Annotated in this window: 794 protein-coding genes, 24 tRNA genes, 3 rRNA genes, 2 other RNA genes, 9 pseudogenes and 3 riboswitches (2 of these 835 running past the window's edge); of the genes and pseudogenes, 490 read left to right on the top strand and 342 right to left on the bottom strand. The window is 69.4% G+C overall.

What is annotated here, in order from left to right; genetic code table 11:
- Together J2S35_RS04385 and hutH are read left to right on the top strand one after the other, a co-directional pair.
- On the top strand, nucleotides 1-919 hold the 3' portion of the coding sequence (locus tag J2S35_RS04385; RefSeq protein WP_309850236.1) for a YjiH family protein. The gene continues 452 nt to the left of window position 1, outside the view; the window shows 919 of its 1371 coding nt (coding positions 453-1371); its start codon lies off the left edge, out of view; the stop codon is at nucleotides 917-919.
- 79 nt (nucleotides 920-998) lie between these two features.
- Entirely contained in the window at nucleotides 999-2630 is a 1632-nt protein-coding gene (gene hutH, locus J2S35_RS04380) for a histidine ammonia-lyase (RefSeq protein WP_309850234.1), read from the top strand.
- A 17-nt stretch (nucleotides 2631-2647) separates the two neighbouring features.
- On the opposite strand, the gene J2S35_RS04375 is transcribed toward hutH, so the two are convergent.
- Entirely contained in the window at nucleotides 2648-3820 is a 1173-nt protein-coding gene (locus J2S35_RS04375) for a type II toxin-antitoxin system HipA family toxin (RefSeq protein ID WP_309850233.1), read from the bottom strand.
- Nucleotides 3817-4056, bottom strand: coding sequence for a helix-turn-helix domain-containing protein (locus J2S35_RS04370; RefSeq protein ID WP_309850231.1), 240 nt, complete (start codon nucleotides 4054-4056; stop codon nucleotides 3817-3819). Before J2S35_RS04370 ends, J2S35_RS04375 begins: the two co-directional genes overlap by 4 nt.
- Before the next feature lie 314 nt (nucleotides 4057-4370).
- Here J2S35_RS04370 and J2S35_RS04365 point away from each other — a divergent pair, with 314 nt between their 5' ends.
- The 4 genes from J2S35_RS04365 to J2S35_RS04350 are packed head-to-tail and all read left to right on the top strand — an operon-like array spanning nucleotide 4371 to nucleotide 7693.
- Complete coding sequence (locus J2S35_RS04365; protein ID WP_380084067.1) at nucleotides 4371-5849, top strand: sugar porter family MFS transporter; 1479 nt, start codon at nucleotides 4371-4373, stop codon at nucleotides 5847-5849.
- A 9-nt stretch (nucleotides 5850-5858) separates the two neighbouring features.
- The gene (locus tag J2S35_RS04360) at nucleotides 5859-6203 is read left to right on the top strand and encodes a thiamine-binding protein (protein WP_309850227.1); all 345 of its coding nucleotides are present in this window, start codon (nucleotides 5859-5861) and stop codon (nucleotides 6201-6203) included.
- 23 nt (nucleotides 6204-6226) lie between these two features.
- Nucleotides 6227-6736 carry a GNAT family N-acetyltransferase gene (locus J2S35_RS04355; protein WP_309850225.1) on the top strand — a complete coding sequence of 170 codons (510 nt, stop codon included), beginning with the start codon at nucleotides 6227-6229 and terminating at the stop codon, nucleotides 6734-6736.
- Nucleotides 6737-6739: 3 nt separating this feature from the next.
- Entirely contained in the window at nucleotides 6740-7693 is a 954-nt protein-coding gene (locus tag J2S35_RS04350; RefSeq protein WP_309850223.1) for a spermidine synthase, read from the top strand.
- Nucleotides 7694-7714: 21 nt separating this feature from the next.
- Here J2S35_RS04350 and J2S35_RS04345 read toward each other — a convergent pair whose 3' ends face one another.
- Together J2S35_RS04345 and J2S35_RS04340 are read right to left on the bottom strand one after the other, a co-directional pair.
- Nucleotides 7715-8020: a GNAT family N-acetyltransferase gene (locus J2S35_RS04345; RefSeq protein ID WP_309850221.1), complete on the bottom strand. Its 306-nt coding sequence runs from the start codon at nucleotides 8018-8020 to the stop codon at nucleotides 7715-7717.
- Entirely contained in the window at nucleotides 8017-9063 is a 1047-nt protein-coding gene (locus J2S35_RS04340) for a pirin family protein (protein WP_309850219.1), read from the bottom strand. Before J2S35_RS04340 ends, J2S35_RS04345 begins: the two co-directional genes overlap by 4 nt.
- Before the next feature lie 88 nt (nucleotides 9064-9151).
- Here J2S35_RS04340 and J2S35_RS04335 point away from each other — a divergent pair, with 88 nt between their 5' ends.
- Both J2S35_RS04335 and J2S35_RS04330 read left to right on the top strand, forming a co-directional pair.
- Nucleotides 9152-10672, top strand: coding sequence for an MFS transporter (locus J2S35_RS04335; RefSeq protein WP_309850216.1), 1521 nt, complete (start codon nucleotides 9152-9154; stop codon nucleotides 10670-10672).
- On the top strand, nucleotides 10669-11079 hold the full coding sequence (locus J2S35_RS04330) for an arsenate-mycothiol transferase ArsC (protein WP_309850214.1): 411 nt from the start codon (nucleotides 10669-10671) through the stop codon (nucleotides 11077-11079). The genes J2S35_RS04335 and J2S35_RS04330 overlap by 4 nt, the downstream gene beginning before the upstream one ends.
- Before the next feature lie 96 nt (nucleotides 11080-11175).
- Here the strand turns inward: J2S35_RS04330 and J2S35_RS04325 are convergent, their stop codons facing one another.
- Nucleotides 11176-12345, bottom strand: coding sequence for an acyl-CoA dehydrogenase family protein (locus tag J2S35_RS04325; RefSeq protein ID WP_309853032.1), 1170 nt, complete (start codon nucleotides 12343-12345; stop codon nucleotides 11176-11178).
- Nucleotides 12342-13034: a TetR/AcrR family transcriptional regulator gene (locus J2S35_RS04320; RefSeq protein ID WP_309850212.1), complete on the bottom strand. Its 693-nt coding sequence runs from the start codon at nucleotides 13032-13034 to the stop codon at nucleotides 12342-12344. The genes J2S35_RS04325 and J2S35_RS04320 overlap by 4 nt, the downstream gene beginning before the upstream one ends.
- 122 nt (nucleotides 13035-13156) lie before the next feature.
- On the opposite strand from J2S35_RS04320, the gene J2S35_RS04315 reads away from it, so the two are divergent.
- The 5 genes from J2S35_RS04315 (at nucleotide 13157) to J2S35_RS04295 (ending at nucleotide 18434) form a co-directional block, all read left to right on the top strand.
- Nucleotides 13157-14851 (top strand): aldolase/citrate lyase family protein, encoded by a 1695-nt coding sequence (locus tag J2S35_RS04315; RefSeq protein WP_309853030.1) that lies wholly within the window; start codon nucleotides 13157-13159, stop codon nucleotides 14849-14851.
- 4 nt (nucleotides 14852-14855) lie between these two features.
- Nucleotides 14856-15668: an electron transfer flavoprotein subunit beta/FixA family protein gene (locus J2S35_RS04310; protein WP_309850211.1), complete on the top strand. Its 813-nt coding sequence runs from the start codon at nucleotides 14856-14858 to the stop codon at nucleotides 15666-15668.
- 28 nt (nucleotides 15669-15696) lie between these two features.
- A complete protein-coding gene (locus J2S35_RS04305) occupies nucleotides 15697-16641 on the top strand; it encodes an electron transfer flavoprotein subunit alpha/FixB family protein (RefSeq protein WP_309850208.1) in 945 nt (314 codons plus the stop codon).
- 80 nt (nucleotides 16642-16721) lie between these two features.
- Entirely contained in the window at nucleotides 16722-17420 is a 699-nt protein-coding gene (locus J2S35_RS04300; RefSeq protein ID WP_309850205.1) for a copper resistance CopC family protein, read from the top strand.
- A 48-nt stretch (nucleotides 17421-17468) separates the two neighbouring features.
- The gene (locus tag J2S35_RS04295) at nucleotides 17469-18434 is read left to right on the top strand and encodes a universal stress protein (protein ID WP_309850203.1); all 966 of its coding nucleotides are present in this window, start codon (nucleotides 17469-17471) and stop codon (nucleotides 18432-18434) included.
- Nucleotides 18435-18465: 31 nt separating this feature from the next.
- Here J2S35_RS04295 and J2S35_RS04290 read toward each other — a convergent pair whose 3' ends face one another.
- Nucleotides 18466-18843, bottom strand: a complete 378-nt coding sequence (locus tag J2S35_RS04290; RefSeq protein WP_309850201.1) for a metallopeptidase family protein — start codon at nucleotides 18841-18843, stop codon at nucleotides 18466-18468.
- A complete protein-coding gene (locus J2S35_RS04285; RefSeq protein ID WP_309850199.1) occupies nucleotides 18840-20231 on the bottom strand; it encodes an MFS transporter in 1392 nt (463 codons plus the stop codon). The genes J2S35_RS04290 and J2S35_RS04285 overlap by 4 nt, the downstream gene beginning before the upstream one ends.
- 137 nt (nucleotides 20232-20368) lie before the next feature.
- Between J2S35_RS04285 and J2S35_RS04280 the strand changes: the two genes are divergently transcribed.
- The 3 genes from J2S35_RS04280 (at nucleotide 20369) to J2S35_RS04270 (ending at nucleotide 20788) form a co-directional block, all read left to right on the top strand.
- Nucleotides 20369-20441: transfer RNA gene (locus J2S35_RS04280), tRNA-Glu, on the top strand.
- Between the two features lie 132 nt (nucleotides 20442-20573).
- Nucleotides 20574-20647: transfer RNA gene (locus J2S35_RS04275), tRNA-Asp, on the top strand.
- Between the two features lie 68 nt (nucleotides 20648-20715).
- A tRNA-Phe gene (locus J2S35_RS04270) sits at nucleotides 20716-20788 on the top strand.
- A 192-nt stretch (nucleotides 20789-20980) separates the two neighbouring features.
- Here the strand turns inward: J2S35_RS04270 and J2S35_RS04265 are convergent.
- On the bottom strand, nucleotides 20981-22132 hold the full coding sequence (locus tag J2S35_RS04265) for an IS1249 family transposase (RefSeq protein WP_309850197.1): 1152 nt from the start codon (nucleotides 22130-22132) through the stop codon (nucleotides 20981-20983).
- A gap of 316 nt (nucleotides 22133-22448) precedes the next feature.
- On the opposite strand from J2S35_RS04265, the gene J2S35_RS04260 reads away from it, so the two are divergent.
- Together J2S35_RS04260 and J2S35_RS04255 are read left to right on the top strand one after the other, a co-directional pair.
- On the top strand, nucleotides 22449-23477 hold the full coding sequence (locus J2S35_RS04260; protein ID WP_309850194.1) for a type IV toxin-antitoxin system AbiEi family antitoxin: 1029 nt from the start codon (nucleotides 22449-22451) through the stop codon (nucleotides 23475-23477).
- Nucleotides 23470-24318 carry a hypothetical protein gene (locus tag J2S35_RS04255; RefSeq protein WP_309850192.1) on the top strand — a complete coding sequence of 283 codons (849 nt, stop codon included), beginning with the start codon at nucleotides 23470-23472 and terminating at the stop codon, nucleotides 24316-24318. Before J2S35_RS04260 ends, J2S35_RS04255 begins: the two co-directional genes overlap by 8 nt.
- A gap of 206 nt (nucleotides 24319-24524) precedes the next feature.
- On the opposite strand, the gene J2S35_RS04250 is transcribed toward J2S35_RS04255, so the two are convergent.
- From J2S35_RS04250 to J2S35_RS04235, 4 genes are all read right to left on the bottom strand, one after another.
- A complete protein-coding gene (locus J2S35_RS04250) occupies nucleotides 24525-25100 on the bottom strand; it encodes a hypothetical protein (protein WP_309850190.1) in 576 nt (191 codons plus the stop codon).
- Between the two features lie 21 nt (nucleotides 25101-25121).
- The gene (locus J2S35_RS04245) at nucleotides 25122-25817 is read right to left on the bottom strand and encodes a hypothetical protein (RefSeq protein WP_309850188.1); all 696 of its coding nucleotides are present in this window, start codon (nucleotides 25815-25817) and stop codon (nucleotides 25122-25124) included.
- Nucleotides 25818-26161: 344 nt separating this feature from the next.
- Nucleotides 26162-26989, bottom strand: a complete 828-nt coding sequence (locus tag J2S35_RS04240) for a hypothetical protein (protein ID WP_309850186.1) — start codon at nucleotides 26987-26989, stop codon at nucleotides 26162-26164.
- Nucleotides 26986-27804, bottom strand: coding sequence for an exodeoxyribonuclease III (locus J2S35_RS04235; protein WP_309850184.1), 819 nt, complete (start codon nucleotides 27802-27804; stop codon nucleotides 26986-26988). The genes J2S35_RS04240 and J2S35_RS04235 overlap by 4 nt, the downstream gene beginning before the upstream one ends.
- Before the next feature lie 92 nt (nucleotides 27805-27896).
- On the opposite strand from J2S35_RS04235, the gene J2S35_RS04230 reads away from it, so the two are divergent.
- Both J2S35_RS04230 and J2S35_RS04225 read left to right on the top strand, forming a co-directional pair.
- A complete protein-coding gene (locus J2S35_RS04230) occupies nucleotides 27897-29006 on the top strand; it encodes an enoyl-CoA hydratase/isomerase family protein (RefSeq protein ID WP_309850180.1) in 1110 nt (369 codons plus the stop codon).
- Between the two features lies 1 nt (nucleotide 29007).
- Nucleotides 29008-29784: an enoyl-CoA hydratase gene (locus J2S35_RS04225; RefSeq protein WP_309850179.1), complete on the top strand. Its 777-nt coding sequence runs from the start codon at nucleotides 29008-29010 to the stop codon at nucleotides 29782-29784.
- Between the two features lie 43 nt (nucleotides 29785-29827).
- Here the strand turns inward: J2S35_RS04225 and J2S35_RS04220 are convergent, their stop codons facing one another.
- A complete protein-coding gene (locus J2S35_RS04220) occupies nucleotides 29828-31831 on the bottom strand; it encodes an MDR family MFS transporter (protein WP_309853028.1) in 2004 nt (667 codons plus the stop codon).
- Between the two features lie 583 nt (nucleotides 31832-32414).
- On the opposite strand from J2S35_RS04220, the gene J2S35_RS04215 reads away from it, so the two are divergent.
- Nucleotides 32415-33527, top strand: coding sequence for a Fic family protein (locus J2S35_RS04215; RefSeq protein WP_309850178.1), 1113 nt, complete (start codon nucleotides 32415-32417; stop codon nucleotides 33525-33527).
- Between the two features lie 16 nt (nucleotides 33528-33543).
- Here the strand turns inward: J2S35_RS04215 and J2S35_RS04210 are convergent, their stop codons facing one another.
- Together J2S35_RS04210 and nadE are read right to left on the bottom strand one after the other, a co-directional pair.
- Nucleotides 33544-33909 carry an RNA-binding S4 domain-containing protein gene (locus J2S35_RS04210; RefSeq protein ID WP_309850177.1) on the bottom strand — a complete coding sequence of 122 codons (366 nt, stop codon included), beginning with the start codon at nucleotides 33907-33909 and terminating at the stop codon, nucleotides 33544-33546.
- On the bottom strand, nucleotides 33906-34736 hold the full coding sequence (gene nadE, locus J2S35_RS04205; RefSeq protein WP_309850175.1) for an ammonia-dependent NAD(+) synthetase: 831 nt from the start codon (nucleotides 34734-34736) through the stop codon (nucleotides 33906-33908). Before nadE ends, J2S35_RS04210 begins: the two co-directional genes overlap by 4 nt.
- 48 nt (nucleotides 34737-34784) lie before the next feature.
- Here nadE and pyrE point away from each other — a divergent pair, with 48 nt between their 5' ends.
- The 4 genes from pyrE to J2S35_RS04185 all read left to right on the top strand — a co-directional run bounded on the left by pyrE (nucleotide 34785) and on the right by J2S35_RS04185 (nucleotide 38516).
- Nucleotides 34785-35351, top strand: coding sequence for an orotate phosphoribosyltransferase (gene pyrE, locus J2S35_RS04200; protein ID WP_309850173.1), 567 nt, complete (start codon nucleotides 34785-34787; stop codon nucleotides 35349-35351).
- Between the two features lie 118 nt (nucleotides 35352-35469).
- Nucleotides 35470-36777 carry an MFS transporter gene (locus tag J2S35_RS04195; RefSeq protein WP_309850171.1) on the top strand — a complete coding sequence of 436 codons (1308 nt, stop codon included), beginning with the start codon at nucleotides 35470-35472 and terminating at the stop codon, nucleotides 36775-36777.
- Nucleotides 36778-36918: 141 nt separating this feature from the next.
- Nucleotides 36919-37542, top strand: coding sequence for a membrane protein YczE (gene yczE / locus J2S35_RS04190; RefSeq protein ID WP_309850169.1), 624 nt, complete (start codon nucleotides 36919-36921; stop codon nucleotides 37540-37542).
- Entirely contained in the window at nucleotides 37539-38516 is a 978-nt protein-coding gene (locus J2S35_RS04185) for a 2-hydroxyacid dehydrogenase (RefSeq protein ID WP_309850168.1), read from the top strand. Before yczE ends, J2S35_RS04185 begins: the two co-directional genes overlap by 4 nt.
- Here J2S35_RS04185 and J2S35_RS04180 read toward each other — a convergent pair.
- Nucleotides 38513-39319, bottom strand: coding sequence for an HAD-IIA family hydrolase (locus J2S35_RS04180; protein ID WP_309850166.1), 807 nt, complete (start codon nucleotides 39317-39319; stop codon nucleotides 38513-38515). The two genes, J2S35_RS04185 and J2S35_RS04180, sit on opposite strands and share 4 nt — an antisense overlap.
- 98 nt (nucleotides 39320-39417) lie before the next feature.
- Nucleotides 39418-39975, bottom strand: a complete 558-nt coding sequence (locus J2S35_RS04175) for an SRPBCC domain-containing protein (protein ID WP_309850164.1) — start codon at nucleotides 39973-39975, stop codon at nucleotides 39418-39420.
- Nucleotides 39976-40091: 116 nt separating this feature from the next.
- Between J2S35_RS04175 and J2S35_RS04170 the strand changes: the two genes are divergently transcribed.
- From J2S35_RS04170 to J2S35_RS04145, 6 genes are all read left to right on the top strand, one after another.
- Nucleotides 40092-40784 (top strand): TrmH family RNA methyltransferase, encoded by a 693-nt coding sequence (locus J2S35_RS04170; protein WP_309850163.1) that lies wholly within the window; start codon nucleotides 40092-40094, stop codon nucleotides 40782-40784.
- 207 nt (nucleotides 40785-40991) lie between these two features.
- The gene (locus J2S35_RS04165) at nucleotides 40992-43271 is read left to right on the top strand and encodes a hypothetical protein (RefSeq protein ID WP_309850162.1); all 2280 of its coding nucleotides are present in this window, start codon (nucleotides 40992-40994) and stop codon (nucleotides 43269-43271) included.
- 313 nt (nucleotides 43272-43584) lie between these two features.
- Nucleotides 43585-44865: a hypothetical protein gene (locus J2S35_RS04160; protein ID WP_309850160.1), complete on the top strand. Its 1281-nt coding sequence runs from the start codon at nucleotides 43585-43587 to the stop codon at nucleotides 44863-44865.
- A 56-nt stretch (nucleotides 44866-44921) separates the two neighbouring features.
- The gene (locus J2S35_RS04155; protein ID WP_309850158.1) at nucleotides 44922-45344 is read left to right on the top strand and encodes a VOC family protein; all 423 of its coding nucleotides are present in this window, start codon (nucleotides 44922-44924) and stop codon (nucleotides 45342-45344) included.
- A 197-nt stretch (nucleotides 45345-45541) separates the two neighbouring features.
- Nucleotides 45542-46564, top strand: a complete 1023-nt coding sequence (gene fbaA, locus J2S35_RS04150; protein WP_309850157.1) for a class II fructose-bisphosphate aldolase — start codon at nucleotides 45542-45544, stop codon at nucleotides 46562-46564.
- Between the two features lie 188 nt (nucleotides 46565-46752).
- Entirely contained in the window at nucleotides 46753-47175 is a 423-nt protein-coding gene (locus J2S35_RS04145) for a DUF3151 domain-containing protein (RefSeq protein ID WP_309850155.1), read from the top strand.
- A 61-nt stretch (nucleotides 47176-47236) separates the two neighbouring features.
- Here the strand turns inward: J2S35_RS04145 and J2S35_RS04140 are convergent, their stop codons facing one another.
- Entirely contained in the window at nucleotides 47237-47740 is a 504-nt protein-coding gene (locus J2S35_RS04140; RefSeq protein WP_309850153.1) for a hypothetical protein, read from the bottom strand.
- A gap of 127 nt (nucleotides 47741-47867) precedes the next feature.
- Here J2S35_RS04140 and J2S35_RS04135 point away from each other — a divergent pair, with 127 nt between their 5' ends.
- Nucleotides 47868-49019 carry an IS1249 family transposase gene (locus J2S35_RS04135; RefSeq protein ID WP_309850149.1) on the top strand — a complete coding sequence of 384 codons (1152 nt, stop codon included), beginning with the start codon at nucleotides 47868-47870 and terminating at the stop codon, nucleotides 49017-49019.
- Nucleotides 49020-49694: 675 nt separating this feature from the next.
- On the opposite strand, the gene J2S35_RS04130 is transcribed toward J2S35_RS04135, so the two are convergent.
- Nucleotides 49695-50219, bottom strand: coding sequence for a DUF1697 domain-containing protein (locus J2S35_RS04130; protein WP_309850147.1), 525 nt, complete (start codon nucleotides 50217-50219; stop codon nucleotides 49695-49697).
- A gap of 136 nt (nucleotides 50220-50355) precedes the next feature.
- A complete protein-coding gene (locus J2S35_RS04125) occupies nucleotides 50356-50895 on the bottom strand; it encodes a TetR/AcrR family transcriptional regulator C-terminal domain-containing protein (RefSeq protein ID WP_309850145.1) in 540 nt (179 codons plus the stop codon).
- Nucleotides 50896-51062: 167 nt separating this feature from the next.
- Here J2S35_RS04125 and bioB point away from each other — a divergent pair, with 167 nt between their 5' ends.
- On the top strand, nucleotides 51063-52313 hold the full coding sequence (gene bioB / locus J2S35_RS04120; RefSeq protein WP_380083696.1) for a biotin synthase BioB: 1251 nt from the start codon (nucleotides 51063-51065) through the stop codon (nucleotides 52311-52313).
- A 146-nt stretch (nucleotides 52314-52459) separates the two neighbouring features.
- Here bioB and J2S35_RS04115 read toward each other — a convergent pair whose 3' ends face one another.
- Nucleotides 52460-52783 (bottom strand): hypothetical protein, encoded by a 324-nt coding sequence (locus J2S35_RS04115; protein WP_309850143.1) that lies wholly within the window; start codon nucleotides 52781-52783, stop codon nucleotides 52460-52462.
- A 428-nt stretch (nucleotides 52784-53211) separates the two neighbouring features.
- Here J2S35_RS04115 and J2S35_RS04110 point away from each other — a divergent pair, with 428 nt between their 5' ends.
- The 10 genes from J2S35_RS04110 to J2S35_RS04065 all read left to right on the top strand — a co-directional run bounded on the left by J2S35_RS04110 (nucleotide 53212) and on the right by J2S35_RS04065 (nucleotide 63860).
- Nucleotides 53212-53775: a type 1 glutamine amidotransferase domain-containing protein gene (locus tag J2S35_RS04110; RefSeq protein WP_309850141.1), complete on the top strand. Its 564-nt coding sequence runs from the start codon at nucleotides 53212-53214 to the stop codon at nucleotides 53773-53775.
- A gap of 20 nt (nucleotides 53776-53795) precedes the next feature.
- Nucleotides 53796-54302 carry a VOC family protein gene (locus J2S35_RS04105; RefSeq protein WP_380083700.1) on the top strand — a complete coding sequence of 169 codons (507 nt, stop codon included), beginning with the start codon at nucleotides 53796-53798 and terminating at the stop codon, nucleotides 54300-54302.
- 136 nt (nucleotides 54303-54438) lie between these two features.
- Complete coding sequence (rlmN, locus tag J2S35_RS04100; RefSeq protein WP_309850136.1) at nucleotides 54439-55695, top strand: 23S rRNA (adenine(2503)-C(2))-methyltransferase RlmN; 1257 nt, start codon at nucleotides 54439-54441, stop codon at nucleotides 55693-55695.
- A gap of 372 nt (nucleotides 55696-56067) precedes the next feature.
- Complete coding sequence (locus tag J2S35_RS04095) at nucleotides 56068-57123, top strand: extracellular solute-binding protein (protein ID WP_309850134.1); 1056 nt, start codon at nucleotides 56068-56070, stop codon at nucleotides 57121-57123.
- 27 nt (nucleotides 57124-57150) lie between these two features.
- Nucleotides 57151-58179, top strand: a complete 1029-nt coding sequence (locus J2S35_RS04090) for an ABC transporter ATP-binding protein (protein ID WP_309850131.1) — start codon at nucleotides 57151-57153, stop codon at nucleotides 58177-58179.
- Entirely contained in the window at nucleotides 58173-59918 is a 1746-nt protein-coding gene (locus J2S35_RS04085) for an ABC transporter permease (protein WP_309850130.1), read from the top strand. The genes J2S35_RS04090 and J2S35_RS04085 overlap by 7 nt, the downstream gene beginning before the upstream one ends.
- Before the next feature lie 26 nt (nucleotides 59919-59944).
- A complete protein-coding gene (locus J2S35_RS04080; RefSeq protein ID WP_309850127.1) occupies nucleotides 59945-60820 on the top strand; it encodes a glycerophosphodiester phosphodiesterase family protein in 876 nt (291 codons plus the stop codon).
- Nucleotides 60821-60919: 99 nt separating this feature from the next.
- Nucleotides 60920-62005, top strand: coding sequence for a LacI family DNA-binding transcriptional regulator (locus J2S35_RS04075; RefSeq protein WP_309850126.1), 1086 nt, complete (start codon nucleotides 60920-60922; stop codon nucleotides 62003-62005).
- A 214-nt stretch (nucleotides 62006-62219) separates the two neighbouring features.
- On the top strand, nucleotides 62220-62546 hold the full coding sequence (locus J2S35_RS04070) for a hypothetical protein (RefSeq protein ID WP_309850125.1): 327 nt from the start codon (nucleotides 62220-62222) through the stop codon (nucleotides 62544-62546).
- Between the two features lie 120 nt (nucleotides 62547-62666).
- Nucleotides 62667-63860, top strand: a complete 1194-nt coding sequence (locus tag J2S35_RS04065; RefSeq protein WP_309850121.1) for an MFS transporter — start codon at nucleotides 62667-62669, stop codon at nucleotides 63858-63860.
- An 87-nt stretch (nucleotides 63861-63947) separates the two neighbouring features.
- Here the strand turns inward: J2S35_RS04065 and J2S35_RS04060 are convergent, their stop codons facing one another.
- Nucleotides 63948-65294, bottom strand: coding sequence for an MFS transporter (locus J2S35_RS04060; RefSeq protein WP_309850119.1), 1347 nt, complete (start codon nucleotides 65292-65294; stop codon nucleotides 63948-63950).
- 514 nt (nucleotides 65295-65808) lie between these two features.
- Here J2S35_RS04060 and J2S35_RS04055 point away from each other — a divergent pair.
- On the top strand, nucleotides 65809-66009 hold the full coding sequence (locus J2S35_RS04055; RefSeq protein WP_309850116.1) for a hypothetical protein: 201 nt from the start codon (nucleotides 65809-65811) through the stop codon (nucleotides 66007-66009).
- 164 nt (nucleotides 66010-66173) lie between these two features.
- Here the strand turns inward: J2S35_RS04055 and J2S35_RS04050 are convergent, their stop codons facing one another.
- The 5 genes from J2S35_RS04050 to purS form a co-directional block, all read right to left on the bottom strand.
- Complete coding sequence (locus tag J2S35_RS04050) at nucleotides 66174-67217, bottom strand: isopenicillin N synthase family dioxygenase (RefSeq protein WP_309850113.1); 1044 nt, start codon at nucleotides 67215-67217, stop codon at nucleotides 66174-66176.
- Between the two features lie 172 nt (nucleotides 67218-67389).
- Complete coding sequence (locus J2S35_RS04045) at nucleotides 67390-67560, bottom strand: hypothetical protein (protein WP_309850112.1); 171 nt, start codon at nucleotides 67558-67560, stop codon at nucleotides 67390-67392.
- A gap of 153 nt (nucleotides 67561-67713) precedes the next feature.
- Complete coding sequence (gene purL / locus J2S35_RS04040) at nucleotides 67714-70023, bottom strand: phosphoribosylformylglycinamidine synthase subunit PurL (RefSeq protein ID WP_309850108.1); 2310 nt, start codon at nucleotides 70021-70023, stop codon at nucleotides 67714-67716.
- 4 nt (nucleotides 70024-70027) lie between these two features.
- Nucleotides 70028-70807, bottom strand: coding sequence for a phosphoribosylformylglycinamidine synthase subunit PurQ (purQ, locus tag J2S35_RS04035; protein WP_309850107.1), 780 nt, complete (start codon nucleotides 70805-70807; stop codon nucleotides 70028-70030).
- Nucleotides 70808-70810: 3 nt separating this feature from the next.
- Complete coding sequence (gene purS, locus J2S35_RS04030; RefSeq protein ID WP_309850105.1) at nucleotides 70811-71068, bottom strand: phosphoribosylformylglycinamidine synthase subunit PurS; 258 nt, start codon at nucleotides 71066-71068, stop codon at nucleotides 70811-70813.
- A 106-nt stretch (nucleotides 71069-71174) separates the two neighbouring features.
- Between purS and J2S35_RS04025 the strand changes: the two genes are divergently transcribed.
- From J2S35_RS04025 to J2S35_RS04015, 3 genes are all read left to right on the top strand, one after another.
- Nucleotides 71175-71588 carry a hypothetical protein gene (locus tag J2S35_RS04025; protein WP_309850102.1) on the top strand — a complete coding sequence of 138 codons (414 nt, stop codon included), beginning with the start codon at nucleotides 71175-71177 and terminating at the stop codon, nucleotides 71586-71588.
- Between the two features lie 11 nt (nucleotides 71589-71599).
- Complete coding sequence (locus tag J2S35_RS04020; RefSeq protein WP_309850099.1) at nucleotides 71600-72037, top strand: YchJ family protein; 438 nt, start codon at nucleotides 71600-71602, stop codon at nucleotides 72035-72037.
- Between the two features lie 317 nt (nucleotides 72038-72354).
- Nucleotides 72355-72786, top strand: a complete 432-nt coding sequence (locus tag J2S35_RS04015) for a MarR family winged helix-turn-helix transcriptional regulator (protein WP_309850096.1) — start codon at nucleotides 72355-72357, stop codon at nucleotides 72784-72786.
- Here J2S35_RS04015 and J2S35_RS04010 read toward each other — a convergent pair.
- Nucleotides 72770-73696 (bottom strand): 3-methyladenine DNA glycosylase, encoded by a 927-nt coding sequence (locus J2S35_RS04010; protein ID WP_309850093.1) that lies wholly within the window; start codon nucleotides 73694-73696, stop codon nucleotides 72770-72772. The two genes, J2S35_RS04015 and J2S35_RS04010, sit on opposite strands and share 17 nt — an antisense overlap.
- A 184-nt stretch (nucleotides 73697-73880) precedes the next feature.
- Here J2S35_RS04010 and J2S35_RS04005 point away from each other — a divergent pair, with 184 nt between their 5' ends.
- Nucleotides 73881-74060, top strand: coding sequence for a hypothetical protein (locus J2S35_RS04005; protein ID WP_309850091.1), 180 nt, complete (start codon nucleotides 73881-73883; stop codon nucleotides 74058-74060).
- Nucleotides 74061-74297: 237 nt separating this feature from the next.
- On the opposite strand, the gene J2S35_RS04000 is transcribed toward J2S35_RS04005, so the two are convergent.
- The 7 genes from J2S35_RS04000 to ffs all read right to left on the bottom strand — a co-directional run bounded on the left by J2S35_RS04000 (nucleotide 74298) and on the right by ffs (nucleotide 82083).
- Nucleotides 74298-74987, bottom strand: a complete 690-nt coding sequence (locus J2S35_RS04000; RefSeq protein ID WP_309850088.1) for a hypothetical protein — start codon at nucleotides 74985-74987, stop codon at nucleotides 74298-74300.
- The gene (locus tag J2S35_RS03995) at nucleotides 74984-75232 is read right to left on the bottom strand and encodes a hypothetical protein (protein ID WP_309850085.1); all 249 of its coding nucleotides are present in this window, start codon (nucleotides 75230-75232) and stop codon (nucleotides 74984-74986) included. The genes J2S35_RS04000 and J2S35_RS03995 overlap by 4 nt, the downstream gene beginning before the upstream one ends.
- A 214-nt stretch (nucleotides 75233-75446) precedes the next feature.
- The gene (locus tag J2S35_RS03990; RefSeq protein WP_309850083.1) at nucleotides 75447-76733 is read right to left on the bottom strand and encodes an aspartate kinase; all 1287 of its coding nucleotides are present in this window, start codon (nucleotides 76731-76733) and stop codon (nucleotides 75447-75449) included.
- A 170-nt stretch (nucleotides 76734-76903) separates the two neighbouring features.
- A complete protein-coding gene (gene recR, locus J2S35_RS03985; protein WP_309853022.1) occupies nucleotides 76904-77503 on the bottom strand; it encodes a recombination mediator RecR in 600 nt (199 codons plus the stop codon).
- A 2-nt stretch (nucleotides 77504-77505) separates the two neighbouring features.
- Nucleotides 77506-80766, bottom strand: coding sequence for a DNA polymerase III subunit gamma and tau (locus J2S35_RS03980; protein WP_309850082.1), 3261 nt, complete (start codon nucleotides 80764-80766; stop codon nucleotides 77506-77508).
- Nucleotides 80767-80922: 156 nt separating this feature from the next.
- On the bottom strand, nucleotides 80923-81855 hold the full coding sequence (gluQRS, locus tag J2S35_RS03975; protein ID WP_309850080.1) for a tRNA glutamyl-Q(34) synthetase GluQRS: 933 nt from the start codon (nucleotides 81853-81855) through the stop codon (nucleotides 80923-80925).
- A gap of 131 nt (nucleotides 81856-81986) precedes the next feature.
- An RNA gene (gene ffs, locus J2S35_RS03970) (signal recognition particle sRNA small type) lies at nucleotides 81987-82083 on the bottom strand.
- 179 nt (nucleotides 82084-82262) lie between these two features.
- Between ffs and J2S35_RS03965 the strand changes: the two genes are divergently transcribed.
- Together J2S35_RS03965 and J2S35_RS03960 are read left to right on the top strand one after the other, a co-directional pair.
- Nucleotides 82263-82347 (top strand) — tRNA-Ser (locus J2S35_RS03965).
- 188 nt (nucleotides 82348-82535) lie between these two features.
- Nucleotides 82536-83912, top strand: a complete 1377-nt coding sequence (locus J2S35_RS03960; protein WP_309850078.1) for a Fic family protein — start codon at nucleotides 82536-82538, stop codon at nucleotides 83910-83912.
- A 74-nt stretch (nucleotides 83913-83986) separates the two neighbouring features.
- Here J2S35_RS03960 and J2S35_RS03955 read toward each other — a convergent pair whose 3' ends face one another.
- Complete coding sequence (locus tag J2S35_RS03955; RefSeq protein WP_309850077.1) at nucleotides 83987-84850, bottom strand: hydroxymethylpyrimidine/phosphomethylpyrimidine kinase; 864 nt, start codon at nucleotides 84848-84850, stop codon at nucleotides 83987-83989.
- A gap of 155 nt (nucleotides 84851-85005) precedes the next feature.
- On the opposite strand from J2S35_RS03955, the gene J2S35_RS03950 reads away from it, so the two are divergent.
- Together J2S35_RS03950 and J2S35_RS03945 are read left to right on the top strand one after the other, a co-directional pair.
- Nucleotides 85006-86514, top strand: a complete 1509-nt coding sequence (locus tag J2S35_RS03950; protein WP_309850076.1) for an anthranilate synthase component I family protein — start codon at nucleotides 85006-85008, stop codon at nucleotides 86512-86514.
- Entirely contained in the window at nucleotides 86511-87104 is a 594-nt protein-coding gene (locus J2S35_RS03945) for an anthranilate synthase component II (protein WP_309850074.1), read from the top strand. Before J2S35_RS03950 ends, J2S35_RS03945 begins: the two co-directional genes overlap by 4 nt.
- 24 nt (nucleotides 87105-87128) lie before the next feature.
- On the opposite strand, the gene J2S35_RS03940 is transcribed toward J2S35_RS03945, so the two are convergent.
- On the bottom strand, nucleotides 87129-87956 hold the full coding sequence (locus J2S35_RS03940) for an HAD hydrolase family protein (RefSeq protein ID WP_309850072.1): 828 nt from the start codon (nucleotides 87954-87956) through the stop codon (nucleotides 87129-87131).
- A gap of 133 nt (nucleotides 87957-88089) precedes the next feature.
- On the opposite strand from J2S35_RS03940, the gene J2S35_RS03935 reads away from it, so the two are divergent.
- Together J2S35_RS03935 and J2S35_RS03930 are read left to right on the top strand one after the other, a co-directional pair.
- Entirely contained in the window at nucleotides 88090-88389 is a 300-nt protein-coding gene (locus tag J2S35_RS03935; protein WP_309850070.1) for a type II toxin-antitoxin system VapB family antitoxin, read from the top strand.
- A 2-nt stretch (nucleotides 88390-88391) separates the two neighbouring features.
- A complete protein-coding gene (locus J2S35_RS03930; protein ID WP_309850067.1) occupies nucleotides 88392-89033 on the top strand; it encodes a LytR C-terminal domain-containing protein in 642 nt (213 codons plus the stop codon).
- 12 nt (nucleotides 89034-89045) lie between these two features.
- Here J2S35_RS03930 and J2S35_RS03925 read toward each other — a convergent pair whose 3' ends face one another.
- Nucleotides 89046-90644 carry a DHA2 family efflux MFS transporter permease subunit gene (locus J2S35_RS03925; protein WP_309850065.1) on the bottom strand — a complete coding sequence of 533 codons (1599 nt, stop codon included), beginning with the start codon at nucleotides 90642-90644 and terminating at the stop codon, nucleotides 89046-89048.
- A gap of 226 nt (nucleotides 90645-90870) precedes the next feature.
- Here J2S35_RS03925 and J2S35_RS03920 point away from each other — a divergent pair, with 226 nt between their 5' ends.
- On the top strand, nucleotides 90871-91539 hold the full coding sequence (locus J2S35_RS03920) for a queuosine precursor transporter (protein ID WP_309850063.1): 669 nt from the start codon (nucleotides 90871-90873) through the stop codon (nucleotides 91537-91539).
- Nucleotides 91540-91683: 144 nt separating this feature from the next.
- On the opposite strand, the gene tgt is transcribed toward J2S35_RS03920, so the two are convergent.
- Nucleotides 91684-92949, bottom strand: coding sequence for a tRNA guanosine(34) transglycosylase Tgt (tgt, locus tag J2S35_RS03915; RefSeq protein ID WP_309850060.1), 1266 nt, complete (start codon nucleotides 92947-92949; stop codon nucleotides 91684-91686).
- Between the two features lie 41 nt (nucleotides 92950-92990).
- On the opposite strand from tgt, the gene J2S35_RS03910 reads away from it, so the two are divergent.
- Entirely contained in the window at nucleotides 92991-94070 is a 1080-nt protein-coding gene (locus tag J2S35_RS03910; protein ID WP_309850057.1) for an FUSC family protein, read from the top strand.
- 52 nt (nucleotides 94071-94122) lie between these two features.
- Here the strand turns inward: J2S35_RS03910 and J2S35_RS03905 are convergent, their stop codons facing one another.
- The 11 genes from J2S35_RS03905 to J2S35_RS03855 all read right to left on the bottom strand — a co-directional run bounded on the left by J2S35_RS03905 (nucleotide 94123) and on the right by J2S35_RS03855 (nucleotide 110387).
- The gene (locus J2S35_RS03905) at nucleotides 94123-94659 is read right to left on the bottom strand and encodes an NUDIX hydrolase family protein (protein WP_309850054.1); all 537 of its coding nucleotides are present in this window, start codon (nucleotides 94657-94659) and stop codon (nucleotides 94123-94125) included.
- The gene (locus tag J2S35_RS03900) at nucleotides 94656-95849 is read right to left on the bottom strand and encodes a glycoside hydrolase family 76 protein (protein WP_309850052.1); all 1194 of its coding nucleotides are present in this window, start codon (nucleotides 95847-95849) and stop codon (nucleotides 94656-94658) included. The genes J2S35_RS03905 and J2S35_RS03900 overlap by 4 nt, the downstream gene beginning before the upstream one ends.
- Nucleotides 95850-95875: 26 nt before the next feature.
- Nucleotides 95876-96802 carry a DUF1684 domain-containing protein gene (locus tag J2S35_RS03895; protein WP_309850050.1) on the bottom strand — a complete coding sequence of 309 codons (927 nt, stop codon included), beginning with the start codon at nucleotides 96800-96802 and terminating at the stop codon, nucleotides 95876-95878.
- Between the two features lie 66 nt (nucleotides 96803-96868).
- Complete coding sequence (locus J2S35_RS03890) at nucleotides 96869-97675, bottom strand: hypothetical protein (protein ID WP_309850048.1); 807 nt, start codon at nucleotides 97673-97675, stop codon at nucleotides 96869-96871.
- Nucleotides 97676-97734: 59 nt separating this feature from the next.
- A complete protein-coding gene (locus J2S35_RS03885) occupies nucleotides 97735-98682 on the bottom strand; it encodes a pseudouridine synthase (RefSeq protein ID WP_309850045.1) in 948 nt (315 codons plus the stop codon).
- Complete coding sequence (locus J2S35_RS03880; RefSeq protein WP_309850043.1) at nucleotides 98679-100781, bottom strand: DUF6541 family protein; 2103 nt, start codon at nucleotides 100779-100781, stop codon at nucleotides 98679-98681. The genes J2S35_RS03885 and J2S35_RS03880 overlap by 4 nt, the downstream gene beginning before the upstream one ends.
- Nucleotides 100778-105748 (bottom strand): Lhr family ATP-dependent helicase, encoded by a 4971-nt coding sequence (locus tag J2S35_RS03875; RefSeq protein WP_309850040.1) that lies wholly within the window; start codon nucleotides 105746-105748, stop codon nucleotides 100778-100780. The genes J2S35_RS03880 and J2S35_RS03875 overlap by 4 nt, the downstream gene beginning before the upstream one ends.
- A 51-nt stretch (nucleotides 105749-105799) precedes the next feature.
- Entirely contained in the window at nucleotides 105800-106267 is a 468-nt protein-coding gene (locus J2S35_RS03870; protein ID WP_309850037.1) for a 23S rRNA (pseudouridine(1915)-N(3))-methyltransferase RlmH, read from the bottom strand.
- A gap of 72 nt (nucleotides 106268-106339) precedes the next feature.
- A complete protein-coding gene (locus J2S35_RS03865; RefSeq protein WP_309850034.1) occupies nucleotides 106340-107785 on the bottom strand; it encodes an amino acid permease in 1446 nt (481 codons plus the stop codon).
- Nucleotides 107786-107929: 144 nt separating this feature from the next.
- Nucleotides 107930-108592, bottom strand: coding sequence for a response regulator (locus tag J2S35_RS03860; RefSeq protein WP_309850033.1), 663 nt, complete (start codon nucleotides 108590-108592; stop codon nucleotides 107930-107932).
- 10 nt (nucleotides 108593-108602) lie between these two features.
- Complete coding sequence (locus J2S35_RS03855) at nucleotides 108603-110387, bottom strand: ATP-binding protein (protein WP_309850031.1); 1785 nt, start codon at nucleotides 110385-110387, stop codon at nucleotides 108603-108605.
- A 188-nt stretch (nucleotides 110388-110575) separates the two neighbouring features.
- Here J2S35_RS03855 and J2S35_RS03850 point away from each other — a divergent pair, with 188 nt between their 5' ends.
- Complete coding sequence (locus tag J2S35_RS03850; protein ID WP_309850029.1) at nucleotides 110576-111931, top strand: CitMHS family transporter; 1356 nt, start codon at nucleotides 110576-110578, stop codon at nucleotides 111929-111931.
- 66 nt (nucleotides 111932-111997) lie between these two features.
- On the opposite strand, the gene J2S35_RS03845 is transcribed toward J2S35_RS03850, so the two are convergent.
- The 5 genes from J2S35_RS03845 to J2S35_RS03825 form a co-directional block, all read right to left on the bottom strand.
- Nucleotides 111998-113416, bottom strand: a complete 1419-nt coding sequence (locus J2S35_RS03845; protein ID WP_309850027.1) for a hypothetical protein — start codon at nucleotides 113414-113416, stop codon at nucleotides 111998-112000.
- A 141-nt stretch (nucleotides 113417-113557) separates the two neighbouring features.
- A complete protein-coding gene (locus tag J2S35_RS03840; RefSeq protein WP_309850023.1) occupies nucleotides 113558-114430 on the bottom strand; it encodes a glycosyltransferase in 873 nt (290 codons plus the stop codon).
- Complete coding sequence (locus J2S35_RS03835) at nucleotides 114420-115901, bottom strand: bifunctional PIG-L family deacetylase/class I SAM-dependent methyltransferase (protein ID WP_309850017.1); 1482 nt, start codon at nucleotides 115899-115901, stop codon at nucleotides 114420-114422. The genes J2S35_RS03840 and J2S35_RS03835 overlap by 11 nt, the downstream gene beginning before the upstream one ends.
- Nucleotides 115895-116896, bottom strand: coding sequence for an acyl-CoA dehydrogenase family protein (locus tag J2S35_RS03830; RefSeq protein ID WP_309850016.1), 1002 nt, complete (start codon nucleotides 116894-116896; stop codon nucleotides 115895-115897). The genes J2S35_RS03835 and J2S35_RS03830 overlap by 7 nt, the downstream gene beginning before the upstream one ends.
- A gap of 136 nt (nucleotides 116897-117032) precedes the next feature.
- Nucleotides 117033-117212 carry a hypothetical protein gene (locus J2S35_RS03825; protein ID WP_309850014.1) on the bottom strand — a complete coding sequence of 60 codons (180 nt, stop codon included), beginning with the start codon at nucleotides 117210-117212 and terminating at the stop codon, nucleotides 117033-117035.
- 281 nt (nucleotides 117213-117493) lie between these two features.
- On the opposite strand from J2S35_RS03825, the gene J2S35_RS03820 reads away from it, so the two are divergent.
- Nucleotides 117494-118645, top strand: coding sequence for an IS1249 family transposase (locus J2S35_RS03820; RefSeq protein ID WP_309850010.1), 1152 nt, complete (start codon nucleotides 117494-117496; stop codon nucleotides 118643-118645).
- 128 nt (nucleotides 118646-118773) lie between these two features.
- On the opposite strand, the gene J2S35_RS03815 is transcribed toward J2S35_RS03820, so the two are convergent.
- Nucleotides 118774-118864, bottom strand: a tRNA-Ser gene (locus J2S35_RS03815).
- 98 nt (nucleotides 118865-118962) lie between these two features.
- Nucleotides 118963-119469, bottom strand: coding sequence for a tRNA adenosine(34) deaminase TadA (gene tadA / locus J2S35_RS03810; RefSeq protein WP_309850007.1), 507 nt, complete (start codon nucleotides 119467-119469; stop codon nucleotides 118963-118965).
- Between the two features lie 24 nt (nucleotides 119470-119493).
- On the opposite strand from tadA, the gene upp reads away from it, so the two are divergent.
- From upp to J2S35_RS03795, 3 genes are all read left to right on the top strand, one after another.
- Nucleotides 119494-120129, top strand: a complete 636-nt coding sequence (upp, locus tag J2S35_RS03805) for a uracil phosphoribosyltransferase (RefSeq protein ID WP_309850004.1) — start codon at nucleotides 119494-119496, stop codon at nucleotides 120127-120129.
- A 139-nt stretch (nucleotides 120130-120268) separates the two neighbouring features.
- The gene (locus J2S35_RS03800; RefSeq protein ID WP_309850002.1) at nucleotides 120269-121087 is read left to right on the top strand and encodes a winged helix-turn-helix domain-containing protein; all 819 of its coding nucleotides are present in this window, start codon (nucleotides 120269-120271) and stop codon (nucleotides 121085-121087) included.
- Between the two features lie 30 nt (nucleotides 121088-121117).
- The gene (locus tag J2S35_RS03795) at nucleotides 121118-121624 is read left to right on the top strand and encodes a SixA phosphatase family protein (RefSeq protein WP_309849998.1); all 507 of its coding nucleotides are present in this window, start codon (nucleotides 121118-121120) and stop codon (nucleotides 121622-121624) included.
- 43 nt (nucleotides 121625-121667) lie between these two features.
- Here J2S35_RS03795 and J2S35_RS03790 read toward each other — a convergent pair whose 3' ends face one another.
- From J2S35_RS03790 to J2S35_RS03780, 3 genes are read right to left on the bottom strand one after another with little or no spacing between them, the layout of a single operon-like run.
- Entirely contained in the window at nucleotides 121668-122294 is a 627-nt protein-coding gene (locus J2S35_RS03790; protein ID WP_309849996.1) for a TetR/AcrR family transcriptional regulator, read from the bottom strand.
- Nucleotides 122291-124558, bottom strand: coding sequence for a YhgE/Pip domain-containing protein (locus J2S35_RS03785; protein WP_309849994.1), 2268 nt, complete (start codon nucleotides 124556-124558; stop codon nucleotides 122291-122293). The genes J2S35_RS03790 and J2S35_RS03785 overlap by 4 nt, the downstream gene beginning before the upstream one ends.
- Nucleotides 124555-125229 carry a hypothetical protein gene (locus tag J2S35_RS03780; protein ID WP_309849992.1) on the bottom strand — a complete coding sequence of 225 codons (675 nt, stop codon included), beginning with the start codon at nucleotides 125227-125229 and terminating at the stop codon, nucleotides 124555-124557. The genes J2S35_RS03785 and J2S35_RS03780 overlap by 4 nt, the downstream gene beginning before the upstream one ends.
- Nucleotides 125230-125405: 176 nt before the next feature.
- Here J2S35_RS03780 and J2S35_RS03775 point away from each other — a divergent pair.
- Nucleotides 125406-125481 (top strand) — tRNA-Arg (locus tag J2S35_RS03775).
- 420 nt (nucleotides 125482-125901) lie between these two features.
- Complete coding sequence (locus J2S35_RS03770) at nucleotides 125902-127746, top strand: phosphoenolpyruvate carboxykinase (GTP) (RefSeq protein WP_309849990.1); 1845 nt, start codon at nucleotides 125902-125904, stop codon at nucleotides 127744-127746.
- Nucleotides 127747-127949: 203 nt separating this feature from the next.
- On the opposite strand, the gene J2S35_RS03765 is transcribed toward J2S35_RS03770, so the two are convergent.
- The gene (locus tag J2S35_RS03765; protein WP_309849987.1) at nucleotides 127950-128594 is read right to left on the bottom strand and encodes a hypothetical protein; all 645 of its coding nucleotides are present in this window, start codon (nucleotides 128592-128594) and stop codon (nucleotides 127950-127952) included.
- A 1133-nt stretch (nucleotides 128595-129727) separates the two neighbouring features.
- On the opposite strand from J2S35_RS03765, the gene J2S35_RS03760 reads away from it, so the two are divergent.
- Nucleotides 129728-130396: a hypothetical protein gene (locus J2S35_RS03760; protein WP_309849984.1), complete on the top strand. Its 669-nt coding sequence runs from the start codon at nucleotides 129728-129730 to the stop codon at nucleotides 130394-130396.
- A gap of 277 nt (nucleotides 130397-130673) precedes the next feature.
- Here the strand turns inward: J2S35_RS03760 and J2S35_RS03755 are convergent, their stop codons facing one another.
- From J2S35_RS03755 to J2S35_RS03740, 4 genes are all read right to left on the bottom strand, one after another.
- Complete coding sequence (locus J2S35_RS03755) at nucleotides 130674-131864, bottom strand: globin domain-containing protein (protein ID WP_309849981.1); 1191 nt, start codon at nucleotides 131862-131864, stop codon at nucleotides 130674-130676.
- A 200-nt stretch (nucleotides 131865-132064) separates the two neighbouring features.
- Complete coding sequence (locus tag J2S35_RS03750; RefSeq protein ID WP_309849978.1) at nucleotides 132065-133045, bottom strand: polysaccharide deacetylase family protein; 981 nt, start codon at nucleotides 133043-133045, stop codon at nucleotides 132065-132067.
- 126 nt (nucleotides 133046-133171) lie between these two features.
- Nucleotides 133172-133684: an RrF2 family transcriptional regulator gene (locus J2S35_RS03745; RefSeq protein ID WP_309849976.1), complete on the bottom strand. Its 513-nt coding sequence runs from the start codon at nucleotides 133682-133684 to the stop codon at nucleotides 133172-133174.
- A 124-nt stretch (nucleotides 133685-133808) separates the two neighbouring features.
- On the bottom strand, nucleotides 133809-135218 hold the full coding sequence (locus J2S35_RS03740) for a phosphomannomutase/phosphoglucomutase (protein ID WP_309849973.1): 1410 nt from the start codon (nucleotides 135216-135218) through the stop codon (nucleotides 133809-133811).
- A 99-nt stretch (nucleotides 135219-135317) separates the two neighbouring features.
- Here J2S35_RS03740 and J2S35_RS03735 point away from each other — a divergent pair, with 99 nt between their 5' ends.
- Nucleotides 135318-137558 (top strand): RecQ family ATP-dependent DNA helicase, encoded by a 2241-nt coding sequence (locus J2S35_RS03735; protein WP_309849970.1) that lies wholly within the window; start codon nucleotides 135318-135320, stop codon nucleotides 137556-137558.
- 48 nt (nucleotides 137559-137606) lie between these two features.
- Here J2S35_RS03735 and J2S35_RS03730 read toward each other — a convergent pair whose 3' ends face one another.
- Together J2S35_RS03730 and J2S35_RS03725 are read right to left on the bottom strand one after the other, a co-directional pair.
- On the bottom strand, nucleotides 137607-138380 hold the full coding sequence (locus tag J2S35_RS03730; protein ID WP_309849968.1) for a hypothetical protein: 774 nt from the start codon (nucleotides 138378-138380) through the stop codon (nucleotides 137607-137609).
- Between the two features lie 123 nt (nucleotides 138381-138503).
- Nucleotides 138504-139529, bottom strand: coding sequence for an aldo/keto reductase (locus J2S35_RS03725; RefSeq protein WP_309849966.1), 1026 nt, complete (start codon nucleotides 139527-139529; stop codon nucleotides 138504-138506).
- A 35-nt stretch (nucleotides 139530-139564) separates the two neighbouring features.
- Between J2S35_RS03725 and J2S35_RS03720 the strand changes: the two genes are divergently transcribed.
- Together J2S35_RS03720 and J2S35_RS03715 are read left to right on the top strand one after the other, a co-directional pair.
- Nucleotides 139565-139987: a hypothetical protein gene (locus J2S35_RS03720; protein ID WP_309849963.1), complete on the top strand. Its 423-nt coding sequence runs from the start codon at nucleotides 139565-139567 to the stop codon at nucleotides 139985-139987.
- On the top strand, nucleotides 139988-140743 hold the full coding sequence (locus J2S35_RS03715; RefSeq protein WP_309849960.1) for an NUDIX hydrolase: 756 nt from the start codon (nucleotides 139988-139990) through the stop codon (nucleotides 140741-140743).
- Between the two features lie 156 nt (nucleotides 140744-140899).
- On the opposite strand, the gene J2S35_RS03710 is transcribed toward J2S35_RS03715, so the two are convergent.
- A tRNA-Ser gene (locus J2S35_RS03710) sits at nucleotides 140900-140988 on the bottom strand.
- 104 nt (nucleotides 140989-141092) lie between these two features.
- Here J2S35_RS03710 and J2S35_RS03705 point away from each other — a divergent pair.
- Nucleotides 141093-143051: an FAD/NAD(P)-binding protein gene (locus J2S35_RS03705; RefSeq protein ID WP_309849959.1), complete on the top strand. Its 1959-nt coding sequence runs from the start codon at nucleotides 141093-141095 to the stop codon at nucleotides 143049-143051.
- Nucleotides 143052-143145: 94 nt separating this feature from the next.
- On the opposite strand, the gene J2S35_RS03700 is transcribed toward J2S35_RS03705, so the two are convergent.
- The 4 genes from J2S35_RS03700 to J2S35_RS03685 all read right to left on the bottom strand — a co-directional run bounded on the left by J2S35_RS03700 (nucleotide 143146) and on the right by J2S35_RS03685 (nucleotide 146595).
- Complete coding sequence (locus tag J2S35_RS03700; protein WP_309849956.1) at nucleotides 143146-144243, bottom strand: glycerate kinase; 1098 nt, start codon at nucleotides 144241-144243, stop codon at nucleotides 143146-143148.
- Entirely contained in the window at nucleotides 144240-145118 is an 879-nt protein-coding gene (locus J2S35_RS03695; RefSeq protein WP_309849953.1) for an NAD(P)H-hydrate dehydratase, read from the bottom strand. Before J2S35_RS03695 ends, J2S35_RS03700 begins: the two co-directional genes overlap by 4 nt.
- 52 nt (nucleotides 145119-145170) lie before the next feature.
- Nucleotides 145171-146361: a glycosyltransferase family 87 protein gene (locus J2S35_RS03690; protein ID WP_309849950.1), complete on the bottom strand. Its 1191-nt coding sequence runs from the start codon at nucleotides 146359-146361 to the stop codon at nucleotides 145171-145173.
- A gap of 146 nt (nucleotides 146362-146507) precedes the next feature.
- A tRNA-Ser gene (locus J2S35_RS03685) sits at nucleotides 146508-146595 on the bottom strand.
- Nucleotides 146596-146643: 48 nt separating this feature from the next.
- Between J2S35_RS03685 and J2S35_RS03680 the strand changes: the two genes are divergently transcribed.
- From J2S35_RS03680 to J2S35_RS03655, 6 genes are all read left to right on the top strand, one after another.
- The gene (locus J2S35_RS03680) at nucleotides 146644-147597 is read left to right on the top strand and encodes an NAD(P)H-quinone oxidoreductase (RefSeq protein ID WP_309849947.1); all 954 of its coding nucleotides are present in this window, start codon (nucleotides 146644-146646) and stop codon (nucleotides 147595-147597) included.
- A gap of 184 nt (nucleotides 147598-147781) precedes the next feature.
- A complete protein-coding gene (locus tag J2S35_RS03675; protein ID WP_309849944.1) occupies nucleotides 147782-150049 on the top strand; it encodes a carbon starvation CstA family protein in 2268 nt (755 codons plus the stop codon).
- Nucleotides 150042-150275 (top strand): YbdD/YjiX family protein, encoded by a 234-nt coding sequence (locus J2S35_RS03670; protein ID WP_309849941.1) that lies wholly within the window; start codon nucleotides 150042-150044, stop codon nucleotides 150273-150275. The genes J2S35_RS03675 and J2S35_RS03670 overlap by 8 nt, the downstream gene beginning before the upstream one ends.
- The gene (locus tag J2S35_RS03665; RefSeq protein ID WP_309849940.1) at nucleotides 150275-150736 is read left to right on the top strand and encodes a hypothetical protein; all 462 of its coding nucleotides are present in this window, start codon (nucleotides 150275-150277) and stop codon (nucleotides 150734-150736) included. Before J2S35_RS03670 ends, J2S35_RS03665 begins: the two co-directional genes overlap by 1 nt.
- Before the next feature lie 51 nt (nucleotides 150737-150787).
- Nucleotides 150788-151630, top strand: coding sequence for an aldo/keto reductase (locus J2S35_RS03660; RefSeq protein WP_309849937.1), 843 nt, complete (start codon nucleotides 150788-150790; stop codon nucleotides 151628-151630).
- An 89-nt stretch (nucleotides 151631-151719) separates the two neighbouring features.
- Nucleotides 151720-151792, top strand: a tRNA-Thr gene (locus J2S35_RS03655).
- Here the strand turns inward: J2S35_RS03655 and J2S35_RS09925 are convergent.
- Nucleotides 151748-151963: pseudogene (locus J2S35_RS09925) on the bottom strand (helix-turn-helix domain-containing protein); the annotation flags it as partial. The gene J2S35_RS03655 and the pseudogene J2S35_RS09925 overlap by 45 nt on opposite strands.
- A gap of 229 nt (nucleotides 151964-152192) precedes the next feature.
- Nucleotides 152193-152357 carry a hypothetical protein gene (locus J2S35_RS03650; RefSeq protein WP_309849935.1) on the bottom strand — a complete coding sequence of 55 codons (165 nt, stop codon included), beginning with the start codon at nucleotides 152355-152357 and terminating at the stop codon, nucleotides 152193-152195.
- 327 nt (nucleotides 152358-152684) lie between these two features.
- Between J2S35_RS03650 and J2S35_RS03645 the strand changes: the two genes are divergently transcribed.
- Complete coding sequence (locus J2S35_RS03645; RefSeq protein WP_309849933.1) at nucleotides 152685-153410, top strand: HAD family hydrolase; 726 nt, start codon at nucleotides 152685-152687, stop codon at nucleotides 153408-153410.
- 68 nt (nucleotides 153411-153478) lie between these two features.
- Here the strand turns inward: J2S35_RS03645 and J2S35_RS03640 are convergent, their stop codons facing one another.
- Both J2S35_RS03640 and tmk read right to left on the bottom strand, forming a co-directional pair.
- Entirely contained in the window at nucleotides 153479-154756 is a 1278-nt protein-coding gene (locus tag J2S35_RS03640) for a DNA polymerase III subunit delta' (protein ID WP_309849930.1), read from the bottom strand.
- Nucleotides 154753-155427, bottom strand: a complete 675-nt coding sequence (gene tmk / locus J2S35_RS03635; protein WP_309849928.1) for a dTMP kinase — start codon at nucleotides 155425-155427, stop codon at nucleotides 154753-154755. Before tmk ends, J2S35_RS03640 begins: the two co-directional genes overlap by 4 nt.
- 84 nt (nucleotides 155428-155511) lie before the next feature.
- On the opposite strand from tmk, the gene J2S35_RS03630 reads away from it, so the two are divergent.
- Nucleotides 155512-156681 (top strand): trans-sulfuration enzyme family protein, encoded by a 1170-nt coding sequence (locus tag J2S35_RS03630; RefSeq protein WP_309849927.1) that lies wholly within the window; start codon nucleotides 155512-155514, stop codon nucleotides 156679-156681.
- A gap of 13 nt (nucleotides 156682-156694) precedes the next feature.
- Nucleotides 156695-157024 (top strand): DUF2516 family protein, encoded by a 330-nt coding sequence (locus J2S35_RS03625; protein WP_309849925.1) that lies wholly within the window; start codon nucleotides 156695-156697, stop codon nucleotides 157022-157024.
- Nucleotides 157025-157126: 102 nt separating this feature from the next.
- Here the strand turns inward: J2S35_RS03625 and J2S35_RS03620 are convergent, their stop codons facing one another.
- Nucleotides 157127-157984: a class I SAM-dependent methyltransferase gene (locus J2S35_RS03620; RefSeq protein WP_309849923.1), complete on the bottom strand. Its 858-nt coding sequence runs from the start codon at nucleotides 157982-157984 to the stop codon at nucleotides 157127-157129.
- 30 nt (nucleotides 157985-158014) lie between these two features.
- Between J2S35_RS03620 and J2S35_RS03615 the strand changes: the two genes are divergently transcribed.
- Complete coding sequence (locus J2S35_RS03615) at nucleotides 158015-158770, top strand: phosphoglyceromutase (RefSeq protein ID WP_309849921.1); 756 nt, start codon at nucleotides 158015-158017, stop codon at nucleotides 158768-158770.
- Nucleotides 158771-158922: 152 nt separating this feature from the next.
- On the opposite strand, the gene phoU is transcribed toward J2S35_RS03615, so the two are convergent.
- Entirely contained in the window at nucleotides 158923-159585 is a 663-nt protein-coding gene (gene phoU, locus J2S35_RS03610; protein WP_309849919.1) for a phosphate signaling complex protein PhoU, read from the bottom strand.
- Nucleotides 159586-159773: 188 nt separating this feature from the next.
- On the opposite strand from phoU, the gene J2S35_RS03605 reads away from it, so the two are divergent.
- Together J2S35_RS03605 and J2S35_RS03600 are read left to right on the top strand one after the other, a co-directional pair.
- Nucleotides 159774-160931 (top strand): sensor histidine kinase, encoded by a 1158-nt coding sequence (locus tag J2S35_RS03605; protein ID WP_309849916.1) that lies wholly within the window; start codon nucleotides 159774-159776, stop codon nucleotides 160929-160931.
- Nucleotides 160928-161608, top strand: a complete 681-nt coding sequence (locus tag J2S35_RS03600; RefSeq protein WP_309849914.1) for a response regulator transcription factor — start codon at nucleotides 160928-160930, stop codon at nucleotides 161606-161608. Before J2S35_RS03605 ends, J2S35_RS03600 begins: the two co-directional genes overlap by 4 nt.
- An 84-nt stretch (nucleotides 161609-161692) precedes the next feature.
- Here J2S35_RS03600 and J2S35_RS03595 read toward each other — a convergent pair whose 3' ends face one another.
- Nucleotides 161693-162244: a hypothetical protein gene (locus J2S35_RS03595; protein WP_309849911.1), complete on the bottom strand. Its 552-nt coding sequence runs from the start codon at nucleotides 162242-162244 to the stop codon at nucleotides 161693-161695.
- Between the two features lie 242 nt (nucleotides 162245-162486).
- Here J2S35_RS03595 and J2S35_RS03590 point away from each other — a divergent pair, with 242 nt between their 5' ends.
- The 10 genes from J2S35_RS03590 (at nucleotide 162487) to J2S35_RS03545 (ending at nucleotide 174398) form a co-directional block, all read left to right on the top strand.
- The gene (locus J2S35_RS03590; protein WP_309849909.1) at nucleotides 162487-162969 is read left to right on the top strand and encodes a CarD family transcriptional regulator; all 483 of its coding nucleotides are present in this window, start codon (nucleotides 162487-162489) and stop codon (nucleotides 162967-162969) included.
- Nucleotides 162970-162999: 30 nt separating this feature from the next.
- Nucleotides 163000-164379 carry a 2-C-methyl-D-erythritol 4-phosphate cytidylyltransferase gene (gene ispD, locus J2S35_RS03585; RefSeq protein ID WP_309849907.1) on the top strand — a complete coding sequence of 460 codons (1380 nt, stop codon included), beginning with the start codon at nucleotides 163000-163002 and terminating at the stop codon, nucleotides 164377-164379.
- 9 nt (nucleotides 164380-164388) lie between these two features.
- Nucleotides 164389-165834, top strand: coding sequence for a cysteine--tRNA ligase (gene cysS / locus J2S35_RS03580; protein ID WP_309849905.1), 1446 nt, complete (start codon nucleotides 164389-164391; stop codon nucleotides 165832-165834).
- A gap of 108 nt (nucleotides 165835-165942) precedes the next feature.
- Complete coding sequence (rlmB, locus tag J2S35_RS03575; protein WP_309849903.1) at nucleotides 165943-166920, top strand: 23S rRNA (guanosine(2251)-2'-O)-methyltransferase RlmB; 978 nt, start codon at nucleotides 165943-165945, stop codon at nucleotides 166918-166920.
- Between the two features lie 17 nt (nucleotides 166921-166937).
- Nucleotides 166938-167462, top strand: a complete 525-nt coding sequence (locus J2S35_RS03570) for a ribonuclease domain-containing protein (RefSeq protein WP_309849900.1) — start codon at nucleotides 166938-166940, stop codon at nucleotides 167460-167462.
- On the top strand, nucleotides 167459-167824 hold the full coding sequence (locus J2S35_RS03565; protein ID WP_309849897.1) for a barstar family protein: 366 nt from the start codon (nucleotides 167459-167461) through the stop codon (nucleotides 167822-167824). Before J2S35_RS03570 ends, J2S35_RS03565 begins: the two co-directional genes overlap by 4 nt.
- A 478-nt stretch (nucleotides 167825-168302) precedes the next feature.
- Nucleotides 168303-169833, top strand: a 16S ribosomal RNA gene (locus J2S35_RS03560).
- Nucleotides 169834-170312: 479 nt separating this feature from the next.
- Nucleotides 170313-173447: ribosomal RNA gene (locus J2S35_RS03555) — 23S ribosomal RNA — on the top strand.
- A gap of 201 nt (nucleotides 173448-173648) precedes the next feature.
- A 5S ribosomal RNA gene (rrf, locus tag J2S35_RS03550) occupies nucleotides 173649-173765 on the top strand.
- The 16S, 23S and 5S rRNA genes sit together here, the layout of an rRNA operon.
- A gap of 135 nt (nucleotides 173766-173900) precedes the next feature.
- Nucleotides 173901-174398 (top strand): hypothetical protein, encoded by a 498-nt coding sequence (locus J2S35_RS03545; protein WP_309849895.1) that lies wholly within the window; start codon nucleotides 173901-173903, stop codon nucleotides 174396-174398.
- A 16-nt stretch (nucleotides 174399-174414) separates the two neighbouring features.
- Here the strand turns inward: J2S35_RS03545 and J2S35_RS03540 are convergent, their stop codons facing one another.
- The 7 genes from J2S35_RS03540 to J2S35_RS03510 all read right to left on the bottom strand — a co-directional run bounded on the left by J2S35_RS03540 (nucleotide 174415) and on the right by J2S35_RS03510 (nucleotide 183510).
- On the bottom strand, nucleotides 174415-175632 hold the full coding sequence (locus J2S35_RS03540) for a glycerate kinase family protein (protein WP_309849892.1): 1218 nt from the start codon (nucleotides 175630-175632) through the stop codon (nucleotides 174415-174417).
- Nucleotides 175633-175659: 27 nt separating this feature from the next.
- Nucleotides 175660-177222, bottom strand: a complete 1563-nt coding sequence (locus J2S35_RS03535; RefSeq protein WP_309849890.1) for an SLC13 family permease — start codon at nucleotides 177220-177222, stop codon at nucleotides 175660-175662.
- Nucleotides 177219-177875, bottom strand: coding sequence for a response regulator transcription factor (locus tag J2S35_RS03530; RefSeq protein ID WP_309849887.1), 657 nt, complete (start codon nucleotides 177873-177875; stop codon nucleotides 177219-177221). Before J2S35_RS03530 ends, J2S35_RS03535 begins: the two co-directional genes overlap by 4 nt.
- The gene (locus J2S35_RS03525) at nucleotides 177872-179332 is read right to left on the bottom strand and encodes a sensor histidine kinase (RefSeq protein ID WP_309849885.1); all 1461 of its coding nucleotides are present in this window, start codon (nucleotides 179330-179332) and stop codon (nucleotides 177872-177874) included. The genes J2S35_RS03530 and J2S35_RS03525 overlap by 4 nt, the downstream gene beginning before the upstream one ends.
- Nucleotides 179319-179804, bottom strand: a complete 486-nt coding sequence (locus J2S35_RS03520; protein ID WP_309849882.1) for a hypothetical protein — start codon at nucleotides 179802-179804, stop codon at nucleotides 179319-179321. Before J2S35_RS03520 ends, J2S35_RS03525 begins: the two co-directional genes overlap by 14 nt.
- Before the next feature lie 121 nt (nucleotides 179805-179925).
- Complete coding sequence (locus J2S35_RS03515) at nucleotides 179926-181008, bottom strand: ABC transporter ATP-binding protein (protein WP_309849881.1); 1083 nt, start codon at nucleotides 181006-181008, stop codon at nucleotides 179926-179928.
- Nucleotides 181009-181170: 162 nt separating this feature from the next.
- Entirely contained in the window at nucleotides 181171-183510 is a 2340-nt protein-coding gene (locus J2S35_RS03510) for a bifunctional alpha,alpha-trehalose-phosphate synthase (UDP-forming)/trehalose-phosphatase (RefSeq protein ID WP_309849879.1), read from the bottom strand.
- Between the two features lie 193 nt (nucleotides 183511-183703).
- Between J2S35_RS03510 and J2S35_RS03505 the strand changes: the two genes are divergently transcribed.
- A complete protein-coding gene (locus J2S35_RS03505) occupies nucleotides 183704-184573 on the top strand; it encodes a DsbA family protein (RefSeq protein WP_309849877.1) in 870 nt (289 codons plus the stop codon).
- A 67-nt stretch (nucleotides 184574-184640) separates the two neighbouring features.
- Nucleotides 184641-184717 (top strand) — tRNA-Thr (locus J2S35_RS03500).
- Nucleotides 184718-184734: 17 nt separating this feature from the next.
- Here the strand turns inward: J2S35_RS03500 and J2S35_RS03495 are convergent.
- On the bottom strand, nucleotides 184735-185307 hold the full coding sequence (locus tag J2S35_RS03495; protein WP_309849875.1) for an acyl-CoA thioesterase: 573 nt from the start codon (nucleotides 185305-185307) through the stop codon (nucleotides 184735-184737).
- Between the two features lie 63 nt (nucleotides 185308-185370).
- On the opposite strand from J2S35_RS03495, the gene J2S35_RS03490 reads away from it, so the two are divergent.
- The 3 genes from J2S35_RS03490 to J2S35_RS03480 all read left to right on the top strand — a co-directional run bounded on the left by J2S35_RS03490 (nucleotide 185371) and on the right by J2S35_RS03480 (nucleotide 188474).
- A tRNA-Val gene (locus tag J2S35_RS03490) sits at nucleotides 185371-185447 on the top strand.
- A 247-nt stretch (nucleotides 185448-185694) separates the two neighbouring features.
- Nucleotides 185695-186771: a lipid II:glycine glycyltransferase FemX gene (locus tag J2S35_RS03485; RefSeq protein WP_309849872.1), complete on the top strand. Its 1077-nt coding sequence runs from the start codon at nucleotides 185695-185697 to the stop codon at nucleotides 186769-186771.
- A gap of 44 nt (nucleotides 186772-186815) precedes the next feature.
- Nucleotides 186816-188474, top strand: a complete 1659-nt coding sequence (locus J2S35_RS03480; RefSeq protein WP_309849869.1) for a threonine/serine exporter family protein — start codon at nucleotides 186816-186818, stop codon at nucleotides 188472-188474.
- Between the two features lie 43 nt (nucleotides 188475-188517).
- On the opposite strand, the gene J2S35_RS03475 is transcribed toward J2S35_RS03480, so the two are convergent.
- Complete coding sequence (locus J2S35_RS03475; protein ID WP_309849866.1) at nucleotides 188518-189246, bottom strand: uracil-DNA glycosylase; 729 nt, start codon at nucleotides 189244-189246, stop codon at nucleotides 188518-188520.
- A 188-nt stretch (nucleotides 189247-189434) separates the two neighbouring features.
- Between J2S35_RS03475 and J2S35_RS03470 the strand changes: the two genes are divergently transcribed.
- The 4 genes from J2S35_RS03470 (at nucleotide 189435) to J2S35_RS03455 (ending at nucleotide 193446) form a co-directional block, all read left to right on the top strand.
- Nucleotides 189435-189782: a DUF3263 domain-containing protein gene (locus J2S35_RS03470; protein WP_309849863.1), complete on the top strand. Its 348-nt coding sequence runs from the start codon at nucleotides 189435-189437 to the stop codon at nucleotides 189780-189782.
- Nucleotides 189779-190390, top strand: coding sequence for a LytR C-terminal domain-containing protein (locus J2S35_RS03465; protein ID WP_309849862.1), 612 nt, complete (start codon nucleotides 189779-189781; stop codon nucleotides 190388-190390). Before J2S35_RS03470 ends, J2S35_RS03465 begins: the two co-directional genes overlap by 4 nt.
- A 242-nt stretch (nucleotides 190391-190632) precedes the next feature.
- Entirely contained in the window at nucleotides 190633-192258 is a 1626-nt protein-coding gene (groL, locus tag J2S35_RS03460) for a chaperonin GroEL (RefSeq protein ID WP_309849860.1), read from the top strand.
- 162 nt (nucleotides 192259-192420) lie between these two features.
- On the top strand, nucleotides 192421-193446 hold the full coding sequence (locus J2S35_RS03455; protein ID WP_309849857.1) for an RNase H family protein: 1026 nt from the start codon (nucleotides 192421-192423) through the stop codon (nucleotides 193444-193446).
- Between the two features lie 112 nt (nucleotides 193447-193558).
- On the opposite strand, the gene J2S35_RS03450 is transcribed toward J2S35_RS03455, so the two are convergent.
- From J2S35_RS03450 to J2S35_RS03435, 4 genes are all read right to left on the bottom strand, one after another.
- The gene (locus tag J2S35_RS03450) at nucleotides 193559-193846 is read right to left on the bottom strand and encodes a WXG100 family type VII secretion target (protein ID WP_309849854.1); all 288 of its coding nucleotides are present in this window, start codon (nucleotides 193844-193846) and stop codon (nucleotides 193559-193561) included.
- A 90-nt stretch (nucleotides 193847-193936) separates the two neighbouring features.
- A complete protein-coding gene (locus tag J2S35_RS03445) occupies nucleotides 193937-195448 on the bottom strand; it encodes a sensor histidine kinase (protein WP_309849852.1) in 1512 nt (503 codons plus the stop codon).
- A 48-nt stretch (nucleotides 195449-195496) separates the two neighbouring features.
- Nucleotides 195497-196207, bottom strand: coding sequence for a response regulator transcription factor (locus J2S35_RS03440; protein ID WP_309849850.1), 711 nt, complete (start codon nucleotides 196205-196207; stop codon nucleotides 195497-195499).
- 62 nt (nucleotides 196208-196269) lie between these two features.
- Entirely contained in the window at nucleotides 196270-196557 is a 288-nt protein-coding gene (locus tag J2S35_RS03435; protein ID WP_309849848.1) for a hypothetical protein, read from the bottom strand.
- 216 nt (nucleotides 196558-196773) lie between these two features.
- On the opposite strand from J2S35_RS03435, the gene J2S35_RS03430 reads away from it, so the two are divergent.
- Both J2S35_RS03430 and J2S35_RS03425 read left to right on the top strand, forming a co-directional pair.
- On the top strand, nucleotides 196774-197157 hold the full coding sequence (locus J2S35_RS03430; protein WP_309849845.1) for a cold-shock protein: 384 nt from the start codon (nucleotides 196774-196776) through the stop codon (nucleotides 197155-197157).
- A 47-nt stretch (nucleotides 197158-197204) separates the two neighbouring features.
- Nucleotides 197205-197930, top strand: a complete 726-nt coding sequence (locus J2S35_RS03425) for a DUF3027 domain-containing protein (RefSeq protein ID WP_309849842.1) — start codon at nucleotides 197205-197207, stop codon at nucleotides 197928-197930.
- On the opposite strand, the gene serC is transcribed toward J2S35_RS03425, so the two are convergent.
- Nucleotides 197906-199021, bottom strand: coding sequence for a phosphoserine transaminase (gene serC / locus J2S35_RS03420; RefSeq protein ID WP_309849838.1), 1116 nt, complete (start codon nucleotides 199019-199021; stop codon nucleotides 197906-197908). The two genes, J2S35_RS03425 and serC, sit on opposite strands and share 25 nt — an antisense overlap.
- Before the next feature lie 173 nt (nucleotides 199022-199194).
- Here serC and J2S35_RS03415 point away from each other — a divergent pair, with 173 nt between their 5' ends.
- From J2S35_RS03415 to J2S35_RS03405, 3 genes are all read left to right on the top strand, one after another.
- Nucleotides 199195-199893, top strand: coding sequence for a metal-dependent transcriptional regulator (locus J2S35_RS03415; RefSeq protein ID WP_309849835.1), 699 nt, complete (start codon nucleotides 199195-199197; stop codon nucleotides 199891-199893).
- Nucleotides 199894-200128: 235 nt separating this feature from the next.
- Nucleotides 200129-200303: riboswitch (cyclic di-AMP (ydaO/yuaA leader) on the top strand.
- 161 nt (nucleotides 200304-200464) lie between these two features.
- Entirely contained in the window at nucleotides 200465-201397 is a 933-nt protein-coding gene (locus J2S35_RS03410; protein WP_309849833.1) for an NlpC/P60 family protein, read from the top strand.
- Between the two features lie 323 nt (nucleotides 201398-201720).
- On the top strand, nucleotides 201721-202212 hold the full coding sequence (locus tag J2S35_RS03405; protein ID WP_309849830.1) for an HNH endonuclease: 492 nt from the start codon (nucleotides 201721-201723) through the stop codon (nucleotides 202210-202212).
- 51 nt (nucleotides 202213-202263) lie between these two features.
- Here the strand turns inward: J2S35_RS03405 and J2S35_RS03400 are convergent, their stop codons facing one another.
- The 3 genes from J2S35_RS03400 to J2S35_RS03390 are packed head-to-tail and all read right to left on the bottom strand — an operon-like array spanning nucleotide 202264 to nucleotide 204582.
- Nucleotides 202264-203136 carry an amino acid ABC transporter ATP-binding protein gene (locus J2S35_RS03400; RefSeq protein ID WP_309849829.1) on the bottom strand — a complete coding sequence of 291 codons (873 nt, stop codon included), beginning with the start codon at nucleotides 203134-203136 and terminating at the stop codon, nucleotides 202264-202266.
- Nucleotides 203123-203788, bottom strand: a complete 666-nt coding sequence (locus J2S35_RS03395; RefSeq protein WP_309849827.1) for an amino acid ABC transporter permease — start codon at nucleotides 203786-203788, stop codon at nucleotides 203123-203125. The genes J2S35_RS03400 and J2S35_RS03395 overlap by 14 nt, the downstream gene beginning before the upstream one ends.
- Nucleotides 203785-204582, bottom strand: coding sequence for an amino acid ABC transporter substrate-binding protein (locus tag J2S35_RS03390; protein WP_309849824.1), 798 nt, complete (start codon nucleotides 204580-204582; stop codon nucleotides 203785-203787). Before J2S35_RS03390 ends, J2S35_RS03395 begins: the two co-directional genes overlap by 4 nt.
- A 273-nt stretch (nucleotides 204583-204855) precedes the next feature.
- On the opposite strand from J2S35_RS03390, the gene J2S35_RS03385 reads away from it, so the two are divergent.
- On the top strand, nucleotides 204856-206712 hold the full coding sequence (locus J2S35_RS03385) for an ABC transporter ATP-binding protein (protein WP_309849822.1): 1857 nt from the start codon (nucleotides 204856-204858) through the stop codon (nucleotides 206710-206712).
- Nucleotides 206713-206789: 77 nt separating this feature from the next.
- Here the strand turns inward: J2S35_RS03385 and J2S35_RS03380 are convergent, their stop codons facing one another.
- Entirely contained in the window at nucleotides 206790-207722 is a 933-nt protein-coding gene (locus tag J2S35_RS03380) for a DUF6314 family protein (RefSeq protein ID WP_309849820.1), read from the bottom strand.
- Nucleotides 207723-207836: 114 nt separating this feature from the next.
- Here J2S35_RS03380 and J2S35_RS03375 point away from each other — a divergent pair.
- The 7 genes from J2S35_RS03375 to sucD all read left to right on the top strand — a co-directional run bounded on the left by J2S35_RS03375 (nucleotide 207837) and on the right by sucD (nucleotide 215217).
- Nucleotides 207837-207909 (top strand) — tRNA-Arg (locus tag J2S35_RS03375).
- Nucleotides 207910-207979: 70 nt separating this feature from the next.
- A complete protein-coding gene (locus J2S35_RS03370) occupies nucleotides 207980-208867 on the top strand; it encodes an SPFH domain-containing protein (RefSeq protein WP_309849818.1) in 888 nt (295 codons plus the stop codon).
- A gap of 421 nt (nucleotides 208868-209288) precedes the next feature.
- Nucleotides 209289-209411, top strand: a complete 123-nt coding sequence (gene ykgO, locus J2S35_RS03365; protein ID WP_309849817.1) for a type B 50S ribosomal protein L36 — start codon at nucleotides 209289-209291, stop codon at nucleotides 209409-209411.
- A gap of 9 nt (nucleotides 209412-209420) precedes the next feature.
- Nucleotides 209421-210293 (top strand): inositol monophosphatase family protein, encoded by an 873-nt coding sequence (locus tag J2S35_RS03360; protein WP_309849815.1) that lies wholly within the window; start codon nucleotides 209421-209423, stop codon nucleotides 210291-210293.
- A gap of 101 nt (nucleotides 210294-210394) precedes the next feature.
- Nucleotides 210395-212932 (top strand): DNA helicase PcrA, encoded by a 2538-nt coding sequence (gene pcrA, locus J2S35_RS03355; protein WP_309849812.1) that lies wholly within the window; start codon nucleotides 210395-210397, stop codon nucleotides 212930-212932.
- A 179-nt stretch (nucleotides 212933-213111) separates the two neighbouring features.
- A complete protein-coding gene (sucC, locus tag J2S35_RS03350) occupies nucleotides 213112-214284 on the top strand; it encodes an ADP-forming succinate--CoA ligase subunit beta (RefSeq protein ID WP_309849810.1) in 1173 nt (390 codons plus the stop codon).
- 18 nt (nucleotides 214285-214302) lie between these two features.
- Nucleotides 214303-215217 (top strand): succinate--CoA ligase subunit alpha, encoded by a 915-nt coding sequence (gene sucD / locus J2S35_RS03345; RefSeq protein ID WP_309849807.1) that lies wholly within the window; start codon nucleotides 214303-214305, stop codon nucleotides 215215-215217.
- 359 nt (nucleotides 215218-215576) lie between these two features.
- On the opposite strand, the gene J2S35_RS03340 is transcribed toward sucD, so the two are convergent.
- Nucleotides 215577-218918 (bottom strand): DEAD/DEAH box helicase, encoded by a 3342-nt coding sequence (locus J2S35_RS03340; RefSeq protein ID WP_309849805.1) that lies wholly within the window; start codon nucleotides 218916-218918, stop codon nucleotides 215577-215579.
- A 194-nt stretch (nucleotides 218919-219112) separates the two neighbouring features.
- Between J2S35_RS03340 and J2S35_RS03335 the strand changes: the two genes are divergently transcribed.
- Nucleotides 219113-219574: a MarR family winged helix-turn-helix transcriptional regulator gene (locus J2S35_RS03335; RefSeq protein ID WP_309849803.1), complete on the top strand. Its 462-nt coding sequence runs from the start codon at nucleotides 219113-219115 to the stop codon at nucleotides 219572-219574.
- 4 nt (nucleotides 219575-219578) lie between these two features.
- Entirely contained in the window at nucleotides 219579-220799 is a 1221-nt protein-coding gene (locus J2S35_RS03330) for an LOG family protein (protein WP_309849801.1), read from the top strand.
- 35 nt (nucleotides 220800-220834) lie between these two features.
- Here J2S35_RS03330 and J2S35_RS03325 read toward each other — a convergent pair whose 3' ends face one another.
- The 4 genes from J2S35_RS03325 to J2S35_RS03310 form a co-directional block, all read right to left on the bottom strand.
- Nucleotides 220835-222013, bottom strand: a complete 1179-nt coding sequence (locus tag J2S35_RS03325) for a VIT1/CCC1 transporter family protein (RefSeq protein WP_309849799.1) — start codon at nucleotides 222011-222013, stop codon at nucleotides 220835-220837.
- Nucleotides 222014-222294: 281 nt separating this feature from the next.
- The gene (locus tag J2S35_RS03320; RefSeq protein WP_309849797.1) at nucleotides 222295-222927 is read right to left on the bottom strand and encodes a hypothetical protein; all 633 of its coding nucleotides are present in this window, start codon (nucleotides 222925-222927) and stop codon (nucleotides 222295-222297) included.
- Between the two features lie 212 nt (nucleotides 222928-223139).
- Nucleotides 223140-224624 (bottom strand): sodium:solute symporter, encoded by a 1485-nt coding sequence (locus tag J2S35_RS03315; RefSeq protein ID WP_309853019.1) that lies wholly within the window; start codon nucleotides 224622-224624, stop codon nucleotides 223140-223142.
- A 92-nt stretch (nucleotides 224625-224716) separates the two neighbouring features.
- Nucleotides 224717-226525, bottom strand: coding sequence for an APC family permease (locus tag J2S35_RS03310; protein ID WP_309853016.1), 1809 nt, complete (start codon nucleotides 226523-226525; stop codon nucleotides 224717-224719).
- 452 nt (nucleotides 226526-226977) lie between these two features.
- Here J2S35_RS03310 and speB point away from each other — a divergent pair, with 452 nt between their 5' ends.
- From speB to J2S35_RS03285, 5 genes are all read left to right on the top strand, one after another.
- Nucleotides 226978-227982, top strand: a complete 1005-nt coding sequence (speB, locus tag J2S35_RS03305; RefSeq protein ID WP_309849794.1) for an agmatinase — start codon at nucleotides 226978-226980, stop codon at nucleotides 227980-227982.
- A gap of 64 nt (nucleotides 227983-228046) precedes the next feature.
- Nucleotides 228047-229735 (top strand): thiamine pyrophosphate-binding protein, encoded by a 1689-nt coding sequence (locus tag J2S35_RS03300; RefSeq protein ID WP_309849792.1) that lies wholly within the window; start codon nucleotides 228047-228049, stop codon nucleotides 229733-229735.
- Nucleotides 229736-229974: 239 nt separating this feature from the next.
- Nucleotides 229975-230619, top strand: a complete 645-nt coding sequence (locus J2S35_RS03295) for a MarR family winged helix-turn-helix transcriptional regulator (RefSeq protein WP_309849790.1) — start codon at nucleotides 229975-229977, stop codon at nucleotides 230617-230619.
- A gap of 158 nt (nucleotides 230620-230777) precedes the next feature.
- Nucleotides 230778-232373, top strand: a complete 1596-nt coding sequence (locus J2S35_RS03290; RefSeq protein WP_309853012.1) for an MFS transporter — start codon at nucleotides 230778-230780, stop codon at nucleotides 232371-232373.
- Between the two features lie 12 nt (nucleotides 232374-232385).
- Entirely contained in the window at nucleotides 232386-233567 is a 1182-nt protein-coding gene (locus J2S35_RS03285; RefSeq protein ID WP_309849788.1) for an App1 family protein, read from the top strand.
- A gap of 87 nt (nucleotides 233568-233654) precedes the next feature.
- On the opposite strand, the gene J2S35_RS03280 is transcribed toward J2S35_RS03285, so the two are convergent.
- From J2S35_RS03280 to J2S35_RS03270, 3 genes are all read right to left on the bottom strand, one after another.
- Nucleotides 233655-235007, bottom strand: coding sequence for an MFS transporter (locus J2S35_RS03280; protein ID WP_309849785.1), 1353 nt, complete (start codon nucleotides 235005-235007; stop codon nucleotides 233655-233657).
- Nucleotides 235004-236278, bottom strand: coding sequence for a radical SAM protein (locus J2S35_RS03275; protein ID WP_309849782.1), 1275 nt, complete (start codon nucleotides 236276-236278; stop codon nucleotides 235004-235006). The genes J2S35_RS03280 and J2S35_RS03275 overlap by 4 nt, the downstream gene beginning before the upstream one ends.
- A 585-nt stretch (nucleotides 236279-236863) precedes the next feature.
- Nucleotides 236864-238489, bottom strand: a complete 1626-nt coding sequence (locus J2S35_RS03270) for a succinic semialdehyde dehydrogenase (RefSeq protein WP_309849780.1) — start codon at nucleotides 238487-238489, stop codon at nucleotides 236864-236866.
- Between the two features lie 92 nt (nucleotides 238490-238581).
- Between J2S35_RS03270 and J2S35_RS03265 the strand changes: the two genes are divergently transcribed.
- Together J2S35_RS03265 and J2S35_RS03260 are read left to right on the top strand one after the other, a co-directional pair.
- Entirely contained in the window at nucleotides 238582-239811 is a 1230-nt protein-coding gene (locus J2S35_RS03265) for an alanine racemase (protein WP_309849777.1), read from the top strand.
- Nucleotides 239811-241136 carry a D-arabinono-1,4-lactone oxidase gene (locus tag J2S35_RS03260; protein ID WP_309849774.1) on the top strand — a complete coding sequence of 442 codons (1326 nt, stop codon included), beginning with the start codon at nucleotides 239811-239813 and terminating at the stop codon, nucleotides 241134-241136. Before J2S35_RS03265 ends, J2S35_RS03260 begins: the two co-directional genes overlap by 1 nt.
- A 22-nt stretch (nucleotides 241137-241158) precedes the next feature.
- Here J2S35_RS03260 and J2S35_RS03255 read toward each other — a convergent pair whose 3' ends face one another.
- Nucleotides 241159-242358, bottom strand: a complete 1200-nt coding sequence (locus J2S35_RS03255; protein WP_309849772.1) for a glycosyltransferase family 4 protein — start codon at nucleotides 242356-242358, stop codon at nucleotides 241159-241161.
- A 90-nt stretch (nucleotides 242359-242448) separates the two neighbouring features.
- Here J2S35_RS03255 and J2S35_RS03250 point away from each other — a divergent pair, with 90 nt between their 5' ends.
- Nucleotides 242449-243807 carry a cell division protein PerM gene (locus tag J2S35_RS03250; RefSeq protein ID WP_309849771.1) on the top strand — a complete coding sequence of 453 codons (1359 nt, stop codon included), beginning with the start codon at nucleotides 242449-242451 and terminating at the stop codon, nucleotides 243805-243807.
- A gap of 74 nt (nucleotides 243808-243881) precedes the next feature.
- Here J2S35_RS03250 and J2S35_RS03245 read toward each other — a convergent pair whose 3' ends face one another.
- Nucleotides 243882-244322, bottom strand: coding sequence for a hypothetical protein (locus tag J2S35_RS03245; RefSeq protein ID WP_309849768.1), 441 nt, complete (start codon nucleotides 244320-244322; stop codon nucleotides 243882-243884).
- A gap of 51 nt (nucleotides 244323-244373) precedes the next feature.
- Between J2S35_RS03245 and purN the strand changes: the two genes are divergently transcribed.
- The 3 genes and pseudogenes from purN (at nucleotide 244374) to J2S35_RS03235 (ending at nucleotide 245980) form a co-directional block, all read left to right on the top strand.
- Complete coding sequence (gene purN / locus J2S35_RS03240) at nucleotides 244374-244943, top strand: phosphoribosylglycinamide formyltransferase (RefSeq protein ID WP_309849766.1); 570 nt, start codon at nucleotides 244374-244376, stop codon at nucleotides 244941-244943.
- A gap of 197 nt (nucleotides 244944-245140) precedes the next feature.
- Nucleotides 245141-245290, top strand: a pseudogene (locus J2S35_RS09920) (type IV toxin-antitoxin system AbiEi family antitoxin domain-containing protein); the annotation flags it as partial.
- A gap of 225 nt (nucleotides 245291-245515) precedes the next feature.
- The gene (locus J2S35_RS03235) at nucleotides 245516-245980 is read left to right on the top strand and encodes an endonuclease domain-containing protein (protein WP_309849764.1); all 465 of its coding nucleotides are present in this window, start codon (nucleotides 245516-245518) and stop codon (nucleotides 245978-245980) included.
- 202 nt (nucleotides 245981-246182) lie between these two features.
- On the opposite strand, the gene J2S35_RS03230 is transcribed toward J2S35_RS03235, so the two are convergent.
- A complete protein-coding gene (locus J2S35_RS03230) occupies nucleotides 246183-247529 on the bottom strand; it encodes an MFS transporter (RefSeq protein ID WP_309849763.1) in 1347 nt (448 codons plus the stop codon).
- A gap of 167 nt (nucleotides 247530-247696) precedes the next feature.
- Here J2S35_RS03230 and purH point away from each other — a divergent pair, with 167 nt between their 5' ends.
- The 6 genes from purH (at nucleotide 247697) to J2S35_RS03200 (ending at nucleotide 254345) form a co-directional block, all read left to right on the top strand.
- The gene (purH, locus tag J2S35_RS03225; protein ID WP_309849761.1) at nucleotides 247697-249307 is read left to right on the top strand and encodes a bifunctional phosphoribosylaminoimidazolecarboxamide formyltransferase/IMP cyclohydrolase; all 1611 of its coding nucleotides are present in this window, start codon (nucleotides 247697-247699) and stop codon (nucleotides 249305-249307) included.
- A 334-nt stretch (nucleotides 249308-249641) separates the two neighbouring features.
- Nucleotides 249642-249893, top strand: a complete 252-nt coding sequence (locus J2S35_RS03220) for a hypothetical protein (RefSeq protein ID WP_309849758.1) — start codon at nucleotides 249642-249644, stop codon at nucleotides 249891-249893.
- A gap of 147 nt (nucleotides 249894-250040) precedes the next feature.
- Nucleotides 250041-250143, top strand: a riboswitch (SAM riboswitch).
- Between the two features lie 105 nt (nucleotides 250144-250248).
- Complete coding sequence (locus tag J2S35_RS03215) at nucleotides 250249-251445, top strand: trans-sulfuration enzyme family protein (protein WP_309849756.1); 1197 nt, start codon at nucleotides 250249-250251, stop codon at nucleotides 251443-251445.
- 30 nt (nucleotides 251446-251475) lie between these two features.
- The gene (locus J2S35_RS03210) at nucleotides 251476-252969 is read left to right on the top strand and encodes an NAD(P)/FAD-dependent oxidoreductase (protein WP_309849755.1); all 1494 of its coding nucleotides are present in this window, start codon (nucleotides 251476-251478) and stop codon (nucleotides 252967-252969) included.
- Nucleotides 252970-253077: 108 nt separating this feature from the next.
- Entirely contained in the window at nucleotides 253078-253449 is a 372-nt protein-coding gene (locus J2S35_RS03205; RefSeq protein ID WP_309849754.1) for a zinc ribbon domain-containing protein YjdM, read from the top strand.
- A gap of 506 nt (nucleotides 253450-253955) precedes the next feature.
- Nucleotides 253956-254345, top strand: a complete 390-nt coding sequence (locus J2S35_RS03200; protein ID WP_309849752.1) for an Ltp family lipoprotein — start codon at nucleotides 253956-253958, stop codon at nucleotides 254343-254345.
- A gap of 148 nt (nucleotides 254346-254493) precedes the next feature.
- On the opposite strand, the gene J2S35_RS03195 is transcribed toward J2S35_RS03200, so the two are convergent.
- From J2S35_RS03195 to J2S35_RS03170, 6 genes are all read right to left on the bottom strand, one after another.
- Nucleotides 254494-255621 (bottom strand): Gfo/Idh/MocA family protein, encoded by a 1128-nt coding sequence (locus J2S35_RS03195; protein ID WP_309849749.1) that lies wholly within the window; start codon nucleotides 255619-255621, stop codon nucleotides 254494-254496.
- 81 nt (nucleotides 255622-255702) lie between these two features.
- Nucleotides 255703-256797: a substrate-binding domain-containing protein gene (locus J2S35_RS03190; protein ID WP_309849748.1), complete on the bottom strand. Its 1095-nt coding sequence runs from the start codon at nucleotides 256795-256797 to the stop codon at nucleotides 255703-255705.
- 71 nt (nucleotides 256798-256868) lie between these two features.
- The gene (mmsB, locus tag J2S35_RS03185) at nucleotides 256869-258140 is read right to left on the bottom strand and encodes a multiple monosaccharide ABC transporter permease (protein ID WP_309849745.1); all 1272 of its coding nucleotides are present in this window, start codon (nucleotides 258138-258140) and stop codon (nucleotides 256869-256871) included.
- A 7-nt stretch (nucleotides 258141-258147) separates the two neighbouring features.
- The gene (gene mmsA / locus J2S35_RS03180; protein WP_309853010.1) at nucleotides 258148-259725 is read right to left on the bottom strand and encodes a multiple monosaccharide ABC transporter ATP-binding protein; all 1578 of its coding nucleotides are present in this window, start codon (nucleotides 259723-259725) and stop codon (nucleotides 258148-258150) included.
- Nucleotides 259726-259863: 138 nt separating this feature from the next.
- Nucleotides 259864-261030: an ROK family transcriptional regulator gene (locus J2S35_RS03175; protein WP_309849742.1), complete on the bottom strand. Its 1167-nt coding sequence runs from the start codon at nucleotides 261028-261030 to the stop codon at nucleotides 259864-259866.
- Between the two features lie 62 nt (nucleotides 261031-261092).
- Nucleotides 261093-262439 (bottom strand): alpha/beta hydrolase, encoded by a 1347-nt coding sequence (locus J2S35_RS03170; RefSeq protein ID WP_309849740.1) that lies wholly within the window; start codon nucleotides 262437-262439, stop codon nucleotides 261093-261095.
- 176 nt (nucleotides 262440-262615) lie between these two features.
- Between J2S35_RS03170 and J2S35_RS03165 the strand changes: the two genes are divergently transcribed.
- Together J2S35_RS03165 and J2S35_RS03160 are read left to right on the top strand one after the other, a co-directional pair.
- Nucleotides 262616-263275 carry a hypothetical protein gene (locus J2S35_RS03165; RefSeq protein WP_309849737.1) on the top strand — a complete coding sequence of 220 codons (660 nt, stop codon included), beginning with the start codon at nucleotides 262616-262618 and terminating at the stop codon, nucleotides 263273-263275.
- Nucleotides 263276-263430: 155 nt separating this feature from the next.
- Complete coding sequence (locus J2S35_RS03160; protein WP_309849735.1) at nucleotides 263431-265176, top strand: pyruvate dehydrogenase; 1746 nt, start codon at nucleotides 263431-263433, stop codon at nucleotides 265174-265176.
- Nucleotides 265177-265310: 134 nt separating this feature from the next.
- Here the strand turns inward: J2S35_RS03160 and J2S35_RS03155 are convergent, their stop codons facing one another.
- Nucleotides 265311-266627, bottom strand: coding sequence for a threonine/serine exporter family protein (locus J2S35_RS03155; protein WP_309849732.1), 1317 nt, complete (start codon nucleotides 266625-266627; stop codon nucleotides 265311-265313).
- Nucleotides 266628-266674: 47 nt separating this feature from the next.
- Complete coding sequence (gene purU / locus J2S35_RS03150) at nucleotides 266675-267538, bottom strand: formyltetrahydrofolate deformylase (RefSeq protein ID WP_309849728.1); 864 nt, start codon at nucleotides 267536-267538, stop codon at nucleotides 266675-266677.
- 82 nt (nucleotides 267539-267620) lie between these two features.
- Here purU and J2S35_RS03145 point away from each other — a divergent pair, with 82 nt between their 5' ends.
- The 6 genes from J2S35_RS03145 to J2S35_RS03120 all read left to right on the top strand — a co-directional run bounded on the left by J2S35_RS03145 (nucleotide 267621) and on the right by J2S35_RS03120 (nucleotide 272884).
- Nucleotides 267621-268580, top strand: a complete 960-nt coding sequence (locus J2S35_RS03145; protein ID WP_309849725.1) for a bifunctional methylenetetrahydrofolate dehydrogenase/methenyltetrahydrofolate cyclohydrolase — start codon at nucleotides 267621-267623, stop codon at nucleotides 268578-268580.
- Nucleotides 268581-269129: a hypothetical protein gene (locus tag J2S35_RS03140; RefSeq protein ID WP_309849723.1), complete on the top strand. Its 549-nt coding sequence runs from the start codon at nucleotides 268581-268583 to the stop codon at nucleotides 269127-269129.
- Between the two features lie 154 nt (nucleotides 269130-269283).
- Nucleotides 269284-270093: an exodeoxyribonuclease III gene (locus J2S35_RS03135; protein WP_380084203.1), complete on the top strand. Its 810-nt coding sequence runs from the start codon at nucleotides 269284-269286 to the stop codon at nucleotides 270091-270093.
- 31 nt (nucleotides 270094-270124) lie between these two features.
- Nucleotides 270125-271132, top strand: a complete 1008-nt coding sequence (gene trpS, locus J2S35_RS03130; protein WP_309849720.1) for a tryptophan--tRNA ligase — start codon at nucleotides 270125-270127, stop codon at nucleotides 271130-271132.
- An 11-nt stretch (nucleotides 271133-271143) separates the two neighbouring features.
- A complete protein-coding gene (locus tag J2S35_RS03125; RefSeq protein WP_309849717.1) occupies nucleotides 271144-271797 on the top strand; it encodes a 2'-5' RNA ligase family protein in 654 nt (217 codons plus the stop codon).
- Nucleotides 271766-272884 carry a YihY/virulence factor BrkB family protein gene (locus J2S35_RS03120; protein ID WP_309849714.1) on the top strand — a complete coding sequence of 373 codons (1119 nt, stop codon included), beginning with the start codon at nucleotides 271766-271768 and terminating at the stop codon, nucleotides 272882-272884. Before J2S35_RS03125 ends, J2S35_RS03120 begins: the two co-directional genes overlap by 32 nt.
- 95 nt (nucleotides 272885-272979) lie before the next feature.
- Here J2S35_RS03120 and J2S35_RS03115 read toward each other — a convergent pair whose 3' ends face one another.
- From J2S35_RS03115 to sdhC, 6 genes are all read right to left on the bottom strand, one after another.
- Nucleotides 272980-273615: a maleylpyruvate isomerase family mycothiol-dependent enzyme gene (locus tag J2S35_RS03115; protein WP_309849711.1), complete on the bottom strand. Its 636-nt coding sequence runs from the start codon at nucleotides 273613-273615 to the stop codon at nucleotides 272980-272982.
- A gap of 12 nt (nucleotides 273616-273627) precedes the next feature.
- Nucleotides 273628-274023, bottom strand: a complete 396-nt coding sequence (locus J2S35_RS03110; RefSeq protein ID WP_309849708.1) for a VOC family protein — start codon at nucleotides 274021-274023, stop codon at nucleotides 273628-273630.
- A 136-nt stretch (nucleotides 274024-274159) separates the two neighbouring features.
- Nucleotides 274160-274942: a succinate dehydrogenase iron-sulfur subunit gene (locus J2S35_RS03105; RefSeq protein ID WP_309849706.1), complete on the bottom strand. Its 783-nt coding sequence runs from the start codon at nucleotides 274940-274942 to the stop codon at nucleotides 274160-274162.
- Complete coding sequence (gene sdhA / locus J2S35_RS03100) at nucleotides 274942-276717, bottom strand: succinate dehydrogenase flavoprotein subunit (protein ID WP_309849703.1); 1776 nt, start codon at nucleotides 276715-276717, stop codon at nucleotides 274942-274944. Before sdhA ends, J2S35_RS03105 begins: the two co-directional genes overlap by 1 nt.
- 52 nt (nucleotides 276718-276769) lie before the next feature.
- Nucleotides 276770-277234, bottom strand: a complete 465-nt coding sequence (locus J2S35_RS03095; RefSeq protein WP_309849699.1) for a succinate dehydrogenase hydrophobic membrane anchor subunit — start codon at nucleotides 277232-277234, stop codon at nucleotides 276770-276772.
- 3 nt (nucleotides 277235-277237) lie between these two features.
- A complete protein-coding gene (gene sdhC / locus J2S35_RS03090; protein ID WP_309849698.1) occupies nucleotides 277238-277621 on the bottom strand; it encodes a succinate dehydrogenase, cytochrome b556 subunit in 384 nt (127 codons plus the stop codon).
- A 148-nt stretch (nucleotides 277622-277769) separates the two neighbouring features.
- On the opposite strand from sdhC, the gene J2S35_RS03085 reads away from it, so the two are divergent.
- The 20 genes from J2S35_RS03085 (at nucleotide 277770) to ilvA (ending at nucleotide 299608) form a co-directional block, all read left to right on the top strand.
- Nucleotides 277770-278906 (top strand): mannose-1-phosphate guanylyltransferase, encoded by a 1137-nt coding sequence (locus J2S35_RS03085; RefSeq protein WP_309849695.1) that lies wholly within the window; start codon nucleotides 277770-277772, stop codon nucleotides 278904-278906.
- A complete protein-coding gene (locus J2S35_RS03080) occupies nucleotides 278903-280111 on the top strand; it encodes an amidohydrolase (RefSeq protein ID WP_309849692.1) in 1209 nt (402 codons plus the stop codon). The genes J2S35_RS03085 and J2S35_RS03080 overlap by 4 nt, the downstream gene beginning before the upstream one ends.
- A 149-nt stretch (nucleotides 280112-280260) precedes the next feature.
- Nucleotides 280261-281292 carry an MsnO8 family LLM class oxidoreductase gene (locus J2S35_RS03075; protein ID WP_309849690.1) on the top strand — a complete coding sequence of 344 codons (1032 nt, stop codon included), beginning with the start codon at nucleotides 280261-280263 and terminating at the stop codon, nucleotides 281290-281292.
- Nucleotides 281293-281437: 145 nt separating this feature from the next.
- Nucleotides 281438-282772, top strand: coding sequence for an MFS transporter (locus tag J2S35_RS03070; protein WP_309849688.1), 1335 nt, complete (start codon nucleotides 281438-281440; stop codon nucleotides 282770-282772).
- A 248-nt stretch (nucleotides 282773-283020) separates the two neighbouring features.
- Nucleotides 283021-284121: a BMP family lipoprotein gene (locus tag J2S35_RS03065; protein WP_417376602.1), complete on the top strand. Its 1101-nt coding sequence runs from the start codon at nucleotides 283021-283023 to the stop codon at nucleotides 284119-284121.
- A 102-nt stretch (nucleotides 284122-284223) separates the two neighbouring features.
- Nucleotides 284224-285780 carry an ABC transporter ATP-binding protein gene (locus J2S35_RS03060; RefSeq protein ID WP_309849683.1) on the top strand — a complete coding sequence of 519 codons (1557 nt, stop codon included), beginning with the start codon at nucleotides 284224-284226 and terminating at the stop codon, nucleotides 285778-285780.
- Complete coding sequence (locus J2S35_RS03055; RefSeq protein ID WP_309849680.1) at nucleotides 285777-287075, top strand: ABC transporter permease; 1299 nt, start codon at nucleotides 285777-285779, stop codon at nucleotides 287073-287075. The genes J2S35_RS03060 and J2S35_RS03055 overlap by 4 nt, the downstream gene beginning before the upstream one ends.
- Nucleotides 287072-288370 (top strand): ABC transporter permease, encoded by a 1299-nt coding sequence (locus J2S35_RS03050; protein ID WP_309849677.1) that lies wholly within the window; start codon nucleotides 287072-287074, stop codon nucleotides 288368-288370. The genes J2S35_RS03055 and J2S35_RS03050 overlap by 4 nt, the downstream gene beginning before the upstream one ends.
- Before the next feature lie 4 nt (nucleotides 288371-288374).
- Nucleotides 288375-288785 carry a cytidine deaminase gene (locus J2S35_RS03045; protein ID WP_309849675.1) on the top strand — a complete coding sequence of 137 codons (411 nt, stop codon included), beginning with the start codon at nucleotides 288375-288377 and terminating at the stop codon, nucleotides 288783-288785.
- Between the two features lie 29 nt (nucleotides 288786-288814).
- Complete coding sequence (locus tag J2S35_RS03040; protein ID WP_309849673.1) at nucleotides 288815-290101, top strand: thymidine phosphorylase; 1287 nt, start codon at nucleotides 288815-288817, stop codon at nucleotides 290099-290101.
- 111 nt (nucleotides 290102-290212) lie between these two features.
- Nucleotides 290213-291379 carry an adenosine deaminase gene (locus J2S35_RS03035; RefSeq protein WP_309853007.1) on the top strand — a complete coding sequence of 389 codons (1167 nt, stop codon included), beginning with the start codon at nucleotides 290213-290215 and terminating at the stop codon, nucleotides 291377-291379.
- Nucleotides 291366-291842 (top strand): MazG nucleotide pyrophosphohydrolase domain-containing protein, encoded by a 477-nt coding sequence (locus J2S35_RS03030; protein ID WP_309849672.1) that lies wholly within the window; start codon nucleotides 291366-291368, stop codon nucleotides 291840-291842. Before J2S35_RS03035 ends, J2S35_RS03030 begins: the two co-directional genes overlap by 14 nt.
- A gap of 93 nt (nucleotides 291843-291935) precedes the next feature.
- The gene (eno, locus tag J2S35_RS03025) at nucleotides 291936-293216 is read left to right on the top strand and encodes a phosphopyruvate hydratase (RefSeq protein ID WP_309849670.1); all 1281 of its coding nucleotides are present in this window, start codon (nucleotides 291936-291938) and stop codon (nucleotides 293214-293216) included.
- An 81-nt stretch (nucleotides 293217-293297) separates the two neighbouring features.
- A complete protein-coding gene (locus J2S35_RS03020) occupies nucleotides 293298-293822 on the top strand; it encodes an FtsB family cell division protein (RefSeq protein ID WP_309849668.1) in 525 nt (174 codons plus the stop codon).
- 65 nt (nucleotides 293823-293887) lie between these two features.
- Nucleotides 293888-294631: a DUF501 domain-containing protein gene (locus J2S35_RS03015; RefSeq protein WP_309849665.1), complete on the top strand. Its 744-nt coding sequence runs from the start codon at nucleotides 293888-293890 to the stop codon at nucleotides 294629-294631.
- Complete coding sequence (locus J2S35_RS03010) at nucleotides 294628-295587, top strand: Ppx/GppA phosphatase family protein (RefSeq protein WP_309849664.1); 960 nt, start codon at nucleotides 294628-294630, stop codon at nucleotides 295585-295587. Before J2S35_RS03015 ends, J2S35_RS03010 begins: the two co-directional genes overlap by 4 nt.
- A gap of 44 nt (nucleotides 295588-295631) precedes the next feature.
- Complete coding sequence (locus tag J2S35_RS03005; protein ID WP_309849662.1) at nucleotides 295632-297008, top strand: NAD(P)/FAD-dependent oxidoreductase; 1377 nt, start codon at nucleotides 295632-295634, stop codon at nucleotides 297006-297008.
- A 58-nt stretch (nucleotides 297009-297066) separates the two neighbouring features.
- Nucleotides 297067-297139, top strand: a tRNA-Leu gene (locus J2S35_RS03000).
- An 81-nt stretch (nucleotides 297140-297220) separates the two neighbouring features.
- Entirely contained in the window at nucleotides 297221-298108 is an 888-nt protein-coding gene (locus tag J2S35_RS02995) for a Bax inhibitor-1/YccA family protein (RefSeq protein ID WP_309849660.1), read from the top strand.
- A gap of 264 nt (nucleotides 298109-298372) precedes the next feature.
- A complete protein-coding gene (gene ilvA, locus J2S35_RS02990; RefSeq protein ID WP_309849658.1) occupies nucleotides 298373-299608 on the top strand; it encodes a threonine ammonia-lyase in 1236 nt (411 codons plus the stop codon).
- A gap of 110 nt (nucleotides 299609-299718) precedes the next feature.
- Here the strand turns inward: ilvA and greA are convergent, their stop codons facing one another.
- Together greA and J2S35_RS02980 are read right to left on the bottom strand one after the other, a co-directional pair.
- The gene (gene greA, locus J2S35_RS02985) at nucleotides 299719-300210 is read right to left on the bottom strand and encodes a transcription elongation factor GreA (protein WP_309849655.1); all 492 of its coding nucleotides are present in this window, start codon (nucleotides 300208-300210) and stop codon (nucleotides 299719-299721) included.
- Nucleotides 300211-300353: 143 nt separating this feature from the next.
- Nucleotides 300354-300776: a DUF4307 domain-containing protein gene (locus J2S35_RS02980; protein ID WP_309849653.1), complete on the bottom strand. Its 423-nt coding sequence runs from the start codon at nucleotides 300774-300776 to the stop codon at nucleotides 300354-300356.
- 93 nt (nucleotides 300777-300869) lie between these two features.
- On the opposite strand from J2S35_RS02980, the gene mca reads away from it, so the two are divergent.
- Together mca and J2S35_RS02970 are read left to right on the top strand one after the other, a co-directional pair.
- Nucleotides 300870-301766 (top strand): mycothiol conjugate amidase Mca, encoded by an 897-nt coding sequence (mca, locus tag J2S35_RS02975; RefSeq protein ID WP_309849650.1) that lies wholly within the window; start codon nucleotides 300870-300872, stop codon nucleotides 301764-301766.
- 29 nt (nucleotides 301767-301795) lie between these two features.
- On the top strand, nucleotides 301796-302056 hold the full coding sequence (locus tag J2S35_RS02970) for a hypothetical protein (RefSeq protein ID WP_309849648.1): 261 nt from the start codon (nucleotides 301796-301798) through the stop codon (nucleotides 302054-302056).
- A gap of 192 nt (nucleotides 302057-302248) precedes the next feature.
- Here the strand turns inward: J2S35_RS02970 and trhA are convergent, their stop codons facing one another.
- Complete coding sequence (gene trhA / locus J2S35_RS02965) at nucleotides 302249-302908, bottom strand: PAQR family membrane homeostasis protein TrhA (RefSeq protein WP_309849645.1); 660 nt, start codon at nucleotides 302906-302908, stop codon at nucleotides 302249-302251.
- A 91-nt stretch (nucleotides 302909-302999) separates the two neighbouring features.
- On the opposite strand from trhA, the gene J2S35_RS02960 reads away from it, so the two are divergent.
- From J2S35_RS02960 to J2S35_RS02945, 4 genes are all read left to right on the top strand, one after another.
- Nucleotides 303000-303761 (top strand): isoprenyl transferase, encoded by a 762-nt coding sequence (locus J2S35_RS02960; protein WP_309849642.1) that lies wholly within the window; start codon nucleotides 303000-303002, stop codon nucleotides 303759-303761.
- Nucleotides 303762-303912: 151 nt separating this feature from the next.
- Nucleotides 303913-304560 (top strand): prepilin peptidase, encoded by a 648-nt coding sequence (locus J2S35_RS02955; protein ID WP_309849639.1) that lies wholly within the window; start codon nucleotides 303913-303915, stop codon nucleotides 304558-304560.
- 225 nt (nucleotides 304561-304785) lie between these two features.
- Entirely contained in the window at nucleotides 304786-304974 is a 189-nt protein-coding gene (locus J2S35_RS02950) for a hypothetical protein (RefSeq protein WP_309849637.1), read from the top strand.
- Between the two features lie 148 nt (nucleotides 304975-305122).
- Nucleotides 305123-305632: an NUDIX hydrolase gene (locus tag J2S35_RS02945; RefSeq protein WP_309849634.1), complete on the top strand. Its 510-nt coding sequence runs from the start codon at nucleotides 305123-305125 to the stop codon at nucleotides 305630-305632.
- Here J2S35_RS02945 and J2S35_RS02940 read toward each other — a convergent pair.
- From J2S35_RS02940 to J2S35_RS02925, 4 genes are all read right to left on the bottom strand, one after another.
- Complete coding sequence (locus J2S35_RS02940; protein ID WP_309849632.1) at nucleotides 305614-306366, bottom strand: glutamine amidotransferase; 753 nt, start codon at nucleotides 306364-306366, stop codon at nucleotides 305614-305616. The genes J2S35_RS02945 and J2S35_RS02940 overlap by 19 nt on opposite strands.
- A 303-nt stretch (nucleotides 306367-306669) precedes the next feature.
- Nucleotides 306670-308103 (bottom strand): class II fumarate hydratase, encoded by a 1434-nt coding sequence (locus tag J2S35_RS02935; protein WP_309849631.1) that lies wholly within the window; start codon nucleotides 308101-308103, stop codon nucleotides 306670-306672.
- Complete coding sequence (locus J2S35_RS02930) at nucleotides 308096-308764, bottom strand: carbonic anhydrase (protein ID WP_309849629.1); 669 nt, start codon at nucleotides 308762-308764, stop codon at nucleotides 308096-308098. The genes J2S35_RS02935 and J2S35_RS02930 overlap by 8 nt, the downstream gene beginning before the upstream one ends.
- A gap of 37 nt (nucleotides 308765-308801) precedes the next feature.
- Nucleotides 308802-309365: a DUF4245 domain-containing protein gene (locus J2S35_RS02925; protein WP_309849626.1), complete on the bottom strand. Its 564-nt coding sequence runs from the start codon at nucleotides 309363-309365 to the stop codon at nucleotides 308802-308804.
- 103 nt (nucleotides 309366-309468) lie between these two features.
- Between J2S35_RS02925 and glpX the strand changes: the two genes are divergently transcribed.
- Complete coding sequence (gene glpX / locus J2S35_RS02920; protein WP_309849623.1) at nucleotides 309469-310491, top strand: class II fructose-bisphosphatase; 1023 nt, start codon at nucleotides 309469-309471, stop codon at nucleotides 310489-310491.
- Nucleotides 310492-310634: 143 nt separating this feature from the next.
- Here the strand turns inward: glpX and J2S35_RS02915 are convergent, their stop codons facing one another.
- The 7 genes from J2S35_RS02915 to J2S35_RS02885 all read right to left on the bottom strand — a co-directional run bounded on the left by J2S35_RS02915 (nucleotide 310635) and on the right by J2S35_RS02885 (nucleotide 317679).
- Nucleotides 310635-310952 carry a hypothetical protein gene (locus tag J2S35_RS02915; RefSeq protein ID WP_309849620.1) on the bottom strand — a complete coding sequence of 106 codons (318 nt, stop codon included), beginning with the start codon at nucleotides 310950-310952 and terminating at the stop codon, nucleotides 310635-310637.
- An 11-nt stretch (nucleotides 310953-310963) separates the two neighbouring features.
- Nucleotides 310964-311428, bottom strand: coding sequence for a hypothetical protein (locus J2S35_RS02910; RefSeq protein WP_309849617.1), 465 nt, complete (start codon nucleotides 311426-311428; stop codon nucleotides 310964-310966).
- A 293-nt stretch (nucleotides 311429-311721) separates the two neighbouring features.
- The gene (locus tag J2S35_RS02905; RefSeq protein WP_309849613.1) at nucleotides 311722-312759 is read right to left on the bottom strand and encodes a lipid II:glycine glycyltransferase FemX; all 1038 of its coding nucleotides are present in this window, start codon (nucleotides 312757-312759) and stop codon (nucleotides 311722-311724) included.
- A 143-nt stretch (nucleotides 312760-312902) separates the two neighbouring features.
- Entirely contained in the window at nucleotides 312903-314129 is a 1227-nt protein-coding gene (gene manA, locus J2S35_RS02900; RefSeq protein ID WP_309849612.1) for a mannose-6-phosphate isomerase, class I, read from the bottom strand.
- Nucleotides 314130-314142: 13 nt separating this feature from the next.
- Nucleotides 314143-315978 carry an LCP family glycopolymer transferase gene (locus J2S35_RS02895; RefSeq protein ID WP_309849610.1) on the bottom strand — a complete coding sequence of 612 codons (1836 nt, stop codon included), beginning with the start codon at nucleotides 315976-315978 and terminating at the stop codon, nucleotides 314143-314145.
- The gene (gene purE, locus J2S35_RS02890; RefSeq protein ID WP_309849608.1) at nucleotides 315979-316500 is read right to left on the bottom strand and encodes a 5-(carboxyamino)imidazole ribonucleotide mutase; all 522 of its coding nucleotides are present in this window, start codon (nucleotides 316498-316500) and stop codon (nucleotides 315979-315981) included.
- Nucleotides 316501-316503: 3 nt separating this feature from the next.
- Nucleotides 316504-317679: a 5-(carboxyamino)imidazole ribonucleotide synthase gene (locus J2S35_RS02885; protein ID WP_309853004.1), complete on the bottom strand. Its 1176-nt coding sequence runs from the start codon at nucleotides 317677-317679 to the stop codon at nucleotides 316504-316506.
- Nucleotides 317680-317856: 177 nt separating this feature from the next.
- On the opposite strand from J2S35_RS02885, the gene J2S35_RS02880 reads away from it, so the two are divergent.
- Entirely contained in the window at nucleotides 317857-318408 is a 552-nt protein-coding gene (locus J2S35_RS02880) for a GtrA family protein (protein ID WP_309849606.1), read from the top strand.
- Nucleotides 318409-318431: 23 nt separating this feature from the next.
- On the opposite strand, the gene J2S35_RS02875 is transcribed toward J2S35_RS02880, so the two are convergent.
- Nucleotides 318432-319244 (bottom strand): TIGR03089 family protein, encoded by an 813-nt coding sequence (locus J2S35_RS02875; protein ID WP_309849603.1) that lies wholly within the window; start codon nucleotides 319242-319244, stop codon nucleotides 318432-318434.
- Between the two features lie 338 nt (nucleotides 319245-319582).
- Between J2S35_RS02875 and J2S35_RS02870 the strand changes: the two genes are divergently transcribed.
- Nucleotides 319583-320110: a WhiB family transcriptional regulator gene (locus tag J2S35_RS02870; protein ID WP_309849601.1), complete on the top strand. Its 528-nt coding sequence runs from the start codon at nucleotides 319583-319585 to the stop codon at nucleotides 320108-320110.
- Here J2S35_RS02870 and J2S35_RS02865 read toward each other — a convergent pair.
- Nucleotides 320107-320661 (bottom strand): hypothetical protein, encoded by a 555-nt coding sequence (locus J2S35_RS02865; protein WP_309849599.1) that lies wholly within the window; start codon nucleotides 320659-320661, stop codon nucleotides 320107-320109. The genes J2S35_RS02870 and J2S35_RS02865 overlap by 4 nt on opposite strands.
- 68 nt (nucleotides 320662-320729) lie before the next feature.
- Between J2S35_RS02865 and J2S35_RS02860 the strand changes: the two genes are divergently transcribed.
- The 4 genes from J2S35_RS02860 (at nucleotide 320730) to J2S35_RS02845 (ending at nucleotide 324665) form a co-directional block, all read left to right on the top strand.
- Nucleotides 320730-321101: a DUF3499 family protein gene (locus J2S35_RS02860; RefSeq protein WP_309849597.1), complete on the top strand. Its 372-nt coding sequence runs from the start codon at nucleotides 320730-320732 to the stop codon at nucleotides 321099-321101.
- Nucleotides 321102-321178: 77 nt separating this feature from the next.
- Complete coding sequence (gene ahcY / locus J2S35_RS02855) at nucleotides 321179-322681, top strand: adenosylhomocysteinase (RefSeq protein WP_309849595.1); 1503 nt, start codon at nucleotides 321179-321181, stop codon at nucleotides 322679-322681.
- Between the two features lie 74 nt (nucleotides 322682-322755).
- A complete protein-coding gene (locus J2S35_RS02850) occupies nucleotides 322756-324000 on the top strand; it encodes an Ig-like domain-containing protein (RefSeq protein ID WP_309849592.1) in 1245 nt (414 codons plus the stop codon).
- The gene (locus J2S35_RS02845; protein WP_309849588.1) at nucleotides 324000-324665 is read left to right on the top strand and encodes a TIGR01906 family membrane protein; all 666 of its coding nucleotides are present in this window, start codon (nucleotides 324000-324002) and stop codon (nucleotides 324663-324665) included. The genes J2S35_RS02850 and J2S35_RS02845 overlap by 1 nt, the downstream gene beginning before the upstream one ends.
- Here J2S35_RS02845 and J2S35_RS02840 read toward each other — a convergent pair.
- On the bottom strand, nucleotides 324622-326403 hold the full coding sequence (locus tag J2S35_RS02840) for an AMP-dependent synthetase/ligase (protein ID WP_309853001.1): 1782 nt from the start codon (nucleotides 326401-326403) through the stop codon (nucleotides 324622-324624). The genes J2S35_RS02845 and J2S35_RS02840 overlap by 44 nt on opposite strands.
- A gap of 77 nt (nucleotides 326404-326480) precedes the next feature.
- Nucleotides 326481-327956, bottom strand: coding sequence for a dolichyl-phosphate-mannose--protein mannosyltransferase (locus J2S35_RS02835; protein ID WP_309849584.1), 1476 nt, complete (start codon nucleotides 327954-327956; stop codon nucleotides 326481-326483).
- A gap of 66 nt (nucleotides 327957-328022) precedes the next feature.
- Here J2S35_RS02835 and rsmI point away from each other — a divergent pair, with 66 nt between their 5' ends.
- The 11 genes and pseudogenes from rsmI (at nucleotide 328023) to J2S35_RS02780 (ending at nucleotide 340282) form a co-directional block, all read left to right on the top strand.
- Complete coding sequence (gene rsmI / locus J2S35_RS02830; protein WP_309849583.1) at nucleotides 328023-328883, top strand: 16S rRNA (cytidine(1402)-2'-O)-methyltransferase; 861 nt, start codon at nucleotides 328023-328025, stop codon at nucleotides 328881-328883.
- 28 nt (nucleotides 328884-328911) lie between these two features.
- On the top strand, nucleotides 328912-329520 hold the full coding sequence (locus J2S35_RS02825; protein WP_309849580.1) for a LysE/ArgO family amino acid transporter: 609 nt from the start codon (nucleotides 328912-328914) through the stop codon (nucleotides 329518-329520).
- Nucleotides 329521-329728: 208 nt separating this feature from the next.
- Nucleotides 329729-331222 carry an NAD-dependent succinate-semialdehyde dehydrogenase gene (locus J2S35_RS02820; protein ID WP_309849578.1) on the top strand — a complete coding sequence of 498 codons (1494 nt, stop codon included), beginning with the start codon at nucleotides 329729-329731 and terminating at the stop codon, nucleotides 331220-331222.
- A gap of 182 nt (nucleotides 331223-331404) precedes the next feature.
- Nucleotides 331405-331890, top strand: coding sequence for a hypothetical protein (locus tag J2S35_RS02815; protein WP_309849395.1), 486 nt, complete (start codon nucleotides 331405-331407; stop codon nucleotides 331888-331890).
- Between the two features lie 167 nt (nucleotides 331891-332057).
- Nucleotides 332058-332852, top strand: coding sequence for a DDE-type integrase/transposase/recombinase (locus J2S35_RS02810; protein ID WP_309849397.1), 795 nt, complete (start codon nucleotides 332058-332060; stop codon nucleotides 332850-332852).
- Between the two features lie 88 nt (nucleotides 332853-332940).
- Nucleotides 332941-333858, top strand: coding sequence for a TatD family hydrolase (locus tag J2S35_RS02805; RefSeq protein WP_309849577.1), 918 nt, complete (start codon nucleotides 332941-332943; stop codon nucleotides 333856-333858).
- 136 nt (nucleotides 333859-333994) lie between these two features.
- Nucleotides 333995-335068 carry a hypothetical protein gene (locus J2S35_RS02800; RefSeq protein ID WP_309849575.1) on the top strand — a complete coding sequence of 358 codons (1074 nt, stop codon included), beginning with the start codon at nucleotides 333995-333997 and terminating at the stop codon, nucleotides 335066-335068.
- Nucleotides 335069-335202: 134 nt separating this feature from the next.
- Nucleotides 335203-336471 carry a G5 domain-containing protein gene (locus tag J2S35_RS02795; protein ID WP_309849573.1) on the top strand — a complete coding sequence of 423 codons (1269 nt, stop codon included), beginning with the start codon at nucleotides 335203-335205 and terminating at the stop codon, nucleotides 336469-336471.
- Between the two features lie 9 nt (nucleotides 336472-336480).
- Nucleotides 336481-337326: pseudogene (gene rsmA, locus J2S35_RS02790) on the top strand (16S rRNA (adenine(1518)-N(6)/adenine(1519)-N(6))-dimethyltransferase RsmA); the annotation flags it as partial.
- 51 nt (nucleotides 337327-337377) lie between these two features.
- Nucleotides 337378-338367 (top strand): 4-(cytidine 5'-diphospho)-2-C-methyl-D-erythritol kinase, encoded by a 990-nt coding sequence (locus tag J2S35_RS02785; RefSeq protein ID WP_309852999.1) that lies wholly within the window; start codon nucleotides 337378-337380, stop codon nucleotides 338365-338367.
- A gap of 61 nt (nucleotides 338368-338428) precedes the next feature.
- Nucleotides 338429-340282 carry an ABC-F family ATP-binding cassette domain-containing protein gene (locus J2S35_RS02780; RefSeq protein WP_309849571.1) on the top strand — a complete coding sequence of 618 codons (1854 nt, stop codon included), beginning with the start codon at nucleotides 338429-338431 and terminating at the stop codon, nucleotides 340280-340282.
- On the opposite strand, the gene J2S35_RS02775 is transcribed toward J2S35_RS02780, so the two are convergent.
- A complete protein-coding gene (locus J2S35_RS02775; RefSeq protein ID WP_309849568.1) occupies nucleotides 340279-343671 on the bottom strand; it encodes a DNA polymerase III subunit alpha in 3393 nt (1130 codons plus the stop codon). The two genes, J2S35_RS02780 and J2S35_RS02775, sit on opposite strands and share 4 nt — an antisense overlap.
- 9 nt (nucleotides 343672-343680) lie before the next feature.
- Nucleotides 343681-343983 (bottom strand): DUF6504 family protein, encoded by a 303-nt coding sequence (locus tag J2S35_RS02770; RefSeq protein ID WP_309849566.1) that lies wholly within the window; start codon nucleotides 343981-343983, stop codon nucleotides 343681-343683.
- Between the two features lie 131 nt (nucleotides 343984-344114).
- Here J2S35_RS02770 and J2S35_RS02765 point away from each other — a divergent pair, with 131 nt between their 5' ends.
- Nucleotides 344115-344660, top strand: coding sequence for a DapH/DapD/GlmU-related protein (locus J2S35_RS02765; protein WP_309849564.1), 546 nt, complete (start codon nucleotides 344115-344117; stop codon nucleotides 344658-344660).
- Nucleotides 344657-345772 (top strand): glycosyltransferase, encoded by a 1116-nt coding sequence (locus J2S35_RS02760; RefSeq protein ID WP_309849563.1) that lies wholly within the window; start codon nucleotides 344657-344659, stop codon nucleotides 345770-345772. Before J2S35_RS02765 ends, J2S35_RS02760 begins: the two co-directional genes overlap by 4 nt.
- A 7-nt stretch (nucleotides 345773-345779) precedes the next feature.
- Here J2S35_RS02760 and J2S35_RS02755 read toward each other — a convergent pair whose 3' ends face one another.
- Entirely contained in the window at nucleotides 345780-347099 is a 1320-nt protein-coding gene (locus J2S35_RS02755) for a UDP-glucose dehydrogenase family protein (RefSeq protein ID WP_309849561.1), read from the bottom strand.
- A 144-nt stretch (nucleotides 347100-347243) separates the two neighbouring features.
- On the opposite strand from J2S35_RS02755, the gene J2S35_RS02750 reads away from it, so the two are divergent.
- From J2S35_RS02750 to J2S35_RS02740, 3 genes are all read left to right on the top strand, one after another.
- Nucleotides 347244-347315 (top strand) — tRNA-Gln (locus J2S35_RS02750).
- A gap of 69 nt (nucleotides 347316-347384) precedes the next feature.
- Nucleotides 347385-348848 (top strand): bifunctional UDP-N-acetylglucosamine diphosphorylase/glucosamine-1-phosphate N-acetyltransferase GlmU, encoded by a 1464-nt coding sequence (glmU, locus tag J2S35_RS02745; RefSeq protein ID WP_309849559.1) that lies wholly within the window; start codon nucleotides 347385-347387, stop codon nucleotides 348846-348848.
- A gap of 62 nt (nucleotides 348849-348910) precedes the next feature.
- Nucleotides 348911-349891: a ribose-phosphate diphosphokinase gene (locus J2S35_RS02740; protein WP_309849557.1), complete on the top strand. Its 981-nt coding sequence runs from the start codon at nucleotides 348911-348913 to the stop codon at nucleotides 349889-349891.
- A 147-nt stretch (nucleotides 349892-350038) separates the two neighbouring features.
- Here J2S35_RS02740 and J2S35_RS09915 read toward each other — a convergent pair whose 3' ends face one another.
- Nucleotides 350039-350320, bottom strand: a complete 282-nt coding sequence (locus J2S35_RS09915) for a PqqD family protein (protein WP_343826361.1) — start codon at nucleotides 350318-350320, stop codon at nucleotides 350039-350041.
- Nucleotides 350321-350837: 517 nt separating this feature from the next.
- Here J2S35_RS09915 and J2S35_RS02735 point away from each other — a divergent pair.
- From J2S35_RS02735 to J2S35_RS02710, 7 genes are all read left to right on the top strand, one after another.
- Nucleotides 350838-351932, top strand: a complete 1095-nt coding sequence (locus J2S35_RS02735; RefSeq protein ID WP_309849556.1) for a glycosyltransferase family 4 protein — start codon at nucleotides 350838-350840, stop codon at nucleotides 351930-351932.
- A gap of 215 nt (nucleotides 351933-352147) precedes the next feature.
- The gene (locus J2S35_RS02730; protein ID WP_309849555.1) at nucleotides 352148-352702 is read left to right on the top strand and encodes a hypothetical protein; all 555 of its coding nucleotides are present in this window, start codon (nucleotides 352148-352150) and stop codon (nucleotides 352700-352702) included.
- Nucleotides 352692-353174, top strand: a complete 483-nt coding sequence (locus J2S35_RS02725; RefSeq protein ID WP_309849554.1) for a glycosyltransferase family 4 protein — start codon at nucleotides 352692-352694, stop codon at nucleotides 353172-353174. The genes J2S35_RS02730 and J2S35_RS02725 overlap by 11 nt, the downstream gene beginning before the upstream one ends.
- Nucleotides 353175-353179: 5 nt before the next feature.
- The gene (locus J2S35_RS02720) at nucleotides 353180-354067 is read left to right on the top strand and encodes an aldo/keto reductase (RefSeq protein ID WP_309849553.1); all 888 of its coding nucleotides are present in this window, start codon (nucleotides 353180-353182) and stop codon (nucleotides 354065-354067) included.
- Nucleotides 354064-355707 (top strand): GMC family oxidoreductase, encoded by a 1644-nt coding sequence (locus tag J2S35_RS02715; RefSeq protein WP_309849552.1) that lies wholly within the window; start codon nucleotides 354064-354066, stop codon nucleotides 355705-355707. Before J2S35_RS02720 ends, J2S35_RS02715 begins: the two co-directional genes overlap by 4 nt.
- Nucleotides 355697-357892, top strand: a complete 2196-nt coding sequence (locus J2S35_RS09910) for an acyltransferase family protein (protein ID WP_380083870.1) — start codon at nucleotides 355697-355699, stop codon at nucleotides 357890-357892. The genes J2S35_RS02715 and J2S35_RS09910 overlap by 11 nt, the downstream gene beginning before the upstream one ends.
- A complete protein-coding gene (locus tag J2S35_RS02710; protein WP_309849550.1) occupies nucleotides 357889-359283 on the top strand; it encodes a hypothetical protein in 1395 nt (464 codons plus the stop codon). Before J2S35_RS09910 ends, J2S35_RS02710 begins: the two co-directional genes overlap by 4 nt.
- A 531-nt stretch (nucleotides 359284-359814) precedes the next feature.
- On the opposite strand, the pseudogene J2S35_RS02705 reads toward J2S35_RS02710, so the two are convergent.
- Nucleotides 359815-359997: pseudogene (locus J2S35_RS02705) on the bottom strand (transposase); the annotation flags it as partial.
- A 49-nt stretch (nucleotides 359998-360046) separates the two neighbouring features.
- Between J2S35_RS02705 and J2S35_RS02700 the strand changes: the two are divergent.
- Nucleotides 360047-360229 (top strand): hypothetical protein, encoded by a 183-nt coding sequence (locus J2S35_RS02700; RefSeq protein ID WP_309849548.1) that lies wholly within the window; start codon nucleotides 360047-360049, stop codon nucleotides 360227-360229.
- Between the two features lie 57 nt (nucleotides 360230-360286).
- Nucleotides 360287-361526, top strand: a pseudogene (locus J2S35_RS02695) (ISL3 family transposase).
- A 149-nt stretch (nucleotides 361527-361675) separates the two neighbouring features.
- Here the strand turns inward: J2S35_RS02695 and J2S35_RS02690 are convergent.
- The 5 genes from J2S35_RS02690 to J2S35_RS02670 form a co-directional block, all read right to left on the bottom strand.
- Nucleotides 361676-362533, bottom strand: a complete 858-nt coding sequence (locus tag J2S35_RS02690; protein ID WP_309849545.1) for a glycosyltransferase family 2 protein — start codon at nucleotides 362531-362533, stop codon at nucleotides 361676-361678.
- Nucleotides 362523-363818, bottom strand: a complete 1296-nt coding sequence (locus J2S35_RS02685; protein ID WP_309849543.1) for an oligosaccharide flippase family protein — start codon at nucleotides 363816-363818, stop codon at nucleotides 362523-362525. Before J2S35_RS02685 ends, J2S35_RS02690 begins: the two co-directional genes overlap by 11 nt.
- A gap of 199 nt (nucleotides 363819-364017) precedes the next feature.
- On the bottom strand, nucleotides 364018-364971 hold the full coding sequence (locus tag J2S35_RS02680) for a nucleotidyltransferase family protein (protein ID WP_309849541.1): 954 nt from the start codon (nucleotides 364969-364971) through the stop codon (nucleotides 364018-364020).
- Between the two features lie 37 nt (nucleotides 364972-365008).
- Complete coding sequence (locus J2S35_RS02675; RefSeq protein WP_309849539.1) at nucleotides 365009-366451, bottom strand: polysaccharide biosynthesis tyrosine autokinase; 1443 nt, start codon at nucleotides 366449-366451, stop codon at nucleotides 365009-365011.
- Nucleotides 366452-366600: 149 nt separating this feature from the next.
- Nucleotides 366601-367866, bottom strand: coding sequence for a nucleotide sugar dehydrogenase (locus tag J2S35_RS02670; protein ID WP_309849537.1), 1266 nt, complete (start codon nucleotides 367864-367866; stop codon nucleotides 366601-366603).
- Between the two features lie 536 nt (nucleotides 367867-368402).
- Between J2S35_RS02670 and J2S35_RS02665 the strand changes: the two genes are divergently transcribed.
- From J2S35_RS02665 to J2S35_RS02655, 3 genes are all read left to right on the top strand, one after another.
- Nucleotides 368403-369053: a 50S ribosomal protein L25/general stress protein Ctc gene (locus J2S35_RS02665; RefSeq protein ID WP_309849535.1), complete on the top strand. Its 651-nt coding sequence runs from the start codon at nucleotides 368403-368405 to the stop codon at nucleotides 369051-369053.
- Nucleotides 369054-369078: 25 nt separating this feature from the next.
- The gene (pth, locus tag J2S35_RS02660; protein WP_309849534.1) at nucleotides 369079-369660 is read left to right on the top strand and encodes an aminoacyl-tRNA hydrolase; all 582 of its coding nucleotides are present in this window, start codon (nucleotides 369079-369081) and stop codon (nucleotides 369658-369660) included.
- 275 nt (nucleotides 369661-369935) lie between these two features.
- Nucleotides 369936-371168: a glycosyltransferase family 4 protein gene (locus tag J2S35_RS02655; protein ID WP_309849532.1), complete on the top strand. Its 1233-nt coding sequence runs from the start codon at nucleotides 369936-369938 to the stop codon at nucleotides 371166-371168.
- Nucleotides 371169-371586: 418 nt separating this feature from the next.
- On the opposite strand, the gene J2S35_RS02650 is transcribed toward J2S35_RS02655, so the two are convergent.
- Together J2S35_RS02650 and J2S35_RS02645 are read right to left on the bottom strand one after the other, a co-directional pair.
- Nucleotides 371587-372768 (bottom strand): hypothetical protein, encoded by a 1182-nt coding sequence (locus J2S35_RS02650; protein WP_309849530.1) that lies wholly within the window; start codon nucleotides 372766-372768, stop codon nucleotides 371587-371589.
- A 156-nt stretch (nucleotides 372769-372924) separates the two neighbouring features.
- Nucleotides 372925-373422 carry a DUF2505 domain-containing protein gene (locus J2S35_RS02645; protein WP_309849527.1) on the bottom strand — a complete coding sequence of 166 codons (498 nt, stop codon included), beginning with the start codon at nucleotides 373420-373422 and terminating at the stop codon, nucleotides 372925-372927.
- 227 nt (nucleotides 373423-373649) lie between these two features.
- On the opposite strand from J2S35_RS02645, the gene mfd reads away from it, so the two are divergent.
- Nucleotides 373650-377237 carry a transcription-repair coupling factor gene (mfd, locus tag J2S35_RS02640; RefSeq protein WP_309849525.1) on the top strand — a complete coding sequence of 1196 codons (3588 nt, stop codon included), beginning with the start codon at nucleotides 373650-373652 and terminating at the stop codon, nucleotides 377235-377237.
- 468 nt (nucleotides 377238-377705) lie between these two features.
- On the opposite strand, the gene J2S35_RS02635 is transcribed toward mfd, so the two are convergent.
- From J2S35_RS02635 to J2S35_RS02620, 4 genes are all read right to left on the bottom strand, one after another.
- Entirely contained in the window at nucleotides 377706-377930 is a 225-nt protein-coding gene (locus J2S35_RS02635; RefSeq protein WP_309849524.1) for a hypothetical protein, read from the bottom strand.
- 107 nt (nucleotides 377931-378037) lie between these two features.
- Nucleotides 378038-378721, bottom strand: a complete 684-nt coding sequence (deoC, locus tag J2S35_RS02630) for a deoxyribose-phosphate aldolase (protein ID WP_309849522.1) — start codon at nucleotides 378719-378721, stop codon at nucleotides 378038-378040.
- Nucleotides 378722-378788: 67 nt separating this feature from the next.
- The gene (locus J2S35_RS02625; protein ID WP_309849519.1) at nucleotides 378789-380498 is read right to left on the bottom strand and encodes a phospho-sugar mutase; all 1710 of its coding nucleotides are present in this window, start codon (nucleotides 380496-380498) and stop codon (nucleotides 378789-378791) included.
- A 92-nt stretch (nucleotides 380499-380590) separates the two neighbouring features.
- On the bottom strand, nucleotides 380591-381403 hold the full coding sequence (locus tag J2S35_RS02620) for a purine-nucleoside phosphorylase (protein ID WP_309849516.1): 813 nt from the start codon (nucleotides 381401-381403) through the stop codon (nucleotides 380591-380593).
- 112 nt (nucleotides 381404-381515) lie between these two features.
- On the opposite strand from J2S35_RS02620, the gene J2S35_RS02615 reads away from it, so the two are divergent.
- Nucleotides 381516-382589 carry a MauE/DoxX family redox-associated membrane protein gene (locus J2S35_RS02615; RefSeq protein ID WP_309849514.1) on the top strand — a complete coding sequence of 358 codons (1074 nt, stop codon included), beginning with the start codon at nucleotides 381516-381518 and terminating at the stop codon, nucleotides 382587-382589.
- Nucleotides 382586-384004: an NAD(P)H-quinone dehydrogenase gene (locus J2S35_RS02610; protein ID WP_309849512.1), complete on the top strand. Its 1419-nt coding sequence runs from the start codon at nucleotides 382586-382588 to the stop codon at nucleotides 384002-384004. The genes J2S35_RS02615 and J2S35_RS02610 overlap by 4 nt, the downstream gene beginning before the upstream one ends.
- 124 nt (nucleotides 384005-384128) lie before the next feature.
- Here the strand turns inward: J2S35_RS02610 and J2S35_RS02605 are convergent, their stop codons facing one another.
- Nucleotides 384129-384617, bottom strand: a complete 489-nt coding sequence (locus tag J2S35_RS02605; RefSeq protein WP_309849510.1) for a MarR family winged helix-turn-helix transcriptional regulator — start codon at nucleotides 384615-384617, stop codon at nucleotides 384129-384131.
- Nucleotides 384618-384820: 203 nt separating this feature from the next.
- On the opposite strand from J2S35_RS02605, the gene J2S35_RS02600 reads away from it, so the two are divergent.
- The 7 genes from J2S35_RS02600 (at nucleotide 384821) to J2S35_RS02570 (ending at nucleotide 391881) form a co-directional block, all read left to right on the top strand.
- On the top strand, nucleotides 384821-385846 hold the full coding sequence (locus J2S35_RS02600; RefSeq protein WP_309849509.1) for an ABC transporter ATP-binding protein: 1026 nt from the start codon (nucleotides 384821-384823) through the stop codon (nucleotides 385844-385846).
- Nucleotides 385847-385851: 5 nt separating this feature from the next.
- A complete protein-coding gene (locus tag J2S35_RS02595) occupies nucleotides 385852-386490 on the top strand; it encodes an ABC transporter permease (protein ID WP_309849508.1) in 639 nt (212 codons plus the stop codon).
- Nucleotides 386487-387197 carry an ABC transporter permease gene (locus J2S35_RS02590; RefSeq protein WP_309849507.1) on the top strand — a complete coding sequence of 237 codons (711 nt, stop codon included), beginning with the start codon at nucleotides 386487-386489 and terminating at the stop codon, nucleotides 387195-387197. Before J2S35_RS02595 ends, J2S35_RS02590 begins: the two co-directional genes overlap by 4 nt.
- 39 nt (nucleotides 387198-387236) lie before the next feature.
- On the top strand, nucleotides 387237-388202 hold the full coding sequence (locus tag J2S35_RS02585; protein ID WP_309849506.1) for an ABC transporter substrate-binding protein: 966 nt from the start codon (nucleotides 387237-387239) through the stop codon (nucleotides 388200-388202).
- A gap of 68 nt (nucleotides 388203-388270) precedes the next feature.
- Complete coding sequence (locus tag J2S35_RS02580; RefSeq protein WP_309849504.1) at nucleotides 388271-389515, top strand: pyridoxal phosphate-dependent aminotransferase; 1245 nt, start codon at nucleotides 388271-388273, stop codon at nucleotides 389513-389515.
- 9 nt (nucleotides 389516-389524) lie between these two features.
- Complete coding sequence (locus J2S35_RS02575; protein ID WP_309849502.1) at nucleotides 389525-390538, top strand: PPK2 family polyphosphate kinase; 1014 nt, start codon at nucleotides 389525-389527, stop codon at nucleotides 390536-390538.
- 206 nt (nucleotides 390539-390744) lie between these two features.
- Nucleotides 390745-391881 carry an MFS transporter gene (locus J2S35_RS02570; protein WP_309849501.1) on the top strand — a complete coding sequence of 379 codons (1137 nt, stop codon included), beginning with the start codon at nucleotides 390745-390747 and terminating at the stop codon, nucleotides 391879-391881.
- A gap of 73 nt (nucleotides 391882-391954) precedes the next feature.
- On the opposite strand, the gene J2S35_RS02565 is transcribed toward J2S35_RS02570, so the two are convergent.
- Both J2S35_RS02565 and xseA read right to left on the bottom strand, forming a co-directional pair.
- Complete coding sequence (locus J2S35_RS02565) at nucleotides 391955-392212, bottom strand: exodeoxyribonuclease VII small subunit (protein ID WP_309849499.1); 258 nt, start codon at nucleotides 392210-392212, stop codon at nucleotides 391955-391957.
- Entirely contained in the window at nucleotides 392209-393519 is a 1311-nt protein-coding gene (gene xseA, locus J2S35_RS02560; protein WP_309849497.1) for an exodeoxyribonuclease VII large subunit, read from the bottom strand. The genes J2S35_RS02565 and xseA overlap by 4 nt, the downstream gene beginning before the upstream one ends.
- Before the next feature lie 90 nt (nucleotides 393520-393609).
- Between xseA and J2S35_RS02555 the strand changes: the two genes are divergently transcribed.
- The 6 genes from J2S35_RS02555 to J2S35_RS02530 all read left to right on the top strand — a co-directional run bounded on the left by J2S35_RS02555 (nucleotide 393610) and on the right by J2S35_RS02530 (nucleotide 400370).
- A complete protein-coding gene (locus J2S35_RS02555) occupies nucleotides 393610-394458 on the top strand; it encodes a hypothetical protein (protein ID WP_309849494.1) in 849 nt (282 codons plus the stop codon).
- 41 nt (nucleotides 394459-394499) lie between these two features.
- Nucleotides 394500-395588, top strand: coding sequence for a 4-hydroxy-3-methylbut-2-enyl diphosphate reductase (locus J2S35_RS02550; RefSeq protein ID WP_309849491.1), 1089 nt, complete (start codon nucleotides 394500-394502; stop codon nucleotides 395586-395588).
- Nucleotides 395589-395619: 31 nt separating this feature from the next.
- The gene (locus J2S35_RS02545; protein ID WP_309849489.1) at nucleotides 395620-396375 is read left to right on the top strand and encodes a DUF4184 family protein; all 756 of its coding nucleotides are present in this window, start codon (nucleotides 395620-395622) and stop codon (nucleotides 396373-396375) included.
- 298 nt (nucleotides 396376-396673) lie between these two features.
- The gene (locus J2S35_RS02540) at nucleotides 396674-397042 is read left to right on the top strand and encodes a peptidase inhibitor family I36 protein (protein ID WP_309849486.1); all 369 of its coding nucleotides are present in this window, start codon (nucleotides 396674-396676) and stop codon (nucleotides 397040-397042) included.
- 80 nt (nucleotides 397043-397122) lie between these two features.
- Complete coding sequence (locus tag J2S35_RS02535; protein ID WP_309849484.1) at nucleotides 397123-397788, top strand: ABC transporter ATP-binding protein; 666 nt, start codon at nucleotides 397123-397125, stop codon at nucleotides 397786-397788.
- A complete protein-coding gene (locus J2S35_RS02530) occupies nucleotides 397788-400370 on the top strand; it encodes a hypothetical protein (protein ID WP_309849481.1) in 2583 nt (860 codons plus the stop codon). The genes J2S35_RS02535 and J2S35_RS02530 overlap by 1 nt, the downstream gene beginning before the upstream one ends.
- A gap of 15 nt (nucleotides 400371-400385) precedes the next feature.
- Here J2S35_RS02530 and J2S35_RS02525 read toward each other — a convergent pair whose 3' ends face one another.
- The 4 genes and pseudogenes from J2S35_RS02525 to J2S35_RS02510 all read right to left on the bottom strand — a co-directional run.
- The gene (locus tag J2S35_RS02525; protein WP_309849478.1) at nucleotides 400386-401000 is read right to left on the bottom strand and encodes a response regulator transcription factor; all 615 of its coding nucleotides are present in this window, start codon (nucleotides 400998-401000) and stop codon (nucleotides 400386-400388) included.
- A complete protein-coding gene (locus J2S35_RS02520) occupies nucleotides 400997-402157 on the bottom strand; it encodes a sensor histidine kinase (protein WP_309849477.1) in 1161 nt (386 codons plus the stop codon). The genes J2S35_RS02525 and J2S35_RS02520 overlap by 4 nt, the downstream gene beginning before the upstream one ends.
- 105 nt (nucleotides 402158-402262) lie before the next feature.
- A complete protein-coding gene (locus J2S35_RS02515) occupies nucleotides 402263-403021 on the bottom strand; it encodes an ABC transporter permease (protein WP_309849475.1) in 759 nt (252 codons plus the stop codon).
- A 44-nt stretch (nucleotides 403022-403065) separates the two neighbouring features.
- Nucleotides 403066-403893, bottom strand: a pseudogene (locus tag J2S35_RS02510) (ATP-binding cassette domain-containing protein); the annotation flags it as partial.
- Nucleotides 403894-404150: 257 nt separating this feature from the next.
- Here J2S35_RS02510 and ychF point away from each other — a divergent pair.
- From ychF to J2S35_RS02485, 5 genes are all read left to right on the top strand, one after another.
- A complete protein-coding gene (ychF, locus tag J2S35_RS02505) occupies nucleotides 404151-405236 on the top strand; it encodes a redox-regulated ATPase YchF (protein WP_309849470.1) in 1086 nt (361 codons plus the stop codon).
- Nucleotides 405237-405293: 57 nt separating this feature from the next.
- A complete protein-coding gene (locus J2S35_RS02500) occupies nucleotides 405294-407348 on the top strand; it encodes a site-specific DNA-methyltransferase (protein ID WP_309849467.1) in 2055 nt (684 codons plus the stop codon).
- Nucleotides 407348-409930: a DEAD/DEAH box helicase gene (locus tag J2S35_RS02495; RefSeq protein WP_309849466.1), complete on the top strand. Its 2583-nt coding sequence runs from the start codon at nucleotides 407348-407350 to the stop codon at nucleotides 409928-409930. The genes J2S35_RS02500 and J2S35_RS02495 overlap by 1 nt, the downstream gene beginning before the upstream one ends.
- Before the next feature lie 87 nt (nucleotides 409931-410017).
- Complete coding sequence (locus J2S35_RS02490; RefSeq protein ID WP_309849464.1) at nucleotides 410018-410806, top strand: TIGR02391 family protein; 789 nt, start codon at nucleotides 410018-410020, stop codon at nucleotides 410804-410806.
- 218 nt (nucleotides 410807-411024) lie between these two features.
- Nucleotides 411025-411942, top strand: a complete 918-nt coding sequence (locus tag J2S35_RS02485) for a hypothetical protein (RefSeq protein ID WP_309849462.1) — start codon at nucleotides 411025-411027, stop codon at nucleotides 411940-411942.
- A gap of 438 nt (nucleotides 411943-412380) precedes the next feature.
- Here the strand turns inward: J2S35_RS02485 and J2S35_RS02480 are convergent, their stop codons facing one another.
- Nucleotides 412381-413244 carry a hypothetical protein gene (locus tag J2S35_RS02480; RefSeq protein ID WP_309849460.1) on the bottom strand — a complete coding sequence of 288 codons (864 nt, stop codon included), beginning with the start codon at nucleotides 413242-413244 and terminating at the stop codon, nucleotides 412381-412383.
- A 664-nt stretch (nucleotides 413245-413908) separates the two neighbouring features.
- Between J2S35_RS02480 and J2S35_RS02475 the strand changes: the two genes are divergently transcribed.
- The 4 genes from J2S35_RS02475 to J2S35_RS02460 all read left to right on the top strand — a co-directional run bounded on the left by J2S35_RS02475 (nucleotide 413909) and on the right by J2S35_RS02460 (nucleotide 415202).
- Complete coding sequence (locus J2S35_RS02475) at nucleotides 413909-414238, top strand: nucleotidyltransferase family protein (RefSeq protein WP_309849458.1); 330 nt, start codon at nucleotides 413909-413911, stop codon at nucleotides 414236-414238.
- The gene (locus J2S35_RS02470; protein WP_309849455.1) at nucleotides 414235-414444 is read left to right on the top strand and encodes a HepT-like ribonuclease domain-containing protein; all 210 of its coding nucleotides are present in this window, start codon (nucleotides 414235-414237) and stop codon (nucleotides 414442-414444) included. Before J2S35_RS02475 ends, J2S35_RS02470 begins: the two co-directional genes overlap by 4 nt.
- 171 nt (nucleotides 414445-414615) lie before the next feature.
- Nucleotides 414616-414858, top strand: a complete 243-nt coding sequence (locus tag J2S35_RS02465; protein WP_309849452.1) for a type II toxin-antitoxin system Phd/YefM family antitoxin — start codon at nucleotides 414616-414618, stop codon at nucleotides 414856-414858.
- 86 nt (nucleotides 414859-414944) lie between these two features.
- Nucleotides 414945-415202: a type II toxin-antitoxin system RelE family toxin gene (locus tag J2S35_RS02460; protein WP_309852996.1), complete on the top strand. Its 258-nt coding sequence runs from the start codon at nucleotides 414945-414947 to the stop codon at nucleotides 415200-415202.
- Between the two features lie 297 nt (nucleotides 415203-415499).
- Here J2S35_RS02460 and J2S35_RS02455 read toward each other — a convergent pair whose 3' ends face one another.
- Together J2S35_RS02455 and J2S35_RS02450 are read right to left on the bottom strand one after the other, a co-directional pair.
- Nucleotides 415500-416006 carry a GNAT family N-acetyltransferase gene (locus tag J2S35_RS02455; RefSeq protein WP_309849450.1) on the bottom strand — a complete coding sequence of 169 codons (507 nt, stop codon included), beginning with the start codon at nucleotides 416004-416006 and terminating at the stop codon, nucleotides 415500-415502.
- Between the two features lie 80 nt (nucleotides 416007-416086).
- Nucleotides 416087-416242, bottom strand: coding sequence for a hypothetical protein (locus J2S35_RS02450; RefSeq protein WP_309849448.1), 156 nt, complete (start codon nucleotides 416240-416242; stop codon nucleotides 416087-416089).
- 109 nt (nucleotides 416243-416351) lie between these two features.
- Between J2S35_RS02450 and J2S35_RS02445 the strand changes: the two genes are divergently transcribed.
- The 4 genes from J2S35_RS02445 (at nucleotide 416352) to J2S35_RS02430 (ending at nucleotide 417978) form a co-directional block, all read left to right on the top strand.
- A complete protein-coding gene (locus J2S35_RS02445) occupies nucleotides 416352-416585 on the top strand; it encodes a FitA-like ribbon-helix-helix domain-containing protein (RefSeq protein ID WP_309849445.1) in 234 nt (77 codons plus the stop codon).
- Nucleotides 416582-417004 (top strand): type II toxin-antitoxin system VapC family toxin, encoded by a 423-nt coding sequence (locus J2S35_RS02440; protein ID WP_309849443.1) that lies wholly within the window; start codon nucleotides 416582-416584, stop codon nucleotides 417002-417004. The genes J2S35_RS02445 and J2S35_RS02440 overlap by 4 nt, the downstream gene beginning before the upstream one ends.
- Nucleotides 416989-417606: an AAA family ATPase gene (locus tag J2S35_RS02435; RefSeq protein WP_309849441.1), complete on the top strand. Its 618-nt coding sequence runs from the start codon at nucleotides 416989-416991 to the stop codon at nucleotides 417604-417606. The genes J2S35_RS02440 and J2S35_RS02435 overlap by 16 nt, the downstream gene beginning before the upstream one ends.
- 126 nt (nucleotides 417607-417732) lie before the next feature.
- Nucleotides 417733-417978 (top strand): type II toxin-antitoxin system Phd/YefM family antitoxin, encoded by a 246-nt coding sequence (locus J2S35_RS02430; RefSeq protein ID WP_309849438.1) that lies wholly within the window; start codon nucleotides 417733-417735, stop codon nucleotides 417976-417978.
- 108 nt (nucleotides 417979-418086) lie between these two features.
- On the opposite strand, the gene J2S35_RS02425 is transcribed toward J2S35_RS02430, so the two are convergent.
- Together J2S35_RS02425 and J2S35_RS02420 are read right to left on the bottom strand one after the other, a co-directional pair.
- Nucleotides 418087-418602, bottom strand: coding sequence for a tetratricopeptide repeat protein (locus J2S35_RS02425; RefSeq protein WP_309849436.1), 516 nt, complete (start codon nucleotides 418600-418602; stop codon nucleotides 418087-418089).
- 205 nt (nucleotides 418603-418807) lie between these two features.
- Nucleotides 418808-419089 carry a hypothetical protein gene (locus tag J2S35_RS02420; protein ID WP_309849434.1) on the bottom strand — a complete coding sequence of 94 codons (282 nt, stop codon included), beginning with the start codon at nucleotides 419087-419089 and terminating at the stop codon, nucleotides 418808-418810.
- Between the two features lie 277 nt (nucleotides 419090-419366).
- Here J2S35_RS02420 and J2S35_RS02415 point away from each other — a divergent pair, with 277 nt between their 5' ends.
- The gene (locus tag J2S35_RS02415) at nucleotides 419367-419846 is read left to right on the top strand and encodes a VOC family protein (RefSeq protein ID WP_309849432.1); all 480 of its coding nucleotides are present in this window, start codon (nucleotides 419367-419369) and stop codon (nucleotides 419844-419846) included.
- A 29-nt stretch (nucleotides 419847-419875) separates the two neighbouring features.
- Nucleotides 419876-420277 (top strand): hypothetical protein, encoded by a 402-nt coding sequence (locus tag J2S35_RS02410; protein ID WP_309849429.1) that lies wholly within the window; start codon nucleotides 419876-419878, stop codon nucleotides 420275-420277.
- Between the two features lie 11 nt (nucleotides 420278-420288).
- Here J2S35_RS02410 and J2S35_RS02405 read toward each other — a convergent pair whose 3' ends face one another.
- Nucleotides 420289-421953, bottom strand: a complete 1665-nt coding sequence (locus J2S35_RS02405) for an ABC-F family ATP-binding cassette domain-containing protein (protein ID WP_309849427.1) — start codon at nucleotides 421951-421953, stop codon at nucleotides 420289-420291.
- A 29-nt stretch (nucleotides 421954-421982) separates the two neighbouring features.
- Nucleotides 421983-422489: a TetR/AcrR family transcriptional regulator gene (locus J2S35_RS02400; protein ID WP_309849424.1), complete on the bottom strand. Its 507-nt coding sequence runs from the start codon at nucleotides 422487-422489 to the stop codon at nucleotides 421983-421985.
- Nucleotides 422490-422937: 448 nt separating this feature from the next.
- Between J2S35_RS02400 and J2S35_RS02395 the strand changes: the two genes are divergently transcribed.
- Complete coding sequence (locus tag J2S35_RS02395; RefSeq protein ID WP_380083894.1) at nucleotides 422938-423777, top strand: alpha/beta fold hydrolase; 840 nt, start codon at nucleotides 422938-422940, stop codon at nucleotides 423775-423777.
- Nucleotides 423778-423893: 116 nt separating this feature from the next.
- Here the strand turns inward: J2S35_RS02395 and J2S35_RS02390 are convergent, their stop codons facing one another.
- The 4 genes from J2S35_RS02390 to J2S35_RS02375 all read right to left on the bottom strand — a co-directional run bounded on the left by J2S35_RS02390 (nucleotide 423894) and on the right by J2S35_RS02375 (nucleotide 429649).
- Nucleotides 423894-424283 (bottom strand): VOC family protein, encoded by a 390-nt coding sequence (locus tag J2S35_RS02390; protein WP_309849421.1) that lies wholly within the window; start codon nucleotides 424281-424283, stop codon nucleotides 423894-423896.
- Between the two features lie 86 nt (nucleotides 424284-424369).
- Nucleotides 424370-425833, bottom strand: coding sequence for an amino acid permease (locus J2S35_RS02385; RefSeq protein WP_309849419.1), 1464 nt, complete (start codon nucleotides 425831-425833; stop codon nucleotides 424370-424372).
- A 295-nt stretch (nucleotides 425834-426128) separates the two neighbouring features.
- A complete protein-coding gene (locus J2S35_RS02380; RefSeq protein ID WP_309849416.1) occupies nucleotides 426129-428669 on the bottom strand; it encodes a glycosyltransferase in 2541 nt (846 codons plus the stop codon).
- On the bottom strand, nucleotides 428663-429649 hold the full coding sequence (locus J2S35_RS02375) for a WcbI family polysaccharide biosynthesis putative acetyltransferase (RefSeq protein WP_309849415.1): 987 nt from the start codon (nucleotides 429647-429649) through the stop codon (nucleotides 428663-428665). The genes J2S35_RS02380 and J2S35_RS02375 overlap by 7 nt, the downstream gene beginning before the upstream one ends.
- A 115-nt stretch (nucleotides 429650-429764) precedes the next feature.
- Here J2S35_RS02375 and J2S35_RS02370 point away from each other — a divergent pair, with 115 nt between their 5' ends.
- The 7 genes from J2S35_RS02370 (at nucleotide 429765) to J2S35_RS02340 (ending at nucleotide 439536) form a co-directional block, all read left to right on the top strand.
- Complete coding sequence (locus J2S35_RS02370) at nucleotides 429765-432170, top strand: glycosyltransferase (RefSeq protein WP_309849413.1); 2406 nt, start codon at nucleotides 429765-429767, stop codon at nucleotides 432168-432170.
- Nucleotides 432167-433405, top strand: coding sequence for a hypothetical protein (locus tag J2S35_RS02365; protein WP_309849411.1), 1239 nt, complete (start codon nucleotides 432167-432169; stop codon nucleotides 433403-433405). The genes J2S35_RS02370 and J2S35_RS02365 overlap by 4 nt, the downstream gene beginning before the upstream one ends.
- On the top strand, nucleotides 433402-434253 hold the full coding sequence (locus tag J2S35_RS02360; RefSeq protein WP_309849410.1) for a glycosyltransferase family 2 protein: 852 nt from the start codon (nucleotides 433402-433404) through the stop codon (nucleotides 434251-434253). Before J2S35_RS02365 ends, J2S35_RS02360 begins: the two co-directional genes overlap by 4 nt.
- A gap of 177 nt (nucleotides 434254-434430) precedes the next feature.
- Nucleotides 434431-435807 (top strand): NAD-dependent succinate-semialdehyde dehydrogenase, encoded by a 1377-nt coding sequence (locus J2S35_RS02355; protein ID WP_309849406.1) that lies wholly within the window; start codon nucleotides 434431-434433, stop codon nucleotides 435805-435807.
- 89 nt (nucleotides 435808-435896) lie between these two features.
- Nucleotides 435897-438248 (top strand): excinuclease ABC subunit UvrA, encoded by a 2352-nt coding sequence (locus tag J2S35_RS02350; RefSeq protein ID WP_309849404.1) that lies wholly within the window; start codon nucleotides 435897-435899, stop codon nucleotides 438246-438248.
- A gap of 216 nt (nucleotides 438249-438464) precedes the next feature.
- Entirely contained in the window at nucleotides 438465-438794 is a 330-nt protein-coding gene (locus J2S35_RS02345) for a PadR family transcriptional regulator (protein ID WP_309849402.1), read from the top strand.
- Nucleotide 438795: 1 nt separating this feature from the next.
- Nucleotides 438796-439536, top strand: coding sequence for a hypothetical protein (locus tag J2S35_RS02340; protein ID WP_309849399.1), 741 nt, complete (start codon nucleotides 438796-438798; stop codon nucleotides 439534-439536).
- A gap of 191 nt (nucleotides 439537-439727) precedes the next feature.
- Here the strand turns inward: J2S35_RS02340 and J2S35_RS02335 are convergent, their stop codons facing one another.
- The 3 genes from J2S35_RS02335 to J2S35_RS02325 all read right to left on the bottom strand — a co-directional run bounded on the left by J2S35_RS02335 (nucleotide 439728) and on the right by J2S35_RS02325 (nucleotide 441592).
- On the bottom strand, nucleotides 439728-440522 hold the full coding sequence (locus tag J2S35_RS02335) for a DDE-type integrase/transposase/recombinase (protein WP_309849397.1): 795 nt from the start codon (nucleotides 440520-440522) through the stop codon (nucleotides 439728-439730).
- A gap of 167 nt (nucleotides 440523-440689) precedes the next feature.
- The gene (locus J2S35_RS02330) at nucleotides 440690-441175 is read right to left on the bottom strand and encodes a hypothetical protein (protein WP_309849395.1); all 486 of its coding nucleotides are present in this window, start codon (nucleotides 441173-441175) and stop codon (nucleotides 440690-440692) included.
- 102 nt (nucleotides 441176-441277) lie between these two features.
- Nucleotides 441278-441592 (bottom strand): DMT family transporter, encoded by a 315-nt coding sequence (locus tag J2S35_RS02325; RefSeq protein WP_309849394.1) that lies wholly within the window; start codon nucleotides 441590-441592, stop codon nucleotides 441278-441280.
- Nucleotides 441593-441767: 175 nt separating this feature from the next.
- On the opposite strand from J2S35_RS02325, the gene J2S35_RS02320 reads away from it, so the two are divergent.
- Nucleotides 441768-442220 carry a hypothetical protein gene (locus J2S35_RS02320; RefSeq protein ID WP_309849392.1) on the top strand — a complete coding sequence of 151 codons (453 nt, stop codon included), beginning with the start codon at nucleotides 441768-441770 and terminating at the stop codon, nucleotides 442218-442220.
- A 116-nt stretch (nucleotides 442221-442336) separates the two neighbouring features.
- On the opposite strand, the gene J2S35_RS02315 is transcribed toward J2S35_RS02320, so the two are convergent.
- Nucleotides 442337-443449, bottom strand: coding sequence for a zinc metalloprotease (locus J2S35_RS02315; RefSeq protein WP_309849389.1), 1113 nt, complete (start codon nucleotides 443447-443449; stop codon nucleotides 442337-442339).
- A gap of 217 nt (nucleotides 443450-443666) precedes the next feature.
- Here J2S35_RS02315 and J2S35_RS02310 point away from each other — a divergent pair, with 217 nt between their 5' ends.
- From J2S35_RS02310 to J2S35_RS02300, 3 genes are read left to right on the top strand one after another with little or no spacing between them, the layout of a single operon-like run.
- Nucleotides 443667-444530: a hypothetical protein gene (locus J2S35_RS02310; RefSeq protein ID WP_309849387.1), complete on the top strand. Its 864-nt coding sequence runs from the start codon at nucleotides 443667-443669 to the stop codon at nucleotides 444528-444530.
- Nucleotides 444527-445252, top strand: a complete 726-nt coding sequence (locus J2S35_RS02305) for a DNA-3-methyladenine glycosylase (RefSeq protein WP_309852990.1) — start codon at nucleotides 444527-444529, stop codon at nucleotides 445250-445252. The genes J2S35_RS02310 and J2S35_RS02305 overlap by 4 nt, the downstream gene beginning before the upstream one ends.
- Nucleotides 445249-446598 (top strand): carboxylesterase family protein, encoded by a 1350-nt coding sequence (locus tag J2S35_RS02300; RefSeq protein ID WP_309849386.1) that lies wholly within the window; start codon nucleotides 445249-445251, stop codon nucleotides 446596-446598. Before J2S35_RS02305 ends, J2S35_RS02300 begins: the two co-directional genes overlap by 4 nt.
- 146 nt (nucleotides 446599-446744) lie before the next feature.
- Here J2S35_RS02300 and putP read toward each other — a convergent pair whose 3' ends face one another.
- Complete coding sequence (gene putP, locus J2S35_RS02295) at nucleotides 446745-448274, bottom strand: sodium/proline symporter PutP (RefSeq protein ID WP_309849384.1); 1530 nt, start codon at nucleotides 448272-448274, stop codon at nucleotides 446745-446747.
- Nucleotides 448275-448458: 184 nt separating this feature from the next.
- Here putP and J2S35_RS02290 point away from each other — a divergent pair, with 184 nt between their 5' ends.
- Nucleotides 448459-448902, top strand: coding sequence for a DUF1990 domain-containing protein (locus tag J2S35_RS02290; RefSeq protein ID WP_309849382.1), 444 nt, complete (start codon nucleotides 448459-448461; stop codon nucleotides 448900-448902).
- A 142-nt stretch (nucleotides 448903-449044) separates the two neighbouring features.
- On the opposite strand, the gene J2S35_RS02285 is transcribed toward J2S35_RS02290, so the two are convergent.
- The 8 genes from J2S35_RS02285 to pgi all read right to left on the bottom strand — a co-directional run bounded on the left by J2S35_RS02285 (nucleotide 449045) and on the right by pgi (nucleotide 458455).
- Nucleotides 449045-449536: a DedA family protein gene (locus tag J2S35_RS02285; RefSeq protein WP_309849380.1), complete on the bottom strand. Its 492-nt coding sequence runs from the start codon at nucleotides 449534-449536 to the stop codon at nucleotides 449045-449047.
- A gap of 181 nt (nucleotides 449537-449717) precedes the next feature.
- Entirely contained in the window at nucleotides 449718-449921 is a 204-nt protein-coding gene (locus J2S35_RS02280) for a DUF5302 domain-containing protein (RefSeq protein WP_309849378.1), read from the bottom strand.
- A 120-nt stretch (nucleotides 449922-450041) separates the two neighbouring features.
- The gene (locus tag J2S35_RS02275) at nucleotides 450042-450737 is read right to left on the bottom strand and encodes an SDR family oxidoreductase (protein ID WP_309849375.1); all 696 of its coding nucleotides are present in this window, start codon (nucleotides 450735-450737) and stop codon (nucleotides 450042-450044) included.
- Between the two features lie 199 nt (nucleotides 450738-450936).
- Complete coding sequence (locus J2S35_RS02270) at nucleotides 450937-453159, bottom strand: NADP-dependent isocitrate dehydrogenase (protein ID WP_309849374.1); 2223 nt, start codon at nucleotides 453157-453159, stop codon at nucleotides 450937-450939.
- Between the two features lie 194 nt (nucleotides 453160-453353).
- Entirely contained in the window at nucleotides 453354-454178 is an 825-nt protein-coding gene (locus J2S35_RS02265; protein WP_309849372.1) for a siderophore-interacting protein, read from the bottom strand.
- A 48-nt stretch (nucleotides 454179-454226) separates the two neighbouring features.
- A complete protein-coding gene (locus tag J2S35_RS02260) occupies nucleotides 454227-455369 on the bottom strand; it encodes a TDT family transporter (RefSeq protein WP_309849370.1) in 1143 nt (380 codons plus the stop codon).
- Nucleotides 455370-455495: 126 nt separating this feature from the next.
- Nucleotides 455496-456569, bottom strand: a complete 1074-nt coding sequence (locus tag J2S35_RS02255; protein WP_309849368.1) for an NADP-dependent oxidoreductase — start codon at nucleotides 456567-456569, stop codon at nucleotides 455496-455498.
- Nucleotides 456570-456772: 203 nt separating this feature from the next.
- Complete coding sequence (gene pgi, locus J2S35_RS02250) at nucleotides 456773-458455, bottom strand: glucose-6-phosphate isomerase (protein ID WP_309849366.1); 1683 nt, start codon at nucleotides 458453-458455, stop codon at nucleotides 456773-456775.
- Between the two features lie 266 nt (nucleotides 458456-458721).
- On the opposite strand from pgi, the gene J2S35_RS02245 reads away from it, so the two are divergent.
- From J2S35_RS02245 to J2S35_RS02230, 4 genes are all read left to right on the top strand, one after another.
- The gene (locus J2S35_RS02245) at nucleotides 458722-460362 is read left to right on the top strand and encodes a peptide ABC transporter substrate-binding protein (protein ID WP_309849363.1); all 1641 of its coding nucleotides are present in this window, start codon (nucleotides 458722-458724) and stop codon (nucleotides 460360-460362) included.
- A 158-nt stretch (nucleotides 460363-460520) separates the two neighbouring features.
- Nucleotides 460521-461447 (top strand): ABC transporter permease, encoded by a 927-nt coding sequence (locus J2S35_RS02240; protein WP_309849361.1) that lies wholly within the window; start codon nucleotides 460521-460523, stop codon nucleotides 461445-461447.
- Nucleotides 461440-462516, top strand: a complete 1077-nt coding sequence (locus J2S35_RS02235) for an ABC transporter permease (protein WP_380083950.1) — start codon at nucleotides 461440-461442, stop codon at nucleotides 462514-462516. Before J2S35_RS02240 ends, J2S35_RS02235 begins: the two co-directional genes overlap by 8 nt.
- A gap of 134 nt (nucleotides 462517-462650) precedes the next feature.
- The gene (locus J2S35_RS02230; protein ID WP_309852985.1) at nucleotides 462651-464294 is read left to right on the top strand and encodes an ABC transporter ATP-binding protein; all 1644 of its coding nucleotides are present in this window, start codon (nucleotides 462651-462653) and stop codon (nucleotides 464292-464294) included.
- A 218-nt stretch (nucleotides 464295-464512) separates the two neighbouring features.
- Here the strand turns inward: J2S35_RS02230 and J2S35_RS02225 are convergent, their stop codons facing one another.
- Nucleotides 464513-464938, bottom strand: a complete 426-nt coding sequence (locus J2S35_RS02225) for a hypothetical protein (protein ID WP_309849359.1) — start codon at nucleotides 464936-464938, stop codon at nucleotides 464513-464515.
- Nucleotides 464939-465234: 296 nt separating this feature from the next.
- Here J2S35_RS02225 and J2S35_RS02220 point away from each other — a divergent pair, with 296 nt between their 5' ends.
- Complete coding sequence (locus J2S35_RS02220) at nucleotides 465235-466995, top strand: BCCT family transporter (protein WP_309849356.1); 1761 nt, start codon at nucleotides 465235-465237, stop codon at nucleotides 466993-466995.
- 219 nt (nucleotides 466996-467214) lie between these two features.
- Complete coding sequence (typA, locus tag J2S35_RS02215; RefSeq protein ID WP_309849354.1) at nucleotides 467215-469134, top strand: translational GTPase TypA; 1920 nt, start codon at nucleotides 467215-467217, stop codon at nucleotides 469132-469134.
- A gap of 87 nt (nucleotides 469135-469221) precedes the next feature.
- Here the strand turns inward: typA and ppk2 are convergent, their stop codons facing one another.
- The 3 genes from ppk2 to J2S35_RS09955 form a co-directional block, all read right to left on the bottom strand.
- Nucleotides 469222-470220 (bottom strand): polyphosphate kinase 2, encoded by a 999-nt coding sequence (gene ppk2 / locus J2S35_RS02210; protein WP_309849352.1) that lies wholly within the window; start codon nucleotides 470218-470220, stop codon nucleotides 469222-469224.
- Between the two features lie 110 nt (nucleotides 470221-470330).
- The gene (locus J2S35_RS02205) at nucleotides 470331-470828 is read right to left on the bottom strand and encodes a winged helix-turn-helix domain-containing protein (RefSeq protein ID WP_309849348.1); all 498 of its coding nucleotides are present in this window, start codon (nucleotides 470826-470828) and stop codon (nucleotides 470331-470333) included.
- 53 nt (nucleotides 470829-470881) lie between these two features.
- The gene (locus J2S35_RS09955; protein WP_425545663.1) at nucleotides 470882-471184 is read right to left on the bottom strand and encodes a putative acetyltransferase; all 303 of its coding nucleotides are present in this window, start codon (nucleotides 471182-471184) and stop codon (nucleotides 470882-470884) included.
- A gap of 101 nt (nucleotides 471185-471285) precedes the next feature.
- On the opposite strand from J2S35_RS09955, the gene fdxA reads away from it, so the two are divergent.
- The 3 genes from fdxA (at nucleotide 471286) to J2S35_RS02190 (ending at nucleotide 474215) form a co-directional block, all read left to right on the top strand.
- Nucleotides 471286-471606 (top strand): ferredoxin, encoded by a 321-nt coding sequence (gene fdxA / locus J2S35_RS02200; RefSeq protein ID WP_309849347.1) that lies wholly within the window; start codon nucleotides 471286-471288, stop codon nucleotides 471604-471606.
- Between the two features lie 4 nt (nucleotides 471607-471610).
- Nucleotides 471611-472771: a succinyldiaminopimelate transaminase gene (dapC, locus tag J2S35_RS02195; RefSeq protein ID WP_309849345.1), complete on the top strand. Its 1161-nt coding sequence runs from the start codon at nucleotides 471611-471613 to the stop codon at nucleotides 472769-472771.
- 160 nt (nucleotides 472772-472931) lie between these two features.
- A complete protein-coding gene (locus J2S35_RS02190) occupies nucleotides 472932-474215 on the top strand; it encodes a citrate synthase (protein WP_309849343.1) in 1284 nt (427 codons plus the stop codon).
- 177 nt (nucleotides 474216-474392) lie between these two features.
- Here the strand turns inward: J2S35_RS02190 and galE are convergent, their stop codons facing one another.
- The 3 genes from galE to dapD all read right to left on the bottom strand — a co-directional run bounded on the left by galE (nucleotide 474393) and on the right by dapD (nucleotide 477357).
- Nucleotides 474393-475406 carry a UDP-glucose 4-epimerase GalE gene (gene galE / locus J2S35_RS02185; RefSeq protein WP_309849341.1) on the bottom strand — a complete coding sequence of 338 codons (1014 nt, stop codon included), beginning with the start codon at nucleotides 475404-475406 and terminating at the stop codon, nucleotides 474393-474395.
- A 90-nt stretch (nucleotides 475407-475496) separates the two neighbouring features.
- Nucleotides 475497-476438 carry a hypothetical protein gene (locus J2S35_RS02180; RefSeq protein ID WP_309849338.1) on the bottom strand — a complete coding sequence of 314 codons (942 nt, stop codon included), beginning with the start codon at nucleotides 476436-476438 and terminating at the stop codon, nucleotides 475497-475499.
- A complete protein-coding gene (gene dapD, locus J2S35_RS02175) occupies nucleotides 476428-477357 on the bottom strand; it encodes a 2,3,4,5-tetrahydropyridine-2,6-dicarboxylate N-succinyltransferase (protein WP_309849335.1) in 930 nt (309 codons plus the stop codon). Before dapD ends, J2S35_RS02180 begins: the two co-directional genes overlap by 11 nt.
- Nucleotides 477358-477445: 88 nt before the next feature.
- Here dapD and dapE point away from each other — a divergent pair, with 88 nt between their 5' ends.
- Nucleotides 477446-478573 carry a succinyl-diaminopimelate desuccinylase gene (gene dapE / locus J2S35_RS02170; RefSeq protein ID WP_309849332.1) on the top strand — a complete coding sequence of 376 codons (1128 nt, stop codon included), beginning with the start codon at nucleotides 477446-477448 and terminating at the stop codon, nucleotides 478571-478573.
- A gap of 74 nt (nucleotides 478574-478647) precedes the next feature.
- On the opposite strand, the gene J2S35_RS02165 is transcribed toward dapE, so the two are convergent.
- The 4 genes from J2S35_RS02165 to J2S35_RS02150 form a co-directional block, all read right to left on the bottom strand.
- Nucleotides 478648-479529 (bottom strand): amino acid ABC transporter permease, encoded by an 882-nt coding sequence (locus J2S35_RS02165; protein WP_309849329.1) that lies wholly within the window; start codon nucleotides 479527-479529, stop codon nucleotides 478648-478650.
- Nucleotides 479526-480182 carry an amino acid ABC transporter permease gene (locus J2S35_RS02160; RefSeq protein ID WP_309852983.1) on the bottom strand — a complete coding sequence of 219 codons (657 nt, stop codon included), beginning with the start codon at nucleotides 480180-480182 and terminating at the stop codon, nucleotides 479526-479528. Before J2S35_RS02160 ends, J2S35_RS02165 begins: the two co-directional genes overlap by 4 nt.
- Nucleotides 480183-480277: 95 nt before the next feature.
- The gene (locus tag J2S35_RS02155; RefSeq protein ID WP_309849327.1) at nucleotides 480278-481162 is read right to left on the bottom strand and encodes a glutamate ABC transporter substrate-binding protein; all 885 of its coding nucleotides are present in this window, start codon (nucleotides 481160-481162) and stop codon (nucleotides 480278-480280) included.
- Nucleotides 481163-481236: 74 nt separating this feature from the next.
- A complete protein-coding gene (locus J2S35_RS02150) occupies nucleotides 481237-482019 on the bottom strand; it encodes an amino acid ABC transporter ATP-binding protein (protein ID WP_309849324.1) in 783 nt (260 codons plus the stop codon).
- Between the two features lie 118 nt (nucleotides 482020-482137).
- Here J2S35_RS02150 and J2S35_RS02145 point away from each other — a divergent pair, with 118 nt between their 5' ends.
- The 4 genes from J2S35_RS02145 (at nucleotide 482138) to J2S35_RS02130 (ending at nucleotide 484889) form a co-directional block, all read left to right on the top strand.
- Nucleotides 482138-483013, top strand: a complete 876-nt coding sequence (locus J2S35_RS02145) for an LOG family protein (RefSeq protein WP_380083944.1) — start codon at nucleotides 482138-482140, stop codon at nucleotides 483011-483013.
- On the top strand, nucleotides 483010-483273 hold the full coding sequence (locus tag J2S35_RS02140; protein WP_309849323.1) for a hypothetical protein: 264 nt from the start codon (nucleotides 483010-483012) through the stop codon (nucleotides 483271-483273). Before J2S35_RS02145 ends, J2S35_RS02140 begins: the two co-directional genes overlap by 4 nt.
- Before the next feature lie 3 nt (nucleotides 483274-483276).
- Complete coding sequence (locus J2S35_RS02135) at nucleotides 483277-484536, top strand: hypothetical protein (protein WP_309849320.1); 1260 nt, start codon at nucleotides 483277-483279, stop codon at nucleotides 484534-484536.
- 179 nt (nucleotides 484537-484715) lie between these two features.
- On the top strand, nucleotides 484716-484889 hold the full coding sequence (locus J2S35_RS02130) for a DUF3117 domain-containing protein (RefSeq protein WP_309849318.1): 174 nt from the start codon (nucleotides 484716-484718) through the stop codon (nucleotides 484887-484889).
- Between the two features lie 54 nt (nucleotides 484890-484943).
- Here J2S35_RS02130 and J2S35_RS02125 read toward each other — a convergent pair whose 3' ends face one another.
- Nucleotides 484944-485579, bottom strand: a complete 636-nt coding sequence (locus J2S35_RS02125) for an O-methyltransferase (protein ID WP_309849315.1) — start codon at nucleotides 485577-485579, stop codon at nucleotides 484944-484946.
- Nucleotides 485580-485708: 129 nt separating this feature from the next.
- Between J2S35_RS02125 and J2S35_RS02120 the strand changes: the two genes are divergently transcribed.
- Nucleotides 485709-486095 carry a Sec-independent protein translocase family protein gene (locus J2S35_RS02120; protein WP_309852979.1) on the top strand — a complete coding sequence of 129 codons (387 nt, stop codon included), beginning with the start codon at nucleotides 485709-485711 and terminating at the stop codon, nucleotides 486093-486095.
- Here J2S35_RS02120 and J2S35_RS02115 read toward each other — a convergent pair.
- From J2S35_RS02115 to J2S35_RS02105, 3 genes are read right to left on the bottom strand one after another with little or no spacing between them, the layout of a single operon-like run.
- Nucleotides 486092-487210, bottom strand: coding sequence for a P-loop NTPase (locus tag J2S35_RS02115; RefSeq protein ID WP_309849313.1), 1119 nt, complete (start codon nucleotides 487208-487210; stop codon nucleotides 486092-486094). The two genes, J2S35_RS02120 and J2S35_RS02115, sit on opposite strands and share 4 nt — an antisense overlap.
- A complete protein-coding gene (locus tag J2S35_RS02110; protein WP_309849311.1) occupies nucleotides 487203-487796 on the bottom strand; it encodes a DUF1003 domain-containing protein in 594 nt (197 codons plus the stop codon). Before J2S35_RS02110 ends, J2S35_RS02115 begins: the two co-directional genes overlap by 8 nt.
- Nucleotides 487793-489052, bottom strand: coding sequence for a magnesium transporter MgtE N-terminal domain-containing protein (locus J2S35_RS02105; protein ID WP_309849308.1), 1260 nt, complete (start codon nucleotides 489050-489052; stop codon nucleotides 487793-487795). Before J2S35_RS02105 ends, J2S35_RS02110 begins: the two co-directional genes overlap by 4 nt.
- Nucleotides 489053-489094: 42 nt before the next feature.
- Between J2S35_RS02105 and J2S35_RS02100 the strand changes: the two genes are divergently transcribed.
- Entirely contained in the window at nucleotides 489095-489628 is a 534-nt protein-coding gene (locus J2S35_RS02100; RefSeq protein ID WP_309849305.1) for a general stress protein, read from the top strand.
- Between the two features lie 37 nt (nucleotides 489629-489665).
- Here the strand turns inward: J2S35_RS02100 and J2S35_RS02095 are convergent, their stop codons facing one another.
- Nucleotides 489666-491222 (bottom strand): aminopeptidase P family protein, encoded by a 1557-nt coding sequence (locus J2S35_RS02095; RefSeq protein ID WP_309849303.1) that lies wholly within the window; start codon nucleotides 491220-491222, stop codon nucleotides 489666-489668.
- Nucleotides 491223-491416: 194 nt separating this feature from the next.
- On the opposite strand from J2S35_RS02095, the gene J2S35_RS02090 reads away from it, so the two are divergent.
- Together J2S35_RS02090 and J2S35_RS02085 are read left to right on the top strand one after the other, a co-directional pair.
- Complete coding sequence (locus tag J2S35_RS02090) at nucleotides 491417-493303, top strand: acyltransferase family protein (protein WP_309849301.1); 1887 nt, start codon at nucleotides 491417-491419, stop codon at nucleotides 493301-493303.
- Between the two features lie 77 nt (nucleotides 493304-493380).
- A complete protein-coding gene (locus tag J2S35_RS02085) occupies nucleotides 493381-494220 on the top strand; it encodes a PHP domain-containing protein (RefSeq protein WP_309849299.1) in 840 nt (279 codons plus the stop codon).
- A 123-nt stretch (nucleotides 494221-494343) separates the two neighbouring features.
- On the opposite strand, the gene nhaA is transcribed toward J2S35_RS02085, so the two are convergent.
- The 8 genes from nhaA to J2S35_RS02045 form a co-directional block, all read right to left on the bottom strand.
- On the bottom strand, nucleotides 494344-495651 hold the full coding sequence (gene nhaA, locus J2S35_RS02080; protein ID WP_309849297.1) for a Na+/H+ antiporter NhaA: 1308 nt from the start codon (nucleotides 495649-495651) through the stop codon (nucleotides 494344-494346).
- Nucleotides 495652-495760: 109 nt separating this feature from the next.
- A complete protein-coding gene (locus J2S35_RS02075; protein ID WP_309852977.1) occupies nucleotides 495761-496765 on the bottom strand; it encodes a DNA-methyltransferase in 1005 nt (334 codons plus the stop codon).
- A 3-nt stretch (nucleotides 496766-496768) separates the two neighbouring features.
- The gene (locus J2S35_RS02070) at nucleotides 496769-498490 is read right to left on the bottom strand and encodes a DEAD/DEAH box helicase (protein WP_309849294.1); all 1722 of its coding nucleotides are present in this window, start codon (nucleotides 498488-498490) and stop codon (nucleotides 496769-496771) included.
- Nucleotides 498491-498711: 221 nt separating this feature from the next.
- Complete coding sequence (locus J2S35_RS02065) at nucleotides 498712-499995, bottom strand: MFS transporter (RefSeq protein ID WP_309849292.1); 1284 nt, start codon at nucleotides 499993-499995, stop codon at nucleotides 498712-498714.
- Between the two features lie 50 nt (nucleotides 499996-500045).
- Complete coding sequence (locus tag J2S35_RS02060) at nucleotides 500046-501533, bottom strand: RNB domain-containing ribonuclease (RefSeq protein WP_309849290.1); 1488 nt, start codon at nucleotides 501531-501533, stop codon at nucleotides 500046-500048.
- 59 nt (nucleotides 501534-501592) lie between these two features.
- Nucleotides 501593-501817, bottom strand: coding sequence for a DUF3107 domain-containing protein (locus tag J2S35_RS02055; protein ID WP_309849287.1), 225 nt, complete (start codon nucleotides 501815-501817; stop codon nucleotides 501593-501595).
- Between the two features lie 11 nt (nucleotides 501818-501828).
- The gene (locus J2S35_RS02050) at nucleotides 501829-502464 is read right to left on the bottom strand and encodes a TetR/AcrR family transcriptional regulator (protein ID WP_309849286.1); all 636 of its coding nucleotides are present in this window, start codon (nucleotides 502462-502464) and stop codon (nucleotides 501829-501831) included.
- An 84-nt stretch (nucleotides 502465-502548) separates the two neighbouring features.
- Entirely contained in the window at nucleotides 502549-503901 is a 1353-nt protein-coding gene (locus J2S35_RS02045; RefSeq protein ID WP_309849284.1) for a glutamyl-tRNA reductase, read from the bottom strand.
- Between the two features lie 145 nt (nucleotides 503902-504046).
- Between J2S35_RS02045 and hemE the strand changes: the two genes are divergently transcribed.
- The 8 genes from hemE (at nucleotide 504047) to hemL (ending at nucleotide 513126) form a co-directional block, all read left to right on the top strand.
- Nucleotides 504047-505156, top strand: coding sequence for a uroporphyrinogen decarboxylase (hemE, locus tag J2S35_RS02040; protein ID WP_309849282.1), 1110 nt, complete (start codon nucleotides 504047-504049; stop codon nucleotides 505154-505156).
- Nucleotides 505153-506688: a protoporphyrinogen/coproporphyrinogen oxidase gene (locus J2S35_RS02035; RefSeq protein WP_309849280.1), complete on the top strand. Its 1536-nt coding sequence runs from the start codon at nucleotides 505153-505155 to the stop codon at nucleotides 506686-506688. Before hemE ends, J2S35_RS02035 begins: the two co-directional genes overlap by 4 nt.
- Before the next feature lie 71 nt (nucleotides 506689-506759).
- On the top strand, nucleotides 506760-507422 hold the full coding sequence (gene hemQ, locus J2S35_RS02030) for a hydrogen peroxide-dependent heme synthase (protein WP_309849278.1): 663 nt from the start codon (nucleotides 506760-506762) through the stop codon (nucleotides 507420-507422).
- Nucleotides 507419-508687: a ferrochelatase gene (locus J2S35_RS02025; protein ID WP_380083936.1), complete on the top strand. Its 1269-nt coding sequence runs from the start codon at nucleotides 507419-507421 to the stop codon at nucleotides 508685-508687. The genes hemQ and J2S35_RS02025 overlap by 4 nt, the downstream gene beginning before the upstream one ends.
- Nucleotides 508684-509673: a hydroxymethylbilane synthase gene (gene hemC / locus J2S35_RS02020; protein ID WP_309849275.1), complete on the top strand. Its 990-nt coding sequence runs from the start codon at nucleotides 508684-508686 to the stop codon at nucleotides 509671-509673. Before J2S35_RS02025 ends, hemC begins: the two co-directional genes overlap by 4 nt.
- Nucleotides 509674-509711: 38 nt before the next feature.
- Entirely contained in the window at nucleotides 509712-510695 is a 984-nt protein-coding gene (locus J2S35_RS02015; RefSeq protein ID WP_309849272.1) for a uroporphyrinogen-III synthase, read from the top strand.
- Nucleotides 510692-511675 carry a porphobilinogen synthase gene (gene hemB / locus J2S35_RS02010; RefSeq protein WP_309849270.1) on the top strand — a complete coding sequence of 328 codons (984 nt, stop codon included), beginning with the start codon at nucleotides 510692-510694 and terminating at the stop codon, nucleotides 511673-511675. Before J2S35_RS02015 ends, hemB begins: the two co-directional genes overlap by 4 nt.
- Nucleotides 511676-511818: 143 nt before the next feature.
- Nucleotides 511819-513126, top strand: a complete 1308-nt coding sequence (gene hemL, locus J2S35_RS02005; RefSeq protein ID WP_309849267.1) for a glutamate-1-semialdehyde 2,1-aminomutase — start codon at nucleotides 511819-511821, stop codon at nucleotides 513124-513126.
- A 160-nt stretch (nucleotides 513127-513286) separates the two neighbouring features.
- On the opposite strand, the gene J2S35_RS02000 is transcribed toward hemL, so the two are convergent.
- A complete protein-coding gene (locus J2S35_RS02000; RefSeq protein WP_309849265.1) occupies nucleotides 513287-513994 on the bottom strand; it encodes a 3'-5' exonuclease in 708 nt (235 codons plus the stop codon).
- 42 nt (nucleotides 513995-514036) lie between these two features.
- On the opposite strand from J2S35_RS02000, the gene J2S35_RS01995 reads away from it, so the two are divergent.
- From J2S35_RS01995 to J2S35_RS01985, 3 genes are read left to right on the top strand one after another with little or no spacing between them, the layout of a single operon-like run.
- Nucleotides 514037-514453: an MGMT family protein gene (locus J2S35_RS01995; RefSeq protein WP_309849263.1), complete on the top strand. Its 417-nt coding sequence runs from the start codon at nucleotides 514037-514039 to the stop codon at nucleotides 514451-514453.
- Entirely contained in the window at nucleotides 514431-517826 is a 3396-nt protein-coding gene (locus J2S35_RS01990) for a PD-(D/E)XK nuclease family protein (protein ID WP_309849261.1), read from the top strand. The genes J2S35_RS01995 and J2S35_RS01990 overlap by 23 nt, the downstream gene beginning before the upstream one ends.
- Nucleotides 517823-521329: an ATP-dependent helicase gene (locus J2S35_RS01985; RefSeq protein WP_309849259.1), complete on the top strand. Its 3507-nt coding sequence runs from the start codon at nucleotides 517823-517825 to the stop codon at nucleotides 521327-521329. Before J2S35_RS01990 ends, J2S35_RS01985 begins: the two co-directional genes overlap by 4 nt.
- 89 nt (nucleotides 521330-521418) lie before the next feature.
- Here J2S35_RS01985 and J2S35_RS01980 read toward each other — a convergent pair whose 3' ends face one another.
- Nucleotides 521419-522702, bottom strand: coding sequence for a phosphotransferase (locus tag J2S35_RS01980; RefSeq protein WP_309849256.1), 1284 nt, complete (start codon nucleotides 522700-522702; stop codon nucleotides 521419-521421).
- A gap of 98 nt (nucleotides 522703-522800) precedes the next feature.
- Here J2S35_RS01980 and nudC point away from each other — a divergent pair, with 98 nt between their 5' ends.
- From nudC to J2S35_RS01965, 3 genes are read left to right on the top strand one after another with little or no spacing between them, the layout of a single operon-like run.
- Nucleotides 522801-523757, top strand: a complete 957-nt coding sequence (nudC, locus tag J2S35_RS01975; RefSeq protein ID WP_309849253.1) for an NAD(+) diphosphatase — start codon at nucleotides 522801-522803, stop codon at nucleotides 523755-523757.
- The gene (locus J2S35_RS01970; protein ID WP_309849250.1) at nucleotides 523754-525871 is read left to right on the top strand and encodes an ATP-dependent DNA helicase UvrD2; all 2118 of its coding nucleotides are present in this window, start codon (nucleotides 523754-523756) and stop codon (nucleotides 525869-525871) included. The genes nudC and J2S35_RS01970 overlap by 4 nt, the downstream gene beginning before the upstream one ends.
- Complete coding sequence (locus J2S35_RS01965) at nucleotides 525868-526431, top strand: M48 metallopeptidase family protein (RefSeq protein ID WP_309849249.1); 564 nt, start codon at nucleotides 525868-525870, stop codon at nucleotides 526429-526431. The genes J2S35_RS01970 and J2S35_RS01965 overlap by 4 nt, the downstream gene beginning before the upstream one ends.
- On the opposite strand, the gene J2S35_RS01960 is transcribed toward J2S35_RS01965, so the two are convergent.
- Entirely contained in the window at nucleotides 526428-527915 is a 1488-nt protein-coding gene (locus tag J2S35_RS01960; protein ID WP_309849247.1) for a zinc-dependent metalloprotease, read from the bottom strand. The genes J2S35_RS01965 and J2S35_RS01960 overlap by 4 nt on opposite strands.
- 119 nt (nucleotides 527916-528034) lie before the next feature.
- Here J2S35_RS01960 and J2S35_RS01955 point away from each other — a divergent pair, with 119 nt between their 5' ends.
- From J2S35_RS01955 to J2S35_RS01945, 3 genes are all read left to right on the top strand, one after another.
- Nucleotides 528035-529108 carry a YlbL family protein gene (locus J2S35_RS01955; protein WP_309849245.1) on the top strand — a complete coding sequence of 358 codons (1074 nt, stop codon included), beginning with the start codon at nucleotides 528035-528037 and terminating at the stop codon, nucleotides 529106-529108.
- Between the two features lie 127 nt (nucleotides 529109-529235).
- A complete protein-coding gene (locus J2S35_RS01950; RefSeq protein WP_309849244.1) occupies nucleotides 529236-532070 on the top strand; it encodes a UPF0182 family membrane protein in 2835 nt (944 codons plus the stop codon).
- Between the two features lie 88 nt (nucleotides 532071-532158).
- Nucleotides 532159-532232 (top strand) — tRNA-Met (locus tag J2S35_RS01945).
- A 75-nt stretch (nucleotides 532233-532307) separates the two neighbouring features.
- On the opposite strand, the gene J2S35_RS01940 is transcribed toward J2S35_RS01945, so the two are convergent.
- Nucleotides 532308-532718 carry a PH domain-containing protein gene (locus J2S35_RS01940; RefSeq protein WP_309849242.1) on the bottom strand — a complete coding sequence of 137 codons (411 nt, stop codon included), beginning with the start codon at nucleotides 532716-532718 and terminating at the stop codon, nucleotides 532308-532310.
- A 167-nt stretch (nucleotides 532719-532885) separates the two neighbouring features.
- Nucleotides 532886-532990, top strand: a riboswitch (TPP riboswitch).
- Here J2S35_RS01940 and thiM point away from each other — a divergent pair.
- Complete coding sequence (gene thiM, locus J2S35_RS01935; protein WP_309849239.1) at nucleotides 532980-533900, top strand: hydroxyethylthiazole kinase; 921 nt, start codon at nucleotides 532980-532982, stop codon at nucleotides 533898-533900. (Overlaps the previous riboswitch by 11 nt.)
- On the top strand, nucleotides 533897-535483 hold the full coding sequence (gene thiD, locus J2S35_RS01930) for a bifunctional hydroxymethylpyrimidine kinase/phosphomethylpyrimidine kinase (protein WP_309849236.1): 1587 nt from the start codon (nucleotides 533897-533899) through the stop codon (nucleotides 535481-535483). Before thiM ends, thiD begins: the two co-directional genes overlap by 4 nt.
- A gap of 98 nt (nucleotides 535484-535581) precedes the next feature.
- Here thiD and J2S35_RS01925 read toward each other — a convergent pair whose 3' ends face one another.
- Nucleotides 535582-536382: a PspA/IM30 family protein gene (locus tag J2S35_RS01925; protein WP_309849234.1), complete on the bottom strand. Its 801-nt coding sequence runs from the start codon at nucleotides 536380-536382 to the stop codon at nucleotides 535582-535584.
- A gap of 87 nt (nucleotides 536383-536469) precedes the next feature.
- Nucleotides 536470-538635, bottom strand: coding sequence for a coiled-coil domain-containing protein (locus J2S35_RS01920; protein WP_309849231.1), 2166 nt, complete (start codon nucleotides 538633-538635; stop codon nucleotides 536470-536472).
- A 262-nt stretch (nucleotides 538636-538897) separates the two neighbouring features.
- Here J2S35_RS01920 and J2S35_RS01915 point away from each other — a divergent pair, with 262 nt between their 5' ends.
- On the top strand, nucleotides 538898-540448 hold the full coding sequence (locus J2S35_RS01915; RefSeq protein ID WP_309849230.1) for a S1C family serine protease: 1551 nt from the start codon (nucleotides 538898-538900) through the stop codon (nucleotides 540446-540448).
- A gap of 71 nt (nucleotides 540449-540519) precedes the next feature.
- Nucleotides 540520-541293 (top strand): PIG-L deacetylase family protein, encoded by a 774-nt coding sequence (locus tag J2S35_RS01910; RefSeq protein WP_380083958.1) that lies wholly within the window; start codon nucleotides 540520-540522, stop codon nucleotides 541291-541293.
- A 44-nt stretch (nucleotides 541294-541337) separates the two neighbouring features.
- Here the strand turns inward: J2S35_RS01910 and J2S35_RS01905 are convergent, their stop codons facing one another.
- Together J2S35_RS01905 and J2S35_RS01900 are read right to left on the bottom strand one after the other, a co-directional pair.
- Nucleotides 541338-542156 (bottom strand): class I SAM-dependent methyltransferase, encoded by an 819-nt coding sequence (locus J2S35_RS01905; protein WP_309849227.1) that lies wholly within the window; start codon nucleotides 542154-542156, stop codon nucleotides 541338-541340.
- Between the two features lie 5 nt (nucleotides 542157-542161).
- Nucleotides 542162-542647, bottom strand: a complete 486-nt coding sequence (locus J2S35_RS01900; protein ID WP_309849225.1) for a tRNA (cytidine(34)-2'-O)-methyltransferase — start codon at nucleotides 542645-542647, stop codon at nucleotides 542162-542164.
- 122 nt (nucleotides 542648-542769) lie between these two features.
- On the opposite strand from J2S35_RS01900, the gene J2S35_RS01895 reads away from it, so the two are divergent.
- Nucleotides 542770-544038, top strand: coding sequence for a cysteine desulfurase family protein (locus J2S35_RS01895; protein WP_309849223.1), 1269 nt, complete (start codon nucleotides 542770-542772; stop codon nucleotides 544036-544038).
- Nucleotides 544035-545174, top strand: coding sequence for a tRNA 2-thiouridine(34) synthase MnmA (mnmA, locus tag J2S35_RS01890; protein WP_309849220.1), 1140 nt, complete (start codon nucleotides 544035-544037; stop codon nucleotides 545172-545174). The genes J2S35_RS01895 and mnmA overlap by 4 nt, the downstream gene beginning before the upstream one ends.
- A gap of 86 nt (nucleotides 545175-545260) precedes the next feature.
- Here mnmA and J2S35_RS01885 read toward each other — a convergent pair whose 3' ends face one another.
- Nucleotides 545261-547177 carry a S8 family serine peptidase gene (locus J2S35_RS01885; RefSeq protein WP_309849218.1) on the bottom strand — a complete coding sequence of 639 codons (1917 nt, stop codon included), beginning with the start codon at nucleotides 547175-547177 and terminating at the stop codon, nucleotides 545261-545263.
- Nucleotides 547178-547351: 174 nt separating this feature from the next.
- On the opposite strand from J2S35_RS01885, the gene J2S35_RS01880 reads away from it, so the two are divergent.
- From J2S35_RS01880 to secA, 9 genes are all read left to right on the top strand, one after another.
- Nucleotides 547352-547759, top strand: a complete 408-nt coding sequence (locus J2S35_RS01880) for a chorismate mutase (protein WP_309849216.1) — start codon at nucleotides 547352-547354, stop codon at nucleotides 547757-547759.
- Nucleotides 547752-548765 (top strand): hypothetical protein, encoded by a 1014-nt coding sequence (locus tag J2S35_RS01875; RefSeq protein ID WP_309849214.1) that lies wholly within the window; start codon nucleotides 547752-547754, stop codon nucleotides 548763-548765. The genes J2S35_RS01880 and J2S35_RS01875 overlap by 8 nt, the downstream gene beginning before the upstream one ends.
- A 92-nt stretch (nucleotides 548766-548857) precedes the next feature.
- Nucleotides 548858-549544, top strand: a complete 687-nt coding sequence (gene mtrA / locus J2S35_RS01870; RefSeq protein WP_309849211.1) for an MtrAB system response regulator MtrA — start codon at nucleotides 548858-548860, stop codon at nucleotides 549542-549544.
- Between the two features lie 14 nt (nucleotides 549545-549558).
- Nucleotides 549559-551178, top strand: coding sequence for an MtrAB system histidine kinase MtrB (mtrB, locus tag J2S35_RS01865; protein ID WP_309849209.1), 1620 nt, complete (start codon nucleotides 549559-549561; stop codon nucleotides 551176-551178).
- The gene (locus J2S35_RS01860; RefSeq protein WP_309849206.1) at nucleotides 551175-552890 is read left to right on the top strand and encodes an LpqB family beta-propeller domain-containing protein; all 1716 of its coding nucleotides are present in this window, start codon (nucleotides 551175-551177) and stop codon (nucleotides 552888-552890) included. The genes mtrB and J2S35_RS01860 overlap by 4 nt, the downstream gene beginning before the upstream one ends.
- Before the next feature lie 148 nt (nucleotides 552891-553038).
- Nucleotides 553039-553791, top strand: coding sequence for a ComF family protein (locus tag J2S35_RS01855; protein ID WP_309849202.1), 753 nt, complete (start codon nucleotides 553039-553041; stop codon nucleotides 553789-553791).
- Nucleotides 553792-553902: 111 nt separating this feature from the next.
- Complete coding sequence (hpf, locus tag J2S35_RS01850; RefSeq protein WP_309849201.1) at nucleotides 553903-554562, top strand: ribosome hibernation-promoting factor, HPF/YfiA family; 660 nt, start codon at nucleotides 553903-553905, stop codon at nucleotides 554560-554562.
- Between the two features lie 107 nt (nucleotides 554563-554669).
- A complete protein-coding gene (locus tag J2S35_RS01845) occupies nucleotides 554670-555899 on the top strand; it encodes a winged helix-turn-helix domain-containing protein (RefSeq protein ID WP_309849200.1) in 1230 nt (409 codons plus the stop codon).
- A gap of 77 nt (nucleotides 555900-555976) precedes the next feature.
- Nucleotides 555977-558862, top strand: coding sequence for a preprotein translocase subunit SecA (secA, locus tag J2S35_RS01840; protein WP_309849199.1), 2886 nt, complete (start codon nucleotides 555977-555979; stop codon nucleotides 558860-558862).
- 32 nt (nucleotides 558863-558894) lie between these two features.
- Here the strand turns inward: secA and J2S35_RS01835 are convergent, their stop codons facing one another.
- Together J2S35_RS01835 and J2S35_RS01830 are read right to left on the bottom strand one after the other, a co-directional pair.
- A complete protein-coding gene (locus tag J2S35_RS01835; protein ID WP_309849196.1) occupies nucleotides 558895-559338 on the bottom strand; it encodes an Rv3235 family protein in 444 nt (147 codons plus the stop codon).
- Nucleotides 559335-559661: a hypothetical protein gene (locus J2S35_RS01830; protein WP_309849194.1), complete on the bottom strand. Its 327-nt coding sequence runs from the start codon at nucleotides 559659-559661 to the stop codon at nucleotides 559335-559337. Before J2S35_RS01830 ends, J2S35_RS01835 begins: the two co-directional genes overlap by 4 nt.
- A gap of 303 nt (nucleotides 559662-559964) precedes the next feature.
- Here J2S35_RS01830 and J2S35_RS01825 point away from each other — a divergent pair, with 303 nt between their 5' ends.
- Together J2S35_RS01825 and J2S35_RS01820 are read left to right on the top strand one after the other, a co-directional pair.
- Nucleotides 559965-564719 carry an NAD-glutamate dehydrogenase gene (locus J2S35_RS01825; RefSeq protein WP_309849192.1) on the top strand — a complete coding sequence of 1585 codons (4755 nt, stop codon included), beginning with the start codon at nucleotides 559965-559967 and terminating at the stop codon, nucleotides 564717-564719.
- A gap of 55 nt (nucleotides 564720-564774) precedes the next feature.
- Nucleotides 564775-566298, top strand: a complete 1524-nt coding sequence (locus J2S35_RS01820; RefSeq protein WP_309849189.1) for a sensor histidine kinase — start codon at nucleotides 564775-564777, stop codon at nucleotides 566296-566298.
- Nucleotides 566299-566334: 36 nt separating this feature from the next.
- On the opposite strand, the gene J2S35_RS01815 is transcribed toward J2S35_RS01820, so the two are convergent.
- Complete coding sequence (locus J2S35_RS01815; protein WP_309849186.1) at nucleotides 566335-566583, bottom strand: WhiB family transcriptional regulator; 249 nt, start codon at nucleotides 566581-566583, stop codon at nucleotides 566335-566337.
- A 393-nt stretch (nucleotides 566584-566976) separates the two neighbouring features.
- Between J2S35_RS01815 and J2S35_RS01810 the strand changes: the two genes are divergently transcribed.
- Nucleotides 566977-567354, top strand: coding sequence for a hypothetical protein (locus tag J2S35_RS01810; RefSeq protein ID WP_309849183.1), 378 nt, complete (start codon nucleotides 566977-566979; stop codon nucleotides 567352-567354).
- On the opposite strand, the gene J2S35_RS01805 is transcribed toward J2S35_RS01810, so the two are convergent.
- Nucleotides 567333-571520 (bottom strand): FtsK/SpoIIIE domain-containing protein, encoded by a 4188-nt coding sequence (locus tag J2S35_RS01805; RefSeq protein WP_309849180.1) that lies wholly within the window; start codon nucleotides 571518-571520, stop codon nucleotides 567333-567335. The genes J2S35_RS01810 and J2S35_RS01805 overlap by 22 nt on opposite strands.
- A gap of 244 nt (nucleotides 571521-571764) precedes the next feature.
- Between J2S35_RS01805 and glf the strand changes: the two genes are divergently transcribed.
- From glf to J2S35_RS01775, 6 genes are all read left to right on the top strand, one after another.
- Nucleotides 571765-572952: a UDP-galactopyranose mutase gene (glf, locus tag J2S35_RS01800; protein ID WP_309849178.1), complete on the top strand. Its 1188-nt coding sequence runs from the start codon at nucleotides 571765-571767 to the stop codon at nucleotides 572950-572952.
- The gene (locus J2S35_RS01795; RefSeq protein WP_309849175.1) at nucleotides 572949-574913 is read left to right on the top strand and encodes a glycosyltransferase; all 1965 of its coding nucleotides are present in this window, start codon (nucleotides 572949-572951) and stop codon (nucleotides 574911-574913) included. Before glf ends, J2S35_RS01795 begins: the two co-directional genes overlap by 4 nt.
- Nucleotides 574910-575767, top strand: coding sequence for an ABC transporter permease (locus tag J2S35_RS01790; protein WP_309849172.1), 858 nt, complete (start codon nucleotides 574910-574912; stop codon nucleotides 575765-575767). Before J2S35_RS01795 ends, J2S35_RS01790 begins: the two co-directional genes overlap by 4 nt.
- A 43-nt stretch (nucleotides 575768-575810) precedes the next feature.
- Nucleotides 575811-576539 (top strand): ABC transporter ATP-binding protein, encoded by a 729-nt coding sequence (locus J2S35_RS01785; protein WP_309852970.1) that lies wholly within the window; start codon nucleotides 575811-575813, stop codon nucleotides 576537-576539.
- Between the two features lie 127 nt (nucleotides 576540-576666).
- Complete coding sequence (locus J2S35_RS01780; protein WP_309849170.1) at nucleotides 576667-577560, top strand: acyltransferase family protein; 894 nt, start codon at nucleotides 576667-576669, stop codon at nucleotides 577558-577560.
- Nucleotides 577561-577602: 42 nt separating this feature from the next.
- A complete protein-coding gene (locus J2S35_RS01775; RefSeq protein ID WP_309849166.1) occupies nucleotides 577603-578778 on the top strand; it encodes an acyltransferase family protein in 1176 nt (391 codons plus the stop codon).
- A 48-nt stretch (nucleotides 578779-578826) separates the two neighbouring features.
- Here the strand turns inward: J2S35_RS01775 and J2S35_RS01770 are convergent, their stop codons facing one another.
- Nucleotides 578827-580866, bottom strand: coding sequence for a DUF6541 family protein (locus J2S35_RS01770; RefSeq protein WP_309849165.1), 2040 nt, complete (start codon nucleotides 580864-580866; stop codon nucleotides 578827-578829).
- A gap of 157 nt (nucleotides 580867-581023) precedes the next feature.
- On the opposite strand from J2S35_RS01770, the gene J2S35_RS01765 reads away from it, so the two are divergent.
- The 7 genes from J2S35_RS01765 to J2S35_RS01735 all read left to right on the top strand — a co-directional run bounded on the left by J2S35_RS01765 (nucleotide 581024) and on the right by J2S35_RS01735 (nucleotide 587561).
- Nucleotides 581024-581662 carry a glycosyltransferase family 2 protein gene (locus tag J2S35_RS01765; RefSeq protein ID WP_309849162.1) on the top strand — a complete coding sequence of 213 codons (639 nt, stop codon included), beginning with the start codon at nucleotides 581024-581026 and terminating at the stop codon, nucleotides 581660-581662.
- Between the two features lie 4 nt (nucleotides 581663-581666).
- Entirely contained in the window at nucleotides 581667-582020 is a 354-nt protein-coding gene (locus J2S35_RS01760) for a DUF2304 domain-containing protein (protein ID WP_309849159.1), read from the top strand.
- 45 nt (nucleotides 582021-582065) lie between these two features.
- On the top strand, nucleotides 582066-582962 hold the full coding sequence (locus J2S35_RS01755) for a glycosyltransferase family 2 protein (RefSeq protein WP_309849156.1): 897 nt from the start codon (nucleotides 582066-582068) through the stop codon (nucleotides 582960-582962).
- A gap of 147 nt (nucleotides 582963-583109) precedes the next feature.
- Nucleotides 583110-584090 (top strand): UDP-N-acetylglucosamine 4,6-dehydratase (inverting), encoded by a 981-nt coding sequence (gene pseB, locus J2S35_RS01750; RefSeq protein WP_309849153.1) that lies wholly within the window; start codon nucleotides 583110-583112, stop codon nucleotides 584088-584090.
- Between the two features lie 2 nt (nucleotides 584091-584092).
- The gene (locus tag J2S35_RS01745) at nucleotides 584093-585220 is read left to right on the top strand and encodes a DegT/DnrJ/EryC1/StrS family aminotransferase (protein ID WP_309849151.1); all 1128 of its coding nucleotides are present in this window, start codon (nucleotides 584093-584095) and stop codon (nucleotides 585218-585220) included.
- Complete coding sequence (locus J2S35_RS01740) at nucleotides 585217-586002, top strand: glycosyltransferase family protein (RefSeq protein ID WP_309849150.1); 786 nt, start codon at nucleotides 585217-585219, stop codon at nucleotides 586000-586002. The genes J2S35_RS01745 and J2S35_RS01740 overlap by 4 nt, the downstream gene beginning before the upstream one ends.
- 41 nt (nucleotides 586003-586043) lie before the next feature.
- Nucleotides 586044-587561 (top strand): bifunctional UDP-2,4-diacetamido-2,4,6-trideoxy-beta-L-altropyranose hydrolase/GNAT family N-acetyltransferase, encoded by a 1518-nt coding sequence (locus tag J2S35_RS01735; protein WP_309849149.1) that lies wholly within the window; start codon nucleotides 586044-586046, stop codon nucleotides 587559-587561.
- Between the two features lie 189 nt (nucleotides 587562-587750).
- Here the strand turns inward: J2S35_RS01735 and pseI are convergent, their stop codons facing one another.
- The 4 genes from pseI to J2S35_RS01715 form a co-directional block, all read right to left on the bottom strand.
- Nucleotides 587751-588806, bottom strand: a complete 1056-nt coding sequence (gene pseI / locus J2S35_RS01730; RefSeq protein ID WP_309849147.1) for a pseudaminic acid synthase — start codon at nucleotides 588804-588806, stop codon at nucleotides 587751-587753.
- A 58-nt stretch (nucleotides 588807-588864) separates the two neighbouring features.
- Nucleotides 588865-590154, bottom strand: coding sequence for a polysaccharide biosynthesis protein (locus J2S35_RS01725; protein WP_309849146.1), 1290 nt, complete (start codon nucleotides 590152-590154; stop codon nucleotides 588865-588867).
- 3 nt (nucleotides 590155-590157) lie between these two features.
- Nucleotides 590158-591192 (bottom strand): hypothetical protein, encoded by a 1035-nt coding sequence (locus J2S35_RS01720; RefSeq protein ID WP_309849144.1) that lies wholly within the window; start codon nucleotides 591190-591192, stop codon nucleotides 590158-590160.
- Nucleotides 591193-591405: 213 nt separating this feature from the next.
- Nucleotides 591406-592470: a nitronate monooxygenase gene (locus tag J2S35_RS01715; protein ID WP_309849140.1), complete on the bottom strand. Its 1065-nt coding sequence runs from the start codon at nucleotides 592468-592470 to the stop codon at nucleotides 591406-591408.
- Nucleotides 592471-592608: 138 nt separating this feature from the next.
- Here J2S35_RS01715 and prfB point away from each other — a divergent pair, with 138 nt between their 5' ends.
- The 4 genes from prfB to ssrA all read left to right on the top strand — a co-directional run bounded on the left by prfB (nucleotide 592609) and on the right by ssrA (nucleotide 595435).
- On the top strand, nucleotides 592609-593718 hold the full coding sequence (gene prfB / locus J2S35_RS01710) for a peptide chain release factor 2 (protein WP_309849137.1): 1110 nt from the start codon (nucleotides 592609-592611) through the stop codon (nucleotides 593716-593718).
- Nucleotides 593719-593858: 140 nt separating this feature from the next.
- Complete coding sequence (smpB, locus tag J2S35_RS01705) at nucleotides 593859-594338, top strand: SsrA-binding protein SmpB (protein WP_309849135.1); 480 nt, start codon at nucleotides 593859-593861, stop codon at nucleotides 594336-594338.
- Entirely contained in the window at nucleotides 594335-594961 is a 627-nt protein-coding gene (locus J2S35_RS01700; RefSeq protein ID WP_309849134.1) for a hypothetical protein, read from the top strand. Before smpB ends, J2S35_RS01700 begins: the two co-directional genes overlap by 4 nt.
- A gap of 104 nt (nucleotides 594962-595065) precedes the next feature.
- Nucleotides 595066-595435: a transfer-messenger RNA gene (gene ssrA, locus J2S35_RS01695) on the top strand.
- 363 nt (nucleotides 595436-595798) lie between these two features.
- Here the strand turns inward: ssrA and J2S35_RS01690 are convergent.
- The 3 genes from J2S35_RS01690 to J2S35_RS01680 all read right to left on the bottom strand — a co-directional run bounded on the left by J2S35_RS01690 (nucleotide 595799) and on the right by J2S35_RS01680 (nucleotide 597842).
- Nucleotides 595799-596338 carry a hypothetical protein gene (locus tag J2S35_RS01690; RefSeq protein WP_309849132.1) on the bottom strand — a complete coding sequence of 180 codons (540 nt, stop codon included), beginning with the start codon at nucleotides 596336-596338 and terminating at the stop codon, nucleotides 595799-595801.
- 132 nt (nucleotides 596339-596470) lie between these two features.
- On the bottom strand, nucleotides 596471-597082 hold the full coding sequence (locus J2S35_RS01685) for a hypothetical protein (RefSeq protein ID WP_309849129.1): 612 nt from the start codon (nucleotides 597080-597082) through the stop codon (nucleotides 596471-596473).
- Nucleotides 597083-597548: 466 nt separating this feature from the next.
- Nucleotides 597549-597842 carry a hypothetical protein gene (locus J2S35_RS01680; protein WP_309849126.1) on the bottom strand — a complete coding sequence of 98 codons (294 nt, stop codon included), beginning with the start codon at nucleotides 597840-597842 and terminating at the stop codon, nucleotides 597549-597551.
- A 242-nt stretch (nucleotides 597843-598084) separates the two neighbouring features.
- On the opposite strand from J2S35_RS01680, the gene J2S35_RS01675 reads away from it, so the two are divergent.
- A complete protein-coding gene (locus J2S35_RS01675; protein WP_309849125.1) occupies nucleotides 598085-598540 on the top strand; it encodes a hypothetical protein in 456 nt (151 codons plus the stop codon).
- A 9-nt stretch (nucleotides 598541-598549) separates the two neighbouring features.
- On the top strand, nucleotides 598550-600010 hold the full coding sequence (locus tag J2S35_RS01670) for an MFS transporter (protein WP_309849123.1): 1461 nt from the start codon (nucleotides 598550-598552) through the stop codon (nucleotides 600008-600010).
- 43 nt (nucleotides 600011-600053) lie between these two features.
- Here the strand turns inward: J2S35_RS01670 and J2S35_RS01665 are convergent, their stop codons facing one another.
- From J2S35_RS01665 to pta, 7 genes are all read right to left on the bottom strand, one after another.
- Nucleotides 600054-601193 (bottom strand): bifunctional 2-methylcitrate synthase/citrate synthase, encoded by a 1140-nt coding sequence (locus J2S35_RS01665; protein ID WP_309849119.1) that lies wholly within the window; start codon nucleotides 601191-601193, stop codon nucleotides 600054-600056.
- 12 nt (nucleotides 601194-601205) lie between these two features.
- Nucleotides 601206-602141 (bottom strand): methylisocitrate lyase, encoded by a 936-nt coding sequence (gene prpB / locus J2S35_RS01660; protein ID WP_309849116.1) that lies wholly within the window; start codon nucleotides 602139-602141, stop codon nucleotides 601206-601208.
- A gap of 24 nt (nucleotides 602142-602165) precedes the next feature.
- The gene (locus tag J2S35_RS01655; protein ID WP_309849114.1) at nucleotides 602166-603698 is read right to left on the bottom strand and encodes an MmgE/PrpD family protein; all 1533 of its coding nucleotides are present in this window, start codon (nucleotides 603696-603698) and stop codon (nucleotides 602166-602168) included.
- Between the two features lie 10 nt (nucleotides 603699-603708).
- A complete protein-coding gene (locus tag J2S35_RS01650) occupies nucleotides 603709-604434 on the bottom strand; it encodes a GntR family transcriptional regulator (protein WP_309849111.1) in 726 nt (241 codons plus the stop codon).
- Between the two features lie 116 nt (nucleotides 604435-604550).
- Nucleotides 604551-606347 carry an ATP-binding cassette domain-containing protein gene (locus J2S35_RS01645; protein WP_309849109.1) on the bottom strand — a complete coding sequence of 599 codons (1797 nt, stop codon included), beginning with the start codon at nucleotides 606345-606347 and terminating at the stop codon, nucleotides 604551-604553.
- Between the two features lie 83 nt (nucleotides 606348-606430).
- Nucleotides 606431-607567 carry an acetate/propionate family kinase gene (locus J2S35_RS01640; protein ID WP_309849106.1) on the bottom strand — a complete coding sequence of 379 codons (1137 nt, stop codon included), beginning with the start codon at nucleotides 607565-607567 and terminating at the stop codon, nucleotides 606431-606433.
- 89 nt (nucleotides 607568-607656) lie between these two features.
- Nucleotides 607657-609756, bottom strand: coding sequence for a phosphate acetyltransferase (pta, locus tag J2S35_RS01635; RefSeq protein ID WP_309849103.1), 2100 nt, complete (start codon nucleotides 609754-609756; stop codon nucleotides 607657-607659).
- A 190-nt stretch (nucleotides 609757-609946) separates the two neighbouring features.
- Here pta and J2S35_RS01630 point away from each other — a divergent pair, with 190 nt between their 5' ends.
- The 9 genes from J2S35_RS01630 (at nucleotide 609947) to der (ending at nucleotide 619388) form a co-directional block, all read left to right on the top strand.
- The gene (locus J2S35_RS01630; protein WP_309849101.1) at nucleotides 609947-611359 is read left to right on the top strand and encodes a cation:dicarboxylate symporter family transporter; all 1413 of its coding nucleotides are present in this window, start codon (nucleotides 609947-609949) and stop codon (nucleotides 611357-611359) included.
- A gap of 254 nt (nucleotides 611360-611613) precedes the next feature.
- Nucleotides 611614-612495, top strand: a complete 882-nt coding sequence (locus J2S35_RS01625; RefSeq protein ID WP_309849099.1) for a ParA family protein — start codon at nucleotides 611614-611616, stop codon at nucleotides 612493-612495.
- 2 nt (nucleotides 612496-612497) lie between these two features.
- Nucleotides 612498-613376: a segregation and condensation protein A gene (locus J2S35_RS01620; protein ID WP_309849096.1), complete on the top strand. Its 879-nt coding sequence runs from the start codon at nucleotides 612498-612500 to the stop codon at nucleotides 613374-613376.
- Nucleotides 613373-614020, top strand: coding sequence for an SMC-Scp complex subunit ScpB (gene scpB, locus J2S35_RS01615; protein WP_309849093.1), 648 nt, complete (start codon nucleotides 613373-613375; stop codon nucleotides 614018-614020). Before J2S35_RS01620 ends, scpB begins: the two co-directional genes overlap by 4 nt.
- A 69-nt stretch (nucleotides 614021-614089) precedes the next feature.
- Nucleotides 614090-615241, top strand: coding sequence for a pseudouridine synthase (locus J2S35_RS01610; RefSeq protein WP_309849090.1), 1152 nt, complete (start codon nucleotides 614090-614092; stop codon nucleotides 615239-615241).
- 11 nt (nucleotides 615242-615252) lie between these two features.
- Nucleotides 615253-616353: a prephenate dehydrogenase gene (locus J2S35_RS01605; RefSeq protein WP_309849089.1), complete on the top strand. Its 1101-nt coding sequence runs from the start codon at nucleotides 615253-615255 to the stop codon at nucleotides 616351-616353.
- Nucleotides 616354-616394: 41 nt separating this feature from the next.
- On the top strand, nucleotides 616395-617153 hold the full coding sequence (cmk, locus tag J2S35_RS01600) for a (d)CMP kinase (RefSeq protein WP_309852966.1): 759 nt from the start codon (nucleotides 616395-616397) through the stop codon (nucleotides 617151-617153).
- Nucleotides 617150-617827 (top strand): lysophospholipid acyltransferase family protein, encoded by a 678-nt coding sequence (locus J2S35_RS01595; RefSeq protein ID WP_309849088.1) that lies wholly within the window; start codon nucleotides 617150-617152, stop codon nucleotides 617825-617827. Before cmk ends, J2S35_RS01595 begins: the two co-directional genes overlap by 4 nt.
- A 43-nt stretch (nucleotides 617828-617870) precedes the next feature.
- Nucleotides 617871-619388 carry a ribosome biogenesis GTPase Der gene (gene der / locus J2S35_RS01590; protein ID WP_309849086.1) on the top strand — a complete coding sequence of 506 codons (1518 nt, stop codon included), beginning with the start codon at nucleotides 617871-617873 and terminating at the stop codon, nucleotides 619386-619388.
- Between the two features lie 379 nt (nucleotides 619389-619767).
- On the opposite strand, the gene J2S35_RS01585 is transcribed toward der, so the two are convergent.
- Nucleotides 619768-620412: a hypothetical protein gene (locus J2S35_RS01585; RefSeq protein ID WP_309849083.1), complete on the bottom strand. Its 645-nt coding sequence runs from the start codon at nucleotides 620410-620412 to the stop codon at nucleotides 619768-619770.
- Between J2S35_RS01585 and J2S35_RS01580 the strand changes: the two genes are divergently transcribed.
- The 4 genes from J2S35_RS01580 (at nucleotide 620390) to J2S35_RS01565 (ending at nucleotide 623722) form a co-directional block, all read left to right on the top strand.
- Nucleotides 620390-620917 (top strand): TetR/AcrR family transcriptional regulator, encoded by a 528-nt coding sequence (locus tag J2S35_RS01580; protein WP_309849082.1) that lies wholly within the window; start codon nucleotides 620390-620392, stop codon nucleotides 620915-620917. The genes J2S35_RS01585 and J2S35_RS01580 overlap by 23 nt on opposite strands.
- Before the next feature lie 178 nt (nucleotides 620918-621095).
- Nucleotides 621096-621169: transfer RNA gene (locus tag J2S35_RS01575), tRNA-Pro, on the top strand.
- A 167-nt stretch (nucleotides 621170-621336) separates the two neighbouring features.
- The gene (locus J2S35_RS01570; protein WP_309849081.1) at nucleotides 621337-623004 is read left to right on the top strand and encodes an N-6 DNA methylase; all 1668 of its coding nucleotides are present in this window, start codon (nucleotides 621337-621339) and stop codon (nucleotides 623002-623004) included.
- On the top strand, nucleotides 622988-623722 hold the full coding sequence (locus tag J2S35_RS01565) for a hypothetical protein (RefSeq protein WP_309849079.1): 735 nt from the start codon (nucleotides 622988-622990) through the stop codon (nucleotides 623720-623722). The genes J2S35_RS01570 and J2S35_RS01565 overlap by 17 nt, the downstream gene beginning before the upstream one ends.
- A 378-nt stretch (nucleotides 623723-624100) precedes the next feature.
- Here J2S35_RS01565 and J2S35_RS01560 read toward each other — a convergent pair whose 3' ends face one another.
- Together J2S35_RS01560 and J2S35_RS01555 are read right to left on the bottom strand one after the other, a co-directional pair.
- A complete protein-coding gene (locus tag J2S35_RS01560; RefSeq protein WP_309849065.1) occupies nucleotides 624101-625417 on the bottom strand; it encodes an ISL3 family transposase in 1317 nt (438 codons plus the stop codon).
- Between the two features lie 570 nt (nucleotides 625418-625987).
- A complete protein-coding gene (locus tag J2S35_RS01555; RefSeq protein WP_309849077.1) occupies nucleotides 625988-626764 on the bottom strand; it encodes a hypothetical protein in 777 nt (258 codons plus the stop codon).
- A gap of 69 nt (nucleotides 626765-626833) precedes the next feature.
- Here J2S35_RS01555 and J2S35_RS01550 point away from each other — a divergent pair.
- A pseudogene (locus J2S35_RS01550) lies at nucleotides 626834-628064 on the top strand (IS3 family transposase).
- 124 nt (nucleotides 628065-628188) lie between these two features.
- Here the strand turns inward: J2S35_RS01550 and J2S35_RS01545 are convergent.
- The 3 genes from J2S35_RS01545 to J2S35_RS01540 form a co-directional block, all read right to left on the bottom strand.
- The gene (locus J2S35_RS01545) at nucleotides 628189-629127 is read right to left on the bottom strand and encodes a NotI family restriction endonuclease (protein WP_309849075.1); all 939 of its coding nucleotides are present in this window, start codon (nucleotides 629125-629127) and stop codon (nucleotides 628189-628191) included.
- A 73-nt stretch (nucleotides 629128-629200) separates the two neighbouring features.
- A complete protein-coding gene (locus J2S35_RS09905; RefSeq protein WP_380084042.1) occupies nucleotides 629201-630142 on the bottom strand; it encodes a DNA cytosine methyltransferase in 942 nt (313 codons plus the stop codon).
- Nucleotides 630143-630261: 119 nt separating this feature from the next.
- On the bottom strand, nucleotides 630262-631458 hold the full coding sequence (locus J2S35_RS01540; RefSeq protein ID WP_309849072.1) for an IS110 family RNA-guided transposase: 1197 nt from the start codon (nucleotides 631456-631458) through the stop codon (nucleotides 630262-630264).
- A gap of 1009 nt (nucleotides 631459-632467) precedes the next feature.
- On the opposite strand from J2S35_RS01540, the gene J2S35_RS01535 reads away from it, so the two are divergent.
- Nucleotides 632468-632806: a hypothetical protein gene (locus tag J2S35_RS01535; RefSeq protein WP_309849070.1), complete on the top strand. Its 339-nt coding sequence runs from the start codon at nucleotides 632468-632470 to the stop codon at nucleotides 632804-632806.
- Here J2S35_RS01535 and J2S35_RS01530 read toward each other — a convergent pair.
- A complete protein-coding gene (locus J2S35_RS01530) occupies nucleotides 632778-634094 on the bottom strand; it encodes an ISL3 family transposase (protein WP_309849065.1) in 1317 nt (438 codons plus the stop codon). The two genes, J2S35_RS01535 and J2S35_RS01530, sit on opposite strands and share 29 nt — an antisense overlap.
- 123 nt (nucleotides 634095-634217) lie before the next feature.
- Between J2S35_RS01530 and J2S35_RS01525 the strand changes: the two genes are divergently transcribed.
- From J2S35_RS01525 to J2S35_RS01515, 3 genes are all read left to right on the top strand, one after another.
- Entirely contained in the window at nucleotides 634218-634577 is a 360-nt protein-coding gene (locus J2S35_RS01525) for a hypothetical protein (RefSeq protein ID WP_309849066.1), read from the top strand.
- A gap of 95 nt (nucleotides 634578-634672) precedes the next feature.
- A complete protein-coding gene (locus tag J2S35_RS01520; RefSeq protein WP_309849065.1) occupies nucleotides 634673-635989 on the top strand; it encodes an ISL3 family transposase in 1317 nt (438 codons plus the stop codon).
- Nucleotides 635990-636000: 11 nt separating this feature from the next.
- Entirely contained in the window at nucleotides 636001-636444 is a 444-nt protein-coding gene (locus J2S35_RS01515) for a hypothetical protein (protein ID WP_309849063.1), read from the top strand.
- Nucleotides 636445-636529: 85 nt separating this feature from the next.
- Here the strand turns inward: J2S35_RS01515 and J2S35_RS01510 are convergent, their stop codons facing one another.
- From J2S35_RS01510 to J2S35_RS01475, 8 genes and pseudogenes are all read right to left on the bottom strand, one after another.
- Nucleotides 636530-637735: an AlbA family DNA-binding domain-containing protein gene (locus tag J2S35_RS01510; RefSeq protein WP_309849062.1), complete on the bottom strand. Its 1206-nt coding sequence runs from the start codon at nucleotides 637733-637735 to the stop codon at nucleotides 636530-636532.
- Between the two features lie 608 nt (nucleotides 637736-638343).
- On the bottom strand, nucleotides 638344-638724 hold the full coding sequence (locus J2S35_RS01505) for a hypothetical protein (RefSeq protein WP_309849060.1): 381 nt from the start codon (nucleotides 638722-638724) through the stop codon (nucleotides 638344-638346).
- A gap of 593 nt (nucleotides 638725-639317) precedes the next feature.
- On the bottom strand, nucleotides 639318-640178 hold the full coding sequence (locus tag J2S35_RS01500) for an HpcH/HpaI aldolase family protein (RefSeq protein WP_309849057.1): 861 nt from the start codon (nucleotides 640176-640178) through the stop codon (nucleotides 639318-639320).
- Entirely contained in the window at nucleotides 640163-640948 is a 786-nt protein-coding gene (locus tag J2S35_RS01495) for a fumarylacetoacetate hydrolase family protein (RefSeq protein ID WP_309849054.1), read from the bottom strand. The genes J2S35_RS01500 and J2S35_RS01495 overlap by 16 nt, the downstream gene beginning before the upstream one ends.
- Nucleotides 640949-641086: 138 nt before the next feature.
- Entirely contained in the window at nucleotides 641087-642238 is a 1152-nt protein-coding gene (hpaD, locus tag J2S35_RS01490) for a 3,4-dihydroxyphenylacetate 2,3-dioxygenase (RefSeq protein ID WP_309849052.1), read from the bottom strand.
- Nucleotides 642239-642333: 95 nt separating this feature from the next.
- Nucleotides 642334-643851, bottom strand: coding sequence for a 5-carboxymethyl-2-hydroxymuconate semialdehyde dehydrogenase (gene hpaE, locus J2S35_RS01485; protein WP_309849050.1), 1518 nt, complete (start codon nucleotides 643849-643851; stop codon nucleotides 642334-642336).
- Nucleotides 643852-644026: 175 nt separating this feature from the next.
- Nucleotides 644027-644692 (bottom strand): annotated as a pseudogene (locus tag J2S35_RS01480) (GntR family transcriptional regulator); the annotation flags it as partial.
- A 59-nt stretch (nucleotides 644693-644751) separates the two neighbouring features.
- Nucleotides 644752-646341, bottom strand: coding sequence for a fumarylacetoacetate hydrolase family protein (locus J2S35_RS01475; RefSeq protein ID WP_309849048.1), 1590 nt, complete (start codon nucleotides 646339-646341; stop codon nucleotides 644752-644754).
- A gap of 184 nt (nucleotides 646342-646525) precedes the next feature.
- Here J2S35_RS01475 and J2S35_RS01470 point away from each other — a divergent pair, with 184 nt between their 5' ends.
- Nucleotides 646526-647842, top strand: coding sequence for an MFS transporter (locus tag J2S35_RS01470; protein WP_309849045.1), 1317 nt, complete (start codon nucleotides 646526-646528; stop codon nucleotides 647840-647842).
- A gap of 83 nt (nucleotides 647843-647925) precedes the next feature.
- On the opposite strand, the gene J2S35_RS01465 is transcribed toward J2S35_RS01470, so the two are convergent.
- Nucleotides 647926-649575 (bottom strand): thiamine pyrophosphate-binding protein, encoded by a 1650-nt coding sequence (locus J2S35_RS01465; protein WP_309849042.1) that lies wholly within the window; start codon nucleotides 649573-649575, stop codon nucleotides 647926-647928.
- Nucleotides 649576-649753: 178 nt separating this feature from the next.
- Between J2S35_RS01465 and J2S35_RS01460 the strand changes: the two genes are divergently transcribed.
- From J2S35_RS01460 to J2S35_RS01440, 5 genes are all read left to right on the top strand, one after another.
- Nucleotides 649754-651646, top strand: a complete 1893-nt coding sequence (locus J2S35_RS01460) for an FAD-dependent monooxygenase (RefSeq protein WP_309849039.1) — start codon at nucleotides 649754-649756, stop codon at nucleotides 651644-651646.
- Between the two features lie 145 nt (nucleotides 651647-651791).
- On the top strand, nucleotides 651792-652145 hold the full coding sequence (locus J2S35_RS01455; protein WP_309849036.1) for a DUF2200 domain-containing protein: 354 nt from the start codon (nucleotides 651792-651794) through the stop codon (nucleotides 652143-652145).
- A 155-nt stretch (nucleotides 652146-652300) separates the two neighbouring features.
- Nucleotides 652301-652777 (top strand): FHA domain-containing protein, encoded by a 477-nt coding sequence (locus J2S35_RS01450; RefSeq protein WP_309849033.1) that lies wholly within the window; start codon nucleotides 652301-652303, stop codon nucleotides 652775-652777.
- Between the two features lie 65 nt (nucleotides 652778-652842).
- On the top strand, nucleotides 652843-653580 hold the full coding sequence (ftsR, locus tag J2S35_RS01445; protein WP_309849030.1) for a transcriptional regulator FtsR: 738 nt from the start codon (nucleotides 652843-652845) through the stop codon (nucleotides 653578-653580).
- Between the two features lie 170 nt (nucleotides 653581-653750).
- Complete coding sequence (locus J2S35_RS01440; protein ID WP_380083649.1) at nucleotides 653751-654353, top strand: MerR family transcriptional regulator; 603 nt, start codon at nucleotides 653751-653753, stop codon at nucleotides 654351-654353.
- A 244-nt stretch (nucleotides 654354-654597) separates the two neighbouring features.
- Here J2S35_RS01440 and J2S35_RS01435 read toward each other — a convergent pair whose 3' ends face one another.
- Entirely contained in the window at nucleotides 654598-655395 is a 798-nt protein-coding gene (locus tag J2S35_RS01435; RefSeq protein WP_309849027.1) for a ParA family protein, read from the bottom strand.
- A gap of 312 nt (nucleotides 655396-655707) precedes the next feature.
- Here J2S35_RS01435 and J2S35_RS01430 point away from each other — a divergent pair, with 312 nt between their 5' ends.
- Nucleotides 655708-659109: a pyruvate carboxylase gene (locus J2S35_RS01430; protein ID WP_309849024.1), complete on the top strand. Its 3402-nt coding sequence runs from the start codon at nucleotides 655708-655710 to the stop codon at nucleotides 659107-659109.
- A 252-nt stretch (nucleotides 659110-659361) separates the two neighbouring features.
- Here the strand turns inward: J2S35_RS01430 and J2S35_RS01425 are convergent, their stop codons facing one another.
- Nucleotides 659362-661173 carry an AMP-dependent synthetase/ligase gene (locus tag J2S35_RS01425; protein WP_309849022.1) on the bottom strand — a complete coding sequence of 604 codons (1812 nt, stop codon included), beginning with the start codon at nucleotides 661171-661173 and terminating at the stop codon, nucleotides 659362-659364.
- A gap of 141 nt (nucleotides 661174-661314) precedes the next feature.
- Here J2S35_RS01425 and J2S35_RS01420 point away from each other — a divergent pair, with 141 nt between their 5' ends.
- The gene (locus tag J2S35_RS01420) at nucleotides 661315-662319 is read left to right on the top strand and encodes an ROK family glucokinase (RefSeq protein WP_309849019.1); all 1005 of its coding nucleotides are present in this window, start codon (nucleotides 661315-661317) and stop codon (nucleotides 662317-662319) included.
- Between the two features lie 155 nt (nucleotides 662320-662474).
- On the opposite strand, the gene J2S35_RS01415 is transcribed toward J2S35_RS01420, so the two are convergent.
- On the bottom strand, nucleotides 662475-663293 hold the full coding sequence (locus tag J2S35_RS01415) for an alpha/beta hydrolase (protein ID WP_309849016.1): 819 nt from the start codon (nucleotides 663291-663293) through the stop codon (nucleotides 662475-662477).
- A 77-nt stretch (nucleotides 663294-663370) separates the two neighbouring features.
- Here J2S35_RS01415 and J2S35_RS01410 point away from each other — a divergent pair, with 77 nt between their 5' ends.
- Both J2S35_RS01410 and J2S35_RS01405 read left to right on the top strand, forming a co-directional pair.
- Entirely contained in the window at nucleotides 663371-664174 is an 804-nt protein-coding gene (locus J2S35_RS01410) for a lysophospholipid acyltransferase family protein (protein WP_309849012.1), read from the top strand.
- Entirely contained in the window at nucleotides 664171-665610 is a 1440-nt protein-coding gene (locus tag J2S35_RS01405; RefSeq protein ID WP_380083645.1) for a class II 3-deoxy-7-phosphoheptulonate synthase, read from the top strand. The genes J2S35_RS01410 and J2S35_RS01405 overlap by 4 nt, the downstream gene beginning before the upstream one ends.
- A gap of 95 nt (nucleotides 665611-665705) precedes the next feature.
- On the opposite strand, the gene J2S35_RS01400 is transcribed toward J2S35_RS01405, so the two are convergent.
- A complete protein-coding gene (locus J2S35_RS01400) occupies nucleotides 665706-667436 on the bottom strand; it encodes a protein kinase domain-containing protein (protein ID WP_309849010.1) in 1731 nt (576 codons plus the stop codon).
- Between the two features lie 102 nt (nucleotides 667437-667538).
- On the bottom strand, nucleotides 667539-668786 hold the full coding sequence (locus tag J2S35_RS01395; protein WP_309849008.1) for a transglycosylase SLT domain-containing protein: 1248 nt from the start codon (nucleotides 668784-668786) through the stop codon (nucleotides 667539-667541).
- A gap of 255 nt (nucleotides 668787-669041) precedes the next feature.
- On the opposite strand from J2S35_RS01395, the gene J2S35_RS01390 reads away from it, so the two are divergent.
- The gene (locus J2S35_RS01390) at nucleotides 669042-669410 is read left to right on the top strand and encodes an Rv2175c family DNA-binding protein (RefSeq protein WP_309849005.1); all 369 of its coding nucleotides are present in this window, start codon (nucleotides 669042-669044) and stop codon (nucleotides 669408-669410) included.
- A 27-nt stretch (nucleotides 669411-669437) separates the two neighbouring features.
- On the opposite strand, the gene J2S35_RS01385 is transcribed toward J2S35_RS01390, so the two are convergent.
- Nucleotides 669438-670553: a polyprenyl synthetase family protein gene (locus J2S35_RS01385; protein WP_309849002.1), complete on the bottom strand. Its 1116-nt coding sequence runs from the start codon at nucleotides 670551-670553 to the stop codon at nucleotides 669438-669440.
- Between the two features lie 55 nt (nucleotides 670554-670608).
- Between J2S35_RS01385 and dinB the strand changes: the two genes are divergently transcribed.
- From dinB to nrdR, 25 genes are all read left to right on the top strand, one after another.
- Nucleotides 670609-671835 carry a DNA polymerase IV gene (gene dinB / locus J2S35_RS01380; RefSeq protein WP_309849000.1) on the top strand — a complete coding sequence of 409 codons (1227 nt, stop codon included), beginning with the start codon at nucleotides 670609-670611 and terminating at the stop codon, nucleotides 671833-671835.
- A 59-nt stretch (nucleotides 671836-671894) separates the two neighbouring features.
- On the top strand, nucleotides 671895-672281 hold the full coding sequence (locus J2S35_RS01375; RefSeq protein ID WP_309848998.1) for a DUF3040 domain-containing protein: 387 nt from the start codon (nucleotides 671895-671897) through the stop codon (nucleotides 672279-672281).
- 277 nt (nucleotides 672282-672558) lie between these two features.
- Entirely contained in the window at nucleotides 672559-672990 is a 432-nt protein-coding gene (mraZ, locus tag J2S35_RS01370; protein WP_309848995.1) for a division/cell wall cluster transcriptional repressor MraZ, read from the top strand.
- Between the two features lie 146 nt (nucleotides 672991-673136).
- Nucleotides 673137-674129: a 16S rRNA (cytosine(1402)-N(4))-methyltransferase RsmH gene (gene rsmH, locus J2S35_RS01365; protein ID WP_309848992.1), complete on the top strand. Its 993-nt coding sequence runs from the start codon at nucleotides 673137-673139 to the stop codon at nucleotides 674127-674129.
- An 81-nt stretch (nucleotides 674130-674210) separates the two neighbouring features.
- Nucleotides 674211-674792 (top strand): hypothetical protein, encoded by a 582-nt coding sequence (locus tag J2S35_RS01360; RefSeq protein ID WP_309848989.1) that lies wholly within the window; start codon nucleotides 674211-674213, stop codon nucleotides 674790-674792.
- The gene (locus J2S35_RS01355; protein ID WP_309848986.1) at nucleotides 674792-676621 is read left to right on the top strand and encodes a peptidoglycan D,D-transpeptidase FtsI family protein; all 1830 of its coding nucleotides are present in this window, start codon (nucleotides 674792-674794) and stop codon (nucleotides 676619-676621) included. The genes J2S35_RS01360 and J2S35_RS01355 overlap by 1 nt, the downstream gene beginning before the upstream one ends.
- Nucleotides 676622-676669: 48 nt before the next feature.
- On the top strand, nucleotides 676670-678271 hold the full coding sequence (locus J2S35_RS01350; RefSeq protein WP_309848984.1) for a UDP-N-acetylmuramoyl-L-alanyl-D-glutamate--2,6-diaminopimelate ligase: 1602 nt from the start codon (nucleotides 676670-676672) through the stop codon (nucleotides 678269-678271).
- Nucleotides 678265-679755, top strand: coding sequence for a UDP-N-acetylmuramoyl-tripeptide--D-alanyl-D-alanine ligase (locus tag J2S35_RS01345; protein WP_309848982.1), 1491 nt, complete (start codon nucleotides 678265-678267; stop codon nucleotides 679753-679755). Before J2S35_RS01350 ends, J2S35_RS01345 begins: the two co-directional genes overlap by 7 nt.
- The gene (gene mraY, locus J2S35_RS01340; protein ID WP_309848980.1) at nucleotides 679752-680864 is read left to right on the top strand and encodes a phospho-N-acetylmuramoyl-pentapeptide-transferase; all 1113 of its coding nucleotides are present in this window, start codon (nucleotides 679752-679754) and stop codon (nucleotides 680862-680864) included. Before J2S35_RS01345 ends, mraY begins: the two co-directional genes overlap by 4 nt.
- 8 nt (nucleotides 680865-680872) lie before the next feature.
- Nucleotides 680873-682423: a UDP-N-acetylmuramoyl-L-alanine--D-glutamate ligase gene (gene murD, locus J2S35_RS01335; protein WP_309848978.1), complete on the top strand. Its 1551-nt coding sequence runs from the start codon at nucleotides 680873-680875 to the stop codon at nucleotides 682421-682423.
- Nucleotides 682416-683699 (top strand): putative lipid II flippase FtsW, encoded by a 1284-nt coding sequence (gene ftsW, locus J2S35_RS01330; protein ID WP_309848975.1) that lies wholly within the window; start codon nucleotides 682416-682418, stop codon nucleotides 683697-683699. Before murD ends, ftsW begins: the two co-directional genes overlap by 8 nt.
- On the top strand, nucleotides 683696-684835 hold the full coding sequence (locus tag J2S35_RS01325) for a UDP-N-acetylglucosamine--N-acetylmuramyl-(pentapeptide) pyrophosphoryl-undecaprenol N-acetylglucosamine transferase (protein ID WP_309848973.1): 1140 nt from the start codon (nucleotides 683696-683698) through the stop codon (nucleotides 684833-684835). The genes ftsW and J2S35_RS01325 overlap by 4 nt, the downstream gene beginning before the upstream one ends.
- A gap of 1 nt (nucleotide 684836) precedes the next feature.
- Nucleotides 684837-686417: a UDP-N-acetylmuramate--L-alanine ligase gene (gene murC, locus J2S35_RS01320; protein WP_309848971.1), complete on the top strand. Its 1581-nt coding sequence runs from the start codon at nucleotides 684837-684839 to the stop codon at nucleotides 686415-686417.
- A 2-nt stretch (nucleotides 686418-686419) separates the two neighbouring features.
- A complete protein-coding gene (locus J2S35_RS01315; RefSeq protein WP_309848968.1) occupies nucleotides 686420-687511 on the top strand; it encodes a cell division protein FtsQ/DivIB in 1092 nt (363 codons plus the stop codon).
- Between the two features lie 250 nt (nucleotides 687512-687761).
- Nucleotides 687762-689216 (top strand): cell division protein FtsZ, encoded by a 1455-nt coding sequence (ftsZ, locus tag J2S35_RS01310; protein WP_309848965.1) that lies wholly within the window; start codon nucleotides 687762-687764, stop codon nucleotides 689214-689216.
- A gap of 105 nt (nucleotides 689217-689321) precedes the next feature.
- Nucleotides 689322-690170 (top strand): polyphenol oxidase family protein, encoded by an 849-nt coding sequence (locus tag J2S35_RS01305; protein ID WP_309848962.1) that lies wholly within the window; start codon nucleotides 689322-689324, stop codon nucleotides 690168-690170.
- Between the two features lie 77 nt (nucleotides 690171-690247).
- On the top strand, nucleotides 690248-690913 hold the full coding sequence (locus J2S35_RS01300; RefSeq protein ID WP_380083668.1) for a YggS family pyridoxal phosphate-dependent enzyme: 666 nt from the start codon (nucleotides 690248-690250) through the stop codon (nucleotides 690911-690913).
- Nucleotides 690914-690974: 61 nt separating this feature from the next.
- On the top strand, nucleotides 690975-691625 hold the full coding sequence (sepF, locus tag J2S35_RS01295; RefSeq protein ID WP_309848957.1) for a cell division protein SepF: 651 nt from the start codon (nucleotides 690975-690977) through the stop codon (nucleotides 691623-691625).
- Between the two features lie 5 nt (nucleotides 691626-691630).
- Entirely contained in the window at nucleotides 691631-691921 is a 291-nt protein-coding gene (locus J2S35_RS01290) for a YggT family protein (protein ID WP_309848955.1), read from the top strand.
- Nucleotides 691922-692087: 166 nt separating this feature from the next.
- Nucleotides 692088-692732, top strand: a complete 645-nt coding sequence (locus tag J2S35_RS01285) for a DivIVA domain-containing protein (protein WP_309848953.1) — start codon at nucleotides 692088-692090, stop codon at nucleotides 692730-692732.
- 121 nt (nucleotides 692733-692853) lie between these two features.
- Complete coding sequence (lspA, locus tag J2S35_RS01280; protein WP_309848950.1) at nucleotides 692854-693477, top strand: signal peptidase II; 624 nt, start codon at nucleotides 692854-692856, stop codon at nucleotides 693475-693477.
- Nucleotides 693474-694427: an RluA family pseudouridine synthase gene (locus tag J2S35_RS01275; protein ID WP_309848947.1), complete on the top strand. Its 954-nt coding sequence runs from the start codon at nucleotides 693474-693476 to the stop codon at nucleotides 694425-694427. The genes lspA and J2S35_RS01275 overlap by 4 nt, the downstream gene beginning before the upstream one ends.
- Before the next feature lie 172 nt (nucleotides 694428-694599).
- A complete protein-coding gene (gene dnaE, locus J2S35_RS01270) occupies nucleotides 694600-698142 on the top strand; it encodes a DNA polymerase III subunit alpha (protein ID WP_309848946.1) in 3543 nt (1180 codons plus the stop codon).
- Between the two features lie 41 nt (nucleotides 698143-698183).
- Nucleotides 698184-699539: a histidinol dehydrogenase gene (gene hisD / locus J2S35_RS01265; RefSeq protein WP_309848944.1), complete on the top strand. Its 1356-nt coding sequence runs from the start codon at nucleotides 698184-698186 to the stop codon at nucleotides 699537-699539.
- Nucleotides 699539-700036 (top strand): transcriptional regulator NrdR, encoded by a 498-nt coding sequence (nrdR, locus tag J2S35_RS01260; RefSeq protein WP_309848942.1) that lies wholly within the window; start codon nucleotides 699539-699541, stop codon nucleotides 700034-700036. Before hisD ends, nrdR begins: the two co-directional genes overlap by 1 nt.
- A 204-nt stretch (nucleotides 700037-700240) precedes the next feature.
- Here the strand turns inward: nrdR and J2S35_RS01255 are convergent, their stop codons facing one another.
- Nucleotides 700241-700795, bottom strand: coding sequence for a hypothetical protein (locus J2S35_RS01255; RefSeq protein ID WP_309848940.1), 555 nt, complete (start codon nucleotides 700793-700795; stop codon nucleotides 700241-700243).
- Nucleotides 700796-700902: 107 nt separating this feature from the next.
- Here J2S35_RS01255 and J2S35_RS01250 point away from each other — a divergent pair, with 107 nt between their 5' ends.
- Nucleotides 700903-701550, top strand: coding sequence for a TetR/AcrR family transcriptional regulator (locus J2S35_RS01250; RefSeq protein ID WP_309848937.1), 648 nt, complete (start codon nucleotides 700903-700905; stop codon nucleotides 701548-701550).
- A 97-nt stretch (nucleotides 701551-701647) separates the two neighbouring features.
- Here J2S35_RS01250 and ppgK read toward each other — a convergent pair whose 3' ends face one another.
- Together ppgK and map are read right to left on the bottom strand one after the other, a co-directional pair.
- Nucleotides 701648-702478 carry a polyphosphate--glucose phosphotransferase gene (ppgK, locus tag J2S35_RS01245; RefSeq protein ID WP_309848936.1) on the bottom strand — a complete coding sequence of 277 codons (831 nt, stop codon included), beginning with the start codon at nucleotides 702476-702478 and terminating at the stop codon, nucleotides 701648-701650.
- A gap of 43 nt (nucleotides 702479-702521) precedes the next feature.
- Nucleotides 702522-703412: a type I methionyl aminopeptidase gene (gene map, locus J2S35_RS01240; RefSeq protein WP_309848934.1), complete on the bottom strand. Its 891-nt coding sequence runs from the start codon at nucleotides 703410-703412 to the stop codon at nucleotides 702522-702524.
- A gap of 169 nt (nucleotides 703413-703581) precedes the next feature.
- Between map and J2S35_RS01235 the strand changes: the two genes are divergently transcribed.
- Nucleotides 703582-703764, top strand: coding sequence for an SPOR domain-containing protein (locus J2S35_RS01235; RefSeq protein WP_309848932.1), 183 nt, complete (start codon nucleotides 703582-703584; stop codon nucleotides 703762-703764).
- 6 nt (nucleotides 703765-703770) lie between these two features.
- On the opposite strand, the gene panB is transcribed toward J2S35_RS01235, so the two are convergent.
- Entirely contained in the window at nucleotides 703771-704631 is an 861-nt protein-coding gene (gene panB / locus J2S35_RS01230; RefSeq protein ID WP_309848930.1) for a 3-methyl-2-oxobutanoate hydroxymethyltransferase, read from the bottom strand.
- Between the two features lie 78 nt (nucleotides 704632-704709).
- On the opposite strand from panB, the gene glnA (J2S35_RS01225) reads away from it, so the two are divergent.
- The gene (glnA, locus tag J2S35_RS01225) at nucleotides 704710-706050 is read left to right on the top strand and encodes a type I glutamate--ammonia ligase (protein ID WP_309848927.1); all 1341 of its coding nucleotides are present in this window, start codon (nucleotides 704710-704712) and stop codon (nucleotides 706048-706050) included.
- 2 nt (nucleotides 706051-706052) lie between these two features.
- Complete coding sequence (locus J2S35_RS01220; RefSeq protein WP_309848925.1) at nucleotides 706053-709034, top strand: bifunctional [glutamine synthetase] adenylyltransferase/[glutamine synthetase]-adenylyl-L-tyrosine phosphorylase; 2982 nt, start codon at nucleotides 706053-706055, stop codon at nucleotides 709032-709034.
- Nucleotides 709035-709046: 12 nt separating this feature from the next.
- Here J2S35_RS01220 and J2S35_RS01215 read toward each other — a convergent pair whose 3' ends face one another.
- The 4 genes from J2S35_RS01215 to glnA (J2S35_RS01200) all read right to left on the bottom strand — a co-directional run bounded on the left by J2S35_RS01215 (nucleotide 709047) and on the right by glnA (J2S35_RS01200) (nucleotide 712701).
- Nucleotides 709047-709823, bottom strand: a complete 777-nt coding sequence (locus J2S35_RS01215) for a hypothetical protein (RefSeq protein ID WP_309848922.1) — start codon at nucleotides 709821-709823, stop codon at nucleotides 709047-709049.
- Nucleotides 709810-710715: an ABC transporter ATP-binding protein gene (locus J2S35_RS01210; protein ID WP_309848919.1), complete on the bottom strand. Its 906-nt coding sequence runs from the start codon at nucleotides 710713-710715 to the stop codon at nucleotides 709810-709812. The genes J2S35_RS01215 and J2S35_RS01210 overlap by 14 nt, the downstream gene beginning before the upstream one ends.
- A gap of 103 nt (nucleotides 710716-710818) precedes the next feature.
- Entirely contained in the window at nucleotides 710819-711079 is a 261-nt protein-coding gene (locus J2S35_RS01205) for a hypothetical protein (RefSeq protein ID WP_309848916.1), read from the bottom strand.
- A gap of 197 nt (nucleotides 711080-711276) precedes the next feature.
- Nucleotides 711277-712701: a type I glutamate--ammonia ligase gene (gene glnA, locus J2S35_RS01200; protein ID WP_309848913.1), complete on the bottom strand. Its 1425-nt coding sequence runs from the start codon at nucleotides 712699-712701 to the stop codon at nucleotides 711277-711279.
- A gap of 226 nt (nucleotides 712702-712927) precedes the next feature.
- On the opposite strand from glnA (J2S35_RS01200), the gene J2S35_RS01195 reads away from it, so the two are divergent.
- Complete coding sequence (locus J2S35_RS01195) at nucleotides 712928-713380, top strand: RDD family protein (protein ID WP_309848910.1); 453 nt, start codon at nucleotides 712928-712930, stop codon at nucleotides 713378-713380.
- A gap of 76 nt (nucleotides 713381-713456) precedes the next feature.
- On the opposite strand, the gene J2S35_RS01190 is transcribed toward J2S35_RS01195, so the two are convergent.
- The 3 genes from J2S35_RS01190 to lipB are packed head-to-tail and all read right to left on the bottom strand — an operon-like array spanning nucleotide 713457 to nucleotide 715999.
- Nucleotides 713457-714257: a DUF4191 domain-containing protein gene (locus J2S35_RS01190; protein WP_309848907.1), complete on the bottom strand. Its 801-nt coding sequence runs from the start codon at nucleotides 714255-714257 to the stop codon at nucleotides 713457-713459.
- Between the two features lie 12 nt (nucleotides 714258-714269).
- Entirely contained in the window at nucleotides 714270-715289 is a 1020-nt protein-coding gene (gene lipA, locus J2S35_RS01185) for a lipoyl synthase (protein ID WP_309848904.1), read from the bottom strand.
- Entirely contained in the window at nucleotides 715286-715999 is a 714-nt protein-coding gene (gene lipB / locus J2S35_RS01180) for a lipoyl(octanoyl) transferase LipB (RefSeq protein WP_309848901.1), read from the bottom strand. The genes lipA and lipB overlap by 4 nt, the downstream gene beginning before the upstream one ends.
- A gap of 612 nt (nucleotides 716000-716611) precedes the next feature.
- Between lipB and J2S35_RS01175 the strand changes: the two genes are divergently transcribed.
- Nucleotides 716612-717220 carry a protein kinase domain-containing protein gene (locus tag J2S35_RS01175; protein ID WP_309848900.1) on the top strand — a complete coding sequence of 203 codons (609 nt, stop codon included), beginning with the start codon at nucleotides 716612-716614 and terminating at the stop codon, nucleotides 717218-717220.
- Nucleotides 717221-717284: 64 nt separating this feature from the next.
- Here J2S35_RS01175 and J2S35_RS01170 read toward each other — a convergent pair whose 3' ends face one another.
- From J2S35_RS01170 to J2S35_RS01155, 4 genes are all read right to left on the bottom strand, one after another.
- A complete protein-coding gene (locus J2S35_RS01170; protein WP_309848898.1) occupies nucleotides 717285-717716 on the bottom strand; it encodes an OsmC family peroxiredoxin in 432 nt (143 codons plus the stop codon).
- 260 nt (nucleotides 717717-717976) lie between these two features.
- Nucleotides 717977-719755: a 2-oxoglutarate dehydrogenase, E2 component, dihydrolipoamide succinyltransferase gene (sucB, locus tag J2S35_RS01165; RefSeq protein ID WP_309848897.1), complete on the bottom strand. Its 1779-nt coding sequence runs from the start codon at nucleotides 719753-719755 to the stop codon at nucleotides 717977-717979.
- A gap of 84 nt (nucleotides 719756-719839) precedes the next feature.
- The gene (gene lpdA, locus J2S35_RS01160) at nucleotides 719840-721219 is read right to left on the bottom strand and encodes a dihydrolipoyl dehydrogenase (RefSeq protein ID WP_309848896.1); all 1380 of its coding nucleotides are present in this window, start codon (nucleotides 721217-721219) and stop codon (nucleotides 719840-719842) included.
- 167 nt (nucleotides 721220-721386) lie between these two features.
- Nucleotides 721387-722904, bottom strand: a complete 1518-nt coding sequence (locus tag J2S35_RS01155; RefSeq protein ID WP_309848892.1) for a leucyl aminopeptidase — start codon at nucleotides 722902-722904, stop codon at nucleotides 721387-721389.
- Nucleotides 722905-723107: 203 nt separating this feature from the next.
- Between J2S35_RS01155 and J2S35_RS01150 the strand changes: the two genes are divergently transcribed.
- Nucleotides 723108-724535, top strand: a complete 1428-nt coding sequence (locus J2S35_RS01150) for a DUF4192 family protein (protein ID WP_309848889.1) — start codon at nucleotides 723108-723110, stop codon at nucleotides 724533-724535.
- A 378-nt stretch (nucleotides 724536-724913) separates the two neighbouring features.
- On the top strand, nucleotides 724914-726569 hold the full coding sequence (locus J2S35_RS01145; RefSeq protein ID WP_309848887.1) for an RNA polymerase sigma factor: 1656 nt from the start codon (nucleotides 724914-724916) through the stop codon (nucleotides 726567-726569).
- Between the two features lie 117 nt (nucleotides 726570-726686).
- Here J2S35_RS01145 and J2S35_RS01140 read toward each other — a convergent pair whose 3' ends face one another.
- On the bottom strand, nucleotides 726687-726902 hold the full coding sequence (locus J2S35_RS01140) for a DUF7455 domain-containing protein (protein WP_309848886.1): 216 nt from the start codon (nucleotides 726900-726902) through the stop codon (nucleotides 726687-726689).
- A gap of 174 nt (nucleotides 726903-727076) precedes the next feature.
- Here J2S35_RS01140 and J2S35_RS01135 point away from each other — a divergent pair, with 174 nt between their 5' ends.
- Nucleotides 727077-729182 carry a DNA gyrase/topoisomerase IV subunit B gene (locus J2S35_RS01135; protein ID WP_309848883.1) on the top strand — a complete coding sequence of 702 codons (2106 nt, stop codon included), beginning with the start codon at nucleotides 727077-727079 and terminating at the stop codon, nucleotides 729180-729182.
- On the opposite strand, the gene J2S35_RS01130 is transcribed toward J2S35_RS01135, so the two are convergent.
- Together J2S35_RS01130 and J2S35_RS01125 are read right to left on the bottom strand one after the other, a co-directional pair.
- Nucleotides 729179-730072 (bottom strand): M56 family metallopeptidase, encoded by an 894-nt coding sequence (locus J2S35_RS01130; protein WP_309848881.1) that lies wholly within the window; start codon nucleotides 730070-730072, stop codon nucleotides 729179-729181. The two genes, J2S35_RS01135 and J2S35_RS01130, sit on opposite strands and share 4 nt — an antisense overlap.
- A 39-nt stretch (nucleotides 730073-730111) precedes the next feature.
- On the bottom strand, nucleotides 730112-730471 hold the full coding sequence (locus J2S35_RS01125) for a BlaI/MecI/CopY family transcriptional regulator (protein WP_309848879.1): 360 nt from the start codon (nucleotides 730469-730471) through the stop codon (nucleotides 730112-730114).
- 207 nt (nucleotides 730472-730678) lie between these two features.
- Between J2S35_RS01125 and J2S35_RS01120 the strand changes: the two genes are divergently transcribed.
- The 5 genes from J2S35_RS01120 to J2S35_RS01100 all read left to right on the top strand — a co-directional run bounded on the left by J2S35_RS01120 (nucleotide 730679) and on the right by J2S35_RS01100 (nucleotide 737839).
- Entirely contained in the window at nucleotides 730679-732253 is a 1575-nt protein-coding gene (locus J2S35_RS01120) for a cytochrome ubiquinol oxidase subunit I (RefSeq protein ID WP_309848878.1), read from the top strand.
- Between the two features lie 9 nt (nucleotides 732254-732262).
- Complete coding sequence (cydB, locus tag J2S35_RS01115; protein WP_309848876.1) at nucleotides 732263-733306, top strand: cytochrome d ubiquinol oxidase subunit II; 1044 nt, start codon at nucleotides 732263-732265, stop codon at nucleotides 733304-733306.
- Between the two features lie 63 nt (nucleotides 733307-733369).
- On the top strand, nucleotides 733370-736717 hold the full coding sequence (cydC, locus tag J2S35_RS01110) for a thiol reductant ABC exporter subunit CydC (protein WP_309848874.1): 3348 nt from the start codon (nucleotides 733370-733372) through the stop codon (nucleotides 736715-736717).
- Nucleotides 736718-736789: 72 nt separating this feature from the next.
- Nucleotides 736790-737281 (top strand): helix-turn-helix domain-containing protein, encoded by a 492-nt coding sequence (locus J2S35_RS01105; protein ID WP_309848871.1) that lies wholly within the window; start codon nucleotides 736790-736792, stop codon nucleotides 737279-737281.
- A 6-nt stretch (nucleotides 737282-737287) separates the two neighbouring features.
- Nucleotides 737288-737839, top strand: coding sequence for a PIN domain-containing protein (locus J2S35_RS01100; RefSeq protein WP_309848868.1), 552 nt, complete (start codon nucleotides 737288-737290; stop codon nucleotides 737837-737839).
- A gap of 215 nt (nucleotides 737840-738054) precedes the next feature.
- Here J2S35_RS01100 and J2S35_RS01095 read toward each other — a convergent pair whose 3' ends face one another.
- Complete coding sequence (locus tag J2S35_RS01095; RefSeq protein ID WP_309848865.1) at nucleotides 738055-740673, bottom strand: DNA gyrase/topoisomerase IV subunit A; 2619 nt, start codon at nucleotides 740671-740673, stop codon at nucleotides 738055-738057.
- A gap of 66 nt (nucleotides 740674-740739) precedes the next feature.
- On the opposite strand from J2S35_RS01095, the gene J2S35_RS01090 reads away from it, so the two are divergent.
- From J2S35_RS01090 to J2S35_RS01080, 3 genes are all read left to right on the top strand, one after another.
- Nucleotides 740740-743496 carry a bifunctional acetate--CoA ligase family protein/GNAT family N-acetyltransferase gene (locus J2S35_RS01090; protein ID WP_309848862.1) on the top strand — a complete coding sequence of 919 codons (2757 nt, stop codon included), beginning with the start codon at nucleotides 740740-740742 and terminating at the stop codon, nucleotides 743494-743496.
- 117 nt (nucleotides 743497-743613) lie between these two features.
- On the top strand, nucleotides 743614-744234 hold the full coding sequence (locus tag J2S35_RS01085) for a DUF5998 family protein (RefSeq protein WP_309848861.1): 621 nt from the start codon (nucleotides 743614-743616) through the stop codon (nucleotides 744232-744234).
- Nucleotides 744231-745394 (top strand): alkaline phosphatase family protein, encoded by a 1164-nt coding sequence (locus tag J2S35_RS01080; protein WP_309848859.1) that lies wholly within the window; start codon nucleotides 744231-744233, stop codon nucleotides 745392-745394. Before J2S35_RS01085 ends, J2S35_RS01080 begins: the two co-directional genes overlap by 4 nt.
- A 126-nt stretch (nucleotides 745395-745520) precedes the next feature.
- Here J2S35_RS01080 and sepH read toward each other — a convergent pair whose 3' ends face one another.
- Nucleotides 745521-746501, bottom strand: a complete 981-nt coding sequence (gene sepH / locus J2S35_RS01075; protein WP_309848857.1) for a septation protein SepH — start codon at nucleotides 746499-746501, stop codon at nucleotides 745521-745523.
- A gap of 339 nt (nucleotides 746502-746840) precedes the next feature.
- On the opposite strand from sepH, the gene J2S35_RS01070 reads away from it, so the two are divergent.
- Nucleotides 746841-747143 carry a DUF4193 domain-containing protein gene (locus J2S35_RS01070; RefSeq protein WP_309848856.1) on the top strand — a complete coding sequence of 101 codons (303 nt, stop codon included), beginning with the start codon at nucleotides 746841-746843 and terminating at the stop codon, nucleotides 747141-747143.
- A 2-nt stretch (nucleotides 747144-747145) separates the two neighbouring features.
- Here the strand turns inward: J2S35_RS01070 and J2S35_RS01065 are convergent, their stop codons facing one another.
- Nucleotides 747146-747643: a DUF3093 domain-containing protein gene (locus J2S35_RS01065; protein WP_309848854.1), complete on the bottom strand. Its 498-nt coding sequence runs from the start codon at nucleotides 747641-747643 to the stop codon at nucleotides 747146-747148.
- Between the two features lie 55 nt (nucleotides 747644-747698).
- Between J2S35_RS01065 and dut the strand changes: the two genes are divergently transcribed.
- The 11 genes from dut to J2S35_RS01010 all read left to right on the top strand — a co-directional run bounded on the left by dut (nucleotide 747699) and on the right by J2S35_RS01010 (nucleotide 759786).
- Nucleotides 747699-748199: a dUTP diphosphatase gene (gene dut, locus J2S35_RS01060; RefSeq protein ID WP_309848851.1), complete on the top strand. Its 501-nt coding sequence runs from the start codon at nucleotides 747699-747701 to the stop codon at nucleotides 748197-748199.
- A gap of 2 nt (nucleotides 748200-748201) precedes the next feature.
- On the top strand, nucleotides 748202-748864 hold the full coding sequence (locus J2S35_RS01055; RefSeq protein WP_309848849.1) for a DUF3710 domain-containing protein: 663 nt from the start codon (nucleotides 748202-748204) through the stop codon (nucleotides 748862-748864).
- A gap of 31 nt (nucleotides 748865-748895) precedes the next feature.
- A complete protein-coding gene (locus J2S35_RS01050) occupies nucleotides 748896-749591 on the top strand; it encodes a DUF3159 domain-containing protein (RefSeq protein ID WP_309848848.1) in 696 nt (231 codons plus the stop codon).
- The gene (locus tag J2S35_RS01045) at nucleotides 749588-751072 is read left to right on the top strand and encodes a class I SAM-dependent RNA methyltransferase (protein ID WP_309848847.1); all 1485 of its coding nucleotides are present in this window, start codon (nucleotides 749588-749590) and stop codon (nucleotides 751070-751072) included. The genes J2S35_RS01050 and J2S35_RS01045 overlap by 4 nt, the downstream gene beginning before the upstream one ends.
- A gap of 147 nt (nucleotides 751073-751219) precedes the next feature.
- The gene (gene acnA / locus J2S35_RS01040; protein ID WP_309848845.1) at nucleotides 751220-754027 is read left to right on the top strand and encodes an aconitate hydratase AcnA; all 2808 of its coding nucleotides are present in this window, start codon (nucleotides 751220-751222) and stop codon (nucleotides 754025-754027) included.
- Nucleotides 754028-754269: 242 nt separating this feature from the next.
- Nucleotides 754270-756261 carry a 1-deoxy-D-xylulose-5-phosphate synthase gene (gene dxs, locus J2S35_RS01035; RefSeq protein ID WP_309848843.1) on the top strand — a complete coding sequence of 664 codons (1992 nt, stop codon included), beginning with the start codon at nucleotides 754270-754272 and terminating at the stop codon, nucleotides 756259-756261.
- Entirely contained in the window at nucleotides 756258-756935 is a 678-nt protein-coding gene (locus tag J2S35_RS01030) for a DUF402 domain-containing protein (protein WP_309848840.1), read from the top strand. Before dxs ends, J2S35_RS01030 begins: the two co-directional genes overlap by 4 nt.
- A complete protein-coding gene (locus J2S35_RS01025; RefSeq protein ID WP_309848839.1) occupies nucleotides 756932-757507 on the top strand; it encodes a hypothetical protein in 576 nt (191 codons plus the stop codon). The genes J2S35_RS01030 and J2S35_RS01025 overlap by 4 nt, the downstream gene beginning before the upstream one ends.
- Nucleotides 757508-757532: 25 nt before the next feature.
- Complete coding sequence (locus J2S35_RS01020; protein WP_309848837.1) at nucleotides 757533-758507, top strand: aldo/keto reductase; 975 nt, start codon at nucleotides 757533-757535, stop codon at nucleotides 758505-758507.
- 106 nt (nucleotides 758508-758613) lie between these two features.
- Nucleotides 758614-759282: a hypothetical protein gene (locus tag J2S35_RS01015; protein ID WP_309848835.1), complete on the top strand. Its 669-nt coding sequence runs from the start codon at nucleotides 758614-758616 to the stop codon at nucleotides 759280-759282.
- 93 nt (nucleotides 759283-759375) lie between these two features.
- A complete protein-coding gene (locus J2S35_RS01010; RefSeq protein WP_309848832.1) occupies nucleotides 759376-759786 on the top strand; it encodes a hypothetical protein in 411 nt (136 codons plus the stop codon).
- 60 nt (nucleotides 759787-759846) lie between these two features.
- Here J2S35_RS01010 and J2S35_RS01005 read toward each other — a convergent pair whose 3' ends face one another.
- The 6 genes from J2S35_RS01005 to msrB all read right to left on the bottom strand — a co-directional run bounded on the left by J2S35_RS01005 (nucleotide 759847) and on the right by msrB (nucleotide 766761).
- Entirely contained in the window at nucleotides 759847-761961 is a 2115-nt protein-coding gene (locus J2S35_RS01005) for a 3-hydroxyacyl-CoA dehydrogenase NAD-binding domain-containing protein (RefSeq protein WP_309848829.1), read from the bottom strand.
- Between the two features lie 23 nt (nucleotides 761962-761984).
- Nucleotides 761985-763205: a thiolase family protein gene (locus J2S35_RS01000; RefSeq protein WP_309848827.1), complete on the bottom strand. Its 1221-nt coding sequence runs from the start codon at nucleotides 763203-763205 to the stop codon at nucleotides 761985-761987.
- A gap of 90 nt (nucleotides 763206-763295) precedes the next feature.
- Entirely contained in the window at nucleotides 763296-764543 is a 1248-nt protein-coding gene (locus tag J2S35_RS00995) for an HRDC domain-containing protein (RefSeq protein ID WP_309848825.1), read from the bottom strand.
- Nucleotides 764540-765211, bottom strand: coding sequence for a DUF3000 domain-containing protein (locus J2S35_RS00990; RefSeq protein ID WP_309848823.1), 672 nt, complete (start codon nucleotides 765209-765211; stop codon nucleotides 764540-764542). The genes J2S35_RS00995 and J2S35_RS00990 overlap by 4 nt, the downstream gene beginning before the upstream one ends.
- 36 nt (nucleotides 765212-765247) lie before the next feature.
- Nucleotides 765248-766309, bottom strand: a complete 1062-nt coding sequence (locus J2S35_RS00985; protein ID WP_309848820.1) for a threonine aldolase family protein — start codon at nucleotides 766307-766309, stop codon at nucleotides 765248-765250.
- Nucleotides 766306-766761 (bottom strand): peptide-methionine (R)-S-oxide reductase MsrB, encoded by a 456-nt coding sequence (gene msrB / locus J2S35_RS00980; RefSeq protein WP_309848818.1) that lies wholly within the window; start codon nucleotides 766759-766761, stop codon nucleotides 766306-766308. Before msrB ends, J2S35_RS00985 begins: the two co-directional genes overlap by 4 nt.
- An 87-nt stretch (nucleotides 766762-766848) precedes the next feature.
- On the opposite strand from msrB, the gene J2S35_RS00975 reads away from it, so the two are divergent.
- Nucleotides 766849-768150, top strand: a complete 1302-nt coding sequence (locus tag J2S35_RS00975; protein WP_309848816.1) for an alpha/beta hydrolase — start codon at nucleotides 766849-766851, stop codon at nucleotides 768148-768150.
- A gap of 85 nt (nucleotides 768151-768235) precedes the next feature.
- Here the strand turns inward: J2S35_RS00975 and J2S35_RS00970 are convergent, their stop codons facing one another.
- Together J2S35_RS00970 and J2S35_RS00965 are read right to left on the bottom strand one after the other, a co-directional pair.
- Nucleotides 768236-768676: a SufE family protein gene (locus J2S35_RS00970; protein ID WP_380083610.1), complete on the bottom strand. Its 441-nt coding sequence runs from the start codon at nucleotides 768674-768676 to the stop codon at nucleotides 768236-768238.
- A 1-nt stretch (nucleotide 768677) separates the two neighbouring features.
- Nucleotides 768678-769574 carry a sulfurtransferase gene (locus tag J2S35_RS00965; protein ID WP_309848814.1) on the bottom strand — a complete coding sequence of 299 codons (897 nt, stop codon included), beginning with the start codon at nucleotides 769572-769574 and terminating at the stop codon, nucleotides 768678-768680.
- A gap of 326 nt (nucleotides 769575-769900) precedes the next feature.
- On the opposite strand from J2S35_RS00965, the gene zapE reads away from it, so the two are divergent.
- Together zapE and J2S35_RS00955 are read left to right on the top strand one after the other, a co-directional pair.
- Entirely contained in the window at nucleotides 769901-770950 is a 1050-nt protein-coding gene (gene zapE / locus J2S35_RS00960; RefSeq protein WP_309848811.1) for a cell division protein ZapE, read from the top strand.
- Between the two features lie 315 nt (nucleotides 770951-771265).
- Complete coding sequence (locus J2S35_RS00955) at nucleotides 771266-771631, top strand: VOC family protein (RefSeq protein WP_309848809.1); 366 nt, start codon at nucleotides 771266-771268, stop codon at nucleotides 771629-771631.
- Nucleotides 771632-771868: 237 nt separating this feature from the next.
- Here J2S35_RS00955 and J2S35_RS00950 read toward each other — a convergent pair whose 3' ends face one another.
- The 5 genes from J2S35_RS00950 to J2S35_RS00930 all read right to left on the bottom strand — a co-directional run bounded on the left by J2S35_RS00950 (nucleotide 771869) and on the right by J2S35_RS00930 (nucleotide 773766).
- Nucleotides 771869-773158: a benzoate/H(+) symporter BenE family transporter gene (locus J2S35_RS00950; RefSeq protein ID WP_309848806.1), complete on the bottom strand. Its 1290-nt coding sequence runs from the start codon at nucleotides 773156-773158 to the stop codon at nucleotides 771869-771871.
- Between the two features lie 139 nt (nucleotides 773159-773297).
- Nucleotides 773298-773374, bottom strand: a tRNA-Gly gene (locus tag J2S35_RS00945).
- 31 nt (nucleotides 773375-773405) lie between these two features.
- A tRNA-Val gene (locus J2S35_RS00940) sits at nucleotides 773406-773477 on the bottom strand.
- Between the two features lie 98 nt (nucleotides 773478-773575).
- A tRNA-Cys gene (locus J2S35_RS00935) sits at nucleotides 773576-773649 on the bottom strand.
- Between the two features lie 43 nt (nucleotides 773650-773692).
- Nucleotides 773693-773766 (bottom strand) — tRNA-Gly (locus J2S35_RS00930).
- 225 nt (nucleotides 773767-773991) lie between these two features.
- Here J2S35_RS00930 and J2S35_RS00925 point away from each other — a divergent pair.
- The 22 genes from J2S35_RS00925 (at nucleotide 773992) to pyk (ending at nucleotide 797600) form a co-directional block, all read left to right on the top strand.
- Nucleotides 773992-774834, top strand: coding sequence for a PD-(D/E)XK nuclease family protein (locus J2S35_RS00925; RefSeq protein WP_309848804.1), 843 nt, complete (start codon nucleotides 773992-773994; stop codon nucleotides 774832-774834).
- 64 nt (nucleotides 774835-774898) lie between these two features.
- Nucleotides 774899-775543 (top strand): peptide deformylase, encoded by a 645-nt coding sequence (gene def / locus J2S35_RS00920; protein WP_309848802.1) that lies wholly within the window; start codon nucleotides 774899-774901, stop codon nucleotides 775541-775543.
- The gene (locus tag J2S35_RS00915) at nucleotides 775540-776565 is read left to right on the top strand and encodes a methionyl-tRNA formyltransferase (RefSeq protein WP_309848800.1); all 1026 of its coding nucleotides are present in this window, start codon (nucleotides 775540-775542) and stop codon (nucleotides 776563-776565) included. Before def ends, J2S35_RS00915 begins: the two co-directional genes overlap by 4 nt.
- The gene (locus tag J2S35_RS00910; protein WP_309848799.1) at nucleotides 776562-778073 is read left to right on the top strand and encodes an RsmB/NOP family class I SAM-dependent RNA methyltransferase; all 1512 of its coding nucleotides are present in this window, start codon (nucleotides 776562-776564) and stop codon (nucleotides 778071-778073) included. The genes J2S35_RS00915 and J2S35_RS00910 overlap by 4 nt, the downstream gene beginning before the upstream one ends.
- The gene (gene rpe / locus J2S35_RS00905; protein ID WP_309848796.1) at nucleotides 778070-778744 is read left to right on the top strand and encodes a ribulose-phosphate 3-epimerase; all 675 of its coding nucleotides are present in this window, start codon (nucleotides 778070-778072) and stop codon (nucleotides 778742-778744) included. Before J2S35_RS00910 ends, rpe begins: the two co-directional genes overlap by 4 nt.
- Nucleotides 778741-779904, top strand: a complete 1164-nt coding sequence (gene ribD / locus J2S35_RS00900) for a bifunctional diaminohydroxyphosphoribosylaminopyrimidine deaminase/5-amino-6-(5-phosphoribosylamino)uracil reductase RibD (RefSeq protein WP_309848794.1) — start codon at nucleotides 778741-778743, stop codon at nucleotides 779902-779904. The genes rpe and ribD overlap by 4 nt, the downstream gene beginning before the upstream one ends.
- A gap of 12 nt (nucleotides 779905-779916) precedes the next feature.
- Nucleotides 779917-780597: a riboflavin synthase gene (locus tag J2S35_RS00895; RefSeq protein ID WP_309848792.1), complete on the top strand. Its 681-nt coding sequence runs from the start codon at nucleotides 779917-779919 to the stop codon at nucleotides 780595-780597.
- A gap of 1 nt (nucleotide 780598) precedes the next feature.
- The gene (gene ribB, locus J2S35_RS00890) at nucleotides 780599-781894 is read left to right on the top strand and encodes a 3,4-dihydroxy-2-butanone-4-phosphate synthase (protein WP_309848789.1); all 1296 of its coding nucleotides are present in this window, start codon (nucleotides 780599-780601) and stop codon (nucleotides 781892-781894) included.
- Between the two features lie 63 nt (nucleotides 781895-781957).
- The gene (gene ribH / locus J2S35_RS00885; RefSeq protein ID WP_309848786.1) at nucleotides 781958-782440 is read left to right on the top strand and encodes a 6,7-dimethyl-8-ribityllumazine synthase; all 483 of its coding nucleotides are present in this window, start codon (nucleotides 781958-781960) and stop codon (nucleotides 782438-782440) included.
- On the top strand, nucleotides 782437-782721 hold the full coding sequence (locus J2S35_RS00880; protein ID WP_309848784.1) for a phosphoribosyl-ATP diphosphatase: 285 nt from the start codon (nucleotides 782437-782439) through the stop codon (nucleotides 782719-782721). The genes ribH and J2S35_RS00880 overlap by 4 nt, the downstream gene beginning before the upstream one ends.
- 60 nt (nucleotides 782722-782781) lie before the next feature.
- Nucleotides 782782-783627, top strand: coding sequence for an ATP phosphoribosyltransferase (gene hisG, locus J2S35_RS00875; RefSeq protein ID WP_309848782.1), 846 nt, complete (start codon nucleotides 782782-782784; stop codon nucleotides 783625-783627).
- Between the two features lie 26 nt (nucleotides 783628-783653).
- Nucleotides 783654-784436, top strand: a complete 783-nt coding sequence (gene hisF, locus J2S35_RS00870) for an imidazole glycerol phosphate synthase subunit HisF (RefSeq protein ID WP_309848779.1) — start codon at nucleotides 783654-783656, stop codon at nucleotides 784434-784436.
- 38 nt (nucleotides 784437-784474) lie between these two features.
- Complete coding sequence (gene hisI / locus J2S35_RS00865) at nucleotides 784475-784846, top strand: phosphoribosyl-AMP cyclohydrolase (protein ID WP_309848777.1); 372 nt, start codon at nucleotides 784475-784477, stop codon at nucleotides 784844-784846.
- Nucleotides 784843-785544 (top strand): Trp biosynthesis-associated membrane protein, encoded by a 702-nt coding sequence (locus tag J2S35_RS00860; protein ID WP_309848774.1) that lies wholly within the window; start codon nucleotides 784843-784845, stop codon nucleotides 785542-785544. The genes hisI and J2S35_RS00860 overlap by 4 nt, the downstream gene beginning before the upstream one ends.
- An 88-nt stretch (nucleotides 785545-785632) precedes the next feature.
- Nucleotides 785633-785869, top strand: a complete 237-nt coding sequence (locus J2S35_RS00855; RefSeq protein ID WP_309848772.1) for an HGxxPAAW family protein — start codon at nucleotides 785633-785635, stop codon at nucleotides 785867-785869.
- Nucleotides 785869-786669, top strand: coding sequence for an indole-3-glycerol phosphate synthase TrpC (gene trpC, locus J2S35_RS00850; protein ID WP_309848769.1), 801 nt, complete (start codon nucleotides 785869-785871; stop codon nucleotides 786667-786669). The genes J2S35_RS00855 and trpC overlap by 1 nt, the downstream gene beginning before the upstream one ends.
- A gap of 41 nt (nucleotides 786670-786710) precedes the next feature.
- Nucleotides 786711-787991 carry a tryptophan synthase subunit beta gene (trpB, locus tag J2S35_RS00845; RefSeq protein ID WP_309848766.1) on the top strand — a complete coding sequence of 427 codons (1281 nt, stop codon included), beginning with the start codon at nucleotides 786711-786713 and terminating at the stop codon, nucleotides 787989-787991.
- Nucleotides 787988-788785: a tryptophan synthase subunit alpha gene (gene trpA / locus J2S35_RS00840; RefSeq protein WP_309848763.1), complete on the top strand. Its 798-nt coding sequence runs from the start codon at nucleotides 787988-787990 to the stop codon at nucleotides 788783-788785. Before trpB ends, trpA begins: the two co-directional genes overlap by 4 nt.
- A complete protein-coding gene (gene lgt / locus J2S35_RS00835) occupies nucleotides 788785-789834 on the top strand; it encodes a prolipoprotein diacylglyceryl transferase (RefSeq protein WP_309848762.1) in 1050 nt (349 codons plus the stop codon). Before trpA ends, lgt begins: the two co-directional genes overlap by 1 nt.
- A 218-nt stretch (nucleotides 789835-790052) precedes the next feature.
- Nucleotides 790053-794621, top strand: coding sequence for a glutamate synthase large subunit (gltB, locus tag J2S35_RS00830; protein ID WP_309848760.1), 4569 nt, complete (start codon nucleotides 790053-790055; stop codon nucleotides 794619-794621).
- The gene (locus J2S35_RS00825; RefSeq protein ID WP_309848757.1) at nucleotides 794614-796071 is read left to right on the top strand and encodes a glutamate synthase subunit beta; all 1458 of its coding nucleotides are present in this window, start codon (nucleotides 794614-794616) and stop codon (nucleotides 796069-796071) included. Before gltB ends, J2S35_RS00825 begins: the two co-directional genes overlap by 8 nt.
- Nucleotides 796072-796103: 32 nt before the next feature.
- Nucleotides 796104-797600, top strand: coding sequence for a pyruvate kinase (gene pyk, locus J2S35_RS00820; RefSeq protein ID WP_309848754.1), 1497 nt, complete (start codon nucleotides 796104-796106; stop codon nucleotides 797598-797600).
- Between the two features lie 141 nt (nucleotides 797601-797741).
- Here pyk and J2S35_RS00815 read toward each other — a convergent pair whose 3' ends face one another.
- Nucleotides 797742-798398, bottom strand: a complete 657-nt coding sequence (locus J2S35_RS00815; protein WP_309848751.1) for an ANTAR domain-containing response regulator — start codon at nucleotides 798396-798398, stop codon at nucleotides 797742-797744.
- A 217-nt stretch (nucleotides 798399-798615) separates the two neighbouring features.
- On the opposite strand from J2S35_RS00815, the gene J2S35_RS00810 reads away from it, so the two are divergent.
- A tRNA-Leu gene (locus J2S35_RS00810) sits at nucleotides 798616-798697 on the top strand.
- Nucleotides 798698-798880: 183 nt separating this feature from the next.
- Entirely contained in the window at nucleotides 798881-799342 is a 462-nt protein-coding gene (locus J2S35_RS00805) for a hypothetical protein (protein ID WP_309848748.1), read from the top strand.
- Between the two features lie 84 nt (nucleotides 799343-799426).
- Here J2S35_RS00805 and J2S35_RS00800 read toward each other — a convergent pair whose 3' ends face one another.
- Nucleotides 799427-799942: a PaaI family thioesterase gene (locus tag J2S35_RS00800; protein WP_309848746.1), complete on the bottom strand. Its 516-nt coding sequence runs from the start codon at nucleotides 799940-799942 to the stop codon at nucleotides 799427-799429.
- An 18-nt stretch (nucleotides 799943-799960) separates the two neighbouring features.
- Here J2S35_RS00800 and polA point away from each other — a divergent pair, with 18 nt between their 5' ends.
- The 3 genes from polA (at nucleotide 799961) to rpsA (ending at nucleotide 805757) form a co-directional block, all read left to right on the top strand.
- Nucleotides 799961-802678, top strand: a complete 2718-nt coding sequence (polA, locus tag J2S35_RS00795; RefSeq protein ID WP_309848743.1) for a DNA polymerase I — start codon at nucleotides 799961-799963, stop codon at nucleotides 802676-802678.
- Nucleotides 802679-802727: 49 nt separating this feature from the next.
- Nucleotides 802728-804062, top strand: coding sequence for a GNAT family N-acetyltransferase (locus tag J2S35_RS00790; protein WP_309848740.1), 1335 nt, complete (start codon nucleotides 802728-802730; stop codon nucleotides 804060-804062).
- Nucleotides 804063-804299: 237 nt separating this feature from the next.
- Entirely contained in the window at nucleotides 804300-805757 is a 1458-nt protein-coding gene (gene rpsA / locus J2S35_RS00785) for a 30S ribosomal protein S1 (RefSeq protein ID WP_309848737.1), read from the top strand.
- Between the two features lie 132 nt (nucleotides 805758-805889).
- Here rpsA and J2S35_RS00780 read toward each other — a convergent pair whose 3' ends face one another.
- Nucleotides 805890-807119, bottom strand: a complete 1230-nt coding sequence (locus J2S35_RS00780; protein WP_309848736.1) for a DUF2332 family protein — start codon at nucleotides 807117-807119, stop codon at nucleotides 805890-805892.
- Between the two features lie 26 nt (nucleotides 807120-807145).
- Nucleotides 807146-808585 carry an NCS2 family permease gene (locus J2S35_RS00775; RefSeq protein WP_309848735.1) on the bottom strand — a complete coding sequence of 480 codons (1440 nt, stop codon included), beginning with the start codon at nucleotides 808583-808585 and terminating at the stop codon, nucleotides 807146-807148.
- A gap of 559 nt (nucleotides 808586-809144) precedes the next feature.
- On the opposite strand from J2S35_RS00775, the gene J2S35_RS00770 reads away from it, so the two are divergent.
- From J2S35_RS00770 to J2S35_RS00760, 3 genes are all read left to right on the top strand, one after another.
- Complete coding sequence (locus J2S35_RS00770; RefSeq protein ID WP_309848731.1) at nucleotides 809145-809873, top strand: phosphatase PAP2 family protein; 729 nt, start codon at nucleotides 809145-809147, stop codon at nucleotides 809871-809873.
- A 198-nt stretch (nucleotides 809874-810071) separates the two neighbouring features.
- On the top strand, nucleotides 810072-810791 hold the full coding sequence (locus J2S35_RS00765) for a hypothetical protein (RefSeq protein WP_309848729.1): 720 nt from the start codon (nucleotides 810072-810074) through the stop codon (nucleotides 810789-810791).
- Nucleotides 810792-810940: 149 nt separating this feature from the next.
- A tRNA-Ala gene (locus J2S35_RS00760) sits at nucleotides 810941-811013 on the top strand.
- A gap of 66 nt (nucleotides 811014-811079) precedes the next feature.
- Here J2S35_RS00760 and J2S35_RS00755 read toward each other — a convergent pair.
- Both J2S35_RS00755 and J2S35_RS00750 read right to left on the bottom strand, forming a co-directional pair.
- Entirely contained in the window at nucleotides 811080-811298 is a 219-nt protein-coding gene (locus J2S35_RS00755) for a hypothetical protein (RefSeq protein ID WP_309848727.1), read from the bottom strand.
- Between the two features lie 54 nt (nucleotides 811299-811352).
- Nucleotides 811353-812375: a zinc-dependent alcohol dehydrogenase family protein gene (locus tag J2S35_RS00750; protein ID WP_309848724.1), complete on the bottom strand. Its 1023-nt coding sequence runs from the start codon at nucleotides 812373-812375 to the stop codon at nucleotides 811353-811355.
- A gap of 116 nt (nucleotides 812376-812491) precedes the next feature.
- Here J2S35_RS00750 and J2S35_RS00745 point away from each other — a divergent pair, with 116 nt between their 5' ends.
- Together J2S35_RS00745 and J2S35_RS00740 are read left to right on the top strand one after the other, a co-directional pair.
- The gene (locus J2S35_RS00745; protein WP_309848722.1) at nucleotides 812492-813541 is read left to right on the top strand and encodes an alpha/beta hydrolase; all 1050 of its coding nucleotides are present in this window, start codon (nucleotides 812492-812494) and stop codon (nucleotides 813539-813541) included.
- Nucleotides 813538-814446: a carbohydrate kinase family protein gene (locus tag J2S35_RS00740; protein ID WP_309848719.1), complete on the top strand. Its 909-nt coding sequence runs from the start codon at nucleotides 813538-813540 to the stop codon at nucleotides 814444-814446. The genes J2S35_RS00745 and J2S35_RS00740 overlap by 4 nt, the downstream gene beginning before the upstream one ends.
- Before the next feature lie 73 nt (nucleotides 814447-814519).
- On the opposite strand, the gene J2S35_RS00735 is transcribed toward J2S35_RS00740, so the two are convergent.
- Nucleotides 814520-814711 carry a hypothetical protein gene (locus J2S35_RS00735; protein ID WP_309848717.1) on the bottom strand — a complete coding sequence of 64 codons (192 nt, stop codon included), beginning with the start codon at nucleotides 814709-814711 and terminating at the stop codon, nucleotides 814520-814522.
- A 141-nt stretch (nucleotides 814712-814852) separates the two neighbouring features.
- Here J2S35_RS00735 and J2S35_RS00730 point away from each other — a divergent pair, with 141 nt between their 5' ends.
- On the top strand, nucleotides 814853-815230 hold the full coding sequence (locus tag J2S35_RS00730; protein WP_309848715.1) for a hypothetical protein: 378 nt from the start codon (nucleotides 814853-814855) through the stop codon (nucleotides 815228-815230).
- On the opposite strand, the gene J2S35_RS00725 is transcribed toward J2S35_RS00730, so the two are convergent.
- Nucleotides 815163-816104: a LysR family transcriptional regulator gene (locus J2S35_RS00725; protein WP_309848711.1), complete on the bottom strand. Its 942-nt coding sequence runs from the start codon at nucleotides 816102-816104 to the stop codon at nucleotides 815163-815165. The two genes, J2S35_RS00730 and J2S35_RS00725, sit on opposite strands and share 68 nt — an antisense overlap.
- A 413-nt stretch (nucleotides 816105-816517) precedes the next feature.
- Between J2S35_RS00725 and nrdH the strand changes: the two genes are divergently transcribed.
- From nrdH to J2S35_RS00705, 4 genes are all read left to right on the top strand, one after another.
- Nucleotides 816518-816760 (top strand): glutaredoxin-like protein NrdH, encoded by a 243-nt coding sequence (gene nrdH / locus J2S35_RS00720; protein ID WP_309848708.1) that lies wholly within the window; start codon nucleotides 816518-816520, stop codon nucleotides 816758-816760.
- Between the two features lie 4 nt (nucleotides 816761-816764).
- The gene (gene nrdI, locus J2S35_RS00715; RefSeq protein ID WP_309848705.1) at nucleotides 816765-817208 is read left to right on the top strand and encodes a class Ib ribonucleoside-diphosphate reductase assembly flavoprotein NrdI; all 444 of its coding nucleotides are present in this window, start codon (nucleotides 816765-816767) and stop codon (nucleotides 817206-817208) included.
- 17 nt (nucleotides 817209-817225) lie between these two features.
- On the top strand, nucleotides 817226-819346 hold the full coding sequence (gene nrdE, locus J2S35_RS00710; protein ID WP_309852959.1) for a class 1b ribonucleoside-diphosphate reductase subunit alpha: 2121 nt from the start codon (nucleotides 817226-817228) through the stop codon (nucleotides 819344-819346).
- A 127-nt stretch (nucleotides 819347-819473) separates the two neighbouring features.
- Nucleotides 819474-820373 (top strand): hypothetical protein, encoded by a 900-nt coding sequence (locus J2S35_RS00705; protein ID WP_309848704.1) that lies wholly within the window; start codon nucleotides 819474-819476, stop codon nucleotides 820371-820373.
- Between the two features lie 82 nt (nucleotides 820374-820455).
- Here J2S35_RS00705 and J2S35_RS00700 read toward each other — a convergent pair whose 3' ends face one another.
- From J2S35_RS00700 to J2S35_RS00685, 4 genes are all read right to left on the bottom strand, one after another.
- Complete coding sequence (locus tag J2S35_RS00700; RefSeq protein WP_309848702.1) at nucleotides 820456-820866, bottom strand: hypothetical protein; 411 nt, start codon at nucleotides 820864-820866, stop codon at nucleotides 820456-820458.
- Between the two features lie 63 nt (nucleotides 820867-820929).
- On the bottom strand, nucleotides 820930-821679 hold the full coding sequence (locus tag J2S35_RS00695) for a GntR family transcriptional regulator (protein WP_309848699.1): 750 nt from the start codon (nucleotides 821677-821679) through the stop codon (nucleotides 820930-820932).
- Nucleotides 821676-822140 (bottom strand): PTS sugar transporter subunit IIA, encoded by a 465-nt coding sequence (locus tag J2S35_RS00690; protein ID WP_309848696.1) that lies wholly within the window; start codon nucleotides 822138-822140, stop codon nucleotides 821676-821678. Before J2S35_RS00690 ends, J2S35_RS00695 begins: the two co-directional genes overlap by 4 nt.
- Nucleotides 822137-822367, bottom strand: coding sequence for a PTS glucose/sucrose transporter subunit IIB (locus tag J2S35_RS00685; protein ID WP_309848694.1), 231 nt, complete (start codon nucleotides 822365-822367; stop codon nucleotides 822137-822139). The genes J2S35_RS00690 and J2S35_RS00685 overlap by 4 nt, the downstream gene beginning before the upstream one ends.
- Before the next feature lie 123 nt (nucleotides 822368-822490).
- On the opposite strand from J2S35_RS00685, the gene J2S35_RS00680 reads away from it, so the two are divergent.
- Nucleotides 822491-823714 (top strand): PTS transporter subunit EIIC, encoded by a 1224-nt coding sequence (locus J2S35_RS00680; protein ID WP_309848693.1) that lies wholly within the window; start codon nucleotides 822491-822493, stop codon nucleotides 823712-823714.
- Nucleotides 823715-823724: 10 nt separating this feature from the next.
- Here the strand turns inward: J2S35_RS00680 and J2S35_RS00675 are convergent, their stop codons facing one another.
- A complete protein-coding gene (locus J2S35_RS00675) occupies nucleotides 823725-824525 on the bottom strand; it encodes an SDR family NAD(P)-dependent oxidoreductase (RefSeq protein ID WP_309848690.1) in 801 nt (266 codons plus the stop codon).
- A gap of 192 nt (nucleotides 824526-824717) precedes the next feature.
- On the opposite strand from J2S35_RS00675, the gene J2S35_RS00670 reads away from it, so the two are divergent.
- From J2S35_RS00670 to J2S35_RS00655, 4 genes are all read left to right on the top strand, one after another.
- Nucleotides 824718-825197: a hypothetical protein gene (locus tag J2S35_RS00670; protein WP_309848687.1), complete on the top strand. Its 480-nt coding sequence runs from the start codon at nucleotides 824718-824720 to the stop codon at nucleotides 825195-825197.
- Between the two features lie 32 nt (nucleotides 825198-825229).
- Nucleotides 825230-825370 carry a hypothetical protein gene (locus tag J2S35_RS00665; protein ID WP_309848684.1) on the top strand — a complete coding sequence of 47 codons (141 nt, stop codon included), beginning with the start codon at nucleotides 825230-825232 and terminating at the stop codon, nucleotides 825368-825370.
- Nucleotides 825371-825413: 43 nt separating this feature from the next.
- Entirely contained in the window at nucleotides 825414-826382 is a 969-nt protein-coding gene (gene nrdF, locus J2S35_RS00660) for a class 1b ribonucleoside-diphosphate reductase subunit beta (RefSeq protein WP_309848682.1), read from the top strand.
- Between the two features lie 162 nt (nucleotides 826383-826544).
- Complete coding sequence (locus tag J2S35_RS00655; protein ID WP_309848680.1) at nucleotides 826545-826964, top strand: DUF192 domain-containing protein; 420 nt, start codon at nucleotides 826545-826547, stop codon at nucleotides 826962-826964.
- Between the two features lie 15 nt (nucleotides 826965-826979).
- On the opposite strand, the gene J2S35_RS00650 is transcribed toward J2S35_RS00655, so the two are convergent.
- The 3 genes from J2S35_RS00650 to J2S35_RS00640 form a co-directional block, all read right to left on the bottom strand.
- Nucleotides 826980-828662: an ABC-F family ATP-binding cassette domain-containing protein gene (locus J2S35_RS00650; protein WP_309848677.1), complete on the bottom strand. Its 1683-nt coding sequence runs from the start codon at nucleotides 828660-828662 to the stop codon at nucleotides 826980-826982.
- 89 nt (nucleotides 828663-828751) lie between these two features.
- The gene (locus tag J2S35_RS00645) at nucleotides 828752-830308 is read right to left on the bottom strand and encodes an amino acid permease (protein ID WP_380083586.1); all 1557 of its coding nucleotides are present in this window, start codon (nucleotides 830306-830308) and stop codon (nucleotides 828752-828754) included.
- Nucleotides 830308-831402 (bottom strand): S-(hydroxymethyl)mycothiol dehydrogenase, encoded by a 1095-nt coding sequence (locus J2S35_RS00640; RefSeq protein ID WP_309848674.1) that lies wholly within the window; start codon nucleotides 831400-831402, stop codon nucleotides 830308-830310. Before J2S35_RS00640 ends, J2S35_RS00645 begins: the two co-directional genes overlap by 1 nt.
- A 163-nt stretch (nucleotides 831403-831565) precedes the next feature.
- Between J2S35_RS00640 and J2S35_RS00635 the strand changes: the two genes are divergently transcribed.
- The gene (locus J2S35_RS00635; protein ID WP_309848672.1) at nucleotides 831566-832348 is read left to right on the top strand and encodes a thioesterase family protein; all 783 of its coding nucleotides are present in this window, start codon (nucleotides 831566-831568) and stop codon (nucleotides 832346-832348) included.
- Here the strand turns inward: J2S35_RS00635 and J2S35_RS00630 are convergent.
- Nucleotides 832323-832910, bottom strand: coding sequence for a uridine kinase family protein (locus J2S35_RS00630; RefSeq protein WP_309848669.1), 588 nt, complete (start codon nucleotides 832908-832910; stop codon nucleotides 832323-832325). The two genes, J2S35_RS00635 and J2S35_RS00630, sit on opposite strands and share 26 nt — an antisense overlap.
- A 32-nt stretch (nucleotides 832911-832942) precedes the next feature.
- Between J2S35_RS00630 and J2S35_RS00625 the strand changes: the two genes are divergently transcribed.
- The 4 genes from J2S35_RS00625 to J2S35_RS00610 all read left to right on the top strand — a co-directional run bounded on the left by J2S35_RS00625 (nucleotide 832943) and on the right by J2S35_RS00610 (nucleotide 835447).
- Complete coding sequence (locus tag J2S35_RS00625; protein ID WP_309848667.1) at nucleotides 832943-833662, top strand: lipoate--protein ligase family protein; 720 nt, start codon at nucleotides 832943-832945, stop codon at nucleotides 833660-833662.
- 67 nt (nucleotides 833663-833729) lie between these two features.
- Nucleotides 833730-833996: a mycoredoxin gene (locus tag J2S35_RS00620; RefSeq protein ID WP_309848665.1), complete on the top strand. Its 267-nt coding sequence runs from the start codon at nucleotides 833730-833732 to the stop codon at nucleotides 833994-833996.
- A gap of 2 nt (nucleotides 833997-833998) precedes the next feature.
- On the top strand, nucleotides 833999-834673 hold the full coding sequence (locus J2S35_RS00615) for an MBL fold metallo-hydrolase (protein ID WP_309848662.1): 675 nt from the start codon (nucleotides 833999-834001) through the stop codon (nucleotides 834671-834673).
- 3 nt (nucleotides 834674-834676) lie between these two features.
- Complete coding sequence (locus J2S35_RS00610) at nucleotides 834677-835447, top strand: SOS response-associated peptidase (RefSeq protein ID WP_309848660.1); 771 nt, start codon at nucleotides 834677-834679, stop codon at nucleotides 835445-835447.
- Nucleotides 835448-835451: 4 nt separating this feature from the next.
- On the opposite strand, the gene J2S35_RS00605 is transcribed toward J2S35_RS00610, so the two are convergent.
- The 3 genes from J2S35_RS00605 to J2S35_RS00595 all read right to left on the bottom strand — a co-directional run bounded on the left by J2S35_RS00605 (nucleotide 835452) and on the right by J2S35_RS00595 (nucleotide 838664).
- On the bottom strand, nucleotides 835452-836735 hold the full coding sequence (locus J2S35_RS00605) for an MFS transporter (protein ID WP_309848657.1): 1284 nt from the start codon (nucleotides 836733-836735) through the stop codon (nucleotides 835452-835454).
- A gap of 74 nt (nucleotides 836736-836809) precedes the next feature.
- A complete protein-coding gene (locus tag J2S35_RS00600) occupies nucleotides 836810-838021 on the bottom strand; it encodes a class I SAM-dependent methyltransferase (RefSeq protein WP_309848655.1) in 1212 nt (403 codons plus the stop codon).
- A complete protein-coding gene (locus J2S35_RS00595) occupies nucleotides 838014-838664 on the bottom strand; it encodes an IMPACT family protein (RefSeq protein WP_309848654.1) in 651 nt (216 codons plus the stop codon). The genes J2S35_RS00600 and J2S35_RS00595 overlap by 8 nt, the downstream gene beginning before the upstream one ends.
- 23 nt (nucleotides 838665-838687) lie before the next feature.
- On the opposite strand from J2S35_RS00595, the gene coaE reads away from it, so the two are divergent.
- The 5 genes and pseudogenes from coaE to J2S35_RS00570 all read left to right on the top strand — a co-directional run bounded on the left by coaE (nucleotide 838688) and on the right by J2S35_RS00570 (nucleotide 845147).
- A complete protein-coding gene (gene coaE / locus J2S35_RS00590) occupies nucleotides 838688-839344 on the top strand; it encodes a dephospho-CoA kinase (RefSeq protein ID WP_309848652.1) in 657 nt (218 codons plus the stop codon).
- 153 nt (nucleotides 839345-839497) lie between these two features.
- The gene (locus tag J2S35_RS00585) at nucleotides 839498-839782 is read left to right on the top strand and encodes a hypothetical protein (RefSeq protein ID WP_309848650.1); all 285 of its coding nucleotides are present in this window, start codon (nucleotides 839498-839500) and stop codon (nucleotides 839780-839782) included.
- 56 nt (nucleotides 839783-839838) lie between these two features.
- Entirely contained in the window at nucleotides 839839-841971 is a 2133-nt protein-coding gene (uvrB, locus tag J2S35_RS00580; RefSeq protein ID WP_309848648.1) for an excinuclease ABC subunit UvrB, read from the top strand.
- A gap of 271 nt (nucleotides 841972-842242) precedes the next feature.
- Nucleotides 842243-843229, top strand: a pseudogene (locus J2S35_RS00575) (TerC family protein); the annotation flags it as partial.
- 655 nt (nucleotides 843230-843884) lie between these two features.
- On the top strand, nucleotides 843885-845147 hold the full coding sequence (locus tag J2S35_RS00570; protein WP_309848647.1) for an MFS transporter: 1263 nt from the start codon (nucleotides 843885-843887) through the stop codon (nucleotides 845145-845147).
- Between the two features lie 132 nt (nucleotides 845148-845279).
- Here J2S35_RS00570 and J2S35_RS00565 read toward each other — a convergent pair whose 3' ends face one another.
- The 3 genes from J2S35_RS00565 to J2S35_RS00555 all read right to left on the bottom strand — a co-directional run bounded on the left by J2S35_RS00565 (nucleotide 845280) and on the right by J2S35_RS00555 (nucleotide 849613).
- The gene (locus J2S35_RS00565) at nucleotides 845280-845600 is read right to left on the bottom strand and encodes a putative quinol monooxygenase (protein WP_309848645.1); all 321 of its coding nucleotides are present in this window, start codon (nucleotides 845598-845600) and stop codon (nucleotides 845280-845282) included.
- Between the two features lie 108 nt (nucleotides 845601-845708).
- Nucleotides 845709-847016, bottom strand: a complete 1308-nt coding sequence (locus tag J2S35_RS00560; RefSeq protein WP_309848642.1) for an alpha/beta fold hydrolase — start codon at nucleotides 847014-847016, stop codon at nucleotides 845709-845711.
- 50 nt (nucleotides 847017-847066) lie between these two features.
- Nucleotides 847067-849613 carry a DEAD/DEAH box helicase gene (locus tag J2S35_RS00555; protein ID WP_309852953.1) on the bottom strand — a complete coding sequence of 849 codons (2547 nt, stop codon included), beginning with the start codon at nucleotides 849611-849613 and terminating at the stop codon, nucleotides 847067-847069.
- A gap of 312 nt (nucleotides 849614-849925) precedes the next feature.
- Here J2S35_RS00555 and J2S35_RS00550 point away from each other — a divergent pair, with 312 nt between their 5' ends.
- From J2S35_RS00550 to secG, 12 genes are all read left to right on the top strand, one after another.
- Nucleotides 849926-850375 carry a GntR family transcriptional regulator gene (locus J2S35_RS00550; RefSeq protein ID WP_309848639.1) on the top strand — a complete coding sequence of 150 codons (450 nt, stop codon included), beginning with the start codon at nucleotides 849926-849928 and terminating at the stop codon, nucleotides 850373-850375.
- Entirely contained in the window at nucleotides 850372-853257 is a 2886-nt protein-coding gene (uvrA, locus tag J2S35_RS00545) for an excinuclease ABC subunit UvrA (RefSeq protein WP_309848637.1), read from the top strand. Before J2S35_RS00550 ends, uvrA begins: the two co-directional genes overlap by 4 nt.
- Nucleotides 853258-853384: 127 nt before the next feature.
- On the top strand, nucleotides 853385-854056 hold the full coding sequence (locus J2S35_RS00540) for a lysophospholipid acyltransferase family protein (RefSeq protein WP_309848635.1): 672 nt from the start codon (nucleotides 853385-853387) through the stop codon (nucleotides 854054-854056).
- A 3-nt stretch (nucleotides 854057-854059) separates the two neighbouring features.
- Nucleotides 854060-856012, top strand: coding sequence for an excinuclease ABC subunit UvrC (gene uvrC, locus J2S35_RS00535; protein ID WP_309848633.1), 1953 nt, complete (start codon nucleotides 854060-854062; stop codon nucleotides 856010-856012).
- Nucleotides 856013-856119: 107 nt separating this feature from the next.
- The gene (gene rapZ / locus J2S35_RS00530; protein ID WP_309848632.1) at nucleotides 856120-857007 is read left to right on the top strand and encodes an RNase adapter RapZ; all 888 of its coding nucleotides are present in this window, start codon (nucleotides 856120-856122) and stop codon (nucleotides 857005-857007) included.
- Nucleotides 857007-858023, top strand: a complete 1017-nt coding sequence (locus J2S35_RS00525) for a gluconeogenesis factor YvcK family protein (RefSeq protein ID WP_309848631.1) — start codon at nucleotides 857007-857009, stop codon at nucleotides 858021-858023. Before rapZ ends, J2S35_RS00525 begins: the two co-directional genes overlap by 1 nt.
- Nucleotides 858024-858986, top strand: a complete 963-nt coding sequence (whiA, locus tag J2S35_RS00520) for a DNA-binding protein WhiA (protein WP_309848629.1) — start codon at nucleotides 858024-858026, stop codon at nucleotides 858984-858986.
- 99 nt (nucleotides 858987-859085) lie between these two features.
- Nucleotides 859086-859727 carry a superoxide dismutase gene (locus tag J2S35_RS00515; protein WP_309848627.1) on the top strand — a complete coding sequence of 214 codons (642 nt, stop codon included), beginning with the start codon at nucleotides 859086-859088 and terminating at the stop codon, nucleotides 859725-859727.
- A 220-nt stretch (nucleotides 859728-859947) separates the two neighbouring features.
- Nucleotides 859948-860958 (top strand): type I glyceraldehyde-3-phosphate dehydrogenase, encoded by a 1011-nt coding sequence (gene gap, locus J2S35_RS00510; protein ID WP_309848626.1) that lies wholly within the window; start codon nucleotides 859948-859950, stop codon nucleotides 860956-860958.
- 169 nt (nucleotides 860959-861127) lie between these two features.
- Nucleotides 861128-862351 carry a phosphoglycerate kinase gene (locus J2S35_RS00505; protein ID WP_309848625.1) on the top strand — a complete coding sequence of 408 codons (1224 nt, stop codon included), beginning with the start codon at nucleotides 861128-861130 and terminating at the stop codon, nucleotides 862349-862351.
- A 35-nt stretch (nucleotides 862352-862386) separates the two neighbouring features.
- Nucleotides 862387-863199: a triose-phosphate isomerase gene (tpiA, locus tag J2S35_RS00500; protein WP_309848623.1), complete on the top strand. Its 813-nt coding sequence runs from the start codon at nucleotides 862387-862389 to the stop codon at nucleotides 863197-863199.
- A 24-nt stretch (nucleotides 863200-863223) separates the two neighbouring features.
- A complete protein-coding gene (gene secG, locus J2S35_RS00495; RefSeq protein ID WP_309848622.1) occupies nucleotides 863224-863475 on the top strand; it encodes a preprotein translocase subunit SecG in 252 nt (83 codons plus the stop codon).
- Between the two features lie 109 nt (nucleotides 863476-863584).
- Here secG and pgl read toward each other — a convergent pair whose 3' ends face one another.
- The 5 genes from pgl to tkt form a co-directional block, all read right to left on the bottom strand.
- A complete protein-coding gene (gene pgl / locus J2S35_RS00490; protein ID WP_309848621.1) occupies nucleotides 863585-864379 on the bottom strand; it encodes a 6-phosphogluconolactonase in 795 nt (264 codons plus the stop codon).
- Nucleotides 864369-865316 (bottom strand): glucose-6-phosphate dehydrogenase assembly protein OpcA, encoded by a 948-nt coding sequence (locus J2S35_RS00485; RefSeq protein WP_309848618.1) that lies wholly within the window; start codon nucleotides 865314-865316, stop codon nucleotides 864369-864371. Before J2S35_RS00485 ends, pgl begins: the two co-directional genes overlap by 11 nt.
- Nucleotides 865313-866818: a glucose-6-phosphate dehydrogenase gene (zwf, locus tag J2S35_RS00480; RefSeq protein ID WP_309852950.1), complete on the bottom strand. Its 1506-nt coding sequence runs from the start codon at nucleotides 866816-866818 to the stop codon at nucleotides 865313-865315. Before zwf ends, J2S35_RS00485 begins: the two co-directional genes overlap by 4 nt.
- Before the next feature lie 202 nt (nucleotides 866819-867020).
- Entirely contained in the window at nucleotides 867021-868133 is a 1113-nt protein-coding gene (gene tal / locus J2S35_RS00475; RefSeq protein WP_309848616.1) for a transaldolase, read from the bottom strand.
- Between the two features lie 30 nt (nucleotides 868134-868163).
- Nucleotides 868164-870266 (bottom strand): transketolase, encoded by a 2103-nt coding sequence (tkt, locus tag J2S35_RS00470; protein WP_309848614.1) that lies wholly within the window; start codon nucleotides 870264-870266, stop codon nucleotides 868164-868166.
- 262 nt (nucleotides 870267-870528) lie between these two features.
- On the opposite strand from tkt, the gene J2S35_RS00465 reads away from it, so the two are divergent.
- Nucleotides 870529-871470 (top strand): heme o synthase, encoded by a 942-nt coding sequence (locus tag J2S35_RS00465; RefSeq protein WP_309852947.1) that lies wholly within the window; start codon nucleotides 870529-870531, stop codon nucleotides 871468-871470.
- A gap of 124 nt (nucleotides 871471-871594) precedes the next feature.
- On the opposite strand, the gene J2S35_RS00460 is transcribed toward J2S35_RS00465, so the two are convergent.
- The 3 genes from J2S35_RS00460 to J2S35_RS00450 all read right to left on the bottom strand — a co-directional run bounded on the left by J2S35_RS00460 (nucleotide 871595) and on the right by J2S35_RS00450 (nucleotide 874297).
- On the bottom strand, nucleotides 871595-872506 hold the full coding sequence (locus tag J2S35_RS00460; protein ID WP_309848612.1) for a COX15/CtaA family protein: 912 nt from the start codon (nucleotides 872504-872506) through the stop codon (nucleotides 871595-871597).
- An 88-nt stretch (nucleotides 872507-872594) separates the two neighbouring features.
- Entirely contained in the window at nucleotides 872595-873344 is a 750-nt protein-coding gene (locus J2S35_RS00455; RefSeq protein WP_309848611.1) for an ABC transporter permease, read from the bottom strand.
- A complete protein-coding gene (locus J2S35_RS00450; RefSeq protein WP_309848608.1) occupies nucleotides 873341-874297 on the bottom strand; it encodes an ABC transporter ATP-binding protein in 957 nt (318 codons plus the stop codon). Before J2S35_RS00450 ends, J2S35_RS00455 begins: the two co-directional genes overlap by 4 nt.
- Nucleotides 874298-874414: 117 nt before the next feature.
- Here J2S35_RS00450 and J2S35_RS00445 point away from each other — a divergent pair, with 117 nt between their 5' ends.
- The 6 genes from J2S35_RS00445 to J2S35_RS00420 are packed head-to-tail and all read left to right on the top strand — an operon-like array spanning nucleotide 874415 to nucleotide 879324.
- Nucleotides 874415-875137 (top strand): helix-turn-helix transcriptional regulator, encoded by a 723-nt coding sequence (locus tag J2S35_RS00445; protein ID WP_309848606.1) that lies wholly within the window; start codon nucleotides 874415-874417, stop codon nucleotides 875135-875137.
- A complete protein-coding gene (gene sufB / locus J2S35_RS00440) occupies nucleotides 875137-876597 on the top strand; it encodes a Fe-S cluster assembly protein SufB (RefSeq protein WP_309848604.1) in 1461 nt (486 codons plus the stop codon). Before J2S35_RS00445 ends, sufB begins: the two co-directional genes overlap by 1 nt.
- 3 nt (nucleotides 876598-876600) lie before the next feature.
- Entirely contained in the window at nucleotides 876601-877863 is a 1263-nt protein-coding gene (sufD, locus tag J2S35_RS00435; RefSeq protein WP_309848602.1) for a Fe-S cluster assembly protein SufD, read from the top strand.
- Between the two features lie 2 nt (nucleotides 877864-877865).
- Entirely contained in the window at nucleotides 877866-878195 is a 330-nt protein-coding gene (locus tag J2S35_RS00430; protein WP_309848600.1) for a Rieske (2Fe-2S) protein, read from the top strand.
- 41 nt (nucleotides 878196-878236) lie between these two features.
- Nucleotides 878237-878998, top strand: a complete 762-nt coding sequence (gene sufC, locus J2S35_RS00425) for a Fe-S cluster assembly ATPase SufC (RefSeq protein WP_309848598.1) — start codon at nucleotides 878237-878239, stop codon at nucleotides 878996-878998.
- Nucleotides 878995-879324, top strand: coding sequence for a metal-sulfur cluster assembly factor (locus J2S35_RS00420; RefSeq protein ID WP_309848595.1), 330 nt, complete (start codon nucleotides 878995-878997; stop codon nucleotides 879322-879324). The genes sufC and J2S35_RS00420 overlap by 4 nt, the downstream gene beginning before the upstream one ends.
- Nucleotides 879325-879533: 209 nt before the next feature.
- Here the strand turns inward: J2S35_RS00420 and ypfJ are convergent, their stop codons facing one another.
- Genes ypfJ through J2S35_RS00400 form a run of 4 tightly spaced genes read right to left on the bottom strand, consistent with a single transcriptional unit; the run spans nucleotide 879534 to nucleotide 882546 of the window.
- Nucleotides 879534-880457, bottom strand: coding sequence for a KPN_02809 family neutral zinc metallopeptidase (gene ypfJ, locus J2S35_RS00415; RefSeq protein ID WP_309848593.1), 924 nt, complete (start codon nucleotides 880455-880457; stop codon nucleotides 879534-879536).
- 21 nt (nucleotides 880458-880478) lie between these two features.
- Nucleotides 880479-881195: an energy-coupling factor transporter transmembrane component T gene (locus tag J2S35_RS00410; RefSeq protein WP_309848591.1), complete on the bottom strand. Its 717-nt coding sequence runs from the start codon at nucleotides 881193-881195 to the stop codon at nucleotides 880479-880481.
- Complete coding sequence (locus J2S35_RS00405; RefSeq protein WP_309848590.1) at nucleotides 881192-881905, bottom strand: energy-coupling factor ABC transporter ATP-binding protein; 714 nt, start codon at nucleotides 881903-881905, stop codon at nucleotides 881192-881194. Before J2S35_RS00405 ends, J2S35_RS00410 begins: the two co-directional genes overlap by 4 nt.
- Nucleotides 881902-882546, bottom strand: coding sequence for a biotin transporter BioY (locus J2S35_RS00400; RefSeq protein ID WP_309848587.1), 645 nt, complete (start codon nucleotides 882544-882546; stop codon nucleotides 881902-881904). Before J2S35_RS00400 ends, J2S35_RS00405 begins: the two co-directional genes overlap by 4 nt.
- Nucleotides 882547-882632: 86 nt before the next feature.
- On the opposite strand from J2S35_RS00400, the gene J2S35_RS00395 reads away from it, so the two are divergent.
- Entirely contained in the window at nucleotides 882633-884231 is a 1599-nt protein-coding gene (locus J2S35_RS00395) for an ABC-F family ATP-binding cassette domain-containing protein (RefSeq protein WP_309848585.1), read from the top strand.
- A 77-nt stretch (nucleotides 884232-884308) separates the two neighbouring features.
- Here the strand turns inward: J2S35_RS00395 and J2S35_RS00390 are convergent, their stop codons facing one another.
- Genes J2S35_RS00390 through J2S35_RS00380 form a run of 3 tightly spaced genes read right to left on the bottom strand, consistent with a single transcriptional unit; the run spans nucleotide 884309 to nucleotide 885995 of the window.
- Nucleotides 884309-885256 (bottom strand): SURF1 family cytochrome oxidase biogenesis protein, encoded by a 948-nt coding sequence (locus J2S35_RS00390; RefSeq protein WP_309848583.1) that lies wholly within the window; start codon nucleotides 885254-885256, stop codon nucleotides 884309-884311.
- The gene (locus J2S35_RS00385; protein ID WP_380083567.1) at nucleotides 885253-885486 is read right to left on the bottom strand and encodes an acetone carboxylase; all 234 of its coding nucleotides are present in this window, start codon (nucleotides 885484-885486) and stop codon (nucleotides 885253-885255) included. The genes J2S35_RS00390 and J2S35_RS00385 overlap by 4 nt, the downstream gene beginning before the upstream one ends.
- Nucleotides 885483-885995, bottom strand: coding sequence for a DUF3099 domain-containing protein (locus tag J2S35_RS00380; RefSeq protein ID WP_309848580.1), 513 nt, complete (start codon nucleotides 885993-885995; stop codon nucleotides 885483-885485). Before J2S35_RS00380 ends, J2S35_RS00385 begins: the two co-directional genes overlap by 4 nt.
- 90 nt (nucleotides 885996-886085) lie before the next feature.
- Between J2S35_RS00380 and fabG the strand changes: the two genes are divergently transcribed.
- A complete protein-coding gene (gene fabG / locus J2S35_RS00375) occupies nucleotides 886086-886817 on the top strand; it encodes a 3-oxoacyl-ACP reductase FabG (RefSeq protein WP_309848578.1) in 732 nt (243 codons plus the stop codon).
- A 79-nt stretch (nucleotides 886818-886896) separates the two neighbouring features.
- The gene (locus tag J2S35_RS00370) at nucleotides 886897-887658 is read left to right on the top strand and encodes an SDR family oxidoreductase (protein ID WP_309848576.1); all 762 of its coding nucleotides are present in this window, start codon (nucleotides 886897-886899) and stop codon (nucleotides 887656-887658) included.
- 113 nt (nucleotides 887659-887771) lie between these two features.
- On the opposite strand, the gene serB is transcribed toward J2S35_RS00370, so the two are convergent.
- The gene (gene serB, locus J2S35_RS00365; RefSeq protein WP_309848574.1) at nucleotides 887772-888710 is read right to left on the bottom strand and encodes a phosphoserine phosphatase SerB; all 939 of its coding nucleotides are present in this window, start codon (nucleotides 888708-888710) and stop codon (nucleotides 887772-887774) included.
- Nucleotides 888711-888754: 44 nt separating this feature from the next.
- Here serB and J2S35_RS00360 point away from each other — a divergent pair, with 44 nt between their 5' ends.
- The 4 genes from J2S35_RS00360 to J2S35_RS00345 all read left to right on the top strand — a co-directional run bounded on the left by J2S35_RS00360 (nucleotide 888755) and on the right by J2S35_RS00345 (nucleotide 891612).
- Nucleotides 888755-889540, top strand: coding sequence for an ABC transporter ATP-binding protein (locus J2S35_RS00360; protein ID WP_309848572.1), 786 nt, complete (start codon nucleotides 888755-888757; stop codon nucleotides 889538-889540).
- 16 nt (nucleotides 889541-889556) lie between these two features.
- Nucleotides 889557-890363, top strand: coding sequence for a sulfite exporter TauE/SafE family protein (locus J2S35_RS00355; protein WP_309848569.1), 807 nt, complete (start codon nucleotides 889557-889559; stop codon nucleotides 890361-890363).
- Nucleotides 890364-891230, top strand: a complete 867-nt coding sequence (locus J2S35_RS00350) for a TrmH family RNA methyltransferase (protein ID WP_309848567.1) — start codon at nucleotides 890364-890366, stop codon at nucleotides 891228-891230. It abuts the gene before it with no gap.
- Between the two features lie 127 nt (nucleotides 891231-891357).
- On the top strand, nucleotides 891358-891612 hold the full coding sequence (locus J2S35_RS00345) for a type B 50S ribosomal protein L31 (protein ID WP_309848565.1): 255 nt from the start codon (nucleotides 891358-891360) through the stop codon (nucleotides 891610-891612).
- Nucleotides 891613-891699: 87 nt separating this feature from the next.
- Here the strand turns inward: J2S35_RS00345 and pepN are convergent, their stop codons facing one another.
- The 5 genes from pepN to J2S35_RS00320 all read right to left on the bottom strand — a co-directional run bounded on the left by pepN (nucleotide 891700) and on the right by J2S35_RS00320 (nucleotide 899871).
- Nucleotides 891700-894315: an aminopeptidase N gene (gene pepN / locus J2S35_RS00340; RefSeq protein ID WP_309848562.1), complete on the bottom strand. Its 2616-nt coding sequence runs from the start codon at nucleotides 894313-894315 to the stop codon at nucleotides 891700-891702.
- Nucleotides 894316-894367: 52 nt separating this feature from the next.
- Entirely contained in the window at nucleotides 894368-895474 is a 1107-nt protein-coding gene (locus J2S35_RS00335; protein WP_309848560.1) for a YeiH family protein, read from the bottom strand.
- Between the two features lie 31 nt (nucleotides 895475-895505).
- On the bottom strand, nucleotides 895506-897020 hold the full coding sequence (locus J2S35_RS00330) for an SDR family NAD(P)-dependent oxidoreductase (RefSeq protein ID WP_309848557.1): 1515 nt from the start codon (nucleotides 897018-897020) through the stop codon (nucleotides 895506-895508).
- Between the two features lie 68 nt (nucleotides 897021-897088).
- A complete protein-coding gene (locus J2S35_RS00325; protein ID WP_309848556.1) occupies nucleotides 897089-899167 on the bottom strand; it encodes an acyl-CoA dehydrogenase family protein in 2079 nt (692 codons plus the stop codon).
- On the bottom strand, nucleotides 899164-899871 hold the full coding sequence (locus J2S35_RS00320) for a TetR/AcrR family transcriptional regulator (RefSeq protein ID WP_309852938.1): 708 nt from the start codon (nucleotides 899869-899871) through the stop codon (nucleotides 899164-899166). Before J2S35_RS00320 ends, J2S35_RS00325 begins: the two co-directional genes overlap by 4 nt.
- A gap of 123 nt (nucleotides 899872-899994) precedes the next feature.
- Between J2S35_RS00320 and J2S35_RS00315 the strand changes: the two genes are divergently transcribed.
- The 4 genes from J2S35_RS00315 (at nucleotide 899995) to J2S35_RS00300 (ending at nucleotide 903840) form a co-directional block, all read left to right on the top strand.
- Complete coding sequence (locus J2S35_RS00315) at nucleotides 899995-901317, top strand: acetyl-CoA C-acetyltransferase (RefSeq protein ID WP_309848553.1); 1323 nt, start codon at nucleotides 899995-899997, stop codon at nucleotides 901315-901317.
- A gap of 2 nt (nucleotides 901318-901319) precedes the next feature.
- Nucleotides 901320-902657: a 3-oxoacyl-ACP reductase gene (locus tag J2S35_RS00310; protein WP_309848552.1), complete on the top strand. Its 1338-nt coding sequence runs from the start codon at nucleotides 901320-901322 to the stop codon at nucleotides 902655-902657.
- A complete protein-coding gene (locus tag J2S35_RS00305) occupies nucleotides 902657-903583 on the top strand; it encodes a MaoC family dehydratase (RefSeq protein WP_309848551.1) in 927 nt (308 codons plus the stop codon). Before J2S35_RS00310 ends, J2S35_RS00305 begins: the two co-directional genes overlap by 1 nt.
- Before the next feature lie 173 nt (nucleotides 903584-903756).
- Nucleotides 903757-903840 (top strand) — tRNA-Leu (locus tag J2S35_RS00300).
- A 112-nt stretch (nucleotides 903841-903952) separates the two neighbouring features.
- Here J2S35_RS00300 and J2S35_RS00295 read toward each other — a convergent pair.
- On the bottom strand, nucleotides 903953-905056 hold the full coding sequence (locus J2S35_RS00295; RefSeq protein ID WP_309848548.1) for an IS1249 family transposase: 1104 nt from the start codon (nucleotides 905054-905056) through the stop codon (nucleotides 903953-903955).
- Nucleotides 905057-905320: 264 nt separating this feature from the next.
- Between J2S35_RS00295 and J2S35_RS00290 the strand changes: the two genes are divergently transcribed.
- The 6 genes from J2S35_RS00290 (at nucleotide 905321) to mshC (ending at nucleotide 910500) form a co-directional block, all read left to right on the top strand.
- Nucleotides 905321-905404: transfer RNA gene (locus tag J2S35_RS00290), tRNA-Leu, on the top strand.
- 174 nt (nucleotides 905405-905578) lie between these two features.
- Nucleotides 905579-906559: an SPFH domain-containing protein gene (locus J2S35_RS00285; RefSeq protein WP_309848547.1), complete on the top strand. Its 981-nt coding sequence runs from the start codon at nucleotides 905579-905581 to the stop codon at nucleotides 906557-906559.
- Between the two features lie 111 nt (nucleotides 906560-906670).
- Complete coding sequence (locus J2S35_RS00280; protein ID WP_309848545.1) at nucleotides 906671-908026, top strand: M20/M25/M40 family metallo-hydrolase; 1356 nt, start codon at nucleotides 906671-906673, stop codon at nucleotides 908024-908026.
- A 36-nt stretch (nucleotides 908027-908062) separates the two neighbouring features.
- The gene (locus J2S35_RS00275; protein WP_309848543.1) at nucleotides 908063-908272 is read left to right on the top strand and encodes a hypothetical protein; all 210 of its coding nucleotides are present in this window, start codon (nucleotides 908063-908065) and stop codon (nucleotides 908270-908272) included.
- Between the two features lie 44 nt (nucleotides 908273-908316).
- Entirely contained in the window at nucleotides 908317-909147 is an 831-nt protein-coding gene (locus J2S35_RS00270; protein ID WP_309848541.1) for an undecaprenyl-diphosphate phosphatase, read from the top strand.
- A 72-nt stretch (nucleotides 909148-909219) separates the two neighbouring features.
- Nucleotides 909220-910500: a cysteine--1-D-myo-inosityl 2-amino-2-deoxy-alpha-D-glucopyranoside ligase gene (gene mshC / locus J2S35_RS00265; protein ID WP_309848538.1), complete on the top strand. Its 1281-nt coding sequence runs from the start codon at nucleotides 909220-909222 to the stop codon at nucleotides 910498-910500.
- Here mshC and J2S35_RS00260 read toward each other — a convergent pair.
- Nucleotides 910497-910842, bottom strand: partial view of a proteasome assembly chaperone family protein gene (locus J2S35_RS00260; protein WP_309848535.1) — the final stretch only. 602 nt of this gene lie beyond the right edge of the window; 346 of the gene's 948 nt are visible here — the last part of the coding sequence; its start codon lies beyond the right edge, outside the window; it ends in the stop codon at nucleotides 910497-910499. The genes mshC and J2S35_RS00260 overlap by 4 nt on opposite strands.

The raw sequence follows: 910842 nt of genomic DNA, 5'->3' as shown, positions 1-910842 counted from the left end.
GCCCATCGGCGCGATCTTCCTGGCGCTGCTCGTGGGCTACGGGCTCATGGAGTTCATGGGCGTGTTCATGCAGCCGATCATGCGCCCCCTGTTCAAGACGCCTGGCCGCTCCGCGGTGGACGCCGTCGCGTCCTTCGTGGGCAGCTACTCGCTCGGCCTCCTCATCACGGACCGGGTCTACCGAGAGGGCAAGTACACGGGCAAGGAGGCCGCGATCATCGCGACAGGCTTCTCGACCGTCTCGGCCGCCTTCATGGTCATCGTCGCCAAGACCCTGGGCCTCATGGACATGTGGCTCACGTACTTCTTCGTGACCCTCTTTGTCACGTTCGCGGTCACGGCCATCACGGTCCACATCCCGCCGCTGAGCCGGATCCCCGACGACGTCTACCCCGGGGTTGAGCCGCAGCTCGAGCAGCCGGTCACCGGCTCCCGGGCCAAGGCCGCGTGGGGCGAGGTCCACCGCGTCCTCGCCGAGACGCCGAGTCTCGGCCGCAACATCGCGTCCAACCTCAAGGACGGCCTCGGCATGGCCGGCGCGATCCTCCCGTCCATCATGTCCGTGGGCCTCGCCGGCCTGCTCCTCGCCGAGCACACGCGCGTCTTCGACTGGCTCGGCTGGATCTTCCGCCCGTTCACGATCTTCCTGCCGGACTCCGCCCTCGCGGCCAAGGCGTCCGCCGTGGGCATCGCGGAGATGTTCCTGCCCGCCACCGTGGCCGCCGGCTCGGGCTCGACCGTGACGAAGTTCGTCATCGGTGTCGTCGCGATCAGCGCGATCATCTTCTTCTCCGCGCTCGTGCCGTGCATCGTCGCCACGGAGATCCCCGTCTCGATCGGCCAGCTCGTGGTTATCTGGTTCGAGCGGGTCGCCCTGACGATCCTCATCACGACCCCCATCGCCTACCTCGTCACGTGACGGCAGGGGCCGCGGGGGTGCGCCCCCGCGGCCCCGTCGTCGTCCCCTTGCCCCTCCGCCCGCTCCCGAAAGGTCACCTATGAGCCTGCCCGAGTCCGTCACCCTCTCCACTTCTGGCCTCACGGCCGACGACGTCATTGCCGTGGCGCGCCACGACGCGCGGATCGAGCTCGCCGCCGAGGCGCGGGAGCGGATCGCCGCCGTCCGCGCCGGGATCGACGAGCTCGCGGCGTCCGAGACCCCCGCCTACGGAATCTCCACGGGCTTCGGCGCCCTCGCCAACACGTCCATCCCCGTCGAGAAGCGCGCGCTGCTCCAGAAGTCCCTCATCCGCTCCCACGCAGCCGGCACCGGCCCCGTGGTGGAGCGGGAGGTCGTGCGCGCCCTCATGATGCTGCGCCTCAAGACGCTCGCATCCGGGCACACGGGGGTGCGGCCCGAGACCGTCGAGGCGTTCGTGGGTCTGCTCAACGCGGGTATCACGCCGGTGGTCCACGAGTACGGCTCGCTCGGCTGCTCCGGCGACCTCGCGCCGCTGTCCCATTGCGCGCTCGTGCTCATGGGCGAGGGGCGCGCGACCGACCGTGACGGGGTGGAGCGCCCCGTGCCCGAGCTGCTTGAGGAGGCGGGCCTCGCGCCGGTCGAGCTCGAGGAGAAGGAGGGGCTCGCGCTCATCAACGGCACGGACGGCATGCTGGGCCAGCTCATCATGGCGCTCGCGGACCTGCGCGAACTCGTGAAGACCGCCGACGTCACCGCGGCCCTCGTCGTCGAGGCGCTGCGCGGCACGGACGGGCCGTTCGCGCCCGAGCTGCACGCGCCCCTGCGCCCGCATCCCGGCCAGGTCGACTCTGCCGCGAACATGTACGCCGTGCTCCAGGGCTCGGAGCTCGTTGCCTCCCACAAGAAGGCCTTCGGGCGCGTCCAGGACGCCTACTCGCTGCGCTGCGCGCCTCAGGTGGCCGGCGGCCTGCGCGACACGATCGACTATGTGACCCAGGTGGCCGCACGCGAGCTCGCCGCCGCCGTGGACAACCCCGTGGTCCTGGACTCCGGCGAGGTCCGCTCCAACGGCAACTTCCACGGCGCCCCCGTGGCCTACGTCCTCGACTTCCTCGCGATCCCCGTGGCTGACCTCGCCTCGATGTCCGAGCGGCGGACCGACCGCCTCCTCGACCCCGCCCGCTCCCACGGCCTCCCGCCGTTCCTCGCGGCGGACCCCGGCACGGACTCGGGCCTCATGATTGCCCAGTACACGCAGGCCGGGCTCGTGGCCGAGATGAAGCGCCTCGCCGTCCCCGCGTCCGTGGACTCCATCCCCAGCTCCGCCATGCAGGAGGATCACGTGTCCCTCGGCTGGCACGCGGCCCGCAAGCTCCGCACGAGCGTGGACAACCTCCGGCGCGTCCTCGCCATCGAGCTCCTCGCGGCCGCGCGCGCCATTGACTTCCGCGGGGTCGACGCCGGGGCCGCCCGCGACGGCTCCGACGCCCTCCCGCAGAGCGGCAACGCGGGCTCGGCGGACGGCACGCCGCTGCCCTCGGCCGCGCCCGGCCCCGTGGCGGCGTCCGTCATGACGGCCCTCCGCGAGAGTGTCCCGGGCCCCGGCCCGGACCGGTTCCTGGCGCCGGACATCGCCGGGTGCGAGGCGTTCATCGCCTCCGGCGCGCTCCTCGAGGCCGTCCGCGCGGCGGGCGTCGAGCTCCGGTAAGGGGGCCGGGAGCCGCGCTAGGCGGTCTCCAGCTCGCTGCGGCGGGCGCGGATCTCACGCATGGCCCCGTGGAGGGGAGACCCCTCGAAGGGGACTGCGGCGAGATCGGCGCCCGCCGCCGCCGTCAGCGCGAGGCGCTGAGCGCTCTTGACGGCGGCAGGCGGCAGGCCGATGGCCGCCCCAAACGCATCCCAGTGGCGGCGGCGCAGCTTTTTGGCGCGGCCGTCCACGGGCAGGGCCAGGCTCGTGTCCCGGTACGGAAGCGTGGACGGCACGTCGTACACGGGCGCCACCTCGAACCCCCGTCCCCGGTCCAGGATCCCGACGTTCTTCGCGTGTGCGTCCCCGTTGCCCGTGAGCCACGCGAAGAGGAAATGCAGGTACAGGGCGCGCGTCGCGATCCGGGGCGCGCGGGCCTGCGCCGCCAAAGCCAGGACGACCTCCTCGCTCGACGGCTGATACTTGTTGGCGGGCGCAAGACCCAGGACCTGGGCGCCATCCTCGAATGCCAGCCGCCCGCCGCTGGGCAGCCGGTCAAACCGTGTGACGAGCAGGCCAGGCACCCCGTTCTTGTCGCGCACAAGCGCGTGCTCCGCCACGCCCAGGCCCAGCCCCCGCGCGGCTGTCAGGTGCACAGCCTCGTTCTCCACGAGGCGGGGGTACTCGGCGGGGTTGAGCTTGAGGATCCACCGCGCGTCACTCCCGCTGACGGGGAACGTCACCATGGAGGCGCTGGCCTTGGCCTGGACGCCAGGGAGGGAGATCTGGTCCACGCGGGGCAGGAGAGCGGCGAAGTCCTCCTCCTCAAACGGGCCTCGGATGAGCGGCTGGGGTTCCTGAGGGGTCTGTCCGGAGGGAACGACGACGACGTCCCCCGGGGTGTCATGGCCGACAGCGAGAAGCAGCGTCAGCTCGTCGTCGGAACTGGTCTTGAGGGACCGGGCGAGCATGCTGAAGCGACGCCCCTCAGGCAAGAGGCCCGCAAAAAACGGGGGCAGAGCACCCTGGGGGGCGTGTACGGGCTCCGATGTGAGGGGGAGAGTGGTGGCCACGGCGGGGCGGTGCTCTGAGAGGTACCCGGGCAGGTACTGGAAGACGACCCCGCCGCCGTCAGTGCGCTGCAGGACTCCCGCGCGATGCCCCGCCTTCCACACGTCCGCCGAGCGGACCTGGGTGAGCTCTGTGTTCACCGCCGGGCCTCGAGGGTCATGCCGAGTGTCTCGGCGACGGCCAGGACCGAGCCGAGGGAGGGGGATGGGCTGCCCCGTTCGATGTCCCGGAGCGTCCGCTCCGAGATGCCGGAGAGTTCGGCGATGATTCGCTGCGAGAGGCCCTCCATCGCCCGGGCCTCGCGGAGGGCTTGGCCGATCCGCGCTGTCGACGGCGGGTCTGATGGCCGCGGGTCAGATGGCGTGGAGCCGTTCACAGGGCCTCCATTCGTGGATCGACGTGCCCTTTCTTGACCCGCCCATCCTATCCTCTGCGGCAAAATGTTGCCGGTTTTTGCGGCGGGGGGATGAACGGCGCGGATCTTTGCCATAGGCGGCAAGATATTGCCGAATCGGCGTCGGCCTGAGGGTGGTTGAGGCCTCCCATGGGTCCACCGGCAGGATCGTGCCGGAGTGGGGCGGCGAAGAGCCCCGTCGTCGTCCGCACTGCTCCGCCCCCACGCAATTCCGCGTGGCACAATGTGGTAATCCGTGTCACGCCGGCCACCCCGGCGCATGGCCTGCGCGCCCAGTGTGGGGCGCGCAGACAACCGAAGGAGACGCCTTGAGCGGAACACCCGCTTCGCCAGCCCTGCCCCCTCTCTCGACGGGGCCGCATACGCGCAGGCTGGGGCTCGTGGCCCTTGTCGCAACGCTCGGCGGCCTCCTGTTCGGCTATGACACCGGCGTCATCAACGGCGCCCTCATCCCGCTCTCCGGGGAGCTCGGCCTCGATGCCCTCGGCGAAGGCGCAATCACGAGCGCCCTCCTCTTCGGCGCCGCGGCCGGTGCGCTCGCGGGCGGGTGGGTCTCGGACGCCGTGGGGCGGCGGACCACGATCATCGGCCTCTCGGTGCTCTTCGTCGCGGGCGCCCTCGTATGCTCTCTCGCCCCCGGTTTCGGCGTGCTCATCCTGGGGCGCATCATCCTGGGGCTTGCGGTGGGTGGCGCGTCCACCGTGGTGCCGGTCTTCCTCGCAGAGCTCTCCCCGTACGAGGTGCGCGGCTCCATGTCCGGGCGCAACGAGCTCATGATCCTTGTGGGGCAGCTCGCGGCCGTCGTCGTCAACGCGATCCTCGGCAGCACCCTGGGGCACGTTGAGGGCGTGTGGCGCGTCATGCTCGCCGTCGCCGCGCTGCCCGGCCTGTTCCTCTTCATCGGGATGCTCCGCGTGCCGGAGTCCCCGCGCTGGCTGGTCGCCAAGGGGCGCCATGAGGAGGCCCGGACGGTGCTCCGCGCGTTGCGGACCGAGGAGCGGGCCGACGCCGAGCTGGACGAGGTCCGGCGCATCGTTGACCAGGACTCAGCCCGCCGCACCGAGAGCCTCTCAGAGATTGTCGGCAACCGGTGGCTCCGCCGGATTCTGCTCGTGGGCATCGCCATCGCGGTGTTCCAGCAGCTCACGGGCGTCAACTCGATCATGTACTACGGCCAGGTTGTCCTGCGGGACTCCGGATTCACCGCGGACGCGGCGCTCGTGGCCGCTATTGCGCCGGCGCTCATCGGCGTCATCGGCTCCTTCATCGCCTTGGCCATGATGGACCGGGTCAACCGCCGCACCACTGTGGTCACCGGGTATGCCCTCGTGGCGCTGTGCCACCTGCTCATCGGCGGGGCCTCCCTGGTGGTGCCGGTCGACAGCCCGGCGCGGCCGTACATCATGCTCGTGCTCATCGTGGCGTTCGTGGGGTCCATGCAGACGTTCCTCAACGTGGCCACGTGGGTCCTGCTGAGCGAGATCTTCCCGCTGCGGATGCGCGCGCTCGGCATGGGAGTCTCGGTGTTCTGCATGTGGATCGCCAACGCGCTCCTCAGCCTGTGGTTCCCGTCCCTGCTGGCGGCGCTGGGGCTGACGGGCTCGTTCTTCAGTTTCGGTGCGGTCAACGTCGTGACGGCGCTCGTCATGTGGAAGGTCCTCCCCGAGACGCGTGGGCGGACCCTCGAGGGCGTTGAGCGCGGTGTCGAGGACGGCTCCATCTACCGGACGCCAGCCCCGGCCGGCCGCGCGTAGGGTGGGATCATGATCGTCGCCTTCTCCGTCGCGCCCTCGGGCGAGCCCAGTGACCCCTCCCTTCGCGCTGAAGGTCGCCCTTCGGATGCCTCAGTGCACGACGCCGTGGCCGCCGCAGTCAAGGTGGTTCGCGAGTCAGGCCTTCCCAACCGCACCAGCTCGATGTTCACCGAGATCGAGGGCGAGTGGGACGAGGTCATGGATGTGGTCAAGCGCGCCACCGCCGAGGTCGGCCGTTTCGGGTCCCGAGTGGCGCTTGTCCTCAAGGCCGACATCCGCCCGGGTTTCTCTGGTGAGCTGGACGGCAAGCTCGAGCGGCTCGAGAAGGCCATCGGGGAGACGCCCGGGGCCTGAGCCCGCCCGATAGAGTTGCCCGCATGACACAATTGCTGGTTCGTGAAGGCACGCCTGAAGACATCGAGCCCGTGCTCCGAGCCAAGCTCGACATCCACCGCGAGTGCTACCCGTTCCGTGGCGAAGAGGTGTTCCAGCTCGTCGAGCGAGGCATCCCCCAGAACGTCGGCTTCTGGGAGGCCGGGATGGGCCTCGGGATGAGATTCCACGTCGCGTTGGACGGGGACGCCGTCGTCGGCATGTCAGGGGCGCGCCCCACGAGCCCCGAGGAGCCCAAGGCAGCCGAACTGCCCGCGGTGGAGCTCCAGATGCTGTACCTCCACAAGGACTACCGGGGCCGAGGCGCCGCGGACCTTCTCCTGGCCGCCGCGATCGGCCGCCTGCCCGCCCACCTGTGGGTGCTTGAAGGCAATGCCCGGGCCATCCGGTTCTACGAGAAGCACGGTTTCCGGCTCACCGGCGAGAGGGAGACCCTCGACGAGACGTGGGCCCTGAAGGACGAGCTGCGCATGGTGCGCGGAGAGGTGAACTGACCCATGGCCGCAGCCAAGAAGAGCCCCGCCGGTCAGAAGGCATCCAAAGGACAGGGTGCCAAGGGGCAGCCAGCAGGGAAGCAGCCGTCAGGCACCGCGGGCCTCACCCCTCAGACCTTCCGCGTGGACACGGGCCTGGCCCGGATCGAGCCGGACCCCTACTCGGAGGGCGGCTGGGTGTTCGTCCTCAACGGCGTGCAATCCTCGCACATCATGGACGATCCGACCGTCCTCGAGTTCGAGTACATGCAGTGGATCGCCGCAGCCGTCGAGCACCATTTCACGGACCACGCGGAGCGCTTGAACTTCCTTCACCTCGGTGGCGGCGCGTGCACGCTGCCGCGCTGGTCGCTTGCGGTGTACCCGGAGTCGCGGAGCCTCGTCGTCGAAATCGATGCCGCCCTCGTGACGAAGATGCGCGAGATCCTCGACCTCCCGCGCGCCCCGAAGCTGCGGCTGCGCGCGGAGGACGCACGCACGGCCATCGACTCGCTCACGGAGGACAGCCGGGACGTCATCATCCGCGACGTGTTCGCCACGGACGCCACAGGCTGGAACCTGACGACCCTCGAGTTCCTCGGCGAGGTGCGCCGCGTCCTTCGCCCGGGTGGCCTGTACACCGCGAACATCGGCAGCCGCATGGACCTCACGGCCGCCAAGGAGGACATTGCGACGACGCTGGCCGTCTTCCCGCACGTCTGCGTGATCGCGGACCCTGCCATGTTCAAGGGGCGCCGGGCGGGGAACTTCGTCGTCGTCGCCTCGGACGAGCCCTTCGAGCCGGACGCCCAGCTGAACCGCGTGCTCCTCGGCTCTGGCGTCCCGGCCCAGGCGTGGGGCACGGGACGGGTCCGCGCGTTCTGCGCCGGGGCCACCGTGCGACGCGACGCGGACGAGCCGGAGCCGCCCGCGGGCACCGGGCCCGACGGTGAGGGCCCCGCCCTCGCGGGGGTCTAGCGCACGCGGGGCACCGCGCCCCTAGGCTCCCTCAGAGCCGACCACGAGGCGCTTCAGCTCGGGGTGGCGGGGCAGGTACGTGTCCTGGATGTACGGGCACGTGGGGATGACGCGGCCGCCGCGGTGCTCGATTTCCGCGAAGGCCCGGTCCGCCAGGTCTGCCGCGAGGCCCTTGCCCCGGAACTGCGGGCGGACGCCGGTGTGCGTGATGGGGAAGACTCCCCCGGACTCGGAGAAGACGATCTCGCCAGCCACGGAGCCCTCGGGCTCGTGGGCCTCGATGACGTGCTGCCCGTCCTGCTCGGTGTGCGTGAACGTATAGGTCATGAGGTTGCCTCTCCTTGGGTGCGCGGCGCGGGGTCTGCGGGCCGGTTGCCCCGCGTGCGCAGCCGCACCGCGGGCAGCTCTGGGGCTGGGATGGGCTCGCCAGAGACGAGCTCCCCGAACCGAGTCTCCCGCCCCTCGAGCGCATCCTGCCACTCGCTCCGCCAGGCGCGGATCTCGGCGTCCTCGCGCCCCACGAAGTTCCACCACATGAGAATCTCCTCGCCGAACGGCTCGCCGCCAATGAGGAGGATGCGGAGCGTCCCTTCGCCCGTGTTGGTCACCTCGAGCTCCGTGGCTCCGGAGCCGACGACGGCGAGCTGCGCGCGGCTGACCGCCGTCACGGGGCCGAGGGGCCCGGCAGGGGACGGGGCCACGCGGAGGTCCGCCGCCCCGTCGTCGAGCAGGATGGCGTGCTCAAAGGATTCCCGAACCGGAATATTCACGCGCGAGCCTGGATCCAGGAGAATCTCAGCGCCCACGATGGGCGAGAAGGCCTCGACAGGGGAGGCGACGCCCAGGATCTCGCCGAGGAAGACGCGCACGGTGGCGCCGCCGGTGCGCACGGGCTCGGGGGTGTAGCTCTCGAGGCGGGGCTCGGCGAAGCGCGCATGGTCCGGGAGCGCGATCCACAGCTGCGCCCCGTGGAGGACCGAGGTGCCCGGCGCGGAGAACTCGGAGTGGTTGATGCCGCGGCCCGCGGTCATGAGGTCCAGCTCTCCGGGGGCGACGCGAGCGGTGCCGCCGGAGGAGTCAGCGTGGTCGATCCCGCCGGAGAACAGCCAGGAGGCGGTCTGGAGGCCCGTGTGAGGGTGGGCCGGGACGCGCATCCCGCCCGTGGACTCTACCGAGTTGGGGCCGTAGTGGTCGAGGAAGCACCACGGTCCCACGAGGGAGCGGCCACGCGCCGGGAGCGTGCGGCGAACACTCATGGCGCGCAGGCCGCCGAGGGGCACCTCGCGGGGGTCGAGCACGGTCACGTGGCCGCCGCCGGAGTGCAGGGGGGAACAGCGGCGGGGTTCGGGATCCTTTTCGAGATTGCTCACGCCGCAAGCTTAGGTGCCGAGGCGTTCCCTGAGGGAGCCTTCGCGTGTAGGTTGGGGGTCTGTCAGGAAACTCTAAGGGAGATTAACTATGTCGATGGAGGGCGCGGCGAAAACGCCGCAGCACACGCCGGGGGCCCACGCCGAACCCCGCGGTCCCGGCGAGCCGACGCGCCAGTCCCCGGCCGAGCAGGCACGGACTGCCGCTGCGGGTGAGGCGCGGAAGCCCACCGCCGAGGAGACACGCCACGCCGTCTCCAATACCCTCAAGGGGTCAGCAGGAAACCTCATCGAGTGGTTTGACCTGTACATTTACGCCGCGTTCAGCGGATATTTCGCCACGGCGTTCTTTGACAAGTCGGACCCGGTTCAGTCCCAGATCGACGCCTACCTCGGCTTCGCCCTGACGTTCCTCATGCGGCCCGTGGGCTCATGGTTCTTCGGGCGGTACGCGGACCGGCACGGGCGCAAGGCCGCGCTGACGCTCTCCATCTCCCTCATGGCCCTCGGTTCGCTCATCCTCGCGATCCTCCCCGGCCGGGACACGATCGGTGTGTGGGCCCTGGTCATCCTCTACATGTCCCGCCTGCTCCAGGGCTTCTCGCTCGGCGGCGAGTACGGCACGTCCGCGACGTACATGTCCGAGGTGGCCACCCGGAACCGCCGCGGCTTCTTCTCCAGCTTCCAGTACGTGACCCTCGTGGGTGGCCAGGTCCTGGCGCTGCTGACGCTCATCATTCTCCAGAACGTCCTCACCTCGGAGCAGCTGCACGCTTGGGGCTGGCGCATCCCCTTCATCCTCGGTGCCGTGGGCGCTCTGGTGGTCCTGTGGCTGCGGCGCAGCATGGACGAGTCCCTTGAGCACGACAAGATCGCAGCCGCCACAGACAACGCCGAGGTCCAGGACGCAGGAACTCTCAAGGTCCTGTTCACGCAGTACTGGCGGCCGCTGCTGCTCACCGTCATGCTGACGCTCGGCGGAACGGTCGCGTTCTACACGTACACGACCTACATCCTCAGCTACATGAACAACGTGTCCGGCATCCCGAAGGAGCAGACCTCCGTCATCAACTTTGCGGCGCTCTTCCTCTTCATGTGCCTTCAGCCGGTGGCCGGCCTGCTGTCTGACAAGATCGGGCGCAAGGCGCTCCTCGTTGCCTTCGGTGTGGGCGGAACGCTCTTCACCTGGCCCATCCTGGGCACGCTGGCCAACGTGAAGAGCCCGATGGTCGCCTTCCTCCTCATGGCCGCCGGCCTGGTCATCACGGTGGGTTACACCTCGATCTCGGCGCTCGTGAAGGCGGAGCTCTTCCCTGCCAAGATCCGCGCCCTCGGCGTAGGACTCGGCTACGCGATTGCGAACTCGCTCTTTGGCGGCACGATCCCGTTCGTCGGCGCGTACATGAACAGCCACAACATGCGGGCCGGGTTCATCACGTATGTCACCGTGTGCATCGCGATTTCGCTGGTGGTCTACCTGTTCTTCCTGCCGAAGAACAAGAGCCGCACTGTGCTCGACGACGAGCAGGGCCACGCCTACGCTGAACACAGCACGGCCGGCACTCGCCGGACCGGGGCACATGTGTTGACGAGCGAGGAGGGGACGCGATGAAGACGGTCCTGTTTGTCTGTTCCAAGAATGGGGGCAAGTCCCAGATGGCCGCGGCGGTCATGCGCAAGGGCGCCGGCGAGGAGCTGCGAGTCGTCTCTGGCGGCACGAACCCCGGCTCTGGGCTCAACGCCCAGTCTGTTGCGTCTCTTGAAGCGCGCGGCTACTCGGTTGAGGGGGAGTACGCGAAGGCGATTGCCCCCGAGACGCTCGAGGCGGCGGATGTCGTGGTCATCCTCGGCAACGAGGCGCAGCTTGATGTCCCGGAGGGGCGGCGCGTGGAGCGCTGGCTCACCCGCGAGCCTTCCGAGGAGGGGATTGAGGGCGCTGAGCGCATGAACCTCATCCTGGACGACATCGAGCAGCGAGTCGAGGCGCTACGCGAGGATCTCCGCGAGGGATCCCGGTAGGGAGTCCCGGGAGGAGCTTCGTGCGGGGCCTCGGTAGGGAGTCCAGGCGGGAGCTCCGTGCGGGAGCCGGGTGTGCCCGACTCCCGCACCTCGAGGTCAGGCCTGGCTGGCGATGTCCCGCCCGATGGTCTCCTTGAGGATCTCGTTGGTCCCACCGAAGATCGTCAGCAGCCGCACTGCGAGGTAGGCCTGGGCCACGGCCGTCTCCGTCCCGTAGCCGAAGCCGCCGTGGAGCTGGAGGCAGCGGTCCACGACCTCCTGAGCCGTGCTCCCCGCGTGGAGCTTGACCCGCGAGGCGTCCACGAGATCCAGCTGGCCCGCGTTGAACCGGTGAATGGCCTGCTGCACGTAGGCTTCTGCTGCCTCGAGGCGGGTGGAGACCTCGGCGAGCTCGAACCGCGTGTTCTGGAAGTCGAGCACCCTGGAGCCGAAGACGTCCCGCTCCGAGACGTACCGCAGCGTGTGCTCAAGGACCACCTTGGCGGTGGAGAGCCCCCCAACGGCGACCGCGAGGCGGCCCTGGGGCAAGTGCTTGTGGACCAGGTCGAGGCCCTGCCCCTCGGCGCCGATGAGGTTGGCGGCGGGGACGCGGACGTCGTCGAAATAGAGTTCCGCCGTGTCTGAGGCGTTGAGTCCCATCTTCACGAGCTGGCGGCCAGCCGTGTAGCCCGGGTGGTCTTGCTTCTCCACGATGAACAGGCTGAAGCTGTTCCGGCCGCCGCGGGCCTCCTTGCTGCCGTCCGTCCGGGCGAGAACGAGGGCCGCGTCTCCCGTCACCCCATTGCCGATGAACGACTTCTGCCCGTTGAGGACGTAGTGGTCCCCGTCCCGGACGGCCTTGGTGCGCACGGCGCGCAGGTCACTGCCGGCTCCTGGCTCCGTGTAGGCCACACTGGTCACCATCTCGCCGGAGAGCATCCGCGGCAGCCAGCGCTCCTTCTGCTCCGCCGTGCCCTCGGCGAGAACATGGGGGAGGACCCAGTCGTCATGCAGGTGGAACGCGAGGCCCACCGCGTGGTGTCCGGAGCGGGCAAGCTCTTCGTCGATCACTGCGCGGAACCGGTAGTCAGACAGGCCCATCCCGCCGTGCTCTTCCCCGATGGCGAGCCCCAGCAGGCCGGCCTCTGCGGCAGCCGTCCACATGGACCGGTCCATGCGGTGGGCCTTCTCCCAGTCGGCGTAGTGGGGGGCGAGCTCGCGCTCGGCGAATTCGCGGACGACCGCCCGGAACTCCTCCTGCTCCTCGGTGTAAAAGCTCTGCATCAGATGGTGTCCTTTCTTCCCATGCCGGGTGATGAAGTGGCAGGCACGGCAGTCTGAGGCGGCTGTGCGCCGCCCGTCTCCGAGCGCTCCGTTTCGGCTGCCTGATGTGGGGCCCCGAGCGCGAGGCTCGCCATCTCTTGCAGCGTTGCCGCGAATGCCGCAGGGTCCTCCAGGGGGAGGGCCCGGGCGCACACGGCCGAGTTGATGAGTCCGATGGTCCCGACGGCGCGAGTCACGTGGCTCTCCTCTGGCTCATCGGGGCGCAAGTGGGCCAGGACGCGCGTCCAGTGGCTCACGTAGTCCTTCTGAGTGGACCGGATGCGGCGCCGGTCTGGGCTGCTCAGGAAGGTGAGGTCCCGGTCCTGGATGCGGATGGCCGCGGAGTTGGACAGGGCGAATTTCACGTGCAGCTCGATCAGTCCGTTCAGCGCCGCCCCGGGGGTGGGCGCGTCTGAGCAGGTGCCTCCCGCGTCTTCAAGAAGCCCCTTCGAGGCTGAGTGGAGGACTTCCGCCAGGATGGCCTCCTTGCTCCTGAAATGCCGGTAGACGGCTGGGCCCGTCACTCCGGACCGCTCTCCGATGGCCGCGACCGTCACCTGGGCGTAGCCCCGGTGGGCGAAGAGGCGCGCGGCGCTGTCGAGGATTTGAGCTCGCCGATCAGCCTTGGCGAGGCCACGTGGCGTGACGTTCATTCACTCCCTCTCTCCAGCGTGTCGTGCGGCGGGTGACGGTGTGGACACTGTGCTGCGCGTCCCCTAGAGTATATCTCAGTTACTCATCGCTAACCCAAATGTGAGGCAGGGTCGTGGGGAAGATGACAGGCAGCGGGCCGGGGCGCGCCGCGGAGCAGGTTGAGCTCAACGGCAAGATGCTCCTGGAGCTGCGTGAGCGGCCGGGTGCGGGAGCGCTTCCGGTCGGAGCGGACGACGACGCCCTTGCGGCACAGGACGCCGCCTGGTCCGTGACGGCTCTCATCAGAGCGGAGGCCTCCCGCCGGGGGCTCGCCCCATCCGCCGGCACAGTGCTCTACCTCGAGCTGCCGACGAGGGACGGAGTGGAGGTGGAGACGGTTCTCGCGCCTGGTCGTGCCGTTTCCGCGGATGACGGGGCGCTTGTTCGTCTGGATGTGACCGGCCGGACGCGGGCGGAGGCCCTGGAGGGGTTGGCGCGCGCCCTGGAGGAGACGGTCATCCTGGGGGTGGAGACGTCAATCGAGTTCCTGCACCTCCTCGCCACGAGTCCCGCGCTGGCGGCAGAGCCCTTGGGGGAGGAGGGAGCCCAGCAGCTTCTGGATGACGCTGTGTTCCCGGAGCCTGACGAGCTCCTTGTGGAGTACGCCGAGATGTCGGCGGGGCTGCGCGCCATAGCGCCGGCGCACCCCGCTGAGGCTCCGCGCGGCGAGGGCGCGGGGGAGAGCTCAGGGCAGATGGCCGCCGAGTGTTTCCCGCTTGATCCCCACACGGGGGCTCCTCGTGTCCCCGGGGAGGGGTCTCCGGCCTCGTCCGGGCAGTCGCGGCCTCGCTCCCCGCGCCGCCGCCCGCCTCTGGTCATGGACCCAGAGCGTGTCGTCCGCGCGATTCCTGGCGAAGGCCGCCGGGACTCCCCAGAGGGCGTCCTCGTCTACGTCTCGGAGGGAGCTCGCACGTATCAGATCCGGGTTCGCGAGGGGGATCCGGAACGGTTCGAGATGGGCCCGGCCATCCTCTTCTGCCCGGCCGACCGCCCGGAACGGTTCGGCAAGGCCGCTGATCGCGCTGACGCCGTCGCCCTCGACCTCGAGGATGCCGTGTCCCCGGAGTCCAAGGCGCGAGCGCGCGAGGCAGTCGTGGCTGCCGAGGTGGACCCGTGGCGCGCGCTCGTTCGCATGTCGGCTTGGGGGACGCCGGAGTGGGACGCGGACGCCGCTGCGGTCGCGCGCTCGCGGATGCGCACCGTGATCCTCTCCAAGGCGGAGAGCCTCGAGGCTGTGGACGCGCTCGCTGAGGCTGTCCCGGGTGCGCGGATCGTTCCCCAGATTGAGACGGCCCGGGGTGTCCTCGCAGCGGAGGAACTGGCAGGGCACCCCGCAGTGGTCGCCCTGCTGTGGGGAGCGGAAGACCTCGCGGACTCGCTGGGAGCGCGCTCCACCAGGGCGACCGAGGGGGCCTACAGGGAGGTCATCCAGCACGGCCGGTTCAGGGTGCTCTACGCCTCGGCTGCGCACGGCAAAGCCTGCATTGACGCTGTCCTCCCGGACTTCGAGGACGAAGAAGCTCAGCGTCGTGATGCCGAGGAGGCCGCCACAAGTGGCTTCCGGGCCACCGCGTGCATCCACCCCCGCCAGGTAGGACCGATCCGCCAGGGGTACGCCCCCACGCCGGAGGAGGCCGACCACGCGCGCCGTCTGCTCGCAGCGGCCGAGGGCCAGGGCGGGGCCTTCCGCTTCGAGGGGCAGATGGTGGACGCGCCCATCGTCCGCAGGGCCCGTGCGGTTCTTGCACGCGCCTCCCAACTTTCTACGCAAAGATAGGATCATGAGCTCTCTGAACATCGTCGTGCCCGTCAAGCATGTCCCGGACGCCCAGCTGGAGCGCGGGTTTACCGAGGACCTGACTCTTGACCGCGCCAACTCCATCCTCTCGGAGCTGGACGAGTACCCCCTCGAGGCCGCCATGGCCCTCCGGGAGGCCCGCCCTGAGGCCGCCATCAGCGTGTTCGCGCTCTGCATGGGGCCGGCCCAGGCCTCCGCTGCGGTCAAGAAAGCGCTTCAGCTCGGCGCGGACGCCGGCTTCCACGTGCTCGACGACGCCCTGGCCGGATCCGACGCCCTCGGCACCGCACGGACCCTCGCGGCCGCCATCGCCCATATCGGGGCTGAGCACGGCGGCGTGGACCTCGTCCTCACCGGCATGACAGCCACGGACGCCGAAACCTCGCTCGTTCCCGCCCAGCTCGCCGAGCTCCTGGACTTGCCGCTCGTGACCCGGGCGGACTCGCTGGAGTGGTCGACCTCCGAGGGCGCGGACCTTGCCGCCACTCGCGCCACCGCCCACGCAACGGCCAACGTCGAGACGAGGCTTCCAGCCCTCGTGTCCGTGACCGACCAGGCCAACACCCCTCGTTACCCAAACTTCAAGGCGATCATGGCCGCGAAGAAGAAGCCCGTCACCGTGCTCTCACTGGAGGACCTCGGTCTCGACGCGTCACAGGTGGGCTCCGCCGGAGCGCTGATCGAGGTCATGGGCGCCGACCGCCGCCCGGAGCGTCAGCAGGGCGAGATCATCCGGGATGAGGGGGACGCCGGCGTGAAGCTCGTGGACTTCCTTGCCGCCGAACGCCTGATCTGACCCGCACCGAGCCTAGGAGCATCGCATCATGAACATCCTCGTAGACCTTGGCCATGCGGAGTCCATCGCCTCCGCCGAGGCAGAACTACTCACGATGGCCCTCAGCCTCGCCGACGGCGGCGTGGTCTCTGCCCTGACGCACGTTCCCCTGCAGGATCAGCTTGTCGCCGACCTCGGGCCGTACGGGGTGGGGCGCGTCTTCGCTCCCCAGACAGTCGCCGCAGACGTCTCGGCCACCGACACGGGACTGCTGGAGTCTGTCATCCGCGAGACCGGCCCTCGGCTCGTCCTCGCGAGCCCCACAGCAGATGCCACAGAATGGTTCGGACGCCTTGGAGCGCGGCTCGGAGCGGCCGTCATCACGGAGGCCATCGCGCTCGCGGAGGACCGAACCGTGACCAAGTCCGTCCTCGCGGGCACTCACACCACGCGGGTCGTCCCCAAGACGGACCTCGTCTTCGTCACGGTCAAGGCCAACAGCATCGAGGCCCAGCCGGCCCCATCGGCGACCACGCCCCAGACGCACCGGTGTGAGCCGGGCATCGCCCGACCAGCGGCGCGCATCGTGAGCACGAGCCCCGCCCCCGTCTCGGACCGCCCCAAGCTCACGGAGGCGCGCGTCGTCGTCGCTGGAGGCCGCGGCCTTGACGGCGACTTCAGCCTCGTCGAGCAGCTGGCGGACGAGCTCGGCGGTGCCGTCGGCGCCTCGCGCGCAGCTACAGACGCCGGCTGGATTGAGCACAGCGCCCAGATCGGCCAGACCGGCGTCACCGTGTCCCCGCAGCTCTTCGTGTCCGTGGGAATTTCCGGCGCAGTGCAACAGCGGGCAGGCATGCAGACGTCCAAGGTCATCGTGGCCATCAACAAGGACGAGGAGGCTCAAGTCTTTGAGATTGCGGACTTCGGCATCGTCGGCGACCTCAACGACGTGCTTCCCCAGGCCATCGCGGAGATCCGGCGCCGCCGGGGCTGAGCGCAAATGAACACTGCTGGAGGAATGAGGACGTGAGGACAGGTCAGGATGGGGTCGCCACTGGGCTTATCGGAGGCTCAGTGACGCGCACCCCGGGGCAGCGCGGCCGGGCCAGCCGCCGAAAGCAGATGCACGGCCCCTCACGTCTCAGCGCGCCGACGGCACTGCTCCTCGGCCTGCTGGTCGCCCTCGTTGCGGGGCTCTGGGCCCCTGCCGCCCACGCGGAGGAGTCCTTCCTCACCGCAGCACATCCCGCCGCCTCAGCTGAAGCGAACCCCGCTCCGCTCGAGGTGCGACTGACCTTCCAGGAGGCGCCAGCCGCGGGCAGCCTCGTCATCAGCGTGAAGGACAGCAAGGGGCGCGAATGGGCGCCCAACCCGCCAGAAGTGACGGGGGCGGTGGCCCGCCAGCCCCTCACCGCAGGTGCCCCCGCCGGAACATATTCCGTCACGTGGGAGGCCATCCGGCCGGACGGGACCCCGGCCCACGGCCGGTACTCCTACACCGTGACGACGGGCCGGGAAGCCGGAACACAGGTTCAGGGCGGTCCCACCGTCCCGGCCGCGCCCGGCTCCACGGACGAGCGAAAGGCGGTTGAGGCCGCAGGCGGCGGCCAGACGCAGCCGGTGTCCATCGTCGTGTTCATCCTCATAATGCTGGGGGTCATCGCCCTCCTCGTGGTGGGGCTCGGCGCACGACGAAAGCTGATCGAGAAGGAACAGGCGGACACGCCTCCCGCTCAGACAGGGTCCCGGACCGACGACTCGCCCCGGGTGTAGCCTGGGGGCGTCTTCAGAAGCCAGTTCGAATCACTCGAGGAGGACATCTTGACGGAGCACACCGAGAAGTCACAGGACCGCTACGGCGTCCTTGTGGGGTACGACGGTTCGAAGAGCGCCGACTGCGCTCTCGCCTGGGCCGCGCGAGAGGCCCAGCGGACCGGGCTGGACCTGACGATCGTCACCGCGTACACCTCACCGGCCTACACGCTGATGGGCCTCGAGGCCGCGGTGGTGCCGGTCGAGGACGACGCCCTTCAGCTCGGCGCGGTCGACATCGCGCAGGACGGACGAAAGAAGGCGGCCGAGCACGGCGTCGACGCTCATGCCTTCACCGCTCACGGGGACGCCGCAGGCGTCCTGCGGGACCTTTCCGAGCGGGCTGAGATGCTCGTCCTCGGAGCCCGCGGCCGCGGCGGCTTCATGGGCCTGCTCGTGGGCTCGACCGCCTCCGCGGTGCCCGCCCACGCGAAGTGCCCCAGCGTCATCGTTCCCACAGTCTGCGGGGAGGGACTCGAGGCGAAGCCGGGCCGCGAGGACGTCGTGGTCGTCGGCGTTGACGGCTCCGAAAGGGGGCGCCTCGCCGCTCTCCTGGCCGCAGAGCGAGCCCTGGGCCTGGGGTACCCCCTGCGCCTGGTGTGCGCGCTGCCGCACCTCACGACGTCCGTGGCCTGGGTGCCGCCCGCTGAAAGCGTCGAGTCCATGCGGAGCGAAGTCACGGTCCACCTGCGGGCGGCCCGAGACTGGCTGCTCTCTCACTTCCCGGACCTCGAGATTCAGACGGAGATCCTCGAGGGTGTGCCGGCCAAAGTCCTGACAGAGATGAGCTCGCACGTTGCCCTGACGGTCGTGGGCGCACGCGGCGGCGGCGGCTTCGTGGGCATGCTGCTCGGCTCCACGTCCCAGTCCGTCCTCTCCCAGGCCCGCGGGCCCATCATGGTGGTGCCCGAGCGTGGTGAGGACCCCCGTCTGGCGAACCGTCCGGACTTCGGTCCCACGCCCCGCGGGTTCTAGGCCAGCAGGCGCCCGGGACTCCGCCCGAGCTCTAGCCCCAGCCGAGCTCGTGCAGGCGGGCATCAGAGATGCCGAAGTGGTGTGCGGCCTCGTGGACGATGGTCGTGATGATCTCGTCCACGACGTCGTCGTACGTCTCGCAGGCCTGAAGGAAGGTCTCCTTGAACAGGATGATCGCGTCCGGCAAGGCCCCGATCTCCGAATCGAACGTCCGTTCCGTGAGAGGGACGCCCTCGTAGACCCCCCACAGTTGCAGGTCAGGGTCCTCCCCAGGGCCCGGCACGTAGCGGTCCTCCACCAAGACGGCCACGTTCCCCAGCCCGGAGATCACCTCAGCAAGCCTGGGCGGCAGGTTGTCCATGGCCTCGTTCAGGGCCAGGTCAAACTCCAGATCCGTCAGCTCGATCACCGGGAACCCCCGTCGGTGAGGGGCCCGCGCGGGCGGAACAACAGAGTCACGGCGGCCACAACGATCCCCACGGCGGCCAGGTAGACGGCCGGAGCCGTCGTCGTCCGAGTCACGGACACCAGCCACGCGGAGACGAAAGGCGCGGTGCCCGCGAAGAGCAAATACGCGAGGTTGAACGCGAGGGCCGCCGCCGAGAAGCGCACGCGCGCCGGGAAAATCTCCAGCACCGCGCTCGTCACCGGGCCGAAGTACGTGGCCAAGGCCGCGGCCAGAAGGATCTGCCCACCCACCGCGCCCGCGAACGTCCCGCTGCCGGCCAGCAGGTACGCGGGGTAGGCGACCACGGCGATGGCCAGGGCGCCGGCGGTGAGCATGCGGCCACGGCCGACGACGTCGGACGCCCAGCCGGCGAGAGGCTGAAGCACGAGGAGGACGCTCAAGGCGATGGCGTTGCTCGCGAGTGCCTGCGTGGACGCGAGTCCCGCCGTGCCCGTGAGGTACGTCGTCATGTACCCGCTCATCGTGTAGAAACCAAGGCCGGAGAGGACCGAGAGGGCAAAGGCCAAGGCGATGAACCGCGGGTGCTCGCGCAGGGACTCGAGCACGGGGACGCGGGGGAGCGCGTCGGCCTTGCGCGTGCGCTCGAACTCCGGCGACTCCTCGACCCTGAATCGAATGATCAGGCCCACGAGGGCGAAGACCCCGCCGAGCAGGAAGCACCAGCGCCACCCCGTCTCCGCGAACGCCGCAGCGCCCATGGTCTTCGTCAAGGCCAGCACGAGGCTTGCCGCGAAAATGCCCGGGATGTTGATGCAGGTGGAGGACAGGCTGACGTAGAGCGCGCGGCGTCGCGGCGGAGCGTGCTCGGCGACGAGGGTGTTGCTCCCGATCGTCTCCGCGCCAGCCGAAAGGCCCTGGACCATGCGGCACGCCGTGAGGAGAATCGGCGCCCAGACGCCCACCTGCGCGTATGTGGGCAGGAGGCCGATGGCCGCGGTGGCCGCGCCCATGAGCAGGATGACCGCGGCGAGGACGCGGCGGCGCCCGATCCGGTCCCCGAGGTGCGAGAACAGCACGCCGCCCAGGGGCCGCATCGAGAACCCGAGGGCAAACACGCCAAAGGTCTGAAGGGTTCCTGCGAGCGGGTCGCCCGGCGGGAAGAAGTGGTGGCTGATGCTCGAGGCCACGTAGGCATAGACCAGGAAGTCGTAGAACTCCACAAACTGGCCCACGGCTGCGGAGGCGACGACGGCCTTGCGGCGGGGCGAGCCCTCGTGGCTCGGGTGGTCCGGGTGGGGCTGCGGGGCCGCGTGGCCGGCGGGGGTGACTGCGGCGGCAGCCTCGTCGTCGGCAGAGGAGCGGGCGGGGGCTGTGGGGGTTTCTCGCACGAGAAGCAGTCTAGTTGGGGGCAGATGGGCGGTGCAGGCGTGGAGAGGGTGGCCGGTTTGTCATCGCGGAGGACTTCGCATAGACTTTCTTGAGTCCGTGCGAGGACTGCCGTGTGATGGTGTTCGCGTATGAACAGGCCCCCATCGTCTAGCGGCCTAGGACACCGCCCTTTCACGGCGGCGGCACGGGTTCGAATCCCGTTGGGGGTACTCCGCTTCGTGCGGAAAACTGGATTCCAGAGTGCTGGAGCCGCAGAGTTTGCACGGTGGAAAAAAGCATGATAGAGTCTAACTCTTGGAACGGCAAGGAAGTTTGAAAGAACTTTTGAGCCGATTCTTCAAGGCCCTGTAGCGCAGTTGGTTAGCGCGCCGCCCTGTCACGGCGGAGGTCGCGGGTTCAAGTCCCGTCAGGGTCGCTCAGAGAGCGTCGTCGGCATTCCTTCGGGAATGCCCTCGTCATCTCTGGGGTCATCGTGAATGACTCGGCTCTGTAGCTCAGTTGGTAGAGCGTTCGACTGAAAATCGAAAGGTCACCGGATCGACGCCGGTCGGAGCCACTGAACCCCCGCGTAGCTTCTACATCGCGGGGGTTCTTTGCTGTCTAGAGCCGGTTCAGGCTACTCGCTGCGAGAGGAGCTGCGGGGTCGAGGATCCCCGGGAGCGCCGGCCAACGAGCGGTACGTCCGGACTCCTGTCGACGTGCGGCATGATCGGGTTAGCGGCCAAAAAGTGTGTTTTTCTCGGGCGTGTCATGGCCGTCCTGCCCACCCTCGCTGGGTTCCGTTCCCGTCCTCCCAGCTGAACCCGGTGCCCCACAGCTCGGGCCCGATCACGTCCTCGACCCCCGCGATGGTGTCCTCCCGGGCCTGGTAGTGCTCAGGGCGGATGAGCTCGCTTGCTGGTCGAGTGTCCACGCTCAAGGACCGGAAATACCAGGCCGCCGCCACGGGGGCCCGGTGCCTGGGGATCCCGCGATGCAGTCGGAAGAGTTCCTTGAGCCCGGCATTGACCCCACCCTCGAGCGGGCTTGTCGTACGCGGCAGCACTTCCCCGGGCCTGGCTTGTTCCAACCAGGTGAAGAGATGCCCGGCTTTGCGAACGCGTTCCAGGGTGAAATACGCCCGCCGAAGACGCTGATGCGTGTACCACCACGCCGCGCTCACAGGCACGCTCGAGGGCCTCACCAGGCCAGCACGGGCGTACGTGCGCTCCGTCAGAAGCGCCCGCCAGGCCCCATGCCACGCGGCCAACGAAGCCTCCCACGAGGCCGCCTGGTCCAGGGAGGAGACCTTCGGCAACGCCCGGGCCAGCGACCGCAGTTGCCGCCCTGCCTGTAGCACGGGCCGACGAGTGAGATGCTCATCCACCCGGTGAAGCAGATGAAAGAGACACCGTTGAACCCGGGTGGCGGGCCACAGCTCGCCGATCACGGTCAGAGCCGCGGCGTTCCCGTCGACGATGACGATCTCCGGGGCCGGGATCATCTCCAGCAGCGCGGCCCAGGACGCGCGCTTCTCCCGGTCGCAGAACTGCCACGCCACGACATGCTCACCGGTGTAGGCCACGAGCGCGCACCAGGTGTTGAAGTACGTCCCATCCAGCATCAGCACCCGGTGGACTTCCCCGGTCAGTACTGGTTCCGGGGCCACGTTCCAGCACCAGGCATGTTGGCGGCGGAATGTGCGAGCGGGCCCGTGCTCGCCCTGGGTCGTACGTCCAAGGAGCCAGTCCTCGAAGCGGTGGATCTGGTGGGCCCGTGTCAGGTCATCCCGGCGGGCTGGGGTGGTGGACGCTCCGCAGGATGAGCATCGGTAGCGCGGGCGTCCTGCGCTGGTCGTGCCGTTCTTGATCAGGGGCTGGGCGCATACACCACAACGGGGCCGATTCGCGGGAAGGGGCATTCATCATGCTTGCAGAGTAAGTCAACGGGCGTATAGCCCTACTGCCGACTGGGAAGCAGGCCCCTGCCACACACACTTTTTGGCCGCTAACCCGCATGATCGGATGAACGGCGCCTGCTTTGAGGCGAGATTCCGGGGGCCGGGAAGGCTCAATGTTGGCGTGGCTGAGGTGAAGGTGCCGCGGATCGGCACCACCCCGCCCTGCACGCGCCGCGCCCACCCCCGCCGCGTCCTCGTCCGGGCCCCTTCGGTAGTGTGTTCACTATTTTGACCTGTTCAGTTAGAGTGAACGAGTCGAACGAGTGAACGGACTTCTATGCACGAGCTCATGCCGATGACCGCCCACCACCTCCTCTCAGCCCACGAGATCAATCTCCGGAGCGAGATTCCTCTCGGCGCCTTGGACGCCGGCGCCCTGACACGTGCGCGCTTGCAAAGCCCGCGGGGGTCGAGCGACGTCGAGTTGGTCTATCTTCCTTCCGGCACCGTGGAATCCATCCCGGAGAACAGGGGGATCACGACTCCCTTTCTGGACGATGGCACTCCTCACCCGCCTCCCTTGGTGGTGCTCGCGCCGTACATCTCCCCGCGCAGCGCCGAGGCCTTCCGGCGGATGGGGGTGAACTATGTGGACATGTCGGGCAACATGAACCTGAAGTTCGGGGGCACGTACATCGAGATCCAGGGGCGGCCGAAGGGTCCGTGGGCAGAGGTGCAAGCCCGACTTCGAGTCTCGGAGAAGGGGAGTCTGTTCACCCCCCGCCGTTCGCAGGTGATTTTTGCTCTTCTTGCCTGGCCTCAGTTGAGGCAGGCACCCCAGCGGGAGGTGGCGGAGGCCGCGGGCGTCTCCCTTGGCCTCGTCAACAGCACTGTCGGCCTTCTCGTCCGGGAGGGGTTCGTTGTCCGAGACCAGGACGGAGTGCGCCTCACGCGAAGAGAAGACCTTGAACAGATTTGGTTGAGCTCCTATCCGACTGGGCTTGGCCCCGCCTTGGAACTGCGGCGCTTGGAGGGCGATATCGACCGACGCGTGACGCCATCGGCAGCGGTGGTGTTGGGCGGTGAGTCCGCCGTGCCCGACCTCATCCGACCTACGACGCTGACGGTCTACACAAACGGCTCGTGGAAAGAGCTGGCAGTCCGCAACCGTTGGCGGGCCCCGAGCACGGGGGAGGGCAATATTGTGATTCGCCGGAAGTTCTGGACCGAGCCGGATGGAACCAGTGTCGACACGGGCCTCCGGTCCGAAGTGGCTCCCGCTTTGCTCGTCAGGGCAGACCTCATGGCGTCGAGGGACCCCCGCCAGTGGGAGGTCGCGAAACAGATCGCGCTGCCCTATGTATGACCTGACTCGGGTGCCAGAGGGGGTCATCTCGCCGGTTGACGACGTTGTCCGAGAACTCGTGACGAAAACGGGACTTGCCCCACAGGCACTCATGCTCGTCGGCGCCTTCGCGCGCGACCTCCATCATGCCGCCTACGGCCATGAGCAGCTCCCGCTGCGGCGCACCACGGATCTTGACATGGCAATCTCATTGGCCACGTGGGAGCCCTTCGACAAGGCCCGCAACGAATTCCCTCCTTTGGGGGCAAGTGGCATTCGGTGCAGGATTGCAGGATGGCCCGTGGACTGCGTTCCGTTTGGCGCTGTTGAAGAGCCCGACGGGGAAGCCACGCCGCGCTCTAGGGGCGAGAGTCTTAGTGTCTTCGGGTTTCGCTCTATCTACGCGGGGTCCTCGCCATTCACGCTTCCCTCCGGGCACCCCATCATGGTGCCGAGCCCCGCTGGATACGCGGCGGTAAAACTCTGTGCGTGGCTGGATCGGGTGCCGGGATGTGAGTACAAGGACGCAACCGATTTGGCGGCTGCGGCGTACTGGTACGCGAATGACTCGGGTGTTGTGGACCGCCTCTATGACACCAAGGCAGGTTACGAGATTCTCGAGGGGCACGACTTTGACGTGGACTGCGCGGCCGCGGCCCTGCTCGGGTTGGATGCGCTCGGGGCTTTGAGCCGTGCAGAGCAAGACGATCTCCGCATGCGGATGGCGGGAACTGACGCAGAGCTCTTTACCCGATATTTCGTCGCCCCTGATGCAGGTGGCGAGGTTGTGACGCGCCCTGACTTGCCTCGGCGTCGCGAGATAGCAGCCGCGCTCCTGTCGACGTGCGGCATGATCGGATGAACGGCGCCTGCTTTGAGGCGAGATTCCGGGGGCCGGGAAGGCTCAATGTTGGCGTGGCTGAGGTGAAGGTGCCGCGGATCGGCACCACCTCGCACCGAGCAAAAAAGACCGCTGACCGCCACCCCGGGGGGAAGGTGTCGGCCAGCGGCCTTTTCAGGGCTGGGCAGCCCACGCCGTGCGCGCCACTGGGGCGCCCGCGGCGAGTCTTAGAACAGACCGGCGATGGGGCGGCCGAAGTCGTCCTTGGCGCTGGTCAGGGAGCTGATGTTCTGATCGTTGCCCGTGGACGTGTCGCCGGCGAGGCGGCCCGTCTGCGTGACGGTGATCGAGTTCGTCAGGCGTCCTTCGCGCGTGAGCCCGTCACCGAAGTTCAGGGTGGCCACGAGCTGGTCCTTGCCGACCGGGACGGGGTTGGACAGCGTGATCTCGAACGTGCGCGTGGACGTGGACTCGTTGAATCCGAGGTCCCGCATGTAGGCGCCGTTGTACCAGCCGGGGGTCATGAGGCGGTCAACGCCCTTGGGCCCCTTCTCCGTCTTGACGTCCACGCGGAAGGTCACGGCGGGGAACTCGCCGTAGTACCGCTCGCTGCCGACGTTCTTGACGCGGATGGCGACGGCGCCGGCGAAGCCGGGAGCCTTGGCGCTGGACACCGTCACGTACGGTGCCAGGTCCAGGCCCGTGGTGGGGGCCTCGGCGGCCTGGGCGGAGGCGCCGAGACCAGTGAATCCCAGAGTGGCGACGACGGCAGCGGCCGCGGTGCGCGATGCGATCTTCTTCATGGTGATGTTCTCCTGGAGGGATCAGTTAGCGGAGTCGGCCGGGTTGTTGTAGAGCTTCACGCGGACTTCGTTCTTGATCGGGACGAAGGCGACGTAGGCGCTCGGCGTGGACCAGGTGCCGTTGGGCTTGCAGTACTGCTGCGTGCCCGTCATCGTGATGGTGCGGAAGCCGTACGTGGCCTCGCCCGTGTAGCCGGCGGGGACGTCGTAGGGGCCGATGGTCTGGCCGACCTGCCAGGAGAGCGAGTACGAGGCCTCGCCGCCGATGGTCTTGGCCAGGGAGTAGGCGATGCCGCCCGTGACGCTGCCGTTCTGCCCGGTGCCCGTGCCGCCACCGTTGACGGAAGTCGTCTCCGTCTGGCTGCCGTTGACCTTGATGGAGATGGTCTGCGTCTTGGAGAGCTGCTGCGTGAGCGGGATGGTGCTCTTGGTCTGGTTCGTCGTGGAGATGGTGCCGACGGGCGAGAAGCTGTCGGTCACCTTGTAGATCGACGTCCGCTTGTCTTCCCACGCGTTGCAGACCGGGCGGGGGTTGAGGATGTTCGCCTTGAGGTGGTCCGAACCGTGGTACGTATGCACCAGCGGCAGGTTCGGATTGGTCGCGGGCGTCTCCGGGTAGGTGTTGGAGATCGTGATGGCCTGCGCCGGTGCGGCGGCGGCCGAGGCCAGCAGTGCGGCGGCGCCGAGGGCTGCGGCGGTCTTCTGGATCCGCTTCATGGGTGCTCCTCATATCGGATGAGTCGAACGGTGTGTGAGTGGATCTCGGCTGGCGCTTCGACTCTCGTGAGCGGATTCCTGGCGCCGCTTCGCGACTGCGCCGGGGGCCGCCGATCGAGAGTCGGGGTGTCTTCCGGGATCTGTCAGGAAGCCTATATTCCTGAAGCGCCAAAACCTGCCCATAAGTAGTTACGGTTCGGTAACAAAATGCGATGCATGGTACAAAATATGTCATACCCGCTTAAACACAGCTATATGCTGCCTTATGTACCTGGTACAAAAAGACCCTGAGGTGCCTAGACCGGTCTAAATAAACCTGAAGCAAAACTGAGGACAACTAAAAGTCAATCTGTGGTTTCACTCGTGTTCATCTCAAGCACGGCGGAGCGGACCCCCGCCCAGCGGGCCGCAAAGCGCCGATACGCCAGCGCGGCCGTCGCCGTGTCCCCGTCGAACAGGGCCTCCACGATCACACCCAGGTCCCGGGGCGAATCGTCGGTTCCGATGATCCATGCCGCCGCCCCGTAGTCCAGCTCCACAAACCCCTCTGCGTGGGGCGTCAGCCACGACTCGGTCAGGGAGAGCTCGCGCAAGATGGCCGTGGGCAGGGCCGCGCCGCCGATGGCGGTGATCGCGGACCTGAGACGTGACAAAGCGGTGCCGACGTCGACGCGCAGGACCCCAGGCGGGGACACGGCCGGCGCGGCCTCGTCGGCGAACATGATGAGCCACGAGATTGGCACGCAGGCGGACCCGGCCCACATGTACCGGGCGGTGGGGAACCGCGCGAGGCCTGACTCGTCGTCGTTCAGAGCGTCCGCCGCCTCCTCGATGGACTCGCGGCTGACGAGGCTTGCGAATAGCAGTTCGCCCACAGAGTCAACGAGGGCGCGCGCAGTCTCTGGGATGCGGGCCTCGGGCTGCTCGGGGGAGACGTAGACGCGCTGGTTCTCGATGATCGCGCGGTAGACGGTGGGGCGGGAGAGGCGGTCCGCCCGGCGCTCGCTCGCGGACTTGAGGAGCTCGGGGAGCTCTTGCCGGACGGCTTCGGCCTCGAGGGCGTCGTGATCGAGGCCCGTCGAGATCGCGTCGATGAGGGTCGCGCCCGGGAAGCTCTCGGCTGGGACGTAGAGGCGCACAACGCTGTACGTCCGCCGCGCCCCTGGGGTCACGCTTCGGTTCCCTCGGAGAATTCGACGACGACGGGCGCGTGGTCCGAGGCGCCCTTGCCCTTGCGCTCATCCCGGTCGATCCACGTGCGCGTCACGCTCTTGGCCAGGGCCGGCGAGAGGAGCTGGAAGTCAATGCGCATGCCCTCCTTGCGGGGGAAGCGCAGCTGCGTGTAGTCCCAGTACGTGTAGACGCCGGGGCCGGGGTGCTCGGCGCGGACCGGGTCGGTGAAGCCGAGGTCGAGGAAGGCCTGGAACGCGGCCCGCTCAGGCTCGGAGACGTGCGTGTAGCCCTCGCGCTTGAAGAGCTCGATGTCCCAGACATCCTCGTCCTTCGGGGCGATGTTCCAGTCTCCGACCAGCGCCAGTTTGGCCTCCGGGTCCGCCTCGAGCCAGGCCTTGGCCTCGCCGCGCAGGACGTCGAGCCACTGGAGCTTGTACCCCATGTGCTCGTCCTGGAGCCCGCGCCCGTTGGGCACGTAGAGGGACCAGACGCGGACGCCGCCGCAGACGGCGCTCATGGCACGGGCCTCCTGAATGGGGTCCTTGCCGCCCTTGCCGAACTCGGGCTGACCGGCGAACGTGCGCTGCACGTCCTCCAGGCCCACCCGGGACACGATGGCCACGCCGTTCCACTGGCTCAGGCCGAAGTGCGCCACCTCGTAGCCCGCGCGCTCGAAGAGCTCCCACGGGAAGTTCTCGTCCTTGCACTTGGTCTCTTGGATCGCCAGGACGTCGGCGTCGCTGCGCTCGAGCCAGGCCTCCACTCGGTCGGCGCGGGCACGGAGGGAGTTGACGTTCCAGGTTGCGATCTTCACACCCTCGAATCTAGCAAGCCGGACTGCGCGTCCCGTGTGCGCTTGGTAGGTTGGCGGGAGATGTGAGACGCCGATCACCCAAGGGAGCCAGTGTGGACACCACCGAGGTCATGTTCGAGCGCCGGGGGCATCTCGGCGCCATTCTGCTCAACCGCCCGAAGGCCATCAACGCGCTGAGCGAGGCGATGGTGGACGGGATCCGCGCCCAGCTCGCCGCGTGGGCGGAGGACCCGGACGTGGCCCAGGTGGCCGTCCGCGGCGCCGGCGAGCGAGGCCTGTGTGCCGGTGGAGACATCGTCGCCCTCCGCCAGGCCGCCGTCGACGGCCAGCCCGAGGCCGCCCGCGCGTTCTTCGAGCGCGAGTACGCCATGGACGCCGCGATCGCCGAGTATTCGAAGCCGTACGTCGCGTTCATGGACGGGATCGTCCTGGGCGGCGGCGTGGGCGTCTCCGCGCACGGCAGCGTCCGGGTCGTCACGGAGCGCACCCGCCTCGGCATGCCGGAGACGGGCATCGGGTTCGTCCCGGACATCGGCGCGTCGAAGCTTCTCTCCGAGGCGCCGGGCGAGCTGGGGACGTGGATGGCGTTGACGGGCGAGATGATCTCGGGCGCGGATGCCATCGCGCTGGGCCTCGCGGACTGGTACGTGCCGTCCGAGCGCCTCGAGGAGCTCGCGCGCGCCCTGGAGACCGAGCCGGCGGTGGACGCGGTGCGCAAGTTCGCCGTCGAGCCCCCGGAGCCCGCGCTCCTCGCGGACCGCGAGTGGATCGACTCCTGCTTCTCCTCGGACGACCCGGTGGAGATTGTGGCGCGCCTGCGCGCCTCCGGTCACGAGGACACGGCCGCGACGATCGAGTCGAAGTCCCCCTCCTCGACGTTCGTCACCCTCGCTCTCCTGCGCCGCGCCCCCGGCCTCACCCTGCGGGAGGCCCTCGCGGCCGAGCTCCGGGTCGGCATGGCTCTCTTCTCCTCCGGCGAGATGGTGGAGGGCATCCGCGCGCAGGTCGTGGACAAGGACCGCAACCCCTCCTGGAATCCCCCCACTCTCGCGGAGGTCTCGCGGGAGCGCCTCGCCACGCTTCTGGCCGGCGGAGAGGGAGCCGACGACGACGCAGCCGCCGGCCAGGGCCCCGCGGGCGGTGCGGGAGATGGCTCCACCGAGGCGGCCGGCCGACAGGACACGGCTGGAAAGGATGCCTAGCGTGAGCGAGTACGAGAACATCCTCACCGAGACCCGGGAGCGCGTCGGCATCATCACGCTCAACCGGCCCAAGGCCCTCAACGCCCTCAATGAGGCGACGATGCGCGAGGTAGTCCGGGCCGCCCGGGCCTTCGATGCCGACCCGGGTGTCGGCGCCGTCGTGCTCACAGGCTCCGAGAAGGCGTTCGCCGCGGGCGCGGACATCAAGGAGATGGCGGACAAGTCCTCGATGGACATGTATCTCGCGGACTGGTTCGCCGAGTGGGAGCAGTTCACCCGGCTGCGCATCCCCGTGGTCGCGGCGGTCTCCGGGCACGCACTCGGCGGCGGCTGCGAGCTGGCGATGATGTGCGACATCGTCGTGGCGTCTGAGACCGCCCGGTTCGGCCAGCCCGAGATCAACCTCGGCATCTTCCCCGGGATGGGCGGGTCTCAGCGCCTGACCCGCGCGGTGGGCAAGTCCAAGGCCATGGACATGATCCTGACGGGGCGCACGATGACGGCCGAGGAGGCCGAGCGGGCAGGCCTTGTCTCCCGGGTGCTGCCCGCGGAGGGTTTCCTGGACGAGGCCGTGGCGATCGCCGCGACGATCGCCTCCAAGTCCAAGCCCGTGGCCATGATGGCGAAGGAGGCCGTCAACGCCGCCTTCGAGATGGGCCTCGGCCAGGGCGTGCTCTTCGAGCGGCGCCTCTTCCACTCCGCCTTCGCCACGAAGGACCAGAAAGAGGGCATGGCGGCGTTCGTGGCGAAGCGGGATCCCGAGTTCACGGGGGAGTAGGCGGCTGCTTCTCTGCGGTCCCGGGCGGCGCCGGGCCGGGACGTCAGGCCGTGGCGGCTTGAGCCTCTCGGGCGGTGTTCGCGCGAGACTGGAGCCCCGACGTCGTCCTCAGCTCCGGCACCTTGAAGAACCAGGAGAGCAGGAAGGCCAAGGTGATGACCCCGAAGCCGACCCAGTAGATCGTCCGCGCGGACTCGTTGAAGCCGTTCATGAAGGGGCGCGTCAGGCGGGGGTCGGCGTGGTTGAGGTACGAGGTGTCGCTCGCGCTCGTGTCCGCCTTGGTCTCGCCGTCCTTGGAGGCCTCCTCGTTGATCTTGTCGGCGAGCTTGGGCGTGAGCTCGTCCACCCAGTGGTTGCGCTGGGCGTCGTTGGACCAGTCCACCTGGACCTTGCCGTCCGTGACGGACGCGTGTGCCTTGGACGCGACGGCCTCGAGGGCCTTGGCCTCCGCGCCGGGCTTGGCCTTCTCGACCTGCTGGGCGATGACCGTCTGGGCCGCCTCGGCAGGGACGGCGCCGGCCGCCACCTGCGCCTGGACGGCCTTGGTGACCTGCTCGGTCACGGCCTTGTCCGCCGCGGCCTTGGCCTGGGCCACGCCCTTGTCCAGCTGCTCCTGGACCTGCTCCTTGACGGGGTCGACGATCGGGCTCCAGATCTTCTCCATGACGCCCTGGTTGTCCGGTGCGGCGGCCACCGAGGGGTCGAGAGCCGCGCTCAGGGCCGGTTTGAGGTCGTCCCGGTTGCCCATTGCCGTGGAGATGTTGTGCGGCATGACGGAGAAGAGGACGGAGAGGAGAACGGCTGTGCCCATCGTTCCGCCGATCTGGCGGAAGAACGTCGAGGCGCTCGTCGCGACGCCCATGTCCCGGGGCTCGACGGCGGACTGCGTGGCGAGGGTCAGGGACTGCATGAGCTGGCCCAGCCCAAAGCCGACGAAGAACATGCCGAGCATCAGGAACCACAGCGGGCGGTCGATGCCCATGAACGTGAGGATGAAGTAGCCGATCATCGTCGAGAACGTGCCGGTCTTGGGCAGGAAGCCGTACTTGCCGGTGCGCATGACAATCTGCCCTGACAGGATCGAGGCAATCATGAGGCCGAGGACCATCGGCAGCGTCGCGAAGCCCGACTCCGTGGGGGTCAGGCCGAGGACGATCTGGAGGTAGAGCGGGATGGTCATCATGGCGCCGAACATGGCGAAGCCCACGAGGAACCCGAGCACGGAGGACATCGAGAACGCGCCCAGGCGGAACAGGGAGAGCGGGATGATCGCGTCACGGCCCATGCGCTGCTCGATGAGGATGAACGCGGCGAGGCCGACTGCGCCCACGACGTAGCACGTGATGGCTGCGGCGGAGTCCCAGCCCCACTCGCGGCCCTGCTCGGCGACGAGGAGCAGCGGGACAAGCGCGACGATGACCGCCGTGGCGCCCCACCAGTCGACGCGGGGCTTCGTCTTCTCGTCGTCGACCTTCGGCAAGTGGAGGAAGGCCATGACGATCGCGAGGGCCACGAGGCCGATCGGCACGTTGATGAGGAAGACCCAGCGCCAGCCCGCGATCGAGAGAATCTCATTGGCACCCGCGAACAGGCCGCCGATGAGCGGGCCGAGGACCGAGGAGACCCCGAAGACGGCCAGGAAGTAGCCCTGGTACTTGGCGCGCTCGCGGGGCGTGAGGATGTCGCCCATGATGGCCAGCGGCAGGGACATGAGCGCGCCGGCGCCGATGCCCTGGACGGCGCGGAACGCCGCGAGCATGAGCATCGAGGTGGAGAAGCTGGACAGGAGCGAGCCGAGGATGAAGACGCCGATGCCGAAGATGTAGAGCGGGCGGCGGCCGAAGATGTCGGAGATCTTGCCGTAGATCGGCGTCGCGATCGTCGAGGTGATGAGGTAGGCGGTGGTGACCCAGGCCTGCTTGTCGAGGCCGTGGAGGTCGTCGCCGATGGTGCGGATGGCGGTGCCGACGATGGTCTGGTCCAGCGAGGACAAGAACATGCCGGCCATGAGGCCGATGATGACGAGCATGATCTGGCGCTGCGTCATGATCGGCTCGTGGTCCGAGGTGTGGGCCGCAGGGGCTGTTGCCGCCGCGGCAGACGCCGGGCGCGGGAGTGCAGAAGACACGGGGGTTCCTAGAGGGAGTCACGGGGGGATCGCGTCGAGGGGTCGCGTCATTGCGGCGCACGGCGGCGAAAGAGAAGAAAAGTCTATGCCTGGCGTCCGCGCGCACGCATATCAGAAGGCCGTGAATCCGGTCACGCCGCGGGCGACCGCCGAGGGCCGCCGGGCTGGAGGCGGCAAGGCCATGTAGCAAGTTGGTTGCCACGTGGCAGAGACATGTAAAGATTTTGGCAAATTCTTGCTATGTCCAGGCCCGCGGCCGGCTGTCACCCGCCCCGGTGCCACCTGCGGCTGGCTGCCGTTAGTCCTTGCGCCATCCGCGGAGCGCGTCGAGATCCCGCCACCCCCGCTCTATAGGCCGCCCGCAGTTCGGGGTTTGTGGCCGCTCCGCACCCGGGGCCCGCCCGGAGGTGGTGGACCACAGATGTGGGCTCGGCGTCGGTGTGACATGGAAAGCGGGTTGGCATGTCGGGGAAACATGTAAAGATTCTGCTAGATTCTTGCCATGTCTTGGTCTCGCACGCAGCCCTACAACCTCCTCCCGCCTGTGCCTGGGGCCGATGTCCTGGAGACGCCGCGGGTGCTCAAGGCGCTCGTCGAGGCGCGGGCTGCGTTGGCCGGACTGAACGAAGCTCTCGTCTCTATCCCGGACCCGGGAGTCTTCGTCCATGCGATGTCTCTCCTTGAGGCTCGGGCGAGCTCAGAGATCGAGAACATCGTCACGACAGCAGACGAGCTTTTCCGGGCTGCGTCAACTCCTCTGGATGCCTCGCCTGAGACACGTGAAGCTCTCCGCTATCGCAGCGCCCTCTTCTCCGGGCTGCGCCACATGTCAGAGCGCCAGGGGATCATCTCGGGGCCGCTCGCGGCCCGCATCTGCTCGGAGGTCCGTGGCATTGAGACGCGGTTTCGCACAGACATGGGAACGTTCATCGGCAACCCCGTGACGATGGAGCGCATCTACACGCCTCCCAGCGGCGAGCGGGTCATAGCGGAGAAGCTCGCGAGTTGGACTGCGTTCGTCAATGCGGGGCGCGATGACGGGCTGGACCCGCTCGTTCGCATGGCCGCGGCCCATTATCAGTTCGAGGCGATCCATCCCTTCCCTGACGGAAATGGCCGGACAGGGCGAATCCTCAACGTGCTCATGCTCGTCTCAAGCGGATTGCTTTCGCAGCCAGTGCTGTATATATCGCAATACATCATCGGCCGAAAAAATGAATACTACCGGCTCCTGAACCGCGTCACCTCGGAGGGTGCCTGGGAAGACTGGGTCGTCTTCATGCTGACGGCCGTCCGCGAGACCTCGTTGGGGACTCTGGGCAAGGTCAAAGAGATTCAGTCCTTGCAGAAGCTCACGCAGGCAACCGCCAAGGCGAGGCTGGGGACGACCGTCCCGGCAGCCTTTGTCGAGACGATTTTTCGGCAGCCCTATTCGAGGACCAAGAACGTCATGGACGCGTGCGAGGTCTCGCGCCCAACCGCGCTCCGCTATCTGCAGGCAATGGCCGATGAGGGAATTCTCGTGGCCGAGAATGTCGGACGCGAGAAGCTGTACATGAACGTGGGGCTCATGCGAGTGCTCCGCGGCATCTCGACAAGCTCCGGTCAGCGCTAGAAACGGGCGGCAGCCGCTAGTCCTTGCGCCACCCGCGCAGCGCGTCGAGCTCCCGCCGCTCCCGCTTCGTGGGCCGCCCGGCGCCCCGGTCCCGCGTCGGGACGAGGGGGATGGCGATCTTCTCGCGCGGAGGCGTATGGTCGATGAAGTTCTTGCTCGCCTCCGCGGCGCTGACCCGCTTGCCGATGAGCCCCGTGACCTCGAGGTGCCTGTCGAAGCCGTGCTGCCGCACCCGCACGCGGTTGCCGATGACCACGGGGGTGGCGGCCTTGACCGGCTCGTCGTTGATGCGGATGTGGCCCGCGCGGCACGCGGCCGTCGCGGCGGAGCGGGTCCTGTAGACGCGCACGGCCCAGAGCCAGGAGTCGATCCGTGTGCTCACGGCGTGGACTTCCACCAGTCGTCGAAGAGCGTCACGGGGGTGGTGCGCTTGTGCCGGGAGGCCAGGTAGCGGCGCTCGATGGCGGCGGCGTCCTCCGCGGGCACCGTCCGGCCCTCGAGGTAGTCGTCGATCACCTCGTAGGTCAGACCCAGCTCGTCCTCATCCGTTCGCCCCGGGTTCCCGTCCAGCAGGTCCGCCGTCGGAATCTTCTGCCAGAGCGGATCCGGAGCGCCAAGCTCCCTCAGGAGGGCGCGGTTCTGGCGCTTGTTGAGCCCGTAGAGGGGGAGGATGTCCGCGCCGCCGTCGCCGAACTTCGTGAAGAAGCCCGTGGTGGACTCCGCGGCGTGGTCGGTGCCGATGACCACGAACCCGCGCTCCCCGGCCAGCGCGTACTGCGCGATCATCCGGGCGCGGGCCTTGATGTTGCCCTTGTTGAAATCGGACAGGGGCGTGCCGGTGGTGGCCTCGAACTCCTCCGTCAGGCCGTCCACGCCCGGTTTGACGTTGTACGTCCAGTCGCGGTCGGGGCGGATCCACGCCATGGCGGCCTGGGCGTCGGCCTCGTCCGCCTGCACGCCGTACGGCAGGCGCACGGCCACGAACTCGGCCTCGCGGCCCTCGCCCCGGAGGCGTTCGACGGCGAGCTGCGCAAAGCGGCCCGCGAGCGTCGAGTCGATCCCCCCGGAGATGCCGAGGACGAACCCGCGGGCGCCGGTGGTCCGCAGATACTCGGCGAGGAACTCAACCCGCCGCTCGACCTCCGCCGCCGGGTCGATCTCCGGGCGCACGCCCATCTCCGCAATGATCTGTGCCTGAAGGGAACTCATGGCATTCAGGCTACTCCGTCCGTGCCCCGCGCCTCATAGACTGAAAGCATGACGCACAACGACTCCGCAGACCGCGCACGGCTCCTCGAGCTCGTCAAGGACCTCGCCATTGTCCACGGCAAGGTGACCCTGTCCTCCGGCAAGGAAGCCGACTACTACGTCGACCTCCGCCGCACCACCCTCCACCATGAGGCCGCGCCGCTGATCGGCCGCGTCATGCTTGAGACGCTCGACGCCGCCGGGCTCGAGTTCGAGGCCGCCGGCGGCCTGACCATGGGCGCGGACCCCGTCGGCACCGCCGTCCTCCACGCGGCGGCCGCCCAGGGCCGCGCCATTGACTCCTTCGTGGTCCGCAAGGCCGCCAAGTCCTACGGCATGGGCCGTCAGGTCGAGGGCCCCTCGATCGAGGGCCGCAAGGTCATCGTCCTCGAGGACACGTCGACGACGGGCGGCTCAGCACTGACCGCCGTGGAGGCCGTCCGCGCCGCCGGGGCAGAGGTCGTGGCCGTGGCCGTCATCGTTGACCGCGACACGGGCTCCAAGGAGCGCATCGAGGCCGAGGCCGGCGTCCCGTACATCACCGTCTTCACCAAGACGGACCTGGGACTGTCCTAGCCTGCTCCTGCCCGGCAGCCCAGCGGCGCCTCCCACGGGAGGGCGCAGAGAGGCCAGCTGGGCGCGGGGAAGCCGCTCGTGCCCTCTCCGGGCCCTGGAGACCGCATAGGATCCAGAGATGCGCACCGCCACCGAGACCCCCGAAGCCGTCACACCGGACGGCCGGGGGTTTCGCCCGTTCTGGGGCTATTCCGCGCTGACGAACCTTCAAGACGGGGTTCTCTCTGCCGCAGGCCCCCTCGTCGTCGCCTCCCTGGACCGCAGCCCGCAGGCGGTGGCGTCCGCCGTGGTGGCGCAGCAGACGCCCGTGTTCCTCTTCAGCCTCTTGGCTGGGGCGCTCGCGGACAGGGTCAGCCGGCGCACGATGGCCCTGGCGGGCAACGCCGTGCGCATCGGAGGGCTCGGGTTGCTCGCGCTCGCGGCAGCCGGCGGGTGGATCTCCGTGCCGCTCGTGCTCGGGGTGCTGTTCGCCCTGGGCACGGCGGAGTGCTTCGTCGACGCCTCGGCCCGCTCCATCCTCCCCTCGATCGTGCCGATGGCGGAGCTCGGGACGGCGAACGCCCGGCTCTTCGGCGTCTCCATGACCATGCAGCGCATGGTGGGGCCCGTGGTGGGGGCGTGGCTCGTGGTGCTGGGCCTCGCCGTGCCGTATGCGGGCTCGGCGCTCATGCTTGCCGCGGCCCTCGTCCTCTTCGCGCGCATCCCCCTCCCGCCCCACGAGGGTGTCGAGCGGCACCACGGCAACCCCTTGCGCCAGGTTGCGGCGGACGTCGCCGAGGGGGCGCGGTACTTGTGGTCGAACATCCCGGTGCGGGAGCTTGCGATCCTCGTAGCTGTCATGAACGTGTCCTTCGGGGCCCTCGCCGCGCTGCTTGTGTTCGTGGGCACCGAGCGGACGGGCCTCGGCACCGGCGGATACGGCGCGCTCCTCACGGCCATGGGTGTGGGCGGCCTCCTCGGGATGTGGGTCTACCCCCGGGTTGAGACGCGGGCCTCGGCGTCGACCCTGCTTCGGATCGGCCTCGTCTTCGAGGTGGCTACGCATCTCCTTCTGGCGGTCCTCAGCACGGGGCGGGTGGTGCCGGGCGGCCCCGTCGTCGTTCCCTCGGAGCTCTTCCACCACTCGGCATGGGTGCTTGTTCCATGGTTTGTCCTGTTTGGGATTCACGAGGCCGTGTGGGGGACCATCTCGACGACGATCCGCCAGCGGACGGTCCCGTCGCGCCTGCTGGGCCGAGTCATGGCGAGCTACTCCCTGGCGATCATCGGCGGGGCCGTGCTCGGGTCCGCGCTGGGCGGGGCGCTCGGCGGGTGGCTCGGGTGGGAGCGCGTCTTCTGGGCGACCGGCGCGCTTGCGGCCGCGAGCCTGCTCTGGGTGTGGCGGCGTCTGCCGAGCATCGCCCACGTTGAGCCCGTTCCCGCCTGAGCGGCCGCAGCCTGAAAGCCCGTGGGCGCGGCTCCCCCAACGGCTGGCACGGGGCGCCCGACGGCGCGGCTTTCAGCCCGGCATCTGGGCTGACAGACGCCGCGATTGGCCCGGGCGTGTCCCGTGGGACAGGATGCAAGGGTGCCCACACAATATCCCCGCCGCTTTGTCCAACTGTTCGTGTCCCTGTGGCTGCTCGGCATGTCCGTGGCCGTCATGGTGCGCGCGCATGTCGGCCTCGCGCCGTGGGATGTGCTCCACCAGGGCCTGGCCGCGCGGCTTGGCGTGAGCATCGGGTCCGTGGTGATCGGCGTCGGCGTCGTCGTCCTCCTCCTCTGGATCCCGCTGCGGCAGCGCCCCGGGATCGGAACGGTAGCCAACACGATCCTCATCGGCGTCTCCGCGGACGCCACCCTCGTGTGGCTGCCCGAGCCCGAGAGCATGTGGGCCCGCGTGCCGATGCTGCTCGGCGGCGTGCTGCTCAACGGCGCCGCGACCGCCGGCTACATCGGGGCTCGCTTGGGGCCGGGGCCGCGTGACGGCCTCATGACCGGCCTTGTTCGTGTCACGGGCCTGAGCACCCGCATTGTCCGGACAGGCATCGAGATCGGCGCGCTCCTCATCGGGTGGGCGCTCGGCGGTACGCTCGGAGTGGGGACGGTCGTCTTCGCGCTCGGGATCGGGCCGGTGGTCCACTGGCTGCTGCCGATCTTCGAGGTGAAGCCGCCTGCCGTCCGCACTCGCCTCGAACAGGAGATCCCATGACTTCCCGTTTCCTTGTCACCGCGCGCATCCCCGATGCCGGCCTCGACATCCTCCGTGAGGCCGGGGACGTGACCGTCCTCGACGCGCTCCCCACGCCGGAGGAGCTCACGCAGCTTCTCGCGAGCGGCGACTACGACGCCGTCCTCACCCAGATGGCCGACAAGGTCACCGAGGAGACGCTGGCCGACGCCAAGGTCAAGGGCATCGCCAACTACGCGGTGGGCTACAACAACATCGACGTCGCGGCCGCAGGCAAGCGCGGCATCCTTGTCGCGAACACGCCGGGCGTCCTCTCCGACGCGACCGCCGACATCGCCTTCCTCCTCCTTCTCGCCGTGGCGCGCCGCCTGCGGGAGGCCGACGCGCTCGTCCGCGCCGGCGAGTTCAAGGGCACGGGCCCCATGTTCATGCTGGGCCACGACGTCACCGGGCAGACCCTGGGCCTCGCGGGCTTCGGGCGGATCGCACGAGCCATGGCCCGCCGCGCGCTCGGGTTCGGCATGAAGGTCGTCTTCTCCCCGCGCCCGCCGCAGGAGCGCGAGGTTCCCGTGGAGGAGCTCGGCGAGTTCGCGGGCAAGGTCACCCAGCTGCCCTGGGAGGAGGTCCTCCGGACGTCGGACTACCTCTCCCTCCACGTCCCCCTCACCGAGGACACCCGCCACTTGATCGACGACGACGCCTTCGCCGCCATGAAGGACACCGCCATCCTCATCAACACCGCCCGCGGGCCCGTCGTGGATGAGGCCGCGCTAGTCCGGGCCCTCAACGACGGGGTGATCGCCGGGGCCGGGCTGGACGTGTACGAGAACGAGCCGGAGCTCGCCGAGGGCCTCGTGGACGCGCCGAACACCGTGCTGCTGCCGCACATCGGCTCGGCGACGACGCCCGTGCGGGACAAGATGGCCGTCTTGGCCGCCGAGGCGTGCGTGGACATGGCTCGGGGCGAGCAGCCCGAGCACCCCGTCACGGCCTAGGCCTCGCCCCCGCGCAGGGACTCGAGGAGCTCCGAGACGCCGCTGAACTCGTAGTCCGGGCGGAACGGGAACGTCGTCACGTCCTCGGGACGCGTGATGCCCGTGTAGACGAGGACCGTCTGGAGGCCCGCCTCCATGCCCGCGACGATGTCGGTGTCCATGCGGTCGCCGATCATCGCGGTGGTCTCGGAGTGGGCGTCAATTCGGTTGAGGGCGGAGCGGAACATCATGGGGTTCGGCTTGCCGACCACGTACGGGTCCCTGTTGGTGGCCGTCGTGATGAGGGAGGCCACGGCGCCCGTCGCGGGCAGGTCGCCCTCCTTGGACGGCCCCGTGGCATCGGGGTTCGTCGTGATGAACCGGGCGCCGGCGGAGATGAGCCGGATGGCCTTGGTGATCGCCTCGAAGGAATAGGTGCGGGTCTCGCCGAGCACCACGTAGTCAGGGTCCGTGTCGGTGAGGATGAACCCTGCCTCGTGCAGCGCCGTGGTGAGCCCGGCCTCGCCGATGACGAACGCGCGCCCGCCCGGGTGCTGCCGCTTGAGGAACTCGGCCGTGGCGAGCGCCGAGGTGAAGATGTTCTCCTCCGGCACGTCCAGCCCCGAGGCGAGGAGCCTGAAGCGGAGGTCCCGCGTCGTGTAGATGGAATTGTTCGTCAGGACGAGAAAGCGCTTTCCGGTCTCGGTCCAGTGGCGGATCAGCTCTGCGGCGCCGTCAAGGGCGTGATTCTCGTGGACGAGGACCCCGTCCATATCCGTGAGCCAGCATTCAACATCCGCAAGAGTGCGCTCGTGGGCTGCCATGGTTCTCCTCCTGGGCCGAATCAAACGGGAGACTTCATTGTCTCACCCACGTGGAGGGGGAATCTCGGGCCAGCGGTGTCTCCGGGCCCGCCCGGCAGTCAGTCGAGGGGCGCAGGCTCAGGCAGGTCGAACCTCTGCGCGTACGAGCCGCGGAGCCCCTCCCAGCCGTAGGCGAACGAGGCGGGGCCGACCACCCGCGCGGTCTCTTCGCCGTCGGCCATGGCCTCCAGGGTGGCGAGGCAGATGTGCCAGCCCGCCGCGCAGGCGAGGAGCATGTCCTCGCTGGAGCAGGTCATGGTGAGGTTCAGGTCCGTGTACCCGTCCGCGGGGGAGAGGGCCCACTCGAGGCGCTCGCGGCCCCAGGCGTGGGCCAGGGCGTGCGGGGGATCGAACCGGGTGACGGTACCGTCGACGAGCTCGGCGCCGGGCTCCTCCTGGAACTCGGCCGGGCCGGTGCCGGTGAGGTCGCTCGTGGGGACGCAGGGCGACCAGCGGGCCGCTCCGGCTGCGGTCGTCAGCATCCGCCACACCCAGTCGGGCTCGCGGGACAGGCGCCGCTCCAGGGTGAAGGTGGCGTCGCCGTCGTAGAAGGCCTCGTCCGGGGTGTTCTCCAGGACGCGCTCAAGGACAGGCTGTTGCGTTCTCTGGTCAGGCACGAAGGCTCCGTCGTCTCGTCCGCATGCCCTCGAGTCTGGCACGGTGCGTCCTTTCTGTGGACCGGGATCTCATGATCTGGATCTGGGAGCGGCCTGGGAATCGTAGGCTTGAGTCCATGGACAGTGGACTTTCGGGCGGCGGTGCACGGATCGGCGCAGAGGGCGACGACGGGGCCGCGGGGCGCGAGCACGCCGTCGGCGTCGGCCCCTGGGAGGGCCCGTGGCCGGAGGACCCTCGGCTGGATCCGGAGCTTCTGAGGGACGGGGACCGGCGGAACGTGCTGGACCATTACCGGTATTGGCGGCTCGAGGCCATTGTGGAGGACCTGGACCGCACGCGCCACGGATTTCATGTGGCCATCGAGAATTGGCAGCACGACCTCAATATCGGCACCGTGGTTCGCACGGCGAATGCGTTCAATGCCGAGGCCGTACACATTATTGGCCGGCGGCGGTGGAATCGGCGCGGGGCCATGGTCACGGACCGATACCTCCACGTGATGCACCACCCCGATGTGGAGGCGTTTGTCGCATGGGCCCAGAGCGAGGGTCTGCCGGTCCTCGGCGTGGACCTGTTCCCGGACTCGGTGCCGCTCGAGACGTTCGACCTGCCTGAGCGGTGCGTCCTCGTCTTCGGCCAGGAGGGGCCCGGGCTGTCCGAGGAGGTGCGGCAGGCGGTCGAGGCCACCCTGTCGATCGCGCAGTTCGGCTCCACGCGGTCCATGAACGCGGCCTCAGCGGCGGCCATCGCCATGCACGCCTGGGTGCGGCGCTGGGCCTTCGGGCAGCGGGCCACCCCAGCTCCCTAATCAGAGGGGACTGACAGAGAGGGCATTTTCCGGCCTGAGGAGCGGCGCGGGATATCATTCACTGTGAATGCTTCATCCCCCTCTCACAGATCGGGCGCCCTCCCCATGAGTTCCTCGGTTACCTCACATTCACGCGCGATTTCTTCCGGGGAAACTCGCCAGGCCTCGGAGCCCCGCCGACGCGCCGCCTCATGGAACCCCCTCAACGTGGCGGTCGGCGCCCTCGCCGCACTCGTCGCGGCCATCGCCACCGGGATCGTTCTGTCACGGTACGGGGTTCCCCTCACGGATCAGGCCCGCTTCTGGGCGGCCGTCGCCGGGACGGTCGTCCTGCCGGGCGCGATCGTCCTCCGCACGCGCCGCATGGGCTCCGTCCCCGGGTGGCTCGGCGCCGCCTTCACGGTGGGCCTCGCGTTCCAGCTCCTGGGCTGGGCGGTCGGCGTGGGCACGGGTCAGCGGTGGCTGCTGTGGGTGGTGCCCGTCGTCGTCGCCCTCCTCGTGGCAGCGGCTCTCCGCGTTCTCGACTCTCGCCGGGGAGCCCCGCGCCGCCTGCGCGAGCCCCGCGCCGAGAGGCCCGAGCGGGCGGGAACCCCATGGTGGGCGAGCCTCGTGCTCCTGGGCGTGTGGCTCGGCATTCTCCGCTCGCTGAGCCGGGGCCTCTGGGCGGCCACGCCGCTCGACTACAGCCGCCGCTGGTACCAGGACATGGACTGGCAGCTCTCGCTGAGCGCCGAGGCCCTCCACCGCGTGGCCCTGTCTGACCCGCAGTCCTCCCAGGACGGCTACCTCTCCTATCACTGGTTCGGGAACGCGCACGCGGCGGCCCTGTCCATCACGAGTGGCCTCGGCGTGGACCAGGTCGGCATTGTGGCCTGGTTCGTGCCCGTGATGATCGCGCTGCTGTTCCTGGTCTACGGCATGGCGCGGGCCCTGTCAGGCTCGCCGGCGGCGGGTGCGCTCGCGGCGCTTTTCGTCGTCCTTCCCCCCGCCCTTCCGCTGAACGTGCCGCTGGATCAGATTGCGTCCGTGCCTCTCGTCTGGCTCAGCCAGTCCCACATTTTCAGCCTGCCGGTGGCGGTTCTTCTCACCTGGCTGCTCATTGACGTCCTGCGGGCGCGGGAGGTGCCGACTCTCGACGAGGTCCTTCTTCTTCTGGTGGCGCTCGTGGCGACCGGTGCCAAGGTGTCAATCCTTCCGACAGTTCTCGGCGGCGCAGGAATTGCGGCTCTTTTCGTGCTGAGGAGGCCCCGTCTGCTCGTGCGCTCGATCATTCTCGGGGTGATCGGCTGCGCGCTCGTGCTCATCACCATGCCGATGTTCTCCGGAGGCGGAGGCGGAACGACGTACTCCCTGCTTCCGGCAGGCGGCGCGGCCGGTCCCCTGGGGGTGTGGATCGTCGCGGTCATCGTCGTCGTCGGCGCCAGCGCCTTCCTCCCCTTCCTCCTCTCCGCGGGGGCCGTGGGAACCCTCAAGGACGACGACGGCGGCCGCCGGATTGACCCCGCCGTCCCGGTCTTCGCCGGCATGGTGATCGTTGCGCTCGCCGCGCTGTTCGTCATGAAGCACCCCTCTCTGTCCCAGACGTACTTCATGCGAGGCATCCTGCCGGTCGCTGCGGTGTTCATGGCCTGGGGCGTGGTGGCCACGGCGTCGAGGGCCGTGCGACTCGCGGGCCCCCTTGCCCGCACGGGGCTGATTGCGGGCGGGCTGCTCGGGTTCATTGGCGTCTGCGTGTACCGGGGGATGACCCTCTTCACGGACCGCAAGCCCGCTCCGGGGCAGCTGATTGGGCTGACCGTCGCGGTGATCCTTCTGGCGCTCCTCATCGTGGCGCTCCGTGCCGCGCGGGGCCGGGCCGGGGCCCTCGTCTCTGTGGTGGTGGCCGGCGCGGTCCTCGGCGGCTCGCTCGTCTACCCGGCGCTCTCCGTGGGCCTGCGGTTCGCCGGCCTGGCGCCGGCCGGCCCCGTCTCACCTGGTGCGGGAACCCCGCTCATCGGCACGGTCCCGCCCCTCGTCAAGGGCGGCGGCCAGAGCAAGGAGCCCGCCACGGCGCCGCTGACCAAGGACGAGGTGGCCGGCGGCACGTTCCTCGCGCAGGCCAACCCCGACGGGGAGCTCATCGCCACCAACGTGCACTGCATGGACCTCGCCACCCGCCCGAACTGCGACGCCCGCGGCTTCTGGGTGGCCTCCCTGACCGAGTCCCCGGTGGACATCGGCGGCTGGGTCTACAGCGCCAGCGGGCGCGCCAGCCACGGCAAGAACGGCATTCACTACTACCGCCAGCCGTACGTCGACGCCGAGGCCTTCCGCCTGAACCAGGAAGTCTTCACGGCGCCGAGCGAGGCAGGGGTCCAGCGGCTGCGAGACCGCGGCGTGCGATTCCTCTACGCGGACAAGCGCGCCTCGGCCGTCTCGCCGGAGCTCGCGCGATTCGCCGAGCGTGTCTGGTCCTCGCCGACGGTGGAGGTGTACCGAATCCGTTGACACAGCAGACGGGGCAGAGGTCCCGGGGCACCTCGACAGGGATCCCGGCCAGAACGGTTTCATCACGCCTGGGATCTCCTGCGGCGGCCTTCGCCGCCGTGAGACCCGGTCCGAGCAGACAGTGGAAAGAATGACACGCCCCCACCCCCACCAGGAGTCCCGGGTGACTGCGATGGGCCACGAGTCAGACACCCCGGTCGAGTCCCGTGCGCGCGTGTCTCACCCGGCCCGACGCAGGCGCAGGCCGCCCCTCACGTCACGGCAGCGACGGACACTCGCCCTCCTCTTCGCGGCAGGTGTGGCCGTGAGGCTGATGCTGTTGCCCCTGCCCGGGCACAGCGGCGATCGCGGGTATTTCGTGCGCTGGGCTCACCTGCTGACGGAACAGCCGCTTGACCGAGCCTACGATCCGGGACGGTGGCAGCCTGACCACCTGCCGCCAGATCTGCTCACGCACTGGATACTGGCCTCGTTCTACAAGGCCATTGGCGGTCTTGACTTCGACTCGCCCTCCTACGGCGCCCTTGTCAAAGTCCTCCCGAACGCGGCCGACGTCCTCCTGGCTGTGCTCATTCTCGTGTATGTCGCAGCGACTCGGGGGCGGGCTGCCGGCGTCCTGGGCGCAGGACTGGTTCTCCTCTCGCCGCCCCTCATCCTGACAAGTGGGGTGTGGGGCCAGTGGGACTCCCAGGCGCTCCTTCTCCTCGCTGTGAGCGGCTTCGCTGCATGGCGTTGGCCTCGCGTGGGGGGCCTCTTCCTGCCTGCCGCCGTGTACGCGGTCTTCATCAAGCCGCCCCTGGCGGTCATCGCCCTCCCCGTGATCCTTGTGCCTCTTGTTCGGACGGCGCGTCGGGCGCGCGCTGAAGCCGAAGGCCCTGGGCGCTGGGTCCCCGTGCGGCGATTCCTGACGCACCTGTTCGGGGGCGCCGCTCTCGGCCTCGTCCTCGTGGGTCTCGTTTCGGCGCCCTTCAACGTGTCACTCATCAAGGTCACCGGCTCGCACTTCTTCCTGGACCTCGTTGCGATGGCTGGGAACAAGTATCAGTATCGCGCCATGAACAGCCCCAACCTTTGGGGGCTTCTCCAGCACCCCATGGAGCGGATTCCGGACACAGACCCGCTTGCCCTGGGCCTGTCCGCCTCCGCCTGGGGGCTGCTCCTCTTCCTGGCTTTCGCCGCCGCGGTCGCCGTCGTCGCCTTCATCCGCCACCGAACCCCAGTCTTCCGGAGCGACGCCGCGTTTGGGCTCTGGTGCGCCGCCGCCCTCCTCTGGGGCAGCACGTTCTTCCTCACTCGAGTGCACGAGCGCTACGTGCTCCCGGAAGTTGTCGTCACGCTGGTGCTGGCGCTCCTTGTGCAGCGCCGGACCGCGTGGGTGATCTTCGTCTGCGCCAGCCTGTCGTCCACCATCTGCACGGTCTCGGGCTTGCTCCAGGCGAACCGCCTCGTCATGAACCAGCAGGTGTGGGTGCTCGGGTGCGTCGCATACCTCATCGTCGGGATTCTCCTCATGGCCCTGCCGTTCCTGCGTCAGCCCGCCCGGCAGGCCACCGTCACAGGCGCGCGCGCTATGCTCCACCGCGAGGGCTTGTGACAGCTGGAGGGCGGATCGCCCGCAGCGCCGCCCCGCTACCCGAGGAGATCCCCACCATGAGCACGCTCAACCCCTACATCAGCTTCACCAACACGGCCCGCGAGGCGATGTCCTTCTACAAGGACGTCTTCGGCGGCGAGCTGTCCCTCATGACCTTCGGCGAGATGGGCGAGACGGGCGAGATCAAGGACCTCGTCATGCACTCCCAGCTCACCACTCCGAGCGGATTCACGCTCATGGGCGCTGACTCCCCGAGCCCCGAGCACCCCGTCACGTACGGCGACAACGTCACCGTCTCCCTCTCCGGCTCCGAGGCCGACGAGCTCCGCGGCTACTGGGAGAAGCTCAGCGAGGACGCAGAGATCGAGGTCCCGCTCGAGAAGCAGATGTGGGGAGACGAGTTCGGCATGCTCAAGGACCGTTTCGGAGTCAAGTGGATGGTCAACATCGCCAGCGCCGGCCAGTCCCAGGAGGCCTGAGCGCCCCACACGCGCGTCAAAGCCACACGGCGGCCGCGGCCACACTGGCCCCCCATCTCCGGCGGGGCAGCGGTGCCGCAGGCCGCCGTCGTCGTTGTCCACGAAATTGTGGACGCCCCCACCCAAGGCGAGGGGGCCTCGCTAGGATGGGAGGAGCACGGCCAGCGAAGGCCGGACCTGATCGAGAAGGAGCAGCCATGCCCATCGTGACTCCCGAGAAATACACCGAAATGCTGGACACCGCCAAGAGCGGCGGCTTTGCGTTCCCGGCGATCAACGTGACGAGCTCGCAGACGCTCAACGCGGCCATCCGCGGCTTCGCCGAGGCCGGCTCGGACGGCATCATCCAGGTGTCCACGGGCGGCGCCGCCTACTGGTCCGGCGCGTCCGTCAAGGACATGGTCGTGGGCTCGCTCGGTTTTGCAGCCTTCGCACGTGAGGTGGCCAAGGCGTATGACGTCAACATTGCCCTCCACACGGACCACTGCCCCAAGGACAAGCTGGACGGCTTCGTCCTCCCGCTTCTCGAGGCGTCCGAGGCCGAGGTCAAGGCCGGCCGCGACCCGCTCTTCTCCTCCCACATGTGGGACGGCTCGGCGGAGACGCTCGAGGAGAACCTCCGCATCGCCGAGGACCTGCTCAAGCGCACGCACGCCGCCAAGATGATCCTCGAGGTCGAGATCGGCACGGTCGGCGGCGAGGAAGACGGCGTCGAGAACGAGATCAACGAGAAGCTCTACACCACCGTCGAGGACGGCCTTAAGACCATCGAGGCGCTCGGTGCTGGCGAGAAGGGCCGGTACATCACCGCGCTCACCTTCGGCAACGTCCACGGCGTCTACAAGCCGGGCGGCGTGAAGCTGCGCCCCGAGCTCCTCAAGAAGATCCAGGACGAGGTCGGCGCCAAGATCGGCAAGAAGGACCCGTTTGACTTGGTCTTCCACGGCGGATCCGGCTCCACCGCGCAGGAGATCGCGGACGCGGTGTCCTACGGCGTCATCAAGATGAACGTGGACACGGACACGCAGTACGCGTTCACGCGCCCCGTTGCCGGGCACATGCTCTCGAACTACGACGGCGTCCTCAAGATCGACGGCGAGGTCGGCAACAAGAAGACCTACGACCCGCGCGTCTGGGGCGCCAAGGCTGAAGAGGGCATGGCCAACCGCGTGGTTGAGGCCTGCCAGAACCTCGGCTCGGCCGGCAAGTCCATCAAGTAGAACGACGGCGGGCGTGCCCCCACGGGGTCGCCCGCCGCGTGCGTTGCCCCGGGGCTCGGCACATGGTGCGGGCCTCGGGGCGTCACGAGTTTCAGGCCGCGGGAGCTCGGTTGGAGTGAGCGTTGGGCCGCAGGATTGCGGCCGAATCAGAGTTGAGTCGCGGGAGCGCGGCGGAAGGAGACACCCCCATGTCGAACAACCTCGGAATGCCCGGCACCGGGCCCGTCGAGACGCGCCTCCCCGAGGAGACGGACGTCCTCTCTCGGTTCGAGGCCGGTGATGAGGGCGCGGACCTCGTCCGACGCTTCCCCGCCTCCTCCCTCGCGTGGGCGCAGGCCGCCGAGGATGCCTGGGGCGAGGGCCTTGAGGTGGAGAGCTACGCCTTCGCGCGCGTCGGCTACCACCGCGGGCTCGACTCCCTCCGCCGCGCCGGCTGGAAGGGCGCCGGGCGCATCCCGTACTCCCACGAGCCCAACCGCGGCTTCCTCCGTTGCCTCGTGGCGCTGCAGCGGGCGGCGGCAGCCATCGGGGAGCAGGACGAGGTCACCCGCATCAACGACTTCCTCAACGAGGCTGATCCGAGCGCCAAGGCCGCGATCCTGGGGGCGTAGCCGCCTCCTCTTCTCTCCCCGTTGCGGGGCGATTTTCGCACGCTGAAGCGCGGTTTTTGGTTCAAACCCGCCCCGTAACGGGCAGGGAGGGTGATGAGACCGCGTCGCGGATGAGTCGCGTGGCCGGTGCCCAATCATGCACCGCGTGATCGGCGCACAATTCGATGTATTTCCAGCCAGCCCGTTCAAAGCGATCCCGCTTGCGGAGATCCCGTGCGATGCCGTCGGCGGTCCAATGGTGAGCCCCGTGATAGTCCACCGCAACCTTGGCCTCGAGGAATGCCAAGTCCGGTTGCCCTAGTACGTGACCGCCGTCGGTGATAACTGCGTTGCACACCGCGCCTGTTATGCCCGCGTCTTCAAGAGCGAGCCTGAGCTTCGTTTCCATCGGTGAATCGGATCCCACGCTCGCCCGCTCCAGTGCGGACTGGAACGCCGGGCGTCCTCGAATACGCCGTTGCGCCGCGATCCATTCCCGTAATGAGGTAAGAGTCTCGTGCGGCTCAATACGTCCCTCAAATTCTTCTCGAGGTACGCGGACGAGCCAGTCGATGAGGATGACCAACTCAATCTCCGTGAGCCGTGGCGCTAGGGAGAGGGGGTTAGCGGCCAAAAAGTGTGTGTGGCAGGGGTCTGCTTCTCAGTCGGCAGTAGGGCTATACGCCCGTTGACTTACTCTGCAAGCATGATGAATGCCCCTTCCCGCGAATCGGCCCCGTTGTGGTGTATGCGCCCAGACCCTGATCAAGAACGGCACGACCAGCGCAGGACGCCCGCGCTACCGATGCTCATCCTGCGGAGCGTCCACCACCCCAGCCCGCCGGGATGACCTGACGCGGGCCCACCAGATCCACCGCTTCGAGGACTGGCTCCTTGGACGTACGACCCAGGGCGAGCACGGGCCCGCTCGCACCTTCCGCCGCCAGCATGCCTGGTGCTGGAACGTGGCCCCGGAACCAGTACTGACCGGGGAAGTCCACCGGGTGCTGATGCTGGATGGGACGTACTTCAACACCTGGTGCGCGCTCGTGGCCTACACCGGTGAGCATGTCGTGGCGTGGCAGTTCTGCGACCGGGAGAAGCGCGCGTCATGGGCCGCGCTGCTGGAGATGATCCCGGCCCCGGACATCGTCATCGTCGATGGGAACGCCGCGGCTCTGACCGTGATCGGCGAGCTGTGGCCCGCCACCCGGGTTCAACGGTGTCTCTTTCATCTGCTTCACCGGGTGGATGAGCATCTCACTCGCCGGCCCGTGCTACAGGCAGGGCGGCAACTTCGGTCGCTGGCCCGGGCGTTGCCGAAGGTCTCCTCCCTGGACCAGGCGGCCTCGTGGGAGGCTTCGTTGGCCGCGTGGCATGGGGCCTGGCGGGCGTTTCTGACGGAGCGCACGTACGCCCGTGCTGGCCTGGTGAGGCCCTCGAGCGTGCCTGTGAACGCGGCGTGGTGGTACACGCATCAGCGTCTTCGGCGGGCGTATTTCACCCTGGAACGCGTGCGCAAAGCCGGGCATCTCTTCACGTGGTTGGAACAAGCCAGGCCCGGGGAAGTGCTGCCGCGTACGACAAGTCCGCTCGAGGGTGGGGTCAATGCCGGGCTCAAGGAGCTCTTCCGGTCACATCGCGGGATCCCCAGGCACCGGGCCCCTGTCGCGGCGGCCTGGTATTTCCGGTCCTTGAGCGTGGACACTCGACCAGCAAGCGAGCTCATCCGCGCCGAGCACTACCAGGCCCGGGAGGACACCATCGCGGGCGTCGAGGAGGTCATCGGGCCCGAGCTGTGGGGCCACGGGTTCAGCTGGGAGGACGGGAACGGAACCCAGCAAGGGTGGGCAGGACGGCCATGACACGCCCGAGAAAAACACACTTTTTGGCCGCTAACCCGGGAGAGGACGGTGCGGCGCCTGGAGAGAATGTCGGGCTCCAAGCCCGGCATCTGCAGAACGTCCTGTTCCTCCACCTTGGACCGTGAAACATACACGTCACTGCGTATGGACCGGGGGCTCTCTTTGCCTCTGATCAGGTGGACGCCGTGGTCCATCCGGGGCACGGGCATCCCGTACAGGGCTGCCGCCGTGAGGCCAGAAACGATGGAACCTGGCAACGTTTGAGCAACCGCATTCACCTTGGCTATGAGCGCAGATCTGTCCCTCCCGGAGAGCAGGGAGGGTGGCCGAGCCTCACCGAGGAGCCATTCGGGGGCGGGATCTGAGCCCTCGGTTTCTGCCCATACGCCCCACGTCACCCGCCTCAGGCTTTCACTCCGGCATTGAGGTCGTGGGCGGTGGCCGCGGGTGCAGTCCCGAGGAGTGAAGAATGCCGGGTGGCCCGCGTGCGATGAGTCCATGGCCGCACCATCTCATTTGCCGCTCCCATACGTGCCGAACACCAGCCTGAACGTGGATAACTTCCGCCACCCCTTCTCTTTCTCACCCGTTCCTGGGCGACGTTCGCACGCGTGAACGCGTTCCCCTGGTTCAATCTCGCCACGGAACGGGAGGGGGAAGGTAGCGCGGCTGGCGTCAGTGACCCAGGGCGCTCTGGCTGAGCTTGAGCATTGTGGTCATGTTGCGGCTCGTCATCGTGATGCCCAGCTGCCGCTCCACGAGCGCGTTCGAGAGCTTCGAGGAATGCACGTTCCCCGCGTATCCCAGGTACACGAATCGACCCGCGTGCCTCACGGTGTCCTGCCCGAAGTCCCGGTCCCGCAGGGCCCTCATCTTCTCCTCGCTGGGCGCCTCCGAGCAGCAGCCCACGTACACCGCAGCGAACTCCTCGGGCTCAAAGGGGTTGTTCTCCACGGCGAACTGCACGTCGTCGCTCTCAAGAACGATGACGGCGGTGGCCACGCCCAACTCATCCTCAATGCGCGCGAGGAGCGCCGCGGGGAAGGCGTCCGGCTCCGTCTCGGTGATGAGGTTGCCTGTGTTCAGGAGGGTGCGGACGCCGGTGGCGCCGAGGTCTTCCGCGATGCGGCGCAGGTCCGCCATGGGGACCTTGTTCCGGGCGCCGAGGTTGACGGCGCGCAGCAGGTGGATCCGAGTCATGGACCTAGATTATGCCGCCCGGCCCACGGTGGCGCTCCCTCCTCATCTCCCGTTTCGAGGCGATTTTGAACCAAAAATCGCGCTCAGGCGTGCGAACATCGCCACGGAACGAAGGAGGGGAAGGGGCGGAGGCGTGTTAGAAGAGGACCGGCTCGTCGACGACCCCGCGTTCCGCCCCGAGCCCTTTGAGGATGGCGCGCACGCCGAAGTCGAAGGCCTCGGGGGCCAGCGGGTCCACGTCTCGGCCCAGGGCCTCGGCGTTCTGCTCGGCGGCCACCGCGGCGAGGATGTGGTGCTCGAGCGTCTTGGCGCCCCATTCCGCGTCCTGGTCCGAGAGGCCGAAGCCGCGCAGCAGGGGCGGGATCTGGGCCAGGCCGGGGAGCGGCTCGGGGGAGGCGGCCACAGCGATGAGGGCGACGTCCGCCCCGTCACGCACGGACGACAGCGCGGCTCGGATGCTGCGCGCGAGCTGCGGCAGGTCCTCGCCGCGGCAGTGCTCCAGGATGGCCGTGGCGGTGAGCACGAGGAGCTCCTGCTTGTTGTGCACATGCCAGTAGAGGGCGCTGGGCTGGACCTCGAGATCTGCGGCGATTCGGCGCATGGACAAGTCCGCGAACCCGTACTTCCGAAGGATGCGGAGGGCCGCATTCGTGATTTCGTTGCGGGAGAGCGCCATGAAGACCAGTCTAGTGGGGCGGCTCGTACCGGCTTTGCCCTGGGCTGGCTCCCCTGACGGGGCAGTCAATTTAACGCTGTTCAGGGGTTCTGGACTAACATGGCTGAACACCGTTCATTGAACATCGTTCACCCCGGGATCACAGGGGAAGCGCGTGAGGAGTCACCATGTCGCAGCAGGCAGCACCCGCCCCCATGCAGGCGGATTCCGCCCCCACATCGGCCCCCACAGCCCCGGGTGCCCCCACCCCGGCCCCCACCCCCGCCGCCACCAGCCCTCACAACCTGGCCGCCCGCATCCTCGCCGGCCACACGCTGACCCACGCCGAGGCCCTCGCCCTCCTCGCCACCCCGGACGAGGACACCCTCGATCTCCTCAACGCCGCCTTCCGTCTCCGCCGTGAGCACTTCGGCCTGAGCGTCAAGGTCAACTACCTCGTCAACCTGAAGTCGGGCCTCTGCCCCGAGGACTGCACGTACTGCAGCCAGCGCCTCGGCTCCGCGGCCCAGATTCTCAAGTACACGTGGCTGGACAAGGACGAGGCCGTCCGCCAGGCCAAGCTCGGCATCGGCGGCGGCGCCCGCCGGGTCTGCATGGTCGCCTCGGGGCGCGGCCCCACGGACCGGGACGTGGACCGGGTGTCCGCGATGATTGCGGACCTCAAGGCGGACCACCCCGAGATCGAGGTCTGCGCGTGCCTCGGCATCCTCAAGGATGGCCAGGCCGAGCGCCTCCGGGCCGTGGGCGTCGACGCCTACAACCACAACATCAACACCGCCGAGTCCCACTACGAGGACATCTGCTCCACGCACTCCTACGCGGACCGCGTGGCCACCGTGGAGAAGGCGCAGGCTGCGGGCATGAGCGCGTGCTCGGGCATCATCGTGGGCATGGGCGAGTCGGACGAGCAGCTTGTCGAGGCCGTCTTCGCCCTCCGCGACATGGGCTCCGACTCCATCCCCGTCAACTTCCTCATGCCCTTCGATGGCACCCCGCTCGAGGGGACGTGGGAGCTCAGCCCCCTGCGCGCCCTCCGTATCCTCGCCCTGGTCCGTTTCGCCGCGCCGGACCGTGAGCTGCGCATGGCCGGCGGCCGCGAGATGCATCTGCGCAGCCTCCAGCCCATCGCGCTCCAGGCCGCCAACTCTCTCTTCCTGGGCGACTACCTCACCTCCGAGGGCCAGTCCGCCGAGGAGGACCTCGCCATGATCCGCGACAACGGCTTCCACGTCCTCGGCGAGCGCCCCGGCGAGCCCGGCTTCACGGGCGCCTCGGGGGAGGCGTGCGCTTCCGCTGCCGGGGAGAGCTCCTGCTGTGGTTCCGGCTGCGGGAGCACGACGACGACGGCGGCTGGCGCCAGCGCAACCCCCGCCCCGCGCAAGAGGGGTGCCGGCACGGACCTGGACCCGAACGCGTGAGCCACAGCCCCGTCGAGCCGCCGCCGTCCCCCGGCGCCCCCGATTCTGGCGTGTGCCACTGTCATTGCGCGGGGCGTCCGCCAAAGGAGGGGGTGCGGGCGGGGGTGGTGCGCCGTCGGTGAATCGCCGTTGCTCGTCCGCCGGTCCTACCCGGTGGCGAGGCGGAGGCCGACCTGCGCCACGACGAGCGCGGCACTCGCGGCGCACGCGATGAGGCCCTTCAGTCCGAGTCCCCGGAGCGTGCCGGCGAAAACGCTGGGGACGACCACGAACCCCATGAACGCGAGTGCCAGGTCGGTGAGGGATCCAATCGGCACAAGGAGCAGGCCTGCCAGGCCCACGGCGCCCATCACCGCGAGGTCGATCACGGTGGGTCGGGAGAACGGCACATTCGGGAAGTGCCGGAGCTCCACCGCGCGCCGGGCCTCGAAGAGCGCGGAGATGACAAGCATTCCCAGTGGGATGAGCATGGCCTGGTCCTCCTGAAGCGGTGCCGTCACGTCATGCGGGAGGGCCGAGGGCCGCTCAGGGGGTGCGGGCCGAGGCCGCCTGACGTTGGTGAATACCGTCTGATATGGGTATATCCTCGATGCGTGCCCGTGTCAACGGCCTGCCCCGCCCGCGCCCAAGGTCTTGACCCCCTCGTCTGGCGTTTGCCACCGTCATTGCGCGGGGCATTCGCCAAAACTGGGGGCACCCTGTCCAGGAGGCCTGCCCGGCCTGCGCCCAGCCGACCTGCGCCCAGCCGACCTGCGCCCAGCCGGGCCGCCCGGCCCCGCCCCCAGGTTGGCGGTTCCGCCCACGGCTGAGACCCCTTGCGCCAGCCCCCGCCCAGGAGCAGTGTGGGAGATAGTCGGGCTCATCCCCGGCGATCCCCAAAAACACAAGGAGCACCCTCATGGCTGACCTCACCGGCAAGAACGTTCTCATCCTCGCGAGCCAGGGCGTCGAGCAGGTCGAGCTGACCTCCCCGCGGGACACCCTCTCCGATGCGGGCGCCACCATCACCCTCGCGGCCCCGAGCGGCAAGGACTTCCAGGCCCTCCAGGGGGACTGGGACCGCGGCGAGACATTCAGCCCGGACCAGGCCATCGACGCCGTTAAGGCCGATGACTTCGACGCCCTCGTCCTCCCCGGCGGCACCCTCAACGCGGACGCGCTCCGCCAGTGCGAGGACACGCAGGCCCTCGTCCGCGCGTTCCTCGACGCGGGCAAGCCCGTCGCCGCGATCTGCCACGCCCCGTGGATCCTCATCGAGGCCGGCGTCGTCAAGGGCCGCACCCTGACCTCGTTCGCCTCCGTGGCCACGGACCTCAAGAACGCCGGCGCGGAGTGGGTTGACCAGGAGCTCGCCGAGGACGGCGGCCTCATCACGAGCCGCACCCCGGATGACCTCGAGGCGTTCGGCAACGCCATCGTCAAGGCGCTCTCCTCCAACGACGACGACGCGGCCTCCGCCTAACCTCGCCGCCGCCGTGCGGCATTCTGCACATCGGCGTCACGCTTCCTGACCTGGAGGAGGCCACGCGCTTCCTCGTCGAGGGGCTCGGGGCCAAGGTGGCCTACGACGGCCTGACCGATCAGGACGAGCCCCGCCAGGGCGAGGAGGTCGAGCGCCAGCTCGGCCTCCCGTCCGGAGCGGCTATTCGCAAGCAGCGGATGATCGTCATCGGCGAGGGCCCGGGCCTCGAGGTCTTCGAGATCGACGCCGAGCAGCGCGCCGCTGCGGGCCTCGCCGACTTTGGCCTCAACCACAGGTCCCTCTACTGGGACGACATCGACGGCTCGCTTGAGCGCCTTGTCGCCGCCGCCGGGGGCGATGCGTTGTTCGAGGTGCACGGGAATGGCCGCTACGAAGACACGCCCGGCAACGGCGGTGTCTACGCGAAGGCGCCTTGGGGCATGCTCATTGAGCTGCAGACCATCCCGGAGGGGCACTACTACCCGGAGTCTTCGGAGTCTGAGGTATGGATGCCGTCGCCGCGCTGAAGCATGAGGTCGGCCCTGGTTGCCCAAGAGGGGCGCGCCGCGCCTGCGGCGGCCGGCCCCCGCGGCCCCGTCGTCGTCGGCCCCTGCCTGAAAGCCAGCCGAAACAGCAGGCGCGCAGGATGAGAGAATGGACCCAATGGCTTCCACACCCCGCCCCCAGTCCCGTCCCACGTCCGGCGCCGAGCAGATCAAGGCGACGTCCGTGACGTCCCGCGCGCGCCAGGTCCGCCCCGCAGCCGAAGGCTGGGACCAGGCGCGCACCCCCGAGGGCCGCCCCCTCCTCCAGTTCAAGCAGCCGCGCGTCACGCAGCCGCCGAAGCACTGGGCGGACATGACCCAGGACGAGCGCGTCGCCAAGGTCAAGGAGCTCGGCCTGCCCGCGTTCCGCGCCAAGCAGCTCAACACGCACTACTTCACGCACTACACTTCGGACCCGGCGGACATGACGGACCTGCCGAAGGAGCGCCGCGAGGAGCTCGTCGCCGAGCTGTTCCCGCCGCTGCTGACCGAGGTCAAGCGCCTCGAGACCGACAACGGGGACACCATCAAGTTCCTGTGGCGCCTCTTCGACGGGGCCCTCGTGGAGTCCGTCCTCATGCGCTACCCGGGCCGCATCACGCTCTGCGTGTCCAGCCAGTGCGGCTGCGGCATGAACTGCCCCTTCTGCGCCACGGGCCAGGCGGGCCTGACGCGCAATATGTCGACGGCGGAGATCGTCGATCAGGTCGTCGCCGCCAACAGGGCCATCGCCCGGGGCGAGCTTCGCGGCTCCAAGCGCGCCGAGGGGGACCCGGCCGAGCGCGTCACGAACATCGTCTTCATGGGCATGGGCGAGCCCCTCGCCAACTACAAGCGCGTCATGGCCGCGCTGCGCACCTACGTGGAGCCGCAGCCCAACGGCCTCGGCATGAGCGCCCGCAATATCACCGTGTCCACGGTGGGCCTGGTCCCGGCCATCCGGAAGCTCGCGGAGGAGGACCTGCCCGTCACCTTCGCGCTCTCCCTCCATGCGCCCGACGACGAGCTGCGCGACGACCTCATCCCCGTGAACGATAGGTGGAAGGTGGACGAAGCACTCGACGCCGCGTACGAGTACTACGAGAAGACCGGGCGCCGCGTCTCCATCGAGTACGCGCTCATCAAGGACATGAACGACCACGGGTGGCGCGCCGACCTCCTGGCCCGCAAGCTCAACGCCCGCGGCCGCGGCTGGGTCCACGTGAACCCCATCCCCCTCAACCCCACGCCGGGGTCCATCTGGACGGCGTCCGAGAAGGACGTGACGGCGGAGTTCATCGACCGCCTCGAGTCCGCCGGCATCCCAGCCACGCTGCGAGACACGCGCGGCGAGGAGATCGACGGCGCCTGCGGGCAGCTCGCCGCCACGGAATAGGGCGGCTGCCGAATCCCGGCGCCTTTCACCGAACCACGTCAGGATCGGGGGCTGAGATCCGCGAGATCTCACTCCGATCCTGACGTGGTTCGTTTGTTCATGCCGTGCGTGGACAGGCGGGCCCGGCTCACATCCCAGCCGGGCCCGCACACCGCAGCTACTGCCTAAGTCGCGTCAGCCAGCCAGCGCTCGGCGGGGTTTACCCAAAGTTCAGAACCAGTTCCTTTGCCACTTTCCCCTGCGTCACTGGCCGCTGTCTACTATGAACGCGCGTACATCCGAGAGGTGCGCCGCCACGAGTGACCGGCGGCGCACCTGCCTTCCATAAGTTCTCATCATGATGTACGCGCGATCATCAGAAGGGATCTGCTCATGGAGCGTCGTCGTTTTCTCCAGCTCTCAGTCCTGACCGCCGCGGCCACCTCGCTGGCCGCCTGCACCCCGCCGAGCCAGAACTCCTCGGGCGGGTCCGACAACAGCCTCGTCGTGTACTCGAACTCCCTCAGCGATGGCCGCAAAGAGTGGCTGCAGGGGGAGGCGAAGACGGCCGGCTTCGACCTCAGCTTCGTCGACCTCGGCGGCGGCGACATCATGAACCGCCTCGTCGCGGAGAAGAACAACCCCATGGCGGACGTCGTCTTCGGCCTCAACAACGTCTACTTCGAGAAGCTCAACAAGGCGGGCGTCCTCGCGGCCTCCACGCCGAAGTGGGCCGGCGAGGTGGACGCCAAGCTCGGCAACGAGAAGGAGTACTGGCCGATCGTCCGAGAGCCCATCATGCTCGTCTACAACGAGGCCGTCTACAAGACCCCCGCGGACGCGCCGCAGGACTGGCCGGAGCTGTGGACCAACGAGAAGTTCGCCAAGAAGTACGAAGTTCCCTCCTCCCTCGGCGGCGCCACCACGCAGATGGTCCTCTCAGGCATCCTGACCCGCTTCAAGGGCGATGGCGGCGACCTCGGCATCACCAAGGAAGGCTGGGACGCGGTCAAGGCCTACTTCGAGAAGGGCGTCCCGTCCGTCAAGGGCCAGGACCTCTACGCCCAGATGAAGGCCGGCAAGGTCAACGCGGGCCAGATGTACCTCGCGGGCAAGCCGCAGCGTGAGAAGCAGTACGGCATCAAGACTCAGGCCGTCCACCCCAAGACGGGCGTGCCGATGGTCGTCCAGCACATCTCCCTCGTCAAGGGCACCAAGAAGGAGGCCAAGGCCAAGGAGTTCATTGACTGGCTCGGCGGCGCCGAGATGCAGGCGAAGTGGTCCAAGAAGTTCTTCACGGCGCCCGTCAACAAGAACGCGCTGGCCAACGCGGACGCCGAGGCCGTGAAGATCACGGACTCCTTCAGCGCGCAGGACATCGACTGGGTCTTCGTCGCCGAGAACATCGACAAGTGGGTCGAGAAGATCCAGCTGGAGATCCTCAAGTAGGCCGGATTCCAGGGAGAGGGGTTCATCATGATTTCGATGCAGAACGTCGTGGTCTCCTACGGCAGCACCACGGTCCTTCCCGAGTTCAGCCTGGACGTCAAGGAGGGTGAGTTCTTCACGCTCCTCGGCCCGTCGGGCTGCGGGAAGACGACGGCGCTCCGGGCCCTGGCGGGGCTGACGCCCGTGACGAGCGGGAAGATCCTCGTGGGTGGCAAGGACGTGACGCGCCTGCCCAGCGACAAGCGCCAGCTCGGCATGGTGTTCCAGAACTATGCGCTCTTCCCGTCGATGAGCGTGAGGGACAATATCGGGTTCGGTCTCAAGGTGGCCAAGCGTCCTCAGAAGGAGATCGAGCGCGCTGTGCGGGAGGCCGCCGAGAGCGTCGACATCACCGAGGAGCAGCTTGGCCGCGGCATTAGCGAGCTCTCGGGCGGGCAGCAGCAGCGCGTGGCCATCGCCCGCGCGCTCGTGACCCGGCCGAAGATCCTCCTCATGGATGAGCCCCTCTCCAACCTGGACGCCAAGCTGCGCAAGCGCATGCGAGAGCAGCTGAAGCTTCTTCAGCGCGAGTTTGGCGTCACCTCCATCTACGTCACCCACGACCAGGACGAGGCCCTCTCGATGAGCGACCGCATCGCGGTTCTCGACAAGGGGCGCATCGCCCAGGTCGGCACCCCGGAGGATGTCTATTCGCGCTCGCGGACTGAGGGCGTGTGTCAGTTCATCGGGGACGTCAACCGTCTGCCGGGAGAGTTCCTCAAGGGGGCGACGACCCTGCCGCGGGACGGTGCGCGCCACTATGTCAGGTTCGAGGACGTCGCGGTCCAGGCCCGCGGGGGTGAGACCCCGCCCGGAAGCATCGTCGTGCCCGGCACGGTGGCCTACTCGGGATTCAATGGTCCTTACCGCGCCTACATGATTGAGTGCGCGGGCCACAAGATCCGCGCCTCGGTCTACGGGACGGACCGGGACCATGAGCACACGGGCTCCGCCGTGGACATCGTCATTCGTCCGGAACGCGTCATGTCCTACACCGAGGACGGTGTGCGGTGCTGAGCGTGAAGCGGATGGCGCGCTCGCCGCTCTTCTGGGCCGTTTTCGCGGTGACGGCCTGGTTCTCGGTGACGTTCCTCATCCTGCCGAACGTCAATCTTCTCCGCGGAATCTTCTTCCCCGAGGGAAAGCTCTCTCTGCGCTCGTGGGAGAAGCTGCTCGGCTCCAAGCTCGCCATGGACTCGCTCCGCAATTCCGTGTTCCTCGCGGTGGTGCTGGCCGTGGCCGGAAACGTCGTGGGCATCTTCCTCGTACTCGTGACCCGGTATTTCGATGTCAAGGGAAGTCGGATTCTCTGGCTCGGATATGCCACGAACCTCATCTACGGCGGCATCGTCCTCGTGTCCGGGTACAAGTTCGTCTATGGACCCACGGGGCTCGTGACGAAACTTGCACAGCAGATCAACCCGGGCCTGGACCCAGAGTGGTTCGGCGGCGCGTTCGCGGTCTGCTTCGTCATGACGCTCTCGATGACCGGCAATCATCTGCTCTTCCTGGGGTCCGCGCTGAGCAAGGTCGACTACCAGACCATCGAGGCCGCCAAGATCATGGGGGCCAGCGAGTGGCGGATCCTCACGAGGATTGTCCTGCCCACCCTCAAGCCGATGATCTACGCGCTGACCGTCCTCTTGTTCCTCGGCGGGCTGGGCGCGCTTGCGGCTCCGCAGCTCTTGGGCGGCAAGGGGTTCCAGACGATCACCCCGATGATCCTGACGTTCGCCAACGCCCCCACCTCGCGGGACCTCGCAGCCACGCTTGCCTTGGTGCTGGGCGCCATGACGGTGGCGGTGCTCGTCATCCTCAACCGCCTGGAGAAGGGCGGAACGTATTTCTCGGTGTCCAAGGTGCCCTCGGCGCTTCAGAAGCGGAAGATCGACAACCCGGTGGCCAACGTTCTGGTCCACGTCGCTGCCTATGCGCTGTTCGTCATCTACATGACGCCGCCGCTGCTCGTGGTGCTGTACTCCTTCACGGACGCCGCGACGATTGCCACCGGGGAGATCACACCCTCGAGCTTCACGCTGGAGAACTATGTCACCGTGCTGACGGACCCGCTGGCCTCGTGGCCGTTCGTCGTGAGCCTCATGTACAGCGCCGGCGCCGCGGCGGCGGTCATTGTGGGCATCTTCTTCATCGCGCGGATCTGTCAGAAGTATCGCAACCCCGTGACGGCGGGAATCGAGTATGTCCTGCACATCCCGTGGATTCTTCCCGGGACGCTCATCGCCCTGGCCATGCTCATCACGTTCAGTGACCCGCAGGCCCTCGTCGGCTCGCAGGTGCTCAGCGGGACGGTGTGGATTCTCGGCATTGCGTACGTGATCGGGAAAATCCCCTTCACGTTCCGCATCATGAAGGCCGCGTTCACGGGCATCAACGAGAGCCTGGAGGAGGCGGCGTCCCTCATGGGCGCAAAGGAGACGTACATCCTGCGGAGGATCATTCTCCCGCTCGTCCTCCCGGCCGCCACGGCTGTCACCGCGCTCAACTTCAACTCGATGCTGGACGACTATGACACGGCCGTCTTCCTGGCTCACCCGCTGTATCAGCCGCTCGGCATCTTCATCAAGAACGCCACGGAAGGGGAGGGGAGCGCCGACAGCACGGCCCTCGTGTTCGTCTACGCCGTGCTGCTCATGATTCTCACGGGCTTCATCATGTGGCTTGTCTACGGAAAGGGAGGCGACCTCATTCGCAAGGTCAGGATCAGGAACGTGTGGACGAAGGGCGGCCGTGCATGAGGGACGCTTCGAGAGCTAGAACGGTCATGAGCGAGTCCCTGAGCCGCGCCGTGGAGGGCCCCCGCCCCGGGCTGGTCTGCCACAGGGGGTTCGGGCGGGGGTCGGTCGCGGAGAACACAGTGGCGGCGGTTCGGGCAGCGGCCCTGAGCCACGCGGACATCGTCGAGGTGGACGTCATCCGGTCCTTGGACGGCGAGTTCTTCCTCTTCCACGACGGGCAGGAGGAGCGTCACTTCGGCTTGGTTTCGCCCATCGGGGTGCCCACGGCGGCTGCCCAGCCCGCCGTCGCTCCGCCCGCCTCGCGCCGGCTCTTCGAGCTGACCACGGCCGAGATCGAGAGCCTCAGCTATCGCTGGCAGCTCGAGGGCGGTGCCCGGGTTGAGCGCCTCACGGACGTCCTGGAGCAGTGCCCGGACATCCATCTCCAGATCGATCGCTCGTGGCCGTGGTGGCCGGACCTCTTCCCCGTGCTCAGAGCATCAGGCCGGGCGGACTCGCTCCACCTCAAAGCCCCGGCGGACGAGGCCGTGCTCCAGGCCCTCGAGGCCGAGGGCGGCGACCTCCAGTTCGCGGCGATCGTCTTCACCGAGGAGGACATTGCGCGCGTCGGGTCCTACGACATCAACCTCGTCGGCTACGAGATCGTGGCCGAGACCCTGGACGGGCCCCTCGTGGCGCCGGGCCGCATTGCGGAGCTCAAGTCAGAGGGGCGCTTCGTCCAGCTCAACGCCCTCACCCTCCCCGAGGGGCAGATCCTTTTCGGCGGCCTCGACGACCACGTGTCCATCACCCGCGGGCCCGAGCACGGGTGGGGGAAAATCCTCGAGTTCGGGCCGAGCCTTCTCCAGACGGACTGGCCGCACCTGCTCTGGGAGTACATGGCGGCTCTGGATGGCCGCTAGGCCGCCGTCGTCGTCCCCTGCGCTGGCCCCGCCCACACAGAGCCGGTGCCGCATCCCGTGCGGGGAAGAAACGCTAACCTGTCTTCAACGCCCTCAACGATGTGGAGGGTGAGGCACGAGAACGGCAGGAAGTCCATGACAACTCGGGGGACCCCCTACGCCATCACGATGAGTGATGTGGCGGCACTGGCGAGGGTTTCTCGGGCGACGGTCTCGAGGGTGCTGGCCGGACATGATGTCGTCAGCGGATCCACGCGGGAGCGTGTTCTCCACGCGGTGGAGACGTTGGGCTACGTGCCGAACGCCAACGCGCAGAGCCTCGCCCAGCCGCGGGCCAACGCGGTCGGCGTCCTGCTGAGGGACCCCCGCAATCCCGTCTACGGTCTGCTGCACGCCTCGCTGCAGGAGGCGGCCCCCGCTCTGGGCCTGGAGGTCGTTGCGGCCACCGTGAGCCAGCAGGGCGGCGTTGAGGCCGAGCGCGAGGGCATCCAGCGCCTGCGCCGTCACCGCGTGAGCGGTATTCTCATTGCCTCCGGCAGCGCGCCATCCTCCCTTGTGGCGGAGACCGCTGCGACCCTGCCGACCGTCGCCGTGGGGCGCGTGGAGACAGACCCGACTCTGACGGCCGTTTCCTACGACGAGCGGGCCAACTGCGAGCTCATCGCCGACGCCGTCGTAGCCGCAGGGCACCGGCGCGTGGGCGTGTTCCGCGTCCCGGTCCGCTTCTCGTACATGGAGAATCTGCGCGGGGAGCTCCTGGCGTCCGGCCTGCGGGCGCGGGGCGTTGAGGTCATGGATGTCGACGACGCCCCTGACCCCGCCGGCTCGGGCGCGGCGGGGGAGGGCATGGGCCGGCTCATTGACATGGCCCGGCGGGGCGAGGTCACGTGCCTCTGCTTCCCCACCGATCTCAGGATGCTCGCGTTCATGGACGCGGCGGGGAAGGCCGGGGTGCGCGTGCCGGAGGACGTCTCCGTCACGGGGATCGACGGGATCATGCAGGGGCGCGACTATCTGGGGCTGACCACCGTGCGGCTGCCCGTGGAGGACGTGGCCCGGCGCGCGCTTGAGGTGTTCGCCGAGCAGGTCGCGCGGGGACCGGGTGTGGCGGTGGGCTCGGAACTCTTGCCGGGGAAGCTGGTCCGGGGCCGGACGCTGGGGGCCCCGCCGATGGGCCCCGGTTAATGGGCGCCGGTCAATGGAGCGCGGTCAAACCATGTCAGCATTGACCAAATTACGTCATCATCGGGGGCATTGACCCGCGAGATCACGCTCCGATCCTGACGTGGTTTGTTTGATCGTGGCGTGGTTGGACAGGCGGGCCCGGCTCACCCAGCGGGTGCTGTCGTCGATCCGGCGATCCTAGGCGCCGCCCAGACCAGTCCGATAGCGTTGACTCATGAACATCCTTGACTCCCTCCCCGCTGCCAAGTCCGTTGACACCGCGCCCGTCGTGGCGTTCGGTCTCATCGGCGGATTCCTCTCCGCCCGGGTGACCAAGGTGCGTCCCATCGGCGGGGCCGTCCTCGCCGCTGCCGGCCTCTACGCTGGCCGCACGTGGAGCGCGAAGGCCGGCGCCGGCACCACCGCCGCTCTCGCCGCGGTGTACCTGGCGGGCTTCGGCCTCTCCCACCCGCTGGCCAAGAAGATCGGCGCGTGGCCGTCCGTGCTGACCGTGACGGCCGCCTCGGCCACTGCGGCGCACTTCCTCAGCGACACCAAGTAGAACTCCTCGCGCAGAGAGCGGCCCGTCCCTGGTGGGGCGGGCCGCTCTCGTGTCACCCCCAGGGGTGGGTCCACCAAGGCGCTGGGGCCAGCTGCCGGACTCATTTGTATACTAAGCGCTATGTCTATCGGTGCTCGTGAGGGCGTCCTGCATGATCTGTGGAGCTATGTGCGGGGCAACAAGTGCGCTTCGATCTTCATGTTCTCCCGCGGGGCCGCGTTGGCCTCGTTCATGGTCGTGGACGTTCTCTACTACTCGGCGATGGGGTATTCGCTCGTCTTCGTGGGGACCCTGGTTGGTGCATTCACGCTCGCAGCAGCTATTTCGGAGCTTCCGCTCGCAATCCTCTTCGACCGCTACGCGGGGAAGAAGGTCCTCTATGCCGGGATGATTCTCCGCATGATCGCGCTTGCCATTCTGTTCCTGAACCCGGGCGAGGCCTGGTTGGTCGCCGCGAACATTCTTGCGGGCGTGGGGGCGGCCGCAGCCAGTGGGACGAGCGAGGCCCTGATTATCAACAACTCAGGGTCCGAGTCGTATGCTGACTACTCGCAGCTCTTTGCCATGTTCAGCCTCATCAGCGCGGCCAGCAATGTCGTTGGCGGCGTGATCGGTGCCGCTGTCTTCTCCGTCTTTCCCCGAGGCATCTGGGCCGTGGCCGTGCTGTTCCTGGCCGTGGCAACTGTGTCTCTGGCGTGGCTGCGAGACTCCGGGGAGCACGTTGAGCCCATCCCCGCCAAACAGTATGCGGCCGCGCTGACGCGGATTTTCACCCTCCGCGCCTACTGGGTCGGATTCGCGTCCGGAGTGGCCTCGGTTGTGCCCTATCTGCTGTGGCAGCTCAAGTTCAGCGAGACCTCCACGGCTTTCGTCGTCCTTGGATTCATCGCCATGAACCTCATCGGCGTGTGGGGCGCCTTCTTGTCCAAGCACTTTCCCGTCACCCGCAGCCGCTTCATCCTCGCTGCGGCCCTCAACCTTTCGACCGCGTGGGCGTTTGCCGTGGCCCCGGCGGGATGGCTGTCGATGGCGTTTTTTGTGGCCCACGTGATCTTCAAGCTCGTGCTCGGAATCATGAATGGCGCCTATCTCCACGCGAACATTCCCAACAAGGTTCGAGCCGCGTCAGGCTCACTCAGCGCCCTGGTTGGCGCCATCTCCATGAGCGTTTTCCTGCCCTGGGCCGCCGCGCTGATTCAGGATTCCGGAGCTGCGGTGGCCATTCTCGTCTCGGTTGCCGCGTACGTGGCGATGGCGCTCATTGCCGCGTTCAGGCCCATCCGGGACCCGCAACGGGCGGCGTCGGGCGTGTGACCCGCGGCGTGCGCCAACGCGCCAGCCGCCGTCGTCATCCTTCCGCCGGCGCCGCCACTACCTCCCGCGTGACCGTCCCGCCCAGAGTCAGTGGGCATGTGCCGCGGGCTCTGCCACAGGCGAGAGCTCGGTCAGCTCGTCGAGGCGGGGGAGTGTCCTGAGGCTCGTCGTGGCCACTATGAGCACGAGCGCGAGGGCGGAGAACGCGGTCGCACTGGCCACGGCTGCGCTCGGCCCCAAAGCCTCCAAGAGAATGCCGGAGCCTGCCGCCCCAAGGGGCATGAGAATCATGCCCGGCACCCCGGACGCGGATACTACCCGTCCCATGAGATGCTCCGGCGTCACGGCTGTGGTGTAGGCGCCGATGGCCGAGTTGAAGGCCGGCAGTGCCAACGTGGACAGGAACATGACGGCCCCGGCCATAAAGACGTTGCCGTGAACGGCCCAGAGAAGGCCCTGCCCCGCTGTGAATGCGGCGAGGGCCACGATGCCCAGCGTGCCCAGAGTCAGCCGGGTGGTCAGCCAGCCGGCAAACGTGGACCCGACGAGCACACCCAGGCCCGCGCAGCTGGCGAACAGGCCAATGGCCCAGGCGTCCACGCCAGCCCGTTGGTACGACATGAGGAGAATCAGGGGCACTGCCACGACCGTCACGTTGGCGAACGCACCGATGAGCGCCGTGCCACGCAGTCCCGCGTCATTCCACACGACGGCGAAACCCTCGCGGATCTCGCGTGCCAGGCTGGGGGCAGGGGTGACCTCGGGCATGGGCGGCGCATCACTTTCAGCCGCTGACGCGGGAGCGGCCTTCAGGGAGGCGCCGGCCTCCGGCACAGGGGTGCGGCACCCCTCCGCTCTTGAAGCGAGATTGCCGTCCCCCTCGCTGTGGGGGTCCCGCGGCGCGAGGGCCGTGGCCAGGGAGTGGAAGAACGCCATGACGGCCATCGGGAGCCATGCGCCTGCCATCAGGAGAACGCCCGTTGCTGGGCCTCCGAGGAGGCCTGCGAGTGACTCGCGGCCCTGCGCGATCGATGCCGCCTTCCCCAGGTCTGCCTGGGGCACCACGCGCTTGACGATGGAGTGCTCGCTAGGGCTGTCGAACGACGACGCCAGCGCTGCCACGAGCACCACCGACGCGAGGATCGCGGCCTGGTCCACGCGAAAGACCACGAGGGCGAGCAGCACCCCAGCCGCCAACGCCTGAACCAGTGAGGAGAGACGCAGGACGTTGAACGCGGAGAATCGGTCGGTGATGGCCCCCGAAAAGAACTGGCTGGCCACGAAGCCGACGCCGCCGACGGCCGCAACCAGCCCCGCCTGCGCGGCCGAGCCGGTCAGCTCCAGCACGAGAAGCGGGATGGCCACGGCGGCAATAGACCCCGCGAACTCGTTGGAGAAGATCGTGACGATGAGTCGTCTGAACGTGGGATTCATGGGATCACCTCGCAGCGGGGTCCGAATGCGTCTCGACGTTGCCTGGCCCTGGCGCTACGAGTTCAGAAGCTCACGCGCGAGGGAGGCTGCGGGCCGCGACAACGAGCAGATGTGAAGATGAACATATCACATACGAGTGCCCTGTAAAGTGCGTTCACCAGCAGCTTGCCCAGCCTCCATCAATCTCTGGTGGCGCAGCGCCGGTCTATGGCGCCCCGAGCGGGCCTCGAGGGGTGTGTCACGATGGTGTGACGGCCGTTGTACAGTGTCTCCGTAATGCCTCGCCGTAGCGCCTGGTCATTCCTGCGGAGAAACTCGCGTTCTCACCTGCGAATTTCAAAAATGCGGAGTTGCGACATGGTCCGGACCTGTCTCTTGCGCTCCAAGCTTGAGGAGTAGACATGAACTATCTCGCCGTCACGGGAGACCTTCCGTTTCCCATCGCGTTTGGGATCGTCATGGGGTCCTTCGTGGTGTACGTCGCCTTCTATCTCGCCTCGAAGCGCAAGAAGTAGTGGACTTCATCAAGGCGCACCCGCTGCTCTACGTGGTCTTCATGTTGCTCGGCTTAGGCATCTTGGTCGTGCAGAATCGGGTGGACAAATGGATCCGGGCCGACCAGAAGCGTAACGATTCCTACACGAAGATGTTCTTCACTGTCGTTCCCACTGTTGCGGTTGGGGCGCTCATCATCTATTTCCTGCAGAGTCGGTGACCTTCGCGGGCGTGGTGATGGCGCTCATTGCCGCGTTCAGGCCCATCCGGGATCCGGAGGGGGCGGCGTCCGGCGCGTGACCGGCGGCGTGCGTCAACGCGCCAGCCGCCGTCGTCATCCCGCCACCGGAGCCCCTTCCGCCGGTGCCGCCCCTCCGCACAGTGTCAGGCGCGCGCTCGACCGTCCCCCACAAGCTCCGGGTAGTGGGCCGCCGCCGTCCGTGGGTGCGCCCGCAGCCAGCCCTTGAGCACGTTGTCCCCGTAGACCGGCAGCATGGGGTTATCCGGGTCCTGGGACACGCCGCGGGCCTCGCGCGCGAACTCCTCGGGCAGGGTCACGGGGTCAACGCGGGCATCGAGCCGCGGCGAGTAGAAGAACGGCACCGCGTACCGGTCCACGCCGGCCGGGGGCGCCTGGACCCGGTGAATCGTGGCCATGAGGTACCCGTCCGTGGCCACCTCGAGCATCTCGCCGAGGTTGACCACCACGGCGTCCTCGATGGGCGTGACGGGGAGCCACTCGGTAGTGCCGTGCGGCTGGACCTCGAGCCCGCCCACCTGGTCCTGGAGGAGGAGGGTGATGAAGCCGTAGTCGGCGTGGCTGCCCACGCCCTGGTCGCCGGCCTCGGCCAGGCCGCCCACGTAGTGCACGAGCTTGCCCATCCACGCGGGCTCGCCCTCGAAGGCCTCCGTGAACTGGTCCTCCGGCAGGCCGATGGCCACCGCAAGGTGCCCGAGAAGCTCGTGTGCCACGGCCGACATTCGCTCCGCCCACGCCATCGCGGCCTCCTCGAGGCGCGGGAATTCGGACGGCCACTGGTTGGGGCCCTGGAGGCGCCAGTACGGGGCGTCGTCGGGGCTGAGGTCAAGGGCCGGGCGGTCGGGTCCGTAGTCGATCTGCTCGCGCGAGTCCGGCCGGCCCCGCGTGATCTCCGCGCCGAGGCTCGTGTAGCCCCGGAATGCGCGGGAGTTGAGGTTGCTGAGCGCCTCGCGCTCCTCCACGGGGCGGGCGAAGAACTCCCGCAGCGTGTCCAGCAGCGCGCCCGCCTCTCCGGGTGCGGCACCGAATCCGGTCAGCTGGAAGAAGCCGACGTCGTGGGCCGCCCGGCGGAGCTCCTCGATGAATGACGGGTTGCGGGAGCCGTCCTCAAGCCGGGCCGTGCGGAGGTCAAGAACGGGGACTGCGGAGGGTGCGTGCGTGGAGTTCATGCCCACGACGATAGGTCCGCCGCTGCGTTCCGTCCAGGAAATGTTACGTCATATTACGAAACGTATAGCGCGGAATCCCGGGGAAGTGGCGGCGTTTGTGACGGGACCTCCATGTCACACGCCGGGGCCCCGATGTCACGCGGTGAACAGGTCGTCCGGTGCGGCTCCCGCGTCACTGGCGCGGCTTGCGGTATCCCGTCTTGCGCGAAGGGGCAAGGATCAAGCCGAGGGCAACGATGGTCAGCGCGAGAGTGATGTTCGACGAGACGTTCTCAACGCAGCGCGTGAGTACGACTGTCGCGAGGATGACCGCCGTGGCGAGAATCTTTCTGGACGTGCTCAAAGGCTTCTCCCTCCGTGGTGACTGCTGGAAGGTGATCGGTCACCTTGGGGCAAGGATAACAAGCATCTTTCTTTATGGCATAGCAAAGGGGGCGGGCCGTCTCCGGTCCCGCCCCCTCAAGCTGCGTGCGCCCCGTCAAGGCGCTTGCTGCGTCTAGCCGAAGTAGCGCTCCAGCGTGCCCTCGTTGGCCTGGCGGGCCTCGTCGAGGGTCACGGTGAAGTCGTCGAACTCCACCGCGCCGGACTCCGCGTCCACGACGCCGATGCGGGCGATGGTCACGCCGCGCGCCGAGCACATGTCGTTGAACCGCACTTCCTCGCTCCGCGGCACGGACACGATGGCCCGGGCCTGGGACTCGGAGAACAGGGCGGTGAACGCGTCAATGCCGTCCCGCTCGGCGATGTCCTTGACCTGCACGCGCGCGCCCACGTTGAAGCGGAGCGCCATTTCCGTGACGGCGACGGCGAGGCCGCCCTCAGAGATGTCGTGCGCGGCGTCGATCATGCCATCGCGGGAGGCGTTGATGAGGATCTCGCCGAGCTCCTTCTCGCGAGCCAGGTCCACCTTCGGCGGCACGCCGCCCAGGTGGCCCCGGAGGTTCGCGAACTCGGACCCGTCGAGCTCGTCCGCCGTCGTGCCGATGAGGTACACAGCCTGCCCGTCAGCGTCCGCGTGCCACCCGGAGGGGGTGCGGCGGGAGACGTCGTCGAACCGGCCCAGCACGCCCACCACGGGGGTGGGGTGGATGGCGACGCCGGACGTCTGGTTGTACAGGGACACGTTGCCGCCGGTCACGGGGATGCCGAGCTCCATGCACGCGTCCGAGAGGCCGCGGACGGCCTCAGCGAACTGCCACATGACACCCGGGTCCTCGGGGGAGCCGAAGTTGAGGCAGTCCGTGACGGCGAGCGGCACGGCGCCGGTCGTGGCGACGTTGCGGTACGACTCAGCGAGGGCCAGCTGCGCGCCCTGGTACGGGTTGAGGTAGGCGTAGCGGCCGTTGGCGTCCGTGGAGAGGCCCACGCCCATGCCCGTCTCCTCGTCGACGCGGATGACGCCCGCGTCATCCGGCGAGGACAGCGCGGTGTTGCCGCCGACGTAGTGGTCGTACTGGCGCGTGATCCACTCCTTGGAGCAGAGGTTGGGGCTCGCGAGGAGCTCCAGGAGCGCCTTCTTGTACTCGCCGCCGGAGGCGGGGAGCTGGGCTGCGGCGGGGGAGGAGCGGAAGGTGTTGGCCTCGAGCTCGTCCTGCGTGGCGGGGCGCTCGAACGGCCGGTTGTACACCGGGCCGTCGTGCGCCACGGAGCGCGGGTCCACGTCCACGATGGTCTCGCCGTCCCAGTCGATGACGAGGCGGCCCGTGTCCGTGACCTCGCCGAGCCACGAGTACTCGACGTTCCACGTGTCCATGATCTTCTCGAACGCCTCGACGTTCTCCGGCGTCACGACGGCCATCATGCGCTCCTGCGACTCCGACATGAGGATCTCGCCGGGGGTGAGCGTGTGGTCGCGCAGGAGCACGTTGGTCAGCTCCACGTGCATGCCGCCCTCGCCGTTGGAGGCCAGCTCGCTCGTGGCGCAGGAGATGCCGGCCGCGCCGAGGTCCTGGATGCCCTCGACGATCGAGTTGCGGAACAGCTCGAGGCAGCACTCGATGAGGACCTTCTCCGCGAACGGGTCGCCGACCTGGACGGCGGGGCGCTTGGACGGCTTGGTGTCGTCGAAGGACTCGGACGCGAGGACCGAGGCGCCGCCGATGCCGTCGCCGCCCGTGCGCGCGCCGAACAGGACCACCTTGTTGCCCACGCCGGAGGCGTTGGCGAGGCGGATGTCCTCATGGCGCATGACGCCCACGGCGAGCGCGTTGACGAGCGGGTTCTTCTGGTAGATCGGGTCGAAGACCACCTCGCCGCCGATGTTCGGCAGGCCGAGGGAGTTTCCGTAGCCGCCGATGCCGGAGACGATGCCGTGCACGAGGCGGGCCGTGTCCGGGTGGTCGATGGCGCCGAAGCGCAGCGGGTCCATGACGGCCACGGGGCGCGCGCCCATCGAGATGATGTCGCGGACGATGCCGCCGATGCCGGTGGCCGCGCCCTGGTAGGGCTCGACGAAGCTCGGGTGGTTGTGGGACTCGACCTTGAACGTCACGGCCCAGCCGTCGCCCAGGTCCGTCACGCCCGCGTTCTCGCCGATGCCGACGAGCATGGACTTCTTCATCTCCTCCGTCACCTTGTCGCCGAACTGGCGCAGGTGGACCTTGGAGGACTTGTACGAGCAGTGCTCGCTCCACATGACGGAGTACATGGCGATCTCCGCCGCAGTGGGGCGGCGGCCGAGGATCTTCTTGATCTCCTTGAACTCGTTCTCCTTGAGGCCGAGGGCCTCCCACGGCAGCTCCGTCTCGGGGGTGCTCGCGGCGTTCTCGACGGTGTCGATGTTGAACTGGGGGGTCTTCTCTGTCATCGGTCTACTTCCCTGCAAGGACGGAGGTCAGGACGGACGTGAAGAGCGCGAGCCCATCCGTGCCGGAGGACAGGCGCGCGGGTCCGCTGCCGGACGCGGACGGGCCGAAGCCGGCCTCGACGGCGTGCTCGGGGTGCGGCATGAGGCCGACGACGTTGCCCTTCTCGTTGGAAATGCCCGCGATGTCGTTGCGGGAGCCGTTGGGGTTGGTCCCCACGTAGCGGAAGACCACGCGGCCGGCGGCCTCGAGCTCCGCCAGGGTGGCGTCGTCGGCCACGTACTGACCGTCCTGATTCTTCAGAGGCACGACAATCTCAGCGCCCGCCTCAATCCCCGAGGTCCAGGGGGTGTCCGTACGCTCAACGCGCAGGCGCTGGTCGCGGCAGATGAACTTGAGGTGGTCGTTCTTGATCATCGAGCCGGGCAGCAGGTGCGTCTCGGTGAGGATCTGGAAGCCGTTGCAGATGCCGAGCACGGGGAGCGCGGCCGAGGAGCTGGCCTCCTTGACGACCGTCTCGATCATCGGCGCGAAGCTCGCGATGGCGCCGGCGCGGAGGTAGTCCCCGTAGGAGAACCCGCCCGGGATGATGACCGCGTCAACGTCCCCGAGGGAGGTGTCCTTGTGCCACAGGGGCACGGCGGTGCCGCCGGCGAGGCGGACGGCGCGGGCGGCGTCCCGGTCATCCAGGGTGCCGGGGAGCGTCACCACGCCGACCACGGCGCCGGAGAGGTCATCCCCCGCGGCGGGGGCGTACGAGCCGATCAAAGGGGTCTCTGCCGTCATGGCCTAGGCCTCCTCGGGGAGGGCCTCAACGCGGACGACCTCCTCGATGACCGTGTTGGCCAGGAGCTCCTCCGCGGCTTTGCGGGCGGCGGCGAGGTGGGCCTCGGTGACCTCACCCTCCACCGTCAGCTCAAAGCGCTTGCCCTGGCGGACGAGCGTCATGCCCTCGACGCCGATGCGGGGGAGCGCGGCGGCGATGGCCTTCCCCTGCGGGTCCAAAATCTCTGGCTTGGGCATGACATCGACAACGATCCGGGCCATGTGCGGTACTCCTAGCGGTGCGGGTGCGTGTGGTACCGAGTCTACCGGCGAACGGCGCGGACTTGCGGGGTCAGCGAACAGCGCGGGCACCTGAGAGAATGGGCCTATGGAAAAGGTCTATCTCTTCATCCACATTCTCGCGGCCATTCTCACGTTCGGTCCGCTTGCCGTCTCGACGTCCATGTTCCCCCGCCTTGCGCGCGACGCCTCCGACAAGGCCGCGTCCACCATGGCGCGCATCTCCCGGTTCTACGGCTTCGCGGCGCTGCTGGTGCCGGTCATGGGCCTGATGATCCCCTTCGTGGGGGGCGGCCCGGGCCTGAAGATGTGGCACATCGAGTCCCTCGTCATGACCCTCGTTGCCCTCGGCATCCTGCTGTTCTGGGTGGTGCCCATGCAGCGGAAGACCCTGGTGACCCCTGCCAACGAGCGCAAGAGCCTGTTCGGCAAGCTCCACATGTCGGCAGGCATCTTCAACATCGTCTGGCTCTTCGTTCTCGTCCGAATGGTCTGGCACTGAGCCCGGACCCGATGAGCCGGCCCGCCTCCCCTGATGTTCCCGGGGCGGCGGGCCGCTCGCTCTCCGAGGCGCCCGCGACGGCCGAGGCGCTCATGCGCGCCCGGTACGCGGCCTTCGCGCGCGGCGACTCCGCGTTCCTCGCCTCCACCTGGCACCCCTCCACTCGTCCTGCGGACGTGGGGGCGGATGACGGCACCCAGTGGCGCGGGCTTCGCGTCCTGGACACGGTGCGCGGCGGAGAGGGCGACGACGACGGCCTCGTGGAGTTCATCGCCGCCTACAGGCTGGACGGCGTCCGGGGCGAGATGCGGGAGCGCAGCAGGTTCGTCCGTGAGGACGGGCAGTGGCTCTACGTGGACGGGGTCCACCTGGACCCGCTCACGGGCGCGCCCCTGGACCTGGCGACCGGCGAGCCCCTGGACCCGGCGACCGACGCGCCCCTGGGGTGAGGCCGGCGTGCCTCGCGGCGGGGGTGGCTCCTGCGCGTCTCGCATGCTGGGGTCGATCCCCCTGGCGAGCGCTTTCCGCGAGATGATTTTGATGACAGTTGCGGCACGCGTGCGGAATCCCGGCAGGGCCTCAGCGTCATGATAGGACCCTTGATGACAGGCGAGTGAGGGTTGACGCCTGGCGACATGAGAGAGGACGGTTGACATGGACGCCTTCGGAGGCCGGTTTGAGGATGCCCTGCGCATGCACTGCGAGACGGGGCCGTTGCTCTTCAGGGCGCCGCGTGACGAGCCCGTGAAGCGTCAGGCGGTCAGCCATGGCTGAGGCAACGTCCCGCCATGCCCATCTCGGGCAGATCTTCACGGAGCTGCGGATCTTCGTCGCCCGCCTGAGGCGGGAGTGGAACGACCGTTCGCCGGACATCACCTTCGCCGAGTCCGTCCTTCTCAATGCCGTCCGTCGCGCGGAGGGTGCCACCGCGGCGGGGATCGCGAGCGAGATCGGGATCGACAAGTCCACAGTGAGCCGCCAGATCGCCGCCGTTGAACGCCGCGGCCTGCTCACGCGGCAGAGCATCGAGGGGGAGCGACGAGCCCAGTTGCTGACGCTCACCCCTGAGGGGATGCGCATCCTCGACACGGTGGACGAGATGCGCTTGGCCGCCATCGCTGACCGCCTCAAGACCTGGACGGACGAGGAGGTCGCGACGTTCGAGCGCCTCCTGTCCAGGTTCAACGAGGGCCGCTGACCCCCGTCGAGGCCCGGAGTGACGCCAGGACCGCCTCTCGCAGCTCCTGTGCCTCGAGCATGAAGCCCTGCTGGCGGCGGACGTACTCGGCCCGGCCCGCAGGCGTCTCGATCCGGATGGGCTCGTACCCCCACGAGCTCAGGTCGAATGGCGCCGCCTCCATGTCCATGGTGCGGATGCGGCCCGCGAGCTCGAAGCAGTCCGCCACGAGCTCGCTCGGCAGGAGCGGAATCACTTTGTACGCCCATTTGTAGACGTCCATATTGGCGTGGAGGCACCCGGGCTGCTCAAGGTCCCGCTGGGTCTCTCGCGTGGGCTGGAGCTCGTTGAGCGGGGCGGCCTCCGGGGCGAAGAATCGGAACGCGTCAATGTGCGAGCACGAAATCCGCGCGCCCTCCACGACGGCGTCCGTCCCGTCCGCCCCGAGCCGCAGGTCCAGGTACTCGTGCCGGTGCCCGTTGGTCTCCGAGCGGTAGGCCATGGCCCACTCGTGCAGCCCGAAGCACCCCAGGCGCGGGGCCCGGGAGGCCGTGCGGGAGAGGATCTCCACCACGAACTCGACCGTGCCGCGCCGGCGGGCCATGAAGTCCTCGACATCGACGGTGACCGCATCGTCGTCGTACGACAACCCCAGCGAGTCCCGCTCCGCCTCCGTGAGGTTCCGGTAGTGCTTCCAGGCGCGCCGCTCGCGCGCCTGAGCCCCGGTGACGACGACGCCGGCGCCCGGGTGCCAGCGCCGCATCTGCCCGGGGGTGAGCGTGTAGTAGGTGAAGAGGAAGTCGTCCACGGGGTGCTTCTCGCCCCGGTTCCGCCGCTCAAGGAAGGGGGTGGCGTAGGCGTCGACGCGCGCGGCATGCCGCCGGGCGCGGTCCTCGGCGTCGGGGCCGGCCAGGGTCAACGCGACGGGCACGGACTGCTCTCCTCTGCGGGTTCTCGATGGGTCTGGGCGCGTGGTGCCGAGCGGCGCGGTCAGAGGCGCTGACACAGGAAAGAGCCCCTGCGGCAGCGGGCCGTCTGACGGTAAGATGTGCCTCATGGCACAGACTGGCGACACTCAGAACACAGGTCATCATCGCACACGCGTTGAGCGCTTCATGGACGCCACCGGGAAGCTGCGGGCCATCTTCGGCCCCGCGCAGTCGAGTGCCCGGGACCACCAGATGACGCCCGAGAACAAGCTCAGCCTGGAGCAGATGCAGCGCGCCGTGGAGGCCCAGTACGAGACCGTGCGGCGCCCCGACGGCAGCACGTACATCGTCCCCAAGCAGCAGTAGCTGCCTCTGCTCGTGGCCCTGCGAGTGGGGCCAGGTGTTTCTCGTTCCGCGGGGGGTCGAGGTAGGTCAGGACGGCTTCTCGTTTTTCTCGTCGGTGTGGCGCACACGTATGGTGAGGGGCCTGGTCTGTGGGCTGGTTGCGAGCCGGAGTGACTTACAGTCAGCCTGGCCCATAGCGCCAAGTGCCGTTGGGCATAGGCAACGCTTATACCCAACGGCACTTTACGAGATGTGTGACTATAGCGGGAGCTTGTGTACTGCCCGGCTTGTGCACCAGCCGAGTGTGCCCCCCGCGATGGCTGCCGCGCCGTAGCAGGAGACGACTCCGACCCATCCGCCTGCAGCGCCGCACACTGCCGTTGCGCCCGCAACGACCCAGCCGGGGATCCCGGCCGAAGCCAAGCAGTCATTGAGTTCGCACACTGCGTCCATGAGGCCGAAGGCGATCTCGCTCTGTGTGTCCTCTGGGGCTGTGGAGACGCGGTCGAGAACCTTCTGGCCGTTCGTGTAGATCGTGACTCGGCCGCTAGTTGCGCCGGTAGCACGGAAATGTTGTTCTGTGTACCCGCCGAGAGTCCCGTCGTGCTTCACCTCCACGGTGAAATTGGACCACTGATTACCCGCCTTGTTCAGGGGTACCGTGACGAGGGTTATTCCCGCAGCGGATACGACCTTTGCCTTGGTCCAGTCCAAGGAGGAGCTGGGGGCGTGGAGAATGACTCCGCCGCTTTCTGTTCGAGCTTGCGCGGCCTCGATGGTGGCGCGGCTCTGATTCGTGATGTCGATGATGTCGGTGCCCCTCGTAGTCGAAGGGGTGGTGGGGGTTGTCTTTGCTCCTTCGACTGCTTGTGCCGACAGGGGCGTGGATGCCAGGCAGAGTGTGAGAATGACCGCAGAGACGATTTGATTGATCCTTTTCGCGGTCAAGATTCCTTTCTTCTTCTCTTTGATCGAATTACCGATCCCACAATGAATGTGAGTGCGGTAGAGGTTGCTACTCCTAAGGTCAGAACAAATGCTATGGCTTTTGTTGAGTTAAGGAGTAGGCTGAGGCCGCCCGGCGTTGATGCAAGGGAGACGAGGGTGACGGCAACGAATGCGACAAATGACACGAGCCAGATGAGGGATTTTCGAGGCCTGGGGCTCATGGCCCCCAGCAAGTTCTCTTCCATGACGGGGCTGCCCCTTCCGCCTGGCCAGGGTGGCTGGCGTGTGCCTTCAGGGTAGGCAGGGGCGTGCAACGGAGGCAAGAGAGCACGTTCGATTGTTATGAAAAGGTGATCTTGAATCCTTGCGTAGTCGCACGGAGGCCCGGCGCCGCGTCGATGCTACGGGCTGTGTGACGCAGGCCTCACCGTGTTCGCGCTGTCCCCAGCGCCGCCGGTCTTAGCGGCCGGTGCCGCCGTACACCGTCGCCGTGGAGTCGGCGTCCAGCCCGAACGCGGTGTGCACGGCCCGCACGGCGCCGTCGAGCTTGTCCGCGGCGGTCACTACAGAGATGCGGATCTCCGACGTCGAGATCATGTCCACGTTGACGCCCGCCTGGTGCAGCGCCTCGAAGAACGTGAAGGAGACGCCGGGGTTGGAGCGCATGCCGGCGCCGACGAGGCTCAGCTTGCCGACGTGCTCGTCATAGTCCACGCCCTCGAAGCCGACCTTCTCCTTGGCGGCCTCGAGCGCGGCGAGCGCGGCCGAACCCTCGACGATCGGCACGGTGAACGAGATGTCCGTCTTGCCGCTGCCCTTCGTGGACACGTTCTGGACGATCATGTCGATGTTCGTCTGCGCCTGCGCGAGGATGCCGAAGATCTCGGCGGCCTTGCCGGGGACATCCGGGACGCCGACGACGGTGACCTTCGCCTCCGAGCGGTCGTGAGCAACGCCGGAAATGATGGGCTGTTCCAAGGGCTCTCCCTTTTCAAACGTGATGGTGTCTTCAGAGTTGGGGATGACCCAGGTGCCCTCAAGGTCCGAGAAGCTTGAGCGCACGTGGAGCGGGACGCCGAAGCGGCGCGCGTACTCGACGCTCCGCAAGTGCAGGACTTTCGCGCCGGAAGCGGCGAGGTCGAGCATCTCGTCGCTGGAGATCCGGTCAATCTTTCGGGCGGTGGCGACGACGCGCGGGTCTGCGGTGTAGACCCCATCAACATCCGTGTAGATCTCGCAGACGTCAGCACCGAGCGAGGCCGCCAGGGCCACGGCCGTGGTGTCTGAGCCTCCACGGCCCAGTGTGGTGACGTCGTTGCTCACCGTGTTCATGCCCTGGAAGCCCGCGACGATGGCCACGTGCCCGGCCTCGAGCGCCGTCTTGATGCGGTGGGGTGAGACCTCGACGATGCGGGCGCGGCCATGGAACTCGTCCGTCATGAGACCGGCCTGCGAGCCCGTGAAGGACTGGGCGCTTGAGCCGAGGGCGGAGATCGCCATGGCGAGGAGGCTCATGGAGATGCGCTCGCCCGCGGAGAGGAGCATGTCCATTTCGCGGGCGGGCGGAGCCTCACAGACCTGGCTGGCCAGGTCGAGGAGGTCATCTGTGGTGTCTCCCATGGCGGAGACGACGACGACAACCTGGTGGCCCTGGTCCACAGTGCGGACGATACGCCGGGCCACGCGAGTGATGCCTGCGGCGTCCGCGACGGACGAGCCGCCGAACTTCTGGACGATGAGGCTCATGCGAGCACTCCTTCACTGACCCGACGAAAGATGATGTGTCCTATCGTATCGGCGCAGGGCGGGCGCTCGCGGTTCTGGCCGGGCAGAGGTCCGCGATACGGGCGGATTGTCCACGTGGCGGGACTCGAGTGGGAGGTTCGGATGCCTCGCTGCTGTGCGGTCGGGGTGGCTCAGCCGCTGATGGTCAGGCGGCCCTCGAAGGCGCGGCCCAGGGTGACCTCGTCTGCGTATTCCAGGTCGCCACCCACGGGCAGGCCCGAGGCGAGCCGGGAGACCTTGATCTCCAGGGTGGACATGAGACGGGCCAGGTAGGTGGACGTGGCCTCGCCCTCGAGGTTGGGGTCCATGGCGAGGATCACCTCCTGCACCTTGTCGTCCGAAAGCCGGGTGATGAGCTCGCGGACGTGGAGCTGCTCCGGGCCCACGCCGCCGAGCGGATTGATCGCTCCTCCGAGCACGTGGTACTTGCCTTTGAAAGTGCGAGTGCGCTCGATCGCCATGACGTCCTTGGACTCCTCGACCACGCAGATCTTGTCATCCTCGCGCTTGGGGTCAGCGCAGATGAAGCAGAGCTCCTGCTCCGTGATGTTGAAGCACACGGGGCAGAACGCCACCTTGTTCTTGACGGTGAGGATCGCTTGCGCGAGACGCTCCATGTCCGAGGACTCGGCGTCAAGGATGTGGAACGCGAGGCGCTGGGCCGACTTCGGCCCCACGCCCGGCAAGCGTCCCAGCTCGTCGATGAGGTCCTGGATTACGCCTTCGTACATGCTCACGCCGTTCCGTCGATGGGTTGTTCTCTCTCCAAGCGCCCGCCGAGGATGCGCTCAATGGCCGCGCGGCCGTAGACGCTGGAGTCCTCGAGCCGCTCGTCGTCGTCGCTGGCGACGAACGGGATCTCGTCCCGGCGCTTCGTCTCCTCGGCGCGCCACCGCTCCGCAATGGCCCGGGCCTTGGCCTCTTGGGCTGCCACGACCCGGTGGAACTTGATGCCCTGCCCCGTGTCACCCTCGTCAGAGGGCGCGGGCGGCTGATCGGCCGAGGCGGAGGGCTGTGCGCCGCCGCGTCCGGAGGGGCGCGGGCTCGCCGAACGGGCGGGGGAGGCCTGAGTGGCGGGGGCGTCCGAGTCCGTGGGGCGGAGGCCATCGCCCTGACGGCCTCCGTCATGAGTGGCCCCGGCCTGGGTGGCCCGGTTCTGGAGGCCTTCACCCTGGCCGCTCTCGCCGGAACGGTCTGGGTGCGCTGAGGCCCGCTCCTCTGCGGCCGCTGCGCCCGGGGCGGGAATGGCGTCCAGCTCCTCGGGGCTCAGCCACTCGGGCGTGGGGTAAAAGGGTGCCGCAGGCGCGTCGTCGGACCGGGAGTCCGCGCCGGAAGGGGCGGGTGCGGACAACGTCTCGGCGGGCGCGGTCAGAGCCTCGGCCGGGGCGTCGAAGGGCGTAGAGGCGTCCGGGAAGGGCATGCCGCCCTCGGGGGCGTTCTCCCATGCGGTGGACTCGGGCATGTCGCGAGGAGCGTAGGGGTCCTCGAAGTAGGGCTCTTCCTCGGGGAGAGGATCGCGCGCATCCCAGGGGCTGCGCGGCGGTTCGGCAGGCGCCTGCGCCGGGCGGGCAGCGGCATGCCCGCGGGGCCCGGGGGCGTCGGCCTGGCGGGGAGGCGCTCCCTCCCCGCGAACGCGGGCCTGTTGAGGCGACGTGCGCCCGGAGTTCGCGCGATCAGGCGCCGGGGCCGCGGCCGGAGCCGCCTGGGCTTTTGGGCCCGCGCCATCACCCCCGTGGTGGATGGGCGTGATGGTCACCTGGACGCCCAGCGCCAGGTGAATGGCCTGCGCCAGATTGGCCTGGTGCTCCTGATGGAACCCCTTCTCTGCGCCGGGCATGGGGAACCCGACGACGACGTTGGAGCCCGTCACGTCAACCACGTGCGACTGCTGGGCGAAGATCGCGGTGGTCCGACGGATGCCCTTGACCTTCTCGAGGATGTCGGGCCAGGCGCGGCGGAGCATGTCCACGCGCTCGCGGGACGAGGGCTCCTGCGGCGGGCGCCCCTGAGACGGGGACGGCCGCTGGGCCTGGCTGGTCGGCGCGCCAGGGTTCCGAGCCTCGCCGCGGGCGGGGGAGGCGGATCCGGGGTCGCGATCCTCGGGCGGAGTGGTCGTCGGGCGCAGGCGCGGGGGCTGGGCTGGCTGGCCGCCCCCGGCCGCATCCTCGGCCCGCTCTCGAGCCAGGTCCTGGAGGCTGGGGGCCTCGTCGGGGCCAGAGCCCGAGTCGTCGGCAGGGCGAGATCCCGGGCCAGAGTCCTGGCCGGAGTCCTGGCCGCGCGAGCCGTCGCTCGCCGCCGCTGCAGCGGGCGCTTGAGAGGCCGCGCCCGGCGTGACAACCTCCGGCCACGCGCCCCAATCCTGGGCCGAGCCAGACGAGGCAGGAGCCGGTGTGGGCTCCTGCGTACGTGCTGGTGCTGGTGCTGGTGCTGGTGCCTGTGCCGGTGCTCGGCCGGGTGCCTGCGCGGCCCCCTGCGCCGGGCCCGCCTCGCCGCGGCCAGGGTGTGGGGCGGAGGTGCGGGACTCGGGCGAGGACTGCTGGGGAGCGGGGCGCTCGCCGGTTCCACGCCGAGTGTCCGCCTGAGTGCCGCCGGTCTCGGCGCGGGCATCCGTGGAGCCCTGAGCCTGGACAGGGCCCTCCGAGGCTGTGCCCTGCGAGCTGCTCGGCTCCTGCGAAGCCGCCGAGTCTTGCGACTCGCGGGAATCCTGCGAACCCCGCGAGGCCTGAAGGGCCTCCCGCACGGCCGCAGGCCCACTGGCCTGGGAGCGTGCGGGCGGGAGCGTCGTCGTGCTCTTCTCCCCGCGGGCCCCGCCGGAGGGCTCCGGGACGTCACCGAACTCAAGGCGACGCTCAATGCGCTCAAGCCGGGACGCGAGGGATGCCGCCGAACCGTCCGCAGCCGGCAGCAGCAGGCGCGCGCACATCAGCTCAAGGTGGAGGCGCGGGCTCGTGGCGCCCGTCATGTCCGTCAGGGCGGCGTTGATGATGTCCGCGGCGCGGGACAGATCCGCGGGGCCCAGCTGCGCGGCCTGCGCCGCGAGACGCTCGAGCTGATCCCCCGAGAGGCCCTCCAGCACCGAGGCGGCGCTGTCCGGGACCGCCTTGACGATGATGAGGTCGCGGAACCGGTCCAGGAGGTCCTCGACGAAGCGACGGGGGTCCTGGCCCGTCTGGACCACGCGGTCGACAGCGCGGAACACTGCCGACGAATCGCGGGCCGCGAACGCCTCGACGACGTCATCCAACAGTGCGGCGTGCGTGTAGCCGAGGAGGGCGACGGCGCGCTCGTACGTCACGCCCTCGCCCGTGGCGCCGGCGATGAGCTGGTCCAGAACGGAGAGCGTGTCACGGACCGAGCCCGCGCCAGCCCGGATGGCCAACGGCAGGACGCCGGGCTCGACGTTGACGCCCTCCTGCTCGCACAGATGCGCCAGGTACTTCTGGAGGGTCTCCGGCGGGACGAGGCGGAACGGGTAGTGGTGCGTGCGGGAGCGGATGGTCCCGATGACCTTGTCCGGCTCCGTCGTGGCGAAGATGAACTTGATGTGCTCCGGCGGCTCCTCCACGATCTTGAGGAGCGCGTTGAAGCCCGCCGACGTGACCATGTGGGCCTCGTCGATGATGAAGATCTTGTACCGGTCCCGGGCTGGGGCAAAGGTGGCGCGCTCGCGGAGATCGCGCGCATCATCCACGCCGCCGTGGCTGGCCGCGTCAATCTCGATGACGTCGATGGAGCCCGGGCCGCCCTGGGCCAGGTCCCGGCAGGACTCGCACTCCCCGCACGGCGTGGGGGTGGGGCCCTGAGCGCAGTTGAGGCAGCGAGCGAGGATGCGCGCGCTCGTCGTCTTGCCGCACCCGCGCGGGCCCGAGAAGAGATAGGCGTGATTGACCCGGTTCCGCGCGAGGGCAGCCTGGAGCGGCTCCGTCACGTGCTCCTGGCCAATGACGTCCTCGAAGGTGTCCGGGCGGTAGCGGCGGTACAAGGCGTAGGTCACAGGAAAACCCTACCGCGCGGCCACCGGGCAGCATCCCGGCGGGGGGCGACGTTCGCTCCTGGCCGCCCCCGGGATTGCGCCGCAAGGCGGGGTTATCCACGTTTGGGCAGGGTGCGGGGCGCGGAGGTCTGGGCGCGGGGTCGGGCCCGGGACCCGCTACTGGGGCCGGACCACCCACGGCTCGCGCGGTAGGCGGGCCGGATCGAACTGCCGCAGCGCGTCCTCGAGGGTGGGCCCGAGCCCGAGCGAGCCCAGGATCACCCGCATGGCGTTCGGGACCTCGGCCAGCGTCACGGGACCGTCCCGCTTGGCGAGCCGCCGCCCCTCGGCGTTGAGCGCCAGCGGCACGTGCGCGTAGACCGGGGCCTGGAACCCGAGCAGCGAGGCGAGGTACGCCTGCCGCCCGGCCGAGTCCAACAGGTCGTCGCCGCGGACTACCTGGTCCACGGACATGAAGTCGTCATCCACGACGCTCACAAGGTTGTAGGCGAAGGCCCCGTCGTTGCGCCGCAGGACAAAATCATCCACGGGTGAGACGTGCAGCCCGGCCAGGAGGTCCTCCACGGCGTACTCGCTCACCCCGGCCCGAAGCCTGATCGCGGGTTCCCGGGACGACTCGGCCCTCTTGCGCGCCAGCTCGTCGTCGCTCAGATCCCGGCAGGTGCCCGGGTACAGGCGCACGGAGTCCGTGCCGGGCCCGCCGTTGGGGGCACTCGCGGCCTGGGCGACCGCCTCGGCGATCTCCCGGCGCGAGCAGAAGCACTCGTAGGTCAGGCCCTGGGACTCAAGGGTGTGGAGGGCCTCTGCGTATCGCGGGGTGTGCTCGGACTGGCGGAGGACGGGGCCGTCAAACGTGATGCCGGCCGTGGCCAGATCCGCGAGCTGAGAGGCCTCCGAGCCCGCGCGGACCCGGTCCAGATCCTCGACGCGCAGGTAGAACGCGCGGCCCGTGGAGCGCGCGAAGAGCCACGCGAGGGCGGCTGTCCGAAGGTTGCCGAGGTGAAAGTCTCCGGTGGGGCTCGGGGCGAATCGGCCGGCGGGGCCGGGGAAGTCGCTGCGGCTCAGGGGTTCGCGGGGGCTCGGGTTCACGCTCCCACCCTAGCGAGCGGGGGTGCTGCCTGCGCGGGCGACGACGGCGGCTGGCGCGTCGGCGTCGCCGTGGCGGCGGGCTGGAGGCGCGGTCACTGGAATGCCTGCGCGGTCCGGAAGCGCCCGGAGATGTAAAAGACCCCCCGCGCACCTACCAGAGCCCACCTACCCTTGCTACCTTCCGGTCCTGGGGGAGTTCAGCAGGATGGCACCACGCGGGGAGCCAGATATCAGGATAGCCCAGACGGATTGGCGGTGTCGATTCGCCGGTGGGCGGGAGGGGTGTCTCCGGGGGTGTCTGGCTTCAGGGGGCCCGGCCGCCGAGGGCGGCGGCACTCGACTCGCGCAACCCCTGGGGGATCGGGTATAGTGATCCGAGTTGCCCGGTTCATTCCGGGGAATGCCAAGGAGGATTCGCCTAGCGGCCTATGGCGCACGCCTGGAACGCGTGTTGGGTTCACGCCCTCGGGGGTTCAAATCCCCCATCCTCCGCCGGAGAGAAGCCCCGGACTGCCACGGAAACGTGGTGGTCCGGGGCTTCTTGCATGCCCGGGGCGGGGCGGATGTGTCTGCTCAGCCGAAGCCGCCCGCGGTGCCCCTGCCGCAGGCAGGCCGAGAGGGGGTCGTCTTGGCGTGCTAGCTTAACCTAAAGCAAATCGGATTTAGGTTTAGGTGAAGTCATGCCGCTCGTCAAGCACGCGCCATCCCGAGACGACTGTCTGAAGGTCATCCCGCCAGACCGGCTTGCGTACCTCGTCTCCCTCATGGCGGCCCCGGGCGGCGTCGTGGACGACTCCCGGTACTTCCACTGGGAGGAGCTCACCCGCCGGACTCCACCGGAAGACCTCACGCACGAGGAGTGGTGGCTCGTCCTCAAGCAGCAGCGGCTCCACCAGCGCCGCGAGGTTCCGCTCCGGCAGAAGAGCGGGGAGCCGTTCTGGTTCGCCATGACGGACGAGGTACTCCGCCTCGCCGAGGAGGTGGCCCGGCGCAGCGGCGGCACCGTCGTCGTGAAAGAAGGGACGCTGACGCCGTCCCGGCGCGATCAGTACCTGGTGCGCTCCCTCGTGGAGGAGTCCATCTCCTCCAGCCAGCTCGAGGGGGCCTCGACGAGCAGGCGCGTTGCGCTGGAGCTCCTGGACTCGGGGCGAGAGGCTCGGGACACCTCGGAGCGGATGATCGTCAACAACTATGCGGCCATGCAAGCCATGATGGGGATGAAGGACGGGGATCTCGAGCCGGGACAGGTCCTCGACCTGCACTGCATCCTTGTGAAGGGCACGCTCAATGACCCGGAGGACGCCGGCCGGCTGGAGCCGGAGAGCGCGGAACGGGTCAGGGTCTGGGCCGGTGACCAGTGCGTGCACGTGCCGCCGCCCGCCTCGGAGCTGCCGTCCCGGCTGGAGGAGCTGTGCGCGTTCGTCAACCAGGGGGCGGCCGAGGTGCCGTACATCCCGCCGGTGGTTCGGGCGGTCATCGGCCACTTCATGGTGGGGTATGACCACTACTTCGCGGACGGCAACGGCCGGACTGCGCGGGCCGTCTTCTACTGGTCCATGCTCCGCCACGGGTTCTGGCTCGCGGAGTTCCTGGCCATCTCCTCGACCCTCAAGTCCGCGCCTGCCCAGTACGGCTTGAGCTATGAGAAGACGGAGGACGACGACGGCGACCTGACCTACTTCATCCTCCACCAGCTCCGGGTCCTTGTGACGGCCTTGGACGAGCTGGACGAGTACCTCGCCCGGAAACAGGCCGAGGCAGCGGCGCTTCAGCAGGCCCTCCGGGACGCCGCAGGGACCGTGAACGCCCGTCAGACGAGCCTTCTGGACGCGTTCCTGCGTGAGCCCGCCGCCGGCATCACCGTGAAGGAGGCGCAGGCGAGGTTCCGGGTCTCGCCCCAGACGGCTCGCAACGACCTCGAGCTGCTTGAGGGGATGGGGCTGGTCGAGCGCGGGGCCTCGAAGCGGCCCGTGACCTGGTGGGCTCGGCCGGACATCGAGGCCCGGGTCAAGGCGGCCGGCCAGCAGTCACCGCTGGCGGGGAGCGAGGAGCACTGAACGCACGAGGCCCCAAAACCTAAAACCTAATGGGATTAGGTTTTTTTAGGTTTTGGGGCCTCGAGGCGGCGGGGCTAGCCCATCTCGGCGACGAGCCCGCCCTGCCAGAACGACTCGAACGGCAGGCGGCCGCCCACGCGGTGCTTGATGCCGGCGGTGACGAACTCCTTGGCGGCGGTGGCCGCCTCGAGCGGGGTGGACCCCTTGGCGAGCTCCGCCGTGACGGCGGCGGCCAGCGAGCACCCCGCGCCGGAGACCGGGACCTCGCCGATCTTCGGCGCGGAGAGGACCTCGACGTCGGTGCCGTCGTAGAACACGTCCACGGCGTCGGCGCCCTCGAGCCGGACGCCGCCCTTGGCGAGAACCACCGCGCCGGACGAGTCGAAGATCCGCTTGGCGGCCTCCGTGAGGTGGTCCACGGTGGTGATCTCGTCCATGCCGGAGAGCGCGAGGGCCTCGAAGTGGTTCGGCGTGACGAAGTCAGCGTGGGGGAGGATCGTGGCCGTCAGCGCGCGGTCCGTGTCCAGGGCGTGGCCGGGCTCCTGCCCCTTGCAGATGAGCACGGGGTCAAGGACGAGGTTGTCCGGCTTGTGCTGGCCGAGAGCCTCGCCCACCGTCCGGATGGTGTCGGGGGAGCCGAGCATGCCGATCTTCACCGCGTCGAAGTCGAACGCCGCGAAGTTCGTCTGGAGCTGCTGGGCGATGACGTCCTGCGGCAGCGGGAACACGCGGTGGTTCCACTCGTTCTCGGGGTCGAAGGAGACGATGACGGTCAGAGCGAGCGAGCCGAACACGCCCAGCTCCTGGAACGTCTTGATGTCCGCCTGGCCCCCGGCGCCGCCGGTGGCCTCCGAGCCGGCGATGGTCAGGGCGTGAGCGGGGACGAACAGGTCGTCAGCGGAGAGATCCTCGGGCGTCTGGGCGGTGTTCTCAGTCATAAGGCCATTTAACACCGCACGACTGGGTGGGTCAGCCCCTGGCTGGGCGCCGAGAACGAGTTATCCACACAGTGACCGCGAATCGGTGCGCGCGCCCATATGGCACTAAAATGGGACCAACCCCGAAACCCGCGCCCTGCCGAGTGAGGATCACTGTGAGCGAGACACCCCTGACCGACGCCCCCAAGCCACCCCTTGCGGTGCGGGTTGAGGAGCGTATGAGCCGGGTGGACGACACCCTGAGCGCCACCCTCGCCCTCCGCGAGGCGTACGGCGAGGAGCGCGTCTTCCTTCTCGAGTCCCTTTCGGGCCCCTTGGCGGACCGCCGGGCGAGCCTCCTCGGCCTCACTGGCCTTCTCGAGGTGAGCGTGCGCCGCGGCGAGGTCGAGTTCGAGGGTCATGCGCCCCTCGTCTCCCGCGCGCGGGCGGCTTTGCGCGCGGCCGGAGTGGTCGACGACGCCTCCCGGCTCACCTCTGACGCCGCCCTCTGGGATCTGCCGCGCGTGCTGGACACGTGCTTCGACGTCCCGCGCTCGGCGGACTCGTTCGGGTTCGGTGTCATGGCGTTCTACGGCTATGACGCGGTCCGCTACATCGAGCAGCTCCCGCGGGTCATCCCGGACAAGGAGAACGCCGTCCCGGACGCCGCGTTCAGCCTTGTCCACGCGCTCGTGGCGTGCAGCCCGGAGGGCGGGCAGGCGCGGGTCAGCGTGGCCTCGAGTGCCGAGTGGCCAGACGTGGACCCCGAGGAGTTCTGCGCTGTCCTTGAGTCGGCCCCGTCGTCGCTCCCTGAGCTGAAGGCCCCGCCGGAGCCGGAGAGCGTCTCTGACGAGATGACCGAGGACGTCTTCCTGGAGCTCGCGGACCGGTGCCTGGAGCACATCCGCGTGGGGGACATCTACCAGGTCCAGATTGGGCACGAGATCACGGTCCGCAGCGGCATCACGCCCGTCGACGTCTACCGCCGGCTCCGGGACCGCAACCCGTCCCCGTACATGAGCCTCATCCCGGTGGCGGGGCACACGATGCTCTCGGCGTCCCCGGAGCTCTTCGTCCGCCTCGAGGACACCACGGCCACGATGCGCCCCATCGCAGGCACGGCCCGCCGATCCATGACGGGGGACCCTGCCGTGGACGGGCCCGCCAACGAGAAGGCCACGGCGGCCCTCCTCGCGGACCCCAAGGAGCGGGCCGAGCACATCATGCTCGTGGACCTGTGCCGCAACGACATGGGCCGCGTCTCCGTCCCGATGAGCGTGGAGGTCCCGGACCTCATGGTCATCGAGGAGTACTCGCACATGTTCCACATCGTCTCCAACGTGGTGTCCGAGCTGCGGGAGGACGCGGACGTGTACGACGTCATCCGCGCGTGCTTCCCCGCCGGCACCATGACGGGCGCGCCCAAGGTCCGGGCCATGGAGATCATCGAGAGCCTCGAGCTGTCCCGGCGCGGGTTCTACGCGGGCGCGTTCGGTCTCATCGGCTTCGGCGGGTGGACCATCCTCGGCCTGTCCATCCGCATGACCGTCCACCGCGAGGACTCCTACGTCCTCCGGGCCTCCGCGGGCATTGTCGCGGATTCCGTCCCCGCCGCCGAATGGCGCGAGACCCTGACCAAGCTCGGCGCGACCTTCTGGGCCGTGACGGGGAAGGAGATCCTGTGAAGACCGTCCTCGTCGATCCGTTCGACAGCTTCTCGCACGTCATCGAGCAGTACCTCGCCGGGATCGGCGCGGAGCCCGTCGTCGTCCGCTCCCACCCGGAGAACCCGGAGCGGATCGCGGCGATGAACCCGGACGTCCTCGTGCTCGGGCCCGGCCCCGGGCACCCGCTGGACTCGGGCCACGTCGAGCTCATCAAGACGTTCGAGAACCAGATCCCCATCATGGGCGTCTGCCTCGGGCTCCAGGCGATCGGCTGCCGCTACGGCGCCACGGTCTCCCCGGCGTCCCACATCATGCACGGGCGCACCTCGCCCATCACGCACGACGGCAAGGGGATGTTCTCCAAGGCGCGCGCAGAGCAGGTCGTGACACGGTACCACTCGCTCATCATCGAGGACGCGACGCTCCCCGACGAGCTCGAGGTCACCTCCCGCTCCACCGACGACGGCTACATCATGGGCGTCCGCCACCGGTCCCTGCCCGTCGAGGCGGTCCAGTTCCACCCCGAGTCCATCACCACGCAGGACGGGATCAACCTCTTCGCCGGGTTCTTCGAGACGTACGTGCCGGGGTTCCGCTCGGCCCTCTAAGCGTCCCGGGCCCGCCCTGGCCGGCTACTGGCCGGGCTGGCCCAGGCTGGCGAGCAGCTCTTCGAGGAACGCCAGTCCGGCGTCGTCATGAAGAAGACCCTCATAGGTGAGGACCTCATACGGCCGACCCTCCGGGATGCCGTCCGAGGGGCGCACGTCCACGTGCGCCACCGTGAGGCCCAGCTCGTGGAGGCGGTCCGCCATGGCGTAGTCCGTGCGGGAGTCACCGACCGTCCGCCACACGTAGTCCGCCGGGTCCAGGCCGTCCGCGCGCAGCAGCTCAAGCGCGCGGTCCGCGCCCAAGTCCTTGCCCACGCGGGAGTCCTCGATGTCCGTGGAGATGATCGTGGGATCGAGCCGGACGCGGTCCGAGAGGCCGTGCCGCTCAACCGCCTCCGCGGCCTTCTGGTCAAAGCCCGCCTGCACACGCTGGTACAGCTCGTTGCGCACGTCCGTGTTCTGCTCCACCGAGATCATGGCCCGCTTGGTCTCGTCGAAGAACATGAAGTCGGCGAACTCGCCCGTCAGGTCCCGGATCTCCGAGCGGAGGGCCTCGGGGAGGACAAGGGACTCGTCGACGTGGAGCTCGCTCTCCCGCGAGCTCGTGAGCGTGAACCAGGAGGCGCCCTTCTCGCAGATCGCGTGGATGGGGGCGCCCTCGGAGCCCACCGTCAGGCCGGGCAGAACCGTCTGGCTGATGAAGGCGTCCGAGCGGCCGGTGTTGAAGACCAGCGGAGTGCCCGCCTGGGACAAGCGCGTCAAGGCGTCCGTGATCTCGGGGCGGACCCGCCGGGACTCAGGGGACGCAATGGGGCCGTCGACATCAAGAAGGAGGGCGTAGCGGGTACTCATGTGCTCATCGTAGGCGGTGCGCGCGAACTGTGCTGACGAGGCCGCCGAGAGGGATTGTCTCAATTCAATGACAGTCTGCCCGGGGACGCCGTGGACGGGGGGATTGCCCAGCTCCGAGACCTAGAATGAGACGGTGATCTTCAAAGCTGTCGGCGACTCCCGTCCCTACCCTGAGCACGGGGTTGTGACGTCGCGTGACTGGATGACGATTGCCCCACGCCAGGTCCGCCTGAACCAGCTCATCACGACGAAGGCCACCCTGGACCTGCACTCCCTCCTCGCGGAGGACTCCACGTTCTTCGGCGACCTGTTCCCGCACGTCGTCGAATGGCGCGGGGACCTCTACCTCGAGGACGGCCTCCACCGGGCCGTGCGCGTGGCCCTGCACCAACGTTCCCTCCTCCATGCCCGAGTCCTCACCGTGAAAGACTGACCGTGCCAACTCCGCCTTCTTCCCCCGAGGCCCCCAACGGCTCCACCCCGGCCGATCTCTCCAGCTTGCCCGCCGAGTACTCCGCCCCCGCCGCCGCGCGCCGCGAAGAGCCCCGCCGCGAAGACCGGGCCGCCCGGTACCGCAAGCGCCGCCGCCGCCAGCTCATCGGCGTCGCCGTCCTGTCCGTGGTGCTGCTCGCCGGCGTGGTCGCAGCGATCGTCGTCAGCCAGATCACCGCGCGGATGAAGGCCAACGAGGACCCCATGGCCAAGAACGTGTGCACCTCGTCCGTCACCCCCGCCGAGGCGTCCTCGACGACGGTCAACGTCTTCAACATGACCCCGCGCCCCGGCATGGCCGGCACCATCGCCGACGAGTTCAAGAAGCGACACTTCAAGGTGGGGACCGTGGGGAACTACACCGGCCGCCTCGAGATGCCGGGGCGGGCGTCCGTCACCGCCGTCATCAAGGCCCGCTCGTCCGTCCTGCCCCAGGCGCTCGCGGTGCAGCGCCAGCTCCCCGACGCCGTGTTCCAGCAGGACGACACCCGCAAGTCCAACACCGTCGACGTCTTCCTGCTCGACGAGGTCCCCAGCCTCAACGAGGACGTCAAGACCGGGGACGGCGGGCTCATCTGCAAGTAGGGGGCGCAGGCGTCAGGGGCGCCGCGGTTCGGCAGCGGCTCCGGCGCCGCCGGCCACAGAGAGGGCGCCCCCGGGCGGCGGGGTCGGCGCCTTGGGGCGGTTCATGAAGACCGCGATGACCGCGGCGCCGAGAGCTGCGATAGCGGGTGCGAGGAGCGACTGCCCCAGGGCCGTCGAGAACGCCCCGTGCAGCGCATCCGGGAGGACACCGCCCATGAGCGCGCCCTCGCCACCGGCCGCTGCGCCTGCCGCGTGGGCCCGCGCCTCGGGAGGCATGGATGCGGCAAGCTCGTTCATCTGCTCCGCGATGCGGGACTCCATGAGGACGGCGATGAGCGCCGATCCGAGGACCGCGCCGAACTGGCGGACCGCGTTGTAGACGCCCGAGCCCGCGCCCGTCTCGTGGCGGGACAGCGCGCTCGTGGTGCCCATGGACAGGGGCGCCCACATGAATCCGCTGCCCACGCCCATGACTGCCGCGATGACCAAGAACACCCAGAGCGGCGTCTCCGGCTTCATCTGCCACGAGTAGAGGAAGAGGCCCAGGGCGTTCATGCCCGCACCGAATGCGGCATAAGTGCCCGGACGGGCCGTGGCAAGGCGGCGGCCGACGAGCGGCGCGAGCACGCCGGAGACCACGGCCATGGGCGCCAGCATGAGGGCGGCCTGAGTCGGCGTGAGGCCCCGGACGTTCTGCATGTAGATCATGATGGGGAACGCCATGGACGTGACGAACAGGCCCACGAAGAAGATGGCCGCGTTGCCGAGCGAGAAGTTCCGCACGTTGAACAGGCGCAAGGGGACGAGCGGCTGTCGGCGGTTGACGGCCTGCCATACGACGAACACCCCCATGATGACTGCGCCCGCGCCGATGACGAGGGGGATGGTGATGAACCCGGTCAGCGTGCCCCACTCGTGCGCCTTGCCCTCCTGGATGCCGAACGTCAGGAGGAACATGCCGGCGGCGGAGAGCGCGACGCCGAGCCAGTCGAACGCGTGCCTCGACGTCGGGAGGGACGGCACGGCCCTCAGTGCGCGCCAGAACGCGAAGACGCCCACGGGCACGTTGACGAAGAAGATCCACTCCCACCCGAGCGTGTCCACGAGGACGCCGCCCAGGATGGGGCCGACGAGTGTGGCGACGCCCGCCGTGGCGCCCCAGATGCCCATGGCGGCGCCGCGCTTGTGCGGCGGGAACACCCGGGTGATGATGGCCATCGTCTGCGGGGTCATGATCGCGGCGCCCAGGCCCTGGAAGACGCGGGCCACAATGAGCTGGCCGATGTCCGGCGCGAGCCCGCACCACAGCGAGGCCGCCGTGAAGACGGCCAGGCCCGTGAGGTAGAGCCGCTTCGCCCCGAACCTGTCGCCGAGGCGCCCGGTGATGAGGAGGGGAACGGCGTAGGCCAGCAGGTACGCGCTCGTCACCCAGACGACGCCGTTGATGTCCGTGCGGAGGCTGTGCATGACGGCCGGCATCGCCGTCGTGACAATCGTGGAGTCCACGAGGATCATGAAGAACCCGATGAGCAGAGCCCAGAGGGCTGCGTTGGCCGAGCTCTCGCTGACCTCGACGGTGGACGGTGGCGCGGTGGGCTGCGCAGCGGACATGGGGTTCCTCTCGGACACAACAGTGGGGGACTGCCCATCCTTCCACGTGAAGGTCGCCTGACCGGCCTTCGGCGGCAGCGCCTCCCGGCCGCGGGCGGAGGGGGCCGTCCACTAGACTGAGTCTCAGCCAGGCGGGGCAGCGTCTGGCCCCGGCGCCGCGCGCCGATGACATCGTCAGACCACCCGCCCCGCCAGTGACGCGCAGGGGCGCCCCCAAGGAGAATTCGTGCCTACCCGCCCCCGTTTCGCCGCAGCCGGCAGCCCCCGCTATGCGATCTTCGTCGCCGTCATGGCAGTCGTCCTCATCCTCTCGAACATCGGGGCGTCGAAGGGCGTGGAGTTCGGGGGCATCATCACGGACGGCGGGTTCTTCCTCTTCCCGCTGGCGTACATCCTGGGCGACGTCGTCAGCGAGGTCTACGGGTTCCGCGCCTCCCGCGTCGCGATCTTCACGAGCTTCGGCCTCTCCGTCTTCGCGAGTCTCTGCTACTGGATCATTATCGCGCTCCCCGGCGCCTCGTTCTACGAGGGGCAGGACGCGCTTGCGGCCACGCTGGGCCCGGTTCCGCAGATCGTCCTCGCGTCCCTGCTCGGCTTCCTCTGCGGTCAGACGATCAACGCCTGGATCATGACGCGGATGAAGCTCCGCTCCGGCGAGAAGCGCCTCTGGGCCCGCCTCATGGGCTCCACGGGCGTGGGCGAGTTCGTGGACACGCTCGTCTTCTGCACGATCGCTGCGGGCGTGATCGGCATCACGACGTTCGGCGACTTCCTGAACTACCTCATCGTGGGTTTTCTGTACAAGACTCTCGTCGAGTACCTTTTTGTTCCCGTGACGAGCCTCGTCATCGCCTGGGTCAAGCGCTCCGAGCCCACCTACGGCGAGGTCGCCTAAACACTGTCGTGGCCTGAGCTCGCTGGTCGCCTGAAGCGGCGTCTGTGCGTTCCAATGAGGCCGACGGCGGCGGCTGGCGCGTCGTCGTCCCCGCAGGTCAGGGGAGGCGCGCCCAGGAGCGGGCGGGACTGGTGGACCCGCCGCTCAGGGCAGGCGCAGGCGGTCAGGAATGGCGCCGTAGTAGGCGCCGAGCGCGTCGTCCCGGACCTCGCGGTACGTTCCGTCCTGCATGGCGGCGCGGGCCCGGTCCACCATCGAGACGATGAAATGCTCGTTGTGAATGGAGATGAGCGTGTGAGACAGCATCTCCTTCGCCTTGTACAGGTGATGGATGTAGGCGCGCGAATAATTGGTGCAGGTGTAGCACGCGCAGCCGTCCTGAAGGGGCCCGAAGTCCCGCTTGTATTTGGCCCCCGAAAGGTTGAAACGGCCGTCCCGCGTGTAGAACGCCGAATTGCGGGCCACGCGGGTGGGGGAGACGCAGTCGAACGTGTCCGCGCCGTTCTCGATGGCCCAGAAGAGGTCGTCCGGCTCTGAGATGCCGAGGAGGTGCCGCGGCTTGTCCTCGGGGAGCTCCTCCGCGCACCAGCGCACGATGGTCCCGAGCTCCTCCTTCTCGAGCGCGCCGCCGAGCCCGAAGCCGTCGAAGTCCATGGCGCCCAGGTCCCGGCAGGCCTTCCGACGCAGGTCCTCGTAGTTGGCGCCCTGAATGACGCCGAAGAGGGCCTGGTACGGCCGGTGCGAGCGCTCCCGCGTCAGCTTCTCGTGCTCCGTGATGCACCGCTTCGCCCAGAGCCGCGTGCGCTCCAGCGAGTCCTCCTGGTAGCGGCGGGAGTTCTGGAGGGTCGTCAGCTCGTCGAACGCGAACATGATGTCCGCGCCGAGCTTGTGCTGGACCTGCATGGAGATCTCGGGGGAGAAGCGGTGGCGGTCTCCGTTGAGATGGGACGTGAACCAGACGCCGTCGTCGTCGATGTGGGCAAGGCGCTCCTTGCCTGGGGCGACCGCGTCATCCGCGCCCGGCGCGTGCACCGCGTCCATGCTGATGACCTTCTTGAACCCGGCTCCGAGGCTCATGACCTGGAACCCTCCCGAATCCGTGAAGGTCGGGCCGTGCCACCCCATGAACGCTGCAAGCCCGCCCGCCTCGTCGAGAATGTCCGGCCCCGGCTGGAGGTAGAGGTGGTAGGCGTTCGCGAGGATCGCCTGCCCGCCGAGGTCCCGGACGGCCTCCGGGGTCACTGCCTTGACCGTGGCCTTGGTGCCCACCGGAATGAACGCGGGCGTCTGGATGTCTCCGTGGGGCGTCCGGATGGTGCCGGTGCGCCCGGCGAAGTCCTGCCCGCTCGTGTCAGCGAGGCGGCTCGAGACGGAGAACTGGAAGCTGTCGCGGCTGTTTTTGGGATGCACCTCTCCATTCTCGCAGGCCCGCCCCCACGTAGACTGGGCGAATGCAGACGCTCCGGGATTTCGTGAAGTTCGAGCCCGGTCTGCGGGACCACGAGGCCGGGTGGCGCTGCGCCGTCGGCGTCCTCGTCCCCCTCTGCACGCTCATGGCCCTCGGCCGCATGGACCTCATGGTCTTCGCGGTGTTCGGCGCGTTCACGGGCGTCTACGGGCGAGGCGCGGACTTCATGGGCCGCCTCGTCACCCAGACGCGCGCCGCAGGCCTCATGATCGCGGTGATCGGCGCCGCGATGCTCGGCCACCTCGTCCTGGGGCACTGGGAGCCCTGGCTGCTCGTGGTCGCCACGACCCTCGTCGCCGGCGTCTGCGCGGCCATCGCCCACCTCGCCGTGTTCCGTCCGAGCGGCTCCCTCTTCCACATCTTCGCCTTCGCGGCGATCTCCTCCCTGCCGCAGCACCCGCCTCTGTGGCAGGGCATGGCGGCCGCCGGCGGCGCGGCCCTCCTCGGCATCCTCGTGGGCGCGGCCGCGAACTACCGGCCGGGCACGCGGCCCCGGTGGGAGATCCCCCGGATTGTGCTGGACCGCTCTCACCTGCGCGGCGCCGCCGTCGAAGGCGGCATGAACGCGCTCGTCGCCGGGGCGGCCGGGCTCATCTCGCTCCTGGCCGGGCCCACGGCCGCGCTCGGGCACACCTACTGGGCGATGGTCGCTGCGGTCGTTCCCCTCCAGGCCATCCGGGCCCGCCACGTCGTCTTCCGGGGCACGCAGCGCGTCCTCGGCACGCTCCTCGGCCTCATCCCCCTCGCGATCGTCCTCGCCCTCAACCTGGGCCCATGGGGGATCGTCGCCGCCGTGGGCGTGTGCCAGTTTCTCGTGGAGTTCTTCATCGTCCGCCACTACCTGCTGGCCCAGATGTTCGTGACGCCGCTGGCCCTGCTGTCCATCAGCCTCTCAGGCCAGCTGGACCCCCGGACGCTCCTGCGAGACCGGATCGGGGAGACCATCCTGGGCAGCCTCGTCGGCATGGTCGTGCTTCTCGCCGTGCGGCACCCCGACGTCGTCGGAAACCGCCTGGCGCGCTCCTCCCGCACCCGCCCGCGGGGACGCACGCCCCGCTCCTGAGGCCGGAGGGAGCCCAGGGGCGAGGGGGCTGAGCCAGCGGCCGAGGCGGGCCTCAGCGCCCCCAGCCGACATGCGCGAGAGCCTGCCGCAGCAGCTCCCCGCGCCCGCCCGTGAACTCCGCGAGCACCGACTCCGTCAGCGCCTCGTCCGGCGTGAGCCAGGACAGCTCCAGCGCGTCCTGCCGGGGCGTGCACGTCCCCTGGACGGGCACCACGTACTCGAGGGCGACGGCGTGCTGGCGCTCATCCGTCAGGCCCGACTGCGAGGGGGCCGGAAAGTACTCGGCCACCGCATACGGGGCCGTCGAGGCCGGCAGCTGGGGCATCGCCAGCGGCCCCAAGTCCTTCTCCAGATTGCGCAGCAGCGCGGCCCGGATCGTCTCCCGGTGCCGCACCCGGCCCGAGACGAAGGCGCGCGTCATCTCACCGCCGTCAGCCGTGAACAGCAGGCCCACCTCGGACACGCAGCCCAGCGGATCCAAACGGACCGGCAGCGCCTCCACGTAGACGATCGGCACAAGCTGGCGCACGTCGAAGAGCGTGTCCTCCGACATCCAGCCGGGGTTCTGGTCAGGGGTGCGAAGATTCATGCGCTGTGGTGCTCCTCGATCGCTGCGGCCGCCTCGAAGATCATCCACGCCTGAAGCTGCGTGGAGAGCTCGACGACGCTCTGTCCAGGGTATTCCTCCGCGGCCATCGCCCCCGGGGTCCGGGGAAAGACGAGGACGCGCTCAGGCTTGGTGATGATGCCGGTCTTGGCCCAGCGCTCGCCGCGGCCCTCCCACAGGCGGTCCGCCGTCGTCGTCACCATGAGGGCCGCACGGTTCCGCGTGGCCTCCGGGAGACGCTCGTCCGTGGCCGCGAGGGCCAGGTACCGTGCGAGGACGCCCGTGAAGAGGCCGCCGTCGCCCGTCCCGTGGGTTGTGAGGACATGGGACCGGCGCTGCGTCAGGTGGGCCTTGACGGCCTCCACCGTGCGGGCGGCGCGGGCGAGGTTCGCCTCCCCGCCAAGCTCGAGGAGCGCCCCGAGGACCGGGCCCTGGTTGTACGTGTAGACCGCCTCCTCGACGATCGTGGCGCCCTCGTTGATCTGGATGCCGTCCCGGTACAGGCCGCGCTCGTCCACGACATGGCTCTCAAGCCAGTCCACGAGCGACTGGGCGCGGGGCCCCAGATCCGGCTCACCCTCGCCGGCCAGGCGGGCGAAGTGCAAGGCGGCAGGGGCCGTGGCCGCCGTGTTCTTGAACGTGCGCTTCGTGTGCCAGAACAGGCCGCCCCCAATGTCCTCGGTGGCCGCCGAGAGGAGCTGGTCCGTCAACGCGTGGCGCAGCTTGAGCCGCTCACCCGGGCCAGGCTTGCCCGCAGCGCGCGCCAGGGCGTCAAGACGCCCGATGGCAAGAGCGGCCCAGGCCATGTCGTCGTAATACGAGTTCGTGATGCGGAAGAAGTTCCGGCCGACGAGCGTCTTGACGGTGCGGGACGCAAGCTCGCCTGCGCTCGGCCGCTCAGGCCCATTGACACGCTCCCCCGTCGAGAGCTCCCGCCAGCCCACGTCCACGAGGGCATCCACGTAATGGGCCTGCCACCAGTAATGGAACGGCTTGGCCGGGTTGTTGACCGAGCCGGGCCGCGACACAGCCGCGAAGTGGGTGCCGGGCAGGCCCAGCAGGGGGCCCCCGAAATGCCGAATGACCGAGCGGGCCGCTGCCGACGCAACCGTCGAGAAGCCCTCAGGGCGATCGGGCGGGGTGCTGGAACGAGGAGAGGAAGCGATCGACATGTCTCCAGCCTAATGACCCCGGACGCCTAGACGCGGGGCAGCGCCTTCTCGCCCGCCGTGACAGGGGCAGGGATCGTGTTGCCAGCCACAGGGGCCGGGCAGACCGCGAACGGCGTGAAGGCCATCGGGTAGTCCAGCGCGCGGTTGAAGTCAATGACAGCGTTGTACTCGCCCGGCGCCCACCCGTCCTCGGACGGCTCTGCGAAGACGCGCACGGTCACGAACCGCCAGGCCGGCGTCGTCGTCCCGCTCGTCGCATCCCGGAAGGTGAGGGAGAAGCTGCTCTCACCCGCGCCGGAGCCGCTCTCCTCCACCGCCGCGACGACCTCGCTCGCCAGACCCGGCACGTGGAAGCGCACCGTGCCGACAATGCGCGTGGGCACCACCGTGTCCGCGCGGGCCGTCTCCACATGCTCCGTGTACGGCACCGGGAGAGGCTCGAAGACCGCCGACACGACCCATGCAGGATCGAACGGGAACGTGGGCACGTGCGCGAGCTCAGGGTTGTGGCGGCGCGTGCGGACCATGTACCGGCCGCCGCGGACGCCCAGCTCAACCTGGACCAGGCCAGAGTCGACCCGGGACCGGCCGCCGCCCCGGAAGACCGAGTCAAAGGGGCACTCGGCAGCATCGAAGGACGCGACGATGTCCGAGGACCCCTCGTCGAGCCGGATCGTGCCCCCCTCGAACGGCTCGCCGGACGGCCCCATGAGGCCCGGGGCAGCCTCAACACGGGCCACGCCGTCCGCGGCGGACCACAGGCCCGGGACGGACTCAAGCCGGCCAGGGGCCTCCGGCAGCCACTCGTACGAGGCCACCGTGAGCCAGCCGTGCGGCGCGTGCAGCCCGGACAGGCGCTGGCCCCGCCACGAGGCCCACTCCTGCTCCTCCGGGCTGGCCCACGCGGGCACAACGGGGGTGAAGAACTCGGGCGTCAACTCGAGAGCGGGCATGCGGCATCCTTTCGCTGGGCCTGCGGGGCGCGCTCGCGGTCAGCGACCGGGCGGCACCCCGTGTGGCTAGGGAGTGGGGGAGGCGGCGGGGGAGGACGGGCTGAGCGCGCTCTTGGTGGGCGGCGCCGCGGGTGTCGCGCCGGCAGGGGCTGAGGGTGCAGGCACGGTGGGGACAGAGGGCTGCGGCGCCGGAGCCGAGGGCTTGGGGGTAGATGGCGCCTGCGTCGACGCCGGGGCGCTGGGCTTGGGAGTGCTGGGGGCCGGGGTCGTGGGCTTCGGTGTCGTGGGCTTCGGCGTCGACGGAGCCTTGCTCGGGGGCGCGGGCGCCGTGGTGGCCGGAGGAGTCCAGACGGGCTGCGTCGGGGCCGGCTGCGTCCACTCAGGCTGCGGGGCGACGCTGGCCTTCGGCGTGGCGGGGCGGCTCTTGGACGGGGTGGCCGACTTCGTGGGGGTCGCGGTGGCGGACGCCGTCGTCGTCGGCGTGACGCTCTCCGACGCCTGAGGCGCGGGAACCGTGGGGCCGCCCTTCATGACCGGTCCGCCGCCCGAGATTCCGCCGCCGCCGCCCAGAACCGAGGCGAGGGCCACGAGCACGAGGCCGCCGCCGAGGAAGAGCACGCCCGCGCCGCGCTTGGGAACGCGCTGTTCGCGGCCCGTGAGCCAGGCGACGCGGCCCGTGATGAAGATGTAGGCGGCAGCAAGGAGCACGACGATGGACCCGACGAGGATGCCCGCGACCGGGCCGCCGACGACGCTTGCCCCGCCGACGGCGAGGAGAGCGGCCACCAGGGCAACGAGAAGCGGCCAGCGAGAACTGCGGGCCGGGGCCTCCGGCACGTCCTCGTACTCGTAGTCGTCGAGCTGTTCCTGCATCGGATCAGTGCGCCTTATCGGGATCTTGGGGAATTGGGGCGGCGTCTGCCAGCCCCATGTCACTCCATCATACGGGGGCACGGCTCCGGCGGGCGGTCCAGCCGGAGGGCGGACTCGAACCGGCGCTGAGCCCCCGTGACCGGGTCCGTGAATTCCACGGAGCGGGCCAAAAGGCGCAGGGGGCGGGCGTAGTCGTCCGGGGCCTCGTCCAACAGGTCCGGGTAGAACGGGTCCCCGATGATCCCGAGCCCGACCCCGGCCATGTGCAGCCTCAACTGGTGCGTCTTTCCCGTGTGGGGAGTGAGGCGGTAGAGGCTCGTGGCGGCATCGAGAGGCTGCTCGCGGTGGATCTCCGTGTGGGCGTTGGGCGCGCCGGGCTCCTCATAGGCGCGCAGGTGGGCCCGGGCCTTGAGCAGGCGGCTGCGAACGTGGAGCCCGTCCCCGTCCACGGCCTCCGCGATGTCCGCGCCGGGATGGGGTGCGATCGCCTCGTAGCGCTTCTCGATTCGGCGCTCCTCGAACAGGCGCTGGTAGAGGCCCCGGTCCTCGGCCCGCTTGGCGAAGAGCACCACGCCCCAGGTCAGGCGGTCAAGGCGGTGGAGCGGAGTGAGCTCGGGCAGCCCGTGCTTCCGGCGCAGCCTCACGAGCGCGGACTGCTGCACGAACCGCCCGCCCGGGGTCGTGGGCAGAAACGGCGGCTTGTCGGCCACAAGGAGCCGCTCGTCCTCGTGGAGCACGGTGACGTCGAAGGGGATGGGCGTCTCCCTGGGTGCGGAGCGGTAGTACCAGATGGCCTCGACGGAGCCGAGCGGGGTGGTGTCCGTGACGGCTCGCCCGGAGGAGTCGACGATCTCGCCCGCGAGGAAGCGCGCCCGCATGCTTTCCGGGTCAACGTGGCCGAAGCGCTCGAGGACGTACTCAAGGACCGTCTCCCACGGGCCCTCGGCAGGCAGGCGGAGTCGGGTGGCGTTGACGCCGTCCTTCACGGGCAGCGGGCTCTGGATCATGAGGGTGCCTTCCAGCCTGGGTCGCAGGCGGCGGGTCTGAGGAGGCGGGCGTCTCCTTCGCGGTCGACGACGACGAAGCCGCGGCTCTCGCCGAGGTTAACGAATCCCGGACGATACACGAGCTGGGACCCGTTGACGCTCTGGTGCCCGAAGTCGAGGACATAGTCGAGGCGCAGGCTCCGGGCCGCGGCGCAGACGGCCGGGTTCGTGGCGGCCTGGTCCAGGTGGGTCATGAGGTAGCGCCCGGCCTCCGTGGAGGCGGGGCTGTTGGTGGGCTGGACCACTGTGACGGGGCCGTAGAGGGAGGCGAGGCCCGCGCCCGTCAGGGGGTCCCCGGCCACGACGGCGCCGTTCCTCGCGCGCTGGCCGAGCCGCCGCATGAGCGCGACCTCGTCCGCCGTCACGAGTGAAGACGACTCTGTCAGGGCGTACTTCTCACGGCCGTCCGCGAGGGAGCGTTCGAGCCCCGGGCTGAGGGGGATGAGCAGCGCCGTGAGGATGAGGCCCGCGGCGGCTCCGCCGAGCACGCCCCATCCTCGAGTGGGCGCTTCGCGGGCCGCCAGGCGCCGTCGTCGGACTGAATGTACCAGGGCCTCCGCAGACCATGCCGCCGCGCGAACAGCCGCGGAGAGGGCCAGGGCCAGCAGCGGGACGCCGACGACGGGGGCGAGGGCGGCGATCCGGAAGTAGTCGTTGTACCAGACCCCCGTCAGGGCCCACCGGGGATCCCCGCCGCCGCCCCACGACCCGACGGCGTACGCCGCGACGAGCAGCACGTACGCGGGGGCCAGCCAGCGGGATCGCCTGCAGACCACAGCGAGGAGGAGGCCTGCGGCGAGGCCGAGAGCGAGCACCGGAGAGGGCGGGTACGTCAGGTGGGACTGGTCCACGCTGTCCCAGAGCGCGGCCTGCGGGTCCCCCTGACGCTCCCAGTTGGACGCCGCGCGCCGCCCCGGCCTCACAAAGATCCACAGGGCCGCGAGGCCCGCGAGCCAGGCGGCACTCGCCAGCAGCCGCCGCAGCCCGCGGCCCCTGCCCAGCCACACCATCAGGACGCAGGGGGTCAGGATGAGTGCGGCCGTGTTGACCATGCTGGGGTGGATGAGGACGACGCCGGGGCCGCCGAGGGCCAGCACGAGCCCGGCCCGCAGAGCGGTGGCGGGCTCCACGCCGCTCGAGGACGCGCCGCCGAGGACGAGGAGCGCGAAGCCCAGGACCGCGGGAAGGACGGCCACGCCGAAGAGGAACGGGTAGATCACCCCGAACTGGAGGGGCAAGTACGGGAAGAGGGGCATGGCGGCCGCGGCGACGCCTGCGGAGAGGCCGACGAGCGGGCGGGGGCGCAGGGCCGTCCGCGCAAACCACACCGCGCTCACGGGCCACACGAGCGCGGCGATGACGAGGTTGAGCGCGTTCATGGCTGTGGGGATGTCGGTGCCCAGGGAGAGCGGGGCCAGGGCAGCGAGGTCGTGCCACGCGGCGGGGTAGAAGCTGAGGGAAGGGTCGTAGCCGAGCACGCCGAGCGTGAGGGACGAGCCGAGGCCCGCGGAGACGATGTGCTCCACTGCGGGGGCGTGGAAGATCGTGTCATGCGCCTGCGCGAGGAGGGACGGGCGCGGAATCATGGAGAGGACCATGGCGGCCACAGCGGCCGCTGGCACCGCGACGGAGAGGGCAGCCACGGCGGCGCGGAAGCGCGGGACGGCGGGCGCCGCGTGGCTCCCGGTCCGGGCGGAAGCGGCCTGCGAGCAGGAGGGCGCCGGGGCGCCCGGCGGTGCGTGGGGCTGGGGCGTGTCTCTCGCGGTGTCGAGGCGTGGGAAGCGTGCTTCCGCCACTGCGCGCAGGCCCCACGCGAGGCTCGAGACGACGAGCGTGGAGACGGCCAGCTGCGGCAGGCCCCAGCCCAGGCCGAGTGCCTCGAACGCGACGGCGCCGAGTCCGGCGCTCGTGGCGGTGAGCGGGGCGGCGGCCGCCAGGAGGGTCAAGCGTCTCAAGCGCAAGACGGCGCCCGTGACGAGGCCGGGCACGAAGACGATGGTCACCGTGAACAGGACCGCGGGGAGGGCTCCGAGCCAGGTGTCGGTGAATTGGGGCGTCATGGGCGGTACTTCACGCCCTTCGGGGTGGCGTAGAACCCGTGCCGGACTAGCTCAGCGGTGAAGGGGCTGCCCGCAGGCCCGGCCAGCTCTTCTCCGTTGACCTTCTCGATGCTCAGCGGGCCGATTCTCCCGCGCTGGACCGCAGCTGCATAGACCTGGGCGGCCCGGGCCAGCACGCCCGCGTCCTCGGAGAACGTCAGGGCCGAGCGCCCACCCCGCTCCACGTACAGGCAGAGCTCCCCGTCCACGAGGACGACGACGGCGCCCGCCTTCCTCCCTGGCCGGTGCCCCTCGGTCTCCGGCCACGGCAGGGAGGCTCCGTAGGCGTTGGCTGGGTCCGTAGACGCGAGGGCGACGGCGGGGACGAAACCCCGCTGGGCGGTGCCCGGCACGGTCAGGGACTCGTGGGTCCACGCGCGCAGCCCGTCCACGGTCTCGGGAGCCGCGAACTGGGATGCGCCGAGTTTCTCGACGAAGTATCCGCGGCGCACGGCTCCGGTCTCCTCGAGGCGGCTGGCCACGCGGTAGACGGCGCTGAACCCTCCCGGCACGTCCTCGGTGGCCACCGCGCCACGGGTCAGGACGCCGTGGCGGTCCAGGAGGACGTGAGTTCGGGCGGCGATCCGGAGGGTGGGGTCCGGCTCCACGGCGGGGAGGAGGGACCAGCGGGCGGCGATATCGGAGGGGAAGGCGGTCTCGGGCTCCCGCGCCGAGCCAGCCCCGAGACCCACGCCGGAGGTGTCCCGGACGAGCTGCGCCCGCAGGGAACCGCGCCGGGACGGGCCGCGGCGGAGGGTGCGGGCGCGGGGGGACGGCGCGGCCGTGGCATGGGCCGAACGGCCCCCTCCGTTGAGGCGCGCACGCACCGGTGCGAACGAGTCAACGGTGATGGACTCAGACCAGAAGAGCTCCCACAGGGCTTGCGAGAGGGCAGGGCCTGGGACGGGCAGGCCAGTTCGCGGGATCGAGGCCTCGGCCAGGGCTCGCGGGAAGGAGGCGCCGGAGGCGAGCATGCGAGCGAGCAGCTCCCCTGGGAGGTCCTGGGGCTCGTCTGGGGGGAGTCGCTGTGGCGGGGCCAGGGTCAGCTCGGCCGTCTCCGCGAGGTGGAGGGAGACCCACCCGTCTGCGGAGCCGATGGCGCCGTGGCCCTGGATGACAAGCTCGCCGGCCGCGAGGAGCTCGTCCAGCATGCTTGGCGCGTAGTCCGGCACGCGGGAGGGCAGGATGAGGCTCTCCAGGGCGGAGGCGGGCAGGGGCGCCCCTGTGAGCTGTTCCGCCGCGAGGATGACGGCATCTGTCCCGCGAGCGTGCGGCGCGTCCTGGGATGCGCCGAGGATGTGGTGCCAGGCGGGCACGAACCGGCCGAGCGTCGCTGAGTCAACGGGCTCCACGGCCTTGCGCAGGCGCGCGAGGGAGCGGCGGCGGATGGAGCGGAGGACGTCGGCGTCGCAGAACTCTGGCTCGTCTCCGCGGCCCGTGGGCCGGAATGCCCCCTCGACGACCCGGCCCTCGCGCACAAGCGTGGCCAGCGTGCTTCGGACCACGGCGCGGCCCAGTCCGAGGCGGTCTGCGGTCTCGCGGATGGTGATGGTCGCGTGTGTGCGCACGTCCCGGGCCACGAGGTCCTCGACGGGCCGGTCCACGGGCTCGAGGAAGTCCACGGGAACCCCGTGGGGGATCGGGGCGCCGAGCGCGTCTCTCAGCCGCGCCGCGTCCTCGACCGCCGCGTACACGGGCCGCCCCGCGAGCCGGGTGACGAACGCGCGGCGCGCGACGGCGAGCTCCTCAAGAGCCGCGTGCGCCTCGGCGGGCGCAAGGGCCGCCTCGGACGTGCGGTCCGCGCGCATCCTCGCGGCGGCCTCCTCGATGGTGAGGGGGCCTAAGAGGCGTAGAAGATCAGCGGCTCCCTCGGCGCCCACGAGCCGGCGGTCGGGGAGGGTGCGCTGGAGCTCGCCCTCGACGGTCGCGACGACCTCCTCGTCCAGCAGCTCCCGCAGCTCGACTCGTCCGAGCAGCTCGTTGAGCAGCGCGGGGTCCATGGCGAGCGCCGCCGCGCGGCGCTCGGCGAGCGGGGCGTCTCCCTCGTAGAGGAACGTGGCCACGTAGCCGAAGAGGAGAGACTTCGCGAACGGGGAGGGCTCCGGCGTGGAGACGTCGAGGAACGCGATCTCCCTGCGGTCCGCCTGGCGGAAGATCCCCACGAGCGCGGGCAGGTCGTAGACATCCTGGAGACACTCGCGGACGGTCTCGAGAATGATGGGGAAGGACGGGTAGGAGCGGGCCACCTGGAGGAGTTGGGACGAGCGCTGGCGCTGCTGCCACAGGGGCGTCCGCTTGCCCGGGTCCCGCCGCGGCAGCAGCAGGGCCCGTGCAGCGCACTCCCGGAAGCGGGCGGCGAAGAGCGCAGAGCCGCCCACCTCGCGGGTGACGATGTCCTCGATCTCGTCCGGCTCGAAGAGGAACAGCTCAGCCCCAGGCGGCTCCCCGTCTCCGGCGGGGACGCGGAGGATGATGCCGTCGTCGGCCGCCATGGCGGAGGCGTCCATGCCGTGCGTCTCCCGCACACGCGCGCCCACGGCGAGCGCCCAGGGGGCATGAACCGGCATGCCGTAGGGGCTGTGGAGGACGATCCTCCAGTCGCCGATCTCGTCCTTGAACCGCTCGACGACGAGCGTGCGCTCCGTGGGGACGGCCCCGGTGGCTGAGCGCTGGTCCTCGAGGTAGCGCTCGAGGTTGCCGAGGGCGAACGGGTCCAGGCCCGTCTGCCGAAGCCGCTCCCGGATGCTCTCCGGCATGCCGCCCGGGCCGCCGGCCTCGCGGAGGAACTCGCCGAGCGCGCGCCCCAGCTCCACGGGCCGCCCGGCGGCGTCCCCATGCCAGAACGGCAGCTTCCCGGGCTCGCCGAACGCCGGCGTCACGAGAACTCGGTCATGGGTGATGTCGACGATGCGCCAGCTCGTCGCACCGAGCGCGAAGACGTCGCCGACCCGGGACTCGTAGACCATCTCCTCGTCGAGCTCGCCGACCCGCTTGCCTCCGCGCTCCCCGTCCGCTGAGGCCAGGAAGACGCCGAAGAGACCGCGGTCCGGGATGGTTCCGCCGCTTGTCACGGCCAGGCGCTGAGCCCCTGGGCGCCCCTCGAGGGTCCCGGCGACACGGTCCCAGACGATGCGCGGGCGGAGGCCCGCGAACTCGTCGCTCGGGTACCGGCCGCTCAACAGGTCCAGGGTGGCCTCGTACGCCGAGCGGGGGAGGTTGAGGAACGGGGCGCTCGCGGTGAGGGTCGTGTACCAGTCCTCGACCCCGATGGGCTCGAGGGCGCAGGCGGCCACGGTCTGCTGCGCCAGGATGTCGAGGGGGTTGCGGGGGATGCGCACCGGCTCGATGCGCCCTTCGAGCATCCGCATCACCGTCACGGAGGTCGTGAGGAGATCTCCCCTGTGCTTCGGGTAGAACACGCCCCGGGAGACCTCGCCGACGCCGTGCCCCGCGCGGCCCACACGCTGGAGGCCGCTCGCCACGGACGGCGGGGACTCCACCTGGAGGACCTGGTCCACGAGGCCCATGTCGATCCCGAGTTCCAGCGAGCTCGTGGCCACCACGCAGCGCAGGTCACCGCGCTTGAGCCCCTCCTCGATCTCCGAGCGTTGGTCCTTGGACACTGAACCGTGGTGCGCGCGGGCGAGCAGGGGCGCGTCCTCGGGGGTAGCGGGGGACGCGCCTGCCTGCGCCATCACCTGGGCAGGGGGCGACGACGGTGCCCACGGGTCCTCGAGCCCGAAACCGAGACGGTCCGCGTAGATCTCGTTGAGGCGCCCCGTGAGGCGTTCGGCCAGACGCCGGGAGTTGGCGAAGACGATCGTGGAGCGCTTCTCGAGGATGAGGTCCACGAGACGTTCCTCGATGTGGGGCCAGATTGAGGCGTCGGGAGAGAACCCCGATCCCTTCTGCTCGGCGCCCGTCCCATGGCCGGTCAGCGCCGGGCGGGAGGGGGGTGTGAAGGCCGCGAGGGTGTCCGCGAACGTGGGGAAGTCCTCTTCCGGGGTGCTCGCCGGGGCGGTCTCTGCTGCCGCCGCTGAGGTGGGATTCGAGGTGTGGCCGGCCCTCCCGCCACCCAGGGAGGCAAGGTCCTCCACAGGAACGGTCACCGTGAGATCCCAGATCTTCCCGGAGGGCGGGGCCACGATGGCGCACGGCTTCCCGCCGCTCAGGAACTCAGCGACGAGCTCGCGGGGCTCCACGGTGGCGGAGAGGCCGATCCGCTGCGCGCGCGGCCGCCCCCGCGACGCCCGGTAGGCGTCCAGCCGCGCGAGAGAGACCGCGAGGTGCGCGCCGCGCTTGGTCCCGGCGATCGCGTGGACCTCGTCCAGGATGATCGTGTCCACGTTCGCGAGGGTGCCCCGCGACTTCGACGTGAGGATGAGGAAGAGGGACTCGGGCGTGGTGATGAGGATGTCCGGCGGGTGGGTGGCGAGGCGGCGGCGCTCGTTGGGCGGGGTGTCGCCGCTGCGGACGCCCACGGTGACCTCGGCGGCGGGCAGCCCGAGCCGCAGGGCCGTCTGCCGGATGCCGATGAGCGGCGAGCGCAGGTTCCGCTCCACATCCACGCCGAGGGCCTTGAGCGGTGAGATGTAGAGGACGCGCGTGCCTCCCGGGGCCTCCTCGGAACCGGCCGGCGGGGTCCCCTCCCCGCGGCCCGGCGTCGTCCTCCTCATGCCGCCCGGCACCTCAGGCATGCCCGGCAGCTGAGGCTCCCCGCCGCCTGCCGCCGCGCGCCGGAAGAAGCCGTCCAAAGCCCAGAGGAATGCGGAGAGGGTCTTGCCGGAGCCCGTGGGCGCCACGACAAGGGCGTCCTGGCCCCCGCTGACCGCCTCCCAGGCGGCCGCCTGCGCGGGGGTGGGGTTCGAGAACGCGTCGAGGAACCACCGTCTGGTGGACTCGGTGAAGCGCTCAAGAATGTCAGGCATGTGTTCGATCATTCCACGAGGGGTGGACACGATGAGCGTGCAGCCCGCCGCTCAGACGTGGTGATACGGGCGCCCTGCGGCGATCTCCTGGGCCCGGTAGACCTGCTCCGCGAGGATGAGTCGCACGAGCTGGTGCGGGAACACGAGCTTCGAGAGCGACCACACGAAGTCCGCACGGGCATGGACCCGATCATCCACCCCGTAGGCGCCGCCGATGACGAGCGTCACGCTGCGTCCGCGGTCCAACGGGCCGCGGAGCGTCGTCGCGAGCGTGGGGGAGTCAATGTTCCGCCCGCGCTCGTCGAGCAGCACGACAAAGTCCTTGGCGTTCTTTCCCGTGAGCTTGCCGAGGATCGCATCCGATTCGTCGCTCCTCGCCGCGTCCCCGCTCTTGGCGGAGTGCGGCAGCGGCTGCCAGGCGAGATCGAACGGCTTGGCGAGCCGCTTCTCATACCGCTCGATCCCCTCGACCACCCAGGACTCGTGCTTGCGCCCCACCATGAGGACTCGCAGGGTCATGACTCTCCTTCTCGTCGGCGGGCCGGCCGCCGGCCCCGGCCTTCCAGTCTGCCCGGCGGCCCCTCCGGCCGCCTAGTGACCGCCGGGGACTGTGACGTCCGTCGCGCCGTGGCGGTTGCCTGAGCGCTTCTGGACGACGACGCCGGCCGCGATGGTGATGGCCGCAAGGATGGCGGAGTAGACGAAGTCCATGCGGGAGGACCCCGTGAGCATGAGGATGCAGATCGCGATGATGGCCACGATGGTGCCGATCGTCACGTAGGGGAAGCCCCACATGCGCACCGCCCCGATCCGGCCCTCGGCCTCGAGGCGGCGGCGGGACGCGAGCTGCGTGAAGCAGATGACGAGGTAGACGAGGAGGGCGATTCCGCCGGACGTCTGGAGGAGGACGCTGAAGATGCTCTGGGCCCCGGTGTAGTTGAGGACGACGGCCACCACCGCCACGGCCGTGGAGACGAGCACGGAGACCGCGGGCACGCCCTGCTTCGTCACGCGGGACCACGCGGCGGGCGCGTCCCCGCGGCGCGAGAGGGAGAAGGACATTCGGCTCGCCGTGTAGACAGCCGAGTTGAGGCAGGACGCCACCGAGAACAGGACGATGACGTTGACGAGGTTGCGGGCGATCTCCGGCGTCACGCCCATGGCGGCGAGGGCGGCGCCGTAGGTGCCGAGGCCGTCGGGGTTCGTCGTCTTGTCGAAGTACGTGTAGGGCACGAGGGCCACGACGATGAAGATCGAGGCGATGTAGAAGATGCCGATGCGCCAGATGACCGAGTTCGTGGCCTTCGTGATGCCGGCCTCGGGGTTCTTGGACTCGGCGGCGGCGATCGTGACGATCTCGGTGCCCATGAAGGAGAACATCGTCGTCATCATGGCGGTGGCCACGGCGGTCACGCCGGCGGGCATGAACCCGTGGCTCGTGAGGTGGGCCAGGCCGTGGCTCTGCTGGTTCGGCAGGAGGTTGAAGATCGCGGCGACGCCCATGGCGATGAACGCGATGATCGCCACGACCTTGATGAGCGCGAACCAGAACTCGAACTCGCCGTAGTTCTTGACGGAGATGAGGTTGCTCGCCACGAGGAGCGCGATGACGAGGAGCGTCGGCAGAACCGCGGGCAGACCGGTCCAGCCGGCGATGATCTCGCCGGCGGCGATGGCCTCGAACGGGATGACGAGCACCCAGAACCACCAGTACAGCCAGCCCACCGAGAACCCGGCCCAGCGCCCGAGCGCCCGGTCCGCGTAGGTGGAGAACGAGCCCGTGTCCGGGTTGGCCACGGCCATCTCGCCGAGCATCCGCATGACGAGGACCACGAGCGTGCCCGCGAGCGCATAGGAGATGAGGACGGCGGGCCCGGCCACGGCGATGGCGTTCGAGGAGCCGACGAAGAGGCCCGCGCCGATGACTCCCGCGATGGAGATCATCGAGATGTGGCGCTTCTTCAGGCCCGGCGCGAGCTGCGCCTCCTTCGGCTCGCCAGTCGCGGCGGGCAATTCGGCGGGTGCAACACTGGACACGAGTCCTCCAGGGGATCGGCGCCGCGCCATCGCGGCGTTCGTTGGTAGTTCAGAGTACTCCGTCCTGGCGCTCGTGATGGGCCGACGACGACCCGCCTCACCCGTCCCCCGCCGTCAGGGGCCCGCCGCCGGGGCCCGGTGCCGTCAGCGGTCCTGGCCGCTCAGCCGGTAGACATGCTCGGGCCGGCCCGTGCTCCCGTACCGCAGCTCGAGCGCGAGCGAGCCCGCACGGGCCCCGGCCGCCAGGTGGCGCTGGGCCGTGGGGCGGGAGACACCGGCGGCTTCCGCGACCTGGGCGGCGGTCATCCCGGCCGGCTCTGCGGCGAGGATCTCGCGGAACCGGGCCAGCGTGGCGTTGCCCGAGATCGCGTCGGCCTGCTGCTTGGGCGCGAGGAACGCCCGGAGGGCCCGGTCCAGCGTCTCCTGGTCCAGGTCGCCGGACGCGTCGAGGATGCGGCGCCGGCGGGCGTAGGCGGTGAGGCGGTCTGCGAGCTCGCGCGCGGCGAACGGCTTGTAGAGGACCGTGAGGGCGCCTCGCGTCAGCGCAAGCCTCGTCGTCGCCCGCGAGCGGTCCGCGGTGATGAGGATGGAGTCCCCGGGGAAGGCGCCCACAAGGTCCACCCCGCGCCCGTCCTGGACGAACTGGTCTGCGAGGAGGAGGTCGACGCGCTCGCGGGAGAGGGTGTCGCGGGCGGCCGCGAGGGTGTGGGCGGGCGGGAGCGCGCGGAACCCGGGGGTGGAGGCGACGATCTCGGCGTGGAGGTCGGCCACGCGGTAGTCGTCGTCGACGACGAGGACGGTGAGCATGCGGGGCTCCTTAGGGGTGGTCGGGCTGTTCTCGGGGCGGGAGCAGGACGCCGGGGAGGCGCGCGCACACGGTGGCGCCGGTCCAGTGGTGGGGCAGCTCGGGGGCGGCGATCTCGGTGCCGGCCCTCGCCCCGATCCAGACGTCTCCGCCGCGGGCCCGCGCGATCCGGCGCACGAGCGGCAGGCCGATGCCGTGGCCCCCGGCCTCTCCTCGCAGGCTCGGCACCCGCGAGTACCCCTGGGTGAACGCGAGCTCGGGCTCGGCGATCCCCGCGCCCGTGTCGGTGACGGCCAGGTGCAGGACGCCGTCGTGTTCCACGATGTCGACGAGCACGGCCGGGGAGGGGGTCTGGGCGGCGATCGCCGCCGCCAGCGCGTTGTCCACGAGGTTGCCGAGGACCGTCGTCGTGTCCTGGAGGCCCTGCGGGACGCGGAGGCGGGAGGTGAGGCCGCTGCTGTCCCCGAGGACCAGGCTCGCCGAGCGCTCGTGGGCCTGCGCCGCTTTGGCGGCGAGGAAGGAGCGCAGGCTCTCGTCCTCGATGCACTCGAGCCCCGCCATGCCGCTGCCGAGCCGGCGGGTCTCCGTCAGGGCGAGGACGTACTCGGACGCCTCCTCGAGGGCGCCTGCGTCGACGAGGCCGGCGATGGTGTGGAGCTGGTTCGAGAACTCGTGGCGCTGGATCCTCAGGGCGGCGGTCAGCGCGCGGGCATCCGCGAGCTCCCGGCTCATCTCCTGCACCTGGGTGCGGTCTCTGACGACGACGGCGTAGCCGAGGTCCGCGTCCCGCCGCCGGACGGGGCGCACCGTGCAGACGAGGATGCGCTCGCCGGCGACGACGGTGCGGGTTCCGGCGTCCCGGGGCCCGGTGTGCGGCCCGGTCTCCAGGGGGCTCGCGGCCGATCCGGCGCTCGCCGCCGCATGGTGGAGGAGCTCCACGAGCTCGTCCGGGACGTGTTCTGCGTCCGCGGGCGCGCCGACCGTGACCCCGGGGAGCATGGCGAGGGCCGCCCGGTTGGCTACGCGCACGGTGAAGTCCGGGTCCACGCCGAGCACGCCTTCGTCGACGCCGTGGAGGACGGCCTCCTGCTCGGTGACGAGACCGGCGATCTCCTCCGGCTCGAGCCCGAGGATCTCGCGGTGAAGGCTGCGGGAGACGACGATGGACGCGCCGACGCCGAGGAGGGCGGCCGCGAGGGTCGCGAGGATGCCCCAGCGGGCGTCCCGGAGCCACTGCTCGGCGAGCTCGCCGCTCTCGAAGCCCACGGACACGATCCCCACGATCCGGCCCGACCCGTCCCGGACCGGGACCTTGGCTCCGGCCGAGGGGCCGAGCGTGCCCGTGTCCCCCGTGACCTCGTCCCGGCCCGCGAGCGCGCCGGAGGGGTCCGTGCTGACGCGCTCGCCGAGGCGGGCTGGGTCGGGGTGGCTGAGCCGAATCCCGCTCTCGTCGGTGACGACGACGAAGAGGGCGCCCGTGCGCCGCGTGATGTCGGCGGCGGCCCGTTGGATCGGTCCCGTGCGGAGGTCGGCGGGGCTCGGCGGCGGCCCCGAGGAGATCCGGGCGGCCTCGGAGATGATCTCGGGCTCGGCGGCGACCGCGCGCGCGAGCGTCAGGGCCTTGTCCTGGGTGCTCTCCATGATGCGGGCGTTGAGGCGCCACGCGTGGGACGCGCCGATGAGGGCGGCCACGATGAGGACGAGCCCCACCATGACGCCCGCGAGCCGCCGCTGGAACCCGCGCCCGCGGCGGGCGGTGCGGGCTCCGCGTGCGGCGGGGAGGCGGCGAAAGCTCATGTGAGCAGAATGCACGCAACGCGCCGAATGATCAAAACGACCCATATGAGCCAAAGCGCGCAAGCGTGACAGGGCTCACGATAGCGTCAGTCGAAACCTCCGCAGTGAGCGAGATCACGCCCCAGTGCGTGGCCCGGCTCCGCCCGGCGCCCTGCGGACTGCAGTCTCCACGGAACGAAGGAGTTCCCATGCTCGTCCTCCTCGGCTTCATCATGATCGCCGTCTTCATGACGCTCATCATGACCAAGAAGCTGACGCCTGTCCTGGCGCTCATCATCGTCCCGACGGTCTTCGGCCTCTTCGCGGGCGCCGGCCTCGGAATCGGCGACATGGTCATGACGTCCATGAAGTCGATGACCTCCACCGCGGCCCTCTTGATGTTCGCGATCATGTACTTCGGTCTCATGATCGACGTCGGCCTCTTCGACCGCCTCGTCGACTTCATCCAGCGGATCTCCGGCAACGACCCCATGAAGATCGTCGTCGGCACAGCGGTCCTGGCGGCAGCGGTCTCCCTTGACGGTGACGGCTCGACGACGTTCATCCTCACCACGGCCGCGCTCCTGCCGATCTACCGGCGTCTGCGCATGAGCCCCGTGGTCCTCACCGTCGTGGCGGCCATGGCCAACGCCACGATGAACATCATCCCGTGGGGCGGCCCCACCGCCCGCGCGGCGACGGCCCTGCACTTGTCCGTCACAGACGTGTTCGTGCCGCTCGTGCCTGCCATGGCCGTGACCATGCTCTGCGTCTTCGCGTTCTCGTGGCACCTCGGCATCCTCGAGCGCCGCCGCCTCAAGGCCGCCTACCCGGACGCGTGGAGCGGCAACCTCCTCGACGACTCGCGCCTGCCCGCCCTGGACCTCGTCGACGAGCGGGACACGGTCATGGCCGACAACGCGCTCGACCCGAACCGCTCCACCCTGAGGCCCAAGCTCTTCTGGTTCAACCTCCTGCTGACGCTCGCGATCATGGTCCTCCTTGTCGTGGACGTCCTCCCGCTGCCGTACATCTTCATGGTCGGTGTGGCCGTGGCGATCGTCGTCAACTTCCCCAGCCCGAAGGAGCAGCTCGAGCGCGTCACGGAGCACGGCCGGTCCATCGTGGCCGTCGTCGGCATGGTCATGGCGGCCGCCGTCCTGACGGGCGTGCTGAGCGGCACGGGCATGGTGGACGCCATGGCCCACTGGCTCGTCGACGTCATCCCCACCGAGTGGGGCCCGCACCTGCCGCTCATCACGGGCCTGCTGTCCATCCCGCTGACGTTCCTCATGAGCAACGACGCGTTCTACTTCGGCATCCTCCCGATCCTGGCGCAGACCGCCTCGCAGTTCGGCGTGGACCCGGCCTCCATGGCCCGCGCCTCCCTGACGGGCCAGCCGTTCCACCTCCAGTCGCCCCTCGTCCCGGCGATCCTCCTTCTCGTCTCCCTCGCGGGCGTCGAGCTCGGCGATCACCACAAGAAGGTCCTCTGGCGCTGCGTGGTCCTCTCCCTCGTCATGCTGGGCGTGGCCATCCTCACCGGGGCCATCGTCACCGGCTAGTTCTTCTCAGAACGACGACGACGCGCCGCCGCTCGAGCTCCACGCTCGGACGGCGGCGCGCTCGGTTCAGTGGGAGTGGGGCGCGCGGGCGGCCTTGCCGGTCACGCTCGTGATCTCGTTGATCGGCTGCGTCGTCGTCGTCTCCTTGACGATCTCCCCGGACGGAATGTCCACCGAGACGAGGCGCCGGGTGGCCGGATCCGTGACGTATGCCGTGGCCCCCTGGACGTGCAGGGCCGGGCGGGGCTTCTGCCACTCCTCGGGCTCCGTCCACGCGTCCGTGACCCGGATTTCCTTGGTGATGCGGCCGGTGGCCGGGTCGAGGACGCGCAGCTTGCCGTCCGTGCCCAGGACGAGGGCCTCGCCCGCCGGGCCGCGGCCCAGGGAGCGGAACGTGTAGCTCGCCTTGACGTCGACGAGGCGGATCGTGCCGGTGCGGGTGTCGATGAGGCTCACGCGCGTCGGGTGCTCGCGGGTGCCCTCGGAGGGGCGGACCTTGTAGTCGCCCAGGACGATCGGCGAGGCCTCGCTGCCCGCCTGGTTGCCGATCCGCCCGATCTTGTCCGGTGAGGCGACCTTCTTGATGGCGCCCTTCGTGTAGATGAGGACTCCGTTCTCGCAGCCGAAGACGACGGCGCCGCCCTTCGCGACGGCCTCGCCGTGGGTGCCCGGGCAGTCGTCGGAGCTGTGCGTGACGGTCTTGAGGTCCTTCGCGTACACGCTCATGCCCGTGCGCTCCTCGCCCTTGGATCGGGTCATCGCGAGCCCGCCGTCCGGCAGGGGGACGGCGACGCCGTGGTGCGGCTGGGGTGCCGAGACGCTCCCCACGGGGCGGAGCGAGCCCGCCTCCGCGCCCTTGGCGATCGCGTCTGTCTCGAGAAGAGAGACCGTTCCCGTGCCGTCGGCGAAGAGGGCCGTGCGGCCGCCGTGGACCACGACGTGACCCGGGTGATCCGCAGCGACGGTGGCTGAGGTGGCCTTGGGATCCGCGGTGTAGGAGTGCGAGTGGTCCCCGTGCGCCTCGCTCCACGTCCCCGCGTCGAAGAGGCGGAAGCCCTTGTCTGTGGAGAGGAACGCGTGGCGGCCGTCCCCGGCGGGGTTGACGCGGAGGAAACCGGGGATCTTCTCGTCGGCGACCTGCTCGAGCGTCGTGGCGTCGAGGGTGAGGACGCCGCCGTCGTACGTTGCCACGAGGCGGGGCACCGGGGCTGCGACCTCGGTGCCGTGGCCGTTGCCCGCATCCTTGGCGTGGGCGTCGGTGCTAGCGGCGGCGCCCTGCGAGGGGCTTTGTGATGGGCCGTGTGACGCGCTCTGGGGTGCGGAGGGGCTGTCGGACGCGGGCGCGCCGGCCGTCGTCTCCGGGGAGGGTGACGGCGAGGCGCAGCCCGCGAGGAGCGCCGCGGCGAGAAGGGCGGGGCCAGCGGTGGACAGACGAGCGCGAGGGCGGCGTGCGCGCTCGCTGGAGAGGTGAGAGTGATTGGTCATGCGGACACTTTATCTTAAGTGAGACTCATTCTCATTAATCGGGTGGGGTGGCTCCCGCCCAACCGCGACGCCTTTCCCCGAAGCGCGTCATGTTCGGGCCCCCGAGCCCCGGAAACTGGGCTCATAGCCGGCGTGGACGGGTCATGCATGGCGCAGTTCGGCAGGCGGGCAGCCCGCCCGCCCCGCCTCGGCCCCCGCAGGCAGGGTCGACGCCAGCTCCCGCACGTAAGTGCTGAACCCGTCCTCGACCCGGCCCGCGAGCCTCGCGGAGGTTGTCACACACGGCACGGGGGAGCGGCGGATGCGGGCGCCGGCCGTCTCGAAGGCCGCCACGAGGCCCACGTCCTCCCCGTGCTTCACGGCGGAGAAGCCGCCCACGGCCCGGTAGGCCGCGGCTCGGAAGCCCAAGTTCGCGCCGAAGACGAACGGGTGCCCCTCCGTGGCGGGGTGCAGGCGGTGCCAGGCGGCGATGAGCTCGGGATCGGCCCCGTTCTCGTCAGGGCGGACCATGCCGACGAGCATGTCCTCGCCCGCCGCCTCGCTGCCCAGATGGGCCGACGCCCAGCCGCGGGGGACGAGGCTGTCGGCGTCCGTCGTCCCTATCCACAGGCGCGGAGGCACGGGCGAGCCGGACACCTGGCTGGCCCACGCGAACACCCGCTCGCAGCCGGCGCGCCGCGCGGCGCCCACGCCGGAAGACGTCTGGGCCAGGACCTCGATGCGGGGGTCGTCGGCCGCGATCCGCCGCGCGATGTCCAGGGTCGCGTCCTCCCCGCCGTCCACCACGCAGACCACGTGGCACGCGAGGGCCGGCTCGCTGCCGGGCCGCCCTGCCTCGGCGGCGGTCGCCGCCTCCGCCGCGTCGAGCGAGTCCAGGACGGAGCGGAGTGTCGCGCCCACGCCTGACTCCTCGTCCCTGGCCGGGATGACGACGCCGAGGAGCCGGCCCCCGCTGAGGTTTCTGCCCGAGCCGGGCGTCCGGCCCTCGCCGCGCCTGGGTGCGTCAGCGTCCACTGGGGCCCGCGATATCGAAGAGGTCGATGAGGAAATCGGGGTCCTCGTGGGACGCCACCCGCTCTCCGGGCCACGTCTCGCGCGCCATCCGGTGGACGGCCGCGGCGTCCAGCGGCCACCCCTCAATGTCGCCTCGCCAGTGGCAGAGGGCGACGACGGCGCCGCCGCCGGACGCGGACGCCGCGATCTTCGCGAACGTCGCGCGCAGGTCGGCCTCGGTGAGGTAATACCCAGTCTCCGAGAGCACGATGAGGTCGAACGACCCCTCCGGCCAGGACTCCGGCACGAGCATCTGGCGGAACTCGACGCCCGCACGGCCGCCCTGCTTGGCCTGGGCCTGCTCAAGGGCCTCGGCGCTCGCGTCCACGGCGAGGACGCGCTCGCTGATCCGGGTCAGGTCCCCGGTGAGCGCGCCCACCGAGCAGCCGATCTCGAAGGCGCGCGCATACGGCCTGTCCGCATCGGCGGAGGCGCCGTCACTCCCACCGTCATCCGCACCGGCACCGCGGCCCAGCTCGGACTCGTCGGAGCCCGGCACCCGCCCGCCGCGGGCCTCCTTGAGCAGCCCGATCAGGGTGGCGCGCTTGCGCGCCTCGTATGCGGAGGTATAGGTCCGCCAGGGGTCGTCGTCCTGATGGACTTGATCAAAGACGCGCGCCGCGTCCGGGTGCGCCAGCGCGGCCTCATCCCGGTGCGCCTGCGCGGCCTCATTCCGGTCCGTCTGCGTGACCTCGAAGGTCTCGAATCCGCGCAGGAAGTGCGCGAGGAAGTCTGGCTGGACGATGGCCTCGTCTCCCGGCGCAGGCGAGAGCGGCCGCGTCTGCGTGGGGTAGAGCGCCCACAGGGCGTCGCGGTCCAGGCCCGCTGGGTCCGGCAGACGCACCCACGAGCGCCAGCGCGCGTCCTCGGGGCCCGCCCAGTGCCAGTACCAGATGGGGTACTCGAGGACCGTGGCGCCGAGAGCGCGCCCGGCGGCCAGGGCCGCCTCGCCGAGGGTCTCGTGGTCCGGGTGCCCGTCGTCGTGGCGCGGGGAGACGACGACGGCCCGCGCGGCGTCGCACCCCGCCAGCGCGGCGTCCAGGGCGTCGCGGACGGCCTCCGGGGACTCGGCCACGCGCCCGTCCGTCAGCCCCGGGTGCACGGTCCGGGCCGAGGGGAAGAGCGCGCCCGAGAGGGCCTCGAACTCCGCCGCGCGCAGCTCCGCGAGCTGCTCCGGCGTCACCGTGGGGGAGCGGGGGTGGGAGTTCTCGCCGCCCGTGAAGAGGATCGCCACGGTGTCCACGCCCAGCCGCTCGGTCTCTGCGAGGAGGGCGGCGCAGCCGAGCAGCTCGTCGTCCGGGTGGGCCGCGAGGACGACGACGCGTGAGGCGCCAGCCAGGAGCCGCGCGTCCAGGAGTGGGAGCTGCCCCACGCCCGCGTCAAGCCAGGACTCCTCGGGCGTGGAGGCGTCAGTGTGGTGGAAGGTCACCACGTGGGGCCTCCTGAGAGGAGGGTGCGGCCGAGGGCGGCCTCGTCTCGTGTGCCGTGGTGCTGGCTCGCGTAGACGGTGAGGTCGGCGTCAGCCTTCGCGAACGCCGCGTTGCCGGTGAGGAGCGCCGGGCCCGCGAGCTCGCGGCTGAGGGCTTGGACGGTGGTCGCGGCGCGGTGGACGGCGGTGCGCACGCGCAGGGCATAGGTCCACTCGGCGGCATCTGGGCAGGGCTCGTGGCCCTCGGCCACGCGAGCGGCGGCGCGCAGGAGGGTGCAGGCGGTGAGAATCTCGACGTCGATCCGTCCGGCCAGCGCCGCCAGCACGGCCGTGTCTGGACCTTCCGGCTTGGTCTGCGCGGCGGTCACGGCGGCCCGGGCCAGACCCGTTGCCCCGCCGAGCCAGCATGCAGCCACCCCGATCCCGCCCCAGGCGAATCCGGGCCGCGTCAGGTACCAGTCCGTGCCGCCGACGGGCTCTGCGGGGGCGCCCGTGAACTCCACGGGCCCGCTGGGGATCTCCGAGAGCCCGCGGCTCGGCCACGCATCCTCCAGCGGCGTCACCCCCGGCCCCTGGAGGGCGACGGCGAACGCCTGGCGGCCGCCCTTGACGTGCGCCGTCACGATGGCGTGGCTCAACTCGCCGGCCAGGGAGCACCAGGGCTTGACACCGGTCAGGGCCCAGGACCCGTCCTCCTGCCGGTGCGCCTCGAGGCGGGAGCCGGGGGCCTCGGCGGCGAAGACGCCCCACGTGGAGCCGTCCGGGACGGCCGGGCGCGGCTCGGGGGCCTGGGACAGGATGCTCAGGGCGTCGAGGTGGGGCTCGACCATGCGGGCCGCGCCCAGGTCTGCCTCGGCGATCTCGGCCAGGACGCCCCAGATCTCGCCGAAGGGTGCGCCCGCGAGGCCCGGCCAGGCCTCGTTGAGGAGCGCAATGCGCTCGGAAGGGGCCTCAGCTGTGCCTAGACGAATGGCAGGGGATGGATCGGCGCTCGACATGCTCGGTGTCCTCCTCGGTGGTGCGGTGTTCCGCACGGGGCCTCTCCAGTCAAGCCTACCGATCCCGCGGCGAGGCACCGCAGCTGAGCGGCACCCTCGCGATTGCTGGGTCCTGTGTCCAGGTGCCCGACACGGCCTAGACGTAAGTGTGTCCGAGGACTTCGGAGAGTTTGCGAGGCTTGATGCTGGAGGTCTTGGCCCGCGCGAGGCGCTCAGCGCGTCGCTCATCTGCAGGGCGGAGGTAGCCCATGGCCTCGCGGTAGCGCTCGCGCTCGTCGCGCTCAGCGTTGCGTTCCCACTGCTCTTGGCGATTCATTGCCGCACCCTCCTTCGCCCAGTGTTGTGCCTCAGTTTCTCACGCCCCGGAGGGGGTTGTCATGTCCGGAGGACGTTGGGGGACAACTGATCGACCCGAGTTCGGGCCAGGATGGGGGCGCTGTTGCGGCGGCTTCGTAGGGGTCAGGCCGGCTCAGCCCGCGGTGCGAAATGCACCCCCGTCATCGGGGGTTAGTGGCCAAAAAGTGTGTGTGGCAGGGGCCTGCTTCCCAGTCGGCAGTAGGGCTATACGCCCGTTGACTTACTCTGCAAGCATGATGAATGCCCCTTCCCGCGAATCGGCCCCGTTGTGGTGTATGCGCCCAGACCCTGATCAAGAACGGCACGACCAGCGCAGGACGCCCGCGCTACCGATGCTCATCCTGCGGAGCGTCCACCACCCCAGCCCGCCGGGGTGACCTGACGCGGGCCCACCAGATCCACCGCTTCGAGGACTGGCTCCTTGGACGTACGACCCAGGGCGAGCACGGGCCCGCTCGCACCTTCCGCCGCCAGCATGCCTGGTGCTGGAACGTGGCCCCGGAACCAGTACTGACCGGGGAAGTCCACCGGGTGCTGATGCTGGATGGGACGTACTTCAACACCTGGTGCGCGCTCGTGGCCTACACCGGTGAGCATGTCGTGGCGTGGCAGTTCTGCGACCGGGAGAAGCGCGCGTCATGGGCCGCGCTGCTGGAGATGATCCCGGCCCCGGACATCGTCATCGTCGATGGGAACGCCGCGGCTCTGACCGTGATCGGCGAGCTGTGGCCCGCCACCCGGGTTCAACGGTGTCTCTTTCATCTGCTTCACCGGGTGGATGAGCATCTCACTCGCCGGCCCGTGCTACAGGCAGGGCGGCAACTTCGGTCGCTGGCCCGGGCGTTGCCGAAGGTCTCCTCCCTGGACCAGGCGGCCTCGTGGGAGGCTTCGTTGGCCGCGTGGCATGGGGCCTGGCGGGCGTTTCTGACGGAGCGCACGTACGCCCGTGCTGGCCTGGTGAGGCCCTCGAGCGTGCCTGTGAGCGCGGCGTGGTGGTACACGCATCAGCGTCTTCGGCGGGCGTATTTCACCCTAGAGCGCGTGCGCAAAGCCGGGCATCTCTTCACGTGGTTGGAACAAGCCAGGCCCGGGGAAGTGCTGCCGCGTACGACAAGTCCGCTCGAGGGTGGGGTCAATGCCGGGCTCAAGGAGCTCTTCCGGTCACATCGCGGGATCCCCAGGCACCGGGCCCCCGTGGCGGCGGCCTGGTATTTCCGGTCCTTGAGCGTGGACACTCGACCAGCGAGCGAGCTCATCCGCGCCGAGCACTACCAGGCCCGGGAGGACACCATCGCGGGCGTCGAGGAGGTCATCGGGCCCGAGCTGTGGGGCCACGGGTTCAGCTGGGAGGACGGGAACGGAACCCAGCAAGGGTGGGCAGGACGGCCATGACACGCCCGAGAAAAACACACTTTTTGGCCGCTAACCCGCCATCGGCGAATGGTGGGCACGGACCCCGCCCCGGACATGCAGAAGGCCCGCACTCCCTTGATTTCTCAGGGAAGCACGGGCCTTCGCTGTGGCGGTGACGGAGGGATTTGAACCCTCGGTACGGGGTTACCGTACACAACATTTCGAGTGTTGCACCTTCGGCCGCTCGGACACGTCACCCAGCCCGACTACTCTATCCGATGCGCCCGCTTTCCCCCAAACGGTCGGGGCCGGGCCCACCTCAACGCCCAAAGCCGGGCCCGTTCCCCGGGGCGCGCCTACGCGCCGCGGAGGCCCCGGAAGAAGCCGCGGAGCAGCTCGGCGCACTCGTCCTCCCTGACGCGGGGAATGACCTCCACAAAATGGTTGAGCCGCGGCTCGCGCAGCACGTCGAAAACGCTCCCCGCCGCCCCGGCCTTCTCGTCCCACGCCCCGAAAATCACGCGTCGCACCCGGGACAGGACAATCGCCCCCGCGCACATTGCGCACGGCTCCAGCGTGACCACGAGCGTGCAGTCCTCAAGCCGCCACGAGTCGCCCATCGCCCGCACGGCGTCTCGCAGCGCAATGACTTCGGCGTGGGCGGTCGGGTCGCCGTCTCGCTCCCTCTGGTTGTACCCCGCCCCCAGGACGTGGCCCTCAGGGCTGACGACGACGGCGCCTATCGGCACGTCCCCCGCCGCCGGCGCACGCCGGGCCTCGTCGAGGGCGAGACCCATCCAGGCCCGGGCCTGTGCGTCAGACGGGGGCGGCCCGTTGGGGGCCGGCTGTCTAGGGGAGCTCATAGTCCTCAATGGTAGTTTTTCCGTATGCGCACTCTCGTCGTCGACCACCCCCTCGTCGCCCACAAGCTCACCGTGCTTCGCGACGTGCGGACGCCCTCCCTCGTCTTCCGGAAGCTCACGGAGGAGCTCGTGACGCTGCTGGCGTACGAGGCCACGCGGGACGTCAAGACGGTCCCCGTCGAGATCGAGACGCCCGTGACTCGCACCGTGGGCACGGCGTTTGCGAAGCCGACACCCCTCGTAGTCCCGATTCTTCGGGCGGGCCTCGGCATGCTGGAGGGCATGATCCGCCTGGTCCCCACCGCGGAGGTCGGATTCCTCGGCATGGCTCGTAACGAGGAGACGCTGGACATCATCACCTACGCGGAGCGCCTGCCTGAGGACCTGACGGGCCGCCAGGTGTTCGTCTTGGATCCCATGCTGGCCACGGGCGGCACGCTCAAGGAGGCTGTCCGCTTCCTGCTCAAGCGCGGCGCCGAGTCCGTCACGTGCCTGTGCCTTCTCGCCGCGCCGGAGGGCCTCAAGGTCCTTGAGGACGAGCTGGACGGCCTGCCTGTCTCGCTGGTTCTCGCGTCGATTGACGAGCGCCTCAACGAGAAGTCGTACATCGTGCCCGGCCTCGGCGATGCGGGTGATCGGCTCTACGGGGTGGCGGGCTAGGTCGACGTGAGGCCGGGCGGGAGCCCGAGCTGATCATGAAACGACAGTCGGTTGCATTATTATTGGGTATGCGCGTGCCTTGTCGGCGCTCGTCGAGGAGGACCGTGCACCAGCATTCCGCGCACGCTAAAGGTCTGCCATGCCCACCACTTCCGGCTACGTCCATGTCTCCCGGCGCGTGAGTCACGTGTCGCAGGAAGCGAATAGCTCCGTCTACGGCGCTCAGGTGGGGGTGGGGCGGCCCGCGGGCCCCTATGGGGCGGCCCATGTGGGCAACGGGGTGGTCCTGACGGCGCCAGCCGCCGTCGTCGCAACCCCTCCCGCAGAGCCGGGGTCGGGGCTGCCGGACGCGGTGGCGCGCGGGTTTGTCATCTACGTGGGGCTCAGCGAGCAGACCGCGCATGAGGCCGGATTGTCCCTGACCCGGGTGGCGCAGCAGGCGCGGGCCTACATTCATGAGCTCGTCCCGCAGGCGGAGTCTCACGCGGCCGTGGCCCTCGCTCCGACGGACGCGGCGGGGGACGACCTCGAGATCGTCCGCCGCGCCCTGGGGGACCCGGGGATGCCTCCCCGTCCCGCCCCGCGGAGGAAGCCGAGCCAGGAGGAGAAGGAGAAGTCCTCCAAGGTGGTCTCCGTCGCGGGTGTCCTCATTGACCTCGCCCGCCGGGAGGTCTACCTCGACGGCGTTCCGCTGAGCCTGACGTTCAAGGAATTCGAGCTCATTTTCCTCCTTGTGGAGAATCAGCACCGCGTGGTGAGCCGTGAGGAGATGCTCACGGAGATCTGGGGCGCGGTGGGGGAGCAGCCCAGTCTGCGAACCATTGATGTCCATATCCGGCGGCTGCGCACCAAACTGGGCCGGCTCTCGGGCGCGGTGCGAACGGTGCGCGGCGAGGGGTACCGTTTCTTTGAGCACCCGGAGGTCGTCGTATGGACGGCCCCGGAATATTACATTTAGGCGGTCATTGCCGCCAGAGAAGGGGGCCGCGTGCGCAGACTCAGTATTGTTCGACACGCTACGGCGGCCTTTCCCCGAGGCGTCGAGGACCACGAGCGCCCGCTCTCCGCGGCGGGCCATGCGCAGGCCCCTCTTGTCGGCGAGGCGCTGAAGGAGCACGGCTGGGTGCCGGAGTGCATTCTGGTCTCCAGCGCGCTGCGCACCCGGCAGACGGCCGCGTGGATCGGCGAGTCCCTGGGGGAGCAGGGCCCCACGCCGCGCCTCATGGACGGCCTGTACAACGCCACGGCGGCGGAGATCGTCTCGGTCATCAACCAGGCCCCGGCCACCGTGGACTCCCTCCTCATCGTGGCGCACATGCCAGGGGTTCAGGAGACGGCCATGCGGCTGGCGAGCATGGACTCTGACCAGGAGGCCGTCATCGAGATGGCCACGGAGTACCCCACGGCGGGCCTCTGCCTTTTCGAGACGGACACCCCCTGGGCGGAGCTGGACGGGCGTGACGCGCGCCTGCTCTCCTTCATCGCGCCCCGCTAGCCTTCTGCTTCTGGCAGGAGATGACGACGACGCTCCCGCCGAATCAGGCCCCGTCCTGCTCCGCGAGGCCGCGTGCGGTCAAAAGGCAGATCGAGACTCGTTCGGGAACTGACGGGCGGCGCGCCTGGCCGTCGTCGAGCGAGAGCGCGAAGACCGAGCCGAAGATCGCGTGAGCCGTGAGGCGGACCGTCGCCGCGTCCGCGGACGGCACGGCGAGTTCGAGACCCTCCTCCACGAGCCCCACCACGCGGTGGCGGAGGGACGCGAGTGTCTCCGCCCACTCCCCGGCCCCGCGCCAGCTGGTCGCCACCCACAGCCTGGCGAAGGAGGGGTACTCGTCGAGGAAGCGGAAGCCCTGCTCGAGGACGCTGGCCAGGTATTCGAGTCCGTCCGAGTCCGCCGCGCGCCGGATCCCCGCGATGCGCTCTTCGAGCTGCTCGAGGCCGAACCGGAGGAGTTCCTCGACGAGCTGACTCTTCGAGCCGAAGTTGTAGTAGATGGAGCCCTTGGAGACGCCGGCCCGGGCGGCCACGTCCTCGACGCGCGTCTCCGTGACCCCGGACTCGCCCATGAGCTCCATGGCGGCACGGAACAGCTTGAGCTTGGTCGTGCGAGTGCGCACTGGGCGGCGACGAGGCTCTGAGGAGGCTTCGGGCTCATTCTGGGTCATGGGGTCAGCACCGGCTTGAAGGTTGAGAGGGTCCAGCGGCGGGACCGCATGGTGGCGAGGGCACCCAGCAGGAGGCCGAAGACGCCCCACGCCGCCAGGACGAGCAGCTTCTCCCGGGCAATCCCGAGGTCGCCTCCGTAGGTGATCTGCCGCATGGCGTCCACCATATAGCCCATCGGGAGGTAGCGGTGGAGGCTGTGGAGGGGCTCGGGGGTGGTCTGCCACGGGAACGTGCCGCCGGAGGAGACCAGCTGAAGGATCATGAGGACGAGCACGACGAGCTTGCCCGGTGAGCCGAGCAGCGCGACGATCCCGTGGATGACGGCGCTGAAGGAGAACGTGCCGAGGAGCATGGTGCCGAGGAGCAGCCACGGGTGGACCGGGGTGAGGCCCACACCGAGGGTGACGGCCGTGAAGAGGACGAGCGCCTGGGCGAGCCCGATGAGCAGGAACGGCAGCCAGCCGCCGAGGGAGACGGCGAGCGAGGGGGCGTTCGAGGCGAGCGCACGCGGCGTGAGGGGCCGCATGAGCTGGGTCAGGATGAACACGCCGATCCACAGCGAGAGGGACAGGAAGAAGGGCGCCAGGCCCGCGCCGTAGGACTGGGCGGTCGTCTGGGCGGAGTCCGTCACCTTGACGGGGTCCGCGATGACCTTGGAGGCCCTCTCCTTGACGGTCTCGCTCGGGTTGGGGACCTGGTCGGCGCCGGCGCGGATCTGGGACGCCAGGGTCGAGGTGCCATCCGTGAGCTTCTTCAGGCCGCTTCCCAGGGAGGACGCGCCGTTCTGAGCCGAGACGAGGCCGTCCCGGAGCGAGGCGGCTCCGTTCGCCGCGGTGCGCTGGTTGGCAGCGAGGTTTGAGGCGCCGGCGGCCAGCGTCGTCGTGCTCTTGGAGAGCTCCGCCGCGCCCGAGGCGAGGGAGCCCGCCCCAGTGGAGAGGGACCCCGCCCCCTGGGAGAGCTTGCCCGCGCCCTCCGCGAGGCTGTGCGCGCCCGTGGCCGCCTGCCCCGTGGCGGCGGAGAGCTGACCCGCGCCCTGGGCCAGGGCGGAGGCGCCCTCGGAGACGGCCTGGGACCCGGTGGCGAGCTGGTTGACCTTGGCGGCGGCGTCGGCGACCCGGGCGCGCGCCTGGGTGACTGTCGTGGACGCCTGGGCCGCGAGGACGCGCTGTGTGATGGCGTCCGCCTGCTCCTGCGTGAGCGTGCCGTCCTTGACGAGAGTCGCGAGGCGCTCGGCGGCGGCCTGGTCTGCGGTGGTGCCGAGCGTGTCGAGGGCCGCGACCGCGTCCTGCACGGACGCGTTGAGGACAGCGTTGCCGTCGGCGACCTGCTTGGCGCCGGCCGCGAGCTTCTGGGCCTGGCCGGGGAGGGCCGTGACCTTCTGGTTCATGGTGTCGAGGCCGGTGGCGAGGCTGTTGGCGCCCGTGGCGAGGTTCGAGGCACCGGTGTTGAGGCTGTTCGCGCCGGTCGCCAGGCTCGAGGCCCCCGTGGACAGGGTGTCCGCGCCCTGCGAGAGCTTGCCCGCGCCGCCCGCGAGCTGGTCCGCCCCGGTGACGAGCTGTCCCTCACCGGAGGCGAGGCTCCTCGCCCCGTCGGTCAGCGTGCCCAGGCCTGCGGCGAGGTCTGCCGCGCCCTTCTGCGCATCGCGGCCGCCCTGTGTCAGCTTGTCGGCGCCGTCGGCCGCCTTGATCATGCTCGAGTGGATGCTGGAGTAGCCGCCAAGGAGCTGGTTGGCGGTCTTCTCGCCCACCTGGGTGGCCACGGCGTTGTGAATGGACCCGGTCAGGCGGCCAACGATCGTCGAGAGGACGTAGTTGTTCGCGTCGTTCGTCGTGACGGTGAAGAGTGCCTGTTTGGCGGCGTCGAAGTTTTGGGGCGAGGCGAGGTTCGCGGAGAAGTCCTTGGGGATCGTGAGGGAGAAGCCGTAGCGCCCGCTGCGGACGCCGTCGGCGGCATCCTCGGGGGACGTGCGGACCCAGTCGAAGGAGCCGCTCTTCTCGAGGTCCGCGGCCACGTCGTTGCCTGCTGTCAGGTGAGTGGTGCGCTTCTTCCCGTCCGCGGCGGGGGCTTCGATGCTAGCGCCCTCGTCCTCGACGACGAGTGCCGCCTGGATGCTCCCCAGGTGCTTGTAGGGGTCCCAGTTGGCGTAGAGGTAGGTGGCGCCGTAGAGGAGCGGCACGAGCGTCAGCGCCAAGACGGCGAGCTTCGGCAGGAGCCCGTTGGTCATGCGGCGGAGTTCGGCCCCCGCGATTCGTGCGGCGTTCATGCGCGGTCCTCTTCTTCGTGCGTTGGGTTCTGGGGTTCGGTGTCCGCAGCGGGCTCGGGTTGGTCCGCGCAGCCGTCGTCGCCTACGTACACCACGGTCCCTCGCCAGTCGTGGGGCGCGGAGGGGAGGAGAACGACGACGGTGACGCCGCGGGCCGCAACCTCCGCCACGTAGGGCAGCCACTCCTCGGCCGGGGCGTGGCGGTCAGGCGAGTCAAGGACCAGGAGGTCCACGGCCTCGTCCATGAGGGCGGTCTCCGTGAGGAGGCGGAGGCGGTGCGCCCCGTCGATCCGCTCCAGGGGCTCCCGCGCGAGCTCCCCGAGGCCGTGATCCGCCATCCAGGACTCTGCCCGGCGGTTGAGGAAGAGGGTGCGCATCCCCGGCGTGAGGGCCATGGCCTCGGTGACGATTCCCCGGCCCGTGAGCTCGTCGCCCGGCTCGGTGATGTCGGGCGCGTCGATGAGAGCGGAGCGGCGGCGAAGCGGCCGGGGGCTGTCCACGGAGCCGCTCGTGGGGCGCATCCGGTCCGTCAGGATGAGGCCCAGCGCCGTGCGGGTCTCGGGCGACTCGTGGATGACGAGCGTGACCTCTCCCGCGGCGGCGGAGAAGGAGGTGGGCGTGATGATGTCGGCGTGGTGTCCGCGGAAGCGGAGGTCATGGGCGGTGAGCACGGAAACAGCCTAATGAAACTGACCGGTCAGTTCAAATAGGAGGGATGCTAGGGGTGGGGCTCCCCGAGTTTCCGGGGAGATTGGAGGGTGGAGGCCTCCGATTGGCGCTTTGTTCAGAACCCGTGTAAAGTTGTCTACGGCTCAAGGGCCAAGGCGGTCTCGAAAGAGAATCGTTTGCGTGCGTAGCTCAACGGATAGAGCATCTGACTACGGATCAGAAGGTTGGGGGTTCGAATCCCTTCGCGCGCACCACTCCAGAGGAAGCCCTCTCACGATCAGGTGAGGGGGCTTCGTCGCTGTCCGGGCGCGGGTGCTGCCTCCGCGGACATTCAGACCGCCCCTGCTGCTGATCGGGCCACCCGCCCTGCCGAGCCGTTTCAGCTTACCCAGCTTTGAATCTCGAGAACTCGCCTCGTTCCCGACGGCGTTCGATCAATGATGCCGTGCTTCGACCGCTGCGCCGCTCACAATGGTAGACCGGTCTACGTGACGAACGGCACCTCTGGCTCGGCTTCATTCTGTCTTTCACCCCGAGTTCATGCGGAGTTTGCCCTGATGGGCCCATTCCCCACCCCGCGGCCCCGTCCGGTCTAGACCAGTGGTCTAGTGGCGCCAGCCGACGTCGTCGTAGTGTTGTCCCCACTTGCTCTATCCCGTTCATGGAGGACCACTATGACGATCAACGCCAACGAGACCACCACCGAGTCGAACGTGCCCGGGCTCAAGGGGACCACCTACGCGAAGCTTCAGGCGTGGGTCGATGAGGTGGCCGCCCTCACGCAGCCCAAGGACGTCTACTGGGTGGACGGCTCCGAGGCCGAGATCAAGCGCCTTCAGGGCGAGCTCGTCGAGAAGGGCGTCCTCAAGCCGCTCGACGAGTCCAAGTTCCCGAACTCCTTCGCCGCCTTCTCTGACCCGGCCGACGTCGCCCGTGTCGAGGAGCGCACCTTCATCTGCTCGGAGAAGAAGGAGGACGCCGGCTTCACCAACAACTGGATGGACCCGTCCGAGATGCACGCCAAGCTCGACGGCCTCTTCAAGGGCGCCATGCGCGGCCGCACGATGTACGTCATCCCCTTCGTCATGGGCCACCTGGACGCGGACGAGCCCAAGTTCGGCGTCGAGATCACGGACTCCGCCTACGTTGTGGCATCCATGCGCATCATGGCCCGCATCGGCTCCGACGTCCTCAAGAAGATCGAGGAGACGGAGGCGTTCTTCGTCCCCGCCCTCCACTCCGTCGGCGCCCCGCTCGAGGACGGCCAGGAGGACGTCGTCTGGCCGTGCAACGAGGACAAGTGGATCGTGCACTTCCCGGAGGAGCGCTCCATCTACTCGTACGGCTCGGGCTACGGCGGAAACGCGCTGCTCGGCAAGAAGTGCTACGCGCTGCGCATCGCCTCGGTCATGGCGCGGGACGAGGGCTGGCTCGCCGAGCACATGCTCATTCTCAAGCTCACGAGCCCGGAGAAGAAGAGCTACCACATCGCGGCGGCCTTCCCCTCGGCTTGCGGCAAGACGAACCTCGCCCTCCTCGACCCCACGGTTGAGGGCTGGACGGCCGAGACTCTCGGCGACGACATCAACTGGATGCGCTTCGGCAAGGACGGCGCCCTCTACGGCGTGAACCCCGAGGCCGGCCTCTTCGGCGTGGCCCCCGGCACGGGCTGGAGCACCAACCCGAACGCCATGCGCGGCATCGCCAAGGGCAACACGATCTTCACGAACGTCGCGCTGACGGACGACGGCGGCGTCTGGTGGGAGGGCATGACCGACGAGGTCCCCGCCCACCTCACCGACTGGCAGGGCAACGACTGGACCCCCGAGTCCGGCCGCCCCGCCGCCCACCCGAACTCGCGGTTCTGCACCCCGATCGACCAGATCGACATGCTCTCCGACGACTACTACGAGCCGAACGGCGTCAAGATTGACGCCATCCTCTTCGGTGGCCGCCGCAAGACCACCATTCCTCTGGTCACCGAGGCGCGGGACTGGAAGGGCGGCATCTTCATGGGCGCCACTCTCTCCTCTGAGACGACGGCGGCTGCCGCGGGGGCAACCGGTGTTGTCCGCCGTGACCCCATGGCCATGCTCCCCTTCATCGGGTACGACGCGGGCGACTACCTCCAGCACTGGCTGGACACGTCCGCGGGCCACGACCCGGAGAAGCTCCCCAAGATCTTCCTCGTGAACTGGTTCCGTCGCGACCGCGACGGCGGCTTCGCGTGGCCCGGCTTCGGCGAGAACTCGCGCGTGCTCAAGTGGGCCCTCGAGCGCATCGAGGGCAAGGCTGACGGCGTTGAGACGCCGATCGGCGTGGTCCCGACGTTCGAGTCCATGGACCTCACGGGCCTCGACACGACCCGCGAGCAGTTCGAGGACGCCGTGAAGTTCGACGATGCCGAGTGGGCTGAGGAGCTCAAGGGCATCCAGGAGTGGTTCGCCCGCTTTGGCGACTCGCTGCCCGAGGAGATGAGCCAGGAGCTTACTCGCCTCGAGGAGCGCCTCGCGAAGTAGCGGTGTGCGGGCGGCCCCGCTCTGGGGCCGCCTCTAGGATCGGCCCGCGCGCAGCGCGGACCGTGTGCGCACCTCATCACGCGCACCTCTCAAAGGCTCAGGCCCGGCACAATGGCGTGCCGGGCCTGAGCCGTGTCTTGTCGTTTCGCCTGCCGCCTCAGGGTGGGTGGAGAAACTCGTGACGCATGAGCGTCGATAGGGATCTAGATGTACTCCCAGATGATTCCTCCGGCACAGCTGATTGCTCCGAAGACACCGAGCCGCCGCACGATGAACTTGGCGGCCTTCTGGGGGGTGTTGAACCATCGGATCACTGTCTCTGCGCTAATGGCCCCCGGGACTCCGATGCCAAGGCAGGCCCCGATGATGCGCTTGACCTCGGGATGGATGATCCCCTCGGCTTGTGTGTCATCTTCGGTTTCTGGCAGGGCCGTGTCTCGTGCGGAAAGCGTTGCTTCCAGGTAGGTCGCGAGCGGGGTTCCCAGCGCATCAACTGCCACGAGGTCCCCGGAGTCTAGGTGGCGGAGCGCAACGGTCCCGTCGGGAAGGGCGGCCCTTCCACTGCTGACAAACACGTCGCTGATGACTTTCGCTTGCTCCGTGGTGATTCGTTCGCTGACTCCAGCGCCGAGATGCGCGCCCAATCGCGAGGCCGCGGACCGCTGGTCTCCGGGAAAGGGTTGGAAGAGCTCAGCATCGCGTCCTGACGACTCACTGTTGAGTGCAAGGGTGGTGCTGACCAGGTCTACTGGCGTCTGGGGTTGGGAGGCGTGGCCGGCGGGCGTGGTGAAGGCGAGCCCCAGGAGCAGTGTGCTAGTGAGGATCGTCTTGGTGGGCGGTTTGATCATCCGGATATCTCCTTTCGGTTGGCCTGGACCGGGTAGTCCCTTCAGGCATCATGATGGTGACGGTGAGGAGGGCCGAGGCCCATGGAATCGCCTTGAAGGCCTCGCCTGCGTCCCGGAGCACGAGACTCACGATGAAGTAGACGGCGAAGCCTAGGAGCAGGACGGGAAACTTTGCCCGCCATGTGGGGTGGGCGTCGTCCTGAACCGTCTCCTGTTCGGCTGGGTCTCGCGTCAGGCCAAGCCAGCGCAGGACTCTCTGGAGGACGATGGCGTGTCACCTCCCTGGAATGTTGTCCATGTGATTGCAATAACAGGATGCTGCTCATCGGGCTGGCGCGCAAGGGTCTTTCGGAAATAGCGACCGATTGTTATATATTCGTGATCAAATCCTCAGTCTGAGTTCAGGATGAGTTGAGAGTAACCCCAGCTTGGGGTCACCCCTCGGATCGGCCCGCGCGAGGCGCGGACCGTGTGCGCACCTCATCACGCGCACCTCTCAAAGGCTCAGGCCCGGCACAATGGCGTGCCGGGCCTGAGCTGTCCCCGCGTGCCTATGAGGGGCGGTTTGTGGGGGAGTGACGTGGCGTGGGCGGAGACGGGGGCTCCGAGGTTCTGCTGCCCGAAGGCCGGGGGTTAGGAGTAGTGCCCAGCGCGATCTTGGCGGTGAGAATGGCCATGATCAACGGGACGAGGGCAGAAAGCGCGTCCACCTGGCGGGGTACGAGCGAGAGTACGACGAAGACGCCTAGCCCAACGACGACAGCGAGCAGTTTTGTCCGCCGTGTGGGACGGGCCTGCGTGGGTGTGGCCTCCTGGGTGGAGGGGTCTCGGGATAGGCCGAGGTAGCGAAGGAATCCGTGGATCAGGCTCATGCTCCACCCCCATTATCAAATCGACCGAGATGTCAACGACGATAGTGCTCCCTCTCGGGGTTGTCGTGGGTAACTTCTCGAGGAGGTGGGTCGGGTGCGTCTTTGGAGGCGCGCCAGGGGGGTGAGGGTGGGGACTATTGAGATAGGTAGCCAACCTATGGTAAACACTTAAGGAGCCTTCGGGCAGCTGGTGCCCCCGCGCTGGCGACTCGGGCTCGGGCCAACTCGGCCATCCCTGCCTCTGTGCCAGAAGGAGTCTCGATGACCTCACAAACCCCCATCTCCCGCCGATCGGTCGCCCTGGGCGCATCCTGGGCCCTGCCGGCTATCGCTGTCGCTTCGGCGGCGCCTGCTTCGGCCGCGTCGAAGCCTGTACCAGACTCGAAGCCCCGGCCCGAGGTTACATGCCCCGCGCTGCCGTGCCTGGTGGCCGCGCCGGGCTCGGCCCCGTCGTGGACTGCCACTCGGGTTCCGGACGGCTCGCTCCAGCTCAACTGGACCCTGGGCACGTACCGTCAGCGGTGCGTGACGTACAGCCCCCACACGGCGTACTGGCTCATCACTCCCAGGGCCATTTCCATCACGACGGAGCAGGGCCGGACCTACACGGGCCGGATTACGACCAGCTCGGGTGACCAGCCCTTCGCGGTCAGCTCGACGGCGTCCCCCACCCTCGCCGCCAACTTCAGGGACTACAAGTTCGGCTACAACTCGCCGTTCTCCAACGCCGTGGTCGGGTTCGTGTATCGGAACAAGCCGGTGACCTTTGAGCTCACCTACGTTCTCTCGTTCCGCAACCTGAGCGGCAGGAACGTCGCGACCATCCCCGAGGGTGGCTGTGTCTACACTGCCAAGGTTCGGGCGGGCCAGCGAGGCGCGGATGTGAAGTACCTTGTTACCTCGCAGGGCGTCCCGGGCAGCATCGTCTGATTCTTGGGGTCCACGTCAGGGGCTCTTGCCAAGGGCGCCCCTGACGAGGGGTGCGCAACACGCGTCGCACTCCCTCAGGCGGCGCCCCCGCGCCGTCCCCGGTCCGAGGGTGGAACTCAGGCCCGGCACCACACGGTGCCGGGCCTGAGTCGCGTCATTCGCCCTGCGGGGCCCCGCCAGTCGTCTCGCGGGAACCCTGTCGGCAGCCCCCGAATGACCCTGCGGGCCCGCAGCGGTCCACGGGCCTCACCGGGCGCGGTAGGGCTCAGGGTGCGGGCTACTGAACGGGGTTGCCCGGGGCGGGCATCCAGATGTCGGGGCCGAACGCGTCGTAGTGGATGTCCTGCGGGGCCACGCCGATCTCCAGTGCCTGTTCGCGCATGGCCTGCATGAAGGCCATCGGGCCACAGAGGAAGACGTGGGTCTCGGGCGTCACGCCGAGCTCGGCGAGGTTGACCTTGTCCGTCCTGTGGTCCGCGCCGGTCTCCTCGCGCAGGAACCACTCCGCGCGCGCGTTGGGCAGGGCCTCGATGGCCTGCTTCACGGGCTCGAGCCGCGCCACCGTGCTGAAGGACTTGTCCGCGTGGACGGCGAGGATGGAGCGGGAGTCCTCGGCCCGCTTGAGGGAGCACAGCGCGGCGGAGGTCACCGTGATGCCGATGCCCGCGGTGATGAAGGCGAGCGGCCGGCCGTCGTCGCTGGGGAGGGCGTTGAGGCCGAAGGGCGGGGAGACCTCGATGACGTCTCCCACCGCGAGGCGCGAGTGCATGACGGGGGAGATCTCCCCGTCCTGATCCCGCTTCACGGTGATGACGCGCTTCTCCGTGGACTCCGGGCTGCACGAGAGCGAGAACTGGCGGGCCTGGAGGAGGCCGTCCTCCGTGGTGAGGCGCACCGAGACGTACTGGCCGGGGCGGCCGGGGGTGGCCACGGAGTCGTCGGCGGGCTCGAGGCGGAATGTCTTGACGCTCTCGGTCTCCTCGGTGATCTCGGCGATGCGCCATGGGGTGTAGCCGACGTCCGCGGAGAGGCCCTCGTAGAGCCCCTTCTCCATCTTGATGAGGGCGTCGGCCATGAGCCAGTACACCTCGTCCCACGCCGCGGCGACCTCGGGCGTCACGGCGTCGCCGAGGACCTCGACGATCGCGGCGAAGAGGTGCTCATGCACCGTGGGGTACTCGTCCGCCCGGACGTTGAGGGAGGTGTGCTTGTGGGCGATCCGCGCGAGGAGCTCTTCCGGCATGGTGTCCGGGTTCTCGAGCAGCCAGGTCGCGAAGCGCGCGATGCTCCCGGCCAGGGCCTGCGGCTGCGTGCCGTTCTTCTGGTTGGCCCGGGAGAACGTGCCCTCAAGGAGATCGGGGCGTGCGGCGAACATCTTTCCGTAGAACACGGGGGTGATGTCCTCGATGTGGGCTGCGATGACGGGCAGTGTGGCCTCGATGACGGGGCGGCTGGTGGCCGAGAGCATGGGAACTCCTTTCGTTGCATGTTGGATGCAAGATTCATTGTAGTCTCATTTCTACGGCGTGTAGAAACGTGTTTCAGTGGGCCCGCGGGAGGCGCTGCGGAGCGCCTGGCTCCCTTCTGGTTCCGGGAGGGCAGGCCCCTTCGCCTCCTCGTCGGGAGGCTCTGGGAGAGGACGACGACGCCCAGCCGCCGGCTGCGAGCCTACGCGTGCTCCGGAAACGCCTCGCTCATCGTGACGAAGCGGGCGCCTGACGCCTTCAGGGCGGGGATCGCCGCGGTGAAGCCCCCCGCAGTCCCGCCCCCGGGCCGGTTCATGTGCGCAATGAGCACGCTGCCCGCAGGCGCCATGACGACCGTCTCGGCGACCTGGGCCGGGGTGAACGTGGCCCCGGCGTCGGCATTGACGGAGAAGGACGCGAGCGGCAGGCGCGCGGCCAGAGCCAGGCGAGAGCACACTTCGTCCGCGAACGCCGTCCCGGGCCGCATGAAGCGCGGGCGAACGCCGAAGCCCGCGAGGACGCGGGCGGCGCCCGTGATCTCGTCCCAGGCCTCGGCAGCAGAGGCCGTCCCCGTGATCCCGTAGGCCGCGCGGGCGCTCGTGGACAGCGGGACGTGGCGGGTCCCGTGGACGGCCAGCTCGAACAAGGGGTCCTCGGCGAGCTCGCGGACGAGGCCCTCGTGCCGCCCGATCCACCGCTCGTTGAGGAACAGGGTGGCCTTGACCCCCTCGCGCCGCAGCATCGCGATGAGTTTGTGGTCCACCCCGAGGACGTCCCCGCCGCACGCGTCGAAGGTCAGGGCACGCTCACGGCCCGTTGCGGGGGTGAAGCGGGCCAGACTGCCGGGCGGCTCCGTGCTCCAGTGCCTGCCGGCGGTGCTTCCGGCCGCCGCGAGGGCCTTCCGGCGGGCCTCGGCACCCCAGGCGCCCTCGGGAGAGGCTGGATCGGGGGCGCCCGAGGTGCCCTCGCCGTTCGCGGACGGGCCTCCGGAGGGGCTTGGACCTGCCCCGGGCCCGGCGGAGGTGCGGCCGTCGGCTGGGCTGCCTGAAGGATTCGGCTGGGGGCCGCGCGGGTCGTCGTCGCTCCCCTCCGCACAGCCCGCCACCAGCAGGGGGAGGGTGCCGAAAGCGGCGAGCGCCGTGCGGCGACTGTGGTGCCCCCGTGCGAGCGGCGGCCGCTTCACGCTTCCCTCCGCGGAGCGCGAGTGTCCCTCCGCAGAGCGCGAGGGCTCCTTGGGCGGCCCGGAGGACCGCAAAGTCAGTGCGCCGGTGGGTGTTGCGCGCTCCGGTGACGTCATGACGGTGCCCTTCTACATCCTTGACTGCTGCTGGTCGAGATCCCCGGCGGCAGACGGCTCGGCCTGGGTGGGCTCGGCCTGGGCCGGTTCGGCCGCGGGAGGGATCGGGGGGATGGGGATGAGGGTCTTGGAGGCGGGGGAGAGGGAGGTGATGACGACGTCGTCCAGCGCGCGGTAGAACTCCTCCCGCGCCCGGTTGAGCACGTGCTGGAGACCGCATCGGCCGAGGAGCGGGCACGCCGGTCGGCCCGGCTCGCAGCACGCCGCCACGTTGGGCCGCTCGTCGAGATCGCGCAGAAGGCGGCCCACGGTCGTGGTCCGGCCCGCCGGCGAGAGGGATGCGCCGCCGTTGCGCCCGCGCTGCACGTCGAGCAGGCCCAGCTCCCGCAGACGGATGACGGCCTTGCTCACGTGGTTGTACGGCAGCCCGACCCGCTCCGCGAGCTGCCGCCCGGTCTGCGGCTCGTGCTCGCCCAGCGCCAGCACGATGCGCAGGCACAAGTCCGAGAAGACGTTGAGTCTCATCGTGCTCCTTTGCAACCGTGAGGCGGGCGGGGTTGGGAAGATGACGACGGCGCCCCGGTGAGCGGGACGCCGTCGTGCAGATCAAAACCCGGGTGCGGAGGGAACGGGCACCCGGGGCTGGGGCCTAAGCCCGGACGATCTCGAGGACGCGGTCCCGGACTGGGGCAAACGTTGCCTCGTCCACGCCTTCCCCGTTGAACCGGAGGAACGGCTCGGTGTTGGAGGGGCGGAGGTTGACCCACCAGGAGCCGTCGGCGGCCGTGAAGGTCGTGCCGTCGAGCTCGTCCATGGTCACGGCCACGCCGTTGTACTCCGGCGTGAGCTCGGCCTTGACGCGGGCCACGGCCCCGGCCTTGTCCTCGACCTTCGAGTTGATCTCACCGGAGGAGAAGTAGGGCTCGTACTCAGCGCCGAGCTCGGACAGCGGGCCGTCCTGCTCGCCGAGAGCCGCGAGGACGTGCATTGCCGCGAGCATGCCCGTGTCCGCGTTGTAGAAGTCGCGGAAGTAGTAGTGCGCCGAGTGCTCGCCGCCGAACACCGCGTTCTCCGCGGCCATCTGGGCCTTGATGAACGAGTGCCCCACGCGGGTGCGGACGGCGCGGCCGCCGTCGTGCTCGATGAGCTCAGGCACGGCGCGCGAGGTGATGAGGTTGTGGATGACCACGGGGGTCTCCTCGCCGGCGGCCTTGGCGCGGGCGATCTCACGGCGCGCGACCATGGCGGTGACGGCCGAGGGGGAGACCGGCTCGCCCTTCTCGTCGATGACGAAGCAGCGGTCCGCGTCGCCGTCGAACGCAATGCCGATGTCCGCACCGTGCTCGACGACAGCCTTCTGAAGGTCCCGGAGGTTCTCGGACTCCAGCGGGTTGGCGGGGTGGTTCGGGAACGTGCCGTCGAGCTCGAAGTAGAGCGGCTCGATCGTCAGGGGCAGAGCCGGGAGGATCGTGTCCCCGAGGACGGCTGGCGTGGTCAAGCCGGCCATGCCGTTGCCCGCGTCCACGACGACCTTGAGGGGGCGGCTGCCGGAGAGGTCCACGAGGCTGCGGAGGAACTCGGCGTACCCCTTGAGGATGTCCTCCTCCTGCTCGGTGCCCTGCGTGTCTCCGGCCGGGATGCCGTCCGCAAGGTAGCGCTGGGCGAGGTCCCGGACGTCGAAGAGACCGGTCTCCGAGGAGATCGGCACCGCGCCGGCGAGCGACATCTTCATGCCGTTGTACTCGGCGGGGTTGTGGCTCGCCGTGAACGTGACGCCGGCGGCGTTCTCGACGCCGCAGGCGTAGTACAGCTCGTCAGTGGAAATGAGGCCGAGGTAGACCACGTTGGCACCGCGGGCGCGGGCACCCTTCCCGAACGCCTTGGCGAACTCGGGGGAGGAAGGGCGCATGTCACCGCCGATGAGCACGGTCTTGCCGGCGAGTTCCGCGACGTCGACGAACGCGGCGCCGACGGCCTCGACCGTCTCGGCCGTGATGGTGTCGCCGACGATGCCTCGGACGTCATAGGCCTTGAATGAGGATGAGAGATCGATAGTCACCGTTCCAGCTTAGCCGCCCAGGGGTTCCCGCGCGGGGGTGCGAAGGAGGCCGAGACGGTGTGGGCTCAACGTGTCCACCCCTCTTGCCATACTCGAGGCATGAGCACAGTCGATGAGCGCAGTTTTGACGGGCAGGGCCAGGGCTTGGACGGGCAGGGGCAGAACGCTGAGGGGCAGCGCCAGGGTGCTGGAGGCCAGGACCGGGATGGCGGAGGCCAGGACCCGGCCCGGCAGGAGGCCTTGGGCGTCCTGCGGGAACTGACGCGCGCCCCGGAGGCGGATTTCCACGAGGGGCAGTGGGAGGCCATCCGGGCGCTCGTGGTGGAGAAGCGGCGCGCCCTCGTCGTCCAGCGCACCGGCTGGGGCAAGTCCGCCGTCTACTTCGTGGCGTCCAAGCTGCTGCGCCGGGCTGGCGCGGGCCCGTCCATCATCATTTCGCCCCTGCTCGCGCTCATGCGGGACCAGATTGAGGCGGCGCGGCGGGCAGGGGTGGCGGCTGAGGCCATCAACTCCGCCAACTCCACCCAGTGGGGAGAGATCATGGGGCGTCTGCGCGCCGGGGAGATCGACGTCCTCCTGGTCTCACCCGAGCGCCTCAACAACCCCGGGTTCCGGGACGAGATCCTGCCTCAGCTCATGGCCACCACGGGCCTGCTTGTCATTGACGAGGCCCACTGCATCTCTGACTGGGGTCATGACTTCCGGCCTGACTACCGCCGTATCCGGGACGTCATCGCGCGGATGCCTGCGGGCGTGCCCGTGCTCGCGACGACCGCCACGGCCAACTCGCGCGTCGTCGCAGACATCGAGGAGCAGCTCGGCGTGGACAGCCTCGTGGACGGAACGGGCGGCGAGGTCTTCACGCTGCGTGGGCCGCTCGCTCGGGCGTCGCTCCGGCTGGGCGTCCTGAGGCTCGCGTCCCCCGAGGCGCGCCTGGCGTGGCTCGTGGACCACCTGGGGGACCTCCCCGGCTCGGGCATCATCTACACGCTCACGGTGTCCGCCGCCCAGGACATCACGGAGCTGCTCAAGCGCGCCGGCCACTCCGCGCTGACCTACACAGGCGGGACGGACCCGGAGGAGCGGGAAGCCGCGGAACGCGCCCTCAAGGCCAACGAGGTCAAGTGCCTTGTCGCCACGAGCGCCCTCGGGATGGGCTTCGACAAGCGAGACCTCGGGTTCGTGGTCCACGTGGGAGCCCCCAGCTCGCCGGTGGCCTACTACCAGCAGGTCGGCCGCGCCGGGCGCGGAACGGACCACGCAGACGTGCTCCTCCTGCCGGGGGCGGAGGACCGCGAAATCTGGCGGTACTTCGCCACGGCGTCCATGCCGGACGAGGCCCGGGCCACAGCCGTCTTGACTGCGCTTGCGGAGGGCGGGGTCCTCTCGCCGCCGGCGCTCGAGGCACGCGTCAACCTCCGCCGCTCGCCCCTGGAGCTCCTCCTCAAGGTGCTCGCCGTGGACGGCGCCGTCGAGCGCATCAGCGGCGGGTGGCGGGCCACGGGTCGGCCCTGGGAGTTTGACCGGGAGCGCTATGCGCGCATCGCGGAGGAGCGTGTGACCGAGCAGAACGCCATGCTGGAGTTCGAACAGACCAGTCAGTGCCGGATGCTCTACCTGACCAACCAGCTCGACGACCCGACGGGTCAGTCCTGCGGGAAGTGCGACAACTGCGCGGGCCCCTGGTACTCCACCACCATCAGTGAGGAGGCGAAGGCCCTCGCGGGCGGCGCCACCGCCCGCGTCGGTGTCCCCATCGCCCCGAGAGCTCAGTGGCCCCAGGGCATGGACCGCCTCGGGGTGCCGGTCAAGGGCAACATTCCGCCCGCGGAGCGCGCGCTTGAGGGCCGCGCCATTGCCCGATTCACAGACCTGGGCACCGGCCAGTCTCTGCGAGCCCTCCTCGCCCCGGACGCCCCGGACCAGGAGGCCCCAGCCGGCCTCGTGCAGGCGGGAATCAGGGTCCTCGCGGACTGGGGCTGGACCGAGCGCCCCGTGGCCGTGGCGTACGTCCCGTCTCGGCGGCGTCCCGTGCTCGTGGAGAGCTTCACTCGCGCCATCTCTGAGGCGGGGCGCCTTCCGTTCCTGGGCGCTCTCGAGACCCCGCACGGCGGCCCCTCCAGTCAGCCGGGTGGCAACAGCGCCTACCGCCTCGCGGACGTGTGGGGGCAGTTCGCGGTGCCTGAGGGGTGGGCCGCGGGTCTCGCTGAGCACCGGGGGCCCGTCCTGCTGATCGACGACCTCGTGGACTCCCGGTGGACCATGACCGTGGCCGCTCGCGAGTTGCGGCGTGCCGGGGCGGAGGCGGTTCTCCCGCTCGCCCTCGCCACGCCCGCCTAGCCCCTTCGACGCCTGTTTGGTCCCCGGCCGCCCCACGCCATCGCCGGATTAGGCGCAGGAAACCGCGAGGGCTCCGACGCTCAACTTGTCGGTGCCGATCACGTCCGTCGGTGCCGTCGTGCTGGGCGCGTCGTGGACATGACTCGTTCGGTCATAGGGGCCCGTGTTCGTCGCCTTCCAGAACGTGAAGGTCATGGGGAACGTCCCCGTTGACGGGGCTGTCCAGGTAAAGGACCATGACGTCGTGCCCGCAGGGAGGGAGGTGCGGCCCTCCGCGGTGACCGCGCCAGTTCCCACGGTCCTGTACGCACTGCTCGTGGGGAAGTACTGGCTGGAAGAGTACGGGATCAAGCGAGTCGAGGCCTTGAAGACAGTGGTCCCGTCGATGTCAATGTCCAGCCGCTGCTCCATGGCGTTCTGCGGATCGCCGTTGGCGTAGCCCACGGTGAGCGGGAAAGTGAACGTCAGTGCCTGGCCCGCTACTGCTTCAACCGCGGGATAGGTGACGCTGTAGGACAGAGAGTCGAGGTGGTAGGCGCTGAAAGCTCGGTATGCCGGATCGGCACCGCTGTCCCAAGACCCGTATGAGGCACCCTCGCCATAATTTTGGATGTAATACGCGCCCGAGGGTCCAGGTGTATGGCTGCCTGAAATCTCAGTGATCTGCGCCCAGTCCGAAGTAAAGGAAATGGACTGTCCGCAGAGCGGAGAGCTTGTAATGGGGCTCGCAGCGGCGCCTGGTGCGGCGGCGATGGCGACGACGGCGGGGGCCGTCCAGGCCGCGTACTGGGCAACGCGGCGACGGGTGATGGGGGCAGCCATGGCAGGCCTTTCAAAAAAACGGGGGAAAACCGTGCGTGGGAATGATTTGGAATATCATCAGCCCCCTAACCCGCCTTGTCAAGAGTGAGCCGAAGCGTGGGCCAAGCCCATCCCGGCCCCGCCTCAGATGTCCCGCGAACGCTGCTCCAGCGCCGGCGCCCCGTACGGGTACTCCGTCAGCGCAGGCTTCGAGACCTGGTTCAGAGCATCGATGTCGTCCGCGGTCAGCTCCACCGAGACCGCGCCGAGGTTGTCCTCGAGCTGCTCCATCGTCCGGGCGCCCAGGAGCACGCTCGTGATCCCGGGCTGCGCGGCGGTCCAAGCGAGGGCGGCCTGCGGCACGGTGCAGCCGTGGGCCGAGGCAATCCGCTCCAGCTCGCCCAGCACGGCCCACGTGCGCGGGTCCTCGTTCCGCTCGTCCCACGAGGACTGCAGGTTCGCGGCCCGGCCTGCGAATCGCGAGTCGGAACTCGGCTCGTCATCCTTGCGGTACTTGCCGGACAGCCACCCGCCGGCCAGCGGCGACCAGGGCAGAACGGCCATCCCGGCGTCGTCGGCCGCGTCCAGGATCTCCGACTCGATCTCCCGCACCAGAAGCGAGTACTGGGGCTGAATGCTCACCGGCTCGGCCCAGCCGTGCAGGCGCGCCTCATAGACCGTCTTGGTGATCTGCCAGCCCGTGAAGTTCGAGAGGCCGTAGGCGTGGATCCTGCCCGCGGCCATGGCGTCGTTGAGGAAGCGCAGCGCCTCGGTGATGGGCGTGCGCGGGTCCCAGGCGTGCAGCTGGAAGAGGTCAATGGAGTCGACGCCGAGCCGTCGCAGCGAGCCCTCCAGCGAGTCGTGGAGGAACTTCCGGCCGTAGCCGCGCTGGTTCACGCCGTCCCGCTCGCCCGTGCCGAACCGGGCCTTGGACGCGAGAACCACGTCCGGGGCGGCGTCGGGGCGCGCAGCCAGCCAGCGGCCCACGATCTCCTCGCTGGCCCCCAGGTTGTAGATGTCGGCCGTGTCGATGACGTTGCCGCCGGCCTCCACGTACCTGTCCATCATGGCGAAGGCCGTGGCCTCATCGGTGGCCCCTCCGAACGTCATCGTGCCGAGCGCGTATTCCGAGGCGGCGAGACCGGTGGGGCCGAGCATGTTCATCTTCATAGGCGACACTCTGCCAGGCCCGATAACCTTGGGCCATGGACTATCTCTGGTGGATCTTCGTCGCCGTGGCCGTCGCGGGCCTCGTGTTCATGCTCGTTCGCCGTGGTCGGGGCGCCGTCGCGCAGGGCATCGAGGACTCGGCCTCGCCCGATTTCGCGCGGGAGGCGAGCGCCAAGCTGGACGCGGACGCGCACCGGCAGGTCTACGCGTGCATCGCGCAGGGCCGCCAGCGGGAGGCCGTCGAGACCTACCAGAAGGCCACGAAGGCCACGCTCTTCGAGTCCACGGTGGCCGTCGCCGCGCTCGCCAAGCACCCCCAGCAGCATCAGGGCCCGGCGGCCCCGTGGGCGGACGGAGCCTTCAGCTCCGAGCCTCTGGGGGATCCGTTCACGGACGGTCGCCTTGACGGCCTGGAGGGCTTCGGCAAGGGCGACGACGACGCGCCTCGCGGCCGCTGAGTGCCTGACGTTTCGGGGACCGGGCCTGAGGAGTCCTTCCTCGCGGCCTACAACCCTGCTGACCACCCTCCTTTCGCCGTCACTGCCGACCTCGCGCTGCTCGCCGTCGAGCGGGGCGAGCTTTTCGTGCTGACGCGCCGCCGCGCCTCGCACCCGTTTGAGGGGCGCCTCGGGCTTCCGAGCGGCTTCCTCGGGGAGACCGAGTCTGCGGGCGAGGCCGCGGAGCGCATCGCCCGGGAGAAGACGGGCCTCGGCACCAGCGTGGCCGTGGAGCAGCTCAAGACGTACACGGCCCCGGACCGGGATCCCCGCATGCGCGTCGTGTCCGTGGCGCATGTGGGCATCGCCGCGACGATGAACGCGCGCCTGCCGAAGGTCGTCGCGGACGGGCAGACCCAGTGGACGCGGTGCGCGGACCTCAAGGGGGCCGAGATGGCGTTCGACCACGCCGAGATTCTGGAGGACGCGATCGAGCGCATCGCCTCCCGCATGGAGTTCACGCTTGTTGCGGCGCGGTTTCTTCCGGAGGCGTTCACGCTGTCCCAGATCCGCATGGTCTATGCGGCTGTGTGGGGCGTGGACTTGGATCCGGGCAACTTTCAGCGCAAGATCCTCGCCTCGGGGACGCTCGAGGAGACGGGGGAGCGGTACCTCGCATCGGGCGGGCGCGGGGCCCCGGCGAAGGTGTACCGGCCGCGTGTCACGGGGGATCCGCTGCGCCCGGCGTTCCTCAGCCCACCGTTGCGCCGCGCCTGACGCGCCTGGCACCTCCCGCCACCCACCATCCCGTTGCGGGGTGAGGTTCGCACGTTGGGGCGCGGTTTTCGGGGCGAAAGTCGCCACGGAACGGGAGGGGGACAGGGCAAACGAAAGCCGGGCCCCCGTCACGATGACGGGAGCCCGGCTGTTCGGCGGAGACGGGGGGATTTGAACCCCCGGTCCAAGTTTCCCCGGACCCTTCATTAGCAGTGAAGTCCATTCGGCCGCTCTGGCACGTCTCCATCCGTTGAGCCGCTCCGAGGAGGGATCAACTCATCCAGAGTACCGACTAGCGGGGGTGTGAGCAACATGCCGCCCGCCAAGGGGCCGCGATATCCTGAAGGCTATGACCCATCCTGCCGCCGCCGAAGACCATGTCAGCCCCAGTGCGCCCGTGAGGGTCGCGGTGGTCGGGGGCGGTCCGCGGGGGATCTCGGCGGTGGAGCGCATCGTCTCGCGGGCGGCGGCGTCCGGCCGCGGGTGCGAGATCACGGTCTACGAGACGTTCGAGCTGGGGTCCGGCCGCGTGTGGCGCCGGGACCAGTCCTCGCAGTTCCTCATGAACACCCCGGTCGCGTTCCCCACGGCCGTGCCCTCGGATGCCACGGTGGAGGACGCCCGCTCGCTGGGCCTGGACACCCCGCGCTCCGTCCTGGGCGGCCTGACGTTCAATCGCTTCCGAGCCTCGTGGCGGGACGTCGTGGCGGCGCTGCCGGGGTTCGGGCTGACCGAGGCCGAGCAGCGGGAGCTCGATTCCCTCACCCCCACCGACTACCCCCGCCGCGCCGTCTATGGCGCGTACCTCGAGTGCGTCGCGGCGTCCCTGCGCGCGGCCCTGCCTGCGGGCGTCACCCTTGAGCACGTCCGCGCCGCGGTGGAGCGCGTCTGGCCGGACGCGCCTCACGCCGGCCCCTTCCGTCTGCGGGCGGGCGGGGAGGATCGGGTGCACGACGCCGTCATTCTTGCGCTCGGCCACGTGGACGCAGAGCTGAACCCGGGACAGGCCAAGGCCCTCGCCCGGGCGGGGGAGCGGTACTTCCCGCCGGGCATCCCGTGCGATATCGACTGGTCCCGGATCCCCGCGGGTGAGGGCGTCGTCATTCGCGGCATGGGCCTGAACTTCTTTGATGTCGTCTCGGAGCTGACGCAGGGCCGCGGCGGGTCTTTCAGCACGCTGGAGGACGGGCAGCTCGAGTACTCGCGCAGTGGCCGGGAGCCTCGCGTCGTCGCGCTCTCCCGCCGGGGGCTGCCGTACGCGGCCAAGCCGGACTTCGTGCCCGGGGAGGAGCCCCGTGAGGGGGCGTTCGCCACGGTGGAGCGCTTCGAGGCCCTGCTGGCGGAGGGCCCGCGGGACTTCGATTCCGAGATCTGGCCGCTCATTCGGGCCGACGCGGACCTCGCTTACTGGGCGGTAGCGGCGCCCGAGGCGGCAGGCGAGCTGGAGGCGATCCGCGAGGAGGCCCGCGGCGGTGGCAGCCCGGAGTCCGCGTTGGCTCGCCTCGGCGCGTTTGTCGACGGCCGCCCGGAGGAGGAGCGGCTCGATCTCGAGAAGGAGGCTCGGCTTCTCGTCGGGCGCTCCTTCTCAAGCCCGGAGGAGCACAGGCTCGCCGTCCTTGAGGCCGTGGAGATGGACGCCCGCACGGCGATGAACCCCGCTGGATCGCCGCGTCAGCACGCGGTCTTCGCCCTCAACCAGGCCCGGTGGGCGCTCAAGGGATTCGTGGCCCGCGGGATTCTCACGGAGGAGTCGCGGCACCGTCGGCTGCGCGGATGGTTCGAGCCGCTGGTCGAGGGGCTGGCCTCGGGCCCGCCCTCGCGGCGCATCGCCGAGTTTGCGGCCCTCGTGCGTGCGGGCGTGGTCGAGGTGGCCGGCCCGAGCCCCGTCGTCGTCACGGACACGGCCACGGGCCGGTTCCGGGTGACGTCGCCGTGGGTGGAGGGTCAGAAGCTCGAAGGGTCGTGGCTTGTGGAGGCCATGATGCCTGTCAACGCCGTGGCCGCGCTGGCGTCTCCGCTGGTCAAGGCGCTGGGGGAGGAGGGCCTGGCCCGGCCGCACCGGCTCATCGTGGACGGCGTCGAGTACTCCGGCACCGGCTTTGCGGTGACGGGCACGGACCGGGTCATGCTCGGCTCCGGGGGGACGCCCACGCCGGGGCTGCACTGCCTTGGCCTCCAGCTGTCCTCCCTTGAGTGGGGGACGGCGATCGCGGCGGAATCGGACGGCGCCTGGCTCGGCTCGGCCCTGACCATCGCGGATGCAGACGCCATCGCGGACTCTGTCCTGCGGCGCGGCCCTCAGGACTGACTCCGGCCCTAGAGCGGAAGCCGGCCCTCAGGACTGACTCCGGCCCTGGGATTGACGCCGTGTCCGGGACCGCCCGGTTTGGGGCCACCCGCCCTCAGCCGAGGTCGAGGCGTGCGCCGAGCTCCTCGAGGAGCCGCGCGGCCTCCCGCATGCTGGTCTCGGCGTCCGGGGCGATATCCGCGAGGGCATAGACGGCCGTGAACCCGTGCCCGTCCGGGCCGAGCTCGTTGAGGCCGCACACCGCGGTGACCGGCACACCAAGGGACGCCGCGAGGTCGAGGACGCCGCTCGGTGCCTTGCCCTGGAGCGACTGCTCGTCGAGACGCCCTTCGCCCGTGATGACGAGGTCCGCGCGGGCCATGGCCTCCCGTGCGCCGAGCGCCTCAAGGACGATCTCGATGCCGGGGCGGAACTGCGCGCCGAGCGCGGCGAGGGCCGCGTAGCCGATGCCCCCGGCGGCGCCTGCCCCTGGCCGGTCCATGGCGTTCGGGTCGAGGAGCTCGCCGAGGCGAGCGAGCCCGGCGTCGAGCGTCTCGACGTCCGCCTCGCTCGCGCCCTTCTGAGGCCCGTAGACCGCCGCCGCGCCGCTTGGCCCCGTGAGGGGGTTCGTGACGTCGGAGGCGAGGACGACGTCTGCGTCCGCGAGACGGGGGTCGAGTCCGGACAGGTCCACCGCCGCGAGGCCGCCGAGCACGCCGCCGCCTGGCCCGAGGTCTCTGCCGGCAGAGTCGAGTAGACGCGCCCCAAGGGCTTGGAGCATCCCGGCGCCGCCGTCGGTCGTCGCGCTCCCGCCCAGCCCGAGGATGATCCGCTGCGCGCCCGCGTCGAGGGAGGCCCGGATCGCGTCCCCCACGCCGCGGCTCGTGGCGCCGAGGGGGTCCAGCGGCCGCTCGCCCATCATGACCAGGCCGGAGGTCCGTGCTGTCTCGACGACGGCGGTGGTGCCGTCCACCGCGATCACGCTCTCGACCTCGTCGCCGCGCGGGCCGGTCACCGTGACGTCGACGGCCCGATATCCGCGGGCCAGGAAGACGTCGAGCGTGCCGTCGCCCCCGTCGGCCACGGGCATGTCCTCGATGCCCAGATCGGGGTCCCGGGAGAGCAGGCCGCGGCGCAGCGCGGCCGTGGCCTCCTCTGCGGTGAGGGAGCCCTTGAACTTGTCGAGGCAGAGAAGGATGCGCCGTGGCGTCATGACATGCTCCTGGTGTGCTCGGTGTCGTCGGGGCCGTGAAGCGAGGTGAGTCCGCGGACCACCCGGCGGATGGCCGGCGGCAGGTCGGAGGCGCCGAACGGGCCGGAGTCCGCGGCGGTGCGCCCCGCCCGCCCGTGGATCCACGCCCCGGCGGCGGCGACGTCCAGGGGCCCGGCCTCGCTCGTGGCCGCGAGGGCGCCGATGACGCCCGCGAGGAGGTCGCCGGTTCCGGCAGTCGCGAGCCACGGGTGGCCGGCACGGACGGGGACGCGGGTTCCGTCAGGGGAGGCCACGACGGTGGTGCGCCCCTTGAGGAGGACCGTGCAGCCGAGGTCTTCTGACATGCGCGCGGCCCAGTCGGCCGGCTCGGCCTCGACGCGCTCGCGGGACACCTCGGCCCCGGCGGCGGAGGCCAGGCGGGCAAGCTCGCCCGCGTGCGGCGTGAGGATGGCCCGCTCGCCCAGCCGCTCCCCGAGGCGGAGGGCCCGGACCGCGCCGAGCGCGCCCGCATCCACCACGAGCACCCCGCCGCGCGAGCGAAGGTCTGAGGAGAGGCGGTCGAGTTCGGCGGCCGCGTCGTCGTCCTCCTCCATGCCGGAGCCGATCACCCACGCCTGACAGTGTCCGGGCGCCCCCTCGCGGGGCTCAACGACGGCCTCGGGGCGGGAGGCGAGGACAAGGTGCGCCACGGACTCCGGCCCCCGATACCGGACCATGCCCACGCCAGCGGCGAGGGCCGCGCGGACTCCGAGGACGGCCGCTCCCGGGTAGCGGGCCGTTCCGGTGGAGAGGCCGACGACGCCGCGGGAGTACTTGTGCGCGTCCGGCGCGGGTCGGGGGACAGCGTGAGCCGCATCTGAGGCGGAGAACATCATTGGTCACTCCTCGGTGTGGGGAGACGCGTGGGGCTGCGTCAGCGTGACTATCCTACGATTCGCGGCGCCCGGGAAGTCTCAGAAGGAGGGCCGTGAGGACGAGGCCTGCCACGAGCACCCAGGCGCGCAGGACAAGGCCCACGGGCCCCAGAAGCGCTTGGGACACGGGTCCCACGGCGAGGTCGAGGAGGGGGCCCTCGAAGTCCGCAGCGGCGAGGACCACGCCGAGGTACGCCACGGCGCAGACGATCCGGCTGCCCACCCCGCCGCGCACCGCCACAACGACGAGGAGCGGCAGCAGGTACGTCCAGTGGTGAACCCACGTCAGCGGCGAGGCGAGCGTGGTGCCCACCCCCACCGCGAGCGCGCCGAGCACGGCCTCGCCCCGGCGTGCCAGGCGGACCGCCGCCCAGAGGCAGGCGCCGACAAGGAGCACCATGACGGCCTTGCCCACGGTCGCGAGGTCCGGAGAGATGGACGCGAAGACGCCCTGGACGGACTTGTTGACGGACGTTGCGAAGACGTTGTTGAGGTCCACCCGGGAGGAGAGCTCCCAGAATGTCGTCGTCGCGAAGACGATGCTGGAGCGCGGGAAGAGCACAAACCCGGCGAGGAAGCAGGCGGCGCACGCGAGGGAGGCGTTCCGGGCCTCGCGCCAGCGCCCCAGAAGGAGCAGGAAGATGATGAAGAGGCCGGGGGTCAGCTTGATGGCCGTGGCGATGCCGATGAGCACGCCTCCCGGGTAGCGGCGCCGGGGAGCGCCCTGCGTTCCGCCCGCCGCGGTGCCCTGCGTTCCGTCCTCCACAGTGCCCTCCACGGCAGGATCACGGCTCTCGCGCCACACGCGGGCCATGAGCCACACGTCCACCAGGCAAGCGAGTGTGAGGAACGCGTTGACCTGCCCGAACATCAGGTGATGCGCCAGGATCTGCGTGGGCAGGAGCGCCAGGAGCGTCAGCGGGAGGCGCCACCAGACGTCGAGGATGCGGGGGACGACGACGGCGATGGCCGCCCCGATGGCCGCCGTGGTGCCGATGGACCATAGCCCGTAGGCGAACCACCAGGGGCCGAGGGCCGTCGGCAGAAGGGCGAGCAGCGCGAAGGGCGTGTAGTTGTACGGCAGGCCGCGCTCGTCGAGCCCGGGGCCGGTCACCCAGCGCGTGTAGACGTCCTCCCCGCGCAGCCCCGTCTCCACGGCGTAGCGGTAGGCGAAGAAGTCCACGGACCAGACGCGCAGGCCCATGGCCTCGAGGATGAGGAGGAATGCGGGGACCGCGAGGGCGCAGAAGGCGAGGCTCGCGATGACGGCCGGGCGGCGCGCCGGAGTGAGGATGGAGGACGGGCCTCGCCACCGGGACAGACGCCCCGGGCGAGACCCGCCTCCGCGCGCGGAAGGTAAGGGATTTGAACCCTTGGCACGGGGTGACCGCGCACTGGTTTTCAAGACCAGCTCCTTAGGCCGCTCGGACAACCTTCCTCAGCTACCCATTATCTCACATGGGGCCTTCGGGCGTAGCCTGGCCACATGCGTGCTGTCATTGCCTCTGAACCGGGAGGGCCCGAGGTCCTCCGTGTCGTCGAACGCCCCGAGCCCAGCCCCGCCGAGGGCCAGCTCCTCATCGAGACCACGGCCGCGGGCGTGAACCGGGCGGACGTCCAGCAGCGCCTCGGGGTCTATCCGCCGCCGCCCGGTGAGACGGACGTCCTGGGCCTCGAGGTCTCGGGCCGCGTCGTCGGCGGAGACCGGGACGGTGAGCAGGTTGTCGCGCTCCTGGCCTCCGGTGGGTACGCCGAGCGCGTCGCCGTGGACGCGGGCCTCGTGCTGCCCGTGCCGGCGGGAATCGACCCGGTGGATGCAGCCGGCCTGCCTGAGGTCGCGGCGACCGTCCACTCCAACCTCGGCCTCGAGGCGGGGCTGCGCTCTGGCGAGACGGTCCTCATTCACGGCGGCGCCGGGGGCATCGGCTCGTTCGCCATCCAGTACGCGGCCGCGCTCGGGGCGCGGGTCATCACGACGGCCGGCGGCCCGGAGAAGGCGGACTACTGCCGGGAGCTCGGGGCGGACGTCGTCGTGGACCACCGCAGCGAGGACTTCGTCGAGCGGGTCAAGGAGGAGGCCGGCGGGGCCGACGTCGTCCTCGACGTCGTCGGCGCCGCATACCTGCCGCGCAATCTGGCGGCGCTCGCGACCGGTGGCCGCGTCGTCGTCATTGGACTCCAGAAGGGGCGCACAGGCGAGCTGGATCTCGCGACCCTCATGGGCAAGAGGGCCCGGATCATTGGCACGACCCTGCGGTCCCGCCCGCTCGAGGAGAAGCGCACCATCATGGCGGGTGTCCGCGAGCGCGTGTGGCCGCTCATCGAGTCGGGGGCGATCCGCGTGACGACGGACCGCGTCTTCCCGCTCGACGAGGCAGCCGCGGCTCACGCTCGCCTCGACGAGGGAGTGCACCGGGGGAAGGTCCTCTTGCGCGCCTGACGCGGAGCGCGCCCGCTCTGATGCCGACGACGGCGGCTGGCGCCGGGTGGGCCACCGTCCGCGCATCCGTGGCAAACTTGTGAGTGGCGTCACCGCTTGTCGGCGCCCCTGGCCGCGCGCTGGACCGGCTCTCACTCGCGTCCGCGCCGCTGGGCCGGGTCCTCTCCACCCCAGCGAGGTTTCCGTGAGCACAGCTGTCCCACCCCCGAAGCCCTCGGCCTCCGCGGGCCTTGCCACCCTGCCGCCTGCAGGTCTGGACGAAGACGTCATCCAGGCCGAGCGCCGGCGAATGTCCCCGCTGCAGATTGCCGCCTGGGTGGGCGTCGGCCTCCTCGGCGCTGTGGCGTGGAGCGTCCTGGCGCTGTCCCGCGGGGAGAGCATCAATGCCATCTGGTTCGTGTTCGCGGCCGTGGCCAGCTACCTCATCGCCTACCGCTTCTATGCGACGTTCATCGAGTCCCGCCTGCTGCGGGCGGATGACAAGCGCGCCACCCCGGCCGAGTACCGGGCGGACGGCAAGGACTTCGCGGCCACGGATCGGCGCGTCCTCTTCGGCCACCACTTCGCGGCCATCGCCGGCGCGGGGCCGCTCGTGGGCCCGGTCCTCGCCGCGCAGCTCGGCTACCTGCCGGGCACCATCTGGATCATCGTCGGCGCGATCTTCGCCGGGTGCGTCCAGGACTACGTGGTCCTCTTCTTCTCCATGCGCCGGGGCGGGCGCTCCATGGGCCAGATGGCCCGTGACGAGCTGGGGCCCATCGGCGGCACTGCGGCCATCATCGCGACGCTGACGATCATGGTCATCATCACCGCGATCCTCGCCCTCGTCGTCGTCAACGCCCTCGGCGAGTCCCCGTGGGGCGTCTTCTCGGTCTCGATGACCCTGCCCATCGCCCTCTTCATGGGGGTGTACCTGCGCTACATTCGGCCGGGCCGCGTCATGGAGATCTCCGTCATCGGGTTCGTCCTCCTCATGGCCGCGATCATCGCGGGCCGCTGGGTCGGGGAGTCCGCCTGGGGCGCCGAGTTCTTCCACTGGGACCGCACGACGATCGCCTGGGTCATCATCATCTACGGCTTCGTGGCGGCCGTGCTGCCCGTGTGGCTGCTCCTCGCCCCGCGCGACTACCTCTCGACGTTCATGAAGATCGGCACGATCGTCATGCTGGCCCTCGCCATCGTCCTCGTGCGCCCCGAGCTCCACGTCCCGGCGTTCTCGGAGTTCGCGAGCCGCTCTGACGGGCCGGTCGTCTCCGGCTCCCTGTTCCCGTTCCTCTTTGTGACCATCGCCTGCGGCGCGCTGTCCGGCTTCCACGCCCTCATCGCGTCCGGCACGACGCCGAAGATGGTGGAGAAGGAGCGGCAGACCCGGCTCATCGGCTACGGCGGCATGGCCATGGAGTCCTTCGTCGCCGTGATGGCGCTCGTCGCCGCGCTGTCCATCGACCGCGGCGTGTATTTCGCCATGAACACGTCCTCGGCCCTGACCCTCGGGACCGCGGAGGGCGCGTCGGCGTTCGTCAATGGCCTCGGCCTCGCCAACGTCAACCTCGCCCCGGAGACGCTGACGCAGCTAGCGCACAACGTGGGCGAGGAGTCGATCGTCTCCCGCACGGGCGGCGCGCCCACCCTGGCGGTCGGGCTGTCGCACATCATGCACCAGGTCGGCGGCGGCGTGGCCATGATGGGCTTCTGGTACCACTTCGCCATCATGTTCGAGGCCCTCTTCATCCTCACCGCTGTCGACGCAGGCACCCGGGTGGCCCGGTTCATGCTCCAGGACTCGCTGGGCAACATCGCGCCGCGCTTCCGGGACCTCTCCTGGCGTCCAGGCGTGTGGATCTGCACGGCGATCATGGTCGCGGCCTGGGGCTCCGTCCTCATCATGGGCGTGACCGACCCGTTGGGCGGCATCAACACCCTGTTCCCGCTCTTCGGCATTGCCAACCAGCTCCTTGCGGCCATCGCGCTCGCGGTGTGCATGGGCATCGCGGCCCGGGCCGGGCGCGGCAAGTACCTGTGGATTCTCGCGGTGCCCCTCGCGTTCGTCACCGTCGTCACCGTGACGGCGAGCATCCAGAAGATCTTCTCTTCCAACCCCAAGGTGGGCTACTGGGCGCAGCACGAGCAGTTCAAGTCCGCGCTCGCGGCGGGCAAGACGAGCCTCGGAACGGCCAAGACACAGGCCGCCATGGAGGCCGTCGTCCGCAACACGGCCGTCCAGGGCACGCTGTCGGTGCTGTTCGTGGTCCTCGCGATCATCGTCATCATCGCCGCCGTCATCTCGACGCTGCGCTCGCTGCGCCGCGGTTCGCACTCGAGCACCGAGGACCCCTTCGTGCCCTCCGAGATCTACGCGCCGTCCGGCCTGCTGGCCACGCCCGCAGAGAAGGAGCTTGAGCGCCAGTGGGCCGAGCTCGGCGTCCAGCGTGCCCCGAGCCACCATGGGTGACGGGCAGGCGGCGGCGCCCCCGCGGCGGGGCGTCCGGGACGTCGCCGCGTCCGTGGCGCGCTTCGCCCGCGGAGTCATGGGGGCGGACGCATATGAGAAGTACGCGGCCCACCACGCCCGCCTCGAGGCCCGCGGCGAGTGCCCTGGGCGCCTCATGACCGAGCGCGAGTTCTGGCGGGACAAGACGGACCGGCAGGACCGCGAGCCCCAAGGCAGGTGCTGCTAGTGGCCTTCTTCGCGCAGGCCCGAGCCCGCCGCCGGGACGAGTCCGAGCTCGGCACGGGGCTGTGGCGGCGCGCCCACGACCGCTACATCCGCGGGCTCGACCGTTTCCACCAGATCCTCGAGCAGGGGCAGGACGAGGCTGCTTCGCGGCTCGTGCCCGCCGCAGACCTGCTCGCCGACGCACTCCCGCGCATCCGGGCGGTCTGCGTCGAGGCGCACCGGGCTGCCCCCGGCGTCGACCTCAATGTCCCCGGGGGGCGCTTCACGGAGGTTCACCGGCGCCTCTCCCGCGCAGGCAACGCGCTCGCCGCGAGCGCGGAGGCGGCGGCCATGACCCTCCTGGCTCCCGGAGGGGCCGACGACGGGGCCGCGGGCGTGGAGAACGTCGAGCGCCGGGCCCGTCAGGTTCTCGAGGAGATCGCCGCCGCTGAGGCCGCGCTGCGGGACGTTCGGTCACAGTGAAACTGTCCCGCAGGGGGTGACGAATCCGGGGCCCGGGTGTTGACTGTTCCCATGACCAACACCGTGAAGGACCTCAAATTCAGTGATTCCCGCTCCATCCCGCAGCTCGGCTTCGGCGTCTGGCAGGTGGAGGACGACGGCGCTGAGGCCGCCGTGACCAAGGCCCTCGAGGTGGGCTACCGCCACATCGACACCGCCAAGGTGTACGAGAACGAGGCGGGCGTCGGCCGCGCCGTTGCCGCCTCGTCCATTCCGCGCGAGGAGCTGTTCATCACGACCAAGCTCTGGAACGCGGACCAGGGGTACGAGGCCGCCATCGCCGCGCTGGAGGCCTCGCTTGAGCGCCTCGGCCTGGAGTACGTGGACCTCTACCTCATTCACTGGCTCCAGCCGAAGCAGGGCCTCTACGTGGAGACGTGGAAGGCGCTCATCGAGCTGCAGAAGCGCGGCCTGGTGAAGTCCATCGGCGTCTCGAACTTCACCGCGGACGCCCTGCGCGAGATCACCGATGTCACGGGTGTGGCCCCGGTCATCAACCAGGTTGAGACGCACCCGTACTTCAACCAGGCTGCGCTGCGCGAGGTTGAGCGGGACATGGGCATCCTCCACGAGTCCTGGTCCCCGCTGGGCCAGGGCAAGGAGCTCCTCGAGGACCCCGTGCTCGTGAAGATCGCCGAGCGCCTCGGCGCCACGGTGGCCCAGGTCGTCATTGCCTGGCATCTCCAGCTCGGCAACGTCGTCATCCCGAAGTCGGTCACCCCGTCCCGCATCGAGGAGAACTTCGCCGCCACGGGCGTGACTCTCACGGACGAGGACATGGACGCGATCAACGGCCTCGACAAGGGCGAGGACGGCCGGATCGGCCCGGACCCCGCGGTCTCCGACTTCGCGTAGTCCCGGCCCCGACGCCGGGCGCCGCACCTGATTTGCAGAGTGCGCCGCTCCTCCGCTAGAGTGGTGGCTGTTGTCCGGTTGGACAGCGTGCCTCCTTAGCTCAGATGGTAGAGCGTATCACTCGTAATGATAAGGTCGCCGGATCGATCCCGGCAGGGGGCTCCCAGAGAACGCCTCCTCCCCGTCAGGGGAGGGGGCGTTTTTCGTTTCCCCGGTCATGAGCCAGTGCCGGTCGACGCCTGTGGCCAAGGCCCACATGCTGATGGTGGCGCGGGATGGCTCGCGGTGTCCGTTCTCGGCTGCGCTGATCGTGGCGCGGGAGATGCCGGCGAGGTCGGCGAGCTCTCAGGCGGCAGGGGAGCTGTCTGAAGGGTGCTCAGGCCGCTCGCTGCGGCGTGATGCGCGGGGGCGTGTCTGGTCCCAGGCCCGGATGCGCTCGGGGAGCCACCCGCGTGCGGTCCCCACGAGGACGTCAGGCTCTGGAAGCTTGTAACGGCCCAGGGAGCTCGGGAGGACTCCCAAATAGGTTGCGACGTCGGTGCGGGACCAGTACTGAATCGGCTTAGACACTCGCGTCCCTTCTGGCGGGGGACCACAGGACTGCCCCTAGACACCCGAGGCCCACGAGCGAGATGGCCACACCGGCGGCGGGGTAGTTCGACCCGAGGGCCAGATAGGCGCCAAGAGCGGTGAGGGCGATGAGGTTGCAGACGAGGCTCTTTCTCATGGCGGTGTCGATGGCGCAACGGTCGCGGAGATGCTCCGAGGGGGTGCGTCTGAGGCTGCCGAGCGCCACCCCTCCTTTCTGTAGGGGAGCAGGCAAATGAGTGTGATTAATACTTATCACGATTGCGCGTTGCTCGGCAGGGTGATGAGGGATCGGCGTGCCCCTGCCTGGGCGCGCGTGCCGCTCCGGAGGGGGCGTTCGTCGTTTCCCGCCCCGAGTTCATGCGGCGGTCACCTTCCGTTCCCCGCCCGCGTCACATCGGGGCGCAAGGATGGGATTCAGCCCTTCTCGTCGTGAGGGTGCAGCGTTGCGAGAAGGGGGAGGCGCATGGGCCTGACCAGAGTAGACGGACCCCGCCGGTCCCGTGTGCCGCAGTTGGCGGTGCTCGACATGGCGGGCACCACGGTGGATGTGGCGGGCCTGCGCGAGGACAGCCTGTCCCGCGTCCTCGCATCCCACGGCACGGATCCGGAGTCCGCCGAGGGTCTCTCGCTCCGCGCCGCCTGGAACCGCACAGGCGGAGCCAGCACCTTCTCCGTCTTCCGCGAGCTCTTCGACGACGACCTCGAGGCCGCCCACCGCGCCAACCGCATGTTCGAGGCCACGTTTGACGCCCTGGTCCGCGAGCGCGGCGTCTGCCCCATGCCCGGCGCCAGTGAGGCCATCGGGATGCTCCGGGAGCAGGGGGTTCTCGTGTGCCTCGTGACCGGTTTCGGCCGCCACACCCAGAACACCATTCTCGAGTCCCTCGGCTGGATGGGCCTGGCGGACCTCAGCCTGTGCCCCTCGGACGCGGGGAGGGGGCGCCCCTTCCCCGATCTCGTCCTGACGGCGGTTCTCGCCCTTGATGTCGACGACGTCCGCGATGTCCTTGTCGTGGGTGATTCCGTCAACGACATGCTCACGGGAGTCCGCGCGGGGGCGAGGGACGTCGTGGGTGTCACGACCGGGGCCCACACGGCCGCGGAGCTCATCGCAGCCGGGGCCACGGACGTCGTCGACTCCGTGGGTGCCCTCCCTGTGCTTGAGAGGGCGCGGGGAGTCCGCGCCTGACGCCCCCGAGGGGCGGCTCTGCGCGCCCCCGAGTGAGCCGCGCCCCTGTGAGCGGTGCGGCCCGATGCCTACCGCCGGGGTGCGGCCGCTGCGGGGGCGCTGAGCAGGGCCATCATCATGGCCTCGATGGCCTGGGCGGCGGCGACGTTCGTCGTCACGAGCCGCCGCCGGGTCGCGTTGATGGTCTCCATGGCCTCGAGGGTGGACTCGGGCGGAGTCGCGGCCGCCGTGGCGGCGAGGGAGTCCGCGAGGTCGACGTTGACGAGGTTCGTGCCGCCCGTCTGGATGATGAGGAGGTCCCGGTACCAGGAGATGAGGTCGGTCAGGGCTCGGTCGTAGTAGTCGTTGCGGCTGCGCTTGCCTCGGCGCGCCTGCTCGTCCTCGAGCCGCTTGAACTGGGCGCGGAGGGCGGGAGGAATGGCGGCGTCGGACTCGAGACCGAGCTGCCGCCGCAGCTCCTCCTTCTCCCGCTCGTTCCGCACCGCCAGGGACGCCTCGGCCTCTGAGTCCGCGAGGGCCACGAGGTGGGCGGCGGCCTGCATGCCCGCGGACACGCTCGTCAGGCGGGATGGGAGCGTGACGATCTCGTGGCGCCGCGCGCGGGCATCCTGGTCCGAGGCCAGGCGGCGGGCGATCCCGATGTGGCTCTGCGCCGCGAGGGCGGCGCGCCGGGCGATCTCCGGCGCGAAGCCGTCCCGCTCGGTGAGGAGCCGGGCGACGTCCTCCGGGTCCGGCAGGCGCAGGCTCACGAGGCGGCAGCGGCTGCGGATGGTCACGAGCACGTCTCCCGGGCTCGGCGTGCAGAGGACCCAGATCGTGTGGGGCGGGGGCTCCTCGACGGCCTTCAAGAGGACGTTCGTGGTCCGCTCCGCCATGCGGTCTGCGTCCTCGATGACGATGACGCGGAAGCGCCCGGACGTGGGGCGGTCGTAGGCCCGGCGGACGATGTCCCGGGCCTCCTGGATCGTGATGACGGACTTGTCCGTGGCGATCCGCGTGATGTCCGGGTGGCTGCCGGCGGCCGCGAGCGTGCACGAGCGGCAGGTGCCGCACCCGCGAGGCTCGATCTCCGTGTGAGGGCAGTTGAGGGCTGCGGCGAACGCCAGCGCCGCGTTGGAGCGCCCCGAGCCCGGAGGGCCTGTGACAAGCCAGGCGTGGTGCGGGGTCGTCGAGGCCGCGGCCGCCATGAGGGGCTCGACCGCCCGCTCCTGGCCGATGAGATCCGCCCACACGCCCGTCAGCTCCACCCTTGCCGGCGCCGAGCCCGGGGCGCTCGCCGCGGCGCTGCTCGTCGAGGCCGCGCGGCTCGTCTCTGCCTCGCTCGGCGCCTGGGTGTGGCGGGTCATGCCCCCTCCCGCCCGTCCTCGCGAGCCTCGAGCAGGCGCTGCACGCGGGTTTGGATGCGCGCCTGCACCTCGCGCGGCGTGAGGGTTGCGTCGATGACCTCGTAGCGTTCGGGCGCGGCGGCAGCCAGGTCGAGGAAGGCTTGGCGCGGGCGCGCGTGGAACTCATCCGGCTCGGCCTCGAGGCGGTCCTCAGCCCCGCCCGCCGTGCGGCGCCGCCGCCCCTCGGCCGGGTCGATGTCCAGCAGGACCGTGAGGTCCGGCGTCAGCCCTTGCGTCGCGAAGGCGTTGATGGACAGCACCTCGTCCGCCGAGAGCTCTCGCCCAGCGGACTGGTAGGCCACGGAGGAGTCGACGAACCGGTCGCAGATGACTGTGCCGCCGGCCCGAAGGTGGGGGAGGATCCGCTGCTCCACGTGGGCCGCCCGCGCCGCCGCGTAGAGCAGCGCCTCGGTGCGGGCGTCGACCTCGCCCTGACCGTGCTCCAGGACGAGCGGGCGGATGCGCTCACCGATGTCCGTGCCGCCCGGCTCCCGCGTGGCGATGACCTCGTGGCCGAGGCTCGTCAGCCATGTCGCCAGCTCCGGGATCTGCGAGCTCTTGCCTGCGCCGTCACCGCCCTCCAGGACGATGAAGAGGCCGGCGCGTGCGGGGGCGTTCTGCGTGTCAGTCACATCCCCCAGCCTATTCGTCGCCAGTGGAATCCAGAAGGCGAGAGCGGCCCCTGTGGAGGACGCATCCTCAGATAGCCTGTCCCCATGTCGCTGCGCCCCGAAACCCGCGTCGTCTCCCTCGGCAGGCCGCCCCACGAGGAGGAGTCGTCCCTCAACCCGCCCATCGTCCTCACGTCGACGTTCGTCGGGCGCGGCGACGCCCGTGGGGTGCGCACCTACGGCCGGGACGCCAACCCGAGCTGGGACCCCTTCGAGGAGGCGCTCGCGGATCTCGAGGGCGCCGAGCAGCCCGCTGTGCTCTTCGCCTCGGGCCTCGCGGCCGTCTCGGCCGCGCTCTCCCTCGTTCCGCAGGGCGCCACGCTCGTCATGCTCCGCCACACCTACCTCGGCACTGTCGCGGTGGCCCGTGAGCTCGCCTCTCGCGGGCTGCTCACCCTGGAGCTCGTCGAGGCCGACGGCGGAGCTGGACTCGTCGAGCGCATCCGCCGCCCTGCCCCCGGGGGCCTCGTGGTGTGGCTCGAGTCCCCGACGAATCCCATGCTCGAGGTCACAGACCTCCCGCTCGTGCTGGCCGAGGCGCGGCGCAGCGGGGTCACGAGCATCGTCGACAACACCTTCGCCACCCCGCTGGGCCAGCGGCCCCTCCTGCTTGGCGCGGACGTCGTCGTCCATTCCGTCACGAAGTACCTGGCGGGGCACTCGGATGTGGTGCTCGGGGCCGCGGTGGCGTCAACGCCCGCGCTGCGGGAGAGGCTCGTGCAGCAGCGCCTCCTCGGCGGCGCGGTTGCAGGCTCGTTCGAGGCATGGCTCGCCCTGCGCGGTCTCCGCACCTTGGCCCTGCGGATCGAGCGCTCGCAGGAGAACGCCGCGGAGCTTGCGCGCCGGCTCGAGGCCCACCCCGCCGTGGCGTCGGTGCGGCACCCCTCTCTCCCAGCAGACCCGGGTCACGCGATCGCCGCCCGCACCATGGACGGGTTCGGGTCCATTCTGAGCATCCAGCTGCCGGGAGGCGCCGAGGAGGCGGACGCGTTCATCGCCTCCCTGCGGCTGTGGGTCAGCGCGACGAGCCTCGGAGGGGTGGAATCCACCCTGGAACGGCGCCGGCGCCACCCGGGAGAGTCTCCGTCCGTGCCGCCCGGACTCATCCGGCTCTCCGTCGGCATCGAGAGCGTCGACGACCTCTGGGAGGACCTGCGACGCTCCCTCGACACCCTGGCCCCGGCCTCCCCGGAGGGACCCAGGGACCCCGCGTAGACTTGGGGGCACTATGACTATCGGAACGCTCCTTGTCTGGATCCTGCAGCTGGTTCACACGGGCCTCGCGCTGTTCGCGGCCGTCGTCGCCGTGATGGCGGTGCTCGACTGCGCCCGCCGGGAGCCCCGCATGTTCGAGGCCATGGGCAAGCGCACCAAGGGCTTCTGGCTCGCCGTCACGGGCGTCTCCGCGCTCGTGTGCGTGCTGACCCTCTGGGGCGCCGTCAGTGCGTTCTTCGGCCCCTCCGGTGCGGCCGGTTTCGGGGGCATCAACATGTTCCAGATCATCGGCGTCACCGCGGCGGGCATCTACCTCGCCGACGTCAAGCGCGCCGTCTCCTAGCCCTTCCGTCGTCGCAGGCGTGCGCCCCGGGCCCCTGCTCGTCTGACTCCTCGCAAGGGCGTGCCTCCGCGGCCGTGCCGATCGCCAGGTGTCGGCCCTGGCTCAGCCCGCGAGGGGGCCGTCTGCCGGGCGCGCCACGGACCACGGCACGGTGAGCTCGCCGAGCCGCCACCGGGCCGGGCCGCCGAGGACCCGCCCGCCGTACGGTGCACGGCCCAGGGCCAGCCCCGCATCCGTGAGCGCCCGAGCCATGGCCGCCCACCGCTGGCGCGGCGAGAACGCACCATGGGCCGCGGCACGGTCCCACGCGCGATCAGCCTCCGCGAGGAGCCTGTGGACAGGCTCTCCCGGGACGTTGCGGTGAATGAGGGCCTTCGGCAGCCGCTCGGCGACGTCGCTCGGGCGGGACACAAGCCACGGGTTGACGGCAAGCGTCAGCGTGCGCGGCCCCTCCTGCCCGAGGCACACCCACGCTGCGGTGCGCCCCACCTCGTCACACGTGCCCTCGATGAGCACGCCCCCGGGATCGAGCCTCGCCGCCATCGTGGCCCAGATGCCCGGGACGTCCTTCTCCTCGTACTGGCGCAGCACGTTGAACGCCCGAACCACGCGCGGCGGCCGGGGCGTGGCGAGCTCGAATCCGCCGAGCTCAAAGCTCAGCCCCGGCTCCTCGACGGCCCGCGCCAGGGCCACCCGCGCCTGCTCGATCTCCAGCCCCATCAGCTCGGCGTCCGGCGCCACCGCGCGGACTCGCCGGAACAGTTCGGCGGCGGTCCAGGGGGCCGCCCCGAACCCCAGGTCGACGACGAGGGGCCTGGCGGCGCGCGTGAGGACGCTCGCGTGCGTGCCGCAGAGCCAGCGGTCAACACGCCGCATCCGGTTGGCGGCTGTCGTTCCCCGGGTCACGTGGCCCACGGGGCGCCCCGGGCGGACTGCGAGCTCGCGCGATTTCTCCACCATCCCTCCAGCCTATTTCGCTAGAGTGAGGTCATGACGTACACACTGATTCTCCTGCGCCACGGCCAGAGCGAATGGAACGAGAAGAACCTGTTCACGGGATGGGTGGATGTGCCCCTGACTGAGCAGGGCCGTGAGGAGGCGCGCCGCGCCGGCGAGCTCCTCAAGGACGCGGACCTTCTGCCGGAGTACCTTTTCACGAGCCGCCTCCAGCGCGCCGTCGTCACGAGCGCCATCGCCCTTGAGGCGGCGGGCCGCACGTGGATCGACGTCACGCGGGACTGGCGCCTCAATGAGCGTCACTACGGCGCCCTCCAGGGCAAGGACAAGGCGGAGACCCTCCAGGAGTTCGGCGAGGAGCAGTTCATGCTCTGGCGCCGCTCGTTCGACACCCCGCCCCCGCCCATCGACCCGGCGGACCGGTGGGCCCAGACCAACGATCCTCGCTACGCGGACCTGGACGAGGTCCCGCGCACCGAGTGCCTCAAGGACGTCATCGAGCGCCTCGTCCCTTACTGGGACGCGGAGATCGCCCCCGTCATCCGCTCCGGCAAGCGCGTCCTCATCACGGCGCACGGCAACTCGCTCCGAGCCCTCGTCAAGCACCTCGACGGCGTCTCGGATGAGGACATCGTGGGCCTGAACATCCCCACGGGCATCCCGCTCGTCTACGAGCTGGACGAGGACCTCAAGCCCATCACCAAGGGCGGCCAGTACCTTGATCCGGAGGCCGCTGCTGAGGCCGCCGCGGCCGTGGCGGCGCAGGGCAGCGCCAAGCCCAAGGCCTAGCCCGTGGCCGCTGGGAGCCGGGCTCGCCCGGCTCCCAGCCTGTTCGGGCACAGAAGAAGGGCCCCGCGCCGCGGGGCCCTTCAGTGTTTGCTGCGTCAGTAGTGACTGATGCGCGAGTGTTTTCGGTGCGCTCCTGCTGTCAGCGAGGCGCCTTACGGCGCGGTGGCCTTGAACGGCTCCCAGTCGCCGGAGACGAGGTAGGAGACCTTGCGGGCGACGGACACTCCGTGGTCGGCGAAGCGCTCGAAGTAACGGGAGGCGAGGGCCACGTCGACGCTCGTGGCCGCGTTGCCCTGCCAGTCCTCGCTGGCGATCTGCTGGAACACCGACGCGTGAAGCTCGTTGACGCGCGTGTTCGCGGTGAGGATGCGGTTGGCCACCGTCAGGTCCCGGGAGCGGAGAAGCTCCACGAGGTCCTTGGCGATCTCGAGGTCGAGGGCCGCCAGCTCACGGAAGGTGGGGCGGATGGCCTCGGGGAGGACATCGGCGGGGTACCGCAGGCGAACGAGCTGGGCCACGTGCCGGGCCAGGTCTCCCATGCGCTCGAGAGAGATGCTCATCCGGAGCGTGCCCACGACAAAGCGCAGGTCCGAGGCCACAGGGCCTTCGAGGGCGAGGACGTCGATCGAGCGCTCGTCCACCTCATGCTGGACGAAGTCAATCTTGGCGTCAGCGGCGATGACGTTCTGCGCGAGCTCGGTGTCCGAGGACTCGAGAGCCTGCACCGCCTGCTCGAGAGCGGCAGTCACGAGCTCCGCGATCTTGATGAGCTCGTCGTTGATGGTGGCCAGTTCTTCCTGGAAAGCCTTGCGCACTAGGGTGTCCTTCGGGTCGTCGCCGGGGCGTTGTTCGATCTACGGCGCGGGCGCGAGAAGCCCACTCTCAGCACCTTGGCACGCCCCCGTGAACTCTGGAGGGTTCGAACGTGAACAGTGCCTGAACGAGACCGTCAGCGCAGCCTCGCTCGCCGCAGAGGGGATCGTCATCTGTCTATGCTGGGGGCGTGAACCCCGCCGTCCTTGCCATCGTATCCGTGCTTGCGGGTGTCCTCGTCGGGGCCGGCGGCGTTTACGCCTTCATGGTCTCCGAGCGCAAGCGGGGCCACGTCGACGAGCCCGTCCCCACGATCGGGGACGGAGCCGCGGAGGTCCTGTCCGTCGTCGGGCGCGGCTACGTCGTCGTCGACTCCACGAATGGCGTGGTCAAGGCGAATCCCTCCGCGTACGCCTACGGGCTCATCCGGGGGCACAGCCTGGTCCACGAGGAGCTCCGGTCCATCGCGGACCGCGTGCGGCGGGACGGAGTCGTCGAGGAGGCGCAGTTCGAGCTTCCGCGCACGCCGCTCGGCGGCGCGAGCATCGTCGTCTTCGTTCGCGCCGCGGCCCTGGGGGACGAGTTCATCCTCCTCCTGGCCGACGACCGCACGGAGGTCACCCGCACCGAGGCCGTCCGCAACGACTTCGTGGCCAACGTGTCCCACGAGCTCAAGACGCCGGTCGGCGCCATCTCCCTCCTCTCCGAGGCCATCGACGACGCGGCCGACGACGAGGAGGCCGTGCGCCGCTTCGCCAAGCGCCTGTTCATCGAGGCCAAGCGGCTCTCGGCGCTCGTTCAGGACATCATCGAGCTCTCCCGGCTCCAGGGCACCAACGTGGTCATCAAGGGCCAGCGGGTGTCCATCGACGCGGTCATCTCCGAGGCGATCGACCGCAATACGATGTCCGCCGAGGCCAAGAGCATCACCATCCGCGCCGGGCGGCCCCTCGGCGCCTACGTCCACGCGGACGCCGAGCAGATCACCATGGGGCTGCGGAACCTCATCGACAATGCCATCCGCTACTCGCCGGCAGGGACCACCGTGGGCGTCGGCGCGCGCCTCGTCGACGGCGTCGTCACGGTCTCCGTCACGGACCAGGGCCCGGGCATCTCCCCGGAGGACCAGGAGCGCATCTTTGAGCGCTTCTACCGAGTGGACGCGGCCCGCTCCCGCCAGACCGGCGGCACGGGGCTGGGCCTCAGCATTGTCAAGCATGTCTTCACGAACCACGGCGGTGACGTCACGGTCTGGTCCCACGAGGGGCAGGGCTCGACGTTCACTGTCCGGCTGCCGCAAATGGACGAGTCGGCGGTTGCCGATGAGAATGAAAGGGAAATGCCATGACGCGCATCCTCATCGTCGAGGACGAGGAATCTCTGAGCGATCCGCTTGCCTACCTGCTGGGCAAGGAGGGGTATGAGGCGCGTGTCGCAGCCGACGGCAATGCCGCCCTCGTGGACTTCTCGCGGTGGACGCCGGACCTCATCCTCCTCGACCTGCAGCTTCCCGGCATGTCGGGAACGGAGGTCTGCCGCGCCGTCCGTCAGACCTCCAACGTGCCGATCATCATGCTCACGGCCAAGGACTCCGAGATCGACAAGGTCGTGGGCCTCGAGCTCGGCGCCGACGACTACGTGACCAAGCCGTACAGCTCGCGAGAGCTCGTTGCTCGGATCAGGGCGGTCCTCCGCCGCCACGCTGAGCCCGAGGACCTCGTGACGAGCACCGTCGCGGCAGGCCCGGTCTCCATGGACGTGGAGCGCCACGTCGTCAGCGTCAACGGAGAGCAGGTGGCCCTGCCCCTCAAGGAGTTCGAACTCCTCGAGATGCTCTTGCGCAACACGGGCCGTGTTCTGACGCGGGGGCAGCTGATCGACAGGGTCTGGGGCAGCGACTACGTGGGAGACACCAAGACGCTCGACGTCCATGTCAAGCGCCTCCGCAGCAAGATCGAGCCCGACCCCTCGAACCCGCGGCACCTCGTGACGGTGCGTGGGCTGGGGTACAAGTTCGAGTCTTAGAGCTCCAGACGCAGGAAGGGCCCCGCCAGTGGCGGGGCCCTTCCTGCGTCTGGAGCCGGGCGAGGTGCCGGACTCCGTTGAGAGCTAGTGACCGGAGCTCTTGGAGGGGGCCGTGGTCTCCTTGGGCGCCGGGGTGTAGCCGCCCGGGATGAACGCGCGGTACTGCTCCAGCGTGCCGTCCAGAACGGGTGCTGAGAACTCCGCGGACTTGCCCCCGGCCGTGGCGGTCACGCTGACATTCTCGCCAGGCGTCTTGGGCGTGCTGGCGATCTCGACCTCGTTGCCCTTGTCTTCGAGAGAGACCGTGTTCTTGGCGCCGGCGGGGACCGTGATGGGCTTCGCGACCTTGGTCGAGCCGACCGTGAACTGGACCGTCACGGGGGAAGACCCCGTGTTGACGAGCGTGCCGAGGAGGCGGCCCGGCTTGTCCTTGGCGTTGGTGACGATGAGCATGTTGCGCATCTGGACGTCGGAGGAGGGGGCGTGCAGGGACGCGGAGACGCCATCCGAGGGGTTGTACGTCTTGGTGGTGGCCTGCTCGTTGATCGCGCTGCAGCCTGTGGCCCCGGCGAGCGAAGCGGCGAGGATAACGGCCGCGGCGGTGCGGCGGGCGCGGATGGCTCGAAGGTTGGTCACTCTCAATACTCCTGAAGGCGTGGCGGTGTGTCTGCGGCCGACGAGGCGCAAGGCGGACGGCGTCGTGATCTCAGGATACCCGCTCACCTGCGCGAGGGAGGGAAGGGGGCGGCACAGGGAGGCCCGAGGGGAGGGAGAAGTCAGTCTCCGAACGTATCGCGAGGGGATCTCGAAAGTAAAGCGCCAGGCCCCACAACCGCGCCGCCATGCTAAAGTGGAGGTCGCGAAAGGGGAATATCCACATGATTTTTGAGGTTGGCGAGACAGTCGTTTACCCCCATCATGGAGCCGCAACGATCGAAGAGATCAAGACGCGGGTCATCAAGGGTGAGGAGAGGATGTACCTCCGGCTCCGAGTCGCGCAGGGAGACCTCACGATTGAAGTCCCCGCTGAGAACGTGGACATGGTCGGCGTCCGCGATGTCGTGGGCAAGGAAGGCCTCGAGCACGTGTTCGACGTCCTCCGGGCCGAGCTCGTCGAAGAGCCCACGAACTGGTCCCGGCGCTACAAGGCCAACCTGGAGAAGCTCGCCTCTGGCGATGTCATCAAGGTCGCCGAGGTCGTCCGCGACCTGTGGCGCCGCGACAACGACCGCGGCCTCTCCGCCGGCGAGAAGCGGATGCTCTCCAAGGCCCGCCAGATCCTCATCTCCGAGCTCGCGCTCGCGGAGAAGACGGATGAGGAGCAGGCGGCGACCGTCCTCGACGAGGTCCTCGCCTCCTAGCCCAGGACACACCCAGTGAAGCGTCCCGATGTGACTGCACTTCAGCCCGAAGGCGCCGCAGACAGTGCGGCGCCTTCGGCGTACCCGAGCCCTGACGCCGCGGCCGGCGCGGGCGTCACCGTCATCCTTGCCGCGGCCGGGCAGGGGACGAGGCTCGGTGCTGGGGTGCCCAAGGCCCTCGCCCCGCTGAGGGGCGAGCCCCTTGCGGTCCATGCCTTGCGCGGCGTCGGGCAGGCGCTCCCGCTGGCGCAGATCGTCGTGCTCCAGCCGCCTGCTGACCCGCGCCTTCGCGAGGCTGTCGAGTCCGCGTTCGGCGCGGAGGCCGCCGGCCGGATCCGCTGGGTGGACGGCGGTGCGGAGCGCTCGGACTCGGTCCGCGCAGGCCTCGCTGCGGTGGAGACCGAGCGCGTTCTCGTGCATGACTGCGCCCGGGCGCTGGTTCCCCCCTCGGTCTTCGCCGACGTTCTCGCGGCCCTCGGGGCCGGCGCGGACGGCGCCATCCCCGCTGTGCCCGTCGTGGACACGGTCAAACTCGTCTCCGACGACGGGGCGCACATCTCCTCGACCCCGCCCCGGTCCCGCCTCCGCGCCGTCCAGACTCCCCAGGGCTTCCGCACGGAGGCCCTTCGCCTCGCCCACTCCCGCCCCGGCGGCGTCGAGGCCACCGATGACGCCATGCTCCTCGAGGCGCTCGGCCTCGACGTGCGCCTGGTCCCCGGCCACGCGGACGGGCTCAAGGTGACCGGGCCCCTCGACGTCGTCCTTGCGGAGCACATTCTCGCGGCGAGGGAGGAGCCGGCAGGCCCGTCGTCGTCCATTCCAACCCCAGGAGGTCCCGCCATGGTGACGCCCCAGAGCCCCCAGGGCTCGCAGACCCTGCTCCCAGAGCCCGCCTTCCCGATGCCCCGCACGGGCGTGGCCGTCGACGTCCACGGCTTCTCGGACGACCCGCGGCGCGTCCTGTGGCTTGCGTGCCTCGACTGGCCCGGGGAGCGGGCGCTGGAAGGCCACTCGGACGGGGACGTCGTGGCGCACGCCTGCGCGGATGCCCTCTTCTCGGCGAGCGGCATCGGGGACCTCGGCTCGGTGTTCGGCGTGGACCGCCCGGACATGGCGGGGGCCAGCGGGGAGCGCATCCTCGGCGAGGCGGCGCGGCTGACGCGGGAGGCCGGGTTCGTCATCGGCAACATCGCCGTGCAGCTCGTCGCTCAGGGGCCCGTCTTCTCGCCCAGGCGGGAGGAGGCGCAGCGGAGGCTGAGCGAGATCGCGGGAGCGCCCGTGACGGTCTCGGCGACGACGACCGACCACCTCGGCTTCCTCGGCCGCAAGGAGGGCGTCATGGCTGTGGCCTCGGCGCTCGTGGCACCCGCCGCCGGGCAGCCCCGGCCAGAGCGGGAGCCGAGCGTCTAGGCTGGAAGGGTGACCCTTCGATTCTTTGATTCCGCCAGCCGTGAGATCCGGGACTTCGTCCCCGTCCGCCCGGGGGAGGCCAGCGTCTACTACTGCGGCGCCACGGTGCAGGGCGAGCCGCACGCGGGGCACGTGCGCTCCGCAGTCGCCTTCGACACGCTGGTGCGCTGGCTGGAGTACCGCGGCTACCGCGTGACCACGGTCCGCAACGTCACGGACATCGACGACAAAATCCTCGCCAAGTCCGAGGCCTCGCGCGGCGTCACCGACCCCGCCCCCGGCCAGGTGCCGGACGAGGAGTGGTGGGCGCTCGCGTACCGGTACGAGCAGGCGTTCGCCCGGGCCTACGACGCCCTCGGCGTCCGCCGCCCCACCTACGAGCCGCGCGCCACGGGGCACATCACCGAGATGCACGCGCTCATTCAGCGCCTCATCGACGCCGGGCACGCCTACCCGGCCCTCGACGACTCGGGAGACGTCTACTTCGACGTCCGTTCGTTCCCCGAGTACGGGGCCCTCACCCGCCAGTCCGTTGAGGACATGCAGGAAGCCCCGGACGCGGACCCGCGCGGCAAGCGAGACCCGCGGGACTTCGCCCTCTGGAAGGGGCGCAAAGACGGGGAGCCCGAGAGCGCCTCGTGGCCGAGCCCCTGGGGCGCCGGCCGCCCCGGGTGGCACCTCGAGTGCTCGGCGATGGCCGGGCGCTACCTCGGGGAGACGTTCGACATCCACGGCGGAGGCCTGGACCTGCGCTTCCCGCACCACGAGAACGAGCTCGCACAGTCGCGCGCGGCCGGGGACGACTTCGCCCGGTTCTGGATGCACAACGGGCTCGTCACCATGGGCGGCGAGAAGATGTCGAAGTCCATTGGCAACACAGTGTCGCCCCGCGAGCTCATCGAGGCCGTGGGACCGCGCGCTGTCCGGTACGCGTTCCTCGCCGCCCACTACCGCTCCGTGCTGGACTACCGGCCCGCGACGGCCGACTCCCCGTCCTCCGTCGAGGCTGCTGCCACGGCCCTGGCCCGCGTGGACGCGTTCCTTGCCAAGGCGGGGGACGTGGAGCCCGGGGCAGAGGTGCCCGAGGCGTTCGCGGCCGCCATGGACGACGACCTCTCCACCCCCCAGGCCCTCGCGGCACTCCACGAGACGGTCCGGGACGGCAACATCGCGCTCGCGGCGGGGGACAGGGAGGGTGCCCAGCGCCTTGCCGCGTCCGTCCTCGCCATGACGCGGGTGCTCGGATTGGACGACGCCGGATCAGCCGCCGGTGCCTCGGCCTCGCGGGAGTCGGAGGCCCTCGCGGCACTCGTCGAGGACGTCATCGCCCAGCGCCGCGCGGCCCGGGAGCGCAAGGACTGGGCCGAGGCGGACCGCCTTCGGGACGTTCTCGCGGCGGCCTCCGTCGTCGTGGAAGACGGCGCGGAGGGCAGCAGCTGGTCCCTGCGGGCCTGACCCGCGGCGGGCCCGGCCCGTAGACTGGCACTCACGAGAGACAACGGGTGCCGCCCGGGCGACGAACCGTCGTCGGCGTCAGGCGCCTCCAACAGAAGGCAGCAGTTCATGGCAGGTCAGCGTCCGGGCGCTCAGCGGAAGACTCCGAAGAAGGGCCCCCAGGTCGGTACAGGCGGTCACGGGCGCAAAGCGCTCGAGGGCCGGGGTCCCACGCCCAAGGCGGAGGACCGCGTCTACCACAAGGCGCACAAGGCCAAGGTCTTGGCGGAGCGCAGCGCAGCCAAGCGGGCCCCGCAGCGCTCGCGGCGCGACAAGCCGACCAACGAGACCGTCGCCGGCCGCAACTCCGTTGTGGAGGCCCTGCGCGCCGGGATCCCCGCGAAGACGCTCTACGTGGCCACGCGCATCGAGATGGACGACCGCGTCAAAGAGGCCCTCAAGCTCTCCGCGGAGCAGGGCATCGCGCTGCTTGAGGCGAGCCGGCAGGAGCTGGATCGGCTCACAGACGGCGCGGTCCACCAGGGGCTCGCGCTCGTCATCCCGCCGTACGAGTACTCCGATGCAGTGGAGACCCTCGACTCCCTCGCGGACCAGTGGGCCAAGGGGTACATCCCTCAGGCCCCGCTCGTCGTCGCGCTCGACGGCATCACGGACCCGCGCAACCTCGGCGCCATCATCCGCTCCGTCTCGGCGTTCGCGGGACACGCGGTCATCGTCCCGGAGCGCCGCTCAGCAGGCGTGACGGCGACAGCGTGGAAGACCTCCGCGGGCGCCGCCGTGCGCGTCCCCGTCGCGAAGGCCTCGAACCTCAACCAGACGCTCAAGCATGCGCAGAAGCGCGGGTTCTTCGTCCTGGGCCTCGACGGTGACGGCGACGTCTCCCTCCCTGAGCTCGCACTGGCCTCCGAGCCGGTCGTCCTCGTGGTGGGCTCCGAGGGCAAGGGGCTGTCCCGGCTCGTCCGCGAGAACTGCGACCAGATCGTCTCCATCCCCATCGACTCGGCGATGGAGTCCCTCAACGCGTCGATGGCCGTCGGCATCTCCCTGTACGAGGTGTCCCGGCGCCGAAGCACCAGCGCGTCGTGAGCTCAAAGCTCGGCGACGTGAACGCGCGCATGGAGCCGTCCGGCGGGGTTCTGTCGGTCTCGGCCAGCGGCGGAGGCCGTGGCCGTCCAGCGCGCCTGCGCCTGCTCGGGGCGGGTCTCGCCGCGGCGGCCCTGTTCCTCTCGGGGTGCGGGGTCGGTGGCGCCAGCTCGTCGTCGCCCTCTCCCTCCGCGTCCGTGCGCGGTGCGGAACCGAAGCGCTCCGGCGCTGCTTCCTCGGGGTCGACGACGGCGCCCGCCGGAATGGACACCGTCAAGGAGTCAGAGCTGCCGGCGGAGGGACGCCGCGTGCTCACAGCCATCCGGAAGGGCGGCCCGTTCGCGTATGAGCGGGACGGCGTGGTGTTCGGCAACTACGAGAAGCTGCTGCCGGGAAAGAAGCGGGGCTACTACCGCGAGTACACGGTGCCGACCCCGGGGAGCTCGTCGCGGGGAGCGCGGCGGATCGTTGTCGGCGGCGGCGCGGAGAAGTACTACACGAGTGACCACTATGAGACGTTCAAGTTCATCGAGGAGGGCCAGTGAGGTTCGTTGAGGCACGAGACGTCGAGGCGGAGATCGAGGCGCAGTGCGACGAGGCGCAGGAGAGCGGGAAACTGCCGCTGCCCGTGTATCCGGAGCCCACGAAGGACGACCTCATGCGGGCGTTCGCCCGCCGGCTGTCCTTTCCGAGCTACTTCGGACGGAACCTTGACGCGTTCGCCGACGCGATGCGGGACTTCACGTACGCGATGACCGGGCCGAGCACGATCATCCTCGGCGAACACGAGGACATGCAGGGCACGGACACGATGGCCGCTGTGGAGGAGATCCTGGCCGAGACCGAGGATCAGGCGAGCAGCGTCTTCCCCCTCGAGGTTGTGGTGGTCCGGGCACCTCGAGCCTGACGAGATCCACGTGGTGACGCGGATTCGGGGCGCTCCAGGCCCGCCGATGGCGGGTGGGAGCGCCCCGATTTTGCATCTGCGCCGAAGCCGTGTAGAGTTTTATCTCGCGCCGGGTTACGGAAAGCAGCGCAAGGGATGAACGGTTCGGGAACGAACGGATCAGGACTTGCGAAGAGCTGGAAGACCTGGTAGGCTTGAAAAGTTGCTTCGGAGCGAGCGGCCAACGATGAGGAGCCTGAGGGTTTCGGGTTGGTCGTGGTGCCGGACTAGTGATTGTTGTTTGAGAACTCAATAGTGTGCCAAGTTTGTTGAGACCGAATTATTTACATTTGGTTGTAGACAATGTTGTCTGGCTGGTCCGCACCCCGTGGGCTGGTCAGTGACAAAAGTTTTATAGCCATGGTGAAAACCAATTTTGATTGGCATCAGTGCTGTGACCGTTTTCCCGGTCTGGTTGCTGGTGTTCTTTCGTATGTTTTTTACGGAGAGTTTGATCCTGGCTCAGGATGAACGCTGGCGGCGTGCTTAACACATGCAAGTCGAACGCTGAAGCACCAGCTTGCTGGTGTGGATGAGTGGCGAACGGGTGAGTAACACGTGAGTAACCTGCCCTTAACTCTGGGATAAGCCTGGGAAACTGGGTCTAATACCGGATACGACTTCCTGCCGCATGGCATGGGAGTGGAAAACGTTTGTAGTGGTTTTGGATGGACTCGCGGCCTATCAGCTTGTTGGTGAGGTAATGGCTCACCAAGGCGACGACGGGTAGCCGGCCTGAGAGGGTGACCGGCCACACTGGGACTGAGACACGGCCCAGACTCCTACGGGAGGCAGCAGTGGGGAATATTGCACAATGGGCGCAAGCCTGATGCAGCGACGCCGCGTGAGGGATGACGGCCTTCGGGTTGTAAACCTCTTTCAGTAGGGAAGAAGCGAAAGTGACGGTACCTGCAGAAGAAGCGCCGGCTAACTACGTGCCAGCAGCCGCGGTAATACGTAGGGCGCAAGCGTTATCCGGAATTATTGGGCGTAAAGAGCTCGTAGGCGGTTTGTCGCGTCTGCTGTGAAAGCCCGGGGCTCAACCCCGGGTCTGCAGTGGGTACGGGCAGACTAGAGTGCAGTAGGGGAGACTGGAATTCCTGGTGTAGCGGTGAAATGCGCAGATATCAGGAGGAACACCGATGGCGAAGGCAGGTCTCTGGGCTGTAACTGACGCTGAGGAGCGAAAGCATGGGGAGCAAACAGGATTAGATACCCTGGTAGTCCATGCCGTAAACGTTGGGCACTAGGTGTGGGGGACATTCCACGTTTTCCGCGCCGTAGCTAACGCATTAAGTGCCCCGCCTGGGGAGTACGGCCGCAAGGCTAAAACTCAAAGGAATTGACGGGGGCCCGCACAAGCGGCGGAGCATGCGGATTAATTCGATGCAACGCGAAGAACCTTACCAAGGCTTGACATGGACTAGTAACGGCCAGAGATGGTCGCCCCTCTTTGAGGCTGGTTCACAGGTGGTGCATGGTTGTCGTCAGCTCGTGTCGTGAGATGTTGGGTTAAGTCCCGCAACGAGCGCAACCCTCGTTCCATGTTGCCAGCACGTAATGGTGGGGACTCGTGGGAGACTGCCGGGGTCAACTCGGAGGAAGGTGGGGACGACGTCAAATCATCATGCCCCTTATGTCTTGGGCTTCACGCATGCTACAATGGCCGGTACAATGGGTTGCGATACTGTGAGGTGGAGCTAATCCCAAAAAGCCGGTCTCAGTTCGGATCGTGGTCTGCAACTCGACCACGTGAAGTCGGAGTCGCTAGTAATCGCAGATCAGCAACGCTGCGGTGAATACGTTCCCGGGCCTTGTACACACCGCCCGTCAAGTCACGAAAGTTGGTAACACCCGAAGCCGATGGCCTAACCCCTTGTGGGAGGGAGTCGTCGAAGGTGGGACGAGCGATTGGGACTAAGTCGTAACAAGGTAGCCGTACCGGAAGGTGCGGCTGGATCACCTCCTTTCTAAGGAGCTACTACACATGGCCTGTCACCGCGATTGTGGTGGTGGGTGTGTGTCAGTGTTACTCATTGCACGGCCGAGTGTGTCGTGGTGAGTGCTCATGGGTGGAATCTCAACGAATTGTGGCTGGTCATGTTTCTGGCGTGTCCTGAGTACTTCTGATGGGTTTCCTGCTTCGGTGGGGGCCTGGTTGGGATGGAAAGGGGTGTGTTGGGGTGTGTGGCTGGTCTTTGGTGCACTATTGGGTCCTGAAGCAACAATCTGGGCTGTCCTGTTGGATGGTCGGGTTGTGTGTTTCTGGTTGTCCTGCCTGCAGCTGGGCTGATCGCACTGTGTGTGGTTGGTTGGTGTGGAGTGGGTTGTTGTTTGAGAACTGCATAGTGGACGCGAGCATCAATTTTATTGCAATGTTCGAGAATTTTTTCTTGATTGTTCTGTGTGCGATCATCCATGCGGCATCCTTGTGGGTGTTGTGTGGTGTGGTCAAGTTTTTAAGGGCGCACGGTGGATGCCTTGGCATCAGGAGCCGATGAAGGACGTGGGAATCTGCGAAAAGCCTGGGGGAGTTGATAACCGAGCGTTGATCCCAGGATGTCCGAATGGGGGAACCCCGCCGCACTTGATGCGGTGACCCATGGCTGAACGCATAGGCCATGTGGAGGGAACGTGGGGAAGTGAAACATCTCAGTACCCATAGGAAGAGAAAACAAAAGTGATTCCGTGAGTAGTGGCGAGCGAAAGCGGATGAGGCTAAACCGTTGGTGTGTGATACCGAGCAGGGGTTGCATCAGCGGGGTTGTGGGAGCAACCGTCACAGGGCTGCTTTTCTGTGGCAAGGATGGCATGGCGTGAGGTGAACGGTTTTGAATGGCCGACCAGAGAGGGTGTGAGTCCCGTAACCGGTTACGTGCGTGCGCTTGTGTGTTGTTTCCCAAGTAGGACGGGGCCCGAGAAATCCCGTGTGAATCTGCCAGGACCACCTGGTAAGCCTAAATACTTCCTGATGACCGATAGCGGACAAGTACCGTGAGGGAAAGGTGAAAAGTACCCCGGGAGGGGAGTGAAATAGTACCTGAAACCGTGTGCCTACAATCCGTTAAAGCCCTTTTTGTGGGGTGATAGCGTGCCTTTTGAAGAATGAGCCTGCGAGTTAGTGCTGTGTCGCGAGGTTAACCCGTGTGGGGAAGCCGTAGCGAAAGCGAGTCTGAATAGGGCGTTTGAGTGGCACGGTCTAGACCCGAAGCGAAGTGATCTACCCATGGCCAGGTTGAAGCGACGGTAAGACGTCGTGGAGGACCGAACCCACTTCAGTTGAAAATGGAGGGGATGAGCTGTGGGTAGGGGTGAAAGGCCAATCAAACTTCGTGATAGCTGGTTCTCCCCGAAATGCATTTAGGTGCAGCGTTACGTGTTTCTTGCCGGAGGTAGAGCTACTGGATGGCCGATGGGCCCTACAAGGTTACTGACGTCAGCCAAACTCCGAATGCCGGTAAGTGAGAGCGTAGCAGTGAGACTGTGGGGGATAAGCTTCATAGTCGAGAGGGAAACAGCCCAGACCACCAACTAAGGCCCCTAAGCGTGTGCTAAGTGGGAAAGGATGTGGAGTTGCTGTGACAACCAGGAGGTTGGCTTAGAAGCAGCCACCCTTGAAAGAGTGCGTAATAGCTCACTGGTCAAGTGATTCCGCGCCGACAATGTAGCGGGGCTCAAGTACACCGCCGAAGTTGTGGCATTCAGATATTCGACTAGCCTTCGTGGTTCAGTTGTCTGGATGGGTAGGGGAGCGTCGTGTGGGCAGTGAAGCGGCAGTGTGAACTAGTCGTGGAGCCCACACGAGTGAGAATGCAGGCATGAGTAGCGAAAGACGGGTGAGAAACCCGTCCGCCGGATGATCAAGGGTTCCAGGGTCAAGCTAATCTGCCCTGGGTTAGTCGGGACCTAAGGCGAGGCCGACAGGCGTAGTCGATGGACAACGGGTTAATATTCCCGTACCAGTGGTCAACCGCCCATACTGAGCTGGTGATACTAACCGCCCGAACCGTCCGTGATTGTTGCAAGGCCTTTGGTTTTGTGATGACTGTGACGGGGAGCGCGGGACCTGAACTGGGGAGGTAAGCGTATTAACAGGTGTGACGCAGGAAGGTAGCTCAGCCAACGATTGGAAGAGTTGGTCTAAGGATGTAGGGTGCGTGATTGGCAAATCCGTCACGTGTGAGCCTGAGATCTGATGGGACCCCCGTTTGGGGGGATTGAGTGATCCTATGCTGCCGAGAAAAGCATCGACGCGAGGTTGGCTGTTGCCCGTACCCCAAACCGACACAGGTGATCAGGTAGAGAATACTAAGGCGATCGAGAGAATTATGGTTAAGGAACTCGGCAAAATGCCCCCGTAACTTCGGGAGAAGGGGGACCCCAACTGTGATCCACACATGCTGTGGTGAGCGGGTCAGGGTCGCAGAGACCAGGGGGAAGCGACTGTTTACTAAAAACACAGGTCCGTGCGAAGTCGCAAGACGATGTATACGGACTGACTCCTGCCCGGTGCTGGAAGGTTAAGAGGACCGGTTAACATCCTTTGGGTGTGAAGCTGAGAATTTAAGCCCCAGTAAACGGCGGTGGTAACTATAACCATCCTAAGGTAGCGAAATTCCTTGTCGGGTAAGTTCCGACCTGCACGAATGGAGTAACGACTTCCCCGCTGTCTCAACCATAAACTCGGCGAAATTGCAGTACGAGTAAAGATGCTCGTTACGCGCAGCAGGACGGAAAGACCCCGAGACCTTTACTATAGTTTGGTATTGGTATTCGCTGTAGCTTGTGTAGGATAGGTGGGAGACTGTGAAGCGGGCACGCTAGTGTTCGTGGAGTCATCGTTGAAATACCACTCTGGCTATCGTGGATATCTAACTTCGGCCCATGATCTGGGTCAGGGACAGTGCCTGATGGGTAGTTTAACTGGGGCGGTTGCCTCCTAAAGAGTAACGGAGGCGCCCAAAGGTTCCCTCAGCCTGGTTGGCAATCAGGTGTCGAGTGTAAGTGCACAAGGGAGCTTGACTGTGAGAGAGACATCTCGAGCAGGGACGAAAGTCGGGACTAGTGATCCGGCGGTACATTGTGGAATGGCCGTCGCTCAACGGATAAAAGGTACCTCGGGGATAACAGGCTGATCTTGCCCAAGAGTCCATATCGACGGCATGGTTTGGCACCTCGATGTCGGCTCGTCGCATCCTGGGGCTGGAGTAGGTCCCAAGGGTTGGGCTGTTCGCCCATTAAAGCGGTACGCGAGCTGGGTTTAGAACGTCGTGAGACAGTTCGGTCCCTATCCGCTGCGCGCGCAGGAAATTTGAGAAGATCTGTCCTTAGTACGAGAGGACCGGGACGGACGAACCTCTGGTATGTCAGTTGTACCGCCAGGTGCACCGCTGATTCGCTACGTTCGGAAGGGATAACCGCTGAAAGCATCTAAGCGGGAAGCCCACTTCGAGATGAGATTTCCATGCACCTTTTGGTGTGAGAGGCTCCCACCTAGACCAGTGGGTTGATAGGCCGGATGTGGAAGCGGGGACTAAAGACCCGTGGAGCTGACCGGTACTAATAAGCCGATAACTTACACCACCCCCCACACCGTTTGTGTGTGGGTGTTGATTGTGCACGTCGCAATGACTGTTGTGTTCGCGTCCCTATGCGGTTCTTGATCAAGAACCCCACCACCCCCCCTTTGTGGTCTGTCTTTTGTGGATTGGCTGCGGGGGTGTGGTAGGATATGTTTTGATCATAGGTTTCCCAGCCCGCCCTGTGTGGGTGTTGGGTATAGTGTTACGGCTGTCATAGCGTGGGGGAAACGCCCGGTCCCATCCCGAACCCGGAAGCTAAGGCCCACAGCGCCCATGGTACTGCACTCGTGAGGGTGTGGGAGAGTAGGTCGCAGCCGGACAATTTTTCCTGAGAGGGAAGAAAAAGAACATACACTGTTCTTTTTCTTCCCTCTCTTTTTTATGCCCAAAACCCGGGTGCCTGGCAAGGACCCGGTTCGGTCCACGGCCTCTCCTCTGGTCGATAGTCTGGACGCATGGACGACCTCTTCTCGCACCCGCTCGACACCCAGCCCGAACACCGCAGCCCCGCGCCCACGGCGATTGAGAGCCTCGGAGCATGGAGCATTCCCCTGAGCTTGGTCGAAGCAGTTTCGGGTTTCGTCGAGCATCTGCACCTCTGGTGGCCGGCGGAGCTGAAGGCAGACGAGGACTCCGGCGTCGAACTCTCTGGCTCAGACGTTGTGGAGGTCCTGAGGACTGGTGAGTCGGTGCGCCTCGCGAGAATTGCGCAGACTTATGATGCACCGACGGAGGCCCTGATGCTGTCGATGGTCTTTGAGGACCCGGCGCAGGCGTCGCCTCTGACCCTGGGCTGGGTCCTGACAGCGGACCCGGAGGGCAGCGGGAGCCGCCTCACAGCGGGGGCCCGGGGAGACTCCGGACACCCCGCGGACGGTGAGCCGATCGAACGGGAGGACCTCGAGGAACTCGTCGAGGCTTACGCCCGGTTCGTCAACGCGTCCCCTGTCTAGGGGTCGCATTAAGTCCTTAATTTCGCGCGGCTGCTCGCTTCTGCGTCATGCGCGCCTCGACGGCGGCGCCGAGCGCCATCATGCGCAGGGACCGCTCGGTGGCGGCCGAGAGCAGTTCCCCGCCTCGCTCCTTCGCGTCCTCGAGAGGCATCGGAACGGGGATGATGGAGGCGATAGCGCCGATCCCGACATCGTGGACGTCCTGCGCGCCTTCCCCGAGCGACCCGGCGATGGCCAGCACGGGAACGCCTGTGCGCGCCGCCCGCTGAGCGACCTCCGCTGGGACCTTCCCTCGCGGAGTCTGGAAGTCGATGGCGCCCTCCGCCGTAATGACGAGGTCCGTGCCGGAGATGAGCTCGTCCAGGTCGATCCCGGCCAGGCCGGAGTCGAGGAGTGCCGTGAACCGGGACTCGAGCGTGGCGCCGATCGCAGCCAAGCCTGCGCCCAGGCCTCCGGACGCTCCCGTCCCGAGTCCCGTGCGGAAGTCTGAGGTGGTGGCCGAGGAGACGGCCTCTTGCCCGAGGAGTTCGGCCCACCGGTCAAGGCCCTCGGCGAGCTGGTCGACCTGCTCAGGGGTGGCACCCTTCTGGGGCCCGAAGACCCGGGCCACGCCGCGGCTCCCCGTGAGGACGTTGTGCGGGTTGCACGCGAGCGTCATGGGGGTCTCGAGCACTCGCGCGTCCACCCCAGAGAGGTCCAGCCTGGCGGCGTGGACAAGGTGCGCCCCTCCGCGGGGCAGCTCGGACCCGTTGGCGTCCGTGATCGAGGCGCCGAGGGCCTGGAGCGCGCCAGCCCCGCCGTCGCACGTGCCGGAGTCTCCGCAGCCGACGAGGATGCGTTGAGCGCCCGCATCCAGCGCGGCGAGGATGAGCTCGCCGACCCCGTAGGTGGTGGTGAGCGTGGGGTCGCGGTGGTCGCGGGGCACCAGGCTCAGGCCCGCCGCGGCGGCCATCTCGACGACGGCCGTCCCCTGGGCCGCTCCGCCCAGCAGAGCGATGTGAGACGCAACGGGCTGACCCGTGGGACCCGTGACCTCGACGGGCAGGACCCTGCCGCCGGTGGCCTCGGCGAGCGTGGCGGCCGTGCCCTCCCCGCCGTCCGCGATGGGCACCTGCAGGACGTGCACGCCGGGGATGACGCGGCGGACGCCGACGGCGATCGCCTCGGCGACTTCCGGTGCGGAGAGGCTCTCTTTGAATCCGGATGGGGCAACGAGTACTCGACGAGGGAACATGGGGGCCTTTCAGATGGGTGGGCAGCCTCAGGAGGGGCGGTCAGCGAAGACGGGCATGCCGAGCGCCGGCCAGACCAGGAGCGAGAAGAGCAGGATGAGGAGAATGTGAAGCGGCATGAGCCATGCGCTGAGGCGCAGGAGATCCTTCGAGGAGAAGACCTCGGTGTCCTCCACCCGGGAGAACATGGCCACGGGCTTGGCGGAGCTCGTCAGGGTGTGGCAGAAGCCGGCCGCCGCAGTGGAGATGAAGGCCGCGGCCACCGGGTCAACGCCCGTGCTGGGCGCGACGGCGATGACGATGGGCACGAGCACCGCCGAGCGGGCGGACCTGGACTGGATGACGAGGTGCGCCACGCTCGAGGCAACGATGACGATGAGGACAAAGAGAAAAGCGCCTTCGGGGCCGCTGGGCTTGCCGAGGGAGAGGAGCCCCGCGGCGAGCGCTCCCGCGGCGCCCGAGTCGACGAGCGCCTGCCCGAGGGCCAGCGTCGCCGCCATGAACAGGATGAGCGACCACGGCACCTTCTTGATGCCGTCCCCCAGGCGGACGGTGCCGTACTTCGGCGACGAGGCCAGGAGGGCGCCAAGGAGCGCGATGACAGCGGGGTGGATGCCGTGGAGGGACTCGGTGCACCAAAGGACCACCGCCCCGGCCAGGAGGGTCAGTGAACGTGACTGCTCGGTGGTGAGCGGGCCGGTGACCTCGGCCGGTGCGTCCTCGGTGAGGGCCTCAAGGGTCAGTGCGAGTGGGGCCTTCCGGTCAGAGGCCGGGATGAAGAGGCGGTAGACGAGTTCGGCCGCTGCGTGGGAGGAGACGAGCGCGAGGGGCAGGGCGAGGATGAGCCACCTGGCGAAGTCGAACCCCTGTCCCACGGACGCTTCAAGGATCTGACTCGTGATGAGGTGCGCGCCGGCGCCGAGAAAGGACCCCACGGCCGAGAGCAGGATGACCGTCGGGAAGAGTAGCGAGAGGCCCTTCGCGAGTGAGCTGGGCGCCTCCGAGGACGTGAGGGCGCTCGCGAGGGCAAGGAAGATCGGCAGCGCGAGAGCGGCCCGCCCGGATGTGGCCGGGACCGCGAAGGCGGTGGCCACGAGCGCCAGCGTCACGAGGTGGAACAGGAGGCGGGAGGAGCGGATGTTGCTGAAGAGCAGGATGGCCGCCCGGTGCGTCAGCCCCGAGCTCGTGATGCCGAAGGAGATGACGAATGCGGCGATGAGCAGCCAGATGAGGTCCGAGCCGAGGGCGGCGAACAGCATCTCGGTCGGCATCTGCTGGGTGAGGATGAGCGCTGCGGCGGCGCCGAGCGCCACGAAGGTGTCGTCGATCTTCGTGAAGATCCAGCAGTAGACCGCCCCCAGGAAGACGGCAAGGGTGACGGAGGCATCAGCGGAGAGGCCCCCGGGCGAGTGGCCAGCGATGAGGAGCCAGACGGCCGCCGCGGCCGTGACCGCTGCGGCGAGCAGGCGACGGAGGCCCACCCCTGCTTCCTTGCGGGAGAGGACGACGCCGGCCAGCTTCGACGCGAGCGACGCTGGATGGGGAGAGGCCGCTGCGGGGGGCAGGGCGGCGGTGCGGTAGCGGGTCGTCATTGGAGCCGGTACCCCAGGCCCCGGACGGTGGAGAGACGGGTTGCGCCGATCTTCTTCCGGAGGGTGCGGATGTAGACGTCGACGATGTTGGACGAGGGCTCTTCGTCGTTGCCCCAGACATGGCCGATGAGCTGCTCACGGGTGAGGACCTGGCCCGCATGGCGCATGAAGACCTCGAGAATGGCGAACTCACGTCCCGAGAGGGTGTGGTCGGACTCACCGTCGGTGACGGTGCGGGCGTGGAGGTCGAGGGTGAGACCGGCCGCCTCGAGCACCGTGGCCCGGGTCACCTCGGGCGTGCGGAGGCGGAGCCGGACGCGAGCGAGGAGCTCCGCGAACTGGAACGGCTTGACGACGTAGTCGTCGGCGCCGCCCTCAAGGCCCGTGAGCCGGTCCTTGAGCGAGTCTCGGGCGCTCAGGACGATGACGGGGGTGCGGATGCCCTCCGCCTGGAGCTGCTCGAGCACCCCGAACCCGTCGATGACCGGCAGGCCCAGATCGAGGATGATGAGGTCGAGTTCCCCGTAGCGGGCGATGACGAGAGCGCTGCGGCCGTCCCCCGCGTGAAGGGTCGCATAGCCCTGCGCGCGCAGGCCCTTCTCGATGAAAGAGGCGATGGACAGGTCGTCCTCGACAATGAGAATGCGGGTCACGGGGCCACCTCCTCCGTGTCCGGGCGGTACTCAATGACAGAGAGCGGGAACTCGAGTCCGAAGGACGAGCCCTCTCCGAGCTCCGACTCCACCCAGGCGGCCCCGCCGTGTGCGTGGGCGATCCCGCGGACGATGGCCAGGCCGAGGCCGAACCCGTCGTGGCGGTCCTTGAGCTGATCGGCCCGGGAGAACCGGTCGAAGATCAGGCTGCGCTGGTCCTCGGCGATGCCGGGGCCCTCGTCGCGCACCCAGAAGTCCAGCATGCGCACGCCCTCGCGCTCCACGACCCTCGAGCCGAAGCGGACGGGGCTGCCCTCCGGGGAGTACTGGAGAGCGTTCGCGGCGTACTGGAGCAGCGCCTGCTTGAGACGCTCGGCGTCGACGCGAGCGGTGCCCGCGACGGCGTCCTCCAGGACCCACGGCCGGCTGTCGAGGCCTTGGAGCGTGCCTTCGAGCTCCACCATGAACTCCGCGAGGTCCACCTCGCGCGGCTGGATGAAGTCCGGCCGCTCGGAGCGGGCGATGAGGAGGAGGTCGCCGACGATCCTGCCCATCCGGGAGATCTCCTGGTCCACGAGGTGCAGGGTCTCCCGGCGGGACACGGGGTCCTCATCGAGCAGCTCAAGCTGGCCGCGGATGGCGGTCAGCGGGGTCCGCAGCTCGTGGGAGGCGTCGTCGATGAACTGCCGCTGGGTCTCCTGCGCGCGCTCCAGCCGGTCCAGCATGGCGTTGAAGGACTCGGCGAGCTCCCCGACGTCGTCCCGAGAGCGCACGGGGACGCGAAGGCTGATGTCCGACTCGGAGATCTTCCGCGCGGTGCGGGAGATGCTGCGGATCGGCTCGAGGATCTGGCCGGCGACGACCCACGCGATCGCGGAGGTCAGCACGAGGCCACCGAGGGAGATCATCGTCGCCATGAAGAGGATGTGATCGTTCCGCTCCTGCTGCACGGAGGTGAACTCCACGACGATGAGATGGCCCTCTTCCCGATTGGCAGCCACGTCCACCTTCCCCCAGCGCACGTCCCCGGCGGGGGTCGCGATGACGCCACCGGGCTCGGGGGAGGACTGGATCGCCTGCAGGACCTCGCGATGGCGCGGCAGCTCGTAGACGGCCCCGTCCGAGGTCCGCGCGCGGGAGTTGTCCTGGAACTGGACCTTGCCTCCGGAGACGCCGACGATCGCCTCGCCCTCGTTGGGGTGCTGACGCGAGAGATAGACCTCGAAGAGGGACTTCAGGGATGTGAACGCCTCGCCAGTGCGTGGGTCCTTGCCTTCCCGGGTGAAGGACGCGAACTCCTCGGTCTCCTGGGAGATGGCGGTGTTCGCGGCATGATCCACGTCGTGGTGCATGAGGGAGCGCAGCGTCAGCAGGAGGGCCAGGAGGGTCAGGCCCGTCGTCAGGAGAATCCATGCGGCAATGCGGCGGCGCGCTGAGATCGGGCTAGTCGTCGCCATGGTCGTCTCCATCGTCGTCGGTCTCGACGTCATCGTTGTCGTAGCTCTGGACCGGCGCGGGAACCGGCTGCTGCGGCGAGGATGGCGGTTGGGCCGGCGGGTTGGCGGTCTGAGGGGTCGACATCGCGGCTGGCGTGGGCGGGGCCGGCACGGTCGAGGCGGGACGAGCCGACGACGGCCGCGAGGACGGTCGAGGGGACGCCGCCGGGGAGCTTGACGAGGGAGCCGCAGACGCGCGAGGCGAGGCGCTCGCGGAAGGCGAGGGCGCGGGCGTCGTCGTTGGAGACGAGGCGGGGGAAGGCACGAGACTGACGGTCACTCGCGGAACCGCGACCCGGGGGTCATTCGCCGGGGCGGCGAGCGTCTGGCTGGCCAAGGCGAGGACGAGCGGGAGGGCGAGGACCCCCAGGAGCGCGGCGACTCGCTTGAGGACCGAGGCCTGCGGCTCGGGATCGGGATCGTTCTCGGGCATGAGCCCAGCATGTCTCACCACCATGAAGGCAAGATGAAGACAGCAGGGCCCGCGCCGAGAGAGTCGGCGCGGGCCCTGAGAGTGCGCTCAGCCGGGGGTGCGGCGGCTGGAGCGTCGACGGTCAGTCGCCGAGGCGCTCGCCCGTCTTGGCGTCGAAGAGGTGAACGTGGCCCTCGGAGGGGCGCACGTGAATGACGCTCTCGGGGCGCGGGGGCTTGCGCCCGTCAACGCGGACGACGACGCTGCGCTTCTCGCCCTGGACCTCGGACGAGCCATAGACGTACGCGTCAGCGCCGAGCTCTTCGACGACGTCGACGTGAACCGGGAGGCCCTCGCCCTCGCCGACGAGCTCGAGGTCCTCGGGCCGCACGCCGAGAGTGACCGTGTTGCCGGTGGCGACGTCCGTCAGCGAGGCGGGCACCCGGTACACGGTGTGGCCGAAGGTCACGTTGCCGTTCTCGGCCGGCAGCTCAAGGAGGTTCATGGCGGGAGAGCCGATGAAGCCGGCCACGAACGCGTTGCGGGGGCGGTCGTAGAGGTTGCGCGGGGTGTCGACCTGCTGGAGCTCGCCCTTGTTGAGGACGGCGACGCGGTCGCCCATCGTCATGGCCTCGACCTGGTCGTGCGTGACGTAGACCGTGGTGACGTCGAGGCGGCGCGTCAGGGCCGCGATCTGCGTGCGGGTCTGGACGCGCAGCTTGGCGTCGAGGTTCGAGAGGGGCTCGTCCATGAGGAAGACGCGGGGGCTGCGGACGATCGCGCGGCCCATGGCGACGCGCTGGCGCTGGCCGCCCGAGAGAGCCTTGGGCTTGCGGTCGAGGAACTCCTCGAGGTCGAGCAGCTTGGCCGCCTCCTGAACGCGCTGGGCGCGCTCTTCCTTGCCGACGCCCGCGATCTTCAGAGCGAAGCCCATATTCTCCGCGACGGTCATGTGCGGGTAGAGGGCGTAGTTCTGGAAGACCATGGCCACGTCGCGCTCCTTGGGGGAGGCGTGCGTGACGTCGTCGTCTCCGATGAGGATGCGGCCCTCGGAGACCTCCTCAAGGCCCGCGAGCATGCGCAGGGAGGTGGACTTTCCGCAGCCGGAGGGGCCGACGAGGACGAGGAACTCGCCGTGGGCGATCTCGAGGGAGAGCTCGTTGACGGAGTTGCGCTCGGCGCCGGGGTAGCGGCGCGACGCGCGATCAAAGGTCACTGATGCCATGAGAATTTAGGTCCCTTCACGGGCAGGTACGTGCCCGACGATCCGTAGTGAAGTGGGTCCGGCCGGCGCGCGCCGACCGCGCCTGCTGATGCAGGTGCGTTCATTATGGCATGGCTCGCTCGCACGGGTGTTGCGTACGTCTCATTCCGCGCCGGGTGGCGGTCAGCTCGTGGCGTCCTTCGCGGCGTCGTGTGCGGCAGCGAGGCGGGCCTCGGCAAGATCCTCGAGCAGCCCAGTCACGTCCTGAGGGGACCCGATCCGAGCGCACGCGGCCGTGGTTCCCGGGCCCACCTTGATGCCGATGTCCGGCTCGCCGTCGCCCTGGGCGAGCACGGCGAACCCGTTCTCGTCCGTGACGTCATCCCCGAGGAAGAGGGTGCTCGTCGGTGCGTAGGCATCCCGGAGGAGGTCAATGCCCTCACCCTTGTTGGCCTTGAGCACCGCAATCTCGACGACGGACTTGCCGCGGGACACATGCGCCGCGGGCACCTCGACGTAGATGCGCTGCATCGCCTCGACACTCGCCTGCTCTTGGTCGTCCTGTGCCACCTGGCGCACGTGGAGCACCACGCCGGCCGGCTTGATCTCGACCCAGGCGCCCGCGTACTTGCGGGCCACGCCCTTGAGGATCTTCTCGGCGCGGGCGAGCGTCTGCTCTTGAGCGGCGGAGAGCTGGAGGCTGGCCCCGGAGCGGCCGGGGATGTGCTGCTCGGCGCCGTGAGAGCCGATGAGGGCGATCTCCGGCAGCGGGGACGCGCACGCGCGCAGCGACGCGAGCGAGCGGCCCGAGACGTAGGCCACCGTGACTCCCGGGAGGGCAGTGAGGCGCTCGATGGCGGCCTTCGTCTCCGGGAGGGGGCGGGCGTCCTCGGCTCGGGGGACGATGGGGGACACCACGCCGTCGAAGTCCAGCGCGATGAGAAGCCGCTCCGCGCGCCCCAGGGTGCGCAGGGCGTTCTCCCGCACCTCACCCGAGAGAGGCAGACCGTGCGTGTCATCTGCATTGGCGACGACGGCGCGGGCGGGCTGCCCGGCGGGTCCCTCGGACGCGCCCTCGGCCCCGGTCTGCGTGAGGGACGCCGTGGCCGCGTCGTCGAGGTTCTCGAGGAAGGTCGCGGACCAGCGGTCGATGTCGTTGGCGAGGACCTGCTTGCGAAGCTTCTTCATGCGGCGAGCGGACTCCTCCGGGGTCATGGTGAGCGCGCGGACGATGTCTTCCTTCATGCCCTCGATATCGTGCGGATTGGTCAGGACGGCCGCGCCGAGCTCGTCGGCGGCGCCTGCGAACTCGCTGAGGACGAGGACGCCCGTCTCGTCCTGGCGGGAGGCGACGTACTCCTTGGCGACGAGGTTCATGCCATCGCGCAGGGCGGTGACGAGCATGACGTCCGCCGCGAGGTAGAGGGCCACCATCTCGTCCATGGGGTACGAGTGGTGGAGGTAGCGGATGGCGGTGTGCTCGAGGGTGTCGAAGTTGCCGTTGATGCGCCCGACCGCGAGCTCGACGTCTTCGCGGAGCTGGATGTAGGAGCTCACGCGCTCGCGGCTCGGGCTCGCGACCTGGATGAGGGCCGCGTCCTCGACGTTGATGGTCCCGTCGTTGAGGAGCTCGCCGTAGGCCTTGATGCGGTGGCGGATGCCCTTCGTGTAGTCGAGCCGGTCTACGCCGAGGATGACCTTGCGGCCGCCGAGGCTCTCACGGATGGTCGCGGCCCGCTGCCGGATGTCCGGGTCCTGGGCCAGCCGCTTGATGACGTCCGTGTCGATGGAGATGGGGAATGTCTCGGCGCGGACATGGCGGATCCGGCCATCGCTCATCTCGACGTCGATCCGCTTGTTCTTGACGGGGCGCTGGGCGAACCGGCGCACGCAGCGGAGGAAGTTTGCGGTGTCCGACTGCCGCTGGAAGCCGACGAGGGTGGCGCCGATCATGCCCTCCAGCACCTCGCGGCGCCACGGGAGCTGGGCGAAGAGCTCGGCCGGCGGGAACGGGATGTGGAGGAAGAAGCCGATCTTCACGTCCGGCCGCAGCTGGCGCAGGAGGGCGGGGACGAGGAGCAGCTGGTAGTCCTGGATCCACACGGTGGCGCCGGGGCCGGCGACGCGCGCGCACTCCCGGGCGAAGCGCTGGTTGACATCCCGGTACGCCTCCCACCACGTGCGGTGGTACTCCGGCGGGGCGATGACGTCGTGGAACAGGGGCCACAGCGTGCCGTTGGAAAAGCCCTCGTAGTACGTGCTCACCTCGGCCGCTGAGAGGGGGACGGGGACGAGACGCATGCCGTCGTGGTCGAAGTCCTCGAGCTGCTCGTCCGGCGCGCCGTGCCAGCCGACCCACGCGCCGCCGTTGCGCTGCATGATCGGGTGGAGGGCCGTGACGAGGCCACCGGGGGAGCGGGTCCACTCGTCTGAACCGTCCGAGCTCGCGGAGCGGTCAACGGGCAGTCGGTTGCTGACGACAACGAGATCGTAGGTCGTGGGCGCTTCGTGGGTCTGGGGCATGATGCCTCGCTTCTCGTCAGGAGTCGTGCGGCACGGAGGTGCTGCGTCCACTGTATGACGGATCCTTGGACGGTGGAGGGCGGCACGAGGTCAGGGTGAGCCAAGGCGTCTGTTTTATGATGTGTAGAGACCCGACCCCTCGTCCGCCGTGTGTGGCGGGCCGGGGCAGACGCTGAACCCAGAGGATCACACCATGGCATCGAGACAGACGCCGTCCGGGCTGACGCCCCGCGAGATTGCCCAGCAGCACCGCGAGAAAGCGCTGCGCAAGGAGCGCTCGCGCAGAGCGGTGATCGGCGGCGCCATCATCGCGGCAGTCCTTGCCATCGTCCTCATCGTGACGTACCTCTTCAAGAAGAACAACGAGGCCGCGGGCGCGGCGGACGCGGCCAAGGGGCCCGCACCCGCGTACGGCAACCAGTACGGCGGCGTCACGCTCATCAAGGGCGGCACGCTCAAGAAGGCCGGAGGCATCGAGGTGGACCCGGGGACCGTGGGCCCGCCCGCGACGGCCCCGTCCACGAAGGCCCCCTCCGGTGCACTGACGACGAAGAAGGGCGAGCCGGCCCACGTGCTCGTCTATGTGGACATGCTCTGCCCGCACTGCAAGGTCTTCGAGGGAATGTTCGGCGACTACCTCCACGACCTTGCCGAGAAGGGCACGGCCAACGTCGAGTACCGGGTCATCTCGATCCTCGACCAGGCCGCGAACAAGAACTACTCCACGCGCGCGGGCGGCGCCCTCATGTCCGTGGCAGACCGGTTCCCGGAGAAGTTCTACCCTGCTCTCAAGCTCCTCTTCGCGCAGCAGCCCAGCGAGGCCACGGGCGGGGACAACGGCACCATCAAGTCGGTCCTCAAGAGCGCTGGCGTGCCCAGCGAGATCGACTCCCTCGTGGACAGCGGCGCCTTCCGCTACTACACGAAGTTCGCCAACGCCCTCGCGGCGCACGACGGCGTCAGCGGCACCCCGAGCGTCTATGTCGAGGGCCAGCGCTGGGACCCCCAGGCGGAATCGGACTTCAAGAAGTTCGTTCAGGCCACGATCGACGCGCGCAAGTAGCGCATCCGATAGACTTGAACGGCCCTGACCCCTCGGGGGCAGGGCCGTTCCCGCTTGCGCGGGGCGCGCCCCCTTAGCTCAGCTGGCCAGAGCATCTGTCTTGTAAACAGAGGGTCGCCGGTTCGAATCCGGCAGGGGGCTCCATCACGGTCTGCCGCGGGTCAGCGGCCGACCCGCTCACCAGGGGCATCCCACACGTTCGGAGCCGGGCGTCGAGTGCTCGGCAGCGCGGTCTTCTCCCGCCACTCCAGGAGCCACTCTGGCACCGCGTTCCGTCCCTCTTCCGCGGGCTCCGCGAGGGCGAGGAGATCCTCCACGGGGACCGGCCCGTTGGCAGAGGTCATCCGTGTGCAGACGTAGCCCCGCGCGTAGATCTCGCCGTCGGCCACCATGCGCTGCTCGAAGTACACCGCCCGCTCGTCCGAGCCGAGGATGCGAGTGTGGAGCTCGTAGGCCTTGCCGAGATTGAGGGACTTGCGGAACGAGATGGTCTCCGCCGCCACGACGGGCGTCCAGCCATTGGACCGGGTCTTCTCGAACGCGCCGGCGCGCACGAGGAGGTCGAACCGCCCCAAATCGAACATCGTGAAGTAGACGCCGTTGTTCATATGAACGGCGATGTCCACATCCATGGGGAGGGTTCGAAATCTCACGACTGATGTGTCCCACAGGGAGAGCGGGGAGCGCCGGCGGGACATGACGAGGTTGAGGAGTGTGCGCAGTAAGTAGTGCATGCGGGCCAGCCTACCGACGATTACCCACACGGGGCCTGAGTGGACTACACTGGGAACTCGTGCGCTTCCTTAGCTCAGTTGGTTAGAGCGCTCGCTTCACACGCGAGAGGTCGCTGGTTCGAGTCCAGTAGGAAGCACCAATGACGGCAGGGGCGGAGAGATCCGCCCCTGCCGTTCTCGCGTTGTGGGTCCGCGGCGGGGATGCGTCGGCGGGCTGCCGGGGGCAGGGCTCGGGCGCCGTCAGCTCATCACCCGAGGGCCTCAGGAACATCACACTCGGTGCCTGGCCTCGGGTCTGAGCCACCGAGTAAGCTCGAAACAGAGAGTGACCGCGCCGCAGCTGGGAGAGGGCTGCGGGCGCCGAGAACGGATCAGAGGCTTCTTTACATGGTGAATTTTTCGGCGCGCTTCGCGACCGCTCAAGAGATCGTCGACTGGGACGACCACGTCACGTCGAACCCCAACGGCGGCAACATGCTGCAGTCCGCTTCCTTCGCGGAGGTCAAGTCCCACTTCGGCTGGGCCCCCCGCTTCCTCGTCATCGAGGCGGACGGCGTGCAGCCCAGCTACAACCTCGCCCTTGAGAAGTCTGTCCCAGGGCTCGGCAAGTACTGGTACCTCATCAAGGGGCCGGACGTCGGCCAGCCGGAGCACCTGCTCCCCGCGGCTGAGGCTGTGCGGGAGTTCGTGCGGCGCGAGCGCCTTGGGGTCTTCGCCGTGCGCGTCGAGCCGGATGTTCTCGCGAGCGACGACCTCGCCGCTTCTCTGACCGGCGCCGGGCTCGTCAAGGTCCCCGACCTACAGCCCAATGACCACACGGCCATCCTCGACACGACTCTCGACGAGCAGCCCCTCCTGCGCTCCCTCCATACCCGCGGCCGCAACGCCGTGCGCCGCGCCCTGCGCGAGGGTGCCCAGGCGAAGCGGGTGGAGCCGACGGACGAGAACTTCCGCACGATGTTCGAGCTCATGAACCAGGTCCAGGACCGCAACGCTATGCGGCTGCGATCCTACGAGTACTACTCGATGTTCTGGCGGGCCTTCGTCGAGGCCGGCCAGGGGCGCTTGTACTTCGCCTACGAGGACGGCGTCCCCGCGGTGGGCGCCTTCGTCATCAACTATGGCAAGAAGGGCACGTACAAGGACGGCGGGTCGATCCCCCGGCGCAAGCAGTACGGGGACTCACACCAGCTCCAGTGGCAGGCGATCCTCGACCTCAAGGCCGAGCACGGCATCACGGAGTACGACTTCTGCGGCACGCCCCCCGCGAGCGAGCTCAAGAACCCGGAACACCCCCTGTACGGCCTGGGCCTCTTCAAGACGAGCTTCACGAAGACGGTGGTGGACTTCGTGGGCTGCTACGACGTCGTCGTTGACCGTGTGCGGTACGGCGCGTGGGCGCGCCTGGGCGAGAAGGTGGCCCGCAACCTCTGGGACCGCAAGCACCACCAGCCGTTCTACTGATTCTCGAAAGACCCGGCCGCACGAGCCGAGAAAGGAGCGGGTGAGTGTCGCAGGACCCCGTCACCTCGCCGCAGGACCGGCTGGCGGCGCTCGTGGGGGTCAGCCCCGAGCTCTCGACCGGGCCCGTGGAGCACCCCACGGACCCCGAGACCCCTGAGAAGGGCTCGGAGGGCCGGCCCGCGCCTGGCCGCGCGGGACGGGAGGAGACCGGGTCAGCAGGGGTTGACCCAACGAGCGCGCTCGCGGCCACACCCGGCTCCGTGGGCGCCCCCGCCGTTCGAGGCACGGCGGCCGCCCGCAGGCTTCTGCGCAAAATGGTCCAGGGCGAGGCCCCGCCCACCCAGGCCATGGCGATCACCGACCGGCTCGCAGGCTCGCCCTACGCCCGCTCGATGCCCCGCTTCGAGCCGCCCGAGACCGCCGGGATCAACGCCTACGAAGGCGCCCGGAAGACGCTCGATCTCGCTCTGCACCTCGCCGAGGTCATGTTCCGCTATGGCGCCGGCGCCCTCGAGGTGGAGACAAGCATGATCGCCGTGACGGCGGCGTATGGGCTGAGGGATGTCGACGTCGACATCACGAACCAGTCAGTCCAGCTCAACTATTCCCCGCCGGGGCAGACGCCCATCACCGTCCTGCGCGTTGTGCGCTCCTGGACGAACAACTACGCGGGCCTTGTCATGGTCCATGACCTCGTGACCAAGATCGTGGCCGGCGGGGTGAGCCGCACGGACGCGGCCGACGAGCTCCGGCGAATCACGAAGCGGCCCAAGCCGTTCGCCAAGTGGATGGTCACGGTGGCCGGCGCTGTCTTCTGCGGGCTGATCGTCATCATGATCGGAGGCCACGTCCCGGAGGCGCTCGTGACAACCGCCGCGACCCTCGTGTCCGGCCTCGCGGCACGGCAGCTCTCCCGCTGGCGCGTCCCGGACTTCTACTCGACGACGGTGAGCGCGTTCGTCGTCACCGCCTTCGCCATGGGGATGTTCGCGCTCAACGACGGCTTCCGCCCGTCCCTCGCCGTGGCCGGCGGGCTCGTCCTCCTCGTGCCGGCCGGACGCACCGTGGGCGCGGTTCAGGACGCCATCAACGGGTTCCCCGTCACCGCGGCGGGCCGTCTTCTCTCGGCGATGCTGACGTTTGGGGCCATCGTCGTCGGCATCGCTGTGCCCGTGGTCGTCGCGAGCATCATCGGGGTGGAGCAGCTCGATGTCACGTGGAAGCCCGTGCCCTACCTCAGCCCGTGGGCCACCGCGATCGTCGTCTTCGCGGCGGCGTCGCTCATCGTCGTCTTCGAGCAGAGCCAGGTGAGGCTGCTCCTGCCGACGGCCGTCGTGGCGACGGTCGGCTACGCGGCCTACGTGATCTTCATCGGGCTCGGGTTCGGGGAGCGCCTCACGCCCGCGCTGGCAGCCGGCGTGGTGGGCTTCGTGGCGCGGATCGTGGCGTTGCGCCTCGGCGCGCCGCAGCTCGTCGTCGCCGTCCCCGCCGTCCTGTACCTGCTGCCCGGGCTCTCGATCTTCCGCGCGATGTACACCCTGACCATCGAGGAGTCGACGTTCACGGGCGTGGGCGGCCTCGCCGGTGCACTCATGATCATCCTCGGGCTCGCGGCCGGGCTCGTCGCGGGCGACAACCTCGCCCGGCCCCTGACGCGCGCCTCGCAGTCCACGGTGGACCAGCGGCGCGGCCGCCGCCGCTGACCCGCGCGAGCGCCTGGCCACTCCCCGCCCCTCGCCGCCCGGCCTAGGCCGGCTCGGTCGCGTGGTCCGCGTCCGGATCGAGGAGCGAGCGCACCCAGTCCACGGGCTCGAGCCCGTGTGCCGTCAGGTGCTCGTTCGCGCGGCTGAAGGGGCGGGAGCCGAAGAAGCCCCGGCTCGCCGAGAGGGGTGACGGGTGCGCGGAGGCGATCCGTCGGACGAGCGGCCCGTCAGGCAGCGCGTCCCCGACCTTCTGCGCGTGCCGCCCCCACTCCAGGAGCACGAGCGGCCGCTCATCCCGGACTGACCTTTCCACCACGGTGCTCAGCGCGTCGATGGTCAGCTGCTGCCAGCCCAGCCGTGAGTGGGAGCCCGGCGCCCCGGGGCGGACCGTCAGGCACGTGTTGAGGAGGAGAACTCCCTGGGCGAGCCACCCGGAGAGGTCCGCTGTGGCCCCGGCGAGGAGCGGCGCCTCGCCCGGCAGATCCGCGGCGAGCTCCCGGTAGATGTTCGCGAGGCTCTTGGGCAGCGGCGCCACGGAGCGGTGGGCGGAGAACGCGAGGCCCATGGCGTGGCCGGGCGTGGGGTAGGGGTCCTGCCCGATGATCACGCACCTCACGGCGGCCGGGGCCACGGAGAACGCAGCCAGCGCCCGCTCGCGCCCGGGGAGGAACTCGGGGCAGTCCTGCTCGGCTGCGTCGAGGAGCTCCTCGGCGCGCCGGGCGAAGCCGGGGAGGGACTGCTCCCAGTCCGGGTGTGGCGGTTCGGGGTTCATGCGCACTCCTGCTGGCGGTGGTCGGCGGTGGGTCAAGAGCGGGCGGACGACGACGGCGGCTGGCGCCGGGGCGGGCCCCGCGGGAACGGCGTCCCTCGCGGCGGGTGCCCCGCCGCCCTGGGCCGCGACGCTCGACAGGCCCCAGGCCGCATCGCGCGCGGACCCGCAAGTTTCCTAGACTAGTCCGTATGCCTGACGCCAGCCCCGTGCCCCAGCCCTCGACGGAGGGAGACGGAGCGCGCGCCGAGGCCCCCGCCCCCTTGACCCCGCAGGAGCGAGCCAGCCTCGAGCTGGAGTCCGAGCCGTGGAAGCACACCGCCCCCAAGGACCGCGCGATCCGCACGCGCCTCGGCCTCGAGCCCGTGGACCACTACCTGATGGTTCGCAGTCTGCTGCAGGACCCCCGCGCGGCACGGGAGTTTCCGGCTCTCGTCGCTAGACTTTCCGGGAGAGTCGACGAGGCGCGGTCTCGGTACTCGCTCGGCGGCTGGGCCGCCGAGGCCCCCGCGCCTCCTGCTGCGGAGGAGCCCCGATGAGTATGAGTGACGACGCGCCTCGGCACGAGAGGGGCGCCGGCGAGGCGTGGCCCCGGGACTCGTACGACGAGATCCCGGAGAACCCCCGCCATGTAGGGGCCCATCGTGCGCGCTTTGTCGAGCCGGCCGGCCGGGTCGGCACGCTCGTGGTGGCTGGCCTGTGCGCGCTCCTCGTGGGCTTCGTGGCCGCGTTCGTTCTGCCTTTCTTCGGCTTCATGCCCCGCGCGTCGCAGCATGCGGTGCCCTCGGCGGCCCCGTCGTCGGCCTCCGCCAGCCCCAGCCCGTCCGCCTCGGCGAGCACGCCGGAGAGCGCTGCCGCAGACAAGGCCCTGCGCAAGCGGACGGTCAACGTGTTCAACGCGACCGGAGCGGAGGGCCGCCAGCGCGACGACGCGGCTGCGCTGTCCGCCAAGGGGTGGGTCATCGGCCAGATCGGGGTGTGGGGCCAGGAGGACCCGGGGCGCACGACCGTCTACTACAGCGGGTCCTCGACGAAGGCCGCCGCTGACCTTCTCGCGAGCGACCTCGGGGGAGCGGCAACGGCCGTGGACAAGAGCCTCGGCAAGAGCCTCGTGGTCGTCGTCTCCCCGGGCTACGGCGCGGGATAGGGGCGGGCGCGAGGCCCGGCTCGGGCGGGTTTCGCCCAGGGCCCACCTGTCTTGCACTCATCAGGGGAGAGTGCTAACAATGGACTTAGCACTCAGGGCACGGGACTGCTAACGTCGCCGTTCCTGACATTCGCGATCTCACTTACGATGAGGCGGCCCGTCACGCGGGCCCCGTCCGTCGCGGGCATCGGGGCGGGATCAGTGTTCATCTGCATATCGCTGTCCTGAAAGGACTCCACCACATGGCAAAGCTCATCGCTTTTGATGAAGAAGCACGCCGCGGACTTGAGCGGGGCCTCAACACGCTCGCCGACGCCGTCAAGGTGACGCTCGGCCCGCGCGGCCGCAACGTCGTTCTCGAGAAGAAGTGGGGCGCCCCCACGATCACGAATGACGGCGTCTCCATCGCCAAGGAGATCGAGCTCGAGGATCCTTACGAGAAGATCGGCGCGGAGCTCGTCAAGGAGGTCGCCAAGAAGACCGACGACGTCGCAGGCGACGGCACGACCACCGCCACCGTTCTCGCCCAGGCCCTCGTCCGCGAAGGCCTCCGCAACGTGGCGGCCGGTGCGGACCCGCTGTCGCTGAAGCGCGGCATCGAGAAGGCCGTCGAGGCCGTGACGGCTGAGCTCATCGCCTCCGCCAAGGAAGTCGAGACCAAGGAGCAGATCGCGGCGACCGCCTCGATCTCCGCCGGCGACACCCAGATCGGCAACCTCATCGCCGAGGCCCTCGACAAGGTGGGCAAGGAAGGCGTCATCACCGTCGAGGAGTCCAACACCTTCGGGCTCGAGCTCGAGCTCACCGAGGGCATGCGCTTCGACAAGGGCTACATCTCCGGCTACTTCGTCACGGATGCCGACCGCCAGGAAGCCGTCCTCGAGGACCCGTACATCCTCATCGTCAACTCCAAGATCTCCACGGTCAAGGACATGGTGGCCATCCTCGAGAAGGTCATGCAGTCCGGCAAGCCGCTGCTGATCATCGCCGAGGACGTCGAGTCCGAGGCGCTCGCGACGCTCGTCGTCAACAAGATCCGCGGCACGTTCAAGTCCGTCGCCGTCAAGGCTCCGGGCTTCGGCGACCGCCGCAAGGCTCAGCTTGCCGACATCGCCATCCTCACGGGCGGCCAGGTCATCTCCGAGGAGGTCGGCCTCTCCCTCGAGGGCGCCACGCTTGACCTGCTCGGCCAGGCCCGCAAGGTGGTCGTCACGAAGGACGAGACGACCATCGTCGAGGGCGCAGGCGACGCCGAGGCCATCGCCGGCCGCGTGGCTCAGATCCGCGCGGAGATCGACAACTCGGACTCGGACTACGACCGCGAGAAGCTCCAGGAGCGCCTCGCCAAGCTTGCGGGCGGCGTGGCCGTCCTCAAGTCCGGCGCCGCGACGGAGGTCGAGCTCAAGGAGCGCAAGCACCGCATCGAGGATGCCGTGCGCAACGCCAAGGCTGCCGTTGAGGAGGGCATCGTCGCCGGTGGCGGCGTGGCCCTCATCCAGGCAGGCAAGGCCGCCTTCGAGAAGCTCGAGCTCACGGGTGATGAGGCCACTGGCGCCAACATCGTCAAGGTGGCCATCGACGCTCCGCTCAAGCAGATCGCCCTCAACGCCGGCCTCGAGCCGGGTGTTGTGGCTGACAAGGTCCGCGGCCTCGCCGCCGGACACGGCCTCAATGCGGCCACGGGCGAGTACGAGGACCTCCTCGCCGCAGGCATCAACGACCCGGTGAAGGTGACGCGCTCTGCACTGCAGAACGCGGCGTCCATCGCGGGCCTCTTCCTCACCACGGAGGCCGTCGTGGCCGACAAGCCGGAGAAGAACGCTCCGGCCGCCGGTGGGGACGAGATGGGCGGCATGGGCGGCTTCTAGTCGCGACGCGCCCACGCGCAGACCCACGCGGGCCCGTCCCGAGCACAGCGCTCGGGGCGGGCCCGCTTCCGTGTGCGCGCCCGCTCGGGGATGCCGCGGTCCGGCCTGCGTGCCCGGCCGCCGTCCCCAGCGGCCCGGGGCCGGTCTGGGATACTGGGTCTCATGAAGATTATTGCCGCAGCAGACGGATCCGCCCTCGGAAACCCCGGGCCCGCCGGCTGGGGCTGGTATATCGACGAGGACACCTGGGCCTCCGGCGGCTGGCCCCGCGGCACCAACAACATGGGCGAGCTCATGGCCGTGCTGGACCTGCTCCGGCAGACCCGCCACGTCAGCGAGCTCCAGGTGCTCTGCGACAGCCAGTACGTCATCAATTCCGTGACCAAGTGGATGCCCGGGTGGAAGCGGAAGGGCTGGCGCAAGGCGGACGGCAAGCCCGTGCTCAATGTGGACCTCCTCAAGGAGATCGACCGCGAGATGGCAGGGCGCACCGTGACCTTCACCTGGGTCAAGGGCCACGCGGGCCATCCCCTCAACGAGGCGGCCGACAAGAAGGCCAACGGCGCGGCGCAGCGCTTCGCCCGCGGCAACGGCGGCGACGCGGGCCCCGGCTTCCCGCAGCCCGCTCGTGCCGCCGCGCACGAGGCTGCCGGGCCCAGGGACCCGGAGCCGGCCCATGTCGCCACCGACGCGGCGGCATCCCCGCGTGCAGGCGCCCAGGCACCGGCCCCGCGTGCAGGCGGCCAGGCACCGGCCCCGCGTGGGAGCTCGCCGGCGGCGGCCCAGGAGGCCGCCCTCACGTGGGACGAGGAGGGGGCCTCCTGGAGCATCGTCGAGTCAGAGCGGAGCCCGCACGAAGAGGTGCTCGCGCTCGAACGGCGCCTCGCGTCCCCAGAGGGCCGCGCGGACATCGCCGACGTCGCCTTCCTCCTCCACGCTGACTTCATGGAGGTGGGCTCGTCGGGACGGCGGTATGACCGCGCCGAGATGCTTGCCCTGATTGAGGGGGAAGAGGCCGAGCAGGCCCCGCAGATCGAGGTGATCGCCTCCAGGGAGCTGGCGCCTGGCCTCATCCAGCTCATCTACCGAGCCGCTCACACGGACCGCACTGTCTTGCGTTCGTCCATGTGGACCAGCCAGAACGGCCGCTGGCAGATCATCTGGCACCAGGGCACCCGCGAGGCCTAGCCCGACCGCGGTGGCCCCCGGGCGGGATCTCGCCCCGCGGCGACTGCGGGTGCGCCGCTCGCCCGCCGCTCGCCCGCCGCTCGCCCGCCGGGCGCACCGCGGGGCGCTCCCGCTACCCGAACATGGCGGTATTCTGCGACTCGACTTCCGCGTAGGTGCGTGAGGCGCTGCTCAGGGCTTCGTTGATGTGGAGCAAGGACTCCTCGACCCGCATCTGGGTGGCCCGCCACTCCACTACGAGTCCCTGGAAACGGTTCGACGCCTGGCCGCCCCAGGACGCCTGAAGCCCCTGAAGGCCCGCCTGCATCTGGTTGATCTCAGTCTGCAGGCGGGCGATGGTTCCCTGAACCTGGGCGCTCTGCTGGGCCAGCTGCTCGCTGTCCACGTTGAAAATGGCCATAACTCCTCCTTGGGTCTCGCCGCCACGGGCGTTGTGTCTGACGAGCGGGGTGTTCCGCCCGGTGACTCAAGGATGCGCGCCGGAGAGAATCTAGGAGCCGGGAGTGCGAGAAACGTGGATATCCTCATCCGGCCCGCCGGATCCGGCGGGGTTCGGGCCGTCGGCTGCGTCGTCGTCCTCCGCGTCATCGAAGACGTCGTCCTCGAAGGGGCGGTAGGGGAGCGCGACGGTGAAGGTCGCGCCGCCGCCCGGGGTCGTGGAGAGGCGGACCGTCCCGCCGTGCTGAGCGGTGATCGCGGCGACGATCGCCAGCCCGAGTCCGGTGCCGCCGGTCTGCCTGTGGCGGGACTCGTCCGAGCGGTAGAAGCGCTCGAAGACCCTCGCCTGGTCCGCCTCGCTGATGCCCGGGCCGTGATCGCGAATCTCGAGGACGGACTCGGGGGCGGAGAGGCCGTCCGCCCGCTGGCCGACGGCGAGCTCGATCCGCGTGCCCTCGGGCGTGTACCGCATGGCGTTGGTCAGGAGGTTGGTGACCACCTGGCGCATGCGGGCGTCGTCTGCGATGACGGGGGCCGGCCGCGGCCCCTGCCCTGGCTCGAGGCCGACGACGGTGACCGGGTGCGTGCCCGACCCCGCCTGGGCGTCGGCTGCTGCGTCGAGGGCGAGAATGTAGAGGTCGATCGGCTCAAGGTCGAGAGGCCGCTTCTCGTCCGCGCGGGCCAGCGTCAGGAGGTCCTCAACGAGCGCGCCCATGCGGCGGGCCTCTGACTCGATGCGCCCCATGGCCGCGGCGACGTCCCGCTCGGTGGACATTGCGCCCTTGGAGTAGAGCTCGGAGTACCCGCGGATCGTCACCAGCGGGGTCCGCAGCTCGTGGGAGGCGTCAGAGATGAAGCGGCGCATGCTCGCCTCTGTCTGCGCCTGCGCGGCGAACGCCGACTCGATGTGCGCGAGCATGGCGTTGAGCGAGCGGGAGAGGCGGCCGATCTCCGTGGACGGGTTCTCGACGGTGACGCGCTGGGACAGGTCTCCCTCGGCGATCTTGGCCGCCGTCCGCTCAACCCTCTGCAGGGGTGAGAACGCGCGGGTGACGACGAGATAGGCGATGAGCGTAGCCGTCAGCGTCGTGATGAGCCCGATGCTCGAGAGGAGCGCGGCTGCGTTGTTGGACACGCTCTCGGTCCGCTCCATGGACTGCGCCACGATGAGCGTCTGCTTGGGCGTGTTGTCGACGTCAAACGCCATGACGCGCCACCCGGGAGAGCCGATGTTCGTGCCGCGGATGGTGAAGCCGGCGCTGCCGTGCGAGCGCAGCTCTTCAAGCGTGTACGCGTTGAGATCCGGGGTGTCCCCGCCGCCGGTGGGCGTGCTCTGGGCCAGGACGACGTTGTCCGCGCTGAGGATGGCGCCATACGTGCGCAAGAGCTCCGTCTCCTGCGATGTGCCCGTCTGGTGTCCGTTGAACACCACACGGGCAATCGAGGAGGAGGAGTCCTTGAGCTCCGCGTCCATCCTCTGAATGAGGCTGCTTCGGAGCATGATGACGGACAGGATCCCCGTGATGGTCACCGTGGCGAACGTCAGGAGGGTCGTGATGGTCACGAGCTTGGTCCGAAGGGACGTCGCCCGCCAGAAGGAGAGGAGCAACGTCTAGCGCTTGTCCGCGGTCCGAAGGAGGTAGCCGACGCCGCGCTTGGTCTGAATGAGCGGGGTCAGCTCCTTGTTCGAATCGATCTTGCGGCGCAGGTACGAGATGTAGGACTCGACGATGGACGCGTCCCCGTTGAAGTCGTACTCCCACACGTGGTCGAGAATCTGCGCCTTGGACAGGACCCGGTTGGGGTTCATCATGAGGTAGCGCAGGAGCTTGAACTCGGTGGGGGAGAGGTCGATGACCTGTCCCGCGCGGCGAACCTCGTGGGCGTCGTCGTCGAGCTCGAGGTCGTCGACGCGGAGGATGGCCTCGTCGTCGTCGAACGGGTGCGTGCGGCGAAGGACGGCGCGGATGCGGGCCACCACCTCGTCCAGGCTGAACGGCTTGGTGACGTAGTCGTCGCCTCCGACGGTGAGGCCCTGGACCTTGTCCTCGGTCCCGTCCTTGGCGGTCAGGAAGACCACGGGGAACTGCTTGCCCGCGGCACGGAGGCGGCGCGTGATGCTGAACCCGTCCATGTCAGGGAGCATGACGTCGAGGACGGCGAGGTCCGGCTCGTCAGCTTCCACAGCGGCGAGCGCCTCGCGGCCGTTGGCCGCGGAGACGACGTCGAAGCCTGCGAATCGCAGGGACGTGGTGAGCAGTTCGCGAATGTTGGGCTCGTCATCGACAACGAGGAGCTTGGCTTCGGCTGGTTGCGTATTCACCCCTCCATCTCACCAAGGAATCCTGAAAGACGCCAGGATGAACACCCGATACTTCCAGCGCGTCAGGAGAGCTTTCGCTGAATGACTCCTGTGATGATCGCGAGAAGCAGCGCCACGAACGCGGCGGGAAGGAGGGCCAGGAACAGCGGGACCAGTCCGCCCGGCACGCCCTGGTGGCTCAGCCCCAGGAAGACGACGACGGCGACCGCCGCCACGCCGATCACCGCGCAGACGACAGCGAGCCCCATGAGAACGCCCCGGGCCGCCGCGAGGGGGGCGTGCGCAGGATGCGCGGGCTCGGACTCGGGGCGATGCCCCGCAGGGGTCTGCTCAGTCGCGCGGAATGTCATACCTTGTATTCTTCCACGCTCGCTCCCGCCGAGGACAAGCGCCGGATCGCCGAGCCCGGCCGGGGTGAGGCCGGGGAGCCCTGACGAGCACCGCAGGCGGCGCGGGTAGGCTTGGGGAGTCATGGGCGTGCAGCGAGTCAGCTCCGCCCCCCACGTTTCCGCCCGGGAGCCCACGAGGCCCGGAGCGATGAAAGACGAAGTAGGCAGGCAAGACATATGCCCATCGGCAAGGTGAAGTGGTACGACGCCACGAAGGGATTCGGCAGAATCCTCTCGGAGGACGGCGACGACGTCTTCCTCCACGTCTCGGCCCTGGAGCCCGGATCCCCGGCGCCCTCGCCCGGGACACGCATGGAGTTCGACCTGGCCCAGGACCGCCGGGGTGCCCAGGCTCTCCGCGCCCGGGTGCTCGAGCAGGGCCCGAGCGTCGTGCGAAACACTCGCAAGTCCGCAGCTGACATGGCCGTCATCACCGAGGACCTCATCAAGCTTCTTGACGGGGTCTCCAACGGGCTGCGCCGCGGCAGGTACCCCGAGGACGTCCACGCTCGCAAGACCGCCGCGCTCCTGCGCGCCGTGGCAGATCAGCTCGACGCATGAGCCGGCGTACAGGAGCAGCGAAGGGCCCGGAGGCGGACAGCCCAGAGATGGACAGCGCCACCACGAGCGCCGCGGACGCTGAGAGCGCCGCGCAGGACCGCGCGGATGCTGCAGGCTCCGAGCTCGCCGCCCAGGCGGGCGCCGCGGCGGAGGCAGGGGATGCGCCTGAAGCAGGCGCGGCACCCAAGCGCCCCGCGCGCAAGCGGGCCCCCAAGCCCGACGCCCTCGTCGCCGAGGCCGTCGACGCGGCCCGGTCGGCTCTCGAGGACGCCTTCCCGGGAGAGGCCATCGGGGATCACCTCGGGGCGCAGCCGGAGGAGGACCGCGTCATGACGCACCGGTTCACCGCGCAGAAGCAGGGCTACCGGGGCTGGCAGTGGTACGCCACCCTCGCCCGCGCGCCGCGTGCCAAGAAGATCACCGTCAACGAGATCGGGCTGCTGCCGGGCGAGGGGGCCCTCCTGGCCCCGGCCTGGGTGCCGTGGGCAGACCGCCTCCGCCCCGAGGACACGCAGCAGGGGGACGCGGACCAGCAGGCGGGCGGGGCCGAGCCCGGCCAGGACGAGCCCGCGACGGCCGTCGAGGCGCCCGCGGTCGCCGAGACGGGCGGCACCGGCGTCGTCGTCACCGAAGAGCGGACCGAGGTGGAGCAGGCGCCGGCAGCGGACGGCGACCACACGGACGAGGACCCGACCGCCGAGGAGATCGAGGCGAGCGTCAAGGTCAAGCGCCGCCGCCGGCAGAGGCGCTACCGGGCCAACCCCAAGACGTAGTCGATGCTGGCGAGAAGGGCGGCGACGTCGCTCTTCTCGACAGCCACGAACGTCCCGATCCGCAGCTGGTTGCGCCCCAGCTTGCGGTACGGCTCCACGTCGAGGATGCCGTTCGCGCGCAGGGTCGAGGCGAGCTGTGCGGCGTCGACCTCCTCCGCGAAGTCCACGGTGACGACGACGGGCGAGCGGTCCTCGGCCCGGGCGACGAAGGGGCTGGCCAGCTCGTGCCGCTCCGCCCACTCGTAGACGAGCCCCGAGGTCTCGGCGGTGCGCGCCGCCGCCGCCGTGATGCCGCCGAGGCTCACGAGCCAGTCCAGCTGCGCGTCAAGCCCCACGAGGGTCGTGAGGGAGGGCGTGTTGTACGTCTGGTCCAGGCGCGAGTTGTCGAGCGCGGTCTTGAGGCTGAGGAAACTCGGGACCCAGCGGTCGCTGGCCGCGATCCGCTCGATCCGCTCCACCGCGGCAGGACTCGCAATGGCGAGCCAGAGTCCGCCATCGGAGGCGAAGTTCTTCTGCGGCGAGAAATAGTAGACATCCGTCTCGGAGAGGTCGACGTCGATGCCGCCCGCAGCGGACGTGGCGTCCGTGAGGTGCAGCGCGCCCTCGGCTCCCGGAACCCGGGAGACGGGGGCCATGACGCCCGTTGAGGTCTCGTTGTGCGGCCACGCGTAGACGTCGACCTCGCTCGCGTGCGGCTCGGGGCGGGTGCCCGGGGCTGACGTGATGATCTCACTCGGCTCGAGGAACGGGGCCTCGTTGGTGGCCTGCGCGAACTTCGAGCCGAACTCGCCGAAGGAGAGGTGCTGGGCGCGCCGCTCCACGAGCCCGAACGCGGCCGCATCCCAGAACGCCGTGGCGCCGCCGTTTCCGAGGAGGACCTCGTAGCCCGAGGGCGCATTGAACACGTCGAGGAGCTTGGAGCGAATGGCTCCGACGAGGCTGCGGACGGCTGGCTGCCGGTGGCTCGTGCCGAGGAGACCGGGCTGGGCTGCGGCGATGGCCTCCATCTGGGCGGCGCGGACCTTCGAGGGGCCTGCGCCGAAGCGGCCGTCCTGGGGCAGGAGGTTCTCGGGGATCTGAATCTGAGTCATAGGGCGCTCCTCTGAAGGTCCGTCACACACGTGGTCCCATTGACCCACACGCACCGCCCGAAGGCCACTCCGGTCCAGGCGGCGGGCCGGGCGCGGCGACGGGCGGGCGCGGCTCGACATAGAATACGGAGGATACGGCTTCACCCCATTCCGGCTGACGAGGAGCATGCCCAGTGTCTGAGCTCATTGATACGACGGAGATGTACCTGCGGACGATCCTCGAGCTCAAGGAAGAAGGGGTGCCCGCGCTGCGCGCCCGCATCGCCGAGCGCCTCCACCACTCGGGCCCCACCGTCTCGCAGACCGTGGCGCGCATGGAGCGGGACGGACTCGTGGAGGTCACGGCGGATCGCCACCTCGAGTTCACCGACGAGGGTCAGCGCCGCGCCACCGAGGTCATGCGGAAGCATCGCCTCGCGGAGCGACTCCTGTCCGACGTGATCGGACTCGACTGGGAGCTCGTCCACGACGAGGCCTGCCGGTGGGAGCACGTCATGAGCGAGCGGGTGGAGCGCCGGCTGCTTGAGCTCCTTGAATCGCCGACGGTCAGCCCCTATGGCAATCCCATCCCCGGCCTCGAGGCCATCGGCGGGGACGCGGCCGAGCCGTTCGGGGAGGGCGTCGTGACGGCGACGGCGGCCGTCCGCCGCGCGGGCGGGGCTCCGGTCCGCGGCGTCATCGCGCGCCTGGCCGAGCCGATCCAGGTGGACGGCGAGCTGCTTGTTCAGCTGCGCGAGTGCGGACTGGTGCCGGGCGCCGAGGTGGACGTTCAGGAGCGCGGGGCCTTCCTCCGCATGTCCGCCGTGCTCTCCGGCGAGGGGCTCGAGCTGCCTCTCGAGGACGCGGCGCACCTCTTCCTGCGTCTCTCGTAACTTTTTCCCGAGACTTTGTCCCACCGGCCGAGGCCCGAGCGTGCGGTGCCTGCCGCCGGAAATGTCGCATGGTGACGCCCTGAGGGGACACGCCGATGGTCACAGCACCGTGACCATAACGTGACATTTGGGTCTCGGTGTTGTAGGTTTGATACCCGAGAGGTCATCCGAAAGGATGACCAGCATCCCGACGATGCGCCGAGCCTTGTCAGTCGGCGGGATGACTCAGGAGGGCCCCTTGGGGTCTCTCCACCAATGACAAGGGCGGGGGACCCACATGTGACTGGAATGTTCCAGTCTTGGGGTGAAGCCCAAAGGTCACGAAACGGTTACGGCCGCACGGGACCGGAGGGCCGGGTGACTCCCATCCGAACCCGACAGCTCACCTCGCAGGCGATGTGGGAGGCAAAGCTTCGTTCAGACTCTCGACTCGAGGGTGATGGCGGACCACGGCTTCTGACAACTTCATTCAGCATTTGATCGCAGTTCGGCTCCCAGGCACAGTGCCTGGACAAGGGTCGGCTACGAAAGGGCCCAGGTCCCTTCGTGAACCACGAAAGAGAGCTCCACGTTGTCGAAGAGCATCGAAAAGGCGTCGCTGTCCGCAGTCGCCAAGGCAGTTTCTGAGAACGCAGGCGGCGCCACGCGCCAGGCAGCCGTCATCGCGGCGGCCTCCGGCCTCGTTCTCTCGGGTGGCCTCGCCGCCCAGGCATTCAGCACCCCCGAGGCCGCACCGGCCTCCCACACCGCTCCGGCTTCCGCGGCCCCCGCCCCCTCGGCCTCCGCCGAGGTCAAGGCTCCGGCCGCCGCGACCGCCAAGAAGGTTGAGCGCGCCGCCGTCAAGGCCGCCCCCAAGAAGGCTGTCAAGAAGGCCACGAAGAAGGCTGCCCCGAAGCGCGCAGCCGCTCCGGCCAACGCCCGCAAGGCCACCACGGCTGGCGCCTACTCCTACTCCTACTCGTCTGACTCGGTTCAGCAGGCTCCGGCCCGCGCCGCCGTCAAGGCCGCCCCGGCACAGGCCGCCGCCGCCACGGCTCCCCAGGCTGCCTCCTACACGGCTCCGGTCGCGCAGCGCGCCGCCTACCAGGCTCCCGCCGCTCAGCCGGCCGCCTACCAGGCTCCCGCTGCTCAGCCGGCCGCCTACCAGGCTCCCGCCGCTGCCAAGCCCGTTGCCTCCACCTCCGGCGTTGGCGCCACGATCGCCGCTGCCGCTCGCGCTCAGGTCGGCATGGGCCAGGACTGCACCATGCTCGTCACGAATGCCCTCGCGGCCGCTGGCATCAGCCACCACGGCTGGCCGGCCAGCTACATGGGCCTCGGCACCATCACGAGCAACCCGCAGCCGGGCGACCTCATCTACTACGACAACGCTGGCTCCGGTGTCCCGCACATCGCCGTCTACATCGGCAACGGCCAGGCCGTCCACGGCGGCTGGAACGGCAACCAGACCACGATCGCCTCGGCCTACCTCGGCTCCGGCCCCGTGTTCATCCACGTCGGCTAGTCACAAGCACTAGGTCACGCAGCCCCTGGAGGGTTGCAGGACTTGCCCCATTGGGGGGCAGCAGAGAGACCCGCGCTCCACATCGGAGCGCGGGTCTCTCTGCGTCTGGGCAGGCCTCATGGTGAGGCCCCGCCCAGCACACCGAGGGCAACCGCATGGACCGCACGGGGGCTGGTAGCCGAGAATTCACCTGTCGGCCGCCCGCTGATCAACGGGGGGTCTTCCGCCCGAGAGGGCTCAGGGGGCACACTGTAGTCATCACGGACCGCGTTCCTCATCCGCGCCCATCATTGCCAGGTGGTGCGCTCACCCGGGAGCAGATCATGCGCACACTCGTCCTCAACGCCGGCTACGAGCCTCTGGCCGTCGTCCCGTCCCGCCGCGCGGTGGTGCTCATCATGCGCGGCAAAGCCACGATGATTCGCGCGGGGGAGGGGAGTCTCACGGGGGTGAGCGTCTCAGTGCCGCGGCCCAGCGTCATCGTCTTGGCGCGCTATGTCAGGCGGCCCCGCGCCAAGCGCCTCGCCGTGACCCGGCGCGGAGTGCTCCGCCGGGACGGGCATCGCTGCGCCTACTGCGGGCGCACCGCGACGACCGTGGACCACATTCAGCCGCGCTCCCGCGGCGGCGAGGACTCCTGGGAGAACCTCGTCGCGTGCTGTCTCGCGTGCAACGGGGCCAAGGGGGACAAGTCGCTCGCGCAGATGCGCTGGACGCTCCCCTTCCGTCCGCGCGAGCCGCGCGGGGATCTCTGGCACCTGCGGGGCCTGGAACAGCCCGACGACGCCTGGCGGGACTATCTCGCCGCGGCCTGAACGCTGCCGCGTCGGGGCCGCGCGCCGCCGGGGACGGGACCGTGGTGAGCCCTAGCCGAGCTCGGGGTGGGTCAGCCGCCTGACGAACTGCTGCGTGCGCGGCTCCGACGGGGACTCGAGGACGTCCGCGCTGGGGCCGGACTCGACGACCACGCCGCCGTCCATGAAGACGGTCGTGGAGGCCACCTGACGGGCGAACTGGAGCTCGTGCGTGACGATGAGCATGGTCCAGCCCTGCTCCGCGAGGTCACGGATCACGGTGAGGACGTCGCCCACGAGCTCGGGGTCGAGGGCGGAGGTCGGCTCGTCGAAGAGCAGGAGGGCGGGCCGCAGGGCGAGGGCCCGAACGATGCCCACGCGCTGCTGCTGCCCGCCGGAAAGCTCGTGCGGGTAGGCGTCCGCCTTGGACTCGAGCCCGACGCGCTTGAGCAGCTCCAGTGCGTCCGCTGTGGCCTCCTGCTTGGGTCGCTTCTGCACCCGCACGGGTCCCTCGATGACGTTCTGGAGGACGGTGCGGTGGGGGAAGAGGTTGTAGGACTGGAAGACCATCGCGGAGGCGTCCCGCAGGCGCGCGATGTCCCGAGCACGGGCCCGCGCGGACGTGCTCGCGCCGAAGTCGACCGTCACGGGCTCCGCCGAGGGGGAGCCTGCGAACTCGACGACGCCGGCGTCTGGCGTCTCCAGGCCGTTGAGGCACCGGAGGATGGTCGTCTTGCCCGAACCCGAGGGGCCAATGAGCGCCACGACGTCGCCGCGGCGGACCGTGAGGTCGATGTCCTTGAGGACCCGGTGGTCTCCAAAGGACTTGGCGAGCCCCCTGACCGTGAGGAGGGGCGCGGGGGCGGGGGCGACGTCGGGCGCCGCCGGGTGCTGGGCCACAGAGCCAGGGCGAGGGACGGGGACCGGGCTGCTAGGACGCGACATGGCGGTTGAGCCTCCGCTCGATCGAGGGCTGGGGCAGGGAGAGGACCATGCAGATGATCCAGTAGATGAGGCCCGCCTCCATGTAGATGAGAAGGAACTCGTTGGAGAACGCAGCGACGTCCTGGGCCTTGCGGAAGAGCTCGGACACGGTCACGAGGGAGGCGAGGGACGTGTCCTTGACGAGCGAGATGAACGTGTTGGACAGGGGCGGCACCGAAAGGCGCGCGGCCTGGGGCAGGACCACGCGGCGCAGGGTCTGAGCCCGGCTCATGCCGATCGTGTGCGCGGCCTCCCACTGGCCCTTCGGCACGGACGCGATGGCCGCGCGGATGACCTCAGCCGCGTACCCGCCCACGTTCATGGACAGGGCGGCGACGATCGTCGTCCACGGGCTCAGCGTCACGCCGAGGTTCGGCAGCCCGTAGAAGATGACGAAGAGCTGCACGAGCATCGGCGTGCCGCGGATGACGGAGATGTAGGCGCGGGCGATCCATGAGAGTGGCTTGATCCGGCTGATCCTCATGATGGCCATCGCCAGGGCGATGACGAGGCCGATCGCGAACGAGACGAGCGCGAGCGGGATGGTGACGAGCAGGCCCGCCTTGAGGATGGGCCAGAACGATTCGGCGAGGAGTCCCCAGTCCCAGGTCACGAGGACTTCGAGACGTCGGTGCCGAAGTACTTCTCCGACAGCTTCTTCAGCGTGCCGTCCTTCTCCAGCTCAGCGAGGGCCTTGTCCACGGCGTCCCTGAGCTCCGTGGAGTCCTTGCGGAACAGGAACGCGGACGAGCTCTCGGACGAGTCCTCGGCGACGATCTTCACGCCCGAGTTGGGGTTGGCCTTGAGGTAGTCGAGGACCGTGAGCTTGTCGTTGATCGTGGCCTCGACGCGGCCCTGGCGGACGAGCTCCACGGACTGGGCCCAGCCCTCGACGGGCGTGATGACGGCGCCCTTCTCGCGGGCCTCCTTGCCGAAGTTGGAGGTCGCCGACTGGGCGACCTTCTTGCCCTTGAGGTCCTCAAAGGAGCGGATGGAGGAGTCGGCCTTCGCGACGACGACGCCGCGGGAGTGGGAGTACGGCTTCGAGAAGAGGTACTTGGCCTCGCGCTCCGGGTTGATGCCCACCTGGTTGGCGATGATGTCGAACCGCTTCGCGTCAATGCCCGCGAAGATCGCGTCCCACTGGGTCTCCTGGTACTCGGTCTTGACGCCGATCTTCTCGGCGACCGCGTTCATGACGTCCACGTCGTAGCCCGAGAGCGGGGCGCCCGCCTGAGCGTGGAAGGTGAACGGCTTGTACGTGCCCTCGGTGCCCACCTTGATGGTGCCGGCCTTCTTGACGGAGTCGAGGCTCGTGGAGCTGGACTCGGATCCCCCGGAGCAAGCCGCCAGCAGGAGGGTCGCGGCGGAGGCGAGGCCGAGGGCTGAGAACTGGCGGCGATTCATGGGGAGATCCTTCGGGTAGATGGGGTGCCCGTGACGAACGGGGCAAACCAGGCGTCTAATGTGACAAACCAGGTAAACATTATTCCTATTCCCCGGGGCTGTGATAACGGCGGCCCCGGTTTGTTACGAAGTGTGACAAACGGGGCCGCCAGGCGCGTCGTCGTCCGCTGGACCGCCCCATCTCCAGCCCGACGCGAGACGAGCCGGGACCCCGCCTTCCGCCCTGAGCGAGTCCGGCCCGATGCCCAGCCGCGGAGGCGAATAATTGGACCAATGAGTATGGAACGCGCCGCGATGCACCACATGATGAGGTCTGCCCAAGTCACGGAGGCCGCGCCGGTCTCGCGGGCGACGCTCAAGCGGATCGTGGAGTTCGCGCGGCCATACCGTGGGCGGCTCATCGCGTTTCTCGCCGTCTCGCTGCTCGGCGCGCTCCTGTCCGTGGCCACGCCGCTGCTGGCGGGACGCGTCGTGGACGAGATGGTCGTCGGCGGCAGCCGCACGGTCATCGTGTGGATCGCGGTGGCGATCGCCGGAGTCGCGCTCCTGGACGCGGGCGTGGGCCTGCTCAACCGCTGGCTGTCCGCCCAGATCGGCGAGGACGTCATCCTCGACCTCCGCACCCAGGTCTACGAGCACGTGCAGACCATGCCCGTGGCGTTCTTCATGCGCACGCGCACGGGCGCTCTCGTCTCCCGCCTGAACTCGGACGTCCTGGGGGCCCAGCGGGCGTTCGCGACGACGCTCTCCGGCGTCGTCGTCAACGGCGTCACGGTGCTCCTGACGCTCGCCGTCATGGTGAGCAAGTCCTGGCTCGTGGCCGTCCTGACGCTCATCCTTCTGCCGATCTTCCTCCTGCCCTCTCGCAAGATCGGCGGGAGGCTCGCCACTCTGCGGCGCGAGTCCAGCGACCACAACGCGACGATGACCGCCCAAATGACCGAGCGATTCTCCGCGCCCGGCGCGACGCTCATCAAGCTGTTCGGAAACCCGGCCTCCGAGGCCGCGCAGTTCGAGGCGCGGGCCGGGCGCGTCCGCGACATCGGCGTGAAGTCCGCCTTCATGCAGCAGGTGTTCCTGACGCTGCTCACGCTCGTCTCCGCGCTGGCGCTGGCCCTCGTGTACGGCGTGGGCGGCTGGTTCGCGGTGGACGGCCGGCTCAACCCGGGCGACGTCGTGGTCCTCGCGCTCCTGCTGACGCGCCTCTACGGGCCGCTGACGCAGCTCTCCAACGCGCGGGCCGACCTCATGGGCGCGGCCGTCAGCTTCGAGCGCGTCTTCGAGATCCTCGACCTCAAGCCGCTCATCACCGAGCGGCCGGACGCAAAGACGCTCGCCGACGCCCCCGCGAGCCTGCGCTTCCGCAACGTGAGCTTCGCCTACCCGAGCGCCAAGGACGTCTCCCTGGCCTCCCTTGAGTCCGTGGCCGTCCTCGACTCGCGCGGCGGCGAGGAGGTGCTGCATGGCGTGGACTTCTCCGTGGAGCCCGGGCAGACCGTGGCGTTGGTCGGGTCCTCGGGAGCGGGGAAGTCGACGATCGCCCAGCTCGCGGCGCGCCTCTACGACACGACGGGCGGCTCCGTGGAGCTCGGCGGGGTGGACGTGCGGGACCTCTCCTTCCAGTCCCTCCGGGACAGCGTCGGCATGGTCACCCAGGACGGGCACCTCTTCCACGAGTCCATCCGGGCGAACATCGCCCTCTCGAGGCCCGACGCGAGCGACGACGAGATCTGGGCCGCCCTCCGCGGCGCCCGCCTCGAGTCGCTCGTGCGCAGCCTGCCGGACGGCCTGGAGACCATCGTCGGCGAACGCGGCTACCGGCTCTCCGGAGGCGAGCGCCAGCGCATGACCATCGCCCGCGTGCTCCTGTCCCGGCCGCAGCTCGTCATCCTCGACGAGGCCACGGCCTCCCTCGACTCCACGAACGAGGCCGCGGTGCAGGGCGCCCTCGCTGAGGCCCTCGCGGGGCGCACGGCCCTCGTGATCGCCCACAGGCTCTCCACGATCCGGGACGCGGACGAGATCCTCGTCATCGAGGCCGGCCGCATTGCCCAGCGTGGCACGCACGAGCAGCTCCTCGCCGCGGGCGGGCGCTACGAGGAGCTGTACCGCACCCAGTTCGCCGAGTAGGCCGGGCGGATGCCGGGGGCCGCCGGCTGGCTCAGGTGCCGAGGGGCCACGGCGCGCGCCCAGCGCCGGCTCCAGGCTCAGCCGAGCGCGTCAAGCAGGCGCGGCGCGATGCTCTCCCGCAGCAGCGGGGCAATCGAGTAGGGCGTCCCCGGCACGAGCCCCGTCTCGACGGCCTCGCGCAGCTCACCGAGGGTGAGGAGCCGGACCTCGGCGATCTCGGCGGCCGGCGCGAGGGCGTCCGGGTCCAGACCCTCCGGGAGCGCGGCGCGGTAGCACTCGGCGAACAGCTCGAACCCCGCCTCGTTGGCCGGGCGTCCCCGCCACGAGCCGGCATGCTCAAATGCGCCAGGGCCGAGGTCCAGTCCCAGCTCCTCGGCCAGTTCCCGTGCCGCCGCCTCCCGCGGGCCCTCGCCCGGCTCGGGCTTGCCTCCGGGCTGCATGAACGCGTGTGTCCCCTTCTTGCGCACGACGACGAGCTGGCGCGCCCCCGTCAGCAGCTCCACGGCGGAGACCGTGATGACGGGCAGCGGCCTCGTCAGCGTCGTCCGCAGCGTGAGGTCCTTGGCCGGGCCTGCCACCGTCCACGTCCAGGACAGCTCGGTGGGGGAGAGCGCCTCCACGCGGGCCTCGTACTGGTCCGGGGCGCACCAGTGGGACGGGGTGTCCGCGCCCTTGTCCAGCCGCAGAGAGTGGAAGGGGCGCCCGTCGTCGAACAGAATCTCCGCGGACGAGCCCCCCACCAGCCAGAGGTGAGTACGCTGGGCCGGGGTGGGGGCGAGGCCCTGAAGGCGGAGGGTGCCCTCCTCGTGGGCCCGAAGCCGCTGGGCGGGGGAGGAGAGAGGCGCGCCACGCGGCGCGGGGTTTGAGGCGGGGGTTTCATCCGGCGCCGGCTCGAAGGTCAGGGTGCCCGTGAAGGTGCCCGACGTCCCCGCCCGCCGGTCCTCGATCTCCCGGTGGGCGGACCAGGTGCCGGAGAGGAAGCCTGCGAGGTCGAGAACGGGGTACGGCACGGGGCTCCTTCGCTGGGGTCGCGGGCCCGCGGCGCCTGAGGCCGCCTTGGAGCCGCGCGCGGGCATTCCGGTAAGCTGGACTCTCGCAACGTTAGCCGAGTGGCGGCGTCGCGCGCCCTAGTAGCTCAGTGGATAGAGCACGGCTCTCCTAAAGCCGGTGTCGGAGGTTCGATTCCTCTCTGGGGCACCGCACTGTCGCGGCGGCCGCTGACCGGCGGACGGCGCCCACGGTGGCCGCACCCGACCGAAGGAACGACATGTTCGCAGTGATTATGGTGGCCATCCTGGCCATCCTCAGCGCGGCCGGCTTCGCCGTCGCCAGGACCATCAAGCCGAATGAAGAGGGCAACAGCAGCCGGGGCAGTGTCCGCCTCGCGTCAATCGGAGCCGCGGTCCTGGCCGTCGTCATCCTTCTCTCATCCAGCGTGACGGTCGTCGCGCCGCGCACGGTGGGCGTCAAGGTGGCCTTCGGCAAGCCGACGGGCGTGCTCTCGAACGGCCTCCACCTCAAGGCCCCGTGGGAGAAGGTCGAGGACCTCGACGGCTCCGTGCAGAACGACGTCTATCAGGGCGCGGACCACGACATCGACATCCGCCTCGGCAACAACTCCAAGGCCACGGCCGACGCCTCGATCCAGTGGCAGCTGAAGACCGACGACGCCGAGGACCTGTTCCTCAACTACAAGACCTTCGACAACATCCGCACGAACCTCGTGGACCGCAACTTCCGCGCCGCGCTCAACGAGGTCATGGCCACCTACAACCCCCTCAACTCCGTCAAGGCGGCGGAAGGCGGGGCGGACCTCAACGCGATGGCGAAGCAGGTCGAGGCCAAGATGAAGGAGCGCGTCGGGGACCAGATTGAGGTCAAGTCCGTGACGATCCCGCTCATCAACTTCGACCAGTCCACGCAGGACCGGATCAACGAGCTCCAGTCCGAGATCGCCCGGACCCGCATCGCCGAGCAGAAGAAGGCCACGAACAAGGCCGAGGCGGAGGCGAACAAGATCCTCGAGCAGTCCGTCTCCGAGAACACGCTCACCTCCAAGTGCCTGGACATTGTGTCCAAGTCCGGCCAGTCCCCGCTGGGCTGCTTCCCCGGCACTTCTGCGCTTCCGACGGTGACCCAGCCGCAGAAGAAGTAACGCGTTGGCCCTAGGCTGCGCGGACACGGGCCTTCCTTCTGCGTTGCGTTGCGTTGCGTTGCGCGGTGAGTTTCAACCAAGAAAGTGCGCTCCAGTGTGCGAACACCGCCCCGCAACGGGACAGGTGCGGGGTGGAGGCCCGGGCGGCGGGGAGGGAATTGCCCCGCTGTTGCGTTTCGCGTAGAATCGACGGGTGCTTCGTACCGCGCGCACGCTCCTGCGTGCCCTGTGGTGAGAAGCCGGACGGCGTCGCTGCACCTGGCGACCAGTCCGCCGCTCAAAGTTTTGGGATCCACTGCCTTTTGAGGGCCGCGTGAGCATCCCGGGTGAGTGTCGGGCGCGGTCGGAGCGATGACGTGGAACTCCACGCCGCTCGCCGTTGCCCGAAACCGCCGTAATTGGCCCGACACAAGGAGAACTCATGAAGGTCCGCAACTCGCTCCGCGCGCTGAAGAAGATCGACGGCGCCCAGATCGTCCGTCGCCGTGGCAAGACGTACGTCATCAACAAGAAGAACCCGCGCATGAAGGCTCGCCAGGGCTAAGTCCCCGAGATGCGCGTTCTCACGTTGCCGCCAGAGACCCCGGACCGATTGGTTGCGGGGTCTCTTGCTGTCCAGGCGGGCCTGCTGGCCGCGCGCATGCGCGCCGACCGCCTGATCGGGGAGAGCAAGTCCAACGTGGCCGACATCGTGACGGAGGCCGACCGCGCCGCCGAGGCCCTCGTCGTCGGCGGACTGCGGCAGGCGCGCCCTGCGGACGGGGTCCTCGGGGAGGAGGGCGCGGCCGCCGAAGGCACGAGCGGGCGGCGCTGGATCATCGACCCGGTGGACGGCACCTATAACTTCCTCTCCGGCGCGGGGCCGTGGTGCTCCGCGCTGGCGCTGGAGACGGGCGGAGAGCCCGTGTCTGCGGTCTTCGTGCCGGGCACTCGCGAGCTCTTCACGGCCGACGACGGCGTGGCCCGCTGCGAGGTGATCCCCGAGGGGCCCGCAGAGGCCGGTCTGACACGGGGCGGTTCGGCGGAGGCGAGCTCGGGGACGCCAGACGCGGTGCGAGGCGGTGCCGCGCGGGTGCTGGAGGGGACGGTCGCTGCCGGCCCCCTGGCGCAGCTCAGCCTGGCGACCTACCTGCACCCGACGTGGATGCGTGATGAGGCCGTGCGCGCGGTGTGGCACGAGGTGGCCGCGAGTGCCGCCACGGTGCGGATGTTCGGGTCGGGCTCCGTGGATCTCGCCTACGTGGCCGACGGGCGGATCGGCGCGTGGATGCAGCATTCCGTGCCGGAGTGGGACTGGCAGCCCGGGCGCGCGCTCGTCGAGGCGGCGGGCGGCGTCACGGCCCAGGCGGCCGCGGGGGGCGTGGTCTGGAGCCTGGCTGGCGGCCGTCAGGCCGTGGAGGAGATGACGCGGCTCCTGGGGGCGTGACAGGCCTGGCCGGCGCCGCGCCCGGGCCTGGGCCGCGGGCGCCCGGGGCGGGGCTCGTGCGTGCTCATCGTGTCCACCCCTCGCCCTAGACTGGGTGAATCATGGATTTCCTCTTTGACCCCTTCTTTGACGCGAGCAAGGACAAGCCCGGCCCCCAGGCGCGGCTGCCCCGCACCGCCCCCGGGTTCGCCCAGGAGGACCTGACGGGGCAGGATCCATTTGCGGCGGAGGCCCCCGCCGCGGCGGACGCCGCCGACGCTGCCTCGAGCCTCCTCGAGGGGCTCAATCCGCAGCAGCACGCCGCCGTCGTCCATCAGGGCACGCCCCTGCTCATCGTGGCAGGCGCTGGCTCGGGCAAGACGCGTGTCCTCACCCACCGCATCGCCTACATGCTGGCCACACGGCGCGCCCACCCGGGGGAGATCCTGGCCATCACCTTCACCAACAAGGCTGCGGCTGAGATGCGGGAGCGCGTCGCCGAGCTTGTGAGGGAGCGCGCCGGGCGGATTTGGATCAGCACGTTCCACTCCTCGTGCGTGAGGATCCTCCGCCGCGAGGCGGCAGTCATCGGCATGAGCCAGAACTTCTCCATCTATGACTCCGCGGATTCGCTCAGGCTCATCACGCTCGTGGCACGCGGCCTGGACTTGGATCCCAAGCGCTTCCCGCCCAAGCAGATTCAGCACGCCATCTCCGGGCTCAAGAACGAGCTCGTGGATGAGGAGGACTACGCCCGCACGGCCAACCCGGAGGACCCGTTCGAGTCCGCCGTGTCCCAGGTGTACGCGGGCTACGCACGCCGGCTCCGGCAGGCCAACGCGATGGACTTCGACGACCTCATCGCTCAGACCGTCTACATGTTCCGGGCCTTCCCCCAGGTGGCGGAGAACTACCGGCGCCGCTTCCGGCACGTGCTCGTGGACGAGTACCAGGACACCAACCACGCCCAGTACGCCCTCGTGCGGGAACTCACTCAGGACGGGGACGTGCCCGGCGCGGAGCTGACCGTCGTCGGAGACTCGGACCAGTCCATCTACGCGTTCCGCGGGGCGGACATCCGCAACATCATCGAGTTCGGCAAGGACTACCCCAACGCCGAGACCATCCTCCTGGAGCAGAACTACCGGTCCACGCAGAACATCCTCACCGCGGCCAACGCGGTCATCTCCAAGAACCCGGACCGCCCTGAGAAGCGCCTCTGGACGGCGTCAGGGGACGGCGAGAAGATCGTCGGGTACGCGGGCGAGTCGGAGCACGCGGAGGCGGAGTTCATCGCCCGGGAGATCGATCGCCTCGGGGACGAGGGGCTGGCGCGCCCCGGAGACGTGGCCATCTTCTACCGGACCAACGCCCAGTCCCGGAGCATCGAGGACATTCTTGTGCGCTTCGGCCTGCCGTACCGCGTTGTCGGCGGCACGCGCTTCTACGAGCGCAAGGAGATCAAGGACGTCCTCGCCTACCTGCGGGCCATGGTCAACCCGGAGGACGACATCAACCTCCGCCGCATCCTCAACGAGCCCAAGCGCGGCATCGGGGACAGGGCCGAGTCCGCGGTGGCGAGCCTCGCCGAGCGGGAGCGGACCAGCTTCATGGCCGCCCTGCGGGCCTCGGACCGCGCGCCCGGGCTCGGAACGCGCGGGGTCAAGCTCACGCAGCAGTTCGCGGCCCTCATGGACGAGCTCGCCGGTGTTGCAGAGAAGGAGGGGCCCGTCGCGGCCGTCGAGGCCGTGCTCCAGCGCACCGGCTACCTTGAGGCCCTGCGCACGAGCTCGGACCCGCAGGACGAGTCCCGAGTGGAGAATCTCGCCGAGCTGGTGGCTGTGATCCGCGAGTTCGCCGCCGAGAACCATGAGGGAACGCTCGCCGAGTATCTCGAGCAGGTGGCCCTCGTCGCGGACGCGGACCAGATCCCGGACGCACCCGAGGGCAGCGCGGCCGAGGTCGCCGCAGCCGTCGAGGAGGCGCGCCGGCAGGGCGTGGTCACGCTCATGACCCTCCATACCGCCAAGGGCCTGGAGTTCCCCGTCGTCTTCCTGACCGGGCTGGAGCAGGGTCTCTTCCCGCACAGCCGCTCAGCGGCGGATCCGGCCGAGCTCGCCGAAGAGCGCCGCCTGGCCTACGTGGGCCTGACTCGTGCCCGGGAGCGCCTCTACCTGACGCGCTCCGAGGTGCGCTCCATGTGGGGGCAGAGCCAGTACAACCCCGCGAGCCAGTTCCTCGATGAGATCCCGGAGCACCTCGTTGAGTGGAAGCGGGAGGGCTCGTCGCGCCCCGCCTTCGGGGCCGGATCGAGCTGGAGCGGCTCAAGCTGGGGAGGATCCTCCTGGGGGTCCGGAGCCGGGCGGAGCGGTGCATCCGGCAGCGAGGCCCGGACCCTTCCGAGCGGGCCCCCCGTCGGCGGGCCGGCGTCCTTCCCCGGGCGGCCACCGTCGTCGCCCTCTCCCGCAGGCAAGAAGGCGGAGGCCGAAGAATTTGTGGTGGCGTTCTCCGTCGGAGACGCCGTGGAGCATGCGACCTTCGGCAGGGGCACCGTCCTGGCGCTCGAGGGCGCGGGCGCCAAGACCGTGGCCAAGGTGCGGTTCGGCTCAACCGAGAAGCGCCTCCTGCTCCGATACGCGCCCCTGACTCCCGCTTCCTGACATTCCCTGGGCCCGGCCCGCCCACAGACAAGCCCAAGAATGTGGCCTTTAACACACGGCTTGGGTCTAGTAGGCGGCTCACGGGCGAGAGGGCTAGAGTTCCCCATAGAGGCTCACGTCGCGCTCACGCGCAGGCGGAGGCCCCAGACCCATGACTTCGACGTAGAAGGACACAACCCGTGGACCTGTTTGAATACCAGGCGCGCGATCTCTTCGAGGCGCACGGCGTTCCCGTGCTCGCTGGCATCGTTGCGCACACCCCCGAAGAAGCGAAGGCCGCAGCAGAGAAGATTGGCGGCGTCACCGTTGTCAAGGCTCAGGTCAAGGTTGGCGGCCGCGGCAAGGCCGGAGGCGTCAAGGTCGCCAAGACGGCCGACGAAGCCTACGAGCACGCCAAGGCCATCCTCGGGATGGACATCAAGGGCCACACCGTCAACACGGTCATGATCGCCCAGGGCGCGGACATCGCCGAGGAGTTCTACTTCTCGGTCCTCCTCGACCGTGCGAACCGCAACTACCTCGCCATGTGCTCCGTCGAGGGCGGCATGGAGATCGAGCAGCTCGCCGTCGAGCGCCCCGAGGCCCTCGCCCGCGTGTCGGTTGACCCCCTCGTCGGCATCGACGCGGCGAAGGCCAAGGAGATCGTCCAGGCCGCGAACTTCCCGGACGACCTCCAGGACAAGGTGGCCGAGGTCATCGTCAAGCTCTACGGCGCCTTCAAGGCTGAGGACGCCACGCTCGTTGAGGTCAACCCGCTCGTCCGCACGGGCGCCGGCGAGATCATCGCCCTCGACGGCAAGGTCAGCCTCGACGACAACGCCTCCGAGGTCCGCCACCCCGAGCACGAGGCCCTTGAGGACAAGGAAGCCGCTGACCCGCTCGAGGCCAAGGCCAAGGCCAACGGCCTCAACTACGTCAAGCTGGACGGCGAGGTCGGCATCATCGGCAACGGCGCAGGCCTCGTCATGTCCACGCTGGACGTCGTCGCCTACGCCGGCGAGAACCACGGCAACGTGAAGCCCGCCAACTTCCTCGACATCGGCGGCGGCGCGTCCGCTGAGGTCATGGCCAATGGCCTCGACGTCATCCTCGGTGACGAGCAGGTCAAGAGCGTCTTCGTCAACGTCTTCGGCGGCATCACCGCGTGTGACGCCGTCGCCAACGGCATCGTCAAGGCCCTCGAGATCCTCGGCGACAAGGCCACGAAGCCGCTCGTCGTCCGCCTCGACGGCAACAAGGTCGACGAGGGCCGCGCGATCCTCAACGACGCGAACCACCCGCTCATCACGCTCGCCGAGACGATGGACGAGGGCGCCGACAAGGCCGCCGAGCTCGCCCACGCTGCCAAGTAGACCGCGAAGGAAGAAAACATGTCTATCTACCTGAACAAGGACTCCAAGGTCATCGTCCAGGGCATCACCGGCGGCGAGGGCACCAAGCACACCGCGCTCATGCTCAAGGCCGGCACGCAGGTCGTCGGCGGCGTCAACGCGCGCAAGGCCGGCACCACGGTGGCCCACAAGGACGCGCAGGGCGCCGACATCGAGCTCCCCGTCTTCGGCTCCGTCTCCGAGGCCATGGAGAAGACCGGCGCTGACGTCTCCATCGTCTTCGTCCCGCCGAAGTTCACGAAGGACGCCGTCGTCGAGGCCATCGAGGCCGGCATCGGCCTCGTCGTCGTCATCACGGAGGGCGTGCCCGTGCAGGACTCGGCCGAGTTCTGGGCGCTCGCCCAGTCCAAGAAGGACGCCGACGGCAAGCAGATCACGCGCATCATCGGCCCGAACTGCCCCGGCATCATCACGCCCGGCGAGTCGCTCGTGGGCATCACCCCGGCGAACATCACGGGCAAGGGCGGTGTCGGCCTCGTCTCGAAGTCCGGCACGCTCACCTACCAGATGATGTACGAGCTCCGTGACCTCGGCTTCTCCACGGCCATCGGCATCGGCGGCGACCCGGTCATCGGCACGACGCACATCGACGCTCTCGAGGCGTTCGAGGCAGACCCCGAGACCAAGGCCATCGTCATGATCGGCGAAATCGGCGGCGACGCCGAGGAGCGCGCGGCCGAGTTCATCAAGGCCAACGTCACGAAGCCCGTCGTTGGCTACGTGGCCGGCTTCACCGCTCCTGAGGGCAAGACCATGGGCCACGCTGGCGCCATCGTCTCCGGCTCCGCTGGAACGGCCCAGGCCAAGAAGGAGGCCCTCGAGGCCGCCGGCGTCAAGGTCGGCAAGACGCCGTCCGAGACGGCTCGCCTGCTCCGCGAGATCTACCCGGCCTAACTCGGTCCGGGGGTGACCCCGGCCAGGCCTAGAGAAGCGGCCCCACCCGTTCGCGGGAGGGGCCGCTTTTCTGCGCCCCGGAGCTGGCCTCGTGTCCCGGCGGAGCTGGCCTCGTGTCCCGGGGGAGCTGGCCTCGTGTCCCGGGGGAGCTGGCCTCGTCTTCCGGGGCCCATCCCCGCTGCCCCACCCCGTTGCCAGCAGCGTTGCCCCACCCCGTTGCGTGGCGATTTTCAACCAGAAAATCGCGCTCCAGCGTGCAGAAATCGCCACGCAACGACAGGGACGGCAACGAGAGGGACGGCAGCGGGAGGGACGGCAGCGGGAGGGGCGGCAGCCAGCCGGGGAACCGGCCCGGCACCCTAGCTGATGAGCTCCCGGATGTCTTCGGCGGTGAGCTTGGACCCGAAGGCGTCCTCGCCCTCGCTCATGACGGCAGACACCAGCTTGCGCTTGGCCTCCTGAAGCGCAACGACCTTCTCCTCGATGGTGTCGCGTGCGACGAGGCGGTACACCATGACGTTGCGCGTCTGCCCGATGCGGTGTGTCCGGTCCACGGCCTGCGCCTCCGCGGCGGGGTTCCACCAGGGGTCGAGGAGGTAGCAGTAGTCGGCCTCGGTCAGGTTGAGGCCGAAGCCGCCGGCCTTGAGCGAGATGAGGAAGACCGGGGCCTTTCCATCCTTGAACTCGTTGACGGCGGCGGCCCGGTCCCGCGTGGCGCCGTCGAGATAGGCGTAGGGAATGCCGGCCGCCTCCAGGCGAGCCGCAGCCCGCTTGAGGAAGGACGTGAACTGGCTGAAGACGAGCGCCTTGTGGCCCTCCGCGATGACGTCCTCGAGCTGCTCGAGGAGGACGTCGAGCTTGGCGGAGCCCACCTCCTCGTACTCCTCGGACACGAGGGCGGGGTCGAGGGACATCTGCCGCAGGAGCGTGAGGGACTGGAAGACGGTGAACCGGTTCTTGTCCATGTCGGTGACGAGCTGGAGGACCTTCTGACGCTCCCGCTGCAGGTGCGTGTCGTAGACCTTGCGGTGCTTCGCGGACAGGTCCACGCCGAGGACCTGCTCCTGCTTGGGCGGCAGGTCCGTCACCACGGCGTCCTTGGTGCGTCGGAGCATGAAGGGCCGGATGCGCTTGCGGAGCCGCCGGAGGACCTCGGGGCTGTCACCGCGCTCGATGGGCCGGGCGTACTGGTCCGTGAAGCGGGTGGCGGAGGAGAAGAGGCCGGGGGAGACGATCGAGAAGATCGAGTAGAGGTCCAGGAGGTTGTTCTCCATGGGGGTGCCCGTGATGGCCAGTTTGAACGGCGCGTCGAGTTCAGCCGCAGCCTGGTGGGCCTTGGTCTTGCGGTTCTTGACGAACTGCGCCTCATCAAGGAGGAGGCCGGCCCAGGGCAGGGCGGAGTAGGCCTCCGCGTCCAGGCGAAGGAGCGTGTAGGACGTGATGACGATGTCCGCGCCCTCAATGGTGTCCGCGAGGCGCGTGCCGGCCTTCTTCTCGGTGTCCCGCACGTGGATGACGCGCAGGCCCGGGGCAAAGCGTGCCGCTTCCGCCTGCCAGTTGGGCCCGACGGATGTGGGGGCGACGACGAGGAACGGTCGCGCCGATCGGGGATCCCGTGCGGCCTGGGAGTCCTCCGCGCCAGCACCGCCGTCGACCCCGAAGACCGCATTGCGGGCCGCGACGATCATGGCGAGGGACTGGAGGGTCTTGCCGAGGCCCATGTCATCGGCGAGAATGCCGCCCAGGCTGTGGGAGCGGATGAAGTCCAGCCAGCTGTAGCCCTCCACCTGGTAGTTGCGGAGGGTGGCGTTGAGCCCCTCGGGGACGGGCGCGGGGTCAGCCTTGTCGAGGGTGAGCAGGCCCGCAACCGCGTTCTTCCACGCCGTGGACTCGATGGACTCGGCCGCGAGCTGGCAGAGCTCGTCCCAGAAGTCCACCTGGTACTTCGTGATGGAGATGGTGCCCTCTTTGTCGGTGAGGTGGGAGGCCTCGTCGACGAGTTCGCGCAGCTTCGAGAACAGCGGCTGCTCCAGCGAAATGTAGGTGCCCGAGCCATTGGGCAGGAGCATGCGGGACTGCCCGTTCGTCAGCGCGCGGAGGATGTCCGCGAGCGGGATGCTGTGCTCGCCCACCCGAATGAGCAGCCCCAGGTTGAACCAGTCGCGGTCCGAGGACTCGACGGTTGTGAGCATGAGGCGCGGGTCCTCGACGAGCTCGTGGAACGCGGGCTCCGGCCCTTCAGTGAGCACGACGACGTCCGGCACGGCGCGAAGCCGCGGGAGAGCGACCCTGACGAGGTCCATGAGCGCGAGCCCCTTGAACACGGCCGGCCCGAGGTCCCCGAGGGGGTAGGCCCGCAGCGCCTCCTGGGAGATCTCCTGCTCGGCGATCCGGTCCCGGGAGGAGTCGTCGTCCGGGGCGGGGTCCGAGTCCGCGGCGAAGGACTGGGCGCCGTCTCCCTCGCCGTAGACGAAGCGGAAGTCGATCTCTGCGCTGCGCTTGGCCGAGTACGCGACGTGCACCTCGAGGCGCGGCGGGGCCAGGTCGGGGACGTCGAACGACTCGTCCGTGGAGACGATGGGGACGACCCGCCCGAGCCGAGGGAAGTCCTCCCGGACGAAGTTCGAGACGTCCTCGGCGGGCACTCGGTAGGTGCGACCGTCTGTCAGGGCACGCGCGGCAGCGTCCGTGATGGGCCGGGGGGAGGGGGCGAGGAGGATGTGCTCGCCGTCGATCGTGTAGACGCCGTGGCGGAAGACCACCCCGGACGTCGCTGCTGGCCAGCGGCGGCCGTCGATCTCCGCGGTGGGCCGCAGAGCCAGCGCCTCGTCGTCGAGCGACGCGTCCAGCTCGACCCATCCGTGGGAGCCGAGCGTGATGTGCGCGTTCTTGCGGGTGCCGACGAAGGCGATGCCGAGCTTCGCGGCCTCCTCGAGGAGCGGCCAGATGAGGGGAGAGGTGAAGTCGTCGAGGTAGATCCACTCGTTGTCCTCGCCGAAGTGGAGCTGGCCGTTGGCGCGGTACAGGGGCACGAGCTGGGCGAACCACCGGTGCTGGCGCGGCTCGAAGTGGTGGCCGTAGGTCTTGAAGCTGATCGAGTTCCAGCGGAGGCTCCCGCGGGTGACGCGCCCGTTGTCCTTCATGATGACGGGCCGGATGCCGAGCCGCGGCCGGGAGTTGGCGCTGCGCTGCTCTGGCTGCGTGCTCAGGCGGCGCGTGCTCGAGATGTTCGCGTCATGGACCTCGAACTGGAGGGCCAGGCGCGTGTCCGGCTCCACACGGGACTCGCCGGAGCGCCCGCCCGTGACGAGGTGGGTGAGCTCCGTGCGCCAGGAGGGCGCGAGGTGGGCGAACGCGGAGGATTTGCTGGGGGCCTCGGTCTCCTCGAATTCTTTGTGCAGCGCATTTGAGCGGATGAGGGCTGCGGCGGCCCGAATTTTGGCCTCGGGAGACTCGTCCTCGCCGAAGTCCTCAATGGTCCAGTCGCCGGCCCCTCGGCTGCCTTCGGCGGAGAGCGTGATGGTGAGACTGTGCGCCCCATCGTCGTCGTGGACCTCGGCGCGCACAGTCGCGGTGTCCGGATCGAACTCGATGGCGGGGATGTGCTCGTCGTTGGCGAGTGCGCGCCCGCGGGTGAAGGCGACGCCGCCTAGGGCACTGAGAATCTCGCGGGCATCGACAAGGGGGAGGCGAGCGGTCATTCGTCTATAGTTTCACGAATTCGGCGACAACACGACGCCGAGCGGGACTCCCCAGCGCAGCCCCGCCGGCCTGCCGCGGCCTCCACGGGAGTGGGAAGGTCCAGTATTGTCCCGTAGTATCTAATGGCCGGTGAAGCGCCGACGGTCCACGGACTGCGTCGTCTCTGAAGTCCCGCAATCTGGAGGAGATTCCCATGGCTGACGAGACAGCCCAGACGCATATTGACAACCCCGAAGACATCGCATTTGTCCTACACCGTGTCCTGGCCCACGGTGATTTCCTTGTGCGCAAGCTCCACACGCCCAGCGAAATGACCGCATCCCACATGCAGCTGGCCGAGGTGCTCCTCGACGGCCCGCAGTCCACTGTCGGTCTCGCGCAGATCTTCGGGTTCCGCTCGCCCACCATCACGGGGCACGTCAAGGCCATGCTCGAGCGCGGCTGGGTGGAGAAGATTCCCTCCACCGAGGACCGCCGCTCCGCCTTCATCTCCCTGACGGCCGCAGGCGAGGAGGCCTACCAGCGCGAGCTCTCCCGCAAGCTCTCGGCGCTCTCCCGCTACCTCATCTCCATCGACGCGGCCGACCGCGCCCGGATCGGCGAGGCGCTGGAGCTCGTGGACCGCGAGCTCCTCGAGCGGCCCATCGAGTTCTGACGCGATGTCCGCGCAGCACGCTCAGCCGGGAACGGCCCCGCAGCACGCCTCGGCGGGAACGGCCCCGCAGCACGCCTCGGCGGGGGCGCCTCCTCAGCACCGCAGCCACCGGGCGCTCCACGTGGACACGCTCGAGCACTTCGACCGCCTCTGCGCGTGCGTCGCACGCGCGCACGGCTGGCACGTCGGCGAGATCGACCTGACGGGGCGCCGCGCTGAGCTGGGCCTCCTGGATCTTCGCGGCTGCCTCTTCCTGGGAACGGCCCTCCCGGAGGGGTACGACGACGTTGCCCGTCGGCGTGGGGCCCTCGTCTTTCCGGCGCTCGAGGCCATGCCCTTCGACCCGTACCGGTCTACGCCGTACTCGCCGGAGGAGCTCTATGCGGGGCTGGACGCCGGTGGGGTCTACGAGCAGACGCCGGACGCGCGCATCTACCACTGGTACCGGGCGGAGGCGGGGGACCCGGACGCACAGGGAGCCTCGCTCTCTATGGCGATCCACGACCATGCCATGGGCCAATCGCTCATCGAGCTCACCTCGGCCGGCGGATTCGCGGGGGTCATGGGCGGTCACGCGGCCGTGCGCGGCTCGGACGAGTACGCCGAGGCCGCCCGTCTGGGCTACCTCCTGGCGCGGGCGGGCCTCACGGTAGCCACGGGCGGCGGCCCCGGGGCCATGGAGGCGGCCAATCTCGGGGCGTACATGTCCCCGTTCGGCGAGCAGGACCTCGGGGAGGCCTGCGCGGCGCTCGCGGACGTCCCGTCCTTCCGCCCGAGCGTGAGCCAGTGGGCCCGCGCAGGGTTTGACGCGCGACGCCGAGCCGGAGACCTCCCCGGCGGCCGGAGCCTCGGCATCCCGACGTGGTTCTACGGGCACGAGCCGCCGAACGTCTTCGCCACGGACATCGTCAAGTACTTCGCCAACGCGCAGCGGGAGGCCGTCCTCCTTGAGCTGTGCGACGCCGGGATCGTGTTCCTCCCGGGCGCCGCCGGCACCGTGCAGGAAGTCTTCCAGGACGCGTGCGAGAACTACTACGCCGCCGCAGGCACCGGTCCCAACCCCATGGTCCTTGTGGGCCGGGAGTACTGGACCCGCACCCTGCCCGTGTGGCCCCTCTTGACGGCGCTGGCCGCGGGCCGCGACATGGCGGAGGCCCTCTTCCTCGTGGACACCGTCGAGGAGGCCGTGGAGATCCTCGGGCGGGGACGGGCCGGGACGGCTTAGCTCGCCCCGGCGCCAGCCGCCGTCGTCGTCCCCAGTCAGACGACCGCGCCGCCGCCGATCAGCAGGCCGATCGCATAGGTGACCGCCGCCGCTGCGAGACCGATGAGCATCTGGCGGAGGCTCGGCTTGAGCGGAGCCGTGCCGGAGAGCAGGCCCGTGATGCCGCCCGTGAGGAAGAGGGACGCCGCGACGAGCCCAGCCGAGGCGAGGATGCCCGTCATGCCGGAGGCGCCGAACAGGAACGGGATGATCGGCACGAGGGCGCCGGCCGCGAAGCAGAGGAAGCTCGAGATGGCCGCGCCCCAGGCGGAGTTCTTGAGCTCCTGCACCTCCTGCTCCGGGTTCTCCTCAGGCCGGTAGGAGAAGGAGCGGTCGCAGTCGCAGTCCACGTAGCCGAGGCGCTCCATGGCACGATGGCGTGCAGCCTCCCGGTCCATGCCCCGGGCGCGGTAGACGAGCTCGAGCTCGTTGGCGTCGAAGTCGAGGTCCGGGGCGGCCGTGAGGGTGGCCTGCGTGGGCTTCGAGGCGCCGAGGAGCTCCATCTGGCTGCGGACGGAGATGAACTCGCCCGAGGCCATGGACAGCGCGCCCGCAAGGAGCCCCGCGATGCCCGTGTAGAGGAGGATGTCCGGGCCGACGCCTGTCGCGCCGATGCCAAGGACGAGGGCCAGGTTGGAGACGAGGCCGTCATTCATGCCGAAGACGGCCGCGCGGAAGTTGCCCGAGAGCGCCTCGCGGCCCCGTGTGGCCAGGCCCCGGACGACCTCTTCGTGGATCTTCTCGTCAGCCGCCATCTGGGGCGTGGCGGCCGCGTCGCGGGCGTAGGGCGAGTCGCCCTCGGCGCGCTGGGCGAGGGCGAGGACGAAGATCGAGCCGAACATCATGGCCATGACCCGCATGACCCAGCGGCGGAGACTGGGGCGGCCCGGCCTGGCATGGGGGCCGAGGAGCCGGCGCCAGTGCTCGGCGTGGCGGGTCTCGGCGGAGGCCAGCTCAGTGAGGATGGCCTTCTCCTCGCCGGTCTTCTTCTCCGCGAGCTTGAGGTAGAGCTCGCGCTCCGCGATCTCGTCCGCGAGGTAGCGGTTCCAGCGGCGGATCTCGGCGGGGGTGGGGGAGGGGCTGGCGGGCCGGCCCTGGGCGGCAGGGCCGGGGGCCTGCAGCTGGGTCTGGCTGGGGGAGTCGTCTGCGGCAGGCGGGCGGGATTCGGCGCTCATGGTTGACAATTCTTCCCTGCTGGCGGGCGGGCGCCTATTGCCCCCGCCTAAATGGGGTGCGAGGTGGGGCGGTGTCCATGTGGGCCATGAATGCTCGAACGATGCCAAGGATGGTCCGGGATGGCGCCGCGAGAATGCTTCAATGTCGACGTGGAGCGATCAATTCTGGAGGGCTCTGTCCCGTTCCTCTCTGCGCCGTGGACAAAGACGCCCGCCGCCGCCGGAGCTCGCCGTGACGGCGACCCCGGCAGCGGCGGGCGGCTGTGAGAAAGGGGTATTGCTTAGGCGGGGATGACGACCGGGTTGACCATTGCGGCCACGCCCACGCTGTATGGCGTGCCCATCGTGTACTGGAGGGCGTAGCGGCAGCTGTGGAGCGAGCCGTCAGGGGCCGTGTAGTACCAGTCGAAGGGGATGGTCACGAGCGCCCCCGTCCAGCGCGACGCGGGGGAGTTCGAGCCCTTGGACCCCTGCCACTGGATCGAGACGCTCATGTCGAAGCCGGTCTGGGCGATGCCGCTGCCGATGGCGCCGAGGGTGGCGCGGCCGGTGAAGGTGGTGCCGTCGGCCAGGCGGATGGTGGCAGGGGCGACCTTGGATCCGAGCCCGGTGGACGGGTCGTAGAAGTACACCGAGACCGAGCCCTTGTAGTTGCAGGTGGACTTGAGGCCGAAGTTGTTGGCCGTCGTGGCGTTGATGAGGCCGCCGCCCGTGGTGCTGAACGAGCGGGCGCCGAGCACCTGGATGGAGTCGGTGCCGCAGACACCGGCGTTGAGCTGGGCGTCCGTGAGGTGGCAGCCCGCGGGGAGGGCCGGCGAGGCCGATGCGGACGGTGCGGCGGAGGCGAGGGCAATGGCGGGGACGGCCCACGCGGCGTTGCGGGATACGGCGCGACGGGAGATCTGGTTGGTCATCACGGTCCTTCCGAAAAGCTGGGGTGTAGAGAGATGCATGCTCAGCAATATGAGCAGCGTTAACAACTCTGGCGGAAGGTGAGTAGAACGTCAACCTAAATAAGAATCCAAAATGCGCCGCTTAAAAATAACGTCCAATATTTAAAATATACTGCGCCTCGAAAGGACCGCAGCATATTCATGTAAACATTGAGAATCGGCCCTCCCAGCGCCTACCGGGTTGCTGAATGGGACCGGCTGAGGCGGGCGCGCCACTCCGCGCGGATCGGCTCCGCGGTGACGGGGGTGAGCAGAGAAACAATCACATAGAGGGCAAGCGAGACGCCGAGGCCCCAGTAGATGGGCTCGTTCGCGAGGATCCCGTCCAGCGCAGAGCCGAGCTTGACCGCGTACGCCGCCATGGCCGCGACCGTCGCCAGCATGCCGCCGATCATTGCAGCGGTGGCGCCCGCGCCCGTGCCGCGCTTCCACACGAAGCCGCCGACGATCGCCACGAGGAGGCCACCGACGAGCAGGTCGTACGCCACGGTCAGGCACGCCACGACGACATCGCCGCCGCCCGAGGACAGCGCCATGAGGGCGGAGATCGCGGTCACGAGGAGGCCGAGGCCCAGGACCCACGCCCGGTTCCCGGAGATCTCGTCGTGGGCCTCCGCCGAACCGCCCTCAGCCGTGGACTCGGAGAGGGAGGCCCGGCCCGTCACGAGCGGCACAACGTCGTTCTTCGCCACCGTGGCGGCCGCGATGAGCGCGCCAGACGCCGTCGACATCATGGCGGCGATGCCAGCGGCAAGGACGAAGCCGCCGAGTCCCGCAGGAAGGAGGCGATTGGCAACCTCGGCGTAGACGTCGTCCCGGGCCACGATGCCGTCCCCGAGCACCGCCTTGGCGCCCATGCCGATGAGCGCGCCCGCTGCGCCGTAGAGGATGCAGTAGACGCCGGCCGCGGCGCCGCCGAACGTGGCCACGCGGGGCGAGCGCGCGGTGAAGACGCGCTGCCAGATGTCCTGTCCAATGAGGAGGCCGAGGGTGTAGACGAGGAACCAGGTGAGGATCGTCCCGGCGTCGGCCCCATGCTCCGCCGTGCCCACGAGGCGGAATGCCTCGTCGCCCAGGCGCTCGCGGACGCCCGCGAAGCCCCCGGCCTGGCTGAGGACGATGGGCAGCATGAGGAAGAAGATGCCGATGGTCTTGATGAAGAACTGAGCCTGATCCGCGAGCGTGATGGACCACATGCCGCCGACCACCGAGTAGACGAGCACGACCGCGCCCCCGAGGAGGACGCACAGCCACCGGTCCCACCCGAGGAGCACGTGGAGGACCGTCGCGTAGGCGCCGGTGCTCGTCACGGCGAGGGCCACCGTGTAGAGCAGCATGACGATCCCGGACGCGCGGGTGGCACGGGGGCCGTATCGCAGCGCGAGCATGTCGGAGACGGTGTAGATCCGCAGTCGGGAGATCATCCCGGAGAAGCAGAGGCTGAGCAGGAGCACGCCCACGCCGATGGCGACGACGAGCCACATCCCGGACAGGCCCATGCGGTATCCGAGGCCCACGCCGCCCACGGTGGATGCGCCGCCGAGGACGACGGCGGCCATGGTTCCCATGTACAGGAACGGGCCCAGGCGGCGGCCAGCCACGAGGTAGTCCGCCTGGTTCTGGGTGCGTTTCCGCCCCCACGCGCCAAAGGCGAGCATCGCCAGGAGATAGAGGGCGACGACGGCGATATTCAGGGCATGGCTCGTGTTCACCACGTCACACTATGCCCACGGTGGGGCGACGCGCCACCCTATCCCACGTGGACCCATGGGCGGCGCTTGGTGTCGGGCTCCGCCTCGCGGAGGACCTCGCGGGTCACGGGCGCGACCTCGCCCTGTCCGAACAGCAAGTACTTGAGGAGGTTCTGGATCGGGTTGCCCTCGGTCCACCGGAAATAGACGTGGGGCATCCGGCCCGTCTTGTTCCGGATGTGCAAGAGGACGGCCGCGATGGTGTTCGGCACATTGGAGGAGTGCACCTGGAGGATTCGGTGATCGCCGAGGCGGACGCCGCGCACCTCGAGGTGGCCCTCGAAATCGGACGAGTCGTCGACGAAGACCTCGATGAAGAACGGCTCCACGTTCTCCGGGAGGTGGTTGGCGGCCCGCGCGTGCTCCGTCTTCTGCGTGTAGCGCCCCTCGCTGTCCGCGGACGGGCTCGGCTCGTGGGCGATGAAGTGGAACACCTCGGCGTTCTTGACCATGGCGTAGGCGGCGTCGTCGAGGTGCACCGTGGTGGCCCTCAGCTCGAAGGAGCGGCGGGCTCGGGAGACGAAGCTGATGACGAGGATGGCCAGGATGAAGACGGATGCGATCTTCACTCCGTCCGGCTTCTCGACGATGTTCGTCAGTGTGGTGAAGGTGAAGATCAGGGCGATGACGCCGAAGAACCGGCTGTGTCCGCGGCGGCCGCGGCTTCTGAGGGAGATCGCCACCGCGAAGGCGGCCGACGTGATGAGCACGAGCACGCCTGTGGCGTACGCGCCGCCCTGAGCCTCGACGTTGGCGTCGAAGATGATGGTGATGATCCAGGCGGCAGCCGTGATGACGAGGACGAGGGGGCGCAGGGCCGAGGCCCAGGCGGGCGCCATCCCGTACCGGGGCAGGTAGCGGGGAACGAGGTTCAGCAGTCCCGCCATGGCGGAGGCGCCCGCGAACCAGAGGATGGCCACGGTCGAGATGTCGTACGCCGTGCCGAAGCCCTCGCCGAGGTACTCGTGGGCGAGATAGGCGAGCGCGCGGCCGTTGGCCGGGCCTCCCGGCTCGAATGCCTCGAGGGGGATGAGCCAGATGGTGAGGAATGAGGACGCGATGAGGAAGACGCTCATGATGACGGCGGCCGTCGTCAGCAGGTGATGGGCGCCCTTGATGCGGCCCATCGGCCGGGCCGGGTCGTCCCCGAGGCGCCCTTGGATCTGCGGGATGACGGCCACGCCGGTCTCGAATCCCGAGAGGCCGAGCGCCAGGCGCGGGAAGGCGAGGAGGGCGAGCCCGGCGAGGAGCCAGGGGTTGGTGTGCTGGGCGGTCAGGGCAAGCCACCAGTTGTCGATGACCTGCGGGTTGTCCGTCACGTGCATCATCGCGCTGACGATCACCACGACGTTCAGTCCCAGATAGACGACGACGAGCACCACCGCGAGACCGATCGCCTCGGAGAATCCGCGGACGAAGACCACACAGAGGGCGGTGATGAACGCAAGGGTGATGAGGACCTTGTAGTCCCCGAGCCAATGCGGGACAAAGGGGTTCTCGACGACGTGCGCGGTGGCGTCCGCCGCGGAGAGCGTCATCGTGATCATGAAGTCCGTCGCCGCGAAGCCGATGAGCGCGAGGACGAGGAGCTTGGCGTTCCACCGGCTGAAGAGCCGCTCCAGCATGGCGATGGAGCCCTGGCCGTGCGGGGACTCGAGCGCCACGCGGCGGTAGACGGGGAGCGCGCCGAAGAGGGTGACGAGGACGAGGACGATCGTCGCGATGGGGGAGAGGAGGCCCGCGGCGGCGGCGGCGATGGCCGGCTGGTAGCCGAGGGTGGAGAAGTAGTCCACGCCGGTGAGGCACATGACCTTCCACCACGAGTACTGGTGGGGAGTCTCCTCGGTGTGGGCGTAGGCCCCGCCGTGGTCTGAGTCCCGAGTGCTGTCCTGGAAGAGCCACCGCTGGAATCGCTCGGCCCGGGTGCGCTTGGACTGGATGCGTGGCGGCCCGAAAACCGACGACTTGATCTTCACGAGGGACGACACTACGCCCGATTGCGAATCCTGCGAAGCCAACTTTCAACGTGATCTGCGGCATACCTCCCGGGGCAGAGAGTGATCCGCGTCGACGCAGAGGCTCGGCGGGCCCCGGCGCGCGGCGCCGCTGGGCAAGGCGACAGCCCACCAGGGCCTGGATCATGCACATGCACCGCGCGTGTGTCTCCGGCCACTCTAGGATGGGTGGTGTGAGGCTGCTCTGGTGCAGTGCCAAGGCCCTCCACGCCGGGGCGAGCCCCGGACGACGCTAGGAGAATCACGTGAAAGAAGTGCGCATCGAGGAGGGTGGCCACCTCGGGCCGATCGACTCCTCTCTCACCCCCCGCTACGCAGGCCCGGCCACGTTCGCCCGGCTTCCCCGTCTCGACCAGGTCAGCCACGCGGATGTCGCCGTCGTCGGCATCCCCTTTGACTCCGGTGTCTCCTACCGGCCGGGTGCGCGGTTCGGCGCGAATCACGTGCGCGAGTCCTCCCGCCTCCTGCGCCCCTACAACCCAGCGCAGGACTATTCCCCGTTCGCCGCCGCTCAGGTGGCCGACGCGGGAGACATGTCCGTCAACCCCTTCAACATCAACGAGGCGCTCGAGGCCATCGAGGACAACGCGCTCGGCCTCACGGAGGGCGGCACGAGCCTGCTGACGCTCGGCGGCGACCACACCGTGGCCCTGCCCCTCCTGCGTGCGGCGAAGCAGCGGGCAGGCGAGCCGCTCGCGTTCCTTCACTTCGACGCCCACCTGGACACGTGGGACACGTACTTCGGCGCGGAGTACACGCACGGCACCCCGTTCCGCAGGGCGGTCGAGGAGGGCCTCCTGGACACGGACGCCATCAGCCATGTCGGCACGCGCGGCCCGCTCTACGGCAAGAAGGACCTGGAGGATGACCGGCGCTTCGGCTTCGGCATCGTCACGAGCTCGGACGTCTACTACCAGGGTGTCAAGGAGATCGTCGCCAAGCTCCTTGACCGCATCGGGGACCGCCCGCTCTACGTCTCGGTGGACATCGACGTCCTCGACCCGGCCCACGCCCCGGGCACGGGCACGCCGGAGGCCGGCGGCATCACGAGCCGCGAGCTGCTCGAGATCATCCGAGGCCTGCGGGGCACCAACCTCGTCGGCGCGGACGTCGTCGAGGTCGCCCCGGCCTACGACCACGCGGAGATGACGGGTGTGGCAGCCAGCCACGTCGCCTATGACCTCGTCACTCTCCTTGCGGAGCGTGCTTCCAACGACGACGACGCAGCCGCCGCGCCTGAGCGCCGCTGATCCACGTTCCACGCAGCCCGGCGGGGCTTCCCGCCGGGCCCACGACTTCCTAAGGAGCCGGCCCATGTCCGAGTCCCCCCACGCCCCCGCCGACGCCGTCTCCACCGTTGACCCGGAGAGCCAGCGCAACGGCGGAGACCTTGTCATTGAGACCCTTGAAGCGCTCGGCGCGAGCAAGGTCTTCGGCATCCCGGGGCAGCACGCCCTGGGGCTGTTTGACGCCCTGTCCCGCTCGAAGCTCGAGTTCATCTCCTCCCGCGTGGAGAACAACGCCGCGTTCGCCGCCGATGGGTTCGCGCGCGCAACCAACGAGGTGGGCGTGCTCTTCCTGTCCACGGGCCCAGGCGCCCTGACCTCGCTCGCGGGCCTGCAGGAGGCGTACGCCACCGGCGTGCCCGTCGTCGTCGTCGCCTCCCAGATCCCGACGGAAGGGATCGGCGCGCGCCGCAAGGGAATGCTGCACCAGCTCGACGACCAGAAGCTCTCGGCGGCCAACGTGACGAAGAGCCAGCGGCTCGTCCAGCACGCCTCGGGCATCCCGTCCGCGATCCAGGACGCCTGGACGGACGCGATCTCCACGCCGCAGGGGCCGGTCTGGGTGGAGGTGCCGCAGAACGTGCTCCTGGACCCGACGATCGTCCCGCGGGTCGAGGACGCGCTCGCGGAGCCGTTCGACAACCCGCCTCGCGTGGAACTCGTCCGCGAGGCCGTGGCGTGGCTCGCCGGCTCGAAGCGCCCGGCCATCGTGGCCGGCGGCGGTGTGAGGCGGGGCCACGCCGAGGCCTCGCTCCTGTCCATCGCGGAGAAGCTCGGCGCGCCCGTCATCTGCTCGCCTGGCGGCAACGGGGCCTTCCCGTGGGAGCACGAGCTCTCCCTCCAGTCCTGGATCGAGGACCGGCACACGACCGAGGTCCTGGAGGACGCCGATGTCCTCATCGCCATCGGCACCTCCCTCGGCGAGGTCACGAGCAACTACTTCTCCCTGGAGCCGCGCGGGCGGCTCATCCAGATCGACGCCGAGCCGCGGGTCCTCGAGTCCAACCGGCCGGGCCTCGGCATGCGCGCCGATGCGGGTCAGGCGCTGGCAGCCCTCGACGAGGCACTGACCCCCGAGGCCCTGGAGGGGCACGCGGCGGACTGGCACGGGCGGTCGCCGCAGGAGGTCGTCGCGGACACCCTGAAGAAGGTCGAGGAGCGGCTGGACGGCCAGGACCTCGCGATGGAGCGCCGCTTCATGGCGGACATCCGCGAGGCCGTGCCGGATACGATGCAGACGTTCTGGGACATGACCATCAGCGCGTACTGGGCATGGTCCTGCTGGGACTCCCGGGGCGGCGAGTTCCACTCGGCCCAGGGCGCGGGCGGCCTCGGCTACGGGTTCCCGGCCGCGATCGGCGCGGCTGCGGGCCTCGGCGAGCGCGTTTTCGCGGTGGCGGGCGACGGCTCTGCCATGTACTCCATCGCGGAGCTGGCCACGGCCAAGCAGCACAACCTCCCGGTCACCTGGCTCATCGTCGACGACGGCGGCTACGGCATTCTCCGCGAGTACATGGAGGGCGCCTTCGGCAAGGCCACGGCGACGGAGCTCGCGAGGCCTGACTTCAAGGCGCTGGCTGAGTCCTTCGGCATTCCGGCCGAGAAGACGACTCCGGAGGGCGTGGGGGAGGCGCTCAAGCGGGCGTTCGCCGCGGAGGGCCCCAACGTTGTGGTCGTCGAGGCGCTCATCCGCCTCTTCGCACCCACGCACCTGTAGCGGGGGCGGGGCCGGGCCTGAGCTCGCCGGCGGCTCGGGGTGCCGGGCCCGGCGGGTGTGGGCCGGGCGGTGAGCGCCCCGTCGTCGTGCTCATGCGGCGCCCGCCAGGCAGCCCGTCTCGGAAGAGGCGGGCTGCCTGCGTTTGGGGGCAAGACCCACGCCCAGGATTAATTAGTTGCTACAAGCAACTATTTCGCGTAGGGTGGATCAGCACTGTCTGACGACCCCTGGGAGCCCCGATGAACCACCCCGTCCCCGAGGGCGCGAGCCTGGGGCCCGCCGCCCCCGCCGACTCGGCCGCCCCCGCCGACTCAGCCGCCCCCGCCGACTCGGCCCGAGACGAGGCCGAACGGCTCGAGGCGGCCGGGCGCCTGGACGCGGAGATCGTGCAGTTCGCGCGGCTCGTGCGCCGGATCGCCGCCGCCAAGACGGCCGTCTACGGCGACGTCTCTGCTCGCCTCTCCGTCCTCGCGCACCTCGAGAGGCCCCAGCGCGCCCGGGAGCTCTCCGCCATCACGGGCCTGGGGGAGTCGGCGATGAGTCGGCACATCGCCCAGCTTGAAGCGGAGGGGCTCATCAGCCGCGAGGCAGACCCCGCGGATGGGCGCGCGCAGCTCGTCTCTCTCACGGACGCCGGACGGGAGCGCCTGGCGGCCCGCGCCGCAGAGCGCACGCAGCACCTGTACGCCGCCACGAAGGGCTGGGAGACCGGGCGGCTCCAGGCCGCGGCGGACGTCCTGGCCGACATCACCGCCCTGACCCTGTCCCTCCCGCACCCGGGCACTGCCCGGTGCGCCTCGCCGGAGCTGGGCACCGACCCGCACGGCCCCTTCCCTGCCGCCGGGGCCCCCGGCACACTCGACACGCAAAGCGAGACCGCATGACCTCCCAGACTCCACGCCCATCCGCGCGGCGAGCCATCCCCAAGGCCGGGCCCACTCCCGCGGCGCCTGCGCCGCAGGACCCCGCTGGCAGCCCCGTGCCCGCCGACGGACCAGCTCCCGCCAGCAGCCCCGCCCCCGCGGGCGGAGCGGCTCCTGCCATGACCCACCCGGAGATCGTCCGGGCGCTCATCGCCCTGCTCTCGGCGTTCTTCGTCGCGATGCTCTCGAGCACCGTCGTCGCCACGGCCCTGCCCCGCATGATGGGAGACCTCAACGGCGACCAGACCGCCTACACGTGGACGATCACGGCCACCCTCCTCGCCAACGCGGCCACGACCCCGATCTTCGGCAAGCTCGCGGACATGTACAACAAGAAGGTCCTCGTCCAGTGGTCCATCGTCGTGTTCGTGGCAGGCTCGGTCCTGGCCGGCTTCACGCACTCCGTGGCGCTGCTCCTCGTGGCGCGCACCATTCAGGGCGTCGCGATGGGCGCGCTCACGGCGATGGCCATGGCCATCATGGCGGTCATGATCGCCCCGCGCGAGCGCGGACGGTATTCCGCGTACATGGCCGTGACCATGGGCCTGGCCACGGCGGGCGGACCGTTGCTCGGCGGCTTCCTCGTGGACTCGGCGTGGGGCTGGCGCTCGACCTTCTTCGTGCCCGTGCCGATCGCCATCGTCTCCCTCATCCTCATCCAGCGCACTCTCCACCTGCCGCACACCCCGCGGAAGCAGGCCATCGACTTTCTCGGCGCGTTCCTCCTCGCTGCCGGCGTGACGCTCATTCTCGTGTGGATCTCGTTCGCGGGGAAGCCGGACTACTACGACTGGATCTCGTGGCAGACGGCCGCCATGGTCGGCGGTGGCGTCATCGTCCTGGCCGCGTTCGTCTTGGTGGAGCGCCGCGCGGCGGCCCCGGTCATCTCGCTCGACATCATCTCGGAGCGCACCACGGCCCTCGCCATTGCGGCCTCGATCTGCGTCGGCGTCGCGATGTTCGCCTCGACGAGCTTCCTGGGGCAGTACTTCCAGGTGGCCCGTGGCGAGACGCCCACCGTGTCCGGCCTCCTCATGCTGCCGATGATCGCAGGCAACATGACGGGGTCCGTCCTCTCGGGGCGGCTGATCTCCGCCACGGGCCGCTGGCGTCGTTTCCTCATCCTCGGCACGCTGCTGCTCGTCCTGGCGTTCGGGCTCCTCGCCACGATTGACCACGCCACGAGTCTCTGGCTCATCGGCGCCTACCTCGTGGTCCTCGGCCTCGGCCTCGGCATGCTCATGCAGAACCTGGTCCTTGCCGTGCAGAACAACGTCGGCTCGAAGGACGTCGGCACCGCCTCGGCCTCAGTGGCGTTCTTCCGCTCGTTCGGCGGCGCGGTCGGCGTCGCCGTCTTGGGTTCCCTCCTGGGCACCCGGGTGCAGGATCTCACGAAGACCCGGGTGACGGAGCACCTGGCCGAGCAGGCCAGGGCCGGGCACCCCGTGGACCCGCGCGCCCTTGAGGGCGGCGGGGGCGGCTCCACGTTGGACCTCGCGGCGATGCCGGACTGGCTCTCGGAGATTGTCCGCGGCGCGTACGGGGACGGCATGGCGTTCCTCTTCCTCATCACGGGCGGCCTCGCCGTCCTGGCCTTCGTGGCGGTGCTCTTCATCCGTGAGAAGGAGCTGCGGCGCACCATTGACCTGGAGCCTGCGGCGGAGAAGGGCGCGACGACGGCGCCTGGCGGCCTCGCAGACCCCGCGGGGGCGTGAAAGACTGGTGGCATGACCTCCGTCAACACCCCGGATTCCCCACACGCCGACCGCCCGGACACCCAGGAGGGCGGCGCAGAGGCTCCTGACTCGAATATTGTCATGCGGCTCGAGGACCGCTTCCAGTCGTGGCGGGCCCGCCGGGGCCTGGACTCGGGGTCCGTGCCGATGGCCAAGGGCTTCATCGGGTACGGCACGAGCACGTGGGTCCGCGTCCTGGGGCGGGTCGTCGTCGGGTCCCGCCGCACGGACCAGGTCGCGGCGTTCGAGGCGGCGTCCAAGGTGGTCCGTGACGGCATCCGCGGGTGGCGGAACTTCGTCAACCCCCCGCTGCCGTTTGCGAAGGTCACCGTGACGATCGCCGACCAGGAGTTCGAGGCCACCGCAGACCGCGGCGGCGTCATCGACGTGACGCTCCCGCACTCCCTCCCGTTCGGGTGGAACACCGTGACGATCACGCCGCAGGGCGGGCGCCCCGGCAAGGCCGAGGTGCGGATCGTGGACGAGGCGCGCCGGCTCGGCATTGTGTCCGACATCGATGACACGGTCATGGTCACCGCGCTTCCGCGCCCTATGCTCGCGGCGTGGAACACGTTCATCGTCGACGAGCACGCCCGCACGCCTACCCCCGGCATGCCGGTGCTGTACGAGCGGATGACCTCCGCCAAGGACGTCGGCATCCTCGTGTACCTGTCGACGGGGCCGTGGAATGTGGCGAGCACGCTCAAGCGCTTCCTGGCCCGCAACCTCTATCCGAAGGCGCCGCTGCTGCTGACGGACTGGGGCCCTACGCAGACGCGCTACTTCCGCTCCGGCAAGGACCACAAGATCTCCCAGCTGCGCCGTCTCGTGGCGGAGTTCCCGGGGTACCGGTGGATCCTGGTCGGCGATGACGGACAGCATGACGAAGAGATCTATGCCTGGTTCGAGAAGACCTACCCGGACCGGGTCGAGGCCGTCATCATCCGCCAGCTCTCCGCGAGCGAGGCCGTCTTGGCCGGCGGCCGCTCTCAGCGCCCCCGTATCCCCGGGTCTCGCCGCCGCGCCCCCTGGATCTACGGGCCGGACGGGAGCGGGATCGCCCGTCAGCTCGCCGAGCTTGGGTATATCGACGACGGAAACTCGTCCACCGAGGTCTCCGCCGGCAACTCGGACCCCGCTGTCGGGGACGAGACCCAGCGCATCAACTCCTAGCCCCGCCCCGCGTGCCGTTTGCCCCCGGTTTTGGCAAGCGCCCCCTGCAATGTCGGTGGCAAATGCCAGACGCGGGGGCAAACCGGATCAGCGCTCGATCTGCCACCGCACGTGCTTGAAGAAGCGGTAGCTCATGAGCGCGGCGACGAGGATGCACGCGCCGCCGACGATGTACGCCGTTCGGTATCCCGCCGTGGCCATGAACGTTGGGCCGAAGGACGCTCCGATGAAGGCCCAGGCCGCCCAGAGCAGCAGTCCGGCGGTGCTCGCCGCCTGGAACAGGACGCCGAGTGCGACGCTGACTGAGCCGATGAGGGCCCGCGGGGTGAACTTCATGACCGCTGACCCCACGATGCCTGCGACGAGGCCGGCTGAGAGACCCTGGAGGAATCCGAAGATCATGTACGTGGCCCAGCCCGTGGCCAAGCCCTTCGCGAGGAATGACGCGCCGAAGACGCTGTAGCAGAAGGACGGCCACCATCGGGCATGAATGCGCCGCCGCGTCCACTCGATGAGGACCGAACCCAGTGTCAGGCCCGCAACGGCGCCGGCCATGAGAACGCCGTAGGCCGCGGCAGGAATCCCGAGGGTGTCCGTCACGAAATACACCTCGAACGCCTCGTTGGCTCTGTTTCCCAGTGCCTCAGTGACGATGAGCGTCACGAGGATAGCGACGTGCTTGACGTACCGGACGCTGCGCAGGCCTTTCCGGGAGCTCGTCGACCGGCCCGCCTCTCCGCCAGCGGCGGCCTCACGGCCCGGGCCGGCCAGCATGGTCGTGGCCCAGCGCCGCCAGCTGAAGGAGACGCGCCCCCCAAAGTTCTCGTGCTCTCCCAGGGCGCGAATGCGCAGGAATACCAGCGCCGCCACCGAATTGAGCAGTCCCGCTACGAGCAGGCTCAATCCCGGGGAATGCGTCACGGTGAAAGCCGTCAGGCCCGGCGCGATCATCATGCCCACAAGGTTCGCTCGGAACTGCCAGGCCAGATACGTGGCTTGGTGGGGTTCCGGGACGCGGTGCGAGACGGCCACGGCCTGCGCGCTGTCAATGGTCAATTCCCTCACCTCAAGGAGAATGTTCACCCCGAGAATGATGGCGACGACGGCCCATGGCGGCATGGACCCGCTGGCCATGATGACGATCCATGCCACGAGAACAAGGGGGATGTTGTGGATCTGGGCCCACAGCCCCAGGCCGTAGGGCTTCACCGAGTCAACGAGATGCCCCAAACGGCCGGCCGCGACGAAGGCGACGAGGCCGGACGCTGCCAGAACCAAGGTCGATGTCCCCGCAGGCACGAGACCGGTTGCGGGCAAATAGATCAAGGTCAGCCACATGTAGATGGCCATCTGGAAGAAGTACTTGGCGAAGCTCTCGATGAACCCTGTCAGAATGAGCCACCGGGCATCGAGGGGGACGGGGGTGGCTGGGGCGCTCATGCCGCCTCCTTGTGATCGCGAGGTTCGAGCCCGAGTCTGCGTGCCAGAATGTCGAGGCGCTGTGGCATGGTGCCTTTCCATGTGGGACACGGAGTTTTTCCTTCACGCCACTGCTTGGGGCACGCGCCGCCGCAGAGGGGCAGGACTGCGCATGATGGGCACGGGGCTGTGGGCGACGTCAACAAGTCCTCGGACCATGAGTCGTACGTCCCTGCCGGACGGGGAAGCGCGGGGTCCAAGAGTGTCACGTGTCCGACCGACGAGGAGGGATCGAGCCCGGGAGACAAGACCTCTTCCGTGCACGTGAAGACCCGGCCGTTCGTGGCGATGAGCTCGGACCCCAGGGACGTTGCGAGGCAGGGAGTCTCGATGGGGGACGTGGGAAACAGGCTGACGGTGAACCCTCGCAGATCGAGGTCATTGCAGAGCTCCAGCTCCCACTGTTGAAACGCTTCCGCAGCGACCTTGCCTTCTGCATGGGAGGAGCCCCAGTCGTGGACGGGGACGACGTTGATGAGGAATCGAGGTGTCGCGAATCCGTTGTCCTCCAGAATCGAGATCAGCGCGGGCGTGCTCGCCATGTTCCCCTGATGGACGTTGATCCTGATGGAGATCTCAATGGCATCACACGCGGACGAATCGCCGATGTCTCGAAGATTCTGGACAATTCGGGAAAACGTCTCCTGAGGGCCGCTCTTGGCCGGCCGACTCGCGTGATGGACTGTCGGCGGGCCGTCGAGCGTGACCTCAATGGCTCTGAGATGTGACTCCTCGGCGAGAATCCGAGCCTTGTCAGCGGACAAGTAGACGGCGTTCGTCGCCATGTGCGACGTCCAGGCCACGCCCGCTTCTGAGGTCAGATTCCGGATTCCCTCCGAGAGCCGGCGGATGGATGCGAACCCCAAGAGAGGCTCTCCTCCGAACCATCCAATGGACAACGATCTGTGGGATTCCCTGAGTCGCTGAATGGCCCCGCGGACTCGCGCGAGCGCTCGATCTTCGATGGCGGGGCTCATATTACCGGCCCGGTGCGCCTGACCGCCGTAGCCGCAGGCGAGATTGCACTGCGATGTGGGCATGATGGCCAGGCTGAACTTGGTGACATCCCTGCTGCGCGCAGACTGCCTGCGGAGCACGGACACGCGCTCCTCCTCGATCTGGGTCTCAGAGCACGGCCCCAGTCCAGCCGCTCGCAAGGCCTCGAGATCCCATCGCTGGGGGTTGACGGCGCCCGCTTCGATGGCCTCCACGAGCTCGGTCTCGAGGGCCATGCAGGCCCCCGTTCTTGCTTGGAACGCAAGCCGATGCGGCCGACCCTGGATCATGAAGGTTGACTTGGACATGTGGACGAAGGGCGAAAACATGTACTTCTCTGCTTCCGTGGGGGTGGTCTCACCCGTTCTCTGGCCGGGTGCCGGTGGCGGCCGATGGGCCCGGTTCCGCCACCGGCGGGCTGTTCATTAGCGCGTGGTTGATCCAGAGCAAATGAAGTTCAGCCGGATGCTGATTCCACGCTCTGCCTTCCGCATCTCCTGGGTTAGGTCAATCATGTCCACCTCCTTTCAGCGTCGCTCCGTAGGCGTCCTCGTCTGGCTGAGGCGAGGCGTCCTCCGCCCCGTGAAGGCAAACGAGGTTCAGGGCGCCGTGCAGCGTTCCGGCGCGAGTCTCCAGAGTGAAATCAACCATTGCGGGTCACCTTCACGACGTGAGGAAAATTACGCATGTCATGCATAACACACGCTCGTGCGACTGTGTCAAGGGCGCGGGAGGATAGGGCTACGACGCGGCGGTCAACGGAGTCGCCGGGATGAGGAGCAGCCGGTGCAGGGTGATGTGGCGAGTGCCGGGGGAGGGGGCTACCGCCGGCGGAGGGCGCGGACTGCGCGCAGCGCCCCGAGCCCCACGGTCATGGCGCCGATGAACGCGGCCGTCGGGACGCCAGCCGGGACCCCGAATCCGGGCCCGTTCTGAGTGGCGATCGTCTGCGTCCAGGTCATGTGCTCCAGGGCCTCCCGCCCGTGGCGACCGCCCACGCCGGACAGGCCGTAGCCCTGCATAGGGGAGTCCACAGCGCTGAAGGCGGCTGCGAAGGCCTCGTTGACGTTGACCGAGCCCGAGCGGAGCCGGCCCGCGATCTGGCGCCCCTCGCGCCGCGTGGCCGCCCACACGGAGGCGTTGAGGCCGTAGGGGGTGTCATTGACCGCATCCACGGCCTCGTCCACGGTGGACACCCGCGAGAGGGCCACCACGGGGCCGAACGTCTCCTCGCGGCGGCAACGCGCGTCGTCGGGCACATCCTCGAGGATGGTGGGCTCAAAGGCGAAGGGACCGAGGTCCGGGCGCCGACGGCCGCCCGTCAGGGCGCGCGCGCCCCGCTCAAGGGCGTCCCGCACATGGGACTCGGTGCGCTCCACCTGCGCGGGGCCGGTCATGGTGCCGATCTCGTAGTCGTCGCCGTACCCCGCGCCGAGGCGGGCGGCCCGGGTGCGCCGGACGAAGGCGTCGCGGAAGGGCTCGTACGCCTCGCCCACGAGCACGATCCGCTCGATGGACACGCAGAGCTGCCCCGCGGAGGAGAAGCAGCCGCGCACGGCGGCCTCGGCGGCGGCCTCGTAGTCGGCGCCCGGCGCCACGATCATCCCGTTCTTGCCGCCGAGCTCGAGGCTGACGGGGAGCAGGCGCGAGGCGGCGCGGCGGGCCACGTCGATGCCCGTGGGCGTCGAGCCCGTGAAGGACACGGCGTCCGAGGCCTCGACGACGCACGGCCCCACGACCGGCCCGTCCCCGACGACGATGACCCACAGGTCCGGGTCCAGGCCGCACTCGACGGCCAGGCGCCGCACGTAGAGGGCCACGAGGGCCGTCTGCGTGTCCGGCTTGTGGAGGACAGCGTTGCCCGCAACGAGCGGCGCGAGCGCGTCCGAGACCGCGAGGGACAGCGGGTAGTTCCACGGCGAGATGTGCCCCACGAGCCCGTGCGGGTGCCGGCGCAGCTCAGCCGAGGTGAGCCCGGGCACGGCGGCGCGGCGCCGCTCGGGGCGGAGGATCGCCGAGGCGTTGCGCTCGCACCACTCGGCCACGAGGAGGACGTGCATGAACTCGTCGAACGCGTGGATGCGGGACTTGCCCGTCTCCGCCTGGGTGAGCGCGAGGATCACGTCCCGATCCCGCCGCAGGGCCTTGTGAAGGCGGCCCAGCAGTGCGGCCCGCTCCCGCACAGGCGTCTGCGCCCACCGGGCCTGGGCGTCCCTCGCGCGCCGCGCCGCGCCCTCGACGGTCTCCCGGGTGGCGCGGGGGTACTCGGCGAGCGGAAGGTCCGTGAAGGACTCCCGGGAGGAGACGACGCCGTCCGCGCCGCTGGCCTCGGCCTCCGCAGCGAGAGATGCCACGAGGCCCGGGGTCACGCCCGGGACGGTGTAGACGAGCGGTCTCTCGGCTGGGGTGGTCGTGGGGGCGGCGTCCTCGCGGGTCGGTGCACTCATAGACACCAGTCTGCCAGGCAGGCCTCTAGTCTTGTAACATGCGTCACAGAATTTGCGGAGCATTCCGCACCGAGGACAAGAGCGGAGGTCCCATGGGGGTTCGGCCCGATTTCGAGGCGTATACAGCGGCGCTCGCGGACGCGGGGCTTGCCGAAGCCCCCATCGGGGTCCTGGACCTTGACGCCTTCGACGCCAATGCTGAAGCCCTCACGGCTCGGATCGCGCCGGGAGCCGAAGACAAGACCATCCGCGTGGCCAGCAAGTCCCTAAGGGTGCGCCAGGCGATCCAGCGTGCTGTGGGCCAGCCCGGGTTTGCGGGGGTCCTGGCGTTCACCGCGGCCGAAGCCCTATGGCTCGTGGAACACGGGACCTCCGATGTCGTCATCGGGTACCCCACCGCTGACGCGGACGCGGTGAGCCGGATCGCGCAAGACGAGCGAGCCCGGGCCGAAATCACGTTCATGGTGGACTGCGCGGAGCACCTCGATTTCCTGAGCGGGCTGGCCAGCACCGGGCCCCTGAGGCTGTGCCTGGAGCTGGATGCGGGCTTCCGCCTGGAGAGCCTCCCGGGCCTCGGCTTCCTCCCGTCCCGGCTGCGGTTCGGGGCCCTGCGCTCCCCGTGCTTCACGCCGGAGGACATCGAGGCCCTCGCCGTGCGGGCTGCCGCGAATCCGCGCGTGCGGGTTGTCGGGCTCATGGCCTACGAGGGCCAAGTGGCCGGCGTCTACGACACGGGCAGGTCACCGCGGGCGGCCGCCATCCGGCTCATGCAGCGCGCCTCGCGGGCCGAGATCGCCTCCCGCCGCGCAGCCGCCGTCGAGCGCGTCCGCCGCCACGCGGACCTCGAGTTCGTCAACGGGGGCGGGACGGGGTCCATCGAGTCCACCTCCGCCGAGGACGCCGTGACGGAGGTCGCCGCCGGGTCCGGGCTCTTTGCCCCCGGCCTCTTCCTCAAATACCGGGGGTTCCAGCCGAAGCCCGCATTCCACTACGCGGTCAGCGTCGTGCGCCGCCCGGGCCGGGGCGTCGTCACCGTTCTGGGCGGCGGATGGACCGCGTCCGGCACGCCCCGGGAGGATCGGGCGCCGGAGCCGGTCTGGCCGGAGGGCCTTCAGTACGCGCCGGAGGAGTGGGCCGGCGAGGTGCAGACGCCGCTCATCGGACCCGCCGCGGACAGCCTGCACCTGGGAGACCTCGTCTACTTCCGTCACGCCAAGGCCGGCGAGGCGGCCGAACACCTCAACACGGTGGCCGTCATCTCCGGCGGGCGCGTGGTGGACCAATGGCCAACGTACCGCGGCGAGCGAAAGGCATTCCTCTGATGACGCGAGAAGGCATCTCCCCCCGGGGGACGTGGAGCAACTGGGCGGGCAACCACACGCGGACTCCCGCCGCAGTGGAGTACCCGGAGACCCTGAGCGGGGTCGTCACGGCGCTGGAGCGGGCCCGGTCCGCGGGGCGCAGGTTCAAGGTCGTGGGAGGCTCGCATTCCTTCTCCGACATCGCCGCCGGGGACGGTGTCGTGGCGAGCCTCGACAACTACTCTGGCCTCGTCTCCGCGGACCGGTCCACGGGCCTGGCCGTGTTCCGGGCAGGGACCCGGCTCCGTGACGTCCACCCGCTTCTTGACCCGCACGGGCTCGCTCTGCCGAACATGGGGGATGTGGACCACCAGTCCCTCGCGGGGGCCCTGAGCACGTCCACCCATGGAACGGGGCTCGCGTACACGGGCTACGGGGCGTCCGTGCGGGCGCTGACGATCGTCCTCGCGAGCGGCGAGGTCGTCGAGTGCTCTCCCACGAGCCGGCCCGAGCTGTTCGAGGCGGCGCGCGTGGGGCTGGGTGCCCTCGGCGTCGTCGTCGAGGTCACCATCCAGTGCGTCCCGCGATTCGCCCTGCGCGCCGAGGAGAAGCCAGAGCCGCTCGACGACGTCATCGAGTCGTTCACCGAGCGCTGCGAGCGAGAGGACCACCTCGAGTTCTACTGGTTCCCCGGCACCCGCACCGCCCTGACTAAGACCAACACGCGCTTGCCGTGGGGCGTCGAGCGCTCGCCCGTCTCCTGGGCGTCGCGCCTCATCGACGACGAGCTCGTCAAAAACGGCGTCTACGGCCTGACCTGCCGGGCGGGGGCGCGGTTCAACGGGCTCGTGCCCCTCGTCAACAGGGCCGCCAACAGGCTCGTGTCCGCCCGCACCTACACGGACGCCTCCCAGAAGGTCTTCGTCTCGAGCCGACGCGTGCGCTTCCGGGAGACCGAGTACGCCCTGCCCTTCGAGACGGCGGCGGAGGCCCTGCGCGAGATCGTGCGCGTCGTCGACAGCTTCGGGGAGGCCATCTCCTTCCCCCTCGAGGTCCGCGCCACCGCCGCCGACGACGTCTGGATGTCCACCTCCACGGGCCGCCGGAGCGTCTATATCGCCGCGCACCGCTACGTTCGTGAGCCCCACGAGGCCTACTTCGCCGCGCTGGAGCGCGTCTTCTGGGACTTCGGCGGGCGGCCTCACTGGGGCAAGATCCATTCGCTCGACGCCGAGCGCCTGCGGCCCCTCTACCCCCGGTTCGACAACTTCCTGGAGCAGCGCGCGCTCGCGGACCCGGACGGGCTCTTCCTCAACCCGTACCTGGAGCGGGTTCTCGGCGTGTGACCCGGGGCGGGCCGCACCGGTCCTACGCGTAGAGGCGGAGGATCGCGCGGGCCGTCTGCCCGAGGTAGCGGCGGTTCATCTCGATGGCCCGCTCGTAGTGGCCCACGAGCTCCTCGCCGAGGGCCTCCCACGTGCGCCCCTGGACCGAGGCGAGGGCGGCGTCAGCGAAGGCGGCGCGCTTGGCGTCGTCGCCCACAAGGTCCCGCACATGAGCCTCGAGGGACGCGAGATCCCCCGGGGCATAGAGCCAGCCCGTGCGGGAGGGGTCCACGAGGTCGAGGGGGCCGCCCCGGCCCACCGCGACCACGGGCACGCGCGCGGCCATGGCCTCCTGGATGGTCTGGCAGAACGTCTCCGCTTCGCCGGGGTGGACGAACACGTCGAAGGACGCGACGTGCCGCCCGAGGTCGTCGCCGGAGCGGAAGCCCGCAAAGTGGGCGTTCGGCAGGCGGCGCTCCAGATCCGCTCGGAGGGGCCCGTCCCCGACAATCGCAAGCTTGACGCCGGGGATGGCGCCCAAGCGGGCCAAGTCCTCCACCTGCTTCTCCGCCGCGAGGCGCCCCACGAAGCCCACGATCCGCTCGCCGCCCGGGGCGATCTCCGCCCGAAGCGCGGCATCGCGGCGAGCCGGGTTGAACCGCTGCGCGTCCACGCCCCGCCGCCACAGGCGGACGCGGCGCACGCCGAGGCCCTGCAACTGGGCCCGGGCGAAGGTGGACGGCACGAGGTTCACCGTCGACGCCTCGTGGATCTCCCTGACGCGCTGCCAGAGGACATCCTCGAGGATCGGCATCCCGTAGCGGCCCGCATACGTGGGGACCTCCGTCTGGTAGATCGAGACCGTCGGCAGGCCCAGCTCTTGGGCGGCCTGGATCGCCCGCCACCCCAAGACGAACGGGGAGGCCACATGGACCACCTCCGGTCCGAAGTCCGCCAGGATCCGCTTCACCCGCGAGACCGTTCCCGCAGCGACACGCACCTTCGAGTAGCCGGACAGGGGCAGCGACGGCAGGCGGTGCACAGGCACGCCCAGCTCCGCGTCGCTCGGCCCCTGCGGCGGGGTCGGGTCCTGGAGGGCGTGGCCGAAGACCCACGCAGTGTCCGGCGCGATGACGATGACATCGTCACCCCGAGAGCGGAGATGATCCAGGACCCGGAGCACCGAGTTGGTGACCCCGTTCATATGCGGGAGGAAGGACTCTGCGACGATGGCGATCTTCACCTGACCACCGTCTCCCACGCGCTCCAACGGCTCGGGGCCGCGAGGTGAACGGCGGGGGAAGCGGCGGAGAGGAGTGAGAGAATGAGCGGGATGGACACTTCGCCTCCCACCCGCAACCCGTCCACGGACACCGCCGCTCCAGCGGCAGGTGCCGCCCCGAGCCGAGCCAGCCGCCAGCGGCGCCGCGGTGATAGGCCGAGCGCCCGAGCCCGGGTCGTCTCGCGCATGCCCGTCTTCGTCAGGGGCCTGTGGGAAGGGCTCGGGCCGTTCCTCGTCCTCGCGCTCCTCGCCGCGATGCCCGTCGTGCTGCTCGGCCTGCGCGGGGCGTTCGAGCCGATGAACGAGTCCGGGGTCGCGGGACTCGCAGGCCTGGCGCTCCTCCTTTCGGAGGGGGTGCCCCTGCACGTCTTCGCCCCTGCGGAGCGCGGGCTGCCCGCCGTGGACGGCCTCCTGACGCTGGTCCCGCTGGGCGGCGTCCTCCTCCTTGTCTCTATGGCCGCGGCGGCCGGGCGGCGGCTCAGCCGGCTCGGCACCCGCGGGTACATCGTCGCCTCGCTCGGCTTCGCGGCGTTCATGGGGGCGGCCAGCGCCGTCGTCGCCCTCATCTCCCGCCCCGGAAGCGCAGACGCGAGCCCCCTGCTCGCCGCAGCCGTCCCCGCAGCCTGGTCCCTCGCGGGCCTGCTGCTCGGCGGGATGGCCGAGGCGGGCGGCCTCGTCGCGTTCCTGGGGAGGGAGCAGTGGCTGCACGCCAAGGGGCAGTGGTGGCGCTGGTCGCGCGACTACGCCCGCGCCGTCCTCCGGGCCTGCGGCGTGGTGCTCGGGAGCCTGCTCGCGGCGTCGGCGGCCGCGCTTGGCGTCACCATCGCGATCCACTGGGCCCCCGTCCTGACGGGCTACGAGGGCGTCTCTCGCTCCGTGGCCGGGGCGGTGGGCGTCACCGTGGCGCACGCGGCCTACCTGCCGAATCTCCTCGTCAACACCGCCGCCTGGCTGTCCGGTGCGGGCTTCTCCGTGGGGACGGACACCGTCATCAGCCCGCTCGCGACCTCCGTGGGCCCCATGCCGCCGCTGCCCGTCCTCGCCGCGATCCCCACCTCCCTGCCCGCGTGGTCCGCCGTGGCGCTCCTCGTGCCCGTGATCTGCGGGGCCGTGGGCGCGTGGTGGTTCCTCCGCGAGGGGGAGGACCACGTGGGCGAGTGGTTCGAGCTGCGGTTCGGCCCCGGTGCCGTGGCGCGAGGGCTCGGGGCGGTCGCGGCGTCGCTCGTCCTCGGTGTCGTCTCGGCGGGGGCCACCGCGCTCGCGGCGTGGGCGGCCCGCGGCTCCCTCGGCGTCGGCCGGTTCACGGAGGTGGGAGCGGACCCGCTTCAGGTGTTCTGGATGCTGGGTCTTGAGGTGTTCGTCGGGGCGCTGATCGGCTTCCTCACCGTCCCCTGGCTCGAGAGCGATTAGCCCGAGCCGGGCCGTGAGGCTCGCGAGGCGAGTGCAGGGCCGGTGCGGCCCGGTGGCGGTTTTGGCGGGGCGAGCTAGCGAGGGAGCTGAGCGCCCGTCATCCGCTCCACGGCGTTCTGGTATTCGGACTGGCACTCGTTGACGCCGGACAGCGTCACGGAGGAGCTCACGCACTCGCGGAACGGCCCCAGGACGGGCTGAAGCGCTATGTTGCCAAGGGACATGAACAGGTTCACCCCGGCCATGACCATGACGACGACGAGCCACGTGCGCATCATCCCCCGCGGGGCACGGCGGAGCAGCCACACGGCGAGGCCGATGGCCGCGGCCGCGAAGACGAGAGGGATGGCCACGAGCCAGCCGGGCGCCGCCGAATAGAGCATGGCGCCCGTCAGGAGGATGACCACGAGGAAGAGCCAGCCGGGGCGGGGCCCCTCAGCGCCCGGGGCGCCGTCCGGGCCCGTCTTCTCGGGGGACGGGCTGCCGGAGGGCGAGGGCTCTGCTGGATGCGACACGCTGCAATTCTAGTGGTGCCGCCTGAGGAGTTGCCTGGATAAGCTCAAGGCATGCGTATTGTCGTGCTCGTTTCAGGCTCAGGGTCCAATCTTCAGGCGATCATCGACGCCGTCTCGAAAGGCCGGCTCGACGTCGAGATCGCGGCGGTGGGCTCTGACCGTCCCGGCATTCTCGGGCTCGAGCGGGCCGAGGCGGCGGGGCTGCCCACGTTCGTCGTGGCGCCCAAGGATTTCGAGAGCCGCGCCGAGTGGGACGCGGAGCTGACCCGCCAGTGCGCCGCGCATGCCCCGGACATGATTGTCTCCGCGGGATTCATGCGGATCGTTTCGGGCTCCTTTATTGATGCGGTGGGCGGGCGCTACCTCAACACCCACCCGGCGCTGCTTCCCGCATTCCCCGGGGCCCACGGCGTTCGGGACGCCCTCGCATACGGCGTCAAGGTGACCGGCTGCACCGTGCACTGGGCGGACGAGGGCGTGGACACCGGGCCCATCATTGCCCAGCGCGCGGTCGAGGTGCGCCCGGATGACACCGAGGAGTCGCTGCACGAGCGGATCAAGGTCGAGGAGCGCGAGATGCTCGTCGACGTGCTGCGGGACCTCGCCGCGTCTGCGGAGTAGCGGCCCCCTCTTCCGATTCACGACACTTTCAGACGAACCGCGTCACCTTCGGGGGCTGCGATCCGCGAGAAACGGTTTCAATGGTGGCGCAGTTTGGTCAATCATGACGTGAATTGACGGCGGCCAGCTGCGATGAGTTATCCACGAAGAGGCGCCTTCCGCGACCAGCAGGGGCTGCACCGGGGCACTCTGGCTGCATGATCACTGATGGCCAGTCCCACGCCGTTCTTGACCAGCTCCGGGCGTGGGGCGGCATTGCTCGCATCGTCGATCTGCAGCGGGCCGGGTGCAGCGTAGCCGCCATCCGCAGGCTCGTGCGGGCGGGGGCTTTGGCCAAGCCAGGGCGCGGTGTCGTGGAAATTCCGGGCGTGAGCGAGGACCTGAGGCTCACCGTTCTGGCAGCGGCGGACTTGACCTGCGTCTCCGCACTTCGCCGGTATGGGGTGAGGGGGATGCGGGCGGTCTCCGCCCCGCACATGACCCGGACGGCCAGGCCCCCGCGGGCGGCCGTGGTCCACAGGGCGCCTCATTCTCGGCAGAGGCCGGGGCTCGCTCGCCTGGAGGATGCGCTCGTGGCCAGTTTGACCTGCGTCGGCGAGCTCGAGGCCCGGATTCTTTTGGAATCGGCATTGGGTCAGCGGCTGTGCTCCAAGGGGCAGCTGTTGGGCCGTCTGCCGGGAAACCGGAATGCCCGTCTGCGGGACATGGTGGACGAGGCGTCGGAGTGCGCGGATTCACCGCTGGAGACCCTTGCCCGTCTAGCCCTCCGGAATGCCGGGCTCACCGTGAGGACCCAGGTGCACATCCCGGGCGTCGGCCGGGTTGACATGGTGGTCGAGGACCAGGTGGTCATCGAGCTTGACGGCTACCAGTTCCATTCGTCGCGGGAGGCGTTCGCCAATGACCGCCGCCGCTCCAACGTGCTTGCGGCGCGCGGGACCCCGTGCCTGCGATTCACGTATGACGACGTCGTGCACCGCCCCGATGAACTTGTTCAGACCACGAAGGCCACCCTGGCGAGCTGCCGTGGGAGGTGAGCTGGTGCCGGACGCGAGCTGACGCTGCCTCCTTGCGCGGGTCCCCGTCACGCGGCCCCCGTCAAACTGCGTCAGGAATGAACAATCTAGGTCGCCATCGAAGCCTGTTTCCGGGCTGCAACGCCGTCAATCGTGACCTCGTTTGTTCAATCGAGACGTGGATTGACAAGGGCTGGGGCAAAGTGAGCCGCTGTGCCCCCGGCTACTCGAGCTCGAGGCCCCGGGTCTCGGGCGCCCACACCCACATCAGGCCCAGCGCCGCGACGATGAGCCCCAGGAGCACCCAGAACGAGCCGGTGATGCCGATGGTCGGCCACAGCACGCCCACCACGGCGAGCGGCCCGAGGCCCGCGGCAACACGGGACGCGGCCGAGGCCCACCCGAACCCGCTGGCCCGCAGCCGTGTGGGGTACAGCTCGGAGACGTAGGCGTAGAGGACCGGGATGGCCACCTGGATGAGGAACCCGTACCCGAGGAGCCAGGCCGTGACCCAGGCGGCGTCGTGCAGGCGCATGCTGGCTGCGATGAGGCACAGCAGGGCTGCGGGGGCGCTGATCGCCAGGAGGATCCGCCGGCCGACTCGCTCGACGAGCAGGGCTGCCACAATCACGCCGAGGACGCCCACGAGGGCCATGCCCGCCGTCGTGAGGAACGCCTTGGCCTCGACGAACCCGGCCCCCACGAGGATCTTCGGCATCCACAGCAGGCAGATGTAGTAGGCGAGCAGGATCGTCATGAAGAGCGCCCACGCCACGGCGGTGCGCCGCGCGCTGAAGCGCCACACGGCCCCGAGCATCGAGGGCGAGCTCTCGCGCGCGGGCTCGCTGCCCATGATGTAGTCGCGCGGCTCGGCTCCGGTGGCGCGCACCAGGTGGTCGACGACGGCGCGGGCCTCCGCCTCTCGGCCCCGCCGGGCGAGGAAGAGCGGGGATTCGGGGACGGAGAGGCGGACCCAGAAGACGAGGGCCACGGGGAGCACCATGACGGCCATGAGCAGCCGCCAGTCGTGAACCACGGAGAGGATCCAGGCGGAGGTGGCGGCGCAGAGGGCCGCGCCGACCGGCCACCAGCCGTCCATGGCGGTGAGGATGCGACCGCGGACCCGGGCGGGGGTGAACTCTCCGACGAGGGCGTAGTCGACGGGCACGCACCCGCCGAGGCCCATGCCCGCGAGGAAGCGCATGACGAGGAAGATCTCGTAGTTCGGGGCGAGCCCGCCGAGGACGGTGAAGACGCCGAACATGGCAAGCGTCAGGGAGAACGCGGTCTTCCGGCCGAGGCGGTCGGCGACGGCGCCCCAGGCGAAGGCGCCAACGCCCATGCCGATGAGGTTTGAGGTGCCGAGGAGGGCCGTCTCGCCGGCGGAGAGGTGCCAGTGCTTGACGAGGAGGGGTGCGAGGACGCCGTTGAGCGTGACGTCCCAGGCGTCGAACATGAAGCCGAGGCCGCCGATGAGGAAGATGCGGCCCTGCACTCCCCAGCGGAAGGGCAGGTCCTGGACGATCTCCGCGGCGGTTGGCAGCTGCCCGGTGGGGGCGGGTGCGGTCATGGCACTCCTTGGTCGTTGTCGAACTGACAAAAAGCACTCTACGCCCTGAGGGCCCCTCCGCAAGCCACGCGTCACCGGCGCCCCAACGCGGCGTGGCCTCGAACCTCCTAGACTGGACAAGGACGCCGGAGGGACGCGACCGGCGCATGACACCAGGAGATTTCCCGATGACCCTTGCCCTTGACCGTGTGCCCCTCAAGCGGGCCCTCGTCTCCGTGTATGACAAGACCGGCCTCGACGAGCTGGCCCGCGGCCTCCACGAGGCCGGGGTGTCCATCGTCTCGACGGGCTCCACGGCCAAGCGCATCGCCGAGGCCGGCGTCCCTGTCACGGAGGTCTCCGAGGTGACCGGGTTCCAGGAGTGCCTCGACGGCCGCGTCAAGACGCTGCACCCGCGCGTGCACGCGGGCATCCTCGCGGACCGCCGCAACGAGGACCACGTGGCGCAGCTCGAGACCATGGAGATCGAGCCCTTCGACCTCGTCGTCGTCAACCTCTACCCGTTCGCGGAGACGGTCCGCTCCGGCGCCGGCCAGGACGAGGTCGTCGAGCAGATCGACATCGGAGGCCCCTCGATGGTCCGCGCCGCGGCCAAGAACCACGCCTCGGCCGCGATCGTCGTGGACCCCGCGTCGTACCCGAGCGTCGTCGAGGCCGCCAAGAACGGCGGCTTCGACCTGCGCGCCCGCCAGCGCCTCGCCTCCCTCGCGTTCGCGCACACGGCGGCCTATGACAACGCCGTGGCCGCCTGGACCGCCGCCCAGTTCGGCGACGACGACCAGCCCGCCGAGTTCCCGCCGTACGCGGGCGTCGCCCTCGAGCGCGCCGAGACCCTGCGCTACGGCGAGAACCCCCACCAGAGCGCGGCCATGTACGTGGACCACGCCGCCCCGGAGGGCATCGCCCAGGCGGAGCAGCTCCACGGCAAGGCCATGAGCTACAACAACTTCGTCGACGCGGACGCGGCCCTGCGCGCGGCGTTCGACTTCACGACGCCCGCCGTCGCCATCATCAAGCACGCCAACCCGTGCGGGATCGCCTCGGTCCCTGAGGGCGGCGAGATCGCGGACGCCTACGCGAAGGCGCATGCGTGCGACCCGGTCTCGGCCTTCGGCGGCGTCATTGCCTCCAATCGCACGGTGACGGAGCGCATGGCGCTCGCGGTCAAGGACGTCTTCACGGAGGTCGTCGTGGCGCCCGGGTTTGAGCCAGCCGCCGTCGAGATCCTCACGCAGAAGAAGAACATCCGCCTGCTCGTCCTCCCGGAGGGCTTCCGCCGGGACTCGGTGGAGATGCGCCAGATCTCCGGCGGCATGCTCCTGCAGAAGTCTGACGTGATCGACGCCGAGGGCGATTCCCCGGCCAACTGGACCCTCGTGGCCGGAGAGGCCGCGGACGAGCGGACCCTGGCCGACCTCGAGTTCGCGTGGCGCGCCGTGCGGGCCGCCAAGTCCAACGCGATCCTCCTTGCGAAGGACCAGGGCGCCGTGGGCGTGGGCATGGGCCAGGTCAACCGCGTGGACTCCTGCCGCCTCGCCGTTGAGCGCGCCAACACGCTCTTCACGGTGGACGGAGAGCCCGTGGAGCGCGCGCGGGGCGCCGTGGCCGCCTCGGACGCGTTCTTCCCCTTCGCTGACGGCCTTCAGATCCTGCTCGACGCCGGCGTGCGCGCGGTCGTCCAGCCCGGCGGCTCGGTGCGGGATGAGGAGACGATCGCCGCGGCGAAGGAGGCCGGCGTGACGATGTACCTGACCGGCACGCGCCACTTCTTCCACTAGAGATCGCGCGTCATGATGTGGTTGGCACGGCCGTGCCACTGATGTGAAAATGAGCGGGCTCTGCCGTGAATCGTGGAAGTTTTTCACCGAATCGTCCACCAGAAGACAGAGCCCGCTCATGATCCAGGGTGACGTGCCTGTGGCACTGGCCGGACGCTTGTGCCTCCTCGCTACGTCATCTCCTGGACAGAGACGCGCAGGTCTACGTTGCTGAGAGGATCGGTGCTTCCGGCCATGGCGGACTGCTGCCCCCGAGGCGGCCCTCGACACTCACTCCAGGCTGCATCGCGCACATCACCGCAGGGGGATCTTGATTGTGTCTCGTCCTAGAATCATGAAATCCATCGCTCCTTCCCTCGCCATTCTGGCGACGGCGATATTTTTGTGGGTTGCCGCCCGCGGAACGCGGAGCCCTCGCGAGACCGTGATTCTTTTCTCACTCATTTTTGGTCTGTATCTGCTGGGTGCGGTGTGGGCGTATTTCCGACGGCAGCATGGACTGGCCGTATTTTTGGCTATCGTGTCTTTCGTGGCAATTCCAGCCCTGGTTTCCTATGGATATTTTGTTGAGATGGTGACCCGCTGAATCTTGGGGCATGGCGTTGTTGACCCCATCTGTGTCGACCGCGCCGTGGGCCATCACCGCTGGGCTCCTCGTGAGCCCCGTCCGGACTCCTGCGATCCGCCCCGCGTGTTGACGAGCGTCCGCCTTCGGCGCTACGGTCGGAGAAGCAAACCATCAAGAGCGGCCGAGAGATCTGGCTCAGTGACGCCGCAGCAACCATGGTCGACGACCCTTCGCCGCCCAACGGTGCTTCCGCCAGAACCGATGGAGATGTATCACACGAGCCGTCTCCGGGAGCCCTCGGCAGGACTGCGCCCCGTTCCCGGTCTCACCGTTCACTCTGATGCCTCCCTTGGTTGATCCCAAGGAGTGTCCTATGACCCGATCCATCCCGGCGCGGCGGAGCGCCGCGCGCCCCCGCTCGTTCTCCGAGGTCCCACACGCCGGGCCCGGTTTCCACACCAGGGCCGTCCATGCGGGCCACGGCGCGGAGCCCCGCCCCGCCCCGGATGCGCGCTCTCGCGTGGAGGCGCAGCTGGCGGCCCTCGAGGGCGGCGAGGCGGCCTTCGCCTTCGCCTCTGGCCGCGCCGCGTGCACGGCGGTCCTGCGCGCCATGCTCGGCCCGGGTGACAGCGTCCTCTTCGGGCGTCAGGGCGACGCCGGCTCCCGCCGCGTCGTCGAGCAGCTCGCCCCGGCGGTCGGCTTCACCCAGACCCTTGTGGACGTCTCCGATCTCGACGAGGTCGAGGCCGCCGCGGCCCGCACGCGCCCCGCCGTGATCTGGGTCCACTCGCCGTCCGCCCCGTTCCTCGCTGTGGCGGACATCCCCGCGCTGGCCCGCGTTGCGGCCTCGGTGGGGGCCGTGCTCGTCGTGGACAACACCGCGGCCACGCCCTTCGCGCAGCAGCCGCTCGCCCTCGGCGCGGACGTCGTCGTCCACTCCCGGGCCGGACTCCTCGCGGGGCACGGGGGCGCGCAGGGCGGCGCCGTCGTCGTCGGCCGCTCAGGGCTCCCCAGCCCTGGCGAGGCGGGAGGGACCGGCACCCCGCAGCTGAGGAGGAGGGGGCTCGCCGAGGCCGTGGCGCGCGCCCGGCAGGAGGACGGGACGGCCGCCGGCACCCAGGCGAGCGCGCTCATCACTCGGGGGCTCCCGACGCTGGGGCTGCGCGTGGAGCGCCAGAGCGCCACGGCCCTGCAGCTCGCGCGCTGGCTGGAGCACCAGCCGGACGTGGAGGAGGTGCTGTACCCGGGGCTGCCGGGCTGCCCTCAGCACGCCGTTGCGCGGCGCCAGATGCGGTGCTTCGGCGCGGCGCTCGGGCTGAGGCTCTCGGGAGGGCCGACGGCGGTGCGCGGCTTCGCGGAGTCCACCCTCCTCTTCGCGCCGTCAGCCGGCGGGGGAGGGGTGGCCTCGGGGCTGAGCCTCGGTGACGGGCTCGTGGGCCTGTTCGTGGGGCTCGAGGACGGCGCGGACCTGAAGCGGGACCTCTCCCGGGCGCTTGACCACGCGAGGGCGCGGGTCGAGGAGGAGTGGCTCCTGCGGGCCGGCTCGATGTTCGCGGGCGCTCTCGGCTGACATTCTGGCTTGCCTGAGATGCTAGGGGGCATGGAGAAGAACTCAGCTGAATCAACGGTGAATGCGGGCACGCGGGAGGTCGACGTCGTCGTCATCGGCCTCGGCAACGGCGGGGAGGGGATCATCTCGAACCTCGCGGGCCAGGGCCTCGAGGTCGTGGGAATCGAGGCGCACCTCGTCGGCGGGGAGTGCCCCAACTACGCGTGCGTGCCGAGCAAGATGATCCGGCACGAGTCCATGCGGGAGCACCCTGCCTGGGACCGCGTGGCGCACCGGATCCGCCGGGACACGGCGCACAACTGGGACGACTCCACGACCACGGAGAACCTGCGGGAGACCGGCGCGGAGATCATCCACGGCATCGCCGAGCTGACGGGGGAGCGCACCGTGACGGTGCGGCATGCCCGCCCGGACGAGAGCCAGGGCAAGACCCCCGACGGCAGCCCCAGCGGCTCCCACGACTCGGCCTCCGACGCCTCAACCGAGACCGTGTTCCGCGCTCGGCGTGCCGTGGTCCTCGGCACAGGCTCGGTCAGCGTCCTGCCCGAGGTCAAGGGCTCCGCGGGAGACGTGGGCCAGAACGCGATGGCCTTCCCGACCGCGCAGGAGACCCGCCGCCCCGGCGAGCCCGTGCGCTTCTGGACCCACCGGGACGTGGCCACGGCCACGACGCTCCCCGCCAGCGTCGCTGTCATCGGCGGCGGCGTCATCGCGTGCGAGCTCGGCCAGTTCCTGGCCCGCTTCGGGGTCGAGGTGACCATGCTTGTGCGCGGCCCGCGCCTCATGCGGACCGAGGGCGCGAGCGAGGCCGAGTTCATCAAGGGCTGCCTCGAGGCGGACGGCGTCCGCGTCCTCACCGAGACCGAGGCCGTCTCCGTTGAGCACACGGAGTCCGGGGCCGTCCGGGCGGTGCTCTCCACCGGCGGGGAGATCGTCGTCGAGCGCATTCTGGCGGCCACCGGACGCAAGCCGCGGGACCCGCGCGCGACGGACGTCTACTGCCGCGTCCTCGAGGACGGTGAGCCCTCCTCCTGGCTCTTCGCGGTGGGGGACCAGGGCTCGCACGGCGAGTTCACGCACGTGGCCGTTCCGGACGGGAAGATCGCCGCGGACGTCATCCTCGCGGGCGGGGAGGTCGACGACGTCTCGCCGTTCCCCCTCCACGCCGTCCCGCGCGTGACGTTCACGGTCCCGGAGATCGCCGGAGTCGGGCTGACGGAGGACGCGGCGCGGGAGAAGGCCGAGGATGAGGGCTGGGACGTCGTCGCCACGACCAAGGACGTCAATGAGAACGCTCGCGGCTGGATCGACGAGCTGCACGGGTCGATGACCCTCGTCGCGGACCGGAAGAGTGGGCGGCTCCTGGGGGCCTCCGTGGCCTGCGAGGGGGCGGGCGAGGTCCTCGGCGCCCTGACCGTGGCCGTCCACGAGAAGATGACAGTCGGGGAGCTGCGGCGCGTCCTCTGGGCGTACCCCACGCTGCACCGCGTCATCGGGGACGCGCTCGCCGAGCTGGACGCCTGAGCGCCGCCGGGGCAGGCCCAGCACAGCCGGGGGCGGAAGGAGACCAGCGCGGCGCTCCTTCACCCCGGCGCCGGCGGCCGCGCGGGGCGCCGGCGGTAGAATTGGCCTGTGACTGACACCCAGACTGACGTCCTGCCGCCCTGCCCCGAGTGCTCCTCCGAGTACGTCTACGAGATGCCGCCGCTGCTCGTCTGCCCCGAGTGCGCGCATGAGTTCTCCCCCGCGGACGCTGACGCTCCGGGAGAGGACGACGACGCCCCCCGCGTCATCAAGGACGCCGTCGGCAACGTCCTCGCGGACGGGGACACCGTCACCGTCATCAAAGACCTCAAGGTCAAGGGCCAGTCCCAGTCCATCAAGGTGGGCACCAAGGTCCGCGGCATCCGCCTCGTGGACGGGGTCGGGGACCACGACATCGACTGCAAGGTGGACGGGTTCGGCCCCATGCAGCTCAAGTCCTCGGTGGTCAAGAAGGTCTGACCCGCCGCGTTTCCTACGCGCTTCGGCAACCTCGGCGCCCGCCAGGTGAATACGTGAAAACGGCACCCCACGATTGGGTTGAACAATTCGCCCGTTTTAACTGTCTACTTTTCGTGCTGTAGAGTCTTGTCTCACATGAGGTACGTGATCTGCGTGCCCAGTAACGCGGCCTCTGACCGCGTTGCGACGGCGGACTCAACGAGGAGTATGCGATGTCTAACTCTCTTCCCGGACCAAGTGATATTCATGGGCCGGCTACTCATCCTCAGCCGGGAGTTCCCGGAGGGCCTACTGGCTATCCGGCTCCCGAATCTGGTTCGCACGCCCCCAATAAGCGGGGTGGCGGCTGTCTTAAGTGGGCTCTCATTATCGGTGGAGCTTGCCTTGGTCTCATCATCTTGATGAGTTTAATTGGGTCGCTGGGCAAGTCCAACGACACTAGCAGTTCAAAGACGACTCCCTCGGCTACCCCGTCGATTGCACAGCCCACGGCTTCGGAGACCGCCGTGGCGCCGACCGAGGAGGCTAGCGCTACGCCCGAGCCTGAAGTGACGACGCCGGCCGCAGCCGCCCCCAGCCAGCCGGCAGTGTCGGCGGTCAATCAGGCTGCACTGAACAAGGCGAATCAGTACGCGTCGGTAATGCACATGTCCAAGCAGGGAGTCTATGACCAGCTTGTGTCGGAATACGGGGAAAAGTTCACACCTGAGGCGGCCCAGTACGCAATCGACAACATGAAGGCGGACTGGAATGCTAACGCCCTGGCGAAGGCGAAAGTTTACCAGAAGCAGATGAGCATGTCGCCCAGCGCGATCTACGATCAGCTGGTTTCCGAGTATGGCGAGAAGTTCACGCCGGCTGAGGCGCAGTACGCGGTTGATCATCTAACACAGTAACGTGGGTCATCCGTAAGGTGTTCCTGAGGACAGGAGGGCCGCCCCCTGGGGGGGCCCTCCTGTTTATCTTTGGCGTTCAACTGAACGGATCGCGCTCACAGCGTCACCCGGCCTGCCGCGTCGCGCGCCTCGCATGGGCTGATTGCTGCTACGCCTCGTCGTTCGGGTAGACAACCCCGATGCTCTCGCGGATTGAGTCGAAGAGCTCCATCTGCCGCAGCGAGTCCGCCCAGCTCATGACGGGGGACTCCGTGTCGCCGAGCTGGATGCGCGTGGTCGCCTCCCGCATCTCGTAGACGTACCCCTTGCCCTCAAGCTCGAACGTCAGGACCTCCTCCGCCGGGGCGTCCTGGCCCGTGAGGCGGGCGCCGGCGGGCGTGCGCACAATCCGCGCGGTGCGCGGGGCGTGGAGGGGCTTCTCGACGACGAGCGTGCCGCCGCTGCCGGAGATCACCGCGGTGCTCGGGCAGTCGCTCACGAGCGACATCTGCATCTGGGCCATGTGCCCGCCCTCGAAGACGCCCGTCAGGCCCGTCAGCTCGTCCACGCCCGAGGCCGTCCGGCGGGCCGTCGCATCCACCTGGGTGGGGAAGCCGAAGACAGCCCACGGCCAGTGCAGGACGTACACGCCGAGGTCAAGGAGCGCTCCGCCGCCGGCGTCCACCCGCCAGATGCGGTGATCCGGGTCCGCGGGGGCCACGAACCCGAGACTGGACTGGATCCACTCAGGCGTGCCGACGACCCCGTCCGCGACGAGCGCCATGATGCGCTGCACCCCCGGCTGGAAACGCGTCCACAGGCCCTCCATGAAGAACAGGCCCTTGGCGCGGGCGAGGTCGAGGAGCCCGCGGAGCTCGGCCGCGTTGATCGTCACCGCCTTCTCGCAGACCACGTGCTTGCCGGCCTCGAGGGCGGCGCGGGCGTGCTCGGCGTGCTGGCCATGGGGGGTCGCCACATAGACCACGTCCACCTCGGGGTCCGCGAGCATCCGCTCCAGGCCCGTGGCGGGGACGCGCCCCGCGGCCGCCGTCGTCGTCTCATCACCGTAGGCGCGCTCAACGCCGAGGCGACGCGCGAAGTCCTCCGCCGCCTCCTGGGAGCGGGACGAGACCGCGACGAGGCGAGCGTCCTCAAGCAGGGCGATGTCCGGGGTGACCTTCTCCGCGATCCGCCCCGTGGAGACGATGCCCCAGCCGAGGGTGCGGCCGGTGGCGGTGCGAGGGTCCGCGTCGAGGGGGAGGAGGGGCGCGGGGATCGGTGCGGGGAGGGACGTCATGACCCCATCCTAAGAGGGAAGGCCCGGCCCGCCCCCACAAGAGGGGCGGGCCGGGCCTTTCAGGCTGAAGCCGGTGTGGAGCTACTTCGTGATCGGCCCGAGCGTCGGGTCGTTCTTGTAGACCTCAGCGGCGTTGTCCTTCGTCACGATGACGGGCTCGAGCAGGTAGGCCGGGACGACCTTCTTGCCGTTGTTGTAGGACTTCTCGTCGTTCGTGGTGGCCTTGCCGGTGGACTGGAGCTCGTTGACCATCGTCACGGCCTGCTTGACGAGCGCGCGCGTGTCCTTGGAGATCGTCGAGTACTGCTCGCCCTTCATGATGAGCTTGACGGACTCGACCTCGGAGTCCTGGCCCGTGATGACCGGGGTCGGCTTGCCGGCGGACTTCACCGAGGTGAGGACGGCGCGGGCCAGCGTGTCGTTGGGGGAGAGGACGCCGTCCAGCTTCGCGGAGGCGTACGAGCCCGAGAGGATCGTGTCGAAGCGCTTCTGGGCGTTCTCGGCCTTCCAGCCCTGGGTGACGACCTGGTTGAACTGCGTCTGGCCGGAGAGGACCTTCATCTCGCCCTTGGAGATCTCGGGCTGGAGCTTGCTCATGGCCCCGTCGAAGAAGCGCTTGGAGTTGGCGTCGTCCGGGCTGCCGGCGAGGAGCTCAATGTTCCACGGGGCGGAGCCCTTCTTCTTCAGGCCGTCGATGAGAGCCTGGCCCTGGAGCTCGCCGACCTTGAAGTTGTCGAACGCGAGGTAGTAGTCCACGTTGGCCGTGTCCTCGACGAGGCGGTCGTAGGCGATGACCGTGGCGCCGGCGTCCTTGGCCTGCTTGAGCTGGCTGCCCAGCTGCTTGGAGTCGATGGCGCCGACGATGATGACCTTCGCGCCCTTCGAGACCATGCTCGAGATCTGGTTCTGCTGCTCGGCCACGCCGTTGTTGGCGAACTGGACGTCCGTCTTGTAGCCGGCGGCCTCGAGGTCGTCCTTGAACAGCTTCTCCGCGAGGACCCAGTTCTCACTCGTCTTCTGCGGGAGGGCGACGCCGATGAGCGAGCCCTTCTCGAACCCGGCGCTCGCGGACGAGCCGGAGCCGGAGTTCGTGGTGCTCTCCTGGCGGCCGCAGCCCGTGAGGGCCAGGGCGGAGGCCGCGACGACGGCCGCCGCGGTGGTCATGAACTTGCGCATTCTTCTCTCCTGATGGATGAGGGAGGGGATCCGTGCCCGGCGGGCGCCGGCGACGGGGTGGACAGTGCGGGTCAGGCCGCGGGCTTGGGGTCGGCCGCGGTGACGTCCTCGGCCGGCTGGGCAGCCTCTGCCTTGGGCTTCGTGAAGCCGCGGCTGAGGGCGCCGAGGACGGACGGCTTGCCCTGGTTCTTGTTGTAGACGTCGATGGCGACGGCGAGGAGGAGCACGAGGCCCTTGACGATCGCCTGCGCGTCAGCGCCGACGCCGAGGAGGTACAGGCCGTTGTTGAGGACGGCCATGACGAGGCCGCCGACGATCGAGCCGACAACCGTGCCGACGCCGCCGGAGACAGCCGCGCCGCCGATGAACACGGCCGCGATCGCGTCGAGCTCCCAGCCGGTGCCGTCGAACGGGCCGGACGCGCCGGAGCGAGCCACGAACATCATGCCCGCGAGGGCCGCGAGGACCGACATGTTCATCATGACGAGGAAGTTGACGCGCTTGGAGCGCACGCCGGACAGCTCCGCCGCGTGCCGGTTGCCGCCGACCGCGTAGACGTGGCGCCCAAGGATCGTCTTCGAGGACACGAAGCTGTAGACCGCCACGAGGATGCCGAGGATGATCGCGGAGACCGGCACGGAGGTGCCCGGGCGGCCCGTCGCGAACAGGTACGTCACGTAGAGCACCGCGCCGCAGAGGAGGAAGAGGCGGATGCCGACGATGGCGGCTGGCGCCGGGGTGAGGCCGATCGCCTTGTCCTGCCGCCGGATCTTGAGCTCGTTGGCGATGAGGAGGCCGCAGAGAATGAGGCCGAGGAGCAGCGTGAGGTTGTTGTAGCCAGTGTTGGGCCCAACCTCGGGGAGGTAGCCCGCGCCGATGAACTGGAATCCCTCGGGGACCGAGATCGAGTTGGACTGGCCGATGAACTGGTTGACGCCGCGGAAGATGAGCATGCCCGCGAGGGTGACGATGAAGGCGGGGATGCCGACGTACGCCACCCAGAAGCCCTGCCAGGCGCCGATGACCGCGCCGAGCGCGAGGCCGAGGAGGACGGCGAGCGGCCAGGGCAGGTTGTAGTTCTGCATGGCGAGGGCCACGATGACGCCAACCGCCGCGGCGACGGACCCCACAGAGAGGTCGATGTGGCCGGCGATGATGACGAGGACCATGCCCACGGCGAGCACGAGGATGTACGCGTTGCCGTTCATGAGGTTCATGAGGTTGGTGGGCGTGAGGACGTTGCCGCCTGTCGCGATCTGGAAGTACGCGACGAGGGCGACGAGCGCCACAATCATGCCGAGTTGGCGGAAGTCGCCGCCGAAGATCTTCTTGAGAGTGTCCATGGTCCTGTTACTTCGTGTCGGGGCCGACCGGTGCGGCGACGGCGTCGTCGGCCCGGGCTGCTCGGCGGGGTGCGGTGGCGGGGTTCGAGGTCATGAGCCGCATGAGGGTCTCCTGGGTGGCGTCCGCCTTGGCGACTTCGCCCGTGATGCTTCCCTCGAAGATGGTGTAGATGCGGTCCGAGAGGCCGATGAGCTCCGGCAGCTCGGACGAGACGACGATGACGGCCTTGCCCTGGTCGGCGAGGCGCTGGATGATGCCGTAGATCTCGTACTTCGCGCCGACGTCGATGCCGCGAGTGGGCTCATCGAGGATGAGGACCTCGGGGCCGGTGAACATCCACTTGGAGAGCACGACCTTCTGCTGGTTGCCGCCGGAGAGCTTGGCGACGGGCGCATTGACGGACGGAGCCTTGGTCCGCATGGAGTTCTTGTACTCCTCGGCGACCGAGGCTTCGCGGCGCTCGTCGATGACGCCGCCCGTGGCCACGCGGTTGAGCGCGGCGGCCACCGTCGTCGCCTTGATGTCGTCCAGCTGGTTGAAGCCGAGCGATTTGCGGTCCTCGGTGACGTAGGCGAGCCCGGCCGCGATGGCTGCGGGGACGCTCGCCAACTGAACGGTCTTGCCGTCGATGGCGACGGTTCCGGAGATCCATCGGCCGTAGGAGCGGCCGAAGACCGAGCGCACGAGCTCCGTGCGCCCTGCGCCCATGAGGCCGGCGAATCCGACGATCTCGCCGCGGCGCACGTGGAAGCTGTTGGACTTGGAGACGAGCCGGTCCGGGACGCTCGGGTGGGCCACGGTCCAGTCCCGCACCTCGAGGAGGACATCGCCGATGTTCGGGGTGTGGTCCGGGAAGCGGGAGCTCAGCGAGCGCCCCACCATGGAGCGGATGATCCGGTCCTCGTCGACCCCGTCGTCCTTGACGTTGAGCGTCTCGACGGAGCGGCCGTCGCGGATGATCGTGATCGAGTCGGAGATCTGCTCGATCTCGTTGAGCTTGTGGCTGATGATGATCGCCGTGATGCCCTGGCTGCGCAGGCCGTCGAGAATTGAGAGGAGGTGCTGGGAGTCCGTCTCGTTGAGGGCGGCCGTGGGCTCGTCGAGCACGAGAAGGCGCACATCCTTGCCGAGGGCCTTGGCGATCTCGACCAGCTGCTGCTTGCCGACGCCGATCTCTGAGACGAGCGTGGTGGGGTCTTCGCTCAGGCCGACCCGCTGCATGAGCTCGATGGCCCGCGTGTTGGTGGTCTTCCAGTCGATCGCGCCGAAGCGGCCGCGGACTTCGTTGCCGAGGAAGATGTTCTCCGCGATGGAGAGCTGGGGGACGAGCGCCAGCTCCTGGTGGATGATGACGATTCCGGCGGCTTCCGAGTCTCGGATGCCGCGGAACTGCTGCACGGCGCCGTCGTAGACGACGTCGCCCTCGTACGTCCCGTGGGGGTACACCCCGGAGAGGACCTTCATGAGGGTGGACTTCCCGGCGCCGTTCTCGCCGCAGATGGCGTGAATCTCGCCCCGGCGAACAGCGAGGTGGACGTCCTCGAGTGCTTTGACCCCGGGGAACGTCTTGGTGATCCCCGTCATGCGGAGGATCTCGTCTGGCTGGGCCACGTCGCCCCTTTCGAGTGGTAAGACCACTGCTGGTTCAGTAGATCGATTCATATTGAACGGGAACTTGCTGTTGCCGTCAAGTGTTGAATGCAACTTTAGACGCAGTCGCCCCTATTCCGCGTCCGTGAGAATGAGCGCGACGGCGCCCAGCGCCTCGGTGAGGTCTCCCCGCGAGGAGGGGAGGACTCGCACCGTTTCGCGGATGAGCGGGACGCTGTGCCGGCGCATCGACGCCTCCAGCGGGGCAATGAACTCCGCCTCGAGGCACGCGAGAGGGCCGCCCACGACGATGAGCTCGGGGCCGAGAATGTTGGCGAGGTGGCCGCTCGCCTCGCCGATCGCGCGCCCGGCGTCCTCGAGGAAGCGGATGGCGGCGAGGTCCCCGGACTGGGCCAGGCGCGGAATGTCCTCGCTCGTGGACACGTCCCGGCCGGCGAGGCGCAGGTTGTCGAGCAGCGACTTCGTCGAGGCCACGGTCTCGAGGCAGCCGCGGTTTCCGCAGCGGCACACGACGTCCGAGGACTGCAGGCCCATGTGCCCGATCTCCCCGCTCACGCCGAGCGCGCCCGCCAGCAGGGAGCCGCCCACGACGATCCCCGCGCCGATGCCCGTTCCCACCTTGATGTACACGAGGTTGGAGACCTCACGGTGGTCGCCGAAGTGGGCCTCGCCGAGGGCGCCCAGGTTGGCGTCGTTGCCGATCCGCACCGGCCGATTGAAGGCCCGCTCCAAGCCGGGGAGCAGGTCGATCCCCACCCACTCCGGCAGGATGGCGCCCTCGATCACGGTGTGGGACCGCTGGTCGATGGGGCCCGGAATGCCGACCCCCACCCCGATGACATCCTCGTTCCGCCGCCCGATCTCCTCCAGCAGTGCCCGATACTCCTCGACCGCCACGGCCAGGGTGCGCTGGGCTGTGTGGCCCACGGGCAGCGGGACGAAGCGCTCCCCGAGGAGCTGCCTCGCCGCCGTGGCCGCCACGAGGCGGACGTGCCGGCGGCCAATGTCCACGCCGACGGCCACCTCGCGGCTCGCGGTGAGAGAGACCTGCCAGGCCCTCCGGCCGGAACTCGTCGTCGCCTCGCGAGTGGCTGCGCCGGCGTCGACCATCTCCGCGACGATATTGCTCACCGTGGCCGGAGACAGGCCCGTGGACCGGGAGAGCTGGGCCTGCGTGGCCGGGCCGTCGGCGAGGATCTCGCGCAGGCGCTGGCGGTTGCGGGCGCGGAGTGCACTCTGGGATCCGGGGGCGCGCGGCGTCAGGGGAGGTCGTGTCACGGTCTCAAGTAGTTCATGCCGCACGGCTTGGCGTCAAGAATTGAACGAAAGGGTGGCGGCCGTCACCGGCGGGGCTCGACGAGGCCGAGCCGCTCGCTCAGCCACTCCAGGGCCTTGGGCAGGACGGCGTTGGGCACCTTCCACGCGTGGCCCACGCCGGGCACGGAGTGCATCTCCACCTTCATGCCGGCGGCTTTGGCGGCGGAGGCCGTGGCGTTCATGTAGCCCGTGTAGGTGGCGTCCGCGGCCCCCGCGGCGAAGTAGACCGCAGAGTTCGGGTACCGGTTCTTGCGCAGGAGCGTCAGGGGCGTCTGTGCGTCGAAGGCCGCGGCGTCCCCGCCGAACGCCTCCGCGATGGTCTTGTTGCGATCCGCGTAGATGCCCGGCTCCTTCTCGCCGCTCATGACGATCGCGGACGGGAACTGCTGCGGGTGAGCCGTGGCCATCTGGAGGGCGCACGTGCCGCCGAAGGAGAAGCCCGCGATGGCCCAGCGCTGGGGGTTCGCGTCCACCGCGAGGGTCGAGCGCGTCCACTCCGGGATGTCCTTCGACAGGTATGTGCCGGCCTTGGCGATGCGCGTGTCCATGCACATGTTCTCCGTGTCGTCGGGTCCGGTGACGTCCGGCATGACGACGACGGGGGCCAGGCCCTTGTGCGCTGAGGCGTACGAGTCCATGATCTTGGCGATGTTCCCGGGGCCCAGCCACTGATTCGGGTTGCCCGGCTGGCCGGTGAGGAGGATGAGCACCGGCAGCTCGGGGCGGTTCTTGGCCCGGTAGGCCGGCGGCAGGTAGACGTACCCCGTGCGGGCCACGAACCCCGACGCCTTGCCCGGAATGTCCACGGAGTAGATGAGCCCCTTCGTCGGCAGGCCCTCCGGCTCCTTCCAGGTCCTGGCGACGGGCGCCTCCCCATGGGACTTCTGCTTCTCCTTGACGCGCGCGTGCATGCGTGTCGCCGCCTCCGGCAGAGGGCGGACGGCGGCGCTTCCGGCGCCCGTGATGTCGCCGCCCGTGAGGTAGAGGCCGTAGTAGGCGTTGATCTGGACCGCCGCGGCGAGGACGACGAGCGCGGCGGCCACGGGGGAGAGGATGCGCCGCCACCAGCGGCCCAGGACGAGGGCCACGAGGGCCAGAAGGACCGCCGCCACAGCCCACCAGGCAGCCAGGAAGACCTCGGCCGGGAAGGGCCCGTCCGCGAGGCTCGTGTACCGCTCGATGAGCCAGGCCGCGGCCCACGTGAGGCCCCCGCCCAGCGCGGTGACGATGAGGACAACGACCCACCAGCGCCGCCGTCGGCGCAGCACGAGGAGGAGGGTGGCGAGCCCCGCGAGGCAGAGGACGGTCAGGGGGACGGGGCCGTCGACGACGTCCAGGGGCGTGAACCAGGAATCGAACCAGGCTTTCATGGGCGGCTGTCCTTGCGGCGTCGGGTGTGTCTCTCTGGCGGTCCAGGACATCAGCGGTGATGGCGCGCCCGCCGCCCAGATTTTATCGCAGTCGCCGCTGAGCGCTACGGCGGTGTGGCTCAGGCGTGGTGGCTACACTGCCGGATGTAGGCCATAGTCCCCCAGGAGGCAATGCCATGACGGTGTCAACACCCACTGAACGGTCCCAGCGGATGCGCGCACCCTTCGCGGCGGGGGCCTGCATCCTCGCGGCGGCGCTCCTGGCGGGGTGCGGACCGTCGTCGCCGGATCCTGGAGCCTCGCCGGGCGCTCCGACGAGTCCCAGCGCGTCCGCCTCCCAGACCCCGGGAGCCCCGCGCTCAGGAGCCTCGGGATCCGACGCCCCGAGCCCCAGCGCGTCCGCCTCGCCTTCCGCGGCCCAGACGCCCTCGGCGCGGACGACGACGACAGCCGCCGCACCTGCGCCCAGTGACGCCGCGCAGGACCCCGTTCCCTCCGCCGCCCCGCGGCCCCCGGCCCCGTCCCAGACGCCCGTCGCGCCGATGTCCCCTGCGGGCCCCGACACGGCGTGCGTGGGCAAGGCCCACGTCTACACGGACCTGGCGAACGTCTCGTGCGAGCAGGCCAAGCGCACGGGCGACCTCATCGCGGCGGGCTCCTACAGGACGTTCCCGGGGGAACCGGGCAAGATCCTCGTCTCCAACAGCACCCTGTGCTTCATGGACCCGGCGGACCTCACGCGGCCGCGGGCGGGCGGCTCGGAGTGCGGGTGGTTTGAGCCGGGGAAGCCGGGCACGGACGTCTTCGACGGCCGCTTCACCATCACCGCGCGCTGACCGGGCCGGCGGCCCCGGCCTGGCACGCTCAGACGGCGGGAGCCGCCCGGGCGGGGCGCGCGCAGCGGATCTCGGCGCATGCGGTGGATTGTCAGGTGGGCCTGATGGGATAGGAGGCGTCCACAACTGATCCCCTCACGACACGTGGAGGCCCCATGAATCTCGCAGAGCAGCTTGTTGAGCAGCTGGTCAACGTCGGCGTGCGCCGCATTTACGGCATCGTCGGCGACAGCCTCAATCCCATCGTCGACGCCGTCCGGAAGACCGGAGGCTCCGCCCAGGGCGGGATCGACTGGATCCACGTGCGCCACGAGGAGGCCGCCGCGTTCGCCGCCGCGGCTGACGCGCAGCTCACGGGCGAGCTCGCGGTCTGCGCGGGCTCCTGCGGCCCGGGCAACCTCCACCTCATCAACGGGCTCTACGACGCCAACCGCAGCGGCGCCCCCGTCCTGGCCATCGCGAGCCACATTCCGAGCAACCAGATCGGCCAGGACTTCTTCCAGGCGACGCACCCGGAGAAGCTCTTCGACGAGTGCTCCGTGTACTCCGAGATGATCATGTCCGCGGACCAGTCGCCTCGCGTGGTCAAGGCGGCGATCTCGCACGCGCTCGGGCGCGGAGGCGTCGCCGTCGTCACGCTCCCCGGAGACATTGCCGGGCTCGACGCCACGAAGCCGACCCCGGTGTTCACGCGGCCCATGGCCGGCGTGCTGGCCCCGTCCGCGGAGGCCGTCCAGGCCGTCGCCGAGGCCGTCAACGAGTCTAAGCGCATCGCCGTGTTCGCGGGCGCGGGCCTCGAGGGGGCGCACGACGAGCTCGTCCGCTTCGCTGACCTCGTGGGCGCTCCCGTGGGCCACTCGCTCCGCGGCAAGGAGTGGGTGCAGTACGACAACCCCTTCGACGTCGGCATGACCGGCCTGCTCGGCTACGGCGCCGCTGCGGCCGGGATGGAGGACGCGGACCTGCTCCTGCTCCTCGGCACGGACTTCCCGTACGACCAGTTCCTCCCGGAGGGCACCCGGACCGTCCAGGTGGACCGCCGCCCCGAGGTCATCGGGCGCCGCATGACGGTGGACCTGCCCGTTCAGTCGGACATCCTCCCGTTCCTCCAGGCCCTCCTGCCGCTCGTGGAGAAGAAGAAGGACACCTCCTTCCTCAAAAAGACGCTCAAGAAGCATGAGCGGCTCATGACGAAGTCGGTGGGCGCCTACACGCGCAATGCGGAGAAGCTCATCCCCATCCATCCCGAGTACGCGGCGTCCATCCTCGACGAGCTCGCGGCTGATGACGCGATCTTCACCGCGGACACGGGCATGTGCAACGTCTGGACGGCGCGCTACATCACGCCGAACGGCCGGCGCCGCCTCATCGGGTCCATGCTCCACGGCTCGATGGCCAACGCGATGCCGCACGCGATCGGCGCCCAGGCGGCGTACCCGGGCCGCCAGGTCATTTCGGTCAGCGGGGACGGCGGCCTGTCGATGCTGCTCGGCGACTTGACGACCCCGGTGACCTACAACCTGCCGGTCAAGGTCATGGTCTTCAACAACTCGACGCTCGGCATGGTCAAGCTCGAGATGCTCGTGGACCAGCTCCCGGACTTCGGCGTGGACGTGCCGGACACGCACTACGCGAACATCGCCGCGGCCATGGGCATGAAGTCCGAGCGGGTCACGGACCCCAAGGACCTCCGCCGCGCCATCGGCGAGTTCCTGAGCCACGACGGCCCGGCGCTGCTCGAGGTCATGACGGACCCGAACGCGCTCTCCCTGCCCCCGGAGATCACCCCGGAGCAGGTCTTCGGGTTCGCGACGGCCATGAGCAAGGTCGTGCTCAACGGCGGCGCCGGTGAGGCAGTGGCCATGGCGAAGTCCAACCTCCGCAACATCCCGCGCTGGTAGAACCCCGCCGCGCCGTCTGCCCCCTCGTCTGGCGTCTGCCCCCCGCAATGTCGGTGGCATACGCCAGACGAGGGGGCATTTCTTTGGGCGGGCACGGAGGGCGACGACGACCCGCCCGGAGTGACCCCCGCCCGCTAGGATGCGGCGGCGTGGCGGCGGGCCCGGGCCGCCCGGAGGCGCTCCACATGCCGGCGCGCGCCGAGCCGCGTCAGGCCCCGCGCCGTGCTCGTGCCGACGATGAGGCCCACGGCGATGGCCACGACGGCGGCCGTCGTCGTCGTCACCAGAGCCCACGAGTCCCGAGGATCCACGCCCAGGCGAGCCATGGACAGCAGCCCCAGGGACCCGGGGACCAGGAGCCAGAAGCTCGGGAGGAAGAGCACGAGGCGGGGGACGGTGGGCCGCCATGCCGCCGCGAGCCAGGAGAGGAGGCTCGCGACGATCGACCCGACGAGCATCGCCGCCCACGTGGGCCCCGCCGCCACGACGAGCACCACCCACTGGGCGATGTACGTGAGGGTCAAGACCACGAAGACGAGGCCCGCGATCCGCCACGGCACGGACTCCTGGAGGCAGATTCCGAGCGAGAGCAGGGCGATGCCCGCGAACGGCAGGACGGGGCCGATCTCGTCCACCCTGGTAGCCGTCCACTCGGACGGGGGGACGCCGAGGAGGGCGGCCGCGGCGGCGATGCCCACCGCGAACATCAGGAGCACCGTCGAGCCGTACATGAGCCGGGAGGCGCCCGCGGTCATCTTCCCGGCCACGAGCTCGGACAGGCCCGTGACGATGAGCGCGCCGGGCAGCAGCACAGCCACGGGAGGCAGGAGGCTGCGCAGCGGGGACGGCAGCCAGCCCGTGCGCGCGAGCCAGAACGCGGGCACCGCCACGGCGAAGGACGCGAGAAGGGGAAGCACGGCGCTCGGGATGGCGCCCCTGCCCGCCAGGCGCATGAGGGCGACGACGACGGGGCTGACCGCCGTGGCGAAGATCACCGCGTGCCAGGACGGCTGGAGGAGGGTCGCGATGCCGAAGGAGATGGCGAAGCCCCCGAGATACATGCCGAGCACGGGGAAGCGGGGCCGCTGCGTGCGCAGGGCGGACAGGGCCGCGAGGGCCGCCGCGGGCGTCATCCCGCCGGTGGAGAGGCCGTGCTGGACGGCCGCCACCCGCAGGGACTGGTCCAGGCGGAGGCCGCCCTCGACGTTCTCGTAGGTCGCCGGCTCACCGGGGCCCAGCGCCACCCAGACGCCATTGGGGTCGCTGCGGACCTGGGCCCGCGGGTAGCCGATGCCGCGCGCCGCCATGACGACGTCCACCTCGACCTCGTGGGCCGCGGCCCCGCCCGCCGTGTGGGCCGCGGCGAGATAGGCGAGGAGCGTCCGGTCGTCCGTGGCTGCGCCGTGCTGGGCGGCGCCGGGGCGCGTGGGCTCGGGCGAGTGGGTGTCCACCGGGGTCCTCCGGTCCGTCAGGGCGGGGACGCCGCCGGGCTTGAGTGTCAGTGGAAGACGACGGTGCGCTTCCCATCGAGAAGGATACGGTGCTCGGCGTGCCAGCGGACGGCCTGGGTGAGGGTGCGCCCCTCGACCTCGCGCCCCATCTCCACGAACTGCGCCGCGGAGTGGTGGTGGCTGACGGGGATGGTCTCCTGGGCGATGATCGGCCCCTCGTCGAGGTCGTCGGTGACGTAGTGGGCCGTGGCGCCGATGACCTTGACGCCTCGCTCGTGCGCCTGGTGGTAGGGCCGCGCTCCTTTGAAGCTCGGCAGGAAGGAGTGGTGGATGTTGATGGCGCGGCCCGCGAGGCTCTGCGCGAGCTGGGGGCTGAAGATCTGCATGTAGCGGGCGAGGACGACGAGCTCGACGTCCAGCTCGGCGATGAGCGCCTCGAGCTGCGCCTCCGCCTCCGGCTTCGTCTCGCGGGTCACGGGGATGTGGTGGAAGGGCACCCCGTAGAAGGTCGCGAGCTCCGAGAGACCCGGGTGGTTGGAGACGACCGCCGCGACGTCGATCGGCAGGGACCCGGCCCGCTGCGCGAAGAGGAGGCGGTTGACGCAGTGCTCGTCCGTCGAGCCGAGGATGAGCGTGCGCATGCGGGCGCTGTCCTCCCGGATGCGCAGGTCCATCGTGAACTCCCCGGCGGAGAGGGCGACGGCGGCGCGGAGGCCCTCGGCGGTCTGCCCCGCGGGCGCGTCGACCGTGACGCGCATGAAGAACGCGCCGGTGTCGGGGGAGGAGAACTGCTGCGACTCGACGACGTTGCAGCCGGCCCGGACGAGGTCGCCCGTGAGCCCGTGGACGATCCCGGGGCGGTCCGGGCAGGTGAGCGTGATGGTGAAGCGGGGATCAGGAGGCATGGACATGACCCCCAGGCTAGGCCGATAAACTGGGGGATGGACGCAAATACACGACGACGGCCCAGTATCTGGGCGCTGAGGGGGGCGAGTGCGCGCGCGCATTCTTGACGGGACCAAGGCCGCAACTGAGATCAAGGCTGACCTGGCGGCCCGTGTGGCGGTGCTCGCAGAGGCGGGGCTGCGCCCGGGCCTGGGCACGGTGCTCGTGGGGGAGGACCCTGCGAGCCAGAAGTACGTGGCCGCGAAGCACAGGGACTGCCAAGAGGTGGGCATCAACTCCATCCGCTGCGAACTGCCCGCCGACATCACCCAGGAGGACCTCGAGGCCGAGCTCAAGCGCCTCAACGAGGACCCGGAGTGCCACGGGTACATCGTGCAGCTGCCGTTGCCCGCGCACTTGGACACGGACCGCGTCCTGGAGCTCGTGGACCCGGACAAGGACGCGGACGGGCTCCACCCGATCAACCTCGGTCGGCTCGTCCTCAACGCCAACCGGTCCATCACCACGCCTCTGCCGTGCACCCCGCGCGGCGTCATCGACCTTCTCGTGCGCAACGGGGTGGATCTCGGCGGCAAGCACGTCGTCGTCATTGGGCGGGGGGTGACCGTGGGCCGCCCGATCTCCCTCCTGCTCACGCGCCGCGACGTCAACGCGACCGTGACGCTGGTCCACACCGGAACGCGGGATGTCGCGGAGGAGGTCCGCCGCGCGGACGTCGTCGTGGCCGCTGCAGGCGTGGCTCACATGATCCGTCCGGATTGGGTCAAGCCGGGCGCCGCCGTCCTCGACGTGGGCGTCTCCCGCACCGCTGACCCTGTGACGGGCCGCCCTCGCATCTCCGGCGACGTGGATCCCGAGGTCGCCGAGGTGGCGGGCTGGCTCTCGCCCAACCCCGGCGGCGTCGGTCCTATGACGCGGGCCCTCCTCCTGACGAACGTCGTGGAGACGGCGGAGCGGGCCCTCGCCTCCCAGCGCGCGGGCGCCGGGGATACGGACGACGACGCCCCCGCGCAGACTTCCCCGAATGCTCAGACGAAGGACGCCTAAGTGACCACTCCACTCGCACCGGGGCCGCAGGCCCGCTCCGCTCACCCGCGCACGGCGGGGCTGACGCTTCGGATGAGCAGCGTGCTCTTCGCCATCATGGTCGTGGTGTTCCTCGTGGCGATCGTCTTCGCCGCGAACAGCAGTACGTTCATCGGCTGGCTCGTGGCCATCATCTTCGGCGGCTGGCTCGCGATCTTCGCCTTCCTCGTCTTCACGCTCCGGGCTGCCGCGAAGAAGGCGGGGGCCGCCCTGGACTCGGCTCAGGAAGAGCTCTCGCGGCAGCGCGCGGGCCGGGCCCCGGCCGCCGGCACGAGCGTCGTGGGGGAGCGGGACTCGCTGCTCGACGAGAAGCTCGACCACAGCTTCAAGATCGTCGAGGTCCAGAAGCGCGTCATCGCGGACGAGCGCGCCAAGGGCGCGGCTGCGGACGAGGACGTGATCGAGCGCGCTCTCGAGACCATCGAGATCACCGCGAGCAACGCCCGGGACATGATTCGGCCGGACCGCAGGCGCGGCTCCTCCGAGACCATCACGGGCACGGTCCTCTAGGGTTGACGCTGTGACTTCCGAGATGACGAACCAGCCCGCGCCCTCCCCGAAGCGCCCCTGCGTCGCCCCGCGCATCGGCGCGAACGGCAAGGCCGCCAAGGATCTGACGCTCGAGGACGTGGACCCCGTCACCGTCCAGGCCGCCCCGGACGCGCTGCCGAAGGACGCGGGTGCCCTGCGCATCGCGAGCGTCAACGTCAACGGGCTCCGGGCCGCGTGGCGCAAGGGCATGCCGTACTGGCTTGAGAACCGTGACGTGGACATCCTTGCCCTGCAGGAGGTCCGCGCGCCGGACTCGATCGTCCGCGAGTACCTCGCCGACGGCTGGCACATCCTCCACGCGGAGGCCCAGGACAAGGGGCGCGCCGGCGTCGCCATCCTGTCCCGCACGGAGCCCACGGCCACGCGCGTGGGCGTGGGGGACTCCTACTTCGACGCCTCGGGGCGCTGGGTCGAGGCCGACTTCACGGTGGGCGGGCAGACCCTCACCGTGGTGAGCGCCTACGTCCACTCGGGCGAGGTCGACACCCCCAAGCAGGTGGACAAGTACCGCTTCCTCGACGCCATGGTCGCGCGCCTTCCGGAGCTCGCGGCCGACGCGGACAACGCGCTCGTCGTCGGAGACCTCAACGTGGGCCACACCGAGCTCGACATCAAGAACTGGCGCGCCAACCGCAAGAAGGCGGGCTTCCTCCCCGAGGAGCGCGCGTACTTCGACCGCTTCTTCGGCGAGCTCGGCTACCACGACGTCGTCCGCCGCCTCGCCGGGGACGTCGAGGGTCCCTACACGTGGTGGTCGCAGCGCGGCCAGGCGTTCGACAACAACGTCGGGTGGCGCATCGACTACCACATGGCGTCTGCCGACCTCGCGGACCGCGCCCTCCGCTTCGCCGTGGACCGCGGCGCCCGGTGGGACACGCGGTTCACCGACCACGCGCCCCTCGTCGTCGACTACCGATTCTGACCCAACGCACACAGACCTGAAGGACCCCCAGATGAACCAGAAGCCTCGCGTCCTCTCCGGCATGCAGCCGAGTGCTGACTCGCTGCACCTCGGCAACTACCTCGGCGCCCTCAAGCCGTGGGTGGCCAGCCAGGAGAGCCAGGAGAACTTCTTCTTCATCCCGGACCTGCACGCACTGACGTCGTCGTTTGACCCGGCCACGCTCGCGCAGCGCACCCGCACCACGGCGGCGCAGTACATTGCGGGCGGCATCTCGCCGGAGAAGACCGTCCTCTTCGTGCAGTCCCACGTCCCGGAGCACGCCGAGCTCATGTGGGTCCTCTCCACGCAGACGGGCTTCGGCGAGGCGTCCCGCATGACCCAGTTCAAGGACAAGACGGCCAAGGGCGGAACCGAGGCGGCCAACGTGGGCCTGTTCACCTACCCGATCCTCATGGCCGCCGACATCCTGCTCTACCAGCCGGACCGGGTCCCGGTCGGGGATGACCAGAAGCAGCACGTCGAGCTGACACGGGATCTCGCGCAGCGCTTCAACCACCGCTTCGGCGAGGTGTTCAAGGTCCCCGAGCCGTCCATCCCCGTGACGGGCGCCCGGATCTACGACCTCCAGAACCCCACGTCCAAGATGTCCAAGTCCGCGCCCAGCCCGGCCGGCCGGATCGACATTCTCGACGAGGACGCGGTCATCGCCAAGCGCATCAAGTCCGCCGTGACGGACGCCGGGTCCGAGATCCGCTTTGACCGCGAGGAGAAGCCCGGCGTCTCGTCCCTCCTCGACATCCTCTCCACGGTCACGGGCACCCCCCTCCCGGCGCTCGAGGAGCAGTTCGCGGGCAAGATGTACGGGCACCTCAAGGTGGCGGTGGCCGAAGCCGTGGTCGCCGAGGTCGGGCCCGTGCGCGAGCGCGCCAAAGAGCTTCTCGCGGACCCGGCCGAGATGGACCGCATCCTCGCCCAGGGCCGGGACCGCGCCCGCGCCACAGCCACAGAGACCCTCGACGCCGTCTACTCGGCCGTCGGCCTCCTGCGCCGGGGCTAGCCGCTCGCCGCATGGGTCAGGAGAGCGCGCGCCGCGAGGGTGGGGCCCCGGAACAGGGGCTCCCCGCGTCGAGCGCTGCCCAGGCCCAGGGGCACGCCCACCTCGCCGTGCCGAACGCTGGGGCGGGGTGCCGCCCGGCGGTGACCGTCGGCGTCGTCATCTCCCTGCCCGAGCGCCTCACGGAGCGAATCCGCGCGATCAAGTGCGCCTACCCGGGCCCCGAGGCGGGCATCCCGCCGCACATCACCCTCGTCTCGCTCGCCGCGTGCTGGCACGAATGGGCTGACGTGGAGCGGCACGTCCGGGCCGTGGCTGCGCGGCACGAGCCGTTCCGCGTGGAGCTCGGGCCCGCCCAGACGTTCCTGCCAGTCTCCCCGGTCACCTACCTGTCCGTGACGCGGGGGCAGGACGCGCTGCAGGACCTTGCCGAGGAGATGCGATCGGGGCCGCTCGCGTTCGAGCCGGCCTTCCCGTTCGTGCCCCACGTGACCCTCCTCCACCCTGGCACGGAGACACAGCTCAGGGACCTGGCCGCGGCACACTCAGACTTCGCCGACGCGTTCACAGTGACTAGCATTGGTCTGTACCAGCAACTCCCCGACGCCCGTTGGGCCCATCGAGAAGAGATCCCCCTTGCCACGAACTCGCAGGCTGCGCAGCGATAGAAAGACCTACCCCGTCCAAGAGAAGGCGGAGCAGACAAGCCCCACCCCGCTGGACCCCGCACAGCTCAATGTGGAGGTGCTCGAGCGCAAGGCGGAGCTGTCCAAGGCGAAGCGGGACGGGACGTCCACGCTCGGGCCCACGCTCAAGCTCTTTCTCGCCCGCCTCAACCAGTCCAAGCCCATGCGCTCCTGGACGCTGTACTCCCAGCGGCATGGTCCCCTCATGGCCGCAGGCAGCGCCTACAACATGTTCTTCTCCGTGGCGGCCCTCCTCGTGGCCGGGTTCTCCATCCTGGGCCTCCTCGCCGCGGGCAACACGGCCCTGCAGGACCTGGTTGTCGAGTCGGTCTCCAAGACGGTGCCCAACCTCATCGACACGGGCAACGGCGGCCTCGCCACCAAGGAAGACCTGTTCGACAACGCGAAGGGCGGCTACAGCCTGGCCCTCGCCATCTCCATCGCCACGACCCTCGTCACCGCGCTCGGCTGGATCAACGGGCTCCGCGAGGGCATGCGCGGGGTGTTCGGGCTGCCTCCGATCAAGCTGAGCTTCCCCGTCCTCAAGGCCCGTGACCTCGGCACCCTGCTTCTCCTCGGCGTGGCTCTCATCCTCACGACAGCGGTCGGCTCCATCTTCACCGGGCTGACCCAGATGATCATGGACTGGCTGCGGCTGGACTCCGGGTTTGCCCGGCTCGTCATCCAGGTGGCCGGCTTCGTGGTCATGCTCGCCCTCGACGCGGTGGTCGCGTACATTCTCTTCCGCGTGGCATCCGGCATCAAGATGTCCCGCAAGGCCGTCGTCGTCTCCGCGCTCATCGCGGGTCTCGGCTCCACGCTCCTGCGCCTCTTCTCCGCCCAGATCCTCAGCGGGGCCACGAAGAACCCGCTCCTGGCGCCGTTCGCGGTCATCCTCGGCCTGTTCATCTGGTTCTACTTCCTGAGCCAGGTGTACCTGCTGTCCACGGCCGTGGGGCGCGTGCTGCACTCGGACGAGGAGCTGCGCCGAGAGAGCCACCTGGACCCGCACAAGCCGTCGCTGCTGCGGCGGGCCAAGACAGGCAAGCGCGACCTTCAGGCGTCCTGACGCACGGGTCAGCTCGCACAGCGCGAGAAAGGCCGCCCGCCCCGTTGACGGGGTGGGCGGCCTTTCCGTTTGGCGGGCAAGAGCGCCCGCGTGAGTCAGTGCGAGAAACGGGCGCGGAAGGCGGTGAGGCCATCGCCCTCAAGCTGCTCCAGGCCCGCCTCCCGGCCGCACAGGGCCAGCAGGAGGGGGAGCATGGGGCCCTTGACCTCAGGGCCCTTGGAGCCGAGGGACCACGGCTGATCCGTCGCCGTGAAGCGCAGGCCCTTGCGAAGATCGCGGAGGCGCTTTGAGTGGGGCCGCTTGGACACGGAGGCCGCGAGGCTGAAGAGGTTGTCCTTGGACGGCTCGTACTCGAGGCCCAGGGGGATCCGGATGTCGGCCGAGTGAATCATGATCTCGGCGAGGGCGTCCTCGGGCTTGAACGTGTCGGACTCGCGGCCCATGGCGGCGCGGTACTGCTCGAGCGTCGTGGACGGCGGGACGTGCGTGCCGGAGGAGACGACGGTGTCGTTGAGCTGGGAGAAGTTGAAGCCGTGGCGCACCAGCGCGAGCACGGCCTCCTTCTTCGTCACCTGGAAGCCGCTGATGAGGTGAACCACGAGATTCTGGACCGTCCACTTGCTGCAGAGCGAGCGGGTGGCCCACTGGGCGTTCGTGAGGCCGGCGAGGTCCTCGGCCAGTGCCTCGCGCTCCTTGATGACGCGCGGCCACATGACATCGGGATTAGCCATCGGGGTCTTCTCCTACTTCGCTTCTGGGTCCGGCTGGTGGATGCCGAACACGTTGTTCTCGGTGTCGTGAAAATACCCTTGCCAGGCCATGCCCGGGAGGGCGTACTTCTCCAGAGCAACACTACCGCCGGCATCGAGGATGCGGGTGGCGGCCGCGTCGAAGTCCTCCACGCCCAGGGTGAGGACGGCGCCGTTGACGGGTGCTCCAATGCCGTCCAGGGGCGCTTGGCGCTGCATGATGGCGCCGTCGATGCCCATGGTGCCCTCCTCGCCCGTCTTGACGCCGAAGTACGGCATGCCGGCGAACTCGCTCCAGTCCTCGACGGTCCACCCGAACGCGTCACGGTAGAAGGCCACCGCCCGCTCGGGGTTGTCGGCATGAATTTCGAAGTGGACAACGCGGGACATGGGGGCTCCTTCGGCTGGGGGATGCTGTCAGCCTACCCCGGGGCGGGGGAGCGGGGAACGGGAAAACGACGACGCCCCTGCCGCCGCGGTCCGAGAACCGGGTGGCAGGGGCGTCGAGGCCGTCTGGGGACGGGTGCTACATGCTGCGCGTGAGGATCGCCTGCTTGACCTCGGCGATGGCCTTCGTGACCTGGATGCCGCGGGGGCAGGCCTCGGAGCAGTTGAAGGTGGTGCGGCAGCGCCACACGCCTTCCTTGTCGTTGAGGATCTCGAGGCGCATGTCGCCGGCGTCGTCGCGGGAGTCGAAGATGAATCGGTGCGCGTTGACGATGGCGGCCGGGCCGAAGTACTGCCCGTCCGTCCAGAACACCGGGCACGAGGACGTGCACGCGGCGCAGAGGATGCACTTGGTCGTGTCGTCGAACCGTGCGCGGTCCTCGGCGGACTGGAGGCGCTCCTTCGTGGGCGCCGCATCCTTGTTGATGAGGAACGGCATGATCTCGCGGTAGGACTGGAAGAACGGCTCCATGTCCACGATGAGGTCCTTCTCCACCGGCAGGCCCTTGATGGGCTCGACGATGATGGGCTTGCTCGTGTCCAGGTCCTTCAGGAGCGTCTTGCACGCGAGGCGGTTGCGGCCGTTGATGCGCATCGCATCGGAGCCGCAGACGCCGTGGGCGCAGGAGCGGCGGAAGGACAGCGAGCCGTCCTCGTCCCACTTGGCCTTGTGGAGGGCGTCGAGGACGCGGTCGGTGCCGTACATGGTCAGGGAGTAGTCCTGCCAGGTGGCCTCGTCCGAGAACTCCGGGTTGTAGCGGCGCACGCGGAGCGTGATGTCGAACGTGGGGATCTCTCCGCCGCCCGTCGACGCCGCGAGGTCGATCTTGCTCGCAGGCTCAGCTGCTTCAACGTGGCTCATCAGTACTTACGCTCCATCGGCTCGTAACGGGTGAAGATCACCGGCTTGGTGTCGAAGCGGATGCCCTTGATGCCCTCCATCTCGGAGGTCTCATCGCGGTAGACCATCGTGTGCTTCATGAAGTTCTCGTCGTCGCGGTTCGGGTAGTCCTCGCGGAAGTGCCCGCCGCGGGACTCCTTGCGGTGCAGTGCGGAGACGGTCATGACCTCGGCGAGGTCCAGGAGGAAGCCGAGCTCGATGGCCTCGAGGAGGTCCAGGTTGAAGCGCTTGCCCTTGTCCTGGATGGCGATCTGGCGGTAGCGGGTCCGCAGCTCCTCGATCTTGTCGAGGGCCCGGCGGATCGTCTCCTCGGAGCGGAACACCTGCATGTCGGCGTCCATCGTGTCCTGGAGCTCCTTGCGGAGCACCGCGACCTTCTCCGTGCCGGTGGATGCGCGGAGCATGGCGATCTGGTTCTCGACGAAGGCCGTCGGGTTCTCGGGGATCTCGACGAACTCGGCCGTCTTGGCGTACTCGGCGGCGTTGATGCCGGCGCGCTTGCCGAAGACGTTGATGTCGAGGAGCGAGTTGGTGCCCAGGCGGTTGGAGCCGTGGACGGACACGCACGCGACCTCACCGGCGGCGTAGAGTCCCGGGACGACCGTGTCGTTGTCCTGGAGGACCTCGGCCTTGATGTTCGTCGGGATGCCGCCCATGGCGTAGTGGGCCGTCGGGAAGACGGGGACCGGCTCCGTGTAGGGCTCGACGCCGAGGTAGGTGCGAGCGAACTCCGTGATGTCCGGGAGCTTCTCGTCGATGTGGCTCGGCTCGAGGTGCGTCAGGTCGAGGAGGACGTAGTCCTTGTTCGGGCCCGCACCGCGTCCCTCGCGGACCTCGTTGGCCATGGAACGCGCCACGATGTCGCGCGGGGCGAGGTCCTTGATGGTGGGGGCGTAGCGCTCCATGAAGCGCTCGCCGTCCGCGTTGCGGAGGATGCCGCCCTCGCCGCGAGCAGCCTCGGAGAGGAGGATGCCGAGGCCGGCCAGGCCGGTCGGGTGGAACTGGAAGAACTCCATGTCCTCGAGCGGCAGGCCCTGGCGGAAGGCGATGGCCATGCCGTCGCCCGTCAGCGTGTGCGCGTTCGAGGTGGTCTTGAAGACCTTGCCGGCGCCGCCGGAGGCGAACACGACGGACTTGGCCTGGAAGACGTGGAGCTCGCCGGAGGCGAGGTCGTAGGAGACGACGCCGGCGACGCGCTTCTGGACGGAGCCGTCCTCCTGGCGCTCGTCCACCATGAGGAGGTCGAGGACGTAGTACTCGTTGTAGAACTCGACGTTGTGCTTGACGCAGTTCTGGTAGAGGGTCTGGAGGATCATGTGACCCGTGCGGTCGGCTGCGTAGCACGCGCGGCGGACGGCGGCCTCGCCGTGGTTGCGCGTGTGGCCGCCGAAGCGCCGCTGGTCGATCCGCCCCTCGGGCGTGCGGTTGAAGGGGAGACCCATCTTCTCAAGGTCGAGGACGGCGTCGATGGCCTCCTTGGCCATGACCTCGGCGGCGTCCTGGTCGACGAGGTAGTCGCCGCCCTTGATCGTGTCGAAGGTGTGCCACTCCCAGTTGTCCTCCTCGACGTTGGCGAGTGCCGCGCACATGCCGCCCTGGGCAGCGCCGGTGTGGGAGCGAGTGGGGTAGAGCTTCGTCAGGACGGCGGTGCGGGCGCGCTGCCCGGACTCGATGGCCGCGCGCATGCCCGCGCCGCCGGCGCCGACGATGACGACGTCATACTTGTGGACCTGCATTCTGAATGCCTTCTCTCTGGCCGACCAGCTGATGCGCTAGGCCGGCTGGTGACTACTTGGAGGGGCAGAACGAGCCCGGAAGGGGCTGTCCCTGCCCGTTGACGACGCACGGGTCAAACGTGAAGATCACGAGGGTTCCGAGGACGATGACCACGAGGGCGGCGAGGTAGAGGGCCGTCTTCAGCCAGAGGCGGGTGGAGTCCTTCTCGGCGTAGTCGTTGATGATCGTTCGGACGCCGTTGGTGCCGTGGAGCATGGCCAGCCAGAGCATGACGAGGTCCCAGAACTGCCAGATGGGGTTGGCCCACTTGCCCGCAACAAACCCGAAGTCGATGGCGTGGACGCCGTCGCCTGCGAGGAGGTTGACGAAGAGGTGGACGAAGATGAGGACCACGAGGACGGCGCCGGAGAGGCGCATGAAGAGCCATGCGAGCATCTCGAAGTTGCCCTTGCCCTGCGTGTTCCGGGTGTACTTGGGCGCGATGCGCCGCGAGCGGGGAGCGTCAATGGTGCTCATGATCTAGTGTCCTCCAAAGGCCAGGGAGAGATGACGGATCGCAAAGCCGGCGAAGAGGACGAGCCAGACGCCGAGCACGGCCCAGAGCATCTGACGCTGGTACTTCGGGCCCTTGGCCCAGAAGTCCACGAGGATGATGCGAATGCCGTTGAGGGCGTGGAAGAGGATCGCCGCCACGAGACCGGTCTCGCCAAGAGCCATGTACCAGGTCTTGTACGTTCCGATCACCGCGTCGTACGCTTCAGGCGCGACGCGGACGAGTGACGTGTCCAGCACGTGCACGAGCAGGAAAAAGAAAATCACCACGCCGGTGACTCGGTGGCCGACCCACGACCACATGCCTTCGCGGCCGCGGTAGAGCGTGCCGCCCGTTGGTGTCTTCGACACTGAATTAACCTCCCAAGGACCAGCGGCGGCGGGTGTGCGGGATGCCGCACGAACAACCACCGGCGCGAGAGCGCATGCTCCCACCTAAATCTAGGCCCGTTCACACCTAACATTCAATTCCGAGGGTTGCTCGGTAGTATGGCCGGTTATGAGCACAACCCCGACCCCTCATTGCGCAACGGCGATGTCCCGTTTTCATGCCGTGATCCCCGCTGGTGGCGTGGGAACGCGGCTCTGGCCGCTGTCGCGGGCCTCGGCGCCGAAGTTTCTTCACGACCTGACCGGCTCAGGTGCCACCCTGATTCGCGCAACATATGACAGGCTGGCCCCCTTGTGTGATGGGCGTGTGGCAGTTGTCACTGGCGTCTCGCACGCCGACGCCGTCCGGGAGCAGCTTCCCGAGGTCGCGGACGAGGACCTCGTCCTGGAGTCCGAGCCGAAGGACTCCGCCGCGGCCATCGGCCTCGCCGCAGCCATCCTGTGGAAGCGGGACCCGAACATCATCATGGGCTCCTTCGCGGCGGACCACGTCATCAAGCCGCTCGAGACCTTCCAGCGCGTCGTGACGGAGGCCGTCGAGACCGCCGCCACGGGCAAGATCGTCACGATCGGCATCACGCCCGCCTTCCCCTCCACCGGGTTCGGCTACATCCGCCGGGGCCGCAGCCTCCGCCTCAAGGGCGCGCCGAGCGCCCACCACGTGATCGAGTTCGTCGAGAAGCCGGACGAGGCCACGGCGCGCCGCTACGTGGACTCGGGGGACTACTCCTGGAACGCGGGCATGTTCGTGGCACCGGTGGGCCTCATGCTCAGGCACCTCGAGGCGAGCGAGCCGGAGCTCCACGCAGGCATCATGGCCATTGCCGAAGCCTGGGACACGCCGGAGCGGGCTGCCGTCGTCGAGAAGGTGTGGCCGGGACTGCCCAAGATCGCCATCGACTACGCGGTGGCCGAGCCTGCCGCGGCAGCGGGCGACGTCGCCGTCATCCCCGGCGACTTCGAGTGGGACGACGTCGGAGACTTCGCCGCCATGGCGCGCCTCAACCATGCGGAGGACAACGAGTCCATCACGACCATCGGCGACAGCAAGCGCGTCTACAGCGACAAGTCGAGCGGCGGCATCGTCGTCTCTGACACAAACCGCGTCATCGCGCTCATCGGCATCGACGACGTCGTCGTCGTCGACACGCACGACGCCCTGCTCGTCACGACCAAGGAGCACGCCCAGTCCGTCAAGGCGGCCGTGGCCCACTGGAAGTCCCAAGGAGACACCGACGTCCTATGAGCCCCTCCAGCGCATCCCCCTCGGTACCCGAGATCAAGGCAGCGTGCGGGGGAGTCTCGGAGGCGGCCCACGCCTTCCGCCGGGACATCCACTCCCACCCGGAGCTGTCCTTCCAGGAGTTCCGCACCACGGACCGAATCGTCGCGCGCCTTGAGGCGGCGGGTCTGAGCCCGGTCCGCCTCAAGGGCACAGGTGTGTGCGTTGACATCGGCTCAGGTCCTGTCGCAGTGGCCCTGCGGGGGGACATCGACGCCCTCCCCGTCCAGGAGGAGACCGGTCTGGAGTTCGCGTCCGTCACCGAGGGCCGGGCCCACGCGTGCGGGCACGACATCCACACCTCCGTCATGATGGGCGCGGCCCTGGCCCTCGCGGCCGTCGACGCGAAGAGCCCGTTGCCTGCCCGCGTGCGGATCATCTTCCAGCCGGCAGAGGAGCGGATTCCCGGCGGCGCCAAGCAGGTCGTGGAGCAGGGACTTCTCGACGACGTTCCCGCCGTGCTCGCCTGCCACTGCGACCCGCGGATCGACGTCGGGCAGGTCGGCACCCGCATCGGCGCCATCACGTCCGCTGCGGACACCATCCGCATCACGTTGAGCGGCCGCGGCGGCCACACCTCGCGCCCGCAGCTCACGGAGGACCTCGTCCAGGCGCTGTCCTTCCTCGCGGCCAACGTCCCGTCCGTCCTTGCCCGCCGGATCGACGCCCGCAGCGGGGTCTCCGTCGTGTGGGGGCAGATCGCCGCCGGCAGCGCGCCGAACCAGATCCCGTCCCGCGGAACGCTCGCGGGCACCATGCGCTGCCTCGACGTCGAGGCATGGGAAGCGGCGGGGGACCTGCTCGACATGGTCGTGCGCCAGCTCGCCACGCCGTTCAGCGTGGACGTGGAGCTGGACCACATTCGCGGTGTCCCGCCCGTCATCAACAGCGAGCGGGAGACGCTCCTCATCGAGGAGGCCGCCCGCGCGCAGCTCGGCAGCCAGGCTGTTGTCCTCACGCCCCAGTCCATGGGCGGCGAGGACTTCGCGTGGATGACGCAGAAGGTCAGCGGCGCCATGTTCCGCCTGGGCACGCGCACGCCGGGCGGGGAGACGTACGACCTGCACCGCGGGGACTACACCCCCGACGAGCGCGCGCTCGACGTCGGCATCGAGGTCATGACCGCCGCGGCCCTGCGCGCCGTCGCCCATTCCTCCGCCGGGGCATAAGGCGCGCCGGAGCGTAAGGCGCGCCGCAGCGCGAGAGCCTCCGCGGACCCACACCCGTCCCCGCCCCGGCACCCACGCCCGTCCCCGCACCCGAGCGCCTGACGCCCGGGTGCGGGAATGGGGAGGGGCGGCGAGGCGTTGCCTTGAGGGTGACTCACATCGAACTCGGCATCCTTGACCTCGCCACCGTCTCCGCCGGAGGGAACAGCGCCGCCGCGCTCTCCGCGACCACCCGCTACGCCCAGTGGGCGGACTCTGCGGGACTCGACCGCTTCTGGGTGGCCGAGCACCACAACATGCCCGGCGTCGCCTCCACGGCCCCGGCCGTCCTCATGGCGCACCTCGCCGCGCGCACCGAGCGCATCAAGGTGGGCTCGGGCGGGGTCATGCTGCCGAACCACCAGCCGCTCGTCGTCGCCGAGCAGTTCGCGCTCCTGGAGGCCCTGCACCCCGGCCGGGTTGAGCTGGGCCTGGGGCGCGCACCCGGCACCGATGCCCGCACGGCGGCCGCACTGCGCCGGGCCCGCGTCCAGGAGCGCGTCGAGGACTTCCCGGAGGACGTCCTGGACGTGCTGGGGCTCTTCGGGGATCCTCGCGGCAGCTCCCGCGTGAGGTTCCTGCGCGCGACGCCGGAGGCCGCGGGTGCCCCTCGGGTCTGGCTCCTGGGCTCCAGTCTCTTCTCCGCCCGCCTGGCCGGTGCGCTCGGCCTCTCGTACTCCTACGCTCACCATTTCGGCCAGGAAGACCCCGGCGCGGTGTTCGCCGCGTACCGGACGGCCTTCGCCGCGGGCCTCGAGGAAGGGTCCGTGCCGGAGGGGCAGGAGCCGTTCGCGATGCTGACGACGAGCGTCGTCACGGCCGACACCCAGGAGGAGGCGGAGCTCCTCGCGGGGCCCGCCCGGGTCATGGCCCTCAACCTGCGCAAGGGCCGCCCAGAGGCGATCGTCTCCCCGGAGACGGCCGCCGAGATGGCGGCGGGGGAGGAGGGGGACTTCCTCGCGGCGGTGCCGGCCACGAAGTTCGTGGGGACCCCGGATGTTGTCGCCCGGTCCGTCCGCGAGCTCGCCACCTCGCTCGAGGTGCAGGCCGTCATGCTCTCCTCGACTCTCTACGACGCGGACGGCTCGGGCGAGTCGAGGATCGGCAGCGCCGAGCGCTTCCTGCAGCACTGGCGAGCGTAGCCTCCGGCGGAGCGGGTTGACACGCTAGGCCCCTTCTCGTTATAAGTTCGATCGTTGGAGCAATGTTCGGAGTGTTGACGTTCCCCGATGCGTTGCGAAGCGAGCGAGTCCTCGTGAGGGCTGCGCGGCGAGAGGGCAGAGGGTCATGTCTTCATCACAGGGGGCGCGGGGCGCCCAGCACGTGACGTCCGGAGCCCTGCTCCGCTCCCACCGCGAGTACCGCGCCTGGTTCGTCGGTGACACCGGGGCGGAAGTGGGCGGGCAGCTGGTCTCGCTGGCCTTCGCCCTTCTCGCTTTTGCCGTCACTCAGGACCTGGTCCTAGCCGGGATCGTCGGGGCCGCGGCGGCGGGCGCCCGGTTCGTGGCGATGCTGCCCGGCGGGGCCGTCATCGACGCGTATCCCAAGCGAAGGCTCCTCGCGGTGTACGCGGCGGTCCGCATCGTCCTCATGCTCACGCTCGTGGTTCTCATCCTCACCGGCACCGCGAGCTTCTGGACGCTGCTCGCGTTCGGCATCCTCGACGGCCTGCTCAAGGGCCTCTTCGGGGGCTTGACGAACGCCATCCTGCCGTTCATTCTCAAGGGGGAGGAGCTCCGGGCGGGTCTCATTGCCAACGAGACGCGGGACTCCGTCATCAGCGTCGCCGCCTCGCCGGCGGGCGGGGCCCTCTTCGGGCTCAACCCTCTGGCGCCCTTTGTTGCCGATGCCGTCCTGACGACGTCCCTCCTATGGTCCTCGAAGAGGATGACGTCCAGGGTTGACGCGGCCCGGGAGGCTGGCGCGCCTCGTCCGGGCTTCGGGGAGCGGATGACGGCTGGTTGGCGGTGGCTCGCCGGACGCGGGGACCTGCTCGCGATCCTCGCGATCCTGACCGTGTCCAACCTGGGCAACTTCCTGGCCATCTCGTCGGTGGAGCTCGGCCTCATGTCGCGCGGTGTGGCGCCCTGGATGATCGGTCTGGTCTTCTCGTTCTTCTCGGTGGGAATGATCCTCGGTGGCATTCTTGCCTCGTCCCCCGCGGCCCGTCGTCGGACTCCGCGAGCCATTGCCCTGACCGCCTTCGGGGTGCAGGCCGGCGCGTATGTCCTCATGGCCCTCTCTGCGCAGTGGTGGTGGATCGCGGGTCTGCTGCTCGTCATCACCATTCCCGTCATCGCGATGAACTCGGCCCTCGGCGCCTACCAGATGCAGAACACGCCAGCGGAGTTTCAGGGCCGCGTGGGCACGGTGTTCATGTTCGTCATCGGCCTTGGGCCCGTCCTTGCGGCGGCGGGGGCCGGGCTGCTCCTGGCCCATGTCGGGTGGGGGCCGACGATCCTGGTCGCTGCGTCCCTGAGCCTCGTCGCGCTGGCCATCACGGCGCTCTCGCCCCACCTGAGCGCGCTGGGAACCTCCGACTCGGGTCGCGAGGCCCGGCAGGACGGTGAGGAGGCTGAGGCCGCGAAGGAAGCGACGGAGAGAGCCGGCGGGGAAGGCTAGGGGCCCGGCAGGAGGCCGAGGGGGAGAGGCCGGAGGCCGCAGGGGAAAGCTAGGGGCCCAGCGGGCTGGGCGGAGGTCCCGGCGAGTCAACGAGGCCGCCGAACCGGGCGGGCCAGGGTCGCCGTTTGGGGCGATCTCTGACGTTGGGCGCAGGCAATTCTCAGTTAGACTGACGAAACGTGAATCCCGGCTAGGGCGAGCGCCGCGGGCGCCCAGTGCTCCGGCCTGGGACGCCCATCCTTAAGCCTTTGGAGAATCTCGTGAAGACCTCGATTCGCCGCGCGACTCAGTCCGCCGCCGCCCTCACCCTTGGTGCCCTCGCCCTCAGCGCGTGCTCCGCACCGCCCGCCGAGAACTCCTCGAAGGAGGCCGGCAAGAACTACACGGGCTGCATCGTCTCCGACGCAGGCGGCTTCGACGACCAGTCCTTCAACCAGTCCTCCTACTCGGGCCTCCAGCGAGCAGAGAAGGACCTCGGCATCACGATGAAGAAGGCCGAGTCCAAGGCCAAGGCTGACTTCACGCCGAACCTTCAGCAGATGATGACGGCCAAGTGCAACCTGACCATCACCGTCGGCTACCTCCTCTCGGACGCCACGAAGGCCGCCGCTGCCAAGAACCCGAGCGCCCACTTCGCCATCGTCGACGACAACCAGATCAAGGCCGACAACGTCAAGCCGATCATCTACGACACGGCCCAGGCCGCGTTCCTCGCCGGCTACACGGCTGCTGCCCAGTCCAAGACAGGCAAGGTCGGCACCTACGGCGGCATCAACATCCCGACCGTGACGATCTTCATGGACGGCTTCGCAGACGGCGTCAAGTACTACAACGAGCAGAAGGGCAAGAACGTCCAGGTCCTCGGCTGGGACAAGGCCAAGCAGACCGGCACGTTCACGAACTCCTTCGACATCGTCCAGGAGGGCACGAAGGCCACGAACAACCTCATCGACGCAGGCGCCGACGTCATCATGCCCGTCGCAGGCCCGCTGGCCCAGGGCACGGGCGACGCCGCGCTCGCCGCCAACAAGGGTGGCAAGGACGTCTCCGTCATCTGGGTCGACTCGGACGGCGTCGAGACCGCCCCGAAGTACAAGTCCGTCATCCTCACCTCCGTGGTCAAGAAGATGGACAAGGCCGTCGAGGACGTCATCAAGGCTGACCTTGACGGCAAGTTCTCGAACGAGCCCTACGTTGGCACCCTCGAGAACGCCGGCACGGACATCGCCCCGTTCCACGAGTTCGACTCCAAGGTCTCGGACGAGACGAAGAAGGAGATCGAGCAGGTCCGCAAGGACATCATCGCGGGCAAGATCAAGGTCGAGTCCAAGGCTTCCCCGAAGTCCTAGCCCCCGGGCCGGTCCAGAGGTGAACCGGCCCGGCGCTCTTGCCGGGCCGGTTCGCCGGGACCTCATCCGTCCCACCCACGCACGCCAAGAATGGAGCCGGCTTTGCGACTAGAGCTCGACAGGATCACCAAGCGCTTCGGCAGCTTCGCCGCGAACGAGGACATCTCGCTCGTCGTCGAGGAAGGCCAAGTTCACTCGCTGCTCGGCGAGAACGGCGCTGGCAAGTCCACGCTCATGAACGTCCTCTACGGCCTGTACGAGCCCACGGCCGGCCGCATTCTCCTCGACGGCAAGCCCGTCACCTTCAACGGCCCCGGCGACGCCATGCGCGCCGGGATCGGCATGGTCCACCAGCACTTCATGCTCGTTCCCGTCTTCACCGTGGCGGAGAACGTCGCGCTCGGGGACGAGGACGTCAAGGGCCTCGGCGCGCTGGATCTCGCGACGACGCGTCGCCGCATCAAGGAGATCTCGGATCGCTACGGGTTCGACGTCAACCCGGACGCCGTCGTCGAAGATCTCTCAGTGGGCGCCCAGCAGCGCGTGGAGATCGTCAAGGCGCTGGTGCGCCGCGCGCGGATCCTCATCCTCGATGAGCCGACGGCGGTCCTCACGCCGCAGGAGACGGACGAGCTCATGCGGATCATCGCGCAGCTCAAGGCTGACGGCACGTCGATTCTCTTCATCTCGCACAAGCTCCGCGAGGTCAAGGCCGTCTCGGACGTCATCACGGTGATCCGCCGCGGCAAGGTCGTCGGCACGGCGGACCCATCCGCGTCGACGAGCGAGCTCGCGGCCGCCATGGTGGGGCGCAGCGTGTCCCTCAACCTCAACAAGTCCGAGCCGACGCTCGGCGAGGAGACGTTCGTCGTCGAGGGCCTGTCCGTCGCGGACCCCTCCGGCCGCCTCCTCGTCAACGACGTCAGCTTCGGCATCCGCCAGGGCGAGATCCTCGGCGTGGCCGGCGTGCAGGGCAACGGGCAGACCGAGCTCACGGAGGCCGTCTTGGGCCTCCAGGACAACGTCAGCGGCTCGATCCGCCTCCACGGCAAGGAGCTCGTGGGGCAGTCGGTGCGAGCGACGCTGGACGCGGGCGTCGGCTTCGTCCCCGAGGACCGCCAGGTGGACGGGCTCGTCGGCTCGTTCTCGGTCGCCGAGAACCTCGTCCTCGACCGGTACGAGGACCCCGCGTTTGTCCGGGCTTCCACACTCGACCGTGCGGCCATCGCGAAGAACGCCGAGGAGAAGATCTCGGAGTTCGACATCCGCACGCAGTCCGCGGAGCACACCGCATCCACCCTCTCCGGCGGCAACCAGCAGAAGATCGTCATGGCGCGCGAGCTGAGCCGGGACCTCAAGCTCTTCATCGCGTCCCAGCCCACGCGCGGCGTGGACGTGGGCTCCATCGAGTTCCTCCACCGCCGCATCCTGGCGGAGCGGGACAAGGGCACGCCCGTGCTCATCGTCTCCACGGAGCTGGATGAGGTCCTCGAGCTCTCCGACCGGATCGCCGTGCTCTACGCGGGACGGCTCATGGGCATCGTGCCCGGCGGCACGAGCCGCGACGAACTCGGCCTCATGATGGCCGGCATGACCGCCGACGAGGCCCGCGCCGCGGTCCGCCAGGGCATCGGAAGCACTCAGGAAGGCGAGCAGTGAGCAGTGCAGTGACCAATCCCAAGGACCCCAGGCCCTCGGCGGCCGGGGCGAAGACTCCGAAGCCTGTCGCGGCAGGGGCCGCGGCGGGCTCCACCGGACCTGGCGCGCCACAGGCGGGCCGCGGGCTCGGGGCCAAGATCTTCTCCGGCAGCGCGCTCGTCTCGGTGCTCTCAGTCCTCGTCGCCCTGATCGTCGGGGCCCTGCTCATCGTCGTCACGGACAAGCGGGTCATCGAGGCGTCCTCGTACTTCTTCGGACGCCCGGGGGATACGCTCTCCGCCGCGTGGGACGCGGTCTCCACGGCGTACGGGGCCCTCATCAAGGGCGCGACGTTCGACCCGTCGGTCTCCGACCTCGCGGGCCGGTTCGGCATCTTCGAGACCCTGACCCAGGCCACGCCGCTCATCCTGACCGGCCTCGCGGTCACGGTCGCGTTCCGCGCGGGCCTCTTCAACATCGGCGGCATGGGCCAGCTCATCGCGGGCGCCACCGCCGCGGCGTGGGTGGGCTTCACCTTCCACCTGCCGGCCGTCATCCACCTGCCGCTCGTCATCCTCGCAGGCTTCCTCGGCGGCGCGGTGTGGGGCGGGTTCGTCGGCTGGCTCAAGGCCCGCACGGGCGCGCATGAGGTGATCGTGACGATCATGCTCAACAACATCGCGCTCTTCTTCCTCCTCTTTCTCCTGCGCGGCGCGTTCAAGGCCCCGGGCGGCAACCAGCCCGTCTCCGCGCCCGTCGCGGACACGGCGATGTTCCCGCACCTGCTCGGATCGGAGTTCCGCCTCAACTGGGCGTTCGTCATGGCCATCCTCGCCGTCGTCTTCGTCTGGTGGTTCATCGAGCGCTCGACGTTCGGCCTGAAGATCCGGGCCATCGGCGCCAACCCGGCGGCGGCACGGACGGCCGGCATGGTCGTCTCGCGCGGCTACATCCTGGCCATGGTCATCGCCGGAGGCATGGCGGGCCTCGCGGGCGCGGGCCAGATCTCCGGCACGGAGCGCACGCTTGACGACAACATCGCGGGCCAGCTCGGCTTCGACGCCATCACCGTGGCCCTCCTGGGCCGCTCCACCCCGTGGGGTACGTTCTGGGCGGCGATCCTCTTCGGCGCGTTCCGCGCCGGCGGCCAGGCCATGAGCGTCCAGGCAGACGTGTCCATCGACATCGTCCTCGTCGTCCAGTCCCTCATCGTCCTCTTCATCGCGGCCCCGCCGCTCATCAAGGCCATGTTCGGCCTGGAGCGCTCGGCCCGTGCAGAGAAGAAGTCTTCCCGGAAGGCGGCCAAGGCAGCATGAGCACGCAGACCATCACAACGGAAGACGTCGCGCCCGCGCTGACCGCGGACCGGATCGTCGTCAAGCACTTCAAGACGGCTGTCGTCGTGGCCGTCATGGCCGCGATCGCGCTCGTCTTCGCGCTGACGGGCGAGAGCGCCCTGGCCGCCTTGGACCTGAGCCAGAGCTCGGACAAGATCCAGCTCGCCCCCCTGGCCTTCCAGGCCCTGCCCGTCCTGTGGGTCCTCGCCGCCCTCCTCGTGGGGGCCGCGGCGTTCGCGTTCGCGCGGACCAACGCCACGGGACGGGTCCCGGGCTGGGTCCTCGCAGTGGGGGCGAGCCTGTTGCTCGCGAGCTTCCTCGTGTGGCTGACGGCGGGATCGGGCTCCAAGCACTTGAGCCTCGCGGGCCTCTTCATCACCGCGATGCCCATCGTCGTCCCCATCGCCTTCGGCTCCCTGTCGGGCGTCCTGGGGGAGCGGGCCGGCGTCGTCAATATCGCCATCGAGGGCCAGCTGCTGGCGGGCGCGTTCTCCGCCGCGCTCGTGTCCAGCCTGACGCAGAACGCCTACGCGGGAGTCCTCGGGGCCGCCGTGGCCGGCGCCGTCGTCGCGGGCCTGCTTGGCCTCTTCGCCATCCGGTACCAGGTCAACCAGATCATCGTCGGTGTCGTTCTCAACGTCCTCGTGACCGGCCTGACGGGCTTCTTCTTCGACACGCTCATGCGCGAGGAGGGCGCCGGGAAGTTCAACACCCCGGCGGGCCTCGACGCCGTGCCGATCCCGCTCCTCGCGGACATCCCGATCATCGGCCCGACCTTCTTCAACCAGTCCCTCCTCGGCTACGCCCTGCTCGTCATCGTCGCCGCCACCTGGTTCGCGCTCTACAAGACGCGCTGGGGCCTGCGGGTCCGCGCCGTCGGCGAGCACCCCAAGGCGGCGGACACGCTCGGCGTCAACGTCAACGGGACGCGCTGGCGCAACGTCCTCCTCGGCGGCATCGTCGCAGGCATGGGCGGCTCCTACTTCACGCTCGTCGCCACGAGCGCGTTCTCCAAGGAGATGACGGGCGGCCTCGGCTTCATCGCCCTCGCCGCCATGATCTTCGGCCGCTGGAACCCGGTGGGCGCGTTCTTCGCGGCCCTCCTCTTCGGCGTCGCGGGCAACCTCGCCTCGATCGTCTCGATCGCGAAGTCTCCCGTGGACTCCGCGTTCCTCGCGATGCTCCCGTACGCGCTGACCATCGTCGCGGTCTCCGGCCTGGTGGGGCGCACCCGCCCGCCGGCGGCCTCCGGCGAGCCGTACACGAAGGGCTAGGGCCGTGCGCTTGCTCGACATCACGGACGAGACCTGGGCCAGCCTCCGCGAGACGGCGGTCGAGGCCATGGGCCGCGCGTACGCGCCCTACTCCGGCTTCAGCGTGGGGGCCGCGGCGCTCACGGACGACGGCCGCGTCGTCGCCGGATGCAACGTGGAGAACGCCGCCTACGGCGTGACGATCTGCGCCGAATGCTCGCTCGTCTCCGAGCTGTTCGCCACCGGGGGCGGGACGCTGCGCGCGTTCGTCTGCGTGGACGCGGACGGCGAGCCGCTCGCCCCGTGCGGGCGCTGCCGCCAGCTCCTCGCCGAGCACCAGGGCCCGGAGCTGCTCCTGGCCATGCCGGACGGGGTCATGACGATGGCGCAGGTCCTCCCCGGGGCCTTCGGGCCGCACAACCTCTCCCAGGCCTGACGGCCCCCACCCAACGAAAGGCCCCCTAAATGTCCGAGTCCTTCGACGCTGTCGACATCATCCGCATCAAGCGGGACCGCGGCACGCTGACGAACGAGCAGATCGACTGGACGATCGACGCCTACACGCGCGGCGTCATCGCGGACGAGCAGATGGCCGCGCTCAACATGGCCATCCTCCTCAACGGGATGGACCGCGCGGAGATCTCCCGCTGGACGGCCGCGATGATCGCCTCGGGCGAGCGCATGGACTTCTCATCCCTGGGCAAGCCGACTGCGGACAAGCACTCCACCGGAGGCGTCGGGGACAAGATCACGCTCCCGCTCGCGCCCCTCGTCGCCGTCTTCGGCGTGGCCGTCCCGCAGCTCTCGGGCCGCGGCCTCGGCCACACGGGAGGCACGCTGGACAAGCTCGAGTCCATCCCCGGATGGAAGGCGTCCCTCAGCAACGCGGAGATGATGGACATCCTGCGGGACCCGGGCGCGGTCATCTGCGCGGCGGGCTCCGGACTGGCTCCGGCGGACAAGAAGCTGTACGCCCTGCGCGACGTCACGGGCACGGTGGAGGCCATTCCGCTCATCGCGAGCTCCATCATGAGCAAGAAGATCGCGGAGGGCACGGGGACCCTGGTCCTTGACGTCAAGTGCGGCTCGGGCGCCTTCATGAAGGACGAGGAGAGCGCGCGGGAGCTCGCGCGCACCATGGTGGACCTCGGCAAGGACGCTGGGGTGACAACGACGGCGCTGCTGACGAACATGAACACGCCCCTGGGCCTGACGGCCGGCAACGCGATCGAGGTCGAGGAGTCCCTCGAGGTCCTCGCGGGAGGCGGGCCCTCGGACGTCGTCGAGCTCACGGTGGCCCTCGCCGAGGAGATGCTCGCGGGCGCGGGCGTGCGGGACGCTGACGTGGCCGGCGCGCTCCAGGACGGCCGGGCCATGGACGTGTGGCGCCGCATGATCTCGGCCCAGGGTGGGGACCCGGACGCTGCCCTGCCCGTCGCCAAGGAGTCCCACGTCGTCACCGCGGACCGGGACGGCTTCCTCACGGAGCTCGACGCGATGAAGGTCGGCGTCGCCGCCTGGCGCCTCGGCGCCGGCCGCGCGCGCAAGGAGGACCCGGTGCAGGCCGGGGCGGGCGTGCGGATGCACGCCAAGCCGGGGGACAGGGTCTCCAAGGGCCAGCCGCTCCTCACCCTCCTGACGGACACCCCGGAGCGCTTCGGGCGGGCCGGGGAGGCGCTCGACGGCGCCTGGCGGATCGAGGACGCCGCCCCGGCGAGCCTGCCGCCGCTCGTCATGGACCGGATCTCCTGACCCTGGCGCGCCGCGTCGGCCCAGCGTGACCACGGGGCCGCAGGCGACCCGCGCCGTGAGGGGCCGGGCCTGGTGGGGCGCGGGGCGGTCCCGTAGAGTCGAAGAGTGAACATCGCTCAGGACACCCCCACCGCTGCAGACTCCGCCCCCGTCACCTACGAGGACCTTCCCAAGGTCTCGCTCCACGACCACCTCGACGGCGGCCTCCGCCCCGAGACGCTCATCGAGATCGCGGCCGAGATCGGGCACGAGCTGCCCGCCACGGACGCGGACGAGCTCGCCGTGTGGTTCCACGAGTCCGCGGACTCGGGGAGCCTCGTGCGGTATCTCGAGACGTTCGACCACACGATCGCCGTCATGCAGCGCGCCGAGGACCTCGAGCGCGTGGCCCGCGAGTTCGTGGAGGACCTCGCGGAGGACGGCGTCGTCTACGGCGAGATCCGCTGGGCCCCCGAGCAGCACCTGACCCAGGGACTGAGCCTGGATGAGGCGGTCGACGCCGTCCAGCGCGGCATCGAGGCCGGCGTCGAGGCGGCGGCCCTCGCCGGGCGGACCATCCGCGCCGGTCAGATCCTCTGCGCCATGCGCCACACCGAGCGCGGCACGGAGATCGCGGAGCTGGCCCTGCGGCACCGCGGCCAGGGCGTCGTCGGCTTCGACATCGCGGGCCCTGAGGACGGGTTCCCGCCGTCCCGCTTCGCGGAGGCGTTCGAGCTGCTCGCGCGCGAGCACTTCCCGGTCACGGTCCATGCGGGCGAGGCCGCGGGCCTGGACTCCATCGAGGACGCGCTCTTCACGGGCCGCGCGCTGCGCCTCGGCCACGGCGTGCGCATCGCCGAGGACATCGAGGTCTCCTTCGAGGGCGAGGACGAGGACGGGGCTCCGCGCGCCATCGCCGACCTCGGCCCGCTCGCCTCCTGGGTCCGGGACCGCCAGATTCCGCTCGAGGTCTGCCCCTCGTCCAACCTCCAGACCGGTGCTCTCGCGACGCTCGCCGACTCGGCGGCGGAGGCCCACGAGCCCGAGTCCCACCCCATCGACATGCTCGTCCAGCTCGGCTTCGCCGTGACGGTCAGCCCGGACAACCGTCTCATGGGGGATATCACCCTCTCGGATGAGTTCGAGCTCCTCGCGGACGTCTTCGACTACGAGGCCGAGGACTTCCTTGAGCTCACGCTCACGGCCGCCCGTGCCGCGTTCCTGCCCCTCGAGGACCGGGACGCGCTCGAGGACCACATCCGCTCGGAGTACGCGCGGCTGGGCCTTGTCGACCTCTGAGTCCGCGGACGCGATGACGGCGGGGGCCCGCCTGGAGCGGCTCCTCGTCGTCGTCGACTCCCTGCGCGAGCACTGCACGTGGACCCGCGAGCAGACCCACGCCTCCATTGCCCCCTACGCGCTCGAGGAGGCCGAGGAGGTCCAGGAGGCCGTCCGGGACCTGGACGCGGGGGAGGGCACGGCAGGCGAGCTCGCCGCGGAGCTCGGCGACCTCCTGTTCCAGGTGGTGCTCCACGCGCGCATCAGCCAGGACTCGCCGGACCCGGCTCTGCGCTTCACCGTGGACGACGTCCTCGACGCCCTGACGAGCAAGCTCGTGCGACGGTCCCCTCACGTCTTCGCGCCCGACGGCGCCCTCCGCCCCGTCGACCTTCCGCGGGAGGAGATCGAGCGCCGCTGGGAGGAGATCAAGGCGGAGGAGCGCGCAGGGGGCGCTCACAATATCCCCAGTGGCCTGGACTAGGCTTGTGCCTAGGGCGCGCTCCGGGAGCGGGCTCATCAGGGAGGCGATGTTTTCCCCATCCCTCTGATCTACCTCGTCACCATTAGGAGTGCTGTGGCCACTATTGACGCAATCCACGCCCGCGAGATCCTCGACTCCCGTGGCAACCCCACGGTTGAGGTCGAGGTCCTGCTCGACGACAACAGCTTCGGCCGTGCAGCCGTGCCCTCTGGCGCCTCCACGGGCGCCTTCGAGGCCAACGAGAAGCGTGACGGGGACAAGAAGCGCTTCGGCGGCAAGGGCGTCCAGGACGCCGTGACCAACGTCGTCGAGAAGATCCAGCCCGTCCTCATCGGCTACGACGCGACCGACCAGCGCCTCATCGACCAGACGATGATCGAGCTCGACGGCACGGACAACAAGGAGAAGCTCGGCGCCAACGCGATGCTCGGCGTCTCCCTCGCCGTGGCCCGCGCCGCCGCCGAGTCCGCCAACCTGGACCTCTTCCGCTACCTCGGCGGCCCGAACGCGCACGTGCTTCCGGTGCCGCTCATGAACATCCTCAACGGCGGGTCCCACGCGGACTCGGACGTGGACATCCAGGAGTTCATGATCGCCCCCGTCGGCGCCTCGACCTTCTCGGAGGCCCTGCGCTGGGGCGTGGAGATCTACCACGAGCTCAAGTCCGTGCTCAAGGAGCAGAACCTCTCCACGGGCCTTGGCGACGAGGGCGGCTTCGCCCCCAACCTGCCGAGCAACCGCGCCGCGCTCGACCTCATCATGGAGGCCATCCGCCGTGCCGGCTACGAGCCGGGCAAGGACGTTGCGCTGGCGCTCGACGTGGCCTCCAGTGAGTTCTTCTCCGAGGGCCGCTACACGTTCGAGGGCCGTCAGCTCACCTCCGCCGAGATGAGCGCGTACTACGACGAGCTCGTCCGCGACTACCCGCTCGTCTCCATCGAGGACCCCCTGGATGAGGACGACTGGGAGGGCTGGAAGACGCTGACCGGCGTTCTCGGCCAGCGCGTGCAGCTCGTCGGCGACGACCTCTTCGTGACGAACCCCGAGCGCCTGAAGCGGGGCATCGAGAGCGACACCGCCAACTCGCTCCTCGTCAAGGTCAACCAGATCGGCACCCTGACCGAGACGCTCGACGCCATCGCCCTGGCTCAGCGCGCCGGCTACACGACGATCACCTCGCACCGCTCCGGCGAGACCGAGGACACGACCATCGCGGACATCTGCGTGGCCACGAACGCCGGCCAGATCAAGACCGGCGCCCCCGCCCGCTCGGAGCGCGTTGCCAAGTACAACCAGCTCCTGCGCATCGAGGAGGAGCTCGGAGACGCCGCGATCTACGCCGGCCGCCTGAGCTTCCCGCGCTTCACGGCCTAGGTGCCTTGAGGGGCGGTCCCGTCGGCCTTGGGCCGGTCTCGGGGCCGCCCCGCTCGTTTTCTGACTGACACGGAGGAGACCATGATCCGGCGCACGGGTGCCCAGAAGAACGTGCCTCTCGACGACGCCGCCCGGCGCCGCGCGGAGCGCACGGCGCTGGCGGGCAACATCCGGCGCGGCCGGGCTTCGGGCGGGTCCTCGGCCCGCGCGCAGGCCCCGCGCAGGCGAGGCCGGGACAAGGGCGCCTTCACGGGGCGGCTCGTCATTCTCCTCGGCCTGCTCCTCTTCTGCTTCGTCCTCATCGCGCCGCAGATGAAGGTCTATGTCAAGCAGCGCCAGGAGGTCGCCGACATCCAGGCGGACATCGCGGCGCAGAAGGCGGAGAAGCAGCGCCTGACGAACGAGGTGGCGCGCTACAACGACGACGCCTACATCCGCCAGCAGGCCCGCGACCGCCTCTTCATGGTCATGCCGGGCGAGACCCGCTACATGGTCGTCGGGGAGCTGCCCGGCCAGGACCAGGCGGTCTCTGGCTCCGCGGACAGCCAATCCCAGCTGTCATGGTCCCAGTCCTATACCGACGCCCTGCGCCAGGCCGCCCGCTGACCGGCCCGCCGCCTGCCCGCACCACGAGCCCTTCCACCCCACGAGCCGAGCAACGCGAGGACCACATGACCCCCCTCTCCCACGACGATCGCCAGCCGAGCGAGGCGGACCTCGACACCCTGAGCCGTCAGCTTGGGCGCCCCGTCCGGGACGTCGTCGAGATCGGCGCCCGGTGCCGTTGCGGCCACCCTCTGGTGGCGACGACGGCGCCCCGCCTCTCCAACGGCATCCCGTTCCCCACGACCTTCTACCTGACGCACCCGTCCATCACGGCCGCCGCGTCCCGCCTCGAGGCCGCGGGGGTCATGCAGGAGATGACGGACCGCCTCGCCGTGGACCCCCAGCTGGCAGCGGCCTACGAGCGCGCCCACGAGGCCTACCTGGCCGAGCGGGACGACATCGCGGCGCGCACCGGCGTCGGGGAGGTCCCGGAGATCGCCGGCGTCTCCGCGGGCGGCATGCCGACCCGCGTCAAGTGCCTCCACGTGCTCATCGGGCACTCCCTCGCCGCGGGCCCGGGCGTCAATCCCCTCGGGGACGAGGCCCTTGAGCGCATCCGCGAGTGGTGGACTCCGGAGACGTGCCAGTGCGCCACCGCGTGGGACCACTCGGCGCCTGTCCCCGAGCGGGACCGCTCCCGCCACACTCGCACCCAGGGCCAGGGGGACGAGGCCATCGAGGCCAAGCGCCGGGAGCGGGCCCGCAAGGCCGCTGAGCGGGCCGCGGCGGAGGGCAGCGCAGCCAAGGACACGGCGGGGCAGGCCGCCCAGCCGAAGGACACCGAGACCACTGGAGGGGAGCAGGCATGATCGTCGCCGGCATCGACTGCGGGACCAACTCCATCCGCCTTCTCATCGCCGAGACCGACGGCGAGGGCGGGCTGCGGGAGCTGGACCGCCGAACCACCATCGTCCGCCTCGGCCAGGGCGTGGACAAGACGGGGCGCTTCGCGGAGGAGGCCCTCGAGCGCACGTTCGCGGCGGTCGACGAGTACGCGGCGGCCCTGCGCGAGCACGAGGTCGCAGGCATCCGGTTCGGCGCCACCTCGGCCACGCGCGACGCCGAGAACAGGGACGTCTTCCTCGACGGAGTCCGGGACCGCCTCGGCATCACCCCCGAGGTCATCGCAGGGGAGGAGGAGGCTCGCCTCTCCTTCACCGGCGCCACGGTGGGATCGGTCGACGACGCGCGCACGCTCGTCGTCGACCTCGGAGGCGGAAGCACAGAGTTCGTGGTGGGACGCCCAGGGCCGGGAGCGGCCGCGATCGAGGGCGCCATCAGCACGGACATGGGGTGCGTGCGCTTCACGGAGCGGTTCGTCTCGGGGGACCCGGTGACGGACGTGGACGTCGAGGCGCTGCGGGCCGGCGTGGCCGCGCACCTGGACGAGGCAGACCGGGCTGTGGGGCTCGAGGGGATCGAGCGCGTCATCGGCGTGGCGGGCACGATCACCTCCGTCATGGCCGAGGCGCTCGGCCTGGACGCGTACCGCCGCGAGGCCATCCACGGGGCGAGCCTGCCGATCGAGGACGTTCGGGCGGCCGCCGTGAGGCTCGCGCGCGCTCCGCTCGCGGAGCGGGCAGACCGGCCGTTCATGCACCCCGGGCGCGTCGACGTCATCGTCGCAGGAGCGCTCATCTGGGACGCGGTCCTCGGCCGCCTGGAGCGCCTCAATCCGGGCCTGCGCGCCGTCTCGGCGAGCGAGACGGACATCCTCGACGGCCTGGCGTTCTCTGCGGCCCAGCGTGCGGGCGAGGGCGCGTAGGAGAGAACCTGCGCCGCCCTGGGCGGAGGACTAGGATGAGACTCATGGCTGAACAACTCGTCCTCTCCCAGAAGCCCCGTATCCTCGTCGTCGGCGGAGGTTACGCCGGCCTCTACGTCGCGAAGAACCTCCAGGCAGCAGCCGAGGCCCACGGCGACATCGTGACCGTGCTGGACCCGCTGCCGTACATGACGTACCAGCCCTTCCTCCCGGAGGTGGCCAGCGGCTCCATCGAGCCCCGTCACGCGATCGTCTCCCACCGCCAGCACCTGACCAAGTCTGAGCTGCTCCAGGGCTCGCTCACCGCTGTCGACCACTCCCGCAAGGTCGCCACGGCCGAGATCGACGGCGAGTCCGTTGAGATCCCGTACAAGCAGATCGTCATGACCGCAGGCGCCATCACGCGCACCTTCCCGATCCCCGGCCTCGCCGAGACCGGCATCGGCATGAAGGCCATCGAGGAGGCCGTGGGCGTGCGCGACGGCATCCTCGACCGCATTGAGGCCGCCTCGACCGAGCAGGACCCGGCTCGCCGTGAGCGCCTTCTCACGTTCGTCGTCGTGGGCGGCGGCTTCGCAGGCATCGAGACCATCTCCGAGATCGAGGACATGGCGCGCGCAGCCGTGGCCAAGAACCCGCGCGTCAAGCGCGAGGACCTCCGCTTCGTCCTCGTTGAGGCCATGGGCCGCATCATGCCCGAGGTCGCCGCAGACCAGGCCGAATGGGTTGTCGAGCACCTCCGCTCCCGCGGCATCGAGGTCCTTCTCAACACGTCCCTCGCGGACGCCACGGACGGCCGCCTCCAGCTCATCAGCATGCCGGACAAGGCCCCCGTCCAGACGTTCGAGTCCGACATGCTCATCTGGACCGCAGGCGTCATGGCCAACCCCGTCGTCCGCCAGACGGACTTCCCCGTCGAGGAGCGCGGCCGCCTCCAGGCCAACGCCAAGCTCCAGATCGAGGGGCCTGATGGTGTTGTCGCCGACGCCTGGACCGCCGGCGACGTCGCCGCCGTTCCTGACCTCTCCGGCGGCGGAGTGGGCGGCATGTGCGTCCCCAACGCGCAGCATGCCGTTCGCCAGGCGAAGCTCCTCGCGAAGAACCTCAAGGCTCACATGTACGGCGAGGGTGAGGTCAAGGAGTACCACCACGTGAACCTCGGCGCCGTCGCCGGCTTCGGCCTCGGCAAGGGCGTCGCACGCATCGCCGTCCCGAAGTACGGCGACGTCAAGCTCCGCGGCCCCATCGCGTGGCTCGCACACCGCGGCTACCACGGCATGGCCATGCCGATGTTCGAGCGCAAGGCTCGAGTCTTCGGCGACTGGATCGCAGGCGGCATCTTCGGCCGCGACATCACCCCGATCCCCGACCTGGACCAGCCGCGCGCTCTCTTCGAGCGCTCGGCCAACCCCAAGAAGTAGCCGGACTGCGCGCGGGCGGCTCGGGGCTCACAGCCCCGGGCCGCCTTCGCCGCATCAGGCCCCGGTAGCCCAACGGCAGAGGCATCCGACTTAAAATCGGCTCAGTGCGGGTTCGAATCCCGCCCGGGGCACTCCCCACGCCCAGCACGGTCCCAGGTGCGCAGGGCATACTGAATGAACTATCTGTCTTGACCCAAGGACGTGATTCTCAAGTGGCCAACCCAGTGTTCAATGGCGACGCTTTCAAGAAGGCAGCGCGCTCTTCCGCCGCCACCGCTCAGCCCGCCCAGCCGGGCTACGGCTCCCAGTTCCAGACCTACGGGGACCAGGCCTACGGCAATCCCGCAGGCTACGGGGACCAGGGCTACGGTGCGCCGGCGGGCTACGGCCAGCCTGGCCTGCAGACCCCGCAGAACGCGGGGCGGCTGACGTTCGATGACGTCATGATGAAGACCCTCACGGTCTTCGGCGTCCTCGCCGTGGCCGTCGTCGTCTCGTTCATCATCCCGTTCTCGGCTGCGGCGGGCCTCCTCGTGGTCGGCGCCATCGCGGGCCTCGTCCTCGGCCTGGTGAACTCCTTCAAGCGCGAGCCCTCGCCCGCGCTCATTGTGGCCTACGCCGTGGCGGAGGGGTTCTTCGCCGGCGGCCTGACCCGCGTGCTTGAGGTGCAGTTCCCGGGCATCGGCATCCAGGCCGTGCTTGCCACTGCGGCGGTCTTCGGCGTGACGTTCGCCCTGTTCCGCTCAGGCAAGGTTCGCGCGACCCCGAAGCTCCAGCGCTTCTTCATGATCGCCGTGGGCGCGTACCTGCTCTTCTCCCTCGTCAATCTCGTTCTCATGCTGACGGGTGTCGTCACGGACCCGTGGGGCCTGCGCGGCGTGGAGATCGCGGGCATCCCGCTCGGTGCCATCATCGGCGTCGTCGTCATCATCCTGGGCGCCATCTCGCTCATCATGGACTTCGATCAGATCCAGGGCGCCGTCGCTGTTGGCGCTCCGAAGCGCATGGCGTGGACCTGCGCGTTCGGTCTGCTCGTGACCGTCGTCTGGCTGTACACGGAGATCCTTCGCTTCATCGCGATCCTGCGCGGCAACGACTAACACCGGGCGCCCCATGCAGGGGTGTCGTCAGCGGGCCGGGACCTACGGGTTCCGGCCCGCTGTGCTGTCGGGCCCCGCCCCGCGCCAGCCCCGCACGGCACTGCCCCGCACACGCCCGCGCGGCACCCCTCGGCACCGCCCCGCGAAGCCCCGCCTGGTGGACGCGCGTGGCAGGCTCGCGGGCATCGTGGCTACGATTTCCACGGGCCCCGCTCCACCCCGGGCCCGGCTAGACGCGATTCAACCCCTTGTGAGGACTCCGCCGTGAACACTTCTCTCCCCGTGACTCTCTCCGACGTCGAGCGCGCGGAGGAGCGGATCCGGTCCATTGCCATGCGCACCCCCGTGGAGCAGTCCCGGGCGCTCGGCCGCATGGTCGGACAGGACGTCTTCCTCAAGTGTGAGAATCTTCAGCGCGCGGGCTCGTTCAAGGTCCGCGGGGCGTACGCGCGCATGTCGGAATTGACCGACGACGAGCGTGCCCGCGGCGTCGTCGCCGCCTCGGCGGGAAACCACGCCCAGGGCGTGGCGGTGGCGGCCAAGGGCCTGGGCATCGACGCCACGATCTACATGCCGAAGGGCGCCGCCATTCCCAAGGTCGAGGCGACCCGCGGCCACGGAGCCACGGTGGTCCTCGAGGGGGAGACCGTGGACGAGGCTCTCCTGGCGGCCAAGCGCCACGCGGAGGAGACCGGTGCCGTGTTCGTCCACCCGTTCGACCACCCCCTCGTGGTGGCGGGGCAGGGCACCGTGGGCCTTGAGGTCCTCGAGCAGGTGCCGGACGTCGAGACGGTGATCTGCGGGGTCGGCGGTGGCGGACTCCTCGCGGGAGTCGCCGTCGCCATCAAAGAGAAGGCGCGGGAGCTGGGACGCGAGATCCGCGTCATTGGCGTGCAGGCGGAGAACGCCGCCGCATACCCGCCGTCGCTGGCCGCGGACGCGCTCGTGCCGCTGGAGCGGATTTCCACGATGGCGGACGGCATCGCCGTGGGCCGTCCCGGGCAGGTCCCGTTCGCGGTGATCCGTGAGCTGGTGGACGACGTCGTGACGGTGAGTGAGGACGCCCTGGCGCGGGCGCTGATCTTCCTGCTGGAGCGGACCAAGATGGTGGTGGAGCCGGCCGGCGCGGTGGGCGTGGCCGCGCTCATGGAGGGCGTGGTGCGGCCGCGCGGCCCTGTTGCCGTCGTTCTCTCGGGCGGCAACATTGACCCGCTGCTCATGCTCAAGGTGATCCAGCGGGGCCTGTTCGCGTCCGGGCGCTTCATCACGGTGCGGATCATGCTCGACGACCGGCCGGGCTCGCTGAAGTCGATCTCGCGGATCATCGCGGACCATGACGCGAATGTGACTCGCGTGGACCACACGCGCATTGGCGGCTCGATCTCGATGGGGCGCGTGGCGATCACGATCGACATGGAGACGAAGGGGCACGAGCACACGGAGGAAGTGTTCGAAGCGCTGCGCCTGGAGGGCTTCGAGCCTATCGTGCAGCCGGGCTGACAGCCGGGCTGAGCCGGGCCCATCGTCCAGCCGGGGGGAGACGCGCCAAGGGCCCCCGGCGGAAGCACCGGGGGCCCTTGGCGTCTTGAGCGGGACACGCCCGCGGGGGACTAGCCCTTGAAGGGGACAGCCTTGAGGATCTTGACCTCGACGGTCTTGCCGTTCGGCGCCTCGAAGGAGACGGTGTCCCCGGCCTTGTGGCCGTTGATCGCGGAGCCGAGGGGGGACTTGTCCGAGTAGACGTGGATGTCCATGTCGCCGGCGATCTCGCGGGAGCCGAGGAGGAACTCCTCCTCCGAGCCGCCGAGGGAGGCGGTGATGAGCATGCCGGGCTCGACGATGCCGTCGTCCTTCGGGGCCTCGCCGACCTGGGCCGTCTCGAGGAGCTGCGTGAGCTGGCGGATGCGGGCCTCGGCCTTGCCCTGGTCCTCCTTGGCGGCGTGGTAGCCGCCGTTCTCCTTGAGGTCGCCTTCGCTGCGGGCGTCCTCGATGCGCTGAGCGATCTCGGCGCGGCCCGGGCCCTCAAGGTGCTCGAGCTCGGCCTTGAGGCGGTCATAGGACTCCTGGGTGAGCCAGGCGCCCTGGGTCTGCTCGGTGCTCATGTGTTGCTCCTTGTTGATGGTCAGTGAATGTGAAAGAAGCGCCGCCAGGTGGCCGGCGGCGCGTGCGTATTCAACGGATTCTAACTGTTCATTCTAGTGTGAGGGTCCAGGCTAGGCCAGGGGGCGCGCCGGGGGCGGGTGCGCTAGCGGACGGCCCAGCAGGAGTGGACGCCCCCGTTGACGCCGTCTTGGACGGTGCGGAGGGTGGCGCGGTGGTTGGTCGTGGTGCCGTTCGCGGTGGCGTGCGGGTCGTCCGCGCTGTTGGGGCCAATCCTGACAATTTTCCAGCCGACGACGGCGAACCGCTCGTTGAGAACCTGCACAGCGCATTCGGCGGTGGCTGAGGGCCGCTTGGTGACGGAGAAGTCCACCGTGGCCACGCCCTTCTCGGGGAAGGCGAAGGAGACGTCTTTGCTTGTGACCCGGGTCCCCGCCTGGTAGATGGCCAGGCCGGCGGCAACGGCCACGGCGAGGCCCAGGACGCCGATGATCCACCACCGCACGCGGCCGAGAGCGAACGCCCGCCGGGGCCGTCCGTATCGCTGGGCTAGGCTGTCATTTTGCATGGTTTCCTCATCCTACCGATGAAGGCTGGACGCCCGGGAAGCCGCAGACACTCATCCTCGCCCAAGTTTGGCCTGCCCACCAGGAGACTCGTCGTGACGACTGCCTCGACCGCCCCCGCCGAAGGATTCCGCATCCTCGCTGTCCACGCCCACCCGGACGACGAGTCGAGCAAGGGCGCGGGCACGATGCTCCGCTACCTCTCCGAGGGCGCGCGCGTCATGGTCGCCACGATGACGGGCGGCGAGCGGGGGAGCGTCCTCAACGCGAATGTCGCCGCCGAGCCGATGGCTGCGCGGGACCTCGCAGGCATGCGCATCATGGAGATGGCCGAGGCCGCCCGCCACCTGGGCGTTGAGCACCGCTGGATCGGCTTCGCGGACTCGGGCCTGCCGGAGGGGGACCCGCTGCCGCCGCTTCCCGCCGGCTGCTTCGGTGCCCTGCCCCTGGAGCAGGCGTCGGCTCCTCTCATCCGCCTCGTCCGCTCGTTCCGCCCGCACGTGATCCTCGCGTACGACGAGAATGGCGGCTACCCGCACCCGGATCACATCATGTCCCACCGTGTGGCCATGGAGGCGTACCAGAGGGCCGGAGACCCGGATGCCTACCCGGGCCTCGGCGAGCCATGGGCGCCGAGCAAGCTCTATTACGACCGCGGCTTCAGCCCCGAGCGCTTCACGACCTATCACGAGACCCTCCTCAAGGAGACGGGCGAGTCCCCGTTCACGGAGTGGCTCTCCATGCTGGACCAGCCCAAGCCGGAGTCGTGGATCACGTACGAGACCACGACGCGCATCGACGTCGGGCCGTTCATCGAGAAGCGGGAGGACGCCCTCAAGGCGCACCGCACGCAGATTGACCCGGAGTCCACGTTCTTCGCCCTCTCGGCCGAGAAGCAGCGCGAGGTGTGGCCGTGGGAGGACTACATTCTCGCGGACTCCCGCGTCGAGACGAGCCTGCCCGAGACGGACCTCCTGGCGGGCCTGCGCTGACGTCCAGGCCCCGCGCGTAGAATCTGAGGGTGCACACGTCTTTCCTGGCCGCGCTCGCGGCGACCGCTTCCCCGACCCCCACCATCAAGGCTGAGGACGTGAGCCCCGGCGCGCTGGGGTTCGTCTTCACCGCCTCGGTGGCCGTCCTGACGATCCTCCTGGCCATCAGCATGGTCCGCAAGATCCGCCGGGTCCGGTACCGCGAGCAGGTCCGGGAGGAATTCGAGGGCGCGGCGGCAGAGAACGACGACGACGCGCCTAGCGGCAGCGGCCGCCCCGCACGCCGGTAGTTCCCGGCCCAGCCCAGCGTCGCTGCCGCGCCACCCAGCCCCGCCGCCGTTTCGCTTCCCGTTGCGTGGCGAGTTTCAACCACAGAACGGCGCCCCGGCGTGCGAACGTCGCCCCACAACGGGAGAAGGTCGCCCCACAACGGGAGAAGGAGGGGCCCCGCCTGGCCCACTTCTCTCGTCGGCGGCAGGCCGCTACCCGCGGGTGATGACGGCGATCATGATGGCGATGAAGTGGCACACGAAGCCGCCCACCGTGAAGGCATGGAAGAGCTCGTGGAACCCGAACCAGGCCATGCTGATGTTCGGCCGCTTCATGGCGTAGAACACCGCGCCGGCGATGTACAGGGCCCCGCCGGCGAGGATGAGCACCGAGCAGACGACGCTGGCGGCGAAGAACTGTGGCAGGTAGAACAGCGCAGCGAGGCCCAGCGCCACGTAGACGGGCGTGTAGAGCCAGCGCGGCGCCGAGATCCAGACGAGGCGGAAGACCACGCCCAGCAGGGCCCCGATCCAGACCGCGGTCAGAAGGATCGTGGCGTCCCGCCGGTCGAGGAGCACCCACGCGAGCGGCGTGTAGGAGCCCGCGATGATCAGCATGATGTTCGTGTGGTCCAGCCGCTTGAGCAGCATGCGCGTGCGCGGCGTCCACGTGCCGCGGTGGTAGATGGCCGAGACCGTGAAGAGCAGAATCCCCGTGAACGCGTAGACCGCGCAGGCGGCCCGGGTGCCCACGCTGGGGGCGAAGACCATGAGGACGAGCGTCGCCACCACCGCCAGGGGCGCCATGACTGCATGGATCCAGCCGCGAAGGCGGGGTTTGTGCAGGGCGGTGTCGTGCGTCGTCGTCGTCATGGTCTCATCGTAATGAGCGGGCCTGGGCGGTGCCCGGACGGCGGCCTCCGGTACGGTTGTCCTTGTGATTGGGCCTTGGAAGGAGACGCGGATGCAGCTGAGGCGCGCCCTGTACGGGCTGTACTCAAGGCAGCTGCGCAAGGAGGTCGCGCCGGCTGTCCTGCCGCGGCATATCGGGGTCATGGTGGACGGGAACCGGCGCTGGGCCAAGCTCGCGGGTGCTCCCACGCATGACGGCCACCAGGCGGGCGCGGACAAGATCATCGAGTTCCTCGGCTGGTGCCGCGAGCTGCGCATTCCCACGGTCACCCTGTACATGCTGTCCACGGACAACCTGTCTCGCTCGAGCGACGAGCTCGACGCCCTCATCGACATCATCGGCAACACCGTGGACCGCCTCGCGGAGACGCCTCGCCTTCGCGTGTGCCCCGTGGGCGCCCTGGAGATCCTGCCCCCTCACTTGGTCTCGAAGCTTGAGTCCGCGGCGGCTCAAGCGCCCGACGACGCCGACCTGCGGGTCAATGTCGCCGTCGGCTACGGCGGGCGCCGTGAGATCGTGGACGCCGTCCGGGAGATCCTGCTTGAGGCCGAGGCCGAGGGCAAGAGCGTGCGGGATGTCGCCGACGCGCTGACGGACGCCCAGATCGGCGAGCACCTCTACACGCGCGGGCAGCCGGACCCGGACCTCGTCATCCGCACGAGCGGGGAGCAGCGCCTCTCCGGCTTCCTCATGTGGCAGTCGGCGTACTCGGAGTTCTACTTCTGCGAGGCGCTGTGGCCGGATTTCCGGCGCGTCGACTTCTTGCGCGCCCTGCGCGACTTCGCGAGCCGCCAGCGCCGTTTCGGGGCCTGACCAGCGCAGGCACGAGCAGCGTGGGCATCGCGCCCCTCTGGCGCGAGAGATATCCACGTTTCCTGGCTGGCGGGCACAGGTGACCGCTTCGGCGCCATAGCCTCGCTGCATGGTGTCTCTTGTGCCGTTGTTTCTGGTGCCGTTGCTCCCTGTGCCGTTGTTCCTGGCGCCCCCGTTCTGGGGGCGGCTGCTCCACGCGCTGCCGGGGTCTCTGGCTTCAGGGGGATCCCTGCCTGCGTTCTCCTGGCCGCTCGGGTCACTGGCCCGTCGCGTCCTGGACGAGCAGAGTCCGTGGGGCTCCCTGGGGCCGGCCTGGGCAGAGCACATCGCGGACGGCGTGGCGCTCGCAGGATGGGCGCTCGTGTGGGGCGCGTGGGCCGTGTCCGGGGTGATGCTCTCGATCATCGACGCCCGCGAACGCCGCCTGCCAAGGCCTGTCATCTGGGGCGCGGCGCGGGTCCTCGGCCTCGGCCTGGTCCTCGTGGTGGCGGGGACAGGGGACCCGTGGCCGCTTCTCGGGGGCGCGCTCGGCGCCATCCTGGCCGGCGGCGGCCTCGCTCTGGCGCGGAGAGCGGCAGCCCTGGGCGCGGGGGATGTGCGCTATGCGGGTTTCCTCGGGGCCGTCCTCGGCCCTGACGGGCTGGGCCACGTGGTGGCGGGTCTCGCGTGCGCGTTTGCCGGAGCCGGGTTCCGGGCGGCCTGGCTCGTGTTCGTGCGCCGCGCGCCTCCGGGGACACGCCTCGCCCTCGGGCCCTACCTCTTCGCGGGCTCGGCGTTCCCGCTTGTCCTTCTTCCGTGACGGGAGCAGGGGGACGACCAGGCGCGACCCTTGTACGCGAGTCGTGGACAAACGTACAATTAAGGAATTCCGTCGCCTCGAGACGCTCGGGGAAAGGCACTCGGATGTCCCGCCCTGGTCGCTGAGGTAGCCCCGGGTGTCGTGAGAGCTGACTCTGGCCGGCCCTCGTGGGAGCTGACCTCGGCGAGCCGCTCTCGAGACGGCGGCTTTTCGGAAGGAGGATCCATGAGAATCGGTTACCCCATCGCCGTCGTGCTGTCGGTGCTATGCCTCGTCGTGGCCTTGACTGACGGCCTCGGGGGTGCCCTGCCTAACCCGAATGGGGTTGCGGGCGGGTGTCTGCTCGCCGGTCTCGTCGCGCTGTTCTGGCAGCAGGCCCGAGACCGAGACAAGCGCCATCACAACCTCAAGTAGCCTGTTCGCTACGGGAACGGAGGCCCTGGCGGGACGGCTATGTCCGCCCGTAAGCCGCCCGTCATGGGGAGGGGAAGCGGCACGGCGGGAACGCCTCGCAAGCGTGGGGCGGTGCTTCGCCACGGGGGACGCTGGCTAGGCTGGGCACATGGCTACGCCCGACTTCATCCTGTCCTTGCGCGAACGCATCGGCCACGAGCTCCTCTGGCTCCCAGGTGTGACGGGCGTCGTCCTGGACTCCTTGGAGGCGCCCACGCGCGTCCTGCTGGTCGAGCGCCAGGACAACGGGCGGTGGGCCCTCGTCACGGGCATCCTCGAGCCGGGGGAGGCCCCCGCGGAGGGCCTGCTGCGCGAGATCGAGGAGGAGACCGGCGTCCGCGCGCGCACGGAGGCCCTCTTCGACGTGGACACCACCGGGATCATCACGTTCCCCAACAAGGACCAGTGCTCGTTCCTCAACCTGTCCTTCCGGTGCGAGTCGCTCTCAGGCGAGGCACGCGTCAACGACGACGAGTCCACGGCCGTCTCCTGGTGGCCGCTCGAGGCCCTGCCCGACTCCCTCACGGACCGCCACGCGCGGCTCATCCGGGGCGCGCTCACCCATACGGGGCCCGGCGCCGCCTACGAGGTGCCCGGCAATCAGGCCGAGCGGGCGTAGCGGACGCGGAAGTTGGAGAGGATCTTCGGAGGCTCGGTGACGCTGGAACGGCGGGCGGCCGCGATGACGCTGTCCAGCTCATCCGCCGCGAAGTAGCCGTGGTTGCGGTACTTCGAGAGGCGGAACACGAGACCCTCCGCGTCCATCTCCGGGTGGAACTGGGACGCGTAGAGGTTCTGGCCCAGGCGGAACATCTGAACCGGGCAGGAGCGGCCCTCGACGAGGAGAACGGCACCCTCCGGCAGGCGGCCCATCGACTCTTTGTGGCCCACGAACGCATCGAACTCGGCGTTGACGCCCTCGAGGATCGGGTCACTTGCGCCCGCCTCCGTGATCGCCATCGGGACGGCGGCCGCGGTCTCAGAGTGCTCGCGGTCCACCGTGCCGCCCGCGTACACACCGAGCGTGCTGACGCCGTAGCAGGCGCCGAAGAAGGGGTAGTCGCGCGGAACCACGAGGTCCAGGAGGCGGCGCAGCTCGGCCTCGCACGCCCGCTGGAGATCGCCCTTGAGCTCGTCGGCGTCCATCGTGTTGAAGGGGCTCCCGCCCAGAATGACCCCCGAGTGGGTGTCGAGCAAGGTCTCCCAGTCCACGGGCCCCGAGAGGACAGCCTGCTCAAGGCGCAGCGGCTCAAGCTCCCCAGGAGCGAAGCCGCCCAGGGCCGTGGTTGAGCGCAGTTCGTCCGCGGCGACGTCGTCGTCTTCTCGCGTTTGGATGAGCAGGAAGGGAAGCATTGCGCCAGCCTACGCGAGGTGCGGACGGCCCGCGCAGGGGTGCCCACACAGTGGGCGCGGCGCAGGCCGAAAAGGCGCGCCTCGTCCGCGCTCAACAAGCGGGCCCCCGGTTGCGAGGCGACTTCCGCACGCTCGGGCGCGGTTTTCTGGTCGAAAACCGCCACGCAACGGGATGGGGCTAGAGCAACGGGAGGGGGACCGTAGAACGGCGAAGCGCCCGCAGCCTCTCGCCCCGGAGGGGGCGGAAGGCGGCGGGCGCTCAGCCGCTCGCAAGGGCCCGCAGAACGGGCCCCGGGCCTCAGGCTAGGCCTGCGGCGGGCGGGTCATGCTCATGACGTCGAGGGCCTTGTCCAGCTGCTCCTCGGTGACCTCGCCGCGCTCAACGTAGCCGAGGTCGACGACGGCCTCGCGGACCGTCATCTTCTGGGCGACGGCGTGCTTGGCGATCTTCGCCGCGGCCTCGTAGCCGATGACCTTGTTGAGCGGCGTGACGATCGAGGGCGAGGCCTCGGCGAGGAAGCGGGCGCGCTCCTCGTTGGCGGTCAGGCCGTCGATCATCTTGTCGGCCATGACGCGGGACGTGTTCGTCAGGAGGCGGATGGACTGGAGGAGGTTCGCCGCCATGACCGGGATGCCCACGTTGAGCTCGAACGCCCCGTTCGTGGACGACAGGGCGATCGTCGTGTCGTTGCCGATGACCTGCGCGGCGACCATGATGGCGGCCTCGCAGATGACCGGGTTGACCTTGCCCGGCATGATCGAGGAGCCCGGCTGGAGGTCCGGGATGGCGATCTCGCCGAGGCCCGTGTTGGGGCCGGAGCCCATCCAGCGGAGGTCGTTGTTGATCTTCATGATCGAGTACGCGATGGTCCGCAGCTGGCCGGACGCCTCGACGAGGCCGTCGCGGTTGGCCTGGGCCTCGAAGTGGTTGCGCGCCTCGGTCAGGGGCAGGCCCGTGTTCTTCGCGAGCTCCGCGATGACCTTCTGAGGGAAGCCGGCCGGCGTGTTGATGCCGGTGCCGACGGCGGTGCCGCCCTGCGGGACCTCGGCGACGCGGGGGAGGGAGGCCTCGATGCGCTCGATCCCGTAGCGGATCTGCGCCTCGTAGCCGCCGAACTCCTGGCCCAGGGTGACCGGGGTGGCGTCCATGAGGTGCGTGCGGCCGGACTTCACGATGTTCGCGAACTCCTCAGCCTTTCGGCCGAGCGAGTCGGCGAGGTAGCCGAGCGCCGGGATGAGGTCGTTGATGAGCGCGCCCGTGGCGGCGACGTGCACGGACGTCGGGAAGACGTCGTTCGAGGACTGGGACGCGTTGACGTGGTCGTTCGGGTGAACCTCGGTCTCCGAGCCGGCGTCCTTGAGGGCGCGGTTCGCGAGGGTCGCGAGGACCTCGTTCATGTTCATGTTGCTCGAGGTGCCAGAACCGGTCTGGAACACGTCGATCGGGAAGTGCTCGTGGTGCTTGCCGGAGGCGACCTCCTCGGCCGCGGCGATGATGGCGGCGGCGCGCTCGTCGTCGAGCACCCCCAGCTCGCGGTTGGCGACGGCAGCCGCGCGCTTGATCTCAGCGAGCGCGCTGATGTGCGCGGACTCGAGAACCTGACCCGAGATCGGGAAGTTCTCAACCGCGCGCTGCGTCTGGGCGCGGTAGAGGGCGTTGACGGGGACTTTGACCTCGCCCATCGTGTCGTGTTCGATACGGTACTCGGCTGCGTTGCCGTTCTGCGTGTCAGTCATGCTCACTATCTTGCTCTTCCGAGGTGAGGGACCCCAAACCGGACACGAGCGAGACCGCCCCGTCCGCGAGGCTGTATGTCACGCCCGCGATGGCGAGCGCGCCCGCGTCCAGGGCATCCGAGATGATCTTGGACGAGTCCGCGAGGCGCGAGGCCGTCTGCTTGACGTGCTCCGTCACCGTCCCGTTGACGTCCTTGACGTTCTGGCGCCGGGCGGCGATGACGCTCGGCGTGATGCGCTCCACCAGATCCCGGACGAACCCGCGCGGCATCTGGCCGGAGTGGAAGGCCTCGACGGCTGCCGTCACGGCGCCGCAGGAGTCGTGGCCGAGGATGACGATGAGCGGCGTCTTCAACACGCTCACCGAGTACTCAAGGGAGCCGAGGACGGCGTCGTCGATGACCTGGCCCGCCGTGCGCACGACGAAGACGTCGCCGAGTCCCACGTCGAAGATGATCTCCGCCGCGAGGCGCGAGTCCGAGCAGCCGAAGATGACGGCGTACGGGTTCTGCGCCGAGGCCAGACGGGAGCGGTGGAACGCGTCCTGGTTGGGGTGGGAGGACGTCGAGGTGACGAAGCGGCGGTTGCCCTCGGCGAGGAGCTGCCACGCCTCGGCGGGCGTCTCGGGCCGGGGAGTCGGCTGGACTGGGGGCTGGGGCATGGTCACTCCTGGGGGCCTCACGGAGGAGGGGCTTGGGTTACTTTGCGGTGCCGATGGCGGCGGCGAGGCGGGCGAGATCCTCCGAGGAGGCCTCGCCGGAGACAAGGAACGTGCTCTCGCCGCGCCGGGCCACCCACGTCTGCTCGTTGCCGCCCGAGGCGTAGACGGTCCACGCGAGACCGCCCTCGGTGCGGCGCTCAGCCTCCGGGCCCTTGGTCTGCTGGGCGAGCCAGGTGGGGTTCGCCTTGTTCGTCTGGATGAACTTCATGTACGTGCGGGACGGGGTCACATAGCCGACAGTCCACGTGGGGACCTTGGACTGGTCCCCTTGGCTCAGCTCCGCGTGGTTGGACGGGTAGTCCTCCGGCATGGACGGCGCCACGGGGCGGAAGCCTTGGCTCGTGCCCGCCTGCGCGGCGATGGAGGCGACGTCCACGCGACGCGTGAACGCGTCATCCTTCTTCTGCGGGACGAGGAGCAGGACGGGAAGCACGAGGGCGAGGCTCAAGCCGATGGCGATGAGCATGCCAATCACGGACGAATTGGCGCGCTGCGCCTGCTTTTTGGTCAGGACGGGCGTGGCGGGGCTCTGCGTACTCACCCGCCCATTCTCTCACTGCGGGAGGCGGACGCGGGCCGCGCCCCCTTCGATAGGATGGAGGGAACCGGAACGACGACGTCTCGACTTCTCGAAAGGCACGCCTGTGACCACGGACCACTCTCAGCTTTCCCCCGCCCTCGCCGTTGGAGACACCGAGCCAGACCGGAACCTCGCCCTCGAGCTGGTCCGCGTCACCGAGGCGGCGGCGATTGCCGCAGGCCACTGGGTGGGCAACGGTGACAAGAACTCCGCGGACGGAGCGGCCGTTGACGCGATGCGCTCCCTCCTCTCCACGGTCAACCTCAACGGCGTGGTGGTCATCGGCGAGGGCGAGAAGGACGAAGCCCCCATGCTCTACAACGGCGAGAAGGTGGGCAGCGGCCAGGGCGCCGAGGTCGACGTCGCCGTGGACCCCGTGGACGGCACCCGCCTGACGGCGCTGGGCTACAACAACGCCCTGTCCGTCCTCGCGGTCGCGGAGCGCGGGACGATGTTCGACCCGTCCGCCGTGTTCTACATGGAGAAGCTCGTCACGGGCCCGGCAGCCGCGGACATGGTTGACCTCCGCCTGCCTGTGAAGCAGAACCTGCACCTCATCGCCAAGGCTGAGGGCAAGAAGATCAGCCAGCTCAACGTCGCGGTCCTCGAGCGTGACCGCCACAAGCCGCTCGTCGAGGAGATCCGCGCGGCCGGCGCCCGCACGCGCTTCATGCTTGACGGCGACGTCGCCGGCGCCATCTCCGCTGCCCGCGAGGGCACGGGCGTGGACGCGCTCATGGGCATCGGCGGCACGCCTGAGGGCATCGTCGCGGCCTGCGCCATCAAGGCCCTCGGCGGCGTCATCCAGGGCCGCCTCTGGCCGCAGGGCGAGGAAGAGACGCAGAAGGCTCTCGACGCCGGCCACGACCTCTCGCGCGTCCTCTCCACGAACGACCTTGTCACGAGCGACAACTGCTTCTTCGTGGCCACGGGCGTCACGGACGGCGACCTGCTCAAGGGCGTCCGCTACGCCAAGGACCGCGTCCTGACCCAGTCGATCGTCATGCGCTCCAAGTCCGGCACGATCCGCGTCGTCGACGGCGAGCACCGCAACCACAAGTGGGAGTCCTACGCGCGCCTCGCGTAAGGCCGCGCCCTGGCCCTTCAGCCCCTGGCCAGAAAGGAGCCCCGCTCACCCCGGATTCGTCCGAGGCGAGCGGGGCTCCCTTTCATTGTTTCCGGTGCGGGCACCGGCTGACCGGCCCAGCGGAGGCCCGTCGGTGGGGCGGACTAGCTTGATCCGCGCCTGCGCTTGGCGCTCGGATTCTCTACCCTGAGCTGGTGGACAACCATCGCCATGGGCCAGACTGTGAGGCCAATGGAATACATGGAATCGTTCTGAAGCACGGACCCCAGACCGATGCAGGCCGCCGCAACGAGCGGAATGACGGCCAAGTGCTCCCACTCCCTGAGCGCGGACAGCGCGGCGGCGAGGAGAACCATGAAAATCCCGGCAGCCGTGAACCATCCGTCGATCTTGGAGTTGACGACCAACCCCGCCAGAACCGCGATCAGGACAACGACAAGGTGAGCAATCCCGTTCTTCATGAAGGTTCCTCCTAGCAAGCCTCGATGAACACATCGGTCGTTTGCCGAGGGTTGATTGCGAGGCACTGCCCCGCGGGCCAGGCTGATGTGTCAATCCGCCCCGTCCAGTCCTTGACGGTGCCTGCCACGGCAATGCACCCGGCTGACCCCCACTCATTCGTGATAAGAGCGCACGCCGCGCCTCCGAGCGTCGTGGTGGCGTCGAGGGCGGCCTTCCAATCGTCTGCCGTTCCGCGAACATAGGGTTTGATGCCGCGCCAGACGACGGTCATCGACCTTGTAACGGTGGGGGACGGGCCGAGGTCAAACCCCACGGTGAGCCCAGCGGCGGACTTTTCGTAGCGGCCTGTCTTCAGCTGGTCTTGGAACCCGGCACTTTCGAGAATCCGGATGGCCTCGGTCCGTGATTCAGCTCTCTGAACTCTCGTCACGAGGGGTTCGACCTCGTGGGTGGGCGTGGCGGGGTTGTGGGGCATGCTGTGGCTCGCCCCCATGGGATGCCCGGCTGCGGGTTCTGCTGATGCGGGAACTCCTGCGAATGCCCCCGCAGTCAGGGAGGCGGCGGTGATAACGGCGAGCGTGCGATGCGCGGAACAGACTTTCATCTCTCCTCTTCTTCTCTGTCGACGTATCAAGGTCTACAGAAAGAAAGTAGCAAGCCAACCTTATTTTATTCTTGGAGGTTGGTAACGTTGTAATAACGCAAGTCATCCCAAGTGAGACTGCGGGGCACAGGCCCCCAGGCGCAGTGAGGGGGCGACGGCGGCGCTCAGCGGCCCGGGAGGACCCGCTTCGCGAGCGGCGCGGCCTTGCGGAGGAACGGGAGCACCTCGCCACGGAGGCGACGGGCCGCCCGGTAAGCCGTGTAGCGGCGGTCGAGCGGCAGGTCCCACGAGCCCGGGTAGTGCACCTCGGCGCCGCCGAAGGACCGCTTGAACTTCGTGAACCCGGCCCACGCATGCTCGGGGTCGTCGGTCGGAGCAATGCCCCACAGGTCCACGGCCTCCTGGCCGCGAGCCTTGGCGTCCCTGATGAGGGCGACGACGAGGGCCACGCCGGGGGAGAGCTTGCGGTGCGCGTCATCGGCGGCGGCGTGGGCGTACACGCGCGTGGTCGGCGTGTCGTACACGAGGGCCGCGGCGATGACTTCGGGCTGGCCGCCGTCGTCGTCTCCGGAGCCGGAACCCGAGGCAGAGCCGGAGCCGGAGGAGAGCTCGGCGAGGTAGAGGCTCGCCGCGCCCCGGCTCATGAGGGTGGACGCCGCGGACTCGAGGTACGCCGGGGTGTGGGAGGTGAACTCGCCGCGCGCGGCCGTGCGGGCCAGGAGGCGGTTGAGGTGGCGCACGTCCTGGGGGTCCTCGCTGACCCGGACCGTGACGCCCTTCTTGTGGATGTTGCGGGCCACGTTCCGGTTGGAGGAGCGCATGTCGCCGAGGATCGTCTTCTCGTCCCGAGAGAGGTCGATGATCAGGGTGTCCTTCGGCTGGACGTCGTGCGGGGCGCGCACGAGGCCGAGGGAGGACAGGACAGACGCCGGGTGCTGGCCCAGCCCCGCGGAAACCGGCTCGACGCGCACGTAGCTCAGCTTGCGGCGCCGCCCCTCGGCCGCGAGGGCAGCCAGGGCCCGCTCGAACCCGGCCGCGTCCTCCGCGCACGGCCCGTACGCCGCATAGAGCGAGTCACCGAGGGCGCTGCGCTCAACGGTGGCGACGGCCTCGTAGCCGTCCCCGCTCAGCTCGACGACCTCCTTGCCGAGGGCGCGCTGGAACTCGGCCCACGGGGCCGTCTGAAGGATGGAGGGGCGCATCGGGGGCTCCTGGGGTCGGGAGGGACTGGTATCGGTCGGGTGTGGCGGTTGGCCGCCGGCCCCACGGCCGCGGTGGACGACTGGCGGGGCGGCCGGTGACGGTCCGGGGCGGAGGGGGCCGGCGGGGCGCCGTGGCGCTGGGCCTACGCGGCGCCCGTGACGAGGAAGACGACGGTGCCGGCGGTGGCCGCGATGACCGGGGCGGCGTCGTCCGCTGAGACGAACCCGGCGTGCCCGGGGCTCAGAGCCGTGCCCTCGACCGTGGCGGTTCCCTCGGTGACGACGACGACGGCTGCGCCGCGGGTCTTCCCCGTGACGGCGCCGTCCACCGTGAAGGTGAACCGCTCCACCGAGAACTCATCGAACGGCGGCGCGAAGACCTCGCGGCGGCCAGCCGAGAACTCGGCGGTCTCGGGCTCGCACCGCGGCGCGGGCAGGGCCTGGAAGGAGAGGGTCTTCATGAGCTCGTCAATGTCGACGTGCTTGGGCGTGAGCCCGCCGCGGAGGACGTTGTCGCTCGTGGCCATGACCTCGACGCCGAAGCCCTTGAGGTACGCGTGGAGGTTGCCTGCGCCGAGGAAGAGAGCCTCACCGGGGGCGAGGCGGACGACGTTGACGAGCAGCGCGACGAGCACGCCGGGGTCCCCGGGGTAGGCCTCGTGCAGGCCGAGCACGGTGCGCAGCTCGGCGGTCCACGCGGCGAGGGGCCCGGCCTCGAGGTCTGCGGAGCGGAGCGCTGCGGCGAGGAGATCGACGGCACCCGGCGAGCGCGGGTCCGTCAGGGCGAGCGTGAAGGCGGCCCGGAGGGCCTCGCCCTCGTCGTCGGCACGGAGGGCGCCGGCGAGCTCGGAGAGGAGCCCCTCCGCCGAGGGGGACCCGGCCGCGAGGGGGGCCAGCGCCTCGACGAGGCCGAGAGTCTGCGAGGGGGCGCGGAACCCTGAGAGCGCCTCGAAGTCCGTCAGGGCGACGATCATCTCGGGCTTGTGGTTGGCGTCCTTGTAGTTGCGGTGGGGGGCGTCGAGCGGCACGCCAGCCGCCTCCTCGGCCGCGAACCCGGCCTTCGCCTGCTCAATGCTCGGGTGGACCTGAAGGCTGAGGGGGGCGTCTGCGGCGAGGAGCTTGACGAGGAACGGGAGCCCGCCGAAGCGCTGCTGCGCGTCCGCACCGATCCGCTCGGAGGGCCGCTCCGCGATGTACTCGGTCAGCGGCACCTCACGCCCGTGCACCTCCACGGTGGACGGGGATGCCGGGTGCGCCCCGATCCACATCTCGGCCTGCGGCTCGCCTGTGGGCTCCTCGCCCAGGAGCTCGGGGATGGCGGTCCGTGAGCCCCAGGGATATGGGCGCACGGGGTTGCGCAATAGTCGCATTGGGATTCCTTCGTCACTCGGCGGGGGTGCAGTTCCCATTGTCCTTGACAATGGCGGCGAGGGTGTCGTCGTCGCGCTCCTGGGCGAGCCGATTGAGGTACTCGGGCGTGATCGGAGTGCCGTCCGGGGCCTTCGTGGCTGCCTGGGGGACGACGACGGAGGCTGGCGCCCACGGTGCCGCCCCGAGGCGGGGGAGCGCCGCGGCCACGGGGGCCCTGACAGCCCCCGTGGAAGCGGAGGGCGCGTCGGACACGAGGTCCCGGACGCGCGTGTGGACCAGGTCGAAGTCCGGGTACGTGGAGAACAGGTCGGGGAAGTCCGGCGCGCCGACGGTCAGGCGGCGCTGCTCCTTGCCTCGGGAGCGCAGCCCGGCGTCCACGATGTACCCGATGCGATTGCGGGCGATGTTCGTCTCCGCGAGGGTGGACCCGGCCTTCGCGATGGCGCCGAAGCGGGACGCGAGGAGGGCGGGGGAGAGCTTGTTGACCATCGCCGACTGAACGCACTGCTGGCGCTTGATGCGGTTGTAGTCGCTCGCGAACTCGCGGGACCGGGCGAACCATTCGGCGTGATAGCCGTCCAGGGTCAGCCGCCCGGGCGCCATCCACTCGCTCGGCGGGTAGTGCCGGACGGGACTGGTGCCGGGGATCTCACCGCTCGTCACGGGGACCCAGCCGCCGGAGTTGACACTGACGCCGCCCATCGCGTCCACCATCTCGCTGAACCCGCCCATGTCCAGGAGGAAGTACCCGGTGACGGTCAGCCCCGTCACGCCGCTGGCCGCGTCCATCATGGCCTTGGCGCCCGCGTCCTTGGCCCCGGGGTAGAGATGGGCGTAGTCCTGGTTGACGGTGCCGTAGAGGGTGTTGATGATGCAGTCGTCGCCGCAGTTGTAGCCCTCCGGGTACACGGCGTGGAGGGGGGAGGACTCGGGGAACGGCGCGTTCTGGAGGTTGCGGGGGATGGCGATCGAGACCGTGTCTCCCGTGGCGGCGTCGATGCTGAGGACGGAGAGGCTGTCCGGGCGGCGGCCCGTGCGGTCCGAGCCCCCGTCCCCGCCGAGGAGGAGGATGTTGTACCGGCCGTTGACGGGCTTGACCTCGTCGCCGTCCGCGAACATCGAGTTGAAGGCCTGCGTCGCCGCGTTGAGCGAGTAGGCCGCAGCGAAGAGCGTGCCGCTCGTGACGGCCATGAGGAGGAGGGTGGCGACGGCGACCGCGCCGCCCTTGGCCGGACCGAGGCTGCCCGGCTTCGCGGCCCAGAGCGTCATGAGCCAGAGGAGGGCCCAGCCGATGCCGAGTCCCACGAGGACCGTGCAAATGACGGGCGCGAGGACCGGGGAGATGATCGTGTTGATCGTGGCGCCCCGCAGGACGAGGAATCCGATGGCGGTCAGTGCCAGGACCGCCCAGCACGCCAGGGTGATGAGGATCGCAAGCCGCCCGATGGGCCGCGGGCCGGCCGCCGCCTGGGCCCGGCCGGGCAGGAACGCCGTCATGGCGAGGAGGGCGGCGGCGCGCTTGCCCGAGCGGGGGGCTCGAACGCTGGCGCCCCTCCCGGAGCGGCGGGGCGGCTCGGACCACTCCGCCTCATCCCGGGCGGCGGACCGCCGTGCGGCGACCTCCGGCTCATCCCGGGCGGCGGACCGCCGTGCGGCGACCTCCGGCTCGGGCGCGGGGGCGGGCTGCCGTGCGGCGACCTCCGGCTCGGGCGCGGGGGCGGGCTGCCGCCAGGCGCCGTCGTCGTCATGAAGGGACTTGCGAGCGCTGACGACCCCCTCCTGCTCCCCCTCGTGCAGGGAGGAGCCGTCAGTCAGGGGGCGTCGGGCGCCGATCTCCTCGGGGCCCATTCAGGGGCGCTCCTCCGCGAGGGAGGACAGCCTCTCCCCCTTCTCGATGGCCTGCCGCCGAAGGTCGGAGGAGAAGTCGACGAGGCGCTCGCGGAGCTCGGCCGCCGCCTCGTCCGCGCCCGCCGCGAGGATGCGGGCCGCGAGAAGGCCAGCGTTGCGGGCGCCATCGATGGACACCGTGGCCACGGGGACGCCCGCGGGCATCTGGACGATCGACAGGAGGGAGTCGAGGCCCTCCAGGTTCTTGAGGCGGACCGGCACGCCGATGACCGGCAGCGGGGTCATGGAGGCGACCATGCCCGGAAGGTGGGCGGCCCCGCCGGCGCCGGCGATGATGACGCGGATTCCGCGCGAGTGCGCGCCGCGGGCGAAGGCCACCATGTCCTCCGGCATGCGGTGGGCCGAGACGACGGACGCCTCGACGGGGATGTCCAGCGAGCGCAGGGCCTCGACGGCCTGGCTCATGACGGGCCAGTCGGAGTCTGAGCCCATGATGACGGAGACGATCGGCTGCGTGGTCATGTGTTAGTCCTCAGTCTCGGGAGCGGTGGCGGTCTCGGGGCTGCCGTCCCGGAGGATGGCGGCGGTCTCTCGCGCCAGGCGGCGCGACTCGTCCAGCTCCGAGGCGGGACCGAGCACGTTGACGTGTCCGATCTTGCGTCCCTGGCGGACGGACTTCCCGTAATGATGCACCTTGGATGTGGGCGCGTGCTGAAGCGCGGCCGGAAGCATGCTGGGCGTGTGCTGCACCGCTCCGCCCAGGACGTTCTTCATGACGGCAGTCTCCGCGAGGGCGCGCGTGTCCCCGAGGGGGAGGTCCGCGACGGCGCGGACGTGCTGCTCGAACTGGCCCGTCACCGCCCCGTCCATGGTCCAGTGGCCCGTGTTGTGCGGGCGCATCGCGAGCTCGTTGATGACAAACCCAGGCCCGCGGCCGGGCGTCTCGAAGAGCTCGACTGCGAGGACGCCCGTGACGCCCAGGCTCTCGGCGATGCGGCGGGCCGTCTCGAGCGCTGCCTTCGCCGTGTCCTCGGACAGCCCAGGGGCGGGGGCGACGACCTCGTCACACACCCCGTCCGTCTGCACCGTGTGGGCGACGGCCCACGCGCGGGTCTCTCCGCTGGGGCGCCGGGCGACAAGGGCGGAGAGCTCGCGGGCGAAGTCCACGCCCTCCTCGGCGAGAAGCTCGTCGAACTGCTCGAACCACGCGGCCACGCGCTCGGCGTCGTCTGCGGAGGAGAGGAAGGCGACGCCCTTGCCGTCATAGCCGCCCTGGGGGGTCTTGACGACAACGGGCCAGCCGGCTCGCTCGCCGAACGCCACGATGTCCGCCACGGTGGACACGGCCGCCCACTCGGGGTTCGGCAGGCCGAGCTCGGCCATCTTCCGCCGCATGTGGAGCTTGTTCTGCGCGTAGAGGAGGGCCGCGGAGGGCGGCTGGACGTTGACGCCCTCGGCCTCAAGGGCCTGGAGGCAGTCCTGCGGAACGTGCTCGTGCTCAAACGTGAGGACGTCGAGGCCCTGGGCGAACGCCCGGAGGGCGGCGAGGTCCTGGCCCGCGCCGAAGGCGACGCGGGAGGCCGCAGACGCCGCGCAGACGGACGGATCCTCCGCGAGTATGGAGAGCTCGATCCCGAGCTCCAGGGCGGGCCCGGCCATCATGCGGGCCAGCTGGCCGCCGCCGACCACGCCGACGCGCAGCGCGCGGTCTGTGGCGGGGCGGGCGGGCCCGGGGGCGGACGGAGCAGGAGCGTTGTCAGCAGTCACCCAGCCAGCTTATCGGGGATCGCCTCCCGGACGGGATAGACTCGTCAGACCCGTGACGGCAGTCGGCCGCGCGAGAATCCTGTCCCGAACGTCGACCGAGGTGCCTCACCTGTGAAGAGAATCATCGCCAAGCTCCAGTCGCTTGTGGCGCTTTTCTGGCGAGAGGTGGCGAAGTTCGGGGCCGTCGGCGGCGTGGCGTTCATCATCGAGGCCGGGACCACGTGGGTCCTCGTCCACACGATCATGGACGGCTCTGATGCCAAGGCGCGCCTCGTGGGCGCGACCATCGCCACGGTCTTCGCCTGGGTCGCCAACCGCCTCTGGACGTTCCGGGACCGCCGCGCGCAGAACAAGTGGGGCGAGTTCGCCAAGTTCGTCCTCATCAACCTCTTCGGCATGGGCATCGCGGCCGGCACGACCTGGTTCGCGAAGTACGGCCTCAACATCGACAACAAGAATGTCGTGTGGATGTGGGGCAACTTCGGCGTGGTTCTCGCGACGATCGTCCGCTTCTTCGCCTACCGCTTCTGGATCTTCAACCGCGAGCTGGACGCGGACCCCGAGTGGGCCGAGGATCACCGGATCTTCGAGGACGAGCCGAGCCTCCCGGGCTCGGGTGCCCAGCCCCGCCCCGAGCGCTCGGGCGCCGCACGCCCCGAGTGAGCGTCAGCCGCCCCGCCTGAGCGTCACGCGAGGTTCAGCGGCCGTGCCTTCTCGCTCTCGGCAATCCGCTGGATGTCCGCCTGGGGGTCCAAGACGACGACGACGCCCTGCCCGCCCGCCAGGAGCGCCGCGAGGGAGGTGATGTCCTCCGCGCGCATGAGCTCGCCGGGGCCCCGCCCGGCGCCCGACTGGCTCGTCTGCCCCGCCTGAGCCGGGCTCGCCGGCTGGATGAGCACTCGCCCGGCCCCTTCGGCGCCAGCCCACCGCTCGGACACGGCCAGCGGAGCGCCCGTCACGGGCTCGAAGGGCGTGAAGACGTCGGCGAACCCGCGCACGAGGGCCGCGTAGTCGCACACGTCCCGCCCCGCGTCGGGGAAGGCCTCGGCGAAGGCGGCGCCGGAGGCGTCCTCCCAGCGGTCTGCCGTGTCGTCGCGGGGGAGGAGGATGCATCGCTGAAGGGCGGTGCTCTCCGTGGAGAACTGGGCGGCCTCTTCGGGCGAGTCGGTGGCCAGGTGCGCGGCGGCCGCGTCGTCGTCGTCAGGGGAGAGGACGTCGAGTCCCGCCGCCCAGGCGCCGAGAGCGAAGGCGGGGGCGCGCCACCCCCACTCGGCGGAGAGGGCGATCCGCTCGCCGGACATGAGGTCGAGCTCCTCGGTGAGGAGGCCCGCGGTCTTGGCCGCCCAATTGGCGAGGACGGCGCCGGAGAGCTCGATTCGCTCGCCGCCCGGCCGGTAGACGGTGATGCCGGGCCGGGGGCCGAGCGCGGAGGCGACGGCCGAGGCCGCCCCGGCCGTGGTGAGTCCTGCGGCGGACGGACGAGAGGGAGTTAGGTCCATGGTCTGCGAGGCTCCTGGGGCGGTGAGTTCAGTGCTTAACTGGGGCGTGCTCCGGCTTGACGAAAGCGGACTTACACGCGTGTAATTAGGGATGTGGGAGACCGATTCTCGGCCGCCCCGCACACCTTGACCATAGAACATCATGCCGGCGATTCGCGGCCGCTCGGAGCAGGGGGCTCAAGACTCCCCGCGCCTCGTGGCGAACGATCCCCGCCCGCGGCACCGCCACGGTGCCTGGGCTCGCGAGGCGCTGGCGCCGTGAAACCTCTTCACCGCGCTGATTCTTGCGGCCGGTTGCCGGTAGCAGCGCTTTCACGTGTCACCCGGGAGGAATCCGAATGGGATACGCACAACACGCCGAGGCGGCGAACGAGCAGGCGGCTTCGCAGGCCGAACGCGCTCGCCACAGGGACGTTCCCCAGGACTGGTTCCTCGACCCGGCCTCGCCCGCCGCGCGAGAGACGGCGCTCGACGAGGCGGCCACCGCCTTCCTCGCCGCCCACGAGGCCGGACTTCTCACGGACGCGGCCCCGCGCCTCCTCAGCGAGGGCTTCGCGGACACCAGCCCCGGGCTCGAGGCCCCCTCCACCGATGACGCCGCCTCCTTCTGGGACGCCGTGGCACCGTTCGCGGACGACGAAGGCGGCGTCCTGGCCTGGCAGGCCCAGGCCCTCTGCGCCCAGACGGACCCTGAGGCGTTCTTCCCCGAGAAGGGCGGCTCCACCCGGGACGCAAAGCGCGTCTGCTCCGGGTGCTCCGTGCGCCAGGAGTGCCTCGACTACGCGCTCGCGAACGACGAGCGATTCGGAATCTGGGGCGGCCTCTCCGAGCGGGAGCGCCGCCGGATCCGCCGCGACGGACGCTAGCGCGGCTGACCGAACCGCGGGTCCACGTCCTCCGGGCGGGACCCCCAGAGGACGGCGAGCTGGAGAGCGATGACGTCAGCGACGACGTCCCCGACCGGCCGCTTTTCCCTCTTCGCCTCCAGGAGGATGGGCCACCGGTACAGGAGAACCCGGTCTCGCAGGGCTGGCGCCGGGCCCACGAGGCCCGCCGCAGCGCCGCCTCCCCCGGCGCCGTCCCCGCCAGCACCGTCCGCTCCCGCTCCGGTGCCCCTCGTCTGGGCCGTCTTCGCCTGGGCGGCGGCAGACTGGGCCGTTCCCAGAAGGGGAGCCCGCGCGTCGTCCCCGGGCATGAGCGCCTCCGTCGTCGGCGTGTCGAGCGAGAGCACGTCCACGCCCTCCAGCCGCTCGGTGACGTGCGCGGGGAGCGCCCCGAGGGCCCGCCCCGCGATCTCCGAGAACTCCTGGAGGGGGCGGCGAGCGGCCCGCAGGCTCGCGGGCAGAAGGGCGCCCCGGGCACCCCGTCCGTGGCGGTTGCGGGCGCGGCGTCGCGCCCCGGTGTTCGGCGAGTCCATCCCACCAGGGTACGGCCGCAGGCCCCCCGGCGGCGCCTGCGGGCGCCGAAACCGGTAATCTTCATGGGGTGATCGCTTACCGCCACTGCTCCAAGATCGGCTGCTCTGAGCCTGCCGTGTCCACGCTGACGTACAGCCATGCGGACCAGACCGCCGTGCTCGGGCCGCTCTCGCTCCAGGCGGAGCCGCACACGTACGACCTGTGCCTCACGCACTCAGACCGGCTCACCGCCCCTCGGGGGTGGGAGATCGTGCGCCTGGCCCTCCCCGCCCCCGACGTCGACCCGGACGGCCTGAGCGCCGTCGTCGACGCCGTGGCCGAGCCCGAGGAGGAGCCGCTCGAGGCCGCACCCGTCCGCCAGCGCTCGTGGCGGACCCCGCTGAGCCGCCCCCAGGCGAGCGCCGCCGACGACGACACCGTGAGGCCCTTCCGCCGCTGACAGGCCGGACCCCCGCGCCGCAGCACCACACCACCGCCCCAACCCCCGGACCCCCGGGGGAGAACACCGGAGGAATCATGCTCGAACCGAACGATTACAAGGTCGCCGACCTCAGCCTCGCCGAGGCGGGACGGCACCAGATCCGACTCGCCGAGCACGAGATGCCCGGCCTCATGGCACTGCGGGAGGAGTACGCGGAGGAGCAGCCCCTCCGCGGCGCGCGCATCGCGGGCTCCCTCCACATGACCGTCCAGACTGCCGTCCTCATCGAGACGCTCACGGCCCTCGGCGCGGAGGTCCGCTGGGCGAGCTGCAACATCTTCTCCACCCAGGACGAGGCGGCGGCAGCCGTCGTCGTCGGCCAGGGAACCCCGGAGCGCCCCGAGGGCGTGCCGGTCTTCGCGTGGAAGAACGAGACCCTGCCCGAGTACTGGTGGGCCACCCGGCAGATCCTGACCTGGCCGGGCGCCGACGAGAACCCGGACGCGGGCCCCAACATGATCCTCGACGACGGAGGCGACGCGACCCTCCTCGTCCACAAGGGCGTCGAGTTCGAGGCCGCCGGCACCGTGCCCGCGGACCCGGAGGAGGGGGACGAGGACTACTCCTACGAGTACACGGTCATCCTCGCGGCCCTCCGCGAGTCCCTCGCGGAGAACCCCCAGCGCTTCACGCGCCTCGCCGAGCGCATCCAGGGCGTCACGGAGGAGACGACGACGGGCGTGCACCGCCTCTACCAGCTCGCCGAGGAGGGCAAGCTGCTCTTCCCCGCGATCAACGTCAACGACTCGGTGACGAAGTCCAAGTTCGACAACAAGTACGGCATCCGCCACTCGCTGCCGGACGGGCTCAACCGGGCCACGGACGTCCTCATCGGCGGCAAGGTCGCCTTCGTGGCGGGCTACGGCGACGTCGGCAAGGGCGCCGCCGAGGCCCTGCGCGGCCAGGGCGCGCGCGTGATCGTCTCCGAGGTGGACCCGATCTGCGCGCTCCAGGCCGTCATGGACGGGTATCAGGTGGCGCGGCTCGAAGACGTCGTCGAGGACGCGGACATCTTCATCACGACCACGGGCAACAAGGACGTCATCCGCGCCGAGCACATGCTGCGGATGAAGAACAAGGCCATCGTCGGCAACGTGGGGCACTTCGACAACGAGATCGACATGGCCTCGCTCGCCAAGACCGAGGGCGTGCGGAAGGTCGAGATCAAGCCCCAGGTCCACGAGTGGGTGCTCGGGGAGGGGACGGACAACGAGCGGAGCATCATCGTCCTCTCCGAGGGCCGTCTCCTCAATCTCGGCAACGCCACGGGCCACCCCTCGTTCGTCATGTCGAACTCCTTCGCCAACCAGACCATCGCGCAGATCGAGCTCTTCACGAAGCACGGCCGCACCACGGCGGGCGGCTCGCCGGAGTACGCGAATCAGGTCTACGTGCTGCCGAAGATCCTCGACGAGAAGGTCGCCCGGCTTCACCTCGACGCCCTGGGCGTGCGCCTGACCGAGCTCTCCAAGGCGCAGGCGGCGTACATCGGCGTGGACGCGGCCGGCCCGTACAAGCCGGACCACTACCGCTACTGAGGCGGCCCGCGCCGGACAGGCGCGGGCCCCGCTCCATGGGGTCCGCGTCACGGTCCGGGGCCTAGAATGGCCGAATGGCACTCTTCCGTTCCCCCGACTCGTTCCCGGGCCGCGCTGCAGCCGGCTCTCGCAGCGGCGCCCCTGTTCCGCGGCGCGTCGTCGTCGCCGGAGTGGCCAGCGCGTCCGCGCTGTTCCTGGCCTCCTGCGCGGGAAAGGGCGACGACGCGTCCCCGCGGGCCTCGACGCCCGCCGCGAGCCCCTCCACGAGCGGCACGGCCGCCGCGCTCAAGGCGACGGTGACGCCCGCCGACGGCTCCACTGAGGTCAACCCGGTCGACGGCGTCACCGTGACCGCCTCCCAGGGCCGCCTCACGGCCGTCACCGTGAAGAACGCCGCAGGCAAGGCCGTCAAGGGCGCGCTCGCGGCGGACGGCTCCTCGTGGAAGAGCGCCGAGCGCCTCGCGTTCGACGAGCAGTACACGGTCGCCTACGCTGGCGCGAGCGAGTCCGAGGGCGCCACCTCGACGTTCTCGACGACGACCCCGCCGAACCAGATGGACGCCTTCGCGTACCCGCCGAAGGGCTCGACCGTGGGCATCGCGCAGCCCGTCCAGATCACGTTCTCCGAGCCGGTGACGAACAAGAAGGACGTCGAGAAGGCCATCACGATCACGTCCTCCTCGGGGCAGAAGGGCCGCTTCTACTGGCTCTCGGACAAGGTGGTCCGGTACCGCCCCGAGGCGTTCTGGGCCCCGAACTCGACGATCACGGTGGACTTCAAGATGTTCGGCGTGGACGTCGGCGGCGGGATGATCGGCAACTTCGACGCGACCCACGCCTTCCAGACGCACAACGACCGCCACGCGGTGGTCAGCGACAAAGACCTCATGCTGCGCGTCTACATCGACGGCAAGCACGTCAGGACGTTCCCGACGACGCTCGGCAACGAGCGCTGGCCCAGCGCGGACGGAATCTTCCCGATCATGGAGCAGGCCCGCAAGACGATGTTCCGTGCCGAGTCCATCGGCCTCAAGCCGGGGGACCAGGACTACTACGAGCCGTTCGAGTACGAGTACACGTCGCGGCTCACCTCGACGGGCGTGTTCGTCCACAAGGTCCTTGACTCGGCCCTGCCCGCGCTCGGCAGGGACCGCATCTCGCACGGATGCGTGAGCCTGGCCGAGGACGGGGCCAAGTTCATCTACGAGAACTTCACGATCGGTGACTACATCGAGGTCCGGGACACCGGCAACGGCACCGCCTCCATGGACAAGGGCTTCATGGACTGGAACGTGCCGTGGAAGGAGTACGGGGTCTGATGCTGCGCAGGCTCGCCGCGGCCCTCGCCGCCCTTCTCTTCCCCGCCGCGGCCCTGGGCCTCGGCGTCCGCGCGGCCATGAGCCACACCTTCCTCGCGTTCGAGTACGCGAGGCCCGGCTTCCCGGAGGACCCCTTCGGGTTCTCCGAGGCTGACCGGCTGCTCTACGGCTCGTACGGCCTGGAATACATCGCCAACGACGCGGATGAGCGGTACCTGTCCGGGCTCCGCCTGCCCGGGGGCGGCGCCGCGTTCCGGCCCGAAGAGGTCAGCCACATGGCTGACGTCAAGGCTGTGCTCGGCACGGGCCTCGACCTCACGCTCCTCGCTGCCTGCGTGATCGTCCTCATTCTGCTGCTGCTCCGCCGGACCCCGGCGCTCGCCCGCGGCGCACTGCGCGGCGGCGCGATCCTGACGCTCGGTCTCATGGCCGCGCTCGCGGTCAGCGCCGTCCTCGGCTTCGAGCGCTTCTTCGCGTGGGTCCACTCCCTGTTCTTCAAGGACGGGACGTGGATGTTCTCCACGCGGGACACGCTCATCCGCGTCTACCCCGAGCAGTTCTGGATGGACGCGGGCATTCTCATCGCCCTCGTCACCGTGGGCCTCTGCCTCGCGGCGCTCGTCACCGCCGGTAGAGGGACTCGATCTCGTCGGCGAAATCCGTGAGGACCACGGAGCGGCGCAGCTTGAGGGACGGCGTGAGACGCCCCGAGCCCTCGTCGAACGGCTCCGTGGTCAGCACGAACCGGCGAACGCCCTCCGCGCGGGAGACGAGCTCGTTCGCGTAGTCCACCTGGGTCTGGACGGCCGCCCGGACCTCCTCGCTCGTCACGGCCTCCTCGGGGGAGATCGTGCGGCCCAGCTCCGCCTTTGACCACCGGGGGAGCGCCTCGGCGTCCAGCGCGATGATGGCGGAGACGAACGGCCGCCCCTCCCCGATGAGCACGGCCTGGTCCACGAGGTCGTGCTCCCGGATGCGCTCCTCGAGCGGCGTGGGGGCCACATTCTTGCCGCCGGCCGTGACGATGAGCTCCTTCTTGCGGCCCGTGATGGTCAGGTAGCCGTCCTCGTCGAGGCGCCCCATGTCCCCGGTGGCGAACCACCCGTCCCGGAACGACTGGCGGGTGGCCTCCTCGTTGTTGCGGTACCCGCTGAAAATGCCGACGCCACGGGCGAGGACCTCGCCGTCCTCCGCGATGCGCAGCGTCGTGCCGGGCATGGGCAGGCCCACGGTGCCGATCCGCGGCTCGCGGACCGGGTTGACGGTCAGCGGCGCCGTGGACTCGGTCAGGCCGTAGCCCTCGAGGATGACGATGCCGGCTCCGTCGAAGAAGTGGGACAAGGACGGGGCAAGGGGGCTCGCCCCCGAGACCGTGTACTTGACGAGGCCGCCGAAGACGTCCCGGATCCGGCGGTAGACCAGGCGGTCGAACACTGCGTGCTTGGCCCGCAGGAGCGGACCCGGCCTCTCGGCCCGGGAGTAGTCGATGGCCGTCTTCGCGGCCGCGTCGAAGATGCGCCCCTTGCCGCCGGACTGGGCCTGGGAGCGGGCCTGCGCGTAGATCTTCTCGAAGACGCGGGGGACGGCGAGGAGGAAGGTCGGGCGGAAGGCGGCCATGTCGTCGACGAGACCGGCCGCGCCCGTGGCGTGGAGGAGCGTGATGCCGCGCTCAATGCACACGAGCTGCACGCAGCGCGCCAGGACGTGGGCCAGCGGCAGGAACATGATGGTCCGGGCGTCCGGGGCCTTGAGGAACTCCGGGAGGAACTCGACCGCGTTGACGGAGACCACCGCGAAGCTGCGGTGGGTGATCTCGCAGCCCTTGGGCTGACCGGTGGTGCCGGACGTGTAGACGACCGTCGCCACGTCGTCCAGGGTGCGGGAGCTGCGGGCGGCCTCGAGCTCGGCGTCTGTGACGCCCTCCCCGCGGCGGGCAAGGTCCGCCAGGCCGTCGTCGGACAAGAGGATGATCTGCGGGGGCTCGGCGCTGTTGACGCGAGCCGCCTGGCGCAGGACCTCGGCCTTCTGCTCGTTCTCCGCGAACGCGACCCGAATCTCCGAGTCAGAGAGGATCCACGCCGTCTGGTGCGCGCTCGACGTCTCATAGATGGGCACCGTGACGGCGCCGGCGAAGAAGATGGCGAAGTCCGCGACGGTCCACTCGATGCGCGTCGAGGACATGACGGCGACGCTCTGCCCGGGCGTCACGCCGAGGGCCATGAGCCCCTTGGCCGCAGCAGTCACCCTGCCCAGGAAATCCTCAGCCGTGATGTCCGAGTACCCGTCCGCCGTCTTGCGGACGAACAGCACGCGGGAGGGGTCGACAGCGTGCCTGCTGAGGAGGAGATCGGAGATGTTCGATTCGTCTGGGAGGTCCGCCGCGAGGGGCGTGGTGCTGTCCATCACGGGCTCAAGTCTAGCGATTCGCCGCACAGCAGGGCCCGGCAGGGACAGCCTCGATCCAGGAGTGCAGGGACAGCCTAGATCCAGGAGTCGAACCACATGCGCAGGCGCCACTGCTCGTACGGGATGGCCTGACCCGTCCAGATGGGCCAGAACCACGCGCTCAGGGCCGCAGCGACGCAGACGAACCCCGCGATGCACCAGGCCACGACGGCCCGGCTCCGGGGCGTGCGCGCGCTCGAGAGCGCGAGCGCCAGGGCGTAGACAAGGCACAGGATGAGCCACGGCTCGAAGCTCACGGAGTAGAACGTGAACATCGTCCGGCTCGGGAACGCGAACCACGGGCCCAGGCCCGCCAGGACGCCCGCGAGCGCCGCGCCCGCTCGCCCGTCCCGCCGGAGAAGCCAGGCGGCCGTGACAACGATGAGACTGAGCGCCCCCGCCCACCAGATGAGCGGATTGCCGAGGTCCGTGATGGCGGAAGAGCACTTCGCGGCCGCGCAGCCGGCGGTCCCCGCGGCGGACTCCTCGTAGAAGAACGAGGTCGGGCGCCCCTGGAACAGCCACGTGACGGCCTGGGCCTCGTACGGGTGGTCTGCGTCGAGCTCGTTGTGGAACGTGTAGGCGCTCGCGTGGTAGTGGGCCAGAGACGCCGCCCAGTCCGGCAGCCACGCCGGGTGCGCGTGCTCCTCGCCCCACGTGCGGAAGTACCCGCCCCGCGTGGCGATCCACCCGGCCCACGTGGCCACGTAGACGGGGGCGGCGACGACGACGGTCTGCCACAGGGCCGTGCCCGCGTCCGCCACCGCGTTCCAGACCGGCCGCGAGCCGCCCGCCCGCCGGCGGCGCGCCACGTCCCAGAGCCACGTCATGAGGCCGAACACCGCCACGAACGCGAGGGCGGACCACTTGACGCCGAGCGCCAGCCCCAGGCTCACCCCCGCGAGGAGGCGCCAGCCGCGGACAGGAACGAGCGGACGGCGGGGGGAGGTGCTGCCGAAGGCGGCGTCGTCGGCCGCATCCCGGTCCCGGACCAGGAAGAAGAACGCGAGCAGGAGGAAGAACGTGAGGAAGATGTCCAGGAGGGCCGCCCGCGACATGACGAGGTGCATCCCGTCCACCGCGAGGAGGAAGCCGGCCACCGCGCCCCACAGGTTGCTGCGCAGCAGGCGCCGGGCAGTGAAGGCGAGCAGGGGAACAGTCAGGGTGCCGACGACGGCTGGCGCGATCCGCCACCCCACCGCATGCTCCATGCCGAACGCGCCGAGGCCCAGCGCAATGAGCCACTTGCCGAGCGGCGGGTGGACCACGTACGAGCCGGACGCGCCCATGCCCGCCGTGGACCCCGCGAGCCACTGCTTGTCCGCGTCCGGGCCCCACGAGCGCTCGAACCCGGAGCTGAGCAGCGCCCACGCGTCCTTGGCGTAGTAGGTCTCGTCGAAGATCAGCGCGTGCGGAGAGTTCAGACCGGTCAGGCGCAGAGCCGCCGCCAGCGCCGTCACGAGGGCGAAGACGACAGCCCAGAGGGGCGACAGGCGCGGCAGCGGTTTCACCTCACCATCGTAGGCACAGGTCGTGTGACTAGGGTTGGGGGGAGACGAACTGAAAGAAGAGCCTCCATGAGCCCAGACACCGCGAGCGCGGGACGAATCGTCCTCGCCGGCACCCCGATCGGCAACCTCGGGGACGCCTCCCCCCGCCTCTCAGAGATCCTCCAAGGAGCGGACGTCATCGCGGCGGAGGACACCCGCACGTTCCAGCGGCTCCAGTCCGCGCTGGGGCTGGACATCACCGCCCGCGTCCTGGCCCACCACGAGCACAACGAGGAGACGTCCGCGGCGGGCCTCGTGGACCTCGCTGAGGCTGGCGCGGAGGTGGTGCTCGTGACGGACGCCGGGATGCCCGCCGTCTCGGACCCCGGGTACCGGCTCGTGCGCCTGGCCGCCGAGCGGGGCGTGACCGTCACGTGCGTGCCCGGGCCGAGCGCCGCCATCACGGCGCTCGCGGTCTCGGGGATCGCCTCGGACCGCTTCGCATTCGAGGGCTTCCTGCCCCGCAAGACGGGGGAGCGGCGCTCGCGGCTCAGCGACCTCTCGGGGGAGTCCCGGACGCTCGTCTTCTTCGAGGCGCCGCACCGAATCGACGACATGCTCGAAGACCTGGCCCTGGCGTTCGGCCCCTCCCGCCCGGCCGCCGTGTGCCGGGAGATGACGAAGCACTACGAGCAGGTGCTGCGCGGCACCCTCGCGGACTTGGCCGAGCGGGCCACGGCGGAGCAGCTGCGCGGCGAGATCGTCGTCGTCGTTGAGGGCGCGCCGGAGCGGGGCGAGGAGGTCGGAGGCGACATGCTGGCCGACGTCGAGCGCCTCGTGGCCGGGGGCCACCGCCTCAAGGACGCGTGCGCCGTGGTGGCTGAGCGGCACCGCCTGCCCAAGCGGGAGGTCTACCAGGCGGTCCTCGCGTCCCGCGGCACGCCGTAGGCGCGCGCTGGCGAGTAGCGTTGGCGGAATGAACGCTGACGCCCTTGCCCCTCTGACTACCGGATTCTTCGCGGGCCTGGGCCTCATCGTGGCCATCGGCGCGCAGAACGCGTACGTGCTGCGGCAGGGCATTCGGCGCGAGCACGTGTGGGTGGTCGTCGCGATCTGCGCCGGGGCGGACCTGGCGCTCATCGCCCTGGGGGCTGCGAGCATCGGGGCCGTGTCGTCCTTGGCCCCGTGGGTGCTCGTGGCGCTGCGGTGGGGTGGTGCGGCGTACCTCGTGTGGTTCGCGTTCACGTCCTTCCGCTCGGCGGTGCGGGGCTCGGACGGGCTGGCGGCCGAGGCGCCGCGCAGTGCCGGCTCCGTGGCGCTCACGGCGCTCGCCCTGACCCTGCTCAACCCTCACGTCTACCTGGACACGGTCCTGACGCTGGGCACCGTGGTCAACCGGTTCGGCGAGCACACGTGGGTGGCGGCGGCGGGGGCCATGGCGGCGAGCCTGCTGTGGTTCCCCGCGCTGGGCTTCGGTGCCAGGGCGCTCGCGCCGGTCTTCGCGCGTCCGGGCGTCTGGCGGGCGGTTGACGCGGGCGTGGGCGTCGTCATGCTCGCCATAGCGGTCCTCCTCGTGGTGGGGTAGGGCGGCTGCCCGTTGGGTCGGGGTGCGCGGGCGTCCGCGCTGTGAGCGGCCGACGACGGTGCTGGCGCGGTGCGAGCGCACAGCGGCCGGGGCACGCTGTTGTGTGACGGACCTGGCACGCAGGGCCGAGAGGGCATAGTCTCAGGACGACACCTGTCTGTGAGGACCGCCCGGCGAGGCGGCCCGCCTGAGCGAAGGAGCCGCTGGCATGAGCGAGACGACGTCCGCCGAGAAGACCCTGCTCGAATCCGTCCCCACGAAGCTGCTCATCGGCGGGTCCTGGGTTGACGGATCCGAGGGCGAGACCATCGACGTGGAGGACCCGGCGACCGGCGAGGTCCTCCTGACCATCGCCTCGGCGTCCCCGAAGGACGGCCAGGCCGCGCTCGACGCCGCCTGCTCAGTCCAGGAGAGCTGGGCCCGCACGGCCCCCCGCGAGCGCGCCGAGATCCTGCGCAAGGCGTTCGACCTGCTCCAGGAGAGGGCCGACGACTTCGCCCTCCTCATGACGCTCGAGATGGGCAAGCCGCTTGCCGAGGCCCGCGGCGAGGTGGCCTACGGCGGCGAGTTCCTCCGATGGTTCTCCGAGGAGGCCGCGCGCATCTCCGGCCGGTATGCGACCGCCCCCGACGGCAAGACGCGCCTCATGGTGGCCAAGCGCCCCGTGGGACCGTGCCTGCTCATCACGCCGTGGAACTTCCCGCTGGCGATGGCGACGCGCAAGATCGCCCCCGCCATCGCGGCGGGCTGCACGATGGTGCTCAAGCCCGCGACGCTGACACCGCTCACCTCCCTCCTCTTCGCCGACCTCCTCCGCGAGGCTGGGCTTCCGGACGGCGTCCTCAACGTCATCACGACGAAGAGCGCGTCCAAGGTCACGGGCCCGCTGCTTGAGGACTCCCGGCTGCGCAAGCTCTCCTTCACCGGCTCGACCGAGGTGGGTCAGGGGCTCATCGCCGCCTCGGCCAAGAGGGTCCTGCGCACGTCGATGGAGCTCGGCGGCAACGCGCCGTTCCTCGTCTTCGAGGACGCGGACCTGGACAAGGCTGTCGAGGGCGCCCTGCTCGCCAAGATGCGCAACATGGGCGAGGCCTGCACGGCCGCCAACCGGTTCATCGTCCACGAGAGCGTCGCCGACGAGTTCTCGGAGAAGTTCGCGAAGAAGCTCGCGTCCCTCACCCCGGCGCGCGGGACCGAGGAGAAGTCCACCCTTGGCCCGCTCATCGACGCCGACTCGCGCGAGAAGGTCAAGGAGCTCGTCGAGGACGCTGTGTCCCGGGGCGCGAACGTCGTCACGGGCGGCAAGCCCGTCGACGGCCCCGGCTACTTCTTCGAGCCCACGCTCCTCAGCGGCGTGCCGGCCGAGGCCCGGGTCCTCTCCGAGGAGATCTTCGGCCCCGTGGCGCCCGTCATCACCTTCTCCACCGAGGAGGAGGCCGTGAACCTCGCCAACGCCGCCGACTACGGGCTCGTCTGCTACGCCTTCACGAAGGACCTCAACCGCGCCCTGCGAATGGGGGAGCGGCTCGAGACCGGCATGCTCGGCATCAATGCCGGCGTGGTCTCCAACCCGGCCGCGCCGTTCGGCGGCGTGAAGATGTCCGGCATCGGCCGCGAGGGCGGCTTCGAGGGCATCGAGGAGTACCTCAGCACGCAGTACATCGGGTTCTCGGACCCGTGGGCTGACGAGGCGCGCGCGTAGCACCCCTTTCGCGGCCGCCCCGCGCGCGTATGCCCCGCGCGCGGCCGCCCCGCGCGTGTATGCCCCCTTGTTTGGCGTTTGCCACCGGCAATGTCGGTGGCAAACGCTATTCCGCGCTGGGGGTCAGGCTGGTTGTGAGTCACTCCGGCTCGCAACCAGCCCACAGACAAGGACCCCTCACCATGCGTGCGCGCTACACCGCCGAGGAAAAACGAGCAGCCATCCTGGCCTACCACCAAGTTCCTTACGGAAGGAAAGGGGCTTGGCTCCGCGAGCAGCCCTTCTCTCGCCATCAGCTAACCTCGTGGCGTTCCGCGTACTTCGAAGGCGATCTTGACCGCGGCCTGATCCCCCGAGACACTGCCTCTATGCCTTCAAATCCCGCACGTCTTCCCCACCTGGAGAAGCTCCTTGCCGCCCGAGAGCAAGAAATCCAAGACCTGAAAGACCAACACGCCGCGCAGATCGCGCAGCTGCGAGAAGAAGCACAAGCCCACCGCACCGTGAGTGAAGCGCTGGGAAAAGCTATCGGGATGATGCACACGATGAGCGAGCATTCATCCGATCCCACCCCGAGGACCAACGCTCCCTCGACTTTCTACAGCGCGAACACGACCTCGTCGACACCATCTGTGCCCAGCCCGGATACTCCCTGCGAGGAACCCTGAGCCTTTTAGGCATTGCCCGCTCCACCTGGCACTACCGGCAGAAGCCGCGCGCGAAAGTCCCCTCCCCAACACCCCAAGCAGACCGGGTGCAGCCCGCCGCGCTCAGCCCCCAGGAACGAGAGGAAATCGCTGGGGCCATCACACAGGGCTGGGCTGAAGGGAGCAGCGTGAGCGACACGTTCGCCAAGCACTGGTCCCAGGGGCGCATGCTCGGCTCGTTGAGCACGTGGTCGAGGATCGCGCGCACCCTGCCCCGCGGCAACCGCCCCGTCGTGCGGTCCAAGCGGGCCCGCCGGGCCCCGGTGAAAGCGCCAGTGGTGTTCGCCTCGGCGGCGAATCAGGCCTGGTGCTGGGACATCACACTGCTGCCAGGCCCGTACGTCGGACAGCACTTCCACGCCTACAGCGTCATGGACCTGTACTCGCGCAAGATCGTCGGGTTCGCGGTTCACGACAGCGAGCAGGACGTTCTGGCCCGGGACGTGTTCCTGGAGGCCATCACCACAGCCGGCGGAGTCATTCCGGATGTGGTCCATTCGGATTCAGGCTCGGCGATGCGCTCGAATCTTCTGACAGGGTTCCTCACGGGCCTGGGAGTCCGGATGAGTTTCAATCGCCCGCGAGTGAGCAACGACAACGCGTTCAAGGAATCCGAGTTCCGCACGATGAAATACCGTCCCGGCGCTCCGGCTGTGTTCACGGACTTGGAGCATGCCCGAGAGTTCGTTACCGCGCATGTGAATTGGTACAACAGGGAGCATTACCACCGTGGCATCGGGTACTTCACTCCGGACGAGGTGTATTCCGGGGCATGGAAGCGCTCCCATCAGGCGCGAGAGAAGACGCTGCGCTCGTACGCGAAGACGCACCCCTCCCGCTTCCGGGGTGGGGTCCCGGTCGTTGTGAGGCAGCCCGGGTGGGCTGGGATCAATACCCCATGCCCTGAACTGGCCCGACACTGACTCCACACAGGTTGACAACCACCGCCGAGGGGCAAACGGGCCGGCGGCGCGGGGGCGGCGGGGGAGCGCGGCCGCTAAGCTCGAGAACATGTGCACCTCAGCGATTCCCTGTGCCTACCGGCCCCAGGATGCCCCGGACCCTGAGACCCTCACCGCGAAGGAGCTCAAGGCCCGGCGGCGCCGCGAGTACCCGCCGGCGCCCGAGCCGCTGCCGCGCCCCGTCGTCGACAATCACACGCACCTCAACCTCCGGCCGGGCCTGCCCCCTGTGACGCCCGCGGAGGCCATGGACGCGGCAGAGGCCGTGGGGGTGACCCGAGCGGTCCAGGTCGCCTTCGACCTCGAGTCGGCACGTTTCACGCGCGACGTCGTCGAGACCGAGCCCCGCCTCCTCGGCGCCGTGGCCATCCACCCCAACGACGCCGCAGAGCTCGGCGCGGCGGGCACGCTGCATGCGGCCCTTGAGGAGATCGCCCGCATCGCGGACCACCCCCGGATCCGCGCACTCGGCGAGACCGGCATGGACCGCTTCCGCACTGGCCCCGAGGGGATCGGGTGGCAAGAGGAGTCCTTCCGCGCCCACCTGGAGATCGCCGAGCGGCTCGGCAAGGCCGTCCAGATCCACGACCGAGACGCGCACGACGACGTCGTCCGCATCCTCGAGGACGTCCGCCCCGAGATCCCCATCGTCTTCCACTGCTTCTCGGGTGGCCCTGACCTCGCGCGCCTGTGCAACGAGCGGGGGTGGCGGATGTCCTTCTCCGGCACGGTGACGTTCGCCAACTCCACCGAGCTTCAGGCCGCCCTGCGCATCGCGCGCCCCGAGCTCATCCTCACGGAGACTGACCAGCCGTACCTCACGCCGCACCCCTACCGCGGCCAGCCCAACGCCACGTACATGACGCCCGTGACCGTCCGCTTCATCGCCGAGACGCTGGGGATGGACTTGGCCGAGTTCTGCGACCTGTCCGTGGCCAACACCGAGGCCGTCTACGGGCAGTGGTGATGCTTTCTCCGTCACATTTGCCTGTGAATGGCCTGCTTTGGTTGTGGCATGTTCCGCGGTCTGGGAGAATTGATGACGAGCGGACAACCGTAGGAGAGAAGCGCTTTTCACTGCTTCTGATCGCTGGGCACCGCACATGAGACACACACGAGTGCGCCGCCGCCGCTCGACGACGACAACCGCCAGGAGACAGCCTGTGTCCCAGGGATTCTCTCAGCCTCTGCGAGTGCTCGTGCCCTTCGCTCAGTTGGACGAGCACGAGCAGATCAACCCCAACATTCAGGCTGCGAACCCCGTAGACCGGTACTTCGAATGCATGAAGGTCGCGTTCGCCTCCGTCAAGCGGGTCTCGCCTGACGCCGAGCTGGTGTTCATCTCCAATGCGCCCTTGCCGGAGCGGCACCGCACGGACTTCGAGGCGCTGGGGGTGGCGAGTGAGGTCATCCCCTTCCTGCACAAAGCTCCCCAGGGCTTCCTGCCCTCATTCCAGGCCTCGGTCTTCGTTCTCGACGTCGTCGCGGGGCTCGACGAGCGCCCTTGCATTCTCCTCGACCCGGACGTCGTCGTCATCCGCCCGCTCGAGGAGCTCGTCGAGGAACTCGGCGGGCAGTGCGGGGCGTACGCCCTGAAGATGCCGGCACGGCACATGTACAACGGGGTATCCCGGTTAACGTCGGCGGAGGCCCACGCGCGGATTGACGGAGACCGCACCCTGCCGTGGTACTACGGCGGGGAGATGTACGTCTTCCAGGGCCCGTCCGTGCGCGCCATCCAGGCCCGTGCGGAGAGGGCGTGGGAGACGGCCCTCGCAGAGTTCGAGGCCGGGCGCACGGACTACCTGCGCACGGAGGAGCACATCATGAACTACGCGCTCCACCGTCAGGACGTCGCGAGCCTCGACCACCGCGTCCGGCGCATCTGGACCGCCCACTCCATGCGGGGGGTCAGGGCCGACGACGGCGACCTCACGGTGTGGCATCTGCCTGCCGAGAAGTCGGGGGGGTTCTCCCGTGTGGCGGTGGCCGTGGGTAAGAGGGACAGCTGGTTCTGGACGGTGAGCCTCCCCGAGTGGCGCAGCCGCCTCTCCGAAGAATTCGTCCTTGGGCGGAGGACCCCGCTCCGCCTTGCGCTCGACCTGGCCGGGCACGGCAGGCGGCTGTGGAGGCAGCGGAGGGTTCCGCCGTTCGAGCAGCTTCACGACCACACCTGATACTCCATCCCGGCGGGGGCTCGACGGTCACAGTCGTCTCTTCTAGAATGAGATGACCCTGTCCGGCGCCGTCGTGCCTGGCAGGCTCACAGGCACCGCCAGTATGCGAGTCTTCACCGGGAGGTGAGCGGAACATGACAGAGTCCCCATCCCCTCACGCCCAGCCGGCCTGGCTTTCCCGCCGGGCCATCCCGCAGGCCCTCGTCATCGTGGCGCTCGTCGCCGGGACCGTCGCCTATCTTCCCGTCGGCAGAAGCTCCACCATCGCCGCTGCGGGATCATCGGCGCTCCGGGCCCAGGAGCAGACCGTCACGGTGATCGTCAACGGCGAGACCAAGACCGTGCGCACCTCCTCCCTGACGGTGGGCCACCTTCTCGACGAGCTCGGCTACGCCGGGCATGCCGTGCCGAACGTCCCGGAGGACACAAGCCTGGACCGTCTCACGGGGCCGCTCGTCGTGGACCTGGCCCGGGAGGTCACCATTGTCTCCGGCAACAAGTCTTTCCAGGTGTTCACGCGCGTGGCCACCGTCCGGGAGCTTCTCGAGCGGACCGGGCTGGATCTCAACGAGCCGCTCGCCGCGGTCAACGGGGTCCTGCCGTCCTCGCTCATCCATGACGGCATGATCATCTATGTGCAGAAGCTTCAGCTGCCTCTCACCGTCAAGGAGGATGAGCAGATCCCGTACATGTCGGAGCAGTATGTGGATCCCAACATGGCCTCGGGCACGCGCCGCGTCATGCGCGCCGGCAGCCCGGGCCAGCGGGTGCGGGTCTACCGCGTGGAGGCCTCCAAGGACGGAAGCCTCCAGCGAGTCCTCGTCTCAACCACCATCTCCCGCAGGCCCGTCGCGGAGCAAGTGGCCATCGGCCCCGTTCAGTCGGGCGGGACGCACCCAACGCTGGCCGAGTCGCACTCGTCATACCCCACCCTCCAGGCCGGGAGTGTGCCGCCGTCTTCCGCGCCGTCCGTGTCGCCCTCGCCGTTCTACACGCCGTGGGCCCAGCCGGCCCCCGCCGCGCCTCAGCCCGCATGGACGCCGGCACCCGCGCCCCTGCCGACCCTGCCCGCTCCCGTGGGCACGCCCCAGGTGCCGTCCCCGACGCAGACACCGCCCACCACGCCGCCGTCGCGTCCCACCACGGACCCGACCACTCCGCCCGCGACGCAGTCGCCGGAGCCGTCCCGGGAGCCCACGCCGAGCCCGAGCTCACTCCAGCCGACCCCCACGACGGCGCCGAGCTCGGAGCCTTCGCGTAGCCCGAGCGAAAGCGGGTCAGGGGCAAGCCCGTCCAGCACGGGCACCCCTTCGGCCGATCCCCGCCTCTCGTCCCTGCCGAACACGGGCACCGAGAGCGGCAGCACGCAGGCCACAGCGGAGGCCGCCGAGCCGTCCCCGTAGGATGGACGGGTGAATCCCTCCACGCGTCCCCTCCTCTCAGCTGCCGACATCCGCGCCCTCGCCGCGGAACTCGACGTGCGCCCCACGAAGACGCTGGGGCAGAACTTCGTCATCGATCCGAACACCATTCGCCGCATCGTTGACAAGGCCGAGCTCTCGCCGGAAGAGACCGTCGTCGAGGTCGGCCCCGGGCTGGGCTCCCTGACGCTTGGCCTGCTGGACGCGGCCACGCGCGTCGTCGCCGTGGAGATTGACCCGGTGCTGGCCTCCCGCCTGGCCCGCACGGCCGAGGAGCGCAGGCCGGAGCGTGCCGCGGACCTGTCCGTCGTGCTCTCGGACGCGATGGCCGTGACGGAGCTGCCGTGGGAGCCGAGCGCTCTCGTCGCCAACCTGCCGTACAACGTGGCCGTCCCCGTCCTCCTGACCATGCTTGAGCGCTTTCCCGGGATCAGGCACGGCCTCGTCATGGTCCAGGACGAGGTCGCGGACCGCCTCGCCGCCCGCCCCGGAGGGCGCATCTACGGGGTACCGAGCGTCAAGGCCGCGTGGTACGCGGAGGTGACCAAAGCCGGCGTGATCGGGACCAACGTGTTCTGGCCCGCGCCGAAGATCCACTCGGGCCTCGTGCGCTTCGTGCGCCGCGAGCCCCCCGCCACGTCGGCGAGCCGGGAAGAGGTCTTCGCTGTCATCGACGCCGCCTTCGCCCAGCGCCGCAAGACCCTGCGGGCTGCGCTCGCGGGCTGGGCCGGGTCCGGTGTGCTCGCAGAGCAGGCTCTCCGGGCAGCGGGTGTGGACCCGTCCCGCCGCGGCGAGACGCTGACCATAGAGGAGTTCGCGGCCATCGCGGAGAACCGTCTCACGGACGGGCCGGGCGGCCGGGGTGCGCCCGCGACCGCGACGGCGCCTGTGACGGCCACCGCCACCGCGACGGCGCCTGTGTCGGCCATCGCGCCTGTGACGGCGACCGCGCCGGGGAAGATCAACGTGGGGCTGCGCGTTGGCCCGGCCAGGGAGGACGGCTACCACTCGCTCGCCTCCCTCTTCCTTGCCGTCTCCCTGGAGGAGACCGTGACCCTCTCTGGGCGGCCGACGACGCACCCGCGGCTCCTCCTCGACGCGGCTTCCGATGCGCGCCTCGGCCTCGCGGGCGTCCCCCTCGACGGCCGCAATCTCGCGGCCCGGGCCGTGAACGCCGTCGCCGATGCCGCTGGGGAGCCCGTAGCCCCCGGCTCGGATGAGGCCACTCTCACTCTCCGCAAGCTCGTCCCCATCGCAGGGGGCATGGGCGGCGGGAGCGCTGACGCCGCTGCCGCCCTCGTGGCGGCCAACGCCTGGTTCGGGAGCCCCGTCCCGGAGGAGCGCCTCGCGGAGATGGCCGCCACCCTCGGAGCGGACGTGCCATTCGCCCTTGCGGGCGGCGCGGCGGCGGGCCTCGGCGTGGGGGACCGCCTCAGCCCCGTCGAGGCGGGAGCCCCCCTCCACTGGGTCCTTGTCCCCTCCGAGCGTGGGCTCTCCACCCCTGAGGTCTTTGCCCGTCTCGACGAGCTTCGGGCCGCCCGCGGCGAGACGGCCCCCGAGCCCCAGGCGGTGGACGAGGACCTCATCGATGCCCTCCGCCGCGCGGATCCCCGCGCGCTGGCCCCCCTCTTGCACAATGACCTCCAGGAGGCTGCCCTCGACCTCGCTCCCGAGCTCGCGGACGCCCTCGCGGCGGGCCGTGAGGAGGGTGCGCTCGCGGGCATCGTCTCCGGCTCCGGCCCCACGCTGGCCTTCTTGGCCGACGACGCCGAGGCCGCCGCGCTCCTCGCCCGCCGGCTCGCGGACCGGGGCTACGGGCGGGCCACCGCCGTGCACGGCCCCGTCCCCGGGGCGCGTCTGCGGGCTGAGTCTGCGTGAACCACGCGCAGCCCGTCGTCGTCCTTTGTCTCTCATACCCTGACCCCCGAAAGGATTGACTGTGGCTCACCTTCTCGGCGCTGAACATGTCTCCGTTTCCTTCGCCACCCGTACTGTGCTCGACGACGTCACGCTGGGCCTGGACGAGGGGGACCGGGTGGGCATGGTCGGGCGCAACGGCGACGGCAAGTCGACCCTGATGCGCCTCCTCGCCCAGCGTCAGACCCCGGACTCGGGGCGTGTGACGCACCGCGGCGGGCTGCGCGTTGGGTACTTGGACCAGCAGGACGTCCTCGACCCGGACTGGACCGTCCGCTACGCGCTCGTCGGGGACGCGGAGGACCACGAGTGGGCCTCGGACGCCCGCATCCGCGACATCATGAACGGCCTCGTCGCGGAGCTCGACTTGGGGTCCCGCGTGGGGACCCTGTCCGGAGGTCAGCGGCGCCGCGTGGCCCTGGCCCGCCTCCTGGCCGGGGACCACGATGTCATCATGCTTGACGAGCCCACGAACCATCTCGACATCGAGGGCGTCGCCTGGCTCGCACAGCACATCAAGAAGCGCTGGCGGGCCAACGACGGCGCGCTGCTCGTCGTCACTCACGACCGCTGGTTCCTCGACGAGGTGTGCACCCTGACGTGGGAGGTGCACGACGGGGTCGTCGACCACTTCGACGGCGGGTACGCGGCCTACGTCCTCGCCCGGGCGGAGCGGGACCGCATGGCGTCGGTCGTGGAGAACAAGCGCCAGCAGCTCATGAAGAAGGAGCTGGCCTGGCTGCGCCGCGGTGCCCCGGCCCGGACGTCCAAGCCGAAGTTCCGCATCGAGGCCGCGAACGAGATCATCTCCGACGTTCCGGACCCCCGCGACTCCGTGTCCTTGCGCTCCATGGCCACGGCCCGCCTCGGCAAGGACGTCTTCGACGCCGAGGACATCAGCCTCACGCTGTCCGGGAAGACCATTTTCGACAACGTGACCCTGCGCCTCGCGCCGGGCGAGCGGATCGGCGTCGTCGGCGTCAACGGCGCCGGCAAGTCCAGCCTTCTGCGGCTCTTCTCGGGGGAGATCGAGCCGGACTCCGGGCGGATCAGGCGCGGCAAGACGGTGGTCCCGGCAGTCCTCACCCAGGAGGTGCGGGAGCTCGACGAGCTCAAGCACCTGCGGGTCATTGAGGTCATCCAGCGGGAGCGGCAGGTCTTCGAGATCGGCGGCAAGGAGGTGTCCGCGGGGCAGCTCGTGGAGCAGCTCGGCTTCACGCGGGAGAAGCAGTGGACACGCGTCTCCGAGCTCTCGGGCGGAGAGCGGCGCCGCCTTCAGCTGCTGCGTCTCCTCGTGGGCGAGCCCAACGTCCTCATGCTGGACGAGCCCACGAACGACCTCGACACCGACACCCTCGCGGCCGTCGAGGACGTCCTGGACTCCTGGCCTGGCACCCTCGTGGTCGTCTCCCACGACCGCTACCTTCTGGAGCGCGTCACGGACCACCAGGTGGCCCTCCTGGGAGACGGGAAGATCCGCGGCCTGCCGGGCGGCGTTGACCAGTACCTTCAGCTTCGCAATGAGATGGAAGGCGTCCGGGCGGGCAGCGGCTCCCTCCGGGTCATGGAGGGCGACGACGGGGCCGCGGGGCTGAACGCCGCCGGCTCGGGGGCGCCGGCCAGCGCTGACGCCCCGAAGGGAGGGCCCAGCGAGGCCGAGCGGAGGCAGGCCCGGAAGGACGCCGCCAAGCTCGAGCGGCAGATCGCGAAGACCGAGGCCGCCGAGGCGAAGCTCCACGCGGAGCTCGCCGAGCTGGCCACGGGGTCCGACTATGAAGCGATTAATCGTGTCAACGCAGAGCTGCGGGCCACGGAGGCCAGCCGCGAGGAGCTGGAGCTCCAGTGGCTGGAGGCGCTCGAGACGGCAGGGGACTAGGCATAAGCGGCGGCCTGATCGTCTGAGCGGCCCCTCCGAAGCGCGCTCCACTGGGCCCAGACGGCCTTGAGGTCCTTGGCCTCCTCCGCGAGGATGGATGTGTCTCGTTCGCCCAAGTGCGAGACCGTGCCCTGGATGAGGAGCAGTTGCGTGCCGAAGAGGACCGGGCCCGTCCGCTCCTGGGCCTCCTCGAAGAACGTGGTGTCGATGACGCCAGTCCCGTCGTCGACACTGATGAAGACCGTCCGCCGCCCAGAGCGCATGGGAGGGGTCTGCGTGGCCACCCGCATCCCCGCCACGAGCACGGGGGACTTGTGGCGGAGTGAGGCGAGCTCGCTGGCCCGCGTCACCCCCAGCTCGTCGAGGAGGGGGCGGTAGGACTCGATGAGATGCTCCGAGACCTCCGTGGAGAGCAGGTCCAGCTCCAGTGCGGTCCGCTCCTCCTGGCTCGGGTCCGGGATGGAGGCGTCCATGAGGTCCCGCTCGCTGAGGAGGGCGAGCTGATCCCGGGGTGCCTGCGGCCTTGAGACCCGGGAGCGGGCCGTGAGCTGACGGACGTAGGCGATGGCACTCCCGCGCCGGGCCCCTTGCGCGTCCCCGGAGGTGAGGGAATCGAAGGCGCCGAGCTGGGCGAGCTGGAGCATGAGGGGGCGCGACGGCTGGGCGCGGTGGTAGACGTCCGTGATGGAGGAATAGGGCTGCCCGGCCACGAGGCGCTGGACCTCCCCGGCCTGGATGCCCTTGATGTCCTTCAGGGACAGCCGAATCCCCTTGGAGCCCTCCGCGTCCCCGAGGCTCTCTGCCCGGTAGCGGTCTAGCGAGCGGTTCACGTCCAGCGGCAGGATCGGGATGCCCATCCGCCGGGCCTCGGCCATGAGGAGCCTGCGGGGATACATCCCCGGGTCGTGCTCGAGGACCCCCGTCAGGAACTCCACGGGATAGTGGGCCTTGAGCCACGCGGACTGGTAGGTGGGCAGGGCAAACGCGGCCCCGTGCGCCTTGCAGAAGCCGAACGAGCCGAAGGAGCGCAGCGTCTCCCAGATGGACTCGACGTCCCGGTCCGTGTACACGCGGCGCCCGTCCGCGTCCACCTTGGCGCCCGCACGGGCCCGGAAGTCCGCCTCGATCCGCTCCCCCTCCCGGCTCAGGGAGCGGCGGAGCTCGTCCGCCTCCGTGAGGCTGATGTCCATGGTCTCCGCGAAGATCCGCAGGACCTGCTCGTGGTAGATCACCACCCCGTAGGACTCCGAGAGGAACGGGCGGAAGCGCTCGTGGAGCACGTTGGGGATGCGGGAGCTGTGCTTGGCCCGGATGAAGGGCGCCACCATGTTGCTCTTCATGGGACCGGGACGGAACAGGCTAATGTCGGCGATGAGGTCCTCGTACTGGTCCGGCTGGAGGCGCCCGAGCAGGGACCGCTGGCCCGGGGACTCGATCTGGAAGCAGCCGAGGGTGTGAGTGCTGCGGATGAGCTGGAACGTGGGCTCGTCGTCGTGCGGAATGGAGTCCAAGTCCACCGTTCCGTCAGCGGAGACGTACGGGGCGTCCGCCGGCAGCCCGCCCGCCACCGCGGCCTCCGGGCCGTTGACGCGCGCGATCTCCCCGACCGCGTACGCGAGGGCAGACTGCATGCGCACGCCCAGGATGTCGATCTTGATGAGGCCCATGTCGTCGATGTCGTCCTTGTCCAGTTGAGCCATGGGCAGGCCGATCCCCGAGGGCTGGGTGGGCGTCACGGAGAGAAGGGTGCTGTCCCCGAGAATGACGCCGCAGGGGTGCATGGAGATGTGGCGGGGGAGCCGGTCAAGCCGTTCGCTCAAGTCCACGAGGAGGTCGAGGCGCGGCTCGGAGGCGATCTGGGCGGCCACGTCCCGCAGCTCCGGCTTGGTGGACAGCGCCGCGCGGAGGTCCCGGGCGTTGTAGCGCCACAGGCTCTCGGCGATCTGGGTGATCTGCTCCTCCCCGAGGCTCAGCGCCTGGCCGGCGTCCCGCACGGCGCCCCGCGCCCGGTAGGCGTTCTGCATGGACAGCAGGGTGGTCCGGTGATGCCCGAACCGCTCGAAGACAGCCCGGTAGACCTCGTGCCTGCGGGCGGACTCGATGTCGATGTCGATGTCCGGCAGGGTGCTTCGCGCCGTGCCGAGGAAGCGCTCGAACAGCAGGTCATGCTCCAGCGGGTCCACGCTCCCGATCCGCAGGAGGTAGTTGACGAGGCTGCCCGCTCCCGACCCCCGGGCCTGGGCCCTGACGCCCATGCCCCGGATGAGGGCGACGACCTCGGCGACGGTGAGGAAGTAGGTCTCGAAGCCGAACCCGCCGATGGTGGACAGCTCCATCTCGAGGCGCTCCCGGATGCGCGTGAGCTCTGCGCCGCCCGCCGCCGGGTACCGCTCGAGGACGGCCGCCTCGCATCGCTGACGCAGGACCTGCGCGGGGTCCTGCCCGGCCAGGCCGAGAACCTCGAGCTCGGGGACCTTGGGCTGACGCCACCGGAGGTCTGCGTCCGGGTCCAGCCGGCAGCGCTCCGCCGTCTCCTCGGTCCGGGAGAGGAGGTCCACGGCGAACTGCCGGCCCAGGCCCGCGTACTCGGCGATCTGGAAGGCCATCCGCCGCATCATGCCAGCAGGCTTGAGCCACGCCTGGCCGTTGGGCTGGGGCGGGTAGGCGCCCAGGGGGAGCAGCTGCGCGGCCGAGTCCAGGACGTCCCCCGTCAGGGCGTCGTCAGGGGTCAGGTAGCGCACGGCGTTGGTCAGGACGGCGGGAATCCCAGCCGAGTGGGCGAGGCGCGCCATGGCGGCCGCGTGCTGGAGGCTTCCGGACTGGCCGGGCTTGGCGTAGTGGCAGACGACCTCCAGTGCCACCCCGCCGGGCATCCGCGCCTCCCACGCGGACAGGAGCCGCCGGGCGCGCTCTGGGTCCCCGGCCAGGACGGCGGACCCGACCTCTGACCGGGGGCCGAGCAGCACGGTGCTCGTGGGGCCGTTCTCCCCCAGGAGGAAGAGGGGTGCCTGCTCGGGGGTGATCCATGCGTCCCGGTGCGCCGTCCCGTGGGCGGAGCGCAGGCCGCGGCGCCGGGGGGAGTGCGCGGCGGAGATCAGGCGCACGAGCCCGGCCCAGCCCGCTCCCGCGTTCTGGCCGTGGGCCAGAACCGACACCTCGGACAGCTCGCCCTCCGCGCGCACCTGGAGGTTGACGCCGACGACGGGGGCCAGCCCCGCAGCGAGGCATGCCCGGATGTGCCGGACAGCGCCGTAGATGCCGTCCCGGTCCGTGATGGCCGCGGCCTCGGCGCCCGCGGCGTGGGCCGCCTCCACCAGGGCCTCAGGGTGGCTCGTCCCGTGGTGCGCGGAGTAGGCGCTCGCGACGTTGAGGTGCGTGAATCTCTCCATCCCGTGCCCCTAGTCGAAGATCCCGGTGACGGGCCAGACGGGGCCCTGTGTGACGGCGAGGTCGAAGATGAGCAGCTCCCCGTCCTCGAGCGCGCGCGCCTGGACCTGCCACATGGGCCGGTTGACCATCTCCGCGCCCTCTCCCATGGGGGCCCTGGCGGCGGTCTCCCACCACGCATCCCGGGCCATCCAGGGGATGGGCTTGGAGACGACGACGAAGCGGCGGCCGTTCCAGACGAGACGCGAGGGCGCGCCGGCAGCCGAGGTCCAGACCCTCGCTGTCCCCGGGTTCAGCGCCGTCTGCGCAGTCATGAACGCCCCCACTCATTCGAACATACTTTCGATACTGAGTGTAGATCGAGGGGTGGCCGGTGCCAAGCCTGGGCGGCGGGGCCGCATAGAATTGGTGCGATGACGACCTATCGATCAGCGGAAGAAGGAAGATGAAGGATCTGCGCGGGTTTACGGGCGTTGGCTATGACAAGGGGCGGAGCAAGCTGGTTCAAGCCGCATGGCTGGCCACGCAGGGGGCTGTTCTCCAGCATTGGTGGTGCCCTCCCAAGGTGCGAATGTCTGTCCTGCGCATGTTCGGCGCCAAGATCGGGCGGGATTGCCTCGTTCGGCACCGGGTTCGAATTCACTGGCCGTGGAAGCTTGAGCTTGAGGACTCGGTCTGGATTGGGGAAGGGGCATGGATCCTCAATCTTGAGCCTGTTCGCATCGGCAACAACACCTGCGTCTCCCAGGAGGTTTTCCTCTGCACGGGCAGCCACCTCTTTGACCATGACAACTTTGAGTTCGACAATGCTCCGATCACCATCGGGGCCCGCTCTTGGCTTGCCGCTCGGTCAACAATTCTGCGGGGGGTAACGGTGGGCGACGACGTCCTCGTCGGGGCTCAGGCGCTCGTCGTCAAGGACGTCCCTTCTGGCGCAAAGGTCCTGGCACCCAAGGCTGACGTCCGTGAGCCGAAGAGCACCCAAGCATGAAAATCCTGCATGTCGTCACTCTCGTGACACCCGATGGGGAGCTTGGGGGGCCTCTCCGTGTGGCTCTGATCCAGCTCCGGGAGCTTATGCGGCGCGGACACGAGGTCCTTCTTGTTGCCGGGGCGCGGGGATTTGAGGGGGAGTTGCCGCGCGAGTTCCACGGCGTTCCCGTCAAGCTCTTCCCGGCCGTGCAGGTCCTTCCTGGGGCAGGATTCGCGGGCGTGTCTGCTCCCACGATGGCGCCGTGGCTCCTGGCCAACCTGTCCCGCTTCGATGCAGTGCACCTTCACTTCGCCCGGGACCTCGTGCTCGTCCCGGCCGCCGCAGCGGTCTTGGCGGCTCGGCGTAAGTACGTGGCGCAGACCCACGGGATGGTGGTTCCCAACTCCAAGAAGAGCGCGAAGATCCTCGATTCCGTGGTTGTCCGACGCGCCCTTTCGCGCGCCGATGTTGTCTACGCCCTCGTGGAAACGGAGCGGGCTGAGCTTCTCAAGGTTGAGCCCAAGGCTCAGGTTGAAGTCTTGCCGAACGGTTTGGACTTTGATGAGCCCCGTCCCCAAGCGAATCCCGCAGAGAAGACAGATGTCCTGTATCTCGCGCGCCTCGCCCCCCGGAAGAGGCCGATGGACTTCGTTCAGGCGGCGAAGCTCCTCGCTGCCGATTTCCCCGAGTGGACGTTCTCCCTTGTGGGCCCAGATGAGGGAGAAGTCGAGGCAATCAACCGCGTGCTTGCTGCGGATCCTGCTCTAGCGCGACGCGTCCGCTGGGAGGGGCCGCTGGCGCCGGACCAGACGGCAGGCCGGATGGCGCAGGCGGGTGTGTATGTCCTCCCGGCCGAACGAGAGCCGTTCGGGATGACCATCATCGAAGCCCAGGCTGTGGGACTGCCTGTTGTCATGCGCAGCGATTGTGGCATCGCCCCGGGTATCGTCAACGCGGACGCAGGGGTGGCTTACGATGGCGGGGCAGAAGAGCTGGCTGCAGCACTCCGCCCCCTTCTCTCATCCCCCGAAGCGCGAACCAGCCTGGGTGAGCGCGCGCAGCAGTATGTCCGCTCCGCGTTCGGCGTCTCGTCCGTGGTGGACCGGCTGGAGCGTCGCTACCGCTCGTGACGAGGGGTCAGCGTCCGACGCCGCGGTAGACCCAGCCAGCTTCCCGGAAGGTGGCTGGGTCGAAGGCGTTTCGACCGTCGAAGAGCGCCTGGGACCGCACGTGAGTCGACAGGGCTTCAGGTGAGAGCTCTGTGAACTGGGTCCACTCTGTGAGGACGGCAACAACGTCTGCCCCCGCTACCGCGCTCTGCCAATCCGCGACATAGCGCAGCTCGGGGAAGCGCCTCGAGGCGTTCTCCATGGCCTCTGGGTCGTATACCCGCACGCTTGCTCCCTGGAGCTGGAGCTGCTGCGCGATGCTCAGGGCGGGGGAGTCTCTGACGTCGTCAGATTCAGGCTTGAAAGAGGCCCCGAGGACACCAATCCGTTTGCCCAAGAGCGAGCCGCCGCACATGGCCGCTATGGCCTCGACAGCCCGGTTGCGTCGGCGGAGATTGATCAGGTCAATCTCGCGTAAGAAGGTCAGCGCCTCGTCTGCCCCGATTTCACCCGCACGAGCTGAGAAGGCGCGAATGTCCTTCGGAAGACACCCCCCGCCAAAGCCGATTCCAGCGTTGAGGAAGCGGCGCCCAATCCGCTCGTCGCGACCGATCGCATCTGCAAGGAGGGTGACATCTGCGCCAGAGGCCTCGCAGAGCTCAGCCATGGCGTTGATGAAGCTGATCTTCGTGGCCAGGAAGGAATTTGCGGCAGTTTTGACCAGCTCGGCGGTGGGCAGGTTGACGATGAGTCTCGGGGTGCCTTCGCTGAGGAGACGAGCGTAGACAGCGTCGAGGCGCTCGACAGCCTCATCGTCCCCGTTAGCGACCCCGTATACGAGGCGGTCAGGCCCGAGCGTGTCAGAGACTGCGTGCCCCTCCCGCAGGAACTCGGGGTTCCACATGACGGTGAGGTCGGGACGGGTCAGCGCGATCTCGCGCCTCAGCCGTTCAGCAGTGCCGACGGGAACGGTGGATTTCCCGACCAACAAGGCGCCCTCTTTGGCTACAGCGGCTGCCGAGCGGAAGGCAGCATCAAGGTAGTCCAGGTTCGCCGCGTAGTCCCCTTCTCGCTGGGGAGTGCCCACGCAGATGAAGATCACATCGGCTTCAGAGGCGTGGGTAGAGGAGTGAGCAAAGGAGAGTGAGCTCGCGCTTTGGCCTTCGACGAGGAGCTCGTTGAGCTGTGGCTCGAAGAACGGTGCTTCCCCAGCTTGAAGCCGCGCGATCTTGTTGGCGTCAACGTCGATGCCGATCACATCGTGGCCCAGGCTGGCCATGCATGCGGCGTGAACGGCCCCGAGATAGCCGCAGCCGATAACCGCGATCTTCACTGAATCTTCTGCCATGTCTGGGTCATCCTCTCGCTTGGTCAACCTCGAAGGGCGACTGGTCACTCCATCCAACCACGGACAACCGCCTCTGCGATGAGCCAATCTGGCTGGAGGGTAATGGCATAATGAACATCTGTGTCGAGAGAGCATCCCGGCTGGTCCGCCCTGGTGTAACGGCAGCACGCCGGCCTTTGGAGCCGTGCAGTTTAGGTTCGAATCCTAAGGGCGGAACAACGGGGCCTGAACGGTTCCCCCGAGCCGCACAGGCCCAGACCCCAACGTTCAAGGAGCCCAGAGTCAATGAGCGCATCCACCCGCCCGAGCGTGATCGTCCTGGCAGCCGGGGCCGGCACCCGGATGAAGTCCGAGAAGCCCAAGGTCCTCCACGCCATCGGCGGGCGCTCCATGCTCGCCCATGCCATCCGCGCGGCCCGCGGGGTTGACCCCGAGCAGGTCGCCGTCGTCGTCCGCCACCAGCGCGACCGCGTCGTGGAGCACGCCCTGGCGACTGACGCCGACATTCTCATCGCCGACCAGGACGAGATCCCGGGCACCGGACGCGCCGTGCAGGCCGGGCTCGAGGCCCTTGAGGCCGCAGGCGTGACGGAGGGGACCGTCCTGGTCACGAGCGGGGACACGCCGCTCATGACGGGGGAGGCCCTGCGCCGCCTCGCCGAGGACCACACCTCGTCCGGGAACAAGGTGACGGTCCTGACGGCCGTCGTCGAGGACGCCTCCGGGTACGGCCGTGTCGTGCGCGGCGAGGGGGGTGAGGTCCTCGCGATCGTCGAGCACAAGGACGCCACCGAGCAGCAGCGGGCCATCCGCGAGTTCAATGGGGGCGTCTACGCCTTCGACATCGCCGCCCTTCGCGACGCGCTCGCCAAGGTCACCACGGACAACGCCCAGGGCGAGATGTATCTCACGGATGTCCTCGGTCTCACTCGGGAGGCCGGCGGCCGCGTCGCGGCCTCGGTGGTCGAGGACGAGCGCCAGGTTGAGGGCGCCAACGATCGCGTCCAGCTCGCCTCGCTTGGCAAGGAGATGAACCGGCGCACCGTCGAGGCGGCCATGCGAGGCGGCGCCACGGTCGTGGACCCCGCCACGACATGGATCGACGACACGGTCACCATCGGCCAGGACGTCACCATCCTGCCCAACACCCAGCTCCAGGGGACGACGACGATCGCCGACGGCGCTACGGTGGGCCCCGACACCACCCTGACCAACGTCGAGGTGGGGGAGGGCGCGCAGGTCATCCGCACGCACGGCTCGGACGCCGTGCTCGGGGCGGGGGCAAGCGTCGGCCCGTTCGCCTACCTCCGCCCCGGAACCCGTCTGGGCGCGCGAGGCAAGATCGGCACGTTCGTCGAGACGAAGAACGCCGAGATCGGTGAGGGCTCCAAGGTTCCGCACCTCTCCTACGTGGGGGATGCGACGATCGGCCGAGAGTCCAACATCGGCGCGGCCAGCGTCTTCGTCAACTACGACGGCGTCAACAAGCACCGCACGACCATCGGCGACCACGTCCGCATGGGCTCCGACAACATGTACGTGGCCCCCGTGACGGTCGGAGACGGCGCGTACTCGGGCGCAGGCACGGTGATCCGCAAAGATGTGCCGGCCGGGGCGCTCGCCCTGACGGTGGCCTCGCAGCGGAACCTCGAGGGGTGGGTCAGGGACAACCGTCCCGGGACCGCGGCGGCTGAGGCGGCGGCTCAGGCCGACGGCGCTGCGGACGCCCAGTCCGAGGCCCAGAACTGACTGGTACGGACTAGACTGGCCAGACGGTCTCACGTCACCGATCACGAGAAGGATCTGACTTCATGAGCGGAATTACCGCCTACGGCGAAAAGAAACTCGTCCTCGCCTCCGGGCGCGCCCACCCGGAGCTCGCGGCGCAGGTTGCCGAAGAGCTCGGCACTGAACTGCTGCCCGTCGACGCCTACGACTTCGCCAATGGCGAGATCTACGTCCGCTCCGCAGAGAGCGTGCGCGGAACGGACGCTTTCATCATCCAGTCCCACCCGGCGCCCCTGAACAACTGGCTCATGGAGCAGCTCATCATGATCGACTCGATGAAGCGTGCCTCCGCCAAGCGCATCACGGTGGTGTCCCCGTTCTACCCGTATGCGCGCCAGGACAAGAAGGGCCGCGGCCGTGAGCCGATCTCCGCCCGTCTCGTCTCGGACCTCTACAAGACGGCCGGCGCGGACCGCATCATGTCCGTGGACCTCCACACGGCGCAGATCCAGGGCTTCTTTGACGGCCCCGTGGACCACCTCATGGCCATTCCCCTCCTCGCGGACTACATCCGCTCACGGGTGGATGTGGACAACGTCACGGTTGTCTCTCCTGATACGGGCCGCGTCCGCGTGGCTGAGCAGTGGGCCGAGATGCTGGGCGGGGCGCCGCTCGCGTTCGTTCACAAGTCCCGTGACCTGACCGTTCCCAACCAGGCCGTCTCCAAGACGGTCGTGGGACAGATCGAGGGGCGCACGTGCGTGCTCATCGACGACATGATCGACACCGGCGGAACCATCGCCGGCGCCGTCCAGGTCCTCAAGAACGCCGGGGCCAAGGACGTCATCATCGCGGCCACGCACGCCGTGTTCTCCCCGCCGGCCGCTCAGCGCCTCGCGGAGAGCGGCGCGCGCGAGGTCGTCGTGACGAACACCCTGCCGATCCCCACGGAGAAGCGTTTCGAGAACCTCACGGTCCTCTCGATCGCCCCGCTCATCGCGCGGGCCATTCGCGAGGTCTTCGAAGACGGCTCCGTGACGAGCCTCTTCGACGGCAAGGCCTAGGGCGTGGGATAGGGGCAGCAGGCTGCCCCTATCCCACTCTCACACCGCGTGGGCCCAGACGCCCCTCTTTTCCCATTGCTGGAGCGAGGGAGGGAGATCACCCCCACGCCTCTCCAAGAGTCCCTCTGCAGTGTCGCGACTGAGGCTCTAGCCCACCCTGACAACCAGGCCTCGTTCTTCAAGCGTTTCCAGGAACGAGGAGATACTTTCCGCGACAACTTCGTCCTCAATGCCGTAGGCCTGCGCGACATCGCTCACAATCTCCGACTCGGGGCGCGGGTCTGACGTCAGGGCGCACCATATGGCCTCGCCCGAGTCGGTGAGGCAGACGGGAGTCTCTTCCGACGGGGAGAGGACGTACGTCGCAGGCAGAGGGTGCGTCTGCGATGACGCGGCCACTCCGGCGGCTGTCTTCCATCGATATTCCATAGGCATGAGTCTAGATGGGCGCGGCCCGAGACCCGGATCTCAGCTCCGCCTCTGTATTCTACCGGCCTGAACGGCTACAATATTCATGAAGCTTGTACTAGCAAACTGGTCCACGTCTCGTCTCCGGACCCCCTGATCCGGAAGGCAGGCGGGGCGCGGCCCAGGAGGTAGTGCTGAGAGCACTTCTATAGTCCACCCCCGAGGAACCTCAATATGCCCCGCACCCCTGTTTCCGAGACCGCTTCGGCTCGGCAACTGTGCTTGACCGCCCCCTTTGAACCTGTTGCCGTCAGTGGCGGGGAGAAGCCGACCCATCTGTGGCTGGGGCCATTGGAGCCTGATGGGCCTGTGACTGTTCGGATGACCTCACTGGGTATGAGGTCGACGCGGACACGCCGGGTACGTCGACGGGGCCTAGACTTTCGCCGACACGTGACCCGCAGCCCCAAGTCCTTGGGGGTTGTTGCCCCGTGCGCATCGTAGTGAACGTCAAATCGAATCAAGAACGTGAGTCGTTGTGAAAATTCTCCTAGTAGTTCATCGCTTCAACCCCGACTTCGGTGGCGTTGAAGTTACTGCAGAACTCATCGCCCGGGGATTGGTGGAGCGCCACGGTCACGAGGTCACGATCGTCACCCACACGCGCGAGACCAATCGGGATGAGACGTTTCCTTTTAAAATCTTGCGTGAACCGAGTCGGCGCAAACTGATCGAAGCTCACAAATGGGCTGACGTAGTCATGCACAATAATCCCTGTCTTCGATTCGCGTGGCCTCTTGCCATGGTCCGTCGGCCATGGCTGATAGCGCTGCGCTCTTGGATCACGTTGCCCGGAGAGGCGTTGACTCCGATCCAGAGCATGAAGTATGAGCTCAAGTACGGGGTTGTGGAGAGGGCGGACAAGCTGGTCTCTAACTCCCGTGCCTTGGCGGGCCATGTTCGCCCCCCGGTCGAGGTTATTCATAACTCATATCGGGATAAGATTTTCTATGACAAGGGTGAAACGAGGGAGCGTCAGGGAATCGCCTATCTCGGTCGCCTGTCGGCCGACAAGGGCATCGACTTACTGATTGAGGCTGTTGCAAGGTTGAAGGCGGCCGGACACAAACCGAAGCTGACCCTCATCGGAGGGGGAGACCAGCTAGATGTCATTGAGTCTCAGATTGCCCGTTTGGGACTGAGCCAGGACGTCTATCTTGCTGGGCAGCGTAAGGGTCTTGAAATCAACGACCTGCTGAACCGCAATACTATTGCCGTCGTTCCTTCCCGTATCCCAGAGCCTTTTGGCACAGTCACCATCGAAAATGCAGCAGCTGGGTGCGCCACTCTTGTCGCCAACCACGGCGGGCTTCCTGAGGCGATTGGTTCAGCAGGACTTCTCTTCACGCCCAACGACGTTGATGACTTGACAGCGCAGCTCGAACGCTTGTTCACAGACGATGACCTAGTGGCCCACCTGCGTGAAGCATCCAAGGAGCACGTCGTTCATTACAGGCAACATGTAATGATCGATAAGTTCGAGTCTGCACTCCGTCAGACTGTCGATATCTTTGAATCTAAAAAACGCAAGTCTGTGGATGCCGATGAGTCCCCAGAGAAGGTTGACGCTTAATGAAGACAGCCCTCCTCCTGGCCGCACGAAACCCTAATGCCCCCCGAACGGGGCGGATAGCAGTGCTCGAGACCGCGGTTCGTAGCCTCCGCGCCAACGGACTCAACGTTATTGTCGCCGCGATTACTCATGACGACTTGCCCGAGACATGGGCGGGTGCAGAGCTGAGGCGAATCAACCCGCCGAGTCTCATCACTCGGGCTATAGCTGTAACCATGGCGCTGCCCAGCCGACGCACCCTGAATGAGGCCCTGTTTTCTGGCCGGAGCGTGACACGGGCCGTCATGGAGCTGGCCGATGAGGTCTCCGCCGATGTTGTCATCGGCGACGGATTGCGGGTGTGGAGTCCGTTGCTAGCAACCGGCCGCCCCGTGATCATGCATCTGGATGACCTGCTGTCCGACCGATACTCCTCTCCCGAATTCTCTGCCGGAAACGACAGTATTCTTGGATATTTCGGGAGCCAAATCCCTGCAGCGTTGCGCCCTCTCGCTGAACGAGTAGCCAAGTTGACGCTCGGGATGGAAGCCCATCGAGCACGGAGACAAGAGATCCTCATCGCTCGTACGGCGAATGTCACCGCGATGACGAGTGAGGCCGAGGCGCAGGTGTTGGCTGAGCGCTCAGGCACCGGCGTCGTTGCCTTGCCCATGGCTGTCGATGCCCGAGGGGCGTCGGTGCCGTCGAAGGCGCCCGCCAATAGTGCGGTTTTTTTTGGGCGTTCTTCACTTTGGCCCAAACCTAGCGGCTCTGCGTTTCTTGCGCGATGAAGTCCTGCCCGTAGCTCGACAGCGCGGGTTCGATTTCAGAGTAGACGTCATTGGTGCTGGACGAGAGAAGTACGCTCAAGAATTTGAGGGCACTGGCATCCATCTTCTTGGATACGTTGAGAGTCTCGAAGAAGCCTTGAGCGGGCATCGCATGTTCTTGTCCCCTGTGACTTATGGCACGGGCGTCAAGACCAAGGTTCTTGATGGGTTGTCAGTAGGTTTGCCCATCGTCGCGACTCGTAAGGGCGTCGAAGGAATCCCGCTTGTGCCAGGTCGGGAATTCCTCCTCGGTGACGCAGCTGCAGATTTTGCCCAAGCCATGATGGCATTGGCAAATGACGCATCCGGCGCTGACCGTCTTGGCGCGGCAGGCCGTGCGCGCCTGCAAAATTTGATGTCCAGTGCCCAGTTGGAGGTCGGCTGGAAGGCAGCTCTAGACAGCGTCTCAACTTCTGATCGGACAGGCGGGTAAAACATATGAGCGTTGAAGATATTAGGCGAATTGGGCTGGGTACTGCGCGATTGGGTGCCTTCTGGCAGGGGCGTTCGCTCAATGACGGTGCGAAAACAGTTGCAACGGCCTTGGACCTTGGCGTGGAGACAATCGATACTGCTGATGTCTATGCGCGTGGTATTGCTGAGAAAATAGTTGGCCGGGTTCTCCGAGGTCGACGAAATGTGTGCGTGATGACGAAGGTCGGCCTCCTGAAGACGCCTCAGGCGATAGTCAAGAGTGCCACTCTTAGAGGATCTATTCCTGCGTTGACTGGACTGCGAGCCGCACAGGCAGCGGACAGAGACTATTCGTCTGAATACATCAAATGGGCGGCAGAAAATTCGCTTCGTCGACTCTCAGTGGATTCCGTTGACACTCTGCTTCTCCACGATATCGACGCAGGGTCTCTGAAAGTCGGTGGTTTCCGTGAGGCCATGGAGAACATGCAGACGCGTGGCCTTATCCGCCGTTGGGGCGCCCAGGTTGCGAATGTAGAGGCGGCGCGTGCGGCGCTCACTGTCCCCGGTCTCTCTGTGCTGCAAATGCCTGTCAACGTCACAACAGGTCCGCTCCCCAGGGACATCGTGGTGGCTGCTAAGACACAGGGAGTGAATATCGTTGCCCTCGCCGTGCTGGGGGATGGCCGCCTACTCCATGACGCGTCGGCAGTGTTCGGCGACAGATCATCCGCTGTGGCTGCCCTCGTGCGAGATGTTCTGCGGGAGGACGGTGTCGAGACTGCTTTGCTCGGGATGAGTCGCTACACCCACGCGTATGATAATCTAGCGGCCCTCCGGTGCGGGGCTTCTGCTGGCGAAGAGACCAACTTCGAGGAGTTCGTACGGAGATATGGAAAGGAGAAGCCGTGACGACGATCGACGGACGTCAGCCAATCAGGAAGGTATGGGAGGCAGACCTAGTAGTCGTCGGTACAGGACCGTCGGGCATGTCGGTGGTGCGGGAGCTCGCCCCAACCGGCCAGCGAATCGTTATTCTCGATGCCGGCGATTTCACAGTGCCCCAGTCGCTGCAGGACACTCTGCGGGGCGACGCCGCGTCTGAGGCTGTCGAACCGCAATCAAAGATCCGTCAAAAGCGGGTCGGTGGTGCCTCGATGCAGTGGGGTGGACGCACAGCGCCTTTCGAAGCATTCGACTTCGAGGCACGTGAGGCCCTCGGACTTCCAGGGTGGCCAGTCACTCGCCAGGAGCTCGACGACTACTACCGCCGGGCAGCAGTTCGCCTTGATGTTGGTGCCTTCGAGTGGACAGCTCAGGGAGCGATCAAGGGAGAGCGGCGCCATCTTGTCGAACCCGCTGACGAAGCTATCGCCGATGAGGGCATCTGGCGCTATTCGCCACCCACGCGCTTCGCCGACGTCTACAAGAAGGAGATCGAGGAGCGTGAGAACGTCACGCTCATCGTCAACGCCAACGTCGTCCGATTCACAAGCGCCAACGGCGACGACGTCGACGGCGTCGAGGCAATGACGGCCGCAGGCGAGAGGATCACGGTTAAGGCAAAGTCTTACGTGCTCGCCGCAGGTGGCCTTGAGTCCACCCGAATCTTGCTCCACAGCGGCTTGGGCAACGAGCATGGCCAGGTCGGTCGCAACTACATGATCCATCCCATCGCAGAGGTGGGAGTCCTCGAGCTCCGAGATGTGGACGACGCCCGCGCGGCAACCAACTACGTTCGCACGGTCGACGGCGCCTGGGCGCGTCGTCTTATCCAGCTCGCTCCCGAGGTCAAGAGGGAACATAACCTTCTCAACCTGGGCTTGGCCATCTGGTACGAGGACCCGCGGGATCCCAGCCACGGTGACCCTCTGCTCTCTGCCTTCGCCCTCGTGCGGAAGGCCTTGACCTACACGGGTGAGTTCAAGGCCACGGGCATGCATCGGCGTTACGCGGATCTCCAGAGCCCCGTCCGGCACGTCAAGAATGTCGTTCTCGGCGCCCCGTCCTTGGTGAAGTATGCCGGAGTATGGGCACGGGATCGTTGGATTTCGTCACGCACGCTGCCGGCCTTCACCCGTCGGTCGACGCGTGGACGCTACCGTCTTCGTTTCGATGCAGAGCAGCTCCCGACTCCGGACAACCGAGTGGTCCTCTCTGCATCCGAGAAGGACCGGTTCGGGGTGCCGCGTCTTTCGGTTCAGCACCGAGTGACCCGAGAAGACCGGCTGAACTATCTCACCTCCCTTCGACTCCTCGCCGAAGCCTTCGAACGCTCTGGCTGGGCTCGCTACACACCGCCAACGGAGAAGGAGATGCTGGAGATTTCGCTTGTCGACGGAACACACCAGATGGGGCTTCTCCGAATGGGTTCCGAGCCGACGACGTCAGTCGTCGATCGAAACCTTAAGGTTTGGGGCCTGTCCAACCTTTACGTTGCTTCGACGGCAGTCTTCCCCACGGCGTCTCATGCAGGCCCCACGATGACAGCCGTAGCCCTGGCAATTCGTTTGGCAGACCACCTCAGAAGTCAGCAGCTCGATGGCCTATGAGCCCCGACGTGCCCTAGGGGCACCTGCCCCTAGACCGTCACAGCCGCATGGCCTGGGCGTCGACACTGCAGGGCGAGCAGCTACCGATGCTCGCCCTGCCTCGTCGCCACACCGGACAGATATCCAGGGCCTACGTGCCATCGCGGTCCTCCTTGTCATAGGGCAGCACTTCTGGAACATCCCCGTTGGCGGATTCATCGGAGTCGACGTCTTCTTTGTCATTTCAGGCTTCTTGATTTCCGGGATCATTCTTCGTGACCTCGAGCAGCATGGCAGCCTGCGAATCGGACGCTTTTATGCCCGTCGAGTACGTCGCATCTTGCCCGCTGCTACTCTAGTTGCAGTAGTCACGGCGGCCCTATCCTGGCTAGTCTGGTATCGGCCTCAGGCGCTTCAATACTCACTCGACGGGCTCTGGGCCGTTCTGTGGACTGCAAACTGGCATTTTGCTGCTATCGGAACCGACTATCTGCAACACGACTCGAGTCCGTCGCCATTCCAGCATTACTGGTCCTTGTCTGTCGAGGAGCAGTTTTATACCGTATGGCCCCTCGTCCTTGGGGTCATCTGGCTATTCGCCGGGCGCTTCAAAAGCTCATCCAGAGCGTTTATTCTCGGGCTCCTCGTTGTTGGAGTAATTTCATTTGCATGGGGACTTGGCCTCACAGCGTGGCGGGGGCAGTGGGCCTATTTTGACACGATTACGCGAGCTTTTGAGTTTGTCCTCGGCGCCTTGGCGAGTGTCATTGTGCGGAAGCGTTCCTTGCCGCGAGGGGCAGGAGCTCTAGGGCTTGCTGGAATCTTTCTCTCAGCCGTGTTTATTAACCCCCAGTTGAGTTTCCCGGGGCCATGGGCTCTGGTGCCAGCTCTAGCGACGGCTCTCGTGCTCATGACCTCGACCCATTTTCGGGTCATCCAGAAGGGCCTGGGCAATAGAAGCATGTCCTGGCTGGGTGACATCTCCTACTCGCTCTACCTGTGGCATTTCCCCGTGCTCATACTCGGACTTAATGTACTCCCCTCCGAGTGGTGGACGCGTGTTGCGCTGCTTGCCCTTGCTCTTGCACTGGCGGGTCTCACCTATCAGTTTGTCGAGGAGCCAGCGCGTCATTCTCGGTTCTTGAGTTCTTGGGAGAAATCCCGGCCTACGTCCACTGTGAGGCTTCGGCGGCAGTCGGCGCTGGCCTCGATGGCACTGTTCGCCTGTCTGGCGCTACTTGGGGCATACCAGTTCCTGCCCAGCAAGGTAGGCGTGTTGGCAGCCCAAAGTTCGGAGGATGCCCCGCGCTCCGCTCTCGCGCATTTCGAGTCCGCGGCTCAGCTTGAATCCGCTGCATCTGCTCCTGCACCGGCCGATTGGGATGGTCTGATTCCACGCCCTGACGAGCTCGACCAGCGCCAGGTCGCTCCCGCACTCGCTTCGGGATCCAAATGTGCGGCGCGCTTCGGTGACGTAGAGTTGTCGGAATGCCGGTGGGGGCCATCTGCGCCTCAGCGGACTGTGCTTGTTGTGGGGGACTCCGTGGCTCTTGCCTGGACCCCTGCAGTTGTTGCCGCCGCAGATGAGACGACGCGGGTCATCGCCGTTGGCGTTGGATCCTGCACACCCGTGTCCGTCAGCCAGGAGCCAGAATTCAAGGCTGCGGATTTCACTGAAGGATGTGACAGGACGCGCCGTGCTCTTCTGGAAAAAGTGGCTCAGGTGAAACCTGATGTCACGTTCGTGGCTAGCGCGTCTGGTGGCTATGGCCATCAGGTTGGCTCTGACGGACAGCCCCTCGTCACCGAGGCCGCCAAGGCTGCATCATGGAAGAATGGTGCCCGGAAGACCTACGACTCTCTCCTGGATAGTTCTGGGAGAGTCGTAGTCATTGGGTCGCCGGGATTGACGGGGGATCCCAGACGGTGTTTGACGCGCCTGGCGTCTGCAGAGGACTGCACTCGTCCGGTGACGTCAGACCAAAATGACAAAGAGGAATCTGAAGCTGCCGCTGTCGCTGACCTGCGGCGAAAGGGAAAGATGATTGAGCGAATCGACGCCCTGAAAATGACATGTCCTCGGGGCCAATGCCCGCTCGTCATCGGCGAATACATCTCTCACACGGACCCGACTCACATCACCAACGCGTTCGCCGAGTCGACGGCTCCGATCTTCAGGCCTTACCTTAAGGAAGTCGCAGAATGATCTGGGCAATTGCCGCGATATTATTCGGTGCTGTTCTTGCACGCAGGCCGGCGCTAGTCGTTTTCTTGGCTATTGGGGCTTACATTCTTATCCCAGGAGTGGCTCGAGGTGTCCTTACCCCGTTCCTGCACCCGGGCGCCTACCTCGTCGCCGGATACGCGGTTGCGGCAGCCATCATCGATCGCCAGTGGTTCTCCAAGGCTATTCAGAGAAGCCGAGGCATCTTGGCGGTTGCGGCGGTGATTGTCGCCTACGCCTCAATTGACGCGCTGAATGAGGGAACGTCTGGTCTTCCGCGTCTCTTGCAGAGTCTGGCGAGCTTCTTCCTCATGCCATTGACAGTATTTGTTATTGGTCGGCATGTTGTGGCGCAGACGCCAAAGTGGGCTCGAATTTATGCGGCTTGGCTGCTCGTGATTGGCGTCGTTGAGATCGTTCTTGCTTATTTCCAAAATCTTACAGGACTCACCATCGTTTGGGGATTCGTATATAGAAGCATGTGGTTCTGGGGGCAGGGTGATGATGTGAGTCGAGCCTTGGGCACCACGGGCCACGGAATTCAGTTGTCTGTTTTTCTTGCCATGACCATCTGCGTGACGCCGATGATCAGGTCTACCCTGGTGCGTTTTGGCTACATTGGCCTCGCTTGGATCGCTTTGCCCTGGACAAACGGTCGCCTCGGAATGCTTCTCGCTGGACTCGCTACTGCCTATGTGTTCTTCTACAGCCGCCGCACCCCGCTGCGGACTGTTCTCATGAGTTTGATTGTTCTCGTCGGCATCGGGTGGAGCCTGCAGACCGAGGAGGGTCAGAAGGTCATTCGCAAGTTCTCGAGTGACGGTGGTTCCAACCAGAAGCGAATCGACGCTCTTGCGTGGGGCCGGGCGCACTGGCGCGAATTCCTATTTTCGGGCTACCCCGGTAACCGCGACGTCCGTGGTTCAGGTCTGTTGAGTTCCTCGTTGGAGAACGGGTATCTGATGGCGGGCATGGCATTTGGCCTCGTGGTGGCGGCAGCACTGTTTCTGCTTCAAGTGGTCACGATCGCCCGATGTGTCGTTGGATCGCCGCGAGCCCGCGTTTGGGGTCTGACAAGCGCCCTGGGCGTCATAGCGTTCTTTGGCTCCTCATCCTTCATGGCCGACAGCCTGGATGGTGTGACTACCTGGATATTCATGGGTATCGGTCTAGGTCTAGCGGACGCCGCCAGGGGTCCAGCTGGCCATTCTCTGCGAGCTCACGCGTCGGACGAGCGTCACTCATCCACGCCTGCGCGCCAGGATGAATCTTCAGACGGCATCGGATCCCGGAATGTCCAGGGAGTAGGCGTTGAGGAGCCGCACCGAGAAGTGGTGAGCAGTGCATTAGCACGACCAGCCTCCCTGCGCTGAGGGAAGGGCCTCCGCGGCACGCGCGACGCTACGCCAGTGCTTTGGGCATAGCGGCCAAGAGGTACGGAGCCCGAGGGTGCTATGATGCGTTCCGTCTCGGAATATCGCCAAAACGGGGGGCCAGAACTTCAGCTTGCCAGTGTCATGAGAGCCTCATGGTGAGGCTTGTCCTGGGTCCTTTTGCGCTCGTGGCCGAACTGGCAGTCTGGAAGACTCATTGCAGCTGTGGTCGGACCACAGCGGGGGCCGGATGGATTTCCATGGTGAGACCCCGTGGCGCATCACCGATGTGTGTGACCTGAGAGGCGGGGCTATCCGTGAAGCCTCGAAGCCTCGGCGATGTTTTTGTTGTCGACTGCACTTCAGCGCGGCCTGTGGAATACTGTCCGACCGGTGTCGGCGATAATGGGCGCGTGACGTGCGTGGGTTTCGCCATCAGTAGAGTGTATTTCCGCGGTTCGGCGCTTCGCCTGCGCGGAGGAGTATGCCGCCTTAAAGGCCGGCGCCCGGCAGAACCGCGATGATGGCTCTTCACAGTTGAGGGTGTAAGCGCGGCCTGAACCCGCCTGCCTCGAGCAGACATCGAGCGATGTAGTTCGTGAGATTGCGGAATCCAAGCGCGGAGCCACGCAGATGGTCAAGGCGACCATTGATCGCTTCGGTCTGGCCATTGCTCGTACCCGGACGCTCGAAGTAGGCCAGGACGTCAGCTGAATCGCCCCGGGTTTGGCAGAGAGCCTGATCTGCACAGGAGAATGTCCTCATGGCACCAGTGAACTCTCCTGCCGAACTGCGCGTGCGAGCTGTCGGCCTCGTCATGGACAAGATCAACGAGACCCCAGGCCTGCCGGAGACGTCCGCGTGCCGCAACGTCGGCGAGCAGCTCGTAATCTGGCTCTTCGCAGTTGAGGGTGTAGTCGGCGGCTGGGGCGCCGGGTTGGAGTAAGCGTCGAGGTCCTCTGAAGATGGAAGTTCCTACACCGCCCATCCAGAAGACCTCGACATGTCCAACGCTACCTTCACCCGCCCCGACCTGACCACGTTCTGCCGCCTGGACGAGCTCGGCCTCGAAGCCACCGGCCAACGCCTCGAACCCAACCATGCGGTGCTGGCATGCCGCATCCAAAACCCCGATCCGTGGTGCCGCCGCTGCGGCTGCCACGGCACCCTGCGCGACACCGTCCTACGGCGGCTGGCGCACGAACCCCTGGGCTGGCGCCCAACCACCCAGGAGGTCACGGTCCGCCGCTACCGGTGTACCGGGTGCAGGCACGTGTGGCGGCAGGACATGAGCCAGGCGGCCGAGCCGCGCGGTGCGGTGGGCTCTGGAAGCCGTCGTGTGCCAGCACGTGAGCATCGCGCGGGTCACCGAAGCACTCGCCGTGGCATGGAACACCGCTAACGACGCGGTCCTGGCCGAGGGCAAGCGGATGTTGATCAACGACCCCGCCCGCTTGGACGCGGTCACCGCGGTCGGAGTCGACGAGCACGTCTGGCGCCACACCAAGGCCGGGGACAAGTATGTGACCGTGATCATCGACCTGACAGGGATCCGCGACGGGACCGGGCCAGCATGCCTGCTGGACATGGTCCAGGGCCGCTCCAAGCAGGCCTTCAAGACCTGGCTCGCCGAGCGCGAGCAGTCCTGGCGGCAGGCGGTGGAGGTTGTCGCGATGGGCGGATTCACCGGCTTCAAGAGCGCTGCCAGCGAAGAGCTGCCCGAGGCGGTGACGGTCATGGATCCCTTCCACGTGGTCCGGCTGGCCGGGGCCGCGCTGGATCGGTGCCGGCGGCGGGTTCAGCAAGAGATCCACGGCCACCGCGGACGGGCGGGCGATCCGCTCTGCACCGCCCGCAGGAGCCTGCATACCAGGACCGGGCTCCTCACCGGCAAGCAGCAGGCCCGGCTTCAAGCGCTCTTCGCTGCCGAGGAGCATGTCGAGGTCGAGGTGACCTGGGGTGTCTATCAGCGGGTGATCACCGCATACCGCGACCCCGACCGTGCTCGAGGCCGGCAGGTCATGCGGCAGGTGATCGAGTCCATCAGTGCAGGCGTCCCTGAAGCCCTGGGCGAGGTCATCACTCTTGGGCGGACGCTGAAGAAGCGGGCAGCTGAGGTCCTGGCCTACTCCCAGCGTCCGGGCACGAGCAATGGCCCGACCGAAGCGATCAACGGGTGCCTTGAGCGCCTGCGTGGCTCCGCTCTGGGGTTCCGGAACCTCACCAACTACATCGCCAGATGACTGCTCGAGGCCGGCGGGTTCAGGCCGCGCCTACACCCTCGATTGTGAAGAGCCACTATGGCATCAAGTGACAGTATCCACCCTGATATCCCGAATAGAAGCTCGTCCTAATCCAGGATGTCAGATAGGCCATTCTTCAGGGTGGGCATTCACTGAGCCAGTGTGTGGCGATCCTGCTGGGTCAAGGTTGAAGCGAGTTGCTGATCATTGCCGCCGCCGGTGACGTTGTCGTGGTGCAGAGCGGTTGCCTGGCTTCGGGGAAAGCTCACGCACCGGATGTGGTCGTTCGGAAGGACCTTACGGGGAAGGTTGGCCCGAATGGCTGAAACATTGAGCCAAATGTCGTCGGCGCGGGGGGTGTATTCCATGAAGCTCATGCCATGCGATGCCATCTCGGAGAGGAGCGAAGGCGGGATGACCGTTCCGGCGCCACTGGTCACGAAGAGGCGATGTGATGCCTCATCCTCGGGACTTCCTACACCCCAACGACTGTAAGGTTCGACATCTCCGGAGTCAGTGATTTCCATGGCATGCGCCCGGTAGCCCACCACGACATTGGTCAATGACGTATGGCCTTCGACGAGGCCCTCGAGCCAGTTTGAGGGGTAGAGAATGTCGTCATCGGCAACGACGAGGGCGCGCTGCTCACCTCCGGCTTCACCGACGGCGTAGGGATACCACTTCTTGTGTGGGCCCAAATCTTCTGTTCGCCTAATTTCAAGCCCGCGTGCAACGAGACGGTTGAGCATGGGCAGACTTTGTGGGTCGAAGCTGTCATCACTGATCCAGAGGATCATGCGACGCGGACGCAGGGCTCCCATGGCGAGCGACTCGATGGCATAGGGAACGATGCCCAGTCGGCTCCCGTAAGAGGTAATAGAGACATCTACATCTGCGCTGCCGGTAACGGGAGTCTTCGAAAACCTGTTATTTGCCCAGACGGAAGAAATGCGCTGGGCTTTGATCATCTGCTTGAGCGGTGCGGGAAAATGTGGATCAAGCTGCATGATTGCCTTTTCGTCGTGAGATGGTGCTGATGATGACGTGCAAGTCGGATCGCCGAATTCCGTAGAACGAGGATACGGGCATGCCGAAGACGCGCGATAGCGCGATGAGATTCGCTGTCCCGGCTACCCAAGAGCCAGCGAGGGTAGCCAAGGCTGCGCCCAGGGCGCCAGTGTGTGGAACGAGAAGGAAGAACACGAGGAGGTTGGCTAGAGCGCCGAAGAGCATGGACAGGCTTCGGAGTCCAGGGCGACCCCGGGCGGACAGGCCTGCACCACCGACGGACCCGGCTGAGCCAGCAGCTGTGGCGATGAGGAGAACGATGGCCGGCAGAATTGCGGGCCGGAACTCCTCACCAAAGAAGACGGGAATGGCCCAAGGTGTGAGCGCGATGCCTGCGCCTGCGGCGATGAACGAGGCAGTCGCTGTCATCCGGGCCATCATTTGGAGACGGAGAGCGGTTGAAGCGGCGGCTCCCTCTGCTTCAGCAGAGTCGGCCGAGAACGTGATGGCGCGGACACCTGCGGCCACGACGCTCGGTAGCTCGCCAATGGCGACGGCAACGACATAGATTCCAAGTTCCGCCTCGCTGGAAAGCGGCACCATGAGCAGCTGGTCGATGCGCGAAAGAACAACACCGGAAAGTGCGCCGAGCCAGATTCTGTGACCGTAGCCAAAGAGCTCTGTGTAGCGCGCGGTTGGCAAGTCCGAGTTGACTGGGATCCGACGAAAAACGGGCAAAAGCGCAATGGCACCGACGACGGGCGACAGAAGGAACACTAGTGTGGCCGACAGGACTGAGAGGTGGCCACTGATGAAGAGCGCGATTGTGGCCGCGAGGCGGATTGAGCTCGTGATCATTGCCTCGCGGGCGAGAAGGTCAAAAGCTTGAATTCCTGAGGCGATGGCGCGGATGCCAAATGTCACGAATGTGGGGACTGTGGCGGCTGCTGTCAGGACCAGAAGTTCTGCAAGTTGTGCATTACCTCTGGACAGGACAGGGGCTGCGGCCCAGGTAAAAACCGCAGAAAGAGCGCCAAGCGCCGTAAAGCCAGCGAGAACTCGGAACGTGAGCGACGTGCTCCGGTGCTTGTTTCGGGCGATGAAATACGTAGCCGCATCGCCAAGACCGAATGTGAGTACGGCTGTTGTGAACAGGATTGGAGCGTTGGCCGCAGCTACCTCTCCACGCCCCGTCTGCCCGAGTGCGCGGGCCAGCAGGGGCGCAGACACCAGGGCCGCAATCGGGGGCAGCAAGAGGCTCACGAACATTTGCGCGAGCTTCATTGCCAGACTTGGTGCGCCGGATGGGGGCTCTCGATCTTCGGGTTTGGCGGCGAGACTAACAGTGCCGGTGCTATCGGCTGCTCGACGCGGCGACGGCGAGGAGGCGAATGTGGTCTTCACGGTTGCTCGTCGCCGTGCGTCTGCGGGGCGAGACTCGGCTCTCTCCTCGCGTGCTTGGGCCCGCTTCGGTACGTAGCCCTCAGTCATGTCGCGTCAGGCCTTTGAGGGTACGCCGAGCATCCGTAATCGCTGCGGGGAGGTTGCGGACGAAGGTGACCAAACGGGCTCGACGCATGCGCCGGAGCTGCGCGGGGTCAGCCTCTCTGGCACTGAGATTGTTTGCGGCAAGTCCTTCTCTTGTCGGAAAGAGGGCCTTGAACGCCAGAATCGGTTTGTTGCGCCACGGGGCCTGATAGAGATTGACAAGCCGAATCGAAGCCGAGGAGCGGTTTGTGGTGCGAACGATCCATTCTTCTTCGATAGGCGGAAAGGTGAAGTCTGCGGCAATCGTCGGAAAATGTTCTTGGACGAAGGGGCGCAGGGGGGCGAGGCTGCCGCATTCCGATGAGAGGCTGCAGATTGCTTTCATCTCGTGCTCGTGAAGGACTGACGCGAGGACGGCCAGGTCTTCCCGAGCCACGTCGGTCCAAGGGCTTCGAAGTGCGTGGAGGAGTTGGATGAGAGCCGTACCGGTCCGATCGAGATGGCGGACCGGGAGGCCTGCCATCTCGGAAATCTCTTCGTGTTTCGACAGCCTCACAAACACTTCTGAAGGTTCCAGGCTGAAGCCGGGAAACTTCCAGTGGAGGTCGATGTCGATTGGCCATTGGGGGTGGAAGTACGTCGTCGAGTGATGCGGAAACACATTGTCTTCGTCGTCTTCCGGTCGCGGTATCCAGCCACGGGTCCTCAGATAGCCGCTGAGAGAGTCAAGGTCATCCGGATGAACCAGGAGATCCACATCGGAGGATGGGCGGGTGCCTCGCAAACCCATGCGCGTCGCCAACGGTCCCTTGATGACGTATGAGCGAGCGGTACTCCGCATCACGAGGGCTTGGCCGAGCTCGACGGCTGCCGCGCTCGGAAAATCCGATGCGAGGCCGCCGCCGTGGTGCGGCGCTAACGGCGGTTGCGAACGATCTACGGGCGTCACGAAAGCATCCAGCCTCGGGGGCTGAGGCGCGTAGGCCTCATGCCTCGTTGGAGGAGTTGTTCCGAGTCAGCCGAGACGAGGCGGCCGCGCGCTTGCCCTTCCGCTTGTTCGACTTGATATCAGCCGAGTAGTCGTACTGGTGACCGTAGTAGTTGTAGCGGCTGGCCTCGCCCTTGGAGGTCGGAACCCGGTTCAGCACGGCCCCGAGGATGCGCGCGTTGACGCGGCGAAGGTTGTCAATCGCAGTCTGCAGGGCGTCGATGGTCGTCTGACCGGCCTGTGCCACGATGAGGGCGCCGTCGAAGCGGGCAGCGAGGATGGCTGCGTCGGTGACGGGCAGGAGAGGCGGAGCATCAATGATGACGGTGCCGCGTTCTGCGAGTTCATAGATGATTGCGGAGAAGCGGTCAGAAGCGATGATCTCTGACGGGTTGGGAGGGATCGGACCCGCGCCGAGAATCTGCAGCGAAGGGTGACTCGGGATCTCCTGCAGAACGTCGTCAAGACGTGCTTTGCCCACGATGACGTCGGTCAGGCCGGCGATCTCGATGATCTTGAAGGTCCGGGCTACCGTGGGGCGACGCAAGTCGGCATCGACGAGGAAGACGGGGCGACCCTGCTCAGCGATGCTCAAAGCGATGTTGTCGGCCACGGTGGACTTTCCGTCACCGGGCAGAGCACTGGTGACCGTGAAGATGCGCGGCGGGTTGTCCGGGTTCATGAACTGGACGTTGGTTCGCAGCTCTTTGAAGGCCTCGGTGACGCGGAAGTCCGCCGTATCAACCGAAGTGTCCCCGCGGCCGGAAATGCGCTTTCCGTCGGCGACGACCTTGGATGCAGGGATAGTGCCGACCACAGGGATGTCGAACTCACTGGTGAAGATCGCGGCAGAGCGAATGCGACGATCAAAGTAGGACTTCACCAGGGCGTAAATGAACCCGGCCAGAAGACCTGCCAGGAGGCCGATAGCCAGCGCTACCTTGAGGTTGGGGGAGGACGGCGCTCCGGGGAGGGCAGCCTGGCTGATGCTCACCACGCGGATGACGCTGGACTGGCCTTCGGGGGAACTCGAGCTCGAGGCCTTCGGCTTCGAGCCGCCATTCTCGATTTTCTGAGCTTCATCACCCAGCGCTGCCACCCATGCGTCTGCAAGCTTTCGTGCCTCGTCCGGCGTGGACCCCTTCGCACTGATCTCCAGCTGCGCGGTGTCCAGCGGGACAGACACCGATACGCGGCCCAGGGCCGCATCGGGGCTGAGGTCGATGCCAGCCTTGGAGACGGCGGCCTTGGCGACAGCTGGTGACGTGGCGAGGGCCTTGAACTGGGTTGCCTTGGAGCGGGCGAGTTGATCCGCTGCGAGGGCCAGGCCGAGGTTGTCGTTGTTGCCAGTTGTCACTTGGCCGGTGGAGTGAGCAGTGTAGGTGCGAGGCTGGACGGCTGCCCAGCCCATGGCTGCCGCGAGTCCCAAGAGGGTCGTCAAGCAGATGGCTAGCCAATGAAGGCGCAATGCTCGTCCTGCGTCACGCAGATTCTGCGCGGTTGTGTCTCGTGACGTCTTCGGATCGTCGCTCAACTGTGGCTCCTTCAAGGGTGGCGGATGGGTAGTGCGGGCAGGGACGCGAAAGCGGCTTAGAGGCGACGAGCAGAAGACGTGCGCGTGGCACCGCGGGTGTCGAAGAAGACCGCTGACTTGTCAGAAAGCCGGGCGAGGTCGTACTCCGAGTGCTTCTGCAGCAACACGACGATATCTGAGGTGGCCAGTGCCTGCTCGAGGTCAGCAACTCGCTCGAGGGAGCCGGAGGGAAGACGCCACTCGGCGATCTTGGGATCGTGGAAGCGAACGTCCGCGCCGCGGTTGCGCAGTTCCTCCGCAACGGGGATTGCAGGGGATTCGCGCTGATCGGCAATGTCTGCCTTGTATGTCACGCCCAAGAGCAGGACGGAGGACCCCTTCACTGCTTTGGACTCGTCGTTGAGGAGCGCCTGAATGCGGTCGACCGTGTAACGGGGCATGGAGGAGTTGATCTCCTGGGCGAGCTCCACGAAACGGAACGGGTAGCCGAGGGAGCGCTTCACCTCGTAGGAGAGGTAGTTGGGATCGATGGGGATGCAGTGCCCGCCCACGCCTGGGCCCGGGTAGAAGGCCTGGAAACCGAAGGGCTTGGTCTTGGCGGCGTCGATGACGTCCCAGATGTCGATTCCGAGTTCATGGCAGAATCGGGCCATTTCATTGACGAGGGCGATGTTTACGTGGCGGTACGTGTTCTCGAGCAGCTTTGCCGTCTCGGCCTCACGAGCCCCACGAGCTTGAACGACTGTGTCGACGAGGGAGCTGTAGAACTCAGCCGCGCGGCGTCCCGACTCGGACGACACACCACCCACGATCTTCGGCGTGTTGCGGAGGCCGAATGTCGGGTTGCCCGGATCGATCCGCTCCGGGGAGAAGGCGAGGAAGTAGTCCTCGTCGATCCGCAGGCCGCGCTCATCCAAGATGCCCTTGACCAGAGTGTCGGTGGTGCCGGGGTAGGTCGTCGACTCGAGAACGACGAGGGCGCCCTTCTTGAGATGGGCGGCGATGCTCTTCATTGCACCCTCGACAGGTCCGAGGTCCGGAGACGAGCCGTCCGCATTGAGTGGCGTGGGCACGCAGATGATGACGACGTCGGCCTCCGCAATCGCCGAAGCATCTGCCGTGGCGCGGTAGCCCTGGGTGAGCATCGTGGCGATGTCCTGATCCGACAGATCATCAACGTGCGAGCGACCTGCGTTCAGAGCGTCGACTGTCTTGCGGTTCAGGTCGAGTCCGACTACTGAGAGGCCGGCCGCACATGCTTCCTTGGCCAAGGGCAAACCGACGTAGCCCTGACCGATGATGACGATCTTGGTGGGGGACATTAACTCTCCAGAGGAACTCGATGGCGATGTGAACGGCGCTCGGGCGGCGCCATCGAGCTGAGTCGTTGACATAGGGGGTTGTGTTCAACGCTACTGACTCGCTCGACGTGAGTGGCACAGGTCGGGGCCCTGTGGCACGGCCAGAACTCGAGTTTACCATCGGGGGTGCGAGCCTTATTGGCTCAGGTCGTGCAATGTGGACGCGTTTCACGTGGAGTCGCCGGCCCAAGTCATCAGACCTCGCACCGGGCTTCGTCACTCGGTCGCGTGAGACCGTTGGTATTCGCCATGTCAGGGGCGGCCCGGCTGTAGCCTCTCATGGCAAGAGACGCGCCCGGGCTTTGTCACGGTCAACCTGTGGGCGCGCACGACAGCACAGTGGCTGATAAGATGTGTACGAACTCTGCCTAGGCGAGGGATCGCGCTGCAAAGCGGCGAAGGTCCGTCATCGACGAAGGCCCGGGGTGGGCGTTGACCCGTCTTCCCTTCGGTTGACTCTGCCTGGGCGCCAATTGCACTCAACCGTTAGGAACATCATGGCCACCACCCTTATTCAGGGCCAGCTCCGCACCGAGTTCGGCAAGGGCGCCGCCCGCCAGGCTCGCCGCGACGGCAAGGTCCCCGCGGTCATCTACGGCCACGGCGCAGAGCCCATCCACGTTCTTCTCCCGCAGCACGAGATCGAGCTCGCCGTCCGCACGGCCAACGCTCTCCTTGACGTCAAGGTCGACAGTGAGAGCCACCTGGCCCTCGTCAAGGACGTGCAGCGCGACATCATCCGCCAGTCGGTGGACCACCTTGACCTCCTGACCGTTCGCCGCGGCGAGAAGGTCGAGGTCGAGGTCAACGTGCAGGTCGAGGGCGAGGCCACGCCGGGCGCCGTCGTCAACCTCGAGACCGCCACGATCCTCGTCGAGGCCGAGGCGACGCACCTTCCCGACTCCATCACGTTCTCCGTCGAGGGCCGCGAGATCGGCGAGCACGTCTACGTGTCCGACCTCGACGTCCCCTCCGGCGTCACGCTCCTCACGGATGCCGAGACGGTCGTCATCACGATCTCCGAGCCGCCGGTCATCGACCTCGGCGAAGAGGACGAGGCTGCCGAGGACGAGGCCGCCGAGGGCGAAGAGTCCGGCGAGGGCCAGTCCGAGGCTCCCTCCGAGGACTCCTCCGCGGATTCCGAGTAATTCGGAACCCGAGGGCAGTAGAGCAATGAGTGACGCGTGGCTGATCGCAGGACTGGGGAACCCCGGCCCTGACTACGAGGGCACGCGCCACAACGTCGGCCAGATGGTCGTGGACCATCTGGCCGGCGAGCTCGGTCTGTCCTTCTCCACGCACCGCGCGAGGGCGCTCACGGCCACTGGCCGCCTCGCGATTGGCGGCACCCGGGTGGTGCTCGCCAAGCCTCTGAGCTACATGAACGTCTCGGGCGGGCCCGTCTCCGGCGTGGCCAAGAGCCTGGACATCCCCCTCGAGCGCATTGTCGTGGTGCACGACGAGCTCGACATTCCCTTCGGCTCCGTGCGCCTCAAGCGCGGCGGGGGAGAGGGCGGCCACAACGGCCTTCGCGACATCACCAAGGCCCTCGGGACCAAGGACTACCACCGGGTGCGCGTCGGCATCGGCCGCCCGCCCGGACGGATGGACGTCGCGGACTTCGTCCTCAAGCGCTTCGGCACCGCAGAGCGTGCGGAGCTTCCCTTCCTGGTCGACGACGCGGCGGATGCCGTTCGTGCCCTCCTGGAGCTCGGCCTGACGGACGCCCAGCAAAAGGTGCACGCTCCCGCGTGATGTTGCCTCATGTCCTCCCACCCACCCCCAGGGGGAATGTCCGCGCATGGTCCGGCATGTCAGCAGGACCCGGGCCGCTATTAGGCCCCGGTGCTGTTCGGGCGATCCCTCAGTCGTCTCCAGTACCCATATCACTTGCCGGTAGACTTCTTGGGTGACGTGACTTCCCTCGTCGCCCAACCCCCTGGGTCCTCTGCGGCCATGCGGCATCGCGGATGCCGTCTCTCTCCCTCCCTCCCCCCCCCGCACGTGACGAAATATTTGATTGGTTCAGAATGAGCACCCTCCTCACACATCCTGTCGGCAACGAGAATGTTCGTCAGGCGCTTCAAGGTCTCTACGAAGCGCACCAACTTGACTCGTTTGCGACCAGTATTGGCGTGGATGACTCGGTCTCTCTTGACCGACTGCCGTCGTCTGTCCGCGACATATTGCAGCGCCGTCGCTTTCGTGGAATTCCGCGCCAGCTGATCCTGCAGGGGCCCGCTCGTGAAATCGTTCGCAACATCTTCGTCAAGGCGCCTTCGCCGCGTATCCGCCATTTGGGAACGGATAGTGGGCCCGCGTCGGTCTTCTGGGTAAATGAGGGAGTGACCCAGCGAGCTCGGCGCCGGATGGATCGTGCAGGTGCGGATCTCACATCTGTCTACGGGTACCAGCAATTTGCTGTCGGGGCCTTCGAACACGCGAAGGACCTCGGACTTCGACGCGTCTTGGAGTTGCCTCACGTGCACTGGCAGGCCACGGTGAAGTGGGGAGACTGGGTTCGGTCGGAACGCCCGGAGTGGGCTCCAACACTGGCCTCCTATAATCTTGCCGATGCCATTAAGGCAAGTGAAGATCGCGAAATCGAGCTGGCTGACACGATAGTGGTCCCCTCTCGTCAGGTTGCAGAAAGCGTGCCAGACACCGACCGTGAACTGGACGTCCGTTTTATTCCCTACGGAACTCCGGACGTCCTTCCTCATGCGCGCCCCGTGTCATGGGACGGACAAGGGCCGCTGAAGATTCTGTTCGTGGGGAGAGTCAATGCCCTAAAGGGTGTCGGCGACGTTGTGGACATGGCTCGCTCATTTGGTCGTCGGGTCGAGGTGACGGCTTATGGGCAGTTGCCAGCCACGACGTTCCCTGCCTTGGATGAATTCCTGGCCACCGTGGATTATCGCGGGACAATGTCTCGCTCCGAGATCATGGAAGATATGGGGCGGCATCACTTGCTTCTTTTGCCCAGCCTGGCAGAGGGACGTTCCCTCTCGGCTCTTGAGGCGCTGTCGCGTGGATTGCCGGCCATCGTGACGCCTGGAACGGGTGTGGACGATCTGGTGGAGCAAGGCGCCGGTGTCGTTGTCCCTCGAGGGGACCGGGATGCCCTGTTTGGGGCCGTCGAGTCGGTCCTGGCTAACCCGGGTCTTGTGGAGCAGTACAGCGAAGCAGCCCTCCGCATCGCCCGGGCCAATAGCTGGGCGCCGTTCCGTCAGGGCGTGGTGGACGTTACTGCCGGCGTCTGAGCGGCCGTTCGTACGGATTCGTCACGGAGAGAGGCCCCTGTTGCGACGGGGGCCTCTCTCCGTGCTCCTGTCCGGCTCGGCGGCGGGTTGGAGGGCGCTCGACCCGCCAGGACCGTGCTGAAGTTGTTGGCTCGTGAGGTGCTAAGGGATGTGGGTCCGTGACGATGAACGTGTGTAGGGACGCTGTTCGCCAATAGATGCTGTAGCTTTTCGCTGGTGACCTCATTGAGGTGCCTGTAGTCGCGATGGCGTTGAGCCTGAGAGGTCGAGTGAGCCTGAGGGGTCAAGGGGATTTCAGGCCTTGCCGAAGTGTTCCGTTGCGGTACTGGCACGTGCGTGACCGCCTTGAGATCGGCGCGACGGACGGACAAGAGACGGTTCACGCTCCCGCCTAGCGCACGCCTCGGCCAGAATTGCCCTACGGCGTGGGGGCTGTGTCTGGAGACGAGATCTCGACGAGGTGTCGGCCGGCCAGGTCCTCTAGCCCCTGCAGAACGATGCTCTCCGCGTCCGGGTGCTCCCCATGTATGTCTTGCACGTCCCGGCAGATCTCATCCAGCGTCTTCCATCCGACGCAGGACTCCCAGATGGTCCGGCCAAGGTCCGAGGCCTCCACGAGCGTGTCGGACAGCAGGATGAGGAGGCGGTCGTCCACCACGATGGCGTCGCGGGCGGGAAGTCTGCGGTAGAGGGTCGGGGCCCCGTCGGCACGATTGTCCTGTTCCACGTGTGTGGGCACTTCGTCGATGTGAGAGATGCTGTACCGGGCAGGCCGCGCGTTGAGGAGCTCGCGCACGACCGGGCGGAGGGCGTCCGACTCGGCGTAGCGCAGGCGGACCGCGCCGCCGACGCTTTTCAGAGTGTCAATGAGCTGCGTGAACGGGCGCGGCAGCGCCGGGAAACCGGAGAGCTGCGGGACAAGAGCATGAATGGCGTCTGCAGTGCCCACGCGGGTGACGTCCACGCCGCTGGGGTCTTGGATGGTGCTCGGGTCCGTCACGCGTTCGAGAAGGCCGATCACGCAGAGCGTGGCGTCGGGAATTGTGGCTTGGAGCCCCGCTTCATCGGGGGAGACCTGCACCTTTGGGGCGCCGGCCTCGTCGATGACGGAGAGGGGCTTCGGGTACGGCACCACCAGGCCGTCACTGAGAAGAACGGTCTCGTCGGTCAGGTACGCGAGGTCGTGGCCCAGCGCGCGCGCCGCTGTGGTCTTGCCCGTCCCTGAGGGGGCGACGAGGGCGATAGCGCGCCGCGTTCCTGGGTCTGCCAGACCGGCAGCGTGGAACATGAGGCTGGTGCCGACTTTGGTGTCGATCGCCGCGAGGGTGATCGTGCTCGTCAGTCTCTCCCCGAACGCGGCGAGCGTCTCGGCGCCAACGGCGCGAGGCTCGGAGTCCGCGTCGAGCGTCCTGACCATGGCCGCGAAGGGGCTGGTGCTCGGGGTGGAGCCCTGAGCCGGCGATACGGGGTTGGCCGCCTCCTCCGCGAGGCACCGGCTCCATGCGCGGCGGATGCTCGCGATGTCCTCGGCCGGGACGGTAGACGCGAACTCAACGACGACGGTCACGCCGAAGACGTCCACAGTCATGGTCTCAGTCATGGCGGTCTTTCTGGTGCTGGGAGGGGAATGTGCAGCCGCTTCACGGGCGGCGCCGCCTCGGGGAAGGCCGCGCCGCCTGCTCGTTCAGCGGAGCGCCGCCGACACGTTCAGCGGAAGGCCGCCGGGGAATCCGGTGGAAACCGCGGCGGCTGGGGGTCAGCGGGCGTCGAGCCAGGCGTCGAGGGAGCGGGCCTGGCGCGCGAGGACCTTGCCGATGAGCGGCTCCGCGACCTTGGCGAGCTTGCCGCCGACGAACGGGATGGAGGAGGAGATGTCGCCCGTGAGCTCGAGCTCGGAGCCCTGGCCGGCCGGGCGAAGGGTCTGCTGGCCGGACACGGAGATCGGTGCGCCCTTGACGGAGATCTTCGTGACGGCGGTGCGGGAGCCGTCGGCGGCGGGCGCCGAGAACTCGTCCACCTGGGTGAAGGAGAGGCTGTCTCCGATGAGCTTGGAGACCATGTCCGGGAGGCGGTCCGTCGGGGCGGAGCGCTCGACCGTGAGCGTGAACGGCCCGGTGACCTCGCCCTGAACGGTGTGGGTGATGAGGCGGCCACCGAGGTCGGAGGCGGCGCTGCGCTGGAAGTCCTCGTTCGTGAGAGCGGAGAGCACCTCGTCGACGGAATGAGTGAGGGACGTCTTGCCGGAGAGAGCCATGGGGTTCCTGCTTTCACGCGTTGTGAGGTGTATGACGACCGCCGCGCAGACAGCATGCGCCGCCCGCAGCGGTGGGTGTCGCATAGTTCAGTTTAGCCGACGGCTGTCTGCGGAACAGCCGGGCCGCGCCGGGGCGGGTAGGCTGAAGAGGCATCATCCGGCGGCCTCCCTCGACGAGGCTTCCGGCCGAAAGTCGTGCCCGCGAACCCCACCTGGAGACACCTGCCGTGCAGCTCACCGGACTTCTTTCCGCCCTGTCCGAGACCCCCTGGAGCGAGCGGCTGCGGGGGCGCGCGGCCCAGTCCTCCTCGGACTCGCTCGCCGTCTCCGCGCCCTCGGGCCTGTGGCCGGCCCTCCTCGCGCAGATGGCTCAGTCGAGCGGCCGCCTCGTCGTTGCCATCACAGCCACGGGCAGGGAGGCCGACGACGTGGCCGCCGCCCTGGCCGCCTTCCTCCCGGAGGAGCAGATCGCGGTGTTCCCGAGCTGGGAGACGCTGCCGCACGAGAGGCTCTCGCCGCGCTCGGACACGGTGGGCCAGCGCCTCTCGCTCCTGCGCCGCCTCGCGCACCCGGAGACGAGCCCGGCCCCGCTGGCGGTGCTCGTCGTGCCGACGCGCGCGCTCGTGCAGCCCCTCGTCGCAGGCCTCGGGGACCTCGCCCCGGTCGAGTTGGCCGTGGGGAGCGAGCCCGGCCTCGAATCGGTTGTCGCGGCGCTGCACGCGGCGGCGTACGCCCGGGCGGACATCGTGACCCGGCGCGGCGAGTACGCCGTCCGCGGCGGCATCGTCGACGTCTTCCCGCCCACCCTCGCCCACCCCGTCCGCGTGGACTTCTTCGGGGACGAGATCGAGTCCATCCGCGAGTTCGCCGTCGCCGACCAGCGCACCATCTCCGATGCGGCGCCGCACGAGACGGTCGTCGCCCCGCCCTGCCGGGAGCTCCTCATCACACCCGGCGTCATGTCCCGCGCGGCCAAGCTCAAGGACTCGATGCCCGTGGCGGAGGGCATGCTCGAGAAGATCGCGGGCGGCATCGCGGTCGAGGGCATGGAGTCCCTCGCGCCACTCCTCGTGGACTCGATGGTGCCCCTGGTCCGCGAGCTGCCCAAGGGCAGCCTCATCACCCTCCTCGAGCCCGAGCGCGTTCGCACCCGCGCCCACGACCTCGAGTCCACCAACGCGGACTTCCTCGCGGCCGCGTGGGCGAGCGCGAGCAACGAGAAGAACGCGCCCCTCGACCTCACGCAGGCCCAGGAGGCCGGGGCGGCGGATGCCGCCGAGCGCCTCGCAGCGGGGGACTTCCGCTCGCTGGAGGAGACGCGGGAGGCCGCGCTCGCGGCCGGCCACCGGTGGTGGAGCATCGGCACGTTCGAGCTGGACGAGGAGGCGGCCACAGACGTGGACATCGTCTCGACGGGCGCGCGGGAGCCGGCCGCCTACCGGGGCAACGTCGGCGAGATGACCGAGTTCGTCGGCGGCAGGATCCGCGAGCAGTGGCGCGTCGTCGTCGCGACCCAGGGACCCGGCCCCGCGCAGAGGCTTGCCGAGCTCTTTCACGAGGCGGAGATTCCGGCCGCCCGGGTCGAGAACCTCGCCGAGCGCCCGGAGCCGGGGATCATCGAGATCACAACCGCCCCGGCGGGGCGCGGCTTCGTCCTCGACGCCGAGAAGCTGGCGCTCCTGACGGAGGCGGACCTGCTGGGCCGCACGAGTCCGCGGTCCACGAAGGACGGGCGGAGCATGCCCGCCCGGCGCCGGCGCAACCCCGTGGACCCGCTCCAGCTTTCGCAGGGGGACTACGTGGTCCACGAGCAGCATGGCGTGGGCCAGTTCGTCGAGCTCATCCAGCGCACCCAAGGCTCGGGGCAGAGCGCGACGACGCGCGAATACCTCGTCCTTGAATACGCCTCGAGCAAGCGGGGCGCCCCGAAGGACCGCCTGTTCGTCCCCACGGACCAGCTCGACCAGGTCTCCAAGTATGTCGGCGGGGAGACGCCCCAGCTCTCCAAGATGGGCGGCGCGGACTGGGCGTCCACCAAGTCTCGCGCGCGCAAGGCCGTCAAGGAGATCGCCGGGCAGCTCATCCGCCTCTACTCGGCGCGCATGGCGTCCAAGGGGCACGCGTTCGCCCCGGATACCCCGTGGCAGAAGGAGCTCGAGGAGGCGTTCCCGTACGTCGAGACGCCCGACCAGCTGACGACCATCAACGAGGTCAAGGCCGACATGGAGAAGCCCATCCCCATGGACCGCCTCATCTCCGGCGACGTCGGCTACGGCAAGACGGAGATCGCCGTCCGCGCCGCCTTCAAGGCCGTCCAGGACGGCAAGCAGGTGGCGGTCCTCGTGCCGACGACGCTGCTGGCGCAACAGCACTTCGAGACGTTCTCGGAGCGATTCGCAGGCTTCCCCGTCCGCGTCCGGGCCCTCTCCCGCTTCCAGAGCGCCAAGGAGTCCAAGGAGACGATCGCCCAGGTCAAGCAGGGGCAGGTCGATGTCCTCGTGGGCACGCACCGCATTCTGTCCAAGGAGGTCCAGTTCAAGGACCTCGGCCTCGTCATCATCGACGAGGAGCAGAGGTTCGGTGTGGAGCACAAGGAGGAGCTCAAGAAGATGCGCACGAACGTGGACGTCCTCGCGATGTCCGCGACCCCGATCCCGCGCACGCTCGAGATGTCGATGACCGGCATCCGCGAGACGTCCACTCTCGCGACCCCGCCGGAGGAGCGCCACCCGGTGCTCACGTACGTGGGGCCCTACACAAACCAGCAGGTGACGGCCGCGATCCGGCGCGAGCTCATGCGCGAGGGCCAGGTGTTCTTCGTCCACAACCGCGTCTCGACGATCGACAAGGTGGCTTCAGACCTGCGCGAGATGATCCCCGACGCGCGCGTGGAGGTCGCGCACGGCCAGATGAGCGAGGCGAGGCTCGAGCAGCTGATCGTGGACTTCTGGGAGAAGCGCTTCGACGTGCTCGTGTGCACGACGATCATCGAGACCGGCCTGGACATCTCCAACGCCAACACGCTCATCATCGACCGCGCGGACTCCTTCGGCCTCTCGCAGCTTCACCAGCTGCGCGGGCGCGTGGGGCGCGGGCGGGAGCGTGCGTACGCGTACTTCCTCTACCCGGCGGAGAAGCCGCTCGGGGAGCTCGCGCTGGAGCGCCTGCGGGCGGTGGCCTCCCACAATGAGCTCGGCGCGGGCATGCAGCTGGCCATGAAGGACCTCGAGATCCGGGGCGCGGGCAACCTCTTGGGCGGCGAGCAGTCGGGCCACATCGCCGGCGTCGGCTTCGACCTGTACCTCCGTCTCGTCGGCGAGGCCGTCGCGGACTTCCGGGGCGAGGAGGAGGCCACGACGAAGGAGGTCAAGATCGAGCTCCCCGTCAACGCGCATCTGCCGCACGAGTACGTGCCCGGCGAGCGCCTCCGCCTCGAGGCGTACCGGAAGCTCGCGGCCGCCACGTCAGACGAGGAGATCGACGACGTGGCCGCGGAGCTCGAGGACCGCTACGGAGCAATGCCCGAGCCGGTGCAGACCCTCCTCGCGGTGGCCCGGTTCCGCGTCAAGGCCGCGGCGCTCGGCGTGACCGAGGTGATGAGCCTCGGCAACAACATCAAGTTCGCGCCGGGTGACCTGCCGGAGTCCCGGATGCTGCGCTTGGGCCGCCTCTACCCGGGGGCGGCGTACAAGCCGGCGCTCGGGGCGATCATGGTGCCGCGCCCCAAGACGGCGCGGATCGGGGGGCGGGATCTCGTCGATGCGCCGCTGCTCGAGTGGGCGCACCAGTTCGTCGAGGCCATCTACGGGGCCTGACGCAAGGCGCGAGGGCACGGGAAGGCCCGCAGCGGCCGTCGGGGAGGCGGGGCTGCGGGCCTTCTTTGTCTGCTCTCTGGCATCTGGAGGCCGGGGGACGAGAGAGCCGACGACGGCCACGCGGGAGTGAGCCCGGTCCCCACCGTGGGCTCAGTCCTGCTAGGCCGCTCTCGGGGGTGGGGGAGAGGCCCCGAGAGTCGGAAGGGCAGGGCTGCGGGTCCCGTGCGGCGGGCGCCGGGAGGGTGAGCCGTGCCCGAGGCTCTGACTCCACCATAAAGAAGATAGGAAGCCAATGCAAATATGAGTGTTGCGGCTGGTGCCTGCGGGGCGTGAATGTCGCATGGCACAGAAAGGGCCCCGTGCTCTGTAGTGCACGGGGCCTTTCGGGGCGGCTGCCTTGCGTGGGGCTCGGTCCGCGAGTGGGCTGCCTCAGGGGGCGACGTGGCCCCCGGGCAGTCCTCGACGTGGCTAGCGGCGGGCGTCGCGGCTCGAGGAGCGCGACATGGCCATCGGCACCACGTACGCCAGGCTCACGAGGGCGATGCAGGCGACGAATGGCCAGATGACGCCGAAGTCGGCGTACTGGAGGACGAAGAACCCGGCCAGCAGGATCGCGAGCAGCACGGCGAAGATGACGATATTTCCGACGAGGTTGCCCTCGCCAGAGTGGGATCGGAGGGTGGGCTGAGCCATGGGACAGGTCCTTGTCGGTGGGGGCCGGGGTCCCGGTCAGTCTACCTACAGATCGTCTGCCGTGCAGGGGGCGCGGAAACGCGGCCCCTGCCCCATAGGGGACCTATTTAATAGGACGACGACGACGTGCCGCCGGACACGATCGCGATGCCCGAGCTTACCCCGAGCCGCGTGGCTCCGGCCTCGACCAGAGCGAGCGCGTCCTCACGGCTGCGCACGCCGCCGGAGGCCTTGACCCCCATGTCCGGGCCCACGGTGCGCCGCATGAGCTCCACGTCGGCGACCGTCGCGCCGCCGCCGTTGAACCCCGTCGAGGTCTTCACGAAGTCTGCCCCGGCCTCCTGGGCCGCCTCGCACGCGAGGACCTTGGCCTCGTCCTCGAGCAGGGCCGTCTCGATGATGACCTTGAGCAGGCCCCCGTGTGCGTGGACCGCAGTCGCCACGCCGCGGATGTCCTCGACGAGCGCCGCCCGGTCCCCGCGGCGGGCCGCCGCGATGTCGATGACCATGTCGATCTCGTTGGCCCCGTCCTCGAGCGCGCCTTCCGCCTCGAAGGCCTTGACGCGCGTGGGGGTGGCGCCGAGCGGGAAGCCCACAACCGTGCAGGTGGCGACCTCAGAGCCCGCGAGGGCCTCCGCCACGGTGCGAGTCCAGATCGGGTTGACGCACACGGAGAAGAACCCGTGCTCGCGGGCCTCGGCGCACACGCGCTCGATGTCCTCACGGGCAGCGTCCGGCTTGAGGAGCGTGTGGTCGATCAGGCGGGCGAGGTCCGTGGGGGCGGCGTTCATGAGTGTGGGGTCCTTCCGTGGAGCGGGTGCAGTGGTCTGTGGTGGGTCAGCCCGTGCTGGGCTCGGCCTAGAGGGCGAAGGCCGCGGCGAGGTCGGCGCGCACGGCCTCGACGCGGCGGGCGGCCTCCGCCTTCGCCTCGACGAGCGCCGCCGGGTTCGCGACGGGCACGACGGCCTCGATGTACGCCTTGAGCTTGGGCTCCGTGCCGGACGGGCGGACGATCACGCGCGTGCCGTCCTCTGTGAGGAAGAGCAGGCCATCAGTCGGGGGCAGCCCCGCGTAGCCCGCGGCGAGGTCGCTTGACTCCGCCACGGGGGAGCCGCCGAGAGAGGCCGGGCCGGCCGTGCGCAGGCGCTCCATGATCGGGGCCACGTCGGAGATCGCCGCCACGCGGATCGAGAGCTGGTTCGTCAGGTGCACGCCGAACTCTGCCGCGAGGTCGTCCAGCACGTCGAAGAGGGTCCGCCCCTCCGCCTTGAGGGCCGCCGCCACGTGAGCGATGGCCAGGCCGGCCGTGATCCCGTCCTTGTCTCGGACGAGCTCGGGAGTCACGAGGTAGCCGATCGCCTCCTCGTACCCGAACCGGAGGCCGCCCTCGCGGGCGATCCACTTGAAACCGGTCAGCGTGGCCGCGTGGCGCACGCCGCGGGCGGCGGCCATGGCCCCAAGGAGCCTCGAGGAGACGATGGAGTTCGCCACGAGCGCATCGGCGTCGTCGGAGTCACACCGCTCGAGGGCCCAGGCGCCGAGGACCGCGCCGAGCTCATCCCCGCGGAGCATGCGCCATGCGCCGAGCTCCGGGTCGACGGCGGCGACAGCGCAGCGGTCCGCGTCCGGGTCGTTCGCGATGACGAGGTCCGCGTCCTCCCGCTCGGCCGTCTTGAGGGCCAGGTCGATCGCCCCCGGCTCCTCCGGGTTGGGGAAGGCGACGGTGGGGAAGTCCGGGTCCGGCTCGTGCTGCTCCGCCACGGGGGTCACGTGGGCGTACCCCGCGCGGTTCAGGAGGTCGACGAGGGGCCGGCCGCCGACGCCGTGCATGGCCGTCGTGACGATCCGCAGGCTGCCCGTGGCGGGGCCGAGCGTCTCGAGCGCGGCGCTCAGGTAGCGCTCGCGGACGTCGTCGCCCAGGATCTCCCAGCCGGACTCCGCGACGGGAATGCGGTTGGCGGGCTCGGAGTGGTCGATGGCCGCGGCGATCGCAGCGTCGAACGGCGGCACGATCTGCGCCCCCTGGCCGGGGCCCGTGACGACCCTCCCGCCGAGGTAGACCTTGTAGCCGTTGTCCTCCGGCGGGTTGTGGCTCGCGGTCACCATGATGCCCGCGTCCGCGCCGGACTCTCGGAGGGCATAGGCCAGTATGGGCGTCGGCAGGGGCTCCGGCAAGAGGACGACGACGTGGCCTGCGGCAACGAGGACCGCGGCCGACTCGCGGGCGAAGTCCTCGGACCGGTGCCGCGCGTCAAAGCCGATGACAATCCGGGCGGGTCCCTCGAACGCGCCGGAGGCCGCCTGCTCGGTGAGGAAGCGCCCGAGGCCCGCGGCCGTCTGCCGGACGACGGCGACGTTCATCCGCGCCGTGCCGGGGCCGATCGGCGCCCGCAGGCCGGCCGTGCCGAAGGCGAGGTTCCCCGCGAAGGCCGACTCCAGCTCGGCGAGAGCGGCGGGCTCCCCGGCCTGGGCCGCCTTGATGAGGGCGGCCAGGGCCTCGGCGGAGGTCGCGTCTGGGTCTGCGGACAGCCACGCTCGCGCGCGGTCCAGGACGGTCAGTGCGGGCATGGGGCTGCCTTTCGTTCGGGGCCTCGGCGAGGGTGCAGTGGTGCGGGTCCTCGGCTCGCCGTGCAGGGGCACGGCGGGCGCTCGGCCTGGGGTCAGAGTGCGGCGATGATGTCCGCGAGGAGGCGGGAGATGCGCGGGCCCGCCTCCCGGCCGGCCTCGATGACCTCGCCGTGGTCGAGCGCCGCGTCCGTGCTGCCCGCCGCGAGGTTCGTCACGAGGGACATCGCGAAGACCTCCATGCCGGCGTGACGCGCGGCGATGGCCTCGAGGGCCGTGGACATGCCGACGAGGTCCGCGCCGATCGTCCGCAAGTAGCGGATCTCCGCGGGCGTCTCGTAGTGGGGGCCCGGGAGCTGCGCGTAGGTGCCGTCCGGCAGGGACGGGTCCACGCCGCGGGCCACCTCGGCGACGCGGGGAGAGTAGAGGTCCGTCAGGTCGACGAACGTGGCGCCCTCCAGGGGAGAGGCGGCCGTCAGGTTGAGGTGGTCCGAGACGATGACCGGCGTTCCGGGGCCCCACTCGCGGCGGAGCGATCCGCAGCCGTTCGTGAGGATCATCGTCTTCACGCCCGCGGCGGCGGCCGTGCGCACGCCGTGGACAACACTGCGGACGCCCCGGCCCTCATAGAAGTGGGTCCGGGCCCCGAGCACGAGCACCCGCTGCCCCGCCGGCGTCACGACCGAGCGGATGGTGCCAACGTGCCCGGGCACGCTGGGGGCATGGAAGCCCGGGATGTCCGCGGCGGAGAGGGTGTGAGTGGTCTCCCCGATGAGCTCGGCCGCCTCCCCCCAGCCCGATCCGAGGGTGAGCGCGATGTCGTGGCGTTCAACGCCCGTCAGCTCGGCGATGCGACGCGCGGCCTCATGAGCCTGCGCGAAGCCTGGGTGGTCCTGTTCCTCATGCACGCTCCCAGAGTAGCGCGTGCACCCTGACCCGCTGCTGGGAGAGAATAGGACGTGCACGCACCCCCGGCCGCCCCCGCGGCCCCTGACTCACGGAAGGGACAGCCAGACTCGGATGATTCTCGCTTTTGCCTCCGCCCTCTGCCAGCTCTTCCTCGCCGGGGTCTTCGTGGCCTCCGGCGTGGGCAAGCTCCGCAACCGCAGCTCCGTCCCCGAGGCGGTCAAAGCCCTCGGGCTGCCCCCGCAGCTCGGCACAGGGCCCGCAGGCCGCGCCTTCCCCTGGCTCGAGCTCGTCCTCGCCGCCGCACTGCTGCTCATGTGGGGCCCGCTCGGCCTCATCCCCGTGGCCGCGGCGGGACTGCTCTGCCTCGGATTCACCGTCCTCGTCGGCCGCGCCGTGGCCTCCGGCACCACCGCCTCGTGCAACTGCTTCGGGGCCAAGGGGGCGCCCATGTCCCGCCTCACGGTCCTGCGCAACGGGGCCCTGACGCTGACGGCCACCGCCGCGCTCGCGGGGCGGATCGCAGGCGGCCCCTCCCTCGACACCCTCCTCCGCGAGGGGGCGGTGGCCGGTGCCGCGGCCCTCGTCGTCGTCGGCTGCGCCCTCTGGTTCCTGGCGCGGGACTCCGCGCCGGCAGCGGAAGCCGCCGCCCCCGCCCAGGAGCCCGCCTCCGCCTACCCCGTCCTGCCAGAGCTCGAGGCGGAAGATGAGGAATACCGCCGGCGCCCCTCGCCAGCGGTGCAGCTCACGGGGATCGGCCCCAACGCGGGGGAGACGCTCCTCACCACCGAGCTGGTCCGTGAGGGGCCCGCCGTGGTCCTCTACGTCTCGCCGTACTGCGGCTCCTGCACGGCCGTCCTCGAGCGCGGCGACGAGATCACCGCCGCCCTTCCCGGCGTGTCCGTCCTCTTCCTCTTCTCCGCGGCGCACGAAGACGTCCCGGACGAGTGGGAGGAGCCCGGGCTGCCGCTCTACCGGGACACGCACGACGCCTTCGCCGGCCTCCTCGGCATCACGTACACGACCCCCGCGCTCGTCCTCCTCGGCACCGACGGGCTCCTCGCCGCAGGCCCCGAATTCGGGGTAGATTCCATCATGGACACCGTCCGCGAGATCGCGGAGGTCCTCGAAGAAGCCCGACAGCAGCAGGACACCGACCAGCCTCGTCAGGAAGCAGACAACCAGTGAGCACGCCCCGCACGCAAGCACCCCGCAGCCTCGTCATCGTGGGCGGTGGCCCCGGCGGGTACGAGGCCGCCCACGTGGCACGCGCCCTCGGAGCCGACGTCACCATCGTGGAGCGCCAGGGCCTCGGCGGCTCCGCCGTCCTCACCGACGTGGTCCCGTCCAAGACCCTCATCGCCTCGGCCGACGTCATGACGCGCATCAACGCCGCCCGCAACCTCGGCGTCAAGGTCGGCAACTCGCCCATCGGCGTCAACCACGTCGTGGCTGACCTGGGCAAGGTCCACGAGCGCCTTCTCAAGCTCGCCAAGACCCAGTCCCGCGACATCCGCGCCGGCCTCGAGAGCGCCGGCGTCCGCGTCGTCGACGGCACGGGCCGCCTCGACGGCCAGGGCGCCGTGGTCGTCGGAGAGGGGGACGACGCCGAGCGCATCCCCGCCGACGCCATTCTCGTGGCCGTCGGCGCACACCCGCGCGAGCTGCCCACCGCCGTCCCGGACGGCGAGCGGATCTTCACGTGGACCCAGATCTACAACCTGAAGAGGATTCCGGAGCACCTCATCGTCGTCGGCTCGGGCGTCACGGGCGCGGAGTTCGCCTCCGCGTACAACGGGCTCGGCGCCAAGGTCACGCTCATCTCGAGCCGGGACCGCGTGCTTCCGGGCGAGGACGCGGACGCGGCCGAGGTTCTCGAGTCGGCGTTCGAGGCGGCCGGCATGAACGTCGTCGCCCAATCCCGCGCGCAGTCCGTGGAGCGGACGGAGGAGGGCGTGCGCGTGACGCTCTCGACCGGCGAGACCATCGACGGCAGCCACTGCCTCCTCGCCGTGGGGTCCATCCCCAACACGGCGGACATTGGGCTCGAGGAGGCCGGGGTCGAGCTGACGGAGAGCGGGCACATCGTCGTGGACGCCGTCTCCCGCACGTCCGCGCCCGGCGTCTACGCGGCCGGCGACTGCACGGGCGTGTTCCCGCTGGCCTCCGTGGCCGCCATGCAGGGGCGCATCGCGGTCTCCCACTTCCTCGGGGACTCGGTCCAGACGCTCAAACTGCACCGCGTGGCATCCAACATCTTCACGGCGCCGGAGATCGCGTCCGTGGGCGTGAGCGAGGCCGACGTCGAGGCCGGCAAGTTCCAGGCCGACGTCTACAAGATCCCGCTGACGACCAACGCGCGGGCCAAGATGATGGACGTGACCGCCGGGTTCGTGAAGATCCTGGCGCGGAAGGACTCGGGCTCGGTCATCGGCGGAGTGGTCGTCGGACCGCGCGCCTCCGAGCTCATCTACCCGCTGGCGCTCGCGGTCAACAACAAGCTGCACGTCGACGACGTCGCGAACACCATCACCGTGTACCCCTCGCTGAGCGGGTCCATTGCGGAGGCCGCCCGCCGCCTCCACAACCGCGAATACGAGTAGGCCGCGCCCCTTTCTGGGTTTGCCCCCGGTTCTGGCATTTGCCCTCCGCATTGCGCGGGGCATACGCCAGAATCGGGGGCATTCGCGTTTTCGGGGGCGAACCGGAGCGCCGGCGCGGGGCAGGTCAGGCGGTGCGGGACGAGTCCCCACGGCGCCCGGCCAAGCGCACGGCCGGCGGGGCGGGCAGCTCCTCCAGGGCCTGCGTGGCGTTGGAGATGAGCAGGTCCAGCTGCTCGGTCAGGAACTCATGGTCCACGTCCGCGTCCACCGTGAAGAACGCCCGCTCCAGGCCGGGCCACGCCTCATTGATGAGGCCGAGGCCCTCGTCGGTGAGGGACGCCACCACCGAGCGCGGGGACTCCGGGTTCCGCTCCACGGAGACGAGGCCCCGCTCAACGAGCGGCGCGATCCTCTGCGTGATGGACGGCCGCGAGACGCCCAACGCGTCCGCGATGACGTGCTGCGGGGACGGCCCCTTGGTCCGCAGAATCAGCAGGACGAGGAACGAGGAGTACCGCAGCCCGTGGTGCGACTCGAGGTACGTGTCCGCCACATGCGTAATGAGCTGGGTTGCGCGCCCCAGCTTGTAAAAGGTGCTGTCCTTGAACTCCACAGTCCCCACCCTAGGCGAGGGCCCCGCCGCATCCCCGGAATGACGCGGCAGGGGCGGCCCCGTGCCGCGGCGGCACCCCCGCGGGGACCCAGCCCGCGAGGCGCCGACCAGGGCCTCGGGCCCCGGGCTAGGTCTGGCCAGGCGGCCCCGTCCTGGCTGAATCCGGGGAACGCGCCCCAGGAGACTTAGGTATGGTCGCCTCCATGAACAGCGCCGCGCCGAAGATCCGCTTCGAGAACGTCAGCGTCAGCTACGGAGGCGCCGAGCCTGCCGTGCGCAACGTGAGCCTCGACATCCCGGAGGGCTCGTTCACGGTCTTCGTGGGCCCGTCCGGCTGCGGCAAGACCACGAGCCTGCGCCTCATCAACCGCATGGTCCTGCCCTCGGAGGGCCGTGTCCTCCTCAACGGCCGGGACGTCAAGGAGGGCCCCGCCCACGAGCTGCGCCGGGGGATCGGCTATGTCATGCAGTCGGCGGGCCTTCTCCCGCACCGCACGGTCCTGCGCAACATCATGACGGTCCCCGCCCTCGAGGGCCGCGCCGACAAGAACCGGGCCATGGAGCTCATGGAGCTCGTGGGCCTCGACGCGGGGCTTGCGAAGCGCTATCCGGCGGAACTCTCGGGCGGCCAGCAGCAGCGCGTGGGCGTGGCGCGGGCGCTCGCGGCGGACCCGGAGGTGGTCCTCATGGACGAGCCGTTCTCCGCGATCGACCCCGTAGTCCGCGCCGATCTCCAGCGCGAGGTCCTCCGCCTTCAGCGAGAGCTCAAGAAGACCTTCGTCATGGTCACCCACGACATCGACGAGGCGGTCCTCCTCGGCACCCGCATCGCGGTGTTCGGCCCGGGCGGGCGCCTGGCTCAGACGGCCACCCCGTACGAGCTCCTGACCCAGCCGGCGGATGACTTCGTCGCCGGCTTCGTTGGCCGGGACCGCGGGTTCCGCGCCTTGGGCTACGTGGGGGCGGAGCGGCTGGACACCCTTCCGCTGGCCGCGGACCCTGAGTGGGTCCTGCAGGTGGACGACGACGGCCGGCCGCGGGGGTGGACCGGTTCGGACGGCGTGACCCACGCCGGCGGGACGCTCTATGTGCAGGGGGACTCGCTTCGGCAGGCCCTCGACGCGGCGTTGTCCTCGCCGTCAGGCCTCGGCGTCGTCGTCGATGCCCAGGGGCGCGCGGTCTCACTCGTGGCGCCGAGCGCCGTGCTCGCCGCGATGGACGCCAAGTAGGCGGCATGAGCTGGTTCCTTGAGAATCTCGGGCCGCTGCTGCGGCTGACGATGATGCACGCCTATCAGGCCCTGGTCCCCTTGGCGGTCGGGTTTGTCATCGCCCTGCTGCTGGGGCGCCTCGCCGCCGGGAGTCCGCGCCTGCGGCCCTTCATCCTCGGCCTGGGCTCGGTGTTGTTCACCATTCCGTCCCTGGCACTATTCGTGGTGCTTCCGCTCATCCTGGGCACGAAGATCCTCGACGTGGCGAACGTTCTCGTGGCGCTGACGATCTACGCCGTGGCGCTCCTCGTGCAGACGAGCACGAGCGCGTTCATGTCGCTTGAGCGCGCCCCGCTCGAGGCCGCGGACGCCATGGGGTACACGCCGCTGCGGCGGTTCCTCGGCGTGGAGCTCCCGCTTGCCGTGCCCGTGCTCATCGCCGGGGCCCGGGTGGTCTCGGTGAGCAGCATCGCGGGCGTGAGCGTCGGCGCGCTCATCGGCGTCCCGAACCTCGGATACCTGTTCAAGGACGGGCTGTCCAAGGACTTCCCGGCGGAGATCGTCGTGGGCCTCGTCCTGACGGTGGCGCTGGCCCTCGTCGTCGACCTCCTTCTTCTTGGCCTTGAACGCGCCCTGACCCCGTGGAAGGCGGCGAAGCGATGACCGAGCTCCTTCACCTGGCGGCGCCCCTCGCCGCAGAGTCCATCGGGGGCCTGGTCAAGGCCTTCCTCGCGGACCCGCTGACCTGGCGAGGAGAGGCGGGAATCCCGAACCGCCTCCTCGAGCACATCGGCTACTCGCTCGCGGCGCTCGCCATTGCGGCGGGGATCGCCCTTCCGATCGGCCTCGCTGTGGGCCACACCGGGCGCGGCAGGTTCGTTGTGGTCGCGCTGTCCGGCATGCTCCGGGCGGTGCCGACGCTCGGTGTGCTGACGCTTCTTGCCCTGCTCGCGGGGCTCGGGCTTGTCCCGGCCTACGCGGCGCTCGTCATCCTCGCGGTGCCGCCCATTCTCGCGGCGACGGCGACGGGCGTGGCCGGCGTCGAACCCCTGACCGTCGACGCGGCCCGCGCCCAGGGCATGACCGGATCCCAGGTTCTCTGGGGCGTGGAGGTGCCGCTCGCGGCGCCGGTGATCGGGGCGGGGCTGCGCAGCGCGCTCCTCCAGATCGTCGCCACGGTGCCGATCATCGCGATCCTGCCGCTCGGCGGGCTGGGCCGGTTCGTCATCGACGGCCTCCAACAGAACGACTACGCCCAGGTGGTGGTCGGCGCCGTCGTCGTCGCCCTCCTCGCCCTGGTGCTCGACCTCGCGGCCGCCGGTATTCTCAAGCTCATAGAGCGCAGAATCCGGCCCGTGCGCCAACCCTGAGCCGCTGAAGGCCCACCTTCCCACGAACTGAGGAACGCCATGAACGAGTCTCGCCCCATCCCTTCCCCTCGCCGCCGTCCGTCCCGCCGGGGCGTCATCGCCAGCACCGCACTCGTGGCGGCCCTCGCGCTGGCCGGCTGCTCGTCCGACAACCCCCTGGATGCCCAGACGGACACGTCCACGAAGGCGGACGGCAGCACGATCACCGTCGGCGCCGCCGACTTCCCGGAGTCCGAGGTCATCGCCAACCTCTACGCCGGAGCCCTCAAGGAGAGCGGCTTCCAGGTCAACGTCAAGGCCGGAATCGGCTCCCGCGAGGTCTACGTCAAGGCCATCCAGGACGGCTCCGTGGACGTGGTCCCGGACTACAACGGCAACCTCCTGTCCTACTTCAAGCCGAAGTCCACCGAGAAGACGAGCGCCGAGGTGACCAAGGCGCTCCAGAGCGCCACCCCTGAGGGCCTCACCGTCCTCCCGGCCGCCCAGGCGGAGGACACCGACTCGCTCGTCGTCACGGCCGTCACCGCCGAGAAGTACAAGCTCGCGAGCATCGAGGACCTGGCCAAGGTCTGCGACCAGCTGACCCTCGGCGCTCCCGCCGAGTTCGCGAAGCGCGAGGGCGGCCTGCCCGGCCTCAAGTCCGTCTACGGCTGCGAGTTCAAGAGCTTCAAGCCCATTGCGGACGGCGGCGGCCCGCTCACCGTCAAGGCCCTGACCTCGGACGACGTTCAGGTGGCCGACATCTTCTCCACCTCGCCCGCCATCGAGGACAACGGACTCGTGACCCTGGAGGACACGAAGAACAACTGGGCGTCCCAGCAGGTCGTCCCGCTCGGCCGCACCGCCAAGCTCGACGACAAGGCCAAGGCCGCCATCGCCAAGGTGCAGTCCAAGCTGACCACCGCCGACCTCGTGGCCCTCAACCGCAAGGTCTCCGGAACCAACAAGGTCGAGCCCTCGGCGGCTGCGAACCAGTGGCTCAAGGAGAAGGGCATCGTCAAATAGGCGTGTGATGCGCGCTAATCTTGGGGGAAGCCCGGCGTTTGCGGGGCTTTCCCCAGGGAAGAGGAGCCATGGCCACGTACAGCCAGTCCAGGAAGCTCGCGAACGTCCTCTATGACATCCGCGGACCGGTGCTCGGCGCCGCCCAGCGCATGGAGAACGAGGGCCACCGGATCATCAAGCTGAACATCGGCAACACCGCCCCGTTCGGCTTCGAGGCCCCGGACGCCGTGCTCGTGGACATGATCAAGAACCTGCCCACGGCGCAGGGCTACTCTGACGCGCGCGGCATCTACTCCGCGCGGACGGCCGTCTCCCAGCACTACCAGTCCCGGGGCATCCAGACCATCGGGGTCGAGGACGTGTGGATCGGCAACGGCGTCTCGGAGCTCATCACGCTCTCCCTCATGGCCTTCCTCAACGGCGGGGACGAGGTCCTCGTGCCCACCCCGGACTACCCCCTGTGGACGGCGTCCGTGGCGCTGGCTGGCGGAACCCCGGTCCACTACCTCTGCGACGAGGAGGACGGCTGGCAGCCGGACCTCGAGGACCTCGAGGCCAAGATCACGCCCCGCACCAAGGGCATCGTCATCATCAACCCCAACAACCCGACGGGCGCGGTCTACGGGAAGCAGACGCTCGAGCGCATGGCGGAGCTGGCCCGCAAGTACGGGCTCGTCCTCTTCTCGGACGAGATCTACGAGAAGATCCTCTACGACGGCAACGAGCACATCCACACCGCCGCCATCGCGGGCGACGACGTCCTGACGCTCACGTTCTCGGGGCTCTCCAAGGCGTACCGTGTCTGCGGGTTCCGCGCCGGCTGGATGGCCATCACGGGCCCCAAGCGGGCGGCCGCGGACTTCATCGAGGGCATCAACCTCCTCGCCAACATGCGCCTGTGCCCCAACGTGCCCGCGCAGCACGCCATCCAGACGGCCCTCGGCGGGTACCAGTCCATCAACGACCTCATCCTGCCGGGTGGGCGCCTCCTGGAGCAGCGGGACCTCGCGTACCGGATGCTCAACGACATCCCGGGCGTCTCCACGGAGCAGGCCCACGGGGCGCTCTACCTCTTCCCGAAGCTGGACCCGGAGGCGTTCCCCATCGAGAACGACGAGCAGTTCGCGCTCGACCTCCTCAAGCAGCAGAAGATCCTCATCAGTCACGGAACCGCGTTCAACTGGGTGCGCCCCGACCACTTCCGCCTCGTCTTCCTCCCCGAGGACAAGCTCCTCACGGAGGCCGTGGGGCGCATCGCCGAGTTCCTCTCCACGTACACCCCCCGGCCCGCCACCGCGCGGACCGGTTCCTGAAAGGCCATCATGCCCACGTCCTCCCTCCCCAAAGCCGTCCGCAAGGCTCGCCGCGAGGCCGCCGTCGAGCACCTTGAGGAGCTCAATGACGAGCTCGCCGAGAAGCGCAAGGCCGTCAAGAAGGCGGCCAAGGAGGCCGCAAAGTCCAAGCCGTCCGCTCTCCTCGTGGACGTCGTCGCCGGGGAGGGGCCGGCTGGAGTGAAGGTCGACGACGGGGCCGTTGACCTCTCCGCCGTCAGCCCGGATTCCACGCCCGGGTTCGAGGGGTCCAAGAAGGACGCCGCCGTGGCGCTGGCCCTGGGGGAGCGGGTCCTGTCCGAGCTCCAGGACCGCCTGTACGCCCAGAGCCGCGCGGACGCCGCCACCGGGTCCGTGCTGCTCGTGCTCCAGGGCATGGACACGTCCGGCAAGGGCGGGATCGTCCGGCACGTGGTCGGCGCCATGGACCCGCAGGGGGTGCGGATCACGGGCTTCAAGGCGCCGACGGACGAGGAGAAGAAGCACGACTTCCTCTGGCGCATCAAGCCGCACCTCCCCGCGCCGGGGCAGATCGCCGTCTTCGACCGCTCCCACTACGAGGACGTCCTCATCCACCGCGTCCGCGGCTGGGCCGCCGAGGCCGAGATCAAGCGCCGCTACGAGGCCATCAACGCGTTCGAGGCCGAGGCCGCCGCGCAGGGCACGCGCATCATCAAGGTCATGCTCCACATCTCCCACGAGGAGCAGGGCGAGCGCCTCCTTGAGCGCCTCAACCGGCCCGAGAAGCACTGGAAGTACAACGCTGGGGACATCGACGAGCGCAAGCTCTGGGACGACTACCAGGACGCCTACGCCAAGGCCATTGAGGCCACGAGCTCGCCCGAGGCGCCCTGGCACGTGGTCCCGGCCAACCACAAGTGGTACGCGCGGCTCGCCGTGGCGGACCTGCTCATCGCGGCGCTGCGGGACATCGACCCGGTCTGGCCCAAGACGAGCCTCAACGTGGGCGCCGAGCGCGCCCGCCTCGCAGCCACGCGCGACTGACCTGCGTCAGGTGCTCTGCCTCTCTCCCTCACGTTGAGCGTTCCTCTCCCTCTCATTGAGCGTTCCTCCCCCTCTCGTTGCGCGTTCCTCCCCCTCTCGTTGCGCGGCGATTTCCGCACGCGCGGGAGCGACTTCTTGGTTGAAACTCGCCGCGGAACGGAACGAGAGGCACGTTCCCATGACGACAGAGCGGATATCATCGAGGGATGACTGACGCGGGGCACCGGGAGCCGGCACGAGGCGGGGCTGCCTCGCGTTCCCGGGGGATCCCGCCCGCGTACTGGGCGGCCCTCGTCCTCGGAGCCACGGCGGCGCAGTTCGTGTCTCAGGCCAACGACTTCATCCTCGTCGGGGCCCTCGGCGCATCGGCCCGGGACGTGGGCACGGCCAACGCCATCGAGATGCTGCCGTACCTGCTGCTCTCGATCCCCTTGGGGAGCCTGCTCGTGCGCTGGCGGTCCTCGACGGTCAGGTCCGTGGCGTCCGTGGCTGATGCGCTCCTCATCGCGGTGCTCCTGGCCGCCGCGTCCTTCGGCACCCTGACCGTCCCCCTCATCTGGGCCGTCTCCGCCCTCGCGGGCATCGTGGCGGTCGCCCAGGACAACGCGTCCTCCTCCCTCGTGGGTCGCCTCTTCGCGGCCGACGACGTCCCCCGCGTCGCGGCCCGGTCCTCAGCCGTGAAGCAGACCTGCGGGATCGCTCTCCCCGCCGCCGCCGGACTCGTCCTCCACGCGGCCGGGGCCGTGCCGCTCTTGTGGGTCGGCGTGCTCTGCTGTCTCGGTGCCGCCGCGGCGGCCCTGCGCCTGCGGGCCTCCGAGCCGCGGCCGGGAACGGCGGCCGAGCCCACGGGGCGCCCCGCCCGCTCAACCCGGGACCTGGGCCTGTCCTTCGACCTGATCGGCCTCGTCGTCGCCGCCGGCGCAGGGGGAGGCGTGCTCGGCGCGGTGGCCGCCGAGCGGTTCATCGCCCGTTGGGGGCACGAAGGCATCCGCCAGTGGGCGCCGCTCGTCCTGGCCGTGGGCGTGGGCGTCGCCTGGCTGGCCCCCGCTGGACCGGGCCTCGCGTTCTGGCTCATGGCGTCCCACGCGTTCGTGTACGGCGCGGCGATGAGCGTCTTCAACGTCTCGCTCTTCTCCTGGGTGAGCGAGTACTTCGAGGCCGCCGTGCTGCCGAAGGTGTTCGGCGCCCTGCAGACCGTGGGGCTCGGGTCGGTGCCGCTGGGCGCGCTCGTGGGCGGGTTCGCCGGAGACGCGCTCGGCGGGCGAGCGACGATCCTCATCTGGCTCGCCACCGTGCTGGCGCTGCTCCCGCTCGCGGCGCTGCTGCGTTGCCGAACTGCATAAGGCACCCCACGGCTGGGCCCGGCTGCCGGCTTCGTGGGGAAGGCCGCCGGACGGAGGGGACTCGTTTCGGGGCCTACTCGGGCTGCTGAGCCGCGCGGGCGGCGTCGAGGCGGCCCTTGATGCCGTCGAGCAGCGCCTCGCACCGGGCCGCGAGGACCTCGCCGCGCTCCCACAGGGCGATGGACTCTTCGAGCGGGGCGCCGCCCGTCTCCAGCTTGGTCACCACGGAGACGAGCTCGTCCCGGGCCTCCTCATAGCTGAGCGAGTCGATGTCGGCGAAGTCTGGGCTGCTCGTGGTCTGGTTCTGCTCGGTCTGGTTCTCTGCGTTCATGGGGTGTCCTTCGGGGTGTCGGTGGTCTGTGCGGCGGCCGCGTCGTCGTCATGAGGGGAGGGCGGGGAGCCCTCCGCGCCCGTGACGCTCGCGAGCACCCGGCCGCGCGCCAGGAGGACGCGGATCTCGTCCCCGGGCGCAAGGTCCGCGGCGTCCGTCACGACGGCCGAGCCCTTCTGGACGACCGCGTACCCGCGGTTCAGCGTGTGCTGCGGCGAGAGGGAGCGGACCCGAGCCAGCGTGTGCTCCACGTGGGTCGCCTCCCGGTCCACGCGCAGGTCCATGGTGCGGCGCAGGCGCTCCACGGTCAGGGTGAGGCGCTCGCGCTGGGTCTCGGCGATGGTCTCGGGGCGCAGGAGCGCGGGGCGCGAGCGCAGCCCCGCGATCCTCTCCCGCTCCCGCTCAATCCGCATGGTCACGGCGCGCGTCAGGGTGTAGCGGGCCGCGGCGAGGCGCTCCCGCTCTTCGGCGATGTCCGGCACAATCCGCTTCGCCGCGTCCGTGGGGGTCGAGGCGCGCAGGTCCGCGACGTCGTCGAGCACGGGCCGGTCCGCCTCGTGCCCGATGGCGCTGACAACCGGGGTGCGGGCCGCCGCCACCGCGCGGACGAGGGACTCGTCGCTGAACGGCAGCAGGTCCTCGAGGGCGCCGCCGCCGCGAGCGATGACGATGACGTCCACCGCATCCATCGCGTCCAGCTCGGCGAGGGCCTCCATGACCTCGGGGACGGCCCGCGTGCCCTGCACGGCGACGTTCCGGATTTCGAACTGGACCGCGGGCCAGCGGAGGGTCGCATTGCGCAGCACGTCCTTCTCCGCGTCCGAGTTCCGGCCCGTGATGAGGCCGATCCGCCCCGGCAGCGCGGGCAGCGGGCGCTTGCGGTCCGGCCGGAACAGGCCCTCGTCCGCAAGGCTCCGCCGCAGCTGCTCGATCCGCGCCAGGAGGTCACCCAGACCAACCGGCCGGATGCCCGTCACGTTCATGCTGAGACGGCCCGTCTTGAGCCACATCTGGGGGCGGATCTCCGCGACGACCCGCGCGCCCACCTCGATGCCCGGCGCGCTCGTGTTGGCCTGGTTGCCCCAGGCGCTCGCGGGCAGAGAGACTTCCTCGTCCGCATCCCGGAGCACCATGAACGTGTTCTGGCCGCGGCGGTTGAGCTCCACGAGCTGCCCCTCCACCCAGGCCCGGGGCGCGCGCTCGACATGCGTCTTGAGCTTCGAGGCGAAAACCCGCACAGGCCAGGGCCGCTCCGGGGTGGTCTCCCCGGCGGTGGCCGGGGGCGGGGCCGTCTCGTCTGAAGTCATGCCTCCATCTAATCCGATCCGCGGCCGTTTCGGGCGAACGTCGCGGACATTGTGGACAACTCATCAGCTGCGCGTGGAAGGATAGGGAGCGTGCGCACTTCCCTCGCTGGCCTGACTGGCCTTCTCGCGGTCCTGTCCGCCATCGGCGCCTCCATCTCCGGCTGGCTGGCCCGCCACCTCGTGGGCCAGGACGGGTTCCAGCAGCTCTCCGGCCCCATTGCCTCCGACGACGCTGTGCAGTCCAACCTCGCCGCCGCGGCCACTGACCTGGCCACCGCCCGCGCTGTGGAGGTCTTCCCGCTCCTGGACATGTTCCGGGCCAAGATTGCCGAGATCATCCGAGGGGCCCTTGACGGGCTCTTCTCGCAGGACCAGTTCCTCACCGCCGCGCACGCGGTCCTCATGTCCGGGCATGCCTCGGCGTTCAGCAGTGGCCACGGGCTGAGCTTCGACATGCGCCCGCTCGCGCAGCTGGGCCTGGACTCGGTGACGCGGAACTTCGGGCAGACCGTCCCGCTCGACACGCCCCTCGCCGTCGACGTGCCCACGCCGTCCCTCTGGGGCCACAACCTCTTCAGCCTGCTCGACGCATGGTCCGGGTGGTGGGCGTGGCTGCTGCCGCTCGCCCTCGTGCTCGGCGCTGCGACGGTCTACGTGGCGCGCCGGCGCGGGCTCGCGCTCTCGCTCATGGGGGCCGGGCTCATCGCGGGCGCCGTCGTCGGCCGAGCAGTAGGCGACCACGTGCCCGGGTGGCTCGCGGGCACCGTCCCGGGAGGAGGGCTCGGCGCGCTCCTCGTGCAGAAGCTGGGGGAGCAGGCCGTGCCGAGCATCCAGGCGGAGGCGCTGTGGCTCGCCGGGGCCGGGGCCGTCCTCGTGCTCATCGGCGTGGGGGTTGGGCTGAGGGCGAAGGAACGGCGGCACCCGTACGTCACCGCCTAGACTTGACCGGAGAGTCTTCCCGATCGACAGGCACCGGAACCATGACTGACACGACCACCGTTTCCCTCGGGCTTCCCCCCATGCCCCGCACCCGGGCATCCCGCGCGGAGATCGACGCAGCCCGGACCAACGCCGGCCCCCAGCGCGTCCTCCTCGCGGCCCCCCGCGGGTACTGCGCCGGTGTGGACCGTGCCGTGATCGCCGTGGAGAAGGCCCTTGAGCACTACGGCCCGCCCGTGTACGTGCGCAAGCAGATCGTCCACAACAAGCACGTCGTCGAGACGCTCGAGGCCAAGGGTGCCGTGTTCGTCGAGGAGACGGACGAGGTGCCTGAAGGGGCCATGCTGGTGTTCTCGGCTCACGGCGTCTCGCCTGCCGTGGTCAACGCCGCCGAAGAGCGCGGCCTGCAGACCATCGACGCCACGTGCCCCCTCGTCACCAAGGTCCACCGCGAGGCCGTCAGGTTCGCGAAGAACGACTACGAGATCCTCCTCATCGGCCACGAGGGCCACGAGGAGGTCGAGGGCACGTACGGCGAGGCACCCGAGGCCACCCAGATCGTCAACAGCCCCGAGGAAGCCGAGACCATCCAGGTCAAGAACCCGGACCGCCTCATCTGGCTCTCCCAGACCACGCTCTCCGTGGACGAGACCATGGAGACCGTCCGCCGGCTCCGCAAGCGGTTCCCCAACCTCCAGGACCCGCCCTCGGACGACATCTGCTACGCGACGAGCAACCGCCAGGCCGCCATCAAGAAGATTGCCCCGCAGGCGGACCTCGTCATCGTGGTCGGCTCCGCGAACTCCTCCAATTCCGTGCGCCTCGTTGAGGTGGCTCTCGAGTACGGCGCCAAGGCTGCGTACCGCGTGGACTTCGCGCACCAGGTGGACGAGTCCTGGTTCGTCGACGCGCAGACCGTGGGCGTCACGTCCGGCGCGTCCGTCCCCGAGGTCCTCGTCCGCGACGTCCTCAGCCTGCTCTCCGAGTACGGGTACACGGACGTGGAAGAAGTGGTCGAGGCCGAGGAGGACATCCTGTTCTCCCTGCCGAAGGAGCTGCGCGCCACGCTCAAGGCCCACGGGGACGAGTCCCGCGGCCTCGGTGGACGCGGCGTCCGCCCGCGCGCCTAGGGTCAATGCTCTGTAGCCAGGAGGCGCGCCCGTGCCGCTGACGATGGCGCACCCGCTCGCCGTCGTGCCGCTTCGGCGCACGCGGCTCATCTTCCCCGCGCTGGTCATCGGGGCGATGGTCCCGGACCTGCCGCACTTCATCCCTACGCCGTGGATCTACGTGTATTCGCATGCCCTCATCGGCGTGGTGACCGTGGACGTGGCCGCCGCGCTCGCGGTGCTGTGGCTGTGGGAGCGCGTGCTCTTCCCGGCCTATGACGCGGTGGTGCCCACGGCGTGGAAGCGGTGGGCGGAGCCGGGGGCCCGCCGAAGCCTGCGCTGGTGGTGCTACGCGGCCCCCTCGGCCGCCATTGGCGCCTGGACTCACGTGGCCTGGGACGTGTTCACGCACGACACCTCCTTCCTCGCTCAGGAAGGCGGGCCCCTCACCGTCCAGCTGGGGCCCGCGCCCGTCTACACCTGGCTCCAGTACGGCAGCTCCGTGGTGGGGGCTGCGGCGCTGGCGGTCTGGTGCGCGCGGCGCTGGCGCGCGTCCCGGGTCGTTCGGCGCGACGCCGCCCCGCTCGTCTTCGACACCGAGACCGACCGGGCCCTGCTCGTCTGGGCTCCCGTCACCGTGGGCCTCGTCATGGCGGCGTGGCGCGTGCTGGTGGTGGCCATCGCAGGGGCATCCGGCTTCCGCGCCTATATCTTCGGCGGGGTCACGTGGGCGACGACGGGGGCCGCCGCGACAGCCCTCCTCATGGCCGCAGGGTGGCGGCTCGCGGTGGAGGCCCGCCGGCGGTAAGGCGCCGTTGCCGAACCACGTCATCGTTGGTCAAACCACGCCGCCTTTGGCGGGATCCAGCCCCGGAAACGCGTCTCGATCCGTGCGTGGATGTTTTGGAGTTGACGCAGTTTGACCGGGGTCCGAGCAGCTCGCGCGAGGCTCTTCGCTTGCGGTGGTGCGCCGTCCCCAGGAAACTGGCGGGGAAGTCTCAGGCGTCATTCATTGCACGTTCATGTGTTCTATATAACATGATGGTATGACTGAGAGGTCACCCGGACGGAACCCCGTGCGGAACGCATCGCGAAAGGAGCGATCCATGTCCCAGTTCTTCCGACGACTGCTCGCTGGCGCCGCCGTGGCCGCGGCGGCGACCACCACCCTCGCAGTGCCGGCCGAGGCGGCGCTCTCTGACTGCCCACCTGGCGCTGTCTGCTTTTGGAACGACGCCAATTTCTCCGGCTCATTGAACTGGCGTTGGGGCGGTCAGGGTCTTCAGAACATCTCCTGGTGGAACAGCGATGAGTTGTCTTCCTACTACAACAACAGCGGCTACAACGCCGCGTTCTATGACCACAGCAACGGGCGAGGGGCGTGCTGGACGATGTGGAGCGGTCAAGCCGTCGCTTATGTGGGCGACTGGGCTAACGACCGCGCCTCTTCCTGGCGGATGGATCGGGGCTGCTAGCGGTCTCAATTGACGCTCTGCTGCAGCGGGGCAGCCTCCGCCAGGGTTGCCCCGCCGTCCACACCTGAGGAAAGGACGCCATGATCACGTGCACTTCCGTTTCCAAGTCCTATGGCTCGGGCCAGCACGCCGTCCCCGTTCTGCGGGGCGTCTCGCTGGACCTCCCCAAGGGCTCCTTCACCGCGCTCATGGGCGTCAGCGGCTCCGGGAAGAGCACCCTCATCCGCATCCTCGCCGGGCTCGAGAGCGCGGACGAGGGGCAGGTCACGGTGGCCGGCCGCGAGCTCTCCGCCCTGAAGCCGCGCCAGCGCAGCGCGATCCGCCTCGAGGCCGTGGGCGTCGTCTTCCAGGAGCACCTCCTGCTGCCGGAGCTCTCGGCCGTCGAGAACGTGGAGCTGCCCCTGCGCGGGCGCGGATTCTCCCGTGCCGAGGCCCGCAAGGATGCATTGGAAGGGCTGGAATTCTTCGGCCTGGCGGAGCTCGCGGACCGCTTCCCGGATGAGATCTCGGGTGGGCAGAAGCAGCGCGTCGGGATTGCCCGGGCTCTCGTCGGCGGCCGCACAGTGATCCTCGCGGACGAGCCGACCGGCGCATTGGACCGCGGTTCCGCGCGCGTCGTTTTCGAGACCTTCCGCCGTGCGGCCGACGAGGGCGTCACCGTACTCGTCGCCACGCACGACCCGCTCGTCGGTGACTGGGCCGATGCCACGGTCCACCTCGTTGATGGCGAGGTCGAGGCCGCCTGATGTCCGCCGTCCCGCCCGCGCCGCAGTGGCCACCAGCGCAGAGTCCCTGGCTCTACCTGCTGGGCCTCGGCGCGCGCTTGAGGCTCCGGACACCGGCCGTCATCGGCCTTGTTGTCTACAGCGTTGCCATGGCAGTTCTGGGGACGACGCTGCACCTCGTCGCCGCGACCCGCACGTCCTTCGAGCAGGTGCGAGCCGCGGCGGTCGGCGCCTACGACCACGTCGTCATGATCCCGGGCTCGCAATGCGCGTCCGGCGGCGTCTGCGCCACGCCGGACGCCGTCGAGCGTTTGGCCCGCGAGGCCGGGGCGCAGGAGGCGCGCGCCCACCTCGAATTGCCCGTGCGTCTCGCGGGGCGCGAGGTGAACGCCATCCTCACGGAGGCGGAGTGGACGGATGAGACCCACCCCGAGCGGTACCGCCTCATCGAGGGGCGGTGGCCCCAAGCCGTCACGGAGATTGCCGTGCCTCCCGGGTGGCCCCACAAGACAGGGGAGACCGTGACGCTCGCGGGTGGCGGGGGAACATTCACGGTCGTGGGGATCGTGGACAACGTCTTCGTCAACGGCGACGACGCGGCCGTATACGGCGCACCCGGCTCGACATCGCGGGTGCACGCCGCACTCGCGCGCCGCCCGGGGCTCCTGCCCTCCCCGTCAGCGACGATCCGGTTCACTGCGGAGGCGCCGGACGAGGTCCTCGAACGGGTGATCGCCGCGGTGGCGCGGACGAGCCCGCACAAGCCGGCAGAGGTCAAGGAAGACATCGCTCCGTCCTTCGAGTCCTTCCCTCGCGGGCGCACGGACACCTGGGTGGCCCGCCTCAATGCCATGAAACCCGTGCTCGGGTGGGGGCCGCTGGTCATGGTCCCCCTCGTCTTCGCCTGGGGCGCGAGCGGGATCGGGGCCCGCAGATTCTCGGAGGCCTGCCGGTCGGCTGAGATGAACGGCCTGCCCCGCCGGGGGCTGATCGCCAGCGGCGAGGGGCTCTGGATGCTCGGGATCCTCGGTGCGGGTGGACTGGCCCTCGTGGCAGGAGACGCAGCGGGAATGGCCCTCCGCGGGGTCCTCGAACCGATTGCGGACAGCCCGCTCAGCGCCCCCATGCCTGTGGGCCCCCTTGTGGGCATCGCGCTGGGGGCTGCGGTGCTCGGCGTCCTGCCGACGGCTCTGACTCGCAGAACGTCTGACGGCGCGGCCCGGCGGGGTGGATGGGCGGCCAAGGCGGCGGCGGTTGTGAGTCCCCGCCGGGTGACCGGAGCGCTGGCCCTCGGAGCGGCTGCGTGCGGGGCGTGGCTCGCGGTGGAGTACCCGGGGCTCTCGCGAGTGTCCGAGGTTCAACGATGGGCCGTGGTTGCCACCGTGGCCTGCGCCCTGGCGGCAGGGGCGGCGTTCTCGTGCCTGACGGATCGCAAGGGCCGGCTGCCGAGGGTGCTGACCATGGCGCTACGACGGGCCAACCGCGAGTCGGCCGTCGGCGCACTGACGGTCGCGGTCGTCGTCGCCGCATCAGCCGTGCCGCTCAGTGTGGGCGTCACGGCGGCCATCTCGCAGATGCTGACCGCGCGCGTCATGACGCCGCCCGTGCTGGAGGGACAGGTCCGGGTGACCGCGGTGGACCAGCTGAAGGCAGAGGTCTCTGAAGCTGACCGGAAGGCGCTCGAAGCCGCGACCGGAATGCGCGGGCCCGTGCACGTCCGCAGCATCGTGCTCTGGGCTCCCCCTGATGAGGAGCGGAGGCAGTACCTCAATGGCACCCCGTCCGCGGTGGAGAGTGCCGAGGACCTCGAACGCCTCATCCAGCGCGCGTTGACACCGCGAGAACGCGAGGTGTTCCACAGCGGCGGGATCCTCGTGCCTGAGGGGCAGGCGGAGCGGCTCGTCGCAGACGGTCAAGAGGTCGAGGTCGAGGTGCGTCAGCGCATGCGTCAGATGCCCGGCCAACGGCCTCAGCCCGAGACCAGCCCCCCGCGGATCCAGAAGCTGGTGAGCACGCCGCTCAGCGGGGTCGTGGCATACAGGGCAGACGTCTACCGGGTCATGGGGTTCGTCAGCATGGACGCCGTCCGCCGGTCCGGGTGGGAGATCCGTGAGTCTCAGTACGTGTACACGGACCAGCCTCGGGCGGCGACTGACGCGGCCAAGCGCGCGCACCTGGACGGCCTCTTCCCCCACTTGAGAATTTCCACGCACAGGGCGGTGAACACATCCACGTTCCCGCCTGAAGTCGCCCTCGCGCACCGTGTCCTGACGGGGCTCTTGGTCGTGGTGATGTTTGGGCTCTCGATGCACATCGTCGCTGAGACTCGGCCCATGGCGCGGGCCCTGGACAGCATCGGGCTGGGCGGGCGTGCGCGGGCGGGCCTCGTGTTCACCTCGGTGGGCCTCATGGCCGGGCTGCCTGCGCTCGTGGGGCACGTCGTGGCGCTCGCAGGGGCCGCCCTCGCCTACCGCCCCGTCATGCCCCACGACAACGTCCTCCTCATGGCTCGGAACGACGTGGGCACGAGCCTGGCTGTCTGCCTCGCGGTCGCGCTCCTGGCCCCGGCCGTGGCGCTCGCGGTGGAGGCCCGCCGGCGGTGAGGTGCTGGCCCGCGCCTACAGCCACCCGTTCTCGCGGGCGGCGCGGGCCGCCTCGAACCGGTTCCCGGCGCCCGTCTTGGCGATGATCGAGGACATGTGGTTCCGCACCGTGCCGAGTGACAGGGACACCGCCGCCGCCACGTCCACGAGCGGCTGCCCGAACTCGGCGGCCCGGAGCACCTCCGTCTCCCGCTCCGTCAAGGGGGAGTCCCCCGCGAAGAGGGACGCCTCGGCAAGCTGCGGGTCGATGACGCGCAGGCCCCGGTGGACGCGGCGCACCGCGTCCGCGAGCCGTTCCGCCGGCGCATCCTTGACCATGAACCCGCTTGCCCCGGCCGCGAGGGCCCGCTTGAGGTACCCGGGCCGCCCGAACGTCGTCACGATGAGCACCCGGCACCCAAGCCCCGCGTCTCGGATCTGCGCGGCTGCCTCGATCCCGTCGATCCCCGGCATCTCAATGTCCAGCAGCGCAACATCCGGGCGGGCCTCACGCACAAGCCCGAGCACCTCGTCCCCGCGGGAGGCCTCGGCCACGACCTCAATGTCCTCCTCGAGCGTCAGCAGCGCCGCGAGGGCGCCGCGGACGAGGGCCTGGTCATCGGCCAGGAGCAGCCTGATCGGTTCTGTCATGGCTCCATCCTCACGGTGAGTCGCGTTCCTGTCCTGGCGCCCGGGGCCAGCTCAAGCTGCCCGCCCGCCGATTCGACGCGCGACCTCAGCCCCTCGAGCCCGTTGCCCCAGGCCGCCCCGTCAAGGCCCACGCCGTCATCCACGATGCTCAGCTCCTCCGGCTGGATGGAGATCTCGCACCGCCTCGCCCCCGAATGCCGCAGGACGTTGGTCACGGCCTCGCGGAGCGCCCAGGCGAAGAGCGCCGCGTGTGGCGTCGTCGTCCCCTCGCCCCTGACCGTGGCGCGGATTCCCGCGCTCTGAAGCGCAGCGCGAGCCCCGGACAGCGCGGAGGCGAGGTCAGGGGAGCGGAGGTCGGTGACGGTGGAGCGGACCTCGGCGAGGGCCTCGCGGCTGATGCGCGAAATGTCCTCGAGCTCGGCGCGGGCGCGTGCGGGGTCCGCGTCCACGAGCCGGGACGCGAGCTCGGATTTCACGGCGAGGACGGAGAGCGAGTGCCCCAGGAGGTCGTGGACGTCGCGGCTGATGCGGTGGCGCTCCTGGAGGACGTCCACGCGGCGCTGGGCGGCCACCCGCTGGTCTGAGGCGTGCTCGGCCAGGCGCCCCGCAAAGACGCACACCACGCCAATTCCCGGGCCCACAATGGCCCACGCGCTGCCCACCTCGCCGAGGCGTCCGCTGAGGAGGGCGACGACGGCGCCTGCGGCCACAACACCCCCGACGATCCAGGGAGCCCGCCGCATGGGGGAGTGGAAGAGGAGGAGCGCCGCAAAATACGGGGCGAGAGAGAGTGCGGCGAGGGACGCCGCGGGCCAGATCAGGGCCGCCAGGACAAGCTCGACGGCGACGAATGCGGCCGTCCGCCGGTCCAGGGCCCGCAACGCGGAGGCGTGCTGGGCGGCCGCCCCGGGCGCGGTGCTCGCAGGCGATGCCGCCGCGGGTTCCCTGGCGGCGAGGGCCGGTTCCCGGAACGCGGCCACGTAGACGAGCGCGAAGAGGGCAAGCCCCGCGTAGGCCAGGAGCTTGTGGCCCTGGGGTGCCCCGCTGGATGCGACGGCGACCGTGGGGATGAAGAGGAAGACGAGCCAGATGGAGGCGAATGCAACAGTGGACGCGCGGCCGTCTGACCGGGCTGGGCGAGTCCGCGTGGTGTTCATGATGACTCCGATCGTAGTGCGGGTGGTCGGCGGGGTGGGGATCGGTGGGGCGGTGCGCCCGCTGGGGGTGGGGCTGGGGACGGGGCAGTGGGCTGGCCGTGCCGGTCAGCGGCGGCCGGCGCGGCGGCGGAACGCGGCCGCGGCGAGGGCGCCCAGGATGATGACCCAGGCGACGGTGTTGAGGATGAGGGCCCAGAGGGGGTCGTTCCCCATCGTGGCGCCGTTGGGAATGTCTCCGCGGGTCACGGGATAGGCGGCCAGACCCCGGATGCCGTAGAGCGGCGTGAGGCGGCCGATGTCCAGGAGGGTGCCGCTCAGCGGGGCGAAGAGGTTTCCGAGGAACGCCCACAGGACGAGGCTGCCTGAGGCGATGCCTGGCGCGGCCTCGGAGGAGAACGTCATGCCGATCGCCAGGCCGTAGAGCGAGAAGACCGTCGAGAGAATCCAGGCGAGAAATGCGGTGGCGGCCCACTGGGAGAGCGGCATCTTCGAGCCCATGAAGGCACCCAAAATAAACACGGTGGCCACGGGGAGCGCGGCGAGGCACAGGCACGTGAGGGCCTTGACGAGCGCGTACTGGCCCGGGCGAAGCGCCGTGAGACGCAGCTGGCGGCCCCACCCGTGGCTCATTTCCACGGCGGAGGACGCCGCGATGGACGTCGAATTCACGACCGCCCCGTAGAGGGCCATGCCGATCATGATCGTGGCGGCGATGTTGCCGTCGTGAACGGGCACGTCCTTGTAGTCCTGCGTTCCGCCGAAAACGATGAACATGAAGGCGGGCAACAGGATGCTGAAGAGGATCTGGAAAATGTTGCGGACCGCGCGGGCCAGCTCCAGGCGGAGATAAGCGAAGAGATTCATGGGATTCCTCAGGGTGAGTTCGGCGGGGTGATTGGTGTGGGTGCCTAATTGGCGGTGGGCTCGGTCAGCCCCTCGCCCGTCAGGCGCATGAACGCGTCCTCGAGGCTGGCGGGGCGGACCTCGAGCCGGGACGCCGTCGTCGTGGTCAGGAGCGCCCGGGCCAGGGCGTCAGGGTCCTGAGAGGAGAAGAGGACGCGCCCGCCCCTGCGCTCCTCGGAGACGACCCCGGGGAGGCCGCCGGTGGCTGCGCCCTCCGGGAGGTCGCAGCTGACGAGGCTGCCGCCGCCCAGCGCGCGCAGTTCGGAGACCGTTCCGTCCGCCACGATTCGGCCGCGGGCCATGAGGACGACCCGGTCCGCGAACGACTCGGCCTCCTCCAGATAGTGCGTGGCGAAGAGGACGGTGCGGCCGCTGGCGGCCTGCTCGCGCATGGACGCCCAGAAGTCGCGGCGCGCGGTGACGTCCATGCCGGCCGTGGGCTCGTCGAGGACCAAGAGGTCCGGGTCCGGGAGGAGCGCCAGGGCGAACTTGAGGCGCTGCTGCTGGCCGCCCGAGCACTTCGAGACGCGGCGGCCCGCGATCTCCGTGATGCCGGCCCGCTCCATGGCCTCGTCCACGCCGATGGTGCTGCGGTGGAGGGCCGCAATGGTGGTGACGGTTTCCCGCACCGTGGCGTCCGGGAGGAGGCCACCCGTCTGGAGGAGGGCGGAGACGCGGCCCGCGCGGATCGCAGACACGGGGCTGGCCCCGAAGACCTCCACCGACCCCGCGTCTGGCTCCGTCTGGCCGAGGAGGAGGTCCAGGGTGGTGGTCTTGCCCGCGCCGTTGGGGCCGAGGAGGGCGACGACCTCGCCAGGGGCGACCGTCAGGGACACGTCCTTGACGGCCTCGACGCGGCGGGAGGTCTTGGTGGCGAAGCTCTTGGCGACGCCGGTGATGCGGATGGTCGGGGCGCCGGCGGATTCGAGAAGGCTGTTCATGTCATCAACTCTCCGGCGGCGGAGGCCCGCGCGGGCAGGGGGCTGCGTCACGAGTTGTGGGTGACGAATGTCAGGGGGACGGGGTGCGGCGGCTGCGTCGTCGTGCGCATCAAGGGCGAGCGGAAGGCGAGCCGGTAGGATGAGGTTCCGTGGCTCTTACTATCGGAATCGTCGGACTGCCCAACGTCGGCAAGTCAACCCTGTTCAACGCGCTGACGCGCCAGACCGTGCTCGCCGCGAACTATCCGTTCGCGACGATCGAGCCGAATGTCGGCGTGGTGAGCCTGCCGGATGAACGGCTCGGAAAGCTGGCCGAAATCTTCGGCTCGCAGACGATTCTCCCCGCGACCGTCTCCTTCGTGGATATCGCCGGCATTGTGCGCGGCGCGTCCGAGGGCGAGGGGCTCGGAAACCAGTTCCTTGCGAACATCCGCGAGGCCGCGGCCATTGCCCAGGTTGTGCGCGTCTTTGAGGATCCCGACGTCATTCACGTTGACGGCAAGGTTGATCCCGCCTCTGACCGCGAGACCATCAACACCGAGCTCATCCTCGCGGACCTCCAGACCGTGGAAAAGGCCATTCCGCGCGTGGAGAAGGAAGTGAAGATCAAGAAGCGTGACGCGGCCGAGCTCCAGGCGCTCCAGGGAGCGCTCGCGGTCCTCGAGCGCGGCGACACCGTTTTCTCCGCCGTTTCCTCCGGCGAGTTGGACATGGAATTCCTCCGGGAACTCGGTCTTCTCACCGCCAAGCCCTTCATCTACGTCTTCAATGTGGACGACGCCGTGCTTGGCAGCAAGGGAAAGCAGCAGGAACTCCGGGAGCTCGTGGCGCCGGCCGAGGCCGTGTTCCTCGACGCAAAGCTTGAGGCCGACCTCGTGGAGCTCTCGGAAGAAGAGGCCCGCGAAATGCTGGAAATGAACGGTCAGACCGAGTCCGGTCTGGACCAGCTCGCGCGCGTCGGATTCCGGACGCTCGGCCTCCAGACGTACCTCACGGCGGGGCCCAAGGAAGCGCGCGCCTGGACCATTCAGGTGGGCGACACCGCACCCCAGGCCGCTGGCGTCATCCACTCCGACTTTGAGCGGGGCTTCATCAAGGCCGAGGTCGTCTCGTTCGAGGACCTCGTGGCGGCCGGGTCCAAGGCCGACGCGAAGGCCCAGGGCAAGGTCCGCATGGAAGGCAAGGACTACGTCATGCAGGACGGCGACGTAGTGGAGTTCCGGTTTAACGTGTAGGTCGGCAAGCTCGAGGTGCTGAAAAGTGCGACGCCCGGCGATGAAGGAGTCTGATCCGTGTCCAGACTGACTGAGTTATTACGGCAGGCTCGAAAAGTTGACCCCCAGCTCGGGGCTGACCTGGAGGCCGAGGTTGTTGAGTTGATTAAGCGCCGTACCTTTGGTCTGGTTTTCGAGCCGCACCAGCCTGAGGCTGTCGAGCTCCCCGGTCGACCTGTACGCCGAGGCGACAAGGTGCGGGTGCTACCGCCTCGGGGGACCGCTGTACAGAGCGATCATCGGCTCTGGCGCGCCGTGCGGGTCGAGCGGGTGAACGGGCAGCGTGTGGTCCACCTTGTCGAGCTCGACGCCGATGAGCCCGATACCCGTGCTGAGATCGAGGATGCCCTTGTGGTCGTCGCAGAGTTCCGAGACCGCATCTACCCGGGCCTCGTTGAGACAGGTCGCGTCGAGCATGCGCCGAGTAAGCCCTTCCACACGGTGATCAACGCCGAGAACTATCACGCGCTCGAAATGCTGACCTACACGCACCAGGAGTCGGTCGACCTCATCTACATCGACCCGCCCTACAACACTGGCGGGAAGTTCGCATGGCTGTACAACGACGACTACGTGGACGCAGACGACGACTACCAGCACTCGAAGTGGCTGGCCTTCATGGATCGTCGGCTACGTATCGCGCGCGAGTTGCTCAAGCCCAGCGGGGCGATCATGGTGTCGATCGGTGACGACGAGCAGCACCGGTTGCGGATGCTGATGGAGCAGATCTTCGGCGTTGAGAACCATGTAGCCCAACTGGCGGTAGAGATGTCCACGACATCCGGGCCGAAGACGACGAACGCGCAGCAGGGCACGATCGTCAAGAATGTTGAGTACGTGCTGATCTACCGGAAGTCTCCGGCGTTCGACATCGAGGTTAGGCACACACCGCTCTATGACGGCATCGAGAAGTGGGATGCCAACTACCCACTGTGGCTAAACGATGACGGCACCACCGAGTCGCTGTACCAGAGGCTCGATGAGGAACCGTCTGTGCGCGCAGACATCGAGCGCTTCGAACTCGTTCGCAAGACCGGCAAGCTCAAGGGGACCTTCATCGGAGCTCCGGGGATGGACTTACTCCTCTCAGCGTCGGCGGCTGCGCGAGAGTTCATCCTCAGCAACCTGACTCGCATTGGGCGCACTGATACGCCGCCGGTCTCGGGGAGGAGCGTTGACGTCCCGATCGGACGATGGGTTGAGCACCAGACCGATGGGCGCACGTATCGGCTCACGCGCTCCGGAAAAGGTAAGGTCTGGCAGCTCTACACGCTGGACCGGAACTACCGGTTGTCCGATGACTACCTGCCACGCTTCGGTAGGACAGTGATCCGCGGCGATCTCTGGCGAGGTTTCCACTCCGACATGGGGCACGTCTCGAACGAGGGAGGCGTCGGGTTCGCAAACGGTAAGAAGCCGATTCGCCTCATCAAGCAGCTCGTCAAGTGGGCGAACAATTCGCCCGACGCGGTCATCCTCGACTTTTTCGCGGGTTCCGGCACCACGGCACACGCGGTCGCGGCGATGAATGCAGAGGACGGTGGGAGCCGCCGCTCGATCATCGTCACGAACAATGAATTGAGCAAGGCCGATCGAAAGGTATTGGCTGCTGCCGGGCATCGTGCAGGCGACCCGGAGTGGGAAGCGCTGGGCGTGTTCGAGTCGAAGACGAAACCCAGGCTTCTGAACGCCTTCAGCGAGACCGCTGCCAACGCTGAGTTCTTCAACCTCACATACGAGGCACCGCTGTCGGTGCGCCACAACCGCGCGTTCGAACGCATCGCGCCGATGCTGTGGCTGCGTGCCGGCTCGCGCGGCCGGATCATCACCGAGCTGGGGGACGCGGGCTGGGACGTGGCAGAGGCGTACGGAGTCCTGACCGACCTCGACCGCTCGAGCCAGTTCACGGCTGCGGTCGCAGCGACCGAGGGTGTGGTGAACGCGTTCATCGTCACCGACGACGACTCCGCTTTCCAGATGGTGTGCCGCGAGCTGCCCGATGGCGTCTCCCCGGTCCGCCTCTACGAGAGCTACCTGCAGAACTTCGAGATCAACACAGGAAGGACCCTGTAGTGGAGTACACGCTGAAGGACTACCAGGCCGAGGCCGTCCGTGACGTGCTGCGGAACCTGGACCGTGCGCGCGACTCCTACCGTCGCTACGGCGCGCTCTCGCAGTTCTCACTGAGCGCCACGACAGGTGCTGGAAAGACCGTCATGGCCGCCGCTGTGATCGAATCGCTCTTCTTCGGCAACGACGAGTTCGACGTGGCCGGTGACCCGGGCGCCGTCGTGCTGTGGTTCTCGGACGACCCGGCGTTGAACGAGCAGTCGCGTGCGCGTATCCAGGCAGCGGCCAGCGAGCTCGACCATCGACTGCGGGTCGTGCCAACGACATTCGCCGAGCCGACCTTTCGGCCAGGTAACGTCTACTTCCTCAATACCCAGAAGCTGAGTAAGAACTCGCGCCTGGTCAAGGGTGCACCGGATGCCAGCGGCGATAATACGCTGCCAGGTCTCGAGCCTCGCCCCGACGAGGTTCAGTCTTCAATCTACGACACGATCACGAACACGATCGTCAACGAAGATCTGACGCTCTACCTCGTGCTGGACGAGGCGCACCGCGGCATGGGCACGCGCGCACGCGAACGGTCCACCATCGTGCAACGACTAATCAACGGCCAGGGCAGCGTGCCTGCGATGCCGGTCGTCTTCGGCATCTCCGCCACGGTTGAGCGGTTCGAGAGCGCGATGAAGGACGCCAAGGGCCGTGACGCCCTGCCGTCGGTACAGGTGGACTCCGCGCTGGTGCAGGCGTCAGGGCTCCTCAAGGACGACATCGCGCTGTCGATCCCTGCCGAGGACGGCGCGTTCGAGACCGTGCTGCTGACCAAAGCCGTAGAGAAGATCAAGGCCTCCGAGAGCGCGTGGCAGGACTATGCGCGCGAGCAGGGCGAGTCCGAAGCCGTTCGCCCACTGCTGGTGGTCCAGGTCGGGGACAAGCCCTCGCAGGAGACCCTCACCCGGACACTGGACACGATCCACGAGGCCTGGCCGGAGCTGCCCTATGACGCCGTGGCGAACGTCTTCGGCGAGCACACGGACCTGACCATCGGACAGCAGGTCGTGCCGTACATCGAACCGCAGCGGGTCCAGGACGCCACGCACGTACGTGTGCTGCTCGCCAAGAGCGCGATCTCGACCGGCTGGGACTGCCCGCGCGCCGAGGTGCTCGTCTCATTCCGTCCCGCCAGGGACCGTACGCACATCACACAGTTGCTCGGACGGATGATGCGCACACCGCTCGCCCGGCGCATCCCCGGTAACGAACTGCTCAACTCGGTAGACTGCCTGCTACCGCTCTTCGATCGCAAGACCGCCACCGGAGTCGCGGAACTGCTGATGAAGGGCGCGACGAGCAAGGACGCCGACGAAGGAGAGGACGGCGGCGGAGGCCTCGGGCGCCGAGTGCTGTTCGACCCAATCCCGCTGTACCCGAACCCGGCGATCGGCCAGGCAGTGTGGGAGCGCTTCGCAGCCATCCCGTCGGTGACAATCCCCAAAAAGAACGTCAAACCCATCCGTCGGCTCACCGCCCTGGCGACGGCGCTCTCGAAGGACCACCTCGTGGACGAGGCTGTAGAGAAGGCGCACAGGCATCTCCATGCCGTGCTCGACGGTCGTGCCGTCCAGTACCGGGAGAAGCTTGAGAATGCGCGCGAAGACGTGCTCACGATGGAGGGCGAGGAAGTCCGCGGCAGAGTCGGTGGCGGGTTCTCCTATCGCGCGTTCTCCGTGAGTGCCGACCCTCGCGCCATCGAGGACTACTACCGCACAGCCACGCGGATATTGAGTCCATCGCTGTGCTCGTCCTACGTCGACCACCTCGTCGGGCCGGACGGAGACGAGGACGACCTCCTCGAAGCGCACATCACCGTCGCCTCACTCGGCCGAGTACACGAGATCGCCCAGGCGGTCGAGCACGAGGCCGATGCTCTGTCCCGCGAGTGGCTCACGCGCACCCGCGTGGCACGAAAGGGACTGAGCGACGAACGCCAGGCCGATTACGACGGGCTGGAGTCGATGTCGACGACGCCCGAACCGATCACACTCTTCGTTCCGAAGAACGGCCAGGCTGACACCAAGGTGCGTCATCCCGACGGCACTGAGGAGGACCTGCCCACCCGCGAGATGCACCTGCTCGCTGCGGACGACGGCACGGTTCCGATCACGTTGAACGAGTGGGAGCGTAAGGTCCTCGATTCCGAGGCCGCCCAGCCGGGTTTTCAAGGCTGGTACCGCAATCCCGACCGCGCCACGAAGGAATCTCTCGCGGTGGCCTACAAAGACGAGATGGAGGACTGGAAGGCGCTACGCCCGGACTTCCTGTTCTTCGGAACCAACCACGACGGCAGCGTCGCTGTGGACCTCGTAGACCCACACGGCCATCATCTCTCCGATGCACTGCCGAAACTGCGAGGCCTCGCGGCCTTCGCCGAGCGCTTCGCAGATGACTTCCGCCGCATCGAGTCCGTGGCCGAAACGGGCGGTGTGCTCCGGGTCCTGGACATCACGAAACCGAGTGTACGCGAGTCGATCCGCGGTGCCGAGAGCGCTAGGGCGTTGTACGAGTCGGAAGTGGCCAGTGACTACTGATTGTGACGCCCGGTTCATGTCTTTTCCTGGGGATGACAAAGCGGGATACAGATGAGCGGTCCAGAACCAGCATGGTCACCCGCCGTGATGGCAGAAGTGGCAGCAGTCTTGGGTGACACTGACAACGGGCTCACAGGCCGGGAGATCGGTGATCTCTTGGCCCGTCTTCGCATGCAGGATCCGACTCCTGGCGCGACCAAGAGGATTCGCCTCACCGAGGCCTTCGTCTTGGCGCAGAACCGATTCGGGAATCCGAAGCGGATCATCACCTTCATCGTGGCAGCTATGGAGCCGGTCCAATATCGGGGCCAACCCGATCTCTTCACGCTCCGCCAGGACCGGCTTAATGAGCATCTCGCATTCGTCGGGCTGAGGGTTAACGATAAGGGCATAGTGGTTCGCGGCGCGAAAGCGCAGACGCTGGACGAGGCGTCCCGTGTCGCCACCTCAATCCGTGACGAGCTGCTGCGACGGAAGACCCATCCCGAGGTCCTCCGGTACTGCTCGGTGGAGGTGCTGAAGAAAGCACACTTTCACGCCTGTCTGGAAGCGGTCAAGAGTATATTCGAGCGGCTGCGGAAGACCACAGGCGCCCAGGGGGACGGGGCGGCTCTTGTTGATGCAGCGCTTGCCCTCGGCAAGACTGGCGTGCCGGTACTGGCGATTAATGAGCTGGGGACTCAGACTGAGCGTGATGAGCAGACGGGGGTGGCGAACCTGATCAAAGGGCTCGGCGGACTCTATCGCAATCCGACGGCTCACGATCCGCGGTTGAACCGGTCTATGAACGACGACGAGCTGCTTGAGGTCCTAACGCTGGTCTCGATGGTCCATCGAAGGCTCGATTGCGCACGCATCACCGACGGAGGCCTGTAGTGACAGGAGACAGGAATGACAGCTGCGGGGTTGACACCGACGACGAAGGCACCCCGCAGGCCGGGGGAAGGAGTCACGATCGGTTGAGCCGGGTGGAGGGTCTCGCTCGGGTTCGTGGCTTTCGCCTCCCGCCAGTGTTCGCCCAGTCCCTTTTCCCCAACTTGAGTGATGCCTTGGCCAGGATCGTCACGCCCCTACAGGACCCCATTCGATGGGAGGTGCCCGATCTCAGCGCCCTTGCCCGCCGAACCCTTGCCCCGATGAACGAGCGTCACCAACAGCAGATGGCCTCAATCGTCGCCAGCCTCCCAACTTTCTCGGTGCCACCGCTCGACCTGCCCGCGCTGCGTGCTCCGGTTTTCAGTCCTGCGACCCAGGAGATTCTGGGGAGGGTCTTCGAGCAGAACGCGAGGACTATGGAGGGGTTGAGAGCGTCCCTCGGTTCGTTCTTCGATCCGGAGGCACTCCACGGTCTCAACCGCGCTCTGTTACCCCCCAACCTCAAGGGGCATGCAGACGAGATTTGGGCGAATGAAGTTCAAGATTTCGTTGAGCAAGAGGGTATCCCGCTTTACCTCGTGCCGCGGGGGCGGACAGCCCTGCGGTTGCTGCGGGCAAAGGATCGAGCAGGACGTCGACGGGTGCTCGGCGACTGCTACGAGTCGCTCATGGAGGATTGTTCCGCCGTGCTGGAACGTGTAGGCCACGAGACGATCAAAGATGAATTGAGCTTCGCCCTCGACGGTCTCGGGGCCATGCGGGCCGGTCACTTTCGTTCAGCTCAGGCTATGTTCACCGTCACGTTAGACACGCTGATCTATCGCTTCTATCCCGACATGAAGGCCCGGAAGGCCATCACGAATCGCAAAAAGGGCGCTGATGTACCCGAAACGATCGACGAGATGGGCATCCGAGACGCGCTCGTGTGGTTGCCTATCTGGAACGCACACGAGGCATTCTGGAAGGACAAAGGCGACAAGGTGCCGTATTACTATTCGCGCCATGCTAGTGTCCACGGCGTATCCTCGCGCCAATTCAATCGGCGCAATTGCATTCAAGCCTTAATGCTAGTCACCAGTCTTCTTGGATACGTTGACCAGGGTGCATTAGAATTCCGAAATAGACCGTCCATGTGAAGTCAGATCAACGAATGGGCTGCTCTTTCTTAGCCCTCGTCTGCTACAGGCTCGCTGTCTGATCAGGTGGTTCTCGCTATTCTGTCTATGCCAAGGCTGGGGCCATGAAAATGTGGACGGTTTGGATATTAGCGCGCTACGATGTTGAGTTTGCCGTTGGCTATGTAGGAGGAAGGTGCTTGTTCGGCGGACTGCCGCAGGCGCGACGCGTCGGATGGGATCAACGCGGCAGCTCTTCTCCGAGTGATGAGACGTCGATCTGATTTTCTGTAACCTGCCCCAATATAGCGACATTGGGGTTACGTCTATATTGACAATATCTTTACTTTAAATGCCCGGCGGTGACCCCTACAACTATTGTCGGCCCCGTGCGTATTGTGCTGGCCGCCTTCGACCAGTCGTCCTTGCTTCAATAGCCTACGTCGCGGCCTCATATGTCTAGAGGGCCAATGCGGTCTCTGCTTCCTCGAGTATTGCTGCGATGTCGCTGTTGCTGAGGGCATCCATGAAGAAAATCTTGCGTCCGATCTTATATAGAGACGTGCCCATAATCACGCCCCGGCATCGGTCTGCGATCCAGAAACGATCGTGAAAGTCTTTGGATCCCACTACGCGGATCTCGGTGTCGCCGCGCGCCGCCGTAAGCTGAGTGAGCACCGCATGACGAACGTCTGCGTGCGAAACGTCCTCGTCCACGATAGCGATGAGCTCCGCGCCGTTGGCAAGGAGTGGAGCGATAAGGCTGGCTACGGACTGCGAGTAGGCGTCGATGTCGTTGCGGGCGCTACGTGTGAAGAGGTACGGGTCAGTGATGATGAGCTCGACTTGCGGGGCCAAGCGCCCCAGGCGTTCTGCAACGTATTGCATGGCCTGTGGGGCGGAAGCCTTGGGAGAGACGTCTTCCTGCAGTTGGGTGAGCCGGAGGAAGGCGCTCGGGCCGTCCTCGCGCAGTTGATGCTGTACCTTTTCAAGGGTATAACCCCGCTTCCGGATTGTCATGGCATACCCAAGCGTCTCCGCGAAGCGCGCGATGCGGAACAAGTCTGAATGCGAAGGCCCTGGCACGAACCCGAAAGCAACTTGTTCGTCCTGCATGTAAACCTCGTTGGCCGCATCCATGACTCCATCGTGCCATGTTGGAACAATCAGCAGGCGGAGCACCTCGCGGACGCCAGTCAGGAGGATTGGCCCCACGGTGCCTGGCGGTTCGCTGAGCCGGGTGACGGAGACCGAGCGCACGTGCTGGCACTGGGTCGCCGGTGGGGCGCTGAAGTGGTTGTCGTCGTCGGTCTCGATATGCACCTTCGCTCCGCTGGAACGAATGGGCCGGGACCGAGATACTACCTGCATCACGTTGGGTTCATCGAGTATTCCACCGCTGGCGATCACGACTTCAGCGGGCTGCCCGACCCCTGTTCGGCCGACGGCGAGGTGACAAAGTCGGCTTCAGTGAGGTCACTCAAGTCCAGCATCGAGCCAGGCTGTCCCGTCGTCGGTGTAGCTCGGGGCTCACGTCCCGTCCCATCATCGTCCGTGCCAGGGCGCGCCGCGCCGAGTCGACAGGCTGGTCGATATTCTTGTGACGTTGCTGCGCCGTTCGTGACACCCTGCCGGGCTTCTGGGTGCGGGCGCGAATTGTTGCGGTTTCGTTTATGTGCCTTCTTGTCTCTCATGTTGCCAGGGGAGTGTGCAACGTCTTGAGCTCCCTCGAGTGAAGTCACCGGAGAGCCCATGAGCTGGGGCGACCCCGGGCGCGTGTTCAACGAACGCTCTCTAACAAACCCGGGCCGATTCACGACAGGGTGTCGATTCGTGCGTTCAGAGCGACCTGCAGGACTTCGTCGTAGTGTCCGGCGACGTGCTGGGCGAGGACTAGGACGACTTGTGGCGGAGAGCTGGCCGGTGCGTGTATGGCGGCCGGCCGGACGTCGGCCCGTGCTCGGGCCCGGGCCGGTATCTTGGAGGTATGCACGAGGACACCACGACGTCCGAGACTCTCGCCCTGCGCGAGCTCCTCGTCGCGCGTCGTGAGGAGTTCCAGATGCTCCTCGACCGGTACGGTGCCACGAACCCGAAGCTGTTCGGCTCGGTCGCTCGCGGAACCGCGCACTCGAGCTCCGACATCGACATCCTCGTCGAGATGGATCCGTCGGACGGAAACCTGCTCATGCGGGCTTCCGGTCTGATGGAGGAGACGCGAGCCCTGTTCGACCGGGACGATATCGACATCTTCCCCCTCCAGTTGCTCAAGCGTCCGATCTCAACCTCGGCTCTCGTGGACGCGGTCGCCCTATGAGCCGTGACCCTGCTCAGCGCATCGCTGACGTTCTCGAGGACATCACTGCTGCGCATCCGGAGGTTCCCTGGCCGCAGATCCGGGGCTTCCACAACATCCTCGTCCACCAGTACTTCGGGGTCGACGCCGACGTCGTCCGCGATGTTGTGGAGACTCATCTGCCACCGCTGGCCGACGCGTTGCGGGGTCACGTTCGCAACGAGTGACCTCCGCGTGAGCTCGCTGCGACGCTCGAGAGGTTGCTCGGTTACGGAACGCAGTGGGATTCCGGTTTAACGTCTAGCCGCGTTCCGCTTCAACCTCTGGCGTGATCCGAGGGGTCTTCGGAACCATAGATGAACGTTGTGCACAACTTGTACAAGTCGTACGACAGACACATGACTTCAGCGACTCTTTCCGAGTTCCGTAACCGCCAGAGCGACTACATCGCGGCTGCGCAGCGGGAGCCAGTCGAGATCACCTCCCGCGGTGCGGGGCGTCGTGCTGTCCTCGTGTCGCCAGAGTTCTTCGACCGTGCGATGCAGGCGTTGGAGGACCAGGCTGACATTCGCGATGCGGCAGAAGCGCGCAAAGAGCCTCGTATTCCCTTCGACGACCTGACGGAAGAGCTTGGGCTTTGATCCCGGGCTGACATGAGCTACCGGATGACGATCGCGCGCAGAGCCGCGAAGACATTTCGGCGGCTTCATCCGCAGGTTGCTGACCCCTGAAGGCTGCTATCCAAAACCTCGCAGACGTTCCGCGTCCGCCTGGAAGTCTGCAGCTGAGCGGCGGGGACGGCGAGCTCCGCATTCGCGTCGGCGACTACTGGGTCATCTACGACGTCCAGGACGATGAGTTCGTGGTCCTGGTAGTGCGAGGCGGCCACGTCGGGTGGGCACGGCGTGACATCCGCGTAGGCGATCAGGAGATTGTCGTTGCGGGTGTGGGTGGAGTCAGATCTCAGCTGCGGAGCGCTCGATAATCCGCACTGGCCAGCCGATATTCGATGCGCCAGGTCAACCACTGCTCGTTTTGCCCATCGAATCGCCGCTCACTTCTTTGCCTGTCGTCGAGGTTGACCTGCGCGGTCGCGCGTGGTGACCTTTGAAAGGTTGGTATCCGCCGAGATGTGGTGGAGTTTCGTTCTATCGTTTAGCCGCGTTCCGCTTCAACCTCTTGTTAAACCGCCGGACCCCTGTCGGGGTCCGGCGGTTTCGCTGTCAGTTCTCTCGATTGTTGAACGGCTGTGAGTCTTGGCGATGACTGCGATGCTCATTCGCTACGACCTAAAGGTCATCCCGAGGACCGTTCGGACAGGGACGATTCCGCCGTGGTCGTCTTCGAATCGATGCATGCCGAGTTTTCGGGCGACTCGTTCCGACGCCTCGTTTTTGGGGTGGATGATTGCAACCAATTCGGGCGAGCCGACAACGTCACGGGCGTAGTCGCGGCATGCCATAGCGGCTTCGGTGGCGTAGCCATGGCCCTGTTTCGCAGGGACGACGTGGTAGCCGACTTCGAGCCTGGATGTGCCGTTCACGTCTTGCCAGGTGAGGCCACAGTCGCCGACGAACTCCCCGTCGCGTGTCTCAACGATCCATAGGCCGTAGCCGTGCTCCGCGTAGTTCTCTTCGTTCCACGTGATCCACCTGGCTGACTGTTCACGCGTCTTCGGTGCGGGGTAGAAACGCATGACTTGAGGGTCCCCAAGCATGTCGGCCATGAGATCGATGTCAGTAGGGCGCATGCGGCGGAAGCGGAGACGTTGAGTGTTTGGCGGAGTCACTGGCTCATTGTAATTGCAAGTATATTTCGCTCGAAGGCGGCCTGGTGTCAAGGGTCGGCATACGCGGCAGTGAATGTTGCCTATAGATCGATCAGAAGCCCGAGCATCTCGCGGATCTCAGCCAGGAGGGCAGGCCCCACGGTGCTGTGCAGCACTCCGCCGGCGGTCACGACGACAGTGGGGCGTCGGAGGCCCACTTCGTTACCGACGGGCATGCAACGCTCGGTTGACTGCATGGTTCATCCTTCCGTGACGCGGGTCTGCTGAGCAAGGGTGGTGGGTGGGTTGCGACGGGGGCCAAGCTTCGGCTGCTATCATCCCTGATAGCACGGGAGGTGGTTCTAGATGTCATCCATAGTGGTCCGGGGGCTCGACCCTGGCGTGAAGGAGCGGCTGGCTGCTCAAGCAAAGGAGCACGGCCGGTCAATGGAGGCCGAGGTCCGAGCCATTCTCACTGCGGCCGCCCGGCGGCCCCATGTCGGAATGGCCTTGCTGGCCGCGGGGCAGGCGGCCGGGGGGATCGCGGAGTTCAATGTTCCTGAACGCAATGACGTCGCGCGTTGGGTGGAATTTGAATGATCATTCTTGATACCAATGTCATCTCGGAAGTCTTTCGGCCAGCCCCGGATCCGCACGTGGTGGAGTGGATGTCGTCACTTACGGATGACGTGGCCATCACGTCCGTTACTCTCGCCGAGTTATTGGCCGGCGTCCGTCGGCTGCCAGAAGGACGCCGCCGGGCGGCTCTGGAGTCCGAGATCGAGGCCGCCATTGAGCCGTACTTAGGGACCCGTTCGGTGCTGCCCTTCGATGACATCGCAGCGCGTAAATATGCTGATGTGCTGGCATCTCGACATGCCGCCGGTGCGCCCATGAGCACCGCAGATGCTCAGATTGCTGCGATCTGCTTGGCCCGCGATGCCACGTGTGCGACCCGGAACGTGAGGGACTTCGTGCACACGGGTGTGGATCTGATTGATCCTTGGGCGGCTCGCTGACACAGGCCATTCCGGACAGCGGGGATGAGCTCTTCCCTGTCGTGGGGGCCCTCGCGCTGGACGGGGCCAAAGCAGTAGGCAAGACCACGACGGCCGAGCAGCGGGTCGTGGGCCCAGCGAAGCTGGACTCCAAGGCAGTTCGTGCCCCTGTTGTTGCTGACCCAGAGAGCATCCTCCGGCGTGCGCGCCCACAGCTCATCGACGAGTGGCAGCAGGTGCCGGAGGTTTGGGACGTCGTGCAGCGAGCGGTAGACGACGACTCCTCAGGCGGCCAGTTCCTCCTCGCAGGCAGCGCCAGTCCCCAGGACGGGACGATCCAGCACTCTGGAGCAGGATGGATCGGCCGGCTTCGAATGCGCTCGATGACGATCCCGGAGCGGGGCCTCGTCGAACCAACCGTGGGCCTGTCGCAGCTGCTTCGTGGACGTGCCGACATACAGGGGGAGTCGCCGATGGCACTCCCTGACTACGTCGACGAGATTGTCGCCTCCGGATTCCCCGGGATGCGGGGCCTGAGCGGGCGGGCGCGACGGTTCCAGCTCGACGCCTACCGGCGCTCGGACGGGCTTGGGGTGCTCCCGCTCGCCCTACTCGGCCCCTAGGGGGATACGCCATGTTGCCAAAAACGTCCTCGGCCCGGGGTTGGGCCAGCTGGGCATGGCATTGACGGGGTGATTCGTTATGGCAGTCGGCTCGGCTGCAACTTGTACAAGTTGTACGATACTGGCATGACCTCCGTGACCCTATCCCAGTTCCGCAGTCACCAGAGCGAATGTATAGCAGCCGCCCAGCGCGAGCCTGTCGAGATTACTTCCCGCGGCGCCGGTCGCCGTGCGGTGGTTGTGTCCCCGGAATTCTACGACCGTGCCGTGCAGGCGCTAGAGGACCAGGCTGACGTTCTCGCTGCTGCCGACGCGCGGCGCGAAGCCGGGCGGGTTTCGCACGAAGAGCTCCAGCGCGAGATCGGTCTCTAAGCGACGTACTGGTGGGCCTCGTGCTCAGAGTAGGCCACCGTCGAGAGGTCTACCGGTGACGACGTATCGGATTCGTCGCGAGGCGTTGTCTGTCGTCGGAATCTAGGGTCAGAGCTGTGGTTGGCTGTGCGGGGCAGGGGAGTCGGTGAGGGCCGCGGCGTAGTTGCGCATGGAGCGGTGGTAGCGCGGGAGCGTGTCGATCTGGGACTCGATGGCGACGCGCAGGGCCTCGTCCTTGCGGCCCGCGCTGTGCAGGGCCAGGGCGAGGACGATGCGAGGTGCGTTCCCGGTGGCCTCGTGTGTGGGGGCGTTGCGGAGAATGGCGATGGCTTCGTCGAATCGGCCGAGGTTGCGCAGTGTTGACCCGTATTGGACGGCGAGCTGTGCGTGGCGGGCGTCGTCGAGGCCGAGGGATAGAGCGCGCTCGTATTCGGCACCAGCCTCCGCCTCAAACCCCATGGAGTCATACATGCCGGCCACCTCGAAGGCAGCCCGGCCGTCCGGTGCAGGGCATTTCTCGACGAGGTCCTGCATCGCAGATACGCCCTCTTCGCGTTCGAGGGAATCGAACCGATCCCAGAGGTCCCGGACGCTCTGTTCCCACTGATCCACGGTGTATGTCATGGGGAGGAGTCTGCCATGAAAAGGGGCCCTTGTGACGGGGAGGGCTATGCGGCCCGCGGCCTTTGTTTGCGTGGGGCTGGTTCCGGTGGCGGGACGGCGGTTTAAGCAGGCGGCACCTGTTACAGCTTGCTCGCCCGCGCCTCCGTCTGCCCTCGCCCTGGCGGGTGGAACCAGTGTCAGAATCCACGGCACCTAGATCAACGCTCTATTGAGGGCCCTCTCGGAGCCTGCGCTGCGCGAGCTCGGCGATCATGCTCCACGGGAGCTCCTTGCGCAAGAACGCGCAGCGGCTGCGGCTGGGGACGGCAGCAGAATCATTGACCACCATTTGCAAGAGAATCGGGTTGACCCCCAGGGCCTCGGCAATCCAGACGAGGCCTTCGGGGCTCTGGAGCCTGTTGTAGGTGGTCTTGGCTGACCTGTTCGGTGTGGCGCGCGTGAAAGACCCTGAGCCTGTAGTCGCCTGGGAGCGGAACCAGCTCGTCATGTGTTCTTGCTGAGACCACCAGGGCGACCCTCTGCCCTTGAAGATCCTCTCTTCTAGCTCTTGCGTAATGGGCAGATGGGCTTCCAGCCCGCTGAGTATTCGCGCGAAGACCGCTACGTCGAAGTCAAGGTCGCTCGTCATCATCATCTCCTCGGTCCATGCGGAACAGCGGCGGCAGCAGTAGCCATGACATACGATATGTTGCCAGGACTTGCCGCTTCACTGCGAGCAGGCGCGATGGGAACGGCGGCGGCAGTGATCCCGTAGCGTTGGCACCATGACCATCTCCCTGGACAACGTTGGTATTGCCGTCAGAGATCTGGATGAGGCCGTGGACTTCTTCACCGATCTCGGGCTGCATGTCCTCGGCCGTGATGAGGTGAGTGGCCCCTGGGCGGACACAGCCGTGGGGCTGGATGGGAATCACGCCAAGATCGCGCTCCTCGGGACCCCGGACGGGCACGGCCGCGTCGAGCTCTTCGAGTACATCGCCCCGCCTGCCGTTGAGACGCCTCAGACGCGCCCCAATGATGTGGGCATGCACCGGCTGGCGTTTCAAGTGGATGACCTGGATGAGGCACTCGTCATCGCGGCCCGCCACGGTCACCTGCCGCTTCGGGGTGTCGCGGAGTACGAGGGCATCTATCGGCTGACGTACATCACCGGACCCAGCGGCATTCTTGTCATGCTCGCCCAAGACATGCGCGGGGCTCGGTCACCCCGGCTCAGCGGCAAGGCTGACGTTGCGGGACAATGAGAAAAGCCACCGAAAGGGGAGACGGCACCATGCCTGACCACTCGCTTGTCACGTCCTTCCAGCCCAGCACTGAATGGCTGGAGGACTGGCCCTACGATCTCTCGACGCTGGTGCGCGTTGGCGCTGTCGTGGGCGGCACCGCGGCCGAGGAAGCCGTGAGTCGCTTCCTCAAAGACCTCCATCGGGCCCCCGACGCCGATGTCCCCGAAGGCGTCGAAGCCTATTTCTGGGGAGGCTATTCCGTGGATGTCTCTCGCATACCGGACGACACCGACTGGATGCTCATCCTGGCTTCGGCCGGTGAGGACGGATTCAGCTCCGCTCTTGGCGCGGCGGAGAGCCTCTACGAGGCGGTCCGGGCCACTGCGGGCGATGTTGAGCTGGACTGGATGGAGCTGCCCCCCGTGAATGTGGATGCCTCGGAGGCCTAAAGCGTCTCAGGCTAGCCCGCCTCGATCTCCGTCACGCGGCCGTCCTCGACGTGCCACCGCCGAGTCAGGCGGACTGACTCCAGCATGCGGCGGTCGTGCGTCACGAGCAGCACGGTTCCCTCGAAGGAGTCCAGAGCCTCCTCGAGCTGTTCAATGGCCGGCAAATCCAAATGGTTCGTGGGCTCATCGAGCACGAGCAGGTTGACGCCTCGCGCCTGCAGAAGTGCCAGGCCCGCGCGGGTGCGCTCACCGGGGGAGAGGGACTCGGACGGCCGGCCCACGTGATCCGACTTCAGTCCGAACTTGGCGAGGAGCGTCCGCACGTCGGCGTCCGGCCATTCGGGAACTTCGGTGGAAAACCGCTGTGCCAGCGTTTCGGGTCCCTCGAAAGCTGCTCTCGCCTGGTCAATTTCGCCGACGACGACGCGCGAGCCGGCGTCGACCGCGCCCGAGTCCGGCGAGAGACGCCCCAGCAGCAGGGAGAGGAGCGTGGACTTTCCCGCACCGTTCGGCCCGGTGACGGCCACGCGGTCCCCGTAGTCGAGCCCCACTGTGACCGGCCCCAGCCGGAATCCGCCGCGCTCGACGACCGCCTCGCGGGCCCGGGCAACGACGTCCCCGGAGCGCGGCGCGGACGCGATCGTGAAGTTCAGGACCCATTCTTTCCGGGGCTCTTCCACGGCCTCGAGCCGTTCGAGCATCCGCTCTGACTGGGCCGCTTTTGCGGCTTGTTTCTCGCTCGTGCGGCGGGCATGGGCTCGAATGTGCTTGTCCCGCTCGCCGCCGCGCGCCTTCGCGGACCGCATGGCATTCTTGGTGCCCTTGTCCATCCACGCGCGCTGCATGCGGGCTCGGCCCTCGAGCTGCGCTTTTCGCTCTGCGTAGTCCTCATAGGCCTCGTGCGCGTGACGGCGTTTGATGGAACGCTCTTCGAGGTACGCGTCATACCCGCCTCCGTACACGACAATGCGCTGGAGGGACCGGTCAATCTCCACAATTGAGGTTGCGGTGTTGGAGAGGAGCTGGCGGTCGTGGCTCACCATGACAACGGGCGCATTTAGGCCGAGAAGAAAGTCCTCCAAAACATCGAGGCCGTGGGCGTCGAGGTCATTGCTGGGCTCGTCCAGGAGGTAGGCGTCGTAGCGGGACAGCAGGAGGCCGGCCAGGCCAACCCGCGCTGCCTGACCGCCGGAGAGGGAGGCAACCTCGCGGTCCAGCCCGACGTCGAGCCCCACCTGAGCCGCCGCGTCCTCCAGGCGCTCGTCGAGATCCGCGCCGCCCAGGGCCAGCCACGTCTCCAGGGCCGTCGAATAGGCGTCGTGCTCCCGCTCGCCGGCGTCAGGGCTGCCCAGGGCCTCTGCCGCGGCGTCCATCGTTTCGGTGGCCTGTGCCACGCCGGTGCGGCGGGCGATGGCCTCCCGGACGGTCTCGCCCGGCCTCGCATCGGGCTGCTGAGTGAGGTACCCCACGTTGGCGCGCAGTGGGGACGTGACGACGGTGCCGGCCATCGGCGGAATCTCGCCAGCCAGGATCCGAAGGAGGGTCGTCTTTCCGCCGCCGTTGGGGCCCACAAGGCCCGCGATCTCGCCCTCGCTGACAACGAGGTCAAGACCGGAGAAGAGCTCGAGGGCACCGTGGCCGCCCGCAACCCCCTTGAGCTGCAGTGTGGTGGACATGCGTCCAATCCTTTCACGGCCGCTTGGTGTCAGCTCCCGGTGGTGCCCCGCGGGGGCACCTCCAGCAGGGCGGCCAGGGCCGAGCGCACGCGGTGCTCAACCTGCGCTGGCACGTCTGCGGCGTACCGTCCGTCCAAGTGCAAGAACGCGAAGCCGTGGCCGAATGCCACGAGGGCCTCCGTCAGGCCATCGGCCGGGTAGGCGGGGAAGAGGCGCTGAATGAATGCGTGCAGGTTCCCTTGGGCTGCATTGATGGCCTGATGCCGGGCCTCATCCGTGCGATCTCGTTCGAGCGAAAACATGATCCGGAAGACGGCGGGGTGGCTGATCGCGAAATTCACGTAGGTCATGGCGAGGTCGCCGATGGCCGTGACCGGATCGGTGTCATCCGTGGTGGCCTCGGTCGTGGCCTTCATCTCCGCATACAGGGTTTGGAATCCTTCAATGGCGACAGCGTCATCGAGCGCCTCGCGGTCCTTGAAGTGACGGTAGGGCGCCGCTGTGGAGACTCCCGCGAGGCGAGCCACAGCCCTCATGGAATACGGCTCTCCGTTTTCGAGAACTTTAATTGCTCCCTGGATGAGGGCGCTCCGAAGATCGCCGTGGTGGTAGGGGCGCTTAGGTTCTGACACGTGGTTTCCCGTCCTCCGGGTGACTTGCTGAGTGGGTGGCATGGGCAGAGCACCGGGGCAATATCCATGACGACGATCGCAAAAATATGCGACGAAGTGCCGCAGGGGGCGGCGATTGGCGTGAGCACATTTCCCGGGCGCAGGTGCTCCAGCCCGCTCGCCGACGACAAATAACATACTTGATTCTCAGGATGCGGACGAATTGGCCATGGGCTGGTCAATTCGGTGCCCACTGTGCCTTCCTGCTTGGGGTATACGACAAAGTAGTGTTCCCACATGAGTTTTCCCTGGACAACATGGGCATGTCTGCCTGACCTGCGCGCGCCTCGTCGCGGATCGCTAACCTTGGAGGGTGACCCAGTCCCAGCCCTTGACGCCCGCTCCGCTCGTCCATTCCGTCGTGGCCCCGTCCTCGGAGGAGGTGGCGCCGGATGCCCGCCGCGTGGTCTTCCTCCACGGCCTCTTCGGCCGCGGCAAGAACTTCACGCGCATCGCTGCGGGCCTGGCGCCCGAGGCCCGCAGTCTTCTCGTTGACCTCCCCAACCATGGCCAGTCCGCTTGGACGGAGACGATCGACTACCCGGGCCTGGCCGATGCAATAGCAGCCCACCTTCGTGAGGGCTTCGCCGTGGACGGCCCGGTGGACGTCGTGGGCCACTCGATGGGCGGCAAGGTCGCCATGATGCTTGCCTTGAGGCACCCTGACCTCGTGCGGCGGCTCGTCGTCGTCGACATCTCCCCGGTTCCCTCACCTCCCGGGTGGGGAAATTTCCAGCACTTGCTCGCGTCCCTTGCCTCGCTGAATCTCGGAACCCTCACCTCCCGTTCACAGGCGAGCGAGGAGCTCACGGACCCCATCCCGAACCCGGGCGTGCGAGGCTTCCTGCTTCAGAACCTCGCGCGGCGCGGGGACGGTTTCGAGTGGGAGCCTAACCTCGACCTCCTGCGCCGGGAGCTGCCGACCATCATGGGCTTCCCCGACGCGGCTGGGGCGCACTTCGACGGCCCCGTCCTGTGGATCGCCGGCGAGCGCTCCCCGTACGTCCGCGACGAGGACGCCCCCGCCATGCGCGCCCTCTTCCCGCGGGTCCGCAGACTCACGGTCAAGGGGGCCAGCCACTGGGTGCACTCGGACAAGCCGGAGGAGTTCATCGCGGCGCTGCGCTCCTTCCTCCTCGCGCCGGGGGAGTAGCCGGGGAAGCAGTGGCCGACGACGACGCCTGCGGCGGGGTCTGCCTCCGCCGTCGGCATGGACCAGGTCTGAAGGTTGGGCCTGCCTCCGCCGTCGGCGTGGAGCGGGCCTGAAGGCTAGGCCTGGCAGAGGCAGAACGGGTGCCCCGCCGGGTCCAGGTACACGATGAAGTTGCCGTTCTTCGACGGCTGGACGGGGTGCTTCGTGGCGCCCGCTGCGAGAACGAGGGGCTCGGACTCGGCGAGGGAGGCCACGTCGAAGTCGAGGTGAGCCTGCTGGGGGATGTCGCCGTTGGGCCACTCCGGCGCGCGGTAGTTCTCCACCTGCTGGATGCCGAGGCTGAACGGGGCCGTGCCCTCCGCGGGGTAGACGTTGACCCACACGGTCTGGGACTCGATGCGGCTAGTCTCCCAGCCGAGGATCGTCGCATAGAACGTCGCGAGGGCCGGGGCGTCCGGGGCATCCAGGGCGATGGTCAGGTGGGACAGGTTCAGGTGTGCGCTCATGGGGGCGACCCTACGCCAGGCGCGGGAACAAGGAAAGGCCCGGGCCCGCCTCTGAGCGAGACGGACCCGGGCCGGGGCAGGGGAGGCTAGACCATGCCCTCGCGGTCGAGGGCTTCACCGTTGACGCGGTTGCGGACGAGCATCCATCCTCCGACCATGAGCACGGCCACGACGGGGAGGCCAATCCGCACGGCCAGGGCCGAGTGCGGGTCGCTTCCGATGCCGATGAGCACGAGCACCGTCAGCAGGAAGACGAGCGCGAACACGTTGAGCACGGGCGCGCCGCGGAGGCGGAAGTCGGGGCGAACCATCTCGCCGCGCTTGACCTTGCGGAGCATGCCCATGTGGGCCAGGAGGATGAGGCTCCAGACGCCGATGATGCCGATCGTCGCGATCTCGAGGACGATCTCGAACGCCTCGGATGGCCACATGTAGTTGATGCCGACGCCGAGGAGGCCGAAGAATGCGGTGGTGAGGATCGCCGCGTACGGGACGTGGTGCGAGCTCATCTTGGCGAGGTACTTCGGGGCGGCACCCGCGAGGGACATCGTGCGCAGCACGCGGCCCGTGGAGTACAGGCCCGAGTTCATCGAGGACGCCACGGCGGAGATGAGGACGACGTTCATGATGTCAGCCATGTGGACCGGGCCGAGGTGGAAGCCCACGCGGTCGAGGACGGTGACGAACGGGGACTCGCCCGCGGTGTACTGGCTCGTCGGGAGGAGGATGGCCAGAAGGCCGATCGTGCCGATGTAGAAGACGAGGATGCGCCACAGAACCGAGCGGACTGCCTTGGGCATGATCTCGCGGGGGTTCTCGGCCTCGCCGGCGGCGACGCCGATGAGCTCCATCGCGGCGAACGCGAAGATGATGCCGCTCATGAGCTGGAACATCGGGGAGACGCCGTTCGGGAAGAAGCCGCTGTCCGTGATGTTGTGGAAGCCCGCGGTGGCCTGCTGGCCGTTGCCGGAGAGGTCCGCCTGCGTGACGATGAAGAAGATCGCGATGAGCATGAAGATGATGATCGCCGCGACCTTGATGGCGGAGAACCAGAACTCCATCTCGCCGAAGAGCTTGACGCCGATCAGGTTGACGGCGAGGACCACGGCGAGCGCAATGGCCGCCAGGCCCCACTGTGGGACCGAGTCGCGGATGCCGGGCCAGAAGCTGAGGAACACGGCAATGGCGGTGCAGTCCGCGATGATCGTGAAGGCCCAGTTGAGGAAGTGGAACCAGCCGGCCGCGAAGCCGGCGCCCTCGCCGAGGAACTCGCGCGAATAGGAGACGAACGCTCCCGGGGTGGGTCGGTGGAGGACCATCTCGCCCAGGGCCCGGACGACGATCATGGCGACGATGCCGCAGATCGCGTACGAGATGATGAGGGACGGGCCGGCCTGGTGCAGGCGGGAGGCGGAGCCGACGAAGAGGCCCGAGCCAATGGCGCCGCCAATGCCGATCATCTGAATGTGACGGTTTTTGAGCCCTTTCGAATAACCTTCGTTGTCGCTCGCGGCGGCTGGGGGTGCCGCCTTCGTCATGGAACTGCTCATACTGCGCATCCTTGCTTGGGTGTGTCGCTTTCGCGGGAGATCTGGGCCACAGGAAAAGGCCTCGCCCAAGGCTACTGGCTGACAGGGGATGCCTTGTGCGTCACAGGGGCGCGCGCGGTGATTCCTGGGTGGTGCTGGGGCGCGGGCGGAGCGGAGGCGGGGGTGCGGCTCGGTGCAGGCTGAACGCCGTCTGCGCCGGATTTACCTGTGAGTAGGGCGCTGTTTCAGAGATGTTTCAGAAATTGAGGCCGCCCCGAGCGGGGGAAAGAGTGATTTCAGACACGTTTAGGGTTGCTCACCATCCGGCCCAGGTGCGCTCGAGATCTGGGAGACGGGGGAACGCGTCGGCCTCGACCGCCAGGCCCGCCTCGGCATCCGCCTCGGGGCCTGCCTCGGCATCCGCCTCGGGGCCCGCCTCGGGCTGCCGGGCCTCGTCGCCGAGCCCCCGCGCCCGCAGCGCCTCTGCGCGGGCGCTCGTCAGCCGGGCGGCCACCCGGGGCGGCGGTCCGGCCTTCTCCTGCGGGGCGGCATCGGCGCCTTGAGGAGCGGGTTCGCTCGGGATGACGACGACGGCGCGCCGCCGCACACCTCCCAGCTCCCCGTTCTCCGGGGCATCGTCCAGTGCGGCCATCGCCGCGGGCAGGACGCCCGGCTCGAACAGCCTCGACACCACCAGCGTGAACCGGGCGCCGGCGGCCCGCGCCGCTGTGCCGCCCTCCTCCGCGGCGCTGCCCGACGTCTCCGCGCCGCGGACCTCGCCCACGCCCACGCGCGGGTCGGCGGCGAAGAGGGCCGCCACGGCGGGACCGGCCCCGGCGGGGAGCTCCACCCGAGCATCGGGCCGGACGGCCAGGAGCGCGCCGATCCACGCGGCGAGCGCATCGCCGTCGTCCGCATCCCAGGCCCCGCCCGCACACCGCACCGCCAGTTCAGGCCGCGCGAACACCACCCCCGCTGGCCGGGTCCACCCGGCCGGAATCCGCTCGGCGAGGGCGCGGGTCTCGGCGTTCTTCTCCCGCCTCGCGCGCTCGTGGCTGCGGCCGTCGCGCTCGCCCCAGTCGGGGCCGTCGTGGACCGCGCGGGCCTCGGGGACGTGGATCATGCGTGCGCCGGCCTCCCACGCGCGGTGAGCGAGCTCCCAGTCCTCGCCGCCGTAGCCGGAGAGGGACTCGTCGAACCCGCCGATCTCCTCGAAGAGGTCCCGCCGAACCGCCAAGACGGCAGAAATGACGAGCTGATACGCCCGTGCGTCCGCGGCCGCGAGGTTCTCGGTCCGCGCGTAGGCGTCTCGCAGCCAGGCAGGGGAGTCGAGCGGCGTGCCGGCCTCTGGCCCGGTGAGCCAGGCGTGGTCTCGCCGGCCGACGGCGAGGTCGGCCTCGCCCGTGAGCAGCGGCGCCGTCAGGCGTTCCACGAAGTCGGGGTCCGGGACCGTGTCGGCATCGAGGAAGACGAGCGTCTGGCCCCACGCCGCGTCCGCCCCGAGCCCGCGCGCAGCGGCCGCCCGGAACCCGCGGTCCTCTTGCCGCACGAGCCGCGCCCAGCCGGGCAGGTGGGGCGGCTGCGGGGAGCCGTCGTCGGCCACCACCACGTCGAGGTCCCGCGCGCTTTGGCCCTTGATGGCGTCGAGGATGAGACGCAGACGCTCGGCCGGGGCGGCGGACGTGCCGTCGTCGTAGTAGGGGACGACGACGCTCGCCTGCGGCACCCCGGCCGCCGCCCGCTCGAAGAAGCGGGCGTACTCGGCGGCCGCGTCCGCGAGCCCGTGCGGGAGGGAGCCGGGAGCCAGGCGGGTCGAGGCTGGGTCGGCAAGGGCGCGGCGGACGGCCCCGGCGAGGCTCGCCTCGTCTGGCACGAGCGTGAGCGTCCCCGGGCGCAGGTCCGCCATCTCGCGGGTGTAGCGCGTGTCTGGGGCGAGGGGGCGGCGGCCGGCCGAGATCCACGTGTTGAGGGAGCCCGAGGCGGAGAAGTGGCGGTGGAAGCACACGGGCACGTCCACGCGCTCCAGCTGGGCGGGGAGGTCGGCGTCCTCGATGAACCCGGTCACCTCGAAGTCCACGCCGCGGGCCGTGGCGGCGGCGGTGAGCTCGCGGACGAGCTCGTCGTGGCCCGTGGCCACCGCGCCGAGGGCGAGGACGCGCGCGGGCGGGTCCTGCCGGGCGGCGGCCTCGATGAGCTCCGCGTGGCCCTTTCCGGGGTAGATGTAGCCGAAGAGGCCGAGAGTCGCGGGACGGCCCGCGCGCTGCGCCGCCGCCTCGGCTGACGACCCGTCAGCGACGGCGGCCTCGGGCGCTGAGGCCGCACCGCGCGCCCCCGCCTCGGGGCCAGAGCCGCCCTCGGCCGCCCCCTCCGCGCGGGGGCCCGGGACGAGCGGCAGGGGAATGACGCCCGTCAGCGGCGCCGCGGGAATGCCGGCCTCCCGCAGGAGGCGCTTCTCGTGCCGCGAGTTGAGCACCACGGCGTCCGCCGCCCGGATGATCCGGGCGTACGCCTCGGAGCGGCGGCGGAGGTTGCGCGGGCCGTCGCTCGCCTGGGGGATGTCGTGGAGCGTCAGGCTGAGGGATCCGACGACGGCGGCGATCCCCTCGATGCTCTCCGCAGCCTCGGCCGGGGAGCGCCCGAAGAGGTGGTCAGTGACGTGGAGATGGACCCGCTCGAGGCCCGCGTCCCGGATCTCGTGGGCGGCGCGCAGCGCGTCCTCGGGCGTCGAGGCCCGGCGGATCTCGGCGCCGAGCGCCTCGGCCATCTGCGCGGCGTAGAGCGCCACCCCGTGTGTCGGCGGCCCCACGACAAGGTGGAGGGGGAGGGCGGCGCAGCCCGGCCGGCCCGCGCTCAGCACGGCAGGCCCAACAGGGCGAGCGTGTCCGCGTGGCGCGCCAGCCCGGCGTCGACGAACCCCGGGTTGTCCCGGTACCAGGCGAGCTGGGCGTCCCGGAGGGCGTCGTCGGCGAGGGGCTCACCGCCCACGGTCCAGGGGCCGGCGGTGACGGCGCCGGGGAAGGCGCGCTCCGCGACGGGCTCGATCCGCGCGCGGATCCCGCCGAGCATCTCGGCCTCCGGCGCGCTGGGGGAGGGATCGAGGCCCGCCCCGCCGCCGAGCGCCTCCGCAAGTGCCGCGATGACGGGGACGGCAGCGCTCTCGAAGAACGCGTTCGTGGGGTGGTTGAGCGTGTGGTGGGTCCGCCGCAGCCTGACCTCGCCGGCCAGGACGGGGGAGACCGCCACCGTGCCGTGGTGGCGTTCCCGGACGGCCATCGCCTCGACGGAGGCGGCGGCCACCCGCTGCACTGCCTCGGTTGTCACAGAGTCGGTGAGGTCCTCGAAACGGGCGGCCATGGCAGGGGTGAAGGCGCGCTCGCGGGGAAACTCGCTGGCCACGATGATCGTCCGAAGATCGTGGTACGGCACAAGGGGTGGGTCAATAGACGGGGCAAACGAGGGTCGGACCGTGACCTGGAACGGGAAGTGCCCCGCGAACCGCAGGACGGGCACGAGGACCGTCGGCGCCCCGGCGGGCAGGAGCGCCGCGAGGTCGGACACTCCCAGGGGGAGGTCGTGGTATCCGGCGGCCACCGGCTGGCTCACGAGCGCGTCAGCCCGTGCCACGAGCGCGTGGAGCAGGGGCACGTCGTCCGGGGCGAGCTCGTGGACGGGAGGGATGCGCACGGCCCGCGCCCCGGCGGCCTCGATGAGCCTCCGCAGCGAGCCCGCCTGGCAGTTGCCGTGGACAACGACGAAGGGGGAGTCCCCGTCCGGCAGGCCGTCCAGCCCGTAGAAGTGTCCAAAGTGGCGGCGCCGAGCGGCATCCAAGGGGTCCATGCCTCTCATCTAACCAGGTCCGCTCCGGGCGCGGGCCTTAACCGGTCTTCCCGCGTGCCATAATTCGGGACGTGGCCCGCCAAGGGCGCCACGCCGCCGAGCAGAGGATCCTTGCGTGCCCTCGAAGCACTCTCGCCCCCGAGTCGTCACCATTCCCGAGTCCCACCCCTACATCGAGGCCGTCCTCGGCTCTCGACATGTGGAGCACGTGCGGCACTCGGTCAGGCCCCCGGCCGAGCCGCGCTCGCCGTGGGCCCCCTCGCTTGCCCTCAACGGCGCCTGGGTGGAGGGGAACGCGGACCGTTTCGATGTCGCCCACGTCCACTTTGGCTTCGAGGGGTTCGAGCTCGAGGAGATCACGGCGTTCATCCGGGCCCTGGCTCGGGTGGGCAAGTCCCTCTTTGTCACGGTCCACGACCTCGAGAACCCGCAGCTGCCGCTCGAGGAGCAGGGCGCGTACCGGGCCAAGCTCGCGGCACTCGTCCGCGCGGCGGACCAGGTCCTCACGCTCACCCCCGGGGCGGCGCGGGAGATCCACGAGCGGTGGGGCGTTCGCGCTGTGGTCGTCGCCCACCCGCCCCAATTCCACACGGCCTCGGCCCCGCTGCCGGACCTCGTGGCGCAGCTGCTGGGCCCCACGGGTGGCCCCGCGGCGGAGCGGCCTTCCGGGACCGCGCCAGCGTCCGTCGTCGGCCAGGAGGGACGCGCCCTCCGCGCGGGCGCGCTGGTCAAGGACGCCCGCCCCAACCTTGACCTCACCGCCCTCGCCTCCCTGGCTCGGGCTGTGGACGACGACGCCGGCTGGCGCCTCGAGATCCTCCACCACGGGCGGTTCCGCGCGGGGCGCGAGGCCGCTGCGGCCGAGCTGCTCGCCGCCGTGGAGCTCCTGGAGCGCGTCACCGCCGTGGAGCGCGGGCGCCTGGAGGACGGGGAGCTCATCGCGTGGGTCGCCTCGCTCGACCTGCTTGTGCTGCCCTACGGGCACGGCACGCACTCGGGCCTCCTGGAGCTCGCGAACGACCTCGGCACCCGCGTGCTCCTGACGCGCGCGGGGCACTTCGGGGATCAAAGGCCCGGGCTGAACATCGTGGCGGACCTCGCCGAGCCGAGCGAGGCGGCAGCCGCGCTCGCGGAGGCGCGCGAGGCGGGGGAGCTGGCCCCGTGCGACGCGGAGACGCTCACGTCCACCCTCAAGGCCGTCCGCCGCGAGCACCGAGAGCTCTACCGCCGGGCCGTGTGGCCGAGGGCGGCGGAGGGACGGGCGGAGCGAAAGCGCGTCCTCGTCCTGGCGCCCTTCCGGCACCCCCTGCGGCAGCCCCACCAGGGCGGCCTCGAGTCCCACGTCTGGACGCTCGTCCGGGAGCTGCGCCACCGGGGTCACGAGGTGTTCCTCGCGGCGCCCGAGGGGTCTGACTTCCTCGAAGGAGCCCCGTCCGAGTTCGTCTACCCGCCGTACGCGTGGCCCGAGGGCGTTCCCGTCACGGACGCGGGGTTCCCGCCGGAGGTCCGGGAGCTGGAGCAGGCTGCGATGAGCCGGGCCATGGAGTTCGCCGCCGCGCACCCTGAGTGGTTCGATGTGGTGCACAATCACACCCTCCATCCGGAGCCGCTGCGGTGGATCGGCCGCCTCGGGGTGCCCATGGTCACGACCGTCCACACCCCGCCCCTGCCTGAGATGGTGGCCGAGTTCGCCGCGCTGACTGAGGACGCGCGGCGCTGGGCGTCCGTCGTCGCCGTCTCGGAGCACACGCAGCGCTCCTGGGACAGCGAGGGCGTGGAGTCTGAGGTCGTGCGCAACGGCGTGGACACGAAGGCGTGGGTGTTCGGCGCGGGCGGGGACGAGCTGTGCTGGTTCGGGCGGATTGTCCCCGAGAAAGGCCCGCACATCGCGATCGCCGTGGCCGAGGCGCTCGGCTGCCCGCTGACGCTCGCCGGGCCCATTGGAGACTCGGAGTACGCCCGGGAGCAGATCCTGCCGCGCCTGGGCCGCCGCCCGTCCGGCGCCGTCATCCGGCACGTGGGGGCCCTGCGGCAGATGGAGCTCGCGGAGCTTGTGGGCTCGAGCGCGTGCTCGCTCATCACGCCGCTGTGGGATGAGCCGTTCGGCCTCGTGGCGGCGGAGTCGCTCGCCTCCGGCACGCCCGTCGTGGCCTTGCGGCGCGGAGGACTCGGCGAGGTTTTCGGGCGCCAGAGGGGCGTCACCCTCGTGGATCCTGCCCCCACCCCTGAGCGGGCAGGCGGAGGGGACGACGACGCGCTGAGCGCGGGGCGGGACCCGCTCGGCAGCGAGATCAACGAGACCGCAGACGTGCCGTGCCCGGAGCGAGACGCGATCTCTGCGGCTCGCATGGCCGAGGCCCTCGTGGACCTGCTGCCCGCCTACAGGGACCCGGAGCAATCGCTGGCCGCGCGGTGGGCTGCGAGACATGACGCAGTGCGCCGCTTCTCGTTCGAGCGCACGATGGACAGGCTCGAGGGCGTCTACGAGCGGGCGTGCGAGGCCGTCGAGGGTCTCGCGTGATCGGCTGGTACGTCCACCACCAGGGGCGCGGGCACGTCCAGCGCCTCCGGGCAGTGGCGCCGTGGCTCGCGGCGCCGGTCGTCGTGTTCTCCAGCCTGGCTGAGCCAGCGGAGGCCATCAGCACGGGCGCTGGGCCTGTCCGGTGGGTGCGGCTGCCGGGGGACTGGGAGCCCGAGCCCGGAGTGCCAGAGCCGTCCGCGGCAGACCCCACCGCCGGCGGGGCGCTTCACTGGGCCCCGCTCGGCCACGTGGGCAACCGGGACCGGCTGCGGGTCATCGCCGAGTGGGCGGGCCGGCTGGACGGGATGGTCACGGACGTCTCGGCGGAGGTGGCGATCTTCTCGCGGCTGCTCGGGCTGAGGACGGTCGTGGTCACCCAGCCCGGGGCCCGCACGGACGCGCCGCATGAGACGGCCTACCGGGCAGCTACGGCCATCCTCGCGCCGTTTCCTGACCCCGCCGCGGTGGGCTGGGCCGAGCGGGAAGACCCTCGCACGCTGGGCGCTGCGGACGCGAGCCTCGGCCCCCACCCCGCCCCGCACACCCTGGCGTTCGCAGGCAAGACCGTGTTCACGGGCGGCGTGAGCCTTGTCGAGTCAGAGGACTCCCGCGGCGCTCCCTCCGCCGCAGCCGCGTCCCCCGGGGCGACGCTCGCCACCGCGCCCTCCCCAGGCCGACTCTCATCCGGCGTCGGGCCGTCGATCGAGGCGCATGCCCCGGAGGGCGGCCTCGATGTGCTCGTCGTCGGATCGCGCGGCGGGTCCCTCGCCACGATGCGGGACGTCGAGCAGGCCGCCGCCGCGACGGGGCGGCGGTGGCGCGCCGTGGGCCTGCCCGGTGCGGAGTGGTCGTCGAGCGTCCCGGCGCTCATGCGGGCGGCCGCCGTCGTCGTCCTCAATGCGGGCCTGGGCAGCGTGGCGGACGCCGCCGCGCTTCGCGTGCCGGCCGTGGTCCTCGCGCAGGAGAGGGCGTTCGGGGAGCAGGACGCCACTGCCGCGATGCTGGGCGCCCTCGGCATCCCCACGGCCCACGGTTGGCCGGCCGCGGACGAGTGGCCCGCCCTCCTCGCGAGCGCCGAGCGGGCAGGGGGAGGCGCCTGGTCCGCGTGGCGCGCGGACGGCGGCGCGAGGCGGGCCGCGCACGTCATCCAGGACACACTCTTGTCGCATGACAGACCACAGGCAGACCGGGCCCACGAGACCCACAGCGCCGCAGGCACAGGGAGCCACGCATGAAGATCGCCGTCGTGACCATCGCAAGCCAGGACCGGGCCGATCGCGTCCGGCGCCAGCACGAGGGCCTTGCCGCGTCCGCGGGGATTGAGGGGGACGAGGTCCTGCCCGTCGTCGTCGACCTTGCGGACCCCCGCATCACGCCGCACGCGCACGCGGACGGGACACCGGGGCGCGTGCCGCTTGCCGCCGCCCGCAACCTCGGGGCGCGGACCGCAGCGGAGGCGGGGGCGGACCTCGTCGTCTTCCTGGACGCCGACTGCATCCCTGGCACCGACCTCCTCGCGCGCTACCGCGACGCTGCATCCGCCCGCCCCGACGCGCTCCTCGCCGGCCCCGTCACCTACCTGACGGAGGACGAGACGCGCCTGCCGCTTGAGTCTCTGCGACGCGCCGTCCACCCCCACGCCGCGCGCCCAAACCCGCCCGCCGGGACGCTCGTCACCGTCGGGGCGCGCGAGGAGAACCGTCAGGGGTACACCCTGTTCTGGTCGCTCTCCTTCGCGGCCACGCCCGCCGTCTACGAGCGAGTCGGCGGGTTCTACGAGGGGTACCAGGGGTATGGGGGCGAGGACACGGACTTCGGGTTCCTCGCGCTTGCGGCCGGCGTGGACCTCGTGTGGGTGGGCGGGGCGCATGCTTTCCACCAGTGGCACCCCGTCAGCAGCCCGCCCGTGGAGCACCTGGCCGACATCCTCGTCAACGCCCGCATCTTCCACGCGCGTTGGGGCGTCTGGCCCATGGTCGGCTGGCTTGAGGCGTTCGAGGCGACGGGCCTCGCGCGGAGGGATGACGCGGGGTGGCACCTGGCTGGGTCAGCAGGAGCGGCCGACGACGCGCCTGGCGGCTAACCGGGGCGCCGCGCCGCGAGCGACCCCCTCCGCCCCGGCGATGCCCAGGAAGCTCCCACGTCCGTTTGACATGCTTGAGACCTGGCAGGAGGCGGCACACGCCGCCCGGCCGAGACCCGGCTGGCCACGCCGCCCCGCCCGGCGGACGAGCCGGCCATTCCATGAAAGGATGCCGTCATGTCTGACTACCGCACCGAGAACCCCGCCACCGGCGAGGTCGAGAACACATGGACCACCCTGACGGACGAGCAGGCTCAGGGCGCGCTGGATACCGCCCACAAGGCTTTCGCCTCGTGGCGGGATGAGCCCTTGGAGACCCGCGTCGCCGTCCTGTCGAAGACGGCGCAGGCCTTCAAGGACCAGGCCAAGGAGCTCGCGGAGATCGCTGCCCGCGAGATGGGCAAGCCCCTCAACCAGGGCGTTGAGGAGGCCGAGCTCTGCGCCCAGATCTTCGCCTACTACGCAGACAACGCCGAGGACCTCCTCGCCCCCACGGACCTGGGGCCGCAGGGGGCGCGCAGCAGCGTCGTCGAGCTGGAGCCGGTGGGTGCCCTCGTCGGCGTCATGCCGTGGAACTTCCCGTACTACCAGGTCGCGCGGTTCGTCGCGCCGAACCTGCTGCTCGGCAACACGATCCTCCTCAAGCCCGCCGAGATCTGCGCGGCGTCTGCCGAGCGCATCGAGTCGATGCTCCGTGAGGCAGGCCTGCCCCAGGGTGTGTACCAGACGATCCATGCAACAAACCAGCAGATCGCGGACCTCGTCGCTGACCCCCGCGTCGCCGGCGTCTCCCTGACCGGCAGCGAGCGCGCTGGCTCGGCAGTGGCCGAGGGCGCGGGACGCAACCTGACCAAGTCCCTCCTGGAGCTTGGCGGGTCAGACCCGTTCATCGTCCTTGGCGGCAACATCGCCAAGACCGCGGAGACGGCCGGGTTCGCCCGCATGGAGAACGCCGGGCAGGCGTGCAACGCGCCGAAGCGCATGATCGTGCTCGAGGAGCACTACGACGAGTTCGTCGAGGGCCTCGTGTCCTACGTGTCCGGCTTGAAGGTCGGCAACCCCCTGGAGGACGGCACCGACATGGGCCCGCTCTCCTCGGTTGACGCGCGGGACCGCCTCGTGGAGCTGCTCGAGGACGCTCGCGAGAAGGGCGCCACGTTCCACACGGGCGGCACCGTGGTGGACGGCCCGGGCGCGTTCATCGAGCCCGCCGTCATCACGGGCATCACCCGGGAGATGCGCGCGTTCGAGGAGGAGCTCTTCGGGCCGGTCGCCGTGGTCTACAAGGTGGGCAGCGTCGAGGAAGCCATCGAGCTCGCCAACGACACCCCGTTCGGCCTGAGCGGCTCCGTGTGGAGCGACGACCTCGAGAAGGCCGAGGCCACCGCCCGCCGCATCGAGGCCGGCATGGTCTACGTCAACGAACACGGCACCACCGCGGCGGGCCTGCCGTTCGGCGGCGTCAAGCGCTCCGGCTACGGGCGTGAGCTCGCGGAGAACGGCCTGCACGAGTTCGTCAACCACCGCCTCGTGCGGGTTTCCGACGCTCTCTAGCCCGGCCCCGCCTCGCCGGTTGGGAGGCTGCGGCGGCGTGCGCGCATAGACTGTGGGCGATCCACGAATCACCACAGGGGGAATACCGCGTGCACGCCGCCGACAGCCACGACCTCATCCGCGTTGAAGGCGCGAGGGAGAACAACCTCAAAGACGTCTCCCTCGAGCTGCCGAAGCGGCGCCTGACCGTCTTCACGGGAGTCTCGGGCTCGGGCAAGAGCTCGCTCGTCTTCGGCACGATCGCGGCCGAGTCCCAGCGGATGATCAACGAGACCTACTCGACGTTCGTCCAGGGGTTCATGCCGAGCATGGCCCGGCCCGACGTCGACCGCCTCGAGGGGCTGACCACCGCGATCATCGTGGGGCAGGAGCGCCTCGGCGCCAACGCGCGCTCCACCGTGGGCACCGTGACGGACGCCAACGCGATGCTGCGGATGCTCTTCAGCCGGTGCGCCGAGCCGCAGATCGGCGGGCCCAACGCCTACTCCTTCAACGTGCCCTCCGTGACGGCGTCCGGTGCTATGACGGTCCAGCGCGGCGACAAGACCATCGCGGAGAAGAAGACCTACCAGCGCCTGGGCGGGATGTGCCCGCGCTGCGAGGGCATGGGCCACGTGACGGACCTGGACCTTGCCGAGCTCTTCGACGAGTCCAAGTCCCTCTCCGAGGACCCCTTCACGATCCCCGGGTACACGGGCGACGGCTGGGCTGTGCGCATCATCGCGGGCTCCGGCTTCTTCCCTGCGGACAAGCCCATCAAGGACTTCACGAAGAAGCAGCGCCACGACTTCCTCTACAAGGAGCCGACGAAGGTCAAGATCGACGGCGTCAACCTCACCTACGAGGGCCTCATCCCCAAGCTCCAGAAGTCCATGCTGTCCAAGGACCGGGACTCCATGCAGGCCCACATCCGCGCCTTCGTCGACCGCGCCGTCACCTTCATCACGTGCCCCGAGTGCGAGGGCACGCGCCTGTCCGAGGCCGCCCGAACCTCCCGGATCGGCGACGTGTCCATCGCGGACGCGTGCGCCATGCAGATCACCGACCTGGCCGAGTGGGTCGCCGGCCTCAAGACCCCCGGCGTCAAGCCCCTCCTCGACGGCCTGGGCGAGCTCCTCGGCGCGTTCGTCGAGATCGGGCTCGGCTACCTCTCCCTGGACCGGCCCTCGGGCACGCTCTCCGGCGGCGAGGCGCAGCGGACCAAGATGATCCGGCACCTCGGCTCCTCCCTCACGGACGTCACCTACGTCTTCGACGAGCCGACGACGGGCCTGCACCCCCACGACATCGAGCGCATGAACGGGCTCCTCGTGCAGTTGCGGGACAAAGGCAACACGGTTCTCGTCGTCGAGCACAAACCGGAGACCATTGCCATTGCGGACCACGTGGTTGACCTGGGCCCGCGCGCCGGCGCGGACGGTGGCGAGATCTGCTTCGAGGGGACGTTCGAGGAGCTCAAGACCTCAGGGACCCTGACCGGCGAGCACCTCGCGTACCGGGCTGCGCTCAAGGACGAGGTCCGCAAGCCCACGGGCGTGCTGGAAATCCGCGGGGCCTCGGCGAACAACCTCCAGGACGTCGATGTGGACGTGCCGCTCGGGGTGCTCGTGGCCGTGACGGGCGTGGCTGGCTCCGGCAAGAGCTCCCTCATCCACGGGTCCATGCCCAAGGACGCCGAGGCCATCATGGTTGACCAGGCGCCCATCAAGGGCTCGCGGCGCTCCAACCCCGCCACGTACACGGGTCTTCTTGAGCCCATCCGCAAGGCGTTCGCGAAGGCCAACGGCGTCAAGCCCGCCCTGTTCAGCGCCAACTCCGAGGGCGCGTGCCCCACGTGCAAGGGCGCGGGCGTCGTCTACACCGAGCTCGGGTTCATGGACACCGTGTCCACCCCGTGCGAGGACTGCGGCGGGCGCCGCTTCACCGCCGAGGTCCTCGACTACCGGCTCGGCGGGGCGAACATCGCCGACGTGCTGGACATGTCCGTGGCGCGCGCCAAGGAGTTCTTCGGCTCGGGGGACGCCCGCATCCCGGCGGCGCTCAAGATCCTCGAGCGGCTCGACGACGTGGGTCTCGGGTACCTCACCGTGGGCCAGCCCCTGACCACGCTCTCCGGTGGCGAGCGCCAGCGGCTCAAGCTCGCCACGCACATGGCGGACAAGGGCGGCGTGTACGTCCTCGATGAGCCGACGACGGGCCTGCACCTCGCTGATGTCGAACAGCTGCTCGGGCTCTTGGACCGGCTCGTGGACGCGGGGAAGTCGGTCATCGTGATCGAGCATCACCAGGCCGTCATGGCCCACGCAGACTGGATCATCGACGTGGGGCCGGGCGCGGGCCACGACGGCGGGCGCATCGTGTTTGCGGGGACCCCCGCTGACCTCGTCGCGGACCGCGGCACCCTGACGGGCCAGCACCTCGCGGAGTACGTCGGCGCGTAGGGGAGGGGGCCCGGCCCCCGCGACCCCGTTTGCCCCGTCGTTTGGCGTCTGCCCCCAGCCCGAGCCGGTTTGCCCCGTCGTTTGGCAAGTGCCCCCTGCCCGACCCGGTTTGCCCCCTCGTTTGGCGTCTGCCCCCTGCAATGTCGGTGGTCAACGCCAAAACACGGGGTACGTGGCTATGTAGACAGTCTGACTAGATCGCTATACGATCTAGTCATGACTGGTTCTCCTTGGCCCTCCGAATGGCTTCGTGGTTCCCTCGCACTCGCGGTCATGCGGGTTCTCCGCGATGGGGAGGCCTACGGATACATGCTCTCATCGCGCCTGGAAGAAGCCGGGTTCGGGGCTATCAAGGGCGGCACGCTCTATCCGCTGCTGTCCCGCCTCGAGGCGGCAGGGCTTGTCGAGGCCCGGTGGGAGCCGGGGGAAGGCGGCCCCGGCCGCAAGTACTTCACGCTCTCTCCGGACGGGCACAGGGACTTCGAAGAACGTCGGACGAACTGGTCATCGTTTGCAGATCTCATGGCGACATTCCTGGAGGACTGACATGACTCGTGAAGCCATAATCGGCGGCACCACGGAAAACGGGACGTGGGAGGAGGAGTTCGTCCTTGAGCTCCGGCTCGATGATGTGACGGGGAAAGCCATCGGCGATGCCCTCGCCGTCGTCCGTTCTCACTGCGAGGACACAGGTGAGACACCCTATGTAGCCTTCGGGGATCCACAGGCGTATGCCCGCAGCCTTGAGTTTCGCGACGACGAGCGCGAACCGAACACTCTCGGAGCCTGGGCTCGCGCGCTGTGGCCCGTTGGGGCGATGATCGCGGGCTTCGCGGTGACGCCCGCGGCGGTCAGCAGTCTCGCGTCGGGTGTCGACATGGCCATCCGGCTGGGGGCTGTGCTGTCCGTCGCGTGGGGCCTCGTGTTCCTTGCGGTCGCCGTCAAGGCGTTGAGGGTCCTCCTTCAGAACAGGCTTCTTTTCGTCACGTTTGTGACCGTCGTGATGGCCGGGCTCGTTGGCTTCAACGTCCTTGCGCGCCAGGAGATCGCCCACATCCCGGCCGGCATGGGGCTCGGCGTGGGGATTGTCCTTCTGGGGGTCGGTGTGGTTGCAGTCCTGCGCCAGCCAGATGATCTTGTGACCGAGCCGCTTACAGGGGGCCACATGCTGGATGAGGACTCGCGGGCTGCGCGGATTGTCTCGCAAGTGGTGGGCGCCTGGCCTTGGTTTGTCGTCTTCTGGGTGATGGTCCTCTCGGTCGCCGCCTGGCTGACGGCTTCACGTTAGGTGGAGGAGCGCGTGGCATGAGCCAACCCCGCTTGCCCCCTCGTTTGGCGTCTGCCCCCAGCCCGAGCCGGTTTGCCCCCTTGACTGGCAAGTGCCCCCTGCCCGACCCGGTTTGCCCCCTCGTTTGGCGTCTGCCCCCTGCAATGTCGGTGGCCAACGCCAAAAGACGGTGGTTGTCAACCTGTGTGGAGTCAGTGTCGGGCCAGTTCAGGGCATGGGGTATTGATCCCAGCCCACCCGGGCTGCCTCACAACGACCGGGACCCCACCCCGGAAGCGGGAGGGGTGCGTCTTCGCGTACGAGCGCAGCGTCTTCTCTCGCGCCTGATGGGAGCGCTTCCATGCCCCGGAATACACCTCGTCCGGAGTGAAGTACCCGATGCCACGGTGGTAATGCTCCCTGTTGTACCAATTCACATGCGCGGTAACGAACTCTCGGGCATGCTCCAAGTCCGTGAACACAGCCGGAGCGCCGGGACGGTATTTCATCGTGCGGAACTCGGATTCCTTGAACGCGTTGTCGTTGCTCACTCGCGGGCGATTGAAACTCATCCGGACTCCCAGGCCCGTGAGGAACCCTGTCAGAAGATTCGAGCGCATCGCCGAGCCTGAATCCGAATGGACCACATCCGGAATGACTCCGCCGGCTGTGGTGATGGCCTCCAGGAACACGTCCCGGGCCAGAACGTCCTGCTCGCTGTCGTGAACCGCGAACCCGACGATCTTGCGCGAGTACAGGTCCATGACGCTGTAGGCGTGGAAGTGCTGTCCGACGTACGGGCCTGGCAGCAGTGTGATGTCCCAGCACCAGGCCTGATTCGCCGCCGAGGCGAACACCACTGGCGCTTTCACCGGGGCCCGGCGGGCCCGCTTGGACCGCACGACGGGGCGGTTGCCGCGGGGCAGGGTGCGCGCGATCCTCGACCACGTGCTCAACGAGCCGAGCATGCGCCCCTGGGACCAGTGCTTGGCGAACGTGTCGCTCACGCTGCTCCCTTCAGCCCAGCCCTGTGTGATGGCCCCAGCGATTTCCTCTCGTTCCTGGGGGCTGAGCGCGGCGGGCTGCACCCGGTCTGCTTGGGGTGTTGGGGAGGGGACTTTCGCGCGCGGCTTCTGCCGGTAGTGCCAGGTGGAGCGGGCAATGCCTAAAAGGCTCAGGGTTCCTCGCAGGGAGTATCCGGGCTGGGCACAGATGGTGTCGACGAGGTCGTGTTCGCGCTGTAGAAAGTCGAGGGAGCGTTGGTCCTCGGGGTGGGATCGGATGAATGCTCGCTCATCGTGTGCATCATCCCGATAGCTTTTCCCAGCGCTTCACTCACGGTGCGGTGGGCTTGTGCTTCTTCTCGCAGCTGCGCGATCTGCGCGGCGTGTTGGTCTTTCAGGTCTTGGATTTCTTGCTCTCGGGCGGCAAGGAGCTTCTCCAGGTGGGGAAGACGTGCGGGATTTGAAGGCATAGAGGCAGTGTCTCGGGGGATCAGGCCGCGGTCAAGATCGCCTTCGAAGTACGCGGAACGCCACGAGGTTAGCTGATGGCGAGAGAAGGGCTGCTCGCGGAGCCAAGCCCCTTTCCTTCCGTAAGGAACTTGGTGGTAGGCCAGGATGGCTGCTCGTTTTTCCTCGGCGGTGTAGCGCGCACGCATGGTGAGGGGTCCTTGTCTGTGGGCTGGTTGCGAGCCGGAGTGACTCACAACCAGCCTGACCCCCAGCGAGAGGGGGCAAAACGCCAGGGCGCGGAGCCTGCGCTAGTGGCTGGCCTTGAGCCCCACGACCCCGCCCACGATCATCGCGAGGAACACGAGCTTCGCGGCGGAGACGGTCTCCTCGCCGGTCAGCATGGCGAACGCCACGGTGCCGACCGCCCCGATGCCCACCCACACCGCGTAGGCCGTGCCCACGGGCAGGTCCCGCATGGCCCAGGCCAGGCCGGCCATGCTCAGGACCAGGCCCAGGCCGAAGACGATGCTCGGCCCAAGGCGCGTGAAGCCTTCGGCTCTGCCCAGCGCCGTGGCCCAGACAGCCTCGAGAATGCCGGAAATGATGAGAATGACCCAGGCCATGTGCAGCGCTCCTCGCTCGGGTGGGGACCAGTGAGAACTCTCCATGTTTTCACACCGCTCAACTGACGCCCGTGCCACGTCTCACCCCGTTCATGCAGGTTCCCGAATGGCATAGGCTCAGTTTCATAGACACATCCAGCGCACCGATGCGCCGGACCGAACGAAAGGCAGACCAATGGACAACCTTCAGGGACAGCCCGTCGAGGTGTCGGCGCACATCGAGGCCGGCGAATGGGACGCGACGCGCGGCGAGGAGCTGCTGGCCGCATACCGCCGCCAGCTCCTGGAAATGGGCGCCACGGAGGCTGAGCTCATCACCGAGGTGGACGAGCTCGAAGACGGCGGGGCCAACGTTCGCGTCCGCTGGGATCGCACCGGCGTGACCCACTTCGACGACTACACCTCCCCGGGCACGCCCGTCACCTCCCGCACGGGTGAGAACGCCGAGTCCGTCCCCGAGGGCGAGACCACCGAGGGATCCCGCGGCCTCGGCGCCGTCTACGGCGAGGCGGACCGCTCGCCCGTCACCGATTCGAGCGGCCGGTCCGACGTGGTGGTCACCGACGAGACCCTCGAGGCGGACATCGTCGCCGGCCCGGACGGCACCGTCTCCATGCAGGCCCGCTGACGCGGACTGTCACCACACCACAGTCTGCCTTCCTCGCCTGACCGGGTGAGCGGGGCAAGAAAATGGACGACGACGGCGCAGCCGCCGTCGTCGTCCTTTTTCTCGAGAGAGAAGCCCTATCCGTGCGAGGGGAGGAGGCCCAGGCGAGCCGCGGTCTCCGCGGTGAGCTCGTTCTCGGCGACCTCGCGCGGGGCTCGTTCCAAGCCGGCCGCGCCGGCGGCGACCTGGAACCGGATAGACCAAAGATCGTTGCCGCCGCGCAGCTGCTCCAGCTTGGCGTCGCCGTTGATGCTCACGGAGACGGGCGTGGGGGAGATGACGCCGTCGCCATTGAAGTCGATGGGTCGGTCGGCGCGGACTGTCGTGAGGCGTCCGTTGATCGGGAGGGTCATCATCCAGCCCCGTCCGCTGGGCCCAAGGCCGCGCGTCTCCAGGAGGGCGTTCTCATCCAGCGTGGGCTGGGGGCGGATGGAGTAGCCGAAGTGGCGCGATCCGTCAGCTCGAGGCACGCCCGTGAGCTGGTAGCGATAGTTCATGATGCTGAGGTAGTTCGGCTTGAAGTTGACCGCGTCAGTACCACCATGGATGAGGCCGAGGTTGTGTCCGAATTCGTGGATGAACGTGCCGATCCGGACCGCGCTTGACGTCTGCTTCCAATGCGTGGGGCCCACCGTGACAACAAATTCACGGCCGTTGACCCAGGCGACGCCGGAGGAGCTGTTCGTTCCGTACTTGTCGCCCCAGATCATGTAGTGGAAGACCTTCGAGCGGGCCGGGTCGGAGTTGGCGCGGCGCAGGTCGACCACGTCCCGGATCCCCCGAGGCAAGGGGTTGTACTCGATCTCGTTGCCGCCGCCGAGGTTGAACTCGCTGGCGCGGGCTGACCCGGCATCGAGGTGAAGCGTGATCCCCGTGGTGCCGTCGGGATTCTGGACGGGGTAGTTGGCGAAGGTGGAGACGATGGTGCGCAGTTCGTCGTCGCTCGCGAGGAGTCCGGGCATCCAGTCCATCTCGACGAAGATGTCCTTGCGGTGCGGGTCCGCTCCCATGGCGGGGAAGTCGACGTCAATGACGCCGTCTCCGTCCGCGTCGTAGCCCTGCGTCTCCCAGACGTCGAGGAGCCCGTCTCCGTCGGTATCGGTTGTCGAGGCGAGTGCGGGCAGGGGTGAGGTCGCGAGGGCGAGGGCGAGGACGGCTGCGCCGACTGTGCGGGCGAGTCGAGAGAACATGGGCACCACCTGGTGATCGTCGTGGAGGAGCCGGGCGAAGGTTTGGTGAACCCCGGGAACGAGGCCTCGCCCGCAGTGACCTCAGCGTTCCGGGGGATTCGTCGCCGCCACGACCCACGCGCGGGAGGCGACGGACTAGGATTAATAAATCATACGTGAGGCGGCCGTTGATCCGCCGAGCCGCACGGTTCTTTCGCGAACGTCAAGGAGATGGTCCATGGTGCTTCCTGCCGACATCGAGTCTTCAGCGTCGGCCTCGCCTCGTCCCGCCCTGGGGAGGCGGAGAGTGCTCACAGCGGCTGCGTGGAGCGCGCCCGTGGTGGCTATCGCGGGTGCGGCCCCGTCCACTGCTGCGTCCGTACCCGCGCGGGAGATCAGCATCGCCATGGGGGCCTTCGCGCAGGTTGTGGACACGCAGCGTGACAATCCGGACGCCACCATTTTGGGTGTGACCTCGTACGGCAGCGGCACCGTCGATCCCACGGGCACGCTGTCCTCATCCACGGGCTTCTCCGCCAAAGGCTCCGGCACGTTCACGCCGGGCGGCTCGGTTCCCCCGGGCCCGGACGGCGGCACGAATGGCGGGGTCGGCTTCTTCTTCTCGGCCCCGCGCTTCACCGACACGGGGGAGTTTGTTCCCGGCACCTCGACGCTCGAGGCTGGAGCCGTCGTGTCAATGGTCGTGCGCGCGGCGTTTGCCCCGGGTGAGGCATATGAGCCGCTGTTGTGGCGGGACGGTGCGTCAACGCTGATCTCTGCGCAGCCGTCCGGCGGCACGGCTCTCCGTGAAGGCCTCAACGGTGTGCCGTTCACCGCGATGCGTGCCAATAGTGCTCTCACCGATGACAGCTGGACCGGTACGGTCCTCGTGACGACGACGGGGGCGGTGACCGTGACCGGCCCCGAGTCTCCGTATGTCCAGCTCCTCGCCAGCCACGTGCCCGTCTACTGGCAGGAGCACGGCCCCACCTCCGTCACGGTGACGCTTTCGGTGCAGTCCGGCACCGTCACCACGGACGCGGTCCCCTATGCTCCGACCACCCACTCGCTGGCTGGCCTCAGGGCAGAGGCCACGCTCTGATCCGCGACGCAGCCGCCGTCCTCCTCGACCAGGGCTACCGTCCCGCCCGCGAGGAGGACCTCAACCCTGACCCCCACGTCACGGGACCGGCCCTGATCGGCGCGGTGCTGGCCCGCGGCCCAGTCGCCGTCGTCATCACGGAAACCGAGGGCTACCTGGGGGACGCGGACCCCGCATCCCACGCCTGGAAGGGCCCCACGAAGCGGAACGCGGTCATGTTCGGGCCGCCGGGCCGCCTCTACACCTATGCCATGCACGGGCACACGTGCTGCAACGTCGTCTGCTCCGCGGAGGGCGAGGCTCGGGCGGTTCTCGTCCGTGCAGGCCGCGTCATCCTCGGCGTCGAGGAGGCCACGGCCCGCCGCGGCGACGTCCCCGAGCACCGGTTGGCCCGCGGCCCCGGCTGCCTCACCCGCGCGCTAGGGGTCACCATGGCCAACTCGGGCGCTCGCCTTCTCGAGGCCTCCTCGGAGGTGCGGCTTCTCTTCCCTGAGACGACGACGGCGCTGCCGATTCTCGCGGGCCCGCGGGTCGGTGTTCCCCGCGCGGAGAACGAGCCGCTGAGGTTCATGCTCGACGGAGACGCGAGCGTGTCCGCGTTCAGGCCGGGCCGTGGGGTCAAGCCCACCCTCAAACCGGTGCCGCTGGGCGAGTTGTCAGGTCCGCCGCATAGGCTGGACGGAGTTTTTGACCGCCCAGACCGCCAGGAGGAGGCGCCGTGACGTCCCAGCCCGTGATCGAGCACCGTTGGTCCGCCCCAGCCGGAGAGATCATCGGCCGGGTCGAAGGGGAGGTCATGCGCGCCACGGGCATCCCGTACGCCACGGCGGGCCGCTTCGAAAAGCCGAGGCCCATCCCGCCTGCGGACGAGCCCATCCGGGCCATGGACCCCGCCCCCGCCTGCCCCCAGGTCCCCATGGACATGCTGGAGAAGCTCTTGTGGGAGCCCGAGTCCGGCCTGGAGGAGGATGAGAACTGCCTCAACCTCTCTGTGACGCTGCCCAAGGACGCCTCACCGGGGGACGGGCTTCCCGTCATGGTGTGGATTCACGGCGGCTCGTACACGGCTGGCGCGGGGGACGCGCACGTCTTCGGCACGGCACCGCTGGCGAGCGAGCAGAATGTCGTCGTCGTCAGCGTCACGTACCGGCTGAGCGTCTTGGGCTACCTCGGCTGGGACGGAGGGCGCCCCGCGAACCTCGGGCTCTTGGACCAGATCGCGGCCCTGAGGTGGATCCAGGCCAATATCGCCGCGTTCGGCGGGGACCCTGAGAACGTCACGGTGTTCGGTCAGTCTGCGGGCGCGGACGCGGTGGCTCACCTGATGATCGCCAGGGGCGCCTCGGGTCTGTTCCGCCGGGGCATCATTCAGTCCGCCCCGCTCGGCATCACGCGGGGCCGCGCCCGGATGAACGCGCTCATGGCGCGGGAGGCAGCGAAAATTCCCGACGACGCCCCGCTCGCCGAGCACGTCGGCTGCGAGGAGCGCGTGGCCCGGTGGGCCCTGCCGTTCGGCCTCAAGGGCGCCATGCCTTTCGGCGTCCAGTACGGGTTCGATCCATTGCCGGAGGAGAACGAGCTGGACGAGGCCTGGGCCCGCGCGGCGCAGGACATCGAGATCCTCATCGGCCACACGTCCCGCGAGGCCGCCCTTTTTACGGGCGAGGTGCCGGGCATGCACGCGTTCGTCTCCCACTTGGCGCTGGGGGAGCGGCTCGGCGAGGGTCTCATTGCGAGCCTGACCCGCAAGATCTACGCGGACCCCGCCCACGCGTTCGCCCGGCGTCATGCGGCGGCCGGGGGACGGGGCCGTCATTACGTCATCAGCTGGGGCCCGGAGGGCTCGCCGTACCGTGCCGCGCACACCATCGAGCTCCCCCTTCTCCTCGGCACGCGCGAGGGCTGGGAGAAGGCCGCTCTCATCGCCGGCGCACCGTGGGAGACCATCGAGCCGCAGGGCATGATGCTGCGCTCCCTCTGGGGCCGGTTCGCCCGCGAGGGCTCCGAGGGGCTTGAGGACTACGAGGGCCTCATCGAGTTCGCGCCCCTCGACGCCCCGGCGGACTAGCGGACCCGCCGCAGACCCCGCGGGTGTGCCCCGCGCCCAGCCACGCCGGTCCGCGTCGGGGCTCCAGCCCGCAGGCTCCCCGCCCCGGGCGGCATGAGAAAGGCCCCGCGCGCAGTGACTGCGCGCGGGGCCTTCGTCGTCGGCCTCTAGGCCTTGGCTCCCGAGGCGGCGAGGCGCGTGGCCTCGTCGAACTCGCGCTCCGTCTCAGCGTTCGCCTTGTACGTCACCGTCGAGACGACGACGGCGACGAGCGTCGCGGCAATGAAGCCCGGAATGATCTCGTAGATCTCGGTCCCGAGCTTGGACCACCAGAACACGGTCACGGCACCGACAACCATGCCCGAGAGAGCGCCCCACGCCGTCAGCTTGCGCCAGAACAGGGCGAGGAGGACGACCGGGCCGAACGCGGCGCCGAAGCCGGCCCACGCGAAGGCCACGAGCTTGAGGATGCTGCTCGCCGGGTCGCCCGCGAGGATCATGGCGATGATCGCGACCACGAGGACGCCCGCCCGGCCCAGCCAGACCTGAGCCTTGGGCGAGAGGGTGCGCTTGAGGACCATGGACGCGAGGTCCTCGACGAGGGCGGAGGAGGAGACGACGAGCTGGCTGGAGATCGTCGACATGATGGCCGCCAGGACAGCCGCGAGGACGAACCCGGCGACGATCGGGTGGAAGAAGATCTGGGACAGGTCAAGGAAGACGGACTCGGCCGACTTCGCGTCCGTCAGCTTGGCGCCCGGGTGCGTGGCGAAGTAGGCGAGGCCCACGAACGCCGTGGCGATGGCACCGACGACGGTGAGGACCATCCAGCCGATGCCGATGCGACGGCCGGCCTTCGCGTCAGCGGGGGAGCGCAGCGCCATGAAGCGGACAATGATGTGCGGCTGGCCGAAGTAGCCGAGGCCCCACGCGGCCGCCGAGAGAGCGCCGATGAACGTGCCGCCCGCGACGAGGGAGAACGCGTCCGGCTTCGCCGCAACGATCGCGTTGTAGACGTCTGCCGGCCCGCCGAGCTCGATAATGCCGACGATCGGCACAACGAGGAGAGCCGCAAGCATGAGCAGGCCCTGGGCCACGTCCGTGAACGTCGCGCCGAGGAAGCCGCCGAAGAGCGTGTACAGCACCGTGATGCCGCCGACGATGAGCATGCCGTAGAGGTAGGACTGCTCCGGCGTCGCCCCCTCGAAGACCGAGCCGAAGGACGCCTGGAAGAACGTGCCGCCGGCAACCATGCCGGAGGAGACGTAGAACGTGAAGAACGTCAGGATGATGAGGCCGGCAACCACGCGCAGCGCCCGGCTGATGCCGGGGTCCGCCCCGCGAAGGCGGTTGTCGAAGAAGGATGGCAGGGTGATCGAGTTGTTGGAGACCTCGGTGTAAGCGCGCAGGCGCGGCGCCACGAGCTTCCAGTTGATCCACGCGCCGACCGTCAGGCCGATGGCCATCCACGCCTGGAACAGCCCGCCCACATACAGCGCGCCGGGCAGGCCCATGAGGAGCCAGCCGGACATGTCGGACGCGCCTGCCGAGAGGGCCGCGACTCCCGGGGTGAGCCCTCGGCCGCCGAGGAGGTAGTCGTCCAGGTCGTTGTTCTTGCGGTTGGCCCAGAAGCCAATCGCAATCATCCCGGCAAAATACACCAGGATGGCGATGAGTTGGTATGCCTGCGCGGACATAGTGGCCTTTCGGTGGGGCACGGGGTGCGCCGGGGTCCGGCCAGCCGGCCGGGGTGGCACGACGATGTGCGTGGCAGTCAGCCGTGCGGCTGACATGACTGGTTATCGCTGAATCTTACCGGAAACTCTCAGGTTCGCGTGGTTGGCGTCACAATCGTCCGGTCCTGGGGCTAGCGTGGGTCCCATGATGACGACGACGCAGCCGCCGTGGGACACCCTCGAGGAGTCCCGATACGCCGGGCGGGGTCAGGAGCGCTTCGAGCGGGTCGCCCGCGCGCTCCTCGAGTGGCGGCTCCACGAGGCGGCGGGGGTTCGGGTCCGCCCAGGCCCGGACGGTGAGGCCGTCCTCCGCTTCCGCCTGTTCCCAGTCCCCGCGCCGGTGCGCATCCTCGAGTCTGTGGGGCTGGGCGCGTCGGTGGCGAGGCTCGTCTACGAGGCGCTGCCCGGACACCCCGAGGAGGGCCGGGAGTCCTTCACGGTGAGGCTCGACGAGGACGGGGCCGTGTGGTTCGACATCGCCGCCCGGTCGAGGCCCGCGCGCTGGTATTCGCGGTGGGGCCGCCCCGCCGCCCGCGCGGTTCAGCTGCTCATCACGCGGCGGTACCTCCGGGCCGCCACGCGGGTCTGAGACGGCCCGCGCCCTCCGCGACCCCGTTGCGGGGGCCCCTCCTCGACCCCGTTGCGGGGCGATTTCCGCACGCTGGGGCGCGTTTTTTGGGCTCAAACTCGCCATGGAACGGATGAGAGCGGCGGCGGGGGAGTGCGGCGGCTCAGGCGTCGTCGTCTTCTGGAGGAAGCGAGGCGCGCGCCGCCCGCACCCGGGGCAGGAGAGCCGCGACCGTCACGGCGAGGACGACAGCCCCGAGCAGGCCCGCAGCGACCCACGGGCTCGAGAGCCACGCCCAGATGACGGCCATGCCCACCGTCCCGTAGATGACACCCCACAGGCATGTGCCGAGCAGCATGGCGGGAATCCAGCGGGTCAGGGGCATGCGGGTGAAGCCCGTGGTGACGATGACGGCCGTCTGGAAGCCGATGGTCAGGTAGCAGACGGGCACGGCGAAGGCGCCCCAGCGGTTGACGAACGTCTCGGCGCGGCGGTAGGCGGGGGTATCGAAGGCGGCGCGGAGACGCTCGGAGCGTGTTCCGCCCGCGCTGGCGAGGCGGCCGAGAGCGTAGACCGCGCTTGAACGGACGATGCCCAGCGCCCAGAACGCGGCGACGGCCACGGTCCAGTGCATTCCGCTCAGCCACTCGCCCATGAATCCAGCCTATCGCGGGCGGTTCCGCGCGGGGCGGGCGCTGACACAGAAAAGCGGGGAGGGGACCGGACGAATCCGGTTCCCTCCCCGCTGATCGGGCAGCCCTTTGAGCTGGGCGTGGACGGCGCAGCGAGGCCGGGACGGCTCAAGGGCCAGGTCGGCTCAGCCGCACCAGGACGGCTCAGCCGGTCTTGCGGCGGAAGTCCTGCGGTCCACCGGCCGGGCCGTGGGGGCCCTGCGCCTTGGAATGGCCGTCGAGGTGATCCTCGCGCGGACCCGAGTTCCGGGAGTTCTTCTTGGCGAGCGCCTCGCGGAACTTGGCCTTGATGTCCTCGGGTGCCCCCTTGGATTCGGCGTGGTCAGGGGTGTTCTTTGCGTTGCTCATGACACCAGTGTCCCACCTCGCAAGCCGTTGGGGAAGACCAATCGATCAAGTCTCTCCCGCGTCCTCCGCATCAGCGCCCGTGGGCGGGGCGGCCGGAGGCGCCCAGGGGCCCGGCTCAGCCTAGGACGCGCTCTCGCCCTGCGGCTCAGCGGACTCGGCCGCCCACGGGCGCGAGTCGATGCTGCTCGACCCGTCGTTGAACTCGATGGTCCGCCGCAGTGTTGTCTCGTCGTCGAGCACCGCCGCGAGCATCCGGGCGACCGTCTCCCGCGAGGCAGAGTCCGCCGCCAGGTCGCGGCCGCGGTCCACCCGCACGTCCACGGAGCCGGAGCTCGGCGCGTCCGTGAGCGCGGAGGGGCCGAGGATGGTCCAGTCGAGCGACGACGCCCGCAGCTCCTCGTCAGCGTCCGCCTTGGCCTGCGCGTACGCGAAGAAGTCGTGGTCCTCGGGCAGGCCGTGATCCTGGCCCGCACCGAAGTACGACACCATGACGAAGCGCTTCACCCCGGCTGCCTCCGCCGCGTGCACGGTGCGGACGGCTGCCTCGAAGTCCACGGCGCGCGTGCGCTCGGGGGAGCCTCCGCCCGCGCCAGCGCTCCAGATGACGGCGTCCGTCCCGCTGACGAGGCGCTCGATCTCGCGCTGGTCCATGCGCTCCACGTCGGCCTCGACGAACGTGCCGCCTGCCTTCTCGATGTCCTCGCGCTGCCCCGCCTTGCGTGCCGCGCTGAGCACCTCCCGCCCTTGGGCCGCGAGGATGGGCGCCGCGAGCAGCGCCACCTTGCCGTGACCGCCGATGATGAGAACGCGCTTCATGTCTGCCTCCGTCGAGAGTGGGGATTGATGGTCGCCTTCTCTTCAACGGTCGCGGGGCGTCACGTATTCCGCCAGGGAGCGGACGACGACGCGGCCGCGGCACCCCGGCCCGGGCCTCGAGAGAAAGCGCCCCGGACACGCCGCGGGCCCGGCCCCGCGATGACTCGCGCGACCGGGCCCGCATGGGCTGAGGCCGGAACTACTTCTTCAGGCCGTCCACCGCAGCGTTGAGGGTCGCGGACGGGCGCATGACGCCGGCCGTCTTCTCCTCGGAGGGGAGGTAGTACCCGCCGATGTCCGCGGGCGAGCCCTGGACGCCGAGCAGCTCGGACGTGATGGCCTCTTCACCGGCCGCGAGGGCCTCGGCCACGGGCGCGAACTTCGCGGCGAGGTCCTCGTCGTCCTTCTGCGCCGCAAGCTCCTCGGCCCAGTAGCGGGCGAGGTAGTAGTGGCTGCCGCGGTTGTCGATCTCGCCGACCTTGCGGCTCGGGGACTTGTTCTCGTTGAGGAACGTCTCCGTGGCGCGCTCGAGCGTGGACGCGAGGACCTGCGCGGAGGCGTTGCCCTCGGTCTCGCCCGCGTGGCGGAAGGACTCGGCCAGGGCCATGAACTCGCCCAGGGAGTCCCAGCGGAGGTGGTTCTCCTCGACGAGCTGCTGCACGTGCTTCGGGGCGGAGCCGCCGGCGCCGGTCTCGAAGAGGCCGCCGCCGTTGAGGAGGGGCACGACGGAGAGCATCTTGGCGCTCGTGCCGAGCTCGAGGATCGGGAACAGGTCCGTGTTGTAGTCACGGAGCACGTTGCCCGTCACGGAGATCGTGTCCTCGCCGCGGCGGATGCGCTCGATCGAGAAGGCCGTGGCCTCCTCGGGGCTCTTGATGGAGATCTCGAGGCCCTCGGTGTCATGGTCCTTGAGGTACTCGTTGACCTTGGCGATGAGGTTGCGGTCGTGCGCACGGGACTCGTCCAGCCAGAACACGGCGGGCGTCTTCGAGGCGCGGGCGCGGGTCACCGCGAGCTTGACCCAGTCCTGGACCGCGACGTCCTTGGTCTGGCAGGCGCGCCAGATGTCGCCGGCCTCGACCTCGTGGGACATGAGGACGTTGCCCTCGGAGTCCGTGACCTTGACGGTGCCGTCGGCCGGGATCTCGAAGGTCTTGTCGTGCGAGCCGTACTCTTCGGCCTTCTGGGCCATGAGGCCGACGTTCGGGACGGTGCCCATGGTCGTCGGGTCGAACGCGCCGTTCTTGCGGCAGTCGTCGATGACGACCTGGTAGATGCCGGCGTAGGAGCTGTCCGGGAGGACGGCGAGCGTGTCGTCCTCCTCGCCCTTCGGGCCCCACATGTGGCCGGAGGTGCGGATCATGGCCGGCATGGAGGCGTCGACGATGACATCGCTCGGCACGTGGAGGTTCGTGATGCCCTTGTCCGAGTTGACCATGGCGAGGCGCGGGCCCTCGGCGAGGCCCTTCTCGATGCCTGCCTTGACGCCGGCGGCCGTCTCGTCGTCGAGCTCTCCGAGGCCGGAGAGGATCGAGGCGAGGCCGTTGTTGGGGGAGAGGCCAGCCGCGGCGAGCTTCTCGCCGTACGTCTCGAAGACCTCCGGGAAGAACGCGCGGACGACATGGCCGAAGATGATCGGGTCGGAGACCTTCATCATCGTGGCCTTGAGGTGCACGGAGAAGAGGACATCCTCGGCCTTGGCGCGCTCGATCTGCTCGGCGAGGAAGGCGTCGAGCTTCTTGGCGGAGAGGAACGTCGCGTCGACGATCTCGTCCTTGAGCACCTTGAGGCCGTCCTTGAGGACCGTCTCGGATCCGTCCTTGCCGTGGAGCGTGAACGTCAGGACGTCGTCCTTCTCGAGGATGACGGACTGCTCGTTGCTGCGGAAGTCGTCGACGCCCATCGTGGCGACGTTCGTCTTGGACTCCGGCGTCCACGCACCCATGGAGTGCGGGTGCTTGCGGGCGTAGTTCTTGACGGCGAGGGGCGCGCGGCGGTCCGAGTTGCCCTCGCGGAGCACCGGGTTCACGGCCGAGCCCTTGACCTTGTCGTAGCGGGCTCGGACGTCCTTGTCCTCGTCCGTGGAGACCTCGTCCGGGTAGTCGGGGAGGTCGTAGCCCTTGTCCTGGAGCTCCTTGATCGTGGCCTTGAGCTGCGGCACGGAGGCGGAGATGTTGGGGAGCTTGATGATGTTCGCCTCGGGCGTCTGAGCGAGCTCGCCGAGCTCCGCGAGGGCGTCCGGGACCTGCCGGTCTGCCGGGAGACGGTCGGCGAACTGGGCGATGATGCGCGCGGCCAGGGAGATGTCGCGCGTCTCGACAGAGACGCCCGCGGTGGACGCGTACGCCTCGATGATCGGAAGCAGCGAGTAGGTCGCAAGCATCGGTGCTTCGTCGGTCTTCGTGTAGATGATGGTTGCCATACGCTGGTCACTTCCACTTCGCTCGTCGCGGCGGCAGGAACGCTTGCGGCGCCTCTGCCCGTTTACGTCTCACTGTATCTGACCGGTTCCTGGAGAATCCTTGGAAACGGCGGGGCTGCGAGAGGGCCCCGACCGGGCGGCGGCGAGACCCCGTGTCCGATCCCGGGCCCGAGACGGCTGCCTGCGCCGGGGGACTAGTCGATCTTCCCGATGGGCTCGCGCTTCTCCGCCTGGAACGCGTCCTCCGTGCGTCCGTGCGCCCAGTACCCCGAGATGGACAGCCGCTCGCGCGGCACCTCGCGCTCGCGGAAGAGGGTGCGGAGGGCCTTGACGGACTCGCGCTCGCCATGGGCAAAGACATGGACGACGCCGGAGGGCCAGCCCCCGCCGAGCGCCGCCTCGAGAGCGCCCCGCAGGCGCATCGGGTCCGGCCCGGCGCCGTTCCGGGCCACCCACGTGACCTCGACGCCGGCGGGGTGTGCGAGGGGCAGGGCGTCGTCGTCCTCGCTCTCCACCTCGATGACGGCCACGCCGCGCGCGTGGGAGGGGAGGGCCTCGATGGCGCTGGCGATGGCGGGCAGCGCGGACTCGTCCCCGGCGAGGACATGCCAGTCGGCGTCCGGGTCCGGGGCGTAGGCGCCACCGGGGCCCTGGAGGAGGAGGGCGTCCCCGGGGCGCGCGCGCTGGGCCCAGACGCCCGCAATCCCGCGGTCCCCGTGGGTGACGACGTCGATGGCGAGCTCGCCGCGGCCCTCGTCCACGGTGCGGACAGTGTAGGTCCGCGTCACGGGAGCCTCTCCCGCCGGGAGCTCCGCGCGGGCCTGGGCCACATTGATGGGGCCCTCCGGCACGCGTCCGTCCGGCGAGAACACGAGCTTGACGTACATATCAGTGAATGTGTTGGGACGAAAGTCCGCGAAGGCGGGGCCACCGAGCCACACGCGGATCAGCCGCGGCGTCAGGGCCTCCGTCCGGAGCACGGTGAGCCGGGTCTGCGGTTTGGGCGTCTTGGCGGGCATGGATCCCCTCGCGGATTGTTAGGTTTACCTCACCTTCAGCCTATCGGGTCAGGCGTTGGCCCGGGCCTCGGGGGAGCGGGTGCCGGAGGCGGCGGCTCCGGCGCGGGCGGCCCGTCGTCGGACGCTGAGGAAGGCGCGCACCGAGGAGGCTGCGCAGAACGCCCAGTTGATGACGAGCACGACGAGAGCCGCGACGCTGAGGGCCCCGAGCCATCCACTGCCGAGGGACTGGGCGAGGAGGCGGCTGCCGAGGGCCAGTGTGCCGACCGGGAACGTCAGCGACCACCATCCGGGGACGAACCGCATGCCGTGGCGGAAACCCTGCGCGGTGATCTGGACGGCGATCGCGATGGTCACGAAGGCGAGGGGCACCATCGCCAGGCCGTACAGGTCGGCGAGGCGGTGAAGCGTGGAGACCGCGCCGGGGATGACGAAATGCTCGGCCTGCGCGGCGAGTGTCTGGGCCGCGGACATGGACTGGCCCAGGACGCCGAGGGGGATCCACGAGGAGATCGCGAGGTCCAGGGGGATGTTCTCCACGCGAATGTGGTGGTGCAAAGCCACGGCAAAGATGACGAAGCCGAGGACGAGGGTCACCGCGAAGCACCCCACAGTGAGGACGACGAGCGTCAGGCGCAGCCCCTCGTCGGGGACGAACGGAACGAGGGCCGAGCCGGTCGTCGCAGAGCCCATTGGCGGCACGAGCGGCAGGCCCCACGTGGGCAGCGGCTTCCCGGGCTCGCCCATGATGATCGCGGCCGTGAACCCGAAGGCCGTCACGAGCCCCAGGACGGTGCCCACAGTCCACAGCACCGCGTCGATGCGCACGGCCGCACCGAGCGCCCCGGGGTCCAGGAGCGGCAGGACGACGTGCGCCGCATGCCCCACCACGAGGAAGGCCATGGCCACCGCGCCCCAGTAGGGCAGCTGCGAGAAGTCCCTCAGCGTGCTCGTCAGCGCGGAGCGCCGGCGGACACACCGGGCCGCGAATCCCGCAGACAGTCCGACAAAGAGCAGAACCGTGAGGCCGAAGAACGCCACCGACGGGCCCTGCAGCCACCCCGCCTCCTCGCTGAACTCCGCGAGGAGGCTCGCTGTGATGCCCGTGCCCATGACGCTCGGGAACCAGACGGGGCCCGCCTCAGGGAACCTGGCGAGGACGGGCGCGGGCGCAGGGGCGGCGTGGGCCACTGGACAGAAGGTCCTTTCGATGGGCGGTGGGCTGGCTCCCATTTTTCCATGCTTACCGGGCAGTGTTCTGAGGGCTCGCGGCGGGGGACGACGACGGCGGCTGCCGCCGTCGTCATCCCCGGCGGATCAGGCGGACTCGTCGAGGACGACGACCATCTTGCCGGTGTTGCCGCCCTCGAAGAGCTCAAGGAAGGCGGGCACCGCGTTCTCCAGGCCGTGACGCTGGGTGGTCTTCCACTGGATGCGGCCCTCGGAGACCCACGGCGCCATGTGCGCGTAGAACTCCTCCTGATGGTCCTGCTGATACTGGCCCACGGTGAAGCCCTGCATCGTGGCGCCCTTGCCGATGAGCGCGGCAGTATTGCGGATGCCGGTGGACCCGGCCCGGCCGTTCATGATGGAGATGGCGCCGCAGAGGACGATGCGGGCGTTCTTGCGGATCGAGGCGAGGGCCGCCTCGAGGTGCTCGCCGCCGACGTTGTCGAAGTAGATGTCGATCCCGTCCGGGGCCGCGTCCTTGAGCTGGCCCGCGACGTCCCCGGCCTTGTAGTCGATGACCGCATCAAAGCCGAGGGACTTCACGTACTCGACCTTCTCTCGGCCGCCCGCCGAGCCGATGACTCGGCCCGCGCCCAGGAGCTTGGCGATCTGGCCCACGGCGGAGCCGACGGCGCCGGCCGCGGCGGAGACGAAGACCGTCTCGCCCTTCTCGAACCGGCCGATGACCGTGAGGCCCACCCACGCGGTCAGGCCCGTCATCCCGAGGATTCCGAGGTAGGCCTCCGCGGGGGCGAGGTCCGTGTCGACCGGCTGGACCATCTCGGCGTCCAGGACGATCCGATCCCGCCAGCCGTAGAAGTGCTGAACGTGCGTGCCAACGGGCAGGTCGTCCGCGCGGGAGGCGATGACGCGGCCCACGGCGCCGCCCGTCAGGGGCTCGCCGAGCTCGAACGGCGGGATGTAGGACTCGCGGTCGTCCATCCGGCCGCGCATGTACGGGTCAACGCTCATGACGACGTTCTCAATGAGGACCTGGCCCGCGTTGAGCTCCCACAGGTCAAGCGTCTTCATCTCAAAGTCCGCGGGGGTCGGCAGGCCATCCGGGCGGGAGGCCAGCGTCACGGCGCGGCTCGTGCGGGGAAGGTCGGGGCGGGTCTCGGGTGCGGTGGACTCGTCCGCGGGACGGTACTCGGATGCCATGATGTGCCTTCTTTCGTCGGTGTCACTCCGGCAGAGCGCTGGGGTCTCTTCTGCACAACACGCCCCGTGGCCCATCCATTCCTCAGGCCGGGCGCGCTGTGTTCCGCCTCACAGAGACGACGACGACGGCGGCCGGGCGGGGGAGACCCCGGCGCAGCCGCCGTCGTCGTTCCTCAGGGAAGCCCCGAGGGGGAGGCGCGCGCCTACCGGGCGCGGTTGGCGCGGTAGTACTCGATGAGGCTGCGCGTGGAGGAGTCCTGCGCCTTGATCGCCGCCTCGTCACCCGCGATGGCGGGCGCGAGGTCCTTGGCGAGCTTCTTGCCGAGCTCCACGCCCCACTGGTCGAACGAGTCGATGCCCCAGATGGTGCCCTCGACGAACACGATGTGCTCGTAGAGCGCGATGAGCTGGCCGAGCACCGAGGGCGTCAGCTTCGGGGCCATGATCGAGGTCGTCGGCTGGTTGCCCGGGAACGTGCGAGCCGGAACGATCGACTCGTCGATGCCCTCCGCGCGCACCTCGTCAGCCGTCTTGCCGAACGCGAGGGCCTTGGTCTGGGCGAAGAAGTTCGCGAGGAACAGCTCGTGAACGTCCTGGTCCCCGTCCTTGACGTCGTAGGAGGGGGTCGCGAACGCGATGAAGTCGCACGGCACGAGGCGGGTGCCCTGGTGGATGAGCTGGTAGAAGGCGTGCTGGCCGTTCGTGCCCGGCTCGCCCCAGAAGATCTCACCCGTCTCGTCAGAGACTTCGCGGCCGTCCCACATGACGGACTTGCCGTTGGACTCCATCGTCAGCTGCTGCAGGTACGCCGGGAAGCGGTGCAGGTGCTGGTCGTAGGGGAGCACCGCGTGCGTCTCGGCGCCCAGGAAGTTCGAGTCCCACACGTTGATGAGGCCCATGAGCACAGGGACATTGGACTCAAGGGGAGCCGAGAGGAAGTGCTCGTCCATCGCGCGGAAGCCGGCCAGGAACTCCGAGAACACGCGGGGGCCCAGGACGACCGCGAGGACCGTGCCGATGGCCGAGTCCACCGAGTAGCGGCCGCCCACCCAGTCCCAGAACCCGAAGGCATTCTTCGGGTCAATGCCGAACTCCTCGACCTTGTCCAGGGCCGTCGACACCGCGACGAAATGCTTCGCCACGGCCTCTGCGTCCTGCCCCTCGCCGATGGCGCCGCGCTCGCGGAGGCCATCGAGGAGCCAGGTGCGCGCCACGCGCGCGTTCGTGATCGTCTCGAGGGTGGTGAAGGTCTTGGAGGCGACGACGACGAGGGTCGTCTCGGGGTCGAGGTCGCCCAGCTTCTCGGCCGCGTCCGTGGGGTCGATGTTGCTGATGAAGCGGGCCGTGAGGCGCTCGTGGCGCAGCGGCTTGAGAGCCTCGTAGACCATGACGGGGCCGAGATCCGAGCCGCCGATGCCGATGTTGACGACCGTCTCGATGGGGCGGCCGGTCACGCCCGTCCACTCGCCCGAGCGGACCTTGTCCGCGAAGGCGTAGATGCGATCGAGGACCTCGTGGACGTCCTTGTCCACGTCCTGGCCGTCGACGACGAGGGGCGGCTGGGCCCCCTTGGGGCGGCGGAGGGCCGTGTGGAGCACGGAGCGGTTCTCCGTGACGTTGATCTTCTCGCCTGCGAACATCGCGTCTCGGCGCTCCTCGACGCCCGTGGTGCGGGCGAGGTCGAGCAGCGCCGACAGGACGTCCTTGTCCACGAGGTTCTTGGAGAGGTCGACGCGGAGGTCCGCCGCGTCGAAGGTGAGGGAGGAGGCACGGTCCGCGTCCTCGGCGAAGGCGGCGCGGAGGTCGACATCGGCGCTCTCGGCGAGCTCGTCGAGGCGCTCCCAGGCGTCGGTCGTGGTCACATCGGTCAGCTTGGATTCGCTCATAGACCTAGTGTCCTCCACTTTGGAGGGCCGTGGGGAGTCTTGTTCGCATCTGGCCACAATGGCCGCTCTTCGGACGGCCGTTGACAAGCTACGGTGCGCTGACTAGGTGATCCGTGACACACAAGGTCACCTTTTTGAGCTACAGTTGCTTCATTGTCAGCCCACAGCGATCTCACAAGGATCGGTGACCGGGCCTGGAAGGCCGACGGCGAGCAGCTTCGCAAGCTTGCTGCCGAGGGTCGAACCTCATTCAAGGAGACAGAAGAATGCGCTTCGCACGCACTACGAAGATCGTCGGCCTCGCCACGCTCTCAGCCCTCGCCCTCGCCGCCTGCGGCGGCGGATCGTCGGACAGCGGCTCGTCCGCATCGGGCGACGCCGGCGCCATCATCACGGCCAGCAGCGTCGAGCCGGAGAACCCGCTCGTTCCGACCAACACCTCGGAGAACGGCGGCGGGCGCGTCGTCGAGAACATCTTCAACGGCCTCATCTCGTACGACGAGAACGGCAAGAGCGTCAACGACCTCGCCGAGTCCATCGAGACCAAGGACTCCAAGGTCTGGACCATCAAGATCAAGTCCGGCAAGAAGTTCACCAACGGTGAGGCCGTGACGGCCAAGAGCTTCGTGGACGCCTGGAACTACGGCGCCGCCGCCAAGAACGCCCAGAAGTCCTCGTACTTCTTCGAGTCCATCGAGGGCTACGACAAGGTCAGCGCTGAGGGCTCCCAGGAAGACAAGATGAGCGGCCTCAAGGTCATCGACGACACGACCTTCGAGGTCACGCTGTCGCAGCCCGAGGCCGACTTCGCCCAGCGCCTCGGCTACTCCGCCTACGTGCCGATCCCCGAGTCCGCCTACAAGGACATGAAGGCCTTCGGCGAGAACCCGGTCGGCTACGGCCCGTACAAGATGAAGGACAAGGGCGCCTGGCAGCACAACGCACAGATCGAGCTCGTCAAGAACGACGACTACGACGGCCCGGAGAAGGCGCAGAACGGCGGCATCACGTTCAAGCTCTACCAGAACGCCGACACCTCCTACCAGGACCTCCTCGCGGACAACCTCGACGTCCTCGATCAGATCCCGACCTCGGCGATGCAGAACTACAAGAACGATCTTGGCGACCGCTACTCCGACAAGGCCTACGCGGGCAACCAGACTTTCTCCATCCCGTACTACCTGGACAACTTCAAGGGCGAGGCGGGCAAGCTCCGCCGCCAGGCCATCTCCATGGCCATCAACCGCGACGAGATCATCAAGGTCATCTTCCAGGGCACCCGCACGCCGGCCACGGACTTCACGTCCCCGACCCTCGAGGGCTACTCCAAGGACCTCAAGGGCTCCGAGTACACGACGTTCAACAAGGACAAGGCCAAGGAGCTGTGGGAGGAGGCTGAGAAGATCCAGCCGTACGACGACTCCAAGCCCTTCACGATCGCCTACAACGCGGACGCCTCCCACAAGCAGTGGGTCGACGCCGTGAGCAACCAGCTGTCCCAGAACCTGGGCATCAAGGCTGAGGGCAAGCCGTACACGACCTTCAAGGAGCTCCGCACGGCCGCGAGCAGCGGCAAGCTCACCGGCGCCGCCCGCGCCGGCTGGCTCGCCGACTACCCGTCGCTCTACAACTTCCTCGGCCCGGTCTACGGCAAGGGTGCGAGCTCGAACGACGCCAAGTACGACAACCCGGCGTTCGACAAGCTCCTCAAGGAAGGCCTGGGCGCCAAGTCCGCTGAGGACGCCACGAAGAAGTTCCAGGAGGCGGACGCCCTCCTCCTCGAGGACATGCCGAACGTCCCGCTGTGGTACTCCACCGCGAACGTCGGCTGGTCCAACAAGGTCTCCAACGTGACCACGAGCTGGAACGGCACGCCCATGTACTACAAGGTGACGAAGAAGGGCTAAGCCCCCTCGTGACCCAAGCCCCGCGGACGGAGGTCGCCTCACGGCGACCCCGTCCGCTGGGGTGTTGTCCCTCTTTCAAGGAAGACCTTCACCATGCCTTCGACACCCGGCCCCGACTACGGGACCCGCCCTGACAGCACTCGAGGAGTCGTAACCTCATGACCTGGTATCTCGTCAAGCGGCTGGGACAGCTGATCCCGGTCTTCCTCGGGGCCACGCTCCTCGTCTACTTCCTCGTCTTCCAGCTCCCGGGTGATCCGCTCGCCGCCATCTGTGGCGAGAAGGGCTGCACCCCGGGCGTCGCGGCCCAGCTGCGGGAGCAGTACCACCTGGACGAGCCGTTCTGGACCCGGTACTTCGGGTACCTCGGCGGCATCTTCACCGGTGACCTCGGCGTCAACTTCTCGGGCCGCCCCATCGCCTCGGTGATCGGGGATGCCATGCCCGTCACCGCCCGCCTCGCGATCATGGCCCTCATCTTCGAGGCCGTCTTCGGCATCGCCTTCGGCCTCTACGCTGGCCTGAAGAAGGGCAAGCTCTTCGACTCGACGATCCTCATCGTCTCCCTCATCGTCATCTCGGTGCCGATCTTCGTGCTCGCCTTCGTCCTCCAGTACGTCATCGGCGTGCAGTGGCAGCTCGCCAAGCCGACCGTCTCGAGCAAGGCGACCTTCACGGACCTCATCCTGCCGGCGTTCGTCCTCGGCCTCGTCTCCTTCGCCTACGTGCTGCGCCTGACGCGCACGTCCGTCGCCGAGAACGCGAGCGCCGACTACGTCCGCACGGCCCGTGCGAAGGGCCTGAGCAACGGCCGGATCGTCCGCGTCCACATCCTCCGCAACTCCATGATCCCCGTGGCCACCTTCCTCGGTGCCGACCTCGGCGGCCTCATGGGCGGCGCCGTCGTCACCGAGGGCATCTTCAACGTCCCCGGCATCGGCAACACCCTCTTCAAGGCACTGACCCTGGGCGACGCCCCGACGGTCGTCTCGATCGTCTCCCTGCTTGTCCTGATCTTCTGCATCGCCAACCTGCTCGTGGACCTGCTCTACGCGTGGCTCGACCCGAGGATCCGTTATGCCTAAGCGCGCAAAGGAAAACACCGTGAACGCTCACCCCGAGAACAGCGCGGGCTCCCACGCCGTGACGCCTCCGCGGGCGGCCGCATCGAACCCCGCCATCAAGCCGCCGGTCGAGCCCAAGCGCTCCGCGTACGCGATCGAGCACGTGGTCGCCAACCCGGACGAGACACCTGTGACCGCCACGGACTCCCGCGTCGACGGGGAGAAGCCCGTGAGCCTCTGGGCCGGCGCATGGCGGCAGCTGCGTCGCAAGCCGACGTTCATCATCGCGGCCCTGCTCATCCTTCTCGCCGTGCTCGTCGCTGCTTTCCCGCAGCTCTTCTGGACCGAGGACCCGAGCAAGGCGCAGTGCCTCCTCGAGAACTCCAACGGCAAGTCCGCCCCGGGGCATCCGCTCGGCTATACGTTCCAGGGCTGCGACGTCTACTCGCGCGTCATTGCCGGCACCCGGGCCTCGCTCATCGTCGGCCTCTTCTCGACGCTCGGCGTCGTTGTCCTGGGCGGGGCCATCGGCGCCCTGGCTGGGTACTTCGGCGGGTGGCTCGACTTCATCCTGTCCCGCCTCGGCGACATCTTCTTCGCGCTTCCGCTGATCCTCGGCGCGATCGTCATGTTCCAGCTGCCCATGTTCCGCGACGGCCGCAACGCCTGGACCATCGTCTTGATCCTCGTGGTGCTCGGCTGGCCGAGCGTGGCCCGCATCATGCGCGGCGCCGTCGTCGAGGTCCGGGGCTCTGACTACGTCACGAGCGCCCGCTCCCTCGGCGTCTCGCCGCTTGGCATCCTCTACAAGCACGTGCTGCCGAACGCCCTCGCACCCGTCATCGTCATCGCGACGATCTCGCTCGGAACGTTCATCGTCGCCGAGTCCACGCTCTCCTACCTGGGCATCGGCCTCCCGCCGACGACGGCCTCGTGGGGCAACGACATCTCCGACGGCCGCAACTCGTTCCGCTCCAACCCGTGGCCCGTCTTCTGGCCTGGTCTGGCCCTGTCCCTGACGGTCCTGAGCTTCATCATGCTGGGCGACGCCCTGCGTGACGCGCTCGACCCGAAGTCCCGAAAGAAGTGATCGAGATGTCACACGCAGCATCTGAGCGCCACGCATCCGAGACGGCGGCCGCGCCCGCGGCAGCCCAGACCGCCGCGGGGTCCCGGGACGGCGCAGCCGCGCCGTCGTCCTCCGCCCCGAAGCCCCTCCTGGAGATGCGGAACGTGGGCATCACGTTCACGACCGCAGGCGGAAAGGTCGAGGCCGTCCGCGACGCGGACATCACCGTCATGCCCGGCGAGACCGTCGCCATTGTGGGGGAGTCCGGCTCCGGCAAGTCCACGTCAGCCCTCGCGGCCATTGGCCTCCTGCCCGTCAACGGGCGCGTCTCCAGCGGGCAGATCATCTTCGACGGCGAGGACATCACCAACTACACCGAGAAGCAGCTCGTCGGCCTCCGCGGCAGCAAGATCGGCATGGTCCCGCAGGACCCGATGTCCAACCTCAACCCGGTCTGGAAGATCGGCTTCCAGGTCAAGGAGACCCTCAAGGCCAACGGCCTTCCGAGCTCCGACGCCGACGTGGCCCGCGTCCTCACCGACGCCGGCCTGCCCGACGCCGAGAAGCGCGCCCGCCAGTACCCGCACGAGTTCTCGGGCGGCATGCGTCAGCGCGCCCTCATCGCGATCGGCCTCTCGTGCCAGCCGCGGCTCCTCATCGCCGACGAGCCCACGAGCGCCCTCGACGTCACCGTCCAGCGGACCATCCTGGACCACCTGGACACGATGACGAGCGAGCTCGGCACGGCCGTCCTGCTCATCACGCACGACCTCGGTCTGGCTGCCGAGCGCGCGCACAAGGTCATCGTCATGTACAAGGGCCAGGTCGTCGAGTCCGGCCCGGCGCTCGAGATCCTCCAGAACCCGCGCCACCCGTACACGCGCAAGCTCGTCGAGTCCGCGCCGTCCCTCGCCTCCCGCCGCATCCAGGTGGCCAAGGAGGAGGGCGTCGAGGCGCAGGACCTCCTCGCCGAGCGCCCGGAGACCGGGGCGGGGGAGGCGTTCGTCGACGTCAAGAACCTCACCAAGGTCTTCAAGCTCCGCGGCGCCTGGGGCAAGTCCGAGGACTTCACGGCCGTGGACAACGTCACCTTCTCGATTCCTCGGGGGACGACGACGGCCGTTGTGGGCGAGTCCGGCTCTGGAAAGTCGACCGTCGCCCGGATGCTCCTCGGGCTCGAGACGATCACGTCCGGCTCGATCGACTTCGACGGACGGGATGTCTCGCAGCTCAAGGGCCGCGAGATGTTCAAGTTCCGCCGCCGCGTCCAGCCGATCTTCCAGGACCCGTACGGCTCCCTTGACCCGATGTACAACATCTACCGGACCATCGAGGAGCCCATGCGGATCCACAAGGTGGGCTCGGCGAAGCAGCGCGAGGCCAAGGTCCGCGAGCTGCTCGACCAGGTCTCCCTCCCGCAGTCCATGATGGCTCGGTACCCGAACGAGCTGTCGGGCGGTCAGCGGCAGCGCGTGGCCATCGCCCGCGCGCTCGCCCTGAACCCCGAGCTCGTGGTCTGCGATGAGGCGGTGTCCGCGCTCGACGTGCTTGTTCAGGCGCAGATCCTCAACCTCCTCGCGGATCTGCAGAGCGAGCTCGGGCTGACGTACCTGTTCATCACGCACGACCTCGCGGTGGTGCGGCAGATCGCGGACCGCGTGTGCGTCATGGAGAAGGGCAAGCTCGTGGAGACGGGGTCCACGGACGACGTGTTCGAGAACCCGCAGACGCTCTATACGCAGCAGCTCCTCGCGGCGATCCCGGGCGCGGGCCTCATGATCCCGCCGGAAGCGGCGTAAGGACACGTCTCTGGCGGGGCCCGCCTGGCGCGGGTCCCCTCAGAACGGAAGGCGGGTGCCTGCCAGACCCACTGGGTCTCTGGCGGGCACCCGCCTTTCTTGCGTCCGAAGAGACTGGTCCTGCCTCTGCATGGACGGGTCCCGTTCTTGGAGGACCTGGCGAACGGCCCGCACGTCTCCCGGGCCTCAGCGGAGGCCGCAGGTCATGCGCGGGGCGCTCAGAGGAGGCTTCCGTAGGCGGCTTTGGCCTTGCTGGTCATGCGGAACCGGTCCAGCAGCCAGCCGCCCCACGCGAGAACCATGGCGGGCAGCCACCGGACGATGAGTCCGGCGGGGCTCCGGGGAACATCGTCGGGGGAGGGGAGCTCACCGCTGTTCTGCTGGACAATCGCGTAGACAAGCCACACCAGCGCGAGAGCGAGACCAGCGCCCGAGGCGGCCGAGGCCTTGTAGCGGCCACGTGGATCCCCTGGGGCCACGTGATCCGCGATCTCGCGCGTCTTTGGGTCCTCAGGGAGCCCCGCAGCAGCCCGCTCAGCAGCGGGTGCCCGGAGCAGCCGGATCGCTTCAGCGGCCTGAGTTCTGGTGGCATGACGCTTCAGGAGCTCTCGCAGGAGGCGGCTGGGCACGGCGGGCGTTGTCATGGTCGTGTCCTTGATGATGGGGGGGTCGAGAGAGACGATCGCTGCGATTGAATATACGAACGCCCGTCAGGTGAATCAAGGGTGGCGTCCCCTTGCGACGAAATATGACGGGCGGCCGTCAGGCTTGTCGTCGCCGCAGGGCCGGCTGCGCCTGGGCGGCTGGAGCCGCGCAGTCGGTAACAAAGTGGCAACGATTCCGCATGCTATGGGCTGTAGAGCCCCTAGGCCTGAGTTCATACGGTGGAAGAAGAGCGCACGCCGCGCCGATCACGAGATCACCGAATGAACGGAGCGAAATGAGCACATCGAATGCAGGCATCGCCTCAACGGGGGTGCGCCGCTGGGTCTTCTGGCCCGCGGCCGTCATCATCGCGGCCTTCGTAGGCTGGACCCTGATTTTCCAAGAGCAGTCCGCCGAGGTCATCAGCACCATCCAGACCAACGTCATCGGGGCGTTCGGGTGGTACTACGTCCTGATCGTCTCCGGCTTCGTGGCCTTCGCCCTGTGGGTCGGGGCGTCCCGCTACGGGGACATCAAGCTCGGCAAGGACGACGACGAGCCCGAGTTCTCCCTCATGTCCTGGTTCGCGCTGCTGTTCGCCGCGGGCATGGGCATCGGCCTCGTGTTCTGGGGCGCGGCCGAGCCCCTCTCGCACTTCGCGTCTCCGCCGCCAGGCACCCTGGCCGGCGAGGCCAACGAGGCTCAGCGGGCCATGACGCAGACGTTCCTCCACTGGGGCCTCCACGCGTGGTCCATCTACGTGGTGGTGGGTCTCGGCATTGCCTACGCCGTGCACCGCAAGGGCCGCCCGATCTCCATTCGCTGGGCGCTCGAGCCGCTCTTCGGCGAAAAGCGCGTCAGCGGCGGGTGGGGAAACCTCATCGACGTCATCGCGCTCGTCGGCACCCTCTTCGGCGTCGCCACCTCGCTGGGCCTCGGTGTGCTCCAGATCTCCTCGGGCCTTGAGCACGAGAACATCGTTGAGGCCACCGAAATGACGCAGGTGATGCTCATCGTCGCCATCACCGCGCTGACGATTCTCTCCGTCGTCTCCGGCGTGGAGAAGGGCATGAAGTGGCTCTCGAATGCGAACCTCGTCATTGCCGCGCTGCTCCTCGTCGTCGTGCTTTTCGCGGGGCCCACGCTCTTCGTCCTGCGCGAGTTCGTCCAGTCGATCGGCCACTACCTCCAGAACGTCGTCGGGATGTCGTTCAACACCTTCGCCCTCCGGGGTGACGAGGGGGAGAAGTGGCAGTCCGCGTGGAGCACGTTCTACTGGGGCTGGTGGATCTCCTGGGCGCCGTTCGTGGGCGTCTTCATCGCCCGCGTCTCCAAGGGCCGCACCGTCCGCCAGTTCGTCGGCGGCGTCCTCATCGTCCCGACCCTCGTGACCTTCCTCTGGTTCTCCGTCATGGGCGGCTCGAGCCTGTACCGCGAGCTCTTCGGCAAGGGCGGCCTCGTCGGCGCCGGGGGTACGGTGGACGTCAACAACGTCCTCTTCGAGCTGCTCGGCGATCTCCCGGGCGGCCCGGCGCTGGTGTTCGGCGCGCTCATCCTCGTGGCGGTGTTCTTCATCACCTCCGCGGACTCGGGCGCCATGGTCATGAGCATGATCTCCTCGGGCGGCGAGACGTCGCCGAAGACGTGGATCCGCGTCTTCTGGGCCGTGTCTGCGGCTCTCATCGCGATCGCCCTGCTGCGAGGCGACGGGCTGACGACCATCCAGACGGTCGCCATCCTCACGGCCGTGCCCTTCTCGGTGGTCATGATCCTCATGGCCTGGTCCTGCGGGCTCGCGTTCCATCGGGAGCACGCGGCGATGGTGCGGTTCGAGCGCCAGCAGTTCGGCGCGGCCGTCGCGGAGCGGGTGCATGACTCCGTCCAGGACTCCGTCGACGAGCGGCTCGAGAACTGGGAGGAGAAGATCCGCACGGGATCGGTTCCCGCGGTGGACGCCTCCGGCGCGTCCGCCGGCGCCTCGGTCAGCGGCCCCGGCACCTCCGCTGGGGTCTCCCGGAGCGTTCCGCGGAACGGCGGACCCTCCCCTTCCGCGTAGGCGGGGATGAGGGCGACGACGGCGGGCAGGATCAACGCGATCCCGCCCGCCGTCGTCGTCCCCGTCTTCTTGCGGAGGACGCTGTTAGACTCGAAGAAGGACCGCCGTCTGGCGGTTGTGCCGCGACCAGCGGCCCCGGCCGGCCCCTCGTGATGAGCCCTGATGGCGCGCGGGAGTGAATCCGGCAGTGATCGAGACAGGAATTGAGTCTTTTCCCGTATGAGCGAAACCACCTCGGCCCAGCGCGCCGTTCGCGACGACCTGCGCAACGTCGCAATCGTCGCCCACGTTGACCACGGCAAGACCACGCTGGTCGACGCCATGCTCCGGCAGACCGGCGCCTTCTCCAGCCACGGCGAGGTCGAAGACCGCGTCATGGACTCCGGTGACCTCGAGCGGGAGAAGGGCATCACCATCCTCGCGAAGAACACCACGGTGTTCTACGAGGGACCCGCCGCGAACGGCGGCAGCATCCTCATCAACGTCATCGACACCCCGGGTCACGCCGACTTCGGCGGAGAGGTCGAGCGCGGCCTCTCCATGGTTGACGGCGTTGTGCTTCTCGTCGACGCCTCTGAGGGCCCGCTGCCCCAGACGCGCTTCGTCCTCCGCAAGGCCCTCGCCGCGGACAAGCCCGTCATCCTCGTCGTCAACAAGACGGACCGCCCGGATGCCCGCATCGACGGCGTCGTGTCCGACTCGATGGACCTCCTCCTCGGCCTCGCGTCCGACCTCGTGGACGAGGTCCCGGACATCGACATGGACAAGGTCCTCGACGTGCCGGTCGTCTACGCGTCCGGCAAGAACGGCAAGGCCTCCACGGAGCAGCCCGCCGACGGCGCCCTCCCGGACTCCGAGGATCTCGAGCCGCTCTTCAAGACGATCATCGAGCACATCCCGGCCCCGACGTACGACGCGGACGGCGTCCTCCAGGCGCACGTGACGAACCTCGACGCCTCGCCGTTCCTCGGGCGCCTCGCGCTCCTGCGCATCTACAACGGCACCCTCAAGAAGGGCCAGCAGGTTGCCTGGGCGCGCCATGACGGCACCCTCAAGTCCGTCAAGATCACCGAGCTCCTCGCGACGAAGGGCCTCAAGCGCGAGCCCGCCGAGTCCGCTGGCCCCGGCGAGATCGTCGCCGTCGCAGGCATTGAGGACATCACCATCGGCGAGACGCTGACGGACATCGAGAACCCGAGCCCGCTTCCCCTCATCACGGTGGACGACCCGGCGATCTCCATGACCATCGGCATCAACACGTCCCCGATGGCCGGCCGCGTCAAGGGCGCCAAGGTCACGGCGCGCCAGGTCAAGGACCGCCTCGACAAGGAGCTCATCGGCAACGTCTCGCTCAAGGTCCTCCCGACCGAGCGCCCGGACGCCTGGGAGGTTCAGGGCCGTGGCGAGCTCGCCCTGGCCATTCTCGTTGAGCAGATGCGCCGCGAGGGCTTCGAGCTCACCGTCGGCAAGCCCCAGGTGGTCACGAAGACCATCGACGGCAAGGTCCACGAGCCGATGGAGCACATGACCATCGACGTCCCTGAGGAGTACCTCGGCGCCGTCACGCAGCTCATGGCCGCCCGCAAGGGCCGCATGTCCGGCATGTCCAACCACGGCACGGGCTGGGTCCGCATGGAGTTCACCGTCCCGGCGCGCGGCCTCATCGGCTTCCGCACGAAGTTCCTCACGGAGACGCGCGGCGCGGGCATCGCCTCGTCCTACTCCGAGGGCTACGAGCCGTGGGCCGGCGACATCGAGTACCGCCTCTCCGGCTCGCTCATCTCGGACCGCGCTGGCGTGGCCACGCCGTTCGCGATGATCAACCTCCAGGAGCGCGGCTCGTTCTTCATCGAGCCCACCTCCGAGGTGTACGAGGGCATGATCGTCGGCGAGAACTCCCGTGCTGACGACATGGAAGTCAACATCACCAAGGAGAAGAAGCTCACCAACATGCGCTCCGCCTCCGCGGACAACTTCGAGGGCCTCACGCCCCCGAAGAAGCTGACCCTCGAGGAGTCCCTCGAGTTCGCGCGTGAGGACGAGTGCGTCGAGGTCACCCCCGAGGCGATCCGCATCCGCAAGGTCATCCTCTCCGCAAGCGACCGCGTCCGCGCAAACCGCTCCAGCAAGAAGAACTAGCCTCCCGGCCCCATGCCGGGCTGAGAGACGACGACGGCGCCCGCCGCCTCCCTGGGAGGCCGCGGGCGCCGTTGTCTGCGCTCGGGGTCAGAGCTCGCTGAGCGGCGGGAAGGACTGGAGCTCCTCGCCACGCTCACGGATGACGGAGGCGGGGCCGACGATCTTCGGGTCCGGCGCGTGCACGTACGCAAGGTTCTTGCCCGGGTACTCCACGCTGTTGAGGACGTGGCGCATGGCCTCGAGGCGGGCGCGCTTCTTGTCGTTGGACTTGATGACGGTCCACGGCGTGTCCTCGGAGTCCGTGTAGAAGAACATGGCCTCCTTCGCCTGCGTGTAGTCCTCCCACTTGTCGAGGGACGCGAGGTCCGTGGGGGAGAGCTTCCACTGCTTGACGGGGTCAGTCTGGCGGCTCGCGAACCGGGAGAGCTGCTCCTCCTTGCTGACCGAGAACCAGAACTTGAAGATGCGCGTCCCGGACGCCTGGATCATGCGCTCAACGGCGGGCGCCTCCCGGAGGAACTCCACGTACTGCTCGTGAGTGCAGTACCCCATGACGCGCTCCACGCCCGCGCGGTTGTACCAGGAGCGGTCCATCATGACGATCTCGCCGCCCGAGGGCAAGTGCTGGATGTACCGCTGGAAATACCACTGGGACTGCTCGGCGTCCGTCGGCTTCTCAAGGGCCACAATGCGAGCGCCGCGGGGATTCAGGTGCTCGTTGAAGCGCTTGATGGCGCCGCCTTTTCCGGCGGCGTCGCGGCCCTCGAAGATGAGGAGGAGCTTCTCGCCGGACTCCTTGACGTGCATTTGAAGCTTGAGCAGCTCAATCTGGAGCTTGCGCTTCTCCTTCTCATACGCATCGCGGGAGAGCTTCTTGTCATACGGGTAGTCGATCCGCCAGGCGCCGTCGTCCTTTTTCTTGGCCAGAGGGGAGTCCTTGCGGGCGAGCTCCGAGAGCTCGTCGATTTCCCCGGCCACGTCCTCCGTCACGGAGACGCGCGCGGCCGCCGCTTTCTCGTGGAGGGCGAGGGCCTCCGCGGGGCGGGGGATGGAATCGGTCTTGGTGGACTTCGTCGAGGCGGCCATGGGGCGACCCTTTCACACGCAGGGGCAGAAACGAGGTGACGGCCCGTCAGACGAAGGGCCGTCACGCCAATTCTACAACGTGTAGAAGTCGGTCTTGGAACGGGCTGAGGCTAGCTCCGGTCAGCGTAGTGCGCGAGGAAGACGGACGTGGCGGTGCCGTCGGGGCTGGGCTCGCGGTTGGCGTAGTCCTCGAAGACCTCACGGACGCGGGACATCATCTCCTGCCGCTCGGCGTCATTCAGTTTGACGCCCAGGCGCCACACGTCCATCTCCTCGTGGGAAAGGGGCTCGACCTCCTGGACAAACGTCTCGATGAGCACATTCGAGACGTGCGGGACGTGCTTTCCCCACGTGGCGCCGGTGGAGCGGTACGGGATTTCCCGGGCGCCGCGCTTTCCGGTCCGGGCCTCCTCGGCCTCAAGGAAACCGGAGGCGACCAGCGTGCGCACATGGTGGAGCGTCGTGGCCGGATTCATGTCGAGAATCTCGGCGATCTCCTTGTTGGTCCGCGACTCGTGAAGGCACGCGCGGAGAATGCGGAATCTCACGGGTGAGCTGAGTGCTCGGGCACGAGACTGAAAGTCGGCGTCGAGAGTGGGATCCGTCATGCCACTCATCATAGCGATTGAATGTTGTCGATTGGCTGGGAAAATCCCCGATCTCAATCAGTCGGCACCCGTCCAGCCGGGGACCCCCGCCGTCGAGGAGGGGCGGGCGGCACCTCTTTGGCCGCGGCAATCCGGGTCTTCGGGATGCGCACGGCCTCCCCGGACCTCAGACGAATGACCACCGATGTGGAGTTTGTCTCAATCAGTTCCCCGAGGGCGTCGGTCAGCCCCGGGCGGCTGCCGTCGTCGTCCTCGAGGCGGTACCGGACCACCCACCGAGTGCCCGTGCGCGCGGAGGCGAGGGGATGGGGAGGGCGCGACGACGCGCCTGGCGGCAAGGCTGGGCCGGAATGCATCATGAGTCCATTCTCTAATCCCCAAGACGCGGGCGCGAAGCGGGACTAAACTGGACCGAGACCCTTCAAGCCCTACCCCCAGTACGAAAGTTGGCCCCTTCGTGACGTACGTGATCGCCCAGCCCTGTGTGGATGTCAAGGACAAGGCGTGCATTGAGGAATGCCCTGTCGACTGCATCTACGAGGGCGAACGCACGCTGTACATCCACCCGGACGAGTGCGTGGACTGCGGCGCGTGCGAGCCGGTCTGCCCCGTCGAGGCCATCTACTACGAGGACGACGTCCCCGACGAGTGGAGCGAGTACTACAAGGCCAACGTCGAGTTCTTCGAGGAGATCGGCTCCCCGGGCGGCGCCGCCAAGCTCGGCAACACCGGACAGGACCACCCGTTCATCCTCGCCCTTCCCCCGCAGAACCAGTAGCCCGGTGAACGCCCAGCCGCGCGCCTTCGGCCTCGACCTGCCCGAGTACCCCTGGGAGCAGCTCGCGCCGTACCGCGCCCGCGCCGCCCAGCACCCGGACGGCCCCGTGGACGTGTCCATCGGCACGCCCGTGGACCCAACGCCTGAGTTCATTCGCGAGGCCCTCGCCGAGGCCGCCGACGCGCACGGGTACCCCACGACGCACGGCCCCGCGAGCCTCCGCGAGGCCATCGCCGCATGGTTCGAGCGGCGCCGGGGCGTCCGCGGGCTCGACCCGGCCGCCATCCTGCCGACGGTTGGCTCGAAGGAGCTCGTCGCGTGGCTGCCCCTCCTCCTCGGACTGCGGCCCGGGGACGTGGTCGTCCGCCCGCGCGTGGCGTACCCCACCTATGACATCGGGGCCCAGCTCGCTGGGGCCGCGGCGGTGGCCGCGGACTCCCTGTCCGAGCTGGATCCGGCCACCCGCTCGCGCGTGCGGCTCGTCTGGGTCAACTCGCCCGGCAACCCGACGGGAATCGTCCGGGACGCCGCCTCGCTGGCGGGGCTGGTGAGCGAGGCCCGCGAGATTGGGGCCGTCGTTGCCTCGGACGAGTGCTACGCGGAGCTGGGCTGGGACGAATGGGACCAGGCGCGCGGCGGCCGCCGGGTTCCGAGCATCCTCGACCCGGAGGTCGCAGGGGACTCGCACGAGCTGCTCATCGCCGTGTACTCCCTCTCCAAGCAGTCCAACCTCGCCGGGTACCGGGCCTCCTTCGCGGCCGGGGACCCCGAGATCATCGCGAACCTCGTCAACTCCCGCAAGCACGCCGGGATGATCGTGCCCGCCCCCGTCCAGGCGGCCCTCGCGGCGGCCGTGTCGGAGGACGCCCACGTCCAGGCGCAGAAGGACCTCTACCGCGAGCGGCGCGCGCTCCTCAAGCCGGCGCTCGAGGCCTTCGGGCTGCGGATCGAGGGCTCCGAGGCCGGCCTGTACCTCTGGGGCACGGCGGGAGAGCCCGCCTTCGAGACGGTCGGCCGCCTGGCTGACCTGGGCATCATCGCCGGCCCCGGCGTCTTCTACGGGGAGGAGGGCGCTCAGCACGTGCGGGTGGCCCTCACCGCCTCGACCGAGCGCATCCGGGCGGCGGCCGAGAGGCTCACGGCCGCGTCGTCGTCGTCTTCCTGAACCGCCACTCCCGTGCCGATGTGCAGGTGCCCGTGGCAACTGTGCCGATTCGGCAAACGACAACGGCGCGGGTAGGTTTATCCATGAATGATCAGGTGCGGGGCCGCCCTTTCCGGGTGCCCGGCACCCCGACAACTTCTCAGCCTGACGAGGGGACATCATGACCGAGAACACCGGTGCGAGCCTGCACCTCGGCCACACGCAACTGGATCTTCCCGGCGTTCCCGCCGTCGAGGGAAACAACGGCCTCGGGATCGGCAAGCTGCTCTCCCAGACCGGCTCCGTCACGTACGACCCCGGCTTCGTGAACACCGCAGCGACCAAGTCCGCCATCACGTACATCGATGGCAACGAGGGCATCCTCCGCTACCGCGGCTACCCGATTGAGCAGCTGGCCCAGGGCTCCACGTTCATCGAGACCGCCTACCTGCTCATCTACGGCGAGCTGCCCACTCCGAGCGAGCTCGACGCCTTCGACCAGCGCATCCGCCGCCACACTCTCCTTCACGAGGAGCTCAAGGGCTTCTTCGGGGGCTTCCCGCGCGACGCCCACCCCATGCCCGTGCTGTCCTCGGCCGTCTCGGCGCTGTCCACGTTCTACCAGGACTCGCTGGACCCGTTCGACCCGGAGGCCGTGGAGCTCTCCACCGTCCGTCTCCTCGCGAAGATGCCCGTCATCGCCGCGTACGCGCACAAGAAGTCCATCGGGCAGCCGATGCTCTACCCGGACAACTCCATGGGCCTCGTCGAGAACTTCCTCCGGCTCTCCTTCGGCACCCCTGCGGAGCCGTACGAGCCGGACCCGCTGATCGTCAAGGCGCTCGATCAGCTCCTCATCCTCCACGCGGATCACGAGCAGAACTGCTCCACCTCCACGGTCCGCCTCGTGGGCTCGGCCAACGCCAACATGTTCGCGTCCGTCTCCGCGGGCATCAACGCCCTCTTCGGCCCGCTCCACGGCGGCGCGAACGAGGCTGTCCTCAACATGCTCCGCAAGATCCAGGCGGACGGCATCTCGCCCGAGGAATTCATGGAGAAGGTCAAGAACAAGGAAGACGGCGTGAAGCTCATGGGCTTCGGGCACCGCGTCTACAAGAACTACGACCCCCGCGCGCGCATCGTCAAGGCCACGGCGGACGAGATCCTCGAGAAGCTCGGCGGCAACGACGAGCTCCTCGACATCGCCAAGCGCCTCGAGGAGAAGGCCCTGGCGGACGACTACTTCATCGAGCGCAAGCTCTACCCGAACGTGGACTTCTACACGGGTCTCATCTACAAGGCCATGGGCTTCCCGGAGAAGATGTTCACCGTCCTCTTCGCCATCGGTCGCCTTCCGGGCTGGATCGCCCAGTGGCGCGAGCTCATGGAGGATCCCGAGAAGAAGATCGGCCGTCCGCGCCAGATCTACACGGGCCAGGGCGAGCGCCAGTACCCGGGCCTCTAGGCCCACCGCTCTCCAGCCCACGGGCTCCAGGGCGCAAAGAGCGGGCCCCGCAGGAAACGGCAGCGTTTCTGGCGGGGCCCGCTCTTTCTGCGAGTGAGCCCCCTCGTTTGGCGTGTGCCCCCGTCATTGCGGGGGGCGAATGCCAGACGAGGGGGCAGACGGCAGGAGGGGAGGGGACTAGGCCTCGTAGCCGTTCGGGTTGTTCTTCTGCCAGCGCCAGTGGTCCTCGCACATCTGGTCCAGCGTGCGGGTGGCGGACCAGCCGAGATCGGCGAGGGCCGCGCTCGGGTCCGCATAGGACGTGGCGGCGTCGCCGGGGCGGCGGGAGGTGATCTCGTAGGGGATCGGGTGGCCGGCGGCCCGCCCGAACGCCTCGATGACCTCCAGCACGGAGGAGCCGTTGCCGGTGCCGAGGTTCCAGCGGCCCACGCCCGTGCGGCCCGAGATGTACTCGAGGGCGGCGAGGTGGCCGTTGGCGAGGTCGACGACGTGGATGTAGTCCCGGACACCCGTGCCGTCCGGGGTCGGGTAGTCGTTGCCGAAGACCATGACCTTCTCGCGGCGCCCGACCGCGACCTGGGCCACGAACGGAAGCAGGTTGTTCGGGACGCCCTTGGGGTCCTCTCCGATCCGTCCCGACTCGTGGGCGCCGACGGGGTTGAAGTAGCGCAGGAGGGCGATGGACCAGCGGTCGTCACTCGCGCCCAGGTCCGCGAGGATGTCCTCGATCTGCTCCTTGGTCCGGCCGTAAGGGTTGTCGGCGTCGAGCTCCATCTTCTCGATCATCGGAGCCACGGCCCGGTTGCCGTACACGGTGGCGGAGGAGGAGAAGACGATGCGCCGCACGTCCGCGGCGTCCATCGCGTAGAGCAGGTTGATCGTGCCGACGACGTTGTTCGAGTAGTAGGACAGCGGCTCCGCGACGGACTCGCCCACGGCCTTGAGGCCCGCGAAGTGGATGACCGCGTCGATGCCGCGCCCCGCGAAGGCCGCGTCCAGCGCTGCGCGGTCCCGGATGTCGCCCTCGACGAACTCGGACTCGCGCCCGGCGATCTCGTGGACGCGCTCGAGCGAGGCCCGGGAGGAGTTCGCCAGGTTGTCGAACACGACGACGTCGTGGCCCGCCTCCAGCAGCTGCAGGACAGTGTGGGAGCCGATGTACCCGGCCCCGCCCGTGACAAGAATCTTCATACGCCCCAGTCTAGGCGGCGCCCCGGCCCGGGGCCCGGAGGCCCTCGACGGTGAGACCACCGGCCCGCAACCCGCGCGGCCCGCAGGCCCTCAGCGGTGGAGGACGATGCTGACGGTGCCCGAGGACTCGGCGGCCGGCGTCGTCGTCTGAGACCAGGAGCCCTCACGCGTCCAGGTGCGCCCGCCGTAGGTGACGGAGTCGATGCCGTACTCGGAGGCGTTGGCGACGGCCCAGTGGGCCACGGCCCAGCCGTGCTGTGTGTCGGAGACTGGCACGGTCACGGACGAGGCGCCGGACTGGCCGGTGACGCCGAGGTCCGCGGAGAGTCCCGAGAGGACGGCGGACGCATCCCCGGGCGAGGTGGCGGGGCGGAGGGTGCAGGAGAGCGAGGCGGCCGTCTGCCCGCGGAAGGCGGCGGCGAACGCGCGGGCCTCGGGCTCGTGGTCCGCGTAGGCGTCGGGGAACGCGCTGCGCTGGACGGCCTGGGCGGCCGTCGTCACGTCCATGCTCTGGTAGCCGGAGACCTTGACGAGGGCGTTGTAGAACGTGTTGATCGCGTACTCCGGGTCCATGATCTGCGCCTCGGTGCCCCACCCCTGGCTGGGGCGCTGCTGGAAGAGGCCGCGGGAGTCCGGGCCAGCATCGTCACCGTAGTCGAGGTTGGCGAGCCCGGACTCCTGGATTGCGGTCGCGGTGGCGATCGTGGCCGCGCGGATGGGCAGGCCGCGCTTGAGGGAGATCGCCCCGATCTGGGCCGCGTAGTGGGACTGCGAGGGCGTCAGGGTGTGCGTCCGGCCGTCTGCGGCTGCCGTGCAGGTCTCGCGGACGACGACGCTGCCCCACGGCCGCGCGGTCACCGCCCAGATCCCGACCCCCGCGAGGATGAGGGCGCCGACGAGCGCGGTGATGAGCGCCTTGGCACGGCCGCTCAGACGCGGGGCCCGTGAGGCGCGGGTGCCGTGTGCCCGCCCCCGCTGGGCCGGGCGGGACGGGCGTCCCGCCCGGGTGGACCGGCTGCGCTCAGTTGGCATGGAGGTCGGAGTTGAGCTCGACCGTCCGTCCCGCTCGCGGGCGGGCCTCCACGGCGCCGGTGACGGAGTTGCGGAGGAAGAGCAGGTTGGGCACGCCGGAGAGGTCGAGGGCCTTGACGGTCCGCTCGCCGGACGCGTCCCGGACGAGGACCTTCGTGCCCGCCGTGACGTACAGGCCGGCCTCGACGACCGAGTCGTCGCCGATCGAGATGCCCACGCCCGAGTTGGCGCCGAGGAGGACGCGCTCGCCGATCGTGATGCGCTGCGTCCCGCCGCCGGAGAGGGTGCCCATGATCGAGGCGCCGCCGCCCACGTCCGAGCCGTCACCGACGACGACGGACGCGCTGATGCGGCCCTCGACCATCGACGTGCCGAGCGTCCCGGCGTTGAAGTTGACGAAGCCCTCGTGCATGACCGTCGTCCCCGGGGCGAGGTGGGCCCCGAGGCGGACGCGGTCCGCATCGGCAATCCGCACGCCGCTCGGCAGGACGTAGTCCGTCAGGCGCGGGAACTTGTCCACCCCGAACACGGTGAGCGGGCCGCGGGCCGCGAGGGCGGCACGGGTCAGCTCGAAGCCCTCGGGGTGGCACGGGCCGGCGCTCGTCCACACGACGTTGGGCAGGTGCCCGAAGATCCCGTCGAGGTTGAGCGTGTTGGGCGCGGCGAGGCGGTGGGAGAGCAGGTGAAGGCGGAGGTAGGCGTCCGCGGTGGAGGCGGGGGCCGTGTCCGTCTCGATCTCGAGGGAGACGATCTCGCGGCGCGTCCGGCGCGCCTCGTCCGTCACGGCAAGCGGCTCCATCTGGGCGCGCAGCTCGGCGTCGTCCGCTCCCGCCCCCAGGCGAGGGGAGGGGAACCAGGCGTCGAGGACGGTGCCGGAATCATGGACGGTGGCGAGGCCGAGGCCGGAGGCAAGTGTCATGAAAGCGAGTCTATCGAGGGGCCGCCCGCCGCCCCCAGCCGGGGCCCACACTCTGAGGCGATTGACACTGGAGGGATAGGCTTCACACATGAGCCACGCCGACATCCGAAGCCCCCAGCCCCTCGATCTCTCCGGCGACGTCGCCGACCTCACCCGCGCGCTCATGGACATCGAGTCCGTCTCGGGCGGCGAGGGCCCGCTCGCGGACGCGGTGTGGGAGGCGCTCTCCGGCCTGGACGGCCTCGAGCTGGCCCGCAACGGGGACACGATCCTCGCCCGCACCTCCCTCGGGCGCGCCGAGCGCGTCATGCTCGCCGGTCACCTGGACACGGTTCCTCTGCCGACGACGCCGGGTGCCCGCGGGACCGTGCCCGCCGCCGTCGAGGACGGCGTGATCTACGGCCGGGGCGCCACGGACATGAAGGGCGGCGTGGCGGTGCAGCTCGCGGTCGCGGGCATGATCGGCCGCGGGGAGCTGAACCCGAACCGGGACGTCACCTTCGTCTTCTACGACCACGAGGAGGTCTCCGCGGACCTGTCCGGGTTCGGCCGGCTCGTGGAGAGCCACGGGGAGCTCCTCGGCGCCGACTTCGGCATCCTGCTCGAGCCCACGAACGGCGTCGTGGAGGGCGGCTGCAACGGCACGATCCGCCTCGAGGCCCGCACCACCGGCACCGCGGCACACTCGGCGCGGGCCTGGATGGGGGAGAACGCCATCCACCGCGGCGCGCGGGTCCTCACGCGCCTGGCCGAGCACGAGCCCCAGACGGTGCGGGTCGAGGGCCTCGACTACCGCGAGAGCCTCAACGCCGTGCGGATCGCGGGCGGCACCGCCGGCAACGTCATCCCCGATTCGATGACGATCGAGATCAACTACCGGTTCGCGCCGTCCAAGTCCCCGGCCGAGGCGGAGGAGTACGTGCGGGGCGTGCTCGGCGACGCCATCGGGGAGGGGTGCGAGCTCGTCGTCACGGACGCGGCGGCCGGAGCCCGGCCCGGGCTGACGCACCCCGCGGCGGCGTCCTTCGTCGAGGCCGTCGGGGGCGAGCCGCTGCCCAAGTACGGCTGGACGGACGTCGCTCGCCTCTCCGCCCTCGGCATCCCGGCCGTGAACTTCGGCCCCGGCGACGCACTCCTCGCCCACACGGACGACGAGCACGTGGCCGAGGACGCCGTGCGGCGCTGCCTCGAGGCCATGACGGCCTGGCTCTCCTAGGACCCGGTTCCGCACATGACGACGGCGCCCGGTGTGAACCGGACGCCGTCGTCATGGAGAGGCCGCTGGGGCCGCTACTGGCGGGCGGAGCGCAGTGCCGCGCCGCTGATCCCGCCGCCTGCGACCTTGCCCCGGCGCGCCATCCGGCGCTGGAGCCAGTAGGCCACGGCGCTCAGGATGATGCACATGCCGATGTACATGACAGAGGCGATGATCGAGACCGGGATGATCGGGGCGCCGTAGAGGATGTTCGAGCCGTAGTTCTTGGCCAGGAACAGGATCTCCTCGTACGTGACGATGAAGCCGAGCGCCGTGTCCTTGAGGATGACGACGAGCTGCGCGACGATGACCGGCATCATCGCCCGAACCGCCTGCGGCAGGAGGATGAGGTTCATCGTCTTCATGTGCGTCAGGCCGATCGCCAGGCCCGCCTCCCGCTGACCGCGGGGGAGGGACTCGACGCCCGCCCGGAACACCTCCGCCAGCACGGATCCGTTGTAGAGGGTCAGGCCGATGACGACCGACCAGAACGGCGACAGCCACGGGAAGAGGCGCCCGTTCTCCGTGGAGAGCGAGGCCACGCCGTAGTACAGGAGCATGATGAGCACGAGCAGCGGGACCGCGCGCAGGAGCTCCGTGATGCCGCGGGCGAACCCGGACAGCCAGCGGTGGCTGCTCAGGCGACCGAGCGCGAGGACGAACCCGAACGCGAGCGAGAGCACCGAGGCGAAGGCGAACGCCTTGAGGGTGTTGCCCATGGCCTTCAGGAGCTCCAGCTGGACCTTCTCGTACCCGAACAGGCGCCACTTCTGGGCGGAGAACTGGCCCGTGGCGGCGAAGCGCCAGATGACGAACGCGACGAGGGCGAGGACCGCGACGATCGTCACGGCGCCCCAGACGCGGTAGCGGGCGCGGGCCTTGGGGCCCGGCTCGTCGAACAGGACGGATGCGCTCATCGGGCCACCCTCCACTTCTTCTCGGCTGCGTGCTGGAGGGACGTGAGGATCGCGACGAGCGCGATGAAGATGATCGCGACCCACAAGAGGGTGTAGATCGCGTCCTCGCCGCGCTCGGACAGATAGGCGCGGACGGCGCCGAGGTCCAGGACGGAGAAGCCCGCGGCGATCGTCGTGTTCTTCAGCAGGGCGATCTCGACGCTCATGAGCGGCGGGATGACCGACCGCAGCGCCTGGGGGAGGATGACGAGCCGGAGCGTGTCCATGAACGTCAGCCCGATGGCGCGAGCTGCCTCCGCCTGGCCGAGCGGCACCGTGTTGATGCCGGCCCGGATGGCCTCACAGACGTAGGTCGCCGTGTAGACGGTCAGGGCGCCGATGGCGAGCGCCAGGTAGGACGGGGCCGGCGCGCCGGACGGGGCGAGCTTCGGCAGCCCGAAGGCGAAGAAGAAGAACACGAGCGTCAGGGGCGTGTTCCGGATGAGCGTCACGTAGAGCGTGCCCAGCGTGCGCATGATGGGAACAGGCGAGACGCGCAGTCCCGCCACGAGGGTGCCGAGCACGAGCGAGAGCGCTCCCGCGGCCACGAACATGATGACGGTGTTGGCCAGTCCCTGGCCGAACACGTCGAGGTTGTCCGTCAATGTGCGGATGAAATCCACGAGTCAATCGCTTTCTCGAGGGAGACCGCGGCGGGCTCCGGGTTGTGCCGGAACCCGCCGCGGAGTGCCGTGTGACGGGCGTCGGTTTAGTAGTTGTCGACCTTGGGCTGCTCGACCTTGTTGCCGGACTTGCCGAGCGTGCCGTCGTAGAGCTTGGTCCAGATCTCGCCGCCGTTGGTCAGCATGCCGTTGATGTGCTCGCGGAGGGCCTTGTCGCCCTTCTTGAGGCCGATGCCGTACTTCTCCGTGGTGAACGTGTCGCCGACGACCTTGAGGGCGTCCGGCTCCGCGGCGGCGTAGCCGAGGAGGATGGCCTGGTCGGTGGTGACCGCGTCGACCTGCTTGCTCTTGAGCGCGTCAACGCACTGCGAGTACGTCTCGAACTCCTTGGTCTTGACCTGCGGGTAGTTGTCGCGGATGTTCTGGATCGGCGTCGAACCGGTCGCCGAGCACACGGTCTTGCCGTCGAGGTCCTTGACGGAGGAGATCGAGGAGTCGTCCTTGCGCACGAGGAGCGACTGGCCCGTGATGAAGTAGGGGCCCGCGAAGTCGATCGACTTCTTGCGCTTGTCCGTGATGGAGTACGTGCCCACGTAGTAGTCGACGTCGCCGTTGGTGATGGCGGCCTCGCGGTTCGCGGACGGGATCGTCTTGAACTCGATCTTGTCGGCCGGGATGCCGAGGTCGGCGGCAACCCAGCGGGCGATCTCGATGTCGAAGCCGGAGTACTGGTCCGTGGCCGGGTCCTTGTAGCCGAGGTTCGGCTGGTCCTGCTTGACGCCGACGACGACCTTGCCGTCCTTCTTGATCTTGTCGAAGGTCGGCGAGCCCTTGATCTCGACGTTCGAGGCGACCTTGTAGGGCGCGTCGCCCGAGGGCGAGCTGGAGGACGGCTCGCCGGACTGGCCGCAGCCAGCCAGGGCGAGCGCCGACACAGCGAGGGTGGCTGCGAGGATCTTGGGAGACTTCATGAGGGGGTCCTTTCTGAGCGCTGGGCCGGGTGGCACGAGCAGCGGAAGAGGGGGTGGTTCGGGGGTTGAGGAAATCAGTGGAGGATCTTCGCGAGGAAGTCCTGGGCCCGGGAGGACTGCGGGTTCGTGTAGAACTCCTCGGGGGTGTTCTGCTCGACGATCCGGCCGTCCGCCATGAAGACGACGCGGTCTGCAGCGCGGCGGGCGAAGCCCATCTCGTGCGTGACGACGATCATCGTCATGCCCTGCTTGGCCAGAGCCGTCATCGTGTCGAGGACCTCGTTGATCATCTCGGGGTCGAGCGCGCTCGTCGGCTCGTCGAAGAGCATGACCTCCGGGTCCATGGCGAGCGCTCGGGCGATGGCCACGCGCTGCTGCTGGCCGCCGGAGAGCTGCGCGGGGTACTTCGGCGCCTGCTTGTCGACGCCGACGCGGGCGAGGAGCTCCATGGCGCGTTTCTCGGCCGCATCTTTGCTCACGCTGTTGACGCGCATGGGGCCGAGTGTGACGTTCTCGAGGATGGTCTTGTGCGGGAAGAGGTTGAAGGACTGGAAGACCATGCCCACCTTGGCGCGGAGCTTGGCGAGCTGCGGGCCCTCCTCGGGCAGGCGCTGCCCGTCGAGGGTGATCTCGCCGGAGTCGATGGTCTCGAGACGGTTGATCGTGCGGCAGAGCGTGGACTTGCCGGAGCCGGACGGCCCGATGACGACGACGACTTCGCCGCGGCGAACGTCCAGGTCGATGTCCTGAAGGACGTGCAGGGGTCCGTAGTGCTTGTTCACGCCTCGCAGGGAGACGAGGGGCGGCTCCGTGGCCGCAGGAGTGCCGGACGGAGCGGCGACGTGCTGATATGACATAGAGCACAATGTAGTCCATGCGATGTGAAATCGAGTAACCGGTGTCACAGGGCCTGCAGGTCGCGCGGGCTGTGGTCGGACCGCGCGGCCCCGCGGAGAAGCCGATAGCCTGGAGGGCATGACCCCCACTCCTTCCCCCTCGAGCGACAGGGCCCGGCGCGTCGACGGCGCCGAACGGTACAAAGGCCCCATCCGCCTCAAGGGCGCGCTCTCGCAGATGCCCATGGCCGACCAGCGACTCTTCGAGGCGCCGGGCGACGGCGGCTCGTTCGTCCACTCCGATCCATGGCGGGTCCTGCGCATCCAGGGCGAGTTCGTCGAGGGCTTCGGCGCGCTGGCCGAGCTCGGCCCGGCCGTCTCCGTGTTCGGCTCCGCCCGGCTCGCACCGGACACGTGGGCGTACAAGGAGGCCGAACGCCTCGGCTACCTCATTGCGGAGGCGGGCTACGCGGTCATCACCGGCGGCGGCCCCGGCATCATGGAGGCCGCGAACAAGGGCGCCCGCGCCGCGAAGGGCACCTCGGTGGGCCTCGGGATCGAGCTGCCCTTCGAGACTGGCCTCAACGAGTGGGTCGACCTCGGCATCAACTTCCGGTACTTCTTCACGCGCAAGACCATGTTCCTCAAGTACTCGGACGCGTTCGTCATCCTCCCCGGCGGTGTGGGCACCCTCGACGAGCTCTTCGAGACCGTCACCCTCATCCAGACGGAGAAGGTCTCCGCCCCTCCCGTCGTCCTCATCGGACGGGAGTACTGGGGTCCCCTCCTTGATTGGATGGCGACGACGGTGCTGGGCGCGGGGACGATCTCCGAGCGAGACCTGAAGCTGTTCCACCTCGTGGACACCGCCGACGAGGCCGCCGACTTCCTCTTGGGGAGCGTCGCCACGGAGGGCGGCGATCCCGGGGCCGCCGGGGCTCGGGCCAGCGAGGCCGCCGCACGGGCCCAGGCCGCGGCCGCGAGCGGGTCCGGCGCGCACCCGGACCAGCCGTGATCGTCTACGTCCTGCTCTTCGTGTCCTGCGCCGCGGCCTGCGTCGTCGTCGACTCCCGCCGCCCGCCCGAGGACCGCGAGCTCGCAGCGCAGGCCCTCATGGAGGACGCCCGCCTGCAGCCGCCCGAGGAGGCGCGCGCCGCGGCCGCCCGAGCCCGCCGCGGGTACGACGTGGTCCTGCGCGGGTACCGCATGGACCAGGTCGACGCGAGGATCGCCGACCTCGAGTCCCGCCTGGCCCGGGCAGAGGGCAGGGACTAGCGCGTGCGGGCGCTCGCCCGGGCCCCGTGGCCCCTCGCGGTCGCGGCGCTTTACCTGTTCTCCCGCGTCATCTCGACCGTGATCCTCCTCGCCGTGGCACAGACGCAGCCCGCGAGCCCGTGGGGGGAGGCCCGGCCGTCCTACCTCAGCTACATCAGCATCTGGGACGCCGAGTGGTATCAGCGGATCTTCGCGGTCGGGTACCCGGACGCGGTGCCGCGAGCGAGCGACGGGTCCGCCCGCGCGAACACGTGGGCCTTCCTCCCCGTCTTCCCCCTGCTCGTGCGGGCCGTCGCACCCCTGTTCGGCGGAGGGTGGATGCCCGCGGCCAGCGTCGTCGCCGTTCTGGCCGGTCTCGCCGCCTCGCTCGCGATGTTCGCGCTCTTCGAGCGGATGATGCGCAAGGAGGCGGCCTTGTGGGCCACGCTCCTCGTCCTCTGCTGCCCCGTGGGTCTGCTCTTCCAGGCCCCGTACGCCGAGGGCCTCCATGTGGCCCTCCTGGCGCTCGTGCTCCTGTGCCTCGGCACGCGGAGGTTCTTCGCCGCCGCGCCGCTCATCCTCGTCGCGGCGCTCACGCGGCCGACCGGCGCGCCGATGGCGCTCGCACTCGCCGTCCTTGCCCTGGCCTGGATGCGGCCGGCCGCTCGCGCCCGACTCTCCTCCTCGGACTTCGCGGGGCTCATGACGGCCCTCGTTGCGGCCTTCGCGGGGGCGCTGGCCTGGCCGGTCATCGCCTGGCTCGGCACGGGGGAGCCGAGCGCCTACACGGACACGGAGACGGTCTGGCGGGGCGGGCCGCTGGAGCTGTTTCAGCCGTGGGCCGAACGGGCCCGGGGGCTCGCGGGGGAGGGGTGGTGGGCCGTGTGCCTCATCCTCGCCCTCGGGGCGGCCGCGCTGCTCGCCGCGCCCGCGGTGCGCCGAATGGGCGTGACGGTGTGGGCGTGGAGCGCGTCCTATATCCTCTATCTCGCGGCGGTCTTCGACCCTCAGACGAGCACGATTCGACTGCTCTTGCCGCTCTTCCCCCTCGTGGGAGCGGCGGCCGTGGGCTGGCGGAGCGCGAGGATCTCGCCGCTCGAAGGAGAGGCCGCTCAGGCTGCCCGTCCCCGAGCCGGGCGGAGCGCGGGGACGAGTGCCGGCCTCGCGGGCGCCCCCTGGGGGCTGTGGGCGTGGCTCGCCGTCGGCGTCGCCCTCCAGGCGGTGTGGGTCGCCGTCCTGTGGAGGTGGACAGAGCTGCCCGGCGGCGGCGACTATCCGCCGTGAGTTTCATGTCAAAAAGACAACAGTCGTGAAATATACAACTGAATGTGACTGATTTCTCCGCTTCCCGAAATTGGGGGACAATGGCTGAGGATGAGAATGACACGCGACCGTCCCGCCGAGGCTTGATTCGGGCGGGCCGTGCGCCGGGGGCAGACCCCATAAGCGAAGGGACTAGAGACATGGCCGCGATGAAGCCCCGCACGGGGGATGGCCCCATGGAGATCGTCAAGGAAGGCCGCGGCATCGTCTTCCGCCTGCCGATCGACGGCGGCGGCCGCCTTGTCGTCGAGCTCAATCAGGACGAGGTCGACCAGCTCGGAACCGTCATCGAAGGGTTCCAGGCCTCCCGCTAGAGGCCCGCTCCACCCCCTGTTTCGGCGAGGAGGCGCTCCCGGCGTTCGTGCCGGCTAGCGTTTCCTCGTCGCCAGGATCATGCCGTCCGCCACGGGCGAGAGGTGAGTGACCATGTCATCCCTCTCCGCCAGGTAGCGGGCGGCATTGCGCGCGCTCGTGGTGCCCGCCGAGCGATTAGTCGGCTGCTGCACCGTGTCCGCCGCGAGGGCGTCGTTGATGACAATGAGCCCGCCCGGACGCAAGAGCCGCACACTCATCTCCACATACTCGGCGAGCCCCTCGCGATCGGCGTCAATGACCACCATCTCGTAGGCGGATTTCGTCAGGCGCGGCAGAACATCCTGACCCCGCCCGGCGATGACGCGCAGGCGGTTCAGCGGCACGCCCGCGTCGGTCAGCGTCTCCCGCGCGGCCCGCAGGTGCTCGACGTCGGGGTCGATCGTCGTGAGCGCCGCGTGAGGTGCCAGGCCGCGCACAATCGCAAGGGTCGAGACGCCGACGCCCGTGCCGACTTCGACAACGTGCGACGGCGCCACGGCGGTCGTGAGCACCGTCAGCGCGGTGGCCACGGAGGCGGGGACGGAGTCGATTCCGAGGTCGAAGGCTCGCTCCCGGGCCGCGAGCATCACGTCGTCGTCGGCGTGGAAGCCCTCGGCGTAGGACCAGGCGCTGCGCTTGTCAGCAGACATGGGCACCTTTCACATGGTGGACAGCAGGCATAATGACCTCTCATTGTCCCATGCCGCGCGCCGCCACGAGACCGCGCGGGCGTTCCCGCGCCACGTGAAGGGCCCCGAGGCCGATAGACTGTGTCCATTATGGGAATCAATGGTCTTGAAGGCGTGCTGCTGCTCGTCCTCGCGGTGCTCCTCTTCGGCGACCGTATGCCGGAGTACTCACGCCAGCTGGGCTCCTGGGTCCGCAACCTCCGCCGCATGAGCGAGGACGCCAAGCAGCGGCTCAAGGAAGAGGTCCCCGAGATTCAGGACGTGGACTGGCGCCGCATGGACCCCCGCCAGTACGACCCCCGGCGGATCATCCGCGACGCTCTCATTGAGGACGAGACGGTGCCGAGCTCGGGCGCGGGCTCCACCGCGGCGTCCGCCCTCGAGCAGACCCCCTCCCCGGCGTTCCCGCGGCCCTCCCGCCCATTCACGCCCCTCGAGGCAGGCGTCCCGGCGCCATTCGACGCCGAGGCGACCTAAGCCGGGGTCAGCCCGAGGGGTCGCCCGCTCAAGCCCCGCGGCGCCCCGAAGAGACGCTCAGCCAGGGCCTCGAACTCCGGCGCGTGCGCCCCTGTGGCCGGCAGGTCCCGGACCTCGTCCGCGAGCGGGAGCCGCGCCAAGAGCTGGACGCCCTCCGGGTGGGACTCGGCGAGCCGCTCCGTGAGCCTGCGCGCCACGGCTTCCCCTCCGCCCGAGCCGAAGGGCTCAAGCCGCTGCCCGCCCGCCTCGAGCCACGACATGTTCTCCACCACGCCCAGCACCCGCTGACCCGTCTGGCCGGCCAACGCGCCAGAGCGCTCCGCGACGGCCGCCGCCGACTCCTGCGGGGTGGTCACGACGAGGACGCCGGAGCCGGGCAGCAGCTGCGCCACCGTGATGGGGACGTCGCCCGTCCCCGGAGGCAGGTCCAAGAGGAGGACGTCGAGATCCCCGAAGTGCGTGTCCTTGAGGAACTGCTCGAGGGCGCGGTGCAGCATGGGCCCTCGCCAGGAGATCGGCTGGTCTGAGCCGACGAACATCCCGATGCTCATGACCGAGATGCCGTGGACGACGGGCGGCAGCATGAGGTCCTCGACCTTCGTGGGCCCCTCCGTCACTCCGAGCAGGGGCGGGATCGAGAACCCATAGATGTCCGCGTCAATGACCCCTACGCGCAGTCCGCGGGCGGCGGCCGCGAGGGCCAGGTTGGCGGTGACGGTGGACTTGCCCACGCCGCCCTTGCCGGACGCCACGGCGACGACCCGCGTCAGGGACTCCGGCCGGGCGAACGGGATGTCCCGCTCCGCGCCGCGCACCTGTTCCACGAGGTCCCGGCGCTCGGCGGGCGTCATGACGGTCACCTCGACGTCGACGTCCTCCACGACGCGCAGGCTCGCCTCCCGCACGGCGGCCACGAGGTCTCCGCGCTTGGGGCACGCCTCGATGGTGAGCTTCAGGCCGACGACGGCGGGGCCGCCCGGCTGGACGTCGACGCGAGAGATCATCCCCAGCTCAACGAGCCCCCGCCGCAGCTCCGGGTCCTGGACCGAGGCGAGCTGCGCGAGGATCGCCTCGCGAGCGGCATGACCGCGTGCGGCCTCGGGGTGCTCAGGCATCCTCGCCCCGGCGGGTCCGCTTCGCGGGCTCGCGCTTGTCCCGCGGGGCGTCGTCGTCCTCAGCGTCCCGGTCCTCCAGGATCTCCTGGAGGAGGTCGCGGAGCTCGGAGCGGACGAAGTCTCGCGTCGCGACGTCGCGGAGGGCGATGCGCAGGCTCGCGACCTCGCGCGTCAGGTACTCGGTGTCCGCGAGGTTCCGGGCCGCCTGGCGACGGTCCTCGTCGAGGGCGACGCGGTCGCGGTCATCCTGGCGGTTCTGGGCCAAAAGGAGCAGGGGCGCGGCGTACGAGGCCTGGAGGCTCAGCATGAGCGTCAGGAGGGTGAAGTTCGTGGCGCGCGGGTCGAACTGGCTCGACTCGGGCGCGAGCGTGTTCCACCCCAGCCAGACGGCACAGAAGGCCGTCATCCACAGGAGGAACGTCGGCGTGCCCATGAAGCGGGCGAAGCTCTCCGTCATCTTGCCGAACGAGTCAGGGTCCGGGCGGAAGCCCTCGAAGATCCGGCGGCGGTGGAACGGCGTGGAGAGGTCGGAGCGGACCTGGGCCTCCTTGCGGGCGGCGTCCGGGGACTTGTAGGAATCGCTCATGAGGAGATCTCCTCGTCGGTGTGCTCGCGCCAGTCCTCGGGGAGGAGGTGGTCCAGCAGGTCGTCGATCGTCACGAGGCCGACGAGCCGGTTCGCGTCGTTGACCACGGGGATGGCGGTGAGGTTGTAGGTGGCCAGGTTGCGGGCGACCTCGGACAGGGCCGCGAGGTCGGAGATCGGCTCGAGGGTGGAGTCCACGAGGTTGCCGAGCTGCTCCGGCGGCGCGGAGCGCAAGAGCTGCTGGATGTGGACGACGCCGATATAGCGGCCGGTCGGCGTCTCGAGCGGCGGGCGGGCCACACAGACGAGCGAGGCCAGGGCGGGGGAGTGCTCCTCCCGGCGGACCATCGCGAGGGCCTCGGCCACCGTCGCCTGCGGGCCCACGATGACGGGCAGCGGCGTCATGATCGAGCCGGCCGTGCCCTCCTCGTAGGACAGGAGGCGGCGGACGTCCTTCGCCTCCTCCGGCTCCATGAGGCCGAGGAGCGCCTCCTTCTGGTCGTCGGGCAGCTCGTTGAGGAGGTCCGCGGCGTCGTCCGGGTCCATCTCCTCGAGGACGTGGGCGGCGCGCTCGGCGTCGAAGGACGTGAGGATCTCCACCTGGTGGTCGTCCGGGAGCTCCTGGAGGACGTCGGCGAGACGCTCGTCCTGGAGCTCGGCCGCCACCTCGAGGCGGCGCTTCTCCGGCATCTCGTGGAGGGCGTCGGCGAAGTCGGCGGGGTTGAGGTCCTCGTGGGTGGCGACGAAGTGCGTGGCGCCCTGCGGCTCGATGGCCGAGCCCTGGAGGGCCTCGTTCCAGTCGACGACGAGCCGCTCGCCCCGGCGCAGGGACAAGCGGGCCCCCTGCGGCGCGCGGCGGACATAGAGCTCGACCGCGGTCCAGTCCCCGGAGCGGGAGACCTGGATGCCGATGTCCTCGATCGTCGCGTCCCCCGAGCCGTCCCGCATGGTCACGCGGCGGTCGAAGAGGTCCGCGACGACGAGCTGCTCAGCGCCGCGCTGCTCGAACCGGCGGAGGTTGATGAGGCCGGAGGTGATGATCTGGGCCGTGTCGATGGCGGTCACGCGAGTCATCGGCACGAAGATGCGTTTCTTGCCCGGCACCTCGACGACAAGGCCGATCACGGCCGGCGGCCTCGGCTGACTGCGGTTGACGAGCACGACGTCCCTCAGGCGGCCGATGCGGTCACCCTGAGGGTCGAAGACGTCGAGACCGAGCAGGCGAGCGACGAAGATGGTGGATCCGGGGGTAGTCACGCCTCCAAGCCTAGTACGTGCCTCGCGTGGGAGACTGTGAGCATGAGTCATTCTCAGACCCCCATGCCGCCCCAGGCGGCCCTCAGCACCCAGGCCCAGCCCCGCATCACCGGAACCGTCCTTGGAACGTTCCCGGACTACGAGCCCGCCCAGGCCCTCGTGGACCGGCTCGCCGACTCGGACTTCGAGGTCGCGAACCTCAGCATCGTCGGCAAGGGCCTCGTGAGCGTCGAGCGCGTCGTTCAGCGCCTGAGCTACCCGCGCGTGGCCCTCTCCGGTGCCACGACGGGCGTCGTCATGGGCCTCATCATCGGGATCGGGTTCGCGCTCTTCCTCCCGGACCACAACTGGGCGTCGATCCTGCCGATGGTCGTGATCGGCGCGTGCATCTGGACGATCATGAACGTCATCGGCTACGCCACAAAGCGGGGCCAGAGGGACTTCCTCTCCACGAGCCAGACCGTGGCGACGAGCTACGAGGTCCTCTGCGAGCCGGCGGCGGCCGCGCAGGCCCGCCAGATCCTTGCGGGCGGCGCGCCGTCGTCGTCCTCCCCGGAGGACCCGGCCCGCTCCTAGGCGAGAGCGCCGCAGGAGCGGGCCGGAGAGTGACCGGTCAGGAGAGGGAGTCCTGGATCCACGCCTCGACGTCGTCGGCCGTGCGCGGGAGGGCCGCCGAGAGGTTGACCGGGCCGTCGCTCGTCATGAGGATGTCGTCCTCAATCCGCACGCCGATTCCCCGGTACTCCTCCGGCACGGAGAGGTCGTCCTTCTTGAAGTAGAGGCCGGGCTCGATCGTGAAGCACATGCCCTCGGCGAGCTCGGCGTCCAGGTAGAGCTCCCGCTTCGCCTGCGCGCAGTCGTGGACGTCGAGGCCCAAGTGGTGGCTCGTGCCGTGCGGCATCCACCGGCGGTGCTGCTGGCCCTCGCTCGAAAGCGCCTCCTCGAGGCTCACAGGCAGCAGGCCCCACGCGTGGAGGTGCTTCGCGAGGACCTCGGTGGCCACCCGATGCAGGTCCGCGAACTTCGCGCCCGGGCGGGACGCGGCCGCGAACGAGGCGTCGGCGGCCTCGAGCACAGCCTCGTAGATGCGCCGCTGGACGGGGGAGAACGTCCCGGAGACGGGGACCGTGCGCGTCACGTCCGCGGTGTAGAGGGAGTCCACCTCGACGCCGGCGTCCATGAGGAGCAGGTCTCCTGCCTTGATCTCGCCGTTGTTGCGGATCCAGTGGAGGGTGGTCGCGTGGTCGCCGGACGCGGAGATCGTGTCGTAGCCGAGGTCGTTGCCCTCCTCGCGGGCATGGGCGAAGAAGGCGCCCTCGATGACGCGCTCGCCCCGGCGGTGGGAGATGGCGCGGCCGAGCTCCTTCATGGAGCGGCGGAAGCCCTCAAGCGTGGTGTCGACGGCGAGGCGCATCTGATCCGCCTCCCACTCGTCCTTGATGAGGCGCAGCTCGGAGCAGGCGGCGGCCAGCTCGGCGTCGAGCGCGTCGCTGCGCTCCAGGTCCACTCCCGTGTTGATGCGGGACGTGTCCACGAGCGCATCGCAGTTGAGATCGGTCTCGCGGATGAGGCGCACGCGCATGCCGCCGATCTCGACCGCGCCCGCGTCGCGGGTGATGGCCGTCTCCAGCTCGGAGGAGTGGGCGGTGGCGATCCCGTGGCTCGCGGCGATGGCCTCGAGGCCGTCTCGGTCCCCGATCCAGAATGAGCCGTAGCGGGCGTTGGAGTAGAACTCGTCCGTGTCCCGGCCGGCCAGCGGGCGGAAGTACAGGGTCGCGGTGTGGTTGCCCCCGTCGTCGCCCTCTCCTTCTGCGGTGGGCTCGAAGACGAGGACCGCATCCGGCTCGCGGTCCGTCCCGAGGCCCGTCAGGTGCGCGAAGGCGGAGTGGGCGCGGAAGCGGTAGTCGGTGTCGTTGGAGCGGACCTTGAGGGGGCCTGCGGGGATGACGAGACGCTCGCCCGGGAAGAGGCGGGAGAGGGCCAGGCGGCGGCGGGCCGCGAAGTCGGCGACGGGCTCGCGCGCGGGGAGCTCGGTGCTCTGCGGGGCCCACTGGCTCGTCATGAAGCGGCGGAAGCTCTCACTCGAGGGGCGCTGGGACCGGTTGTCCCCCCGGGCCTCGATGGGCTGGGCGTCCGTCTCAGCCGTGGGCTGCGGCATAGATTCCGTCATGCTGTTCCTCCTCGTGGTGTGCCCCGGTCAGGGGTGGGTCGTTCTCGCGTGCGAGGCACCCGCCCCGCGGGTGAGGACGCCCATGCATCGCATGTTTAGGCACCCTGTGATTAGGATGGACTCCTGCATGTGGACTGGCACAAAGTGCCGGTAGCCAAGGCCGCCGTCCCACGTGCAGAGAAAGTGCTCGCTCTGTGTCAACCGTACCCGGCCCGCCGGACGTGAAGCATTCGCGCCCGCGATACGCGGTGCTCGACATCCTCCGGGCCGCCGCGGTCCTCCTCGTCATCGCCTACCACGCGCTTCCCGGCGCCCTGCCCGCGGGCTACCTCGGCGTCGACCTCTTCTTCGTCCTCTCCGGGTTCCTCATCACGCGCGGCCTCCTCGCCCGCGCGGGGGAGCGCCTCCAGCCCGCCGATGGCCGCGATCCCTTGACCCTGCGCGCCTTCTTCGCGGACTTCTACCTCAAGCGGGTCCGGCGCCTCGCCCCGGCCTTCGCGTTCATGCTCCTGGGCACGTGCGCCCTCGCCCTCTCCGCGCCCGACGACGTCCGCGTCCGGCTTGGACGCCAGGTCCTCGGGGCGGTCACGTCCACGGCGAACTGGGTCCAGCTCGCCGCAGGATCGTCCTACTTCGACGCAGGCACACCGCAGCTGCTCAAGCACATGTGGTCTCTCGCCGTGGAGGAGCAGTTCTACCTCGTGTGGCCGTGGGCCGTCCTCGCCGCGGCCGCGAGTGTCCGGGGCCGGGCGCGGCCGCTCACCGCGATGCGGGCCCGCCTCCGAGCGTGGACTGCGGGCGCCGCCGCGGCCTCGGCCCTCGGCATGGCGGGCGTGTGGCTCGTGACGCGCGACCTCAACCAGGCCTACCTCAACACGTTCACCCACGCGAGCGGCATCCTCCTGGGCGCATGCGTCGCGTGCCTGCCGGTCGTCCGGCAGACCCGCCCGCTCGTGCGCTGGGCGGCCGGGGCCGCCGCGCTCTCCGTGCTCCTGGCCTCCCAGTGGCTCCTGCCGGACACGGCACCCGCCTCGCAGCTCGGCGGCATCTTCGTCTTCTCCCTCGCAGCCGCGATCCTTGTCCGTCTCGGCACCACGGGTCGGCTCGCCTCCGTCAACCCCCAGGGGCCTCTCGCCGGGGCGTGGCGGTGGGTCGCGGACCGGTCCTACGCGCTGTACCTGTGGCACTGGCCGCTCCTTGTCCTGGCCGCCGCCTGGCTCCCGGACCCCACCGGCGGCGAGGTCGAGCCGCATCTCATGTGGGGGAGGGCCTGCCTCGCGGTGGGGCTGACCTTCGCGCTCGCCGAGGCCTCCGCGCGCCTCCTCGAGCAGCCGGTGCTCCGCTGGGGATTCCGCGGCGCGCTCCGGCGGGCGGCCGGCGCGAGGAAGCGCCTCGCGGCGGGAGCCGCCGTGGCGGTGGCCCTGACCGCGGCCACGCTCGTCGCCGTCGTCACCGCCCCCGCCGTGACCGCAGACCAGGCGAGGCTTGAGGCCCTGCAGCAGAAGTCCTCGAGGCTCGCCGAGCCGCCGACCGCCCCGCCCACAGGGCCCCCGACCCCGGCGCCGACAGGCAGCGCCGCGCCACCGGGGACGGCCGAGTCCCAGGGGATCGACTCCCGGACCGTCACGTTCATCGGCGACTCCGTCACAGTGGCGGCCTCGGACGCGATCCGCGCCGCCTACCCGCAGTCTGCGCTCGATGCGCACGTGGGCCAGCAGATGTGGGACGCCCCCGAGCGGATCAAGGCCCTCGACGCGCAAGGGCGCCTCGGGCAGACGGTCGTCGTGGCGCTCGGGACCAACGGCTCGTTCACGGACGAGAACCTCGAGAGCGTCGTTGCGGCGGGCGGGCCGGAGCGCCGGTTCGTCTTCGTCACCGGGTACGGGCCCCAGCCCTGGATCGCTGAGGTCAACGCCCGGCTCCACGCCTACGCGCAGGCCCACCGGGACCGGGTCCGTCTCGCCGAGTGGGACCAGGCCGCCCCGACGACGGGGGACATCGCCTCGGACGGCGTCCACCCCGGGCCCACCGCCTCCCGCGCCTGGGTGGAGACCGTGACCCGGGCCGTCAAGAGCTTCTAGGCCGGCGGCCGGGGCCTTCCGCGCTGTCCGGCGGCTCCCGCAGGGTGGGTGCCGCGGCTTCGCCGTATGATCGACCCATGACGATCGACCTCCACACCCACTCGGCCTTCTCAGACGGAACCCAGTGGCCGGAGGAGCTCCTCGAGGAGGCGGCTGGCGCAGGGGTCACGACCCTCGCGCTGACCGACCACGACACCTTCGCTGGGTGGGGCCGCGCCATGGCCGCCGGCGAGCGCGTCGGCGTCCGGGTCATCCGCGGCGTCGAGGTGTCCTGCCGCAGCGCCGAGGGCATCAGCGTCCACATGCTCGGCTACCTGCCTGATCCCGAGAACGCGGCTCTGGCGGGCATCCTCGGCGGGTCCCGGGCCGCCCGGGACACGCGCGCGCGGCGCATGGTGGAGCTGATCGGCGAGGACTACCCGCTCACGTGGGCGGACGTCGAGGCCGTCGCAGGGGAGGGCGCAACGATCGGCCGCCCCCACATCGCGGACGCGCTCATCGCCCGGGGCCTCGTGGCCAGCCGGGAGCAGGCGTTCGCGGGGATCCTCGCGGGCGGCTCGCCGTACTTCCTGCCTCACCCCGCGCCGGAGCCGTGCGAGGCCATCCGCGCCATCCGTGCGGCCGGCGGCGTGCCGGTCTTCGCCCACCCGCGCGCCCGGCTGCGTGGGCGCGTCCTCCCTGACTCCGCGCTGGGTCCCATGGTCGACGCCGGCCTTGCGGGGCTCGAGGCCGATCACCGCGACAACCCGCCGCACGAGCGCGAGCAGCTCCGGCGCATCGCCGAGGACCTCGGCCTCCTCGTCACGGGCTCGTCCGACTTCCATGGTCGGGGCAAGCCCAACGTTCTGGGCGAGAACACGACGGCGCCCGAGGTCCTTGAGGCCATCCTCGCTCAGGCCACGAGCGGCCTCACTTAGGACCCGTTCGGGAACCTGCGCCCGGCCCGTCTCGGTGTGCCCCGATGTTTGGCGAAGGCCCCCCGCAATGTCGGTGGCACACGCCAAACGCGGGGGCGAACGGCGGAGAGGAGCGGGGCTCGGCTAGGCGCCAGCCGCGTCGTCGGACTCTGCCCGGCGAGTGTGCCAGCGGCTGCGGGCCGCAAGGAACGCGCCGAAGACCAGGGCCGCGATGGTGGAGGCGGCGAGGACGGCGACCTTGGCGTCGTCGTGCGCCGCGACCGTCGGCGCGAACGAGAGCTCCGTGACGAGAAGCGAGACCGTGAAGCCGATGCCCGCGAGCCCGCCGATGCCCACGACGTCCGCCCAGCGAACCGAGCGGTCCAGCGACGCGGACGTGAAGCGCGTGACGGCCCACGTGGTGCCCACGATTCCGACGGGCTTGCCGACGACGAGCGCCAGGACGATGCCGAGGGCCACAGGGTCCGTGGCGGCCTTGGCCAGCCCCTCGAGCCCGCCCACGGTCACGCCGGCGGAGAAGAGAGCGAAGAGCGGCACGGCGAACCCCACGGACAGCGGGCGGAAGCGATGCTCGAGGATCTCCGCGAGCTCAACGCCGAACCGGCCCGAGACGGGGACGATGAGGCCGAGGACGACGCCCGCGATGGTCGCGTGGATGCCCGACGCGTGGACCAGTGCCCACGCAACCACAGCCAGGGGCAGGAGCATGACCCAGGCCCACCGGCGCTGGCGGCCGAAGAGATCGGGGCGGCGGTGGACGAGGAACGCGAAGACCCCGATGGGCAGGAGCGCGAAGAGCAGCGGGCCCCAGTGGATCTCCGAGGTGTAGGCCACGGCGATGATGACAATGGCGATGAGGTCGTCGACGACGGCCAGCGTGAGAAGGAAGATCCGGAGCGGATTCGGCAGGCCCTTGCCCACGATCGCGAGGACGGCCACCGCGAAGGCGATGTCCGTGGCCGTGGGAATGGCCCATCCGCGAAGGCCAGCCGGGTTCCCGCTGTTGACCGCCAGGTAGACGAGGGCCGGGACGATGACGCCGCCCGCGGCAGCCGCGACGGGCACGAGGGCCTTGCTGGGGGAGCGAAGGTCTCCGGCCACGATCTCGCGCTTGAGCTCAAGCCCGACGAGGAAGAAGAAGATCGCCAGGAGGCCGTCGGCCGTCCAGTGGCCAACGGTCAGGTTGAGGTGGAGGGCCTCAGGGCCGAAGCGGTAGTCCCGCAGAGCCGTGTAGGACTCGGCCCAGGGCGAGTTGGCCCAGATGACCGCAATGACGGCTGCCACGATGAGAAGGACGCCAGACGTGGTCTCAGCGCGGAGGAGGTCTCCGATGCGCCGCGTCTCAGCCGGGGAGCCGGGCCCGAAGACGACGGGCCGCTCGGAATCAGCGGCCTCGGGGGCGGGGGACGAGTGCGGGGTGGGAGTGTTCACGGGGTGAGCCTCTGCTTCCTCCCGGCCGGGTGCGGCCGGGGCACGGTGGACGTCGTAGAGCGCTCTCGCGCCCGCCGACCAGACTTCCCGGCACACCAAAGCCCTCAGTCTACAGGCCGCGTGGGCCGAGTGGGAGGCCCCCGAGACGCCGGGCGTCTGGGGCCCGGCCGAACGGGCCGGCGCGGTCGGACGGGCTGACATCCCGGGGCGGGCCGGCTCCGTCAGCCGCACGGAGGAGCCGGACGGGGCCGTCCTCTGCGGCGCCGAGCCGCGACGCCATGACCTCGATGGCCTCGGGGTTGGAGTCCACGAGGAGGAAGCGCCGCCCGAGCTCTCGCGCGGCCGCGCCGGTCGTTCCCGAGCCCGCGAAGACGTCAAGGACGCGGTCCCCAGGGCGAGTCGAGGCCGAGATCATGCGGCGCAGAAGGCCGAGCGGCTTCTGGCTCGGGTACCCGGTCTTCTCCTTGCCCGTGGGCGAGACGATCGTGTGCCACCAGACGTCGGTGGGCAGCTTGCCCCGCGCGGCCTTCTCGGGCGTGACGAGGCCCGGGGCCATGTAGGGCTCGCGGTCCACCTCGGAGGAGTCGAAGTGGTAGCGGGCCCGGTCCTTGACGTAGACGAGGATCGTCTCGTGCTTCGACGGCCAGCGGGAGCGGGCCTTGGCGCCGTAGTCGTAGGCCCAGATGATCTCGTTGAGGAACGCGTCCCGGCCGAAGATGATGTCGAGCATCACCTTGGCGTAGTGGACCTCTCGGTAGTCCAAGTGGAGGTACAGGGTGCCGTCCTCCGCCAGGAGCCGCCACGCGTGCTCGAGCCGCGGGAAGAGAAAGTCCCAGTAGTCGCCGAAGGCGTCGTCGTAGGCGCGCAGGCGGCCGGCCACCGTGGCGAAGGTCTGTCCCCGGAATCCCCGGCGGTCTCCGTCCCCGAGCGGTCGCGAGCGGGCGCTCGACTCCGCTCGGGACTGGGAGCGGCCCGTGTTGAACGGCGGATCGAGGTAGACGAGCGTGAACGAGCCGTCCGGCAGCTGCGGGAGGACGGCGAGGTTCTCGGCCTCGAGGACCCAGTCGGGGTCCTCGGGGCCGAGCGCCCCGAGAGCGTCAGCGAAGGAGGTCAGCGGTCACTCCGCGCTGGCTGAGCCCTCGGCGCTGCGGCCCGAGCCGCCGCGCCGGCGCGTGCGCTTCCGCGGGGCCCGGGTCGAGGCAGCGCCCTCGCCGCCCTCGGCGCCCCGGGGCGAGCCGCCCTCCCGCGCCTGGCCCTGGGGCCCCTCGGTGCGGGCCTCATCCGAGCGCGAGCCCTCGGCGCTGCGTCCGCCGCGGCCTCCCGCGCTGCGCGAGCGGCCGGACTCCCGGGGGGTCGAGGCGCCGCGGCCTGCGTCGTCGCCCCGGCCCCGGGAGCTGCGCCCCGCGCCGCGCCCGCCCCGCGAGCCCTCGCGGGGCTCCCGGCCGCCCTTGCCGTCGAGGTCCTCGACCTTCTCGGCCTCGAGCCCGGCGAGCGTCCGGCGGTGCTTGGGCAGCCGGCCCTTGGTGCCCTCGGGGATGTTGAGGTCCTCGTAGAGGTGCTTCGAGGAGGAGTAGGTCTCCACGGGCTCGTGGAAGTCCAGCTCGAGGGCCCGGTTGATCATCTGCCAGCGGTGGAGGTCGTCCCAGTCCACGAACGTCACGGCGATGCCCTTGTTGCCCGCGCGGCCGGTGCGGCCGATGCGGTGGAGGTACGTCTTCTCGTCCTCGGGGCACTGGAAGTTGATGACGTGGGAGACGTCGTCGACATCGATGCCGCGGGCGGCGACGTCGGTGGCCACGAGCACGTCCACCTTGCCGTTGCGGAAAGCGCGGAGGGCCTGCTCGCGCGCACCCTGGCCGAGGTCTCCGTGGAGGGGAGCGGCGGCGAACCCGCGGTCGATGAGCTCGTCCGCGAGCTTGGCGGCAGAGCGCTTGGTCTTCGTGAAGATGACGGCGCGGCTGCGGCCCTCGGCCTGGAGGATGCGGGCGACGACCTCGTCCTTGTTGAGCGCGTGCGCGCGGTAGACGACCTGGCGGATGTCGCGCTTGGTCATCGAGCCGTCGTCGTCGGGGTCCGTGGCGCGGATGTGCGTGGGGCGGCTCATGTAGCGGCGCGCCATGCTGACCACGGGGCCGGGCATGGTCGCGGAGAAGAGCATCGTCTGGCGCACGGCGGGCACAGCGGAGAGGAGGCGCTCGACGTCAGGGAGGAAGCCGAGGTCAAGCATCTCGTCCGCCTCGTCGAGGACGACGATCCGCACGTTGGACAGGTCGAGGAACCGCTGGCGGTGGAGGTCGATGATGCGGCCGGGCGTGCCGACGACGACCTCGACGCCCGCCTTGAGCTGCTCGATCTGCGGCTCGTAGGCGCGGCCTCCGTAGATCGTCGCGATGCGCACGTCGCGCTTGGCGGACGCGCGGGAGAGGTCCTCGGACACCTGGACGGCGAGCTCGCGGGTGGGGGCGACGACGAGGGCCTGCGGCGCGCCGGGCACCGCGAGGTCGGCGTAGCGCGCGTCGGAGCGCCCCGCCACCCGCTGGAGCACGGGGATCCCGAAGCCGAGGGTCTTGCCCGTTCCCGTCTTGGCCTGTCCGATGACGTCTCCGCCGCCGAGGGCAACCTGCAGGGTCATCGCCTGGATGGGGAACGGGTGGTGGATTCCCGCGTTGGCGAGCGACTCGACGATCTCGGGGAGGACGTTGAAGTCAGCGAACGTCTCGGGGACAGCGGCCTTCGTGGCCTCGGTGGTGACCGTCTCGGCGACGGTCTCGCCCAGCTCGGCGGCCGCGTCGGTGCGGGCGTCCGGGGTGTCCTGGGGGTGCGTGGGGGTCTCGGTCATGGTTCACCGTGTTTCGTGATCGGCGAGGCGCGCGTGAGGGCGCGGCGGCTCGCGGTGGTGAAGCCGGGTGCGGTAGGGACGTGCTCGCGGCGGGCGGCGGGATCCCTCCAACCGGGGCGAGCGGAGTGCACTGCGGGGCGTCGCGGCCGTGGAGGCGCGCGGACTCGACATTGACTTGTATTCGGTGCAACCGGGCATCACGCAGGGTACATGTGCACGTCTCAGTCTACAGGGACGGGCTCCAGATCCTCGTGATCCGTGAGGGGGTGCGCCACCTCGTCCTCCCAGAGTCTCGCCTTCGTCCAGACTGCCAGGCTGAGGATGGGGCCGACGACGGCTGGCGCCACGAAGAGCGGCGTCAGCCCGAATCGCTCCCCGAGGGGGCCCGCGATCGCCATGGAGAGCGGCATGAGGGCGAGGGAGACGAAGAAGTCGAGGCTTGAGGCCCGGCCCAGCAGCTCGGGCGGGACGCGCCGCTGCAGGAGGGTGCCCCAGATGACCTGCCCGGCGGACCCGCTCGCGCCGAGGATGGCCATGACGGCGCCCATCGTCCACGGCGAGCCGGCGACGGGCAGGAGCGCCATGGGGATGAGGCCGATCACGCCCCACAGCCCGAGCATCGTCGTGAGGTACCGCCGCGGCAGGGGGCGGGAGGCCGTGAGCCACGAGCCCAGCACGCTGCCGGCGCCCATGGACGCGAGCATGAGCGCGAACATGCTCGCGCCCCCGCCGAGCTGCTCCCGGACGAGGAAGGGCAAGAGGACCTCGATGGGGCCGATGAAGACGAGGACGACGCAGCACGCCCACACGAGCGTCCACCCGAACCACGGCGTGTCCCGGGCGAACCGGGCGCCCTCGACGAAGTCCTGGAGGGCGGTGGTCGGCTCGGCGGCCGCGTCCCGCGCCACCGCCCCCGCGCCGGCGGGCAGTCCGAGCGCCGTGGCGGTGGCCGCTCCGAAGAGGAGCAGGCACGCGAAGACCCCCGCGTGCGGCGAGAAGGCGCCGATGAGGGCTCCCGCGGCCGCCGGGCCCAGGGCGTTGAGGAAGGCAGGGCGCACCATGCCCTCGATGCCGTTGGCGGCCAAGAGGTGCCCGGGCGGGAGGAGCCGAGGCAGGATGGCCGAGTAGGCGGGGAAGTAGAACGCCACGGACACGCTGAGGAGCGCGGCGGAGACGGCCAGGTGCCAGAGCTGGAGGACGCCCAGGAGGGCCGCCGCGCTCGTCACGGCCATGGCCACCGCGTTGAGGGCCTCGACCGTGACGAGGATCCGCTTGCGGTCCGTCCGGTCCGCGAGGATGCCCCCGGGCAGGGCGAGCGCCACGAGGACGACCGCGGAGATGCTCGCGACGAACGACAGGGCGGAGGGGCCTCCGCCGAGGTCGATGACCTCATAGGCCAGGGTGACGACCCACATGCCCGCCGCGAAGACGCTCAGCGTCATCGATGCGACGAGCCAGCGGTAGGCGGGGACGGTGAAAGGACGCAGGGCCCGGGGCAAAGGCATGCGCTCAGCCTTCCACACGCGATTGAACTGTGTCAATCAGCCCGCGCCGGCTAGGACGTCTGCTGCGTCTCCTGAGGCCCCACGACCTCGAACGAGAGCGTCCGCGCGTCCAGGTCCACGCCCGCAAGCCGGACCCGCACCTGGGAGCCCGGCGTCGCGTCCGTGGACACGCGAGCGCTCACGGCAGGGTCCGCGATCTGGATGGCGGCCTTTCCCTTGGACGAGCTCGTCACCTCCGCGGAGAAGACCTCCCCGACGCGCGACGACAAGACGAATGCCTCGACGAGGTCAAGGGCGGCCCGCTGGACCTGCCCCGCCCGCTGGTCCGAGGCCTTCATGAGCGCAGGCAGCTGCGGGAGGGCGTCAAGGACCTCAGGCGGGACAGGGCGCGAGGCGGACAGGGCCTCGACGACGACGAGCGCGAAGCGGTCAACGAGCCGCCGCAGCGGGGCCGTCGTGTGGGCATAGGGGGCGCCGAGGGCGGCCTGGATGAGGGCGGCCCCGTCGTCGTCCTCCCCCGAAGGCAGCGCCAGGTACCCCGCGCCGCGGAAGAGCGAGCCGGCCGCGTACATGGCCGCGAGCTGGTGCGGGTCCGACGTGTCCAGCGAGCGCAAGAACTCGCCGTAGGGCACGCCCTCCGGCCAGGGCGTCCCCAGCGCCTTGACCCGCGCCCGGAACTCCGCGAGAGCCTCCCGGCCGGGAGCCGGCATCGTGCGCAGCAGGCCCACGCCGTGCTCCACGAACAGCCGCCCCGTCTCGAGGCCCGTCATGAGGGAGATCTGCGCGTTGAACGTCTCCACGGGCAGGGGAGCGCGGCTCGTCAGGACAATGCGCCCGCTCTCCGCGATCTCCACCTCCTGCTCCGGCAGGTTGAGGCTCGCGCCGCCGCGCTGGCGCTCCAGCTCGATCCGCTTCTCGCCGACCTCCCGCAGCAGGGACGCGAACTCGGACGGGGACCCCGAGTCCAGGTCCGCCTGCACGCCCTCGTACGAGAGCTTCGCCGTCGAGCGGATCACCGCCCGCTCGACCTCCATCCGAGAGACGCCCGCGTCCTCCCCGAGCTCAAAGGTGAAGACGTACGCCCAGCGGTCCACATTCGGCAGGAGGGAGCCCGCGTCCTCGGAGATCGCCCCCGGGTGCAGGCCGATCCGCCGGTGGGGGAGGTAGATCGTCTGGCCGCGCTCGCGGGTCTCCGCGTCGAGTGCCGAGCCGGGCTCGACAAACGAGGGCACGTCCGCGATGGCATAGCGCACGAGGTAGCCGGCGCCCGCGCGGGCCAGGAAGACGGCCTGGTCCAGGTCCGTGGAGCTCGCCGGGTCCACCGTGACGAACGGGACGTCTCGCAGGTCCACGGACGGGGCACCCTGCCCGGCGGCGTGGGCCGCGATGGCCCTCTCCGCGTCAGCAAGGGCCTCCGGCGAGAACTCGGACGGCGCCTCGAACTCGTTCAGCAGGGCGTCGAGGCGCGCCGTGAGCTCGCTCTGCGCCTCGGCGGGCGCGGCCGCTCGGGGCAGGACGGGAATGCGGGGCAGGACCATGACCACTCTCTTCACGGCGCGGGCGCCGACGGTAGGGACGGCTAGCGGGGCCGAGTTCCTTAGAGCGCGCCGAAGCCGACGGGGCGCGTGTTCTCGTGGCCGATCTCGACGTAGGCGATCTTGCCCCCGGGAACGATGTGCTCGGTGCCCTTCCGGTCACGCAGGCGAAGGACGGAGCCGTTCTCGATGGCCTCGGCGACCTGGGCCTCGATGGCCTTGTGGTCGACCGTCGAGTCGATGGTCAGCTCGCGGGGCGCGTGGTCGATTCCAATTTTGATTTCCATAGCTCACAAGCCTACTTCGGGAGGCCGGGCATGAGGGCCACGCCGTCCCAGAACAGGCTCGTCATGATGGTCACGGCCCGCTCGGGGGAGACCCGCTCCCCGTGGGGCTGCATGGCCCAGCCGCGGGCCGAGATCTGGGCGGCGCCGGCGAGGCCGCGTGCCAGCAGCTCGGCCTCGATCTGCGGCATGCCGGTGTCCTCGACGAGGAGCTCAGCGATGCTCATCATGAAGTTGTGGTGGAACAGCTCGAGCCGCTTGGCGACCTCCGGCATGGCCGCGACGTCCGAGTTGAAGATGATCCGGTACCCGCGGTGTTCTTTCTCGGCGTACGTGTAGAACGCGCGGAGCGTGGCCTCGATGCGCTTCTGGTTGTCGGTCGTCGAGGACATGGCGTCCCGGAGCGAGGCGGCCAGGCTGCCGATGCACGCGTCGAGGAGAACGAGGTAGAGCGAGTCCTTGCCCTCGAAGTGCTGGTACAGGACGGGCTTGGAGACGCTCGCGCGATCGGCGATGTCGTCCATGGAGGCCCCGTGGAAGCCGTTCTCGAAGAAGACCTCGTAGGCGGCAGTGAGGAGCTGGGCTCGGCGTTCCGCTGCGGGGATCCGGGCGGCTCGCGGACGAGGCGAGGGGGTGATTGGGGAAGTCATGTGCGGGACCAATCTCTCCGGGGCGCTGGTGCGCCCGTGGGGTGGGGGATGGGGTGGTTCGGCGAGGGTGGGGGATGCCGGGCGCTACGCGGTGCGCGGAACGGGGCAGGATTCGCCCGCCTCGCGAGGATGACCGGCGGGCTGAGGAGCCGCGCGGTCTGCCGGGGACGCGGAGGGGGCCTCCGGGACCTCGGCGGTGATGCCGTACAGGGCCTCGAGCCCGGCGACGTAGTCTCCGGCGCGGCCCTGGGCGGCGAGCTCGCGCCCGCGCACGGTCGGCAGGTGGAGGAGCTGCCGGACCATCCGGCGGAGTGCGAACTCCACCTCTTCGCCCGCGGCGGTGCAGCCGTGCTGCACGCGCACCTTCTCGAGCTCGCGCTCCAGAACGTCCATCGTGTGGCGGCGGAGGGCGACGACGGCGCCGTCCACTTGGCGGGCGGTCCGCTCCGCAATGAAGGACTCGGCCGCCGAATGGACGATCAGGCGGGCGTCCTCGAGGGCCGAGGCCGCCTCGGCCGGCGCGGCCAGGCGAATGGACTCGAGCGTGAGGACCTCTGCCCCCGGAATGGAGGCGACGTCCGGGGTGAAGTCGTGGGTCAGGGCGAGGTCGAGGACGAAGAACTCGTCGGCGCTCGTCCGGGCCGCAGCGAGCTCGGCGCCCGTGATGCGGCGGTCTCCTCCGCTGCAGCCGAGGATGATCTGTGCCTCGCCGAGGGCGGCTGGGAGGGTCTCGGCGGTGAGGGGGGTGCCGCCGCGCGCAGCCGTGAACTCGTGGGCGCGGCCCGACTGGGAGAAGACGCGGATGTCCGTGACGCCGCGCTCGCGCAACAGCGCCATGGACGCGCCCGCGTAGGCGCCAGTGCCGAAGATGACGGCTGTGCCTTCGGCCAGGGGGGTGGACGGGTCCAGGGACTCCTCGACGAGGTCCAGCCCCACGGAGACAATGGACTTGCCCTGGGACCCAAGGGCGGTCTGCGAGCCCACGTCCTTGGCCGTGCGCGTTGCGGCCTGGAAGAGCCGCGTCAGCTGGCCGGAGGCGGTGGAGGACTCCTGGGCGAGGACGAGTGCCCGGCGAACCTGGCCGGCGATCTCGCGCTCACCGACCACGGCGGAGTCGAGACCGGCGCCGACGGCGAAGAGGTGCCGCGGGACGTCGTCGCCCACGAGGGTGGAGAGGGATGCGGAGACGAAGGCCTCGGAGAGGGAGGAGCCCTCCGCGACGGCCGCGACGATCTCGGCGCGCGCCGCCTCGACGTCCTCCGCGGAGGGGACCTCGGCGTAGACCTCGAAGCGATTGCAGGTGGAGAGAAGGACGAGCCCGCGAAGGAGGGGCGAATCATTCGTCGCTGACATGACCTGGGGGGCAGCCGCGCTCATGCGGGCAATGCGCTCCAAGTCCAGGTCTGAGTGCGTCGCGACGAGGGAAAGATAAACCACAGCGCGTCCCATCGTACTCCCGTCCCGACATTCGGAACGAGGAAGGCTCGCCTCACCTGCGCGCCGCTCGGGCGGGGGCGGGGCGCGCGGTCGATAGAATCGGACCTCAAGGACACCCACGCACCCCGAGCAAAGGACGCCGCCCATGACCCAGAGCCCGCACTCCGCAGATGGACGCACCACCCCGCCGGACTCGGCGCTCGTCCGGGAGCTCCGGGGCCAGCGCGGCCGCACCCGCCCGGTCTGGTTCATGCGCCAGGCCGGCCGGTCTCTGCCGGAGTACCGGGAGGCGCGCAAGGGCACGGGGATGCTCGAGGCGTGCCTCCGCCCCGAGCTCGCCGCGGAGATCACCGTCCAGCCCGTGCGCCGCCACGGCGTGGACGCGGGCATCTTCTTCTCTGACATCGTGGTGCCCCTCAAGCTCGCGGGCGTCGACGTGGACATCGTCGCTGGCGTGGGGCCCGTCCTCGGCGCGCCCATCCGCACCTCGGCGGACATCGACGCACTCCCGGAGCTTGAGGACTCGGCCCTCGAGCCGATCCGCGAGGCCGTCCGCCTCACCGTCGCCGAGCTCGGCGAGACCCCGCTCATCGGCTTCGCGGGCGCGCCCTTCACGCTCGCGGCCTACATGGTCGAGGGCCGGCCGAGCCGGGACCACCTCGGCCCCCGCGCCATGATGCACAGCGACCCGGGCGCCTGGCGCGCTCTCTGCGAGTGGACGGCCCGCACGAGCGGCGCGTTCCTCCGGGCGCAGCTCGAGGCCGGCGCGAGCGCGGGCCAGCTCTTCGACTCCTGGGCCGGCTCCCTCGGCCTCGCCGACTACGAGGAGCACGTCAGGCCCGCCTCCGGGAGCGTCTTCGACGCGGTCCGGGACCTCGGCCGTCCCCTCATCCACTTCGGCACGGGAACGAGCGAGCTGCTCGCGGCCATGAAGGACGCCGGCGCGGACGCCGTGGGCGTGGACTACCGTCTCCCGCTCGCTGAGGCCAACCGGCGCCTCGGGGGCTCCGTGCCGCTCCAGGGCAACATCGACCCGGCCCTCCTCCGCGCCCCGTGGGGAGTCCTCGAGGCCCACGTCCGCGACGTCGTCGCCTCCGGCGCCCAGGCGCCAGGCCATGTCGTCAACCTGGGCCACGGCGTGCCGCCCGAGACCGACCCCGCGGTCCTGACCCGCCTCGTCGAGCTCATCCACTCCATTGAGGACGACGCCCCCGCCGGACAGGAGGCCCCCGCCGCGACGGACGCCGCCTCGTGAGCCGGGCGGGGGACTGGGACGTCGTCGTCATCGGCGGCGGCGTGGGAGGCCTGATCTGCGCGTGGGAGGCCGCGCGCGCCGGCGAGCGGGCCCTCCTGCTCGAATCGAGCGGCCGCCTCGGCGGAGCCGTTGGCCTCATGGGCCTCGAACAGGGCCCCGGCGCCGCAGACGCGGCGGAGGCCGAGCGCCTCGCCGCCCTGCGGCTCGAGGCCGGTGCCGAGTCCTTCGCTACGAAGTCCCCTGCCGTGCCGAGTCTCCTCGCCGACCTCGGCCTTTCGGAGGCGCGCCAGGAGGCCTCGGGCCTCGGCTCGTGGATCGTCGAGGCTCGCGCGGGGACCGTCCGGGCCATGCCGTCCCCCAAGACCGGCCTCTTCGGCATTCCGGGGGACCCTCTCGCGGCCGACGTCGTCGCCGTGGTGGGGCAGGAGGAGGCGATGAGGGCCGCAGCCCTCGACTCGCGCCCGCTGCCCGCCGGGGGATTCCCCGGGGACGTCACCGTGGCGCGGCTCGTCGAGGAGCGCCTCGGGCGGGCCGTGCTGGACCAGCTCGTCACTCCCGTCGTGGCCGGCGTCTACTCCACGAGTCCGGACCGCCTGCCGGTCGCGCGCCTCCACCCTGGCCTCTTGCCAGCCCTCGCCGCCGCGGGCAGCCTGGGGCGCGCCGTGACCCGCCTCCGCGAGGCAGCCCCTGCCGGCGCGGCGGTCGCGGGCCTCGAGGGCGGCATGGGCCGCCTTGTCACTGAGCTGGAGGGCCAGGCGCGGGCGGCCGGCGCGCACGTGCGCCTCCTGTCCCGCGCTGAGTCCCTCGCCCGGGCCGACGACGGGCGCATCGCCGTCCGGGTTGCGGCCCCGCGCGGCGAGCCCGGCCCCGCCACGTGGGAGGCCACCGCGGGCCGCGTCGTCCTTGCCGTTCCTGCGGGCCCAGCCCGCGAGCTGCTCGAGTCGCTCGCCCCCGGGGCGCACCCGGACACGCCCATCGGGTTCACGCCGGGCGAGCGCATCGTCCTCGTCACCCTCGCCGTCAGGGCCGGCTCGGTCGCGGCCCGGGGCCTCGCCGCGGCCCCCCGCGGCACCGGCCTGCTCGTGGCGCCCTCGGCCCGCACCCCCCGGCTCAGCGCGGCCAAGGCGATGACGCACTCCACGCGCAAGTGGCCCTGGCTGGAGGCCGTCGCCGGCGGGGTGGAGATCGTGCGGCTGAGCTATGCCGAGGACGAGCTCGCCGCCGCGGGGCTGCCCCTGACGCGGGAGGACGGGCCGCAGCCCGGCTCGGAGGAGCGCGAGCGACTCGTTGAGCGCGCGGTCGCGGACGCCTCGCTCCTGACAGGGGTCGAGGTGGCGCCAGCCGACGTCGTCGCGCACTCCGTTGCCGTCCACCGCAACACCGCGCCCTCCCCGGGGGCCCCGGCCCCCGCTGCCGCCTTCGCGGCGCTCGAGGCGGACCCGCGGCTCGAAGGGGTGCGGATCGTGGGCTCGTGGCGCTCTGGGACGGGGCTCGCGGCCGTCGTCTCCCAGGCTCGGACAAGCCCCCGGTGATAGTGTGGGCACGTTTCTACGGTCAGTAGAAACCAGTGTGAACGGACCAGTGAAAGGCGGTCGGATTCGCGATGAGCGAGCAGAACGAGACGATGTTCTACACCTTGTGGACGGTCTTCAAGCGGACGGGGTCGCCGCAGGGGGACCACGCGGCGTTTGACGCGCTCGTGGACCGGCTCGTGAGCGAGGGCGTGACGCTGCGCGGCGCCTACGACGTCTCCGCGATGCGCGCCGACGCGGACGTCATGATCTGGCTCCACGGATCGCAGCCAGAGCGCCTCCAGGCGGCCGTCCGCGAGATCCGCCGCCTCCCGCTCTTCGCGGAGACCGAGATCGTCTTCTCCGCCATGGGCGTGCACCGAGAGGCCGAGTTCACGAAGAACCACTCGCCCGCGTTCGCCCGCGGCGTCGAGCCGAGCACGTGGGTCTGCGTCTACCCGTTCGTCCGGTCCTACAACTGGTACATCCTCCCGGAGGAGGAGCGGGGTGCCATGCTCCGCGACCACGGCCTCAAGGGCCGCGAGTACCCGCACGTGCTCTCCAACACGGTCGCATCCTTCGCCCTCGGGGACTGGGAGTGGATCCTCGGCCTCGAGGCCCCGGATCTCCATGACCTCGTGGACCTCATGCGGCACCTGCGCAAGACCGAGGCCCGCAACCACGTCCGCGAGGAGACCCCGTTCTACACCGGCCGCCGCATCTCCTCGAGCGAGATCGCCGAGGTCCTCCGATGAGCTGCGGAGAGACCTTCGACGACGCCTGCTGCACCTCCGGGACCACCGCCGGAGACGCCGCGCCCGTGACGCGAGAGGGCATGATGGCGCCCGTCGCCTACGACGCCCTCCTCCTCGCCTCCTTCGGCGGGCCCGAGGGCCAGGAGGACGTCATCCCGTTCCTCCGCAACGTCACTCGCGGCCGCGGAATCCCCGACGAGCGCCTCGAAGAGGTCGCCACCCACTACCGCGCCAACGGGGGCATCAGTCCCATCAACCAGCAGAACCGCGAGCTCAAGGCGGCCGTCGAGGCCGAGCTCGCCGAGCGGGGCCTCGACCTGCCCGTCTACTGGGGCAACCGCAACTGGGAGCCGTACACGCCGGACGTCCTCGAGACGATGTACGCGGACGGGCACCGCCGCGTCCTCGCGTTCTCGACGAGCGCCTACGCGGGATACTCGAGCTGCCGGCAGTACCGCGAGGACTACGGCATGGCCCTCCGGGACCGCGGGCTCGAGGGCAAGCTCGAGGTGGACAAGGTCCGCCAGTACTTCGACCACCCCGGCTTCATCTCGCCGTTCATCCAGGGCGTCGAAGAGGGCCTCGAGGCCCTCAAGGGCAAGCTCGCGGACAAGGGCGTGGCCAACCCGCGCCTGCGCATTCTCTTCTGCACGCACTCCATCCCGATGAGCGACGCCGAGGCGGCCGGCCCCCGTCTCCCCGAGGGCGAGTCCTATGAGGGCGGCAACGCCTACACGGCCCAGCACCTCGCCGTGGCGCGCACCGTCATCGCGGGCGTCCCGGGCGCCGCGGACGTGCCCCACGAGCTCGTGTACCAGTCTCGCTCGGGGGCCCCGCACGTGCCGTGGCTCGAGCCGGACGTCAACGACCGTCTCGCCGAGATCGCCGACGAGACGGACGGGGTCCTCATGGTTCCGATCGGCTTCGTCAGCGACCACATGGAGGTCACGTGGGACCTCGACACCGAGGCCACGCAGACCTGCGGCGAGCTCGGCCTTGAGTCCGTGCGCGTCCCCACCCCCGGTACGCACCCGGACTTCGTGGCGGGGCTCGTGGACCTCATCCAGGAGCGCTACCGCGCCGAGGACGAGCCCACGGCGGAGGGCGAGCCCACGCGGGCATCCGTCGTCGAGATGGGCCCGTGGGCGGACGTCTGCGCGCGCAACTGCTGCGAGAAGGTCATGCGGGACGGCACCCGCCGTCCCACGGTCGCGGCGTTTGACGCGGCCATCGACGCGCCCGTGTGCCAGGAGCGCACCGCGTGACGGGTGGCTTCCGTCTGGCCACGCGGGGGAGCGCGCTCGCCCGCACCCAGTCCGGGATGGTCCTCGACGCCCTCGCGGAGCGCTCCGGCCTGCCCGGGGAGCTGATCCTCGTCAAGACGGAGGGGGACGTCGTCACGACGCCCCTCGCCCAGCTCGGCGGCACGGGAGTCTTCGTGTCCGCCGTGCGGCAGGCCCTCGCGGCGCAGCAGGCCGATGTCGCGGTGCACTCCCTCAAGGATCTGCCGACGGCCCCGGAGCCCGGTTTCCGGATCGGTGCCGTGCCCGAGCGCGAGGACGTCCGCGACGCGCTCTGCGCCCGGGACGGCCTGACGCTCGAGACCCTCCCCGAGGGCGCGAGCGTCGGGACGGGGTCCCCGAGGCGGGCGGCCCAGCTCCTCGCGGTGCGGCCGGACCTCACGGTCGTGGCCATCCGCGGCAACGTGGACACGCGCCTCTCGCGGGTCAAGGGAGTCCGGCTCACCGACGAGTCCAACCAGCACATGTCCGGAGGCCTGCGCGAGGACCTGGACGCCGTGGTCCTGGCGGCCGCGGGACTCAAGCGGCTCGGCCGCGAGTCCCACATCACCGAGCTCATCGCGCCTGAGCTCATGCTCCCCGCACCCGGGCAGGGCGCCCTCGCGGTGGAGGTCAGGGACTCCGACGACGAGCGGACCGCCGCCCTCGCCGAGGCCCTCGCGGCCTACGACCACGCGCCGACGAGGCTCGCGGTCACCGCGGAGCGGGCCCTGCTCTCGACCCTCGAGGCCGGCTGCTCTGCCCCCGTCGGCGCGCTCGCGGTGTTCGAGGACGGCCGCCTCACCCTCGAGGCGCGGGCGGTCCGCACCGACGGCAGCGAGGTCTTCTCCGGGGGCGCGTCCCTCGAGCTGCCCGAGCTGGCAGGGGACGAGGCCGAGGCGGCGGCGTTCGAGCTTGGCGTCGTCGTGGCCGAGGCCCTGATCGAGCGCGGGGCGGGTGACCTCATCTGACCGTCCCGGTTGAGGCAGCGGCCGCGCACCCCCGGCGGGTGCTTGTTCCCCGCCGCGCGGACCGCTCGGCCGAGTGGGTCGCGGCACTCTGCGGGGCCGGGTTCGAGCCCGTGCTCGTGCCCCTCATCGACTTCGAGCTTCCGGCCGATCCCGCGCCCGCCCTGAGCCTGCCCGTCCTTCTCGACGCGGCCGGGCGCCGCGCTGAGTCGGGGGCCGAGCGGCCGTGGCTCGTCGTGACGTCGGTGACGACCATCCAGGCCCTCGCGCAGCTCGGCGTCTGGACCGAGATTCGGGACGTCGTCCGGCGGGGCAGCGTCGTCGTCGTGGCCGTGGGAGAGGGAACCCGGCGCGCCCTGGAGGCGGCAGGGGTGGCCGCCGAGCTCATGCCGGAGCGCGCGATGAACGCGCGAGGCATCCTCCGCCTCGCCGCGCACCAGGCCCCGCGCGCCGCGTTCCTGCCGCACGGAAACCTCGCAGCGCCGACCCTCGAGGGCGGTCTGCGGGACCTCGGCTGGGAGGTGACCGCGCTCGACGTCTACCTGACCGTGGACGCCCCCGCGAGGCCAGGACGGCGAATCACGACCCCGCCCCCCGGTACGCCGGGAGGGGACGGCGCCCCGGCAGGCGGCAGCCCGCGGGAGCCCGTGAGCCCCGGACCGGAGCTCGGCCTGGACGAGGCGCGTAGGCTTGAGTGGACTGCGATGATCGCGACGAGCCCCTCGACCGCGCGGCGCATCCTCGCCGAGTTTCCCGCCGCCCGCGCAGACGCCGGGGTGCCGATCCTCTCGATCGGCCCGAGCACGACGGCCCAGCTGCGGGCCGCCGGACGCGAGCCGGCAGGGGAGTGCGAGACGCCCGAGCCGGCCGCCGCCGTCGCCCTCCTGACCGCCCTGACGCGCTCCGCCGACGAGCAGAACGCACGCGCCGAGCCAGGCTTCACCGACACCGACACCGCAGACCAAGACCCGCGCCGCCACCTCAGTTCCACGCGGCGCCCACCCGAGACCGAGGAGACACCATGAGCTTTCCGTCCCAGCGCCTGAGGCGGCTGCGCCAGTCCGCCGCGATGCGAGGCCTCGTGGCCGAGACCCGGCTCAGCGCGGGCTCGCTCATCCTGCCCGCGTTCGTCCGGGAGGGCCTCAGCGAGCCGTCGCCGATCACGTCGATGCCCGGCGTCGTCCAGCACTCGCGGGACTCGCTCAAGCGCGCCGCGGCAGAGGCCGTCGAGGCGGGCGTGGGCGGCATCATGCTCTTCGGCGTGCCCGAGGCCCACGACGCGACCGGCTCGGGGGCGATCGACCCGGAGGGCATCCTCAACGTCGCCATCGCGGACGTGCGCGCGGAGGTCGGCGACGACCTCGTCGTCATGTCCGACGTCTGCCTCGACGAGTTCACCGATCACGGGCACTGCGGCGTCCTCGCCGAGGACGGGACCGTGGACAACGACGCGACACTCGAGCTCTACGCCCAGATGGCCGTGGCACAGGCCGCGGCGGGCGCGCACATGCTCGGCCCCAGCGGCAAGATGGACGGCGAGGTCGCGGTCATCCGCCAGGCCCTCGAGGACGCGGGCCACGTCTCCACGGGCATCTTCGCCTACTCCGCCAAGTACGCGTCCGCGTTCTACGGGCCGTTCCGCGAGGCCGTCAACTCCCAGCTCAAGGGGGACCGCCGCACCTACCAGATGGACATGCGCAACCGGCGCGAGGCCCTCGCCGAGGTGGAGGCAGACGTCCTCGAGGGCGCCGACATGGTCATGGTCAAGCCTGCGATGACCAACCTTGACGTCCTCGCCGATGTCGCCGAGTTCAGCCCCGTGCCCGTCGGGGCCTACCAGATCTCCGGCGAGTACGCGATGATCGAGGCAGCGGCCGCCAACGGCTGGATCGACCGTCGCGCGAGCGTCACGGAGGCCCTCACCGCGATCACCCGAGCCGGAGCCACCTCCATCCTCACCTACTGGGCCACGGACGCGGCCCGCTGGATCCGCGAGGACGCCTGACCTGCCACGGGTGCCCGCCTGAGTCGGCACGGGCGCCCGCCTGACTAGGGGGGCGGGGGCCCGATTGACCCGGCCCCGCCCCGACTATGCCCTTTCCCCGCGGCGCGCACCGCCGCCGCCAACCCCATCCGCGAAGGAGCGTCATGACGACGAACCAGCAGCTCTTCGACACCGCCTCCCACCTCATGCCGGGCGGCGTGAACTCGCCCGTGCGAGCCTTCGGCTCCGTGGGCGGCACGCCCCGCTTCATGGTCAAAGGCGAGGGCGCCATCCTGACCGACGCCGAGGGCCGCGAGTACGTCGACCTCGTGTGCTCCTGGGGTCCCGCGCTCCTGGGCCACGCCCACCCCGCCGTCATCGAGGCGGTCCAGGCCGCCGCGGCCCGGGGCCTGGGGTTCGGCACGTCCACGCCGGCGGAGGCTGAGCTCGCGGAGCTCGTCGTCGGCCGCGTTTCCGCAGTGGAGCGCCTGCGCATGGTCTCCACGGGCACCGAGGCGACCATGACGGCAGTCCGCCTGGCCCGCGGATTCACGGGACGGAACCTCGTCATCAAGTTCGCCGGCTGCTACCACGGGCACCAGGACGGCCTCCTGGCCGCCGCCGGCTCAGGGCTCGCGACGTTCGCCATGCCCGGCTCCGCGGGCGTCACCGAGGCCACGGCCGCCGAGACGCTCGTGCTGCCGTACAACGACCTCGGCGCCGTCGAGGCGGCGTTCGAGGCGCACCCGGGCCGGATCGCCGCCGTCATCACGGAGGCAGCGCCCGCGAACATGGGCGTCGTCGCTCCGGGCGAGGGCTTCAACGCGGGGCTGCGCCGGATCACGGAGGAGAACGGCGCCCTCCTCATCATGGACGAGGTCCTCACGGGCTTCCGCGTGGGGCCGGGCGGATACTGGGCCCTGGCCGAGTCGGGCTGGGCCCCGGACCTTCTGACGTTCGGCAAGGTCATCGGCGGCGGGCTGCCGACGGCGGCTCTGGGCGGGCGCCGCGAGGTCATGGAGTACCTCGCGCCCCTCGGTCCCGTCTACCAGGCGGGCACGCTCTCGGGGAACCCGGTGGCGATGGCCGCGGGCGTGGCCACGCTGCAGAACGCCACGAGCGAGGTCTACGAGCACGTCGACGCCGCGTCCCTGCGTCTCCAGCGCAGCCTCGCGGCGGCCCTGGACGCGGAGGGCGTGGACCACTCGATCCAGCGGGCCGGCAACCTGTTCTCGGTCTCCTTCGGCACGAGCCAGCGAGGGGTGGCGAACTACGACGACGCGCAGGCCCAGGAGTCCTTCCGCTACGCGCCGTTCTTCCACTCGATGCTGGACTCGGGCGTGTACCTGCCCCCGAGCGTCTTCGAGGCGTGGTTCCTCTCCTCGGCGCACGACGACGCCGCGCTCGAGCGGATCGAGGCCGCGCTGCCTGCAGCCGCCAAGGCCGCGGCCGCGGCGACGCCGCAGGGGTAGTCGCCGCCTCTCCTGCCCTCTCGTTGCGCGGCGATCTTCGCACGCCGGGGCGCCGGTGTGTGGTTGAAACTCGCCGCGCAACGAGGAGGAAAGGGGCCGAGGAACGAGGAGGAAAGGGGAGGAGCGGGGCCGAGGGGCGAGACGGAGAAGCGTCGAGGCGCTAGGCCGGGGAGCCCCCGTACGTCGGCCAGCCGCCCTCGATCGTGGCGCTCGGGTCGGTGCGGCGCTTGTACTCCTGGAAGTCCGCCGCCTGGGCCTTGGCCCAGCCGACCTGCGCGTCGTGGAGCTCCGCGGCGCCCATCCGGATGGCCGGGAACTTCGTCCCCAGCGCGCGGGCGAGGTGGACGGCGGCCAGGGCGTCGTCGGCCGCAGTGTGCGCGTTCTCCAGGGAGATCCCGTAGCTCTCGCAGAGGGCGGTGAGGGTCTTCTTGCCCTTGCGGTACTTGTCCACGTGCTTCTGGAGGATGAACGGGTCGATGACCGGCCGGGGCGCGCGGCCCGTGATGCCGTGGCGCTGGCGCTCGTGGGCCATGACGGTGAAGTCGTAGGCGCCGTTGAACGCGACGAGGGGCAGCTCGGCCTCGACGAGCTCGTCGAGAGCCTGGGAGATCTCGGCGATCGCCTGCGCGGCGGGAATGCCCTCGGCGCGAGCCTTCGCCGTCGTGATCCCGTGGACGTCCGAGGCCTGCTGCGGGATCTCGACGCCCGGGTCCACGAGCCACTCGCGGCGCTGGAGCTCCTCGCCGCGGCCGTTGACGATGATGAGGGCTGCGGTGACGACGAGCGCGGTCCGGGGGTCACGCCCCGTCGTCTCGAGGTCGAATCCGACGCACGGAAGATCAAGCCACGTGGGCGCTGCTGTAGACATGGATTCAGCCTATCTGCCGCGGGTCCTGGATAGGCTGGGAGCATGACGCGGCCAAGCCTCCCACCTGATTATGTGGCGGGCCTGCGCGTCCTCATCGAGTCGATCCCCCCGGGGCGCGTCATCGCGTACTCGGACGCAGCCGAGGCCATTGGGTACGGGAGCGGGCGGCACAGTGCGGCGGCGCTCGCCGGGGGCCTCGTGCCCGGCGTCCCCTGGTGGCGGGTCATCCGCGCTGACGGGAGCATCGTGGAGCGCCTCGCCCCTGAGGCGTGGCGGCGCTGGGCGGAGGAGGGCACCCCGCTCATGCCGGATGGGAAGCGGGTGCGGATGGCTCTCGCGCGCTGGAGAGCGGACGACGACGTGCTGCGCGCGGTGGATGCCGCCATTGAGGCGGCGTCGGCTCAACGTGTCCACCCCTCGTGTTTGACTGGTTTGCATGACAAGAGCAGCAGGACGTGACGCCGTGACGGAAGCGGGCGCGGCGCAGACGGGCGGGCGCGGTCAGGTGCGCGGCACCAAGAGGCTGGTCATGGCCCCAGTGAGGCGGGCCGCGGTCGGCGAGTATGCCCGGGACGTGCCCCCACCCGCCCCCGGCGTGACGCTTCTGACGGGCGTTGCGGGGTCGGGGAAGTCAAGCCGCCTGCGGGCCACCGCCCTGCGGCACCTCCGTGAGGAGGGCACGCCCGTGCTCATGATCTCCTCGTCCCGTGCGGCAGCCTCCCGGTTCGCGGCGGACCTCGCTGCGGAGTCGGAGGAGGGCCTCGGGGCCAGCCGCAGCATGACCTGGCCCGCCTTCGCGTTCGAGATCATCAGCAGAGCCGAGGCCCAGGGCCTCATCCCCTGGATGCGGGGTGCCCCGCGCCTTCGCACCGGAGCGGAGCAGGACCACCGCTACCACGCGCTGCTCAGCCGCGTCCCTGAGGCCTCCCTTCCCCCCACCATGGCTCTCGCGGCCGGAACGCTGGGGCTTCGGCAGCAGCTTCGGGACTTCGCGGATCAGGCCATTCAGGTGGAGGCTGACCCGGAGGCGGATGTGACCGCCCTGGCCGCGAGGCACAACCGGCCGGAGTGGGCGCTCGCGGGCCGGCTCATGGCGGAGTACCGCTTCCAGAGCGCGCTGGGGGACTCGGAAGCCCTGGACGCCCTCGAGCTGAGTCTCGTGGCGCGCGGCATCCTGAGGGAGAACCCCGAGTTCGGGCGGGCGGAGGCCGCGCGGCAGGGCCTCCTTGTGGTGGATGACGCGCACAACGTCACGATGCCCGAGCTCGCCCTCCTCGAGGCCCTCGTGGGGGCACTGCGGCCCACGGGCGCTCCCGCGATCGTCGCGTTCGACGAAGCGTCCGCGGTCCAGGTGTTCCGCGGCGCCGACCCAGCCAGGACGGGCCGCCGCCTCGCGGCTCTGGCGGATCGTCAGGAGGACGCCGGCCCCAATCGGCGCTCCTCGGGCACGCTGGCGGCCGTAGCGGAGAGCCTCCGGGCGCGGCTCGGCGTCCAGCCGCTCGGCCCCGGCGCGGCGGCTCCGGCGGCAGACGCGCGCGGGGAGGCCGCTGGGGGCGAGGTCGAGTGCCTTGTCGTGAGCCACCCCTTCCACGAGCACCGGCTCATCGGCACGCGCATTCTCGATCTCGTCGTGTCGGAGGGGGCCAACGTCGGGTTCGCCGACATCGCCGTTGTGGTCCGCTCCGGCTCGGAGGCCCGCAGTGTCGAGCGCCAGCTGACATCGCTTGGCATTCCTGTGGAGGTCCCCCCGGCCGTTCTGACGCTCAAGGAGACCCCCGCGGTGCGGCCGCTCGTGGCGCTCATGGAGGTTGTCGTCAGCGCAGAGGAGCCCGAGGTCGCCGTCCTGACGGAGGTCCTCACATCGCCGCTCATCGGCATGTCCAGCGTGGACCTCCGGAGGGCCCGCCAGGAGCTTCGCCGCCGTGCACGGCTGGCCCTCGTCCGGTCCTGGTCTGGCGAGCCCGCGGACCAGGCGTCGCCGAACCCGGCGTCTGGGGACCCCATGGCCGCCGGAGGCGGCGGGGCCCCGCTGGAGGGTGCGCCGCCCCTGACCGAGGCGAGGATCCCGCTCAGCGACCAGCTGCTCATCGAGGCCGCGAGCGACCCCGCGTCGGAGACCGGCATCGAGGGGATCGATCGCCTCAGCCGCATGATCGCGGCGGGCCGCCGGGAGTACGAGACCAAGAACAAGGACCCGCAGCACGTCCTCTGGGGGCTGTGGGAGGAATCCGGGCGCGCCCCGGTCTGGCGGTCTGCCGCCGCAGGGACGGGGGCAGCGGCGGACCGGGCCAATCGGGACCTGGACGCCGTGATGTCGCTGTTCTACGCCGCCGAGCGCTTCATGGATCAGAGGCCGGGCGCCGCCGCAGACGAGTTCCTCGCGGAGCTCATCGAACAGGCCGTCCCCGTGGACACCGTGGCCAAGAGGGCCGCCGGAGGATCGGCAGTATCCGTGCTGACTCCCGTCACGGCTGCGGGGCGCGAATTCGCCGTTGTCTTCGTGGCAGGCGTCCAGGAGGGCCGCTGGCCCAACCCCCGTGTGCGTGGTGAGCTCTTCGGCACGAGCGACTTCCTCGAGGCCCTCGCCGCAGAGCGGGAAGGCCGCCCCGTCGTGTACTCGGGGCACGCGGAGCGGGTCTCCGCCGTCCGGCGGGACGAGCTGCGCCTCTTCCTCGCCGCCATCACCCGTGCCACGTCGCGGCTCGTCATCACCGCGGTCAACGGGGACGGGGAGTCGCCGAGCCTCTTCTTCGACCTCGTCGCGCTCGCGGCGGGGCTGAGCCCCCACGCCATCCGGCCGGTGCATCCGCCCCGGCCTCAGACCATTCGAGCGCTCATCGGCGAGCTGCGCCGCGCGGCCGAGTCCGCGCCGGCCCCCGAGGCAGCCGATGCGGCCTCCGTTCTGGCGCTCTTGGCCACCTCGGGCGTGCGGGACGCCAGCCTCACAAGGCCCGAGACCTGGTGGGGGAGCCGGGCTCTGTCGACGACCGCCCCGGTCGTCGGTCCCGAGGCTGTGATCGTCGTCTCCCCATCGAAGATCCAGCAGGCCATCGAGGACCCGCTTGGATGGTTCGTCCAGTACGTCGGCGGTGAGCCTGCCCGGGAGTTCTCCCGTTCGCTCGGCACGCTCGTGCACGCCCTGGCGGAGCGGTATCCGAGCGGCGAGCGGGAAGAGCTCACCGAGGCGCTCGAACGGGCCTGGGCGGACCTGAACTTCGACGACTCCCTGTCATCCCGTGCCGAGCGCGCCCACGCGGAGCACCTCGTGTCGTCCTTCGCGCAGTACGCCATCCAAGCCCGCTCGGAGGGGAGGGACGTGACGGCGGGAGACGTGGAGAAGTCCTTCCTGGCCCAGGTCGAGCTCCCCGTGAGAGGCGTGCCCCGGACCGTCGTCCTCAAGGGCACCATCGACCGCCTTGAACGCCGCACGGACGGAGGCTGGACAGTCGTCGATCTCAAGACGAGCAAGACGTCCGTCACAGCAGCCGAAGGGGCCGTGCATCCCCAGATGGCCGTCTACCAGTACGCCGCCGAGCTGGGCGGACTCGAGGGCGTCGAGCGCACTGAGGAGGCGCTCCTCGTCTATCTCGGCAAACCGAACGCCAAAAAGGTGGCGACGGTGCGGCAACAGGGCGCGGGGATCTCGAGCCTCGCCGAGGTCCTCGTCGCAGAAGCCGCCCGCACCATGACCGGCGCGTCCTTCGCGGCCTACCGGGCGGGGGAGCGAGACCGGAGCCAGCTGCCGGAGATTGATCCGCTGCTGCCGCAGGGGCGCCCCGTCACGCGGCTCGATCTTCCCGAGAATTCACCCGAGGAGGGGAACCAGGCATGAACGCCACAATGCCCCAGGACTGGCCGCCAGCCGACCCCGCCGCGCTCGCCGCGGCGCTGACGCCGCCAGGCCAGCCCGTCATCCCGCCCACGCAGGCCCAGTCTGAGGTCATCACCTCGACCGAAGGGTGCCTGCTCGTCGTGGCCGGTGCCGGATCCGGCAAGACTCGCACCATGGCGGAGAAGGTGGCGTGGATTGTCAGCCAGGGGCTCGCGGCCCCGCATGAGATCCTCGGTGTCACCTTCACGAAGAAGGCGGCCGCGGAGCTGAGTCACCGCATCCGTGAGAAGCTGGCGCTCCTGGACTCGGCCAAGCGCCGGGCTGGGGTCGAGGAGGCCGGTGCCGCACTGCTCGACGACCTCGACGTCGACGTCTCCACCTACCACTCCTTCGCCAACCGGCTCGTCGCCGACTACGGCCTGCGGCTGGGCGTCGAGCCCACGGCACCGCTCATCGGCGAGGCCGAGGCATTCATGCGGGCTCGCGGGGTCTTGGACGCCTACGCGGGCAACGTCGAGGACCTCGGCGGAACAGCACTCTCGACCGCCACCGGCAACATCCTCCGGCTTGTGGGCGAGCGCGCTGAGCACGGCGCGTCCTGGGCCGAGATCCGCGAGACACTCGCCGCCTACCGTGACGCGGGCCAGGCGGCGGTCGCGGCGAAGACGCGCGCGGGGGCGGTGGCCCTCGTTGATCGTCTGCAGGGCCGCCTCGTTCAGACCCTCCTGGCGGAGCAGTATGAGCGCCTCAAGAGGACCGAAGGCTTCCTCGACTTCGGGGACCTCATCGACATGGCCGTTCGCCTCGCGCGGGAGTTCCCCGACGTCGGGGCCGCCGAGCGCTCGCGGTATCGCTATGTCCTCCTGGACGAATTCCAGGACACCTCGCACACCCAGATGGAGCTGTTCGCCGAACTCTTTGGCCCTCGCATTGTGGACGGTGAGGTCGTCGGAGCACGGGGCATCACCGCCGTGGGCGACCCGAACCAGTCCATCTACGGCTTCAGGGGAGCCTCGGCCGGCCAGCTCGCGGCGTTCGTTCAGCGGTTCAGCCTCCCCGGCCGCCCCGCCGGCCAGCTCAACCTCAACCAGGCGTGGCGCAACCCCCGCGCGGTGCTCGACATCGCCAACGCACTCTCCGAGCCGCTCGGCGAGACTCCCGCCTTCGTCCGCGCGCCGCAGGTCGACGTCAAGGAGCTCGCCCCCTCGCCCAAGGCCGGCCGCGGAGAGGTGGTCTTCGGGCAGTTCGCCTCGTTCGGGACCAGCGTGGAGGAGCAGCTCGCCCGAATCGAGGCCCTCGAACCCGAGGACCGGGATCAGTCCGTCGACGAGGTCCGTGAGGTGCTCGCCGCCATGACGGAGCGGCGCTCCGAGATCCAGGCCGTGGCGGACTTTGTCGCAGCCCGGCGGGACGCCCCTCCGGGGGAGCCCGCGCCGTCCGTGGCCGTGCTCTCCCGCACCAAGTCAGCGCTTGGCCCCATCTACGAGGAGCTCATCCGCCGAGGCATCCCTGCGGAGCTCACGGGCATCGGGGCGCTCTTGGAGGCGCCCGAGGTCGTCGAGATCCTCGCCTACCTGCGTGTCATGACGGACGCTGCCCGCTCGGACTCCATGCTGCGCATTCTCGCCTCGCCCAAATTTGCCCTCGGCACGCGGGACCTCGCTGCCTTCGGGGACTGGGCCCGTCACGTCGCCGCCGTCGAATCCCGCCGAGCGGGCGGACGCATCAGCCCAGAGGCAGCACCCGAGGACGTGGATGTGCGAGAGGCGGAGGACACGGCTGAGTCGCCGTCCCTCGTCATGGCGCTTGAGGAGCTGCCGCCGGACACCAGCTGGGTGTCCCGGCACGGCCGCTCTATTTCAGAGGAGGGACTGCGGCGCCTGCGGGAGGCCCGGGACCTCGTCGTGCGCCTGCGCCGCATGCCGTCCGACGACCTGCTCGACGTCATCCAGGCGGTCGAGCGGGAGATCGGCCTCGACATCGAGCTTGAGGCCCTGCCCACGGGATCGCCCCACGCTGCGCGCCGCCACGTGGAGGCGCTCCTCGACGAGGCGGCAGGGTTCGCGCGGACCCGCACCGCCGTGAGCGTGTCCGCGTTCCTCGACTGGCTCGACCTTGCGGCAGAGCACGAGGACGGGCTGAAGCCCGCCGAGGTGGAAGCCCGGGCGGACGTCGTCCAGCTCATGACCGTCCACGCCTCGAAGGGGCTGGAATGGGACGTGGTCATCATCCCCGGGCTCGTCGAGGGCACGTTCCCGAGCAGCCTCTCCGTGCCCTGGACCAAGGAGGGCGGCTCGATGATCCCGTTCGAGCTCCGCGGAGACGCGGCAAACCTCCCCGTCTGGGAGATTCAGACGGAGACGGGAAAAGACTTCGAGGACTCCCACGCCCTCTTCGCGGAGGAGTACGACACGTACTCGGAGCGCGAAGAGCGGCGCCTCGCCTACGTCGCCGTGACCCGGGCCCGCTCCACGCTCTGGCTCTCGTGGTCCCTCTTCGCCGACGGCAAGGCCAAGGGCCGCAAGCCGAGCACGTACTTCCTCGAGGCCATGGGGGCGGCCCAGCGCGCGGCTGTTGAGCACCACAGCACCGTGGTCCACCTCGGCAGCGACCCCCTCGAGAGTTTTGGAGGGGTCCCGCCACGGAACCCCGTCGGGGCGGTTCGGCGCACAGCCGAGTGGCCCCTCGATCCCCTCGGCAGCCGCCGCCCTGGGTTCGAGGCGGCCCAGCGCGCTGTCATCGCCGCGCTGGGCGGCGCGGACGGCGCAGGCGAGCCCGCATCCGCCCGGCCCCGCTCAACGCTCGGTGAGGCCTGGGCAGCCGAGGCCCAGCGGCTTGTCGCGCTGGCGCATGCGGAGAGCGAGCGCCGCGCTGAGGAGGCCGGCATTCTGGAGATTCCGCCCGTCATCTCGGTCTCCAGCTTCGTCGGGATCGCGGGGGAGGGGCAGTCTGCGGCGGAGCAGCTGGCGAGGCCCATCCCACGTCGACCCAGCCTCGCGGCCCGGCGTGGCACCACGTTCCATGCCTACGTGGAAGAGCATTTCCAGCGCAGCGCCGGGTTCGACTTCGACGAGCTCTGGAGCGACTCGGACGAGGCCGAGGACCTCGAACTCGACCGCCTCAAAGAGAACTTCCTGGCGTCGGAGTGGGCGGAACGGAGCGCCGACGGCGTCGAGGTCCTCATCGAGACGAAGATCAGCGGGCAGCGCATCAAGGGGCGCGTGGACGCGATCTTCCACAACGCGGATGGCACATGGGAGCTCCTCGACTGGAAGACGGGGCGGGTTCCCACCGGCGACGATCTGCGGGTCAAGTCACTGCAGCTCGCGCTGTACCGTCTCGGGTGGGCACAGCTCAAGGGCGTCCCGGAGGAATCCGTGAGCGCGTGCTTCTACTACGTGGACTCGAACACGGTCGTTCGCCCCGATCCGCTGCCGACGGCGTCCGAGCTCACGGCCCTTTTCGCGTCCAGGGTCGAGCGGACCGCGGGGCCGGAAGGCTAGGGCCGCGGGAGCCGGAGGGCGACGACGTGCGCGGGGCGCGAGTCCATGAGGGGGACGACGTGCGCGGGGCGCGCCGCGCGTGGCGGCGCCTAGCGGTCTGTGCCGAGGACGTCGACCGGCGTGATGGCCCGATGGAGGGTTGTCTCAGGCTCGGCGACGTGGCTGCCGTGGGTCTCTCGCTTCTCAGAGACACGATCTGCCAGCGTGCGGCCCACCGGCTCCAAGGGCGGCTCCGCGTCCTGACGGTTCGCCGCCTCCTCGGGAACGCTCGCCCCAGGCGCGGATGCCTCAGGCACGCCTGGCACGGATGCCTCAGGCACGCCTGGCACGGATGCCTCAGGCACGCTCGCTTCGGGCTTGCTCGGCTCGGGCGCGCTCGCCTCCGGCGGCGTCTCACCGTCCTCGGGAGAATGTGCGTCGTCGTCCGCGCCGTCCTCGGCCGGGGCCGGCAGGGTCGCAGCAGGGTCCAGGCGACGGGCCAGCTCCAAGAGGAGGCGGGACGCCGTCGAGACCCGGGAGTCGTCGCGCGAGCGCAAGGCGGTGAGAAGGTACTCGGCGACGGCGAACTCAGCATGGAACATCGAGCGACGCACAAGGGAGGTGTCCCGCGGGTGGTCGCGGCGGGCCAAAGCGTCCGAATACGCGTCCAAGACCGCCATCCGGTGCGCCGGGTCCAAGCCCATGACCCACGCGAAGTCCTGGGCAGGGTCCGCCACGCACAGCTCAGACCAGCCCGTCACATGGATGGAGTCCGCAGTCGCGCGGAACTGGCCCTCGTGGAGATCGCCGTGCACCGGCGTGGGCGTGAACCGCCACAGGCCCGCCTCATCGAGGACCCCCTCCCAGCGGGAGAGCAGAGCGGACGGGACGCGGCCGGTCTGCGCCGCGGCGTCCAGGAGGTTGAGCATACGAGAGCGGACCTCGCTCGCCTCATAGAACGGAAGCCCGGCATCCTCCAGCGCGTGAGCAGGCATCAGGTGGATCGCCGCGAGAGCACGGCCCACGCGCTCGAGGCACTCCGGGTCCCTCTCCCAGCCGGACCCCTCGAGGGGCTCAGACGCGATGTCCTTGAACACAACGGTGGAGAGCGTGCCCCGCGAGTACCGTCCCGCGGGCGTCGCGACCACGAGGTCGTCCCCGACGTGGTGGGCGACCAGCTGGAGCAGGTCAGACTCGACGAGCAGCGACGTGCTCGCCTCCGGCGTCTCGGCGGAGATCACGCCGAACCGCTCGCCGTCGGCCGCCCGCACCTGTGTTGACACCGTGTCCTCTGAGCGAGCCAGCCCTGCAACGGACACGATCGACACGCCCTCCAGCGCGGCAGAGGCGAGGGCGGCTAGGCGAAGGGCGTCAAGGTTCTCGTCGGAAGTCACCTCTTCACGCTAGCGGACTTTCAGCCCAGGGCTGGGAGGGGGCCTGAACGTGCCCTGTCATCCGGCTCGGTCCAGCCTGGGGGAGTACCGTTAAGAGCATGCCCTCTTTCGACCGTGCCGTCCTGCCCGCGTCCCCTCCGGCAGCCGGCGGGGTGAGCCGCGCGGCGGAGGAGCGGGCGGGGGACCGCCTGCTCGTGCGCCTGCGAGGTGCCTCGACAACCCGCTACGTCGTCATCGCCGCCCACCCAGCTGGCAGGACGGACGTCCTCACGGCCCCCGGTGGCGAGGTGCTGCACGGCCCTGAGGTCGCGGCGGTGCTTGAGACGGGCGCGCTCGCCGTCGTCGCCCTCGGAGAGCTGACCGGCGCGGACACCGCCGGTGTCATTGCCCTCGTTCTCCCGGCCGAGGCCGCGCAGGAGACCCCGCGCGCGGGCCTTGCCTGGGTCCCGGGCCGGTCCGCTTTCGCGGACGCCGTTGACGCGGGGGACGGTGGCGTCCTCGCCGCGCTGACCCACGCGCAGGCCATGGCAGCGTGGCACGCAAGCCACCGGTTCTCCCCGGAGACGGGGCGCCCGACCGGCACCGCGCACTCCGGGTGGGTCCGCGTGGACCCGGTGACCGGTACAGAGCTCTTCCCGAGGACGGATCCGGCCGTCATCGTCGCGCTCGTGGACGAGGAGGACCGCATCATTCTCGGCCGCGCCGCCGGGTGGCCGGAGACCCGGTACTCCACCCTCGCCGGGTTCGTCGAGCCGGGCGAGACCCCCGAGGAGGCCGTGGTCCGCGAGCTCCGGGAGGAGGTCGGCGTCCGGGTGGACCGCGTCCGCTACCTCGGCTCGCAGTCCTGGCCGTTCCCGCGCTCGCTCATGCTGGGGTTCATTGCGACGACGTCGTCGCCGCCCGTGGCCGACGGCACGGAGATCGTCAGCGCCCGCGCGTTCTCGAGGGCAGAGCTGGAGGAGGCCGTGGCGGACGGCAGCGTCACCCTCCCTGGCACGGCGTCGATCTCGCGCGCGCTCATCCGCGCGTGGCACGAGGCGGAGGAGACTCGATGAACCCGGACGACATCCTGGCGGCGCTGGATCCCGAGCAGCGAGAGGTCGCCGCGAACCTGACCGGGCCCATGGTGGTCCTGGCCGGCGCGGGCACGGGCAAGACGCGCGCCATCACGCACCGGATCGCCTACGGCGTGGCCAGCGGCGTCTACAAGCCGCAGCAGGTCCTGGCGGTGACCTTCACGGCCCGCGCCGCAGCCGAGATGCGGGCCCGTCTTCGTGCCCTCGGGGCGCACGGCGTCCAGGCGCGCACGTTCCACTCGGCGGCCCTCCGGCAGCTTCAGTACTTCTGGCCCCAGGCCATTGGCGGCACGCCGCACCGGCTCGTGGACAACAAGGCCGCGCTCATCGCGGAGTCCGCCCGTCGCCTGCGTCTGACCACGGACCGGGCGGCGATCCGGGACCTCGCGGGGGAGATCGAATGGGCCAAAGTCTCGATGCTCACCCCGGAGGCGTATGAGCGCGCGCCCGGCCGCGTGCCGCCCACGGGGTTCGACCAGCGTGCGGTGGCGCGGCTCTACCGTGCGTATGAGGGCCTGAAGGAGGAGCGCCTTGTCATCGACTTCGAGGACGTCCTCCTGCTGACCGTGGGAATCCTTGAGGACGATGCCCGCGTGGCCGCCGCGGTGCGGGAGCAGTACCGCTACTTCGTCGTCGACGAGTACCAGGACGTCTCCCCGCTTCAGCAGCGGCTCCTGGACCTGTGGCTGGGCGGCCGCAAGGAGCTCTGCGTGGTCGGTGACGCGAGCCAGACGATCTACAGCTTCACGGGTGCCTCGAGCCGCCATCTTCTGGAGTTCACCTCGGCGTATGAGGGGGCGCGCGTCGTCAAGCTCGTCCGGGACTATCGCTCGACGCCGCAGGTGGTCAAGGCGGCCAACGACCTCCTTGCGGCCCGCCAGGGCGGGTCCTCGCAGGGCGGCGCCGACGAGGCCCGTTGGGCCGAGCCGCTCGAGCTGCGCGCCCAGCGCCCCTCGGGGCCGGAGGTCCTCTTCGCGGAGCTGGCGGATGATGCTGCGGAGGCGGAGGCCGTCGCGGCCCACATCAAGAAGACCATCGCCGCGGGCACCCCGGCCAGCGAGATCGCGGTCCTCTTCCGCACGAACGGCCAGTCGCAGGCCTTCGAGGAGGCACTCGGCTCGGCGGGCGTGCCGTTCAAGCTGCGCGGCGCGGAGCGGTTCTACGAGCGCCGCGAGGTCCGGGAGGGCATTCTTCAGCTGCGGGCGGCCGCCCGGGCCGCGGACCCGGGGGAGGATCCGGGGCAGCTTGCGCGGACCGTGCTCTCCTCGCTCGGGTACGCGGAGACGGCCCCGTCCGGCACGGGCGCTCAGCGGGAGCGCTGGGAGTCGCTGGCGGCGCTTGTCGCGGTGGCGGACGAGGTGGCTGGCCTGCGCCGTGACCGCGGCGAGGCTGTCACACTTCAGGACGTCGTCGACGAGCTGACGGACCGCGCGGCGAGCGCGCACGTGCCGACCCTCGACGGCGTGGCGCTGGCCTCGATCCACACGGCCAAGGGCCTCGAGTGGGACGCTGTGTACCTGGCGGGGATGAGCGAGGGGCTCATGCCCATCTCGTACGCCCAGACCCAGGCGGAGATCGACGAGGAGCGCCGCCTCCTCTACGTGGGCATCACGCGCGCCCGCCAGCAGCTGCACATCTCGTGGGCGCTTTCCCGCACGAAGGGCGGCAGCGCGAACCGCAAGCCGTCTCGTTTCCTTCACGCGCTCTCTCCGGACGTTCGGGCCCGTCACGGCGCGGTCTCGAGCCGCGAGCGGACGGGCCCCGCGCGGCCACGCGAGTCCAAGGCGGCGGTGTGTGTCGTGTGCGGCAGCCCCCTGACCTCGCCTCAGGAGCGCAAGCTGCGTCACTGCTCGGATTGTCCGCTCTCCTTCGACGAGTCGGTCTTCGAGGCGCTGCGCGCGTGGCGCAAGGACGAGGCGGACGCGACGGGCAAGCCGGCGTTCGTCGTGTTCACGGACGCGACGCTCATGCTCATGGCCGAGGTGCTGCCGTCCACGGTGCAGGAGCTGGCCGGGATCTCGGGCGTCGGGGCCTCGAAGATCGAGCGCTACGGGGAGGCGGTGCTCGCCCTCGTCAAGGAGCACCGCTCGTGACGCCGGGCTCGTTCGAGGAGCGGGTTGAGGTCCGGACGCTGGCCGGGCCGCGGGAGGTCTTGGTCCGCCGCTCTGCCCGCCGGGTCAAGACGGTGAGTGCGCGCTGGGAGGGCGAGGAGCTTGTCATTCTCGCCCCGGCCCGCCGCTCCCGGGGGGAGGGGGAGGTCTTCCGGGACCTGGTGGAGCGGCTCGTGGCGCGCCGTGAGTCGCGGTCAGAGGACGACGACGGCCTGGCGGAACGCGCCCGCCGCCTCATCGACGCCCATTTTCCGGGGTTGGAGCCGCCAGCGTCCGTGCGCTGGGTGACGAATCAGCGGACCCGCTGGGGCTCGGCCTCGGTCCAGGCGCGCACGATCCGTCTCTCTCACATCCTCGCGGGCATGCCGGGGTGGGTCGTGGATGCCGTCCTGGTGCACGAGCTGGCGCACCTCATTGAGCCGAACCACGGCCCGGCCTTCCGCGCCCTGTGCCGCCGGTATCCGCGCACGGACGAGGCGCGCGTCTATCTCAGCGGGGTCGAGTACGGCCTGCGCGCGGGCGCGGGAGGGGCCGCCGACTAGGGGCGGGGCCCGTCCTCGGCGGGCTTCTCACCGCTGCCGGGCGACTCCTCGTCCCCGCGCGGGCCAGCGGAGCCGCCAGGCGCGTCGTCGCCCCCACGCCCGCCAGGGCCGTCCTGGCCGTCAGGCGCGGTGTCATACCCGCCGGAGAGGAGCTTCTCCAGCTCCGCGTCGACGTCCGCGTCCGCCGCCGCCCGCTCGCGCTGCCGCGAGGTGTAGCCGGCGGGGTCGTCGAGGTCCGCGGGGGAGGGCAGGAGGTCGGGGTGGGCCCAGACGGCGTCGCGGGCCTCGCTGCCGCCCTCGGCCTCGATGAAGTGGAAGAGCGCCGCGGCGTCCCGGAGGCGGCGCGGGCGCAGCTCGAGGCCGACGAGGCCCGCGAAGGCCTGCTCCGTGGGCCCTTGGGTGACGCGGCGGCGGCGGATGGTCTCGGCGAGCATGGCGGCGGACGGCAGGCGGGCCGCCGAGGCGTTGACGACGACGTCCACCCAGCCCTCGATGAGCGCGAGGAGCGTCTCGAGGCGGGTCAGGGCCTCCGCCTGCGCGGGGGTGGTGGCCGGCTGGAAGAGCCCCTCGCCCAGGGCCTCCTCGAAGGAGCCGGGGGCGGACGGGTCGATCTGCCGGGCGACCTCTTCCATGCGGCTCGGGTCGATCTCGATGCCGGCGGCGAAGTCGGCCACAGCCCGGAGGACGTGCGCGCGCAGCCAGGGGGCGCGGTGGAAGAGGCGGGCGTGGGCTTCCTCGCGGAGGGCGAGGTAGATGTTGATCTCGTCGGCGCTGAGGTCGAAGCCCTCCGCGAACGCGGCGACGTTCCGAGGCACGAGCCCCAGGGAGCCCTTGACGAGGGGCACGCCCACGTCTCCGGTGGAGAGCACGGAGCCCGCGAGGGTGCCCACGGCCTGGCCGAGCTGGAGGGCGAAGAGGGACTGGCCCACGCCGTCGAGCATGGCGCTCGCCCCGCTGATCATCGCGGCCATCTCCGGCGGCGCCTGCGTCTCGAAGGCGGACTTCATGGCAGCGGACACGGACGCGGCGATGGGCGCGGTCATCTCGCGGAACGTGCCGAAGGACGCCTCGACCCACTGCGTCCTCGTGTAGACGCGCGGCTGGACGGGGAGGGACTCGAACGCTGTCGTCTCGTCGAGCCAGAGGCTCGCGAGCCTGAATGCCTGGTCGACGCCGGACCGCTCGGCGTCGCTCGCCGCGGCCTCGGCGCCCCCGGTGCCGGCGGCGAGGGAGCGGGCCGTCTCGCGTGCCTGCGCCCATGAGGACTCCGGGTCGGCGGCCGATGTGAACATGGACTGGGCCTGCTGCATCATGCCCCTGAGGACGGCGGGGTCCGTGGGGAGCCCCAGGGAGCGCAGCACCTCCGGGTCCGCGTCCCCCTGGCCGCTCATGATCCCCTGAAGGGCGCGCGCGATCTCCTCGAAGGACGGCGAGTCCCCGCCTGAGGGGTCCGCGGCGTCCCAGTTCTCGGGTGTGCTGGCCATGGTGTCCGTCCTTCGCGTCTCGTGAGGGCAACCGTTGATGCCACGTTACGAAACTCCTCTGTGTGCGGCCCGTGAAGCCGCCGTGTCTCGTTGAGAGCGAACGGGATAAAATGACGCTCATGTCCACCGTGGCCCCCTCTCCTCAACCGCGCCGCCGCAGGGGCCGGACCGCCTCTGTTGTGCTCGGCGCCGGCGCCGTGGCCGTCATCCTCGGCGGCGCCGTCATCCCGTATCCGTACGTCATCGAGTCGCCCGGGCCGACCTACGACGTCCTCAAGGAGGACGTCATCCAGGTCGCCGGCCGGCCCACGTACCCGGCCACGGGCTCGCTCTCGATGACCACGGTCTACCTGACGGGCGGGCCCGGCCAGGATGTCCACGGATTCGACATCCTCGGGGCCTGGCTGCGCGGGGACAGCCGGATCGTCCCCGAGAGGGAGATCTTCCCCGGAGACACCACGCCGGAGGAGATCGCGCACACGAGCCGCCTCGAGATGACCAACTCGCAGAACGCCGCGGTCGCCGCCGCGTACACCCGCCTCGGGATCCCGTACCAGAAGAGGCTCGTCGTCCAGGCGCTCGTCAAGGGCGCGCCGGCGGCTGGCGTCCTCAAGGACGGGGACCAGATCCTCGCGGCGGGTGGGGGCCCCGTGGCTGACGTCGTCGCGCTCCGCAAAGCCGTGGAGGCCTCCGAGGGCAAGCCCGTGGCGCTGACCGTCCTGAGGGACGGGGCCCGGCGCGAGCTGACGGTCAAGCCGGTCAAGCAAGAGCAGCGCTGGGTCCTGGGGGTCTACCTGAAGAACGACTTCACGTTCCCGTTCACGCCGACGTTCAACCTCCGGGACGTGGGTGGCCCGAGCGCGGGCATGATGTTCGCCCTCGGCCTGCTCGAGGAGCTCACCCCGGGGGACCAGACCAACGGCCATGCGATCGCCGGGACGGGCACGATCCAGGCGACGGGGGAGGTGGGGCCCATCGGCGGGATCCAGCAGAAGATGATCGGCGCGTCCCGCTCGGGGGCCCGGTATTTCCTGGCGCCCGCCGCCAACTGCGGGGATGTCGTGGGCCACGTGCCGTCCGGCATGGAGGTCGTTCGGGTCGCCACGCTGGAGCAGGCCGCCGCCGCCGTGACCGCCATCGGGCGCGGCGAGACGAGGGAGAGCAATCCACAGGCGCTACCGACCTGCGGCTGAGATCAGGGAGAATGGTCTGAGAACGGTGACCCGCCGGCGCGGGTGACCGGACTCACCAGGCCCATCTGACGAGGACATGATGACCGCTCGCCCCACAGCCCCCCGCCCGCCCAGAGCCACACGCACCGTGCGGCTCGTGAGCCTGCTCGTGGCGGTGCTGCTGGGAGCGCGGCTCCTTCTCGAGATGTACACGGACGTCCTCTGGTACAACCAGCTTGGCTACGGCGGCGTCTTCTGGCGGAACGCCGGATTCTCTGCGCTGGGGTTCGCGGCGGCCTTCCTCATCGTCGCCGTCCCGCTCCACCTTGTCCTGCGCCGCCGCCTTGCGCTTGAGCCGTCGCGGTTCGCGAGCGAGGCCGTCCGCCAGTACCACCGCCTCTTGGGCCCGTACCGGCGCGCGTTCCTCTGGGCAGTGCCAGCCTTCGCTGGCTTCGTGGCCGGGCTGGCCGGCGCCCAGAACTGGCAGGCGTTCGCTCTCCTCTTCACGGCGGAGAGCTTCGGGGCCGCGGACCCGATCTACGGCCACGACGTCTCGTTCTACGTCATGGTGCTGCCGGCCCTGACGTTCCTCGCCACGCTCGCGCTTGCTTCCTCGCTCCTCGTCCTTGCGGCGCTCGTGTACTTCGCCTGGATGTCCGGGCACATCGCGGCCCGGCCCGAGGGCCTGTTCGTGGCCCGGGGAACGCGGCGCGCGGTCCTCGCGGCCGGGGCGGTGACTCTTGTGCTCGTGGGCGTGAGGGTCTGGCTGGGGCGGTACGGCGTGCTGCACGAGGCCAACGGGGCCTGGGCTGGCGCGCTCTTCACGGACGCCAACGTCCGGATGCCGAGCATGGCCATCCTCGCGGCGGCCTGCGTCGTCGTCGCCCTTGTCTTCCTCGTCTCGGCGCGGATGCGCCGCTCCTCCCTGCCCACAGTGGGGCTCGCAGCCCTCGCGCTGACAGGACTCGTGGCGGGCGTGCTCGTGCCGTGGGGCGTCCAGCAGTATGTGGTGACGCCGAGCGCGCAGTCGAGGGAGAACCCGTTCATCAAGCACAACATTGACGCGACCCGCGCCGCGTACGGCCTCGACAAGGTGGAGGTCAGGCAGTACGACGCCACGACCAAGGCCAGCGCTGAGGCCCTCGGCAAGGACGCGGCCTCGCTCAACAACGTGCGCCTCCTGGACCCCAACGTGGTCTCGAATGCCTTCGCCCAGCTGCAGCAGTACCGCCCGTACTACCAGTTCCCCGCGCAGCTCAACGTGGATCGCTACGCCCTGGACGGCAAGACGCAGGACACTGTCATCGCGGTGCGAGAGCTCAACGTCGACGGCACCCCGGACTCATGGGTCAACCGGCACCTCGTCTACACGCACGGCTACGGCGTTGTCGCCGCGTACGGCTCGAAGGTCTCTTCTGACGGCAAGCCAGAGTTCATGCAGTCCGGCATCCCCACGTCCGGCAAGCTCGGGGAGTACGAGCCCCGCATCTACTTCGGGCAGAAGTCACCGGACTACTCGATCGTCGGAGCGCCGGAGGGCTCGGCCCCCCAGGAGATCGACCGCCCCCAGAACACGGACGCCTCCGCGGAGGAGTCCCGCACGAGCTTCAGCGGCAACGGCGGCCCCCGCCTGGACAACCCCGTCAACCGGCTCGCGTACGCGCTGAAGTTCGGGTCCACGAACATTCTGCTCTCCAACGGGGTCCACAAGGAGTCCCAGATCCTCTACAAGCGGGACCCGCGCGAGCGCGTCGCCGCGGCCGCACCGTTCCTCACGGTGGACGACAACGCCTATCCGGCCGTCGTCGACGGGCGCGTCCAGTGGATCGTCGACGCTTACACGGTCTCTGACAAGTACCCGTACTCCACGCCGACGGAGCTCAGCTCCGCGACGACCGACACGAACACGAGCGCCGGGCGCCGCGAGGCCCTGCCCGCCAAGAAGGCCAACTACATGCGCAACTCCGTCAAGGCGACGGTCGACGCCTACGACGGCACGGTGCGCCTGTACTCCTGGGACGAGGACCCGATCCTGCGCGCCTGGAAGAGGATCTACCCGGGCGTGATCCGGGACCGCTCCGAGATGAGCGGCGGCCTCCTGTCTCACGTCCGCTATCCGCAGGACCAGTTCAAGGTCCAGCGTGAAATGCTCGGCCGCTATCACGTCACGGACGCCAATCGTCTCTTCAACAACGACGACGCCTGGGTTGTGCCGAACGACCCGACCTCGTCGGCGAAGGCCCTCCAGCCGCCTTACTACATGAGCTTGAAGATGCCGGGCGAGTCGGCGGCGTCCTTCGCCCTGACGACCCCGTTCATCTCGAGCAACCTGCGAAGCGGGCAGCAGCGCGACGTCATGTACGGCTTCCTCTCCGCGAACGGTGAGGCCGGCTCGACCCAGGGCAAGGTGGCCGAGGGGTACGGGCGGCTGACGCTGCTCGAGCTCCCGCGGGACACGGTTGTGCCAGGGCCGGGTCAGGCGCAGACGCGCTTCACGTCGAACCCGACCGTGAGCAAGGAGCTCAACCTGCTCAGCTCGGGCGCCTCCCAGGTCATCAACGGCAACCTGCTGTCCCTGCCCGCTGGCGACGGCATTCTCTACGTGCAGCCCGTCTACGTCCAGGCGAAGGAGGGCATCAAGATGCCGACCCTGCGCCGAGTCCTCGTGAACTTCGGAGAAGAGGTCGGGTTCGCACCCACGCTTGACGAGGCGCTCGACCAGATCTTCAAGGGATACGCGGCGAAGAGCGGAACGGGGTCCACCAGCACGCCTGCTGACAAGGACACGACGAAGCCGAACGCCTCCAAGCCCGCCTCAGACGAGCTGCGCCAGGCGCTCTCCAGCGCGAGCGAGGCGATGAAGCGCGGCCAGGACGCGCTCGCCAAGGGCGACTTCGCGGCCTACGGGACGGCCCAGGAGGACCTCAAGAAGGCCCTGGCCGCAGCCATCGCCGCCGAGGAGAAGGCGGCAAACACCAAGTAGCCTGACCCACCCCGCGTGTGACGTCGACCTCAGAGGCCCCCTTCGATTTGCCAAAGATGTCGCACTCGCGTAACGTTGAGTTTGTTGACGCGGGGTGGAGCAGTTCGGTAGCTCGCCGGGCTCATAACCCGGAGGTCGCAAGTTCAAATCTTGCCCCCGCCACTAAGAAACACGGGAAGCCCCCGGAACCAGGTTTGGTTCCGGGGGCTTCCCGCATGCGGGCTCGCACCGCGTCCCTCAGCCGGCCTTCGAGCGCAAGAGTCGCGCTGCCTCCTGGACCTTGCTCGCCGGCATCCTGATTCTCACCTCGCCGCCCGCGTACTCGGCCACCACCTCGCCGGTGAGCGCTCCCTGCTTCGTTCTCACCACCTGGACGCGGTCGTAGCGGAGCTCGCGCGTCCGCGAGCCCACCAGGCCAGCCTGGACAAGGATGACGCGGTCTGCGAGGAAAAAGGCAGCGGACTTGCTGCTTCCGCAGAAGAGCATCACGGGCTCGTCGAAGAGCTCTTGTGTTCCCGCGGCGACGACGGCCGGCCGGGCACGCTCCACCTCCGGAGAATAGGTGCCAAGCCGCCAGTAGTGGGGTTTGATCACGGCAACAATGTGCGGATTCGTGAGGTGGGTGTGCAGAGGGGAGAAGATGCCCATCGACCATTCCTTGACACGCTTGCGACCGGACTCCGGGGTGGAGGCGCGGACGCAACGATCACGGGGCGGTGCAGGGTTCGCTCCGCGGGGTGGTCATCCGGGCCTGCGCCTTCTGATCTGAATGGTATCGCGCGCCTCGGCGGTCACGGCCCCGGTGCTAACCTGAGAAAAGTGACACGGGGTGCCAGCGCGCCGATCCGCCGCTGGCTGAGAGCAGACCCGTCGAACCTGATCTAGGTAGAACTAGCGAAGGGATGTCCCATGGCTTCACCACAGCCTCCCAACGGCGCGAGCGCTGTCTCCGCCCACCCCGCAGAGGCCGCCCAGACCGGTCCGGCCTCCCAGACCGGTCCGGCCTCCCAGCCCGGTCCGGCCTCCCAGCCCGGCCACCCCTCCCAGCCCGGCCCGATCGACGCGGCTGGAGCCCTGACCGCGCTGCGCCAGCGCCACCCGCTCGTGCAGTGCATCACGAACGCCGTGGTCACGAACTACACGGCCAACGTCCTCCTCGCCCTCGGAGCCTCGCCAGCCATGTGCGACATCCCCGGTGAGGCGGGCGGGTTCGCGGCCATGGCTGACGGCGTCCTCGTCAACCTCGGCACACCGACCCGCGAGCAGCGGGAGGCAGCCCTCGAAGCAGCCCAGCAGGAGACGCCTTGGGTGCTCGACCCGGTGGCGGTCGGCGCGCTCCCAGTCCGCACGGCCCTCGCCTTCGAGCTGCTCGAGGCCTGCCCGGCCATCATCCGCGGCAACGCTTCCGAGATCCTCGTCATGGCGGGGGAGGGAGAGGGCGGGCGCGGTGTCGACGCCACGGCGGAGTCGGCGGACGCCCTGGAGGCCGCGAGGGCGCTGGCCAAGCGCCGCGGCCTCGTCGTCGCCGTCTCTGGGGAGACTGACTTCATCACCGATGGGACGCGCCTCATCACGGTGACCGGCGGAAGCGAGCTGCTGACGCGCATGACAGGCGGAGGCTGCTCGCTCGGCGCCGTCATGGCCGCGTTCGCGGGGGTCACGGGCCCCCTCGAGGCGGCGTCGGCTGCCTCGGCGCTCTATGCCGTGGCGTCGGAGCGGGCGGCGGCAGCGAGCGAGGGGCCGGGCTCGTTCGCGATGCGGTTCATCGACGAGCTCGCCCGCGTGACCCCGGAGGACCTGAACAACCGCATCACGGAGGTGACGGCATGAGCCAGACCAACGAGACCACGCCGGCCGCCGCGCCAGCTTCCGCAGACGCGCGCCCGGGGGACACGCCCCAGGCTCTCGCCCGCGAGACGGACCTGGCACGGGCCCTGGCCGCCGCAACTGACCGGGTGCCCCGCGTCCTGAGCATTGCCGGAACGGATCCCACGGGCGGCGCTGGGCTCCAGGCGGATCTCAAGTCCTTCGCCGCCATGGGGGCGTACGGCATGGGCGTCGTGACCGCGCTCGTCGCGCAGAACACGCAGGGCGTCCGCGGCGTCCACACCCCGCCGCAGTCCTTCCTCGAGGAGCAGCTGTGCAGCGTGTCGGACGACGTCGAGATCGACGCAGTCAAAATCGGCATGCTCGGCTCGGCCGACACCGTCGAGACGGTCCGGCGCTGGCTCAGCGACGTCAGGCCCCCGCTTGTGGTCTTCGATCCGGTCATGGTCGCCTCGAGCGGTGACCGCCTCCTTGATGACGACGCCGAGGCCGCCGTCCGGGGTCTCGTGCCGCTGGCCGACCTGGTCACGCCCAACATCCCCGAGCTCGCCGTCCTGACCGGGGGCGCGCCCGCCCGGACGTGGGCCGAGGCGCGCCGCCAAGCCGAGGACCTCGCGGCCTCCGCGGGCGTCGTCGTCCTGCTCAAGGGAGGGCACCTCGAGGGCGAGGACGCGAACGACGCCGTGGTCCGCGCTGACGCGATCACCGAGGTTCCGGGGGAGCGGATTGACACGAAGAACACCCACGGGACCGGCTGCTCGCTCTCCTCGGCGATGGCCGCCCTTGGCGCGTGGGGGCTGACCTGGGAGGATGCGCTGCCCAGGGCGAAGGGGTGGCTGACGGACGCGCTGCGGGCCGCCGATGCCCTGAACGTTGGCCGCGGGCACGGGCCCGTGGACCATGGGGTGCGCACCCGGCATCTCGCGCGGCCGTCCTCGTGGGCGCGCGAGCAGTGGGATGCGTGCGCGGACGTGCGGGCCGCGTCGTCGCAGGGCCGGTTCGTCACTCGGCTCGCGGCGGGGACGCTGGAGCGCGCCCGATTCGAGTGGTACCTCGCCCAGGACCTGCTCTACCTGGACGAGTACGCTCGCGCCCTGGCGAGCCTTGCGGCCGTGGCCCCGACTCGTCGGGCGCAGGCCTTCTGGGCCCGGGCCTCGCAGGAGTGCCTCGAGGTGGAGGCGGCCCTGCACTTGTCCCACGCGCGCGAGGGGTCGCCCGAGGCCGCGCCGATGACCCGGGCGTACACGGATCACCTCCTCGCCGTCAGCGCGCGCGGCAGCTACGCGGAGCTCGCCGCGGCCGTCCTCCCGTGCTTCTGGCTGTACCAGGCCGTGGGGGAGGAGCTCGCCGAGGCGGCGCGGCCCGAGCACCCGTATGTGGACTGGCTTGCGACGTACGGGACGGACGAGTTCCGGGAGTCCACGCGCGTGGCCATCGAGCTGACGGACGAGGCCGCGGGGCACGCCGGCCCGGAAGAACGCTCGCGGATGGCGGCCGCGTTCCGGCGCTCCATGGAGCTGGAGCGGGACTTCTTCGACGCACCGTGCGACGCGCTGCTCGAGCCGCAGCCCCTGCCTCAGCGGTAGCGGACGCGGGGTCCGACGACGGGGCCCCGGGCCCAACGGCACGCAGCCTGAGCTGCCGCCGCTGGGCTCGGGGCCCGGCCTGGGAGGAGTCGTGAGCCCTAGTGCTGCTCCTGGCCCTTCGAGTAGTCGATGCTGAGCTGGTCAGCGGCCGACGCGTCCCCGCCGCTGATCGCCCGGGGCGCCTCGGTGGTGCCGGCCTTGAGGGCGGCGAGGCGTGCCTCGATCTCGGTCATCTCGCCGAGGTCCTCAAGCTGGTTGAACTGGGCGTCGATCGAGGACGCCTGGAGCTCCTGCTGGCCCATGACGCGGGCTTCCTCGCGGCGGACCTTCTCCTCGAAGCGGGAGATCTCGCTCGTCGGGTCCATCATGTCGATGCCCTTCATGGCATCCGTGACCTTGGACTGCGCGTCCGCGACCTTGGCGCGGGCCACGAGCTGGTTGCGCTTGGCCTCGAGCTCGCCGAGCTTGCCGCGCATGCCGTCGAGGCCCTTCTTGAGGCTCGCGACGACTTCCTGCTGGGAGGCGATGGTCGGCTCGACCGCCTTGGCCTCGCCCTCCGACTGGATCTGCCGCTGGAGGGCGACCTTGGCGAGGTTGTCGAACTTCTCGGCGTCCGCAGAGTTGCCCTGCGCCCGGAACGTGTCCGCCTGACGGCTCGCCGCGAGGGCCTTGGCGCCCCAGGAGCGGGCGGCCTCGACGTCCTCGGCGTGGTCCTTCTCCAGCATGCGGAGGTTGCCGATGGTCTGGGCCACGGCCTGCTCCGCCTCCGCGATGTTGTTGCGGTAGTCGCGGACCATCTGGTCCAGCATCTTCTGCGGGTCCTCGGCCTGGTCCAGGAGGGCGTTGATGTTCGCGCGGGTGAGCTGGGCGATGCGCCCGAAGATGGACTGCTTAACCATGGGGTTTCCTGCCTTCGTTGGTTGGTCGTGCGAGTGAGCGTGGCCAGGAGATGACGACGACGGCCTGGCCGGTCCGGGGGTGGGCCGCTAGAAGTCGCCGCCTCCGCCGAAGTCTCCTCCGCCGAAGTCGCCGCCGCCGAGATCGATCCCGCCGAAGCCGCCGCCGTCAAAGCCGCCGCCTCCGCTGAACCCGCCGGCGTGTCCGCCTCCGTCGAAGATGTTGTCGAGGAGTCCTCCAAGGACGAGCCCGCCGAGGAGCGCTCCGCCCATGCCGGACGAGCGGCCCCCGCCGTAGCCCCCTCCAAAGCCGCCGCCGTAGCCTCCACCGAATCCGCCGCCGTAGCCGCCCTGCTGGAAGGCGGAGACGTCGCGGTCGGCGAGGGAGAGGGCGTCGTCGGCCAGGCGCAGGGACTGCTGCGCGAGGTCGAGGGCGCGGACCGGGTCCGATCCGCGGTAGACGAGGGACTCGTCGAAGGTGCGCATGGCCTCGGAGAGGCGCGTGCGGGCCTGGGCGCCGACGCCGCCGCGGCGGGCCTCGATGAAGTCCCGGGCTGTGTCGACGCGGCGCTGGGCGCGCTCCAGTGTGCGGTCGAGCTCCTGGGCGGCCTGGCGCTGCGCCTGTTCGGTCTGCGATGCGGCGGAGAGGATGTGACTCACACGGTCCCGGGCGATGTCGAGACGCTCCGAGAGGTCGATCGGGTCGTAGTGGCCGCGCTGCCGCTCGGCCTCCACGAGCGCGATGGTCTCCTGGAGGCCTGCGGCGGCCGCGGTGAGCTCGGAGCCGGCGGCGCTCCCGCTCTTGGCGGCGGCGGCGGCCTGGGCGGCGTCCGCCTTGGCATCCGCGAGCGAGCGGTCGAGACGCGCGTCGAGGGCCGTGATGCTCTGTGCCGTCTCGTGGATCTGCGTCAGGAGAGCGGACGCCTGCTTCAGGGCCTCCTCGAGCGGGCGGGCGACGACGACGGCCTGGCTGCGGTCTCCCGCCGCCACGTGCTGACGGGCCGTGTCCACGCAGGAGCGGACGTAGGCGAGACGCTCCTCGGCCTGTGCGGCGTTGTCCTGCACGCGGAGGACGGCCTGCCGGGAGTACCGCGAAGCGGTGTCCTCGACGATCGACTTGGCGTCCGTGAGCTGTCCGGCGAGCTGCTGGGCGCGCTGGTCGAACGCGTTGAGGGTCTCCTCAATGCCGGACTCCATGCCGCGCAGGCGCTCGAAGACGGACTGCTGCTCCGCGAGGGACGCCTTGACCTGCCCGGTCAGCTCGATGATCGTCACGAGCCAGGTACGGGTCTGCTCCTCGGTGTCCGGGATGTCGTCGTCGAGCTGCTGCTGGCAGGTGTACGCCTCCTGCATCGTCGAGGAGGCCGTGGCGATGGCTGCGCGCAGCGGCTTGACCTCCTCCTCGCCGAACTGGAGCTTGGCGAACTCCACTTCTTGTTCGGCGGCGTGGATGGCGTCGTCGGCCTGGAGGATGTCCTGGCCCGCGCGCGCTCGCAGCTCCTCCAGGGGCAGCCCGTAGAGGGGGCTGCTGGCGGCACCGGCTGCGGGGCCGCCGGCGATCTGAGGCTGCTGCGAGGCTGTGGAGCCTGCGCGCTTCTTGCGCCGCGAGTACAGGTACGCGGCGCCCGCACCGAGGGCGACGACGCCGGCGCCCGCAGCGACCGCAGCCCCGCCCCCGCTCTCGGAGGCCGGGGACGCCGTCCCGGAGGTCCCGGAGGTCCCGGACGTGCCGGAGGAGGTTCCGATCTGCCCGACGGCGGAGCTCGCCGCGATGCCGGCCTTCGCCCAGTCTGCGGCCGTGGGGTTCGAGACGCCGGAGAACGCCGAGCGGACGGCGGAGGCGATGGCCTCGCCGTCCTGCTTGGTCAGGCCGGAGCCGGACGGGGCGCGCAGGTCCATGGAGCGGTTGGTCGTGTCGAGGTACAGGACGACGTCCTTCTTGCCCAGGCTGCTGGAAGACAGGGCCTTGGCGCCCCAGGAGTTCGCGTTGGACGGGTTCTCGAACCGGTCCGCGTACACGATGTGCAGCGTGTAGCCGCTCTGGGACTCCGCCTGCCGGATGGCCTCCGTGACCTCTCCGGTGCGTGAGCCGAGGACGCCGTGCGGGTCCTTGACGAGCGTGGAGGACGTGACGCTGATGGGGCTGTCTGCAAACGCGGGGGCCGCTGTGAGGCCGCCGACGGTGAGGAGGGTCCCGAGCGCGAGGCTGCGCGTCAGGGTGCCTCGGGTGCGAGGTCGTGGTGCGTCATAGCGCATGGTGGAGACTCCTCAAGTCGATGCTCCCTCTCAGCCTATTAGCCCTTTCCTGGAAGTAACCAAGAAATCCCCTGGACAAGCCTGCAGGCGCTCCGCGGGCCGCCAGGCCTTCCCAGGCGAGCGGGCGGGTCCGCACAGCTGGGGCCAATGAGACTCGGACACAATCAGTGGGGGCGGCCTCTGCGTCATGATTGGATGAGGGGCGGGCCGCGACGATCAGAGGCAGGCCCGCCAAGGGCAGACGCATGAAGGAGCACGAGCGATGAGCAATGCAGACGGGCAGCTGGAGCCGGGCCAGGACGGGTCAGGACAGCGCGGGGAGGACGCCACAGGGCGCCTTCCGCAGGTGCCGGGCGGGCAGCCGACGTCGCAGCAGCCCATCGTCACGCCGCCGTCCCAGTCTCCCGGGCATCAGGGTCAGAGCCCTCAGCCGCTGTGGCCCGCGCAGCCTCATCAGCCCGCCCAGCAGCAGGCGCCCGCCCCCGGATCGCCGTCCTGGCCGGACCCCGCGCGACAGCCCCAGGGCCAGTACCCGCCCCAGGGCCAGTACGCACCCCACGGCCAGTACTCCCAGCCGCAGCCCGGCGCGCAGCCCACTCTCGGCGCCTCGGCGCACCAGGCGGCCCAGCCGCAGCAGCCCCTGAGCGGCACAGCCCAGCCTCAGCCGCAGCCGCAGGTTAAGCCTGCCCGGCGCGCCCGTCCAGGCCTCGTCCCCCTGGCGGTCGCCGCCCTCGTCGGCGGTCTTGTCGGCGGCGGGATCAGCGGGGCTGTCGTCTCCGCCTCGAAGGGCACGGGCGGGGAGGCCTCATCCAACCGGGTCACCATCACCAACGGCCAGCAGGCCACGGCGGCCAGCGCCGTCGCGCAGAAGGCGTCCCCGTCGGTCGTGACCATCGCCGCGATCTCGGGGAGCTCGGGCGGCTCGGGGTCCGGCATCGTCCTCGACAAGGAGGGTCACATCCTGACCAACGCTCACGTCGTGACGGTCAACGGCAAGACGGACGGGGTCAACCTCCAGGTCCGTCTCTACGACAACAAGGTGTACCAGGCGACCCTCGTCGGCGCGGACCCCCTCTCGGACATCGCCGTCCTCAAGGTGGACGCCCCGAACCTCACCCCGGCCACGCTCGGCGACTCGAACAAGATCAACGTGGGAGACATGGCGATCGTCATCGGCTCCCCGCTCGGCCTGAGCGGCACGGTCACGGACGGCATCATCTCGACGAAGAGCCGCACCATCGGCCTCACCAGCGCCAAGGCCACGGACGAGCGGAGCACGAGCGCCTCTGACCGCGTCTACGTCAACGTCATCCAGACGGACGCGGCGCTCAACCACGGCAATTCGGGAGGCGCGCTCGTCGACGGCAAGGGCCAGGTCATCGGCGTCAACGTCGCCATCGCCTCCTCCAGCTCGGCCCAGGGAGAGTCCGCGAGCGGCATCGGATTCGCCCTGCCGATCAACGGCGCCAAGCGGATCGCCGACTCCCTCATCAAGGACGGCAAGGCGAGCCACGGCTACCTCGGCGTCCAGGTGTCCTCGCAGAGCCCCGCCGGCATCACGGGGGACACGATGTTCTCCGCCGGTGCCCTCGTCAACTCCGTCGTGGAGAACTCGCCAGCGTCCAAGGCCGGCCTGAAGAAGGGCGACGTCATCACGAGCGTGGACAGCCTCGTTGTCGAGGACGCGAAGTCCCTCACCGCGGCGGTGCGCACGTTCCCGGCCGGTCAGAGCGCCACGCTGACGATCCTCCGCGACGGCAAGGAGCAGCAGCTCAAGGTCACGGTGGGCGACATCCCCTCGACCCAGAATTGAGGCCTCCCGTGACGGAACACCCCGCGACCGAGACCTCCTCGGCCGAGTCTCCCGCCGCCGCGCTCCCGTCCCTGGCCTTCTCCGGCGACTCGAGGGCCGGGGCGGCGCTCGCGGACGTCCGCACCGCCCTCGTGTTCTTCGCGCACCCCGACGACGTCGACTTCGGCGCGGGCGGCACAGTCGCCTGCCTGGCGAGGCGGGGCGTCAAGGTGGTCTACTGCGTCATGACGGACGGTGACGCGGGCGGCTTCGACGACGACTCGCGCGCCGCCATTGTCGAGACCCGCCGGGCCGAGCAGCGCCGAGCGGCCGAGATTGCAGGGGCCGCAGACGTGGTCTTCCTCGGGGAGCGGGACGGCTATCTCGCCCCGAGCCACGAGCTGATCGGCCGCGTCGTCGCCCTCATGCGGGAGCACAGGCCGCAGATCGTCTTCTCGCTGCACCCCGAGCGGGCCTGGAGCTCCCTTCACCGCTCTCACCCGGACCACTTGGCGTGTGGCGAGATCGTCACGCGCGCGGCCTTTCCCGCCGTGGAGAACAACTACGCCTACGAGCACCTGCGCGCCCAGGGCCTTGAGGCCTACCGCCTGCCGTGGCTGTTCCTCTTCGCGGGCCCCGACGAGCGGACGAATCTCCGCGTGGACGTCACCGAGGCCGTGGACACGAAGCTTCGCGCCCTCGACGTCCACCTGAGCCAGCACCCGGACCCGGAGGCCATGCGGGAGACGGTGCGCGCGCAGCTTCGCGCCAGCGCTGACTCCGGCCAGTGGGCCGCGCCTGTCACCGCGGCGGAGGAGTTTCATGCGGTCTGCGTCAACGGCCCGGGGACCTTCGCGGGCTTCTGAGGCGGACGACGGCGGGGCCGCCCGTGGCGCCGCCGCGGGCGGGGCTACGGCCGGGCGACGTGGACTTCGGCCGTCGCGCTGAAGTCGGCGAACCCGGGGGCCAGCACGGCGTCGAGGTACTCGCTGCGGATGCGCCGGTTTGCCTCGGCGTCGTCCGTCGTGAGGACGCGCCGCAGGGACGTGCCCAGCACGAGGTCCCAGAGAAGCTCGCGGTCCAGGCTCATCTTGAGGTGAATCTCGCCTGACTCGATCTCGCCGAACCCCGCCTCGGAGAGGTCCTCGCGCAGGCGCAGGGGAGTGTCGAACCGCTCGAGGCGTTCGAAGGCGCCGGGGAGCGGGCCCTGCTCGAGGGCACGGTTGTGCCGCTGGGCGACCGTGAGCAGGGGCGTGAGGAGGCCGCGCAGCTCGGGCCCCGACCACGTGGAGAGGGCAAGCCGCCCGCCGGGGGCGAGACACCCGCGGATGCCGCCCAGGAAGCCGGTGAGGTCTGCGACGCGCGTCATGGCGAGGCCGAGGAGGACCGCGTCCGGGGCCGTCTCGGGCTCGAAGGAGGCCGCGTCCGCGTGCACCGTGTGGAGGTTGCGCAGATTGAGGGTGCGGGCCTTCTCCGCAGCAAGGGCGAGGAGGGCGGCTGAGGGGTCGACGGCCGTGACCGTGCCCTCCGGACCCACTTCCTGCGCTGCGGGCAGCGACACGCCGCCAGTGCCCGCGAAGAGGTCGAGGACCTGCTCGCCCGGCACGAGGTCCGCCGCAGACGTCAGGGCGCTGCCGAGCGGGTTCCAGACGCTCGGAGCGAGGCTCTCGAAGCTCTCGGCGCCCGAGGAGCCGTACGGCGGCCGGGGATCGATATCTCGGGTGGGCATGGGACTCACGATCCTTGGTGGGGGACAGGCGCGGCTCCGGCGAAATCGTGCTGGCGCCAGGCCTCGAAGACGGCCACGGAGGCCGTGTTGGACAGGTTCATGGAGCGGCGGGCCGGGAGCATGGGCAGTCTCAGCGTGTCCGTGACGGCCGGGTGCGCGAGGTGCTCGCTCGCCAGGCCGACGGACTCCCGGCCGAACATGAGGACGTCCCCGGGCTGGTACGCAACGTCGTCGTACCGCCGGGCGCCGCCGGAGGTGAAGGCGAAGACGCGCTGCCCGGCGAGCGCCTCGAAAGCCGCGTCGAGAGTGGGGTGGACGGTCACGACAGCGAGGTCGTGATAGTCCAGGCCCGCCCGGCGCAGCTTGGCGTCCGAGAAATCGAACCCGAGGGGCTCGACGAGGTGAAGCGCGGAGCCCGTGATGGCAGCGAGGCGGATGGCGTTGCCCGTGTTGCCGGGGATCTCGGGTTCCACGAAGAGGAGATTGAACACGCTCACATTCAAGCACGGCGCACCCTCTCCGCGCTTGCCCGAGGCCCGGGCGGGCCCGCTGTGAGCGAATCGGCGAGGCGAGGGCTCGCCCCGGGGCGGCCTGCGGCGATAGCCTGGACGGCATGACTACGGGCGGATCGGGCGGACTGGGGGGCAGCCGCATCTACATGGACTACGCGGCCACGGCGCCCCTCGACCCGCGGGCGCTCGACGCCTTTGTTGAGGCCTCCCGCCGAGTGGGGAACCCGTCCTCGCTGCACGCGGGCGGACGGAGCGCCCGCTTCGCCCTCGAGTCCTCGAGGGAGCGGATCGCCGCGGCTGCGGGGGCGCACCCGAGCGAGCTGATCTTCACGGGCTCCGGCACGGAGGCGGACAACCTCGCCCTGACGGGCCTCTACAGGGCGCGGCGGGCCGCCGACCCGACCAAGCGGCGCATCCTCGTCACGGGGATCGAGCACCATGCGGTCCTGGACGTCGTCGACTGGCTGGAGCGCCGCGAGGGAGCCGTCGTCGAGCTGGTCCCGGTGGCGGAGGACGGAACCGTGGACCTCGAGGCGGCCGAGGCCCGCCTCGCGGCCCACCCGGACGAGTTCGCCCTGGGGACCCTCATGTGGGCCAACAACGAGGTGGGCACGCTCCAGCCGGTCTGTCGCTTCGTTGAGCTCTGCGCCTCGCGGGGCGTGCCCGTCCACTCGGACGCCGTCCAGGCACTGGGGACGGTCGGCGTGGACTTCGCGGCGTCGGGGCTCGCGACAATGGCGGTCTCGGGCCACAAGTGCGGGGCCCCCGTGGGCATCGGCGCCCTGTTCGTCCGCCGGGACGTGACGCTTGAGCCGCTCCTCCACGGCGGGGGGCAGGAGCGCGGCCTGCGCTCCGGAACGCTGGACACCGCCGGCGCCGCAGCGTTCGCCGAGGCCCTCGACGTGCCGGAGGAGGAGCGAGTGGAGCGCTCGCGCCGCCTTGCGGCCCTGTCCCGGCGTTTTGCAGAGGGCATCGAGGCCCGCATCCCGTGGGCCGTGCTCAACGGCCTCAGCCCCGCCGAGGCGGACGCGCCGCGCCTGCCCGGCATCGTCAACGTCTCCTTCCCGGGGGCCGACGGGGACTCGATCCTCTTTCTCCTCGACTCGGCCGGCGTCCAGACCTCGACGGGCTCCGCCTGCACCGCAGGCGTCGCGCGACCCTCGCACGTCGTCCTGGCGATGACGGGGGACGAGGAGCGGGCGCGCGGCACGCAGCGCTTCAGCCTCGGATCCGGGACCACGGAGGCGGACGTCGACGCGCTTCTCGAGATTCTCCCGGCCATAGCCGAGCGCGCGCGGGCCGCGGGGCAGGCGTCTGCCCGGCGGGCCGCGAGCACCCCTGACCCCGAAAGGACCGTGACCGGACCATGAAGATTCTGGCTGCCATGAGCGGCGGCGTGGACTCGGCCGTGGCCGCGGCCCGGGCGGTGGACGCGGGGCACGAGGTCGTCGGCGTGCACCTCGCCCTCTCCCGCATGCCCGGAACCCTCCGCACGGGCAGCCGCGGCTGCTGCACCATCGAGGACAGCCAGGACGCGTGGCGCGCGTGCGAGCGGCTCGGCATCCCCTTCTATGTGTGGGACTTCTCCGAGCGCTTCAAGGAGGACGTCGTCGACGACTTCGTCGCCGAGTACGCCGCTGGCCGCACCCCCAACCCGTGCATGCGCTGCAACGAGAAGATCAAGTTCGCCGCGCTCCTGGACAAGGCCGTGGCGCTCGGCTTCGACGCGGTGGCCACCGGCCACTACGCGCGCCTCACCCGGGACGCCGACGGCCGCCCCGAGCTGCACCGCTCGAGCGACTGGGCCAAGGACCAGTCCTACGTCCTCGGCGTGCTCACGGAGGAGCAGCTCAACCACTGCCTCTTCCCGCTCGACGACGTCGAGTCCAAGGCCCACGTGCGGGCCGAGGCGGAGGCCCGAGGCCTCGCTGTGGCCAAGAAGCCCGACTCCTACGACATCTGCTTCATCCCCGACGGCGACACCCGCGGCTGGCTCGAGGAGCGGATTGAGATGGAGCCCGGCGCCATCGTCACGCCGGAGGGCGAGCGGCTCGGCGAGCATCGGGGGGCCCAGGCCTTCACGGTGGGCCAGCGCAAGGGCCTGGCCCTGGGCCGCCCCGCACCGGACGGCAAGCCCCGCTTCGTCCTCGAGATCCGGCCCAAGACCAACGAGGTCGTCGTCGGCCCGGAGCGCCTCCTCGCCGTGGACACCCTGACGGGCCGCCGCGTCTCCTGGGCCGGACGCCCCGTGCCGGAGGCGGAGGCCGGGCTGCCCTTCGAGGTGCACGTCCAGGTCCGCGCCCACGGGGATCCTGAGCCCGCCACAGCGCGCGTGGCAGAGGGCGACGACGGGGCCGCCAGGCTCGTCGTCGACCTCCACAAGCCCATGCGCGGGGTGGCACCCGGCCAGACGATGGTCATCTACAGCGGGACGCGAGTGCTGGGCCAGGCGACCCTCGAGTCCGCCCGCTCCGCCGAGTTCGAGACCGCCGCCCGCGCCGACTGACCCGGCACCGGACCGACGCCCGCGCGCGCCGGACGGAGGGCGCGCCCCTGCCGAGGCCGCGCATGAGGCGGCCCCGGCGGGGGAGGCTACGACGCGGTGAGGGACACGTCGTCGATGTCGAAGTCCGTGGCCAGGCCGTCATCCTCGACCCCGAGGAAGCGAATCTGGACGGTCTTGCCCGCGTAGTTGCCGAGGTTCAGGCTCCGCAGCGTGTACCCGCTCGCGTTGAGGTTCGAGTACGTCGCCACGGTCCGCACACTGGAGCCGTCGATGACCTGGACGCGCAGGGTGTCGTAGGCCGTCGTCGTCGAGGACTCCTGCGTGCGGATCGAGAGCCAGAAGGACAGGTTGGCGTTCGTCGTTCCGGCCGGGATGGAGACGGTCTGCGTGAGGCGGTAGTCGCTGAAGACGCCCGCGTCGTTGAGGCACGCGTACTTCAGGCCGGTCCGGGCGCCGCCGTTGGCCGTCAGGGTGTCCGCGTGCGTGGCGCTCCACGGGGAGAGGGAGCTGTTCTCGAAGCCGCCGTTGACGATGAGATTGCCCGAGGGCCCCGGGGCCGGCGAGGGGGCGGCGCCGCCGGTCACGGATCGCATGGTCATGGTCGCGTCCGCCAGGCCCGTGCCGCAGCCGGAGCACGCGGACGGGAACGGGCGGACGCCGCTCTTGATGGCCGCCTCAATCTGAGCGGGCGTCATGTCGCGGCGGACCGACTTGATGAGGGCGGCGAGGCCCGCGATGTGAGGGGTGGCCATGGACGTTCCTTGGTACGAGGCGTACGTGGCCGAGGTCGGCGTGGTCGTGCCGGCGTTGAGCGTGGACAGGATGCCGTAGCCGGCGCTCGTGTCCCCGCCGGGCGCGGCGACGTCCACCGTGCTGCCGTAGTTCGAGTAGTAGGCCCGGCCGCCGTACTGGTTCGTCGAGGCGACGTTGATGACGTTCTGGCAGTTGCCGGGGTTGTAGTAGTTCGAGACGTCGTTCTCGTTGCCCGCGGCGACGACGACGGTGGTGCCGCGGGACACCGCGCCGTTGATCGCGTTCTGGTAGGCCACGCTGCACTGGCCGCTGCCGCCGAGGCTCATGTTGATGATGTCGGCCTTGGTCCGGGTGTTCGGCACGCCGTAGACGGAGCCGCCCGAGGCCCACGTGACGCCGTCCGCGATATCGGACAGGGTGCCTCCGCACTCCGCGAGGACGCGCACGGGCATGAATTTGGCCTGGGGCGCGACGCCGACGACGCCGCTGGAGTTGGCCACCGCGGCGATCGTGCCTGCGACGTGGGTCCCGTGCCAGGACGAGCTCTCGGCGCGCTCGTTGCCGCACTCGCCGACGGGCGCCCAGTCGCCCGAGTCGAGCGCGTCGTTGTCCCGCCCGTTCCCATCCCGGGAGAGGTACGGATCCGAGACGAAGTCGTAGCCCGGGAGCCGGTTGGCGTCGAGATCCGGGTGGTAGGTGTACCCGGTGTCGACGACGGCGACGACGACCCCGCTGCCCATCGAGTAGTCCCACGCGCCGGGGACCCGCATGCCAGCCGAGGACGTGAAGTCCCACTGCCGGCCGTAGAGGGAGTCGGAAGGCGCGAAAGTCGGCTTGAGCCGGATATCCGGCTCGACTGCAGCGACGTTCGGGTCGTCCGCGAGCTCCTTCATGTAGGCGGTCGCCTCCGCAGGGGAGAGGGGCGTTCCCGCCGTGACCAGGTCCGCCCCGGTGCCGAGGGTGCGGACCTTCTTCGTCTTGCCCTTGCCGCGGGCGGCCTTGTCCGCGGACGCCTGCGTGCGCTGGAGGGACGTCGCCTTCGCTGACGCGCTCTGGTCCTTGTACGTGACGATGAAGTCCTTGTACGTCTCCGAGGACTTGAGGGACTGCGTCTGGACGAGGCCCGAGGGCTGAGCGGCGGGCGTGGCCGCGGCCGGGGTGGGGGAGGACACGAGGCCCGCGGCGAGGAGCCCGGCGGCGCTCGCGGCCAGGGCCAGAGAGCGGCCCATTCGAGATGTGAGAGCGGTCATAAGGATAACCATCCGTTTCTTGAGAGTGCTCACAGAGTCCCACAGGGAGCCTTTCAAGGGAATAGGCGGCGGCGATTCTGAACAGATCTGGGCGGGGGAGGGGCCGGCGTGGAGAGATGTCCACGACGGGGCGGGCCAGGTGCCAGGCTGCGTGCCACTGCATAGGATGGACGGATGGAGAACTCAGGCCAGAGCTTCGACCCCCACGCCTCGTCCCTCAGCGGCACCGCGCAGCCCGAGGTGCTGGAGGAGCTCTATCGGGTCCGCTCGAGCATCGACAACATCGACGCCGCCCTCATCCACTTGCTCGCCGAGAGATTCAAGGCGACTCAGCGCGTCGGCGTCCTCAAGGCCACGCACAGTCTGCCGCCCGCGGACCCGGGCCGGGAGGCGGCCCAGATCAGCCGCCTCCGTGCGCTCGCGCGGGACGCCCAACTCGACCCGGTCTTCGCAGAGAAGTTTCTCGCGTTCATCATCGACGAGGTCATCCGGCACCACGAGGCCATCTCCGAGAACATCAAGGCCGGCGGGGACGGCTCCCCCGTCTCGGGCGAGGACGCCGGGGACGAGACCGATGACTGAGGCCCCTCTCGTTGTCCTCCACGGCGACGTGCCGGGCGCCACGCGGCTCGAGGCCGCGCGCTGGAGCATCGGGGAGACCGCCGAGTCAGGGCGCGTCCCCGTGCCGGACCCGCGGGAGGAGAAACCCTGGCTCCTCCTGCGCACCGTGTCGCTTCTCGCCGACGCGTTCGTCGATCTGCAGCCCTACGGGGCCCGCCTCCAGTCGCGGCCGACTCGCCTGTCCGAACAGGAGGCCGCCGAGTTCCGGCAGGACCTCGAGGCGTTCGCGGTCGCCGCTGCGCTCGAGGGCGCGGAGGGCCTCACGGCCTCTCTGACGATCTGCGGGCCCGTCACGCTCGCGTCCCGCCTGCACACGCACGCGGGCGAGAGCCTCCTCTCGGACCGCGGCGCGGCGCGATTCGTCGCCGAGTCCCTCGCCGAGGGCGTCGCCCGCCTGGCGGGGCGCCTGACCGCGGACCACGGGATCGGCCTCGAGCTGCTGCTCGTCGAAGACCGGCTCGAGGACGCCGCCGACGGGCGGGTCCGCACGGCCTCCCGGTTCGCGACGTATCGGGCTCTCGGGCCCTCCGGGGTGCGGGAGCTGTGGCAGCCGTGGGCCGCCGCCGGGCAGAGCCGCCCAGGCGCCCGGGATCTCCTGGCGGGCGTCGAGTCCGCAGCGACAGCCGCTGAGGCCCTCGCAGCGGGCGGGCTTGCCGGGGTGGTCCCCGCCACGGGCGCGCCGTGGTCCCCGCGGGCGCTTGAGGCGTGGGCGCCCCTCGTCGAGGCGGGCTCGCTCGTCCTTCCGGCGCTGTCCGTGCGGAGCGGACGGGCCGGTCTGCGCTCGGCGGCGCGGGACCTCATCGCGGCGGCGGACGCGGTCGGCCTCGCGGAGGACGCGCGCGGGCGGCTCGGCGTCGCCCTGGGAGAAGGGCTGCGCGCCCAGGGGGCCGAGGCGTCAGGAATCGTTGCCGAATTGCGACGTTCTGGAGAGGCCCTGCGGGGCGGCGCGGAGAGGCCGAGACACTAAGATGGTGAGGACGGACTCCACGGCCGGGTGACGGTCGGCGCGGGCCAGGCCTCGCTCATCCAGCGTGGTTCGACAAGCAAAGGCAGGTAGGCATGAAGGGCACGGTTCTCGTCGTCGACGACGACGAAGCGCTGGCCGAGATGATCGGCATCGTCCTCCAGAACGACGGGCTCGAGCCCGTGTTCTGCTACAACGGGGCGGAGGCCGAGGCGGCCTTCCGCGAGCACAAGCCGGACGTCATCCTCCTGGACCTCATGCTGCCCGGTCTCGACGGCATCGAGGTCTGCCGGCGGATCCGGCAGGAGTCGGATGTGCCGATCGTCATGCTCACCGCCAAGTCAGACACCTCCGACGTGGTCCGGGGGCTCGAGTCCGGTGCGGACGACTACGTCCCCAAGCCCTTCAAGCCGGCCGAGCTCGTGGCCCGTGTCCGCGCCCGCCTCCGTCCCGCCGAGCTGCGCGTGCCGGAGACCCTCGCGGTCGCAGACCTCCAGATCGACGTCGCCGGCCACAGCGTGACCCGCGCCGGCCAGCCGATCGCCCTGACGCCGCTCGAGTTCGACCTCCTCGTCGCCCTGGCCCGCAAGCCCTGGCAGGTCTTCACGCGGGAGAACCTCCTGGAGCAGGTGTGGGGCTACCACCACTCGGCTGACACGCGCCTCGTCAACGTCCACGTGCAGCGGCTGCGCTCGAAGGTGGAGATCGATCCCGAGGAGCCCGAGGTGGTCCTCACCGTCCGCGGTGTCGGGTACAAGGCTGGCGCCCCCCGGGGCTCCTGATCCACACGCCCCACATGCCCACGACACCTCCAGCCGAGACGCCTCGCCGGGCCCTCCAGTCCTGGTGGAGCCGGTCCCTCCAGTTCAGGACGATCGTCTCCACGATCCTGCTGTGCGCCATCGCGTTCATCGGGATCGGCGCGTACCTCTCCCACCAGATCGCCAACGCGCTCTACGAGGAGCGGGTCAGGCAGTACCAGGCTGAGGCCTCGTCGTCCCTCACCCAAGTCGCGGCTCAGCTGCGCCAGTCCAAGGCCAACGACCGCACGTCCACGGCCGCCCAGGCGGACGACTCCCTCCAGTCCCTCCAGCGGACCACCTCTGACCCCGGCCGCGCCTACGTGCTCTCGCCGTTCCCGGCGCCGAACATCTGGGTGCAGACGCGCTCGACGATCTCGCCCTCCGTGATCCCCGAGGCCCTCGCCACGAAGGTCCACGAGGGCAACGCCCAGTACTCCGAGGCCACGACGATCATCCAGGACGGCCGCCCTGTCCCGGCCATCGCCTTCGGCCAGAAGGTCAAGCTGCCGCCGAACAACGACTACGCCCTGTACCTCGTCTACTCGATGGAGTCCATCCAGAAGACGCTCGACGTCATCCACCGCGTCCTGTGGGGCGCGGGCGCCCTCATGATCGGGGTCGTCGGGGTCATCGCGTGGATCGTCACGAAGTCCGTCGTCGGCCCGATCTCCCAGGCGGCGGCGGTGTCCGAGAGGCTCGCGGCGGGGGACCTCCAGGAGCGCATCCAGGTCAGGGGCGACGACGAGATCGCCCGCCTCGGCTCGTCCTTCAACAACATGGCGGCCACACTCCAATCCCAGATCACGGAGCTCGCGACCCTCTCTCAGATGCAGCAGAGCTTCGTCTCGGACGTCTCCCACGAGCTGCGCACGCCGCTGACCACGGTTCGCATGGCCGCCGAGGTGCTCTACGGTGCCAAGGACGAGTTCGACCCGATCAACCGCCGCTCCGCCGAGCTCCTCTACAACCAGGTGGAGCGGTTCGACGTCCTCCTCGCGGACCTCCTCGAGATCTCCCGGTACGACGCCGGCGTGGCCGTCCTCGACCCCGAGCCCACCGACCTGACCGCGCTCATCGGGCGGGTCATCGACATCACGCGGCCGCTCGCGGAGGACGCGGGGTGTGAGATCACGGTGGAGGCGCTCGCCACGGACCCCGTCGTGGACGTCGACCCCCGGCGCATCGAGCGCGTCGTGCGGAACTTCATCGTCAACGCCATCGAGCACGGCGCGGGGGAGCCCATCGAGGTCGTCCTCGCGGAGGGGCCGGAGACGATCGCCATCGCGGTCCGGGACCACGGAATCGGCATGACCGCCGACGAGTCGCGGCGGGTGTTCGACCGCTTCTGGCGCGCCGACCCGGCCCGCGCCCGGAAGACTGGCGGCTCGGGCCTCGGCCTGTCCATCGCCGAAGAGGACGCGCGCCTCCACGGCGGCTGGCTCGCGGCCTGGGGGCGCCCCCAGGAGGGGTCCGCGTTCCTCCTCGTGCTGCCGCGAGTGCCGGGCGGCTCCGCCGAGGTCTCGCCGCTCGGGCTGCCGCCTGGGTCCGACCGCGTCGTCCGGCGGCCCCTCGACCCCGCGGAGACCCCCGCCGAGACCGAACAGAAGGGATGAGACTCTTGAGCCGTGCAGGCAAGCGCGTCACTGCGGCGCTCCTCGTAGCCCTGGTTGCGTCCGGGTGCGCCCGCATCCCCACGAGCTCGCCCGTGCGCGAGATCCCGGCCACGAGCACCGGGGGAGACTCGGACGTGCAGTACCGGCTGAGCAGCCCCGAGCCCGGGGCCAAGCCGCGGGACATCGTCGAGGGCTTCCTTGACGCGCACAAGGGCTCCCAAGAGGGGTTCGACCACGCCCGCGAGTACCTGACGACGGCCCGCCGCGCCGTGTGGAAGCCTGCGACGACGGTGACGCTCTATGAGGAGTACCCGGACGTCAAGTCCACGAAGGACCCCTCCGTCTTCGAGATCACATACCGGCCGGTGGCCGAGATCGACGAGAACGGTCTGCGGACCAGCCTTGCGGGCGCCAAGCCGCGCACGGAGCGGATCAAGATCGCGACGGAGGGCGGCGAGAACCGGATCGACTCCGCCCCCGACGGCATCCTGCTCTCCACCTCGGACGCGCGGCACCTCGTCGACCAGCGCACGCTGTACTTCTACTCGCCGGACTTCGCCCATGCGGTCCCAGACGCTCGGTGGTTCCTGAAGTCGCCGTCCGAGGCCACGAGCATCGTCAACGCCCTCATGACCGGCCCGTCGCCCCACCTCAAGGGGGCCGTGGCCACGGCGCTGGGGGATCACGCGCGGCTCGCGAACCCGGCCGTCGTCGTCGAGAACGGAACGGCCCAGGTGGACCTGGCCCTCAGCTACTGGAATGGCCTGAAGCCCCTCCAGCGCCTCCAGCTCAAGCAGCAGCTCGAGCTCGCGTTCGCCTCGATGCGCGGCGTGGACTCGGTGCAGATCAAGACGGACTCGCGCGTGGTCTCGGAGCTGCCGTCCATGGCGGACGGCTTCATTCGGGTCTCGGCGAATCCGGATGTCGACGCCGCGCAGGTCGCCGTGGTCAAGGACCAGCTCACGTGGTTCAGCAACAACAGCATTCAGCCCGTGGCGGGGCTGCCGTCCACGGTGTCCTACGCGCCGCGCATGCCGGCAGTCTCCCCGGCGAAGAAGCAGTTCGCGTTCCTCAACGCATCGGGCTCCCAGCTGCTCACGGCGGTGCCCGGCAAGGACGTGGTCCTCGCGGTCACGGGGTCCGCTCTGACGGCGCCGTCCTTCGATGCCTCCGGATGGCTGTGGACGGTCGTGACGCCGAGCAGGGACGCAGCGCAGCAAGTGCGGGCCGTGCCGGCCGGGGGCGAGTCCGAGAGCGCCGTGACGGTGAAGGCCGACTGGCTCGCGGGGTACACCGTGACCGGGTTCCAGGCTGCGAGGGACGGCGTGCGCGTGGCGATCGTCGCCGCGAAGGACGGCCGCACTCACCTCTTCGAGTCTGCGGTCGTGCGGGGCGACGACAGCGTGCCCCAGTCCCTGACGAAGGGTCTCGAGCGGGAGATCGGCACGGGCACCTATACGACGGCGAAGTGGCTTGACGACCGGCGCCTCGTCCTCGTGCGCCTGGGCTCGAAGTCCCCGGCGGCCCCCGTCATCGTGGGCCCCGCAGGGGTCGACGACGAACTGGGCGCGCTCGCCGGAATCACCGCCGTCTCGGTGGGCCAGTCCCCGGACGACATCTACCTCGTGGCCAACGGGCAGGCCTATTACCGGGTGGGGAGCGCCTGGTACAACTCCGCGGTGTACCTCTCCGGGCTCAACCACCAGGGCTAACGGACGGGCAGGGCCTCGGACGCCCCGGGTGCCCCGGGAGGTGTTCACCTCTCGGCCCGCCGCGGCGCGGGGTGGGGGCCGAAAGAGAGTTGTCCACGTTTGAGCCGGACCCGGCGCGCGGGGCGGCCGCGCCGTGCATGATCGAGGCATGGGACTGCTTCTGGACGCGTGCGGAGACGCCTTCGAGGCGTTTGTCCCGTCCCCGTGTCTCGCGTGCGGCAGCGGCGGAGGCCCCCTGTGCGCGCGGTGCCGCGCCGCCCGCGCAGAGGAGCTCGTGCCCCGCCCGTTCGAGGCCTCGGAGCGGGCTTCGGCCCTGCCGCTGGGGCCGAGCGGCGAGCCGTGGCCCGTGTGGGCGGGAGGGGAGTACACCGGCCTGCGGAGCGAGCTCATGCTGGCCTTCAAGGGGCGGGGCGTCACCGCCGTCTCGGACGTCCTGGCCTCGCACCTGGGCGCGGCGGTCGCGGCACTGGACCTGGGGGAGCGGGACGTCCTCGTCCGCGTCCCGCCCTCGTGGCGCAGTTGCCTGACACGCGGGTATGACCCGGTCGAACGGCTCCTGGCCGGGGCGGGCGGGGCCGGCGAGCGCGGCCTCGTCCGGCGCCGAGCCGCGTGGAGGCCGGCGGCCCGAGGCGGCCAGAAAGGGCTCGGTGCCCGGCAGCGCGGCGAGAGGCTCGCGCGGGCCTTCCGCCCGGGCCCGCGCGCCGGCGCAGTGCTTCCGCGGTGCGGGCGGGTCGTCGTCGTGGACGACGTCCTGACGACGGGCGCCACGCTCGGGGCCGTCATGAAGGTCCTCCTCGCCGCGGGCGCGCCCGCCGTCGCGGGGGCCGTCGCCCTCGCGGCCCGCCCCACGGGGAGGGCTGGGGAGGGCACTCTGGGTGAACCGCTGGGAAAGGATGGGTGAAATTTCAGGTGAGGGGGCCTAGGGTGGAGTATGGGCTTCGCCACACGGAGCTCATCGGGGGTCCGGCTCCGATCCGGGTCCCCCGCAGCATACGAAAGACCTGGAGGAAGCATGGAATTCCAGATTTCCGGCCGTGGAGTCACCGTCTCGGATCGTTTCCGCGAGTACGTGAACGAGAAGAGCGAGAAGATCGAGACGCTTGCGGACAAACCGCAGCGCCTCGAGGCCAAGGTCACCCAGGAAGGCCGCTCCACGTCGGCCCCGGACTCGATGACCGTCGAGCTCACCGTCGTGGGGCGCGGCCCCGTCATCCGCTCCGAGGCTCGGGCGGGGGACAAGATGGCCGCGTTCGACCTCGCCTACGCCAAGCTGCTCGAGCGCCTGCGCCGAGCCCACGACCGCCGCAAGGTCCACCACGGTCGGCACACCCCGCCCGCCGTGCACGACAAGACCGCCGGGCTCGACCCTGCGGAGACCGGACGCCCCCTCGCGGAGCAGGTTGCCCCGGAGGCGGGCTCGCAGGACGCCCGCGGAGACTCCGCGCCCGTCCTCATCCGCCGCAAGCTCTTTCCAGCCGTCCCGATGGGCCTCGACGACGCCGTCGACGCCATGGAGCTCGTGGGCCACGACTTCTACGTCTTCCGGGACGCGGAGACGGGGCGGGACAGCGTCGTCTACCGCCGCGCGGGCATGACGTACGGCGTCATCGCGCTCGACGACGCGGTCGAGTCCGGCAGCGTCAGCGAAATGCGCGAGTACCGCGCAGGCTAGGCTGCTCCACCCGCCCCGGGGACGTGAACGCAACGGCCCCGGGGCGGCCCCACGCCCCGAGGCCCCACGTGGGCGCCCCAGCCCGTGCACACCGAAAGAGAGAGCCCATGACCGACGCCGCGCCTCGCGCCGAGAGCATGACCCTGCGCGAGGCCCGGCGCCTCCAGCTCGGGGCCCAGGCCTTCCCCGGCAGGCCGCCCGCGCACGCGGCCGCGGCGAATCGCCGGGTGGGGGACGTCTTCGAATCCCTCGGCCTGCTCCAGATCGACTCGGTGTCCACGGTGGCCCGCTCTCACGTGCTGCCCCATTTCGCCCGGCTCGGCGCCTACGACCCGGCCGTCCTCGAGCGCCTCCACACCCGCCCCTCGTCACCGGCGCTCGAGTACTGGGCCCACGAGGCGAGCATCGTCCCGCGCGCCCTCTACCCGGCGCTCAGGGCGGTCCAGCAGCGCGCGTGGGTCTCGGCCAGCGACTCCCCGGAGGAGCGCGACGCCCTCGTCCCCCATATCCTCAAGGCCCTCGAGTCGTCCTCGGCGCCGATGTCCTCGCGAGACCTTGCCGCCGCGCTCGACGTTCAGGCCCGGCGCGAGCGCGGGCACTGGGGATGGAACTGGGCCCCGCTCAAGCATGCACTCGGGGACCTCTTCGAGTCGGGGCGCGTGCTCTCGGCGGGGCGCAACGCCCAGTTCGAGCGCCTCTACGTGCCGGCGGCGCGCATGGTGGGCCCGGACGTCGTCGTGCCCTCCCGCGAGGACGCGGTCCGGACGCTGACCGCCCGCGCGCTCAGGGCGCTGGGGATCGCCAGCGCCTCGTCCATCGCGGACTACTACCGCGTGCCCGCACGGGAGACGACGACGGCGCTGCGCGCTCTGGAGGCCGCGGGCCAGGCCGTCCGCCGTCGCGTGGAGGGGCAGAAGACCGAGTGGTGGGCTGACCCGAACGGCAAGCCCATGAGGGGGCGGGGCGTGGACGCGCTCCTGACGCCGTTCGACCCGCTGGTGTTCGACCGGAGGCGGCTCGCCGAGCTGTGGGGCATGGAGTACGCGCTCGAGTTCTACGTGCCGGCCGCGCGGCGCCGGTACGGATACTTCGTCATGCCGTTCCTCCAGGGGGACAGGCTCACCGCGCGGGCCGACGTCCGGCTCGACCGGGCCGCGTCCGTCCTGCGGGTGCAGGCGTACTACCCGGAGGAGTCTGCGGACAGCGAAACGCTCCCGCGCCTCACCGCCGCCGCGGAGAGGCTGGGGGACTGGCTCGGCGCGGATCGGACGCAGATGCCCGCCACGCTGGCAACGGGGCCCGGGCTTCTGACCGCAGAATCATCACACGTAGACTGAACTTCGATGCGCGTGCGCGCGGTGCCGACAGCCCGCCGCACGGGCTCGTTCACCATGACTCTAGGGAGCAATTCACCGTGGCAACACTCTTTGAACGCGCGCTGCGGGTCGGCGATGGCCGCACCCTCAAGAAGCTGCGGGACCTCGTCGAGGCGATCAACGGCGTCGAGGACTCCTACCGCGCCATGAGCGACGACGAGCTGCGCGCGTGCACGGACGACTTCCGGAGCCGCTATGCCGCCGGCGAGTCCCTGGACGACCTCCTCATCGAGGCCTTCGCGACGGTCCGCGAGGGCGCCCGGCGCACCCTGGGCCACCGCCACTTCGACGTGCAGCTCATGGGCGGCGCGGCGCTCCACCTCGGCAACATCGCCGAGATGAAGACGGGCGAGGGCAAGACCCTCGTCGCCACCGCCCCGGCGTACCTCAACGCCCTCTCGGGCAAGGGCGTGCACATTGTCACGACCAACGACTACCTCGCCGAGTACCAGTCCGAGCTCATGGGGCGCGTCTTCCGCTTCCTCGGCGTCTCCAGCGGGTGCATCCTCTCCAACATGACGCCGGACCAGCGCCGCGCGGAGTACGCGAAGGACATCACCTACGGCACGAACAACGAGTTCGGGTTCGACTACCTCCGCGACAACATGGCGTGGTCCCTCGACGAGCTCGTGCAGCGCGGGCACAACTTCGCCATCGTCGACGAGGTGGACTCGATCCTCATCGACGAGGCCCGCACGCCGCTCATCATCTCCGGCCCCGCCACGGGCAACGTCAATCGCTGGTACAAGGAGTTCGCGCGGATCGCCGAGGGCCTCACCTCGGGCACGGACTACGAGTGGGACGAGAAGAAGCGCACGGTCTCGGTCCTCGAGCCGGGCATCGACAAGGTCGAGGACCGCCTCGGCATCGAGAACCTCTACGAGACGGACAACACGCCGCTCATCGGCTACCTCAACAACGCGATCAAGGCCAAGGAGCTCTTCCACCGGGACAAGGACTACGTCGTCTCCGAGGGCGAGGTCCGCATCGTCGACGAGCACACGGGCCGCATCCTCGCAGGGCGCCGCTACAACGAGGGCGTCCACCAGGCCATCGAGGCCAAGGAGGGCGTGGAGATCCAGGCCGAGAACCAGACGCTCGCCACGGTGACGCTGCAGAACTACTTCCGCATGTACACCAAGCTCGCCGGCATGACCGGCACCGCCGAGACGGAGGCGGGGGAGTTCATGTCCACGTACAAGCTCGGCGTCGTGGCCATCGAGACGAACAAGCCCCTGGCCCGCCAGGACAAGAACGACCTCATCTACAAGAACCAGAAGGCCAAGTTCCTTGCGGTCGTCGAGGACATCGCCGAGCGCCACGAGAAGGGCCAGCCCGTGCTCGTCGGCACGACGAGCGTGGAGAAGTCCGAGGCCCTCTCGATGCTCCTGCGCAAGCGGGGCATTCGCCACGAGGTCCTCAACGCGAAGAACCACGCGCGAGAGGCCGCGATCGTGGCCCAGGCGGGCCGCAAGGGCGCCGTCACCGTGGCCACGAACATGGCCGGCCGCGGCACCGACATCATGCTGGGCGGCAACGCCGAGTTCAACGCGGTCGCCGAGATGGAGGCCCGCGGCCTCGACCCGGAGCGGGACGCCGAGGCGTACGAGGCCGCATGGCCCGCCGTCCTCGAGGCCGCCGAGAAGGCCGTGCAGGCGGAGCGCGAGGAGGTCCGCAAGCTCGGTGGGCTCTACGTGCTGGGCACCGAGCGCCACGAGTCCCGCCGGATCGACAACCAGCTGCGCGGCCGCGCCGGCCGCCAGGGCGACCCGGGCGAGTCCCGCTTCTACCTCTCGATGTCCGACGACCTCATGCGGCTCTTCAACTCCGGCGCCGCCGAGCGCCTCATGTCCTCCGGGAGCTTCCCGGACGACCAGGCGATCGAGAACAAGTTCGTCTCCCGCGCCATCGAGTCCGCCCAGCGCGCCGTCGAGGGCCGCAACGCCGAGCAGCGCAAGAACGTCCTCAAGTACGACGACGTCCTCAACCGCCAGCGCGAGTCCATCTACGCGGACCGCCGCCGCGTCCTCGAGGGCACAGACCTGCAGGCCAAGACGCAGGAGTTCCTCGAGGACTCCGTCTCATCGCTCGTCAAGGCGGCCACGGTGGACGGCGCCGCCGAGAACTGGGACCTCGAGGGCCTGTGGCGGGACCTCAAGCAGATTTACCCCGTCTCGCTCTCGATCGGCGAGATCGAGGCGGAGGCCGGCAGCCGCCGCCGGGTGACGCGTGAGCTCCTCCTCACGGAGCTCCTCTCCGACGCGCGGATCGCCTACCGGGATCGGGAGGAGCAGTTCGGCTCGGAGCAGATGCGAGACCTCGAGCGCCGCGCCGTCCTCACCGTGCTCGGCCAGAAGTGGCAGGAGCACCTCTACGAGATGGACTACGTCAAGGAGGGCATCGGCCTTCGCGCCATGGCCCAGCGCGATCCACTCGTCGAGTACCAGCGCGAGGGCTACGAGCTCTTCCAGAGCATGGCTGCGGCCATCCGCGAGGAAAGCGTCGCGCTCATCTTCAGCGTGGAGCCTGAGCGCACGACGACGGCGCCCGCCCCCACCGGCCTCCCCGGGGTCCGGGACGCCCGAGCGGTGCTGACGCCGGAGGCCATGCGCCGCGCCGGCATCGAGGACCCGGACGAGCCGAAGCACGTGGAGCTCACGAGCGCCAACGAGCAGGGCGAGGTCCAGACGGTCGAGGACGACGTGGTCCACCACGTCTCCACGTCCGGGGACCGGGATCAGGCCCAGGGCCCCGCCGCCGAGAGCGAGCCCATGCGCAGCGGCGGGCGCCGTCGCGCAGCCCGGGGCAAGTCCGCCGACGAGTCGTCCGGCGCTCCTGAGCAGGGCGCATCGGCGTCCCCGACGAGCGGCGGCAGCACGAGCCAGAAGAAGCAGCGCGGCCGCTCGCGCCGGGGCAAGCGCTAAGCACTGCGGACGCTGCCGGCGGCTCGCAGGGCCTAGCCGAGCTCCAGCTCGGTGATGGTCCAGCGCAGCCGCCGGTACTCGAGCCGCATGGCGCACGCGCGCACTCTGCGGCCGTCGTGAAAGAGGATCGTGGCCTCGTAGGCCCCGGCGCCTGCGGCGTGGATGGCGGTCGAGCCGAACGCCGGCCCGGCGAACCTCGCCCGCGCCCACTGGGCCCTTCCGTCCCGTCGTTCGAGCATGAGGGCCGTCCGGATCGCCACCTTGGCGGTGACCTCGGCCGTGGCACCGCGTTCGAGGTGCCGCGCGGGGCGGGCCCCCGCGAAGATGTCCAGGAGAAGGCATGCCGCCGCGCGGGCCGTGGCCGGCACCTCCGGCGGGATCCCCGGGTCGGCCATGAAGACTCGGCCCAAGGGCCCGAAGTGGGCGGGCGCGAGATCGACCCCCGCCAGGCTGTCGAGTGGGCGTGCGTCCCTCATGACTCGCTCCCTCCTCGCGGCCAGCTCGCGGAGTCCGGCGTGGGCAGAAAGAGCAGAGCGCCGGCGGGGAGCACACGCGGGTCCGGCCCGATCACCTCTCGGTTCGCCTCGTGAACCAGGGGCCAGTATGTTGCGATGTCCGTCGCCGACGCGCGGGGGCCGAGCGCGGCGGCGGCCACGGACCAGAGGCCCTCGCCCTCTCGGACGGTGTGGAATCGCGCGGGCGGCCCGTCGTCGTCGGCACCGCGGCGGCGCAGCGCGAGGAGCCGGCGGCGGGGTGAGCAGCCGCTGACGCGAGAGCGAAATAGAGGACGGTTCCACATGACGAGTCCCCCCGTGACTTCCTGGGTGGCGCGTCGTCCAGACGCCTGGTGAGGGCCGACGGTATCAAGCGGCCCTGGGGGGAGCGCCGCTCGGCGAGTCATGTGACGGTGTGTGGCGATATTCCAGGCGTGCCTTGAACGTGGGGGCGGCGAAGTGCTTCGGGCGAACTGCGCCGATTCGGAGTAGGCTCGAAGACGTGCGCCGGCAACGAGGCCGGTCGGCACGTACAGCATTTTGAGACCAGCCGGAGGCACCCCTTGATGCAGGACGAACGTCCCCAGTCACTCGTCGGTCAGGATGAGATGGAAACCCAGTTCTTGCAGCACTACTTCGCGCACTTGTCTGCCGAAGATCGCGCGGCGAACGGGGACGAGGCCCTCGTCGCAAGGGCCCGCCATCACCGGGAGATCGGCGCGCGCCGGAACCCCGGCCAGATCCTCGTCGAGGTGGAGGGCGAGGGCTCAGACGTCGTCGTGTACGTGGTGGCGGACGACATGCCGTTCCTCGTCGACTCCGTCGTGGCCGAGGCCGCGCGCCACAGCGGCGGCATCGCGATGATCTCCCACCCCATCTTCCTGGCAGAGCGCACCGAGGACGGTGAGCTCGTCAGCCTGACGCGCAGCTCCACCGCCGTGGGCCTCGCCACGGGCGACACGGCCGCGCTGCCCGTCATTCCCGCGCCCGACAGCGGCGTGAAGAACCGCGTCGAGTCCTGGACCTCCCTCGTCCTCGCCGGTTCGCTGAACGCTGAGCAGCGCGACGACCTCGAGCAGGGGCTCGCCCGCGTGCTGGCCGACGTCGCCAGCGCCAACCAGGACCAGGACCGCCTCAAGGAGCTCGCCCGCGAGACCGTCCGCGCGGCCATGGAGATGGCCGAGGAGTCCGGCCCGCACCAGGCCTCCGCGCGCGCCGCACGGGACCTCTTCGAGTGGATGCTCGACGACAACTTCATCTTCCTCGGCTACCGCGAATACGACCTGCCGGCGGACGGGACGGCCGCCCTGGTCAACGTTCCCGGCACCGGTGCGGGGATCATGCGCCGCAAGGACGACGTCGCCGTCTCCCGCCCGCTGTCCGCGCGCGCCCACGAGCTCGCCTCGAACGACGACGTCCTGACCGTCACGAAGGCCAACCGCCGCTCGACCGTCCACCGCCCCTCCTACCTCGACTACGTCAGCCTCAAGACGTACGGGGCAGACGGCTCGCTCATGCGCGAGCGCCGGTTCATCGGCCTCTTCGCCGAGCGCGTCTACTCGGCGATCATCGACACGATCCCCGTCCTCCGCGAGAAGCAGCTCATGCTTCAGCGCCACTTCGGCTTCGCCCCGGACACCCACTCGGGCGCGAGCCTCACGGCCCTCCTCCAGTCCTTCCCGCGGGACGAGCTCTTCCAGATCACGGACGAGGAGCTCATCGAGTTCGCCACCGGCATCCTCCAGCTCGAGGAGCGCCGCAAGACTCGCCTCTTCGTCCGCCGCGACGCGTTCGGCCGCTTCGCCTCGGCCCTCGTCTACCTGCCGAGGGACCGCTTCTCCACGAGCGTGCGCCTGCGCCTCCAGCGCGTCCTCCAGGAGGCGTTCAAGGCCAAGGACGTCTCCTACACGGTCTCCATGACCGAGTCCGTCCTCACCCGCATGTTCTTCCGCCTCCACCTCACGGACGAATCCCCGGAGACCGTGGACGCCGCCCAGCTCGAGCAGCAGCTCGCCGTGGCCGGCCGCTCGTGGGCCGAGGGCTTCCAGGACGTCGCCACCAAGGGCGGCCAGGAGGCGCTGAGCTCCGAGTGGGACGAGGCGTTCCCGGCATCTTACCGCGTGGCCTTCGAGGTTGAGGATGCCATCCGCGACGCGGCCATCCTCGAGTCGCTTCCCGCCGAGGGCTCGCACATCCGCCTGCGACTCGACAAGGTCGACGAGCGCTCCCACGGGCTGCGCCTCTACGTCAACCGGGCCGTCATCCTCTCCGAGATCCTCCCGACGCTCCAGCAGTTCGGCATCACCGTGGAGGAGGAGCGCCCCTTCCAGATGACGACGGCCAGCGGCCGCACGTTCTACATGTACGACCTGCTCGTCGTCATGCCGAGCGGATTCGTCGTCGAGGGCGCCGCCGAGCGCCTCGAGAGCGCGATCTCCGCGCAGTTCGAGGGCCTGGCCGAGTCGGACGCCTTCGACCGCCTCGTTCTCGCCCAGGGGCTGACCTGGCGGGTCGTGTCCGTGTTCCGGGCGTACGCGAAGTACCTGCGCCAGTGCGGCGTGAGCCACTCGTACTCGTTCATGTCGCAGACGCTCGCGGACTACCCCGAGATGAGCGCTGCACTCGCGGCCCGCTTCGACGCCCGCTTCAACCCGGACATCGAGGACGAGCACCGGCCCCGCATGGCGCAAGCCGCCGTCGCCGACTTCGAGAGCCACCTTGACGCCGTGGCGACCCTCGACGCCGACCGCCTCCTGCGCATGTTCGCCGAGCTCATCGAGGCCACGGACCGCACGAACTTCTACCTCGACGTGCCCCGGCTGTCCTTCAAGCTCCGCACGCGGGACCTCAGCTTCGCGCCCGCCCCGCGCCCCCTCCACGAGATCTGGGTGTACTCGCCGCGCGTCGAGGGCGTCCACCTGCGCTTCGGCGACATCGCCCGCGGCGGACTGCGCTGGTCCGACCGCAAGGAGGACTTCCGCACGGAGATCCTCGGCCTCGTCAAGGCGCAGGCCGTGAAGAACGCGGTCATCGTTCCGGACGGCGCCAAGGGCGGCTTCTTCGCCAAGCAGCTCCCGGACCCCAGCGTGGACCGCGGCGCCTGGTTCGCCGAGGGCCAGGAGGCGTACCGCACCTTCATCCGCTCGCTCCTCGACCTGACGGACAACCGCGGCCGTGGGGAGAACGCCGGAGACATCATTCCCCCCGCGGGCATCGTCCGCCATGACGACGACGACCCGTACCTCGTCGTCGCCGCCGACAAGGGAACGGCGTCGTTCTCCGACATCGCCAACGGGATCTCCGCCGAGTACGACTTCTGGCTGGGAGACGCCTTCGCCTCCGGCGGCTCCGTCGGATACGACCACAAGGCCATGGGCATCACCGCCCGCGGCGCGTGGGAGTCCGTCAAGCGGCACTTCGCCGAGCTCAACGTCGACTGCCAGAAGGAGGACTTCACGGCGGTCGGCATTGGCGACATGTCCGGCGACGTCTTCGGCAACGGCATGCTTCTCAGCAGGCACACTCGCCTCGTTGCGGCGTTCGACCACCGCGACATCTTCATCGATCCCTCTCCGGACGCGGAGGCCTCGTTCGAGGAGCGCAAGCGCCTCTTCGAGCTTCCGCGCTCCAGCTGGCAGGACTACGACTCGAGCCTCATCAGCGCCGGCGGCGGCGTGTTCCCGCGCTCATCCAAGTCCATTGAGATCTCCGCCGAGGCGGCTGAGGCACTCGGCATCGAGGGCGGGGCGCAGCGCATGGCGCCGCTCGCCGTCCTCAAGGCCATCCTCACGGCGCCCGTCGACCTCGTCTACAACGGCGGAATCGGCACGTACGTCAAGTCCTCCGACGAGTCCAACGCGTCCGTGGGCGATCGCGCCAACGACGCGCTGCGCATCGACGGCAAGGACATCCGCGCCCGCATCGTCGGCGAGGGCGGAAACCTCGGCTTCACCCAGGCGGGGCGCGTCGAAGCGGCCCTCAACGGGGTCCTCATCAACACCGACGCCATCGACAACTCGGCCGGCGTCGACTGCTCCGACCACGAGGTCAACATCAAGATCCTCGTGGATTCCCTCGTCGCGGAGGGCAAGCTCGCCGCCGAGGAGCGCGCCGAGTTCCTCCACAGCATGACGGATGAGGTGGGTCGACTCGTCCTCCGGACGAACGTGGCCCAGAACATCCTCCTGCAGGGGGACCGCGTCAAGGCGCTCGAGTGGGCGCCCAGCTTCGAGCGGCACATGCGCTGGCTCGAGGAGAACGCGGACCTGAACCGCGAGCTCGAGGGCCTGCCGAGCACGGCGGAGTTCAAGAAGCGCCAGAGCGAGGGCCTCGGCCTCACCGCGCCGGAGCTGGCCGTTCTGGCCGCGTACTCGAAGATGTCGATTGCCCGCGTCCTCGCCGCCGGCGACTTCGCGGACGACCCGCACTTCGAGCGCGTTCTCCACGACTACTTCCCGGCCCAGATCCGTGACCGCTTCGCGGACGAGCTCCAGCAGCACCCGCTGCGCCGACAGATCATCGCCACGATTGTCGCGAACGACATGGTCAACATCGGCGGCACGACCTTCGCGTTCCGCGTCCTCGAGGAGACCACGCTCAACCTCGAGATCATCGCGCGCGCCTTCGTCGTGGCCACCGAGGTCTACGACGTCAAGCGGTACATGGAGCGCTTCTCCGAGCTGCCCGCGCACTTCGACGTGACCCTGTGGAACGAGCTCATCAGCGACGTGCGGCGACTGCTCGACCGCGCCGTGCGCTGGCTCCTCTCTCACGCCGCCCGGTCCACGACGATCGACTCGGACATCGCGGACTACCGTCCCGTCGTCGAGCCGCTCCGCGCGGACATCGGCTCCGTCGTCGTCGGCGAAGACCGCCAGCGGATCGAAGAGGACCGGGAGCGCGCGCTCAAGGCCGGCGTCGCCGAGGACCTCGCCATGGCGTGGGCCGCTCGGTTCGAGTCCTTCGCCCTCCTCGACATCGCGCGGATCGCGCAGCGCACCGAGATTCCGGCGCGCCGCGTGGCCGAGATGTACTTCGCGGTGTACGACCGCTTCGAGGTGGACAGCATGCTCACCCGCATCGCCGAGCTGCCGCGGCAGGACCGCTGGCAGACCCTCGCCCGGGCCGCGCTGCGCGACGACCTCTACGGCGTCGTTGCGGACCTGACGATGTCGGTCCTGCGGTTCGACCAGGAGAAGACGGAGGGGCACTCCAGCGTCTCCGACGCGCTCTCCGCGTGGGCCGAGGCCAACCGCGATTCGCTCGACCGGGCCGTGGGGACGCTGCGCGAGGTGCGCGACCGCTCCGACATGCCATCCATGTCGGTTGCGTTGCGCATGATGCGCTCCATCGTGAGGTACTGACCCACAACCGCACGCCCGCCTGACGGGCCCAACCGACGAGCAGGGGAGCCACACCGTGCCGAACGCCTTCGTTTCCGACCACGCACGACCGGATGCGAATGCGGGCGACCGGGAGTGGCTCCACCTGCTCGTCGGCGACTGGCAGATCGTCGCTGACCTCGCCTTCGCGGACCTCATCCTCTGGCTGCCGGCCGAAGGCGGGGGTGTGCTTGCGCAGGCCCACGCCCGCCCCTCGACCGCCCACACGCGCTTCCCGTCCGACATTGTGGGGGAGCCGCCCGGGGACGAGGCCGAGCTCATCGCCGCCGCTCTCGCAACGGGGGAGACGCAGACGGGCGCCGGCGTCGTCGCCGTTCCCATGAGAAGGACCGCAGGGGCCCTCGCCGTGGTGACGGTGCACCGCTCGCCCGCCCTCGGCGAGCCCGGCGAGCTCGAGCACGCCTACCAAGACGCGGCGGACGTGCTCCTGGAGATGGGGCGTCTCGGCCTCTGGCCGGACAGCTCGACGGCGACCGGATCCCGCCGGGGCGCGCCCCGCGTGGGCGACGGCTTCCTCCGTCTCAACAAGGACGGGACCGTTGCGTACGCGAGCCCCAACGCCGTCTCGGCGTTCAGGCGCCTGGGGATCATCGGGCAGATCGTCGGGCACCCCCTCACCGCGCTGACGAGGGACATCGGGCTGGCGCACAAGCTCGCCGACGAGTCGCTGCCGCTTGTGCTCAACGGCCGCATGCCGTGGCGGAGCGAAATCACCGCCGACAGGTCCACACTCACCCTCCGGGCCATCCCGTTGCGCAGTCTCGAAGGGCGCACGGGCGCGATCCTCCTGTGCCGCGATGTGTCAGAGCTGAGGCGGCGGGAGCAGGAGCTCGTCTCCAAGGACGCGACAATCCGCGAAATCCACCACCGGGTCAAGAACAACCTGCAGACCGTGGCCGCACTGCTGAGGATCCAGTCCCGCCGTATGCAGTCCGAGGAGGCCAAGGAGGGGCTGGCCCAGGCCATGCGTCGCGTTGACACGATTGCGCGCGTTCACGAGGCCCTCTCGCACGGGCTCGCTCAGTCCGTGGACTTCGACGCCCTCATCCAGCGGCAGTTCCATCTCGCCGCCGAGATTGCCTCCAGTGAGCAGCACATCGAGACGATCCTCGAAGGGCGCTTCGGGTACCTGCCGTCGGACGCGGCGACGCCCCTTGCACTGGTCATCAACGAGCTCGTGGCCAATGCCGTGGAGCACGGCTTCGCGGGGCGGCAGCACGGGTGGGTCCGGCTCACAGCGCGCCGAACCCCCTCAGAGAAGGGGCCCGAGCGGCTCGAGGTCCTTGTCGAGGACGACGGGCTCGGATACGCCGGGGGCGGCAGCGGCGGATCAGCGGCAGCCTCAGGGGCCTCGGCTGGGGGAGCGGGTGGGGCCTCAGCTGGGGCAGCTCACACCGACCGCACGGTTCAGGCCGGTTTGGGGACCAAAATCGTGGAGACACTCGTGACAAGCGAACTCGGCGGCACCATCACGTGGGGTGCGCGGCACGGCGGTGGCACCGTCGTGACGATCGAACTCCTCTTGCGCCCCTCAGCCTAGGGCCTCTGGGCCGAGGGGCGCCTCGGTGCGCGGTGTCTAGGAGACGCGGCGCGCGCGGGCAGCGCGGCGCTTCAGGGCGCGGCGCTCGTCCTCGCTCAGGCCTCCCCAGACGCCGGAGTCCTGGCCGGACTCGAGCGCCCACTGGAGGCACGTGTCCATGACGGTGCACGTGCGGCAGACGGCCTTCGCCTCTTCGATCTGGAGAAGCGCTGGCCCAGTGTTGCCGACGGGGAAGAAAAGTTCGGGATCCTTATCCAGGCAGGCTGCTTTTGATCGCCAATCCATGTGCGTTGTCCACGCTCCTCAATGGTGAAGTCTTACGGGGGTGATGCCGGTTCCAGCCGCGCGGATGGAAGGCGGTTCGGGGGTTGGTGCGCCTTCGGAACGGGGCTCTCGTGTCTCGGAGCGAACCGGCTCAACGGCTATCTCTCAAGGGTGGCACGTGAATGGAGAGCAAACAAGAGGTCAAGGTTCGGTATTGGGGCTCAGTCGTGTCGCATTGCTCACATTGACGCTCGTCTCGCGCCAGAACGGGCCCCCGGAGAGGATGGATGCCCTCGGAGGACTGCGATCGGCGGGCATAGAGTTGGAGGCATGATGGCCCATTCATCGCATCGCACCCCGGCAACGTCGGCGTCGAGGCCTGCCAGAGCGGCGGCTGAGACCCCCCGGAGTGCTGTGCTTCTCATCGCGCTCGTCGCCGCTGAGGCTGCAGCCTTCCTCGCGCTAGGGGCCCTCGTTTTGACTCGGTTCGGCAGGGGTGGCCTGGCGACGGGCATCCTGCTTGTGATCCTGGGCCTCGTCGCGGTGGGAGTCGGGCTCGGGCTCAGGCGCGCGAGCCTCGGCGCCCACAAGGCGATGGTGTTCCTCCAGACGCTCGTGCTCATCGCGGCGTTCGCATTTGTGCAGGCCTCATGGAGGGCGTCTCTCGCGGCTGTCGTTCTCGCTGCGGGCAGCCTGGTGGCGGGATTCTGGCCGTCGACGCGGGTGTGGTTTGAACGCTCGGCCGCTGAGACCGCCCCTGACAATGGCTCTCACGCAGGGCCCCGCCCGTAGATTCGCACGCGGCGCACGTCGTGGCCCTCGACAAGGAAAGCGCACGTGGGGTCGGGCCGGGGCAGCACCGGCACACGCGTGCCCAGGCTCTCCGCGTCTGTCGGCGCGCCGGGCGAGATGACGAGCCCGTGCACGCCGCGGGTCGCGTGTTCGGCCAGGCGCAGGGCATCGAGGGATCGGCCGGGCAGGATTGCCAGAATCAGTCCGCGAGTGACCAGGGCACTGGCCAGCTCTTCGGCAGAGGGGCATCCGTCCGCGCTTGAGTCCATGATGGCCGGTGACGCCGGCAGGGCCGTGGGGGCCGACGATGCAGAGGAAACATCCTCAGCAGGCGGAGCCGCTCGGGTGTGGGCCGCCGTCAGGGCTGGCCGAGCGTGACCGGCAGGTGAGCCGGAGACGCAAGACTCCGCCGGCTCCCTAGGCCCCTGGGCAGCAGCTTGGTCGCACGCAGGGCGGGGCTGCTCATGCCCGTGGAGACTGTCTCCGCGCATGATGTCGAGGAGATGGGCCCGCTCCACGGTCGCCTCCCCGATGACGAGGAATAGCCTCCCGGGCGGCACGCGTGCCGTGCGATGCGCCCCCGATGCGTCCACACCCACCGGCACCCGGCCCGAATGGAGCCCTCCTGCGCCCGATCGGAGGACCTGCGGGGCTTCCCCGTGCGGGGGAAAGCCGGTCTCGGCGGCGTCGGTGTCTGTGCTCGTGCGGGCTCCAGGCGTGACTGCCCCAAGTGCTGCCGGGGGCAGGGCCGCTCTCTCTGGCAGTGGTCGGAGCGCTGGGGCGGAGGCGGGCCGCAGTGCCGCCGATGCTCCTGACGCGTCGCCGCCGGGAGAGAGGACCTGGACCTCGTGACTGCACTCAAGGGATGAGACGGCCTGCGCCGTGCGGTTTCCTCGGCGGCCCTGTGCCGCTCGCTGCCACGGGCCCACGATGAACCCCCGACCCGGTGCTGTCGACTCCGCAGCCTCTTTGGGCCAGAACAGGCGTGCCGTCTGGGCGAGTGCACGCGGCAGGTAGATGCGGCACCCGAACGAGGCTGCCAGGCGGGGTGGTTCGCGGACCGAGGAGGCGACCACCGTTGCACCGACGTGCAGGGCTCCCGCGAGCCAGCGCCCCAGGACGTCCTCGCCCGCGTGGGACGAGGCCGCTCGGAACGTGTCCAAGAGGGAATCGAGACCCTCGATGATGACGAGGTCGCCCGATTCGGGCTGCGGCAGCCACGTCATGAGTTCATCGAGACCCAGCGCATCCGACGGCGGAACGAAGGCCAGAGCCGCAGCGGTGATGTCCGCGAGCGCGGGCGTGGCCACGGCGGCGAGCACTCGTGTGGCCCGGCCGGTGGAGATGAGTCCGCGGGTGACGCTGCGCAGGGCATCGGCGGTCACGTCGTCGGCCGCACCGAAGACGAGGCAGTGCGCGAGGGGAGCGGACAGGGGGACCACGGACTGTGCTGACGGGTTGTCGAGGAGGCAGCATGCCGTGGCCCCGCTGGGCAGATGGCGCTCTCCGCGGGGAAGCGGTGGTGCAACGGCGCGAGGCCAGCGTCGCCGGGACGAGGCGCGGGGGGCTGCGCGGGCGAGGAGCTGGGGATCGGCGTCGCCGGTCTCGCGCAGGGCGGGGCCCGGAGGCCAGGTCGTGATCGTGGGGGAGGTCCGCCCCACGCACTCTCGCCAGGTGGCACCGAGGAAGGGGCCGCGGGTCCGCCCTGCAGCCCGGACGTAGAAGGTGCCGGCGGCTGAAGGGCTGATGGAGGCGGCCACGGGTGAGGAGAGGACGTCGAGGGAGTCCGCTTCGCTTGCGACGCGCAGCACGATGGTCGTGCCGATGTTGGTGCGCAAGTCCGGGGATGCGGCCCCTTGAGCCCTCTGGCTGGCGAGGATGAGGTGCACGCCGAGGGAGCGGCCGACTGCCGCGATGCGCGCGAGCTTCGCGGCCGCGCCAGGGACGGAGTCGACGAGGGCCCTGAGTTCGTCGATAACGATGACGAGCCTGGGCGGGGCGTCACCGGCGGGGAGGCCGCGGGCGTCCGGCAGCCGGCGAGCCTTGAGCCAGAGCTCGCGTCGCGTCAGCTCGGCGGCCAAGGACGCGAGGACGCGCTCCACGTCGGCGCCGTCGAGGTCGCTCACCACTCCGTCCACGTGCTCGACGTCTTCGAACAGTGACAAGCCGGATCCGCCCTTGAAGTCGATGAGGAAGAGCCGGAGACGATCGGGGGGCGAGCCGAGAATGAGGCGGGCGATGACGGTCTTGAGCAGCTCCGTCTTCCCGCAGCCCGTGGTGCCGACGACGAGGACGTGCGGGCCGTCCGCCTCGAGGTCGAGGAGAAACGGAGCGTCGGCACCGGTGCGTGTCAGCGGGACGGCGCTCCACGGCATCGTCGGTATCCCGCGGCCGGGCGTTCCGGGATGGGTGGAGGGTGCGATGCCCCCTGGAGGCGGGACGGGCGGCGCGCCTGTGGAAAGGGGCGCCAGTGCGTGCTCGGCGGGGAAGGTCGTATTCCCGGTGGCGGCAAGCAGGGTGTCCGCACGAGCGTGATCGGGGACCCACGGCCGGGTGCCCGCGATGTTGACGAGTGGGCCTTCGGAGACGACCACCGTGACGTTTGCCGCCGTGCAGTCGGCCGTGCGGCAGACGTGGACGGGAGCGGCACCGGGGCGAAGGGAGACCCAGGGCAGGCGCGCCAGCGCCACAGGAGTGTCGGCGGGATGGAGCCAAACGGCAGGCTGCGACGGGCCGGGCCGGTTGCTGCACGCCATCCCGCCGGCGGAGACACTGAGGCCCGCCACGACGGATGTCGGGTCGGGCGAAGTCACGGTGATGCGAACTGTTGCGTCAGGCGCGAGAATCAGGCCCGTCTCGACAGGAAGCCGTTCGTCGCGGTCCACGTAGCTCCCGAGCCTCCACACGATCCACGGGCTGGGACGTGCTGGGGCGATGTGAACCGAAGCTTCCGGTGAGCTGGACCCTGCTAGTGCTGACCCGCGGGATGCCGTCCCTGGGGCCGGCGACCCTATGGGCCCTGACCCTGAGCCTGCGGAGCCCGGGGGTGAGGTCCGGGACGTCGGCCGGCGCGTTCCCCCGCGGGGCGGGTCGGCCTGCGATCCATCGGGCTCGGAGGCCTGGGTCGGCAACCCGACCTCCGGGGCCTTCGCAGCCAGGTCGAGCCGCTGTGCAGACCCCGCCAGGCCGACGCAGCGGAGGGCCACGGGCGGGAACAAGAACGCCGCCGCGGCCCTCGCGAACGCCTCGCGACGCGCGAACAGCTTTCGACGCTCCCTCAGCGCGCTGCGACGTTCCAGAAGCGGACCCGCGAGCGCGCCCACCGAGATCACGCCGAACAAAAGGAAGAGCGGCTGGCCGAGGATGACCGCCACCGCGCAGCTGACGACGAGCGGGAGCGCCGCCAGGACGATCCGCGAGCGCGGAATCAACGGCACCTCGCCCCGTGGCTCAGCTGGGGGCACCGGCGCTGCCGCCCCGTTCCGCTGAAACCCGGCTGGCCTCTCGCCGGAAGCGTCCTGAATGATGGATGTCACTGCGCCCGAGCCGAGAAAGACGGCCTGGATCCGGCTCGTTCCGAGGATGAGGACATCACCGTCTTTCAGCGGGCAGCCCCGCCGAGGCGCTGCACGGAGTGTGTCGCCGCGCTGGATCAGGACGGGATGCCCGCCGAGCGGGCGGACCTCAGTGGTCCTGCTCGAGACCGTCACACGCAGGGCGCAGCGCGAGACGTAGGGGTCCGTGACGTGGAGATCGGCTCCTCTCCCAAGGGTGCTCTCGCCCCGAGGCACAGGGAGAGTGCGGCCCGCGTCTGGACCCGAGAGACAGACGAGGCTGAGCGGGGCTCCACCCGAGGACTCCGTCGGGGAGAGCAGGATGTCGCCCTCCGTGGCCGGACAGCGCAGGAGGACCTCGCCCCCAGGGCGCAGGGGGAAAGAAGTCGGCTCGAGCCACGCGGCGAGCGCGCTCGCGGAGACCTCCCGCGCGCCCCAGCCCGGGAGGGCCAGGTGCCCGAGTGCAACCGGGAGCTCGTGGGCGAAGGACGACGGATCTATGGCCTGGTCCCCGCCGTCCCACCCCGAGACGGTCACGGCGAGCTCGAGGCGCGAGGGGAGGCCGAAGCGCGCCGCCGCAGCGGGAGTCGCCAGGAGCGTGAAGGGTGTCATGACGCTGACGGTATCCAGCACCCCACACGCCGGGAACCGGAGTGCGGGCAAACGTGGATAACTTTCTTCAGGCCCGAATTTCCGCGCCAGGGGAGGTCCGCGATCGGACTCGCCCTCGGCACGGCCCCGTCGCTTAGCGCCTGCGGCTCGGGGCCGTTCGGTAGGCTGGAGGACAGCGAGGCGCCCCGGCGCCCGCCCACCGCCGAGCGGAGCCTTGGACTCCGCGTGACTCAGGAGTGTATTTGTGAACACTGACCTCGTTGTCGTCGGATCGGGCCTCTACGGCCTGACTGTCGCGGAGCGCGCGGCCAACAAGCTTGGTCTCAACGTGACGATCATCGACCGCCGCGACCACATCGGCGGCAACGCCTACTCCGAGATCGACCCGGAGACCGGCATCGAAGTCCACAAGTACGGCGCGCATCTGTTCCACACGTCAAATGAGCGCGTGTGGGAGTACGTCAACCGCTTCACGAGCTTCACGAACTACGTCCACCGCGTCTACGGCGTTCACAAGGGAGAGGTCTTCCCGCTTCCGATCAACCTCGGCACGATCAATCAGTTCTTCCGCGCCAACCTCACACCGGATCAGGCGCGCGCGCTCATCCAGGAGCAGGCCGGCGAGTTCGCTGGGCAGGACCCGCAGAACCTCAACGACAAGGGCATCTCCCTGATCGGACGCCCCCTCTACGAGGCGTTCATCAAGCACTACACCGGCAAGCAGTGGCAGACGGACCCCACGAACCTGCCCGCCAGCATCATCTCCCGTCTGCCCGTCCGCTACACCTACGACAACCGATACTTCAACGACACCTACGAGGGCCTGCCCACGGATGGCTACACGGCCTGGCTTGAGCGCATGGCGGACAACCCTCGCATCAATGTGCAGCTGAGCACCGACTTCTTCGACGACTCCGCCGAGTTCAGCAAGAAGAACGTCGTGGGTCAGGTGCCGGTGATCTACACGGGTGCGGTGGATCGGTACTTCGACTACGCAGAGGGCGACCTCAAGTGGCGCACCATCGACTTCGAGCGCGAGACGCTCCCCACGGGGGACTTCCAGGGCACCTCCGTCGTCAACTACAACGACGACGACGTGCCGTACACGCGCATCATTGAGCCGCGTCACTTCCACCCTGAGCGGGACTACGCCACGGACAAGACCATCATCATGCGCGAGTTCTCCCGCTTCGCGGAGAAGGGCGACGAGCCGTACTACCCCGTCAACACGGAGGAAGACCGCACGAAGCTCCTCGCCTACCGCGATCTGGCCAAGGGTGAGAAGGACGTCATCTTCGGGGGGCGCCTCGGCACCTACAAGTACCTCGACATGCACATGGCCATCGGCGCGGCGCTCTCGACGTTCGACAACAAGATCGAGCCCCACTTCGCCCGGGGCGCGAGCCTTGAGGCCGGGGGAGTGGACGCATGAGCCAGCGAGTGCTGCACCGCGTGGTCTTCCCCGCTGACCGCGACCTCGACGTCCTGCCTCTCTACGTCGACGAGGGCCTGCCGGCTCAGCCGCCCGCAGATGCCGCCGCGCAGCGGAAGAAGGCGAAGGAGAAGGGTCTCATCGAGGCCCCCAGCGCCCCGCATGCCGACTGGCACCCTGATGACATCGTCTCCCGACGCAGCATCAAGGTCCGGCCGGGCAAGCGGCTCTCACTCGCCTCCTACTTCAATGCCTTTCCCGCCGCCTACTGGCGACGGTGGACCTCCGTCGAGGCGATCTCTCTCCGGGTCGAGACCGTCGGCAGCGGCAGCGTCGTCGTCTACAAGTCCAACGCGCTCGGCATGAGTCAGAGGGTTGCCTCGACGCGCGTCGAGGGAACCGCCACGAACACGTGGGACCTGACCCTCGCGCCCTTCGGCGACGGCGGCTGGTACTGGTTCGACCTCATTGCGGACGAAGCCGGAATGGTCCTCGCCTCCGCGGAGTACTCCGCCGAATCGGACCGCCGGGTCGGCAAGCTCAACCTGGGAACGACGACCTTCAACCGGGCCGACTACTGCGTGGCCACCATCAAGGCGGTGGCCGACGACCCCGCGCTGCGCGAGATTCTCGGCGAGTTCGTCGTCGTCGACCAAGGCACGGACACGGTCCGCAACCGGACGGAGTACCCCGGACTTCAGGAGGAGCTGGGACCGCAGCTCACGGTCATCGAGCAGGGCAACCTCGGGGGTTCCGGCGGCTTTGCCCGCAACATGGCGCACGCGCTCGACTCCGACGCGGACTACTGCATGCTCCTCGACGACGACGTCCTCGTCGAGACGGAAGGCATCCTGCGGGCCGCGGCGTTCGCCGATCACTGCCTGGCACCGACGATCGTCGGCGGGCAGATGTTCGATCTTCACGCCCGAAGCGTGCTGCACGCCTGGAGCGAGGGGGTTGACCGCTACAAGTTCGCCTGGCGCCCGGTCGAGGGTACCGAATGGCGTCACGACTTCAGCCAGGAGAGCCTCAGGCGCTCGCCCCAGTGGCACAAGCGCTGGGACCCTGAGTACAACGGCTGGTGGATGTGCCTCATCCCGCGCGTCGTCATCGAGGAGATCGGCCTGGCGCTGCCCGTGTTCATCAAATGGGATGACGTCGAATACGGGCTCCGTGCCGCTGCCCATGGCTTCCCGACCGTCACCCTGCCCGGTGCAGCCGTCTGGCACCTGCCCTGGCTCGACAAGGACGACACCGTGGACTGGCAGGCGTACTTCCATGTCCGGAACCGTCTCGTCACCGCGCTGCTCTACTCGCCGTTCCCGCACGGCGGAAACGTCCTCATGCGCTGTCTCGCGCTGGACGCGAAGCACTTGTACAGCATGCAGCAATACGCCAACCGGGCCCACATCGATGCCCTGCGTGACGTGCTGCGCGGGCCCGGGCACCTGCACGAGACGATCGGCGTCAAGGCGGCCCAGCTGCGCGCCGCGAAGTCCGACTTCCCGGATGCGACCTACAAGCCGCGGCCCAGCGACTTCCCGGCCCCTGGACGGGCAGCCTCCCGTGCCCGCCGCGGCACTCCCAAGCAGCCTTCGTTCGCGACCCTGCCCCTGTGGCTCGTCAAGGCGAGTGCGCGGCAGTTCTTCAAGCCCGCCGCCCCCGAGTCGCAAGAGCGCCCGGAGGCGATCCTCGCCAAGCAGGACGCGACGTTCTGGAACCTCGCCTCCCTCGACTCGGCCCTTGTCTCCAACGCGGAGGGGACAGGCGTGTCGTGGCACAAGCGCGACCACCTTGAGGCCCGCAAGACTCTGCGGGAGCTCGTGGGGCTGTACCGCGAGATCTACTCCTCCTGGGACCGCCTGCGGGACGAGTACCGAGCGGCCCTCGGCGAGTACACCTCGCGCGAGGCATGGGAGAAGACGTTCGCTGCGAACGGGGTGACGGGGGAGCGTCGATGACCGTGGCCGAAGCCCCCGCCGTGCAGCCTGGCCGGGGACGCGGGCTGCGGGACGTCGTCACGCACCGGTTCCTTCTGCGCCTGCTCGTGCGCAAAGAGATCCAGGTGCGCTACCGCGGCTCCGTCCTCGGCATCCTCTGGTCGTACATCAAACCCGGCGTGCAGTTCCTCGTGTACTACATCGCCATGGGGAAGTTCCTCAAGCTCGACCATGGCAGCGCCAACTACGCGATCTACCTGTTCTCCGGCATCATCATCATCAACTTCTTCTCCGAGGCCTTCGGCAACGGGGCGCGCTCCATCGTGGCCAACAGCGGACTCATCCGGAAGATCTACCTGCCCAGACAGCTGTTTCCGATCTCGACTGTCTGGGTGGCCACGGTCCACTTCCTCCCGCAGATCCTCATCCTCCTGCTCGCATCGCTCGTGGCAGGGTGGAGGCCGGGGCCGCTCAACCTCGTCTCGATCGTCCTCGGGTTCCTTATTGTGGCCCTGTTCTCGGCAGGGATGGGCCTGCTCTTCGCGTGCGCGAACGTGTTCTTTCGAGACTCCGAGAACATCGTCGACATGATCATCATGGTCGCCACGTGGACGTCGCCCGTTCTCTACATGACTGACATGGCCAAGAATGCCATGCCAGCGTGGCTCTTCAGCCTGTACTCCTCGAATCCGCTGACGGTGGCGGTCCAGCTCTTCCACCACGGATTTTGGGACCCGACGGTCGAGGGCTCTGCCCTGCCCCCCGATCTCTACCCGATCTACCTGCCGATCGCCCTCGCACTGTCCGTGGCGACTATCGTCCTCGGCGATCTGGCCTTCCGAAAGACGGAGGGTGACTTTGCCCAAGAACTCTGAAGCGACGGCGCCCGAGCCCCTCGCGCCTGGCCGCCGCGCCGGGCTGTCCGGCACCGCCATCGCGGTGCAAAGCGTCCGCAAGGACTTCGTCCTGCGCCACACCCGGTCCATGAAAGAGGCCTTCGTATGGCTCATCAAGGGCCGCAAGGGGGACCTCTCCGAGAAGTTCTCGGCCCTCAAAGATGCCTCGCTGACCGTCTCCCACGGTGAGACGGTCGCCCTCCTCGGCCTCAACGGCTCGGGCAAGTCCACCCTGCTCAAGCTCATCTCCGGGGTCATGCGGCCGGACGCCGGAGAAATCCACACGCGCGGGCGCGTGGCCGGGCTCATCGAGGTAGGCGCGGGGTTCCACGGGGACCTGACCGGGCGCGACAACGTCTACCTCAACGGGGCCATCCTGGGCATGACGGAAGCGCAGATCGACGCCCAGTTCGACTCGATCGTCGAGTTCTCGGAGATCGGGCAGTTCATTGACACCGAGGTCAAGTTCTACTCCTCCGGCATGTACTTGCGCCTCGCGTTCTCCGTGGCGGTGCACACAGACCCGGATGTCTTCCTCGTCGACGAGATCCTGGCCGTGGGCGACGAACCCTTCCAGCAGAAGTGCCTGGCCAAGATCAGGGAGCTTGTCGCGGCGGGGAAGACCCTCGTTGTCGTGAGCCACGACCTCGACCTCGTCTCGACCATCTGCGAGAGGGGCGTTCTCCTCGACCACGGCACGCTCGTCTACGACGGGCCCATCGCCGAGGCCGTGGCCAGGATGCGCAGTTAGACCGCTCCGCTTCGATTGGGGGCCCACAATGAAGACATTTCGTGCGGCGACGCCGGAACACCGGCGCTCTCGCACCAGCGAGTCCGCGTCGTGGAACGCTGGCGCGCGTCGTGCGAGGCGAGCGCCGGTGAGCAGCCATTCAGCCCTGCGGCTCGACATCCAGGCATTGCGGGCCTTTGCCGTGGCGTCGGTGGTCATGGGCCACGTCTGGCCGTATCGTCTGACCGGCGGCTATGTCGGCGTCGATGTCTTCTTCGTCATCTCCGGATTCCTCATCACCTCGCACTTGGCGAAGGAGCTCGATGAGCGGGGCCGGATCGATCTGCCGGCGTTCTACGCGCGGCGGGTGCGCCGTCTGCTTCCTGCCGCGCTCCTCGTCCTGGCTGCGAGCATGCTCCTCGTGTGGGCGTTCCTGCCCGTCTCCGCCTGGGAGCGCAATGCTCAGGAGGTGACGGGCGCGGCGCTCTTCGCCGAGAACTGGATCCTTGCCCACAACGCGGTGGACTACTCTGCCTCGCAGGCGAACGCGACGGTGGCCCAGCATTATTGGTCCCTGTCCGTCGAAGAGCAGTTCTATCTCCTGTGGCCCCTCTTCATCTGGGGGCTGGTGGCCGGGGCCGCGTTCTTGCACAAGCGCCGGGGCGGCATGCTGAGGCCCAGGTCTGAGACGTGGATCAACACCAACCGGGGACTCTACGCCGCTGCTGGTCTTGGCATCCTGATCACCCTCCCGCTGTCCCAGTTCTGGGTCGAGTCCACGCCCCAGGCCGCCTACTTCCTCACGCCGGGCCGTCTCTGGGAGTTCGCGGTGGGCGCGCTCGTCGCCGCCCTTGCTCGCGCGGCCGCCCGGACCAGACCTGTGCGGGTCGGCGCGCCGCTCCAGGGCGCGGTCAGTCTTGCGGGTTGGGGTGTCCTCGCGGCCGTCTCTTTTCTGTACTCGGAGGAGACTGATTTTCCTGGCTATGCGGCGGTGCTCCCCGTGGCGGCGACGGCTCTGCTCATTCTCGCTGGCTCGGTGTGAGACCCGCCCCTGGCCTTTGAGCGCCTGTACCGGTTGCGCCCTGTGAAGTGGCTCGGCGACGCCTCGTACTCGGTGTACCTGTGGCACTGGCCTCTCGTCGTCGTCCTCCTGGCGGTTGCCCCGCCGGAGTGGATGTCACTCGGGAAAGTCTCCGTCCTCCTGGCGACGGGCGTGCTGGCCGGTGCGACCTACCGGTGGGTCGAGCCGCTCGGGCGCCGAGTGCGCCCCAAGGCGCCCTCCTGGGCCGCTCTCGTGGCGGCCGGGCTTGTCGTGGCTGTCGTTGGCGGGGCGGGGTTCATGCATGCCCAGCACGGTCGGAGGGCCACGGAGGCACTCGCCATCGCCCAGACGCGACTCGGCGAGGGCGCGTGTGACGGCGCCATGGCCCTCGTCTCGGGCAACTCGTGCAAGAACACGTGGGCCGGCGTCACCTCTGTCGAACGGACCAAGGCCACCGAGTACTGGCATTTGCCCCCGGAGTGCCGGGGCTCAGGCGTCGCGCCCGGCGGCGTCCCTGAGTTCCTCTGCGACTTCTCTGAGGGGCGAGCCCGGTTCGAGACGGCCTACCTCACGGGCGATTCCCACGCCCAGCAATGGGTCAGGGGCGTGCTCTACGTGGCCAGGGAGATGAACTGGAAGATCTACGTGTCGTTCGTCGGGGGCTGCGCCGTTGCCGACGTCCCGTACATCGGCTACACGAAGCCGGCGGGGGACGGCGGGAAAGGCTGTCGTGCCAAGGCGGCCGCGCTCAAGGACCGGGTCCTGACGCTCAAGCCGGATCGGGTCGTGTACTCGATCTTTGCGCGGGAGGAGAAAGTGCAGACGGGCCCGGGGGAGGACGCCATGGGCGTGTGGAAGCGGGGCCTGCCGGTCTTCTGGAAGGCCTGGGCCGCCAAGGGGATCGAGGTGAACATCCTCGCCGACCCGCCCGTCAACGTGCCAGCCCGCCCGGCCACCTGCCTCGCGCAGAACATGGACGACCCGCGGGCCTGCGCGGTGAGCCGGGCCCGGGCGCTCACCCCGGACCCGCTGCGGGTGGCCCATGAGGGGCTCGACTCGCCCAAGATCAGGCTGATCGACACGACGGACGCGTTCTGCGACCGGGAGAACTGTCACGCGGCGCTCGGCGGCGTCCCGATCTACTTCGACGGGAACCACATCAGCGGCACCTACGCTCGCTCGCTCGGGCCATACCTCAAGCGCCTCATCGTCGGGTGACGGCGCGGTCCGGCGCGGGCCCGCCTGGGGCGGCGCTGCGCCGGGCAGCTACTTGCAGCCGGTCATCTTGTAGAGCTTCGCCGCACCCTGCTGGTCCACGAGCTCCACGCCGGCGGCACCCTCCAGGTAGCTCAGGCCGGGGATCGGGTGCCAGCCGTGGTGAACCTCGAGCGGGCCGAAGTCCAGGGCGTAGAACGCGCGCGTGTTCTTCACCGCGGAGCAGGCGGCCGTGTTGTACGGCGCCTCCTCCCAGTGCTCCAGCGCGTACTGCGCGTCCGGCGAGACGGCGCCGTAGATGTGCGGCCGCAGGGTCTGGCGGTCAGAGATCGCGTAGACGAGCGAGGCACCGGTCCACGGGCTGCCGACGACGACATCGCCCTCCGCCACGTGCTCCGGGAGCCGATCGAGGAGCGCCCTCTCGTCCGGCGAGAGCAGAAGCGACTCCTTACCCGAGTAGTACCGCCCGTTGAGCTTGGCCTGCTCGGCCGTCATGGCTCCGGACTGGACCTGAAGGGCACCCGCGCCCACGAGCAGCATCGCCAGCACCGCAGAGACGATGAGGCGCTGGTTGAGCCACGGCGCCTTCGTCGCGGCGAGGCGGGCGTAGGTCTCGGACTGCATGACGCGCTTCGTCACCCACCGGATGAGGAACTCGCCACCCAGGACGACGACGGGCGCCGACACCACGGGCAGGAGCGCCGCGAGGCGGTTGGAGTCGTTGTACCAAATGCCCGTGAAGAAGGTGCGCACGTCTCCGAACGGGTAGGACGTGCTCGTGACGTAGAGCCATGCGCCCATGAGGAACATGCCCACGACCCAGCGCTGGCGGCGGGTGAGCACAAGGAAGAGCACGCCCGTCGTCGTGAGGATGAACATGAGGGTGCCCCCGGGGAGGCCCATGGGGGTTCCCGCGAGAACCTCGCCCGTGGCCTGGGCGGGGCTCTGGAAGGGGGGCCACGTGGAGCTGGAGGCGGCCGGGCGCAGGACCACCCAGCAGATGAGCCCGATGACGGCGTAGGCGACGAACAGGCCGAGGAACGCCCAGAAGCGCCTGCGGTCCGCGGGCGAGCGCCGGCGGTCGATGTACATCCACCACAGCTTGGTCACCATGACGGGCATGACGAAGGCGATGAGGGCCATGAGGGTGCTCGGGTGGGCGAGCAGCATGCCAGGCAGGCTGCCGACGAGGGCGACGAGGCCGGGCCAGAAGGTCGGCGTGTCCGCCTGAGTCATCCCGAGGATCTGGAGCACGGCTCCGATGACGGCCGGGAGGATCGCGATGGCGAGGTGGTTCGGGTAGAGGACGCCGAACTCGACCATCAGGTAGGGGAAGGCGGGGAATGCGGGGGCGAGCGCGGCCGTGAGGACGATCGGCAGCAGGCGGGGCCCGGTGATGCGTGTGATGAGGAAGAGCAGCGAGAGCGGCCAGACGAGGCACGCGATGACGATGTTCGTCATGTTGACGGCGGCGGGGATGGACACGTGGAGGAGGAGGGCCGTCTGCGCCACCATGTCATGCCACGCCGCAGGGTAGAAGCCCGCGGACTCGGCGGTGAGGTTGCCGAGCGTCAGCGAGGAGCCGCTGCCGGTATCCATGATCCGACGGATCGCGTTGAGGTGGTAGATGTTGTCGAAAGTCTGGGAGATGCGCTCGACGTTGCCGAAGCCGTGTGCGTACCGGTAGAAGATCGCGAAGGCGGGAAGGGCTACCGCCGCGAGGTAGATGAGGGAGACGGGTGCGTCCACGCCCCAGCGGAAGCGGCGCAGGCGGTCGACGACGGGGCTGTCCACCGTCTCGAAGGAGTGGGGGCGGCTGATGTCCGTGTTGATGAGCGCGATGACGAAGCGGGTCAGCAGGGCCAGGACGGCGGTGATGGCCGCGCAGATGAGGAACGAGACGGGGTTCCAGGCGGCCCCCACGAACGGCAGCAGCACGGCGAACACGCCCATGACGGAGGCCGTGACGGGGAGGGCGAAGGCCGCCACGCCCAGCCCGCGAACCCCGCTCGCTCGGAGGATGACCACTCCGGGCAAGAAGAGGAACGCGGCCAGGCCGACCAGGTAGGGGATCGTGTTCAGCCAGCTCATTGACGCTCGGGGACTCCTCGGATCAGGGCGAATTCGCTTCCCCCCACTCTAATGCCCAGCGACGATCGTCACGCCGACGTGCCGGGTTGGGGTAGCACCTGGAATGCGAGGGTATGGAATACTCAGTGAAGTGAGTCGAGCATGGATCGTAATCCCGATGTACAACGAGGCATCGGTCGTAGGTGACGTCATTCGTCACATCCTGCCCGTGTTCCCGCACGTGGTCTGCGTGGATGACGGGAGCTCTGACGGCTCTCAGATCGTCGCCCGGGAGGCGGGTGCCGTCGTCGTCCAGCACCCCATCAACCTGGGCCAGGGCGCGGCGCTGCAGACCGGCATCGCGTACGCGCTGGAGGATCCGGAGATGACGAGCCTCGTGACGTTCGACGCCGATGGCCAGCACCGGCTCGAGGACGCTCAGGCCATGGTGGCGCGGATCGACTCGGGCGAGGCCGACATCGTCCTCGGCTCCCGATTCCTTGACTCTCGCACGAAGCTCGCGCCGATGAAGCGGCTCGTCCTCAAGACGGCTGCCCTCCAGAGCCGCATGGCCACGGGCATGAACCTCACCGACGCGCACAACGGTCTTCGCGCCATCAACCGCGACGTCGCAAGCCGGTTGAACCTGACGCAGAATCGCATGGCCCACGCCTCAGAGCTCGTGAATCAGATCGCGGAGATGAAGCCGCGCTGGGTTGAGCATCCCGTGGAGATTATCTACACGGACTACTCCAAGGCCAAGGGTCAGTCACTTCTCAATTCCGTGAACATTCTCGCCGAACTGTTCTTGAGGTAACCGAATGCAAATCGTCGTCCAGATCCTCCTTGTTCTCGGAGTCATCTTCCTGTCCTTCGTGCTCATGCGCGGCTCGGCGAACGCCCGTCACATGGCGGTCCGCCGCATGATGACGATGTTCTTTGCCCTCGCGGCCATCGTCTCGATCTTCTGGCCCGCACTTCTGCAGCGCATCGCGAACCTCGTCGGCGTGGGCCGCGGCACGGACCTCGTGCTCTACGCCTTCATCGTCACCCTTCTGATCTTCATGGCGACGACCTACCAGCGCTTCCGCGTCCAGGAAGTCGCCCTGACCAAGCTTGCTCGCACGATCGCCCTCAAGGAAGCCGACAAGCCCTGGCTCAACGAGCGCGCCTGAGCCGTGAGCGCCCCGAAGCCACACCGACCCAGAAAAGAGGATCGCGTGACTATTGACGTCATGTTCCCGTATTACGGCGATGTCGCCATGATGAAGGCCGCCGTGGATTCGGTGCTCGCCCAGACGCACCGGGATTTTGTTCTGACCATCGTTGACGACGGATACCCGGACGAGACTCTCCCCGCCTATTTCGAGGACCTTGTCGCACGGGACGACCGTGTGGTCTACCACCGCAACGAGAAGAACCTCGGCGCGAACGGGAACTACCGGAAGTGCGTTGGCCTCGTGAAGCATGACGTCGTCGTCATCATGGGGGCGGATGACATCATGCTCCCGAATTACCTCGAGACCATTGCCCGCGGCTTCGAGTCCTTTGACGTCGACATCATCCAGCCCGGCATTGAGGTCATTGACGAGAAGGGCAGCGTGTACCTGCCGCTTGTCGACCGGATCAAGGCCGGCATGCGCCGAGCCCTCGTCGGCGGCGCCTCCCAGGCCGTTCTCGAGGGCGAGCCGCTGGCCGCGAACCTCGTGGACGGCAACTGGCTCTACTTCCCGTCGGTGGCCTGGAAGGCCGAGGCGATCACGCGCCACAACTTCCGCGAGGGCTATGACGTCGTCCAGGACCTCGCGCTCGCGCTCGACGTCATCATGGACGGCGGACGGCTCCTCGCCACGGACACGGTCTGCTTCCAGTACCGCCGCCACCGCGAGTCCGACAGCTCGGTGCGTGCCCTCGACGGCCGCCGCTTCGTCGAGGAGCGCCGCTTCTTCGACGAGAAGGTCACCGAGTTCCGCGCCCTCGGCTGGAACGCTGCGGCCCGCGCCGCGAAGCTTCACGTGACGTCGCGGCTCAACGCCGCTTCGCTCGTGCCCAAGGTGGTCTCCAAGCGCATGTGGCCCGGCCTCGCTGCGCTCGCGAGGCACGCGGTGCGCCCGTAGCGGGCGCCCCCACGCTGTTACTCTGGCTGAAGTTGCGGGTTCCGCTTCGGCCGACGACGCTCCTGGCGGGTGCGAGCACCCCCTTAGGATCAGGGACCCTAATTCCTCAAGTACGAAGAGACGAAGGCAGAGGTGAGGCGCATGTCCATGCTGGACGGTGCATCGGTTTTGATCACAGGCGGTACCGGATCGCTCGGAAAGGCCCTGATCAAGGAGATCCTGGCGAACCACAACGTCCGCCGGCTGGCGATCTTCAGCCGCGACGAGCTCAAGCAGTTCGAGGTCCGCAACATGTTCGGCGACGACCCGCGTCTGCGCTGGTTCATCGGCGACATCCGTGACCGCCACCGCCTCAACCGCGCTTTCCACGGCGTCGACTACGTGATCCACGCGGCCGCCCTCAAGCAGGTCGACACGGCGGAGTACAACCCGTTCGAGTTCGTCGAGACGAACGTCCGGGGATCCCAGAACGTCATCGACGCCGCGATCGACCAGGGCGTCAAGAAGGTCGTGGCCCTCTCCACGGACAAGGCCTCCAGCCCGGTGAACCTCTACGGCGCCACGAAGCTCTGCGCCGACCGCCTCTTCATCTCGGGCAACCACTACGCCGCGGCCTACGACACCCGCTTCTGCGTGGTCCGCTACGGCAACGTCATGGGCTCGCGCGGCTCGATCGTGCCGAAGTGGAAGGCGATGGCCCAGGCCGGCGAGTCCCTCGGTGTCACGGACTTCCGCATGACCCGCTTCTGGATCACCATTGAGCAGGCCGTGAAGTTCGTCCTCGACTCCTTCGAGATCATGCAGGGCGGCGAGCTCTACGTGCCGAAGATCCCCTCGATCCGCATCACGGACCTCGCCAAGGCTGTCGACGAGAACGCCAAGGTCCACGAGATCGGCATCCGCCCGGGCGAGAAGCTCCACGAGGAGATGATCGCCGCCGACGACTCGCGCCGCACGATCTCCGTGGGGGACCGCTACATCGTCGAGCCGCACCTCGAGGGCTGGGGCTACAAGCGCCCCGAGGGCGCCGAGACGGTCAAGGACGGCTGGAGCTACCAGTCGGACGGCAACGAGCGCTTCCTCTCCGTTGAGGAGCTGCGCGAGATGTTCAAGGCGGAGGGCCTCTAAAGATGCTTCCCTACGGGCGCCAGGACATTGACGAAGCGGACATCGAGGCTGTCGTCGCTGCGCTGCGCAGCGACTGGCTGACGACGGGCCCCGAGGTGGCGCGCTTTGAGAAGGCCATCTCCGAGGTCGCCGGCGGCGCGAGCGCCACCACGGTGACGAGCGGCACGGCCGCGCTGCATACGGCGTATGCGGCGGCCGACCTGGCGCCCGGCGACGAAGTCGTCACCACCCCCATGACGTTCGTGGCCACGCAGTCCACGGCGTGCGCGTTCGGGGCGAAGATGGTCTTCGCGGACATCGACCCGTTCACGGGCAACCTCGACCCGGAGGCGGCGGCTGCCGCGGTGACGGACAAGACGCGCGTCATCGCGACCGTCGACTACGCCGGCCACCCGGTCAAGGCCCCCGAGTTCCAGAAGCTTGCGGCGGAGTCCGGCGCGCTCTTCCTTGAGGACGCCGCGCACTCGATCGGCTCGACGCTGAACGGCGTCCCCGTCGGCCAGCTCGCGGACCTGACGACGTTCTCGTTCTTCCCCACGAAGAACCTGACGACGGCCGAGGGCGGCGCCGTGGTGACCCCGCGCGCGGATCTCGAGAAGCGCGCCCGCAACTTCAAGGGCCTCGGCATGATCCGCGACCCCAAGGAGATGCGGGCCGAGGACGAGGGCGGCTGGTTCTACGAGGTCCAGGAGTTCGGCCTCAACTACCGTCTCCCGGACGTCCTCTGCGCGCTCGGCACGAGCCAGATCGCCCGACTCGGCGCGGCCAAGGCCCGCCGCCAGGAGATCCACGACCGCTACAACGCCGCGTTCAAGGGCAACGAGAACCTCACGCTGCCCGGCGTCGAGCAGGGCGCGGAGCCCATGTGGCATCTCTACCCGCTGCGGGTGGAGGCCGCGCGCCGCCGCGCGATCTTTGACGAGCTCCGCAACCGCGGGATCGGCGTGCAGGTCAACTACATCCCGAGCTACTGGCACCCGGTCTTCCACGACATGGGCTACAAGCGCGGCATGTGCCCCAACGCTGAGGAGTTCTACGCGCAGGAGATCAGCCTGCCGCTCTTCGCCACCCTCGCCGATGACCAGGTCGACTTCGTCATCGAGAACGTCCTGGAGATTGTCGGTTCATGAGCCTGCCCGCCCCGAACACCCAGCAGATCAAGCGGCTGAATATCGCGGACGCCCCGCGGGTTGTCGCCGTCATTCAGGCTCGCGTGGGCTCAACCCGCCTGCGGGCCAAGGTCCTCCGGGACCTCGGCGGCATGCCGGTGCTTGAGTGGGTGCTTCGCGCGGCCAGGGCGGCGCACGGCATCAACGAGGTCGTCATCGCCACCTCGGACTCGCCGGACGACGACACGATCGAGGCGTTTGGCGCCGAGCGTGGCGTGCGCGTCATCCGCGGGTCGGAGGACGACGTCCTCTCTCGCTTCCTTCTTGCCGCGCGCCTGACGAATGCGGACGCCATTGTGCGCCTCACCGCCGACTGCCCCCTTCTTGACCCGCAGATCATCTCGCAGGTCGTGTCGATCTGGCGGCAGGATCAGGCCGTGGACTACGTCTCGACGACGCAGCCGCGCTCCCTTCCCCGCGGCCTCGACGTCGAGCTTGTCCGGGCCTCCGCCCTCCTCGCGGCCGACGCGCGGACCGAGCCCCATCACAGGGCGCACGTCACGAGCGCGGTGTACGAGGAAGGGGCGGGGTTCGTCACGGGCTCGCTCACGTTCAAGCCGACGTACGATCATTTCCGCGTCACCCTCGACACGGACGAGGACGCTCAGCTCCTCGACGCCCTCGTGGCCAAGTGCGGCACCGACATCCCCTCGTGGCGCGGCATCCTGCGTGTCCTCGAGGAGAATCCCGAGATCGTCGCGCTCAACGCGCATATCGAACAGAAACCCCTCACCGAGGGCTGACGCCGGTCCTCACGGCCTCACAAGGAGACCCGAAACCCGCCATGCACATCGTCTTCCGATGCGATTCCACGAAGCACCAGGGGCTCGGGCATGTGTTCCGGGCCGTCTCGGTGGCGGACGCGGCTGTTGCCGCCGGTCACACAGTCGAGTTCCTCGCCCGGATTGAGTCCGAGGTGGGGCGGCGCCTGCTGAGCGACCACTCCTTCGAGGTCACCGTGCCGGAGTCCACCGAGGCCGCCTGGGTGGCGGAGTGGGCCGCCGAGCGCCGCGCGGACGTCCTCCACGTGGACACGTACGAGAGCCAGGGGCCCTTGCGAGCCGAGCTCGACGACCGCGGCATTCTCCTCTCGAGCCTGGAGGACGGGCCGTGGGGGCGGCGCCCCGCGGATGTCGTCGTCGACCCTTCCGCCGGCGCGGAGAACGCGTACCGCCCGTGGGACGGATCCGCGCGACTCCTGCGTGGCCTCACCGCCATCCCGCTCCGCAGCGAGATTCTCGCGGACCTCGAGGCGGCGGAGGTGCGCCGCGCCGAGTTTGAGCGGACGGGCGGGCCGCTCCGCGTCCTCATCGTCATGGGCGGCACGGACGCGCGCAACATGACCAGTGTCGTCGCGGGATGGTGGGCGGACGCCGGGGTTGAGTCGACGACGACGCTCGTCTCCGCCCGCGAAGACCTCGACGTGCCCGGGATGACGGTGGTCAAGCCAGGCCCTGGCATTGCGCGCTCGTTCGCGGAGATGGACCTCGTCCTCTCAGGCGCGGGGACCACGATGTGGGAGCTCGCCGCGCTGGGCGTGCCCCAGGGTGTGGTGCAGCTCGTGGACAACCAGGCGGACAACTACAGCTTCGCGGCGTCGAGCCGCATGGCGGCCGGCCTCGGGTCGGTCGCGGGCCTGGGCGACGACGAGTTCGACGCCGTTGACCTGCCTCCGGCCGAGCGGGCCGCCGCCGTGGAGACCCTGCGCCGCCTGGGGACGGACGCGCAGGCGCGCCGGGAGATGGCGCAGACCGGGCGCGCGCTTGTGGACGGGCGCGGCGGGCAGCGGATCGTGGAGCTGTGGGCGGAGGCTGTCCAGGCGCGGGCCGGGGACGTCTCGGCGCGCCGTGCCACCATCGACGACGCCTCGGTCCTCTTCGACTGGCGCAACGACCCATCCGTGCGGGCCGTGAGCCGCGAGAAGGGCGAGCTCAAGTGGGACTCGCACGTGGCGTGGCTCAAGGGGACGCTTGCGCGAGCGGACCGCGAGCTGTGGATTGTGCGGCGCGGCGGCGAGCCCGTGGGCACGCTGCGGTTTGACGAGCTGGTCCCGGGGGAGTGGGAGGTGTCCATCACCGTGGCGCCGACCTCCCGCGGGCGCGGGCTCGCGGGCGTGTTCCTCGCGGAGACCGAGAGGGCGTTTGCGCGGTCCCGGTCGGGCGAGGTGCGGCTCGTGGCCGAGATGCTCGAGGAGAACGCGGCGTCCCGCCGACTGTTCGAGAGCAACGGGTACTCGGGCGGTCTCAAGGACGAGGGCGCGGAGGAGCGCTGGTTCCGCCTGACGAAGACCCTCCAGGCCTAGCCTTACCCGTCCGGTCTCGCGACTAGTCCCGCTCCCAGCCCCTCCCCACCCCATCCCGTTGCGGGGCGGTTTTCGCACGTTTCCGGGCGGGTTTTTGGGTCAAAATCGCCTCGCAACGCGCTTCACTCGCAACGGGAGGCGCGAGGGGATGGCGGACCGGGCTGGGCCCGATCCGCCAAGCGCTCGCCGTTAGACGATGTCCCAGGTGAGCGGCGTGCCGGCCTCGGCGTCCTTCGTGAAGACGCGGCCCATGACGGTGTCCGTGTAGCCCGGGGTGAGGCCGCCAGCGGGGCGGATCGAGCGCACGTTCTCCGCCGTGACTTTCTCGCCCGCCTTGACGTCCTTCGTCACCCAGAGGGAGCGCCGGAGCCGCTGGGACTCGCCCTCGCCGCTCGTGACCTGGAGGTTCGCGGAGCCGAGGGCCTGCCACGCCACCTTGGACTCGTCCACGAGGGCCTTGAGCTCGTGCGGCTCGAGGGAGAAGTCCGAGTCCACGCCGCCGTCTGCGCGCGAGAGCGTCACGTGCTTCTCGATGACCGTGGCGCCGAGGGCGACGGCGGCGATGGCGGCGCCGATGCCCATCGTGTGATCCGAGAGGCCGACCTGCACGTTGAACGCGTCTCGCATGACGGGGATCGTGCGGAGGTTGGACTCGGCCGGAGACGCCGGGTAGGACGAGGTGCAGGCGAGGACGACGACCTGGTCGTTGCCCTCGGCGCGGATCGTCTGGACGGCGCGGTCGATGTCCGTGATGGACGCGGCGCCGTTGGAGAGGATGACGGGCTTGCCGGTCTGGGCCACGCGGCGCAGCAGCGGCAGGTCCCCGATCTCGAGGGACGCGATCTTGTACAGGTCCACGTCGAGGTCCTCGAGGAGGTCGACGGCCGTGAAGTCGAACGGGCTGGAGAAGGGGATGAGCCCCTTGGAGCGCGCGCGCTCGAACATGGGCGCGTGCCAATCCCACGGCGTGTGCGCCTCGGTGTAGAGCTTGTACAGGTTCTGCCCGCCCCAGAGGGGGTGGTCGTCGGAGATCTTGAACGCGGGCTTGTCCGAGTCGATCGTGATGGTGTCCGCGGTGTAGGTCTGGAACTTCACGGCCTGGGCGCCGGAGTCCGCCACCATGTCGATGATGTCGAGCGCACGCTGGAGGTCTCCGTTGTGGTTGCCAGAGACTTCGGCGATGATGAACGGCTCGGCGCCTTCGCCGATCTGGGTGTGGCCGACGGAATACAGCGAATCACTCACGGGATCTCCTTGATGGTTGAGTGGTTCCACTCTACAAGGGAGCCCCGCAGGCGGCGCGTCAGGTGCCCATGACGTGCAGCACCCCGAGGACTGCCAGGGAGACGACGACGGCGGCCGCGAGGAACAGGGCCGGGCGGGCGAGGGAGAACCGGGCCCGGCCGCGGGCCATGAGGGCGTAGCCCGCGCCCAGGAGCGCGAACGCCAGCACCTTGACGTACGCCACGAGCACGAGGTCCCCGTGGCTCGAGGGCCACACGGCCAGGAGGCCGGCGACGACGACGACGCTTGCGGTCAGCCACGCGAAGCTCCGGGTGGCCAGCCGGGCGAAGAGGACCGACATCATGACGAGGTACACGGCGTATCCGATGCCCACGAGGGGCAGGACAGCAGCCACGCGCGTCACGTCGGGGCTGCCCCCGGCGATGATGAGGACGCCGAGCCAGGAGAGGACCGAGCCCGCCACGGCCATGCCGGCGGCGAGGAGGCTCGCGCGGTCGAGGGTGCCCCGGACGGTGGCCTCGAAGGCGTCCTGGCCCTCGTGCACGGACTTCATGATGGCCGGGCTCCACGCGTTGTTGAGGCCGGCGAGGACGGCGATGGGGCCGAGGGCGAAGACGCTGGCCGCCAGGTACACGCCGCTCTCGCCGGGGGGCGCGAGGGCCTTGAGAAGCATGACGTCGCCCTGGCTGAGCAGGATCATCGCGAGCGAGTGCGGCAGCAGCGGCAGCCCGGCGACGACCGCGATCCGCACGGCCCCCATCTCTCGCGTCGGCAGGCTTGGCCGGGTCAGGGCCACGGCGGCGAGCGCGGTCGCGGTCGAGGCGATGGCGAAACCGACCATGTAGTGGGCGGCGCTCGGGCCGGTGATGACAATCGAGACCAGCCCGGCCGCGTGCGCCACGAGCGAGGAGCCCCCGGCGAGGGCGACGAAGTGCAGCGGCTTCGTCTCGGCGCGCAGCTGCGCCTGGGCGGCGAGGACGACGGCGAGGGCGCCCATGGACCAGATCGCCGCCAGGATGGACGGCTCCAGCCCGGCCGCCGCGCCGATCGCGCATGCGACAGCCGCCACGGCCAAGGCGAAGAGGCCGTTGAAGCCGTTGATCGCCCGCGCCTTGGCGGGACCGCCGTCGGGCTCGAGCCAGGCCCGGGTGATGGCGAGGGGAAGCCCCGCGGAGAGGACGACGAGGCCGATCTGCATCATCGACACGGCGAAGGCCGTGGTCTCCCACCCGTGCGAGCGCGGGCCCCCGAAGAGCGCGATCGAGAACGGCTGCACGAACACCGCCGCGAGCCCCTGGACGGCCGCGCCGATGAGGTACAGCAGGGGCGCGCGCTTGGCGAGATTCATCCTCTAGCGCGTGGGCTGAGCGATCTCAGGCTTGATGACGCGCCGCATGACGGTTCGCGGCAGCGGGTCCGGCAGGTGCTCGAGCGGGTGCTTGAGGAACTCGAGGGGGTTGAGCTTGACCCCGTCGACCACCTCGCCCACCTCGCGCTTCTTGATGCCGAGGACCGTCAGAGCCTTCTCGATGGGCGCGCCGGCCCAGTAGTCGAACGCGGGTCGCGGCGAGGGGGACTGCCACCCGAGGACCTGCCGCAGGCCTGTCGGCGTGCGCATGGCCCCGCGGCCGAGTTCGGCGTCGGCCAACGCAGTCAGGGTGGCCTGGTCCGTGTCTGCCGAGTAGAACTCGGGCCAGATGCGGGCGAGGTACTCCTCGCTGGACGTCTCCGCGATGCCCTTGATCTGGAAGTGGGGCCCGTAGATCTCGGTGGGAGTGCCCACGGCGGCCGCGTACATGAGGGCGGTGGCGAGGCGGTTGGAGACGACCTTCTCCGCGCTCGTCACGAGCCAGAGGATGCGCGCGAGGAAGGCGGGGTCGCGGCGCTCGCCGGCCGTCGTGATGCGGTGGCCGGCCTCGGTCCAGGCGCTGACGATGTCCTCGCGCTGCATGTCGTCGACGTGGAGGCACACCACGGCGGGGCCCTCCTTCTCGAAGACCTCGCGGGCGTAGGCGCGCTGGTCGCCTTCAACCTCCACGAGCCGGGTGCCGTGGAAGGGAATGACGACGACGGGCAGCGTCTTCGGCGGGATGCCGCCGGAGCGGCGGACGAGGTCATACAGGTAGAGGAACGGGGAGCCGATGGCCGTGGACGTGAAGCCCGTCTCCTTGGCGGACTCCGCCTCGTTCCAGCCGCGCGCCTCGTGGGACCACACGAAGAGGTTGCCCGCGGGGGCGGAGCTCGCAAGGTCCGCGAAATGGCTGGCGATCGGCGTGATCGGGGTCCAGCCGTGCTGGACCAGGCCGCCGATGTGGCGGGGGCGGCTCAGGCCGGCGTGGGCCGCATACGCCGCCGAGTGGCCGTAGAAGTGGTTCTGGATGTCCACGTGCGCTCTGTCCTCTTCACTCCCCGGGCTGTGGGGATGACGTGTCTCATGCTTGACGCCCCGCGGGCGGGGCCGGATCGCGGGGGACCCGCAGTTCTTGTCAAGTCTAGGCCCGGGTCCTGCGGGTATGCCTTGAAGGGTGCCGAATGTGTCGGATGGCCCCGGCGCCCCGCGTTGTCCGCAGGGCCGGGTCGACGACCGCGAGACGCCCCGTCAGGGCCGCAGGGCCTCGATGACCTCGGCTGCCCCCGGCCTCTCGCCCAGCCCCGCGTTTCGCAGGCTCGCCACAAGATCCGCCGTCCCGGCCCCGGCCCACAGGCTGAGCGCCTCGGCGTCCCCGCGCGAGGCGGCCGCCGCGCGCAGCGGCGATGTCAGGTGATGGACCTCGGGGTACGCTGCAGGCGCGTCGTCGTCATGAGCCTCGAGGAAGGTGTTGACGAGGGAGCGCGCGGGCCGCCCGCTGAAGGCCCGGGTGGCGCGCGTGCCCCGGGCGCCCGCCTCCGTCAGGGCGGTGCGGTGCGCCTCTCGCGTTCCGGCCTCGGCGGACAGGAGGAAGGCCGTGCCGGCCTGGACGGCGCTCGCACCCGCGTCGAGGGCCGCCCGCACGAACTCCGGGCCCGTCACCCCGCCGGCCGCAATGACGGGCCGCCCTCGAAGCCCCGGATGCCCGGCAGCCGCCCGGAGCAGCTCGAGCGTGGACTCGTCCGTTGGCTCCTCGCCCACCGCGAACGTGGACCGGTGCCCGCCCGCCTCGGCGCCCTGGACCACGACGGCGTCGACGGGGCGCTCCAGCACGGCGTCGAGGTCGGCGGCGCTCGACAAAGTCGCGGCCGTCGCGATTCCGGCGGCGGACAGGCGCGCCAGCGCGTCGTCGTGCGGCACACCGAAGGTGAAGGTGACCGCGTCCACGCGCTCGCGGAGGAGGACGTCGAATTTGCCGGGGAAGTGGTCGTCGTCGAAGTGGGGGTCCTGGGGGAGCGTGACGCCGGCCCGCTCCGCGTCCGCCGCCAGGGTCTCCCTGTAGCGGCCGACGACGCCGGGGGCCGCGGGGCTCCCGCCCGGGACGAAGAGGTTGACCGCGATGATCGAGGCGCCCAGGCTGCGGGTCGCCGCGATCTTCTCGGCGAGGCCCTCGGGGGAGAGGTAGCCGCCGGGGATGATCCCGAGCCCGCCCGCGGCACCGACCGCCGCGATGAGCTCCGGGGTGGAGGGCCCGCCCGCCATGGGCGCGCAGATGATGGGTACGGAGGGGAGGGGGAACCGGGTGGCGGTGCTCATAGTCCCGAGTGTGAACCGGGAATGGGCGGATGTCCAGGGGCGGCGGGACTGCACGGGGCGGGAGCACGGGGCGCATGTCCGGCCGTTGTCCACAGGAGGCAAGCGCAACGGGCCCCAAGCTCGTAGACTGGAGGAATCATGGCTGCCACCGACTTCCCCGCTGAAATCCGCGCCCTGCGCGCCACCCTCGAGTCCATCGAGGCGGTGACGGACGTGCCCGCGCTCAAGCGGACCATTGCCGAGCTGTCCGAGGAGGCGTCCGCGCCGGACCTGTGGGATGACACGGACAAGGCGCAGGCCGTCACGTCCAAGCTGTCCCACGCCCAGTCCTCGCTGGAGCGAGTGACGAGCCTGGCCGAGCGGATCGACGACCTCGAGGTCCTCGTGGAGCTCGGCGAGGACGAGGAAGACCCCGAGTCCATGGCCGAGGCGGAGAAGGAGCTCGTCAAGATCCGCAAGGCGCTGGACTCGCTCGAGGTCGTGACGCTGCTGAGCGGCGAGTACGACGAGCGCGACGCCGTCATCACCATCCGCGCGGGCGCGGGAGGCGTGGACGCGGCGGACTTCGCCGAGATGCTCCTGCGCATGTACACGCGTCTCGCGGAGCGCCGGGGATGGGACGTCAAGGTCCTTGACACGTCCTACGCGGAAGAGGCCGGCCTCAAGTCGGCGACGTTCGAGGTCAAGGCGCCGTACGCGTTCGGCACCCTGTCCGTCGAGGCGGGCACGCACCGGCTCGTGCGCATCTCGCCGTTTGACAACCAGGGGCGCCGCCAGACGAGCTTCGCCGCCGTCGAGGTCATCCCGCTCATCGAGACCACCGACACCATCGAGATCCCGGAGTCGGAACTGAAGATCGACGTCTTCCGCTCCTCCGGCCCCGGCGGGCAGTCCGTCAACACGACCGACTCGGCCGTGCGCATGACCCACATCCCCACGGGGATCGTCGTGTCCATGCAGAACGAGAAGTCCCAGATCCAGAACCGGGCCGCCGCGCTGCGCGTCATGCAGTCCCGCCTGCTCCTGCTGAAGAAGGAGCAGGAGAACAAGGAGAAGAAGGAGCTCGCCGGCGACGTCAAGGCGAGCTGGGGCGACCAGATGCGCTCCTACGTGCTCCACCCGTACCAGATGGTCAAGGACCTGCGGACGGGCCACGAGGTCGGCACGACGGCGGCCGTGTTCGACGGCAACATCGACGACTTCATCGACGCGGGCATCAAGTGGCGCGCGGAGCAGCGTCAGGCGTAGTCGCCGCGCCGAACCGCGTTCGGGGTGGCCGGCGCCCGGCGTAGGCCCCCGGCGCTGGCGCGCGGCGACGCGGCAGGCGTAGACTGACTGATTCAATCTTCCCAATCATTGACGGCGAGACCCGCCCCAAGGAGAACATCGTGGCACGCGAGACCGGACGTCAGCTCATCGCGAGCAACAAGAAGGCGTTTCACAACTATCACGTCATGGACACCTTCGAGGCCGGCCTGTCCCTCATGGGCACCGAGGTGAAGTCCCTCCGCGAGGGCAAGGCCTCCCTGGCCGATGGCTTCGCCACGTTCTACAACGGCGAGCTGTACATCGAGAACATCTACATCCCCGAGTACCTCAACGGGTCCTGGACCAACCACTCAGCGCGCCGCCGCCGCAAGCTCCTGCTTCACCGCGAGGAGCTCGCCAAGATGGAGCGCAAGACGCAGGAGGCCGGCCTGACCATCGTCCCGCTGTCCCTGTACTTCCTCAACGGGCGGGCCAAGCTTGAGATCGCCATCGCCAAGGGCAAGAAGGACTGGGACAAGCGGCAGACCCTGCGGGAGAAGCAGGACAACCGAGAGGCCCTCCGCGCCATGCGCGCCCGCAACCGGGGTGACGCGGCGTGAGCCCTGTGGCAGGCGGGCGTGGCTCGCAGGACCACGGGACCAGGCCGGATGTCGAGGCCTGGCCGGGGGAGCATGACCTCCGCGACGATGCACGAGGGGCCGAGGCTTGGCCGGGAGAGCGGGACTCCCGCGGTCGCGCCGAGCGGGATGCCTCCGAGTCCACCGGGGGCGGGGATCTCTCCGACGCCTTCGCGTGGGACGGGCCCGAGGGCGCGTTTGACGACGAGTTCGGCGAGGAAGCCCACGCCGATGGTGCGCCCGTCGGCCGCCGTCCCCTCTGGGTCACCGCGTCCGTCATCGTCAACGTGCTGATCTTCGTGGCGCTCTTGCCGTTCATGATGGTGCTGCTGTTCCCGCCGTTCGCGGTGTACTTCGTGGAGCTGGCCAGGATCATTGTCTGGATCTCGCCGCTGCTGCTTGTGGGAGACGCGCTGGCTTTGGCGTGGGGCTTCCCGCGCAAGCGCCCCGTGGTCACGGGCTTCTCCCTTCTGGGCCTCGTCTTCGTTGCCGTCTCCTTCGCCATCACGCTGTATGCGGCAGGCGGTCAGCCGGTCACCGTGCTGGGCATTCCCTTTGGAGGGGCCGACGACGGTGCTGGCGCGGGGATGGACCCCGCGACCTGATCCGGCGCCGATGAGTGGTTGAGGTGTTGCAATCACTGGGTTGACGGTGCTAGAGTAGAGTCTCCGCTCGCGTTCGCGCGGCGGGCTGTTTGACAACAGAACATGGGGATGATCGGTTTCGACGGTGTTTGTCGAGGCAGGTGAAGCGGGCCGAGGATGCAGAGTCATCTCGTCAACGCTCTCTGCAAAACCAATAAGTGCCGAATCCAAGCGCACTGACTTCGCCCTCGCTGCCTAAGTAGCGAGCAAGTCCGTCAGCCGGGGGATGCTATCGCCCCCGATCCTGGCGTCGTTTAGATAGCCACTGCTGGGCACCCTCGCCGTTGGGGTGCCTGGGACTTTTAGACGGCTGGGCCCGGGACAGTCACTTGTCTGCATGATGACTGGGGCCGAGAAATCCCGAAGCAGACTGCGCCCGGAGAAGCCCTGGCAACACAACATCGGACGGGGGTTCAATTCCCCCCATCTCCACTTGAACAGCCCCGGGAAACCGGGGCTGTTTTCGTTTCTGCTCTCAAAAGTGGGAAATCCGCTCTCAGAAAGACGAGGATTGACCCCATGGCGTACCTCGTCACTACGCTCGAACGGACGGGACCAGCTACGTCGTCCGCTGGCAGGGCACTGACGGAAGGCCCGCTCGATGACTGGTGGGGATCAGTCGAAGGGGTTTGGACTCGGACTGCCAGACGGCGTCCACCTCATGATGAACAGGGGTGTTTTATGCGGTTTTGAGCCGCGGCCTGTCTCAAGTGGTTCGTTCTCGGTTGCGGTTCAGTTAGCGGTCCAGTTCTCGGGGGCCGGGCCAAGGATTTTTTGCCCAGCCTTCACGACGAATGTTCAGAAGAGCAGATTTCCCCCACCGCCAATGGCGGCACCGATCATCAGCGGCACCTGTCTGCCCAGAACGAGAACGCCAGTCTTAGTGCCCCATTTCGTCACGAATCGTGGACCCAAAATCTTGTTCGCCCTCTTCACGGCTGCCATCGGGATCGTTTTGACGACTTTCTTGCCCCAATGCGGTGCCGCGTGGCCGATGACTTTGTTGAGGACCTTAGTAGAGGCGGAGTTGCCAAGGAGAATCGATGTCACAAGTAGTCGGCGCCGCTCCAGATCTTCCAAATCCAAATGGTGGACCTCAGTCAGGCACAGAACATAGAAGACGGATGCTTCCAAGTACGTCACGAGATCGGCGACGGCCGCGGCAGCCCCCGCGCCAGTTCCTGAAAGAGTCACCACGCCGAGGTACGACTTGTCCAAATGCGAAATGAGCTCCTGAGGAGTCATGTCGGGATGCAGTCGTCGAAGGCGTGCGACATGGGCTTGGGCCTTTGGCAGTTGGAGATGCAAGGCCTTGTCGTCGCCTTTGGTGATGCGCACTCGCGCATCGAGGGTGGGCGTGTTTTACATGGCTACGATTGTGCCCTGCGCGGGCTCACCCCGAGGGCGAGCGCCTCGATGGGGTGAGCTGCCCCCCCCCACATGGTTCCTCGCGGACCGGCCTGGTCGTGCCTAGGCGCGGGCGAAAGTCAACGGCACGAAGGTCTCATGCAGTGCAGCCATGACGGCGCTCAACGCGGACTCTTCCGCAATCTCCGCACGGAGCTCCGCAGCTGTCAATGCGTCACTCGGAGCAGCGGATACTGGCGTGGCCTTCCTTTGCGTGACGACGTTCGTTGCGTATGTTGCGATAGTCTCCGCGGCGGATACCAGATCTGCTTGAAATGCCATCGTGGACACCGACCGAGGAATCGTGTAGAGCCTGGCTTCGTGGGTGCCGTCTGGGCGCGTCACGACCAGTACGGCGCCCGCATTGTTCAGCTCTCCCCGGATTGGTTCGATGGCCCCAGCGGTGGCGCTGCTGTCAAAGATGCGCTGCGCCTCGTCATCCGTCACATAAACGCAGAGCTGATATCTGTCCGCTGTCTCGTAGGGGTCGTCAAAACCCCAGACGAGGACTGCTCCTTCCCCTGCGGGGAAAAGCTCGATGGTGGGGCGCTGCGGCGTGCCCAAGACGAGCACGGCGGTCTGCGGATTCATCAGAGGAACCACATCGGCCGGAAAAACGTCAGACGGGCGCGGAAGGCTCGCTTGGATGTGTCTCTTCGTCTTCGTGGGCTTCATGGTGGTCCTCCTTCCGATGCGAGGCGAATCGGGACTGGGTGCCGCGGTCCCAGGGAACGGCGAGTGCTTCCGTTCCATCCGTGGCTTTAGGATACGCGATGACCTCAGCGTGACCGGGGTTCTTGCGAGTGGGGACTTGGAGGGTAAGGAAGCGATCCGCTCGTAGCTCGCTCGCCTTGAAGTACCCAACCGAGCTGTCCTTCGGCGCGGGCGAGCGCCCTGTCATGAGGTAGTAGAGGGCTGTGGCATCAACTATTCCCCCACTACAGAGATGCCCCGTTCGTGCTCGCGGGGCGAGTTTCGCCATTGGTACTTTCTCGTGAACTGTGTGAGCGTCCCGCGTGTGAGCCACGCGGGCGATCCTTCGTCGTGGGCGCGAGACTTGGGCCCATCTCGCCAGCTGGATGTCATCTTCAGGGCGGCTATTCGTGTCTACTGATGTGGATTTTGCAACTGGCGCAATCGGTCAGGAAGACGCAGCCGCCTGGTCGCCGCGCCGGTCCTGGGAGGTCATGCGCAGGTCCACGGCGTAGATGATGGCCGCCAGAACGAGCACGGCCACCGTTGCCCCTGGATAGTTGACGTCGGCGGTGGCGCTGAGCGTCTTTGAACCTGCCTGGATGTCGGCGACGAACGGGATGGGGAGAGGGATGCCCGTGGCCATGGTGAGGAGGGTGAGCCCGAGGACCGTCACGTGCAAAGTGAGCACCGCGGCGAAGAGCGAGGCTGGCACCATGAAGACGCGCCGGAGAATCAACATGATCTGCGTCCTTTCACGCGTGGAGGCCGGTTCGGCCCCGTCTGGTGCACTCTGGGCCGCTCCTGCAAGCATCGGCGTGCGTGAGCAGCCACATTGAATAGCATTTGTGTGGAAAAGTGTACGCCTCTACCGCGGGCGCGCCAAGAGTTGACGCTCGGCCCGTGCCAGCCCATGGCGACTCGGAAGCGGGGTTGCCTCAAGCAGCTTCCGGCGAGCCCCGGGAGGGATAGGAGTGAAAGGTCGTGCTGGACCAGTACGTTGTGCAGGAGACCGCGTTGCATGCGCGGGCGACGCCCGGATGCTCCTCCTATGCAGACAGTGACGCCCGTGACCTGACGTGTGACGACCTCGCGGCCCGGCTGTTGCAGCGGGCCAGCTCTCTCGCGAAGCATCCCGATGAGCGGCCCGTGTCCGTGGACACCCTCGAAGCCGCCGACGCGGTCCTGGCCACGCGGCTACGCGACGTCGTCGTCCCCAGGCTCATTGACGCCGCCGCGCACCTCATTGCTCGCGAGGCGCAGGCTCAAGGGGTGGTTGCACGGGTCATCGAGGGGGCCTCGGGCGCGATCTTCCTGGAACTGGGGGACGGGCGGTACCTCGACCTGACCCAGGCGTGTGGGGCTCAGCTCGGCAGCGCGAGCCCAACCGCGTTCTCGGACCTCCTGGCCCAGCTGCGGGCGGTGTCTCCCGGCGCATAGGCTTGGGCAATGCCTTCTTCCCCCGCCGGCGCGTCACCGGTTTCCGCACAGGCCTCCGCACCGCCTCCAATCCCCGCGTCGACCCCCGTCCAGACCCGGACCCTGGTCGTCGCCGTCCTGGCGAGCTTCATCGCGATCCTCGACGGCTCCGTGGTCTCCCTGGCCCTCGTGGCCATCGGGCGGGACCTGGGCGGCGGGCTCGTGGAGCAGCAGTGGGTCGTCTCGGGCTACCTGCTGAGCCTCGGCGCGCTCATCCTTGTGGCGGGGTCCCTCGCGGACCGGTTCGGGCGGGAGCGCGTCATGGCCGCGGGCCTCATCGGCTTCGGCGCGACCTCCGTCATCTGCGGGCTGGCCTGGGTGCCGCAGGTGCTCATCGCGGCGCGCATCCTCCAGGGCGTGGCGGGCGCGTTCCTCGTGCCGTCCTCGCTCGCGATGATCATCGGCGCCTTCAGCGGCCGCGCCCAGGGCAAGGCCATCGGCACGTGGACCGCCTGGACGTCGGTGGCGGGCATTGTGGCCCCGCTCGTCGGCGGCCTGCTCGTGGACGCGCTCTCGTGGCGGGCCGTGTTCTTCGTCAACGTGCCGCCGGTCATCGTGGCGCTTCTTGTCCTCTCGCGCCTCCCTGCCGCCAAGCCGGACGCGAACGCGCGGCTCGACGTCCCCAGCGCCGTCCTCGCCGCCCTGGGCCTCGGCTCGCTCGTCTTCGGGCTCATCGAGCTCTCGGGCGCTGCGGGCCCCGGGCCGCTGTCCTTCGGCCTCCTTGCGTTCGGTGTGGTCTGCATCGGCCTCTTCGTCCGGCGCCAGGCCGTGTGCGAGCACCCCATGATGCCCCTCGGGATCTTCAAGGTGCCTAACGTCGCGGCGGGCAACCTCACCACGGTCTTCGTCTACGGGGCGATGGGCCTCGGCTTCTTCGCCCTCCCGCTTTACCTCCAGGCGGTGCTCGGCATGAGCACGCTGCTCACGGGCATCGTCATGATGCCGCCCACGCTGCTCCTTCTCCTTGCTTCGAGCTGGGTGGGCCGCCTCTCCGGCCACCACGGGCCGCGGTGGTTCATGGCCGGGGGATCGGCCCTCGCGGCAACGGGCTACCTCCTCATGGCGGTGCTCCCTGGCCTGGGCGGCCGGACGGACTTCTGGACGCAGGTCTTCCCGGGCATCATCGTCTTCGGCCTGGGCCTGACGCTTATCGTCGCGCCCCTGACGTCTTCCGTGCTGGAGCACCTCTCGGCGTCCCGGGCGGGCATCGGCTCGGCGGTCAACAACGCTGCGGCGCGCATCGCCGGGCTCGTGACCGTGGCGTTCGCGGGCCTCGTCATGGGCGGCGCCGTCTCGGCGGACGGGTTCCGGCGCGCTGCGTGGACCACGGCGGCGCTCCTCCTTGTGGGGGCGCTCGTCGCGGCGGTCGGCGTCAAGAACCTCCCGTCTTCGGCTGGGGACGCGCATGACGACGACGGCGGGGCCCGCTGACCGCGGCCACCGCCGTCGTCGTCATGACGCGCGAGAGACGGAGCTACTCCGCAGGGAGCTCGCGCTGCTCGGGGCCGACGTACTCGGAGAGCGGGCGGATGAGCGAGTTGCTCGCGCGCTGCTCCATGATGTGCGCGGTCCAGCCCATGATGCGCGCTGCGATGAAGAGCGGCGTGAACATCTCGGTGTCGAAGCCCATGAGGTGATACGTGGGGCCGGCGGGGTAGTCGAGGTTCGGCTTGATGCCCTTGGCCTCGGCCATCGCCTCCTCCAGCCCGTCGTAGAGCCCCAGCATCTCGGGGCGGTTGTAGTGCTCGATCATCCTGTCGAGCGCCGCCTTCATCGTCGGCACGCGGGAGTCCCCGTTCTTGTAGACGCGGTGCCCGAAGCCCATGACCTTCTTCTTCTGGGCGAGCGCGTCCTCCATCCACGCCTTGGCGCGGGCCGCCGCGTCCTCGCGGGACTCGTCCGCGCGGATGCCGATCTCGTTGAACGTGTGCATGACGGCCTCGTTGGCGCCGCCGTGCAGCGGCCCCTTGAGAGCGCCGATGGCCCCCGTCACGGCCGAGTGCAGGTCCGAGAGCGTGGACGTGATGACGCGCGCCGTGAACGTCGAGGCGTTGAACGAGTGCTCCGCGTAGAGGACCATCGAGACGCGGAAGGCGTCCACGACCTCCGGCGGCTGCTCCTCGCCGAACGTCATCCACAGGACGTTCTCCGCGTAGTCGAGGTCCTCGCGGGGCTCCACGAGGTCCTGGCCGCGGCGGCGCCGCTGGTCATAGGCGAGGACGGCCGGGAACGCCGCGAAGAGGGCCTGGGCCTTCTCCAGCTCAGCCTCGGGGGAGGAGTCCTCCGCCTTCGGGTGGTTGGCGCCCATGACGGACACGGCCGTGCGGCCGACATCCATGGGGTGGCAGTCCACGGGCAGGAGGTCGATGGCGCGGCGCACGTTCTCGTCCAGCGCCCGGTGCGCCCGCTCGAAGGCGACGAAGCGCGCCAGCTCGTCGTCGTCCGGGAGCTCACCGGTCCACAGGAGCAGGGCGACCTCCTCGACCGAGCGGTGCGCGGCGAGGTCCTGCACGGGGTAGCCGCGGTACAGGAGCGAGTTGGTCTCGGGGTTGACCTTGGAGATGGCCGTGACGTCGACGACGACGCCCGCGAGCCCCTTCTTGATGTCCGTCATGATCCGGCCTTTCTAGTCGTGGAGCGTGCGTGCATTGCTGGCGATATCGAGGCTCGGGACCTCGAAGTTGAAGATGCCCGTGTCCCACTGGTTGTACGCCTCGTAGTCCACGAGCTCGTACAGGCGGGCCCGCGTGAGCATCTCGGGAACGGACGCCTCTTGGGTGCCATTGTCGCGGATGTCCTCAAGGACGCGCTCTGCCGCTCCCATCGCCGAGCGCAGGAGCGTCACGGGGTAGATGACGACGGCGACTCCGGCCGCGGCGAGCTGATCCCGGGTGAACAGCTCGGACTTGCCGAACTCGGTCATGTTGGCCAAGACCGGTACGTCGACCGCCGTGCAGACGGCCTCGAACTCCTCGAGGGAGCGCAGCGCCTCGGGGAAGATCGCGTCCGCGCCGGCGTCGACGAGGGCCTTGGCGCGGTCGATCGCCGCGGCCAGCCCCTCGACGGCCCGGAGGTCCGTGCGGGCCATGATGAGGAAGTTCTCGTCGATCCGGGCCTCCGCCGCCGCGCGGATCCGCTTCGTGGCGGTCTCGAGGTCCACCATGTTCTTGCCGTCCAGGTGGCCGCAGCGCTTCGGGTTGAACTGGTCCTCGATGTGGCAGCCGGAGAGCCCTGCGTGCTCGAGTTCCTGGATGGTGCGGGCCACGTTCATCGGCTCGCCGAAGCCCGTGTCCGCGTCCACGAGCGCTGGGAGGTTGGTCATGCGGGCGATCTGCCCCGCTCGCGCCGCGACCTCCGTCAGCGTGGTCAGGCCGACGTCCGGCAGGCCAAGGTCATTGGCGAGGACCGCGCCGGAGACATACACGCCGTCAAAGCCCTTCTCCTCAATGAGCTTGGCGGAGAGCGGGTTGAAGGCACCCGGCATCTGGGCGGCAGCCCCCGGCACGAGGGCCTTCCGCAGGGCGACTCGTTTGGCGGCGGGGGTCATGGTTGACGTGAGCATCTGCGTTGACCTTCCTTCCGCGGCCTAGAAGAGGCCCTTGGGGGCGGCCGCGAGGTCGATGACCCCCGGGGCCGCCGTGATGTTGAGCTGGTCCAGCTCGCCCGCGCCGAGCGAGGACAGCCGCTGGGCGGCGTCGAGGAAGCGCTCGATCTCCGCCTCCTCCACGAGCCCCTCAGCCAGCGTGCGGAACTTGGCGATGTACTGCTCGCGGGCGAAGGGGCGCGCGCCGAGCGGGTGGGCGTCGGCCACGGCGATCGAGTCCTCGATGGTCCGGCCGTCCGTCGTCGTGATCTTGACGCTTCCGCCGAACGCCTTCTCGCTGATGTCGAGCGAGTGGTAGCGGCGCGTCCACTCCGGGTCCTCGCTCGTGGTGACCTTGTGCCAGAGGGCCACGGTGTCCGGGCGCTGGGCGCGCTCGGGGGCGTAGGAGTCCACGTGGTGCCACGCGCCGTCCTGCAGGGCCACGGTGAAGATGTACATGATCGAGTGGTCGAGCGTCTCGCGGGAGGCGGTGGGGTCGTACTTCTGCGGGTCGTTGGCGCCGGAGCCGATGACGTAGTGCGTGTGGTGGCTCGTGGCGATCTCGATCCGCTCGACGTTCGCGGGGTCGGCCAGCTCGGGGTGCTCGTTGTGGAGACGGCGGGCGAGGTCGATCCACGCCTGCGCCTGGTACTCCGCGGAGTGCTCCTTCGTGTACGTGTCGAGGATGGCCCGCTTGGGCTCGCCCTTGCCCGGCAGCGGGACCTCGTAGGAGGCGTCCTTGCCGTCGAGGAGCCACGCGATGACTCCGTCCTCGCCCTCGTAGATCGGCACGGGGGACGTCTGGCCCCGCATGGCGCGGTCCACGGCCTCGACCGCCATCTTGCCGGCGAAGGCGGGGGCGTGCGCCTTCCACGTCGAGATCTCGCCCTTGCGGGACTGGCGCGTGGCCGTGGTCGTGTGGAGCGCCTGGCCGACGGCCTGGAAGATCGTCTCCTCGTCGAGGCCGAGCAGCGTGCCGATGCCCGCGGCGGCCGAGGGCCCCAGGTGCGCGACGTGGTCAATCTTGTGCTTGTGCAGGCTGATGCCCTTGACGAGGTCGACCTGGATCTCGTAGCCCGTGGCAATGGCCCGGATGAGGTCCGCGCCGGAGGACTCCTTGTGTTGAGCCACGGCGAGGATCGGGGGGATGTTGTCGCCCGGGTGCGAGTACTCGGCGGCGAGGAAGGTGTCGTGGTAGTCCAGCTCGCGCACCGCCACGCCGTTGGCCCAGGCGGCCCACTCGGGGGAGACCTTCTCCGTGATGCCGAAGACGCTCGCCCCGGCCCCGGACTGCCCGCAGGCGGCCCCGGAGCGGTGGCTCAGGGCCTGCGCCCGCGCGGAGACGATGGGCCCGCGGTTGAGCGACGCGACGGCCACAGAGGCGTTGTCGATGATCCGGTTGATGATCATCTCCTCGACCTCGGGCTCAACGGGCACCTGGTCCGCCGCGACGGCCGCGATCTTGGCGGCCAGCTGCTCCTCGCGCGGCGTGTTCTCCTCGGAGCGGTGGACTCGAACGGTGTGCGTGACGGTCATGGTTCGCCTTTCAGACGGTGGCTGGTATGACAGAGGACGGTGTTGGACGGGTTGTTGCCTCGGAGCGGGGCGCGGAAGACTCCGGGGGATCGAGGTGCGCGAGAGCGCTGACGATGGCCCGCCGCGCCGCCTCCAGGTGAACGCGGGTCGCGGCGGACGCCAGATCAGGGTCCCCCGAGGCGATGGCCCGGGCGATGGCCGCGTGCTCGGTGGCAGAGGCGCGCAGGCGGCCGGGGCTCTCCCGGGTGGCCCGCCGCAGCCGCGCCAGATTCGCCTTGAGGGGCACATGGGCGCGGCGCAGGTAGGGGTTGTCGGCGGCCTCGTCGACGAGATCGTCCAGCCGTGTCACGAGGACGTAATACGTCTCCACGCTCTCGTCATCCGGGTCCGCCTCCAGCCGGATGGCCGCGTCCTCAAGGTCCACGGTCAGGCGCTCGAAGCGCACGGGGTCGGCCCGCCGCGCCGCCAGCGCGGCGCTCGCGGTGTCCAGGGCGGCCCTCGCCTCAAAGAGCGCGTCAACGTGATCTGCGGAGACATGGGTGACGACGACGCCACGGCCGCCGTGCGGTTCCACGAGCCCGTCAGCTTGAAGCTGCTTCAGGGCCTCGCGGAGCGGGGTGCGGGAGACGCCGAGGCGCTCGGCCTGCTCGACCTCGCCCAAGACGCGGCCGGGCTCAAGCCGCCACTCGACGATGTCCCGCCGCAGCTCGGTGTAGGCCAGATCACTCGCTCGCATGCCACTACTGTATACACAGATCCGGCGACGCGTGCCGCGGGTGCCGAAGTCTCAGGGATTTCCCAGTTGCCGGAGCGCTTCCTGTATGCAGACGTGGCCGGGTCCCTCCACGCGGGCTAGCGCGGTTTCAGCGTGACAACGGGGTCGCCCGGGCGGCGGGGCGCGTCGGTGTCGTGCGTCGCCACCAGCACGACGGCGGTTGCGGCCCGAGCCTCGATGGCGGCCCAGGCCCGCTTCCGCGCGGCGGCGTCGAGGCCCGTCGTCGGCTCATCCAGGACCACGAGCGGCTCGGAGCCCGCCAGTGTGCGGGCGAGGCACACGCGGCGCGTCTCGCCGCCGGAGAGGACGGAGGCGTCCCCGCCGACGAGCTCGTCCCCGCGCGGGCCACCCGCCGCCAAGGACGCGAGTCCCAGTGCGTCCAGCCCAGACGTTGCGGCTTCGGGGGGAAGCTCGCGGCCGAAATCCACGTTCGCTGCAGCGGGGGACTCAAGGAGGCGGGACTCCTGCGGCAAGTACGCGATGGGCGCGGCTGGGCCGGCGACCGCCGCGCCAGGTGTCCCGGCGGCCCCAGGCCTGCCGGCGCCCGTCGTCAGGTCAGACGCGCCAACCGCGTCAGCTGCGTCCCGTCCCGGCACGTGGATCGTCAGAGTCGCCCCGCCCGAGGAGCGGAGGCCGATGAGCTGCTCCAGGAGCGTCGTCTTGCCGGAGCCGCTCGGGCCCGTGACCCAGATCGGCCGGCCCGCCGTGAGCCTCGCGCCCTCGGACAGCCCGGGGAGACCAAGCCCAGACACGGCGATCTCGGGGGTGCTGCGTCGGACATCTCCGGCTGCCGGAGAGGCGGGGGATTCCCCGGCGGGCGGGGTGAGTGTCGGCTCGGTTGAGCGGGTGGGTTCGGGGTCCGCCTGGGCGCGGGTCACGGTGGTGAGGCCCGTGGATCCCTCCGGCGCCCCGGCCCGCAGAACCCTCGTGGACTCCTCGTGCTTGGCGACGGCCGCGGCGAGCGTGGACATGGCGAACCCCACGGACTGCAGCGGGTTCACGGCCGCGAGCGTAACACCGGCCAGGCTGACGATGGACCCGAGCGACTCCGGCCCCGTCCCCGTCGAGGCCAGGTGCAACCCCAGCACCGCCGCCACGATGGCCGCCACGAGCCCCGTCTGCGTGAGCACGAGGTTCCGCGTGGCACGGTACGACGCGATGCCCAGCTCCTCCACGGGCAGGCGCGAGGTGCGGTACCGCGCCGCGAGGAACGGCGCCGACCCGAACAGCCGTGCCTCCCTCCACATCCCGGCCGCGTTGGATAGCCCGCCGAAATTCGTCAGGCACGCGCCGAAGAACTCCGACTGCCGCTTCTGATGCACCGCGGCGAGCGGCGAACTCACCCACAGGTACGCCACGATCCCGAGTCCATAGACGACGACGGCGCCCGGCCCGGCCACCGCCGCGATGGCGCACGCGCCGGCCACGACTCGCACCGTGGAGGGGGCAACGCTGAGGGCCATGCTGCTCAGGGCGTCGCGGAGGCAGCCGCCGAGCGCGTCGATGGCGTACGAGACCTCGGACGTCTCCCTCCGGGCGCGGGCCTCCGGGTGGCTGGCTAGGGAGGAAGTGAGCCCGTCGGCCATCCACTCGCTCTGGACGGACTGCTCGATGCGCCCGTAGAGGGCATGCGTTAGGTAGCTGCCGGCCGAGGCGAGGAAGACCGCCCCCACGTAGGCCGCCACGGCGACGACGGCCCCGTCCTGGCTCGTCAAGGCCCGCTGGAGCCCGAGGCCCAGGATGAGCGGGGCCGCGATGGCGCTCGCGTTCTCCAGGGCGATGGCGAGGAGGATGACCGCCAACCGCCCCGGGCTCGTCCGTCCCGCGGCTCGCAGCGCGCCCCACCCGAACCGAATGCTCGACAACCACGTCACGGGTCACCTCCACGCAGAACTCAGATGGAGGTCACCATATCTTGCACGATTGGTGAGTGTCAATCACTCGAGTCGGTGTATCGCTACGCCGAGGTCAGCGCCGCCCGCGTGGCCTCGGCGATGGCCTGCTCCTCGTCCGTCGGGACCACGAGGACGGGGATGGCGGACTCGGGCGTGGAGATGACGCGGACGTCGTCGCTGCGGACGGCGTTGGCGGCGTCGTCGAGCACGATGCCCAGGGCGCCCAAGCGGTCTACGGTCGCCTTGCGGAAGAACGCGGAGTTCTCGCCGATGCCGGCCGTGAAGGCGATGGCCTTCGCGCCGCCGACGACCACGTGGTACGAGCCGATGTACTGCGCCAAACGGTAGGACGCAATCTCGGCGGCCATCTGCGCGGCCTCGTCGCCGGACTCGGAGCGGGCCTGGATCTCGCGCATGTCGTTGGTCCCGGCGAGGGCGGTCAGGCCGGACTGCTTGTTGAGCACGCGGTCCAGGTCCTCGGCGGAACTGATGCCCGGCACCTGCCGGAGGGCGGCGAGGAGAACGGACGGGTCGACGTCGCCCGTGCGCGTGCCCATGACAAGGCCCGCGAGGGGGGTGTAGCCCATGGAGGTGTCGATGGACTCGCCGCCCTTGACGGCCGTGACGGACGCGCCGTTGCCGACGTGGGCCACCACACCGTCGAAGTCAGCAAGGTCCATACCCAGGAACTCGGCGGTCTGGCGTGCCACAAACTCATGGCTCGTGCCGTGGAAGCCGTACCGGCGCATGCCATAGAGCGTGTACCACTCGTTGGGGACGGCGTAGCGCCAGGCGTGCTCGGGGATGGTGCGGTGGTAGGCCGTGTCGAACACCGCGACCTGCGGCATGTGCGGCCACTTCTCCGTGATGGCGCGGATGCCGAGCGCCGCCGCCGGGTTGTGCAGCGGCGCGAGGGTGGAGAGGCGCTCGATGGCCCGGATGATCTCGTTGTCAATGACGACCGGCTCCGCGAAGCGCTCGCCGCCGTGAACGACCCGGTGACCCACCGCGTCGATCTCCCGGCCTCCGAGCTCATCCTCGAGGCGCTCGGAGATGAGGTCCAGTCCGGCTGCGTGGTCCGGCAGGCCGCCGGTGCCGATGGACTCGATGAGGCCCTTCGCGAGGACCTCCTGGGTGTCCGTGTCCCGCACCTGGTACTTGATGGAGGAGGAGCCGGAGTTGACGACGAGTACAAGCATGGTGGTGGTCCTTTCGAGGAGGCCGGCGGGCGGGCCGGCCCAGGCGAGATCCTGGGGCGGGGCGGGCGGCCCGGAGGGGATGGCCCGCGTCAGCCCTGGGCCTGGATGGCGGTGATGGCCACGGTGTTGACGATGTCGTCCACGGTGCAGCCGCGCGAGAGGTCATTGACCGGCTTGCGCAGGCCCTGGAGGACGGGGCCGACGGCGACCGCACCCGCGGACTGCTGGACCGCCTTGTAGGTGTTGTTGCCAGTGTTGAGGTCGGGGAAGACGAAGACGGTGGCCTGGCCCGCCACGGGGGAGCCGGGCAGCTTGGAGGCCGCGATGGACTGGTCCACCGCTGCGTCGTACTGGATGGGCCCCTCGGCGACGATCTCGGGGTGCTTCTCCTTGAGCAGCGCGGTGGCCTCGCGGACGCGGTCCACGTCCTCGCCGCTGCCCGAGCCGCCGGTGGAGTAGGAGAGCATGGCGACCTTGGGGTCCACGCCGAACTGCGCGGCGGTCTCCGCGGAGGCGGCCGCGATGTCCGCGAGCTGGGCTGCGTCCGGGTTGGGGTTGACGGCGCAGTCGCCGTACACGAGCACCCGGTCCTCGAGGAGCATGAAGAACACGGAGGAGACGATCTGCACGCCCTCCTTGGTCTTGACGAACTCGAGCGCGGGCCGGATGGTGTTGGCCGTGGTGTGAGCCGCGCCGGAGACCATGCCGTCCACGTGGCCGAGCTGCACCATCATCGTCCCGAAGTACGAGCCGTCGAGCATGCGCTCCATGGCCTGGGCGTGGTCCACGCCCTTGTGGGCGCGCAGCCGCGCATACTCGGCCGCGTACTCCTCGCGCAGCGGGGACGTGGCCGGGTCGATCAGGCGGACGCCGGGCTCGTCGTCGGAGTCCGTGAAGACGAGGTCGATGCCCTCGGACTGGGCGAGCTCGCGGACGCGCTCGGCCGGGCCGAGGATCGTGAGGTCGCAGAAGTCCCGGCGGACGATCATTTCGGCTGCCCGGAGCACGCGGGCGTCCTCGCCCTCCGGGAGGACCACGCGGCGCCGGTCGCTGCGGGCCTTCTCGATGAGCTCGTGGAGGAAGCGCAGCGGCGTCCGCCGGACGGGCCGGGGGAGCTCGAGACGGCCGAGGAGCTCCTTCTCGTCGATCCGGTTGGACCACAGGCCCATGGCGGCGGCGATCTTCCGCGGCTCGCCGGCCCGCAGCGCGCCCTGGACGGAGCCGACGGCCTGCGCGGCGGTGAACGTGTCCGTCTTGGTCCGCAGCACGGGGAACGGGGCCGTGGCGATGAGCGCCTGCGTGGCCGCGTTCGTCTCCATCCCGCCGGAGAGGAGGAGGCCGGACGGGACGGGGAACGTGGGGGAGAGGGCGGAGGCGAGCGTGGCCATGACGACGTCGGAGCGGTCCGCGGGGGCGATGACGAAGTCTCCGTCGCCCATCTGGGCGAGGAAGTTCCCGACGGTCATCGCGGCGACCTTGACCGCCTGGACGTCGCGGTCCAGGGACACGGCGACGTCCTCGGTCTCGAGCTCGAGGGCCTCGGCGACCTCCTGGACGGTCGGCTGGGACACCGCGGGCGTCTCGGGGATGACGTAGACGTGCCCGCCGCGGCGGCCCACGGGGACCGCGCGCTCGGCTGCCTCCGCGAGCTCGGGGCTGACGCGGTTGACGATGATGGCGAGGAGGTCAGCCTTGGCGGCGTGGAGCTCGGAGCGGGTGACCTCGACGGCGTTGACGATGTCCTCGACCGAGCCCGCCATGTGCCCGCTGATGACGGCGAGGACCGAGCAGCCGAGGTTGTTGGCGATGCGCGCGTTCATGTCGAACTCGGCCGTCGCGGCGTTGTGGGCCAGCAGGTCGGTTCCGTCGACGATGATGACGTCGCACGTCCGGCTCATCTCCGAGTAGACGGAGAGGGCGACGGTGTCCAGCTCGTCGTGGTCCCCGCTGGCGAGGATCTCCCGGCAGCGGGCGAGGGACACGCCGCCGCGGGCCACGATGTTGCCCTCGCCGAACGTCTGGCGCATGAGGCGGATGGTGGGGTCCGTGTCCTCGGAGTCCGTGAGGTGGACCGGGCGGAAGTACCCGACGGTCTCGGCCCGGCGAATCAGGGAATCGGCGAGTCCGAGCGCGACGAGCGTCTTGCCAGCGCGCGGGGTCATGGCGTCGAGGAAGATGCCCTGAGTCATGTCACGTCCTTCGGGGTTCGGAAAGCGAAGTGCATCGTCTCCCAGTCTAGAAGGCCCGGGCCCGGTTCCCTCTATGACAGAGCGTTCGTCATGAGTTCTGTTCGTCACGCCCGCAGCCTGTAAGATCCCTCACAATCACTCGCGGGGTGGGCCCCACTCCGCTCGCTCTCACTACTCAAAGGCACTCATCATGAGCCACGAAACAACCCCGGGGCGCCCGGAGGACCCGTCGGTCAGCTCCGCCGCGGGCGGCGCCGGCCTCGACCGCGCTGACCAGTCCACGGCACCGGGCATCGAGCCCGGCTCCAGGGCGGACGCTGCGGCCCCGGCCCGCAAGCGGGACAAGACCCACTTCCTGTACATCGCCGTCATCGCGGCCGTCATCATCGGCGCCGTCATGGGCCTCGTGCTCCCGGAGCAGGCCAAGGCGATGAAGCCGCTCGGCACGGGCTTCATCGCGCTGATCAAGATGATCATCGCGCCGGTCATCTTCTGCACCATCGTGCTCGGCGTCGGCTCCATCGCGCGCGCCGCCACCGTGGGCCGCGTGGGCGGCGCAGCGCTCGTGTACTTCCTCGTCATGTCGACCTTCGCGCTCGCCATCGGCCTCGTGGTCGGCAATTGGATCCACCCGGGCGATGGCCTCGACGTCTCCGGCGCCCACTACACGGTCCCGGAATCGGATCAGCACGCTGAGGGCACGGTCGGCTTCATCCTGGGGATCATCCCCAAGACGCTCCTGGCCTCCCTCACGGGCGAGTCGATCCTCCAGACGCTCTTCGTGGCGCTCCTCGTCGGCTTCGCCATCCAGCAGATCGGCGCCCCCGCGCAGCCGCTGCTCGACCTCATCACGATCATCCAGCGGGTCGTCTTCCGCATCCTGACGATGATCATGTGGCTGGCCCCCATCGGCGCGTTCGGCGCGATGGCCGCGGTCGTCGGCGCGACGGGCGCGAAGGCCATCACCTCGATGCTCCTGCTCATGGTGGCGTTCTACATCACGTGCATCCTCTTCATCGTCGTCATCCTGGGCACGCTGCTCAAGGTGGTGACGGGCCTCAACGTCTTCAAGCTCATGCGCTACCTCGCCAAGGAGTACCTGCTCATCTTCTCGACGTCCTCGTCTGAGGTGGCCCTGCCCCGCCTCATCGCGAAGATGGAGCACGCGGGCGTGTCCAAGCCCGTCGTGGGCGTCGTCGTCCCCACGGGCTACTCGTTCAACCTGGACGGCACGGCGATCTACCTGACGATGGCCTCGATCTACATCTCGCACGCGCTCGGCAAGCCGATGGACTTCGGCCAGCAGATTGGCCTGCTCGTCTTCATGATCATCGCCTCCAAGGGCGCGGCCGGCGTCACGGGCGCGGGCATCGCCACCCTCGCGGGCGGCCTTCAGTCTCACCGCCCGGATTTGGTCGACGGCGTTGGGCTCATCTTGGGCATTGACCGGTTCATGTCTGAGGGGCGCGCCCTGACGAACTTCTCGGGCAACGCCGTGGCCACGCTCATCATGGGCCGCTGGGCCAAGGAGATGGACGTGGACCGGGCCCGAGCGGTGCTGGACAAGAAGATCCCCTTCGACGAGGCGACGCTGGTCCACTAGCCCGCGTCCGCTCGACCGGAGAACCGGCCCCGCCGGCCGCCCCTGCTTCCCGTGGGGCGGCCGGCGTCGTCGTTCTCTCCAGCGATCAACTCAGACTTCAACCTCTGCTTCAAGGCTCGCCGTGCGCGCCCGCCTTGTCCGGCACAATGCAAGGGAAGGGCTCTAGCCTGGAGAAGGCGTGACCGCCGTCCGCCCACGAGCGAGGCGGCCGCGCCCGGACCATCGACCAGATATTAGGAAGCGTGGAGTTTTCCGTGACGAAGCAGTCTGAGACGAAGAGCGCAGGCGACGAGCCGCAGCTGGGCCCCACGGGCAAGCCCCTGCGGGAGTTCCCGGAGCCGCCGGTCTTGGAGTCCCACGGGCCCGCGCGCGTCATCGCGATGGTCAACCAGAAGGGCGGAGTCGGCAAGACGACGTCCACGATCAACCTCGCCGCCGCGCTCGCGGAGCTGGGCCGCAAGGTCCTCCTCGTGGACTTCGACCCGCAGGGCGCGCTCTCGGCAGGCCTCGGTGCCAACCCGCACGACCTCGACGACACCGTCTACAACGTCCTCATGGACCGCAAGGTCGACATCCGCGAGACCATCCTCGAGACCGAGGTGGAGAACCTCGACCTGCTGCCCGCGAACATCGACCTCTCCGCTGCCGAAGTGCAGCTCGTCAACGAGGTGGCCCGCGAGCAGGTCCTCGAGCGCGCCCTGCGCAAGGTGTCCAACGACTACGACGTCATCCTCATCGACTGCCAGCCGTCCCTCGGCCTCCTCACGGTCAACGCGCTGACGGCCTCCCACGGCGTCATCATCCCGCTCATCCCCGAGTTCTTCGCCCTGCGCGCCGTGGCTCTCCTCGTGGAGACCATCGAGAAGGTGCAGGACCGCCTCAACCCGGACCTGCAGATCGACGGCGTCCTCGCCACGATGTACGACCCCCGCACGCTCCACGCCCGCGAGGTCATGGGCCGGCTCGTCGAGGCGTTCGGCGACAAGGTCTTCGAGACGCCCATCAAGCGCTCCATCAAGTTCGCTGACGCCACCGTGGCGGCCGAGCCGATCACGAGCTTCGCCGGAAACCACCCCGGCGCGGACGCCTACCGCAACCTCGCCAAGGAGCTCATCGAGCGCGGCGGCGCGCCGTAGACGTGAGCCCCCAGGACACCGCAGAACCCGCCGGGACGGCCGAGGCCCCCGGCGGGTTCGCCGTGTCCCTGGACAACTTCGAGGGCCCGTTCGACGTCCTCCTCAACCTCATCGCCCGCAAGGAGATGGACGTGACGCGCGTGGCGCTCGCGGAGGTCACGGACGAGTTCCTCGCCTACACGTTCCGCCTCGCGGAGTCCGGGGTCGATGACCCGCGCACGGAGGAGCAGCGGCTGGACGAGCGGACGGGCTTCCTCGTCGTCGCCGCCACCCTCCTCGACCTCAAGGCCGCGCGCCTGCTCCCGAGCGGGGAGGTGGAGTCCCGCGAGGACATCGAGGCACTCGAGGCCCGCGACCTCCTCTTCGCCAAGCTCCTCCAGTACCAGGCGTTCAAGCGCGCCGCCGCGGACGTGGGGCGGCGCCTCGCCGAGGAGCGCGTCCACGTGCCCCGGGACGTGCGGCGCGGCGAGGGCTTCGAGGACCTCGCGCCCCGCCTCGAGTTCTCCATGACGCCCGAGGCGCTCGCGGAGATCGCCCGGGCCGCCTTCGGCCAGGCCAAGCCGCCCGTGCCGCTTGAGGTCGGCACGGGCCACCTCCACACGTCCCGGGTGACGGTGGCGGAGGAGTGCGAGACCATCGCGGCCCGCCTCGCCGAGTCCGGCACCCTGACCTTCGCGGAGCTCATCGCGGACGCTGACTCCCGCCTCGTCCTCGTGGTCCGCTTCCTCGCGCTCCTGGAGCTCTACCGGCGCAACCTCCTCCTCCTGGAGCAGGAGGGGGAGACGGTCCTCGCGCGGTGGACGGGGGAGGCGCTCGCGGATGACGACGACGCCGGGGCCGTTCTCGCCGAGGTAGACGACTACGAGGGGACCGAAGCATGAGTGACAGCCAGGAATCGCTAGAGGCGGGCCTGTCCGAGGGGCTGCTCGCGGCCGTGGAGGCGGTGCTCATGGTCGCGGATGGCCCCGTGTCCGCCGCCGAGCTGGCCCGCGCGCTGGACGAGGACGAGTCCACGGCCGAGGCCGCCATCGCCGCCCTCCAAGCAGAGTACGCGGGAGGTGCGGGCGCGAGGCCGCGCGGCTTCGAGATCCGGCGCAGCGGCGGCGGGTGGCGGGTCTACGCGAGGCCGGAGCACCGCGAGGTCGTGGAGCGGTTCGTCCTCTCCGGCCAGCGCGTGCGCCTGAGCCAGGCGGCGCTCGAGACCCTCGCCGTCATCGCGTACCGGCAGCCCGTGGCCCGGAGCGAGGTCGCGGCGATCCGCGGCGTCAACGTGGACTCCGTGGTCAAGACCCTCCAGCACCGCGAGCTCATCGACGAGCAGGGCGTCCACCCCGCCACGGGCGCCACGCTCTACGGCACGACTCGGCTCTTCCTGGAGCGGCTCGGGATCGAGTCCCTCGAGGAGCTCCCGCAGATCTCCCCGCTGCTGCCGGGCGTGGGGGACCTGGAGGAGATCGAGACGGGCGAGCCGGAGCTGGGCGCGGTGGACGCCGCCGAGACGGTGGAAGGCGAGCGCGGCCTCTGAGAGAATAGGGGGAGACCCGTGTGCGTGACGCCGCGGGTCAGCACCAGACTTTCAACACAAGGACGCCTCATGAGCAGCTCGTCATTCAACCGCACCCCCGCCTCCGGCGGATCCCGATCCAACGGCTCCCCCTCCCGCCGCACCGGCGGCCCCGCCGGACGCTCCGGCGCAGCGCCCCGCGGAGGCGCCTCGGGCGGCAGCACGTTCGGCGGCGCCAAGGGCGGCGGTGGCAAGGGCTTCGGCGCCAAGACCGGCGGAGGCAAGACCGGGGGCGCCAAGACCGGCGGCCCCCGCGGATTCGGCCCCAAGTCCGGCGCCGCGGGCAAGCCCGGCAAGGGTGGCCCCGGAGCGAAGGGCGGACAGTTCCGCCAGGCGCCGTCGTCGGCAGGAAAGGCGTTTGCCAAGGACCGCCGTGGACGCGAGCTCAAGCCGCTCCGCCCCGAGGACCGCGCGCCCATCGAGCCGCGCGCAGCGCGCGGTGACGCCTCCTCGGAGCAGGAGGGCGTGCGCCTGCAGAAGGTCCTCGCCAACGCGGGCGTGGCCAGCCGCCGCGCGTGCGAGCAGATGATCGACGAGGGCCGGGTCGAGGTCAACGGCGAGGTCATCATCGAGCAGGGCCGCCGCGTGGACCCCGAGCGGGACGTTATCCACGTGGACGGCGAGCGCATCCAGCTCGACGCGTCCAAGACGTACATCGTCTTCAACAAGCCCAAGGGCGTCGTCTCCACGATGACGGACCCCGAGGGCCGCCCCGCCGTGAGCGACTTCGTCAAGGGCAAGCAGGAGCGCCTCTTCCACGTGGGCCGCCTCGACGCGGAGACCGAGGGCCTCCTCATCCTCACGAACGACGGCGAGCTCGCCAACCGCCTCATGCACCCGCGCTACAACATCTCCAAGACGTACCTCGTGCAGGTGCGCGGTCCGCTCGCGCCGGGCATCGGCAAGCAGATGCGGGACGGGCTCAAGCTCGAGGACGGCTGGGCGTCCGTGGACTCCTTCCGCCTCATCGACTCGCGCCCGGGCCACGTCCTCGTGGAGGTCGTCCTCCACAACGGCAAGAACCGCATTGTGCGGCGCCTGTTCGACGCCGTCGGTCACCCCGTCGAGCGCCTCCTCCGCGTGGCCGTGGGCCCCATCAGCCTCGGGGACCAGAAGCAGGGCACGGTCCGCACGCTCGGACGCCACGAGGTGGGGCACCTGCTCAGCCTCGTCGGGCTCTAAGGGGGCACGCCGTGGCTGCGTCTCTGCCGTCCGTCCTCGTTGTTGGCACCGGCCTGCTCGGTGCGTCCGTCGGGCTCAAGTGGCGGTCCCTCGGGGGAGCGGTCTACGTCCGTGACCAGAGCCCCACGGCCGCCGCGATCGCCGAGGACCTCGGCGCCGGCCGGCTGTGGAAGGACGGTTCGGACGCGCCGGACATCGTCGTCGTCGCCACGCCTCCCGAGTCCACGGCCGAGTCCATCGTGGCGGCGCTCCGGGAGTTCCCGGACGCCGTGGTGACCGACGTGGCCAGCATCAAGGGCCGCATCGGGGCGCAGGTCCGGGAGCTCGCCGCGAAGGCAGGAATCACGGCGGATCTGGGCCGCTACGTGCCGGGGCACCCCATGGCCGGCCGCGAGCGGTCGGGTCCCGTCGCCGCCCGCGCCGAGCTCTTCGAGGCCATGCCGTGGATCGTCTGCCCCTCTGGCGACGCCGACGCGACCCACGCTGTGGAGACCCTCGCGCGGCGGCTCGGGGGCACCGTGGTGACGATGACTCCCGAGGAGCACGACTCGGCCGTGGCCCTCGTCTCCCACATGCCGCAGGTGGCCGCGTCCCTCGTGGCCTCGCGGCTGACGAGCGGGCACGACTCGTCCCTGGCCCTGGCCGGGAACGGGCTGCGGGACACCACGCGGATCGCCGGGTCCGACCCGACGCTCTGGGTGCAGATCCTCGCGGGCAACGCCGCCGCCGTGCGGCCGCTGCTGGCGGAGCTCGCCTCCGACCTGCACGGGGTCCTCGAGGCGCTCGAGGACCCGGCCGCGCCGGGGGCCAGGCTCGCGCTGGCGCGTCTCCTCGACGCGGGCCAGGCCGGGCGCTCCCGCCTCCCCGGCAAGCACGGAACGAGCTCGGAGCGGTTCGCGCACGTCATGGTGCTCCTCGACGACCGCCCCGGCCAGCTCGGGAGCCTCTTCAACGTCCTCGCCGATCTCGGCGTCAACGTCGAGGACGTGCGGATGGAGCACGCGCCGGGCCGCGAGGTGGGCGCCGTGGACCTCTCCGTCCAGACCCACCTGGGCCAGAGTACCGCGGACGAGCTCGTGGCCCGCGGCATGAACGCCTACCACGTCCGGTGAGCCCCGCTCCCGGACCGCAGACACCCACCGAAGGAACCAGCATCGTGAACACCACCGATCGCCTCGTTGTCGCCGTGGACGGGCCCTCCGGCTCCGGCAAGTCCAGCGTGTCCCGGGAGGCGGCCCGCCGCCTCGGCGCCGCGTACCTCGACACGGGCGCCATGTACCGGGCCGTGACGCTCGCGTGCCTCGACGCCGGGCTGGACCTCACCGACCAGGACGCTGTGGCCGCGTTCATCCCCGGCTCCGAGGTGACGGTCTCCACGGACCCCGCCCAGCCGCAGGTGGTCCGCATCGCCGGCCGCGAGGTCACCGAGGCCATCCGGGAGCCGTTCGTCTCCGAGCGGGTCTCCGCCGTGGCCACCAACCCGCGCGCCCGGGAGATCCTCGTCGGCCTCCAGCGGGACGTCATCGCGTCCCACCGGCGGATCGTCGCCGAGGGCCGGGACATCACCACCGTGGTCGCGCCCGACGCCGATGCCCGCGTGCTCCTCACCGCGTCCGAGGAGGCTCGGCTCCGCCGGCGGGGACTCCAGCTCGGCGGCACGCAGTCCGAGGAGAGCCTCGCCGCCCAGGTCACGGGCCGGGACCGCAAGGACTCCGCCCTCGTGAACTTCACGACGGCCGCCGACGGCGTGGTCACGCTGGACTCCAGCGACCTCGACTTCGAGCAGACCATCCAGGCGCTGCTCGACATCGTGGCCGCGGCGGTGCAGGGCGAGGGCCAGGCGCCCCAGGCCCAGCCCCAAGAGGATCAGCACGAACCGGAGCAGCGCGAGCCGCGTCAGGCCCAGGCATGAGCCGGGTCCCCTACGGCGAGCGTGAGCCGCGCGAGGGGGCATGGCCGTGGGTCTCGCGCGTCGGGGCCGTCATCAACAAGGGCGTCTACCGCACGGAGACGCCGGGCGTGGCGAACATCCCCACGTCCGGCGGCGTCATCGTCGCCGCGAACCATGCGGGTCTCCTCGACGGCCCCGCGCTCTACGCGGCCCTGCCCCGCGAGGCGCACATCCTCGTCAAGAAGGAGATGTTCGAGCTGCCCGTCGTCGGCCCCTTCCTTCACTACTCGGGGCAGATTGGCATTGACCGCTCGGGGGACCGGCGGGCGCTCACCGCGGCACTGAAGCTGTTGCGCGCGGGGAAGATCGTCGGCATCCTCCCGGAGGGCACGCGGGGGACCGGATCGGTCGCGGCCATCTCCAGCGGTGTCGCCTGGCTCGCGTCGATGTCCGGGGCGCCGGTTGTCCCCGCGGCGATCCTCGGCACACGGGCGCAAGGAGCCGGGAAGAACTGGCTTCCGGCCCCGCGCAGCCGCGTCGTCGTCTCCTTTGGAGAGCCCTTCCGGCTGGAGGCGAGAAGCGGCGAGGCGGGCCGTGAGACAATGAGACGAGGCGCCGAGGACATTCGCCGGGCGCTCGCCGAGCACGTGCACGCCGAGGAGCGGCGCACGGGGCTCAGACTTCCCTCGGCCTAGGGCGGACGCCCCCGAGGACACCCCTGTGAACGTGAGGTACACCATGGCAGACCAGTCGCGCGACGAGTACGAGCCCGCAGAGGCCGACGACGTCCTGGAGCGTCTCGCCGAGATCAGCGAGGACGAGGCCGAGGCCCGCGCTCGCTCCCTCCGCGAGGGACTCGAGGACTACGACCTCGACGAGGAGGACGCGGACATCCTCGCCCGATACCTCGACGGTGACGAGGACGAAGAGGACGAGGCCCCGCTGCCCGTCCTCGCCATCGTCGGCCGCCCGAACGTCGGCAAGTCCACCCTCGTCAACCGCATCCTCGGCCGCCGCGAGGCTGTCGTCGAGGACGTCCCCGGCGTGACGCGTGACCGCGTCTCCTACCGCGCCGAGTGGATGGGCCGCGAGTTCACCATCGTGGACACCGGCGGATGGGAGCACGACGCCAAGGGCATCCACGCCTCCGTTGCCGCCCAGGCCGAGATGGCCGTGGACGTGGCGGACGCCGTGCTGCTCGTCGTGGAGGCCACCGTTGGCGCCACGGCGACGGACGAGGCCGTGGTCAAGATGCTCCGCCGCAAGAAGAAGCCCGTGGTCCTCGTGGCCAACAAGGTTGACTCCGAGCTCGTTGAGGCCGAGGCGTCCGCGCTCTGGGGCCTCGGGTTCGGCGAGCCGCACCCCGTCTCCGCGCTGCACGGGCGCGGCGCCGCGGACATGCTGGACGCCGTCATGGAGGTTCTGCCTGACGTGAGCGCGTTCGGCGGCGTGCCCGAGCGCGGGGGACCGCGCCGCGTGGCGCTCATCGGGCGCCCGAACGTGGGCAAGTCCTCCCTGCTCAACAAGACGGCCGGGGCCGAGCGCGTGGTTGTGGACGACCTCGCCGGCACGACCCGCGACCCGGTGGACGAGCTCGTGGAGCTCGGCGGACGCCAGTGGCGCTTCGTGGACACGGCCGGCATCCGCCGACGCCAGCACATGGCCCACGGCGCGGACTTCTACGCGTCGCTGCGCACGCAGACGGCGCTGGACCGCGCGGAGGTCGCCGTCGTGCTCCTCGCCGTGGACGAGGTCCTCTCCGAGCAGGATGTGCGCATCCTTCAGATGGCCATTGACTCGGGGCGCGCTCTGGTGCTCGCCTTCAACAAGTGGGATCTGCTCGACGACGAGCGCCGCCGGTACCTGGAGCGGGAGATCGAGCGGGACCTGGCCCACGTGGCGTGGGCGCCGCGCGTGAACCTGTCCGCGAAGACGGGCTGGCACAAGGACAAGCTCGTGCCCGCGCTGGACACGGCGCTCGAGGGCTGGGAGACGCGCATCTCGACGTCCCGGCTCAACGCGTTCCTCGGCGAGCTCGTGGCGGCGCACCCGCACCCCGTGCGCGGCGGCAAGCAGCCTCGTATCCTCTTCGCGACGCAGGCCAGCTCGCGGCCGCCGAAGTTTGTGCTCTTCACGTCCGGGTTCCTGGACCCGGGCTACCGCCGCTTCATCACGCGCCGCCTGCGCGAGACCTTCGGGTTCGTGGGCACGCCGATCGAGGTGTCGATGCGCGTGCGCGAGAAGCGGAAGCGCTAGGCGGCTCACTGGCGCGTTTGCCCCCGTTTTTGGCACCACGTACGCGTTTGCCCCCGTTTTTGGCATTTGCCCTCGTCATTGACGGGGGCATTTGCCATTCCCGGGGGCATCTCGCTGGCGCTGGGCCTTCTGACGGGCTTGGTCCGGACACGCGGCTCCGAAGGCGGGCATCGCTCGGACGCGTGAGCGGATGGGTCGGCTCCAAGCCCAGTTCGTCCCCGGTTCTGGCGCCACCGTCCGGTTTGCCCCCGGTTCCGGCGTTGGCCCCCTCGTCTGGCACTCCCTTACATGTTTGCCCCCGTGTCCGGTGTTTGCCCCCTGCAATATCGGTGGCGAACTCCAGAACCGGGGGCAAACGGTCCTGCGGGGGACCGGGGTCCTACGCCCCGGCGGCTCCGGCAGCGCGCGACTTGGCTCGGGCACGCGCGCCGGCCACGAGGCTCAGCGTCACGCCCAGCACGAGCCAGCCCACCAGGACGAGCCAGGCCCGGGCCATCGGCGCGTCCGGGAAGTACGCCAGATCCCGGAGCAGTGTGCCCGTGGCGCCCGGGACAAAGAACTGGCCGATCTCGCCCCACGGCTCAGGCAGGAACTCCTTCGGCGCGTTCATGGAGGAGATCGGGTTGCCGATGAACATCGTGATGAGCGCGCCGATGCCAATGCCCGGCCCGCCGACGAGCGCCTGCAGCCCCGAGATGAGCGAGGCCGTGGCACCGAGGGACAGCGCCGCCACGAGCCACTCCAGAGCGAAGTTCCCGCCCAGCACGTTGAACCACGTGTGCAGCACGAGCGTCACCGCGAGGCCCGCCAGCGCCGCGTAGATGAACACGCCCAGCAGACGCGAGCGGGTTCCGCGCAGCAGCAGGGACACGAGGATGCCGCCGATCATCCCGCCCATCGTCAGCGGCAGACCAGCCAGCGCCAGGTTGGCGCCGCGCGGATCGCCCGAGTCGAGCGGCACCACGTTCGTCACAGTGACCTTGGGCGCGGCCGCCATGTGCGTGTTCGCCCGCGAAGGCTTCAAGGGCGCCTCGATGGCCAAGATCATCAAGGAATCCGGGATGTCCGCCGGGGCCATCTACACCTACTTCGAGACCAAGGAGCAGCTGCAGATCGACGTGGCTGTGGGGATCGTGGACGCCAAGATCGGCGCCCTGGACGAGCTCTCCGCCGCGGGGGACACCTCGCCCGGCGCTGTCATCCGGCGGTTCCTCGAGGCCATGCTCAAGGACATGCCGGACCCCGGCCTCGTGGTCCAGGTCTGGGGCGAGGCGGCCGTGGAGCCCGATGTCCGTGCCATGGCCGGCCAGGTCATGGGCGCGTTGACGGAGCGGCTGGGGCGGATGGTGGCCGAGTGGCTCGTGGCGCAGCGCGGGGTTCCGGAGGCTGAGGCTCACGTGCGGGGCCAGGCTGTGGCCCCAGCCCTCCTGGGTCTGTGCCAGGGGTTCATCCTCCGCCGGGGCCTCTTGGGCGACGACGCGGCTGGCGCCTACCTCGACGCCGTGGACGCGCTGCTCGACGCGCTGTGAGATGCGGGCGCCGCGGCAGGTGAGGCGCGGCGTGAGAAGCGTGTTGGCGGGGGAGCAGGCTCATGGGGCGAGGCGCGCGGCGCGCGGGGAGAACGCCTATTCGCGGGAAGCGCGAGCGTGCGGTATGCTGGATGAGTTGACCGGATGAGGGCCTACGGGTCCGGAAAGTCCGGGGTAACGGGCTGTGGCGCAGCTTGGTAGCGCACTTGACTGGGGGTCAAGGGGTCGCAGGTTCAAATCCTGTCAGCCCGACGAAACGCCTCGTCAGAGACACGTCTCTGACGAGGCGTTAGACGTTTTGATGCCTGAGTCGCCACGAGGGTCACCGCAAGGCATGGAGAGGCCAAGCAACGCCGAGCCGTTGCTCAGAAGTGTTACAGAGGCCAAATAGCCTTGTTCCTGGAAGAGAAGGAGCGGTAATGGCGGCGAACGCACGCAATAGGGACCCCGGGGACACCCAGGACCGTCGCAAGGCACGTGGTGCCTTCTTCACGCCGCCGGCCATCGCCTCCTACATCGTCGACTGGGCCATCGAGACCGCCCAGGACAAGATCCTCGAGCCCTCGACCGGCGACGCCGAGTTCCTGGTGCACGCGGTTGGCCGGCTCATCTCCCTTGGCGCGGATAGCCCGAAGGTTCACGGCTCGGAGCTCCACGCGTGGAGTGCCGAAGAAGGCCGTCGTCGCATCGCTGCAGCGGGTGGGCAGGCAGACATCGCCGTCGGCGACTTCTTCGAGCGTCCGGTTGAACCCACTTTTGACGCCGTCGTCGGAAATCCGCCATACATCCGGTTCCAGGACTTCACTGGTGATCAGCGCGCCCGGGCGAGAGCGGCAGCCCTGCGTGGTGGCGTCGCACTGTCTGGCCTCGCTTCGGCCTGGGCGGCGTTCACTGTGGCCTCGGCACTCCACCTGCGCAAGGGTGGGCGCTTGGGCTTTGTCCTCCCTGCTGAGCTGTTGACAGCCAACTACGCGGGCGCGGTGCGCCGGTTCCTGTTCGAGCGGTTCAGCTCGATTGAGCTGGTTCTCTTCGAGGAGCGTGTGTTCGCCGAGGCCGAGACGGAGGCGGTGCTATTGCTGGCTTCCGGCTACCAGGAAGGCGCCGCCACCAGTGCCAAGGTGCGGCAGGTACGCAACGCCGCCGGCCTGCCGACCATGCCGCCTGCCATCTCGTGGACGCCGGCTGACCCAGCCCAGAAGTGGTCGGGTGCAACCATTGACACCCACGTGATGGCTGCCCTGCTCGATGCCGTGAGTGCTGACCAGCTCCAATCGCTCAGCAAGTGGGGCGACACCAAGCTCGGCATGGTCACCGGCCGCAACAACTACTTCGCCATGACCCCGGCTACCGTCGCCGAGATCGGGCTCGGCGCGTGCGACACGCTGCCTCTTTCCCCGCCGGGCTCGTCGCACCTGCGCGGACTGGAGCTGACCGCCGCCGCACTGTGCGAGCTGGGCGAGAAGGGCCGACGCACGCGCCTGTTCTACCCGGCAGAAGGTCTCTTTTCCGAAGCCGTCACCTCGTACCTGGCTACTGGCATTGCCGACGGCGTGGACCAGACCTACAAGAGCCGCACGCGCCGGCTGTGGTGGCAAGTGCCACTCATGCCGCCGGCTGACCTGTTCCTCACGTACATGAATGCTGACACCGTGCGTCTGGTCACCAACACCGCCAAGGCCTATCACCTCAACAGCATCCACGGCGTCTACTTGCGACCCCAGCACGCCAAACTCGGATGGGAGCTGCTGCCCCTGGGCGCCCTAAACTCTTTTACTATGCTGAGCGCCGAGCTTGCAGGCCGTGCCTATGGCGGTGGTGTCCTCAAGATGGAGCCGGGCGAGGCGGCACGCTGGCTCGTTCCTGGCCCCAGCGTCCTGGAGCAGGCCCGCGAGAAGCTCCTCGCCATTCGCCCCCAGGTCGGGGAGGAGTTGCGTGGCGGGAAGCTAGCCGAGGCGGTCACGATGGTGGATGACGCCCTGCTCATCGAGACATTGGGCATTCCTCGACTGACGGTGCGAGCCGTACGTCAGGCCCGCGACGAGCTCGCCGGACGACGGGAGGCGCGGGGACATGCCGTCCAGGATTGAGAACGCCATGGAGGCCGCGATCAAGGGCTGTGGTCAAAAGCCCCTTGACACCGACACGCAGGCGACCAAGAAGAACTACAACGAGAAGGTGTCCGCCGCCGTGGCGCTGGCTCTCGCCGAAGAGCTGCGTCAGAGGGGGATGGCGGAGGCCCGACCAGCAGGCTCGGGCTCCGGCGGATCAAGTGGAGCAGAGCGGCGACTCGCGGGCGGCATCGGTGCGAAAAAAGTCGACGTCACCTGGGCCACTGAGGAATCGGGTTTGATCCTGGCCATCAGCGTGAAGACGATCCTGTTCAAGGACGGCAAGTCCAGGAACTACCAGAAGAACCTCACCAACCGTCGCGCCGACATGCTGAACGAGGCAGTCACCCTCCACCGCCGGTTCCCCTACGCCGTCCTGGGCGGGTTCCTCATTCTCGACGCCGGCGCCGAGCATGACAGCACTCAACGACGCCGCTCCACATTCCTCAACGTCGGTCCCCGGTTTCGGCTGTTCACCGGTCGTCAGGACCCCGCAGGGCGTGATGAGCAGTACGAGAAGTTCTACGTGGTCCTCGTCGACCTCAACGTCTCCCATCCGACGGTCCGCGTGTTCGAGGTCAACGACCTGGAAAACGAGGTTCCCCTGGACCAGATGTTCGACGACCTCATCACGCTGGTCGGCGAGCGGAACTTTGACCTCTATGAAGGCCTCAACGGCCAGGTGACCAAGCTCTAGCACCGCTGATGCCGTGCGGGGGGCGCCGTGAGGGCCCAAGTCGAGCGCCGATTCACGGGGCGGAGCTGGAATGATGCCTGGGCCTGGCTCAAAACCAGCTCCGGACTGTGAGGATGGCGGGGTGAGGCGTCCTGGGCTTCGTTCAGATTCACCTTGAGGAAGTAGGTCGGAACGAAATCCAGGACACTTCAGGGCGGCCTCAAACGGTCAGACCCTCGAGATTGTGCGCTGGTAGACGCACGGGCAGGGGCTCCGGTCCGTATCAAGGATGGTGCGGGCCGGGGCCCTCGCTATGTGTGGGGTACACAAGCATTAGATGGGGGCCGCGTACAAGACCGTCAACTTGGCAAAAGCGCTCTGATACCCTAAAACGGCTCTTCACAGATGAGGGTGTAGTGCTGTTCTGAACCCGCCGACGTCCAGCAGGGATCGAGCGATGTAGTGGGCCAGGTTCCGGAATCCCAGTGCCGTGCCCCGTAAGTGCTCCAGACGGCCGTTGATCGCCTCAGTCGGCCCGTTGCTCGAGCCTGGATGATCGAAGAACGCCAACACATCTGCAGCCCTGCGCTTCAAGGTCCGACCTAGCGTGATCAGCTCCGTCAGCGCCTCTGGCACCCCGCGGGCCAGCGAAGCGATAACTGCCTGCATCCGCCGCCGTCCAGCTACGCGGTCAGGGTCGCGGTAGGCAGCCACGATCCGCTGATACACGCTCCACGTCACCTCGACCTCCACGTGGGCCTCGCACGCGAAGACGGCCGCCAACCTGGCTGCCTGACGGCTGGTCAGCAGCCCGGCCCCGGTATGCAGCACCCGCCGGATCCCGTACAGCGGGTCTGCTGAACGACCCCGGCGCCCGAGCGTGGCCTGCTGCACTCGCTGGCGGCACTGATCGATCTTCTCCCCGGCCAGGGCCACGACATGGAACGGGTCCATCACCGCTCTGGCAGCCGGGATCTCTTCGGTAGCGGCGCTCTTGTAGCCGGTGAAGCCGTCCATCGCCACGATCTCGATCCCGTTCCTGAACTCGGGCGTGCGCTCAGCGAGCCAGGTCTTGAAGACCTGCTTTGAACGCCCCGGCACCATGTCCAACAGGCGCGAGGTCCCAGTACCGGCGCGGATCGGGGTGAGATCGATGATGACGGTGACGTACTTCGACCCGGTGCCGGTATGGGACCAGACGTGCTCATCGACGCCGATGACCTGTACGCCGTCCAGGCGTCCGGGAGCATTGATGAGCAGGCGACGCCCAGTGTCCAGCACGGCGTCGTTGGCCGTGTTCCAGGCGACCCCGAGGCCTGCGGCGACCCGGGTGATCGAGAGGCGGTCGATGACCACGGCACGCAGTGCCCATAGGGCGGCGTGGCGAGAGAGTTTCGTCCTGGGCCAGGCCGCGGCCATGGTGTTCTGTCTCCACACGCTCTGGCAGTCCGGGCACCGGTAGCGGCGGATCCGCAGCTTCAGCTGCGTGGGCCGGTGCCCGAAGGGAACGTGGGCGAGGTGGCGGGTGACGGTGCCACGGGCGATGCCTTGCTGGCCGCACTGGCGACACCACCGATCAGTATCGTCTGTGGGGCGGATCCGGCATTCCAGGACGGCCTTGTCGGGAGCGATGTGCTGGCCGGTGACTGTGAGTCCGAGGTCGTTCAGTCGGCAGAACGCGTCGAGATCGGGGGCCGTGAGGGTAGCCTGGGGCATGTCGAGGTCTTCCAGATGGGCAGTGTGAGAACTTCCATCATCGGGAGGCCTCGACCTCTATGCGGGCACCGACACGCCGACCACCGCCCTGGGGGCTACACCCTCAATTGTGAAGAGCCCATTAAGGTATTCCTTCCGGAATGCGTTCTGAATCGCCGTGATTCAGAAGGAGTGAGTGGGGGTGTCCGGGCTGTTCTTGCCCCGACAATCAAAAGCATAAACACGGCAGGAGCCCTTTTTGATCACGGATTGATCTCAGTATCGTCACGGTTCGAGACGGGCGGTTCCCGAGCCGACAGGTGGCAGTTGCGGTCCGCCAAGCGTCGAAACTCGTCCATAAGTTCCACACATGGGGTTGACGGTGGGCCTGGCTCCCATCTGTGGGGTGCTTCCGGCAGATCATCGCGGCTTGATGGCGGTTGCTGGTGACTAGCCTAGACCGATGCGCAGAGTGGTGATCTCGTCATATTGCTTGCGCATGTCTGCGAACGACCAAGTCGCGCTGCCTCGGTAAGAAGGACTGCCATATGGCAGAGGGGGCGCCGGCCCCGGAGGGGCACGAGCGTTCGGTCAAGGATGATCCCAGGCGGCTTCGCACGCGAGATACTCTCTCAGCACGATGCGGACGCGTATGCAGGCTTTTTGGACCGTATAGGAATAGCGGTAACGCCCAGGCTGCACCGTAACCCAATCTTCACGGCGGCCGGCCGCCCGCCCTATCTGATCTAGGGCAAAACTACCGGTCTCTGGGAAGAGGCGGTTATCGCTGATCCCGTATTCGAACTCATTCCGTTGCTCATGGGTCAAGAACTCAAGCGGTAAGACCCAGAAGTTGAACGGGTCTGATAGGAGAGGAAATCCATTTACGGCAGCGTGTCCACGTGCCATTTTTTTCAATACCATATGAGACTGCTGCGTGTCCGACTTCCAAAAAGTTCCATCAGGGGTTTCCATGCGCGAATCGGAAATGATCTTTCGAATATTTGAAGACCCCTGTTCGTTGAAAATTCGGGCCATTTTGGGACGTGTGAACTTATTTGCATCGGTATCGCCGGCAAGGACGCATTCGAGTAGGCACGCCAGGTATCGCTCTGCGGCAGAGAAGCCGTTATTGCACCGCTGGCAACACGGGACTGTGTGCAGGGTAGTTGGAAGCGGATCGTCCAGCAGAACCTTGGAGGGAACATGGTCGTTGGTTCGTTGGCGGCCCCGCGCGTCGTCGAGGGCAGTTACGTCGCCACGAGCACGTAGTCCAGCGATCTCGCCAGGTTCGGCGAAAGTGCGACCGCAATACGTGCAGCCGGGGTACGCCTTGCGCTCTGGCGTTGCGAACTGATCGGGATCCATGAAGAGAGCATAGCGAAGTGAAGCGTCCTGGGTTTCGTTCCGACCTACTTTCTCAAGGAGCATTGGAACTTGCCGCAGAAGTACAGCCCCGAGTTCAGAGCCCGCGCGCTCGAGCTCATCAGGGAACGCATTCGCACCGAGGAGTGCTCAGGCTGGGTCGCCTGCACAGTAGAGGGCGAGGCCCTCGGCGGGATCTCACCTCACACCCTTCGGAATTGATGGAAGCAGGACCGTGTCAATCGAGGCGAGGCCCCAGGGCTCACCACCGCGGAAGTTGAAGAGATCACGAAGCTCCGCCGGGAGAACCTCGAGCTGCGACGAGCCAATGAGATCCTGCGCAAGGCCTCGGCTTTTTTCGCAGCGGAGCCAGGCCGTCCCACGACGAGATGATGAGGTTCATCGACACGCACCGCGATCAGTTCGGGGTCTGGGCCATCTGTCGCGTCCTCCGCGCGCGAGAGTGTGGGGTCATCACCTCCCGCGGCTACCGGGCCGCGAAGACGCGCCCTGTCTGTGACCGCGCCCTGCGCGATGAGCTCCTCACCGCGGAAATTCAGCGCGTCCACGCAGCGAACTACAGCGTCTATGGGGTGAGGAAGATGTACCAGGCGATGCGCCGGGAAGGATGGAATGTCGGACTGGAGCGCGTCGCCCGACTCATGAGAGCCGCCGGCCTCCAGGGCGTGCGGCGGGGGGCGCAAGCTCGTGACGACGACATGCTCCCACGAGCCTGACACTCGTCCGGACCTGGGAGCGGAGTTTCACCGCGAATGGTCCGCATAGGCTCTGGGCCGCTGACATTACGTATGTCCGGGTGGTCGGCGGGTTCTGCTACGTCGCGTTCATTACCGACGTCTCCTCCCGCCGCATCGTTGGCTCGCCGTGTCCTCGACCCTGCACGCGTACGGGCTGCCTCTGCTGGCTTTTGAGCATGCGCTCGTGTCGACGGGGGCGAGCCGTGGACGTCAGGGTCTGGTCCATCACAGCGACAGAGGAAGCCAATACGTTAGTTTGGCTTACTCAGATGCTCTCATCACTGCGGCCATGACGGCCTCAGTTGGGACAGTCGGTGACTCGTATGACAACGCCCTCGCTGAGACGGTCCGACGGCCTATACAAGGCTGAGCTGATCTACTCGAAGCAGGTGTGGGAGTCGGTTGAGGCTGTCGAGCTCGCGACGATGGGGTCGGTCCACTGGTGGAACACCTCGCGGTTGCAGGAGCCTCTGGGATACCGGGCGCCTGCGGAGGTCGAGGCCGCTCATCATTGCCGGCAGGACGCGGCGCCTGTTGCGTCCTAACCCCGGAACAAAACCCAGGATACATCAGGCAGCAATCATGCCAGGACCGACCGGCTGCTCGTCCTTCCACCATCGCGGAGGAAGGACCCACCAAGAAGATAACGGGGAGAATGGGTGGTGCGGCTCAGGCTTTATGGACTTTTCTCCGGGGCCCAGATTTCCAGAGCTCCTTCTTTAGGCCATTCTCAAATTCACTTCGCTTCAAGGGGCGCGTGGCCTGAAGTGCTGCAATAGATTCATCGAGCAGGCTGAATATAATTTGATTTACAGCTAGCTCCATGTGGGAGTTATACCGCATGGTAACCCATACGACCTCAGCATTGTCGAAGTCAGATATCTGCGTAGGCAGTGACGCCAGTTCGTCAAAAAAGGACTGGTCTACAATGACCGCAACTTTACGCCCCCAGCGACGAATAACTGGTGCCTTAGCATCCAGCTGCGGCGCGAGCCGTTTGGCTCCTGATGAGCGGTAATCAGGTCTGCGTTGGGCTTGCGGCGCATGGAGGCGGCTAGGGTCTCTAAGATACTCCTCAATATCAGACCACATATTTCCGCCAGAAAAATAGACTGCCTGAGTTTCGACAGCAAGCCAGTCTAGGGGGCCAGTGGAGTTCGGGGCGGGAGGGTTCGGTATAAGAACCCAGTCAAAACGGCCCGCCTTGGCTTCGCGAGAGATGTTTCCGTCGGCGTCGACCTTGTTTAAGAACGGTATTTCCTTTATAACCAGAGCCTCACTCGAAGGGCCATATATTTTATCTGCAATACGAGCGAATACGGAGTGTCCAGATGCGACTTCGAGGAATCGGTTAGGGCAGACGGCGGCAGGTTGCCTGTCCTTCTCGGGTATATCATTATCATAGAGTCGGATGGAGCAAACGCCACCGGGCTTATTGCACTTCGCATCAGGCCGTATCGTTGAAAGGAATGGGCAGGAGGGGGCTTCGTTCGGCGCGATCGTCTTATTTTTTACTGACAGTGAGATTTGGGCAGCCTCTTGTCGTCGGTCTGGCCGCATCTCGTCGATATTTTCACCATACCACTCTGCAATGCCCCAAGATTTCACTTTAACCCCTGTGTCAGATTAATAATTCACCTTTAAGATTATTCAGTTAACGCATTCTGGTTCTACCTCGGGTTCATGATTTATCGAGCAGTTTGGTGACGTGCAGAGCTATAGCTTCGGCGAGGCGGACTGGTACGGCGTTGCCAATTTGGCGTCCCTGGATGGTTTTTGGCCCGCATAGAGTCCAGCTGTCCGGAAAGGATTGGATGCGCGCTGCTTCGCGAACTGTGAGCTGTCGCGGGAAGGTTGGGTGGATTGGGGGATGGAAGCCTCCGAGATGGTTTCCGTTGGGTCCGTAACCTCCGCCGGCCCTGATGGTAAGGGACGGCTTGCTCGGGTCAAGGCGAGCGCGCCTGTAATTAGGATCCACTTCGCCCGGCCCCAACTTGGACCAGCGTTCAGCCACGTGAGGTGCGTGGTGGTTGGGAACATGGTTGAGGGAAGGGGTGGCCTCCAGTTTTGCGAGGTCATGAATGGCGTCCCATACCGTAGCTGGGTGTTCCGTGGTCGTGGCGGGCGGGAGGGATGGCTCGCCATCACGAACACCAATGACTATGAGTCTCCGGCGAGCCTGAGGCACTCCGTAGTGGGCCGCGTTGAGCACGCCATATGCAAAGCTAAATCCCTCTTCTCGGAGGTGGTTCATAATACCTGTGAGATGGTCGCCATTCCGTTTGTGGGTCAGCGCGGACACGTTTTCTAGGACCACTGCCCGGGGCTGCACCTCTTGGACGACTCGCATGTACTCTTTCCAAAGGAAATTTCTCGGATCAGCTGGATCACCTTTCCCTGCAGTGCTAAAGCCTTGGCAGGGAGGGCCACCGACTACTACATCCGCACCGCGATAAGGTGTCGCGTTGAATTGGCGGATGTCGTTGCAGACGACGTTCCAGGAGGGGCGGTTCGTCCGTAGGGTTTCGCATGCAATTGGATCGTTGTCGAGGCAGACTAAGGGTTCGAACCCTGCGGCCTCGAAGCCAAGGTCGAGACCGCCGCCGCCGCTGAACAAGCTCACATATCTCACTGACCCACTCTAGCGCTCGGTGGCTGGCAAGGTCGAACTGACTGCCGTCGGGAGGGGGTACGTTCGGGGAGGGGTAGCAGGTCTCCAGGGGGGTGCTTCTATGGTTTTCGTCAAGCTGCCAGAGCCATTCGTGACGGGCGGGACTCATAGAACGTTCCGTCTCGCAGCATCGCGAACAGAACATCGGAACGGCGGCGGGCGAGCGCCATGACGGCCTGGTTGTGGCGCTTGCCTTGGGCTCGTTTGCGGTCGTAGTAGGCCCGCGAGGCCGGATCGCTCAGGGCTGCAACGGCTGAGAGGGACAAGGCTCGTTTGAGGATCTTGTTCCCTCGACGTGAGGCTGACTTGCCACGGATGGACGAGCCGGATTGTCGCGTCACGGGTGCGATCCCCGCGTACGAGGCCAGGTGGGCGGCGGACTTGAAGGTCTTGCCAACCACTTCTGTGAGCAGTCGCGCTGTGGTCCTGACGCCCACTCCCGGCATGGACATCAGGACAGGGGAAAGAGGGTGCGCATCGACCACCGCCAGGATCTCTTCGGCGATGTCATCGCGCTGCCGACGCAGCTGAGTAAGCTGCTCGGCGAGGCGTCCGATGACTTTCGCGGCCGCGCCCGTCCCGGCGACGATCACGGTCTGCTCGGCCAGGGCCTCGAAGATCTCCTCCGTGAGTCGGGGCGCCAGACGCGGGGCGAGCTTCTTCAACCGGGCCCGCACGTGGCCGCGGCCTGCCGTCTTCAACGCCCCAGGGCTGGGGTAGCGGGTAAGCAGATCAACCACGGCCTTGGGGTCCAGGTGAGGCCCCAGGACACGCTCGAGCGCCGGGTGAATCTGGGTGAGGAGCCCGCGGAGGCGGTTGCTGACCTGGGTGGCTTGAGCCGCGAGGTCGTCATCGAATCCGCAGAGCATCGTCAATTCGGCGATGTTCTCCTCGGTGACCGTGATCGAGCGCAGCGTGTGGGGCATGGTCCGAGCGGTATCGGCAATGATGAACGCGTCCCGCGCGTCCGTCTTCGCTTGCCCGGGGTGCAGATCGGCGACCCTACGCATCGTTAGTCCGGGGAGGTAGGCGACGTCCAGGCCCACGGCTTTAGCAACCGCCACGGGCAAGGCCCCAATGGTCTTGGGCTGGTCCACAACCACAAGTCCGGTGCCGTGCTGGGCGATGAGGTCGGTGAAGAGGTCCCGGAGTTTTGGCTCTGATTGGGCCAGGGGCTTGTCGTGAACGATGGTGCCGTCGGGCAGTAGCGCGGTGGCGTGGTGCTCGCCCTTACCGACGTCGAGTCCGATGTAGAGCTGGTAGGTCATGGTGCTCACCTTGGGGGTCTGACTGTCTTGCTGAGAGCAGCCAAGGATGGTCACCGCGTTCACATCCACGTTACAAAGACCCTTGAGGTGAAGCGGGCTTCTATTAGCGATCCGTGGTGACCGAGCCGGTCCTGGTGACTACACCCCCCGGATCATTGGTTCGACTGGGGGCGGCGATCATGCCAGGACCGGCTGGCCGCTCGTCCTTCCATCATCGCGGAGGAAGAACCCACGAAGAAGGTAACGGGGGCTTGTAGGGCAGATATCGTTTTCGCCTTTCCTATTGACTTTTTCGAATAGGATACAAGACATCAAGCGTGGAAAAGCGATGATATTCGACTTACAGAGTTCGTTCATCTCCAAGCGCGGTTGTCGTTTGCTACCCCTCGACACCTTGCACGAATTGGAATCGGGGTTGAGAATAAGGAAGGCGGGCCCACGAGATCGAACTATTAGTACGAAACGGTTCACGCGAAGAGAAGCGTTCTTGTCGAGGGAAGCGACCGATGGCGATCAAATTTCGTGGCGCGTCACGACGTATAATGATACGTCGATTGACGACCAGTTTCTGAGTAATCGATATGGCGAGATTTCAGGCGTTTCACTCGATGGCAAGCCAAAGTTGACTGTCGATCTGGATCCTACCCGGATATTCGAGGATGACTCTCGTGAGATATCAGACAATTTGACAGATTCTGGCTGGCATATCACTCGCCTAAGTCGCCTTCTGGCCTGTGAGCCAAAGATGACACCCGATTCACAGATCGCTCAACCCATCAATCAATTGTTCATTCCAAGCGACCCGCGAACCAGGGCATTCACTGGGGGGGTCTGAAGCGCCCGCTGAGGCTCGGGTTGCTGCGGTCGAGTTCGCTGACGAGGCTGTACATCTGCCGTTCATGGCGCAGTGGTTGTGCTCGGAGTTGGGCACTGCCAGCCGCCAACGTGCAAACATCGAAGGCAGCAGGGGCCGAAATCTCCCCGTATCAGAACGAACAGCAAGTCTTTGATGCAGTGGGCTGACGAACTCATCGTGCCTATACCGGAACTTCATGTGCAGCACGCCGTGGCTTCGGCAGCCGAGCGGCTGGTCTCATTCCAGGCTGATCTCTCCTCTCGTCTAGAGAGCATCTGGTCGTCCCCCGAGGCAGCTGACGAGGTTGTGGGGCAAGTGGCGGGCGTCTTCGACGGCTCGCTGTCCGCTTGGCTCGATCAGTTGCCGTACCCGATTGCATCGGCCCTCTGGGCGGCGGAGTCGGCGAGTTCTGCGGGCGAGCGGCAAAGAGCGTACCTCCATGCATGCGAGGCAATGGGGCTCTTCACAGATGAGGGTGTAGTGCTGTTCTGAACCCGCCGACGTCCAGCAGGGATCGAGCGATGTAGTGGGCCAGGTTCCGGAATCCCAGTGCCGTGCCCCGTAAGTGCTCCAGACGGCCGTTGATCGCCTCAGTCGGCCCGTTGCTCGAGCCTGGATGATCGAAGAACGCCAACACATCTGCAGCCCTGCGCTTCAAGGTCCGACCTAGCGTGATCAGCTCCGTCAGCGCCTCTGGCACCCCGCGGGCCAGCGAAGCGATAACTGCCTGCATCCGCCGCCGTCCAGCTACGCGGTCAGGGTCGCGGTAGGCAGCCACGATCCGCTGATACACGCTCCACGTCACCTCGACCTCCACGTGGGCCTCGCACGCGAAGACGGCCGCCAACCTGGCTGCCTGACGGCTGGTCAGCAGCCCGGCCCCGGTATGCAGCACCCGCCGGATCCCGTACAGCGGGTCTGCTGAACGACCCCGGCGCCCGAGCGTGGCCTGCTGCACTCGCTGGCGGCACTGATCGATCTTCTCCCCGGCCAGGGCCACGACATGGAACGGGTCCATCACCGCTCTGGCAGCCGGGATCTCTTCGGTAGCGGCGCTCTTGTAGCCGGTGAAGCCGTCCATCGCCACGATCTCGATCCCGTTCCTGAACTCGGGCGTGCGCTCAGCGAGCCAGGTCTTGAAGACCTGCTTTGAACGCCCCGGCACCATGTCCAACAGGCGCGAGGTCCCAGTACCGGCGCGGATCGGGGTGAGATCGATGATGACGGTGACGTACTTCGACCCGGTGCCGGTATGGGACCAGACGTGCTCATCGACGCCGATGACCTGTACGCCGTCCAGGCGTCCGGGAGCATTGATGAGCAGGCGACGCCCAGTGTCCAGCACGGCGTCGTTGGCCGTGTTCCAGGCGACCCCGAGGCCTGCGGCGACCCGGGTGATCGAGAGGCGGTCGATGACCACGGCACGCAGTGCCCATAGGGCGGCGTGGCGAGAGAGTTTCGTCCTGGGCCAGGCCGCGGCCATGGTGTTCTGTCTCCACACGCTCTGGCAGTCCGGGCACCGGTAGCGGCGGATCCGCAGCTTCAGCTGCGTGGGCCGGTGCCCGAAGGGAACGTGGGCGAGGTGGCGGGTGACGGTGCCACGGGCGATGCCTTGCTGGCCGCACTGGCGACACCACCGATCAGTATCGTCTGTGGGGCGGATCCGGCATTCCAGGACGGCCTTGTCGGGAGCGATGTGCTGGCCGGTGACTGTGAGTCCGAGGTCGTTCAGTCGGCAGAACGCGTCGAGATCGGGGGCCGTGAGGGTAGCCTGGGGCATGTCGAGGTCTTCCAGATGGGCAGTGTGAGAACTTCCATCATCGGGAGGCCTCGACCTCTATGCGGGCACCGACACGCCGACCACCGCCCTGGGGGCTACACCCTCAATTGTGAAGAGCCGGCAATGGTGGCGTTTCACGCCATCGTGTTGCTGTCTGCAAATCGGGCGTATTCGGGGGAAGCGAATGAGACGGAGGATAAGATACGTCAGACGCTTGACGCCAATGGAATGAGCATTGTGAGGCCGACATTTGCGACTTGGATTGTCATCATAGAGAAAATTTTGAAGCACTTTCGCGATGCACTCGGCGGCGATGCTGATGACGAGGCGCGCGTCCGTCGTTCCTTCGCCAGCCTTAACCGAATCGGGGTCACCCGGCTGATCTCGAGTGAAGTTGTTCAAAAATTTAAAGAAATAAACATTAAGCGGAACGAATGGGTGGGCCATTCGGGGTATATGGGCTCTTCACAATTGAGGGTGTAGCCCCCAGGGCGGTGGTCGGCGTGTCGGTGCCCGCATAGAGGTCGAGGCCTCCCGATGATGGAAGTTCTCACACTGCCCATCTGGAAGACCTCGACATGCCCCAGGCTACCCTCACGGCCCCCGATCTCGACGCGTTCTGCCGACTGAACGACCTCGGACTCACAGTCACCGGCCAGCACATCGCTCCCGACAAGGCCGTCCTGGAATGCCGGATCCGCCCCACAGACGATACTGATCGGTGGTGTCGCCAGTGCGGCCAGCAAGGCATCGCCCGTGGCACCGTCACCCGCCACCTCGCCCACGTTCCCTTCGGGCACCGGCCCACGCAGCTGAAGCTGCGGATCCGCCGCTACCGGTGCCCGGACTGCCAGAGCGTGTGGAGACAGAACACCATGGCCGCGGCCTGGCCCAGGACGAAACTCTCTCGCCACGCCGCCCTATGGGCACTGCGTGCCGTGGTCATCGACCGCCTCTCGATCACCCGGGTCGCCGCAGGCCTCGGGGTCGCCTGGAACACGGCCAACGACGCCGTGCTGGACACTGGGCGTCGCCTGCTCATCAATGCTCCCGGACGCCTGGACGGCGTACAGGTCATCGGCGTCGATGAGCACGTCTGGTCCCATACCGGCACCGGGTCGAAGTACGTCACCGTCATCATCGATCTCACCCCGATCCGCGCCGGTACTGGGACCTCGCGCCTGTTGGACATGGTGCCGGGGCGTTCAAAGCAGGTCTTCAAGACCTGGCTCGCTGAGCGCACGCCCGAGTTCAGGAACGGGATCGAGATCGTGGCGATGGACGGCTTCACCGGCTACAAGAGCGCCGCTACCGAAGAGATCCCGGCTGCCAGAGCGGTGATGGACCCGTTCCATGTCGTGGCCCTGGCCGGGGAGAAGATCGATCAGTGCCGCCAGCGAGTGCAGCAGGCCACGCTCGGGCGCCGGGGTCGTTCAGCAGACCCGCTGTACGGGATCCGGCGGGTGCTGCATACCGGGGCCGGGCTGCTGACCAGCCGTCAGGCAGCCAGGTTGGCGGCCGTCTTCGCGTGCGAGGCCCACGTGGAGGTCGAGGTGACGTGGAGCGTGTATCAGCGGATCGTGGCTGCCTACCGCGACCCTGACCGCGTAGCTGGACGGCGGCGGATGCAGGCAGTTATCGCTTCGCTGGCCCGCGGGGTGCCAGAGGCGCTGACGGAGCTGATCACGCTAGGTCGGACCTTGAAGCGCAGGGCTGCAGATGTGTTGGCGTTCTTCGATCATCCAGGCTCGAGCAACGGGCCGACTGAGGCGATCAACGGCCGTCTGGAGCACTTACGGGGCACGGCACTGGGATTCCGGAACCTGGCCCACTACATCGCTCGATCCCTGCTGGACGTCGGCGGGTTCAGAACAGCACTACACCCTCATCTGTGAAGAGCCGGTGTATGTCTGAAGCCGTGTCGTCTACTCACGTTGACTCGCTCATCTCTGATATACGAGAGATCCGGGCGATTCTTGGAAATGTCTGGGCCCAGCTTCCTTTAGTTCGTGCCGGAAGTGCGAAGCTTCGACGCGATGGCCTATGTCAGACCGCCGAAGTCGCGATGGGTACCCGCACGCCTTTTGCTGCCTGCGAGTTTGCCGTAGGGGCACAAATGATTGGGGAAGAGCTATATCTGGTTCGGGACCACGCCGAGGCGCCGCTTCCTCTCGGGCGTCTTGTGCAACTTCGTTCAGCGCCAAGCAGCGCTCAATTCACCACGTATTTCTACAACCGGACCGATGGTGAAAAAGCTTGCATGGTGAGCTATCAGTATGGGCCCGAAAGCGAAGTACATGACAATGCGGCGAGTCTTCGTGCCGACTTCGGCGGACTCGTAATCGAATGAATAACGTCGTTCCTTCTTCGTGGGCGTGCGTCGTCCCTGGGGATCGACCCACGAAGAAGGTTGACGACGCGTCTCGTTCGGGTGCTTAGTTAGCCACCTCAGTGATTGGATCAGAGTCGATCCCGAGTCCGCGGTAGAGTCCTCGAAGGAGGGTCTCGGCCTGTTCCAGAGGGTCGGTATTGATCCCCTGGATGACGGTGGTGCGGACGTAGTCGTCGGCGACAAAGGCGGGGTAGCGCCTCATGATGTCTTTGGTGGAGTAGACAGCCCCCCGTGTCTTGGTGACACGCAAGCCCACACGCCATTGCCCTGTGTACCCCCACGCCCGTGAGCGGTCGGCAACGAGTTCTAGGGTCTGGATGACCAGTGTTGAGATGAGCCCGGCGCAGAGGTAGTTGATGGGCTGTCCGGAGTCGCTTTCCCACGTGGCGGTTCCGCCGCCTGAGACCACTTCAATCGAGCTGTCCTCGTGCAGCAAGACATGACAGAGTGACCGCTCCCCCCTGCTTGGAATACGCTCACCGTGCGGGCCGACCGTGGCATAGGCGTCCCCCGCAGGATTGGGGGAGCGGTAGACACACTTCGGGACGACACCTTGCCAGGCGCTTGCTCGCGTCACCTTTCGGAGGACCTCATCGCCTTGACGTTCGTTGCCGGCCCGCGCTACCGGAGCACATGGCTCAGCGACAAGATAGATGTGCCCATTACCGGTGGGATGTCCTTCAACGTAGTGGGACAGCGGGTCGTTGGTCTCCATGCTGATGAGGCGCTGTCGGAAGGAGTCTTCTCCCCGATCGCGTTGCAGGAGTAGGCGGCGCACCTCAGTATCGTTGAGCTTGCGCTTGCCATTGCTACTTCGACCCCAATAGCTGCCATCCACCATATGGGGTGCAAGCGGGGAGGGTGGAACCTGGACAATCAGGACTGACCGGCTCTCATCCTCTGGGTTGAGGAGCGGGGGCAGGATGGTGGGCGACAACGGGGGATAGACGCGCCCGCCCGCTACTTGAGATATGCGGTCTGTCAACCCCTGGGTATCGCATCCGACGACGTCGAAGTTGTTGTCGCGTACTCCGAAGATGAGCAGGCCGCCGTCCACGCTGAGAGAGGCCAGGTCGCGGGCCATCTCTAGATTTGCGTCCTTCTTGGAGCAGCTTTGCGGGGTGGGCATCTCCTTGAGCTCGCACCAAACGGACTCTTCCAGCAATCCTTGCTCTGCTGCATCTTCGAGCTCTGACCAGGTCGAGAAGGCCACCACACCGAGGGCGGGACCGAGGTATTGCTGAACCATGTTTCTTCCCTTTCTTCTTGACAGCACTGAACCTTCCCCGAGGTTCCACATGGGGGTGGGCGTCCCGGGTACGGGCGCGAGGGGAGCCTTCGGCCGTTCCTGGTTCGCCTCCGACGCTAACTTAGCGACGGATTCTGTGACAGCCTTGGCGCGGCACTTTCTGTAGTCGAGAATGGGGCTTTCGTGGCCTCGACGCAGGGGCTCACTCACCTTCGCTCGAATGTCACCGCGGTACTCCCTGGGTGGGCTGGCGCTGAAGGACCATCCCCGAACGCGCAATAACGCAATTGGGGAATGCACTTCTTGGGCGTGCTCCAATTCTCAGTCAGTTGGATCGGAAAGAAACTAGTGCGCTTCAGTGCGCGCGGGTTTGAACACAGTCCGCCTCTTGACCGTGTTGCAACCACCCCGTCGTATCTTCCTGAGTTGGGAGGGGATTCTGTTGGTCATGGTTGCCTGGGGTGGCGCCGTCGTAGTCAGGTCGTCCCATTGTTGCCCTCCTGAAGGAGCCCGAGCACCGAGCCAAGGTCACCGACTTCACTTGTGGTGGGGTGCGCACTCTGCTGGTCTTTCGCGATGCAGTCATCAAAATCTGGCCGCCCCATGCCTCAGCTCCGGAGAACTTCTGCTGTGAATGCCACGGTCAGGGCAACCGACGCAATACTGAGTGCGGCGAATCCGCGCGACACCCACAAGGCCCGAGCTCGGAGATCATCCTCGCGGAACGTGATTGCGTTGGCTTTGTCCAGGATGATCTGTGCTTCCACCTGGGCCGCACTCGATGTGCTGTCAGCGTATCGGTCTACTAAACGCCGGGCTTGAATGCCTATTCGTTTGCCGGGTCGTACGGCAATGGCGGCAGCGGTCAGCGCCATGCAGGAAAACGTGAGTGCAGTTACGCCAAACAAGGGCCACTTCGTCCAAAGATGTACTGTCGAGGCCGCGATGATCACGCCGGCAGACACCGCTAGAAACGACGCCTTGTTCATTACGCTGGCACTGCGCTCTGCAGCGTCAGTGGTAAGCCTGTCTAGCTCTTCGTTGAGTAGACGGACTCGATCGAACTGTGTGCGTCGAGAATCATCCTGGGGAGAGTTCCTGTTGGAACCCTTGTTCGCGGGCTCAATCGTATCCGCAGCTATAGCTCTATCCACAGTCACTATTCTACGGGACGGTGTGGGTGTCGACGGGTCAGCGTCCTGGATCTCGTAACGATCCGCAGGGAGCGGAATCGGGACACTGCCAAGAAGTTCAGCCCCGTGCCGTGTGAGTGGGCGATCACGATGGGTTTGGAACGTCAAGCCGCCCCGGGAGGCTCCAATGTGAAGGCTGGATGTCTGATCCCATTTTTTGGGCGCGGGACGACTTTGCAGGTGTTGCTCGTTCGACTCCACGGGTGGGCCACCGTGCTGGCAAGCGACACGTCCGCTTCCGTTTTTGGGTTCTGGTCATACAACAATGGTCTGCCAGTGCACACGTGTCGGGTGCCTCTTATGGGTTCGCGGATTCATCGGCCCTTCGGCAACGGCCTCGGTCTGCACGCGAAGTGATCATCCCGTAGGCTACCAGGTTGGCCACCTGCCTAGTAGCTCGGGCGGCTTCCTTGGCGTGGAGGCTTAGAGTCTCCTCGTGTCAATTGCCGAGACCTCCCTGGGATCTCGATCCCTGCTGCACGCGCCCAGCTCGCCGCCAATCCCTCCGACCCACGCGCTAAAAGAGCAACATCCGCCCCGACCAGCAGGAAGGCCGCCCCGTCTTCCGCGTAGCCCCGAGCCACTTCAGGGTCAAACGCGTTGACGCCCACCGGCTTGCCCGCGGCCCGCACGGCCGCAAACACCGAACGAACCGCCGCCACCACATCCGGGTGCGTCTGCTGGCCCAGCAGGCCCATGGAGGCCGCCAAGTCACTCGGCCCCACAAACACCCCATCCACGCCGTCCACGGCCGCAATCTCACCTGCCGCCGCAACGCCCGCCGCGCTCTCCACCTGCACAAACAGGCTCACGTGAGCCGCGGCGTCCAAAAGGTAATCATCAACCCGGTTCCACCGCGCCGAGCGGGCCAGCGCGGACCCAACCCCGCGCCGCCCCAGCGGCGGGTACCGCACGTCGGCCACCAGCTCCCGCGCCTGAGCCGCAGACTCCACCATCGGCACCAGCACGGTCTGCGCCCCGAGGTCCAACACCTGCTTGAGCGTCACGGTGTCCCCAAAGGGCACGCGCACCACCGGGGTAATCGGGTACGCCGCCACCGCCTGCAGCTGGGCCAGCACCGCCTCCAAACCATTGGGGGAGTGCTCCATGTCAATGAGCAGCCAGTCCAGCCCGGACCCGGCGCAGATCTCCGCAACCAGGGGACTGCCGGAGCACACCCACATGCCGGCCAGGGGACGGTCCGCCGAGGCTAGACGATCCCGCAACGTAGGACTCAGACGAAGCTGCATGCCACCTCTCCCATCGGCCCAAAGTCGCACCGGACGTCGTCGCCCGCGTCCACCCACATGGGCCGCGTGAAGGACCCGGCCAGGATGACCTCCCCGGCCTCGAGGCGTGCCCCGTGCGCCGCGAACTTATTAGCAAGCCACGCCACGCCCGTCACCGGGTGGTCCAGGACGCCGGCCGCCACGCCGGTCTCCTCGATCTGCCCGTTCTTGTAGAGGAGGCCGGGGACCCAGCGCAGGTCCACCTCGTCAGGCCGCTTCCGCGTGTCCCCGAGGACCATGCCCCCGTACGCCGCGTTGTCCGCGATGGTGTCCACAATGGTCCGCCCGTCCATCTCAATGTGGGAGTTGAGGATCTCCAGCGCGGGCACGGCGTAGTCCACGGCGTCGAGGGCGTCCTCGAGCGTGCAGTCCGGCCCCGCGAGCGGCTTGCGGAGCACGAACGCGAGCTCCACCTCGATCCGCACGTTGGAGAACTGCCCGGCCTCGATCCGCGCGCCGGAGGGGTAGACGGTGTCCTCGAACATGACGCCGTAGTCCGGCTCGGTGATGCCCGTGGCCTGCTGCATGGCGCGGGACGTCAGCCCGATCTTCCGGCCCACCAGCTTCCGCCCCGCAGCGAGCGCCTTGTCCCGCCACACGCCCTGGATGGCGTACGAGTCCTCGACGGTCGCTTCGGGGTGCCGCGCGGTGATCCGCGGGATCATCCCGCGCGTGGCCTCGGCCTCGGCGAGTTCGGCGGCAAGCGCCGCGATGGTCTCCTCGGGCAGCATGGGCTCTCCTTCTCTGCGCCTGGGGTGGGTGGGGCGCCTCGGGGCGCCTGGCGTTCTTCGCGCGCCTCGGGTGCGCGGGTGCGGGGTGAATGGTGGGGGAGAGGCCGACGACGCCACCCGCCGTCAGCCTCCCCGCCGCTAGAGCTGGTGACCCAGCTTGTACTCGCCCTGCTTGTACTCGGGCATGGGCGCGTCGTCGTCGGGCCGCGTGTAGGAGAAGCCGTCGGCGCCGATCGTCGCGGCCATCTCGCTCGTGTCCGTCCGCGCCGTGAGCGGCTGCGGGTTGCCGTCGAGGTCCAGGACGAGGGACGCCTCGGTGTACCAGGACGGGACCACGGGGGTGCCCCACCAGTCGCGGCGCTGGTTGTCGTGGACGTCCCACGTGACGACGGGGTTGTCGGGGTCGCCGGTGTAGTAGTCCTGCGTGTAGATCTCCACGCGGTGGCCGTCCGGGTCCCGCAGGTAGAGGTAGAACGCGTTGGAGACGCCGTGGCGGCCGGGGCCGCGCTCGATGGCATCGGACCGGCGGAGCGCGCCGAGCTTGTCGCAGATGGCGAGGATGTTGTGCTTCTCGTGGGTCGCGAACGCCACGTGGTGCATGCGGGGGCCATCGCCGCCCGTCATGGCCGTGTCATGCACGGTGGGCTTGCGGCACATCCACGCGGCGTACACGGTGCCCTCGCCGTCCTGGATGTCCTCGGTGACGCGGAACCCGAGGGACTCCATGTATCCCACGGCGCGCGGGACGTCCGGGGTGACCTGGTTGAAGTGGTCCAGGCGGACGAGCGCGCCCGGCGTGTAGAGGTCGTACCGCCACGCGAGGCGCTCCACGTGCTCCACCTCGTGGAAGAACTCGTACGGGAAGCCGAGCGGATCGGTGACGCGGACCGAGTCCCCGATGCCCTTGACGTAGCCGTCCTTCTTGCGCTCCACCCGGCAGCCGAGCTCCTTGTAGAACGCTACGGCCTTGTCCAGGTCCTCCGGCGTCCGCACGCGGTAGGAGAACGCGGCCACGGCGGCCACGGGGCCCTTGCGCAGGATGAGGTTGTGGTGGATGAACTCCTCCATGGACCGCAGGTAGACGGCCTCCTCGTCCTCCTCGGTGACGACAAGGCCCAGCACGTCCACGTAGAACTCACGGGACGCGGCCAGGTCCGTGACCACGAGCTCCATGGACGCGCAGCGCAGCACGTCCGGCGCGGGGGAGGAGGGGACGGGCAGCGGGTTCGTCACGCGGATGGGGTCCTCGGCCGTGACGATGGGGCTGGTGGGGAGTGGTTCTTGGCTCATGACAGCGTCCTTAGCTCTGTGTTGCTGACGGGGGCGACGGGTAGTGGGTGGGACAGGCGGCGGCGCTCACGGGTGCAAGCGCCCGCGTGCCGCCTCTACTTGCCCTTGCCGAAGGTGGGGTTGTGGGCCGGGCCCAGGGTGATGTGCACGGCCTGCTGGTCCGTGTAGAAGTCGATCGAGCGGTAGCCGCCCTCGTGGCCCAGGCCCGAGGCCTTGACGCCGCCGAACGGCGTCCGCAGGTCCCGCACGTTGTTCGAGTTCAGCCACACCATGCCCGCCTCGATGCCCTGCGCGAAGTTGTGGGACCGCTTGAGATCGTTGGTCCACACATAGGCTGCGAGGCCGTACTTGACGTCGTTCGCGAGCGCCAGCGCCTCGTCGTCGGAATCAAAGGGAGTGATGGCGACGACGGGGCCGAAGATCTCCTCCTGGAAGATGCGAGCGTCACGCGGCACATCCGCGAACACCGTGGGGGCCACGAAGTTGCCCTCGGGGAAGCCCTCCGGGCGCCCGCCGCCGGCCACGAGGCGGCCCTCGGTCTTGCCGATCTCGATGTAGGACATGACCTTCTCGTAGTGCTCCGGGTGCACCAGCGCGCCCACCTCGGTGGCCTTGTCCTGGGGATCGCCGACGACGACCCGCTTGGCCTGGGCCGCGTACCGCTCGACGAACTCGTCATAGATGGGGCGCTCCACGAGGATGCGGCTGCCGGCCGTGCACCGCTCGCCGTTGAGGGAGAAGACGCCGAAGATCGTCGCGTCGATGGCCGCCTCGAGGTCAGCGTCGGCGAAGACGATGGCCGGGGACTTGCCGCCGAGCTCCATCGAGAGGCCCTTGAGGAACGGGGCGGCGTTGCCGAAGATGATCTGGCCCGTGCGGCTCTCGCCCGTGAAGGAGATGAGCGGGACGTCCGGGTGCTTGACGAGCGCGTCCCCGGCCTCCTCGCCGAACCCGTTGACGAGGTTGAAGACGCCCTGCGGCAGGCCGGCCTCCTCGAACACCCCGGCCCAGAGGGACGCGGAGAGCGGCGTGAACTCGGCCGGCTTGAGGACCACGGTGTTGCCCGTGGCCAGCGCTGGGGCGAGCTTCCAGGACTCCAGCATGAACGGCGTGTTCCACGGGGTGATGAGGCCTGCGACGCCGATGGGCTTGCGGTTGACGTAGTTCATCTGGCGACCGGGCACCTTGAAGGCGTCATCCGTCTGGGCCACGATGAGGTCCGCGAAGAAGCGGAAGTTCTCGGCGGCGCGGCGGGCCTGGCCCAGCGCCTGGGAGATCGGCAGACCCGAGTCGAAGCTCTCCAGCTCCGCGAGGCGCGCGTCCCGGGACTCGACGATGTCCGCGATCCGGTGGAGGATGCGGGCGCGCTCCCGGGCGGTCATCGTGGGCCAGGGCCCCTCGGTGAAGGCGCGGCGGGCGGCGGCCACGGCCCGCTCGATGTCCGCCTTCTTGCCGGAGGCGGCCTTGAGGTAGGTCTGGTTGGTCACGGGGTCGAGGACGTCGAACGTGTCCCCGTCCACGGAGTCGACGAACTCGCCGTCGATGTAGTGCTGGATGCGGTCCGGGAGGTCGGCGGGGATGTGGCGGCCGGCGGGGGCGGTCTGCTCGGTCATGGGGGTCTCCTCTTCAGGGCCGCGCGAGGCGGGCGGCCTCGGCGGGGGTCTCGGGGGTGGTGAGTGAAGTCTGTGCGGCGTGGCCGGTGGGCCCGGAGTGTCCGGCGGCGGCCCCTGCCGGGGCCGGGCGCCCCGGCTCGGCGAGGCCTGGTTCGGCGCGGGACGGCTCGGGGTGCTCAGGGTGGGCCTGAGCCAGGAAGGCGGTCAGGGTCGCGGCGCGGTGGCAGCGGCAGGCCTGCTCAATCTCGTGCGCGGGCGCCCCGGCCTCGATGAGCCGGAGGATGTCCTCGTGCTCGCTCACCGACTGCGCCGCGCGGGCGGGGACGAAGCTGAACGTCGAGTCCCGCAGGTGCGCCAAGCGCTCCCACTCCGCGCGCACCAGCGCCAGGAGTCGCTCGTTGGGGCAGGCCTCGAAGAGCGCGGCGTGAAACTCGTGGTTGAGGGCCGTGAAGGCGCGGGGCTCGAACCGGGCAAGCGCCGCGCGCATCTGCTCGTTGAGCTCGCGCGCGGCCGCGATCCGCTCCGGGCCAATGCGAGGCGCGGCGAGGGCGGTGGCGCTGCCCTCGAGGATGCTCAGCGCCTCCATGCTGGCCCGGTAGTGGGAGTCGTCCACCATGGACACGCGGGCGCCGACGTTCCGCTCGAACGTCACGAGCCCCTCCGCCTCCAGCCGCCGGATGGCCTCGCGGACCGGAACGGCGCTCATGCCGAGCTCCGCCGCCACCGAGCCCAGGACGAGGCGGTAGCCCGGCGTGAACTCCTGGCGGGCGATCCGCTCCTTGATCCACTCGTACGCCTGCTGCGACTTGCTCAGCCCCGCGGCCACGCCGTCGTCGTCCACCGCCCGGCCCACAGCGCTCGCGGACCGGCCGTGCGCACGCAGCGCCACGCCCTGCCCGCTCACTGGCCGCTCCGGAAGGCCTCGTACTTGGCCTTCCACTCGGCGTTCGGCGGGAAGAGCCCGTCCACGGGGTGCCCGGCGCGCACCTGCTCCGCGACCCACTCGTCCTGCTCCTCCTGCGCGAGGGCCGCCTCGACGACCTCCTCGACGAGGTGCGGGGGAATGACGACGACGCCGTCGCCGTCCGCCACAATCACGTCCCCCGGGAGGACGGCGGCGCCGCCGCAGGCCACAGCGACGTCGGACTCCCACGGGACGTGACGCCGGCCGAGCACAGCAGGGTGCGGCCCCGCGGTGTAGACGGGCAGCCCGGTGGCCGCGACGGCCTCCGCGTCCCGCACGCCGCCGTCCGTGACGACGCCCGCGGCACCGCGCGCCTGGGCCCGGAGCGCGAGGATGTCCCCGAGCGTGCCGGAGCCGGTCTCCCCGCGGGCCTCGATGACGATGACCTCGCCCTCGGCGACGGAGTCGAACGCCTTCTTCTGGGCGTTGAAGCCGCCGCCGTGCTTCTCAAAGAGGTCCTCGCGGCGGGGGAGGAAGCGCAGCGTCTTGGCGGTGCCGACGATCTTGCCCGCGCCGGGCAGCGGCCGCACGCCGTCGATGGACACCTCGTTGAGGCCGCGCTTGCGCAGCTGGGCGGAGAGGCCGGCGGCGGGGGCGCGGTGGAGCTTCTCGCGGAGCTCGGCGGTCAGCTCGAAGGCCGGGGGCAGCCCGGCCTCCTCGCGGGAGCCCCAGGCCTCGGCGCGCTGGTGGTCGTCGGCCTTGGGAAGGGTGCCGAGGCTTCCGTCGAACTCCTGCTCGCCCTGGGTGATGCGCGTGACGAGGCGGCCGGAGGTGGGGGAGCCGGGCGCGGTGGGCGCGTCCACCTCCACCTCCACGGTGGAGCCGGGGGAGACGACGGACGAGCCTGCGGGCGTGCCCGTGAGGATGACGTCGCCGGTCTCGAGGGTGAGGTGCTGGGAGAGGTCCGCGACGATCTGCGGGAACGGGAAGAGGAGGCCCTCGGTCGTGTCGTCCTGGGCCAGCTCGCCGTCCACCCACGTGCGTACGCGCAGCCCCTCGGGGTCCACCGTGGAGGCGTCGATGAGGCCGGGGCCGATGGGCGTGAAGCCGTCCCCGCCCTTGGATCGGATGTTGGAGCCCTTGTCTGCGGCGCGGAGGTCGTAGACGCCGAAGTCGTTGGACGCCGTCACGAAGGCCACGTGGCCCCAGGCGTCCTCGCGGGAGACGTGGCGGGCGGGCTCGCCGATGACGAGCGCGACCTCGCCCTCGAACGCGAGGAGCTCGGTCCCGGCGGGGCGGGCCAGCTCGGAGCCCGAGGCGGCGACGGAGCTGGACGGCTTGAGGAAGTAGGAGGGCGCCGCGGGGCGGCGGCCGCGCTGGTCCGCGCGGGACGGGTACGCCAGGTGGACGGCGATGATCTTGCCCGGCCGGCCCGGCAGCCCGGAGAAGCGGGCGTCAGCTGCGTCCTGCCCGGCAGCGCGGGCGTCAGCGGCGCCCTGCCCGGCAGCGCGGCTGTCGCCGGGGCCCGCGGCGGCGGGGGAGTTCGTGCCGGATGGGGTGCTCGTGCTTCCTTGCCCTTGCGTCATATTCGAAATCGTATATTCTCGTGTCTCACCGGGCAAGCCGGATGTGATCTAGGTATCACTCACGAGGCGTCACTATCCCATTGGGGGCCTAAGAAAAATGAGCGCACCACATTCCCATACAGCCGATTCCGGATCGAGGATCCAGGGCGGCGCGTCCACAGATCAGGAGCGGCGGCGAGTTCTTATGGCCACCGTGGTCGGCACCACAGTCGAGTGGTACGACTTCTTCATCTACGCTTCCGCGGCCGGTCTGGTCTTCGGCAAGCTCTTTTTCGGGCCCGCAGGCGAGGCCGGGGCTGGGCTCCTCGCGTTCCTCACCGTGGGCATCAGCTTCCTCTTCCGCCCGTTCGGCGCGTTCCTCGCGGGCCACCTCGGAGACCGGCTGGGCCGCAAGTACGTCCTCATGGTGACGCTCATCCTCATGGGCGCGTCCACGACCCTCATCGGCTTCCTCCCCTCCTACGCGACCATCGGCTTCGCGGCCCCGCTCATCCTCATCTTCCTGCGCATCCTCCAGGGCATCTCCGCCGGCGGCGAGTGGGGCGGCGCGGTCCTCATGGCCGTGGAGCACGCGCCCACCGGCAAGCGCGGCGCGTTCGGCGCGTCCCCGCAGATGGGCGTGCCGCTCGGCCTCATCCTGGCCTCCGGCATGATGGCCATCATGGCCCGCATCGCCCCCGGCGAGGCGTTCCTCGCGTGGGGCTGGCGCGTGCCGTTCATCCTCTCGGCCGTCCTCATCGTCGTCGGCTACTTCATCCGCCGCAGCGTCGAGGAGAGCCCCGTCTTCGCCGAGATCGCGGAGCGTCGCGAGCGCAGCCGCATGCCCATCGTCGAGCTCTTCCGCCGCCACACGCCCCTCGTCCTCCTCGCGGCGCTCGTCTTCGCGGCGAACAACGCCGTCGGCTACATGACCACGGGCGGATTCATCCAGAAGTACGCCACCGACCCCCGCGGGCCCCTGGGCCTGGAGCGCGAGCCCGTCCTCTGGGCCGTGGCCGCCTCCGCCGTGACCTGGCTCCTGGCCACGTGGGCGGGCGGTCGCCTCGCCGACCGGTTCGGCCGCAAGCGCACGTACATCGTCGGCTGGCTCCTGCTGCTCGTCGGCATCGCGTTCCTCTTCCCGCTCGTCAACACGGGCAGCATCTGGCTCCTCATGCTGGGCCTCATGGGCCTGACGATCGGCCTCGGCCTGACCTACGGCCCGCAGGCGGCGTTCTACGCCGAGCTGTTCCCGGCGTCGATCCGCTTCTCCGGCGTGTCCATTGCCTACGCCATCGGCGCCATCGTGGGCGGCGCCTTCGCCCCGACCATCGCGGCGGCGCTCGTCCAGAAGACCGGGACCACGACGTCGGTGGCCATCTACCTGGCGGTCATCACCCTCGTCAGCCTCGGCGCGACGCTCATGCTCAAGGACCGGCAGGGCATCCCGCTCGGCCCGGACCACGAGGACGAGCAGGCCGTGAGCCCCATCGTCGGCGCCGGCGGGCGCTCGTCCCGCTGACCGCACACGGCGGCTCGCCCCACGGCGGCTCCGATACGAGGACGCCCCGCGACTCTCCGGAGTCGCGGGGCGTCCTCGAGTCTCTACGAGTTCGCGCGGAGGATCTCCTCCTGGTACGGCGCCACGACAGTGCCGCTGACCCGCAGGTCCAGGAGGAGGAAAGGCCGCTCGGCCGGGTCCTGCGCGGCCCACACCTTGAGCGCCTCGAGGTCCTCGAGGGTGCGGACGACGACGCCGTGGCCGCCGAACGCCTCCGCCGCGGCCGCGAAGTCCACCTCCGGGATGAGCATCGGCGCCCGGGCCAGGCCCTTGCGCCCATAGACGTTGATCTCGGCCCCGTAGGCCGCGTCGTTCCAGACGACCGCCATCCCGCGGCCCCCGGCCACACGGATGGCCGATTCGAGGTCGGCGATGGCCATGAGCCCGCCGCCGTCGCCCGTGGTGAGGACCACCGTGGACTCGGGGCGAGCCGCGGCCGCGCCGACGACGCTCGGGAACCCCTGGCCGATCGACTGGAACGCGGTGCCGACCATCATCATGCGGTCCGGGCTCGCCACCGGCCAGTACATGTTGGCCCAGCCGATGAAGTGGCCCCCATCAGAGACGACCACCCTGTCCTCGGGGAGCAGCTCCGCAATTCGGGTGGCTGCGCTGCGGGGGTCGAGCCGCCCGTCGGCGGCCAGCTCGTCGCCTGGGGCCTGGGCGCGCAAGCCCTCGGCGTCGACCTCTTCCCGCCAGCCGCGCCCCGTGGGCTCCGAGCCGAGGCGTTCAAGGAGGCCGCGCGCCACGACGGCCGCGTCCCCGCGGACGAACCCGCCCACGTGGGGGTGGGTCGCGGAAGCCGCCGTGTCCACCTGGAACACCGCGGTCCCGGGGCCGAAGAGCTGGCCGAAGCGCATCGTGAACTGGTTGAGCCCGGCGCCGAAGACGACGGCGACGTCCGCCTCGCGAATGAGCTCCATGGCCGCCTCGGCGCCGAAGCCGCCCACGACGCCGAGGTCGTACTGGGTCTCGGGGAAGACGCCGCGGCCAAGAGCCGTCGAACCCGTCACGGCCCCGGTCCGGGAGGCGAGGCGCCCGAGGTCCTCGCCCGCGCCCGAGAGCCAGGCGCCGCGGCCGGCGAGGAGGAACGGACGCTTGGCCCCGCCGAGCGCGCCGGCGAGGCGGTCCAGCGCGGCGTCCGCGAGGGGGCCGGCGGGGGAGAGGGGCGCGGGCACGCGCGGCGAGAGGAGCTCGGGGATCGGGCCGGCCTCGCGGGTCGCCACGTCGTACGGGACGGCGATGACCACGGGGCGGCTGTGCGTGAGCGCGTGCTCCAGCGCCACGAGCACCGTGGCTGCCGCGTCCCGCTCGCCGACGGTGTACGTGCGCACGCCCACGGCGGAGGCCAGGGCGATCTGGTCCACGTCCCACGGGCGCGGCCCCGGCGTCGGCTCGTCTCCCACGACGAGGACGAGCGGGACGCGCGCCTGGGCCGCCTCGGCGAGGGGAGTGAGGGTGTTCGTGAAGCCCGCCCCGTATGTGGACGTGGCGGCCGCGATCCGGCCGGAGGCCCGCATGTGCGCGTCCGCCGCGACGACGCCGCCGGCCTCGTGGCGCACGGCGACGAACTCGCACGCTGTCTGCCTCTCGAGCGCGTCGAGGACGTAGGCGTTGCCGTTGCCCATGACGCCGAAGACGTGGCTGACGTGCTGGGCGAGGGTGACGGCGACATGGGCGGAGACAGAGGGCATGGTGGAGCCTTTCGCGCAGAGAAGGACGGAACAGTGATGGCCGTATGTGTCTTCGCGCGCGGCGCGTTAGTGCCCATTTTTCGAGCATCGACGGTCTTTTCCGCCGGACGGGAAGAAGTATGACACACTTCTGTGAGGTCCGTCTCATCGGTAAGGCTCGGCTCGACCAAGGAGGGTCATGCAGTTCCATCATCACGGGTACGTTTCAGGGGATCCGCGCATTCACGCGGCAGCCGGCGTGGGCCTCGACCGCCCCGCCGAGATCCCCGAGGAGCTCGACGTCCTCATCGTCGGCTCAGGCCCGGCCGGCATGCTCCTCGCCGCCCAGATGTCCCAGTTCCCGGACGTGCGCACGCGGATCGTCGAGCGCCGCGAGGGCCGCCTCGTCCTCGGCCAGGCGGACGGCATCCAGCCCCGCTCCGTCGAGACCTTCCAGGCGTTCGGGTTCGCCGAGCGGATCGTCGCCGAGGCCTACAACATCGCCTACATGAACTTCTGGGGCCCGGACCCCGAGAACCCCGAGCGGATCGTGCGCACCTCCCGCACGGAGGACTACGCGCTCAACATCAGCGAGTTCCCGCACCTGATCGTCAACCAGGCCCGCGTCCTCGACTACTTCGCCGAGGCCGCGGTGCGGGGCCCCGGGCGGATTGTCCCGGACTACGGAGTCGAGTTCGTGGGCCTTGAGGTCCCCGAGGCCGAGGGGGAGCCCGTGACGGTCACGCTCCGCCGCACCGCAGGCCCGCAGGCCGGCGAGGAGTTCACCGTGCGCGCCAGCTACGTCGTCGGCTGCGACGGCGCGCGCAGCGGCGTGCGGAAGGCCATTGGCCGCACGCACGTGGGGACCGCCGCCGCCCACGCGTGGGGCGTCATGGACGTCCTCGTCAACACGGACTTCCCGGACTGGCGCACCAAGTGCGCCATCAACGCCAAGGCGGGCAACATCCTCCACATCCCGCGCGAGGGCGGGTACCTGAGCCGCATGTACATCGACCTCGGCGAGGTCGCGGCCGACGACGACCACCGCGTCCGCCAGACCCCCGTCGAGGAGATCATCCGCCGGGCCAACGAGATCCTCCACCCGTACACGATCGACGTCAAGGAAATCGCGTGGCACAGCGTCTACGAGGTGGGGCACCGCGTCACGGACGGGTTCGACGACGTCGACCCAGGCGCCGAGCGCAACCCCCGCGTCTTCCTCACCGGCGACGCCTGCCACACGCACAGCGCCAAGGCCGGGCAGGGCATGAACGTGTCCATGCAGGACGGATTCAACCTCGGCTGGAAGCTGGGCCACGTCCTGACGGGTCTCGCGCCCGCCTCCCTGCTGCGCACCTACGGCTCCGAGCGGCGCCCCGTGGCCCAGCAGCTCATCGACTTCGACCGCGAGTGGTCCTCCCTCATGGCCCGCAAGCCCGAGGAGATCACGGATCCCAACGACCTCGCCCAGCACTACCTCGCCACCGCCGAGTTCCCCTCCGGGTTCATGACCCAGTACGGGCCCTCGGAGATCATCGGCGGGGCGGAGGCGCAGGACCTCGCCTCCGGCTTCCCGCTCGGCAAGCGCTTCAAGTCCGCGCCCGTCACGTGCGTCGCGGACGGCAACGCGGTGCATTTGGGTCACCACGCGTCCGCGGACGGGCGGTGGCGCGTCTATGCGTTTGCCGACGACGGCTTGCCCGGCGAGGACACCGCCCTCGAGCGCTGGGCCGCGTGGATGGGGTCCGAGGACTCGCCCGTCGCCGCCCACACCCCGGACGGGGCTGACCCGGATGCCGTGTTCGACGTCAAGGCCGTGTACCAGCAGGCGTACACGGAGGTGGACCTGGGGCGGGTGCCGGGCGTGTTCCGGCCGCAGTCCGGTCCGCTCGGCCTGACGGACTGGGAGAAGGTCTTCGCGGCGGGGCCCAGCGCCTGGAACGGCGTGGACATCTTCGAGGAGAGGGGGATCTCGCGCCGCGGCGCCGTCGTCGTCGTCCGCCCGGACCAGTACGTGGCCGGAGTGTTCTCCCTGGAGGACACAGAGGGGCTCAGGGGGTTCTTCGCGGGCGCCCTGCGCGCGCAGCGGTAGCCGCGGCCGGGGGTGCGGGCCGTCGGCCCCCACCATCCGCCCCCACCACCTCTCGTTCCGTGGCGGGTTCTGCACGCTGGAGCCCGGTTTCGTGGGCGAAACTCGCCGCGCAACGGGAGGGGGAGGCGCCGATAGACTCGGTGCCATGGCACACAAGATCTTCAGCATGCCCGTCTCCGAGGTCTACCCCCACTACGTCACCAAGGCGGAGAAGAGGGGCCGGGGCAAGGCGGAGGTGGACGAGGTCACGCGCTGGCTCACCGGCTTCAGCCAGGAGCGGCTCGAGAAGCACCTTGCGGACGGGAGCTCGTTCGAGGAGTTCTTCGCGGACGCGGACCTCAACCCGCACGCAGACCTCATCACTGGCGTCATCTGCGGGATCCGCGTGGAGGAGGTCGAGGACCCGCTCATGCGGAAGATCCGCTACCTCGACAAGCTCGTCGACGAGGTCGGGCGGGGCAAGTCCATGGAGAAGATCCTCCGCGAGCCCAAGGGGTAACCGCCCCGGGCCCACGGGCTGTCGGCGGGTCAAGTGATCGGTGTCCACTTGGCGAATTGTTATCCACATATGTGGTGCGGGGCTCCGCCCGTGCCGATAGACTGAGTGTCCAAAGATCACGATCGTGTCACGAAGCCCGTTGGAAGGTAAGACCCATGACGTCGAACACTGCCTCTGCCGCTGAGAGCACCCACGGCTCGGCTGCGCAGGGCGGCGCCTCCGAGCCCTCCCTCGAGACCACCACCATCACCATCCCGCAGGGTAGCCGACCGGTGAGCCGCGCGCTCACCCCCGAGGAAGAGGCCGCGGTTGCGGCCCTGCCGGCGGACTCCGCGCTGCTCGTCGCCTTCTCGGGCGCCAACGCGGGTGCGCGCTTCCTGCTCGACGCCGACGTGACCTCCGCCGGGCGCCACCCGGATGCGGACATCTTCCTCGACGACGTCACTGTCTCCCGCCGGCACGTGGAGTTCCGCCGGCACGGGCAGTCGTTCGAGCTCGTGGACATGGGCAGCCTCAACGGCACGTACGTCAACCAGGACCGCGTGGACGCCCTGACCCTGCGCTCGGGCATGGAAGTGCAGATCGGAAAGTTCCGTCTCACTTTCCTCACTTCCCCTGCGGCCGCGCAGTAGGTCATACTGGTAGACACCGCCGCTTCGCTCAGGGTGGAATCTTGGGCATTACACGAGAGGAACACATGGCCACGAACGCTCGCCGCTCGCCCGCAGCGGCCTCTGCCCCCTCCCGTGCTGTCGTCCTGAACATCGGCGAGGTACTCGCTGAGCTGGACGCAGAGTTCCCGCAGGTCAGCGCGTCCAAGATCCGCTTCCTCGAGGACAAGGGCCTCATCACGCCGCAGCGCACGCCCGCGGGGTACCGCAAGTACACGGCGAGTGACGTCGAGCGCCTCCGCTTCATCCTGGCCCTGCAGCGGGACCAGTACCTCCCGCTCAAGGTCATCAAGGACTACCTGGACGCCATCGACCGCGGTGAGCGCCCCGAGGACCAGCAGATCACCGCCCACGTGGCCCCGCGCCTCGTCTCGGACGCCACTCAGGCCGTCTCCCGCAGCATGGAGCTCTCCGAGCTGGCCAAGGCCACCGGCGCCACTGAGCGCAGCCTGCAGGAGCTCATGTCCTACGGTCTCATCGAGCGCAAGACCCGCGGTTTCAGTGAGACGGACGTCGAGATCGTCACGTCCTGCATGCAGCTCGCCCGCTTCGGCCTCGACGCGCGCTACGCCCGGATGCTCAAGTCCGCTGCGGACCGCCAGATGGAGATCGTTGAGCGCGCCATCGCCCCCACCGCTGCGCGCCGGGACGGCGAGACGCAGGGCCGTCGCATGGAGATGGCCCGCGAGCTGAGCGAGATCTGCGTCAACCTCAACAAGGTCCTCGTCCGCTCGCACCTCGACGTCCTCGACCGTCGCCCCTAGTTTTCTCCTATAGCACGCCGTGACGCGACACGCTCGCATTCACACCGGTCGGTACGTCGGCCCCGCGGCATGGGATTGTAGTAGTCGTCAATAACCCCATCGAGGGGTGCACGGGCGGGCCGGGACAGCGGCTCGCCCATCAATCGGAGAAGCCGCGCGAGGAGGATGCCGTGATCCACAAGGGTCTAGCAGCACAAGGTCCAGAAGGCCCCGTGCCTCATGGTGCCCAGGGCGTGCTCTTCGACGAGGACGTCTCCTACCTTGACGAGGACGCGGGCTACCGCGGCCCCACCGCCTGCAAGGTCGCGGGCATCACCTACCGCCAGCTGGACTACTGGGCCCGAACCGGACTCGTCGAGCCCGCCGTGCGGTCCGCCCACGGGTCCGGCACGCAGCGCCTCTACAGCTTCCGCGACATCCTTGTGCTCAAGGTCGTCAAGCGCCTCCTCGACACGGGCGTGTCCCTCCAGCAGATCCGCAGCGCCGTGGAGCACCTTCGGGAGCGCGGTGTCCAGGACCTCGCCCAGATCACGCTCATGAGTGACGGAGCCTCGGTGTACGAGTGCACGTCCGCTGACGAGGTCGTGGACCTGGTCCAGGGCGGCCAGGGCGTGTTCGGCATCGCCGTGGGCCGCGTGTGGCGCGAGCTCGAGGGCACGCTCGCCGAGTTGCCGTCCGAGTCCCCGGCCCATGAGACCCCGGTCAACGAGACGCCGGCGCTCTTCGGGGACAACGAGCTCAGCCGCCGCCGCTCAGCCCGCAAGATTTCCTAGAGCACGTCCCTGCGGCCCATTGGGGTTGCCGAGGCCCCGGCGGTCAATCTGGCGCGCTGCCCCCGCAGTCAATCGGCGTCACTGTAGCCACCCGTCAATCTGCGTCACGATTGAACAAACTGGGTCGGGAACGAGGCGTGTTTTCGCGGGCTGAGGCCGTTAAAGGCGACGTAGATGATTCAATCGTGACGTGGATTGATCGCTCAAGCGCCTCAGGCCGGCCAAGAGCACCAGGGCGCGGCGCTTAGACGCGGCGGAGCTGGGCCAGGAGGGTGTCGAACCGCTGCGCGGCCGCTCGGGCCGTGCGCGTGGGCCACTGGTGAATGGGGTAAGCCGCGCCCTGGACCTGCTGCCACTCGTGCAGCTCGGGGAGCGCCGGCTCAATCAGGTGGTCCGCGAACATCTCCCGCATCTCCTTGAGGCGGTAGGCGTGCTCGGGGAAGTCGTCCCGGATCCGGTTGGCCACGACGTGCGTTCCCGTGATGCTCGGCGCGTACTCCGCCATGAAGAGCTTGAGGGCCCGCAGCGTGCGCTCCGTTCCCGCCACCGAGAACAGGCCGGGCTCGGCCACGAGGACGACGTCGTCACTCGTCACCCACGCCATGCGCGTGAGGCCCGAGAACGAGGGCGGGCAGTCGATGAGGACGAGGTCGTAGCCATCGATCTTGGCCACGAGCGTCTCGAGCCGGTGGAGGTCCCGCCGGGAGAGGTCGGGGCGGTCGAAGAGGGCCGAGGCGGAGCTGCCCGCGAGCACGTCGAGGACGAGGCGCTTGTCCTCCTTGTTCTTGGCCGAGGCGATGCTCACCCACGGGGCAGTGCGCACGTGGTCGCGGAGGTCGTGCTTCTTGGGCCGCCGCAGGAGCTCGCCCACCGGCGTGCCCTGGCCCGCGGGAAGGCCCAGCGCCGTGGAGAGGTCCGCGTGGGGGTCGAGGTCAATGACAAGCGTCTTGAGGCCCGCGGCAAGCGCTGCCGAGGCGAGGCCCGAGGTGACCGAGGTCTTGCCGACGCCGCCCTTGAGACTGCTCACACTCACAATTTGCACGCTGGATCTCCGAATGCTCGTCGTTGGCCCGTGCCCGCGGTTCGCAGGCACAAGTACAGCATAATTCCTGAACCCGGTGAACGCTGGACGCCGGGTCGGCGGTGGGCGGCCGCCGCGGCCCGCCGTCGTCGTCCAAGTGAGGGGGATCACAGTCCACGGAGGCGAGGGTGCCTGCGCCAACCGCGCGAGAATCTGGGAGGATGGGCCGTACGACAACGGTGTGGTGCTCCTGGCCCGCCCTCTCCATTCGCGGGGGTGCGGACGCAGGTGGGATGCAGCGCACCCCGCTTCGACATGTACACGAGGAGCACGATGTTCTCGAAGATCCTGGTAGCCAACCGCGGTGAGATTGCCATCCGCGCATTCCGAGCTGCTTTCGAGTTGGGAGCCAAGACCGTCGCGGTCTTCCCCCACGAAGACCGCAACTCGATCCACCGCCAGAAGGCGGACGAGGCCTACCTCATCGGCGAGGAGGGGCACCCGGTCCGTGCCTACCTGGACGTGGACGAGATCATCCGCGTCGCCCTGGAGGCCGGCTGTGACGCCATCTACCCCGGGTACGGGTTCCTCTCGGAGAACCCCCGCCTTGCGCGGGCGGCGGCCGAGCACGGGATCAAGTTCATCGGCCCGAGCGCTGACATCCTCGAGCTCGCCGGGCACAAGGTCCACGCGGTCGAGGCCGCTCGCTCCGCGGGCATCCCGACCCTGAAGTCCACGCCGCCGTCCGCGGACAAGGACAAGCTCCTCGCCGAGGCGGAGGAGATCGGGTTCCCGATCTTCGTCAAGGCCGTCGCCGGCGGCGGCGGGCGCGGGATGCGGCGGGTCGACACGCGAGAGGACCTGCCCGATGCCCTCGCGGCGGCCATGCGCGAGGCCGAGACCGCCTTCGGAGACGCCACGGTGTTCCTCGAGCAGGCCGTGCTGCGCCCCCGGCACATCGAGGTCCAGGTGCTCGCCGACGAGCACGGCGAGACCGTTCACCTCTTCGAGCGCGACTGCTCCCTTCAGCGCCGGCACCAGAAGGTCGTCGAGATCGCGCCGGCGCCGAACCTCGACGAGTCCATCCGCCAGGCGCTCTACAAGGACGCCGTCGCGTTCGCCAAGGCGCTCGGCTACGTCAACGCCGGAACCGTCGAGTTCCTCGTGGACACGGTCGGCGAGCGTGCGGGCCAGCACGTGTTCATCGAGATGAACCCGCGCATCCAGGTGGAGCACACGGTCACCGAGGAGATCACGGACGTCGACCTCGTGCAGGCGCAGATGCGCATCGCAGCGGGGGAGCGCCTCTCCGACCTGGGCCTCGAGCAGGAGAGCATCCACCTCAAGGGCGCCGCGCTCCAGTGCCGCATCACCACGGAGGACCCCACCAACGGCTTCCGCCCGGACGTGGGACGCATCACCGGCTACCGCTCCGCCGGCGGCGCCGGCGTCCGCCTCGACGGCGGCACCGTCTATACGGGCGCGGAGATCAGCCCTCACTTCGACTCGATGCTCGTCAAGCTCACCTGCCGCGGCCGGGATTTCACGACGGCGGTGCACCGCGCGCGGCGAGCCCTCGCTGAGTTCCGCATCCGCGGCGTGTCGACGAACATCCAGTTCCTCCAGGCCGTGCTCGACGACGCAGAGTTCCTCGCGGGCAACGTGGCCACGAGCTTCATCGACGAGCGCCCGGAGCTCCTCAACGCCCGCAGCTCAGCGGACCGCGGCACGAAGATCCTGACGTGGCTCGCGGACGTCGCCGTGAACCAGCCGCACGGCACCCCGCCGCTCTCGATCAACCCGTCCTCCAAGCTGCCGCAGCTGGACGGCGACGCCGCCGCAGGCTCCAAGCAGCGTCTCGACGAGCTGGGCCCGGAGGGCTTCGCCCAGGCCCTGCGCCAGCAGAACGCCGTCGCCGTCACGGACACGACGTTCCGCGACGCACACCAGTCCCTCCTGGCCACCCGCGTGCGCACGAAGGACCTGCTCGCGGCCGCCCCGGCCGTGGCCCGCCTGACGCCGGAGCTCCTCTCCGTCGAGGCGTGGGGAGGGGCCACCTACGACGTGGCCTTGCGCTTCCTCGGCGAGGACCCGTGGGAGCGCCTGGCGAAGCTGCGGGAGGCCCTGCCGAACGTGTGCATTCAGATGCTCCTGCGCGGGCGCAATACCGTCGGCTACACCCCGTACCCGGAGGAGGTGACGCGCGCGTTCGTCCAGGAGGCCGCCGAGACGGGCGTGGACATCTTCCGCATCTTCGACGCACTCAACGACGTCTCCCAGATGGAGCCGGCCATCCGCGCCGTCCGCGAGACCGGCACGGCCGTCGCGGAGGTCGCCCTCTGCTACACGGGCGACCTGCTGGACCCGGCGGAGGACCTCTACACGCTGGACTATTACCTGGACCTCGCGTCCCGGATCGTCGACGCCGGCGCTCACGTCCTCGCGATCAAGGACATGGCGGGCCTCTTGCGCCCGGCTGCGGCGGCGAAGCTCGTCTCCGCCCTGCGCGAGCGCTTCGACCTCCCCGTGCACCTCCACACCCACGACACTGCAGGCGGTCAGCTGGCCACCCTGCTCGCCGCGGTGGACGCAGGGGTCGACGCCGTGGACGTTGCGAGCGCGTCCCTCGCCGGCACGACGAGCCAGCCCAGCATGTCCGCCCTCGTGGCGGCGCTCGCCCACACCGAGCGGGACACCGGCATGGACCTGGAGAAGGTCGGCGCTCTCGAGCCCTACTGGGAGGCCGTCCGCACCCTGTACAAGCCGTTCGAGTCCGGCCTGGCCGGGCCCACGGGCCGCGTGTACCAGCACGAGATCCCGGGCGGACAGCTCTCCAACCTCCGCCAGCAGGCCCTCGCCTTGGGCCTCGGCGAGCAGTTCGAGGAGATCGAGAACACCTACGCCGCGGCTGACCGCATCCTGGGCCGCCTCGTCAAGGTGACGCCGTCCTCGAAGGTCGTCGGCGACCTCGCCCTCCAGCTGGTCGGACAGAAGACGGACCCGGCCGAGTTCGAGGCCGACCCGCAGAAGTTCGACATCCCGGACTCCGTCATCGCGTTCCTCTCCGGGGAGCTCGGCGACCCGCCCGGAGGCTGGCCCGAGCCGTTCCGCACGAAGGCGCTCAAGGGGCGCACCGTGCGCCTCGCGAGCGACAAGGAGCTCACGGACGAGGAGAAGAAGGCCCTCGAGGGGTCCAGCGAGGAGCGGCGCGCCACGCTCAACACGCTGCTCTTCCCCGGGCCGACGAAGGACTTCCGCGACGTCCGCGAGACGTACGGGGACCTGTCGGTCCTGACGAGCCGCGACTACTTCTACGGCCTCCAGACGGGGGAGGAGCACGTCATCTCCCTCGCCAAGGGCGTGCATCTGATCGCCACCCTCGAGGCCGTGGGCGAGCCGGACGAGAAGGGCCTGCGCAACGTCATGTGCACGCTCAACGGCCAGCAGCGCACTGTGGTGATCCGGGACCGCTCCGTGGAGTCCACCGTCAAGGCGGCAGAGAAGGCCGATCCGAGCGTCGAGGGCCACGTCGCCGCCCCGTTCGCGGGAGCCGTAACGCCCGTGGCAGAGGTCGGCGCGGAGGTCGAGGCGGGCCAGCCCGTCGCGACGATCGAGGCCATGAAGATGGAGGCGTCCATCACGAGCCCCATCGCGGGCACCGTGGCCCGCGTGGCCGTCAGCGGCGTGACGCAGGTCCAGGGCGGGGACCTCATCCTCGTGGTGGAGCCCCGCTGACCTCGGTGACGCCCCGCTGACGGGGCCGGCCCCACACGAAAGGGCCCGCGCCCGGCAGGTGATTCTGCCGGGCGCGGGCCCTTCGCTGTGTGAACGGTGCGGTCGGTTCGCCGGAGCCCGGCTGTCGATCTACGTCGACTTCAAACTCTCCACGTCATGTTCCCCGGGTCTTTCCCGCGGAAACACGCTTCATTCCTGACGTCGTTTGATCAATTCTGACGCAGTTTGACAGCGCTGCTGCGCCAGCCGCGCCTACGAGGTCGGCTTCTTCTGAGCGTAGATGCGCTCCACCACGTCGTCGTAGTCCTCGATGACCTTGGCCCGCTTGATCTTGAGCGAGGGGGTCAGGTGGCCCGACTCCTCGGTGAAGTCGTCCTCGACGATCTCGAACGCACGGATGGACTCGGCGCGGGACACAGTCTCGTTCGCCGTGGCGATGTACGACTCGACCTCGGCCCGCACGTCCTTGTTCTGCGCGGCCTCGGCCGGGGTCATCGAGGGCAGGCCCTTGCGCTTGAGCCAGTCCGGCAGAACCTCCGAGTCGAGGGTGACGAGCGCGGCCACGAACGGCCGGTTGTCTCCCACAACGAGGCACTGGGACACGAGCGGCTTGGCCCGCACCACGTCCTCCAGCAGGCCCGGGACGACGTTCTTGCCGCCCGCCGTCACGAGGATCTCCTTCTTGCGGCCGGTGATGCGCAGGAAGCCGTCTTCGTCGAGCGTGCCCACGTCACCGGTGCGGAACCAGCCGTCCTCGAAGGCCTCCTCCGTGAGGTCGGGCCGGTTGTGGTAGCCCTCGAAGACGCAGACGCCCTTGACGAGGATCTCCCCGTCCTCCGCGATCCACACGGAGTTTCCCGGCAGCGGGAGCCCCACCGTGCCGATTTTGATCGATGACGGCGCCCCGACGGACACGGGCGCCGTCGTCTCCGTGAGGCCGTAGCCCTCAAGGATGAGGATGCCGACGCCCGAGAAGAAGTGGCCGAGCCGCTCGCCGAGCGGACCGCCTCCGGACACGGCGTGGGTCACGCGCCCGCCCATGGCCGTGCGGAGCTTGCGGTACACGAGCGCGTCGAAGAGCGCGTGGCGCGCGCGCAGGCCAAGGCCCACGCGGCCGTCCTGGCGGGCCTTGGAGTAGGCGATGGCCGTCGCCACGGCCGCGTTGAAGATCTTGCCACGGCCGCTCGCCTCGGCGTTGGCAGCCGCGCCGTTGTAGACCTTCTCGAACACGCGGGGCACGACGAGGAGGAAGTCCGGGCTGTACGACTGGAGGTCCGTGAGGAGGTTCTTGATGTCCGGCGTGTGCGCCACGACGACGCCCGCGTGGACCGCGAGGACGGAGATGTAGCGGGCGAAGACGTGGGCCAGCGGGAGGAACATGATCGTGCGGGCGCCGGAGCGGGCGACCTCCGGGATGGCCTCGCGCGCGGACTCGGACAGGAGGACGAAGTTCCCGTGCGTGAGGCGGCAGCCTTTGGGGCGGCCCGTCGTGCCGGAGGAGTAGATGATCGTCGCGAGGTCGTCCAGGGTGGCGGCGCCCCGGCGGGAGGCGATCTCCTCGTCCGGGACGTCCCTGCCTGCGTCGACGAGCTCCGCCAGGCCGTCGTCGTCCATCTGCCAGATGTGGTTGAGGTCCTTCAGGGACGCGCTCGTGGCGGCGTGGCGCACGATGTTCTCATGCGCCGGGCCCTCGACGACGATGCCGACCGCGCCCGAGTCTTCAAGGATCCAGGCGACCTGGCTGGGGGAAGAGGACTCGTAGACGGGGACGGACACGGCGCCCGCATACCAGATGGCGAAGTCCATGAGGACCCACTCGAAGCGGGTGTTCGCCATGATGCCGATCCGGTCCCCGGGCTTGATGCCCTGGGCGACCAGGCCCTTGGCGTGCGCGACCACGAGGTCGCGGAACTCGGACGCCGAGATGTCCCGCCACCCGTCCTCACCGGTGCGGACCGAGAAGAGGGGCGGGTTCTCAGGAGAGGCCGCCTGGCGTTCGAGCAGCTCGGAGCAATTCCACGAGCGGGGGATGTCGGTCTCCTGGGGGGTCGACACTTCCTGCATGGCGTTCTCTTCTCCTCGGTCAAGGGTGCGCGGGCACGTCATTGTTCCTGCGAATTGTCACGTAGGTCTCACTCTACGCCGGGGAGGCTGGCGGATCGCTGAATCTGTGCCCTGAGACGGTGTCACTAGACTGGGGACCCTATGACTCAGAAAGACTCCGCCGCAGACGCCGCATGCGACGCCATCGGCATTGACATCGGCGGCACGAAGATCGCCGCAGGCCTTGTGGCGAGCGACGGGACGATCCGCCGGAAGCTCGTCCTGCCGACCCCGGGCAGCTCCCCGCGCGAGGTCGAGAACGTCATCGCGACCCTCGTCGACGAGCTCGCGGCGGACTCCTGCGTCTCGAGCGTGGGCGTCGGGGCGGCCGGCTGGATGGACCTCACGAACTCCACGGTCCTCTTCTCCCCGCACCTCGCCTGGCGCAACGAGCCCCTCCGCGCCTCCCTGGAGGCTCGCCTTGGGCGCCCCGTGATCGTCATGAACGACGCCGACGCCGCCGCCGTGGCCGAGTCCCAGTTCGGGGCGGGGCAGGGCGAGACGCGGCTCGTCGTCATCACCCTCGGCACGGGCATCGGCGGCGCGATCGTCAACGACGGCCAGCTGGAGCGCGGCCGCTGGGGCGTCGGAGGCGAGTTCGGGCATCAGATCTTCGTTCCGCGCGGGCACGTGTGCGAGTGCGGCAACCGGGGGTGCTGGGAGCAGTACGCGTCCGGCAACGCGCTCGGCCGCCTGGGGCGGGAGATGTTCGAGTCCGGCGGCCCCCGGGTCCAGGCGCTCGCGGAGGCCGCGTCACGGGAGGGCCGCCGCGTGGACGGCGCTCTCGTCACGCGCGTCGCCCTCGAGGGGGACCCGCTCTGCCAGGAGCTCGTCGAAGAGGTGGGCGAGTGGCTGGGCATCGGCCTCGCCAACCTGGCCGCGGCCCTTGACCCCGGCCGCTTCGTCATCGGCGGCGGGCTGTCCTCCGCCGGCGAGCTGCTCCTCCGCCCCGCGCGGGAGGCCCTCGCCAAGAACCTCACGGGGCGCGGGTTCAGGCCCGTGGCCGAGGTGGTCCTCGCGGACCTCGGCGCGGACGCCGGGCTCGTGGGCGCCGCGGAGAGCGCGCGCCGTTCAGCGCTCGCGGGCGGGGAGTCCCACAGGCCGTGACGTGGACCGGTCCAGCCGCTGACGGCCTCGGGGTCTGACCGGTCCAGGCCCAGACCGCCCCAGGCCCTGTTCGGGCCCGCGACGGCGGGGCCGCGCCGATCGGGACGCCGTCGGGCGCTCTGGCCAGTCAGGCCCGGCGAGCCGCCCTGCCCGGCTTAAGCGAGCGAGCGCACGAACGCGACGCTCTGAGCCTCGATGAGCGGCGCGTCGTAGTCCATCGTCGCCACGTGGTACGAGCGCGGCAGGCGCACCACGCGAACGAGGTCCGACCGCACGCCGTCCCGCACCGCCTGCGCGCTCGCCGGCGGCAGGACGGCGTCCGTCTCCGAGACGAAGAGGAGCACGGGGGCGGAGACGGACTCGAGCCGGGCGCGCGTCTCGCGGATGAGCGCCACAAGCTGGGCGACGGCGGCCACTGGCGTGCGGGAGTACGCGCGCTCGTCGGCGCCGGGGCGGGCGATGTCGTTGCTGATCCCGCTCGTGTAAGGCACCACGAACCGCAGGGCGGGCGCCAGGCGGGCGGCCGCCTCGCGCAGCACGAGGGCGGGGTTGACGAGGATGACCCCCGCGACATCGAGCGTCTCCGCGAGGTGGAGGGCGAGCGTGCCGCCCATGGACAGGCCTGCGACGACGACCCGGTCGCACGTCTCCGCCAGTTCGGCGTGCGCGGCAGCGGCCGCCTCGACCCACTCGCGGCGGTGGCTGCGCCGAAGCTCATCCGGCGTCGTCCCATGCCCCGGCAGGAGGGGCAGGCGCACGCTGAAGCCCGCGTCCGCGAAGGTCCGCGCCCACCGGGCGACCGAGGTGGGCGAGCCGGTGAAGCCGTGGATCACGAGGACGCCGGTGCGGCCCTCGCGCGGGCCAGGGGCGTCGAAGGAATAGGGGCGGAACGCGGCCTCGCTCGTCTCGTCGAAGCCGGCGAGGGGGCCGGTGGCGCGTGGGTCGGGGGAGCCGGTGGCGGGCGAATGTGTCATGGCCACATCGTGCCACGAGATGTTCTCTAGGATGGGTACAGCTGATTCCCCGCTCCAATGATGTGGAAGGACCGCTCGTGTTCTATTGGTTCATGAAGACCGTCGTGATCGGTCCGGCCGTCAACGCCGTCTTCCGCCCCTGGGTGAAGGGGCTCGAGAACATTCCCGAAGAGGGCGGGGCCATCCTGGTGAGCAACCACCTCAGCTTCTCGGACTCGATCTTCCTGCCTCTTGCCGTGCCCCGCCCGGTGTCCTTCCTGGCCAAGAGCGAGTACTTCACGGGGACGGGCCTCAAGGGCACGCTGACGCGCAAGTTCTTCCAGGCGTCCAACCAGATCCCCATGGACCGGTCTGGCGGCAGCGCGTCCCTCTCCTCGCTCGCGGCGGGGGCGGAGACGCTCCGCCAGGGCAAGCTGCTCGGCATCTACCCCGAGGGCACGCGCAGCCCGGACGGCCGCCTCTACAAGGGCAAGATCGGCGTGGCGCGCCTGGCGCTCGAGACGGGCGTCCCCGTCATCCCGGTCGCGATGATCGGCACGGACAAGGTCCAGCCCATCGGCCGGAAGATCCCGCGCGTGCGCCGCGTGGGCCTGATCATCGGCGAGCCGCTGGACTTCAGCCGGTTCGCGGGGAAGATCGACGACCACGCCACGCTGCGGACCATGACGGACGAGATCATGGCCGCGCTCATGCGGCTCTCCGGCCAGGAGTACGTGGACGTGTATGCGGCCCAGGTCAAGGCCGAGGCCCTCCAGCGGCGTCTGGCGCGCCTCGAGGGGCTCGCGCGCCCGTTCGAGCGTGTCCAGGATTCGGACTCACCGTCCGCGCAGAGCGATGATGCGCGCTCGGGCGCGGCGCCCGCGATATCGTCAGAAGAGTGAACGCAGAGCAGAGCACCCCCCGTCCTCAGTCATCCCCGTACGTCTCCGCTGGGCTGTCCCAGCCGGGCGCGGCAGTCTATCCGGGGCTGGACGAGTGGCGCTCCCTGCCGGTCCGCCAGCAGCCTCACTGGGCGGAGCACCCGTCCCACGCGGAGGTCGTCCGCGAGCTCTCGGCCCTGCCGCCGCTCGTCTTCGCCGGTGAGGTCGACATCCTTCGCGAGCGCCTCGCGTCGGCGGCCCGCGGCGAGGCCTTCCTCCTTCAGGGCGGCGACTGCGCCGAGACGTTCGCCGGCTCCACGGCGGACGCGATCTCCGCGAAGGTCCGCACGCTGCTGCAGATGGCCGTCGTCCTCACCTACGCCGCCTCCGTGCCCGTGGTCAAGGTCGGGCGCATGGCCGGCCAGTTCGCCAAGCCGCGCTCGAGCGACACGGAGACCCGCGAGGGCGTGACCCTGCCGGCCTTCCGCGGCGAGATCGTCAACGGCTTCCCCTTCACGCCGGAGGACCGCGAGCCGGACCCGGCCCGGATGCTCAAGGCCTACCACACGTCCGCCTCGACCCTGAACCTCGTGCGCGCCTTCACCACGGGCGGCTTCGCGGACCTGCGGGCCGTGTCCCAGTGGAACCGCGGCTTCATGTCCAACCCCGCCCACGCCCGGTACGAGTCGATGGCCGCGCAGATCGAGCGCGCTGTGGACTTCATGGGCGTCTGCGGCACGGACTTCGAGGCGCTCAAGCGCGTCGAGTTCTTCGCGAGCCACGAGGCGCTCCTCCTCGACTACGAGCGTGCCCTGACGCGCCTCGACTCCCGCACGAGCCTCCCGTACGCCACGAGCGGCCACTTCCTCTGGATCGGCGAGCGCACCCGGGAGATCGACGGCGCTCACGTCGACTTCCTCTCGCGCGTCCGCAACCCCATCGGCGTCAAGTTGGGGCCGACGACGACGGCCGCCGAGGTCACCGACCTCATCGAGAAGCTCGACCCCGAGCGGGAGCCGGGCCGCCTGACCTTCATCAGCCGCATGGGCGCGGGCAAGATCCGCGAGAACCTGCCGCGGCTCATCGAGGCCGCCCGCTCCACGGGGTCCACGCCCCTGTGGATCACGGACCCGATGCACGGCAACACCGTCACGAGCGAGAACGGGTACAAGACGCGCCGGTTCAACGACGTCGTCGACGAGGTCGTGGGCTTCTTCGAGGTGCACGAGGCCCTCGGGACCGTCCCCGGCGGCCTGCATGTCGAGATGACGGGCGACGACGTGGCCGAGTGCCTCGGCGGCGCCGATCCCATCGACGAGGCCGCCTTCGAGGGCCGGTACGAGTCCCTCTGCGACCCGCGCCTGAACCACAAGCAGTCGCTCGAGCTGGCGTTCCTCGTGGCGGAGCAGCTCGCCAAGGGCGGCGCCCGCGCAGCCAAGGGGACCGCCTCGCGCTGACGCCCCCGCCTCCGGCCAAGGGCCCCGTTCCGCTGTCTCAGCGGGGCGGGGCCCTTCGCGTTGGGCGGCCAGGCGAGCATGGGAGTCCGCGTGGGTCAGCGGCCGGCGGCCAGCCTGACGGCCTCCGCGAAGCGCTCCAAGGAGACGACGACGGACGGCGGCACGGAGATGGACCCGCCGTCGAGGATGCTGCCCATGAGGTTGAGGCCGAGCGTCACGCCGACCGCCACGGCGAGGGCCACGAGGACGAGGATGACGAGGGCGGCGACGCCGCCGGCCATGCCGCCGCGGACGGAGCGCTGAGGGCGGCGGGCGGAGCGGCGGGCCTCGGCCGCCTCGCGCCGGGATGGTCGTGCGGACGGCTCGGCGTGGCTTCCCGAGGCTCTGCTCGGACCCGTGCTGGCCTCGAGCGAGGCGCCGTGACGCCCGGCGCCCGGCGTGGGACCGGCCTGGGCCGGAGCGAGTGGCTCCGCGCTGACCGCGTCATCGAGGGGCTCGTCCTCGCCGGAGGGGTCCAGCAAGAGCGGGCCCAGGTCCGGGCGGGGGCCCGCGACGCGGCCAGCAGAGCCGGGCCCCGCCGCCCCGCCGGGCCGGGCCGCATCGCCGGGCCCCTGGGAGCGGGCGAGGGCACGCGTTCGGAGGTCATCGCCGGCGAGCGGGACCGTCGGGGAGGCGGGGGCCCGGAAGGCCCGGGTCTGCGCGGCGGGCCGGCCCAACGCCTGCGTCGGCGCCTCGCCCCCGCCCAGTGCCTGGGTCGGCGCGGCGGGACCCCCCAAGGCGGTCGTAGCCGCCCCGGCGGCGGAGACCCCGAGCGCGGTGGTCGGGTCCGCGGCTCCGGTCCGTCCCAGGGGGGTCGTCGCGCGGGGCGGGGCTCCCGTGGCGCCCAGCACCGTCGTCGCCTGCGGATGCCGATGCCCGCCGAGGCGAGCGGTTCCGGGGGAACGAGGCGCCCGAGGGCGCCGGGGGCGAGGGGCCTCCGCGGGCAAGAGGGAGAGGATGTGGTCCACCTCGCTGAGGACGTCGAGCGCGGACTGCGGGCGCTGCTCCGGGGAGCGCGCGCAACACCACGTGACGAGCGAGTCGACCTCAGGGTGGATGCCGGGCTCCCGGACAGACGGCTCAGGGACGTCCCGGTGCACGTGCGCGTAGGCGACATTGATGGGGTTGGCCCCCGTGAACGGCGCGTCCCCCGTGAGGAGCTCGAAGAGGAGAATCCCCGCGGAGTAGAGGTCGCTGCGGACATCGCTCGCGGCGTCGGCGATGACCTCGGGGGCCACGTAGCGGGCCGTGCCCATGATCGTGCGTGTCGTCTTCGCCTCGGCGACTGCGCGGGCGAGCCCGAAGTCCGTCAGCTTCGCGACGCCGCGTTCGCTGACGAGGACGTTGTCCGGCTTGACGTCCCGGTGGATGATGCCCGACTCGTGCGCGTGGGCGAGGCCCTCGATGAGCTGCCGCCACACGAGGAGCGCCTGCCGCTGCTGAAGCGGGGCCTCGTCCTTGATGAGGCTGCGCAGCGTCCGCCCGCGCACGAGCTCGAAGACGATATAGGGCAGAGACTGCTCGGAGCTGCGGTCGAGCACATGGACGACATTCGGGTGTGCGAGCCGGGCGGACGCGCGGGCCTCCGTGTCGAAGCGGCGCAGGAACGACTCGTCCGCGCCGAGGGCGGGGGAGATGACCTTGACGGCCACGGCGCGGCCAAGCCGGGTGTCACGCGCCTCATAGACGGTGGCCATGCCGCCGACACCGAGCACAGAGAGGATCTCGTACCGCCCGTCGACGGTGGCGCCGACAAGCCGGCGTTCGTCCGAGAGGTGCGAGGTCATGGGAGGCGTCCGTTCTGTCTGGTGCGTCCGCGCGGGCACGCGGCGTCAGAGGACAGAAAGGCCGGCGGCGCCCCAACGCGCCGCCGGCCCCAGGTGCGCGGGTTAGACCGCGTACCGGGCGTAGCGGGAGTTGATGCCCGCGACGTAGCGCTTCGTGTCCTCGTACCAACCGTACATCTGGACTGCGCCCTGACCCTGGTAGTAGGAGGCGATGGCGTTGTCCCGGCTCGAGGAGGTGGCGAGCAGGTACTTGATCATGACGACGCCGGCCGTGATGTTGTCGACCGTGTTGTACAGGTTGAGCTGGCGGCCCGCGAGGCCCGAGACCCAGGCCTGGTTGGCAGGCATGATCTGCATGACGCCGAGGGCGCCGACGCTCGAGACGGCGTTCGTCTGGAAGCCGGACTCCTGCTCGGCGAACGCGAGGGCGAGGGCGGGGTCAACGCCGTACTGGCGGGCGATCTGCGCGACGAGCGCCTGGACGCTGCCGACGGGCAGGTTCGAGGACACAGTCGATCCGCCCTGGGCCGGGGCGGCCGGGGTGGAGGGGGCGGCCGGAACCGTCGTGGCCGCAGGGGCGGTGAGCGGGCCGAGGCGGAGGGCGGCCGCGCGGGCCGCGGCCTTGTCGCCCGTGGCGAGGTAGACGTTGATGTAGGCGTTGGCCTGCTTGCCCGTTCCGCTCATGTAGTGGGCCTCGCCCGCCGCGTTCCACACCTTCCAGGTCTGGAACGGCGCGTTGGCCGGGACCCACGCCTTGGTGGCGGCGGGGGCCGTGGTCGGGGCGGGGGTCGTCACGGGCGCCGGGGTCTTCACGGGGGCGGTGGCGGTCGGCGCGGGCTGGCCGAGCTTCGCGGCGGCGCGGGCGGCGCTCTTGCTGCCCGTGGCGACGAAGACGTTGATGTAGACGTTGGCCTGGGCGCCGGTCGCCTGGATGAAGTGCTCGTTCTTCGCGGCGTCCCAGACGCGCCACGTCTGGTAGGGGGCCTTGGGGTCCACGTACTGCTTGGACACGGTGACCGCAGCCGTCGAGGCGGGGGTCTTCGTCGCGGCGGGCTTGACGGCGGGCTTGGGGGCGGCCGCGGCCTGGCGGGAGAGGCTGAGCGTCTGACCGGGGAAGAGGAGGTTCGGGTTGGTGATCCGATTGATGGAGATGAGGTTCTGCAGGGACACGCCGTTGGACTGCGCGATTCCCGAGAGGGTGTCTCCCTGCTTGACCGTGTAGGTCGATGCGGCGGAGGCGGTCTGGGCCAGGGCGACGCTCGCGAGTGCTGCGATGGCCGGGGCTGCGACGGCGGGGCCGACGATGCGGCGGGCACCGGCAGGGCGGCGGCGGGCGAGGGTGTTGGTCATGCGACATCCTTGGGAAGTGGGAGGGGACCGAGTCCCTCGCGGGCCGGCCGTTCCTTACTGCGTCTCCGGGCGTCTCGCAAGCGACACACCCGAACCGATCATTGACGTTACCTGACAGTGACCTTGGAAGACTAGGCCGAAGTTCACAGGAAAGGGGCCTCGGAGGCGGCTTCGAGCCGCAGCCGTCTGCCCGCCGCTGGGCCGTGTGCCCCGTCCTCGCGCGGGTCTGCGGCCCGCGCGGCATAGACTGAGCGGGTGACTGACACGACCGAAAATTCCTTGTCCCAGCTCGTCCCGGAGTGGCTGACCCTCCCTGACGTGGCCGAGATCCTCGACGTCCCCGTGACGCACGTCCACCGCCTCGTGGCGGACGGGACGCTCCTGGCCATGCGTGTCGGCGAGCCGCCGGTGCGCAAGATCCCGGCGGCCTTCCTCGCGGAAGGCAAGGTCCTCGACTCCCTCAAGGGCACGGTTTCCGTCCTCCGGGATGCGGGGTACGACGACGAGGCGGCGCTGCGCTGGCTGTTCACCCCGGACGAGTCCCTGCCCGGGACGCCGGCTCAGGCCCTCGTGGACGGCCGCAAGACGGAGATTCGTCGCCGCGCCCAGAGCCTGGCCTGGTAGGAGCGCGTCTGACACTGCGGGCGAGGTCTAGCGGACGCGGCTGACCGCGGCCAGGGCCAGCCCCTTGAGGGCGTCAAGACCCTCGAGCCGCGCCTGGTCCGCGGCGGCCGCGCCGAACAGGGGCTCCAGATGGGCGAGCCCGTCCTCGACCAGCCTGCGCGCCTCGGCCAGGGCGCGGTCCCGGGCTCCCGTGGACTCGAGCACGGCCCGCGCCGCATCGACATCCCCTGGGCTCGCGGACGGGTTCCCGAGGACGTGCTCCAGCACCCGTCGCTCGTCCTCCGTGGCCCGCTCTAGGGCGAACGCCACGAGGACAGTGCGCTTGCCCTCGAGGAGGTCGTCCCCGGCCGGCTTGCCCGTGACGGCGGGGTCCCCGAACACGCCCAAGTCGTCGTCGGCCAACTGATACGCCTCCCCAAGGGGGAGCGCGAACTCAGCCAGGCGCCTGGCGTCCTCCGCGGACGCCCCGGCGAGGTGCGCGCCGAGGACCGTCGGGTGCTCGAAGGTGTACTTGGCGCTCTTGTACCGCAGGACGGTCATGGCACGGGAGGCCGCGTCAGCCGTGTCGACGACGGGTGCCGAGACCTCCTCGACGATGTCGAGGTACTGGCCGGCCATGACCTCCCACTTCATCGTGTCGAACTGATCCCGCAGCGCGGAGCCCGCCCGGGCATCGAGGCGCGCGAACGTCTCGTCCGCCATGGCCAGGGCGAGGTCCCCCGTGAGGATGGCCGCGGACTCCCCGAACCGCGCGGGGTCCAGGCCCCAGCCGGCCTCCCGGTGGAGGGACTCGAAGGCCCGGTGGACGCTCGGGGCGCCGCGGCGCGTGTCAGAGCGGTCAAGGATGTCGTCATGGATGAGGGCGGCCGCCTGGAACAGCTCGATCGCCACCCCGAGGTCCGTGATGCGCGGGTCCTCCGGGGAGCCCCCGCACGCCGAGTGCGCGTGGAACGCGAGCAGCGCCCGGACCCGCTTGCCGCCCGACGCGAGCTGCCTGATCAGGCGCACCATTGAGGCCGCGTCAGGGGAGAGGCGCCCCGCGAGGGCCTCCCGCTCCTCGCAGAGCTCGGCGATGCGGGCCTCGAGACGGCCCCGGAAGGCGGAGTCTGCGCCGACGGCAGGCTGCGTGTGAGAATCAGTCATGACGGTCCTTGGGATCGGTGCGCAATCACACCCACTCTAGGCGAGAGGAGCCCGCGTGAGGCAGGTCCTGCACGTGGACATGGACGCGTTCTTCCTGTCCGTGGAGCTTCTCGAGCGCCCCGAGCTGAGGGGGACGTCCTGCCTCGTGGCCTTCGACGGGCCGCGCTCCGTGGTCCTCTCCGCCTCCTACGAGGCGCGGGCGCGGGGCATCCGCTCGGCCATGCCGCTCGCGCGGGCTCGAGGGGCGGACCCGCGCGTCGTCGTCCTAGAGCCCCGGCACGAGCTCTACCGGCAGTACTCGGCGAGGATCATGGAGATCTTCCGCTCCTTCACGCCGCTCGTGGAGCCGCTGTCCGTGGACGAGGCGTTTCTCGACGTCACGGGTGCGGAGAAGATGTTCGGCCCCCCGCTCGCGATCGCCCGGGAGATCCGCCGCCGCATCAAGGACGAGCTGGGGCTGACAGCGAGCGTCGGGGTGGCCTCCACGAAGTTCGTGGCCAAGGTGGCCTCGACCCAGTCCAAGCCGGACGGACTCTTCTACGTGCCGGCCGAGCGGACGGAGGAGTTCCTGCGGCCCCTGCCCGTCGGCGCGCTGTGGGGTGTCGGGGCGAAGTCGCGGGAGGCGCTGCTCGCGCACGGGCTCTCGACCATCGCCCACGTCGCCGACGCCCCGGCAGGGCTCATGCGGCGCGTGCTCGGGGAGAACGGCGTGCGGATCCAGGCGCTCGCGCGGGGGATCGACCCGCGGCCCGTCGAGCCGACCCACGCCGAGAAGTCCCTCAGCGCGGACCGCACGTTCCTGAAGGACCTGACGAGCGAGGACGAGGCCGCCACGGCGCTCCTCGACATCGCGCACCGCGTGGGCTCGCGCCTGCGGCGCCAGGGCCTGAGCGGCCGGGGCGTGAGCGTGAAGATCCGCTGGGCGGACTTCACGGACGTCCAGCGCTCGCGGATGCTCGAGCACCCCACGAACGTCACCTCCCTCATCTATTCGGCGGCGCGGGACCTCGCGGCCCCGGTCCTTGCGGCGGGTCTTCCGGCCAAGAGCGGGGTGCGCCTGCTTTCGATCCGCGTGGATCGCCTCGTCTCGGCCGACGCCGGGGCGCAGTTCGACGTCTTCGCCGAGGAAGAGGCGGCCAGCGGCGCGGACGGGGCCATGGACGCGGTGAGGGCACGGTTCGGCGACTCGGCGATCACGGTCGCGGGCATTCTGCCGCCGGCGGCGGGGGAGTCCCGGGACGTCAGGGGCGGTTCCCAGCCCCCGCCCGGTTCGGGCCGGTAAACTGGCGATTCCCCGCGTCGGGCATGCGGGGCACCGTCCCTTGCGAGCGAAGGATCACCATGGCCCTGTCTGAGCACGAGCGGCGCGTTCTGGCCGACTTGGAGAAGCAGCTCTCCGCCGAGGAGCCCCGTCTGGCGGCCACGCTCGGTGCGCCGGCCGCGCGCGGGCCCGTCCCGGCACGGTCCCGGCTCATGGGGCTTGCCGCGGGAGTCGTCGGCCTGGGCCTGCTCCTTGCGGGCGTCTTCTTCAAGTCGATCCTCGTGGGCGTCCTCGGCTTCGCGGCGCTCGCGGCGGGCATCTACCTTGCTGTCACGCCGCCCCGCATCACGGCGGGGGCGCGGCCGGCGGGCCCGGCCTCCAAGCGCCCTGCCCAGGCCGGGCGCCAGCGCTCGAGCGGCTTCATGCGGTCCCTCGAAGACCGGTGGGACGAGCGCCGGAGCCGCTGACCCCCACTTCCCTCCACGGCGGTCCACCACCGCTCTCCACTCGCCTCCACGGCGGCCTCTCTCTGCAGGGGCCGCCGTCGTCGTTCTCCCCTATGAACTCCCCGTGAGAGGTTTCCGCGCCCCACTTCCCTCCACCCGCTGAAAGCCCCGGAATCCCGCGGAAGTGAGCGCGAGGTTCTCGATTTCTCGGGCGCGTTGCGGCTTGTGCGGGGAGCAAAGTGGAGTAAAGTGGGGCGTAGAGGAGGAGCCTGGAGACAACTCGCGAAAGGCGGTGCAGATGTTCCTCGGAACGTACTCGCCCCGCCTTGATGACAAGGGGCGTCTCATCCTTCCGGCCAAGTTTCGGGACGAGCTCTCAGAGGGCCTCGTTCTGACTCGCGGCCAGGAGCGCTGCCTGTACGTGTTCTCGGCGGAGGAATTCGCCCGCGTTCACGAGCAGATGCGCCAGGCACCCATCTCCAGCCGCCAGGCACGCGACTACATCCGCGTGTTCCTGTCGGGCGCCTCAGACGAGACGCCTGACAAGCAGGGCCGCATCACCATTCCCGCAAACCTGCGGGAGTACGCGGGCCTGGACAGAGAGGTCGCCGTCATCGGCGCCGGAACGAGGGCCGAGATCTGGTCCGCGACGGCCTGGGACGCGTACCTCACGGCGCAGGAGACGGCCTTCTCAGAGACCGATGAAGACGTCCTGCCGGGCATCTTCTGACCGGACGCCCAGGACTCGTGCCGCCGTCAACCTGACTCACTTCCCCTGAGCCAGGCGGGCAGCGGCGTGGGTCCTGGACAGCCGGTAGCCAATCCGGAGCACGACGACGAGACCACGGCCGAGCGCCGCGCCGAGAGGGGTGGGTCATGGAGCAGGATAGCGGTGTCAAGCCCACGAGCGAACGCCATGTGCCCGTACTGCTGGAGCGGTGCATCGCCCTGCTCGAGCCCGGGATTCTCGCGGCGCGGGCCGCGGGGCGCACGCCCGTCGTCGTCGACTCGACGCTCGGCATGGGCGGCCACTCCGAGGCGCTCCTGAGCCGGTACGAGGACCTCCACCTCGTCGGGATCGACCGCGACACGCAGGCCCTCGCCCTCGCGGGGGAGAGGCTCGCCCCGTTCGACGGCCGCACGGACCTCGTCCACGCCGTCTACGACGAGATCGAGGACGTCCTCGACGACCTCGGCATCGAGAGCGCCGACGGCGTCCTCATGGACCTCGGCGTCTCCTCTCTTCAGCTGGACGAGCGTGAGCGCGGCTTCGCCTACTCCTTCGACGCGCCCCTGGACATGCGCATGAACGGCGAGGACGCCGTGTCCGCGCGTGACGTCGTCGAGACCTACTCCTTCGAGGACCTCGCGCGGATCATCCGGCGCTACGGCGAGGAGCGGTTCGCCGCGCGCATCGCCCGCGCCATCGTCGCCCGCCGCGAGACGGGGCCCATCTCTCGCACCGGCGAGCTGGTCGAGGTCATCCGGGACGCGGTGCCCGCCGCCTACGGAAAGACGGGCGGCCACCCCGCCAAGCGGACCTTCCAGGCGCTGCGCATCGAAGTCAACGAGGAGCTCACGGTCCTCGAGCGGGCCGTCCCCGCCTCGCTCGGCGCGCTCTCGCTCGGAGGGCGCTTCGTGGCCATGAGCTACCACTCCCTCGAGGACGCCATCGTCAAGCGCGAGATCGTCCGCCTCTCCGTCTCGACGGCGCCGAAGGGCATGCCCGTGGAGCTCGAGGAGCACAAGCCGGAGCTCGCCCGCGTCACGCGCGGCACCGAGAAGCCCACCGAGGACGAGATTGCCGAAAACTCCCGGGCCGCGTCCGCGCGTCTCCGGGCCGCCGAGAGGATTCGTGCGAGACGATGAACACGACTCACCCCGCCTCGCCCGGCACGTCCCGTCTCGCCAAGAGCCACCGTCCCCACCGAGTCAAGAGAGCCCTCTGACATGACCCTCGCAGCCGCCGCCGTCAGCGCCGCCCCGCTCCCCGAGCGGGCAGAGCGCGAGAGCCACAGTCTCGCCGTCGTCCCGGGCATCGCCCCGCGCCGCTACCGTGGCCTCTTCATCGCTGCCGTGCTCCTGCTCGTGGCGTCCGTGGGGTGCATTCTCGGGATCAACATCACTGTCTCCCGCCAGCAGTACAGCCTCGTGGAGCTCAAGAACGAGCAGACCGCGCTTCAGGAGTCCAACGCGGCGCTCCAGGAGACCCTGGACAACGCCGAGGCCCCGCAGGTGCTCGCGGCCAAGGCCCAGAAGCTCGGGCTCGTCAACAGCACCAGCTTCTCCGTGGTGGACGTCAAGACGGGCAAGATCACCTCGAACCAGGCCGTGACCCAGGCCGAGGGCAGCCTGCCGGCCATTGCCGCCCCGCTTGCGCCGCGGACCAAAGCCGGGGTGGACCCGACGATCGACGCCCAGCGAGTCAAAGAGACCCAGACCGGCGTGAGCGGCGCTGACCTCAACGGCGGCACCGTCCCCGCCCCGGCGCAGCAGCCCGTGGTCACCAAGGCGACGCCGAAGAAGAACTGATGTCCCACGGCGCGCCGCTGCCTGGCTCGTACAGCCGGGCCTCCCGTACCCGCATGCAGTTCACGATCGCGGGCTTCCTCATCGTGGCGCTGCTCCTCAGCGGACGACTCTTCTGGCTCCAGATCCTCGACCCCGCCGACAACGCCAGCAAGGTCCTCAAGACCAGCGTCCAGGCGATCCCCGCCCAGCGCGGGGAGATCCTCGACACGAGGGGGCGCGTCCTCGCCCACTCGGTGGAGCGCTACGACATCGTCGTGGACCAGACCCGCCTGCGCAAGGGGGGCGAGATGCGCACGTCGTTCGAGCGGAGCGTGCCCACAAGCGACGGCAAGACGGCCAAGGAGACCGTGACCGTCGCGCAGGCGTCCAAGGAGATCGCCAAGATCCTCGGGATCCAGCAGCAGCAGGTCCAGCGCGCGGTCACGGGCACTCGCACGTTCGCCTACGTCTTCCAGGGGGCCACGCCCAAGCAGAAGGACGAGATCCTCGCCGTGCGCATGCCCGGCGTCTACGCGGACGAGCGGGACGAGCGGCAGTACCCCATGGGCTCCGTGGGCGGGTCCATCGTCGGATACCGGAACCAGGAGTCCTCCCTCGGCGGAGTGGAGCTCATGGAGGACAAGACGCTCCAGGGCACGCCGGGCAAGCGCGCCTTCCAGATCGGCCGGGACGGCATCCGCAACCCGTACGGCACGAGCGACCTGCAGCCAGCGGTCGACGGCAAGAGCGTCAAGCTGACCATCGACGCGGATCTCCAGGCCTACGCGCAGCAGCAGATCGCCGACGCCACGAGCAAGCTCAACGGCGAGTGGGGCAATGCGATGATCCTCGACATCAAGACCGGGCAGATCCTCGCCTCGGCAGACAACGTCACCGTCGACCCGAACGACCTCTCCCGCTTCAAGGGAACCGCGGGCCTCCAGCCGATGGGCTTCGTCAACAGCTTCGAGCCCGGCTCGACCTCGAAGATCGTCACGTTCGCCGCGGCCCTCGAGGAGGGCAAGATCACGCCGACGACGCCGATCACCACGCCCAACCGGTACACGATTGACGGCGAGACGTTCAAGGACTACGAGGACCACCCCACGTGGCAGCGCACGGCGGCCGGCGTCCTCGCTCGGTCCCTCAACACGGGCACCGTCCAGGTGGCCGCCAAGCTCACCCCGCAGCAGGAGTACGACTGGTTCCGCAAGTTCGGCGTCGGCCAGACCACGGGAACGGGATTCCCCGGCGAGCAGACCGGCATCTTCCGCACCCCGGACAAGTGGGACCCGCGCCAGCGGTACACGATCTCCTTCGGCCAGGGCTACACGCAGACCGCCGTGCAGACGGCGCAGATCTACCAGACGATCGCCAACGGCGGCGTGCGCGTGTCCCCGCGCCTCATCAAGTCGACGGTGGACGCGGACGGCACGGAGACCCCGGCGCCGGCCGCGCCGGCCGAGCGTGTCATCTCGGAGAAGACGGCCGCTGAGCTGAACCGCATGATGGAGAATGTCACGGTGGACGGCTCCGGCCAGACCGGCGCCCTCAAGAACTACCGTGTGGCGGTCAAGACGGGAACGGCCGAGTCCGTGGGGTCCTCCGGCACCTATGACGCCTACACGATCTCCTTCGCCGGGTTCGCCCCGGCGGAGGACCCGAAGTACGTTGTCGTGGTGACCATTGCCAGGACGCAGGAGATCACCTCGGCCCAGACGGGCCCGGTCTTCGCCCGGATCATGGAGCGCGCGCTCCAGCAGCGAGGCGTCAGCCCGTCCACCACGAAACCCGACCTCTACCGCACGTTCTCCGACAAGACGCCCAACGAGGGCTCGCTCTCCCACTAGCGGGAGCCCGGCCCGCCCTCACCCCGTTCCCTCCCACGAAAGACCACGATGACTTCTTCCCCCACCTCCCGGATGCGGCCCCGCACCGCGCGCGCCGTCGATGCGCGGTCCCTCATCGAGGCCGTCGCCGCCCGGCTCGGCACAGCGGATGTCGAGGTGGCCGGGGACGCCGAGGTGACGGGCGTCGCCCTGGACTCCCGCGCCGTGCAGCCCGGGGACCTGTGGGTCGCCCTGCCGGGTGCCGCCCGCCACGGGGCGGACTTCGCCCCCGCCGTCATCGCGGCAGGAGCCTCATGCATCGTCACGGACGAGGCCGGGCGGGCGCGGGTCGAGGCGGCCGCCGCCGAGGCCGGTCGCGCTGTTGCCCTCGCCGTCGTCCCCTCGGGCCTGCGGGCCTGGGCCGGTCCGCTCGCCGCCGAGGTCTTCGGCACGGGAGAGCGCGCGTTCCCCCTCTTCGCGGTCACGGGCACCAACGGGAAGACGACGACGACGTACATGCTCAACTCCCTCCAGCGCGCCCTGGGACGCAGCACGGGGGTGATCGGCACCATCGAGATCCGCGCCGGCGAGGAAGCCATTCCGTCGGTGCTCACGACCCCGGAGTCCCCGGACGTTCACGGCATCCTGGCCCGGATGGCGGAGAACGGCGTGACGGGCGCGGCCATGGAAGTCTCCTCCCACGCCATCGACTACCGGCGCGTGGACGGCATCCGCTTCGACGTGGCCGGCTTCACCAACCTCACCCAGGACCACCTGGACCTCCACGGGACCATGGAGGAGTACTTCGCCTCCAAGGCCCAGCTCTTCGAGCCCGCCCGCTCCGCCGCCGCGGTGATCCTCGCGGACGGCGAATGGGGCCACCGCATGGCGGAGGCCGCGCGGGCCGCAGGCGCCGTCGTCGTCACCCTCTCTCTGGAGGGGGAGGCGGACGCGCGCGTCACCGACGTGGCGCAGGAGGGCCTGGGCAGCCGCTTCACCCTCGAGTGGCGGGGCGAGCGGCTCGAGGTCGTTCTCCCGCTGCCCGGTGCGTTCAACGTCGCCAACGCGGCCCTGGCCGTGACCATGCTCCTCGCGTCGGGGGTGTCGGCGGCGCAGCTCGCGCCCGTGCTCGCGGACGGCAGCGGCCTGGCCGTGACGGTCCCCGGGCGCATGCAGGTCATCGGGACGAGCCCGGCGGCCATCGTGGACTTCGCCCACAACCCCGACGCCCTGGAGCGCGCGCTGGCCTCCGTTGCGGGGGAGCGGCGCATTCTCGTCTTCGGGGCCACGGGGGACAGGGACCCGAGCAAGCGCCACGCCATGGGGCGGATCGCTGCCGAGGGCGCGGACATCGTCATCGTCACCGACGACGACCCGCACGGCGAGGACCCCGCCAGCATCAGGGCGGCCGTCCTCGAGGGCGCCAGGGCCGCCGGGACCGGCGCGAGCATCGAGGAGGTGCACCCGCGCGCCGACGCCATCGCCCGGGCCGTGGAGCTCGCGGGGCCCAAGGACGCGATCCTCGTTGCGGGCCGCGGGCACGAGACCGTGCAGGACGTGGCGGGCGTCGACATCCCGCTCGACGACCGCGAGGAGCTCGCCGCCGCCCTCCGCCGCGCGGGATACCCCACTCTTGACCAGACCACACGCAAGGACGGTGCCGAATGCTGAGCATCACCGCAGGACAGATCGCCGACGCCACGCAGGGCCGGCTCGTGGGCAGTGTCGCGCGCGAGCTCGCCATCACGGGCGCGACGACCGACTCCCGGCTCGTTGAGCCCGGGTTCATGTACATCGCCAAGCCGGGCGAGCACGCGGACGGGCACGACTTCGCCGCCGCCGCGGTCGAGGCGGGCGCGGTCCTCGTGCTCGGCGAGCGGGAGGTCGAGGCCAATGGCGCCACCCTGCCCGGCGTCGTCGTCGAGGACGCGGTGCTCGCCATGGGCGCGGTGGCCCGCGCCGTCGTCTCCCTCCTGCGGGAGCGCGGGGACGTCAAGATCGCCGGGATCACCGGCTCCGCCGGGAAGACGACGACGAAGGACCTCGCGGCGGGCATCCTCCGCGGGATCGGGGACACCGTCTCACCCATCGGCTCGTACAACGGCGAGGTCGGCGTCCCGCTGACGATCTTCGGCGCCGAGGCCGAGACCCGCTTCATGGTGCTCGAGATGGGCGCCAACGGCGTCGGCAACATCGAGTACCTGACGTCCATCGCCAAGCCGGACGTCGGCGTCGTCCTCGGCGTGGGCAGCGCGCACGCGGGCGAATTCGGCGGCGTGGCCAACATCGCCCGCACGAAGGGCGAGATGGTCGAGGCCCTCGAGCCGGGGGACACGGCCGTGCTCAACGCGGACGACCCGCTCGTGTGGGCCATGCGCACCCGGACCCGGGCCGGGGTCCTCGCCCTGACGAGCGACGACGCCCTGACGGACGAGGAGATCCGCGCCCAGCACCCGGGCGCCCGCGTCCTCCGGGCCACGGCCGTCGAGTCGCGCGCCGGCGGCTGCCCCAGCTTCGACCTCGTGACCCCGGACGGGGAGCGGGGGCGGGTGGAGTCCCAGCTCATCGGGGCTCACCACATTGTCAACCTCCTCGCCGCGGCCGCGATCGCCCTCTCCTTCGGCGTGCCTCTGGCCGACGTCGTCGCCTCCCTCTCTGAGCAGAAGGCGGCGAGCAGGTGGCGCATGGAGCGCACGGACCGGCCGGACGGCGTGACCGTCATCAACGACGCCTACAACGCCAACCCCGAGTCCATGCGGGCGGCCCTGCGGGCCCTCGCCGACATGGCCGAGGGGCGGCGCACGTGGGCCGTCCTCGGCGGGATGCTCGAGCTCGGGGACGCGAGCATCGAGGAGCACGACGCCATCGGCCGCTACGCCGTCCGGCTCGACATCTCGAAGGTCGTCGCGGTGGGCCCTCTCGCGCGCCCGCTGTGGAACGGCGCCGTCATGGAGGGCTCCTGGGGGGACGAAGCCGTGCACGTCGCGGACCTCGACGAGGCCCAGGCCCTTCTCGAGGACCAGCTCCGCCCCGGAGACCTCGTCCTCTTCAAGTCCTCGCGCGACTCTCGGCTGCGCGAACTGGGGGATCGGATAGCATGGCTCACGGGCGCGAACGAGACGACCCGTGATCAGCAAGGAGCGCAGACACCGTGATTACTCTTCTGATCGGCGGTGCACTCGCCCTGCTCATCACGATCGTTGGGATGAAGTTCTTCATCGCCTTCCTCGTGAAAAAGAGCTACGGGCAGTTCGTCCGCGACGACGGCCCGCAGGAGCACCACACCAAGCGCGGGACGCCCACCATGGGCGGCGCGCTCATCGTCGGCTCCGTCGTCGTCTCCTACTTCCTCTCCCACGCCCTCGTCGGGGCGATCCGCGGCACGGGGTTCCACCCGACCGCCTCCGGCATGCTCCTGCTCTTCCTCATGGCCGGCATGGGCTTCGTGGGGTTCATTGACGACGCGAAGAAGATCACCAATCAGCGCAGCCTCGGGCTGTCTCCGATGGGCAAGATCCTCCTCCAGACAGGAATCGGCGTCGTCTTCGCCGTGCTGGCGCTGCAGTTCCCGAACGAGCGCGGCCTGACCCCGGCGTCCTTCCTCATCTCGTTCCAGCGGGACATCCCGGTGCTCAACCTCGCCTTCGCGGGCACTGTTCTCGGCACGATCCTCTTCGTCATCTGGTCCAACCTCATCGTCACGGCCGCGTCCAACGGCGTGAACCTGACAGACGGGCTGGACGGGCTTGCGGGCGGAGCCGCGATCATGGTCTTCACCGCCTACCTGCTCATCGGCATTTGGCAGTCCAACCAGGCGTGCGGGGGCGGGCGGGAGATCGCCGCCGCCTGCTACACAACCCGGGACCCCATGGACCTCGCAGCCATCGCCGCGATGCTCTGCGGCTCCCTCGTGGGCTTCCTGTGGTGGAACGCCTCGCCCGCGAAGATCTTCATGGGGGACACGGGCTCCCTCGCGCTCGGCGGTGCGGTGGCAGGCTTCGCGATCCTCTCGCGGACCGAGCTGCTCCTGCCGATCATCGCGGGCCTCTTCGTCCTCATCACGCTCTCGGTCATCCTCCAGGTGGGCTACTTCAAGCTCTCGGGCGGAAAGCGCATTTTCAAGATGGCGCCGCTCCAGCACCACTTCGAGCTGCTCGGCTGGGCCGAGGTGACCGTCGTCATCCGCTTCTGGATCCTCGCGGGCCTCTTCGTGGCCGTGGGGCTCGGCATCTTCTACTTCGACTGGGTGGTCAAGCTCTCGTGACTCAAGAAATGACCGGAACCACTGCGCCGCGGCCCGAGGATCTCACGAGCTGGGATCAGGGGGCACGCGGCCTCCGCGTCGTCGTCACGGGCATCGGCCTGTCCGGGTTCGCCGCCGCGGACACGCTCGCCGAGCTCGGGGCCCGCGTCGTCGTCGTCGACGGCCAGGACTCCGAGGAGAACCGGCAGAAGGCGGACACCCTGCGGATCGTCGGTGTCGAGGACGTCCTCCTCGGCGCCGCGCACACCGAGGCCCTCCCTCAGGTGGCTGGGTCCACGCCGGACCTCGTCGTCACGAGCCCCGGATGGCGCCCGGACCAGCCGCTGCTCGCCGCCGCCCAGGCCGCGGGCATCCCCGTCTGGAGCGAGGTCGAGCTCGCGTGGCGCGTGCGAGAGCGCGCGGGCCGCCGCACGGCGGAGTGGCTCGTCCTCACGGGCACCAACGGCAAGACGACGACCACGCAGATGGCCGAGTCCATCCTCCTCGCCGCCGGGCTGCGGGCCGTCGCCGCGGGAAACGTCGGCACGCCCATCCTCGACGCGGTGCGGGACCCCGAGGGGTTCGACGTCATCGTCGTCGAGCTCTCCAGCTTCCAGCTCCACTTCACGCACTCCATGTCCCCGCTGGCCTCGGCCGTGCTCAACCTCGCCGAGGACCACGTGGACTGGCACGGCGGGTTTGAGGCGTACCGGGACGCGAAGGCGAAGATCTACGAGCGCACCCGCGCCGCCTGCGTCTACAACGTCGAGGACAAGGCCACGGAGCGCATGGTCGAGGAGGCGGACGTCGTCGAGGGCGCCCGCGCCATCGGCTTCACCGTCGGCACACCGTCCCGCTCCATGCTGGGCGTCGTCGAGGACCTCCTCGTGGACCGCGCTTACCTCGCCGAGCGGGGCTCGAGCGCCCTGGAGCTGGCCTCGTTCGAGGACCTCGGGCCCATCGCCCCGCGCCACCTCGTGCAGAACGCCCTCGCCGCCGCTGCCCTGACGCGCGCGGCCGGCGTCTCTCCACTGGCCGTCCGGGAGGGCCTCCGCGCGTTCTCGCCCGGCGCGCACCGGATCGAGCCCGTCGGCGCCCTCGGCCGGGTCGCGTTCATCAACGACAGCAAGGCGACCAACCCCCACGCCGCAGAGGCCTCCCTGGGCGCCTTCACGGACGTCGTGTGGATTGCCGGCGGCCTCTCCAAGGGGGTCGAGTACACCGATCTCGTGGCGGCGAGCGCCTCGCGCCTGCGCGCCGTCGTCGTCATTGGAACAGACGTGGAGGGCCTCCTCGAGGCCCTCGAGACCAAGGCCCCCCAGGTGCCCGTCGTCCGGGTGCCGGAGCTCGCCGTGAGCCGCGAGGAAGCAGGCGACGACGCCGGCCGTCGCGTCATGACCGCCGCCGTCGAGGCCGCCCTGGACGCGGCGGGGGAGACCTCGACGGTCCTCCTCGCCCCGGCGGCCGCCTCGATGGACCAGTTCGCCAACTACGCCGCCCGCGGCGAGCGCTTCGCGGAGGCCGTCGAGGCCGCCGTCCGCGCCCGGGCGGAGTCCGTCAAGGACGTCCCCCGTGCCTGACACCCGCGTCGATCGATCCTCCGGCCGCCCCGCGTTCGAGGACCGGGATCGGGTCATCTCGGTCACGGACCGCGAGGCCACAGCGGCGGGGCTCGCGAGCGTGCGCCGGCGCCTGGCCTCGTCCTGGGAGTCCCTCGCCGGGCGGGGGCGTCCGACGACGACCTGGGCGTTCTCGGTCATGCTCACGTGCGTCATCGCCCTCACGGCGATCGGCCTGACGATGGTGCTCTCCGCCTCGGCCGTCGAGTCGATCTCCAAGGACCAGAGCCCCATCTCCCTCTTCCGCAAGCAGGCGATCTGGGCGGTGGTCGGGTTCGGGCTGATGTTCGGCCTCTCCCGGATGCCGGTGTGGCTCTTCCGCCGCGCGGCGTGGTGGGCGTACCTGTTCGCCGTCGTCCTCCTCGTCGTCGTCCTCACCCCGCTGGGCGTGGAGGTCAACGGAAACCGGAACTGGATTCAGGTGGGCAGCTTCACGATGCAGCCCTCGGAACCTGCCAAGCTCGCACTCGCCATGTGGGCGGGGCACCTGCTCGCGCGCAAGTCGGCGCGCCTCGGGGACTTCAAGTCCACGGGTCTGCCGGTCATCGGCATGGGCCTCATCATCATCCTGCTCGTGCTGCGCGGCAAGGACCTCGGCACGGCGATCGTGCTCTTCGCGATCCTCGCCGTGGCCCTCTGGGCCTCGGGCATGCCGAAGCGCGTCCCGGGCGCGCTCCTCGCTGTGGCGGGCGCCGCGGGCGTCGTCCTCTCGCTCGTCAGCAGCAACCGCAGCGACCGCATCCAGGCGTGGATGGGGCGGAACTGCGACGTGAGCGGCCTCTGCGACCAGGCGCAGGCGGGAGCCACGGCGCTCGCCCGGGGCGGCTGGCTCGGCGTCGGTCTCGGCCAGTCCCAGGTGAAGTGGTCCTGGCTGCCGGAGGCCCACAACGACTTCGTCTTCGCCATCATCGGCGAGGAGCTCGGCCTCGTCGGCACGCTCTTCATCCTCGGGCTCTTCGCGCTCTTCAGCCTCGTGGCCATCCGCGTGGTGCTGAGGTACGACGACGTCTTCGTCCGCGTGACCGGCTCCTGCATCGTCATGTGGATCGCGATGCAGGCCGCGGTCAACATCGCCATGGTCGTCGGGGCGCTGCCCGTCATCGGGCTGCCGCTGCCGTTCATCTCCTACGGCGGATCCGCCCTGACCTTCACCCTTGCGGCCGTGGGCGTCCTGCTCGCGTTCGCCCGACCTGAGAGAACGGCCCCGACGCGGCCAGGAAGGAAGCGCCACGCATGAGCACGGAGCCCTCTCCCCAGAACCCTGCTGCGCTCTCCGCAGTGTTCGCCGGCGGCGGCACCGCCGGGCACATCTCGCCGATGATCGCCATCGCGGATGCCCTCCTGGAGCGGTTGCCGGGGGCCCGGGTCACGATGGTCGGCACCCCGTCCGGCATGGAGACCCGCCTTGTCCCCGCCGCCGGCTACGAGCTGAAGACGATCGACCGCGTGCCCATGCCGCGCCGCCCGAGCGCTGACCTCGTCCGCCTCCCGGGCCGCTTCGCCCGGGCCGTGCGCCAGGCCGAGGCCATCCTCGACGAGGCGGACGCGGACGTGCTCGTCGGTGTCGGAGGGTACGTCTGCACCCCGATGTATGCCGCGGCCCGCCGTCGAGGCGTGCCGATCGTCATTCACGAGGCCAATGCAAAGCCGGGCCTGGCGAACCGCGTGGGATCCGCACTCGGCGGCAGCGTGGCCGTGGCCTTCGCCTCGACCCCGCTGCGGGGTGCCGCTCATGTCGGCATGCCCATGCGCCGTGCCGTCTCCGAGCTGGACCGGGCCGCCGCCCGGGACGGGGCCCGCGAGGCCCTCGGGGTGCCGGGGGACGCGCCCCTCGTCGTCGTCACGGGAGGCTCCTCCGGGGCCGCGAGCATCAACGGCGCCGTCGGCCGCTTCGTCGCAGGCGGCGGGCTCGCTGGCACGGGGGTCCGCATCCTCCACATCACGGGGCGCGGCAAGACTGTCACGGGGCCGGACGGGGCGCCGCTTGCGGGGGAGGGCTACGTCCAGCGCGAGTACGTCGACGGCATGGAGCTCGCGTACGCCGCGGCGGACCTCGTCGTCGCCCGCTCAGGGGCGGGCACCGTCTGCGAGCTGGCGGCCACGGGGACTCCGGCCCTCCTGGTCCCGCTGCCCCACGGCAACGGCGAGCAGGCCCTCAACGCGGCGGACCTGGTGCGGGCGGGCGGCGCGATCCTCACGGAGGACTCCGACTTCACCGAGGGCCTCATCCGCTCCACCGTCCTGCCCCTCGTCCAGGACCCGGCCGCACTGGCCCGCATGTCGGAGGCCGCCTCACGCGTGGGCGTCCGGGATGCTGACCGCCGCATGGCCGACCGCGCCATCGCCGCCGCCTCGAATCGAAAGGACGCCTGACATGGACGCCTCCACTCGCCCTGAGGGCGCCGAGCCTCGCGGCCCCGTGCCGTCCGGCCCCGTCGGCCCCTCCGCTGAGCATCCCGACGCCGAGCTGGCGCGCCGCGAGGCCGCGTTGACGGACGGGCTGCCGGCCCCCGCCGCCGACGCCCCGTACCGCCATGGCATCACGCGCATCCCCCTCGACCGCCTCGGCACGACCCACTTCGTCGGGATCGGCGGCGCGGGCATGAGCGCCGTCGCCCGCGTCCTCGCGGCGCGCGGCGTCCCCGTCACGGGATCGGACGCCAAGGACTCAGCCTCGCTCGAGTCGCTGCGCGAGATGGGCATCGACGCGCGCGCGGGTCACGACGCCGCACGGCTCGACGGCGTCGACACCCTCGTCGTCTCCTCCGCCATCCGCGCCGACAATCCCGAGCTCATGGCGGCCCGCGCGCTCGGCGTGCCCGTCCTCCACCGCTCCATGGCTCTCGACGCTGCGACGGACGGCCTCGACACCCTCGCAGTGGCCGGGACGCACGGCAAGACGACGACGACCTCCATGCTCGCGGTCATGCTCGACGCGGCGGGGGACGAGCCGAGCTTCGCGGCAGGCGGCGACGTCGCGGGCCTTGGCGGCAATGCGCGCTTCGGCGCGGGTCGCCACTTCGTCCTCGAGGCGGACGAGTCGGACGGCTCCTACGTCAACTACCGCCCCCGCGTGGCGATCGTGACGAACATCGAGCCGGACCACCTCGACTTCTACGGCAGCGACGAGGCCGTGCACCGCAGCTTCGACACGTTCGTCTCCCTCCTCGGACGGGAGAGCGCGCTCGTCGCCTGCGCGGACGACGAGGGCTCCTCCGCCCTCGCGGAGCGACACCGGGCCACGGCCCACGTCCGCACCTACGGCTACTCCGAGGACGCGGACATCCGCATCACGGGCACGGAGCCTTTCGGCCCGGGCACCCGCTCGGTCCTGGCGTTCAGCCTGGACGGCCAGGAGGCTGAGCAGGAGCTCGTCCTCACGGTGCCGGGGCAGCACAACGTGCTCAACGCGGCGGGCGCCTTCGCGGCCGGCCTCGAGCTCGGCCTCGACCCCGAGCGCTGCGCGCAGGGCCTCGCGGCGTTCCGGGGCGCGAGCCGCCGCTTCGAGCTCAAGGGCGAGCACGAGGGCGTGCGCGTCTACGACGACTACGCGCATCACCCCACGGAGGTGCGCGCGGCCATCGCCGGGGCCCGACACGGGGCCGAGGGCCGCGTCCTCGCCGTCTTCCAGCCGCACCTGTACTCGCGGACGGAGGCGTTCGCTCGCGAGTTCGCCGAGGCGCTCGATGCCGCCGACCTCGCGCTCGTCCTCCCGGTCTACCGGGCGCGCGAGGACGAGCGGGACGACATCACGAACCGCACCATCACGGACTTCAGCTCGCGAGGCGCGGACGAGCGCGGCGGGCAGTTGCCTGTGGACTCCGCGGACGACGCCGTCCTGCGCCTCGCCGACGCCGCCCGCGCGGGGGACGTCATCCTGACCATCGGCGCGGGCGACGTGACTGAGCTCGGCCCTCGCATCCTCCATGCCCTGCGCCTCCGGGGCGGTCGCTGAGCGTGGCCCGCATCCCCACCCTGCCCACCCCGGACCGGCCGGAGGAGCCCCGGCGGCGGTCTGCCCCGCGGCCCGAGCCCGAGCGCCAGCCCGAGCCCCCTGCGGCCTCCTCCGCCGAGCCTGCCCACGCCACAGAGGGGCCCGAGGCCGCCGAGCCTCCTGCGGCCACCGTGCGCCCGGCGGGCGGGGCGGACGAGTCCGACACCGTCCTCCTGCGGCTCGTCTCCGACGCCACGGCGGGGCGGGGCGCCGGCGCTTCGGCCTCCGGCTCCCATGCGGCGGGGAGCGCGGCGGCGCCAGGCCCCCCGGCCGACGACGACGGGGCCGCGGGGGAGAACCCCCGCGGGGCGTCCGTCGTCGAGCTCCCCTCCCGGCGCCGCCCGCGCTGGGCCCTGCGCGTGGGACTCATCCTCGCCCTGTGCCTGGCCCTGTCCGGGCTCGCGGTCCTGCTCGCGAACGTGACGCCGTGGATGCGGGTTGAGACGGTCCACGTGACCGGCAACCGATTCGTGGCGACGAAGGCGGTGCTCTCCGTCGTCGACGAGGCGAAGGGCCAGCCCCTTCCCCAAGTGGACACGGACGGGCTCGAGGCCCGGCTCGAGAAGATCCCGGGCGTGGACTCCGCCACGATCTCGGGGGAGCCCCCGCACGCGCTGCGGGTGAGGATCACCGAGCGCGCGCCGGTGGCGCAGATCAGGCGCGGCTCCAAGGTGGACCTCGTCGACGCGAAGGGACGCACGATCACGCGCGTCCCCGCCGAGTCGGCCCCCAAGCTGCCGGTCATCGACGCGGCCTCTGCCACCAAGCCGGAGGTCTTCACGGCCCTGACCGGGGCCCTCGCGAACATCCCGGCCAACGTGCTCGAGACGATGCAGGAGGCCAAGGCCTCGAGCGCCGACTCGGTGGAGCTCCTCATGAACTCCGGTGTCCGCGTCGTCTGGGGCAACCGCGAGGGAGGGGCGCAGAAGGCCGCCGTCCTTCAGGCGCTCCTCAAGGGGACGGCGAACCCCACCCCGGACCCCAAGACGGGGGCCGTGCCGCCGGCCGTCACGGTCATCGACGTCTCCGTGCCAGAGCGCCCCGTGACGCGCTGACGGGCCCGGGCCGGGATGCCGGACCCTCGCCGAAAGCCTCAACCTTCAGGGGATACTTGAGGGTTGACCGGGTTCTGGCGGCATTGTCAGCGAAGTCGGATGATGGTGCACTAGATTTGAGTAAAGCTCGGAGCGCGATCCGCCCGTGAGGACCGGGAGACCTGTCCCGTCCACCCCATGGGGAGCGGCCTCACGGCCGTGCGCAGCACTGAAAAACAGCACAACAATCCGCGAACAAGGGATCAAAAACGTGGCAGCACCGCAGAACTACCTGGCCGTCATCAAGGTCGTCGGCATCGGCGGCGGCGGGGTCAACGCGATCAACCGCATGATCGAAGTCGGTCTGCGGGGCGTTGAGTTCGTCGCGATCAACACTGACGCGCAGGCACTGCTCATGTCGGACGCGGACGTCAAGCTCGACGTCGGACGCGAGCTGACGCGCGGCCTTGGCGCCGGCGCCAACCCTGAGGTCGGTCGTCAGGCCGCCGAGGACCACGCCGAGGAGATCGAGGAGGTCCTCAAGGGGGCCGACATGGTCTTCGTCACCGCAGGCGAGGGCGGCGGCACGGGCACGGGCGGCGCGCCCGTCGTGGCCCGAATCGCCCGTTCGCTCGGTGCCCTGACCATCGGTGTGGTCACCCGCCCGTTCACGTTCGAGGGTCGCCGCCGGGCCAACTCGGCCGAGGCCGGCATCGACGCCCTCCGGGACGAGGTCGACACCCTCATCGTCATCCCGAACGACCGCCTCCTCTCCATCTCGGACCGCGACGTCTCCCTCATGGACTCCTTCCGCCAGGCGGACCAGGTCCTCCTCTCCGGCGTCCAGGGCATCACGGACCTCATCACGACCCCGGGCCTCATCAACCTTGACTTCGCGGACGTCAAGTCGGTCATGCAGGGCGCGGGCTCCGCGCTCATGGGCATCGGCTCGGCGCAGGGCGAGGACCGGGCCATCAAGGCTGCGGAGCTCGCCATCGCGTCCCCGCTGCTTGAGGCCTCCATCGACGGCGCGCACGGCGTCCTCCTGTCCATCCAGGGCGGCTCGGACCTGGGCCTCTTCGAGATCAACGAGGCCGCCCGCCTCGTCCAGGAGGTCGCGCACCCCGAGGCCAACATCATCTTCGGCGCGGTCATCGACGACGCCCTCGGCGACGAGGCCCGTGTGACGGTCATCGCCGCCGGCTTCGACCAGGTCAACGCCACGAGCCAGCCCGCCTCGGCGAACCAGGGCTACAGCCAGTCCGCACAGCAGCAGGGCCAGGCCTCCTCGTCCTACGGTCAGCAGAGCCAGTCCCAGAGCGGCTACGGTCAGCAGGGCGGCGCCCAGCAGTCCTACGGCCAGCAGGCGGCCCCTCAGCGCAGCGAGCAGCAGGGCTCTCGCTCGATCGGCTCCTCCGCCGCGCCGCAGCAGGGCCAGCAGCCCCGCCCGGCTCAGCAGCAGGGCCAGGCGCAGCCGCGTCCGCAGCAGAGCGCACCCCAGCAGGTGCGCGGCACGGTGCCCGTGACGGAGGGCCAGGGGCTCTCCGCGTGGATGCAGCCGTCCCGGCCTCAGCAGAGCCAGCAGGTGCCCTCCGAGGGCGTGTCCGGCCACGCGGGGCAGGCGCAGGGCCAGCGCCAGAGCTTCGGCGCTCCCGTCCCGGAGACCGTCGAGGGTGAGGCCGGCCAGCGTCCGGACGACCTCGACGTTCCCGACTTCCTGAAGTAAATCCGGCACGAGGGGCGGTGGGCGTTGGACGCCCGCCGCCCCTTCCGTCGTGCAGGGCCCCGCAGCGGACCGGGCCCCGGCACGAGCGAGCGAGAGGACGGCACCATGACCCACGCTGCCGCGTCACCCGTTGAATGGCACGAGCTCCACGGCGCCCGCTGGGCGTTCACCACGGCCGCCCAGGGCAATCTCGCCCTTCACGTGGGGGATGACCCGGTTGCGGTGCGGCAGCGGCGTGCGCGCATCGCGGCGGAGGCCGGCTGCGAGTCCTTCGAGTTCATGGATCAGTACCACTCGGACGTCGTCGCCCACGTTCCGCCGCGCGCGGCGAGGCAGTCCCAGGACTCCGGTCCCCAGACGGCCGCCGCGGGGGAGGCCCCAGCCGCCGCGCAGGCCGCGTCCGCCGGCCTCGAATCTGCCGCGCAGCGGGACGCCGTCCGCGCCGACGCCATGGTCAGCCGCAGCGTCCCCCTCGCCGTCCTCGTGGCGGACTGCGTCCCGGTCGTCTTCGTCGCCCACGGCCCGCAGGGTGCCGTGGCGGTCGGCGTCGCCCATGCGGGCCGGGAGGGCCTGCTCTCTGGGATCCTGGAGCGCACGGTGGAGGCCCTTCGGGCCGAGGCCCCGGGGGCGGGGATCGCCGCCGTCGTCGGCCCCAGCATCTGCGGCGAGTGCTACGAGGTGCCCGAGGAGATGGCGGCCGCCGGGGAGGCGCGCAGCCCAGGTGTGAGGTCGGCGACCCGCAGGGGGACCCCCTCTCTCGACCTGCCCGGTCGCGCGCGGGCGATCCTCGAGTCCCTCGACGTCGACGCCCATGTCGTCGGGGCGTGCACCCTGGAGGACGAGCGCTACCCCTCCCACCGCCGCGATCCCGGCGCCGGCCGCCTCGCGGGCCTCGTCATCCCACCGGATTCCGTCTCTCCCGGGGCAGCGCACGTCGGGGAGGAGGCGGCGTGAGCGGCGTCCTTGAGCGGGAGGCGTCGGCAGAGCGGCGGGCGGAGCTCGCCGAGCGGCTCGAGCGCGTGCGGGGCCGCATGCGCGACGCCGCCGGCGGGGGACCGGTCCCGCGGCTCGTCGTCGTGACCAAGAACTTTCCGCCCTCCGACGCCCTGGCCCTCGCGGAGCTCGGGGCCGCCGACCTCGGCGAGAACCGGGACCAGGAGGCCGCCCCGAAGGCTGAGGCGCTCGCCGGCCGCCTCGAGAGCCCGCCCGCCTGGCACTTCATCGGCCAGCTTCAGTCCAACAAGGCCAAGTCCGTGGTCCGCTATGCGAGCGCGGTGCACTCGGCCGACCGTCTGAGCCTGGTCAAGGCGCTCGGCGGCGCCATGTCGCGCGCGCTTCAGGAGGGGCTGCGGCCGGACTGGGCGGGTGCCTCGCTGGACGTGCTCGTCCAGGTCTCCTTGGACGACGACGCGGCTGGCGCCCGCGGAGGCGCCGCCCCGGCTGACGTGCCGCGGGTCGCGGAGGCCATCGCCTCCACGCCCGCCCTCGAGCTGCGAGGTGTCATGGGGGTGGCGCCCCTTGGGGCGGACCCGGCCCCGGCGTTCGAGCGTCTCGCCGCGGTGCGGGACGCCCTCCGCGCTGACCATCCGGGCGCGGAGTGGATGTCCGCGGGAATGAGCCAGGACCTTGAGGCCGCCGTGGGCGCAGGAGCGACACATGTGCGCATCGGCTCCGACATTCTGGGGGCTCGCAGGTGAATCCGTTACCTTTGAAGGTGTGCGACGCCCACTCGTCGGCTTGTGAGGAACAGGAAGTACGATGACCGGAAAAATCAAGAAGACCATGATCTACCTCGGTCTCGCGGACGACGAGTCGGCGTACGAGGACGAGCGCGCCGAGCCGCGCTCCCGCCCGGAGCGCTTCGAGGAGCCCGCGGCCCAGCCGGTGCGCGAGCGCGTCGAGCAGCGGTCCGAGCCCGTGGAGCGCCAGGCGGCAGCCCCCGCACGGCACGAGCCGCCCGCGCGCCAGGAGCGCCCTGAGCGCAGCGAGCCCCGGGAGGCGAGCCGCCCGTCCGTGGCCGCTGAGCCGCCGCGCCGGCGCCCCCAGGCTGTCTCGCAGCCCCGACAGGAGGCCACGGTCACGCCGCTGAAGCCTTCACCCGACACCCATGACGAGGAATCACCTGTGCATCAGATCACCACGATCCACCCCAAGTCCTACAACGAGGCCAAGCTCATTGGCGACTCGTTCCGCCAGGGCATCCCCGTCATCATGAACGTGACGGACATCCAGGAGTCCGAGGCCAAGCGGCTCGTGGACTTCTCGGCGGGCCTCGTCTTCGGTCTCGGCGGGCGCATCAGCCGCGTGACGAACAAGGTCTTCCTCCTCACGCCGGAGGAGATCGACGTCAAGGCTGAGGGCGAGGCCGGCGGCGCTGCGGACGACGAGCCCATCCTGGGGACGCGCTGACCCCCATGCTCTTTGTCATCACAGGAATCCTCAATGTCGTCCTGGCGCTCTTCAGCTACGCCCTCCTCAGCCGGATCGTCCTCGACTTCATTGTCGGCTTCGCCCCGGGGTGGCGCCCCAAGGGCTTTGTGCTGGTGTTCGCGTCCGCGGTCTACGCGGTGACGGACAAGCCGCTGGCCTGGGTCCGCCGCGTGGTCCCGCCGCTCAGCCTGGGCGGTGTGTCCCTGGACCTCGGGTTCCTGCTCCTGTACTTCGCGGTCAACGCGGTGCGCATCTTCCTGCCCCTGCCCGCGTAGCCCGCCCGTCAATTGAAGGTGCCCTCAACAACCGCGCGGATCCGCGCGGACAAGTTGGATGGCAAACAAGTGTCCGTCTATATTTAGACTCAATGCGCCCTAAGGGCGGCTAGACGGACTCTCGCTCTAGTGTCAACAGTGAACGTCGTGAATGAGGTGACCATCAATGGCTCTGACGCCTGAGGATGTAGACAACAAGCGGTTCAACACGAGCGACGAGATCGGCGGCTACGAGCCGAACGAGGTGGATGATTTCATCGACGAGATCGTCGTTGAGTTCCGCCGCCTCCGTGCCGAGATCGATCGCCTCGAGACCGAGCGGAAGGAAGCCGTCGCCGCCGCGGAGGCCGCCAAGCGCGCCGCCGCAGACCGCGCTTCCGCGCCGCAGCCCGCCCCGGCCGAGACCGGCAAGAGCGCCGCTGCCGTCCTGACGCGTGCTCAGCAGGTCCACGACGACCTCGTGGCTGAGGGCGAGGCCACGAAGGCTCGCCTCGTCAAGGAGGCCACGGACAAGGCTCAGGCCCTCGTCTCTGAGGCGGAGACCACCAAGTCCACCACGCTGGCGGACCTGGAGACCAAGCGGGTCGCCCAGACCAAGGACCTCGAGACCAAGCGCACCACCGCGCTGGCCGAGCTGGAGAAGGAGCGGAACACCGTCCTCACCAAGCTCAACAACGACAAGTCCGTTCTCGAGTCCAAGATCAGCGAGCTGCGCTCGTTCGAGCGCGACTACCGCTCGCGCCTCAAGGCCTACATCGAGACCCAGCTCAAGGAGCTGTCCTCGACGGGCCCCATCGAGAAGACGCGCTAAGTCTTTCCTCCGCTCGCCCTGCGAGCACTGCCGAGCGCCTCGGCCCCGGGAACGGGGTCGGGGCGTTTTGTCGTGCGTGGCCGTTCGGCCCTCCCTGGGGTCGGCCGATAGAGTTGAGGCCGTGCCATCTCATGCGAACCACCCTGACTCTCCGCCCGCCTCGACAGCACGGGGCGCCCGTCTCAACGAGCGCCGGTCCCTCGCGCTCATCACGCTCGTGCCTCTCGTTCTCGTCCTCGCTGCCGACCAGATCGTCAAGCGCATCGTCGAGACGCACATGACCGTGGGGCAGCGGATCGACGTCATCGGCTCGTTCGTCCAGTGGCACTTCATCAAGAACCCTGGCGCGGCGTTCAGCCTCGGGGCCAACAGCACGGTCATCGCCACTGTCCTCGCGGCCGCCGTGACGGTCATCGTGGCTGTCGTGGCCGTCCGCTCGCGCGTCCGGGCCTGGTCCCTGGCCGCGGGGCTCATCCTGGGCGGCGCCCTCGGCAACCTGTGGGACCGCCTCTTTCGCGAGCCCGGGTTCGCGGAGGGGCACGTGGTGGACTTCATCGGCGTCGGGACGTTCCCGCGCTTCAACATTGCCGACTCGGCCGTGAGCGTCGGCGTGGCCCTCGCGGTGCTCCTCCTTCTGCGGGGGATCGACCCGTGGCCCTCGCGCGGCGGGGATGCGGCAGACCGCACGCCGTCCATGCCATCCGCCCGGCACGCCGCCCCGACTGCCACGGAGGAGTCCCGATGACCGCCGCTGAGACCTACCCCGAGCCCGGCCTGCGCGAGGTCGTCCTCGGCGAGGCCGGTCGCATCGACGCCGTCCTCGCCCGTGCCCTCGCCACGTCGCGCTCGCTCGTGTCGCGCTGGATCGAGGAGGGGCGCGTCCGCTGCGAAGACCAGCCCGTGGGCCGCGCGTCCGCGAAAGTCGCCGCGGGGGCCCGCGTCGTCGTCGACATCCCGGTGGACGAGTCCGTGCTGGTGCGCCCGGAGGTCGTGGACGGGTTCGGGATTCTCTACGATGACGATGACCTGGTGGTCGTGGACAAGCCCGTGGGCGTGGCCGCCCACCCGAGTCCGGGGTGGCGGGGCTCCACGGTCGTCGGCGCGCTGGCTGGGGCTGGGTACCGGATTTCGACGTCGGGCGCGCAGGAGCGCGCGGGCATCGTCCACCGGCTCGACGTGGGGACGTCCGGGGCCATGGTCGTCGCGAAGACCGAGCGGGCGTACACGGGGCTCAAGGCCGCGTTCAAGGAGCGGACGGTGGACAAGGTCTACCACGCGCTCGTCCAGGGCCTGCCGGACCCGCTCACGGGGACCATCGCCGCCCCCATCGGCCGCCACCCGGGGCACGAGTGGAAGTTCGCGGTCATCGAGGGCGGCCGGGACTCGGTCACGCACTACGAGGTCATTGAGGCCTTCGGGCCGGCGTCCCTGCTGGAGATCCACCTCGAGACGGGGCGGACCCACCAGATCCGCGTCCACTTCTCGGCCCTCAAGCATCCCTGCGCGGGCGACCTCATGTACGGGGCGGACCCGGCCCTGGCCGCGGAGCTTGGGCTGACCCGGCAGTGGCTCCACGCGCACCGGCTCGGCTTCGAGCACCCTGTCACGGGGGAGCGCATCAGCGTGACGAGCCCCTACCCGCAGGACCTCGAGTACGCGCTGCGGCACGTCCGGGGGGACGTCCCTCTCGGCTGACCCAGTTCTCCTTCTCTCCTCGTTGCGGGGCGATTTCCGCACGCCTGGGCGCGGTTCTGTGGTTGAAACTCGCCGCGCAACGGGACGGGGAACACGCCTGGGAAAGGCCAGCCCGGGGCCCGGGTGCGGCGGGCCGAGGCGGCGCTCGGCACCGGCGGACTAGGATGGACGGGTGTCCAGCGAGAATGATCCCTTCGTCCACCTGCACAACCACACTGAGTACTCGATGCTCGACGGCGCGGCGCGCCTCGATGACCTCTTCGGTCATGCGAAGGAGCTGGGGATGGACTCTCTGGCCACCACGGACCACGGCTTCATCTTCGGCGCCTTCGACTTCTGGAACCGCGCGCGCAAGGCCGGGATCAAGCCGATCATCGGCGTCGAGGCCTACCTGACGCCGGGCACGGCCCGCCAGGACAAGACCCGCGTGCAGTGGGGCGACGGCGGGCGCGACGACGTCTCGGGCGCGGGCTCCTACACGCACATGACGATGTGGGCCGAGAACACGCCCGGCATGCACAACCTCTTCCGCATGTCCTCCCTCGCCTCCCTCGAGGGCTTCCTCTACAAGCCGCGCATGGACCGCGAGCTGCTCGAGACGTACGGCAAGGGCATCATCGCCACGACGGGCTGCCCGTCCGGCGAGGTCCAGACGAAGCTCCGGCTCGGGCTCTACAACGAGGCGAAGCAGGCCGCGAGCGAGTTCCGCGACATCCTGGGACGGGAGAACTTCTTCTGCGAGGTCATGGACCACGGCCTGGGGATCGAGCGCAATGTCCAGAAGGACCTCATCCGCCTCGCCAAGGAGCTCGATCTCCCGCTCGTCGCGACGAACGACCTCCACTACACGCGGGCCGAGGACGCCGACGCCCACGCGGCCCTCCTGTGCGTCCAGTCCGGCTCCACGCTCCAGGACCCCAAGCGCTTCAAGTTCGACGCCAACGAGTTCTACCTGAAGTCTCCGCGCGAGATGCGCAGCATCTGGCGGGACCACCCCGAGGCGTGCGACAACACGCTCCTCATCGCCGAGCGGTGCGACGTCGAGTTCAACACGTCCGCCAGCTACATGCCGAACTTCCCCGTGCCGGAGGGGGAGAGCGAGGAGTCGTGGTTCGTCAAGGAGGTCGAGGCAGGGCTGCTCTACCGCTTCCCGGGCGGCGTTCCAGACGATGTCCGCAAGCAGGCCGAGTACGAGATCGGCATCATCACCCAGATGGGCTTCCCGGGGTACTTCCTCGTCGTCGCCGACTTCATCAACTGGGCCAAGAACAACGGCATCCGCGTGGGCCCCGGCCGCGGCTCCGGCGCGGGCTCGATGGTCGCGTATGCCATGCGCATCACGGACCTCAACCCGCTGCAGCACGGCCTCATCTTCGAGCGCTTCCTCAACCCGGACCGCGTGTCCATGCCTGACTTCGACGTCGACTTCGATGATCGCCGCCGCGGCGAGGTCATCAAGTACGTGACGGAGAAGTACGGTGACGAGCGCGTCGCCATGATCGTCACGTACGGCACGATCAAGGGCAAGCAGGCCCTCAAGGACGCCTCCCGCGTCATGGGGTTCCCGTTCTCCATGGGGGAGCGCCTGACCAAGGCCATGCCGCCGGACGTCATGGGCAAGGGCATCGCGCTGTCCGACGTCTACAACCAGGAGGCCAAGCGCTACTCGGAGGCGGAGGAGCTGCGCACCCTCCTCGCCAACGACTCCGAGGCGAAGCAGGTCTTCGAGACCGCGCTCGGCCTCGAGGGGCTCAAGCGCCAGTGGGGCGTCCACGCCGCCGGCGTCATCATGTCGAGTGACCCGCTCATCGACATCATCCCGATCATGCGCCGCGAGCAGGACGGCCAGGTCATCACGCAGTTCGACTACCCGACCTGCGAGGGCCTCGGGCTCATCAAGATGGACTTCCTCGGGCTGCGCAACCTGACGATCATCTCGGACGCGCTTGAGAACATCGAGATGAACCGCAACGAGACCCTGGACCTCGAGACGCTCGAGATCGACGACGCGGCCTCCTATGAGCTCCTCCAGCGCGGCGACACGCTTGGCGTGTTCCAGCTTGACGGCGGGCCGATGCGCGGGCTCCTCAAGCTCATGCGCCCCGACAACTTCGAGGACATCTCGGCTGTCCTCGCCCTGTACCGCCCGGGTCCCATGGGCGCCAACTCCCACACGAACTACGCGCTCCGCAAGAACGGGCAGCAGGAGGTCACTCCGATCCACCCTGAGCTCGAGGAGCCCCTCGCGGAGATCCTCGGCACGACCTACGGCCTGATCGTCTATCAGGAGCAGGTCATGGCCATCGCGCAGAAGGTCGCTGGCTACTCGCTGGGTGAGGCCGACATCCTCCGCCGCGCCATGGGCAAGAAGAAGAAGGAGGAGCTGGACAAGCAGTACGCCACGTTCCACCAGGGCATGCTGGACAACGGCTACTCGGAGGGCGCCGTCAAGGCGCTCTGGGACATCCTCCTGCCGTTCTCGGACTACGCGTTCAACAAGGCGCACACGGCCGCGTACGGTCTCGTCTCCTACTGGACGGCCTACCTCAAGGCCAACTACGCCGCCGAGTACATGGCTGCTCTCTTGACGAGCGTCGGCGACGACAAGGACAAGCTCGCCATGTACCTCAACGAATGCCGCCGCATGGGCATCACGGTCCTGCCGCCGGACGTCAACGAGTCGGCGCTCAACTTCACGCCGGTCGGCAAGGACATCCGCTTCGGCATGGGCGCCATCCGCAACGTCGGCGCAAACGTGGTCAACAGCATGGTCGCCTCCCGCCAGGAGAAGGGGCTCTACGAGTCGTTCGCGGACTTCCTCAACAAGGTGCCCGCGGTGGTCTGCAACAAGCGGACCATCGACTCGCTGGTGCGGGCCGGCGCGTTCGACTCGCTCGGCCACTCGCGCCGTGCCCTCTCGGCCGTCCACGAGGAGGCCGTGGACACGGTCATCGTCCGCAAGCGCAACGAGGCCAACAATCAGTTTGACCTCTTCAGCGCCTTTGATTCGGGCGACGACGCGCCTGGCGGCCTCGACGTCGACATTCCGGACCTGCCGGAGTGGGAGAAGAAGGAGAAGCTCGCGTTCGAGCGGGACATGCTCGGGCTGTATGTCTCGGATCACCCGCTGCGAGGCCTCGACCAGGTCCTCAGCCAGCTTGCGGACGCGCCGATCCCGTCTGTCCTCTCGGAGGAGGGCCCGCGGGACGGCTCGATCGTCACGATCTCCGGCATGATCACGACCGTGGAGCGGCGCATCGCGAAGTCGAGCGGCAACCAGTACGCGCGGATTGTCGTCGAGGATCTCTCGGGCTCGATGGACGTCATGTTCTTCGGCCAGGCGTACGGGCCTATTGCCGACGTGCTGGCGGAGGACCTGATCGTGGCGGTGAAGGGGCGGTTGCAGCGGCGCGACGACGGGTCGGTCACCCTGAGCGCCATGGAGCTCCAGGTGCCGGATGTCGCTGAGGCCGGCACGAGCGGGCCCGTGACGATCAGCCTCCCCGTTCACAAGGCGACTGAGCGGACCATCAACCAGCTGCGCGACGTGCTGCGCACCCACCGGGGCACTGCGGAGGTGCGGATCCGGCTCATCGAGCCCCGGTCTGTGGCTCACTATCGGCTCGGGGTGGATTTGCGCGTGGAGCCGTCGTCGGCCCTTTCCGGGGACCTCAAGGTCCTCCTGGGGCCGCACTGCCTGGACGCTCCCGCCTGAGGCGCGTGGCGTGATTCCGCGCGCCAACTAGACTGGGGATCATGCCTGACGACCAGACCGCCGCACCTCTTCGCCGCCTCGACCTGCGCGAGAGCGCCGCGCACGGGTCGGACCTGCGCGAGCTCATGCCGCGCCTCGGGGAGGACCTTCCCGACGTGCGGGGTGCTGTCGAGGCTGTCATCGCGGACGTTCGCTCGCGCGGTCACCTCGCGCTGGCGGAGTTGGCGGACAAGTTCGACGGCGGGGCGCCCCCGCACGTCCTCGTCCCCGCAGCGGACCGCGAGGCCGCCCTGGCGGGCCTGGACCCGCGGGTGAGGGCGGCCCTGGAGGAGTCGATCTCCCGCGCGCGGGAGTTTGCCGCCGCCATGACGCCGGGCGAGGCCTCCGTGGAGTACCCCGGTGGGGCCCGCGTGACGGCCCGCTACACTCCCGTGGACCGAGTGGGCGTGTACGTGCCGGGCGGGCTCGCGGTGTACCCGTCCTCGGTCATCATGAACGTTGTGCCGGCGCAGGCGGCGGGCGTCGGCTCGATCGCGCTGGCCACGCCCCCGCAGGCCGAGTTCGGCGGGCTGCCGCACCCGACGATCCTCGCGGCTGCGGAGCTGCTCGGGGTCACTGAGGTTCTGGCCGTGGGCGGCGCCCAGGCCGTCGCGGCGCTGGCCTACGGCGTGTCGGCGCACGAGGGGCAGGCCGCCATCGCGCCCGTGGACGTCATCACGGGCCCGGGCAACGTCTTCGTGGCCACGGCCAAGGGGCTCGTGCGGGGCGTCGTCGGGATCGATGCTGAGGCCGGCCCCACCGAGATCGCCATCGTCGCGGACGAGACGGCTGACGCGCGCTTCGTCGCGGCTGACCTGGTCTCCCAGGCGGAGCACGATCCGCGCGCCGGAAGCGTCCTCATCACGGACTCCCTGGCGTTGGCCGACGACGTCGAGGCCGCCCTCGCACGCGCCGTGGAGCAGACGAGGCACCGGGCCCGCGTGGGGGAGGCGCTGGCCGGGCCGCAGTCCGGCATCATCCTCGTGAGGGACGTGGACCATGCCCTTGAGGTGGCGGACGCCTACGCGGCTGAGCACCTCGAGATCCACACGCGGGACGCCGCGGCGGTGGCCGCGCGGGTGCGCCACGCGGGGGCCGTGTTCGTGGGGCCGTTCTCGCCCGTCAGCCTGGGCGACTACGCTGCGGGCTCCAACCACGTCCTGCCCACGTCGGGGACGGCCCGCCGGGCGTCCGGCCTCAACGTGCTGAGCTTCATGAAGCTCGTCCAGGTCATCGAGTACCCCGAGGCAGGCCTGGCCGCCGTCGCCCCGCACATTCGCGCTTTGGCGGACGCGGAGGACCTTCCTGCGCATGGCGATGCCGTCGACATCCGCTTCCGAGACGAGGACGCCCGCTGATGTACTGCCCGTACTGCCGCAACGAGGACTCTCGCGTCGTGGACTCCCGACTTGTCGAGGACGGCACGGCCATCCGGCGCCGCCGGCTCTGCCCTGCGTGCCACCGGCGTTTCACCACGGTGGAGACGACGAGCCTCTCTGTCATCAAGCGCTCAGGCGTGGCCGAGCCGTTCTCCCGCACGAAGGTCATGTCCGGTGTGGGCAAGGCCTGCCAGGGTCGGCCCGTCTCCGAGGATGACCTGAGCAAGATCGCCCAGGAGGTCGAGGAGACGATTCGGGCCAAGGGCGTGGCCGAGGTCGACGCGAATGAGGTGGGGCTGGCGATTCTGGCCCCCTTGCGGCGGCTGGACCAGGTGGCGTTCCTGAGATTCGCCAGCGTGTATCAGGGCTTCGAGTCTCTCGAGGACTTCGAGGCGGCCATCGCGGATCTGCGCGCGCAGCCGGGCCCCAAGGACCTCCCGCCCGAGGGGGAGCAGCGCCCGCTCACGGCCCGCTGAAGCAGAAGGGGCGCAGGTGCGGGCGGTGGCTCGTGCACGCGCGGTTCGCTGACACCGAGCGGACGGGGGACGGGACCCCTGCGCGATCTTGACGCCGCTGACATCCGTGGTGCATTATTCTGTCAGGCCTGGCGGCCAGTGGGGAGGGGAAGCCCCATAGGGCGCCAGGCCGCATTCATGCCGGCCCCTTTTTGCCACTGAGACCTACGTGGGTGGGGTGCCAGTCTTGTCCTCGGGCGCCTCGTTGGGCCAGATGAGGTACGTCGCGGCAATGATGAGACTGATGACGACGGCTCGCTGCATCCATCCATAGGCCTGGGTGAGGCCCGAGGTGTCGACGCCCGGCAAGGCCATGCGTTCAAGCGCCCAGACGAGACCGGACGTGACGGCAGCGCCTGCGACGACGAGGCCGAAGTCCTTGAACACCCGGACAGTCTCATCCCGCCCGTACAGCTTCGGCGCCCGCGCGGCCCCTGCGTACTTGACCGCCCACGCGTTGTCGAGCTTCGCGATCAGCCGGTGCCCCCAGGAGACGGAGAACCCGATGTAGATGGCGGCGAGCGCGTGCGTGAGGCCCGGAGTGGCGCCCCTTCGCATGTCGATGGCGGTCACGGCCAGAAGTACGAGGTCGGCGAGGGGAGCGCAGGCCAGGATCCAGACACTGAGCCGCTTGAGGCGAAGCCAGTACCTCGCGGCCAGTCCGCCAAGGAGAAACACCCAGAAGAGGATCTCGCAGGCGACGATGGTGGCGATGATCATGGGGGGCTCCTTGGTCGCGTCGAGAAAGTGATACACCGTGCTAGAACGTCACGCTAGCACACTGTGCTAGATCATGGTGAGGCCATTTTTCGCAGTATTCTGGACACATGCCCCGGACCATCGACCTCGACGAGCGCCGCAGGACTCTGGCGGAAGCCGTCTGGGCCGTGGCCCGTGAGGAGGGCGTCCAGGCGGTGAGCGTTCGCTCCGTTGCAGCGGCAGCCGGGGTGGCGGTCGGCAGTCTGCGGCACGTCTTCCCGTCCCGCACTGATCTGCTCCGATATGCCTCGGACCTCATGAAGGAGCGGGCCGGTGAACGCATCCGTGCTGAGCGCCTCGACGGGACGCCGCAGGAGAACGTCTTCGCTGTACTGCGACACGTGCTCCCTCTGACGCCCGACACGCGGGTCGACATGGAGCTCTATCTGACCCTCGTCGCGGAGGCGTCCCGCACGCCCGCTTTGGAGACCGTCCGGGAGTCGGCCGCGGAGGGGCTTCGGCACCTGTGCAGCGTCGTTGTCGCGCGCCTCTGGGGGGACGCTCCACTCGATGAGGCGACGGCGTCCGAGGAGGCGCTTCGGCTGATGTGCTTCGTGGACGGTCTGGCCATCAGCCTGCACATGGGCTCCATCTCCGGCGAGGAGGCCGAGCGGGCCGTCCTTCGGGAGAGCGAGATGATCTTGAGCCGCGCCGCAGCGTCACGCCGCGCGCTGGCGACGTACCCCGCGTCTGCCGCCGAACCACCTCACGAATGAACGAACCCCGCCATCGTCGAGCCCAGACTCCGCGGAGGAATCGGGTCAAAGATGATGGGGTTCTATCCAACCTGCCGGCGTTCGGCAGCGGGGCGTCCTACTTCTTCTTGGACTTCGGCTCCACGGGCGTCACCTGATCGGAGACCCGGTTGGACTGGAGCGCGGCGCCCACGATGCCGGCGTTGTTCTTCAGCTGGGCGGGCTTGATCGGGGTGCGCAGCGACAGGTACGGGAGGAACTCGTCCGCCCGCTTCGAGATCCCGCCGCCCACGATGAACAGCTCAGGGGAGAAGAGGAACTCCACGTGGGAGAAGTACCGCTGGAGGCGGGTCTCGGCGTACTCGCGGAACGGCATGTCGATTCGCTCCCGCGCCGCGGCGGAGGCCTGCGTCTCGGCGTCGTGGCCGTCGATCTCCAGGTGGCCGAGCTCGGCGTTCGGGACGAGGACGCCGTTGTGGATGAAGGCCGAGCCGATGCCCGTGCCGAGCGTGATGACGAGAACCGTGCCGGAGACGCCGACGCCCGCGCCGTACGCAGCCTCGGCGACGCCCGCCGCGTCAGCGTCGTTGAACACAGAGACCTCGCGGCCCAGCTGCTTCGTGAAGAGCGCGTCGACGTCGGTCCCGATCCAGGACTTGTCGATGTTCGCGGCGGACAGCGCCACGCCGTTCTTGATGATGGCGGGGAAGCAGACGCCGACGGGCGTGTTGGGGTCGAGGTCCTCGCCCCGGGAGTCCAGCTCCGCCACAATCTGGCCCAGAACCTCGGCGACAGCCTCAGGCGTGGCCGGCTGCGGCGTCGGAATCCGGAAGCGCTCGCCCACGAGCTTGCCCTTCTTGAGGTCGACAATGCCGCCCTTCATGCCGGTGCCGCCGATGTCGACGCCGATGGCGAGACGCGGGTGCTTCGTGCTGGTGTCCTTGCTCATAAGCCGATGTCGCTTTCGTGGAGGTCCCGCGGTGGGGCGCCGTTCAGGGGAGGGTGAGGATGTCTGCGCCGTCTTCGGTGACAACGAGGGTGTGCTCGAACTGGGCGGTTCGCTTGCGGTCGCGGGTGACGACCGTCCAGTCGTCCGCCCACATGTCCCACTCGATGGTACCCAGGGTGAGCATGGGCTCGATGGTGAAGATCATGCCCGGCTTCATGACGGTGGAGTACGCGGGGGCAGCGTCGTAGTGGGGGACGATCAGGCCCGAGTGGAACTCGCGCCCCACGCCGTGCCCGGTGAAGTCCCGGACCACGCCGTAGCCGAAGCGGCGGGCGTACGTCTCGATGACGCGGCCGATGACGTTGATCTCTCGCCCCGGCGCGACGGCCTTGATCGCGCGGTTGAGGGCGGTCTCGGTCCGCTCGACGAGCAGGCGGGACTCCTCGTCGGTCTCGCCGACGATGACCATCGCGTTTGTGTCCCCGTGCATGCCGTCGAGGTAGGCGGTGACGTCGATGTTGAGGATGTCCCCCTCCTCGAGCACGGTCGAGTCGGGGATGCCGTGGCAGATGACCTCGTTGAGGGATGTGCAGCACGATTTGGGGTAGCCCTTGTACCCGAGTGTCGAGGGGTAGGCGTTGTGGTCCAGCATGTACTCGTGGGCCACGCGGTCCACCTCGGCGGTCGTGGCGCCGGGGACGGCGGCGGCCATGGCCTCACGCATGGCGCGGGCGGCGACGCGGCCGGCGGCCCGGACCCGCTCGATCTCCTCGGGCGTGTACATGTTGGAGTCGTTGCCCTCGGCGGCGGTGTCCCGGCCCACGTACTCGGGGCGGGTGATGGCGGCGGGCACGGGGAGCATGGGCTCCACCCGGCCAGGCGTCAGCGCCCCGAGGGGTGCGGTGTCAGGAGCGGCGGGGAGATTGTGGGACATAGTCCCTCAGTCTAGTGTCCTGGGGCGGGCGGTCTGCGGATCCGGAGGGCGACGACGCCCGGGCTTGTGCATAGACTTGCGCTCGATGACGATTCCGCGCCGGGCTTGCACCCCGCCGGCGCATTTCCCCCTCGCAGCGCCCGAGATCAGGCGCGGAAAGGAGCCGGACATGGCTGCTGAATACTGGTTCAACCTGGACACGAACACCGTGGAGGAGGGCGACGGGAGCAACAAGGCTCACCTCATGGGCCCGTACCCCACCTACGAGGCCGCGGCGCACGCCCTTGAGCAGGCCCATGCGAACACGGAGCGCTGGGACGCGGAGGACGAGGCGGACGAGCTCGAGCGGTAGCCCGCGCTAGAACGAGTGCTGCTCGGTGGGGAACGCCCCCGTGAGCACCTCGTCCACGTACGCTTCGACGCCCGCCCGCAGCTCGTCTGCGAGGCGGGCGTACTGCTTGACGAACCGGGGCGTGCGGCCCTGTGTCAGGCCGAGCGCGTCTTGCCAGACGAGGACCTGACCGGTCGTCGCGGCGCCCGCACCGATGCCGATGGTCGGCACGCGCAGGGCCTCGTCCACGCGGGCGGCGACGGCGGCGGGGACCATCTCCATGAGGACGGCGAAGGCCCCGGCGTCCTCGAGCGCCCGGGCGGCGTCGAGGAGGCGCGCAGCCTCGTCGTCGGCCCTTCCCTGGACGCGATACCCGCCGAGCGCGTGCTCACTCTGGGGAGTGAAGCCGATGTGCGCGATCACCGGGATGCCGTGGGAGGAGAGGTGCCGCACCGTGGGGGCGGTCTGGGCGGCGCCCTCGATCTTGACGGCGTGCGCGCCGCCTTCCTTGAGGAAGCGCGCGGCCGTGGTGAATGCCTGCTCGGGCGAGTTCTCGAAACTGCCGAAGGGCAGGTCCGCGACGACGAGCGCGCGGCGAGCTCCCCGCGAGACCGCGCGGGTGAAGACGAGGAGGTCCTCGACGGTCATGGGGAGGGTCGTGGACTCGCCGAGGACCGTGTTCGCGGCGGAGTCGCCGACGAGGAGGACGTCGACGCCGGACTGCTCAAAGAGGGACGCCGTGAGGTGATCGTAGGCCGTGAGCATGGCGAAGCGCCGCCCCTCGTCCTTGCACGCCTGGAGGTGGCGCGTGCGCACGCGGCCGCCCTGGGAGGGGCTCGTTGAGGGGGCGGGGGACGCGGAGGGGTACGGCGCGCTCTGCTCGGTCATGCGGACCACCTTAGCCGCCGCTAGGCTGGATGCAGGAACGAGACCGTCCCGCATGACGCGGGGTGAAGGAGGAGTGCCATGGACCGGCAGCAGGAGTTCGTCTTGCGGACCATCGAGGAGCGGGACGTGCGGTTCGTGCGGTTGTGGTTCACGGACGTGGTGGGCTCGCTCAAGTCGGTGGCGCTTGCGCCCGCGGAGGTCGAGGGCGCGTTCGCGGAGGGGCTCGGCTTCGACGGCTCCTCGATCGAGGGGCTCGCGCGCGTCTATGAGGCGGACATGCTCCTGCAGCCTGACCCCTCGACGTTCCAGATCCTTCCCTGGCGCGGTGAGACCGAGTCCACCTCGCGCATGTTCTGCGACATCCACACGCCGGACGGCGAGCCGGCCACGGCTGACCCGCGCAACGTCCTCAAGCGCACGCTCGCCAAGGCTGCCGACATGGGCTTCACGTGCTACACGCACCCGGAGATCGAGTTCTACCTTCTCAAGTCGGACTCCCTCGACGCCTCCGGCCGCCCCGTCCCCGTGGACAACGCAGGGTACTTTGACCACGTCCCGGGCGGCGTCGCGCAGGACTTCCGCCGCACGGCCGTGACCATGCTGGAGAACGTCGGCATCTCGGTGGAGTTCAGCCACCACGAGGGCGGGCCGGGCCAGAACGAGATCGACCTCCGCTACGCCGACGCCCTTCAGACCGCGGACAACATCATGACGTTCCGCACGGTGGTCAAGGAGGTGGCGCTCCTTGAGGGCGCGTACGCGACCTTCATGCCCAAGCCGTTTTCTGATCAGCCCGGCTCCGGCATGCACACCCACATCTCCCTCTTCGAGGGGGACACCAACGCGTTCTTCGAGGCCGGCGCCGAGTACCAGCTCTCCCGCACGGCCAAGCAGTTCATCGCGGGCATGCTCCGGCACGCCCCGGAGTTCACCGCCGTGACCAACCAGTTCGTCAACTCCTACAAGCGCCTCTGGGGCGGCGGCGAGGCGCCGAGCTACCTCTCGTGGGGCCACAACAACCGCTCCGCGCTCGTCCGCGTGCCGCTGTACAAGCCGTCGAAGGGCCAATCCGCCCGCGTCGAGTACCGTGGCATGGACTCCGCAGCCAACCCGTACCTCGCGTACGCCGTGCTCATCGCCGCGGGTCTCAAGGGCATTGAGGAGGGCTACGAGCTGCCGGACCCCACCGAGGAGGACGTCTGGTCGCTGACCTCCGCGGAGCGCCGCCAGCTCGGCCACGACCCGCTCCCGAGCTCCCTGCACGACGCGATCCGCACCATGGAGGAGAGCGAGTTCGTGGCGGATGTGCTCGGCGAGCAGGTCTTCCGCAGCTTCCTGCGCCACAAGCAGGGGGAGTGGGACGAGTACCGCGCGGAGGTCACGCCGTTCGAGCTCAAGCGGAACCTCGGGATTCTCTAGGCATGGCGTCTGTTCGCTCTCTCATCGCGGCGGGCTTCCAGGACACGGAGCGGGCCTCGACGTGGCTTGCGTCCCCGGAGCTGGAGGCGGCGGGGCTGGACGAGGACGCGCTCGTCGAGCTGCTCGGCACGTCCGCGCGGCCTGATGCGGCCCTGCCTCTGCTCGTGCGGCTCCTGGAGCGCTCGCCGGAGGCCGCGCGGAGTCTCGGGGGGCCTGAGGGCGCGCGGCTCGTGCGGCTTCTGGGGGCCTCGAGCGCGCTCGGGGACTTCCTCATCCGCCGCCCCGAGGAGTTCGCGGCGCTGGATCTCGCGTCCCTGCCGGAGAGCATCGGAGACCGGGCGGAGGCCCTCAGAGCGTCGCTGACGGCGGCCGTGGAGGGTGCGGAGAGCGTCAACGCGGGCATCGCGGCGCTGAGGGCGCGCTACCGGCGGCATCTCGTCGAGGCCGCCCTCGTGGATGTGGAGCAGGACAAACCAGAGGACATTGTCGGGGACGTGGCCGCGGACCTCGCGGATCTCGCGGCGGCGGCGTTCGAGGCGGCCCTCGTCGTCGCCCGCGCCCAGGCCGTGGAGCGCTTCGGAGCGGACGCGGAGAAGGTGCGGCTCGCCGTCATCGCCATGGGCAAGTGCGGCGCCCGGGAGCTCAACTACATCTCGGACGTTGACGTCATGTACGTCGTGGGGGAGTCAGGGGACGACGACGCGCCTGGCGGCGACACGGCCTGGCTGACCACCGTGGGCACGTTCATCGCGAGCCGCGCCGCCCAGGCCCTCCATTCCCCGGGGATCGAGCCGGGCCTGTGGGAGGTCGACGCGAACCTGAGGCCCGAGGGCAAGGACGGCGCGCTCGTGCGCACTCTGGACTCCTACAAAACCTATTACGAAACCTGGGCTCACAACTGGGAGTTCCAGGCGCTCCTCAAGGCCCGCTTCCTCGCCGGGGACGCCGAGCTGGGCGAGCGGTTCGAGGCCCTGACCCGCCCACTCGTCTTCAGCTCCTCGGAGCGCGAGGGCTTCGTCGCCGGCGTCCAGGCCATGCGCGCCCGCGTCACGAGCAACATCCCCGCCGAGGAGGCCCCACGGCAGATCAAGCTCGGCGAGGGCGGGCTCCGGGACGTCGAGTTCACCGTCCAGCTTCTCCAGCTGGTCCACGGCCGCACGGAGGAGTCCCTGCACGTGAGGGACACCCTCTCGGCGATCCGCGCGCTCACCGAGGCCGGCTTCGTGGGCCGCGAGGACGGGGCGGCGCTCTCCGAGAGCTACCGCTTCCTCCGCCTCCTCGAGCACCGCCTCCAGCTCACCCGGATGCGCCGCACACACCTCATGCCGGAGTCCGAGGACGAGCGCCGGGATCTCGCCCGGTCCATCGGCCTCAAGGGCGCCGCGGCCCTCTCGGAGCGCTGGGTGTCGGTCAAGCGCCGCGTCCGGGCCCTGCACGAGCAGATCTTCTTCCGTCCCATCCTCGCCTCCACCGCGAGCCTGTCCCCGGGGGAGGCCCGCCTCTCCCGCGAGGAGGCCATGGCCCGCCTGGCGGCCCTCGGATACGTGGACCCGAATGGGGCCATGCGGCACATCGAGGCGCTCACGCAGGGCGTCTCCCGCCGCTCCACGCTCCAGCGGCAGCTGTTGCCGGTGCTGCTCGGATGGTTCGCGGAGGGCGTCAACCCGGACGGCGGCCTGCTCGCGTTCCGGCGCCTGTCGGAGGCCCTGGGAGAGTCGCCGTGGTTCCTCAGGATGCTCCGAGACTCCAACGCGGGCGCGCAGCGCCTCTGCCGCGTCCTGTCCACGTCCCGCCTCGTGGCGGACTGGCTCGAGTTCACGCCCGAGTCAGTCCAGTGGCTCGGGGACGACTCGAGCCTGGCGCCCCGGGACTTCACCGCCCTCTGGCACGAGATCCGCTCCAAGCTCCACCGGGACAAGGACCCGGAGGCGGCGGCCCGCTTCGTCCGGCTCCTGCGCCGCCGCGAGATCATGCGCATCGCGCTCGCTGACAGCTCCGGCCTTCTCGATCCGGCGGAGGTTCGCGCGAGCCTGTCCGACGTCGACCGCGCCTGCGTCCTCGGCATCCTCCACATCGCGGAGAATGAGGAGTTCGCGGAGAACGAGCGCCTCATGAGGCTTGCGGTCATCGCGATGGGCCGCCAGGGCGGGCGTGAGATCACGTACGGCTCGGACGCGGACGTCCTCTACGTCTACCGGGCGGAGCCCGGCGCGGACGGGGGAGAGGCTGGCCAGCAGGCCGAGCGGATCGTCCACCGCCTCCAGACCCTCCTGACCAAGCCGGTCAAGCCGGCCATCCCGGCGGAGCTTGTGCTCACCGTGGACGCCGCGCTCCGTCCCGAGGGCCGTCAGGGCCCCCTCGTTCGCTCCCTCGACTCCTACGCGGAGTACTACGAGCGCTGGGGCGAGCTCTGGGAGTTCCAGGCGCTCCTGCGCGCCCGCCCCATGGCAGGGGACGACGACGTCGCTGGCGCGTTCATGGACATCGCTGACAAGCACCGGTACCCGGCGGCGGGGTTGGACGCGGCTGAGGCGAGCCAGATTCGGCGCATCAAGGCCCGCGTGGAGGGGGAGCGGCTGCCCCGCGGCGCAGACCCCGAGAGGCATCTCAAGCTCGGGCGGGGGTCCCTCAGCGACGTGGAGTGGCTCGTCCAGCTGGGGCAGCTCCGCTGGGCCCACGAGGTCCCGGCGCTGCGCACGAGTTCCACGCTCACGGCCCTCGCCGCCCTGGAGGAGGCGGGTCACATGACGAGTGCCGAGGCGGGGGCGCTCCGCGCGGCATGGTCGCTCGCGTCCTCGATCCGCTCCGCGACGATGATCTACAACGGCCGCGCCACGGACGTGCTGCCCTCGAAGAGCGTGGATCTCGAGGCCGTGGCCCGCTGGACGGGCCACCCCGCCGGTTCCGGGCACGCGCTGGAGGAGGAGTACCTCCGCGTCACGCGGCGCGCCCGGGCCGTCTTCGAGTCCCTGTTCTACGGGTAGGCCCCGTCGTCGTCAGAAGTCCCGGCGGTTGAAGGACCGCAACGCGGCCAGTGTGGCCACGCTGGCCCAGACCGCCAGTCCTCCCATCGCGATCAGCGGGCGGTGCGATCCTTCCGTCACTCCGGTCGTGTTGGCCACGATCAGGAGCGCGGCCGGGAGCCTCTCGACGGCCCCAAGCACGTGCTCGGTGAGGAACTCGGGAAGCGGGAGGACGATCGAGGCCATCAGCGCGAGCGGGGAGATGTACACCAGGAACAGGTGCGTGACGATCACCCACACTGATTTGCGAACCAGGATGCCGAGAGCGAGTGTCAGAACGCTGAAGAGAACCCCTGCCACGGCGGATGCGGTGAACGCGGTCAGGGCGTCGTGAAGATCGTCAAGCGTCCCATTCACGACCATGGCGATCGGCGTCGTGATCAGGCCCGCCAGAAGGATGGGCAGGGACGCAGCAGCTGCTTGCCCTGACAGGATGGACCAGAACACCGTGTGCCGTTCGCGAATCACGAGCAGGCTCGTGACCGCCGTGCTCTCAGCGCTCTTGGCCAAGTTGAGGGTCAGAGAGAAGGACGCCCCCAATGTGGCGAGAAAGCCCGCCAGCTGGATCGGGGAGGTGACTGCGAGGGAGGAGTCGCCGCCCTCGGTGTCCGAGATGAAAAGCGCCCACAATACCGCGGTGGCGACTGGGACGATGACAGAGAGCAGTAGCGGCAGCCGGGAGCCGCCCCTCCGGAGAATGCGCAGGAGTTCGGCGAGCGTGTTGAGCGTGAGTCTGTTAGTGCTTGTCACGTGGCGCCTCCTCATCGGTGCTGAGTCGTTGAAAGAAGGACTCCTCGAGCGAGAGCGTCTGTGCGGTCAGCTCAGACAGCGTCAGCCCGCGGGAGTAGACGAGAGCGGCGACGTCCTCTGGGGCGAGTCCTTGGACAATCGTGTGCGAGGGCGTGCTGATGTAGCTGATCTTCGCTTTGGCGAGGACTGACTCGATCTCGTTCTTCTGTTGGGACTGGACGCGAACAGTGGCCCCCGTCGAGGCTCCCTGGCTGCAGAACTCCCGGATCGGTTCGCTGGCGAGGAGGCGACCTCTGTTCAGCAGAACGATGTGACCCGCCGTCTGCTCGACGCCCGCAATGAAGTGCGAGGAGATAATGATGGTTTTTCCCTGAGCCGAGTATGTTGTCAGGAGATTGCGAAACCATGCGATACCCTCGGGGTCAAGCCCATTCGAGGGCTCGTCGAAAATGAGGATCTCAGGGTCGCGCATGATGACACTGGCAATGCCCAATCGCTGTTTCATGCCGAGCGAGTACTGGCGGATGCGCTTTGCGCGCACATCGGCAAGGCCGACGAACTCCAGGGCCTCCTCGACCCTCATGCAGTGCGCGGGCGTCATGGCGGCGATGTGCCGCAAATAGGCCCGAGCAGAGGCCTCGAGGGGGAGCGATTCGGCGTGGAGAAACGCGCCGATGCGTGGTTGGAAACCGTCGCCCGCGCGGCTGCGGCCGATTGAGACGCTGCCGCTCGAGGGGGCGATGAGGCCGGTGACAACTCTGAGAAGAGTGGTCTTGCCGGACCCGTTCGGACCAAGAAGGGCGGTGATGCTGCCGGCGGAAATGCGTGCGCTGATGTCGTGCAGCGACATCGTGTCGCGGTACTTCTTGGTGACGCGATCGAGGACGATCATGGTGAAACGCTGTGCTTTCGTGTTCGCTGCTGAGCTGTGTCTGGTGACCGGCCGACGGAGGTTCGAGGGGCGGTCCTGGGCCGAGCGCAGCCCCTCTTAGCGTTTACGCGGCGCGCCCCGGGCCGTCTTCGAGTCCCTGTTCTACGGGTAGGCCCCGCCGTCGGACTCTGTACTTCCGCCGGACGCGCCGCGCGACCGCCATTCCCGCGAAGCCGAAGGGGATCCCGATGACGGCCGCGAGTGGGAAGCGGATGTAGATCGGGAAGTCCGTTACGGTTCCTATGACGATCAGGGCGAGGACCGACGAGACGAGGAAGGACACCGACCCTGCCTTCTCGACCGGGTCCTCTTGGGCGTCTTTCATGGGTCCTCCTCGCGATCCTGTCGGCGGCTCCTCCGCCCCTGCATGGCGTAGGATCGTATTATAATACATTCGTCTTTCTGCCAGCCTCGTCGTCGTCCTCCTCTGGCAGTCCAGCGGCGCCGCAACGCACGGCGCCCGCCCTCCCCGGGAGGGGAGAGCGGGCGTTGTTGCGAGCGGTCAGGCCGCCTCAGCGGGAGTTAGCAGCCGTAGTAGAGCTCGAACTCGTACGGGTTCGGCCGCAGGTTGAGCGGGGCGATCTCGTGCTCGCGCTTGTAGGCGATCCACGTGTCGATGAGGTCCTGCGTGAAGACGCCGCCCTCCTGGAGGAACTCGTTGTCCTCCTCGAGCGCGCGCAGTGCCTCCTCGAGGGACGCGGGCGCGACCTGGATGCCCTTGGCCTCTTCCGGCGGGAGCTCGTAGAGGTCCTTGTCGATCGGCTCGGCCGGCTCGATCCGGTTCTTGATGCCGTCGAGGCCAGCCATGAGCTGGGCCGCGAAGGCGAGGTACGGGTTGCCGGAGGCGTCAGGCGCGCGGAACTCGATGCGCTTGGCCTTCGGGTTGCTGCCCGTGATTGGGATGCGGATGCCGGCGGAGCGGTTGCCCTGCGAGTACACCATGTTGACCGGTGCCTCGAAGCCCTTGACGAGGCGGCGGTACGAGTTGACGGTCGGGTTCGTGAATGCGAGGACCGCAGAGGCGTGCTTGAGCAGGCCGCCGATGTACCAGCGGGCGACGTCAGACAGGCCGGCGTAGCCCTTCTCGTCGTAGAACAGCGGCTCGCCGTTGCTCCACAGCGACTGGTGGCAGTGCATTCCCGAGCCGTTGTCGCCGAAGACCGGCTTCGGCATGAACGTCGCCGACTTGCCGTACGCCTCGGAGACGCCCTTGACGAGGTACTTGAACTTGAGCAGGTCGTCCGCGGAGTGCGTCAGCGTGTCGAACTTGTAGTTGATCTCAGCCTGGCCAGCCGCGCCGACCTCGTGGTGAGAGCGCTCGACCTCAAGGCCGGCCTCGTCGAGGGCGATGCAGATCGCGTCGCGGAGGTCCGCCTGCTTGTCGACGGGCGCCACGGGGAAGTAGCCGCCCTTGACCGCGGTCTTGTAGCCGAGGTTGCCGCCCTCTTCCTCGCGGCCCGAGTTCCACCATGCCTCTTCGGAGTCGACCTTGTAGAACGAGCCGCTCGGGTGGGACTCGTACTGGACGTTGTCGAAGATGAAGAACTCGGCCTCGGGAGCGAAGAACGCCGTGTCGGCGATGCCCGTGGACGCGAGGTACTGCTCGGCCCGCTCGGCGACACCGCGCGGGTCGCGGTGGTACGGCTCGCCCGTGCGGGGGTTGATGATGGAGAAGTTCATGACGAGCGTGAGCTCCACCCGGAACGGGTCAATGAACGCGGTCTCGACATCGGGGATGAGCTGCATGTCGGACTCGGCGATGCCCTGGAACCCGGCGATGGAGGATCCGTCAAAGAGCTGCCCATTGACGAAGAAGTCCTTGTCCACCGTCTTCGCGGGGACGTTGAAGTGCTGCTGGACGCCAGGGAGGTCCGTGAAGCGGATGTCGACGAACTTCACGTCCTCCTTCTTGATGTACTCGAGAACTTCATCGGGTGACGTGAACATGGAGAGTCTCCTTGAGTAGCGGCGCGGTAGTCGGGCGGGCCGTGGCCCGTCCGTTGTCTTCAGTCTACGGACCCGGGCGTGAATCCCCTGAGTCAGGAATGTTTCCGGCACGTAACACGCGCGGCTCCCAGGGGATTCCGACGACGACGGGCCGCCGCGCCCAGCCGCCGCGGGTAACGTGGAGTGGTTGACCCACAGCAACGACGACCCGAGCGAGGTTATGTCCGTGTCCCTTGAGAGATCTGACGTTGGCGGCTGGCTGAACGGGCCCCCGGTGGACGAGTCGAGCTGGCCCGGCAAGCGCCTGGGCCTGCCGCAGAACGGTTCGGGCTCCGTGGCCTCGCTGGGGCGGCGGGCGCTGGGCCTGCTCATCGACTGGATCGCCTGCTCGGTCATCGCCCAGGTCTTCTGGCAGGATTCCACGACAGCCCCGCTCATCGTCTTCATCGTCGAGCAGGTCCTCCTCGTGGGCCTGTTCGGCACCAGCCTGGGGCACCGGGCCGTCGGTGTGCACGTGGCCGCGGCCCCGTCGTCGTCGGTCTTGACCCGCCAGCCCTTCTTTGTCCGGGCAGCCGTCCGCTCCCTGCTCCTCAGCCTCTTCATCCCCGCCGCAGTCATGGACACCGACCTTCGGGGGCTCAATGACCGGGCGGCCGGGCTCATCGTCCTCCGCCGGTAGCGCGGACAAGCACAAAGGCTGCCCTCCCGCGTGGGGAGGGCAGCCTTTTGTGTCGGTGCGTCGTTGCCGCCTGAGATCAGCGGCCGCGGAGGCCCTTGCGGCTCGCGCGGGCCTTCGTGGGGTCGACGCCCTTGGGGATCGGAAGCGCGGCCCGGCCGATGGACGTCAGGCGCTTGTCCACCGCGACGACCTCGTCCTTGGTGATCTTGGCGGGAAGGGCGCGCATGGTCTTGGGCAGGTCCTGGAGCTTGACCTGGCCGTCCTGCGTACCGGAGTGGATGACGTGGATCGGGACGTCCGGGAGGATGCGGCGCATGCGCGTCTTCTCCGCGTTGACGATCTGCTGCACGCGGCCCGTGGGGCCCTCCGTCACGAGGACCACGCCCGGGCGGCCCACGGCGCGGAAGATGAGGTCACGCGAGCGGGGGTTCACCGCGACAGGCTCCTCGGGCATGATCCATCCGCGGCGCAAGAGCGACATGGCCGCCCGCGCCCCGCCCGGCTGACCCTCGAGCTGAGTCAGGGCCGCGTTCTGGGCCCGGAGCGAGAGGATGATCATGGCGGCCAGGGCACCAATGACGATGCCGAGGATGAGGAACGTGATCCAGTTCTTGACGAGCAGGCCCACGGCCAGGAGCACGATGATCGAGCCGAAGAACGCCAGAAGCATGTACGGAACGAGCTTCGGGTCGTTGCGCCGCGTCAGGTCAAAGGCCTGCCGCATCTGGGCGAGCTGCCCGGGCTTGCGGGGACCCGAGGCGGCCGAGGAGCCGCGGCGCGAGAACAAGCGGCGCGAGCGCCCGCCGGTGGCGGAGGAGCCGCTGGCTGACGGGGACGCCGCGGCAGCGGGGTTCGAGGCGGAGGAGTTTTTTGCCATGATGCTCCCAGTTTACTGTGCGGTGGCTTCGTGGCGAGCCAGAACGCTCCTCGCCTCCTGAAGCGTTGAGCCCGAGTCCTCGATGTGTGCGAGCTGCGGCGGGAGCTCGCGGCCCTTCTTGCGCATGGCCGTGGCCCACAGGCGGCCGGCGCGGTAGGAGGAGCGCACGAGCGGGCCCGACATGACGCCGAGGAAGCCGATCTCCTCGGCCTCGTCCGAGATCTCGACGAACTCCTGCGGCTTGACCCAGCGGTCCACCGGCAGGTGCAGCTCGGAGGGGCGCAGATACTGGGTGATCGTGATGAGGTCGCAGCCGGCGTCGTGCAGGTCCTGGAGGGCCTGGCTGATCTCCTCGCGGGTCTCGCCCATGCCGAGGATGAGGTTGGACTTCGTCACCATGCCGTGGTCGCGGCCCTGGGAGATGACGTCGAGGGAGCGCTCGTACCGGAATGCCGGGCGGATGCGCTTGAAGATGCGGGGAACGGTCTCGACGTTGTGGGCGAACACCTCGGGGGCGGACGCGCAGATTTCGTCGATGTACTCCTTCTTTCCGGAGAAGTCCGGAATGAGAAGCTCCACGCCCGTGCCCGGGTTGAGCTCGTGGATCTTGCGGACCGTTTCAGCGTAGAGCCACGTGCCCTCGTCCTCGAGGTCGTCGCGGGCCACGCCCGTCACGGTCGCGTAGCGCAGCCCCATCTGCTGGACGCTGCGCGCGACCTTCGTGGGCTCGAAGCGGTCGAGGGGGCTGGGCTTGCCCGTGTGGATCTGGCAGAAGTCGCACCGGCGCGTGCACTCGGAGCCGCCGATGAGGAACGTGGCCTCCCGGTCCTCCCAGCACTCGAAGATGTTGGGGCAGCCGGCCTCTTCACACACCGTGTGAAGGCCTTCCTTCTTGACGAGGCCCTTCATGTCGACGTACTCGGGGCCGACATTGACCTTGGCCTTGATCCACTCGGGCTTGCGCTCGACCGGCACGGCCTTGTTCCGCTGCTCGATGCGAAGGAGCCTGCGGCCTTCAGGGGCGAGCGTCATGGGGTGTTTCCTTTCGGCGATCCTTCTGCGGGCGAGTCGTCGGGCTGAGGCGCTGACGTCTCTGCGTCAAACAACGCTGCGCGGGCCGAGAACATTTCCTCGACGGTCGCGGCGACCTGCTCTGGGGTCAGGGACTGGCCGGTTTCTGCCTCGAGGCTTGTGACACCGGCCGTGGTGATGCCGCACGGGATGATGCGGCTGTAGGGGTCAAGACTGTTGGAGACGTTGAGCGCGAAACCGTGCATGCTCACGCCTTCCTTCACGCGCATGCCAATGGCGGCGATCTTGCGCGGCGGCCGGGCGTCGTCGGCCGGAAGCCATACGCCCTCCCAGCCGTCGATGCGCTGGCCGCGAACGCCGTAGCGCTCGAGGACGTCAATGATCAGCTGCTCGATGTTCCACACGTACTCCCGCACCTTCGAGGGATCCGGGAGGCGCAGGATCGGGTAGACCGTCAGCTGGCCGGGACCGTGCCACGTGAGCTTGCCTCCGCGGTCGACGTCGACCACGGGCGTGCTGCCGTCAACGGGGCGCTCGTGGTCCTCGGTCCGCCGGCCCGCCGTGTAGACGGGCGCGTGCTCCAGGAGCAGGACGGTGCTCGGCAGGTGACCGGCCAGGACGTCCGCGTGAACGGACTTCTGCAGGTCCCACGCTTCGACGTAGTCGACAAACTCGGGATCGAGCCCAATCCTCCGCAACGAAACAGCCATACACCCCAGCTTAGGCCCCTGACCGTGATCCGTCAGGTCGAGGGTGATCCACCGGGCCTCCGGCCATCCCGGCTCGCCTGTGGATAAGTGGGCGACGGCGCCTGGCGGGCGGTGTACAACAGTCGTATGGATAGGCAGGTGAGGCACACGACACGGGCTCGGCGGGCGGCCCAGGCTGAGGGTTTGAGCCCGCGCACGGCGCGACCGGGCCTCGTGAGGCGCCGCCTCCTCGGGGCTGGCTCGAGCGGGGAGGTCTGGCTCGCGGAGTGCCCCGTGCGGGGCTGGGTGGCATGGAAGGAGAACGCCGGTGACCTGGAGCGTCGCGTGGCGGCGCTGATGTCGCACCCGCGGGTGGTCGCAGTGGCGGGGGACGCGGCAGCGGAAGGGGCCGGCAGGGAGCCGGGCAGGGCTCGTGGGGCGTTGCCCGCGCGGCCGTGGGGCCGCGGGCTGCGGGACGCGCCTGGGCCGTTCAGATCGAGCGCGCCGCGGGAGGCGCTTGGGCCCGCCGGAGTGCGTGATGGGCGAGGACCCGCCGGGTTGGGGGAGCGGCCCCGGCTCGCGGGGACCGGGGTCACCAGGGGCTCCTCTGGGCTCGAGGCGCGGCCGGAGGGGATGACCGCGGGCGGGCTGGCCCTGCGGCTCGCTCCTGGCGGCACCGTGGAGGCACGAAACGGACTGCTCAGGCTGACGCCCGGGGAGGTCCTGCGCATCATCCTCGACGTGGCTGAGGGCCTCACCGCACTGCACCGGGCGGGCTTCGTCCACGGCGACCTCCACCCAGGCAACATTCTCCTCGACGCAGACGGGCGGGCCGTGGTGGGGGACCTGGGCTCGGCGCGGCGCATCGGGGACACCGCGGCGCCGCGGTGGGCGGCCGACGGGTTCCTCCCCGCCGCGCCCGGTGACGGCCCAGCTGACGACGTCTACGGCCTCGGCGCCCTCGCGTGGCGGCTCGCCGTGGGTGCCGTCCCGGGGCCGGAGGCCTCGCGCCCGCCGCTCGCGGCGGTCCTTCCATCCCTGGCCCGCCTGAGCCGGCTCGTGGACGACTCCCTCGCGGATGACGCCCGGCGGCGCCCCGGCCTTGAGGCGTGGCGGCGGGCCGCGGCGCGCGGTGCGGCCACTCGGGTTGCAGGGGTGGGATGGGCTGGGGTGCCGCAGGCCTCGTCGTCGTTCACGACTGAGCCGCTCCCCGCGCCAGGGGAGCGGAGGCGGGAAAGGTGAGCGCCACGCGAAGGGCCCCGGGCCGCGCGTCTGCGCGAACCCGGGGCCCGACGGGGCAGTGCTGCTAGGCCTGGATGAGCTCCGCCTTCAGCGTGATCTCGATGCCGGCGAGAGCCAGCGAGACGGGGCAGCCGTCCTTGGCACCCTGGGCAAGGCGCTGGAACTCCTCGTCCTCGATGCCCGGAATGCGAGCGGAGAGGCTGAGCTCGGAGCCCTTGATGCCCTCGCCCGGGACGAAGGAGACGCTGGCGCTCGTGCGGATTTCCTCAGCCGTGTATCCGGCCTCGCCGAGCGCGTGGGACAGCGCCATGGAGAAGCATGACGAGTGGGCGGCAGCGATGAGCTCCTCGGGGCTCGTCTTGTAGTCGGCCTCCTCGGCGCGGGCCTTCCAGGTGACGTCGAAGGTGCCCTGCTCGGAGGTGTCCAGGTTGACGCGTCCCTCGCCGGAGGAGAGGTTGCCTTCCCAGGTGGTCGTGGCGGTGCGGATGATAGCCATGTCGTGCTCCTTCGCTTGTGTGGTGACATCGGCGCTGCCCCTCGGGGGGGGCCAGAGCGCCCTGCGGTTCTGAGGCTATCGGACGATGTTGGGAGGACACCGAACACCGGGCCATCGGGCGCCGTCGGGACAACGAGGTCCACCGAACACCGGGCCCCACCGGGCCTTCGGGCGCTCAGACGGGCCGAGGGGGCCCGGCCAGTGGCCGGACCCCCTCGGATCCTCTCCCGCGCGGAAGTGCGCGGGCACTGCGGTCTCGGCTAGAGGCCGAGCTCCGACTCGAACGCGCCGCCCTCAAGGCGAGCCTTGAGCGTCTGGAGGAAGCGGCCGGCGTCCGCGCCGTCCACGAGACGGTGATCGTACGTCAGCGAGAGGTACATCATGTGGCGGATGGCGATCTGGTCCTCGCCGTCCTCCGTGGTCACGACAACCGGGCGCTTGACGATGGCACCCGTGCCGAGGATGGCCACCTGCGGCTGGTTGATGATCGGCGTGTCGAAGAGCGCGCCGACCGAGCCGATGTTCGTGATGGAGAACGTGCCGCCGGAGAGCTCGTCCGGGCCGATCTTGCCGCTGCGCGTGCGCGCCGCGACGTCCGCGATCTTGCCCGCGATGCCCGCGAGGTTGAGCTGGCCCGCGTCCTGGATGACCGGGACGAGGAGACCCTTCTCGGTGTCCACGGCGATCGCCAGGTGCTCAGCGTTGTGATACGTGATCTCCTGCGAGTCCTCGTTGTACTCCGCGTTGAGCTTCGGGTGCTGCTTGAGCGCCTCAGCGACAGCCTTCGCGATGAACGGCAGGAACGTCAGCTTGGTGCCGTTCTCCTGCTGGAACTTCGTCTTGGCGGCGTTGCGGAGCTTGGCCACGCGAGTCATGTCGATTTCCTGGACCTGCGTCAGCTGGGTCGAGATGTCGAGGGACTCGCGCATGCGGCGGGCGATGACCTGGCGGATGCGAGGTGCCTTCTGCGTGGTTCCGCGGAGCGTCGTGTCCTCGACGACCTCGGGGGCCTTGCGCTGGACCGGGCTCGAGGAGCTGGACGTCGCCGCGGGGGCCGAGGCAGCTGCCTCAGCAGCCTTCTCGACGTCTTCCTTGCGGATGCGTCCGCCGACACCCGTGCCCTTGACCGTGGAGAGGTCCACGCCCTGCTGCTTGGCGAGCTTGCGGACGATCGGCGTGACGTAGCCGGCCTCGCCCTGGTCCTCGGAGGAAGCGGCGGGCTTCGGCGCGGGCGCCTCGGCCTTCGGCTCAGCCTTGGGGGCCTCAGCCTTCTTCTCTTCCTTCGGGGCCTCCTGGTGGGCGGCTGCGGCCTTGGCCTCCTCGGCCTTCTCAGCCTTGGGCTCGTCCTTCGGCTCCTCCTTGGGAGCGTCCGACGACGAGGCGGCCGCGGAGCCGTCGCCAATCACGGCGAGGACGGCGCCGACCTCGACGGTCTCGTCCTCGTCAGCGCGCACCTCAAGGAGCGTGCCCGCGACGGGGGAGGGGACCTCGGTGTCGACCTTGTCCGTGGAGACCTCGAGCAGCGGCTCGTCGACCTCGACGGAGTCGCCGACCGACTTCAGCCAGCGGGTGACGGTGCCCTCGGTGACGGACTCGCCGAGCGCGGGAAGCGTGACCTCGGTGCCCTCGCCGGAGCCGCCCTTGGGGGCCTGGGCCTCGGTGGAGGACTCGTCCTTCTCAGCGGGCTCGTCGGCGGACTCGGCCGTCGGCTCCTCGGACTTCGCCTCGGCAGCCTTGGTGGCCTCGTCGTCGGAGGACTCCTCGGCGGCGGGGGCATCGGACTCGCCCGCGGACGAGCCGGAGCCGTCCCCGATCTTGACGAGGGGCGCGCCGACCTCGACGGTCTCGTCCTCGTCGACGAGGATCTCCTCGATGGTGCCCGCGATGGGCGAGGGGACCTCAGTGTCCACCTTGTCGGTGGAGACCTCAACGATAGGCTCGTCGACCTCGACGGTGTCGCCGACGGACTTGAGCCAGCGCGTCACGGTGCCTTCAGTGACCGACTCGCCGAGAGCCGGAAGGTTGACAAATTCTGACATGGTTCTTCACTCCTGGAGAAGCGTGCAGCGGAACGGAAGCGCGGCCTGCCGGGCCTGTGGGGCACGGCAGGCCGCAGCGGGGAGCTAGCCGTGGAGGGGCTTGCCAGCGAGCGCCATGGCAGCCTCGCCGATGGACTCGTTCTGCGTGGGGTGTGCGTGGATGAGCGTGGCGACGTCCTCGGGGTACGCCTCCCAGTTGACGATGAGCTGAGCCTCGCCGATCTGCTCGGACATGCGGCCGCCGACCATGTGAACGCCCACGATGGGGCCGTCCTTCTGACGGACGAGCTTGACGAGGCCGCCGGTGCCGAGAATGGAGGACTTGCCGTTGCCCGCGAGGTTGTACTCGCTGACCTCGATGTTCTCCTTGCCGAACTTCTCCTCAGCCTTCGGCTGCGTGTAGCCGACGGAGGCGATCTCGGGCTCGCAGAAGGTCACCTTGGGGATGTTGACGTCCTCGACGACGACCGGCTTGAGGCCCGCGATCTCCTCGGCGACGAAGATGCCCTGCTGGTAGCCGCGGTGTGCAAGCTGGAGGCCGGGGACGATGTCGCCGATGGCGTAGATGTTGCCGACGCCGGTGTGGAGGCGCTCGTTCGTGATGACGAAGCCGCGGTCCATCGTGATGCCCGCGTCCTCGTAGCCGAGCCCCTCGGTGACCGGGCCGCGGCCGACGGCGACGAGGCAGATCTCCGCCTCGTACGTGGTGCCGTTGTCCATCGTGACGACGACGCCCTTGTCGTTCTGCTCCACGGTCTTGAAGAAGTTGCCCGTGGCGAACTTGATGCCGCGCTTCTTGAAGGTGCGCTCGACGACCTTGATGACGGCCGGGTCCTCGTTCGGAACGAGGCTCGGGAGGCCCTCGATGATCTGGACGTCAACGCCGAAGGAGTTCCAGGCGGACGCGAACTCGGAGCCGATGACGCCGCCGCCGAGGATGATCGCGGACTTCGGCGTGTAGTCGAGCTGGAGGGCCTCGGTGGACGTGAGGATGCGGCCGCCGATCTCGAGGCCGAACGTCTTGGAGGTCGAGCCCGTGGCGAGAACGATGTTCTTGCCCTTGTAGACCGTGCCGTCAACCTCGATCGAGTCCTGGCCGACGAGCTTGCCGTAGCCCTCGATGATGTCGATCTTGCGCATCTTGAGCAGGCCGCTGAGGCCCTTGAACTTGCCGGCGACGATCCCGTCCTTGTAGGAGCGGACCTTGGCCATGTCCACGCCCTCGAGGGTCGTGTTCACGCCGTAGTGCGCGCCCTCGCGGGCGTTCTCGGCCAGCTCAGCGGCGTGCAGGTACGCCTTGGTGGGGATGCAGCCCGTGTGCAGGCAGGTGCCACCGAGCTTGCCGCCCTCGATGAGCCCGACGCTGAAGCCGAGCTTCGCCGATCGGAGGGCCGCGGCGTAGCCGGCGCTGCCGCCGCCGAGAATCAGGACGTCGAATTCTGTCGTGGGTGCCGAATCGGCCACGTCGTACTCCTTGCTCTGGTGGCCCGCCGTCGTTGAGCGGTCCGTTGGCATGTGTTGTGAGGGCGCTTAGTCCTAAGAGTCAGACTAGCGCTCGGAGCGGCCCCGGGTCACCACGCGCCGAGGTGATCCACGGCACGGGCGCCGGGGCCGCGTCCTTGTTAGGGGTCCTAGGCGGACAGTCCTTCAAGGTAGGCCACGAGGGTGCGGACTCCGTAGCCCGTGCCCTCCTTGGTCACGTGGCCGTAGGGGGAGCCGGCGTTGAACGAGGGGCCGGCGATGTCGACATGGGCCCACGGGATCCGCTCGCCCTCAGTCTCGCCGACGAACTCGCGCAGGAAGGCCGCCGCGATGAGCATGCCGCCTTCGCGCTGGCCGATGTTCGCGAGGTCCGCCTGCGTGGAGTCCAGCGTGCCGCGCATCTCCTCGGGGATGGGCATCTCCCACAGGGGCTCGTCCACCGCGTCCGCGGCGTCCAGGAGCGCGTCAGCGACGTCGTCGTCACCCATGACTCCAGCCGTCCGCTTGCCGAGCGCCACGAGAGCGGCGCTGGTCAGGGTGGCGATGTCCACGATGGCGTCCGGCTCGTCGAGGCTCGCGGCGGCGAGCGCGTCGCCCATGACGAGGCGGCCCTCGGCGTCCGTGTTGAGGACCTCGACGGTCTTGCCGCCGAACATCGTGATGATGTCGCCCGGGCGCCCGGCCGTGGCGGAGGGCATGTTCTCGGCGAGCGCGAGGTAGCCGATGACCGTCACGTCGAGCTCGAGGCGCGCGGCAGTGAGGACGGTCGCGAGGACGGTGGCGGCGCCGGCCATGTCGGACTTCATCTCGTGCATGTTCGCGGCGGGCTTGATGGAGATTCCGCCGGTGTCGAACGTGATGCCCTTGCCCACGAACGCGACCTTGCCCTGCGAGGACTTCGGCGCGTACTCGAGCCGCACGAGGCGCGGCCCCCGGGAGGACCCCATGCCGACGAACGTCAGGCCGCCATAGCCCTTCTCGGCGAGCTCCGTGTCGTCGAGGACGGTCGCCTTGACGCCGGCCTCCTTGGCGGCCGCGACGGCCGCGTCCGCGAAGGACTCCGGGAAGAGCTGGAGTGCGGAGGTGTTGACGAGGCTGCGCGTCTCGGCCACGCCGCGCGCGACCGTCTGGGCGCGGTGCGCGGCGGCCTCGGCCTCGTCGGCCGGGACGTCGCTGGCGTGCCAGACGACCTCTGTGAGGCTGCGGGGCGAGGCGGAGGACTTGTAGCCGGTGTACCGGTACGAGCCGAGGACAGCGCCTTCGAGGAGCGCCTGGCCGAGGCCCGCGTCGAAGCCCGCGACATCGAAGGTCAGGCGGGCGACGTCCTTGACGGCGCGCACGGCCGTTCCGGCCGCGTGTCGGAGGACCTGGGTGGTCGCCTGTCCGTCGGCGAGCTTTCCCAGGCCGACGACGACGACTGGCGTGTCGAGGTCCCCGCTGACCCGGGGAAGGCGCGCCACGGCGTCCTTCTCGCCCGTGAACCCGACCTGGCCGAGGGCCCGCGTGAGGTCGGCGAGGTCCGACTCGGCGAGCGAGGAGTCGACGATGCTCGCCGCTGAATCGGCGCTGGCAGCGAAGAGAACGATGACGCCGGCGCCGTCGAGAGTCGAGGAGGCAGAGGCGGTGGGGAGGTCGAGGGCGAGAAGTTCGTCGAGAGCGACGGCCATGTGTGAGTCCTTTCGTGGTCGCTCCGCCGGGTCTCGGCGCCGGCACGCCGGGGCCTCGAGAAGACCTGCAGAGCGGGAATGGGTCTGTGTTCATCGTCTCATGTCGCCTGCCGCGCCTGACCTTCGGTGCCCGGCCGAACAGGGTTATCCACGTTTTCTCCGTCTGCGGCGCGGGGGCTCGGCGAACGCGGCACCCTGGGGCCATGGCTACTTCACATGAGACAGAGACACTGGGCGAGGAGCGCGCGGACGTCATCGTCCGCAGCGTCATCCGGGCCCTGGGATACCGGCCTCGCAACTCGCTCGTCCTCCTCGTTGTCGACGGCATGGAGGCCGGGCCATGCCTTCGGGTCGACCTGCCGTACGGGTCGGAGGACATGGACGCCTTCGGGCGCCAGCTTGTGGCCCAGCTGCCGGGGGAGTGCGCGGGCAAGGGGCTCGTCCTCCTGTGCTTTGAGGACACGTTCGGCCCGTCCCCCGAGTGGTACCGCCAGGTCTTTCTGGGCGTGTGCGAGGCCGCGGACGAGGCGGGCCTCGTGGGCCGCGGCATCCTCTGGGTGGCCTCGAGCGGCGCCGAGCTGGACGCGGGCCGGTCGGAGGAGCCTGCGGAGGAGAGGGACGAGGCCGCCGAGGGGCCGGAGTTCCAGCGGGCCATGCGCGCGGTGGAGGACGTGGAGGAGCGCGGCCCCGTCCTCACGCCCGCCGCCCGGGCGCAGTGGCGGGAGGCCCTCGGGCCCCTGTTCGTCCCCGTGGACGCTGCGGTGAGGGAGCAGTACCCCCTGTCTGCGTCACCGTTGGATGTTGAGTGTCCGCGCCTGCTGGGCGTGGGGCTCCTGACGCGCCAGTGCGCGCCCGGCGAGAGTATGGGGGCGGCGGCGTCCGTGCTTGTCGTCGAGGCGCTGGAGCACCTGCTGACAGTCATGGGGCGCGAGCACCTCGACGAGCCCGAGGTCTCGCTGCCCGCCTCGGCGGTGTCGCTCTTCCTCGGTGCCATTGTGCTGCCGAGCGGACTGGAGCTCGTTCTCCGCGCGGCGCTCGGTGGGCGTACGGCTGCCCTGGACTGCGCAGCGCGGCGGCACGTCGGCGTTCCGGCCTTCGGACGGGTCGTGCCCCCCGAGGCGACGGCCCTGGCCGAGCTTCTCGTGGACCCGCCGGAGGATCCGTGGAGCGCTGGGGCGTGGTGGTCCCGGTCGGGAACCCTCACGGCAGAGGAGGGGCTGGGCCCCCGGGAGGCGGCGGTCATGGAGGATGTGCAGGGCAGTGGTGACCTCATCCTGACGGACACGGACTTCCGCGCGGCGCTGAGTATCGGCGGGCTGGAAGACGCTCTGCGGGCGGACGTGCCATCCGCTGATGACGACGTCGACGCCTTGCGGCGCCTCGCCCTCCTCCTGGCCCAGGTGGCACCGCCCTACGCGGCGCGCCGTCTCCACTGCCTCGTCGCGTGGTCACTCTGGGCGCAGGGGGACGCGGAGGCCGCCCATTGGCACCTCGAGTTCACCCGCAACGTGCGTGGGCTCCTGGATGATCCGTGGGCGGAGGTCTTGGGAGCTCTCTTCGCGCACAAAGCGGACAGGCAGCGGCGCGGCCGCGGGCATCCGGAGGGGGGGATGAGGCAGGTCGGGGGATGACGCGGCGGGCCAGCCTATTCCGGGAGGGGCGACCACGGGGCGGCGGGGACGGGGCGGGGGCGCGGGCGTGGTCCAGAGGCGCGGACAGTCGTGGCATACTAGTGCCTGAAGACCCCGTCAAGTACCTCTTCGTCACATCTCGTCACATCTCAGCCGCTCCACGCCGCGCTTTGCGCGCTGCGAGCCACCGGCAGGGAATAGAGGACGGGCCTGGAAGCGTTGATCTCTACCCTGAGACCAATACGTCCTAGGGCGTGACAGAGGTGTTGCCAAGGTCCCGGTGCGCTGTCGATGCGCTATGGGCTTGGACGCGCTTGACAGGGTCATACTGGCGTTCCGCAAGTTACCGCGCGCCGGCCGTCGCCACGAAAGGGAACCATGAGTCCGACAGCCAAGAAGTCAGCCCCCGAGGCACCCGCCGACCTCCCCGCGGGCGAGTCCCCCGCCTCATCGCAGGACACCACGGCTGACGGCTCGAGCGCGGCACCCGCGGCGAAGAAGGCCGCACCAAAGACCTCCGCGTCCCGGACGGCGGCGACGAAGACGGCCGCGAAGAAGACGCCGGCCACGAAGGCCACATCCTCCAAGCCGGCAGCGGCCAAGACCGCGGCCGCCAAGACGACCTCCGCGAAGGCGGCTGCCGCAGCAGACGACGTCGCCGAGGGGGAGTCAGCGGAGGCCGCGCCCAAGGCCACTCGCGCACGCAAGACCACGGCCACGAAGACGGCTGCTGCGAAGACGACGGCCCCCAAGACCGCCGCCTCGACGACGAAGGCCGCTTCCGCGAAGGCCCAGGCCTCGAAGGCCGCCGCGTCAAAGGCCTCCGCCGAGGACACGGCAGAGACCGAGGGCGGGCTCGAGGAGAACGAGGCCGAGGCCCCCGCCAAGAAGCCGGCCACCCGCACGCGCCGCACGTCGGCCGCCAAGACGGCCAACGCCCCGGTCAAGGCAGCCGCCAAGGCCCCTGCCAAGGAGTCCATCGAGGCAGAGTCGGCGGAGGAGGACGCGCCCCTCGGCGAGGAGCCCGCCGAGGACACTGCGGCAGAGAAGGACACCGGTTCCGGGTTCACGTATTCCGACGCTGACGACGACGACGCGCCCACGCAGCAGGTCCTCGTCGCAGGCGCCACGGCCGACCCCGTCAAGGACTACCTCAAGCAGATCGGCAAGGTCGCACTCCTCAACGCGGAGCAGGAGGTGGACCTCGCGCTGCGGATCGAAGCCGGCCTCTACGCGGGCAAGAAGCTCGAGGAGAACCCGGACATCGATCCGAAGCTCAAGCGAGAGCTCCTGTGGATCATTCACGACGGCAAGCGCGCCAAGAACCACCTCCTAGAGGCCAACCTCCGCCTCGTCGTCTCCCTCGCCAAGCGGTACACGGGGCGCGGCATGCTCTTCCTCGACCTCATCCAGGAAGGCAACCTCGGCCTCATCCGCGCGGTTGAGAAGTTCGACTACACCAAGGGCTTCAAGTTCTCCACGTACGCCACGTGGTGGATCCGGCAGGCCATCACCCGCGCCATGGCGGACCAGGCCCGCACCATCCGCATTCCCGTGCACATGGTCGAGGTCATCAACAAGCTCGCCCGCGTCCAGCGCCAGATGCTTCAGGACCTGGGCCGTGAGCCCACGCCGGAGGAGCTCGGCAAGGAGCTCGACATGACCCCGGAGAAGGTCGTCGAGGTCCAGAAGTACGGGCGGGAGCCCATCTCCCTGCACACGCCGCTCGGCGAGGACGGGGATTCGGAGTTCGGCGACCTGATCGAGGACTCGGAAGCCGTCGTCCCGGCAGACGCCGTGAGCTTCACCCTGCTTCAGGAGCAGCTCCACTCGGTCCTCGACACACTCTCCGAGCGCGAGGCCGGCGTCGTGGCCATGCGCTTCGGCCTGACCGACGGCCAGCCGAAGACTTTAGACGAGATCGGCCGCGTCTACGGCGTGACGCGCGAGCGCATCCGCCAGATCGAGTCCAAGACGATGTCCAAGCTGCGCCACCCCTCCCGGTCTCAGGTGCTCCGCGACTACCTGGACTGACCCCAGGGCAGGCCCTTCCGGCCTCGTCCCAGATACACAAAGGCGGCCGGCCCCGCACGGGGCCGGCCGCCTTGTTCTTTTCCGGTTCGCTCGTCGTCGAAGCGGTCTACGGCGTGCCTAGTCGTCGAAGCGGTCCACGGCGTCGAGGCGCCCGGACTCGTCAATCCACTCGGCGGCCTTGGGGCGCAGGGTGTCTTCGACATCGCGCCCGTGGTGGGCGCAGAAGAGGAGCTCGCCGCCGCTGCTCAGAACAGCGCGCACGTAGGCCTGCGCGCCGCACCGGTCGCAGCGGTCCTTGGCTGTCAGGGTCGGGGCGGCAAGGGCGGTGCTCATGTGAATGGGGCCTTCCTGGTGGGGACATCGTCCTCGTCGGACGGGCACGTGGCCCGGGACGAGGATCGCAATAGATACCATGGAATCATGCGGACCCGCGCCGAGAGCCGCTGGGCGCCGCTGTTTTGCTCATCGCGTACTCGCGGCTGAGTTCCCGTCCCCGAGGAAGTTCACGTGGCCCAGACCAGTTCCGCCTACAACGCCCGCCACCTCTCCGTCCTGGAGGGTCTCGAGGCGGTGCGGAAGCGTCCAGGCATGTACATCGGGTCCACGGACTCGAGAGGCCTCATGCACTGCCTCTGGGAGATCATCGACAACTCGGTCGACGAGGCCCTCGGCGGCCACGCCCAGAACATCCGCGTGCTCCTGCACGCGGACGGCAGCGTCGAGGTGCACGACGACGGCCGCGGCATCCCCGTCGACGTCGAGCCCCGCACGGGCCTGAGCGGCGTGGAGGTCGTCTTCACCAAGCTCCACGCCGGCGGCAAATTCGGCGGCGGCTCCTACGGCAGCTCCGGCGGCCTGCACGGCGTGGGCGCCTCCGTGGTCAACGCCCTCTCCGAGCGGCTCGACGTCCAGGTGGACCGCGGCGGCAAGACGTACCAGATGTCCTTCCGTCGCGGCGAGCCTGGTCGCTTCGCGGACGGGAGCCGTCCTCGCGCGGACGCCCCGTTCGAGCCGTTCACCTCGGTGAGCGAGCCCGAGGTGGTCGGCAAGGCCAAGCGCGGCGTCACGGGCACCCGCATCCGGTACTGGGCGGACCCGCACATCTTCACCCCGGACGCGCAGTTCAAGTTCGACGAGCTCGTCAACCGCGTCCGCCAGACCTCCTTCCTCGTTCCGGGGCTGCGGCTGACGATCGTCGACGAGCGCCGCCGCCCGGGCACCCCGGGCGAGCACGGTCCCGTCGAAGAGACGTTCCAGCACGACGGCGGCATCACTGAGTTCGTGGACCACCTCGCGGTCGACGGCGCCGTCACGGACGTGTGGCGCCTGACCGGGCACGGGTCCTTCACCGAGCGCGTGCCGGTCATCGACGCGGCCGGTGCCTCCCGCATGGAGGACTTGGAGCGCTCTTGCGAGGTGGACATCGCTCTGCGCTGGGGGGTCGGCTATGACACCAACCTGCGCTCGTTCGTGAACATCATCTCCACGCCCAAGGGCGGAACCCATGTCACGGGCTTCGAGCAGGCCCTGCTCAAGACGCTCCGCAAGGGCGTTGAGGCCAACGCCCGCCGCCTTAAGGCAGGCAATGACAAGGTGGAGAAGGACGACGTCCTGGCGGGTCTGACCGCCGTCGTCACCGTGCGTCTCCCGGAGCCGCAGTTCGAGGGACAGACCAAGGAGATCCTCGGCACGAGCGCCGTGCGGCAGATCGTCGCGAAGGTCGTGGAGAAGGAGCTCTCGGCGCGTCTCAACGCGACATCCCGCGCGGACAAGGCTCAGGCGAGCCTGCTGCTGGAGAAGGTCGTCTCCGAGATGAAGTCGCGCATCTCCGCGCGCCAGCACAAGGAGACGCAGCGCCGAAAGAACGCCCTCGAGACGAGCTCCCTGCCCGCCAAGCTGCTCGACTGCCGCACGGACGACGTCGCTCGCAGCGAGCTCTTCATCGTCGAGGGAGACTCCGCGCTCGGTACGGCCCGGCACGCCCGGAACTCGGACACGCAGGCCCTCCTGCCGATCCGCGGCAAGATCCTCAACGTCCAGAAGGCGAGCGTGGCGGACATGCTCTCGAACGCCGAGTGCGCGGCCCTCATCCAGGTGGTCGGCGCTGGCTCGGGTCGCTCGTTCGACATCGAGGCGGCCCGCTACGGGAAGATCGTCCTCATGACGGATGCCGACGTGGACGGCGCCCACATCCGCACGCTCCTCCTGACGCTCTTCTTCCGGTACATGCGGCCAATGGTCGAGCACGGGCGCGTCTACGCGGCGGTGCCCCCGCTGCACCGGATCGAGGTCGTTCGCCGAGGAAAGCCGAACGAGTACGTGTACACGTACTCGGAGGCGGAGCTGCACCGCCGCCTGGGCGAGCTCCGGGACGCGGGGGAGAGCATCAAGGAGCCCATCCAGCGCTACAAGGGCCTGGGCGAGATGGACGCGGACCAGTTGGCGGAGACGACGATGGACCCGGCCCACCGCACTCTGCGCCGCGTGCGGATCGAGCACGCCGAGGCGGCCGAGCGGGCGTTTGATCTCCTCATGGGCTCCGACGTCGCCCCGCGCAAGGAGTTCATTATCTCCGGCGCCTCGCACTTGGACCGGGAGCGGATCGACGCCTAGCCCGTCACCCGTGTCAGAAGGCGGGCCGCGCGGCGCACCGTCCGGCCTGCGAGCGGGCTGGCGGGAGCCGCGGCCTGCCTGAGGGCGGCCTTCGTCGTCGTCCCCTCGGAGTGCCCGAGCCCGGGGTGAGGCGCGCCGGTGTTGGAGCTGGCGACGACGAGCAGCGCCCGGGCGATGTCCGCCGGCTCGTGGCGGCGCACCGCGAAGTCGTCGGCGAGGTACTCGATGAGCTCGGCAACCGCCTCGAGGGCCAGGCGTGCCGTCGGAAGCCAGGGGAGGGCGGTGCGCCACGCGGAGAACGCCCAGATGAGCACGTCGTGCCGCTGGTCCAGGTGCGCGCGCTCGTGATCGAGGACGGCCGCGAGCTCCGCCGGGGAGAGGGCCGTGAGGATGCCGTCGGTCACGACCGTGATCGAGCCGCCCGTCGAGGGCAAGCAGTAGGCGAGGGGAAGGGCGGACTCGACGACAAGCCGGTTCCGCTCATCCGGCGCCTCATGCGCCACAAGCCGCAGGGCTGCAAGGTGTCTCGCACGCCGTGCCCGCATCCGCAGCCCGGTCAGGGCGAGGGTGAAGACGAGGTGTGCGAGAAGGAGAGCGCCGCAGCCGAGGGCAATGAGGTGCGCGGCCCCCTCGGGCGGCAGGAAGGCGCCATCGCGCGTGAGTCCGACGACGCGCCTGACGGCAGCGAGAGGCGAGGGACCGAAGGGGGCGAGGCCCCACGCGAGGATGGCACCGATCATGCTCAGTCCGCCCAGGAGCCCCACGCCCTGCCACACGACCATCGCAGCGCGGGGCCTGCGGGCTGGCCACGAGGCGCGCGAGAGGAGGACCGGCACGGGCCAGGCCAGGGCGATGGCCACGGCCGCGAGGACCCAGGCAGCCAGGATCATGGGGCGGAGGTCACGGTACGGCGGCGGTCCGCGCGCAGGCTACGGCTGGTGGAGGAGGCGGCGCAGGAGCTCTGCCTCCTCGGCGCTGACGTGGCCGACGAAGCGCGCGAGGGCGGCCTCACGGTCATCCGAGGCCTCAAGGACCTCGGACATGAGGTCCGCGGTGTGCGCGGCGCGGTCCTGAACGGCCGAGTAGCGGTGGGGGCGGGCCGAGCGCTCGCGCCGGACGAGGTTCTTCTTCTCGAGGCGGGAGAGAACCGTGAGGACCGTGGTCACGGCGACGTCACGGACGCCGCCGTTCGCGAGGGCGTCCCTGATCTCGGTGGCCGAGAGGGGGTGATCGGGCTCAGACCAGAGGCGGTTCATGATGTCGCGCTCGAGGTCGCCGAGATGTCCCATGGTCCCTCTCCGTGTGTCTGTGGGGGCTGAACGCCGCCCGAGAGCGGCCCCGATGTTAGGACCTTAGTGTACAGCACCCTCTACGCCGCGTAGAAGGGGGAGGGTCGACGCACTGGTCGATGTGAGGCACTGCGGAGCGCGGAGTATGATGGAAGCAAACTTCTACGACGTGTAGAAGTCAATCCTTCGTGTCACTAAGGAAACCCTGTGGAAGCACTCGAAATTGCACGGTGGCAGTTCGGCATCACGACCGTCTACCACTTCCTCATGGTGCCTCTGACCTTGGGCCTCGGAGTGACCACCGCCGCGCTCCAAACGGTGTGGGTCAAGACCGGCAAGCCTGAGTTCAAGCGCATGACCAAGTTCTGGGGAAAGCTCTTCCTCATCAACTTCATCGTCGGAGTCGTCACGGGCCTGGTGCAGGAGTTCCAGTTCGGCATGGCCTGGAGCGAGTACAGCCGCTTCGTGGGTGACGTCTTCGGCGCGCCCCTTGCCATGGAGGCCCTCCTCGCCTTCTTCGTGGAGTCCACGTTCTTGGGCCTGTGGATCTTCGGCTGGGACCGCCTCTCCCCGAAGATCCACCTGGCCACGATCTGGGCCGCGGGCATCGCCACCTGGCTCTCCGCCTACTTCATCATCGTCGCGAACTCGTGGATGCAGCACCCGGTCGGCGTGGAGATGGTGGACGGTCGCCCCGTCATGACGGACGTCGTCGCGGTCCTGACCAACAACACCGCACTCCTCGCCTTCGCCCACACCATCACGGGCGCCCTCGCCGTGGCGGGCAGCTTCCTCCTCGGTATCGCCTGGTACCACTTGTGGCGCCGCCGCCGCGACGGCATTGACACGGTGGACGCCCAGGGCAAGGTCGTCGTCGGAGAGCACCGCGCCTCCGGCCGCGACGCCACGGATCACAAGGTCTGGATCAAGTCCGCGCGCATCGGCGCCGTCATCGCCATGATTGCGTTCGCCGGCGTGGCCGTGACGGGCGACTTCCAGGCCAAGCTCATGTTCCACCAGCAGCCCATGAAGATGGCCGCGGCCGAGGCGGCGTGCCACGACGGCACCGGCTTCTCCGTCCTCTCCGTCAATCCGATTGGCGATGGCCAGAGCTGCGACAACGTCAAGGCCGTCATCGAGGTCCCGGGCCTGCTCAGCTTCCTCGCCAACGGTGACTTCGACACGAACGTCAAGGGCGTCAACACGCTCGTCCCTGAGTACCAGGAGAAGTACGGAACGACCGTTCCCGACAATCCGATCTACGGTGAGCGGGCCGGGCAGAAGGTGGACTACGTGCCCGTCATGTACGTGACCTACTGGGGCTTCCGCATGATGATCACGTTCGGCGCCATCGCCGCGCTCGTGGCGTTCATCGCCTGGTTCATTCTTCGCAAGGGCACCGTTCCGGAGAGCGTCTGGCTCATGCGGGCTGCGGTCGTCTCGATTCTCGCTCCCTTCGGCGCCAACTCGGCCGGGTGGATCTTCACCGAGATGGGGCGCCAGCCGTTCGTCGTCGCCCCCAACCCGGACCCCTCCGGCATTGACCAGGTGTTCATGTTCACGGCCGCGGGCGTCTCATCCGGCGTCACGGCGGCGGAGATCCTCACCTCGCTTGTGGTGCTCACGCTCGTCTACGGCGTGCTGGCCATCCTTGAGGTCAAGCTCCTTGTGAAGTTCGTGCGCGGCGGCGTGCCGAGCGCCATGCCCGAGCTCCTCGCCCAGGATTCCGACGACGAAGCGGGAGGCAAGCCCAAGCGCGACGTCCTCTCGTTCGCCTACTAGGAGGTCGCCATGTTGGACACCATCTGGTTCATTCTCATCGCGGTCCTCTGGATCGGCTACCTGTTCCTCGAGGGCTTCGACCTCGGGATCGGCATCCTGCTGCGCGCCCTCGGTCGCACGGACAAGGAGCGTCGCCTCATGATCAACACCATCGGCCCCGTGTGGGACGGCAACGAAGTCTGGCTGCTCACAGCGGGCGGCGCCACGTTCGCGGCCTTCCCCAAGTGGTACGCGTCCCTGTTCTCCACCCTCTACCTGCCGCTCACGCTCGTCCTCGTGGCGCTGATCTTCCGCGCCGTGGCCTTCGAGTACCGCGGCAAGGGCGTCTCCGAGACGTGGCGGAACTTCTGGGACTGGGCGCTCATGCTCGGCTCCCTTGTCGCGGCCGGCGGTGTCGGCGCCATGCTCGCGCTCTCGACGACGGGCCTGCCGATCAACGCGAACGGCGACCGCGCGGAAGGCCCCATCGTGGGCGCCATCCTCTACGGTCTCCTCGGCGCGGCGGCCGTCATCGGGTTCGCCGTGGCGCAGGGCCTGGCCTTCCTCTCTCTCAAGACCGAGGGCGAGATCCGGGTGCGTGCTCGCGCCTGGCTCAAGAAGGGCATCCTTCCCCTGGCGGCGCCCGCCGCCGTCTGGGCCATTCTCCTCGGCATCAAGACGGCGGACGTTGTCGGGCTGCTTCTCGTCGTTGTCGCGGCGGCCGCCCTCGTCTTCGCCTTCATGATGGCGCGGGCGGAGCAGGAGATGAAGACCTTCCTCGGCCTCGCAGGGTTCCTCGTGGCAGGCGTGTCGTCGATCTTCGTGTCCGCCTACCCGGTGGTCCTGCCCTCCACGATCGACCCGGCGTTCAACCTCACGGTCGAGAACGCGTCCTCGAGCCCCTACACGCTCGCGGTCATGACGGGCGTCGCGGCCTTCGGCGTCCCGCTTGTCCTCGCCTACCAGGCGTGGACGTACTGGGTCTTCCGCAAGCGCCTGCATGTGGATCACCTCCCTGAGCTCCACGACTTCCCGGCCCAGGTGCTCTCCGGCACCGCCTCGGGCAAGCGCTGATACGTGGGTTCTTCCTCGAAGCGGCCGTCGCTGCCAGTCTCCCGTCCTGTTCAGGCGGGTCTGGTGGCGGCGGCCGCCGCCCGTTCCGTCGGCATCATCGCCCTGGCCGAGGCCCTCGCTCGCGGCCTGGGCCTCGTGGGCCGGGCGGACATGCACACGATTCTTCTCCTCGCGGCCGCCGGGGCCGGGCTGCGCGGGCTCGCGGCCTGGGCCACGCCGTGGCTCGCGTCCCGGGCGGCGGCCGACGTCGCGGCGACGCACCGTCGTCGTCTCCTTGAGGCCCGCCTTGAGAGGCCGCACGCTCAAGGTGACATCGCCGACGTCTCCCTCGCGGGGCGCGGCATGCGGGACCTGACGCCGTACTTCTCGCAGTTCATCCCGGCCGCCGTCAACTCGGCCGTGGTCCCGATCTTCCTCCTGGCGCGGATTGCCTTCGCGGACCTGCCGTCGGCCATCGCCGTGGCCGTGACGCTGCCGCTCGTGCCCGTGTTCATGATCCTCATCGGCAAGTACACGGCGCACCGCACCGCAGACCTCTCCCAGGCGATCCGCACGCTGACGGACTCGGTTGCGGAACTGGCGCGCGGCCTGGCGGTCCTCGTCTCCCTGGGGCAGGCGGGCCGGCAGCGCCGAGGGCTTGAGCGCGTCTCCGGCGAGTACACGCGCAAGGTCATGCAAAGCCTCAAGGTGGCCTTCCTGTCCTCCCTGGCCCTGGAGCTCATCGCGACGATGTCCGTGGCGCTCGTCGCCGTCATCATCGGCATCCGCCTGCTCAGCGGGGACATCACGCTCTACGCGGGGCTCGTCGCGCTCATCATCGCGCCGGAGTGCTACACGCCGCTGCGCGAGGTCGGCGCCGCCTATCACGCGGCCGAGGACGGGCAGCACGCGCTCAAGCGGGCGCGGGGCGTCCTCTCCGAGTCCGGCCCGGCGTCCCGCGCGGCTGATGCCAGGATCGGCGCGTCCGGCGCCGCTTCACCGGGCGCCGCTCCGGCCCAGGCTGGCGCACGTGCGGAAGGAGCTGAAGCCGGGCCCGCCTCGGGCTGGCGAATCCGCGGCGACCTCTACCGCGGTGAGCGGCTCCTCGCGCCTCGTCTTGACCTCTCCATTCCGACGACGCCGGGCCTCACGGCGGTCGTGGGCCCCAGCGGGCGGGGGAAGTCCAGCCTGCTGGCGATCCTGACGGGCCTCGAGGCCGGTCAGCACGCCGAGGCCCCGCGACTCGACGGGGACGGCACCGGGCCCGAGAGCCTCTCCGTCCCGCAGGCCCCCGCCTTCACCGAGGACACCGTGCGCGCGGAGCTCGCGCTCTACGTCGGCGCCGCCGCGAGCCTTGTGCCTGTGGCCCGGCCGCTGGGGCTCGAGAGTCTCCTCGACGCCCCGACGTCCACGCTGAGCCCGGGGGAGCAGCGCCGCCTCGCGCTGGCCCGGGCCCTCCTCGCCGCGGCGCGCCGGCCGGGCGTGCCGCTCGTGCTCGACGAGCCCACGTCCCAGCTGGACGGGGACAACGCCGCCGCCGTGACCCGGCTTCTCGCGGAGGCCGCGCAGGAGCGGCGCGTCGTCGTCGCAACACACGATCTCGCGCTGGCAGCCCTCGCGGGCGAGACCATCACGATCGGCGGGCCGTCCGGTGACGGTAGCGACACCGCCCCCGACGAGGCGGGACCCGGTGCGCACCGGCCCGCCGAGACGCCTACTGCGGCCGCGGAGGCCCCCGCTGCCGGGGGAGAGGCGGCGGGCGACGGCTCGGACGCTCACCCCCAGGCCGGCCAGCCGGACAAGGCGTCGACGGGATCGCGCGCGGTGCCGATCTGGCGGGAGCGCAAGGTGCTCCTCGGCGTCTTCCTGGGGATCGTCTCCGCTGGGTGCGCCGCGGCGCTGACGGCACTGTCCGGGTGGCTGATCGTCCGGGCCTCGCAGCAGCCGGCCATCATGTACTTGTCCGTGGCCATCGTCGGCGTCCGCGCGTTCGGCCTGTTCCGCGCCGTGGCCCGGTACGGCGAGCGGCTCGCGACGCACGAGGGCATGCTCTCCGCCTCGGCGAGCCTGCGCCTGCGGCTGTGGGACGCGCTCGCGACGAGCCCCGCGCACTGGCGGTCCATCTCGCGGCGAGACGGCGGCACGGCCCTGCTCATCTCGTCCGTCGACGCGGTCCGTGACGCCGTGCCCCGTGCGATCATCCCCGCCGCGGGAGCGGCGTTCGTGTCCCTCGGGACCCTCGTCGTCTTCGCGGTCCTGGCCCCGGAGATGCTGTGGATCCCCGTCGCTTCCGTCCTCGTGGGCGGCCTCGGCGCGTCCTGGCTCGCGGCCCGCGCCGACCGGCGTGCCACTGCGATCATGGCCGAGCACGACGACTGGCTCTCCCGCCGCCTCGGCGTCCTCTACCGAGCGGCGCCGGACCTCGCGGGGGGCGGCGCCTCCGCCCGCGCGGTGGGTGCCTTTGCCGACGAGGACGCCCGGTTCGGGCGCGCCCTCCGGCAGGCGGCGCGGTCCCGCGGACTCGGCGCCCTCGTCGTCGTGGCGGCGCAGGCCTTCGCGGCAGCGGCCGTCGTCGTCCAAGGCCAGCCCGGCGGCGAGGGTGGCGTGCCGCTCGAGGCGACCGCCGCTCTGGCCCTGCTCATGGTGGCGCTCATTGACCCGTTCATCGCCCTGCTGGACGCGGTGCCGCAGGCGCGCGCGTGGCGGGAGAACGAGGCTCGGCTCCGGGCAGCGCTCGCCGATGCTGACGCCCCTGACACGAGGCGGCCGCGCGAGTACAGCGAGCCGCTGGCGGGACTCGGTGCGCGGGAGCTGGTCCTCGCCTACCCGAGCGGGCCTGCGATCGGCCCGATCACGAGCTTCAGCACCCCCGGGGCCTGGACGCTCATCACGGGGCCGAGCGGCTCCGGCAAGTCCACGTATCTCGACGCGCTGGCTGGGTTCAAGGCGCCCGACGCCGGGCAGATCGTCACGCCCTCAGGCCGTCACTCCGCGCATGCGCCCGACGCGTGGGTTCCAGCCACCGCGCTGGGCACCGTGACGTGGTGCCCCCAGGACGCGTACGTGTTCGACGCGCCCGTCGACTCGAACCTCCGCCTGGCCCGCGAGGACCTCACGGACGCCGAGATTCGGGATGCGCTCAGCCTTGTCGGGCTCGGGGACATGGACCCCTCGCGGCCTGCCGGGCCGGGCGGTTCGTGGCTCTCCGGCGGCGAGCGGCAGCGCCTGTCAGTGGCCCGCGGGCTCGTGCGCGGCGCGGACGTCTTCCTCCTGGATGAGCCCACGGCCCATCTGGATCACGACGGCGCGGCGCGGCTCGTGGCTGACCTCGGCGAGGCGCTCCGGGGCCGCACGGTGATCGTCGTGGCCCACGGCGACTTCGCGCAGCTTGCCCCGAACCTCCCGATGGCGCGCCATGAGGTCTCTCACTAGCGCCCCGCCACTGCCGATGGAGGGTTTCGAATATTTCGAATAGAGTAGACTTCTACTAGGAAGGGGGCCCACATGGCATCCATCGTTTCGTCGGAACGCTCGACGTTCATTCCATCTGCGGCACAGCAAGAGGAACTTGAGGCCTTCTCCCGGTTCCTGGAGAACGCGCCTAGTGCCGCCAATCGCGGTCCCGCCAAACTTGTGAGCCAGACTGGTGAAGTGCGGGAGCTGCCCGCCCCGCTGTATCGCATCTTGGTTGAGATCGTCGACGCTCTCTCTGCGGGCCGAGGTGTGTCGGTTATGCCTAACGAGCAGCAGATGACTACGCAGCAGGCAGCGGACTTCCTAGCCATGTCGCGGCCATCCCTCGTCAAGCTCCTCGAGTCCGGTGACATTCCGTTCATCAAAGTGGGCAGACACCGGCGAGTCAAACTCAGCGACCTGGTGGCCTATGAATCGCGCCTGACCGAAGTGCGGCGAGAACTCCTTGACTCGATGTCACAAGAAGGATTCGCGAGTGGGCACTACTTTCAGGTGCCGACGCAGGGGCGTTCGAGCGAGTAGTGGGACGTGGCGTTTAGAGTTCTTGTGGAGGCGTGTGTTCTCGTGCCGATGCCGACGACTGACATATTATTGCGCTTGGCGAACGAGAAAACGTTTCACCTGATGTCGTCGAGAGACATTTTGGAGGAGGTTGAGCGAAATCTGGTGGATGCTATCGGTCTGAGCCCAATTCACGCGCGCAGGAGGCTTGAGTCCATGCAGCTATCCTTCCCGACCGCCATGGTTGAGGGCTTCGATGACTTGACTGATTCCATGACGAACGACCCGAAAGATCGCCACGTCCTCGCTGCAGCGGTTCGTGGCATCGCGGAACTGATCGTGCCTTCAAACGTCAAGGACTTCCCCCGAGCGGCGTGCGCCCCGTATGACATCGACGTACGAACCCCGGATGACTTTCTGACGGACCAGCTCGACCTATATCCGACAAAGACATTGAAGGTGCTCAACGACGCGCACCTGTCCCTCATCAATCCGCCTATTCCGCGCGACGAGTACCTTGAAGGCCTGGAAGCATGTGGATTGAACATCTTAGTCAGCACTGTGCGGTCGCTGCTCTAGCTCCGCCTCGCTGGGTCCGCCGACGTCAGGGGTGCCGCGGGGTTCAACGTGGGCTGGAATCATTTGCCCAGGGGCCCGGCAATACGTCGCTGCTCATGCCGAAGAAGCTAGCCAATCGCCCCTGCGCGTTCCTGGCCATATGACCCGCGGCCAGCTCGCCCCTTAAGAACGGCGGCACTTGATGAGCAGAGGGGCGGCCAACCCCATCGGCTTGATCAGAACAGGGACTCACCCGCTCCGCCACCCGCGGCGTTGGGCCCCGCGGTGCCGTCGTCGGAGGAGGAAGCGCCGGCCGCCGCTCCGCCATCCGGCGCGCGGCCACCCGTGGCCAGTCGCGGAGCGTCCGCCGCCGAGAGCATCGAGCCGCCGATGAGGTCGATGCTGTGCTGCAGCGGCACGCCGGAGCCGTCGCGGCGCCCGTACTCGGTGGGCAGGACGCGGTGGACGCCGTTCTTGGAGCTTGCCCGCGCGGGGATGGGGCCCACATAGCCGAGGGACAGGCCTTCCTCGCCCTTGAGGAAGCGGTGCGCCCGGACGCCGGCCGTGGCGCGGCCCTTGACGGGGAACTCGTCCGCGTCCGTGAGCTTGACGGACCCGGAGGAGAGGCCAGGCAGGGCGTCGTCCGGTTTGGAGACGGTCACGACCACGTTCTTCTGCGCGGGATCCACGACCCCGAACGCGATGACCGCATCCCCCTCGGCGAGCTTGATGCCCGCCATGCCGCCGGCCGTGCGCCCCTGGGCCCGGACCGCGGAGGCGGGGAAGCGCAGCAGCTGAGCGCGCTCGGTGAGGAACGCGAGGTCGGCGTCGTCGGGCGCGATGTGCGCTGCCACCACAGAGTCCCCGGGCTTGAGGGAGATGGCCTCCCACTCGTCCGAGTTGAGCGGGTACTCCGGGTTGACGCGCTTGACCACGCCGTTGCGCGTGCCGAGCGCGATGACCCGGTCCAGTGGCACAAGGGCCACGACGCTCTCGCCCTTGGCCAGCGCCGCGTAGTCCGCGACCTTGCCGCCGCTCGTCAGGCTCGGCAGCCCCTTGGGCCCGGCCGCGAAGGACGGCATGTCCAGCACGGGCAGGCGGACCATGCGCCCGCGGTCCGTGAGGACGGCGATCTCGGCCCGCGCGGTCGTCGGAACCACGGAGAGCAGGACGTCGTGCTTGGCGCGCGGCGTCTCGTCCGAGACGGGCTCGTCCGTGAGCGTGCGGCCGATGAGCCCGGTGGCCGTGAGGACGGCGAAGCACGGGTCGTCGGCGATCTTCAGGCTCAGCGGCGCCGCCTTGGACGCGGGCCCGCCGGTGAGCGCGGGGCTCGTGCCCGGCAGGGGAGCGTCGTCGGCCGTTTCCTTGAGGACCGTGCGCCGCTCCGTCCCGTGCTCCTCGGCGAGGGCCGCGAGCTCGTCCGAGACGACCTGCCGCAGCCGGGAGTCAGAGGCGAGGATCTCCTCGAGCTCCGCGATGGCGGCCCGCAGCTCGTCCCGCTCCCGCTCCAGGTCGATCCGCGAGAACTTCGTCAGCTGCCGCAGCCTGAGCTCGAGAATGTACTCCGCCTGGACCTCGCTCAGGTCGAAGATCTGGATGAGCCGGCGCTTGGCCTCAGCGGAGTCGTCCGAGGAGCGGATGATCTCGATGACCTCGTCAATGTCGACGAGGGCGAGGAGGAGGCCGTCGACGAGGTGCAGGCGGTCCTGCTTCTTCTGAAGGCGGAAGGCCGTGCGGCGCCGGACCACGTCCAGCCGGTGGTCCGTGTACACGCGGAGCAGGTCCAAGAGGCCCAGCGTCTGGGGCTGCCCGTCCACGAGGCACACGTTGTTGATGCCGAACGAGTCCTCCATCGGCGTGAACCGGTAGAGCTGCGCGAGGACCGCGTTGGGGTTGAAGCCGTTCTTGAGCTCGATGACGAGCCGCAGGCCGTGCTTGCGGTCCGAGAGGTCGATGACGTTGGCGATGCCCACGAGCTTCTTCGCGTTGACGGCGTCCTTGATCTTCTCGATCACCTTCTCCGGGCCGACGCCGTACGGGAGCTCCGTGACGACCAGCCCCGTCTTGCGCGGGCCGAGCTGCTCGATGGCCACGGCGGCGCGGGTCTTGAAGGTGCCGCGACCGGTCCGGTACGCGTCCCGGATGCCGTCCAGGCCCACGATGATGCCGCCGGATGGCAGGTCCGGGCCCGGCACGAGCGCCATGACGTCCTCGAGGCTTGCGGACGGGTTCTCGACGAGCAGGCGGGCCGCCGCCACGACCTCCCGCAGGTTGTGGGGGGCCATGTTCGTGGCCATGCCCACGGCAATGCCGGAGGCGCCGTTGACGAGGAGGTTCGGGAACGCGGCCGGCAGCACGGTGGGCTGGGTGAGCTGGCCGTCGTAGTTCGGCTCGAAGTCGACGACGTTCTCGTCGAGGTTGCTCGTCAGCGTGAGCGCGCTCGGGGCCAGCCGGGCCTCGGTGTATCGCGCCGCGGCCGGGCCGTCGTCGAGCGACCCGAAGTTGCCGTGCCCGTCGATGAGCGGAAGCCGCAGGGAGAAGCTCTGCGCCATGCGGACCATCGCGTCGTAGATGGCGCCGTCGCCGTGGGGGTGGAGCTTGCCCATGACCTCGCCCACGACGCGGGCGCTCTTGACGTGGCCCCGGTCCGGCCGGAGGCCCATCTCGCTCATCATGTAGAGGATGCGGCGCTGGACGGGCTTGAGGCCGTCGCGAGCGTCGGGCAGGGCCCGCGAGTAGATGACGGAATAGGCGTACTCGAGGAAGCTCGACTCCATCTCCTCGGCCACGTCCACGTCGATGATCGTGCCGTCGGCGGCCGAGTCAACCTGCCGGGACTTGGGTGCGGGGGCCATCGCTCAACCTCGATTGATCAGGGGAGAAAACGGACGCCTCACGGGGAAGCGCATTATTCTTATCCTATGGCGAAGCGGAGCAGAACACCGGACTACCCGGCTCACTGGGAGGCGGACGTCGTCCTGCGGGACGGCAGCACGGCGCGGTTGCGGCCCATCGTCCCGGACGACGCGGACGCGCTGCAGCGCTTCCATGTCGGCCAGTCCGAGAGCTCGATCTACCTGCGCTTCTTCACGTACAAGGCGCGGCTGTCCAGCAAGGAGCTCGCGAGGTTCACGCAGGTGGACTACGTGGACCGGGTCGCGTTCGTCATGACGCGCACGGAGCGCATCGTCGGCATCGGCCGCTACGACCGCCTGCCCGAGGACCCGGACTCGGCTGAGGTCGCGTTCAACATCGCGGACGCCTTCCACGGCAAGGGCCTTGGCTCCATCCTCCTCGAGCACCTCGCCGCCGCGGCCTGCGAGCGGGGGATCGAGCGCTTCACCGCGGAGGTCCTCCCCGAGAACCGCCAGATGCTCAAGGTGTTCATCGACGCGGGCTACGAGGTCTCGCGGCGGTTCGACGACGGGGTCATCGCCGTCGAGTTCGACGTCGCAGCCACCCCCAAGTCCCTCGAGGTCATGGCTTCCCGCGAGCAGCGGGCGGAGTCCTCCTCCGTGGCAGAGATCCTCACGCCGCGCTCCGTGGCCGTCATCGGCGCGAGCCGCACGTGGGGGAGCCTCGGACAGCGAGTCCTCGAGAGCGTCCTGGAGTCGGGCTTCACCGGCCCCGTGTACGCCGTGAACCCGGAGACCCTGGAGCTGGGCGGGCGGCTGAGCTACACGACCGTCGAGGAGATCCCGGACCCGGTGGACCTGGCCCTCGTCGTCGTCCCCCGATCCTCCTTGCGCTCCGTGGTGGAACAGTGCGGTCGCAAGGGGGTCAAGAGCGCGGTCATCCTCACCGATTCAGCGTTGGGCGACGACGAGGCGCACCGCCGCACGATTGCCGCGATCGTCAAGACGGCCCGGCGCTACGGAATGCGCATCGTGGGGCCCGCGAGCCTCGGCGTGCTCAACACGGACCCGGAGCGGCCCCTCAACGCGTCCGTCGCCAACTCCCTCCCGCTCGCGGGCCCCGTGGCCCTGTTCGCCCAGTCGGCCGCCATCGGCGTCATGCTCTACGCAGAGATGGGGCACCGCAACGTCGGCATCTCCGCGTTCTTCTCCGCCGGCCACCGGGCGGACCTCTCCGGCAACGACGCCATGCAGTACTTCGAGTCAGACCCTCGCTCCCGGGCCGTCGGCCTCTTCCTCGAGTCCATCGGCAACCCGCGCAAGTTCGCCCGGATCTCGCGGCGGCTGTCCGCGAGCAAGCCCGTCGTCGTCGCCAAGAGCCACGTCATGGGGTTCCGGCTCCAGGACGGCCACACCTTCGGCCAGACGCAGGCGCCGCCGCGGGCCTTCGAGGCGATGCTCCGGCAGTCCGGCATCATCCGCGTCACGAGCAACGAGGAGCTCGTGCGCGTCATGGCCTTCCTCGCCACCCAGCCCGTTCCCCGCGGACCGCGCGTCGGCATCCTGACGAACTCCGCGCCGCTCGGTCGCGTGGTTGCGGACGCTGCGGCCCTCGCAGGCCTTGAGGTCGCCGAGTCAGTGAGCGACGTCGATTTCTCCCGCGGGCTCTCCCGGGTCCTGCCCGCGCTGACCCGGCGCCTCGAAGAGCTCATGTCCGAGGTGGACGCGGTCATCGTCGCGCTCCTGCCGGTCGTGGGGCTGACGACGGAGCGCCTCGCGGAGGCCATCCATGCGGCGGGGCGAGCCACGGGCGTGCCCGTCGTCGCCTCCTTTGCCGGCATTGTTGACCAGGGGGTGCGGACAGAGGGAGTCCTGCCGGTCTCCGCACCCGCGCCGGACGCGCCCGAGGCCGGGGACGACCCGGACCTTGCGCTCGCCCCCGCCCAGCCCGGCCTGCCCACCTACAGCTCACCCGCCTCCGCAGTGCGCGTCCTGTCCCTCGCGAGCCGGTACGGTGCGTGGCGGGCCGAGGACCGGGGCGAGTTCGTGCAGGTCGAGGACGCAGACCCCTCCCGCACCCAGGCCGCCCTCCAAGCGGCCCTCACGCGCGGCAACGGGGGAGACCTCTCCCAGCTGACCCCAGAGGAGACCCACGAGGCCCTCGCCGGCTACGGCCTCAGCGTGCTGCCCGCCGTAGGCTTCCGCACCAAGGACGAAGCCGCGGCCGCCGCCGCCGACATCGGCTACCCCGTAGTCATCAAGCCCCTCGACGCCTCCCTGCGGCACCGCCTGGATCTCGGGAGCGTGGTCCTCAACATCGAGACCGAGGCCGCGCTGCGCCTCGCCGTGGACCAGATCCGCAGCGTCCTCAAGCGATACCTCCCCGAGGGCGAGCAGCCCGTCCTTGAGGTTCAGGCCATGGCCGACCCGGGCCAGGCGTGCCTCGTCCGCGCGGTCGAGGACCCGCTGCTCGGCCCCATCCTGAGCTTCGCGCTCGCGGGGGACTCCGCAGATCTGCTCGACGACTGGGCGTTCGCTGCCACGCCGATGACCGACGTGGATGTCCACGACCTCGTGCGGCGCCCCCGCGCCTCGGCCCGGCTGCGGCGAGATCCCCGGCTCGGCCCTGCGGACATCGCCGCCCTCGAGGACCTCGTTCGGCGCGTGGCGGCCCTCAAGGACGCACACCCCGAGCTCGCCCGGCTCGAGATCAACCCCGTCCTCGTGCACGGGACAGGGGCGACCGTGCTCGAGGCGACCCTCTGGGCGGCGAATCCCTCCCGGAGGCGGGACAGCGCCCGCAGGGCCCTGCGCGACGGCTGACTGCCCGAGGCCCCCTCCGAGTCACGGCGCCACCCCGGAGTGGCGCCGCGAGACGGGCCTCATGCCCGCCTGCGGGGGCGCCAAGCGCTCGCGGGCGTGGCGTGCCAGACTAGAGACATGCCGAGGAACTCCATCACTTCGCCTGACACTGCTGACGCCGCCCGCCTTCGCCTCGAGCGGGACGTGGAGCGAGCCGGGTTCTACCCGGCGCTCGTCCTCGACGTCGTCGACGACGGGCTCGACGGCGAGCCGGTGATCGCACACATGGTCCACCAGGAGACCCACATCGACCGGCGGGATGTCCACCGGCACGTCACCGTGCTCGTCCTCGGCGAGCGGACCCTTCAGATCGTCCACATCGACGACGAGGACCAGGACGAGACCGGCAGCCGCCCCATCGCTCAGCTCACGGGGGAGTCGGTGCACGTCGCGGACATCACGGCCGTGATCGTCGGGTACGCGCACGGGATGCCGACCCACTTCGCGCGCGGCGACCGAATGCACGAGATCTCCGTGACCATCGGCTGGTCCGGCGGCCTGCGCGTGGACGTGCAGCCGGCCGGCTGCCCAGACCCCGAGTGCGACATGGACCACGGCAGCATGGGCACCCTCAACGCGGAGGACATCATGCTGCGCGTCAACGAGGCCGCGGACGGGCGTGAAGCGGTCGAGCGCGCCCGCACCTTCGTTCGCGCCCTGCGGCGTGCCCGCCTCGCTGAGCGGTCTCGCGCCCGATGACCGAGCCCTTCCCGTCCCCGCCGAAGCGGGCGTCCATCGCAGACGTCCTCGAGTCCGCCGCGGCCTCCGCTGGCCTCGAGGGGGCCGAGAATCGGCTCGGGATCGCGAGGAGGCGGCGCGTCGTCGTCGCCCTCGTGGATGGCATGGGCCTGTCCTCGCTGTCCGCGCACGCGGCTCACACGCCGTTCCTGCGCTCTCAGGCGGACCGGCGCCGGCCTCTGGCCTCGACGTTCCCCTCGACGACGGCCACCGCACTGACCTCCTTCGGGACCGGGCTTCGGCCTGGCCAGCACGGCATCACTGGCTACGAGATGCTCGCCCCGGAGCACCCGGACGGGCCCCGGGTGGTCAATCAGCTCGGTGCGTGGGATGCGCGGCTGGACCCGCGTGAGTGGCAGCCGCACCCGTCCGTGTTCATGAGGTGCGACGACGACGGCCTGGCGGCGGTGACGGTCTCCCAGGACCGGTTTGAGGGATCTGGACTGACGAGAGCCGCCCTGGGGGGAGGCGTGTTCGTTGCGGCGAAGACCTCGGACGAGCGCGTCGCAGCTGCAGTGAAGGCCCTCCGCGAGATGAAGCGCGGTGTGGTCTATGTGTACTGGAATGAGGTCGACAAGGCCGGGCACGCCCACGGGGTCGCCTCGGACGAGTACGTCGCGGCGCTCGAGGACGTCGACTTCGCTCTCAAGCGGCTTGTGGCGCAGGCACCGGAGGACACGCTCGTGCTGGTCACGGCGGACCACGGGATGATCGACGTCCCCGCGGAGCGCCGGTGGGACTACAGCGAGCACGCGGCCCTCACGAGGGCTTTCGAGTTCACGGCGGGCGAGCCGCGCATGGTGCAGCTGTACTGGCGCGCCGAGGTGACGGAGGCCGAGAAGGCGGAGGCCCTGGCGGCGTGGGCCGAGTACGTCGGGTCCCTCGCGTGGGTGGTCACCCGGGATGAGGCCATCGAGGCGGGGTGGTTCGGCGAGGTGAGCCCGCGAGTAAGGCCGCGCATCGGGGATGTCCTTGTAGCGGCCCGTGCCCCGCTTGCGCTGTACGACGGGCGGCGGGCCAGTGCCCACGCGTTCGAGATGGTCGGGCAGCACGGCTCCGTCACGGGCGAGGAGATGGGCATCCCGCTCTTCGAGATCCCTGCGGGCGGCCCGCGCCGCTGAGCACAGCCCCCTCGCCTTCTCACACCCCTGCTGTTGCGCGGCACCCTCCCGTTGCGCGGCGACTTCCGCACAAGAATCGAGCGTTGGGCGTGCGGAACTCGCCCCGCAACGGGGAGGAGGGGCGTCCTAGGACTCGTTGTCCGGCTTGGCGCCGAAGTAGATCTGATCCCAGCTCGGCACGCGGGAGCGGCGGTCCTTGAGGGACTTCTTGGGCTTGCGGCGCGCGGAGAGGTCGTCCTCGTCCGCCTCGTCTTCTGCCGTCACCGGCGCCTGCTCCTCGGCGGCGCGGCGGCGGTCAGAGATGATCTGCGCGAGGCGGTCGTCCGCCTCCTCGTCCGTGCCCAGGCGGGTGCCGCGGCGCTGGCTCAGCATGTCGAGGAGCTCGCCGTTCTCGTCCTCGGTCCCCGCGGCGGCAGGCGCGTCGTCGGCATCCTCAGCGTGGGCGGGAACGGGGGCGAGGCGACGGCCGTGGGCCGCGTCCAGCGGCTCCAGCTCGGAGAGGAACTGGGCCCAGCGGTTGACGTTGTGCACGCTCTTGCGGAGGGCGTTGAAGACCCAGCGCGCCTCGGGCTCGGCGTCCACAAGGTCCGTGCCCTCGAGGGGCGTGGTGTCCGTGACCTCGAAGCGGGCAACGACGTCCCACTGGCCGTCCGCCCGGCGCCAGGCGTCCCACTCGATGGACGCCGGCTCGATGCCGCTGACGGAGGCGCGGTGCTCGACCATGTTCTCGATGGTCACGGGCTGCTCGCCGAAGACGGCGCGGACGGCGTCGCGCGTCAGCGTGCGGTCAGAGACCTCGGTCCCGCGCGCCAGGGCCGCGGCGTGGTCACGCTCGGCGCGGACGGGGGCTGCGTAGGACTCAATCCGCTCCAGCGGAAGGCCGGTCTCTGCGGCGACCTCCTCGGAGGTCGCCCCGAGGCGGATGCGGGACTGGATCTCGCGGGGGCTCAGACGGGTGGGCTCGCGCGTCGTGGCCGCTGCGCGCCTGCGGGCCAGAGCCCCGCGGAGCTCGTCCGTGACGGGGACGGAAAAGCGCTCGCCCGCATCGTTGGAGACAATGAGATGGGCCCCGTCGTCACTGATGGAGACGAAACGAAGGCTGTTCATGGATTCTCCTTGAAGAAGGTCGTTCGATCACGGGTCCTGCGGGTGGGCGACGCGGCCGAGGGCCGCAGACGGCCCAGCGCAGCTGTGTCGTGTTCGCCCCAGTCTATCGGCCCCCATCCGTCCGGGCACACCCGGCGCGCCCGGGAATCTGGGGGTCTGCGGGGGCCTCGGGTGTCCTCCGCGCGGCCCGCGGGTGTTCGCAGACAGCGATTTTTCGTCATATCCGCTGGCCGGGGTGGCATTCTCACGCCAATTGAGTCAGAATCTGTGCGACGTTCTCCATGAGATCTCCTGACCAACCACACCGCCCATCCGACCAAAAGGTAGTGACTTCACCGTATGGCAACTGACTACGACGCCCCGCGCAAGAACGACGACGACATGAGCGAGGACTCGATCGAGGAGCTGAAGGCTCGTCGGTCGGAGGGGCAGTCTTCGATCGTTGACGAGGACGAGGCCGAGGCGGCCGAGGGATTCGAACTCCCGGGGGCCGACCTCTCCGGCGAGGAGCTCATGGTCCGCGTTCTGCCCCCGCAGAACGACGAGTTCACGTGCAACACGTGCTTCCTCGTCCGCCACCGCTCGCAGCTCGTGGTGAGCCAGGACGGCACGCAGACCTGCAAGGACTGCGAAGCCGCATAGGGTCAGCGACCTGCGGGACCGCCCGCAGCCTCCGAGTCTGCCGCCGCCGCCTGTTCAAGGGCGGCGGCGAGTTCGTTTGGCCGCCGGCTCGAGATGAGCCAGGACGGGGTCGGGTCCTGCGGGTCGACGACCTGCACGCGCACGAGCGGCTGGATCCACCCGCGCAGGCACTGGTAGGACAGGGCGTTGAACTCGGTGCCGCGCGCCTTGGTCGCGGCCTCCGGGCCGAGCGCCTCGGGCCGGGCGAGGTGCCGGGGCTCAATGCTGGCCCTGCCGGCTCGGACACGGCTCTCGGTCACAACGACCTCGGGCGTCGTGACGATCAGAATGATGCCAAGGGCCGCGAAGATCGCCGCGCCCACCACGACGCCCAGGCCCAGGCTCACTGGCTGGAACACGAGGATCCAGGCGGACGCGAAGACGGCGCAGAACGTCCAGATCCACCAGGACGGCCGGAGCTTCTCGGCGAACAGGACACGGGGGCGCGAAGGAGTCGTCATGCACACCATTTTGCCTCCTCACGGCCAGACGTGGGGCCCGGGATAGGCTGGTGCCGTGGTTGAACAACGAGTTGCCCCTGAGTCCGCCGCTCATCCGCGCGTCGAGGTCGCCCTCGCGCCAGGAGCGAGCCTGCCCGCCTACGCGCACCCCGGGGACGCGGGCGCGGATCTGGCCAGTGCCGAGGACGTGGTCCTCGAGCCGGGCCGCCGGGCCCTGGTGGGGACCGGCGTGAGCGTGGCCATCCCGGACGGCTACGTGGGCCTCGTCCATCCCCGGTCGGGCCTCGCCCACCGCGCGGGCCTGTCGATCGTCAACGCGCCTGGCACCGTGGACGCTGGGTATCGCGGCGAGATCAAGGTCAACCTCATCAATCTCGATCCGGACACCCCCATTGAGATCCATCGCGGGGACCGGATCGCTCAGCTGCTCATTCAGCCCGTCTCGCGTGCCGCGTTTGTCGCGGTGGAGTCCCTGGACGCCTCCGCGCGCGGCGCCGCGGGCTTCGGCTCGACGGGCGGGTTCTCGCACGGTTCCGCTTCGGGCCAGGAAGGTTAGGCATGGCGCTTTTCGGCCAACGCAAGAAGAAGACGACGACGGAGGCTGGCGCCACCGTTGACGCCGCCCCCACGTCGGGCCCGACGTCGGCCCCCACGGAGCAGGCTAGCCCCGAGTGGGACCGCTCCGGCGGCCCGTTCGACGCCGCAGAGAAGACCGCCTCCGAGGGGTACCTCGACTTCGGCGGGTTCCAGGTGCTCGCGCCGGAGGGCTCGCATGTGCGCCTCGACGTGGACCAGGCGGCAGACACGATTGTCGCCGCGACGATCGACATCGGCGCCTCGAGTCTGCAGATTCAGGCGTTCGCCGCGCCCAAGTCGTCTGGTCTGTGGGACGAGATCCGGGGCCAGATCCAGGAGTCGGTCGCGGGCCAGGGCGGCTCGTCCGAGGTCATCGAGGGCGACTTCGGGGTGGAGCTGTTCGTCAAGCTTCCGGTGACGTCGCAGGACGGCTCGCTGGGGTACCGCTCGGCGCGCTTCCTGGGCGTGGACGGTCCGCGGTGGTTCGTCCGCGGTGTCCTGGGCGGCCCTGCGGCCACGGACGAGCGCGAGGCGGCGCCTCTCGTGGACGTCTTCCGCAGCATCATTGTGGTCCGTGGTGACGCGGCGATGCCCCCGAAGGAATTGCTGACCCTGAGGGTGCCCGAGGGCGCCCAGACGGTCTGACGGCGTGAGCGGGGATCGTCCAGACAGCCCGGTGGCCAGCGACGCGTCGCGCCTGGCCCGGGCCATGGCCGCCAGGGGCGAGAACGGGCGCCTCTCGCCGCTTGAGAGCATCGGCGGGGTCCGGGGCATCGCCGAGTCCGTCCTGCCGGGACTCGTGTTCACTCTCGTCTTCACGGTCACGAAGAACCTCACGGTGTCGGCGGTCGCGGCTCTGGCCGTCGGCGCCGCGTTCGCCGCGGCCCGCCTCCTCCAGCGGCAGACGCTGGTCCAGGCGCTCTCTGGCCTGGTCGGCATTGCCATCTGCGCACTGGCGGCGTCGCGGAGCGGGGCCGCAGAGGGGTTCTTCCTCCCCGGTCTCATCATCAACGCGGTCTACGGCCTGGGTGTTCTCGTGTCCATGGCGGTGCGCTGGCCCGCTGCCGGCCTCTTCTTCGGCTTCCTGCGTGGTGAGGGGCTTGAGTGGCGGTCCAGCCGGGAGCGCGTTCGCGCGTACACGATCGGTTCCATCCCCCTGGTGGCTCTCTTCGCCGTCCGCCTGGCGGTGAAGGTGCCGCTCTACGTGACGCACCGCGTCACGGAGCTTGGGATCGTCAATGCGATTCTCGGCGTTCCCGCGTTCGCCATGGCCCTCTGGCTCGCGTGGATGCTCTCGCGCCCGCGGGCCGCGGACGGCGTGGATGTCCCTTCCGGCGCCTCCGGGGCCGCCCCGAGCGGTGACCGCGCGTGAGTCTCTCTCCTCATCGGGACGCGGCCGACGACGCCCTGCCGCGGGTCGGTGACGCCGTGGAGGTGCGGGTCGGCCGCCCGGCCAACGGGGGCGCGAACGTGGCCCGCCTCGGCGCGAGCGGGGCCGTCGTCTTCGTGGAGGGCGCCGTCGAGGGGGAGCTCGTCGTGGCCCGGATCACGCGGGCCAAGGCGGGGGAGTCCTTCCTCAAGGCCGTGTGCGAGCGCGTCCTGGAGCCGAGCCCTGACCGCCGCGCCCACCCCTGGCCCGCCGCGGACCCGTCCTCGGGGCGCGTCGGCGGGGCTGAGCTCGGCCATGTCGAGCCCGCCGAGCAGCGGCGCGTCAAGGCGGTGGCGGCCAACGAGGCTCTGGTGCGCATCGGCCGGTTCGAGGAGGACGACCTCCGCGAGGCCGGCCTCCTTCCTGACACCGCCGAGGCCGTCCCCGTCCCGAGCGGCTCGGAGGGCGGGCGCACGCGCGTCGCCTTCGCGGTGGGTCGCGACGGCCGCCTCGGAATGCACCCCAAGGGCTCCCGGGACGTTGTGGGCGTCGAGGACATGCCCCTCGCCGTCGACCTCCTGCGCATCCCAGCCCTCTTCGCCCTGAACTTCTCCCCGTTGGAGCGAGTGGAGCTCGCGACTGACGGCTCGCGCGTCCTCGTCCTCCTCGTCCCGGAGGCGGCGCGGCGTGCGGTTCGGGGCCCGCGCGGCGGCCGGGGCCGGGGTCAGGCGCCTCGCGCTCCGCGGCCAGTCTCCGACTCGCGGCTGCGGGAGATCGCGGAGGCCGTCGCCGAGTGCGCCCGGTCCTCGCGCTCGGCTCGCGCGGGCGACGACGTGGCCGTGGCGGCGTGGTGGCCCACGCGCTCGCGCCTCGTGCCCCTCATCGGGGAGCCCGTCCTCTGGCAGGAGGTCCGCCTGGAGGCGGGCGCCGCCCGACGCTACCGCGTCACCGGGGACGGGTTCTGGCAGATCCACGAGGGGGCGGATGCCGTCCTCGCCCAGGCCGCGGTTGACCTCCTCGCCCCCCGCCCGGGGGAGCGCCTGGCCGACCTCTACGCGGGAGCGGGCCTCTTTACGGGATCGCTCCTCGACGCCGCGCGGGCCGCCGGGGGAGACCCGGCCACGCTCCTCTCGGTGGAGGCCTCGCCCGGAACGAGCGCCGACGCCGCGGCCACGTTCGCGGACGAGGCGTGCGTCGACGTGCGCCAGAGCGTCGTCGAACGCGCCCTGGACGGGGTGAGGCTCGACGCGGCCGTCCTCGATCCCTCCCGCTCAGGAGCGGGAGCGGAGGCGATTGACGCGATCGCGCGGACAGGGGCGGAGCGCCTTGTCTACGTCTCGTGCGACGCGGGCTCGTTCGCGCGCGACGCTCGCCTGCTCGCGGAGCACGGATACCGTATGACGCGTCGGGGCCTGTGGGATATCTACCCAGACACGCACCACGTCGAAACCCTGGCTCGCTTCGAGAGGCCGCGCGAGCGCTAGGATGAAGGAGACGGCCTGCTTGAAGCAGGCCTGCGCGTCTCGCCGAGGAGAGATCTCTTGGCGGGCGCCGGTGGGCTCCCAGGCTTCCTGGGCCGCAGCCGGCGGGTGCGGGACACAGACGACGTTTGGCGAGAGGAGTCTACGCAAATGACTACCGTGGACAGTTTCGGAGCCAAGGGCACCCTGAAGGTGGCCGACTCCGAGTATGAGATTTTCCGACTGGCAGCAGTCGAAGGTGCGGAGAAGCTCCCGTACAGCCTCAAGGTTCTTCTTGAGAACCTCCTGCGCACCGAGGACGGTGCCAACATCACGGCGGAGCACGTCAAGGCCCTCGCCGCCTGGGATCCCGAGGCGGAGCCCAACACGGAGATCCAGTTCACGCCGGCGCGCGTGATCATGCAGGACTTCACCGGCGTTCCCTGTGTCGTCGACCTCGCCACGATGCGTGAGGCCGTCAAGGACCTCGGCGGCGACCCCAAGCGCGTCAACCCGCTTGCGCCCGCAGAGCTCGTCATCGACCACTCGGTCCAGATCGACTCCTTCGGCAACCCGAACGCCATCGAGCGCAACATGGAGATCGAGTACCAGCGCAACGGGGAGCGCTACCAGTTCCTCCGCTGGGGACAGACTGCGTTCGACGACTTCAAGGTCGTCCCCCCGGGCATGGGCATCGTCCACCAGGTCAACATCGAGCGCCTCGCTCGCACGATCATGACTCGCGAGGTGGACGGCGTCCTCCGCGCGTACCCGGACACCTGCGTCGGCACCGACTCCCACACGACCATGGTCAACGGCCTCGGCGTGCTCGGCTGGGGCGTTGGCGGCATTGAGGCCGAGGCCGCGATGCTCGGCCAGCCCGTCTCGATGCTCATCCCGCGCGTCGTGGGCTTCAAGCTCACGGGCGAGATCCCCGCTGGGGCCACCGCCACGGACGTCGTCCTGACGATCACCGAGATGCTGCGCAAGCACGGCGTCGTCGGCAAGTTCGTGGAGTTCTACGGCGAGGGCGTCGGCAAGGTTCCGCTCGCGAACCGCGCCACCATCGGCAACATGAGCCCCGAGTTCGGCTCCACCGCCGCGATCTTCCCGATCGACGACATCACGCTCGACTACCTGCGCCTGACGGGCCGCTCCGAGGAGCAGGTCGCCCTCGTCGAGGCGTACACCAAGGAGCAGGGCCTCTGGCACGACCCCTCGAAGGAGCCCGTCTTCTCCGAGTACCTCGAGCTGGACCTCTCCACGGTGGTGCCGTCCATCGCCGGCCCGAAGCGCCCGCAGGACCGCATCGAGCTCTCCGACTCCAAGGCGCAGTTCCGCAAGGACCTCCACAACTACGTGGACGCCCCCGTCACCGCCGAGGAAGCCGGGTCCTTCCCGGCGTCCGACGCCCCCGAGACGAACATCGGCGACGAGCAGCCCGAGGGCCAGGAGCCGATCAAGCGCGTCTCCGCCGCCGCCGGTGCCGAGGGCCGCGAGTCCAAGCCCGTCGAGGTGACCATGGAGGACGGCCGCGAGTTCGACCTCGACCACGGTGCCGTCTCCATCGCCTCGATCACCTCGTGCACGAACACGTCCAACCCGTCGGTCATGCTCGCGGCCGCCGTGCTCGCGCGCAACGCCGTCGAGAAGGGCCTCGCCTCGAAGCCGTGGGTCAAGACCTCCATCGCCCCCGGCTCCAAGGTGGTCACCGACTACTACGAGAAGTCCGGCCTCATCGAGTACCTCGAGAAGATCGGCTTCTACGTCGTGGGCTACGGCTGCGCCACGTGCATCGGCAACTCGGGCCCGCTCGAGCCCGAGATCTCGCAGGCGATCCAGGACAACGACCTCTCCGTCACCGCGGTGCTCTCCGGCAACCGCAACTTCGAGGGCCGCATCAACCCGGACGTGAAGATGAACTACCTCGCGTCCCCGCCGCTCGTCATCGCCTACGCGCTGGCCGGCACGATGGACTTCGACTTCGAGAAGGACGCGCTCGGCACGGACGCCGAGGGCAACGAGGTCTTCCTCAAGGACATCTGGCCGGACCCGGCCGAGGTCCAGCGGATCATCGACTCCTCGATCGACACGAAGATGTTCGACGACTCCTACTCCACCGTCTTCGAGGGCGACGAGCGCTGGAAGTCGCTCCCGACCCCCGAGGGCGACACCTTCGCGTGGGACTCCGAGTCGACGTACGTCCGCAAGCCCCCGTACTTCGAGGGCATGACGGCTCAGCCCGAGCCCGTCAAGGACATCGAGGGCGCCCGCGTCCTCGCTCTCCTCGGCGACTCGGTCACGACGGACCACATCTCCCCGGCCGGCTCGTTCAAGTCGGACTCCCCGGCGGGCCAGTACCTCATCGCCAACGGCGTCGACCGCAAGGACTTCAACTCCTACGGCTCGCGCCGCGGCAACCACGAGGTCATGATCCGTGGCACGTTCGCGAACATCCGCCTGCGCAACCAGCTCCTCGACGGCGTCGAGGGCGGCTTCACCCGCGACTTCACGCAGGAGGGCGGACCGCAGTCCACGATCTACGACGCGTCCGTCAACTACGAGAAGGCCGGAACGCCGCTCGTGGTCCTCGCGGGCAAGGAGTACGGCTCCGGCTCCTCGCGTGACTGGGCCGCCAAGGGCACGGCGCTTCTCGGCGTTCGCGCCGTCATCGCCGAGTCCTACGAGCGCATCCACCGCTCGAACCTCATCGGCATGGGCGTCCTGCCCCTGCAGTACCCGCAGGGCGAGTCCGCGGCGACGCTGGGCCTCGACGGCACGGAGACGTTCTCCATTGCCGGCGTGACCGAGCTCAACGAGGGCACGACCCCGAAGACCGTCAAGGTCACGGCGACGAAGGACAACGGCTCCACCGTCGAGTTCGATGCCATCCTGCGCATCGACACGCCCGGCGAGGCCGACTACTACCGCAACGGCGGCATCCTCCAGTACGTGCTGAGGAGCCTCGCGGCCAAGTAGCCTGAGCGCGCGTGCGGCCCGCCCTCCCGGTTTCTCCGGGGCGGCGGGCCGTTCCGTATCCAAGGGCGCCTGGGGGCCTCGGGCTTCACAGGGGAGAGGGCGACGACGGGGACGCGGGGGATTGCCGCCGCGGCCCCGTCGTCGCCATTGATGGGGTGAGGCGCCCAGGAAGTGACGAGTCCACGGTCTAGACTGAAACGAGCGCCTCGCACCGTGCGGGGACGAGGAGGTTGTGAAGAGGAATGTCGATCCTGGACGCCGTAGAAGAGCCCTCGGACCTGCGGAAGCTCACGCAGGCGGAGCGCATCAGCCTCGCGGAGGAGATCCGGGCGTTCCTCATCAGCAACGTCGCGCAGACCGGGGGCCACCTGGGCCCCAATCTCGGCGTGGTCGAGCTGACGATCGCCCTCCACACGGTCTTCGACTCGCCGCGGGACTCCGTCGTCTTCGACACGGGCCACCAGTCGTACGTGCACAAGCTCCTGACGGGCCGGAAGGACTTCTCCACGCTGCGGCAGGAGGGCGGACTCTCGGGGTACCCGGAGCGCGCCGAGTCGGTCCACGACATCGTCGAGTCCTCCCATGCGTCGAGCTCCCTGTCCTGGGCGGACGGCATCTCGCGCGCCAACGTCCTGACGGGAAAGACTGACCGCTGCGTCGTCGCCGTCGTGGGGGACGGCGCGCTGACGGGCGGCATGGCCTGGGAGGCCATCAACAACATCGCGCAGGACAAGGACCGGCGCGTGGTCATCATCGTCAACGACAACGGGCGCTCTTACGCCCCGACCATCGGCGGCGTCGCCAAGTACCTCGCCTCCTTCCGGCCCGCCATCGACTCCGTGCGCACGGCCAACCAGTACGAGGAGACGCTCGGATACTTCAAGGAGCGCCTCCAGAGCTCCGGCACGGCGGGCAAGGCGGTCTTCAAGGGGCTCCACGCTGCGAAGAAGGGCGTCAAGGACTTCTGGGCGCCCCAGGGACTCTTCGAGGACCTCGGCATGAAGTACGTGGGCCCCATCGACGGGCACAGCATCCCGGACCTTGAGCGCGCGTTCCGCCAGGCGCACGACTACCGGGGCCCCGTCATCGTGCACGCGATGACTGAGAAGGGCCGCGGCTACGCACCCGCGCGCGCCAACGACGCGGACCAGTTCCACGCGGTGGGCGTGATCGACCCCGAAACCGGTGCGCCCGTGCACCAGGCGAGCGCCCAGTCCTGGACGTCCGTGTTCGCCGAGGAGATCGCGGACATCGCGGACGAGCGCGAGGACATCGTGGGCATCACGGGGGCCATGCTCATTCCCGTGGGCCTGCACCTCATGGCGGAGCGCCACCCAGAGCGCGTCTTCGACGTCGGCATCGCGGAGCAGCACGCGGTCACGAGCGCGGCCGGCATGGCGTTTGCGGGCCTGCACCCCGTCGTCGCCGTCTATGCGACGTTCCTCAACCGCGCCTTCGACCAGCTCCTCATGGACGTGGCCCTCCACAAGGCCGGCGTGACCGTGGTCCTCGACCGCGCTGGCGTGACGGGCCCGGACGGCCCGAGCCACCACGGCATGTGGGACCTCGCCATGCTCCAGGTGGTTCCCGGCCTTCACCTTGCCGCGCCTCGGGACGCGGTCACGCTCCGCGAAGCCCTCCGCGAGGCGGTCGCCATCTCTGACGCGCCGAGCGTCGTTCGCTTCTCCAAGGGAGAGGTCGCCGAGCCGGTGGAGGCGCTCGAGCGCCTCGCGGACGGCGTGGACGTTCTGGCCCGCCGGGGTGAGGAGTCCGACGACGCCGGGGCCCGTCGCGACGTCCTCATCGTGAGCGTCGGCGCCATGAGCGAAATGGCCCTCGACGTGGCGGACCGCCTCAACGCCCACGGAATCACGGCCACGGTCATCGACCCGCGCTGGGTCCTCCCCGTGCCGCAGAGCGTCATCGACCTCGCGGCGGAGCACCGGATCGTCGTCTCCATAGAGGACGGCGTGCGGGCCGGGGGAGTCGGCTCCCGGATCCGCCAGGAGATGCGCGCGGCGGGCGTCGACACGGCGCTGTCTGAGGTCGGGCTGCCCGCCGAGTTCCTCGCCCACGGCTCGCGCGCCCAGGTCCTGGAGCGCGTGGGCCTGACGCCCCGCCGGATCACTGCGGACATCGTGGCCCAGGTCCTGGGAACGAAGGTCCCGTTCGCGCGCGGCGCCGGCCAGGGCGCGGACCTCTGGGACAACACGGGAAGCCTGCCGGTCCTGTGATCCTCGCCCAGCACGGCCCGTCCGGGAGCCGGGACGAGGACTGGACGCTCTCCACAGACGTCGCGGCCCTCGACGCCGCGGAGCCCGGAGACCTCGTGGTGTGCCGCGCCTGGAAGTACGACGGCCAGGCGCACTACGCGGTGCCGGGGACGTACCTCGGCTCCGACGCCCACGGCCACTGGGTCATGCAGCCAGCCGGCTCCTTCGTGAGCCGCCCCGGGTACAGCTTCTTCGCCCGCTGGTCCACGCTGCTGCTCATCCCGAGGCAGGGCCTGTGGCTGGCGTCCTTCCACCCGCGCGGGCCCAAAGACGGGGTGGACTGGTTCACGTATGTCGACGTGTCGGCAGCGATCCGCGCTGACGCGGTGCGCGCGGCGTCGTCGAACGAGGACGACACGATCCCGTACGCGGGGAAACAGTCCTTCGAGGTCAACAGCTTCGACATGGACCTCGACGTCGTCGACTCCCGCAGCCGAGGCGTGTTCGTCGACGACGAGGACGAGTTCGAGGAGCACCGCGAGCTCTTCCGCTACCCGCCAGCCGTCGCGGCGGCGATGACCGAGGCGGCCGCCGTCGTCGCCCGGGCCATGCGGGAGGACACCCCGCCCTTCGATGACCCCTCAGAGACCGTGGCCCACTGGTGGGCCGCGGGCCACACCAAGGAGACCCCATGACGATCGCACGCCTGTACAAGCTCGACGCCACGCCCGAGCCCCTTTTCCGGGAGGCGTGGATCGCGGCGGACGACGAGTCGGACGACGCCGCGCCCGCCCAGTTCGTCGTCAACCGCGGGGCAGTGGGGCACCAGTCGACGACCGACGCTGTGCAGGACGTGACGCTCGAGCGCGCGAAGTCGCTGCTGGCGGCGTTCCTCGACCAGTGCGCCGAGGACGGCTTCATCCAGATCCCGCTCGAGGAGCAGGACCTCATGATTGTCCAGTACCGCCTCAAGACGCGCGAGGGCACGGACCGGGACGACTACTTCGCGACGAAGACCGCGCAGGAGCTCACCCGCTACTTCGCGTGGCGTGGACTCGGGGAGATCGTCGACACCGAGCGGGGCGACTACCGCCTGAACCACGTGGTGCGGGTCCCGGACGCGAAGCGGGCCGTCAAGGGCGCCCTCGTGGCCCTGCGGCCGTACGACCCGACGAAGCTCACCCTCGCCACCGCGCCTGCGGGCACGGAGAACTTCACGCGCAAGCACCCCGCCACCGGGCCCGCCTTCTCCCGCCTCGGGCGCTAGGGCCACACTGATCTCAGGAGTCACCGTGGAATACAACCGACTTGGACGCTCCGGTCTGGCCGTCTCGGCGATCGGTCTCGGATGCAACAACCTTGGCCGCCCCAAGACCGCGACGGAGACTCAGGAGGGGACGGACGCCGTCATCCACGCGGCCCTGGATGCAGGCATCACTCTCTTCGACGTGGCCGATGTCTACGGCTCGCGCCCGGGCCTGAGCGAGGAGATGCTCGGGGCCGCGCTGGGGAGCCGGCGGCACGAGGTCGTCGTCGCGACGAAGTTCGGGATGGACCTGGGCGGGGCGAACGGTCCGGACTTCGGCGCCCGGGGTTCGCGCCGGTACATTGTGCGGGCCGTCGAGGCCTCCCTGCGGCGGCTGGGCACGGACTGGATTGACCTGTACCAGTACCACACGCCCGACCCGCTCACCCCCGTGGATGAGACGCTGGCAGCCTTGAGCGACCTCGTGGAGCAGGGCAAGGTCCGGTACATCGGTCACTCCAACCAGGCGGGGTGGCAGATCGCGCAGGCTGAGTATGTGGCGCGGGAGCTGGGCCGCGAGCGGTTCATCAGCTCCCAGAACCACTACAACCTCCTTGACCGCCGCGCGGAGCTTGAGGTGCTTCCGGCGGCACGCGCCTTCGGGCTCGGGGTTCTGCCGTACTTCCCGCTGGCTCATGGCCTGCTGACGGGAAAGTACTCGGCCGGGCGGGCACCGGAGGGCTCGCGGCTGACGCACAACCGCCCCCATCTGCTGGAGGAGACCGACTTCGAGGCCCTGGGCCGCCTGGAGGCCTTCGCGGAAGCGCGGGGCATCACCCTCGTGGAGCTCGCGTTCTCGTGGCTCTTGGCGCAGCAGCCGGTGGCGAGCGTGATCGCCGGGGCGACTCGTCCCGAGCAGGTGCGCGCGAATGCGGCCGCTGGGGGCTGGGTTCCGAGTGCGGCCGACCTCGCCGAGATCGACGGCATCTTCCCGGCGCCGGACCCCGTGGCGCTGTTCTAGCCTCGTGCTCGGCGGTTGATGCGAAGAAATCAACTCTTTTAGGTTGATCTGCGTAAATCAACCTATATTGGTTGATTATTGGGTCGAGGTGTGGTGGACTCGAGTCATGTTCGTTCTCACTCTTGACCAGCGGGACAGTACCCACCTCTCGGATGCGGTACCGGGCCTCCTCGCCCTTCTGGGCCGGGAATGCACGACGACGCTCCCGTTCGAACGGACCGCCGGGGACGAGGTCCAGGCGCTCTTTGCCAGCGCGCAGGACGTCGTCGACGCCCTGACTCTCGTGCTGCGCCACGGAGGCTTCGCGGCGGGCCTCGGCGTGGGGCCCGTCGACCAGCCTCTGCCCGACTCGACAAGGGCCGCCCGTGGGCCCGCCTACACGGCGGCCCGGGAGGCCGTCGAGGCCGCCAAGCTGGGCAGCGGCGCGCAGCTCGCCGTCGTCGCCCACGCGGACGATTCCAGGACGCCCACCGAGGCGGGCGAGGAAGTCAGCGCGCTCGTCTGGCCGTGGGCGGTCCTCGTGGCGGCCCGCACCCAGAAGCAGTGGGAGGCGCTCGATGCGCTCCGGGAGCACGGGACGCAGAAGGCCGCCGCGGAGGCGCTGGGGCGCACCCCGCAGGCCCTGTCCAAACTTGTGCGGGCGGCCCACGCGGAGGAGCTCCAGGCGTGCGCGCTCAGCGTGTCCAGGGCTCTTGCCAGACTGGATCGTGTCACCGGCGGCGGGGACCGGACGTCTGGGACCCGGCCGGCGGAGACGAGAGGCAAGCCGCGGTAGACGCCGCGGGGAGGCGGGAGGCTGCGCGACGGCGGCCGCTCGCGCCTCGGGGAGGCTCGAGGCTTCACGGGAACAGCGGAACGGAGAACGAGAATGCAGTGGTGGATAGTCCTGGCGGCGCTTGCCGTCAGTACGCTCGGCGGCTGGGGCGTGACGGCGGGATTTCTCTGGCTCGGCGAGAACAGGGCCCGCAAGCCGATGCCCCGCGTCGTCCTCCTGGAGAGCACAGCAGAGGGCCCTGAGGATGCGGTGCTGCGCGGCGGGCTCATGATCGGCATGCTGGAGCGCGTGGCCGTGACGGGCGGGCTCATTGCCGGCTACCCGGAGGTCGTCGCGCTCGTCGTCGCGATCAAGGGCCTCGGGCGGTTCAGCGAGCTGAAGAAGACCCCGGCCGCGGCGGAGCGGTTCATCGTCGGCACGTTCGCGTCCCTGCTTGTCGCGTTCGTCGTCGCGATGGCGGCCCTGCTCCTCGCGGGCGAGCCCCTCCGAGCCCCGAAGACCTGACGCGAACGGCGGCCGCCCCCATGGGGGCGGCCGCCGCCAGCGGTGTCAGCTCGGAGACGCTCAGGCGGCGCCGAACCGCTTTCCGTTGACGCGCTCCGAGGCGCCGACCCGGTCCAGGTACGGCGTGATGCCGCCCAGGTGGAACGGCCAGCCCGCGCCGAGGATCATGCAGAGGTCAATATCCTCTGGCCCTGCGACGACACCCTCGTCCAGCATGAGGCCAATCTCCTCCGCCAGCGCGTCCTGCACCGTGCGCAGGAGCTCGTCGGACGTGACGGGGGAGTCGCCGAACTCGAGAAGCTCGAGCGTGGACTCCGGAATGTACTGCTTGCCGTCCTCATCCGTCTCCCAGATGCCCTTGACTCCCGCGTCGATGAGCCGCTGCTGGTTCGCCGAGACCCAGAAGCGGTCGCCGAACGCGGTGTTGAGGGACTCCGAGACGTGGTGAGCCACGGGGATGCCGACCATCTTCAGGAGCGTGAAGGGCGTCATCGGCAGGCCCAGCGGCGCGAGGGCGCGGTCGGCGGTGGCCGCGTCCGTGCCGTTGTCGAAGGCGCGCGCGATCTCGCCCATGAGGCGCAGGAGGATCCGGTTGACGACGAACGCCGCCGAGTCCTTGACGAGGACGGCGGTCTTCTTCAAGTCCTTGGCCGTGACGAACGCCGTGGCGAGCACGTCCTCCCGCGTGGACTCCGTGCGGGCGATCTCCAGCAGCGGCATGACGGCCACCGGGTTGAAGAAGTGGAAGCCGATGACGCGCTCAGGGTGCTTCAGCCCCGAGGCCATCTCGGTCACGGACAGGGAGGACGTGTTCGTCGCGAGGATGCACTCCTCCGAGATGACGTTCTCGATCTCCGCGAAGACCTGCTTCTTGACGCTCATCTCCTCGAAGACGGCCTCGATGACGAAGTCCGCGTCCGCGAACGGGGCCTTGTCCACCGTGCCGGTCACGAGGGCCTTGGCCCGGTTCGCAGCGTCCGGGGACACGCGCTTCTTGGCGAGAAGCTTGTCCACCTCGCCGTGAACATAAGCCACGCCCTTGTCCACGCGAGCCTGGTCGATGTCCGTCATGACGACCGGCACCTTCAGGTTGCGGGCGAAGACGAGGGCGAGCTGGCTCGCCATGAGCCCGGCGCCGATAATTCCCACCTTCGTCACGGGCCGGGCCAGCTTCTTGTCAGGCGCCCCGGCCGGGCGCTTGCCCCGCTTCTGGACGAGATCCAGGAAGGCGTACACGGTCGAGCGGAACTCGGGGGTCTGCATGAGGCGCGTCAGCGTCTCGACCTCGAGCTCGCGCGACTCCTCCCGGGTCATCGTCTTGCCCGCCTCGAAGACGTCGAGGACGGCGATGGGGGCGGGTGCGGCGCTGCCCGTCTTGGCCTCGACGAACGCGCGGCCCTCGGCCATGGCGGCGTCCCAGCGCGCGGACACCTCCGGGTCTGAAGGATCGACGGCGCTGGGCCGCGAGACCGTCGTCGACCCCTCAATGACGGAGGCAGCCCAGCGGACCGACTCGACGAGGAAGTCTGCAGGCTCGAAGATGGCATCCGCGATGCCGAGCTTGGCGGCCTGCGTGCCGTTGATCGTGCGATTGTTGCTCAGCGGGTTCTTGATGACGATCTCAAGCGCCGCCTCCGGGCCGATGAGCCGGGGCAGGATGTAGATCCCCGACCAGCCCGGGATGAGGCCGATGAACGCCTCCGGCAGCGAGATGCCCTGAGCGCCCGTGGAGACCGTCCGGTAGTCGCACGCGAGGGCGATCTCGAGGCCGCCGCCCATGGCGACGCCATTGATGAACGCGAACGTCGGCACGGGCATGTCGTGGATGAGCTGATAGGCGTGATGGCCGAGCTGGGCCATGGCACGCGCGTCGTCGGCCGAGGCGATGTCGTTGACCGCGGAGAGGTCGGCGCCGGCCACGAGGAAGTAGGGCTTGCCCGTGATGGCCAGGCCGACGATCTCGCCGGCGTCCGCGCGGGTGCGGATCGCCTCGAGTGCCTCGGTCAGCTCGACGAGCGTGTTGGGCCCGAGCGTCGTGGGACGGCGCGGGTCCGTGTCGTTGTCGAGGGTGATGAGCGCGAGCGTCCCCGCCGCGCTCGGCACGAGGGTGACGTGCGAGTGGGTGACGACCTCGTCCGGGAAGGCCGCGGCGAGATCGGTGAAACGTGAGTCCATGGTCTTGTTCCTCCTGGAAAGCTTTAGGCGCCGTACTCGGCGTGGTGCGGGTTCTCCCAGATGACGGCCGCGCCCATGCCGAGGCCGATGCACATCGCGGTCATGCCGTAGCGGACGCTGGGGTCCTCCTCGAACTGCCGGGCGAGCTGCGTCATGAGCCGCACTCCGGACGATGCGAGGGGGTGGCCCACGGCAATGGCTCCTCCGAACCGGTTGACGCGCTCGTCGTCGTCGGCGATCCCGAAGTGGTCCAGGAACGAGAGCACCTGGACGGCGAACGCCTCGTTGATCTCGAAGAGGCCGATGTCCTCGATGCCCAGACCGGCCACCGCGAGGGCCTTCTCAGCGGCGGGCACGGGCCCGATGCCCATGACCGAGGGGTCGACGCCCGCGAAGCCGAAGCTGACGAGGCGCATCTTGACGCCCAGGCCGAGCTCCTTGGCGGTGTCCTCGGCCGCGAGGAGGGAGGCCGTGGCGCCGTCGTTGAGGCCTGCGGCGTTGCCGGCAGTGACGCGTCCGTGGGCCCGGAACGGCGTCTTGAGGGACGCGAGGTCCTCCATGCTCGTGCCGGGGCGCGGCGGCTCGTCGGCGGTCTGGACGTTCCAGCCCGCCCCCGAGCGCTTCGTGGCCACGGGGACGAGGTCTGGCTGGATCTTGCCGGCCTCGATCGCGGCGGCCAGCTTGGCCTGGGAGCCGACGGCATACCGGTCGGCCCGCTCCTTCGTGATCTCCGGGAAGCGGTCGTGCAGGTTCTCGGCCGTATTGCCCATGTTCAGGGCGGCCGGGTCCACAAGCCGCTCCGTGAGGAAGCGCGGGTTGGGGTCGGCTCCGGCACCCATCGGGTGGTGGCCCATGTGCTCGACGCCGCCTGCGACGACGACGTCGTAGGCGCCGACACCGATGCCGGAGGCCGTCGTCGTCACAGCCGTCATGGCTCCTGCGCACATGCGGTCGATCGCGAACCCGGGGACGGACTGCGGAAGGCCTGCCAGGAGGGCTGCGGTCCGGCCGAGAGTCAGACCCTGGTCACCCGTCTGGGTGGTCGCGGCGATGGCGACGTCGTCGATGCGCTCCGGGGGCAGGCTCGGGTTGCGGCGCATGAGCTCGCGGATGCAGGCGACGACGAGGTCGTCGGCGCGCGTCTCCGCGTAGATGCCCTTGTCTCCGGCCTTGCCGAACGGCGTCCTGACGCCGTCAACAAAGACGACGCTCCGCCCGAGTCGATTCGGATTCTTCGTGGTCACGCGTGCTCCTTCGCAAGTGGATCAGCCGGGCATGTCAGCAGGCATCTCACCGCGGTGAGAAGCAGATCACACCCTCGGATTCAGCCTACGCTACGCCGACTCCGCGTCGCTGACAGCGAACGTGTGCGCGAGGACGTCGGCGAGGGCCTCGCGCTGCCACGGCCGCGCGTCCGCATCCGCGAGGAGGCGGTCCACGTCCTGTCGGGACGGGGCGTCCCCGGCGTGCCAGCACACGTGGCGGAGGGCGGCGGGCTGCAGAAGGTTCTCGGCGGGCAGCCGGAGGTCCTCGGCTAGGCGGGCGACGGCGGCTCGCGCGGCGTTGAAGCGCGCAAAGGCCTGAGGGCGCCGCTGCTCCCACGAGCGCGGCTGGGGGATGCCCCCGGGGCTCGGCAGCCGGAGCTCGGGGAGGTCCTGGGATGCTGCGCCGTCCTTGATCGCCTGGAGCCACCGCGGGGCCTCCCGCTTGGCCTGGCGGCCGTGGAAGCCGGGGGTGCCGAGGAGCTGTGGCACGGTGCGGGGAGAGGCCTTGACCGCCGCGAGGATGGCCGAGTCCGGGAGGATCTGGCCGGGGGAGACGTCCTTGTTGCGCGCGAGCTCCTCCCGAGCCTGCCAGAGGGAGCGCGCCACGGCGAGGGCGTGGCGGCTCTTGAGGGACGAGATGCCGGAGAGGCGCCGCCACGGGTCTTGCTTCGGCTCGGGCAGGCCCTGGGCCAGGATGTGCTCGAACTCCTCGTACGCCCACTCGAGCTTGCCCTGTGCCGCGAGCTCGACGATGAGCGCTTCGCGCACGTCGTCGAGCACCTCCACGTCCAGGGCAGCGTAGGTGAGCCACGCGAGCGGGAGGGGGCGCTTGGACCAGTCGGAATTCGAGTGCTCCTTGGCGAGGCGGACGCCGAGAGTGCGCTCCACGACGGCGCCGAGGCCGAACCGCTCGAACCCCGCGAGGCGTGCCGCAATCTCCGTGTCGAAGACCTGGCGGGCGGTGAGCCCCAGCTCAGCGAGGCAGGGCAGGTCCTGCATGGCCGAGTGGAGAATCCACTCCGGGCCGTCGAGGGCCGCGGCGAGGGAGGAGAAGTCGGCGCCGGCCAGGCGGAGCGTCTCCGTGTCGATCAGGACGATTCCTGCCCCTGCCCGCTTGAACTGGGCGAGGAAGGCCCGCTGTCCGTACCGGATGCCGGAGGCGCGCTCGGCGTCGACCCCCACGGGGCCACGGCCCGCGGCGAGGCGGCGGGCCGCCTCCTCGAGGCCCTCGAGCGTGTCGACGACGGACGGGACGCCGCCGCGGGGCCAGTCGAGCAGGGGGAGCTCGGCGGATTCGGCCTCGGATGACGCGGTCATGTGAATCTCACTCCTGGAAGGGGGGCCGCGCCGTTGAGCTCGGGGGGCAGGCCAGCGAAGGAGGCGAGGACGGACTGCCACGCCTCAAGGTGGGCGCCGAGCCCGCCGCGCGGGGTCCACGAGGCGCGCAGCTCGACGTCGAGCATCGGCTGGGATCCGGCCAGCTCACCGAACGACTCCTTGAGGACTCGTGTGGCGTGCCCGCCGATGCGCTCGTGCTCCGCGCCCGCCGCGTGCAGCGCATCCGTCAGCCAGTCCCAGGCCACGGCGGAGAGGAGGGGATCGTTGCCCATCGACTCGTCGAGGTCTGCCCTGACGAACGTGACGACGCGGAAGGACGAGCCCCATTCGGCGCGGGGGTCAGGGTCGAAGAGGAGCATGAAGCGGCCATGGGCGCGCTCTCCTGCCGGGCAGTCCAGCGTCTCGCCCTCGAGGGACACAGAGAACGGGGCGGCCGACTTCGGCGAGGGCACCTCGGAGAGGGTGACGCCCGTGCGGTGCGGCACGGCGGCGAGGCTCTCGACGGCGATTCGGAACGGGCGGGGCACGGGGCTCATGCCGTGGCCCGCAGGGGCGGGACCGGGCGCGGCGGGCCGCACGGCGCGCAACCGGCGCGGGGCAGTGACTGGCCCGCTGTCCGTCCCACGCCCTGCCTTGTCTCTCAGCACGCTATCAAGCCTAGGGGTGCGGGGCGTCCGGGGTGACTAGGCGCGCCGAGGCCCGGCGGTTTCCGCGCGGACGAGGGCCGCGAACGCGTCCACGTCTGCCTCCCGCGTGTCGAAGGCCGTCATCCAGCGCACCTGTCCGCGCGCCTCGTCCCAGTCGTAGAAGGGGAAGCGCTCCCGCACGCGCTCGGCGGCCGCGCGGTCGAGCGTCGCGAAGAGGGCGTTGGCCTCAGGCGGGCCCGCGAGCTCGACGCCCTCGGCCCCCGCGAGGGCCTGGCCGAGACGCTCCGCCATCGCGTTGGCGTGTCGCGCGTTCTCCAGCCACAGGTCCGTCCCGAAGAGCGCCACGAGCTGAGCGGCCGCAAAGCGGGCCTTGGAGGCCAGCTGCATCTGGGATTTGCGGATGCGCTCGACGCCGGGGGCCGCCTCGGGGTTGAGCACGACCACGGCGTCGCCGAAGAGCGCCCCGTTCTTGGTGGCGCCGAGGGAGAGCACGTCGACGCCTGCGTCGGAGGTCATCTCCTTGAGGCTGGCCCCGAGGGCAGCGGCCGCGTTGGCGATCCGCGCCCCGTCCATGTGCAGCGTCATCCCGCCCGCGTGCGCGGCCTCGGCGATCCCGGCGATCTCCTCGGGCGTGTACAGCGTCCCGAGCTCCGTGGACTGGCTGATCGACACGACGCTCGGCGCCGCGCGGTGGACGAAGTCCTGACCCCATGCCTCGCTCTCGACAGCTTCGGGGGTGAGCTTGCCGCGCCGGGCCGGCAGCGGCATGAGCTTGACCCCGCCCACCGACTCCGGCGCGCCAGCCTCGTCCGTGTTGATGTGCGCCGTGTCCGCGCAGAGGACCGCGCCCCAGCGCGGAGTCATCGCGGTGAGGGCGACGACGTTGGCCCCCGTGCCGTTGAACACCGCGTACGCGCGGGCCTCGGCCCCGAAGTGCCCCCGCACGACCTCGTCCAGTCGGCGGGTGTACGGGTCATCGCCGTACGCTGTCACGTGTCCCTCGTTCGCCGCGGCGATCGCCGAGAGGACGTCGGGGTGGACCCCCGCGTAGTTGTCCGAGGCGAAGGCGACGAGACGAGAGTCGTGCAGCCGGGTCACGCGGAGTCCCCGCCCGTCGTCGTCCCCGCCCCGGGCTCAAGGCGGAGGCTCACCGAGTTGATGCAGTACCGCAGGTCCGTGGGGGTGCCGTAGCCCTCCCCGGCGAAGACGTGGCCGAGGTGGGACTGGCACGCGGCGCACCGCACCTCGATGCGCTCCATGCCGAGGGAGGTGTCCCGGATGTGCTCGACCCGGTCCTCGGCGAGAGGGGAGAAGAAGCTCGGCCAGCCGCAGTGGGAGTCGAACTTCGTCTCGGAGCGGAAGAGCTCCTGCCCGCAGGCCCGGCACGAGTACACCCCGACCTCGCGGGTGTCCCAGTACTCGCCAGTGAAGGGCGCCTCGGTGCCTGCCTCGCGGAGAACGCGGTACTCCTCGGGGGTGAGGCGGCGGCGGAAGTCGTCGTCGGTGAGGCCGGACGCGGGAACGGGGGAGGTGGGCTCGGTGCTCGTCATGCCGTTTACTCTGCCCCTGCGGCGAGGTGCGCGCAAGGCCACAGGCCCCCTGTGCGCTGAGAGGGGACGTGGGGGACAATAGGAGGCATGAAGCGTGTCGCTGAAACCTCCCGTCTGAACTCGTCCGCTCGCCTGGGCCGCCGGCCCGCCGCCCCGGCCGCGGCCGCCGGGGAGAGCCTCCAGTACCTGGCGCTCGGCCTCGCCGCCGGCGTGGGCGTCTCCTCCCTCGTCGCTGGGTCCGCCGCGAGCCTCGGGGCGTACTTCGCCCGGCAGGTCGTCACACCGGCCCGCCAGCGCGTCCCCGACACCGAGATCCTCGCCGTCATCGAGTCGGCCGGCGGCGGCCGCCAGATCGTCCTCGGAGCCACGCCGGAGACCGTCGTCCCCGGGCGGTACGGGCTCTGGTTCGCGGAGGGCAAGGCGTTCGCGGAGATCGGCGAGATCGTCGAGCACGAGCCCGGTCAGAGCCACGTGACACGCCAGCTCGGCGCCGTGCACGGCGGCGACATCGCCGCCGCCGTCAACGGGACGTGGACGGGCACGCAGTACCCGGGTCCCGAGTCGCTGCGCCTGCCCTACGAGGAGATCGACGTTCCCGTGGAAGGCGGTGCGGCCCCCGCGTGGCTCATTCCCGCGGAGCCTGGAGAGGACACGGAGGGCGAGCGGATCACGGCCATCCTCGTTCACGGCCGCGGCGCGACTCGCGCCGAATGCCTCCGCGCCGTGCCGGTCCTGCACTCGATGGGCATCACGTGCCTCGTCATCTCCTATCGGAACGACGGCGACGCCCCCGCGGCCCTCGACGGCCGGTACGGCCTCGGCGGGACGGAGTGGCACGACGTCGACGCCGCGATCCTCCAGGCGAAGGCGCTGGGGGCGGAGGGGATCGTCCTCGTCGGGTTCTCGATGGGCGGGGCCATCGCACTCCAGACCAATGACCGCTCGGTCAACGCCAAGGACATCCGCGCCCTCGTGCTGGACGGCCCCGTCGTGGACTGGGTCGACGTCCTGGCGCACCAGGCGCGCGTGCACCGCCTGCCCTCACACGTGAGCCGCTTCGGCCTGTGGCTTCTGACCAACAAGGCGGGCCGGCGCATGACCGGCCTCGCTGCGCCCCTGGATCTGAAGGGCATGGACTGGGTGTCACGCGCGGATCAGCTCCGCACGCCCACGCTCGTCATCCACTCGGCCGACGACGACTTCGTGCCGTACGGGCCGTCCGCCGCCCTCGCGGAGAAGAATCCCGAGATCGTCACCCTCGAGCGGTTCACGACGGCCCGCCACACGAAGGAGTACAACGTCGACCCCGAGCGGTGGGAAAAGGCGGTCTCGACCTGGCTGACCCGCACGCTTCAGGCGCGGCGCCCGCCGGCCTTCTACCGGCGGTAGCGGGGCACGCAGGTAAGACAAGAAAGAGCGCCGGGGCGGGATACGCCCCGGCGCTCGCCGGTTGACTCATGAGCCCCCTGCCGGTCTAGCCCAATTCGGACACGCCGCGCTTGATGCGGCCCAGCATGGCCGTCATGCCGCGCAGTCGCAACGGCGTGATGGCCCGGTCCAGGCCGAGCAGGTGCGGCATATCGTCCGGGACGCCCGCGATCTCCGCGCGCGTCAGGCCGTCGAGGCCCTGGGCGAGGATGGAGGCGAACCCGCGCGTCGTGGGCGCCTCCGGGGGTGCGGAGAAGAACAGGCGGACGGCCTGGCCCTCCCCGGCCTCCACCGTGAGGAACACGGGGGACTGACACTCGACGACCTGCTCAAGCAGCTCGGGGTGGTCGGCGAGGCGCTCGGGCAGCTCCGGGAGCTCCTCGGAGAACTCGAGGAGCAGCTCGAGACGCTCGGACTCGGCGACGCCCTGAAAGTCGTCGACGATGGACTGGAGCGAGGCGGGGATCGAGGGGTTCTGCTCGCTCACGTCAGGCAGCCGCGCCCGGCTCGGCGCCGAGGGCGATGGGAACGCGGATCGCGTTGCCCCACTCCGTCCACGAGCCGTCGTAGTTCTTCACGTCGGAGAAGCCGAGAAGGTGCTTGAGGACGAAGTACGTGTGGCTCGAGCGCTCGCCGATGCGGCAGTACGCCGTCACGGGGCCCTGGGGGTCAAGGCCTGCGTCCTCGAGGTAGATCTTCTCGAGCTCGGCGCGGGACTTGAACGTGCCGTCCTCGCGGGCGGCGCTGGCCCACGGCACGGACGCGGCCGTCGGGATGTGGCCTCCGCGCAGTGCGCCCTCCTCCGGGTAGTTCGGCATGTGGGTGCGCTCGCCCGTGTACTCCTGCGGGGAGCGGACGTCGATGAGGGGGCGCTGGCCGATGGCGTCGCGCACCTCGGGGAGGAACGCGCGGATGGTCGAGTCGTCGCGCTCGACGACGGGGTAGTCCGACGGCGTCACGGACGGCTTCTCGCGGGTCATCTCGCGGCCCTCGGCCACCCAGAGGTCCCGCCCGCCGTTGAGGAGACGGACGTCCTTGTGGCCGAAGAGCTCGAAGACCCAGAGGGCGTACGCGGCCCACCAGTTGGACTTGTCGCCATAGATGACGACGGTGGACTCGGGGGTGATGCCCTTGGCGCTCATGACGCGGGCGAAGGCCTCGCCGTCGACGATGTCGCGGGTCACGGAGTCGGTGAGCTCCGTGTGCCAGTCGATCTTGATGGCACCGGGGATGTGGCCCGTCTCGTAGAGGAGGATGTCCTCGTCTGATTCGAGGAGGACGAGGCTGGGGTCCTCGCGGTGCTCAAGGAGCCACTCCGCGGAGACAAGCCGCTCAGGGTGCGCGTACTCGGCGAAGGCCGGCGTGGTGTCAGGCGAAAGTGCCACTGTTCTCGATCCTTGTCTTGGCTGGGCCAATAGGTGACGGAGGTCTTTCTTTATTTTACGGCGCGGCACGGCGGCCCGCCTAGTAAGGCAAGGCTCCGTCGGGCCGCGCGGCCCGGCACGCGGCGGAGGGGAGAGGGCGGCCCGACGAGCGCCGCGGCCCCGTCGTCGTCCTCTCACACCGGCGCGAGGACGGAACCCAGCCAGCGACCTGCGCCGCCCGGCATCCCGTACCCTAGTACGGGCGCCTGCTCCCGCACAGGGGGCGCCGCCTGCGGCTCGCGGCCACTGCCGTGCCGCGTCCCCACACGCGAAGGTCCAGCATCCACATGAGCGATCACGAGTTCGTCCATCTCACGCAGCGGACGCCGAGCGTCTCCGTCGAGGAGCTGCTGGCTGGGTTCGCGCCCTCGCCCCGCTTCGCCGACGTCTCGTTCGACTCTTATGTCCCGGACCCCTCCCAGCCCAGCCAGGCCGAGGCCGTGAGCCGCCTGCGGGCCTTCGCGGCGGACGTCAATGCCGGCGGCGCGTCGGGCGGGTTCCTCGGGAAGCTCTTCGGCCGCAAGCGGGACTCCGCTCCGGCGGGCATCTACCTCGACGGCGGCTTCGGCGTCGGCAAGACCCACTTGCTCGCCTCCCTCTTCCACGCAGCGGAAGGGCCCAAGGCGTTCGGCACGTTCGTTGAGTACACGAACCTCGTCGGCGCCCTGACGTTCCGCAAGACCGTCGAGGCGCTCAGCCAGTACCGCCTCGTGTGCATCGACGAGTTCGAGCTCGACGACCCGGGCGACACCGTCCTCATGTCCCGCCTCATGCGAGAGCTCGCGGACGCGGGCGTCCGGCTGGCCGCGACGAGCAACACCCTCCCCGGCTCTCTCGGCGAGGGGCGCTTCGCGGCGCAGGACTTCAAGCGGGAGATCCAGACCCTCTCGAGCCAATTCTCGGTTCAGCGGATCGACGGTGAGGACTACCGCCACCGCGGCCTGCCGACGCCTCCCACCCCCATCGACGACACCCTCCTCGAGCACCCCGAGCAGCACCTCGGCCCGGAGTTCGGCCGCGTCGTGGCCCTCGACGACTTCGAGGACCTCCTCACACACCTCAACGCCGTCCACCCCAGCCGGTACCGCCAGCTCGTTGAGGGGATCGGCGGCGTCGTGTGGCGCGGCGTCCGGACGATTGACAACGACGCGACGGCCCTGCGGTTCGTGGTTCTCGCCGACCGCCTCTACGACCTCGACGTCCCCGTCCTCGCCTCGGGTGTCCCGTTCGACCAGCTCTTCACCGAGCGCATGCTCGAGGGGGGCTACCTCAAGAAGTACTTCCGCGCCATCTCGCGCCTGACGTCGATGGCTCGCGAGGGCGGCAAGGGCGTCTAGGCGCGCGCTGCCCGCCGTTTCGCCCCCTCGTTTGGCAGGCGAGCCCGTTTCGCCCCTGTGATTGGCGTTTGCCACTGACATTGCAGGTGGCAAACGCCAATTCAGGGGGCGGGGCCAATTCTGACGGGCCTCGGCGAGTCTTTCGAGCCTGCGCGACGTCAGCGGGACAGGGCACGGCTGGGGCAGCCGGAGGACGGCGCGACTCATGGATAGGGGGATACGCCGGCACGGCCGCGTAGAGTCGTGCGCAAGATCGACGCTCCCCAGCCACACGTACGCCGACCCGCCCTGGGCCTGGCAGAAGAGAGGTCTCCGATGTCGCTGCGTTTGTCCCACACCACCTGGGACGCATTGGACCCGCATACGATTGCCGAATTCTGGCGTGAGCTCCTCGCCTGGGATGTTGCGGAATCCGAGTGCTACCACCCGGGCTCGGACGAGTGCTATCTTGTCAGCCCCGATGGCCACCTGATCCTTTTCTACAAGGTCCCCGATGCCAAGAAGCTCAAGAACCGCGCGCACATGGACTTCGTGCCGGAGGGCGCAAGCCGGGATGAGGAAGTGGACCGGGCCGTGACCCTCGGCGCAACCATGGTCGACGACCGGCGGGGAGACCTCGGCTGGGCCGTGATGGCCGATCCCGAGGGCAACGAGTTCTGCATCCTCAACGGCGGTTCGTAGCCCCGCTCGCCCGTGCGGCGCGTGGCACGCTGTCCCTCTTCGCCCGCTCGGGCTCCTGTTCGCCCCCTCGTTTGGCAGGCGAGCCCGTTTCGCCCCCGTGATCGGCGTTTGCCACTGACATTGCAGGTGGCAAACGCCAATTCAGGGGGCGGGGCCAATTCTGGGGGCAAGCCGGCGCGGGGCCGCGGGAGTGATGGCTGGGCGCGGGGCCCCGGGAGTGTCGGCTGGCCGCGCGTCTTATTCCGTGACGGCCACGGGGGTCTTCGGCTCGGCTGCCAGGAGGCGACGACGGACGACGCCGTGGAGCACGAGCCCCGCGAGGAACGCGAAGACTGCGCCCGAGAAGCCGGCCACCGTCAGCCCCGACGCCCCGATGAGGATCACGACGGCGTTCGGGCCCGCGTACGCGGGGTCAGTGAGGGCGGCCCGCGCCGTCGTCGTGAAAGTGGGCAGCAGCGCCAGGCCCGCGAGGGACGCGACGACTCCGGCAGGGGAGCGCGACATGAGCGCGACCAGCGAGCCAGCCGCCAGCGCGAGGATCACATAGACCACCGCGGCGGCCGGCGTGGCCCACCAGCGCGTGCGCGGATCCTTGCCGCTCATCTCCCCGACGGCGATCGCCGCGCTGAGCGACGACAGGTTCGTGGCGTGGCCGCCGAAGAGGGCGGAGGCGGCAGACGTCGCGCCGCAGACGACCATCGACGCCTTCCACGGCGGATTCTCGCCGAAGCTCCGCAGCACCCCGATGCCCGGGAGGTTCTGGGCCGCCATCGTCACAATGAAGAGGCTGACGCCGATGGACAGGGCGCTCTGAAGATCGAAGGTCGGGGCGGTGAACTCGAGGACGGGCGGGCGCCACGCCCACGCCTCGCCTGAGGCCGCAAAGGCGCGCACCGAGAGTCCCAGGGCGACGACGAGGACCGCCGGGACTGACCACCGCGGGGCCACGAGGAGCATTATCCCGTAGACGGCCAGCATGGCGCCGGCCTCGACGGGGGAGGTGGCGAGTGCCGCGAAGGGCGCCACGCAGATGGGGATGAGGATGCCGGCGAGCAGACCCTGCGTCAGGGAGGTTGGGAGGCCGAGGACGAACCGCTCGAGCGGCTTGACCACAGAGGTCAGCGCCACGAGGGCGGCGCAGAGGATGAAGGCGCCGACGGCGGCCGGGAACCCGCCCTCCGGGGCCGCCGTGGTCATGAGCAGCGCGGAGCCGGGCGTGGACCAGGCCATGGTCATGGGCACGCGCGTGCGGGCGGCGAGCCACACCATGCCGACGGAGAACGCGAGCGTCACCGCGATGAGCCCCGACAGCGCCTGGGTCGGGGAGGCCCCCACGTGCTCGAGCCCCTGGAGGACCAGGATGAACGAGGACGAGAAGCCCACGACGGCCGTGACGAAGCCCGCGCTGAGCGGTGAGGCGATGTCTCGAGGCACCGCCACGTGGTGGTCGACGGGCGTGCGGGGCTCGCCCGCGGTGCCCGGGAGAGCGCCAGCGGCAGAGTGAGGCCTGTCAGTGTGATCCGTCACCCCGCGCGTCCTTCCGTCAGCTGGGCGGCCGGCGTGCAGCCCATCAGAGCAGTCTAGGAGACCCCGAGCGGTGAGAGGGTCCAGGATGCAGAAAATCCCGGCCGCCGAAACGACCGGGATTCCCGTACTTCTTCACTGCTGGAGCGGATGACGGGATTCGAACCCGCGACATCCACCTTGGCAAGGTGGTGCTCTAGCCAGCTGAGCTACATCCGCATGAAAAAAGTGCCGAAGCACTTGTTTTCAGTGCGCGATACTGGGATCGAACCAGTGACCTCTTCCGTGTCAGGGAAGCGCGCTACCGCTGCGCCAATCGCGCTGATTTGGTTTTTTACAACCCGATCAGTCTAACATGATCTTTCTTGCTTGTCCAATCCGTTCCCTCCGTGAGGAAGAATCCGAACTGGCTGCCAGACCTGGAGGTGGGGACGGGATTCGAACCCGCGTATACGGCTTTGCAGGCCGCTGCCTCGCCTCTCGGCCACCCCACCCTGGTAAGGCCCGTGAAGGCGCCCCACAGAAAGAGGTCCAGCGAGCGGATGACGGGATTCGAACCCGCGACATCCACCTTGGCAAGGTGGTGCTCTAGCCAGCTGAGCTACATCCGCGTGTCTTCCGGCGATCGGCCCGTGGGCCGAAGTGCGCCGTGCAACGAGAAAGAACTCTATACGCTGCCGGGCCTCATCGCCAAATCCGGCGTGTCCGGGCGCCGGGGGTCTGGGTTCTCTCCCTCGCCGCCTGTCAGAGCGGTGCGGGGGCGGCTCGGCCGCCTTGATGCACGTCACGGCGCGTGCTGCCTCGGGCTGGAACGGCCGTGTGTCAAGGTGGAACCTATGACCTCCCCTCGCCTCGCCACGGCCACACCCTATGGCCGGATGTATGCCCGCTCGGTAGGCACGGAGCCCACGGTTCCGTCCATCACGACGGTGATTGCCCAGCAGCCGATGGACCTGGGCGGGTGGCACGGCCACATGGCGGCCACGGAGATCGCCAACCACCCGGACCTCGACAAGGCCCTGGCCCGCCCTGCCGCACTTCGCGCCCTCATCAAGGAGGCGGCCTCGGCTGCCGAGCGGTACCGTGACGCGGCCGCCGAGCGCGGGGACAGGGTCCACGACTACTGCGAGCAGGTCGCCCTCCACGCCCTCGGCCGGGATCATACGAGGGACGAGGCCCGCGACCGCCTGGCCCAGCATGGCGAGACCGGTTACGCGGACCGCTTCGACGAGTGGTGGGACCGTTTCCGCCCCGTTCCTCTCGCGGCCGAGGTCACGGTGTGGAACGAGACGGTCGGCTATGCGGGGACCCTCGACCTCGTCGCGGAGATCTCCGGCCGCGTCTGCCTCATTGACTACAAGACGAAGGGCACGGACCGGCGCGGCCGGGTCAAGGACCTCGACCCGAAGGTCGTCCTCCAGCTCGTCGCGGGGCTGAAGGCCGAGGAGAGCATCGTCGACCCCGATGCAGGCGAGTGGGAGCCGTGGAGGCACGGGGCCGCGGAGATCCTCATGGGCGTCGCTGTGGGGGAGACCGAGGTCCGGGCTCACCGGGCTAACCCGGCGCACCTCCCCGCCCACTGGCACCAGTTCTGCGCGCTGCGGCGCGCGTGGGAGACCTCGCGTCTGGTGGCTGAACTCGGGGCCCCGCTCACCGAGCTCCCGCCTCCGGCCCCGTAGACTGGAGGTTCCCTCATAGCGGCCGCCGCGGGCCGCAGACCCCTGCCACGGAAAGGCCGCCATCGTGTCAATTCTGCCGGTCCGCCTCATCGGGGACCCGGTCCTGCGTGAGACCGCCGCGTCCGTGTCGGGTGATCCGGCGCGCTACGCGGGCCTCGTCGCCGACATGTTCGAGACGATGGACGCCGTCAGCGGCGTCGGCCTCGCTGCGCCCCAGATCGGGGCGAGCGTGAGAATCTTCACCTTCGATGACCGCCGCGGCTCGCGGGGCGTGTGCGTCAATCCGGTCATCGTGGAGCGCGTCCCGGCGGAGTCCGACGACGCAGGCGCGCCCGAATCAGTCACCGAGGGATGCCTGTCCGTGCCTGAGATCGCGGGCGTGGTGGGGCGCAGCGGCCGCGTCGTCGTCTCCTACACGGCCATGGACGGGACCGAGGCGACACTCGAGGCCGAGGGGCTGCTCGCGGCCATCATGGAGCACGAGACGGACCACCTGGACGGCCGCCTGTTCATCGACCGCCTGACCGGCGACGCGCGCCGCGAGGCGATGCGGCGCGTGCGGGCGGCGGACTACGGCGTCTCTGGCGCGCGAGTGGCGCAGTCGCGGGCCTCGTCCGTCTCGAGCGCGTTCGGCGCGACGGCCACGAGCTTCGGCGCACCGGCGCGCAGCGCGGTCGGCGGCGGGGCACCGCGAGGGGGACGCCCATGACGCCCCGACCTCCACTCAAGGTTCTCTTCGCCGGGACGCCCGCCAATGCGGCGGCGGCCCTGCGTCTCGTCGCGGAGCGCGTCGCGGAGGGGGAGGTCGAGATCGTCGGCGTCCTGACCCGCGAGGACGCGCCGGTGGGCCGCAAGCGCGTCCTCACCCCCTCGCCCGTGGCGCAGGCCGCAGAGGACCTGGGGCTGCCCGTCATCAAGGCCGGCCGCGTGAGCGCGGAGACGCTGGCCGACATCGCCGGCCTGGGGGCGGATGCTGCGCTCGTCGTCGCCTACGGGGCGCTTCTGCGGGCCGAGGCCCTCGAGGCCTTGCCGCTCGGCTGGTACAACCTCCACTATTCGATCCTGCCGGACCTGCGCGGAGCCGCGCCGGTCCAGCGCGCCATCATGGGCGGCCGCCAGGAGGCGGGGGCCACGATCTTCAGGATCGACGAGGGCCTTGACACGGGCCCCGTCCACGCTGTCATCCGCCGCCCGCTCGACGGCACGGAGACGGCGGGCAGCCTCCTGGAGGACCTCACCTGCGACGGTGCGGCCGAGGCCGCCGCGTTCCTGGGCCGGCTCGCGCGTGACCCCCAGCTCGCTCGCCGCGGGGAGCCGCAACCGCCGGGCGTGTTCGAGTACGCCTCCAAGCTCGAGCCCGCTCATGCCCGCCTCGACGTGGCCGGCGCGGCGGCCGTCGCGGACCGCACCGCTCGAGGAACCATGCCGGCCCCCGGCCCGTGGCTCACGTTCAAGGGGGAGCGATTCAAGGTCCACGGCGTCGGCGGCCTCGTCCCGAACGCGGAGGCCGAGCCCCTTGCGGAGCCAGGTTCCATCCGCCCGCACCCTGACGGCATCGCCGTGGCGTTCTCCGACGGCTGGCTCGTGCTCACCGAGGTGCAGCCGTTCGGCAAGAAGCGCATGCGCGCTGCCGACTGGCTCCGCGGCCTCGGCTCTCAGAAGAGCTCAGGACGCGCCGAAGCCGCCCCCGAGACGCCCACCGACCACTCCGAACCGAGGTTTGACGCGTGAACGAGAACACCCCGCGGCGCAACGACAAGGGCCGCACGCGCAACCGCGGCGGCGAGCGCCACTATTCGACGAGCGCTCCCTCCGCGCGACGCCGCACGGCCGATCCCGCCCGCCTTGTCGCCTTCGAAGTCCTCGAGGCTGTCTCGAACGACGACGCGTACGCGAACCTCGTCCTGCCCTCCCGAATCCGGGCCCACCGCCTGGACAAGCGCTCCGCGGGCCTCGCCACGGAGCTCGCCTACGGCTCGCTGCGCTGGGCCGGGACCTACGACCTCGTCCTCGCCGAGTGCATCGACCGCCCGCTCGCCGAGGTGGACTCGGCCATCGTCAATGCGCTCCGCCTGGGCACGCACCAGCTGCTCAACATGCGGGTGCCGCACCACGCCGCGCTTTCCGAGACTGTGGCCCTCGTCCGCGAGCGGATCGGGGCGGGCCCGTCCGGGTTCGTCAACGCCGTCCTGCGCCGGGTCAGCGAGACCGAGGCCGAGGGCTGGACGACCCTCCTCCTCGCCAAGGCCCGTTCGGAGGCCCAGGCGCTCGGCATCGAGTTCGCGCACCCCGAGTGGATCGTCCGCGCGCTGCGGCAGTCTCTCGTCATCCACGGCTCGGACGAGGCGCAGCTGCCGGAGCTCCTCGCTGCGGACAACGCGGCGCCAGCCGTCAACCTCGTGGCACTGCCCGGCCTGGGCTCCCTGGATGAGGCCCTCGCGGAGGGAGCCGCGCCGGGCGAGCTCGTGGCGGACAGCGCGACGACCAACCACGGCGACCTCGGCCGCCTCGCCTCTGTTCGGGAGGGGACCGTCCGCGTCCAGGACGTGGGCTCGCAGCTCGTCGCCCGCGCGTTCGCGCAGGTTCCCGTGGAGACGGGCGCCGAGCGGGACGGCCGGCCCGAGGCGTGGCTCGACGCGTGCGCGGGCCCCGGCGGCAAGGCCGCGCTCCTCGGCGCCCTGGCACAGGAGCGCGGGTTCGCTCTCGACGCGAACGAGCCTCAGGAGCACCGTGCCGACCTCGTCGAGCGGGCCTTCGCCCCGCTGGATGCGGGCGTGTGGCGCATCCGCGTCGGCGACGCCCGCGAGATCGGCGAGATTCTGCCGAATGAGTATGACCGCGTCCTCGTCGACGTGCCCTGCTCGGGCCTCGGTGCGCTGCGCCGCCGCCCGGAGTCCCGCTGGCGCCGCAGCCCGGAGGACATCGCGGGCCTCGGCCCCCTCCAGCGGGAGATCCTCGAGTCGGCGCTCAAGGCGGTCCGCCCTGGCGGCGTCGTCGGCTACGTGACCTGCTCGCCGCACCCGGCGGAGACGGTCGCGGTGGTCGACGACGTGCTGGCGCGCTGGTCCGAGCCCGGCACCCGGTTGACCCGCCTCTCGGCCCGCGGCGCCCTGGACGCTGTCGCGCTCACCCCGCTCTTCGAGGGGACAGCGGACCGGCAGGACGCGCAGCTGTGGCCGCACGTCCACGGCACGGACGCCATGTTCTTGTCTCTCATCAGGAAGGATCCGGCCTCATGAGCCACGTGACCATTCACCCGAGCATCCTCTCCGCGGACTTTGCGGCTCTGGGCCAGGCCCTCGAGTCCATCGGCACCGCCGACGCGGTGCACGTCGACGTCATGGACCAGCACTTCGTGCCCAACCTCACCCTGGGCCTGCCCGTGGTCTCGCGCCTTGCCGAGGTCAGTTCCCTCCCGCTGGACGTCCACCTCATGATCGAGGACCCGGACCGCTGGGCCCCGCAGTACGCGGAGGCCGGCGCCGCGTCGGTGACGTTCCACGCCGAGGCGGCCGGCGCCCCGATTCGTCTTGCTCGCGAGATCCGCGCGGCCGGGGCCAAGGCGGCCATGGCCCTCAAGCCGACGACGCCCCTCGACGTCGCCCTGCCGGTCCTCGACGAGCTCGACATGCTCCTCATCATGAGCGTGGAGCCGGGGTTCGGCGGCCAGCCGTTCCTCGAGTCCTCCCTGCCCAAGATCCGCGCGGCGGTCGAGGCCATCGGCTCCCGGGGGATCGTTGTGCAGGTGGACGGCGGGGTCTCTCCCGAGACGGTCGAGCGGATCGCGGAGGCCGGCGCCTCGTGCTTCGTGGCCGGGAGCGCCGTGTTCGGCGCCAAGGATCCGTCCGCGGCGGTTGAGAAGATCCGTGGCCTCGCCGCTCGCGCTGCGGGCTGCGCGGACCGCGCGTGACTCCGACGACGACGGCTGCGCGCGGCGAGCACGGCTCGTCCGGCCCCGCCCAGAACGGGGCCTCTCCCGACGCCGCCGCGCTGGAGCCCGTCATGCGCCGCGCCCTGGAGCTGGCGCAGCGGACGCCGGCGGGGGCCAACCCCCGGGTGGGCGCCGTCGTGCTCTCAGACGACGGTGCCGTCCTGGGGGAGGGTTGGCACCGGGGCGCGGGAACGCCGCACGCGGAGCCGGCCGCTCTGGAGGACGCGCGGAGCCGGGGGCACGACGTCCGCGGCGGGACGATCGTCATCACGCTTGAGCCCTGCTCGCACACTGGCCGCACCCCTCCGTGCACGGAGGCCATTCTCGAGGCCGGCCTGCGGCGCGTCGTCTTCGCCGCGCCCGACGCCACGGCTGAGGCGCGAGGGGGAGCGGACCGCCTCGCTGAGGCGGGCCTCACGGTCCAGGCGGGGCTCCTGCGCGAGGACTCCGAGGCCCTCAACGAGCGCTGGGCGCAGCGCATGGCGGAGGGGCGCCCCTTCGTCACGGCGAAGGTGGCCACGAGCCTTGACTTCTGCGTGGCCGACGCCGAGGGCCGCAGCCAGTGGATCACCTCGGAGCAGGCGCGGGCCCACGCCCAGGGGCTGCGCCGCCGGGTGGACGCGATCCTGGTCGGGACGGGCACTCTCGCCGCTGACAACCCCCGGCTCACCGCCCGCACGCCGAGGGGGGAGGACGCGGAGAGGCAGCCGCTGCGCGTCGTCGTCGGCCTGGGCGAGGTCCCTGCGGACGCGGCGGTGCGGGGGACCGACGGCCGCTTCGTCCATGTCCGCTCGCGTGAGCCCGAGGCCGTCCTGAGGGAGCTCGCCCGGCTCGGGGCGGGCCACGTCATGATCGAGGGCGGGCCACGGCTTGTGGGGGCGTTCCTCGAGGCGGGGCTCGTCGACGAGCTCTGGCACTACCAGGCACCCCTGCTGCTGCCCGGCGGACTGCCAGCCGCATCGGGCCTCGCGCCGCGGGCGCTCGGGGATGCGGCGCGCTTCCGGGTCGAGGGAACGGAGCTGCTGGGACCCGACCTCTTGATCCGGCGCATGGCCGTGTCAGGCGAGGCGGTCACCACAGGCGCAGCCGGGAATGAATTGGGCCGGGCCGCGTTGTACGGCGCGGAGAAGAACCACTAGAAGGAGCCAAGGATGTTCACAGGGATCGTCACCGAGCGGGGGCGCGTCGTCGAGATCGTGCCCAACGAGGCCGAGGACACGGCCACCCTTGTCGTCGAGGCGCCCCGGAGCGTGGAAGGGCTGCCGCTCGGCGGCTCGATCGCCGTCAACGGCGTCTGCCTCACCGCGACGAGCGTCGAGGACGGGCGCTTCTCCGCCGTCGCCATCGGCGAGACCCTCCGCCTGACGACGACGGGCGCGTTGACGCCCGGCAGCCTCGTCAACCTTGAGCGCTGCGTCCGGCCAGACGGGCACCTCGACGGGCACATCGTCCAGGGGCACGTGGACGGCGTGGGGACGCTCATCTCCCGCTCGCCGCAGGGCCGCTGGGACCTCCTGCGGGTGGGGATGCCGAACCGGCTCGCGCGGTTCGTGGCGCTCAAGGGGTCCATCGCCATCGACGGTGTGTCCCTGACCGTGACGGGGGTCTCCGAGCCCTCGGCTGAGGCGGCCTGGCTCGAGGTCGGGCTCATCCCCGCGACCCTCGAGGAGACCGGTCTCGGATCGCTCAAGCCCGGCGATGGCGTTAACCTGGAAGTGGACGTTTTCGCGAAGCACGCCGAGCGTCTGCTGGCCTTCGTGGCCCCGGAGGCTGCCTCGCCGCGCCCCACGGGCGAGGAGTCCCCGGCGCAGACTTCGAAGGAACAGGACTGAAGTGACCCAAGCACGCAGCGAAGAGCGGGCGATCGCCCTCGACCCGGTCGAGGACGCGATCGAGGCGATGCGGGCCGGGCGCATGGTCGTCGTCGTCGACGATGAGGACCGCGAGAACGAAGGCGACATCATCGTCGCCGCCGACGCCGTCACGCCCGAGATCATGGGCTTCATGATCCGCTACACCTCCGGCGTGCTCTGCGTGCCGATGTCCGCGGAGCACGCCGATGCGCTCAGCCTCCCGCCCATGGTGGTCCACAACGAGGACCGCAAGGGCACCGCCTACACCGTCTCGTGCGACGCCGTCGACGGCGTGACCACGGGCATCAGCGGCGAGGACCGCGCCCTCACCGCCCGCGTCCTGGCCCGCCCGGAGGCCCGCCCCACAGACCTCGCCCGCCCGGGGCACATGTTCCCGCTGCGCGGGGTCTCGGGCGGGGTTCTCGCGCGCCGGGGCCACACGGAGGCGTCGATCGACCTCGCCGCCCTGGCCGGCCGCGAGCCCGTCGCCGTCATCGCAGAGCTCAACCACGACGACGGCACGATGATGCGCCTCCCCGCCCTCCGGGCGTTCGCGGACGAGCACGGCATGCCGCTCGTGTCCATCGAGGACCTCGTCCAGTACCGCGAGCGGCACGAGAACGAACAGCGCCTCACGGTCGAGCTCCGGGACACCCCGTCCCCCCTGCCGCGGCTCGCGCGGACCGAGCCGGTCCGCCTTCCCACGGCCCACGGCGAGTTCGAGGCCACGGCCTGGCGCCAAGAGGACGGGGTGGAGCACTTGAGCCTCACCGCGCCCCGCCCGCCCGCCGCGGGCCCGGCCACGACCCCGCCGCTCGTGCGCGTCCACTCCGAGTGCCTGACGGGCGACGTCTTCGGCTCCCACCGGTGCGACTGCGGCGAGCAGCTGGACGCCGCCCTCTCAGCCATCCGCGAGGAGGGTGGCACGGTGGTCTACGTGCGCGGCCACGAGGGCCGGGGCATCGGCCTCTTCGAGAAGATCCGTGCCTACGCCCTCCAGGACGAGGGCCAGGACACGGTGGACGCCAACCTCAGCCTCGGCTTCCCCCCGGACGCTCGGGACTACGCGCACGCCGCGGCAGTCCTGCACGGGCTGGGGCTGACCGAGGTGGTCCTCATGACGAACAACCCCGAGAAGACTGCGGCGCTCTCCCGCCACGGCATCGTCGTGGCTGGAACCCGAGCAGACATCGTGGAGCCGCGGCCGGAGAACGAGCGCTACCTGCGCACAAAGGCCGAGCGCATGAACCACGCGCTCGGCGACACCGGACGCTAGACCGGGCCCCGCGCCCACACCACGCGAGCAGCGCGTGGCCCGACCACTGTGAAGAGGAGCCTCATGGCATCGCACGGAGCACCCACCACCAGCCTCGCCGACCTCGCGGAGGCCGCCTCCGGCCTCAAGGTCGCCATCCTCGCGGGCACGTGGCACGACCAGGTCATGACCGGGCTCATTGAGGGCGCGCAGCGCGCGGCGGACGAGGCCGGCGTGACCGCGAGCCTCCACCGCGCACCCGGCGCCTTCGAGCTTCCCGTCCTGGCGGCCGCTCTCCTGCGCTCCCATGACGCGGTCGTCGCGCTCGGCGTCGTCATCCGCGGCGGGACGCCGCACTTCGAGTACGTGTGCGACGCGGCGACCAGCGGCCTGACGCGCGTGGCGCTCGACGCCGGCAAGCCCGTGGGCTTCGGCGTCCTGACGGTCGACAACGAGGAGCAGGCGCTCGACCGCGCCGGTCTCGAGGGCAGCCGTGAGGACAAGGGGCGCGAGGCCATGGCGGCCGCCCTCGAGACGGCCATCGCGCTGCGGGGACTCGCCGCGTGAGCGCCGGGCAGGCCGGCGCCAAGACCTTCGAGTCCCTCTTCGCCGAGCTGACGCGCAAGCAGTCGGAGCGGCCCGAGGGCTCGAAGACCGTGGCTGAGCTCGACGCGGGCGTCCACTTCATCGGCAAGAAGCTCGTCGAGGAGGCAGCCGAGACGTGGATGGCCGCCGAGCACGAGTCCGACGAGGCCTTCCTCGAGGAGGCGTCCCAGCTTCTGTATCACCTCCAGTGCATGGTGCTCGCCAAGGGCAAGACCCTCGACGACGTCTACGCCTACCTCTGACCCATTCGCTGAACACCGCGGGCACAGCCCGCACCGATCCACCCAAGAGAGAGACCCGCCATGCTGAGAGTTGCCGTCCCGAACAAGGGGGCGCTGTCCGAGACCGCCTCCGGAATGCTCCGGGAAGCCGGGTACCGGCAGAGCCGGGATCGCCGCGAGCTCGTCCTCGTGGACCCGGAGAACGAGGTGGAGTTCTTCTTCCTCCGGCCCCGGGACATCGCCGTGTACGTGGGCCAGGGCATCCTCGACGCCGGGATCACCGGCCGCGACCTGTTCCTCGACGCCGAGGTGGACGCGGAGGAGGTCCTGCAGCTCGGGTTCGGGCGCTCGACCTTCCGACTCGCCGCGCCGGCCGGGCGCTACTCGTCTGTGAACGACCTCGAGGGTCTGAGGATCGCCACGAGCTTCGAGACGCTCCTCGGCGACCACCTCGCGGAGCGCGGCGTCTCGGCGTCGATCGTGCGGCTCGACGGCGCGGTGGAGTCCTCGATCCAGCTGGGGGTTGCCGACGCCATCGCGGACGTCGTCGAAACCGGCAACACGCTGCGCGCCGCGGGCATGGACACCTTCGGCGAGCCCATCCTCGCGTCTGAGGCCATCGTCATCGCCAACCCCCGCTCCGGCAACAAGGCCGCCATCGACGTCATGCTGCGCCGCCTCCAGGGCGTCCTCGTGGCCAAGCAGTACGTCATGCTCGACTACGACGTCCACGTCGACCAGCTCGAGGCCGCGATCGCCCTGACGCCCGGGCTCGAGTCCCCGACGATCTCCGCCCTCAATGACCCGGCCTGGGCCGCCGTGCGCGCGATGGTCAAGCAGAGCGAGACGAACACCGTCATGGACGAGCTCTACGCCGTGGGCGCGAGGGCGATCCTCGTCACCCGCATCCACGCCTGCCGCATCTAGCTGAACCGAGACCCCAGGAGAACCTCATGCCAACGCCGCGCAAGCCCGACGTCGCCGTCCGAGTCATCGCGTGTCTGGACGTCGACGCCGGCCGCGTGGTCAAGGGCGTCAACTTCGCCGACCTCCGGGACGCGGGGGACCCCGTGGAGCTCGCCGCCCGCTATGGCCGGCTCGGGATCGACGAGCTCGTCTTCCTCGATGTCACGGCCTCCACGCAGGACCGGGACACGATGCACGAGGTGGTCCAGCGGGCCGCGGGCGAGGTCTTCATCCCCCTGACCGTGGGCGGCGGCGTCCGGAGCGTGGAGGACGTGGACCGTCTCCTGCGCGACGGCGCCGACAAGGCCTCGGTCAACACCGCGGCTGTCGTGCGGCCCGAGCTCATCGACGAGGTGGCCGAGCGATTCGGCTCCCAGGTCCTCACGCTGTCCCTGGATGCGCGCCGCAGCGACGCGACCGAGTCCGGCTTCGAGGTCACCGTCAAGGGCGGCCGCGAGGGCACGGGCCGCTGCGCCGTCGAGTGGGCGCGAGAGGCGGAGCGGCGCGGCGTCGGGGAGATCCTTCTCAACTCCATCGACGCCGACGGCACGCGGGACGGGTTCGACGTCGAGATGATCAGGGCCGTCCGGGCGGCCGTCACCGTGCCCCTCATTGCCTCCGGCGGCGCGGGGGAGCCAGCCCACTTCCCGGCTGCGGTGGCGGCAGGGGCCGACGCCGTGCTCGCGGCGAGCGTCTTCCACTTCGGGGCCGACGACGCCATCGCCCAGGTCAAGGATGCCCTGCGCGCCTCCGGGGCGAGCGTGCGGTGAGCGAGCCCGACGCCCGCGAGGCCCGTAGCATGGGGTCAATGGAACAGCACGAACCCCACCTCGATCCGACCCTGGCCAGGCGCCTCAAACGGGACCCCGCCGGGCTTGTCGCAGCGATCGTCCAGGACGTCGGGAGCCGTGAGGTCCTCATGCTCGGATGGATGGACGACGAAGCGCTCCGACGCACCCTGACGACCGGCCGCGTGACCTTCTTCTCCCGCTCCAGGGGCGAGTACTGGCGCAAGGGCGACACGTCCGGGCACAGCCAGTGGCTGCGGGGGATCTCCCTCGACTGCGACGGTGACGCGCTCCTGCTCGAGGTCGAGCAGGTCGGCGCCGCCTGCCACACCGGGACCAGGACCTGCTTCACGGGCCGAGAGCTCGACGCCGAGACGGGGGCGCGCCCGTGACCGCCCGGGCACCGCGCGAACACGCCGCCGTCGACGCCCGGACGCCGGGCCGCCGCGGCAGCCGGCCGACCGGCCGCGAGCCTCGGCCCCTGCCCGCGTTCCTCACGAAGGGCCGCGGCGTCTTCTCACTCATGCTCCTCACGGCGCTGACCCTCCTCGCCGGGACTCAGACCTGGATCCGGGTCAAGCTTCCCGAGGCCGGAGTCCAGCAGGAGATCCTCACAGTCTCCGGGGCGGACGCGTCCAAGCCCGTCACGGCCCTCGTCGTTGTGGCCCTGGCGGCCGCCGTGGCCGCCGCCGTGGGAGGCCGCATCACGCGGATCGTTTCCCTCGTCATGGTCTTCGGGTCGATGGCCCTCGCCGCCGTCCTGTCCGCTTTCGTCGCGAACGGCCCCCTCATGGCGGCCTCCGCCAAGATCGCGGAGACGATCGGCATCGAGGGGTCGAGCTCCGGCGCCGAGGCCACGGCCACGATGTGGCCCGTCGTCGCGGCGGTGCTCGCCGGACTCGCGGCGCTCTACGCGGCGGCCCTCGGCGTCGTCAGCCCCCGCTGGGAGACCACCGCGAAGTACTCCGCCGGGGCGGACGGCCAGCCCGGGCGGGCCGGTGCGGAGGGGCCGCGCAGGGTCTCGGCGCAGTCCGAGGCCATCGACGCATGGGACGACCTGACGCGAGGCGAGGACCCCACGGCCAGGTGACCGCGTTCGGCGCCGCAGAATGGCACAATTGAGAGTAGAAGCGTTTTAGGGCCTCCCGCGCACCGCGGGAGCCTGAGGAAAGGACATCATGAGCCACAACATCCACGCCGAGCCCGTCGGACACGGCAACAGCCCCGCCGCCTGGACGCTGGTGTTCATCATGATCATCGGCGCCGCCATTGCCTCGGTCGCCTTCTGCCTGGCCAACGCCACGCTCTTCTGGGCTGGCATCGCCGTCATGGGCCTCGGGCTTGTCGTCGGCTTCGGCATGCGCAAGGCGGGCTACGGCGTCAACGGTCACAAGCTGACCCCGTCCCGGCACTGATGACAGTCCTCGACTCCATCATCGACGGCGTCCGCGAAGACCTCGCGCGGCGCCGTTCGCGCATCTGCCTTGAGGACGTCAAGGAGGCCGCCCGCGCCGCCGCACCCGCCAGGGACGCACTCGCGGCCCTGCGGGGAGGGGAGGGGCGCGTGCGCGTCATCGCCGAGGTGAAGCGGCGCTCCCCGTCCAAGGGGGACCTCGCGTCCATCCCGGAGCCCGGCGAGCTCGCCGCGCTCTATGAGCGCGGGGGAGCGAGCGTCATCTCGGTCCTCACGGAGGAGCGTCGGTTCGGCGGCTCCCTCAAGGATCTCGACGACGTCCGCGCCGCCGTTGACGTCCCCGTCCTGCGCAAGGACTTCATGGTGGACGAATACCAGTTCTACGAGGCGCGGGCCCACGGGGCGGACCTCGTCCTACTCATTGTCGCCGCCCTGAGTGACGAGGACCTGGCCCGCTTCCTGGACCTGGCCCACGAGCTCGGGATGAATGCGCTCGTCGAGACGCACACGCCGGAGGAAGTGGCGCGGGCCGCGGCCGTCGGCGCGAAGATCGTCGGCGTCAACGTCCGCAACCTCAAGACCCTCGACGTCGACAACACCGCGTTCTCCCGGCTGGCCGCGAGCCTGCCGGCGGGGGCCGTCGCCGTCGCCGAGTCCGGCGTGACCGGGCTCGCGGACGTCGAGGACTACGCGTTCCACGGCGCGGACGCAGTCCTCGTCGGTGAGGCGCTCGTGCGCTCGAACGACCCGTCCGCCGCGGTCGCAGGCTTCGCGGCCGTGCCCGTTTCACCCCGACCATAAACCGGAGGCGGCCCACGCGCCGCCCAGCCCGAGGAGCAGACATGCAAGAACAGTCCGGACCGGAGCGCGACTCCCTGCGGAGCGCCCCAGGGCCCTACTTCGGCGAGTTCGGCGGGCGCTGGATGCCCGAGTCCCTCATCGCCGCACTTGATGAGCTGACGGAGACGTTCGAGGCCGCCAAGGCGGACCCAGAGTTCGTGGCGGAGATCCACCGCCTCAACCGGGACTACTCCGGCCGCCCGTCCCTCCTCACCGAGGCCCCGCGGTTCGCGCAGCACGCCGGCGGCGTTCGGGTGTTCCTCAAGCGCGAGGACCTCAACCACACGGGCTCCCACAAGATCAACAACGTCCTGGGCCAGGTGCTGCTCGCCAAGCGCATGGGCAAGACTCGCGTCATCGCGGAGACGGGCGCGGGCCAGCACGGCGTCGCCACCGCCACCGCGGCGGCTCTCCTCGGTCTCGAGTGCGTCGTCTACATGGGTGCCGAGGACACGCGCCGCCAGGCCCTCAACGTGGCCCGCATGCAGCTGCTCGGCGCCAAGGTCGTTCCCGTGGCCATCGGCTCGGAGACGCTGAAGGACGCCATCAACGAGGCGCTTCGCGACTGGGTCGCCAACGTCGAGACGACGCACTACGTCCTCGGCACTGCGGCGGGCGCGCATCCCTTCCCGGCCATGGTCCGCTACTTCCACGAAGTCATCGGCGAGGAGGCGCGCGAGCAGGTCCTCGAGGCCGCTGGGCGCCTTCCGGACGCCGTGTGCGCATGCGTCGGCGGCGGCTCCAACGCCATCGGCATCTTCCACGGCTTCCTGGACGACGAGTCCGTGGCCCTCTACGGCCTCGAGGCGGGCGGCGACGGCGTCGACACCCCACGCCACGCGGCAACCATCACCCTGGGGCGCCCGGGCGTGCTCCACGGCGCCCGCTCTTTCCTCATGCAGGACGAGGACGGCCAGACGATCGAGTCCCACTCGATCTCCGCGGGCCTCGACTACCCGGGCGTTGGCCCGGAGCACTCGTACCTGGCGAGCATCGGCCGCGTGACGTACGAGCCCATCACCGACAAGCAGGCCATGGAGGCCTTCTCGCTCCTCTGCAAGACGGAGGGCATCATCCCGGCCATCGAGTCCGCGCACGCCCTCGCCGGGGCCATCCAGGTGGGGCAGCGCCTCGCGGAGGAGAGCGAGGATCCCTCCTCGCGCGTGATCCTCGTGTGCCTCTCCGGTCGAGGTGACAAGGACGTGCACACCGCCGGCGAGTACTTCGGCATTCTTGACGAGGAAGGCGAGATCGCCCAGATGAACGAGGGAGAAGAGGCATGAGCCCCACAGTCGTCACAGCCGCCGAGAAGATCGACGCGGCCCGCGAGGAGGGCCGCGCCGCCCTCATCGGCTACCTGCCCGCCGGCTTCCCGGATGTGGAGGGCAGCATCGAGGCCGGGCTGGCCCTCGCCAAGGGCGGGGCGGACATCATCGAGATCGGCGTCCCCTACTCGGACCCGGTCATGGACGGCCCGGTCATCCAGGACGCGACGACGGCCGCTCTCGCGGGCGGGTTCCGCGTCCGCCAGGTGTTCGACGTCGTGCGAGGGATCCGCGAGGGCTCCGACGCCGCCGTGCTCGTCATGACGTATTGGAACCCGGTCCTTCAGGTGGGCATCCGCGAGTTCGGCGAGCAGCTCAAGGCAGCCGGCGGATCGGGGCTCATCACCCCGGACCTCGTGCCGGACGAGGCCGCCGAGTGGATCGCCGTCAGCGACGAGCTCGACCTCGAGCGCGTCTTCCTCGTGGCCCCGTCCTCCACGGACGCGCGCATGAGGATGACGGTCGAGGCCACGCGGGGCTTCGTCTACGGGGTGTCCACGATGGGCGTGACGGGCGCGCGCGAGTCGGTCTCCGAGGCCGCCAGGCGCGTCGTCGAGCGCGCCCACGAGGCCGGTGCGGAGCGCGTCTGTGTGGGCATCGGAGTCTCGACGCCCGAGCACGTGCGGGAGATCGCCGAGTACGCGGAGGGCGCGATTGTCGGCACCGCTATCGTGGCCGCGCTCGCCAAGGAGGGCCCGGACGCCGTGGGCCGACTCGCAGCTCGGCTCACCGAGGGGGCGCGGCGGGCGTGATGCTGGCGTCCATCCCGTCCCCCAGCGTCAACGGGTTCGACATCGGGCCGTTGCGGATCCACTTCTACGCCCTGTGCATCATCGCGGGCATCGTCGTGGCCCTGTGGATCACGGCTAGGCGGCTCAACCGGCGGGGCGTGGCCACGGAGGCGGTGCTCGACGTCGGCCTGTGGTGCGTCCCATTCGGGATCGCGGGCGGGCGGATCTACCACGTGCTCTCCCACTGGCCGGACTACTTCGGCCCGGGCAAGGACCCGTTGACGGCGTTGTACATCTGGGAGGGCGGCCTCGCGATCATGGGGGCGATCACCCTCGGCGCCCTCGGCGCGTACCTCGGCTGCCGCCGGGCGGGCATCCGGCTGACCGCGTTCATGGATGCCGCGGCACCGGGACTGCTCGTGGCCCAGGCGATGGGCCGCTGGGGCAACTGGTTCAACCAGGAGCTCTTCGGCGGGCCGACCACTCTCCCGTGGGGCCTGGAGATCAGCCCGAGCAACCCGGCGTTCCCCGCAGGGCTGCCCGCAGACACCCTCTTCCACCCGACGTTCCTCTACGAGATGATCTGGAACCTCACGGCGGCCGCCGTCATCGTTCTCCTGGACCGCCGCATGCGCTTCCGGCTCGGCAGCGCGTTCTGGCTCTACGTCATGCTGTACAACGCGGGCCGGTACGTCCTGGAGCACGTTCGCCGGGACCCGGCGGTGGAGCTGACGCTCTTCGGCGTGACGGACCGGATCAACTCGTGGGCCGCCCTCCTCCTCTTCGCGCTGGGGCTCGTCATGTTCGTGGCCACGCGTCGGCGCCACCGGCGCCTCGCGGCCGCAGCAGGGACGCGGGAGGCGTCCGTGCCGGCTTCGCGCGCAGGCTCCGCGCCCGCTCCTCTGTCGGGAGACGACGACGTCGACTCGCCGTTCTCGGACATCGAGCGCGCCCGCGAGGCCGACGTGGTGCTGGAGACGGTTCCGGCAGCCCCGTCCGCAGGCCCGGACCCGCACGGGGACGAACCGGCGTCCTCGCGCGGCACGGGCTCGGCGAGGCGAGGCCGCTAGGGGTCAGCGGCAGGGCTTCACGATCCACCGCGAAGGCGGGTGTTCAAATATTGGACGCCCGCCTTCCGTCATGTGGTCGATTGATACGGTTGTTTTTCCCGCACGGCGAACACACCCGCCGCACGGGGGACCGGGCCTCTTCGGCCCGGAGGTCCTGAGGCCAGCGCCGCCCTCGAGATGACGAGTCCGAGGCGCCTCGCGCGTTCTTCGGAGGAAGGATGCCGATCATGACCAACCCCTTTGAGCGCTTCGCCGCGTTCCCCGAGAAGCAGGGCCTGTACGACCCAGCCCAGGAGAAGGACGCGTGCGGTCTGGCCGTCATCGCCACCCTGCGTCGCGAGGCCAGTCACGAGATCGTCGTCCACGCCCTGACCGCCCTGCGCGCGCTGGAGCACCGCGGCGCGGTGGGGGCCGATGAGGGCACGGGAGACGGCGCTGGCCTGCTCACCCAGATGCCTCACGACTTCCTTGACGCGGTGACGCCCTTCGCGCTTCCGGCCCCGGGAGCGTATGTCGCCGGCATCGCGTTCCTCCCGGCGGACGACGCCGAGGAGGCCGCCGCTCGCGAGGGCCTCGAGTCCCTCGCGGCCGCCGAGGGGCTGACGGTCCTCGGCTGGCGCGACGTCCCGGTTCGCCCCGAGAGCCTGGGCCCGATGTCCCGGGCCGCGATGCCCCGCATGGCCCAATTCTTCGTGGGCGGCGAGCCGGACACAGAGGCGACCCCGCTCGGTGACCGCCTGCGCTCCAAGGCCTTCCGGGTCCGCAAGCGCGCGCAGAGCCGGCTGGGCGTGTACTTCCCCTCGTTCTCTCCGGACGTGCTCGTCTACAAGGGGATGCTGACGACGGCCCAGCTGGCCGAGTTCTTCCCGGACCTCACGGACACGCGGTTCGCGACGCGCCTCGGGATCGTCCACTCGCGCTTCTCCACAAACACGTTCCCGAGCTGGCCGCTGGCCCAGCCCTTCCGGCAGATCGCCCACAATGGCGAGATCAACACGATCAAGGGAAACCGGAACTGGATGCGGGCCCGCCAGGCGCTCATGTCCTCGCCGGTGCTGGGCGACGTGCCCGAGGAGCTGTTCCCGATCTGCACCCCCGGCGCGTCCGACTCGGCGTCCTTCGACGAGGTGGCCGAGCTGTTGACCCTCGCGGGCCGGCCCGTCACTGAGGCGATCATGATGATGATCCCCGAGCCGTGGGAGAACCACGAGGACATGCCCGAGGACCGCCGCGCGTTCTACGAGTACCACTCGATGCTCATGGAGCCGTGGGACGGCCCGGCGGCGGTGTCGTTCACGGACGGCCGGCTCGTCGGAGCGGTCCTGGACCGCAACGGGCTGCGCCCGGCTCGGTACTGGGTCACCGAGGACGGACTCGTCATCCTCGCCTCTGAGGTCGGCGTCGTCGCGGTGGAGCCAGAGCGCGTCGTCACGAAGGGCCGGGTGGCTCCTGGCCGGATGTTCCTCGTGGACACGGAGGAGGGGCGGATCGTCTCCGACGAGGAGATCAAGGGCCAGGCGGCGGCCTCGCGCCCGTGGGCGGAGTGGGTCAGCGAGAACCGCGCCGCGCTCTCGGAGCTGCCTGACCGGGAGCACGTCGTCGCGAGCCCCGAGTCGGTGCTGCGCCGCCAGCAGACCTTCGGCTACACCCATGAGGAGCTGAGGCTCCTCGTGGGCCCCATGGCGCGCGACGGCGCCGAGCCCCTCGGCGCCATGGGGACGGACACGCCCCTCGCCGTCCTCGCCCAGCGCCCGCGCCTGCTCTTCGACTACTTCGTCCAGTCCTTCGCCCAGGTGACGAACCCGCCGCTGGACTCGATCCGGGAGGAGCTCGTCACGAGCCTGGCCACGTCGCTCGGCCCAGACGGCAACGTGCTGTCTCGGGACCAGGTGACGACACGGCAGATTGCGCTCGACTTCCCGGTCATCGACAACGACCAGCTCGCCAAGATTGCGGCCCAGCGCCACGCGGACGGCACCGCGCGTTCGCTGACCGTCCGCGGGCTCTACCGGCCGGCCGGGGGAGAGTCCGAGCTGCGCGCGCGGCTGCGCGAGATCAACGAGAAGGTCTCGGCGGCCATCAACCGCGGGGTCGAGTTCATCGTCCTCTCGGACCGGGACTCGAACGCGCAGTGGGCCCCCATTCCGACCCTGCTCCTGTGCTCCTCGGTTCACCACCACCTTCTCAAGAGCTCCACCCGCACACGCATTTCCCTCATCGTCGAGGCCGGCGACGTGCGGGAGGTCCACCACTGCGCACTCCTCATCGGCTACGGCGCCTCCGCGGTCAACCCGTACCTCGCCATGGAGTCGGCGGAGGAGCTCGTGCGCACTGGCGCGGTCACGGGCGTCACGGAGGAGAAGGCCGTCCGGAACCTGATCTACGCCCTCGGCAAGGGCGTGCTCAAGATCATGTCCAAGATGGGCATCTCCACGGTGGCCTCGTACTGCGGCGCGCAGACCTTCGAGGCCCTGGGCCTCGGCCAGCACCTCGTCGACGAGTTCTTCCACGGGACGGTGTCCCAGCTCTCGGGGATCGGCCTTGACGTCATCGCGGACGAGACGGCCGCGCGCCACGCGGCGGCCTACCCGCTGGACGGGCTCGAGCAGCCGCACCGCGAGCTTGAGGTCGGCGGCGAGTACCAGTGGCGCCGCGAGGGGCCGCCGCACCTCTTCAGCCCGGAGAACATCTTCCGCCTTCAGCACTCGACCCGCGAGCGCCGCTACGACGTGTTCCAGGCCTACACGAGGGCCATCGACGAGCAGTCGGCCCAGCTGAAGACCCTGCGGGGCCTCCTCGGGTTCGTCGAGGGCCGGGAGCCGGTGCCGCTCGAGGAGGTCGAGCCGGTCTCGGAGATCGTCAGGCGGTTCTCCACGGGGGCGATGAGCTACGGCTCGATCTCCCAGGAGGCGCACGAGACGCTCGCGATCGCCATGAACCGCCTCGGCGGCAAGTCCAACACGGGCGAGGGCGGGGAGGACCCTGAGCGGCTCCTCGACCCGGAGCGGAGGAGCGCGGTCAAGCAGGTGGCCTCGGGCCGGTTCGGTGTCACGAGCCTGTACCTGACCCACGCGGACGACATCCAGATCAAGCTCGCCCAGGGCGCCAAGCCGGGCGAGGGCGGCCAGCTCATGGCCAACAAGGTGTACCCGTGGGTGGCGAGGACCCGTCATTCGACCCCGGGCGTCGGGCTGATCTCTCCGCCGCCGCATCACGACATCTACTCGATCGAGGACCTCGCGCAGCTCATCCACGACTGCAAGCGGGCCAACCCGTCGGCGCGCGTGCACGTCAAGCTCGTCTCGGAGATGGGGATCGGCACCGTGGCGGCGGGCGTGACGAAGGCGAAGGCGGATGTCGTCCTCGTCTCGGGTCATGACGGCGGCACGGGCGCGTCCCCGATGAACTCGCTCAAGCACGCGGGCGCGCCCTGGGAGCTCGGCCTCGCTGAGACGCAGCAGACGCTGCTCCTCAACGGGCTGCGGGACCGGGTCGTGGTCCAGGTTGACGGTCAGTTGAAGACCGGCCGGGACGTGGTCATCGCGGCCCTGCTCGGCGCGGAGGAGTTCGGCTTCGCCACGGCGCCGCTCGTCGTCTCGGGCTGCATCATGATGCGCGTCTGCCACCTGGACACGTGCCCCGTGGGGGTGGCGACGCAGAACCCCCTGCTGCGCTCGCGTTTCACGGGCAAGGCGGAGCATGTCGTGACGTTCTTCGAGTACATCGCGGAGGAGGTCCGGGAGCACCTGGCGCGCCTCGGCTTCCGGACCCTCGAGGAGGCGATCGGCCACGCCGAGCTCCTCGACCGGCGCCCCGCGATCAGCCACTACAAGACGGAGGGCCTCGATCTCTCGGGCATCCTCGCCGTCCCGGACGTCAGCCCCGGCACGAGCCTGCGCTGCGTCCGCGGGCAGGATCATGACCTCGAGTCGCACATCGACCACGTGTTCATCGGGGAGGCGGCCGCGGCGCTGACCTCGCGCCAGCCCGTCGTCGTCCGCCGCCCCGTGGTCAACACGGACCGCTCCGTGGGCACGATGCTGGGGCACGAGGTGACCAAGGCGTGGGGCACGGACCCGCTGGCGGATGACACGATCACGCTGGACCTTCACGGGCAGGCCGGGCAGTCGCTCGGCGCGTTCCTTCCGGCGGGCGTGACCATCCGGCTCACCGGCGAGGCCAATGACTACGCGGGCAAGGGCCTCTCGGGCGGGAGGATCGCGATCCGCCCCGAGGGCGCCCCTGGCTTCCGGGCGGCGGAGAACGTCATTGCGGGCAACGTCATCGGCTACGGCGCGACGAGCGGTTCCATGTTCATCGGCGGGCTCGTCGGGGAGCGGTTCCTCGTGCGCAACTCCGGGGCGACGGCCGTCGTCGAGGGCATCGGCGACCACGGGTGCGAGTACATGACCGGCGGCGAGGCGCTCATCCTGGGCCCCACGGGCCGCAACTTCGGCGCGGGCTTCTCCGGCGGCACGGCGTACCTGCTCGACGCCGACCCGCGGCGGCTCAACGCCCAGGCGCTGCGCACGGGCGAGCTCGTGCTCGGCGCCCTCACGGAGCCGGAGCGGGTGCGTGTTCTCCTCGAGGAGCACGCGCGCCTCACCGGATCGGAGACCGCGAGCGCCCTCCTTGAGGACTGGCCCGCCGCCGCCGCCCGCTTCACCCAGGTGCGGCCGGCTCACTACTCGCGCGTGCGTGCGCTCATGGCCGACGCCGAGGCCGCCGGGCGAGACCCCGAAGGACACGAGACGTGGAACGAGATTCTGGAGGTGGCCCGTGGGTGACCCGCGCGGATTCCTGAAGCACACCGAACGCAAGACGCAGCCGCGGCGCCCCGTGCCCGTGCGCATCATGGACTACAAGGAGGTCTACGAGCGCCAGGACCCGGCCGTCCTGCGGGAGCAGGCGAGCCGCTGCATGGACTGCGGGGTGCCGTTCTGTCACAGCGGCTGCCCGCTCGGCAACCTCATTCCGGAGTTCAACGACCTCACCTACCGGGGGCGGCTGGACGCGGCGGCGGAGCGGCTTCTGGCCACGAACAACTTCCCGGAGCTGACGGGGCGGCTGTGTCCGGCGCCGTGCGAGTCCTCGTGCGTGCTCGGCATCAACCAGCCGGCCGTGACGATCAAGCAGGTCGAGGCGAGTCTGGCCGATCACCTCATGGACTCGGGCGGGCTCACGCCTCGGCCGCCGGCGCGGTCCACGCACAAGCGTGTCGCCGTCGTCGGCTCCGGACCGGCAGGACTGGCCGCGGCGCAGCAGCTGACGCGGGCGGGGCACACGGTGGTGGTCTACGAGCGGGACGACCGGATCGGCGGGCTCCTGCGCTACGGGATCCCGGACTACAAGCTCGAGAAGCACGTGCTCGACGCCCGCCTGCGGCAGATGGAGGCGGAGGGAACGCGTTTCCGGCACTCGGTCGAGGTGGGCCGGGACATCTCGTGGGCGCAGCTGCGGCAGGCGCACGACGCGGTGCTCATCGCCACGGGCGCGACCACGCCGCGCGACCTGCCGATCCCCGGGCGTCAGCTCGAGGGCGTCCACTTCGCCATGGACTACCTGGTGCCGGTCAACCGCGCTGTGGCCGGCCTGGTTGAGGCCCCGGAGATCGACGTCCGCGGCAAACACGTCGTCGTCCTGGGCGGGGGAGACACGGGGGCGGACTGCATCGGCACGGCGCACAGGCAGGGCGCGGCGTCGGTGACGACGCTCGCCATCGGAGCCCAGCCGCCGGGGGAGCGCCCCGCCCATCAGCCGTGGCCTCTGCACCCCACGCTCTTCGAGGTCGCGAGCGCCCACGAAGAAGGTGGCGAGAGGACCTACTTGGCCTCTACAGTGGAGTTTGAAGGCGTCGACGGCACTGTCACGGGCCTGACCGTCGCGGAGACCGAGATCACCGCGAGCGGCCGCGGCCCCAAGGCGGGCAGCGAGCACACGATTCCCGCTGATGTCGTCTTCCTCGCCCTGGGATTCACAGGCCCCGAACCCTCGGGCCTCGACACCCAGATCGACGTGACCTTCGACTCCCGCAGCAATGTCGCTCGCGACGGGTACTACATGACCTCTACACCGGGCGTGTTCGCGGCGGGCGACGCTGGCCGCGGGCAATCGCTCATTGTGTGGGCGATCGCCGAGGGCCGTTCCGCGGCCGCGGCGATCGATCAATGGCTGATGGACTCGCCGACGCAGCTGCCTGCGCCGGTGGCGCCATCTGACGCAGCGATCGCCGTCTAGCGGTCGCCGGACAGAGAGAAAGTCGAGCACTCATGAGACGCGCAAAGATCGTCGCCACCTTCGGACCCTCCATCTCGAGCTACGAGAGCACGCTTGCCGTGATCAAAGCGGGCGTGAACGTGGCCCGCATGAACATGAGCCACGGTGACTACTCCGTGCACGCCGGAACCTACGAGAACGTCAGGCGCGCCTCTGAGCAGCTCGGCATCCCCGTGGGCATCTTCGCGGACCTGCAGGGGCCGAAGATCCGGCTCGGCCGGTTCGAGAACGGCCCGCACCACCTCGCGGTGGGAGATCGGTTCACCATCACCACCGAGGACGTGCTCGGCACGCAGGAGCGCTGCTCCACGACCTTCAAGGGCCTGCCCCAGGACGTCAACGTGGGGGACCCCCTTCTTATCGACGATGGCAAGGTCGCCCTCCGCGCCGTCCGTGTCGACGACACGGAGGTGGAGACCGAGGTGACCGTCGGCGGCACCGTCTCCAACAACAAGGGCATCAACCTGCCCGGCGTGGCCGTTAACGTCCCCGCGCTCTCGGAGAAGGACGAGGCCGACCTCCGCTGGGCCCTCCGTCAGGGTGTCGACATGGTCGCCCTGTCGTTCGTCCGCAACGCGGCCGACATCACCCGCGTCCACGAGATCATGGACGAGGAGGGCCGCCGGGTTCCCACGATCGCCAAAGTCGAGAAGCCCCAGGCTGTCGATGCCCTTGAGGAGATCATCGACGCGTTCGACGCGATCATGGTGGCCCGCGGCGACCTCGGCGTCGAACTCCCGCTCGAGGACGTGCCGATCGTCCAGAAGAAGGCCATCGAGCTGGCCCGCCGCTGGGCCAAGCCGGTCATCGTGGCGACCCAGGTGCTGGAGAGCATGATCGAGAACCCGCGCCCCACCCGCGCCGAGGCCTCGGACTGCGCCAACGCCGTCCTCGACGGCGCGGACGCCGTCATGCTCTCGGGCGAGACGAGCGTCGGCGCGTACCCCATCGAGACCGTTCAGACCATGGCGCGCATCATCACCTCCACCGAGCAGCACGGCCTGGACCGGATCCGCCCGCTCGGCTCCCAGCCGAAGACGCGCGGCGGCGCCATCACCCGTGCCGCCTATGAGGTTGCCGGCCAGCTCAACGTCAAGTACCTGTGCACCTTCACGCAGACGGGGGACTCGGCCCGCCGCCTCTCCCGTCTGCGTCCGGCGCAGCCGATCTTCGCGTACACGCCGGTCACGTCCACCCTCAACACCATGACGCTCCTGTGGGGGATCAACCCGGTCCTCGTGGACATGGTTCAGCACACCGATGACATGGTGGAGCAGGTTGACGAGCACCTTCAGCGAGAGAAGCTGGCCACGACGGAGGACTTCGTCGTCATCGCGGCAGGCTCGCCTCCCGGCAAGGCCGGCTCCACGAATGCGCTCCGTGTGCACAAGGTGGGGGACGCCAGTGACCACGGCGTGTCGGACGGCCGCATTCTCCGCGACAAGCTCGGCCCCTGGCCCACGGACGAGCAGGGCCGTCCCACGGCCTGACGCCTCGTCCGGCGCGCGGACCGTGCGAGCGAGAAGCAGAACGCCCCCGGTGACACCGGGGGCGTTCTGCTTGCTCTTGTCGGCTCGCAGGCGGCGGGGCCGCGTGTCGTGCGCTGATGCTCACCGATTCGCGGCGAGCGGCTAGACCTGCTCGATGATCGTCGTCGCGACCTCGCGCATCGACAGGCGCCGGTTCATGGACGTCTTCTGGATCCAGCGGAACGCCTCCGGCTCCGAGAGGCCCAGCTTGGTCATGAGGAGGGACTTGGCGCGCTCGACGAGCTTGCGCGTCTCGAACGCCTCCTTGAGGTCCGCGACCTCGTCTTCGAGGGCGGTGAGCTCGCGGTAGCGGGAGAGCGCGATCTCCATGGCGGGGATGAGGTCCGCCTCCGTGAACGGCTTGACCACGTAGGCCATGGCCCCCGCCTCCCGGGCCCGTTCGATGAGCTCGGGCTGGCTGAACGCGGTCAGGAGGACGACGGGCGCGATGCGCTCCTTGACGATGGTCTCGGCAGCCGTGATGCCGTCCACGACAGGCATCTTGATGTCCATGAGGACGATGTCCGGGTTGTGCTCCCGAGTCAGCGAGACGGCCTCCTCCCCATTCTTGGCCTCGGCGACGACCTCGTAGCCCTGGGCCTGGAGGATCTCGACGATGTCGAGCCGAATGAGCGTCTCGTCCTCGGCAACGACGACGCGGCGCTGGCGCGTCTCAGGAGCGGCGGCGGGGACGTCCGAGGGCCCTGCGGGCAGCAGGGACTCTGTGGGCTGATCCGTGGTCTGAAGGTCGTCTGACATGTCATCACCTTGAACTGAGGTTGCGTGGGCGGCATGCACGAGAGCATCTTTGCACCCGGCCGGGACATGGATCCCTAAGAGTCTCCAGCCTATAAGACAAGCGCCTGTCTGTGGGCGGCAGCTCGGGCAGACGGGGATAACTCAAACTCGGCCCTGGCGCCAGACGGAGGACGGATGTTTGGCCCGTCTGCTGCGAACGGGTACGCTTGTGTGGCTGGCCCAAGTGGTGGAATTGGTAGACGCGCCGCACTCAAAATGCGGTACCGAAAGGTGTGCGGGTTCGAGTCCCGCCTTGGGCACCGGCAAGACCCCCGGAGTTCTATGGACTCTCGGGGGTTTTTCGCGTCCCGCCCCACGCCAGCCTGGCAGGCGCGATGCTGTGAGCCGCCCCGGAGCGTCAGCCACACGAGTGGGTTTGATCACGCGGTAATAGGCCTATGATGATGCACATCACATTTAATTCGACATAAGGCTGGCCCCCCATGTCGCACTCTCAGCCGCCCACGGGCGAACAACCTTCACCTGCCGGGCCGCCCGCCGCCGGCCGCCGCGGGACCTCCGCCCTCAAGTGGGGTGCGGCTGCCGCGCTGGCAGTGCTCCTCCTCGTGGGCGCCATGCTCGTCACGGGCAACATCGCCAAGGGGCGGGCGCACGCGTCAGACGCGGGTGCCGTCCAGGAGACAATCCGTCTTGAGGCCACGTCTCGCGGCGGCGGACACGTCACCTGGACCCTGGGCGCGAGCAGCAGCTCCCATGACTTCACCTCGAGATGGAGCGAGTCATTCCAGCGCAACGGCGAGGTCATCATGATGAAGGTCACCGGCGATTTCGGCGATCCCGAGGCAGCGGTCACGTGCAAGATCTACGTCAACGATGAGCTCAAGGTCTCGGCGTCAGGCAGCGGCGGGCAGGGCCTCGCCACGTGCGTCTACCCGAATCGCTGACGCCGACGCGCGAGCCAGCCCCCGCGTCGAGTGAGGCTGGCCGCAGACCCTCCCGGGGTTCGCTCGGCCTGTGCCGACGGCCCGCTACGGCAGCGGGATGATCGCGTTCGTGATCCTCGCGGTGGACAGGCGGCGCCCCTGCTCATCGGTCATGACGATCTCGTGCGTGACCATCCGCCGCCCCAGGTGGATGGCGGTGGCCGTTCCGGTCACCAGGCCTTCTCGCGCGCCCCGGTGGTGGGTGGCGTTGATGTCGACGCCGACGGCCGTCCCCGTCGGCCACGCATGCAACGCGGCCCCGAAGGAGCCGAGCGTCTCCGCGAGGACGACATGCGCGCCGCCGTGAATGAGCCCCGTCACCTGCTGATTGCCCTCGACCGGCATCGTGGCCACGAGGCGCTCGGGCGCGAACTCCGTGAATCGGATGCCCATCTTGACGGCGAGCGGCCCCACACCCCAGTGTTTGAGCATCTCGTGGAGCTCGTCGGGCACCCCGATCTCGGTGAGGTGGGCTCGCCGCTCTGCCGTGAGCTCGTCGGCGTAGGCGCCCTCCTCGGGGAAGTAGGAGCTGTGGGACGGGGATGAAGGCCGGGTGGTCATGGGCATAGGCTTGCACGTGTGAGCACCTGTGAACAATTCGAGTCCCTGACCCCTGCGTCGAAGGTCCTCGTCATCGACGGGCACTCGATGGCGTTCCGAGCGTTCTACGCCCTGCCGGTCGAGTCGTTCGTCAATGGAGAGGGCCAGCACACCAACGCCGTGCACGGCTTCACGTCGATGCTCCTGACGATGATCCGCCAGCATGAGCCAACGCACGTCGTCGTCGCCTTCGACCTCTCCGGCCCCACGTTCCGCAGCGAGGAGTACGCCGAGTACAAGGGCGGGCGGGCGAAGACACCGGAGGAGTTCTCGGGGCAGATCGGCCTCATTCAGCGCGTCCTTGACGCCCTGAACATCGCGTGGATCACGGTGGAGGGCTTCGAGGCGGACGACATCATCGCCACCGTCGCGACGCAGGGCGAGGCGCAGGGCGCGGACGTCGTCGTGGTCTCGGGGGACCGGGACGCGTTCCAGCTCATCACCGAGAAGGTCAGCGTCCTGTACCCCAAGAAGGGCATCTCCGACATTCCCCCCATGACCGCCGCGGACATCGAGGCCAAGTACGGTGTGCGCCCCGAGCGCTACCGCGACCTCGCCGCCCTCGTGGGTGAGACCGCGGACAACCTGCCTGGCGTCCCGAAGGTGGGCCCCAAGACGGCAGCGAAGTGGATTGCCGAGTTCGGCTCGGTCGAGGGGATCATCGAGCACGCCGACGAGATCAAGGGCAAGGCCGGCGAGAACCTCCGCGCGGCCCTCGACGACGTCAAGCGCAACTACCGCCTCAACGGCCTGACCCGCGACATGACGCTCCCCACGACGATCGACGAGATGCGCCGCGCCGAGCCCGATTTCGACGCCGTCGACGAGCTCTTCGACGAGCTCGAGTTCAAGACGCTCCGCGAGCGCGTCCGCACCGGGCTCGCCCCCCGGGAGGAGGCAGTGGTCCTTGAGGCGCCAGCCGCCGTCGTCGTCCGCTCCGCCGAGGACCTGGCCGCGCTGGTGGGGGAGGAGGGAACCCCGGTGGCGCTGACGCTGGACGAGGACCCGCGCCTCGGCGAGGTTCTCAGCCTCGCCACCGAGACCTCCCGCGGAACCGTGGTGCTCTCGCGCCTGGATGAGCCGACGACGACGGCCGTGGCGGATGTCCTCCGCGAGCGAGCGGCCGACATCCTGGCGACTGACGTCAAGGGGCTGACCCGCCGGCTCGAGGCGCTGGGCTACGCCCTTCCGGAGGGCCCGCGGGACCTGGGACTGGAGGCGTTCGTGCTCCGCCCCGGCGCCAAGGGCTACACGCCCGAGCTGCTCGTGGCGGACCTGACGGACCAGGATCCCGGGGACAAGCCGAAGAAGCCCACGGCCGCGGCCCTGAAGAAGGAGAGCGCCGAGGAGGCCGAGGCCAATGCGGCGCCGTCGCTGGAGCGCCTCTCACGGATCGCGTGGCTGCTGCACCCCGTGGCCGCCGAGCTCACGGGACGCCTCGACGAGCACGCGTGGGCGGCGGGGATCGTCAACACCCTCGAGGTCCCGCTGTCCCGCGTCCTGCTGCAGATGGAGCGGACCGGGATCGCCGTGGACCTCCAGCGGCTCGACGAGCTCGAGGCGGACTTCTCCGCCCGGGTCGAGGACGCGAAGGCACGGGCCGGGGCGATCGTGGGGGAGACCGTCAACCTGTCCTCGCCGAAGCAGCTGCAGGAGGTCCTCTTCGAGAAGCTTGCGCTGCCGAAGACGCGGAAGATCGCCTCGGGGTACACGACCGACGCCGAGTCGCTCAGTGAGCTCATGACGAAGCTCGAGCCGGAGTCCTCCGAGTTCGAGTTCATGGGCCGGCTCCTGCAGTACCGCGAGTTCACGAAGCTGGGGCAGTTCGTCACCCTCCTCAAGGAGTCCGTGACGGCGGCCTCGCGCGTTCACACGACCTACGCGCAGACGGCCGCGGCCACGGGGCGACTGTCCTCGACCGGGCCCAACCTCCAGAACATCCCGGTGCGCACCGCGGAGGGGCGCCTGCTGCGCAGCGTGTTCGTGGCGGACCCGGCGTTCGAGGGCCTCATGACCGCGGACTACTCGCAGATCGAGATGCGCATCATGGCGCACCTCTCCGGGGACGAGGCGCTCATCGAGGCGTTCCGCTCCGGCGAGGACCTCCACAACTTCGTGGGCTCCCAGGTGTTCGACGTCGAGCCCGCCGAGGTCACCCCCGCCATGCGGTCCAAGGTCAAGGCGATGTCCTACGGGCTCGCCTACGGCCTCAGCTCGTTCGGCCTGTCCAAGCAGCTCAAGATCTCCGTGGACGAGGCACGGCGCCTCATGAAGAGCTACTTCGACCGCTTCGGCGGCGTGCGGGACTACCTGCGCGGCGTCGTCGAGCAGGCGAAGAAGGACGGGTACACGACGACGATCGGCGGGCGCCGGCGCTACCTGCCGGATCTGACGAGCAGCAACCGCCAGGTGCGCGAGAACGCGGAGAGGATCGCCCTCAACTCGCCCATCCAGGGCACGGCCGCCGACATCATCAAGAAGGCGATGCTCGACGTGCAGGCCCGGATCGAGTCCGAGGGGCTTGAGTCCCGCATGCTGCTTCAGGTACATGACGAACTCGTCGTGGAAGTGGCCGCCGGCGAGCGCGAGGCCGTGGAGCGCATCCTCCGCGAGGAGATGGGGCGCGCCGCCGAGCTGTCCGTGCCCCTCGACGTCAACGTCGGCTTCGGCCGGGACTGGAACGAGGCCGCGCACTAGCTGCACTGACCGTTCCCCGCACGCAGGCAAGAATCTACGAAAGTGACCCATGACTGAGACTTCCCGAGACCTCCCGTACGAGCGCCTGGCCCCGCTGACCGTCAGCCGGGTCGAGGCGGGCCTGAGCGAGCCCGGCCGCGGTCCCGACGAGGCCACCCGCAACTGGATCCGGGCCGTGCGCCAGGGCTTCCACGAGGCCGAGCCGACGACGGAGAACCTCGCCTACCGGGCGCAGCGCCTCGTGAGCAAGGGCTCCGTGGGCACGGTGGTCTACGACGACTCGCTCGGCGACGACCCGGACTTCGGCGCCGCGTTCCCCGTGGCGACGTTCGAGTCCTTCATGGGCGAGCTCAACCTCTCCGGCCGCGAGGGCGGGTCCGTGCCGTGCGACATGATCACGGGCGTGACCGTCAACCCGACGCACCGCCGCCGCGGCATCCTCTCGACGATCATGACCGAGCACCTCAAGCGCGTCAGCGCCACGTGCCCGGTCGCGAGCCTCACGGTGAGCGAGGGCGCCATCTACGGGCGCTTCGGGTTCGCGCCGACGAGCTTCTGGGAGAAGCTCGAGATCCAGACCTCGGACGCCCGCATCCGCGGCGAGCGCACGGGCGAGATCCGCTACATCCCCATCGAGCGCGTCAAGGACTTCGCGCCGAAGGTGGCCCGCCAGCGCCACGAAAGCTCCTACGGGTCCCTGTGGCAGAAGGACTATGTCATCGGCACGTTCACGGGCGAGGACCACGAGGGACTCAAGGGCGCCATGGGCAAGCGCCGCGCCCTGGTGCACCTCAACGAGAACGGCGAGATCGACGGCTGCGCCACGTACAGCCACGGCGGCTGGGAAGAGGTGGACCGCCCGTACCGCCTCGAGGTCTTCGAACTGGTCGGCGCCACGCCGCTCGCCGAGCGCGAGATGTGGCGGCACTTCGTGGCCATGGACCTCGTGGACGTCATCTCCCACGACAACCGCAGCGTCTACACGCGCAGCTTCTTCGACAACCCGCGCAGCGTCCAGGTCCGCGGGCGCCTCGACTTCGTGTGGTGGCGCCTCCTTGATCTTCCGGCGGTCTTCTCCCGCCTTCCGTATCTGTGCGACGGCGAGGCCCGCTTCACGGTGACTGACCGCCAGGAGATCGTCTCCGGCACGTACGAGCTCACCGTGCGGGACGGTCAGGGCACGCTGACGCGGGTGGAGGCCGGCTCGGGCTCGGGCGAGGGCTGCGTCATCGACGTCACGACCCTCACCGAGGTCGTGGCGGGCCGCGTGAGCGTGCGGGAGCTCGCGGACGTGGCGCTGTGCAGCGGCACCGATGCGGACATCGCCGACCTGACGCGCTTGTTGCGCTTCGCGACACCGGTGCAGTGCCTCATCGGGTTCTAGCGTTCCGGCGGGGGAGAGGGCGGCGGCCAGGCGTCGTCGTCCTCTCCTTCAGCGGATGACGACGACGCCCGGGACACGGTGCGCACTGGGACTGGTATTCACCGGTCAGCCGGAGTATGCTGAAGAAGCACTTTTGTGCTCAATTCATCAACTGCCTGCCTTGCGCTGTTCCACGGACCTGTGTGCCGAGCGCGGGGTCAGGTACCGAGACACTATCCACGACGGAGCCCCTACTACATGACCACCACCTCCAGCACGACGCCCCAGGTCGCGATCAACGACATCGGCAACGAAGAAGCCTTCCTCGCCGCCGTTGACGCCACCATCAAGTACTTCAACGATGGAGACCTCGTCGAAGGAACCGTCGTCAAGGTCGACCGTGACGAGGTTCTCCTCGACATCGGATACAAGACGGAAGGCGTCATCCCGTCTCGCGAGCTGTCCATCAAGCACGACGTGGACCCCGGCGAAGTCGTCGCCGTTGGTGACCAGGTCGAGGCCCTCGTCCTCACCAAGGAGGACAAGGAAGGCCGTCTGATTCTCTCCAAGAAGCGTGCTCAGTACGAGCGCGCCTGGGGCGACATCGAGAAGGTCAAGGAAGAGGACGGCGTCGTCGAGGGCACCGTCATCGAGGTCGTCAAGGGTGGTCTCATCCTCGACATCGGCCTCCGCGGCTTCCTCCCCGCCTCGCTCGTTGAGATGCGTCGCGTTCGCGATCTCGCGCCGTACATCGGCCAGAAGATCGAAGCGAAGATCATCGAGCTCGACAAGAACCGCAACAATGTCGTCCTCTCCCGCCGTGCATGGCTCGAGCAGACGCAGTCCGAGGTTCGCTCCAGCTTCCTCAACAAGCTCGAGAAGGGCCAGGTCCGCCCGGGCGTCGTCTCCTCGATCGTCAACTTCGGTGCGTTCGTGGACCTCGGCGGCGTCGACGGCCTCGTCCACGTCTCCGAGCTCTCCTGGAAGCACATCGACCACCCGTCCGAGGTTGTCGAGGTCGGCCAGGAAGTCACCGTCGAGGTCCTCGAGGTCGACATGGACCGCGAGCGCGTGTCCCTGTCCCTCAAGGCCACGCAGGAAGACCCGTGGCAGATGTTCGCTCGCACGCACGCCCTCGGGCAGGTTGTGCCGGGCAAGGTCACGAAGCTCGTTCCGTTCGGCGCGTTCGTTCGCGTCGAGGACGGCATCGAGGGCCTCGTGCACATCTCCGAGCTCGCTGTGCGTCACGTTGAGCTGGCCGAGCAGGTCGTCTCCGTTGGCGACGAGCTCTTCGTCAAGGTCATCGACATCGACCTCGAGCGCCGCCGCATCTCCCTCTCGCTGAAGCAGGCGAACGAGGGCGTTGACCCCGAGGGCACCGAGTTCGACCCGGCGCTCTACGGCATGGCCGCAGAGTACGACGAAGAGGGCAACTACAAGTACCCGGAGGGCTTCGATCCGGAGTCCAACGAGTGGCTTGAGGGCTACGAGCAGCAGCGCGCGGCCTGGGAGGCCCAGTACGCCGAGGCTCAGAACCGCTGGGAAGCCCACAAGAAGCAGGTTGCTCAGCACCTCGCAGACGACGCCGAGGCCGCCGCTGGCGCCGAGGTCTCCTCCGCGACGAGCTACTCCTCGGAGGCTCCGGCCGCCGATGCCGGTACGCTCGCTTCCGACGAGGCTCTCGCGGCTCTCCGCGAGAAGCTCACGGGCAACTAGTCCCACCCGCTGACCGCTAGGCCAGCGACACACGAGGCCCTCTCCGCCGATGGCAGGGAGGGCCTCGTGCTGTGTATGGGGGTGCGGTGCCTCCTTTGCCGATTCGCGGCACCTTCAACCGGACGCCGTCAGCTACAAGGGGTTTGACCCGCGAGAACCGGCTTCGATCCAGGCGTGGTTCATCGAATCTTGACGCGGTTTGACGGGCAGCCGCCGCGCGGATGTGCCCCAGGGGTGCACGGCGGCTACGGGCACACCGTCCCGGGCCAGCACGAACTCGCCCGGCTCCACCGAGCCGGGGGCCAGCTGGGCGGCGATGCCGGGAAGGACGCCGGGGCCCTCGCAGCTGAGCCAGGTCAGCTGCTGCCCGGCAGCGTCGGACTCTGCCTGCAACCGCGTCATCAGCGCCTCGAACCTTGCCGGCTCCGGCAGGTACGCGACGACGGCCGTATGGATGACGACGACGTGCGCGCCAGGGGAGTCAGCCCGGGCGCGCTCGATGAGTTCCGGCAGCCGCTCCGAGAGGTCGCCGCGGAGCGAGACCCATGGCCCGGCGGACTGGGCCCCCGTCACGATCCGCGCCGCATCCGCCAACCGGGCCGCCCGCTCCTCATGCCCCGGCCAGACGAGCGCCTTCATCCATCGGAGTGCCTCGGCACCCTCAGGGGAGGCGGGGTCGAGCGTCAGTGGGTTGAGGTCCACACCGCCTCGCCACGCAATCTCTGGCATGCGCTCTGGCGCCGGGATCCCGTCCAACCGACAGGTCAGCGTGACGGGGGATTGACCCTCGACTGACGTGAGGAGCCGGATGGGAGGCGACTGAGTCGTAACGGGCAGCGAGATCCCCGGACGCGCGGCGTCGGGCTGGTGTGAGCCGGGCTGCCTGGAGTCGGCGCGGCCCACGTCGGGGCCGGCTGTCTCCGCGTACTCGACGTCGTACAGGTCCGGGATGAGCGTCAGGCCCGCCGAGTGGCCCACCTCGATCAGCGCCACCGGGCCCGTGACGGACGCCAGCTCGGTCAGGTGGACGGCGCAGCGCCCCGGCTCATTGGTCTGAGTGGCGCGGGTGCGTGCCGTCTCGGCGATGGCGAGCCAATGCTCGTTCAGATACGCGGTGAATTCGTCGCCGGTGGCGGAATCGAGGCGCCAGCCGCCGTCGTCGGCCTCTCCTGAATGGAGGCGAGCCGCTGCGAAAACGAGATTGGGCTGACGTTTAGGCTCCGGAAGGGAGCTGATGAGTTCCCGCGCGCGCGAATCGGACGCGACCGCCTCGGACCATTCGCGATAGACGGGCGTCTGCGCCGTCTCTCGAGACGCAAATCTGCGATACGAGTTCGCGACGCTCCGGAAATCAGTGTCCATGCGAGGAGCCTATCCCCGCAGGTGCGTCAGCGCAGGCCGAGCAGCTGCTCGATCGGGCCGATCCCGAAGAACACGACGAACGCGAGCGCCACGGCCCACATGATCGGGTGGATCTCGCGGGCGCGGCCCTGAATGGTGCGGATGAAGACAAAGGCGATGAATCCGGTGCCCAGGCCGTTGGCAATGGAGTAGGTGAACGGCATGAGGATGATCGTGACGAACGCGGGAATCGCCAGCCCCATGTCCTCCCAGTCAATTTTGGTCACCTGAGAGACCATCATGAATCCGACGACGACGAGGGCTGGCGCAACGGCTTCAAACGGAACGATGGAAACCAGCGGCGTGAAGAACATGGCGACCAGAAAGAGCGAGCCCGTGATGACCGAGGCGAAACCCGTGCGTGCACCTTCGCCGACGCCGGCTGCGGACTCCACAAAGATCTGGTTGGACGACGCCGAGGCCCCGCCGCCGACAACCGCCGCGGCAGCGTCAACGAGGAGGACGCGATTGACGTTCTCGATCTGACCGTCCTCGTCCACGAGGCCGGCCTGCGAGGCGACGCCGACCATGGTGCCCATGGCGTCGAAGAAGATGCTGAGGAGGATGGAGAAGCTGAGCAGCAGTGCGGAGATGGCGCCGATGTGGGAGAACGCGCCGAAGACGTCGACGTTGCCGATGAGCGAGAGGTCGGGGACCGCGAAGGCCTTGGAGGGGATCTCCGGGACGACGAGCGACCAGCCGGCCGGGTTCTTCACGGACGAGCCGGACGGGGCGAGGGCCTCGACAATGACGCCGAAGATCGTCGTGACGACGACGCCGATGAGGATGCCGCCCTTGGTCTTGCGGACGACGAGGGCGATGGTGAGCAGCAGGCCGAAGATGAACGTGAGCGTGGGCCAGCCGATGAGCACGCCGCCGAAGCCGAGGCCCACCGGGACCGTGGTGCCCGCCTCGTCGGGGATGCGACGGACGAAGCCTGCGTTGACGAGGCCGATGAGGGCGATGAAGAGGCCGATGCCTACGACGATGGCGGTCTTGAGGCTCTCGGGGACCGCGTTGAAGACAGCCGTGCGGAAGCCCGAGAGGACGAGGATCATCATGGTGATGCCGGCGAGGACGACGAGGCCCATCACGTCAGGCCATGTGAGGTCCTTCGTGCTGGCGATCGTGACGGCGACGAAGGCGTTGACGCCGAGGCCGGATGCGAGAGCGAAGGGATGCTTGGCCCAGACGCCCATGATGATCGTCATGACACCGGCGACGAGCGCGGTGACGGCCGCAACCTGCGGGACGCCGAGGGCGACGCCTGCGCTGTCCTTGCCCGTGCCCAAGATGAGCGGGGCGAGCACGACGATGTAGCTCATGGCGAAGAACGTGGCGAGGCCGCCGCGGACCTCGTCGGCCACTGTGGAGCCTCGCTGGGAGATGTGGAAGAAGCGGTCCAGGGAGGATCCTTGGGAAAACATCGAGGGGAAGACCTTTGCTCAAAGGGGTTCAGAGGTGTTGAGGCAAGTCTAATTGGGCCTGCGGGTGCGTGCGCTCAACGTGTCCACCCCTCTTCGTAGGATCGAGGGAATCGAACACATGTTCGATGATGGCGGACGAGTCGAGGAGCGGAAGTGGGATTCCTGAGCCAGGGAGTGTCGGTTGAGACGGACGCGCACGGTGTGCCGCAGGTGGTTGAGTGGCAGGGCGTGACCTATCAAGTCGTGGGGCGCCCGGTGCGCCGGTACGAGCGGGAACAGTGGTGGGCCCGGCCGGGCGGACGCGGTGCGCCTCTCGGGGGTGCTGCGGACCACATCCTCTGGCGAGTGCGAGTACGGGGCGGCGGGCTTCCCGCCGTTGTGGCCCTGGAGCTGGTCCAGCGACTCGACAATGGGCGCTGGAGGCTTTTGCGAATGCAGGGGGTGCTCGAGTGGCCTCCGGCCCCACGTCCGTGCAGGACTCCCGGGGGTGCGGTGCCCTTTGGAGGGGGTGCGGGGCCCTTCACAACCGGTGCACAGGCTGGCAGGGGAGCATAGTCCCATGCCCCCCACCTCGAAGCGGCCCGATGCCCCCAGTCCTCTCGCAGTTCGTGGGGAGCATGCAGCCTGGGCGCGGCCACGCAACCTTGCGTTCCTCGGCGTCTTCTTCCTCGTTGCCGCACCGATTCTGGGGGCGGTGGTTCATTCTTCAGCCATCGTCGATGGAGATGGGCGCGTCCTCGAAGAGCTCATCGAACACCGGACTGACCGGCTGACTGTCTGGATGATGTTCATCACGAATGCCTTCAGCCCCTTGGGCGCCATCGTGGTTTCTCTTGGAGTCGGCGGTCTGTTGTGGTGGCGGACTCGATCCTGGGTTCGCGGTCTGTATGTCCCTGTGTCGGTGGGTGTCGCGGCTCTGGTGACGTACCTGTTGAAGCTTGTGTTTGAACGCAGCCGGCCGCCGCTCGTGGACCACCTGGTCAACGAGGTGGACTTCAGCTTCCCCTCAGGCCACACCACGGGGGCGGCCTCCCTTGCCTGTGCGGCATGCCTTGTCCTCACTGCCACGTATGCGCGGACATGGTCGAAAGCGCTTGCCTGGGCGGTTGGTGCCGTGCTGATTGCGACCGTGGCCGTCTCCCGGTTGTACCTGGGTGTCCACTGGTTCACGGACACCCTAGGTGGGGCGCTTGTGGGCATCGGGACCGCTCTGGTCCTCTTCGCCCTCATGCGAGGGCCCTTGGTGCCAGTGCTGGGTCGAATCGACTCTGGCGGTGCCCGCATGTGACTGCTCGGGGGCGAGCCTCCGTCGGTGAAAACCGAGTGGTCGTTTGAATATTCGTCTCATTGTGCATACCATAATGACCGTTCGTTGATCTAAGGACGGGGCGTGATGCACAGCAAGTCGGACATCCTCACAGTCGGTGGCCTAGAGCGTTGGACGCAGGCCATTCGGCTAAGCGCGGACCACGTCTGGAACGTGCCTATGCCTGGGATGATGACCGAGGACCTGCAGCGCAGGGATGCCCACAGTGGCGGCCAGCGCGCCGAGGCGGGGCCGGACGGGAACATGCTTCGCATCGATCTCCGCAGCGAGGCGGACGACTACTTTGACTCACCCACAATCCATGGGTGCTTCGACGTCCTTCGCCAGTGTGAGGCGGGGCTCGAGATCGCTGTGCGGTGGCCGCAGCTGCCCTCCCTGGCTGGCCTCTTGGCTGAGCGGATGGGGGAGGAGGCGGACGGCGGCTACCCCGTCGTCGTCCACCCCCGTGGCGGCTTGGACGCGATGGCGAGTCTGACGGACACGCACGGACTCGAGTGGCGGTGCAGTCTCGGACGTGTGGCGCTCTGTCCGGACGTTCACATCAAGCTCTCTGGTCTGTATGACTCCTGCGCCTCTGGGCACGATCTGAATCGGGTACACCTGCGTGCGCGGCCCTACCTGCGCACGGTGATGCGAGCCTTCGGTGCGGAGCGGACAATCGTGGCCCTGCCTCGCCCGGAGGAGGCGGGGTGGAGCGAGGAAGAGAGCCGGATGTGGGTCGAGGACGTTCTCTCCGCTCTAGACCTCGTGGCGCTCGATGGCGAGTTCGAACCGCTCAGCCTGGAGGAGGCCGCGGACCTCATGTTCACGAAGAACGCGGCGGCGATCTACGGGAGTGGGAGTCTTCATGATGCTAGGCGCACCGCTGCAATGGCGTAAGGGGGTAGCTGCTACCTGGCGGCGCGCGGCGGCCCACGTGTGTTGGAGCGATGCGACGGGTCGGTTCCTGGCCCGGCAGCCGTGGGGCGATGATTTGCGCGCTTCTGCCTAGCCCGGTAATCTGAACTAGTTCGCCGGCAACGGTGAGCGGGGCTATAGCTCAGTTGGTAGAGCGCTTCGTTCGCATCGAAGAGGTCAGGAGTTCGATTCTCCTTAGCTCCACGGCTAGAGCCCCGGAATTCCGGGGCTCTTTTCGTATCCGCTTCCCGCACTCGAGACGCCCGCCCACTACAGATTCGTGGTGGGTCTAGCCACCCGCTCGGGGCTGACTCGACTCTTCTCCATCGGCTGAATCTCCGATGCCTCGAGCCGGCCCGCCACGTACTGCGCGGAGCTCACGGGCACCGCCGCCATTGAGAATGGTTCGAGCAATACAGTCCGCGTCAGACCACGCCGGGCGTCGGCCAGATGGACGCATGCAGCACCGAAGGCGACGAAATCCGTCATGCGTGTCTCCTTGTCCTGGGCGGCCGGCGGGCCTGACGCGGATGTAAGTGCCGATTAGAACGTCAGGAGGACCTTGGTGGCGCGGCGCTCGTCCATCGCCTTGTAGCCCTCGGCCGCCTGCTCGATGGGCAGCGTCAGGTCAAAGACAGCACCGGGATCAATCTCGCCGCTCATGATGAGGTCCACGAGGTCCGGCAGGAACCGCCGAACGGGTGCGGGCCCGCCGAGCAGGCTGACCGTCGAGATGAACAGCTCCCGTCCGTCCAGTGAGACGTCGTGCGAGACGCCGACGTAGCCGACGTGCCCGCCGGGGCGCGTGGACTGGATGGCCTGCATCATGGATTCCTGCGTGCCCACAGCTTCGACGGAGGAATGCGCCCCGAGACCGCCTGTGAGCTCCTTGATCTTCGCCACGCCCTCGTCGCCGCGCTCCTCCACGATGTCCGTTGCGCCGAATCGGCGGGCCAGGGCCTGCCGGTCTGCATGCCGGGACATCGCCACAATGCGCTCGGCGCCCAGGTGCTTGGCGGCGAGGATGGCCATGAGGCCCACGGCCCCGTCGCCGACGACCGCGACGGTCTTGCCCGGCCCCGCTTCGGCGGCGACAGCCGCGAACCAGCCGGTTCCGAGGACGTCGGAGGCGGCCAGGAGGCTTCGAGCCTGAGCGTCGGTCGGCTCGCCGTCGACCTTGACCAGGGTGCCGTCAGCGAGAGGGACGCGAGCGTACTCCGCCTGCGTTCCGATCCCGCCCATCATGACCTGGTGGACGCATCGGGACTGGAAGCCCGCCGCGCAGATCTCACACGTGTTGTCAGAGGCGACGAACGAGCCCACGACGAAATCGCCGACCGCAATATTCTTGACCTCGTCGCCGACGGCCTCGACGACGCCGATGTACTCGTGCCCCATCGGTGCCGGGCCGTTCTGCTCGCCGTAGCCGCGGTACGGCCAGAGGTCGGAGCCGCAGACGCAGGACATGGTGACGCGAAGGACGGCGTCCGTGGGCTCTTCGATGACGGGCTTCTCAACGTCCTCGACTCGGACGTCTCCGGGGGCGTGCATGATGACGGCGCGCAAAGGGAACTCCTTAGGGTTGGGTCTTGCAACTCTACGCCGACTCCGGGGGAGCACTGCACGGAACGTTGTCCACAACCCCTCCATGAATGGCTCCGCTCCGCTCTAGGATGGACGGCATGACGCAGAGTGAACACGGACTCCGTCCGAAGCGCCCCGTTCCCCGTCCAGTGGTCTACGCGGGCATGGCCGCGGGCGCGTGGTCGTCTCTCAAGGTGGCAGGCCTGATCAGGGCTCGCCGGGAGGCAGCCATCGCTGTGCGGCCGGAGCTGCGTCACTGGCGGAACTATCTGCCTCTCAGCCCCCGGGGGCCGGTATCTCTCGGGCTGGTGCGCCGGTTCCTCACAAACGAGACGGCGCCGCTGGACGGCGTCCGCACGGAGTCTGTGCAGGTCTCGCACCCCGCCGCAGAGCAGTTTGTCCCTGCTTTCCTCTACACCCCGAGCAACCGGCACTCCAACGGTGCGCTCCTGTGGATCCACGGCGGCGGGACGATCTCTGGCACGGCGGCCGTGGAGCACGCGACCGCTGCGGGCTTGGCCAGCAGGCTGGGCGTTCCGGTCCTCAACGTGGACTACCGCCTTGCGCCCGAGCACCCATTCCCTCTTCCCTTCGAGGACTGCTGGGCGGGCCTTGTCTGGCTGCACGCGAACGCTGAGCGCCTCGGCGTCGACCCGCAGCGGATCGCCGTCGGAGGCACGAGCGCGGGCGGGCTCCTGGCCGCCGCCCTCGCGCAGAAGGCCACTGATGAGCGCGTCCCTGTCTGCTTCCAGGCCCTCCTGGCGCCGATGCTTGATGACCGCACCTCGATGTACGGCACGCACGGGCTCGGCCGCGTGGGGTGGGACGCGCCGGCCAACCGCTTCGCGTGGGCCGCCTACCGGCGCAGGGAGGCCGCCGCCGCCGAGTCGCGCCCCTACGCCGTGCCTGCCCGCCGCAACCGCCTCACGGGCCTGCCTCCCGCGTGGATCGCGATTGGCGACATTGACCTCTTCTACCCGGAGGACGTGGACTATGCCGAGCGCCTCCAGGAGGACGGCGTGGCGTGTGAACTGGTCGTCGTCGAGGGCATGTACCACGGCGCGGAAGACCGCTGCCCTGACGCCCCCGCGATCCGCCGCCTGCGCGCCTCCATGGACGCAGCCCTGACAAAGGCATTCTCCGCATGATCACCGTCCTGGGCGAGGCCCTCGTCGATATCGTCACCTCGAGCAAAGGCACGGAGAGCCACGCGGGCGGCAGCCCGTTCAACGTCGCCGTCGGCCTCGGCCGCCTGGACTGCCCCGTCCGTTTCATCGGGCGCTGGGGGAGCGACGCGCACGGCGCCCTCATCGATGCGGCGCTCGCCGACGCCCGCGTTGAGCCGGTGCTCGCGCCCACCGAGGAACCGACCTCCACCGCCACGGCGACGATCGGCCCCACGGGGGCCGCGGACTACGAGTTCGACATCCGCTGGAGCCTCCCGGACCTCTCCCGCTTCCTCCCTGAGGACGACGACGCCGCGCTCGTCCACACCGGATCCATCGCGACCGTCCTCCCGCCTGGCAAGGACGAGGTCCTGCGCTTCGTCGAGGCCGCCCGCCCTGCCGCGACCATCAGCTTTGACCCCAACGTCCGCCCCAGCCTGACCGCGGACCGGGATGCTGCGCGGCGCGATGTCGAGCGGTACGTGGCGCTCGCGGACATCGTCAAGGCCTCCGACGAGGACCTCGAGTGGCTCTACCCGGGCGTTGATCCGCTCGAGTCCGCCCGGCGGTGGGCGGAGGGGGCGCCAGCCGTCGTCGTCGTGACCCGTGGTGAGAAGGGCCCCTGGGCCGTGTGCGCGGCCGGCGAGACGAGCGTTCCGGCCCCGCGCGTCAAGGTGGCTGACACGGTCGGCGCCGGGGATTCCTTCATGTCCGGTCTTCTGTGCGCAGTGCGCGACGCCGGCCTTGCGGGTCCGGGGCGCCGCGGTGATCTCAACGGGATCGGCACGCAGGAGCTGGAGACCCTCCTCGCGTTTGCGGCCCGCTGCGCCGCCATTACGGTGGGGCGCTCGGGGGCCCGGCCGCCGTCCCGTGCCGAGCTCGCCTGACGTCACGGGGCGGTCCTTGCGGGGCGGCCCGGATTTCGCCGTGAGCCAGAGCCGCGCGGGGTCCCGGACGCGTTCAACGAGAGGAGCGGTCGCGGAATCGGTCATGCCCGAAGGCGCCTGCTGCGCCCACGGCCACGGCGCCGAGGGCCCACAGGACGGCCTCAAGGGCTGAGACGTCCCGGGGGAGCGCGAGATAGAGGATGATGTCGAGGACCAGGCAGGCCCCCGTGATGGCAACGAAGCGAACGATGGTCGGCGTTCTCATGACCGTCCTTCGAGGTATCGAGTCTGCATGCGTGCCAGGATCATACCCCCGCCGTACCGGGGCCACAGCGGGGCCATAGAGTGCCGCCGGAGACTGATTGTGCGCCGGAAACCCGGCCTCAGCCTCGCCAAGGAGCCCGCCATGACCACCACAACCCGTTCCGCTGCCACCCTTCGTGCCGCTCTCGCCTCGCTTCCCCGGTCGGCGTCGGCGCTCCAGACAGAGTCGGCGCCCCAGGCGGCCTCCATGACGCGCCCCGATGCCGCCGGCCAGCGCCCCGCAGCCCGTGGCCTCCTCATTGCGCTCTGCACCGCGCTCCTGGCCCTCGGGCTCGTGGCCGCTCACGTGGGCGTCTCCGCGCTGGACGACAACCCTCAGGCCGACGTCTTCCTCCTCGTCACCCCGCTGGTCAACGCGCTGTTGGCGGTCCTCGGCGCCGCGGTGCTCGTCGTCATGGCCGTGTTCGGCTCGAGCGCGGCATCCCAGGCGCCGGCGGCCGCCGCAGTTCGGCGCGGATAGCCGCGAGCACGGCCGGGACGAGCGGCGCTACCGGGCTGCTGCGCCGGGAGAGCGCGAAGACCCGCCGTGACAGGCGAATCCCCGTGCCTGGCCGGACGTCGAGCCCCTCGGCGGACTCGCTCCGGTGGACCCAGCGGGGGATGAGCGCCGCGCCCACCCCCGCGCGGACAAGCTCCAGGGACGCGCGGAAGTCGTCGCTCCGGGCCGCAATGTCCGGCCCCTCCGCGTTGAGCGCGAGAGAGCGCTCCATGATGGCCGCGTCCGCGGTCCCGGGGTGGTGGACAATCCACGGCAGCTGCCCCAGCGTCTCCCGGTCTGCGTCACCGGGTGTGCCCCAGGCGGTGGGGAGGACGACGTCGAACGGCTCGTCCTCGATCCACTCCCGCGCGACGTCCGCCGTCACGGCGGGGGAGCCGTCCCCGAGGTGGAAGATCAGGGCGAGGTCCACGCCGGCGTCGTACCCTCCAGGCCCCAGGAGCGGGCGCGCCACCGCGGGAGGGTCGCCGATGATGTAGCGGGCAGAAATGCCCGCGCTGTCGAGGCGCGCCTGAAGGGGGCGCGCCAGGCGCTGGGCGAGGCTCGCGAACATTCCGACGACGAGGGCCGGCTCCTCGGGAGGCCGCTGGAGGCGGTGCTTGAGCGCGTCGAGCTGGGCCAGGACGGTCCGGGCGTGGTCCGCGGCCACGGCGGCGGCCGGGGCCGGCTCGAGGCGGCGGGCGTGTCGGATGAAGAGGTCCACGCCGAGGTCGCGCTCCAGCGTGGAGATCTGCTGGCTCACGGCGGACGGGCTGAGATCGAGCTGCCGGGCGGCGGACGTGATGGAGCCCGTGCGCAGGACGGTGAGGAAGGTCTCGAGGTGGCGGCTGCTCGTCATCGGCGGTTCCCTTCCCGGTCCGGCTCAGCACAAGATCTTGTGCCTGCGGCTACTAGGCGCGACACGCTCGACACGCCCTCATTCGGAAATTCTCCCACGCATCCGAGGGGGTGGGACAGGGTGGGCAACGCTGGCCACAGGCTGTGCATAACCCGCCTCTCGGGAGCGGACGACGCCGCCGCCGAGGCTCATTCGCGCGGCCACCGCGGCGGGGTGCGGCCGAGGCCGCCTGTGGATTGCGGTGTGGAGATCACACCGTTGAGACTTACAGGCATGTAACACAAGGTGTAGGGGGTCACGCCTCGAGCAGACACAAGATGTAGTGGTTGGCGCGTTGGCGGATGTAGGATCGAAGGGCACGCCGAAGACCCCCCGGCGGACCCGAGAAACCCCGATCTACGAGGAGCGCACCCATGACTGTGACCGTCTACACGAAGCCTGCCTGCGTCCAGTGCAACGCCACATACCGTGCCCTCGACAAGAAGGGTGTCGAGTACACGGTCATCGACGTCACCGAGGACTCGGCCGCGCTGGAGCACGTCCGCTCGCTCGGCTACATGCAGGCCCCCGTCGTCGAGACTGAGAACGACCACTGGTCCGGCTTCCGCCCGGACAAGATCGCCACCCTCTCCGCAGCGGTCTCGCAGGTCGCCTGAGACCATGAGCGAGGTCGTCCCGGCTGAGACGACCACCGCCCGGATCATCTACTTCTCCTCGACTTCGAACAACACCGCACGCTTCGTCGAGAAGCTCGGCCAGCCGGCGTCGCGCATTCCGCTCCATGCGGGAAAGGCGAGACTGAAGGCCCAGGGAGAATTCGTTCTCGTCGTCCCCACCTACGGGGGCGAAGAGGGGAAGCGCTCGATCCCCCCACAGGTGGTCGCCTTCCTCAATGACCCCGACAACCGAGCGCTCTTGAGGGGCGTGATCGCTGGCGGGAACACAAACTTCGGCACGACGTACTGCATTGCAGGCGACAAAATCGCGGCAAAATGCAACGTGCCGCTTCTCTACAGATTCGAACTGATGGGCACCGCCGAGGACGTCTCGGCCGTGTCGAAGGGACTGGAAGCGTTTTGGACAGCACGCTCGATCAAGGCGTAAGGCCCGCCAAGAAGGCCATTGACCCCAAGTACCAGGGGCTCGGTTACCACGAGCTCAACGCCATGCTCAATCTGTACGACGAGCACGGCCAGATCCAGTTTGAGGCGGATCGGGAGGCGGCACACCAGTACTTCCTCCAGCACGTCAACCAGAACACGGTCTTCTTCCACTCCCTCGAGGAGAAGCTCCAGTACCTCGTGGACAACGAGTACTACGAGGAGGAGACGCTCCAGAAGTACTCCTTCGCCTTCATCAAGAGCCTGTTCAAGCTGGCCTATTCCAAGAAGTTCCGCTTCGAGACCTTCTTGGGCGCGTTCAAGTACTACACGTCCTACACGCTCAAGACGTTTGACGGAAAGCGCTACCTGGAGCGCTACGAGGACCGCGTGTGCATGGCGGCCCTGTACCTTGCACAGGGCGACGAGACCCTGGCCGAGCGCATGGTCGAGGAGATCATCGCGGGCCGCTTCCAGCCCGCCACGCCGACCTTCCTCAACGCGGGCAAGAAGCAGCGCGGCGAGCTCGTTTCCTGCTTCCTCCTGCGCATCGAGGACAACATGGAGTCGATCGGCCGCTCCATCAACTCCGCCCTCCAGCTGTCCAAGCGCGGCGGCGGCGTCGCCTTCGCGCTGACCAACATCCGCGAGGTCGGCGCGCCGATCAAGCAGATCGAGAACCAGTCCTCGGGCGTCATCCCCGTCATGAAGCTCCTCGAGGACAGCTTCTCCTACGCCAACCAGCTCGGCGCCCGCCAGGGCGCAGGCGCCGTGTACCTGCATGCGCACCACCCGGACATCTACCGGTTCCTCGACACGAAGCGCGAGAACGCGGACGAGAAGATTCGCATCAAGACCCTCTCGCTCGGCGTCGTCATCCCGGACATCACGTTCGAGCTCGCGAAGCGGGACGAGGACATGTACCTGTTCTCCCCCTACGACGTCCAGCGCGTCTACGGCGTGCCGCTCTCTGACGTCAACGTCACGGAGAAGTACCGCGAGATGGTGGACGACGCGCGGATCAAGAAGACGAAGATCAAGGCCCGCGAGTTCTTCCAGACCATCGCGGAGATCCAGTTCGAGTCCGGCTACCCGTACGTGATGTTCGAGGACACGGTCAACAAGGCCAACCCCATCGAGGGCAAGATCATCATGTCCAACCTCTGCTCGGAGATCCTCCAGGTGTCCTCGCCGACCACCTACAACGAGGACCTCTCCTACGCGGACACGGGCAAGGACATCTCCTGCAACCTCGGGTCCATGAACATCGCCAAGACGATGGACTCCCCGGACTTCGGCGCCTCCATCGAGACGGCCATCCGAGCGCTGACCGCGGTGTCGGACCTGTCGCACATCGGCTCGGTCCCCTCGATCGCCAAGGGCAACGACTCCTCGCACGCCATCGGCCTCGGCCAGATGAACCTCCACGGCTACCTGGCTCGCGAGCGCGTCCACTACGGCTCGGAGGAGGGGATCGACTTCACGAACATCTACTTCTACACGGTCCTCTTCCACGCGCTGCGCTCCTCGAACAAGATCGCCCAGGAGACGGGCAAGACCTTCGGCGGGTTCGAGAACTCGACCTACGCGTCCGGCGCGTTCTTCGACAAGTACACGGAGCAGGAGTGGGCCCCGGCCACGCCGCGGGTCGCTGAGCTCTTCGAGGGCATCCACATCCCGACGCAGGAGGACTGGAAGGCTCTCAAGCAGGACGTCATGGAGCACGGCCTGTACAACCAGAACCTCCAGGCCGTCCCGCCGACCGGCTCGATCTCCTACATCAACAACTCGACGTCCTCCATCCACCCGGTGGCCGCCAAGATCGAGATCCGCAAGGAAGGCAAGATCGGGCGCGTCTACTACCCGGCCCCGTACCTGACGAACGACAACCTGGACTACTACCAGGACGCGTACGAGATCGGCTACGAGAAGATCATCGACACGTACGCTGCGGCCACGCAGCACGTGGACCAGGGCCTGTCCCTGACGCTCTTCTTCAAGGACACCGCCACCACGCGCGACATCAACCGCGCGCAGATCTACGCGTGGCGCAAGGGCATCAAGACGCTCTACTACATCCGTCTGCGCCAGCTCGCGCTGGAAGGCACGGAAGTGGACGGCTGCGTGAGCTGCATGCTCTGATTCTCCCCGCCGCCTGCGGCACAGGAGAACGACGACGGCGCCCGCCCACCGGACAGATATTCTGATCCGGGGGCGGGCGTTGTGCGTGATCACGCGGCTCTGAGGCCCGAGAAGAAAGGGGACGCACGTGGCGGACGGCGAGCACGAGTGGACGGTGAGCCGCGCCGGCTTCTCGCTCAACGGCGTCACCGTCCGGGTCGAGGAGGGCGGCCTCGTTTTGTCCACCCTCGCGGCATCCCCGGCGCGTATCGCGTGGGAAGCCATCCAGCGTGTGGAGACCGGCACTGGCGCGGAGTCCCTGGCGCACAGTGGGGTGCTGGCGTTCATCGAGAACGGCCCCACGCGCAACGCCGCTGACTTCTACTACCGAGGCGGCCCCTGGGTACGGGTCCTCACGGAGACGCGGAGCCTGCGCTTCTCCCACCCGGCGCCGCCGGAGCTGGTGGAGCTGATCCGGGAACGGTGCCCGGGCGCCGTCATCGGTTCGGCGGCGCTCGAGTCGGAGCCGTCCGCGGCTCCAGGAGCGACCGCCTGGACCACGACATTCAGCGGGCTGAGCCCCGACCGCGCCATGACGCGAGCACGCATTGTCGGGGTCGTGTTCCTCGTCTGCATCATGCTTCTCCTCCAGTTCGTGAGCCGCGTCCTCCACACCGCGGAACCGCGCGTCATCGTGCCGATCATGCTCGTTCCGGCCCTGGCCGTCATGCTCTTCAGCCTCTTCTATACCCATGGCAACACGGTGGCCCTGGGCAGGGACGGCCTCCAGTTGGAGCTCGAGCCGCAGAGCCGGGCCTCGCTGCGGTGGGCGGCTCTGCGGGACGTCCGCGTCCGCCCGGAGAGCGACTTCTCGTGGGCGGCCCGTCGGCTCGGCCCCATTGCGCCGGGGCGGCGGTGGTACTTCGGCGGCGACGCGCTCGTCCTCGAGACGGGCAACAAGACCTACACGATCAGCGTGCGCGAGGCCCACGAGGCGGCCGCGGCGATCCGCGCTGGGCGGGAGAGGGCCCTCAGCGAGGGCATCTAGGCCCAGCGCGCGAGGCGGGAGACAGCCGGTCAATCACCGTCGGCGGAGAAAGGGCCATCGCCGCCGGGCGGACTTGCGGGCGTCACGCCCGCCCGATGAGCCGGGTCTCGGCCTCCGTGCTGCGGTCCTCCCAGGTGATGCTCCCCGGCCACAGAGACTGCTCCGCGCGCGGGCTGGCCACCTCGGGGGAGGTCACGACGACGACGGTCCCGCCCGGGCGGAGCGCCGCGGCCGCGAGGGCGAGCCCGTTGCGCCCGTAGCCGTCGCCGGGCACGAGGGCCCGGGGCGGGGCGAACGGCTCCGCTGACTCGGCCAGCGTTATCGCGGGCTGCCGCAACACGGGCGCGCCCGCACCGAGGTCGGGCCGCCCCGCGCCCGCGCACGCGCGGAGCTGCCCACCGCCGGTGCCATCCCGGATGAGCTCGTCCAGGAACGGGGTCGGGGCTTCGCCGAAGACGCGGCCGAAGCGAACGTAACGCTCCTCCCAGTTCACGGGAGCCTCCCTTCATCAACAAGGCCAGGCATGACAGGGTCCACGGGCGGGGGAGAAGGCGCGCTAGCTCGTCGTCGTGAGCTCCAGCGTCATGGACAGCTGGTAGCGGTCCGCCCGGTAGGTGGACACCGAGTACTCGATGGGCGCCGGGGCGCCGTCCGCCTCCGTGAAGGAGTGGCGGAGGAACACGAGCGCGGGGGAGCCTGCGGGCACGTCGAGGAGGCGGGCGGTCTCGCCGGCCACCGTATCCGCCCACACGGACTGCGACGCGGTGAGCACCGGCGTGCCGTACGAGGCCAGCAGACCGTAGAGGGAGCCGGTCAGGTCGTCGCCCAGCAGGGAGGGCGTGGCCTCAACCGGCATCCAGCACTCGTCCACGCTGACGGGCGCGCCGTTGCCGAGACGCACGCGAACGAGGTGATGGGCCGGCTGCCCCGCAGGAAGGCGCAAGAACTCGGCCACGGCGGCCGGGGGGACCTCGGCGCGGGCCACGACGACGCGCGTCGTGGGGCTGATGCCCTCCGCCCGCATGTCCTCGTTGAACGAGGCGAGGTGCAGGCTGGACTTCACGCGGCCGTGCGAGACGAACGTGCCCTTGCCGTGGCGGCGCACGAGCACGCCCTCCGCGCAGAGGTCGGCGATGGCCCGGCGGATCGTGATCCGCGAGACCCCGAAGCGCTCCTCGAGCTGGCGTTCCCCCGGCAGCGCGTCGCCGGGGGACAGCTCAGCGGCCACGAGCTCGGCGATCTCCTTGCGGACCCGCGCGTGCTTGGGCTCGGGCGCGCTCGCCTCAGCGCCGGACGGCTGGGTCACGCAGGGTCCGGGATCTGGAAGAGTGGCCCCTGCGCGGCCACCTCGCCTCCCACGGCCAGGTCCCCGAGGTCTCCGGGCTTGGTGTCCAGGACGACGACGGGGCAGATGGGGCTCAGCCCCGCCGCCACGACGGCCTCGACATCGACGTCGAGCACGGGCTGCCCCGCCTCGACGACCGCCCCCTCGTCCTCGCGCACCTCGAAGCCGCGGCCCTTGAGGCCCACGGTGTCGAGGCCGACGTGCACGAGCACGCCAACCCCGGACTCGGCTACGACGACGAACGCGTGGGGGTGCACCTTGACGAGCTCGCCCGCGATGGGCGAGGTCACCGTGATGCGGCCCGCGTTCTCAGCGGGGGAGACGGCGAGTCCGTCCCCGACCATTCCTGCGCTGAACACCGGGTCCGGGACGTCGGCGAGGGCCAGCACGTGCCCCGCGATGGGGGCCCGGACCGCGGTCACAGGAGGTCCTGGATGTCCTCGGCAAGGGAGTCCGCCTCGGGACCCACGACGACCTGGGCCGTGCGGCCCTGGACGACGACGCCGTGCGCGCCGAGGGCCTTGAGCGCCGCCTGATCCACGAGGGCCGGATCCGCGATCTCGCACCGCAGGCGCGTGATGCAGCCCTCGATGTCCTCGAGGTTCTCGGCGCCGCCGAGGGCCGCCAGAATGTCTGAAGCCTTGGACATGGGTCCTCCTGTGAAGAGAGTGGCGCACGCCACGTGTCAACTGGTTATAATCAGTGAATCCAACACGACCAGACTTCCATGTGCGAATCAACCGACGGGTGAGCAGCATGGGTGAGGAGAGCCATGTCCACCACTGAAGAGGCCAAGACGGGCGCTGGACCGCGGGGCGACGGCAAGGCCATGAAGGTCCTCCAGCGCTTCGGCCGCAGCCTCATGCTGCCGATCGCAGCGCTGCCGGCCGCCGCACTTCTCATGCGCCTGGGGCAAGACGACCTCCTGGGCCGCTTCCCGAGCATTGCCACGGGCGCGCACGTCATCGGCGCCGCAGGGCAGGCCCTGTTCGACGGCCTGCCGCTGCTCTTCGCCGTGGGCATCTCGTTTGGATTCGCGAAGAAGGGCGACGGCTCCACGGCCCTCGCCGCCGTCGTCGGCTACCTCGTCATGACCAACGTCTTCAAGGTCATGGCGCCGATCGTCCTCGGCGCCCCCGCGGACGCCGCCAAGCCGCCAGTCATCAACTACGGCGTCCTCGGCGGCATCGTCATCGGCCTGACCGCCGCCCTGCTGTGGCAGAAGTTCTACCGGACCAAGCTGCCGGACTGGCTCGGATTCTTCGGCGGGCGCCGCCTCGTCCCCATCCTGACGTCGCTCGCAGCACTCGTCATCGGCGTCCTGCTCAGCCTCATCTACCCCGCGTTCAACGCGGGCCTCACCGGCCTCGGCAACGCCGTCAACGAGAACGCCGTGGTGGGCTCAGGCATCTACGGGTTCGCGAACCGCATGCTCATCCCGCTCGGCCTCCACCACATCCTCAACTCTGTGGTGTGGTTCGTCCTCGGCGACTACAACGGCGTGCACGGCGACCTCAACCGCTTCTTCGCGGGGGACCCGAGCGCAGGCGTTTTCATGACAGGCTTCTTCCCGATCATGATGTTCGCCTTGCCCGCCGCCGCCCTGGCGATCTGGCAGGAGGCCCGCCCGTCCCAGAGGAAGGCCGTGGGCGGCATTATGCTCTCCACGGGTCTGACCGCGTTCCTCACCGGCATCACCGAGCCGCTGGAGTTCTCGTTCATGTTCGTGGCGTGGCCGCTCTACATCATCCACGCCGTGCTCATGGGCACCTCGATGATGGTGACCAACCTTCTGGGCATCCGGGACGGCTTCGGCTTCTCCGCCGGCGCCATCGACTTCCTGCTCAACCTCGGCATCGCCGAGAAGCCCGGGCTTCTCGTCCTCGTGGGCCTCGTCTACGCCGTGATCTACTACGTGGTGTTCCGCTTCGTCATCCGCAAGTGGAACCTCCGCACCCCGGGCCGCGAGGAGGAGACGGACACCGACGCGGCTTAATCGGTCCGGGTCACTTGCGGCGCGACATTCCCCGCCGCAGGGCCGGGAGCAGGAGGCGGCGGGGCGTCATCCGCCCCGCCAGGGCGGCGGCCGTCCCGCTCCGGCCCACCGCGACGCTCGGCGGCGTGTCCTTCCGGTCCAGGGCCGTCAGGGTGGTCTCGACGACGGCGGCGGCCGTGGCGCGCGGCAGCCCGCCGTCGGCCGAATGCCCGGCGACCTCGAAGAACTCCGTCTCCGTGGGCCCGGGGGAGACCGCGAGGACCTTGAGCGACGTCCCGCGAGACTCGGCCCAGAGCGCCTCGGTGAAGCTGAGGACGTACGCCTTCGTCGCCGCGTAGACGGCCATCTCCGGGATCGGCTGGTAGGCCGCGACGCTCGCGATGTTGACAAGGAGGCCGTGAGTCGAGGAGCGCAGGCGGGGCAGAAGGGCCACCGTCAGGTCGGTGAGGGCCGTGACATTGAGGTTGATCATGCGGTGGACCTCGTCCGGGTCCTGTTCATGGAGCGGCGTGATCTTGCCGAATCCGGCGTTGTTGATGAGTCCCGTGATTCGGATCTCGCGCTCGTCCAGGGTGCTGAGCAGCTGCCTCACGCCATCGGTGTCAGAGAGGTCCGCGGGCACGACATCGGCGCGGCGCCCGTGGTCCCTGCGGATCTCCTCGGCGAGGGCCTCGAGCCGGTCCTGCCTGCGGGCGGAGAGGACGACGTCGGCGCCGCGGGACGCGAACTCGCGGGCGAGCGCTTCGCCGATTCCGGAGCTGGCGCCGGTGATGAGGATGGTGTGCCCGGAGTAGGAACGGTGCTGAGTCATGAATGCCTCCACGGAAGGGGATTGGGGTGACGTGCCGGGGTCAACCCACCGGTTGCGGCTGACCCTTTCCACCGTATCGGCGTGAAGCGCTCACCGGAAGGCCGGCGCCTGCGAAATCACCGTGAAGCGTCGGATTCACCATGCCGAATAGAATGGCCGCAACACTGCACAACTTCGGCGGAGGCGCTCCTGATGACTCGTGGCGACAACAGCCCTTGGGCCATCTCCGCGCGCGACCCCCGAGAGCGTCCGGAAATCACCTATCGGGACTCCTTCTCCACGTCGGCGCCCCGCGGCAAGTCCGTCAAGGTCACCGTCTATCCCGGCGGGATCAAGGCCCGCGGCGCGGGTGCTTTTTCGGGTGGCGTCGCGTGGGGCGAACTCGTGGATGTCACGTTCTACCCTGAATGGGTCTTTCCGCGTGCACGGGCGGCAGTAGAACGCGAGATTCGGCCCTACGTAATCCAGGATGCCGAAATGGTCTATGCCCTGGACCGCCTGCTCTTCTATCCCATTGTCTACGGCGGTGGACCGTTCGTGAGACTTGCAACGTACGCTCGGGCATTCCTCTTCGGGTGCGACGACCCCGAGCGGTTCCTCAAGGCCCTGACCGTCTACAGGCCGGACCTGGTCCGCGAGGACGGGAACAGGCCCCGGGATTCGCAGGACTGACCGGGGCGGCTGGGCGGCTGTCTGGCCGCGCGGTGGCACCGGCGCAAGAACCGCGGTACTTCGGCGGGGACGCCCTCGAGGTGGACACGCCGGACGGGCCCGTCTCGTTCTCCACGAGCGAAGCGCCCGAGATTGTCGCGACCATTGAGCGGTACCGGCGGGGGAGCCGGTGAGCCGGTCGTCGTCGGCCCCTCCTGAGGCGGTAGATTGGGAGGCATGAGCGACCACCTCCTGTCACACGTAGAAGCCATCAACTGGAACCGCATCCAGGACGAGAAGGACGTGGAGGTGTGGAACCGCCTCGTCAACAACTTCTGGCTGCCGGAGAAGGTTCCGGTGTCCAACGACGTGCAGTCCTGGGCCACCCTGACGCCCGAGGAGCAGCAGCTCACGATGCGCGTCTTCACGGGCCTGACGCTCCTTGACACGATCCAGGGCACGGTCGGCGCCGTCTCGCTCATCCCGGACGCCATCACGCACCACGAGGAGGCCGTCTACACGAACATCGCGTTCATGGAGTCGGTCCACGCGAAGTCCTACTCCTCGATCTTCTCCACGCTCTGCTCCACGCGCGAGATCGACGACGCCTTCCGCTGGTCCCGCGAAAACGAGAACCTGCAGCGCAAGGCGCAGATCGTCATGTCGTACTACCACGGCGACGACCCGCTGAAGAAGAAGGTCGCCTCGACCCTCCTCGAGTCCTTCCTCTTCTACTCCGGCTTCTACCTGCCCATGTACTGGTCCTCGCGCGCCAAGCTCACGAACACGGCCGACATGATCCGCCTCATCATCCGCGACGAGGCCGTCCACGGCTACTACATCGGCTACAAGTTCCAGAAGGCCCTTGAGACGGCCTCGGAGGAGCGCCGCCAGGAGCTCAAGGACTACACGTTCGAGCTGCTCTTCGAGCTCTACGAGAACGAGGTCCAGTACACGCACGACCTCTACGACGGCGTGGGGCTCGCCGAGGACGTCAAGAAGTTCCTCCACTACAACGCCAACAAGGCGCTCATGAACCTCGGCTACGAGGCGATGTTCCCGAGCAGCGTCACGGACGTCAACCCGGCGATCCTCTCCGCGCTCTCTCCGAACGCGGACGAGAACCACGACTTCTTCTCTGGCTCCGGCTCGAGCTACGTCATCGGCAAGGCCGTGTCCACCGAGGACGAGGACTGGGACTTCTAAGCCCGCCTTCTGTCGCTTGAGTGAAGGGCCCGGACCCGCGAGAACTCGCGGGGCCGGGCCCTTTCTGCGCGTGCCGGGGTACGTGGGGAACGCATTAGTGTTGGGCCTATGAAACCTCTGGCGGGTCTGTTCCTGGCTCTTTTCGGAGTTGCCGTCCTCCTCGTGGCCGCCGGGTTCGGCCTGGATGCGTTTGCGCGTTCACGACCGCAGGACCTCAGCGCCCTTCGCATGCGGACCGCCCACGTGCGCGGGGCAACGCTGACCCTGGCTGTCGCCGATCAGCCTGATTCGGTCGGGCGCGGCTTGTCCGGGCAGGGCTCCCTCGGCAGTCTTGACGGGCTGCTCCTCGTCTCACCCGATTCGGACAACACCCGCGTCACGATGCTCGGGATGAATTTCCCCCTGGATCTGCTCTGGGTCTCAGCGGATGGCGAGATCCTTCATGTCGAGGAGAATGCACGGGCGGGGTTGTGGCCGCTGTGGCACAGTTCACCCGAGCCGGCGGCCCAGGTGGTGGAGCTCAGCGCCGGTTCAGTCAAGGCCCACAAGCTCGCTGCCGGGGACCGGATCACCTTCGTCTAGACGGTCCAGGACGGTCTACCGGGCCCGGTCCACGCGCTTCTCGTCCCACACAGGCTCGTCCGAGGGGTAGACTCGGCCGTCGGAGCCGAAGACGAGGAAACGATCAAAGGAGCGCGCGAACCAGCGATCGTGCGTCACGGCGAGAACCGTCCCCTCGAACCCGTCGATGGCCTTCTCCAGCGCCTCCGCCGAATGCAGGTCGAGGTTGTCCGTCGGCTCGTCCAGGAGCAGGAGCGTGGCGCCCGAGAGCTCCAGGAGGAGGATCTGGAGGCGCGCCTGCTGGCCGCCGGAGAGGCTGTTGTACGACTGCTCGGCGCTGGACGCCAGACCGTACCGGTCCAGGGCGCCCGCGGCGGCCTCGCGCCCCATGCCGGAGCGATGCTCGTCGCCCCGGTGCAGGATGTCGAGGAGCGTGCGCCCGTCCAGGTCCGGCCGCGAGTGGGTCTGGGCGAAGAACCCGGGCCGGATGCGCGCGCCGAGCTTCGCCGAGCCCGTGTGCGGAACCGGTGCAATCTCCACCTCGGTGACGGGCTCGTGCTCTTTCTCCGGGTCCGTGCCGCCCGCGGCCAGGAGGCGCAGGAAGTGGCTCTTGCCGGATCCGTTGGATCCGAGCACGCCCACCCGGTCACCAAACCAGATCTCGGTGCTGAACGGCTTCATGAGCCCCGTCAGCTCCAATTTCTCGACGACGACGGCCCGCTTGGCCGTGCGCCCGCCCTTGAGCCGCATGGACACGTTCTGCTCAATGGGCAGGGCCTCGGGCGGTCCCGCCTCGAGGAACTTGGCCAGGCGCGTCTGGGCCGCCTGGTAGCGGTTCGCCATGTCAGACCGGAAGGCGGCCTTGGTCTTGTACATGTTGACGAGCTCTTTGAGCTTGATGTGCTCCTCGTCCCAGCGCTTGCGGAGCTCCTCGAAGCGCGCGTTGCGGTCCGCGCGGGCGTCAATGTAGCTGGCGAAGCCGCCGCCGTGCGTCCAGCTGGACGCGCCGTTGATGCCGGGCTCCAGGGTGACGATCCGCTCGGCGGCGTTGGCGAGGAGCTCGCGGTCGTGGCTGACGAAGAGGACGGACTTGGGTGAGGACTTCAGGGTAGCCTCGAGCCACCGCTTGGCCGGGACGTCGAGGTAGTTGTCCGGCTCATCGAGGACGAGGACCTCGTCCGGTCCGCGGAAGAGGGCCTCGAGGACGAGTCGCTTCTGCTCGCCGCCGCTCAGCGTGGACACCTGGCGGTGCTGGGCTCGCTCGAACTCGACCCCGAGGGCGGCCATCGTGACCTCGTCCCAGGTGGTCTCGAGCTCGTAGCCGCCGACGTCGCCCCAGTCCGCGATGGCCTGCGCGTACGCCATCTGGGCGGGCTCGTCGTCGTGGGACATCATCCGCTCCTCCGCGGCGTCCAGCGCAAGGCCCGCGGTGCGGAGCCGCTCGGGGGCCACCGAGAGGAGGAGGCCGCGCACCGTGGTCTCGTCGCGGACCTGGCCCACGAACTGCCGCATGATGCCCAGGGATCCGGAGCGAGAGACGGCGCCCTCGTCCGGCTTGATGTCCTGGCAGATGATCTTGAGCAGCGTGGTCTTGCCCGTGCCGTTGGGGCCGATGAGTGCGGTCTTCGAGCCGTCACCGACTTTGAAGGAGACGCCGTTGAGGAGCTGGCGCCCGTCAGAGAGGTGGTAGTCAATATTCGCGACGTCGATGTGTCCCATCCACCTATTTTCTCATGGGGATGAAAAAAGGGGCCGACGCCGCGGTGGTCGCGGCGACGGCCCCTTGATCGGGGAACAGCATTGAGAACTCAGACGATCTCCACCGGGGCGGAGACCTCGGAATCGAGATCCACCTCGTCGAGCGGCACCACTCGGTCCTTCTTGACCATGTGGTATCCCAGCCACAGCAGCAGGAAAGCGGGAATGCCGATGTACGCGCTGAGGACCGCGAGGAGGTTGCCCTCGCCGATGGCCCCGTACCCCTGGCCAATGATGATGACGATGAACACGATGAACGCGAGGATCGGGCCGTACGGGAAGAACGGCGCCTTGTACGGCAGGTCGTTCAGGTCACGCCCCTGGCGAATGTACGCGCGGCGGAAGCGGTAGTGACAGATGGAGATGCCGATCCACACAATGAATCCGGACAGCGCCGAGACGTTGAGCAGCCAGGCGTACGCCTCGCCCTGACCGATGATCGCCGTGAGGAACCCGAACAGACCCACGCTCGCCGTGGCGATGAGCGCCGGAACCGGCACGCCCCGCTTGTTGAGGCGCATGAAGATCTTCGGCGCCGAGCCGGAGACGGCCAGGCCGTAGAGCATGCGCGTCGAGGCGTAGAGTCCCGAGTTGCCCGCGGAGAGGATCGAGGTCAGGATGACCGCGTTCATGAGGGCGGCTGCAAAGGCGATGCCCGCATTCTCGAAGACCATCGTGAATGGCGAGAACGCGATATCGGACTCGTCATTCTTGAGCAGGTTGGGGCTCGTGTACGGAATGAGGAATCCGATGACCGTGATGGCGCCGATGTAGAAGAGCATGATGCGCCAGAAAACGGTGCGGATGGCCTTCGGAACGTGCTTTCCCGGGTCCTTCGCCTCGCCGGCGGCCACGCCCACGAGTTCCGTTCCCTGGAAGGAGAATCCGGCAATGAGGAAGATGCTGAAGACGCCCATGACGCCGCCCTTGAAGGGGGCTTCACCCTCGGTCCAGTTGGAGAATCCGGGGGAGGGACCGGACATGATGCCCACGATCATGAGAACGCCGCAGATGAGGAACGCGATGACGGCGACGACCTTGATCGAGGCGAACCAGAACTCGCCCTCGCCGAAGGCCTTGGCGGACAGGTAGTTCAGCCCGAACAGGAGAGCCAGGAAGACGGCAGCCCAGATCCAGCCCGGAACGTCCGGCAGCCAGTACTGCATGACGAGCCCCGCCGCCACGAGCTCCGCCGCGACGGTGATGGCCCAGTTGAACCAGTAGTTCCACCCGACGGCGAACCCGAAGGAGCGGGAGACGAAGCGCGACGCGTACGTCTGGAACGAGCCGGCGGCCGGGAGGAAAGAGGCCATCTCGCCGAGGGACTGCATCATGAGCAGAACCATGAAGCCGATGAGGGCGTAGGCGAGGAGCGCGCCGCCCGGACCGGCTTCTGCAATGGAGCCGCCGGAGGCCACGAAGAGGCCCGTGCCGATGGCGCCGCCGATGGCGATCATCTGCATGTGGCGGTTGGTCAGCCCGCGGGTCAGCTGTTCCTGGCCGCGCTCTGCCGGGGCGTCCGCAGCACCGCGAGTGGAAGTGGCGGATCCGCCCGCGGCGGAGGGGGCCTGGGATGCGGCCCGGGAGCCGTGATTGGTCTGCGACATCAGAGTTCCACCACCGAGCGGAGCACGTCGCCTGCGCGCATCTTGTCAAAGGCGGGCTGGACGTCGTCGAGCGCAATGCGCTCCGTGACGAACGCGTCCAGATCGAGGCGACCCAAGCGGTACTGCTCCACGAGCATCGGGATGTCGCGGCTGGGCAGGCAGTCGCCGTACCAGGCGGAGCGGATGGCGCCGCCGCGGCCGAAGACCTCGTCGAGGGGGATCTCCCACGTGGTTCCCGGCGAGGGCACCCCCACGAGCACGAGCCGGCCCGCGAGGTCCCGCGCGTAGAACGCCTGCTTGAACGTCTCCGCAACGCCCACGGCGTCCACGACGACGTCCGCGCCGAACCCGCCGGTCAGCTCGCGGATGGACTCGACGACGTCCTTGACGTCGCTCGCGTTGACGACGTCGGTGGCCCCGAGGCGCTGGGCGGCGTCGAGCTTCTTCTCGTCGACGTCGACAGCGATGATCGTCGTGGCCCCCGCGAGCTGAGCGCCGGCGACCGCTGCCACACCCACGCCGCCGCAGCCGATGACCGCCACGGACTCGCCGCGCTGGGTGTCGGCGGTGTTGAGGACCGCGCCGATACCCGCCATGACGCCGCAGCCGAGGAGGCCGACGGACGCGAGCTGGTCCTCGGCGAGGTCGCCGTCGATCTTCGTGCACTGGCCGGCGGCCACGAGGGTCTTCTCCGCGAACGCGCCGATGCCGAGCGCGGGCTCGAGCTCGGTCCCGTCCTTGAGGGTCATCTTCTGCTCCGCGTTGTGCGTGTCGAAGCAGTACCACGGCTGGCCCTTGGCGCAGGCGCGGCACTCGCCGCAAACGGCGCGCCAGTTGAGGACGACCGTGTCGCCGGGGGCGACGTTCGTGACGCCCTCGCCGACGGCGTTGACCGTTCCCGTGGCCTCGTGGCCGAGCAGGTAGGGGAAGTCGTCCCCGACCCCGCCCGCCTGGTAGTGGGCGTCCGTCTGGCAGACGCCGCATGTGCGGACGTCAACAAGGACTTCGCCGGGGCCGGGGTCCGGAACCAGGATGGTCTCGACCACGGCCGGTTCGTCCTTGGCGTGGACGACCACAGCTTGTACTTCGTGCATGGGGAGTTCTCCGAACTGCGTCGCGAGTCGCGCCAGGGTTGTCCCGGCGCCAGACAAGGCTATCGTCTGACGTGGCGGTGGGGCACAGGCCCGTCCGCCATGTGAGGCACATGACAATCTCGGGCGACGACGGCGCCTGGCGGCAAGGGGAGGCGCAATGGCCATGAAGGACGCAATGTACCGGCGGACAGGGGAGGGCCGCTTCGCGAGCACAATCCACGCCCAGGGCGCCTGGAACCCGCACGAGCAGCACATGGGGCCCGCCTCCGGCCTCCTCGCCCACGAGATTGAGCGGTTCTCCCGGGCAGAGGGACTGCGGATCGCGCGGCTGAGCTACGACATCCTGGGGCTCATGGCCGGCGGGGACGTCTCTGTCACGGTCGAGATGGAGCGGCCCGGACGGACGATCCAGCTCGTTCGTGCCGAGATGACGGGCCCGGACGGCCGTCCGTGCCTGCGGGCCCGCGCATGGCTCCTGGCCACGACCGACACCGAGGAGATCGCGGGCCTCGAGGAGGAGACCATGCCGCACCGCGAGGAGTGCGACCCGCTCGACGGCTCCGCGATCTGGGGCGGCGGGTACATCGCCCAGCTCGAGGGGTTCCGGCACAAGGACAGCCGGCCGGGCCGCGGGTGGTCATGGGTGTCTTCGACACACCCCCTGGTCGAGGGGGAGGACGCGGCGTTCGGAGAGTTTGTGCGGGACCTGGACGCCGCGAACGGCATGGCGGTGCGCGTGAGCCCCGGGGACTCCGGCTGGGCCTACCCCAACGTGGACCTTCAGCTGCACCTGATTCGTGCCCCGCGCGGCCCGTGGAAGGGCCTGGACACCCGGGTGAGCTTCGGAGCGGACGGGGTCGGGCTGACGAGCTCGGTCGTCAGCGACTCGGACGGCGTCGTGGGACGAATGGAGCAGACCCTCACATTGAGGCGAGTCGGCGCTTGAGGCGGGACTTGGCCACGAGGGTGAACCCCGCGGCGGCGTAGCGGTCGCGCAGCGCGCCGTCGGCCTTGTAGAGGCTCCAGCCGCGCTTGAGGAGGAAGGGAAGAGGCTTGCGGGACTCGCGGACGTCCCGGACGAAGCGCGCAAGCGCGGTCCAGGCGGCCGGCTCGACGATGTAGTACGCCTCGACGTCCACGCCCTCGCGGCGGAGGGGCGCGAGGAGCTCGGACGCGAAGAGCCCCTCGGCCGCGATGGGTCCCCGCGTGCAGGTGATGGTCTGGGTGCCGGTCGCGGCGGAGTGGGAGATGGAGTACACGGGGCACTCGGTGACGCCCTCCCGCGCCAGGCGGGCCAGGGACGCGCACGCGGCGGCCTCGTTCCAGGTTCCCGGGTGGTCCCAGTCGATCTCCCCGTAGGGCGTCACGGGGAGCGGGTGCTCGGGCGTGTGCTCGGCCTGGTCACGGTAGAAGTTGTCGAGTTCGACGTGGGGGCGTCCGTGGGTGCGGGCCACGTAGGACTTACCGGAACCCGAGGCTCCGCCGATCAACACGACAGGAAATGGCATTCCACCATTATGGGTGTCGGTAGCCTTGATCCATGCCCTCGCCCGAACTTCGTGTCATCCTGCCTCATGAGTCCCTCGGCGCCGCGGAGGACCTCGAGGGCGGGCTGCGCCTCCTCTCGGAGGTGCGTGACGGCTCCCTCGGCGCCCATCTGCGCCTCTACCGCCCCGTCCCCACCCTGGCCTTCGGGCAGCGGGACGTGCGCCTGCCGGGGTTTCAGCGGGCGACGACGGCGGCTGGCGCCCACGGGTTCACCCCCGTTGTGCGGAAGGCAGGCGGGCGGGCGGCGGCCTACCACCGCGGCACCCTCGTCGTCGACCATGTGGAGCGCGAGGCCGAGGCGATGCTGGGACACCAGGCCCGCTTCATCAGGTTCGGTGACCTCTTTGTCCGTGCGCTGGGACGTCTGGGCGTGGAGGCGGCCGTGGGGGAGATCCCCGGCGAATACTGCGCGGGGGAGCACTCCGTCCACGGCCGGACGCCGGACGGCACCCTCATCAAGCTCGCGGGCACGGCGCAGCGCGTGGTCCAGGGGGCGTGGTTCTTCTCCTCGGTGGTCGTCGTGGAGAATTCCGCGCCGCTGCGGGCCGTCCTCGCCGACGTCTACCCGGCGCTCGGCGTGGAGATGGAGCCGTCAACCGTCGGCGCCGCCGAGGACACGGGCGTGGCCGGCGTGACCGTCGAGGCCTTCACCGAGGCGCTCCTCGCCGAGTACGGGCAGGAGTACCGGCTCACGGGGGAGGCCCCGGCCTGAGGTCTCGTTGTCCACAGAACGTGCGAGGCGGGGAATGCGCGGCGGCGGCGCGTGGTTGAATCGGTACATGAGCCACGTCGAAGACTTCACACCAGCCCCCGGTTCCGTCACGATGTTCACCACGAGCTGGTGCTCGTACTGCAAGAACCTGAAGCGCCAGATGGACAAGTCCGGCATCTCGTACACCGAGGTCAACATCGAGGACACGCCCGGCACCGCCGAGCTCGTCGAGTCCATCAACAACGGCAACCAGACCGTGCCCACGCTGCTCTTCCCGGACGGCTCGTCCGCGACGAACCCGAGCATCGCCGTCGTCCGCGAGAAAGTGGCCTGATCATGGCAACGGAAACACTCTGGACTGGCGAGAACGGCGTTCGCCTCGAGCGTCTCGTCACGAGCGGCCCCTACGTCATTGACGGCGAGCGGATCGAGCTCGAGAACAACGTCTACCTCATCGGGGACTCGGAGACGGTCCTCGTCGTGGACGCGTCGCATGACGCCAACGCCATCGCCGAGGCCACGGCCGGGCGCACGGTCCCGGCCATCGTCCTGACGCATGGGCACCTGGACCACATCAACGCGGCGCCCGAGACGAGCGACCTCGTGGACGCGCTCGCCCTCCTGCACTCCGAGGACGCCATGCTCTGGGAGCAGGCCCACGGCCAGCGCACGGGCCCGCACCGCACGCCGGGCGGCACGCTCAAGAACGGCGAGGAGTTCGTCATTGCGGGCCTTCGCCTGCAGGTGCTCCACACGCCCGGCCACACGCCGGGCTCTGTCTCCATCTACGCGCCGGAGGCTGGCTGGGTTCTCACGGGTGACACGCTCTTCCCGGGCGGCCCGGGAGCCACCGGCCGCCCGTTCTCGAGCTTCCCGCAGATCATCGAGTCCATAGAGTCCACGCTCTTCGAGCTCCCCGAGGACACCGCCGTGTACCCGGGGCACGGGGACAGCACGACGATCGGCGCCGAGAAGCCGAGCCTTCAGGAGTGGAAGGACAGGGGGCACTAGGATATGTGCGGGCGCTACGTCGTCGCGAGGTCCACGGGGGACCTCATGGCCGAGTTCGACCTTCAGGCCGGCGGGGACGTCGACGTCCGCGAGTCCTACAACGTCGCGCCCACGACGCCGGTGCCCATCGTCGTCCGCCGCCCCGGCGAGGACGGCGAGGGGCCGGGGCCGCGGGAGCTCGCCGTGGCCCGGTGGGGTCTCGTTCCGCCGTGGGCCAAGGACCTGAACTTCTCCTCGCGGGCCTTCAATGCCCGGAGCGAGACAGTGCGGGAGAAGCCGACGTTCCGCAGTGCCGTCAAGCGCAAGCGCTGCCTCGTCCTCGCGAGCGGGTACTACGAGTGGCTGGCCCCCGAGACCCCGTCCGGGAAGAAGCGGCCCTTCTTCATCCACCCGGAGGACGGCTCCACCATCGCCTTCGCGGGCCTCTATGAGTGGTGGAGGGACCCGGCCGGCGGTGAGGAGAGCCCATGGGTCCTCTCGTGCACCATCCTGACGATGGCCTCGCCGGACCAGGACGAGCCGGGTGTTCTGGGCGAGCTGGGCCGCCTCCACGACCGCCTGCCGGTGCCCCTCGACCCGGCCTTCTTCGACGAGTGGCTGGATCCGGAGAACGACGACGCCGAGCTCCTCGTCGACACGGCCACCGCGGCCGCCTTCGACGTGGCCTCGGGGTGGACCATGCACGAGGTGGGCCCGGCCGTGGGCAACGTGCGCAACAATGGGCCGGAGCTGACCGAGCCCGTGGGGGAGCAGGGCAGCCTCTTCTCCGCCTGAGGCGTTAGTCCGCTGCAGCGCCGCGGCGGCCGATTTCCCGGACGTGCTTCGACGTGGCCAGCAGCGTCACGCCCGTCACGCCAATCCCGCACACGGCCAGGCCGAGCGGCGCGTCCAGGCCTCGCCCGGCCGCAAACCCGGCGAGGATCGGGGCCGGTACGCGAGCGAGGTCCGCGACGACCATGAACGTGGCCTGGACGCGGCTCTGGAGAGAGTCCGGCGTCTCAGCGAAGACGTGGCCGAAGAGCGCGCCGTTGAGCGCGGGGGACGGGATCATGCACAGGGCCGTCACGGCGAACATCACCGCCGGCGTGTGCGGAAGGACGAAAAGAGCCGCGAAAAGCGCCGACATCAGGCCCAGGCCGCCGATGGCCAGCACCCCGGCTGGGACCCTGTCCGTCACGAACGGAGCCGCGGCGCTGCCGAGGATGCCTCCGACCGCGAACCCGGCGCTTGCGAGCCCGATCCCGAACGCGTCAACGCCGTCCTCGCTGAGGCGGAAAATGACCCACGATCCGGCGGTGAAGACCATGATGTTGATGAGTGGCGCGCACCAGAGCACCCGGCTCAGGGCAGGCCGCGACCGAAGGAATGCGAGGCCCATGGGGAAACCACGCATGGCGGCCGCCAGCCGCGGACTGCGGGGTTCGGCGGCGGTCTGACCCTGCTCGGAGCGCGGCCCCAGATTTCCCCTGATGCGCCCGAGCACGCCGAGGAAGGCAACGTCGCAGACGAGGCTGAGGACGGGTGGCAGCGCCGGATGAACGCCGTAGAGAGCTCCCGCTGCGGGCGATCCCGCGATGCTGATCACGGAGGTGCGCGCGGTCGCCGCGCTGAGGGCCCGTGGGAACTGCTCCGGCGTGATGAGGGACTTGAGCGCGCCGTCCAGGGGCGGGTCTGCGAGGGCGTTGGTGAGCGCGATGACGGCGGACGCCCCGACGAACCCGGCCGCGAGCCACCAGGGGGCGGCGTCTCCGCCTAGGCCCGCCCAAGTGGCTATGGCTGTGAGGACGATTCCGCCGGCCGCGCTCACGAGCACGGCCCGTCGGATGAGCGTCCGCCGCGGGTAGCTGTCGCCGAGCGCCCCGCCCAGGAGCGTGCCCACGAGCGTGACTCCGGCGAGGAGCCCGCCCACCTGCCCGGCCTGTTCGACGCTGCCGAGGAGGTCGATAGCCAGAAGGGTCGACCCAAACGCCATGGCCCCGCCGAGCGCCAGAAGGGTTTCACCCGCGAACCAGCGTCGGTAGGACGGTGACGTGAACGGGTTGATGGGCGGGGCAGTACTCACACAGTGCTTATAGAACAAGCGCCTTGATTAGTCAAGGGTGAAATGTCCCATCAAGCAGGGCGCGCTGTCGACGACTACCCCTTGAGGGAGCGCGTGACCTGGAACTTCCGGTTCGAGGCCACGGTGACCGTGGTGCCCACGTGGCGCCGGAGGTGGCGGGAGTAGGCGAGCGGCGCGTTCCACACGGTCAGCAGAGTCCCGCCCGGGCGGAGCACGCGGCCCGCGGCCTCGAAGAGCTTGAGGGCGATGTCCTCCGTGACCGTGTTCCCGGCATGGAAGGGCGGATTGAGGACGATGAAGTCCTCGCTCGCATCGGGCCACGTGGAGAGGGCGTCGTCCAGGACCGTCCTGATCTCCACACCGTTGGCCTCCGCCGTGAGCTCCGTCGCGCGAATCGCTGCGCGGGACACGTCGGTCGCCACGACGCGCACCTCGGGGTCCACGAGGGCCGCGAACACAGCGATGGTCCCATTGCCGCAGCCCGCGTCGACGATCTGCGGGGGCGTGGCCGCGGCCAGCTCCTCGGCCAGGACCGGCAGCAGCAGGCGAGTTCCCGGGTCGAGCCGGTCCGCCCCGAACGCGCCCGGCACGGCACAGAGGGTCAACGGTGCGCGCAGCCCGACGTCGTGCGATGACCGCGTCACGAAGGACCGCTCAGGACCCGGCGCCGGCGAGGACGCCCAGATGAGGCGCGCCTTCTGGCGCGCTCGAGACGGCTGGACGGAGGCAAAGGACGCCTCCAGCCGGTCGTTGAGTCCGAGCGACATGTGCTTGAGCCGGCCGCCCACGAGCAGGCCGAGGATCCCGGGGAGGCGGGCTGCGGCGTCGGCCCATTCCTCAAGGACCGCGTGGGCGCGCGGCGCGAGGGCGAGCACAAGGACAGGCGCGCGGCCCGTGGCCCCCGCGAGGTCCTCCAGGTCGAGGAACTCGATCCGCTCGGCGAGGCCCGCGGCGGCCGCATTGTTGAAGATCGCGTTGCGGTGCACTTGCGAGTCGGTCACCACGAGCACGCGCTGACCCGTCTCCTGGGCCATCGCAAGGCTCACCGCGCCGTAGGTCTCTCCGGCGACGACGACCCGCGGGGGCTCTGCCCCCTCCTGCGGCCCGTCCGCGAGCATGGCGAGGGCCGTGTCCACGAGCAGGCGGTCTGCGGCGTCGACGGCCACGAGCTCGGGCGCCTGGACGTCGGGCCATCGGCCGAGCCTCTCATAGAGCGCGGCCAGCTCGGGGGACGTCTCGCGGGGCGGCCGGAGCTCGAGCGGGGCAGGGGTCTGGGGCTCAGACATCGATCCAGGCCTCTCCTTCGGGGGTCGGTTCGGCCTCGCCGCGAGTGACGGAGGCAAGGAGGCGGGCGAGATCCTCGCCGGCGCCCGCGGCCGCGGCCACGTGTATGACGGCCTGGGCCTCGTAGTCGGTGCCGGCCACGGCGAAGCCCGCGCGGCGGATCTCCGCCTCCACGTGGCCCGCGTTGGCGTGGGGGACGGAGACGGCAAAGAGCTCCCGCCGCGCCCGGGTGGCGAAGGTCGCCGTCTCGAGGGCCTCGGAGACGGCGCTGGAGTACGCGCGGGTCAGCCCGCCCGCGCCGAGGAGGACGCCCCCGAAGTACCGGACGACGACGGCCGCGACATCCGAGAGGTCGGGTTCGCCGAGCGGCGAGGCCAGCGTGAGGGCCTCGAGCATGGGGCGGCCTGCGGTGCCGGACGGCTCGCCGTCGTCGTTGGAGCGCTGCACGCGGCGCTCGGGGCCCAGCGCGAAGGCCGTGCACCTGTGGCGCGCGTCGGGGTAGGCGGCCGCGATCTCGGCGAAGAAGGCGCGCGCCTCGTCCTCGGACTCGACGCGGCGGAGGCACGCGATGAACCGCGAGCGGCGAATCTCGATCTCGTGCTGCGCGGGCCGGGCGAGGACCGTGTAGGCATCGGGCGAGGGCATGGTTCCAGTCTAGGATGACGGGCATGGACGAGACTGCCTCCGCGATGCCCGACCCTGCCCATGACTCCTCTGATCGGCCGGTCTTCGCGCTGACGGGCGGCATTGCCGCGGGCAAGTCCGCCGTGGCCGCGCGGCTCGCTGAGCGCGGCGCCGTCGTCGTCGACTCCGATGTCCTGGCCCGCCGCGTTGTGGAGCCCGGGCAGCCGGCCCTCGCGGAGGTCGCGGAGGCGTTTGGGCCGGGAGTTCTTGAGGCAGACGGGACCCTGGACCGTGCGGCCCTCGGGGCGCTGGTCTTCGGGGACGACGACGCGCGGGCGCGGCTCAATGCCATTCTGCATCCGGCGATCCGGGCTGCGGCGGCAGACGCCGTGGAGGCGGCCCGACGTGCGGGAGCCCGCGTCATCGTCCAAGACATTCCGCTCTTGGCGGAGACCGGGCGCGCGGGGGAGTTCGCCTTCGTGGCGACGGTCGAGGCGGACGACGAGACAAGGATCGAGCGGATGGTCACCCGGCGCGGAATGACCCGCGAGGCGGCCGAGGCGCGCATCGCCGCGCAGGCCACTCGTGCGGAGCGGGAAGCGGTGGCGGACCTTGTCATCGAGAACGAAGGCAGCCTCGAGGACCTGCACCGCGCGGCGGACGAGCTGTGGGAGACGCTGGAGGGGCTCGCGGCCCGGTGATTGCGCGACCGTGTCGGGGCTGCTGGGGCGGCTGGCGGCTGGGACAGGGCGGCGTTTCCGGCGGGGCGTGGGGAGCGTGCCAGGTAAAATTGGGCACAGCCATCCGGTCCCGTACGGGACAGGCACGGACCCGCACGACGAGAGGACGCCCTGATGTCTCAGCCCCAGCCCTATGGCCAGCAGGCACCGGCCTACCGCGAAGATCCCGGCAAGATCCTGGGCATCCTGTCTATTGTGGCAATCTTCTTCATGCCGCTGGTCGGCGTCATCCTCGGGTACATCGGACGCAAGAACTCCCGCGAGGCCGGATTCAGCGGCGAGTTGGGGCACATCGGCTTCGTCATCAACCTCATCCTGACCGTTCTCGGCGCCCTGTTCATCGTCGCGGTCTTCGGGTCGGTGCTCATCAGCATGATGACGCAGGGCAACGCCGGTTAGCGGCCCTGCGCCTCGCGTGGGCTGATCGTGTCCACCCCTCCCACTAGGGTTGGGGTATGAGCTTGGCACAGAAGATCAACCGCGTCGTCGCACCTTTCGAGGTCGTCAGCCAGTACCAGCCCGCCGGGGACCAGCCGCAGGCTATCAAGGAGCTGGCGGAGCGGCTTGAAGCGGGGGAGAAGGACATCGTCCTCATGGGTGCCACGGGCACGGGCAAGTCGGCGACCACCGCCTGGCTCATCGAGAAGGTGCAGCGGCCCACGCTCGTCATGGTTCAGAACAAGACCTTGGCGGCCCAGCTCGCCAACGAGTTCCGGGAGCTGCTGCCCAACAACGCTGTGGAGTACTTCGTTTCGTATTACGACTACTACCAGCCCGAGGCCTACGTCCCTCAGACGGACACCTTCATCGAGAAGGACTCCTCCGTCAATGACGAGGTCGAGCGTCTTCGCCACTCGGCCACCAACGCCCTCTTGACCCGCCGGGACGTCGTCGTCGTCGCCACCGTCTCCTGCATCTACGGCCTCGGCACGCCTGAAGAGTACGTGGCAGGCATGGTGACCCTCCGCAAGGGGGAGGAGATGGACCGGGACCAGCTGCTCCGGCAGTTTGTCCAGATGCAGTACGTCCGGAACGACCACGACTTCCACCGCGGCACGTTCCGCGTGCGCGGGGACACCGTTGAGATCATCCCGATGTATGAGGAGCTCGCCCTGCGCGTGGAGTTCTTCGGGGACGAGATCGAGGCCATCTACACTCTGCATCCGCTGACGGGGGAGATCGTGAGGGAAGAGAACGAGATGTACGTCTTCCCGGCCTCCCACTACGTCGCAGGCCCAGAGCGCATGAATCGCGCCATCACGGCCATCGAGGACGAGCTCGCCGCGAGGCTCGCCGAGCTCGAATCTCAGAACAAGCTCGTCGAGGCACAGCGCCTGCGCATGCGGACCACCTATGACCTCGAGATGATGCAGCAGATGGGCTTCTGCAACGGCATCGAGAACTACTCCCGCCATATCGACGGCCGCGGGCCTGGCTCTGCCCCGCACTGTCTCATCGACTACTTCCCGGATGACTTCCTGCTCGTCGTCGACGAGTCCCACGTGACCATCCCCCAGATCGGAGCCATGTACGAGGGGGACTCGTCTCGCAAGCGAACGCTCGTCGACCACGGGTTCCGCTTGCCCAGTGCCCTGGACAACCGGCCGCTGAAGTGGGACGAGTTCCTCGACCGGATCGGCCAGACCGTCTACCTCTCCGCCACCCCGGGCAAGTATGAGCTCGCACAGAGTGACGGCGTCGTCGAGCAGATCATCCGTCCCACGGGCCTCGTCGATCCGCAGATCGTCGTCAAGCCCACCAAGGGACAGATCGACGATCTCCTGGAGCAGATCCGCGTCCGCGTGGCCAAGAATGAGCGCGTCCTCGTCACCACGCTGACCAAGCGCATGTCGGAGGATCTGACGGAGTACCTCCTCGACCACGGGGTCAAGGTGGAGTACCTCCACTCCGATGTCGACACCCTCCGCCGCGTTGAGCTCCTCCGTGAGCTGCGACTCGGCACCTTCGATGTCCTCGTGGGCATCAACCTGCTGCGTGAGGGACTCGACCTCCCCGAGGTGTCCCTTGTGAGCATCTTGGACGCGGACAAGGAGGGGTTCCTCCGCTCGACGACGAGCCTCATCCAGACCATCGGCCGCGCGGCCCGCAACGTGTCTGGCGAAGTCCACATGTACGCGGACCGCGTCACGGCGTCCATGGAGCAGGCCATTGAGGAGACCAACCGCCGTCGCGAGATCCAGGTGGCGCACAACCTCAAGCACGGTATTGATCCCAAGCCGCTTCAGAAGCGCATTGCGGACATCACTGACCAGCTCACGCGTGAGGGCGCGGACACGGACGAGCTCCTCGGGCAGTTCGAATACGGCAAGGGCAAGCGGGGGTTCAACGCCACGATCACGGAGGACCAGCGTGCACGCCGGGCCGGGGCCAAGGCGGCGGACCAGGTTCGCAAGGACGGGCTCTCAACAGCCGGCGCGGAGGATCTTGTCACGCTCATCCGCGAACTCACGGACCAGATGAACGCTGCGGCGGAGGAACTCCAGTTCGAGCTGGCGGGGCGTCTTCGAGACGAGGTCGCGGATCTGAAGAAGGAGCTGCGCCAGATGAAAAGCGCAGGCCACGCCTAGGCCTGGGCGCGCTCAGGACGGCCCGTGAGGCTCCCTGTAGACTGGTCTGCAACGTAGGGGAGTATCCCGTTCGCGCTGTGGACGTCAGCACGAGACCTCGGCCGCCCAGCATCGGCACGGCCTGAGGTCTCCGGGCACAGCGGGCAGCCCAGAAGGGCTGCCGGAGAGACTTGCGAACCGCGCCGTCGTGATCGGCAGCCCCCTGGCCTGCCCAAGGGCGAGCCTCCGACACCGCGGCATCACCATCCGTCTCAACGAAGGTTGTGTCCACATGCTCCAATTGCCCCTGTGGTTCGAGATTGGAACGTTCGTCGTCCTCGGCGTCATTCTGATCGCGGACCTGCTTCTCGTTCTCAAGCGTCCTCACGAGCCCAGCATGAAGGAGGCCGGCCTGTGGGTCGGCTTCTACGTGACGCTGGCCCTCATCTTCGCGGCCCTCATGTACATCTTCACCGGGCATGAGCACGGCACGCAGTTCCTCGCCGGCTGGATCACCGAGTACAGCCTCAGCATTGACAACCTGTTTGTCTTCATCGTTATCATGGCGCGCTTCTCGGTCCCGCGGAAGTACCAGCAAGAAGTGCTCATGGTGGGCATCATCATTGCCCTGGTCCTCCGCGGCATCTTCATTCTGCTGGGTGCCGTGGTCATCGAGCGCTACTCGTTCGTCTTCTACATCTTCGGCGCGTTCCTCCTCTGGACTGCGTACAAGCAGGCCACGGATGACGGCGAGGACGAGGCGGGGGAGAACCCGCTCATCGGTCGCCTTCGCAAGGTCATCCCCATGACCGAGCACTACGACGGCGGCAAGCTGCGCACCACCGTCGACGGCAAGCGCCTCTTCACCCCGATGCTCGTCGTCTTCGTGACGATCGGCCTGACCGACCTCATGTTCGCGTTCGACTCGATCCCGGCCATCTTCGGCCTGACCCAGTCGCCCTTCATCGTCTTCACGGCCAACATCTTCGCGCTCATGGGTCTGCGCCAGCTGTACTTCCTGCTCGGCGGCCTCATGGAGCGCCTGATCTACCTCAAGCATGGTCTCTCGATCATTCTCGGCTTCATCGGCGTGAAGCTCATCTTCCACGCGATGCACGTGAACGAGGTTCCGTTCATCAACGGTGGCGAGCACATCGAATGGGCCCCGGAGATCAACACGTTCGTCTCCCTGGCGATCATCCTCGGTGTCATCGTCATCGCGACGGTTGCGTCTCTCCTCAGCCCCAAGGGCAAGGCGGCGCAGGCCAGCTCCGAGCTCCGTGCGGCGTTCGAGCACTACGAGCGCGCTCACGAGGAGTATGCGGCCACAGAGGCAGAGCGGGCCAAGGCGCTGGAGCAGCCCGAGTTCCGCGCCGCCGCCGGTGAGCTCGTCTCGCGGTACGACCGTGCCGTCACGGTGGACGAGAACCCCCGCGTGAACGTCGAGTTCCCCGAGACGAGCCCCAATGACCCGCGCTCCCTCAAGGAGATCGTCGGCGCTCTCAAGGAGCATGGCGTCACTGCGAGCGACGCGAAGGCGGCATCGTCCCGTTCCGACAAGGAGACCGCCTCGGCGCCGGCCCGTCAGCCGGGCAACGGTTCGCACGCGGCTCACTAGCTGCACACCGCAACGGCGGCCGGGCGGTCCTGCAAGGACCAGCCGGCCGCCGTTGGCGTATCCGCGCACAACTCGAGCACTTGCCATCCGTTATAATTTGTAGAACGACATCCCCCACGCCTCTCGAAGACGCGCAACAGGGGGATTTTCCCAATACTGCGCTGATCTCACGCGCCTCATGGGGACGGCTGCAGGCCTGGCGATCATTCCGACGGGCATGGGGGAAGACCCCTTCAGGATGGGCGTGGAGAAGGTCAGACGCTGTACCGCAGCACAGCGTGCCGATGGCATGAGGGGACTGATGGTCAGGAGCCGTATGAAGCGCGTGCGAATCGTCTTTCCAGCGGCCGCCCTGCTCTCGGGGGCGGGCAACTGGCTGACGTTCATTGCTCTCATTGTCTTCATTCAGCAGACCCATGGGTCTTCAGCGGCCGTCGGCCTGTTCCTGGCGCAGACGGCCCCAGCGCTCCTCGTCGCAGGGGCGGTGGCGCGGCGGGTCCCCCCACGGGCGGTGTACCGGACGTGGATCTTGATTCAGGTCGGCGTCGCCGCGTTGACCATTGTTGCCTCGTTCTTCGTCACGTACTTGGGCGCCATCTATGCCTATGCAGGTGTGTCAATGGTGTTGAGGAGCATTCTCAACCCCCTGTTCATGACCCTGATTTCGACGAATGTCGCGCCGCAGGACAAGCCGGACGTCCTTCGGTCCGTCAGCGCCTCGTCGGCGTTGACGATGGCCATCGTTCCCGCTCTGGGTGGTGCACTGCTGCCGGTGGCAGGGCCTCACGTGCTGCTCGTTGTCAACGCCTTGCTGTCCTTGGCGTCTGCCACTCTGCTTTTTCTGACCCTGACTGTGTCCCCCTCCGCCGAGCCTAGTGTTGGCGCGCGCACGTCGACTGACAGCCGCCGGCGGCTCTTCAATATTCCAGGGGTAATGACTTTGGTGCAGGTAGAGGGATCGCGGATCTGGGTGTGGAGAACATTCGAGACGCGCGCATGGATCCTCTTGATTCTCGGTGGCGCCATCTTCAACGCCATCGAAACGCCGTTCATCTTCGACGTGGCTCGCGGGGGTTCCGAGCTGTTCGGAGCGATGATGGCCGCCTACGGCCTGGGCGGCCTTGTCGTCCTCCTCCTGGGGATGTTCCCTGGCCGGCGCTTGTCGTTGATCTTGGCGAGGTTCATCAACCCCCAGAGCATGACGTGCACCGTCATCGTGGGCTTTGCGTGTCTGGCGGGGATGGCTGGGCTTGAATCCCGAGCGGCGGGACACACGCTGGGGCTCGTCTCGTTCTTTCTCCTCGGCACCGCAGTCAGCTGGCTGTCGGGAACCATTCGATCGTGGCTCGACGAACTCCCTGGAAGCGAACAGGGGCTCGGCCTCACTGTGTGGACGTGGGCTTCCCAAGTGACACTCGCCGTCAATTTGCTTGTGTACGGCGTTTTCACTCTTGCGTTCACGCGACTGCCCGCCGGTGTGTGGCTGATTGCCGCGCCGCTGTGTGCGTATTCGCTGCTCGCGTTGTCCATCTTGCGGAGCGCAGATCGGGGTGCAGCCAAAAGAGGGGCTGCAGAATAGATCACGGAGCCACCGCGGGGCGCACAATGTCTCTCTGCGCACCGCGGCGGCCAGGCAGTCCGTCGTGGACCTGCCTGGCCGCCTTCGATATATCAATTCGGTGTTGCTATGTCACTGGCAGCAGCGGCGACACTAGTCGATGCGGAGCTCGCCCATCTCGTCCCAGCCCTCGCCGTCCACCTGGCGGCTGATGATCTTGGGCGTCGCCGCGAGCGCCGGACGCATGGCCTCGAGACCCTTGGCGAAGTGGTCGCTGGAGACGTGCGCCTCGGCGGCGTCGTCCTTGAACGCCTCGATGAGGACGTACTCGTTGGGGTCCTCCAGGCTGCGGGACCACTGGAACCAGAGGTTGCCCGGCTCGGCGCGGGTGGCCTCGGTGAACTCGCGGACGCGCTCGGGCCAGGACTCGGCGTGCTCGGGCAGGACGGGGAATTTCACGGTGATAACGATCATTCCTCCACCCTAGCGAAGCCCCCGCGTCCACGAGATGAGAGAAGACGGTGTCTTCACAGCCGCCGCGCAGCCGCACTCTTCACGAGGCGGCCAGCCCCGGCGGAACCCCTAGCCCTCGGGCAGGGCCCCTACCCGCCGCGCCAGCTCCCGGAAGATTGTGGGGCCGTCCTGCGCGATCCCGTCGTGGTGGAGGTCGCTCCGCTCGTACACCTGAGTCCCCGCGATGGCCTCTGCGGACGCCAGGGACACGCCGCGCTCCACATAGATGTCGTCCGTGTACACGCAGGCCGCCACGGGCACCTCGTTGGACGCCAGCCGCGTGCGATCGTAGAGCGGCCCGAAGTCGTCGGCCTCCGCCAGCAGCGAGGCCGCGCCCCACAGCGGGGCCGTGGCGGGGTCCGTCTCCACGTGCCACGGATAGATCATCTCGCCGGTCAGGGCCGGACGCTCGGCGTCCTCCGCGAAGCGAGGCAGCTCGGCGCCGACTCGCCAGGCCGCCCAGTTGGTCGGGGTCCCTTCCGCGTAGATGGTCTCGTGCATGACGGTGTAGAGGGGCGTCGCCTCCTGGTGGAACTGATTCCAGACGGTGCGCTTGAAGGAGTCGGTGAGCCCCAGCTCGCCGTCGGCGCGGCGCTCGAACGCCTCGGAGAGGGCGTAGTGGAGGCCGTGGACCCGCGTGTTGCCGCCGAGGAACATGCCGAGCCGCTGAAGGTGGCCCGGGCGCAGGACCACCCCGTCCACCGTCTCCTTGCCGGTCCGAACTCGGGCGACGATGTCCGCATGGACTTCCTCGTCCTCGGGGTACCAGGAGAAGAACTCGCGCTCCCGCCGCGCGACGGCGTCATAGGTGGCGCGGTAGACGTCGTCGACCCCCACGGTCAGGGGAGGCAGGCCGCCCGTGATCATGGAGCCCGCGAGGGACTCCGGGTGCAGCGACAGGTAGGTCGCGGTGATGAAGCCGCCGTAGCTCTGGCCGTGCGTGTGCCAGCGCTCGACGCCGAGGGCGCCGCGGAAGAGCTCCGCGTCGCGGACGATCGAGTCGGCGCGCATGTGCCGGAGCCGGTCCGCGATCTCCTGGTCCGTTCCGCTGACCGTGTTCCGGTTGACGGGCGCGCTGCGGCCTGTCCCTCGCTGATCCAGCATGAGGATGCGGAAGTGCTTGGACGCCTCGCCGATCCAGCCGGACAGGGACAGGTGCCGGGTTCCAGCGCACCCGGGGCCGCCCTGGAGGTAGAGGAGCCACGGCAGCGTCTCGGCGCCGGCGCGCGTGGAGCGGTACTCGCGGGCGAAGACCTCGATCTGCTCGCCATCGGGGTTCGCGTGGTCCAGCGGCGCGAGGATGCGGTGCTCGGCGATGACCGCGGAGTCCCCGAGCCGGTGCTCGGGTCCCCGGCGGTAGGCGGGTGCGTCGTTCATGCGTGGTCCTTTCGTGCTGGGCGGCCGGGGTGTTTCGGTCCGGACGTTCCTCAGGAGCCCGCGAAACCCACGCGCGTCACGCGCAGGACGGGGGAGCCGGCCTCGTCGGAGGCGTCGAGGTCGACGACGGCGTCGAACCCGAAGTCCTTGTTCCCCTCGGGATCCTTGAGGATCTGCCGCGCCGTCCAGGTCCGCCCGGACTTGGTCAGGATGAGGAGATCGGCGGCGCGCGCGGCGGGGGAGTCGTCGATATCGTTGTACTCGTCGAAGTACTCGTCCATGGCGTCCGCCCAGTCGTCCGCGGTGAGCTCGCCGCCCGCGGCCTCGTCGAGGGAAGCCAGCTCGCGGTCCCGCTCGTCGGCAAAGAGGCGGACCCGCTGGAAGAGGGCGTTGCGGACCATGACGGTAAACGTCCGCTCGTTGGCCGAGATGCCCGGCGGGGTCGGGGGCGCCGCAGGCTCGTCGTCGTCGGCATCCTCAGGGTGGGAGAGCTTCTCCCACTCATCCAGAAGGGAGGAGTCCGTCTGGGAGACGACCTCGCCGAGCCAGGCGATGAGGTCCGAGAGGTCCTCGGTCAGGAGCTCCTCAGGAACGAGGTGGCTCAGCGTCCTGTAGGCATCCGAGAGGTAGCGGAGGAGGACGCCCTCGCTGCGCGCCAGGCCGTAGTGCTGGACCATGTCCGCGAAGGTCATGGCCTTGAGGTACATGTCGCGGACCACGGACTTCGGCGAGAGCTCCAGGCCCGCGAGCCACGGCGCGCCGTGCCGGTACGTCTCGAGGTTCTGCTCGAGGAGCTCGGCCAGCGGCTTCTCATAGGTGACCTCGTCGAGCAGGGCCATGCGCTCGCTGTACTCGAGCCCGTCCGCCTTCATGGCGGCCACGGCCTCCGTGCGGGCGCGCTTGTGCTGCGCGGAGAGGACCTGGCGCGGGTCGTCGAGCACGGCCTCGACGACGCTCACCGCATCCACGGCGTAGGACGGGTCGTCCTTGTCGAGGGTGCTCAGGCACGCGAGGGCGAACGGGGCCAGCGGCTGGTTGAGCGCGAACTTCTCCGGAATCTCGGCGGTCAGCGCGTACCGGCGCCCGCAGGCATCCGGGGTGGACTGCGGTGCCACGAGCCCGCCAGCGACGAGCTCCCGCAGGATCCCGAGCCCCTGGCGCTTGAGGGCCGCCTGCGCGGCAGGCGGGACGTGCGAGGCCTCGATGAGGCGCGTCGTCGCCCGGATCGGGTCCTCGCAGCGCGCCAGGAGGTTGACGGCCATCGAGTGCGTCAGGCGCATGCTCGGGGTCAGCGGCTCGGGCTCGGCCGCCACGAGCTTCTCGAACGTCGGGCGCCCCCACGAGACGAACCCTTCGGGCGGCTTCTTCTTGACCACCTGGCGGATCTTCTTCTCGTCGCCCTTGAACTTCGCGTGCGCCTTCTCCAGCGCGCGCTTGTTCTCAATGGCGTGCTCGGGTGCCTGGACGACGACGGTGCCCGCCGTGTCGAAGCCCGCCCGGCCGGCGCGGCCCGCGATCTGGTGGAACTCGCGGGCCTGGAGGATGCGCGACTTCGAGCCGTCGAACTTGGACAGGGCGGTGAGGACGACGGTGCGGATCGGCACATTGATCCCGACGCCGAGCGTGTCCGTGCCGCAGATGACCTTGAGCAGGCCCTTCTGGGCGAGCTGCTCGACGAGCCGGCGATACTTGGGCAGCATGCCGGCGTGGTGGACGCCGATGCCCGCCCGGACGAGCCGAGACAGGACAGCGCCGAAGCCCTTGGAGAACCGGAAGTCGCCGATGACGGCCGCGATCTGCTCCTTCTCCTCAGCGGTCACGAGCTTGACGCTCGCGAGGCCCTGCGCCCGCTCGATGGCCTCGAGCTGGGAGAAGTGCACCACGTAGACCGGCGTCTGCTTGGTCGCGACGAGCTCGGTCAGCTGGTCCTGCAGCGGGTCCTTGGAATAGAAGAAGTGGAGGGGGATCGGGCGGTCCGTGTGCGCGATCACCGCGAGCTCCCGCCCCGTGGACTGGGGGAGCTCGGTCTCGAACCGGGACACGTCGCCGAGCGTGGCGGACATGAGAAGGAACTGGGCCTGGGGAAGCTCGATGAGCGGGACGTGCCAGGCCCATCCGCGCTGCGGGTCCCCGTAGAAGTGGAACTCGTCCATGACGACGCAGCCGACCTCGGCCTCCCGCCCCTCGCGCAGCGCGATGTTCGCGAGGATCTCAGCCGTGCAGCAGACGATCGGCGCGTCCGCGTTGACGGAGGAGTCTCCCGTGACCATGCCGACGTTCTCCGCGCCGAAGACGCGGACGAGGTCGAAGAACTTCTCGGAGACGAGGGCCTTGATCGGGGCCGTGTAGTAACTGCGCTCGCCGCGGGCGTAGGCGAAGAGGTGCGCGGCGATGGCCACCATGGACTTGCCGGAGCCTGTGGGGGTCGAGAGGATGACGTGGCGCCCGGCCACGAGTTCCATCGCCGCCTCCTCCTGGGCGGGATACAGGGAGAGGCCGCGGGATCCGGCGAAAGCCTCGAAGGCAGCGAACAGGGCGTCATCGCTGCTCGCCCGGTACGCACCGAAGAGGCCCTGATACTGGGGGGATTCGGGCAGGGCAGGCAGGAAGTCTGAGATCACCCCTCCAGACTATGCGGTCGGGCGCAGCGACGGGGCGGACACCCCCGGTTTGCTTTTCCGGCGAACTCGCGCTTACATTATGCCTGCTTGAGTCGGCGCCGACTCGCGCTTGCTTTTCCGCGGTCACGACCCAGTCGCGGAGAGCTGGCGTTGCCCCCGCGGCGTCGTCGTCGCCTCTTGCGAGATCCGTCAGAGGTGGCGCCCGGACGGAGGGCGCTCCTCCTTGGCCTTCCCCGGACGCGGGGAAGGCGAAGAGAGTCTCCTCTCCACGCCCATAAGGAAATACCCATGAAATCCCCCATCCCCTCATGGCTCTCGACGTCCTCCCTCCAGGAGTACGCCGGGCCGCCCGTCGTTCAGATCACGAGCGCGGTCGTCGACGCCATCAACCGCGCTGACGCGGCGTCGGGCGATCGACTGCCGCCCGTGCGCAAGCTGGCCGAGCATCTCGGCGTGGCGGTCAACACCGTCGCCAAGGCCTACAAGCGCCTGGAGGATTGGGAGCTTGTGGAAGGGCGGGGGCGCGGGGGGACTGTCGTCTCGACTGACGCGTTCCGTCTTCGCGACGACGTCCGCCGCATGGCGGCCAGCCTGGTCCGCGCCGCCAACCGGGCGGGCATCCGGGTGGAGGAGCTCCACAGCATGGTGGACGCCGCGCATGAGCGCCAGAGAGACGTGGCTTCGTCCACGGCGAACGGTCTGGAATCGAACACGCGTTCGCCTAAGATGAGGGAGTGACCCCTCCAGACTTCGCCGCCGTCGCGCCCTCGGGCCGCCCCTCCAACCGCATTCGCGTGCAGGGTGCCCGCGAGCACAACCTCAAGAACGTCAACCTGGACCTGCCGCGGGACGCCATGATCGTCTTCACGGGCCTCTCGGGCTCGGGCAAGTCCTCGCTGGCGTTCGACACGATCTTCGCTGAAGGACAGCGGCGGTACGTCGAGTCCCTCTCGGCCTACGCGCGCCAGTTCCTCGGCCAGGTGGACAAGCCGGACGTGGACTTCATTGAGGGACTCTCGCCCGCGGTGAGCATCGACCAGAAGTCGACGAGCAAGAACCCCCGCTCCACGGTGGGCACCATCACCGAGATCTACGACTACATGCGCCTTCTCTGGGCGCGCATCGGCCGTCCGCACTGCCCCATCTGCGGCGAGCCCGTGCTCAAGCAGAGCCCTCAGCAGATCGTGGATCAGCTCCTCGAGCTGCCCGAGCGCACCCGCTTCCAGGTCCTGGCGCCCGTCGTCCGCGCCCGCAAGGGAGAGTTCGTGGAGCTCTTTCAGGAGCTCACGGCCAAGGGTTACGCGCGCGCCAAGGTCGACGGCGAGACGGTCCAGCTCTCCGACCCGCCGAAGCTCGGGAAGCAGTTCAAGCACACCATCGAGGTCGTCGTGGACCGCCTCGCCATGAAGGAGGGCGTGCGGCAGCGCCTGACGGACTCTGTCGAGACCGCGCTCGGCCTCGCCGACGGCCGTGTCGTCATCGACTTCGTGGACCGGGACGAGGACGCGGCGGACCGCACCCGCGCCTTCTCCGAGAACCTCGCGTGCCCCAATGAGCACCCGCTCGCGCTCGACGAGATCGAGCCACGCAGCTTCTCGTTCAACAACCCGTTCGGCGCCTGCGCGGAGTGCTCCGGCATCGGAACGCGCCTTGAGGTGGACGAGAGCCTCGTCGTCCCCAACCCCGATCTCTCCCTCGCGGAGGGCGCCATCGCCCCGTGGTCCCTCGGCACCGCCACCACGGAGTACTGGGTCCGCCTCATGAGCGGCCTGGCCAAGGAGGTCGGCTTCTCGATGACGCAGCCGTGGGGCTCTCTCCCCGCGAAGGCCCGCCGCGCGGTCCTCGAGGGCAAGGACCACAAGGTCACGGTGGCCTACCGCAACCGCTTCGGCCGTGAGCGCAAGTACACCTCCGGCTTTGAGGGCGTCTTCGCCTACATTCAGCGCAAGCACGAGGAGACGGAGTCCGAGAACGCCCGGGACCGCTACAAGGAGTACATGCGGGAGGTGCCCTGCCCCGCCTGCCAGGGAGCCCGCCTCAACCCCACGGCGCTCTCGGTGACCATTCAGGGCCGGTCCATCGCCGAGGTCGCGGCGCTGCCCATGGGGGACGCCTCGGCGTTCTTCGCCGGGCTGGAGCTCACGCCACGCGAGGCCAAGATTGCCGAGCAGGTGCTCAAGGAGATCGACGCCCGCTTGCGCTTCCTTCTCGACGTCGGCCTGGACTACCTCAACCTCGAGCGCTCGGCGGGGACGCTCTCTGGAGGCGAGGCCCAGCGCATTCGCCTCGCCACGCAGATCGGGTCCGGCCTCGTGGGCGTGCTGTACGTCCTCGACGAGCCGAGCATCGGCCTGCACCAGCGGGACAACCGTCGCCTCATCGAGACGCTGACCCGCCTGAGGGACCTGGGCAACACGCTCATCGTCGTCGAGCACGACGAAGACACGATCCACGAGGCCGACTGGATTGTCGACGTCGGGCCGGGCGCGGGTGAGCACGGCGGCGTCGTCGTCCACTCCGGCTCCGTCGAGGGGCTCAAGGAGAACAAGGAGTCCATCACGGGCGACTACCTCGCGGGCCGCCGTTCCATCGAGGTGCCGGGGAAGCGGCGCCCGATCGACAAGAAGCGCATGCTGCGGGTCGTGGACGCGCGGGAGAACAACCTCCAGGACGTCACCGTGGACTTCCCGCTCGGTGTCCTGACTGCGGTGACGGGCGTCTCGGGGTCCGGCAAGTCCACGCTCGTCAACGACATCCTCTACAAGACCCTGGCCAATCGCCTCAACGGCGCCAAGCACGTGGCCGGGCGCCACAAGAAGGTGGAGGGTCTGGAGAACCTGGACAAGGTCATCCACGTGGACCAGTCGCCCATCGGCCGCACGCCGCGCTCCAACCCGGCGACGTACACGGGCGTGTTCGACCACATCCGCAAGCTCTTCGCGGAGACGAACGAGGCGAAGATCCGCGGCTACCAGCAGGGGCGCTTCTCGTTCAACGTCAAGGGCGGCCGCTGCGAGAACTGCTCGGGCGACGGCACGATCAAGATCGAGATGAACTTCCTCCCGGACGTCTACGTCCCGTGCGAGGTCTGCCACGGCGCGCGGTACAACCGCGAGACCCTGGAGGTCCGGTACAAGGAGAAGAACATCGCCGAGGTCCTCGACATGCCCATCGAGGAGGCGGCAGAGTTCTTCGAGGCGTTCGCGCCGATCCACCGCCACCTCAAGACGCTCGTCCAGGTCGGTCTCGGCTATGTGCGGCTGGGCCAGCCTGCCACGACCCTCTCCGGCGGCGAGGCCCAGCGCGTCAAGCTGGCCACCGAGCTCCAGAAGCGCTCGAACGGCCGGAGCGTCTATGTCCTCGATGAGCCGACCACCGGCCTGCACTTCGAGGACATCCGCAAGCTCCTCGTTGTCCTCCACAGCCTCGTGGAGAAGGGGAACACCGTCATCACCATTGAGCACAACCTGGATGTCATCAAGACGGCGGACTGGATCATCGACATGGGACCCGAGGGCGGATCGGGCGGCGGCCAGGTCCTCGTCACGGGCACCCCGGAGCGTGTGGCCCAGCAGGAGGGCAGCCACACGGGGGCCTTCCTGGCAGAGATCCTCGGGTAGCGTGCCGGCGCGGCGCGGGCCTGCCCGCGTCGCGCAGATCCGCGCCCCCGCGCCCGCTAATGTTGTTCCCTGTGGGCGACGACGCCCCCGCGGGCCATCCGGCCCCGTGCGAGAGACGATGGAGAAGATGACAGCCTACGACCTCACTCATGTCACGGTCCGCGCGGCCATCAAGGGCCTGTGCCGGCCGACGATCACCGGACTCGAGAACGTGCCCGCCGAGGGGCCGTTCATCGTCGCCTCGAACCACTTGTCCTTCCTTGACTCGGTCATCATCCAGGCCATCATGCCGCGCCCCGTCTCGTTCTTCGCCAAGGCGGAGTACTTCACGACGCCCGGGATCAAGGGGCGCGCCATGAAGGCGTTCTTCACGGCCGTCCGCTCCATCCCCGTCGAGCGCGGGGAGCAGGCCGAGGCCGTGGCCGCTCTGCGTACTCTGCTCGGCATCCTCGAGAAGGGGGACGGCGTCGGCATCTACCCGGAGGGCACGCGCTCCCGGGACGGCAGGCTCTACCGCGGGCGGACGGGCGTGGGCTGGCTCGCCCTTGCGGCCGGGGTCCCGGTCGTGCCGGTCGGCCTCATCGGCACGGAGCGCCTCCAGCCCGCGGGCCGCAACTGGATTGTGCCGCGCCACTTCGAGATGCGGGTCGGCGAGCCCCTGCGCTTCGAGCACCTCGGCGAACGGCACCCGCTGCCGAAGCGACGCCAGGCCACGGATGAGATCATGAACGCGATCGCCAGCCTGAGCGGCCAGGAGCGAGTGGCCACGTACAACGAGCGCCCAGCCGCCGCGATCTAGCCAGTGGCAGACCCGCGCTCCTACCGTCCTGCACCCGGGGAGATTCCCCTCAATCCCGGCGTGTACCGCTTCCGCGAGCCCACGGGCCGCGTGATCTACGTCGGCAAGGCCAAGAGCCTGCGCTCCCGGCTCAACTCCTACTTCGCAGACCCGTCGGCTCTCACGCCCAAGACTCGGCAGATGGTGACGACGGCGTCCTCGGTGGAATGGACCGTCGTCGGGAGCGAACTCGAGGCGCTCCAGCTGGAATACACCTGGATCAAGGAATACGCTCCCCGGTTCAACATCATGTTCCGGGACGACAAAAGCTACCCGTACCTCGCCATCTCGATGAACGAGAGGTTCCCGCGGGTTCAGGTCACGCGCGGGGACAAGCGGCGGGGCGTCAAGTACTTCGGGCCGTTCTATCCGGCGAAGGCGATCCGGGAGACGATGGACACGATGCTCCGTGTCTTCCCCGTGCGCAGTTGCGCCGCCGGAGTCTTCAACCGCGCCGAGCGCTCGGGGCGCCCGTGCCTGCTGGGCTACATCGGCAAGTGCTCTGCCCCGTGTGTCGGGCGCATCTCGCAGGAGGAGCACCGCGAGCTTGCGGAGGGCTTCGCGGAGTTCATGAACGGCCGCACGGGCCCCATCATCCGTGACTTGACCGCGCGCATGAAGGAGGCCGCGGCGAGCCAGGACTTCGAGCTCGCGGCGCGGCTGCGGGACGACCTCGCGGCCCTGACCCGCGTCTTCGAGCGCAATGCCGTGGTCCTCGCGGACTCCACCAATGCCGACCTCTTCGCGTTCGCGAGCGACGAGCTCGAGTCGAGCGTGCAGGTGTTCCACGTCCGGGACGGCCGCATCCGGGGCCAGCGCGGCTGGGTCACGGAGCGCGTGGAGGACATCTCGGACGAGGTCCTCGTGGCGCAGCTGCTGCTCCAGGTCTACTCGGACATGCAGGACGCGGAGCGCATCCCGGCGGAGGTCCTCGTGCCCGTGGCGCCTGACGCGAACGAGGAGGTGGAGCGGGCGCTGTCCGAGTTGCGCGGCTCTCGCGTCGTCGTCCGCGTGCCGAGGCGAGGCGAGAAGCTGACGCTTCTGGAGACCGTCAAGGAGAACGCAGAGCAGGCGCTCGCGCTGCACAAGTCGAGGCGCTCGAACGACCTCACGCAGCGCTCGGCCGCCCTGACGGAGCTCCAGGAGGCGCTCGGGGCGCCAGAGCCGCTCATGCGCATCGAGTGCTACGACGTCTCGCATGTTCAGGGGACCAATGTTGTGGCCTCGATGACGGTGGTCGAGGACGGACTGCCCCGCAAGGGGGAGTACCGCCGCTTCTCCATCCGCGGGGAGGCTGCGCGGGATGACACCGCGTCCATGTACGACGTCATCCGTCGGCGCTTCTCGCGCCTCCTCGAGGAGGAGGCCGCGAACAAGGACGTGCCCAGGTTCGGGTACCGTCCCAACCTGGTTGTGGTCGACGGCGGGCCGCCGCAGGTGGCCGCCGCCGTGTCCGCACTCGAGGATCTGGGCATCGAGGGTGTGAGCGTGGTCGGTCTGGCCAAGCGGCTCGAGGAGGTCTGGCTGCCGGAGGACCCGTTCCCGCTCGTCCTGCCGCGCGCGAGCCAGGGTCTCTACCTGCTCCAGCGGATCCGCGACGAGGCCCACCGCTTCGCGATCGCCTACCACCGCACCAAGCGCAGCCGGTCCATGACCGCCTCGGCGCTCGACGACATCCCGGGGCTCGGCCCCGCCCGGAAGACCGCCCTCATCGCCGAGTTCGGCTCGGTGGCGGGGCTGCGTGCCGCAAGCGCGGACGAGCTCATGCGCGTCAAGGGCGTCGGCCCGGCCCTGGCCGAGACCATCGCGGCGCGGCTCGCGGCCGAGGAGGGCTCCGAGGACAGCCCCGACGATCCGTCAGAGGGTGAGACGGCAGGCGAGACAGAGGGCGGCACAGCGGTCGCCGCAGATGCCTGAGGCCCTCGCCGAGGGCCCCTCGGCGCCCACTCCCGCGCCGGGGGAGCGGCGCCCCGCAGGGCGGTAGCCTAGGAGGAGTAGCCACTTCGACTCTAAGGATCGAGCCTGTGACCAGTTCGCCACTCGTTGTCCCCGGCAAGTCCGAGGTCCTCGTCGTCACGTCCATGTCCGGTGCCGGGCGGACCACAGCTGGCAACGCTCTCGAGGACATCGGCTGGCACGTCGTCGAGCAGCTTCCTCCCCAGATGATCGAGGTCTTCGCGTCCCACGACGCGGTCGAGGCCCCGATCGACCGCCTCGCCATCACCACTCTCGTCACGTCCGCTGACGTGGCGGAGGCCCAGATGCGCGCCATCCGCGGCCTAGAGGAGCGCGGGCTGAGCGTGCGAACCCTGTTCCTCGACGCCGCTGACGACATCCTCGTCCGCCGCTTCGAGGCGGGCCGCCGCCCCCACCCCTTCGTGGGGGAGCTGCGCATCCTCGAGGCCATTGCCGCCGAGCGCGAGGTCATGGAGCCCATCCGCCGTCACGCCGACCGGATCATCGACACGTCCACCTTCAACGTGCACGACCTGACCCGGGCCGTGCGGGAGCTCTACTCGGGCCAGGAGCACATTGGCCTCGACGTCACGGTCATGAGCTTTGGCTTCAAGCGCGGTCTGCCGCTCGACGCGGACATCGTGGCGGATGTGCGCTTCATCCCCAACCCCCACTGGATCCCTGAGCTGCGTCCGCTCACGGGGCAGTCCGAGCCCGTGAGCTCCTACGTTCTCGCTGCCGAGGGGGCCCAGGAGTTCCTCGACTCGTTCGAGCAGGCACTCAAACCGGTCTTCACGGGGTATGTGCGGGAGAACAAGTCGACTGCCCTCATCGCGGTGGGCTGCACAGGCGGCAAGCACCGCTCTGTCGCCACGACGATCGAGCTGGCGCACCGCCTGAACCAGCTGCCGGGGGTGCGAGCCCGCGCCCACCACCGCGACCTGGGACTTGAGTGATGACGCTCTTCACCGGGGCACTCCCGGTCGTCGGCGGGAGCCCGGGCCGCCACGCGCCGCGCGTCGCGGCCCTCGGCGGCGGCCACGGCCTCTCGGCCACGCTGCAGGCGCTCCGCCACGTCAGCACGGACATCTCCGCCATTGTCACGGTCGCCGATGACGGCGGCTCCTCCGGGCGCCTGCGCGCCGAGTTCGGCGTTCTCCCTCCCGGGGACCTCCGCATGGCGCTCGCCGCGCTCTGCGACGACACGGATTGGGGCCACACGTGGCGCGACGCGATGCAGCACCGCTTCACGCCCCTGCCGACCGCCGAGTCTGCCCTTGAGGGCCACGCGCTCGGCAACCTCCTCATCATCTCGCTCTGGGACCTCCTCGGGGACCCGGTGGCCGGCCTCCAGTGGGCGGGTGCCCTCCTGGGGGCCCGGGGTCGCGTGCTGCCCATGTCCCGCACACCTCTCGTCATCGAGGGTGACGTCCTCGTCGACGACGGCGGCCGCGAGCGGCGGGAGCACGTCGTCGGCCAGTCAGCCCTGGGGCACGCAGGGCGCCGCCAGAAGATCGAGAGTGTGACGGTTCACCCCGCGGATGCGGAGGCGTGCCCCGAGGCGGTCAGCGCCGTGCGGGAGGCCGACTGGGTCATTGTGGGCCCGGGGTCCTGGTACACGTCCGTCATGCCGCACGTGCTGCTGCCGTCGGCGAAGGCCGCGCTCGTGGGCTCCTCGGCGCGGAAGGTGCTGACGATGAACCTCGTCGCGGAGACGAAGGAGACGCCGTCGATGTCCGCCGCGGACCACCTCGTGGCGCTGAGGCGGGTGGCGCCGGAGGCGACGTTCGACGTCGTGCTCGTCGACCCCGGGGTTGTGGAAGACACCGAGGCTTTCGAGACCGCGGCTCGGGACATGGGCGCTCGCGTGAAGTACGCTCGACTGGGCCGCGCGGACGCGCCGGAGGCGCACGACGTCCTCCGTCTGGCGACGGCCTATCGAGAGATTTTCCACGAGCACGAGGAGCAGTAGATGTCCCTGACGGACGCGGTGAAGGAAGAACTGTCGCGGCTCGAGGTGACCCGTGTTCCCGTGCGCAAGGCCGAGGTCTGCGCGCTGCTCCGCTTCGCCGGAGGCCTGCACATCGTCCAGGGGCGTGTCGTCATCGAGGCCGAGGTGGACTCCGGGGCCACGGCGCGCCGCCTCAAGACGGCCCTCGCGGAGCTGTACGGGGCGCCGAGCGACATCCTCGTCGTCAGCGGGGGCGGGGCGCTGCGGAGGGGCACGCACTACGTGGTGCGCTCGACCCGCAACGGCGAGCTCCTCGCCCGGCAGACCGGGCTCCTCGACGGCCGTGGACGCCCCGTGCGAGGGCTCCCTGCTGCGCTCGTCAACGGCTCGCTCGGCGAGGCCGAGGCCGTGTGGCGCGGCGCGTTCCTCGCCCACGGCTCCCTGACGGAGCCTGGCCGCAGCTCCTCCCTGGAGATCAGCTGCCCGGGCCCCGAGGCGGCCATGGCGCTTGTCGGAGCGGCCCGCCGCCTGGAGATCGCCGTCAAGCCGCGGGAAGTGCGCGGGGCGGACCGCGTGGTGGTGCGGGACGGGGACGCGATCGCGGCCCTCCTGACGCGCCTCGGCGCCCACGAGACGCTGCTGCGCTGGGAGGAGAAGCGCGTGCGTCGGGAGGTGCGGGCCACGGCCAATCGCCTCGCCAATTTCGACGACGCCAACCTGCGCCGCTCGGCCCAGGCCGCCGTAGCGGCCGGTGCGCGCGTGGAGCGGGCCCTCGAGATCCTCGGCGAGGACGCGCCGGAGCACCTTCGCTACGCGGGGCAGCTGCGGGTGGAGCACAAGCAGGCAAGCCTCGACGAGCTGGGGCGCATGGCGGAGCCGCCCATGACGAAGGACGCCGTGGCGGGCCGCATCCGGCGCCTCCTCGCCCTCGCGGACAAGACCGCGGCCGAGCGGGGTGTCCCGGACACCACGTTCTCCGCCTGACCGAGGCACACCCTGGGAATAACCTCAAGGCGCCTGGCGTTGCCTCCCATAGGATGAAGGAGTACTTCATCTCGACATCGACTTCCGCAGGAGGACATTGTGTCTGTTTACACGCTGCCTGATCTTCCCTATGACTACGCCGCGCTGGAGCCGAACATCTCGGCTCGCATCATGGAGCTCCACCACGACAAGCACCACAAGACGTACGTGGACGGCGCCAACAAGGCACTCGAGTCCCTCGCCGAGGCCCGTGAGAAGGGCGACTTCGCCGACATCACCCGCCTGCAGAAGGACTTCGCGTTCCACCTCGGCGGACACACGAACCACTCGATCTTCTGGAACAACCTCTCCCCGGAGGGCGGCGACAAGCCCGAGGGCGAGCTCGCTGCGGCCATCGACGACGCCTTCGGCTCGTTCGACGCCTTCCGCGCTCACTTCACGAGTGCTGCGACGACCCTCCAGGGCTCCGGCTGGGCGTTCCTCGCCTACGAGCCGATCTCCGGCAAGCTCGTGATCGAGCAGCTCTACGACCAGCAGGGCAACGTTCCCGTGGCACAGACGCCGCTCCTCATGCTCGACATGTGGGAGCACGCGTTCTACCTCGACTACGTCAACGTCAAGGCGGACTACGTCAAGGCGTTCTGGAACATCGTCAACTGGGCCGACGTGGCCCGCCGCTTCGAGGCCGCCCGCAGCGGCGCCTCGCAGCTCATCACGTTCACGGGCTCATCCGCCGTCTGAGGACGGACTCGCCAAGGGCTCTGAGCCCTTCCGCGTATTGCGAGCCCCGTCCCGGGAGATCCAGGGCGGGGCTCGCCCCGTTCCCGGCCGTGTCGGTCGAGAGCGAAAAATTCTGGACACTGTCGCACCGCACCGCGGCGGCGGGTTTAGGATAGACAAATCAGGGCACAGCGTCGTGTCGCACGAATTCTTCTAACGTGAAAGAAAGGCGCTACCCAACATGACTGTTCGCGTTGCTATCAACGGTTTCGGGCGCATCGGCCGCAACTACCTTCGTGCCGTCCTCCAGCAGGACTCGGACGTGCAGGTCGTCGCGATCAACGACCTCACCGACAACGAGACCCTCGCCCACCTCTTCAAGTACGACTCGATCACGGGCGTCCTGCCCCACGAGGTCACGTACACGGACTCCGCCCTCGTCATCGACGGCGAAGAGGTGCGCGCCTTCGAGGAGAAGGACCCGTCCAAGCTTCCGTGGGGCGAGCTCGAGGTGGACATCGTCATCGAGTCCACGGGCCGCTTCACCAAGGCCGAGGACGCTCGCAAGCACATCGAGGCCGGCGCCAAGAAGGTCATCATCTCGGCCCCCGCCACGGATGAGGACGTCACGATCGTCATGGGCGTGAACGAGGACGAGTACAACCCGGAGACGGACGTCATCATCTCCAACGCCTCGTGCACGACGAACTGCCTGGCGCCCCTGGCCAAGGTCGTCAACGACGAGTTCGGCATCGTCCGCGGCCTGATGACCACGGTCCACGCCTACACGGCTGACCAGAACCTCCAGGACGCCCCGCACAAGGACCTGCGCCGCGCCCGCGCCGCAGCGCTCAGCATCATCCCGACCTCCACGGGCGCGGCGAAGGCCATCGGCCTCGTCCTGCCGGAGCTCAAGGGCAAGCTGGACGGGTTCGCCCTCCGCGTGCCGGTTCCCACGGGCTCTGCCACGGACCTCACGGTCACGCTCGAGCGCGAGGTCACGGCCGAAGAGGTCAACGCCGCGTTCAAGAAGGCCGCAGCCGAGGGCCCGCTCGCGGGCTACCTCGAGTACTCCGAGGCTCCGCTCGTCTCGGCCGACATCGTCGGCAACCCGCACTCGTCGATCTTCGACGCGGGTCTGACGCGCGTCATCGGAGACCAGCTCAAGGTGGTCTCCTGGTACGACAACGAGTGGGGCTACACCTCCCGCCTCGTCGACCTGACGAGCTTCGTCGGCTCCAAGCTCGCCTGACGCGACTCACCCCCAATCCGGCCCCGGCCGCCCGCTTCCCGCGCGGCGCGCCGGGGCCGGACGCGTTGTCCACACTCGGGCGAATCACCCCGCGTCAGGGGCCCGAGCGGGATAGGCTGGGGTCCAGTCAACGTAGTCACCGACCCGCCTGGAAGGACCGTGATCACTCATGAGCCCGCGCACGCTTGATCAGCTCATCGCCTCTGACGTCACCGGCCGCACCGTACTCGTCCGCTCGGACCTCAACGTTCCCCTCAAGGACGGGGCCGTGACGGACGATGGCCGCATCCGGGCCTCGATCCCCGTGATCACGAAGCTCTCCGAGGCCGGCGCCCGCGTCGTCGTCATGGCGCACCTGGGGCGCCCGAAGGGCGAGCCGGACCCCGCCTACTCCCTCAAGCCCGCAGCGGACCGCCTGGGTGAGCTGTCCGGGCTGACGGTCACGCTCGCTGAGGACGTCTCGGGGGAGTCCGCCCGCGAGGCCGCGAAGGCGCTCAAGGATGGCGAGGTGCTCGTGCTGGAGAACGTGCGGTTCGACGCGCGCGAGACCAGCAAGGAGGACGCAGAGCGCGGCGAGCTCGCCGAGGAGCTCGCGGCGCTGACCGGTGAGAACGGAGCGTATGTCGACGACGCCTTCGGCGCGGTCCACCGCAAGCACGCCTCGGTCTACGACATCGCATCGAAGCTGCCCGCGTACGTCGGCGACCTCGTCGCCACCGAGCTCGAGGTGCTGACGAAGCTCACGGACAAGCCTGAGAGCCCGTATGTCGTCGTGCTGGGCGGCTCCAAGGTCTCGGACAAGCTCGCGGTCATCGACAACCTCCTCGAGCGCGCCGACACGATCCTCGTGGGCGGCGGCATGGTCTTCACGTTCCTTGCCGCGCGCGGCTTCGACGTCGCCTCGAGCCTGCTCGAGAAGGACCAGATCAGCACGTGCGCCGAGTATCTTGAGCGCGCCGAGCGCCTCGGCAAGGAGTTCGTCCTCCCGACGGACATCGTCGTGGCGGACAAGGTCGAGGAGGGCGCGCAGCATGAGGTCGTCGCCGCGGACGCTCTCGCCGAGTCCGCGTTCGGGGACAAGGCCATCGGCCTGGACATCGGCCCCGAGTCCGCCAAGGCCTTCGCTGAGCGCATCCGCTCCGCCAAGACGATCTTCTGGAACGGCCCCATGGGCGTGTTCGAGATCCCCGCTTTCGCCGAGGGCACCAAGGCCGTGGCCGAGGCCATGACTCAGACCGAGGGCTTCGGCGTCGTTGGCGGCGGCGACAGCGCCGCGGCCGTGCGCCAGCTCGGCTTCACAGACGACCAGTTCGGACACATTTCCACGGGCGGCGGCGCGAGCCTTGAGTACCTCGAGGGCAAGAGCCTTCCGGGCATCGACGCTCTCTCCTGAACCGCCCGCGCCAGACACCACGAAAGGACCTCACCATGACGGTCACGAAGGACGGCGGATACGTCCGCACCCCGCTCATCGCGGGCAACTGGAAGATGAACATGGACCACGTGCAGGGCATCACGCTGCTGCAGAAGCTCGCGTGGACCCTCCAGGATGCCAAGCACGACTTCGAGCGGGTCGAGGTGGCCGTCCTGCCGCCGTTCACCGACCTGCGCGGCGTGCAGACCCTCGTCAACGGGGACAAGCTGCCCGTGCGCTATGGCGCCCAGGACCTCTCCGAGCACGACTCCGGCGCCTACACCGGCGAGATCTCCGGCCAGTTCCTGGCGAAGCTCGGCTGCTCCTACGTGCTTGTGGGACACTCGGAGCGCCGCGCGCTCCACTCCGAGGGCGCTGAGCTCCTCCAGGGCAAGATCCAGGCCGCGCTGCGCCACGGCCTTGTGCCGATCGTCTGCGTCGGTGAGCCCCTCGAGGTGCGCCGTTCCGGCGAGCACGTGTCCTACACGGTTGACCAGCTGCGCGAGACGCTCAAGGGCCTCAGCGCGGAGCAGGTCGCCGGGCTCGTCGTCGCCTATGAGCCCGTGTGGGCCATCGGCACCGGGGAAGTCGCGAGCGAGCAGGACGCGCAGGAGATGTGCGCGGCCCTGCGGGAGTTCGTCGCCCAGGAGTTCTCGTCTGAGGCGGCCGAGGGCCTGCGCCTCCTCTACGGCGGCTCCGTCAAGGCAGCCAATGCGGCCACGATCCTCGGCCAGACTGATGTCGACGGCGTCCTCGTCGGCGGGGCGAGCCTCGACGCGGCCGAATTCGCCAACATTGTTCGCTTCGAGCACCACGTCGTGGCCTAGGCCGCGGCTTCCTGAAAGGCCATCGTGCAGATTCTCTCCATCGTGATCTCGTGCGTGCTTGCACTGACGAGCATTCTCCTGACGAGCCTCGTCCTCTTCCACAAGGGGCAGGGCGGCGGAATGAGTGACGTCTTCGGCGGCGGCGTGAGCTCCTCGCTCAACTCCTCCGGCGTCGCGCAGCGCAACCTCAACCGCCTGACGGTGACCGTTGCCGTCATCTGGGCTGTGGCCATCGTGGCCCTGGCCCTGATGCAGCGCTTCGCCGCTGCCGCCTGACACCGCACGGGGCCGCCCGCCGGCCCTGGGCACAGCTGAGCGGCGCCCCACCCCGGGTCAGGGGAGGGGCGCCGCTCAGCTTTTCCGTGTGTCTGGCAGGCCGTTGCCGCTAGGCGTCGTCGTCGTCATCCTGGGAGACCGACTGCCCCGCCGGGGCAGCCGCGCCCGCGGAGGCCGAGTCGAGGTACCAGCGGGTGGCACGCCGCCCGCGAGGCGCACCCGCGGGGACCTCGTCGGGGGCCGCCCCCGCAAGGGCGCGCGCGACCATGGGGGCCTTCTCGGGACCGGTGGCGGCGATCCACACTTCCTCGGCCGCGTTGATGGCCGTGAGCGTCAGCGACACCCGGTCCGCGGGCGGCTTGGGCGAGTTGTGCACCGCCGTGGTGACACCCTCAGCGAAGACGAGGCCTGTCCCCGGGAAGAGGGAGGCTGTGTGCCCGTCCGGGCCCATGCCCAGGAGCAGAACGTCGAAGCGGGGGAGGTCCTCGCCCTCGGGCGCGCGGGACTGCAAGAGTGCCGCATACGCGTCAGCGGCCTCCTCGGCCGTCCCGAACTCGTCTGACGAGCCCATGTGGTGGGTGTTGGCCTCGGGAATGCTGAGGTGGTCAAGGAGCGCCTCGCGGGCTTGACGCTCGTTGCGGTCCTCGGAGTCACGCGGCACGAAGCGCTCGTCCCCCCACCACAGCTCAAGGCGGGTGGGATCGAGGGAAGCGGCATCCGTCGCGAGGAGACGGCGCGCGTCCGCGAGCAGGCGAATGCCGATGGTGCCGCCGGTCAGCACAACGTGGGCCGTGCGGCCCTCGTCCTGGACGCGCTCGATCTCTGCAAGGAGGGCGGCGGCCGCGCGGCGGCTCACGTCCTCGGCGGTGGGCAGGACAACGGTGGTGACGGGGTCAGCGCTCACTGGGGCGCACACTCCTCAGGCTGGTGCGGATCATGGGGCTTTTGATGACCTCGCCGAAGACCTCGTCGGCGTCGAGTCGGCGGAGCTCCTCGGACAGGCAGTCCTCGAGGGTGCGCTCAGGCAGCGAGATGCGTTGGACGTTCTGCCCCGGCTGGTAGAGCTCGACGACGCGCTCAGCCGTCCGCACGAGCTCGATGTCTCCCTCGGGGCGCGAGATGCGGATGCGGGTGACACCCTCGGTGGGGGCCGTCGGCGTGGAGGCGACGGTCACGCGGACCGGCAGGCGCTCGGAGAGCCACGCCGCGAGGAGCGTGGTGCTGGGGGAGTTCGGGGCTCCGTCCACGGTGATCTGGGTGATTGTGGCCGGGTTGATGAGGTCCACGATGGCCGCGAGCTGGCCCCGCCACAGGGTCAGGCGCGTCCACGCGAGGTCCGTGTCCCCGGGGCGGTATCGTCCGGCGAGGGTCAGGAGCGCGGCCCTGGGGTCGTCGTCGGCTGCGGAATCGGTGATGCGCCGCGTGGCCATGCGGCCAAGGGTGCGCTCAGTCTTCGTTCCAGCGACGCCGTCCGGCCACCAGAGGACGATGGGCGCGTCCGGGAGCAGGAGACCGGAGACGAGGGACTCGGACTCGCCTGCGAGGGCCCCGTGGGCCTCGAGCACGATGACCTCGGAGGCGCCTGCGTCCCCGCCCACGCGGATCTGGGCGTCGAGGCGCGCCTCGGCCTCCGGATCGCCGGCCACGAGGACGACGACACGGCACGGGTGCTCGCGGCTTGCCGCGTTCGCGGCCTCCACGGCCTCCTCGTAGCCCTCGGGGCCGGACTGCACAAGAAGCGTCAGCACGCGGCTGACCGCGCTCACTCCGCCCTCCTTGCGAAGGCGGTTGAGCGCCTTGTCTACCTTGGAGACGGTGGTTGAGGGGAGATCGACGATCATGGGCGGCGCCACGTCCTTCCGTCTCGAGCGAGGAGGTCGTGGGCGGACTGCGGCCCCCACGAACCGGGTTCGTACTGCTCCGGGCGGGAGTCGCTCGCAGCCCAGGCCTCCTCGAACGGGTCGAGGATCTTCCACGAGAGCTCGACCTCCTCGTGGCGCGGGAAGAGCGGCGGCTCGCCGAGGAGCACGTCGAGGATGAGGCGCTCATAGGCCTCCGGGGAGGACTCCGTGAAGTTGTGACCGTAGCTGAAGTCCATGCTCACGTCCCGCACTTCGCGCTGGGTGCCCGGGACCTTGGAGCCAAAGCGGATCGTCGCGCCCTCGTCTGGCTGGACTCTGACGACGACGGCGTTGTGGCCCAACCCGGCGTCGTCGCCAAAGAGAACCGCCGGCGCCTTCTTGAAGACGACCGCGATCTCCGTGACGCGGCGCCCGAGCCGCTTGCCCGCCCGCAGGTAGAACGGGACGCCCGCCCAGCGGCGCGTGTTGATCTCGAGGCGGATCGCGGCGAACGTCTCCGTGGTGGACTCCGGGTTGAAGCCCTCCTCGTCGAGGAACCCTGTGACCTTCTCGCCGCCCTGCCACCCGCTCTTGTACTGGCCGCGGGCCGAGTTGGCCTCGGGGTCCTCGGGGACGACGACGGCCGAGAGGACCTTCTCCTTCTCGGCGCGCAGGTGGTCGGCGTCGAATGAGATGGGCTCCTCCATGGCGGTGAGGGCCAGCAGCTGGAGGAGGTGGTTCTGGATGACGTCGCGGGCGGCGCCGACGCCGTCGTAGTAGCCGGCACGGCCGCCGATGCCGATGTCCTCGGCCATCGTGATCTGGACGTGGTCCACGTTGTTCGCGTTCCACAGGGGCTCGAAGAACTGGTTGGCGAAGCGGAGGGCCAGGAGGTTCTGGACCGTCTCCTTGCCGAGGTAGTGGTCGATCCGGAAGATCGCATCCGGCGGGAACACGGACTCGACGACCGTGTTGAGCTCCCGGGCCGAGGCGAGGTCGTGGCCGAAGGGCTTCTCGATGACGACGCGCTTGAACGGGCCGCCGTCCTCGTGCTCGGCGAGGCCGTGGCGGCTCAGCTGCGCGCAGACGGGCTCGAAGCTCTTCGGCGGGATGGACAGGTAGAACGCGTGGTTGCCCTGTGTCCCCTGGGAGCGGTCCAGCTCATCGAGCGTGTCCTTGAGGGCGTCGAAGGCGTCGTCGTCGTCAAACCCGCCGGAGACGAAGCGGATGCCGGCCGCGAGCTGATTCCAGACGTCCTCGTCGAAGCCCGTGCGCGTGTGCTCCTCGACGTGGGAGCGGACCTCGCCCGCGAACTCCTCGTGGCTCCAGTCCCGGCGGCCGAAGCCGACGAGACCGAAGCTCGGCGGCAGCAGACCGCGGTGGGCGAGGTCGTAGACGGCGGGGAGAAGCTTCTTGCGGGCGAGGTCGCCCGTGACACCGAAGAACACGATCGAGCTCGGTCCTGCGATGCGATTGAGCCTGCGGTCCCGCGGGTCGCGCAGCGGATTGGGGGTGTCGATGGCGGTCACGTCGCGGTCGTCGCCCTTCTCGGTCTCGGGGTGGGTGCGGCTGGGGCCTCCTTGTGGAGGCGCGCTCACGGGGTGGCCACGCTTCCATCCTAGAGGCCTGAGGATGGGGGAGCGGGCGGCGAAACGCGAGTGCGGCGCCCCGATTCGACTCGGGGCGCCGCACGGTCGCGTGGGGTCAGCGGCTCTTGGCGAGTTCCTCGTCGAGGCTCGTCAGGAGGTCCTTCCAGGCGTCGACGAACTTCGCGAGGCCCTCCTCCTCCAGCTGGTCGACGACGTCGGTGTAGTCCACCCCGGCCTCCGCCACGGCGTCGAGCACCGCGTTGGCGTCCGCGTACTCGCCGGTGACGGTGTCCCCGGTGACCTTGCCGTGGTCGGCGAGGGCGTCGAGCGTCTTCTCGGGCATCGTGTTGACGACGTCCGCGGCAACGAGACCCGTGACGTAGAGCGTGTCCGGCAGGCTCGGGTCCTTGACGCCGGTCGAGGCCCACAGGGGACGCTGGCGGTTGGCGCCCTTGTCCTTCAGGAGCTCCCACCGCTCCGTGCTGAAGGCCTGCTCGAACACCTGGTAGGCGAGCTGGGCGTTGGCGACGCCCGCGCGGCCCTTGAGCCCCTTGGCCTCGTCCGTGCCGATGGCCTCAAGGCGCTTGTCGATCTCCGTGTCCACGCGGGAGACGAAGAAGGACGCGACCGAGTGGATCCGGCTGAGGTCCTTGCCCGCGGCCAGCGCCTGCTCGAGGCCGAGCTGGTAGGCGTTGATGACGGCGCGGTAGCGCTCGAGGGAGAAGATCAGCGTGACGTTGACGCTGATGCCCGCGGCGATGGTCTCCGTGATGGCCTCGAGGCCCTCGACCGTGGCGGGGATCTTGACGAGGATGTTGTCCCGTCCGATCTTCTCCACGAGCTTCTTCGCCTCGGCGACCGTCGCCTTGGCATCGCGGGCCGAGCGCGGGTCAACCTCGATGGAGACGCGGCCGTCCGTGCCGTTGGTCCGCTCGAAGACGCCCTTGAAGACGTCCGCCGCATTGGCGACGTCCTGGGTCGTGATCTCGAAGACGGCGTCCTCGACGCTCGTGCCAGCCTTGCCGAGCTGGGCGATCTGGTCGTCGTACGCGTGGCCCGCGGAGAGGGCGGCGGCGAAGATCGACGGGTTCGTCGTCACGCCGACGACGTTCTTCGTCTCGATGAGCTCCTGGAGGTTTCCGGTGTTGAGGCGGTCCCGCGAGAGATCGTCCAGCCAGATGGAGACCCCTGCGTCGGAGAGTGCCTGCGTGTTGGGGTTCTGTGCCATGGGTTTCGCTTCTTTCTCTCTGAGGTCGTCTTACTTGGCGGCCGCGATGGACTCGCGCGCCTTGGCCGCGACGTTCTCGGCGGTGAAGCCGTAGTCAGCGAAGAGCTCCTCCGCGGAGGCCGACGCGCCGTAGTGCTCAAGGCTCACGGCGCGGCCGGCGTCGCCCAGGATGCGCTCCCAGCACATGGAGAGGCCGGCCTCGACCGTCACTCGAGCCTTGCAGGCGGCGGGGATGACGGACTCGCGGTATGCGGCGTCCTGGCGCTCGAACCACTCGAGGCACGGCATCGAGACGACGCGGGCGGCGACGCCTTCCTTGGCGAGCTCATCCCGCGCACCGAGGGCGTGCTGGACTTCCGAGCCGGTGGCGATGAGAAGGACCTCGGGCTCGACGTCCCGTCCGTCCTTCTGGGCCTCGGCGAGAACGTACCCGCCGCGGAGGACACCCTCAGCGGACGCGTACGCGCCCTCTCCGCGCTCGACGACGGGCAGATCCTGGCGGGAGAGAACGATGCCTGCCGGGTTCTCGTGGTTCTCGAGGATCCCGCGCCAGGCGTAGGAGACCTCGTTGGCGTCGGCCGGGCGCACCACATCGAGGCCGGGGATGGCGCGCAGCGACGAGAGCTGCTCGACCGGCTGGTGGGTCGGGCCGTCCTCGCCGAGGCCGATCGAGTCGTGCGTCCACACATACACGGAGGGGATTCCCATGAGGGCGGAGAGGCGGATCGCCGGGCGCTGGTAGTCCGAGAAGATGAGGAACGTGCCGGAGAACGCGCGGGTCGGCGAGCCGAGGACGATGCCGTTGACCGCCGCGGCGGCCGCGTGCTCGCGGATGCCGAAGTGGAGGACACGGCCGTACGGGCTCGCATCCCAGGTCTTCGTCGTCCTCGACGTGGGAGCGAAGGACTTCTCGCCCTCGATGGTCGTGTTGTTGGAGCCAGCGAGGTCGGCGGAGCCTCCCCACAGCTCCGGCATGACGGGGCCGAGGGCCGTGAGGACCTGGCCCGATGCCTTCCGGGTGGAGACGTCCTTGCCGGCCTCGAAGGTCGGGAGCGCGTCGGTCCAGCCCTCGGGGGTCTTGCGGGCTTCGAGCCGCTCGTAGGTGGCGGCCAGCTCGGTGTGCTCCGCGGCCCAGGCGTCGAAGGACTTCTGCCACTCGGCGTGCTCCTGGGCGCCGCGCTCGGCGACCTTGCGGGCGTGAGCGAGGACCTTCGGGTCGATCTCGAAGGTCTTCTCGGGGTCGAAGCCGAGGAGCTCCTTGACCGCAGCCAGCTCGTCCGCCCCGAGCTTGGAGCCATGGATGGCGCCCGTGTTCTGCTTGTTCGGGGCAGGCCAGCCGATGATCGTGTTGAGGGCGATGAGGGAGGGGCGGCCGGTCTCGTTCTTCGCCGCGAGGATCGCCGAGTACAGTGCGTCGACGTCCTCGACGTAGGAATCGCCCTGCGTCCAGTCCACCCGCTGCGTGTGCCAGCCGTAGGACTCGTAGCGCTTGATGACATCCTCGGAGTACGCGATGTCCGTGTCGTCCTCGATGGAGATCTTGTTCTGGTCGTAGATGACGACGAGGTTGCCGAGCTCCTGGTGGCCCGCGAGGGATGACGCCTCGCTCGTGACGCCCTCCTGGAGGTCGCCGTCGGAGGCGATGACGAAGACGTTGTGATCGAAGGGGGACTCGCCCGGCGCGGCTGTCGGGTCGAAGAGGCCCCGCATGCGGCGCTGGGCCATGGCGAAGCCGACGGAGGTGGCGAGACCCTGGCCGAGCGGGCCCGTGGTCATCTCGACGCCCTTGGTGTGCTTGTACTCCGGGTGGCCCGGGGTGAGGGAGTCCTTTGCGCGCAGCGACGCGACGTCGTCCATCTCCAGGCCGTAGCCGGAGAGGAAGAGCTGCAGGTACAGCGTCAGGGACGTGTGACCGGGGGAGAGGATGAAGCGGTCGCGCCCGGCCCACGTGGGGTCCGCCGGGTCGTGGCGCAGAATGTTCTGGAAGAGGAGGTAGGCCACGGGCGCCAGGCTCATGGCCGTGCCGGGGTGGCCGCTGCCGATCTTCTCGACCGCGTCCGCCGCGAGCACACGGATGGTGTCCACGGCCTTCCGGTCGTCGTCGCTCCAGTCAAGGCGGTTCTGCTCGGACATGCTCTCTCCCATTCCCTTCATGAGGTGGCGAGTCGTCGGGGTCGCTCGGGGAGCGGACCCGCTTGCGACGATCGCATCCTGCGTGTGCTTCGAGTCTAGTGTTCCTGCGTATTTGGGAAAGCCCAGACGCGTCCGGCGGGCCTTTTTGAGACACAGAGCGTAAACTAAGAGTGAGAATCCACGTCCTTCGGCCTGGGTTCGTATATGTTGCTCCGGCTCGCCGGGCAGTCCCAGGAAAGGTGCCGTCACAGTGCACGTTGCGATTTCGCAGCCCGCCAAGCCCCGAGTCGAGACCGCGGAAGAACCGGTCTGGCGCCGGAAGGCCAAGGCCTACATCTCCCTGACGAAGCCACAGGTCGTCGAACTCCTTCTCGTCACGACCCTTCCCACGATGATCTTCGCGCTCGGCGGAATGCCGCCGTGGACGGTCATCCTGGCGACGATGGTCGGCGGCGCCTTCGCCGCAGGCAGCGCCTCCGCGTTCAACTGCTACCTGGACCGCGACATCGACAAGCTCATGCACCGCACCGAGCGCCGCCCCCTCGTCACCGGCGAACTGACGCCCCGTCAGGCCTTCGTCTTCGCGAGCGTGCTCGGCGTCCTCGCCATCGCCATCCTCGCCGTGGGGGCCAACGCCCTCGCCGCCTGGCTCGGTGTGGCCGCGATCTTCTTCTACGTGGTCATCTACACGATGATCCTCAAGCGCCGCACGTCCCAGAACATCATCTGGGGCGGCGCCGCGGGCTGCTTCCCCGTGCTCATTGCCTGGGCCGCCGCCACGGGCACCCTTGCGCCGGGCGCCTGGGTCCTCTTCCTCGTCATCTTCCTCTGGACCCCGCCGCACTACTGGCCCCTGTCGATGAAGTACGGCGAGGACTACCGCAACGCGGACGTCCCCATGCTGGGCGCGTTCGCGGGCGGCCGGATCGTCTCGGCGCAGGTCGTCCTCTACGCCTGGGCCACGGTCATCTGCTCGCTGCTCCTCGTGCCCGTCGCGGGAGCGGGGTGGCTCTACGGCATCGCCGCTCTCGCCTCCGGCGGATGGTTCCTGTACAAGTCCCACCGCCTGCGCAGCCTCGCGGTGAGTGAGCGCATGACGAACGGATCGGCGATGTCCGTGTTCCACGGCTCCATCGTGTACCTGTCTGTCCTCTTCCTCGCGCTCGCGCTCGACCCGTTCGCCACGCGTCTCCTCGGGCTGTAGGCCCTCCCCGACCGAACGGCGCCCAAGCACGGCCGCCACACCCATCAGAAACGGCGCCGGCCGCACCTCGTCAGGTGCGGCCGGCGCCGTCTCTCTGTTCGCGCGGAGCGCGCCAGGGCGAGGCTCAGGACGCCGCAGGCGCGTCGTCGGACGCGGAGGACACCGAGTGGTTCATGAAGGTGACCGCGGCGACCACGGCCGTGGAGCCCAGCATGTGCGCCGCCACGACGGGGATGGGCAGCCCGGTGAAGTGCTGGATGTAGCCGATGACACCCTGCGCAAGGACAACCCCGAGAGCCAGCCACACGGTGCCAGCGGCCGGGGAGCCCTGCCGGGTCAGGCGCAGGAGGAGGACGACGAGGACCGCCACAATCGCGTAGATGAGAACCGAGTGGAACGGAGTGACGACCTGGGGATCAAGACCCGTCCGAGCCGCCCCGTGATCGCCCGCGTGGGGACCGGAGCCGGTGAGGATCGTGCCCGCGACGAGGATCGCGAACGTCAGAACGCCGGCCGTTCGGCCCAGGCGCACGCTCGTGACGTCCGTGGCAAAGCGCGGGGCCCCGTGGACGCGCGCGCAGAACTGGGTGGCCCACATGACGAGCGGCATCGACACGAGGAAGTGGACCGAGACCACCCACGGGTTGAGGTGGGTCAGGACCGTGACCATGCCGACCAGTGCCTGCAACGGCACGAAGAGGAGCAGAGAAAGGGAGAGCAGCCTGAGGTCCCTGCGGCCCACCCGCCAGACGGCGAGCACGGAGAGGATCGCCACGGCGAGAAGGACGAACGTCAACAGGCGGTTGCCGAACTCGATGTAGCTGTGAATGCCGAGCTCGGGCGTCGCCGTGAGCGCATCCGCGCTGCAGCGGGGCCACGTGGAGCAGCCCAGCCCGGATGCGGTGAGGCGCACGAGCCCGCCCGTGAGGACGATGAGCATCTGCGAGGCGAGGGCCGCGATGGCGACCTTCCGGGTGTACCCGGTGATCTCGGCTGGCATGAGGGCCGGGGCGATGGTGCGAGACTGCGTGGTCATGGTGTCTTTCTCGACGCGGGCGGGGTTCGGTGTCACAAGAAGAGGTTCAAGAGCCGGGGCTCACGGGTCTGGGTGGCAGTTCACGGGTCTAGGAGGTCCAGGAGAAGGTCTTGACGACGCCGAGGCTGCACAGCGCCCCCCACGCCACGAGGACGAGGAGCTGGAGGGGTGCCACGGCGCCGTGGAGGAGCGCCGCGCGCAGGGCGTCGGCCAGGGCGGCGGTCGGCAGAAACGGCAGGATGGCGTCGAGCGGGGACGGCATCGTCGCGGCGGGGATGAGGATGCCGCCGGCCGCCGCGAAGACGATCCACAGAAGGTTGGTCACAGCGAGCGTGGCCTCCGGCCGGATGAGGCCCGCGATGAAGAGGCCGATCGCCGTGAACGCCCACGCCCCGAGCACGAGCGCGAGCAGGGTGGGCAGCGCTGCGCCGGGAGCCGGGCGGAAGCCCATGAGCGCGGCGAGCCCGCCGAGCAGGACCACTTGGGCGGCGACGACGACGAGAACCGCCCCCAGCTTCCCCGCGAGGAGGCCCGAACGCCCGAGGGGGGTGGTAGCCGCGTGGGTGAGGACGCCGTAGCGGCGGTCGAAGCCCGTGGCGATGCCCTGCCCGGTGAACGCCGTGGAGAGCACGCCGAGCGCGAGCACCCCGGGTGCCGCCGCGCTGATCCGGGTGCCGCCGAGGCCGTCGAGCACGCTCATGTGAGTCAGGGCCACGAGAGCGAGGACGGGCATGAAGAGAATGAGGACGAGCTGCTCGCCGTTCTTGATCATGGCGAGTGTCTCCCACCGCGCCTGGGCAGCCATGCGGGCGGGGGCGGGGGCGGCGGCGCGGGTCACGCGTCCTCCTGGGCGGTCTGGAAGAAGAGGTCGGTGAGGTCGGCCTGCGTCACGCTGAGCGAGACGGGCGGCTCGCCGGGGCTCGCACCGCAGTCGGCGGCGAGCCGCACGAGGGCGGGGCTGACGTGGCCGTGGGCGTTGAAGCGGAGGGTGCGGGGCGTCGTCGTCATGGTCACCTCGAGGCCCTCTGCTGCGGCAGCTGCCCTGAGGCGTTCGACGGCGGGGGCCGCGGCGGGGGAGGCTGTGAGGCTGAGGGTGCGGGACGAGGACGAGCTCGTGAGCTCCTCGAGCGTGCCGGACCGGCGGACCCGACCCCGGGAGAGGATGTGGACGGTGTCGGAGAGTCGCTCGGCGTCGTCGAGGAGGTGGGTCGTGAGGATGATCGACGTGCCCTCGTCGCGAAGGGACTCGATGAACTCGACGACCATGGTGCGCGAGACCGGGTCGAGCCCGGCGGAGGGCTCGTCGAGCATGCAGAGCTCGGGGCGGCCGATCACCGCGGCGGCGAGGGCCACGCGCTGGCGCTGCCCGCCGGAGAGGCGCCGAATGGGGGTGTGCCGGAACTCGTCGATCCCCAGGCGCGCTTCGAGCTCCTGGGGCGCCCTCGGGTGGGCGTAGAACCGGGCGAGGTGGGGCAGAAAGTCCTTGGGGCGCGCGGCGGGCGGGAGGCCGGACTCCTGGAGCATGACGCCGACCCGGGCGCGGTCCTCGGCCGTCCGAGCCGTGACGCTGCGGCCGAGGGTCTCGGCCCGCCCCTCGGTGGGGGCGAGGAGGCCCTGGAGGACGCGAAGAAGCGTCGACTTGCCGGCACCGTTGGTTCCGAGGATCGTGGTGACGAGCCCGCGCTGGGCGGAGAGCGTGACGCCGTCGAGCGCCCGGACCCGCGAGCGGCGGGAGGCGAACTCGACGACGAGTCCCTCCGTGGCGACGGCGGGTTCAGAGTTCTGTTGCACCCAGCCAGTCTACTGCTGAGTTCGTCGCCCGCCGGGGGGCGCGAGTGCGCTCCCGGAGAACTTAGCCCCGCCTTGGTGGCGCGGACGCCCCCAATACGACATGATCAGATGGTGTATTTGGACACCGACGCAGAGACCGGAACGCGCGAGCGAGTGCTCGCCGCGGTCCTGACGCACGGCCCCGTCTCGGCCCTGGAGCTGGCGCGGATGCTGGGCCTGACGCCAGCCGCGATCCGCCGCCACCTCGACGCCCTCCAGAAGGAGGACAGCGTCGAGGTCAAGCTCGTGCGCGGCGAGGGCGGCGCTGGGCGCCCGGCGCGCCGCTTCGTCGCCTCCAAGAGAAGCCACGAGGGTCTCGACGACGACTACGCCGCCACTGCTGCCGCCGCCCTGCGGACACTCGGCGAGGTCGGGGGTGCGGAGGCCGTCCGCCGATTCGCCCGGGACCGGTTCGAGCGCATGGGGGAGAAGTACGCGCCCCGCGTCGAGGCCGCAGGCCCGGACATCGACGCGCGAGCCCAGGCCCTCGTCGAGGCGCTGACTGAGGACGGTTTCGTCGGCACGAAGCGCGATGTCGGCCTCGGGCTGCCCCCGGCGATGAAGAGTGTCCAGGTATGCCAGGGGCACTGCCCCATCCTTGAACTTGCCGCAGAGTTCCCAGAATTCTGCGCAGAAGAGACCGACGTCTTCGCCAAGCTCCTCGGCGTGGACGTCCGCCGGCTGTCAACCCTGGCGACCGGCGGGCACGTCTGCACGACCCATGTCCCCATCGGCCGCCGCCGAGACGCGGACTCGAGGCGTGAGAGCGCCGTCAACCATCAGATGAAGGAAGGTGCGTGATGACCGAGCAGATCGATCAGAGCCAGCACGCCGACACGACGATCTCGGAGATTCTCGAGAAGAACCCTGAGCTCAACGCGATCGGTGCCTATGAGTACGGCTGGTCCGACAAAAACGACGCCGGCGCCAACGCGCGCCGCGGCATCAACGAGGATGTCGTCCGCGACATCTCGGCCAAGAAGAGCGAGCCCCAGTGGATGCTGGACCTCCGCCTCAAGGGATTCAAGTACTTTGAGCGCAAGCCCATGCCGACCTGGGGCGCTGACCTCTCGGGCATCGACTTCGACAACATCAAGTACTTCGTCCGCTCCACGGAGAAGCAGGCTCAGAGCTGGGAAGACCTCCCCGCAGACATCCGCGAGACGTACGAGAAGCTGGGCATCCCCGAGGCTGAGCGCTCCCGCCTGGTCTCCGGCGTGGCCGCCCAGTACGAGTCCGAGGTTGTCTACCACCAGATCCGCGAGGACCTCGAGGCGCAGGGCGTCATCTTCATGGACACGGACACCGCGCTCCGCGAGCACCCCGAGTTCTTCGAGGAGTACTTCGGCACCGTCATCCCCGTCGGCGACAACAAGTTCGCGGCCCTGAACACGGCGACGTGGTCCGGCGGCTCGTTCGTCTACGTCCCCAAGGGCGTCCATGTCGAGATCCCCCTCCAGGCCTACTTCCGCATCAACACGGAGAACATGGGCCAGTTCGAGCGCACGCTCATCATCGCGGACGAGGACTCCTACGTTCACTACATCGAGGGCTGCACGGCCCCGATCTACTCCTCGGACTCGCTCCACTCGGCCGTCGTCGAGATCATCTGCAAGAAGGGCTCGCGCGTTCGCTACACGACCATCCAGAACTGGTCGACGAACGTCTACAACCTCGTGACGAAGCGCGCCATCTGTGAAGAGGGCGCCACCATGGAGTGGATCGACGGCAACATCGGGTCCAAGGTGACGCAGAAGTACCCCGCTGTGTACCTCACCGGCGAGCACGCCAAGGGCGAGACGCTCTCCATCGCCTTCGCCGGTGCCGGCCAGCACCAGGACACGGGTTCCAAGATGGTCCACCTCGCGCCGAACACGTCCAGCTCGATCGTCTCGAAGTCCGTCGCGCGCGGCGGCGGGCGTGCAGCCTACCGCGGTCTCGTGCAGGTGCGCGAGGGCGCGAAGAACTCGAAGAACTCTGTCGTGTGCGACGCGCTTCTCGTCGACACGATCTCCCGCTCGGACACGTACCCGTACATCGACATCCGCGAAGACGACGTGACCTTGGGCCATGAGGCCACGGTCTCGAAGGTCTCGGAGGAGCAGTTGTTCTACCTCATGAGCCGCGGGCTCGCCGAGGACGAGGCCATGGCGATGATCGTCCGAGGCTTCATCGAGCCCATCGCGCGAGAGCTCCCCATGGAGTACGCGCTCGAGCTCAACCGTCTCATTGAACTGCAAATGGAAGGGTCTGTGGGCTAGGACATGACGTCTGAGAGCAAGACTGTTGACACCGGCGAGGGCCGTGTGGCCATCGAGGGCATGGACCTCGAAGGCGAGCACCTCGCCACCGACGGGGGCGGGACCGAGCAGCACGGCGCCCGCGCCCACTCCGACGGCCGCGGCGTGACGAAGCCCGAGGGCTCGCGTGGCGAGCGCGCCACGAGCTTCGACATTGCCGACTTCCCCATTCCGGGCGGCCGCGAGGAAGAGTGGCGCTTCACCCCCGTGGAGCGCCTTGGCGCGCTCTTCGCGGCCGACGCCGAGAGCGGCCGCCTCACGCGGGACTTCGAACTGCCGGAAGGCGTGACGGAGCGGGAGATCACCGCCGACGAAATGCGGGAGATCGTCTCGATGGAACCCGCTGACCGCCTGGCGGCGGCTGCGGTGGCGAACGCCCCGTCGTCGCTCCTCGTGGATGTTCCGGCTGAAGCGGAGCTGACGGAGCCGATCCGCCTGCGTCTCACCGGCGAGGGCGGCGCGCCCGTCTTCGACCACCTCGTCATCCGCGTCGGACGCTTCGCGAAGGCGCTCGTCATCCTGGAGCACGAGGGCACAGCCGAGGTCACCTCGCTGGTCTCCGTCGTGACCGGCGACGGCTCCGACGTGCGCGTCGTCTCCGCCCAGCTCTGGGAGGACACGGCGATCCACGCCGCGCAGCACGACGCGCTCGTGGGCCGGGACGCCGTGTACAAGCACGTCGCGGTCTCCCTGGGCGGCGGGCTCGTTCGCCTCAACGCGAACGTCCGCTACGCGGGCCCGGGCGGCGACGCCTCGATGTACGGCCTGTACTTCGCGGACGCGGGCCAGCACCTCGAGCACCGCTCGTTCGTGGACCACAACGTCGAGAACTGCGCCTCGAACGTCCTCTACAAGGGCGCGCTTCAGGGCAAGGACGCTCGCACGGTGTGGGTCGGCGACGTCCTCATCCGCAAGGCGGCAGAGGGCACGGACAGCTACGAGAAGAACCAGAACCTCGTGCTGACGGACGGCGCCCGCGCCGACTCGGTGCCGAACCTGGAGATCGAGACGGGCCTCATCGAGGGCGCCGGGCACGCCTCCTCGACCGGCCGCTTTGACGACGAGCACCTGTTCTACCTCATGGCCCGCGGCATCCCGGAGAAGGAGGCGCGGCGCCTCGTCGTCCGCGGCTTCCTCAACGAGATCATCCAGAAGATCGGCGACGACTCGCTGGAAGAGCGCCTGCGCGACGCCGTCGAGGCCGAGCTCGCGGCAACGGAGATCTAGCCATGGCGATGACGCCGGCGGCCCGCCTCGACGAGATCGCGCCCGGCACGGCCCTGCGGGTCGTCGTCGGCGGGACCGCCGTCGCCCTCGCCCGAAACTCGGACGGAAGCGTGCACGCCCTCGCGGACCGCTGCTCGCACGACGACGTGAGCCTCTCCGAAGGCGACGTCGCCCGCGGACGGATCGAATGCTGGGGCCACGGCTCCGAGTTCGACCTCGAGACGGGGCGGCCCGCGCAGCTTCCAGCGACGGAGCCCGTCGCCGTCTATCCCGTCGAGATCAGAGACGACGAGGTCCTCGTGGACACGTCTCGCACTCTCAACGGCCTCTGACCTACGAGCACCACGACATTCTTCAGATAAGGACCAGCACCATGTCGACTCTTGACATCAAGGACCTGCACGTCTCGATTGAGACCGAGCAGGGCACCAAGGAGATCCTCAAGGGCGTCTCCCTGACCATCAAGACGGGCGAGACGCACGCCATCATGGGGCCCAACGGCTCCGGCAAGTCCACGCTCGCCTCCACCATCGCGGGACACCCGCGCTACGAGGTCACGAGCGGCTCCCTCACGCTCGACGGCGAGGACGTCCTCGCGATGAGCGTTGACGAGCGCGCCAAGGCGGGCCTCTTCCTCGCGATGCAGTACCCCGTCGAGGTCCCGGGCGTCACGATGACGAACTTCCTCCGAACCGCCAAGACGGCCATCGACGGCGAGGCGCCCTCGATCCGCACGTGGACGAAGGACGTCAAGGGCGCCATGGAGAAGCTGCGGATCGACCCCGCCTTCGCCACTCGCAACGTCAACGAGGGCTTCTCGGGCGGCGAGAAGAAGCGCGTCGAAATCCTCCAGCTCGAGCTCTTCAAGCCGAAGTTCGCCGTCCTCGACGAGACCGACTCCGGCCTCGACGTCGATGCCCTCAAGATCGTCTCGGAGGGCGTCAACCGCGCCCAGGCCGAGAACGAGATGGGCACGCTCCTCATCACCCACTACACGCGGATCCTGCGCTACATCAAGCCGCAGTTCGTCCACGTGTTCGTCGATGGCCGCGTCGCCGAGCAGGGCGGTCCGGAGCTCGCCGATCGCCTCGAGGACGAGGGCTACGACCGCTTCCTGCCGACGGCCTCGGCATGACGGACGCGGCCAACGCCCAGACGCCGCTTGAGGACGTCGAGGAGGCGCTCAAGGACGTCATCGACCCGGAACTCGGCGTCAACATCGTCGACCTTGGGCTGCTCTACGGCCTGAAGTACGACGAGGACGGGGCCCTCCTCATCGACATGACGCTCACGACGGCCGCGTGCCCGCTCACCGACGTCATCGAGGAGCAGACGGCCAAGGCGCTCGAGCCCATTGTGGACGAGTACCGGGTGAACTGGGTCTGGATGCCGCCGTGGGGTCCGGAGCGCATCACCGAGGACGGGCGCGACCAGATGCGCGCCCTCGGCTTCAACATTTGAGACACGGCCGGCCGCCTCTCGGGGCGGTCGGCCTGTCGACTCGGCGTCTCCGCCGTGGCACCCGGATCGGCTCTCGTCGTGCGGGCGTCCGGCCCGGCGGCGCCCTGCCCCGCTCCGGCCCTGCCGGACAGACGAAACGACGCCGGCCCCGCGCGGGGACCGGCGTCGTTCTTGTCAGGGGAGCGCCAGAGCGGCCCGAAACCGGCGCGTCAGCTGCCGGGGTTGTTGAGATCCCGCGCGGAGAAGGTGTCGCACGAGCGCATCGACTGCGCGTTGTAGCCCTGCATGAACCAGGCCTTGCGCTGGGCGGACGAGCCGTGCGTCCACGCGTCCGGGTTGACCCGCCCGGAGGCGGTGGACTGGATGTGGTCGTCGCCCACGCTCTCGGCGGCGGCCAGGGCGTCGCCGATCTGGGCCTCGGTGATGGGCTTGAGGAACGACTTGCCGGACTCGGGGTCCTTGGTCGTGGCCGCGTGGCCGGCCCAGAGCCCCGCGTAGCAGTCCGCCTGGAGCTCGGTCCGCACCGCGCCGGAGGTGGCGCCCTGCGGATCGAACTGGGACTGCTTCAAGTCGCCCATGAGGTTCTGGATGTGGTGCCCGTACTCGTGGGCCACGATGTACATCTGCGCCAGGGGGCCGGAGGAGCCGCCGAACTGGGAGGTGAACTCCTTGTAGAAGGTCGTGTCCACGTAGGCCGTCTGGTCCGTGGGGCAGTAGAACGGGCCGGTGGCCGAGGTGCCCTGACCGCAGCCGGTGTTCGTGCGCCCGCTGTACATCTGGACCTCCGGCTGGCGGAAGCGGACCCCGTTCTGCGGCAGCTCGGCCTTCCAGAACTCGTCGAGGCTCTCGACGGTGGCGATGAGGCGGCAGCCGTCGTCGGAGTTCGCGGACGTGCCGGTTGTGCACTGGGCGGACTCGGCCGCTCCTTGCGACGCCTGGACCTGGGAGGACGTGCCGGGCGAGGTCGGGTCCTCGGATCCGCCCTCGAGCACGCCGGGCCCGAAGACGAGGGCGAGGATGAGGGCCAGGATGCCGCCGCCGCCGCCGAGGACGAGGCCGCCTCGGCCCCCACCGCCTCCGCGCTGGTCGGAGACGCGGCCGGGATTGATCTGTACGTCGTCATTGAAGCTCATGAGGTCAGCGTAGCCGTGAATTCATGAGGGGCCCTCATGAGGGGTGTCGGGCGTTTCGGGCGCCTCACGGTGGGCGTCCCGCGGGAGCATGCGGGCGGTCAGGGCCTCACTGGTCGCGATGGTCGTCGCCACGGCAGTCATGGCCACGGGGGCGACGACGCTCCTCGGCCGCGGCTTGAGTCCCCGCGCCGCGTGGGCGTCCCGCACAGCGGATGCGGCGCCGCCGAGCATGGGGATCGACCGGATGACGAGGGCCACGGTGAGGGCGAAGACCTCGGGGCGGGCGCCGAGGGGGCGGAGGGGCTCCATGTCGTGCGTGATTGCCTCGACGAGGTCGCTCGTCTTGGTTGTGGCGACGAAGAGCCGTGCGAGGAGGATGACCGAGGCCACGCAGAGGGCCTGCGCGGCGGTGATGGCCCACGCAGCGGGCGAGAGGGGCTCGCCCACGAGGCGCGCCACCGCGAGCGCGAGCACGATCCACACGGACGGAGCGAGCCACGCCAGGAGCGTGCGCGCGCCGAATCCGGCCCAGGCCGCGAGGCCCACGGACCCGGCGGCCAGGGTCGTCGCGGAGGCCAGGGAGACGAGCGGGTCCGGCTGCCGCCACACGAGGGAGGCGGCGATGGCGACGAGGAAGAGGCCGAGGCCCTTGGAGCGGGGTCCGGCGGCGTGGAGGCGCCGCGCGTCGCCGTGTCGGCCCGGCTCGAAGACCCCCAGCCCGAGGTGCCTTCCCCTCATGGAACCCCGGGCCCGTCCGGGCTGCCGTCCATGGCGTCGACGCGCCGAACGTAGGCGGGGACGACCTCGCCGCCAGGCCCGTCGTCGACAATCCGCCCGTCCTCCACCGCGAGGACGCGGGGGAAGGCCGAGGCGATCTCGAGGTCGTGGGTTGCGAGGAGCACCGGGACGGCGAGGCTGTCGAGGAGCCGCATGAGGCGGCGGACGCTGAGCCGGTCGAGGAGCGTCGTGGGCTCGTCGAGGACGAGGAGGCTCGGCTCGGCCGCGAGGACGGAGGCCAGGGCCACGCGCTGCCGCTCGCCGCTGGAGAGCTCGTAGACGCTCGCCTCGGCAAGGTGCTCGGCGCCGCAGCGGGCGAGCCACGTTCGCGCGGCCTCGGCCTGGGCGCGCCCGCGCAGGCGGGGGATGGACAGGCGCACGTCCTCCAGGGGCGTGGGCAGCAGGAGCTGCGCCAAGGGGTCCGAGAAGACGAACCCCACAAGCTGCCGGGCGGCGGCCGTGTTCTCGACGACGTCCGTGCCGAGCACCGCGATCTGCCCGCGCGTGGGGGCCGTCAGGCCGTTGAGGAGGCGCAGGAGGGTGGACTTGCCGGAGCCGTTGGGGCCGATGACTGCGGTCCGGGGCGAGTCGAGGACGAGGTGCGGCACGTCGAGGAGGAGACGGTCGTCGCCTTCGACGACGACGCCCTCCATGCGGACGAGCTCGGTCATGCAGCCCGGCCCGGGCGGAGGAGCTGGCGGCGGAACGCACGCAGCACGGGGGCTGCGACGAGGGCGGCGACGACGATTTTGGCGAGGTCGAACGGCAGGAACACGGTCGTGGATGCGACGGCCTTGGCGGGGGCCATGCCGCCGAGCGTCATGAGGCCGAGTGCGCCCACGACGTGGATGAGGGCGACGCCCGCGAGGCCTGCGGCGACGAGAATGCCGATGGCGAGCGGGACGCGTCCCGCGCGCAGCGGAGCGTGGGCCTTGGTGGCGAGGAAGCCCATGAGGCCTGCGGCGAGGATGAATCCGAGAAGGTAGCCGCCCGTCGGGCCCGTCAGGACGGCGATGCCGGAGCGGAAGCCCGCGAACACGGGCAGGCCGAGCGCGCCGAGGAGGACGTACAGGGCGGTGGCCGCGAAGGCCGTGCGCCCGTCGAAGAGGAAGGCGACGAGGGCGATCGCGAGGATCTGGAACGTGAGCGGAATGCCCGGGACGAGCTGGACGGCGGGGGAGAGGACCATCGCAGCGATGAAGGCTGCGCCGACGGCGATGGCGGCGATCCGACCGGCCGGGGTGGTCAGCAGGGCCGCCCGTCCTGAACGGTGTTCAATTCTGGGCGCGGTTGCGGGCTTGGCGGAAGTCATGTGGTTCTCCTGATCGTGCGAGTTGGGGCAACCCCCTAGACTGGGTGGGTTGACCTTCTCCCTACGATACGCGAGGACTCCCTCCCATGATCACCGTTTCCGACCTCGAGCTCCGGGCCGGGGCCCGACTTCTCATGGACGAGGTGAACTTCCGGGTTGACCGGGGGGACAAGATCGGGCTCGTCGGACGCAACGGCGCGGGCAAGACGACCCTCACCAAGGTCCTCGCCGGCGAGGCGCTGCCCGCCGCGGGCACCGTGACGCGCTCAGGCGAGATCGGCTACCTCCCGCAGGACCCCCGCACCCCGGACATGGAGCAGCTGGCCCGGGACCGCATCCTCTCCGTCCGCGGCATGGACGGCGTGGCCGCCAAGATGCGCGCGGCCCAGGAGAACATGGCGAGCGACGACCCTGCCGTGGCGGCCAAAGCCATGCGCCAGTACGACGGCCTCGAGGCGAAGTTCCTGGCCCAGGGCGGCTACGCCGCAGAGTCCGAAGCCGCCGCGATCTGCAGCAACCTCGCCCTCCCGGAGCGCCTCCTCGAGCAGCCGCTCCGCACCCTCTCCGGCGGTCAGCGCCGCCGTGTCGAGCTCGCGCGCATCCTGTACTCGGACGCCGAGACCATGCTCCTCGACGAGCCCACGAACCACCTCGACGCGGACTCGATCACCTGGCTGCGCGACTTCCTCAAGGGGCACGAGGGTGGCCTCATCGTCATCTCCCACGACGTCGACCTCCTTGAGGCGACCGTCAACCGCGTCTTCCACCTCGACGCGAACCGCGCGACGATCGACATGTACAACCTCGGCTTCAAGAAGTACCTTCAGCAGCGGGAGACGGACGAGAAGGCCCGCCGACGCGAGATGCAGAACGCGCAGAAGAAGGCCTCGGCGCTCATGGCCCAGGCCGAGAAGATGCGCGCGAAGGCCACGAAGGCCGTCGCCGCCCAGAACATGATCAAGCGAGCCGAGCGCATGCTCACGGGACTCGAGGGCGAGCGCCAGCAGGACCGCGTCGCCGCGCTCCGCTTCCCGAAGCCCGCGCCCTGCGGCAAGACCCCGCTCACGGCCGAAGGGCTCTCGAAGTCCTACGGCTCACTGGAGATCTTCACGGGCGTGGACCTCGCGATCGACCGAGGCTCCCGCGTGGTCATCCTCGGCCTCAACGGCGCGGGCAAGACGACCCTCCTGCGCATGCTCGCGGGCGTCGACAAGCCGGACACGGGCGAGGTCATCGCGGGCCATGGCCTGCGGATCGGCTACTACGCGCAGGAGCACGAGACCCTCGACCACGAGCGCAGCGTCCTCGAGAACATGCGCTCCGCCGGCGGCCACCTCAACGACGCAGAGGTGCGCACCATCCTGGGGTCATTCCTCTTCCAGGGGGACGACGTCGACAAGCCCGCGGGTGTCCTCTCCGGCGGCGAGAAGACGCGCCTGGCGCTCGCCACGATCGTCGCGTCCAGCGCCAACGTCCTCCTGCTCGACGAGCCGACGAACAACCTGGACCCCGCCTCGCGCGCGGAGATCCTGGGAGCCCTCGAGTCCTACGAGGGAGCCGTCGTCATGGTGAGTCACGACGAGGGGGCCGTCGAGGCCCTCAACCCCGAACGCGTCGTCGTCCTCCCGGACGGCATCGAGGACCACTTCAACCCGGAGTACCTCGAGCTCGTCACGCTGGCTTAGTCAGGCCTGGCCCCGCCCTGGGGTGAGGGAACGCAGGCGCGGGCTGAGGCGGAGCATCCCGCCCGCCCGGAGGCCGGCTAGGTGAGTCCGAGGAGGGCGTCCTCTTCGGCCTCGTCCGTCTGGCCTCCGCGGCGACCGGCCTTCGCGGCCTTGCGCCGCTGCGCGTTCTCGCTGGCTCGCAGCACGGGGTGGCTCAGCTCGCTCGGCGCGCCGCCGGCGGCCTCGAGGTCCTGCCGGGCCTGCCACTCGCGGTCGTCGTCGACGTCCTGGGCGTGGCGGCGGGCGGCGTAGCCGAGGCCGACGAACGCCATGAGGCCGAAGGTGTACCACTGCATGGCGTAGGACAAGTGCGGGCCCTCGTCCGTCGCGGGCCGCTCGCCGGGGCGGAGGCTCTGCGCGGGGGCCGGGTCCTCCGAGACGAGCTGCCCGTAGGCGCTCTCCTCGAGCGGCAGGCCCGTCTGGGCGGCGATGAACGGCAGCTCGATGGACGCGGCCTGGCCGGCGGGGGCGCTGCGGCCGATGTGCGGCTCGCCCGGGCGCAGTCTCACCGTCACGGTGACCTCGCCGGACGGCGGGGCGGGGACCTCGTCGGGTCGGCCCTGGCCCGCGCTGCCGAGCGGGACCCAGCCCCGGTTCACGGCGATGACGTCGCCCGAGGCGGTGCGGAGCGGGACGACGATGTCGTAGCCTGCCTGGCTCGTGTTGGTGCGGTTGCGGATGACGGTCGACTTCTCCGCGAGGTACGTGCCGCTCACCCGGACCGGCAGCCACTCCTGGCTGGGGTCCAGGTCCGCGAACTGGTCGCGGGCCTCGGCGTAGGCGACGGGGCTGCGGTCGTAGTTCGCCGCGACCTTCGCGTTCGTGGCGCGGACCTCGTCGCGGCGGTGCAGCTGCCACTGGCCGAGCATCGAGCAGACGATGGCGATGAGGCACGTGAACAGGAACCAGCCGGCCCACTGCGGCGAGGCGAGGAACCTCCACCGCTCTCGGCCCTGGAGGGGCTGCGTGAGGCGCTGCTCGGTCACGGGGCCATCTCCTCCGTGGAGCGCAGGAGCTCGCGCTCGGACAGGTACGCGGACAGCCACGGCGCGTGCTCGGGGCACGCGAGCCAGACCTTCCGGCGCTCGGGCGTGTGGATCCGCGGGTTGTTCCAGAGCAGGCGCACGACGGCGGCCTGGCGGCACCCTCGGCGCGCGCAGATGGCCTCCGGCGTGGCCTCGGCCGGGCTCGAGCCGAGCATGTCGACGAGGTTCACGCCGCGTCCCCCTGCTGCGCGGGCCCGTTCGCCGCGTGCGAGCCGTGGGCTCGGGGGCCCTCGCCCGGGCCGGCGGGGGTCTGTCCGGCGCCAGCCGCGTCGTCGGACGCTCCGCGAGGCTCAGGCGCCTCCGGCTCCTGGACGATGACAACCTGGTCATCCGAGGGCTCGGTGAGGCCGTCCGGCGTCGCGGCCGGGTCCGGCGCTGTCGGGGCGGCAAGGCCGAGCCCCTCGTACTCCGCCATGGGCTCGCGGGAGGTCATCTCGGCCCCAGCGTTCGCGAGGACGACGGCGACGTAGGGGATGACCGCCATGGCCACGATGACGAGGACCATGGGCCAGCCGCGGGGGACGAAGAAGAGCATGGCCAGAAGCACGAACCGCGTGGACATGGAGATGATGTAGTTCCGGCGGCGGCGGTGGAGGTCGTCCGCATGGGAGCGCGGGGCCCGCGTGATGAGATACTCCTCCGAACCGCTGGACTCGGCTGAGCGGCGGGATCGTCTCATCGTTCCTGTCCTCCCGTGACGGTGGCTTGGCACATTGACTCCCCAGTGTCTCACGCCGTCCTGAGCGAATCCGGGATAGGCTGGGGCACCGTGAGCGATGTACAGACACAGCCAGAGCCCCGTTCCGTCCTCGTCACGGGAGGAAACCGCGGCATCGGCCTCGCGATCGCCCGGGCGTTCGCCGCCCAGGGCGACAAGGTCGCCGTGACCGTCCGCACCATGTGCGACATGCCCGACGGCATCCTCGCCGTCCAGGCAGACGTGACGGACTCCGCCTCCCTCGACGCCGCGTTCGCTGAGGTCGAGAAGGCCCACGGGCCGGTGACCGTCGTCGTCGCGAACGCCGGCATCACCAAGGACCAGCTCCTCATGCGCATGAGCGAGGACGAGTTCACGTCGGTCATCGACACGAACCTGACGGGCGCCTACCGCACGGTCAAGCGCGCGATCACGGGCATGGTTCGCAAGAAGACCGGCCGGGTCATCCTCATCAGCTCGGTCTCGGGCCTGTACGGCGCGCCGGGACAGTTCAACTACTCGGCCTCCAAGGCGGGGCTCGTGGGCATGGCCCGCTCGCTGACCCGCGAGCTCGGCAGTCGAGGCATCACGGCCAACGTCGTCGCGCCCGGGTTTATCCGCACGGAGATGACTGACGCCCTCGGCGAGGACAAGAAGAGGGAATACCTCGCCAACGTCCCGGCCAAGCGCTTCGCCGAGGCGGACGAGGTCGCCCGTGTCGTCACGTGGATCGCCGGCCCTGACGCCGCGTACATCTCCGGCGCGGTCATCCCGGTCGACGGCGGCCTGGGCATGGGCCACTGAGCACTCACACTTTCGCGGAGGGCGCCGCGCCCCGCCACGGTGAGCGGGCGGCCCCCCAGACCAGAAGGGCACTTCAGACATGACTGAGAACACCACCCCGCTTGCGGACAAGGGCGCCATCGTCACGGGCTCCTCCCGCGGCATCGGCGCCGTGACGGCGGGCATCCTCGCTCGCCAGGGCGCGGGCGTCGTCGTCAACTACCGGCAGAAGGCGCCCCGCGCTAACAAGGTCGTCGCTGGCATCGAGGCGGAGGGCGGCCGCGCCGTCGCCGTCCAGGGCGACCTCACGTCCGAGGAGGGCCGCCAGGCCATCGTCGCGGCGGCCGTCGAGGCCTTCGGTCACGTCGATGTCCTCGTCCTCAATGCCTCGGGCGGCATGGAGGCCGACATGGGGGAGGACTACGCGCTTCGACTCAACCGCGACGCCCAGGTCGCCATGCTCGACGCCGCGCTCCCGCACATGCCGTCCGGCGCCCGGGTCGTCTTCGTCACGAGCCACCAGGCGCACTTCATCGAGTCCCATCCGACCCTCGACGCCTACGAGCCCGTCGCCCGGAGCAAGAAGGCCGGAGAGAACGCGCTGCGGGACCGCCTCGGCGAGCTCGAGGCGAAGGGCATCAGCCTTGTCGTCGTCTCCGGGGACATGATCGAGGGCACCGTGACCGCCACGCTCCTCAACCGCGCGGAGCCGGGTGCCATCGAGGCCCGCCGGGAGGCTGCCGGCCGCCTGTACTCCGTCGAGGAGTTCGGCGCCGAGGTCGCGGCGATGGCCACCGCCGACGTCCCCACGGGCCACACCGAGTACGTCGGCGGCGCGGGCCACTTCGGCGTCGCCGAGTAGCCTCCGCCCTCCCCGAGGGCCAGGCGCCCCGGTCCCCGAGGCCCCAGGCCCCACCGAAGCCCACAAGGCCCCCGCAGGCGCACGCCCGCGGGGGCCTTGTGCGCTGCCTGACCTCAGGCGTCCATGCAGACGATCGCCTCAAGGGCGCCCAGGTGGCGCACGTCGAGCCTCACGTCGGCGGCCTCCGCGAGCACCGGCTTGGCGCAGAGGGCGACGCCGACGTCGGCCGCCCGCACCATCTCCAGATCGTTGGCCCCGTCCCCAACCGCGATGCGGGCCCGCGTGGTCTCGTCCCCGAGGGAGAGGAGGAATCGCCGCTTCGTCTCCGCCGTGACAATCTCGCCCGTCACCCGGCCCGTGAGGCGGCCGTCCTCGGTCTCAAGGGCATTGGCCAGGTGCGCGGTGAGACCCCATTCGGCGGAGTGGGGCGCGAGGACCTCCTCGAACCCCCCGGAGACCGCCCCGACCGCGTGGCCCCCGGACACGGCGCGGCGGATGAACGCCACGGCCCCCGTCGTCGGCGTCACCTGGGCCGCGACCTCCCCGAGGGCGCTCGTCTCAAGTCCGCGCAGTGTGGCGACGCGCCGGGTGAGCGAGGCGGCGAAGTCGAGCTCGCCGCGCATGGCGGCGGCCGTGACGCTCGCGACCTCCTCGAGCGAGCCGGCCCTGGCCGCCAGCAGCTCGATGACCTCCTCCTCGATGAGGGTCGAGTCGACGTCGAACGCAAAGGCCTTCGGGCCCGGGGCGGCCGCGGGGCCCGTGACGAATGCGGTCTGCGCCACACCGTGAAGGCCCGCGAGCGCGGGGTCGAACTCGGAGCGGAAGGACTCGCGGGCGGCCCCGTCGTCGTCCGCTGAGCCGGTGACGGCCCAGGCGAGAATCCCCGGTGCGTGGTGGTGCGAGAGGACGCCGTTCCAGCGGCCCGCCCACGCCGTCAGGCGTGACTCGAGGTCGGCGCCCGCAGCGTCCAGCGCGCCCTCCAGGGCCACGCACGAGGCGCGCCATGGAGCGCGGTCAGGGTCGGTGCGGGAGGCAGGGCGGCGCGCAGTCATGTCCCCAGCCTAACGAGGCGGGGGCGCCGCGCTAAGGTGGAGGCATGACTGATGTGCTCTCCCTGGATTCCGTGACGGTCACTCGCGGCTCGAAGAACCTGCTTGACGCCGTGAGCCTCACCGTGAAGGAGGGGGAGCGCTGGGTTGTCATGGGCCCCAACGGCGCGGGCAAGACCACCCTGCTCCAGCTCGCCGCGGCCCGCATGCACCCCTCGAAGGGCACCGTGTCCATCCTCGGGGAGCAGCTCGGCAAGGTCGACGTCTTCGAGCTGCGCCCCCGCGTGGGCCTGGCCTCGACCGCGCTCATGGGCCACATCCCGGCCGAGGAGAAGGTCCTCGACGCCGTCGTCACCGCCGCCTACGGCGTGACGGGCCGGTGGCGGGAGGAGTACGAGCGCTTCGACGAGCGCCGCGCGTTCATGCTCCTGGAGCAGTGGGGCGTCGGCACGCTGCTGAGCCGCCCCTTCGGCCAGCTCTCGGAGGGCGAGAAGAAGCGCGTGCAGATCGCCCGGGCCCTCATGACTGACCCCGAGCTCCTCCTCCTCGACGAGCCGGGCGGCGGACTCGACCTGGGCGGGCGCGAGGACCTCGTCGCGCGCCTGACGCACCTTGCGAAGAACCCGAGCGCCCCGGCGATGATCGTCGTGACCCACCACGTCGAGGAGGTTCCGCCGGGCTTCACGCACGCCGCGCTCCTCAAGGACGGCGCGCTCGTGGCCGCCGGCGAGATCGACGACGTCCTCACGGCCGAGAAGCTGTCCGAGACGTTCGGCATGGCCATTGAGCTCCGCGTCGACGGCGGTCGGCGCTTCGCCACCGCTCGCGCCTAGTCCCTGACGGGCCGCCGTGAGCGCGCTCGACATCGTCCTCATCGCCCTGGCGGGCCTGTGGGCGGGGGCCATCAACGTCGCCGTGGGCTCCGGCAGCCTCGTGACGTTCCCGACGCTCGTGGCCCTCGGCTTCCCGCCGGTCACGGCCTCCATCTCGAACGCGATGGGCCTGATCGCCGGCAATTTCTCTGGAGCGCTGTCCTACCGCCGCGAGCTCCGCGAGGTCCGGCCCCAGCTGCTGAGGCTCATCCCCGCGTCCCTTGCGGGCGGCCTCGTGGGCTCGTCCCTTCTGCTGCACTTGCCCCCGTCCGTGTTCAACTACGTGGCGCCGGTCCTGACGGTCCTCGCTGTGCTCTGCGTGCTCTTCCAGCCCCGCCTGGCGCGGGCCATCGCGGCACGGCGGGAGGCCGCTGCGAGCGCCTCCGGCTCGCCCCCCGACGCGGTGGAAGGCACCCGGATCACGCCCGTGACGGCCGTCCTCGTCTTCCTCGCGGGCATCTATGGCGGGTACTTCGTCGCGGCGCAGGGCGTCCTCCTGCTCGCCATTCTCGGCATCCTCGTCTCGGGGATCGGGTTCCAGCGGTCCAACGGCCTGCGTAACGTCCTCGTGCTCGTCGTCAACATGACGGCCGCCGCGAGCTACCTCCTCTTCGCGTTCGAGCGCATCCGCTGGGACGCCGTCCTCGTCATCGCCGTCTCGAGCTTCGTGGGCGGCACGTTCGGCGGCCGCGTCGCCCGCCGCCTCTCGGCCTCGGTGCTGCGCGGGACCATTGTTGTCTTCGGCTGCATCGCCCTCGTCACCATGATTGGAAAGCTGCTCTAGATGAACATCGTGCGTCTGACGCCCGAGCTGGACGCCGCCGGCATCGGCCGCGCCGTGTCCGCGGGCCGGCCCGTCTGCTCCACCGAGTCCATGCTCGCCGACTACGTGGGGCTGACGGACGCGGCCCTGCGCCAGCGCCAGGACGTCGAGCAGGGGCGGTTCATCGCCGAGACGACCCTCGTCGTCAAGCGCGCCCTGGAGGCCGGGTACGCGCCGCGCTCCTTCTTCCTCGCGGAGAAGCACCTGCCGGATCTCGCCGAGGAGATCGCGGCGTTCCCTGACGTGCCCGTGTTCGTCGGGGACGAGTCCACGCTCGCGCGGATCGCAGGCTTCCACCTTCACCGGGGCGCCCTCGCCTCGATGTGGCGCAGGCCCCTCCCGCCCCTCGCCGAGCTGGTCGCCGGGGCCCGCCGGATCGCGGTCATCGAGGACGTCGTCGACCACACGAACATCGGCGCGCTCATGCGCAGCGCCGCGGCCCTGGGCGTCGAGGGCGTCGTCCTCTCGCCCAGGTGCGCGGATCCGCTCTACCGGCGCGCCATCCGCACGTCCATGGGCACGGTCTTCTCCCTGCCCTTCACGCGCGCCGAGTCCTGGCCGGGGGCGCTGGGGGAGCTGCGGGCTGCCGGTTTCTCCGTGGCCGCCCTGGCCTTGGCCGACGACGCCGTGCCGCTGGACGCGTTCGCCGCGCAGTTGCCGGCGGACGCGAGGCTCGCGGTGCTTCTCGGCTCGGAGGGGCCTGGCCTGACCCGGGCGGCCCTCGAGGCGTCGGACGCCCGCGTCATCATCCCCATGTCCGCCGGGACGGACTCGCTCAACGTCGCCGCGGCCGCCGCCGTCGCCTTCTGGGAGACGCGCGCGAGGTGAGCGCCCGCGTGTTCCAGCGCCCCGCCGAGCCGCGCGTGGTCTAGACTGGATGGGTTGCCCGGCCACCGCCGGGACACATTACCGCGACCCTGGCAAAAACCAGGCGCACCAGTCTGAAGGATTGATTATGAAGAAGGACATCCACCCGAAGTACGCGCCGGTCGTCTTCCGTGACCTCGCCTCCGGCGAGAAGTACCTCACCCGCTCCACCGCCACGTCTGAGAAGACGATCGAGTGGGAGGACGGCAACACGTACCCCGTCATCGACGTTGAAATCTCGGCCGCCTCGCACCCGTTCTACACGGGCAAGCAGCGCATCATGGACTCGGCCGGCCGCGTCGAGCGCTTCAACCAGCGCTTCAAGAACTTCGGCAAGAAGTAGGCTTCAGCCGCTTCTCGCAGGTCAGAGGGCCCCGGTCTCCAAGGAGACCGGGGCCCTCGTCTGTCTGGCGACGGAGCTGTCTGCCGCCTAGATTCCGTCCTTAGCCCGCCGCTGGGCTGCCAGCTGGAGCTCCGCGGCGTGGATGTGCTCGGAGAGCAGGCGCCGAAGGGCCGCCGGTGCCTCCCGGTTGGCCTCCATCCACTCGTTCATGCGGCTGACGAACGGGTGGCTCCCAAGGGTGTCGACGTCGAGATCCGCGGGGAAGAAGCCGCCGACGAGCCGGGAGGCGATCTCCTGGGAGCGCGACCCCCAGATGCCCAGGAGCAGGTCCGCGTAGCCGGAGCGGATCGGGTCGAGGACCTTGGCCTCGTCTCGGGCGAACCCGGCCGCGAGCGCGGAGACTGCGTCGTTGGAGAGGGAGGCGTCCCCCCACGCCTCGTCCCAGACGCGGCGCTTGTTCTCCGCGCCGGGGCGGGCAGCGAGGGCCTGCCTGCGCATGCGCTCGGCCGCCGCGGAGGGCTTGGCCGCGTACCGGGCCTCGATCTCGTCCTCGTCGACGAGCCCCGCCGAGGCGAGCCCTGCGACGAGCTGCCAGGTCACGTCCTCGTCCATGGTCAGGGACGGGGCGGTGTGCTCCCCGGCGAGGAGGGCCCGCGCGTCCTCGGTCCGCGTGGTGCGAGCGAGCGCCGCCACCGCCAGGGCGTACTCAGTGGCGAGGGCGCTGCTCGTCTCCGCTGAGTCGAGGCCCCGCCAGGCGTCGTCGGCGATCTCCTGGAAGAGCGCCTCGCGCTCATGGACTGGGGCGTACCGGCGCGCCGCGACGAGGGCCCGCTGAAGGAGGACGGTCGCAAGGCCGATCTCCGCCCCCGAGGCGACGACGCGCAGGGCCATGCGCACGAACTCGCGGGCCGGCAGGCTCGCGGCCCGCACCATCTCCCACAGGTTGGAGAGGACGACAGCCTGGGCCAGCGGATCGGCGATCTCATGGGCGTGCTCGACGAGGACGGCGAGCGTGCGCTTGTCGAACTGGACGGTGGCGTACGTGAGGTCGTCGTCGTTGACGAGGATGAAGCTCGCCTCGCTCGGCAGGGGAGTGCCGGCGAGCTCCGGGATCTCGAGGGACGCGCCCTCGAGCGTGACGCGCTCGGACCACGTGCGCTGGTAGGAGCCGCCGGAGAGCTCGTAGCGGCCGAGCGCGAGCGTGTGTGGGCGGACCACGGAGATGCCCGTGAGCGGGTCCGTGCTGGACTGGCTGAGGACGGCCTTGGCGATCGTAGCCCGGTCGGTGTCAGGCGTGAGGGTCAGCGTCAGGCGGGAGACGCCGGAGGTCTGCAGCCAGAGGGCCGCCCAGCGGCTCATGTCCTTGCCCGTCGACTCGGAGAGGGCGGCGAGCAGGTCCGCGAGGCGCGCGTTGCCGAAGGCGTGGCGGGCGAAGTAGGCGCGGGCCGCCCGGGTGAACGCCTCCTCGCCGGCGTGGGCCACGAGCTGCTTGAGGACCGAGGCGCCCTTGGCGTACGTGATGCCGTCGAAGTTCTGGCGTGCGGCCTCGAGGTCGGGGATGTCCGCGACGATCGGGTGGGTCGTGGGCCCCTGGTCCATGACGTACGCCCACGCCTTGCGGCGGTTGGCGAAGGTCACCCAGGACTCGGGGCGGTCGAGGGCCTCGGCCACGGCGAGCGTGCCCATGTAGTCGGCGAAGGACTCCTTGAGCCAGAGGTCGTCCCACCAGTGCATGGTCACGAGGTCGCCGAACCACATGTGGGCCATCTCGTGGAGGATCGTGTTGGCGCGGGACTCGATCTGCAGCTCGCTCGCCTCGCCGCGGTACAGGTACTCCTCCGTGAAGGTGACGAGCCCGGGGTTCTCCATGGCGCCAAGGTTGTACTCCGGCACAAACGCCTGGTCGTACTTGCCGCCCCACGGGTAGGCGGAACCGAAGAGGTCCTGGAAGTAGGTCAGGCCCTTCTTCGTCTGCTCGAAGATCAGGTCCGCGTCGAGGAGGTCGCTGATGGCCTTGCGGCAGAAGAGGCGCAGGCGGATGTCGTGCGCGTCCGGCGTCTCCGGGGTCGCGAGGTCTGCCGTGTAGAGGTCCTCGGCCACATGGTAGGGGCCGGCGAGGATCGTCGTGATGTATGTGGAGAACGTCGCCGTCGTCTCGAAGACGACGCGGTCCCCGTCCTCGAAGGGCTCCCGGTGCGCGGCCGGGGCGTTGGACTCGAGGACCCAGCCCCGCGGCCCCGTCAGCGTCAGCGTGTAGGTCGCCTTGAGATCGGGCTGCTCGAACGTCGCGAAGACGCGGCGGCAGTCCGCCGGCTCGTACTGCGTGTAGAGGTACGTCTCCCCGTCGGCGGGGTCCACGTAGCGGTGCATGCCCTCGCCGGAGCGGCTGTACAGGCTTCGCCCCGCAATGACGACCTCGTTCGGGCCGGCCTCCGTGCGGAAGTGAACGCGCCCAGGGCGGACGGCCTCGGACAGGTCCTGCTCGACCCCGTTGACGACGACCCGCCTCACCGACTCGGCCTCGTAGTCGGCGAAGATGTCCTCGGCGCGGCTCGCGGTGAACCGGATGACGGTCTCGGATCCGAAGTGCGGGCAGTCCGCCTCCACGGCGGAACGGACGTCGATGAACATCTCGTAGGAGACGTTCGAGATGATCTGGGCGCGGCGCTGGGCCTCAGAGCGGGAGAGGTTCTGTGCATGCATGACTCCCACTTTAGGTCGCCAGTGCATGGCGCGCATCACGCGCGCGTCTGGCTCAGCGTCCTGCCACAAGGGCGACGACGGCGCCTGCGGCTACGAGAACACCCCACGAGAGGAGGGCCGCGCGGAGCGAGCTCCGCCCGCGCCTCCACAGCTCAACGGGCCGGACGGCGGCGCCCAGCCCCACGAGGGCCATGCACAGGAGGGCCTCGCGCAGCGCGCCGACGACTCCGAGCAGCCCGTGCGGCAGGGGCACCCACGTGCGGACGACGAGCGCCACGACAAACCCTGCGACGAAGAGGGGCACGAGCGGCGCCGCGGCCGCCGCGCCTGCCTGTCCGCCGGCGGCTGTCGTTCCGGTGCTCGGCGACGCTCCGCCAGCGATGCTCCCGCCGCTCGGGGCCGTCTGTCCCGCCGAGGCCCCCTGCCGCCGCGCGCTCCGGGCCAGAACGGCAGTGACCGGGGCCAGGCACAGGACCCGGACCATCTTGACGGCGACGGCCACGGTGAGGACCACCCCTGCCGCGCCGTCAGCCACGGGCGCGGAGGACTGGGCGGCCGCGACGACCTGGCCGACGTCGTGGACGCTCGCCCCGATCCAGGCCCCCGCCTGCACGCCCGTGGCCCCTGTCACGGCGACGAGAGCGGGCATGAGGGCGATGGCGAGGCTGCCGCACAGCGTGACGAGGGCCGTCGGCACGGCCGTCTTCGCCGTGTCAATCCGGCGTGCCGCCGCCGCGGCGGCGATGGCCGAGGCCCCGCAGATGCTGAAGCCGGCGGCGAGGAGAAGCCGCTCGTCGTCGTCCATCCCCCGCCCGGCGAGCCAGGTGACGCCGAAGGCCACCGGCACGAGGGCGAGCGTCGCGAGCACCGCGAGAAGACCGACGGACGCGATGTCCGTCAGGGAGACGGCGAAGCCGAGGAGGACGATCCCTGCGCGCATGAGCCGCTTGCCTGCGAACGCGAGGCCCGGGGCGGCCTGTTCCCAGCGGACGGCGCGCCCCGCGGGGGACGATCCGAAGACCTGGGCCCCCAGCAGCCCGAGGACGAAGGCGACCGTCAGGGCGGGGACAGACGGCAGGAGCGTGTGGACGCCCGTGGCGGCGAGCCACCCCACCGCGGCCAGGGCGAGGCCCCACGCCTCGCGCCGCCCCGGAAGCATCGTCAGGCCAGCGTTCTCGCGGGAGCCGCGGTCACCACGGCACCGGCTTGTAGTCCTTGAGGAACACGCCGTAGAGGTCCTCGCCCGCCTCGCCGCGGACGATCGGGTCATAGACACGCGCCGCACCGTCCACGAGGTCGAGGGGAGCGGACCAGCCCTCGCGGGCCATGCGCAGCTTGTCCTCGTGGGGGCGCTCGTCGGTGATCCAGCCCGTGTCGACGCTCGTCATGAGGATGCCGTCGGACTCGAACATCTCCTGCGCGGACGTGCGGGTGAGCATGTTGAGGGACGCCTTGGCCATGTTCGTGTGCGGATGGCCCGCGCCCTTGTAGCGGCGGCCGCCGAACTGGCCCTCCATCGCGGAGACGTTGACGACGTACGTGCGTGCTCGGGGGGAGGCCTTGAGCGCGCCCCGGAGGCGGGAGACGATGAGGAACGGGGCGGTGACGTTGCACAGCTGGACCTCGAGGAGCTCGAGCGCGTCCACCTGGGACACCGTCTGGGTCCACGAGTTGCTTGTGGCCGTGTCTGGGATGAGCCCGCCCGCGTCGATGGCCGTTCCGGCCTCGTGCCGCTCCAGCGAGGCATGCCCCATCTCGATGCCCGCACGGGCCACGTCGACCGGCAGGACGGGTGCGGCGCCCAGCACGGCGTGGGAGTCCGGGCTCGCGAGCTGGCCGGCGACGCCGATGGGGTGCCTCTCGTGGGCGCGGCCCAGCGTCGTCGTCCGAGGCGCGGGGAGGGTCCCTCCGCCGGCGGCCGGGAGCTCTGCGGGCAGTGCCTGGTCCTCTTGGGCGATGATCGCGGAGTACGCGCCCGCGGAGCGGCGGACCGTCTGGGCGGCGTTGTTGATGATGATGTCCAGGGGACCCTCGGCGCTGAGGCGGTCCGTCAGCGCGATCACCTGGGCTGGGTCGCGGAGGTCGATCCCCACGATGTCGAGCCGGTGCAGCCAGTCCGCGGCGTCCGGCATCTGCGCGTAGCGGCGGGCCGCATCGTTGGGGAAGCGGGTCGTGATCGTCGTATGGGCGCCGTCGCGCAGCAGGCGCAGCGCGATATGCATGCCGATCTTGGCGCGCCCGCCCGTGAGGAGCGCCCTCCGGCCGGAGAGGTCCGTGCGGGCCTCGCGCTTGCCGTGGGAGAAGTCCGCGCAGGCCGGGCAGAGCGCGTGGTAGAACGAGTCGACCTGCGTGTACGGCTCCTTGCAGATGTAGCAGCCGCGGGCGACCTTGAGGTGGCCCGCCACGCGGGTCGTCGCCCGGGAGGTGAGCTGGGATCCGCGGGTCTCGTCGTCGATCCGCTCGGGGGAGGCGGTCGCCGTGGCCTCGAGGATTTCGCGGTCGTGGTCGCGAACGCTCGAGCGCGCAATGTCCCGGCGGTACTTCTTGACGGCCTTGAACATCTTGCCCGTGGCCCGGCGCACGGCCACGAAGTCCGGGTGGTCCTCGGGGAACTCGTGGACGCGCCCGAGGACGCGCAGGCACGCCGCGACATCCTCCGGGTCGAGGGGTTCGGCGTCAGGGTACGTGAGCGGGGCGTCAGTCATAGCCTGTCAAGAATACAGTGAGGCCCGCCCCGTTCCCGGGGCGGGCCTCACGTCGGTCGCGGCGCGGGTCAGGCCTTGCGCGCCTTGTCCCTGGCGTGCAGCACCTTCTCGTCAATCGGAGCGTCCGACGACGCGCGCAGGGCGCGGTAGTACGCCGCGGCCTCGTCCTGACGCTTCTTCTCGTCGCCCGTGGCGATCGGGGCTCGCATGTGCTCCTGCGTGTAGCCGAATGCGTCGACGAGGTCCTTGACGTGCGGGCGCAGCTTCTTGACGAGGCGGTTGATGTACTCGTCCAGCGTCCGGGCACGCTGCGAGGAGAGGCGGCCGTTCATGAGATACCAGCCGAGATTCTCCTGGATGAGGTCCAGGCCGAAGAGGTCACGCACAACCGTGAGGACCCGGCGCGTGCCCTCGTCCCCGATCGTCGGCAGCGCGCGGGTGAACGCCTCCCACTGGAGGAGCTCCGCGTGAGCCTTGGCCGCCTTGATCAGGGCGTCCTGGTGGTCATTGAAGAGCTCGGCGGCCTCGGCGGGCTTGAGCTTGTGCGCATGGCGCAGGTCCTGGGCGATCTCGGCGATCATCGAGTTGACCCGGTCCTCGAGGAGGTTCCGCTGGGTGTCCTCGTCGCGCAGGGCGATCGCGGACTTCCGCTCGTCTCCCGTGTCCACGACCGTCTGCACGAGGCGGCGCAGGCCGGAGCGGCTCATGGCGGCGTCCGTCGCCTGCGTGGCGATGAACTGTGCGAGCCCCGCACGGTCCAGGCCCTTCAGGTTCCGGCTGTAGTCGCCGAGGAGGCGCTTGGCCACGAGCTGGAGCAGCACGTTGTTGTCGCCCTCGAACGTCACGTAGATGTCGAGGTCGGCGCGCAGCCCCGTGAGGCGGTTGGCGGCGATGAAGCCGGCGCCGCCGCACGCCTCACGGCACTCCTGGAGGATGTCGAGCGCGTTCCACGTCGAGAGGGCCTTCAGGCCGGCGGCGAGCGTCTCGAGGTCCTCGCGGGACGCCTCTGTGTCGTTGCGCCCGGAGAACACGTCATCGAACTTCCGCAGGAGCTCGTCGTGCGCGTACCCCATGGCGTACGTCTTGGCGATGAGGGGGATGAGCCGCCGCTGGTGGCGCTGGTAGTCCATGAGGACCTGCTCGCCCTCGCCGTCGCCCGCCTTGAACTGGCGGCGCTCCAGCCCGTAGGTCACGGCGATCTGCAGGCCGAGCTTCGACGCGGCGGTCGCCGCTCCGTCGAGCGAGACGCGCCCCTGCACCAAGGTGCCGAGCATCGTGAAGAAGCGGCGCCCAGGCGAGGCAATGGGGGAGGAGTACGTGCCGTCCGGCGCGACGTCCCCGTAGCGGTTGAGGAGATTCGTGCGCGGGATGCGGACGTGGTCGAAGTGCAGCCGGCCGTTGTCGATGCCGTTGAGGCCGCCCTTGAGGCCGTCGTCCTCGCCCCCGACGCCGGGGAGGAACTCGCCCGTCTCCGGATCGCGGATGTCTACGTAGAACGCGTGCACGCCGTGGTTGACGCCCTTCGTGATGAGCTGGGCGAAGACCGTCGCCGCCACACCGTGGAGGCCCGCGTTGCCGAGGAATTCCTTCCACGCCGCCTTGAACGGCGTGTGGATGACGAACTCCTCCGTCTCGGGATCATAGGTTGCGGTCGTCGCGATCGAGGCGACGTCCGAGCCGTGGCCGATCTCCGTCATCGCGAACGCGCCCGGAATCTCGAGCGACATGATGCGGGGCAGCCACGCCTCGTGGTGGGGCTTCGTGCCAAGGTGCATGACTGCGGAGCCGAAGAGGCCCCACTGCACGCCGGCCTTGATCTGCATCGAGGGATCGCCCGTGACGAACTCCTCGAACGCCGCGACGTTCGGGCCGTGAGCGTCCTGCCCGCCCACCGCGCTGGGGAACGCGTTGTGGACAAGGCCTCGCTCCACGAGGAGCTTGAGCTGGCCCAGGACGCGCTCGCGGTGCTGCTCCATGGGCAGGGTCGGGTCGCGCTGGAGGTCCGGGGAGGTCACGGCCTCACGGGCGGTGCGCCGGGCCTCGGCGTAGGTGCCGAGGAGGTTCTCGGCGAGGTGCTGGACGTCGATGCGGTCGTCAGCGACATCGAGATCATGCCGCGTCGCGGGAATGGTGTTCTTCTCAGTCATGGTGACTCCGTGTGTGTGGTGGGCGGTGGGGTTGGGGAGTGCGGGGCTGCATCGGGGACGACGACGGCGCCTGGCGGCTCGTCGCTCCCCGTGGATTGGGGGGCCAGCCCGAAGGCGAGCCAGTGGGTGATGAGGTCTCGGATCTCCTCGAGCGGCGGCCTGTGCTCGGCCGGGCTGTAGAGCCACGCCTCAGAGACGGACCTGATGAGCCCGACCCCGGCGTGGGGCCAGTAGGCCAGGGTCGCCTCGCGGCGGGCGCCTGCTGCGGACCCGCTGAGGACGGCCGCGACGTTGCTCTCGATGAGCTCGGTGATCGTCTTGAAGAATCCGCGCAGCTCCTCGGAGGAGTCGTCCTGCGTCACGAACTCGTACACGTTCCGGGACCGTTCAATAAGGTGCAGGTAGGCGGAGACCATCTCCCGGAGGCCGGCGACGGCGTGCGGCTCGCTGCCCACGGCGGAGACGACCTCTCGCTTGACACGGGTGAGCACGCGGTCCGCGACGGCCTCCTGCAGGCCGGCCTTGTCGTCGAAGTACCGATAGAAGACGGACTTCGAGGTGCCGGCCGCCTCGGCGATGTCCTCCATCGAAGCGCCGGGGCCGAGAGCGTCGATCGCCCCGACGGCCAACTTGACCAGCGCACGGCGCCGCTCCGCTCGGTGGGCGTCCCACCGGCGGGCCCGGCCATCGTCACTTGGCGTCATCTTCACGATACCGAGCGTATCAGGTACGCTGAGTATCAGTAACACGGATCACAGCGGTGCCGCCCCATACAGGGCTCGCAGCCCCACCGGCACCCCGGCCACCCCAAGGGAAAGAGCGAGACCATGCTGGAGAACACCCAGACCACCCCCGCCGTCGAGCCAGGCCGCACCCGCGCGGCCGTCGTCGTCGGCGGAAACCGCATCCCATTCGCCCGCTCCAACGGCGCGTACGCGCACGCCTCCAACCAGGACATGCTCACCGCGGCCCTCGACGGACTCGTTGCGCGCTTCGGCCTCCAGGGCGAGGCCATCGGCGAAGTCGCCGCCGGCGCCGTCCTCAAGCACTCACGGGACTTCAACCTGACGCGCGAGGCCGTCCTCGGATCCCAGCTCAGCTCCACCACCCCCGCCTTTGACATCCAGATGGCGTGCGCCACCGGCATGGAGGCCATTGCGAGCCTCTCGGACAAGATCCGCCTCGGCCGCATCGAGTCCGCCATCGCCGGTGGCACCGACACCACGAGCGACGCGCCCATCGCCGTCTCCGAGGGCCTCCGTCGCGCCCTGCTCGACCTCTCCCGCGCCAAGACCCCGGGACAGCGGCTCAAGGCGCTCGCGGGCGTCCGCCCCGGGGACCTCAAGCCGGCCGCACCGGGCACCGCCGAGCCCCGCACTGGCCTGTCGATGGGTGAGCACCAGGCCATCACGACCCACGCGTGGGGCGTCACCCGCGAGGAGCAGGACGAGCTCGTCCTCTCCAGCCACAAGAACCTCGCCGCCGCGTATGAGCGGGGATTCTTCGACGATCTCGTCACGCCGTTCAACGGGCTCGCCCGCGACAACAACCTCCGCGCGGACACGTCGATGGAGAAGCTCGGCAAGCTCAAGACCGTCTACGGCCGCCAGTTCGGGGACGAGGCGACGATGACCGCGGGCAACTCGACCCCGCTCACCGACGGCGCCTCCGCCGTCCTCCTCGCCAGCGAGGACTGGGCCACGGCCCACGACCTTCCGATGCTCGCGAACGTCGTGGACGCCGAGGCCGCCGCGGTGGACTTCGTCCACGGCGACGAGGGGCTCCTCATGGCGCCGGCCTACGCAGTGCCGCGCCTGCTCGCTCGCAATGGCCTCACGCTCCAGGACTTCGACTTCTACGAGATCCACGAGGCCTTCGCAGGCACCGTGCTCTCGACCCTCAAGGCGTGGGAGGACCCCGCATTCTGCCGGGAGCGCCTCGGGCTGGACGAGCCCCTCGGCTCCATCGACCGCGCACGCCTCAACGTCAACGGCTCCTCTCTCGCCGCGGGCCACCCCTTCGCTGCGACGGGCGGGCGCATCGTCGCCAGCCTCGCCAAGGCATTGCACGAGAAGGGCTCCGGACGGGGCCTCGTGTCCGTCTGCGCCGCGGGCGGCCTCGGCGTCGCGATGATCCTGGAGGCGCGCTGATCATGACGGACACCTACCTGGACCTCGTCAACAGCGGACTCGGCAAGGAGGTCGCCTCGAAGCTCGGGCTGCCCCGCCCCAGCGTCCTGCGCCGCCACACAGCGGGCGAGCCCGTTGCCGCGGGCACGGTTCTCGTCCTCGGCTCCTCGGCCGGCGCGAGCGCCGTCGCCGCTCACCTCCTCGACGAGGGCGCGGACGTGCGCCGAAGCGACGACACCTCGACAACCTACGCGGCGATCGTCATGGGGCTCGACGACGCCACAGCCCCGCGGGACCTCCACCCCGTCGTCCTCGAGGCTGCGGGGGCGTTGAAGCGGATGGACGCGGGCTCGCGCGTCATCGTCCTGACTCGCCCGGCGGGACACGATGATCCCGAGATCGCCGCCGTCCGCGCCGGCACGGTCGGAATGATGCGCTCCGTGGCCCACGAGATGCGTCGAGGCGGAACGGCCAACGCCGTCGTCATCGAGGACGGCCTCGAGGCCACCGCCCCGTCCGTCCTCGGTGCCGTCCGCTTCTTCCTCTCCGGCCGGAGCGCATACGTGAGCGGGCAGCCGCTCCTCGTCTCCAGCGCCGCCGGGCGCCTCCCGCTCGACCCGGAGCGCCCTCTCGACGGCAAGATCGCGGTCGTCACGGGCGCGGCCCGCGGCATCGGCGCGGCGATCGCCAAGACGCTGCGTCGAGATGGCGCGCAAGTCATCGTCGTCGACATCCCCGCAGCGGGCGAGCAGCTCGCGAAGGTGGCCAACGAGGTCCAGGGCACGGCCCTTCAGCTCGACATCACGGCCGAGGACGCGGGGGAGCGGATCCTCGCGCACGCCCGCCAGCGGTACGGGTGGCTGGACATCGTCGTGCACAACGCCGGCATCACGCGGGACAAGCTCCTCGCCAACATGGACGAGTCCCGCTGGGACTCCGTCATGGCGGTGAACATCGAGTCGCAGCTGCGGATGAATCGGGCCTTTGCGGCCTCGGAGTCCTTCGCGCGGGACGGGCGCATCGTCTGCCTCGCCTCGACGTCTGGCATTGCGGGCAACCGCGGGCAGTCCAACTATGCGGCGTCCAAGGCGGGGGTCATCGGCATGGTGGCCGCCTCCTCGGCAGCGCTGACGGAGCACGGCGGGTCCATCAACGCGGTCGCGCCCGGGTTCATCGAGACGGACATGACGGCGAAGATTCCGTTCCTCACCCGCGAGGTCGCCCGCCGCCTGAGCAGCCTCCAGCAGGGCGGTCTCCCGCAGGACGTCGCGGAGGCCATCGCGTTCCTCGCTTCGGATGCCGCGGCGGGCGTGTCCGGTCAGACGCTGCGCGTCTGCGGGCAGAACCTGGTGGGCGCGTGATGGCGGGACAGCGTCGCGTCGAGACCGTGCCCATGCCCACCCTCGGCGAGGGGTACCGGGCGGCGCTGCTCGGGCTCGCCTCGCGCCGTGGGCGCGCCAGATCTGCTGCCTCTTTGCCCGACGTCGCCTTGCGGGTGGAGAACGTGCCCGTGGACGCCGACGCCGATCGCCGCGTTCGCGTGGAGGCCCACGGGCGTCCGGGCCCGTTCGCCTCGGCGGAGTACCTCCATGTCCTGGCGTTCCCGCTGGCCATGAGCGTGCTCGTCCGCAAGGACTTCCCCCTGCCCGTGTTGGGGCTCATCCACCTGGTCAACTCCGTGGAGTACGCGGAGGCCGTTCCCCTGGGGGCGCGAGTGGAGATCACGGCATGGGCCGAGAACCTCGCCCCCCACCACGCGGGCACCACGGCGGACCTCGTGGTCGAGATCAGGCATGAGGGGCGGCTCGCTTTCCGGGGCCTGTCCCGAAACCTTGCCAAGGGGACGTTCCTCAAGGGGAAGCCCGAGCGCTCCTCGGAGGACCGCGGCGCGTTCGAGGGCCGCACGGCCCAGTGGCGCTTCGGCACCGATGCCGGGCGGCGGTGGGCCGCCGTCTCCGGCGACGTCAACCCGATCCACATGAGTGCAGCCACGGCTCGCCTGCTGGGAATGCCGCGGGCGATCGCCCACGGGATGCTCGTCGCCTCTCGAGGGCTCGAGGCCGCCCTGCCGCCCGGGACGGAGGCAGGCTTCCGCTGGGACGCGACCTTCCTGACGCCCGTCACGCTGCCCGGCGCGGTGGACGTGCGGATCGACGTCAGCGGCGGCGAGGGCGGCGCGCCCTGGCCAGCCCCCGGCGCACGCGTTGAGTATCGGGGCTGGAACGCCAAGAGCGGCCGGCCGCACATCGTCGGCTCGGTGACGCCGCTCGAGGCGGGGGAGAGGTAGCGCCTGCGGGGGCCCTTCCGATCCCCGCGCTGGGAAGCGGGCGTCCGCTGGTGGGCGGCCCCCGGCGGGTGCGCCTTCACCTGGCCGCGAGAGCCCGATTTGTCACCACTCACCAGATCCTGCTAGGCTGGTCTGCGTTGCCTGCGGCACTCGCTGAGAGCTGTTGGTCACCTGCGCGGGTGGCGGAATAGGTAGACGCGCTAGCTTGAGGTGCTAGTCCACGAAAGTGGGTGGGGGTTCAAGTCCCCCTTCGCGCACAGATGGACACGGGCCGTCGGATCACTGATCCGGCGGCCCGTTCCGCATTGCGCGCCTGTCCGGGCACAGGCGGGTTATAGGCCAAAATGTGTGTAAGGCCCGGGCGTGTCGTCACCCCTCCTCGGCTGGTTCGTAGCGCTGCCACCCGGTCCCGTAGGTCATCGGGCGTCCCGTAGCCTCCCACATCTGCGCGTCCGTCTCAGGCACGTCAGGCACCGGCCTGGATGTCATCAGGAGTTCTTTGAGGTTCAGGGGTGCTGGGCCGTGAAGAGCCAGCCACCAGTCGAGCGCGCGCATGCGGTGCGCTAACGGCATCCCTCTGTGCAGCCGCAGCAGTGCCCGGAGCTGAGCGTTGATCCCGCCTTCGTGCCAACTCGTCGTGCGTGGCACCCGCCGGTCGGCGAGGTACGTGAACGCGGTCCCATTCCCCACGACGCTGTTGAGCGCATGCCGGGCGCGGCGGAGGCGTTCATGCGTAAATCCCACCGTCCCGTCGGGGTAGCGAGTGCGTTCTTGCAAGAACCGTCCCCACCGCTGGTTCCAGTCCTGAAGCTCCAGCGTCCAGGCACGGGCTTGCTCTGGCGTGTTCAGCCGCCCCACGGCCGTTGAGAGCGCGAAGAGTTCCCTGCCCGCAGGAAGACGCGGACGCGAGGTGAGATGGCGCCGGACGCTGGCGTGGACATGGAAGAGGCACCGCTGCACTTTCGTCGAAGGCCACATGGTGCTCAGCGCCGATCGCATCCCGCCCGCACCGTCGATGACGACGTACTCCGGGGCGGGGAGGCCTTCGATGAGGTCTTGCCAGCTCGCACGTGTTTCTGCTCGGGCCCAGACCCAGTTCACGACGATGCCTGAGGGGGTGGAAGCGATCAAGCAGACCGTTGTGCGTTCAAGCCAGATCCCGTCGAGCCCGAGGACGGGGTGGATTTCCCCGGTCCTGACAGGACGTGGCACGAGCGACCAGAGAGGTTCAAAGCGTCGTCGTAGTGTGCGGGGGCTGATCCGCAGTTCCGTGGCGAGTTCGGCTTGAGAGGCTTTGCCCGTGATCCATCGTTGGAACGCGCGGGCCTGTGTGAGCTCGGTGGCGCGGGAGCGGGTCGTGCTCGCTCCGCAGGTCAGGCAGCGCCATCGGGTTCGTCCTGAGCTTGTAGTGCCGTTCTTGGCAAGGGGCTGGGCGCATACACCACAGTGGGGCCGATTGCGTGGAAGGGGCATGAGACATGCTCCCAGGCCATGTCAACGGCCGTGTTGCCTTACTGCCGACTGGGAAGCAGGGGCACCGCTTACACACATTTTGGCCTATAACCCGCACAGGCTCGTGACAACGGGCCCCGTACCGGACGTGACGTGTCCGTTCGCGACGCGTATCGACACCGCCCCGTTCTTGGCCCGCCATTCACCCCGATTTCACGAACCGCCCTCTCGGTGGTAGAGTTGAATCCGTTGCCGCGGCACCGTTTCGGTTGCTGTTGGTCACCTGCGCGGGTGGCGGAATAGGTAGACGCGCTAGCTTGAGGTGCTAGTCCACGAAAGTGGGTGGGGGTTCAAGTCCCCCTTCGCGCACAGATGGACACGGGCCGTCGGATCACTGATCCGGCGGCCCGTTCCGCATTGCGCCCGGCTGTCCGCGTCCTGCGGCGACGTTCAGGTTGATTTGACACACTGGGGGAGTACTCAACTCGGCAGCGTCGTCGAACCCCTGGCGTTGCCTCTCTCACACCGAGCTGCGAGGTGCCTATGGCCATCACTATCTCCACTCTCGTCACCCTTATCGTCATCGTCGCCCTGCTGACTCAGACGCTGTTCATCGTGCGTCAGAAGACGGCCGCCGTCGTCGAGCGCCTCGGCAAGTTCCAGCGCGTGGCGATGCCCGGCCTGAACTTCAAGATCCCCTTCATCGACCGCGTCGCACAGCGCGTGGACCTCCGCGTCCAGCAGATCGACATGGACATCGAGACGAAGACGGAGGACAACGTGACCGTCCTCGTCCGCACCTCCGTTCAGTTCGAGGTGGCGGCCGCAGACCCGATGAACCCCGCCGGAATCAACCCCGAGGGCGTCAAGGCGGCGGTGTACTCGCTGTCCAACCCGGGCGCGCAGATCCGCACGTATGTCGCCGACGCCGTCCGCGGCAAGGTCCCCAACATGTCCCTCGACGAGACCTTCAGCGACAAGGCCGCCATCGCCGAGCACGTCTCCACCGAGCTTGCGGCCCGCATGAGCGGCTACGGCTTCCACATCCTCAACACGCTCGTGCCCGATGTCGCCCCGACGGACGCCCGCGTCCTCTCCGCGATGAACAACGTCATGGCGTCGCTGCGTGAGAAGGAGGCCACGATCAACAAGGCACAGGCCGAGAAGTCGGCCACGATCATCCGCGCCGAGGCGGACCGGGACCGAGCCCGCCTCGCCGGTGAGGGCGTGGCCCTCCAACGCAAGGCCATCGCGGAGGGCCTCGCCCAGTCCGTCCGCGAGATCGGGGACGCGACGAACGGCGACGCCGCCAACTCCCTCGCCGTCCTCATGTTCACCCAGCAGGTCGACGCCCAGATCGCCTTCGCCGAGAAGGGCAACTCCAGCACGGTGCTCCTGCCGCCGGCCGCGGACCAGTTCCAGAACACGTTCGCATCCATCCAGTCCGCAATCCTCGCGGCGGGAGAGGCCAAGTCCAACGCGGCCAACGCCCGCGCCCGCTACGAGGCAGAAGAGCGGCGCTAGAGCCCTCGGGTCACACGTGGCCGAGTGCCGCACAACGGGCAGGGATTGGGTCGCTCCAGTCCCTGCCCTAGTCTGTGGATGAGACCCACGCAGCGATCCCAAGGAGACACCATGCCGAACGCCGACGCAACGGACACCGCGGACCTCACCGGGTACGGCTCCCTCCCGGACGATCAGGCTCTCAGCGACGTCATCGACATGTGCAGAGACCTCATCCGGATTGACACCTCGAACTACGGCGACAACGCCGGGCCGGGGGAGCGAGAAGCGGCCGAGTACGTGGCGGCGCGCATGAGTGCGGCTGGCCTTGAGCCGGACCTCTTTGAATCGGCCCCCGGCCGCGCCTCCGTCGTCGCCCGCATGAAGGGCACCAACCCGGACAAGCCCGCGCTCGTCGTCCACGGACACCTCGACGTCGTCCCCGCACAGGCGGAGGACTGGAGCGTCGACCCCTTCGCCGCCGAGGTCAAGGACGGCCTCATTTGGGGCCGCGGCGCGGTGGACATGAAGGACATGGACGCGATGATCCTCGCCACGATGGAGTCCATGCAGCGCAACAAGGTTCGCCCGGAGCGCGATCTCATCTTCGCGATGTTCGCGGACGAGGAGGCCAACGGCACATACGGCTCGAACTGGGCGGTGGACAACCGGCCCGAACTCTTCGAGGGCGCCAGCGAGGCCATCAGCGAGGTCGGCGGATTCTCCGGTGAGATCGCTGGCCAGCGCGTCTACTACCTCCAGACGGCGGAGAAGGGTCTTGCCTGGCTGCGGCTCATCGCGCACGGCCGCGCGGGCCACGGCTCGCAGATCAACACGGACAATGCGGTCACCCGGCTCGCCGAGGCCGTGGCAGCCATCGGACGCCACACGTGGCCTGTCGAGTTCACCAAGACCACGGAGCAGTTCGTCTCCATCGTGGAGGACATGACCGGCGTGGACTTCGACGAGTCCGATCCCCGGGCGTTCCTGGAGCAGCTCGGCAGCGTGGCCCTCTTCGTCGGGGCGACGTTCCAGAACACCTCGAACCCCTCCCTCCTGAAGAGCGGCTACAAGACCAACGTCATCCCCGGCACCGCCGAGGCGCACATCGACGTACGCACTCTCCCCGGCAAGCACGACGAGGTCATGCGCATCATCAAGGAGCTCGCGGGAGAGCACGTGGATGTCGAGCCGATCAGCATCGGACCTTCCCTCGAGACCGCCTTCAACGGGGACCTCGTGGACGGCATGATCGCGGCGCTCGGCGCGGAGGACCCCGGAGCACCAGTCCTGCCGTACACCCTGTCAGGCGGCACGGACAACAAGGCACTGAGCCGCCTCGGGATCACGGGCTACGGCTTCGCCCCGCTGCGTCTGCCCAAGGAGCTCAACTTCACGTCGATGTTCCACGGCGTGGACGAGCGGGTCCCGGTCGACTCCCTCGTGTTCGGCACGAAGGTCCTCCACCGTCTGCTCTCAGCGCAGTAAGCGCACGCCGCGTCCCGCGCGGGTAGGATGTGTGCCATGAGCCACACACCGGAACAGTCACTCGAGGACCTCGTCTCGCTCATGAGGGAGCACCTCGCCGCCCTGCGCGAGTCGCGTGGAGACGGGGACTTCGCCGTTGAGGCGCTCTATGACCGCGTCGGCGACGCCTTCGCGGACTATGCCGACGCCCTCGACGAGGAGTTCGGGGAGGCCCTGCCCATGGACCTCGTCGACGACGAGGACTGACAGGCCGCCTCAAGGAGCCCGGGCGCGGGGTCTAGAGTGGACACGTGCATTGGATTGAAGCGATCATTCTTGGCCTGGTTCAGGGCCTGACCGAGTTCCTCCCCGTCTCCTCGAGCGCCCACCTGCGGATCGTCGGTGAGCTCCTGCCCGACGGCAAGGACCCTGGGGCCGCGTTCACTGCCATCACCCAGCTCGGCACTGAGCTGGCGGTGCTGATCTACTTCTGGAAGGACTTCGTCCGGATCATCTCGCGCTGGTTCGGCTCCCTCACGGGCCGCGTGCCGCGCAACGACCAGGACGCCCGGATGGGCTGGCTCATCATCGTCGGCAGCATCCCGATCGTCGTCTTCGGCCTCCTGCTCAAGGACGCGATCGAGACGAGCTTCCGCAGCCTGTGGATCGTCGGCACGACGCTCATCGTCTTCGGCGTCATCCTCGGCGTCGCCGACGCCGTCGGCCGCCAGGTCCGCAAGCTCGAGGACCTCACCGTTCCTCACGGCCTCATCTACGGATTCGCCCAGGCCCTTGCCCTCATCCCGGGCGTCTCGCGGTCCGGCGGCACGATCACCGCGGGCCTCCTCATGGGGTACACCCGCGAGGCGGCTGCCCGCTACTCGTTCCTCCTGGCCATGCCGGCGGTCTTCGCCTCGGGCCTCTACGAGCTCTACGGCGCCCTGAAGTCCACCTCGCCGACCGTCTACACCATGCCGCAGACGGCCCTCGCCACGGTCATCGCCTTCGGCGTCGGCTACGCGATCATCGCGTGGTTCCTGCGATACATTTCCCACAACAGCTTCCGGCCGTTCGTCTGGTACCGCATCGGGCTCGGCGTCGTCGTCTACATCCTTCTGGGCACGGGCGTCATCAGCGCCTGACGCTCCACCCCTGTCCTTGCAGGGCGCGGCACGCACTGCCCGCCCCGCCTCCTGACACGAAAGGCCCGCCGCATGCGAGCATGGTCCACCGCCCCGATCCCGCGCGTCGCCGGGCGTCCTCCGCGCCTCACCCTGTGGGACACGGCGCAGCAGAGGCTCGTCGAGCCTGAGACGAACGGCAAGGCAAGTCTCTATGTCTGCGGCATCACGCCCTACGACGCGACCCACATGGGCCACGCTGCGACCTACGTGGCGTTCGACCTCCTCGTCCGCCAGTGGCGCGACGCGGGTCACGACGTGACATACGTGCAGAACGTGACGGACGTCGACGACCCCCTCCTCGAGCGCGCCAACGCCACCGGTGCCGACTGGCGCGAGCTCGCCCGAGAGCAGACTGACCTGTTCCGCGAGGACATGGAGGCGCTCAACGTCGTCGCGCCGCAGCACTACGTCGGCGCGGTCGAGTCCGTCCCGCTCATCGTCGAGGGCGTCGAGCACCTCGTCGCCGAGGGCGTCGCCTATACGGTGCCCGGCCACGACGGCGAGCCCGACGGGGACGTCTACTTCGACATCGAGGCCGCTCAGCGCATCCAGCCGCACACCGAGGCCGGCGCATGGGTGCTCGGCCAGGTGAGCGGCTACTCCCGTGAGGACATGCTCCGCCTCTCCGCCGAGCGAGGGGGAGACCCCGAGCGCCCGGGCAAGCGCGGACCCCTCGACCCGCTGCTCTGGCGCGTGGCCCGCCCCGGAGAGCCCGCCTGGGACGGGGCCTCCCTCGGGGAGGGCCGCCCCGGCTGGCACATCGAGTGCTGCGTCATCGCCCGCCGACTCCTCCCGGCCCCCTTCACGGTCCAGGCCGGCGGCAGCGACCTCACCTTCCCCCACCACGAGATGTCCGCGGCTCACGCGTATGCGGCCGACGGCGTTCCGCTGGCGCGCCATTACGCGCACGCGGCCATGGTGGGCCTCGACGGGGAGAAGATGAGCAAGTCCCGCGGGAACCTCGTCTTCGTCAGCGTGCTGCGCCGCGAGGGGACGGACCCCGCCGCGATCCGGCTCGCGCTTCTCTCCCAGCGCTACCGGGAGGATTGGTTCTGGAGCGACGACGTCCTGGCGGCGGCAAAGACCCGCTTGGCGCGCTGGCGCGAGGCATTCACCGGCACGGCGTGGACGGCCGCGGAGGCCGAGCGGCTCATCGCGGAGATTCGGGCCGCGCTGGCCAACGACTTGGATGCCCCGGCCGCGCTCGTCGCGGTGGACGCCGCCCTGACGCGGCATGTCCCGACGCAGCAGGACGAGGGATCGCAGGGCATCCGGGACGCGCTCGACGCGCTTCTCGGCATCCGGCTCTAGGTCCGGGCGGCCCCGTCGTCGTCCTCTCCTGAGCCGTAGGAGCGCAGGAACGTCTCGATCTCCTCCGCGATGACGTCCCCCGAGACCTCGGGGAGCGAGGCGGAGGCCTCGACGGCGGCGTCGACGGTGCGCTCGAGGCGGCGGACGTACTCGCGGATGTCCTCGTCGTTCTCGGCGAGCTCCTCGACGTTGCGCTCCCACGCCTCAGCCTCGTCGACGAGCTGGGCGTCCTGGAGGACGACGCCGAAGATCTCCTCCAGCGCGCCGACAAGCGCCAGCTGCGCCTTCGGGGAGGGGGACTGGCTCACATAGTGGGGGACTGACACCCACGCGGAGAGGGCG

Source organism: Falsarthrobacter nasiphocae (genome assembly GCF_031456275.1).
GTDB lineage: Bacteria > Actinomycetota > Actinomycetes > Actinomycetales > Micrococcaceae > Falsarthrobacter > Falsarthrobacter nasiphocae.
The sequence above is the reverse complement of the archived record's forward strand: the minus strand, read 5'-3'. Positions and strand labels throughout refer to the sequence as shown.

What these genes read in the sequence shown, in the direction of transcription:
- J2S35_RS02665 (WP_309849535.1), top strand. Translation starts at nt 368,403, where the DNA reads ATGGCCACCACCCTTATTCAGGGCCAGCTCCGCACCGAGTTCGGCAAG.
- pepN (WP_309848562.1), bottom strand. Translation starts at nt 894,315, where the DNA reads ATGCATGCACAGAACCTCTCCCGCTCTGAGGCCCAGCGCCGCGCCCAG.
- J2S35_RS00550 (WP_309848639.1), top strand. Translation starts at nt 849,926, where the DNA reads ATGAAATCCCCCATCCCCTCATGGCTCTCGACGTCCTCCCTCCAGGAG.
- J2S35_RS02740 (WP_309849557.1), top strand. Translation starts at nt 348,911, where the DNA reads ATGAGCGGAATTACCGCCTACGGCGAAAAGAAACTCGTCCTCGCCTCC.
- J2S35_RS01095 (WP_309848865.1), bottom strand. Translation starts at nt 740,673, where the DNA reads ATGGCCCCCGCACCCAAGTCCCGGCAGGTTGACTCGGCCGCCGACGGC.
- J2S35_RS00975 (WP_309848816.1), top strand. Translation starts at nt 766,849, where the DNA reads ATGAAGCGTGTCGCTGAAACCTCCCGTCTGAACTCGTCCGCTCGCCTG.
- J2S35_RS02440 (WP_309849443.1), top strand. Translation starts at nt 416,582, where the DNA reads ATGATCATTCTTGATACCAATGTCATCTCGGAAGTCTTTCGGCCAGCC.
- J2S35_RS03540 (WP_309849892.1), bottom strand. Translation starts at nt 175,632, where the DNA reads ATGTTCCCTCGTCGAGTACTCGTTGCCCCATCCGGATTCAAAGAGAGC.
- J2S35_RS03335 (WP_309849803.1), top strand. Translation starts at nt 219,113, where the DNA reads ATGGCTGACGAGACAGCCCAGACGCATATTGACAACCCCGAAGACATC.
- J2S35_RS02405 (WP_309849427.1), bottom strand. Translation starts at nt 421,953, where the DNA reads ATGTCCACCACACTGCAGCTCAAGGGGGTTGCGGGCGGCCACGGTGCC.
- J2S35_RS03115 (WP_309849711.1), bottom strand. Translation starts at nt 273,615, where the DNA reads ATGGCTAATCCCGATGTCATGTGGCCGCGCGTCATCAAGGAGCGCGAG.
- J2S35_RS04145 (WP_309850155.1), top strand. Translation starts at nt 46,753, where the DNA reads ATGTCGAACAACCTCGGAATGCCCGGCACCGGGCCCGTCGAGACGCGC.
- J2S35_RS03040 (WP_309849673.1), top strand. Translation starts at nt 288,815, where the DNA reads ATGTCCGAGTCCTTCGACGCTGTCGACATCATCCGCATCAAGCGGGAC.
- J2S35_RS02820 (WP_309849578.1), top strand. Translation starts at nt 329,729, where the DNA reads ATGAGCGAGACGACGTCCGCCGAGAAGACCCTGCTCGAATCCGTCCCC.
- zapE (WP_309848811.1), top strand. Translation starts at nt 769,901, where the DNA reads ATGAGCGATCACGAGTTCGTCCATCTCACGCAGCGGACGCCGAGCGTC.
- rsmI (WP_309849583.1), top strand. Translation starts at nt 328,023, where the DNA reads ATGAGCCCAGACACCGCGAGCGCGGGACGAATCGTCCTCGCCGGCACC.
- J2S35_RS02625 (WP_309849519.1), bottom strand. Translation starts at nt 380,498, where the DNA reads ATGCCCGCACTGACCGTCCTGGACCGCGCGCGAGCGTGGCTGTCCGCA.
- J2S35_RS02390 (WP_309849421.1), bottom strand. Translation starts at nt 424,283, where the DNA reads ATGAGCGCACACCTGAACCTGTCCCACCTGACCATCGCCCTGGATGCC.
- J2S35_RS02050 (WP_309849286.1), bottom strand. Translation starts at nt 502,464, where the DNA reads ATGACTTCCCCAATCACCCCCTCGCCTCGTCCGCGAGCCGCCCGGATC.
- J2S35_RS03625 (WP_309849925.1), top strand. Translation starts at nt 156,695, where the DNA reads ATGACTATCGGAACGCTCCTTGTCTGGATCCTGCAGCTGGTTCACACG.
- J2S35_RS01130 (WP_309848881.1), bottom strand. Translation starts at nt 730,072, where the DNA reads ATGATCCTGGCTGCCTGGGTCCTCGCGGCCGTGGCCATCGCCCTGGCC.
- J2S35_RS03195 (WP_309849749.1), bottom strand. Translation starts at nt 255,621, where the DNA reads ATGACGTCCCTCCCCGCACCGATCCCCGCGCCCCTCCTCCCCCTCGAC.
- J2S35_RS04260 (WP_309850194.1), top strand. Translation starts at nt 22,449, where the DNA reads ATGCACGAGCTCATGCCGATGACCGCCCACCACCTCCTCTCAGCCCAC.
- typA (WP_309849354.1), top strand. Translation starts at nt 467,215, where the DNA reads ATGAGCGAAACCACCTCGGCCCAGCGCGCCGTTCGCGACGACCTGCGC.
- J2S35_RS02655 (WP_309849532.1), top strand. Translation starts at nt 369,936, where the DNA reads ATGAGCACCCTCCTCACACATCCTGTCGGCAACGAGAATGTTCGTCAG.
- J2S35_RS03730 (WP_309849968.1), bottom strand. Translation starts at nt 138,380, where the DNA reads ATGGCTGCCCCCATCACCCGTCGCCGCGTTGCCCAGTACGCGGCCTGG.
- J2S35_RS01470 (WP_309849045.1), top strand. Translation starts at nt 646,526, where the DNA reads ATGGCCACCGTGGTCGGCACCACAGTCGAGTGGTACGACTTCTTCATC.
- J2S35_RS01055 (WP_309848849.1), top strand. Translation starts at nt 748,202, where the DNA reads ATGGCGCTTTTCGGCCAACGCAAGAAGAAGACGACGACGGAGGCTGGC.
- putP (WP_309849384.1), bottom strand. Translation starts at nt 448,274, where the DNA reads ATGTCCGCGCAGGCATACCAACTCATCGCCATCCTGGTGTATTTTGCC.
- J2S35_RS00770 (WP_309848731.1), top strand. Translation starts at nt 809,145, where the DNA reads ATGCCCCCCACCTCGAAGCGGCCCGATGCCCCCAGTCCTCTCGCAGTT.
- J2S35_RS01740 (WP_309849150.1), top strand. Translation starts at nt 585,217, where the DNA reads ATGAGCCTGCCCGCCCCGAACACCCAGCAGATCAAGCGGCTGAATATC.
- scpB (WP_309849093.1), top strand. Translation starts at nt 613,373, where the DNA reads ATGAGTGACAGCCAGGAATCGCTAGAGGCGGGCCTGTCCGAGGGGCTG.
- J2S35_RS03765 (WP_309849987.1), bottom strand. Translation starts at nt 128,594, where the DNA reads ATGATCAAACCGCCCACCAAGACGATCCTCACTAGCACACTGCTCCTG.
- J2S35_RS02445 (WP_309849445.1), top strand. Translation starts at nt 416,352, where the DNA reads ATGTCATCCATAGTGGTCCGGGGGCTCGACCCTGGCGTGAAGGAGCGG.
- J2S35_RS00525 (WP_309848631.1), top strand. Translation starts at nt 857,007, where the DNA reads ATGACGCTCTTCACCGGGGCACTCCCGGTCGTCGGCGGGAGCCCGGGC.
- J2S35_RS01085 (WP_309848861.1), top strand. Translation starts at nt 743,614, where the DNA reads ATGCCGAGGAACTCCATCACTTCGCCTGACACTGCTGACGCCGCCCGC.
- J2S35_RS02410 (WP_309849429.1), top strand. Translation starts at nt 419,876, where the DNA reads ATGCCTGACCACTCGCTTGTCACGTCCTTCCAGCCCAGCACTGAATGG.
- J2S35_RS02255 (WP_309849368.1), bottom strand. Translation starts at nt 456,569, where the DNA reads ATGGCATCCGAGTACCGTCCCGCGGACGAGTCCACCGCACCCGAGACC.
- J2S35_RS04245 (WP_309850188.1), bottom strand. Translation starts at nt 25,817, where the DNA reads ATGAAGCGGATCCAGAAGACCGCCGCAGCCCTCGGCGCCGCCGCACTG.
- J2S35_RS03640 (WP_309849930.1), bottom strand. Translation starts at nt 154,756, where the DNA reads ATGACCCGCCACACCCAGGCGCCGAGCGAGGCAGAGACGAGCCGCGCG.
- J2S35_RS01125 (WP_309848879.1), bottom strand. Translation starts at nt 730,471, where the DNA reads ATGGGACATCTCGGCGACCTCGAGCGCGACATCATGAACCGCCTCTGG.
- J2S35_RS02165 (WP_309849329.1), bottom strand. Translation starts at nt 479,529, where the DNA reads ATGAGCGCATCCGTCCTGTTCGACGAGCCGGGCCCCAAGGCCCGCGCC.
- J2S35_RS02055 (WP_309849287.1), bottom strand. Translation starts at nt 501,817, where the DNA reads ATGGAAATCAAAATTGGAATCGACCACGCGCCCCGCGAGCTGACCATC.
- J2S35_RS02685 (WP_309849543.1), bottom strand. Translation starts at nt 363,818, where the DNA reads ATGAAGCTCGCGCAAATGTTCGTGAGCCTCTTGCTGCCCCCGATTGCG.
- J2S35_RS00560 (WP_309848642.1), bottom strand. Translation starts at nt 847,016, where the DNA reads ATGAACGACGCACCCGCCTACCGCCGGGGACCCGAGCACCGGCTCGGG.
- J2S35_RS02240 (WP_309849361.1), top strand. Translation starts at nt 460,521, where the DNA reads ATGACCTGGTATCTCGTCAAGCGGCTGGGACAGCTGATCCCGGTCTTC.
- J2S35_RS01495 (WP_309849054.1), bottom strand. Translation starts at nt 640,948, where the DNA reads ATGCTGCCCGAGGAGACCATCGCGGCGCTTGCCGCCGAACTCGCCGAG.
- dapD (WP_309849335.1), bottom strand. Translation starts at nt 477,357, where the DNA reads ATGACACTTGCCTCCGGCCTCGGCCTCGCCACCGTCCATGATTCCGGC.
- J2S35_RS03360 (WP_309849815.1), top strand. Translation starts at nt 209,421, where the DNA reads ATGCGCGTTCTCACGTTGCCGCCAGAGACCCCGGACCGATTGGTTGCG.
- J2S35_RS02315 (WP_309849389.1), bottom strand. Translation starts at nt 443,449, where the DNA reads ATGTTCTCTCGACTCGCCCGCACAGTCGGCGCAGCCGTCCTCGCCCTC.
- J2S35_RS02060 (WP_309849290.1), bottom strand. Translation starts at nt 501,533, where the DNA reads ATGGTCCTGCCCCGCATTCCCGTCCTGCCCCGAGCGGCCGCGCCCGCC.
- J2S35_RS02585 (WP_309849506.1), top strand. Translation starts at nt 387,237, where the DNA reads ATGAACGAGTCTCGCCCCATCCCTTCCCCTCGCCGCCGTCCGTCCCGC.
- J2S35_RS01560 (WP_309849065.1), bottom strand. Translation starts at nt 625,417, where the DNA reads ATGCCCCAGGCTACCCTCACGGCCCCCGATCTCGACGCGTTCTGCCGA.
- map (WP_309848934.1), bottom strand. Translation starts at nt 703,412, where the DNA reads ATGTCCCACAATCTCCCCGCCGCTCCTGACACCGCACCCCTCGGGGCG.
- hisD (WP_309848944.1), top strand. Translation starts at nt 698,184, where the DNA reads ATGCCTGACGACCAGACCGCCGCACCTCTTCGCCGCCTCGACCTGCGC.
- J2S35_RS01220 (WP_309848925.1), top strand. Translation starts at nt 706,053, where the DNA reads ATGGCGTCTGTTCGCTCTCTCATCGCGGCGGGCTTCCAGGACACGGAG.
- J2S35_RS03270 (WP_309849780.1), bottom strand. Translation starts at nt 238,489, where the DNA reads ATGAGTGCACCGACCCGCGAGGACGCCGCCCCCACGACCACCCCAGCC.
- J2S35_RS01555 (WP_309849077.1), bottom strand. Translation starts at nt 626,764, where the DNA reads ATGGATCCCGATCAGTTCGCAACGCCAGAGCGCAAGGCGTACCCCGGC.
- ppk2 (WP_309849352.1), bottom strand. Translation starts at nt 470,220, where the DNA reads ATGGCCGCCTCGACGAAGTCCACCAAGACCGATTCCATCCCCCGCCCC.
- J2S35_RS03285 (WP_309849788.1), top strand. Translation starts at nt 232,386, where the DNA reads ATGACCTCCGTCAACACCCCGGATTCCCCACACGCCGACCGCCCGGAC.
- deoC (WP_309849522.1), bottom strand. Translation starts at nt 378,721, where the DNA reads ATGAACGCCGCCCCCACGGACCTCGCCCGCCTGATCGACCACACGCTC.
- J2S35_RS02570 (WP_309849501.1), top strand. Translation starts at nt 390,745, where the DNA reads ATGACTGACGCGGGGCACCGGGAGCCGGCACGAGGCGGGGCTGCCTCG.
- J2S35_RS03760 (WP_309849984.1), top strand. Translation starts at nt 129,728, where the DNA reads ATGACCTCACAAACCCCCATCTCCCGCCGATCGGTCGCCCTGGGCGCA.
- pta (WP_309849103.1), bottom strand. Translation starts at nt 609,756, where the DNA reads ATGACTCAGGGCATCTTCCTCGACGCCATGACCCCGCGCGCTGGCAAG.
- J2S35_RS00740 (WP_309848719.1), top strand. Translation starts at nt 813,538, where the DNA reads ATGATCACCGTCCTGGGCGAGGCCCTCGTCGATATCGTCACCTCGAGC.
- sufD (WP_309848602.1), top strand. Translation starts at nt 876,601, where the DNA reads ATGACGTCTGAGAGCAAGACTGTTGACACCGGCGAGGGCCGTGTGGCC.
- J2S35_RS04315 (WP_309853030.1), top strand. Translation starts at nt 13,157, where the DNA reads ATGACAGGCAGCGGGCCGGGGCGCGCCGCGGAGCAGGTTGAGCTCAAC.
- J2S35_RS01080 (WP_309848859.1), top strand. Translation starts at nt 744,231, where the DNA reads ATGACCGAGCCCTTCCCGTCCCCGCCGAAGCGGGCGTCCATCGCAGAC.
- J2S35_RS02770 (WP_309849566.1), bottom strand. Translation starts at nt 343,983, where the DNA reads ATGACTGCGCAGACGGCGCTGAACCCGGGGACAGCGAGGGTCTGGACC.
- J2S35_RS03960 (WP_309850078.1), top strand. Translation starts at nt 82,536, where the DNA reads ATGCCGCTCGTCAAGCACGCGCCATCCCGAGACGACTGTCTGAAGGTC.
- J2S35_RS00815 (WP_309848751.1), bottom strand. Translation starts at nt 798,398, where the DNA reads ATGTCAGACGACCTTCAGACCACGGATCAGCCCACAGAGTCCCTGCTG.
- J2S35_RS03940 (WP_309850072.1), bottom strand. Translation starts at nt 87,956, where the DNA reads ATGAGTACCCGCTACGCCCTCCTTCTTGATGTCGACGGCCCCATTGCG.
- J2S35_RS02520 (WP_309849477.1), bottom strand. Translation starts at nt 402,157, where the DNA reads ATGAACACCACGCGGACTCGCCCAGCCCGGTCAGACGGCCGCGCGTCC.
- J2S35_RS04005 (WP_309850091.1), top strand. Translation starts at nt 73,881, where the DNA reads ATGGACGCCACCGGGAAGCTGCGGGCCATCTTCGGCCCCGCGCAGTCG.
- J2S35_RS00420 (WP_309848595.1), top strand. Translation starts at nt 878,995, where the DNA reads ATGACGGACGCGGCCAACGCCCAGACGCCGCTTGAGGACGTCGAGGAG.
- J2S35_RS01515 (WP_309849063.1), top strand. Translation starts at nt 636,001, where the DNA reads ATGTCTGAAGCCGTGTCGTCTACTCACGTTGACTCGCTCATCTCTGAT.
- J2S35_RS01835 (WP_309849196.1), bottom strand. Translation starts at nt 559,338, where the DNA reads ATGAGGGACGCACGCCCACTCGACAGCCTGGCGGGGGTCGATCTCGCG.
- J2S35_RS03320 (WP_309849797.1), bottom strand. Translation starts at nt 222,927, where the DNA reads ATGACCAACCAGATCTCCCGTCGCGCCGTATCCCGCAACGCCGCGTGG.
- J2S35_RS00995 (WP_309848825.1), bottom strand. Translation starts at nt 764,543, where the DNA reads ATGACCGCGTCATCCGAGGCCGAATCCGCCGAGCTCCCCCTGCTCGAC.
- J2S35_RS03800 (WP_309850002.1), top strand. Translation starts at nt 120,269, where the DNA reads ATGCCCACCACTTCCGGCTACGTCCATGTCTCCCGGCGCGTGAGTCAC.
- J2S35_RS04310 (WP_309850211.1), top strand. Translation starts at nt 14,856, where the DNA reads ATGAGCTCTCTGAACATCGTCGTGCCCGTCAAGCATGTCCCGGACGCC.
- hemL (WP_309849267.1), top strand. Translation starts at nt 511,819, where the DNA reads ATGACGACGAACCAGCAGCTCTTCGACACCGCCTCCCACCTCATGCCG.
- J2S35_RS02070 (WP_309849294.1), bottom strand. Translation starts at nt 498,490, where the DNA reads ATGACCGAGACCCCCACGCACCCCCAGGACACCCCGGACGCCCGCACC.
- J2S35_RS01385 (WP_309849002.1), bottom strand. Translation starts at nt 670,553, where the DNA reads ATGACTGATTCTCACACGCAGCCTGCCGTCGGCGCAGACTCCGCCTTC.
- J2S35_RS03720 (WP_309849963.1), top strand. Translation starts at nt 139,565, where the DNA reads ATGGACTATCTCTGGTGGATCTTCGTCGCCGTGGCCGTCGCGGGCCTC.
- J2S35_RS01175 (WP_309848900.1), top strand. Translation starts at nt 716,612, where the DNA reads ATGACCGCGGGCGGGCTGGCCCTGCGGCTCGCTCCTGGCGGCACCGTG.
- J2S35_RS01235 (WP_309848932.1), top strand. Translation starts at nt 703,582, where the DNA reads ATGGCTGCTGAATACTGGTTCAACCTGGACACGAACACCGTGGAGGAG.
- J2S35_RS03275 (WP_309849782.1), bottom strand. Translation starts at nt 236,278, where the DNA reads ATGGCCCTCGAGACCGAGCTCGTGGAGGCCATCGAAGCGGGCGCCGTC.
- J2S35_RS03105 (WP_309849706.1), bottom strand. Translation starts at nt 274,942, where the DNA reads ATGAGCCACGTTGAAGCAGCTGAGCCTGCGAGCAAGATCGACCTCGCG.
- J2S35_RS03390 (WP_309849824.1), bottom strand. Translation starts at nt 204,582, where the DNA reads ATGAATCGCCGCCAGTTCTCAGCCCTCGGCCTCGCCTCCGCCGCGACC.
- J2S35_RS03735 (WP_309849970.1), top strand. Translation starts at nt 135,318, where the DNA reads ATGAGCACAGTCGATGAGCGCAGTTTTGACGGGCAGGGCCAGGGCTTG.
- J2S35_RS01305 (WP_309848962.1), top strand. Translation starts at nt 689,322, where the DNA reads ATGACCCACGCTGCCGCGTCACCCGTTGAATGGCACGAGCTCCACGGC.
- J2S35_RS02115 (WP_309849313.1), bottom strand. Translation starts at nt 487,210, where the DNA reads ATGCCTGAGCACCCCGAGGCCGCACGCGGTCATGCCGCTCGCGAGGCG.
- J2S35_RS00635 (WP_309848672.1), top strand. Translation starts at nt 831,566, where the DNA reads ATGAAGGACGCAATGTACCGGCGGACAGGGGAGGGCCGCTTCGCGAGC.
- J2S35_RS00625 (WP_309848667.1), top strand. Translation starts at nt 832,943, where the DNA reads ATGCCCTCGCCCGAACTTCGTGTCATCCTGCCTCATGAGTCCCTCGGC.
- J2S35_RS02580 (WP_309849504.1), top strand. Translation starts at nt 388,271, where the DNA reads ATGGCCACGTACAGCCAGTCCAGGAAGCTCGCGAACGTCCTCTATGAC.
- J2S35_RS04180 (WP_309850166.1), bottom strand. Translation starts at nt 39,319, where the DNA reads ATGGCAGCCCACGAGCGCACTCTTGCGGATGTTGAATGCTGGCTCACG.
- J2S35_RS00645 (WP_380083586.1), bottom strand. Translation starts at nt 830,308, where the DNA reads ATGTCGCAGACCAATCACGGCTCCCGGGCCGCATCCCAGGCCCCCTCC.
- J2S35_RS02285 (WP_309849380.1), bottom strand. Translation starts at nt 449,536, where the DNA reads ATGGGCGAGTGGCTGAGCGGAATGCACTGGACCGTGGCCGTCGCCGCG.
- J2S35_RS02330 (WP_309849395.1), bottom strand. Translation starts at nt 441,175, where the DNA reads ATGCGTGCGCGCTACACCGCCGAGGAAAAACGAGCAGCCATCCTGGCC.
- J2S35_RS02190 (WP_309849343.1), top strand. Translation starts at nt 472,932, where the DNA reads ATGACCGAGAACACCGGTGCGAGCCTGCACCTCGGCCACACGCAACTG.
- J2S35_RS00345 (WP_309848565.1), top strand. Translation starts at nt 891,358, where the DNA reads ATGAAGAAGGACATCCACCCGAAGTACGCGCCGGTCGTCTTCCGTGAC.
- J2S35_RS04020 (WP_309850099.1), top strand. Translation starts at nt 71,600, where the DNA reads ATGAGCCGGCCCGCCTCCCCTGATGTTCCCGGGGCGGCGGGCCGCTCG.
- J2S35_RS04110 (WP_309850141.1), top strand. Translation starts at nt 53,212, where the DNA reads ATGGCTGACCTCACCGGCAAGAACGTTCTCATCCTCGCGAGCCAGGGC.
- J2S35_RS03405 (WP_309849830.1), top strand. Translation starts at nt 201,721, where the DNA reads ATGCGCACACTCGTCCTCAACGCCGGCTACGAGCCTCTGGCCGTCGTC.
- J2S35_RS03220 (WP_309849758.1), top strand. Translation starts at nt 249,642, where the DNA reads ATGAAATCCATCGCTCCTTCCCTCGCCATTCTGGCGACGGCGATATTT.
- J2S35_RS01540 (WP_309849072.1), bottom strand. Translation starts at nt 631,458, where the DNA reads ATGACCTACCAGCTCTACATCGGACTCGACGTCGGTAAGGGCGAGCAC.
- J2S35_RS01995 (WP_309849263.1), top strand. Translation starts at nt 514,037, where the DNA reads ATGACGCGGCCAAGCCTCCCACCTGATTATGTGGCGGGCCTGCGCGTC.
- J2S35_RS04070 (WP_309850125.1), top strand. Translation starts at nt 62,220, where the DNA reads ATGAACATCCTTGACTCCCTCCCCGCTGCCAAGTCCGTTGACACCGCG.
- J2S35_RS01770 (WP_309849165.1), bottom strand. Translation starts at nt 580,866, where the DNA reads ATGAGCTGGCTGAACACGATCCCCTACCTGGTCGGCCTGGCCGCGTTC.
- J2S35_RS03325 (WP_309849799.1), bottom strand. Translation starts at nt 222,013, where the DNA reads ATGAGCGCCGAATCCCGCCCGCCTGCCGCAGACGACTCCCCCAGCCAG.
- hpaD (WP_309849052.1), bottom strand. Translation starts at nt 642,238, where the DNA reads ATGAGCCAAGAACCACTCCCCACCAGCCCCATCGTCACGGCCGAGGAC.
- J2S35_RS04135 (WP_309850149.1), top strand. Translation starts at nt 47,868, where the DNA reads ATGCCCCTTCCCGCGAATCGGCCCCGTTGTGGTGTATGCGCCCAGACC.
- J2S35_RS03870 (WP_309850037.1), bottom strand. Translation starts at nt 106,267, where the DNA reads ATGACCCTGCGAGTCCTCATGGTGGGGCGCAAGCACGAGTCCTGGGTG.
- J2S35_RS03340 (WP_309849805.1), bottom strand. Translation starts at nt 218,918, where the DNA reads ATGACCGCTCGCCTCCCCCTTGTCGATGCCCGCGAGATTCTCAGTGCC.
- J2S35_RS00315 (WP_309848553.1), top strand. Translation starts at nt 899,995, where the DNA reads ATGCTGGAGAACACCCAGACCACCCCCGCCGTCGAGCCAGGCCGCACC.
- J2S35_RS04360 (WP_309850227.1), top strand. Translation starts at nt 5,859, where the DNA reads ATGATCGTCGCCTTCTCCGTCGCGCCCTCGGGCGAGCCCAGTGACCCC.
- J2S35_RS02225 (WP_309849359.1), bottom strand. Translation starts at nt 464,938, where the DNA reads ATGACAACGCCCGCCGTGCCCAGCCGCCTCCTGCGAGAGCTCCTGAAG.
- J2S35_RS02865 (WP_309849599.1), bottom strand. Translation starts at nt 320,661, where the DNA reads ATGGACTCGCCGAACACCGGGGCGCGACGCCGCGCCCGCAACCGCCAC.
- purH (WP_309849761.1), top strand. Translation starts at nt 247,697, where the DNA reads ATGACCCTTGCCCTTGACCGTGTGCCCCTCAAGCGGGCCCTCGTCTCC.
- trhA (WP_309849645.1), bottom strand. Translation starts at nt 302,908, where the DNA reads ATGACGACGACGACGCACGACACCGCCCTGCACAAACCCCGCCTTCGC.
- J2S35_RS03435 (WP_309849848.1), bottom strand. Translation starts at nt 196,557, where the DNA reads ATGACATTCCGCGCGACTGAGCAGACCCCTGCGGGGCATCGCCCCGAG.
- nadE (WP_309850175.1), bottom strand. Translation starts at nt 34,736, where the DNA reads ATGAGTTCCCTTCAGGCACAGATCATTGCGGAGATGGGCGTGCGCCCG.
- J2S35_RS04095 (WP_309850134.1), top strand. Translation starts at nt 56,068, where the DNA reads ATGGAGCGTCGTCGTTTTCTCCAGCTCTCAGTCCTGACCGCCGCGGCC.
- groL (WP_309849860.1), top strand. Translation starts at nt 190,633, where the DNA reads ATGGCAAAGCTCATCGCTTTTGATGAAGAAGCACGCCGCGGACTTGAG.
- J2S35_RS02110 (WP_309849311.1), bottom strand. Translation starts at nt 487,796, where the DNA reads ATGAGCGATTCCTACAAGTCCCCGGACGCCGCCCGCAAGGAGGCCCAG.
- J2S35_RS03455 (WP_309849857.1), top strand. Translation starts at nt 192,421, where the DNA reads ATGAAGATTATTGCCGCAGCAGACGGATCCGCCCTCGGAAACCCCGGG.
- J2S35_RS00460 (WP_309848612.1), bottom strand. Translation starts at nt 872,506, where the DNA reads ATGACCACGCAGTCTCGCACCATCGCCCCGGCCCTCATGCCAGCCGAG.
- J2S35_RS01920 (WP_309849231.1), bottom strand. Translation starts at nt 538,635, where the DNA reads ATGCGCTATGACGCACCACGACCTCGCACCCGAGGCACCCTGACGCGC.
- J2S35_RS01345 (WP_309848982.1), top strand. Translation starts at nt 678,265, where the DNA reads ATGCTGAGCATCACCGCAGGACAGATCGCCGACGCCACGCAGGGCCGG.
- J2S35_RS03070 (WP_309849688.1), top strand. Translation starts at nt 281,438, where the DNA reads ATGTCTTCATCACAGGGGGCGCGGGGCGCCCAGCACGTGACGTCCGGA.
- J2S35_RS04185 (WP_309850168.1), top strand. Translation starts at nt 37,539, where the DNA reads ATGACTTCCCGTTTCCTTGTCACCGCGCGCATCCCCGATGCCGGCCTC.
- hisI (WP_309848777.1), top strand. Translation starts at nt 784,475, where the DNA reads ATGGAACAGCACGAACCCCACCTCGATCCGACCCTGGCCAGGCGCCTC.
- rpe (WP_309848796.1), top strand. Translation starts at nt 778,070, where the DNA reads ATGAGCCACGTGACCATTCACCCGAGCATCCTCTCCGCGGACTTTGCG.
- murC (WP_309848971.1), top strand. Translation starts at nt 684,837, where the DNA reads ATGGACGCCTCCACTCGCCCTGAGGGCGCCGAGCCTCGCGGCCCCGTG.
- J2S35_RS02125 (WP_309849315.1), bottom strand. Translation starts at nt 485,579, where the DNA reads ATGTCTGCTGACAAGCGCAGCGCCTGGTCCTACGCCGAGGGCTTCCAC.
- J2S35_RS02720 (WP_309849553.1), top strand. Translation starts at nt 353,180, where the DNA reads ATGAGCGTTGAAGATATTAGGCGAATTGGGCTGGGTACTGCGCGATTG.
- J2S35_RS01015 (WP_309848835.1), top strand. Translation starts at nt 758,614, where the DNA reads ATGTTCGTTCTCACTCTTGACCAGCGGGACAGTACCCACCTCTCGGAT.
- J2S35_RS01815 (WP_309849186.1), bottom strand. Translation starts at nt 566,583, where the DNA reads ATGGATTGGCGATCAAAAGCAGCCTGCCTGGATAAGGATCCCGAACTT.
- J2S35_RS00780 (WP_309848736.1), bottom strand. Translation starts at nt 807,119, where the DNA reads ATGGACACTGATTTCCGGAGCGTCGCGAACTCGTATCGCAGATTTGCG.
- J2S35_RS03990 (WP_309850083.1), bottom strand. Translation starts at nt 76,733, where the DNA reads ATGAGCCTCATCGTCCAGAAGTTCGGCGGCTCGTCCGTCGCGGACGCC.
- J2S35_RS01395 (WP_309849008.1), bottom strand. Translation starts at nt 668,786, where the DNA reads ATGACCAACACCCTCGCCCGCCGCCGCCCTGCCGGTGCCCGCCGCATC.
- J2S35_RS03880 (WP_309850043.1), bottom strand. Translation starts at nt 100,781, where the DNA reads ATGACGCCCCAATTCACCGACACCTGGCTCGGAGCCCTCCCCGCGGTC.
- coaE (WP_309848652.1), top strand. Translation starts at nt 838,688, where the DNA reads ATGGACGAGACTGCCTCCGCGATGCCCGACCCTGCCCATGACTCCTCT.
- galE (WP_309849341.1), bottom strand. Translation starts at nt 475,406, where the DNA reads ATGAAGATTCTTGTCACGGGCGGGGCCGGGTACATCGGCTCCCACACT.
- J2S35_RS02840 (WP_309853001.1), bottom strand. Translation starts at nt 326,403, where the DNA reads ATGGACAGCACCACGCCCCTCGCGGCGGACCTCCCAGACGAATCGAAC.
- J2S35_RS00790 (WP_309848740.1), top strand. Translation starts at nt 802,728, where the DNA reads ATGACTGAGACTTCCCGAGACCTCCCGTACGAGCGCCTGGCCCCGCTG.
- J2S35_RS02120 (WP_309852979.1), top strand. Translation starts at nt 485,709, where the DNA reads ATGGGAATCAATGGTCTTGAAGGCGTGCTGCTGCTCGTCCTCGCGGTG.
- J2S35_RS02245 (WP_309849363.1), top strand. Translation starts at nt 458,722, where the DNA reads ATGCGCTTCGCACGCACTACGAAGATCGTCGGCCTCGCCACGCTCTCA.
- mtrB (WP_309849209.1), top strand. Translation starts at nt 549,559, where the DNA reads ATGCCCACGACACCTCCAGCCGAGACGCCTCGCCGGGCCCTCCAGTCC.
- J2S35_RS01670 (WP_309849123.1), top strand. Translation starts at nt 598,550, where the DNA reads ATGCCTTCTTCCCCCGCCGGCGCGTCACCGGTTTCCGCACAGGCCTCC.
- J2S35_RS01860 (WP_309849206.1), top strand. Translation starts at nt 551,175, where the DNA reads ATGAGACTCTTGAGCCGTGCAGGCAAGCGCGTCACTGCGGCGCTCCTC.
- J2S35_RS03005 (WP_309849662.1), top strand. Translation starts at nt 295,632, where the DNA reads ATGGCTGAACAACTCGTCCTCTCCCAGAAGCCCCGTATCCTCGTCGTC.
- J2S35_RS03695 (WP_309849953.1), bottom strand. Translation starts at nt 145,118, where the DNA reads ATGATGTTCTCCGCCTCAGATGCGGCTCACGCTGTCCCCCGACCCGCG.
- J2S35_RS00800 (WP_309848746.1), bottom strand. Translation starts at nt 799,942, where the DNA reads ATGACCACCCGGCCTTCATCCCCGTCCCACAGCTCCTACTTCCCCGAG.
- hisF (WP_309848779.1), top strand. Translation starts at nt 783,654, where the DNA reads ATGCCAACGCCGCGCAAGCCCGACGTCGCCGTCCGAGTCATCGCGTGT.
- J2S35_RS04125 (WP_309850145.1), bottom strand. Translation starts at nt 50,895, where the DNA reads ATGGCGCTCTCCCGCAACGAAATCACGAATGCGGCCCTCCGCATCCTT.
- J2S35_RS03020 (WP_309849668.1), top strand. Translation starts at nt 293,298, where the DNA reads ATGATCCGGCGCACGGGTGCCCAGAAGAACGTGCCTCTCGACGACGCC.
- purL (WP_309850108.1), bottom strand. Translation starts at nt 70,023, where the DNA reads ATGACAGAGAAGACCCCCCAGTTCAACATCGACACCGTCGAGAACGCC.
- J2S35_RS02870 (WP_309849601.1), top strand. Translation starts at nt 319,583, where the DNA reads ATGGGATACGCACAACACGCCGAGGCGGCGAACGAGCAGGCGGCTTCG.
- J2S35_RS03905 (WP_309850054.1), bottom strand. Translation starts at nt 94,659, where the DNA reads ATGAATCTTCGCACCCCTGACCAGAACCCCGGCTGGATGTCGGAGGAC.
- J2S35_RS03830 (WP_309850016.1), bottom strand. Translation starts at nt 116,896, where the DNA reads ATGTCGAGCGCCGATCCATCCCCTGCCATTCGTCTAGGCACAGCTGAG.
- J2S35_RS01145 (WP_309848887.1), top strand. Translation starts at nt 724,914, where the DNA reads ATGAGTCCGACAGCCAAGAAGTCAGCCCCCGAGGCACCCGCCGACCTC.
- J2S35_RS03470 (WP_309849863.1), top strand. Translation starts at nt 189,435, where the DNA reads ATGCCTGACGCCAGCCCCGTGCCCCAGCCCTCGACGGAGGGAGACGGA.
- J2S35_RS04335 (WP_309850216.1), top strand. Translation starts at nt 9,152, where the DNA reads ATGTCGATGGAGGGCGCGGCGAAAACGCCGCAGCACACGCCGGGGGCC.
- J2S35_RS04130 (WP_309850147.1), bottom strand. Translation starts at nt 50,219, where the DNA reads ATGACTCGGATCCACCTGCTGCGCGCCGTCAACCTCGGCGCCCGGAAC.
- J2S35_RS00915 (WP_309848800.1), top strand. Translation starts at nt 775,540, where the DNA reads ATGACGCCCCGACCTCCACTCAAGGTTCTCTTCGCCGGGACGCCCGCC.
- J2S35_RS02275 (WP_309849375.1), bottom strand. Translation starts at nt 450,737, where the DNA reads ATGAAGCGCGTTCTCATCATCGGCGGTCACGGCAAGGTGGCGCTGCTC.
- J2S35_RS00805 (WP_309848748.1), top strand. Translation starts at nt 798,881, where the DNA reads ATGTCGCACTCTCAGCCGCCCACGGGCGAACAACCTTCACCTGCCGGG.
- J2S35_RS01150 (WP_309848889.1), top strand. Translation starts at nt 723,108, where the DNA reads ATGGCTACTTCACATGAGACAGAGACACTGGGCGAGGAGCGCGCGGAC.
- J2S35_RS01630 (WP_309849101.1), top strand. Translation starts at nt 609,947, where the DNA reads ATGAGCCACGAAACAACCCCGGGGCGCCCGGAGGACCCGTCGGTCAGC.
- J2S35_RS01450 (WP_309849033.1), top strand. Translation starts at nt 652,301, where the DNA reads ATGACGTCGAACACTGCCTCTGCCGCTGAGAGCACCCACGGCTCGGCT.
- J2S35_RS02875 (WP_309849603.1), bottom strand. Translation starts at nt 319,244, where the DNA reads ATGGACCTAACTCCCTCTCGTCCGTCCGCCGCAGGACTCACCACGGCC.
- J2S35_RS02940 (WP_309849632.1), bottom strand. Translation starts at nt 306,366, where the DNA reads ATGCTTCCCTTCCTGCTCATCCAAACGCGAGAAGACGACGACGTCGCC.
- J2S35_RS02310 (WP_309849387.1), top strand. Translation starts at nt 443,667, where the DNA reads ATGGTGCTTCCTGCCGACATCGAGTCTTCAGCGTCGGCCTCGCCTCGT.
- J2S35_RS03475 (WP_309849866.1), bottom strand. Translation starts at nt 189,246, where the DNA reads ATGAACCCCGAACCGCCACACCCGGACTGGGAGCAGTCCCTCCCCGGC.
- J2S35_RS03330 (WP_309849801.1), top strand. Translation starts at nt 219,579, where the DNA reads ATGTCCGCGCAGCACGCTCAGCCGGGAACGGCCCCGCAGCACGCCTCG.
- sucB (WP_309848897.1), bottom strand. Translation starts at nt 719,755, where the DNA reads ATGTCAGAATTTGTCAACCTTCCGGCTCTCGGCGAGTCGGTCACTGAA.
- J2S35_RS00675 (WP_309848690.1), bottom strand. Translation starts at nt 824,525, where the DNA reads ATGACTCAGCACCGTTCCTACTCCGGGCACACCATCCTCATCACCGGC.
- J2S35_RS00765 (WP_309848729.1), top strand. Translation starts at nt 810,072, where the DNA reads ATGCCTGGGATGATGACCGAGGACCTGCAGCGCAGGGATGCCCACAGT.
- J2S35_RS03690 (WP_309849950.1), bottom strand. Translation starts at nt 146,361, where the DNA reads ATGGGCCTGCGCGTCTGGTCCGTGGACTTCTTCGCCTACCGCTACGCC.
- J2S35_RS03190 (WP_309849748.1), bottom strand. Translation starts at nt 256,797, where the DNA reads ATGCGCAAGTTCATGACCACCGCGGCGGCCGTCGTCGCGGCCTCCGCC.
- J2S35_RS02400 (WP_309849424.1), bottom strand. Translation starts at nt 422,489, where the DNA reads ATGAGGGCTGTGGCTCGCCTCGCGGGAGTCTCCACAGCGGCGCCCTAC.
- J2S35_RS00610 (WP_309848660.1), top strand. Translation starts at nt 834,677, where the DNA reads ATGTGCGGGCGCTACGTCGTCGCGAGGTCCACGGGGGACCTCATGGCC.
- lgt (WP_309848762.1), top strand. Translation starts at nt 788,785, where the DNA reads ATGCTGGCGTCCATCCCGTCCCCCAGCGTCAACGGGTTCGACATCGGG.
- J2S35_RS01205 (WP_309848916.1), bottom strand. Translation starts at nt 711,079, where the DNA reads ATGAAAGACGCCCAAGAGGACCCGGTCGAGAAGGCAGGGTCGGTGTCC.
- ppgK (WP_309848936.1), bottom strand. Translation starts at nt 702,478, where the DNA reads ATGAGCAAGGACACCAGCACGAAGCACCCGCGTCTCGCCATCGGCGTC.
- J2S35_RS00685 (WP_309848694.1), bottom strand. Translation starts at nt 822,367, where the DNA reads ATGTCCAAGGCTTCAGACATTCTGGCGGCCCTCGGCGGCGCCGAGAAC.
- J2S35_RS01170 (WP_309848898.1), bottom strand. Translation starts at nt 717,716, where the DNA reads ATGGCTATCATCCGCACCGCCACGACCACCTGGGAAGGCAACCTCTCC.
- nrdF (WP_309848682.1), top strand. Translation starts at nt 825,414, where the DNA reads ATGAGCGACCACCTCCTGTCACACGTAGAAGCCATCAACTGGAACCGC.
- J2S35_RS02130 (WP_309849318.1), top strand. Translation starts at nt 484,716, where the DNA reads ATGGCCGCGATGAAGCCCCGCACGGGGGATGGCCCCATGGAGATCGTC.
- J2S35_RS01685 (WP_309849129.1), bottom strand. Translation starts at nt 597,082, where the DNA reads ATGAAGCCCACGAAGACGAAGAGACACATCCAAGCGAGCCTTCCGCGC.
- J2S35_RS01680 (WP_309849126.1), bottom strand. Translation starts at nt 597,842, where the DNA reads ATGTTGATTCTCCGGCGCGTCTTCATGGTGCCAGCCTCGCTCTTCGCC.
- J2S35_RS01760 (WP_309849159.1), top strand. Translation starts at nt 581,667, where the DNA reads ATGCAAATCGTCGTCCAGATCCTCCTTGTTCTCGGAGTCATCTTCCTG.
- J2S35_RS00325 (WP_309848556.1), bottom strand. Translation starts at nt 899,167, where the DNA reads ATGACTGAGAAGAACACCATTCCCGCGACGCGGCATGATCTCGATGTC.
- J2S35_RS01090 (WP_309848862.1), top strand. Translation starts at nt 740,740, where the DNA reads ATGGCGAAGCGGAGCAGAACACCGGACTACCCGGCTCACTGGGAGGCG.
- J2S35_RS09955 (WP_425545663.1), bottom strand. Translation starts at nt 471,184, where the DNA reads ATGCATTCCGGCCCAGCCTTGCCGCCAGGCGCGTCGTCGCGCCCTCCC.
- J2S35_RS02360 (WP_309849410.1), top strand. Translation starts at nt 433,402, where the DNA reads ATGAAGATCGCCGTCGTGACCATCGCAAGCCAGGACCGGGCCGATCGC.
- J2S35_RS01925 (WP_309849234.1), bottom strand. Translation starts at nt 536,382, where the DNA reads ATGGTTAAGCAGTCCATCTTCGGGCGCATCGCCCAGCTCACCCGCGCG.
- rlmB (WP_309849903.1), top strand. Translation starts at nt 165,943, where the DNA reads ATGGCAGGTCAGCGTCCGGGCGCTCAGCGGAAGACTCCGAAGAAGGGC.
- J2S35_RS01715 (WP_309849140.1), bottom strand. Translation starts at nt 592,470, where the DNA reads ATGAGCACCGCCACCCGGTTCCCCCTCCCCTCCGTACCCATCATCTGC.
- J2S35_RS02270 (WP_309849374.1), bottom strand. Translation starts at nt 453,159, where the DNA reads ATGGCAACCATCATCTACACGAAGACCGACGAAGCACCGATGCTTGCG.
- J2S35_RS03670 (WP_309849941.1), top strand. Translation starts at nt 150,042, where the DNA reads ATGGGTGACGGGCAGGCGGCGGCGCCCCCGCGGCGGGGCGTCCGGGAC.
- J2S35_RS01880 (WP_309849216.1), top strand. Translation starts at nt 547,352, where the DNA reads ATGGAGAACTCAGGCCAGAGCTTCGACCCCCACGCCTCGTCCCTCAGC.
- hpf (WP_309849201.1), top strand. Translation starts at nt 553,903, where the DNA reads ATGGAATTCCAGATTTCCGGCCGTGGAGTCACCGTCTCGGATCGTTTC.
- J2S35_RS04330 (WP_309850214.1), top strand. Translation starts at nt 10,669, where the DNA reads ATGAAGACGGTCCTGTTTGTCTGTTCCAAGAATGGGGGCAAGTCCCAG.
- J2S35_RS01830 (WP_309849194.1), bottom strand. Translation starts at nt 559,661, where the DNA reads ATGTGGAACCGTCCTCTATTTCGCTCTCGCGTCAGCGGCTGCTCACCC.
- J2S35_RS01845 (WP_309849200.1), top strand. Translation starts at nt 554,670, where the DNA reads ATGACCGACGCCGCGCCTCGCGCCGAGAGCATGACCCTGCGCGAGGCC.
- J2S35_RS00350 (WP_309848567.1), top strand. Translation starts at nt 890,364, where the DNA reads ATGAACATCGTGCGTCTGACGCCCGAGCTGGACGCCGCCGGCATCGGC.
- J2S35_RS01360 (WP_309848989.1), top strand. Translation starts at nt 674,211, where the DNA reads ATGACCCTCGCAGCCGCCGCCGTCAGCGCCGCCCCGCTCCCCGAGCGG.
- J2S35_RS03110 (WP_309849708.1), bottom strand. Translation starts at nt 274,023, where the DNA reads ATGTCCCGCGTTGTCCACTTCGAAATTCATGCCGACAACCCCGAGCGG.
- tpiA (WP_309848623.1), top strand. Translation starts at nt 862,387, where the DNA reads ATGACGGTCACGAAGGACGGCGGATACGTCCGCACCCCGCTCATCGCG.
- J2S35_RS03080 (WP_309849692.1), top strand. Translation starts at nt 278,903, where the DNA reads ATGAGCCCCTCCAGCGCATCCCCCTCGGTACCCGAGATCAAGGCAGCG.
- J2S35_RS04160 (WP_309850160.1), top strand. Translation starts at nt 43,585, where the DNA reads ATGCTGTTGCCCCTGCCCGGGCACAGCGGCGATCGCGGGTATTTCGTG.
- purE (WP_309849608.1), bottom strand. Translation starts at nt 316,500, where the DNA reads ATGACCACGCAGCCGATCGTCTCCGTCATCATGGGCTCAGACTCCGAC.
- J2S35_RS03910 (WP_309850057.1), top strand. Translation starts at nt 92,991, where the DNA reads ATGCAGACGCTCCGGGATTTCGTGAAGTTCGAGCCCGGTCTGCGGGAC.
- J2S35_RS00615 (WP_309848662.1), top strand. Translation starts at nt 833,999, where the DNA reads ATGGCAACGGAAACACTCTGGACTGGCGAGAACGGCGTTCGCCTCGAG.
- J2S35_RS04255 (WP_309850192.1), top strand. Translation starts at nt 23,470, where the DNA reads ATGTATGACCTGACTCGGGTGCCAGAGGGGGTCATCTCGCCGGTTGAC.
- J2S35_RS03535 (WP_309849890.1), bottom strand. Translation starts at nt 177,222, where the DNA reads ATGACGACCCGCTACCGCACCGCCGCCCTGCCCCCCGCAGCGGCCTCT.
- J2S35_RS02945 (WP_309849634.1), top strand. Translation starts at nt 305,123, where the DNA reads ATGGCTACGCCCGACTTCATCCTGTCCTTGCGCGAACGCATCGGCCAC.
- J2S35_RS04215 (WP_309850178.1), top strand. Translation starts at nt 32,415, where the DNA reads ATGTCTTGGTCTCGCACGCAGCCCTACAACCTCCTCCCGCCTGTGCCT.
- J2S35_RS01520 (WP_309849065.1), top strand. Translation starts at nt 634,673, where the DNA reads ATGCCCCAGGCTACCCTCACGGCCCCCGATCTCGACGCGTTCTGCCGA.
- J2S35_RS02515 (WP_309849475.1), bottom strand. Translation starts at nt 403,021, where the DNA reads ATGAATCTCTTCGCTTATCTCCGCCTGGAGCTGGCCCGCGCGGTCCGC.
- mmsA (WP_309853010.1), bottom strand. Translation starts at nt 259,725, where the DNA reads ATGACGGGGATCACCAAGACGTTCCCCGGGGTCAAAGCACTCGAGGAC.
- J2S35_RS03890 (WP_309850048.1), bottom strand. Translation starts at nt 97,675, where the DNA reads ATGCAGGAACAGCTCGACGACTACGAGTACGAGGACGTGCCGGAGGCC.
- pcrA (WP_309849812.1), top strand. Translation starts at nt 210,395, where the DNA reads ATGGATTTCCTCTTTGACCCCTTCTTTGACGCGAGCAAGGACAAGCCC.
- J2S35_RS02805 (WP_309849577.1), top strand. Translation starts at nt 332,941, where the DNA reads ATGTGCACCTCAGCGATTCCCTGTGCCTACCGGCCCCAGGATGCCCCG.
- murD (WP_309848978.1), top strand. Translation starts at nt 680,873, where the DNA reads ATGACCGGAACCACTGCGCCGCGGCCCGAGGATCTCACGAGCTGGGAT.
- pseB (WP_309849153.1), top strand. Translation starts at nt 583,110, where the DNA reads ATGCTGGACGGTGCATCGGTTTTGATCACAGGCGGTACCGGATCGCTC.
- J2S35_RS04060 (WP_309850119.1), bottom strand. Translation starts at nt 65,294, where the DNA reads ATGAATCCCACGTTCAGACGACTCATCGTCACGATCTTCTCCAACGAG.
- bioB (WP_380083696.1), top strand. Translation starts at nt 51,063, where the DNA reads ATGTCGCAGCAGGCAGCACCCGCCCCCATGCAGGCGGATTCCGCCCCC.
- J2S35_RS01065 (WP_309848854.1), bottom strand. Translation starts at nt 747,643, where the DNA reads ATGACGACTCCTTCGCGCCCCCGTGTCCTGTTCGCCGAGAAGCTCCGG.
- J2S35_RS00360 (WP_309848572.1), top strand. Translation starts at nt 888,755, where the DNA reads ATGACTGATGTGCTCTCCCTGGATTCCGTGACGGTCACTCGCGGCTCG.
- J2S35_RS00725 (WP_309848711.1), bottom strand. Translation starts at nt 816,104, where the DNA reads ATGACGAGCAGCCGCCACCTCGAGACCTTCCTCACCGTCCTGCGCACG.
- J2S35_RS03645 (WP_309849933.1), top strand. Translation starts at nt 152,685, where the DNA reads ATGGGCCTGACCAGAGTAGACGGACCCCGCCGGTCCCGTGTGCCGCAG.
- J2S35_RS03215 (WP_309849756.1), top strand. Translation starts at nt 250,249, where the DNA reads ATGACCCGATCCATCCCGGCGCGGCGGAGCGCCGCGCGCCCCCGCTCG.
- ypfJ (WP_309848593.1), bottom strand. Translation starts at nt 880,457, where the DNA reads ATGAGCTTCAATGACGACGTACAGATCAATCCCGGCCGCGTCTCCGAC.
- J2S35_RS02320 (WP_309849392.1), top strand. Translation starts at nt 441,768, where the DNA reads ATGGACAACCTTCAGGGACAGCCCGTCGAGGTGTCGGCGCACATCGAG.
- J2S35_RS03825 (WP_309850014.1), bottom strand. Translation starts at nt 117,212, where the DNA reads ATGAATCGCCAAGAGCAGTGGGAACGCAACGCTGAGCGCGACGAGCGC.
- J2S35_RS01415 (WP_309849016.1), bottom strand. Translation starts at nt 663,293, where the DNA reads ATGACACATTCGCCCGCCACCGGCTCCCCCGACCCACGCGCCACCGGC.
- trpC (WP_309848769.1), top strand. Translation starts at nt 785,869, where the DNA reads ATGACAGTCCTCGACTCCATCATCGACGGCGTCCGCGAAGACCTCGCG.
- J2S35_RS01190 (WP_309848907.1), bottom strand. Translation starts at nt 714,257, where the DNA reads ATGGCAAAAAACTCCTCCGCCTCGAACCCCGCTGCCGCGGCGTCCCCG.
- J2S35_RS02100 (WP_309849305.1), top strand. Translation starts at nt 489,095, where the DNA reads ATGAGTCATTCTCAGACCCCCATGCCGCCCCAGGCGGCCCTCAGCACC.
- J2S35_RS01105 (WP_309848871.1), top strand. Translation starts at nt 736,790, where the DNA reads ATGGCATCCATCGTTTCGTCGGAACGCTCGACGTTCATTCCATCTGCG.
- J2S35_RS01455 (WP_309849036.1), top strand. Translation starts at nt 651,792, where the DNA reads ATGGCACACAAGATCTTCAGCATGCCCGTCTCCGAGGTCTACCCCCAC.
- J2S35_RS02650 (WP_309849530.1), bottom strand. Translation starts at nt 372,768, where the DNA reads ATGACTGAGACCATGACTGTGGACGTCTTCGGCGTGACCGTCGTCGTT.
- J2S35_RS02690 (WP_309849545.1), bottom strand. Translation starts at nt 362,533, where the DNA reads ATGCAGCTTGATCCACATTTTCCCGCACCGCTCAAGCAGATGATCAAA.
- J2S35_RS03525 (WP_309849885.1), bottom strand. Translation starts at nt 179,332, where the DNA reads ATGGCGACGACTAGCCCGATCTCAGCGCGCCGCCGCATTGCCGCATGG.
- J2S35_RS03995 (WP_309850085.1), bottom strand. Translation starts at nt 75,232, where the DNA reads ATGGAAGAGAACTTGCTGGGGGCCATGAGCCCCAGGCCTCGAAAATCC.
- nrdH (WP_309848708.1), top strand. Translation starts at nt 816,518, where the DNA reads ATGACTGTGACCGTCTACACGAAGCCTGCCTGCGTCCAGTGCAACGCC.
- J2S35_RS01005 (WP_309848829.1), bottom strand. Translation starts at nt 761,961, where the DNA reads ATGGACTCACGTTTCACCGATCTCGCCGCGGCCTTCCCGGACGAGGTC.
- rpsA (WP_309848737.1), top strand. Translation starts at nt 804,300, where the DNA reads ATGACCACCACCTCCAGCACGACGCCCCAGGTCGCGATCAACGACATC.
- J2S35_RS02235 (WP_380083950.1), top strand. Translation starts at nt 461,440, where the DNA reads ATGCCTAAGCGCGCAAAGGAAAACACCGTGAACGCTCACCCCGAGAAC.
- J2S35_RS00595 (WP_309848654.1), bottom strand. Translation starts at nt 838,664, where the DNA reads ATGCCCTCGCCCGATGCCTACACGGTCCTCGCCCGGCCCGCGCAGCAC.
- J2S35_RS01010 (WP_309848832.1), top strand. Translation starts at nt 759,376, where the DNA reads ATGCAGTGGTGGATAGTCCTGGCGGCGCTTGCCGTCAGTACGCTCGGC.
- J2S35_RS02345 (WP_309849402.1), top strand. Translation starts at nt 438,465, where the DNA reads ATGACTGGTTCTCCTTGGCCCTCCGAATGGCTTCGTGGTTCCCTCGCA.
- J2S35_RS01985 (WP_309849259.1), top strand. Translation starts at nt 517,823, where the DNA reads ATGAACGCCACAATGCCCCAGGACTGGCCGCCAGCCGACCCCGCCGCG.
- J2S35_RS02325 (WP_309849394.1), bottom strand. Translation starts at nt 441,592, where the DNA reads ATGGCCTGGGTCATTCTCATCATTTCCGGCATTCTCGAGGCTGTCTGG.
- J2S35_RS03050 (WP_309849677.1), top strand. Translation starts at nt 287,072, where the DNA reads ATGAGCACGCAGACCATCACAACGGAAGACGTCGCGCCCGCGCTGACC.
- J2S35_RS01505 (WP_309849060.1), bottom strand. Translation starts at nt 638,724, where the DNA reads ATGAACAAGGCGTCGTTTCTAGCGGTGTCTGCCGGCGTGATCATCGCG.
- J2S35_RS02155 (WP_309849327.1), bottom strand. Translation starts at nt 481,162, where the DNA reads ATGAAGTCTCCCAAGATCCTCGCAGCCACCCTCGCTGTGTCGGCGCTC.
- J2S35_RS02375 (WP_309849415.1), bottom strand. Translation starts at nt 429,649, where the DNA reads ATGGACCCCTTGGATGCCGCTCGGCGCCGCCACTTTGGACACTTCTAC.
- dxs (WP_309848843.1), top strand. Translation starts at nt 754,270, where the DNA reads ATGTCGATCCTGGACGCCGTAGAAGAGCCCTCGGACCTGCGGAAGCTC.
- J2S35_RS02800 (WP_309849575.1), top strand. Translation starts at nt 333,995, where the DNA reads ATGAGACACACACGAGTGCGCCGCCGCCGCTCGACGACGACAACCGCC.
- J2S35_RS00305 (WP_309848551.1), top strand. Translation starts at nt 902,657, where the DNA reads ATGGCGGGACAGCGTCGCGTCGAGACCGTGCCCATGCCCACCCTCGGC.
- J2S35_RS00320 (WP_309852938.1), bottom strand. Translation starts at nt 899,871, where the DNA reads ATGACGCCAAGTGACGATGGCCGGGCCCGCCGGTGGGACGCCCACCGA.
- J2S35_RS01955 (WP_309849245.1), top strand. Translation starts at nt 528,035, where the DNA reads ATGTCCACCGTGGCCCCCTCTCCTCAACCGCGCCGCCGCAGGGGCCGG.
- whiA (WP_309848629.1), top strand. Translation starts at nt 858,024, where the DNA reads ATGTCCCTGACGGACGCGGTGAAGGAAGAACTGTCGCGGCTCGAGGTG.
- J2S35_RS03600 (WP_309849914.1), top strand. Translation starts at nt 160,928, where the DNA reads ATGACGCGCATCCTCATCGTCGAGGACGAGGAATCTCTGAGCGATCCG.
- J2S35_RS02095 (WP_309849303.1), bottom strand. Translation starts at nt 491,222, where the DNA reads ATGACGGAATCTATGCCGCAGCCCACGGCTGAGACGGACGCCCAGCCC.
- hemB (WP_309849270.1), top strand. Translation starts at nt 510,692, where the DNA reads ATGAGCTTTCCGTCCCAGCGCCTGAGGCGGCTGCGCCAGTCCGCCGCG.
- J2S35_RS03450 (WP_309849854.1), bottom strand. Translation starts at nt 193,846, where the DNA reads ATGGCCATTTTCAACGTGGACAGCGAGCAGCTGGCCCAGCAGAGCGCC.
- upp (WP_309850004.1), top strand. Translation starts at nt 119,494, where the DNA reads ATGCGCACTCTCGTCGTCGACCACCCCCTCGTCGCCCACAAGCTCACC.
- J2S35_RS03125 (WP_309849717.1), top strand. Translation starts at nt 271,144, where the DNA reads ATGGGTCAGGAGAGCGCGCGCCGCGAGGGTGGGGCCCCGGAACAGGGG.
- J2S35_RS03265 (WP_309849777.1), top strand. Translation starts at nt 238,582, where the DNA reads ATGGGGGTTCGGCCCGATTTCGAGGCGTATACAGCGGCGCTCGCGGAC.
- J2S35_RS01025 (WP_309848839.1), top strand. Translation starts at nt 756,932, where the DNA reads ATGACGATCGCACGCCTGTACAAGCTCGACGCCACGCCCGAGCCCCTT.
- J2S35_RS03630 (WP_309849927.1), top strand. Translation starts at nt 155,512, where the DNA reads ATGTCGCTGCGCCCCGAAACCCGCGTCGTCTCCCTCGGCAGGCCGCCC.
- ftsR (WP_309849030.1), top strand. Translation starts at nt 652,843, where the DNA reads ATGGCCACGAACGCTCGCCGCTCGCCCGCAGCGGCCTCTGCCCCCTCC.
- J2S35_RS04075 (WP_309850126.1), top strand. Translation starts at nt 60,920, where the DNA reads ATGTGGAGGGTGAGGCACGAGAACGGCAGGAAGTCCATGACAACTCGG.
- J2S35_RS03745 (WP_309849976.1), bottom strand. Translation starts at nt 133,684, where the DNA reads ATGAGACTCAACGTCTTCTCGGACTTGTGCCTGCGCATCGTGCTGGCG.
- ykgO (WP_309849817.1), top strand. Translation starts at nt 209,289, where the DNA reads ATGAAGGTCCGCAACTCGCTCCGCGCGCTGAAGAAGATCGACGGCGCC.
- mmsB (WP_309849745.1), bottom strand. Translation starts at nt 258,140, where the DNA reads ATGGACACTCTCAAGAAGATCTTCGGCGGCGACTTCCGCCAACTCGGC.
- J2S35_RS00285 (WP_309848547.1), top strand. Translation starts at nt 905,579, where the DNA reads ATGGCCATCACTATCTCCACTCTCGTCACCCTTATCGTCATCGTCGCC.
- J2S35_RS02290 (WP_309849382.1), top strand. Translation starts at nt 448,459, where the DNA reads ATGATGACGACGACGCAGCCGCCGTGGGACACCCTCGAGGAGTCCCGA.
- J2S35_RS03820 (WP_309850010.1), top strand. Translation starts at nt 117,494, where the DNA reads ATGCCCCTTCCCGCGAATCGGCCCCGTTGTGGTGTATGCGCCCAGACC.
- glnA (WP_309848913.1), bottom strand. Translation starts at nt 712,701, where the DNA reads ATGTTCACGTCACCCGATGAAGTTCTCGAGTACATCAAGAAGGAGGAC.
- J2S35_RS01070 (WP_309848856.1), top strand. Translation starts at nt 746,841, where the DNA reads ATGGCAACTGACTACGACGCCCCGCGCAAGAACGACGACGACATGAGC.
- J2S35_RS01460 (WP_309849039.1), top strand. Translation starts at nt 649,754, where the DNA reads ATGCAGTTCCATCATCACGGGTACGTTTCAGGGGATCCGCGCATTCAC.
- J2S35_RS02415 (WP_309849432.1), top strand. Translation starts at nt 419,367, where the DNA reads ATGACCATCTCCCTGGACAACGTTGGTATTGCCGTCAGAGATCTGGAT.
- J2S35_RS01905 (WP_309849227.1), bottom strand. Translation starts at nt 542,156, where the DNA reads ATGCCCACCCGAGATATCGATCCCCGGCCGCCGTACGGCTCCTCGGGC.
- recR (WP_309853022.1), bottom strand. Translation starts at nt 77,503, where the DNA reads ATGTACGAAGGCGTAATCCAGGACCTCATCGACGAGCTGGGACGCTTG.
- J2S35_RS02635 (WP_309849524.1), bottom strand. Translation starts at nt 377,930, where the DNA reads ATGGCTCAGCCCACCCTCCGATCCCACTCTGGCGAGGGCAACCTCGTC.
- der (WP_309849086.1), top strand. Translation starts at nt 617,871, where the DNA reads ATGGCAGACCAGTCGCGCGACGAGTACGAGCCCGCAGAGGCCGACGAC.
- J2S35_RS01400 (WP_309849010.1), bottom strand. Translation starts at nt 667,436, where the DNA reads ATGACCTCGCACCTCTCGGACGAACGCCGGCTTGTCGGCGCCACCGTC.
- pgi (WP_309849366.1), bottom strand. Translation starts at nt 458,455, where the DNA reads ATGAGCGAATCCAAGCTGACCGATGTGACCACGACCGACGCCTGGGAG.
- J2S35_RS01735 (WP_309849149.1), top strand. Translation starts at nt 586,044, where the DNA reads ATGCACATCGTCTTCCGATGCGATTCCACGAAGCACCAGGGGCTCGGG.
- J2S35_RS04050 (WP_309850113.1), bottom strand. Translation starts at nt 67,217, where the DNA reads ATGAACTCCACGCACGCACCCTCCGCAGTCCCCGTTCTTGACCTCCGC.
- J2S35_RS03515 (WP_309849881.1), bottom strand. Translation starts at nt 181,008, where the DNA reads ATGGCATCAGTGACCTTTGATCGCGCGTCGCGCCGCTACCCCGGCGCC.
- nrdR (WP_309848942.1), top strand. Translation starts at nt 699,539, where the DNA reads ATGTACTGCCCGTACTGCCGCAACGAGGACTCTCGCGTCGTGGACTCC.
- cydB (WP_309848876.1), top strand. Translation starts at nt 732,263, where the DNA reads ATGTTGGACACCATCTGGTTCATTCTCATCGCGGTCCTCTGGATCGGC.
- trpS (WP_309849720.1), top strand. Translation starts at nt 270,125, where the DNA reads ATGAACCAGAAGCCTCGCGTCCTCTCCGGCATGCAGCCGAGTGCTGAC.
- J2S35_RS03495 (WP_309849875.1), bottom strand. Translation starts at nt 185,307, where the DNA reads ATGCACTACTTACTGCGCACACTCCTCAACCTCGTCATGTCCCGCCGG.
- J2S35_RS00330 (WP_309848557.1), bottom strand. Translation starts at nt 897,020, where the DNA reads ATGACTGACGCCCCGCTCACGTACCCTGACGCCGAACCCCTCGACCCG.
- J2S35_RS01375 (WP_309848998.1), top strand. Translation starts at nt 671,895, where the DNA reads ATGGCCCTGTCTGAGCACGAGCGGCGCGTTCTGGCCGACTTGGAGAAG.
- prfB (WP_309849137.1), top strand. Translation starts at nt 592,609, where the DNA reads ATGGCTGCCACCGACTTCCCCGCTGAAATCCGCGCCCTGCGCGCCACC.
- J2S35_RS03545 (WP_309849895.1), top strand. Translation starts at nt 173,901, where the DNA reads ATGGACGACCTCTTCTCGCACCCGCTCGACACCCAGCCCGAACACCGC.
- J2S35_RS03725 (WP_309849966.1), bottom strand. Translation starts at nt 139,529, where the DNA reads ATGAAGATGAACATGCTCGGCCCCACCGGTCTCGCCGCCTCGGAATAC.
- J2S35_RS03210 (WP_309849755.1), top strand. Translation starts at nt 251,476, where the DNA reads ATGGAGAAGAACTCAGCTGAATCAACGGTGAATGCGGGCACGCGGGAG.
- J2S35_RS02430 (WP_309849438.1), top strand. Translation starts at nt 417,733, where the DNA reads ATGACCTCCGTGACCCTATCCCAGTTCCGCAGTCACCAGAGCGAATGT.
- mnmA (WP_309849220.1), top strand. Translation starts at nt 544,035, where the DNA reads ATGAAGATTCTGGCTGCCATGAGCGGCGGCGTGGACTCGGCCGTGGCC.
- J2S35_RS01255 (WP_309848940.1), bottom strand. Translation starts at nt 700,795, where the DNA reads ATGATCATCGCCACCATCGTCGCCTGCGAGATCCTCTTCTGGGTGTTT.
- J2S35_RS02825 (WP_309849580.1), top strand. Translation starts at nt 328,912, where the DNA reads ATGAACGCTGACGCCCTTGCCCCTCTGACTACCGGATTCTTCGCGGGC.
- sucD (WP_309849807.1), top strand. Translation starts at nt 214,303, where the DNA reads ATGTCTATCTACCTGAACAAGGACTCCAAGGTCATCGTCCAGGGCATC.
- J2S35_RS04195 (WP_309850171.1), top strand. Translation starts at nt 35,470, where the DNA reads ATGCGCACCGCCACCGAGACCCCCGAAGCCGTCACACCGGACGGCCGG.
- J2S35_RS00310 (WP_309848552.1), top strand. Translation starts at nt 901,320, where the DNA reads ATGACGGACACCTACCTGGACCTCGTCAACAGCGGACTCGGCAAGGAG.
- J2S35_RS03485 (WP_309849872.1), top strand. Translation starts at nt 185,695, where the DNA reads ATGGTGAATTTTTCGGCGCGCTTCGCGACCGCTCAAGAGATCGTCGAC.
- J2S35_RS04065 (WP_309850121.1), top strand. Translation starts at nt 62,667, where the DNA reads ATGTCTATCGGTGCTCGTGAGGGCGTCCTGCATGATCTGTGGAGCTAT.
- J2S35_RS00670 (WP_309848687.1), top strand. Translation starts at nt 824,718, where the DNA reads ATGACTCGTGGCGACAACAGCCCTTGGGCCATCTCCGCGCGCGACCCC.
- J2S35_RS04115 (WP_309850143.1), bottom strand. Translation starts at nt 52,783, where the DNA reads ATGCTCATCCCACTGGGAATGCTTGTCATCTCCGCGCTCTTCGAGGCC.
- J2S35_RS01350 (WP_309848984.1), top strand. Translation starts at nt 676,670, where the DNA reads ATGACTTCTTCCCCCACCTCCCGGATGCGGCCCCGCACCGCGCGCGCC.
- panB (WP_309848930.1), bottom strand. Translation starts at nt 704,631, where the DNA reads ATGACCGAGCAGAGCGCGCCGTACCCCTCCGCGTCCCCCGCCCCCTCA.
- J2S35_RS02085 (WP_309849299.1), top strand. Translation starts at nt 493,381, where the DNA reads ATGACGATCGACCTCCACACCCACTCGGCCTTCTCAGACGGAACCCAG.
- J2S35_RS00275 (WP_309848543.1), top strand. Translation starts at nt 908,063, where the DNA reads ATGAGCCACACACCGGAACAGTCACTCGAGGACCTCGTCTCGCTCATG.
- J2S35_RS09910 (WP_380083870.1), top strand. Translation starts at nt 355,697, where the DNA reads ATGGCCTATGAGCCCCGACGTGCCCTAGGGGCACCTGCCCCTAGACCG.
- J2S35_RS03250 (WP_309849771.1), top strand. Translation starts at nt 242,449, where the DNA reads ATGGACACTTCGCCTCCCACCCGCAACCCGTCCACGGACACCGCCGCT.
- J2S35_RS03520 (WP_309849882.1), bottom strand. Translation starts at nt 179,804, where the DNA reads ATGCCCGAGAACGATCCCGATCCCGAGCCGCAGGCCTCGGTCCTCAAG.
- pyrE (WP_309850173.1), top strand. Translation starts at nt 34,785, where the DNA reads ATGACGCACAACGACTCCGCAGACCGCGCACGGCTCCTCGAGCTCGTC.
- xseA (WP_309849497.1), bottom strand. Translation starts at nt 393,519, where the DNA reads ATGACTTCAGACGAGACGGCCCCGCCCCCGGCCACCGCCGGGGAGACC.
- J2S35_RS00280 (WP_309848545.1), top strand. Translation starts at nt 906,671, where the DNA reads ATGCCGAACGCCGACGCAACGGACACCGCGGACCTCACCGGGTACGGC.
- J2S35_RS03855 (WP_309850031.1), bottom strand. Translation starts at nt 110,387, where the DNA reads ATGAGCTTTCGCCGCCTCCCCGCCGCACGCGGAGCCCGCACCGCCCGC.
- J2S35_RS03900 (WP_309850052.1), bottom strand. Translation starts at nt 95,849, where the DNA reads ATGTCGATCGCTTCCTCTCCTCGTTCCAGCACCCCGCCCGATCGCCCT.
- trpB (WP_309848766.1), top strand. Translation starts at nt 786,711, where the DNA reads ATGCAAGAACAGTCCGGACCGGAGCGCGACTCCCTGCGGAGCGCCCCA.
- J2S35_RS01745 (WP_309849151.1), top strand. Translation starts at nt 584,093, where the DNA reads ATGCTTCCCTACGGGCGCCAGGACATTGACGAAGCGGACATCGAGGCT.
- J2S35_RS00410 (WP_309848591.1), bottom strand. Translation starts at nt 881,195, where the DNA reads ATGAGGGGAAGGCACCTCGGGCTGGGGGTCTTCGAGCCGGGCCGACAC.
- J2S35_RS00775 (WP_309848735.1), bottom strand. Translation starts at nt 808,585, where the DNA reads ATGTTTTCCCAAGGATCCTCCCTGGACCGCTTCTTCCACATCTCCCAG.
- mshC (WP_309848538.1), top strand. Translation starts at nt 909,220, where the DNA reads ATGCGAGCATGGTCCACCGCCCCGATCCCGCGCGTCGCCGGGCGTCCT.
- J2S35_RS01765 (WP_309849162.1), top strand. Translation starts at nt 581,024, where the DNA reads ATGTACAACGAGGCATCGGTCGTAGGTGACGTCATTCGTCACATCCTG.
- J2S35_RS01855 (WP_309849202.1), top strand. Translation starts at nt 553,039, where the DNA reads ATGGGACTGCTTCTGGACGCGTGCGGAGACGCCTTCGAGGCGTTTGTC.
- J2S35_RS01940 (WP_309849242.1), bottom strand. Translation starts at nt 532,718, where the DNA reads ATGGGCATCTTCTCCCCTCTGCACACCCACCTCACGAATCCGCACATT.
- rsmH (WP_309848992.1), top strand. Translation starts at nt 673,137, where the DNA reads ATGGAGCAGGATAGCGGTGTCAAGCCCACGAGCGAACGCCATGTGCCC.
- J2S35_RS01960 (WP_309849247.1), bottom strand. Translation starts at nt 527,915, where the DNA reads ATGGCCAGCACACCCGAGAACTGGGACGCCGCGGACCCCTCAGGCGGG.
- tal (WP_309848616.1), bottom strand. Translation starts at nt 868,133, where the DNA reads ATGGCACAGAACCCCAACACGCAGGCACTCTCCGACGCAGGGGTCTCC.
- J2S35_RS04080 (WP_309850127.1), top strand. Translation starts at nt 59,945, where the DNA reads ATGAGCGAGTCCCTGAGCCGCGCCGTGGAGGGCCCCCGCCCCGGGCTG.
- J2S35_RS02760 (WP_309849563.1), top strand. Translation starts at nt 344,657, where the DNA reads ATGAAAATCCTGCATGTCGTCACTCTCGTGACACCCGATGGGGAGCTT.
- tadA (WP_309850007.1), bottom strand. Translation starts at nt 119,469, where the DNA reads ATGAGCTCCCCTAGACAGCCGGCCCCCAACGGGCCGCCCCCGTCTGAC.
- dapE (WP_309849332.1), top strand. Translation starts at nt 477,446, where the DNA reads ATGAGCCACGCCGACATCCGAAGCCCCCAGCCCCTCGATCTCTCCGGC.
- J2S35_RS01500 (WP_309849057.1), bottom strand. Translation starts at nt 640,178, where the DNA reads ATGCAGCTTCGTCTGAGTCCTACGTTGCGGGATCGTCTAGCCTCGGCG.
- J2S35_RS00405 (WP_309848590.1), bottom strand. Translation starts at nt 881,905, where the DNA reads ATGACCGAGCTCGTCCGCATGGAGGGCGTCGTCGTCGAAGGCGACGAC.
- J2S35_RS02915 (WP_309849620.1), bottom strand. Translation starts at nt 310,952, where the DNA reads ATGAAGAACGGGATTGCTCACCTTGTCGTTGTCCTGATCGCGGTTCTG.
- glmU (WP_309849559.1), top strand. Translation starts at nt 347,385, where the DNA reads ATGAGCGCATCCACCCGCCCGAGCGTGATCGTCCTGGCAGCCGGGGCC.
- J2S35_RS02475 (WP_309849458.1), top strand. Translation starts at nt 413,909, where the DNA reads ATGCACGAGGACACCACGACGTCCGAGACTCTCGCCCTGCGCGAGCTC.
- J2S35_RS01915 (WP_309849230.1), top strand. Translation starts at nt 538,898, where the DNA reads ATGAGCAATGCAGACGGGCAGCTGGAGCCGGGCCAGGACGGGTCAGGA.
- J2S35_RS03315 (WP_309853019.1), bottom strand. Translation starts at nt 224,624, where the DNA reads ATGCTCGCCTTTGGCGCGTGGGGGCGGAAACGCACCCAGAACCAGGCG.
- J2S35_RS02980 (WP_309849653.1), bottom strand. Translation starts at nt 300,776, where the DNA reads ATGCAAAATGACAGCCTAGCCCAGCGATACGGACGGCCCCGGCGGGCG.
- tkt (WP_309848614.1), bottom strand. Translation starts at nt 870,266, where the DNA reads ATGTCCGAGCAGAACCGCCTTGACTGGAGCGACGACGACCGGAAGGCC.
- hisG (WP_309848782.1), top strand. Translation starts at nt 782,782, where the DNA reads ATGCTGAGAGTTGCCGTCCCGAACAAGGGGGCGCTGTCCGAGACCGCC.
- J2S35_RS00955 (WP_309848809.1), top strand. Translation starts at nt 771,266, where the DNA reads ATGTCGCTGCGTTTGTCCCACACCACCTGGGACGCATTGGACCCGCAT.
- J2S35_RS00400 (WP_309848587.1), bottom strand. Translation starts at nt 882,546, where the DNA reads ATGACTTCCGCCAAGCCCGCAACCGCGCCCAGAATTGAACACCGTTCA.
- J2S35_RS01805 (WP_309849180.1), bottom strand. Translation starts at nt 571,520, where the DNA reads ATGACACCCTTCACGCTCCTGGCGACTCCCGCTGCGGCGGCGCGCTTC.
- J2S35_RS01650 (WP_309849111.1), bottom strand. Translation starts at nt 604,434, where the DNA reads ATGCGAGCGAGTGATCTGGCCTACACCGAGCTGCGGCGGGACATCGTC.
- J2S35_RS03680 (WP_309849947.1), top strand. Translation starts at nt 146,644, where the DNA reads ATGCGTGCTGTCATTGCCTCTGAACCGGGAGGGCCCGAGGTCCTCCGT.
- J2S35_RS01325 (WP_309848973.1), top strand. Translation starts at nt 683,696, where the DNA reads ATGAGCACGGAGCCCTCTCCCCAGAACCCTGCTGCGCTCTCCGCAGTG.
- J2S35_RS01155 (WP_309848892.1), bottom strand. Translation starts at nt 722,904, where the DNA reads ATGGCCGTCGCTCTCGACGAACTTCTCGCCCTCGACCTCCCCACCGCC.
- J2S35_RS03430 (WP_309849845.1), top strand. Translation starts at nt 196,774, where the DNA reads ATGCCCATCGGCAAGGTGAAGTGGTACGACGCCACGAAGGGATTCGGC.
- serC (WP_309849838.1), bottom strand. Translation starts at nt 199,021, where the DNA reads ATGACTCAGATTCAGATCCCCGAGAACCTCCTGCCCCAGGACGGCCGC.
- J2S35_RS02910 (WP_309849617.1), bottom strand. Translation starts at nt 311,428, where the DNA reads ATGCCCCACAACCCCGCCACGCCCACCCACGAGGTCGAACCCCTCGTG.
- J2S35_RS01640 (WP_309849106.1), bottom strand. Translation starts at nt 607,567, where the DNA reads ATGCTTGTACTCGTCGTCAACTCCGGCTCCTCCTCCATCAAGTACCAG.
- J2S35_RS02600 (WP_309849509.1), top strand. Translation starts at nt 384,821, where the DNA reads ATGAACAGCGCCGCGCCGAAGATCCGCTTCGAGAACGTCAGCGTCAGC.
- J2S35_RS00380 (WP_309848580.1), bottom strand. Translation starts at nt 885,995, where the DNA reads ATGAGACGATCCCGCCGCTCAGCCGAGTCCAGCGGTTCGGAGGAGTAT.
- J2S35_RS02490 (WP_309849464.1), top strand. Translation starts at nt 410,018, where the DNA reads ATGGCAGAAGTGGCAGCAGTCTTGGGTGACACTGACAACGGGCTCACA.
- hutH (WP_309850234.1), top strand. Translation starts at nt 999, where the DNA reads ATGAGCCTGCCCGAGTCCGTCACCCTCTCCACTTCTGGCCTCACGGCC.
- J2S35_RS03015 (WP_309849665.1), top strand. Translation starts at nt 293,888, where the DNA reads ATGACCCCCCTCTCCCACGACGATCGCCAGCCGAGCGAGGCGGACCTC.
- J2S35_RS03790 (WP_309849996.1), bottom strand. Translation starts at nt 122,294, where the DNA reads ATGACCCAGAATGAGCCCGAAGCCTCCTCAGAGCCTCGTCGCCGCCCA.
- J2S35_RS00895 (WP_309848792.1), top strand. Translation starts at nt 779,917, where the DNA reads ATGTTCACAGGGATCGTCACCGAGCGGGGGCGCGTCGTCGAGATCGTG.
- J2S35_RS02895 (WP_309849610.1), bottom strand. Translation starts at nt 315,978, where the DNA reads ATGGGCCCCGAGGAGATCGGCGCCCGACGCCCCCTGACTGACGGCTCC.
- J2S35_RS00335 (WP_309848560.1), bottom strand. Translation starts at nt 895,474, where the DNA reads ATGCTTCCGGGGCGGCGCGAGGCGTGGGGCCTCGCCCTGGCCGCGGTG.
- J2S35_RS00620 (WP_309848665.1), top strand. Translation starts at nt 833,730, where the DNA reads ATGAGCCACGTCGAAGACTTCACACCAGCCCCCGGTTCCGTCACGATG.
- J2S35_RS02850 (WP_309849592.1), top strand. Translation starts at nt 322,756, where the DNA reads ATGGCACTCTTCCGTTCCCCCGACTCGTTCCCGGGCCGCGCTGCAGCC.
- serB (WP_309848574.1), bottom strand. Translation starts at nt 888,710, where the DNA reads ATGACTGCGCGCCGCCCTGCCTCCCGCACCGACCCTGACCGCGCTCCA.
- J2S35_RS02815 (WP_309849395.1), top strand. Translation starts at nt 331,405, where the DNA reads ATGCGTGCGCGCTACACCGCCGAGGAAAAACGAGCAGCCATCCTGGCC.
- J2S35_RS01990 (WP_309849261.1), top strand. Translation starts at nt 514,431, where the DNA reads ATGACAAGAGCAGCAGGACGTGACGCCGTGACGGAAGCGGGCGCGGCG.
- J2S35_RS02425 (WP_309849436.1), bottom strand. Translation starts at nt 418,602, where the DNA reads ATGACATACACCGTGGATCAGTGGGAACAGAGCGTCCGGGACCTCTGG.
- J2S35_RS03290 (WP_309853012.1), top strand. Translation starts at nt 230,778, where the DNA reads ATGACCCACCCGGAGATCGTCCGGGCGCTCATCGCCCTGCTCTCGGCG.
- J2S35_RS02550 (WP_309849491.1), top strand. Translation starts at nt 394,500, where the DNA reads ATGACTGACACGACCACCGTTTCCCTCGGGCTTCCCCCCATGCCCCGC.
- J2S35_RS03010 (WP_309849664.1), top strand. Translation starts at nt 294,628, where the DNA reads ATGATCGTCGCCGGCATCGACTGCGGGACCAACTCCATCCGCCTTCTC.
- J2S35_RS01895 (WP_309849223.1), top strand. Translation starts at nt 542,770, where the DNA reads ATGACTACGGGCGGATCGGGCGGACTGGGGGGCAGCCGCATCTACATG.
- J2S35_RS03925 (WP_309850065.1), bottom strand. Translation starts at nt 90,644, where the DNA reads ATGTCCGCTGCGCAGCCCACCGCGCCACCGTCCACCGTCGAGGTCAGC.
- purN (WP_309849766.1), top strand. Translation starts at nt 244,374, where the DNA reads ATGCGTATTGTCGTGCTCGTTTCAGGCTCAGGGTCCAATCTTCAGGCG.
- J2S35_RS02340 (WP_309849399.1), top strand. Translation starts at nt 438,796, where the DNA reads ATGACTCGTGAAGCCATAATCGGCGGCACCACGGAAAACGGGACGTGG.
- prpB (WP_309849116.1), bottom strand. Translation starts at nt 602,141, where the DNA reads ATGCTCACGTCAACCATGACCCCCGCCGCCAAACGAGTCGCCCTGCGG.
- sufB (WP_309848604.1), top strand. Translation starts at nt 875,137, where the DNA reads ATGACCGAGCAGATCGATCAGAGCCAGCACGCCGACACGACGATCTCG.
- J2S35_RS03885 (WP_309850045.1), bottom strand. Translation starts at nt 98,682, where the DNA reads ATGATCCAGAGCCCGCTGCCCGTGAAGGACGGCGTCAACGCCACCCGA.
- J2S35_RS00370 (WP_309848576.1), top strand. Translation starts at nt 886,897, where the DNA reads ATGACTGAGAACACCACCCCGCTTGCGGACAAGGGCGCCATCGTCACG.
- J2S35_RS02710 (WP_309849550.1), top strand. Translation starts at nt 357,889, where the DNA reads ATGATCTGGGCAATTGCCGCGATATTATTCGGTGCTGTTCTTGCACGC.
- J2S35_RS02465 (WP_309849452.1), top strand. Translation starts at nt 414,616, where the DNA reads ATGACTTCAGCGACTCTTTCCGAGTTCCGTAACCGCCAGAGCGACTAC.
- J2S35_RS01610 (WP_309849090.1), top strand. Translation starts at nt 614,090, where the DNA reads ATGAGCAGCTCGTCATTCAACCGCACCCCCGCCTCCGGCGGATCCCGA.
- J2S35_RS03660 (WP_309849937.1), top strand. Translation starts at nt 150,788, where the DNA reads ATGACCAACACCGTGAAGGACCTCAAATTCAGTGATTCCCGCTCCATC.
- J2S35_RS00430 (WP_309848600.1), top strand. Translation starts at nt 877,866, where the DNA reads ATGGCGATGACGCCGGCGGCCCGCCTCGACGAGATCGCGCCCGGCACG.
- J2S35_RS00540 (WP_309848635.1), top strand. Translation starts at nt 853,385, where the DNA reads ATGACAGCCTACGACCTCACTCATGTCACGGTCCGCGCGGCCATCAAG.
- lipB (WP_309848901.1), bottom strand. Translation starts at nt 715,999, where the DNA reads ATGGCTGTTTCGTTGCGGAGGATTGGGCTCGATCCCGAGTTTGTCGAC.
- J2S35_RS02180 (WP_309849338.1), bottom strand. Translation starts at nt 476,438, where the DNA reads ATGCCAACTGAGCGCAGCCGGTCCACCCGGGCGGGACGCCCGTCCCGC.
- J2S35_RS01140 (WP_309848886.1), bottom strand. Translation starts at nt 726,902, where the DNA reads ATGAGCACCGCCCTTGCCGCCCCGACCCTGACAGCCAAGGACCGCTGC.
- J2S35_RS01425 (WP_309849022.1), bottom strand. Translation starts at nt 661,173, where the DNA reads ATGCAGGAAGTGTCGACCCCCCAGGAGACCGACATCCCCCGCTCGTGG.
- purQ (WP_309850107.1), bottom strand. Translation starts at nt 70,807, where the DNA reads ATGACGGCAGAGACCCCTTTGATCGGCTCGTACGCCCCCGCCGCGGGG.
- J2S35_RS00570 (WP_309848647.1), top strand. Translation starts at nt 843,885, where the DNA reads ATGAAGCGCGTGCGAATCGTCTTTCCAGCGGCCGCCCTGCTCTCGGGG.
- J2S35_RS03295 (WP_309849790.1), top strand. Translation starts at nt 229,975, where the DNA reads ATGAACCACCCCGTCCCCGAGGGCGCGAGCCTGGGGCCCGCCGCCCCC.
- sepH (WP_309848857.1), bottom strand. Translation starts at nt 746,501, where the DNA reads ATGAACAGCCTTCGTTTCGTCTCCATCAGTGACGACGGGGCCCATCTC.
- J2S35_RS00730 (WP_309848715.1), top strand. Translation starts at nt 814,853, where the DNA reads ATGACCACCACAACCCGTTCCGCTGCCACCCTTCGTGCCGCTCTCGCC.
- J2S35_RS02535 (WP_309849484.1), top strand. Translation starts at nt 397,123, where the DNA reads ATGATCACGTGCACTTCCGTTTCCAAGTCCTATGGCTCGGGCCAGCAC.
- J2S35_RS00600 (WP_309848655.1), bottom strand. Translation starts at nt 838,021, where the DNA reads ATGTCTGAGCCCCAGACCCCTGCCCCGCTCGAGCTCCGGCCGCCCCGC.
- J2S35_RS03875 (WP_309850040.1), bottom strand. Translation starts at nt 105,748, where the DNA reads ATGCCTGACATTCTTGAGCGCTTCACCGAGTCCACCAGACGGTGGTTC.
- ribH (WP_309848786.1), top strand. Translation starts at nt 781,958, where the DNA reads ATGGCATCGCACGGAGCACCCACCACCAGCCTCGCCGACCTCGCGGAG.
- hpaE (WP_309849050.1), bottom strand. Translation starts at nt 643,851, where the DNA reads ATGACCGAGCAGACCGCCCCCGCCGGCCGCCACATCCCCGCCGACCTC.
- J2S35_RS03895 (WP_309850050.1), bottom strand. Translation starts at nt 96,802, where the DNA reads ATGCCCGCTCTCGAGTTGACGCCCGAGTTCTTCACCCCCGTTGTGCCC.
- J2S35_RS02960 (WP_309849642.1), top strand. Translation starts at nt 303,000, where the DNA reads ATGCAGCTGAGGCGCGCCCTGTACGGGCTGTACTCAAGGCAGCTGCGC.
- J2S35_RS03085 (WP_309849695.1), top strand. Translation starts at nt 277,770, where the DNA reads ATGAGCACAACCCCGACCCCTCATTGCGCAACGGCGATGTCCCGTTTT.
- rlmN (WP_309850136.1), top strand. Translation starts at nt 54,439, where the DNA reads ATGGCTTCCACACCCCGCCCCCAGTCCCGTCCCACGTCCGGCGCCGAG.
- gap (WP_309848626.1), top strand. Translation starts at nt 859,948, where the DNA reads ATGACTGTTCGCGTTGCTATCAACGGTTTCGGGCGCATCGGCCGCAAC.
- msrB (WP_309848818.1), bottom strand. Translation starts at nt 766,761, where the DNA reads ATGACGAGCACCGAGCCCACCTCCCCCGTTCCCGCGTCCGGCCTCACC.
- J2S35_RS01885 (WP_309849218.1), bottom strand. Translation starts at nt 547,177, where the DNA reads ATGACCGCTCTCACATCTCGAATGGGCCGCTCTCTGGCCCTGGCCGCG.
- J2S35_RS00295 (WP_309848548.1), bottom strand. Translation starts at nt 905,056, where the DNA reads ATGCCCCTTCCACGCAATCGGCCCCACTGTGGTGTATGCGCCCAGCCC.
- J2S35_RS02700 (WP_309849548.1), top strand. Translation starts at nt 360,047, where the DNA reads ATGGCACCAGTGAACTCTCCTGCCGAACTGCGCGTGCGAGCTGTCGGC.
- J2S35_RS02230 (WP_309852985.1), top strand. Translation starts at nt 462,651, where the DNA reads ATGCGGAACGTGGGCATCACGTTCACGACCGCAGGCGGAAAGGTCGAG.
- J2S35_RS01430 (WP_309849024.1), top strand. Translation starts at nt 655,708, where the DNA reads ATGTTCTCGAAGATCCTGGTAGCCAACCGCGGTGAGATTGCCATCCGC.
- J2S35_RS02355 (WP_309849406.1), top strand. Translation starts at nt 434,431, where the DNA reads ATGTCTGACTACCGCACCGAGAACCCCGCCACCGGCGAGGTCGAGAAC.
- J2S35_RS03300 (WP_309849792.1), top strand. Translation starts at nt 228,047, where the DNA reads ATGTCCGAGTCCCCCCACGCCCCCGCCGACGCCGTCTCCACCGTTGAC.
- J2S35_RS03400 (WP_309849829.1), bottom strand. Translation starts at nt 203,136, where the DNA reads ATGTCGCGTCCTAGCAGCCCGGTCCCCGTCCCTCGCCCTGGCTCTGTG.
- J2S35_RS02530 (WP_309849481.1), top strand. Translation starts at nt 397,788, where the DNA reads ATGTCCGCCGTCCCGCCCGCGCCGCAGTGGCCACCAGCGCAGAGTCCC.
- purS (WP_309850105.1), bottom strand. Translation starts at nt 71,068, where the DNA reads ATGGCCCGGATCGTTGTCGATGTCATGCCCAAGCCAGAGATTTTGGAC.
- sdhA (WP_309849703.1), bottom strand. Translation starts at nt 276,717, where the DNA reads ATGCAGGTCCACAAGTATGACGTCGTCATCGTCGGCGCCGGCGGCGCG.
- J2S35_RS02795 (WP_309849573.1), top strand. Translation starts at nt 335,203, where the DNA reads ATGACAGAGTCCCCATCCCCTCACGCCCAGCCGGCCTGGCTTTCCCGC.
- J2S35_RS01570 (WP_309849081.1), top strand. Translation starts at nt 621,337, where the DNA reads ATGGCGGCGAACGCACGCAATAGGGACCCCGGGGACACCCAGGACCGT.
- J2S35_RS04320 (WP_309850212.1), bottom strand. Translation starts at nt 13,034, where the DNA reads ATGAACGTCACGCCACGTGGCCTCGCCAAGGCTGATCGGCGAGCTCAA.
- J2S35_RS02615 (WP_309849514.1), top strand. Translation starts at nt 381,516, where the DNA reads ATGATTCTCGCTTTTGCCTCCGCCCTCTGCCAGCTCTTCCTCGCCGGG.
- J2S35_RS03505 (WP_309849877.1), top strand. Translation starts at nt 183,704, where the DNA reads ATGGCATCGAGACAGACGCCGTCCGGGCTGACGCCCCGCGAGATTGCC.
- J2S35_RS02065 (WP_309849292.1), bottom strand. Translation starts at nt 499,995, where the DNA reads ATGCCTTTGCCCCGGGCCCTGCGTCCTTTCACCGTCCCCGCCTACCGC.
- J2S35_RS00505 (WP_309848625.1), top strand. Translation starts at nt 861,128, where the DNA reads ATGAGCCCGCGCACGCTTGATCAGCTCATCGCCTCTGACGTCACCGGC.
- J2S35_RS02470 (WP_309849455.1), top strand. Translation starts at nt 414,235, where the DNA reads ATGAGCCGTGACCCTGCTCAGCGCATCGCTGACGTTCTCGAGGACATC.
- J2S35_RS01285 (WP_309848953.1), top strand. Translation starts at nt 692,088, where the DNA reads ATGGCTCTGACGCCTGAGGATGTAGACAACAAGCGGTTCAACACGAGC.
- J2S35_RS03590 (WP_309849909.1), top strand. Translation starts at nt 162,487, where the DNA reads ATGATTTTTGAGGTTGGCGAGACAGTCGTTTACCCCCATCATGGAGCC.
- greA (WP_309849655.1), bottom strand. Translation starts at nt 300,210, where the DNA reads ATGAGCACCGAGCAGACCCAGGGCGCCTGGCTCACCCAGGAGTCCTAT.
- J2S35_RS01565 (WP_309849079.1), top strand. Translation starts at nt 622,988, where the DNA reads ATGCCGTCCAGGATTGAGAACGCCATGGAGGCCGCGATCAAGGGCTGT.
- J2S35_RS04155 (WP_309850158.1), top strand. Translation starts at nt 44,922, where the DNA reads ATGAGCACGCTCAACCCCTACATCAGCTTCACCAACACGGCCCGCGAG.
- J2S35_RS03465 (WP_309849862.1), top strand. Translation starts at nt 189,779, where the DNA reads ATGAGTATGAGTGACGACGCGCCTCGGCACGAGAGGGGCGCCGGCGAG.
- J2S35_RS00565 (WP_309848645.1), bottom strand. Translation starts at nt 845,600, where the DNA reads ATGATCGTTATCACCGTGAAATTCCCCGTCCTGCCCGAGCACGCCGAG.
- J2S35_RS02755 (WP_309849561.1), bottom strand. Translation starts at nt 347,099, where the DNA reads ATGGCAGAAGATTCAGTGAAGATCGCGGTTATCGGCTGCGGCTATCTC.
- J2S35_RS02575 (WP_309849502.1), top strand. Translation starts at nt 389,525, where the DNA reads ATGCCCACGTCCTCCCTCCCCAAAGCCGTCCGCAAGGCTCGCCGCGAG.
- J2S35_RS00485 (WP_309848618.1), bottom strand. Translation starts at nt 865,316, where the DNA reads ATGATCGTCGATCTCCCCTCAACCACCGTCTCCAAGGTAGACAAGGCG.
- J2S35_RS01970 (WP_309849250.1), top strand. Translation starts at nt 523,754, where the DNA reads ATGAACCCGGACGACATCCTGGCGGCGCTGGATCCCGAGCAGCGAGAG.
- pth (WP_309849534.1), top strand. Translation starts at nt 369,079, where the DNA reads ATGAGTGACGCGTGGCTGATCGCAGGACTGGGGAACCCCGGCCCTGAC.
- J2S35_RS00640 (WP_309848674.1), bottom strand. Translation starts at nt 831,402, where the DNA reads ATGCACGAAGTACAAGCTGTGGTCGTCCACGCCAAGGACGAACCGGCC.
- J2S35_RS03385 (WP_309849822.1), top strand. Translation starts at nt 204,856, where the DNA reads ATGAGTATGGAACGCGCCGCGATGCACCACATGATGAGGTCTGCCCAA.
- J2S35_RS01420 (WP_309849019.1), top strand. Translation starts at nt 661,315, where the DNA reads ATGACTCAGAAAGACTCCGCCGCAGACGCCGCATGCGACGCCATCGGC.
- J2S35_RS01355 (WP_309848986.1), top strand. Translation starts at nt 674,792, where the DNA reads ATGTCCCACGGCGCGCCGCTGCCTGGCTCGTACAGCCGGGCCTCCCGT.
- nrdI (WP_309848705.1), top strand. Translation starts at nt 816,765, where the DNA reads ATGAGCGAGGTCGTCCCGGCTGAGACGACCACCGCCCGGATCATCTAC.
- J2S35_RS03170 (WP_309849740.1), bottom strand. Translation starts at nt 262,439, where the DNA reads ATGAAAGCCTGGTTCGATTCCTGGTTCACGCCCCTGGACGTCGTCGAC.
- lipA (WP_309848904.1), bottom strand. Translation starts at nt 715,289, where the DNA reads ATGACGCTCGCCCCTGAAGGCCGCAGGCTCCTTCGCATCGAGCAGCGG.
- thiM (WP_309849239.1), top strand. Translation starts at nt 532,980, where the DNA reads ATGGCTTCACCACAGCCTCCCAACGGCGCGAGCGCTGTCTCCGCCCAC.
- nudC (WP_309849253.1), top strand. Translation starts at nt 522,801, where the DNA reads ATGCCCTCTTTCGACCGTGCCGTCCTGCCCGCGTCCCCTCCGGCAGCC.
- J2S35_RS01250 (WP_309848937.1), top strand. Translation starts at nt 700,903, where the DNA reads ATGCCCCGGACCATCGACCTCGACGAGCGCCGCAGGACTCTGGCGGAA.
- J2S35_RS01825 (WP_309849192.1), top strand. Translation starts at nt 559,965, where the DNA reads ATGGAAACCCAGTTCTTGCAGCACTACTTCGCGCACTTGTCTGCCGAA.
- J2S35_RS02150 (WP_309849324.1), bottom strand. Translation starts at nt 482,019, where the DNA reads ATGTCATATCAGCACGTCGCCGCTCCGTCCGGCACTCCTGCGGCCACG.
- J2S35_RS01875 (WP_309849214.1), top strand. Translation starts at nt 547,752, where the DNA reads ATGACTGAGGCCCCTCTCGTTGTCCTCCACGGCGACGTGCCGGGCGCC.
- J2S35_RS00855 (WP_309848772.1), top strand. Translation starts at nt 785,633, where the DNA reads ATGAGCCACAACATCCACGCCGAGCCCGTCGGACACGGCAACAGCCCC.
- ahcY (WP_309849595.1), top strand. Translation starts at nt 321,179, where the DNA reads ATGCTCGAACCGAACGATTACAAGGTCGCCGACCTCAGCCTCGCCGAG.
- purU (WP_309849728.1), bottom strand. Translation starts at nt 267,538, where the DNA reads ATGTCCATGCCTCCTGATCCCCGCTTCACCATCACGCTCACCTGCCCG.
- J2S35_RS03230 (WP_309849763.1), bottom strand. Translation starts at nt 247,529, where the DNA reads ATGACCGCACCCGCCCCCACCGGGCAGCTGCCAACCGCCGCGGAGATC.
- J2S35_RS02590 (WP_309849507.1), top strand. Translation starts at nt 386,487, where the DNA reads ATGACCGAGCTCCTTCACCTGGCGGCGCCCCTCGCCGCAGAGTCCATC.
- J2S35_RS00755 (WP_309848727.1), bottom strand. Translation starts at nt 811,298, where the DNA reads ATGACGGATTTCGTCGCCTTCGGTGCTGCATGCGTCCATCTGGCCGAC.
- mtrA (WP_309849211.1), top strand. Translation starts at nt 548,858, where the DNA reads ATGAAGGGCACGGTTCTCGTCGTCGACGACGACGAAGCGCTGGCCGAG.
- J2S35_RS00680 (WP_309848693.1), top strand. Translation starts at nt 822,491, where the DNA reads ATGTCCACCACTGAAGAGGCCAAGACGGGCGCTGGACCGCGGGGCGAC.
- J2S35_RS02385 (WP_309849419.1), bottom strand. Translation starts at nt 425,833, where the DNA reads ATGAGCAGTTCCATGACGAAGGCGGCACCCCCAGCCGCCGCGAGCGAC.
- J2S35_RS03850 (WP_309850029.1), top strand. Translation starts at nt 110,576, where the DNA reads ATGCTCGTCCTCCTCGGCTTCATCATGATCGCCGTCTTCATGACGCTC.
- J2S35_RS01275 (WP_309848947.1), top strand. Translation starts at nt 693,474, where the DNA reads ATGACCGCCGCTGAGACCTACCCCGAGCCCGGCCTGCGCGAGGTCGTC.
- J2S35_RS02595 (WP_309849508.1), top strand. Translation starts at nt 385,852, where the DNA reads ATGAGCTGGTTCCTTGAGAATCTCGGGCCGCTGCTGCGGCTGACGATG.
- J2S35_RS02000 (WP_309849265.1), bottom strand. Translation starts at nt 513,994, where the DNA reads ATGTCTACAGCAGCGCCCACGTGGCTTGATCTTCCGTGCGTCGGATTC.
- J2S35_RS03620 (WP_309849923.1), bottom strand. Translation starts at nt 157,984, where the DNA reads ATGGTGGAGAAATCGCGCGAGCTCGCAGTCCGCCCGGGGCGCCCCGTG.
- J2S35_RS04090 (WP_309850131.1), top strand. Translation starts at nt 57,151, where the DNA reads ATGATTTCGATGCAGAACGTCGTGGTCTCCTACGGCAGCACCACGGTC.
- J2S35_RS02950 (WP_309849637.1), top strand. Translation starts at nt 304,786, where the DNA reads ATGAGAATCGGTTACCCCATCGCCGTCGTGCTGTCGGTGCTATGCCTC.
- J2S35_RS03755 (WP_309849981.1), bottom strand. Translation starts at nt 131,864, where the DNA reads ATGCTCTCGGCCACCAGCCGCCCCGTCATCGAGGCCACACTGCCCGTC.
- J2S35_RS03310 (WP_309853016.1), bottom strand. Translation starts at nt 226,525, where the DNA reads ATGTGCCTCACCGGCGTGGACTACTTCTCCACCCTCGGCTACCAGCCG.
- J2S35_RS03700 (WP_309849956.1), bottom strand. Translation starts at nt 144,243, where the DNA reads ATGACGCCACGGCGCATCCTTCTCTGCCTCGACAAGTTCAAGGGCTCC.
- J2S35_RS02905 (WP_309849613.1), bottom strand. Translation starts at nt 312,759, where the DNA reads ATGCGCCCCTCCATCCTTCAGACGGCCCCGTGGGCCGAGTTCCAGCGC.
- trpA (WP_309848763.1), top strand. Translation starts at nt 787,988, where the DNA reads ATGAGCCCCACAGTCGTCACAGCCGCCGAGAAGATCGACGCGGCCCGC.
- glnA (WP_309848927.1), top strand. Translation starts at nt 704,710, where the DNA reads ATGGACCGGCAGCAGGAGTTCGTCTTGCGGACCATCGAGGAGCGGGAC.
- J2S35_RS02265 (WP_309849372.1), bottom strand. Translation starts at nt 454,178, where the DNA reads ATGCCCGCCAAGACGCCCAAACCGCAGACCCGGCTCACCGTGCTCCGG.
- J2S35_RS01655 (WP_309849114.1), bottom strand. Translation starts at nt 603,698, where the DNA reads ATGACCGTCACGCACACCGTTCGAGTCCACCGCTCCGAGGAGAACACG.
- J2S35_RS01210 (WP_309848919.1), bottom strand. Translation starts at nt 710,715, where the DNA reads ATGATCGTCCTCGATCGCGTCACCAAGAAGTACCGCGACACGATGTCG.
- sufC (WP_309848598.1), top strand. Translation starts at nt 878,237, where the DNA reads ATGTCGACTCTTGACATCAAGGACCTGCACGTCTCGATTGAGACCGAG.
- J2S35_RS00925 (WP_309848804.1), top strand. Translation starts at nt 773,992, where the DNA reads ATGACCTCCCCTCGCCTCGCCACGGCCACACCCTATGGCCGGATGTAT.
- J2S35_RS00585 (WP_309848650.1), top strand. Translation starts at nt 839,498, where the DNA reads ATGTCTCAGCCCCAGCCCTATGGCCAGCAGGCACCGGCCTACCGCGAA.
- J2S35_RS00650 (WP_309848677.1), bottom strand. Translation starts at nt 828,662, where the DNA reads ATGGGACACATCGACGTCGCGAATATTGACTACCACCTCTCTGACGGG.
- uvrB (WP_309848648.1), top strand. Translation starts at nt 839,839, where the DNA reads ATGAGCTTGGCACAGAAGATCAACCGCGTCGTCGCACCTTTCGAGGTC.
- J2S35_RS03860 (WP_309850033.1), bottom strand. Translation starts at nt 108,592, where the DNA reads ATGCTCACCGTCCTCGTCGTCGACGACGACTACCGCGTGGCCGACCTC.
- manA (WP_309849612.1), bottom strand. Translation starts at nt 314,129, where the DNA reads ATGCGACTATTGCGCAACCCCGTGCGCCCATATCCCTGGGGCTCACGG.
- J2S35_RS03615 (WP_309849921.1), top strand. Translation starts at nt 158,015, where the DNA reads ATGACGTACACACTGATTCTCCTGCGCCACGGCCAGAGCGAATGGAAC.
- J2S35_RS02845 (WP_309849588.1), top strand. Translation starts at nt 324,000, where the DNA reads ATGCTGCGCAGGCTCGCCGCGGCCCTCGCCGCCCTTCTCTTCCCCGCC.
- J2S35_RS02145 (WP_380083944.1), top strand. Translation starts at nt 482,138, where the DNA reads ATGACCCCCACTCCTTCCCCCTCGAGCGACAGGGCCCGGCGCGTCGAC.
- J2S35_RS02765 (WP_309849564.1), top strand. Translation starts at nt 344,115, where the DNA reads ATGAAGGATCTGCGCGGGTTTACGGGCGTTGGCTATGACAAGGGGCGG.
- J2S35_RS01535 (WP_309849070.1), top strand. Translation starts at nt 632,468, where the DNA reads ATGCAGTGGGCTGACGAACTCATCGTGCCTATACCGGAACTTCATGTG.
- J2S35_RS01290 (WP_309848955.1), top strand. Translation starts at nt 691,631, where the DNA reads ATGCTCTTTGTCATCACAGGAATCCTCAATGTCGTCCTGGCGCTCTTC.
- J2S35_RS01665 (WP_309849119.1), bottom strand. Translation starts at nt 601,193, where the DNA reads ATGACGGACATCAAGAAGGGGCTCGCGGGCGTCGTCGTCGACGTCACG.
- J2S35_RS02730 (WP_309849555.1), top strand. Translation starts at nt 352,148, where the DNA reads ATGGCGCTGCCCAGCCGACGCACCCTGAATGAGGCCCTGTTTTCTGGC.
- J2S35_RS04250 (WP_309850190.1), bottom strand. Translation starts at nt 25,100, where the DNA reads ATGAAGAAGATCGCATCGCGCACCGCGGCCGCTGCCGTCGTCGCCACT.
- hemE (WP_309849282.1), top strand. Translation starts at nt 504,047, where the DNA reads ATGACCCAGAGCCCGCACTCCGCAGATGGACGCACCACCCCGCCGGAC.
- J2S35_RS04220 (WP_309853028.1), bottom strand. Translation starts at nt 31,831, where the DNA reads ATGACGCAGCGCCAGATCATGCTCGTCATCATCGGCCTCATGGCCGGC.
- J2S35_RS02525 (WP_309849478.1), bottom strand. Translation starts at nt 401,000, where the DNA reads ATGACAGAACCGATCAGGCTGCTCCTGGCCGATGACCAGGCCCTCGTC.
- J2S35_RS01790 (WP_309849172.1), top strand. Translation starts at nt 574,910, where the DNA reads ATGACCGTGGCCGAAGCCCCCGCCGTGCAGCCTGGCCGGGGACGCGGG.
- J2S35_RS04345 (WP_309850221.1), bottom strand. Translation starts at nt 8,020, where the DNA reads ATGACCTATACGTTCACGCACACCGAGCAGGACGGGCAGCACGTCATC.
- J2S35_RS01300 (WP_380083668.1), top strand. Translation starts at nt 690,248, where the DNA reads ATGCGCGACGCCGCCGGCGGGGGACCGGTCCCGCGGCTCGTCGTCGTG.
- J2S35_RS01725 (WP_309849146.1), bottom strand. Translation starts at nt 590,154, where the DNA reads ATGAATCTCGCCAAGCGCGCGCCCCTGCTGTACCTCATCGGCGCGGCC.
- J2S35_RS02670 (WP_309849537.1), bottom strand. Translation starts at nt 367,866, where the DNA reads ATGTCCCCCACCAAGATCGTCATCATCGGTCAGGGCTACGTCGGTTTG.
- J2S35_RS03260 (WP_309849774.1), top strand. Translation starts at nt 239,811, where the DNA reads ATGACGCGAGAAGGCATCTCCCCCCGGGGGACGTGGAGCAACTGGGCG.
- J2S35_RS00395 (WP_309848585.1), top strand. Translation starts at nt 882,633, where the DNA reads ATGATCACCGTTTCCGACCTCGAGCTCCGGGCCGGGGCCCGACTTCTC.
- J2S35_RS02280 (WP_309849378.1), bottom strand. Translation starts at nt 449,921, where the DNA reads ATGAGCAACGCAAAGAACACCCCTGACCACGCCGAATCCAAGGGGGCA.
- J2S35_RS04350 (WP_309850223.1), top strand. Translation starts at nt 6,740, where the DNA reads ATGGCCGCAGCCAAGAAGAGCCCCGCCGGTCAGAAGGCATCCAAAGGA.
- J2S35_RS03650 (WP_309849935.1), bottom strand. Translation starts at nt 152,357, where the DNA reads ATGAGAAAGAGCCTCGTCTGCAACCTCATCGCCCTCACCGCTCTTGGC.
- J2S35_RS03705 (WP_309849959.1), top strand. Translation starts at nt 141,093, where the DNA reads ATGACCCATCCTGCCGCCGCCGAAGACCATGTCAGCCCCAGTGCGCCC.
- pyk (WP_309848754.1), top strand. Translation starts at nt 796,104, where the DNA reads ATGAGACGCGCAAAGATCGTCGCCACCTTCGGACCCTCCATCTCGAGC.
- J2S35_RS04025 (WP_309850102.1), top strand. Translation starts at nt 71,175, where the DNA reads ATGGAAAAGGTCTATCTCTTCATCCACATTCTCGCGGCCATTCTCACG.
- J2S35_RS03510 (WP_309849879.1), bottom strand. Translation starts at nt 183,510, where the DNA reads ATGCCCCAGACCCACGAAGCGCCCACGACCTACGATCTCGTTGTCGTC.
- J2S35_RS03785 (WP_309849994.1), bottom strand. Translation starts at nt 124,558, where the DNA reads ATGAACGCCGCACGAATCGCGGGGGCCGAACTCCGCCGCATGACCAAC.
- J2S35_RS03165 (WP_309849737.1), top strand. Translation starts at nt 262,616, where the DNA reads ATGACGGTGTCAACACCCACTGAACGGTCCCAGCGGATGCGCGCACCC.
- J2S35_RS04355 (WP_309850225.1), top strand. Translation starts at nt 6,227, where the DNA reads ATGACACAATTGCTGGTTCGTGAAGGCACGCCTGAAGACATCGAGCCC.
- J2S35_RS02220 (WP_309849356.1), top strand. Translation starts at nt 465,235, where the DNA reads ATGAGCACATCGAATGCAGGCATCGCCTCAACGGGGGTGCGCCGCTGG.
- J2S35_RS00745 (WP_309848722.1), top strand. Translation starts at nt 812,492, where the DNA reads ATGACGCAGAGTGAACACGGACTCCGTCCGAAGCGCCCCGTTCCCCGT.
- J2S35_RS02025 (WP_380083936.1), top strand. Translation starts at nt 507,419, where the DNA reads ATGAGCTGCGGAGAGACCTTCGACGACGCCTGCTGCACCTCCGGGACC.
- J2S35_RS03370 (WP_309849818.1), top strand. Translation starts at nt 207,980, where the DNA reads ATGTTCGCAGTGATTATGGTGGCCATCCTGGCCATCCTCAGCGCGGCC.
- J2S35_RS03280 (WP_309849785.1), bottom strand. Translation starts at nt 235,007, where the DNA reads ATGAGCGCCCCAGCCACCCCCGTCCCCCTCGATGCCCGGTGGCTCATT.
- J2S35_RS01465 (WP_309849042.1), bottom strand. Translation starts at nt 649,575, where the DNA reads ATGCCCTCTGTCTCCGCCCATGTCGCCGTCACCCTCGCCCAGCACGTC.
- J2S35_RS03770 (WP_309849990.1), top strand. Translation starts at nt 125,902, where the DNA reads ATGACGATCAACGCCAACGAGACCACCACCGAGTCGAACGTGCCCGGG.
- sepF (WP_309848957.1), top strand. Translation starts at nt 690,975, where the DNA reads ATGACCGGAAAAATCAAGAAGACCATGATCTACCTCGGTCTCGCGGAC.
- hemQ (WP_309849278.1), top strand. Translation starts at nt 506,760, where the DNA reads ATGAGCGAGCAGAACGAGACGATGTTCTACACCTTGTGGACGGTCTTC.
- J2S35_RS03955 (WP_309850077.1), bottom strand. Translation starts at nt 84,850, where the DNA reads ATGACTGAGAACACCGCCCAGACGCCCGAGGATCTCTCCGCTGACGAC.
- J2S35_RS01795 (WP_309849175.1), top strand. Translation starts at nt 572,949, where the DNA reads ATGAGCCAGCGAGTGCTGCACCGCGTGGTCTTCCCCGCTGACCGCGAC.
- fbaA (WP_309850157.1), top strand. Translation starts at nt 45,542, where the DNA reads ATGCCCATCGTGACTCCCGAGAAATACACCGAAATGCTGGACACCGCC.
- J2S35_RS01475 (WP_309849048.1), bottom strand. Translation starts at nt 646,341, where the DNA reads ATGACGCAAGGGCAAGGAAGCACGAGCACCCCATCCGGCACGAACTCC.
- J2S35_RS03095 (WP_309849699.1), bottom strand. Translation starts at nt 277,234, where the DNA reads ATGAGCACCATTGACGCTCCCCGCTCGCGGCGCATCGCGCCCAAGTAC.
- J2S35_RS02645 (WP_309849527.1), bottom strand. Translation starts at nt 373,422, where the DNA reads ATGGCTCTCTCCGGCAAGACGTCCCTCACTCATTCCGTCGACGAGGTG.
- J2S35_RS02930 (WP_309849629.1), bottom strand. Translation starts at nt 308,764, where the DNA reads ATGCCCCAGCCCCCAGTCCAGCCGACTCCCCGGCCCGAGACGCCCGCC.
- J2S35_RS03160 (WP_309849735.1), top strand. Translation starts at nt 263,431, where the DNA reads ATGAATCTCGCAGAGCAGCTTGTTGAGCAGCTGGTCAACGTCGGCGTG.
- J2S35_RS03425 (WP_309849842.1), top strand. Translation starts at nt 197,205, where the DNA reads ATGGACAGCGCCACCACGAGCGCCGCGGACGCTGAGAGCGCCGCGCAG.
- J2S35_RS01595 (WP_309849088.1), top strand. Translation starts at nt 617,150, where the DNA reads ATGAGCCGGGTCCCCTACGGCGAGCGTGAGCCGCGCGAGGGGGCATGG.
- J2S35_RS01510 (WP_309849062.1), bottom strand. Translation starts at nt 637,735, where the DNA reads ATGGTTCAGCAATACCTCGGTCCCGCCCTCGGTGTGGTGGCCTTCTCG.
- J2S35_RS02205 (WP_309849348.1), bottom strand. Translation starts at nt 470,828, where the DNA reads ATGACGGATCCCACTCTCGACGCCGACTTTCAGTCTCGTGCCCGAGCA.
- J2S35_RS04305 (WP_309850208.1), top strand. Translation starts at nt 15,697, where the DNA reads ATGAACATCCTCGTAGACCTTGGCCATGCGGAGTCCATCGCCTCCGCC.
- J2S35_RS02775 (WP_309849568.1), bottom strand. Translation starts at nt 343,671, where the DNA reads ATGGAGAGATTCACGCACCTCAACGTCGCGAGCGCCTACTCCGCGCAC.
- J2S35_RS02540 (WP_309849486.1), top strand. Translation starts at nt 396,674, where the DNA reads ATGTCCCAGTTCTTCCGACGACTGCTCGCTGGCGCCGCCGTGGCCGCG.
- J2S35_RS04015 (WP_309850096.1), top strand. Translation starts at nt 72,355, where the DNA reads ATGGCTGAGGCAACGTCCCGCCATGCCCATCTCGGGCAGATCTTCACG.
- J2S35_RS01530 (WP_309849065.1), bottom strand. Translation starts at nt 634,094, where the DNA reads ATGCCCCAGGCTACCCTCACGGCCCCCGATCTCGACGCGTTCTGCCGA.
- J2S35_RS04170 (WP_309850163.1), top strand. Translation starts at nt 40,092, where the DNA reads ATGGACAGTGGACTTTCGGGCGGCGGTGCACGGATCGGCGCAGAGGGC.
- J2S35_RS04265 (WP_309850197.1), bottom strand. Translation starts at nt 22,132, where the DNA reads ATGCCCCTTCCCGCGAATCGGCCCCGTTGTGGTGTATGCGCCCAGCCC.
- J2S35_RS02565 (WP_309849499.1), bottom strand. Translation starts at nt 392,212, where the DNA reads ATGAACGCAGAGAACCAGACCGAGCAGAACCAGACCACGAGCAGCCCA.
- J2S35_RS02935 (WP_309849631.1), bottom strand. Translation starts at nt 308,103, where the DNA reads ATGACTGACACGCAGAACGGCAACGCAGCCGAGTACCGTATCGAACAC.
- J2S35_RS00630 (WP_309848669.1), bottom strand. Translation starts at nt 832,910, where the DNA reads ATGCCATTTCCTGTCGTGTTGATCGGCGGAGCCTCGGGTTCCGGTAAG.
- J2S35_RS00735 (WP_309848717.1), bottom strand. Translation starts at nt 814,711, where the DNA reads ATGAGAACGCCGACCATCGTTCGCTTCGTTGCCATCACGGGGGCCTGC.
- J2S35_RS01525 (WP_309849066.1), top strand. Translation starts at nt 634,218, where the DNA reads ATGGTGGCGTTTCACGCCATCGTGTTGCTGTCTGCAAATCGGGCGTAT.
- gltB (WP_309848760.1), top strand. Translation starts at nt 790,053, where the DNA reads ATGCCGATCATGACCAACCCCTTTGAGCGCTTCGCCGCGTTCCCCGAG.
- thiD (WP_309849236.1), top strand. Translation starts at nt 533,897, where the DNA reads ATGAGCCAGACCAACGAGACCACGCCGGCCGCCGCGCCAGCTTCCGCA.
- J2S35_RS09915 (WP_343826361.1), bottom strand. Translation starts at nt 350,320, where the DNA reads ATGGAATATCGATGGAAGACAGCCGCCGGAGTGGCCGCGTCATCGCAG.
- mraZ (WP_309848995.1), top strand. Translation starts at nt 672,559, where the DNA reads ATGTTCCTCGGAACGTACTCGCCCCGCCTTGATGACAAGGGGCGTCTC.
- J2S35_RS02420 (WP_309849434.1), bottom strand. Translation starts at nt 419,089, where the DNA reads ATGACGAGCTGGTTCCGCTCCCAGGCGACTACAGGCTCAGGGTCTTTC.
- J2S35_RS03845 (WP_309850027.1), bottom strand. Translation starts at nt 113,416, where the DNA reads ATGACCAATCACTCTCACCTCTCCAGCGAGCGCGCACGCCGCCCTCGC.
- acnA (WP_309848845.1), top strand. Translation starts at nt 751,220, where the DNA reads ATGACTACCGTGGACAGTTTCGGAGCCAAGGGCACCCTGAAGGTGGCC.
- J2S35_RS02450 (WP_309849448.1), bottom strand. Translation starts at nt 416,242, where the DNA reads ATGCAGTCAACCGAGCGTTGCATGCCCGTCGGTAACGAAGTGGGCCTC.